Here is a 922,746-nt window from a genome sequence, read left to right as displayed (position 1 = left end):
ATTTCAGAAATATATGATGTAATAGTAGTAGGTGCCGGACATGCAGGTTGTGAAGCTGCTGCCGCTGCTGCCAACCTAGGTTCAAAGACCCTGCTCGTTACAATGAATATGCAGACCATCGGACAGATGAGTTGCAACCCGGCAATGGGTGGAATCGCAAAAGGACAGATCGTAAGAGAGATTGATGCTATGGGAGGATACTCCGGAATTGTTGCAGACAAATCTGCTATCCAATTCAAAATGCTGAATCTTTCCAAGGGTCCCGCGATGTGGTCTCCAAGAACCCAAAATGACAGAATGCTTTTTGCTGAAGAATGGCGACTGGCATTAGAGAACACTCCCAATCTTGATTTTTTTCAGGATATGGTAAAACAGCTTATTGTAGAAAACAATACAGTAACCGGAGTAATTACTTCCTTAGGAATTGAGATCAAAGGAAGATCAGTAGTTTTAACCAACGGTACTTTTCTTAACGGATTAATTCACGTTGGTGATAAACAGTTAGGCGGAGGAAGAATGGGAGAACCGAGAGCATTTGGTATCACCGAACAACTCGTTTCTTTAGGATTTGAAGCAGGAAGAATGAAAACCGGTACCCCACCAAGAGTAGATGGAAGAAGCCTGGATTATTCTAAAATGGAAGAACAAAAAGGAGATGAAAATCCTCAAAAATTCAGCTACCTTGATACTCCCAAATTAACAAAACAACTAAGCTGTCATATTGTTTATACAAATGAAACTGTACACAATATCCTACGGGAAGGTTTTGACAGGAGCCCAATGTTTAATGGCACCATTCAAAGTTTAGGCCCAAGATACTGTCCAAGCATCGAAGATAAAATCAACCGTTTTGCAGAAAGAACAAGACATCAGCTTTTCGTAGAACCCGAAGGATGGAAAACCGTAGAAATATATGTCAACGGATTCAGCTCTTCACTTCCTGAAGACGTGCAGATCAAAGCAATGAAACATATCCCGGGTTTCGAGAATGTAAAAGTATTCCGTCCTGGTTATGCGATTGAGTACGACTACTTCCCTCCTACCCAATTAAAACATACCTTAGAAACAAAATTGATTGACAATTTATATTTCGCCGGCCAGATCAATGGGACTACAGGATATGAAGAAGCGGCAGGTCAGGGTTTAATTGCCGGGATCAATGCACACAATAAAGTTCACGAAAAAGAAGAATTCATTCTTAACAGAGATGAGGCCTATATTGGTGTTTTAATTGATGACCTGATCACCAAAGGAACGGAAGAACCTTATCGAATGTTTACTTCACGTGCCGAATACAGACTTCTTTTAAGACAGGATAACGCCGATATCAGATTGACAGAAAAAGCATACCGATTAGGCCTGGCAAAACAAGAAAGACTAAGAAAGGTAGAATCAAAACTATCTGAAAGCCAGTCACTTGAAGAGTTTTTACGAGAAACTTCTTTAAAACCAGGTATCATCAATCCTATCCTGGAATCTATAAAAAGCAGTCCTGTAGATCAGGCTTACAGAGCAGCTCAGATCCTTACAAGACCCAATATGACATTGGAAAAGCTTGATGAGATTGTAGCCATCAGAGAATTCTCTTCTCAATACAACGCTGAAGTTAGGGAACAAGCTGAGATTAACATCAAGTATAGAGGCTATATAGAAAAAGAAAAAGAGAATGTAGCTAAGCTTAATCGTCTTGAAAATATTAAAATTCCGGAAGACTTTGATTATTCCAAGCTTTCAAGCCTTTCTACAGAAGCAAAACAGAAGATGTCAAAGGTACGTCCGAAGACTATTGCACAAGCAGGAAGAATAAGCGGTGTTTCTCCGGCCGATATAAACGTTTTACTAGTGTATTTAGGCCGTTAAAAAAGAAATGTTTCACGTGAAACATTTCTAAATTTAAAACAAAAATTAAGGTATGTATGAGCCTACATCAAGCTCTGCATATCTTAATTTTTAAATATAATACATAACGACTTCAATGAAAATAAAAGATCATTTTCTTTCACAGGAAATATTTGAAATCAAAGAAACAGAAACAAAAGGGGTATATAAAACCTCCCCTATCCCATCGAATATTTCCAGATACTATGAAAGTGAAGATTATATATCACACCATCAGGATTCCGGAAGTCTGAAAGAAAAATTATATAAGTTTCTTCAGTCTTTTAATCTGCAATACAAGAAAAACATCCTGATAGACAGAATAAAAAAAGGATCAAAAGTATTGGACTACGGATGTGGTGCCGGAGAATTTGTAAAGTATATTGAAAATGATTTTGAAACGTTCGGTTTCGAGCCCGATGCAGATGCCAGAAAAGCAGCAGAAAGGAAAATAACAAAAGCGAAGATTCTGGATGATATTCATAAAATCGAAGATCAGAGTTTGGATGCCGTTACCTTATGGCATGTTTTTGAGCATATCGAAAACCAGGATGAAATGCTGAATATTTTTCACGGGAAATTAAAGGAAAAAGGACTTCTCATTATTGCTGTTCCCAACCCTACTTCCTATGACGCAAAACATTACAAAGAATATTGGGCAGCTTATGATGTCCCAAGACATATTTATCATTTTTCCAAAAATGGGATGGAAAATTTAATTTCCAGAAAACCCAACTGGAAAATGAGAAAAATAAAACCTCTTGTTCTCGACTCCTATTACATCTCCATGTTGAGCGAAAAATACAAGAAATCAACTCTTTTTTGGCTAAAAGCAACAATCTACGGAACGATTTCTAACGTAAAAGCCCTTTTTTCAAACGAATTTTCAAGTTTGATATATATTATCGAAAAAAAGTAGAAAATCGATTTTCGAACCGTTTCTGAAGGTCAATTTTTAGCATTTTCAAAGAAAAAAACAGAAACTCAGGAAACTATCCTGAGTTTTTTGTTTGACCGGGTTTTTATCCTCTGCATAATAATTGGATTAAAAGATCTTAAATATAAAAATCGCTGCCGATATTTCATACCACCCCTACCCTATCCTTACCATTTATAAATGGCCTGAAAAAAAATCAGAAAACAGAAATTATCACCAAACCGAAATTTTATCACTTCCAAGAAACGTATAGAAAATTCTAAAATAGGAATACCCTATAAAATACCCGAACCGAAAAATTTTAAATAGAAACTTAATCACTACAAAAACAGAATTTGAAAAGCTAGCTTCACCAGAATTAACAAATTCCAAATTGCAGTTTTTCTACAGTTCATTGTAATGAACAAGTTCCAGGGATATTACTCAGCAACCATCCCACTCCATCTGCTCCTTCAAGTTTTAAAAATACGTTGTACATTCTTCTACATTCAAAATTTACTCATCCCCTTTTTTGTTCTCATATTTTTAACCGTTCATAATTTTAATAAGGTGACCAACGTATCAAGGTTTATTGATCAAACAAATTTTATTTTCCTTATTTAAAAGAAAACCGTTTACCAGAATTTTCAAACAGTAAGCCGGTTCTGTTAAAAAATATTCTACAGTTTCGTTTAAGAAATCACATCATCAAATCCAAGATTGTTTAGTACAAACCGGCATCATTACATAAAAAATGCTGGTTACAATTGACAAAATACAGACAGAAAGAGATAACATTTAGTTATAACTTATAATTATAACATAAAGAAATAGATGTCCATATAGGTTGCAAAAGTCTATTATTTTACCTTTTAAAAACTCCGGAAAATAAGCCAGATTAAGTAGTAATCTGTTTAAAAACTTCTCTATAAGATCGTCTTGCCTTACCTCAGAATTATTATATTCATTGAGTATAACATCAGTTCTTACATAATCAATACTGGAAAAAACATTCCATGTGTTACGAAAATGATAAAAATTATATAAAAGCAGTTAGGATAATTCAATAAAACGAAGCCGGACTAGTCTGCTGACGGAGGGTAAAAAGATCAAAAAATAATAAATACTTCCCTACTTTAGGGGTGAAAAATAGTTAAAACAAAAAAAACCTGCTAATAAAATTAGCAGGTTTTATAGTGTATCTTTAAGATTTAGTTGTTGATCGCAGCTACTCCTGGAAGCTCAAGTCCTTCAAGACTTTCAAGCATTGCCCCGCCGCCGGTAGAAACATAGCTCACTTGATCGGCATAGCCGAACTGCTTTACAAAAGCAACACTGTCTCCACCTCCTACTAAAGAGAAAGCACCTAATCTTGTAGCTTCAGCAATACTGTCTCCGAGAGCAACAGTTCCTCCTGCAAAATGAGACATTTCGAAAACTCCGATAGGCCCGTTCCAAAGAATTGTTCTTGAATTCAACAGAACATCATTGAACTGATCTCTTGATTTGTGACCAGCATCCAATCCCATCCATCCTTCAGGAATAGCATAGATATCAGCTTCTTTTCTTTCCACCTCATTACTGAAACTTTCAGCAATGATTGCATCAGAAGGAAGATATACTTTTACTTTATGTTCTTTTGCCTTTCCTAAAATCTCAAGAGCTAACGGAAGCTTATCTTCTTCTACCAATGAATTTCCAACTTTCCCTCCAAGTGCCTTAATAAAGGTAAATGCCATACCGCCTCCAATGATTAAATGATCAATTGCAGGAAGTATATTTTCTATAATGGTAATTTTAGTTGAAACTTTAGATCCTCCCAGAATAGCCGTAACTGGTCTTTCTCCGCTTTTAAGTACTTTATCAATTGCCTGAAGCTCTTTATCCATTAGTAAACCGAAAAACTTAGTTGAAGGAAAGAATTTTGCAATGACAGCTGTTGAAGCATGAGCTCTGTGCGCAGTTCCGAATGCATCGTTTACATAAGCATCTCCTAACCTGGAAAGTTGCTCAGCAAATCCTTCATCACCTTTTTCTTCTTCGCTATGAAAACGTACATTTTCCAATAATAAGATTTCTCCCGGCTTTAATTCGGAAGCAGCTTTCTCAGCTTTCTCACCAATACATTCATCAATAAATTTAACCTCCTGTCCAAGAACTGTGGAAACTTCATCTACAATGTGCTTCAGTGAAAATTCATCTTTAACCTCTCCTTTTGGTCTGCCAAGGTGCGTCATTAAAATCACAGAACCGCCGTCTTTAAGAATTTTCTCCACTGTTGGTTTCACAGCCGCAATTCTTGTGTTATCCGTTACTTTAAGTTGGTCATCCTGCGGAACATTGAAATCCACTCTTACCAGAGCCTTCTTATCTTTAAAATTGAAATCATTGATTGTTTTCATAAATATCGTAGAATTTTCGTTTCACAAATGTAAGGTTTTAAACTTTTTCAACAGATTCATTCAAATAAAAGTTTTCAAAAACTTTCCCCATCCCCATTCATTCACTAATCAACAATTTTTTCTCTTTTAAAAAAAAGAATAATGTCTTTGTTGTTGAGTGTTGTTAGTTTCGGGGATAAGTTTTAGGCTAAAAGTTTACCACAAATAGTTTCTGTTAAATTCATATTTAACTCACATTGTAAAATCCTGTAAACATGCGTATTCACATACTTATTCACAAATGTTGATAACTTTGCCAATAGACGATTATTAGTTATTTTATTATGGAAAAACTCAGTATAAGCTGAAGAAAACATTTTGAAAATTGTGTGAAAAACTTTCAGGGAGATTTTCTATTACGAAATAAATTCAGGTTTAAAAATAGAAAGTTGGAAAAAGTTTTCCACACTTATTCACATAGCTTTTCACAATTAACTCCCGGTTTACTAACACAAATTGTTATTATTCATACCTTTGTAAGGAAATAGAATCTAAAAAAGCTTAATACGAGTATTATGAAAAGAAAAATTGCTATCGCAGCGGACCATGCAGGCTATGAATATAAGGAGATTGTTAAGAACTATCTCTCAGAACAGTTTGAAGTTCAGGATTTTGGCACGTTTTCCACAAACAGTGTGGATTATCCGGACTTTGTACACCCGGCTGCTACGTCTGTGGAAAGCGGGGAAAATGAGCTGGGAATTTTGATCTGCGGAAGTGGAAACGGAGTGCAGATCACTGCGAACAAACATCAGAAGATCAGATGCGCACTTTGCTGGATGCCGGAGATTGCAGCACTGGCAAGACAGCATAATGATGCGAATATGATTTCCATGCCGGCAAGGTTTATATCAAAGGAACTGGCCATCGAAATTGTAGATAAATTTCTTTCAACAGATTTCGAAGGAGGAAGACACCAAAACAGGGTTGATAAAATTGCAGTTTGCTAAAGATACTAAGGCTTGTAAATCGATTTACAAGCCTTATTTATTTTTTATTTGTACATTTGTAGTATTCAATGGAAATTACCCTCTATTATTCTCCAGCACCTTTATAATATTTAAAATATATTTTATAAAAGGTTTTCTCTTTTCTTCTCCAGAATTGTATTAAATTTATACAGAACTAAAGCTCCCGTTATAGGTAAACTTAAAGAAGGTTACTGAAAATTACTGAAAGAAATTGATTGATGAAATTGAATTACCTTTATTAATATAACAGGACAATTTAGAAAAGGCTTTTATTAAGGATGAAGCCTAAACAATAAAAACAAGAATTAAAATGCCAAAAAAAGAAAATATATAAGTCATAAAAATGATTTAAAACTGATGGAAATCGGAAGACTGATTCTCCGTTTTATGAATGCAAATGCATCAAAAATTTATAACTATAAACAGATCGCTGACGGGATAGATTATAAGAACCCGAGACAAAGGGAACTTGTGATCCAGGCACTGCATAAACTTCAGGGTTCCGAGAAAATCAAAGAAGTCGAAAGAGGCAAATTTATTGTGAATTTGAAAATTGCCGGAACACTTACCGGAATTATTGATTTCAATCAAAGTGGCAATGCTTATGTAAGTGTGGAAGGAATGGAAGATGACATCTTCATTCATGCGAAAAATGTGAAGGATGCCCTGCAGGGAGATAAGGTTCTAATTATAACTTATCATTATAAAGGAAAGAAACTGGAAGGCTCTGTATTGGAAGTATTGGAAAGAAACAGAACTGAGTTTGTGGGAACTTTTCAGAAGGTCGCTCACAAGGATTTTGGATTTGTAGTATGTGATAAAAAATCAATCAACACCGATATTTTTATTCCAAGAACAAAATTCAATAATGCCGAAGACGGAGATAAAGTAATTGTCAAAATGACGGAATGGAGACCGGGTGATAAGAATCCTGAAGGTGAAATTATAAAGGTATTGGGTGCTCCGGGAGAACATGAAACAGAGATCCACTCTATCCTTGCAGAATATGGTTTACCGTACGAATTTCCACAGGAAGTGGAAGTAGATGCAGATAAAATTGACCGAAACATTACCGACGAAGAGGTAGCAAAACGCTGGGATATGCGCGGGATCTGTACTTTTACCATTGACCCTAAAGATGCGAAAGATTTTGATGATGCCTTGTCGATAAGAAAGCTGGAAAACGGAAACTGGGAAATTGGTGTTCATATTGCAGATGTGTCCCATTATGTAGTTCCGGGAACAATTCTTGATGATGAAGCTTACCAGAGAGCAACATCTGTTTATCTTGTTGACAGAGTGGTCCCAATGTTACCCGAAGTATTGAGTAATGACGTTTGTTCTCTTCGTCCACATGAAGATAAATACACATTTTCAGCGGTTTTTGAACTGAATGACCAGGCTGAAATTCAGAAACAATGGTTCGGAAGGACAGTTATTCATTCTGACAGAAGATTTACCTATGAGGAAGCTCAGGAACGTATTGAAACAGGTGAAGGGGATTTGGCTGAGGAAATCAATGTTCTGGACAGGCTCGCTAAAATTATGCGTCATGAACGTATCAGAAGAGGAGCCATTACTTTTGACAGAAGTGAAGTAAGATTCAACCTTGATGAAAATAATGAACCGATCGGGGTGTATTTCAAAATCAGTAAAGATTCCAACCACCTGATCGAGGAATTCATGCTTCTGGCGAATAAAAAAGTATCGGAATTTGTTTCCCTGACAAGGAAAGGCGAAATCACCAATAATACTTTTATTTACAGGGTACACGATGATCCGGATCCGGCAAAACTGGAATCGTTAAGAGATTTTGTTGCTACTTTTGGATATAAAATGAATCTTGCCAATACTAAGAAAGTTGCGGAATCTTTGAATAAACTCCTCCATGATGTCAAAGGAAAAGGAGAAGAAAATATGATCGAAACCCTGGCGATGAGAAGTATGAGTAAAGCGGTATATTCTACAGAACCGATCGGACATTACGGGCTGGGCTTTGAATATTATACCCACTTCACCTCTCCTATCCGCCGTTATCCGGATTTGATTGCACACCGTCTCCTTCAGCATTATTTGGACGGGGGAAAATCCCCGGGCCGTCCTGAACTGGAGGAAAAAGCAAAACACTGCAGTTCAATGGAAAGACTTGCTGCCGATGCAGAGAGAGATTCCATTAAGTTTATGCAGGTGAAATTCATGGAAAAACATCTTGGCGAGACTTTCAAAGGGGTGATTTCCGGAGTTGCAGAATTTGGTTTCTGGGTTGAGATCCCTGAAAATGGTGCCGAAGGACTGATCAAATTAAGAGATTTAGTCGATGATTCTTATATGTATGATGCAAAAACTCATGCTGTATATGGAGTAAGACACGGAAATAAATACCAATTGGGAGATGAAGTTCAGATCAAAGTGGTGAAAGCCAATCTGATTCAAAAACAATTGGACTTTAAGATCGTTGAGTAATGATCGGCATATAACGGAAAAAAGAGGTTGTTCTATCTGCGGAATAACCTCTTTCGTTTTTATAAAAGGTACTCATCATCAAATGAAGTTTCAGCTGTTATTCCACATTCAGCAACTGCCCTCTCCCAGCCTATGGCTTTTTTCTTCAAAATCTCTTCTCCCAAGTCTGCCTAAATACACTTGATATATAACAACTTTATTGAATAATTAAATCATAAAGTATAACTTTGTATAAAACGAAATGAAATTTTTTTTCATTTTAAATCATATTCAATGCTAGAACTTGTACTATCTGCCATTATATTAGGATTCATGCTGAGCCTGGTTTTTATAGGACCTATATTTTTCCTGTTAATTGAAACCAGTTTTTCCAGAGGCCCCAAACATGCTTTATCGCTGGACCTGGGAGTAATCACTGCAGACCTTTTATGTATTGTAGCGGCTTATTATGCCAGTGCAGATATCGTCACGTTAATTGATAAACATCCGGGTTTTTACAGGATCACGTCTATCCTTATTTTCATTTACGGAATCGTGATGCTGGTCACGAAAACCAAAATGCACATGCCCGGTGAAGAGAAGATCATCAGCCAAAATTATATTAAAACTTTTTTTAATGGCTTTTTCTTCAATCTGCTGAATGTTGGAGTCATCCTCTTCTGGCTCGTAACGGTGATTTCCGTAAGGAATCAATATCCGGATACCAGCAATTTTGTTTTATATATCGGAATAGTGATTGCCACCTACCTTTGTATTGACCTTGCCAAAATATTTCTCGCCAAACAATTTCATGATAAGCTTACCCAAAAATTAGCGAACCAGATCAGAAGGATTGTTGGCGTAATCCTTATTATTTTCAGTTTCTTTATCTTTCTTCAGAGCTTTAAAAAGTTTAATCAGTTTGACAGACAGTTAGAAGAAGCGGAGAAAAAAGAAGTTAAATACCAAAAAACAGAATGAAAAAAAACATCTTTCCGAAACCTCTTAGAAAAGGGGCCAAAATAGCTGTTATTTCCCCGGCAGGAGCCGTAGAGCCATCCCAGCTTGAAAAGGGCCTGGAAATGATTAAAAGTAAAGGATTTGAACCTGTACTGGGAGAACATCTGTATACTAAATTTTCAAATGGCTATAATTATGCCGGAACGGAACAGGAAAGAATCAAAGATATCAACTGGGCTTTAAATGACCCGGAGATTAGTGCGGTCTGGGCTTCCAGAGGAGGTTACGGATGTCAGCAGCTGGTTCAGCACCTGAAGCTAAAGGATTTTGTTAAAAACCCGAAATGGTATATAGGGTATTCGGATAATACGGTGATACAAAGTTATCTGTTGAAGAAAGGATTCGTCTCTATTCATGGCCAGACAATCAAAACATCGAGCTTTGGCGTGACGGAGGAGAGTTATGATCAGATCTTTACTGTTTTAAAAGGAAAAACACCGAAATACAATCTGGAATCTCATCAGCTGAATAAAAAAGGAAGTGTAGAAGGGGAACTGGTTGGAGGAAATTTGGCCCTGATCTATGCGCTTTTGGGTACTCCCTACTCTTTTGATTTTAAAGATAAAATTTTATTCATTGAAGATATTGGTGAAAATTTTTATGCCTTAGACCGGATGATCATGAGTCTGGAACTGGCAGGGGTTTTTAATAAGATCAAAGGACTTATTGTAGGCGGTATGACCAATATGGGTGATGAAAAAGACAATAGTAATTATGAAGAAAGCTTTGATGAATTTGCCTATAAACTGATATCAGAAAGAATTTCAAAATATAAATTCCCGGTAGTTTTTGGCTTTCCAAATGGTCATATCAAAGATAATCGACCGCTTTTGATTGGAGCACAAACACACGTAAAAGTTGATAAGAAAGTAAAGATTGAGTGGTAGCACTCTCCCACTTGCAAATATTCACTCTAGTATGGCAGATCACAACGACTTCGGAAAAATAGCAGAAGATTTGGCTGCTGATTATCTTCAGAAAAACGGATTTCAAATCCTTGCCAGAAACTTCCGTTTTCAGAAAGCAGAGATTGATATTATTGCTGAAAAAGCAGATATAATCATTATTGCTGAAGTAAAGGCACGGTCTACAGATGCTTTTATTCTGCCCCAGGAAGCGGTAACCAAAACAAAGATTAAATCTATTGTCTCTGCCGCCAACCATTATCTGGAGGAATTTAGTAAAAATAACGAAGTAAGATTTGATATTATTTCGGTTCTTCCGGATGAAAATAAAAATTTGATTATTGATCATATAACCGATGCATTTCAGGCATTTGATGCCAATTAACTATGCTGAAGATCGATTGGAAAGTTATTACTCAGTGGTTATGCTGTTAAACATTATCCAATGACCGATATTACTTAACTTTCTTATGCTTTATATTACAAATTATTGTAAGTCTGAGCTGATAAAGAAGATTTAAAATGCCTGCTTCTTATGGTTTTAAAATCACAATTCAATCCTTATGAAAGGAAAAAAATAGTATAACAATGCAATGATGTACCAGTGTAACCATTTATCAAAATCTGAAGACTGTTGCATTAAAATTTTAATTTTATGAAAACAATATTGATCACAGGAGCTACTTCCGGCATAGGAAAATCTACTGCGGAACTTCTGGCAAAACAGGGAAACAGAATTATCATTTGCGGACGCAGAAGTGATGCACTGGAATCTTTAAATACTGAGTTATCTCAATTTACCGAAATATTTAGTTTAAAGTTTGATGTACGGAATCTTGAAGAGGTGGAAACAGCCATTCATTCCCTTCCTGAACATTGGAAAGATATTGATGTTCTGATTAATAATGCCGGGAATGCGCACGGGCTGGATCCGCTTTCATCCGGTAAGACGGATGACTGGGATTCTATGATCGACGGCAATGTAAAGGGACTTCTCTATGTTTCCAAAATGATCATTCCTATTATGAAAACTAAAAATTTAGGTCATATTGTAAATATCAGTTCAGTTGCTGCAAGGCAGACTTACGCCAACGGAGTGGTTTACTGTGCCACCAAAAAAGCAGTGGATGTGATCTCTGAAGGAATGAGACTTGAGCTTACGGAATTTGGAATTAAAGTGACCAATATCCAGCCCGGCGCTGTAGAAACAGATTTCTCTAGGGTAAGATTCAAAGGAGATCTTGAAAAAGCAGCTACCGTATATGCGGGCTATGAGCCTTTAAAAGCTGAAGATATTGCAGATGCCATTGCCTACTGCATAAATGCTCCGAAACACGTTACCGTTTCGGATATGACCATTTATCCAAGCGCACAGGCAGAACCGAGAACGATCTATAGAAAATAGTCCAAAATAATGAACTAAATTTGCATAAAAATAGAGATACTATTCTAGTTATTGCTAGAAGATTATACTGATAAATTGTTACGTGAGCTTATGAAAATTTTATATCTTGAAACCTCTTCTAAAAATTGTTCAGTAGCTGTTTCGGACAACGAACAGCTGTTATGCCTATGCGAAGAAGTTTCTGAAAACTATAAGCAGTCGGAAAGTCTTCATACTTTCGTAGAATGGGCCCTTGAAGGGGCCGGCCTTACCCTGAAAGAAATTGAGGCTGTTTCATTAGGCAAAGGACCGGGTTCCTATACCGGGTTAAGGATAGGGGCTTCTTCTGCAAAAGGCTTCTGCTACGGACTGAATGTACCCCTGATTGCGGTGAATTCTTTAGAAAGCATGATAGAGCCTTTTTTAGGCTTTAATTACGATTTTATAATCCCCTTGATCGATGCAAGGAGAATGGAGGTTTATACGGCTGTTTACGATGGTCAGACAGGAAAAGAGGTCAGGGAAACCGAAGCCAAAATTTTAGACGAAACTTCTTTTGAAGAATTTAAAGATAAAAAAGTGGTATTTGTTGGAGATGGAGCAAAGAAAGCAAAGGAAATTTTAAATCTGCCTGATGCAGAATTTAAAGAAGATATTTACCCTTCTGCACAATATCTCGTTAAAAGATCGCTGGAGAAAATAGAACATAAAGATTTTGAAGATACAGCCTATTTTGAACCTTTTTATTTAAAAGATTTTCATGGGGTAAAGAAAAAGCAATCGTAAGATTCTATATCACCGGAAAAAATAAATAACAACATAAAAAAAGCGAAGAACAGATCTTCGCTTTTTATTTTTTACTGAGGTCTTTGAGGAATGGACGGATCCAATGTTTCCTCTTTATTTTTTATTTTTTGTTTCAATGTACTGTTAGCAGGCTTTTGGGGAGCCGGGCTTTCATCCACCGGCTTACTGTTTTTCTTATTTCCCGGAGCCGGAGGTATTCCATCCGGTAATTGAACAGGCTGGTTATTCTGATACTGATTCGGTTGGGTAGGAGAGGACCCTGGTTGCTGCGGAATAGAATTTCCTTTATTATCAGTAGCCTGGAAATTAAGATCACTTTTCAGATAGATCAGCATTTCTTTAGCCCGTACTCCTTCCGGTGTTTTAGAATAATTAAGGGCTATCTGTTCCAGCTGGAGAATCATTACCTCTTTTCCGCTTGATTTTCCGGCATTAAAGGCATTCAACAGATACAGCTTGGGAACCAGTGCATCCTTCGGATATTTTTGGAGAGCCTGGTCTATAATCTCTTTACTTTCCCCGAATTTTTCTGACTCAAACAGGGCGTAGGCTCTTTTGTATTCATTTTCGACATCCTCAGTAGATTTTACGAAAGAATTGTTTTTTGGATTTCTTGCAAATTCTGCATAAGACGTATAAGGATAATCTGCTAAAAGAATCTGCTTGGCCCTTTCTGATATCTGCGGATTTTTTTCGTAGTTCATGGCAAAGATCTCATACAAAGCCTGAAGCATTACTTTTTCTTCCGGCTTTACATCCACAAGGTCATAGAGAGTCTTTGTTGCTAAAGGAGTATTGGTAAAATAGTTCTGATACATAATACCCAGTCCTAAAGAAGCTGTATCTCTGTCCTTTTTTAACTGGGATAATTTCCCTTGGTCCGTAGGAATCTGCTCGATATAAAAGCTAGGTTCAAAACGTCTTGGATTTGGTGCGGATGTCACCCCTAAAGCCTCATTCTTCATATCTTCAATAGACGCCATTTTCTTTGAAAAGCGCCAGTTATCAGCAAGAGCTCTGTCGCCCCAGGTCTGTTTAAATGTTGAGGTTCCTTTGCTTACAGTTCCGGTATTACTGAAATAAAACCCTTTTGTGGTCACTCCGAAATCTTCGAAAGAATTGGTAGTATTGGCAAAAATTGAATTGGCATTATAGTCTCCCGTATCAAAGCCTTTATTCCTTTCTGCACGTCTTCTTTCCTGTTCTTCTTTTTCTTCCTTGACCTTGAGTTTTGCAATATATTTGGAGAAAAAGTCAGTTTTTTGAGCATCATTCATCCTGGCCAGAGAGAGAATACTGTCATTCTTTTTGATCAGATAATAATTTTTGGATATTTTTTTGATGTAAGCAGACTGGTCTTTTAACAGGATCTTGGAAGGTTCATACGTCATGACGGCAAGTGCTGAATCATAGTAACTTCCCGCTCCGATATAGTCATTCTTATCAAGATAGCTTTTCCCGATTTCATAATAAGCCAATCCACGGATCTGTGGATCGGAAACCTTTTCAAACAGGGATTTTCTGAAAAACTGCTGCGCTTCGTCTTTTTTCCCTGCTTTATTAGCCATAAGACCCAGAGCATAGTAGAATTCATTTCTTCGGGATCCGTAAGTTCCTTTTTTACTGATTCCTTCCAGATAATTCTTTGCCCCGTTATAATCTCCTTTTCCATTAAAGGTTTTCGCAATGGCGATCTGGGATTTTACTTCAAATTCAAAATCATTGGCATATTGATAAGCTGCAGTAAAGCTTTCTCTGGCTTTTTCATTATTGCCCATATTTTCAAGCAATTGTCCTCTTAAATAAGCAATCCTGCTCTTGAGCTTTCTATTGCTGTTGAGCTCAAAAGCTACGTCAAGCTCTTTGGCAGCTTCTTCTTTCTTTCCAGCATCCAAAAGGGATTCGGAATAATAAATGCTAAGAAGTTTCGCATAATTTTTATTGATATCTTCTCCCTTCAGTTTGGCAAAAGTTTCATGGGCCCTATGATAGTCTTTGATTTTATCATAAGCTAGTCCCTGATAAATTCTTGCCAACGGGAGCCTTTTATCATTTTTCATATGTGTGAAAACATAATTAAGAGCGTCCAGTGCTTCCAAAGGTTTATTTTGGTAAATTCTGGATTGTGCAAGGATCATATAGGCCTCAAAGATCTGCTTGTTTTTTTCTTCTCCGTTTCTGATAACCGAATACTTATTAATCGCTTTCAGTGCTTTAGCTTCGGCAATTTCCAAGGTGGTAGCCCCTTTATTGGCGGTTTCATCCGGTCTGTCTGGAATGTCTCCCTGATTTCCCGGAAAATTGGGAGTCCCGGCAGCGCTTCTTCCGGATTTATTGGCAATTTCACCCATTTTCATGGAGTTTTCCGCGAAAGCTGAAGACTGGCCAAGATCAATGCCCAGCGGCTGTTCTTCATACGTCAGAATAGGGATATAAGGCGCATAAAAATTATCTTTATGGCCCTTATCTCTGGATGTAAACTCACTGTTTAATGCGTCTTTAGCATTAAAAAGGGTATTGTAATAGGTGGAAAATCCTTTCAATAGCTTAGACCGTTGCTCCGGCTTTTTGGTCTTGGTAGCACATGAAGCAACGATACACATGATCAAAAGGAATACTATATTCTTTTTCATTATTCAATATAACTCGCTATCCTGCTTTTTATTATCAGCAGTTTGATGATTTTGTAAAAATAATAAAATTTTATAATGAATAATATTTATATTTCTCTCAAAATTTTGTAAACCAAATGGGTAGGAAGCCCCATAATGGTATAAAAGCTTCCATAGATGTTTCTGATCTTAGCCATGCCCAGCCATTCCTGGATGCCATAGCTGCCTGCCTTATCAAAAGGTTTATAATTTTGAATGTAATATTCTATTTCATCATCGGTAAGGTCATCAAAGGTAACATCCGCGACATCTGTTTCTGTAAAGATCTTGTCATGGGTTTTTATGGTAATCCCGGTATATACCTGATGGGTTTTTCCTGAAAGATGGCGAAGCATATTCCTGGAATCATCTTTATCTGCCGGCTTACCAAGGAACTGGCCGTCGATCGCTACTACAGTATCTGCTGTCAGTAAAACCTCTTCTACAGCCAGGTTTCTGAATGTATCGGCTTTTAATTGAGAAAGATAAGCCGCAGCGTCTTCTATTTTTATGTGAGCGGGAAGAATCTCCTCACAGTCTATTTTTACGACCTCAAATTCAAAACCAAGACTGGAAAGCAGCTCCTTTCTTCTCGGAGACTGTGATGCTAAAAGTAATTTCATAGGAGAAAGCTATACAGATTGGGTATTATCATCATGCCAGTTGCCCTGAACCTTCATAACCTGTTCTATGACGTCACGTACAGCCCCGCTGCCTCCCGTCTTCGGAGAAATATAATCGGAGACTCCTTTTACTTCGGGAACTGCATTTTCAGGACATGCAGCGATAGCCGAACGTTCCATGATGTGGATATCCGGAAGATCATCTCCCATAGTCAGGATTTCTTCGTTTTTAAGATTGTACTTCTTTTTAAAATCTTCAAAATCATCTATTTTGTTGTGGGATTTCGGATAATAATCCTGAATGCCAAGATAATTGATCCTATGCTTTACCATCTCATCATTTCCACCGGTAATAACGCCTATCAAATAGTTGTTTTTTAAAGCTTTAACTACTGCATAGCCGTCCAGAACACTCATTACCCGGCACATATTTCCTCCCGGCAGAAGATAAACACTCCCATCGGTGAAAACCCCGTCGACATCAAATACAAATGCCTTAATATCTTTTAATTTCTCTTTATAACTCATACATTTTCTGAATAGAGTGATTCATTGTTTTATAAATGTCAAGACTTTCGCCTTTTAATAACTGCTCATGCAGTTGTAAGATCCTTATATCATTTCTTACCGCAGGACCTGTCTGGGCCGTTTTAGGCTCTATCTCATGGATTTTCTGAACCGTTTCATCAATCAGGGGTAAAAAATAATCAAACGGAATTTCCTGAGAATCTGAAATTTCCTTAGCCCTTGAAAAAAGATGATTGACAAAGTTGCAGGCAAAAACTGCCGTCAGGTGAATGTATTTTCTTTTTTCATGCGTACTTTCCATTACATTTTCTGAAATTTGGGATGCGAGCTCAAAAAGCAGTTTCTGATCCTCCTTATTTTCTGTTTCAATGAAAAAAGGTATTTTTTTGTAGTCCAGTTCTTTTGATTTTGAGAAAGTCTGCAAGGGATAAAAACTGGCTTTTCTGTATTCTCCCGAAAGGATCTCTTTGGGAAGTGAACCTGAAGTATGGGCAACCAGACAATCTTTTTTGGTAATGATTTTGGATACTTCCTCTACAGAATGATCACTCACACAGATGATATACAGGTCTGCATCTTCTAAATTTTCTGTAGAATAGGAAAGATCCAATCCATCAGAAATCTTTTTCAGCTCATTTTCGTTCCTGCCGAAAATTTGGGCTAAAGGAATTCCTTTCAGACTGAAAGCCTTTGCCATATGATAAGCAACATTCCCGGAACCGATAATTACAATTTGCATATAACAAATATAAGCTTTTTAAGCTGAGTCAGAAGGGAAGAGGGGTAAGGAAAATCAGAAATTTCCTGTAGGCACAGTTATTGCCTGTCATGTAGAGCTTATAACTTAAGTGTCTCATATTATTTTAGATATTTAGGTTAAAAATTGAGCAAATAATTTAACTTTCAGTTATTTTTGTAATCCAAAACAATGAAAGCATCTTATGAAGATTAAGGACGCGGAAATTATTTCGTTGATGCAAAATCCACGGACCCAGGAAAAAGGTGTCCGTGCCTTGATGGATGCTTATCAAAGCAGATTGTATTGGCACATAAGAAGAATTATTGTGGACGGAGACCTTGCTCAGGATACTTTGCAGGAAACTTTTATTAAAGCTTATCAGAATTTTCATCAGTTCAAAAATGACAGTCAGCTGTACACCTGGCTCTACAGGATTGCTACCAACGAAGCACTACAGCAGGTCAACAAAATGAATAAAATGAAAAAAACAGATGAAGATGCAGAATATCATATGCAGAATCTTGTCGCCGACAATACAGAGGGGAGCGCCGAAGAAATACAAATCCTGTTACAGAACGCTATACAAAGTCTGCCTGAAAAGCAGAAACTGGTATTTATGATGCGGTATTATGATGATCTGCCCTATGAAGAGATATCTAAAATTGTAGAGATGTCTGTTGGGACGCTGAAAACGAATTATCATTATGCCAAACAAAAAATAGAAGACTATATTAAAGAAAATTACGAAAGATAATTTTTGAAAAACAGAAATGAAAGAGTTCGATATAGAAAAATTAGAACGTAAAAACATTTACACAGTTCCTGACCGGTTGTTTGAAAACATTCAGGAAAATGTCATGAATGATATAAAGACAAGCAAAAAGGCGCCTGTCTTTAAGCTGAACTGGATGTACGCCGCGGCGGCATCGGTAGCTTTGATTTTGGGAGTAACCTATGTTTTTAATTCTGATCATAATAATTCGATTGAAAATGGATTGAATCCAAAAGCAGGATATGCTGTGAATAAAGGGGAACCTCAAACGGAAAGCGAACGCGCTTACGAAACATTGAAAGATGATTTAACTTCTGTTGAAAATAACAATCAAACAGTTCGTAATCAAAGAAGTAATGATGCCTACACCTTTAAAAATGAAAAAGAGAAAACAGTAGCGTCGCCCAAAGCGGTGAAAGCAGAATCAAAACAGGAAGAGACCCGGATGAATGACTATCTGGATTCTTTTTCGAATTCTGAAATTGCAGAATTAGCGAGTAACTCGACTCAAGACGTTTATTTGGACTTATATAATTAATAAAGATGAAAAAGATATTATTGACGTTTTTTATTATTTATGGTTTTTGCTTAAATGCTCAAAGAGCAGACTATGACTGGAAAAAAATGGATCCGAAACAAAGAAAGGAAGTGATCAATAACCTTTCTCCGGAAGAAAGAAAAGAGCTGCTTAAGAAGTTTAGAAATAACATGATCATGGATAATCTGAATATTGACCAGGATGATAAAGCAGAATTTACACAGCTTTATAATGAATACCTGGAAAGTCAGAAACAGATCAAAAACCAGTTTGACCCGGGCTTTAATCCTGAAACATTATCAGATGATGAAGCGAAGGCCAAACTTCAGCAAAGCTTTGAAATAGGACAGAAGCTGCTGGATAATAGAAAAAAATACGCAGATAAAATGCAACAGGTAATACCCTGTCAAAAAGTTTTGAAGCTGTTTCAGTCTGAGGGAATGATGAGGGATAAAATGAATGAAAGAAAGCCTCATGGTGAAAAAAATGCTTCGGGACTGAAACAAAACCCATAATAGTTTATTTTTTTAATGTTGGACGGCTCTTACAGATCTTTTTGTAAGAGCCGTTTAATTTTCATGCTTATGAATAGTAAGTTTTGTTACTTTTGCAAAAAATAAGCGATGAGAAAAATAATAATGTTTCTAATGCTTTCCACTTTACTGACTGCACAAAAAACACAAATTATAGAGCTAAGAAACAGTATTAAAGATAAAAAGCATTTAGCCAAATCTCTTACTTTACTGGATAAAAGAGAGAATAAAAATATAGGAATCATCTCTCACAGAAAAGAACCCTATGAGGTAAAGTTTGAAAAGGATGATCTTGAAGAATTATTTTCAAATTGGTTTATAGAAGATAATAAAGAAAGAGGAAGTGTTGAATACTTCCTTATACTGGAAGATTTAAAAGTAAATGATATTCCAACAGAAAGATCTGTTATGGGGCATTTAGACATGCAAATGGCCACTTTTTTAAAGAGAAATAATAAATATTATTTTTTAAAGAAATTTAAAATTTCAAAAGATTATACCCAGAAAGATCATGCCTATATTACACGGTCTATAGCGGCCAAAATATCAGCAGAATTATCCAATATTGTAAAGGATTCATATACTATATCCGCATTGAACATTCCTATTTCTGAAACCGATCTTGGAGACTATGAGAAAGTAATATCTGAGCAACTTCCGGTTTTTAGTTCAGAGTCTTTTACGGATGGCGTTTATACAGATTATAGGTCATTTGCAGAACAGAAGCCGGATAAAGAGCTTATGGTAAGGAAAAATAAAGAAGGAGTAATTAAGGGGGTGAAAAGAGTAGATGATTATGATAATCTGAACAAAGCTATTTTTGCTGTTATTGATAACGGAATTGCCTATAAAAAAACACCCACAAGTCTTATCGAGATTGAAAAAGATAGTGAGGGCTATTTTATAACTGCTTCTGAAGAAGAACTCTTTCCTCAGCCCAATACCTCAGTTATGGTAGCAGGAGCCGCGGGTGGATTAATTGGAGGTCTTATTGCAGCTGTAATAGATATTACCGCTTCAAAAATTCGCAAGCAAAATGCAAAGTATTATAGAGTAGGGATTGATGCACTTACGGGAGAATATATTTTACCGGAAAATTTTAGGAAGTTTAAATATTAAAATGTGAAAAAAAGACAGCCTCAAATAATAAAAAGTAAAATATTTAAGATCTTTTTGCTGATTTTTATTCGTGAAATAAGAATAAGGAATTATCCTGCATTTTAATTATCTTTGCAAATTACAAGAATCTTAAATGAAAAACATACGAAATTTTTGCATAATCGCTCATATCGACCACGGTAAAAGTACCTTGGCAGACCGTCTTTTGGAGTACACCAATACCGTTACTCAAAGAGAATTACAGTCTCAGACGCTGGATGATATGGATTTGGAGAAAGAACGTGGAATTACGATCAAATCCCACGCGATCCAAATGGATTATGAATATAAAGGAGAAAAATATATTTTAAACCTGATTGATACCCCGGGACACGTTGATTTCTCGTACGAGGTTTCCCGTTCCATTGCTGCTTGTGAAGGAGCCCTTCTTATTGTAGATGCCGCACAAAGTATCCAGGCACAAACGATCAGTAACCTTTATCTGGCATTGGAGAATGATCTTACCATCATTCCGATTTTGAATAAAATTGACCTTCCTTCTGCAAATCCTGAAGAAGTAACTGATGAAATTATGAATTTGATCGGTTGTGAATATGAAGATGTATTGAGGGTTTCTGGAAAAACAGGAGAAGGGGTACACCATCTTTTGGAACAGATCGTTGAAAGAATTCCGGCTCCGGTAGGAGATCCGAATGCACCGCTTCAGGCCTTGATCTTTGACTCGGTTTACAATCCTTTCAGAGGGATTGAAGCGTATTTCAAGGTGGTAAACGGAAGCATTTCAAAAAACGAAAAAATTAAGTTCTTTGCAACAGGAAAAGAATATGGAGCCGATGAAGTAGGAACTTTAAAACTGAAACAGGTTCCGAAGAAAACCGTTGAATGCGGAGATGTAGGATATTTGGTTTCCGGAATTAAAGATGCCCGTGAAGTAAAAGTAGGTGATACAATCACTTCGTTTGATAAACCTGCATCAGGACCTATTGAAGGATTTGAGGAAGTTAAGCCAATGGTTTTTGCCGGTATTTATCCTATTGATTCTGAGGATTTTGAGGAACTTAGATTCTCTTTAGAGAAATTAAGATTAAATGATGCTTCCCTGGTTTTTGAACCGGAAAGCTCTGCTGCTCTAGGTTTTGGATTCCGTTGCGGATTCCTGGGAATGCTTCATATGGAAATTGTTCAAGAACGTCTGGACAGGGAATTCAATATGAACGTGATCACAACAGTACCGAACGTTTCTTATTTTGGATATACTAAAAAAGAACCTGAAGTTCCGATTCTGATCAACAACCCGTCTGAAATGATGGATCCTTCAACAATGGATAGAGTGGAAGAACCTTTCATTAAGGCATCTATCATTACAAAATCTGATTTCGTAGGAGCGGTAATGACTTTATGTATTGAAAAAAGAGGTGAAATTGTTAACCAGAGCTACCTGACTGCGGAGAGAGTGGAATTGATCTTCAATATGCCTTTGGCTGAGGTTGTTTTCGATTTCTATGACCGATTGAAATCGATCTCTAAGGGATATGCATCCTTTGATTATCATCCGATCGGGTTCAGAGCTTCTAAGCTTGTGAAAATGGATATCCTGATCAATGGTGATATGGTAGATGCACTTTCTTCATTGATCCACGACAGTAATGCCTATCACATTGGTAAAAAGATGTGTGAAAAACTTCGTGAGCTGATCCCGAGACAACAGTTTGATATTGCTGTTCAGGCAGCGTTAGGAACGAAAGTTATTGCCAGAGAGACCATCAAAGCATTAAGAAAAGACGTTACCGCAAAATGTTATGGAGGAGATATTTCCAGAAAACGTAAATTATTGGAAAAGCAGAAAGAAGGGAAGAAGAAAATGAAGCAGATTGGTAGGGTAGAAGTTCCGCAATCAGCATTTATGGCAGTATTAAAGCTAAATGATTAATATAAAAAGACCGATGAATCTCATCGGTCTTTTTTTTCAAAAAGTTCTCTGTTTCTCGGTCAGGTTTCCCTGAATAGCGAGAGCTCCCAATCCGAGGACAACTTCTGCGATCCCTAAAATTCTCACAAGGTTAGGTCCACATACGATACATTCCGGTTCAGGAAAAGGTTTTTTCCCTACGATAATGATGATCACGCCGCCAATAATGATAATAATAACTATAATGGCTTTTAATAAGGCTTTCATGGTATTAGTTTTTATGTTATTTCACCTTATACCTTACAGAAGGATACAAAGTCATGGTATGAGCTCAGATTTCCGTCTCCTGTTGTCAATAAGGCTGTTGCAGAAATAGAAACAGTATAGGCACAAGGCAGCAGATCTGCTACGGTATCTGTTGGAGGTGTAAATACCAATTGCGTAGAACCAAACGTTTCAGGAGAAGGCATCAATGCGATCGGGTTAAATCCAAAGCTTTGTCCCGGTTTGTGTGGTCCGACAATAGATAAGCTTACACTGCCAAGATTTTCGTTCCTTGCTCCATATTTTACATGGAGATCTGTGGTTATTTTACTACAGCCGCTGCTTCCGGAAATAATTTCCTGAAGGTCTACAGACAATGCAATTCTCTGATCATTAACAGTTGTATGAGCCCAGCTTCCGTATTTATTCACATTATGATATAATACATTGAAAATGGCAATTGGCTTAGAAGTTCCGGCCACAACTTCTGTAGCGGCATTTCCTGCTTCTCTTTGTCTCATTCGAACCGCAAAATATCGGTTAGAAGTATGAGGTCTTGCCCCGGAAACCGTTGAATTTCCAATTCCTGAAGTCGGCATACTCATATCTATGGAAGTTACCCCGGTAAGTTTTTCTGTATTGAGCTTAAGAATTTCAGCATCCACATGAGCCGCAAAATTAGAATCCTGAGGCACTTGAATCCAGTTTCCATTAAAAGCAACCGTTTTTTCCGTTCCTGTTCCATTGATATAATAAGGTTCATAAGCAATAGGATTGGAAGGATCACCAGTAAACGTCCATAAATATCCAATAACAGTCTTATCGATCATATTAGGAACTACAGTGCTCCAACCGGCAGGATTTAAGGCATCTGATGGATTGGCAACCTCTTGATATTCGAACAAATATTCCATAGGTTGTGCATTGATTTTCTTGCTTATTGTTCCCACCAGATTCACCGATGAAAAGAAAGCATATCCACCCAATGTTTTTCCAGTGGCAATGTTAATCCCCGCCTGAATCGGAATATGCTGCGTAAGTCCAAAATGGGTGAAAGATGGAGGTATTGAAGGATCGACAGGAATAAGTTCTTTAGAGCAAAGCTTCACACATAAGCAATATCCAACATTATTACGTCGATCTGCTTTTGTTTCTAAAGCAAAACGTTGACCACCATATTCCAAATGAAAATACACATCCGGACCGCTCGCAAACGGAGGAAGAACATCCGTTTCTATATTGATGATCGGAGAGAGGAAAGTTTTTTTGAAATCAACAGAACTATAATAAATTTTAAAATGTCCATTACTGTCAGTTACATTACTTCCCAGTTCATCATCCGTAATAAAATCAGCATCCATAGCAATTACAGTAACTCCGGAAAGAGGTCTTCCTGTTTTGCAATCCGTTAATCTTCCACAGATTGTCCATACATCAAAATATCTTCCTTTGATCAGGCACCACCATTTTTCAGGAATGATATAGGAGAAATTAGCCATATAAACCTGATCTTTAGTGATCTTCCATTGGGGAACAAACGTTGTGATGTGAAACTGTCTTGGCATTCCTTTTTTAGGAGGGAATGGAGGACGGGGAACAGTTCCGCAGTAAATATCGAACTCCAATGCTGAACGGGAATATTTTTCATCAATTTCTACAGAAAAATTTCCATTGAGATCTGTTTCTGCCTCTACAATTAATCTGTCCTGTTTTGATTTTATTTCTTCTTCTGACACTTCTCTGAATGTATCTTTAATTTCAGCGGCTGACAACGGCCGAAATATTACTTTCAGATGCAGGAAGATAAATACGCACTCTTACTTGGCTCAGGTATTCTGAACATTCTCTGCACAAATAGGCAGCAAGATTTCCTTTGATAATATAATTCATGGTTTTGGTTTTAGATTTTACCTACTCTTTAAGGTTTTCGGCTCATCCTTTTTTTACTTGTACCAAAATTGAATATAACTATCAAGGAATCAATAAGTAAAATCCCTATTTCTTTTCAGTGATTTCACCCTATTCATTAAAAAGCCGCTTCCTTGGAAGCGGCTTTAGTTACTTTTTACGGGTGAATTTGATTTCCATCGTTTTCATTTCCTTTCCTGTTTTAGGATTCGGACCATACATCTCCAGCATATGATTGTTGTCATCTGTGAAAGTATAGACTTCTCTTACTTCACATTCCTTTCCCGGTTGGCTTGGATCCGTCATTTTGCCTTTAAAATCAATTGATTTCTTACCAGGGTTCCAGTCTCCCTCGGCATGCATTAATCCAGTTCCCATATTGTCTATCCAGGTGCTTACAAATTTTTTCTTGGCATTATCATATCCCATGATACTCATTCCTTCAAACGGCATACCCATGAAATTTCCTTTATAATTGCTTACCTGATATCGTCCGTCAAAAATCATTTTATTGGTGCATTCTGAGGTACTGCTAGCAGCTTTTCCGCTGTCGTCCATCCACATGCTGGTGGCACCGGTCCAGTTTCCGTCAAATTTTGCCAGCATTTTATGCATTTCTCCCGGGGTGGCAAATTCCATCCAGGCTTTCGTGGCAGCAGCGGAGTCTACAGGTTTCCATTCTGATTTTGTTACAGCAGCATCTGCCTTTTCAGAATTATTGACCGCTGTTTTCTTTTCTTTCTCACAAGCTGTAAATAAAAAAGCTACGGAAAGAATTGTAAGTAAATTTTTCATAATTATTTAATTTTAAGTTGGTTATAATATTAACTTAAAGATATAAACTTTTATTATACCCTAAATTGTTTTTTATTTCTATTATAAAATTGTAATTTTGTGTATTCGTAACGCAAATTAATATATGGAGTCTCCCAAAAAATTACAGGATATTAAAGTAGCTGTAGATGCAGTTATTTTTGGTTATTTTGATAAAAAAGACCTTCAGATCCTTTTAATCAAAAGAAATATAGAACCGTTTAAGGGAGGATGGGCACTTCCCGGCGGACTTGTTCTGGAAGATGAAAACCTGGATGACGCGGTAAAAAGGGAACTGCATGAAGAGGCGGGCATAAAACCTGATTTTTTAGAACAACTCTATACATTTGGCAATGTAGGCCGTGATCCCAGGAACAGAGTGGTTTCTGTGGCTTATCTGGGCCTTGTAAACCCTTCTTATCACGAACTGTTTGCAGATTCCGATGCGGATGATGCCCAATGGTTCAGCATCAACAAGCTTCCGTCTCTGGCATTTGACCATAAAAATATCATCGATATTGCTTTAAAAAGACTTCGTACTAAAATTCAGTATCAGCCGGTCGGCTTTAATCTTCTCAATGAAGAATTTCCGTTTTCAGACCTTGAGAACCTTTACAAAACCATTGTAGGGCAGGAAATCGACCGAAGAAACTTCCGTAAAAAAATAATGAGCTACGGTTTGCTCAATGAAACCAACAATGTTAAAAAAGAGGGCAGCGGAAGACCCGGAAAACTTTTTACCTTCAATCAGGAGAAATATAAGGAACTGGAAGAGCAGGGATTCTATTTTGAGATCAAATAACCCAATCATAAATTAGACAAATAGTTGTACCAATACCTTCCAATATTCATCATGGACTATGGTATCAATGTATACCTGTCAAATAGGTACAATCAAATATAAAACAAATCAACAATTTCAATTTAAACGGGATAAAGCCCGTTTTTTTATGAGAGAAAGCCCTTCGGGTTTAGCCGAACCTATCCAGTCTGGCCATTTGGACTGAAATATCAGTATTGTAGAAGCAAATTTTTATCATTGATAATCAATACATTAATTTTATTAGTGTAAAAATAACGCAAATAAATTTGCAAAATAAAGCCATATTCATTTAAATTTGTGTAAAAATAACGCAATAATGAAATACACCATACAAGATAGTAAAGAAAAATTCCGGAGTAAAAAGAGAATAAAATTTCTGTTTTTCTGGGGGCATACCGTAAAGGATGAGATTACAAAATCATGTTTCAGCCAGTGGTTTCCTGCAAAATTTGAAGAGAGTGGTATTGTTTATAAAACGGCTGAACATTATATGATGGCCGGAAAAGCCAGACTGTTTAATGATGATGAAATCCTGGAGAAAATTTTAGCGGCAGGCAGCCCTAATCAGGTTAAAAGCTTAGGGCGGAAAGTAAAAAACTTTGATCCCCAACTTTGGAATGAACATAAATATGAAATTGTAAAAAAAGGAAATCTTCTGAAGTTTTCGCAAAACCAGAAATTAAGAGATTTCCTTTTATCCACCCATGATAAAGTCCTGGTAGAGGCAAGCCCCTACGATACCATTTGGGGAATTGGCATGCTGGAAACTGATTCAAGAGCCGAAAATCCATTGCTGTGGGATGGGGAAAATCTCTTAGGATTTGCCTTAATGGAGGTAAGAGACGAATTAAGAGGGTAAAAATACAATAGCCAGGCAAAGTATTACTTTGAAAAAAGAAGTCTTTCCCAATACTGAAAAAGGTTAGCCGGATGTGACAATTCGTGAAAAATCAGGATAACTGTGCCTGTTTTAATTAGCGTAATAACAACACAAATATTCATGTCAAATATGGAAAATGAATTAAAACCCAGATTTATTGAATCATTACAGAGAAATAATGATCAGATCAGAGAAGACCGTGCCCGAACCATCGGAGAAGATTCAGAGTTGATTTACAGACGCCGGGTAGAAGATATCGAATTAAAAATAAAGAGACTCGAGCGGGAACAGGAAGGGCTTATAGATATCAGCCCTTTAGACAGGAACAGTCTGACTTTTGCGGATTTTAACCCCGAAGCATTTGTTCAGAGAGACATGGAATTATCATTAACAATCAGAAATTTAAATATTCAGCTCGAAGTCAGCCAAAGAAGATTTGAATATTTATTTGGAAAAAAATTTTAGTTATGGGAAGTACAAGATACGATATAGACGCTCGTTATGACAGAGCAAGTAAAGCCGGTTATGAAACAAAATCAGCCAACGAAATTTTTACACAAAATGCAAAAAGAAAAGCACATGAATCTATGAATCCTTATGGTATTTCTTTCAGAGAATCCAGAGATTCTGAAGTGCACCCCAATTCAGTTCCTGTTATTCTGGGATTGGATGTGACGGGCAGTATGGGGTATATTCCACACGAACTGATCAGAGAAGGATTACCTAAGCTCATGGGAGGAATTATCCAGGGAGGCGTTCCTGATCCGGCTTTATTATTCCTGGGAATCGGAGATCATGAATGTGATGGCTATCCCCTTCAGGTTGGACAGTTTGAATCCGGAGATGAAGAGCTGGATATGTGGCTTACCCGTACCTATATTGAATCCGGAGGAGGCGGAAATGCAGGAGAGAGCTACCTGTTGGCTTGGTATTTTGCGGCCTTTCACACCAGAACCGATGCATTTGAAAAAAGAAAACAGAAAGGATTACTGTTCACAGTAGGAGATGAACCTTGCCTAAAAGTACTTCCGGCTTCTGCTATCAGAGAGATTATGGGAACAGGACAGCAGACTTATACAAGTATGGAGCTGTTGGAAGAAGCAAAAAAAAGATATGAAGTCTATCACATCAATGTTTTGCATTCCGGTCAGGCAGAAAGAGCAGCAAGAGGCTGGAAAGAACTGCTGGGGCAAAACTGTATATCCATAGAAGACCACAGGGAAATACCGAACGTTATCAAAGGAATTATATGTGGCCCGTTTAAAAACAAGACTTTCGGTGCAGCAGCTCAGGGAGGATTAGATCATATTCAAATGCTTTAGATATGAAAGCACAAATCGTGATAGGATTAGGTTTCGGAGATGAAGGAAAAGGAATCACAACTGATTTCTTGGCGCATCAAAATCCTGAGTCTGTTGTGATCAGATTTTCAGGAGGACAGCAGGCTGCCCATACCGTGATGATTGATGACAGAAAGCATGTCCATTCCAGCTTTGCCAGCGGAGCACTTCGTGGATTACCTTCCTATTTTACAGAGCACTGTACAATTCATCCTGCCTTCTTACTCAATGAAAGAGAAGAATTAAAGGCAAAGCACGGAAACACAGAACTGCATATTCATCCATTGGCAAAAGTAACTACTCCTTTTGATGTATGGCAGAACAGGACGAATGCACGTAACCTGGAACACGGAACATGTGGAAAAGGAATTGGAGCAACTATGAAAAGAAGTGAAAGTCCCTATAAATTATTTGCCATTGATTTGATCGCACCAAGACAAATGCTGATAGAAAAATTAAAAGGAATTGCTTACTACTATGGGTTCGTGGATGAAAATCAAATAGAAGAAGAACTGCATGCCTATTTAGAAGCTATTGATGGGATTGATTGGAAAATAGATGACTATACTTATTTGAAATCATTTGAGAATCTCATTTTTGAAGGCAGCCAGGGAATTTTACTGGATATGGATCACGGTGTTTTTCCCAATGTAACATTTGCCAGTACAACTTCAAAGAATGCATACGAAATTTGTAAACAGCTTACTATTCAGGACATAGAAATGTATTATGTGACAAGAATCTATGCAACCCGTCACGGTAACGGATGGATGAGCAGTGAAAATGAATTACTTCTTAGAAATAATGAAGAGGAAACATGCATCTTTAATGAATATCAAAAGGAATTTCGGCTGGGAAACCTGGATTATGATTTGCTGAATTATGCTTTACAATTAGACGGAGCTTATGTTTTTCCTTCCAAAAAGAATCTTGTTGTCACTTGCCTTGATCAGACTGATGAACAGTTTAAATTGGAAAATCTGAAGATTGACTTTCATACAGTCTATGGTTCCTATTCTCCTTATTCAAAAGATTTTAAACAGATTTTTTAATTTCTAAAGAAGGAATAAGCCGAAGGATAAAAGCATTACTTTTATAGGTAATGATAGAATAGAAGATTGATTAATGATTGAAAAATAAAATAACATGAAGACAATACAATATAGAAAGGGTGATGCTACCCGTCCTGATGCTGAAGAGCTGAATAGAAAACTAGGAATAACATAAATTAACCAGCTGAGTAAACAAAGTCAGGAAAAAAATACTTTATGAATATTGAACAGATCAAAGGAGACATCACAAAAATCCATGCAGATGCTATTGTCAATGCTGCCAATTCATCCTTACTTGGAGGAGGAGGAGTAGACGGTGCCATTCATAGAGCAGGAGGTCCGAAGATATTGGAAGAATGCAGGGCCATCAGAAACAAACAGGGTAAATGTAATACTGGTGAAGCCGTAGTAACGACTGCAGGAAATCTTCCTGCAAAATATGTCATTCATACAGTAGGGCCGGTTTGGAACACTGATGAGGAAAGAAGTTCGGCACTTTTGGCCAATTGTTATAAAAATTCTTTAAAGCTGGCAGAAAGTCTTGGCGTAAAAACAATTGCTTTTCCGAACATCAGTACCGGAATTTATAAATTTCCAAAAGAACTGGCCGGGCAAATTGCAGTCAATGCAGTCAGAAAATTTCAGTCAGACATGATAGAGAAAGTTATTTTTGTCTGTTTTGATGATGAAAATGAAGATATTTATAAAAAGCTTTTAAGGTAGTTTCCCTAAATTCAATAATAAAAATATTCGTGCATTCGTGGCAAAACAATGAGTAGCGAACGTAGCAAAACTTAAACAAATGAAAAAACTAACCATATTAAGCGGTGCCGGAATCAGTGCCGAAAGCGGAATACAAACCTTCAGAGACGGAGACGGCCTTTGGGAAAATCATAATGTAACGGACGTGGCAAGTCCGGAAGGATGGAGAAAAGACCGAGCTTTGGTTCTGGAGTTTTACAACCAGAGAAGACGCCAGCTGCATAAAGTACAGCCCAATGAAGCCCATCAATTACTGGCAGAACTTGAAAAATATTTCGAGGTGCAGATCATTACTCAAAATATTGATGATCTGCATGAAAGAGCCGGATCGACGAATATCCTTCATATTCATGGTGAATTGTTCAAATCATGTTCATGCAATAATAAAAGCCTTATTTATGAACAAAAACAGGATATTAATGTTGGTGACAAGGCGGAAGATGGAGCGCAGTTAAGACCGTTTATCGTTTGGTTTGGAGAAGATGTTCCACTATATCAAACAGCAAGGGAAATCGTAAAAGAATCGGATATTTTACTGGTGATCGGAACTTCTTTGCAGGTATATCCGGCAGCCGGACTGATTCATGATATCAAAGATGACTGTCTTTTAATTGTAATCAATCCTAACGAAACAGGGTTCGGATATGGGAAAAGAGCAGTAGTGATGAAGGAAACGGCAACGAAAGGAATGAAATTATTGTTTGATAAACTGATCAATCTTGCCTGATGGAAAATACAGTAAAAGCCGGAATCATGGGGGGCTGCATTGGAGATGCTCTTGGTGTTCCGGTAGAATTTAAAAAAAGAGAAGATTTGAAGCGTTTTCCGGTAACCAAAATGCTGGAGTACATGTCCTGGAACCAACCCAAAGGAACCTGGAGTGATGACAGCTCTCTTACGCTTTGCCTTGCCGAAGAGCTTACCAAAGGCTATGACCTGGAAAAGATAGGACAAAGCTTTGTAAAATGGAATACATACGGTCACTGGACTGCCCATGGAAGACTGTTTGATATCGGAGGAACGACAAGACATTCTATTGCAAGACTTATAAAAGGCGAAAGCGCCAGGTTTTCAGGAAATATTTTTGAAGAAGATAATGGGAATGGTTCTCTGATGAGAATTCTTCCCCTTGCTTTTTATCTTGAAAATAAAGATGACATTCAGAAGCTTTACAGGACAGTAAAGGACGTTTCATCAATTACTCACGGTCACTTCCGTTCTGTTTTTGCCTGTTTCATCTATATAATTTTTGCCATTCAATTGCTGAAAGGCAAGAGTAAAAAAGAAGCATATACCCATACACAAAAAGCAGCATTGGAATATGCAGAAGAACAGGGTTTTAACCCAAATGAGACTGAGATTTTTAATAGGATTTTAAAAAATGATATTTCCGGATATTCCGAAGATGAAATTAAGAGCGGCGGATATGTTCTCCACAGTCTGGAAGCTTCCTTATGGTGTTTTCTAAACTCAGAAAGCTATTCTGAAGCCGTTTTAAAAGCTGTAAACCTGGGAGAAGACACGGATACCACAGGAGCAATCACCGGAGGTATCGCAGGAATATATTACGGTTTTGAAAATATACCCCAGGAATGGATTGCTGAGTTGGTGAGAAAGGACGATATAGAAGCATTGTGTGAGAAATTACACCATACATTAATGAATTAAAACACAAACCATGAACGAAATAGAAAAGAAAAAAATAAGTAAATTTTTAAGCCTGATCTTACGGCATCAGCCGGAAAGTATAGGACTTAAGCTGGATGAAAACGGTTGGGCAGAAGTAGAAGAGCTGAGAGCAAAATCTGCCAAAAAGAGAATCTATTTTTCTCCCGGCGAATTGGATGAGGTGGTAGAAACCAATAACAAGAAACGGTTTGCTTTTAATGAAGATAAAACCATGATCAGGGCTAGCCAGGGACATTCTATTGATATAGATTTGGCCCTGGAAGCACAGCGTCCTCCTGATTTCCTGTATCATGGAACTGCAGAAACGAATATTTCTTCAATCTTAGAAAAAGGAATTGAAAAAAGAAGCCGTCAGCATGTGCACTTAAGTGCTGATAAAGAGACTGCTGCAAAGGTCGGAATGCGGCATGGAAAACCGGTTATTCTGACCATCAGGACCGGCAAAATGTATGAAGACGGATTATTTTTTTATCTTTCGGCAAACGGAGTCTGGCTGACAGATTTTGTAGAGGCAAAATATATTTCAAGATAAAATGAGCAGAACATTAGTAATAGGAGATATTCACGGAGGATTTAAAGCATTACAGCAGGTTTTTGAAAGGGCTGAGGTCTCGGTAGATGATCAGCTTATTTTTCTGGGGGATTATGTAGACGGCTGGAGTGAATCTTACCGGGTCATTCAATTTCTGATAGAACTTTCCGGAAAACAGAAATGTATTTTCATTAAAGGAAATCATGATGCATGGTGTGAAGACTGGCTTTCTTCAGGAACAGATCCTGATGTATGGCTTTTCAATGGAGGAAAAAGTACGGTAGAGAGTTATGCTGATTACTCGTTGGAAAAGACCCATACTCATCTTGAATTTTTCCAGCGAATGAAAAACTATCATGTGGATCATGAGAACCGCTTGTTTATTCATGCGGGATACTCTTCTATGCATGGACCTGAAAAGGAAGTCTATTCCAGTAATTACCGCTGGGACAGAACCCTTTGGGAAACCGCTGTGGCAATGGATAAAACGCTGCAGAAAAACTCAGCGTTGTATCCTAAAAGACTCCTTTTATACAACGAAATCTTTATTGGGCATACTCCAACTTTATACTTGGGCATTCCCTATCCTGCCAATAAGGCCAATATCTGGAATATGGATACCGGAGCGGCATTTACCGGGGCCTTATCAATAATGGATGTTGAAACCAAAGAATTCTGGCAAAGCGATCCTCTCCCTTCATTGTACCCCAATGAAAAAGGAAGAAATAATGACAGTTTATGAACAAAAACCATTAAGATTTCTTCCATAGAATTAATACAGCCCACGAGTAATTTTAAAAGGATTTTACTCAATATTCAAAACCTGTGGAATTTAAATAAAACTCCCGGACCGTTTCATAATTTCTCAGTTTTCAAAAAAAGAAAGTAATTTTAAAGCCTGAAAAATATGACTTTAATGAAACTGAAATACCTCTTACTGACCCTGAGCTCTGGTTTAATCTTTGCTCAGCAATCATTTCAGACCCCTTTCGAAAAAGGAAATGGTAATCAGACGGTTACCTATGATGAAATGAATACTTACTATCAGGATTTAGCCAAAAATTTTAATACGGTTCAGTATCTCAGGAAAGGAGAAGATGATAATGGGAAACCTATTTATGTCGTGGTTTATAACCCCTTCCCTGAAAAAGATCTTGAAAAACTAAGAAAAGAGAAAGCCGTACTTTTTGTCAACAACGGAATTCATCCCGGTGAACCGGACGGGATAGATGCCACCATGATGCTGATGCGTGATCTGGCCGCTAAAAAAATCAAAACACCGCAAAACTTCATCATTGCAGCTATTTCTGCCTACAATATCAGCGGAATGCTGAACAGAGGTTCGTACTCCAGAGCCAATCAGAACGGTCCTGAACAATACGGATTCAGAGGAAATGCAAGAAATTATGATCTCAACAGGGATTTTATTAAAGCAGATTCTAAAAATGCCAGAAGCTTTCAGGAGATCTACCAATGGCTGAAACCTGATGTTTTTATCGATAACCATGTAAGCAACGGAGCAGACTATCAGTACACGTTTACCTATATCTCTACCTTTAAAGAGCGTTTGGGAACTACTCTTGGTACTTATTTCTATAATGAATATCAGGCTAGGAATCTTGAAGAGATGAAGAAGCTGGGATATGAAAGTACCCCGTATGTTAATATTCATGGTGATATTCCGGAGGTGGGATTCGCTTCTTTTGAAGATTCTCCCCGATATTCTACAGGGTACACCTCGCTGTTCAATTCTTTGGGAACCGTTCCTGAAACCCATATGCTGAAACCTTACGATAAAAGGGTAGATGCTACTTATAAATATATGTTGGTCAATCTTCAGAATTTGGATAAAGAGTACAGCAAAATAAAGCAGCTTCGTGTTGAAAATTTAAAACAGTATCAGTCCGGAAAACAATATGGAATCCGATGGAAAATAGACTCAACAAAGTACTCAACCATGGATTTTAAAGGGTATGAAGGAAAATACAAACCCAGTGGTATTTCCGGAAAACCACGACTGTATTATGACAGGAATAAACCTTTTATAAAGAATATAAAGCTCTTTACAACAGCTGTTCCGACAGGATATATTACCATTCCTAAATATTATGTTATTCCACAATCCCAATATAAGGTGGTTGAAGAATTTAAGAGGAACGGAATTCAGATGAAAACTATCCATAAAGACAGTATCATTGCGGTGGAATCTTATAAGATCAAAGATTTTAAAACCGTTAAAAATCCTTATGAAGGACATTATCTCCACTATGAAACCAGCGTGGATTCAAGCCGTAAAAACGTTAACTTTTCTGCCGGCGACTATCTGGTCTCTACAGATCAACCTGGTGTAAAATATGTAATTGAAACCCTTGAGCCTGAGGCATTAGACTCATTTTTTAACTGGAATTTTTTTGATGGAATTTTAGCTCAGAAAGAATATTATTCCGCTTATATCTTTGAAGACACTGCTGCTGAATTATTAAATAAAGATAAAAAGTTAAAAGAGGCTTTTGAAAAAGCAAAAGAATCGGATAAAAAGTTGTCAGAAGACGGTGAGGCACAGCTGGATTGGGTATACCGGCATTCTCCTTATTTTGAAGAGAAAACATTCAAGCAATATCCGGTCTATAGAGTCCTGTAAGGTGTTGATAATGAGTAGTTAAACTAAAAAAGACTGTTTACATATTATGTAAACAGTCTTTTACATTTTGTATTCTTCGGCTATCTTGGTAAGCCTCTTTTCAAAGCGATCTCTGCTCTTTTAACAGCTACTTTTTCTTTCCAGTCCATATATTTCTTTCTGAAATTAGACTTCATGATGTCGTCAAATTTACGCTGTACTGTAAGGTTCCATAAAGAATGTGCCTTTACTGCCCACGACTTGTCCCATGCCCGTAATGAAATGGAGAAAGAACCGTCCAGGTATTTCATCCAGTGCCACCATCCTGTTGGCATGAACAATGTATCTCCGTGTTCCAGGAAGCATTCAATCCCTTCTACACCATCCAGTGCCGGGAATTTTGTAAAGTCGGGATTTTCAATATCATAGTCTTCCAGTGCATACGTTGCATAAGGAATCTGGTATAATCTTTCTCTCCATTTATAGTCAAAAAGAAGGATATGCTTTCTTCCGTTGAAGTGGGTATGGAAGATATGGGCCATATCAATATCAAAATGAAGGAAGGTTACAGATCCTTTTCCTCCAAAGAACATATTGGGATATTTGTCAAGAAAGCCGCCCATTAATTCTTTTGGCGAAATATAGTCTTCTAAAAGTTTCGGAGCATATTTTATAGGGTCAAAAAGGAAAATTCTAAGATCGGTGGGTTCTTTTTGGATAAGATCTATATAGTCCCCAAACTTCATTTTTGCGGCGGAAGCATTGATGGGAGCAGATGGGTCTGCTTTTGAGCTGTCATATAACGGAACTTCCACATCGCCTACCACTTCTTTCATATAATCCATCGTCCATTTTTGGTAAGCTGGCCATTTTTTTGCCATGTTTTTGATGACAACGGGCCTTCTTGGCTTTAGATACTTTTCATAGAATTCCTCTTTAGAAATATCATCTACAACATCTATAGGCTTTAAAATAATTCCCATTTTATAAATTTTATGTTACAAAATTATTAAATAAAAATATACGAACAGGCGTTTAAGTTTTTTTTTATCTATGATTCAAATCATTTTAAGCTATTTAGACTAAATAAAAATGCAAAGACCTTATTTATTGATGTTTTTACGGGTTTTTTTCCATTACGAACCGTGAAGGAATGATCAATAAAATACTGAATAAAAAAGCAGAATTCATGATTAAAATTCTGTTTTGTTAGTGATAATAAAAATTTTATAAAATAAAATGGTATTGAAGAGTTGCTTTGCTTTATAATAATATCTTTCAAATCAATAACATTAATTCATGAAGAAGTTACATGAATTAGATTTAATTTTTATATCATTTTTTCATACAATTGCGAAATTATAAGGTGTGGCAAATAAAATCTGAGATATTCGTAAGTTATTGCAAAGAGATCTGTAATTTATTATTTTAATTCATGTACATGTGATTTGAATTGATAATTTTTTGACTTATCTTTCCTTCTCCAAATTTCAACTGAGATTCTTTTAAAATTTGAATCAATATTTCAAATTTATAACTATTTTTGTAGTGATATAAATTTAACTTTTTGAAACAAAACAGATCTTTAAGATAGGAATCGTGTAACGAAAACTAATAACCATTAACTAATTGGTCAAATAATAAGTATGAAAAAAAATATTTCTTTATTTCTGATGCTTTTTTTTAGCGTGCTTACTTTTGCGCAGAAAACGGTTTCAGGGAAAATTACTGATGATGATGGAGTAGCCATACCAAGTGCCAGTGTAACGATTGAAGAACCTGGAAAAGATGCCATTCTGGCCTACGGAATTACCAATGCCAAAGGAGAATATAAAGTGACTTTCACCTCTGCAGAATCCAATGTAGATCTTAAGGTGAAGGCGTTCAACCAAAAGCCTCTGACCAAACAGATCAGCAACAGCGATCAGAACCTTAACTTCAAAATGCAGTCGGAAGCTACAGAAATAAAAGAAGTACAGCTGAAGACGAAAATGATCACCGCCAGAGGAGATACCATTTCTTATGATCTTAAGGCCTTCAACAGTAAAAACGACAGAACACTGGCAGATGTTATGAAAAAAATTCCCGGTATTGAAGTTAATACAGACGGAACGATCCTTTATCAGGGAAATGCAATCAATAAATTTTATGTCAACGGGAAAGATCTGATGGAAGGAGGATACGGAACGATCAATAATTCTCTTCCCAAAGATGCCGTTCAGAAAGTTGAAGTTCTCGAGAATCACCAGCCGGTAAAGATCCTTCAGGATAAAGTGCCCTCAGACCAGGCAGCGATTAATATTAAGCTTAAAAATTCTGTCACCATGACCGGAAGAGGAGAAGTGGGAACCGGTTTTGGAGACCCATGGCTGTGGAATGTAAAGCTGACTCCAATGTTTTTCGGCCAGAAGAGCCAGTGGGTCGTTAATTATAAAACCAATAATATGGGGGAGCAGGTGGAAAATGAAGGAAATATCCTGGCTTTTGGTAGCGCATGGGAAGGAAGAAGAATAAATGCCGCCCAGAATGACTGGCTGAATGTGGAAAATGCAAGTGTCCCCGATCTTCCGGTAAAAAGATACCTGATGAACAGTGTTCATTACCTGTCGGCAAACTACCTTACCAATATTGATAAGAAAAAAGAATGGGAATTAAAAGCCAATGCCAATTATACCAACAATGCGGTAGAAAGAGAATCAAATAGTGTTACTACAGATTTTCAGCAGGGTACAAAGTACAATACGAAATTCCTGAACAATTTTTATACGGATAAAGTAAAAGGAGAGCTGATTTTTACTAAAAATGCAAAAAAAGGATTCTTTAAAAATACAACTACCTTTTCGCAGTTCTGGAATGCAGACCGTGCTTTTGCAGAAAGAAATGATAAAATAGGATACCGCTTTGGAAATGAAGCTTTAGAATCACCTACTTCATCTTTTCAGAACTCTTTGAGTACAATTATTCCATGGAAAGAAAAAATGATCAATCTTAAATCATACATCAGCTATCAGAATGACAGACAGACATTACAGATTTCTCCTGCTGATTATCTACAATTTCCTTATAAACCAGTCGGAAGCGATGATTTTACGACCATTAAATTCATTCCCGGAAGTACAGCGTTACAAGATTTTAGAATTAAAACTTTAGAAACATCACACGCTGCCAATATCAGCTTTTCAACAAAAGGATGGACGTTTACGCCGCAAGTGGGAGTTGACTTTTCAATGGATAAGCTGAATACCAACTTTGATGGAAGCACAGTAGAAAATAAACCGGATTTTAGCAGTCTTGCCTATGAAAACGATTTGAAATTTACAAGATTTACTCCCATTGCAAGTGTAGGCGTAAACTATAAGTCCGAAGCATGGAGCTTATTTGCCAATTTTCCTGTGAGTTTTAATAATATCAAAGCAGAAGATGAGTTCAGAAATGTTTCCAAATCTTTAAACAAAACGACATTTACTCCTAATATTTTCGCCCAGTATTCTTTTGCTTCATTTTTCAAAGCAAGTTTAAATGGGAGTATCAGTAATAATTTCGGTGATATACAGACCGCTTATGCGGGCTATATTTTAACCAGTCCGGGAGGGTTCAATGTAATGAGTCCTAAAAACCCAATTCCTCAAACCAATACCAAAAACGGAGGACTAAGGCTGGAATATAGAAATCCGCTGAATAATCTTTTCTTTAATGTGGGCTACAGATTAAGTGATACCAAAAACAATTTACTGGCCTCAAGTGCCGTAAATGAATCCGGATTCAGTGTCATTGAATATATTGAAAGAGAAAATAAGAGAACCAATAACACGGCCTCTGTAGAAATTGGAAAGTATTTTCCTAAATTCAAAACCAATGCTTCTGTTACATTGAATAATACCAAATCAAAATCTTTATCAAGAAGAAATAATGAGGACATTGATACAAAAACCAATGGGAACACGTTAGGATTTAAATTCAACAATACCTATTTCTCCTGGATGAGTGTAGATTTCAACATGACCAAATCATGGAACAAACAAACCAACGGAATTATTCAGGATGACCTCGGAAAAACAGAAGGCTATACTCATAATTTAAATGTATTCTTTTACCCGATTGAAAATCATACGATTGGTTTCTACTGGGATCAGATCAATTCAAAATTGGGGCAGACCAAATTAAACAATGGCTTCTTTGATGTTTCGTACCAGTTCAGCTGGGCCAAGAAAAAAGTTGATTTCGAATTAAAGTGGATGAATATTGCAGACAGAAAAGTATTTGAAAAAATCAATGTGGGAGATGCAACGATTACGCAGACCACCATGCAGCTCCGCCCAAGCCAGGTCATGTTTACCGTAAAATTCAATTTTAAATAAAAATAAAAAACCAATCCCCGAAGGATTGGTTTTTTATTGAGATAAGTATGCTGTTAAAAGCTTTGCTGGTCGGCAGAAGGGCCATAACTTCCCGGAAGGGGAATGTTATTCAATCTGTAATAAACACCTAACTGTGCTCTGTGGTGGGTGATCTGGTTCAACGCATGGCGGATCGCTCCATATTTGCTCCAGCTTGCCAGCTCATGGCCGTCATTTTTGATCGTCCAGCTTGGATGTAAATGTTCTTCTGTCGCATTTTCTAAAGCGGCTTTTCCGGATTGATAGTTCTCATTCAGTTTTTGTAAAAGGTCTTCTTTTGTGGAAAGAATGGCAGGCTGATAACCTCCTTTGGCAAAATCAAGTTCAGAAGTATTTAAAATCGTATTCGGCCATTCAAAAACTTCTACAAGATGAGTGGCAAGAGGCATCATTTTCATACTTTTTTCATGAGGAGCATAATCATTTTTTCCTTCAGGGAAAAGATCAATAAACTTTTTTGTGGTTTGGAATTCTCCCTCCAGTTCGGATTTTAATTGAGATAAGGTGTCCATAATATTTTGGTTTTTAGAAAGTTAAAGGTAGTGCTTTTAAAGCTAAAAGTGTTTTAACGGAATCATAATTTTTGATCTTAAAACGCAAGCCATCATAAATTGACCTTTTAAAAAATAAAATTTAATAAAAGTTGTAACAAAATCTCAAATTCAGGTACTAATCAGTAAACTTGATTAAATGAAAAAACTATTCTCATTATTTCTTATAGCTCTTTTTGCCTTGGCAGGGGCACAGGAATCAAAAGAAACCGCAAACCGTTTCTTTTATGAACTGACCTTTAAACCTAAAAAAGATTCAGCAAAACTAGATAAGGTTATTACGATCCTGGATATTACAGATAAAAACAGATCTATTTATCAGGATTATACAGTGATTGCGCAGGACTCCATTATGAAAATTGAAATGGAAGCCATTCAGAAATCCGGTATGATGAAAGACCTTTCAAAGTCTATTAAAACGCCCAAAATTTCAGCAAGGATATATAAAACCTATCCGGGAATGAAAATTCAGTATGTTGACAAAATTGCAAATGGTTTTACTCCTACAAATATCGGCTATAGTGAAAATTTAAAGTTCAACTGGAAGATTCTTGGTGACAAACAAAAAATAGGAGAATACAATACTCAGAAGGCCACTACAGAGTTTGGTGATAGAAAATGGACCGCATGGTTTACCACAGATATCCCTTTTCAGGACGGGCCCTATAAATTTTATGGTCTTCCGGGACTGATTGTAAAAATAGAAGATTCTGAGAAAAATTATTCATGGGTATTACAGGGGAATAAAAAAGTGAAAGACTATACAGAGTTTTCATATATCGAAAACCTCATGCATGCTTCAGGAGGAAAGGTCAGTGATCTGCCAAGGGAAAAGTTTGAAAAAACATTTAACGACTTTAAGAAAGACCCTTTTGCGTCTGTACGACCAATGATTACACAGGAAATGATGTCTAAAACAATTCCGGGTATGGACGGGACCGTTGGAGACATGATGAAAAAACAGGAAAAACAATACAAAGACTTTTATAATGCTAATGATAATCCTATCGAGCCGCCTTACACTAAATTAAGTGTTGGAAATGTCGAAAAAGTAGGAAAATAAAAGATCAAAACAGACATTCATATCAACTAAATTATATTTCAAATCAACCCAGATACAGTAATGTGCTTGGGTTGATTTCTTTTATCAATCCACATAAATATTTTACAATCCACAATAATTTATATTAAAAATATCCTTAATTATTGCACGAATGTTTAAAATTTCGTATAGTTCAAAAATAATAAATCACAATATTTGGAAATTTATTTCTCCTTTTATATGTTTGCTAAAGAACAATTTAAAAACTTTATTATGAAAAAAATTATTATCTCATCACTACTGATGGTATCCGCAATTGCATTTGCAAAAACAGAAACTCCAAATTCAAAAATTGATTTACCAAAAAAAGAAGAAAAAGTTTTAATGGCAAAAAAGAATTTTAAAGATGAAAATCTTAATAAAAAAATTGAAGTGAAAGCAAATATAAACGGAATGAATTCAGCATTATGCTTTGCTATTGCTGAGCTTGTTGGAAGTTACGATCCAATAGCTGGGATTGCTATTGCAGTAGGCACTTGCATTCCTTTAGCCGAAGCTGGCTTTTAAATAAGGAAAAAATAGATTTAAGTCTTTAATTATTCAGAACGAATTATTAAAATCAACCCAGATACAGTAATGTGTTTGGGTTGATTTCTTTTATAGGGAAACGTTATTTAGATTAAATTTAAATAACGTATATTTGCAACACAAAAATTTAGGCTTTGAAAGAGAATGGATTACATAAATTAAGTGGATTTCCTAAAAACAAAATGGGGAAGATATTGGGATATGATAATGACTATCTTAAAATGCCCAATAAAATCATTGAAATGGGGCTTCTTCCGGAGACCGCATTCAGGATTTTATACCAGGCTCCATTCAATGGACCAATGTATGTAGAGTTTGGGACAGAAAAAAGCCGTATTGCTCTTCGTGAGGAAGAAGGGGATTACATCATTGTTGAAGATTTGAATTAATGCAGGCAAACAAGAAAAAGCAGATTCTTTTAGTTGGGAATCCAAATGTAGGAAAGTCGACGGTTTTCAATACACTTTGTAACAAAAAGCAGAAAACCGGAAATTATGCAGGAGTTACCGTTGCAAGTCATTCCGGGAACTATGTGTATAAGAATGAAGAGGTTGAAGTAATTGACCTTCCGGGATCATACAGTGTATATCCAAGTTCCGAAGATGAGGCAATCTTTTCAAAATACCTTATTGATGAGCAGGAAAACTACGCCGGAGTAGTGTATATTCTTGAAGCATTAAGTTTAAAAAGAGGCCTGCTTTTATTCCAGCAGATCCAGGATCTTGGAGTTCCGATAATTCTTATCGTAAATCAGATTGACCAGGCGGAAAGAAGAGGAGTCTCTATTGATATTCAAAAGTTTTCTGAAGCGTTAGGGATTACGATCATTCAGACCAATGCTAAAGAGCGGATTGGTATCGATGAAGTAAGAGAGGCTGTCTACAATAATGATTTTGTAAAAACAGAGAAAATCTCTTTTGAAACCCCAAATGAACATAGAGATTTTATAAAAAAACTCATTTTACATAAAGGATTCGACAACGAATATAAAGCATGGATGAGCCTTTCATTAGGCACAGACCTGAAAAAAATTGAATCGGTCATGGACCAGATCAATGATTCTGATTCTAAAAGTCTGGTTCCTAAAAGATTACAGGTGCAGGAGACGGTCAGAAGATATCAACATGTTGATAAGATCTTAGAAAATGTGATCTCTAAAAAACCGCAGTTCAAAGAATTGCTGACTGAAAAACTGGATAAAGTTCTGGTTCATAAGTTCTGGGGGTATCTGATCTTTCTGGCTATTTTACTGGTTATTTTCCAAAGTGTATTTTTCCTGGCAGAATACCCGATGAACTGGATCGAAGAGTTTTTCTCCTGGCTGGCTACATTTACCGGTGAACATCTTCCGGAAGGGCCCGTCAATTCGCTTATATCCAATGGAATCGTTCCGGGGATCGGAGGAATTGTTGTATTTGCTCCTCAGATCGGAATTTTATTGTATTTCCTTTATTTGCTTGAAGACTCAGGATATATGGCGAGAGTGGTTTTTCTCATGGATAGGCTTCTTCGCCCATTTGGACTTAACGGAAAAAGTATCGTTCCGCTTGTTTCAGGTACTGCATGTGCTATTCCTGCAGTGATTTCTACCAGAAATATTGAGAATGTTAAGGAAAGATTGCTGACGATCCTGGTAACGCCTTTTATGACCTGTTCTGCAAGGCTTCCGGTTTACAGTATCATTATCGGGCTGATTATTTCAGACGGAACATTTTTGGGAATACAATATAAAGCACTGGTCCTGATGGGAATGTATCTTTTAGGGTTCCTCGTCGCTTTATTTTCCGCTGCAATTCTTAAAAGATTTATTAAAAATAAAGGTAAAACCTATTTGGTAATGGACCTTCCTGCTTATAAAAAGCCTCTTTTCGCATACGATTTCAAAATGGTACTGGGGAAAGTATGGGACTTTATTACCGGAGCCGGGAAAATTATTTTCATAGTAAGTATCATCATCTGGTTTTTAAGCTATTTCGGACCGAAGCAGAAGCCTAATGAAATGGTAGCCACCAATGTGGAACTGGATCATTCCTATCTTGCTAAAATGGGTAAAGGAATAGAACCGATGATTGCTCCTCTGGGCTATGACTGGAAAATGGGGGTCGGAATTCTTACGAGCTTCGTTGCCAGAGAGGTTTTTGTAGGTACGATGTCTACATTGTACAGCCTAGAAGATGATGCTCCGGAAGTAAAGGTAATCGATAAAATGAGACGTGATGTAAAACCCAACGGAGAAAAAGTCTTCAGTTTTGCCACAGGAGTCTCCGTCCTTTTATTTTATGCATTTGCAATGCAGTGTGTTTCTACACTGGCAGTAGTCTACAGAGAAACTAAAAGCTGGAAATGGACCGGCTTTCAGGTGGCTATGATGACAGGTTTGGCATATTTTGTGTCGATGATAGTATATCAGATTTTAAAGTAATGGACTCATCACTAATTTTTCAATACGTCATTATCTTATTAGTGGTAGCATTCGCCTGCTACTCCCTATTTAAGGTGCTCAAAAAGAATTTCGCTCCAAAGAAATTCAGCTCCAAAAGATCCAGTTGCGATAAAGACTGTGGCTGTTCTTAATATTGCGGTAAACAGATACCTGGAAAAAAAGTAGTAATTTCATTCTTTGAAATTAAATACTTCTGGTTTGGGTTTAAAAAACGCAGTATCTGTACTCTTATTTCTTTTATGCGGTATTCAGGGAAAAGGACAGATGGATACGGCTACTATCAGGTCTTACAGAGATCAGATCATGGTCCGTATAAATCTGGATACCAATATTGAAAGTTTTATTGTTTCGGAGGGAGATCATAAAAATGCGGACAAAACAATATTGTCAATCAATAATAAAACGAAAACATCCCTGTCTGTGGACTACAGAATCATCAGTGCTACCCTTTCGTTTTCTCCAAGATTTATAGCCGGTAATAATGATAATGAACTGAAAGGAAACAGTTCCTATACGGATCTAAGCTTAAGGTTCTTTCCCAAAAGATTTATTCAGACTCTTTATTATAAGAATGTAAAAGGCTTTTATGTAGAAAACACGAAAGATTTTCTTCCCGGCTGGCAGGAAGGAAAAGATCCTTATATCCGGTTTCCGGATTTGAGAGTACAGCGTTTCGGAGGCGCTACTTCATTTGTACTCAATAGGGGCTTTTCAGCGAAGAGCCTTTATACACAGGGAGAATGGCAAAAGAACAGCAGTGGGAGCTGGGTGCCTTTTGTGGATTATGACCTTACCATTTTCAGCAATACGATAGATGGCGAGAAAAGTAAAGAGACTCAATATAATATAGGGGCCAATATGGGCTACTTTTATAATTGGGTTATTGGTAAGAAAGTGAATATTGCTCCTTATCTGGCCCTTGGACTTGGAGGAAAATTTTCAAGTTATCATGATATCCTTGGGGATGGGTCCAAAGAAAATGAACAATATTTAACCTTACGAATGGAAGGGGGCCTTCATGTAGGGTATAATACAGACCGCTTTTTATTTGGAGGAAGAATTAACTTCAACACTTATACTTATCAGAAAAATAATCAGGCGGTAGAAAACAATAACCTGTACGGGCTGCTGTATATTGGATATCGTTTTGCTCCGCCGAAGGCCGTTAAAAAAAACTATGATAAAATTCAAAAAACACTACCCCTCTTATAAGTTAAAAGTCTTTTAAGTATCTTTGTTCCGAAAAATTTATACAATAAAAAGAAATATCAAATCATAATGTCATTAATAAAAAGTATCTCAGGAATTAGAGGAACAATCGGAGGAAAAGTAAATGATAACTTGACTCCACTTGATGTGGTAAAATTTGCTTCGGCATTTGGAACCTGGCTTCAGAATAATAAAAATAAAAAAGATTTAACGCTTGTTATCGGAAGAGATGCCAGAATATCTGGCCAGATGGTTTCTTCTTTGGTTACAGCTACGTTACAGGGACTTGGGATTAATGTGGTTGACCTGGGCCTTTCTACAACGCCAACCGTTGAAGTAATGGTTCCTGAACTGAATGCCGACGGAGGAATTATCCTTACGGCATCTCATAACCCAAAACAATGGAATGCCCTTAAACTGTTAAATGAAAAAGGAGAATTCATCAGCGGTGAAAACGGTGCCGAAGTATTGGCTTTGGCTGAAAATGAAGATTTCAACTATGCTGAGGTAGATGATCTTGGAAAATATGAAACAAGAGAAGACGCTTTTGATATCCATATCCGGCAGATCCTTGATTTACCAATGGTAGATGTGGAAGCTATTAAGGCCAAGAATTTCAAAGTAGTACTGGACGCCGTAAACTCTACAGGAGGAATAGCTATTCCAATGTTATTGGATAAATTGGGTTGTGAAACCGTTAAATTATACTGTGATCCTACAGGACATTTCCCACACAATCCCGAACCTTTAAAAGAGCATTTGAGAGATATCTGCGAACTGGTTAAAAAGGAAAATGCAGATCTGGGAATCGTAGTAGATCCGGATGTGGACAGACTGGCTTTAATTGATGAAAAAGGAGAAATGTTCGGGGAAGAATATACCCTGGTAGCAGTTGCCGATTACCTTTTAAAACATAAAAACGGAGTGGCCGTATCCAATCTTTCTTCAAGCCGTGCTTTGAGAGACGTAGCGCAGACCCACGATTCAGAATACTTTGCAAGTGCAGTAGGAGAAGTTAACGTCGTCACTTTGATGAAAGAGAAAAATGCAGTGATCGGAGGAGAAGGAAACGGCGGGATCATTTATCCTGAGCTCCATTACGGAAGAGATTCTTTAGTGGGAGTCGCTTTATTTCTGACGCATTTAGCTAAAGAAAATAAAACGGTTTCCGAATTGAGAGCAGGATATCCAGGCTATTTTATGGGTAAAAAGAAAATCGAACTTACACCTGAGATCAATGTAGATGAGATATTAAGAAAAATGGAGCAGGAATACCAAAATGAAGAGGTGTCTACTGTGGACGGCGTTAAGATAGATTTTGAAAACAACTGGGTTCACCTTAGAAAATCCAATACAGAGCCAATCATCAGGATTTATACAGAAGCTAAATCTCAGGAAGAAGCTGATCAGTTAGGAGATCATATCATTGCTAAGATCAAAAGTTTAATCTAAAAATATCATAAGAACGGAACCTGTAAGCTCCGTTCTTTTTTATTCCGATGTTTGAACATATAAAAAACAGGTTTCCCTTTCCGAAAGAAAAGTGGCGGAAATTTCTAAGCTGTTTCTACCGTATGGAAGTTCCTGCCAAAACCCTGCTCATGAATGAAGGGGAAATTTCTTATCATGCTTTCTACCTGGAAAAGGGAGCCGTGAGGGCATGGTATAACAATGACGGCAAAGATGTAACCTTTCAGTTTTTCCTTGAAAATACAATGTTTTCTTCCCTTGAAAGCTTTAAAAAAGGACTTCCGGGTATGGTGTCTTTTGAGACCATAGAACCCTGCGTTTTGTATAGAATCAAAAAACCGGACGTGGAAGCCTTCCTTGAGGAAGTGTATGAAAATCCTGAGCTCAGAACTTTATTTATGGATGCTCTGTTTGAAAGAGTTTTTGATTATATGAAGCATTTCTTCTCATTTATTAAAGACTCGCCCCAACAGCGGTATATCAACCTTACCAAAGAAAAACCGGAAATCATTAAAAGGATTCCCCAGCATTATATCGCTTCGTATTTGGGAATTACAACAGTACATTTAAGCAGGATCAAAAGTAAAATACGGAAAGACAGCCTTTTTTAGTTTGCTGGAAGATGGATGCTTTGAGGTCAGAATATCGCTCTTAAAAGTAAACTGATAACAAATGTTATTGCTCTGCAGCTTACTCGGGAGATAATTTTGTATAAAAATTTAAAAGAATGAAAGCAGCAGTCGTATTTGAAAAAGGAAGTACACCTCAATATGCAGATTTTTCTGAACCAAAAATCACTCCGGGAAAAGAAGTCCTGGTTTCGGTAAAGGCCGCGTCCATTAAAAACCTGGATAAAGCGAGAGCGGGCGGAAATCATTATTCCACGGAAAATGATGCACACCAGCCTAAAATTATCGGTTCAGACGGAACCGGATATCTGGAAGACGGAACCAAAGTCTATTTTTTCAGTAAAAAAGGAACCGTAGCCGAAAGGGTAGCCGCAGATAAAGAATTAATCGTCATTATCCCTGAAAATCTTGACTTTTCTGTAGCTGCTGCGTTGCCCAATGCGGTGATGGGTTCAGCAATGGGCTTAAAATGTAAGGCAGATATTCAGCCCGGAGATACGGTACTCATCAATGGCGGCACAGGAATTACCGGTAAAATAGCCGTGCAGATCGCCAAATTATATGGAGCAGGGAAAATTATTGTGACCGGAAGAAATGAAAAGGTGCTGCAGTCATTACATGAATTGGGAGCCGATGAGGTTATATCCCTGCAGGCAGATGACCAAAGCTTTCAGCAGAAAGTGAAGGATTTACATGATGAAACGCCGGTTGATATCATCCTGGATTATATTTGGGGACACCCGGTGGAAATGATTTTAAAAGCGATTAAAGGAGATGGTGCCTTTTCCCATACAACAAGATTGGTTTCTGTAGGAGGAATGAGCGGAGATAGTATTCAGTTGTCTTCCCAGATCTTAAGAGGGACTGATCTTCATATTTCAGGTTCAGGATTGGGAAGCTGGACAAAAAAAGAAATGCAGCTCCTGTTTTCACAAATTATTCCCGAAATGTTCCAGGCAGCTGTTAATGGAAAAATTAAAATAGAGACCGAAAATGCAGATATAAAGAATATTGAATCTATCTGGAACGCAGAATTGCCAAGCGGAAAAAGGCTTGTCATAACAATTTAACCACAATTTGAGTTTTTTATCCACAATCCTTTTATCTGTTTTCTTTTTTTACTATTTTTATAATAGAAATTTATGAAATGGAAAATTCAAAAAAAAGTTGCAACTTTGCATAAATATTTGAATATCAGTTTCAGATGTATAATTAATTAAAAGTTTGCCGAGGTCTGTAAGCAAATTCAGACATCGGGCCGACGAAGAGGACACTATTGGAAGAGTATTTTGGAAATGAACTTGTAAAAAAGTTCGAGGAAATGATGGAAAATAATGATGAATTCTACTTTGATACAGAAGAGTTGGAAGACATTGTTGTTTATTATTTGGAGCTTGGAGACTTTAATTACGCTGATATGGCGGTTAATTACGGGTTGAAGCTTCACCCTAATTCTTTAGATATCAAGATTAAAAAACTTGAAATTCTTTTGGAATGGGAAGAATATAATACGGCGAAAGACCTTATCAATGAGCTGAAAGGTGCTTCTATGGAAAACACAGACTTTTTGGTTTGTTACGCCAAGTATTATTCGAACTTAGGAAATCCCAGAAAATCCATTGAAATTTGTAAAAAAGCATTGACATTGGAGGAAGAAGAAAATTTCCTTCACAACTTTATTGCAGATGAATATGTTAATCTTGGAGATCCTTTTAACGCTCTTAAACATTACAGGAAAGCACTTAAAGAAGATCCTTCCGACGAATATGCGCTGGAAAACTGTATGGTGTGTTTCAGTGACCTGAACAAGAGTGAGGAGGCTATCGCCTTTCTTAATGAATATTTAGATGAATTTTCCTATTCAGAAACAGCTTGGTTTGAATACGGACAATTCTATTTTAACAGAAAGAATTACGAAGAAGCCATCAGGGGATATGATTACCTGCTGGCAATCAATTCAAACTCTGTGGGAGTGTACGCCAATAAAGCAGCCTGTTATGAAGCCTTAGGCCAATACCAGAAAGCTATTGAGATCTATGAAGAAATGCTTGAGCTGGAATATACGAAAGCATTTACCTTTTATAAGATCGGATTATGCCATAAAGCTTTAAAACAACCTATTTTAGCTTTAAACTCATTCCAAAAATCGCTGAGAGAAGACCCTCAGTTTTACCTGGCGATGATGGAACAGTCTTACCTGTACGAAGAAATGGGAGGAATGTCAGAAGCGTTGCATTTTGCAAAAGAAGCAACCCAGCTGAATGAAAATAACCTTGACTATCAGAAGAGATTGGCATTCTTATTCATTGATTCAGGAAAATTTGAAGAAAGCTTGTCCTGCCTGAAAAAACTGGTCAATGATGAGCCTTCAAGGTTTTACAACTGGTATGCCTATTCAGAAGTATTAATGCTTTTAGGTGAATATGAAGAAGCAATAACGGTTTTAAATAATGCGGTAAAAAACCACCATAGAGCCGAACTGTATTACCAGTTAAGCAATTGTTTTTTCAATTTGAAAAATAAGGAAAAAGGTATGGATTCGCTTCAGCTGGCCATAGACCTTGATCCGTCCCTGGTAAAAGATATGCAGAAAAAATACCCGTTCATTAAAGATGAGGTAAAAAAAGTGAAAGCCAGTAGAGTGAAGAAAAAACAATAACGGAACTGGGCTTCCTGATTGAAATCAGGATACAGCCGGCTGGCTTAAACTGATGCTAACTATAAAATAAAATCCTGCAGAAATGCAGGTTTTTTTTATTAATGATTGTACCCGTAAGCAAATTTATCGGGTGGAGTACCCGTGGGATTCCCATTCTGAACCGTTTGGCTGGAAGTGTCGCTGTTATCAAAAGAAGCTGTGTCATCAGCATTTGAACAGGAAAGTGAAAATAAGGCAATACCGCCAGATAATAGAGTTTTTTTCATGGTTATAAATTAAATTCAGCCAAATATAATTTATACTATTATTTTATTTTTTTTGATTAGTCCGCAAAAATAGTAACCCGGCAATGATAATTCCGGCCCCTACAAATTGTACATAAGTCAGCTTTTCACCATCTATCATTCCCCAGATAATAGCTACAATGGGCATGATCAGGGTAACCGTGGAAGCGAATAGCGGAGTAGATACCTTTAATAAACGGTAATTCATCATCATGGCGAGGCCTGTTCCAAAAATAGAAAGCAGACTCACAAACATCAGTCCCAGCATAGTATCCTTTGAAAAACTGAATTCTGAAAAGAAACCCGTGCAGGTTAAAGCAATAAGGGACGGAAAGAATAAAACAAATGAGAAAACAAAAGCAGATAAAACAGTGGATGAAACGTCCATAAGTTTTGACTTCACAGTGGTCGTGCTCAATGCATAACATAAAGTAGCCAATAAGAGCAGCAGGATCGGAATGATTTTAAACGCTCCGCTGCCGCTGCCTCCAAATGCCAGAATACAGACCCCAGTAAAGCTTATCAGGACTCCTGTGATCTGCCTTTTGGTAGTTTCAAACTTCCACACCAAAGCCCCTACAATAATAACAAAAATAGGCATCATCGAGTTGATAATACCTGCAATGCTGCTGCTGATCTCCGTTTCTGCTATCGGGAATAAGAACATGGGAATAAAATTTCCTGTAAAAGCTGCCAAAATAAGCCATTTCAAGTGTTTTTTCGGGAAAAGCTTATAATTGGAAACAGCAACGGGAAATAAAATAAGGCCTGCAATAAGAACTCTTAAAGATCCTACCTGAAACGGATTAAAATGCTCCAGTGATTTCTTGATCAAAATAAAAGATGATCCCCAGATAATACTCAGGACAGCCAAAAGAATCCATTTTTCTTTATCTGCGTTCATTATTTTCGTGTAAAATTTTTAAAAACTCTTTCTTAGGAAGCATTCTCGCACCTAAACTTTCTAAATGATCAGTATGAGACTGACAGTCAATTAATTCCAGATGGTCTTTATTTCTTTCTACAAAATGGATGAATCCTGCTTTAGAGGCATTGCTTACCTTTGCAAACATGCTTTCGCCACAAAATATATTGCCGATCTGTATACCGTAAAATCCGCCTACAAGTTCTCCATTCTGCCATACTTCAATACTTTTAGCGAGGCCAAACCGGTGAAGTTCGATAAAAGATTCCATCAGCTCATCAGAAAGCCAGGTTCCCGACTGTCCTTTCCGGGCAGCCTGCTGGCAGTTTTTGATCACTTCCCTGAAGTTTTGATTTTCAGAAAAGCTGAACACGTTTCTATGTAGAATTTTTCTCATCGACTTTGAAACTTTTATTTCATGAGGAAATAAAACGAATCTTGGATCCGGGCACCACCAAAGAATTTCTTCTCCGGGGTTGTACCATGGAAAAATACCCAGTTGATAGGCAAACCAGATACGTTCTACAGACAGATCGCCGCCAAAGGCAATCAATCCGTCATGACCGTCATACACTTCCGGGTCTGGGAATGAAATCTCATTTTCGTCTAATCGAACCATTGCAGATGTAGAAAAAAATCCCACTTGAAAAAGCAGGATTTATATTTGATTTTAATTCTTTAATTAAAAAGGTAAATCATCGTCATCATCTCCGGCAAAAGGATTCTCATTAGAAACAGGAGAAGCTGACTGCTGAGACATGGCCTGTGTAGGCTCCGCACCATTGTCAAATACCTTCTCTACTCTCCACCCTGTAATAGAGTTGAAGTATTTTGTTTCACCTTGAGGAGAAACCCACTCTCTACCTCTGATATTGATTCCTACCTTTACGCTTTCTCCTTCTTTAAGATTATCTAATAAACTAATCTTATCAGACAAAAATTCTATGTTTATCGGCTGTGGATACTGTTCTTGAGTTAAAATAACCATTTCTCTTTTTTGAAATCCGCTCGCAAATGTTTGAGCATCAAAAAGTTTCTTTACCGTTCCTTGTAATTCCATATCGTAAATATTAACGATGTAAAAATAAGAAAATGAAATGTAATAATAGGTGCCGGGGAAAAAAATCTAAAAAAATTATTTTTTTTTCTGGAAAAGTTTGGAGGTAAAGGAAAATGTCCTATATTTGCACTCACAAAAACGAAGCAAGCTCTTTAAAAACTTACAAGATAAAAAACCAGCGGATGTGGTGTAATTGGTAGCCACGCCAGACTTAGGATCTGGTGCCGTGAGGCGTGGGGGTTCGAGTCCCTTCATCCGCACTATGCGAAAATAGCTCAGCTGGTAGAGCACAACCTTGCCAAGGTTGGGGTCGCGGGTTCGAATCCCGTTTTTCGCTCCACACCATGCCCTGGTGGTGGAACTGGTAGACACGCAGGACTTAAAATCCTGTGCCTCTTTTGGCGTGCGGGTTCAAGTCCCGCCTGGGGTACAAAGCCCTCTGTATTTCGTACGGAGGGTTTTTTGTTTTTTTATTAAGATTTTAGCTAATAAATCTTATCTTTGTAAGAAATACGGTTGTTCCTGTGAAAACGGAACCATAAAAACCAGCGGATGTGGTGTAATTGGTAGCCACGCCAGACTTAGGATCTGGTGCCGTGAGGCGTGGGGGTTCGAGTCCCTTCATCCGCACTACGCGAAAATAACTCATAGGTTGAAAGGCCTTTGATAAGGTTTAAACTTCGGTTTGGATCTTTTTTTTTCGGGTCATGCCTGCCCTGGTGGTGGAACTGGTAGACACGCAGGACTTAAAATCCTGTGTTCGTAAGAACGTGCGGGTTCAAGTCCCGCCTGGGGTACAAAGCCCTCTGTAATTTGATTACGGAGGGCTTTTTGTTACTGAAAACATTACAGATAAAGACTTCGGTCCTGAAAAGTAAAAGAGATGGTCAAGTAAAACCTTTATACATCACAAAGATTTTTTCTTTTACCGGCTCTTCTCCAGATTTTCCAGTCTTTCAAAAATCCCTGTAAAAATATTCTTATCCGCAGTAGAAACATATCCTACAATTTTATAAAGATCGTGATTGTTTTTGGTGAGGGGCTGTATTTCGGATATAGAGTGCAAATTACCGTCATTATATGCCAATAGACTGCTGCCCGGATCCTTTTTCCGGTCGGCTTTATTCAGAAATAAAATGTCTCCATACTCGTATTGCGGGAGTAACCGGTTTTCTGATGTAAATTCATATACCAAATCAATGGATGCTGCTATTTTTTGCACCATTGACGCATTGGGAGAATGGCTTTCTTTTGCTTCCTTAGTGCTCTGGATGGCTAATTCCGGGAAAAGTAACAGCTGGTCAATATCGGAAACACCGGCTAGCTGATTCACCTGCAGTGTTTCTGTCAGCAATTTATCAAGAGTAAGGCTAAAATGACTGGCTACCTTCAGTATCGTTTCGATTTTAGGTTCGGCACGTCCTTCTTCATAAGAGCTTATAACTCCTCTGTTTAAATCAAATAAATCAGCAAAAGCCTTTTGACTCAGTCCTTTAACCTGTCTTATTTTTTTTATATTCGTTCCAAAGAAGCTCATTTTTCCACTATTTTTTGCAAAAATAGGGAATATCAGGGCAAATTCTTGTCATGCAGCATTGCTGTTCTTACAATCTGTACCCATAATATTATATTCTTCTGTATCTGTATCCAATGTTGAATACTCCATAATTTTGTTTAGCTAAAGAAGAAAATATTATGGAAACTACCGTTCAGCATCCGGAACAGCTTCAATATGCTGAAGTTTATATTTCAGACATGTTGATATTGAAGAATATATTTCTGGAGACCCAGAATACCCAAAAAGTAAACACAGATTTTGGGGTGCCTTTTCTTTTGGCTAAGAAAAACAGTCAGGTCATTTCATTTGCCAGCCTTATCATTCATGACAAAGGTGAAATTACCTTTAGGGTATATGATAAAAAAGGAATGACGGAGACAGAAAAGAAAAATTTTATTTTTCGGGCTGAAACTTATTTTAAAAAGAATAATACTCCTAATTTCAGAAACACGGAACAGTTAAAAAACAGTATTTACAGAATGACCCGCTGGCTGAATCTCTCATAAAATATAGATAAATTGTACATTTACTTAAAACTGTGATCAATGCCTAAAGATGTTCTGTACCTTAAAATAGCCAATGCTGTCACTGAGCAGATCAAAAGTGAAACGCTGCAGTTCGGAGACAGATTGCCTTCATTAAGAAGTGCTCAAAAGCTTTACAACGTCAGCCTGAATACCGTAAAACAGGCTTATATGGAACTGGAAAGCCGTTCATTGGTAGAATCCCGTCCCAAATACGGCTATTATGTAAGCCAGACTTCACAGCGAAAACTGGCATTGCCTTCCGTAGGGAAAATGAAGATCTCAGAAGGGGAAAATACACCTGAAGATCTTATTGGTAAGGTCTTCGGGACGATTGCAGGAACAGATGTGACACAGTTTGCATTGGGAATTCCCGGGAAAAGTCTTCTTCCCGTGGCGAAGATGAAGAAGTGCATGATCAATGTAATGAAAGGGAAGAATGACAGCGGAACCAACTATGAGCCGGTACAGGGAAGTGAAAGGCTCCGCCGTGAAATTGCCAAATGGGCAATGGTGATGGAAGGAAAAATTACTGAAGATGACCTGGTCATCACTTCCGGTGCCATGAACGGGGTCTATAACTGTCTGATGGCGGTTACGAAACCGGGAGATTCGGTAGCCGTGGAAAGCCCCGTCTATTTTGGAATCCTTCAGGCGATTCATTTGCTTGGATTGAAAGCGGTGGAAATTCCTACCCATCCTATTACCGGGGTAGATCTCGATGCTTTAAAAAAAGTGCTTCCAAAGCTTTCTGCATGCTGCTTTGTTGTTAATTATAACAATCCGCTTGGGTTCCAGATGCCGGATGAGAATAAAAAAGAATTGGTAAGGATGCTTACTGAATATAATGTTCCTCTCGTGGAAGATGATGTATACGGGAACATTTACTTTGGAGCAGGCAGACCAAAGCCTTGCAAGTTTTACGATGAAGCGGGTATTGTGATGTGGGTGGGATCTGTTTCCAAGACGCTGGCTCCCGGATACCGCGTCGGCTGGGTAGCGGCAGGAAAATTTAAAGATAAGATTATCCGCCAGAAGTTGGTTCAAACCGTCTCCAGCCCATCTTTATTTTCAGATGTGATCGCTGATTTCCTTGAACACGGACGTTACGATCATCATTTGAGAATGTTCCGGAAAAAACTGTATGCCAATTATCTCCAGATTCAGAAGTCGGTTACCCAGTATTTTCCGGATAATACCAAAATTTCTGAACCGAAAGGAGGATTTATGCTATGGCTGGAGCTGGATAAAAGGATTTGTACAGAAGATCTTTATGACGAGGCTTTTAGCCAGAAAGTGAACTTTGCCCCGGGAAGAATGTTTTCACAATATAATCAGTATCAGAACTGTATGCGGCTGAATTACGCCTTGGAATGGACAGACCGCGTAGAAAGTGATCTGGAGAAGCTGGGAAAAATGATTAAAAACAGAATATAATAAACCTATAGTGATGAATGATATCCTTAATGACGTAAAAATTATCCCCTACGAACCTCAGTACAAAGAAGCATTCAAGGCCTTAAATGAAGAATGGATCAAATCATTCTTTGTAATGGAAGCGAGTGATTATAAACTCCTGGATCATCCTGAAGAAAAGATTTTAGCTCAGGGAGGCTATATTGCTTTTGCTCTGCTGAATGACGAAGTGGTGGGAACCTGTGCCTTGGTGAAGGCGAATGCGGAACCACTTACTTTTGAGCTATCAAAAATGGCGGTCAGTCCTAAAGCTCAGGGAAAGAAAATCGGCTATCTGCTGGGGAATACTTTAGTAGAGAAAGCGAAAGAACTGGGGGCGGAGAAAGTATTTCTGGAAACCAATTCAATCCTGGGACCAGCGATCAGGCTGTACGAAAAATTAGGCTTTAAACATATGCCGGTTACCAATGCCGGATATGACCGCGTGGATGTACAGATGGAATTAGACCTCAAAATTGAGTGATAATAAAAAGATATTAGAACCCGGAAAAGCAATTTTAACATAGCGTTCATTTTGGAAAAGGGGAATCAATACATTGAAAATTATTATTGGAGACGAAAGAGGCTGAGAACGCAAACAGACTTTTTGCTCAATTCTAATTTTTCCTTTCTAAAAAAGTAAAATAAGGAAGCGGGGAGTATTTGTAAAACTTTTTTTCATGAGTGATTTCATTTTTTACCCTTTTGCCTTCTCAGCTTCCTATGCCTCTTGTCCATCCCGAGAAAATTTCCCTATTTTTGTAAAACTCGTTATTTCATTTATGAAAAAATTATTCTTATCGAAGACGAAACCAGTGTCGTGTCTTTTATTAAAAAGGGACTTCAGGAGAACGGATATGAAATTTCTGTAGCTTTTGACGGGCGTACCGGAGTACAGCTGGTGCAGGCCAACGATTTCGATTTGGTAATTTTAGACATTATGCTGCCGGAAATGAACGGGCTGGATGTTTGCAAAGAGATCCGGAAAACCAATCAGAGTGTGCCGATCCTGTTCTTAACAGCTTTAGGAACTTCTGAAAATATTGTGCTCGGCCTGGAAAGCGGCGGAGATGATTATCTGGTAAAGCCATTTAAATTTATTGAACTGGTAGCCCGTGTGAAGTCTCTCTTGAGAAGAAGCCACAACAACGGACCTCAGGAAACCATTGAACCGGAGCCGGATAATGAGCATGTATTTCAGTTTTCAGATCTGGCTGTAAACGATTATACTAAAAAAGTAACCCGTGGAGGAGAAGAAATTACCCTTACTTCCACAGAATACAAACTGCTGCTATATTTCCTGAATAACCCTGAAAAGGTGATCTCAAGAGCAGAAATCCTGGATGCGGTATGGGGCGTAAATTATGAGTTGGGAACTAATGTGGTAGATGTTTATGTGAATTATCTAAGAAAGAAACTGGACAGTCAGGATGATAATAAATTGATTCATACTGTAATAGGAATGGGCTATGTTTTGAAAAAATCTTGATGAATGTTTAATAAAGTGATCACAAATCAGACCAAAACAATGGTGCTTTTAATGTTGGTTTTTACTGCCATTATTTTGCTGTTCAGCGGATTGGTTTATTTTTCGATCGTTAATTTTTCTCACCAGAGATTTTATGAGTTGCTGAAAATCCGTACCACTACTATTGTTCAGATAGAAAAAAGTAAGGATCACCTGGATCTTCCGGAAAATTATATCCTCAACAGCCTGAATGATGAGGAACTTCCCATGGAAAAAGACTATGTTTTTGCCGTTCCTACCGATTCCAATTTCAAAAAAATATCGCAGGAAGTCCATATACCAGACTATTTCTTCAAGAATATTATCAAAGAAGGAGAGTCTAATTATAACGACAAGGAATTCTATTATATCGGCCAGAGTTTTAAGTATGATAATAAAGATTATATTGCAATCGCCTCTGCCAAAAACCACTATGTCGTTTATTATCTTGGGTTTTTAAAAAGGACGCTGCTTACGTGTATCGTTCTTTCTCTATTCTTCAGTATGATTTTTTCTTTCTACCTGTCGAAAACCTTATTTAAACCGATCTTAAAAATTACAGGAAAAGTAAAAGAGATCAGTTCTGAAAATCTTCATTTACGTTTAGAACCCCAGCCTGACAATAAAGAATTGAACGAGTTGGTAGATACCTTCAACGGGATGCTCAACCGTATTGAAACGTCTTTTGAAACCCAGAATCATTTGATCGGAAACGTTTCTCATGAACTGAGAACCCCTCTCACTTCAATAATGGGAGAAGCTGATGTAGCGCTTTCCATCAGCAGGACCTCAGAAGAATACAAAGAAACTCTGGAGATTATTCTGAATGAAGCTGAAAAACTTGACAAAAAGATTAAAGCTTTATTGATGATCGCTCAGACCGGATTTGACGGTAAGATCCAGAAAATGGATAAAGTGAGGATCGATCAGCTGCTTTGGGATGTTATTGAAACATTGAGAAGAATTGATACCCGGAATAATATCTATCTGGACATCAGCATGCTTCCGGATAACCCTAAAAAACTGAAGGTGCAGGGAAATGAGCAGCTGCTTCATCTGGCCGTTGCCAATATCATCAGTAATGGCTGTAAGTATTCTAACTTCCAGCAGGTGAGGGTTTCTCTGGGGGCCACAGATACAGATGTTTATATCATTGTCAAGGACAATGGGATAGGAATTCCCGAAGTGGAAATGGACAAGATCTACGATCCGTTTTTCAGGGCTTCCAATACAAACAATTATGAAGGCTACGGAATCGGGCTTCCGTTAGCAAGAAATATTGTAAGAATGCATCACGGGGAGCTTATCGTGAGCTCTCACGAAAATCAGGGAACTACGGTACAGATGCGTTTTCCGAACTTTTACAGTACACAGCAAGAGAACGGTTAAACCCAATAAGAAAATCGTGGAAAGTTGAAAAGGCAAATTGCTTTTTTGAAATATAAATAAAGGAACAGGCTGATAGAGAATAGCTTACACGTCTGTTCGCGATTTTTCCTTCCTCCATATTAATTCCCCTTAACAATTTTCTAATCTCATTCTAATCTCTTTAATCACATTTTAATTCCATTCCAAAGAGCTTCTAATTTGGTCGTTCTAGTTTTGTATCATCAAAAAAGATCAACACAAAACAAAATCATAAAGAACATGGCTAAAACAATTTTAATTGCTACAGATTATTCTCTTGAGTCATTGAATATATTGAAAAAGGTCCTGAAAGAAAAAGATGCTTCAGAGGACCAGAATACCTATAACATCCTTTTGGTTTCAGGATATGATTCCGGAGATTCTATAAGAGATCTTTTATTCAATACGAAGACTACCGTTTTCAATAAGATAAGACCTGAGGAATTCTGTGATGCTTATGGAATTATCAAGAATAAATATCCTCATTTGGTCAATAAGATCATCTGTGATGTCTTCACGGGAAGTTTTCAAAGAACATTCAACCAGTATGTAAAAGCAGAGCAGATAGAGGAAGCTTACTATTCTCCATCTATTAAAAGTAAAGGTAAAGGGATGTTTGATCTTATTCCTTATATCAAAAAATGCAGAGAACTTCAATCTCAGGAAATTAAGGTAGAGATCGTAGAAAGACTTCCGGAAAGAGGAAGGCTGGCAGAGATCTTTGTGGAAGTCTAAGAATAAAACACAATTAAAAATATAAAAATGTTAAGAAATTATAGTAACAGCAGGACACTGGGAGACAATATCAGGTTGGGGACGCTGACTGCCTTTACAGCAGGGACTATAAATATTGCATCCCTATTAATATTTCTCTCTTTTACATCGAACGTAACAGGACATTACGCTATTTTGGCGGCGGAAATCAGTAAGGCAAACTGGGGACAGGTGGCAGTAGTCGGCGGGTGGATCTTTTTATTCTTCTTCGGAAGTTTTCTGTCCAACTTTATTGTCATCAACTTCAATAAAAAGAGTAAATATTTTGCTCATGCAATGCCTATTGTCCTGGAAATTATATGTCTTCTCTTTGTAGGGGTATACGGACAGTTTTATTATCAAAAAACCCTTGAGGAAACAGAATATTTGGTTGCATTAATGCTTTTTGCTACCGGTCTTCAGAATGGATTGACCGCAAGTATCTCCAACTTTTCAGTAAAGACCACCCACCTTACAGGTACCACCACCGACCTGGGAATCCTGGTCTCTATGTTTACCCAGAAAAAATATCGGAAAAACGGAGAACTGACGGGAAGAGCAAAACTGCTGATGAGTATTATGGTCGCCTATGTGTTGGGAGCTGTATTCTCCGGATTGACTTATTATTACCTGGAATTCAGAGTCTTCTATGTGATCAGTGTGTGTCTTTTAATCGTCATTGGATATGATGCCTACAAAATCCATGTAAGACATTTTAATACCAAATACAGGTACAGCAGGATTTACAGAAAACCGAACCTGCTGGCCTATCTGTATGAAAAAATTCATGGAATTCCTACAAGAGAAAAGAAAAGAAAACTCATTTTTGAAGATTAAGTAGGCCGTACAATAGATATCACTATTAATTTTTTGTATAAACTAGCTGTGAATCAATCCTCTATTTGTGTGAAAACAATAGGGGATTGTTCTCTTTAAAAAACGGCTGTCATGAATGGTTTGAGACTCAGCATGTAGAAAGCTGTATTGTTGAAATGTTGATAATTAAATATTAATTCACGGTTTTAATGTTTTAATTCCCGTTTTCATTGACTATTTTTGTAAGTTGATTTACGTTTTTATGTCAGATATTATTCAACTTTTACCGGATCATGTAGCGAACCAAATTGCAGCGGGAGAAGTGGTGCAGAGGCCTGCATCCATTGTGAAGGAGCTTTTGGAGAACGCTATAGATGCAGATGCTGCGAAAATTGAACTGATCCTTCGGGACGCCGGAAAAAACCTGATTCAGGTGGTAGACGACGGAAAAGGAATGTCCGAAACAGACGCCAGAATGGCCTTTGAAAGACATGCCACATCTAAGATCCGAGGAACAGAAGATATCTTTAAGATCGTAACAAAAGGGTTTCGGGGAGAGGCGCTGGCTTCCATAGCCGCCGTTTCACAGGTTGAATTAAGAACAAAACAGAAAGACAGCTCTATTGGAACCAACATCTATATTGAAGGTGGAGTTTTCCAGTTTCAGGATCCGGTACAAACCGCTGAGGGATCTAATTTTTTAGTGAAAAACCTGTTCTATAATGTTCCGGCCAGAAGAAAGTTCCTGAAAAACAATAATATTGAATTCAGACATGCCATCGATGAGTTTCAACGTATTGCACTGGCACACGAAGGATTGGAATTTTCTTTATTTCATGACGACGAACCGGTTTTCAAACTGAGAAAAGGAAGTCAGATGCAGCGTATCGTTGATATTTTTGGAAGAAAACTGCAGCCCCAGCTGATTCCTATTAAAGAAGATATTATCTGGTGTAAGCTTCATGGATTTGTCGCTAAACCGGAAGGTGCCAAAAAGTCAAGAGGAGAACAGTTTCTTTTTGTTAACGGAAGATATTTTAAGAGTCCTTATTTCAATAAAGCGGTTCAGGAGGCTTTTGAAGGACTGCTTATGCCGGGGTATGTTCCGTCATTTTTCCTTTATCTGGAGCTTGATCCGGAGAAAATAGACGTTAATATACACCCCCAGAAAACTGAAGTGAAGTTTGAAGATGAACATCTTATTTTTGCCTTACTCCGTTCTACGATAAAGAGATCGCTGGGAATTTATAATGTGTCTCCAAGCCTCGATTTTGACAGAGATCCTGAGCTGGATGAAATGATGAATAAACCGATCCCAAGCAAAGGCAACGGAGGAGGAATGATCAGAATGCCTGAAATCATTGTAGATAAGGATTATAATCCGTTTTTGGAAGAAAAAACGGTTGTTCTTCCGGAAGAGATTCAGAATCTTACAGAAATGTACCATCAGAATATTACTGCGGAACCCTCAAAGATCAATCTGTTTGAAGATGAAGATTTTGATGAAGACCTGATGAGGCTTCCGAACGGATACTGGCTTTTCAATAAAGGAGATGTAACCTTGATGCTCGATTTGGGAAGGATGCACAGGCTGCTGGTTTCAGAAAACAACAGGTCGTCGTCTTCTGCAAAGAAATCCAGTACCAATAGTCATGCACTTTTGTTTTCTTTAGAGTACCATATGAACGAGATAGAAAAGAATAAATATAATTCTATCAAAAAATATCTTCCGGAATTAGGGTTTGACATGAAAATTGCTCATGAAAGTGTGCTGAGAATAGACTCGCTTCCTGAAGGATTAAAAGAAACCCAGGCGATGAAGTTCCTGGAGAACCTTTTTGAGATTCTGGAATATAAAACAGAAGAAGAGTTCATGCTCTATTACCAGAACCAGTGGAATAAAATGCAGTCGAAGTCCCGATTTGACTTTATTTATAAAAAAGATGCGGAACAGCTGATCAAAGATTTTACGGCATTAGGATTCCCTGAATTTTTACCGGATGGAAAACGATGCTTCTTTGAAGTACCATTTAATGATTTTAAAAACAAATTTTAAAGAATATGTTTAATAATATACCGCCGATTACAAGAAACATTATCATTATCAATGTCATTGTATTTATTGCTACCTCTTTACTTGGAAATCAGGTAATTGGTTATCTTGCCGGCTTTTATCCTTTTTCACCATTTTTCCATTCATGGCAGATCATTACCCATATGTTCATGCATGGAAGCATTATGCATATTTTATTCAATATGTTTACTCTATTCAGTTTTGGACCTATTCTGGAACAATCGCTGGGAGACAGACGCTATTTAATCATGTACTTTGCCAGCGGATTGGGAGCATTTTTTCTTTTCAACTTATGGAATTTTGTAGAAGTTCAGCAGATTTCCAATGAATTACAGCAGTTGGGATTCAATGTCGGTGCCTACATGTCCGGGGCCAGTGTACAATTTTCCGGAGCGTCAGATTCTATTCTTAGACAAAAAGAATTGTTAGAGAGCTTAAAAGGTATTGTTGCAACCCCCATGGTGGGAGCTTCCGGAGCCATTTTCGGAGTTGTAGCTGCTTTTGCGACATTATATCCCGATTCAAAAATCATGATGATGTTTATCCCAATCCCCATGAAGGTAAAATATCTGATGCCGATCATTATTGTTGTTTCTGTATACCTTGGTGTTTCCGGAAATGGAGGAGGGATTGCTCATTTGGCCCACGTTGGAGGGGCTTTGGTGGGCTGGCTGCTGGCAAGATACTGGAAAAAACATTTATACAGATTTAACTAGAATCATTCTGTGAAGATCTTCAGACTTATTATATTGGTAATACACCTGGGAATTTTATTTCTCTTATTAGGCAGTTTGCTGAATGCTTATGTTCCGCCTAAAATATTTCCGTGGTTTAATTTATTGTCCTTAGGATTTCCGGTTCTCATGATTGTGTATGTCATCCTGATTGTGTTTTGGATATTAAGCTGGAAAAAAAGGGCCTTTGTATTTATGTTTGCTGGTCTGGCGTTTATTAACCCTGTGAAAAGAATTGTTAATTTTTCTTCCGATAAAAAAGAAAAAGCAGACGTAAAAATAGTCTCCTTTAATGCGAAAGGAGGGCTTATGGGGCAAGAAGCAATAGGAAGGTATTTAAAATCTCAGGGAGCAGATGTCATCCTGTTGCAGGAAGGAAGAGGTGGTGATTTTCCAATGTTGGAAGATTACAAGAAGGTCACATCATCCGGAACCGTAACGATCTTGACTAAGCATAAAGTTTTGAGCAGCAAAGATATAGGTTCTCCTGATAAGAGTGAAATTATACCGGGGGTACAGGCTGATATTGAAATAAAGGGAAAAGTATATCGGTTTATTGATATATATCTTCACCCTTTTAAGTTTGAAAGAGATATGGTTACCCTTAACGGCAGCTCTGAAGCCAATGAGCAGAAGCTGAAAGATATTGTCAGAAGGCTTGTTCCCACCTTTAAAAAGCACCAGGACCAGGTAACCCTTATTCAGCATGCAGTCGAAAACTCACCCTATCCTGTTATCATGGCGGGAGATTTCAATTCTGTTCCTAATTCTTACGAATATTATCATCTGGTAGCAGGTCTTGAGGATGCTTTTTTAAACGCAGGAAAAGGCAGCGCAACCAGTTTTCATGATTATAAATTTCCAATAAGGATCGATTATATTTTTTCTTCAAAATCAATACCGGCCGTTTCTTATGTTGTAGACCGTTCCGTCAGACTTTCAGACCATTATCCTGTAATTTCTGAGTTTTCGTTAAACGGTCAATAATCATAAAAAAAGTTAAAATTTTGTTGCTTGGTAGGGTTTTTGCTTAAAAAAATACGTACCAAGACCGTTTTTTCATGAAGTCGAATCAGATACTGCTGTTTATACATATCGCTATTGTTGTTTTACTGCTATGTACGTTGGGAAATGCATGGATTCCGCCCAACTTTTTAGGGAATCTTAATCTACTTTCTCTGGGTTTCCCGTATCTGATATTGGCCCATATCATTCTTACCTTAATCTGGGTATTTAAAAAAAATAAAATAGCGATTGCTTTTGCATTAGGAACCTTTCTCTTTTACAACCCTATAAGAAGATGGGTTAATTTTTCTCCCAAAGCAGACAATATCAAAACCATACGGGATATTAAAGTGTTAACGTTTAATGTCAAATATGGGGATTATGGCTGGGACAAAGTGAAAGATTATATTAAAGAGCAAAATGCCGACATTATCCTGGTACAGGAAAAGGACACCAACCGGGCATTGAGACAGGATCTGGTAAAATATCCTTCAGTTATCCTTAAAACAAAACATAAAATTGTAAGACAGGCCGAGATTATTGAGGAAAAGGCAAGAGGAAACTCTTTCTATGCGGATGTAGATATTAATGGAAAAATCGTAAGAATTGTCAATGTCTACCTGGAACCTTTCAGGCTTCATAAATCAATGTTCACAAAGCTGGATGCTTTCGGAGCAGGCAATATATCCATGCTGCTATCCCATATGATTCCTACGTTTCAGGCTCATGAAGACCAGGTAAAAAAAATCAGAAAAGTAATTGATCTGTCTCCTTATCCTGTAATTTTAGCCGGAGATTTTAATTCTGTTCCCAATTCCTATGAGTACTATAATTTGGGAAAGGACCTTCAGGATGCCTTTTTGGTAGCAGGAAAGGGAAGTGCAAGCAGTTTTCATGACTATAAAGTTCCGTTGAGGATAGACTATATTTTCACTTCAAAATCAATTATTCCTTTGAGTTATAAAGTGGACCATTCTGTGAAATTATCGGATCATTATCCTGTAATTGCAGAATTTCTGCTAAATTAGTTCCATGAAAAATTTACTGTCTGCTGCTTTTGTTTCCGCGGTATTGTTCACAGCCTGTTCCAAGAAAGAATCTGCCGGCTTTGATGCTGAGCAGCAAGCTAAAATACAGTATGATACTGTAGCAATAGATTCATTTTCTACAGGAGCTGTTTCAGTAGATATCGCGAGAAAGATAAGAATGTCATCCCCCCAATATCTGGACTCGGTAAAACAGGCTAAAAAGCTTCAGGAAGAAGAGAAAAAGCTTAAAGAGGAACTCGATAAAGAAAAGCAAAAGAAGCTGGAGGACGAAAAGAAAAAGACAGAGGCAGAGAAAAAGCAGAAAACCTCAGATGCGACACCAGTAAATACCGGAGCTAAAACAGAATAATTGAAAAACATCATTAAAAATATAAAGTATGAGAAAACAAATTTTAGCAGCACTGATGATCTCAATATTCACAGTGGCCTGTACCAAATCCACAACAAAAACAGAACAGGTAGAAAACCCTGACGGATCAGTGACTACAACCACTACAACTGTTACAGAGACTCCTTCTCAGGTTGTGGATACATCGAAAGTCAATAAAGCAAAAGAAGATGTCAAAACAAAAGTAGACGAAGCCGGAAATAAAATTGACAATGCCGCTCAGAAAGCGAAAGATAAAATTGACGAGACTGCCGACAGGACAAAGCAGGATCTCAATAAGGCAGGACAGGACATCAAAACAGAAGCTAACAAGGTAGGAAAAGATGCAAAGGATGCCGCCAGAAAAGGAGCTTCAAAAGTAGAGGACGCTGCCAAAAAAATAAAAGAAGATTTAAGTAAATAAAAGAAACGCCGTTTGTATTAAACGGCGTTTTTTATAAAGTTTCGATGAAAGATGTCAAAGGTTGGTCTCTTTCCTGATTTAAAGTTCTCTGAATTGAAAAATACAGGGGGAGTATTTTGTCTTTAATAGCTTTGCTGTTCAACATCCGGCGTCTTTTTACTTATTTATTAAGCTCAAGCAGCGGGTCTATATATTCCCTGTCGTTGCTCAGCCGCGGTACTTTATTTTGCCCCCCAAGTTTTCCTTTAGACTCCAGCCAATGATAGAAAAGGTTGTGTTTGGCGATATGGACAATCGGTTTTTTTAATGTTATATTGTTGTATCTCTTCGCTTCGTAATCTGAATTTATAGTTTTCAGATGTTGATCAAAAGCATCGACAAAATGATCCAGGTTGTCCGGATGTTGGCTGAATTCAAAGATCCACTCATGGGCACCGCTTTCATTTTCTTTCATGAAAATAGGAGCTCCCGTGAAGTCTGTAACCAAAGCCCCCGTCGCTTCGCAGGCCTTGGAAAGGGCGGATTCTACATTGGTGATCATCAGCTCTTCCCCAAAAGCATTGATATAGTGTTTGGTCCTACCCGTTATTTTTATTCTGAAAGGATTGATTGAGGTAAACACAACGGTATCGCCAATAAGATATCTCCATAATCCTCCATTGGTGGTGATGACCATCGCATAATTTTTTCCTGTTTCTACCTCTTCAAGACTGACAACTTTCGGATTTGAACAATGGAACTCATCCATTGGAATAAACTCATAGAAGATCCCATAATCAAGCATAAGAAGCATTTCATCACTGTTTGATCTGTCCTGTATTCCAAAGAAGCCTTCAGAAGCATTGTATATTTCGTAGTAATTGATGTTTTTTCCGATGATATGCTTGTATTGCTCTCTGTAGGGCTTAAAACTTATTCCGCCGTGAAAAAAGACCTCTAAATTGGGCCACAGCTCTGAAATACTGCCTACTTCTGTTTCTTTCAATACTCTTTGAAGAAGAACCATCATCCAGCTCGGTACTCCGAGAATACTTCCGACATCTTCATTTTTCACTTCTGAAGTGATGGCTTTTAATTTGCTTTCCCACTCGGACATCAGAGAAACTTTTTTACTTGGGGTTGTTGTAATCTCGACCCAAAAAGGAAGATTATCGATCAGGATGGCAGAAAGATCTCCGAATTTAGTGTTAAAATCTGCATAGAGCTCAGAACTTCCTCCCAGTCTAAGGTTTTTGTTGGTGAAGAGCTGGTTTTCAGGATGATTATTGGCATAAATGGAAACCATATCCTTGCCTGCTTTCATATGGCAGTATTCAAGGCTTTCAGCAGATATAGGGATGAATTTGCTCTTGGCATTGGTTGTTCCTGATGATTTGGCGAAATGTTTAATCAATCCCGGCCAGCTTACATCTTTATATCCTTGCCTTGCCCTTTCAATATAAGGTTCAAAATCTTCATAAGTGACAATCGGAACTTTATTTTTAAAATCCTGATAACTTGAAATAGAATTAAACCCGTATAGTTTGCCATATTCGGTATCTTCAGCATGAAACAGCTGAGAAAAAAGTATTCCTTTCTGGGTTTCAATAGGATGATCCATGAAATTCTGTATCTGATCTATCCTTTGACGGATAAACCAGTTGACTACAGTATTGAAAAGTGCTTTGGTTGCCATTCCAACAAATATAATAATATTTGATTTTTCAGAGAATTTTTTATCCGGTTAAATAAAAAAACCGCTACAATTTGTAACGGTTTATCATTTAGATTTATTGTTTCTTAGCAATATTCGTCATAAGCAGCCTGAAGGTTAGCAGCGATAGCTCCTGCAGGATTTCCTTCAATGTGGTGTCTTTCAAGCATGTGAACCAATTCTCCGTCTTTGAAAAGAGCTACACATGGAGAGCTTGGAGGGAATGGAGCAAGGTGTTTTCTTGCTTCTGCTACTGCCTCTGTATCAAACCCGGCAAAAACTGTAGTCAAATGATCAGGCTTCTTATCTCCTGTTAAAGAGTATACTACTCCTGGTCTTGCAGCACCTGCAGCACAGCCGCATACCGAATTGATGACCAAAAGGGTAGTCCCCGATTGTTTCAAAGCCTCTTCTACTTGAGAAGGAGTTGTTAAATCCTGGAAACCTTTATCTGTAAGTTCAGCCTTCATTGGCATTACTAAATCTGTTGGATACATATATTTTGTTTTTTTTTATCTGTACAAAGTTAAACAATTCTTTACGTTTGTTCAATATATAATAACTATCAATAGATTAGTCAGATAAAATTAACAGAATACTAATATTTCAACAATATTCAAAAAATTATGAATTAAAAATAGGGATAACAAAATATTTTTATTAAATTTGAAATGATTCTGAAAAAACAAGCGACCATGAAAAAAACATTTACGGCTTTCCCTCAAGCAATCCAATTATTTAATGCTGTCTGAAAATGGCAGCAAAGTAAAATCTTTTTCAGTTTTCGGTAAAAACTGGATAATACATCTGAATATCCAATACAAAAATGAATCCCGAGACCAAAAGTCCCGGGATTCTTTAATCAAATCGATATGCAAAGGTTGAATATCCTTATAAAATTGTTGAAATCAATACGTTGAGAGTTGATGGTTTTTTTGTCAACTTTCAACTTTGACGGTCAACTAAGAAAGAAGCTTTTTAGCCATCTCGGAAATGCTCTTTCCGTCTGATTTTCCGGCCAATGCCTTTGAGGCAGCTCCCATTACCTTCCCTAAATCCTTAATAGACTCAGCGCCGGTTTCAGAAATAATGTTTTTTATTTCTGACTCTAATTCTTCAGCAGAAAGCTGTTTAGGCAGAAACTGCTCAATCACTTTCATCTGTGCTTCTTCAACTTCTGCCAGATCCTGTCTGCCCTGAGCGGCAAACTGTTCAAAAGAGTCTTTACGCTGTTTGATCATTCTCTGAAGAATAGCAATTTCCTGTTCTGCAGAAACTTCAGCACCTTTTGCTTCCGTTTTCAGGAGAAGAATTTGAGATTTTACAGCACGAAGAGAGTCCAGGGCCACTCTGTCTTTTTCTCTCATTGCTGTTTTTATAGCTTCGCTTATTGTATTTTCTAAACTCATGTTTTTATGCTTTTGATTTTGACTATCGGCAGTTGTGTATTAGCTTTGGATAGGGCTTAAAAAAGCCATTCACTAACAGCCAGCTGCCAACAGCATTTAATCTACGTCTTTGTTTAGGAATCTGTTTTCTCTGATCTGCATGGAACCATTGTTGTCAGACAGGTACGTGTTGATGTTCTGGTCTGAAGCATTTGTTCCGTCGATCGAAATATTTTTCCTTTTGAAAGCAGGAATAGATTCAAATTCACTGGTGCTGTCAAAGCTTTGATAGCGTGAGTTGAATTCTTTTAATTTATTTCTTCTTTCCAAAACTCTTTCCTGATCTACCGCTTTATTCACGAAAGTGAACTCTGAGTCAGCAGGTTTTGGAGTTTCAATTTCTTTTTTGTTTTCAAAAACCGGTTTTGATTCGGCTTTGGGCTCTTCCTGCTTTTGGAAGAATGGTTCCACCTTTTGTGCGGGTTCTGCTACAGCACTGGCCGGCGTATTGAATTCCGCTTTCGGCTGCCCGAAATCAGGCTTAGGTTCATTTTTGTTAGGCTCATTCACAAAGAAGCTGAATTCAACAGGTTTTTCCTCTCTAAAAGAATTGTTGAACGTATTCCCTGGCTGAGGCTCTTCTTTTTTATTTTCAAAATCAAATGAGAAAGACTGAATTTCCAAATCGTTTGGATCTTCTCCATCTTCATCTTCAATAGAAAATAAGCTGTATTCGTCCTGCTCGTTGTCTTCTCCATTTCTCCAGCTTTGTTCAGGCGTATTCAGTGTATCTTCCTCTTTATCAAAGAATTTTATTTCTGTTTTGATCTCCTCTTCTTCAATAATCATTTTTTTTTCAGAAGAAGTAACGTTGAACGGAGCCTCATGGTCCTCGTCATCCAGTCTGAAAAGGTTCTTTCCTCCGAAATCACGTGTTGCTTCAGGCGCAGACTCTCTTTCTTCCCTGGTTTTGAAAGGAGATGTTTTTGGGCTTTCAAAGCTGTCATTAAGGCTGATTCTGATCTTTTCCGTAGGGCCGGCAAACTTTTTGTTGTCATTAGAGAATCCTGTAGCGATAACAAGAACACTTACAGCATCTCCCAATTCTTCATCGGCACCCACCCCGAAAATGATATCAGCGGTATTTCCTGCTTCTTTCTGGATGTGGTCCATAATGATACCGATTTCATCCATAGTAACCTCTTCAGCACCACTTCTGATCAGCAACAGTACATTTTTGGCTCCTGTGATCTTATTGTCATTTAATAACGGGGAATCAAGGGCTTTTCTTACAGCTTCTTCAGCTTTATTTTCACCTGAAGCTGTTCCTGTGGACATCAGAGCCGTCCCGGAATTTTGAAGCACTGATTTGGCATCTCTAAAGTCAATATTGACATCAAAGTAACCGGTAATAACTTCTGCCATCCCTTTGGCGGCATTGGTTAACACTTCATCGGCTTTCGAGAATCCCTGCTTGAATCCAAGGTTTCCGAACTGCTGTCTCAGTTTATCATTGTTGATCACAATTAATGAGTCAACATTATTTCTTAATTTGTCAAGACCATTTTCGGCCTGTTCCAATCTTCTTTTTCCTTCAAAGCTGAAAGGAACGGTAACGATACCTACCGTTAAGATTCCCATATCTTTTGCGACTTTGGCAATGACGGGAGCCGCTCCGGTACCTGTACCACCACCCATTCCGGCAGTGATGAACACCATTTTGGTGTTCTGTCCCATAGCAGCCTTGATATCTTCAATACTTTCAATTGCTGATTTTTCTCCCACTTCAGGGTCGGCACCAGCACCAAGACCTTCCGTAATGGTCGTTCCAAGCTGAACTTTATTCGCAACAGGGTTATTATCTAATGTTTGAGCATCCGTATTACAGATCACGAAGTCTACTCCGTGAATACCTTTTTCGTACATGTGCTTTAGGGCGTTGTTCCCCCCGCCACCTACACCGATTACTTTTATGATCGATGAATTTCCTTTTGGTAAATCAAATGAAAATCCTTGTGTACCTATATTTTCCATAACTATACTTTTTACAATTGATGAATGATACATGAAGATAGATAAAATTATTTATCGTTTATCATCTATCATTTATAATTTATTCTACTTCTTCAAAGAATTTTTTTACTTTTTCCATAAGCGACTGCCCGAAGGTTAATTTCGCTTTTCTGTTTTCCCGCTGTTCGTTGGCTACTGGTTGCTCCTGAACAGATGCTGCCTGCTGCTGAACCGTCTGTGCTGTTTCTGCCTGCACGGAGGCAGATACTGCTTCAGGCTGTGGCTGCTCGCTGGCTGTTTCCTGTATCTCATCGGCAGTCTGCTTTTTGTCCCTGATCTTTAAACTCTCCATCAATAACCCGATAGAAGTAGCAAATTCAGGACCTTTCAGATACTGATTTTTATCGTTGGCAATATATTCATTGGCAAAACCAATTCTACTGTCAAAACCTGTTGTATAATTAGCCAGCTGGCGAAGGTGCTTTAAGTTTGAACCGCCACCGGTCAAGACAATACCGGCGATCAGCTTTTTCTTTTGTTCAAAAGCACCGTAAGCTTTCAGCTCTGTGTTCACCATTTCCAAAACTTCTTCTACTCTCGCGTTGATAATCTGTGCCAGAGTTTTTAAGGAAATTTCTTTATCAGGTCTTCCGTGAAGCCCGGGAATGGTTACAAAAGTACTGTCTTTTTCCAATTCGGGAACAGCTGAACCAAATTTTACTTTCAGTTGTTCAGCATGTTTCTCAATAATTGAACAGCCTTCCTTGATATCTTCTGTAATAATTCCGCCACCGTAAGGAATAACACAAGTGTGACGGATGATATTATCTTTAAAAATAGCAATATCAGTTGTTCCTCCACCAATGTCAACAATCGCTACACCAGCTTCTTTTTCTTCTTTTGTAAGAACAGCTTCTGAAGACGCTAAAGGCTCTAAAGTAAGAGCTTCCATTTCTAATCCGGCTTCACGAACGCATCTTGCGATATTTCGGATGCTTCCCATCTGCCCAACGACTACGTGGAAGTTAGCCTCTAAACGTTTTCCGTGCATTCCGACAGGCTCCTGAATTTCACCTTCGGAATCCACTTTATATTCTTGAGGAAGTACATGGATAATTTCTTCTCCAGGAAGCATGACCAGTTTCTTGACCTGATCCTTTAATGCTTCAATGTCATCGTCTGTAATAAATTTATCCGGATGTTCACGCATAATATAATCGGAATGCTGCAGGGAACGGATGTGTTTTCCAGCAATACCTACCGTTACCTTGCGGATAGGAACGCCGGCACTGGATTGTGCTTCGGACACTGCGGCCTTGATTGAATTAATAGTTTGTGAAATATTATTCACAATACCTTTATGAACACCAAGACTTTTAGCTTTTCCTACACCGAGAACTTCTATCTTCCCGTGTGCATTCCTTCTTCCGACAATCGCGACTATCTTTGTTGTCCCGATGTCCAGACCTACTGAATACTCTTGATTTTCCATTTTTATATCGATTTGATTTTTTCTACTTTTTCCACATAGGACTTATCCTGTTTTGTGTTAAATGGTCCCATCGGGACTCTCTGTTTTATTCTATTTTCACTTTGGCTTTCTGCTTTGGTTTGGACTGTGCTGAAGCCGTTGGTTTTTTATCCGTTTTTTTCGTTTCTTTTGGCTTGGAGCTCTCTTTAGGCTTTACCTGTGCAGAGCTGTTTTTTTTAGTTTCTGTTGTCTTTGGTTTTGTTTTCTGTTTTTTAACGGGAGCCGTGGATGACGGAACCTTTGCCAGTTCCAGTTTTCCCGCCTTCAGAAGACTGTCGTTTTCTTTGAAGTAAGGATTTAATGTGGTTACAATCTGGTTCTGATATTTTACCGATACCATGCTGTATTTTTGTGGGTCCTGATAGACCAGGTATTTCTCCACAAAAGTTTTAAATCCTTTTACCTTAAAGTCGATATTATCCAAATCTCCGATCTCTACCCGGTAGTTGCCTTCGCTTGTCAGAAGATTGTAGCTGTCTCTGCTTTTTGAAATTCCTATGAAGAATTTCTTGCTGAAATCATCTTTATCAATCTTTTCAACCAGCTCAGCCAGCTTTTCGTATTCATCAGGCTGTACGTTTCCTGTTACCAGCATACATGGATGTGAATAGGTTCTTGAAATCGGAAATTCTATCCCTTTTTCATCCACATAAAAATCTTTTCCATCTTTATTGAGCCTGAAAACGGGAATTCTCTGTTTGATATCCAGATTAAGCTTTCCGTTCAGGTTCAGATATACGTTGGCACTATCTACGGCAGGAAGAGCATTAATCTTCTTTTCTAAAGAAGGAATATTAAGATCTCCCACTTTCCCTGAAGGGTTTTCTTTTTTGACAATTTCCCTGATATCTTTTTCATCCACAAAATAAACAGGGGTCTTTTCACTCATTTTTACAGAAATCTTATTGTCTGTAATCTGCTGGCGGCTGAATCTCTTCAATGAGAAACTCAGTAACAATCCCAGGATGATTACCGTAACAACAATTTTTAATATTCTGTATTTATTTTTCATACTTTTTCTTTAAACGCTACCAACGCAAAAAGGGGTTAATGTTTTTTCTTCTTTTCGCGGACATTGCGTTATACTCAGATTTTTTTCATCCATTCACAGATAGGGTCGTACAGGGTATCTATATTTCCTGCGCCTACTGTAAGAAGGATATCAAAATCTTTTTCTTTTATTTTTTCAAAAGCATCAGATAAAGGCGATACTTCTTTTTTATCTAAATTCACTTTTTCCAACAGCCAGCTTGAAGTAATTCCTTCAAAATTTTCCTGAAGTTCTCTTGCCGGGTAGATGTCAAGCAGCATCAATTCATCAGCACGGCTTAAGCTTTCAGCAAACCCGTCTGCAAAATCTCTTGTTCTGCTGAAAAGGTGTGGCTGGAAAACAACCAATAATTTTTTATCGGGATAAAATGTTCTGATAGAACCCATTACAGCATTGATTTCTGTAGGGTGGTGAGCATAGTCATCAATGTAAATTTTACCATTTTCATAGATATGCTTGGTATATCTTCTTTTAATTCCTTTAAAATTAGCTATTGCTTTTTTCAGCGTATCAAAATCTGCGCCTAAATTGTGAAGAATAGCCAATGCTACCGTAGCATTTTCCACATTATGGATTCCCGGGATTTCCCAAACAAAATCTTTAATGGTTTCTGTTGGGGTATGGAAGTCAAAATAGATTTTATCATGATCCATACGAAGATGATCCGAATAATAGTCCGCTTTTTCATTCACCGCATAGGTTTGATGTCCTCTGCCAATCTCAACTCCTTTTCTTACAAATAATTTTTTGTCTTCAGGAACCAGCGCAGCAAATTGTCTGAATCCTTCTTCAATATGGCTCTTATCAACATAAATATCCAGGTGATCGGCATCTGTTGAAGTTACTACTGCCCAATCCGGAGAAAGGTTCAAAAAGCTTCTGTCATATTCATCCGCTTCAACGACAGAGTAAGTTGATCCGTTATACAGGAAGTTGGATTTAAAGTTTTCAGAAATACCACCTAAAAAGCATGAAAAAGGGAGATCTGCTTCTTTGCATAGATGGGAAATCAGGGTAGACGTAGTCGTTTTTCCATGAGTTCCTGCTACTGCGATACAATCTGTATTTTCTGTAATTAATCCTAAAACTTTTGCACGTTTTAAAACTTCAAACTGATTTTGATTAAAGTAATCTAAAATTCCAAGCGTTTTGATAGCGGGAGTGTAGATGACCAATGTATTTTCTTTCTGAAGAGAGGTTATCCTTTCATCAATAAGGTCTTCAAAAACAATATCAATTCCTTCTTTGATCAGATTTTGAGTGAGTTTTGTATTGGTTTTATCATATCCCAATACCTTTTTACCGGATGCATTGAAATAACGTGCTAAAGCACTCATTCCGATACCTCCGATTCCAACGAAGTAAAAGTTTTGATATGTTTCTAATTTCTTCATTAATTTAAAAATTGAAAGATTAAATGATCAAAAGTTTATCCTTTTTTCAAATCATCTTGTTATTACATTCAATATCTCATCTACAATCTCTTTTGCGGCATCTGGCTTGGCAAAATATGTAAGATTGTCTGACATTTCTTTTCTTACACTTTCATTTTCGCAGATCTCTGAAAGGGTATTCCAGAACTTTTCCTGCATTTCAGAGTCTTTTACCATTCTGGCTGCATTTTTTTCAACCAGGTTCATGGCATTTTTGGTTTGATGGTCTTCCGCGGCAAAAGGGAAAGGAACCAGCAATACCGGTTTCTGTGCTACAGCCAACTCTGAAATGGCTATGGCTCCGGCTCTGGAAACAATGATATCGGCTGCAGAATAAGCCAGTTCCATATCTTTGATGAATTCAAGGATCTGAATATTTCTGGTGTCTATATCTTTTGTTTCTTCTAAAATATCTTTATAATCAAGCTTTCCGGTCTGCCAGATCAGCTGATAATCTTTATTTATAATTTCATTTAAATGAGATTTCCAGGCATTGTTCAATGTTCTGGATCCTAAAGAACCACCTACCGATAAAATAGTAAGTCTGTCTTTGTTTAATCCCATTTTTTCTTTTGCCACTGCTGTTTCCTGCATTCCTGAAATAATAGTGGAACGGATCGGATTTCCCAGAAATTTTATTTTTTCTGCCGGAAAGCCTTCTACTTTTGGGTAGGCCGTGAAAACAGCTTTGGCTTTCCTGCTTAGAATTTTATTGGTTACTCCGGCATAGGCATTCTGCTCCTGAATGAAAATCGGAATTCCCAGTTTACTTGCTTCATAAAGGGCGGGTCCGCTGGCAAAACCACCGGTTCCTACTGCAAAATCGGGTGCAAAGCTTTTGATGATCCTCTTTGACTTTGACAAACTTTTAAGAATCTTAAAAGGAAGTCCCAAATTGGATAACAGATTTCCCCTGTCGATTCCTGCAATATCGATTCCTTCTATTTTATAACCGGCCTGAGGAACTTTTTCCATTTCCATTTTACCGTTGGCTCCAATGAACAAAAATTCTGCATCAGGAAATCTTTTTTTGATCTCATCAGCGATGGCGATGGCAGGGAAGATGTGTCCTCCTGTTCCTCCGCCTGATAATACTATTTTTAATTTTTTGCTCATTTTCTACAATTTTCAGATTGCTTCGCCACGTTGTTCCCTGAGTGGCCTAAGCAATATCGTTTATTTCTGCGATGCTTTGTTTTTTGCCCATTCCTTCTTCATCGTAAATCTGGATTCTGGAGCTTATATTCAAAATAATTCCTAACTGCAAGTAGGTGACCAGCATTGAGGTTCCCCCATAACTTATTAAAGGCAGCGGCTGACCTGTTACCGGGATCAGATTGATTGCAACAGCAATGTTGACTGAAAGCTGTATAAAAATCATTACCCCGAGACTGAGCACCAGCAATGATCCGAAGAAGGCCGGCATTTTACTGGCGATCATCACAATCCGTATCATCATAATGAGATAAAGACTGATCAGAAAAGCAGCACCAATTACTCCATATTCTTCTACGATCACAGCGAAGATAAAGTCGGACGCAGACTGTGGAAGCATTTGTTTTAATGCACTTTTTCCAGGTCCCATCCCTGTAATGCCTCCGTGTACAATGGCTGCCTTTGCCTGCATTACCTGATAATTTTTTGCTTTTACACTTTCATCATCAGTATCTGCCGTTTTGGCTTTACTGGAGGTAAATGTTTCAATACGGCTCATCCATGTATGGACACGGTTTCCACCGATCATATTGGTATTCAAAGCAATCAGTAAAAAGAAAACAATGGCCACAAATGAAGCGGAAATGAATCCTGCAATATATTTCCAGTGAAGCTGCCCAATGATCAAAACGATTACGGAAACCATTAAAATCATGAGTGCTGTGGATCCGTTATCTTTTGCAACCAGTACAAAAACAAGAAGGATCGGTCCGAAAATATACATGATATTCTCTATCGGAAGTCTTTCCCTGGTGATCTTTTTGGTTAAATATCTGCACAGATAGATAATCAGCATTAAGAAAGCAAATGATGACGGCTGGAATGAAATAGGGGTTCCCGGGATTTTCAGCCATCTGGAAGCACTGGCTCCGTCTATAGTCTGGCCAGTAAACATGGTAACAACCAGTAAAACAACCATCAGCCCCAGCAAAATACTGCTGAGCTTGCCGATGTATTCATATTTTACGGTTCCTACCAGTCTCATGATTCCTAACCCTAAGACTACAAAGAACATATGTTTGATAACGTGACCGGTGGTGGTCCCGTTATTAACGATGTATTCCAGATTTGAACTTGCAGAGTATACGGGGAAAATAGAGAAGATGGAGATCACAAGGATGACCATCCAAAGTACTTTATCGCCCTTTAGAAACTCAAATCTGTTTTCTGTGTTCTGTTCGTCCATAGTTAATGCTGTTGGCTTCTGGCTATTGGCCATTGGCTTTTAATACCTGCTGTTTAAACTGGTTTCCTCTGTCTTCATAGCTTTTGAATAAATCAAAGCTTGCACAGCATGGAGATAAAAGGACTGTATCCCCTTTTTTAGCCAGTGATTTTGATATTTTCACTGCTTCTTCCATACTTGAAGTATCATAAATAAATTCCTTCTTCTCTTTAAAGAAGTCTATGATCTTTTTGTTGTCTATTCCAAGGCAAACAATCGCCTTTACTTTTCTTTTGACCAGATCCTCAATTTCGGTGTAGTCATTCCCTTTATCTAATCCTCCAACGATCCATACAGTTGGAGTTTTCATACTTTCTAGTGCGTAGTAGGTGGCATTGACATTGGTGGCTTTACTGTCGTTGATGTATTTTACTCCGTCAATTTCAGAGACAAACTCCAGTCTGTGTTCTACTGCCTGGAATGTCATTAATGAATTCCTGATGCTTTCATTGTTGATTTCCAATATTTTACCGGCTATTGAAGCCGCCAGGCTGTTCGCTACGTTGTGGTTTCCAAGAAGAGACAATTCATCAATTTTCATTGAGAATTCATCTTTTACCTTTACCACAATGTTTTCATTATTAATGTATCCCCCTTCAGCCAGTTTTTCCTTGGTGGAGAAAGGAATCATTTTAGCTTTTATTTCCAGCTTTTCAAGAAGGTTTTTACTCATTTCATCATCTTTGTTGTAGATGAAAAAATTGTCATTTTCCTGATTTTCAGCTATCCTGAATTTTGCCAGCGCATATTCTTCATAATTGTAGTTGTACTGATCCAGGTGATCCTGAGACAAGTTCAGCAACAAAGAAATATAAGGTCTGAAATTCTGAATATCATCCAGCTGGAAGGAGCTTACCTCCAGTACATAATATTCATAGTTTTCATCGGCTACCTGCTTTGCAAAGCTGTATCCGATATTTCCTCCAAGACCTACATTTAATCCGTCATTTTTCAGGATGTAATAGATCAGAGAAGTGGTGGTTGTTTTTCCGTTACTTCCGGTAATGGCAATAATCTTTGCATCTGTAAATTCGGATGCAAATTCAATTTCAGAAGAAAGCCTTATTCCTTTTTCATGAATTTTATGAATGATCTCTGCCTTTTTCGGAATTCCCGGGCTTTTTACAATCCAGTCTGCACTTAGAATTCTTTCTTCATCATGCTTTCCTTCTTCAAATTCAATTTCATTATCGGTAAGAAACTGCTTATAGTTATCCTTAATGGCTCCTTTGTCCGAAAGAAATACTTCCAGACCTTTCTTTTTGGCCAAATAAGCAGCACCGCATCCGCTTTCTCCTCCTCCTAAAACAACTATTTTCATATTATAAAAGCTTTATGCTATAGGCTTTAAGCTTTAAGCTTATTGCTTACAGCTTTTAATTTTATCTCATTTTCAAGGTGATCAGACATACAATCGCCAGGATTACACCGATGATGATCATTCTGTTCACGATTTTACTTTCGTGGAAACCTTCTTTCTGATAATGATGGTGTAATGGTGACATTTTGAATAGTCTATTGTTTTGGGCATATTCCAGCCCATATTTTCTTTTTCTATATTTGAAGACCCAAACCTGTAAGATTACAGAGAGTAATTCTATTAAGAATACTCCACATAAAACAGGGATCAGGAGCTCTTTTCTCAAGATAATCGCTAAAACCGCAATTACTCCGCCCAGCATCAAACTTCCTGTATCTCCCATGAATACCTGTGCAGGATAGGTATTGTACCAAAAGAAGCCTATTACCGCTCCTACTAATGCAACCGCAAAAATGGTGGTTTCCCCCATATTCGGAAGGAACATGATGTTGAGATAATCGGCAAAAATAATGTTTCCGGAAATATAGGCGAAAAGAGCCAGGGTAAGGAGTATAACGGTACTGGTTCCTGCAGCAAGACCATCTATTCCGTCGGCAATATTGGCCCCGTTCGAAACGGCTGTTACAATAAAAATGACAATGGGGATAAATACAATCCATGCCCATTCGTGAGCATCTTTATCATTCATCCAAAATAAAATTCCACTGTAATCGAATTCATTATTCTTAGCAAAAGGAACGGTGGAAACTGTTATTTTTTCAGTAGGCATGAAGTTTTGCTCTACATTATTTCTGTTTACTACTTTTGCATCGGCATATTTTCTTTTAACCGTGATGTCCGGGTGGAAATACATTGTAATTCCGACAATTAGCCCTAAACCGACCTGTCCTACTACCTTAAACTTACCGCTTAACCCGTCTTTGTTTTTCTTAACTTTCTTTAAATAATCATCAAGAAAACCAATGGCTCCCATCCATAACATTGAAACCAACAAGAGAACAATATAGACATTGGTGATTCTTGTAAATAACAGCACCGGAATAAGGGTTGCCAAAATGATGATAAGCCCTCCCATCGTAGGAGTTCCTTCTTTTTGCTTTTGGCCATCCAGCCCAAGATCACGCACCAATTCACCCATTTGTTTTGTTCTCAGATAATTGATCACTCTTTTTCCGTAGACAAGAGCAATGATAAGAGAAAACAATACCGCCATTCCGGCACGGAAGGAAATGTATTTTAACATCCCTAATCCCGGAACATGGATCCCATGGTTGGTTAAATATTCGTATAGATAGTATAGCATGTTTCTTTTTTAATTTAAAATTTAATTTATTTAAAAATTTAAAGATTGGACTTCTCCATATTTTCACTTAAATATTTAATAAAGTTGGAGATGTTTGAAGAAGCTTCTCTTGAAAGACTTATGATTTCTTCAGCTTTATCTTCGTCACCTAATTTTAATCTTTTACTTACAATTAGCATACTTCTCACTTCAGCGCAGCTGCCTTTTGCTATTTTTAAATATTTAATAAATGGTATATTATTGTTTATATTCCGAGCCTTCTAATATTGTTGCTAACTGAAAAACTCGCTCTTTTTATCGGGTTATTAAATTCAAATTCTTTTTCAAAACTTTTAGCCTGAAGAAATCTGTAAACTTTTTCAATGACATCTAAACTTTTGAGATACACAGGGAAATTTTCAAAATTTTTTGTCATCATCAAATTTTTAAATCATTAAATAAATTCAATCTTTCAATTTATTTACTCATCAATTTCCAAAGCTCATTAATTACTTCTTTGTCATCAAAATGATGTTTTACCCCATTTATCTCCTGATAAGTTTCGTGCCCTTTTCCGGCTACTAAAACAATATCTTTAGGTTCTGCAAACTTTATAGCCATTTTTATGGCTTCTTTTCTGTCCGGAATTGAAGTGTATTTGCTGAAGTTCTGAGGTTCAACACCCGCTTCAATTTCTTTGATGATCTGTGCCGGATCTTCTGTTCTCGGGTTGTCTGAAGTGATGATTGCCAATGTTGATTTTTTCGTGGCAATATTTCCCATTTCAGGTCTTTTGGAATGATCTCGGTCTCCTCCGCAGCCAAAAACAGTGATTAATCTTTCATTTTTGGTTCTGATATCGTTAATGCTGTCCAGAATATTTTCCAAAGCATCCGGAGTATGGGCATAATCTACGATAAAGAAAATTCCGCCCTCTGACTTAAAGGTCTCAAACCTTCCTGAAACTCTTTTTAACTTGCTGATGGCCTGAAGGATCTCATCCTGTTCAACACCAAGTTCAGCTGCGATTCCGAAAACCAGTAATAGATTGTATACATTGAATTTTCCGGTCAATGTGGTCCAGAATTCTTTGCCGTTGAAATTCAGCAGCATTCCGTTGAAATCAACTTCTAAGAGTTTTCCGTGATAGTCTGCCATGGTCTTCAAAGCATAAGACTTCTTTTTAGCCTTTGTGTTCTGAAGCATTACAGTTCCGTTCTTGTCATCTATATTGGTGATGGCAACGGCCGTATCTTCCAGCCCATCGAAGAATCTTTTTTTTGTTTTTAGATATTCTTCGAATGTTTTATGATAGTCTAAATGATCGTGCGTCAGGTTTGTGAAGCCGGCTACTTTGAAATGCAGTCCTTCGATTCTGTTTTGAGCAATGCCGTGGGAGCTTACTTCCATGAAAGCAAATTCACATCCTTTTTCCACCGCCTCAGCTAAAATGCTGTTGATCGTGATCACATCCGGGGTTGTATGGGTTGCCGGAATGATTTCTTCTCCGATTCTGATTTCAACAGTTGACAGTAAGGCTGCTTCATATCCCAGGTTTCTGAAAACATCAAAAAGCAGGGTAGAGACAGAGGTCTTTCCGTTGGTTCCCGTAACTCCTATCAGTTTCAGGTTCCTGGAAGGGTTTCCGTAGAAATTAGAAGCCAGGTGTCCTAAAGCTTTAGATGAATCTTTTACTTTTACATAGGTTACATTTTCCGACAGTGTTTCGGGAAATTCTTCACACACGATTGTGGCTGCCCCTTTTTCAATAGCAGATACAATGAATGTATGGCCATCCGCCACGGTTCCTCTCATGGCAATGTAAAGAGCATTTTCTGTCACTTTTCTGCTGTCGAAGACCAACTCAGCGACCTCACGGTTGCTGTCACCGTGGATCTCTATTACTGGGATTCTGTTTACTAATTCTGTTACTGTCATTTTTATAACAGGACTTTATCCTATTTTTTGTTAAATCGTCCTTTCGGAACTTTGTTTTAATTCTGCAGAGATAAATAAATTCTCTGGTTTTTGCTGATCGTGGTGCCTTCCAGCGGGAATTGTTCTTTGATTCTTCCAACTCCTTTGTAGTCGACGCGGTATCCGAGGTTTTCCAGCTGCGGGATTACATTTTTACCGATTAATCCTACTACATTAGGCATTTGCTTATCATTTACTGCTACTTTTACATTAGGTTCCACCATCTTGCTCAGGTTCACCTTTTTGTCTACCAGCATTTCTTTTTCAATGTTTTGCGGGGTTTTCAGGAACGTTTTCCCTGCAATTTCTTTAAACACCGGCGCCGCTACGGGGCCTCCATAAAATCCTATTGCCGTATTAGGTTCACTCACCATTACGTAGCATGTATATTTTGGAGCATCAGCCGGATAAAACCCGGCAAATGATGCCCGGTATTTCATTGGGCCCGGAAGCCAGTATTCAAATCTTGCAGTTCCTGTTTTCCCGGCCATTTTCAGGTTTGGAGTAAAGATGCTTCGTCCTGTTCCTTTCTCTACCGCTTTGGTTAGTGCGCTCGTCATCATTTTAATGGCCTTTTCAGAAGCCATTTTATTTACCATTACTTCCGGTTTTGCTTTATACATGACTTTACCGTCTTTCATGATTTTATCAATGAATAAAGGTTTAAGCATTTTACCACCATTAGCAACTCCATTATAGAAAGTTGCTAATTGTAACAGGTTAATGTTTGAAGAGTATCCGTAGGAGATGGAGGCCAGTGTTGCTGCATTCCATCTTTTGTTTTGCGGAGTAACGATCTTAGGTTTTGTGATTCCCGGAAGTTCGATGTCCATTTTGTCGAATAATTTCCAGCGTTTCAAATGGTCAAGGAAGATCTGGGGCTTTTCTGCATAATATTTGGTGATCAGCTTTGAAGTTCCTACGTTGCTGGATTTGGCTAAAACATCGCTGATATCGTAAGTTCCTCCACCGTGTCCGTCTGAAATTCTCTGTTTGGCATAGGTCCAGACTCCGTTTCCTACATTTACGGTTGTATTCTCATCAATAAATCCATCATCCATTGCTGCAAGAAGGGAAATGGTTTTAAAAGTAGATCCCGGTTCGATGTTGTCTTTCAATGCATAGTTATAAGAGTCTTCGTATTCTCCTGATTCTGTTCTTCTCAGGTTGACCAATGCCCGTACTTTTCCGGTCTCGACTTCCATGACGATCACCGTTCCATGCTTCGCTTCATAATTGATCAGCTGTTTCTCCAGAGCGGAGTGTGCAATGTCCTGAATTCTAAGGTCTAAGGTGGTGTATACATCTTCGCCGTCTACAGGTTCCTTAACTTTCCAGAAATCAATCGGTTTCCATTGGGAAGAATTAATTCTTTGCTCCAGTCTTTTTCCGTCGGTTCCGGTCAGGTATTTGGAAAAGGCTCCTTCCAATCCGGATTTTAGTTCTCCGTTATCCATACCGATGGTTCCGGCTCCGATTTCCGACGTGGCAAGTTCTCTCTTATAGTTTCTGTCAACGATGAAACCTCCTTTGTTTTTTCCTCTTTTGAAGATGGGGAATTTTCTGATTCTGTCATACTGATCAAAATCAAGTCCTTTGACCAAAGTATAATATTGGTTTTTCTTTTTCTTCTGTTCGTCAAATTTCTGTCTGAATTCGCTTCTGGGTTTTCCGAACATCTTACTTAAAGAATCGGTCAATGCTCCGATATTGTTGCTGTATACCGTATCTTTCATCGTTTTGAAGTCAAGATAGATATCATAGCGCATGACAGTGGTCGCTAGAATGGAACCGTCAGAGGCAAACAGGTTGCCCCGGGCCGCCTTTAAAGTGGCCTCACGGTAATTTTTATTAATGTAATCGTCTTTTATTTCCTGAACATTGGTGTTTTGAAGAATTACAATTCTTGCCAAGAACATTACAAACACGCACAAAGCTACCACTGCGAAGAGGTAGCCCCATCTTAACGTTTTTTTACGTTTATTGTCGTATTCATTTTGCTTTTGCATCTGTACTGTCCAGTTTTATTAGCAATTTATGAGGATGGTTTTCGAGGGTCATCAGTGAATCCCGTGCCACTTCTTTCCCCAGTTCCGATTCCATTTTTACTTTGATCAGCTTACTCTGGGCGTAAGCATTTCTTGATTTATATTCTTCTGTTTCTTCTTTTAAAGCATTTACAATTTTAATCTTCTTGTTAACGAGATGGTTACTGTAAATCATAGCCATCATCAGGATAAACAACAACAGAAAATACTTGTAATGTATTTTTATTTCATCACGGTTGAGAAAGTTTCCTTTTATAATGTCTATAAAAGTGAGCTTTTTCTGTGGGCGATATGTTGTTCTTTTTGCCAATGTATTGTTGATGGTTGACTATTGATGGCTGATCGTTCATATCATGTATCAATGATCATTTCCATTTATACTTTAATTCCTGTTCTCATTTTTGCACTTCTTGCTCTTGAGTTCTCTTCGATCTCTCTGTCATCGGGAATGATCGCTTTGCTCTTCAGCAGTTCAAATGCTTTTTTATAATTTCCGTAGATATCTCTTTCCGGTTCACCTTCAAACATTCCGTTTTTAAGGAATCTTTTTACCAGGCGGTCTTCCAGGGAATGATAAGAGATAACGACCAGTCTACCTTCCGGTTTCAAAACATTGTAAGCCTGAACAAGCATTTCTTTTAAGACTTCAAGTTCCTGGTTTACTTCTATCCTTATCGCCTGAAAAAGCTGGGCATAAAACTTATTAACCTTATGAGGAGGGATGTAGCTGAATAATTTTTTCAGATCCTCTGTGGTTTCTATGCTTTTTGTTTTTCGGTGATGAACAATCTCCCTTGCCAGTTTTCTGGCTTCTCTTAATTCTCCGTAATGGTAAAAAAGATCAGCAAGTTCGCCCTCTTCATATTCATTGATCACTCTTTTGGCGTCAAGATTCTGCATGACATTCATTCGCATGTCCAGAGGAGCATTGCTTCTTGTTGAAAAGCCTCTGTCCGCTTCATCAAACTGATGAGATGAAACGCCTAAGTCTGCTAAAACACCATCAACCTGAGGAACTCCATACATCAGTAAAGAGTTTTCCAGAAATCTGAAATTCTGATTAACCAATGTAAACCTGGGATCATCAATTGTATTTTTAAGCGCATCCAGATCCTGGTCAAAACTAAACAGTCTTCCTTTATCTGAAAGCCTGCTTAAAATTTCCCTTGAGTGGCCGCCGCCGCCAAAGGTGCAGTCCACGTAAATTCCGTCAGGATTCGTCACCAAATCATCTACACTCTGCTTCAACAAAACGGGGTTATGATACATGCTTAATTGTGTTTTTTGTTTAAAAAAATCTTAATAACCCATTACAGTTATTCTTCATCGAAAGAGCCCATTACATCCTCAGCCAGGTTGGCAAAATCAGTCTCATTGGTAGAGATTACCTCTTCGTAGGCCTCTTTATCCCAAATTTCAAAGAGCTCTCCTGCGCTTGTGATCACAATCTCTTTCTGAAGATGTGCGAAATGCGTCAGGTCTTTAGAAATCTGTAATCTTCCTGCATTATCCAATTCTACTGTTTTTACTCCTGCTGTAAACATCCGTATGAAATCAGCATTCTTTTTTATGAACCTGTTCAGTTTATTAATTTTGCCCATTAATTTATCCCACGCATTCATAGGATAGACTTCCAGACAAGGTTGGAACACAGATCTTTTGACTACAAACGCCTTATCGTCGAAGTTTTCCATCTGTTTAATCAAAGATGAAGGAACTTTTAAGCGGCCTTTGTCGTCAATTTTACACTCATATGTCCCAATGAAACTTTTCATTTGGGACAAATTTATATAATAATTTCCAAAATTTCCCACTTTTTCCCACTTTTTGACTCAATGTTAATAAGTTTTATTAAAGATTGAATTTTATATGTGTAAATAATTGATACGGTGAGGGTTGTAAAAACTGTTATTTACGCCATAATAAAGAGGTTTTGAAAAAAAAAGTTAAAAAGAGGAATATTATATTATTTTTATCTTAAATTAGGATAATCAAAATATTTTTGAGGTTTAATTTGTATTTTTGCAGGGCTTCATTAAAGCGTTTTATGATATTTAGTACAAAAAAAGAAAAGAAATATTCCTATGTAGAGGCGGGAGAAGGACATCCATTGGTGCTGTTGCACGGTTTAATGGGTGGTTTGAGTAATTTCGATAAAATGGTAGATTTTTTTTCAGACAGGGGATTCAAGGTTTATGTACCTCAGTTGCCCATCTATGATCTGCCGGTACTCAATACGAATCTTACCACTATTGCAAAATATATTATCAAGTTTATAGAGAGTCATATTTCAGGGCCTGTCACTATTGTAGGAAACTCAATGGGCGGACATATAGGGCTTATCATGACATTGGCAAGACCGGATCTGGTAAAGAATCTTGTTTTGACCGGAAGTTCAGGATTGTATGAAAGGACATTTGGTGATAGTTTTCCAAGGAAAAATGACCGGTCATATATAAGAAAGAAAACGGAAGAGGTTTTTTATGATCCGAAGATTGCCACGGAAGATCTTGTAGACGAGGTTTTTGGGGTGGTAAATGACAGAATGAAAGGAATAAAGACCGTAATGCTGGCAAGAAGTGCCATTAAGCATAATATGCTGAACGATCTTCCAAAGATCTTGACACCTACATGTCTTATCTGGGGAAAGCAGGACAATGTAACCCCTCCGGAAGTGGCGGAAGACATGCATAAGTTTATTCCTAATTCGGATTTGTTCTGGATTGATCAGTGCGGCCACGCTGCGATGATGGAAAAACCGGATGAATTCAATGAAATTCTGTACAACTGGGTAAAAGATAAAGTTTAAATCAATAACTAATGACCATTAAGAGCTTTTCTTAATGGTTTATTTTTCTAAAATATATTCAAAATGATTATTAAGACAGCGGAGTTTGTAAAAAGTAGTGGAAAATGGCAGGAATGTCCTGAACCTAATCTCCCGGAATATGCTTTTATCGGAAGGTCTAATGTAGGAAAGTCATCATTGATTAATGCAATGATGAATCATAAGGATTTGGCTAAAACATCACAAACTCCGGGTAAAACTCAGCTGATCAATCATTTTTTGGTGAATGAAAACTGGTATCTCACAGATTTACCGGGATATGGCTATGCTAAAGTTTCAAAAGTTCAGCGAAAGGATTTTGAAAAGCTGATCACCAATTATATTCTGAACAGAAGGAATCTCGTTAATCTTTTTGTTTTGGTGGATGTAAGACATAATCCGCAGAAGATCGATCTTGAATTTATTCAATGGTGTGGAGAAAGCGGTGTTCCTTTTTCGATTGTATTTACAAAAGCAGATAAGCTGAAACCTAATGCTGTTATAAAGAACGTGGAAGATTATAAAATGGAACTTCATAAAACCTGGGAAGATCTTCCTGAGCTTTACGTTACTTCAGCAGAAAAGAAAGAAGGAGGAGATGAAATTCTAAATTTTATACAAAAAACGAATGATTTTTTAATCCATAACAACGTAAGTTTCGATGAGTAACATAGTCTGGAAAATTAAAACCTTTGACGAGCTTACTGTTCCTGAACTCTATTCAATCCTGAAAGCCCGGATAGATGTTTTTGTTATCGAGCAGAACTGCCCGTACCCTGATCTGGATAATTACGATCAGAAAGCAGTTCATATCTGGGCTGAAGAAAACGGGCAGGTTTTAGCATACTGCCGTGTCTTTGATAGAGGAATAAAGTATGATGAAACTTCTTTCGGAAGGGTGCTTACAACAGAACAGGCCAGAGGAAAGAGCCTTGGAAAGCAGCTGATACAATATGCTGTTGAAACGATAGAAAACCGTTTCCATACTTCTGAAATCAAAATCTCGGCACAAGATTATCTTTTAAGATTCTATGCAGGGTTTGGATTTGAAGATACAGGAAAGAAATACCTGGAAGACGATATTCCGCATACGGAAATGATCAGAAAATAAATAAAAAGGCATCTCGTAAATGAGATGCTTTTTGGTTATATATGGTGCGTGTTTTTTTATTGAGCATCGGCTTTGCGTATAAAACCTGTTTTTTCTGCTTCCGGTACTTTCACTTTATACCAGAAATCGTCTTTTGAAATTGTAACTAAGGGCGTATTTTTCGCTACAGTTTTTATCACTTTTGATTGTAAGGAAGGTTTTTCAAAAATGGAGACGGCACGGCTGGTAACAATACTGTTATTTGTACTTCCCGTTTCAGCAAATGACCTGGATTCTGGTTTTGAAAGGGTTTTGCTGTTTTCTATGAAATGATCTAAGCCTGATGTGTATTTAGATTTAACTTTTTTAGAAGACGGAGCAGAGCTGCTTTTTCCTGAAGAACTGCCTTTACAGACCCCACAGGTGCCACCACTTTTACAGTGTTTACACCCGGAGCAGTTCGAGCAGGCGGTACAGGCGGCAGAACCGGTACATCTTCCGCCGTGAAGTTCATTTTCTTCGTATTGTAAGGATGAAAAAGAATCAGAAACGAAAGCTCCAAAACAGATGATGAATATAGAGATGAATGTTTTCATGGTTAGCTGTAGTTTTCTAATGTTTTATGGAGTTCATTTCTGTAATTGTAGATTTCATCAAGGTTATTTAATAAGACCTTTGCTCCTGAATCTTTACCGTTGTGAAATGTTTCAATATACTTATTGGAGGTGTTAAAATGTAGTCTGCAGATTGGTTTTCTATTATTATCATCCAATAAAATCCCGAAATAAGATAAGGTATCCCTGTATGCTATTCGGGAAGAAGAAATTTTCTCTCTTAAAATAGCCTTTACAATCTGATATCCTTCAAGTTCTTCTTCTGTAGTGATAATTTTAGGATCGTTATTTTCATCAATCTGTTGGGGAGCTTTTATATTTTCATCCTGTTTTTCGATCTGTTCATTAAGGGTTAATGCTGATTTAAGCCTAAAGCTGATGGATTCGTTGATAGACGTTGACAAAGCTTTTTTGGTATATTCCTTGAAAGAAATCATCCTATTGGCCGTTAAAGGTTTTTCAAAAAAACGATTAACGAGAAGGCGTACCATTTCATCAGAAGGGTTTTCAATTTCTTTTTCAAATTCTTTGCGGATGGCTTTGATATATTTCAGGGCTTCGGCAGAATCCAGGATATTGTCAAGATTGTAATCCTTTTTGGTAAAGCTTTCAAGAATTTTAATGGAGCTGTCTTTTAAATCCTCAATATTGATGGTGAAAAAAGGTTTTTCATCCATCACATTAGGCTTTTCAAGATCGGTATAAAAATTATAGATGATCCCGTTCGTAAGCACTCCAAACCGTGTTTTGGAAACATGATAATATCGGTGAAGCTGAGAATTATGAGCATCTGCATTTTCTTTCCAGTGTTTGCACTCTATAATGAAAATAGGCTCATCATTATTTCTTATTACATAATCTACCTTTTCTCCTTTTTTGGTCCCGATATCGCAGATGTGCTCGGGCACAACTTCTGTAGGGTTGAAAATATCATACCCTAAAATCTGGATAAAAGGCATTACAAAAGCATTTTTTGTAGCCTCTTCTGTGCTGATATGGTCTTTCAGGCCCATCACTTTTTGATGTAGCTGTTCCAGTTTTATTTTAAGATCCATTGTTTTTATTTTTTAAAGAGTTTGATCCATGATTTCTGCCTCCGGAGCATTCTTTTTTACAGAAGCAATTCCATTTTCCATTGCTGGTTTAGAGCTGTATAGCTGGCTTTTACCAATAATTTCCCCATTCCTTGCTTTAATTACGAAGTAGTCTTTGTCATTGACTGCCACCCGTCTGTCATATCTGTTATCTGCCTGTGAATTCACCCTTACAGATTCTATTCCTTTGTGGCAAGAAGCTTTTTGAACATAGCCTTCACTGGTTAAAATAATTTCTCCGTTTCCGGCCTTTAAATTAAATTGATACTCTTTGTTAATTCTTTGACTAATAATAAATTTTCCCATAATTATTCTGTTTAACACATCAAAAGTAGGACTCTTTACTTTTCATTTTTTACGGAAAGCCGTAAAAAAACCTTTCAAAAAATGAAAGGTTTTTTATATACCGGGGAAGTTTATAATCAGATAATTCCAATATCTTTACAGAAAGCCACAAGATGCTCATTACTGCTGACTTCCAGGTCTTCTTTTAAACTATTTAATTTTTTTTCAACGCTGCTCAGGCTATTGGGCCTTATATTGTTTTCCTGAAGGTAATTGGGAATGTTTTTCTGTAATACTCCTTTTGACAGGAGTGTCACCAGCGTAATATCATATGCTGAAAATTCATAACTGTTAAGCTTTTTCATCTCTTGTTTCAGATCAAGAGATAAATAGTTTTCATTGATATACACTGATGCAATGGATTTTTTCAGTTCCTTGGAATCATTTCTGGCCTTTCTGACATAGCCGTTGATTTTATATTCATTAAAAAGCGAATCAATAACACCTGACTTATGCTCTGCAGAGAATACAATTACTTTTAAAGACGGCTGAATTTCTTTGATACTCCGGATCAGTTCTCTTCCGTCTTTTAGTTTTTGATGATGATGATCTTCTTCATAATAAAGATCAGTGATCAGGAGATCATAAGGATTATTTTCCCGGATCGCTTTCTGCACTTTGGCTAAAGCATCGTCACAATAATATACATAATCCACATTCGGAATATGGAGGTCTTCCAGCGTTTTCTGAACAGAAAGGTTAATACTTTCGTGATCTTCGGCAATTAAAATTTTTTTGAACATTCTTTTAAAGTTTTTTTAGGAAACAGGAAATGAAATATTGATTTTCAATCCCTTTTCGATTTTAGTGTCAAAAATAATCTCCCCATGAACGGTTTCAATACGGGAATCCGTATTTGATAGGCCATTTTTATAAATTAAATCTCCGGGAATCCCGATTCCATTATCCGTATAATAGATTTTAATCATATGATCTATTCTCTCAAATCTGAAAGAAACGATGCTTGCTTTGCTGTGTTTTTTCATATTGACCAGCAGTTCACGAATGATTTGATACGTTTCATCAAAAGTGGATTCGCTTACTTCTTTCCAGATCGTTTTGTCATTTCCGGCAACATAAGTTTTTACATAATCATTATTAAAAGACCCGATAAGTCCGGATATTGTTTCACCAAAGCCCTGGCTATTATGTTTGCCGTTCGCTTTTTCGTAGGAAATATCCCTTGATTTTTCATAGACAAATTCCAGTTCATCAAGGGCTTCTTCTTTATCAAAATCTTTCTGGTTTTCAATCTTTGTCATCACCTGATAAATGCCGTTAGCTACTACATCATGCACTTTTTTAGAAAGTTTTAATTCGGTGTTTTTTACTTCAAGCTCTTTTTCTTTCTGAAGTCTTTTCTTTCTTCTTCTATACCAGAACAAGCCGCTGATCAGGAGTAATGATAGAGTACCTAATCCTATTCTTTGTTTTAAAATATGATTTTCTTTTTGAATTTGATCTGCTTTAAGCTTCTGATTTTCTGCCTTTTCTTTTTCTATACCATAACGAAAATAGGCAAACTGGTTCTTGGCTTCATTTCTTGCAATCTGTATACTGTCGTTAATGGTCTGGAATTTTGCAAAATAGGACTGATAATTATTTTTGTCTATGGTAATGATTTTTTGTAACGCCTGTAGCTGATCTTCGGGGTTATTGATTTCAGATGCTGTTTGCAACATTTTTTTTGCATACATTAAAGACTTTTCATTATCTCTTTCAAAAAAATAATCTGCCAGAGTAGCAAAACTGGAATTTAAACCATCCAAATCATTATCCTCTTCCCTGATCTTCAAAGCTTTATAGAACTCTGGTAAAGGGTCATAATGCTTGTTTTCAAGTAATTTTGCTCTGGCTAAATTATTTATCGCTCTGGATTGATTTTTATGATCATTGGCGAGAACAGCGTAATTCAGATATTTTTGAGCTTGTCTTGGATATTTTTTACTTATAAGCGCATTTCCCAGATTGTTATAATAGATAAATTTATTTTCTCCGCTATTACTATATTTTATAGCATTTTTGTAAAAGTTCACGGCGCGATCATGGTTGTACAAAAAAGAGGAAGCTATGCCCATATTGTTGTAATTTGATGCTAAATCTCTTTTTGTAATGCTATCATTTTCATTTTTTAAAAATGTATTGGCCTCTAATGAAGTCTCAATACTTCCAAAAAAGTCTCCATAATTTGTTTGAATAATCGCCATGTTGATTAATGATTCTGCGGCTCCAATTGAATCATTTGCTTTTACATATTCATCTTTGGCTAAATTATAATAATAAAAGGCTGAGTCAGAGATTTTTTTGTCTCTAAAGTTTCCTGCTTTCCGGTAGTAATTATTTTTTGTATGGGGTATTTTTTTGTGGGAGTTTTTCTCATGGCAAAACAAAAGTGTTGTCAACAAGATAATAAATAAAAAAATTTTCTTCATGAGTATTGTTTGGAGTGCAAAATAATAAAAAGGATAGATTTGTACAATCTATCCTTTTGTTTATTACGGCTGAGTAAAAGGGGGAGGAGTTTGTCCTGTATTTCCTGTTGTATTTCCTCCGTTTCCATGTCCATCTTCCGGATCTAAGCCTTCGCCGGTTCCCGGATCAGTGCTGCTGAGCGTTGTGATGGATGTTGAATCATTATTAGATGTTGATGTATTGGCGTTGTTATTTGAAAATGCTAAACCTAATAGCATTAGTATAATCTGGATCATTTCCTTAAAATTTTTGAAGTTGAAATTGTTTTTCTTCCTCCCGAGATCTATTGCTCTCGGGCCGTACACAGTTAAAATTTCGAAGCGCTTCTTAATTTTTTGGGAAGTGAACCTTCAAAAACGGAGGAGAAACATCTGCTTCCCAACCCGGAGTTTTCCTCCGTTTTATCTGGTGATTTCAAAATCAGTTTTGTAAATTTGTTTTTGTAATGTTTTGTTTATCACTGATTTTGTTATGGCAAAGATGGGGAAGAAAGGAAGGTGAGTGTTAGACAAAATATGGACATCGATGGACAAGAAATGGACAGGAATTCACTACGGAAACCCGTAATGCGACACGGTAGAAAATCACCTATTTTGTAATTGCCTTTAAAAACTAATTATGTCCAAAAGAAAACTATTAATCAATGAGGTATTTGAGCAAGCAAAGAAAGAATCTGGGAAAGCATCTAAAAGCGGATTAGCTCTTTATTTAAAAGTTCATCTTGAAACCTTTAAAATCTTTTTTGACGAAAAAACATTTAGTAGGTACTATGATGCTTTTGTATTAGGAATAAAAAAAGAAATAAATGTAGACCCTGATACTCTTAATAAATTGAGTCAGTATATTGGGTTTAAAGACTTTCTTGATTTCTCCAGTACTTTCGTCAAAGAAGACGAAAAAGCAAATAAAACAACGGTAAAAATAAGTGTTGATGAGGATGAAGAATCCTTATCAGAAAAACTATCCAAAATCATCATCAATATTACCAATGAGCAGCATTTCAAAATGCCGGAATTTGTTAAGCAAAATGGGCTGGGTATTATGGGAATATTGCTTATAGGAAGTGTATTAATGGGAAACTACCATTCACTGGGAGGGAAAGTTAAAAATACGAGTGTCACCTTAGGTTTCTTCGGAGTTCCAGAAGTTGATAAAAGCTGTATGTTCTGGGATAAAAATGAATATAGATTAGCAGATTGCGAAGACAGGAATCCTTTGCGCAGTCTTATTCCTAAAGATACTGTTCAAATAAAATATTTTAAAAGGATTACCAGAAAAGATACCTTGACTGTAGAGAATGCAATGGGACGAACATGGTATTCAAAGTTTAATGGAAACGTAGCGTTTTTTACGATGGACGGAGTAGATCCAGATACTGGAAGAGAATTAAGGTCTTCAACACCTTATATTATTGAAAAATATGCAGGTCAGCCGGTTCCGGTTGAAGAATAAAAAAAGCGAAGATTTCTCTCCGCTCTATTTTTTAATCTATATTCAGCATTCCCAGTTCTCCAAAGTGTTTCTTAAACTTCTGGATTTTAGGTCCTACCACAGCACTGCAGTAGGGTTGGGTAGGGTTCTCATTGTAATATCCCTGGTGATATTGTTCTGCCGGCCAGAATTTCTCGAATGGTGCTAATTCTGTAACATACTTTCCTGTCCATCTTCCTGATTCTTCTGATTGTTTTAATGCCTCTTCCGCTCTTTGCTTTTCTGCATCATCTTTATAGAAAATGACAGAACGGTATTGAGTACCGATGTCATTACCCTGTCTGTTCAGTTGAGTGGGATCATGCAGGAAAAAGAAAACGTCCATTAATTGTTCATAAGAAATAACTGCAGGATCATAAGTGATCTGTACCACTTCTGCATGATCGGTTGCACCGGTGCATACTTCTTCATATGTAGGGTTTTCTTTATGCCCGCCGGAATATCCGGAAATAGCAGATTTAACACCTTTCAGCATATTGAAACAACTTTCTACACACCAGAAACATCCGCCACCGAAAGTGATCTGTCCTAAATTATTGTTATCCATTTTTGGTAATTATATTGTTTTTATTATCTTTTCCAGATCTGGAAATATCTGACCAAAATTATGAAAAACTTTTTCATTTGAATATGATTTTACGTCTTAAACTCAAATTACAATGATAGATGCGGCAAATGATTTTAAACACGAATACCATAGCTTTCTTTACAAGCAATTCTTTACATTTTAATTAAATTTAAACACAAATGGCACGAATGTTTTCACAAATAGACACAAGGAAATATAAAGCCCAATCATCTGTGAAAATCTGCGTAATCTGTAGGCAAAAAACAAAAGCATCCTAAAAAAGGATGCTTTCTATGATTTAAATAGCTTTCAGTTATTTTTCCCAAACCAAAGCACTTGCTCCCAGGATGGCAGCATCGGCTTCATCAAGCTCGCTGAATACTAATTTTACTTTATTTCTAAAGATAGGAAGAAGGTTTCTTTCCATATGAAGTTTCGCCGGCTTTAAGATAAAATCTCCAGCTTTGATCACTCCTCCAAATAAAAGAATTGCTTCAGGCGAAGAGAACATGACAAAATTAGCTAATGCTTCTCCCAGTTTTTGCCCTGTATATCTGAATACTTCAATCGCGATAGGATCATCTTTTAAAGCACATTCATATACTGTCTTAGAATTGATTTCATCTTCAGGATACTGATTCAGCATAGACTCCGGAAATTCAGCTCTCATTTTCTTTGCGGTGATGGTAATTCCTGTGGCAGAAGCATAGGCTTCGAGACTTCCTTCTGAGCCTGTACTCCAGTGCTTTCTTCCGCCCGGTTTTACAATCGTATGGCCAAGTTCTCCGGCAAAACCGTCATGTCCGTAGATTAAATTTCCATTGGCAATAATTCCGCTTCCTACGCCGGTCCCCAAGGTAATCATGATAAAATCTTTCATTCCCCTTGCCGCTCCGAACAGCATCTCTCCCAAAGCCGCAGCATTAGCATCGTTGGTCACTGTACAGGGTAGATTGAATTTTGCCGTCATCAGCTCTGCAAAAGGAATTACCCCTTTCCAGGGCAGGTTGGGTGCCAGTTCTATGGTTCCCTTGTAATAGTTGGCATTCGGAGCACCTACTCCAATCCCGTCGAAATGCTTTTCAGTACCGTGTTTTTCCATCAAAGGATAAACATGATCATATAAAGCATCGATGAAATCCTCCACTTTATCATAAGCGTCCGTTTTCAGGTTTCCTTTATCCAGAACTTCTCCGCGATGGTTTACGATTCCAAATTTAGTATTGGTACCACCGATGTCAACTCCAAGAGCAACTTGTTTTGATAAATCTATTAATGACATTTCTATTATTAAATTCTAAGGGCTAAAATTATAAAAAAGATTGTATTAATGGATTATGAACTCGGTATTATTTAAGGTATTAGGCTGTTTTTACTGTTTTTTTCTTTTTTCTTCCCCACCAGATCATAAATCCGGTTACCGGCAGAGAAGCGCATATGAGACTTACGACAAAGGCAATGATCTTCGTAGGAAGCCCTAAAATGGCTCCTACATGGATGTCATAATTGGCACTGACTGCCTTTTCCCCAAAATTCTTGTCTTTAGGATCATGGGCATGAAGCAGTTCTCCTGAATTCTCATCAAAGATCAGGCTGCTGCTTTTGTGATAAGAATAGGAAAGGTGTTTTACATAGACTTCAAAATTAGGATGTTCGTGATCATCCATATGCTCGTGGCCAAGATCTATGGAGAAAGCGTAAGAATCTGGGTATTTCTTTTTTACGGTATTGATGATTTTATCCAGTGTTCCTTCTGTTCTCAGTTCAATGGGAGCCTTTGTTTTGATATGGGAAAAATCAGGATACTGGGTTTCCCCTCCGGAAAATAACACGTAGATCATTGCCTGAACGACAAAGAAAGCATAGAATAGGCCGGTTATAGAGAAAATGAGCGCGAAAATGGAAGCATAGAAACCTAAAACATTGTGAAGGTCATAATTTTTCCTTTTCCAGCTTTTGATGTTTTTCCATTTGAAACTGAAACGCTGTTTTCTTGCCGCTTTATTTTTAGGCCACCATAAAACAATTCCCGTAATCAGCATGATAACGAAAATAATAACAGGTATTCCTACTACATAAGCTCCCCAGTCCTGTTTCAAAAGGAAACTCCAGTGAATCATTTTTACGATGTTGAAAAAACCGTTTTTTTCATCATAGACTCTCAATACTTTTCCGGTATAAGGGTTTACATACGCTGATTTATAAACGGGATATTCATCAAAATAATTCCAGGCATCGGTATTGTGTTCGTACCAATAGAACAGGTATGACATTTTTTTGTCAACCGGAACATTGACCCAGTGGATAGGGTACTTTTCCTTTACCTGTTCCGCAACGGATTTTTCCATAGCCCGGATTGGGAGGATCTGCTTATGATCAATGTTTTGTTCATGATGATAGATGACATCTCTCCGGGTAAAGTTTTCTATTTCGTCCTTGAAGACGTACAGGGCTCCTGTAATGGAAATGATGAAAATCAAAAACCCGATTCCCAATCCAAACCATAAATGGAGCTTTGCGGACCATTTTTTAAAGAATCCCGGTTTGTTTTTATGATGATGTTTTTTCTTCATAGTTCGTTATTGAAGGCAAGCTTTGCAAAGATAACCTAAGTTTATTTAGTTTAATTAAAATTTATATTCAATTAAAAAAGTTCCTCTCATTCCCGGAGAATTGACGAATTCACTGTCTCTGGCTGTCCACCATGCAATAGCGGGCTGATACATCTTATTGAACAGGTTTTCAATACCTAAGGACAATTTCCAGTGATTGTTGATCTCGTAGCCTGACTTGAAGTTGAAAACAGTATATTCAGGAACATAACCTTCTCCATACGCATATAATCCGGTCTTTGCATTGGCTTCAAATCTATCCTGTTTGAAAGAGTGAAGCATATCTAACCCGACAGATAATGCCGGGATGGGCTTTACCTGGATATAAGCCAGCACTTTAGGAGCTGAAATTCTGCTGTTGTTGATTTTTGAGGAATATTCTCCATTGTCGTCAGGAGAAGTAATGCCTTCCATCCAGCTGTGGCTTCCTCCAAACCGGACCCATTTAGCAGGGGTAAAATGTAAAAATCCTTCCACTCCATAAATGATTTCCGGAGCTCTCTTGATGGTTAAAGCTCTGTCTGCACTCTGAACAAAGGTCGCTCCAAGCTTAGAGGTACTTACATATGAGGTAAGTTCATAATTAAGCCAGCTGGCCACCTGTCCTGTTGCTCCCAATTCATAGTTATTGACGATAATGGGTTTGGTTTCCAGGTTTTGGATCGTTTCGGAAGTTGAAGTTCTTAAAATCCTTCCCAGTTCATTGATCGAGTAGGCTTGTGAGAAACTTGCAAAAAGGTTGATATAAGGTTCTATATTGTAACGCAGTCCAATGTTTCCTACCAGGGCATTATAATTTAATTTTCCGCCTGATACAGGGATGCTTTTGGTAAATGTTCCGTCATTTTTGATCACTGATAGGGTATTAAAATCATCAACATTCACTCTGATGTTTTCATAACGAAGCCCTCCTTTGATCGTCAGCTTTTTGAAAAGATCAATTTTTGCCAATAAAAAAGGCGCAATATTGGTCATACTCATACTGGGAGTCCAGAATCTGCCGTCTTCAAGCTTCTGTACGGTCTCGTCATTTAAAATGTCGGCTCCATAGATGATTTCTCCCTGAGAATTGGCGGTATTCCACAGCTGGGTATCAAAATTGAACCTAGCCCCTGCTTTTTTTGAAATGACATTCGACTGCCCACCGTTAAAGAATGTATCACTATATCCGTAAACCGTTTTAAAATCCTGGTAATAAAGGTTAATGTTTAAAGAAGTTCCTGCAAATAAATTCTTATTGTCATAGCTTACCCTGATATTATTATTTTTTGGAGTCCCCTGAGGCGTTGTTTCCAGGCTTTTTCCTTCCCCTTCTCCTATGGTAGGTGAAACTCCGTATTTTCCTGTTCTTAATCCTAAATTCAGGTTGGATCTTGAAGAGTAACCAATATAGGAGGCTTCAATTCTTTGGTTGTCATTAATGGCATAGCCCAGTTTCAGCATGCCGTTGTAGTTGTCCATTTTTGCGGTGCTGTACGTGGGGGTAAGCATAATCCCGTCCGCATCTTTCATATAGCCGGTTCTTTCGTAGGCTAACGAAAGGGTATAATCAAATTTGTTGACCTTTCCGGTTAAAAGCTGGCTTGCTCTCATGCCCAAAGTTCCTCCGTAAGGCTGTCCTGTAAGGCCAACCTGTGAAATACCGGAAATCTTCTGATCTGTTTTACTTCTTTTAGTAATATAATTGATGATTCCGCCGTCGGCCCCATTTCCATAGATGGAAGATGCTCCTTTAATGACTTCAATTCTTTCAATTGCGGAGGGGTCAATTACTCTCAAATCTCTTGCTCCGTTTCGCAGTGGAGTAGATTGCGGGATTCCGTCAATCAAAACCAAAACCTGGCGGCCTCTCAGGGTCTGTCCTGTGTTTGAGGTCTGCCCGGAATTGGTTCCTAAACTGGGAACGGTATATTGCAGGATACTGGTGATATCTGAATTGACGGTCAATTGAGACTGAATCTGTTTTTCTCCCACAATGGTAATGGAGCTGGGAACCTCTTTGATGTTCTCCTTCTTCCTTGAAGCAGTCATCACGACCTCTTCCACATTTTTGGTTTGTAAAGTATCTTTAACCTGAGCAAAAGCGGTTGCTGTTCCCAGGCAGGCTGCTGATAAAAGCACTTTTTTCATTATATTTTCTTTCCTTGTTTCTTTCTTTTTCCCCACCAGATCAGAAATCCGGTAACGGGAAGTGATGTACAGATGAGACCGGCCAGAAACCAGATGATCTTTCCAAACAGCCCGAAGTAAGATCCGGTATGGATGTCATAGTTGGCATTGGCATATTTTTCGGCGGTATTTAGATTGTGATGAGGTATATTGGCTAATACTTTTCCGGAATACTTATCAAAAGTCAACAGATTTCTTTCGCTAAACCTTCCTTCCTGTCCGTAGATGGTCACCGGCAGGCTTTTAAGTTCTTTTCCCCTTTTGTTTTTTCCGTTTAAAGAAATTCTGAAGCTGGATGATCCGGCATACAGTTGTTGAGTCTGTGCTGCAGCAAGATCGAAAACAGCATCACTTTTGGCCATCAGGGAATCCGGAGATTTGATTTCCTTTTCTTTGGGAAGATCAAAGGTTCCTGATAATGCAAAATTGAACGTGTTTTTTACATAGGGATACGCAAAATAAATTCCGGTAACGCTCAGTAATAATGCAATGAAGGAAGCATAGAATCCCAGCACATTATGAAGGTCATAATTTTTGCGTTTCCAGGTTTTCACATTCTTCCAATGGAAGGAAAAGCGTCCTTTTCTTGCTTTTTTGTTTTTAGGCCACCATAAAATAATTCCCGTGATCAGCATGATGATGAAAAGCACTGTTGGAATTCCTACTACATACGGCCCCCATTCAGACTTCAGTAAAAGACTCCAGTGAATGTATTTTAAAATGGTGAAAAAATCATATTTTTCATTATAAACACCTAAGATCTGCCCCGTATACGGATTGATATATACCTGTTTGTTGATCTTAACTTGCTCGAAATAATTCCAGCCTTTTTTGCTTTTTTCGTAGTATAAAAAGCGGTAAGATTTATTTTTATCCAAAGGAACCTCAACGGAGCTTAACGGGTATTTTTCATTGAGTTCCAGGGTTATTTTCTCACGAAGAAGACTGATAGGCAATGGTTTTTGGTTTGCCTCTTCATTTTTTACATATATAGCTTCTTTACGAAGACTGTTCTGTACTTCATCCTTAAAAACATACAAGGTCCCTGAAAGAGAGACAATGAAAATAATGATACCAACGGACAAACCAAACCACAAATGCAGTTTGGCAGACCATTTCTTTGTGGAAGAAACTTTTTTTGTATGGTGATGCTTTTTCTTCATAGTAAAAAAGTTAACCCCTGGGAGGGGCTCACCTTTATCTTAAAATTTATATGCTAATGAGATTCTGAAATTTCTAGGGGCTTCTGCCTGATAGTAATATCCTCCTCTTTGCGTATTGTCAGCCATAGTAAAGTTAATACTGCTTCCGCTATACAGGTATCTGTTGAAAACATTAAAAACGTTTAATCCTACTCTGAACTTAGTGTTTTCCCAGGATAATCCTGCATCAAACTTCAGGTAGTCGTTCATTTGCAAAGGAGCATTGGTGCTTCCCCAGTTCCAGCTACTTCTTCCCCCCAGGAAAGTTCCTCCAAAGCTTAATCCGAAACCTTCTAAATCTCCTCCTGTAAATGTGTAATTTAACCAACCGTTCAGAGTATGCTTAGCATATCCGGGAACAAGTTCTCCTTTTGTTGCTTTCTGAGTTGTTTCTGTAAATTTATTTTCAGTGAAGGCGTAGTTGAAGATGGCATTAAACCCTTTGGTAATTTCTCCTTTAAGATCGAATTCTATCCCCTGTACACGTGTTTTACCCAGGAAAACGGAGAAAACTCCGGTTGGATCTGTGGGGTCATTAGAAATAGCATTGTTCTTGTTGATATTGTAAAGGGATAAAGTGGTATTCCATTTCCCATTAAACCAATCTCTTTTGAATCCAACTTCCATACTGTTTCCCGTGATAGGCTTTGCTGTAGTTCCATCTCTGAATAATCCGGATTGTGGAGTAAACGCCTGATCATATAATGCATAGGCAGATGTATTGGAATCAATAGAATAGCTCAAACCAACACGTGGAGTAATTCTGTTAGCTTCCATTTTCGTTCCGTAGCTGTTTTCTTTTACGTTCGTATAACGTGCAGCAACTGTCAATCTAAGAGCATCGTCTAAAAATCCCAGTTCATCCTGTAAATACAGACCGGTATATTCCTGTTCTATGGTACCATAAGGAGTGGCTCTTTCTAATAAAGATTTTCCCTGATCATCAAACTTAGGATATCCTGCACTGGGCGGAGTATAAGTAGCGGCATTAAGATCAAATGGATTTTTCTCCGTATCTAAAGGGCCGCTTTTTGACCAGTCAGCCAGATATTTTTTGGATCCCAGGTCAAGCCCGGTTAATATTTTATGCGAAACAGGACCTGTTTTTATATAACCATTTAAAAATACCTGTCCGAATTTCATGACATTACTGGCTTCCCAAAAATTAAGTGTTCTTATGAATTGGGTATCTGAAATGAATGTTCCCGGCCAGATATCACTTCCCATTGTATATTCATTTACATAGGTAAGCTGAGTCGTTAATTTCCAGTTCTCATTAAACTTGTGCTGTAAATTTAAATTAACAGTATTATTCGTCACTTTTGTTGGGTCGATGCCAGGATCAGATACGGTATATTCAGCTGGCTTTTTACCGTAGCCCTCAAAGCTGTAAACATAAGCAGATCCTACTTCAGACATTTTTGCCCTCTGGTAGATGTATTCAGCAACTAAAGTCGTTTTATCCGTAAGGTTTACTTTTAAGGATGGATTAATAATATACCGGTCATTGAATTCATAATCCCTGAAACTTTTTTTGTTCTGAGCCATTAAATTCAGCCTGAAAGCAACTTTATCAGTGATTTTTGTATCAATATCAGTCTCGCCTCTGTACATATTGTAACTTCCCAATGTAACCCTTGCTGACCCATTCAGAGCGTTTCCTGTAGGTTTTTTGGTCACGATATTATAAATCCCGCTAGGCTCTCCATTAGACATTAAAAACCCTGACGGTCCTTTGATAAATTCGATGTGATCTACATAGCTCATGTCCTCACTCAATGGACCCCAGTTTGAAGTTACATTGACCCCATTCATGAAAGCCGCAGCTCTCGATCCTCTCATATTGACCCTTGTATACATGTCTCCCCAGTGCTCCAGTCTTTGTGCTCCGGCAACGTTTCTTAAAACACCATCACTTAACGTGGTCACCTGCTGGTCTTCTAATGCTCTATTGGTAATTATTGAGATGTTCTGAGGAATTTTAATCAGGGCCTCATCCAGGCGAAGAGAAGATGAACCTTCCTTTTCCACATATTTTTTATAATACCTTCCGCTGACTACAACTTCTTCGATATCATTGGATTGGATCGTGTCTTTTTTTTCCTGTGCAAAACTTAACATTGATGTTAATAATGCAGCTCCTATCGTTATTTTTTTCATTGTTTATAGAGTCCTTATGTGTGTTGAATTGTTTATTTGTATGCTTAGAATTTATAGGTAAGTGTTCCTACTGCGTTGATCAGTCTTTGAGGATTTGCGGTGGTATAACCTATCCAGTAATGCTGGTTGGTGAAATTGTCTACCTTTACTCCAATCCTGAATTTTTTAGCATCATAATAGGCACTGGCATTCAGTACAACATACGATGGTAAAGAGAAAACGCCGTCCGCTGAGTTGTAGATTTTATTTTTGCTGGCATAGTTTCCGCCAATTCCAAAACCTAATCCTTTAAGTTTTCCGTCTAAGAATTGATAACTTGCATATAGGTTGGCCAGATAGGGTGATCCTGCTGTGTTAGGCCTTCTATCCGATACTGATGAATCAGCTTTGGTATATTTTGAGTCATTATAACTGAAGCCGGCAATGGCAGTAAATCCTTTGACCAGATAAGCGTTGATTTCAAGTTCAACCCCTCTGCTTACAATAGTACCATCCTGTACCTGGGCTTGGGGATTCTCAACAATTTGTAAATTTCTTAGAACATCTTTTACTTTAATATTGTAATAACTGAATGTAGAAGATACTTTTCCATTAAAAAGACTGGTTTTGATCCCTCCTTCCATCTGGTTGGCCTGCTCCGGCAGCGGTGTTCTTGTAATGCCTGATCCATCCAAATAATAGGACAGATTTTTAAAGCTGTTCTGGTAGTTTCCAAACAATGAAACTTTATCTTTTATCACTTCATATACGATTCCCAGCTTTGGAGAGAAAAATGTCTGATTTAATTTTTTGCTTTCTTCAGAATTGGAGGCTCCTGCAATACCCGGATTATTAATGAAGTTATCTACCCTTAACGCCATTAATACATTAAGGTTATTGGTGATATTAAGGACATTGGAAAGGTAAACCGCATAGTTCTCCTGTATCCCTTTGATGATATAAGGGGTCTCATTTCCTGCAACAGCATTATATTTTGCCTGTAGAGCGGCTCCATTAAAGTTGGTATAATCAAAACCAGGCTGATGTAAAGGAACAGGGACAGAATTTCCCTGTGCATCCCTATCAAAACCATTGATGTCGTAAAAGTTCTGATTGTTATTGACCCTTAGATAATCGAATCCCAAAACCACTCTGTTTCTTAAATTTCCAATATGAAAATCTCCGTTGAAATTTTGTTGGAAGTTGAGAGATCGCTTTCTGCTGTCTCTTGTAGACTGATCGCTTCTGTAAATACTGCCGGCATCATCACCTGAAAAGTATAAATAAGGCATAAATCCATCAGAATAGCTGGATGATGTACTGAAATTTGTAGAAGAAGTCATGGATTTTGAAATCTTATAATTGACCTGTCCGAAAAAGTTAATACTTCTTCCAGTATTGGTAAGACCTTTTCCTAGATATGAATTTCTATAATCAAGATTAAGATCCTTTATAGTGTTCACTTTTTGTAAGTAATCACCGGAGTAGAAGAAAAAGGTCTGATCACTCATGTTTTTCATCTGGAACAGCTCCATATCAAGGTTGATACTTAAACGGTCAGAGGGTTTATAGCTTAAGCTCGGAGCAATCGCGAGGTTTCGTCTGAACCCTTCTGTCTGGAATGTTCCTTCATTCGTATAGGCAGAATTTAAACGGAATAGTAATTTTTTGTCCTTCGTAAGTGGAGTGTTGATATCTACAGCTGCCCGGTACGTGTCGTAGCTCCCGCCGGTCAGGCTGATGTTTCCTCCAAATTGTTCATAAGGTTTTTTGGTGACCCGGTTGATTACCCCGCCATAGCTTGAAAGTAAACTTCCGAATAATGTTCCTGACGGCCCTTTCAGTACCTCTATTTTTTCCAGGTTGATTGCATCTATGGTTCCTGTTACGGCACCCAGCACTCCGTTTCTTAAAGAATTGGCAGACACAAATCCTCTTAAGCTTACATAGGCTCCTCCATCACCGGCTCTTCCATTTGAAGTCCACATGGTCTGCAAACCGGTAATATTTTTAAATGCTTCATCTACCGTGTAAATTCCTTGATTTTCTAAAATGGTTTTATCAACACTTGAATAAACTTGTGGATTTTCAATAGCCTTTAACGGCATTTTATTTGAATATTCACTGTCTTTTTTAATATACGTGTTTATGATTACTTCATCAATGCTTTTTGTGTTGGCAGAATCTTTCTTTTGAGCAAAGACCAAAATAGTTCCTAGCATCGAAGCACCGATTAGTACATTTTTCATGAAAGTCAAATTTTATGCAAATATATTATTTTTAACTGTTCTAAATAAACAATAATATTGATATTTATCATAAAATTAGTATATGCTGAATAACAAAAAACCGCTTCAGGCAATGCTGAAGCGGTTTTTTAAACTATTTTGAATTATTCCTTACGCTGGAATTTCTCCTTTGTATAAGAAAGAAATAATTTCTTTATTCAATTTGTCAATCATTTCACTGAACAGGTGGAAAGATTCCTGCTTATAAATGACAAGTGGGTCTTTCTGCTCGTAAACAGCGCCTTGTGATGATCTTCTTAAGTCGTCCATTTCACGAAGGTGAAGCTTCCAGTTTTCATCGATAATCGATAAGGTAATATTCTTCTCAAAATCGTTTACCAAACTTTCACACTGCGTTTCGTAAGCTTCTTTTAAGTCTGCTACAATAGTCATTGTTTTGTGCCCGTCCGTGAAAGGAACCTGGATCATTTTGAACATTGAACCCTGGTTTTGGTATACATTCTCAATAATTGGGAATGATTTTTCTTTCAGTAAGTTCAGCTTCATTTGGTAATCTTCCTGAGCGGCTTTGAATAAAATATTCGTTAAATCCTGAACATTTTTATTTCCAAAATCACTTTCAGAAACCGGAGATTCCATCGTGAAGGTTTTGATGATCTCATATTCGAAATCCTTATAATTTCCACTTGCTTTTCCTTTCGTAACGATAGAATTGGCAACATCGAAAATCATATTGGTGATATCATATTTCAAGTGGTCCCCGAATAGGGCATTCTTTCTTCTCTTGTAGATTACGTCACGCTGTTTGTTCATTACATCATCATACTCAAGAAGTCTCTTTCTTGTTCCGAAGTTGTTTTCTTCCACTTTCTTCTGCGCTCTTTCAATAGATTTGCTGATCATAGAATGCTGAATTACCTCACCTTCCTTATGACCCATTCTGTCCATCATCTTAGCGATTCTTTCAGAACCGAACAAACGCATTAAGTTGTCTTCAAGAGATACATAGAACTGAGAACTTCCCGGATCTCCCTGACGTCCCGCTCTACCTCTCAACTGTCTGTCAACACGTCTTGAATCGTGTCTTTCGGTACCGATGATTGCCAAACCTCCGGCTTCTTTTACTTCTTTAGACAGTTTAATATCCGTACCACGTCCCGCCATATTGGTCGCAATGGTTACCACTCCCGGCTGTCCTGCTCCTGCAACGATCTCTGCTTCTTTTTTGTGAAGTTTCGCGTTCAATACCTGGTGCGGGATTTTTCTTAATTGAAGTGCTCTTGAAAGCAACTGAGAGATTTCAACAGACGTTGTACCTACCAGTACCGGTCTTTTAGCCGCTGTTAATTTTTCAATTTCTTCAATAACAGCATTGTATTTTTCTCTATTAGTTTTGAAAACTAAATCTTGTTTGTCATGTCTTAAAACAGGGCGGTTGGTCGGAATCACCACAACATCTAATTTGTAGATTTCCCAAAGTTCACCCGCCTCTGTTTCTGCAGTACCGGTCATCCCCGCAAGTTTGTTGTACATACGGAAATAGTTCTGAAGCGTAATGGTTGCAAAAGTTTGAGTCGCAGCCTCAATTTTCACATTCTCTTTAGCTTCAATCGCCTGGTGAAGACCGTCAGAATAACGACGTCCCTCCATAATACGTCCCGTCTGCTCATCAACGATTTTTACTTCACCGTCGATCACTACATACTCATCATCTTTTTCAAATAACGTATAGGCTTTCAATAGCTGGCTCATGGTGTGAACACGCTCCGATTTTTCAGCAAAATCAGAGAAAAGTTTTTCTTTAGCCTCAAACTCTTCTTCCTTGGATAAGTTTTTGGCTTCCACTTCAGCAATTTCAGTCCCGATATCAGGAAGAACGAAGAAGTTAGGGTCAGAGTTTCCTTGAGACATGTACTCAACCCCTTTATCAGTAAGGTCTACCTGATTGTTCTTTTCTTCAATAACGAAGTAAAGGTCCTTATCTACGATAGGCATATCACGGTTGTTGTCCTGCATGTACTGAGCCTCAACTTTCTGAAGCAATGCTCTGTTCCCGCTTTCTGATAAGAATTTGATTAATTGTCTGTTTTTAGGAAGACCTCTGTATGCCTGAAGCAATTTGAATCCTCCTTCTTTTGTATTTCCGGCAGCGATTAATTTTTTCGCTTCATTGAAAATCGCAGAAACAGTCTTTCTCTGAACTTCAACGATTCTGTCGATAGAAGGCTTCAGAACATCAAATTCCTGTCTGTCTCCCTGGGGAACCGGCCCGGAAATAATCAACGGTGTTCTTGCATCGTCAACCAATACAGAATCCACCTCATCCACAATCGCAAAGTTAAGCTCTCTCTGTACCAGTTCTGAGGGTGAAGTCACCATATTATCTCTCAGATAATCGAAACCGAACTCATTATTCGTTCCATAAGTGATATCTGAATTGTATGCTTTTCTTCTTCCGTCTGAGTTCGGCTGGTGGTTGTCGATACAGTCGATAGACATTCCATGGAACTGATAAAGAGGTCCCATCCACGCGGAGTCCCTTTTCGCAAGGTAGTCATTCACTGTTACTACGTGAACTCCTCTCTCAGGAAGTGAATTTAAATAAATAGGTAATGTTCCTACCAAAGTTTTACCCTCACCGGTTGCCATTTCGGCAATTTTACCACTGTGAAGAATAATCCCTCCGATAAACTGAACATCATAATGGACCATATCCCAAACTACAGGAGTTCCGGCAGCATCCCATGAGTTTTTCCAAACAGCAGTGTCTCCTTGAATTTCAATAAAATCTTTCCCTGCAGCAGCCAGTTCTCTATCCCAGTCACCTGCTGTTACACGGATCTCTCCATTCTGAGCCCATCTTCTTGCTGTTTCTTTTATCAGTGCAAAAGCTTCAGGAAGGATCTGGATAAGAACTTTTTCTTCAATTTCGTATGATTCTTTCTTTAAAGACTCAATTTTTGAGAATAGAGCTTCTTTCTCATCAACGTTTGTTGAATTCTTTATCTGCTCTTTTATCTGTTCTATTTGAGCTGTGATCTTGCTGGTTGCGGATTTTATATTCTCTTTAAACTCAGCCGTTTTTTGTCTCAACCCATCATCCGTCAATTCTTGGATGTTAGGTTCTACAGCTTTGATTTTTGTTACAACTTTTTTTACTTCTTTTAGGTCCTGCGCTTTTTTGTCTCCCAAAAACCCTTTAAGAACTTTGTTTAAAAAACTCATAAATTTTTTGCTTTATGCTTAATGCAAGATGCTTTAAGCGTTTTAAATGACACGCTTATCGTGTAAATTAATATATAAAAAGGGCAAAAAAGCTCTAGGCGTGCAGCCTAAAGCTTATCGCTTTATTAATATTCGTCCTCGTTCCAAAGGAAATCCTCGTCCGTAGGATAGTCACTCCATACTTCTTCGATAGATTCATAAATTTCTCCTTCATCCTCGATAGCCTGAAGGTTTTCTACTACTTCCATAGGTGCACCAGTTCTGATTGCGTAGTCAATAAGCTCTGCTTTTGTCATTGGCCAAGGTGCGTCACTTAGATATGAAGCTAATTCTAATGTCCAGTACATAATTTTCTAATTTTTTGCAAAAGTATAAAAATAGGTTATATTATAAGCTTTTTTATACTTGATTTTCAATTCTTTTTAAAATTTTTTTGATGATTGCCTTTCACCAACTCCATTGCAGCGATGTCAGCAATTTACTTATTGTCGTTTTCTCAAAAACCATTCCACAAATTTTTTTATGCCATTTTGGAAGTCTGTGTCTGGCTGGTAGCCTATTAACGCCTTCGATTTTGTGATGTCAGCATTGGTTTTTGTGACATCTCCCGGCTGCATTGGCAGATTTTTTTTGATGGCAGTCATTCCCAATGCTTTTTCTATGGTGCCTACCATCTCCGATAAGGTCACCACATGATTTTCGCCCAAATTTAAGATTTCATAGACCTCAGAGTGGTTTTCCAGATAGTGGGCAGATTTTATAATTCCATCGATAATATCATCTATATAAGTATAATCCCTGGAAGTATTTCCATCACCGTAGAAAGGGATTTCCCGGCCTTCTGAAATAAGTTGGGTAAATTTGTGTATCGCAAGATCAGGTCTCTGTCTGGGGCCATATACGGTAAAAAACCGCAATTGAAGAATATCTATATGGTAAAGCTTATGGTAAACATGGCCCAGGATCTCTCCACATTTTTTCGTTGCGGCATAAGGTGAAATGGGATTGTCTACATTGTCTGTTTCTGCAAAAGGAATTTTGTCATTATTTCCGTAAACACTTGAAGAAGAGGCGCAAATAAATTTTTTAATGTGAAAATCTTTACAGAGCTCCCAAAGGTTCATGGTTCCGCGCACATTCACTTCCTCATAGTCTAAAGGGTTTTCAATAGAAGGACGAACGCCGGCAAGTGCAGCCAGGTGGATCACCATATCAATGGGATGGCTTTTAAAAATAGCTTCGAGGCCTTTTTTGTCTCTGATATCCTGATAGTAAAGGGAATATTGATCCGAATGAGACACGGTGGCTAAACGCCGGATATCGGTCTCTTTGTCAGAAAACTCAAAATCCGAAATTTGATCAATAGACTCTAAAGTATTTCTGATTTTTATATGATAGTCGTAGAAATTATCAAAATTGTCAACGTTTATGACAGAATGTCCATTTCTTAATAATCGTTGAATTAAATGAGAACCAATGAATCCACTGCCTCCTGTTACAAGATAAATCATCTGTGGTTTTTTATTAACACAAAAATATAAATTTTACTTTTGAAAAATATAATCATTAAATTTACTTAAAAAAGTAATATAAAAACAAACTATGCAGTTTCAAGGGCAAATTTTAAAGATGACGAGCTATGATGCTAAACCGATCCAATACTACCTCAATCTTTCAGGAGATCTGATCCATATGAATGAGTTGTTGGGAAAAGAGCTCAGCATAAAACATATCGGATTTCAGTGTGTGAACTGTGGTGAGAATAAACCGGTGTACAGGATGGGGTTCTGTAAAAACTGTTTTTTCGAAAGTCCCTATGCCAGTGATACCATTATTCGTCCTGAACTTTCTACAGCACATTTAGGGGTGGCAGAGCGTGATTTGGAAGTTGAAAAAGAAATCCAGCTCCAGCCGCATACGGTTTATCTGGCTTATACAGGAGATGTAAAAGTAGGAGTGACCAGAAACACCCAGATTCCTACAAGATGGATTGATCAGGGTGCTACTTTTGCCTTACCGATTGCAAGAACGGAAAACCGCTATGAAGCCGGAATGATAGAAGTAGCTTTAAAAGAGCATTTGGCCGATAAAACCAACTGGAAAAAAATGCTTCAGGATGATTTTGAAGGAGAAATGGATCTTGCAGATTTCCAGCAGAAGATTAAACAGCATTTTCCTGAGGATTTCCAAAAGTTCTACAGCGAAGGGGAAAATCTTTGGAAGTTTGATTATCCGTATGAAAGGCCCGAAAAAGTTACCTCGTTTACTTTGGATAAAAAACCTGAATTTACAGGCAGGCTTACAGGGATTAAAGGGCAGTATCTTGGATTTGAAGGGGGAAACTTTATGAATGTAAGAGGACATGAAGGATATGTCATCGAATTCGAGGTAAGGAATTAACTGTAAACTCACTAAACCAAATCACAACTATGAAAAAATGGGTTAAAAGACTATTCATAGGTTTCGGAGTGCTGCTGGGACTTATTCTCGCGGCTAACTTCGGACTGAATATATGGCTTAAAACTCAGCTTCCAGATTATATTAAAAAAAATACAGCATATCAAGTTTCCTATAAGACTCTGGAAGTGGATCTGGGAACGGGAAATATTCTGGCTACAGGCATTTCTGTAAACAGCAAAGATCCGCAAAATAAGGATGTTATTGGACTTCAGGGAACTGTTGATACATTAAAAATAAGCCGTTTTGGAATCTATGATGCGCTTTTTAATAAAAGAATAAGCTCGTCCGATCTGTTGCTGGCGAAGCCCAACCTGAATATTATACTGGCGAAACCTGTTGATCATAAGACCGGCAAAAAGAGAAATCCGTTTTTATTTGAAAATATTAGGATCAGTGACGGGGAGATTGCTATTTTCAAACCTACCAGGCAGAAGTTTTTATCTGTACAGCAGCTGGACCTTTTTGTAGAAAACTTACAGATGACAGAAGAATCTGTAGAGGATAAACTACCCGTCGTTTTCGACCGGTACAGTATTACGGGGCAGGATTTCTTTTTCCGGCCGGCCGAAATGTATGCCCTAACGATCAGTTCCATTAATACAGCAGACGGAGAGATGTCCGTTGAAAATTTCAGACTGATTCCGCTTCTGTCTTTTGACCAGTTTAAAAAATTCTATCCCCGGAAAACGCAATTATTTGAAGTGGCCATTCCCAAAATGGATTTCAAAGATGTGGTTTTAAATAAAAATAAGATTTCTCTTGCCCATGCAGATTTTCAAAATCCTGTTTTTAGGGTTTACAAAACAGGAATACCGGCTAAAAAAGAAGAAAAAAAATCAAATTTTGAAGTTGATTTAGAAAATATAAAACTTAATAATGCTGTGGTTCAGGTCAATAAGCCTGACGGAAATAAGCTTCTATCTGTAGGAAATCTTAATTTGAATATCAACAAACTTACATTCAATAAGAACACCTCAGATCAGATTATTCCTGTCGGATATAAAGACTTTACATTTTCCGGAAAAGATATTGTGTATTCGGACCACCAGAATATCAGTGTTGAAAGTATTGCTTTAAAACCTACCAGCGGAGAAATCCGGAATGTAGTGTTATCTCCCGGAACTCCTGGAGTTGGGAAAACGATTTTTGATGTAAAAACCGATCATATTGCGTTCAATATTAATAAACTGGAATTTATAGATAAAAAGCTGGCAGTGGACGTTCAAGATGTTGCAGTAGAAAATGTAAACGGAACCATCAACGCGGGAGAGAAAAAACAGAATAAAAATTCCAAACCGGGTATCATCCATTCTATCCTTATTCGAAAGATTTCATTAAAAAATTCAAATATTACTTACGACAAAGGAAAAGAGCCTTTAGCTTTTCATGATCTGAATGCCACTCTCAATGATATTAAAATAGGACCAAAACCTAATCATCAGGGGCTGTCATTTGAGGTCAAAAATTATTTTCTTACCACCCGCAATTTTGCCTATCGAACACCGTTTTACAATATCAGCCTTGGACTTCTGAAGCTGAACAAAAATAAGATCCAGGTAAATAATTTTGCCATGAAACCTCTCGTTTCGAGAGCCCAGTTTATCAAAATGATCCCTGTAGAAAGAGATCTTTATGATTTGAAAGCAGAACAGATCAGTGCAGACGGGAACTGGGACCTGTTTTCACACAATAAATTTATCAATGCCTCCCAGGTCATGATCCGGTCTGCCGACGCCAATATTTTCAGGAGTAAAATTCCTAAAGATGATCCCAAAATAAAGGCGCTGTATTCAAAAATGCTTCGCTCCGTTAAAATTCCTATGAATATTGAACATCTGGACCTGAAAAATTCAGTGCTGGTTTATGAAGAAGATACCCCTGAAAGTATGGGGCCCGGGAAGCTGACATTCAGTAATTTTAATATGAATGTTAAAAATCTGAACTCGGCCAAGGCAAAAGGAAAACCTACCAAGGTAGATATTAAGATCAATTGTTCATTTATGAACCTGGCTCCGCTTTCTGTAAACTGGATTTTCGATGTGGCTGACCCCAATGATGCCTTTACCATTTCAGGCAGGACGGCTAATCTTCCCGCAAGCGGCATCAACCCGTTTATCAGGCCCTATCTGCATGTAACGGCTACTGCCGGGACCATTCAGGAAATGCTTTTTAATTTTAAAGGGAATCCTGCCGGATTACACGGGACGTTCAATTTAAAACATAAGGATCTTAAGATAGCCGTTTTAAATAAAAATAACCATGAAAAGAAAGGCGTTTTAACCGCGATTGCGAATGTCTTTTTAAAATCAGATTCAGGAAGTTTCCCTGAGTCTGTAGCGGTAGAAAATGTGGAGCGCGACCCTACAAAATCATTCTTTAATCTGTTCTGGAAAGGAATTGAGCAGGGATTGAAAAAAACATTGATCGGGAAAAATGTAGAGAAAACCGAGAAAAAAGTAAAAAAAGCAGTGTCTTCCGTAAAGGATATGAAACAGTCTGTAAAAGAAATTAAACACGAAATCAAAAACGTAAAAGGTAACCAACCTGAGCCAAAACCTGCAGAAACCCCAAAAGAAAAGAAAGGCTTTCTAAATGGTATTTTTAAGAAGAAAGAGAGTTCTGAAGCAAAATAATTTTAACCCATTAAGAAGAACGATCTTAATGGGTTAAAATTAATATGTATTCTTAATTTAAAAATTGAATTCATCACTTTCCTGAATAGGAATGTCTCTCAAAAATTTATCAAATTCTTCCCCAGGATAGTTGCTGTCTGCTCCATAAGAATCAATGATCATTCCTCTATTTCCGCTATTGTCTTTTACAACATACAGAACCGCATTGTCATCAGGATTACTGTCTCCTTCGAAACGATACGTTTTTAAAATGGTCAATTCAGAGGGCTGATATATTTTTTCAGAATTTTCAAATTTCATCTCACAAGCGGCATTCATTCTGAATTCTCTGTGTATGCCCCTTTCAGAGAGTGTTTTCATCACTTGGCTTAAGGTAGTCATTCTGTCGATGTTTTCCGGATTTTCCATAATGCTATTTTTGTTGATAAGTACAATAATTAAACCATTGCATTTCTAAATATAAGAAAAATAATGAATTGTAATTTCCGTAAAAATAAAGTCTAATGTTAACAAAATTTATAACTTCAAAAGATAAAATAGGTATACTTTTTGCAATGGTAACAATAATTAAATCAAAGAAAATATGAAAAAAGAAGTTGGAGTTTTACTGGCAGGGGGAGTTGGTCTTTTGGCAGTATTAAGTTTAATCGGAATAAAAAAAATCTTGACTAAAAAAGATAAAAAATATAGTGACATCTATTCTGATTATCACAGACACTTTGATGAAAAAAACCACGACGATGAATATCACGGAGTGGAATTTTATGCGATGAAGTAGTAAAAAAATATATTCATTATGTTTACATCCAGCGCTTTTGAAAGTGTTGGATTTTTTTGTGGAAAACTTTAATGTTAAAACTTATTATTTTATAAAAATTCCATTTTAATTTTACACCGGAATGCAAAACGAAAATTTCATAAAAGGTCAGGGAGCACAGCGGAACGTTATCAACCGTTTCGACAGGTATACCTATGAGCCTGAAGATGAAGATTTGGAAACGGTAAAGACTTCTTTTACCGAAGTTTTTCCTAAAACCATTGTCAACCAGGTCAAAAGTGAAGACCTGCCCATGGAGTATTCCATGAATCCTTACCAGGGATGTGAGCATGGATGTTCTTACTGTTTTGCCAGACCTACTCATGAATATTGGGGCTACAGTGCAGGAATTGATTTTGAAAGAAAAATCATGGTAAAAAAGAACGCTCCCGAATTATTGGAAAAGTTTTTTCAAAAAAGGGGGTATAAGGCGGCCCCCATTCTGCTGTCAGGAAATACAGACTGCTATCAGCCTGCTGAAAGACAATTTGAAATTACCAGAAAGCTGCTGCAGCTATGTCTTGATTACAGACATCCTGTCAATGTACTGACAAAAAATGCCTTGGTCCTTAGAGACTTGGATATTTTAAAACCGATGGCTGAGCAAAATCTGGTTTCCGTATCACTGAGTATTCCTACCATTAATGAAGAACTTAGACGGAAAATGGAACCGAGAACGAGCTCTTCTCATAATAAATTGAAAGCGGTAGAAATTCTTTCTGAGCATACTATTCCTGTGCATGTTATGGTTGCCCCTGTTATCCCGGGGCTGAACAGTGATGAGCCTTTGAGTATTTTAAAGAAAATTTCTGATGCAGGGGCTTTAAGCTTTGGATACACTTTAGTCCGCTTAAATGATACCGTTGAACCGGTCTTCGTCAATTGGATTGAAACCCATTTCCCTGACAGGGCACAGAAAGTGCTGAATCTGATCCGGTCGATGCGCGGTGGAAAACTGGGAGATAAAAGATATTTTGAAAGACAGAAAGGGGAAGGGAATATTGCCGAAATGATCCATAATACCTTTACAATAGGGAGGAAAAAGTTTTTTGAAGGGAAGGAGTTTCCCAAACTTTCAACATCCAACTTTACCGGAGCCCGGGATCAGCAGCTGAGATTGTTTGATTGATTTCAGATTCGATCCGGATGAGAAAAATCACCCCAAAAAGGACGGTTCTTCTCATCAGAAACAGTTGTTTTTAATAAATAATGGGATTCTCGCCGTCAGGACAGATGAATTCCACCCTGCACAATTCACGATAGGTAATTCCATCACTGCATACGTAAAAGCACTCTCCGGGAAAAGGATAGCTTATTCCTCCGGAAATCGTTTTCAATTTGTTTTGACTCAGTTTCTTTAAATTTTTCATAGTAATTTTTTTTAATTTGATGGTAAAATAAAGATAATCAAAATTCTACGAAGTCGGTGATGTTGAAATTGCTTTTTATCAAACCGGATTCATTCATAAAATTCTTACTTAGATTTTTCCAAAAATTTTAATTCTTTAAAGGCGTGTGTTTTGTGAGAAAAGGGTAAGAAATAAAAAACCACTCTGGAAAGAGCGGTTATCTTATAGTATGCTGGATTTCAATTTACATCGAATCATCCGGGCATTTGAAATCATCGCTGCAGCCTGCGCAGATCACAGTCCCGTTGCAGTAATACATGCAAAACTCTGGTTCTGGAAGATTAATTCCTGCTCCGGAAATGTGTTTTAATTGGTCTTTTCTTAGTTTTTTTAAATTTTTCATATGGTTTTAATTAAAAATTTGACAGTAATGTAAATTTATATAAAATATTTCTAATTAAAGCTCAATAGGGTATATAAAAAATGGAAAAAATAGAAAGAGCAAGTGAAGGAGCGTGTTTATACGGGCTGGGAATGGGACCAGCTTCGTGCGAGGTGGATATAAACAGGTTGGAAAGTAATTGATGAAAAAAAGTCAATAATTAATCTGGCCGTTATACAAAAAGATAACGTTAAAACAGATCAATTATTGACTATTATAGTATTATTTCTTAATCAAGCCCAGCTCAATCAGTCTTTCATGTAAGAATTCACCTGCAGTGGTATCTTCGTACAGCTTTGGGTTGTTTTCATCTACACAGTTTTCCAGTGCATTTAAAGACATGGCGCTGATAGGGTGCATAAAGAAAGGAATGGAATATCTTGAAGTACTCCACATTTCTCTGGGCGGATTTACCACTCTGTGGATGGTAGACTTCAATTTGTTGTTGGTATGTCTTGAAAGCATATCTCCAACATTGATCATCAATTCATCCGGTTCTGCAATCGCATCGATCCAGTCCCCGTTATGATTTTGAACCTGAAGACCTTTACCCTGAGCTCCCATTAAAAGAGTAATAAGGTTAATATCTCCGTGTGCTGCTGCTCTTACGGCATCATCCGGTTCTTCAGTAATGGGTGGATAATGAATAGGTCTTAAAATTGAGTTTCCTTCTGCGATCTTATCGTCAAAATAGTACTCATTTAATCCAAGGTGAAGAGCCAGTGCTCTTAATACATACTGTCCGGTCTTTTCAAGCATTTGGAATGCTTCTTTACCAACCTCGTTGAATTTCGGAAGTTCTTCAACGATTACATTGTCAGGGTACTCCGCTTTGTATTTTGAATCATCAGACAGGTACTGCCCAAAGTGCCAAAATTCTTTTAAGTCTCCTTTTTTGAAACCTTTTGCAGTTTCTTTACCAAATCCTACATAACCTCTTTGGCCGCCAATTCCGGGAATCTCATACTTCTGTTTCGTTTCCACAGGCTGTTCAAAAAAGTTTTTTACCTCTCCATACAATTCATCTACGAGTTGATCATCAAGAAAGTGGCCTTTTAAAGCAACAAAACCAATTTCTTCATAAGCTTTTCCGATTTCATTTACAAATTTCTGTTTGCGTTCCGGGTTGTCCGAAAGGAAATCACGCAGGTCTACACTAGGTATTTTGTCCATTTTTAGAAATTTACGAACAGCAAAATTACATTTTTTTTAATTTAAATGATTTTAAAATCATTATTTATAAGTTAAATTTGCTGTATGAAAAAATATTCTTCTAAGAGAAGTATTCAAATACTTGCCCACCTTCTTCAGCAATACGGAATTGCAGATGTTGTCATCTCTCCGGGATCAAGGAATGCTCCTTTGGCGATTCACTTTTCAGAAATGGACAGTTTTAACTGTTTCAGCATTGTAGATGAAAGAAGTGCCGCTTTCGTTGCAATGGGAATGGCTAAAAGTGAGAAAAAACCTGTAGCAATCACATGCACCAGTGGATCCGCAGTTGTCAATTATTATCCTGCCATCACGGAGGCTTTTTATCAGAATGTTCCGCTTCTGGTGCTGACGGCAGATAGACCTACCGATTTTATTGATATTTTCGATGGGCAGACGATCAGGCAGAAGGATGTTTTTCATCAGCATTCATATGGTGATTTCCAGCTTTTGGAAGACAGCAAAGAAAATGCGGAAGATATAAATTTTGATACCATCAAAAAAGCAATTGAGCTTTGCTTTGAGAAACAGGGGCCTGTCCATATCAATATTCCTTTAGAAGAACCTTTGTATGAACTGGTTTCAGAATTACCGGCATTTCCAACGGTTGAAAAAACGATCAGGCATAAAGAATATGAAATTCCCTCCAATCTGATTGCTGACTGGCATACCTCTCAAAGAATTATGCTGTTGGTGGGAACAAGAGATTACAGTCCCGAACTTGAAAATCAACTGACCCAATTGGTAAAAAACCATTCGGTTGTTGTTTTGAGCGAAGCGAACTCAAACCTTTACCACGAGAAATTCTTCAGACATATCGACCGTTTGATTTTTAATTTTACAGCAGAAGATTATAAAACGTATGCGCCCGATCTGTTAATTACAGTGGGGCAGAATGTTGTTTCCAAAAAAGTAAAGCAGTTCCTTAGAAGTGCACGTCCGAAACAGCATTGGCACCTGGATGAAGTCTGGCAGCCGGACACTTATTTCTCACTGACAGAAAAAATTGAGGTTAAACCTGAAGTTTTCTTCTCTAAATTGTTGAAATTCATCAACCTTGAGCCAAGGCCTTATTTCAATCTCTGGGATGTATTGAAAGACAAGAAAGATGCTAAGCATGAACAATATTTAAATACAGTAGAGTTCTCGGATTTTTATTTCTTCAACAAAGCTTCACAGGCAATTCCTGAAAATTATAATATTCATTTCAGTAATTCCTCAGCTATCAGATATGCACAGCTATTTGACTTTGGGAAAAGAAAAATGTACTGTAACAGAGGGACCAGCGGTATTGACGGTTCTACGTCTACCGCCATGGGGTTTGCCATTAAAAATGCGAATCCTACCTTGCTGATTACCGGAGATCTGGGATTCTTTTATGATATCAATGGCCTTTGGAACCAATATATTCCACCGTTTGTGAGAATCATGATTTTTAATAACGGGGAAGGAAATATCTTTAAAATCATTCCGGGACCAGGGAATGCCAATCCCAATACCTTAGACGAGTTTATTGCCACAAAACACCGTAAAAATGCAGAATATCTGGCTAAACACTTCGGTTTCTCCTACATCAAGGTAGAAGACGAAATGACATTAGACAGGGTCCTGGAAAATTTCTTCAAACCCGGTGCACAGCCTAAGATCCTGGAAGTGAATACTTACGGAAAAAACAGTGCGGATGTATTGAAGAACTATTTTAATTTTTTGAAATAAGATTAAAGATCGAGATATTCTTCGTTTCCGGGCAGATTGATAATTCTGTCGATCGGATAAATAAACATATCATCGAAATCATTTAAAGCATTAATGATTTGAAAATGGGTGAACAGCTTTATGTTCTGTAAGGTGATCTCCATTTCTTTGATCTTTTTTTGCTTTAAAAGATGCTGTCTTTGTACCCCATTCAGCAGATAGGTCGTTGGGGTAAACCATTCTTTGCCTTTTAAAAATAAAAGATTGGAAAAAGAAGTGTCGGTAATATGATTATTCTTAACGATAAGAATTTCTTCGGCTTTGGACTTCATCTTCATTTTATCCAATTCTTTCCGGTCCTCAAACTTGAATGAATAATCAAAGCTGTTGTTTTCTACCAGCTGGAAGCCCTGTATTTCAGGAATGGCATAGGGGATCATCTGTGTCCGGATCCTTTTGTCCAGATCGTAGGAGATCCTCAGTTTAAAAAGGCCATCTTCATCGTGTTGCAGATTTTTGTAGATCTTAGCCAGGTCAATGGAATCTTCTTTTCCAAAGTGGGAAAAAGTTTGATTTACGCGTTTCTGATGTAGATCCAATAGGAAAATTTCCTGATCTTCTACCTTAATGCTTTCAATGAATTGGGACATAGATTTTATTTTTCATTTCCTGATATTCGTCTTCTAATTTACTCATGTGCGTTATACCGCCTCCGCTTTTGAAATAGAGCTGTTCTCCTTCTTTTTCAATAAAGCGTATCATGACACAGCTGTCTACATTTTGGCCATCAAACCATCCGCAGACTCCCGTATAATATCCTCTGTCATATCCCTCCGCTTCAAGGATTATTTCCAGTGTTTTAGGTTTGGGAGCCCCTAAAATTGAACCGGCAGGAAGCAGCTTTTTCATAATACTTCCTACTTTTCCACTAAATTCTGATTTCAGTATTCCTGAAATTTCAGAACTCATGGCATACAGATCCTTTTGCTGTGTTTTGATAAAATCAATATGCTGAAACTGATCTACTTTTACCTCATCAGCCACCATACTCAGATCATTCCGGAGAAGATCCACCACAGTATAATGCTCTGCTTTTTCTTTTTTGTCATTCTTCAAGATTTCTGCTGCATTTTCCAGCGAGGCATCTATCGTTCCTTTCATGGGATACGTTACAATTTTACCGTCAATGATCTTCACAAAAGTTTCCGGAGAAAAAAATACAAAAAAATCTTTATAAAAAACTTTATACTTGGCATTTGAGTGATAAAAAATTTCTTCTAAAGTTAAATTGGTCTGAATTTCGGTTTTTCTTGTATAATTAACGAGATAGGAATTTCCCAGGCGGATATTTTTCTGAACTTTGTCAAATCCCGTTTCAAAGCTTTCCAAGGGTTCCGGAAATGATTTCCATTCTATTTTTTCAGGTAATTCCTGTTCTTTCTTTTTGTTTGAAAACTCTTGAAAATCAATCAACAAGCCTGATTTTTCAATTTCGTTTTCCAGGTAGATTTCGACGTTCTGCCCCAGAAAGTCGATAACGAAAAAATAGGGAACCTTCTGAAGAGAAAGCTCGTCCATTTCCATAAATTTTTGATGATTCATTGAAAACATTCGGCAAAAATAATTATTGATGTTTACTTTTGCATAAAATTTTTATGATGCAGAATAAATATCCTCAGAAACCGGGAATAGATTTTATATTGAAGCAGGCTTTTTTCTATTGGAATAAAACGTTGGTTTTTCAGTTGGTGTTTTCTATTTTTTATTTTGGAATTTTCCTTACCGTGCTGTTTTTCTTTGATTCAAGGTATAATATTTTAAGCCAGTATGCAGAAGCTGCGAAATATGCCAAAGATGGAGTAGAGGTATATTCGGCACAGCTTGCCAAAATAATGAAGTCGAATGACGGATTTGAAAAATTCTCCTGGGCGCTGATCGGGACAACTATTTTCCTGTACCCTCTCAATCTTGGTTTTTATCAGATCTACAGAAAGATTGACCTTAAAGAGAAACTGGAGCTGGGAGATCTGCTGGCCGGGTATAACGGACTGAATTTTTTTAAGTTCATCGGATATTATATTTTCTGGTTTTTTGTATTTGCTTATACCTTCCAAACGATTATCCTGGGGATAATATGGGTGTTTGTGACCCTATTTGTGGCTCCTCTGATGTTTTTTACGGATAAAAGAATCTTTGAGGCCATCTCTTTAAATCTGAAGGCCCTCAGGATGTATTTCCTTGAAATTCTGGTATGTTCCATAGTGGCTGTTTTCTTTAAATACATTGGTTTTGCTCTGTTTTTTATCGGGGGACTTTTTACTTTTCCTTTTTGGAACGCGATGATTTACTCGCTCTATAAAACGGCTTTTTCAGAGAAACGTTAAATTTCACTTAGGTTTACTATGTTTTTTTATCAAAAAAAGTTAAATTTGGTAAAATCATTAAAATATTAAACTATGTCTGAATTTAACGAATTTGATCAGCAAGGTTCTGTACCGGGTAGGGAAACGGGATCTATTATTTCGCATGCCTTTGAAATGTATAAAGGAGTCTTTGGCTATGCCGTTGTTGCTATGATAATCTATATGCTTGGCGGATATGTTATTCAGCTTCTTACCGGGTTCAATTCAGCTTCAATGATGGAGGAGGTAAGGTCTTCGGGGGAAGATTTTAATTACTGGAGTATGCCGGGATTACCGTTGTATATGACATTCTCAGGTCTTTTCGGGATTTTATTGGCTCCGTTGTATGTAGGATTGATTTATATGGTCAATAAGTACAATACTAAAAATCCGATAGAATTTTCTGACCTGTTTATCGGGTATCGTCAGAACTTCGTGAATATTCTGATCTACAGTATTCTTTCCGGAATTATTTCATCGGTTGCGGCAGCACTTTGCTTTTTGCCTTTCCTTTTTGTGTATCCTTTCCTGTTGCTGGGGTATCCTATTTTATTGTTTGAAAATGCTTCAGCTACTGAGGCTTTGGGGAAATCTTTCAATATTGCAAAGGAGAACTATGTAACGTTTCTTTTTACAACTTTACTGGGAGGATTAATCTCTATAGCTGGGATTTTTCTGTGCGGAATCGGAATTATTCTAACAGCTCCGTTTATGATGGTCGTAATGTATTCTACTTATTGTGCTTTTCTTGGAAAGCCGAGACAAATCATGTTTAAGCCATAATAATTAAATAACAATTGATGAATAAAGACAGACAGATAAGCAGTGTGGCTATAAAGCAGGTGTCCTTACTGGCTATTATTTTAGTGCTGACAGGATTGATCTGTTTTAATCTTGCGCTATTTGTACCTTCGGTTTTAGGGGCGATTACGATCTATGTTGTTTGCCGGAAATATAATTTTTATTTGCAGGAAGAAAAAAAATGGAAGCCTTCCCTTGCTGCGTTTGCTTTGATGTTTGCGAGTCTTATTATTCTGATTTTACCGATCTATTTTATCGGCGATCTGATCATTGACAAATTAGGAAATGCACAGGCGTATATGGTGAAGTTCAATGTGTTTTTGGATAAGATACATGATTTCATTTATTCCAAAACAGGATTTGATATCCTGAGCAAGGAAAATATGACTAAACTGAAAGATTCAGTGGGTAAAATTTCTACTTCAGCCCTGAGCGGGACATTTAATACACTGACAGTAGTCATGTCTATGTATTTTATTCTGTATTTCATGCTGGAAAAGCCAAGACTGTTTGAAAAGATTCTTACTTCTTCCGCACCGTTAAAAAGAGCCAATATCTCTTTGATAGGCGATAAAATGAGAAAGCTTATCATGGCTAATGCCATAGGGATTCCTGTCGTAGCAATAGGACAGGGTATAGTAGCCCTTATCGGGTATCTCATTTTTGGAGCACCGGGTCCTGCGCTTCTTTTTGCCCTTACGGCTGCAGCTTCTGTGATCCCCGTTGTAGGAACAGCTATTGTGTATGTTCCGGTATGTATCTTTATGATTGCAGAAGGAAATACCGGGCAGGGGATTGGACTGGCTATTTACTGCCTGGTGGTGGTAGGGCTTACAGATAACCTGCTTCGTTTTACTCTTTTGAAAAAACTTGAAAATATTCATCCGCTGAATACCGTTTTTGGAATTATTATGGGGATGAACCTGTTTGGATTTATGGGGCTTATTTTTGGGCCTATACTGATTTCGCTTACTCTTCTTTTGATTCAGGTATACAGAAATGAATTTTCAGATGAAGAGACACCGCCTGACCTTAAGTTACCAGACCAGGGAGATCTGAGAGAAAAATTAATTTAATTATTTAAAAATTGGAAGGAATCAATCCGGAAATATTAAGAGAAATCTGTGTCGTTAAAATGCCTTTTGGCAAGTATGAAGGGACAGTGCTTGCCGATCTGCCGGTAAGCTATCTTGAATGGTTTAACAGAAAGGGCATGCCTAAAGGAAAATTAGGCATGCAACTTTCTACCATCTATGAAATCAAATTAAATGGCCTGACGGATCTTTTGATTCCTATCAGAGCTTCTGTCCGATAGCAGTTCGATATTTCAAATAAATTTACAGCCAATTATTAGTTTGATGTCTAACTAATTCTTATCTTTGCCGTATGAATTTACCATTAGATATTTCTCAGCTTCAGGAAGCTTTGCCAAGAAAGGTCTCCAACTTGCAGTCGGCTATACGAAACAGGATTTTAACTGATTTTGCGAAGGAAGGTATTCCTATTACTTTGGAAATGTATCTGGTGCTGAGATGCCTTTGGGAAAAAGATGGAAGAAACCAGCAGGAGATCTCTGATACCCTTTACCGTGACAAAGCAAGCCTTACGAGCCTTATTGATAACCTTGAAAAAAGAGATCTTGTGGTGAGGGTCCAGAATCAGAATGATAAGAGAAACAAAAACATTTTTCTTACCACTGAGGGAATTGCAATAAAAGAGCGGATTATTCCGGTTATTTCAGGGCTCCTTTCCGATATTGAAAATACGGTGGCAGAGAATGACCTTACTACAACCATCAGAGTTTTAGATGCATTATTCAAAAAAATAAAATAAATTTAAATAAAAAGTTAGACATCAAACTAATATGAAGCCAGATCCATTTCATCAGTCGGTTCCAGCGTGGATAAAAACCCCTTTCCTGTTTATTCTGTTGATCTCACAATCCGTTGTCAATGGATTGCAGGGGGTTGATATCAATTCCATTGCATCTCAGCTGGGAGAGGAAAAAGACCTCCTTCAGTTTGCATCATTGACAAACTCGGTAGGTTTTGTTGCGATGATAGCCATTGCCGGACATATCACGAAGATCTATCAGAGAAAAAATGTCTGGCTGATTTGTCTTGCCCTGGAATTTATCATCGCTTTGCTGATGATGGCACCGAATAATGTTTATGAAGTGATATTCCTGAGCTTTTTTTGTGGTACTGTAAAGATTATCTGCCTGCTTGACGCGATCAGACTTTTAATGCAGAGACTTAATCCTTCAGGCAGCAGAGGACTTTTTTATGGGATTTACTATACGATTTCCTTTGTAACGGCTCAGGGGGTCGCTTTTGCAGCCTCATGGCTTATTGTAGATTATGAATGGTATTATATTTATTACCTATGGCTTCCCGGAATTATCATCAGCCTTATCATCGTTCAGACCGCTTTACATGGCAACAGAGATGAATCATCCGCTATGCTGAAAGATATTGACTGGCTAAGCTATATTGCCTTGATTATTATGGGGCTTTCCCTGTCCTACATCTGCGTTATGGGAGAAAGACTGGACTGGTGGTATGATCAGGCCATAAATTTAAGCTCATTGATATTCTTTTTCAGCACCCTCACTTTTGTAGTCAGCAATAGATACCATAAAAACCCTATGATTGATCTTTCAGCTTTTGTAAGGTATAAACAGATCGGTTGGGGAGCTGTCTTTATGGTGCTTTTGTATATCGTTTATAATTCGTCATCCGTTATTTCAACTTTTCTGTTGCTCAATTTTAAAGGAGATGTTAAATATGCAAATATCTCTAATCTTTATATGATTCCTGCATTCATGGTTTCAGTACCTCTGACGGGGATATGGCTTCATAAAAGACATAAAGCAAGAGGAGCACTGGTATTCGGTTTTTTTCTGTATACCTTGTTTTATCTGCTGATCAAAAACCTCGTTGCCTTTGATATCTCTGAAGAGGCATTGATCATTCCCCAGTTTCTGAGAGGGGCAGCTTATGGAGTTACTATGACAAGTCTGTCTTACTATATTTCCTCCAATGTAGAACTGAAAGATAACAGTTCCAGAGTTTTTTTCAGCGTATTTTCAAGATATATGCTGGCAATGCCTATAACATCTGCCTTTTTTAGCCATCAACTCGCTTATTATAAAATGAAATTCAGTACAGACTTTGTCCAATCTGTACCGCCCACCGATCCTAAAGTAATGGAGTTTCTGAACAGCAGTAAGGCAGGATTTATGAATAAAGGATTAGACCTGATTTCCGCACAGAACATGGCTTTGGTTTCTCTGCAGAAAAAAATAGCGGCCGGTGCGATGCTTCGTGGCGTGGATGAAATTTTTATGATGCTTTGTATGATAAGCGTAATGATGATGCTGGCCTGCTTATGTCTTAAAGTCTTTAATATTCACTATGAGGTCTGGAAAAATTCTTATCCTCTGACTAAACTTTCATCATCATAATCAGGGGCGGCATCGAAGATGCCGCCCCTGATTATGTATAAGTTTGATTGATTAACTTTTCAATGCGGCAATTTCATCTCTTAATTTTGCCGCTTTTATAAAGTCAAGATTTTTAGCTGCCGCTTCCATTTCTTTCTGCTTCTGCCCGATCATTTTTTCGATATCTTCATCCGCATAGGTGGCTTTTGTTTCTGCCACTTTTTGAAGGATTTCTTTTTGAGTATATTTTTCATCAGGGAAGTCTTTGCTTCTTCCCACGAGACTTTCGGATATTTTCTTATTTAAAGCTTGTGGCTTAAGGCCATGCTCTTCATTATACTGCATTTGCTTGGCACGGCGGTATTCCGTTTCATCCAGTGTAGCCTGCATAGATTTAGTGATCTTGTCAGCATACATGATCGCTTTTCCATTGATATTCCTTGCGGCTCTTCCCACAGTCTGGATCATAGATCTTCTGCTTCTCAGCATGCCTTCTTTATCCGCATCTAAAATAGCGACCAACGAAACTTCCGGTAGGTCTAATCCTTCTCGTAATAAATTAACTCCAATCAGTACATCAAAAAGTCCCAAACGCAGATCCTGCATAATCTGGATCCGTTCCAGGGTTTCAACGTCGGAATGGATATACCTTGTTCTTATTCCGAATTTTGTAAAATATTTGGTAAGCTCTTCAGCCATCTTTTTAGTTAAGGTCGTTACCAAAACTCTTTCATCCGCATCAGATCTTTTCTGGATTTCCTCCATTAGATCATCGATTTGATTAAGGGTCGGCCTTACTTCAATAATAGGGTCAAGAAGTCCTGTAGGACGGATGATCTGCTCAATATAGGCACCTCCTGTTTTTTCTAGCTCATAGTCGGCAGGAGTGGCAGAAACGTAGATTACCTGATTCTGCATGCTTTCAAACTCTTCAAATTTCAAAGGTCTGTTGTCCATTGCTGCCGGCAGCCTGAAGCCATATTCCACCAGCGATTCCTTTCTGCTCCGGTCTCCTCCATACATGGCGTGAACCTGAGGAACGGTGACGTGGCTTTCATCAATTACCATTAAAAAGTCTCTAGGGAAATAGTCGATCAGGCAGAAAGGTCTAGTTCCGGGAAGTCTGCCATCCAGATATCTTGAGTAGTTTTCAATCCCAGAACAATACCCCAGTTCTTTGATCATCTCAAGGTCCAGTTCGGTTCTTTCCTGAAGTCTCTTTGCTTCCAATGGTTTTTCAATAGAATTAAAGAAATCCACCTGCTTCACCATATCATCCTGAATCTCCCTGATAGCCCCATTTAAGGTTTCCTTTGAGGTAACGAAAAGATTGGCAGGATAGATTTGAATCTGATCAAATTGAGCTTCCACGTTCCCCGTTACAGGATCAAAGCTTTGAATTCTTTCAATCTCATCCCCAAAAAACTGGATTCTGATGGCATTGTCAGCATAGGCAGGAAAAACATCGATTACATCCCCTTTTACACGGAAGGTTCCTCTTTGGAATTCGTTCAGAGTCCTGGCATATAATGCATTCACCAGAGAGTGGAGAAGAGCGGTTCTCGTTACTTTTTCGCCAATAGCGATGGAAATTAGGGACTTATGAAATTCTGTGGGATTTCCGATACCGTAAATACATGAAACCGAAGCCACGATGAGCACATCCCTTCTTCCGGAAAGAAGACTGGCCGTTGCTGAAAGACGAAGCTTTTCAACTTCTTCATTGATGCTCAGATCCTTTTCAATATAAGTTCCTGTAGTCGCAATATAGGCTTCAGGCTGATAGTAGTCGTAATAACTTACAAAGTATTCAACAGCGTTTTCCGGAAAAAACTCTTTGAACTCCATAAAAAGCTGTGCTGCCAAAGTTTTATTGTGTGCCAGCACCAGCGTTGGTCGCTGTACGTTTTGTACAACATTGGCAACGGTAAAAGTTTTACCGGAGCCTGTTACCCCAAGGAGGGTTTGATACTTTTCGCCGATCTCGATCCCTTCAGTGAGTTTTTCGATGGCCTGGGGCTGATCCCCGGTAGGTTTATATTCTGATTGAAGCTTAAAATTCATAGAAAAAGAATGTATACAACAAAAATACGAAAGAAATTATTAGGCGTATAAAGTTTTGAAGCTGAATATTTTGATAATAAAATTTTAATGACTTCCTCAGATGATGTTATATCTTTTTCATTTAAAAAAATGATGTCACATAGCACTTCTATACTGCCTGGTCTGTATTCAGTGTTCTTTCAGTAAAGAAGCAACCTTTATTGCGGCAGGCCCAGGTTCAGAATCCAGGATATCTTTCATGAAAATATGTTTTTCCTAAGAATTTCCGTAAACGCCTTTTCTGAATTTGTCAGTTGTATTTCTTTCATGCGATAAGATGGTAATTTGCTCTGCAAGTGTAGAATAAAATTTTAATGCACCGAATTTTATGGCATTATTTTTCCATTCATTTTTTACCATTTAATCGTAATGTTATGAAAATCAATCAATTTTATGTTCCGGTTCTTAGTGCTTTTTTTATTTTATCTTCATGTAAGAAAGCTAATGTTAATGCTCAGCAGGCAGGAAAAGACGGCAGTGTAGAAACAGAAAAGCCAAATTCTGAATATCAGCCTGCATTTAAGGGACAGACAAGAATAAAAGCAGTAAAAACAACAACTCCTTATCAGGTAGAAATACTAAACAAAGATCTGGGAAGGCCATGGGGAATTGTTAATCTGCCGGACGGAAGATTTCTGATTACTGATAAAACAGGTCATATGAATGTTGTATCAAAAGATGGAAAACAGATTTCTAAAATTGAAGGATTCCCGAAAGTAGATTCAAAAGGGCAGGGAGGTATGCTGGATGTAGCCCTGGATCCTGATTTTAAAACCAATAGCATCATTTATTTCAGTTTTTCAGAGCCATTCGGAAAGGGAAACCTGACTTCGGTTGCGAAAGGGAAGTTATCTGCGGATCTTAAGAGTATTGCAGAAGTTAAGGTGATCTTCCGGGCAGAACCTTCTTATGATGGTGATAAACATTATGGAAGCAGGCTGGCTTTTGATAAGGACGGATACTTATTTGTGAGCACAGGGGAAAGATCTGATAAAGTAACAAGGGTGTATGCCCAGAAGACAGATAATTATTTAGGCAAAATACTAAAGATTACAAAAGATGGAATGCCGGCTCCGGGAAATCCGTTTATAGGAAAGCAGGGCTATAAACCTGAAATTTATGCATATGGTGTCAGAAATCCACAAGGGCTTGCCATTGATCCGGATGGAAATCTTTGGGATGTTGAAATGGGGCCTAGAGGAGGAGATGAAATCAATTTAATACAGCCCGGCAAGAACTACGGCTGGGGTGATGTTACCTATGGAATTGAATACTCCGGACAGAAAGTAGGCGAGGGAATTACACGGAAAGAAGGAACTGAACAGCCTGTTTATTATTGGGATCCTGTGATATCTCCAAGTGGAATTACTTTCTATACCGGAAATATAGAAGAATGGAAAGGCAATCTACTGATCGGATGTCTGAGTGGTGAACATATCGACAGAATTGTGTTGAAGGATAACAAAGTGGTAGGTGAAGAACGTCTTTTAGCGGATCAGAAAGAACGTTTCAGGGATGTATTGAATGGGATGGACGGTAATCTGTATGGGGTGACAGACAGTGGGAAGCTCTATAAAATTTCAAAGAAGTAAAATAAAAAAAGAGACTGGTTGCAATAAACAGTCTCTTTAAAAATATATTAAAACTTAAAATTAAGTCGTGCAAATACCTGCCTTCCGGCAAATCCCATTTGTACAGGATCAAAAATCCCGCCAGACTCGGTATTTCCTGAATCTACCTGGGTAGGCTGTAGACTGGGATATCTGTTAAAGATGTTCTTACTTCCCAAAGTCAGGTTGAGGTTTCTGGAAAACTCATACCCCAACGAAACATCTGTGGTAACCTTTGGATTGTAAACTTGTTCTGCATCATCATATCCGATCAAAGTGACCTTATCAAATCTTACCAGCTGTAAGTTGGCATTGAATTTATTGATTTTATAGTTGAGGTTGAGATTAATCTTGGTCTTTGGAGCAGAAGCCAGAATGAATCCTCTTTCTCTTTTGCTCAGATAAATATCTTCTTTGCCCTTCAGCTGCTCCGAGGTATTTACTTTAGTGATTTCCATGTTATTGTAATTTCCGGCTAGCGTAGCGGTCAATTTTCCGGAACCAATAGTTTCATTATAACTCAGAATGACATCTATTCCCCTTGTCCTGGTATCTATAGCATTGGCAAAAAACTGAGCCTGGTCAATGAAAGGATATTCATCTTCCTGCTGTTGAGTGGTAAACAGATCACTTCTGGAAAAATTTCCGGTCAGAACAATTCTGTTCTTTACCTGGATGTAATAGCCATCCACTGTAGCGGTGAATTTTCCAGTGTTAAAAGTAAATCCGGCACTTCCATTGACAGAAGTTTCCTGTTTCAGCTGGGAAATTCCCACAAGTCTTGCCAGATCACTGTCGTTGGATGCCAATTGAATGGTAACCAGCTGCCCTCCCTGAAAATTAGTAAACTGCTGGCTGTAGTATTTTTGAGCCAGAGATGGCGCTCTGAAACCGGTAGAAACCGACCCGCGGAAGGCAAATTGTGGGGTAATGGCATACCGGGTCGCAAATTTACCATTCAGTGTACTTCCGAAATCATTATAATGCTCAAATCTTCCTGCTGCACTGATCATCCATTTTTTAGTAATATCGAGTTCCGTATCTACATAGGCGGCAAAATTATTTCTGCTTTTACCAATATCGCTGGAGTAACCGGGGAAACCTTGGGAACCGCCCGGTCTTACCTCACCGGATAAAGGATTGGTTACCAAAAGATTTTGCGGAGTACTTGGCGTTACTACGTTTCCATTAATATCATACATGGCATAGGACGCTTCTTCCCCTTTGATGATATTGAATTTTTCATATCTGAATTCGGATCCGAATGCGATATTAAGCCCTTCCAGTACCTTGAATTGTTTTGTAGCATTAAAACCGGTTGTGTTTTGCAGTAAAGAATGGCCTCCAGCATAAAAACTTGTTGGGGAATTTACTCCTAAGGTGGCATTCACCGTATTTTTGATATCATACGTAAACCTATTGCTGCCAAATGCATTATAAAAATCTACATCCCATTCAGCCACATTAAATTTCAAACCGTTATCAAATGTGAAGTCAGTGATACTGGTATCTTCAATCGGGTTAAAGCCGTTAGGGTAAATTTCAGGAATATTTCCGTCAGCTTCCGGCGTTCTTGTCCAGGCATAGGCATTGGTATTTCTGTGCGAAAATCCCTGCCGTGAGTAGAATTTCAGTCCGTCGGACAACGGCAATTCTATATTTCCGAAAAAATAGACATTTTGAGCTTTGGCATCTCCGAAACGTTGTCTGGGAGCAGTATATTTATCCGGGTTTGCATTTCGGATCGCATATTCTTTATTGATGAATTCTGCGGTGAAGTTTCCGAAACCTCCTTTTGATCCTATTTTTGTTCCCAGGTTTCCGCTGAAATCGAAAGTATTTCCATCCACTTTACGATCAGAGACAACATCATTGTTTCCGGGACTTTTGAAAAGATTCATCCCGTAAAAAGCATTTCCTTCAAAACCTTTATCACGGTCATTTAGGATCACATTGATCACTCCTGCTATGGCATCAGAACCATATTGCGCTGAAGCACCGTCACGGAGAACTTCTACTCTTTTGATGGCACCGATCGGAATGGTATTCATATCTGATCCGGTATTTCCCCTTCCCTTCGTTCCGAAAAGGTTGATCAGGGAAGACTGGTGGTATCTTTTTCCATTTAATAAAAGCAGGGTCTGGTCTGGTCCTAAACCTCTTAAGGTAGCAGGATCTACAGCATCAGCTCCGTCTGATCCCGACTGTTTGTTGGAGTTAAAAGAGGGAGCTGCAAACTGCAGCAGCTGGTTGACCTCCACCTGTCCTGTTGACTGGCTGACCTGTTTAATATCAATGACATCAATTGGAACAGGTGTATTAATCACTGTTCTTTTCTTATTCCTGCTTCCGGTGATCGCTACTTCATCTATTTTGGATTCTTTGGGGATCGTATCATTGATTTGCTGGGCATAAGAAAGAGAAGTTGCAGTAAGAAAAAAAACGCTGATGTATTTTATTTTCATAATTGAGATTTTTCTTGGTGATTATCTCAAAATTATTGATTTTTATTTTTAAATCAACATGAAAATTAAATATTTGTTATCTATATTTTAACTTTATTGCAATTGTCTCAAATTGTAGAATAAAAATAATTTTTTTATTGATTTATGTGAATATTTTTAATATTAAAAACTTTTTATTATTCGATTTAAGCCTTCTTCAAGAATTTCTTGTGAAGTTGAGAAGCAGATTCTCACGTGGCCTTCTGCCCCTTTTCCGAACCATCTTTCCGAACCGGGAACGATAGCTACTTTCCCATGGTGTAGGACATGTCGGGTAAATTCATCACTCGACAGCCCGTTTTTTATTTTAGGAAATAATACAAAGGTCGCCTCAGGCAGATTCGGACTCAAAATTTCGGAACGGCTTAATATTTTAAAGGCGAGATCCCGATTGCTCTGTAAATGGCTTAAAAATTCCCTGTACCATGGCTTTGCTTTTTCAAGAGCTACACTTGCTGCAATCTGGGATAATGTTGAAACCCCTTCTATCGTTGAATTGAAGTTTGATTTTTCAATAAAATCGTCAAAGATCTCCTGGTCATTGCATAAAACGGCTCCAATTCTTAAACCTGCAATACCAAATGATTTTGAAAATCCATATACGGTAAAACTTTTTCTTTTAGCCTCTTCGGAAACAGATGAGTACGTGTGAAATTCTCTTTGGTCATATACAATATCGCTCCATATTTCATCACTCATGACCCACAGGTCATGGGCAGAGGCAATCTCAGAAATCTTTTTCAGGGTCTCTTTAGAATACACTTTTCCGAGTGGATTATGAGGATTACAAATACTGATCAGTTTGGTCTTCGGGGTAATTGATGCAGCCAGTTTTTCAAAATCAATATCTCCGGTTACTGTATCTACAGGGCATAATCTAACTTTTCCGCCAACGGCTTCTACTGACTTTTTAAACAGAAAGTCGACGGGATCCAAAATAATAGCCTCTTCGCCAGGTTTCAAAACATATGAGGCAATCAGGAACATCCCCTGGGCAGCACTGTTAACCGCAAGAATGTTGTCCGGACTGAAACTTCCGGATTTTTCTGTATTGAAATGTTCTGCCACATTTCTTTTAAATTCAGGAAGACCTGAAAACGGGCCGTAGCTCAGATACCCGTCTTTGATGTATTCAATGATTCCCTCTTCAATTTCAGGGGCTGTTCTGAAGTCCGGATCAGCAGCCGTCAAAGGAATGATCCCGTCTTCTAAGGCTGCCCATCTGCCATTATAAGCTTTTCTTTTTAGTGCTTCAAAATTGATATCGTTATTGGTGAACATTTTTTATTTATAAGAGATTGGTAAAATATTTTTTGAATGTTGGTCAAGCGGGAGCAAAAACTGATTCAGTAAAGCTCTGCCATTCGTAATGTGGACTTCAATTTCCGGTTTTCTTTCTTCCTCATATTTTCTGAAGGCATCTTCGATATTTTCTTCTTCCATCAGATAGTGAGTCAGCGTAAAAGAGTCCTTCAGTGCAGAGGTAACCCCCTGGCTTGTAAAAGGAATAAGCGGGTGTGCTGCATCTCCGATAAAAACGAGATTGCCTTTGTAAAACGGATTGAGTTTTTCCAGCTCATACACATGCCATAAATGTACATTTTTATAACTGGATTCTTTGACAATAGATGAAACTAAAGGATCCCAGTCCTTAAAAATTTCAGTCATGTATTTTTTTATATTGCCTGCGGAGCATCCTTCGCGGATCTTATATTTTTCATTGTCAAATTGTGAATACCATAGGACGGTATCCGCAGAAAGTTTTAATATTCCGAAAGTAAGCCCTCCTTTTTCATGATGGAACTTCATGAAATTATTTTCTATCCGGGCTGCAATTTTTTTATTTTGAATAATATTAACGACTTCATTTTCCCTTACAGTCTTCATTTTTTCATCCTTGAAGACTTCTTTTCTGATCCGGCTTCTGGAACCATCACTAATAATAGCAATGTCTGAATCAATTTCAGTTCCGTCCAGTTGAATAAGCTTTCCTTTTTCATGGTCAGATAAAATTAATGTTTTTTCGTAGGATATTTTTTCAGGAGAAATATTTTGAGTTAAAATAGTGATCAGAGATTGTCTTGAGATAACAAAAACATCATTAAGATCTTTTTCGGCCAGTATTTTCCCTTTGTGAGAGTATTGTATGTATTTTTTCAGAAAGGTTCCGTGCTGAAAAAAAAGCGAAGGGTTTATGATGTGGGAGAGGTACTCAATTCCCTCTTGTGGGAGAAGAAAACCGTGTCCTGCTGAATCATCTTTTTTCTTCTTTCATAAATATGATAATCAATATTGTGTTTTTCTAAGTAATTCGCCATGCTTAAGCCGGAAATACCGGCGCCCACGACAGCAATTTTCTTCATTTCGGAATAACGGTTTTTTTCAGTTAGTGCTTAATTATTTTTCGAAATCTGTTGTTTTAATTAAGTGCAAATGTAAATTAAAATCATTCACGATTTAAAAAAAATAAACTAATTTGATTTTGAAATTCAAATAAATAAAATGAAAGTATAATGTTGGAAAGGTGTTAAAGCTAATATTTTGATTTTATGAGAATTGCTAAAAAAAGAATCCTTAAATCAGTACAAAAAAACCGGAGTTTTCTCCGGTTTTATGTTTATGCTTTTTCAAGATGAACGGTAAAATGTCTTAATATCTCCGGTTCCCAGGTGATCTTATAGCCTTTTGCAATTTCCTCACGTCTTTCATATACATTCTTCACAGCTGCCGCTATATAATCCATATGATTGTTGGTATAAGTTCTTCTCGGGATTGCCAAACGCACCAGCTCCAGTTTAGGATAACGGTTTTCTCGGGTTTCAGGATCTCTGTCGGCCAATAAAGTCCCGATTTCTACGGTTCTGATCCCTGCCTCTTTGTAAATTTCAAGCCCTAAAGTCTGTGCCGGGTATTCTGCACGGGAAACGTTGGGAAGAAAATGTAATGAATCAATGAAAACAGCGTGACCTCCAATCGGCTTCTGAACCGGGATTCCATATTCAATAAGTTTGTTTCCAAGATATTCTACCTGAGAGATCCTGCTTTCAAGATAAGCGAATTCAGTGGCTTCATCAAGACCTACAGCTAGGGCGGCCATATCTCTTCCTGCCATTCCTCCGTACGTGATGAACCCTTCGTAGATAATCGTAAAGTTAGAGGCTTTTCTGAAAACTTCTTCGTTGTTCAATGCTATGAATCCTCCGATATTAACAAGACCGTCTTTTTTAGAGCTCATCGTCATTCCATCTCCATAAGAGAAAATTTCCTTACAGATTTCTTTAATGCTTCTGTTTTCCTGTCCTTTTTCTCTTTTCTTAATAAAATAAGCGTTTTCTGCAAATCTTGCCGAATCAAAGAATACGGGAATTCCATACCGGTCGGAAAGCTCTTTTACAGCTTTCATATTCTCAAGAGAAACAGGCTGTCCTCCCGAAGAATTACAGGTAATCGTGATCAGGCAGAAAGGAATATTCTCTTTAGGATAGCTTTTATAAACTTGCTCCAGTTTTTCAAGATTGATGTTTCCTTTAAAAGGATGAAGGTCATTGATGTCAAAAGCCTCATCTATCGTACAGTCTATAGCATGTGCCTTTCTAAACTCGATATGTCCTTTGGTTGTATCAAAATGGGAGTTTCCGGGGACTATATCTCCTTCTTTTACCAATACTGAGAAAAGTACATTTTCAGCAGCTCTTCCCTGGTGTGTCGGGAGCAAATATTTAAAACCGGTAATTCTTTCAACCGTATTTTGCAATTGCTCAAAAGAACGGGATCCGGCATAGCTTTCGTCCCCGGTCATCAGCGCTCCCCACTGTCTGTCAGACATGGCACCGGTTCCGGAATCCGTCAGCAGGTCGATGAAAACCTGTGAAGATTTTAAGTTAAATAGGTTATAATTTGCTTCTTTAAGCCATTGTTCTCTTTCCTCTCTGGTGGATTGGCGGATTTCTTCCACCATTTTAATGCGGAAAGGTTCCGCGTACGGTAAATTCATGAGTTAAAATATGTTTTTAAATTGTGTATAAAGAAAATCAGTTTGAAAATAATTTCAAATTCATCAAAGTATATTTAAAAGGAGAGCAGGGGATTACTCAGGCGCTTTAAATATATTTTCATCGGAATGGAATCCGGCTACACCGCCGCTTACCGCAAACTTCATTGCTGAAGCTGCAGTCATTCCCACTACCGGTTTGATGTTTTTTTCTTCAGTCACAATTACCCAGCCCGAAATAGCATAGGAGTGGGGCAGGTATACCGCAACATAATTGTGTTTGTCAACGTCTGACATTTCTTTTTGGGTTAAAAAACCGATTCTCCAGATTTCAGGATTTTCATTGGTCTTTACCCATACAGGATCATTGAATTTTTTCTTATCGCCCACAAATGATGACATCACATCTTTTGTAGGAGTATAAATATGCTTTACGCCAGGAGTTTTTTCCAATAGACTATCCATGGTGTCAAAAAAGAACCTCCCGACTACGAATTTATTTCCTAAATAGCCTAAAATAGCAGTAAACAGTATAATGGATACAAAAACAAGCCCCGGAACCTGTTTGGCAAGAGATGGAATAAGATTGTCAATAGCACTGACAATATACCAAATCACAAAAATAGTAAGCCCGATAGGACCAATAATCAGCAGTCCCTGGAAAAAGTTCTTCAGGAAAAGGTTGGCAATATTTTCAAAGCTTGGCTTCTTCAATGTATACTCTTTACTATTTTATATTTTAACCGTGGATGGTTTCCTTATTTCCGTAGGATTTAATAATGTCTGCTTCATATTCCAGCCATTCTTCCCAACGTTTGTTTACGGTTTCGGGATCTGTTCCCAGCTGTCTTGCGAACGCAATAAATGTTGTGTAATGATTGGCTTCAGAGATCATCAGTTCCCTGTAGAAAACTTTAAGCTCTTCATCTTTAATGTTTTCTGTAAGCACTTTAAATCTTTCACAGCTTCTGGCTTCAATCATGGCAGCAAAAAGCATTTTATCCACAATCAGGTCTTCCCGGCTTCCCTGAATGATAAACTTGGCCAGCTGGTTGACATAATCATCCTTTCGTGCTCTTCCAAACGTATATCCTCTTTTTTTGATGATTTCATGAACCTGATTAAAATGATCAAGCTCTTCCTGTGCTATGGCAAGAAGTTCTGTGACAATTTCAGGATACTCAGGAAGCATAGTGATCAATGTAATGGCATTGGTAGCTGCTTTTTGTTCACACCACGCATGGTCCGTTAAAATTTCTTCAATGTTTCCTTCTGCAATATTTGCCCACCTTGGATCGGTAGGAAGTTTCAACTTAAACATGTTATAAATTTTTGTAAATTTAATACAAATTAGACATATTTAATACTTCTGTTTCTGCAGAATTTCATTTTTGTTTGGTTTTTCTTGAAGAATAAGAGTCTATGGTTGGAAGTCAAAGAATGATCCTTACGTATTGAAATTCATATAAAATCAACTGAAAAGTGGTCATTGTATTGATTTTCATTATTTAATACGTTAAATTGTGATGAAAATTAATCGACTAATCTACCAGAGAACAATATCAGATGAATCTTCAGAAATTATCTTATCTATTAATGACTTGTTTAATGTTCTTGATGCCTGCAGAATTGGTATACGGTCAAGATACAATCGATTCTATAGAAATATCACTTAAACCTTATACAAGCCTTCGCGGACACTTTGGCTGTTTATGACAAGACGATGGAAGTGCAGGAAAATGCTTCCAGGATCGGCTTGGAAATCGATATAAAAAAAGGAAACTGGAAAATCATCGCAGGAGGCGAAATTCAGGTAAATATGTTTAAAGGCGGTACGTCTTTTAATGCTGACGGAAGCCTTTCAGGAGGATTTCTGACCCTTCAGTCTGAGCAGAAGCAGCAGGTTTTTGGTAACCGGTTAGGGTATCTGGGACTGGACTTTGGTCAATATGGAGTTCTTACAATAGGTAAACAATGGAGTGTATATCGGGATATTACTTCTTATACAGACCGGTTTAATGTGTTCGGAGCCAGGGCTTCGGCTACGTTTATCGGCGGAACAGATGGAGGAGAAACCGGTACAGGAAGAGCGGATCAGTCCATTATTTACCGAAACAGAATAGGCTCTTTTTATGTGGGAGGCCAGATTCAGGCGAGAGGTGGAAATAATGGTAAGTTTATAGACGGGTTCGGAATGTCTCTTCAGGTAGAGCTTCTCCATGGGCTTTTTACCGGTGTTGCTTATAACCGGGCCTTACTTAGTGAAAACCTTATCAATAGCGGAAGGATTATGGGGCTTACGGGCCATCCGGACTATTTTTCGTTGGGAGCCAGGTACAGTAATCCTACCCTTGATTTTAGTGTGGTTGGAGTACTGCAGAAAAACGGAGATTTTTCAGAAGGGACGTACGATGAGCCTTCGGGAAATAGCGTGAAGTCTACGGTGGTATTTAATGCTAAAGGACTGGAAATTTTTGGCAGGTATAAATTCAGGAAGGTTTTTATTCTGGCGGGGTACAATTTGTATAAGCCTGATGTGAATCATATTCAGCAGGTTTCCGGACAATACCAGGTGTATCCCGGATTTAAGAAAAATGATTTTATTATAGGGGTTTCATATCATCCAGTTAAATTCGTTCAGATATATAGCGAACAGAGGTTTTCGGCTGGCAAAACCTCTATTGGCGAAAATGAAAAAAGTGTATTTACGTTAGGATTAAGAATTGACCTTTCAAAGAAGTTCAGCAGATCATTCAGTTTATAATAAGAGTATTTTCTGATTTCTATTGGTCAATCTTACAGTATACTTCAGCTCAAAGAATAAGATCAGTTTCCCTTACTTTCTGCTGTTTTGCTTCTTAGGAGTCTTAAAATAGTCCATCCGGCGGTATCCACTTTTTGCAATCCTGCTGAGATGACGAATGCTAAGATGATATTAATACAATAGATAAGGCTCATTAATATCCACCAGGGCATGTTTTCTTGTAAAGGAACTACCAGGAAATACACTAAAGATGAACTTATTCCCTGGGCAAAATAAAAGAAAATAGCATTTTTACCGATATAGGTGATATAATTTTCTTTGGAGATCTTTAGTCTGTTATAAAGTGTAAATAAAGTGACAAGAGAAAATAAGGTCCAGATGATGTAAGGGATTTTGGGCGGGAATTTATTTTTATTGATTTTATAAAAGATATCACTTCCGTAGTACCAGAACATCCACAGCAGGGCTCCTGCAACAAGCGTGTATAAGACCGGAATCATTTTACCCGGAATCTTTTTTCCACGCATCCTGTTGGCAATTAAAAATACAGCCAGATAGAAGGCAATATAGCCTACCTGACCTGTCGGATAATATTCAGGAAAGATATTGAATACCAGGGTCAGGGCAATACAGAGTCCGATGAACCAGTGAATATGTTTGGGGAAAAATCTCAGAATCAATACCCCAAAGACGGTGAGAATAAAATAGACCTTCAGATACCAGAAGCTTCCCATGACTACCGGAAAAGTATCGGCATTGGTGTACTGATGAAGGTACCAGTTTCCCAGATTCTGCCATTGCGGGACAGAAGAAATACTGGTGGTTGAATATTTTGAACCGAAGGTTGAGTAAAAATTCTGCAGCCATTCCATCGAGAAGAAAGAGAGCCCAAAAACCTTGAAAAAGTAGTCGAGGAAAAAAAGGAAGGTTACAAAGATCATATACGTGATCTGTAACTTTAGGAGTCTGTACAATGTTTTTTCAATATTTGAGCCTGAGGTGATTCCACTCAAAGCATAAAAAAGGGCTACATCAAAAACAAGAGAGAATACCCTTACTTCTGCCGGAATGTAAAACTGCCCGGACCAGAATGTGGTGTGAATAAATATGATAGAAAGTGTGGCCAGACCTTTCGCAAAATCAATATAGAGATCTCTGTTCATTGTTGTAGGATATGGGGATCAAAAGTAAATAAACTTCTGCGATTTTTCAAGTCATAAAAAAGAGACAGAACCTGATTGTCTGCCTCCTTTGTTAAATATGCTAAAAATGAATGTTTGTATTATTTGAGATTTTTAAACTCTTCGGCTGAAATTTCTCCTGTCTGAATTTTTCTAAGTTCGTCAATATACTGACTCATGTAGGCATCGATTTCCGGACTTACGGTGTTCTTAGCCATTTTATACGTGCCATTTAAAACTCCCTGATAATAGTAGAAGAAGTTGTAGTCAAAATTGGAAGCTGTGAGATCATACTGTCCTAAAAGGAATCCCAGACGAACGGCAGATCTTCTCTGAGCCGGCGTTCCGTGATGTCCCGGACTGGAAGTCTGGTAATCTCCTATGCTTTGTGCAAATTCGTAGGCCGCGGCAATTTCTGTAAAGTTGGTCTTGTTATAACCGTTGGGTCTTCTTAAATAATAGCCGGCAAAACCGTCAGCCTCCAGTTCGTTGGGTCTTGCTGTGCTTTCGCTTACAGAGGGAAGCCCAAAGATGTATTGCAGCTGATGGCCGTATTCATGGGCAAGAATCATGGCATTCACAATATCTCCGCCTTTTGATTTGGCATCATAATAGATCGCATAACCATAATAGATCTTTCCTGTAGAATAGGAAATGGCGTTGTACGTTGAATTGAAATTGGAGGGATCATCTACAAATCGTAGCGTGGGATTGCTTCTGCCCCAAAGACTTGCAATTTTAGTCATTTGAGCGTTCATGAAGTTGGTGTCTGTAGTGCTCTGTAGTGTGGTTTTCAATACTGCAGAAGAGCTCCAGTAGTTGTCCACATAATAACAGAGCTTTTCAAGCGCTCCCGGCTGTTCAATTTTTGCACTTGATGTTTGTTGTTCAGGTAAGACATTGTCTTCCATTTTGTCATCGCTGCATGATGTTAATGAAATTGCAGCGATAAAGCCTGCTAGTAAGCAGAATTTAAAGTTTCTTTTCATAAAAATAGTGGTTTTGGTAAAACGAAGGTATGAAATTATCTCTTAAGTGTGAATATATTAATGTTAAAAATTATTCAAAACAGAGTGAATAGTATTTATTCAAAAAAAACATTGCTTTGATTGTAAGCAGTTTAGAAATTTATTTGTATATTTGCACCTCGAAATAACTAAAAATTTATAAACAATGTTTGCAATTGTAGAAATAGCAGGGCTTCAATACAAAGTTGAGCAAGACCAGAAGTTGTTTGTAAACCGTTTAAAAGGAGATAAAGGAGGAAAGGTTTCTTTCGATAAAGTTCTTCTTACTGTAAACGGTGCAATCACTGTAGGCGCCCCAGCTGTAAATGGAATCACTGTAGAAGCAGAGATCCTTGACCACGTAAAAGCTGATAAAGTAATCGTTTTCAAAAAGAAAAGAAGAAAAGGTTACAAAGTGAAAAACGGTCACAGACAATCTTTAACTCAAATCGTAATCACGGGTATTACAGGTTTTGAAGGAGGAGCTAAAAAAGCTGCTAAAAAAGAAACTGTGAAAGGTGAAGTTCTTTCTGACAACGCAACGGTTAACTTTGGTGAAGATCATGAGCTGAACTATCACTTAAAGAAAAACAACTTGTCTCAGTCTAAAGAGAACAGAGAAACTTTAATTACTTTAGGTAAAGCAGTTAAAGTTGAATTAGAAAAGAATGTTCTTACTCATGAAGAAGTAGATGCTGCTATCATTAAGAATATCGATCAATTTAAAGCACTTAATAAATAATCCAGTAATAAAATGGCACACAAGAAAGGAGTCGGTAGTTCCAAAAACGGTAGAGAATCTCACTCTAAGAGATTAGGTGTGAAGATTTTCGGAGGACAAGAAGCTATTGCCGGAAATATTATTGTTAGACAAAGAGGTACTCAACACCACCCAGGTGATAACGTGGGAATCGGTAAAGACCACACTTTGTTTGCATTAGTAGACGGTAAAGTAGTTTTCAGAAAAAAAGCAAACAACAGATCTTTCGTATCTGTAGAACCGAACGCATAATATAAGCGTTTTATAAAAATTAAAGCCTCAGCATTTGCTGAGGCTTTTTTTATTGTTCAAGCAGACTGGGTAATTTTTTTATGAGTATTCAATTCTTTGTGAAATATTTATATATTTGCTAACTATCAAATAACAAATGACTTGCGGTGGCCGAAAAGCATATAGAGTAGGTGTACATTAAAACAAAATAACTATGAAAAATTTAAAAAAATTAACGAAGGCAAATTTGAAAAAAATCAGTGGCGGAGTAGCCGCCATTTGTCCTTCCATGTTCCAGTCATGTGATGAATGGTGCAGGTGGAGCCATGGCAGAAATCCAACTGTATGCTTTCGCAGTCATGTACATGGTCAGAGTGTCTTGACTAAATGATTGTAATTAGTAGGATATCTGAGTATTGTACTTGATGCTTTTATATTATATTAGATAAATTTGTCATAAGACCGTAGTTTCTCTGAAACTGCGGTTTTGTTTGAGTTTTAATTGAATTTTAATTTTTATCAGCGCATTGGATCTCAAAGTATTATTGTGTCCCATTTTAAACATATTAAAATAGGAGAGCATTCTGATCGTAGCTTACAGTATTGTTCGAACCAATATCAGAGGATCCTGGAAAAGTATCAATTGAAATGCAGCATGACTCAAAACTATGATCCTTATGAAAATGCAGTTGCTGAGAGTATAAATGGCATTTTAAAATATGAGTTTGATATTGATAAATATACTATTAACAATGCTCTAAGAAGAAAAATGGTAGATGAATCTATTGAGATTTACAATGATTTACGATCTCATTTTTCAAATTATTATCTAACTCCAAATCAAATGCACAGACAATCCAAAATAAGAGTAAAAACCTATAGAAACAAAGACCAAAGCAAAAAAGCTTTTGCTTACGTGTTTATTTTTGTCCTTTAATCTGTATCGGATTTTCAGGACTAATCATTGTTGCATCAGAATTCTACCTGAATTCCGGCTTTAACTCCAAATTTTGAGATTCCTGGCCTGTCGAGATAGTTTCCTCTCCAGTTGAAATCAACTCTAAACAGTCTGAGATTTCCTATCCCGATATTTTCAATTCCAAAGCCATATTCATAATAAATATGCTCGCTTGGGGCAGAATATTTAAATCCTTCCACATTAATCGCTTTTGAAGCATCACTTAAAGTTCCGTATGCTCCTCTGATAAAAGCTACTTCTCTCAGTTTGAGTTTTTTGATCAATGGAATATAAGAAAGTATTTTTCCGTTGAAATGATGTTCAAGGTTAAGGGTGACGTAAGTATCTGCTACGAATTCATAATAATTAAGCTGGGAGAAGGTATTGGGAACCAGCCCGTATGAAAGGTTGGCAGGAATGATGTTTTGTAGTGCCAGCGGAACGGTATTAAAGTTCTTTCCTGCTTCAATATTGACAATTGATTTACCCAAGGTCCCGATAAGGAATGGTTTGGACAACATAAACTGAAGCTTGTCATAATTGAAGTCGGCATTGAAAAGACCTTCAATTCCTCTGGTGTATCTTAAGACGATTGTTGGAGCCAGATTTCTTGCCTGATATCTATCTATCCCGGTTTGAGAGAATTTTGCGCCTGGTTTTGCTATGATACTGAAGGTAACATGAGAGTCATTAACTGTTTTTCTTAAGTTTCCGTCTTTATAATACATAAGATTGAAGAGTTCCAGATCGGCAGATTTAATGCTCTGCATTACCCCGTCTACTCTTAATTGTATGTTTTTCCAGGGTTCAATGGCTGCAAATACTCTGGTTTGGTTCACAGAGCTTAAAGAATTATTTTCACCTCTTGCAAAGAATGTTGAAGTAGACTGCGGCCCGGTGGTGAGACCGTCTCCACTGGTTAATTGTCCTCCCAGCTGGGCAATATCCCTGCTGGTTCCTGCCCCAATCATGAATCTGTTGAGTTTATTAAACATATATCTGGCGTCAACACCATATTTTACCTGCTGGTCTTTAAATCCGTAGGCTGTATAAAACTGGGCTCTCCACATGTCGTTAAGCCCAAAGTAAGTTCTTGCTCCTAATCTTATTCTGTCTCCCTCCACTTTGTTTCTTCCATATATTGAAAAAATAGGGCCAATATCTATGCCTTTAAAAGCGTTATAATAACGTGATCCAAGCGTTTCAAATAATTTAACTATTCGGTTGAATTTTGGGGTCTGCTGCAGCTGGTCTAGCATATTATAAACTCCCTGTTCTGCCCTGGATAGGGTGTCTGGCCTTGCCTTTGTCCAGTACGCTTCATCTTTTTCAATAAACTTGTCTTCATATTCCTCCTCTTTTCGCTTAAAGACACTGGGATCAAGGGGTTTATTAAATTCATAGTCGGAATAATCGACCGATCTTCTGGCAATAATACTTTTAGAGCCTTTCTTTTTGGAAAAAGGACTTATTTCAAATTCTGTAACGAGTTTTTTAGGAAGAAATGTTGTTTCATCAGGATTGTCATATTCCAGTTGAGTAGAAACGCTGTTGACGAAATTTACATTAATTTTCTGTGTCGATTTTAGAGTTGCCCCTATGACGGCATAAGTGTCCGTATCGATATAGAGATTCCCCTGAAATGCCAATATATCCTTTCTTTTAGGCTGATATCTGATATGGAAAGCTTGCTCTCCACGGATGGCAATGGTGTCTACAAGGCTGTAATCATAAGTTGAGAATCCGTCAGATCCTACGGGACTTTGAAATCCGATATCAAAATAATTCAGAGTATTGTCGTAGATGTTGATATCCCTGTACAGGTTCTTCGCTGAAACAGTGATCACCTGATTATCCTGAAATCCGGAGGTTTTTTGGGCTACCAAAGTCCTTTTACTATCTTTTTCTGGTTTATTCTTTCCATAATTTTCGTACACTGCCTCATTCAGGAAAATAGGAAGCCCTAATCTTCCGCTGGCTGTAGAATCTGCATAATCGAAAATGAAATCAAGCTTTTTGAAGATTTTTTTCTTCATAAATGCACTGTCCAGATTGTTCAGGTCAAATTGAGTCTTTTCATATTCTTTATACGAGTAGGTGTCGAACTTTTCAAGCCCGTTATTTCTTTTACGATCCCAGACTTTCTGCATGATAGCATAAGCAGGATTTTCTTTTTTGCTTTTGTATTTGGTTTTTCCGGTGTTGATTACAATTTCCTGAATGCTGCTCACTGCCGCCTGAGAAAGCTGTACAAATATATTATCAGCATTTTCAGGGGTAATCTCCACGGTTTCAGCAGTGTAATTTTTTCTGGAAAATTTTAATTGATAAATAATGCTGTCAGACTGAACCGCAAAACTGCCCGATGTCGTTGTTAAGGATGGGGTTTTGTTGTTGTTGATAAAAATATCAACCTTGCTAAGTTCCTTATTGTTTTTTTCATCTACAATTCTGCCGCTAGCTTTGTTTTGAGCCCAGGCAAGACTGGTAAAAAACAGGAAAAAAAATAAATATTTGTGTTTGGAATTATTGTTTAACATCATTCGTTTCTTCAGGCAATTAGCACAAACAAAAAGTATGCAGATTATTTAAAAAAATATAAAAAATAAAATATTTTTACAATTTAAAGTAAAAACAGCAAATGTAACGAAAATAAAGCGAGTATTTATTAAAATTTAAACAGGAAAATTGATAAGGTAAAATGTGAAGAATCAGTGAATTAATGATGGAGCTGTGGCCATTTAATATACTGATTGAGTAAGGCTGCCTGAAGGGCTTTATGGGATATAGAATGCTTAAAAATAACTTCCGATCGAAGTAACCTGACTGTATAACATAAAGATAGAATCAACAGACCTTTCTGAACGAGTAAAAATAAAAAAGACCTACATTGCTGTAAGTCTTTTTGCTCCTCCTGCTGGGCTCGAACCAGCGACCCTCTGATTAACAGTCAGATGCTCTAACCAACTGAGCTAAGGAGGAATGTTCCTTATTTTTTTAAGTGATGCAAATATAATAGGAATATTAATATCAGGCAAATTTTATCCCTATTAATCTATGATTTTAAACTAAATATATTGAAATTCAGTAAGAAATATTTTCATTGATTTTGATGTATCGTCTAAATGTCTTCAAATAAATGCCGGAAATAGCTCTCGGGAGATGCTAAAAAATCCCTGGTTAGCTGATAATGCTCTGTTTCTTTATAGTGGATACGTTGAATTTTATCATTTAATAAATAGATTTCGGCATTCGGATAGCTCATTAAAATCGGGGAATGGCTGGAAATAATGAACTGAGCTTTTCCGGTCTTTTCTAATGTATGGATAATAGATAGTAAAGAAAGCTGTCTTTGCGGGGAAAGAGCAGATTCAGGTTCATCAAGGATATAGATTCCGTTTCGAAAATGATTATGGAATAAGGATAAGAAAGCTTCCCCGTGGGATTGCCGGTGCAGGGATTTCCCTCCGTAAGCATCCAGGATCCTTCCGTCCTCTTGGGCTACTTCGTCAATATATGTGGCGAAGTTGAAGAAACTTTCAGCCCTCATAAAGAATCCCTGAGCGGTTTTGATATTCCAGGAAAGGGTAAGGTATTCCGATAATGGGGATTCGGTTTTATGGAAACTGTAATTGTGATTTCGGTTCCCTCCGGCAACATTAAAACCGCATTTTTCTGCTATGGCTTCCATCAGGGTTGATTTACCAATTCCGTTTTCTCCGACGAAAAAAGTGACATTGCTTTTAAGTCTCAGGTCTAAACCTTTACGTAGAAAAGGAAGATTGAAAGGGAAATGTTCTGGGTGGCTGTCTTTTAAGTAAATCCGGGATAAATAAGGCATTGTTTATATCATTAATTATTACCAATCCCTGTTAAGCAAAATATATGCAAATAAAAAAGACTTACAGAAATGTAAGTCTTTTTGGCTCCTCCTGCTGGGCCCGAACCAGCGACCCTCTGATTAACAGTCAGTCTATTATATTTACTACTTATTTGCATTCCTTTTCATTTAGTTGATTTTTAATTACTTATCTAATTTTGTGTTTGCATTTATTATCAAAAATTTTCATCCTTTTAGAGAAATTGTTGCAGCAGAAATTTAATCTTATTTTTAGAATGTAAGGATGTAATTATTGCAATTGGTGTAATTGGATACTTTCATATTTAAAGATAGTAATATTCTTATCATACGCTACCATCAAAGAAATCTCTTTAGGAATAAGCAAGTTTGATTCTTCAATCTTTTTGATGAGTATGTTTACTACGTTCTTTCTTATCTTGTATTTTACTCTCATTAAAATATCTGCATTGTAGAATAGAATTACAGAAGCAGAAATCTTAAGATCGAACAAATTATCAATTTGTCCAAAAAACTCATGTGGTTCTAATGATAAATTGTTCTCAATAAAATCAAAAGGAGGAATCGGAATTATGTCAAATTCTCTTTTGCATGCTTCTTCTCCTATTTCAAATTGCAATACGTCGTTTATATTTAAAAGAGAGCCACTTCAAATTTCAATCTATATGTTCTTTAATTTTGAGCCTTTGCAATCAACATACTTTTTCCTAAAAACTTTAAAATAGATGATAGTTTATATAAATCATAATCAATAATATCTCTATTTCCCTCTATTACTGCGCTAATGAATTCATAGTCCTCTACAATACTTCCAATCGTCAACTCCTTAGGATCTTTATAGACATCATATAATTCAGTATCAAGTATATTCCAATATAAATCTTGATCAATAAATATAGTTTCATCAATTATGTCTAATTTATCTATTAAAATTTTTTTAATATCATGAATTTTTAATTCTAAATTATTTTCCATTGAGTATATTATTTATATTTCTATGAAATGTTTTTAGCTCATGTTGCAGGTGTTTAATTCGACTTTGGATAATTTTATTTTGAACAACTTCATTAGGCGCTTTTTTGAGAATACCAACATTGTCATCTTTGTCAGGATTTAGCATATATTTTGTTAATTTTGACTGGTGCTCAATTATTAAGTTTTTAAAAGACTTTTTGATTTTATTGATTCTTTAGATAGTAATATTTTTAGTCCTTTTCCTACACCAGCTGGTCCAATAGGGACGTCACCTGTTATATCTTTAATTTCATGCCATTTGCCATATGAATAAATAAGTCTTGCTTCATGAATTGATCCCAGGTCCAAAACTCCTTGTCAAATGCATTATAGTTATTTGTTGTATACGTTTGCCATTGTTTTGCATTTTTAGGACAAGTAGGGCAATCCCCATCATCGTTATCTTCTACTGCTGTCTTTTCCGCATGCATTGTATGGTTAAGCCCTGCTACAACCCCGCCAATCAAAGCTCCCTGCCAGAAATTACCACCTGTAAGCTCAGAACCTACACCGCCCAACACCATACCAGATACTACTGTTCCTGCTACACTGTTGGCAAAACTACCTGCAAGACCTCCAAATAAAGAAGCTCCACTGGCAAATCCGTGAGCAAAATTTGCCCCCTGCATCATAGATAAAATACCTTGTGAAAAGCCATGTACCAATCCCTGAGCCATAGCACTTGCCACTTTGTCTGTCAAGGTAAGCACAGTTCCTGCGGCGGGGACAAATTCAAATTATTACATTTTTTCTATTTTCTCCTTGAGTTCATCCGCTTTTTTAACGTTTTTCTCAACACCAATTCCATTTCTGTAAATTTCTGATAGCATTGACATACAATCAATATCATTTAATTTAGCTCCTTTTTCCAAATATTTTAATGCTTCAGATTTTGCCTTTTCATTTATTTTCGCAAAATCTGTAATATCATCATACTCATTGTTGTTATTCATTGCAATAATATTTATAAAAACCTGACTATAGCCATCCCCATTGTGGTATTTATCTGCCATAATAAGAGCATATTTATGTAATTCTTTATAATTGGACTTGTCCTCATAATGAATTATAAGCCTAGTAAATGAATTGGGATCTCCTTTGCGAATCACATTTTTCTTATATTCTTCTAATTCATCTTTTTTAAAAATAGAAGCTGTGTCTACAATAATGTTTGCCGTATCTGGTTTATCCGGTAAAGCAGAATCTGTATTATATGTATCAGCATTTTTCATAATATTTTCTTTATTCTTGTTACTGCAATTAATTGCAAAAATCAAAAGCACTAAATAAATTATTGGTTTTTTCATTTTCTATATCTATCGTATATACCTGTTATATTTTGTCCATTAACAAAGTTGTTCCATCTTCCGGGATTGATTAAATTATATTGTCCTGCAACCCCGCTCCACGAACCATTTCTCGCAGCAACAAAATAATTATTAGGAGCCATAACCGAAGAAAACATAAAAGCCCGCGAAATTCTACTTGCAATACCATTAGTCGTTCTACCAGTGTTGCAAGACATTAACTCTATTTTTATAGCACCTCCGTTTTCTCTGTAATTTTTCCAGCTTGGGCTTCTTTCCATTAGAACTTCATCAAATCGATTTGTAGTTTTTATCCATTCACCATTTGGCCCTTGTATACCTTTTGCATTTCCGTGAGTATAAATTCTCACTGTACCTTCCGGAACACCTGGATCGTTTTGTGCAACTTTATAGAGACCTCCGTCTTTTTCATTAAACCAATTTAATACATCTCCTTTATTATCATTAGTCGCTCCTCCAGAACTACTATCAGCATCAGCATAGTCTACCCAGCGACGACCCCGCCAATCAATGCTCCCTGCCAGAAATTACCACCTGAAAGCTCAGAACCTATACCACCTGCTACTGCACCAAAAGCAATTGTCCCTACTGCACTATTGGCAGCATTGCCCGCTACAGCTCCGAAGGCAGAAGAGCCTAAGCTTCCAAATTTACCAAGCTATACCTTGAACTTGCTCTATTTTATTGATTTTCTTAAATTGTACAAAACCATATTTAGTTTGGAAATTAAATTTTTTCAATTCTTTATTTTTCCAAATGAACTTTGAATATAATAAACTTTTATCATGATAATAATTTTTTATGTAATAATTCCCTAAAACAAAATCATTGAAAACCCTACTCTGGTTCTCTTGAAAAGGTATTCTTCTTTTTAATTTATTATATTGAATATAAATATCATGATCATTTATTGATACTGTAATTTGATCAAGTCCGATTGTGTTTTCAAACATATAAGTATTACCATCTTCATACAACATAAATTTTCTGTACTTATTAATTTCATTATTTTCCATTTATAAATTATTTAAGTGTTGTATGTTTCCAATACTTTGGATTTAAATAAATATGAGCATTGGTCTTTTTATAAAAATTATTAAGATTGATATGTGTTCTATATCCTATCTTTGGAGAAGGTATATTGTGTCTTTCAAACCTGAACATGAAGTTTTTAGCTTGATTCATCCATTTTATAGAAAAAGTAGTTTGTCCACCTGCTCTGTAAACTAATTTTTCAAACATAAATGTTCCTTTTGATAATACACTCAACCCTTTAAATACCGCACCTCCCACAACATAATCTTTCATTATATCAAAACTCGGATCATACAAAGCTCCTCCGGTTCCCTGATTATAATGTCTGAATCCGTATCCTTCAAATGTTGAATTAAGCTCTCCTCCTTGTGTTGTAGTAACTTTAACGCTTGTAGAACCTATTACTTTTCCATTGTCATCATACATATAATCGGTTTTATCTCCTCCATTATTATTGATCTTCTTGCCATTTTTATCATAGCCATTGTCAGGTTCCATATCACCTAAGTGCATGGTGTGGTTCAATCCAGCGACAAATCCTCCGATTAAAGCGCCCTGCCAGAAATTACCACCCGATAAAGCAGAACCCGCACCTCCTGCCAGAGCTCCAAAAGTAATTTACCAATATAGCAACTCTATTATTTTGTAATATCTATATCTTCTAAAGATTTGTCTTTTATAATCTTTGAAAGATCTTTAAAAGATATTCTTTTGATAATAGTATCTTTTTTTAAATCTTGTATAAAATATTTCAATTTTTTCTTACTTACTTTTTCTGGATTCATAGAATAAGTAGTATCTACAGAAATCAATAAATAATCATTTTTAAATTTACACTCGACTAATCCACTATCAATAATTAGTTCATTATTTTTCAATAATCTATTTTGCCTTCCTCCCTCATGCAAAACTTCATAGCCTAAAGGTAGTTTTTCAACTTTATCAGAATTGTTACAAGAAAATATTGTAAAAAAGATAATTGTTATAAAAATTGAGTATTTCATATAATTAGTATTTAGGTCCTCTTTCAAAATTGTAGACTCTTAGCATTATAGTATTTATACCTTTAAAATTTATTTGAAAATCAACTCCTCCTTGTCCTGCATACCATTTACCAACAACTGTTGCTGCATTTCTGAAAGGACTGTCCATAAATTTTCCGTGTTGCTCAAAATTATATGTGTCCGATAGTATACTTACTTGATTATTTCCAAGATATTTAACAGTAATATTTCCTAAAACTCTACCATCACTTGATCTTGTTAAAGTTTGGACATTATATGTTTTTCCTTTAACCCACCCCTTGGTATCAACAAAGTCTAAATATATTTTACTTGCATCTAAGGTGACAGCCTGCCCCCTTTCCTTTTCTATACCAATTGTTTGCTTCACCTAAGTCCATTTTTCCATCGCCATCTAAATCCCAAGATTCTTTCTTCTGCTGTGGTTCTTTTTGAGTCAATTCATTCCCAATTTCGTGCATTGCGTGATTCAACCCTGCAACCGTACCCCCAATCAAAGCACCTTGCCAGAAGTTTCCTCCTGATAAGGCAGAACCTGCACCACCTGCCAGAGCTTCAAAAGTAATTTGTCCTATGGCGGAACTGGCAGCCCCTTTAGCAATGGCTCCAAATGCACTGGCTCCTAAGCTTCCCAAAGCTCCTGCAATAAAAGCCTGTCCAAAATTATTACCCTGCATTAAAGATAATGCGCCCTGCGCTACGGCATGAGCTCCAGCCTGGGCCAGTACCCCTAGAGTTGTACTCGCAAATTCCATAGCCGCCTGATAACTAATCGTTGTGGTAAATTCCTGCATCAATTGATACAGGAATTTGGTGCATTAAGCTCTTCAAAAATGCGATTATTTGGACTTAAAATGTTTTATTATTTGGAAAAGTCAAGGAAAACACAACATTATAAAAAACAAATAAAAACTCATTCCAAAATCTAAAATAATAGTTACTATTAAGCTGAGAAGTGGAACACATATAAGCAAGATGCCAAGTATTAAATGATTAGGGCTTTTTATAAAAAAAGGAGTTTTATTTCTAAACCGATATTCATCACTATACTTGCGAGAATGCCAATCCTCAAAATCCTCTATGAAGCTGTCATCTTTTTCTTTGTTTTCTTCAAAATCTTTTTTACTCATTTGATGATGTTTTTGCAATTATATTGGAAAAAAGAATTACAAATCTGATCTGTCAGGAGTAATGTTTAAGGTGTTTATTTTCTTATTAAATAAATTAAAATAATAAATATTATCCGTATCATCATTTTGTTGATAAAAGATTACATCTTGTACATTTCTTATAATATTGTAATGATAGCCTGTTGATGGGAAAATAGGATATTCTTTTTTAACCTTTAGGTCTAACATAACCAATTGATATGATGATGCACATAATATATTTTTATTTGTTAGTACCACAGGATTACTATACATAGTAGAATTTCGCAAAGTGTCATTTTCAATCATAATTTTACTAAGTGGGTTCGAATTGTTTACCCCCAATTTAGTATTGAACAAAAACAAACCGCTTTCATTTGGTTCTCCTTGTCTGGAAATTAATAAACAATCTTGCCCCAAGCTTAAAATTTCTCGCATAGAATATGAATTTAAATTTGAAATTCTCTTTGATTTCCAAGTCATTAAATCTAATTCATAGATATCAAAATCATGATAAGATTTTGGTACAATTGGAGAATATGATTGAAAAGCCTTTGCTTGTAGATAAAATATTTTATTTGATGAAAATGTATAATCAGATATAAATCCACTATCAACTTTAATTTTATGAGTGATTTTATGAGTGATTATATTGTAAAAATGAAATTCAGGAGCTAATTTGTTGCGAGAATAACATAAAGCAACTATAGTCTTACCATTATCAATATATTTAGGATTAACATAGTTTCCCAAACCTTTAAAAATAACAGATGCTTTTCCGTTATTAATGGGTTTAGTAAAAATATGGTATAGTGAATCTTCTTTGTAAGAAAAAACTATATTTCTAATATCGGGCGAAATATCAAAACCATTTAAACGTGACTCCTTCTTATCTTTATTGCAAGAATATAAAAAAAATAATAAAAATATATAAAATAACTTACTCATCTTATCTTCGAGGTATTTGATTAATAATAGTATTATAAAAATGATTAACTTTAGTATTAATATTTATTCTTACAGATTTTTGATAATCAATACTTTTGAAGGCTGCATAAACTAATCTAGCCATATTATAAGTTCGTTGAGATATTTTTTGTCCTGTAATAGGATCTATTTGTCCTTTTTTATATCCATTAATAACATTCTTAGCATCCTTGGCTAAAGTCATATCTGCATACGCTATTGATTTTTCGAATAATGCTCCTTTTACTCCTCCTGTACTTGCCTCATAGTAAGCTCGATCATGTTTGAAAGCGGCTTGGTCAACTGCGTCTAGAGGTTTTAATCCAGCTCTAAGTAACTCATTTGGATCTATATCTGGTCCTGGTCCTATATAATTTGAACCAAAATAAGCTTCTCCATTATAGACAACATCTTTCCCATCTCCTAACCAATCATGAGTACCTTTACCAGGCTTACCCGGTCCGCCCTCCATATGCATAGCATGATTCAATCCAGCTACCGTACCCCCAATCAAAGCACCTTGCCAGAAGTTTCCTCCTGATAAGGCAGAACCTGCACCACCTGCCAGAGCTCCAAAAGTAATTTGTCCTATGGCAGAATTGGCTGCCCCTTTAGCAATGGCTCCGAATGCGCTGGCTCCTAAGCTTCCCAAAGCTCCTGCAATAAAAGCTTGTTCAAAATTATTACCTTGCATTAAAGATAATACGCCCTGCGCCACGGCATGAGCTCCTGCCTGAGCCAACACCCCTAAAGTTGTACTTGCAAATTTCGTAGCAGCCTGATAACCAGTTATTGTGGTAGATTCCTGTAACAACTGCTACAGGAATTTGAGAAATATTAAAGTGAGTATAATAAGAAGTATAAATTTTTTGTCTCAAAAAAAGTATTAATTCCAAAGAGTAAACAACATCATTTAAGGCTTTAGCGGTATCTTAACATTTATTCTATCCTCAAAAACTTTATAACCTTGTTTTTTCAAATCTTTAATATAATCTGTACAGCCTAATAATGTAGCAGTATACTCATTATGCTTAGACTCAATATCTAAATAGTAACTTTTGTTAGGTTTGATATGGTAAAAAAAGTCAATATTTAAAATAGCCATTTCTACTACTAAAGACTCTTTCTTTTTTAATAGTATAAAATCTTCTTTACAATCTTCTAAGTCTCTCGAATAATAGCCTTTTGGGATCATCTTTTCTGGACGACTGTATAATTCATTACATTCATATACATAAGTTTTACCCCGAAAACCTTGAGGATCTATAATATAATTATTATTTGTATGATTTACAATTTTGTATTTGTATGTTATATTTGCATCAAGATACCTTTCCATCGATACAGCTGAATCCATTAAGAAAATTTCTACATCTTTTCTTTTATTTATTTTTATTTGGGAAAAGTAAAGTCCGAATATAAACATTCCAAAAAAGCAATAAAATCTTTTCATTTTTTATTATTTTATGAGTAAGAAAGAGGGTACATATCCCATTTTTACTTTATTATTATAACCTTCCGCATCCATAGTTCCCGTCCATTTGTGTTCTTCAAAATATGCTCTATACTCCATGATATAGGTAATATTAGGTAATTGCCAAAATGTCTTATAAAATCCTGAAACATAATCAATAGAATGTCTCATTTCATGTATAAATATAGATGCAAGTCTATAATTGGTTTTTGAAAGAAGGCCTGGTGCTAAAATTACTTCTCCTTTGGCGTTTGTAATTCCCCAAGCAGCGCCTCCTTGGCTATGTTTTAAAGTTCCTCTCGTAGTAATTGACAATTTAGAATTGTCTCCTTTTTCCCATTGTGCAATAGTTTTTCCATCTGCAAATTCTGCCCATTGTGCACTTTGATCCCAATATTCTTTGAAAATAGTTTTGTAAGTATTTAAAGTCGCTTGATTTGCCTTATCAGTTGGATTTACACCATTATCTGTTAAAAATTTTGTTAGCTTTTCTTTATATTCAGTCATAGCTGCAACTTTATGCATCGCATGGTTCAACCCTGCGACTGTACCACCAATCAAAGCACCCTGCCAGAAATTCCCTCCCGATAAAGCAGAACCCGCACCTCCTGCCAGAGCTCCAAAAGTAATTTGTCCTATGGCAGAATTGGCAGCCCCTTTAGCAATGGCTCCGAATGCGCTGGCTCCTAAGCTTCCCAAAGCTCCTGCAATAAAAGCTTGTCCAAAATTATTACCCTGCATTAAAGATAATGCGCCCTGCGCCACGGCATGAGCTCCTGCCTGAGCCAGTACCCCTAAAGTTGTACTTGCAAACTCCTTAGCAGCCTGATAACCACTCGCTGCGGTACTAAATACACCTCCTATTCCAGCAGTCACAGCCCCGCTTATTGCCCCAAAGGTAATAGACTTCAGGAAACCGCCCCAGCTCCAGTTACTGGAGAAAGACGCACTCATTATATAAGAAACAGCGCCTATAGCCGCCCCAATAACTGCTGCTGTAGCTACTGTTCCCCAAAAAACAGGCAGGGCAGCAAAAATGGCAAATACAAACTCTCCATTGGGATCATTATAAATCAGAGGATTATTCATTACATACCCATACTTATTATAATTTTGAGTATTGTAAGGATCCTGTATATTTTCATCTGCATTTAAAAACCTCCTCAATAGTGGGTCATATAACCTTCCATTCATATGGATGATGCCTACTTCTGCAAAATGCTCATGGCTTGTATAGCCTCTTTCTAATAATAACGATGTATTGTCAATTATATTTTTATCTGTGATAATAGCCCCGCTTCCTATCTGAAGATGGGTAAAATTACCCCAGGCATCAAAATGTCTTTGTTCCAGCGTATTTCCTGCTTCATCACTGATAGCTAAAATACTTCCTATATAATCTTTATGCAGGAATTTGTAAGAACCGCTATTCTCTGTAAAGTTTTTTAAATATACAATATTACTTTCATAAGGAGTTCCCCCAATATAAAGAATGTGTTTTTCTTTTCCAGTTGTATTATCATTTACCACTTCAAAGCTCCCATCCTCACTATAAAATTTAGTGAATTTACCTTCTGCATCATTGCTGAAATTTCCACCATAAGTTACTTTCTGCCTCATTGAAGTTAATCCATACTGGAAGGCAACATCTCCTTTCATTCCATCAATGAATACAGGATCATTGTTCTCATTATAGGTAATGCTTTGGATCAGATCATTATTATAATTCTGTTCTCCAGTAGCATTTAATGTCATTCCGGTAGGCTGATAGATCTTTGCAGAATTATCAAATTTGATTTTTCCCACCTGATCGTTTTCCAGAATTCTTCCTTTTGCATCATAAACGTTACGGGTTGCATTCTGTACTTTAACTCCTGTTACCGGATTAGTCCAATTGACGAGCCTATTATTGCCATCATAATCAAAGGTCTCTACAATATTAAAATCTCCTCCGGTGGTTCTGCTTTTAAGCTCATTTTTGATCGCATCAAATGAATAAGAGAGCTGTAAAATACTTGGTTTAATTGCCGAAGAATGATTGACGCCAGTCAGGAAGCCATTGGTATCATAAACGTTATTCACATTGGCAGCCCCTAATTTGGCTTTAAGAAGCTGACCTTTAACATTGGTTTCCTGAAGTTCCCACAGGATTTTACCTGAAGTTTTATCTTTTACCTGGTATAATTCACCGTTCCATGCGCTGTATATATTTTCTATCTGTACTTTGGTAAGAATCCCGGAAGAGTATAATTGTTTTTCATAAGATATTACTCTTGCCTTATCGTCATACGTAATTCCTTTTTGAATAAAATATTTACCATTGCTATTTTCCGAGGAAGACAGTAGTCTTCCTTGTGGGTCATAAGAAACATTGGAGCTATACGCTTTACCTTTGGAGGTTCCGGATTTTGAAATAACCCTTCCTTTATTGTCATATGAATAAGAAATGGTTTTATCAGTTGCTTGTCCGCCATCTGCTGTAGAAAGCTCTTTTTGAGTGATCAGTTGTCCTACACTATTATAGGTATATTCTTTGGTTCCTTTCGGACTGGTGATTTTCTTAGGTTGTCCAAAACCATCATATTCATACTTATATAGTCCGTTAGAAGGATCATTGAATTCAGATTTCCTTCCCCAGGAGTCATATTTTGTAGTGACAATGTTTTCGGCATATTGAGCTTTTATCTGCTCACCTGCCGCATTGTAAGAAAATGTGATCGTTCCACCTTTGTCAGTAGTGGTGATAGTGTTTCCCAGAGCATCTGCTGTTTTAGTGGTGATTCTTCCGTAAGCCGCAGGATTTGATTCTTTGGCTGTAGTTGTTAATCCTGAGATGCTGGTCTCCATTTGTTTTCCGGTGAAGGAAGTGGAGGTTATTTTAGCAGGGAATACGCTGTCATCATAGGCAATGGTATTCCATTGGCTAACACCTTGTCCTTCAAAAAAAGGTTCGGACTCTCTTATTTTTCTACCTAAAATATCATACTGGGTAGCTTTCAAAACAAAATACCCCTGACCAAAAGCTTTGGTTGAAGACGTAATTTCCTGCCCTAATGTATTGGTGGTTTTCTTGGAAATATCCCCATCCGGATCGTATTGTGTAATGATCAAATTAGAGAAATAATCTTTTTCGTACTGATACGTTGTCGTTCCTGCTAAATTAGTTTTAGAAGTTAATAATTTACCCCAGTTATCATAAGTATTGGTGAGAATATTTCCTAAGGGATCGACCTGGGTCAGAATCTGTCCCCAATCGTTGTATACAATACCGGTCTGTAATCCTAAGTTGTCTGTTTTTCTAATGACAAACCTTCCTTTAGGATCATAGTCTGCTTTGGTGGTCTGGGTTTGGGAATCAACACTATTACTTACAGTTTTCTGAATGGTATTTCCAAAGCCATCGTAAATATAGGTTTCCTGTAAATAACCAGTATTATCCCTATTCCCTATTTTTAGGGTTTTCAACAGGTTGTTTTCGTAGGTGTATTCTTCCTTAGCAGATTTGGTGTCACCATAAGCCTGTCCTATGTCTGTTTTAGACTTAGGACGTCCGATGTAATAGTCTGCCCCGTTTCCAGAGGGATTGTGAGTATAATCGAAGGTGGAAGTAGTGATGCCATAGCCGTTATTGATATTGACAATACTTTGGGCAGGAAGATAATATTCTCCATAGGTAATGCTGCTTTCGGTAATGTTGCCTGTTAAAAAGTCTTTGGTTTTGGTACTCTTTGGTACTATTGCAGTAACAACCTTGGGTTTATCAGCATTAGCTACCGATGTGACTACTTGTCCGTTCAACAATTTATCGGTTTGATATTGTGTTGATTTGAAGCTTAGTAATTGGGAGTTGTTCTCAGAAATATCCGGAGGAAAGATCATATTTTCGTTATTGGTTCTTATTGACCATTCTTTTACCGGAACAACTTCGTTGAAAGGATCTATCTCTGTTCCACTCCATATTTTGGTGTTTTCAAAGCCATCGGCATACCACGAAGAACGGGCAGTTTGACGAAATCCGATGATACCCTTCCCTTGTAAATTCGCCATATACCCTCTATACCTGAAATCCTGCTTTTTGCCAGACATCCTGATTTGAGTCACTGCATACATCTGGGATAGCCTGTCCATTTCTACATAGGGATACTGCTCTTTTTTTACCGGAGCATAGAAATTGGAGTTCACTACAGGATCAAGCTCTTTATAATCGATATCATACTGAAGACCTGCCTGAAAGATGCTTGAAATATTTTTATCAGCATTCAGATTATAATGCTGGTAACTTATAAGCTTTCTCTCACTATTATCTACGCTCTTTAGTAAAAAAAGTATTTTAGAAGAGCTATTATTCACTCTGAAATCTCCAAATAAAGGACTTACTATTACTTTATCTCTTTGTGAATAATAGAGTTGTTTTTTTGTAAAACGCCATTTAAATTCTGTGTTTCCGGGATTATAATAGGGTTCTGTATAATTATCAATAAACCATGTAGATAATTGATTATTAGCAGCTGCAAATATTACGGTAGAGTTTACAATATCGCTTTTCCCGTCATTGTCTAAGTCGATCAGTCCGGCTTGGGAATAATTTACAAGTGTTGTTGGATTCTGAGATACTTTCTTATAGTACATAAGCCCCTGAATGCTCTCTGATAACGAGATGCCACTATTTAAATAAATAGACCATCCGGTGGTATAGATATCATTTGTTGCATTTTCATGTAAGGGTAAAAGTATTTCAATATTTCGGTCACCATTTAGATCTCCAAATTGAAGTCCATCTACAAGTCCTTTTACGGAATGGATATTTTTCAGATTTAAGATATAGGCATTATTTTGTTTTCTGAGTTCATATTGCCGAACACTGTTCATTGGGGTACTAAAAGTCCTGCTGACAGACGGACCATTTTCATTCATATACTCTTTGGTAAAAAAAGTAACATCTGTATTGGTACCAGTAGGGTCTACAAAAACGATATCCTGCTTCCCATCATTGTCAAAATCCATAATTCCTCCTTTGCTCAGGATATTTTTAGGAGTGGTATCCGGTATAACATGGATGGTGTTGTTTTGTATGTCATCATTATCTACAACCATATACCGATATCCTAATGTATTACAATCCCATCTTCCTTTAGGCGGATCAGGAACAATGACTACATAACGGCATTTTTGATCCTCTATGCCCATAACCAGCTCAGACATCCCATCAGAATCAATATCAACTTCTTTCAGATTCGAAAGACGTGAGACATTGTCACCATTTCCGCTATTAGGATATGTCGGGCTACTGAATTCATAGCTGGAACTCTGTATTGTTTTTGAATATTCCAACACTAAAGGGTTGTTATACGTGTTTAAAACGGACGCATCACTTTTAATGGAGTAGTACTTTAATTCTATGTTCCCTGTAGAGGGAGGGTTATACTCTGAATTAGCCTTGGAGATAATAAGTCCCTGCTTCGTTCTAATATAATTATCCGCCGATTTTATGTTAAATGTAGTAAAGCTGCTGCTTGGCCAATAAGTACTTGAAGAGCCTAAGTAGACAAAAGAAGGATTGCTGCTGTTAATAGCATCAAAATAAATATAGTATCCATCCGGTCTGCCATTTTGCGCAGGCTGCATCACGATAAAATCTACCAATCCATCTCCATTATAATCTCCGGTCGTAACAATATTGTTGTAATCTGCAAAATTACTTTCACTGCTGCTGGTAGTCAATGGCTTTGTAGCAAATGTAACCGGATTGGCGGCATCTCCTACGCTATTACCTTCGGTCACGCTTTTTACAAACTGGTAGTTAACCCTTTTATTGGAATCATTATTTACCGTTTCAACAGAATAGTTGATGGAATAGCTTTTAAACGTTACATTACCTGTCTTAACCACTACAGTGCTTAGAATTTTATCCTGTAGTAAAGGAACTCCCCTAACATAAGATGATTCCTGAACATTTCTGGGAGAATAGTAAAAGTTGATCTGATTATAATGAGCCTTTCCAAGCCCTTCATTGCCTCCCCATTGAATCGTATTAATGGAAGCAGTATTATTACTTTGGGTATAGTTATAGGTAATAAAGTTGCCTTTATTGTCCTTCCATTTTACAATATTATATTCCATCGGAGTCCTTGCCTGACTATTCCCAGAAGCAGCAGCTCCATACCAGGCCTGAGATCCGTCTTCAAAAGTCACCTCCCAATATTCAGGTCCCTGCCATGCTTGTCCTGTAATGGCTCCCACAGACTTTATTTTAATATTGGAGTATTTTTCAGTACCATATTCTGCTCCATCTTTTCCATATTCACCGGATTTAAGAATTAACCTTTGACCATTGAAGCTGTAATAATCAGAATAATCCAGTTGTATTCCCTTAACTTCTCCATCTTTTTCAATGGTCTTTCCTATTCTTGAAATAGCTGTAAGACCAGATAAATTCCAGGCATAGCCAGCAATTCCATTCCCTGCACCACTGGTATAAACCAGATTAACTTGTGGTGCTACACTTTTCACCCCGGGTGGTAAAGCAATGGGTAGAGTGAATTGTAACTGGCCAGCTCCGTTAACCTCAATATTCCCTTTGGTATCATGGAAAATTTGTCCCTGTGGTGCAGTAGTTCCTGATGGATTACTTGCTCCTGCTCCTGAATCCACAGGTCCCCCTCCCGAATTATCTGTTGAAGGCCCAATTTTAGCAATAAAAGGATTGGAAACATCTGCTTTAGCATGAAAACCCTGCGCAAGAACCACTGCCTGCGGATCCTGAACAGTTCTGGATGTGGTTTCTGCCTGATAGAGTATGGTCTGCGAAAAGCCCAATACTGAACACAAGGACAGTATAAATGATAAAATAAATTTCATATTTGTTGTTTTTTGTAAATTGTCCTGGTTAAAAGTTTATCGTTTTGTGATATTTCTGCTGAATATCCTTCCATCTTTTAGGGTAAAACGTACTATATATACACCCCAATCATAGCCTGTCATATTGATCTTCAACTGCTTATTCAGATTAGATAGATTCTGCTGCTGGAATTTCCAGTGTACTGTACTATGCTGGTAGAGTGAAACAGATTCTATGAGCCCATCTACTTCTTCAGTCCAGTCTATGGTCAAAACATCATTTACAGGAACAGGATACAGCCTTATCTGTTCCCAAAAAGTCGCTTCATCCATAATTTGAGATTCTGGCTGAGTTTGAGCTACAGAAACAATTTTAGCTTCTGTTTTTGCTGGTTCTTCTACTGTCTTTCCTGCGGAATTTGTTCCTCTGTATCTTTGGTTACCGGCTTCATCATATTTGAAATACACTTCAGTTTGAGAAAAACCAAAGAAGCCTATAAATAAAGAGAATATCGAAAGTAATTTTGTTTTCATCGGGATTTTTTATTGTTGTTATCGGACAGGTGTAACCCTGAGGGGTTTCATTGGTGATTATTCTTTGGTTAATAGTAATTGCTGAACTTGTTTTTTTAGCTCCTTAATCTCTTTATTCTGCTCAATAGAATATAAAGTAAGCTCTTCAATTTTTTGTAATAATTTAATCTGAAACTCACCCACATTTACTCCATTCATTTCCATCTCTTTTGCAGAGGCAACTTCAGGAAGGTGTTTTTTTTCTTTGATGTGTTTTTCAATTTCCTCTAATTTTGGTAATTTATAATCTTCTTCGAAGACAAAATCTGCGGTTGGAGTGGCAGTAACCTTTACTTCTTTAGCTTCTACTTTACCACCCACTTTCATATTATCACTGAAAGAAGATTTTCCTAATACATCAAGTTTATATTGAGGATTATGTATTCCTACTCCAATATTTCCATTCGCTCGTATGTTGAATAAAACTTCATATTTGGAAGGCTCGGTCAATCCAGATACTGTCATTACACTGGGATTGTTTGGCTGGTATTTTCCATATTTGAGAAATATAAGATCATTACCGTTTCCAACATTATCAGAATCATTTCCAACAAAAAATACATCACTGTCTGCATTCGATACTATTTGCGATCTCCCATGCACTTTTAAATTGATTTCAGGGTCTACCGCACCACCTACTGCAATTTTACCGTCCGAATTTATCCTTAATCTTTCAGTATTGTTTGTCTTAATAATAAAATCTTTACTATCAGATGTTCCTAAAAAATTAGTGCCAGGATTCGTTGCAGAGTTTCCGGTCAGATTCCATGATTGTCCGTAAATAGTTAACGATAATAAAAGACTTGCTGTTAATAAACTTTTTTTCATAATTGTATATTTAAATATTATTTTTTTGTTGCATAAATCATTTTTAATCCTTTAAAAGAGTTGGGAGTTAATACTGTAAAATCGAAAGGCAATAAATCCTGTTTTAGCTCATCTAAACTATATGGATCATGTAGTTCTATTATTATATTATCTACCTTACTAAGCCACTCATTATTATTTTTCAGAAGCGATTGCTCTAAGCCCTCAATATCTATTTTTAGCAAATCTATATGGTCAATTTCCAGTAATTCCATATAACTTTTCATGCTATACGCCTGAACTTTTTCTCCGATTTCTGTTACAGTATCTGAGATTTTAAAGTTATAGGATAAATCAGGAGAAGAAAGAAATACGATTCCATCTTTTGTATCAATAGCTCCATGTTTTGAAATGATATTTTTAGAGAAAGAGACATTTTTTTTAAGGATTTTGTAATTCTCTTCTTCTGCTTCTAAAGCATATATTTTTGCATTTGGATATTGTAAAGAGAAAAAGATAGATGTAAACCCAATATTTGCGCCTAAATCCATTATAATTTTATTCCCAGGTGAAAAAAGCATTTTGGGAATATGATAAGTTTTCTTCCAAAAAATCTCATAAAATATATCAAAATCACCCGAATAAGTTCTTATGGAAAGAGGAATATTATTTCCTGATAAAAGAAGATTGTATTCTACAAGTTCTTTATTTTCCGTACCTAAAAGTTTATTTTTTTTATACGTTGAACTGTATCTTTTAGAGTTTTTTATAAATAGAACAGTTTGGAGAAAAGAGGAATTTATCTTAAAACAAAAGATAGCTTTGGAAAGGATTGTATTTAGTTTACTTATAAGCATCATATCAATTATTTTTGATTTAAATTAGTAAAGTCAAATCTGACCAATTAGCCAATTTCAACCATTCTTTTTTTAGTATTTACAAATATAAAATTTTATAATCACATAAGAGGGAGATACATTGAGTCTATTCAAAAGTAATTTTCTTATTGATCCTAAATTATTATGTTGTAAAGATATTCTCTATAAACGTCAAAACTTGACGTGTTAAAAAAGAATTGTATTTTTTATCCTTGTGTTCTATTTATTTTTTTAAATAAAAACCGCCCCAAGCTAATGGGGCAGTCTATCTAGCTCAAAAACCAATGATAAGTAGAATTATCATTAGCGTTTTCTGAATACCTTTTATAAACTCAAAAGCGTTCAGATTCCTATTTAGGAAAGTATCTATATATGAGGACTTATTAGCTTGGGTAAAAAGGTTGTACACATCCCAGAGGTTTATCCTCCCATCTTCCTGCCTGCAAAAGTTCTTATCCTCGTAATAATCCTTAGCCATCGTATTAATATGACTATCATTAAAATTAAGCAATGGAATATTCTGTTTTTCGGCTTTTGGTAAGTGATGGTACAACCTGTTTCTGCCTATAAGCTGTGCAAACTGATGCTCAGAGAGAGAATCATGGGTAAGCTCTTTCATTTCCAGTAAGTGTAGCTCTGCATTATAATTCTGCATGATTTCCAATGTTTTGGAATACAACTCCTGAGTACCGGATACCCTCATATCTTCCTTGAATCCATCTGTTGATACACATAAATTACAGCATACCTGATTCTGAAAACCGATGAAAAACTTCATTCGTTCCAATGTTTTCTTATTGTAAAGGTTCTCCAAATTATAGCTTCTGACACCACCTATTGTAAGTGATAGTTCATTTCCATTTACTATATCTGTGATACCAGGAATCCTGATGATGAAGGCCATTCTTTCATAGTAAATGGTTTTCTGATGGTCCAATAGATCTTTTACATTTAAGTGTATGGCATCCGGTGTTCTGCCTTTAATCTGGTGTGATACTCTTATCTCCGGTTCTGTAATATTCTGCATAGAAAATACCTTTTGTGCAGCATTCATTACCACATCAATAAACTCCTGATGAGCAATGGTTTTCTCGTTATCTTTGCTAAAGACAGGTATTATGCAGTCATTCTTTAAATGGTAGAGATTAACCGCTTGTGTGTTGGCTTCAATGAAGGGCTTGTATTCATATGGTTTCTCTTCTATTGGTTTGTTTTCCTGGCGAACTTCATTTCTTTGAAGGAAATTGTTATTCTTCTCAGGTCTATATATATTATTTTAATCTTGTTGTGAATCCGCCTGTTCTCTTGGTTTTGCTTCACTTGGAAAAGTACCAGGAACAGAATAATGATGATTTGAATGATGAGCTGTATCAATGTTCATCTTGCTTTCATACAAAGAAATTTCTTTAATATTTTGTGCAGGTCTAAGTTCAAATGCTTCTTCTAATGTAGCTGGTTTTATTTTATTGATGATGTCCATTGGTTGAAAAGTTTTGTGGGTTAGATAATTTGATTAAGAATGATTTTCTGGCTTCATACTCAGGCTTTAATTCCTGCTGAAATTCCGGGTACTGTTTGTAAATAGCCAAAAGTTCTGCAATGGTATTGCTGGTGCTGATTCTATTTAAAATACTTTCTTTACTGATGTTACTGTTAATACCGTATTCTTTAGGGAAGCGCTCATCACCAGGACCAAAATAATTTGTTGAGTTCGGAGAAGTGACAGAGGATTCAGAAGAGGTTGCAAAACTTGCAGTTTCTGCAATTCCAGAATTACACCAGTCTAAAATCATTCTGCCTGTTTCAGAAGTGATAATAAATGCAGGTCTGTTCATAAACAGTCCTGTTCTGTCTTTACTTGCCTTAGCTAAATGGTTTTCATTCACCAATTCAAAATTGATGGTCAATTCATACTCAAAACCATCTCTTGTGATTTCCTTAGTTCCGTGCTTTACTACTTGGGTTTTACCATTGCTTCCAATATCCAAGGAATAGTCTATTTTTCTTCTGGTAGTCGTAATAACATGGCAGGTTGACTGCAATATCTTATTGATAAAAGCCTGATGTCTTGGAGTTACATTAGCCCAGTCTTGAAACCTACCGCCTAATTTCTCGTGAATATCAAGACATCCACCAGTACCATTCCATTCATGACTGACAGAATCAATGATTATGACTTCAATTCCTGACTTCTCACATAGTTCTATAGCCTGAATATATCTTTCAGGGCTGTAAGGAACTTGTAGGTCAAGTACATTGTAGTTTCCTAAGTCTGAATATAGAGAAGCAGAGGAATTCTCTGTATCTATAACAGCTATTTTGCTCCAGTCCTGTGTCATTCTATAAGCTAATAATAAGGCTGACTTCGTCTTACCGAATCCCGAAGCTCCTGATAGTCCTAATCTGAGCTTTACCTGATGTCTTTGTGATTGCTTTAATTGCATAATTTCTAAAATTTAATGGTTAATTTTATGTGAATAATTGTTAATGTTTTTGGTTAAGTGCTTCATTTTTAAACAAAAAAGGTTAATTTTGAAAATCAAAATTAACCAGATAGGCATAGATATGCTGTTTTTATCACGGACTCCTATAAGTCTTACATCAGCTATAGTTCTGAATATTAGATATTTATAGGCTTTAATTCTGTGGCGGTCTTAATAAACAGACCTTAATAGGATGTAAGTTACAGTTTCGTTTTTATTCTTATAGCTCTATTAATTTTGTTATTTCCTTGTCTAGTTCTTCATTTTCAAAATCTTTAAGATAACTCATCGTAATCTGAATATCACTATGCCCCATCATTTCCGAAATCTTCTCAACACTTGTTCCTAAGTATTTCAGCATGGTAGCAAAGCTGTGTCTGGCGACATACGAGGATATATTCCTCTCTACTCCCGCCAGTTCAGCGAGCTTTTTCAATTTCACATTATACCTGGATAATACTTTATGCCGCCGATTGGCAATCTGTTTTGGAGTTAAATCATCTTTCAGCAGTATGGGGAAGACATAGCCGGAGTTTCTGTTGTGACCTTTATAAAAGTCTAATATTTCTTGTATTTTTTCATTGACTTCAATATTGAAGCTATGCTTGGTTTTTGATCTTTTATAATAAATACGGTTGTTGGCAATATCAGACCATTTCAGCTTTGCCATGTCTGCAAAATTCATCCCTCTGGTATAGATAGAAAACATAAAATAGTTATATGCTTCAATTAACGTAGGGTTTTGGCTTAAATCGACATCCTTGATCTTTTTGAAATCTTCAATAGCCAGAGCGATCTTATTATTTTCAGCTTTAATTTTAGAAATTTTGTATTCCTTAAAGGGGTAATTTTCTCTTGACATTACTTTTCTATTAATAGCAATATTAAACAAAGCTCTCAAATGTCTCATCTTAAAGCTGATGCCTCCATTTTCACTGCCTTTTTCCCTTAAATTGACTTTATATTTTTCAATAAGTACTGGGTTAATATCACTGAATGTCACTTTATTTCCTGTACATTTCAGGAAAGAGATTTTAGTATCCTTAAAAGCCTTTGCATAGCCCATTCTTCCAGCTCTTTCAAACTCTTCAATGATTTCATCGTAAAAATCAGCTATTTTACAGTTTTTAATATCAGATTTACCTCTGAATTTCTTTTCAAAGTCTTCAATACTAAAGTTTTTACCTTCATTCTGAAAATCCCTGATAATCTTATTAGCCCTTGCCTTGAAGCTGATAAGCAAATTATTTTCGACTTTATAGTCTGGATGTCCTTTCAGGAACTGTTCATTTTCAAAATGTTCTTTTCTACATTTTAAGCCTAAAGCTATATTTTTTCTTTTCCTGTCCTTAATGATTCTCAGGTAGACCGTGTACAAATTATTAGACATAGGTCTACTGTCAAGTACAATTTTTATACTCGTATTCATATTATAAATGTTAAAATTGAAGAAATAACTGCCCAATGTGATTTAATAAATTGGGCAGTTGGATTAGATATAAGCTGTTGCAGGAACTGCAACAATTGCAGACTTACATTATAATTTTTTGTAAAATCCTTTACATTGTTTTTTGATGATCCTTTTGCTTTGCCACTGAACAAGCTTATCATCTATGGTCCTGGTAGGGATTCCTTTATCATTACCTACTGTAACAATCTGACTTCTGGCGAAAATAATAGGTAATTCATCCAGAATCTCTTCATCTTGTGTAGATAACAATCCTGTTTCCATAGAATCAAAAACATGTTGAGAATGCCTTAAAATTGTCTGTATAAGCTGTAAAGCGATAAGAAAATCTCTGTTTCCGCAAACAATCTTTTCCTTATCAGAGATTGATTCTTTATTCCTCAATACAGTTAAGATCATGGCAATTCTGAACATCATTAATGCATGTCTGTTGAGATTGGGTAAAAATGCTGCCGTATGCAGTTCAACAATATCTTTCCAGATAAAATCCATTGTTTTAATAAAACGTTTGTTCTGGGTTTCAGTAAACTCAAACGTTACCGGCTTATCTAATGAAGAGAGTTTTCCATACAGCTTAAAGATTTCATCAGCGATCTTTTTGAATATGAGATCATTATTTTTAGCTTTTAGCTCAAATACATTCTTAAACTCAGCCAGTTCATCAAAGGAATAAATAATAAACCTTGAATACAGCCCATTTTCTCTGCTTTTCAGAAAAGGCTTCAATTGTCCTGGTGTTCCGCTGATAACCATAGAAAGCTTAGGACTACTGATTTCTTCGTATAAATCCTCTACTTTTCTTGCAATTGAAAGAGGTTCGTGATGGAAGCATTTCCGAAGAACATCGCTATAATTGCTCCAATCATTATTCATCATATTAGAGAGTGTGTCTGCTTCCGATTCCATGATTAAAAGACCATGATTTGAATTACCTAGAAACGAATACAATTCTGAGGTACTGATATTGGCGGGAACAATCTTAACCTGAATATTGGGACAAGCACCTTGCTTGTTATCTTTATTCTTACCTTTTTCTTAGATTCTTCACATTCAGATTTTTCTGTCCTACTGTCTTCAAGTATTGTGTTGTGAATTTTCTCAATTAAGATTCTTGAATAATTCATTACCCCTTTACCACTCGCAGGAGGAGCAATAATTAAGGTGTAGAGATTAGGATAAACAGTATCTCCATCATATAATCCTTTGATATTGGGGAAACAGGTGCTTAATACTCCTAAACTCGATAGTAAAACAATATCCTTTTCTCTACCTGTAAAGTTCTCGGTCAACTTCTTTAATTCCTCCGGTAAGTTGTCGTAAATAACTTGTTCTATAACTCTATTTTTCATGTCCTGATATTTTTGTTAATAATTCCTCTTCTAAACTCGCTACACTTTTATTCCCATTTTGAAGCATCCAGCTATCTAAGTCTGTTTTCTTGAAATAGATTTTACCCCCATTAGGCTTAAAATACCGGATTGCTCTCTGTGAGGTCAGCTTGTATAGTAAGCTTGGTGATACATCTAGGTATGCTAATGCTTCTTTAAAGCTTATAATTTCCTTTTCATTAAAAGCTTGTTTGCTAAGGAAATGTTCATTTTGATTCAACTTATCTTTTGTCATTCTTTTAAATTTTATGAAGTCCTGACGTCATTCAATTTGGACTTCAAATTCGATGGCAAAGAAAAGCCGAGAATACCCTTATAATCAATAGAATTACCCTGACATCAGGGTATATCAGGGTATATTATTATGTGTTGTAGAATTATAATTGAGAAATAATATCGTCTATAAGTTCTTGTTGTGCAGATTTATTATCAGACATATCATACTTTGCTGAAGAAAGTTGTTTTGAAGTAAATTCTGATCCGTCTCTATTTCTGAATACAGTAGCTAGATAATGATTCTCATCATTACGAAAAGAAGCTTTAATATACCTGTTATCCATTAATTGCCTGAAAAGTATACCAGTAAAGGCTTATTGGTTGTATTATTCTTAGAGCTTTTTGCGATCCAGTTGATACCTGTATCTATTTTCTGACCTGTAAATGCTTTGATAAAATCTTCTTTAGTACAAGAGATAAGAGAATAACTGATTAATAGTGAATACAGCGTTTCTAGTTTAGAGATTACGTTTTCTCCTTCTTTTACAATAAAATGAAGAGGTGGGAAACTGGGAAATTGCTCTTTTTTCTTGGGTAATAAGTTCTTCAATGCTTTAAAGCTATTGTTCTACATTGATCCAGAAAGCGATACTTAATCAAGCAAGTCTTTTGTGAATATTGCTGTTAGTTGACTGTTAAGAGTATATAAGTAAGCTGGAACTTTATTTTTGCTTAGCTTTCAAAGAAGTTCAAGAGCTTTATCCACATCAGCAAATCTCTTTGTCAACAGGTTGAGTACCATATTTCTGGTTTCTTCTAAAAATAAAGATTTGTACGGATCTTCATCGTTTTGATAATGGTCTTTCAGTATAGAAACCTGCATATTTTCTTTATCAATACCATTAGGTATGATTCTTCGAGCAAAAGCATCAAGTTTAAATGAATTGTAAAAACTATTTAAATAGGTATCTATCTTTTGAAGATAAATCTCAAGGTTTGTGAATGGATATAGTAGCTCATTGTTCACAATTCAAAAATAATAAAATGTTGCAGTATTGTTGCAGTCAAAAAATAAAAAAAGCACTTACAGAAATGTAAGTGCTTGATTTTCAAAGCTCCTCCTGCTGGGCTCGAACCAGCGACCCTCTGATTAACAGTCAGATGCTCTAACCAACTGAGCTAAGGAGGAATGTCCTTGTTTTTAAGTGGTGCAAATATAGGACGAATATTTATACCCTGCAACTATTTTTAATAAATTTTCTCAAAAAAATTATAAGCCTCCGGTAATCATTTTGAAAATGTCACTTCCGAATATCAGTACCATCAATCCTAACAGGAAGATTACCCCCACCATCTGAGCATTTTCCAATACTTTTTGTGGAACAGGTTTTCCTACAATGATCTCGTACAGCGTAAATAAAACATGTCCGCCATCAAGTCCCGGAATCGGAATAAGATTAAGGAATGCCAACCATACAGAGAACATGGCTGTAAAGCTCCAGAACATCGTCCAGTTAACAGAAACAGCTCCGTCTTTCGATTTCTCTACAGGCATATTTTTAATAATCGCAAGAGGTCCTCCTACTTTTTTATATCCCTGAACTTTCTTGTTGAAAACAAGTTTAAACTGCTTTATTTGATAGGTTAAGCTTTCTATACTTCTGGTAAATCCTCTGCCTATAGACTCTGCGAATGTAAAGTGCTGTGTTGTGGCATATTTTTCCAATTGCTTATAGGACATAATCCCTAAGGTTCCTTCTTTGGAAACTTCAAGACTCAGCGGCTGTACGGTTCCGGATCTTAAAACGTCTACATTCAGTGTTTTTCCTGCATTTTTTGAAACGACACCCTGCAGTTCATCATAATAATTGATTTTCTGCCCGTTTACGGAAAGAATTTGATCTCCCACTTTAAGCCCGGCTGCTGCTGTTTTAGGATTTACAATCGTGTCTATGACAGGAGCATATCTGGGAGTAAGGAATGCTCTTGGGTTGTCATCTCTGAATGCAAGCGCCTTTCCGTCATCATTCGTATTGAAAGTTACTTCTTTACCATTTCTTAAAACGGTAATCTGGTCACTTAATAAAATATCCAAAGAAAGTTTATCTAAGCTGTTCTGAACTTTTCCGTCTACCTTTAAAATTTTATCACCATCCTCAAAGCCCATTGCTTTTGCGATTTGTGTATAATGCATAGGGGCATCTACCTTTGAGGTATCAAAAGAAGATTCACCGTTAAAGTAAGAAAGACATCCGTAGATGAGCCATGCAAGGAAAAAGTTTACCGTAACCCCGCCCAGCATAATAATCAGTCTCTGCCAGGCCGGTTTAGATCTGAATTCCCATGGTTCTGCCGCTTTTTTCAGCTGTGCAGTATCCATGCTCTCATCTACCATACCCGCAATTTTCACATATCCGCCGAAAGGAAGCCATCCGATCCCATATTTGGTTTGTTCGGGGTGTTTTCTCCAGTCGCTGTCAGGAAGCTTTGATATATCGATAGGAACTTCTTCCTTTTTTCCGTTGATCTCTGTAACTTCAGTATCAGGCAAGTTCTGGGAGAAGAATTTATATTTCCATTTTCCGTTGATTTTCTTCATTGAAAAGATAGAAAACCAAGGATCAAAAAACAGGAAGAATTTTTCTGCTCTGGTCTTAAACCATTTGGCCGGTAAAAAATGCCCAAGCTCATGAAGAACTACCAGTATAGAGATACTCAGAATGAACTGGAAGAGTTTTATTGCTATTTCCATTAATAAATTTTAGATTTTAATTTGCAAAGGTAACAATTATCAAAACTATGCCAAATAAAAAAGCCCCCGAAACGAGAAGCTTTGTCATATTTAAAGACGATTGGTTACAAATTGAAGGAAACACCCAGACTTCCATTGTTGCCAACCTCAGCAAAAACACCAATTTTCTCTGTGAAAAAGTAACGGGCTCCAATGTGTGCTCCAATTCCGAAGTCTTTTCCAAGGACCCCAAGATCAACTCCGGGATAAACATCCCATTTTGAAGGCAGGTTTAATGCCTCCTGTAAGTGAAAATTCAGCCTTCCGAAAACGAAAACCCGATTGTCCTTATCATTATCTTTATAATTGTCGAAGTACCCATTGATCCCCGCTCCGACAGATATAAGTTTATTGAGTCCATAATCATAGGTTCCTGTGATACCCGTTCCGTATCCCCAGGCACTTAGGCCCAACTGAATTTTCTGGTCTCCTTTTCCTGTCCAGGCCTGGGCACTGACTGCCGCGCCGCAAAAGAATACCATCACCATAAAAACCAATTTCTTCATAAATTTTAAATTTTTAATGATATTAATAAAAAGTATCACCATCAAAAATGAAACCGAAAAACACTTAACTCCACAAAACCGAAATACTTTATGAATTATTAAGAAATGGAATACTATTTCTTTGGTAAGCGGAAAAGCTGTATTTTTATAATTCGGATATTGAAATAATTAAAAATAAAAAGATGAAAGTTGTAGGTCTTAATTTAGATATCATCTGGAAAAGGAAATCGGAAAATTTTAAAGCAATAGAAAGAGAGCTTCAGGACCTTGAAGCGGATCTTTTCTTGCTGCCTGAGATGTTTTCAACGGGATTTTGTATGGATGCTTCCGAAGTGTCGGACAGGAATGAAGAATCTTTGGCATTTTTAAGAAAGATTTCAAAAGAAAAAAATGCGGCTTTCTGCGGAAGTGCTCCCGTAGAACAGGAGGGTAAGTTTTATAACAGAATGTATTTTGTACAGCCGGATGGTGAAACCGAATACTATGATAAAAGGCATTTGTTCTCCTTTTCAGGAGAAGATAAGGTATATACTCCGGGACAGAAACGGGTTATTGTCAATTACAAGGGAATAAGATTTCTGCTTCAGGTGTGCTATGATCTCCGTTTCCCCGTTTTCGCAAGAAATAATGATGATTATGATGCAATTTTATATGTTGCCAACTGGCCTGAAAAACGAGTAGGGGCCTGGGAACATCTTTTAAAAGCAAGAGCCATTGAAAATCTGTCTTTTGTTTTTGGCCTCAATAGAATAGGAACCGATGGGAATCATCTGTTGTATCAGGAAAGCTCTCATTGCTTTTTTGCTGACGGAAAGGAAATTTCCCATAAAAACGGAAATATAGTATCGGCAGACCTAGACATGGAACAACTGAAAGATTTCAGAAAACATTTCCAGTTTTTAAATGACCGCGATGACTTCTCAATTCAATTAGGCTAAAACTAAGGTTGAGTGAAGCGTTATTAGCTGCTTATCTCAACCTTAGCCCGGTCTGATCAGGCAAATTGCTGTAAAAGCTGCGTCAATGTATTTACATCATGAACGCCGCTTTCTTTCCATAGGAGTTCTCCATTTTTAAAGACCGCCAGAGTAGGAACTCCGCGTACTCCATATTGTGCTGCAAGAGCAGGATATTGGTCTACATCTACCTTTATAATTCTGGCTCCTTCGCCAATGTTTTCCTTTACACTGTTTAAAACCGAAGACTGTACTTTGCAAGGCTGGCACCAGGTAGCAAAAAAGTCTACAAGTACCGGTCTCTCCGAGTTAATGATTTCCTGGAATTTTTGTGACATAGTTTTTGTTTTTTAAGTAAGCTGCTAAGATAAAACTCTATTCAATAGGTCCTAATTGCTTATTCAATTCGGTGGCTTTTTTCCGTTTCGTTCTGGATAGCTGTTACATTCTTCCAGCTGGTTCCGTCATAGGCATCTACCCCATTTTTCTTTAAAATTTCCATGGCCTGATCTGCCTGTATTCCTTTATTGCAGAATACCACTACTTTTTTACCCTTTAACGTTTCAATAGTATGCTGGATCTCAGCCAGAGGAATATTGATAGCGTTTTTTGCGGTTCCTGCAGCATACTGTTCCGGAATCCTTACGTCTACCAATGTTACATCAGGGCTCTTTACAATCTCTTTAATATTGGCTTTGGGAGCCTCGGCTATCTTTGCCGTTTTGCAGGCACTTAGCATACAAACCGAAGCTAAAACAAATCCCCACCATTTCATCTTCATGATCTTATAATGTTTTGGATTGGCATACAAAATCAGTGGTCGGGAATTTCTCCGTCTTTTTGATTCCATTGAAACCACCTTCGATCTCAGTGAAATTCCTGATCCCGTGTGAGTTGAGGATGCTGGCTGCAATCATGCTTCTGTACCCTCCTGCACAATGTAGGAAGAAATGCTCTGAATCATCAATGCTGCGGGCCCAGTCGCTGATTGTATCTAATGGCTTATTGTAGGCGTTATCAATATGTTCAGCTGAGTATTCGCTTAATTTTCTTACATCAATTACAGTTGCATCTTTTGTAAACTGCTCTGCAAACTCAGCAGGAGTAATTCTTTTGATTTCATCAGTTTCCTTACCTGCATTTTTCCATGCTTCAAAGCCTCCTTTTAAATACCCGATGACATGATCAAATCCTACTCTGCTTAATCTGGTGATCACTTCTTCTTCCATTCCTTCGTCTGTTACCAATAATAGGGGATGTTTTACATCTACGATAAGAGTTCCTACCCAAGGGGCAAAATCACCCTTCAGCCCAATATTGATGGAATTCGGGATAAACCCTTTGTGGAATTCTCCGGGGTTCCTGGTATCTAAGATTAAAGCTCCCGTTTCTTCTGCCAAAGCTTCAAAATCTTCTTCTGTTACAGGATTTAAACCCTTATCCATAACAACATCCAGACTTTCATATCCGCCTTTGTTCAGGGCAACATTCATCCCGAAGTATTTTGGGGGAGCGGTTAACCCATCCAGGACTTCTTTGATAAAAGACTCTCTGTCAGGCTGATTTAAGGCATAGTTGGTCCTTTTCTGATTCCCTAAAATATCTACAGTTTCTTTCTGCATATTCTTTCCGCAGGCAGAGCCGGCACCATGAGCTGGATAAACTGTTATGCCGTCATCCAAAGGCATGATCTTACTTTGAAGGCTGTCGTATAAAATGCCGGCAAGATCCTCCTGGGTAAGGTTGGTGGCTTTCTGAGCGAGGTCGGGCCTTCCGACATCTCCTAAAAATAAGGTGTCTCCGGTAAAAATTGCAGTCTCCGTACCGTTCTCATCAATTAAAAGATAGGTGCTGCTCTCCATGGTATGTCCCGGAGTATGCAGAACTTTTATTTTTATTTTACCGATCTCAAAGATTTGATTATCCTCCGCAATGATGGCTTCAAATTCAGGAGCAGCAGTGGGTCCGTACACAATTGGAGCTCCCGTTTTTTCACTTAAATCCAAATGACCTGAAACAAAATCAGCATGGAAGTGAGTTTCAAAAATATATTTTAAGGTCACATTATCTTTTTCCAAACGATCCAGGTAAGGTTTTACTTCTCTTAAGGGATCGATAATGGCAGCTTCATTTTCTGATACAATATAATAGGCACCCTGAGCCAGACAGCCCGTATATATTTGTTCAATTTTCATTGGATAATTTTTTAATGAGTTAAAGATACAAAGTATTAGATAAAATGTAAATTAAATGTTAAATCTCAGCGATAGTTTCTTTCAATACTACAGTTCTGTCCTTACTTAAAGTGCCTTCTTCTCAACAAAAATGGTGCCTTACGGAATGTTAATTTATAAATGCTGTTTTTTATCATGTTCAATCATTGAAGGATAATTACGCAGCAGTATTATTCTGATTTGTTTTTACGTGGTTTGAAATTTGCTTATGCTGAAATTAAATTACCGGTCGGGTCAAAGTTTCCCGGGAATATTTAAGCAATGTTTTACAAAAAACTTTATATTTATAAGTCAAAAAAAGAGATCAGATGGCAGACAAAACACAATTTATAGAAGAATTAAATACAAGATACACTCCAAAAGGAGAACATATCATATTAGGAAAAGGAATGTTGAACGGGGAAGTTGTTCCGGAAGTCAATGTTACCATTCCATTAAAAACGATCAACCGTCATGGTCTTATTGCAGGAGCTACCGGAACGGGTAAGACAAAAACACTGCAGGTATTTGCAGAACAGCTTTCTCATGCGGGAATTCCGTCTTTGGTTCTTGATATTAAGGGCGATTTTTCAGGGATTGCCGAAGCTGGGCAGATGAATGGCATCATTGAAGAAAGATATGGCAAAACACAGCTTCCCTACAATCCACAAGGATTTCCTGTAGAATTAATGAGTATTTCAGGAGGAAAAGGAGTAAAGCTTCGGGCTACAGTTACAGAATTCGGACCTGTTTTGTTAAGTAAAATTCTGGAACTGAATGATACCCAACAGAGCATTATGTCTATTGTATTTAAATATTGTGATGATAAAGGCCTTCCATTGATTGATCTGAATGATCTAAAGAAGGTGTTGCAATATGTGACGGACAATGCCCAGGGGAAAGCTGAGCTTGCTGCCAATTACGGATCGATTGCACCGGCTTCTCTGGGAGCTATTTTAAGGTCTATTGTGGCTTTGGAGCAGCAGGGGGCGTCCAGCTTTTTTGGAGAACTGAGTTTTGATGTTCAGGATCTGCTTGAGACAAGAGACGGAAAAGGAGTTGTCAATATTTTAAGGGTAGCCGATATCCAAAGTAAGCCGCAGCTGTTTTCTACATTTATGCTTTCTCTTTTTGCCGAAATTTATATGACATTTCCTGAGGAAGGAGATAGCGGAAGACCGAAACTGGTATTATTCATTGATGAGGCCCACCTTATTTTTGATGAAGCTTCAAAAGCGCTTCTTTCCCAAATTGAAACGATGGTAAAGCTGATCCGTTCAAAAGGAGTTGGTATTTATTTCATTACTCAGATTCCTGGTGATGTTCCTGAAAATGTATTATCACAGCTGGGGCTGAAAATACAGCATGCACTGAGAGGTTTTACAGCAAAAGATAAAAAGGAGATTTCCAAAGCGGTTGAAAATTATCCGACCACGGAATTTTACAATGCTTCAAGCCTGATTCAGAATTTGGGGATCGGAGAAGCTTTTGTCACAGCTTTGGATGAAAAAGGGATTCCGACCCCATTGGTTCATACCTATCTTATTTCTCCGGAATCCAGAATGGATGTGCTGAGTGACGCTGAGATCTCTGAACTGACCGCTCAATCTGCCCTGGTCGCTAAATATGAACAAGCTATAGACCGGGAATCTGCCTATGAAATGCTGGCCAACAGAATGGAACAGGCCGCTCAGAATCCGGCACCTAACCAAAGAACAAAACCGGTGAAAGAAGACCCGGGAATGTTTGAACAGGTGCTGCAAAGTAAGGCAGGAAGAACGTTTACCAATACATTAATGCGGGAAGGTGCAAAAGCCATTCTGGGAATGTTTGGACTGGGAGGCAGAAGACGGTAGTTTTGAAAAGTAGGGAGCTTGCTATGTTTTTTACTATATTTTTTGTTAATTTAGCAGGTTATCGTTACTGATAGGAAGGATATCAGGATTACAGATTATTATTTTAAATTAAAAAAGCAGTTAGCTGGAAAATTAAATGTATTCGATTATAGATATAGAAAGTAATGGTGCAGGTTATAGACATGAATGCATTATAGACATTGCCATTTACAGATATGATGGTCAGAAGATTACTGATCAGTTTATATCCCTTGTTAATCCTGAAGGCGATATCACTCCTTTCGTGCAGAAACTGACCAGTATAACCCCTAAAATGGTTAAAACGGCTCCCAAATTTCATGAAATAGCCCGCAGGGTTATTGAAATCACTCAGAATACGACCTTGGTAGGCCATAATATTGATTTTGACTACAGGATGCTTCGCCAGTCTTTCAATAGGCTTGGCTATGAATTTAAAATCAATACTTTAGATACGATTCCTTTGGCTAAAAAACTGATTCCGGATGAAGTAAGTTATTCATTGGGGAAACTGGTAAAGTCATTGGGAATTCCTCTGACCAATCATCACAGGGCCGAGGGGGATGCGAGAGCTACTTTAGAATTGTTTAAACTTTTAGTGTCAAAAGATACTGAAAATGAGATCATTCAGAAACAGCACGAAGAAAGCAATGCGAAGACGTATATCAACAAGATCAAAGAGCTGGCTCAGGATTTACCCAACGAAAAAGGTTTTGTCTATTTTCAGGATGAAGCCGGAAAGATTATTTTTTCCGATTATGTTCAGGATATCAATAAGTTTTCAAAAAAAGTCTTCAATTCCAAATCAAAAAAATGGGAACAGATTCAGAAAGATGTTGAGCAGATTAATTTCGAACTTACAGGAACGGATATTATTGCCAAACTGATTCTGAATTCCAAAAATAGTAAGAAAAAAGAGGTGCTGCCTTTCGGGCTTTATTTCAGAAATCAAAAATACCTTGTTGAAAAAAACAAGCTCAACAAAACTGAGAAGCCAATCCTGAAATTCCGATCTTTTACCCAGGGAACGAAAGCCGTTCAGTTTCTGGGAGTTCTGCCGGAATTTAATGACTGTGCAGTATTGAAAAAGAAAATAGATTTCAGAAAAAGGAATGAACTTTGGCTGGGGCCGGGTAGAAAATTAGGTGAAAAGCTGTTCTTAATCATAGATAACGGAAAAGTAACTTCTTTCGGATTTTATGAGCTGTTTACACAGATTCAGACGATGAGTAAGCTTGCCAAGCTCAAAATTGATCTTCCTCTATCTTCGGCAGATTTGAATAATGAATTACAATTAGCACTCCTTCGTGGTGATTTTGAGACATTACCGCTGCCAAAATGATGGAAATGGACACTTTACAATATTTTATCGATAAGAAGGCACCTTTCAAATCAATTTTCTCAAAGTAAAAAATAAATAGTATTTTTGCAAAAAAATAAACAGAAGCAATGCAAAATTTTAAACAAAATAAAACTGGAAAAAAGGGAACTGTAAAGTTTTCTAAGGTTTGGAATATTTAAAAGAGTTGTCTTGCATAAAAAATAATCAATGTGGCAGACTCTTTTTCAAAGAATCTGCCTTTTTTTATGTTAAAATGAAATTATGAATTCAAAAGAATTATTAAAGATTGCCAATGAGTTTGGCACACCAGTGTATGTTTATGATGCAGAGTCCATCAAAGTTCAATACGAAAAACTTACATCTTCTTTTTTAAAACATACTAAGTTCTTCTACGCAGCGAAGGCGTTGACAAACATCAATATCCTTAAATATGTCAAGAACCTGGGTGCTTCTTTGGATTGTGTATCTATTAACGAAGTTAAACTTGGATTAAAGGCAGGATTTTCGAAAGAAAAAATATTGTTTACTCCAAATTGTGTTGACCTGGCTGAAATAGAGGAAGCAATGACTTTCGGAGTTCATATTAACATTGATAACATTTCTATTCTTGAGCAATTCGGGAATAAATATGGGAATACATATCCGATTTTAGTAAGAATCAACCCGCATATTTTTGCTGGTGGTAACTATAAAATTTCAACAGGTCATATCGACAGTAAATTTGGTATTTCCATTCACCAGGTTCGTCATATCGAAAGAGTGATGAAGTCTACCGATCTTAATGTTGAAGGGCTTCATATGCATACCGGAAGTGAAATTAAAGATCCTGAGGTTTTCCTTCAGGCTTTAGATATTATGCTTGAGCTTTCTGAACATTTTCCTAACCTGAAATATCTGGATATGGGAAGCGGATTCAAAATCCCTTATCAGGATAGTGAAGAAGAGACGGATGTGAGAACATTAGGGAAAAAAGTAGAAAAAGTAATTTCTGAGTTTTCAAAATCTACCGGGAAAAAATTTGAATTATGGTTTGAGCCTGGGAAATTCTTAGTAGGAAAAAGCGGCTATTTACTGGTGAAAGCTAATGTAATTAAGCAGACAACAGCTACCGTGTTCGTAGGCGTAAATTCTGGATTTAATCATTTGATTCGTCCCATGTTCTATGATTCCTACCATATGATTGAGAATTTATCCAATCCAAAAGGAGCGGAAAGAATTTATACGGTCGTAGGAAATATCTGCGAAACCGACACATTCGCCTGGGACAGAAAACTAAATGAAGTAAGAGAAGGAGATATCCTTGCTTTCCATAATGCAGGAGCTTACGGTTTTGAAATGAGTTCTAACTTTAACTCAAGGTTAAAACCTGCTGAGGTTCTATTCTTAGATGGAAAAGCTCTTTTGATCCGTAAAAGAGATGAATTTGAAGATTTATTGAGAAATCAGATCGAAGTCATCTAACCGGTACAGATAAAAGTAAAAGCCTTGCAATTGCAAGGCTTTTTTATTGGCAGCCCCGTCCTAATTAAAGATTTACGATTGAAGCATCTGGCCATTTCGATTTAATTATTTAATTTTGATAGAGATCGGATTTTTAAGATCCTTATTCATTACCATAGTGTACAAATAATATAATCACCAAACCTATTAATTATGGCTAAAAATATAGCAGAGCAAATTGTTGAAATGCTCGAAAACGCCAATGTGAAAAGAATTTATGCAGTAACAGGCGACAGTCTTAATCATTTGAACATTGCGGTTAAGAAAAGCAGCATTCAGTGGATTCATGTGAGACATGAAGAAGTAGGCGCTTATGCCGCCGCTGCAGAGGCTGAGCTGGATGGTCTTGCTGTGTGTGCGGGAAGCTGTGGCCCGGGGCATGTTCACCTGATCAATGGGGTGTATGAAGCGCACCGGTCGCATGTCCCTATGTTGGTTATTGCTTCTACCATTCCCAGTGAGGAAATGGGAATGGATTACTTTCAGGAAACCAATACGATAAAACTATTTGATGACTGCAGTTATTATAATCAAATGATCACAAGGCCTGAGCAGGTACAGAGAATGGTACAGACGGCTATTCAGCATGCGGTTTCAAAAAAGGGTGTGGCAGTCATTGGCCTTCCCGGGGACGTTTCTGAATTGGACGCAGAAGAAGCTTCTACCTCTGCTCAGATATTTAAGACCAATCCCCTGATCAGACCTTCGGATGAAGAATTACAGCAGTTGGCAGGGCTTATCAATGAAAATGATAAGGTAGTTCTTTATTGTGGAATTGGAGCAGGAGAAGCCAATGCAGAAGTGGTGGAGTTGTCCAGGCTGTTGAAAGCGCCGGTAGGATATTCCTTCAGGGGGAAAATGGCAATCCAGCCGAATAATCCCAATGAAGTGGGGCTTACCGGTTTGTTAGGCTATCCTTCAGCATATCACGCGATGCATGAAGCGGATCTTGTTATTCTTTTGGGAACAGATTTTCCGTATCAGAAATTCATGCCGTTAAAAAATAAGATTATACAGATCGATGAAAGTCCGGAGAGATTAGGGAGAAGGGCAAAGCTGGAGCTTGGGCTTACCGGTGACATCAGAGAGACGATCAAAGCATTGCTTCCTATGATCAGGGAGAAAACAAACGAGCACTTTCTCAATGAACAACTGGCGTTCTATGAAAAAGTAAAAGAGAATCAGCTTACCTACGTTAAAGATTTTGGTAAAGAAAACGCTATTCAGCCGGAATATGTAGCCCATACCTTAGACCGGCTTGCCAAAACGGATGCTATTTTTACAGTAGATACCGGGATGTGCTGTGTATGGGGGGCAAGATTTATTACGGGAACGGGAGAAAGAAAAATGTTAGGATCCTTTAATCACGGTTCTATGGCCAATGCAATGCCGATGGCGATCGGTGCTTCTTTGGCACATCCTGAAAAACAGGTGATTGCCATGTGTGGAGATGGAGGTCTGTCTATGCTTTTAGGAGATATGGCCACGATCTTTCAATATAAACTGCCGGTAAAGCTGATCGTTTTCAATAACCGGGCTTTAGGGATGGTGAAATTGGAAATGGAAGTGGGAGGCTTACCGGATAACGAGACGGACATGATCAATCCTGATTTTGCTATGGTGGCCCATGCTATGGGATTCCCCGGAAAAAATGTTCATTTGCCTGAAGAAGTGGAAGCAGCGATTAAAGAATGCTTAGATTATAACGGACCTTACCTGCTGAATATATTTACGAATCCTAATGCATTGGCCCTTCCGCCGAAAATTGAATTCGAACAGATCGCAGGAATGACAAAATCCATGGCTCAGCTTATGCTTGGAGGTAAAATGGATGAGGTTTTTGAAACGGTAAAAACCAATTATAAACATATTAAAGGATTATTGTAGTTGTTCATGATCAGCATACCCTTAAACTTCACGCATTGTGTGAAGTTTTTCTTTTTTATAAGGATGGTAAATATTTACCTTTGCCTATTATTTATTACCGAATAAAATTAAGCTATGAGAACGATCCTTTTACTTCTGTTCCTCTGTGCTGCAAATTTTTCATTTGCCCAGGATCTTGAAGACAGAGATGACTCTTTTATCACAGAGAATAACAAGAATATTTTAAAAATAGATATTAAAGAACCTTTTATGCAGGTTGCGGTGAAGTGTAATGACTTTAAACATGCAGCTTATGAAGGCGGTGCTGCTGCATACAAAAATATGCTGAGCAAATATATGTACATGTATTTAAACTCCGATTTTTATACCTTAACGGGAGATTTTACATTCACATTGACCATTGATGCGGCTGGAAAGGTAATTGATATTACCGGTTCTCCCAAAGTATTACACAGCGAAGTCTTTTTTGATGACATGCAGTATGTAGTAAGAAGAATCAAAAAAAACTGGATGCCGGCAACTTGCAGCGGCGAGCCTGTAAAATCTGAAATGAAACTAAAAATGAATTTCTCTTCCGTATCGGTAGATATGTAATAGATGGTTCATGAAAAAATATATTGTAATCCTATTTCTTTTTTTCGGCTTCTACGGCTATTCACAACAATCAACAGCTCAGAATGAAAATGCAGCTACGACCAAAAGTACAGAATTTCCTTGTGGTGATGATGCTTTTACCCAGGAGTTTTTAAAAATGATTCATGCGTATATTGACTTAAAAAAGGATGCAGTCAATGGAAAATACTCTGCTCAATAAAGATGAAAAATATTATTATTTTGTTTTGTATGGCCTTTCTTTCCCTGTATAAAGGACAGATCCTTGATGAATACCCGCCGAAACAGGATTTTTATGAAGGAGGGATCGTGAATTTTTATAAAGATATTCACGAATATCTTGCCGGCAGTAAAATGAAGGAATGTAATGATAAAGAAATTTATCAGCCCAGGATTATTGTAACGGAAACTGCTGAAGTTAAGTTTATCAAAGATATCGATACCGCGAATATTGCCAGGAATAAATGTGCCTATGACCTGTCGAGAGAAGTCCTTAAAAATCTGAAAAAATGGAAACCTGCCGAAGGGAAAGGGCGGAAGATAGGTGCTATTACAGAATTTATATTTTATCCTAAAGATGTAATGAGTAATTATAAGCCGGATTATAATGCCTATCAGCTTGTAACCCATGCACGATATCCGGAAAGCATGAAGGTCTTTAACCGGATTTTTCATGATAACTTTATGGTCCTTTTTGAAGATTATCATATCAATGGGAAATTAAACCTTGAACTTTATATTGGTAAGGATGGTCATATCATCCATCCAAGAATTTACCCTGAAGTAGATAACCACAATTTTAATATTGATTTTATGAGGACTCTTTCAAGGATAAAAAAGGCCTGGATACCAGCTTTATATAGGAATATTCCTATTCAGGAGAGATTTTTGCTGCCGATGCAATTTCACATCACATTTACTGAAAGATAGTTCTGACATTCTGTCACAATATTTTGTATCTTTGCAGACTTATTTGTTCGTAATTGAAAATTCGTGAATTTCATCCGGGATTTTCAATCCGGACCTTAAATTGATTATTGTGCAAGAAAAATATATAGACGAAACAAAACAGGGAGAGGCTTTTGCAATTGCTGAAAAACCTGAAAATTCGAAGAAGCTGTTTTTAGAAAGTTATGGCTGTCAGATGAATTTTTCTGACTCAGAGATTGTTGCATCCATTCTTAACGAACAGGGATACAACACAACGATGAAGGCTGAAGAAGCTGATCTGATCCTGCTCAATACATGTTCTATCCGTGAAAAGGCGGAACAGACTGTAAGAATGCGTCTTTCTCAGTTCAAAAATCTTAAAAAAGAGAAGCCGAATATGACGGTAGGGGTTCTTGGATGTATGGCGGAAAGGCTGAAAACCAAGTTCCTGGAAGAAGAACAGTTGGTGGACCTTGTGGTAGGGCCAGATGCGTACAGAGACCTGCCTAACCTTCTGAAGGAGACGGAAGACGGAAGAGATGCCATCAATGTGATCCTTTCCAAAGAAGAAACCTATGCTGATATCAACCCGGTTCGTTTAGGAGGTAACGGAGTGACTGCTTTCGTTACCATTACGAGAGGTTGTGATAATATGTGTACCTTCTGCGTGGTTCCGTTTACCAGAGGAAGAGAGAGAAGCCGCGATCCACATTCAATTATTGAAGAATGCAAAGGGCTTTGGGAAAACGGATATAAAGAAATTACCCTTTTAGGACAGAACGTTGATTCCTATTTATGGTATGGTGGCGGTCCTAAAAAGGATTTTACCAAAGCATCTGAAATGCAGAAAGCAACAGCGGTGAATTTTGCGCAGCTCCTTGATCTGGTGGCTAAAGCGGTTCCGCAGATGAGAATCAGGTTCTCCACTTCAAATCCTCAGGATATGAGCCTTGATGTTTTCCATATGATGGCAAAGCATGATAATATCTGTAAATATGTGCACCTTCCGGTACAAAGCGGAAGTAATAATATGCTTCTGGCCATGAACAGACAGCATACCCGTGAAGAATATCTGGAACTGATAAAGAAAGCGAAGGAAATTGTACCTGAAGTCGCATTCTCACAAGATATGATCGTTGGTTTCTGCAATGAAACGGAAGAAGACCACCAGGATACATTAAGCCTGATGAAAGAGGTAGAGTATGACTATGGGTATATGTTTGCCTATTCAGAAAGACCCGGAACCCCGGCACATAAAAAAATGGAAGACAATATTCCTGCTGATGTGAAGCAAAGGCGTCTTGCTGAGGTTATTGCATTACAGGGGGAACTGTCCAGAAATAGAATGAAATCCTATGTGGGAAGAGTACATCAGATTTTAATTGAAGGAATTTCAAAGAAGAATGAAAAGCAATGGAAGGGAAGAAACTCACAGAATGCAGTTTGTGTCTTCGACCAGCTTGAAGGTCAGAAAATAGGTGACATTGTGGACGTTTTTGTCTATGATAACACCCAGGGCACACTTTTAGGAAGAATTGCCGAGTAATTTGAAGTTCTGTAAAAGCAGTCTTCCTCTTGCAGTCTTCTCTCTGGTGCTGATGTATTGTCAGACAGAGAAAAAATGATTCAATATCCCAATACTGCCGGTGATATTGAATTTGACAGCAGACGGATGCAGCTGATTTTCAGAAATGTGGAGCAGGAAGATAGAAGCCTTTTAGGGGTCAGTATAATTAGAGATAAAAGAACTTGAGTATGAAGGAGAGAAAGCATCGATCGTTGAAAGACTGAAAAAAGAAAATATTTATTCTGAAAAGAAAATTAACGGCTATATTACAGTCAGATTTTTAGTAAATTGTGAAGGAAAGACAGGCCTAGGCTGTTGTTTGGATCAAAACATGGAAATAAGCAGCGACAGGTATAAAGTCACTGGCCGGCTGAAGGCCAAAAGAGATAAAAAGGTTTAAAGTAGACTATTATCAGTATTTAACCTATAAAATTGAAGATGGAAAAGTTTCAGAGGTATTACCTTAGCTTTTTGTTACTTATAGTGTATACCAATACTATTGCACAGGTTAATTGCGGTGCGATAGAGGGAGAGGACTGTAAAAAAGCTTGTGAGTTATACAACTGGGCTTCTGACTCTGACCAGCAGGATTTCAGGGAATCTCAGGAAGGCTCTGATAAAGCGGTTGAACTATGTCCGGATTTCGCCGGTGCCTCTATAGAAAAGGCTGTTCCTTATCTTAAAAACGGAGATCTTATAAGCTGGAGGATAGTAATGGATGAAGCTGTTGAGCTGGATTCTAAAATGTATCTGGGTTACAGAGGCTGGTGTAAATTTCAGTTTTTAAAAGACGATGAGCGCGCGGTTCTGGATCTTGAGGCATTAAAAAAATATGATCCTGAACATCTTGGAAGATCCGGGAACGGAGATCATAATCTGGGCGTGGTGAAAGCGATGTCTGATCATTATCTAGGGGTAACTTATTTCGAACTGGGAAGATATGATAAGACTCTGGAGCATTTTGAAAAACAAGGCAAAGGATATGAGTTTGCCGAAAATATATACTTAAAAAGTAAAGTTTCTAAAATCAGAAACAAAGATTATTTGGATTTAAAAACGTTAGCCCTGCAAACGTATGATGAAAAGACAATGAAAGAGGTCTATATACATCATATGAACAAAGTCTACAGAAAACAGATGTAGATCACATTAAATCAATAATCAAATATTTACTTATGAGCAACGAGTTACAAAGCATAAAAAACCGTTTCGGAATTATCGGTAATTTTCCGGCACTCAACAGGGCTTTAGAGAAGTCTATCCAGGTCGCTCCTACGGATATTTCCGTTTTGGTGATCGGAGAAAGTGGGGTGGGGAAAGAATTCATTCCTAAAATTATCCATTCAGAATCAAGAAGAAAACACCAACCTTATATTGTGGTCAATTGTGGAGCAATTCCTGAAGGAACAATAGATTCTGAACTATTCGGCCATGAAAAAGGAGCTTTTACAGGAGCTACTGCTACAAGAAAAGGATATTTTGAGGTGGCAGACGGCGGAACCATCTTTTTAGATGAGGTAGGAGAGCTTCCCCTGCAGACCCAGGTTCGTCTTTTAAGGGTATTGGAGAGTGGTGAATTTATGAAAGTAGGTTCTTCACAGGTTCAGAAAACCAATGTGAGAATAGTGGCGGCCACGAATGTTAATATGATGAAAGCTATTCATGACGGAAGATTTCGTGAGGACCTTTATTATCGTCTGAATACCGTCCAGATTGATATGCCTCCTTTAAGAGAAAGAAAAGGAGATGTTCACCTGCTGTTCAGAAAATTTGCAATAGATTTTGCCGAAAAATACAGAATGCCTGAGCTTGAGCTGGATCCTAGTGCCGTGCATTATATTGAAAGCTACTCCTTCCCGGGGAATATCCGCCAGCTGAGAAACCTGGTTGAGCAGATGACTGTGGTGGAAAGAAACAGAAATATCACTGCAGAGAAGCTTGCAGAATATATTCCCATGGAAACCCATCTTCCGATGGTCGTGAATAATCAAAGTACACCGAAGCAGAATGATTTCGGAAGCGAGAGGGAAATTATGTACAAGATTCTTTTTGATATGCGGAATGATATCAATGACTTAAAATCCTTAACTTCGGAATTGATAAAGAACAGAGGAGCCGGAGATCTGAGCAATCATGAAAAAAATCTGATCAACAGAATTTATACTTCCGAAAGTCAGTCTCAGGCGAATCAGGGATCTTTATTGTATTTTGAAAATAATAATGATACCCAGACCGTTCAGACGCCTACCATTATCTCAACGCCGGAGGACAGTTATGAAGATATTGAAGACATCGAAGTGGAAGAAAATAAACCGGAATCCCTTTCTCTTCAGAATAACGAAAAAGATCTGATTATCAAGGCGTTGGAAAAGCATAAAGGACGTAGGAACAGAGCGGCGGATGAACTGGGAATTTCTCAGAGAACTTTATATAGAAAAATAAAACAGTATAATCTGGAAGACTAGTATCCGGTCCCCGATAAAGGAGGCTTCAGGATTTGATTCCATGAAATAAGATAAAAATGAATATTAAGATTAAAAATAGTAATCTGAAAAGGTCAGTATGGTTTACGGTACTTTTTGTATTGCTGGGAGTTTTAAACTCATGCTACAGCTTTACAGGGTCATCATTAACGGATGAAAAGACGGTTCAGATCAACGAGTTTCCGAACAATGCTCCTCTTGTAAATCCTACCTTGTCCCAGCAGTTTTCTACAGACATTCAGAACAGGTTTTTGCAGAGAACAACGTTGAAAGGGACTAAAGAAAATCCTGATATTCTGATAGAAGGGGAAATTACAGATTATAGTATTACCCCTACCACGATCAGTTCCAATACACAGACCAATCCATCTGGTGGAGTGATACAGCAGGCTCAGAATAAACTTACCATCACGGTGAAGGTACATTATGAGAATAAAGTACATCCTGATTCCAGTTTTGACAGAACCTATACAGATGAAGCGGCTTTTAACAGCAGCTTATCACAAAGTGAGATAGAAACCTCTCAGGTGAAAATTGTGACAGAAAGAATTATTAATAAGATATTTAACGACATTGTAGCGAATTGGTAAGATGAATCCAAGAGTTTTAGAATTAATAAAAAATCCGAAAAATATTCAGTCAGAAGATCTTCATCTTTTGAAAGAAGAGATTCACACTTTTCCTTATATTCAAAATATCAGGGCACTTCACCTCTATGGAGTGCATCTGTATGATAAAGAAAATTATCAGAAAGAGCTTTCGGTAACGGCAGCCTATACGACAGACAAAAAAATTCTTTATCAGTTGATCAACGGAGTGATTCAGCATAGCCCGAAACCTGAAATTTCTGAAGAAAAACAGGCTTCTCAAGCTTCTGAAAAAGAAGCCAGGCCGAATAATTATCAAGCTAAAGGCTTTCCGTTGAGAAGAGAAAGGTCACCCGAAAATGAGGATGAAAGACAAGAGGAAGCTTCATGCCAGCTACCATCGCCACAAGAGATTAAACATCTTTATGTAAACGGTGAAAGAAACAGAATTCTGTTTGAAGGGGAAGAAAATTTCCTTGATGAAGCGCATTCAGAAAAGATAGATCTTGAATCTACATTAGAATCCGGAACCTTAGTCACTCAAAAGATTAAGTCTGTAGCAGAAGAACCTGCGATGGAGGAAATAAATGAGGATCACGAGGAAATAGAGGAAAATGCCGGTGAAGAGTTTACTCCTGAAATAATTATTAATGATGATACAACCTCTTCGGAAACTGAAGTCGAAAAAGTAGATCATGATGAAGATCTCAGCTTCCACGAAACAGAATCCCTATTGCCTGAAGTGGCTGTTGAAGAAGAAGCTCAGGATTCGGAAGAAAAAGTTACGGTGATTGAAAATGATGCAGTTCCCCCTTCTGACCCCGAACCGTCAGCTGAAGAATCAGATGCTGAAGTTAGTTTTCATGGAACGGATGCGTTCTTGCCGGAAGTTAAGATCCAGACGAATACAGAAGAGGTACAGACCGCTGATACTGCTGAAACTTCCCTGCCTCATGTGAATAAGCATGAGGACGAAATGAGACGCCTTATTGAGGAAGTTGAAAAGAAGATGAAAGAGGCTAAACCTGTTGTACAGGAGGAAAAAGAAGAACCTGAAACAATTTCTGATCACGGGATCAGCTTTGCAGAAACCCAAAGTTTCCACTTCTGGTCTACAGAGAAAGAAGAACCTGTACCAACTGAAGAAGTAAAAGCAGAAGTTACAGAAGCAGCAGCAGAAACTACAGCGCCTGAGGAGGAGCCCAAAGCAGAAACAGCAGAAGAAAATGAAGTGGATCCTGAAGTTCCGTCTGCCTGGAAGCCCATGAGTGTGGAAGCCCAAATGCCGGATTCTCTGATCAATATGCAGGACCATGTTTCCGAACCTCAAACAGAGGTTTCAATACCGGATGAAATCCCTGCTGCGGAACCGGAAACTGAAAGTGCTGCTGCAGCCACTGAAATCTCCGGAGAAGCAAAAGAGCCTATGCCGGTAGCAGAGGAGATCACAGAGCGTGAAGAAAACAGACCTGCAGCCATTCAAAACATTGAAGAAACTCCTGCAGCCGTCGAAATAAAAGAAGAAGTCCCTGTTATGAACGTATCCTTCTTCGGGACCGATATTTCAAGTTTAAAGGTTGAAGAAAAAAAGAAGGAAAATAAAGAAGATTCGGCAAAACAAGAAACAGTGAAAGAGTCTCCGGTACAATCTCCTGTTCAATCGGCAATCGACAGTAATGTTCCGGGTTTTATCAATACTTGGCAGAGCTGGCTGAAAATAGGAAGAACGGAAGAAGCAGGGAAAGAAAAAGTTGAAAATAAGGAAAAAGTTATTGATGCCTTTATTGAAAATAGCCCTAAAATCAGTCAGTTAAAAGAGGAAAGCTCCTATGTTGTCAAAGAAAAGAATGATGATATTTCCCACCTGATGACAGAAACGCTGGCTAACCTGTATTTTGAGCAGAAACTTTATACCAAAGCAATAAAAGCTTTTGAGATATTAATTAAAAAGAGTCCTGATAAAAAGGAATATTTTGAATCTAAAATTCAGGAGATTAAAGACTTTAGAAGTAAAAATTAAAATAAAAAGGTACTGCTTGAAAAAACAGTACCTTTTTATTTTTATAGCGTTTCAGAAGGATCTTTACTGCTCCGTAATTTCCTCCAGGCTTTTCGCCCGAAGATAATAACAACGATAACAAGTACTACGGCTAAAATGGCAGCAATGACCGGCATTGCAATAGCAAGAATAGACATAATACCTGCTCCTGCCGTTTCGGTAGTACCTACTACAGAATTTCCCAGTCCTCCAGTGGTAGCGGTAGAGGCTGCACGGATTCCGGCAAACCCGGAACTGATGGTTGCGGCGGTCCCTCCTCCTGCAATCAGGGCCAGTGCCCATTGCGGAAAAGTTCCCAGATCTGCAAACTGGCTGGCAAATAATATAGATCCCGCTACAGTAGCGGTAGGTACAGAAATGGTGTCCAGTAAATGATCTACAAAAGGGATATAATAGGCCAAAATCTCAGCGATGGTAGCTATTCCCATTGTAATAAGGGCTGGTAAGCCTGCAAGCCATTCGAAATTTTCATTCATGGGAATCCAATGAAAATAAGAAGATAAACTGACAACAAACATCGGGAGAAAGACTCTGAATCCTGTAGCTGCCGCTAAACCAATGCCGATAAATGCACTGAGCACATAAGAAAGGTAGGGAATGTGATCTAACATATTAATTTTCAGATTTATTGTTTTCCCTAAAATTACAAAAACTATACAAGATTTTGTGAAAATTTAATTCCAATAGATTTTTATAACAATTGCTATGTGTGATTATCTTTGTAAAATCCGTGTTGTAAAAGTGAATAGCTAAACTGCCCTCCCTCGGATTACACAGAAGCTGCTGCTATATAAGATAAAAATTCTTGTTAAGGGATTAAAGCAAAAAACTTTACCAAGAATTGCAGGCTCTTCTCTTTGAAAATCAGTGTGATCTGCGGGAAAATAGAGGTCTGTTGTAAAATGAAAACTTAAACTTTCTTCTGCAGCTGGCAAAGCTTAATGAACTGCTCTTCCACATCCTGAAACTTCGATGGCATTTCTGAGGAAACCCAGAAAAGCATGGCGATGGTTTTTTCTCCGAAAGCTTCCCTAAACAAATCTTTATTCAGACGGTAACATTCCCTCAGAAGTCTTTTTATACGATTTCTGTGAACTGCTTTTTTAAAATATCTTTTAGAAACAGAAACGCCAAACTTGGTACTGTCTACCGGAAGATTGGGTTTGCTCTTCAAAATGATGATTCTAAGGTTTCCACAGGTTCTCCATTTACCTTTTTCGAAAAGTAAAGTGATCTCAATATTTTTTTTGAGTTTTTCTGCTCTGGGATATTTAAAGTTTTGCATTAATCTTGTTTCACTAAATAATTGATCACTTCAGCAGCAGCATACAGTCCAAAAATAGCAGGAATAAAGCTGATCGTACCATAGAATGATTTTTTGAAATTACTGCCGTCAGTCATTTTAAGGCTCTCCTCCTTTTGAATTTCATTGGAGAATACGCATCTGAATCCTTTATTGATTTTTTCTTTCTTTAATCTTTTTCTTACCTGCTTGGCAAGGAAGCAATTGTGGGTTTTGCTGATATCTCTTACCATGACCATACTCGGGTCGGTTTTTCCTCCGGCTCCCATGGAGCTGACCACTTTTATTTTTCTCTTCCTGGCGGCCTTTATTAAACAAATTTTTGGCGTCACACTGTCGATACAGTCAAGGACATAATTGAATTTGCCCGAATCAAGTACTTCATCCATTCTTTCAGGATTCAGAAACTCATTGATTTTAATCAAATTGAGCGCAGGGTTGATATCGAGAAGTCTTTCGGCAACCACTTCCACTTTATGTTTTCCTACGGTAGAATGCAAAGCGGGAAGCTGCCTGTTAATATTGGTGATATCTACCGTGTCCCCATCTACAATTGTCATATTTCCAACGCCTGCTCTTGCAAGAAACTCTGCGGCAAAAGAGCCTACTCCGCCTAGACCCACCACCAGCACATTTGCTTTCATCAGTTTTTCTAATCCTTTTTCCTTGATTAAAAGCTCAGTTCTCTCCAGCCAGTATTTATCCATTTTTTATAGTGTGTAAATTTTCTAAAATTTGTTCGTTGAGTTGTTCCAAAGAAATTCCCTTTATTTCAGAAACTTTTCGGTACAATTCTTCGATCTTAAAATCTTCATTGTCAGTTTCTAAAAAGAATTTGTTTAATGGAGTGTTTTTTAAAATATCCTGCAAAGATAGATTATACAAAACAGCTTTTCCAAAACTCAGATAAAAATTATGAACCAGCAGATCTTCTGCAATTTGTCTTTTTTTGTTGAAACCATGAATGATCATAGCCTGTTCAGCCTTCTTTTTAAAAGAAATGACCTCGTAAAATTTTCGGACACAATGAATAATCAGCGGCTTTTTTACTTCATTGGCTATGTCAATCTGCTTGCCAAAAACGTCTTCCTGAATTTTCTGATCAATGCTTACCAGCGCATCTAAACCGCATTCACCAATGGCAAAACAGTCTTCCAGAATCAGGCCTTTCATCTGGTCAAGCTGCTTTTCGGGATTATGACGATCAATATCACCCGGGTGAATTCCTACTGAATAAGGACATGATGGTGGAACATCTCCAATATTCAGATTGTAAATCCCATTTTTGATATATTTTTTATGATGGTGAAAATCAAAAAATTCCATGGCCAAAAATAGCATAATTTTAGATTTAATATAAAATTATTAAACAAACGTTTATAAATGTGTTAAAAATTTCTTAACTTTACTCAAAGTGCACTTCATGAAAAAAAAATTTACAGAGAAACAGATTCACATACTGGATATTGCTGAAGAGCTCATAGCAAAAAAAGGATACGAGGGAACTTCTGTAAGGGATATCTGCTCAAAAGCAAACATCAACGTTGCTATGATTTCCTATTACTTCGGTTCCAAGGAAAAAATGATGTCCTATCTCTATCAGTACAGAGTATTGAAGACCAGAGAAAATTTTTCAGAGTTCGCAGATACCATCAAAGAAGGGAAACCGGAGATGCAGATGCGGGAAATGATCAAATATATCGTTTCCCAGCTGTTCAAATACAACTACTTCCACGGGTTTGTTACCCAGGAGCTTCGTCATACAGAAAACCTGAAAGATGAACTGCTGGATTTCTATCAGCTGTTTGTGAAAAAACTGGATGAAGTCATTAAGAAGGGAGTGGCTTCCGGCGTGTTTACCTTTACTCCCAAACCTGAAGATATCCTTACCATGATCATTGGTTCCACCTTGTTTGTGATTCGTAATAAAAACTTTTACGAACTCTATGTTCCGAGTAAAAACGAAGAAACGTATACTAAAGAGGCCGAAAAAAGGTGAGAATGAATCTTTTATTGAGCGTTTTTGCAATTTTGGGATACGCCGCAGACTAAAATTACGTTAAATATTCATAAAAAAAAATCTATTGACAAAAAAGTTATATTTTTGCAAATTAGTAAATCGGCTGTGTAATCCGAAAACTGTTGAATTTTTTATATGAAAAAATATATTTTAGGTCTGTTTGCAGTAGCGGTGGTTGCTTCATGTTCAAGTCGTCAGGAAAAAGCGATGAAGAGTGCTGATAAAGATTTTATCTTAAAAGCAGCGAATGACAACTTTGCTAAGAAAAAGTGGAAAAATGCCTTGGCACTTTACGACAGACTCGCCAATCTTGTAGCAGGAACAGATGATTTCCCTAATGTGGGTTTCAATACGGCCTATGCTAACTATTATGATAAAAGTTATAAACTGGCAGGACATCAGTTTAAGAATTTTGCAGTCAATTTCCCAAAAGATCCAAGAGCAGAAGAAGCGGCTTATATGTCTGCGCTGTGCTACTATGAAGGATCCATGGATTATAATTTAGACCAGTCCAGTACAGAACTGGCAATTAATGAGCTTCAGGAATTCCTGACCAATTATCCAAATTCTGAAAGATCTAAAAACATCAATCAGCTTATTGATGAATTGTCTTATAAACTGGAATTCAAAGCCTATGAAAATGCAAGGCAGTATTTCAAAATGGGGCAGTACAAAGCAGCTAATGTAGCATTGGATAATGTACTGGAAGATTTTCCAAGTACCAAACTTCGTCCGAAAATCTATGATTATATCATGAAGTCTCGTTACGAACTGGCGTCAAAGTCTGTTTATGAGCTTAAAAGTGAGCGTATTGAAAGTGCACTGACGTATACTAAAATGGTAGAAAAAGAACTGCCGAATACAGAATATGCTAAAACGGCTGTAGAGCTTCGCGGAAAACTGGAGAAAGAAAAACAAAATTTTGTCGTTCTTAAAAAGCAGGTTGATGAGCGCGTTGCCGCTTTGAATGCAAAACAGAAAAAAGAAGAAGCTAAGCTAGCGGAAAAGAATAAAACCGAGCAGCAAATTAAAGATCAGATCAGCAACGAAAAGAGAGCAATGCAGATGCAGAGGGACAGCGCAGCACTTAAGACCCCTCCTCCTGCGGCGACTTTCAAAATTCAAAGATAATTTGTAAATTTGCAATCTTATAAATAAAATAATTTTCTCAAAATGAGTGTAAAAGATACAAAAGCAGAAGTAAATACGATTACTTACGATAAAGATAAGATTGAAGATAAAGTAGGTTCAATCTATGAAGCTATTGTTATCATGGGAAAGAGAGCAGAGCAGATCAATGCGGAGATCCGTACGGAGCTTCACAATAAATTGGACGAATTTGCTGTTCACAATTCTACATTGGAAGAAGTTTTCGAAAACAGAGAGCAGATCGAAATCTCTAAACATTACGAAAAACTTCCAAAGCCCACTTCAATTGCTATTGAAGAATGGCTGAATGAAGATATTTATTTCAGAAAAACGGAAGACAGAAAATAAACATTTGTGTTTTTTATAGATGAAGGTCATAAAGGAATTAAGTTCTTTTATGACCTTTGTTGTTTTAAACCCTGATTCTGGGAAAAAATAAGTATTTTAGTATTTCAAAAATTAAAACTAAATGAGTGTTTCCGGTAAAAAGGTACTTATCGCAGTTTCCGGAGGGATTGCGGCTTACAAAATTCATTTTCTGATAAGAGATTTTGTAAAAAAAGGAGCCGAAGTACAGGTTATTATGACTCCCGATGCAGCGCATTTTGTGACAAAACTAAGTCTTTCTACATTATCCAAAAAGCCCGTTTATTCAGACTTTTATGGGGATAACGGAAGCTGGAACAGCCATGTGGAGCTGGCCCTGTGGGCTGATGTACTGGTAGTGGCTCCATGTACTGCGAATACATTAGCTAAAATGGTTCACGGAATGTGTGATAATCTGGTCATTGCAACGTATATGTCTGCCAAATGTCCTGTATTTATTGCTCCTGCGATGGATCTTGATATGTATGCACATCCTTCCACAAAGAAAAATCTGGAGTCTGCCGAAAGCTTTGGACATATTATTATTCCGGCAGAAAACGGTGAATTGGCGAGCGGCCTGACCGGGCATGGGAGAATGGCAGAACCTGAAACCATTTTTAATACCGTAGAACATTATTTTAAATCCGGATCTTCTGTAAAAAGCCTTGAAGGGAAAACAGTCCTGATTACAGCAGGGCCTACATATGAAGCAATTGATCCTGTACGATTTATAGGGAATCATTCTTCAGGAAAAATGGGCTTCTCACTGGCTGAAGAAGCTTCAAAAAGAGGGGCAAAAGTGATCCTGATTTCCGGTCCCAGCTTCCAGGCCGCACACAATAAAAATATTGAATTGCATCAGGTAACTTCTGCTAAAGAAATGCTGGCAAAAGTATTTGAATTCTATGACAGAATAGACATCGGAATTGCCAGTGCAGCCGTTGCAGACTACGCTCCCAAAGAAGCCGCTAAAGAAAAGATCAAGAAAAATGATGAAAATCTGACGATCGAGCTGGTAAAAAATCCGGATATCCTTAAAACAATGGGTGAAAAGAAAACCCATCAGTTTTTGGTAGGATTTGCATTGGAAACTCAGAATGAAGAAGAGAATGCAAAAGGAAAGCTTGAAAAGAAAAACCTGGATATGATCGTCCTGAATTCTCTTCGTGATGAAGGAGCAGGCTTTAAAAACGACACCAATAAAATTAAAATATTTACCAAAACGGAAAAGAAGGAATTTAATCTGAAATCTAAAGAGGAAGTAGCCAGAGATATTCTCAACTTTGTTGAGGATCAACTTTTAAAATAATTTTAATAAATTTCCGTTCTCAATTTTTAATAACAATGAAAAAAACGATAAGCTTATTTTTTCTGCTTTTTATATATACCCTCAGCTTTTCCCAGGAATTGTTGGCAACCGTTCAGGTAAACTCACAGCAGATGGGAGGAAGTAACCAGCAGGCTTATAAAGCACTGGAAAAAAGCCTTAGAGACTTTATTAATAATACAAGCTGGACAGGAAAAAAGCTCCAGAATTTTGAAAAAATAAAGTGCGGTTTTGCCATTGTTATTTCTGAGAAAACGGATAACAGATATAAAGGAACCATTGTGGTGCAGGCTGTACGTCCTGTTTACAACACTACGTACGAATCTCCTTTAATCAACCTTCAGGATCAGAGATTTGGTTTTGAATATATTGAAAATGAGAACCTTATCTTTAATGAGAGACAGTTTTCCGGAAAGAACCTTACGGATGTCATCAGTTTTTATATCTATGTTATTTTAGGATATGATGCAGACAGTTTCCAGTCTATGGGAGGATCGCAATGGTTTGCAAAAGCCCAGCAGATTGCCCAGAATTCCCAAAACAGAAACTACGAAGGATGGAATACCGTGAATGAGCCTAGAAGCCGCAGTATATTGATCAATGAAATTATGAATCCAAACTGGAGCCAGCTGCGCTCTACCATCTATACCTATCACAGATCCGGACTGGATAACCTGTTCAACCAGGATCAGACCGGTGCCAAAAAAGTGATTGCTGATGCTCTGACACAGCTGAAAATGTATGAGAATTCATTTCAGCAGTCTTATTTCTTTAATACCTTTATGGATAATAAAAGTGATGAGATCTTCAATATTTTCAATTCCGGAAATAACGGAGCAGTGAATATCAATGATCTGAGACAGGTCATGACGGTTATTTCCCCGAAATACATTGAAAATAAATGGAATAAGTGGAAATAGCAGAATTGATACCTCCTGGCTATTGAATACTGAACTCTAAAATTCTATATTTGCAGTACTTAAAGTAATCAGCTATTTTATCCATGCTTTCGAGAATTTACATTAAAAATTTTGCCTTAATTGATACCCTGGAAGTATCATTAAAAAATGGATTGCAGGTAATAACCGGTGAAACAGGAGCTGGTAAATCTATTATTTTAGGTGCTTTGAGACTTATTTTGGGGGAAAGGGCAGATGTGAAATCTGTTTCGAATACTGAAGAAAAAAGTATTGTAGAAACGGAGTTTGCTCTTCATAATCAGTTTAAAAAATTCTTTATAGAAAATGATCTTGATTATGAACTTCAGACGATTATCAGACGTGAAATTTTACCTTCAGGAAAATCACGGGCATTCATTAATGATGTTCCGGTAACGCTGGATGTACTTAAAGAATTTTCCTCACAGCTGATTGATATTCATTCCCAGTTTGAAACTTCAAATCTGTTCACCTCAGAATACCAGTTTAAAATCATTGACGGGCTTTCTGAAAACAAGCATATCATTGAAAAATACCAACAGGAATTCTCAGATTTCCAGAGCTTAAAATTACAGCTTAAAAAGCTACACACCCAGCTTTCCGAAACGAATAAAGAAAGTGATTATAAGGAATTCCTGCTGAATGAACTGGAAGAATTAAAGCTGGATGAAGTGGACTATGAGGATATGCAGAATCAGCTTGCCATCCAGGAAAATGCAGGCATGATCTCTGAAAACCTGGGCCAGATTCTGTCAAGGTTTCACCAGGAAGAAATCGGGATCTTATCTTTCTTTCATGAAGCTAAAAATAAACTGTCGAAAATCTCTGAAATTTCGACCAGTTTTGCTGAACTGAATGAAAGGCTTGATACTTCTTTTGTGGAGATCAAAGATATTATTTCTGAGCTTGAGCATGAAGCAGAAAAGGTGGAAATCAACCCGGAAAACCTGCTGCTCCTTACAGAGCTTAATAATAAAATCAATGCTTTACTTCTAAAGCACAATGTTTCAGATATCAATGAACTGATCGCTGTAAGAGACGAGTTGGCGGGAGAGCAGAAGGGAGCTTCAGAACTGGAAGCGCAGATTGCTGAAACGGAAGAAAATATTTCTAAGAAAGAAAAGGGCCTTCAGCTACTTGCTGAAAAACTTTCAGTAAACAGGAAAAAAAATATCCCCGTCTTTGTAAAAAAAGCAGAAAATCTTCTCAAAAAGCTAGGTCTTGAAAAAGCTAAGGTAGATATAGAACTACAGGATACTCTGGAATTTAATCTATTTGGAAAAGAAAGTATTCAGCTGTTATTTCAGGCGAATTCAGGTTTTCCCCTAAAACCAATTCAAACGGCTATTTCCGGTGGAGAAAGATCTAGAGTGATGCTAGCCGTTAAGAAGATTATTGCTGAAAGCGATGATCTGCCCACTCTTATTTTGGATGAAATAGATACGGGAGTTTCCGGAAAGGTAGCAGAAGAAATCGGCAATCTGATGAGGGAAATGTCCAGAGATATGCAGCTGATCGTTATTTCCCATCTGGCGCAGGTGGCAGCGAAAGGAAACGACAATTATAAAGTAGTGAAACAGGACATCTCCGGAAGAACGCAGTCTACCATTATTCCGTTAAATGATGAAGAAAAACTTACTGAGATTGCTCAGCTTCTCTCCGGAAGCAAAATTACCGAAGCTGCATTGGCGCAGGCTAAAGAGCTGATTGGCTAACAGCATTTCAATAAAAAAGATCAGAAATGACTTCTGACCTTTTTATCAATTATTTTACAGAGACTACTAATAATCTCAGTCACACATTCCAATAGGAAGTTGGCACATTACAATCTGTGAACATGGATCGTCTGTGGGTGCTTTGCAACAGGCAGAATATCCATTATAATAAGCAGGGTACTGGAATTTCCCCTGGCAGTTCGGATCTGAATTTCCGCCTGATACTTCCCTTAAGTTTTGTCTCTTTAACTTCTTTAGGTTTTTCATGGCTTTTGTTTTTTGAAACTATATCACTAAGTTATGAAAAAAATAACAAGAGAATGTTATTTTAATAAAAAATTGTACATCAGTATTTTATAGCAGAGCAAAAGCCCTGGAATTTCCAAGGCTTTCACGAATATTTAATCTATAAGTTCTGTTATTATTTCAGACTTCCTACCATGTCTTCCGGTTTCACCCATTCATCAAACTGTTCAGCGGTTAGAAGGCCAAGATTCACGGCTTCTTCTTTTAAGGTGGTACCATTCTTATGGGCTGTTTTTGCAATTTTTGCTGCATTTTCATACCCGATATGCGTATTCAAAGCGGTTACCAGCATTAAAGATTTATCCACAAGCTCTTTAATTCTTTCATGATTCGGCTCAATACCTACTGCACAGTGGTCATTAAATGAAATACATGCATCAGCAATAAGCTGTGCTGACTGCAAGAAATTGTAAGCCATTACCGGCTTAAATACATTCAGCTCATAATTACCCTGTGTTCCTGCAAAAGAAATGGTCGTGTCATTTCCTAAAACCTGAGCACACACCATGGTCAATGCTTCGTTTTGAGTAGGATTTACCTTTCCTGGCATTATGGAAGATCCCGGTTCGTTTTCAGGAATAAAGATCTCCCCGATTCCGGAACGCGGCCCGGATGCCAATAATCGGATATCCTGTGCAATTTTGAATAAAGAAACCGCAAGCTGTTTTAAGGCTCCGTGTGTTTCAACGATAGCATCATGTGCGGCAAGTGCTTCAAATTTATTTTCTGCTGTAATAAAAGGATGATTCGTAAACCTGGCGATATATTCCGCTACTTTTACATCATAACCGGTTGGAGTATTAAGTCCTGTTCCTACGGCAGTTCCTCCCAAAGCAAGTTCGGAAAGGTGGGGCAGTGTATTTCTTAAAGCTCTCAACCCGAATTCCAGTTGGGCTGCATAGCCTGAAAATTCCTGGCCCAGGGTAAGGGGTGTAGCATCCATCAGGTGGGTCCTTCCGATTTTTACGACATCTTTAAAGGCTTTGGATTTTTCGGCGAGCGTATTCTTTAATTTTTCTACAGCCGGAATCGTTACTTCCACTACTTTTTTATAAGCTGCGATGTGCATCGCTGTAGGATAGGTGTCATTTGATGACTGAGATTTGTTGACATCGTCATTTGGATGAATTTCGGATTTTTCTCCTAAGGTTCCGCCGTTATTGACATGTGCCCTGTTTGAAACCACTTCATTGACATTCATGTTTGACTGGGTGCCTGAACCCGTTTGCCAAATGACCAAAGGAAATTGATCATTCAGTTTACCTTCCAGAATTTCATCACAGACCTTTGCGATCATATCTCTTTTTTCAGCCTGAAGTACTCCAAGATCGCTATTGGCAAAAGCTGCCGCCTTTTTTAAATAGGCGAAAGCTTCAATGATTTCGTGCGGCATTGAACCTTCAGGACCGATTTTGAAATTATTTCTGGAACGTTCCGTCTGTGCACCCCAAAGTTTATCTGCAGGGACCTGCACTTCTCCCATGGTGTCTTTTTCTATTCTGTAATTCATTGTGATTGAAATTTTTATAAAGTTACTGATAACCGAAGAATTTCACAATTTATAATCATTATAAATATCAATTGAAATGACTGATTTTGCTCATATTTTTTTAACGGAAGCCGTATTTTTGTGCAAAGAAAAAATTGAATGGAATTTAGATATCAGGATCCGTATCCAATTCAGAAAGAGGATACGGTGTATAAAAAACTTACATCAGATTATGTAAAGGTTGAAAAACTGGGTGACAGAGAAATTTTAACAATAGACCCGAAAGGATTGGAATTACTGGCTGAGGAAGCTATGGCAGATGTTTCATTCATGTTGCGTTCCTCACATTTAGAAAGCCTTAAAAGAATCATTGATGATCCTGAAGCTACAGACAATGACCGGTTCGTTGCTTATAACTTGTTGCAAAATGCTGCTGTGGCGGTGGAAGGAGCTTTACCTTCTTGCCAGGATACAGGAACGGCAATTGTGATTGGTAAAAAAGGAGAAAATGTATATACCGGGGTTGATGACGGTGAATTTTTGAGCAAAGGAATCTACAATACCTATCAGAAAAGAAACTTAAGATATTCTCAAGTAGTTCCTTTAACCATGTTTGACGAGAAAAATTCAGGTTCAAATCTTCCTGCACAGATTGATATTTATGCTAAAAAAGGAGATTACTACGAGTTTTTGTTCTTAACAAAAGGAGGAGGTTCTGCCAACAAAACATTCCTTTATCAAAAGACTAAATCTTTATTGAACGAAAAATCTCTTGAAGCCTTTGTAAAAGAAAGAATTTCTGATTTGGGGACAGCTGCGTGCCCGCCTTATCACCTGGCATTGGTTATTGGAGGAACTTCTGCTGAAGCGAATCTGGCCGCAGTAAAAAAAGCATCTGCAAAATATTATGACCATCTTCCGACAGAAGGAAATGAAGCCGGCCAGGCGTTCAGAGACCTTGAATGGGAGGCTAAGGTTCAGAAAATCTGCCAGGAAAGTGCCATTGGGGCACAGTTTGGTGGGAAATATCTTACTCACGACGTAAGGGTGATCAGACTTCCGAGACACGCCGCTTCTTGTCCTGTAGGGATGGGGGTTTCCTGTTCTGCAGACAGAAATATTAAAGGAAAAATTACAAAAGAAGGGATTTTCCTTGAGCAGTTGGAACAAGATCCAAAGAGGTTTTTGCCCGCTACTCCGCCACACCTGGAAGAAGCGGTAGAAGTTGATTTGAATAAACCGATGCCTGAAATTTTAGCTGAGCTTTCAAAATATCCAATCAAAACAAGATTAAAATTGAACGGAACTTTGATCGTTGCAAGAGATATTGCTCATGCAAAAATCAAAGAACTGATTGACAGTGGGAAACCAATGCCGGAATATTTTAAAAACCACCCGATTTATTACGCCGGACCTGCAAAAACTCCGGATGGAATGGCGTCAGGAAGTTTCGGACCTACAACTGCGGGAAGAATGGATGTGTATGTTGATGAATTTCAAAGCCATGGAGGAAGTATGATCATGCTGGCAAAAGGGAATAGAAGTAAAGATGTTACAAATGCTTGCGGAAAATACGGAGGGTTCTATCTGGGATCAATCGGTGGACCCGCTGCAATTTTGGCGAAAGATAATATTGTATCGGTTGATGTGGTCGATTTCCCTGAATTAGGAATGGAAGCTGTAAGAAAAATTGAAGTAAAAGACTTCCCGGCATTCATTATTACCGATGATAAAGGAAATGATTTCTTCGCAGATCTTGCCCACTAATTAGTTTAAAATTAAAATAAATTATAAAATAGAGCTTGTATCTTTTGTGTAAAAAGGAAAAAAGTTCTATTTTTGCCTAAAATCTTAAGAGAATGATAACGATTTTATCAGCATTTTGGCCGTTCTACCAGTTCCTATGGACTATATTCTTCATAACTATGTTCTTAGTGGGGTTCTGGTGTATTTTTATGTTCTTCGGATTAGTAATCCCAATGTGGTTAACTGAAGGTTTGAAAGAGTACTTTGGGAAAGTGAAGCCTTTCGATCCTGAAGACATCAGAAGAAAGAACATTTATGAGCAGGAAGGGGTAGAGGTTATCTACAACCAGCCTAAGGGTAACGGACCTTTCATTCACGATCATGGACATCATCATTAATTGATTGTCATTGCTTTTTCACCTGAATTCTGAAAAAGTAATATCAAAGCAAAACAACATATATAAACCGCTTAAGCAATTAAGCGGTTTTTTCTATTTATTATTCCTTAGATTCTCCGGAGAGATTCCAAACTTCTTTTTAAAGGCGCGGGTAAAATTCTGTATATATTCATAGCCGCATTCAATAGCAATTTCTTTGATCATAATATTGCTGTTGGTGATCAGTTTTTTTGCTTTCAGCATCCTCAGCTCTGCAATATAATGGGTTATGGTGATGTGATATTGGGATTTAAACTCTTTCCTGATAATATTCTGATTCATTCCGATGAGTTTTCCTATTTCCTCAGCCTTAATATTTCTATGGTAGTTTTCATCAATGAATTTTTTGATTATTTCAGGGGTTTCCCGGTTTTCCTGTAATGTATTTTTATCGTTGAACTGCTCAAAAATCAGGATCAGAAGTTTAATGATCTCAGCTTCTACAAAAAGCTTCTGGAGAAGCCCTTTTTTCGAGTAATTGAGGATTTCCTTAATAATCATATGCATTTCCACGGTCATATTGGGAGGTGTTTCTTTGTGGAGGAATATAAAATTGTTGCGGGTCATATTCTCCAATATTTCAGCGCTTTCTGAATTGGCCTCCGGATTGATCAGATTGAAAATATACCGGTAGTTGATCTGAATCTGAAGATATTTCAGGATCTCCTGATTTTCCGTCCATAATTCTGCCACACGTTCCTGGGATGAATAATGCAGGATATATTGATTTTTTTTAAATAAAAACCTTGTACCGCAGTCATCGGCTTCCAGATTGATATTGGAACTCATAAAAAACAGAAGATTGAAGCTCGATTTCCCCTCAAGCATATGAGATCTGAAAGATTGCTCTGGACATAAGTCTTCCTGCATTACAATTGTAATGTCTTCGGATCTGAACAAAAGGGCACTTTTAGTTTGATCCCTCATACGACACATTTTACAGCCATGCTACAATTTACGTTAAACAAAAATCCCTGTCAGGATAACCGAAAGTTTGAAAATGATAACTCAGGGTTAATAATGTACGGTACTTTTGCGCAAAATTAAATTAAATTTAGAATAATTAAAAATAATAGTAAATATGTTTAGAAATTTACATTTTGCAGTAAGGGAAATCAGAACAGGATTGGCGCTGCTTACCCTTTTAGGGAGCTATTCGCATGCCCAGCAATGGGAAGACGTAGGAGGAGTACAAAATGTATCTGCGGGAGGAAGTAGTTTTAATAACCTGGTGATTGATCTTGCGGGAAATTATTATCTGTCCTATTATGATGTTTCGGTGGCTAAAGGCTCTGTTCAGAAGTTTGATGGAACCTCATGGTCCTTCCTTGGAGGAGGAGCTGGAATTACCACAGGAACAGCCCCCTACAATTCATTATCTATAAATACTGCAGGAACAAGTGTGTATTATACTAATCAGATTGGGTATCCCGGTTCGGGGCTTGAAGTCCGTCAGTTTGATGGCTCTGCATGGGCATTGCTACCCAATGCCACCAATAATTCGGTAAACTACCAGGCATCCGCAGTATCACCAAATAATGTCTTGTTTACTTATGGATCTTACGGTTCCGGAACCGTAAAAAAATATATAAACGGAGCATGGGAGCAGGTAGGAAACTCGGGATTTTCAGGCGGTGCTGAATTTGCAGAAATGGTGATCGGGACCAATAATATAGTCTATACAGCCAACGTGTCAGGAGGCTTAAAAGTATATCAAAACAGTACGGATGCTTCATCTTCACAGAACTGGACCCTGGTAGGCGGGGCAGTTGTAGATGCGGCTTCCTCAGGAGAACACTATTCTTCAGATATAGCACTGGATGCAGCTAATAACATTTATGTTGCCTATGTTTCTGCAAGTTCTATGGGTAAAAAACTGAATGTAAAAAAATTCAACGGAACTTCTTGGGTACAGGTAGGAAATGCAGATTTTTCAAGTGGAAAAGCACAGCATGTTGCTATAGCTGTTACTTCGTCAGGGGTACCTTATGTAGTAGCGAGCCGTTTTGAAAATGATGACTTTTTGAGAAATACGGTATATCAGCTGGATGCTTCCCAGAACTGGGTTCCTTTCGGAGGAGACTTTATCTCCGGTGATCAGGCAAAATACAATGATCTGGCAATAGATAATGCCCATCATTATCTTGTATTGGCTTATTCTGAGGATGCCACCAAAGTAAAAAGAATTTCATTGCCGGGAAATACTCCGCTTTGTAATAATACAGATCCCGGAATTAATCCCGGAGATACAGGATGTGTAACTTTTATTTACCAGGGACAGCAGGTTTCTTATGCCACGGTAAGAGGTGGAGATGGAAAAATATGGCTTCAGCAGAATCTTGGAAGTTCACAGGTTGCTGCATCGATGGCCGATACGGATTCGTATGGAGATCTCTTCCAATGGGGAAGATGGGATGATGGTCACCAGCTGAGAAATTCTCCGGTAGCCTCTGCCCCGGCTCCAAACACTCCGGCAGGAATAACCGGTCAGGGATCTTATATTACCGGGTCACCAGCATGGTGGAGTGGTTTTGCATCAACAGATACATGGACTGCATCAACCCTTGCAGAAGTAAAGCATTATATTGGGATAGATCCTTGTAAAGCCATCGGGCCAGATTGGAAAATGCCTTCTCAGGCTGAGTGGGTAGGCATTGTAACGACAGAAGGAATTTCAAATCCGGTTACGGCATACAACAGTCGTCTGAAATTACCGGCGGGTGGATACAGAGGATCCGGTACCGGAGACTTTACCTTTGTAGGGCAGAGAGGATACTTCTGGAGTTCTGATACTTCCAGTCTGGGAGCCAAATACTTATATATAGGCTCTACGCTCGCTAATGCTTCAGCAGGGGCCCCGAGAGGTCAGGGAGCATCGGTAAGATGTATAAAACCTTTTTCTTCCCTCGGAACTTCAGAAGTCAGACCGAATATGAATACGATAGGAATATATCCGAATCCTACCCATGGAATTATCTTTGTAAAAGCAGGCAGCAGTATTGACCAAATCAATGTTACCAATACAGCAGGACAAAAAATGAACGTTAAATTCTCGAATGATCAGATTGATATGAACGGGCTTTCCAATGGATTATATATCGTAGAATTAAAGTTAAAAAACGGACAGATGGTTTCTAAGAAAATCATTAAAAACTAATGTCTATACATCCTGGCCTTTCAGATTACCTCAAAAAACGGAAATTAAATTGACAGGCTCGGTACCTGCTAAAAGCTCAATTACAATTACTTTTACTAGGAAAGGCTGTCTCACGTTTGGACAGTCTTTTTGCTTTAACAGCAAATAAAAGGATTCGTCCAATTGTGGCTTTTGTATTATTTTTCACCATAGACTGAAATTTTTGAAAAAACAGAAAAAAAATAGTCCTATATTCGATAAAAATAACGACATGAAAAAGTTTTACTCTGCTGTTTTCCTGCTTATTGCAATGTTTGTTTTTGGGCAGATAAATTATACTATTACCCCTAACCCATTCAATGAAACGGATGCGATTACTTTGACTGTCCCCGGAGATCAGATCGACGAATCGGCCTGGGGAGTTTCCAATCATGAGATTTATATCTGGTCATGGTCTTTCGACACCAATTATCAGAACAGTCAGGATTGCCCTACCAATGGGAGCTGGAACAATTCTAATGATCTGAATAAGCTTACTTATAATGCGGCTGCAGATACTTATTCTTTAAGTTTGACGCCTACCGCCTTTTTCAACAGAACCGGAATCGGAAGGTTGGGGTTTTTATTAAAAGATAAAACCGGGGCCCATCAGACTTCACCGGATATTTTTGTCAATGTAGGCGTGCTGAACATCAGTTTAACCCATCCGGCAGCAAACAGTTTAACATCAGTGCCTGCAGGAGGGTCAATCCATATTACTGCCACTACCAATGTGGATGCGACATTCCAATTAAAAGCCAACGGGATTGTAGTGAATTCCACTTCATCTCCTTCAATGTCCTATTCTTATAACTATACTGTTTCGCAGGATGCCGGCATGGAACTTACCGCTACCCAGGGATCAAATTCCAAAAAGGCAGCCTTTATTCTGCAGGTACCGAGAAATGTAGTTTCTGAAGCGGTTCCGGGCTGGATCAAACAGGGGATTAATTATCATTCCACAGATCAGACAAAAGTGGGGCTTGCGCTCTATGCTCCTCATAAAAATTTTGTGCATGTCATCGGAAGCTTTAACAATTGGGCGGTAGATGATGCCTATTTAATGAAAAGAGATACCGCAAATCCGGATCTGTACTGGATTGAATTAAATGGACTGACTCCTCAGCAGCTTTATTCTTTCCAATACAGAACCAACGACCTGAAAAAAGTAGCGGATCCCTATTCTCCACAGATTCTGTCTTCTTATGATGATCCGTGGATCTCTGCTTCCACTTATCCTAATTTACCGGTCTTTCCTGCAGGACAGAATTTTGAAGTTTCAACATTTAAAACCGGGCAGACTCCTTATAGCTGGCAGATCACGAACTTTCAGAGACCGGCTAAAGAAAATTTAGTTGTCTATGAATTATTGTTGAGAGACTTTACCCAGGAAAAAAACTGGCAGTCGCTCATCAATAAGATTTCCTATCTGAAAAGCTTAAATATCAATGCAATTGAATTACTTCCCATCATGGAGTTTGATGGAAATCTTTCCTGGGGATACAATACTTCTTTTCATTATGCCTTAGATAAAGCCTATGGGACTCCGGAAAAATTTAAGGAATTTGTAGATCTGTGCCATCAAAACGGGATTGCTGTTATTCTGGATATCGCCCTTAACCATGCTACGGGAAGATCACCTTTGGTAAGGCTATGGAATGTAGATCCGGATGGTGACGGATATGGTGATGTAGCGTCTGATAATCCTTATTTCAACCAGGTTCCGAAACATTCATATAATGTGTTTAACGATTTTAACCATTCGAGCCTTTCCACTCAATATTACGTTGAAAGATGTCTTCAGCAATGGCTGACGGAATATCATATCGATGGATTCCGTTGGGATTTAACAAAAGGATTTACGCAAAACTGCTCGGAAAGTGATGAAGCATGTACCAATGCCTATCAGCAGGACAGAGTGGACATTATGAAACTTTATGCAGATAAGCAATGGAGCATCGATCCTAATTCTTATATGATATTTGAGCACCTGGGAACAGATGCAGAAGAACAACAGTGGGCCAACTACAGAATTGCAGAAGGAAAAGGCGTCCTTCTTTGGAATAAGCAAACGGATCCTTACAACCAAAACACTATGGGGTATAAGGATAACAGCAATTATGACAGGATGAATCACAGTCTTCATGGCTTTACCAATATGAGTGCCGTAGGCTATGGAGAAAGCCACGATGAAGAACGGTTAATGTTTAAAAACCTTGCATATGGCGCCGTGAACGGAAGTTATAATGTGAAAGATCTGAATACGGCTCTTATGAGAATGAAAGCTTTCGGAGCGACCTTTTTCACCATTCCCGGTCCGAAAATGATCTGGCAGTTTGGAGAACTGGGCTATGATTTCAGTATCAACAGATGTGCAGATGGCACCGTTAATAGTGGATGCAGAACAGATGAAAAACCTATTGCATTTACATTGGGATATGATACGGATGTGAACAGAAAATCAGTATACGACACATGGGCCAAAATAATCAATATCAGGAATACCCATCAGGTTTTTAAATCAAAAACCTATAGTGTGGAATCCAATAACCTGGCTAATGATCCTAATGGATTGATTACGAGGATTTATATAGCAGATCCTTCTATCAGCGGAATGAAAAATGTTGTGGTGCTGGCCAATTATGGGACTTCAGCTCAGCCTGTTAATCCCTATTTTCCTTATACCGGTGAGTGGCAGAATATAATGGACAATACCATTTTGAATGTTGCTTCTACAACGGCTCCGATTACCTTACAGCCCGGAGAATTCAGGATCTTTGGGAATTATAGTGGTACATTGTCAACGGCAGACATCAATGCAGCATATAAATTATCCCTTCAAATTGCAGATAATCCGGTGAAAAACGGTTCTGTAAAATTAATTTTTAACAAAGCTAAAAATGGAGAGATTGCCATTGTTGACATGACGGGTAAAAGATTAAATACAATCAGGCTTGATCGTGAAAGCGGGACTTACGAATTAAAGGTCGACTATCCGGCGGGAACATATTTAGTTCATCTGAGATCCGAAACCGGTATTGCCATTCAAAAGATGATTGTAAAATAGACTGGAGGGGAGCTTGAAAATCACAAAAAAGCAAATTTGCAGACCCGCAGATTTGCTTTTTTTGCCTATTGAAAAAAATAGTCTACTTTTGCAGTAGATTTATCAAGAAAGGTGGAGGGATTTGGCCCGGAGAAACCTTAGCAACCTGCACGGTTCCAGAAGTGTAAAGGTGCTAATTCCAACCCAAAGGGGGAGATAAGCGAAGTCAATATTCTTATATGAATTCCATTTCTTGAAGTCTTGTTGAGCCGGGGATTGATCCTCCGGACGGTATTAATAATTTTGCAAGAACAATAGATGAAAAAATTAAGCATCGCCGTATTACTGCTTGGAACCATTGGAGCAGCAGCCCAGGAAAAAGAAGAAGCAGGAAAACAAATTGAAGATATCATTATCGTAGGAAACCGTAATGCTAAGAGAACAAAAATAGAAACTCCTGTTCCCGTAGATGTTATCAATATTGAAAAGATACAAAAAGCATCTCCCCAGATCACCGTTCAGGATCTGCTGAACTATGTCATCCCTTCATTTAATTCGGTACGACAGTCTGCTTCTGACGGGACAGAGCATATAGATCCCGTCACCTTGAGAGGAATGGGACCGGACCAGGTTTTGGTGCTGGTGAATGGAAAAAGAAGACCTACCACTTCCCTGGTGAACTATCAGAATACTGTCGGAAACGGCTCTGTAGGAACAGATCTGAGTACGATACCCGTGATTGCTATTGAAAAAATTGAAGTATTAAGGGATGGTGCCGCTGCTCAGTATGGCTCGGATGCCATTGCAGGAGTGATCAATATTATTCTTAAGAAAAATGCCGGAGCTTCGGCAAGTGTTACTTACGGATTGAGCGGGAGAAATGACGGAGATACCTACCAGGCCGGAGCAAACTATGGAACTTCTTTAGGAAAAAAAGACAGCTACGTTAACCTCTCCTTACAGCTAAGCCACAGAGGAAAAACAACAAGAACCCAGAATCATGACCTGATCATCTACGACCAGTCGAATTTAAATGTAGTCAATAATAACGGAGTGATCACTGCCAATGGTATTGTACTGCCGAATGTTTCTCCGGTTGCGACCAAAAATTATAGCAATTACTTTGAGTATGGGTCAGCGGAAACAGGAAGCCAGATTTCCAGAGCCTATGATGATGCCCTGATCGCTCAGAACGGGCTTTCCCGAAATGATTTTAATTTCCAGATCGGAGATGCACAGATCAGGCAGGCACAGTTGTTTTTCAATGCGGAATATCCTTTTAATGACCGTTTTAAATTTTATTCTTTTGGTGGTTTCAGCATCAAAGAAGGAAAAGGATATGGCTTCAGAAGGCTTCCCAGTGAAACATTTAATGTTGTTTCATCTATTTATCCCAACGGATTTCAGGCTGTCCTGGGCTCCCAGGTGTATGATATTTCTTATGCTGTAGGAGCAAAATACAATGTCAATGACTGGCTGTTTGATCTGAGCAATACTTTTGGAAGCAATACTTTCAATTATAACGTAAGCAATACCAATAATGCATCTCTAGGAGCGAAATCACCAACCCGTTTTAAGGCAGGAGCACACCGCTTTTTGCAAAATACCCTTAACCTGGATGTCTCTAAAAATATAAACCGGTTTAACCTTGCGTTTGGAGGTGAATTCAGGTTTGAGCAGTATCAGATTAAAGCCGGAGACGAAGCATCTTACACTCAATACGATATCAACGGAAATGTTGCCGGAGCTGATGCAACGGTTATTGGAGCGGGCGGATCCCAGTCTTTTATTGGATTTTCACCGGATAACGCCCTGAAAAAAGACAGGCACTCTACGGCAGTATATGCAGATGTCTCTTATGACCTGGATAAAAAGCTGAATATTGATGCCGCAGCAAGATTTGAAAACTATTCAGATTTTGGAAATACCCTGAACGGAAAACTGGCCGTGAGATATGAGTTTGTGAAGAATTATGCAGTAAGGGCTGCCATAGGAACAGGATTTAGAGCGCCTTCTCTTCAACAGCAGTATTTTAATAACTCTTATGCCGATATTTCGACTTCCGGCTCAGGTATTGTAACCAAAGGAATTTTCAGAAACGATAGTGAAGCGGCAAGAGTTCTTGGTTTTGATAAACTGAAACAGGAAACGTCAGTCAATGCCAGTGCCGGATTTACCCTGAAGCCGGTAAGAGGACTTTTCATTACAATAGACGGATACTGGATCAAGGTAAAAGACCGGATTGTGATTACAAGTAATATTACAGATTCCAGGTTAACAGAATATAAAGTGGAAAGCGGAAGGTTTTTCGCAAATGCCGTTGATACCGAGACTAAAGGAGTTGATATGGTTGTTTCCTATGACTGGAAGCTCGGCGGAGGAAACTTAAATCTAAATCTTGCCGGAAACTATACGGAAACAAAAATTACAGATTTTCACTTCCCTGAAAATCTAGATACCCCTCGGAATGAGTTTTTTGGCCCGGACCAAATTAATATCATTGAAACCCTGTCACCGAAAACGAAAGCCTCATTAGGATTGAATTATGGAATTGGAAAGTTCAATTTTCTCGTGAGAAATACCTATTTTGGTAAAGTCATAAGAGACGGATATCCTTTCGGGAGCGTTCAGGAATTTTCACCAAAGGTCGTTACAGACATCAGCATAGGCTATGATATAACCCAAAATATCAATTTTACAGTGGGAGCCAATAATGTATTTGATGTTTTCCCGGACCTGCAGATTTATGAAAATTCATATTATGGAGTATTTAAATATGCACCGGTACAAATGGGAACATTGGGAAGCTATTTCTTTGGAAGACTTAATTTTAATTTTTAATCATTCATGAGTACTCCTTCACACCAGATCGGCTGGAAAACGGCGGCAGCTATTGTGGTTTCCAATATGATAGGAACCGGTATTTTTACCACCCTGGGATTTCAGCTTTCCGATATTACCAATACCTACAGCATCTTCCTGTTATGGATGATTGGAGGAATCCTGGCCCTATTTGGTGCTTTCTGCTATGCAGAATTAGGATCTCATTTTAAAGGAAACGGAGGTGATTTTATTTATCTCAAAGAAACTTATCATCCGTTGTTCGGATATTTAATAAGCTGGATTTCCTTGATTATAGGATTCTCTTCACCGGTAGCTTTGGCAGCATTGGCGATGTCGAAATACCTATCAGCATTTGATTATACCTTTGGAAACGGTTTTGCTATTGCGGCTATCTTTCTGGTGGCGGCCGCTTTGTCATTCAGTCTTAAAGCTTCAAGCCGGTTCCATAATTTTTTTACATTCATCAAGGTTGCTTTTATTATAATCCTGATTATCGTAGGGGTGGGGCTTTCAGCATCTCCCCATATCGGAAACAGCCTGAGCTTCAGTGACAACTGGAAGAATGAAATCATGCTTCCTGCTTTTGCAACCTCCCTTGTTTTTGTGACCTATTCTTATACCGGATGGAATTCGGCGTCCTATATCGCCGGAGAAATAAAAGATGTGCAGAAGAATCTTCCAAAATCTCTGATCATTGGGACTGTTTTTGTGACGGTAAGCTATATTTTGGTCAATTATATCATGTTAAAGCATGCTCCGGTAAGCCAGCTGGCGGGGAAAGAAGATGTGATGGGAGAAGCGGCTGTCAATATGCTGGGATCTGCCTTCGGGAAAGTAGTGAATATCTTTATTGCATTACAATTGATTGCCACGATCAGCGGGTACCTGTGGGTAGGATCAAGATTAACGCAGGCTTTTGCCAAAGACAGCTATTGGTGGAAACCCCTTGCTGCCGGAAATAAAAAAGGAATTCCGGTAAGAGCTATTTTTGCCCATGCAGTGATTGCCTCAGTCATTATCTTAACCGGAAGTTTTAAAGAAATTTTCGTATATACGGCATTTATTCTTCAGCTGTTTGCGAGTTTGGCGATTTCTACCGTTTATTTTCTTAAAAAAGAAGATCGGAAAATATTTAAATCCAATGCTTTCTATATCTTTCCTACTGTTTTTTTATTGTTTAGTTTGTATATCCTTTATTTTACACTGATCCATAATCCAAAAGAGAGTATGATCGGACTGGGAATTGTAGCCGTAGGGATTATTTTATATTTAATTGACAGAAGACTTTCCAAAAAAAGCTGACATTCGAAATACTGCTGAACTATTTTACCTAACCCGGCAAAAAGGCGAATTTGCAAATCTGCCTGTCAGCTTTTTGCGATGTAGCCTAATGCTCAAAAATTTATGCTGATTTGGAATTTTAATTTTGAATTAATAATCCTTATCTTTGCCCCCACAAAAATTCCATAATGTCTAAATCATTAATTCCAAAATTAGAAGCTATAAAACAAAGATATAATGAGGTTGCAGACCTTATTATACAGCCTGATGTCATTTCAGACCAAAAAAGATATTCTTCTTTGAACAAAGAATATAGTGATTTGGGAAAAATTGTAAGAGTTTATGATCAGTATAAAGGTGCTTTAGATTCCATTGAAGAATCTGAAGAAATCATTGCTGATGGCTCAGACAGAGACCTGGTAGACTTAGCGAAAGAAGAAAAACTGGAAGCACAGTCAAAAATTCCGGGGCTGGAAGAAGAACTTAAGGTGCTATTGATCCCTAAAGATCCTGCAGATGACAAAAACGTCATCGTAGAATTAAGGGCCGGAACAGGAGGTGATGAAGCGGCTATTTTCGTGGAAGATATCTACAGAATGTACACCATGTATTTCAAAACGAAAGGATGGAGACATGAAGTAACCGATTCTAATGAAGCGGCAAAAGGCTACAAAGAACTGATCATGAAAGTGGAAGGTGAAGGGGTTTACGGAATCATGAAATTCGAATCAGGAGTTCACCGTGTACAGCGTGTACCGGAAACAGAATCTCAGGGAAGAGTCCATACTTCTGCCATTACCATTGCTGTTTTACCGGAGGCTGAAGAAGTGGATGTAGAGATCAACCCGGCTGATATTGAAATGCAGACTTCCCGTTCAGGAGGTGCCGGAGGTCAGAATGTAAACAAGGTTGAAACTAAAGTTCAGTTGACCCACAAACCTTCAGGACTTGTGGTCGTTTGTCAGCAGGCCCGTTCTCAGCTGGCAAACAGAGAATTGGCGATGGAAATGCTTCGTGCTAAATTATATGACATCAAATTGCAGGAAGTTCAGGGAGATATTGCTGCCCAAAGAAAAACAATGGTTTCTACCGGAGACCGTTCTGCAAAAATCAAAACCTACAATTATCCTCAAGGTAGAGTAACGGATCACAGAATCAATAAGTCTATGTACAACCTTGATGCTTATATGAACGGAGATATTTCTGAAATGATAGATGCCGTAATCATGGCAGAAAATGCAGAGAAAATGAAGGGAGAAGAAGAGAACTACTAAGTTTTTAACATATCAAATAAGACCTCTGATTTTTTCAGGGGTTTTATTTTTAAATTCATCAAATATAGTCACCTAAAATATAAACTATGAAAAACTACAAAATTATTTTATTCCTGGTATTGAGTATGCTGGGACAGCATCTTTCCGCTCAGACGGAAGTAAAGAAGCCTGCTGAAGCATTCGAACTGTTCTTTGGCACTTTTGTGAACAATGATGACGCGGTGCTGGGCAAGCTGAATGAGTATTTAAGACCTACAGTAGAGGGGAAGGATGCCTATCAGATTAACTTTAAGGAAACCTCAGAAGAAACGATCAAGGCAACAGCAGAGAACTTCCTTTCAGCTTTTCCTAAAGCAACTGCTGCAGCCTGTAAAAAAGAAGCTGAGGATTATTTTAAAGCGATGTTTGAAAACTTCAGAAACGGAAAGCTGGCCATTAAAAACGTAAAGGTGGTTCCCAATGAATATATAGAAGATCAGAAAATTGCTGAGGTAACCTATACCGTAAGCTTTATAGTTCCTTCAAAACTTACGGCAGAACCAGCAGCACAACCCCAAAAAGTGAAAGCGGCAGCGCTGAAAAAATACCTGATCCAAGTGGTTGAAGATTTTAAAAAGGCAGATAAAACAGTAAGTACAGACCAGGAGTTTAGTTTATATGAACTTAAAGAAGGAGATAAAATATACTACTGGAATGGAAGCCCGGATCAGATGGTTACGAATCTGACAGATTTCTATTTTGACAGTTTTGGATCCAAAGAATAACAGATTCAGAAGCCATAAAAAAGATAAAAAGTTCCTGTTTTCAGGGGCTTTTTTTTATTTCACATACTTTACGTATTTTTGAGAAAACCGATCAGTATGAATTTTAAACCTATGTTATTAACTGCTGGAGTTCTATTTTCAGCATCTTTTTATTCTCAAAAAATGAATTATCCTAAAGCAATAAAAGGAAGTCAGGCCGATACTTATTTCGGAAATACCGTAGCTGACCCTTTCAGAGACCTGGAAAATGATTCTGAAGCTACCAAAAAGTGGGTGGATGAAGAAGTTGCTTACAGTCAAAATTATCTTTCAAAAATTCCATTCAGGGATAAAATTAAAGATCAGTTGAGAGATATCTGGAATTATGAAAAAATTTCAGCCCCTTTCAAAGAAGGAGATTACACCTATTATTCTAAAAATGACGGCTTACAGGCGCAGTCTGTTATATACAGAACAAATAATAAGACCAAGGCTACAGAAGTATTTTTAGATCCTAATAAATTTTCAGAAAAAGGAACCACTTCACTTTCGAATCTATCATTCAACAAAAAAGGAAACCTTGCCGCATATTCTATTTCGGAAGGAGGAAGTGACTGGAACAAAATCATTATCATTGATGCGGTTACTAAAAAGCAGATCGATGATACATTATTGGATGTAAAGTTCAGCGGAATTTCATGGCAGGGTGATGAAGGTTTCTATTACTCAAGTTATGACAAACCAAAAGAAGGGACCGTTCTTTCAGGAATGACCGATAAGCATAAAGTGTATTTTCATAAGCTGGGAACCAAGCAGTCGGAAGATAAGCTGATCTTTGGAGGTGAAAAAACACCAAGAAGATATCTGGGAGCAAGTGTTTCTGAAGATCAGAGATATCTGATCGTTTCTGCGGCCAATGCAACCAACGGAAATGAACTGTATATTAAAGATTTAAAGAACGGAGGAGACTTTGTACAGATTGTGAAAGGATTTGACATCAATGCCAGTATTGTTGATACACAGGGTGATGATCTGTTTATTTTTACCGATAAGGATGCCCCGAATATGCGTCTTGTAAAAACGACGATCAAAAACCCGGCTCCTGAAACCTGGAAAGATGTGATTCCACAGACAGAAAATGTACTGGGGATTTCTTCCGGCGGAGGATATTTCTTTGCGACTTATATGATTGATGCTATTGATCAGGTGAAACAATTTGATAAGACCGGAAAATTAATCAGAGAAATTGCACTTCCCGGAAAAGGAAATATTTCCGGTTTCGGAGGAAAAGAAAAAGAGAAGGATGTGTATTATTCTTTCAGCAATTACATTACACCCGGAACAACATATAAATTTAATGTAGATTCCGGGAAATCTGAAGTGTATCAGAAGCCAAAAGTAAAATTTAATCCTGAAGATTATGTTTCAGAACAGGTATTCTATACTTCTAAAGACGGTACAAAAGTTCCGATGATGATCAATTATAAAAAAGGAACTAAGCTGAACGGTAAAAACCCTACTATTCTATACTCTTACGGAGGATTCAATATCAGCCTTCAACCGGCTTTCTCCGTGGTCAATGCAATCTGGATGGAAAACGGAGGAATCTATGCCGTTCCCAATATCCGCGGGGGAGGTGAATACGGTAAAAGATGGCATGATGCCGGAACAAAAATGCAGAAAAGAAATGTTTTTGAAGACTTTATTGCTGCCGGAGAATATTTACAGAGTAAAGGCTATACATCCAAAGAATATATGGCGCTTTCAGGAAGATCAAACGGTGGTCTGTTGGTAGGCGCTACCATGACGATACGACCGGATCTGGCAAAAGTAGCATTCCCGGGAGTAGGAGTTCTGGATATGCTGAGATATAATAAATTTACTGCAGGAGCTGGCTGGTCTTATGATTACGGAACTGCAGAAGATAGCAAAGAAATGTTTGAATACCTTAAATCCTACTCACCGGTACATAATGTAAAAGCAGGAACCTGCTATCCTTCCACGATGATTATTACCAGTGATCATGATGACAGAGTGGTTCCGGCGCACTCATTCAAATTTGGGGCAGGGCTTCAGGAAAAGCAGGCTTGCAAAAACCCTATTCTGTTAAGAATTGAAAAGAATGCCGGCCATGGAGCGGGAAGATCTACAGAACAGGTGATTACCGAAAATGCAGATTTAATGGCCTTCGCCCTGTATGAAATGGGAATTAAGCTGTAAGAACAAAAATACCGGATGTAAGCTGCAATAGCAGGTTAATTTAACGGATGATACCATAAACAGGCCGGGCATTTGCCCGGCCTGTTTTTATAGCTAAATTTCAGAGCAATAGAATGTTAACATAAGTTTCGTGTTTCGTTCAAAAAAATTAACTTTACGCAGACAAAAATTATTGGAATGCGAAAGACAATTTCTGTGAAAAAACCTGATTTTAATGTAGCCCCTCAGGAAAGAGAAATCTACAATTTTGAGAAAGACGGGTTGGAACTTAAATCATCTTATGAAAAACAAGATGTAAAAGATGAATCATTAACACAGACTTCTCCAGGAATTGCACCTTATCTGAGAGGCCCTTATTCCACAATGTATGTTCAGAAGCCATGGACAATCCGTCAATATGCAGGTTTCTCCACAGCAGAAGAATCCAATGCTTTTTATAGAAGGAACCTGGCGGCAGGACAAAAAGGACTTTCCGTTGCTTTTGACCTTGCTACCCACAGAGGCTATGATTCCGATCATGCAAGAGTAGTAGGAGATGTAGGAAAAGCAGGAGTAGCCATAGACTCCGTGGAAGATATGAAGATCCTCTTCAACGAAATCCCACTGGATCAGATTTCTGTTTCTATGACGATGAATGGGGCAGTGCTTCCTATCTTATCATTCTATATCGTAGCTGCAGAGGAGCAGGGCGTAAAACAGGAATTGCTTTCAGGAACCATCCAAAATGATATTCTGAAAGAATTCATGGTGAGAAATACTTACATTTATCCACCCGCACCTTCCATGAAGATCATTGCAGATATCTTTGAATATACTTCCCAAAACATTCCGAAATTCAACTCTATTTCCATTTCAGGATACCATATGCAGGAAGCTGGGGCGACTCCGGTACTGGAAATGGCTTATACACTGGCAGATGGTCTTGAATATGTAAGAACAGGGATTAAAGCCGGAATGAATGTAGATGATTTTGCACCGAGACTGTCCTTCTTTTGGGCCATCGGAATGAATCATTTCATGGAAATAGCAAAAATGCGTGCCGCAAGATATATCTGGGCGAACCTTTTAAAGCAGTTCAATCCTCAGAACCCAAAATCTTTGGCATTAAGAACCCACTCGCAGACTTCAGGATGGTCTCTTACAGAGCAGGAACCTTTCAACAATATTACAAGAACGGCGATAGAAGCACTGTCTTCAGCATTAGGCGGAACTCAGTCCCTGCATACCAATGCATTGGATGAAGCAATTGCCCTTCCTACAGACTATTCTGCAAAAATAGCAAGAAACACACAGATCATTCTGCAGCAGGAAAGCAGAATATGTGATGTAGTAGACCCTATGGGAGGAAGTAACCTTGTAGAAAGCCTTACCCAGCAAATGATTGAAGAAGCGATGAGGTATATTGATGAGGTAGAGCAGGAAGGAGGCATGACGAAAGCGATCGAAGCCGGAATTCCAAAAATGAGAATTGAAGAAGCTGCAGCGAAGAAACAAGCTAAGATTGATAGTGGTGAAGAATTCATTATCGGAGTGAATTCATTCAAATCCTCATTGAAGCAGGATCAAATAGAGATCTTAGACATTGATAATACCGAAGTACGCAGAAAACAGATCGAAAGACTGGATACCATCAAAGCAGAACGAAATGCTGATGCTGTTGAACAGATATTAAATGAGATCCGTGAAAGTGCCAAAACAGGCAAAGGAAATCTTCTGGCATTGTGTATCGAGGCGGCAAGGAGAAGAGTGACTCTTGGTGAAATGAGTGATGCTATGGAAGAAACTTTCGGAAGATATAAAGCTAATATTAAAACAATCTCTGGAGTATATGCTATGAATGCCGGTAAAAATGAATATTTTGAAAAAGCTCTTAAGCTTACTCAGAAATTTGAAGAAGAGGAAGGACGTCGTCCAAGACTTATGGTTGCTAAAATGGGGCAGGATGGTCATGACAGAGGAGCAAAAGTAGTAGCTACAGCATTTGCAGATATGGGGTTTGATGTTGATGTTGCCCCGTTGTTCCAGACTCCTGAAGAAGTGGCTAAACAAGCTGTTGAAAATGATATTCATATCTTGGGAGTATCTTCGCTCGCAGCAGGCCATAAAACATTGGTTCCGCAAGTTGTGGAAGAGTTGAAAAAATTAGGTGCAGACGATGTCACCATCGTAGTGGGAGGAGTGATTCCACAACAGGATTATGAGTTTTTATATGCCAATGGAGCCGACTTTATCTTTGGTCCGGGGACAAACCTTCCGAAATGTGCCGTGGAAATCTTAGAGAAATTTTTAGAGCATTAAACTAAAATCCTTAATTTCGACAGAGAGATTAAACCTTACGGATATGAATCTGAAAAATATAATAAAGCCTGCGAATAGAAAAATACTTCTTTTTGCGGGCTTTTTCTTTTTTGTAGGTGTTTTTTTATTCGGGTCCGGCAGAAAGAAAAAGAACATCTCACAAACTTCTCCGGCGGCTGCTGATATTCATGTAATTCAAAAACACCTGGAAGCACTTACCCAGACCCCTCAATTCCGGAATCATAAAAATGTGGAACAGCTGAATGCCGTGGCAGATTATATTCGTCAGACCTTTGCTGTATATAGCGATGATGCTGTATTTCAGGAATATAAAGTGGACGGAAATATATACAAAAATGTGATCTGTTCCTTTGGGACAGAAAATAAGAAAAGAATTATTATAGGAGCTCATTATGACGTCTGTGGAGATCAGCAGGGAGCCGATGATAATGCCACCGGAGTGACAGCGCTGCTGGAGCTGGCAAGAATGCTTAAAGGGCAGAAGCTCAACTACAGAATAGATCTGGTAGCTTATACATTAGAAGAACCTCCTCATTTCAGAACAGAAAATATGGGAAGCTATATTCATGCAAAGTATCTGAAAGACCATAATATAGAGGTGTATGGAATGGCCGGTATTGAAATGATCGGTTATTTCAGAGATGAAAAGGGCTCGCAGGATTTTCCAATAGGGACTCTTTCCTGGATCTATGGAAATAAAGGAGATTTTATCACCCTGGTTAAGCGCTTCAGTGGAGCAGGACCGTTTGTAAGGGATTTTATTGATCAATTTAAAAATTCAGGACAAATAAAAGCCGAAACCTTTCCGGCGCCCAAATTTGTAAAGGGAGTCGACTTTTCCGATCATCTTAATTACTGGAAGTTTGACTTCCCTGCCTTAATGATCACGGATACTTCCTTCTTTAGGAATAAAAATTATCACGAAGTGACAGATACCCTGGAAACCCTTGATCTGAAGAGGATGTCTAAGGTAATTAACAGCATTTTTATGAGCTTGATTCACCTGAAGTGAAAAAAATATTTTGTTTTTCAAAAAAATTAATATATTTGCACCTGAAAATCAAGTTTAACCAATTAAAAACAACGAAGCAATGTTCAGAACACAACAGAATTCTACAGTTGGATTGCCCCTTATGGTGGTAAGGCTTCGTGGTTGGGTACATTCTTAGAATAACAGTACAATGAAATATCAAAACCCGAAGTCGTAGAGATTTCGGGTTTTTTATTGCGCAATATTTCAAACTCAAGTTTCCCCGAAATCTTTTTAGTGTTATTAAGAACAAAATGGAAGAATCTTTTATGGTTCAGAATTCATCCTGTTCATTAATGTAATAGTAACCAACTAATATTTTAGTTGAATGTAAATGGATACAGAGCAAATCTAAAGTCTTGGATTTTGTTTCTGATATCTTGTATGAAAGATGATAACCTTCTGTTTTCCCGGCTGAGAAGCGTCAGGAGCAGAAAAAGAACCATTAGAAAAGATGTAGAAAAGCAGATAAGAAAAAAATATAAACGGAGTAAAGAACTTTGGAAAACAAGAAGAAATATTCCTTTGCTTCCTTTAGATCAGCCTTATCAAAGAGGATTTGTAAGATACCTTGTTTTGAAGGATGAGGTCAAGCGATTCAAAGACGGAGATTTCTTTAAGGGTATTCTGAAGAAGATCAATACCTATATGTATTCTGAAAGCCGGAAATTCTTAAAAAAGAAAAGAAAATTCGGAAGAAGAGTACATGTAGAAAAAGAACAGAAACTTCCCCAAAACTTGGGCTTACCCCAGAGAAAGGCAGTATTTTGTGAAGAAAGAAGAATATTGTTCGATCCGGAAAATAGATGGAACTTACTGCGAATTCATTGAACCATGGAGGTTTACCCTGAGGATAAGACCGAATATGATTGCCCACTATAAGCCTGTAGATGCGGAATTGGAAAAAGAATATGCAGAATTGGAGTCCTGTCTCAGACAGCATGCAGTGGTGGCTGTTATCCAGAAAACGATTTGCGGTACATCCAATCCATGGAAAATGAAATAGGAAAGAATCCTTATCAAAAGCAGGAAATATAGTACCTGTACAATGTCTGCAACAGAGATTGCAGAAAGCTTTAAGGACGTATAGGTCCGGCTGTTATTTAAAACAAAAACAATGGGAAATTTAAAACTAAAAGGAAAAGATATATTAAAATTGGGCTATCCCAATAACCAAAGTGTTAATGTGGCTTTGGAGGTAATGAAAAGAAATTTTGCAACTAAAAATATCCATCATGTAAAATCTCTGTTAAAAGAAATTCTACTGAATCCGGAGCATTTTGAAAAGGATCTGACTTTTGGACAAATTGCAGAGACGCTGCTTTCCTCCAAAAAAACAGAAAAAAGAATGCTGAATACTCAGCGTGCTCCTTTCAGGATCTTCGGAAGCAATATTTCAGAAGAAGCCCAAAATCAGCTGTTTACGGCTTTGAAGCTGCCGGTATCTGTGCAGGGAGCCTTAATGCCTGATGCCCATAGCGGTTATGGACTGCCCATCGGAGGAGTACTCGCGGTAGAAAATGCGGTGATCCCTTATGGAGTAGGAATGGATATTGGCTGCAGGATGAGCCTCAGTATTTTGGATATCCCAATTTCATATCTGAACGGGGCAAGAGACAAATATGAAAAAGCTCTTGCCGAACATACAAAATTTGGAATGTATGAAACCCATAAATCTCATATAGACCATGAAATCTTCGACAGGGATACCTTTGACCTGATCCCGATTCTTAGAAGGCTGAAAGGAAAAGCCATTAAGCAGATGGGATCATCAGGGGGCGGGAATCATTTTGTTGAATTTGGAGAAGTGGAAATCACTGCAGAAGAGGAGCAGATCGGTTTGCCGAAAGGCAAATATCTGGGAATTCTTTCACACAGTGGGTCGCGGGGATTAGGAGCTGAAATTGCCCAATATTATTCAAGAGTGGCTACAGAACAGTGTCCGCTGCCAAAAGAAGCTCAGAATTTCGCATGGCTGGATCTTAGTACACATCTTGGATTGGAATACTGGACGGCTATGAACTTAGCCGGAGACTATGCTTCTGCCTGCCACGACGATATTCACAGGAGATTAGTGAAAGCCGTGGGGGGAAGAGTAAAAGCCAGAATTGAAAACCATCACAATTTTGCATGGAAAGAGATCCATAACGGAAAAGAGGTGATTGTTCATAGAAAAGGAGCGACGCCGGCCAATGAAAATGAGCTTGCAATGATTCCTGGATCCATGACTGCAAAAGGATTTATTGTCCAGGGGAAAGGAAACCCCGATTCGCTGAATTCAGCTTCACATGGTGCTGGAAGAGCTTACTCAAGAGGAGAATGCCGGAGGCTTTTTACCCAGAATGATATTAAAAATGAACTGAAATTGAAAAATGTCACGCTGATCGGCGGAAATGCGGAAGAAGCTCCGATGGCTTATAAAGATATTCATGAGGTAATGAATGCACAAAGCGGATTGGTGGATATCCTGGGAACTTTTCAACCGAGAATTGTGAGAATGGATCGATAATTAAGTTTATAGTTGATGGCTTACAGTGGAGGGAGCTTGACTGTAGACCATCAACCGTTAACTCTCAACAAACAACAATGGAAAAATTAATACAAATAACTTCAGGAAGAGGTCCTTTAGAATGCCAGTGGGTGGTGGCTAAAGTGTTGAAAACCTTTCTGGAGGAAGCACAATATAATACAATAGATTATGAAATTATTCATCGCGAAAGCGGTGATGAAAACCTGACCTTGAAATCGGTAACCCTCCTTTTTAAAAGGAGAAGATATTACAGCATTTTTAAAAAACTGGTTAGGAAGTATATGCTGGACAGGAAAAAGTACATTCAGGAAACTGCATAAAAGAAGCAACTGGTTCATTGGTGTTTTTGAACTGGAAAATGTGAAAACTATTGATTTTCATGAAAAAGATATTCAGTTTCAGACTGCGAGAAGCCAGGGAAGCGGCGGCCAGAATGTAAACAAAGTTAATACAGCAGTTCGTGCCACTCATATTCCGACCGGGCAGACTGTGTTTGTACAGGACTCACGTTCACAGCTGGAAAATAAAAAACTTTCTGTTCCCAGATTGAAAGAAAAAGTAATGGCGGCTTATATTCAACAGTTGGAAAGGAGAATGCAGGAGACGTGGGCTCAGCATCTTCAGGTACAGCGCGGAAATCCTGTCCGTACATTTTCAGGAACAGATTTTAAGAAAAATTACAAGGATAAGTCATTCAAAAAGCAAAGAAATGTCCTTAAAAATGACCTAAAAAATTATAAAAATGACCTTAACTAAGAATAAATATTATTTTGAAGCTTTAGATAACTTCCCGCACGCTCTTTCAGATTGTCTCGACTCTTTGAACTATGCCTTATCTTATGATCCCGAAGATGCTGACAGTCTTTGCCTGATGGGAAGAGTCTATTCAGAAATTTTAAAAGATTATGAAACGGCAAAAAAGTATTTCGAAGAAGCCATGCAAAGCCATGTGAGCAATATCAATACACCCAGGTATTATATTGAATGTCTTTTGAATAACGAAGATTATGATGAGGCCGGGAAGTTAATTGAATTTGCCTTGCAGATCAAAGGGATTGATAAAGCAGAAATCCTCTATTGTAAAGCACATTTATTAGAAAGAAAAGAAGAATTTAAAGCTGCATTGGAACAGCTTAAAGAAAGCAAAAGATTCAGTTATTGCAGAAATATGTTTGAAATGGCGGAAGACAAGGAGAAGTTTATTAAAGATAAAATGCCCCGAATAAGCACAAAAAGGAAAGTGGAGACAGAATAGGGTGATAAAACTCAGACGGAAAAACTGATCGTAAGATAAAAGCTTTCCACCATAATGATAAAAAATAAGCTTTCTAATGAAAGCTTATTTTTTATTCACTGAAATCAGGTAATCATAAACCATTTGATGTTGGTCATCACTCAGTTTAGCTCTGGGTGCCATTCTACTAAGCGTGTTGATCCATCCCTGATTATCATGCTTTGTCGGTTCAGGGAGCTTATGGCATTTAGTACAGGAGTTTTCAAAAATGGTTTTCCCCTGGGCCAATTGCTCGCTGGAAGTGTACTTAGGGCCGGTTACGGCTGTACTTTTTGGGCCGCAGGACAAAAGAAGTGCTGAGCCTGCAATACTACTTAAAATTAATTTTTTCATATCCCTATTTTTATTTGGTGATTATTTTTTTACAGAAACTATATAATCGTAAACCCATTGATGCTGATCATCATTTAATTTTGCTTTTGGCGCCATTGCGTTCATAATTCCTACCCATTGCACAGGATTATGGGATGCAGGGTCAGGCAATTTATGACATCTTCCACATGAGTTTTCAAAAATGGTTTTTCCTTGAGCGATCTGCTCTGCTGTTGAGGTTGAAGAACCCACAGGAGCGGTAGAGGTAGAAGCCTTCGGAGTACAGGAAACTAACAGAATGGAAGTGAATGATGCCGCAGCGATGAGTTTTTTCATGTTTCTTCTTTTGGTATAGAACAAATGTAACAAATTCTCCCACCCATTGATACGACGTGTTGTAGTTTTAATTTAGAAGAAATAAAAATTAAAAAGAAGAAAAGGAGCAGCCATTGATTAAACAATACGTTTTTTGCCTGATCATTGCCCATTAATTATTGGCCATTCACTTTTAATTAATTATTTTTGAACCAATGAAATTTTCTACAGAAGAGCTAATGGAAGGAATACAGTCAGGGAATAAACGTCTGATTGGAAAAGCTATTACATTAGTTGAAAGTAAAAAGACAGAGCATAGAGTACAGGCGGAAGAGCTTTTAAAAAAAATAATGCCTTTTACAGGAAGATCCATCAGGGTCGGAGTAACAGGAGTACCGGGAGCCGGAAAATCTACTTTTATTGAAAATTTCGGAAGACTGGCTATTGCACAAGGTAAAAAAGTGGCTGTTCTGGCTATTGATCCGAGCTCTTCTATTAATAAAGGAAGTATTCTCGGAGATAAAACCAGGATGGAAGAACTTGCAAAAGAAGAAAATGCTTTCATTCGCCCTTCTCCAAGTTCCGGATTTTTGGGAGGCGTTGCCAATACCACTTTTGAAACCATGATGATCTGCGAAGCAGCAGGCTATGACTACATATTGATCGAAACCGTTGGAGTAGGACAATCTGAAGTCCTTGTAGCCGATATTACCGATGTTTTCTTATTTCTAAAAATTATTGGCGGAGGAGATGAGCTTCAGGGAATAAAGCGGGGAATTATGGAAATGGTAGATCTTATTTTCATTAATAAAGTTGATCAGGATAATCTTCAGAAAGCAAAAAATACAAAACTAGAATTAAAACGTGCCCTGGATTTTATTCCTCCTAAAGAAAAAGGCTGGAAAATTCCTGTTTTGCTTGGATCTGCACTTCATAATGAAGGTCTGAAAGAAATATATGATACCATTACCGTATTCATTGATCTGAAAAAGAAAACCGGACGTTTTGATGAAATCCGTACCCATCAGGCAGAAAAGCGCTTTGAATACTGGGTTCAGGAATATATTTTAGCGCTGATGAAAAAGAGTAATGCTATGGAGGAAGCTTATCTTATGCACAAAAAAAATGCTTCAGAAATGGTTTCCAATCCAAGTACTGAAGCCAAATTATTTGTTGAAAAGTTTTTATCTAAGGAGAATAACAGCTAAACTTATTCTTTATCCTTTTTTATTGCTGTTTTTGAAACATATCCGTCATAAGTGATAGGCTGCCTGTCGTTACTTCCTATAGAAACGAATGCTTTGCCTGTTTTAAAGATCTCAATATTGATTTCATTAACGTTACTTACATCCTTAGGCTTGATCTTTAAGGTCCAGTTTCCTTTTTTACTTTGAGATTTATTGATTGTAAAATCTTTTGAAGTAAACCTGTAACTGTTTTGATCCGGATTTCCGTAGCTTGGATTGAATACTCTTCCAAAATAAGGAAGGGTAACCACCATTATATCTTTGCTTACCTCAATTGTATAATTTCCATCCAGATTCAGCATTCTGGTAGCTGTTGAATTCGGCATTGAATTCATCACGTTGATCACATCATAATTGGTAGGGTTAGCCCTTTGTGCATAGAATGTAAATTCTTGTGCATTCACCAATGAATCCACTGTTTTTGGATCTAATGATCCCTGTGAAGAGCAGCTCTGAAAAAAGAACAGGAGTCCAAAAACAAACAGGAGAGAAATATACTTTTTCATGATTGAGATAAATTATTAAATTTAAATAGCAAAATGTATGCAAATATATTCTTTCCGTATTATTTTGGAATAAAAATTGTTAAGGTTGAATTATTAACACTCAAACTATGAAAGTTACACATCTATTTGGAATGGGAGCTATTGCTCTGTCGATTGTTGCCTGTACGACCAACCCTATTACAGGGCGGTCTTCTTTACAGCTGGCCAACAATTCGGAAATTTTAACAATGTCTGCGCAGGAATACAAAACGACATTGTCTAAAGGTAAAGTGATTACCGGTACGGCAGACGCCAAAAGAGTGGCAAGTGTAGGGAGCAGAATTAAAAACGCAGCAGAAAGATATTATCAGAGTATAGGAAGAGCAGCAGATCTTGCCAGCTATAACTGGGAATTCAATCTTCTGCAGAGCAGTGAGTTGAACGCATGGTGTATGCCTGGCGGTAAAGTAGCTGTTTACACAGGGATCCTGCCCATTACAAAAGATGATAACGGACTTGCTGTAGTAATGGGGCACGAAGTTTCCCACGCGTTGGCAGGACATGGAAATGAAAGGATCTCTCAGGCTATGGTAGCTCAGTATGGAGGGGCTATTCTTGGAGGGACTATTTCAAATGCACAGTGGGCAAATGTTTTCCAAACGGTTTACCCTATCGGCTCCCAGGTTGCTTTGCTTAAATATGGTAGAAACCAGGAGTCGGAGGCTGATGAGATGGGGCTGTATCTAATGTCTATGGCAGGATATGATCCCAGAGCCGCTATCCCTTTCTGGAACAGAATGGAAGCTGCCTCTAAAGGGGCAAGACAGCCGGAATTCCTTTCTACCCACCCGAATCCGGAAACAAGGATTTCAGATATTAATAAAGATCTTCCAAAAGCTTTAGAATACTATAAGGCTGCAGGAGGAAAATTATAGTAGTATAGAATTTTAATCTTGAGTAAAGCCTTATTAAATTTTTAGTAAATTTGGTAAGGCTTTTTTTATGTAACCACCTAAACACAATATTATGAAGAGTTTATCAATTACTGGACTTATTCTTTTAGCAGTTTCCGCATTGCTTTTTTACCTGACTACAGATTTTGCCGTAGAACAGATTAAAATTTCCCATGTTATGGGGATGATGGCAGGGGTCGGGATAGGCCTGATCATTGGAGGATTAGTAGGATATGTGAGCAAAGGAAGCGCTATGAAAGCAGAACAAAAGAAAAAAGAGTTTAAGCAACTTCAGAAAGAAAAAGAAGAACTGGAAAAGCAGGCTGCTGAAATTGCAAAACGGCAGGCTGAAATTGAAATTCAAAATAAAAATCCTCAAGTTTAAAACTTGAGGACTTTGCAGTTGTTATTTTCGATAGTTGATTAAAACTTATATCCTAAACCTACCATGAATAAGTTGGGTCTGTTATCATATCTGATTTCAGCACCGGAAACTTTATTGATGAAGTTTCTTTCATCTTTGCTGAAAGCCCCTTCATATCTTGCATTGATAATAAGCTTTTTAATTTCAAGCTGAGCTCCAAACTGATAGCCTACGGAAAAGTCATTTTTGGCATTTTCTTTAAAATCATTGTAAGTATTATCCTTGCTTAAATTAAAGCTTCCTACAGGACCTACAAATACGCCCAGCATATTCCCTAGCAGATTGTATCCTAAAAGAACCGGAACATCGATACGGTTGCTCTTTACATCAAAAGTAGTGTTCTCTGTAGTGAACTCATTTTTGAAGTGGGTGTAGTAGATCTCAGGCATTACAAATAATGAAGTAGGCAGTCCTACTTTTAGGGAAAGCCCTACATTGAAACCTACATTATTTTTTCCTGTTCCTTCAATAGCATCATTCACGGTTCCTTTGATATTTGACCATGAAGGAGAACCCGTTGGAAATATTAAATTGGCCTTACCTGCCAGTGAGATCTGTGCAGAAGCCCACATTGAAAACCCTATTAACGCTATACTAAGTACCTTTTTCATTATCGTCTATTTTTGTAATTGTATTTTCAATTGTTTTATTATTCTCAAGTAAATATTCTCGCAGTTCTTTAAACAGTTCTGAAGAATAAACGAAATCAATCAGATTTTTATTGCCTGCCGTAATCAGAATGTCTTTATTCCCTTCCCACTCTTTAATTCCCAGTCTCAGGTATACAATTTTCTCGCCGATCGTCATTACAGAGTTCATATCATGGGTATTGATGATGGTCGTCGTATTATATTCTTTGGTGATTTCATAGAGAAGATCATCAATGATCTTTGAGGTATACGGATCCAGCCCGGAATTGGGCTCATCACAGAATAAATACTTAGGATTGTTGACAATTGCCCTTGCAATGGCCACCCTTTTTTGCATCCCTCCCGAGATTTCAGATGGGAATTTTTTCTCAGCCTTATCAAGGTGAACCCTGCCTATCACTTCAAAAACTCTTTTCTTTTTTTCTCTGTAGGTAAGGTTGGTAAACATATCCAGTGGAAACATAATGTTTTCTTCCACCGTTAAAGAGTCAAATAAGGCACTCCCCTGAAATACCGTCCCGATTTCTGAGCGGAGCTGTTGTTTTTCATCTCTGGTCATCGTATTCACATCCCTGCCATCAAATAAGATTTCTCCGGACGAAGGCATATAGACGTTCAGCAGGCTTTTAAGAAATACGGTTTTTCCGGAACCGCTTTGCCCGATGATCAGGTTTACCTTTCCTTTATCAAATGACGTTGAAATTCCCTTAAGTACTTCAACATCGCCAAAACTTTTCTTAAGATCTTTTACCTCAATCATCAGCTTAATATTAATTGGGTTAAAATTAATTCAGAAATGATAATGAATACCATAGTCCACACCACAGCCTGTGTACTGGCCCTACCTACTTCCAGAGATCCTCCTTTCACAAAGTATCCGAAATAAGAAGGAACGGTAGCAATGATAAATGCAAAAACTATGGTTTTGGTAAATGCATAATAGATAAACAAATTAGGCATATACATCTGAACTCCGGTGATATAGTCATTTTCCGTCCAGTTCCCAGTTAAAATCCCTGCAATATAACCGCCTCCAATACCAAATACAATACTGATGGCAATAAGAAGAGGATTAAAAAGCATACAGGCAATAATTTTAGGAAAAATCAGAAAGTTGGGAGAATTCACCCCCATGATATCCAATGCATCAATTTGCTCAGAAACCCGCATTGTTCCAATACTGGAAGCAATATATGAACCTACCTTACCCGCCAGAATCAAACTGATAATGGTAGGGGCAAACTCTAAAACGAGTACCGCTTTTGTAGCGTATCCTACAAATGAAGGAGGAATGGGAAAGGAAGAGGCATCGAAGTTGTTGAACATCTGAATGGCAACTACCGCTCCTACGAATATAGAAGTAAAGACTACGAGTCCAAAAGAATTGACTCCCAAATCATTAATTTCTCTCATGAACAGCTTCCAGAAAACCCTCATTTTCTGAGGCTTCTGCAAGGATTTACCCAGAAGGATAATGTATTCTCCTACTGCTGTGAAAAACTTTTTTAACATAGTGCTAAATTAGACTTTTTTATTGAATTAGGCTAAGGTTGAGGGTAAGACTGAGGCTTCGTTTAATGTTAAAATTTAAAGTTTTTTATCTTGATCTTAACTTCAGCATACCTTTTATTTTGCGTTTTTATCTCCGCCGATAACCAGTAAAACGGTTTTTAAAATAACGACAAGATCCAATACAAAACTCCAGTTTCTTACATAAAAGGCATCTGCCAAAACCCGTTTTTTCATTTCTACTTCCACATCTCCGAAATCACCACGCAATCCGCTGACCTGTGCAAGGCCTGTGATTCCGGGGTTTACCATACTTCTCAAACTGTATCTTCCTATTTTGGGTTTATAATAATTGTCAACGGCCAGCATATGGGGACGCGGACCTACCACGGACATTTCTCCTTTCAGTACATTCAAAAACTGCGGAAGCTCATCCAGACTGGTTTTTCTTAAAAACTTGCCGATTTTGGTAATTCTTGAATCGTTTTCACGGGTGGTACTGGTCGTGGATTCATCATTTACGACCATTGTTCTGAATTTGATACAGTTAAAAACCTCTTCGTGGAAACCATACCTTTTCTGTAAAAAGAAAACCGGTCCTTTGGAACTTGTTTTGATCAAGATGGCGATAAGCGGAAAAGCCCATGAGCATATAAAGATCAAAACAATAAGGGAAAAAGCAATGTCAAAGGTTCTTTTAACCAAAAAATTGGAATAATAATCCAATGGATATCTTGCCTGGTTAAGAACAGGCTGGGTCTGAATATATCCGAGATCGTAAAGAAAAAAATCACTTTGCGTTATACTCGGAATCAAAGAAATATGAATTTTGTTTTCCTCTGCCAGCTTGAAAAGTTCCGTTTCCATACTCTCATTGAATGAATTTTCAGTAGATAAAAATACAGTGTGGATTCCGTTTTTTTTCCAGAAATAGACCAGTTCGTCCGTATTGATACCTGTTTTTTTATATTCAAATATCCTGTATCCATAATCTTTTCTGTCCTCAAATATATTTTTAAGGATTTCAGTTGAATCATTATTTTCCAGGAACATGACATTTCTATGGTTGATCCCGAGTGAACGGAAATATTTAATCGCAAAGTAAATAATAGACTTTACCAGAAAAATAAAAACCAAAAGGTAAAAAGAAAGCCAGTAGATATCCGAATTGAAAAAAACATTTTTACTTACCTTTCCAATAAGCAGAACGCCCAGTATAAAAAACAGGAAATGGATAAAAAGACGTTCAAGGAAAAGGGTATAGGTCAGATTCCTTGGGATATTATATATTTTTGTTCTACCACTTAAAAGTACCCAGAACAAAAACAGCAAAATCAGGGAAAAGACATTCTGGTACCAGGTGTCCTTATGATATTTTAAACTTTCGTTTCTGCTTATAAAAAAGAATATAAAAATAGATGCAATAACCATGAGGTCAAGCAAAATAATGATCGATTTCAGGTATCTAGAGTATCGAATTCTCTGCATCTATCTGTGTTTATAACGAATACGGCTGGCTAATTTACATATTTTTACGGAATATTCAGATATTTATGGGTCTGAACTGATGCCTGCCATTTCGGATGCTCCAGAATGAAGTCTGTAATCTTAGGATACATATCATTTCTTTTGCTCCACTCACTTTGAAGATAAAGTCTGCAGCTTTCAGAAACTTTTGAAGCCTGTTCTTCAGCAAATGTAAAGTCATGATTATTGAAAATAATGACTTTAAGCTCATTAGCCTTTTTATAAATTTCTTCTTTAGGGAGTCCTGTTTTCTTTGGTGAAAGCGTGATCCAGTCTAAATGTCCGCTCATAGGATAAGCACCAGAGGTTTCAATATGAATGGAACAGCCTAATTCTTTTAATTTTGAGGTAAGGATTTCTAAATTCCACATAAGAGGCTCGCCCCCGGTCAAAACAATTGTTTTACAATGTCTTGCCGCGGTTTCAGCAATCTCTGTGGCATCCATTAAAGGGTGAAGATTCGGATCCCAGCTTTCTTTTACATCACACCAATGGCATCCCACGTCACAGCCTCCTAATCTGATGAAATAGGCTGCTTTTCCAGTGTGTGCCCCTTCTCCCTGTAAAGTGTAAAAATGCTCCATTACAGGGAGCATTTTACCTTCTTTTAATAAAATATCTTCTTCTTTGTTCATTTTAAAATTAGTCGTTATAGACCGAAGTTTTGTAAGCAATGATGGTGTTTTTCATCAGCATCGCTCTTGTCATAGGGCCTACTCCTCCAGGCACTGGTGTGATCCAGCTTGCTTTAGCCGCACAGCTGTCAAAATCTACATCACCTGCCAAGTAATAGCCTTTTGGAGAGTCGTTATCTACTCTAGTGATCCCTACGTCTACGATGACAGCGCCATCTTTGATCATTTCTCCTTTCAGAAAGTGAGGATCTCCTAATGCCGTAATCACGATATCAGCCTTTTTAGTGTATTCTTCAATATCTTTCGTATAAGAGTGGGTAAGGGTTACGGTAGAGTTTCCGGGGAAATCTTTTCTTCCCATCAGGATACTCATCGGCCTTCCTACAATCTTACTTCTTCCAATGATGACACAGTCCTTTCCTTTGGTTTCAATATTGTATCTTTCCAACAATGTCAAGATTCCGAAAGGAGTAGCCGGTAAGAAAGTATCCATTTCCAAAGCCATTTTTCCAAAGTTTTCAGGGTGGAACCCATCCACATCTTTTCTCGGATCAATAGCGTTGATGATTTTTTCCTGATCAATCTGATCCGGTAAAGGCAACTGAACGATAAATCCGTCTACTGCTTTGGATTTGTTTAATTCATCAATTTTTTCCAATAATTCAGATTCAGAAACGGTACTGGGAAACTTAATTAAACTGGATTGAAATCCTACTTCTTCGCAGTCTTTCACTTTAGAGTTAACATAAGCCTTGCTTGCTCCGTTGTTTCCCACAAGAATAGCAACCAAATGTGGTGCTCTTCTTTTGCTTGCAAGAATTTTTTCCACTTCAGCCTTGATCTCTGCCTTTATTTCTTTGGATACTTTAAGTCCATCAAGAATTTCTGCCATTTTTACTTTTTTTACTTTTATTTAGATTTTATTTCCTTTATAATAATTAATCAATCCATTGGTAGAGCTGTCGTGTGAGTTGATTGGATCATTATTCTCAAGCTCCGGAAGGATTTTGTTCGCTAAAACTTTACCTAACTCCACTCCGAACTGATCGAAACTGAAAATATTCCAGATCACTCCCTGAACGAAAATCTTGTGCTCATACATCGCGATTAATTGTCCTAATGAGAAAGGAGTTAACTCTTTAAATAATATAGAGTTCGTAGGAGTGTTTCCGTGGAAGACCTTAAAGTTGAGTAAACGGTCTATTTCCTCATCAGACTTACCTGCATTTCTAAGTTCTTCTTCAACTTCTTCTTCAGATTTACCGAAAGCAAGGGCTTCGGTCTGGGCAAAGAAGTTAGCTAACAATTTTTCCTGATGATCAGAAACTTCATTACAGCTTTTTACATAAGCAATAAAGTCTGCAGGAATCAATTCTGTCCCTTGATGGATCAGCTGATAAAATGCATGCTGGCCATTGGTTCCCGGCTCTCCCCAGATAATAGGACCCGTTTCATATTCTACAAATTCACCACTTCTGTCTACGCATTTTCCGTTGCTTTCCATATCTCCCTGCTGAAGATAAGCTGCAAATCTGTCAAGATACTGAGAGTACGGAAGGATCGCATAACTTGTCGCTGCATAGAAATTACGGTACCAGATCCCTAAAAGCCCCATTAAAACGGGAACGTTTTCAGAAAAATCTGCCGTCTGGAAATGCTGGTCCGTATCAAAAGCTCCTCTTAACAGCTGTTCAAAATTTTCATATCCTACCGCCAGTACAATACTCAATCCGATCGCGCTCCAAAGAGAGTATCTTCCGCCTACCCAATCCCAGAATTCAAAGATGTTTTCTTCTGCGATCCCGAATTTTTTCACTTCCTGAATATTGGTAGATAAAGCGACAAAATGTTTTGCCACATCTTCCTGGCTTCCGGCTTTAAGGAACCAGTCTTTTGCCGAGTTTGCATTGGTCATTGTTTCCTGAGTTGTAAACGTTTTGGAAGCAATGATAAATAAAGTGGTCTCCGGATTTAAATTTTTAACAACTTCTGCAATATGATTTCCGTCTACATTGGAAACGAAGTGAACATCCAGTCTGGTTTTGAAATGCTTTAATGCAGAACAAACCATTACAGGTCCTAAATCAGAACCTCCAATTCCGATATTGACTACATCAGTAATTTCTTTGCCATTAAAACCTTTGTGCTCTCCTGAAATAATTTTTTCAGAAAATGATTTCATGTGCTCAAGAACTCTTTTGATCTGCGGTTTAATGTTCTGCCCATCAACAAGAATTTCACGGTCAGAAAAATCCCTCAATGCCGTATGCAATACAGCTCTTCCTTCTGTTTCATTGATTTTGTCTCCCGAGAACATTTTGGAAACAGCGTCTTTCAACCGGCATTCTTCAGCCAGTTGTAATAGAAGTTCTTTCGTTCTTGAATCAATTAGGTTTTTAGAATAATCAAAAAGGAAATTGTCTTTTTGTAAAGAGAATTCTGTAAAACGGTTCGGATTATACTGAAACAGGCTTCTAAGATCAAAGTCGTTCCCTGCGAAATGTTCATCAAGAGCTTTCCAGCTGTCAGTCTGTATAGGATTTATTTTTGATAGCATATTTTCTAGAATTAAAGGCTCAGAAAAAATAAAGTATAGGGCAATATTTTTAAAAATCTATAACATATTATTTCTGATCTGCAAATTTAAGGAAAAATAAAACCTCAAATAAATTTGAAGATGATAAATAACATTTTTTTAAACAACAAGACCTCAGAAATGTGCTGAGGTCTTGTTTTATACGGATTGAAAAGGGATGGATATTACTCATCCAGTTCATTCAGAATATTTTCCAGCTGCCTGGCATGGCGCCCATAAAAGTATTTTGTCCATAAAACGATGCTCGTTACAATGGAAAGGGTTCCTATCAGTACAAATAAAATAAGGGTATCTTGGTGAGCATTGGTGATCTCTGAAAAAGATTTTCCTTTTTTCTCCATAACATTCAATATTTCCAAACCGAGCGTTATCAGGAAATGGGGGAGTAATAAAAAACCAAAAGACTGATACCTTTCCATGTTTAACCTGAGCTCGTGGTAAATTTTCCAAAGGCTGTTCCGGGTATTTCCGGAATAAAGTTCCGTTTGCTTATAAAATTGATAGAACCCAAACAGATAATAGGAGGATATTATCACCATCATTGTATAGGATATATAATAAATAATGTACTGCGAAGCGGAAATTTGTAATAGCGGCGGGAAGAAGCCTATAAGTATAATGGCCAGAACCTGTGCTGGAAACTCCTTTTTCATCATCTTTCGAACTTTTTCAATGGGATGCCTGCTTGCTTTTAGCTGGTTTATAGTGTCCGGAATCTTGGTATCACTGCCTTCGTTATTCCATTGTTCTTTTAATTGATCAAAATTCATAACCTGATTTTTTTATGATTTGCTGTATTTTTTCTTTTGTTCTGTTGAGTTTTACCCGTGCATTGCCTTCGCTGATGCCGAGATTGTTTCCGATTTCCTTATGTGACATTCCTTCCATGAAATAAAATATAACGGCTTTTTCTAAGGAATTCAATTCCTGGACAGCCGTGTAAAAGAACTCCAGCTGCTTATCCTTGGCGGGATTGTAATCCTCCTGCCGTACTTCAAACTGGGGAGTGGTGTCTGTTTGGTTGTTGGTTCTCTGCTTTTCCTTTTTTAAATATGTAATTGCAGTATTGATGGCCACACGGTACATCCAGGTAGAAAATTCACTGTTTCCTTTGAAGTTTTGGTAAGACTTCCAGAGCTGGACAAGAATTTCCTGCTGCAGATCTTCCCGGTCTTCTGTAGAATCAGCATAGATACGGGAGGCTTTATATAAAATGCCTTTATGCTGGTTGATGAGCTTTAAAAAAGCGGCTTCGTTTGGATGGCTCACTATTGTCTCATAATTTGGTTATCATTATTGCAGCTGGACTACCGGTTTTACAGTATATCCTTTTTTTGTAAGCAGATGGATGAGGCCGTTGTCGCCCAACAGGTGGCCGCTTCCTACTGCAAAAAAAGTAGACTGCTTTCTCATAATGTCCGGCATTTTTTCAGTCCAGCTTTTATTTCTTTCATCGAGAATTATTTTCCCCTGTTTTGCATCCATGAACCTTTTGTCCCGGATAAGCTTGTCTAATGCCTGTAGATCTTCCTTTTTAAATGCTTCAATCATTTTTTGAGCACACACAGCATATTCATGGCCCAACTTTAACTGCTGCATTACTTCTTTTAATCCATAAGCCTGTCCCAATATATTGGTTTGATCCGCTATTTTCTCAAGGCCTGCAATGTTTTTTTTGTGCTGCATCGCAATTTTGAGAAGTTCAATGTCATACATTCTGGCTTCCGCGGGAGGGCATGAAAGAATTTTAGAGGAAAGAAGGCTGTAAAGCGCCTGCGGCATATAATGATCAACATTTTTCAGATTAGTTCCGTATCCTTTAAGAATGTTGTCATATTCCTTAGCTTCGTCTGCGGTAACCTGATCGGAAATTTTCTTTTCTGCCTGAAACATAGCTTGTACTGCACTGATCTCACTCGGATCTGTAAAATTGACTTCAAGCATGAAATTTTCCGTTTTATCAAGTGCTTTCAAAACCTTTGGTTTTATTTCAAAATCTTTACTGCATAAGGTATGAAAAGTTCCGGTAATATAAGAGGGTTTTGAGAGCCCGTTTCCCGATACTTCCCAAAGCAGGCTGCCGTTGTAATCCCTATTTTTGTTTTGAGCTTCAGCTGTTATGGAAGCTATTGATAACCATGCGGAAAATCCAAGTCGTAAAAAATTTTTCATAGTATTATTTTTTGATTTTTATTCTTTAAACAGTAGGTAAAAGCAACATTGGAATCGTTACAGTTTTTTTTGAAAAAAATAAAAACCTTCTGGAATAGGAGGTTGTAAAATCTAAAATTATGATGATAACCAATAGGTTAGGATAGCTTTTTTATTCCTGGATTTTAGCCTGTCCGCCCTTTGAGAACTTTTTCTTTCTGAAAAAATAGATCAGTCCACCGGCAATGAGTAGGAGAGGCCAAACATTAACAAGTGCTACAATGATTTTCTGGATCAGATAAAATCCATAGACAAAACCATCTTTTACATTATAGAGGAAATTGAACTTATACTTATTGTCTATACTGTTGGTATTGGTAACAGGTATTTCTGCAATCCGTAATTGGGGTTCTTTGATGTAAATGTCAATAGTGCTGTATTTCAGATGGTCAGCGGTATCCATGTTGGAAAGCTTCTGCAGGTTTCCTTCTGCTGTATTTTTGTCATCCAGTGTTACTTTATCCTTATTGGTTTTTAGCTGGCTGATGTTTTCAGAGGTTTTTTGATTTCGTTTGTCCTCCAGCACGGCATATTTAATACTGGAAGTTACATCTTCCGCGGTGATGGATCTGGAAGCAAGAAATACTTTATTTGTATTGATTAATGTCAGAAATTCCCCTAGTTTTTCGGTGGGAACACGTACCTTCATCATATTCTCCGACTGATATTTTTTGACAAGTATCGCTTCTTCATTTGAGATGCTATAGGTATTTTCAGACACAACATTGCTGCTTAGGTTGCTGTTCGTAACAAATCCTCCAAGATCCTGAACCGATTTTTCTATAGCAATGGTTGCGTCATATACATCCTTTACTTCCATATTGATCGCTGCGGTTTTAATGAACTGCTTGTCTTTTACTTCTATTGTGGCAGCAGATGAAATGCTGTCTGATAGAATGACGGAGGCAGAATCTGTGGTAGCATAGGCTCCGGGATCAGTTGCAGCGGCCTCTCCTTTTTTGCATGAATAAGTTCCTGTTAAAAGCACTGCGGATAATAACAAAGTAATGTAAGTGGTTTTCATAGAGTGGGTTTTACTGTTTTGCTTACATCAAAGTTCAGGCGGGATCTTTTGTAATGCTTGAAAAACTGAAGTAAAAGATTTGTAAAGATTATGTTCCGGGGTAATGGGTTGCATTCTAATGTTTTGTAAAATGAATCTGATGGCCATAACTTTTTTCGGAGTAATTTTTGCTTGCCTTTTACAAACCAAAACCACAAAAATCATTATGTCAAATACTTTTTCCAAAATCAGAAACGCAATAGGACTATTCACATCCATAGATTTTGACCAGTTAAGTGCAATTTCAAAAAAAATTGATCTGCCTAAGCTCATGCATAATTTTTCAAAACTGGACGATAAGCAGCTTGCCGGGCTTATGAAAATGCTGGATACAGATAAAAAGAAGAAGGAACTGCCTCCTATTGACGGCGATTTTTATGATATTTACCACACGTTGACCCCTGAACAGCGGGAAATTCAACTTAAAGTAAGAGCTTTCATGGAAAAAGAAGTCAAACCTTTGGTGAATCATTATTGGCTGAGAGATGAATTCCCTTTTGAATTGATTCCGAAATTTCAAAAATTAAATATCTGTGGCGTTACCTATGAAGGCTACGGATGCCCGGGAATGCCTTTTCTGATGGAAGGTGTTATTGCGATGGAAATGGCAAGGATTGATGCTTCTATTGCCACTTTTTTTGGAGTCCAGTCGGGATTGGCAATGGGTTCCATTTATATCTGCGGTTCAGAAGAGCAGAAACAAAAATGGCTTCCTCAAATGCAGAAATTTGAAAAAATTGGTGCGTTTGGATTGACCGAGCCGGAAGTAGGCTCAGGAGCGGCGGGAGGACTTACGGTTACCTGTAAGAATACCCCGGAAGGCTGGGTGCTGAACGGACAGAAAAAATGGATAGGAAATGCCACATTTGCTGATCTGATCATTATCTGGGCAAGAGATTTAGACAGCGGAGAAGTAAAGGGCTTTATTGTGGAAAAAGATAATCCCGGATTTTCCGTAGAAAAAATTAAAGGGAAAATGGCGCTGAGGATTGTTCAGAACGGATTGATTACTTTAAAAGACTGCCTGGTGACGGAAGAGAACCGCCTGCAGAATGCCAGCTCATTTAAAGATACCGGAAAAGTACTGCGGATGACCAGAGCCGGGGTAGCATGGATGGCTACAGGATGTGCAAGAGGAGCGTATGAAAGCGCATTGGAATATACCCGAAAAAGAGAGCAGTTTGGAAAGCCTATTGCCTCTTTTCAGATGATTCAGGGGCATTTAGTGGAAATGTTATCCAATCTTACAGCCATGCAGACTATGGTTTTCAGATTGTCCGAAATGCAGGATGAAGGGATTTTAAAAGATGAGCATGCTTCTTTAGCTAAAGTTTTCTGTACTTTGAGAACAAGGGATATTGTGTCCAGAGCCAGGGAGGTCATGGGAGGAAACGGGATCCTGCTTGAATATGATGTCGCAAGATTTGTAGCGGATGCTGAAGCGATCTATTCTTATGAAGGAACAAAAGAGATCAACTCACTCATTGTGGGAAGATCCATTACAGGGTTCAGTGCATTTGTATAGATATAAGGGAGCAGGTAGCAGATGATGGTTACAAGTTGTACGCTGTAATGCATGCTACCTGCAGTCTTTTAACTAATCAAAGCTTTATACTTCTCTTTATTATCAAGAATAGCCCAAAGGTTGATCAACAAAAGGGCTACCGCCATTCCTATTCCCATTTGAGACGGATCTCTGTATACATTTTGAAGGAATATGCCTACCATCACCGGCAGAATAATGATAGCTCCCAGTGCCCTGGTTTTTGGAAAGATAAATAATACCCCTCCAATAATTTCTACGATTCCCACTAAGGGCATCAGCCAGCCGATTTCTGTAAAAGCAGCGTATATTTTCATTTGCTCATCCGTCATTTTAGGCATGGGAGCATATTGGAAAAATTTGTTCAGACCTGCATTAATAAAAGTAAGGGAGAACAAAAGGCAGAAAATGAATTTTATGATTTTCATATTGGTAATTTTATATCAAATGTACTATAAAAATGATATTTATTGATTTATTTTGACATAAAATTACAAATCGTGTTGCTTTTATTGTTTTATGTTTTGTTTTAGGGAAAGCTGAATTTAAGTGGACATTCGCTAGTCCATCTCTTCCAGGGTAATATTCTTTGAAATCTTATAACTTTTTTTTTTTTGTTAGGTTTTTGCTCTTCACCCAATAGCCTGCCCCAGGGCTTTAAATCATCTACTTTTTCACAAATGATTTTAATAATGGCGATTGCCGGAATACACAGAAACATTCCTGCAATTCCCCACAGGTGTTCTCCTAAAAGAATTCCGATGAAGGAAAATAAAGCATTGATTTTCACTTTTGAGCCTACCACAAAAGGCAGGATGATATTTCCATCAATGGCGTGTACGCCGACATATCCTATAATAACATAGATGCAGGTAGAAGGGGTAGCCGTTGCAAAGGCTATAAAACAGGATATCAAAAGGGAAATAAAAATGCCGAGATAAGGAATAACATTTAACAGGCCTGTAAGTACCGCTAAAAGGATAGCATATTTGACACCTAAAACAGAGAGTACAATGGAAGTAAGTAGGGAAACGATGATCACCTGAAGAAACAGACCGAAGATGTATTTTTTGGTCATGATACGGATTTCATTTACAGCTTCCACCACACTGGTCTTATGTCTTTCATTAAAAACAGTAGTAATAAAATTATTTAAAAGTCTTCTGTAGTTTAAAATGAAGATGAAAAATAAGGTAAAGAACAGAATAAAACCGAATCCTGTGGAAAATATTCCAAAGGTGAAGCCTAAAATAGCCCCTGAGGAAGATAAAAGCTTGTTCAGTCCCTGATTGATATAATCTACCTGTTCATCAACTTTAACATTGAATGTTTTGGAAACCCAATGCTGGAGATTGTTGAATAAAGTCGTAAACTGTTCTCTGAGATGAGGAAGATCTTTGCTGAAATCAGATAATTGATTGGTAAAAAAATAGATCAGCCCGCTTAAAATAATCAGCATGATAAAAACAGAGGTCATGGTAGAGACCGATCTGGGAAATCTCAGCTTTCTTTCCATAAAGGTGGCCGCCGGCAAAAATAACATAGCCATCAGAAAAGCAAAGAAAAACGGAGCTAAAATACTCTGCCCCAGTGCCAGAAGGTAACCAATACAGATGATGGAAACCACAACAAGCGTAAGCTTAACAAGGAAAGGAAGTCTAAGAAAATTCATAATCAAAAATATGCAGTATGGAATAAAATTAAGAAAAACCCACTGAATTGAGAAATTTTTATCAGCCCACTTGAGTTTTATTTCTAGCGTATCAAATTTCATTCCAGCTCAATATTAATGTGGTAGCCCTTATACTGATTATCAGCTAAAAAACAGAAACATGCCCCGGGTTGCCGGAACATGTTTCTTTATTGAGAATTTGATATGTTATCACAAGTTATTTTTCAATGGCGATGTCTATAACTTCTTCCATTCTGCTTACATAATGAACTTTCAGATTTTTTAAATAATCTTTTTTGATTTCTTCAACATCTTTTCTATTGGCTTCACAAAGGATTACATCTTTGATTCCGGCTCTTGTAGCAGCAAGAAGCTTTTCTTTAATTCCACCTACAGGAAGCACTTTTCCTCTTAATGTAATTTCCCCGGTCATCGCAAGATGAGGCTTTACCTTTTTGTTTTTAAAGGAAGAAACCATGGAAGTCAGCATGGCGATACCTGCCGATGGGCCGTCTTTAGGAGTGGCCCCTTCAGGAACGTGAACGTGAATGTTTTTCTTGTCCAGATCCTCCTGTGCAATTCCCAGTTCGTCATGTCTGGCTTTGATATATTCCAAAGCAATCGTAGCAGATTCTTTCATGACGGTTCCCAGATTACCGGTCATTGTCAAGGCTCCTTTTCCGTTGCTTAGTATGCTCTCGATATAAAGAATATCTCCACCCACACTTGTCCATGCAAGGCCTGTTACAACCCCTGGCACTCCTGTGATTTCAGATAAGCTTTTAGGTCTTGGCACTCCAAGAATCTCGTCTACTTTTTCCACTGAAATTTTAGGGTCATATTCTTTTACTAATGCAGTTTGCAGAGCTACCCATCTTGCAATGGAGGCTATTCTTTTTTCTAAAGTTCTTACTCCGCTTTCTGAAGTATGCGCTTCTATAATATGTTTAAGCTCAGCATTTCCGAGTTTAAATGATTTGGTGTCCAAACCATTCTCCTCCTGCTGCTTTTTGATTAAGTGCCTTTTAGCGATCTCAATTTTTTCCTCCAAAGTATAGCCTGCAATCTGAATAATCTCTGTTCTGTCTAAAAGTGGGGTCTGTATTGTTGAAAGTGAGTTGGCGGTCGCAATGAACATCACTCTCGAAAGATCATAACCCATTTCAAGGAAATTGTCATAGAAAGACTTATTTTGTTCAGGATCAAGAACTTCCAGAAGGGCGGAGCTTGGGTCGCCATGAAGGCCTTGTCCGATTTTATCAATTTCGTCCAGTACAATGACCGGATTGGAGGTTCCCGATTTTTTGATAGACTGTAAGATTCTTCCGGCCATCGCTCCGATGTACGTTTTTCTGTGTCCGCGGATTTCGCTCTCATCATGAAGGCCACCTAAAGATAATCTTACATATTTTCTTCCTAAAGCATCTGCAATCGATTTCCCCAGAGACGTTTTACCTACTCCCGGAGGTCCTACCAGTAGCAGAATAGGAGATTTCATGTTGTTTTTTAATTTTAAAACAGCCATGTGCTCCAGGATTCTTTTCTTGATATCTTCAAGTCCGAAATGAGCTTTATCCAATATCTTTTCCGCTTTTGCAATATCAAAAATATCTTTGGTATACGTTTCCCAGGGAAGATCTGTAAAGAAATCCAGGTAGTTTCTCTGAACATTATAATCCGGAGAATTAGGATTCTGGCGCTGGAGTCTGCTGATCTCTTTCTGGAAATGCTCCTCTACTTCCTGGTTCCATTTTTTTGTTTTTGCTTTAGCAATCAGATCTTCCACATCGCTTTCAGGACCACCTCCCAATTCTTCCTGAATTGTTCTGATCTGTTGATTAAGGAAGTATTCTCTCTGCTGTTTATCTAGATCCTTGGAGGTCTTCTGATGAATCTGATTTCTTAATTCCAGCTTTCTGAAGTCCTCATGCATCATTTCGTAGCATTTTTTGGCCCTTTCCATCATGCTTTTTTCTTCCAGCAGTTTTTGCTTTTCCACCGATGGGAAGCTGGAATTGGTACAGATGAAGTTGAGCAGGTCATCATTATTATTGATGTTTTTGATCGCAAAGTTCGCTGCATTAGGGATATTTGGATCCAGTTCGATGATCTTTAGAGCAAGATCTTTGATATTTTCCAGTAATGCTTCATATTCCTCCTGGTTTTTCGGCTTGCCGTCCTTTAATTTTGAAATCTCAGCTTTAAAGTAAGGTCTGTTTTCCGTGATCTTTTTGATTTTGAACCTGTGAAAACCTTTAGTAATTGCTGTGATATTACCTTCCGGTAATTTTATAATCTTGATGATCTTGGCCAGCGTACCGGTAAGATAGATGTCTTTTTCAGCAGGCTGTTCCAGATCTGAATTTTTCTGGCTTACAATTCCAATGAAATCTCCGTTCTTCTGAGCTTCTTCAATAAGCTGAATAGAGTTTTTTCTCCCCGCGGTAATGGGAATTACCACATTGGGAAACATTACCATATTTCTTACAGGGAGTATAGGGAATATCTTTTGTTCGGAATTTTTATCAGTCTCCGAAAAGTCAGAAAGATTGATTTCTTCGGCTACGATGTCAAATCCGTCGCCAATCATTTCTTCTAAACTAATATCTTCAAATTCTGTCATAGTCAATCGAATGACAAATTGTCATTTTCGTTTTTAATCGTTAAGGTGATTTTTTATAATAAGCCTTGAAAACGTGTGGTATATTATATTATCCTAGAATGCACAATACTTATGCCATTTGTTTTTTAGTGAAAAATATGGTCAAAATTTCCTTTTTTTAATAAACTTGATGATTTAAAATTAAAATAAAGAACTTCTGTTTCTGTAATTTCTTAAAAATGTGTATTTTCGCAAACTGATAAAAAACTATAATTTATAAAATGGCAATTTTAGGACAGATTAGGAGTAAGCCTTGGCTTTTAATGGGAGTAATAGCCTTAGCGCTTTTGGCGTTCTTGGTGAACCCGGATACTATCGACAAGGTTTTTGGTAAAAATCCTGACGTTTTAGGAAAAGTAAATGGTGAGAAAATCACTCGCGAAGAGTTCAATGATCAGCTTTTCGTGTTGCAGCAGCAGGCAGAGCAGCAAGGTCGTCCGAAAAACGGTCTTGAAGAGCAGGCTTGGCAGTTACTTGTACAATCTAAGCTTATCAAACAACAATTTGAAAAGTTAGGTTTTGAAATGACTGATGATTACTTCTGGAGCCAGATCCAGTATGATCAGATGTTTGCTCAAAATCAACAGTTCTTTGATGAGAAAGGTAATTTTAAAACTCAAGAGCTTAAAAAAGAAATTGAAACATTACAAAACACCAACCCTCAAGGATATAGCCAGTGGTTAAAGACAAGAAAAACCATTGAGTACAGATTGATGGCAAGACAGGTGTTTACCAATATTTCAGCAGGAATCACAACCGGAAAGAAGGAGGCTGAAGAGCTTATGAAGCAGAGAGATCAGCTTGCTGATATCGATTTCGTTAAAGTTGATTATGCGGCATATCTTCAGAAGACAAAAATCAATGTTACTACTGAGGATCTTGCGAATTACATCAAACAGCACCCTGTAATGTTCAAAGCAGAGCCTAGCAGAAATATCGGAATTGTATATTTCCCATCTAAGCCTAGTGCAGCAGATGATGCAGCAGCTCTGAAAGAAATTACAAAATTATACTCAGGAGGTACGGACGCAAGCGGAGGTACAGAAAACTTCCAGAATACGAAAAATGATTCTATGTTTGTCATGGCCAATTCTGATATGCCTTTCAATGCTCAGTATATGAAGCCTACACAATTGCCGGCAGCTATACAGGGGCAGATCGCTACTGCAGCGGTAGGGCAGACCTTTGGTCCTTACAAGGAACAGGATTTGTATGTAGTTTCTAAACTTGTAGGTAAAAAGACTTCTGACTCTACGTTGTCAAGACATATCCTTATTGCTTTCAAAGGAAGTCCTGCGGGAGAGGGAGTAACAAGATCCAAAGAGCAGGCTAAGAAATTGGCAGACTCTATCGGAGCCATTGTAAAAGCAACTCCTGCTAAATTTACAGAATTCCTTAAGCTTTCTAATGATCCAAATTCTGCAGCACAGGGAGGAAGCTTGGGTTGGACAACTCCGGAAACGCCTTTCGTTCCTGAGTTCCTTACTTACCTGGCCAACAATCCTAAAGGAGCTACAGGAGTAGTGGAAACACAGTTCGGTTATCACATCATCAATATTGAAGATAAAAAGGCCGGATCAATGGGATATAAAGTGGCGAACCTAGTGAAAGCAGTTAAGCCTTCTGATGCTACAGAAGCTGAAACCGATAAAAAATCAAGAAAATTCATTCAGCAGGTTCAAGGGAAATCTTTCAACGATTTCGTGAATATTGCTAAGAAAGGAAACTATCAGTTCTCTAATCCAAAAGCAGCGAAAAGATTTGAAGGTCAGCTTCAAGGTCTGGGAACTGAAAAAGATGGCGAGATCTTAACCTGGGCTTTTGATAAGAAAAGATCTAAGGGTGATACGGAACTTTTCACGGTAGATGGAACAGGTGATAAAATTGTAGTTTATCTTAACGGAAAACAGGAAGCAGGTCTTGCTGACCCTGAATCTGTAAGAGATCAAATTGAAGTTGTCGTTAAAAATAAATTGGCAGCAAAACAGATTGCTGATAAAATTGCAGCCGCTAAAGTGTCAAACTTAGACCAGGTTGCTAAATTATTTGCAGCACCAAAACAGTCTGCTCAGGTTAATCTATTGAATCCTTCGGTAGCAGGTTCTATGGAACCTAAAGTTGCCGGTGCAGCATTCGGAGTTAAGAAAGGAGCCCTTTCTAAGCCGGTAGAAGGAGGAACAGGGGTTTATGTTCTGATCAAGAAATCAGAAACGGTGAACAAACAGCCTGGAGATCTTAAGCAGTTCACAGAATCTATTACACAGAGAAATGCAGGAATGTTCGGACAGGCTTGGTTAAAGAGTCTTCAGGATAATGCAGATATCAAAGATTATAGAATTGAGATCTGGGGTAAGCTGGGAAATCAGCAACAATAAGAAATTAAATTTCATCAAGATAAAAGCGACAAATTTTTTTGTCGCTTTTTTTATATTTAACGCAGAACAATAAGGGAAAAGATTTATTTAAAATGTATTATATTTGCTTATTAGAAAAATATTAGCAAGTGAAGTTCAGTAAAGAATTAAAAGCTGGTGTGATCACACTTTTAGCTATCGTAGGCTTTGTGTTGTTGTTCCAATTCATGAAAGGGAAAAGCCTTTTTACTACCGACAATATATTTTATGCAAAATATGACAATGTAGAGGGCCTTGCGCAGTCTTCAGCGGTTTCCATCAATGGTCTGAAAGTAGGACAGGTCGATAAGATCATTCCCCAGACAGCAAAAGATGGTAAGATCAGTTTTGTGGTAAAAATAACGGTTGACAATAAATTCGAATTTTCAAAAAACTCAACGCTGGAAATTTTTGAACCGGGATTAATGTCCGGTAAGGAAATGAGAGTAAACCTTGTCTACGGAGGAGACACTGCAAAAGACGGGGATACATTGAAAGGAGCTTTCAAACTGGGAATGATGGGAAGTCTTTCTTCTCAGGTAGGCCCGGTAAAAGACCAGTTACAGGTTGTATTACACAGGGTAGACTCTTTAATGACCAATGCCAACCAGATTTTTGATGCCCAGAATAGAGCTGAAATCAGAGCTTTATTATCCAACCTTAATAAAACGGTAGGTGCATTGCAGACGACTGCAGGAAGTGTAAACAATTTGGTAGGACACAACGATCCTAAGCTTCAGCAAGTCTTGGACGATGCAAGCCTTACGATGAAGAGTGGAAAAGTTACACTAGACAAATACGGTAATCTTGCAGAAAGCATCGATACAAAGAAATTGAATGCAACGATTGCGAGCCTGGATGCTACCGTAGGAAAACTGAATCAGGTAATTGGAGGTATTGATAAGGGAGAAGGAAGTTTAGGAAAACTGATGAAGGATGATCAGCTGTACAATAATCTGAATTCCGCATCTTCCAATCTGAACTCATTGGTTGAAGATATGAAAGCGAACCCTAAGAGATATATTAATTTCTCGGTTTTCGGTAAAAATAACAAAGACTAATACGCCTTATGCAGTACATCGATAACATTATTTTCCTGATTTTATTAGTGGCCGGATTTGGATTATTTGCCAAAAGCCTGCTGAAAATCTATAGAAATATCAGGTTGGGTCATGAGATTAATAGAAACGACAGAAAATCTGAGCGCTGGAATACCATGGCAAGAGTTGCGATGGGACAGAGCAAAATGGTAAAACGCCCTATTGCCGGGATACTGCACATTTTTGTGTACGTAGGTTTTATCATTATCAATATAGAGCTTATAGAAATTGTGGTGGACGGAGTATTCGGAACCCACCGTTTTCTGGCTTCGGTTTTTGGAAACGGTTTCTACAGTTTCTTTACTGCAACATTAGAAATCCTGGCACTTCTTGTCGTGATCGGCGTAGTGGTATTCTTTATCAGAAGAAACTTTTATGGGGTGAAAAGGTTAACCATGAAAGAACTTTTCGGATGGCCAAAACAAGATGCCAACTGGATTCTTATTATCGAATTTGCCCTGATGATGGCTTTCTTTAAAATGAATGCTGCCGACTGGGTATTACAGCAGAGAGGTCTTCTTCCTGAGCATGGAAGCTTTCCTATCAGTTCTATGATTTTAGGACCTGTTTTCGGCGGTTTTAGCGATGGTTTCCTGTTCTTTACAGAAAAGGGAGCATGGTGGTTCCACTTTGTGGGGATTTTATTCTTTATGAATTATCTTTATTATTCAAAACATTTGCATATTATCCTGGCATTTCCAAGTACATGGTATGCTAACCTGGAGAAAAAAGGAAAGTTCAATAACCTTGAATCTGTTACTAAGGAGATCAAACTGATGATGGATCCTAATGCCGACCCTTATGCAGCTCCGGCTGAAGGAGAGGCTGATGCGGCTCCTTCTAAGTTTGGTGCGGAAGATATATTTGATTTGAACCAGGTACAATTGCTTAATGCTTATTCTTGTACAGAATGCGGACGTTGTACTTCGGTTTGTCCAGCCAATATTACCGGTAAAAAGCTTTCTCCGAGACTGATCCTGATGAAGACCAGGGACAGACTTGAAGAGGTAGGAAAAAATATAGATAAGAACGGCAAATTTGTGGATGATGGCAAGAAACTGCTTAACGATTATATCACAAAAGAAGAACTTTGGGCTTGTACCACCTGTAATGCATGTACAGAGGCCTGCCCTGTATTATTAGATCCGCTTTCCATTATTTTTGAAATGAGAAGATTCCTGGTAATGGAACAGTCTGCTGCTCCGCAGGAGCTGAATCTGATGATGACCAATGTGGAAAACAATGCGGCTCCATGGCAATATAACCAGGCAGACCGTTTGAACTGGGCAAATGATTAAATCATGAAAAAACTAGTATTCCTATTCCTGTTGATCTGTTCCGGTTTCTTGTGGGCACAGTCAGCCGACCAGAAAAAAATTCTTGAAGATACCCGGTTATTCATATCGCTGTTTCAAAAGAAAGATTACGATGGAATGCTGAATATGACGCATCCGGCTATATTTGAAAAGGTGGATAGAAAAGCAATGACTGACGGTTTCAAAAAGCTATTTGAAGGCAATGATGAATTTCAGATCGAAATGGTGGATATGGATAAAAATACATTCAGCGTTTCCGATATTTTCACTGCCGAAGACAACATCAAATATGCCTTCACAGTGTATCCGATGAAAATGAAAATGATTTTTCTGAAGGAGAAATTTGATGAAGATAAAAAGAATATGATGCTCGGGATTTTAGTAGCACAGGGAATGAAAGCGAAATTTTTGAATGATACGTCTCTGGAAATGAGTAAGCTAAGTATGATTCTTGCTCTTAATGACAAGACAACAGGAAACTCCTGGAAGTATCTGAACTATGATGAAGCCAATCCTTTATATGCTTCCATCGTGCCTACTGAGGTAATGAAAAAGGCAAAGGAATACTATGCTAACTTATTAATTAAACAAAAAGAAAATGCAAATTAAAACAATGGCAGAATATGCTGCCGAAGGAAGATCCCCGGAAGTTTTATTTTGGGTTGGATGTGCTGGAAGTTTCGATGACCGCGCCAAAAAAATTACGAAAGCATTTTGCAAGATATTGAATAAAATAGGTGTTGAATTTGCAGTGTTGGGACAGGAAGAAAGCTGTACCGGAGATCCTGCAAAAAGAGCTGGAAATGAATTTGTTTTTCAGATGATGGCTCTTACCAATATTGAAGTTCTGAATGCTTATGAGGTGAAAAAAATTGTGACGGCATGCCCGCACTGCTTCAATACTCTTAAAAATGAATATCCAAGCTTAGGAGGACACTATGAAGTAGTACATCACACGCAGTTCCTTAAAACATTAATGGAAGAGGGAAGATTAAAGATCGAAGGCGGGGCATTTAAAGGAAAGAAAATTACTTTCCATGATCCATGCTATCTGGGCAGAGCGAATGATGAGTATGAAGCACCGAGACTTCTTCTTGAGAAACTTGACGCAGAGCTTGTAGAAATGAAGCGCTGCAGAACAAACGGCCTTTGCTGTGGTGCTGGAGGGGCACAGATGTTTAAAGAACCTGAAAAAGGGAACAAAGACATCAATATTGAAAGAACCGAAGAAGCTTTGTCTTTTGAACCTAAAGTAATTGCTACGGGATGTCCTTTCTGTAACACCATGATGACAGACGGGGTAAAACATTTTAACAAGAACACAGAAGTCGCTGTAAAAGATATCGTAGAGCTTCTTGCCGAAGCAGAAGATTTGTAGGAATTTCTATTAAAACATAAACAAAAACTCAGGCTTTGGCTTGAGTTTTTTATTTTGCGATCAACTCAAGAATATTTCTTAATTTTGATACTTTAATTGACAGGTGATGAAATCCCTATTCGGAAAAATTTCTGGTCAACAGCCGGAGATGGATTAGGTGATTGCATAAGATCTGGGAAAAAATAAAATGTTTACCTATGAAAATTGAAGAATCCAATATTGTAGAAACCAGCGACTACAGAGTCATTATATACCCGGCTTCAAGGCCTTTTGAAACAAAAGAAGCGAAATCAATAACTGAAAAACTGTTTGATTTCCTTGCGACATGGGCCGCTCACGGAAACCCGCTTTCTTCCTCTTTTAAAATTGAAAAAAATCAGTTTATTATCATTTGTGTAGATGAGGAAAAAGAAATGGCATCAGGGTGCAGTATTGATGCGTTAGGGAAAGTAATGAGGGAAATTGATGAAGAGTACCAGCTGGGACTTTTCGACAGAATGAAAGCCAGTTTTGTAGACCAGGGAGAAGTAAAAACTCTAAAGCTACAGGATTTTAAGTCTCAATTGAGAAACGGAGAACTTTCCAGGGATATTCAGGTCTTTGACTTCTCTAAAAATACGTACCTGGACTTTTTGAGCCATTTCCTTTTACCTTTGGAAAAAAGCTGGGCAGCTTCTATACAGTAAGTATTAAAAAATACTGTAAATAATCAGAAAGTGGAATGCATTTCCACTTTTTTGTTTTTAATGTATCTTTGTAAAGACTCAGTAAAAATTAATGTCAAAAATACTTTTTTTAACGACTTCACACAGTTATAATGATGACAGGATTTTCTATCATCAGGCCCTGGCGCTCAGAGATAAAGGACATGAAGTGAAAATTTGCAGTTTATATGCAGATTATACAGGAATTATTGACGGAATTGAAATTGAGTCGTATGCCATTCTGGAAGAAAGCATAGAAAAGAAAACGAATACCCTTAAGCAGGTTTGCGCATCTTTTCAGCCGGACTGTGTTATATGTTCCGAGCCATTGGCCGTAATTGCCGCTAAAGAATATACAAGAAAGCACAAAATCAGCTGTATGTATGATATCACAGAATGGTATCCCTCTATGAGAATGGTAAGCGGATATTCTTCTTATCTGTTGAAATGTATTCATGCCATTAAATTTTTCCTGGTCCACCTGTATGCAGGGTATATCAGCACTCATTTTATTTTCGGAGAATCCACTAAGAAATTTCCTCTGGCTTATTTTTTTCCATTCAAAAAAAGAATTATTCTGCCTTATTTTCCAGATGACAGATATATGTATCCTAATATTAAGCGTCTGGTTCCCGGTAAAATAACCTTGTGCTATACAGGGCAGATGTCTGAAGAAAAAGGGATTGAAAATTTCTTTAAAGCCATTGATACAGTACGCACAAGAAAGCCGGATCTGGATATTGAAATTCTGCTTGTAGGCGGAACCAGAACCAAGAAAGATGAACTGTACTTTTCTGAGCTCCTGGAAAAGTATGCCTGGAAGAATATAAAGATTGGAAAAACCGCTTCATTTGAAACTTTTACCCAATCCTATGCAGATGCAGATATCTGTTTTGATTTGAGAGCTCTTAACTTTGAAAATGATCATTGCCTGCCGATCAAGATTTTCTACTATGCCGCATCCGGAAAACCGGTTATTTATACGAATCTGAAGGCCACCAGAAAGTATGTGGATGTTGCCCGGTTTGGGTTTTTGGTAGATCCTGAAGATGCAGGGACTATTGCAGATATTATTTTGAATTACGTTCAGAATCCCGCGCTTTATGACGTGCACGCCCATAATGCAAGAAAGGAATATGAGGAAAAGTACAACTGGAATGGTATAAAAGATTCATTTGTTGACTACGTCCAGCAAGCCTTGAAAAAATGAAGCAAAAGACTATTTTTAAAACTTTTATTTCCCGGTTTTTAATATTGATATTGAATTTCGGACTTGTGATCTATTCTACCAATATGTGGGGAAGTGAAGGTAAAGGAGTGATCTCTGTTGTCATTGCAGATTTAACGATCGTTTCTTTTTTCAGCAATATCTTTGTAGGAAGCAGTGTTACCTATTTTGCGCCTAAATATAAAACAGAGCAGATATTGGCGTATGCTTACTTGTGGTCGCTTTTGGTAGGTATTTCCATACCTGTTATTTTCAGTATTACCCATCATAATTCAGCATATTCAGGTTACCTGATCGCTTTGTCGGTCGTATCCTCTCTTTTGGCAGCGAATATTAATTTGTTTGTGGGACAGCAGAAAATCAAAATGTTCAACCTGTACACCATTTTACAGCAGGCTGTTCACATTGCGTTTCTTGTGGTTATTATCTATATAGCCAGGATTACTGCCGTTACAGCTTATTTTATCGCTCAAATTGGCTGTTTTGCCACCTTATTTCTGGTAAGCTCATTTCAGTTACTGAAGAATTGCAGATTTTCAGAGATATCATTTTCTAAAAAGATTCAGAATACTTTATTTGATTATGGCTGGAAAACCCAGCTGAGTGCTTTCCTGCAGTTTTTGAATAACAGGCTGTCCTTTTATTTTTTAGAATACTTTAAAGGGATGGTGAGCGTGGGAATTTTTTCAATCGGAGTCGCTTTTTCTGAAGCGATCTGGACGGTCAGCCGCAGTCTGTCTATAGTTCTTTATTCGGATGTCGTCAATAATAAGGATTCAGATATTGCTATAGAAAAAACAAAATCTCACTGAAGATGAGTTTCTGGATCACTTTATTATTCATCGCGGCCATTTTGCTGCTGCCGGCTCAGTTGTATATTATGATTTTCGGTAAAGATTTTCACCAGACGAAGCAGATTATCCTGTTTTTATCTCCGGGGATTTTAGCGATTGCGGTAAGCAATATCATAGGATTCTATTTTGCAGGGATTAATAAGCTTAAAATATTAAATGTAAAATCTGTGGTAGGCCTTATTTTTACGCTTATATCCTCCTTTTATATTATACCCCGCTGGGGAATTACGGGAGCCTGCATCATCACCTCTGTATCCTATTGTTTGTCCTCGGGTTTGTTGTTCTGGAGATTCTATCAGATGACAGAATTCCATCTCAGTGATTTTATGATTTCAAAAGGAGAGTTTCATTTGCTGTTGAACAAACTGCTGAAGAAATAGTATCGAAAATTTTTATATCAGAACGAATATAGCTGCATGTAAATGCCTTAGAGAATTAAAATAAATTTTATCTTTGCTGTACATGAGAAATGTTGTTTTTGGAATATTGATGACCGGGTTTGCACTTTTAAGCTGTAAAAGTGACGATGAGTCTTTACAGAGAATTGATCAGATCCTGAATATTTATATGAAGAACAGTGCAGGACAGGATCTGCTGAACAGCCAAAAAACGGGTTCATACAGCGGATATTCCGTGAATGACCTTTTGGGAGACAAAGATGTCACTCCTGTGAGCATTCCTTTGAGAATGACCACAGATTCGATATATTATATGGAATATATTGCAGGGGCAAAAAGAAAAAGAGCTGACTCCACCAGTCCAAGCAATCCGGGTACCGGAACTTCTTTTTATTCCGAAATGCAGTTGGGACTAAGGACAACAACCAATAATGTGGCGGATACAATCAATGATATATTAAGAATTGAATATCGTATGACTCCAACATTATTTCAAGTCTCGAAAGTATTTTATAACAAAAAGGAAGTATTTTCAAAAGAAGCTGATGCTCCCAATTCAATAAATACGGTTACTATCGTAAAATAATTTAAATTTGTACAACTGTTAGCTTATTATAAGCTAAACATCTAATATTTAACATCTAAATAAAATGTTACAAGTCAATTTTTTACGCGACAATAAAGAGCGCGTTTTAGAAGGTCTTAAAAAAAGACAATTCAAAAATCTTGAGTTGGTAGACGAGGCTATCGCTGCTGACGACGAAAGAAAAAGAATCCAGTTTGAATTAGATTCCCAGCTTTCCGAAATCAACAAAATCTCCAAAGAAATCGGACTTTTGATGAAAGAAGGAAAGAAAGAAGAAGCGGAGTCGGCAAAATCTAAAACAGCACAGTACAAAGAGTCGAGTTCAGAATTGAAATCCCAGTTAGAAGTAAAAGAAACGGTTTTGCTGGATATCTTATATCAGCTTCCCAATATTCCTAATGAATTGGTAAAGAGCGGAGCTTCTGCGGAGGATAACGAAATTATTTATCAGTCACACACGGTGGAAGGTCTTGGTGAGGGAGCTGTTCCTCACTGGGAGCTGGCGAAGAAATACAACCTTATCGATTTTGAATTGGGGGTAAAAATTGCCGGAGCCGGTTTTCCTGTGTATCTGGGAAAGGGAGCAAGATTACAGAGAGCGTTGGTTCAGTATTTCTTGGATAAAAATGTAGAGAAAGGATATACGGAGGTGAATCCTCCTCACGTTGTGAATGAAGCATCCGGTTTTGGAACGGGGCAGTTGCCTGATAAAGAGGGACAGATGTATTATATTAACGAAGATAAATTGTACCTGATCCCGACGGCTGAAGTTCCTGTAACAAACCTTTACCGTGATGTATTGCTTGATGAAAAGGAACTTCCTATTAAAAATACAGCTTTTTCTCAGTGTTACAGAAGGGAAGCGGGAAGCTACGGGGCTCACGTAAGAGGCTTAAACCGTCTTCATCAATTCGAAAAAGTAGAGATTGTAAGAATTGAAAAACCCGAAAACTCTTACGCTGTGCTGGAAGAAATGGTGGAGCATATCAAAGAGATTTTAACAGACCTTGAACTTCCTTTCAGAGTATTAAGACTTTGTGGAGGAGATACAGGTTTTGCTTCTGCCATGACCTATGATTTTGAAGTATGGAGTGCTGCCCAGGAAATGTGGTTAGAAGTGAGTTCTGTTTCCAACTTTGAAACATTCCAGGCGAACAGACTGAAATGCCGTTATAAAGCAGACGGTAAATCTCAGCTGGTTCACACCTTGAACGGATCTGCAATGGCATTACCAAGAATTATGGCTGCCTTGCTGGAGAACAACCAGACTGCGGAAGGGATTAAGCTTCCTAAGAAAATTGCGGAATATGCAAGATTTGATCTGATCAATTAAAAATATCTTCCACGTAGAATGACTCCCCTTTCATCATTGGAAGGGGATTTTTATTTCCTTAAACATTGTTTTGTTTTTTTAATCTTTATTCTATTTTTTATTAAATAGTTTATTAACATAATAAAAAAATGAAATTTCATTATTATTCATTTTATTGGGATTTATTTTTTTTATATATTCGTGATAAGCGGAATCCGAAAAGCTTATAGAGTAGGACCAAAAACAAAGTAAATTACTATGAAAAAACTAAAATCATTAAAGAGTGGAAAAGTGCTTACAACGGGTAGCCTGAAACAAATCCATGGAGGTTTAAAAGGATTACTTCCTGAGGGAGTATGTAGTGGTTCAGGAACTGCTAATGACCCTTACGTACTTGAAAGTGTTGTAATACCTTCTGGTGCATCGGACGGATGTTAATTTAAAAAAAGCTTATAGGGTTGTTTCCGTGTTGAGAATCAACCCTTTTTATTATGATTTTAATTTTATCTACTTCATGGGATGATGATACAAATGTTGTTATAGAGCATCTAAACAATATGGGAGAGCCATATATCCGCCTAAATGATATAGATCTGTTCAATGGAAAAACACAGATGTATTATGCTGTAAATTCTCATGGACAGTTAGTTATTCAAAATGAATTCTTCGGGAAGATAGATGTTTCAGAGGTAACAACTGTATGGTATCGCAAATGGGGAAATTTTGATAAGTATAAGGAAATGTTTGAAGAAGATCTTTCTTTAGACATGTTGCAATATTTATATTCAGAATATTCAGGGGTTTTAAATGTAATCCTTTTTGCCCTTAGAAATAAGAAATGGGTGAATCATTATACGGCAGTGATGGGTTTAAGTAAGATCGTAATGCTTACAAAAGCTGAAACAGCAGGTTTTAAAATTCCTTTTACAGTTGTCACCAATCAATTTGAGAATGATAATCGATTATGGATTACTAAATCTCTAAACGAAGGGAAAGTGATTCACTATAAAAATAAAAATTTCCCTGTAATGACATTTGAATATAATAATCCTACAGATTCTTTTTTTCCGGGCTTATTCCAGGAGCAGGTTATTAAAGAATATGAACTAAGGGTTTTTCATCTTAAAGGGAAAAATTATTCGATGGCAATATTTTCTCAAAATGATCTAACAACGTCTGTTGATTTCAGAAATTATAATCAAGAGAAACCTAACAGGTTTATTCGTTACCAGATGCCTAGAGATCTCGACAGAAAAGTTACAAAACTGATGAAAGCATTAAATCTACAAACCGGATCAATAGATATTATAAAAGGAATTGACGGGGAATATTATTTTTTAGAGGTTAATCCTTTTGGTCAGTTTAGAATGACTTCTTACCGGTGCAATTATAATCTACATTACGAAATGGCTTTATTATTAAAGAAAATGAATCATGAAAAAAACTCTTCTTCAGGAAGTTAATCCAATAATGAAAAAATTGTTACCTCCAATTTTTTCACAAGTTGTAGAAACTGGAGCAAAATTTACTCATTCTAGGCCTTTAATCAGCAAAATTGAAGCTAAAAAATACCAATCTGAAATTTTGTGTCTAAGAACTTTTAAAGATGGAATTAACCTACCTAAGCCATAACCGGGACAAAAAATTATTTCTATTTTCATGCTGTATACCGATTAAAGGTTCAGCAATAGGTGCTGTTTATGATTTGCAAAGAGATGATATTGAATTAGTTCCTAATTCCTTAGTTGATTTTATAAGCTATATCAATAAGAAGTCTGTTCAAAATATTATAGATGAATGGGGTGATAATGAAATAGCATGGGAATATCTGGAATTTCTCATTCAAAAAGAATTTATTTTTTTTTCTTCAGAAGATCACTTTCCAAAACTTTCTCATAAATGTTTTAATGATGATACTTCTAAAATTGAATGTATGACTATTGTATTGTCTGAATTCGTAGTAAGGAATTCCAAGACGATTGCGGAAAGAATTGAATATTTAGGAGTAAAACGCCTTCACCTTCATTTACCTCTAGGAACTAATTGGGAACAAATATTAGAATTTACTTATGTCCTGAAACAAAGTTGTATTATCAATCTTTCAATATCATTACCTTATCAGAAAGATTTTAATCCAAATACAATTAAGGAGCAAAGACTAAAAAATCTGTATTTCTATAGCTCACCTTATTCGGAAAGTATAGAAATTTATAATGTTAACTCATATTTTTTTAAATATAGCGAACAGGAATTTTTATTCCCTAGAGCAGGCATAAATGCTATATCAATAAACCATAGGGCTTTTCTTACGGGTAAAAATGCAAATCTAGGGCTATATAAAACCGTTTTTGTGAATGCAGGGGGAATGTTGCAATTGAATTCTATTGATGTAAAAGAATATGGCTGTATATTAGACTCGGATATGGAAAATAATTTATTCCTTCTTTCAGAAGTGTGGAATATAAAAAGAGATAAAATCATGCCATGCAGAAAATGTGAACTGAAATATGCGTGTACAGCAAATTTTATCCCCACATATGATGATAAAAAGAAAATATACTTTATAAATTGTAATTATAATCCCAATACTAATGAATGGTTTACTTAGAATAATAGTGGTAGTATTTCTATTTTCCTTAACAAGCTGTAAAAATTACTATTATTTCAATGGACAGCAAAAGGTGGAGACAGATCATCCGGACAGGTATGAAAAATTTATTTTAACCTTTGATGAGGGAAAACAAAACATACCATTCTATACTTACGGAGATTATCGTTTTAAGAAAGTAGATAAGCGGTATATCTATTTTAAAAATCCTGAGATGCATAAACTATTGAAATACAAACTTGGTCAAAAAAATGGTGAACAATTTCTTTTCATGTATACCGATCAGCCGACGTTTTCAAATATTTTAGGTTTTTTTTATAAGGATATTAGTATTGAAGATATTAAAAAGTTGTACGTTAACGTTAAACACAATGAAAATGAAATTCAGGTTTTTTCACGATATCACTTCGGGAAATTTCAAGTTTATGATTTCTACAAAACTGTGAAAGGTGGGCTTATACGGTTTGTATGTATTAATAACCCCAATTACTCTAAAGATTCGGATTATCAATGGTTTAACAGAGAAATAAATACTATGTTTTTTAATATCAATCATTCCCTATGGAATGGTTATTCTGAACCTCTTAACTGACAAAGATGAAAAAAGCAATTATGATCCTTTTTATTGTTTTGATATTCATGTCTTTTCTACAAGGACAGACATATAGGGTAGATTATCAGATGACTTATAAAATGGATTCCACAAAGAATGAAACAATTAAAAAAAAGATGATTTTGGATGTAAAAGATAATGTTTCTAAATTTTATTCCTATAATTTGTATCATATTGATTCATTAGGAACTAATCAGATTAGAAAGAAGGCATCAGATTATGATTTTGCGGTAATCAAGAACAGCAAGGATAATACTACTGAAAAATATTTTGTGATAGGTCTAGATAAATATTCATATAAGGAAGATGCTCCTAAATTTGAATGGAAGATTACTGAAGAAGTGAGAAAGATACATGATGTTAACTGCCAGAAAGCTAAACTTAATTATAAAGGAAGAAATTGGGAAGCATGGTTTACAAAAGATATTCCTTTTCAGGAAGGACCTTATATTTTTAATTCTTTACCTGGTTTAATTATAGATATGAGAGATTCCGGTAATAATTATATTTTTACAATGACTGAGTTGAGGAAAGATATTGGGTCAGTGGATCCAATAGCCGAAACTATTCCTGTAACAAGAAAACAATTAACCAAAGCTTACCAGGATTACTATAATGACCCTTATAAAGAACTAAAGGGCGGAAAGGCTGTAATGAAAGTGGTAGATGAATCTGGAAGGCAGGTAACTCCGAATTTTAATCAACTTACAGAGCTTAAACGAAAAGATATAAAAATGAAGAATAATCCTATTGAACTAACGGATGCTATTAAATACCCTTAATAGTATATATATGGTTTGCTTCAATTAAATAATAACTGTCAGATTAAGTATTGACTAATTCATATTAATACATATCCTACCGGATTCCGGTGGTTTTTTGATTTACTCAGTAATGATGACGATCTTCTTGTCAGCGTTTTTGAGCTTTGTATCTTTATCGTAAATAGCTTTCAGATCGTATTCTATTCTTACTGAATGATCATCAATCTGTTTCAGCCAGTCATGCTTTCCTGTAATAGATTTTATTTTATTTTCAAATCTTAAGGTAGTTCCAATATCTCTGAAGAACATCATCATCATTCCTTCCATTTTCTCAGTTTCTTCCTTTACACTTTTGGATCGAAGGGTTTCTTCAATATTTCTAAGATTGAAATTTTCTGTGTTGATGATCAGTGTTTTTCCATCCCAATTGTTGAATATATTCTGATCCAATGGAAGTTTTTCATCCTTTGTAAAGTTTTTCAGCGCCTGATAATCTTCCGGAGTGAAATGTTCCATTTTAAAAGCAAAGCCAGCCGGTTCATTGTTCTCCTTTTTAGATTTCATGAATATCTTTTTCATGATTCTGAGGGAATCCTGGTTTTGAGTTTTTAATTTCCCTTCCTTTTTTTCAAGCTCATAAATACTGGTCCATGTGGTGGGAAGTTTATCCATTTCTCCAAATTCATTCTGCTTCAGAGAGTCAGGAGTCATTGCTTTCATTTCTGCCATAAACTCTCTGGTATCGATATCCGTGACAGATGTAGAGGAAGCGTCCTTATGATAGACAATTTCAGAATTGATATGACAGGACTGCAACACGAATAGGCTTATCAGAAATAAGACAATCGTTTTTTTCATGGGTTTATTTTAAATTCTTATTAGTGGCAGTTAACAGCTCCGTTGTGATCTTTGGTGATGGTCATGGCTTCAGCCTTTGGAGAAACATAAGGTATTCCCAGTTCCAGACCTCTCAGGATAAATAACCCTCCGAGGATGATCATAATAATGGGAACAGCTTTTAAAATTTTTATTCTAAAGGCCTGATTCATGAGATTTCCGGCTAGAACAATGGCAAACATAAAGGGAAGGGTTCCGAGTCCAAATAAAGCCATATATAAGGCTCCCTGCCATATTCCTCCTCCTGCAAGACTGGCGGTAAGAGCCATATAAACCATTCCGCACGGCAAAAAGCCGTTAAGAATGCCTGTTGTAAATCTGGAACGGTAATCTGCTTTTTGAAGCAGCCTTCCTAAATTTGATTTTACCGTGTACAGAAATTTAGAAAGGAAAGGAATTTTTGATGCGAAATCTTTGCCTCCAAAAGAAAAAACAGCCATAATAATGAGTAATACTCCGGCAGTGATGGTAAGGTATTTCTGGAAACCCGCCATTTCAAACCCCTCACCTATAATACCTAAAATAGCTCCCAGTAAAGAGTAGGTAAAAATCCTTCCAAATTGGTAAGTGAGATTTTGAAGGTAGAAATTGGCAGCCTGTTTTCTGGTGAGTCCCATAGACAGAGCAATAGGGCCACACATCCCGATACAGTGGAATCCGGAAGCGAAACCTAAGGCAATAGCTGATATGACAAGTCCTATTTCCATATCACGTCATAGTCCATTCTGTAGTCCATTTTATCTTTGGTCCAGGTGAGCCTTAATGTATAATTTCCCATTTTTAATACCTGGGAAGGGATGATAAAAGACTGATTGGCGTCAAGCTGAACAGATTTTTTGATATCTAAATTCTGGTCGTCGGTTCTGTTTAAAACAAATTTTACCGTAGTATTGGAATTGTTGTATTCTTTTGGAAAGGTTATTTTTATTCCATTGGTATCCTGGCTGTATACAGGCTTATCCTGTAGTTCATCGGCTTTCTTTTTAGCGTCAATGACATCCTGGTACTGTAATTCTTCTTCATAATAATTATCCGTTACCATTTCAGAATTCTTCTGCCCGTTCGGGAAAAGAAACAACATGGATAATATAAAAGCTATGAATGCAAATAATGCGATTACGACACCGTGTCCCCAACTAAAGTTCTTCATTTTTCCGGATTTTATTTTTTTATGGTGAACAGAAATCATCCGGTATCCATTACCGGTGATTTCTGAGTCACAAGATTTTTTTATTAAAATTGCAGTTTGAAAGGCCCTTCAAAATAGGTCTGATAAGAATCGATCAGGTTACCTTTCATATCGTATACTCCGATGGTAATATTTTGCTTGGAAAGTTTCATTTCATCCTCAGGGAAGCTGATATTGATCGTTCCTTTTGAGATTTTATCACGGTCTACCTGGATTTTACTTGAAGCACTGTACGTAATCTCACCATGAGCCGGGTCCATTACTTTTACCGTAACGATTTTCTTTTCGTTTGTTTTATTAAGGAAAGTATAATTGTAGGTATTGGTAATTTTTCCATCTTTTACGAAGAAGGTACTTCCCGCCGGTTTAATGAATTTAGCCTCCATTTCTCCACGGCTGTAAAGAAGATATCCTAAGAATCCCACCAAAAGGAATAAGAATACCGTGAAGCCTTTCATTCTTCCTGTAAACTTAAACGGAATTTCTTTCTCAATTTCGTTTTCAGAAGCATATCTGATCAGTCCTTTCGGAAGACCCACTTTTTCCATTACTTCATCACAGGCATCAATACAGGCTGTACAGTTTACACATTCCAGCTGTTGTCCGTCTCTGATATCAATTCCCGTAGGACATACCACCACACACTGGTGACAATCGATACAGTCTCCTTTACCGGCAGCTTTTCTGTCTTCTCCTTTTCTCCATTTGGATCTGTTTTCCCCTCTTTTGAAGTCATAAAACACATTGATGGTATCTTTATCGATCAGCACGCCCTGAAGTCTTCCGTAAGGGCACACCAGCGTACAAACCTGTTCTCTGAACCAGGCAAAAACAAAATAGAATGCAGCGGTCAGAAGAATCATCACTATAAAATTGGTAGGATGAGCAAAAGGCCCTTCCGAAACAATTTTAAGCACTTCTTCATATCCGACAACGTACATAAACATAAAGTGAGTGATAATCAAAGAAATGATAACGTAAACCGTCCATTTCAAGCTTCTCTTCCAGATCTTTTCACTGTTCCACTCCTGTCTGTCCAGCTTCATCTGCTTATTTCTGTCACCTTCAATAATGTATTCGATCTTACGAAAAATCGATTCCATAAAAATTGTCTGAGGGCAAATCCACCCGCAGAAAATTCTTCCGAATGCAATCGTAAAAACAATAATAAAAATTAAAGAGGCAATGGCACCTAAAGTAAGGATAAAAAAGTCCTGTGGATAGAAAGGTTGTCCAAAGATGAAAAACTCCCTGTCTATAACATTAAATAACAATAATGGGTTGCCATTGATCTTAATGAATGGCAACGTAAAATAAATAATTAATAAAAGATAACTTACAAGGTTTCTGTAGTTGGTATATTTTCCTTTAGGCTTCCTTGGAAATACCCATTTTCTTTTACCGGATTGCTCCATTGTCCCGATAGAATCTCTGTAAGTTTCAGGGTCCAGAACCTGTCCCTGTCCGCCTCGTACTTCTATTTCTTCTATATCTGACATGTTGTAATATTGTTTAAAAAAGAAAAAACATAATTCGTTACTATTTTTAATCTAATAACAAATTATGTTTTTTTCATATGTTTCTAATTTTTTAAATTATTCTTTTTCCCAATGTGCTTCAGTTCCTTGAGGAGCTGCTCCTCCTTGAGCTGGAGTCACTGGCGGTTGCTCTTGATTGATGTGATAAACATAGGCTGCAATCTTTTCAATCTCTGCTCCGGAAACCTCTCCGTTTTTACCGAAGGCTCTCATCGAAGGGTTAGTAGGAGAACCATTCCAGTCCATATGGAAAACATTTTTGAATAAAGTCTTCTCAGGCTGGTTGATCCAGTAGTTATCCGTTAAGTTCGGGCCAATACCACCGCTTCCGTCTTCTTTGTGACAAGATGCACAGTTTGTTTTGAATAATTCTTTACCTTCTGCAATATTATCAGCAGAGTATTTTGCTGTTTCTATTGTTACAGGAGGCTGCTCTTTCATATATTTATCAATAGCTGCCATTTGCTCTTTGTAATCTTTCTCATATTCGCTTAACGGGTGAGCGAAGTCTGTGAAAGAGTAAGCTGCAATGTATACAATACAAAAAGCGGTCCCAAAATAGAATAAACCTACCCACCATTTTGGCAACTGGTTATCCAGCTCCATAATTCCATCGAAACCATGGTCAATAAGAATATCTTTTTCTTCAGAAGCAGATTGCTTTTTGAAAGCACTTTGATACATTCTTTTCAAGTATGGTACTTTCTTTTCAGCCAGATAAGCTGCTTTCTCTTCCGGAGATAAATTTTTGAATTTGTTGTTTTCAATTAAGTCTCCTATGGCACTGTGGATATAAGCCAGAATACCGGCAATCACAACAGTTCCCCAGAAGTAAGGCGAAGCTAGAAACGAGTAGCTCTGTACAAATAAATAATAAAAAACTATTAAAAGTCCGATTATTATTAAGATGTTTATAACAACAGGTGTTCTTTGTTTCATAAAAAATAGTTTAATTTTTTAAATTAAAATCGTCATCTTCATCATCCCCAAGAGGTGCTTCTTCTTCCTCTTTGTAATATTTTTTAGGCCTGCTAAAAACATAAATTACCAGAGCGACGAAAAACAACATAAAGAAAATCAGAGCCAGCGTCTGGTAAAAACCAGCGTTTTCTGTATTGGACAAGATATCTTTAAAGTTCTGAGGAATCATATGAACCTTTTAATGTTTAGTTATTACTTGCTGTTTTGATTTCAGTTGTTTTGATATCAGTTCCTAGTCTCTGAAGATAAGAAATAAGAGCTACGATCTCTTTTTTCTCTAATTCTCCCTGAGGTCTCTTCGCATATGCCTCTTTCAAGTCATTTGCTTCAGAGAAGATATCTTTTACAATTTTTGCCGATTGGTTATTGGCCCATTTGTCTGCAGAATCGATTTCAGCCTTGGTATAAGGTACATCAAATGCATTCTTCATCAGCTTCATTTTCGCCACCATTTTAGACTTGTCTAAATCTGTAGCAATTAACCAAGGGTAACGAGGCATGATAGAACCTGCAGAGGTAGATCTTGGGTTATACATGTGTTTGTAATGCCAAGAACTTGGGTTTTTACCACCTTCTCTATGTAAATCCGGTCCTGTTCTTTTGGAACCCCATAGGAATGGTCTGTCGTATACGAATTCTCCAGCTTTGGAGTATTGTCCGTTTTTCCCGTTGAATCTTACGATCTCATCTCTGAACGGTCTTACCATTTGAGAGTGACAAGCGTTACATCCTTCACGGATATAGATATCTCTACCTTCTAATTCAAGCGGAGAGTATGGTTTTACCGCCGAAATGGTAGGAACACTTTTCTTAAGTGATAGCGTAGGGATGATTTCCACCATACTTCCTATAGAGATGGTGAAGAAAGAAAGGATCCCTAATAATACAGGCATTCTTTCAAGCCATAAGTGCGTTCCTTCTCCTTCTTTACGTTTGTTTCCGATGTTGGCCAATGCAGGCGCTTCAGCAGGAACTTCTTTTTGGAATGATCCTTTTCTTACCGTAGCAATTACGTTAACGATCATCAGGATAGATCCTGAAATATAGAATAAACCTCCTACGAATCTCATTTTAAAGTAAGGAATGATCGCCGTTACAGTATCCAGCCAGTTTTTCCATAATAAGGTTCCGTCCGGGTTGAACTGCTTCCACATTAATCCTTGAGTAAATCCTGAAATATACATTGGTACCGCATAGAAAATGATTCCTAATGTACCTAACCAGAAATGCCAGTTAGCTAATTTTACAGACCAAAGTTTTGTTCTCCACATGATCGGTACCAAATAATAGATAACCCCGAATGCCATGAAACCATTCCATCCAAGAGCTCCTAAGTGTACGTGACCGATAACCCAGTCTGTAAAGTGACCAATTTTGTTGATGTTTTTAGTTGCCAGAAGCGGACCTTCAAACGTTGCCATACCATAACAAGTAACAGCGACTACGAAGAACTTAAGGATAGGATTTTCTCTTACTTTATCCCAAGCTCCTCTTAAGGTAAGAAGACCGTTTAACATTCCTCCCCAAGACGGTGCAATAAGCATAATGGAGAAACCTGTTCCCACAGCCTGAGCCCATGCCGGAAGAGCAGTATACTGAAGGTGGTGAGGACCAGCCCAGATATATACGAAAATTAATGACCAGAAGTGAATAATAGACAGTTTATAAGAGAATACCGGTCTGTCTGCTGCCTTCGGAAGGAAGTAATACATCAAACCTAGAACCGGAGTTGTCAATACGAATGCAACCGCATTGTGTCCGTACCACCACTGTACAATTGCATCTTTTACTCCTGCATATGCTGAATAAGATTTCCAGCCAGTGAAAGATAAAGGTACCTCAAGGTTGTTGAAGATGTGAAGCATTGCTACAGCGATCCAGGTACCAATATAGAACCAAATCGCTACATAAAGGTGTCTTACTCTTCTCTTTGAAATAGTCAGGAACATATTGATCCCGAAAATGACCCATGAGAATGTGATCAATATGTCGATCGGCCATTCGTGTTCAGCATATTCCTTAGAGGTATTAATCCCCATAAAGAATGTAACGAACGTAGCAACGATCATAAACTGCCAAGTCCAGAAATGTAACCAAGACAATGTATCACTGTACATTCTTGTTTTTAATAATCTTTGTAATGAGTAATAAATCCCAGTGTAAACAATGTTACAAACGAATGCAAAGATTACCGTATTGGTGTGCAACATTCTGATTCTACCAAAACCAAATGCACCATGAGTGTTTATTAACCCTTCAATATTGCCGGATGCCAAACTTTTAATGGTTGTGTCATCGGTCCCGAAAAAGAATTCAGGTAATTCAGGGTAGAAAAGCATTAATGCCGCCGTAAGCCCGAACGTAAATCCTATAAGACCAAAAACCAAGGTCGCATAAAGGAACGCACGGACAATACTATTGTCATAACTAAACTTTTGTGTTTCCATATCAACTATTCACTATTTTTCTCAATTTTTATTATTTTCTCCTATTTCTTTTTCGTCTTTAGTCTCGTCGCCAGTTTCATCATCTTCTCTGATTTTTTCATCATCGAAAAGGATTCTGACAGCCGGAGATTCATCATCTTCAAACTGTCCTTTCTTGGCATACACTATAAATACGACCAAGAAAATCGCAGCCAAAGAAACACTGCAGAGGATCATTAAATATAGAATATCCATTGGACAACAAAATTAACCTATTTTCGGGGTTCAAATTTAGTGAAAAATAATGACATTCATCACGAAATGCCGATTTCAGCTAATTTAAAATCAGTCTAAATAAGGGCTTTTAAGCGCGTTTTTTAAAATATTTACGGCCTAAAATCCAGGTTGAAAGTGTAGTAAAGGTAACTACCGTTATGGAACTCGCCGGCATGATGATTGCGGCGAAAAGCGGATGCATATGTCCTGTAACTGCGTAACTTAAACCAACTATATTGTATAAAAAACTGATTATGAATGTCATTTTCACAATGGTGATTGATCCCTTGCAAACATTCAGATAATGGTCCAGTGTTACTACTTTTTCACCATTCATAATGACATCCGAAGAAGGGGTAAAACTGTTGGTGTCATCAGCAATTGCTATCCCTACGTTACTTTGTTTTAAAGCTCCTGCATCGTTCAAGCCATCCCCGAGCATGGCTACTTTCATGTTCTGGTCCTGAAGGTCTTTGATGTAATTCAGTTTGTCCTCGGGACTTTGGTTGAAAGCCATTCCCTGGTAATTCGGAATAAGCTCCTTGAGCTGCATTTCTTCCGAAGAATTATCGCCACTCAGGATAAATATTTTGTAGTTGGTTAATTTTTTGAATAGATCTTTAAGCTTAGGGCGGTATTCATTTTTGAAGATGAATTTTCCTAAAAACTGATCATTTTTACTGATGTAAACAGCAGTTTCAAGATTTTTGGGCTCCTGGTTGTTATAACGGGCTGATCCTATTTTGTAAAGCGTTCCTCTTACGCTCGCTTCATATCCTTTCCCTGAGGTCTCCAGGAAGTTTTCAACCGGCAAATAGTCATCACTGACCTCTATAAATTCATATAATGATTTGGAAAGAGGGTGATTGGAGTTCTTTAACAACGTTTTGATATTAAGTAAATCAAATTCTCCGATTTCAGTGCCGTCATACTTGATGTTTGACTTTTTCCTGTGGGTAATCGTTCCGGTCTTGTCAAAAACGATAGTATCCAGTTTGGCAATTTTTTCAATCGTTAAAGTGTCCTTTACATAGAACTTGTTTCGTCCTAAAATCCTCATAATGTGACCGAAAGTAAAGGGTGCGGACAACGCGAGTGCACATGGGCAGGCGATGATCAAAATAGCTGAAATGACCTGGAACATTTTTGATAGATCAATGAATGACCAATAAATTCCGGAGATAACAGCGATGCCTAAAATGATGAATGTAAAATATTTACTGATGTTATTGGTAAGGGTGTCCAGCCCTGTTTCATGCTTTTTAAATGCTTCCTTATTCCATAACTGGGTAAGGTAACTCTGGTCTACATCTTTGATTACTTCGAGTTCTAAAGAGGATCCTATTTGTTTACCGCCGGCAAAAATTTTGTCTCCGGGCTGTTTGCTGATGCTTTCACTTTCTCCGGTAATAAAGCTGTTGTCAATATTTCCTTCTCCATTGATCAATATTGCGTCTACCGGAATGATTTCCTGGTTTCTAACTAAAATTCTGTCGCCAACTTTTACTTCCGAAAGTAAGATATTTTCCTGTTTTCCTTCAAAATCTACTTTGGTGACGGCGATCGGATAAAAAGATTTATAATCCCTGTCGTACGAAAGGGCGCTGTACGTTCTTTTCTGGAAGATTTTTCCCATCAGCATGAAGAAAAGAAGCCCGCAAAGCGTATCGAAATATCCAGGGCCGTAATCTGTCACGACTTCATAAATGCTTCTTCCGAAAAGAACAAATATTCCCAATACAATAGGAACGTCGATATTAACGATTTTATTTTTTAACCCGTACCATGCGGATTTGTAGTAATCTGAAGCAGAATAGAATACCACGGGGCATGCCAGTAAGAACATCAGTGTTCTGAAGAGCCCTTTATAGTGTTCCATCCAGTAATCTTCACCTCCTACGTATTCCGGGAATGCCAGAAACATTCCGTTACCAAAAGCAAAGCCTGCGATGGCAAATTTTACAAGGAGTGATTTGTCAAGGTGGTCCACATTTTTTTCTGCTGTTTCAAGGCTGATAACGGGCTTGTATCCTAAATTGGTTAGAAAATTAGCGAGTTCGCTTAATTTCAGATCGTTATGGTTGAATGAGATCTGTAAGGTCTTCCTGGTGAAGTTGACCTGAGAATACTTAATATGCTTATTCAGAGTATGAAGGCTTTCCAGCAGCCAGATACAAGAGGAACAATGAATTACAGGAATTTTGAATGTGACAAGACTGGTGTTTCCCTCAGAAAAGTCAGTGACTTTTTCAAAAATCTCAGGAGTATCCAAGTAATCAAACTGAGTGGAGCTTTCATCATTGGGACGAATTCCGGCTCCTTTATTGAGCTCATAGAAATTACTTAAATTATTCATATTCAGAATTTCATAGACAGACTTACAGCCATTGCAGCAAAAAGTCTTTTCGTCAAATAAAATTCTCTCTTTTTCTATACCTTGACCACAATGAAAACAGTTCTCGCTCACCACCATAAAATATTGAACTACAAAATTATAACAATTTTTTTTGTTTATCGTGTTAAAAAGTTCTATTTTTGTGATAAATATCATATAAAATGCCGCAGGAACAACAGATAGCAATTGAAGAGAGGTTCGCCAGAGTTTTTAATGATAAATCATTTAAGGAAAGACTTTCTAGCGCAGATTTTGAAAAATACATTAATGGCAAAAAGAAACTGAGTTTTCAGAAACACGATACTATTTTCGAGGACGGAGAAACTCCTAAAGGAGTATTTGTCCTGGAAAAAGGTGCTGCCAAACTTTCGAAATCAGGAGCTTTTGGGAAAGATCAGATTTTAAGATTTATCAAAGAAGGAGATATCATCGGCTATCGTTCTTTGCTTTGCGGGGAAAACTTCCAGGCAAAAGCTGAAGCAATGACAGATATTGAGTGCGTTTTCTTACCCGCAGATATCTTTATGTATCTTCTGGAGGTAGATCCGCAGCTGTCTTTCGTAATGCTTCAGAAAATTTCATACGAATTAGGAGAATCCTCCAATACCATTACCTTCCTGGCACAAAAAACAGTAAGAGAAAGGCTGGCTGAAATATTGCTGCTTTTGGAACAGAAACTGGGAGTGGATCCTGAAGGCTTTATCAAAATCTCATTAACCAGAGAAGAAATTGCCAATATCATCGGTACCGCTACAGAAAGTGCCATCCGTCTGATCTCCGAATTCAAACAGGACAGCCTGATTGAAGTGGACGGAAGAAATATCAAGATCTTAAATCACGACAAACTCATGAAACTCGGTCACGTAGTTTTATAAAATCATACAAAACGTAAGTCGGCTAAAGGCCGACTTTTTAACTTTTAAAAAATAGATAAATTATGTCTGTTCACTCTGAAATTAAAAAAGTTACGACTGAAACCTTGCGTAAAATGAAATTCGACAAGGAAAAAATAACAATGCTTACCGCATATGATTTTACCACAGCAAAAATGGTAGATGCCGGTGGAGTAGATGCTATTTTGATTGGAGACTCTGCAGCGAATGTAATGGCTGGTTTTGAAACTACATTACCAATTACACTGGACCAGATGATCTATCATGCTCAAAGTGTGGTAAGAGGAACCGACAGAGCCCTGGTGATTGCAGATCTGCCTTTCGGAACGTATCAGAGTAATCCTGAAAAAGCATTGGAGTCTGCGGTAAGAATGATGAAAGAAGGCGGGGCCCATGGAGTAAAAATCGAAGGCGGGAAAGAGATTTCCAAGTCAATCAAAAAGATCATTAACGCAGGAATTCCTGTGATGGGACATTTAGGGCTTACCCCACAGTCGATCTATAAATTCGGAACCTATAAAGTAAGAGCAAAAGAGGAAGCAGAAGCAGAAAAACTGATTGCCGATGCACAGCTTTTAGAAGAACTGGGATGCTTCTCTGTAGTATTGGAAAAAATTCCTGCAGACTTGGCCAAAAAGGTTACTGAAAGTATTTCAATCCCTACAATAGGAATCGGTGCCGGTGCAGACTGTGACGGTCAGGTTCTGGTATACCATGACATGGTAGGAATGAACAAAGGATTCAGTCCCAAGTTCTTAAGAAGATATTTAGACCTTTATACTGAAATTACCGGAGCGGTTGCTCAATATGTAAAAGACGTAAAAAGTGTCGAGTTTCCAAATCAAAATGAAAGTTATTAATTAATGAATCAACAACAACAATCTATCCAGGGAATACTATCTATTGCAGCATTGATCTGCCTTGCCATAGGCTGGTTCAATTTATTTTCTCCGGAAATTAACCATCTGCTTTCCAGAAAAGTTTTTTATATCCTGATAGGAGCCAGTTTCTTTATCCAGGCACCTACGCTTACCAATAAAAATTTTGTGTATGCCATGTATGCAGCGGCAGGAATCTGTGTGATAGGAGCCTTTTTACCTGAAAGTTCTAACCTTTCATGGGTGAAGACTGTAGGTCTTTTAGGAGGGATCATTCTTTCACTGTCGAATAGAAAGAGGTAGACAGAATCAGTATGAAGGAGCAGATTGTATATGAAGATAACCATCTTCTGGTGGTTAATAAAAAAGTCGGTCAACTTGTACAGGGTGATAAAACCGGCGATGAATCACTATTAGAATCTATAAAGAATTTTATAAAAATCAGAGATGCTAAGCCGGGAAATGTTTTTCTCGGCTTGGTTCATCGTATAGACCGCCCGACTTCCGGCCTGGTGATCTATGCCAAAACCTCCAAAGCGCTTTCCCGCCTTACCCAGATGGTGAAAAACCGTGAGATAAAAAAAACGTATTGGGCGGTTGTAGGAAAGGAAATGATCCCACAGAGCCAACGACTGATTCATTATTTAAAGAAAAACGAAAAAAACAATAAAGCCATTGTTTTTCCAAAAGCAACAGAAGGAGCAAAAGAAGCCATTTTAACGTACCATGTGATTAAAACACTCGATAATTATATGCTTCTTGAAATAGATCTGGAGACCGGAAGACATCATCAGATCCGTGCCCAGCTGTCCAAAGCTGGTATTCCGATCAAAGGAGACCTTAAATACGGAGCTCCGCGTTCCAATCCTGACGGAGGAATCAACCTTCACGCAAGGAAACTGGAATTTATTCATCCTGTTACTAAAGAAAATATTGAAATTATAGCTCCTGTTCCTCAGAATGATGCGATTTGGAGAGCTTGTGAATAGTAAAAAATTTTACTTTAGCCCAAAAAAACCATCTCAATTTTTGAGATGATTTTTTGTTTATGGGAAATTCTATTTTGCCCATTCTGAAAAAATACCTAACTTCGTCCCATACTTTAGGGGTGTCTGGAATCAACAGACTGAGACTTTACCCTTTGAACCTGATCTGGATCATACCAGCGTAGGGAAAAGTAGGTGACTTTTGCTGTACATTCTATTGTACAATAACAGCCATTCCTAAAGTGTATTTAAAATATTAGGAATGGAACTTATAATCAACCACACCCGAAAAACATTTGATATACTTCCGGAGAACCTGGAAGCATTATTGGCTATGGAGCTACCCGGAAAGAAAAAAGGGATTGCTGTAGCAGTCAACAACCGCATTATTCCGTTGTCAGCCTGGGCGCAAACCATCCTTAACAACAACGATTCAGTTTTAATCATCACTGCCACTCAGGGCGGTTAATTCATATATTTAATACCAAAACTTATGGCCCACTCCATTACATGTTCGCCATTTCCGAACTCAAAGAAAATCTATATTGAGGGAACATTACATCCTATCCATGTAGCAATGCGTGAAATACAGCTTAGCCCGACCAAACTTACCAATGGCGGCTTTGAACATAATGCGCCGGTAACCATTTACGACACTTCGGGTCCTTATACCGATGAAAATGCAGTCATTGATATTCAGAAAGGACTTCCAAGAGTCAGAGAACAATGGATTCTGGACAGAAATGATGTGAATATTCTGGATGGAATCACCTCAGAATACGGAAAAGCCCGCCTGGCAGATCCGCGTCTTGACGAACTGAGGTTTTCCTATGATCATAAACCTAAAGTAGCACAGGAAGGAAAAGAGCTTACCCAGCTTTACTATGCAAAGCAGGGAATCATCACTCCGGAAATGGAATATGTGGCGATCAGGGAAAACCAGCGCATAGAACAACTTGAGTCTGTCCCAAAAGAAATGGCTTTCCAGCATGCCGGACACAGTTTTGGAGCCAATACTCCGAAAAGTAAGATTACTCCGGAGTTCGTAAGAGACGAAATTGCTGCCGGAAGAGCGATCATTCCTAATAATATCAACCACCCGGAAAGTGAGCCGATGATTATCGGAAGGAATTTCCTGGTGAAAATTAATGCGAATATCGGAAACAGTGCAGTTTCATCCAGTATTGAAGAAGAAGTAGAAAAAGCGGTATGGGCCTGCCGATGGGGAGCAGATACCATTATGGACCTTTCTACCGGGAAAAATATTCACGAAACAAGAGAATGGATTATCAGAAACAGTCCGGTTCCTATCGGTACTGTTCCTATTTACCAGGCATTGGAAAAAGTAAAAGGTGTTCCGGAAGACCTGACATGGGAGATTTTCAGAGATACCCTTATTGAGCAGGCAGAACAGGGAGTTTCCTATTTCACTATCCATGCGGGAGTTTTGTTGAGATATATTCACTTAACAGCCAACAGAGTAACCGGAATTGTATCCAGAGGAGGTTCTATCATGGCAAAATGGTGTTTATTTCATCATAAAGAAAGCTTCTTGTACACTCATTTTGAAGAGATCTGTGAGATTATGAAGAAGTATGATGTGGCTTTTTCTCTTGGAGACGGTCTTCGTCCCGGATCTATTGCTGATGCCAATGATGCCGCACAATTTGCTGAACTGGAAACTTTAGGGGAACTGACCAAGATTGCATGGAAACACAATGTCCAGGTCATGATTGAAGGACCAGGTCATGTTCCGATGCATATGATCAAAGAAAACATGGAAAAACAATTGGAAGAATGCCATGAAGCTCCATTTTATACCTTAGGGCCTTTAACAACGGACATTGCGCCGGGTTACGATCACATTACTTCCGGAATCGGGGCAGCGATGATCGGATGGTTTGGCTGTGCGATGCTTTGCTATGTAACTCCGAAGGAACATTTAGGACTGCCGAATAAAGAAGATGTAAAAGTCGGGGTAATTACTTATAAACTGGCTGCCCATGCGGCAGATCTGGCCAAAGGACACCCGGGAGCACAATACAGAGACAATGCATTAAGTAAAGCAAGATTTGAATTCAGATGGGAAGATCAGTTCAATCTTTCATTAGATCCTGAAACAGCCAAAGCTTATCATGATGAGACACTTCCGGCAGAAGGAGCAAAAATTGCCCATTTCTGTTCGATGTGCGGACCGAAATTCTGCTCAATGAAGATCACCCAGGAAATTCGTGAGTCTGCGGAAAAGGGAATGCTGGATAAATCACAGGAATTCATCGAAAAAGGAAAAGAAATTTATATATGATCCTTGTCATTACTCCTGAGGTGATGGTTCCGGATGAAACAGAAATCATTAATCAGATGTTTCAGGAAGGGCTTGATCTGCTTCATATCAGAAAACCTCAGATTACCCGGAATGAAATGAGTGATTTTATCCGTAAGATTGATTCGTCATTTTATCCTCAATTGGTACTCCATACTCATTCTGAATTGGGAGAAGATTATGGCATTTCAAGGTTTCATGTCAGAGAGAAAGACCGGCAGGAAAAGAAATATAAGCCTTTTAAAGAGGGAAATATCATTTCAACTTCTGTACATAGCATTACCTCGTACAATAGTTTGGAAAAAGAATGGGAATATGCTTTCATAAGCCCATTCTTTCCAAGTATCTCTAAAAAAGGATATGGGGCTAACTCAACGGTTGTCCGGGAGATAAAACACAGGAATAATACCGGCGTAAAATTGATTGCTCTGGGAGGAATTGATCAGGGTAATATTGGGGAGGCCCTGAATGCAGGAGCAGACGGTGCTGCTTTATTAGGAGCAGTTTGGGAAGATAATAACCCGCTGGATGTTTTTAGAAAGTGCAGAAAGAATGTTCTTCTGTAATGAATACCGCAGGTTATTAACAAGGCAGTGAAATGATATATTGAGAAATTTTTAAAAGCAGCTCCTCTTTTCTGGGGGTACATTATAAATATGGAAAGATTACAATACATATCACAGGGAACTACAAAAGAAGAGCAGGAACTCAATATCCGTAAGGCCTTAGATCATGGCATGCAATGGATACAGGTGCGGTGGAAAAACGCTCCTGAAAAAGAACTGATCAGCTTATGTGAAATTTCGAGGCAGCTGTGTTCGGAGTATAAGGCAGTCTCTATCATCAATGATCATGTACAATTGGCAAAAGAAATTGATGCTGACGGGGTCCATTTAGGGTTGGGTGATGAATCTGTGAAAGAAGCGAGAAAGGTTTTAGGCACTCAAAAAATAATTGGGGGAACGGCAAATACACTATCCGACGTTCTTCAGAGAGTGGATGAGTCCTGTGATTATATAGGCCTGGGTCCGCTGAGATTTACAGCTACTAAAGAAAAACTAAGCCCCATCCTGGGATTTGAAGGTTACCGGGAGATCATAGAGGTCCTGAAGGGAAGATCAGAAAAGGTTCCTAGAATCTTTGCAATTGGCGGTATTACCCTGGAAGATATTTTACCTCTGCAGGAGATCGGGGTCTATGGAGTTTCCGTTTCAGGACTGATCACCAGACAGCCGTCTATCATCAATGAGTTTAAAAAAGTAATGATATAAATTGCCATTAACGAAGTTTTTCAGCAAAGATGCACCGATGAAAAAGAGAATGGCTGTAGAAAAAAATAAATAGTTGGATATGAATAATCAAAAACTTGTAATAGCAGGCAGAACTTTTGAATCAAGGCTGTTTTTAGGAACAGGAAAATTCGGAAGTCTAAGAGAGATGACCGCATCTGTAGCCGCATCAGAAACTGATATGGTGACTATGGCCTTGAAAAGGATCGATGCCCGTTCCCATGAAGATGATCTGCTGGATTCGCTGAGAGAAACAAAGGTTCATCTTTTACCCAATACTTCGGGGGCGAGAACGGCAAAAGAAGCTGTATTGGCAGCACAGCTAGCCAGAGAAGCGCTGGAAACCGACTGGGTAAAGCTGGAAATTCATCCTGATCCGAAATATCTGTTGCCGGATCCTATTGAAACCCTTTATGCGACTGAAGAACTGGCGAAATTAGGATTTATCGTAATGCCTTATATTCATGCCGATCCGGTATTATGTAAACGCCTTGAAGATGTGGGGACAGCCGTGGTAATGCCTTTGGGAGCACCTATCGGAACAAATAAAGGCCTGCGAACTTTAGATTTCCTGGAAATCATTATCAGCCAGAGCAATGTTCCTGTAGTAGTAGATGCGGGAATAGGAGCGCCTTCAGACGCTGCGAAAGCAATGGAAATGGGGGCAGATGCCGTTCTTGTCAATACCGCGATTGCGGTAGCGGCTAATCCGGTGAATATGGCTGTCGCTTTTAAAGAAGGAGTAATTGCCGGAAGGAGAGCTTTTGAATCAGGATTGGGGGCTATTGCCAGCCATGCAGAAGCTTCAAGTCCGCTCACTTCATTTTTATTTGAATAAATCATCACCATGAAAAGCTTTAAAGAGGTTTTTGAAAAATACCAGTGGGCTGAGGTAAAGAAAAAGCTTGACACCGTAAGTCTGTCTGATGTTCATACCAGTCTTCAGAAAAAGAAAAAGACTCTTGATGACTTCCTGAATCTGCTTTCACCAGCTGCATCGCCGGAATTGGAGCGGATGGCAGGAATGACACAGGCTCTTACTCAAAAACGCTTCGGAAAGACCATCCAGCTGTATGCCCCTTTATACCTTAGTAATGAATGTCAGAATATCTGTACCTATTGCGGGTTCAGTCTTGATAATAAATTGAAAAGAAAAACACTGTCCGATACGGAACTGATGATAGAAACATCAGTTCTGAAATCAATGGGAGTGAATCATGTGTTACTGGTAAGCGGAGAAGCCAATAAAATAGTGGGAGTTCCCTATTTTCAGAACGCTGTCCGTCAGTTAAAACCTCATTTTTCCAATATTTCCATTGAAGTTCAGCCTTTAATGGAAGAGGAATACAAACTTCTTCATGAAGAAGGGGTGCATTCCGTTTTGGTATACCAGGAAACCTATCATCAGGAAGTCTATAAGGAATATCATCCGAAAGGTAAAAAGTCCAATTTTGACTTTAGATTGGATACTCCGGATAGAATAGGAAGAGCAGGAATCCATAAAATCGGGCTTGGGGTACTATTGGGGCTTGAGGATTGGCGGGTCGACAGTTTCTTCAATGCACTGCACATTGATTATCTTCAGAAACAATATTGGAAAAGCAGATTCTCAGTTTCATTCCCAAGATTAAGGCCGGCGGAAGGTATTATTGAGCCTAATTTTATCATGGAGGATAAGGATCTGCTCCAGCTGATCTGTGCTTACAGGATCTGGAATGAAGACCTGGAAATATCGATCTCTACCAGAGAAAGCGAAAAATTCAGGAATAATATCGTATCGCTCGGGGCTACGGCCATGAGTGCGGGTTCCAAAACCAATCCCGGCGGATATTCTGTAGATAAGGAATCTCTGGAACAGTTTGAAACAAGTGATGAACGCAGTATGGAAGAGATTAAAAGTATGATTAAAAAAACAGGCTACGATCCTGTCATGAAAGATTGGGATGCTGTTTATAGCAGCTTTTAATTCTCAAAAGAATGGTAATAGAAGTATGAAAGCCAAAGATATTTTCAAAAGATACAGCCGTCAGATATTTATCGAAGAAATTGGTATGGAAGGGCAGAGGAGAATAATGGCTTCAAAAGTTCTTGTTATCGGAGCGGGAGGGCTAGGAAGTCCGGTTATTCAATATTTGGCGGCGGCAGGAGTGGGAACTTTAGCGGTTGCAGATTTTGACTGGGTAGAACTTCATAATCTGAACAGGCAGATCATTCATACTGAAAATAGAGTAGGATCATCCAAAGTAAAAAGCGCTGAAATATTCGTAGAAGAACTCAATCATCAGGTTGCATTCATAGGAATTGAAGATAAAATCAATGAAAATAATGCCGAAGAAATCATTTCTCAGTACGATGTTATTGTTGATGGCTCAGACAACTTTTCCACAAGATACCTGGTCAATGATACCTGTGTGAAACTGAAAAAAACATTGATATACGGAAGTATTCTGGGGTTTTCAGGACAGGTGGCGGTATTTAACCATAAAGGAAGCAGAAATTTGAGAGATCTATTTCCGGAACCTCCCTTTGATGAAGATATGCCGGATTGTGACAGTCTTGGAGTTTTAGGAGCCTTACCCGGAATAATAGGCAGTATGATGGCTCTTCAGTCCTTAAAAATTATTACGGATCTTCCGGTGAGCTTGAATCAGCTGACTTTGGTAGATGTGATGAACTGGAGGTTTCAGATGATAGATTTTTGATGTAAACACTAATGTCACAATGTTTTCACCAATAACACCACTTCAATATCAATAGGAACGGGCTTTAGCCCGTTTTACTTTTTAGAATATCATTTATTGGCTTTAGCCAAAACCTATAGTGCACATAAAAAAATAGGCGTAAATTATTTTACACCTATTTTTATTCTGTTATAAAGAAGAATTATTGTCCCTGCTGCATTACGCCTCCGTTATCTTCTTTTTTAGTCTGGTTAAGGATATTCGGGTCTTCTTTCGCCAGTTTATTCTTTGTCGGAATTTTATAGTTGATGGAAAGTCCGAAATTTCTTGTGTCATATTTGCTGCTGATCATTACCGGCATTCCTGATGGCGGATTAGAACGTACCTGCATCATCTGTCCGTTGAAAATATCATTTGCAAAAACAGAAAGTGTCAGACGGTTGTTCATCAACTTCTTCGTCAATGTAATATCAAATGAGTTATTGAACGGTTTTTCTGCTGTGAAGTAGAAATATCCTGCTTTTGGAGTCAGATAACTGTAATTGGCTGTCAGTTTGATGTCTTTAGGCAAAATAATCTGCGTCATGATATTGAAAATCCAGAACCCTTTATTATTCAGATTGTCGATTTGATGTTTCTGATAACCTGCATATAAATACATGAAATTAATTTTATCAGGATTAAAATTGAATTTCATGATTTCGTTCAAGGGTTTGCTGAAAATCATAAAAGGAACCGGTAGTCCAACATTGAAGTTATGAATTTTCATATTCGAAATATTCACCTGTTCGTTGAAGAGTTTTCTTCCGTCTTTTCGGATAATCTGTGCCACCTGATTGCTTGCTGAACTTACGCTATACCCGATAAATGCATAATCAAAAGCGGATACTTTTATTTCATAATTATCAAAAATTGTTGGCTGTAGATTAGGGTTACCGTTTACTTCCGTACTTGGTCCGGAGAACGTCACGTTATTCGGGTTTAAGGCAGAAATACTTGGCAGGCTGATTTTTTTATTATAATTCGCAGCAATATAAACCTGATTCATCATATTATATTGTACGCTTGCGTTCGGGAAAAGCTTAAATTTATTGAAAGGGATCAAATTAGCTTCTACCAGCTTTGCATCTTTGTCGAAATATCTTGTTACTCCGGTAATATCATAGTTTTCGGCACGGGATCCCAATGTGAAATCAAACTTTTTCAGTTTAGCCTGAAATTCCAGATAAGTAGAAGCTGTTTGTCTTTGATATTCCAGATTGGTTAATCCAAAACTTTCCGTATCATAATCCTGTCTTTCATATAAACCTCCAAAGCTTATTTTTCCTCCATCAAGAAGCTTGATTGGTTGAGCATAATCTACTTTAAAGTTGGCAATATTCATCACAGATTTATTGTTCAGAATATCTTTTAAACCATTCGTAGGACTGTTGATTGGCGGGTTTGTAGGCATTACAAATGTACCGTCCTGGAAGAAATTATCCTGAGCAAATTTACTGTCTGATCTTGTATAACCTAACTGAAAGTCCAGTTTTTGAGATTTGTCAGCAAAACGTTTCTGATACGTCACAACAGCTTCCTGTCTCAAGTTATTGGTACGTGCAACATCCGAAGAAGTATAAAAAGCTTCTCTTAAATCCTTTGGATTATTCTGAAAAGGCAAATCTCCATGGCCGTTACTTAAAGTGTAATTGTCGTTATTATTGTGATAGATATCGTAGTTTAATAACAATCTGTCCTGCCCTAAATCAAATGTCAATCCTGATTTGGCAAAATAACCGCGCCCATATCGGTCTGTTTTGCTTGTCAGAAGCTCATCCTGCTGGCCATTAAGCATGCTTTCACGGTAATTCTGCCCAACATTCAGCTGCCATCCGAAATATTTATTTCTTGCATTTAAATTAAGGGAATTGGTCGTTCTGCTTCTGTATTTATCATAATTCGTGAAAGAATAATTCCCTGAATATGTAGCGGTTAGATATTTATTAGCGTTTTTATTGGTAATAATATTCATGATCGCACCTCCGGATGTAGCTGGAAATTCAGCGCCGGGCTGGGTGATCACTTCAATTCTCTCTACAGAATTGGCAGGCATTCCTTCAAGGAAAGAGTTCAGTTCATTGGATGTAATATTCAAAGGTCTTCCGTTAAGATATACTTCCAGCATTTTTCCCTGGTACATCATCCCTGCAATATCTGTTGATACCAATCCCGGAAGTTTTTTAATTCCTTCCAGAACATTCCCGTTATTCAGCTGAGGCTGTTCAGAAAAATCAAAGATGGTGCGGTCGGCTTTTTGTTCAACGGCTTTTTTAGTTTTGGTGATGACCACTCCGTCAATTTGTTTTTCTTTAGGCGGGTTATTCGTTTTTTCCTGTGAAAAAACGAACGCAGAGGTTAATAGCGATAAAGCGAATATAGTTTTTTTCATAATGTTTTCCTACTATCCGGTTAGACGCCAAAAAGGAAATTTTGTTACAGAATTGATACTTTTTTATTTATTTTAAAGATGAGAATTCTGTAAAATCATATGCTGCAGAAGAGGTGAAAAGCTGTCGTAATACTGCCGCATGGCCATTTCCGACAATAACAAGAATTCTGTCTTCGCTGTTGTGGGGAATATTTTGAATATTGCGGAACATTCTTAAATTTCTGCTGTACCAATACAGTGCAAGCATATCTGCGCCGTCATATTCTCTCAGTGTAAAATCTCCGCTCAGATAGGCTCCATATCCATATTGATGGCTTTCTTTTGAATTCATATACATAAAAGTGTCTAAAACGGATTTGAATATAACGTTGTCGATTACCTTCTGAAACCTGTTTCCTTCGAAAGATTTCAAAAGAGTGTTTTAAAGGTTCAGGAAAGATTTTCTTTTCCACAGGAGGAGAATACCCATTTTTTTGTGAAATCCTCTGGACAAAGGCATCGCATCGGTTTTCATGAGATCCTGTACGTTGAAAGTATCAAAGACTATGTCAATATCCGGACGGAAAATAATGAGTTTATCGTTCTGGACACTCTTAAATCAATGGAAGACCAGCTTTCTGAAAAATGTGTACGGGTTCATAAGTCTTTCATTGTTAATCTGGATAAAATCAAAAGTATCGGAGCTAAAAAGGTTATTCTTCCCAAGCATGAAATTCCCATCGGAGAAAGCTACAGGGCAGGGCTTTTAGACAGATTGAAGTAAGTTTTTCGTAAAATTTATATTAAAATTAAACCTTATAGGTTTTTAAAACCTGTAAGGTTTAGATGATTTTGAAAGCGGACTAAAGTCTACCCCTATTAAATTTCCATAGCAGAGGATATTTTAATATAATACAACAAAAAAAGACGACTTCTATTGAAGCCGCCTTTATATTAATTAATCTAACAATTAATCTTATTTTTCCTGTTGCTTGATCAGGTTCAGGGCAGAACCGGCCTTAAACCAGTCAATTTGCTGATCGTTGTAAGTATGGTTGGCCATGATGATGTCTTTAGTTCCGTCTGTATGAATGAATTCTAAAGTCAGTTGTTTTCCTGGTGCAAACTGGTCAAGATCTAAGAAGTTAACGGTGTCATCTTCCTGGATTTTGTCATAATCTGCCTCATTAGCAAAAGTGATTCCAAGCATTCCTTGTTTCTTAAGGTTGGTTTCATGGATTCTTGCAAATGATTTTACCAGTACGGCTTTCACCCCAAGATGTCTTGGCTCCATCGCAGCATGCTCTCTTGAAGAACCTTCACCGTAGTTTTGGTCTCCTACCACAATCGTTGGAATTCCTGCAGCTTTATAGGCTCTCTGAACAGCCGGTACTTCACCGTATTCTCCTGTTAATTCATTTTTAACCTTATTCGTCTCCATGTTGTAAGCATTTACAGCTCCGATCAGCATATTATTGGAGATATTATCCAGGTGGCCTCTGTATTTCAGCCATGGTCCCGCCATGGAAATATGGTCGGTAGTACATTTTCCGAAAGCTTTGATCAATACCCTGGCACCTATTATATTTTTACCGTCCCAAGCCGGGAATTCTTCTAACAACTGAAGTCTGTCTGAAGTAGGGCTTACATTCACAGCAACGCTGGAACCGTCCTCAGATGGAGCCTGATACCCGTTATCATCTACTGCAAATCCCTTTGCCGGAAGTTCGAAACCTTTAGGTTCGTCAAGTTTTACCTGCTCACCAGCTTCGTTTGTTAATGTATCAGTAATTGGGTTGAAATCTAATCTTCCGGAGATCGCAACAGCCGCTACCATTTCAGGTGAAGCTACGAAGGCGTGAGTATTTGGGTTACCGTCCGCTCTTTTGGCAAAGTTTCTGTTGAATGAGTGGATGATTGAGTTTTTCTCTCCTTTTTCTGCCCCTTCTCTGTCCCACTGTCCGATACATGGTCCACAAGCGTTGGTAAAGATTCTTGCGTTTTCAAATTTTCTGAAAGAATCTAAGAAACCGTCTCTTTCTGCTGTGAATTTAACCTGTTCAGAACCCGGGTTGATCCCTAAGATCGCTTTAGGTTTTACTCCTTTTGCTACCGCATCTTCTACGATAGAAGCCGCTCTTGATAAATCTTCATAGGAAGAGTTGGTACAAGAACCGATAAGGGCCCATTCAACCTCTAACGGCCATCCGTTTGCTTCCGCTTTGGCTCTGAATTCAGCAACTGGAGTCGCTAAGTCCGGAGTAAAAGGTCCGTTTAAGTGAGGGGTCAGCTCAGAAAGGTTGATTTCGATCAATTGATCAAAATATTGTTCCGGTTTAGCATATACTTCAGCATCCCCTGTTAAATGTTCAGCAATTGTATCAGCCGCATCTACCACATCCTGTCTTCCTGTTGCAGCCAGATATCTTCTCATGGAATCATCGTATCCGAAGGTAGAAGTCGTCGCTCCGATCTCGGCACCCATGTTACAGATCGTTCCTTTACCGGTCGCTGAAAGAGATTGAGCTCCTTCTCCGAAATATTCTACGATACATCCTGTACCTCCTTTTACGGTAAGGATTCCTGCCACTTTTAAGATGACGTCTTTAGCAGAGGTCCATCCATTCATTTTACCGGTTAATTTTACCCCGATTAATTTTGGCATTTTAAGCTCCCAGGCCATTCCCGCCATTACGTCTACTGCATCAGCACCTCCTACACCGATCGCTACCATTCCCAGTCCGCCTGCATTTACCGTGTGAGAGTCTGTACCGATCATCATCCCTCCAGGGAAGGCATAATTCTCTAATACAACCTGGTGGATAATGCCGGCTCCCGGCTTCCAGAAACCGATTCCATATTTGTCACATACAGAACTTAAGAAGTTGAAAACCTCAGAGTTTTTGTTGATTCCTTCCTGTAAGTCTTTATCTGCACCTACTTTTGCCTGGATAAGGTGATCTGCGTGAGCAGTAGAAGGAACAGCTACTTTAGCCTTTCCTGCCTGCATGAATTGTAAAAGCGCCATCTGTGCAGTGGCATCCTGCATGGCTACTCTGTCTGGTGCGAAGTCTACGTAAGAGTTTCCTCTTTCATACGCTTGTGTAGCATTTCCTTCCCAAAGGTGGGTGTAAAGGATTTTTTCTGAAAGGGTAAGAGGTTTTCCCACGATTTGTCTTGCTGCTGCAATTCTTTCAGGGTAACGCTCATACACCTTTTTGATCATATCAATATCAAAAGTCATATCGTATTTTAGTTTTATTCTTTTTCCGTTAATGCTTCTTTTTCTGATGGTGAAAAAGAAAAATCATTTTTTATACATCAAAAAACGTTCCTATAATCCATAAACAGGGATGTTTTTGATTCCAAAATCAATAGATTTTATAACTTTCAATTTAAGAAAAATTAGAATTTATTTTCCCGATTTTATCGAAAAAAAAACGTAACTATCTTAAAATAGAAACGTTCTAAACAAAAAATTGGAAGATTTTAAATCCTAAAGGGTCAAAATCTTCCAATTATATAATTTTCAATAGTCTTGCGATTTATCTATTAATCTTTTAGTGAGCGCTTGTGCTTGTCAATTCTTTAATAGAAGGAACAAAAGTAGTAAGGTCAATACCCTCAACTGCAGCTTTATACTCGTCAATGCTAGGAATTCTTCCAATAATCGCAGAAAGAACAACAACAGGAGTTGAAGCAAGCAGAGATTCTCCTTTTTTACGTTCAGAATCTTCCACCACTCTTCCCTGGAAAAGACGGGTAGAAGTTGCTAAAACTGTATCTCCTTTAGCCGCTTTTTCCTGGTTACCCATACAAAGGTTACATCCGGGACGCTCAAGGTACATTACATTTTTGTATTCAACACGGGCTTCTCCTTTTGGAGCATTGTCATCAAATTCAAACCCGGAATATTTTTCTAACAATTCCCAGTCTCCTTCTGCTTTTAATTCATCAATGATGTTATAAGTAGGAGCTGCCACTACAAGCGGAGCATTAAATTCTACCTTCCCTTTTTGCTTTTCAAGGTTTCTAAGCATTTGAGAAACGATCTTAAGGTCTCCTTTGTGAACCATACAGGATCCTACGAAGCCAAGATCTACTTTTTTCTCACCTCCATAGTAAGAAAGATCTCTGATGGTATCGTGGGTATATCTCTTCGATACATCGTCATTGTTTACATCCGGGTCAGCAATCATTGGCTCAACGATTGCATCAAGATCTACCACTACTTCAGCATAATATTTAGCATTTGAATCCGGGGTCAGGGCAGGTTTCTCTCCTGATCTGATCTCTGCGATTCTCTTATCCGCTTTGTCAATTAATCCCTGAAGAACTTTGTTGTGGTTATCCATCCCCTTGTCAATCATGATCTGGATTCTGCCTTTTGCAATTTCCAGTGATTCGATTAACGTATTATCTTCAGAAATGTTGATAGAAGCTTTTGCCTTCATTTCAGCAGTCCAGTCTGTAAACGTAAATGCCTGGTCAGCAGGAAGTGTTCCGATGTGAACCTCAATGATTCTTCCCTGGAATACGTTTTCTCCTCCAAACTGCTTCAGCATCTGAGCCTGAGTTGCATGAACCACATCACGGAAATCCATGTGTTCTTTCATGTTTCCTTTGAAGGTTACTTTTACAGATTCAGGAATCGGCATGGATGCTTCACCGGTAGCTAATGCTAGCGCAACAGTTCCTGAGTCAGCTCCGAAAGCGACCCCTTTAGACATTCTTGTATGAGAGTCACCTCCGATGATGATGGCCCACTCGTCTACAGTGATGTCGTTAAGAACTTTGTGGATAACGTCAGTCATCGCGTGGTATTCACCTTTCGGGTCACGGGCTGTAATCAAACCGAACTTGTTCATGAATTTCATCAGTTTCGGAATATTAGCCTGCGCTTTTTTATCCCAAACAGAAGCAGTGTGACATCCTGACTGGTAAGCACCGTCAACAACCGGAGAAATCACTGTTGCTGCCATTGATTCCAATTCCTGAGCAGTCATAAGACCTGTTGTATCCTGAGATCCAACGATATTTACCTGTACACGAACGTCTGAACCGGCGTGTAATACTTTTCCCGGAGTTGTTCCCACAGCATTTCTGTTGAAAATCTTTTCTACAGCTGTAAGTCCTTGTCCTTCGTGAGAAATTTCTTTTGACGGAGCAAAAACAGCAGGCGCTTCAATTCCTAAAAGCTGAGCTGCAAATGTCTGTAGTTTTTTACCAAATACGATCGCGTAAGATCCTCCCGCTTTGATGAATTCCATCTTTTGTGGAGTGAAAGATTTGGTAAGGTCGATCAATTCTTTATCTCCGTTATATAATTTCTTTTCTTTTGTATTAATCGTTAGAATCGTTCCTGTTGCCACTGAATAAGCTTCTTCAAGAACTACGTCACCGTTTTCGTTGCGAACAGGGTTTCCGTTTTCATCTACTTTCTTCACCCAGTTTTTAAGGTCGATACCAATACCTCCGGTAACGTCTACTGTTGTAAGGAAGATAGGAGAAATACCGTTTGTTCCTCCTACAATTGGAGCAATGTTTACGAATGGTACATATGGGCTGGCCTGTTTTCCAGTCCAAAGAGCAACGTTGTTTACTCCTGACATTCTGGATGATCCTACACCCATTGTTCCTTTTTCAGCGATAAGCATAACGCTTGCATCAGGATGCTGTACCTGTAAGGCTTTAATTTCTTCCTGCGCCTGAGGTGTGATCATACATTTACCATGAAGTTCACGGTCAGATCTTGAGTGCGCCTGGTTACCCGGAGAAAGTAAATCTGTAGAGATATCTCCTTCACCAGCGATATAGGTTACCACTTTGATTTCTTCAGCAACTTCAGGAAGTTTAGTAAAGAATTCAGCTTTTGCGTAGCTTTCAATGATTTCTTTTGCAGTTTCGTTACCGCTGTTGAATGCTTCCTTCAGACGGTTGGTATCTGCTTCATAAAGAAAAACCTGTGTTTTAAGAACGTTTGCCGCTTCTTTAGCAATAGCTGCATCATTACCTAAGGCAAGGTCTAGCAACACTTCGATAGAAGGCCCGCCCTTCATATGAGATAATAATTCAAAGGCAAAGGCCGGGGAAATTTCTTCTACTACGGATTCACCTAGAATAGTTTCTTTTAAAAATTTTGCTTTCACTCCCGCTGCACTTGTTGTTCCGGGTAGTGTGTTATAAATGAAAAATTTAAGAGAATCCGATCGGTCAGCATTACCTGAATCTTTAATTTGTGTAATGATTTCACTTAGCAATTCAGCACCATCAATTGGCTTTGGATGAAGCCCCTGGATTTTTCTTTCTTCAATCTCTTTGATGTAATCCTTATAAATACTCATAATAGAAGGTCTTTCAACATTAAAGGTAGGCCTGCTTTTTCTTTACCGGTCTGTATAAATACAGTTAATGACATTTTGAGTTCTCGCATTTTGATGCAACATTAACCGAATAAAGTCAGCATAATCTACACTTTTTTAAAAGTTTTTTAAAATTATCAAACAATTCAAAATGTTCCCAAAATTACGAAATTTTACTATTTTATGAGAGTGAAATTATTTAGATTCTTTATAAATATGAATTTTATAATATCTATTTTTGGTCGTATTTTTGTAAGTATATGGTGAATATGAAAAATATCCTGAATGTTTTGTGTGTTTTTATTTCGATTTTCGTTTTCTCGCAGACCCGGTATGTAAAGAAAATTCCGGTGAAAAAAAATGCTAAGACGGCTGTGAAAAAAGAAAGTTCAGTGCTTAAGACAAATCCCGATCTTGTGGTTATCAACAAAGATCTTCCTGTTCTGATCCCCAAAAAGAAAGGAGACCAGTTTGGATATATCAACCAAAACGGAAAATTCATTATTCAGCCGGAATATCATGTGGCTGTGTTTTTTTATGAAGACTGTAATCTCCTGAATTCACCTAATGAGAAGGTCAGAAAATTTGGAACGGACAAGTATGCCACAGTAGAAAAAGATATGATTTCTTACCGGGTGGATAAGAGCGGAAAAAGAGTGTATCAATTTAAGGATTCGGATTTTGGGAAATGTAAATTTACAGAGTACAAACAACAGTTGTTTCAGGCTTATGTTCTGAATGGTTTTTATGGGATTATCGAAAAATCAAAATTCGTAAATGCTGCAGATTACAGACAGTATCAGATTTATCCTCAATATCAGTACCTGTACATTATGGAAGGAGATAATGTATCTGACCCGATGATTGTTGCTTCCCAGAATGATAAATTCGGAGTGATCGATGTCAATAACAAGATTATTATTCCTTTTGAGTATTCCAATATTAAAAGGAATTTCAGCTGGAAACTGGGCAAAATGTTTGAAGTAACAAAAGACGGTAAAGAATATTATTATATCGATGCCAATAATAAAGCCTACTAGGGAATTATGAACAGGTTCATGATCACTCGTAATTTTTTAAAATAATGATTTGCCGCTTAATTCCCAGATCTTGACCCATGTACCGCGGATTTTGAAGCTGAATTCTCATATATTTTTTGTAATTTTGCAGCTGAAATAAAGGGGTGCTTTAACAGGCTGAGATTATACCCAATGAACCTGGAACAGGTAATGCTGTTTAGGGACGCATCGACCGTGATAAGTCGAAATGTATAATATCTTATCGATCCCCTTTTATTCATTAAATGTCAAAGATTTATAGAATGAAAGGATTGTTTTTTTTAGGGCTTAGTGTAAGCTCTGTAGCCTTTATCCAGGCTCAAAATAAAGATTCTCTGAAAATCAGGGAAATAGAAACGGTCAGCTTTACCAAAAGACTGCCGGTAGCAAAGGAAATCATTAATGTTCAGAAAGATTTAGACAGTAAAAATCTGGGGCAGGATCTTCCGGTTCTTTTGAAAAATCAAACTTCCGTCATTTCTACTTCGGATGCCGGTAACGGTGTAGGATATACGGGATTCAGGATTCGTGGGGTAGCCGGAAGAGGCATCAATGTGATGATGAACGGTGTTCCGTATAACGATTCCGAAAGCCAGGGAACTTTCTTTGTCAATGTTCCGGATCTTACCAGCTCAGCGTCACAGATCGTTATCCAGAGAGGAGTTGGGACTTCTAATAATGGAGTTTCTGCGTTTGGAGCCAGTATCAACGTGATTTCTAAAGAGCCGGAGGAAAAGATGTACTTTAAGACTGATGACAGCTACGGATCATTTAATACGTACAAGTATTCTGCTGAGGCAGGTAGCGGGAAATTCTGGAAAAACAGACTCTCGGTAATGGGACGTTATACCCATATCCAGTCGGACGGATATATCGACAGGGCCTCTTCAAAACTCAATTCATATAACTTCACCGCCTTATTTGAAGAGAAAAACACTAAAATCCGCTTCATGGCTTTTGGTGGCAAGGAAAAAACCTATCAGGCCTGGAATGGGATCGATAGAAAAACCTGGGAAACGGATCCTAAATTTAATTATTCCGGGGCGATCTATGATGCAGACTGGAAAAACATCATTGGTTTCTATGACAATGAAACCGATAATTACAGGCAAAATCATTATCAGCTACTTTGGGAACAGGGAATTAATGACCGATGGAATCTTGAAACGACCCTTCATTACACCAAAGGAAAAGGATATTATGAAAATTATAAACAGGGAGATCCTTTTGCTAGATATAATCTGCCTGATATCAATGAAAACGGGCAGGCCGTTGCCTATTCAGATTTTATCAGAAAAAAATGGCTGAACAATGATTTCTATGGAATTGTTTCTACTCTTTACGGAAAATTGGAGTCGGTGGATCTTAATTTCGGAGCGGTAGCCAACCAGTATTATGGAAGGCACTTTGGAAATGTAACCGGAGTCTATTTTCCGCAGATCAATGAGTATGAATATTATAGAAACCGTTCTGTAAAAAACGAATTGGCTGCTTTTGCAAAAGCTCTATGGAGACTAGGGGACCGTTTTGAGTTATTCGGAGACCTTCAGATCCGAAATATAGATTATAATACAAAAATCCTGACAGAAGGCGATGGAGAAGGAGGAAATCTTGATAAAAACTGGTTCTTCTTTAACCCGAAGGCCGGCGTAAATTATAAAATCGGTAACGGTAAAGTTTTTCTTTCTTATGCTCATGCCCAACGTGAGCCGAACAGGGATGACCTGATGAGTGATAATACTGTAAAAGCAGAAAAACTTCATGATTTTGAAGCGGGTATCGAAAAACAGTTTGGCATGGTATCCGTAACGGCCAACCTTTATTATATGTATTATGTCAATCAGTTGGTATTAAATGGAGAGCTTAACAACGTGGGGGCATTTATCAGAACCAACTCAGGGAAAAGTTACAGAAGAGGGATCGAGATTGGTGCTTTGGCCAAGCTTTCTACACAATGGGAGCTTTCAGGAAATGTCAGTGTAAGCCAAAATAGAAATCAGGACTTTAATATCAATAATAAGAAAGAAATCAGGAATCTTGGAAATACACAGATCTCTTTCTCTCCCGATGTTATTGCTAATCTCGGAATTAAATTCAATCCTTCCGGGAACTTTCAGTTTGCTTTAATGAATCAATATGTAGGAAAACAGTATCTGGATAATACTGAGGATAAAAATCTTCAGCTGAAGGATTATTTTCTAACAGATTTTAATGCACAGTATCAGTTTAAAATCGCCCATAATGATATTGCTTTAAAATTATTGGTTAATAACCTTTTCAATAGAAAATACGTCAATAACGGAGCTGTTTATGACGGAGCACCATATTATTTTTCTCAGGCAGGGACCAATTTTATGTTCGGGATCAGCTGGAAGATTCAATAATGAGGAAAGAATAAAGATAGCCGGAAAGGCAAAAATAGGCTGATAAGTGAATTTGTAAATTTGCCTTTTATCCTTTAAAAGGATTAAATATAATGAGCATTGCACCGATTTTAGTATAGAATAAGTAAAGACTGTTCCGGCAGTCTTTTTTTATATCAAATTAAATGTTCTAAAAAGTCATGAAAAAGTCATAAATTTGCTGCCAAATGAATATTTCAGCTTACATTTTAGAATACTTAAAACAATTTGGAACTGCTACAGTTCCAGGCTTTGGCGTGTTTTCTCTGAAAAATTCTAAGGCAATTATTAATTCTGAAAACGGAAGTATTCTTCCTCCGGCAAGCCAGATCGATTTTACCATTGATTATGAAGTGAAATCTGATGACCTGCCTGCTTTTATAGCACAGCAAAAACAGATGTCACTAGAGGCCTCCAGAAGTGATCTCAAAATTCAGACTGATTTTTGGAAGAAAAAACTTCAGGCGGAACAGCTTTTGGAAATTCAGAATCTTGGAACTGTTTTCATCGAGGAAGGACACACCCATTTCAAAGGAAAAAGAATAGAATCAGGACGCCCCGATTTCTATGGCTTGGAAGAGATCAGATTCTCGGACATCAATAACGGGGGAAAAGTGAATGTTTCAGAAAACCGTGAAAAGGATTATAAATTCAATAAAACCATACTTTGGGTTTTCCTGCTGATCATTCCTGTTTCAGGTATTTTGTACTTCGCTTATACCCAGCAGGAGCTTCTTTTTGGCAAGAAATCTTTTAATAATGTTTCCGTGCAGACTTCTACCCACAGAATTGTAAAAGATACGGTAAAAGTGGTAGCACATACTCCTGAAACACCTGTTTCAGACTCTTTAAAGAAAGATTCATTAGTAAAACCTGCCGTAAAAGGGATAAAACCTGCACCGGCTGTTCCAAACAACACTAAGACTAGATGGCAAAAATAAAAAAAGCGTCAGAATCTCTGACCATTATGACTAATATTGTTCTTCCGAACGAAACCAATTCTTTAAGAAACCTTTTTGGTGGTGAGCTTTTAGCCAAAATGGACCGATGTGCGTCTATTTCTGCTGCCAGACACTGCGAAAGAAGAGTGGTAACAGCTTCCGTAAACCATGTTTCTTTTAATCATCCAATTCCGGAAGGCGGAGTGGTGGTTTTGGAATCTAAGGTATCCAGGGCATTTTCCACTTCAATGGAGGTGTATGTAGATGTGTGGCTGGATGATCCCATCAACCAGAAGAAGATTCATACCAATGCCGGTATTTATACCTTCGTTGCGGTAGATGAATTTAACCGCCCGATTCCTATTCCTGAGATGATTCCGGAAACTGAAGAGGAAAAAGAAAGATTCGCAGCGGCATTCCGTAGAAAAGAACTTTCACTGATTCTTTCCGGAAGAATGAAACCTCTGGAATCTGTAGAACTGAAAAAACTGTTCCAGGAACCTCAGGAGTCCAAGAAAGATAAAAAATAATATCCTGTAAAAACACAAAAAAACACAAATGTCTGGCACAAATTTTCACAAATGATTTGTGCCTGATCAAATGAAAAAAAATAAAAATGGATATTTCAGAAAATGATATATCAAAAATCGTTTACGAAGCGGGGTATATAATTCATAAGGCATTGGGACCGGGACTTTTGGAAAGTGCTTATGAAGAATGCCTGTTTTATGAATTGAATAAACATGATATTCTTGTAGAAAGACAAAAACCGATGCCATTAATTTATGATGAGGTTAAAATGGATGTTGGCTATAGACTTGACTTTTTGATTGAGAAAAAATTTGTGCTGGAAATAAAATCTATAGAATCATTACAAGATATTCATTTAGCGCAAATACTTACCTACCTACGCTTAAGTAATTGTAAACTTGGAATGTTGATTAACTTTAATACACTTCAATTTAAAAATGGAGTTAAAAGAGTGATTAACGGGATATTATAATTTGTGCTATTTGTGAAATAAATTAGTGTCATTTGTGTTTAAGCTATGAAAATACTTCTTTTAGATAAAAACCATCCTCTTATCACCGAACAGCTTTTAGCCAAAAACTTCATTCTGGAGGAAGACTTTACGTCTTCATACGATGAGGTTAGTGATAAAATTGAAAACTATGAAGGAATTATCATCAGAAGCCGTATTCCATTGGACAAAAGCTTTCTTGAGAAGGCAAAAAACCTGAAGTTTATTGCGAGAGTGGGAGCCGGAATGGAAAATATTGATATTCCCGTGGCGGAAAAACTGGGTATCCGGCTGATTAATTCTCCGGAGGGAAACCGGGACTCTGTGGCGGAACATGTTGTAGGAATGCTGTTGCTTATTATGAACAGACTCTTCATTGCCTCTCAGGAAGTGAAAAACGGGATCTGGAAGCGTGAAGAGAACAGGGGAGACGAATTGCTGGGAAAAACAGTAGGGCTTATAGGTTATGGAAATATGGGGAAAGCTACGGCCCAAAGGCTTTCCGGTTTTGGCTGTAAGGTCGTTTTCCATGATATTCTTCCGGACCTTGCTGACGAATTTGCCACACAGGTGAGTATTGATGAATTAAAGCAGTGTTCAGATATTGTAAGCCTTCATATACCGCTGACGCCGGAAACCCATTATATAATTGATGAGAAGTTCATTGCGGAGATGAAAAATGACTTTTATTTTATCAATACCGCAAGAGGAAAGAATGTAAAAACTAAAAGCTTAGTCGATGCCTTGAAGTCCGGGAAAATAAAAGGAGCCTGTCTGGATGTGCTGGAATATGAAAAATCTTCTTTTGAAAATCTGGAAATAGAAAATGAGGATTTACAATACCTGTTAGCCTCTGAAAAAACGATTGTTACTCCGCATATCGCCGGCTGGACCCATCAGAGCAAAGAAAAGCTGGCGCAGTTTATTGTTGATAAGATTGTAGCTTCTTATTGTTAGGCACATAATCTGATGAGGTAAAAGAGCGAAGTGGAAAAAGGCAGATGGGCAAACTGGCTTATTTTGCTGTTGAGTTCTCCACTTTTACAGAGCTGTTGGAAAGAAAGTGTTAAGCTAATGCCTTATCTGTCCGCTGAAAAACTTCGCCCTTTTGCCTGTTTGTGTTAAATAATTCATAATATCCCCACATATTCACTATTTTTTTTTGAGTTTTATTAAATTGCCGCTCATTTTTGAATCTCATGAAGACGCGTAATTTTGTACTCCTTTTAAGTATCCTTTTATTCTCCTTTTCCTGTAAAAAAAATTCTGAAGCCAAAGAGGTTTCAGCGGAAAATACGACTAACCTTCCCAATTATGGAAATGTAGATCTTGGAACGGTTTTTACCAAGGCAGATGGCCAGCTTTTGAACAAACAATCAACAGTGCGCTATATAGATCAGTATTACAAGAAAATATGGGATGGTGGAAATCTGAGCGGAGGAATACTTGTTGCTAAAGGTGACGAGATTTTATATGAAAATTACAGAGGCTTCGGAAGAGAAGGAAACCAAATGCCGATTGATAAAGATACCCCGCTGCATGTAGCTTCGGTATCAAAAACATTAACGGCTATGGCCATGATGAAACTGGTGGAAGCCGGAAAAATAAAACTTTCGGATCGCCTTTCTCAATATTTTCCCGGATTTCCGTACCCTAATGTTACCGTTCAGACGTTGCTGGATCAGAGAAGCGGACTTCCTAAATACGAATATTTTATTACCAAAATACAGCCTGCCCCTGCTGAACTTTCAAAGCCGTTTATTACGAATCAGGATGTATTGAATATGATCATCAGATATAAACCTGATCTGGCAAGAGATACCGATACAGGTTTTATGTATTGTAATACGAACTTTGCTTTATTGGCTCTGTTGATTGAAAAAGTAACCCGGACTCCTTTCCCGCAGGCTATGAAAGAAATGGTGTTCATTCCATTGAAAATGGACCACTCTTACATCTTCCAGGAAAAAGATATCCCTACCGCATCACAGTCTTTTTATTATGGCGGAAACAAACTCTATCCATTAGACAGGTTAGACCTTATCTACGGGGATAAAAACGTGTATACAACACCAAGAGACTTATACAATTTCTCAAAGGCAATGTTTTCAAAGAATTTTTTAAAGCCTGAATTGATGCAGATGGTGTTCACACCTTACAGTAATGAAAAAGCGGGAATGAATAATTATGGATTGGGATTCAGGATGAAAATATTTGATAATGGTGAAAAGCTGACCTACCATAATGGATGGTGGCACGGAACGAATTCTGTATTTGCCCATCTTCTGAAATCCAAAGTTACCATTGTAGCCATCGGAAATAAATATTCAAACAGAGTATACACGGCCCTTGCATTGTCCGGATTATTTGAGGATTTTCCTTTACAGAAGGATAAGCTTCATACGGTTATGAACGACAATAAAGATACTTTGAATTCCGGACAGGAAGTTTTTGGAGAATAATGTTTACTTTTGCTTAAACATTTTCATGAAAAGGTTTCTTTTATTATTCGTTATCTGTTTTCTTGTACATTCATGTGCGAGAGTGGGATCTCCTGTAGGGGGAGCAAAAGATACTTTGGCTCCTAAATTTTTAAGTTCAAATATTGATACAACCCGGGTTAATGTAAAAAGGGATATTCACGAACTCCGTCTGGATTTTGATGAATATGTCACATTGAAGGACATCAATAAGAATCTGATCATATCACCGCCGATCAAGAATATCAAAAGAATCCTGCCCTCTAATATTGCCAATAAATTTGTGCTGATTCAATGGACAGATACACTGCAGGCCAATACTACCTATAATTTCAACTTTGGAAATTCAATTGTGGATAACAATGAATCCAATCCGCTGCGCTATTTCAATTTTGCTTTTTCTACGGGAGACAAATTGGATGATTTGTATATCAGCGGTGAAGTGAAAGATGCTTTACAGATCAAAAAAAAGTCGGGGAGCACGGAAAATAAATTGGTTGTAGGGCTGTATCAGGTCAAAGATACCATGAATTATAAGCAAAAGCCATATTATATCACAAAGGTTGATGATGACGGATATTATGAGCTGAATTATCTTTCTCCAGGAAAATATAAAGTTATTGCGTTTGAAGATGAGAATGGAAATTCTGTTTATGATCCCGGAAAAGAAAAAATTGGATTTAAGAAAGAAGCTATAGATGTTGAAAAGTCTATTTCAGGGCTGGATATAAAAGTGTATCCTTCTAAAAAACCGTTGAAATACTCTGAAATGAAAGAAACCTCCGGCGGAATTATTATGATGTTTGAAGGGCATCCTGAAGAGGTAAAAGTAGCGTCGGTAAATGATAAGCTTAAAGATATAAAAGTGACCCATCGTCCAAAATCAGATTCGGTAAGAATTTGGTTTGATGCGGTGAAAGATGATCTGGGGCAGGCGGCAACAGAAAAATTATTGTTCAGCTATGATATCGGGAGCAAGAAGGATACTGTTTCTACATTTTACAAATACAATAAGAAGAATGTAATGGATATCAATAGTGATAACGGAGGAGGATCATTAGATCCGAAGGCTGATTTTAGAATCTCTTCCAATTATATTATTGATAAAATTGATCCGTCAAAATGGATATTGAAAAGCGACAGTTTAACTACGCATGAGTTCACTGCCAGAATCTCAGAAACCAATCCATATCAGATACTGGTTCAGTCAGACTTTGTTACCGGAAAGAAATACCAGCTCACGATTCCTAAAGAAACCATATCTTCTTTCTATGCTAAAAATACACAATCCAAACGTTTCGATTTTGATGTGGCGAAGATAGATCAGTTTGGAAGCCTTACATTCACCCTTCTGAATGCTCCAAAAACAAAGTATTGGATCCAGCTTCTTGATTCTTCGGAAAAAGTGATTTATCAGAAATATACAAGCGGAGACAAAGTGAAATTTAACATTCTTAAGCCAGAGGAATATATTGTTAGAATCCTGGTGGATAATAATGAAAATCAATATTGGGATGAAGCGGATTTTGCTACCGAAACCTTTGCCGAAGATGCTTATGTATTCTATAAAAAGGCTGTTGTAAGAGGATTGTGGGAAACGAATGAAGAATGGGATCTGAATGATACCCGAACGCTTGATAATCCTAAGGGGACACTTCCTGCAGCGGTATCTGCGCCTCCGGCTGAGGATAAAAAAGAAACCGTTGAACAGAATGTTAAAAAAGAGATCAAGTCTGAGAATGCAATGGTAACTCCGGTAAAATAAGAGGTATGAAGACGGCGAAAAAAATATTTTTTTGGAGTTTGGTAGCTTTTGCTCTGATTCAGTTTATTCCTGTTGACCGGGTAAATAAACCATTGGATACTGCAATAAATTTTGTGGATTCTAAAAAAGCTCCGGAAAAGATTAAAACATTGCTTAGAGGAGCATGTTACGATTGTCATTCCAATGAGACCCTCTATCCGAAATATGCCTTTATAGCACCTGTTTCATGGTCTGTGAAGAGCCATATCAATGAAGGGCGGGAACACCTTAACTTCTCTGTTTGGGAAACATACAATAAGGATTTAAAAGCGAATATGCTTACCAAATCTGTTCAGACGATACAGAATAAGACGATGCCTCTGCCGGGATATATCGTCTATCATAAAGAAGCTAACCTTTCGGAAGCAGAAAGATCGTTGCTGGTTCAGTATTTTCAGGAAATGCTGAATTCAAAGACCTACTAATTTCTACAATAAAAAAAATCTCGCAGATTTAACAAATTAAGCAGATTTATAGTATAATCATCTGCCAGATCTGTAAAATCTGCGAGAGGTATCATAGAATTACTTCTTTAAGTAATCTTCAAAAAATCTCTTCTGAGAATTAAAAGCGATATCCTCGAGGTTGATTTCCTGTAAAGGAATCCATACCGCCTCTGAAATTTCTGAACGCTCAAGGCTGGCCTCAAATTTCTCCGAAATAGTGTACTCATAAAAAAGATCAATGGTATGGTAATCAATCTCTTTATATTGATAAATATTAGGAAGGCTTGTAAGGTATTTCAGGTTTGAAATATCGATATTAAGCTGAAGCTCTTCAAAAAGTTCTCTTTTACAGGTTTCCTCTGCGCTTTCTCTAGGATCAACGAAGCCTCCTGCCAGATCGAGTTTCCCCTTTTGAGGATCGCGGTTTCTCCGGGTAAGGTAAATTTCGTTACCATATCTTATGACAACCGCCACAGCCCCCGCCACATTATTATAGAGTGAAAAACCACATTCAGGACAGCTCCATTTCTTTTCACCGTCCCAATGGAGAGATTCTTTGCCACAGCTTGGACAATATTTCAATAATTTCATCTGTTTATAAATGTTTTTTCAAAGGTCAGATGGAACTTCGCTTCATTGCGTAACATTAATATTTCTGGGGTGGTAACTCAAGATAACATCCCTTAGTTCTTCCGTTTTCAGGTGGGTATATATTTCAGTTGTCGTAATACTGGAATGGCCCAGCATTTCCTGAATATAACGCAAATCAGCGCCATTCTGCAGCAAATGCGTTGCAAAAGAATGTCTGAATGTGTGTGGAGATATCTTTTTGTTAACCCCTGCTTTGTCTGTAAGTTCCTTAATGATAAGAAATACGATCACTCTGGACATCGAGGTGCCCCTGCTGTTTAAAAACAAAGTATCTTCATATTTCTTATTGACTTTTCCTTTGGAACGTACCTCCTTGATATAATTTTCCAACAGATCGGCCGTGTAATCAGCCAAAGGAACAAAACGGGTTTTGTTTCCCTTTCCATGGACTTTAATATATTGCTCCTTGAAGTTGATGTTTGATATTTTCAGATCAATCAGCTCAGAAACTCGGAGTCCGCAACCATAGAGTACCTCAATGATACAGTGGTTTCTTTTTCCCAGGTCTGTATTGACTTCAATAGCTGCAATAATTCTGTTGATATCAGGCAGGCTTAAGGTATCAGGTAAGTATAATCCCAATTTTGGGCCTTCAAGTAACGCTGCAGGGTTGTCTTCACGAAATTCATCCTCAAGCAGAAATTTAAAGAAAGCCTTAATGGAAGAGATCCATCTTGCTTGCGATCTCTCGCTGAATTTCTGTTTTGAAAGATTGAAAATGTATTCCTGCAGGTTTTCGTAACCGATAGAATCTGGGCCGACGTTTGCCAGATCTTCTTCTGCATAATCTTTTAATTTCTTAATGTCCCGAACATAAGCGTCGAGAGTGTTTTCTGAAAAATTTCTTTCAAAACGAAGAAATATTTCAAAATCTTTGATCTTTTCATCCCAAGTCATTTGTGCTTATTTTTTTAGTTCACAGTCCGATATTTGTTCTATTTCAATATTATGGTTTCTCAGGAACGCTATTCCGTCGTCATCTGAATACTCATTAATATACACCAGTCTTGTAATTCCTGCCTGCAGAATCAGTTTACTGCATTCTTTACAGGGTGACAGCGTCAGATATAACGTTGCTCCTTTTGCAGACTGAGTGGAAGCAGCCAGCTTTAATATAGCATTGGCTTCCGCATGCAATACATACCAGTGCGTTTTGCCCTCTTCATCTTCACAGCAGTTTTCAAACCCCGAAGGAGTTCCGTTGTAACCATCTGAAATAATCATCCTATCTTTTACGATAAGAGCTCCTACCTGTTTTCTCTTACAGTAGGAGAGTTTTGCCCATTCTTGGGCCATTTTTAGATAAGCCTTGTCAAACTTATTCATACCGCAGCATTAGTTTTTTCGAAATAATTGGATTAAAAGCTTTTGAAAGTTTAGAAGTTCGGCTTTCTTTTCTCAAGGAAAGCAGTGACTCCTTCTTTCTTATCTGCCATTTCAAAAAGTTCTCCGAAATACTGGATTTCAGTGTCAAAACCTTTCTCAGAGTCAGATAAATTCACGGCGTGGATAGCCTTCGATATTGCCATTGGTGAATTGTAGGCAATAGTGGTCGCTAATTCTTTCGTTTTAGTTAATAATTCGCTAATAGGGTATACTTCATTCACCAGTCCGATTTCCTTTGCTTTTTGAGCAGGAATCATTTTGGCCGAGAAGATCATTTCGTTGGCAATACCTTTTCCGACAAGCTTTGGAAGCCTTTGGGTTCCTCCGTATCCGGGGATAAGTCCCAGGGTTACTTCAGGAAGACCCAGTCTGGCATTCTCGGATGCATATCTGATATGGCATGCCATAGCAAGCTCTAAACCTCCTCCGAGTGCAAATCCATTTACGGCTGCAATCACAGGCTTAGACATATTTTCAATCTTGTTGAACAGGGAGTTTTGTCCATTTCTGGCAAGCTCTTCAGCTTTTTCCTGTCCAAAGTCACTAAATTCTTTGATGTCAGCTCCAGCTACAAAAGATTTTTCTCCACTTCCCGTAAGGATGATTACTCTGCAGGAAGTGTCCTCATTAAGTTCATCCAGCGCTGTACTGATTTCCTGAATCGTTTTTGCATTTAAGGCATTTAAACTCTCAGGTCTGTTTATTGTAATGATAGATAATTTATCTTCTTTTTTTAATAATATATTTTCGTAACTCATTTTTCCACTTTAAAATATCATCCTTCGCAAATTATGAATTTTTTGCAAAAAAAAGGAAAAAATATTATTTTTTTTTCCTTTTTTTTAGTTTTTCTTTCAATATGGTTATTTGGAATGATTCATCATATTTGCATCTATATTGACGTTTAATTGAGAAGCTACTTTCATGCCAAGCTCAATGTTAGCCCTGAAAAAATGGCATAATTGCCTGTTGATAATCTCGTCTTTTTTGGGTCCGTTTATCCCTTTCATACTTCCCACAATATTTTGAATCAGATGATTTCTTTGTTCAGCATTCATGGCTTTTGAATACAGCAGTCCAGGCTGGGTGTAGTGATCACTGTCGTTTTCATTCCTGTTGTAGTTGGCAACATGGGCACTGTCCAGCTCATACTCATAATTCTTATAAGATGGATCCGGCATGAGATCATCAAAACTGTTCGGATGATAATTAGGTTTATCCTGATATTGGCTAGAATCTGCCATATAGCCGTCTCTCTGATAGTTATTAACAGCAAAAGGGCATCGGTTGACCTCTAACTGATGAGCGTTTACTCCCACTCTGTATCGGTGGGCATCGGGGTAAGAGAATAATCTTCCCTGAAGCATTTTATCCGGTGAAAAGCTGATTCCGTTGATCAGGCTGCTTGGAGAGAAGGTGGACTGTTCCACATGGGCAAAATAATTGACAGGAACTTCATTGAGCTCCATTTCTCCTACTTCAATCAAAGGAAAATCATCATGGAACCATACTTTCGTTACATCAAAAGGATTCCATCTGAAATCTTTTGCCTGTTCTTCTGTCATCACCTGAATGTACAGCGTCCATTTTGGAAAATCTCCGTTTTCGATAGCATTGCAAAGGTCTTCCTGGGCAAAGTCCGGATTTTCGCCAGCCATTTTTACAGCTTCTTCATCGGTGAAGTTTTTTATGCCCTGTTTTGTTTTGAAATGGAACTTTACCCATACTCTTTCATTGTGATCATTGATCATAGAGAACGTATGAGATCCGAAGCCATGCATATGTCTGTAACCGTAAGGTGTTCCTCTGTCTGACATTAAAATAAGAACTTGGTGAAGAGACTCCGGATTTAAACTCCAGAAATCCCACATCATGGTAGCACTTTTTAAGTTGGTTTTAGGAACTCTTTTTTGGGTATGGATAAAGTCCGGGAATTTTTTGGCATCCTTAATAAAAAATACCGGAGTGTTGTTTCCTACAAGATCCCAGTTTCCGTCCTCTGTATAAAACTTTAAAGCAAAGCCTCTGGGATCCCTTGCTGTATCTGCACTTCCTTTTTCTCCTCCTACAGTAGAAAACCTGGCAAACATTCTGCAGGAGTTTCCTACTTTTGAAAATAATTTTGCTTTGGTATACTGGCTGATGTCATGAGTTACGGTAAAGGTTCCATAGGCACCGCTTCCTTTGGCATGTACAATCCTTTCAGGAATTCTTTCCCTAACGAAATGTGCAAGATTTTCCTGTAATATAAAATCCTGCAGCAATACCGGGCCTCTTGGTCCTACCGTTTGGGAATCCTGATGCTCATAATAAGGTGCGCCGTTACTTAAGGTTAATTTTTTAGAATCCATAATATTGATGATTTGAATAATTGTTTCTTATTTTAAATCTCTGTGTAAAGGTAGTGAATATCAAATTTACTTGAATTTTTAATTGCTAATAGCAAAAACATTATATCTTTGTAATAGATAATATTAATCAAATGAACATTCAGCAACTGGAGTATCTTATCGCTGTCGATAAGTATAAACATTTTGGTAAAGCAGCCCAGGCATGCTTCATAACCCAGCCTACCTTAAGTGCCATGATACAGAAATTTGAGGATGAACTGGATGTGAAGGTTTTTGACAGAACTACACACCCGATCCGTACTACCGATGTAGGGCTTCAAATCATTGATCAGGCGAAGGTGATTATAGAATCCGTCAATGAGCTGAAAAATAAAGCCAATCTTTTGAATAATATTTTAGGAGGAACCATCAATTTAGGAATCATTCCTACCGTTTCTTCTTTTATTCTGCCTACAGAGATCTTTAAATTCCTTGAAGAGAATCCAAAGATCCAGATGAATGTAAAAGAAATGACAACGGATAATATTATTAAAGCTTTAAAAGCCGGAGAACTGGATGCGGGGATTATTTCAACGCCTTATGACACGGCTGACGAGTTTTATCAGGATTTCTTATTCAATGAAGAACTGATGATTTACAGTTCCAATACTGAAGCCAATAAAAAGAATTCCTACATTATCCCTGAAGAACTGAATGTAGAAAAGGTATGGTTGCTTGAAGAAGGAAACTGCCTTAGAAACCAGTTTGAAAATATCTGCCACCTGAAAGAGAATACATTGAAACCAAAGAATTTGGATTTCCTTGCTTCGAATATTCAGACACTTGTACATATGGTAGATAAAGTGGGTGGAATCAGCATTCTTCCTGAACTTGCGTTAAGCCAGCTTTCAGAAGAACAGAAAAAGAATGTCTTCAGATTTAAGAAACCTTTTCCTTACAGAGAGATCAGTATTATTTACTACAAACCGACCTTTAAGCAGAAAATTATTGACGAATTATCGCACTCTATTAAAAATTCCCTGGAGCTTACATTGAATTATCATGAAAGCCCTAAAGAATTTGTAAGCATTAAGCCTCAGTAATTTGGGAAGCTGAAAGCAGGATAAGTTTTTAATGTAAACAAAATTATAATTAATAAACAAAATTTTTGAGTATTAGGAAAATAGTGCTTAAATTTGCTGACGTTTATAACGAGGAAAAATTTGACCTGATTGCAACCTCTATAAAAAAATGCTAAAACAGTATTCTTTTTGGGCAATTTATTCTTATTTTTCTTCACTATTTTTTTTAATCTAAAAAACAAAGAATAATATGTCTTATTTATTTACGTCTGAGTCAGTTTCAGAAGGACATCCGGATAAAATTGCCGATCAGATCTCCGATGCATTAATCGACCATTTTCTAGCATATGATAAAAGTTCAAAAGTAGCATGTGAAACTCTTGTGACGACCGGACAGGTAGTATTGGCAGGAGAAGTAAAATCAGATGCTTATCTTGATGTACAAACCATTGCCAGAGAAGTGATCAACGGAATTGGATACACAAAAGGAGAGTATATGTTCAATGGTGATTCATGCGGAGTTATTTCTGCCATCCATGAACAGTCGCCTGATATCAACCAAGGGGTAGACAGAGCGGTAACGGATGAATCTTTCGAAGCAAAAGCAAATGCACAGGGAGCTGGCGACCAGGGAATGATGTTTGGATATGCTACCAATGAAACGGCTAACTATATGCCTCTTGCTTTAGATCTGGCCCATACAATCCTAAAGGAACTTTCTGCTATCAGAAGAGAAAACACGGAGATCGCTTATCTTCGTCCGGATGCAAAAAGCCAGGTAACAATTGAGTATTCTGATGATCATAAACCGATCAGAATTGATTCTATCGTAGTTTCTACGCAGCATGATGACTTCGGAACAGAGGAGGAAATGCTGAACAAGATCCGTGAGGATATCAAAAACATTTTGGTTCCTAGAGTTGTTGCACAACAGTCTGAAGAAATTAAAGCGTTATTCAATGATCAGATCAAATATCATATTAACCCGACCGGTAAATTCGTAATCGGAGGTCCTCACGGAGATACAGGTCTTACCGGCAGAAAAATCATCGTTGATACCTACGGAGGAAAAGGAGCTCACGGAGGAGGTGCTTTCTCAGGAAAAGATCCTTCAAAAGTAGACAGAAGTGCGGCGTATGCAACAAGACATATCGCTAAGAACCTGGTGGCTGCAGGAGTAGCTGATGAAGTATTGGTACAGGTTTCCTACGCTATTGGAGTCGCTGAGCCTTGTGGTTTATACATCAATACATATGGAACGGCAAAAGTTGATCTTCACGATGGTGAAATCGCTAATAAGGTTTCTGCTATTTTTGACTTAAGACCTTATGCTATCGAACAGAATCTAAAGTTAAGAAATCCAATTTATCAGGAAACAGCTTCTTACGGGCATATGGGTAAAGAGCATTATGTGGCTGATAAGACATTCAATAAAGGGCATAAGAATGAAATTACATTAGAAGGCCTTGAGTTCTTCACTTGGGAGAAATTAGACAAAGTTGAGGAAATTAAAGCCGCTTTTGGAGTTTAATTTTTTCTTTATACAATAAACTGGGCTGCTTTATCTTTTGATAAGGCAGTTTTTTTTAATTTTACACCTTAATTAATTGAAAGATGATGAATTTTCGAACTGTAGTTGCCGTTCTATCCCTGTTTTTTCTAAGTACATGGGTAAAAGCTCAATATACGATGCATAAAATGATCAGTGTGGGATATACCTATCAGAATCAAAGTTTTGGGGAAGTAGGAGGTAAATTGCTTTTTCTTAAAAATGATGATGTGATTTACAGGTTGGGGGGCTCTGCTGTAATGGGAGTTGCCGGCTCAAAGTTTGCCATTATGCCAAAACTTCAGGCTGATGTACTGCTTAATTTTGAGAAAAATGTAGATTTCTACCATTCTTATTACTTTTTAGTGGGAGCTGAAGGAACCAATAAATACATTGCTCCGAAAATAGGAGTTACCTTATTCGGAATGTTAGACCTTACCGGAGGATATGCTTTTCCTGTAGGAGATGCCCGTTTAAACGGAAAAGAAATGAAAGGTCTAAATATTAATTTTACATTAAATATCCCTACAGTACTCATTCATGATATGTTTAAATGATTTTTTTTAAATTTTTCTCTTGAAAATTTAATAATAGGTTAACAGTTATTAAAAAATTATTATATTTACATCATAATATAAGTGTACCGCCTATTGAAGAGACTCTACTCTAGAAAACTGTTTTGTATATACGGCAAAGACCAGAAGAAATATCTGGCAGAATGCCTGTCTGCAAATATTTATATTGAGAAGAGTTATGAAATCAAAATCGGATAGTTTACTAATTTCGCTTTACCAGAAAGGTGATGAAGAAGCGTTATCAACCCTTATTCACCGCCATCAGAGAGAACTGTTTACATTCATTTTTTACAAAATTAATGATGAAGATTTAGCCAATGATATTTTTCAGGATACCTTTATGAAGATCATTGTGATGCTGAAAGAAGGACGCTATAACGAAGAAGGAAAATTCATTCTTTGGGCCAAAAGAATCTCTCATAATCTAATCATTGACCATTTCAGATCAAGAGCCAAAAATATCAAAGTTTCTGAAACTACCTTTAAGACGGATGATTATTCTATTTTTGATTTAATCAGGGAGCCTTCGGAAAACATTGAAGATCAGCTGGTAACGAATCAGATCCAGGAAGATCTTCTGCGAATGCTTCAGTTTCTTCCCAAAAATCAACAGGAGGTGATCAAGCTGAGATTTTTTGACGGGCTAAGTTTTAAAGAAATTGCTGATCATACGGATATGAGTATCAATACCACGTTAGGAAGGGTGCGGTATGCGCTGATAAACCTGAGAAAAATCATGGATGAGAATAATATAATATTAACCAGATAAATAATATTTTAGAAAATTTCACGTTATAAGGAAAACATACTTCGCCTATGAAAAAAAATGATTCCTTAAAAGTGAAAACTTTGAAACCTAAGAAGCAAACCATTGATTTTTTGCTCAATTTTTCTAAAAGTCTTGAGATTGTGAAAAGCAAGAGCAAAAATTACCCTATTGTAAAAAATTAAAATGATTAACTTTGTGCTGTATGAAAATGCAGCACGTTTTTTTTGACCTGGACAATACGCTCTGGGATCACCGCAGAAATGCCTATCTGACGATCAAAGATCTTTTCGAAAAACAGGAGATTACCTCAAAGTACCATATTGACTTTGAAGAATTTCATGCCGTTTATCATGATATCAACGAAGAACTCTGGGAGAAGATAAGAGATGGAATTATAGGCAAAGAGTATCTGAGAGAACACCGGTTCTATGATTCCTTCAAACATTTTGGAGTAGACAATAAAGAACTCTCCCTTTATTTTGAAGAACATTTCCTGGATAATATTGTCGCCTATAATGAACTGGTAGAAGGGGCAGAAGATATTCTTGATTATTTGAAAGCCAGGAATTATACCCTGCATATTATTTCTAACGGATTTCAGGAAGTAACGGAAAGAAAATGTACTTTATCCGGAATTGCTCCTTATTTTGAAACCATTACCAGCGCAGATGCAGTGGGAGTAAGAAAACCCAATCCTAAGATTTTTGAATATTCTCTGGGACTTTCTGAGGCCCTAAAAGAGGAAAGCATCCTGATCGGTGACGACTGGATCGCGGATGCAATGGGAGCGATAGATTTCGGAATGGATGCTATTTTCTTTGATGTATATAAAGAAGATAAGCAGGTAGCCGGATTAAAGGCGATTACCCATCTTCAGCAGATTAAAGAATATTTATAGGTTCTGAGATTCAGGGCTTAACAGAAATTTAATACCATAACGATCCTAAACCATTAAGGCTATGAAACCTTAATGGTTTATTTTTTTAACGCAAAGAATTAAAAGTATTCTCTAAGTGGAAGTGGGCAAGGATGAGATCGGTACAATTGATTCTTTCCATGCGGGCCACTCATGCTCTTCCATTTTTACAGCTTTATTTTTTACAGCTAAAGTTTTTCCTAATTCTTTCCCAAATTGATTAGGAACTTTGCACCATAATAATGATAGAAAAACTTAGTATTATGGAAAATGTAAAGAAAATCACCCGAGTATTTATTTTAATTTTCATCCTGGTAGGAGGTTTTATCTCGGCACAGGATAGAGCGATCCATGCCAATCAATTGCCTAAGACCGCTAAAAACTTCCTTGCAGCCCATTTTAAAGGAATACCTGTAAGCTCAGCTATAGAAGACCGTGAAATCTATGGCGTGGATGAGTATAAGGTATATCTGAACAATGGAATGAAAATGGAATTTGATAGTCATGGAAACTGGAAAGAGGTAGACGGTAAACATCAGAAATTGCCCTATGGTTTTATTCCTGCACCGGTTAGAAATTACACTGCCAGAAATTTTCCAAATACTTATATCGTGAAGATGGAAAAAAAGAGATGGTCTTATAAAGCAGAGCTTTCCAACGGACTGGAGCTTGAATTTGACAGAAACGGAAACTTTAAAAGAATTGATGACTAATTCGTCATTACAGATTAACAGTAAAATTTAATAGTATGGTCAACTGGAATTTAATAAGAAGTAACGGAAGATCAGTTTCTTCCAATAAGATTAGAAAGAATATTGTGTCTTTTATGACAAAGCACCATCCGTGCAGCGTGGTTAATTTGATTGAGAAAAAATATAATGCCTATACAATTCACCTGATGAATGGTCTCTGTCTTATTTTTGATGCAGACGGCCGTTTCGTAAAAACGAGTTAATTTTTAAAGAAGAGGTCTGGAGGCTGGAAGAAAGAAGCCGGGGAAACCTGAAGGGAAGCTGTTAACATTCTATAAGTTCTCATAGAAAGATAATAATTGCCCAGTGCAGAGCAGTAACTTCCCGCTGCTCTCTTCCCGCTTTCCACCTTATAATTTCATATATTTGATGTAGTTTAATCATGCAGGAGAGCATATAAACCCAGTGGTATGAAGATTTTAATTGTTGAAGATGAACCGGAACTGAAAGACACAGTTCAGAAATTTCTGGAAGCAGAACATTTTATTGTAGAGCATGCCCATAATTACAGCTCCGGGCTGGAAAAGATTATCTCCTATGAATACGACTGTATTTTACTTGATATTATGCTGCCTGATGGAAGTGGCATAGACCTGTTGAGAGAGCTGAAAAAAATGCACAAAAAGGACCCTGTGATCATTCTGTCTGCCAAAGATTCGGTGGATGATAAAGTGACAGGTCTTGAAATTGGGGCAGATGATTATCTTGCCAAGCCTTTTCATCTTGCAGAGCTTATGGCAAGGATTAAATCTGTGATCAGGAGAAATAACCAGGATGGAGAAAATATCCTTACGTACAAAAACATAAGCATTGATCCGGAAAACAGAAAAGTGATGGTAGGAAATAAAGAACTCCTGCTCAATCGTAAAGAATACGATCTCCTGTATTATTTTGTTATTCATCCCGGGAAAACGCTGCAAAAAACTACTTTGGCTGAGGCGATCTGGGGAGATTATATAGACCAGGCAGACAGTCTGGATTTTATTTACTCACAAATTAAAAATCTTCGTAAAAAACTGAAAGTACTTAATGCAGAGGCTGATTTCCAGGCTGTGTACGGGATAGGATATAAATTGATCTGATGAAAGTTTCATTGAAATATTACACCATACAATACCTTATTATGATCCTTCTGCTGATTATCGCAGTATGGGCCGGGTTGTTTTATGCCTATATTCTGGATGAAGTGCATGATAATGTGGATGATGGATTGAGAGACCGGAAAATACAGATCATTAAAGCGGTCTACCTGAACCCCGATCTTCTCAAGAACAATGATTTTGGTTTTAATGAATTTAAAATCAATGCCATAAATGCAGGAGAATATAAGAACAAGAGCCGGCTCTATAATAAGATGTATTATATGGAGTATGATGACAAAGACCAGCCTTACCGGGTTCTTGAAGCCGATTTTATAGACCAGTACAAAAATCATCAGAGATTGGTCATAAGAACCTCTACGGTGGAAGAAGATGAGCTGATCTATGACCTTACCACTGCCTTAATTGTCCTTTATATTCTTTTAGTGGTCAGTATTGTCGCTGTAAACGGATACCTGCTTAATAAAGCCATGCGCCCGTTTTACATGATTCTGGATAAACTGAAAAGATATCAGTTTGGTATTCCCGCTGATCAGGAGCATCAGGATTATGCGATAAAGGAATTTGAAGAGCTGAATAGAGAAATTGATGAAATGATTGAGCGAAACGAACTTGTTTTCTACCAACAGAAACAGTTTATCGAAAATGCATCTCATGAACTTCAGACGCCGCTTGCTATCGTTATCAATAAAATAGATCTTCTTATTCAGAATGAGAATCTGGATGAAAAGAATCTGAATTTTCTTACCGAGGTTAAAAACGATCTGAGAAGGATGGTAGGATTGAATAAGTCACTCCTCATGCTTTCAAAAATAGAAAACAGCCAGTTCAATAAGACTTCTGGGGTTGATTTTAATAAGTTGGTTAGGCGATTGGTAGAAAACTATGAAGATTTCATTGAATTTAAAAAAGTGACGGTTGACATTATCGAAAAAGGAGTTTTTGAGGCTGATTTCAATCAGGATCTTGCCGATATTCTTTTATCTAACCTCCTTAAAAATGCAATTAAGTATAATAATGAGGATGGTACTTTACATATCATGATTGAAAATAACAGAATCACTTTCCAAAACAGCGGATCCTCTGTTCCGCTAGACAAATCAAGGATCTTTAACCGTTTTTATAAGCAAGGATCTGACCATACTTCCACCGGTCTGGGACTGTCTATCATTAAGACGATCATAAAACAATATCCGGGCTGGGACATCTCCTATCTGTTTGAAGATCAGATGCATTATTTTATTCTTGTAAAAAATAATAGGTAATATCCAATCCACAAATTCACGGATCTTTTTATTAGCGCATTTGCGGCTGAAAAAATAATCGGCTGTCTCAAAACTGAGACAGCCGATTATTTATGGATAAAACTTAGAATTAAAACCCTAAGCTTGTTCTTACTCTTTGAAGAGTTTCTATAGCAACCGGTCTGGTTTTTTCAGCACCTTGCTGCAGTTTGGCTTCCAATTCGTCAAGATTGTTCATATAATAAGCAAACGTTTCTCTTTCTTTGGCAAAGCGTACCAGGATCAGATCCAATAACTCTTTTTTAGCATGTCCGTACCCGAAGTTTCCGGCAAGGTATTTTGCTCTCAGCTCTTCTGTCTGTTCCGGTGTAGCAATCAGTTGGTAAATGGCAAAAACTTTATCTGTTTCCGGATCTTTAGGCTCTTCCAAAGACCTGGAATCTGTTTCAATACTCATTACCTGTTTTTTCAATTCCTTTTCGGGTAAGAAAATATTGATGATATTTCCTCTTGATTTTGACATTTTCTGGCCATCTGTTCCCGGAACGTATTTCGTGTCTTCCTGAAGTTCAGATTGCGGCAGTACAAGGATTTCACCCATCTGGTTGTTGAATCTTGAGGCTACATCTCTTGCAAATTCCAAATGCTGAAGCTGATCTTTTCCTACAGGAACGATCTCTGCGTCATACAATAAAATATCTGCAGCCATCAAAATAGGGTAGGTAAACAGCCCCGCGTTCACATCCTGAAGCCGGTCTGCCTTATCCTTGAATGAATGTGCTAACGTTAATCTTTGATAAGGGAAAAAACATGATAAATGCCAAGATAGTTCACAGGTTTCAGGGATATCACTCTGTCTGTAAAAAAATGTTTTTTCAGTATCTAATCCACAAGCAAGCCAAGCCGCAGCAATCTCGTAGGTGTTTTGTCTTAAAGTCTGCGCATCTTTTATCTGGGTAAGCGTGTGAAGATTCGCAATAAATAAAAAGGATTCATTTCCTTCCTGCTTAGAAAGTTCGATAGCAGGAATAATCGCCCCAAGTAAATTTCCAAGATGGGGGGTTCCGGTGGCTTGAATGCCGGTAAGAATTCTTGACATTGGTTTAAAATATTTTAAAATTAATGAATTGCAAATTTACGAGGTTTGCCGCGATAATGAATAAAAAAGATTAAAAGAATCAAGAATCAAGAATCAAGAATCAAGAATCAAGAATCAAGACTTGGTATTAAATTTCAATTGGAGTGGATTTAGTCCGCCTGCGCATATAAATCCTGTTAGGTAGCCAAAATGTAACATCTTATGGAATTATAATCTTTTCTCCACCGAATTTCGGTTCCACTCCGAAAAGCAGATCCCAATACACTTTAGCTTTCGCAAGATATTCCCTCATATTCGTTTTTAAACCGGCATATTTGTTGACATCTGCTGCATTATACCCGAATGCCTCGATCCCATTTTTCTTAGCCAGAAAAACAGCTCTTTCATTGTGGAATTTTTGGGAGATGATCACCAGTTTTGTTTGTCCGAAGATATCTTTTGCTCTTACCACAGAATCCAGGGTCCTGAATCCGGCATGATCCATGATGATGCTATCCTGCGGAACGCCCGCCTGCAGTAATGCAAGCTGCATATCTTCGGGTTCGTTATAATCTTTCGTGCTGTTGTCACCGCTTACGATGATATATTGTATTTTTCCGCTTTTATAAAGATCGGCCGCTGCTTTGATCCTGTTATAGAAATAGGCGTTCGGCATTCCGTTGCTTAATGTCTTTCCGGTTCCCAGGAGTAAGGCCGTTTTTGTTTCCGGCACGTCTGTGAGGCGGTAGGTTATAAAGGCTGCACTTTCTTGTTTGATGCTGTAATTTGCCCAGGTAATAAAAATAATTCCTGCTACAAGCAGCAGCAGGAAACAGGTGAAAATATTTTTGATTATTCTTTTCATCCGAAAATAATTCTTTTAAAATTCAAGGCCGTTCGGGAAAGCTTTTTTTCTGAAGATTAACAATAAAACAGCTCCTACCGTAATCGCAGAATCTGCCACATTGAAGATATATTTGAAGAACTCGATATGTTTTCCACCGATCAAAGGAATGTTTTCAGGAACATTCCAGTCTACCAGCGGGAAATGAAGCATATCAACCACACAGCCTTTCATAAAAGTAGAGTAGCCTTGTCCAAAAGGAACCAGCTTAGATATCCCGCCATAGCCGATCCATCGGTTAATGCTTTCATCATAAACTGTTCCGCTGTCGAAGATCATTCCGTAGAACATCCCGTCAATGATATTTCCGATCGCTCCGGCAAAAATAATGGACATAGGAATTAAAAGATAGTTGGAAGCCCCTGCTTCAACCATTTTTTAAACATATAGACCATTCCTCCGATTAAGAAAAGTCTCAGGATAACCAGGAAATATTTTCCTATGATCCCTCCGAAATGAAGACCGTAAGCCATTCCCGGGTTTTCTACAAAGGTCAGTTTAAAACCTGGTAACACGGAAACGCTGTCATCCAGATTGAAGTGGGTTTTAATGTAAATTTTTGAAGCCTGGTCAATTAACAATACCAAAAATGTTATAGCTAATATCTTTTTCATTATTGTCCTTTAGGTTTTGAAGGTTTTGTAGCTTTTACATTGTTATTATCACTCGCTTTTTTGACCACTTTCTGTCCATTGAATGAACTTTTAACATGAGCCTTCTCAAATTTAATGTTCATTTCTTTCAGAACACTTTTCAGTGCACTAAGTTCCATAGAGTTTTTAGGGTGTACTATGATCGATTCCATTTCTTATATTTAAATTTTACATTTTGGACAGTTCGTCAAGCCGTTTTCTGTCTTTTGCAGAAAGGTCATTGATTCCGTTCTTGCCCATCTTACTTAAAAGTTGGTCTATTTCTTTCTCCCGGTCACGTTTATCAGAATTAAACTTATCATCAATTGTATAATTTTTCTGTTGATCCGGAAAGAACTTGTTTTTGATCCCTTTCCTGTTGAAAAAAAATAAAACGACTGCGATGATAATGCCTAAAATTAATAATTCGCCCATGGGTATACATTAAAAATTAGGTTTATAAAGTATCCTTCGAATACGATATAAACCCAATATTATTTTACAAACCTTACGGCTATTTCTGCATATTTTTCGCTTCGATGCTCAACGTGGCATGAGGAACAGCGAGAAGTCTTTCTTTAGGAATTAATTTCCCTGTTACCCTGCATACACCATACGTCTTATTTTCGATTCTGATTAATGCATTCTTAAGATCACGCACGAATTTTTCCTGTCTTCCTGCTAAAATAGAGTTCTGTTCTTTGCTCAGCGTCTCAGCGCCTTCTTCAAAAGCTTTGAATGTAGGTGAAGTATCATCCGTTCCATTATTCTGGTCATTGATGAAACTTTCTCTGATCAGCTGAAGATCTTTTTCAGCTTTCTCTATTTTTTCTTTAATGATCGCTTTAAATTCCTGTAAATCAGCATCGCTGTATCTAACTCTTTCGTCTGACATATTCTTTCTCTTTTTTAATAAAATTATGAAATGGAATTTGAAATACAATAACTACATGTTAATTTTTTTCGATATTTATCTTAAAATTAACCTCATCTATTTCGATTTCGTTAAAATTTGAAAGTGAAGATACAATTTCTATTTTATTTGACAAGACCTCAGAAGAAATATATTCTTCATTTTTCTTAACATCTTCAATAAATGGAGAGCTTCCTTCTATGGAGATATTAATTCTGTCTGTCAGTTCAAAGTTTTTGTCTTTTCGCAAGTTCTGAATTCTGTTGATGAACTCCCTTGCGATCCCTTCAGATTTTAACTCATCGGTTAACGTCAAATCTAATGCCACAGTTGTTTTACCATCAGAAGTAACTGTCCATCCCGGAATATCTTTTGTTGAGATTTCTACGTCATCAAGCGTAATTTCATATCCCTGGATATCAAGTTGGCCTTCTTTTTCAAGACCTGCGATTTGTTCTGTAGTAAGATTACTGATCTCAGCTCCCACCACTTTCATGTCCTTCCCTAGCTTGGGACCCAGCGCTTTGAAATTCGGTTTGATCTGTTTTACAATTAAATGGGAGGCTTCTTCAGCATTGATCAACTGCAGTTCCTTTACGTTTACTTCCTGCTTGATCAGATCTGCCACAGCCAGAATCTGCTCTTCTGTTTTAGAATCCAATACAGGAATCAAAACTTTTTGTAACGGCTGGCGTACTTTTACGTTTTCTTTCTTTCTTAAAGAGAAAACCATACTGGTAATATTCTGTGCCAAATGTGTTTTTTCAACCAGGTCCTGATCAATCAGACTTTCATCAGCAACAGGGAAATCTGTCAAGTGTACAGACTCACAGTTTTCTTTGCCGGTTACTTTATTTAAATCCTGGTACAATTGATCCATAAAGAATGGGGCAATCGGAGCAGATAATTTAGCAACCACTTCAAGACAGGTATATAAAGTCTGGTAAGCAGAGATCTTATCATCAGAATAATCTCCTTTCCAGAAACGTCTTCTGCATAATCTTACATACCAGTTGCTCAGGTTGTCATTCACAAATGTACTGATGGCTCTTGCTACCCTTGTCGGTTCGTAATCTTCATAGAATGCCTTTACTTCTTTGATCAGAAGATTCAGTTCAGAAAGGATCCATCTGTCGATTTCAGGACGGTTTTCCACCTCTTTTTCGGAATAATTGAATCCGTCAACATTTGCATATAAAGCAAAGAATGAATAGGTGTTGTAAAGGGTTCCGAAGAACTTTCTTCTTACCTCATCAATTCCTTCAATGTCGAACTTCAGGTTCTCCCAAGGATTGGCATTGGAGATCATATACCAACGCGTAGCATCAGGCCCGTATACAGAAAGGGTTTCAAACGGATCTACGGCATTTCCTAAACGTTTTGACATCTTTTGGCCGTTTTTATCCAAAACAAGACCGTTACTCATTACATTTTTGTAAGCCACAGAGTCAAAAACTGCCGTTCCGATTGCGTGAAGGGTATAGAACCATCCACGGGTCTGGTCAACTCCTTCTGCGATAAAGTCTGCAGGGAATGCTTTGTGGTTGTCAATTAATTCTTTATTCTCGAAAGGATAATGCAACTGTGCATAAGGCATCGAGCCTGAATCGAACCAAACGTCGATCAGGTCGCTCTCACGCTTCATTGCTTTCCCGGAATCAGAGACTAAAACTACCTTATCCACTACATTTTTATGAAGATCTACCAAAGAATAGTTTTCTTCAGACATATTTCCGGTTTCAAAGCCTTTGAACGGGTTCTCAGTCATGAATCCTGCCTCTACAGACTTTTCGATTTCGTGGTATAGCTCTTCCACAGAGCCTATGATCTTTTCTTCTTTCAGATCATCAGTTCTCCATATCGGCAATGGAATACCCCAGTAACGTGAACGGGATAAGTTCCAGTCGTTCACATTTTCAAGCCAGTTGGCAAAACGACCTTCTCCGGTCGCTTTTGGCTTCCAGTTGATCTCTTTATTTAAATTAACCAGTCTGTCCTTTACCGCGGTCATCTTTACAAACCATGAATCCAGCGGATAATATAATACCGGCTTGTCTGTTCTCCAGCAGTGTGGATAGGAGTGAACGTATTTCTCTACTTTAAAGGCTTTGTTCTCTGTTTTTAACAGGATCGCAAGCTCTACATCCCAAGACTTTTCAGGAGCCGTTCCGTCATCATAATATTCGTTCTTAATGTATTTCCCGGCAAACACTTCCGGAACGTTTTCTCCTCTGATGAATCTCCCCTGCAAATCTACCAACGGGACAAGATTGTCATTTTCATCTTTTACCAACATCGGCGGAATTTCAGGCTGAGCCATTTTAGCGACTCTCGCATCATCCGCACCAAAAGTAGGAGCAGTATGTACCACACCCGTACCGTCTTCAGTGGTTACGAAATCCCCCAGGATCACTCTGAAAGCATTTTCAGGGCTGTCATTCGGCGTAAACCAAGGAACTAATTGCTCATATCTTGTATCCACAAGTTTTTCTCCTGTAAATTCTTTCAGTACCTTGAACGGAATTACTTTGCTTTCCGGAGTATAGTTTGCAAAATCTTCATCAGTACCTTCCGTATATTTTTTGCCGAAAACCTTAGGTAAAAGAACTCTGGATAAAACAACCGTTACCGGTTCAAATGTATATTGGTTGAATGTTTTAACAACAACATATTCAATATCTCTTCCTACGGTAAGCGCTGTATTGGATGGCAATGTCCATGGAGTGGTCGTCCATGCAAGAATATGTACATCCCCGTCAACATCACTGAATAAGGCAGATGAATCTTTCTTTACTTTGAATTGGGCTACGATGGTGGTATCTGAAACATCACGGTACGTCCCGGGCTGGTTCAGCTCGTGTGAAGAAAGTCCTGTTCCTGCTTTGGGAGAGTAAGGTTGGATCGTGTAGCCTTTATACAGCAAGTTTTTGTCATATAACTGCTTCAATAACCACCAAACCGTTTCCATATATTTTGATTTGTAGGTAATATAAGGATCATCAAGATCTACCCAGTAACCGATTTTTTCGGTAAGGTCATTCCATACACCGGTATAACGCATTACTGCTTCACGGCAAGCTTTGTTGTAGTCTTCAATAGAGATTTTTTTGCCAATATCTTCTTTGGTGATTCCTAATTCCTTTTCTACTCCCAGTTCCACAGGAAGACCATGCGTGTCCCAACCTGCCTTACGGAAAACCTGTTTCCCGTTCTGCGTTTGATAACGGCAGAAAATATCCTTCAATGCTCTTGCCATTACGTGGTGAATTCCAGGCATACCGTTTGCTGAAGGCGGACCTTCATAAAAAACAAACTCAGGATTGCCCTGACGAATCTCAACACTTTTACTGAACGTGTTATTCTGTTTCCAAAATTCCGCTACATTGTCGGCTATGTCAATAAGGCTGAGGTTTTTGTATTCTTTAAATTGGCTCATTGTAAATATCTCAATATCGTTGATTAATTAAGTCTGCAAATTTAGTGATTTTTGTCGGTTTATAATATATGTTTTATTTTGATATCTTCTATTAAAAAGTTCAATTTCAGAAATATAAATGAAGAAAGTGATGAAAAGTGAAAAGTGAATGCTGAATAAGTGAATTTTTTAGCCTTTTTTAGATAAAAATCTTACCGGCTTTTATCAATAGAATTGGGCTTTAGCCCATTTAAAATATTTAGACGGAAGTTAAAAAATGATCTCTCACAGATGGTAAAGGTTATACAGATGTATCTTAATCATCTGTAAAAACTATGCTGGCTTGTGATTGAGAATAAAATTGCCTCAATCTGCGAGACTCAATAGATTAACAGTTCCCTTAAATGTTGTATATTTAAATAGATATAAAACCAATGTTGTATGAAAATCTTTTCTAAACTGATGCTTGTGGTCTGTTTTATCTGTAGCATCATTACCCAGGCCCAGCAGAATTATCCACAGAATTATTTCCGGAATCCGTTGAATATTCCCATGCAGCTGGCTGCCAATTTTGGAGCAGTAAGAGGAAACCATTTTCATATGGGATTAGATCTGCGGACCAACAGCCGGGAAAATTTACCGGTGGTGGCAGCCGCAGACGGCTATGTAAGCCGGATAAAAGTGGAGCGGTACGGATTTGGAAATGCAGTATATATTACGCATCCCAATGGATATACAACGGTATATGCCCATTTAAACAAATATTTCGATCAACTGGATGACTATGTAAAAGAAAGACAGTACAAGGACGAAAAATGGGAACAGGATATTGCTTTTCAGCCGGGGCAGTTTCCTGTGACAAAGGGGCAATTAATTGCCTTGAGCGGAAATACGGGAGGTTCTGCAGGACCGCATTTACATTTTGAAATACGGGATACCCGGACAGAAGAATGTCTCAATCCGCTATTGTTCGGCTTTGCTATTCCGGATAATATTGCGCCGGCCATCAGCGGCCTTTATTGGTATGACCGCCGTTTCAGTACCTATGAACCGGGAGCCAACGGAATTGCTGTCAAAAAAACAGGCAGCGGCTATACCACAGATATTGTAAGGGTCAGTTCACCCATGATAAGCTTTGCCATTAAAGCTGTGGATAAAGCCAATCAGGGATTTAATCTTGGAATTTATCATGCCGAATTATTGATGGATGGAAAAATGATCTATGGTTTTACTATTGATAAAGTGAGCTATGATGATACGCGCTATCTGAATGGTTGCATTGATTATACCAAATTCATCAGAGATAAAATGAGTATTCAGCATTTGTCTGCGCTGCCGGGAATGAAACTGCAGAATTACAGCGTTCCTCATTTATCAGGAATAATCAATCTTCAGGATGAAGACATTCACAATATTGAAATTGTTTTAAAAGATGTAAAAGGAAACACCGGCAGACTGACAACGAAAGTTCAGCTCAATCAAACGGCAGATCAGGTTTCTCCTACAGCTAAAACCGTAATGCCTGATGAAGAAAAGTCGGTTACCACCGAAAATGCAGCAATTGATTTTAGTAAATATGCTGTCTACGATGCTGTGAATTTTAAGGCCTATGAAAAGCCGGATGCTGATGTCAATGTGGTTTCCAATGCTATTGTACTGCATAATCCCTATGTTCCAATTCATGACAGCTATACGTTGAAAATAAAACCCAACAGAAAATTAACCAGCGAAGAAAAAGATAAAGTGATCATCTTGCTTGATTATGGAAGTGATACAGAGGCTGTAAAGGGAAAATGGAATGGTGACCGTGCAGAAGGGCAGTTCAACAGATTGGGAACAGTAAAATTAATTGCAGATGGCAGTCTGCCCTCTGTTTCTCCGGGATGGAAAGAGGGAGCAACAGTCAACAGCAGTACTTTACGGCTGAAAGGAACGGTAAAAGTTGGTGATATCGTTTTATTCAGGGCAGAACTGGATGGAAAGTGGCTTCGCTTTGCCCATGTGAAGGATGACTTTGTTTATACTTTTGATGAGAAATGTCCACAAGGCTCAGGAGAACATACTTTAAAAGTAATGACCGTGAATACGGCGGGAAATACCAATACGCAGACTTTTACTTTTCAGAGGTAAATGATAGTGCGGAGGAATAATCTTTTAATCTTTCAGTCTTTTAATTTTAATTAAATAAATTTGTGTTCTAAAATTAAATCATTGGAATTCTATCCACCCATCGAAAGATCAGACATTCAGGAAATCAAAAAGTTTCAGGAGGAAAAACTTCAGGAGCTGCTGGTTTATCTTGAAAAGAACTCGCCCTTTTATCAGAAGTTATTCAAAGAAAATAAGATCAGTAGTAAAGAGGTTCAGACTTTAGATGATCTCCGGAAAATTCCTACCACGACAAAAAATGATTTGCAGCAGTTTAATCATGACTTTTTCTGTATTCCTCCGGATAAAATTGTAGATTATAGTACCACTTCAGGAACTTTAGGAGATCCGGTCACTTTCGGGCTGTCTGACCATGATTTGGAGAGACTGGCTTATAATGAAGCGATCTCCTTTGTATGTGCCGGAATTCAGAAAGGAGATGTGGTACAGATGATCACCACTATTGATAAACGTTTTATGGCAGGTCTTGCTTATTTTCTCGGGTTAAGGAAAATGGGGGCGAGCGTGGTGAGAATGGGCCCCGGGATTCCTGAGCTGCAATGGGATTCTATTTTCAGATATAAACCGAAATACCTGATCACGGTTCCGTCTTTTTTGCTGAAAATGATTGATTATGCAGAAAAACATGGGCTGGATTATCAGAATTCAAGTGTTTATGGAGCTGTGTGTATTGGAGAAAGTATCAAGAATCAGGATTTTACAGATAATATTCTTTCGCAGAAGATCAAAGAGAAATGGGATATTAAGCTCTTCTCCACCTATGCTTCCACTGAGATGAGTACCGCTTTTACAGAGTGTGAGTTTCAGATCGGAGGGCATCACCATCCAGAGCTGATCATTACAGAGATTCTGGATGATAACGGAGATCCTGTGGAAGAGGGTGAAAGCGGTGAACTTACCATTACGACTTTAGGGGTGGAAGCGATTCCGCTGCTGAGATTTAAGACCGGAGATATTGTGAAAGCTCATCATGAACCATGCCGATGTGGAAGGAATACGATGAGATTAGGACCTGTGATCGGAAGAAAGCAGCAGATGATCAAGTACAAAGGAACAACACTGTATCCGCCGGCAATGAATGATATTCTGAATGATTTTAATACGATCCAGTGTTATCAGATTGTAATTCAGGCTAATGAAATCGGATTGGATGAAATCCTGATCAGGCTCAGCACACAGGAAGAAAATGAAACCTTTGTGAACGAAGTCAGGGATCATTTCCGTGCAAAACTGAGAGTAAGCCCTAAAATTGAAATCATAGATTTTGATATTTTATCAAAAACAGTTTACAATCCTAACAGCAGAAAACCGATTACCTTTATTGATTTGAGATAAAGAAATTGAAATAAAAACAAAAACGGTCTGAATTCAGACCGTTTTTTTATTGTTGATTTTGTTGTTCCTGTTTTTCCTGCTTGATGAGGTTCGCCAGATTTTTAACGACGGTATCATGTTTTCTTACAAAAGGATTATCCTTATTCCAGACATATCCTGCCAGTACGGCGCATATTTTTTTCTTAACGTCCGGATTTTCAGGCTGGTGGAAGAATAATTCCTGAAGATTTCCGGTATACCATTCTTTTACATAGGTAGTGAAAACATCTACGCCATATAGGATATAATCCGTATACTCTGTCTGCCAGTTGATCTTCTCTCCATTCAGCTGTCTTAAGGCCAGTTTTGCAGCAAGCATACCTGACTCTGTAGCAAAGGCCATCCCCGAGGAAAAAACCGGGTCAAGGAATTCAGAAGCATTCCCTGTTAAGGCAAATCCATCTCCGAATAAGCTTTTTACAGAACAGGAATAATCTTTAAGATGTCTCGGTTCAAAGAGAAAGTCTATATTACCAAAACGTTGTACATAATAATCAGAAAGAGAAATTGCTTTTCTTAAAGCTTCGGCAGTATCCCCGTTTTCAGTAAGTTTTTCAATATAATCAGTTGGTCCAACGATTCCCAGACTTGTATTTCCGTTGGAAAAAGGAATTACCCAGAGCCATACCTCCGTTTCAATGATATCAAAGGAAATCAGTGTTCCTTCCGTTCCCGGCTCTCTGTTAATATCCTTTACATGAGAGAAAATAGCAGAATGAGGAGATAGTTTTGAAGGCTTTTCAAGATCTAAGAGACGAGGTAAAACCCTTCCGTAGCCACTTGAGTCAATCACAAACCTGGCATGGATTTCCTTGGTTTCGCCTTCTTTATTTCTTACGGTTGTTATTGAATCTGTCCCTTCGAATTTGATATCGATCACTTCGGTCTCAAATTCAAGATCAATACCTTTATTAATGACTTCCTGAGCCAGTGTATTATCAAAATCAGCCCTCGGAACCTGCCAGGTCCAATCCCAGCCTTCTCCGAATTTATCACTGAAATCAAAGATGCAGACCTCTTCTCCGCGAAGAAAACGGGCCCCCAGTTTTTTTTCAAAGCCCATTTTATCCAGTGCTGGAAAAAGTCCGGCTTCATCAAAGTGATCCATTACCCTTGGAATTAAACTTTCTCCGATTACCAGTCTTGGAAACTTTGTCTTTTCGACCACTTTTACGTTGACATTATTCTTCTTTAGGTACGAAGAAGATACGCATCCGGAAGGTCCAGCCCCGATTACAAGAACGTCAACAAATTCTTTGCTCATCTTTGATTTTTTATTTTAATAATAACTTTTATCTTTGCCGCAAAATTAGTGACAAATAATTAATATTTTACAAAATTATCAACTATTACTTTTGATTAATGAAAATAAATAACTTTTTAGAGCTGAAAGACTTTCAAAAAATTATCATTGGGAATGAAAAAATAGAACTGGATCAATCACTTTTATCAAAAGTAGATGAAAGTTTTCAGTTTCTAAAGAAATTTTCAAAAAATAAAGTAATATATGGAGTGAATACCGGTTTTGGACCGATGGCCCAGTTCAAAATCAGTGATGAGGACACTCACCAGCTTCAGTATAATCTGATCAGAAGCCATTCTTCGGGAATCGGGAATCCTTTGCCTGCAGAGGAGGTGAAAGCTTGTATGCTGGCAAGGCTGAATACTTTATCATTGGGAAATTCCGGCGTGCACCATTCTGTTATTTATCTTCTTCAGGAACTGATCAACCGAGATATTACTCCATTAATTTTTGAACATGGGGGAGTAGGAGCGAGTGGGGACCTGGTTCAGCTGGCACATCTGGCTTTAGTGCTGATCGGAGAAGGAGAAGTATTTTATAAAGGAGAAAGAAAGTCTACAAAAGAAATTTTTGAAATAGAAGGACTGGAACCCATAAAAGTGGAGATCCGTGAAGGGATTGCCCTGATGAACGGGACTTCTGTAATGTCAGGGATCGGGATTGTAAATGCTTATAAAGCAGAGCAGTTAATGGAGATTTCTATTAAACTTTCGTGTGCGATCAATGAAATCGTTCAGGCTTATGATGATCATTTGTCAGAAGCGTTAAACGGGACAAAAAAACATTATGGCCAGCAGAAAGTGGCTGAAAGAATGCGTGCCCACCTGGCTGACAGCAAACTGATCAGAAAGAGAGCAGATCACCTGTATACCCACTTTGAAGAACAGGAAAAAGTATTTAAAGATAAAGTTCAGGAATATTACTCTTTAAGATGTGTGCCGCAGATTTTAGGGCCGGTATTAGATACCTTGGAATATACAGAGAAAGTTCTTGAAAATGAGATCAATTCTGCCAATGACAATCCGATCATCAATGTGGAAGACCAGCATGTATACCACGGCGGAAATTTCCATGGAGACTATATCTCTCTGGAAATGGACAAACTTAAAATTGTAGTCACCAAGCTGACTATGCTTGCTGAGAGACAGTTGAACTATCTTTTGAATGCGAAAATCAACGAAATCTTGCCTCCTTTTGTAAATTTGGGTAAATTAGGTTTCAATTTCGGGATGCAGGGGGTACAGTTTACGGCGACTTCTACCACAGCGGAAAGCCAGATGCTGTCGAATTCTATGTATGTTCACAGTATTCCTAATAATAATGATAATCAGGATATCGTAAGTATGGGGACCAATGCTGCGGTGATCTGCAGAAAGGTTATTGAAAATGCTTTTGAAGTACTGGCTATAGAAGCGATTACGATTGTTCAGGCTATTGAATACCTTGGCTTCCATAATAAAGTTTCATCCTCTACAAAAGAGCTTTATGACGAAATCAGAAAAATTATTCCTGCATTTTCAGATGATATGGTCATGTACCCGTATTTAGAGGAAGTGAAGAAATATTTAAAGACCATGTAATTATCAGCGGGAATGAATGGTCTATCCATAATAAGCTAACTTTAAAAAAACTAAAAACGAAATAAACACTAACGCATGAAATGTGCAATTGTAACAGGAGGCTCCAGAGGAATCGGGAGAGCAGTCTGTATAAAACTGGCAGAAGAAAAAAACTATCATATACTGATCAACTATGCTTCCAATGAAGCAGCAGCTAAAGAAACTTTGGCAAAAGTCGAAGAACTGGGGGCCACCGGAGAAATTCTTAAATTTGATGTTGGAAATGCAGAAGAGACCCAGGAAGTTCTTACAGCATGGCAGGAGAAAAATCCTGCTGCGGTGGTGGAAGTGATTGTTAATAATGCCGGAATCACCAGAGACGGTTTGTTTATGTGGATGCAGAGAGAAGATTGGAACAGTGTCATTAATACAAGTTTAAATGGCTTTTTTAATGTGACCAACTTCTTTATCCAAAAACTGCTTCGCAATAAATACGGAAGAATCATCAACATGGTTTCGGTTTCGGGGGTAAAAGGTACGGCCGGCCAGACGAATTATTCTGCGGCAAAAGGAGCCTTGGTGGGAGCTACAAAAGCTTTGGCCCAGGAAGTCGCCAAAAGAAATGTCACAGTGAATGCGGTGGCTCCGGGTTTTATTAAAACAGATATGACCCAGGAGTTTAATGAAGAAGAACTGAAGGCAATGATTCCTGCAAACAGGTTTGGAGAAGCAGAAGAAGTAGCGGATCTTGTGGTATTTTTAGCTTCCAGAAAAGCCTCATACATTACAGGAGAAGTGATTAATATTAACGGAGGAATTTATTCATAAGATGGAAAATAGGGTTGTGATTACCGGGATGGGAATTTATTCCTGCATCGGGACGTCTTTAGAAGAGGTCAGGGAATCCCTATATCAAGGAAAATCCGGTATTGTTTTAGACGAAGACAGAAAGAAATTCGGTTTCAGATCAGGACTTACAGGCGTTGTTCCTAAACCGGATCTTAAGAATCTGCTCAACAGGCGCCAGCGTGTAAGCATGGGAGAAGAAAGTGAATATGCTTATCTTGCTACTATTGACGCATTGAAGCAGGCCTGTCTTGATGAGTCTTTTTTAGATGCCCATGAAGTGGGGATTCTATATGGAAATGACAGTGTTTCCCAGGCAGTGGTAGAATCTATCGATATTGCCAGGGAAAAGAAAGATACAACATTGATGGGGTCGGGGGCGATCTTTAAATCCATGAACTCAACGGTAACGATGAACCTTTCTACTATTTTTAAATTGAAAGGCATTAATCTTACGATCAGTGCGGCCTGCGCAAGTGGTTCACATTCTCTTGGGCTTGCTTACATGATGATCAAGAACGGGTTTCAGGAGATGATCATCTGTGGCGGAGCTCAGGAAACGAATAAATATTCCATGGCCAGTTTCGATGGCTTGGGCGTGTTCTCAGCGAGAGAAGACGAGCCTGCAAAGGCTTCAAGACCTTTTGATGCTGAGAGAGACGGCCTGATTCCAAGTGGAGGGGCTGCCTCCCTGATTGTAGAAAGCCTAGAATCTGCCCAAAGAAGAGGTGTTCCGGTGATTGCTGAAATTATAGGCTATGGATTCTCTTCGAACGGAGGCCATATTTCAACACCGAATGTCGACGGGCCGGCTTTAGCGATGGACAGAGCTTTGAAACAGTCTGGTCTGAAGGCTTCAGATATTGATTATATTAATGCCCACGCCACTTCCACTCCCATCGGGGATGCCAATGAAGCAAAAGCGATTTATGAGATTTTTGGAAGCGAAGTTCCGGTAAGTTCTACCAAATCTATGACCGGGCATGAGTGCTGGATGGCCGGTGCGAGTGAAGTTATCTACTCTATTCTGATGATGCAGAATGATTTTGTTGCCCCCAATATTAATCTGGAAAATCCTGATAATGAGGCGCAAAAGATAAATTTAGTCTCCAAAACAAAAAATCAAAAAATTGATGTATTTTTGTCGAATTCTTTTGGTTTTGGGGGCACCAATTCTGCATTAATAGTTAAAAAATTTGATTAAAAACATGGAAAGGGAAAAAATAGTAGCCATTGTTAATGATTTTTTGGTAAATGAATTCGAGGTAGATGGAGACGAGATCAGCAATGATGCGAACCTTAAAAGTACATTAGGCTTAGACAGCCTTGATTATATTGACATGGTCGTAGTGATCGAATCTAATTTCGGAGTAAAATTAGGAGAAGCAGATTTCAAAAAAATGGTGACATTTGATGATTTCTACACCACAATTGAGAATAAGATTACTGAAAAAAATGCTTAACTGCTTACTATTGAGTAAATCTTTATCCTTTAAAATGTACCAATGTAATACTAAGGCAGTGTACCAATGCTGCTCCTGTTCAATGTCATAACAGTTACATTGGTATCCTGTTTCATGGGTAAATTATAAGTATGAATAAATGGAAAGGTAAGTCTAAGGGAACGGTATCAGGATATATGATATTCGTTTGGTGTATTAGAAATATCGGAATCAAGAGTTCGTACTTTGTCCTTTACTTTGTTGCTGCTTATTACTTTCTGTTCCAGAAAAAGAGCAACCGATATATTCTTTATTATTTCCGGAAAAGACTGAATTATGGATACTGGAAGGCCAGACGTTCCATATTTAACAGTTATTTTACTTTTGGGAAAGTTCTGATTGACAAAACGGCGATTTCTGCCGGAATGAGAGAACAATACACCTATGAATTTGACGGTATTGAAAATCTCAGAAATCTTTTAGCCGCTAAAAAAGGGGGTGTTCTGATCAGTGCCCACATCGGTAATTTTGAAATTGCAGAGCATTTTTTTGCAGATATTGATTTTGACTGTCAAATCAACCTGGTGACTACAGATCAGGAAGTGACGGTTATTAAAGAATATCTGGAAAGTGTGGCTGTGAAACGGAGCAATATTAAGTTTATCTACGTCAAAGACGATATGTCGCATATTTTTGAGATCAACCAGGCTTTGTCAAATAATGAATTGATCTGTTTTACCGGGGACCGCTATTTCGAAGGATCAAAATACCTTGAAGCAGAACTGCTTGGGAAAAGTGCAAAATTTCCGGCAGGTCCCTTTCTTATCGCTTCCAGGCTGGGAGTGCCTGTGGTATACGTTTATGTGATGAAGGAAAATAATCTTCATTACCACTTGTATGCAAGAGTAGCCCAGCATATTAAAAACCGGGATTCTCAGGGACTTTTGAATTCTTATGTCCAAAATCTTGAAACTATGGTCAGAAAATATCCGCTTCAGTGGTTTAATTATTTCGATTTTTGGGATGATATTGATTAATTTTTCTATTTTTATCACTGAAAACTAACAAAAAACTCAAAACCATTAGATTAAAATTAGGATTCATACATTTGATTCTGTCTTTTACGTCTGCATCAGAATGGTCATCGCCGTATGAACAGTTGGATGTTGCCACAGCGAAGACCGGCTTCTGTCGATAAACAATCCTGGTTTCTAAATAAAAAACACATTCTCCTTGAAGAAAGAATTTGACATACTTGTAATCGGCAGCGGATTGGGAGGACTTGTTTCGGCTCTTATTTTGGCGAAAGAAGGCCTGAAAGTGTGTGTACTGGAGAAGAATAACCAATATGGCGGAAATCTGCAGACCTTTTCACGGGATAAACTTATTTTTGATACCGGAGTCCACTATTTGGGCGGCCTTTCAAAAGGGCAGAATTTAAACCGTTTTTTTTCCTATCTGGAAATCATGGATGAGCTGGAACTTCAGAAGATGGATGAAGATGGCTATGACCGGATTTCATTTGGTGATGATGGTATTGAATATCCGCATGCACAAGGGTACCGGAATTTTGTAGAACAGCTTTCCGCTTATTTTCCACAGGAAAAAGAAAATCTTGAAAATTACTGTGAAGAAATCCAATATGTGTGCAGCCAGTTTCCAAGGTATAATGTGGTAGGAAAGGAAAATTATAATGAAGAGATTTTACATTTAAATACCAAAAGGTTTATAGAATCGGTGACCCCGGATAAAAAACTTCAGTCGGTTTTACTGGGCTCAAACTTTCTGTATGCCGGAGATTCTGAAAATGTTCCTTTCTACGTTCATGCATTAACGGTTAATTCCTATATTCAGAGTGCTTACAAATGTGTAAAAGGAGGAAGTCAGATCTCTAAACTGCTGATCAGAAAGCTTCGTCAATACGGTGCGGAAGTCCATAAACATGCTGAAGTCTCAGCGTTTGTTTTTAACGAAAACAATACCCTGACCTCGGTAAAAACCGTTTCCGGAAAAGAATATGCGGCCAGGCAGTTTATTTCCAATATTGAGATCCGTTCCACCATTAAATTAATTGGCGAAGAAAGATTAAAGAAATCCTTTTTAAATAGGGTTTTAAGCTGGAAACCCGTATCCTCATGCTTCAGTGTTTACCTGATTCTGAAACCGCACAGCCTGCCGAATTTTAATTATAACAAGTACCATTATGCGTCGGAGGAACAGGTTTGGAATGCTTTCCGTTATCAAAAGGAAGCGTGGCCGGAAATGTATATGCTTTCCTCAACGCCCTCAAAGCATCATCCTGAGTTTGCAGAAAGCCTGACCGCAATTTCCTATATGGATTTTGAGGAGGTTCAGGAATGGGAAAATACTTTTAATACAGTAGCTGAAGCACATGAAAGAGGGGAGCTATATGAAAGATTTAAGTTGGAAAAGACAGAGAAAATGGTCGATGCCTTAGAAAAGAAAATCCCCAATCTCAGACATGCCATCAAAAAAATATATACTTCATCACCTCTGTCGTACCGGGATTATATCGGCAGTTTTGAAGGCAATATGTACGGTTATATGAAAAGCTCGGACAATCCTCTTAAAACGATGGTTTCTCCACGGACTAAAATTGACAATCTGTTTCTGACAGGTCAATCTGTAAACATGCATGGGATCCTGGGGGTGACAATCGGCGCGTTCAATACCTGTGCTGAAATTGTAGGAAAAGAAATTATTGACAGCCGCCTGGCGAAAATGACTTAATAAAAACCAACGTGAAAAAAACTAATACCTGCCTTTTATTCTTTCAGCGATTTATTTTTTATCTTTTTTCCTTCATTTTTATTTCGTGTGGGATCTCAAAATCTGTTCATCATCTTCCCGATGTAAAATCCTATTCACTGGAGATCCCGAAAGTGAATAGAATCAATGATACTACTTTCAGCTATAATCACAACTTTCTCACCAAAAATAAACAGCAGATCTGGGAGCTTTATATCAAAGGAAATCCTCTGCAACTGGGATATAATAATGGAGCATTGACTCAAAACCTCATGCAGCAGCAGGAGAAAATTTTCTTTTCAAAGGTAGAAGGCTTTGTTCCGTCCAAATTCAAGCAGAGGCTGCTGAGAGGCTTTTTAAAATGGTATAACAGAAAAATGTATCTGAATGTCAGAGAAGACTATCAGGCGGAGCTATACGGATTATCACAGTATTCATCAGACCGGTATGATTTTATTGCGCCGAAATATTTAAGAAATCTTTACCTGCACGGAGCCCATGATATAGGCCATGCCCTACAGGATCTGGCCATGGTAGGCTGCTCATCTTTAGCGGTCTGGAATGAAAATACAGAAGACGGTGACCTGTTGATCGGAAGGAATTTTGACTTTTATGTAGGAGATGATTTTGCCAAAAATAAGCTCGTGGAATTTGTAGAACCGGAAACGGGGATTCCCTATATGTCGGTAAGTTGGCCTGGAATGATCGGAGTCGTTTCCGGAATGAATAAAGAAGGCATTACAGTAACGATCAATGCTGGAAAATCAAAAATCCCTATGACGGCGAAAACGCCTATTTCTCTTGTGACCAGAGAGATTTTACAGTATGCAAAGAACATTGATGAGGCGGTTGCCATTGTTAAAAAGAGAGAAGTTTTTGTATCAGAATCTATCCTGGTAGGAAGTGCACAGGATAAAAATGCAGTGCTTATCGAGGTATCTCCTAAAAACTTTGGCGTATACAGAGTGCAGAATACAAGTAAGGTGATCTGTACCAATCACTTTCAGTCTGATGCTTATAAAGATGATGTAAGAAATCAAAAACATATTGAAGAAAGCCATTCGGAATACCGTTATGAAAAGCTTCAGGAACTTTTACAGGAAAATGAGAAATTAAATCCTGAAAAAATGGCTTCCATTTTAAGGGACAGATCCGGATTGAAGGGTAAAAAGATCGGCTATGGAAATGAAAAAGCATTAAATCAGCTTCTGGCCCATCATGCGGTTATATTTTCACCTCAGAAAAGACGGGTATGGGTTTCTGCCAATCCTTATCAGCTGGGTGAATTTGTGTGCTATGATTTGAATGAAATATTTTCAGAACAAGGCCTGCAAAGGAATGGTTTTTCTACATCAAAACTGAATATTGCCAAAGACCCTTTTATGAATTCCCGGGAGTTTAAGGACTATGAGGAATACAGACAGATCAATATAAAAATAAGTGATGCTATTCATCATCATGAAGCTCTTACCGATGATTTTCTTACGTATTATCTTTCTTTAAATCCTGATTTTTGGAAAGGATATTATACGGTGGGGAAGTATTATTTTTCCAGAAAAGAATTTTCGAAAGCGAAGTTTCAGTTTGAAAAGGCGTTAACGAAGGAAATTACTACAGTTCCGGACCAAAAAAATGTTGAAAAATACCTTAAGAGAACCTATAAAAAAATCAACAATTAATATAAAATAACAATTACGGAAAAATAGAGTGCAAAGAGATTGCTTAATGTGATATTTTTTAGGATTTTGATAATATTATTTTGAATGAAATTTTAACTTGTGTGTTTAAAAATAACCCTTTTATTAAAACGGTATAATTATTTTTACTTTTAATATGATAATTATGTAACAAATTAGTGAATAATACTACTAACTGTTAAAATAATTATATTAATATTTCTTAAAAGTAATACGCATGAAAAAAATTCGACTTAGTGTTAAGGTTTTACTGCTTTGTTCTTTTTTTAGCTTTGGAGCGATCTCTGCTCAAAAGTATGAACAGGTAATAAAAGATTATATTAATTCAGAAAAAGGATTACCGCAAAGAACAGATGCTCAGCTGAAAACATTTAAAGTAATCAATGTAGATCCCTCAGCAAGTTTGAAAGGCGATGTTGTAGGGATACAGCAAACCATTAATGGAATTCCTGTATTTGGGAGTTCAGCGAATGTTCTGATAAGAGAAGGAAAAGTATTAAGCTTTGCAAATACTTTTGTTACGGCAATTCCTGCCGGTATTAAGGGAAGTGAAAGCTCTATGAAAAACAGCTTTGTGGCCAATGCCACCAAAAAGTTTAATGGGCTGCCTACCGTTAAAAACAGTGAGGGTAAAGAGGAGCCGGTAAAAACAAATGTTGTCTATTTTGCAAAAGACGGAGCGTTAACTTTGGGGTATCAGTTCTATATTGAAGAGAAGAATACCAGCAATGTATGGAATCTTATCGTAAGTACAGATGATGGTTCTGTTTTATATCAGGAAAATACGACACTTTCGTGCGACTTTCATTCAGACAAACATGAGCAGCTGCCTTTAGCTTTGCCTCAGTCTGATCTGGATATTTATTCTTCCTTATTTTCCCATACGGTACAGGCTTCAGCTCAGCAAAAAGGGGCTAACTTTTTATTAGCGCCGGATAATGCATCTTATAATGTATTTGCGTTCCCGGTAGAAGCTCCTACATTTGGAAGCAGAACGCTGCTTACCAATCCTTGGGATCTGACGGCTTCTCCTGAAGGATGGCATTCTGACGGAACGAATTCCTATACCATCACAAGAGGAAACAATGCGTTTGCCTATACCGATGAAAACAGCACAAATGTTGCACAGTTTTCTCCTGACGGAGGAGCTGCGAGAGCTTTCAATTTTCCATTGGATGTAACTTTAAATCAACAGACCTACACTTCTGCAGCAGTGACCAATTTATTTTATGTCACCAATAAAATGCATGATGTATTTTATAAATTCGGATTTACAGAGTCAGCAAGAAATTATCAAACGAACAATTTTGGAAAAGGAGGAACGGGTAATGATCCTGTCTTGGCTGAAGCAAGAGACGGCGGAGGTTTGAATAATGCCAACTTCAATCCGGGAGCGGACGGAACCAGCGGAAGAATGCAAATGTATCTTTTCGTTCCGAACGGAGTCAGATACCTTTTCTATAATTCACCTACCAACTATACTACCAGGACTCCTGCAACGACAACCGCCAACTTTGGGCCGCAGCTGCTCAATATTGCACCGGTAACAGGAGATTTAGCCCTTTCCACACCGGCTGATGCCTGTACAGCAGTAACTGCGGGAAGCCTCACAGGAAAAATTGCGGTGGTATCAGCTGCAGGATGTAATTTTTCGGTTAAAACAAAGAATCTTCAGAATGCAGGAGCTGTAGGAGTTATTCAATACCACCCAAGCAGTGATCAGCCTGCAGGTCTTGGAGGAACGGATAATACGATTACCATTCCTACAATTATGGTGGGTAAAACAGAAGGGTTATTTTTAGTCAATGATCTGACTAACGGTATTGTAGGAAATGCCACACTAAAATCGAGCGAAGTATATAAAGATGGAAGTTTGGATAATGGTATTATCAGCCATGAATACGGACATGGAATTTCTAACCGTCTTACAGGGACAGGAAGCTCTTGTTTATCGTATTTCACTTCCAACGAGCAAATGGGAGAAGGATGGTCTGATTTCTTTGCTTTAATGATGACTACAAAGCCGGGAGACAATGCTTCTTTAGCGAGAGGAATAGGAACTTTTGCTTCCGGGGAAACCACTACCGGAGAAGGAATAAGACCTGCAAAATATTCACCTGATTTTGCGATCAACAGCTATACATACGGTAGAACCAACGGAATGAAGATCAGTACGAGTATCTCCGGAATCGCGATTACCGTTCCTGATGTTCACAGTATCGGATTTATATGGGCTTCAATGCTTTGGGATCTTAACTGGAAATATGTAGAAAAGTACGGATACAGCAGTAATGTTTTAGCTGATCCTGCCAGTGGAAGCGCTAGGGTTCTTCAGCTGGTAATGGATGCTCTTAAATTACAGCAGTGTAATCCTACTTTTGCACAGGGAAGGGATGCGATTCTTGCAGCAGAGATGGCCACTACAAACGGAGAAAACAAATGTATGATCTGGAATGTATTTGCGAGAAGAGGGTTAGGGGTAAATGCCGCCGCCGGGGCCCTTAACGGCTTAGCTATTGGTGCTAACCAGCCTTTACCGGAGATGAGTGACCAGGTTGAAGATTTCACTGTTCCTGCTGAATGTAACACATTGGCCGTAAAAGAAGCGGCAAGCTCTAAAGGAATTTCCATCTATCCAAACCCTGTAAAGAACCAGTTTACAATCAAAACGCCTACAGGAATGGACCTTTCAGGGATCACTACCGTGTCAATCTATGACTTTACAGGTAAGCTGATGTCTACAGACAGAATCAATCTGAATAAGCAAAATACAGTAAATGTTGACAAACTGATCAACGGTGTATATATCGTTAAGATCAGCAACAGCGTGATTGATTATTCCCAAAAGATTATTGTTTCAAAATAATACATTAAATAATACACTATAAAGTCCCGGAATATTTTTCGGGACTTTTTTTTTATAATTCAGTTATTTTCAGGATTCAGCTTGTTCAGAAAAAGAAAAGTGGCGACTCCGGAAATAAATGATAAGGTAGTGCTTAATATTAAACTTCCGATCACGTATTGCAGTAAATTATTCTTGATCAGTTCAAAGTTTAAATCCTGGCCCAAAATAGTACTGTCACCCTGTACAAATGGGGCTCCCAGGAATAATGATGCCGCAATGATGAAAGGAATAAAAGGGGGAAGGCTCACATTGGACGCTACAAATGCAAGGACTTTATTCAATTTGAAAAGAATGGATAAGCTGATCACAAGAAGGGTCTGAAATCCCCAAAAGGGGGAGAGCCCGATGAAAACCCCAAGCGCAATGGAAAAAGCCTTTATACGATTGCTACCGTCGCTTTCTAAGACATCTTCCTTGATGAATCTTTTAAAGCTTTTTTTTTTGAAATTATTCACAAAGTTTCTCGGAATAATATACACCAGGGTAATCGCTACCAGGATGGTATTAAGGATGCTGATCCTCGTAAAATCTTTGAACGGCCTGAAGTGGGAAACCCGTTCTGCCGGATCATATAAAACCTTTATCGGAACATTTTTTACCGGAACATGCCTCCATGCTGTTCTTACAATAATCTCAATTTCAAATTCAAATTTAGGGGTAAAGTATTTCTTTGGAATTTTATGAAGAGGATAAAGCCTGTAGCCGGATTGGGTATCCTCCAGTTTTATTCCGGTCTCAAACCAGAACCAGAAATTGGAAAATCGGTTTCCAAAGCTGCTTTTTTTAGGAATACCATCCTGAGACATATTTCTGTTTCCGATCAGAAGAACATCTTCCTTTTCCTGAAGAAGAGCGTCCACAAATACCGGGAGGTCATCCGGATAGTGCTGTCCATCGGAATCAATCGTTATCGCATAATTATAGCCTAATTCCTTTGCCTTCCTGAATCCGGTTTTAAGCCCGTTTCCCTTTCCTTTATTCTCGGGCAGACTTACTACCGTGATAGGATGATATTCCGCAAGAATATGAGGCGTTGAATCCGTAGAACCGTCATTGATAATAATAATGCTTTCCGTGTAGTTTAAAACACCGTCAATTACCCTTTTCAGAGTCTTTTCATTATTATAGGTAGGGATTATAACGCAGATCCTCTTTTCGGAAATTGCATTTTGTACTTCAGCAGGGGACATTGTTTTATTTTAAAGTGGCTCTTTCTGCCTCGGTAATGGTTTTAGACTGCATAGCAAACCTTTTGATATAACTTTTTAATGCTGTATTTTGTTTGCTGTAATTATTGAGGATGAAAGATTTATCGTCTTTAAGACTTCCCCGGTATCCTACTATTTTCGGAATGTTTTCCTGAACACTTAATCTGATCAGGCGGAGTTCTGCATTATTCGGATTACTTTTGATAATACCCTCAAGGCTCGTTGCTCCGGTTTTGACCAGTGATTTTCTGTTTCCTTTGGAAATTTTAGCTTCCATAATTTTGGCGGCTGCTTTGTATCCCAACGTGACGGGATCGGAACCGGGTTGTTTGGCTGCGGCCTCAATAAAGCTTTGAGTATTGGTGTTGGAATCGCTGGCTTTGGCATAGCTGTTTCTCAAAGTTTCAAGATCCGACTGAAAGAAAAACATAAATGCGGCTAAGAATGATAAGATAAGTTTCATGACGTCAATGTTTTATAGCTTACAGTCATTTTTAATGCAATAGTCTCGCCAAAAACCGTTGTATTTTTTACTTTAACATCTTCTCCGTTTTCGTCAATATCCAGCTGAAGTTTCAAATCCGGTGTCTCAAAAGGATTGATGATCGCCATGAATTTCACGTTGGATGCTGTTTTCAAGAATAACCTTGAACCCGTAAATTTTTCTGTCAGTTCTTTCACGATCTGCATCATACAAACTCCCGGTGTCACAGGGTTGCCTGGAAAATGTCCTTTGAAAATATCATGATCTTTATTGAGATGGATGTGAGCAATAATGCTTCCGTTTTCCATCTTTTCGTGTGATTCTAAAGTATAAAAGTCTGTAAGAATACTTTGCATGACCTTATTTTTTAAGATTAAACGTATAATAAACTCCGGCCTGGAAGGTTACATTGGTGTGGTCGTTATACACATGTACAAAACCCTTTTTGATTCGGGCTTCTACCCCGATATTTTTCGTAATATCATATCCGGCACCTAATAATATACCCAGATCCACAGCAGTAGGGGACGGAATATTTTTATTATCTGTAAGGAATTCTAAAGTGGGCCCGAAATGAATATTAAATTGATCAAAATAAAATTTATTGACAACTGCTCCGCCTACGTAAGAGAGAGTTACGGTTTTTGACTCTACGGCTGGATTCTGGCTTTCAAACTTTGCTCCCTGACGGGTATAATAAAGTTCCGGTTGAAGGGCATAGAATGTAGCAAATCGTATATTCGCCTGAAAACCTATATAAAAATCAACTTTTGATTTTATGTCAAACTGATCTGCTCCGTACTGATAATAACCTTGATTATCGTTATAATGCCAATAGCTGGTAGTAGGACCATTGGAAAGATGAGAAATATTGGCCCCTGCTCTTATTCCCGGGTTGAAAGTTACCTGTGCAGAAGACAATCCGGAGAGAAGTCCGATAAGTAAGAAATATATTTTTTTCATGTTGAAATTATTCGTTCTCAGTTATTTGAAATAGTTTTATTTTAATCTTAAAATCCCTGTGCTGAAGGCTTAAGCTGTCCGCGAAGATATGCTTTTTTGCCTCAAAAGTAAAATCGATTTTTTCCCTGTTATTTTTCGTATAAATGATCTGTTTCAGTAAATTGTTTTCTTTGTTGAAGAATAAATAATAAGCTTTCTGGTCTATTTTTGAAAGGTATATTCTGGTATGTTCATCCTCGAAACTTTCACTTACCGGATACTGTCTTTTTAAAAGGTGCTGAAAATCATTCTTTAAAAAATTGATGACAATCTTTTTGTCCAGATCAGGAAGGACATAATTCAGCTTAAAATCATGATCAGAGATTTCAAAATCAATCAGTTTATTCCCAAAATCAGAGGTTAATGCGACACGGTGTGTCGTTTCATTCAGTTTTTTGATAATCAGAATACCGCTGACATGATTTTTATAAATGTCCATCTGGCATTTATACACATAATCCTCAGGGGAAGAAAAGTATAGGTTTTCTACCAGTTTCTTTGAATCAGAAACGGGTTTTACCCCGGTAATCCGGTAAGATTTACATGATATAACCAGTATGAAAATCAGGCTATAAACTAAACTCTGATGCCGGAATCGAAGCATTGATCTTGGTGTTTTTAAAAACAATATTGGTGGTATCTCCCGATGCCTCTGTCATATTAACCTGTGCTACTGTAGGCTGATTCTTAGGGAAATACAGTTCAATCTGTTTGATGTATTTCAGTAACTGAGCCGTTTTAGGAATGAATTTAGCAATATTATAATTCCCGTTTTTGAAGTAGGCGACACTAAACTCAGGATCGTTAAACATGGTCCCGTTTGAACTTCCCACAATAAGCTTATTGATTTTTTCAAATGTTTTGCTCTTGGCATCTACAGAAGACTTTTTCCCCTGATCATTGATGAAAATCTTATTGTTTTTAAAGACAATACTATACTGGTAAGGTTTGGTATATTTCCAGCTTAGCATATTAGGCGTTTGCAGTGACATTTTTCCGTAGGTAACGATATTCTTATCCAGAAAATCCATTTTTTTGGTTTGGGTGAAGTCACTCTGCAGTGTTTTGATCTCTTTCGTTTCAGAAGAGACTTTTGAGACGAATGCTTTTGCCTCTGCTCCTGACATCGCTGTGTTTTGAGCAAAAAAGAGGCTGGATGCTAATAAAAATGCTCCAAAAGCAATATTTTTAATCATTTTTCTTTTAATTTGTAATTGAATCAATGGTGAAAGTTGTATAGTTTTTATCTTCCAAAAATACTAATAAATTTACCAGAACCTGGTATGTCTTTTCCGAAGTATCATGAAGAAGAATGATACTCCCTTTCTTTACCCCTTTAGTTATTCTTCTGTAAATTTTGTTTTCATCACCAATAACCGTATCTAAGGAACGTACATTCCATCCGATACTTTTTTTATGCGTTTTTTGTATGGCTTTCGCAATATTGGGATTTGTAACGCCAAAAGGGGGCCTGTAGAGTTCTGTCTTTATCTTTCCGGTATGGTGTATGACTTCGTCGCATCTTTTAATCTCTTCAATCATTGTAGAAGTGGGTAAAAAGCCAGTGGAATTGGAATGGGAAAGCGTGTGATTTCCAATCGTGTGGCCCTCTGCTATGATTCTCTGAAATATTTCCGGGTATTTTTCAATCTGTTTTCCAATGCAGAAAAAGGTGGCCTTTACCTGATGTTCTTTTAACAGGTCTAAAAACCTTGGTGTAAATTCAGTAGGGCCATCATCAAAAGTCAGGGCGACTTCCCTGATCTTTGTTCGTTTATGGGTTATACTGCTGACGAAATATCCCAGTTCAATATCAAAAGAGCCCCAGACGATTACGGCAGAAAATGCCAGAAAACAAAAGAGATACACCCAGAAACTCCCTTGAAACGCGTAGACAAAAGCGTTACAGAAAAGGTAGAACAGGATGAATAAATAGTGTTTCATCGTTTACTGTTTTATAGTTTATTTTCCTTTGGTGTTTTTCATACACTACTCCTGATTTTTGATCTGTCAGCCATTTTGATATTCACACCTTGTTTCGATCCAAATGACAAACAGACCGTGCATTATTGGTAAGCAAGTTTGCAAATTCGCCTTTTTACCAGTTAAGCCTTCCCCAATATTATCAAACTATGGTCGCTCCCTGCCAGATGATTGTACAGAAGTATATTCTTCACTTCTTCTTTTTTCTTATGGTTGATCATCATAACATCCGGGATATGCTGGTCTTTAAGGATATGACATGCCATAAAAGTTGAAAACCCACTGGCGGTATTGAATTCTCCACTCAGATGTTTGTAGTACAACAATGCTGAATCTGGAAACAGATCCATGGCCTGGGTATAATACCTGTCTGATCCGGCATCTCCGCTGAACCCTAATATCACGGCATCAATATCATGAACTGACAGATTGTTTTTCGTTAAAAAATCGTGAATGAAATTATGAGTTTCATGCACTTCCAAGGTGTTGATGATCCGGATATCCTTGAGCTGCGCATAAGAGTTGTCCGTTTTATCTTTTCCTACCACGAAGAAGCTGGCTCCCTCTCCCCAGATCACTCCGTTTGTAGCGGAATGTAAATAGTCGGCGGGAAGATCTGTTTCTTTTTTTATCGTGCTGTTTAAGCGGTAGAGCTCCATGGTTCTGTTGGTCTGTTCATCAGTAGATCCGACCAGAATATTTTCTGCTTCCCCATCATTGATCTGGAGTTGAGCATCCAATAATGAAAACTCAAGAGAGGAAGACGTATTTACATACGTGAAATTATAAGCATGGCACTGCAGTCCCAGGGCAATTTGTCCTGCCACGGTATTGTGGGTAGATTGGATAAAGTAGGTGGGGGTTAAAAACTCTTCTTGATTGTCGATTACATTTTTCAGGAACTTTTCAGAATCCTGTGAGCAGCCCATTCCGGTTCCTACAATAATGGCATCCGGCTGTGTGATTTCTGCTTCCTGTAATGCATAATGGGACGCCACAGAACTCATTTTTACCGTTTTAGACATTCGCCTGATCATCGCTGGCGGAATGAATTCTTTGTAATTAGGTTCTACGGCTTTTAAAATCTGCACTGAATTTTTAGCATGGAGATTCTGAAAGAAATTATCGTTTAAAGTGTCCTGAGCCGAGATACAGGATGCACTGTTAAGGTATACCGTACTCATGATTTTGAAAATATTAAAGTGGAACAATTCCCTCCAAATCCGAATGAGTTAGAAAGAACATGGCTGATATCCTTTTCTTTCAGTTCGATAACTGGCATTAAATCAAATTCTTCCATTTTTGTTTTAAAATTCAGGTTCGGAAAAATAAGGCCGTGCTGCAGGGCTAAAATTGAAAATACGGCTTCAATTCCGGCGGCGGCAGCCAATGTGTGGCCTGTAAATGCTTTAGTAGAACTGAATTCAGGAACCTGGTTTTCACCAAAGATTCTGATCATGGCAATTCCTTCTGATAAATCATTATTCGGGGTCGCTGTTCCGTGAACGTTGATGTAGCCGATATCTTCTTTGGCCAATCCTGAAATTTTCAATGCCTGCTGCATTGCCAGGAATGCTCCCTGTCCGTTTTCTGAAGAGGCCGTCTGATGATGGGCATCATTCGCATTTCCGTAACCCGAAAGGTAGGCAAGGACCTGCTTGTTTTCCTTTTTAACCATTTCCTCAGATTCAAGAACTAAAAAAGCCGCCGCTTCTCCTAAGTTTAACCCTTTGCGGTCATGGTCAAAAGGCGTATTATAAGAATCCGTAAGGATCATCAGGGTATTGAATCCGTTCAGCGTAAACCTGGAAAGAGAATCTGTACCTCCAACGATGACACGGTCTAAAACTCCGTTTTTAATCAGTTTTGCGCCCATCATAATGGCATTGGCCGCTGATGAGCAGGCGGTACTGATGGTTGATACCATGCCCTTTAATCCCAGATAGTCTGCAATAGCCAATGAGGAACTCCCGGCATCATGGGCATCAATATATTTTTGCTTTTCAGGAAAGTCTTCATAGGAGTAGAAATATTTTTCAGTGATATCCATTCCTCCTACACTGGTAGAAGAAATGAGCCCGGTTCTGTATCCGTTGATCTCTGAAATTCCGGAACTCTCTACAGCTTCTTTTGCGGCAACCATCCCTAATAAGGAAGTTCTTGTCACATTATTGTCTTCATTGAGCTGAAGCTTCTGAACAAGTTCCCCGTTGGATAGTTTTACCTCACCTGTTTTAATGGCTCCGGCATGGCGGGTTTCAAACATCTGGATATCTGAAATTCCGTGTTTTCCGGATTGCAGGGAAATAAAATTTTCCTCCACATTGTTTCCGATGGAGGAAATGATGCCCATTCCTGTTATGGCAATTTTTTGACTCATTAATCGCTCTATTGAATTTTATTTTAACGCAAAGATGCAAAGGTTAATTTTAATAAGTAGCTGTTTATTACATTCGCAAGGGCGCTCTGCTTAGCAACAGAATAAAATGAAATTACTCTGCTGAGGTAAGTCTTTGCAAACGAAAATTTCTGCCGAAATGATATAAAAATTTAGCTCCTTAGCGTTTAAATAATCATTTATTTTGTTCTGTTGTCTTCGATAAATTTAGCCATCGTGTCAATAGATTGGAAAATTTCCTTTCCTTTTTTAGGGTCGGCTAATTTTATTCCGTAATCTTTATCGAGAAGAACGATAAGTTCCAATGCATCGATAGAATCAAGCCCGAGTCCTCCTCCGAATAATGGATCTGTATCTTTGATTTCCTCTACAGAAACGTCTTCAAGGTTAAGTACTTCAATAATTTTGTGCTTCAATTCAGTTTTTAAGTTATCCATAATTTATTTGATTTACCAATGTATCAGTTTACCAATCCTAAGATTGCTATAAGGTACACTGTTCTATTGTTTGTTATATGTTCACAAGGTTAGCAAATATACAAAAGCTTTGTAATTATCCTGATACAATTCGATCCAGCCGGATAATACTTTGTCTGCTTTTCCGGACCGGAGGATCTGTGCAGCATAATTGTTTAAAAAATTTTCGTCGAATTCATCCAGAACAAAAAAGGCATTCTCGGTCTGCATTTTGTGTTTAATGCTGATTTCACCTACACAGATGTTGGGAAGAGTGTAAACAAATACAGCGGGGCTTGGGAAATAATTTTCCTGAGAGTTGATGCTTTCCTGGTATTTAAAATCGGTATCCAGACTTGATGATCTGTTGGCGAAAACCAGGGCGGTTTTGCTGTGGTCTTCATCTTTTAAGAGCATCTCGGCAGACAGGAAGGCCAGTTTGCTTAAACGGTCCATTTTGTGGAACTTGGGATAGTTCAACTCCAAACTTTTATAGGCTTCTTTTGCAAATTCTGGAAAAATAAGACTTTCACTTTCAAAAATAACGTTTCCATCAACGGTTATCTTCGAATTTTCAATGGTACAGGTGTTGGTTTTTTTCATCCTATTCATTTTAACATTTCTCCAATACAATTGCAGCATTGCATCCTCCAAAGCCGGAAGCTGTTTTCAAAATATATTTTATCGCTGCATCCTGGTTCTCCTGAATGATATTCAAAGGTTGGGAAACTCCCATTTCTTCAAAATTTTTAGAGGGTAGCAGGGTGTGGTGCAAAGCACTTTCCATGGAAATGATACTTTCCAGCAACCCGGAGGCTCCCAGGCAGTGTCCGTAAAAACCTTTCATACTATTGAGGGGAATATGCTGAAGCTCCATTCTGTTGAAGGCAATGGCTTCCATTTCGTCATTGTATAAGGTTGCTGTTCCGTGGGCGGAAATAAAGTCAATTTGTTCTCCGGAAACACCGGCTTCCATCATTGCATTTTTGATGCTGGCATAGAGCCCGTCTCCCGTTCTCGAAGGCCCTGAAATATGATTGGCATCATTGATCGCAGAGTCCCCTAAGACCTTAAACCTGAATTTTTCGTTTTCAGATGGTGATGAGGTGATATAGGCTGCAGCTGCAGCTTCTCCGATATTAATTCCGTTTCGGTTTTTATCATAGGGTTTACAGGGTTGCGTACCAATAGCCTGAAAAGAATTGAATCCTGAGATAACAAATTCAGTGATTTCATCCCCGGCAATGACAAAGACATCCTTATATTTTCCTGCCTGGATCATATTCTTGGCAACGGCAACAGCCATGACACCTGAAACACAGGCGTTAGAGATTACAACAGGTTGCGTTTTAAATCCGAAGAAATCAGCAATTTTCTTTGCTAATGATGACAGATAAACCCCTTCGGGCAGTACCGTTTGATTTTTTAGCAGGCTTATATTTCCTTTTGTGGTAGACAGGATAAAGGCGGTATCTTCTGTGATGGGATACTTTTCAACCAGAGGTTTCAGGCTCAGAAGCAACATCTTTTCCAGCCTTGTGAAGTGCTGATTCTCAAAGTTGATACTGAATTCTTCATCCAGTTTTTGAGAATGGATCATGGAAGCATAAAAAGCATCCTGATGATCTATAATTTGATGTAAAGCGACTCCGGATCTTCCTTCTAAAAGCGAATTCCAGTTGGTCTCCACATTAAATCCTAAAGGTGTCACACAATTGTAACCGGTGATATAAACTTCTTTCATCATGATAATCCCATTTTATCTTTCCAGGTTTGAAAAAACGCTGGGTTATACAAGCATAAATTTCCCTCACTGTCCAGAAAAACCTGGATGGTTTCACCACTGCATACCAATTGATCATTCTGGTTGAAAAGCTCATATTTGTAGATCAGTTTGGCAGAGACCGTGTTGATAAATGTCGTGACAATTCTGAATGTTTCCCCATATTTCAAAGGGAGAAAATGTTCACAGGTACTTTTTACGATGGGGGTTACATAGCCTGCATTCTGAATATCGAGATAGGTCAGTCCGTGCTGACGTCCGAAAGCTTCTCTGCCATCCTCGAAATAAACAATATAATGGCCATGCCATACAATTCCCAAAGGATCTGTTTCATTGAATCTGACCCTTACTTCTTCAGTACAGGTTACTATATTTTCTTTAGACTGCATTTTGTTTTTTTTCGTAAAAAATAGAAACAGCAACCGTTGCAAGGTAGAACAAAAACAGGAAGACCAGTTCCTTGGTAATCCCTCCGATTCCGCTGTTTCTTAAAATAATATCATAATAGGCATTCAGTCCCCAGTTCATAGGAGAAAATTTTGCTACGGTCTGCATGAATTCAGGCATTAGAAATACAGGAACCCAGATTCCCCCGATGGCTGCCAGAACCACTACAGACGTAGCCCCGAAAGGCGCAGACTGTTCCTGAGTGTCGGCAATCGTGCCCAGCAGTACTCCAAATCCTATGGCTGCCAATCCTGCAAACAAGGTAACTGCCACAAGCTGGAACATCTTTCCGGAAACATCAAATGCAGGAAGATCCATATAGGGAAAAAGGTAAATTCCTACGGCTACCATCAGTAAAAACTGAATCATACAGATGATAAGATACGTAAATGTTTTTCCTAATATATGAATAAAGTAGGGCGTAGGGCTTATTCTGGCTCTTACACTTGTACCCTGGCTTTTTTCTTTTACCAAATTAATAGAGAGGGGGACAACGATGAAGAAAATGGCAAAGAGGGTCCATGCAGGAACGTTGTGCTGAACAGAATTCGGCATGACATCCATTTCTCCTTTTTTAGGGGTAATTTCTTTAAAGGTGATCAGGTTTTTATTTTCGTCAAGATTTTCAGTTGTTCCCAGCTGTTCCTGGAATGCTTTGTAAATTTTTTTATTTTCGATTTCAAACACCATTTTATTGACAGAGTTCATGACAGAGTTTTTGAATCCGGCATTGGTAGCAGGGTCAAAATATAAGTGAATCTCTTTGGCCTTTGAAACCGGTTTTTTAGCTGCTGAAGAATCACTTTCCAGTCCGAATGAGCTTACAATGGTCTGAACTTTTGAATCAATATTGGAATTGAGATCCTTCGTCAGATTTTTAGGGATGACAATGGCCATCTGGTAATCTCCGGAAAATACAGCATTCTGAGCCGATTTTTCATTGAAATTTGTCAGCAGCTGGAATGTTTTACTGTTTTCCAGCTCAGCTTTTATATTTTTTGAAACTTCTGATTGATCGTTATCAATGAAAATAATGGGAATTTTTGAACCTTCAAGATTTTTAAAAGTAGAATCCTGAATCAGGGTAATGGTTACAATTAAAAGTAACGGCATTACAAAAATAATGACAATTCCTCCGATATCTCTTTTCAGCAGAAGAATTTCCTTGATAAAGCTTCTCCACAATTTATACAACAACATCTCTTAATTCTTTTCCGGTTAATGAAATGAAAACATCCTCGAGGTTTTCAGCATGTGCGATCTGGGAAACAAGTTCTTCGGGAGTTCCCACGGCATGAATTTTTCCCCTGTCGATAATGGCAATTTTGGTGCAGAATTCCTCAGCTTCAGAAAGATGGTGGGAAGTATAGATAATGCAGGTTCCGTTTTTATTCAATTCCTGAAGGAAATCAATGATCACTTTTTTGGATTGAACATCTACCCCCACGGTGGGCTCATCCAGAAACAGGACCTTTGGATTATGAAGTGTTCCGGCGATGAGGTTACAACGGCGCTTCATCCCTCCTGAAAACTGGCCTACCTGTTTATCTGCAAATTTTGAAAGTCCCATGATTTCCAGGGATTCATCTATTGCTTTTTTAAGCTGTTTATGCTGTAATCCATACAGGCTTCCGAAAAACATTAGGTTTTCTCTGGCTGTAAGGGTGGGATAGAGTGCGTACTCCTGAGGAACAATACCGATGATCTGTCTTATTTTGAAACCGTCTTTTTGTGGAGACAGTCCATCGATTGTGAATTGCCCTGAAGTAGGCTTGATCAATCCTGAAAGCATGGATATCAAAGTGGTTTTACCCGCTCCGTTAGGTCCAAGGATTCCGTAAATTTCATTTCTGCCGATATTCAAAGTGATATTATTGACAGAAAATTCATCGGAATTTTTGTATTTTTTATATAGACTTTTGATCTCAATCATATTCTCTGCCATATCAGATCGCTTTTCTCAGTTTTTTATAGAAAGCTTCTTCAAGGTCTGCAATGTGAAGCATCGTTTTTGAAAGCTCGTTGTAGATATTGCTTTTTGAATTTCTGTTTTTATACACTCTGGCAATATCTACGGCAAAGTCTCTCCAAAGGTCTCCGATAGCGGTAATTTCTTTTGACAATTCTTTTAGCTGGTCATTGTTAAGAATTACGGCTGCTTCCTGAAGAAAGGCTCCATAGATAAATCTGAACCCGCCACCGCCGGTTCCGATCTCTTCCTGCATTCTGATCAGCTGGCCCAAATAGTGATTGGTCACTTTTGTTCCTTTCTTTTCTGCCCATTTCGGAATGCTGCGGGCTACCCATCTCATCGCCTTTACCCCGATAAGCGGTACCGGAGCCAGCATATTTTTGCAGGTATCTCTGATTCCTTTTTTAATGGCCTCTTCCAGGTTGATATTTTCCGGAACATACACAGGGTAGTACATATGTCCTTTTGGAGGAAGTGCTCCTTTAGCATATCTTACCTTTTCCAGTTCTGCTTCAGAAAGGGAGGTTACATAATCCATCACCGGATCACTGATCAAAAATTTTCCGTTCTCTTTACCATAGACCACAAGATTATGGGCATTGAAGTGGAATTTATATTCTTCAGGGAAATAAGTAAGGTTAAAAACACCCACCTGCAGTCCTGTAGGAATATTGTGTTCCAGATTTCTTTCCAGAGCTTTTTGGGCTTCTTTAGGATTTGAGAATTTTTCTCTCTTGATTTTTATTCCTAATCTTTTGGCTGCTTTGCTGAAAATAGCACCGGGCATCGGACGATAGCTGAAGCCGGGAGCAAAATTCACCTTTAAAAAAGGGAGATAGACAAAAAACAGTCCGGAACCGATCCCAAAGATCATGGGCTCACTAAGTTTCAGTCCTTTATTAAGCAGTAGATTAGAAGCAACACCGTTTTCGCAATGCGCAGTCTGATGGTGTTCAAAGTTTAATTTCATTTGCAGCTTATATCTTTTTCATTGGGAAGATGGAGAGGGCATTACCTGCTATACTTCCATTTATTTTCCATTGAAGTTTTTTAATTCATCCACTGAAATTCCGAATGCATCGGCATATTTTTTCAGTACAGTTTCGTTGAGTGTTTTAAATATTCTGGGCTTACCATGTCTTTTTACCCTCCATTGCCACATGCCTACGTAAGAAGACAGTACTCCCAGGTCCATTTTGTTCAGTTCCATAAAATAAACGATGGGACTTACTATATTATTGGCTACGTTTTGTTTTGCTTCTTCAATTCTTTCATGAATAAGTTCCATGGATTCGTCCAAAGCAGCTTTCTTTGCATCCCAGCCTGTGCTGTTTGCTGTAGTGTAATTGTCGTTTTCATCCGTTACATACAGTACTTCAGTCATATTAGCCGACTTCAGGTTGCTTTCGTCTTGAGGTAGGTCTTGTTTTTTCATCTAAATAATGTTATTTTTTAGATTTCAGATGAAATAGGATTCACCTGTTTTGATTCTTTTAATCAGTTGGCTAAAATAGTGAAAATACATTATATGTAAATCATATTAAATGGGAAGGGTCTTTTGTCGTTAAGAAAGGACTTGAGCCAAGATTTTATTTTTTCATACAAAGAGATGAGTGCTTTCTTTTATATAAGCTTGAAAATTTACAATATGATGCTTCAAAAAAATTTCCCGTGGATTTTATACCAGTGAAAATTTTTTTCCGGTTTTTGAAATTTCCGATTTAACCCATCCCAAAAAAAACAGTATCCTAAGCATACCGTTATTTTTGATTGTTAAGGTTTGTAACAGATGGGCTGTAACAAGTGTATTATATAATAAGACTAATGGAGTAGAAATTTGATAAAAATAAATAACATATAACAACTATGAAGAAGTTTTTTATTTCTGTTTCGCTTTTCTGTATGATAAGCGCAATGGCACAGAAATTCGACACACAGAAACTGACCGATGCCCAGGGGTATACCTATGAAACAGTAAAAAATGATCAGGCCGGGGTAAGGGTATATACGCTGAAAAACGGACTGAAGGTGTATCTGGCAAAAAATGCAGATGCCCCCCGAATTCAGACCTATATTCCTGTAAGAACGGGATCTAATAATGACCCGAGTGATAATACCGGATTGGCACATTATCTTGAGCATATGGTTTTCAAAGGAACTTCACATCTTGGAACTCAGGATTGGGCAAAAGAAAAAGTTTTACTGCAGCAGATCTCTGATCTTTATGAGCAACATAAAGCTGAAAAAGATCCTGCTAAAAAGAAAGAGCTTTATAAGAAAATTGATGAGGTGTCTCAGGAAGCTTCAAAGTATGCGATCGCTAATGAATATGATAAAGCCATTTCTTCATTAGGCGCTACAGGAACGAATGCTCATACCTGGCTGGATGAAACCGTCTATAAAAATAATATCCCATCCAACGAACTTGAAAAGTGGTTAAAAGTAGAAAAAGAGCGTTTCTCAGAGCTGGTACTGCGCCTTTTCCACACCGAGCTTGAAGCGGTATACGAGGAATACAACCGGGCTCAGGATAATGACGGACGTCTGGTAAATTATGCATTAATGGAGGCCCTTTTCCCTAAGCATCCCAATGGACAGCAGACGACGATCGGGACTTCAGAACATTTGAAAAGCCCTTCAATGGTAGCTATTCACAAGTATTTTGATACCTATTATGTTCCCAACAATATGGCAGTTGTATTGGTAGGGGATCTTGATTTTGACAAAACGATAAAACTAGTTGATCAATATTTCGGCGCTTTCCAGTACAAAGAACTTCCCATGAAAAAAATGGTATCAGAAGAACCCATGACTAAAATTGTTTCCAGAACGGTAAAAAGTCCTTCCACACCAAGAATGACAATCGCCTGGAGAACGGATTCCTATGGAAGCCAGGAAGCGAGACTGGCCGATATAGTGGCTGAGATCTTAAGCAACAGAGGGGATGCCGGCTTAATTGATCTTAATATCAACCAAAAGCAAAAAACGCTTGGAGCCGGTGCCTACGAATCTCCGTTCAAAACGTACGGTTTATTTGCATTGGTAGTGACTCCTAAAGAAGGACAAAGTTTTGATGAAGCGAAAAAATTATTGCTGGATCAGGTGGACCTTGTGAAAAAAGGGCAATTCCCGGATTGGATGCTGAAGGCCATCGTCAATGATCAAAAAGTTCAGCGTATGAAAGGCTGGGAAACAGCAGACGGCCTTGCTACTGAACTTTACGGAGCTTATATCAAAGGAAGAACCTGGGAACAGGAACTTGATGAGATCAACCAATATGATAAAGTGACAAAAGCAGATGTCGTAAAGTTTGCCAACGAATTTTTTAAAGACAATTATGCAGTAGTCTATAAAGAAAAAGGAGTGAATGATAAGCTGGTTCGTGTAGAAAACCCGGGAATTACCCCTATTAAGCTGAACAGGGAAGCACAGTCTCCTTTCCTTAAAGATATTTTAAATACAAAGGTTGCGGAGATCAAACCAGAATTTATAGATTATAAAACAGCGATTCAAACTTCCCAGATTAAAGATAAGACGGTAAGTTTTGTGAAAAACAACTATAATGAAATTGCTCAGGTAAGCTATGTCTTTCCTTTCGGAACCGATAATGATAAAGAACTTTCCATTGCAGGAACTCTTTTTGAATATCTTGGAACGGATAAATATACTCCGGAGCAGCTGAAAGAAGAATTCTATAAACTGGGAATCAGCAACAGCCTCAGAACTTCCAACGACCAGATGATCGTTACTTTAACAGGTCTTGAAACGAACATGAAGAAAGGGGTTGAGCTGATGAACCACTGGCTCACTAACGTAAAGGCAGATAAAGCGATTTACAGCCAGACCGTAAAAACTATTCTGGAGGCAAGGGCTGTCGCTAAAAAAGATAAAACAAGAATCATGGCTGCGCTTTCAAACTATGCCAGGTATGGCAAAGATTCAAGAATGACGGATATTGTTTCCAAAGAACGTCTTGAAAGCATCGATGTTACAGCGCTGATGAAAAAGATTAAAACGCTGAACCAATATCCATATCAGATCCTTCTTTACGGACAGGATCAGGCAGGTCTAGAAAAGGCTGTGAAACCTTATATAGTGAATGCAAACCTTCAGCCTGCAAAAGCTAAAGAATATGCTGAGCCGGCTACAACAGGGAAGGTGTATTTCACAAATTACGATATGGTTCAGATGGAAATGGCCAAAGTAGCCAAAGGAAGTACTGTAAACCTGAGCAATTTTGGAAAATCAAATGTTTTCAATGAATATTTCGGAAGAGGGCTTTCTTCAATTGTTTTCCAGGAGATCAGAGAAAGTAAGTCATTGGCGTATTCTGCATATGTTTCTTATGGAAATGCTTCAGAAAAGGGACGTGCCAATTATATTACCAACTATATCGGAACACAGGCTAACAAGCTTCCTCTCGCAGTGAATGCAATGACCGAACTGATGGCACAGCTGCCACAGATCCCGGCACAGTTTGAAAATGCAAGAGGTTCTGCCCTGAAACAGATTGCTTCGAACAGAATCAACAGAACGAATATTTTCTTCAGCCAGCTGGCGCTGAAAAAACTGGGAATCGATTATGACATCAGAAAAGATACTTATGCTGAGATCCAGGGATTGACGTTGCCTCAGCTGACAGGATTCTATAATGCTGAAGTAAAACCTGTACAATACAATACAGCCATCATCGGGAAGAAAGAAAACCTGAATATGGATTCTATCAACAAAATGGGTGAGTTCCAGGAAGTATCCCTTGAAGAGATCTTTGGATACTAATCATTTTTACAGATCATTTTAAAAGTGAGGCAGAAATGTCTCACTTTTTTATGGGTTAATTCACCATGCAGATTTCACGGGCTGGTGTAATGTTTCACGTGAAATACACAGGGGTGATCCTTTTTTTATCATCACTTTTAGATTTTAATGGCTGTTGGGATTTTTGTAGTTTATTGTTTGATAATGTGATGTTTATAGACTGTTTTGTAGTTTAGGATTAGTAAGAGGAAGGCTTTTTAATTAAGTATTTGTATGCATTTTATGATAAAATAAAAACAAATCTTTTCAAATAAAAAAGCTGCACATGATCTGTACAGCTTGTATATTGTATTGAGTTGTTCTTAAGATTTAACTTCCTGAATAAACAGGCTGATATCAGCCCTGATCAACAATTCATCATGATGAAAAGTCTCACAGAAGATGTGGCAGATATTTTCAAACTGCGAAATAAGGGAAGCTTTTGAGATAATTTTATCCCCTACTTTTGGAAGTGCGAAAACTTCAATTTTTTTAATATTGGTAATAAAGCCGATCACTTTTGTATCCGCTTCCGGATTTTCAAAGAAACTCTGTCCAAGAATAGAAGAACAGGTTTGGGCCAGGTTTTCGATTAATCCGGCTTCAACAAATTCATTATTGTGCACAAAAATATTACCTTCTTTTATTTCAAAGGAAGTCACAACTTTTTCTTTGGTTAGTTCCAGAATGTAGTCTGCCATCAGCATGGGCTCCCGATGCGGCAGAAAGTTGTGAATATTGATAATATGGTCTTCCCTGATTTCCATGAGCATTATTTTACAGCAGTTTTCATTTGAGATTTTGCGATGACTTTACCATTCAGTCTGGTAACGATATCCACCAATGTTACTCCCATTACTTCATTAAGGATGGTTATTTCCGAGGCAAGGTGATCTCCTGTTTTAGGAAGGATTTCAGCTTCAAAAGACTTAATTGCTCCGATATATCCTGTAGGGGCATCTTTTCCTAATAAGAAATATTGATAGCCGGTATGCAGTGCTACACTTTGAGCCTGATGCTCTATCATTCCCGAGGCCTGAAAAACGCCATCCTGGATAAAGAGATTATCTTCCCTGATTTCAAATCCTGAGATCAGATGACTTTCAGAATATTCCGTGATCTCATGTACCATTACAAAAGGAAATCTTTGCGGGATCAGGCTTTCTACAAAATCTTTGTCGGATGTTGGCAGTCTGTTTTCCATTAGCAAACCGTTAATAAAGCACAAGAATATGCAAATCTTCCACTCTCGGGAACGCAGAGAAGTACGTTTTCCCCTTTCTTCAGCCTTCCGGAATTCATTAATTCCTCTAAGGCAATAAAGATGGAACCTGCACCGATATTTCCAACTTCGGATAGGTTATAGAACCATTTCTCCTGAGGGAAATCCATTCCTTTTTTGGCAAATTCCTCCCTAAGGCCGTCTTTAAAATAACCTGAAGAAATATGAGCCAATACATGGTCGATCTTTTCAGGATCTAAATGGTGCTTGTCAAAAGAAGACCTTAAACTTTCTGCTCCTTTGACCAGGATGTATTTGTCCAGGATTTTAGTGTCCTGTTTTAGGGCAAAGATAGACTGTTTCAGCCATTCGTCTGAAGGATAGTCCGCCCATGATTGTAAGCTTCCGTCAGCCTGTTTTTCGCAGCCTGCATACATACACGCTTCAATCTCGTGGGCGTAAGAGTAAAAATCAATAAATTCTATCTTTAATGATATTCCGTTTTCTCTAGGCTTGTTTTGCAGCAGGAAAGAACCGGCCCCGTCAGAAAGCATCCATCTTAGAAACTCTCTTTTGAAAGCAATAATAGGCCTTTCTTCCAATAGTTTCAGGTTTTCTGCTTCATGGTTGAATTTATCTGCCGTCATCCATGCAGACATTCTTTCGGAACCTGCACATACTGCGCTTTCATGTACCCCGGCCTTTACAGAAAGGAAGCCATAGTTAAGGGCGTTCATTCCCGAATTACAAAGACCAGTCGCGGTATTAATCTCAATAGATTTTCCGATGTTCAGTTCACCATGAACCATGGAAGCGTGTGAAGGCTGGATCTGGTCAGGAGAAGTAGTTCCTACGGATAATAATTTCATGTCTTCCTTTTTGAAATGCTCATCAAAAAGTCCTTCGATCGCTTTTGCTGTAAGCTGCGCATTGGAATGCGTAGGATTTCCTTCTTTGTCTAAAGCGTAATATCTTGTTGTAATTTTGTTATTTCTTAAAATAAGTGTTCTTGCTTTAGAAGGTGCATCGTTGATCAGACCCAGATAGGTCTCCATTTCATCATTAGATACCGGCTCATTGGGTAAGTATGTTGATGCTTTTGTTATAAATACGTCGTACATTCTATTTTAAATTAATTCCTTGTAAATATCTTTTTTGTTTTTGTCTTTTAAACCAAAATATAGGGGTTGTAAGCAGGTGTAAAACCAAAACGATCGGTGAGATAATCCATATCGCTGCCATCAAATATACCTTAAAGAATTTTATCAGCAATGGCCGTTTCTCTTTTTTCTTGATAATAAGATGAGACCAAACGGTGAAAATCTTGTTTCCTACTTTTTCTACCCGGACGAGGAACGGACGAATTTCGATGGCTCCGTTTCTGACCAGTTCCGGCTGTAATGTATCCAGATCATTATTTTTAAAATGTTTCTCAATGATCTCACCGTACTTCACAGAGCCTTTAATTTCTTCATCAGATACACCGGCAGCGGGTAACATTCCTGATTTTTCTTTCCTGCCTGTTGTGAGCCATCTGAGAATGGTCAGTACACTCGTATAATTATCATGTCGGTCTACTAAGGCTATATTTCCCACAAGCCGGGCTTGAAGATTCTTTAAATATACTTTCAGTTTTTCCTGGGAAAGCATCCACATATTTCTTGTCCCGGAAATGGTAACTACAGGAGTGTCTTTAAGGATTTTCTCTGCATAGCCACTTTTCAGGAATGAAATAATAGGAATAGATGGGGTGAGATACCATACCTGATATCCAAACAGGATGAGGTCAAACTTTTTATTCAGTACTTCTTCTGGCGGCGGCAGAATTTCTTTCGGGATCTGTAGATAAGACTCCGGGAAAGTGTTGAAAAAAACATCGCTGGGCCAGGGAAAAGGAAAATCCTCCTTTAGCTGAATATTATAGTAAGTAATATCATATTCTTCTTTTCTGGCTTCAAAAGGCTTAGCAATATTCCTCACAATATCTTCCAGCTGGCCGGTTTGAGAATAGTATATGACAAGTATATTTTTTTTCATTACTCTTTTTTAGCGTTTACAAAAATATGTTTTTCATATTTATTATTTGATTTTAAATACTTTTAATGATTCAGAACTGAATTTCAGTATATAATTATTACTTTCAGACAGGGTATTGTTTGTGTTGACAAAAATGACCGTCCCGGGCAGGGTCTGAATATCAGTGATCGTAAAGCTGTCATCGGATACAAGAAGTACATCAATGTTTTTATTCACTTCCGAAAGATCACTTATATAATGCAGTTTTCTCCTTTTAACCAGGTAAGAGTGGGCTGCTGTTTCCCTTTTTTCGTGATCCTTAATCAGGGAAAATATTCTTCTGCCTGCCTGGTAAAGGGTTAACAAGGCATCCTTTTGTCCAAAGTCATCCGCAATGTGAAGGATATTGGCTTCTTTCGGGATCTGCTTATTCAGTTCAAAATAAACCGATTGATGCGTGTTGAAATCTTGTCTTACTTCTTTTACGACCTCAGTGTTTTTATACAGGTAGCTTAAGAATAATTTCTTTTTAAAATAATCCTCACCTTCAATTTCTTCTCTCAGTTTTGCAAATTCATTCCTGAAATAGGCATTAATCTTTTTCGTTCTTTCGGAATAGCTTCTACCAAAGCTGATGTCGTCTTTGCTGATTCTGTCCCCTACTTTTACGGTAATGCTTCCATCGTAAATAATGAACTCTCCTTTCGGCAAGACTTCTGAATTCCCATGGATGTAAATAGGAAGGATATCCAAATCAAACTGTTCTGCAAGATAGAATGCTCCCTTATGAAATCTTTTGACCTCATTTGTATAGGAGCGTTCTGCTTCAGGAAAAACAACTAGAGAATAGCCCTGTGCAACTTTTTCCTTCAGTTTTTCCATTCCGTTTTCAATACCCTGAGAAACAGGATAAAATCCGAGTGCTCTTACCAGTTTTCCAAAGATCGGACTTTGATACACCCAGTCGTTCACCAGGTATATTATTTTGTGAGTGGTCATTGCAATGGCCAGCGTGTCCAGAAAAGAGGTGTGATTGGCAATGATAACAGCCGGCTGGCTAAAGTCTTCAGAAGGATTTCTAATGATTCTTTTCTTTACAAAAGGATTGGTGTAAAGGACGGATGTTAAAAATTCAGCTAAGATTAATTTGATAATATCTAATGTTTTACCCTTGGAGCTTTTCACAAAGAAACTTCCGAAAGCTGAAAATAATAAACCTCCCAGTCCATAATACAAAAATGAGAAGAGGGAATTGAGAAGCAGTCTGAATGTAATCGGTGAAAGTCCTTTTTTGGACCTGTTCGTAATCAACAGTCTAAACCAGAATGGGTATAAGGTTGAGGTAATGATAATCACAGAAAACATTCCGATCAAAGCTACTAAGGCCAGGGAATGTAAAGCCGGATGTTTGGCAAAGATCAGGGAGCCAATCGAAAGAATGGTGGTGAATACGGCGAGGATAATTGAAATCCTGTAGGTAGGAAGTTCGTTCCTGCCGGTGGTGTGCTCCTTCTGCATAGCCTGCGTCAGGAAGATACTGAAATCGTCCCCTACACCGAAAACCAAGGTACAGACAACGGTGCTGAAAATATTAAGTTCAAGCCCTGAGAAGTAAAGAATTCCTGCCGTTACAACTCCGGTTAAAACAATCGGGAACATGGTAAGAATCGTAAGCTCAAGGTTTCTGAAGAAAACGATGATGGTTAAAATGATGGCCAGGAGAGAATAGTTGATCAGGGTATTGAAATCCCGTTTCAGTAACCCCAAAAAGTTCTCGTTCATCTGCTGGCGGTCGATAGCGAGGGCATCATGCTTCTTTTCAATGTCTTTGATGAATGTATCTCTTTTGTTTTCATCCACCTTTACAACATTGGAGACCGTATAAAATCCGTTTTCGTTGCTGAGGAACTCCGAAATCTGTAATGCTTTTACTTTTTCATAATCCTTCAGGGCTAAGACAGAGTAATCTTTATTCAAAACTTCATTAAATTGGTCAAAGGCAGAGCTGTTGAAACCATATTTATTTCCGTTACTGATCAGCGCTGTAACCGTCTCACTCTTTTTAGAAGTATCCCAGAAATGCTTCCATTCCTCAATTTTCTTTTGTTGGTCTTTTTCAGAAAGTACAATATTTCCAATTGAATTGTAGCTTAGGATCTTGCCGTCTTTTTTTTCTTTTTCGAGAAAACGGTTCAGCTGTGAGTTGTTGGTAAGGGCCTCTTCCTCGGAATTTCCGTAAGAGATCGTATAAATAGACTTTGACGTTATATCTGAAAGCTTCTGCAGCTTCGCTTCGCTTATTTTCAATTCTTTCGGGATATAATTCAGATCACCGATATCTTCATTAAAGCCTACATGCCTGAATCCAAACAAACAAGCTAAAATAATTAAAGAGCAGCCAATAATTAAAGGTTTATTCTTTTCATAAGGATAAGACCCGATCCTGTCAATAAAATTGGGGGTAAGCTTTTCGTGGTTTTCTTTAGGCTTATAAAGCTGAGGAACAATGATCAGTGCTGTAATGGAAGAAAGGATTACTGTGATGGCTGCAAAAAGCCCCAGATCCTTTAATGCTTCGGAACGTACAAAAACCAAACATAAAAATGAAACCGCTGTTGTTGCGCTGCTCAAAATAATAGGATGGGTAATTTCCTTATAAAGCTCTTCAATATTGTTGTTGTGTTTATAATGGGTAAGAATGTGAAGCGCATAATCAATGGTAATCCCGATAAGAATGGCTCCAACACTTAATGAGATGGCTGAAATTTTATCCTTAATAAAGTACAGGACCAATAAGGCAAGCAAAACAGAAAATACCGTTGGAAGAAAAACGATGACCGGCGTAAAGAAATTTCTGAAATAATAGATCAGCAGCACTAAAAGGACCGTCATGGAAATCACCACGGTGTTTTGAATGTCTTTTTTTATCTGTTGGGCATTGGCAACAGCAATCATCGGAGAACCAAAATAGCTGATCTCAGTTTTGCCTTTGAATTGCTTGTTGAGGGTGTCTTTTATGGTATTGAGCTGATCTATAAAAGCTTCATTAGCTTTGGTATCATTACTTTTGTTTTTAGGATCGATAAAAAGCAAAAGGTTTTTTCCGTCTTTGGTAACGATATAGCTGTCTTCAAGTTTGAAATCTTTGCTGATGTTTAATGCATTCAGTTTCTTTATTCCCAAAAAGGTAAGCCCCAAAGGATCCTTTTTGATAAATTCTTTGGTAACAAGGCTTGCAGGTGAAACCAGGGAAACATAATTGCTTTCCACCTGCCGGGCAATACTGTCTTTCTGAATTTTCCGTTCAATCTCTTTATAATCATTTTCATTCAGGAATAACGGTAAGTTTTGATTCACGAAATCAAAAGTTTCTGAAATTTCATGATCATTTACTTTACCCTGAACTGAACCGATATATTTTTGTAATGGCTCGATTTTCTGTAAAAAAGTATCTGCTGTTTCGGAAAGCAGAAAGCTGTCTTCGCTGGATTTGTTTTCTATTATGACAATGATCTTATCTGAAAAATTAAGCTGCTTAAGAACTTTTGCCGTAAGATCGGATTTCTCATTCTTAGGAATGATTTGATTGATGTCCTCTTCAAAATTAATTTTTGAAGCAAAGAAGATACACAAAGTCGCAATCCCCAATGCTGTCAATACAGAAAGAATTTTGTTTTTGGATATCAGATAATATAAAAATATAAAGAAATGATGCATTGCATTATAAAGTCAAGTCTGCAAATTTAAATTTTTAAGCATTAGTTCAAAATAGTTAGGCGATAAGTTTTGACTGAAAATCAATAAAATATTCTGAAAAGAATGAAAAAATATTCTACTTTTGCAGAAGTTCCCTTGTAATGAAAATGTATTTTAAACCACAATTATTATTAAAAAATAAGAATCTGTTTTAGATATGTTGAAAAAGAATGATGAAAAAATAAACGGATTCCTATTGGTAATAGTACTTCCGCTTCTGCTGTTTGCCATGTCTTATTACGGGTTTGAATCTTCCTATACGAGGCTTAAAACATCAGAAAGACCTCCGGACTTTTTATTCTCCTCAGTATATGCTTACAGAGTGATTCCCAATTATCTCAGTGTGCAGATGACAGAGGTGATGTATAATCTGATGAACGGACCTCTTTCCATTTTCAAAGATTTTTTATCCAAAAACGGAACCCCTTTTTATCACGGTCTTTTTGTGATGAACAGCTTTTTCTTTATGTTGTGTTCTGTTCTTATCCATAAGATGCTTCAGTTTAAAACCCTGTTTTCTGATCTGAACATGAGGCGGGTCGTGCATTTGTTATCGGTTTTCTTTATTGTTATTACGCAGTATGCTCCCACCAATTGTGATACGATTGCCTTGTTCTGTTATTTATCGGGAGTTTTTCTTACACTGAAGTATGGGCATTTGCAGAAAAATGGATATTATTGGGCTTTACTTGTTTTGATTGTCATTTCAACATTCGTAAGAGAGACGGCCTGCCTTAACATTGCTTTTTTTGCAGCCGTTTTCCTGAATATAAAAAACCTGAAAGAAGGAAATTTCCAGTCTGTTCTGAAAATTATTCCTTTGGTGATTGCATTTTTGGTTCCTTATCTTGGATTAAGAAAGATAATAGCATTGAAAGAAACCACATTTGTTGAAGGATTTTATATAGACAGAAATTTTTCAAGCCCGTTTAATTTAGCAGGATTGATATTCGCAATAATAGTACTTTATTTTATATACAGACTTTGTATCCGTAAAGAAAACAGGCTTGTATTTGGAAAATATCTTTTCTTTTCACTTCCGTATCTGATCATGATTACTTTAGTGGGGCTTTTCTGGGAGATAAGACTTTTTCTTCCTTTGTTTCTAACAGGGATTATCACAGCATTTCATCAATTAACAAAACAGCATAGGTTCAGTTAGTATGAGTTTATTACATCCATATTATATCATTGCAATTTTATATATGCTGTTCTTCAGTGTTCAGGAAGTATATGGAAGAAAAGTAGATAAAAAATGGTTCTGGTTTCTGGGGGTATACCTGATTGTTCTTGTCGGATTACGGGATAGTGTAGGACCGGATTACGGGAGTTATCGGGGGATTTATATTTATTCCGATACGAAGAGCTATTACAGTATCTTTATGAAGATGCTTCACCTGGAAGGGCCGGATTCCTTGGATGTGGAATGGCTGTATACCTTGATTAATAAAATACTGCTGAATATTTTCAATGCTCCTTTTTATATTCTTACCCTTGTCATAGCCATTTTTGCCATCTATTTTAAAGTAGAATATACGGAGGACAATACTTTTTATCCCTTTACTTTTACCCTGCTTATGTTTATTCCTAACTTCTTTATCGGAGAAAGTGGGCAGATAAGACAAAACCTGGGGACCTTTATCATGTATTTTGCCATTCGGTATATCAAAGAGAGAAAATTGTGGCATTATCTGTTTTTTATATTCATCGGATCAGGGATTCACAGTGTCTGTTATCTGTTTTTGCCTATGTACTGGCTGGCCCGTGTGCCTTTGAATAAAACAATCATGTTGATTCTGATCATCGGGTCCGTATTTTTATCACCGTTTGAAGTGTATAGATTCTTTGGGAACTTTTTAACCGGTATGGCCGAAGAAAGCTCACTTGTGGAAGGGTTCAACGGGTATATGGATGAGACTGTCCAGCGGCTGAACGGAGGTTTTGGGATTCCTGAAGCCATGATGGCCATTCTGACTTTCTTCCTTTTTGCTTTTGATACGAAAATGAAAGAACTGTTTCCCTATTATGAGTATCACAGAAACTATGCTGTAATCGGAATTTGTCTCTATTTTATTTTCAGAAACAATCCTATCTTTTCTTCCCGTCTTGCAGGAGCGTTTATTGGGTTTTCTTACATCATTATCCCGAATACGATGTATGTTGTTTCAAGCAGGGTTAAAAATATGGTTTACTCATTTATTATTGCTCTCGTTGTTTTCAATTTCGTGGTTTTTTCTGCCTTTAATAATATAAAAGCGGGAAGATTTTCGATCGATCTTTATAACAACTATATCCTTCCCTAATGGGTAATTTTGAATAAAAAACAAAAAAGACAGCTTCGTTAGGCTGTCTTTTTTTGAGCGGTGTTGTTTATGGGGATGACCGGCCTATTTTTATTTTTGCTCATAATGTTTTATAGTGTTTAAAAGGATTTGTGTTGAATTATTTATAACATAATTTTAATATAGATTTTTTATTTATAAAATAAATCTCTTTTTATTAATATAGGCTTAAAAATTGTATTGCTGGTACTACACACAAATTCAGCATATGAAAAGGTTAGTTAAAAAATTAGTGGCAATTTTTTGCTTAGTGTTAGTTAGCCTCTGTTTTAAAAGTAACATAGTTTCAGCAAAGGGTTTTCCCTCGCTTAGAAACACGGAAGAGTCAGACTCATTACATCATCCGGGTCCTCAACGTTTAATTTTCATTCCAGACTGGAAAAAGGCCCCCAACAGTTATTTTTTTGATCCCGGACAAAATAGCGAAGGATTATTGATCCCGGTAAGAAAGGCATATGCGATGTGGGAAGGTGATCCTTATATTAAAGGAAATGGGATACCTGCGGGAACGGTAACCGCCGATGTGCTTTGGGAAGATGTGCATGGGCTTATAAAATCAGGAACAGGCTACGTTTTGGAAATTTCAGGCTCCGGGCAGGACGCGAAAATAAAAGTTCCCATCAATAAATCTAAAAAGGGGAATGCTGTTATTGCTTTCAGAGTCAATGGACAGGTGTATTGGAGCTGGCACGTCTGGGTGACTGATGATCCCACGAATGGCTCATCTTATAAAAATTTTGACAATATTAAGCGGGTAAGATCAGATGGAACTGTTGAGGCAATTCCCGATTATGAATGGAAATGGATGGACAGGAACCTGGGCGCTCTTACCAGTTCTATTACTGCCTCAGATTGGAATAGAAATAACGGGCTGCTGTATCAGTGGGGAAGGAAAGATCCAATTCCGCCTCTTGTGACCCGGGGAAATGATTTTTATGAAGCGTCCGGATCTATAGGAAGGGTGAGGCATCGCGGAGCAAAAAACTTTACCAATGCAGTAAGCATCGATGATATGACCAAAACGGTTTTGTATTCTGCGGCAGAGCTCACCAATAATATCCGGCTTTCTGTCAGAAATCCTCTGGGTCTTATTTATGTGAATAAAGACGATAACTCCGGGCAGGCTTATTATAACAATAATGTAAATCTGCCGGTCAACTGGTTTGGAAGAACAGCAGATTTGCCGGATAACAGGCTCTCAGAACTGAATCTTTGGTCTGATAATGCTCAAGGTAAAATTGAAACGGTGTACAATAATGACAGCAGTGCAAAACCTTATCGGGATAAATCACCTTATGATCCCTGTCCCAATGGATGGCGTATCCCGTCAATGCTTGTTGCCAACCTGGCTTCTTCAGCCTATATAGATGATATCAGAATAGATTTTTCTCCTTTTGGATTAAGAACCAACATGCCCAAAAATACTTTCGAAGCCAATAAATATTATATTATAAAACCTACAGATGCAGGCGTTCCCGGGTTTATGACGGGATTTAAAATCTATCCGAACTTTGGATTTGACCTTTCAAATGTCGGGGGCTATAATATGGGGATATTTCCTGGTACCGGCCAGCTGATCAGGGGCGCTCATTTAGGCCAGTACAGTGACCAGCATCATACAGCATTATGGACTGCTACGATGACCAGACAGTTTGATACAACACCATCAGTAGGTGTCAGGGGAGTTATCATGATTCCGGATAAAGAACAGCCTGATATTCCGGATCCCGGTTATCCCAATGTTCAGGGAAGATACTATTATATGCCTATGGCCGGAATGTATACCTCGGACGCTAATGGCTGCAGGTGTATAAAAGATCCGCTCTATATACTTAATGATTATGATTTTCCTACTGAATATATGCCGGCCGCTGCAACAGAGTACAAAGAAGGACTGAATAACCCCAATACTTATCTGGCGGTAAAAAGTGCACAGTCGTATACTGTTGAGATCCCTGTCAGTAAAGCTTTTTCTGTACAGAGTCAATTGCTGAACAATCAGAATATACTGAGCCCTTCAAGTTTCAATAATCTGAAAGCAAACGTTCTCTGGACTACGAATGTTAATCTGATCAATAAAGTTTCGATGGTTAATCCGTCTCCTGCTATGCTTCAGGATCTTAAAGATTCGAGGATATCGGTAGAAATACGGCCTAACCAAAGTGGAAATGCTGTAATTACGCTGCATAATGGAAATATTATCAACCCGGTATACTGGAGCTGGCATATTTGGATTACCGATACCCCTGTGGTGTCCTATGCCTATACCACCGAGCTTCCGGTGGCGGAAGCTGTGAACTATGTGAATTATGTCAATAAAGCAGACATTGTGATGATGACCGAGTTTTTGGACCGGAATATAGGAGCGTTGGCCGCCTTTCCTACGGTAGGAAATCCGTTATCACCTACCGCTTCTGAACTTACGGGAATCAGAGCTTCTACCGGATTGCATTATCAATGGGGAAGAAAAGATCCTATTCCTACCTTTCAGTATGCAGATAACAAAGCTTCATTCAATGTTTTTTTAGGAAAAGTATTGGATAATGGAACGGTTTCTTACACGACTCTTACGGCTGCAACGTACAATAATTTGACAGGAGGATACCTTGTTGCTTACAATACTTATGCAGCGGCTTCAGGTGTTCAGGATACGGATAAGCCAGGTGATAAAGTAAGTAAAATTCTATCTTATTCAGTACAGAATCCCTTATTTTTTATGATTCCAAGTACTTTTTCTCCATTTAATAGTACATCTCCCAATTATACTAACGGGACAGATTGGATAGCTAATGAGCCCAATTTAGCTCCGGACAGATGGGGAAGAGGAGGGATAAAGTCACCTTTTGATCCTTGTCCCGATGGCTGGAGAATTCCCGACCTTTCAAGTGTAGCTTTGGTTTCAGGACAGGATTTTGGGCAGACTCCATGGTACAAGAAAGATAAAAATATCGCAACCTCTTATAGTGTGATTACCGATTATCAGGGGGTTCGGGTAAGAAATCCCTCTACAACTTCCACTATTGGATACCAGTTTCTGGATAAATCATATACGGTAGGGAACTATCCTGATTCAGGGTCGCGTGCATTTAGAAGTGTGGTAGGAAATCAATCTCCACAAGGAACTTTTAATGTGGTAAATTTTCAGTATCCGGCAATCTGGACGGATGCATTGGCTGCCAATTATATGGGAAGACCTATCAGTGTATTATTTGATGCCGCGTCTACTGCAAACCGTCTGATTGTCTTTCATGATAACAATGATCCCTATTTTGGAATGAGCTGCCGTTGTGTAAGGATTAAGTATAACGGTTTTGGGAAAGAAGAAGGCCCGGTTCCAAGATTTGTGATCAACGCGTTGCGAAATAGTATACCAGGCCCGGTGCTGTTTAATAGTATAGAAGGTAAAAAGGAAGTCAATACGATTTTATTGTTTCCCAACCCCGTTAAAGATATTCTTTATATCAAATCACCTGAAGACAAAGAATACCATTATGAAGTGTATAATATGGCGGGACAGCTCGTAAAATCCGGGAAGTTTGAAAATAAGAAGACCGATCTTTCATCATTGATGTCCGGCGGATATTTAATCAGAATAAATAATTCTGAAGACGTTATGAAAATTATAAAACAGTAAACCCTTAAGAACAGGGTCTGAAAAGCAGATTAGAGCAATCTTTTCTGCTTTTTTTGAATGTACATATTTTCTGTGTCTATTAGGGCTGATGATAAATTCTATGTCATTAAATATTGATTAGCTGATAACAAGCTAAAGCATACACTACAAAGGACTTGATTGTTCGGATAATGTTTGCCCGGATACAATGCAAAAAGGGTTAATTGCTAAATTAAACAGCGAGAACAAAAAGTTTATAATAAAAAAGCTTTACTTTTGCAAAAAATTTTTTTTTAGAATGTCGAAAAATTTAGTAATCGTAGAGTCCCCGGCAAAAGCAAAAACTATTCAAAAATATTTAGGAAAGGATTTTGACGTGAAATCCAGTTTCGGGCATATCCGGGATCTACCTAAAAAAGGAATGGGAATAGACCTTGCCACCTTCAGTCCTGATTACGAAGTTTCTGCAGACAAAAAGAAATTGGTGACAGAATTAAAGGCTGCAGTAAAAAAAGCTGACATGGTATGGCTGGCTTCCGATGAAGACCGCGAGGGGGAAGCTATCGCATGGCATTTAGCAGATGAACTGAAGCTGAAGCCTGAAAACCGAAAAAGAATCGTTTTTCATGAAATTACTAAAAATGCCATTCTAAAAGCAATTGACAATCCCAGAGATATTGATCAGAATCTGGTCAATGCTCAGCAGGCGAGAAGAGTTTTAGACAGAATTGTAGGTTTTGAAATGTCTCCGGTTTTATGGAAAAAAGTAAAACCAGGACTCTCTGCAGGAAGAGTTCAGTCTGTAGCGGTAAGATTAATTGTAGAAAGAGAAAAAGAAATCCGTGAGTTTGTACCCAAAGCAAGTTTTAAACTGGATGGAGTTTTCCTGAATAATGCGGAGCAGGAAATAGCGGCTAAGCTTAAAAAAGACTTCGAAAAAGAAGAAGAAGCAGAGAAATTCCTTGAACAGGCAAAAACTACAGAATTTAAAGTTCTGAATGTTGAGACAAAGCCTGGAACACGCTCTGCATCTGCACCCTTTACAACTTCTACATTACAACAGGAAGCTTCTTCAAGGCTGGGATACAATGTGACCAACACCATGCGTCTGGCCCAGAGATTATATGAAGAAGGGTATATTACCTATATGAGAACAGACTCCGTAAACCTTTCTCAGGAAGCTATTGAAGGAGCAAAAAAACAAATTATATCAGAATACGGTGCAGAATATTCTTCTCCAAGAAATTATACCACAAAATCAGCCTCTGCACAGGAAGCCCACGAAGCCATCCGTCCTACGGATTTCGCAGTGAAAAGTATCGGAGATGCCCAGCTGAATAAGCTATACCAGCTGATCTACAGAAGAACACTGGCTTCTCAGATGGCCAATGCCAAAATTGAAAAGACCGTTATTGAGATCGGAAATGCTTCATTGCCTCATCATTTTGAAGCGCAGGGGGAAGTCATTATATTCGACGGTTTCCTGAAAGCGTATGGTATTGTAAAGACGGAGGAAGAGGATGATGAAAATAATGAAAAATTACTCCCGAAAGTAAAAGTAGGAGAAGTAGTAAGCTATAAAACCATTACAGCTACTGAAAAGTTTACAAGACCCAGTGCAAGATATACGGAAGCCGGGCTGGTAAGAAAACTTGAAGAACTGGGAATTGGTAGACCCTCTACTTATGCCCCAACAATTCAGACCATTCAGAACAGGGAGTATGTGGATAAACGTGAGGTGGAACCGCAAACCCGTCAAGTGATCAAAATGTCTTTGGCAAAAGATAAGATCAAAAAAGTAGTTCTTGATGAGAAATTCGGGGGCGATAAAAACAAATTCGTTCCTACAGATATAGGAGAAGTCGTGAATGATTTCTTAACAGATAATTTCAGAGAAATCTTGGATTATGGTTTTACAGCAAGAGTAGAAGAGAGTTTTGACGAAATTGCAAGCGGGGACCAGAAGTGGAAAGAAATGATGACCAACTTCTACTCCAAATTCCATCCGAGAATTGAAGATGTAGAAGAAAATGCAGACCGTGCCACGGGAGACAGGCTGCTGGGAGTAGATCCTAAAACCGGTAAGAATGTTCATGCCAGAATCGGGAGATTTGGAGCTATGATCCAGATCGGGGAAACGGATGATGAAGAGAAACCGATCTTTGCCTCTTTAATGACAGGACAGAATATTGCCACCATTACTTTTGAGGAAGCAATGGAACTGTTCAAACTGCCTTTTGATTTAAGTGATTTTGAAGGCCAGCCGGTTTCTGTAGGAGTGGGAAGGTTTGGTCCTTATGTGAAGTGGGGAGATACGTTTATCAGTATTCCAAAAGGAGAAGATCCGCTTTCTGTTGATCAGAACCGTGCAGAAGAAATCATTGGCGAAAAGAAAAAAGCCGATGCTCCGATTGCAACTTACAAAGGAGAGCCTGTCACCAAAGGATCAGGAAGATTCGGTCCGTTTATCAAGTATAAAGATATCTTTGTCAATGTTCCGAAGAAATATAATTTTGACAACCTTTCCCAAAGCGATATCAATGAACTGATTGATGCCAAGCTGGAAAAAGAGGCCAACCGCTATATCCAGCAGTGGGAAAAAGAAAAAATTTCTCTTGAAAACGGAAGATGGGGACCTTTCATCAAATTTGGAAAAGCCATGTTTAAAATTCCAAAGAAAAATGATGATACAAAGTATGATGCTGAAGAATTAAAGGAGGTTTCCCTTGATGACGTAAAGAAATGGATTACGGATCAGGATAAAAATGCATTTGCAGAAAAGAAAAAACCGGCCGCCAAAAAGACTGCTGCTGCAAAGAAAACGACTGCTGCCAAAAAGCCTGCTGCCAAAAAGAAGTAATAATAAAATAATAATACAAAGCCGTTAACAATTCATGTTGACGGCTTTTTTTATGAATAAAATGCACCGGAGCATAATGAGTTGCTGTGGTTTTTTTGTATGTTTGTTTCGAAAAGCAATTAATAAACGATCACATTCTCAAACTTTTTACATTAAAATATGGATTTTGAAGACTTTATCATTTCACCAAGAAATTTCAAAACAGAAAGCTGGCAGATTGGGAGTCGGATCACAAAAGATATAAAAGAAGACAGTATTGTACTTTTGTTTGTGTCAGACTACAGAGGAGCGGGTGGAGAAGCAGAAGTGCAGGATTTTACAGCGGTCAGAAAAGAATTTTACAGGCTCTCACAGCTGGATTTTGAAATTCCTCTGGTAGATCTTGGAGATCTGGTTTCAGGGAAGTCTGTTCAGGATTCCCATTATGTCCTGCAGGAGGTTCTCTCAGTCTGTCATTATAAAAGAGCCCTTCCCGTTATTATCGGAGGGTCCAATGACTTTGCTTTTTCGTTATTCTCAGCATTAAATTTTCATCAGAAAAATATCAATTATACTCAGATCAGTAATATTATTTCCCTTAAGCAGGGAGAAGAAATCAATGAACATACCTTTTTAGGTAAGATTTTTGGAGCTAAGAATTTTTCTATTAAAAACTATCATCATTTAGGATACCAGAAACATTTGAATGAAATGGATTCTGTGAGGCTGATCAAAGAAGTGGAGTTTGATATCATCCGTCTGGCGGAAATGATGAATTCTACGGAAAAGACAGAGCCTTTCTTCAGAAAAGCAGATCTGGTTACTGTAAATTGTGATGCAGTAGAGAGCTTCAGCGATGCTTTTTCTATGAATCCGCAGGTGAACGGATTAAACAGGCGTGAGGTCTGTGCCTATATGAAAGAGGCAGGACTGAGTGAAAACCTTAAAGCAGTTGGTATTTTCAATTATAATATTTATTCGGAAAACCAGCTGAATCATCAGCTTTTGGCTCAAATGCTCTGGTATTTGATCGAAGGGATTAACATTCAGCGGTCTCACCCGAAAGAAAGACATTATGAACTGTTCTATGTACTGGTGGACGACAGACAATATGCTTTCAGACGTGATACTTTCAGTAATTTGTGGTATTTTGGTGATGATGAAAATATAGAAAACTGCATTCCGTGTTCCAGGAAAGATTTTGATGATGCTAAAAAAGGATGGCTGAATGCAAGACTGACGAAAATTTAATGTATGACAAATGTTCCCTCAACAGTTTCCATCATTGTTCCCGTATATAATGTCGAAAATTATTTGACAAAATGCCTGGATTCTCTGGTAAATCAGAGCCTTCAGGATATTGAAATTATTGTGGTTAATGATGGGAGTACAGATCATTCTGGGGTTATTATCAACGAATTTGCCCAGAGATATCCCGGAAAGATAAAAGCTTTTACCAAAGAGAACGGAGGCCTGAGCGATGCGCGGAATTTTGGAATTGACCGGGCCTCCGGAGACTATATCGGTTTTGTAGACAGTGATGATTATATCATGAAAACCATGTTTGAAGAAATGCTTCTTCTGGCCGAAAAGCACCAGGCCGAAATGGTAATCTGTAATGTCCGGAAGGTGGATCAGAATGGGAAAATTACTCAAAAACTGACCCAGATCCCGAATATGCCGGAGAAAATAGATCTTGAAAAAAATTTCTCTGTTTTCTCGGATATCAGTTACTTTGCCTGTAATAAACTATTTAAGAAAGAGCTTTTTGATCAGAAGAGATTTAAAAAAGGGATCCATTTTGAAGATATTCAGCTTATTCCACAGCTGCTATTAGAATGTACCACAATTGCCCAGACTCAGAATTTCCATTATCAGTACCTTGAACGTAATGATTCCATTACAAAAATGCATACCGGAAAAGGACTGGATATGTTAAGAGCAGTGGCTGATGTGGAAAAGGCGTTTGGAGAATCACTGTATTCCTATAAAGAAAAAGAACTGAAAAACTTCCAGATCTTTGAAGGTGTTTATTCCTTTCTTGCCTATGTGGCGTTTGTGAAAGAAGAAAGAACATTCTCCCAGATGGCTGATCAACTTGAGGTTTTCATGAAAGAAAGAAATATAAAAATTCAAGATATATTGAAGTATAATCGTTTTGGTAAGAATTATCTTTTATCTTTGCCGGTGAAAAAAAAGATTTTTTATCTATTGTTTTTTGCCGGGCAAAAGAAGCTGATAAGAAAATTAATATAACACAAATGGAAGTACTATTGTTTCGGGCAGTAGAAAATTATCGTGAGAGATCATTATTGATCATTTCGCATTGTAAATTTTAACTGAAACATGTACACGTACTGGATAAGAAAAAAATGAAAAATTTTGAATTGTTCTTAAGCGCGTCGGGGATTCCTATTTTCTATATAAAAATAGGACTGGGTTTTTTATTCTCTTTTTTAATTACTTTTTTTTCCATCCCTACTATCGTAAAGATCTCACGAAGAAAAAACCTTATGGATGAACCTGGGATAAGGAGTTCACATTTAAGGAAAATCCCAAACCTGGGGGGTATTGCTATCTTTTATTCAATTGGAATCTGTGCTTCTATTTTCGCTTACGAGCTGTTTGACCTTTACAAATTCCTGTTCGCTTCATTGATTATTCTGCTGTATGTGGGAGTAATGGATGATATTGTTGTGATGAGAGCTTATAAGAAACTGGTGGCCCAGATTATAGTGTCTTCATTGGTGGTGATAGGATCGGATATAAGAATCAGGAGTCTTTTTGGAATATTCGGAGTCTATGAACTTGGTTATTTTGTGAGTATTATATTCAGTATTATTACATTTATTGTACTCATTAATGCATTTAATCTGATAGACGGCATAGATGGACTGGCCGGAGGATACTCTGTGATCTGCAGCGCCCTGTTTGGAATCAGTTATTACAGGCTGGGTGAGTATAATTATCCGTTGGTTATTTTATCGGTTGTTATTATAGGAACTGTTCTGGCATTTTTGTACTATAACTTATCCAATTATAGAACAAATAAGGTCTTTATGGGAGATACCGGCTCTATGCTGCTCGGCTTTTTACTGGCCTTTACTTCTATTTGTTTTATTGATATCTTTATAGACAAGCAACTGGCAGATGTACCAAGGTATCATTTGCAATCTGCACCTGTGATTGCAGTAGCTATCTTAATTCTGCCGATTGTGGATACCCTGAATGTGATTATTGTAAGGCTTTGCAATAAAAAATCACCATTTGATGCAGATAAGAACCATATTCATCACAAATTGTTGAAGCTTGATCTGACCCACAGAAGATCATCGTTTTATATTATTCTTTATTACCTGATGATTGTGGGCATCGCATATTATCTAAGACATATTAATATAAATGTGCTGCTGCTGGTTATTGTTTCATTAGGTTTTTTTGGAGCCTATTTACCAGATTTGCTGTATCGCTTGAAAAATAATAAAAATTAATAATTTTAATCTTTACTTTTGTAAACATATTTAAATATGATGAAAAACTTTAAGTATTTATTTTTACTATTACCTTTTTTAATTACTTCCTGCATCACGACAAAGGATGTGAGATACTTGCAGCCAAGTGAAAGTCTTGTCATTAATGAAGAAGGTCTTGTTCCCTACAATATTCCTATCTACAGGATTACTAAAAACGACATACTCAATCTGAACATTCTTACAACTCCTAAAGGAGATGCGGCTCAGTTTTACTCTTCCTATAATACATCGGGAGGAACTGGCGGAACATCTGTAAATAATCCTGCTTCAGGAGTAGGAAGAGCCGGAATAGGAGGAAGTAATGGAGGCGGTTCCGGTATCGGGGGAAATGTCAATTTCTATTTCAACGGATTGAAAGTGGATTCGAACGGTGATATCAATGTTTTTGGAATTGGATATGTGAAAGCCGAAGGAAGAACTCTCGATGATGTAAAAAAAGAGATTCAGGAGAAAGTCAATGAGAACTTCCAGGAAGGAAAGTCCGAAGTAAGGTTAAATACTGACGGAATTACGTACTATATTCTTGGAGATGTTGAAACGACAGGTCTCTCAGGAGAGAAAGTGGCTCATAAAAATACCATGACCATTACCGAAGCATTGGCCATCAATGGCGGATTGAACAGATCTATCGACAGAAAAAATGTAGTGATTCACAGGAAGCTTCCGGAAGGAATTAAAATCGCTAAAATAGATCTTACCCGTGAAGATCTTATGAATTCTCCTTATTATTATGTACAAAATGGAGACGAAATCTACCTTAACACAAGAAGTAAAAGCTTGAATGGATTCGGAAAAGATCCTATCCAAACACTGCTTACCAGTGTGACCGCGATCACCACGGCATTGACTTTATATACAATCCTACAAAAACTTTAATCCCTATGATTCCAGGAAAAGACGTTAAAGTAGGAAAAAGCGATTCTCCGAAAGAAAAGTACGGAGCATTTGCGTTATTTGATACAGAACATTTTATAAGAAGAATACTTAAAAACTGGTATTGGTTTGTGTTCATGCTGTTTTTTGGTTATGCCATTTCTTGGGTATACAGTAAATATTATGCACAAAATGTATTTGCATCAGACATATCCTTAAGTACCTCAAACAATACAGCTAGCTTTTTACAACCTACCCAGGCAAGCCAGTCTATCAATTTTATCTGGGGACAGAACGGGAATCAGGATGGAATATTTTTAAAGAAAATGCTTTTATCCAGATCTCACAATGAATTTCTGGTAAAGGAGCTGGACCTTTTTGTTAATTATTCTACCAAAGGACTGATTAAATCTACTTATCTGGATAAGGATGATTCTCCTGTTTTTCTTCAAATTGATAAAAAGCATCTTCAGCAGACTCATTATCCGATAACATTATTGCCAAAAGGCGGAGGAGCATATGAAGTAATTCTTCCTGAAGAAGGGGAGTCTACCAATCTGTACAGCTATGAAGGTGAAAGTTTTCAAAATATTAATGCTTACACCAGGCCTGCAAATAAGATCATTAGGATCAACGAATGGTACAATTCTCCTAATTTGAGATTTAGATTACTGCCTAACCCTGTTACTCCCAAAATTAAACTTGATAACATTATCATTAATCTGAGTACGGTCAATGAGAGCGTTAATGAGATTGTTTCTACCATTAATGTAGACTTTGATAAGGAGATCAATAGTATCATGGTGATTACCAAGAAAGGGTATAATCTGAACAGTACCGTCAACTTCCTGAATAAATCTGTAGCTGAGCTGCAGAAGAAAAGGCTGGCAGATAAAAATATAGTCAATAAGAATACAGAGCTTTATCTACAGGGGAATTTGAATAATATCCGAAAGAAACTGGATTCTAGTGCTGCAGTTCTCAATTATTTAAAAACATCGGAAAAACTTTATAATATTAAAGACAGGGATGAAAAATCTCTTGAAAGGATCAAGGATCTTGAAGCGAAGAAGGCAGACCTGGTAAGTAAAATCAGCTCTCTGAATAATATAAAGAATACGCTTGAGTCCCAGAATTTTGATAAAATGATCGGAACCAATGCTGCCGGGTTTGAAGATGGATTATTCTCTGCTTCAGTTACTGAGCTTAAAGCTTTATATACCAAAAGATCAGAAATGGCATTGATCTATAAGCCCAACTCTGAGCCGATGAAAGAAGTAAACAGGCTGATCAATGAATCCAAAATGGGCGCTTCAGGAAGCTTGAGAAACTATTATGCTAAATATTATGATGAGATCAATAAAATAGACCGGGAAGTTGCAGAAGCCAATGCCGATTTGTCTGCCTATCCTGAAAAGGAAAGAAAGTATCTGGATGCTGAACGGGGTTATAATATGATTGAGTCTACTTATAACAGTCTTTTGGGAAGGCAGAACGAGACACAGATGAGAATGGCAACCAACCAGTCTGATGTCACGGTGATTGACCCTGCAAAAAACCTGGGCCAGCACCCAATCAGCCCTAATATCAAATTGGCAAAGATCGGAATCATATCAGGAATGCTGCTGTTACCGGTATTGTTTATTCTAATCGGTGAGGTTCTTGACAATAAGGTAAGAAATATCAAGGAGCTGCTGAATGCAACAAAGATCCCATTACTTGGGGTTATTGGAAACAACAATAATGAAAATATGCTGACTGTTTTGGAGCAGCCAAAGTCATCAGTATCAGAGGCATTCAGGGGAATCAGAGCCAACATGAGATTTTTAATGGATCATGAAGCGGAAAACGGAAAAGGAAAAGTAATATTGATCACTTCTTCTATTGGTGGAGAAGGCAAAACCTATATTTCGATTAACTTAGCTTCTGTGGTAGGATTGAGTGATAAAAAAACAATCCTGCTGGGAATGGACCTTAGAAAACCTAAAATCTTCGGCGATTTTAAAATTGATAATAAATATGGTATTTCCAATTACCTGACAGGAGAAGTGGATATAGACCAGATTATCAATAAAACAAAAATTCCGAATCTGGACGTAGCAACTTCAGGACCTATCCCGCCCAATCCTTCGGAGCTTTTAATGAGTCAGAGAAATATTAAATTTATAGAAGAACTGAAAGAAAAATATGATTTTATTATCATAGACTCTCCTCCGGCAGGTTTGGTGGCCGACTCTTATGAATTGATGAAGTACTCTGACGCCAATCTGTATGTGGTACGTCATGAGTATACTGAAAAATATATGCTGAAAATGATTACGGAAAAGTACCATAATAATGAAATTAATCATTTGGGACTTATTTATAATGACTATACTACAAAACAGGGCTATGGCTATGGGTACGGTTATGGATACGGATACGGCTATGGTTACGGGTATTTTGATGAAGATAAAACTTATAAAGAACCGTTATTAATCAGAATAAGGAATAAGGTACAGACCATGTTTAATAAAAAATAGAGCTTGAAACCCTCATTACATGAGGGTTTTTTCATACATAATGTATTTTCAATCTGAGAAAAAAAGAATATTTTTGCCACTTTGCCGTTTACTTTATAACAAATTATGTTTTTTTGTTTATTTTTAACTAAACATTAAGAATATCATTAATATAAAAATGTTTTATATTTGCAAAAATTAAATTTTAAAATAACCATAAATCCATATTCTTTTATGAATAAAAAATTATTGTTTAGCTTCCTTGCCTTCCTTGGAGTGGTAAGTGTTAAAGCACAAAGAAACGAATTGGGAGTTCGTCTAGGGATGAGTAACCTAGTGGGAGATGTAGGAAGGACAAATTATATTTTACAAAAGCCGTTGGATTTAAATAAGGTGTCAGATTGGGGCATTCCTTTTTATGGTGGATTATTATACAGATTTAATTTTAACCCGCATCAGACTGTGAGACTGGATTTAGGATATAATCAGGTTCAGTTCAGTGATAAAGTTGCGAAAGAAGAATATAGAAAGAACAGAAACTCATTCGGAAAAAATAATGTTTATGAGGCTAGCTTAATGTTTGAATACAATTTTTTTCCCATAAATAATGAACAGGTAAGTATGGTGAGCCCTTATATTTTTGGAGGGATTGGTGCTTTAATGTTCGATGCTCCTAAGGCTACCCTTGTGAATGATTTCAGAAGAGATAGCGATGGGGTAGCACAAGCTCCTATTAATGAATTGGATTTCAAAACGAATACCGAATATTCATTGGGGAAAAAAATAGCAATGCATATCCCTTTTGGGGTTGGTTTAAAGTATAAATTTAATCATACTTGGGCTATATTTGCAGAAGCAACGTTTAGATATACGCTGACAGATCAATTGGATCACAGCAAAATTCTAGCTAAAGATGTAAAAACTTCTTATAATGCAGATATTTTGGATCCCTCCACCGGAGGTTCATTACTGCAGTCAGGAAGCTATTATGCAGTCTCTAAAGAAAGAGAAGAAGAGTTTATTAGAAAAAGAAATATTGGAGACAGTAGGTCTAAAGATTGGATGAATACCTTCAGTTTAGGACTAACGTTTTCGTTCGGAAGACCTCCATGTTATTGTGATTAATTAATATGTCGTTGATTAAAGAAAAAATAGATTCTGAGAATTTACCGAAACACGTCGCTATCATTATGGATGGCAATGGAAGATGGGCAAAATCTCGTGGCGAAGAAAGAACCTTCGGTCACAAAAATGCCATTAATGCTGTAAGAAATGCTATAAATGCCTGTAATGAGGTTAATATCCCTTATTTAACATTGTATACATTCTCTTCTGAAAACTGGAGCCGTCCGGCCGAAGAAGTGAATACCCTTATGAATCTGCTTGTAGAGACTTTACTGCTGGAAGCTGAAGAGATTTTTAGTAAGGGGTTAAGGATGCATGTTATAGGGAACATGGACAAACTGCCTTCTCTAGTAAGGGAGCAATTGGAACGTGTAGTAGAACTTACTAAAGAAAACACAAAAGGAAACTTAATATTGGCGATAAGCTATGGCTCACAAAACGAAATTTTGAATGCCGTTAAAAATATAAGTTCTGATGTAAAAGAAGGAAAAGTAGAGGTAGAGAATATTGATGAAAAATTATTCGAAAACTATCTGTATACTAAAGATTTTCCTCCTGTAGATTTACTGATCAGAACCAGCGGCGAAATAAGAATAAGCAATTTCCTTCTTTGGCAGATTGCTTATGCCGAATTACAGTTTTTAGATGTCTTATGGCCGGATTTCAGCAAAGATATTTTCTTCCAATGTATTGTGGATTATCAAAACAAAGAAAGAAGATACGGGCTAACCGGTGAGCAGATTAAAAGCCAATAAATTTTTTAAGAAAAGAAAGACTCGATAAAATGAAGTTTAGACTATTACCCATCATTATGTTTGCTGCTTCTGCACATTTTTATGGACAAGTAACTCCTCAGGACAGCACAAAAGTGAATAATGCTGTGCATGCAGAAAGTGAAGCAGGCACCTATACACTTAAAGACATTGTTGTAGATGGGGTAAAAAAATATACACCAGCTCAAATCTTAAGATTTACAGGACTATCCAAAGGAGAAAGTGTAGAAATTCCAGGGCAGAAAATCAGCAATGCTGTGAAGAAACTTTGGGATACCCAATCTTTTTCTGAAGTGGAAGTATACGTTCAAAGTATTGAAGGACAAACTGTAGTTCTTAAGTTTTATCTGGAAGACCTTAAAGAACTTGGCGAAGTTAAGTTTAAAGGAAAAGGGATAGGAAAATCTAAAAGTGAAAAACTGGCTAAGGATAATAACCTGAAACCGGGAACAAAAATCACTCAAAACCTAATCTCAAGCCTTAAAACAAATATTCCGAAAGATTATATTAAAAAAGGCTTTGCAGACGCTAAAATTACCATTCAGGATAAAGTAAACGCAGGAGATCCTGCCTTAGTAGACTGGACAATCAATGTAGATAAGGGTAAGAGAATAAAAATCGACCATATTGAATTTGAAGGAAACGAGAATGTTACAGACGCAAAGCTTAGGAATAAAGCCTTCAAAGAAACAAAACAGAAACGTTTCGGGATTGGCGGTATTTTGAAATCTTCAAAATTTATTGAAGATAAATATCAGGAAGATAAACGTAATTTGATCAATTATTATAACTCCCTGGGATATAGAGATGCAAAAATCGTTTCAGATTCTGTATGGAGAAATAAGAGAAACAATTATGAGATCAATGTAAAGCTGAATGAAGGTAAAAAGTATTATATCGGGGATGTTACATTTACCGGGAATACAGTATATCCTACAGAATATTTACAAAGATTATTAGGATATAAGAAAGGAGATATTTACGATGCGGTTGGATTTAATAAAAAAGTAGGAGAAGACGGAGGTAAAGAAGATGATTCCGATATCAAGTCCGTATATATGAATAACGGTTACCTTTTCTCTAATATTACTCCGGTTGAAAAATCTGTAACAGGAAATGCTGTCAATCTTGAAATTAGAATTAATGAAGGAGAACAGGCTACCTGGAATAAAGTAACTTGGCAGGGGAATACAACCACCCATGACCATGTTATCCTAAGAGCATTAAGAACAAGACCGGGTGATCTTTTCAAAAAAACGGAGATTAAGAGAACTTATTTTGATCTGGCAGGGATGTCTTTCTTTGATCCACAGCAGATCGGTCAGGATATTCAGCCCAACCAGCAGGACAATACTGTAGATATCAACTGGAAACTTGTTGAAAAAGGATCTTCACAGGTTCAGTTACAGGCAGGGTACGGAGGGAATAGCTTTATCGGAACTTTAGGACTAACATTCAATAACTTCTCTTTAAAGAATTTCCTTAAATTTAAAGATTTTAAGCCTGTCCCTCAGGGGGATGGGCAAACATTGTCAATCCAGATGCAGGCAGGACAGTATTTCCAAAACTACGGGATCTCATTTACGGAACCGTGGCTGTTCGGAACAAAACCAACAGCTCTTTCTGTAAGTTTAAACAACTCCAGGGTAAGATATACCGATGCTATTGGAAACTCACAGAAGCTTAATATTTTTTCAGCGTCTGTAGGACTAAACAGACTGTTGAACTGGCCGGATGATTATTTCTCATTGTACACAGGAATTCAGTTCCAAAAGTATAACTTTAGCAATTATCCATTCCAGTTCGGAGATACTACTGAATATTATGGAGATGCTAATAACTTCAGTATCAATTTAGGTTTGAGCAGAAACTCAGCAGGTATTGACCCTATTTTCCCAACGATGGGTTCCAATATTGAACTTTCTGCAAAATTGACCCCTCCATATTCATTGTTTAAAAATAAGGACTACTCTACCATGAGCCCTATTGATAAATATAAGTGGATGGAATTTTATAAAATTAAATTCAAAGCTGACGTATATAACGAAATTGCAGGAAAACTGGTTTTAAGATCATCTGCTGAAATGGGATTCATGGATGGGTACAACAGCCAATTAGGAGCTCCGCCTTTTGAGAGATTCTATATGGGAGGAACCGGTCTTTTCGGAGGTAGATATGACGGTAGAGAATTGATTCCTTTAAGAGGATATGAAAATGCCTCTACTTATGGAGGTGATGCTTCTCAGGGAGATATTACCCCGAAAGGAGGAGGAACAATCTATAACAGATTTACTTTAGAGTTAAGATATCCAATCTCAATGAACCAAACAGCTAAAATTTATGCATTGACATTTGCAGAAGGAGGTAACGTCTGGAATTCTTGGGGAACTTATAATCCATTCCAGCTGAAGAGATCAGTGGGGGTCGGAGTAAGAGTTTATATGGGTGCATTTGGATTGATTGGATTTGACTTCGCTTATGGATTTGATAAAACAATCTCCGGAACAGATCCTTCAGGATGGAAGACTCACTTCTTGATGAACCAATCACTATAATATTAAATATGAAGAATTTTAAAGTAACTTTCACATTCGTATTACTCTTGATGTTTGGGCTTGGCAATGCTCAAAAAATCGGAGTGGTGGATACTGATTATATTTTAGGTAAATTACCTCAGTATAAAGAAGCCGAAGCGAGATTGAATTCACAAATTGATACCTGGCAGTCAGAACTTCAAAATCTGCAGTCAGAGTATGAAAGAAAGAAAGCCGCATTTGAAAGTGAAAAAGTTTTATTAATAGGAGATCAATTGAAGTTAAGGGAAAAAGAAGTAGTGGATCTTGATAAAAATATTAAAACAACAACAAGCTTACGTTTTGGAGCGAATGGTGAAATTACCAAGCTGAGAACAAATCTTGTTCTGCCTTTTCAGGATCAGATCTGGGGTGCTATCAAAACAATGTCCGAAAAAAACGGATTGGGCATAGTTCTTGATAAAAGCAATAACATTAGTGTTATTTTCCTGCAGCCAAAATATGATTATACGGAGAAAGTATTGACTATTTTACTCAAAGGAACAGATAAGAAAGAAAAAGCAACTAATAAAAGTAAAAAGTAATTTTTAAATTAACTTTTACTTAAATTTAAAATCTAAAAACAAATTAAATTATTTATTTTACCAGTTATGAAAAAATTAAGTGTATTATTTGCAGCGGTAATGATGGTTGTATCGGTAGGTATGGCAAAAGCTCAAAAAATTGCTACTTTAGATGTAATGGGAGTTCTTAACGCAATGCCTGAAAAGAAAAAAGCAGATGCAGATCTTAAAACATTCTTAGATACTAAACAAGCTGAGATCAAGAAAAAAGCAGACGCAGGGCAAGCTAAACTAAAACAGTACAGTGAAGAAGCACCTAAAAAAACGGCAGACGAAAACAAAGCTAGAGAAGCTGAATTACAAAAAATTCAGGAAGAAATAGCTCAAATGCAGGATAAGGCTCAAAAAGACCTACAGGCAAAACAAGATGTTGCTTTCGGACCCATTGAGAAAAAGCTAAACGATGCAGTAGAAAAAGTAGCTAAGGCTAACGGATACGACTATATCATGGATGCTAATTCAGCAGCATTTGTTTACAAAGCAGGACCAGATGCTACTGCAGCAATCAAGAAAGAATTGGGAATTCAATAATTTTAGCGAATTAACAAAGATTTATAAAACTAACCGCCTCTTTTAGAGGTGGTTTTTTTATTTTTGCGGAATGGAAAAAGAAGTATCAACCACGGTAAGAGTGAGGTTTAGTGATTGCGATCCAATCGGACATTTGAATAATGTAAAATATCTTGATTATATGTTCAATGCCAGAGAAGATCATGTAGAAACATTCTATGGGTTTACCTATGAAGAGTATACAAAGAAAACCGGATGTACCTGGATTGCAATTCAGAATGAAATTGCCTATTTGAAAGAAGTAAGATACAATACTCAGGTCGTAATCAGCAGTAAGACCATCGAAATACAGGATAGAACCGCAAAAGTGGAGATTCTGATGAAAAGCTTAGATGAAAAGACAGTACATGCAGTACTCTGGGTAACCGTTATTTATTTCAATGTTAAAACAAGAAGATCTGAAATTCATCCTGAAGATATAAAAGAAACTTTCCATAAATTCTATGTGGATTTGGAACAAAAAGATTTCCAGCCAAGAGTCAAATTTTTGAGATCCCAGAATGCAAGAAACTCGTAATAAAATGCAGGATATCTCTTTTTGTGAACTTTAAATAATAATATCAATGAAAAAAATACTAGTAATAGGAAGCAACGGTCAGTTGGGAAACTGTATCAGAAAAGTGGCTCCGGACTTTGAAAATCAATATGAGTTTTTATTTACAGACTCAAAAACCTTGGATATTACCAGCGAAGATCAGGTTTACGATTTCTTTTATGATAACAAACCGGATTACTGTATCAATGCTTCTGCTTACACCGCTGTCGACCTGGCAGAAACCGAAAAGGATAAAGCCTTTGCAGTAAACGCTGACGGAGTTGCTAATCTTGCCGGAGCCTGCGCAGAATATAAAACGATCTTAATCCATGTTTCAACAGATTACGTTTTTGATGGAGATACCAACCTTGCCTATTCAGAAGATGACTTTACCAGCCCGATAGGGGCATACGGGCAATCCAAAAGGAAAGGAGAAGAACTGGCCCTGGAAATCAATCCGCGAACGATTATTGTAAGAACGTCATGGCTGTATTCCGAGTTTAATAAGAATTTTGTCAAAACAATGCTGAACCTGTTCTCTCAGAAAGAAGAATTGGGAATCGTTGCGGATCAGTTCGGGCAGCCAACCAATGCGAATGATCTTGCCGAAGCAATCATGACGATCATTGAATCACCGAAGAAAACTTTTGGAATTTTTCATTTCTCCAATTATCCGGAAACAACATGGTTTGAATTTGCTAAGAAAATAGCAGAATTTTCAAAATCATCCGTAACATTAAACCCTTTGACAACGGATCAGTATCCTACCCCTGCAAAAAGGCCGGTCAGAAGCACAATGTCATTGGATAAAATAGAACAGATCTATAAAATAGAGCCCAAATACTGGGAAAACAGCCTGGAAGAATGTGTAAATATTCTTTCACAACAATAATATATATACTATGAGGAATCTGGCAATCATTCTTTCCGCAGTATGCGTTCAGCTTTGGAATGCACAAAATGTTTATCTGACCAGGGTTGAAAAAACCAATGACAATCCCGATAAGTTTTTATATAAGAAAGAGGCAGCATTAGCAGAAGCTATTTATTTAGGCGAAATAGATGTTCAGGGGTTTTCAAAAGATGATGCCGCAATTTTTTCATTGGTTTATAAAAAAGCAAAGGAAATTGGAGCCAATACCTTTGCATTGAAACCTTTTGAAAATGTTGATGGGGCTCTTCAGCCATTTAATCCTGCCAATTATAAAATTGCTCTTTATTATGTGCCCAAAGAAAAGTTGACGGTCAAGGAGGGGATGATATATATATTTGCTTCATCCGAGAAAGATCAGAAAATAAGGGTCAACGAAAAGGATTATATTTTGCATCCGAGATCATTTATTACAATAAAAATTGTTCCGGGACAAGTCTACACCGTTTCAACCAAAAAGCTTTTAGGTTCAACAATTAAAGTTCAGCCAAAAGACAACCATGAAAATATGTATTTTCAAATCTCATCGTTGAAAGTGAAAGCAGATAATTCAGGAGTAGGAGGTCTGAATTTGAAATCAGGAGATGTCATCGGTTTGGAAAAGTCCTATGCTGAATTTCTGACTATGATATATAAAGATGATACACCATAAAATGATCGGATTATAGGCCATTCCTTGAAATTGATTATTGAAAGATAAAAGTTTGATATTTTCATCCGAATTTTTCACTCTGCCATTCAGGGCTTTAGCAAAAAATGTTACGGGAATGTAAAATTTAAGTTAAATAAATTTGTTTGGTATGGGTAAGTTGGCTTACCTTTGCCCCACTGAAAACGAGAGAAGATCAGTAAGCGCAGAAGGGCTTTTAGATAAGCAGAAACGAAATACTTTAAGATAATAAATCTACAAAACGCGTTTAAAACTTTTTAAAAATAAAAGTTGCGAAAGTGAAAAAGATTTGTATCTTTGCAGTCCCAAATAAAGGGAGCGCAGAAGGAGTAGGGCTGAGGATTGGCGAAGGATTAAGGTTACAAAAAACTTTAAAATTTTCTTCAAAAAGATTTGGTCAAATCGAAATAAAGTTTTACTTTTGCACTCGCAAATACGGAGCAGCACAGACAGAAAGATTGCTTCGTTAAAAAGCGAAAGATATAAAGATCATTGACATACAATATAACAACCAAGTAAGGAAAAACTAAAGCGTCAAAACTTTGAGTGAGTCAGACAAACATACAATGGAGAGTTTGATCCTGGCTCAGGATGAACGCTAGCGGGAGGCCTAACACATGCAAGCCGAGCGGTAGAGATTCTTCGGGATCTTGAGAGCGGCGTACGGGTGCGGAACACGTGTGCAACCTGCCTTTATCAGGGGGATAGCCTTTCGAAAGGAAGATTAATACCCCATAATATATTAATTGGCATCATTTGATATTGAAAACTCCGGTGGATAGAGATGGGCACGCGCAAGATTAGATAGTTGGTGAGGTAACGGCTCACCAAGTCTGCGATCTTTAGGGGGCCTGAGAGGGTGATCCCCCACACTGGTACTGAGACACGGACCAGACTCCTACGGGAGGCAGCAGTGAGGAATATTGGACAATGGGTGAGAGCCTGATCCAGCCATCCCGCGTGAAGGACGACGGCCCTATGGGTTGTAAACTTCTTTTGTATAGGGATAAACCTAGATACGAGTATCTAGCTGAAGGTACTATACGAATAAGCACCGGCTAACTCCGTGCCAGCAGCCGCGGTAATACGGAGGGTGCAAGCGTTATCCGGATTTATTGGGTTTAAAGGGTCCGTAGGCTGATGTGTAAGTCAGTGGTGAAATCTCACAGCTTAACTGTGAAACTGCCATTGATACTGCATGTCTTGAGTGTTGTTGAAGTAGCTGGAATAAGTAGTGTAGCGGTGAAATGCATAGATATTACTTAGAACACCAATTGCGAAGGCAGGTTACTAAGCAACAACTGACGCTGATGGACGAAAGCGTGGGGAGCGAACAGGATTAGATACCCTGGTAGTCCACGCCGTAAACGATGCTAACTCGTTTTTGGGCTTTCGAGTTCAGAGACTAAGCGAAAGTGATAAGTTAGCCACCTGGGGAGTACGAACGCAAGTTTGAAACTCAAAGGAATTGACGGGGGCCCGCACAAGCGGTGGATTATGTGGTTTAATTCGATGATACGCGAGGAACCTTACCAAGGCTTAAATGGGAATTGACAGGCTTAGAAATAGGCTTTTCTTCGGACAATTTTCAAGGTGCTGCATGGTTGTCGTCAGCTCGTGCCGTGAGGTGTTAGGTTAAGTCCTGCAACGAGCGCAACCCCTGTCACTAGTTGCCATCATTAAGTTGGGGACTCTAGTGAGACTGCCTACGCAAGTAGAGAGGAAGGTGGGGATGACGTCAAATCATCACGGCCCTTACGCCTTGGGCCACACACGTAATACAATGGCCAGTACAGAGGGCCGCTACACAGCGATGTGATGCAAATCTCGAAAGCTGGTCTCAGTTCGGATTGGAGTCTGCAACTCGACTCTATGAAGCTGGAATCGCTAGTAATCGCGCATCAGCCATGGCGCGGTGAATACGTTCCCGGGCCTTGTACACACCGCCCGTCAAGCCATGGAAGTCTGGGGTACCTGAAGTCGGTGACCGTAACAGGAGCTGCCTAGGGTAAAACAGGTAACTAGGGCTAAGTCGTAACAAGGTAGCCGTACCGGAAGGTGCGGCTGGAACATCTCATTTTAGAGCGTCATTAGACGATAAACAAAATTAGTATCGCAAGATACAAGAACTTACTTAAAGAGAAGCTTTAGTTTTTTGTTTGGTTGGTTATATTAACAATACAACACCCACTAGAAATTAGTAAAAGGGATTGAGACGAGAGGCAAGATAAAAGAAGAAGATCAGTCTGATATCTAATATCTGAAATCTGTTAGTCTAACAGACAGTCTCGTAGCTCAGCTGGTTAGAGCGCTACACTGATAATGTAGAGGTCGGCAGTTCGAGCCTGCCCGAGACTACTAATTATAAGACGGGAAGATATAAGATGCTAGAGCTCAGATTTTAAAAGTCTGAAATCTAAGATCTGATATCTGAAGTCTACTAGAGGGGGAATTAGCTCAGCTGGCTAGAGCGCCTGCCTTGCACGCAGGAGGTCAAGGGTTCGACTCCCTTATTCTCCACCATCATAGATGGTTTAGTTTTAAAAAGCAAATAGAGCCAAAAACAATATTTGCGAATTAAATCAGAAATAGAATTAAGATCATTGACATTAACGGTAAAGACATCACAAAGAGAAAACCGAGCGCATAAAGCGCTTGAGTAACCAATAGGAAAGAAATCGTTAAGGGCGTATGGCGGATGCCTAGGCTTTCAGAGGCGACGAAGGACGTGGTAAGCTGCGAAAAGCTGCGGGGATTGGCACACACGAATTGATCCGCAGATATCCGAATGGGGCAACCCGGCATGTTGAAGACATGTCACCTCGCAAGAGGAGCAAACCCGGAGAACTGAAACATCTAAGTACCCGGAGGAAAAGAAATCGAAGAGATTCCGTAAGTAGTGGCGAGCGAAAGCGGATTAGCCCAAAAGCTTTTATATGTTTAATAGAATGTTCTGGAAAGAACAGCCGTAGCGGGTGATAGCCCCTTATATGAAAGGCATATTTAAGTGATAAATGAGTAGGGCGGGACACGTGAAATCCTGTCTGAATATGGGGGGACCATCCTCCAAGGCTAAATACTCCTGAAAGACCGATAGTGAACAAGTACTGTGAAGGAAAGGTGAAAAGCACTTCGAATAGAAGGGTGAAATAGAACCTGAAACCGTACGCCTACAAGCGGTCGGAGCAGCGTAAATGCTGTGACGGCGTGCCTTTTGCATAATGAGCCTACGAGTTAATTTTACTAGCGAGGTTAAGGTATTAAGTACCGGAGCCGGAGCGAAAGCGAGTCTGAATAGGGCGTATAGTTAGTAGGATTAGACGCGAAACCTTGTGATCTACCCATGGGCAGGTTGAAGCTCTGGTAACACAGAGTGGAGGACCGAACCGGTTGACGTTGAAAAGTCTTCGGATGACCTGTGGGTAGGGGTGAAAGGCCAATCAAACTGGGAGATAGCTCGTACTCTCCGAAATGCATTTAGGTGCAGCGTCGTATATAAGTTTATTAGAGGTAGAGCTACTGATTGGATGCGGGGGTTTCATCGCCTACCAATTCCTGACAAACTCCGAATGCTAATAAATGTTCTACGGCAGTGAGGGCATGGGTGCTAAGGTCCATGTCCGAGAGGGAAAGAACCCAGACCAACAGCTAAGGTCCCCAAATATATGTTAAGTTGAAACAACGCGGTTGGACTGCATTGACAGCTAGGATGTTGGCTTGGAAGCAGCCATTCATTTAAAGAGTGCGTAACAGCTCACTAGTCGAGCGGTCCGGCATGGATAATAATCGGGCATAAACATATTACCGAAGCTATGGATTTATATTTTAGATATATCTGGTAGGAGAGCATTCTATTTGCGCAGAAGCATTACTGTGAGGTATTGTGGAGCGGATAGAAAAGAAAATGTAGGCATAAGTAACGATAAAGCAGGCGAGAAACCTGCTCACCGAAAGACCAAGGCTTCCTCAGCCATGCTAATCAGCTGAGGGTTAGTCGGGACCTAACGCGAACCCGAAAGGGGTAGTGGATGGACAATGGGTTAATATTCCCATACTTGCTCACACTAAAAAGGGACGGAGTGCCGTACTTACTGGAGACTGACGGAATAGTCAAGGCCTAGCCTTCGGGCGAAGCTGCTGTAGGGAAAGTGCTTCCAAGAAAAGCCGAAGTGAAGCAACCCGTACCAAAACCGACACAGGTGGTCGAGGAGAGAATCCTAAGGTGCTCGAGTGAGTCGTGGCTAAGGAACTAGGCAAAATAGTCTCGTAACTTCGGAAGAAGAGACGCCATCAGCAATGGTGGCCGCAGTGAAGAGGCCCAGGCGACTGTTTATCAAAAACACAGGACTCTGCTAAATCGAAAGATGCTGTATAGGGTCTGACACCTGCCCGGTGCTGGAAGGTTAAGGAAGGTGCTTAGGGTTAAACCGAAGGCATTAACTGAAGCCCCAGTAAACGGCGGCCGTAACTATAACGGTCCTAAGGTAGCGAAATTCCTTGTCGGGTAAGTTCCGACCTGCACGAATGGTGTAACGATCTGGGCACTGTCTCAGCCACGAGCTCGGTGAAATTGTAGTATCGGTGAAGATGCCGATTACCCGCAATGGGACGAAAAGACCCTGTGAACCTTTACTATAACTTCGTATTGACTTTGAGTAAGTAATGTGTAGGATAGGTGGGAGGCTTAGAAGCATGCACGCTAGTGTTTGTGGAGCCGACGTTGAAATACCACCCTTTACTTACTTGGAGCCTAACTTCTTTTAGAAGGACATTGCGTGGTGGGTAGTTTGACTGGGGTGGTCGCCTCCAAAAGAGTAACGGAGGCTTTCAAAGGTACCCTCAGCACGCTTGGTAACCGTGCGCAGAGTGTAATGGCATAAGGGTGCTTGACTGTGAGACCAACAAGTCGATCAGGTGCGAAAGCAGGACATAGTGATCCGGTGGTTCCGTATGGAAGGGCCATCGCTCATAGGATAAAAGGTACTCCGGGGATAACAGGCTAGTCTCCCCAAGAGCTCACATCGACGGGGAGGTTCGGCACCTCGATGTCGGCTCGTCACATCCTGGGGCTGGAGAAGGTCCCAAGGGTTGGGCTGTTCGCCCATTAAAGTGGCACGCGAGCTGGGTTCAGAACGTCGTGAGACAGTTCGGTCTCTATCTATTGCGGGCGTTAGATGTTTGAGAGGGCTTGATTCTAGTACGAGAGGACCGAATTGAACAAACCTCTGGTGTATCAGTTGTACCGCCAGGTGCACCGCTGAGTAGCTACGTTTGGAAGAGATAAGCACTGAAAGCATATAAGTGCGAAACTCGCCTCAAGATGAGACATCTTTTAAGGGTCGTTGTAGATGACGACGTTGATAGGCTACAGGTGTAAAGACAGTAATGTCATAGCCGAGTAGTACTAATTACCCGTAGATTTATAGTCTATGGTTGCTTTTATAAACCAAGTGCTTTATGCGCAATGAAGGTTTTGTCTTTGTGAAAGTTTTTATCGATTAAACCAGATGTCAGATAAAAGACATCAGATGACAGACATTAAGTCTGATATCTGAAATCTATGCTCTGATATCTTATATACCTTCTTTAGGGTGGTTTTAGCGGTGGGGCTCACCTGTTCCCATTCCGAACACAGAAGTTAAGCCCACCAGCGCCGATGGTACTGCTAACGCGGAGAGTAGGCCGCCGCCAGTTTTTATTTTATTTTTAAAAAACCTTTATCATAACGATAAAGGTTTTTTTTTGTTATATACCTTACGTATATATTATATCCTTATATACCTTATATACCCCTATATATCTCCACTCTCTATTCATCTCTATCTCTATCTCTATCTCTATCTGCATCTATCCCGGAAGATCCGGTTACCTTTACCGATTGCGATACGTTTAGGCTAAAGCCATAGGGCAGCGCTCTCTTTGAGAACGGGCTAAAGCCCGTCCCTATTGAAACATGCAAGCCTGCATTTAATCCATCACCACTTATCCTTTATTCCCCATTATTGATCATTTATAATCCAGAATCCAGAATCTGAAATCTGAGATCTGAGATCTGGAATCTATACTCTCCCTAAAAGTCGTTTATATCCCCCGAATGAAAAGATCTATTTTCTTAATTTTATCTCTTTATTATATCTATCCCTGCTTTTTTATAATCAATAGAAATGGGTTTAGCCCATTTACTTATATGATATCTGGGATGATGGGCTTTAGCCCAACCTATTTGTAATTAGGATTAACTTTGCTGTATTTATGTTTCGGCTAAAGCCGTAGGATTGCATAACCTTTAGAACGGGCTAAAGCCCGTCCCTATTGAAATATGCAGTTCAATCCATCACCACTTATCCTTTATTCTTCATTCATCATTCCCATATATTAGCTACGAATAGCACGAATGATCAAATCCATCATTGACGCTGCTGATCATGATTATTATTCATACTATCATTCATCATTCATACTGTCACCAACATCAATCATTCATTATTGATTATTTATAACCCAGAATCTGAAATCTGAGATCTGAGATCTGGAATCTAAAATCTACACTCTATACTCCAGTCCCTGTTTAGATCCAGATCCCCACGATGGAAAAGTGAAGCAAATAATCCCTTATTATCGTTTCTTTACCTATACCATAAAACTTCAAATATTCAATCTCAGGGCATAATTTTCATACCATACCATAATAAACATACATTGTGGATAACTATAATAGGTGTATAATATTTTATAATTCAGCTATTTACAATCTTTCTTTTCCACGATAGGTATTTTTAAGTTAAATAAACTTGTTTGGTATGGGTAAGTTGGCTTACCTTTGCCCCACTGAAAACGAGAGAAGATCAGTAAGCGCAGAAGGGCTTTTAGAAAAGCAGAAACGAAATACTTTAAGATAGAAATCTACAAAACGCGTTTAAAACTTTTTAAAAATAAAAGTTGCGAAAGTGAAAAAGATTTGTATCTTTGCAATCCCAAATAAAGGGAGCGCAGAAGGAGTAGGGCTGAGGATTGGCGAAGGATTAAGGTTACAAAAAAAAACTTTAAAATTTTCTTCAAAAAGATTTGGTCAAATCGAAATAAAGTTTTACTTTTGCACTCGCAAATACGGAGCAACACAGACAGAAAGATTGCTTCGTTAAAAAGCGAAAGATATAAAGATCATTGACATACAATATAACAACCAAGTAAGGAAAAACTAAAGCGTCAAAACTTTGAGTGAGTCAGACAAACATACAATGGAGAGTTTGATCCTGGCTCAGGATGAACGCTAGCGGGAGGCCTAACACATGCAAGCCGAGCGGTAGAGATTCTTCGGGATCTTGAGAGCGGCGTACGGGTGCGGAACACGTGTGCAACCTGCCTTTATCAGGGGGATAGCCTTTCGAAAGGAAGATTAATACCCCATAATATATTAATTGGCATCATTTGATATTGAAAACTCCGGTGGATAGAGATGGGCACGCGCAAGATTAGATAGTTGGTGAGGTAACGGCTCACCAAGTCTGCGATCTTTAGGGGGCCTGAGAGGGTGATCCCCCACACTGGTACTGAGACACGGACCAGACTCCTACGGGAGGCAGCAGTGAGGAATATTGGACAATGGGTGAGAGCCTGATCCAGCCATCCCGCGTGAAGGACGACGGCCCTATGGGTTGTAAACTTCTTTTGTATAGGGATAAACCTAGATACGAGTATCTAGCTGAAGGTACTATACGAATAAGCACCGGCTAACTCCGTGCCAGCAGCCGCGGTAATACGGAGGGTGCAAGCGTTATCCGGATTTATTGGGTTTAAAGGGTCCGTAGGCTGATGTGTAAGTCAGTGGTGAAATCTCACAGCTTAACTGTGAAACTGCCATTGATACTGCATGTCTTGAGTGTTGTTGAAGTAGCTGGAATAAGTAGTGTAGCGGTGAAATGCATAGATATTACTTAGAACACCAATTGCGAAGGCAGGTTACTAAGCAACAACTGACGCTGATGGACGAAAGCGTGGGGAGCGAACAGGATTAGATACCCTGGTAGTCCACGCCGTAAACGATGCTAACTCGTTTTTGGGCTTTCGAGTTCAGAGACTAAGCGAAAGTGATAAGTTAGCCACCTGGGGAGTACGAACGCAAGTTTGAAACTCAAAGGAATTGACGGGGCCCGCACAAGCGGTGGATTATGTGGTTTAATTCGATGATACGCGAGGAACCTTACCAAGGCTTAAATGGGAATTGACAGGCTTAGAAATAGGCTTTTCTTCGGACAATTTTCAAGGTGCTGCATGGTTGTCGTCAGCTCGTGCCGTGAGGTGTTAGGTTAAGTCCTGCAACGAGCGCAACCCCTGTCACTAGTTGCCATCATTAAGTTGGGGACTCTAGTGAGACTGCCTACGCAAGTAGAGAGGAAGGTGGGGATGACGTCAAATCATCACGGCCCTTACGCCTTGGGCCACACACGTAATACAATGGCCAGTACAGAGGGCCGCTACACAGTGATGTGATGCAAATCTCGAAAGCTGGTCTCAGTTCGGATTGGAGTCTGCAACTCGACTCTATGAAGCTGGAATCGCTAGTAATCGCGCATCAGCCATGGCGCGGTGAATACGTTCCCGGGCCTTGTACACACCGCCCGTCAAGCCATGGAAGTCTGGGGTACCTGAAGTCGGTGACCGTAACAGGAGCTGCCTAGGGTAAAACAGGTAACTAGGGCTAAGTCGTAACAAGGTAGCCGTACCGGAAGGTGCGGCTGGAACATCTCATTTTAGAGCGTCATTAGACGATAAACAAAATTAGTATCGCAAGATACAAGTACTTGCTTAAAGAGAAGCTTTAGTTTTTTGTTTGGTTGGTTATATTAACAATACAACACCCACTAGAAATTAGTAAAAGGGATTGAGACGAGAGGCAAGATAAAAGAAGAAGATCAGTCTGATATCTAATATCTGAAATCTGTTAGTCTAACAGACAGTCTCGTAGCTCAGCTGGTTAGAGCGCTACACTGATAATGTAGAGGTCGGCAGTTCGAGCCTGCCCGAGACTACTAATTATAAGACGGGAAGATATAAGATGCTAGAGCTCAGATTTTAAAAGTCTGAAATCTAAGATCTGACATCTGAAGTCTACTAGAGGGGGAATTAGCTCAGCTGGCTAGAGCGCCTGCCTTGCACGCAGGAGGTCAAGGGTTCGACTCCCTTATTCTCCACCATCATAGATGGTTTATTTTTAAAAAAGCAAATAGAGCCAAAAACAATATTTGCGAATTAAATCAGAAATAGAATTAAGATCATTGACATTAACGGTAAAGACATCACAAAGAGAAAACCGAGCGCATAAAGCGCTTGAGTAACCAATAGGAAAGAAATCGTTAAGGGCGTATGGCGGATGCCTAGGCTTTCAGAGGCGACGAAGGACGTGGTAAGCTGCGAAAAGCTGCGGGGATTGGCACACACGAATTGATCCGCAGATATCCGAATGGGGCAACCCGGCATGTTGAAGACATGTCACCTCGCAAGAGGAGCAAACCCGGAGAACTGAAACATCTAAGTACCCGGAGGAAAAGAAATCGAAGAGATTCCGTAAGTAGTGGCGAGCGAAAGCGGATTAGCCCAAAAGCTTTTATATGTTTAATAGAATGTTCTGGAAAGAACAGCCGTAGCGGGTGATAGCCCCTTATATGAAAGGCATATTTAAGTGATAAATGAGTAGGGCGGGACACGTGAAATCCTGTCTGAATATGGGGGGACCATCCTCCAAGGCTAAATACTCCTGAAAGACCGATAGTGAACAAGTACTGTGAAGGAAAGGTGAAAAGCACTTCGAATAGAAGGGTGAAATAGAACCTGAAACCGTACGCCTACAAGCGGTCGGAGCAGCGTAATGCTGTGACGGCGTGCCTTTTGCATAATGAGCCTACGAGTTAATTTTACTAGCGAGGTTAAGGTATTAAGTACCGGAGCCGGAGCGAAAGCGAGTCTGAATAGGGCGTATAGTTAGTAGGATTAGACGCGAAACCTTGTGATCTACCCATGGGCAGGTTGAAGCTCTGGTAACACAGAGTGGAGGACCGAACCGGTTGACGTTGAAAAGTCTTCGGATGACCTGTGGGTAGGGGTGAAAGGCCAATCAAACTGGGAGATAGCTCGTACTCTCCGAAATGCATTTAGGTGCAGCGTCGTATATAAGTTTATTAGAGGTAGAGCTACTGATTGGATGCGGGGGTTTCATCGCCTACCAATTCCTGACAAACTCCGAATGCTAATAAATGTTCTACGGCAGTGAGGGCATGGGTGCTAAGGTCCATGTCCGAGAGGGAAAGAACCCAGACCAACAGCTAAGGTCCCCAAATATATGTTAAGTTGAAACAACGCGGTTGGACTGCATTGACAGCTAGGATGTTGGCTTGGAAGCAGCCATTCATTTAAAGAGTGCGTAACAGCTCACTAGTCGAGCGGTCCGGCATGGATAATAATCGGGCATAAACATATTACCGAAGCTATGGATTTATATTTTAGATATATCTGGTAGGAGAGCATTCTATTTGCGCAGAAGCATTACTGTGAGGTATTGTGGAGCGGATAGAAAAGAAAATGTAGGCATAAGTAACGATAAAGCAGGCGAGAAACCTGCTCACCGAAAGACCAAGGCTTCCTCAGCCATGCTAATCAGCTGAGGGTTAGTCGGGACCTAACGCGAACCCGAAAGGGGTAGTGGATGGACAATGGGTTAATATTCCCATACTTGCTCACACTAAAAAGGGGGGACGGAGTGCCGTACTTACTGGAGACTGACGGAATAGTCAAGGCCTAGCCTTCGGGCGAAGCTGCTGTAGGGAAAGTGCTTCCAAGAAAAGCCGAAGTGAAGCAACCCGTACCAAAACCGACACAGGTGGTCGAGGAGAGAATCCTAAGGTGCTCGAGTGAGTCGTGGCTAAGGAACTAGGCAAAATAGTCTCGTAACTTCGGAAGAAGAGACGCCATCAGCAATGGTGGCCGCAGTGAAGAGGCCCAGGCGACTGTTTATCAAAAACACAGGACTCTGCTAAATCGAAAGATGCTGTATAGGGTCTGACACCTGCCCGGTGCTGGAAGGTTAAGGAAGGTGCTTAGGGTTAAACCGAAGGCATTAACTGAAGCCCCAGTAAACGGCGGCCGTAACTATAACGGTCCTAAGGTAGCGAAATTCCTTGTCGGGTAAGTTCCGACCTGCACGAATGGTGTAACGATCTGGGCACTGTCTCAGCCACGAGCTCGGTGAAATTGTAGTATCGGTGAAGATGCCGATTACCCGCAATGGGACGAAAAGACCCTGTGAACCTTTACTATAACTTCGTATTGACTTTGAGTAAGTAATGTGTAGGATAGGTGGGAGGCTTAGAAGCATGCACGCTAGTGTTTGTGGAGCCGACGTTGAAATACCACCCTTTACTTACTTGGAGCCTAACTTCTTTTAGAAGGACATTGCGTGGTGGGTAGTTTGACTGGGGTGGTCGCCTCCAAAAGAGTAACGGAGGCTTTCAAAGGTACCCTCAGCACGCTTGGTAACCGTGCGCAGAGTGTAATGGCATAAGGGTGCTTGACTGTGAGACCAACAAGTCGATCAGGTGCGAAAGCAGGACATAGTGATCCGGTGGTTCCGTATGGAAGGGCCATCGCTCATAGGATAAAAGGTACTCCGGGGATAACAGGCTAGTCTCCCCCAAGAGCTCACATCGACGGGGAGGTTCGGCACCTCGATGTCGGCTCGTCACATCCTGGGGCTGGAGAAGGTCCCAAGGGTTGGGCTGTTCGCCCATTAAAGTGGCACGCGAGCTGGGTTCAGAACGTCGTGAGACAGTTCGGTCTCTATCTATTGCGGGCGTTAGATGTTTGAGAGGGCTTGATTCTAGTACGAGAGGACCGAATTGAACAAACCTCTGGTGTATCAGTTGTACCGCCAGGTGCACCGCTGAGTAGCTACGTTTGGAAGAGATAAGCACTGAAAGCATATAAGTGCGAAACTCGCCTCAAGATGAGACATCTTTTAAGGGTCGTTGTAGATGACGACGTTGATAGGCTACAGGTGTAAAGACAGTAATGTCATAGCCGAGTAGTACTAATTACCCGTAGATTTATAGTCTATGGTTGCTTTTATAAACCAAGTGCTTTATGCGCAACGAAGGTTTTGTCTTTGTGAAAGTTTTTATCGATTAAACCAGATGTCAGATAAAAGACATCAGATGACAGACATTAAGTCTGATATCTGAAATCTATGCTCTGATATCTTATATACCTTCTTTAGGGTGGTTTTAGCGGTGGGGCTCACCTGTTCCCATTCCGAACACAGAAGTTAAGCCCACCAGCGCCGATGGTACTGCTAACGCGGGAGAGTAGGCCGCCGCCAGTTTTTATTTTATTTTTAAAAAACCTTTATCATAACGATAAAGGTTTTTTTTGTTATATACCTTACGTATCCGTTACCCGATTGCGATACGTTTAGGCTAAAGCCATAGGGCAGCGCTCTCTTTGAGAACGGGCTAAAGCCCGTCCCTATTGAAACATGCAAGCCTGCATTTTAATCCATCACGCATTACTTATCCTTTATTCCCCATTATTGATCATTTATAATCCAGAATCTGATATCTGAGATCTGAAATCTGAGATCTATACTTCAATTATTTTCTCTTCTATCACCACTTATTATTTCGGATATCTACGCCCATCCTAGCCCCGATAGAAACGGTTACCCCGCAGCAGGCAAAGTGTTGATGGGGCGCGAGGAGTAAGAGTGGATAGCGGGATTAAGCTCATAAAATAAATTTAACTATGTGGAGAATCCCACTTACTTTCGGTATGAGAATTTATTTTAGGTTTCTATTTCGTGTGGTAGGATGATTTTTTGTCATTCATAGACTTTAGGTTTTTGACATTTACCAGTTAATTAAGTTAAACTTTTTTCACTTAACTCTCAATGTATCAAGATTGTTTTTGGTATTTATGTTTATTTTTTATAAGTATATTATTAAATACTGTTAAAATATTATATTTGTTTTAAATCATAATGTATAATATGAACAGAACAATAATTAAGATTGGACTTCTCCCATCTGTGTTTTTTTGTCTTAATGGTATCTACGCACAAACCAAGGATTCCATTAAAGCTTCTAAAATTGATGAAATTGTTGTAACCGCCTACGGTGTTAAAAAGGAGAAGAAAGCCTTGGGATATTCTTTCCAAGATGTAAAAGGCCAAACTCTTGTGGATGCTAAAGAAACAAACGTAACCAATGCCTTAGTGGGTAAGGTTGCAGGGCTTCAGGTCATCAAAGCAGGTTTCGGACCGGGATCTTCCTCAAAAATCAACCTTAGAGGGTTTAACTCTTTTAAAGGTGATAACCAGCCGCTTATTGTGGTAGATGGAGTTCCATTAAGTAACAGCTTAGGGTCAAAGCCTAAGCAGAATGATGGGGTCTTTAATAATGACTTTTGGAATCCGGATTTGGATATGGGGAATGGTTTAAGTGACCTCAACTCTGAAGATATAGAAAGTGTTTCTGTACTTAAGGGAGGGGCTGCATCGGCTCTGTATGGATCAAGGGGAGGAAATGGTGTTATTTTGATCACCACCAAAAGCGGAAAGAAAAAAGGGGGAATAGGGATCTCATATTCTACCAGTTTAGGTTTTGAAACTATTTTTATGAAACCTGATATGCAGCGTAATTTTACCCAGGGAAGCAACGGGCTGCCTAATCCGGAAAACAGTGATAACACGACTTCATGGGGACCGGCTTTTACCGAATCAATGAAAAGATACGATAATATAGACAGTTTTTTCAAAACCGGAATCAATTCACAGCATAATCTGAGTTTTCAGGGAAATTTAGGGGAAGGGACCAGTTTATACACTTCTGCCGGTTATTTGAATGACAATAGCCAGATCCCGAACTCAAACTATGAGCGGTTCAATTTTATGGCTAAGATGAACTCTACTTTTGGAGCCAATAAAAGATGGACCGCAGAAATGAAGGCCCAATACATTAGTACAAAGGCTAAGAACCGTCCATCCGGCGGGCAGGGAGATGGTAATTATTACCCTGCTATTCTTCTGATGCCTCAAAATATTGATGTGAGAGATTACCGTGAAGGACAGACTCAAAATGAGACTACCTCCCGTTGGATTACCCCTAATGGTATAAATCCCTACTGGTCTGCCTACAACAGCCTTAATGCAGATAAGAAAGACCGTTTTTTATTAAACGGGTACCTTAAATATCAGTTCAATGATTGGCTAAGTGGAGATGTAAGGTTGGGGACAGACTTCTATGCTTTGAATGCGGATGCAAGAGTATGGACAGGATCTTCGAGAAGAAATGCTTACGCTACCAGTGAAGAAAAATTTTATGAAAATAATTATATAGCAAGCCTTACTGCTAAGAAAGATAATCTGTTCGGTAAATGGGGCGGTTCTATTTCTGTATATGGTCAAATGATGGAAACCAGAACCAAGGCAATGTATTTCTCTACTCAGAATCTCATCATTCCCAATGCATTCAATGTAAAAAATACGAGTGATATTGCTGCGGCTGCCAATACAGAAGTAGACTTCTGGAAAAAAATCAATTCGGTTTTTGCTGCTGCTGAAATTAATTATGATGGATACTGGTTCATTAATGCTACAACAAGGACAGACTGGTCTTCAACCTTAAGCCTTGAAAACAGATCTTATATCTATAATTCCATCAGCTCATCTTTAGTGTTAACTGATATGTTGAATAAGCTCAATGGATCAAGCTCCAAAATATTGACCTTCGCGAAATTACGTGCGGCTTATGCGGTAACAGGAAATGCTTTGGATCCTTATGAGCTCTATAACAATTACAGCCTTTCTACAGATCCTAATGGACATATTACCCTAAGCAGAAAAAAAATTCTTTATAATGCCAATTTAAAAGCAGAGAAACTGAAGACATTTGAAGTGGGGGCAGACCTTAAATTTTTTAACAGAATTTCTTTAGATGTAAGTTATTTTAACAATAACGCCACAGGGCAGTTAATAGATCTGCCCATGAACCCTCTTTCCGGGTATGAAAAAGCGAAAATAAGCTCCGGAGGACTTCATAACAGTGGATTTGAATTTGTTTTGAATTCAGATGTTTTCAGGAATGAGAGTTTTACCTGGAATGTGAACGCTAACTTTTCAAAATTAAAAAGCGTGATCGATGAGATTGACGGTAATGTTTTAAAATATCCTATCGGAGGTTTTGATAACGTAGCCTTTTTTACGGAAGTAGGAAAACCTTATGGAGCGATTTACGGAACCAAATTTTTAAGAGTGGAAGACCCCAACAGTCCTTACTTCGGAAAACTTATCGTAGGACAAAACGGATTGCCTCAGGCAACACCTGATCAGCATTATCTAGGAGATCAGACCCCAAGGGCTTTATTTGGATTTACCAATAGTTTCGTGTATAAAAACTTCGGGCTGTCTTTTCTGATCGATGGTAGAATCGGAGGAAAATTCTTTTCATCTACCCAGCTGGCATTACAGCGGGCCGGCCTTGCTGCTGACACTGCTCCGGGAGGAAGACGTGATAATTTTGTAGTGGATGCGGTGGTACAACAGAATGGAGGGTATACCTCCAATACAAAGGAAATTACACAACAGGATTATTGGGCTGCTGTGACGGCCGGAAATCTAGGAATTACAGAACAGAATATTTATGATGCTACCAATATCAGGCTAAGAAATGTTCAGGTTTCTTATAGTTTCCCTAAAAGTATTTTTCAGAAACTGGCACTGCAGAGTGCTAAAGTCTCTTTCACCGCCAATAATGTATGGATGATTTACAGTAAGGCAAAAGGGATAGATCCTGAATCTGTATTTGCGATCAATTCTAATGCTGTAGGGTTTGAGAATCTGGCCTTCCCTACCACGAGATCCTATTTATTTACGATTACATTAGGCTTTTAAACACCCCATTACTATTATGAAAAAATATATTTTATCTTGTATCGCATTGGTAACAGTTTGTACTGCGTGCAATGATTTTGAAGATATTAATAATGACCCATTTGCGGTTGATATTAATAAATCTGAACCGGAATATTTCTTAAATAATTCTATTTTAGGAGCTCAGCAGGATCCGAATATTGCGGAGCGTGTTTTTGTTCTGTACTGGAAAACTGCAGCCAGGCAGCATCTGACCACAGGAATTGCCGGCGGAACCTATGATGATTCCTGGACTTCTGAATATTGGAAATATATTTCCGAATGGCTGAATAATGCGAATGCTGCGATTGAAGTAGCCAATCAAAAAAAGGCTCTTGGCCAAAACAAACCTTATTATGATAATCTTATTCAGGTTTCCAGAATTTGGCGGGCTTATTTAATGAGTGAATTCTCCGACAATTTTGGACCGCAGCCTATTTATGCATTTCAGGGACATAACCCTGTTTTTAATTCTGAAAAAGAAGTGTATTATTATATTTTAGACGAGTTGAAAGATGCCGTTTCTAAAATGGATACCAATCAGGCTCCTCCGAGTAACCCTAATGCTTATGATATGGCATATGGCTTCAACTGGGGCAAATGGGTAAAATATGCCAATTCTATGAGGATGAGAGTGGCGATGAGAATTTCAGAAGTGGATCCGGCCAAAGCAAAAACAGAATTTGAAGCTGCCGCCAATTCCAATATGTTTATCGGAGCAAGTGCAGATAATTTTACAGTAGCCGAAAGCACAGGCTGGAATCCTTTATCCGGAGTCATGTCCAGAGAATGGAACGCTCAGATTTTATCGGCAACACTTAACAATATGTATATTGGGCTTGGAGGGATCAGTTCAACGGATCAGCTGCCTGCAGCCCAGCATACGGCGGTAAAAACTTCAGATTATATCGGAATAAAATATAATGAACAGTTTACAACGCTGACCAATGATCCAAGTGCCGGATATTGGCTGGACGGGCTTCCCAATAAGATTGATCCGAGAGCATATAAAACATTCTATATTCCCGGAGATCTGACTAGCCCCGTGTATTCTCTCTATCCAACCTATACCAACCAGGCTACTACGAATCATGGTGATCTTACTTTTGCAGATAATTCTAAAATTACCATTAATACAGTAAATACATGGAATGCTTATACGATCGGCAACTGGGGAGTAAAGGGACAGCGGAACGGCTTAAGAAATGTAGTAGGATGTATGCCTGCGCTAGGTAAGCAGTACAGAGAAGGTAAAAACTCAAGGATATTCTTTGCCAGCTGGGAAACCTATTTCCTGATGGCTGAAGCAGCCCTGAAGGGATGGTCAGTACCAATGAGTGATGAAGCAGCTTATAATAAAGGAATACAGGACAGTTTTACTTATAACGGAGTAGCCCAGTTCTACGGCTCATATATTGCTTCCACAGAATACAACAGGGACGGGACTTCGGTTTCCTATTCTCATATAACAGAGCCGGGAGCAAGTCATACTATGAAATATAAAGATCCTGCAAACGGTAATCTGGTTTCTGTAGACATTAAATATCCTGTTAATACTATATATAAGAATGGGTCTGTGAAAAATGATAAATTGACAAAGATCATTACGCAGAAATATATTGCAAATATGCCGTGGCTTCCCTTAGAGTCCTGGAGCGATCAAAGAAGACTTGGATTACCGTTCTTTGAAAATCCTGCAATAGAAACTCCATTGGTCAATTTACCCAATCTGACATCAGGAAATTATATGGCCAATTCTATTAAAAATTTCCCTCAAAGATTGAGATATCCAAGCACATTCAGGAATACTGATCAGCCGGGATATGATAAAGCGGTACAACTCCTGGGAGGAGAAGATGCTGTATTAACCCCCCTTTGGTGGGCCAAACATTAACAGGCAAAGATCCCTTAACAACAACTCATTTTCAAACCTTGAAAAGGAGTTGTTGTTATATTCCTGATACAGCACTCTGCTTAATTATAACTGTAGATTGATGAATGCCAAAACAGCTTATATTCTAAATTCAATGTCAGTCTGCGTAAACATCTGAAAGGTTAAGCCGGCCTTAATGCTGCACCATTTTCCCTACAGACTGCCTTAAAAAGATTTTAATTCGGACCTATTGTGAAAACTATTTGTGAGCTGTATGTTGTCGCAGGAATTGTTACAGAAACACCGCTTATCTGCAGTTGTACATTAATACCTGAGAAAGATACACTGTTGCCAAGCCCCAACACTCCGGTAAAGTTTATCGTAAAAAATGCTGTATCCGTTGCCGGTGGTATTTCTATATAATTGGTTCCGCCATTGATAGTCGCGCTACAAGCAATGCAAAGCCCGTTGATCGTAGTACTGCCGCCACTTCTTTTGGCGTAAAGATGTAGAGAATTATTCCAGGAAATGGCATTATAATGCATACTCACCCTGGCGGCCCCACTTGTAAGAAGACTTAGAAAAGATCCGGGTAAAGAACCGGATAGTGTTGTTATATTACTGGTACTTTGATAGGTTCCCGCATAGTTCGTTCCAGCTTCAGTAACAGAGGGTACGCTTACAGTCCAGCCGCTTCCACTGGCGTTTATTGTCTGTGCTTCCAAGTAACTGCTAATTGTTAAAGGAATAAGGTACAGATGTATTTTTAAGAATATTTCTCTGAGAAAGCGACTATTGATTTTCATTTTTCAACTTTTATTCTGTGATGGTATAAACAATGGTAATAGCCGTATTAGACTGAGCCGCTAAATTAGCATAATTACTGGGAACTAATGAAATTGTGAGGGCATGGCCGTTGTTTGTCCCATTTCCGGTATAAGCACCTCCAATACCGCTAATAACGGTAACCGGTGTAGTGGTAAGGATCACCTGTCCTGAAGACGTTCCCAATGTTCCTCCTCCTGCTCCGGAGGCCGCTGCCGCCTGTAATCTTATATTTATCCCCAATATGGTACTGGTTACAGCTGCTGTAATTCTTCTGGTAAGTCCTCCGGGAGCAACCGCAGAGGTATAATTGATCCATTTTGATGTATTGGGGGTAGGATTGCCAATAGCATTTCCTGCCTCGGTAGGGGCTGTAAAATTTAAAGTAACATTTCCTGTAGGTTCAATATCCATTAAAGTTACAACAGGTAAGGCCATGGTAACAGTACTGGTAGCAGTCTGGGAATACATTGAACCGGACAGAATAAAGGATACTATTAATAATATGGAACGGATCAAAATCATTTCTTCTTTTTTAATTCATTATATCCTACTTTTAAGGATTCGTGTTGATATTTGATTTCTATCTGCTGTTTGATAACATGGATGCTTAATTTTTTTGTTTCTGCAGGTTTTAAGGTAAACTGGAATGTATCGGTTGAAATTTTATAACGCTTATCAAGACCATTCCGGTAAACTTTGACGATCCAGTCACCCGGTCGGAGGTAGGTAAAATCAAAATCTTCTCCTATAAAACAGATTTTACGGTAGGTCTGATCCTTGCTGACAGCTTCTACAATGATACTTTCTTTTTTCTTTTTATCTTTTTTAGCAATCCATTCAGAAATACCTGTCTGATCATTGTTTTCTGTTTCCACAAACTGAATATGCCCTTGTATACTGGCCGCTGTAGTGAGCCCGAAATTAAAAACATTTTCTTTATTAAGGAGACTAAGTGCTGTAGGAAATGCCAGTGTTGGGATATCATTGATTTCTGTTGTTGACCGGTCTATTTCCAAAAAATAATGACCGGGCGTCACATTTTTAAATAAATAATTTCCCTCTTTATCCGTAATGGATAAGTAGCTTCCGAGCATTAATCTTACTCCCTCTGTCTTTTTTATTCCGAGGTTGCTGATATTCCCGGATAAAGTAATGTATTCGGCGGTCTTCTGTACCGGAATATTCGGGCGCCAGGTATACCGCATTGAAAATATAAAATCTTTATTTCCTATTTCTCCTCTCTGTAATGCATATCTTCCGGAAAGATCAAGGTCATTTCCCGGAAATAACTGATGATGGAACAGAAGTTCAAATAAATTTCTGTCTTTGAAGTATTCTTCAGGCATATAATTGTTCTGATAAAAAAGACTTAGATTGGTTTCATCAGAAAACCGGCTCAAGATCCTGGCTCCGTAATAGACAATTTTCTGATTTTGCAGCTGATATCTTGAAGTGATTGCATAGCTTCCGAATAAATTAAAATATGTTTTGAATTTTTGAAATGAAAGATTGGCGGAATAAAAGCTGGAATTCCCGCTAAATCCTGTCAGATAATTGTCCGTCTTACCAAACTGCCCTTCAAGATTGACCTGAAATATTCCGATCTGCTGATCAATACTGACTTTGAAAAAGCGTTCATAGTAATCAAACTGCTTGGGCTCCAAACGATCCTGATACTTTTGATAGCCGTTATTAAGGATGACAGAGCCATTGGGCAGGTATTTATACTGTACCCCATACTGGAAGTATTGTCTGTAAGGGGCCGCCAAAAACAGGGTATCCCGCTGGAAATTTCTGACATCCTGCGTATAATTGGTGAAAACGCTGAGCTTTTTAGAAATCCTGTAGTAAATATTGCCGTTAAAGGTATTCGTATTGGTAAAATATCCTGCAAAATCAGGGCTTGCCTTACTATACATTAAACTTCCGTTGAGCTTTTCAAAAACAGCTTCAGCCTGCAGCATATAAGCTGTTCCTCCTGTTTTTTTTGTGGTACTGTACGCAAATTCCCCGGAAAGATTAATGTTTCTTGAAATTTTGAATTTTCCTTTGGTATAGGGGAGATGAGCATCAGCATCTAATTTTACATTACTGTAATTGATTTCCCCTTTTCTTGGAGTTTTATAAAGATACCCGACAGTAATTTCTGACTCTTTCCGGATTTTGAAGGCTGAATACACATTAAATTCATCTTTAATATCCCTGAAAAACCTGGGGTGATTATAGAAGCCGCCCAAGCTTACTTTATTAAAATCATACCGGATTTCTGCTCCCCGGCCATATCTTGCAAACTCCGTTAAATAGGAGGAAGAATACGTTTTATCACCAAGATGAACAAAAAAGTTATCCCGTTTATAATTCACAAAATATTCTTCATATTGGGTGAATGTGTTGAACTCTACAGGATTGTGTGTGACAGCACGAAATTCTATCTGGTTTTTATTGTCTTTGTCCAATGATCCTTTACCGTAAATCTCGCCCTGGAAACCATCATGGTAAACCCCCATGTTTTGCATCCCGATGAAAGATAACGACAGTGCTACAGGAAGTCTGTGATAAATATCGCCTTGTGTGGGCTTTACTGATATAACCTGAGTACTTACATAAACACTTTGATTCTCTTTGGGATTATCCTTCGGATATACTGAAAGATTCAGATTTTGAAACTCATTTTGCCGGAGTTCGGGATCAGTTAGTTTTTGTATGGTAATAATTTTGGACTCATTGGGAGCTAAAACCAGTGATGCATCGTGGTCAACAACAGCATTTTTACTTTCCAGAACAACATTTTCCGTTACGTTTCCATTGTTTTTTAAAAGAAAAGATGCGCGGAAGGTTTCTCCTGCCCTTGTAAACTCTGGAGAGTCCAATACGGTAAGAGCAAGCTTTCTGTTTCCGGAGACCGTTATTTTTGAAGTCTTGGCAAAGAATATACCGCTGCGGCGGTCTGTAATATTCAGCGTGACAGAATAGGCTCCCTGAGAAGTTTCTCCTGCGATACGTAAAGGGACAAGATATACTGAAGTTTCATGGGGAGCCATCTGAAATTCCCCTTGTGCTACAATGGGAGTGATAAGCGGGCTTGAAACAGTAGTTAAAATATCATATGTTTTACTCTCCCCCGAATTGTTTTCTAATGCAAAAGAAATAGAAGTAGACGTTCCCGGCATTAAACTATCTTTTTTGCTCGCCAAGGAGTTGGGTTGCTGTTGGGAAAAAATAATTGTCGGGAATAATACGATAATACTATATAAGGTCCAAATTTTAATCATTCTTTACTTCTAGTTCCACATTGAGGGCAAAAGCATTCTCTTCCTCGTCTGTGGCCATTATCATAGCGCTATATTTATCCGGTGGTACTTTACTGATGTCGATGTAGAATGTTTTAGAAGTGGAAGGCAGCAGTCCCATCGTTAAACTGGAATAAGTTCCTACTTTTTCTCCTGTTTTACGGTTATAAATCTCAATAGAGGCTGTGGGTTTACAGTAAAGATTTCCTTTATTGGCTATTGCAATTTTTGCGGTTTGCTTTCCTTCTTCTTTTTCCACTTTTACACTTTCAAACTTAAGCTCCGGTTTGGCCTTTTCTGCTTCATAATCTGTAATGATCTGAATGGCATATCGTATCACAGAAGTGATGTTCACCCCGGGCTTATTGTCAGTGGGCTTTAGATCTTCCACTGGTTCTACAATGACCACACTCCAGTAGCTGCCGGGATCCGCAGGCTGATTGGGAACTGTGATTTCATACAATACCTCTGTTTTTTCTTTACCCTTCAAGGTGATTAAATTCGTATTGAGCTTAATCCAGTCACCGTTGGTTCTTTTATTGGTATGTATTGCCGTATAATTGGTCGTTCCGTCGGCATTGTATGAAAAGTCCTGTAAAAATAATTTGACACTTTGAGGATTGTTTCCCGTGTTTTCAATGCCAATTTTCCCTTTATAAACTTTTCCGTTTTCTATTTTATAAGAATGCGTAAGCCCGTTGAGAATCACAATGCCGGCATGTAAAAAGCTGAACTGCAAAATCAGGGTGATCAAAAGAAGAATACGCTTTATCATCATGTGAGGAGGGATTAATCATTAATAATACAAAACCTGGAAGAAACTGAAAGCAATTTCTTCTTGTTTTTGAAATACAGAATTGAATTTTACTTAAATTCTAGTTGTCTGATATGGTGTAAGTAACAGTCGCTACCGTACTTGCTGTCGCCTGTAAATCGGCATATGCAGCTACACCTCCGGGACCGCTTCCTGCAGCAAGGGCATAAGTAAGATTATGGCCGTTATTGGCACCGTTGCCTGTATAGGCACTTCCGATTCCAGAAATAATGGTCTGGTCGGCAGCACTTAATGTTAAAAGTCCTGCAGATGTTCCTAATGTACCCCCTCCGGATCCGGTAGCAGCTGCCGCCGTTACGTGAATATCTACTCCCGGAATGACTGCATTCAGTTTTACCGTTACATTACGGGTAGGATCTGCAACAGATTTGATGGAAGAATAATTAAGCCAAAGAGAGGTATCGGCAGCACTTGGAACGACAGGATTTCCGGCTTCTGTAGGAGCGGTAAATCCTAGAGTAAGATTTTTGGCAGCCGCCGGTTCTATATCTACCAAAGCCACTTCAGGAACAGAAATCGTGATCGTATGATTATCCGTATTGGTGTCCTGTGCGCTCAGATTCCCGGATACGGCTACCGTGAATAATGACAATGCAATGGTTAAGTTTAATTTTTTCATGATGTTAAATAATTAGTTAAGTGAATTTAACAAAATTCAACATAGTATGAAAAAAATATACATGTTTTTTTATATTATTAAATAAAATATTCCAATATATTAATATGAGTACGGATTAATAAAGGGATTGCAGCAGATGTTAAAAAAATCCCATACAGCAATTGTACAGGATTTTTTTATAAATAGTAATACTTTTAAGCCCAATGAGGGTCTGAAATTGAAATTTTTCCGGTTTCTATTCTGCCTGCAAAATGCCAGATATGACCTTCATGGGTTATTTTTAAATCATACCAGCCTTTATTTTTGCTGAGATCAACCCCTATTTTGTCTTCGGATTTTTGTATCGGCAGCGTCTTTTTTGTTTTTTCATAAAGATCTTCCAAGACAATAGCCATATTTTTCTTTTGGGTATTGTTAAAAATCAGTTCGACCTGATTTCTGGAAGGATTATTGACTAACCTCACTCCAAGTTCCGGAGCTGTATCTCCTTTAAATTTTCTGAAAAATCCGTTCGGTCCAAAAATTTCATAATCATAGATCCCGGAGGCTAACGGGTGTGATAATTCCTGTTTTGAGTAGAGAGCATAGGAAAAATGATAATGATGGGTATTGAATTGATTTCTGTCATAAAGCAGCAACGGAACACCATTATCTTTCAGATTAGTCATTCTGATGGCATTCCCCTCCAAATTGACATGGAAGTGATAAGGAAGCGGATTGGAAGGTTTCGTTCCTCTTTCCTGAATATCAAGAAGATGATTATTGAGCTCATTCTCAGAATACCATTTCAGATCGGGAACCGGTTTGTTTTTTGCGGCGTTAATGGTTTTTGCAACATCTTTCTGATTTAGATAATCCATATGGGGAGCCTTGATATTCGGGGAATTGAATGCGGATGTAAGATCTCCGCAGACGGCTCTTCTCCAATCACTGATATGATCTACATGTACCTCCTTATTCAGTTTTTTATTGATGAAATTTTCCAGGAACTGTAAAACAGAAGTATGATCTGACACTTCTGAATTCACAAAACCGCCTTTGGTCCACGGAGAAGCAATGATCATGGGAACTCTGTATCCTAAGCCGACGGTTCCTTCAATTCTCTCATGGTCTTTCAACGGGAGAACAGACATATATTCCTGAGATTTGTCTACATATTCAACTCCCTCTTTCCCATTCATATCCACGGGCTGGCTTGGGTTCAGAGGAGGAGCAAAAGGAAGAACATGATCAAAATATCCGTCATTTTCATCGTAATTGATGATGAAAATTGTTTTTTTCCACATTTCCGGGTCCTTGGTCAGAATATTTAAAACTTCGGAAATATACCAGGCCCCATACCATGGAGATCCCGGATGATCAGAAAAATGTTCAGGAGCAACCAGCCAGGAAACCAACGGAAGCTTTTTTTCTTCCACATCTTTTCTGAACTGGGACAGTACATCACTTTTCGGGACAACCAATCTTTCTCCGTTTTCATCTTCCCCAATTTCCAGCTTCCAGAAATCAGGATCATTGGAATTGGTGGTAAATGCTTTTTCATGGAGGTTTTTCTCTTTTTGGGAAAGTTTTGAATAATGATCAGGGTGATATTGTACCTGATCCTCCTGCAGCTCAGTAATGATCGCTTCCAGCCTTGTTTTCTGATGAGGGTTTTTCTCAATTTCCTTTTTAAGATGATTGATTATATTGGGAATATTCTGATAATATCCTGGAGAGAATTTAACATTAAACTTTGTAAACCATTCAATGGGATTATCGGTAAAATTACTTAGCCATGCTTCCTGCTCGCCGGACATTCCTTTCGGTAAACTGATTTCATTCTGATAGATCCGCCACGAAACATTCTGCTCTTCTAAAATTTCGGGAAAGCTTTTCCATTTTGCCTGTCTGGCTTTATCATAGTCAATGTGATCATTGTACACATTGGCTTTTACCCTGCCGTTTTGCTGTTCTCTGAGCGTTCCGGACCATAGGAAAAGACGGTTGGGAGTAGTCCCTGTCAGTGAAGAACAGAAATATTGATCAAATATCGTAAAAGCATCTGCAAGCTGATAGTAAAACGGGAGATCTTCACGGTTATAATAGCCTAAAGTAAGTGGAATATCTTTATAATCTTTATTTCCTGAAGCTTTGGCCTGAAGCCATTGATCATATTTCCCTTTGTTTAAAGCTCTTTGCTGATCAGACCAGGAGTGGGGAAGTGAGCTCATCCAGGTTGATTTTGTATTTCTAAGATCCAGTCTGGCTGGAGAGGCATATTTTCCGTTATGATTTTTTTGAAAGAAAACAGAATGACCATCCTGTTTCACAAAAGCTCTTTGGTCCAGAAAACCCCTTACTCCTTTAAGAGCACCAAAAGCGTGATCAAAGGAACGGTTTTCCTGCATCAAAATTACAACATGCTCGGCATCATAAAAAGTGGACTGTGCAGCTGGTTCAATAGCTAATGCCTTTAAAATAGAGGGATGAAGAACACTTGAAGTTCCCAGTCCTGCTAATAAAAGACTTGATTTTTCTAAAAATTCTCTTCTGTTCATATTCAATCGTAATAAGAAAGAAACCGCAAGTTAATAGGATTTTCCTGCGATTTCTTTATCGGATATAAAAATAATTAAATTCTTACTGGAGCCACCATGGCTTAGCATTAATATTGTCGTTTCCTCCGTATTGGGCATCAAGAGCCGATTTTAAATTAGCACTGTTGTAGTTGTACTCAGACTGTGGATATCTGAATCTGAATGGAGCGGGAACACCTGCTTTTAAAGGATAGTTGGGATACCCGGTTCTCAAATAATCATAATAAGAGGTCCATTGTGCCTGGTGGAACATCGTCATATACTTTTGAGTCATGATTTTTTCCAGCTGATCCTGAAGGGAGGCCGCATCATTGTAAACAACCAGGGGAGTTGCTAAATACTGATTAATATTAAATCCTGCGAAGTACTGATTAGGGCTTTTTACATAGGTCTGGTAGAAACTGAAGCTTGCTTTAATGGCGTTGTCATAATGTGTTTTAGCTGATCCGGAGATCCACCCTCTTGCCGTTGCCTCAGCCAGAATGAATTCCTGTTCCGGATAACTCAATACTGAAGACGGCTCATTGGTTGCATCCTTATAGAAACGGTCATTAACCTTAGAAATATTTTTCGCTTTGATAAGGTCTGCATTATCAGAATAAGGAGAGGTAGGGTTTCCTCCATTGTATCCTGTGAAATCAGTGATCGGTTTTCCGGCTTCCTTGGCACCGGTGGTCTGTGATGCAAAGGTAAACAAACGAGGATCCTGCCTGTCTTTAAACATATTGATAAAATAATCGGCCATGTATAAACTTGAGCCGTAGCCGCTGTTATTGAACATCGTATATCTGCTGTCTGCCGCATCTGCAAATTTAAGCTCTCCATTATCAGCTATTGAAGTCATCAGAGGCTCATTTCCGGCAATAGAAGCAAATTCTGTTTTTATATTGTAATTTCCAACCGTACTTTTCTTGGTTAGGGTAATAAGAATTTTTAAACGGAAAGAATTGATCAGCTTTTTCCACTTTGAAGCATCTCCATTGTAGATAATATCCCCTTCTATTTTATCATTGGAATTGATAAGACTGCTGGCCTCTTTCAGTTCGGATAAGATACCGGACATTACCGCTTCCTGGCTGTCATATTTAGGCTGGGTAATTCCAAACTCTCCTTTTACCGCTTCAGAATATGGAATACTTCCTACTTTTAAGCTTAAATTAAAGAAATAATAGGCTCTGTAAAACTTGCCGATCGCGATATAGTTTTTATTATTGATTTTCTCAGCTTCCTGCATCATTTTTACCGTATTCAAAAGCCCTTTGGTATATACTTCAAAAGAGGCATTATTCCACTTCATATACTGGTAGATATTTTCACCATCCGTACCGATCATCATCCGGGAAGCATACATATTGTCTCCATTGACCTGGAAAGCTTCTTTTGAAACATAGGTCAGAAGAACTTTGGGATCAACGCTTGCCTTATCATTTGGATTTTCATTGATGGTATCAAGATTGGATTCGCAGGATACCAATGCGAGCAGTCCGGCGGCAGCTATCCATTTCATATTGAACCTTTTCGCAGTTGTACCTTTTCGCAATTGAGCTATTATATTATTTTTCATTGTATTGTCGTACTTGTAATTAAAACTTAAGATTAAATCCGATCCCAAACCATCTGCTTGACGGATCCTGAATATCATTATCCGTTTTCCTTTGGAAATCAGGATCAGAATAAAGGTTTTTAGATTTTTTCCACATCGCGAGGTTATAGGCGGAAATGTTGGCTGTAAAACTTTTGATCATTCCTTTAGGATTCAGTAAAGAAGAAAAATCATATTCCAATACTACAGACCTCAGCTTAATGAAGGTCCTGTCGAAAACATTGGCAAACAATTCACTTTCATCCTCAGTCACCCTTGCCTGATACGGGTAGTTCTGTGCCCAGTCCTGAAAGCTTATGGCTTTGGTATGGGGAGTATAAAGTCCTGTTGTGGGATTATAATTCACCCCGTCCGGTACGAAATAGTAAGTTCCCGGGTTGGCATATTCAAGATCCCTGTAGGCTACAGAGTTGGGATGTTTTCCTCCCCACCACATTTTTTCCACGACCTGGGATCTCATGATTCCGCCGATACTTCCATCGATCCCGATATTTAAAGAGATCTTTTTGTATTTGAAGTTGTTGTTGAAGCCGAAAGTCCAGTCCGGGTTGAAATGTCCTAAGTTGCTGGGAGCATTTGCTCTGGTCGGCATTCCGGATTTCGCATCCAGAATTACTTTTCCATCCGGAGATTTTTGCCATGTATAATCATAATAACTGTCCATCCTTTCGCCCAGTTTGATATTTTTATAGTTCGGCATATGATCGTAAATGGAAGTCAGCTTTTGTTCATAGGTACTCCAGTTGATCAACGATTTCCAGGTGAAGTCGGCCGTTTTTACGGGAACCAGTCCCAGTGAAATTTCCAATCCTTTTGTGGTATACTCATTACCATTTACATACTGGGAGCTGAAGCCTGATGATTCAGCGCTTGGAAACTCCAGGATATTATTGTAATCCAGCGTCCTGAAATAAGTAACATCCAGAGTAAGCCTATTCTTGAATAATCCTGCACTCAGCCCCAATTCATAGGACTTGGTCTGCTCTGGTTTCAATGTATTTTCAACATTAAGAATGGTTGGGTAGTAGTAAGTAGGATTTCCGTTAAAAGTGATTCCCTTGTTATTGAGATAGTAATTTCTGATAGAATAAGGCTGGAAGTCATAGGCCACTTTTGCCCATGATGCGGAAAGCTTTAGTAGATTGATCGCTTCCGGCATTTTAACAAGATTGGAAATAACAGCACTTACGGATGCTGACGGGTAAAAATAAGATCTGTTGGCTTTAGGTAAGGTAGAAGACCAGTCATTACGTCCTGAAATATTGATGAAAAAAGCATTGTACAATCCGATATCAATCGTTGAATAAGCACTGTAGATCAGTTTTTCTTTACGATAAGAATAATACTTTATGGCTCCGATGGAATTGTCCAGCGTATAAACTTCCGGAACTTTAAGCCCGTCAGTAGAGGCATTGTTGATATTGTTTTTATAATAGAATGCAGAACCTCCGGCATTGATGGTAAAATCAAAATTCTCAGAAATCTTTTTCTTATAAGTAGCTAATACGTCATAGTTGAGGTTCCATGTTTTGGTATCGTTCAGAATATATCCACCGCTTCTCGGAGCACTGTAGTTGAAATAAGAATACGGGCTTAATATCTCCTGTTTATTGTGATCTTCAACAATGGAAATTTTACCTTTTACCGAAAAATCTTTTGTCGCTTTATATTCTAAGCCGGTTTGAGCATTGATGATATTGGTTCTGTTCTGGTTTTTATAATACTCAGCTCCAAACCATGGATTGTTGTACCATGCATAGTTCCAGTTGGCCTGTGCCGTGCCTTCTTTCCCCGGAATCCACATATGGTTTTTGAGTGCTTTTCCGTCTACATCGCCTCCCATCCAGATGAGGATGGTATACATATGCCCGCTTGGGTTGTAATCATAGTTCGGGATATTAGGCGTAAAGGTTTGGTTAAAATTGAATTTGGTATCCAAGATCAATTTTTCCCCTATATGATTCTCCGAAGAAAAATTAACCCCATAGCGCTGCAGGTAAGAGTTGGGAACCCTGTCATCATAATTCATGAAATTTCCCGAAAGCCTGTATATGTCTTGATTGTTTTTATAGCTTATGGCAAAATTATTATTGTTGATCACAGCCGGTTTTAAAAATGTGCTTAAATTATCATGGTACTTCCAGTCTATCGGAACCCTTTCGTATCTTGATTTATCATTGTAGAGAGTTCCTGCCACGGCGCCGTACCATGGAACGATCTGTCCGGTTGTTTTATCTCTGATGGGGCTGTTCCACTGGGCAATCTGTAATCCAGGGGTAAATTTTGGGCCCCAGATCATGTCTCCGTCATTCACGCCACCATCTGCACCATCCCAAAATTCGTATTTCCCGTGTGAACCGTTCCCGTATTCCGTTTGGGTTTTCGGAAGATTGGTAAATCCGCCGGTAATCATCGTATTTTGTGAAAATTCTACGGAAAAGCCTTTCTTTTTAGCACTTTTAGTGGTGATCAGAATGGCTCCGTACCTTCCTCTGGAGCCATACAGTGCAGAAGCGGTAGCCCCTTTCAGTACATTGATATTTTCAATATTATTGGGATCCAGATTTTGGAAAACTTCCTTTTCAACAATCACCCCGTCAATAACAAAGACCAGATTGGAGTTTCCTCTTAATGTAAACTCCGGGGCCTGCTGCATTCCGGTGGGATTGGAAACATTAAGGCCTGCCACCTGTCCGGAAAATAAATTTCCTATACTTGGAGTGGTTATGGTTTCAAACTGTTTAGTTCCTACTTCCTGAGTAGAATACCCTATTTTTTCTTTCTTTTTGGCAATCCCTAATGCGGTGATAACCACTCCTTCAATTTGCTTTTCATTCACTTTTTTTAAAGTGACGGTATATTGCTTTTTTGAAGAGACTTCTACAGTATATAAAGAAAAGTCAGGAGCATAAAATTCCAGAATATCTTTGGGATTGGCTGAGATGGTAAAATTACCGTTTTCATCTGTTGTTGCCGTCTTACCCGTATTTTTGTCAGTAATACTGACTCCGGAAACATGGGTTCCGTTTTCGGATTTTACAGTTCCGGAAATGTTAATTTCCTGAGCGGTAAAGGAAAGGGGAAGCAGAGAAATTGCAAAAGTAGCTAAAGTCTTCTTCATTTTTTTGAATACAAATTTACCCTGACATTATTACCAGTGTTTTAAGGATGTATTAAAAAAATATATTATTTTAATAATTATTAAGAGAAATAATTAACAAAATGATAAAATGAAAAAGAATTTCTGTAAATGAATTTTGGCTTTTTTATACCTATATTAAAATATGGTAACCCCTAAGAGAAGCTGCTGTTTTCTAGAATCTGCTCAGAATTCCCCAATGAATTTTGATGTCATTAAACTTAAACGGATTTCCAAACTCATTCCCATTGGAAAGCTGGAAGCTCATCAGACCGATAGGAATAAAGAAATTAAAACCGAGACCTACACTGTAAAGTTTAGGCTTGACTCCCAAAGATTTATTATTGAGCTGCCCATACTGTCCGAAGAGGTCAAAAAAGGCCTGGCTGCCGATCAGGTACCGGTATTCTAAACCTCCATAGTAAAAATAATCTGCCGCAAGAGAGTTTTCATTGAATCCTCTCATAGAATTCCAGCCTCCAAAACGGAATAATTCATTGGTGGAGAATTCCATCTTAGAATCCATCATCCGGCCTTCCCCTTTTATATTAAGAAAGTGATTTCCCGAAATATGATAATTGTGCTCCCCGTAAAAGTAAAACTGATTCTGGGCAGCATTGATATTATCTTTGGTGTAGGTGGTCGTTAGGAAGTCATATCCGGCACTGATCTTTGTCTTGTAAAGGAAAAGATCAATGTCGGTAGGTTCAGTCATTTCATACCAGATTCCTATCCCTCTTTTGTTATAGTCCTTTCCCTGAGTATACAGCGTATCAATGATACTGGAAGTTTCCAAGGTGGCCCTGATACCGATCTTATTACGGTTATTGATATGGTAATAAAAAGCCGGAAGGAATTTTACATTGGCAAATGTGGAGTCCTGTCTGTAGATATTCACCTTGGTGTTCAACCCGATATTGGATTTGAAAAGATAAGGAATATCTACCTGGAGATCAAAAGTCTGCCCTTTATCAGGGTTTCTCTGCCAGTATAAACTGATGGCTTCAAAACCGTTGAACATATTCCTGAAATTGACATTCATGGTTCCGTTCAGGGTAAATTTATTGGTTTTATCATTTCCAAAACCGATCACCCCGTCAAAAGTATTGGTCTTCTTCTTTTCAAGGAAGAGAAAAATATTGGTAGAATCTTTGGTAAATAAGGTTTGGGGCTGCCGTTCCAGGGTTACAAAGGGATGGCTTTGAAAACTTTTGTTGATGGCCACAAGATTTTTGTCATCATAGTTCTTTCCTTTGAATTCCTTTTCAAGATTTTTAATGAACCTTTTAGGAACTCTTTCATAGCCTTTTACCACGAATCCGTCAATGGTTCTTTTATCATTTTTATTGATATCCAGTGCTATGATCGGGAATCCGTTTTTTTGCCCTTTATACCTGGATTTGATCCTGCTGAAAGAATAGCCGTCATCAATATATCTTTTGTTGATGCTTTTTTTTGTCGAATCTAAATTTTTGGTAAAAAAATCTTTCTGAACTTTTAACTTCTGAACGATAGAATCCGAAAGGTCAACATAAGTTTCATTGTAATTTTTTCCTTTGTCATAAAAAATTTCTGTGCTGTCCCCTTTTACTTTTACCTCTTTCAGCTGTGTGAAAAAGTAATTGTTTTGAGCCAGTGAATCCAGAAACTTTACGGCGGATGCAGAGTCTTTTACCTTCTTTTTAATCTTTGTTTCCGTATCAGTAAGCCAATAATGCCTCTTCTGCGCTTGGGTAAAAACGCAGAACAGGACAAAAAATATTTTTAAAAGTAACTTCAATTTGTCATTCTGAATGTAGTGAACCGGAACGAAGAATATCTATAAAAATACAAAAGATTCTTCACCGCATTTCATTCTGCTCAGAATGACAATGCGCCCTATCAATCAACTAATTTTTATCGAGTTTATTATATTTCTTCATCAAATTCTCATACGTTCCCTGCGGAAGGATCCACTTCAGCGGAACACCGATCTTCTGTCCGAATTTACCAAAATAATAATGTGCCTTCCATTTATTTTTCCCTAAAAGCTTTTCAATGTACTCCGCTACTTCAGCCGGTTCAGCGCCGTCATCCACGTGAGAATTCATCAGCGTGTAAACTTTGTTGAAAATCTTTTTGTACGGTTCTGAAACCTGAGCCATCACTCTGTTTTCTGCAATATTGGTTTTAATATCACCCAAATGAAGTGAGCATACCTCAATATTCCATGGGTAAACTTCATACCTCATCGCCTCAGTCACTTTATCCAGAGCTGATTTTGATGCAGAATAAAAGCCGCGGAAAGGAAGTCCCATTTCACTTCCGATACTGGAAATATTAATGATTTTCCCAAATTTATATTCACGCATTTTCGGGAGAACAGCGCTCATCATCTGAACAGCACCTGCCAGATTCAGGCTGAAGAGTTGTAAGATGTCCTCTTTGGTAGAATCTTCCACAGCGCCTACCATTCCCATTCCGGCGTTATTGATCAGGACATCAATTCTGGTTTCTGTTTGTAAAACTTCTGCGATGGCATTCAGAACAGCAGTGTTATCAGTAATGTCCGTCGGAATAGATCTGAAATACCTGCTTTCTGTATGTTTTCGGCTTAAACCATATACTTTGTGTCCTTTTTTTCCAAAATATTCGGCTAGTGTAAAACCAATTCCTGAAGATGTTCCTGTAATGATAATGGTCATTGAATCTGTATGATTTTATTATTTTTATTTTCTTTAAACATATGATGAAACTGGCTTTTATGATTAAAAAATCTTAAAAATCCTTATGTCCATCGATTGATGTAAAGCAAACTCTATTTTCAGCAAATGTAAAAAAAGAAAAGTGAACTCTGTTATTTATTATTTCCGAAAATAAGTCACGATCAGCATCTGATATATTGTCTTCTATTGATTAAACTTAAAACAAAATTAATCTCAAAAGGCCCGGTGATATCAGCGGAATGAGTACTTTATTAGTTTATTTGATTGTAAAACAGCGTGTTGTGTTTTTGATAGGGAGAAGGAGTATTGATTTTAGCTAAAATTTCTTAATAAAAACATAAGAAAACGTTAATGATGCCCGGGTTAGAGCTGCTCTAGTTTTGTACCCAACTAAAAAGGATGTCATGAATGTATTTAAAATCCCTGTTTCAGTAACTTATTTAACGGGGAGGGTATTACTTATCGGTGCAATATCGGTTTCTCCGATGTTCCTATCACAAAAAAAAGACAATTTAAAAGAAAAGACCCTGGACGAGGTTGTCGTTGTTGGGTACGGGACACAGAAGAAAAGTAAAGTATCAGGCGCTGTTTCTGAGGCTTCACTAGACAAGCTTACTTCCAGATCTCTGTCCGGAGTGGGAGAAGTACTTCAGGGAAAAGCTCCCGGAGTAACGGTAGTGAACGAAGGGGGAGACCCTAACGGTTCGCCCAAGGTAAATATTCGTGGTTTAGGGGGGATCAACGGTGAGACTCCTCTCTACGTTGTAGACGGAGTAGTTTTTAACGGCACTCCGGCCATTAATCCCAATGATATTCAGGATATTTCTGTTCTTAAAGATGCTTCTGCAGCCATTTATGGGGCAAGATCTTCGGGTGGGGTTATCCTTATTACCACTAAAAAAGGGAAAAAGGGGATTCTTACGGTAGACTTTGATGTTAAATACGGGATCAATCAGGCTTGGAGGCTGAAAGAGTCTTTAAATGCGGCTGAATTCCAGGATGTCATGTATCAGGCGTATGCCAATGCAGGGAAGCTTGGAAGTTTACCGATTGCTTTCAATCCTGAGAAGTATCCTGATGGAAGAATAACAAGAACAGACTGGATGAAAGAGATTTTCCGTACGGGAACCCTCCAGGAATATAATCTTAATGTAAGCGGAGGTGGTGAGAAATCCCGATTTTTTGTTGGGATGAATCATAGAGCACTGGAAGGAATTTTATTGAACACCCAGGCCAAGCGATATAATTTCAGGGTAAATTCTGAGCATAAGGTGAAAGACTGGCTGACGATTGGAGAGAATATGTATTATAATTATTCTGATGGAAATACCGCTGATACCAAAAACGGATATACGGGAGCTCTGGTGGCTGCCATGTACTACCCGCCCAATGTTCCGGTGTATACACCATCGGGAGCATTTTCAGGATTACCTATCGATGTGGCCGGAGGATATGGAGATATGATCAATCCTGTGGCCTATCTTAAAAGGATCAATATCAGAAATCCTACTCATGAAATTTTGATCAATCCTTATGCCGAAATTACGCTAGCAAAAGATTTAAAATTCCGCTCCAACTTCTCACAGACCTTTAGACTGGGAAATGTCAAGAATTTTACATCCAGAGTGCTGGAAGTCGGGAAGATTTTTGATACCAATAATTTAGAATACCAGTCGAACAACTCATCCACAGCCCTTGCGGAGCAACTCCTTACGTATAAAATAGCTGCGGGGAAACATAACTTTGATTTCCTGGGAGGTTTTACTTTCCAGAAAACAATTGATGAAGGATTCCTGGCAAAATCTTTTGATTTCAGAAGTGAGGCTGAGGTTTTTCAGCATCTTCAGAATGCAGCAGACACCAATAAAGAAGTCTCCAGCTACCGATTCAAACAGGCATTGGTTTCTTATCTGGCAAGAGTCAACTACGATTATGCAGGAAAGTATATTGTGAGTGTGCTGGGAAGACGTGACGGTTCATCATTGGTTGCCAGGCAGAATCGTTTTGCCAATTACTATGCTGTTTCAGGAGCATGGGTGGTGTCTAAGGAAAACTTTATGAATGATATTTCCTGGCTTTCCAGCCTGAAGCTTAGAGGAAGCTACGGGATCTTAGGAAACCTTGGGGGGATCTCTCCTCAGGCAGTAAACCCGCTGATGACAAGGGATAATAATATTATTTTCGGGCAGGATCCTTCTCAAAATATTGCCTATTATGCGACCACACGTCCTAATCCGGATCTGAAGTGGGGAAAATCTGAGCAGACCAACTTTGGAGTGGATGCCTCTTTTCTGCACAACAGCCTTTCTTTACAGTTTGATTATTTTGTGAAAAATTCCAAAGATCAGATCTTTAATGTCAGCCTGCCAAGTACGGCTACCTATAATAATCAATATGTAAATGCAGGATTATTCCAGGATAAAGGATATGAGTTAGGGATCAATTATAACAGCAAAAGATCCGGAGATTTTACGTATTCAGTAGGGGTTACATTTAGTCAACTAAAAAATACGGTGAAGCAGCTTGCTGACGTCGATGAGATTTTTATCAATGATAACGGAGTGAGAGGGGTATTAAAACCTACCCGTGTAAAAATTGGGGATCCGCTTTATTCTTTCTATGGATATAAAACCGGAGGTATTTTCCAGTCACAGGAAGAAATTAACAATTACAGAGATGCGAACGGTAATCTCATTCAGCCCAATGCCAAACCTGGAGATCTTAAATTCCTTAAAAAAGAAGGAAATACCGGAACCCTTAATAATAATGATTTTGTAAATCTTGGAAGTCCTTATCCTAAGTTCTCCTATGGATTTTCTTATAATATGACGTGGAAAAACTTTGACCTCAACGTATTCTTCCAGGGAGTATATGGAAACAAGATTTTCAACGGATTGAAATTTATTTCATTAAACCCGGGCGGAACGGGGCAGAACTATAATATGGACAGGGATATTCTGAATGCCTGGACTCCCCAGAATACCAATACCGATATTCCAAGACTTGTACATGGCGACCCAAGCGGAAACTATTCCAAAGTATCAGACTTCTATGTGGAAGACGGATCTTACATAAGACTGAAAAACCTTACCATCGGATATTCACTGCCAAGAGAGCTTTACCAAAAGCTGGATGTGAATAAGGTAAGAATTTATGTGACGACCAATAATCTCTTTACGATGACGAAATATACAGGCTTTGATCCTGAAGTGGGAATGAATTCGTACGGGGTAGATACCGGTAGATATCCGCAGGCGCGTTCATTTATTTTCGGAGTGGAAATCGGGTTATAATTTTAAACAACAAAAAAGTAAAAAAATGAAATTTTTCAACAAAATTTTTTTAGTATCAGGAATATCGGCGGTACTTTTATCATGCACAGGCGAGCTGGATGTGCAGCCGGAAGGAACTCCTACGGAAGCCAGTTTCTGGAAAACGGAAAACGACCTGATAACAGGAGCTAATGCGATGTATAAGCCATTATCAGACAGCGAATTTTATGGAAGAGGTTTTTTCTGGTTTATCAATGCAAGTGATGATATGGTAACGGGAAGGGCTAAAAGTGAAGCGGATAATGCCAAGAACTTCAGCAGCAATTATATTGCAGCAGGAGATCTGGAAACCCAATGGAATAAAAGATATAATGTAATCGGAGTGGCCAATCGGGTGATCCGCAATGTAGACAATATCCAGGCTTCGGCGGCAACCAAAAACAAGTATCTTGGCGAAGCTTTGTTTATGAGCAGCCGGATGTATTTTGAACTTTCTTATAACTATGGGAATGAAAAAGCAGGGATTCCTATTATAGACCGTACGAAAGAGCCGGATCCCAACCCGATTCCAAGAGCGGCTCATGTAATGGTCAACTATAGTTATATCGTAAACGACCTGAAAAGAGCAGCAGAGCTATTACCTGCTCAGGCGGAACTTCCGGCAAAAGATTACGGAAGACCCCATAAAGCAGCAGCATGGGCACTTCTTGCGAAAGTATATCTGTTTATGAAAGACTGGCAGAACGCGGCTTATTGGGCCAATGAAGTCATGACTAAAGGAAACAGGAACCTTCTGAATAATTATGCAGATGTTTTCAAAGCAGAAAATAATTACAGTACGGAATATATATGGTCTATACCCAGTACGCCTAAATTTAATTCAGTGGGAAGTATCCTTCCGGGGGTAATGCTTGAAAACAAAGGATGGGGAGAGTACAACGGATGGGGATATTTCCAGCCAACGAAGGAACTTTATGACGAGTATGAAACAGGAGATCTCAGAAGGAGTACGACGATCCTGAAATTAGGAGATAAGTTTACTTTTAATGGTAAAGACAGAACGTATGCCTCTACCAATTCCCTGACAGGATATCAGTTCAATAAATACATGGATGCCTTCAAATATCAGCTGAACAGCGGGCACGTAAGCGCCAATGGAGATTACCCATGTACGGACCTTGCCGTTCCGATTATGCGTTATGCTGAGGTTATCTTAATCAAAGCAGAAGCATTACTGATGATGGGGCAGAACGCGGATCAGGAAATCAATATGATCAGAAATCGTGCGGGCTTACCTTCAAAAAACGGATGTACAATGGCTGATCTTAAGCATGAAAGGCGTTGTGAACTGGCGGGCGAGTGGGCAGACAGGCACCGGGACCTTGTACGTTGGGGAGATGCTAAAGATACTTATGCAAAACCATTGCACGGCATTACCGGCCAGGTGGTGTGGGCTGCAAGAAATTTCAATCCTGCAGTGCATAATGTATGGGCAGTTCCACAAGCGGAAATTGTCAATAGTCATGGTATTATCAAGCAAAATGAAGGCTGGTAAAATGCTAATCTAATATATATTATCTACTATATCATTGCAGGGCTCCTGTGATGATATAGTTTTTTTCACAGAGATTATGAAACGCCTATGGCAAATTTTTGACACACAGGGATATGAATATAACGCGTTCCATTCGACCTATAAAAAACAATAAAAATATACGAATGAAACTATCAAAGATGTTGGCCTTACTGGCCTTAGCTGTTTTTTCTGAGAATCAGGCACAGAATTATTTAAACTATAATGTTGGGAATGCCCATTCTCATAATGACTACATGCAGGAGATCCCTTTCTGGCAGGCATATTATGCCAGTTTCGGTTCTGTTGAAGCGGATGTTTTTTTGGTGAAAGATAAGCTCTGGGTGTCCCATACAGAAAAAGAACTGTCTGCTGACCGTACGTTAGAAAACCTATATCTGGATCCTATTGCAAAACAAATTAAGCTGAATAAGGGCAGTATTTATCCGGATCCCAATAAAAAGCTGCAGCTGCTTATCGATATCAAGCAGGATTATAAAACAACCCTCGCTGTATTGGTCACTACATTGAAAAAATATCCGGAGATTACTGGAAATTCGGGAATTAAACTGGTGATTACAGGAGGTCGGCCACAGCCGAATGATTTTAAAAACTATCCCAGTTATCTTTATTTCGATGGGGATCCTGACAAAAACTATACTGCAGACCAGCTGAAAAGAATCGGGATGTTCAGTGCGGATCTTCCGGGACTTGTACAATGGAACGGAAAAGGTATTCCGAGAGATGAAGAAACGGATAAAATTAAAAACGCTGTGGAAAAAGCCCATGCCCAGCAAAAGCCCATGCGCTTTTACGGAGCTCCTGACTTCCCTAATGCCTGGGTAAACCTTATGGATATGGGAGTGGATTATATCAATACCGATCATATCCCGGAACTGAAAAAATTGATGAATAGCATCCCGAAAAATTTCTATAAAAATACAAAAGAGTACCGCACGTATACTCCCACTTATAAAACGGATGGAGTCCCCCAAAAAGTAAAAAATGTAATCCTTCTGATTCCGGATGGTACTTCTTTGCCTCAATATTATGCGGCATTTACAGCCAACAAAGGAAAACTGAATGTCTTCAATATGAAAGCTACCGGGCTGTCCAAGACGAATTCTTCCAATGCATATATTACCGATTCAGCGCCAGGGTCTACAGCCTTTGCTACAGGAGTGAAAACTAAAAATACATTTGTTGGGGTAGACCCAATGGGAAAAGCTTTAGCGCAAATTCCTGATATCATCGCAGATAAAGGCCTGGTCTCAGGGCTTATTTCCACAGGAGATGTTACCGATGCAACACCGGCAGACTTCTATGCCCATTCTGATAACAGAAACAGTTCAGAGCTTATTCTGAAAGATTTTGCAGCATCAAAAACAAAAATCCTGATCGGGGGACCTACAAACGGATTATCCCAGGAAAATATGCAGAAGCTGAAAGAGGCAAAAATTGATGTATACCATGATCTAAAATCAGTGAACACAATAAGCAACCGCACGCTGATCATTGATCCTTCTGCTTCTCAAAGAATAACGAACGGAAGAGGAAACTGGCTGGCTGATGCATTTGATCTTACCTTAAATAATGTAAAGAACAATAAAAAAGGTTTTTTTATGATGATAGAAGCTTCACAGACTGACGGTGGCGGACATAGCAATAATCTGGAGCAACTGGTGACTGAATTATTGGACTTTGACCATGTAGTCGGAAAAGCAATGAAGTTTGCAGATGAAAATAAGGAAACATTAGTCATCGTTGTAGGAGATCATGAAACCGGAGGTTTAACGCTCCTGGACGGTAGCCTTAAAGACGGCTGGGTATTTGGAAACTTCAGTACCAATGACCATACTTCAATTCCATCAAGTGTATTTGCTTATGGCCCGAATTCCAAAGCGTTTACAGGATTATTTGAAAACACGGAAATCTTTAATAAGATATTAGCCGCTTATGGTATTCAAAAGTAATTCATTACTATAATATTCTTCATCAATTATAAATTAAGAGGCGGTCTCAAAGGTCAAAAAATGAGACCTTTGTCATTCTGAATCTGTCGAAGGATCTCTGAAATCAAATTCTTAAGATTCTTCACGGAATTCTATTTCGTTCAGAATGACACTTTTGAGACCGCCTCTTTTTCATAGCTTTATCTCCCGCTGTTTTTACAGATCATATAAAGCCTCCGCAAGAATCTTCCTAATCCGTTCAACCTGTGAGATATTAAAATCATCATATTGATTCAGGAAAGAATAAAGCCATATCAATTGATACGGCTTTGTAAAGGAGATCTTTTTGTATGCTGTTTGTCTTAAAAATTGGTTTTTACGATCAGTTCAGATAATTCAGCATTAACAAAATCAACAGGCATCACCCCATAAGCTCCCTGTGTGTTCGTTTGAAAGAACGTTTTCAGCTTAGGGTTGATGCTATTGGAAACTGTAGGGATGCTAGGGATCCCAAATATCCCCGGCTTATAGCCACTCGTGAAGTTGACGAAAAGTTTATTGCTGCTGTCATTCTTTGCTTCATTAAGAAGTGAGAAAATTCCTGACCATTTATCATCATTGTTAGTCACCTTATAATAGTCCTGAACCTTCATTGGAGCTCCGTTATTATTGATTTCAAACGTAGTGTTATCAGCCCATGAAGTGGCATTGATCCCTTTAGCGGTTTCTGCAGAGAATCTTCTTAATAACTTTATTTTTCCTCTGATGTTTCCTAAACTGGGGATATTGGTCCCAAGATCCCATCTGGATGGATTTTTCTGAACATAAGAGTCAAAGGTTTTCTCGAAAGTCCTGGTGGTGTTTGAAGCATCATATTCTTCTTTCACAGACATAATGATTGTTTCTGATGGATGACTTTCAAGAAATGCATAGCAGGCATTAAGAACGTCATCAAAGTTCAGATTCTGATAAATCGGGCCATGATGAATCGCAAATGAATTATCAATATGTCTGCAACGGATATCCAGAAAACGGACGCCGGCATTAAGCTGCTCGCTGATGCTGAGGTTTTGGGTTTTTGCAGTACCGCTGTTGGAGGGAATTTCTCTTGTGGCTCCGGAATCATGGGTTCCCGGAATAGAGATTCTTGAGATGGAGATGTTATCCTGAAGACCGGACATCCAGCTGTTCATATCCACCGGAACTGCAGCTGTTCTGTTGCTGGCTTTTCCGACAGAATGGATCTCTTTGTCAGTTAAATCTCTTTCGGCCATGCTTTCTGAGCATGAAAAAAATAAACTTGCAGCAGCAATGCCAAGAGTAATTGTTGTTAAACGTCTCATGTTGTTCTTGAACATAGGTATATCGTATTTTATTTAACATAAAAATAAGAATATGTCAAGATATGAGGAGTTAATTTAACTTTAAGAGATAATTAAGTTGTATTAAATAAAGGAAAGAGAGCATTTCTTCTAAAAAATGAAATCTTCATTGGAACAGGGAATTCTGAATGTATGCGCTCCAATTTTAAAATCATTCATCTTTATAAGTGGCTTAAATGTATGGATAAATTCTTTGTGAGAACGCTCCGGAATCTTTGCGTCTTCATCGCAGGATGAATATTCCTTATCAATAATGACTTTCCCTGTTGAGAAATTGATCTCATTTAAAAAACTGAAATCACAGGTATCTTCAAAATGATCGTGAGAACCCATTAAATAAAAATTTCCGTTTTGAAATCTGAAGGTATGTTTGTAAAGTTGGGTATGTCTTGAATTGGTATTAAAGACCTGGGTAATTGTCAGTGCATTATTTTTTATGGAAATTTCCGGCGGACTGCTGTCTTCAGAGTAAAAACCTGTGCCGCTTGAAAAAAGTAAGGAGGTGTTTTCTTTCCAGATTTTAAGCTGGCCGGTATCATTTTTTAGAATGTAAAGGACTCTGTTATAATCATTGTCTTTCGAAAAACTTTTGTTTTCAGAGGCTTTTTTATCTGTATCCAATATAATAACGACCTCATCTTTCCCATCTTTATCCAGGTCTCCTTTAGATTCGGCGATCTTAGTATATCCTTCCGGAATAGTAAAATGTTTCAGGTTTTGGGCATAAGAAAGTGTAATTAACAATGAGGTAACAAAAGAAAAAAGACTTTTCATGCAGCTATTATTGAATTTTATAGTCCGGTATCTTCTTTCTCTATCAATCCCGATTCTTCCCAATGACACACACAGCCTTGTGTCGTTTTGTATATCCCGTTAATATTCGTTTCCTTACCCTTACTGTCAGTTACCGTAATTCCTGTAGCATATGATTCATCTTCTGCATAGTAAGTTCTGAATAGCTGATATTGATAGCCATGATGGGTAAAGGTTAAATAATGCAGCTCCATCCCTGCATTTTGTTTTCCTCCTCCTCTTGAATAAGAATTATACCTGAATTTTTTCCAACTGTCTTTTGTTTTTTTTGGAAGGAAATACCATTTCTATATGATCTTTAGTTCCAAAACGATATTGAATATATTCATTCTTTTTGTCTTTTACCAATGTCATCTTCTTTCCCGTTTTTGTTTCGAAGGAGTACAGGATTTCTTCATTAGGAAGCAAATACTGCGCCCAAACTGATAATGGGAGCGTGAATGCTAATAAGATTAGATATTTTTTCATTGGATGGCCTATTTTTATTCAATGCAGTAATTTGAAAAGAGGTCGGCCATTCTCAAATTACCACATCGCGATTTTCAGATTACCTCGTCATGATGCCGGCAAGATCTTCCCAGAACATCGGATAAGATTTTTCCACCACATCTTCATCCTCAATATTAAGTTCCTTCATCAGGCAGAACGGAGCAAAACTCATGGCCATTCTGTGATCCTGGTAGGTTTTAATGGAAATATTGTCTTCCGGTTCTCCGAAACTGACGGATTGAATCGTTAAATCCGTGATCTCCGTTTCAGTACCCAGTTTTTTCAGTTCATTATATAAAGCCAGAAGCCTGTCGGTTTCTTTTACTCTTAACGTTCCCAGTCCTGAAATATCGAAAGGGATTTTTAATGCTGCAGCCGTTACACAAAGGGTTTGCGCAATATCCGGGCAGTTGTTCATATCCAGCACAATTTTTTCCGGAAAAGAAAAATCAGGTTGAGGTTCCAACGTGATTTTATGCTCATCTTCAGAGTAAATGGTTTTAATTCCAAAGAACTCTTCATAGATCTTTGCAATTGCAGAATCCCCTTGCGTTGATTCCTTATAAAAGCTTTTCAAATGGATTGTTTCTCTTCCCAATGCACAGATCGAGTAGAAGTAAGAAGCCGAGCTCCAGTCACTTTCCACTTCATAGCTTACTGGAGAAGACTCCTCCGTATGGAAAGGCTCTACTTTGATGGTGTTTCCTTCAAAACTGCTTTTTATTCCCAACTTCGTTAAGATATCCAGGGTCATTTCAATATAAGATCTTGAAGTCACTTTACCTACAAGATTTATCTCCAGTCCATGTTCCAGTTTTCCTGCAACAAGAAGAAGGGAAGTAATAAACTGGCTTGAAATATCAGCAGGAACATTAACCTGGGTATGAGTAATTTTCCTGCCTGTGATCTTTAAAGGAGGGTAACCTTCGTTTTCCAGGTATTCAATGTCTACGCCTAAATCCTGAAGTGCACTGACCAGATTTTTGATCGGCCTTTCCTTCATTCTTTTAGATCCGGTAAGAACCGTGGTTTTTCCTTCCAGGATAGAATAATAGGAAGTAAGGAAACGCATAGCCGTTCCTGCATGGTGAATGTCAACAATATCAGAATTCTCAGAGAGTGCCTTTTTCAGTAACTGGGTATCCTGGGAATTGGAAAGGTTTCCAATCTTACTATTTTTAAATAAACTTTCTAAAATCAATAAACGATTCGAAATACTTTTCGAACCGCTGATCTGAACCGTTTTATTTCCTGATAGTTTTGATTTTTCTAGCTTCATTATTTCTTCAGATTTAAGACGTAAGACATCAGATAAAAACGTCAGATGACAGACTCAGTCTGCTATCCGAAATCTATTACCTGAGGTCTTCCCCCTATTTTAATTTTTCATTATTCTGATGGCGGTCCTTATCGCGATCAGTTTTTATTTTCATTTTTCTGTCAAAAGCGTCCTGCAGATTCACTCCTGTTTGATTGGCTAAGCATAATGTCACAAAAAGAACATCCGCCAGCTCTTCTCCCAGATCCTTGCTTTTATCACTTTCTTTTTCACTTTGCTCGCCATATCTTCTGGCAATGATCCTGGCTACTTCACCCACTTCTTCCGTCAGCATGGCCATATTGGTCAGCTCATTGAAATAGCGTACGCCGATGGTTTTGATCCATTCATCGACCTGTTGTTGTAGATGCGTTATTTCCATTACTGATAAGCTCCTAGGGTAGGGTTAGACGTTCGGGATACATTTACAATATCAAAAGGAACAGTTCCTGCTATGGTAACATTGCCTTTTGCTCTCGCTGGAGAAGGGGTTTTTACCCTTAGATTCATTTTAGCCATGAAATAGTTGACAAACTGTGGATCTTCATTCTTAATACTTTGTATTACGTTCACATTGTTGTCAAAAGGGAAGCCTGCTTCCGATGTGGAGGAGTATTTTAATAAACAATTTTGAATGATGAATTCAAACTGTTGTCCCGGAGTCTGTTCAAACTGTACGGAATTATCCCTGTCGGAATAGACGATACTGTTTTTTATGCTGAGCAACTGCAAAGCGCCCTGCTCTGTCTGGCCCGCATCATTTTTCCACTCGTTGGTTGCAAAAATCCCTTTGCGGTCGAATGAACCCATAGTTTTAGAATAATTCGCAATCGTTGCATGAGTATAAGTATGATTTCCCCCTCTGAATATTCCGATACATGATGCCCCACAGTTGTTCATCACAAGATTGCTGGCATTAACGGTAGAGCCTACGGCATAAATTCCGTATTCAAAGAAGGTATGAATAAATGAATTTTTAATGGTAGCATTGGTTTGCCTCATGTCCAGTCCTCTTGTCCCTCCGAAAAGCCTTGTATGATTCATATTAAGCGTAGAATTGGCTTCCATTCTGATAGAATTCCAGTTCTTGGGAAGGGTATCATGATCCAGATCGTTTCTGTCTCCTCGGAGGATCACCTGCTTATCCTGTGTTCCGTTGATATTTAAAGTGGCTCCGGAAGAAACTTTCATCCCGCTGTTTTGGTGGAAATAAACGTTGGTTCCCTGTTCAATATTCAACATGATGTTCGGGTTAATCGTCAGGTTGCCATAAATAATTTTTGCTTTAGTATTATCCCAGGTGGTAGGTGTACTGATTACATTAGGATTCGTTGGGGTCTGAATAAAAAATTCGGCATCCTGAACTACAGAAAATAGCGTTACATGCTGCTTTCCTGCGGGGCCGGTAAATACAATTTTATCTTCAGCGATGGCTTCGGGGCCAGAGGCCTCAGGAGCGATTTCGACAAAAATATAAAGACTGTCCTTCTTTCTTAAAGGAACATTCTTAAAGTCATATCCTGGTTTTCCGTCTACATTGATTCTATATAATGATGTAGCTCCCTTTTCAAGATTAACCCTCGGGATCAGAATATCTTTATCTTCATTATTATATACTTTTACAACATACGTTTCTGAGCGGACCTGGTGGTATACCGTGTCACAAAATACAGTATCCCTAGAAAAACTAAGCTCCTGTGAAGGAGAATCAAAAGTAATATCATCCTTATTACATGATACCGCAGCAAGCAGTGCCCAAAAAGAAAAAGCCAGTAATAATTTGAATTTCATCGAAATTAAAGTTTAAGTAGGTTCCAAATTTAACGAAAATACTTTGAATTTCTTATCAATAAAAAAATATTGAATCCAGTATTTGGAATTTTAAAAAAATGTTGTACTTTTGCAACCTAAAATTAGCAGAGAAATATCCATTACTATTTCGAAAGCAAACTTTAATTTTTTTAAAAATTGTATTATGAAAAACGGAATTCACCCAGAAAATTATAGACTTGTTGTTTTCAAAGATATGAGTAACGACGAGGTGTTTCTTTGCAAGTCTACTGCAGAAACAAAAGACACTATCGAGTATGAAGGACAAGAGTACCCTTTGATCAAAATGGAAATCTCTTCAACTTCTCACCCTTTCTACACTGGTAAAGTGAAACTAGTTGACACTGCAGGTAGAGTTGATAAGTTCATGAACAAATACAAAAAATTCGCTAAGTAATTTTTTGAAAATTAAAATATAGAAGTCTTCCAATTTTTTGGAAGACTTTTTTATTGGGTGGAATTTAAAGAGGGATGAATACAACAGTCCTCTTTACAAGACAAGATCAGGGCAGTCATTGATTGGTTTTTCTCTTTAATGTCCCCTGGATTTAGGTGTGTTTTATTCAAGTACAGTAAGAACAGGCCTTAGCATGTTCTAAAAAGGCGATCATTCCAACGGCTTTAAACCCAAACTAAACTTACCACAGTAAAATTTGCCGGTTTATATATATAAAATTCTTTATCCGGAAGGAGAGTCTTAATCTTCAATCTTTTTAATCTCCCCTCCCTGTTATAATTTCTCAGATGTTTTCGTATTTTTGTTTTAGATAGAATCCAGAAACTGGAAGATCATTTCGGCGTACAATATCGCCCAATCTGGCTTTCAGGGTCTAGCTTCTAATTTCTAATCTCTAACTTCTAAAAAATGCAATTAGTATTTTCAGACGCTCAATATTGGGAAGACTTTCTTCCGCTTACATTTACCCGGCCGGTTGCAGCAATGCGATGCGGAATTCTTACTTTCTCCGAAAGATGGCAGAAAATCCTGGAGAATACCGGGGTCTCTTATTTTACGGAAAACTATCTTCAGGATAAGTTTAAAAGTCCTGAAGACAAGGAAAGCCTTTTTCTTGTCCCAAACTTTTTGCCGACAGAAACGGTAATACAGCAGATCAAAGATCTGAAACAGGGAGAAGCTTTGGTTTACGAAGATGAATTGGTGGCAGCTAGAATCAATATGAAAGATTTTTCTTTACATCAGATTGAAAAAATGACGGATATCAAGGAAAAGCTTATTTTCTTTAAAAAACCGGCAGATCTTTTCACCTATAATCATCATGCCATTGATTTCGATTTTGAACTCCTGACCAAAGGAAGAACTTCACAGGAGCTATCTTCTACCAATGGTTTTTTGGGAGACAAAAAAGATCTGTTCATTGAAGAAGGAGCTCAAATTGAGTTTTCCACATTGAATACCAGAACCGGAAAAATCTATATCGGTAAAAACACTGAAATAATGGAGGGCTGCCACCTCCGCGGTCCTATAGCGCTTTGTGATGATTCTAAATTTAATTTAGGCGCTAAAATCTATGGTGCGACTACAGTGGGACCTCACTGTAAAGTAGGTGGCGAGGTGAATAATATTATTATTTTTGGATATTCAAGTAAGGGGCATGAAGGTTTTGTAGGGAATTCTGTTATTGGAGAATGGTGTAATTTCGGCGCAGACAGCAATTCATCCAACATGAAAAACAATTATGGAAATGTGAAATTCTGGAATTACAGATCCAAAGCCTTTGAAGATACAGGCTTACAGTTTGCCGGTCTGATCATGGGGGATCATTCCAAAACAGCAATTAATACCCAATTAAATACGGGAACTGTTGTAGGAGTGGCTTCCAATATTTTCAAACCGGGGTTTCCCCCTAATCTTGTGGAAAACTTTTCGTGGGGAGGACTTAAAGATGACGAAAGGTTTAAATTGGATAAAGTCTACGAAGTAGCAGAAAGAGCAATGGCAAGAAGAAAAGTCTCCTTAACAGAAGAAGATAAGGCGATTCTGAAACATATTTTTGATAGCTATTAATTGGCAAAATAAAAAACTTCAATTTTTTTTGAAGTTTTTTTATTTTAGATGTAATAGATTTGAAACGGCAGTTGTCTTACCTATAAGAAACAAAACTCATGACCCAAGAAACTTTCAAGAATACGGTGTTTATTCTCAAAGACGAGATGTATCGTTTTGCGAAAAGATTCGTCATGAGCAGTGATGAAGCAGAAGATGTAGTACAGGATCTGATGATGAAGTTCTGGCAGAAGAGGGATGAGCTGGGGCAGTTCGGGAATTTTAAATCCTATGCGCTGAAGTCTGTCCGGAACGAATGCCTGAACCGTCTGAAGCACCATGACGTAAAGATAGGATTTGCAGATATGCAGCTTCACCGGTCGGAGCTTTACAGTATGGAGGTTGATAATCTTAAAGAACATATTATGGGATTTATCAATCAGCTTCCGGAAAAGCAAAAAATGGTCATCCATTTAAAAGATGTAGAAGAGTATGATGTTTCTGAAATTTCTGAAATGTTGGAAATGGAAGAAAATGCAGTAAGGGTAAACCTTATGCGGGCACGGCAAAAAGTAAAAGAACAAATCTCACAACTGATGAGCTATGAAAAAAGATCAATTACAAGATAAATACGACGAAATCTTCCGGGATATAAAGGAAGAAAAAATGAACTGGAGCTTTGAAGATTTTCTTCAGCAGACAGAAGAAAAAGAAGCTGATCAGGATTCGGCTCCCATTATTCCGCTGGAAAAAAATAAACCTTCCTTCCCAAAATGGTTCTGGATGGCTGCAGCAATACTGCTTCTTTTCAGTGTAGGTTTCATTTTCAATACCTACCAGGATCAGGCCGCTCAGGACAAAGAAAAGCTGGTAAAAGATGAAGTACTGAGACAAAAATCCAGTTTTATAGAAGAAAATAATGATCATCAGGGGCAGGTTGCCGTTAATCATACCGATTCGATTTCAGGAGCCAAAAAAGACTCTATTTTCAAGGAAAATGCTGTGGCTGAAAAAGATGTACTGGACGAGATCCTGCCGAAAAGAGGAAGGCTTAAAAAAGAGAGAAGACCAAGATATGTGAACAACTCCTCTTTTAAAAATAATGCAATGAAGGATTCTACAGGATATGAAAATTCTTACGTTATTGTTAACGGTAAAAGAATTGACAATGTAGAAGAAGCTATTGATGTGACTAAGTATTCATTCCAGATATTTGCAAATAACGTTAGTGAAAAATTGGTACAGCCTAAAGTGGTAGATGACGATTATTAACTGAAAAAGATGTTGGTCTGATCAGTACTAATCATTAACTTAAAAATAAAAATTGACTCATGAAAAAACTATTCATAATATTCGCTCTTGTTTTCTCCCATTTCTTTAATGTATATGGACAGAAAGATAAATTTGACCAGCTTTTTGAAAAATACCAGGAGGTAGAAGGGGTCACTTCCATCAAGATTGCCAAACCTATGTTCGGAATGCTGAGCAGCCTGAATATTGATGATTCACAGCTGGATCAGATCAAACCGCTATTGTCCAAAATAAACGGATTAAAGATCCTCGTTACAGAAAACCCTGAAAAAGCAAATACAGCAGACGGCCGCAGGGTTCAGAATAACCTGTCCCAGCTGAGCAGAGATATTTCATCCTACCTGAAGAATCTAAATTACAGTGAGATCATGACTGTAAACAATTCGGGAGCTAAAATCAAATTTCTGTCCTCAGAAGCTAAGAACGGCATTTTAGATGATCTGTTGCTGAGCATTGACGGAGGAAGCGGGGAAAGTATTTTTGTAATGCTCGACGGAAAACTGTCTATGGATGATGTGAGCAAGATCGTCAATTCCAGCGAAACAAAGAAAAACCCGAATGTCAGAAGAAATAATCTGACTTCTGATAATAATTCATCATATCTTAACGGCGAGGCAAGAACCGTAGGTGATTTTTCGGGAATTCAGGTGAGTACAGGCGTAAATGTGATCTTTAAACAGGAAAGGCCTACCAGTGTAAAAGTCATTGCGGATTCTGACAAACTGCAGTACATCATTACAAAAGTAGAAAACGGTACCCTGAAGATCTATATTGATAATAAAGGCGTCAGAAACTTAAGATTTAAAAACTTAAGTGTCAATGTCTCTTCTCCAAAAATGGATAATATTGATGTTTCATCAGGCTCAAACTTTACAGTAGTGAACTCCATTCAGGAAAAGAATATGAGAATTGATGCTTCATCGGGAGCCAATGTAACAGGAGATTTTAAAATATCGGGGGCTACAGACCTTTCTGCATCTTCCGGAGCGAATGTAAGAGCAGATATTACTACCGGGAATATCGCCATTAAAAGTTCCAGTGGTTCCAATATCAGTCTGCGTGGAGATGCAGAATCAGGAAAGATTGATATCAGCAGCGGAGCGGTTTGTAAAGCGGATGATTTAAAGTTCACCTATGTGGAAACAGAAGCAACTTCCGGAGGAAATCTTACGGTAAATGTATCAGGGAAATTAAAAGTAAGAGCCTCTTCAGGAGGATTGGTAAGATACAAAGGAAGACCTGAAATAGATTCGAATATCAGCAAGAGCTCAGGAGGAACATTAAGACCTATCGATTAAAAATAATGACCATGAAAATTTTAAAAAACATGTTTCTGGCTGCCCTGGCTATCATTACCCTTCAGTCGTGTATTGTTTCGGAAAAGCCGAATATAGGTTTCTTTTCAGACTCCGGATATGATTTTAAAGGGGCAAAGTTCACCAGTATTAATGTCCCGCTGGCCCTGGCTAAGCCTTACATTAAGAAAGCCATGAGAGAGGATGGCGAAAGTGAGGAAATGATCAGCCTGATCAAGAAAATCTCCAAAATAAAAATCCTTACCGTAGAAAACGGAACCAAGGAAATGCTGAAAGATTATGCTCAGTATTTAAATGATAACAGGTATGAAGACTGGGCAACGATAAAGCATGATGGAGATAACGTCAATGTGCGTGTAAAACAGGATGGTGATGCGATTAAAAATATGCTGATCACGGTAAACTCAGAGAAAGAACTCGTATTTGTAGATGTAAAAGGAAACTTTACAGCCCATGATATCTCACAAATGATCAATTCTGTTTCCAATAAGTAACGGGATCACCTAAAAATTACGAGGAAAAAGCAGACCTTCAACAAGTAACTTCAACATACTTATTATTTTGTACCATCAACCATTCTTGAAAAAGGATGGTTTTTTGATTTACGTTATTGATTATTAATTTTTATTTAAACTATTAAAAATGATTTTCATATCTCACCAAAATAACCTAATTTTGCAAAGAAAGTAAAGATGTCTATTCATAACAAAATTGTAGAGACAGCCATCACTTTCGATGACGTTCTTCTAGTCCCTTCTTATTCAGAAGTTTTACCTAACCAGGTTTCATTAAAATCAAGACTTACCGACAAAATCACGCTGAATGTTCCGATAGTTTCTGCTGCGATGGACACAGTTACTGAGGGAGATCTTGCCATTGCTCTGGCCAGAGTGGGAGGTTTAGGTTTCATTCATAAAAATATGACGATTGCTGAGCAGGCTGCACAGGTAAACCGTGTGAAGCGTTCCGAAAATGGAATGATCTCAGATCCGGTAACCCTTTCAAAAGATCATACATTAGGAGAAGCTAAGGATATGATGTCGAAATATAAAATTTCAGGACTTCCTGTAGTAGATGCTGATAACGTTTTAATCGGAATCATTACCAACAGGGATGTAAAATATCAGGAAAACCTTGATATGAAGGTAGAAGAGATCATGACAAAAGAAAAACTGATCACTTCCGATAAAGATACCAATCTTGAAAAGGCAAAAGAAATTCTTCTTAAAAACAGAGTAGAGAAACTTCCGATTGTAGATAAAGATAACAAACTTGTTGGGTTGATTACCATTAAGGATATCGATAACCAATTAGAATATCCCAATGCCAATAAAGATCAGAACGGGCGCCTTATCGTAGGAGCAGGAGTTGGAGTCGGAGAAGATACTCTTGACAGAATTGAAGCTTTGGTAAAAGCCGGTGTAGATATCATAGCTATTGATTCTGCACACGGACACTCCAAAGGAGTGCTGGATAAAATTTCAGAAATCAGGAAAGCATATCCAGCCCTGGATATCGTAGGTGGAAATATTGTAACTGCAGAAGCGGCTAAAGACCTAATCGCTGCAGGAGCAAACGTTCTTAAAGTAGGAGTAGGACCGGGATCTATCTGTACAACCAGAGTGGTTGCAGGAGTAGGTGTACCTCAGCTTTCTGCTATTTATAACGTTTACGAATATGCTAAATCCCAAAATGTAACAGTAATTGCTGACGGGGGAATCAAGCTTTCAGGAGATATTGTGAAGGCGATTGCAAGTGGAGCAGGAGCGGTGATGTTAGGATCTCTTTTAGCGGGAACAGATGAAGCTCCGGGTGAGGAAATTATCTTCCAGGGAAGAAAATTCAAGTCTTACCAGGGAATGGGAAGCCTTTCAGCCATGAAGAGAGGAGGAAAAGAAAGATATTTCCAAAGTGAAGCTAAAAAGTTTGTTCCGGAAGGAATTGAAGGAAGAGTGCCTCACAAAGGAAAATTAGAAGATGTGATCTTCCAGTTGACAGGAGGTTTAAGAGCTGGTATGGGATATTGTGGAGCTAAAGATATTGAAGCTTTACAAAAGGATTCCAAATTGGTAATGATTACAGGAAGCGGATTAAAAGAATCGCATCCTCATGATGTAATTATTACCCAGGAAGCTCCTAACTACTCTTTATAAAAAGAATACAATAAAGATTTCAAAAAAGCCGCACTATTGAGTGTGGCTTTTTTGATTTTTTTACATCATATAATAAAATTAATTGAAAAATTTTCCTGATTTAGTTTGTAGAATAGTAATAAGATCTGCTATTCTGTTATTTCATTGAATATGTGTTTTTTAATGGAGCTTTAATTTTTAAATTTTAATATAAATTCAATATTTGTTTGATGATATTTATGCAATGTTTTAAAATGGTGTAAAAAAAACAATTTTTAAAATGTAACAAAAAAGTATTTTTTTCTACTAACTAGAGATATTTTTAAATTGTGTTTATTCTTGTAGGAGAAAAGTAGGCATAAATACTGTGAAAATGTAATGATATTGTAAATTTGAAACTTTTTAAAGATTAATAGAATGAAGAAAACTTTCCTTTATGCAGCGGCGCTATTTTCGCTTTCGTTGTCTGCACAACAGCAACAAAGATTTTGTGGTTTTGACCAAACATTAGGATTGCAGGATACAACAATCCCTGGTGTAAGACAGGGTTTTGATAAAGTGATCAGAAATATTCAGGCTGAAAGACAAGCAAATCCTTCATTGTCAGCTGGTAAAGTAGTAAATGGTGTGTATGAGATACCGGTGGTAGTTCACGTTATTGAAGGAAATAATGCATCATTTACCAGAACGGATGCTCAGATTCAGACCTGGCTGGATAATGCCAATAAAATGTATGCAGGAACATATCCTTGGCCTGCAAGCGGTGTGCCTGCAGATTTCGGAACATCGGCTGTATTTCCTATTAAACTGGTTTTAGCCAAAAGAGATCCTAACTGTAATGCAACAACGGGTATTGTAAGATACAGCGGAAGTGCATTAGCCGGGTATAATACTTCCGGAATGGCTTACCAGACAGCTAACGGAGCGAGTAGAGCAGCAATTAAAGGATTGGCGCCACACTGGCCTGAAGCTTCCTATTTTAACATCTATGTAATTACAACATTTGATGGAGAGACAACTCCTAATGCAGGTTTGATGGGGTTCGCGGCATTCCCGGATAACCTTGATGCTAATTATGAATCTTTCATGAAAACCGGAGTAGTCACTAATCCTCACGATACAACATTTGCCCATGAATTCGGACATGCGATGGGTTTATATCATACGTTTGACGGAGGAACATATGATGCACACCCCGGAGATGCAGATTATTGCCCTCCAACAACAGGAAACTGCGCAGAAGATGATGACGGAGTATGCGATACCGAAAGATCGGGAAGCGGGTACTGGGCATGGCCGGTTCCTTCCAATTCTGAAATCAACCCTTGTACGAGTGTCAACTATCAGGGGGTACAGTATAATATGATGAACTATTCTAATTCTGTTGCTCAAAAGTTTACGGCAGGGCAAGGTCAAAGAATTAATGATTTATTTATGTTGTTCAGAAGCAGCTTAACAACTTCAAAAGCAGGTACTGCTTTACCGTCTACTCCTGAACCGTCTGTGGTACCGGTTGCTTCATGTGCTCCTTCAGGCCTTGCAAATCCTGGAAACTATTTGGCTGGTCCTGTTTCTGTTAAATTAGGACAAATCAATAATGACTCTCCGGGATATTGGGCAGCACATCCATCGTATTATTTAGATTACACTACAAAGGCTTGCTCTATGAGTATACATACTGCATTGCAGGTTGGTCAGCAGCAGACTATTCAGGTGGGGATTACACAAAATTCTCAGAATGCACGTGTATGGATTGACTACAACAACAATGGTACTTTTGAAACTAATGAATTAGTAGCAAGCGGTGATAATATTCCGCTTGGAGCAGATCTGAATGGTACCTTTACAGGAACGTTTACGCCGCCTGCTACAGCTACATTAAATACTTCGTTAAGAATGAGAGTTATTGTAGATGATGGCGCACCTACTCCATGTGGACAATTATTGTACGGACAGGCAGAAGATTATTCTGTAACATTGGTAACGAACCTTGCAACCAGTGAAGCGAAAGCAGATAAAGATGATTTGGTAATTTACCCTAATCCTGTAGCATCCGGTGATAAGATTTTCATTAAAGCTAAAAACAGTAAAAACCTAAAAGTTTCAATTTCTGACATGGCAGGAAGATTGGTGGCAACTCCATCTGTAACGGCAGAAGGAAGCGATACTTTCAAAGTGAACCAACAGCTTGAGAAAGGAGTTTACATGATCCAGATTTCTAACGGAAAAGATACGAAAACATCTAAGCTGATCATTAAATAATATAAAACCTTTAGTATACTATAATACCTCCACCTGCGTGGGGGTATTTTTATTTCAGCTTATCTTGACATAGTTAAATTTAGGCTTAATGACTTTATTCAAGAACCTTCCTTTAGAGGCTGCCTTTCTGAACTTTTCAACAATATCCTGTGGTACTTTAAGATAGTCATATACTGCTCCTGACTGATATATAATTCTCAATATTTCAGTTTCGGGAAAATAGACATAACTGTTGACAACACTTGAAGGCATACTAAACCGATGCAAAAAATGTTCCCTGTTATGAAATTAAAAAGCTTCCGGAAATTCCGAAAGCTTATAAATATATTATCTTGAGAAATGAACGTTTATTTTTTTATGAACTTAAATTCATAATGCTGAAGGTCTCTGGCGATCACTCTCAGGATATACATCCCTGAGGTAAGCGGTGAGACATCAACCTTTGGATTAAACCTCTCAGACCGTATAAGCCGCCCGTCTATACTATAGATCTGAACTGTTTGCCCGCTATCAATCCCTGAAATCCGTATGACATCAGAAACGGGGTTCGGAAAAATCTGTATTTTGCTTTTTGTAATTTCTGAAATGCCTAAAGTAGGGCCCTGTACATCACCTGTCATTGTGGAATTTCCGGCGGTGAGATTTCCTCCGCATTGTCCCGTTGTAACAGCTGTGTTCTCCACCCAGGTGCCGGTATTGTTACCGGGTGGAAGGGAAAGAGCATTATTTCCTGTGGAATTGTAATAGATCAGGAACGGACTCGCAAAAGTACCATTTCCTTCATCCGCAAGAAATTCCCATCTTGATAGAGTATTATTCCATTGAATTTTAAATTCGCAGCTTCCTAATCCTCCACAAGGTTGACCGTCAATGGGTGTTGTGATATAGATATTCTTGTTATTGGCATCAACTCCGGTTTTGTTGAAAACAAAATTTTGATCATCAAATAAATTATGACACCCATTAAACGTTATAGTCTGTGCAAAAGCTGAGCTTCCGAAGATCAGACATAATAGGTAGAATAATTTCATAACCTTTTAGTTTTGTGTTGGAAAGATCCCTGTTAATGAAATAATACATTTCAAGGTAATAAATGGGGGCCTGTTTTCGTGAGGCTGGGTTCCTCCTGCAGGATTTACCATGGTGCTTTTCATCGTTGTATTCGCTGCAGCATCGGAATATTCTTTATCGAGAATTTTAGTGTCTGCAGGAAGGCTATTTGTTGGTAAATTCTGATTTCCTTCGGCTGTTACCGCATTGATGGTATGAGTATGGGCCGGCATCTGTGTTACTGTTAAAGTAACGCTTTCCGCTCCGCCTACCTGCCCCATCGTATAAGTCGTTCCACCTCCGGGAGCCTGCCCGTTATGAACGAGTACTCTTCCTCTCATATCCGGTAAAGCAAAGTTGGTGGTGCCATTTCCGCCATAAGTGGTTCCCAGCAATGCAAAAAGAGCCTGATTGGTAGCAATCGGCAGTAGCTGTCCGTTGCACTCTGCCCAGTTTTTGGGTGCAAAATTATAAGGGACGAATGCAATTTGTCCTAAAAAAGGATCTGATCCTTGAGCTTTTAGAGTAGGGGTAAATGCACTGCTGATCAGCAGTGTACATGCAAAAAGTAAATTTTTCATGATGGAAAGTTTTAGTAGTATAAAATTATGAAATATTTATCCATAATAATTAATAAAAAGAAAAACCTTTCAGTTTTAACTAAAAGGTTAGATTTTATTAATGTAAAATTAAATTATTATAGATTTTTTCACTAATTGTTTAGTAAGTCATAATAGCCTGCAATATGCAGATAGCCCTCTTCTTTGATAGCTACCTTTAACTCATGCCTGATAGCAATATCATAGATTTCTTTAGGTTCCATACTTCCTTTTTCGCTAAGCATTTTGCTCATGTTTTTCAACAGATCCAAATGTAAAATAAGATCTGCTCTTGTTATTGCGGCGAGCTCCTGCATTAGCTTTTCCACCCGTTCATCAGTGATATGCTGCTGCATTCGGTGAGGATAGTCTTCGAGATTGTAAGCAGCCTGGTAATCTTCTTCAAAACCATATTTCCTGATATAATCTATAGCAATTACAGTAGCCTGTTCCCTGTCATGGCTTCTTCCTATGCTGGCATTCTTTTCTCCGAAAACAATTTCCTCTGCAATACCTCCTGCCAGATAAATTTTAATCCTATCCAGCAGACTTTCTCTGGTATCATGAATCTGATGTGGGAATGTAAAGCCGGCTGCATAGCTGCTTGCCACCTTACTTTTCAGCTGTAATGGAGCAAATCCCGTATACAGCATATAAGAAACGGCATGACCGCATTCGTGGACGCTGATGTTGGCAACGGCATCCTGCTGATTAGCCTGGCGGATGCTGTCAATTCTTCCCAAATAAGGAATTTCAATCATCCGTTCACCTACTTTTCCGGTAATGATCTTCTGCTCTTCCAGGTAATTAATTTCTATAGTTTTATCTTCATGAATAATAGCTTCAAAAAGAAATTTGCTGAGGTTGGTGTCCAAAATATCAACTACGCTGCTGAATACCGGGCGTACTCCCTGTACAGGAAAGACTCCGTTCCTGTAGATCAGCTCGTTGATCGTTTTATTTATTTTTAATGCAACCCCATACTTTGTTTTGGTTTTATGCTTCAAATTACTGATCTCCCGCTGGATAAGCGTATGAAAGTCCTCTGTTTTTAATGAAAAATAAATAAGGTGGATATTTCCAAACCTGGCCACCTGCTCAGGACGGAACTTTCTTGCCAGGGCATTCTTGATATCTACCACCGTTATTTTCTTGGTAAAGGCATGATAAATATTGGCATCTACATCTGCCTCGCTCGTTTCGCGGGACATTTGAAAAGCCTCATCAAGGTTTCCGCTGATGATGATCAGCATCTTGCTGTAATCTACAGGTTCATAGATTTTCTTTTCCTTTTGTTTTTTACGGATCAGCTTGATCATATCCTCCTCTTTCATATCAATGATGCTCATGACATCATCTTCAATGCTGAGGTATTTTTTAAGCTCTTTAGCATCCCAAAGGTTAAGGTAAGGATTTTCTTCAAGATCTGTTTCACCGCTTAATTTTCTTCTTTCGTTTTCCTTTTTACGGAAAAGGTAAGAGAAGAGATAATGTTCCAGATCATCACGTTCCCTTTTACTAAGGCGTCCGTCACTTAACAGCTCCCAGAAATCGGTAAACTTGGTCTGGGCTACGGGAGTGCCATCAGGCTCAATCGTATTAAACCGCTGGATCTCATCAAAAAGAGCAATGCTGGGCTTTTCGTCACTGAGGCCGTTGCTTTGAAAGATATCGGAAACACTTTTGCTCCAGGAGGTTTCGTCATTATTGCTGAGTTCTATTTCTACAAAACGGTTCTGAAAATCCAGAAAACGGACCATCTTTCTTACCAGATCTGTTTTTCCTACTCCTGTCATTCCCCAAAGGCTGATCACTACAGGGCGGGTCAGAATTTCAGGCATCAGATACCAGATCTGAATATATTCCATCAGGTCATCAATAATTTTATCTATTCCGATGAATTCTTTTTTTAGGAAGGCTTTGCAGTCATCCAGCTTTTTCTTTTTCTTTCGGATCTCTTCTTTATCAATAATCATGTGTGAAAAATACACTATTTTTTTAAATTATCCTTAAAGTCATCAATGCGGAAGTCGGTAAGGGCATTGCCTTTTTCAATCTTTTCTTTTGAATACAGCCTGAAGTCATTCTCTGTTTTTTCTAAAAGATAGTCATAAGGTCCTACATGAGAAATTAATTTGACCAAAACCGGGGAGATCTCAAGGCAGATAAACAGTCCCATAATGAAAGCCGCAGCCAAACCGATAATGGCAGAGCTTTTACCAAGTTCATCCAAAGCCTGCAGTCTGGCTGCAAATCCATTGAACTTATCCTCGAAGGTTTCTGTAGATTTTCTTTCGGTTTCCAGGTTGGTATAGACTTTGGAAATTTCTTTATCCAGATAGTCTAATCTTGGAGCAGCCTGTTTCTGATAGTTTTCAAGATCCAGTCTGCGCTGTTCTTTTAATTCCTGTTTACGTTTGGCATTGGGTCCAAAACCTTCCTTACCACTGGTTAATCCTGATTGTTTTCCTAAAATCTCTTTTTCAAGTTCTACGGATGCAGAGTCATAGGCCTTTTGGTATTGGGCGATCTTTTCTGAGATTTGCTTTTTCTCGGTTTCAAACGGGCCGCTTTGCTGCAGAATTCTTCCGTTCATTTCACCCTGAAGCTGCTTTTTATTTCTTTGAATAATCGTATTCAGCTGTTTGTTAACCTCTTTTTCGAAAATTTTAAGCTCTAAAGGCTTGGAGATAATAATTCCTAAAAAAGTAGCAAGAATTAACCGGGGGATAGCCATCAGGATTTGATTCCACCATGTTCCGGTTTTTTTTATTGAGGAAACAATGTAGCGGTCCAGGTTAAAAATCATTAGCCCCAGAGAATGCCGAACCCGGCTGCTGTCCAAAGGTTATCAAATACCGTATACATGGCATAGCCGGCAGAGAGCGTTGCAAAAACTGCCGTGAAAAGTACGATGCCTCCTATCCCGGAAAATTTATTCCACTCACTTGGGGTCTTTCTTAATATATGAATGTTTCCTCCGGAGCATACCATCAGAAACTTTTGGAACCAGTTTATCTTGTGATTCGGTTGATTTATAGTTTGTTGGTTTGTTTTCATAACTGAAAATTTATACAAAGGTAGTACTAAAAATCATACCAATGTAAAAGATAGTATTATGTTTTACCAAGTAATTGTGCTTTTGATTTTAATTTATTGTAAAACAGGGGATTAGATTTTGTATTGAAATATTGTTATTATTCTTTTTAAAATAAATTACGGGATTTTATAATAATACGACAAATTCTGTCGCTTTAGAGCAATACTTTTGAATGATAATCACTTAAAATGATGGAAAGATTAACGGATGATGAATTTGTAGTAAATCAGTGTTTTAAGTCTTTTTACAGTGAGATAAAAATAATATTTTTGCAGCAAAATAGATCAATAATAATTTAAATTGGACACAAGTATGAAAAAACTTTATCTCTGTGTATGTACTGTATGCTCAGTCTTCATGCTGTCTGCCCGGGAAGTGATCTGGCAGAAAGATATCAGTTCTTCGACGCAGGATTTTCTAAGCCAGGTGACCACTACAAAAACGAACAGGCGATGAAAAATTTTAAAAAGATAATTACACCCCTCAGTGCATTATTTGTGGTGGGGTTTTCCTCGGCGCAAACAACACCGAGTCCCGCAGAAAATTATATTTACAGTAAAACCTATTTATCAGACCCTGCACTTGCCAATCCCAAAACCTCAGAAACGATTCAGTATTTTGACGGCCTGGGAAGACCCAAGCAGGTCGTGAATGTCAAATCCTCCCCATTGGGCAGGGATGTGGTGAGCCATATCGAATATGATGATTTTGGAAGACAGGTAAAAGAATTTTTACCCGTTCCCCAGCAAGGAACTCAAAACGGAGCAATTTACACCTCTCCATTAACCAATGCTTCCCGGCCGGATCTCTATGGCCAGGAAAAGATTTATTCTGAAAAAGTTTTGGAAAACTCACCTTTAAACAGGATCCAGCAGCAGATCCAGGTAGGAAATGCCTGGCAGAATAAGCCTGTGAAGTTTGACTATGATGTGAATATTACAGGAGAAGTTATTAAATATACCACAACGACCACCTGGGAAAATGGTGCCACTAAGTCTACCATTGATTACGGAGGGACTTATGATAGTGGACAACTATATAAGAACACAATAACCGATGAAGACGGCAACAAAACCATAGAATTCAAAAACGGCAGAGGACAGCTTTTGTTAGTGAGAAAAGTACTGAGCGCTGCCCAAAATGCAGATACGTACTATGTTTACAATGAATATGACCAGCTGTCCTTTGTAATCCCTCCACTGGCTTCCGCGCCCACTGTGGAACCGGCTGCCGTAGAAAACCTGTATTATCAGTACCGTTATGACGGCAGAAACCGTTTGGTAGAGAAAAAACTGCCTGGAAAAGGCTGGGAATATATGGTGTATGATCAGGCGGAGAGGCTTATCATGACCCAGGATGCCAATATGCGGGAGAAAAGCAAATGGCTGATTACCAAATATGACCCATTCGGAAGAGTGGCTTATACAGGGATCATTGCCGGAGGAAGCAGAAGCAGCATGCAGTCCCAGGCAGGGAATCTCATAATAGTGGAGAACAGGAGCAGTACAGGATTTACCAAAAACGGAATGCCGGTTCAGTACAGCAATGGATATTTTTTTGATATCGAAACGGTTTTAAGTGTTAACTATTATGATACCTATCCTGCAGGATCACCCGCTGTTACCAATGCATTTGCCCAGCCTCTTCTTACGGATAATCCGACACAGGACCGCACGACCAAAGGACTTCCTGTAGCCACTTATGTGAAGAATATAGAAGATGACAACTGGACCAAAACCTTTACCTGGTATGATACCCAAGGCAGAATAATAGGGTCGAGAAGCAATAACCACCTTGGAGGATATACCGTATTAAACCATAAACTAGACTTTACAGGAACCATCCTTCAAACAAATACTTATCATAGAAGGTTAGGATTAGCAACAATCCCAGAAATAGTCACCAGAGAAATCTTTACGTATGACCCCCAGAACCGGTTGGTTAAACTTACCCATCAGGTCAATGGTAATCCTGTTGAAATATTAGCCCAGAACAAATACAATGAACTTTCCCAATTAGAAAGTAAGAAAGTAGGCGGAGTAGTGGCTGCTGCTCCCCTTCAGCAGATTGATTATCAATATAACATCCGTGGCTGGATGACCAGAATTAATAACCCTTCCAACCTGAGCGGAAAACTATTTGGATATGAACTTAAATACCATACCCCTGCCAATACTCTTTTCGCTATCGGAAGATACAATGGAAACATTGCAGAGGTGGATTGGAAAACATCTAATGATCATGTTTTAAAAAGGTATTCATATAGTTATGACAGCTTAAACAGGCTAAACTACGGACATTATTCCGAACCTGACAGTACCGTACCTCAAGAAGATCATTTCGGGGAAACCATAGAATATGACCTGAACGGCAATATTACCCGACTGTACCGGAATACTAAAAATACCACCAATGGGCTAGCCATGCAGATTGACAACCTGAGCTATACCTACTCCGGAAACAGACTTTTGAAAGTAACAGATGCTGCTCAGAATTATTCAGGATATAGCGGTGGAGGAAATACCATAGGGTATGACTCGAATGGCAATATGACAAATCATTTAGATAAAGGAATTAATGAGATTACATACAACTTTCTGAATCTTCCTTCCTCAGTGAAGAACAACAACAATACCAGTCCTTTCGGGAGCCTTAGTTCTTATTTGTACAGGGCTGACGGGACAAAACTTAAAAAAGGATATTCTTATTATAAGAGAGACTGGCAGGGAAATACCAGCCTAGCTTATACCGTTACGGATTATCTGGATGGCTTTCAGTATGTGTTGGAAAATTCAGGGATATCATGTTTGGATTGCCCCCCGGCTTCCCCTGCATTACAATTTGTACCTACCTCGGAAGGCTATTTTGATTTTGTAAAAAATAAGTATATTTACAACGATACTGATCATTTAGGAAATGTACGATTAAGTTACATGAATAACGGATCAGGAGTTGAGATCATTGAAGAAAACAATTATTATCCTTTTGGATTAAAACATGAGGGGGTGAATGTGTTGGCGGGGAACCCTGCTTATCAGTATAAGTACAATGGAAAGGAATTACAGGAAATAGGAATGTATGATTATGGAGCGAGGATGTATATGGCGGATCTGGGAAGATGGGGTGTTGTGGATCCGTTGGCGGAGAAAATGACAAGACATAGTCCTTACAATTATGCGTTTAATAATCCTTTGAGATTTATTGATCCCGATGGAAGACAGGGAACCGATTGGATAAAGATGGTAGATCCTAAGACTAATCAAACCACTATGACATATGACGCGAATGTAAAAACTGTAGATCAAGCAAAAGAAGCAGGTTATGCAAATGTTGATAGTGTAGGAGCAACAGGAACAATAAAAGTAGATGGCAACACTACACATACTTTGAACGAAAATGGCTCTGTAACGCAAGTAGCAGACAATAGCACCTCTTACGGAAGTTCTAATATTAGCGGCATTGAAGTAAATGCATTAGAAACACCTATAAGCGGTATGGCTTCACAAATTTCTTTAAATTGGGCTCTTGGAGGAGGATTAAATTTAGCATTTGGGTTTGTTAAGGATTCATATGGAGATTCTTCTTTTTATTACACAATTGGAGGTAATTTAGGTATAGGAGCTGGTTTAAGTCTTGATTTTATTCCGATAACGGCAACAGATCCTAATAGAAACTTTCACGTAAGTGATTATGAAGGTTATGGAAATTCGTATAATGTAGGTGTTGGTCCAGTTTCTGGATCTTATGGGGGATCTACTAATGAAAGTAAATTAACGCCTTCACAAAATTTTAATTATAATGAATGGGGTAAAAACAAAAATGGATATACTACTAAGTCGGGAAGTTATGGAATTGGGGCTGAAGCTGGAGCTATGTGGACAAGGTCTAAAACTACTTTAATTGGGAGATAATGAGAAGTTCAAAAAGAAAATATTTCTTGGGTGTTTTAGGGGTTGTATTGATTTTTGCATCTATCCAAATCTATTTTCATTTTTATCCATCTAATGATGAAAATGATTTATTATTTAAAAAAATTAGAAGCAAGACTATAAAATCTGTTATTGATAGAAAATCAATAGATTATTCTAATCACGGGGCAACATATATTGTATATGGTAATGACAGTTTGCCCACACATACAGGTTGGAATGAGAAAATTCAAATTGGAGATTCTATTATAAAAGCAAAAGGAACATTAAAACTTGTAATAAAGAATAATTGGAAAATAGACACTTTAGATTATGAATCTAACATAGATGAAGTTCTATCTACTAATTTTTGAAATTATCCTCCTATAAAAAAACTGCCACTCTTTCGAGTGGCAGTTTTTTATTTTACATCTTGTAGCACGTTTGAGAGCGCATCTTTCAATTTACGTTTACCTATAAAAGCGTCGAGCATTGTGTATATGGTTTGTTTTTCTTCAGGAGAAAGACTTTCCATCAATGCTACTTTTTCCATCAGCGATTTATCGAGCGAATTAATTTCTTTGAGTTCATCAGTAGAAGCAAAAAGTTCTGCAAGTGTTATTCCCAAAGCTTTAGCAATACGTTCCAAAGTATTTACAGAAGGATCTGTTTTGCCGTTTTCTATACGGCTGTATTGTGCAGTATCTAAACTTGCATTAATGGTCACTTCCTTTTGAGAAAGGCTTTTAGCAAGTCTTATTCTTTTGATGTTTTCACCGATGTTCATATTGTGGACTTTTAACACAACAAATTTAGCAAATAGTTCCATATATTAGAATCAATAAAATTATATATTGTATAATAATACAATTTAATATATCTTTGCTGTATTGTAATAAAAGTCAAAAACTTTTCACTATGGAAATCTCCGCAATAAAATCCCAGTTATCACTCTCTATAATCTTGCAGTATTACGGTTTAAAACCCGATAAAAATGCGAAAATGTGTTGTCCGTTCCACGAGGATAAAACGCCATCAATGCAGGTGTATTACAAAACACAGACAGCCTATTGTTTTAGCAGTAATTGCAAAACCCACGGAAAAAGTATGGATGTGATCGATTTTATAATGCATAAGGAGAATTTATCCAAGTACGAAGCCATTAAAAAAGCTGAAGAGATTTTAAATCCAAGTTCCGGAAATCAAGAAATCAGCAGAGAACAATTTTTAAATAATATGTTCCAATATTTTAGAAATGCCATCAGTAACAGTAAACCAGCAAAAGAATATTTGGAAAAAAGAAATCTCGACAACAGTATTTTAGAAATCGGTTACAACTCGGGACAGTTCCACCACGGGGAAAGGAAAACGGAGGAATTATTGAAACAGGCTTTAGAAGTTGGATTGTTGCAGGACAAAGGATTAATCAACAGCAGAACAGGTGAAAAAGGTTACAGTCCTTTTGCGAAATGGTGCATCTGTTTTGCGCTTAGAAATCAGAAGAATCAAGTTACAGGATTATATTTTAGAAGTATTTTAAACGATGATAAAGCGAAGCATTATTATCTGAAAGACCGAAAAGGAATCTATCCCGGTTATCCAAAAAAGGAAACTAAAAAACTGATTTTAACGGAGGCGATTATCGATTGTGCAAGTTTACTCCAGATAAAAGAAATACGGGACAATTACAGTCTAATAAGCTGTTTTGGAACCAATGGATTAAATGAAGAAATCTTAAAAGCAATAAAAGAACTTCCGGAACTTGAAGAAATTATTTTCTGTTTTGACCAAGACGATGCAGGAGAAAAAGCGGTAAAAAAATATGCTGAAGACCTTCGGGTTATGAGCCCGACGATTACGCTGTCAACGGTTGAACTTCCGAATAAAGATGTCAATGAAACGTTGCAGTTCCACAATGAAGAAATATTTATTGACTTATTAGAAAAACGGAAATTTATTTTTTCGACTGAAGAAGTTGTGGAGAGTCCCTCTATCTCCACAGAAAGAATACAAGTCACTGAAGAAAAGGAAATTACGAAAACCGAAAAAGACGAAATAGTAAAAAATAGTAAAAACTTAAATGCTGTAGATTTTTTAGAGCAGAAAGATTTATTGAAATCTCTCAATCAACTCATCGAAAAAGCAGGAATCATCGGGGAAGAAAACAGCAGATTATTATTGTTTTTAATCATTATAAGCTACTTAAATAAGAACCCATTACACGCATTGGTACAAGGAAGTTCGGGAAGCGGAAAAACGCATATTATCAGCAGAATTGCGGATTTAATGCCACAGGAAGATGTACTCCGGTTTACGAGAATTACAGAATCCAGTTTGTATAACTGGGGAGAATTTGATTTACACGGAAAGATAATTATCATTGAAGATCTGGACGGATTAAAAGAAGATGCTTTGTATGCGCTAAGAGAATTTATCAGCAATCAAGTGTTAAGAAGTTCAGTAACCATCAAGGATAAGAAAGGAAACAATAAATCTTCTCATAAGATTGTAAAAGGACAGTTCAGCAGTTTATCAGCAACGACCAAAGGCGAAACGTATGAGGATAATATGAGCCGGAGTTTTTTGTTGGCAGTCGATGAAAGCAAAGAACAGACACAAAGAATTATCGAGTATCAGAACCGCAGAAATGCAGGAGAAATCGATAGAAACGAACAGGAAAAGGCAATCGGTTTTGTACAGAAATTAGTTAGAAATCTGAAATATTACGAAGTAATAAATCCGTATGCAACAAAACTGAATCTTCCCGAAAAGGTTCATAAAATAAGGAGATTAAACGAAATGTATCAAGCGGTAATAAAGCAAGTTACTTTTATTAATCAGTATCAGAGAGAAGTTAAAAACGGTTTTCTGATTACAGAAATCGAAGATATAGAACAGGCTACAGAGGTTTTGTTTGAAAGCGTCGTGTTGAAAGTTGACGAGCTGGACGGAAGTCTGAGACAGTTCTACGAAAGATTAAAGAAGTATGTAAAGAATGAGAACCAAGAATTTATTTTAAGAGAAATAAGACAAGAGTTCAATATCAGTAAAACGCAAATGTTCCGATATATACAGGCGTTGACGGAATTAGATTACATCAAACAAAACGGAGGTTTTGCCAACAAAGGAATAAAATATAAAATCAGCTATTGGGATAATCACCAAAAATTGAGAAGTGAAATCAAAGAGTTTTTGCAGAATCAAATACGACAGTTGAAGAACGCTAACGGAACACCACAGGAACACAAAGGGAACGCTAAAATATAGGGTTACGACAGAAAGAAATACGATGAATAAAGGATTTACAGAGAAAATAAAATCTTGCGTTCCAAAATTTAAAATATTGAGTAAGCAAAACGGTCGTAGAATATGGAAGACATTTATTTATTCAGAAAAGAATTACAGAATCTGGGCTATTGTGAAACGGTTACCAATACATATCCAAGACAAATCAGAGTGTTTTTAGAATTCATTAAAAAAGAGAATACAGCAATAAAATCCGAAGATATTTTAAACTATTACAACCATATAAAAACGGTAAAGGGAAAGAGAACAAAAAAGCCATTTCCCAATACTAGACCAGCCACAGAAAAAGACTTTTTCTCCAACGCTTCAACCACCCGAAATAAGGAAAAATGCACCCCCGCTCTGAATCGCCGTTGAACTGGAAGTATGTTAAAGGATGTGGATTTGTGGATAAAGCCGAAGCTTTTGCCATCGTTATTTTACCCACAAGTCCACATCTACAACAACAGCGACAACAATACCACCGGAACCACAAAACAAATCGAAAGAAAGTATATATTTGTAAAACAATAGCCCACCTGGCGGGGTGGACTACTGAAAACTAAATTGAAAGAAAGTGATTACAACCGGGTTTGTAATCACTTTTTTAGTTTTCCTGTATTTTTAGTAACAATAACAAAGGCTGTCATCGCTAAAATCACGAGGAAAAGTAGTGCTAGAATGGTAATTGTATTTTCCATGGAACAAATGTAATTACAACTTTGATTTATTACAATTGGAAAACAGGTATAAAAAGTAATATTTTAATAATTATATGGTTTAAAAACCGTTTTTATTACATCCTTGTCTAAAAGCAATGTTCTATCCTTAAAATACCATTCTTATTTTTTTCAATTGAAAAAGAAAAATTATATTTACGTAAGCGGGCAAGAGAAGACGTTCACAGTGTAAAGCCTCGCGCAAGAAAAACCTGAGTAGGAAGCTTTGGAAAAGCTGAGCGGGATTGTACAATTATAAGTACAATGGAAAGGAATTACAGGAAATAGGAATGTATGATTATGGAGCGAGGATGTATATGGCGGATCTGGGAAGATGGGGTGTTGTGGATCCGTTGGCGGAGAAAATGACAAGACATAGTCCTTACAATTATGCGTTTAATAATCCTTTGAGATTTATTGATCCCGATGGAAGACAGGGAACCGATTGGATAAAGATGGTAGATCCTAAGACTAATCAAACCACTATGACATATGACGCGAATGTAAAAACTGTAGATCAAGCAAAAGAAGCAGGTTATGCAAATGTTGATAGTGTAGGAGCAACAGGAACAATAAAAGTAGATGGCAACACTACACATACTTTGAACGAAAATGGCTCTGTAACGCAAGTAGCAGACAATAGCACCTCTTACGGAAGTTCTAATATTAGCGGCATTGAAGTAAATGCATTAGAAACACCTATAAGCGGTATGGCTTCACAAATTTCTTTAAATTGGGCTCTTGGAGGAGGATTAAATTTAGCATTTGGGTTTGTTAAGGATTCATATGGAGATTCTTCTTTTTATTACACAATTGGAGGTAATTTAGGTATAGGAGCTGGTTTAAGTCTTGATTTTATTCCGATAACGGCAACAGATCCTAATAGAAACTTTCACGTAAGTGATTATGAAGGTTATGGAAATTCGTATAATGTAGGTGTTGGTCCAGTTTCTGGATCTTATGGGGGATCTACTAATGAAAGTAAATTAACGCCTTCACAAAATTTTAATTATAATGAATGGGGTAAAAACAAAAATGGATATACTACTAAGTCGGGAAGTTATGGAATTGGGGCTGAAGCTGGAGCTATGTGGACAAGGTCTAAAACTACTTTAATTGGGAGATAATGAGAAGTTCAAAAAGAAAATATTTCTTGGGTGTTTTAGGGGTTGTATTGATTTTTGCATCTATCCAAATCTATTTTCATTTTTATCCATCTAATGATGAAAATGATTTATTATTTAAAAAAATTAGAAGCAAGACTATAAAATCTGTTATTGATAGAAAATCAATAGATTATTCTAATCACGGGGCAACATATATTGTATATGGTAATGACAGTTTGCCCACACATACAGGTTGGAATGAGAAAATTCAAATTGGAGATTCTATTATAAAAGCAAAAGGAACATTAAAACTTGTAATAAAGAATAATTGGAAAATAGACACTTTAGATTATGAATCTAACATAGATGAAGTTCTATCTACTAATTTTTGAAATTATCCTCCTATAAAAAAACTGCCACTCTTTCGAGTGGCAGTTTTTTATTTTACATCTTGTAGCACGTTTGAGAGCGCATCTTTCAATTTACGTTTACCTATAAAAGCGTCGAGCATTGTGTATATGGTTTGTTTTTCTTCAGGAGAAAGACTTTCCATCAATGCTACTTTTTCCATCAGCGATTTATCGAGCGAATTAATTTCTTTGAGTTCATCAGTAGAAGCAAAAAGTTCTGCAAGTGTTATTCCCAAAGCTTTAGCAATACGTTCCAAAGTATTTACAGAAGGATCTGTTTTGCCGTTTTCTATACGGCTGTATTGTGCAGTATCTAAACTTGCATTAATGGTCACTTCCTTTTGAGAAAGGCTTTTAGCAAGTCTTATTCTTTTGATGTTTTCACCGATGTTCATATTGTGGACTTTTAACACAACAAATTTAGCAAATAGTTCCATATATTAGAATCAATAAAATTATATATTGTATAATAATACAATTTAATATATCTTTGCTGTATTGTAATAAAAGTCAAAAACTTTTCACTATGGAAATCTCCGCAATAAAATCCCAGTTATCACTCTCTATAATCTTGCAGTATTACGGTTTAAAACCCGATAAAAATGCGAAAATGTGTTGTCCGTTCCACGAGGATAAAACGCCATCAATGCAGGTGTATTACAAAACACAGACAGCCTATTGTTTTAGCAGTAATTGCAAAACCCACGGAAAAAGTATGGATGTGATCGATTTTATAATGCATAAGGAGAATTTATCCAAGTACGAAGCCATTAAAAAAGCTGAAGAGATTTTAAATCCAAGTTCCGGAAATCAAGAAATCAGCAGAGAACAATTTTTAAATAATATGTTCCAATATTTTAGAAATGCCATCAGTAACAGTAAACCAGCAAAAGAATATTTGGAAAAAAGAAATCTCGACAACAGTATTTTAGAAATCGGTTACAACTCGGGACAGTTCCACCACGGGGAAAGGAAAACGGAGGAATTATTGAAACAGGCTTTAGAAGTTGGATTGTTGCAGGACAAAGGATTAATCAACAGCAGAACAGGTGAAAAAGGTTACAGTCCTTTTGCGAAATGGTGCATCTGTTTTGCGCTTAGAAATCAGAAGAATCAAGTTACAGGATTATATTTTAGAAGTATTTTAAACGATGATAAAGCGAAGCATTATTATCTGAAAGACCGAAAAGGAATCTATCCCGGTTATCCAAAAAGGAAACTAAAAAACTGATTTTAACGGAGGCGATTATCGATTGTGCAAGTTTACTCCAGATAAAAGAAATACGGGACAATTACAGTCTAATAAGCTGTTTTGGAACCAATGGATTAAATGAAGAAATCTTAAAAGCAATAAAAGAACTTCCGGAACTTGAAGAAATTATTTTCTGTTTTGACCAAGACGATGCAGGAGAAAAAGCGGTAAAAAAATATGCTGAAGACCTTCGGGTTATGAGCCCGACGATTACGCTGTCAACGGTTGAACTTCCGAATAAAGATGTCAATGAAACGTTGCAGTTCCACAATGAAGAAATATTTATTGACTTATTAGAAAAACGGAAATTTATTTTTTCGACTGAAGAAGTTGTGGAGAGTCCCTCTATCTCCACAGAAAGAATACAAGTCACTGAAGAAAAGGAAATTACGAAAACCGAAAAAGACGAAATAGTAAAAAATAGTAAAAACTTAAATGCTGTAGATTTTTTAGAGCAGAAAGATTTATTGAAATCTCTCAATCAACTCATCGAAAAAGCAGGAATCATCGGGGAAGAAAACAGCAGATTATTATTGTTTTTAATCATTATAAGCTACTTAAATAAGAACCCATTACACGCATTGGTACAAGGAAGTTCGGGAAGCGGAAAAACGCATATTATCAGCAGAATTGCGGATTTAATGCCACAGGAAGATGTACTCCGGTTTACGAGAATTACAGAATCCAGTTTGTATAACTGGGGAGAATTTGATTTACACGGAAAGATAATTATCATTGAAGATCTGGACGGATTAAAAGAAGATGCTTTGTATGCGCTAAGAGAATTTATCAGCAATCAAGTGTTAAGAAGTTCAGTAACCATCAAGGATAAGAAAGGAAACAATAAATCTTCTCATAAGATTGTAAAAGGACAGTTCAGCAGTTTATCAGCAACGACCAAAGGCGAAACGTATGAGGATAATATGAGCCGGAGTTTTTTGTTGGCAGTCGATGAAAGCAAAGAACAGACACAAAGAATTATCGAGTATCAGAACCGCAGAAATGCAGGAGAAATCGATAGAAACGAACAGGAAAAGGCAATCGGTTTTGTACAGAAATTAGTTAGAAATCTGAAATATTACGAAGTAATAAATCCGTATGCAACAAAACTGAATCTTCCCGAAAAGGTTCATAAAATAAGGAGATTAAACGAAATGTATCAAGCGGTAATAAAGCAAGTTACTTTTATTAATCAGTATCAGAGAGAAGTTAAAAACGGTTTTCTGATTACAGAAATCGAAGATATAGAACAGGCTACAGAGGTTTTGTTTGAAAGCGTCGTGTTGAAAGTTGACGAGCTGGACGGAAGTCTGAGACAGTTCTACGAAAGATTAAAGAAGTATGTAAAGAATGAGAACCAAGAATTTATTTTAAGAGAAATAAGACAAGAGTTCAATATCAGTAAAACGCAAATGTTCCGATATATACAGGCGTTGACGGAATTAGATTACATCAAACAAAACGGAGGTTTTGCCAACAAAGGAATAAAATATAAAATCAGCTATTGGGATAATCACCAAAAATTGAGAAGTGAAATCAAAGAGTTTTTGCAGAATCAAATACGACAGTTGAAGAACGCTAACGGAACACCACAGGAACACAAAGGGAACGCTAAAATATAGGGTTACGACAGAAAGAAATACGATGAATAAAATATTTACAGAGAAAATAAAATCTTGCGTTCCAAAATTTAAAATATTGAGTAAGCAAAACGGTCGTAGAATATGGAAGACATTTATTTATTCAGAAAAGAATTACAGAATCTGGGCTATTGTGAAACGGTTACCAATACATATCCAAGACAAATCAGAGTGTTTTTAGAATTCATTAAAAAAGAGAATACAGCAATAAAATCCGAAGATATTTTAAACTATTACAACCATATAAAAACGGTAAAGGGAAAGAGAACAAAAAAGCCATTTCCCAATACTAGACCAGCCACAGAAAAAGACTTTTCTCTCCAACGCTTCAACCACCCGAAATAAGGAAAAATGCACCCCCGCTCTGAATCGCCGTTGAACTGGAAGTATGTTAAAGGATGTGGATTTGTGGATAAAGCCGAAGCTTTTGCCATCGTTATTTTACCCACAAGTCCACATCTACAACAACAGCGACAACAATACCACCGGAACCACAAAACAAATCGAAAGAAAGTATATATTTGTAAAACAATAGCCCACCTGGCGGGGTGGACTACTGAAAACTAAATTGAAAGAAAGTGATTACAACCGGGTTTGTAATCACTTTTTTAGTTTTCCTGTATTTTTAGTAACAATAACAAAGGCTGTCATCGCTAAAATCACGAGGAAAAGTAGTGCTAGAATGGTAATTGTATTTTCCATGGAACAAATGTAATTACAACTTTGATTTATTACAATTGGAAAACAGGTATAAAAAGTAATATTTTAATAATTATATGGTTTAAAAACCGTTTTTATTACATCCTTGTCTAAAAGCAATGTTCTATCCTTAAAATACCATTCTTATTTTTTTCAATTGAAAAAGAAAAATTATATTTACGTAAGCGGGCAAGAGAAGACGTTCACAGTGTAAAGCCTCGCGCAAGAAAAACCTGAGTAGGAAGCTTTGGAAAAGCTGAGCGGGATTGTACAATTATAAGTACCAAGGACAGGAGCTGCAGGAGACTGGATTCTATAGTTTTAAGTGGAGAAATTATATGCCGGATGTAGGTAGATTCTTTAATATTGATCCGCTGGCTGAAAAGTATGAAGATTACACTCCTTATCAATTTTCATCTAATCAACCTGTTCATGGAAAAGAGGTTGAAGGCCTTGAGAATGCCAATGATTTAAATAAAAAGCAAGAGGCTCGTCTAAGAGCTGTTTCTGATAAAAAGGTTCAAAGTTATGCTACAGAAGCAAAGAGAAACTTCAGTAATGTTTTTAACGGCACATTATCTTTAAAGCCCAAATTGGGAGCTTTGGGGGGAGAAGCTGGAATAACTGTGGGGCCATTAAAAGGGCATTTAGGAGGAGCTGTTGCTAAAATTGAGGGATCTTTAAATACACAAAAACCCTCTGCTAAGATTAAAGCTGAAGGATTAGCCGTAGAAGGGTCTTTAGGGATAAAAAAAGCTAAAATAGAAGGAAGCGCAGCTGCAATTTCAATGGAGGGAGAAGGAACTATTAAAAATGGTAAACCTTCTTTAAGTGGTAGTGCTGAAGGAGGGAAAGTCGAAGGAAAGATTACAACTGGAGATATTTCTTTAGATGTATCAGATTTAAAAATAGGAGGCGAAATAAAAGTATTCAAGGCTCTCCATGTAGGAGTGGAAATAAATGCAGGCGAAGCTATACAGGGAATTGTAAATACAGGGGGAATGGTTGGAACATTTTTCCAAAACTTTATTCAAGAGAAAGTAAATGATGTAAAAGATAAAATAAAAAGCAAATAAAAATGAAATTAAATAACTTGAATCTGAGTACGAAAGAAATAGTGAATATTGTTAAATATTCAACTATAGGAATCTTAATACCTATGTTTATAATAGGGATTACTTTTAATGCTTTAGGCTGGACATCTTCTACTCTGAATGATGAAAAGATTACAGGAATAAAGTCATTATTAGTATTTATTCTTACATTTCCTTTGTACATTATACTGTTCTTTATAATACAATTTTGTTATATATATATAGGATTGAAAATATATAATTTTGCAATAAAATTACTCAGAAAATAAAACGATTTATGCACCCATTCTTGTGGATCACGCTAAAGCTCATGGACGGTGAATAAAATATTTGGAACTACACCCCTCCATTTGAGCTGCCCATCTGTATTGATTATTGGAAACCCGGAGAGATTGTGGAAGTGAATACTTATTATCCTTTTGGGTTACTGCATAATTATACAGCTACCACTCAGAATGCGTATCAGTATAAGTACAATGGAAAGGAGCTTCAGGAGAGTGGAATGTATGACTATGGAGCGAGGTTTTATATGCCGGATATTGGGAGATGGGGAGTTGTAGATCCATTGGCGGAGAAATATCAACCAATGTCTACTTATCATATATCTGGGAATAACCCTATTTTCTACGTAGATTCTAATGGAATGAATTATGACGATTATGGTGTTGATGATAATGGAAATGTTAGCTTAATTCAAAAGACAGATGATAATTTTGATAGACTTTACAAAGCTAAAAGTGATTCCAATGGAAATGCCGTAAAAGATGAAAACGGCAATGCACAAAAAGCAACAGAAGGAGTAGGAAAAGAAAACCAAGATTATGTGAAAGTAGATAAAAGTAGTCCTTCTGACGGAACCCTTATCAGCCAGCTTTCGGGTAAAGATGGTAATGGTTTGAGTCACGGTACAACAACAAATTCTGTAGATGTAAGAAGAGTTTTTCAATTTGCAGCGGACAACAGTCGTGTAGAGTGGACAATAGGAGGATTTAGAACAGAAAAAGATGACACATTTTTAGTCGGAACTTCACACAAACTAAATCGGGTAACCGCGCCTTGGAATTTTGGAGCAGAAGGTCTTACATATGATAATCTTTTCTATGCGGGGCATACTCACCCTTTCACAAGAAAAGCTCAAGAACATGATAATTACATATCTAAAGATGGGATTTATAACTTTATATACTATACAGGAGCAGGAAGTAATATGAGAGAAAATTATTTTGTTCCATATTGGTTAGAAAAAGATCCAAAAACCGGAATAAATAGAGCTACAACAAAATCCAATGCAGGACAAATAAAATTACCTAACTTAATTCCAGTTGCACGATGAAATCATATATTTTATTAATACTCCTTTTAATATCAGGTATCATATCAGCTCAAGAAGATAAATTATCTTTTGTGAAAGATGAAAAAGTAAAAAAAGAAATTCAAAGAAGTTTAGAGTATTTTAATAAAACTAATACTATTCCCAATAAAATTAAAAATAGTGTAATTTTTATAACCTTTGAATTTGAAGACCTTCTTGAGATTGAAAATCTAGGTATTTATTATTCTACTTATATTCCTACTCAGTATGCAGAATTGAGTGATAAAGGGCAATTTAAATCGGACTTTCAAAATGAAAGATTGTATTTTAATTATTCAAAAAACATTATATTAGTTTTTGTGATGGGGTCTAAATATTTTGATAAGGAGCAAATGAAACAATTATCTAATCATGTTCAGATCAGCAAAAAAGATTTGATGAAATCCGAATTTTTTAAATATGAAAAAGGAGATGAATTTAATTGGGATAGAGTTGTTAATGTAATTAGTTTAGATAAACTAAACGATAAATTTATTCCCGTTCGGGTAAATACTTTTGATTTAGTGACTTTTATGGAAATTTGGTATGGAGTTGATGCAAAGGAAATTCCAGTCAGCCAGACAAAATATAAAGGAACAAATAAAAAGAATTCGAATATAAGTTTCATACATACCCAAAATAAAATAGTTAACTCTAGTTTATCAGTATAAGTACAATGGAAAGGAATTACAGGAGACAGGAATGTACGACTACGGAGCTAGATTCTATATGCCTGACTTGGGAAGATGGGGTGCGATTGATCCGCTTGCGGAAAAATATTTTAATGACTCACCATATGCTTACGTCGTAAATAACCCTATTAATTTAATAGATCCTAATGGTGAATCTTGGGAGCCTATAAATAAAAAAGGTGAAGTTGTTAAACTTAATGATAAAGAAAATATAGCAGGATATCGTTGGGTTGATTATGATACAGATAAAAACGGAAATAAAGTAGCTAGAGCGAATACTGTAGAAACAGCATATGTTTTTGGAGAAGGAGGTATGACAACTCTAACTTCTGAAGGATATAAAGCAAATCAAACTTGGCAAGCATATGAAGATATTAGTACAGGTAGTGAATCTACTGACAAAAAAATAGCTTCTCTTCATCCTTCTATTCAAAATCAGATGAAATCATTCTTGTTAATGGCAAAATATAGATTTGATGTAGATTTAAGAATAACGGATGGTTTTAGATCAGTTGAAGAACAGGATAAATTATATGCAAAAGGCAGAACTGCACCTGGAAGTATTGTAACAAAAGCAAAAGGAGGTCAAAGTAATCACAATTTTGGATTAGCAGCTGATGTAGTTCCTATGGAAAATGGAAAACTGAATTGGGAAACAAAGAATTGGGATTTAATCGGTCGAATGGGAGAAAGTAGAGGTCTTGAATGGGGAGGTAGATGGAAATTTTTAGATAGACCTCACTTCCAAAATTTACACGGAAAAACATTAAAACAGCTGCAAGCATTACCAAAAAAGAGTGGATTACCAATATTAAGACTATGAAAAATATAATATTTTTATTACTGACAGTGATAAGTTGCAATGCAAAAGATCAAAATAACTCAAGTTCTGATACTGTTCCTCTACTACAAGAAAGCTTAATAAAAAAAGATACCATAATCACTTATAATATTGATGGTATTTCTTCTGAAGGCTCAGAAGCAGTAGTTATCTATAAACGTAAAAAAATTTATGAAAGTAAAATAAATATTTATGGAGAAACAGGTCAAGCAGAGTTAATCTATAAATTTTATCCTACAAAAATTGAGGTTATAGAAAAGACGCATAAATATAAGGGAGATTTAAAAAGCGTTAATAGTAAAGAGGATTTGAAATTAGTCAATATAGTAAAATACTATATTGACTATAAAGGAGAACTATTATCGAATCCACCAAAGAAACGTATAGACATTTTTAAGGAGTTTAAAAACAATGTTCCTTTTGAAATAAAATAGTTGCAAGTTCATATCACTATAAGTACAATGGAAAGGAATTACAGGAGACAGGAATGTACGCAATGGACTTCCGTCATTATATGCCCGACATAGGTAGATTTACAGGGATGGACAGACTTTCTGAAATATTACCTACGCTTACACCATATCGTTTCGGATTTGATAATCCAGTGAACTTTGCTGACCCTACAGGCTTATTTGAAACCAGAAAAGAAGCAAGAGCTTATAGACGAGAACATGGAATTACTGGTTCTATAAACAGAAATGATGATGGTTCTTATTCAATCAATGATAAAACGAATCATGTTAGCTATACCATGGGAACAGAAAGTTCTGGAGAAAACTTTGCGAATGATGGCGTACAGGAATCTGTACTAATTACAGGAAAAGCAAAACCACAAACAACGGAAACAACAAACTGGTATGGTCCCGGCGGACAAGCGAACTGGGCTTTTGGCACAGGAGCTACGATAGCTGGTTTTAAAGGGATTATAAATTCTGAGCAAATGTATGCTACAGGTCTGAGAAGAGGATTAGCCGGAAATTATCAGTTAAGTGGCAGAAATCTTAGCTTGTTTGGGAAAATGCCAGCCACAAAAGCTACAATCCCTATTTCTAAAGTGGGAAGATGGGGAGGAATACTAAGTAAAGCGTCTTTTGGAGCAGGTGTTGTAATGGACGGAGTTGGTGTTTGGAATTACACACAGAATCCAAATTCTCCGAATGCCGTTCATCCGGCAAAAGCAGGATTAAATACAACAATGGGAGCAATTGGTGTTTGGGGAGGACCTCCGGGAGCGATTATTTCTACGGTTTACTTTGGTATAGATGCTTTTTATCCGGGAGGATGGGCAGGAGCAGCGACAGATCAGGAAAGATTATATCAGGAAAATAAAGCAATAGATCCCAACTGGCAAGCATTTCCAGGAGCTATGAAACAGTAAATATTATGGAGTTTATAAAAAAAAGCTATTATTATTTTTTCTATAAGATTTATCGTTCTATAGAATATACTTCAGAGTTATCAGGAGGAAGCTTTCTCACATCTTTTAAAGCGGGTTTTGTTATGATTGTTTTAGAGATATGGGTCTTAATGTCATTGGGAGCGTATTATGCTACTTATACAAAAACGGCTGTAGAACTTTCTATTTCAATGCCTATTATATATATACCTCTATTAATTATTATTGGGTTTAATTATTTTACATTGGATTATAAAGATACTTGGAAGGGATACAATGCTGAATTTGACAGGTTACCTAAGAATAAGAATAGACTTGGGAGCTGGATAGTTTTTGGAATAGTATTATTAATAATCAGCAATTTGGTTTACTCATTTTATCTGATGAGCCAAATAGACTGGAGTCAGTATAGATAGAAGAAGCCTCGCATAATTGCGAGGTTTCTTTATTTATAAGCTAATCTATTTTTAGCATGCTGTATAAGTCCGTCCAGTGAATACATGAGGTCATAAAAATGAAAATATTCCCGCAGATAAATATAAGTTTGTAGATCAAGCAACTGTTTATTTAAATGAAGCTAAGAATCCTGATTTTGGTAAAGCGACAGAAAGTTATCGAGTTGGGCAAGCAGCAAGTTTTGGACAGCGAGTTCTCAATGCAGCACAAAAAGAATCCAGTTATGGTAATAATCCTATGGATATGATTAACGAATATAATAATGGAAATACAGGAGGTGTGACTATTACACCATATAATGGCGGAAATGGTTTGCCAACCAGTACAACAATAACTGTCAGTGCAGGAAATAATACTTATCCAACAAAAACATATGAAGATATTAAATATCCCCAAGAATAATTATCTCTTTTTAGTTTTCTTTATATTTTCCTGTAAAGAAAATAAGCAAGATAAAATAAAGTCAGTTTTTGCAGGAGAAGTCAGCAAAAAATGGTACAGTTACAATATTGATAGTACACATTGTTCTCAAGCGTTTTATCCTTTTAGAGTCTTTGAGTTTTTCAAAGACGGAAAACAAATTCAATATATAAATAATTTTACTACTAAAAATCTGGACACAATACCAAGAAGTGATATGTACAATCCTGGAAAATGGTTCGTTATCAATGATTCAGTAGTTAGTATAAGCTCTGTAAGAAATCCAAAAAGTGGATATTATTATAAGTTTAATAGAAAGATACTTTACTACAATAAAGACACTATCATTTTACAAGATGGAAAAGATGGTAATTACAAGGGTGTTTTAATTCTTACACGATATAAAGAAAAAGATAAATAAAATAAGAAAGCCACCGATCAGGTGGCTTTGTTGTTTTATAAAATGCTTTGCAATTTAGTTTGCTTAAGGAACGCATCCAGTAGAGCGAAGACGTGTTGTCTGTCGTTCTCTTTTAGTTTTTGTATGTCTAAAATTTTAGCTACAATATTTTTATCCAGTAGAATATGCGTAGAACCTACGAGATAATCGAAAGGCGCTTCCAGAGCTTCTCACGCTCATATCTAGCGATGACAGCACCGTGAACGTCCACCAGTTTGTCCACTTCGTTATTTGAAAATAAGTATATTTACAACGATACTGACCATTTAGGAAATGTACGATTAAGTTACATGAATAACGGATCAGGAGTTGAGATCATTGAAGAAAACAATTATTATTCTTTTGGATTAAAACATGAGGGGTGAATGTGTTGGCGGGGAACCCTGCTTATCAGTATAAGTACAATGGCAAGGAACTCCAGGAGACAGGAATGTATGATTATGGCTGGAGGCAATATATGCCTGATGTTGGTCGTTGGATGCAATTAGACCCGTTAGTTGAAGATACAGAAGATCCTTATGCCTATGTTTATAATAATCCGATCAGTCTAACGGATCCTGATGGAAGAGCACCGGATGATGGTGGAGATGATGATTGTTGTAATGAATTTTTTACTGGGGTAAAAGGAGGCTTTGTCGGAACATTCAAAGGAATTGGAAATTTCATAGCTCATCCTATTGATGGGACAAAAAATGCAGTTAACAATTACACTTGGAGTGATTATGGTGATAGTGTGGCTAATTCTATGACATTTGGTATTTATGGAACAGCTAAAACAGCAGGAGCACTGATACAAGGAGATTCTAAAACAGCAGGGAAAATAACAGGAGAAAAAGCAGCAGAAGTTGTTATTGTTGCAGCTACAGATGGGCTGGGAAGAGGAATTAAAGGTATAAGAAATGCTAAAGATCCTGGCTTAGGAAATCAGTTCAAAACAAAAACTACTTCGCAGGTAAATAATGCAATGGAAAAACAAGTTAACAAAGGAAAATTAGATAAAGTTTATACAGACCCTAAAAGTGGTTCAACTTCTTATAAAAATAAGAAATCTGGTTATTCATATAATGTAGATACTGGAAAATCAGGAAAAACGGGAAAAAAAGTAGAGCCTGCACATATTGATGTTAACTATCCAAATCCTAAGCCTAAAAACATGCCACCTAAGAAAAAATTACCAACAAAAGAAGATTAATATGATATCATTTATAAATTATAGTGGTGTTCCTGAACAATTAGAGGTTATTGTTGATAAACAAGGAATAGAGGAATTAATAGAATATTTAAAATTTGTTAAGCAAAGTGAAGATCATATACACTTAACATTAGGAACAGAGTTAGACGAATACCCTGAAAATCTAGAGCAAGGGGTTATAAATGTAAAATCAGTAAGATTAGAATTTTTTAAATCTGATAGTGTATAACTGATAAAAAAACATAGGCTTTCCCAATCATAAATCAATTTTACCGAAGTAGGAAAAGTTATTCCTATGTATGATAATGGTAAAGCAACTTTTGAAAAATAATAATATATGTATACTGAAATAGAACAACTAATTTTAGATATAGACTGGTTTTTTACAGACGGAATTTATGTGTCGTTTATGGCTTCTGGAGGAGGTAAATTACCTGATTCAGTAATTAAATCTAAAGAGAATCATGAATTGCTAGTTAATTATTTTAGAAATTTACCAGAAATATCTGATGTAATGATTAATCCCGAACTTGATGGATTATTAATCAAAATATTTGGTTCAGGAGTTGATGAAAGATATCTGGAAGATTATGTATTGATGGCGAAAAAAGGGTTATATTCTTTTGATAAAACTATTCCAAATAATTTTTTAGATCCTTATTATCATTTGGTAGCAAGCCCTAAAAAGCCATTACTACTAATATATAATTTTAAATATTCAATATAATAATAAGCTTGCCGAAACAACAGAGGTTAATATATTGGAGATTATTTTATAAATGCTTTGCAACTTAGTTTGTCTAAGGAGCACATCCGGAAGAGCGAAGATATGCCATCTATCATTCTCTTTTAGTTTTTGTATATCAATATTAAAAACAATACTTTTTCCAAAGAATATCTTTAGACCCTACAAGATAATCCAAAGACACTTTCAATGCCAGTTTTGTAGCCTCCTACATAGATGGTTTTTACTTTCTCACGCTCATATCTAGTGATGACAGCACTTTTTTAGGGGCATTTTTTATGGAAAGAAAAGTAAAATAGGAGTACCGCTTCAAAGTCTTTTGTCTGCCATTTTAAAAATGATACTCTTATCTTTTTGGCAATAATGGATGATCAGCAGAATTGAAGCAGGTTTTAATAAGGATATGTTAAAAAATAATTCATTTTTGTGGGTTTTATTTTTGATGTTTTACTTTCAAAATGCTATTTTAGCGGTGAATTAATCAATAAAAAGTAATTTGAATGAAGAAAATTAATATTATTTCTCTGTTTTTGTTGTTTATTAATGTGTTTTCTCAAAGTCATGATCATTATTGTGGTTTTGATACTGAAATGACAAAAATGGACATGAAATTTCCGGAATTAAAAAAAGGAGAGAAGAAGTAGAAACTAAATTAAGGAGTATGGACAAGCAGTCCTTTCTCAATAAAGTGGGAGGAAGTACTTCATGGAACGGTTTGTATACCGGACAGGTGTTTGAAATTCCGGTAGTCGTACATGTTATAGAGTCAAGTGCAGTGGCCAATGCCAATTTAAGCCTGACCGATCAGAATATCAAAGACTGGATCGATAGAGCGAATAAGATGTATGCAACCACCTATGGAAATGGTTTTTATCCGGAAGGAGCTGGAGCAGCAGGAGGAAATGTGATTCCATTTAAACTGGTACTGGCCAAAAGATCTCCAGGCTGCCTGCCTACCAGCGGTATTGTAAGATATAACGGAAGCTCAATTCCTTTGTATGATACAAGAGGTGTTGATTCCAGTGGAGGAGGAAACGGTGCCAGTGACGGCGCTATTAAAACATTGGCACCTCACTGGCCGGAGACGTCTTATTTCAATATCTATATTGTGATAGGGTTTGATGGGCAGCAGCAAAACGCCGGCGGATTGATGGGGTATGCAAGGTTCCCGGATTCCTACGATTATTTTTATGAAAGTTTTATGAAGGTAGCCACGCTTAAGAACCTGAATGATACAACCCTTACTCATGAGCTGGGGCACGCCTTTGGTTTATACCATACTTTCCAGGGAATTTCTTATACCAACCAGACTGCCTGTCCTGTAAATAATAACTGTGCAACAGACGGGGACCGGGTTTGTGATACTTCCCCCTCAAGAAGCATGTATGGAATTGCTGTACCGGGAAATACCAGCACAGATCCATGTACCGGGCAGAATTATGATGGAACTCAGTATAATGTAATGAACTACACCAATTCCAACCGTAAATTTACTGAGGGGCAGAGAGACAGAGCAATCATGCTCATGATGGAGTATAGGAAAGGTTTAATGAACTCAACTGCAGCTCAGGACCCTTCTGTTGTGATTCCATCACCTGTTTCTGTAGTGGCCACCCAGTGTAATCCGGCAGGAATTGTAAATCCGGCCAACAATAACTTTGCGGTAGGACCTACAAGGGTTCAGTTTGCCTCCATCAGCAGTATGACCAATGGCTATGATTCTGATGAGGCTTCTCCTAAGTTTTATGATGATTATGCTGCGGCAAACTGTATCAGACCTGCTTATTATACAGATATACCATCCGGCTCAGGTACACCGCTGAAAGTTTATTATGAAAACGGGTTTGGCCAGGCAGAAAAATTTAAAACAAAAGTTTGGATAGATTATAATAACAACGGAACATTTGAAGATGCTGAGTTGGTCGTGAACAATACATCCAACTCCATGGCGACAGGAACGGGTAACACTATTACCGGCAATATTATCCCTCCTGCAGGAGCTGTAACAGGAACTTATCTGAGAATGAGAATTGCTGTAGATGCGGCAACCTATGGAGGTGCCACTCTTCCGGATGTGACGGCTTGTTCCCAGCTGCAATATGGACAGATGGAAGATTATGCAGTGAGAATTATCAGTGCTGAACTGAGTACATCAGAGGTGAAAGGGGCTTCTGAAGCCAAAATCGTATATCTGAAATCTCAAAATAAACTCAGACTGGTCGGAAACAGGAATGAGGCATTTGGAAATTACCAGATTTATACTATAAGTGGCCAACTGATCCAGAAAGGAAATGCTGCCCATGAAATCCAGATCAGCAGAGAACTTCCTGAAGGAGCGTTCATTATCAGGTACTCGGATAAAAACAGATCTAAGAAATTTTTAAATAACTAAATTGTAAAAGTCCTTGAAAAAGGGCTTTTTTTATTTCAATCGACCCGGATTCTGTTTCAGAAAGCTTTCCCAGCCGGAATAGGATTTTGTATCTGTTAACGTTCCCGAATTAAAATGGTGGCATACGGCGACAGCAAGACCGTCGGAGGCATCTAAATATTTTGTGGGGAACTCTTTTAGTTTAAGAAGATTTTGCAGCATTCCTGCAACCTGTTCTTTACTGGCGTTTCCGTTTCCGGTGATGGCCATTTTAATCTTTTTGGGAGAATATTCAGTGATAGGAATATTCCGGTAAAGGCTGGCTGCCATCGCTACCCCTTGTGCCCGTCCCAACTTCAGCATACTCTGCACGTTTTTTCCATAGAAAGGAGCTTCGAGGGCTACTTCATCAGGATGAAATTCATCAATAAGGGCTAACGTCTTATCAAAGATATATTTAAGCTTGGTTTCGTGGTTAGGATATTTTTTTAAGATCAGTTCATGAATGGAAATCATCTCCATGTTCCCTTTTTTAACGGAAATAAGACCAAATCCCATCACTGCAGTTCCGGGATCAATACCTAAAATTATTTTCTCTGAAATCATTGGGTCAAAGATAGGACTTTCTTTACTTTTTATAATACTAAAAAAAAATTCAAAGAATAGTGATTTGTATGTAAATCTTTATTAATTTTAAAAAAAATGATTATGAAAAATTTAGTAAACTTATTAATTGTTCCTGCCTTTCTGTTTTGTAGTTTCCAGAAAGAGAGCGGATTGGCTTCCGTCAGGAGCGTAACAGTGGAAAATACGGTAGAAAAAAGCGACCGTATTATGTATTTGTTCTTCAAGGCAGATAAAGACAGATCCGGAAATGAAAGAATCACCCTTCAGGAAACTAAAATTTCAGAAGGAAGACTGAAAATCACCCCTTCCTTTGATAGAAATGAGGTGCAGACCGGAGATTTTATTATTACGTTGATGGGTGCGGATGGAAAAGAAGCAGCACAGCAGCGGGTAAAAGATCCTTTGAATCCTGAGCTGGAAGTTTACGAGAAAGAAGGACTGTCCAGGCATAGAGCTCCTCTTCAAAATGCAGAATTCAGTGTCAGATTTCCGTATGCTGAAAACATTCAGCTGGTAAAAATTGAAAAAGCCACAGATTCCGGACTACAGTTATTATTCACTCAAAAACTATAATCATGAAAAAAATTTTATTATCCCTTCTTATTGGAAGCAGTTGTTTTGGACAGGTATTTGACAAAGTTCCCCTGTTGCAGAGCGGAAGTAATGATAAGCGTGTGGTCATTGCCATTTTAGGAGATGGATTTACCTCAGCGCAGCAAACGTCATTTGTGTCATCCGCACAGTCAACGGTGGATTATCTTTTTACGAAGAGTCCCTACAAAGAGTATAAAAACTATTTCAATGCCTACGCCGTTAAAGTAATTTCAACGGAATCAGGAGTAAAGCATCCGGGAACCGCGACAGACGTTACAGAGCCTGCAATCCCTGTTTCTAATCCTAATAATTATCTGGGATCAACCTTTGATGTAGGTGTCCACAGATGTATCTACAGCAATACCACCAATAAAGTAGGACAGGTACTGGCTGCGAATATTCCGGATTATGACATCACCTATGTTCTGGGGAATTCTACAGAATATGGAGGCTGTGGAGGAACATATGCTTTTGCATCCCTTAATGGAGCTGCCAGCGAAATTGTAGTTCATGAATTGGGACATTCCTTTGGAAAGCTGGCCGATGAATATTGGTTTGCCGGTTCCCTTGAATCTCCCAACAAAACAAAAACATCCAATCCGGCCACAGTAAAGTGGAAAAATTGGGTAGGAGTGAATAGTGTGGGCGTTTATCCTTACACCGAAAGCCCGACCTGGTTCAGACCCCACCAGAGTTGTGAGATGAGGTATCTTAACCAGCAGTTCTGCTCCGTTTGTAAAGAAGCCATCATAGAAAGGATCCACTCGCTGGTTTCTCCCGTAGATTCTTATACTCCTGCCAATAATACGACTGTTAACGCCAGCACCAATATTACTTTTACCGTTAACGAGATTCTTCCGATTCCCAATACTCTGGTGAATACCTGGAAGCTGAACGGTACAACGCTCAGTGTAACCGGCAATACAGTAACCATAGCACCTCCCCAGCTTAATAGTGGAAATAATACATTGCTCTTCTCTGTAACCGATAACAGTACGCTTCTGAAAGTGGATAACCACAGTACTCTTCATTTTACCAATATCAGCTGGACCTTAAGTAAAACAGCTCTTAAAATAGCCAGTGTAAAAGCGGAAGAAAGAAAATTCAGCATCTACCCCAATCCGATGAACGGAGAATTCTATATCAGGGGAAAACAGGATTTTTCGAAGAATGTCGGGGTTCAGATACATGATGTTTCAGGAAAGCTGATTCCTGCAAGATTTGAATTAAAAGATCCGTCAACGGTATTTGTTGACATCAAAAATGTTCCTTCCGGTTCCTACCTTCTTACTGTGACAGAAGATGAGCGGCAGATCATTTCCCAGAAGATCATCAAAGAATAAACAGAACTATTTTTAGAGATTATAGTCTTTTCAGGACGAGATATACAATATAAAAACCGGCCTCAACAGCCGGTTTTTTTTACTTGTTTTCCAGGTTCTTTTCTGCAATAGGAATCCATTTCCCATCATGGCGGAGAAGTGATATTTTGTCAACTAAAAATTTAGTTTTATATTCTTTGTGTTCATATTTTTCCCACGCTTTAAGGTAATTTTCCCAGGTAAGGTCTCTGTAACCTACTGTCATATGCGGATTGAAAGAATACCTGGCAAAATTGAACTGTTGTGTGACTCTTTGGTAAAGCTCAGTTAAGCACGCATTATTTTCGGGCTGAGCAAAGATCACAGGATTCTTAGGATTGGGGAAACTTCCAAAGCCGTTCATTACTATTTCAAAAGGTGGCATTTGAGTGTCAATTTTCCGGAATGCCGTGAAAATATCATTTTCAAGTTCAATCTCTCTGAAAAATGGAGGGAAGAGGGTAAGGTGAGCATCATTTTTCAATGCCTTGGAATTGCCGTACTCTTCCGCAAAGTCTCTTTTAAAGACCTTAATCTCCTCTATCATTTCTTCAGGTGGATAGATGGCTATGAAATACAGTTTTTTCATTCCAATGACATTCGTAAGATCTAAAGATACTTAATTTTTCTGCTTAAGCTGTATCAATGTATTTTCAAGATGGTCCGTGATCTTTTTTACTTCAATATGCGGTCTGAAGGTCTGGGCTTTTCCTTTTTCCTCATCGGCAATATTAGACAGAATAATCACAGAGGTCTTTGTTTCCGGATAATAAATGTTCAGGGAAGGAGAACCTTTTATGTACCCGCTGTGAAAATAAGCTGCAGGTTTTCCTGTATTCAGCATGATTCCATAGGCATATCCCATTTTGCCAAAGATGGCATGGCGTCTTTCGGCACTCTGGGCCATAAACTGTTTAAGGGTTTCCGGTTTTAAGATTTTTCCGTTATAAAGAGCATCATTCCAGCGGTGAAGATCCTGAATGGTGGAAAGTATTCCTCCTGCAGGAATTCCTATTTCCTTTCCACCTAATCTTTTCGGCATATTCGGAACTTCTTCAGCGGTATTCCCGTTTCCAAGATAGGCGCTTGCAAAATTATTTCCAGTAAAACTATCTCCGGTGGAAGAACTGTCCATCCCTGCTTTTTTGAAGAGTTCCTTTGCATTCTCATCATAAGATTTTCCGGATACCGTTTCAACAATCTTTCCTAAGGCATTAAAACCGTCATTCGAATAGAAAAAGTCAGAACCGCTTTTAAACATCAGCTTTCCACCCAGTAGATTCAATCCTGAAGTGTGGTTCAGCAGCTGGTGAATGGTAATGTTTTCATAGTCCTTATTATTGAATTCCTTCAGGTATTTTGATGCTTTATCTGTAACATTGAGCTTTCCCTGTTCCATTTGAAGCAGAACCATTGCTGCGGTGAACTGTTTGCTTACCGAACCTATAGCAAAGACGGTATTGCTGTCGATCTTTATTTTTTTCTTAAAGTTGGAATACCCGCTTTCTTTTCTGTACAGCTGCAGGGAATCTTTAAAAACAGCAATACTTCCGTTAAAACGGTATTTTGTAAAGACAGAATCAATCTGCTGTTCTAAAAGTGTTTTCTGAAAAGCGGTGATAGTAGAGTCAATGACTGCTTTTTTATCAACAGGGGAAGCCTTGGGAGTTTCGGTTTTACAAGACAGTAAAAAACAGAAAAATAACAGGAATGCTAAATTTTTGATCACGGGTGTTTGTGTTAAATGTTATCAATAGTTTCCTAAAGATAGTGAAATCTTCAGGAGTTTCAAAGGGATGCAAAATGCATGCTAAGAATGACAAAGCATGTTGAATACATATGAAATCAGCACAAATGCACTCATAAAGAGATTCTTGTATCCGTGGCTAAAGCAAAATAAAAGGAGATTTCACTTTTGATATTATTTTCCGAGATTTGAATCTTGAAATCCCCCGGAAATAATGCTGAACTTATTTTAAAACCAGGTCGCTGAACCAGAAAATATATTCGCTATCCTCTTCTTCAGGTTCCGTTTTGGGCTTAGGATACGTTTTCTTTACCGTTTCTCCAATTTCAAACCGGATAGGGTTTTTAAAGACAGGGCCATCAAAAGTAAAAGTATGAAATTCCCCGTTTTCCCCGCATGGATCTACATTTTCGGGGAGATCATTAATGAAATCGTGATCGATAATCCGGCCTGCAAAACTTTTGTCCAGATAGGTCCCGTTCACACAGGTGACGATCGTTTTAAAACCAAGATCTAAGAATTCATGGATGAGGGCTGAGGTATCCTTCTTCCAAAGAGGGAAAACCGCTTTCATACCGATAGCATTTAATTGTTCTTCCCTGTATGTCCGAAGGTCTTCAAGAAAAATATCTCCGAAAATAGAGTGGGTAATCCCCTGAGCCTGTATCTCAGACATCGTTGTATTCATGATTTCCTGATATTCTTCCATGGAAGGCTCTTTCGGAAGCTCCATTTTTACCAGAGGAATACCGAGGGCTGAAGCCTGCTGCTCCAAAAGAGAGACATGAACGCCATGCATGGAAATCCTTTGAAACTCTTTATTGATACTTGTCAGCAGAGTACTTACCTCATACCGGTCTTCCTGTAACATTTTGTAAAGGGCAAGGGCAGAATCTTTTCCGCTGCTCCAGTTGAATAGGGCTTTTGGTTTCATGATATAATAAAAATCTCCCAAAAATAAGGAGATTTTGTTAATAATTTTTGTTCTGAATTTCTTTGACCGGAATAAATCCTCCATTGAAATAATCAATTTTCATTTCGAAAGGATAAGCAGGATTGGTCATGAGTAAAACTCCGATAGCTCCAAAAAATGCAGCTCCTGTTATCATCATGCTTCCTGCATTTGAATTCGACCTCATTTTTCCAATAAAATAATAATCCTGATCTCTTTTTTCAGCTTTTGTAAACAGCTTTTCTATGGAAAGGTAGATATAAGGCTCTCCTTTATAGACCACAGCATAGATGTCATCTTTCCTGATCTCTTTTTCTTTTCCGTCTACGGTCTCATAAATTCTTACAATTTTGGGAGCATTACCATAAAATTTGACACTGGAAATTTCTTTGTCCGGCTGTTGGTTTTGTAATGAATGGTATCCCTTGTATACCCCATCTTTCAATGGAGATATGCTGTAAAACGGGATTGATTCTTTTGCCGTATTATCAAAATTTTTAACCTGCTCATAAGTGTAGCGATGGGTGGCTTCCGGTTTTTTAGCAGCATTTTTGCGGATAAAATCAATCAGCATATCACTTCCTTTCTGAAGTGTTTCCCGGGTGACATCATTGGCCTTGTGATCAATTACCGTATCTGTTTGGTCAATCAGAGAAAAGGTTCCGTCCTCATTTTTTGAAAATAAATAGCTTTGGAAGTAACAATATCCATGCTCACTGAGTCTGGCCGTAATCTCTGCAAAATACAATTGCTTTAAGTAGAGAACCAGAGTGCCTCCTTCTGCATTTCCTCCATTGATGCTATTCAGAACACCTTGAAACTGACTGGAAAGACTGGTGGTGGGAATCACTTTGGCTTTAGCATTTAAAAGTCCCTGCTGTACAATTCCTAATGAAGCAGTGTCAGTTCTTTTATCAATAAGCTGGAGCGTTGTATAATAGCTTTTTTCCAGTTTTTTGGCGGGCAGGCTGATGGTAAATTCTTCAACTCTTTTTTGAGCAGATAAAATCAGGGCCAGGCAAGTGGTGAATAAAAGCGGGATTCTCTTCAAACTTTTTTTTAGGGTTATCGTTTTCATGAATTAGTTTTAGAATTAAAAATACAAAAAAACCTCAAAGAAATTCCTTGAGGTTTTAATTTATAATGCTTGGTCCGGTACGGATTACATATTTCTTCTGTATTTACCGCCCACTTCAAATAAAGCATTGGTGATCTGTCCTAAAGAACAGTATTTTACCGCATCGATCATTACTTCAAATAAGTTCTGCTGATTGATGGCAGCGTGTTGGAGTTTTTTCAGAGCTTCTTCAGACTTTCCGTCATTAGCCTTCTGGAAGTTGTGGAGCGCTTCAATCTGGGCCTGTTTTTCCTCTTCGGTAGAACGGATAACCTCTCCCGGAAGTACTGTTGGTGAACCGTCTTTCCCCAGGAAGGTATTCACCCCGATGATCGGATATTCTCCGGTATGTTTCAGCCATTCATAATGCATGGACTCTTCCTGGATTTTAGAACGCTGGTACATGGTTTCCATGGCTCCCAATACCCCTCCTCTTTCAGTAATCCTGTCAAATTCTGCATACACAGCTTCCTCCACTAAATCCGTTAATTCTTCAATGATGAATGATCCCTGAAGTGGATTTTCGTTTTTCGCTAATCCTAATTCTTTATTAATAATCAGCTGAATAGCCATTGCTCGTCTTACAGACTGCTCGGTAGGAGTGGTGATGGCTTCGTCATAAGCATTGGTATGCAATGAATTACAGTTGTCATAAATGGCGTACAATGCCTGAAGCGTTGTTCTGATATCGTTGAAATCAATTTCCTGAGCATGTAGAGAACGTCCTGAAGTCTGGATGTGGTATTTCAACATCTGGCTTCTTTCGTCTGCTCCGTATTTCAGTTTCATGGCTTTAGCCCAGATTCTTCTGGCTACACGTCCGATCACTGCATATTCAGGGTCGATACCGTTAGAGAAGAAGAAAGATAGGTTAGGAGCGAAATCATTGATATCCATACCTCGGCTTAGGTAGTATTCCACATATGTGAACCCGTTAGCCAGTGTAAATGCCAGCTGTGAGATTGGATTGGCTCCTGCTTCAGCAATGTGGTATCCTGAAATGGAAACAGAGTAGAAGTTTCTTACTTTTTCTTTGATGAAATATTCCTGAACGTCACCCATTAATCTCAGGGCAAATTCAGTGGAGAAAATACAGGTGTTCTGCGCCTGGTCTTCTTTTAAAATATCAGCCTGAACGGTACCGCGAACGGTAGCGATTGTTTTGGCCTTAATTTCGGAATACACATCAGCCGGAATAACCTCGTCTCCCGTAATCCCTAAAAGCTGTAGTCCTAAACCATTATTGGACGGAGGAAGTTCTCCATTATATTTTGGTCTTTCTAAACCTTTATCGTCAAATTTTTCTTTAAGCTTAGCCTCCACTTTCGCTTCTAAACCATTTTCACGGATGTATTTTTCAACATTCTGGTCGATGGCAGCGTTCATGAAGAATGCCAACAGCATTGGAGCAGGGCCGTTGATCGTCATTGAAACCGAAGTCAATGCATTCACAAGGTCGAATCCAGAGTATAGTTTTTTAGCATCATCCAAGGTCGCAATAGAAACTCCCGCATTTCCGATTTTCCCATAAATATCCGGTGGTAAAGCCGGATCCTGTCCGTATAATGTTACAGAGTCAAAAGCTGTAGATAAACGTTTTGCAGGCATTTCTGCAGAAACATAGTGGAATCTTCTGTTGGTTCTTTCCGGGCCTCCTTCTCCGGCAAACATCCTTGTAGGATCTTCCCCTGTTCTCTTGAACGGATAAATTCCGGCTGTATAAGGGAAGCTTCCGGGAAGATTTTCCTGTCCCTTCCATTTGATAAGATCGCCCCAGTCATTGTATTTTGGTAAGGCAATCTTAGGAATTCTCAGGTGAGATAAAGATTCTGTTGAAGTTTCCACTTTAATCTCTTTTCCTCTTACAAAATAAGAATAGAATTCTGCGTGGAAAGCTTTTTTCGTATCATCCCAGGTCTTTAGGAAGTCGATATTTTCCTGCTGAAGTTCTTTTTCCGCCTTTTGGTATTCCGACTCTAACGTTTCATTGGAAATAATATTTTTTATCCCTTCAATATGATACATTGTTCTGGCTAATTCAGCCTGTTTTTCAATGTTGGCATCATATTGTTTGTTGTTTTCAACAATTTCAGAAAGATAACGGACTCTTTTTGGAGGAATGATTGTTACTTCATCGGTAATTTCCTGTTCAACAAATGTATTTAAGTGTAATTCTGTAAATTTTTCATTGACTTTTGAAATGAGTCTGTTATAAAGTTCCGTTGTTCCGTGGTCATTGAACTGAGATGCCTTGGTGGCATACACAGGCATGTCTTCCAGCTGACTTTCCCATAAAAGATGGTTTCTCTGGAACTGCTTTCTTACAGCCTGAAGAGCATCAAGAGCTCCCCGTTTGTCAGATTTGTTTAATGCCACTAAATCCGCATAATCTAACATGTCAATTTTTTCCAGCTGTGTAGAGGCTCCATATTCAGGGGTCATTACATACATCGATACATCAGCAAAGTCAGACACTTCCGAACCGGACTGTCCGATACCTGAAGTTTCTAAAATGATGACATCAGGATGTGCCAGTTTCAATACATTCAATGCAGAGTGGATGAATGGAGAAACGGAAACGTTATTTTCTCTGGTGGCCATAGAACGCATATAAACTCTTGGATCATTGATCGCGTTCATACGGATTCTGTCTCCTAAAAGTGCTCCTCCGGTTTTCTTTTTCGAAGGGTCAATGGAGATAATGGCAATTTTTTTATCGGTATTGGAACGTAAGAAACGTCTTACCAATTCATCTGTTAAAGAAGATTTTCCGGCTCCTCCGGTACCTGTGATCCCAATGATTGGAATAGTAAGGTCTTTGGATTGCTCATCGATTGCTTTTACCAATTCCGGCTTTTCTTCCGAGAAATTTTCAACAGCAGAAATAACTCTGGCAATACTTGTTGAATTCTCAAATTTGATGGAGTCTAAATCTTCAGCCGTCACATCTTTTCCTGTAGCAAAATCTGATCTCTTTACCAAGTCATCAATCATTCCCTGAAGACCAAGTTCCCGGCCATCGTCCGGAGAATAAATTCTGTCGATTCCGTAAGACATCAGCTCTTTGATCTCTTCCGGAAGGATTACACCGCCACCGCCGCCAAAGATTTTGATCTGTGGTGAGTTTTTTTCTCTTAACAGGTCATAGATATATTTAAAATATTCGTTGTGACCTCCCTGATATGAAGTCAGTGCAATAGCATTGGCATCTTCCTGAATTGCTGTATTGACAACTTCCTCAGCTGATTTATCGTGTCCCAGGTGGATCACTTCGCATCCAGTTCCCTGAATAACACGACGCATAATATTGATCGCAGCATCATGCCCGTCAAATAAGGAGGCAGCCGTTACGATTCTTACTTTGTTGGTTGGAGTATATTTTTGGGTTTCCATAAAAATTTTAGAAAGTTTCTAAGTTTCCAAATATAATAATAAAAAAAGAACCCTGTGTTTGGTTTTAAATGTTTGATTGTTATCTATTTGTGTAATCGTATTTAATTAAAACTCCCCGGTTTTAGCTTGGAGAGTTCGGGAATGGACGGATTAGAATAAGGAGCAAGGATTTTTTCAAATGAGCACATCTTTAAATTGTCAAATTAAATTCTCTACTTTTGCAGAATATTTTTAGAGATATGCAAAAAGCTTTGATGTACTTTGGTTTAGGAACGGTAGTAAGCTTCCTGATCAATTATTTCTTTTTAAGTTCGCAAAATATCGGGCTGGATATGTATTATGCCATTGCTTTTGGCTCTGCCTGGGGCATTGCCTATTATCTGGATACCCCTGATTTTACACTGCCTCAGAAACTGGGGTTATCATTTGTAGGCATGGGAATTTTGGTTCTTGTGGGAACTTTAATTTTTACTATTGAATTGGCTATCCCTTCTATTCTGAAGTTTTCTACCGTATTTGTAGCTTATTATTTAATAGCAAGCTTTAGAGGAAATAAATCTCTCCGAAGCTGATTAATGAAGCATGATAAAACTGAGATACATCAGTACAAGCAGCATCAGAATCAATCCGATATAATTGATGATGAATAATAATGAACCTTTCAGAATGCTGACCCCTTTTCTTGTTTCATATACCCTGTAGTGGGCCACAAAGAAATAAACAGACATATAGGTGATCAGTGCCATGCAGCCTAAAATACTGAGTAAGGTGATTAAACTGTTGTCAGGCAAGAGACTGACAATTCTTTCTCCCACAATAACTAATAAGGTTCCTAACAACAGGAATGAAAAATAGTGAAGGGTAAATATGCCGTGATCAAAATACCACCATTTTTGTTTGTTATGGAACAGCCATAAAAAGAATGCGAAGACCGGAAGGTATATAAAAAGAGCTTTCGGAATCGTATGGATGAAGTTCTCTTTATACTTTTCCCATATCTGCTTTTTATTGAATCCTTCTTCTTTCAGGGCAAATACTTTTTTAGCGACCGGATGCGCAACCTTGTAGAGTCCGGTATTGTCTTTGGCCTGAAGAGCGTCATACTCTTTCATGCTGTAGGCATTCAGAATGGAGGCTTCTTCTGTATTCAGTGTACTTTCAATAATATCTCTGTGTCTTTCCTGTGTTGAATCCTGTAAAGTATCAACCATTTTTTTTGTGTGCGCCGCGGTTTCATTAGATAAAACGCCTTCTTTCCGCAGGTCTTCCAGAATGTCTTTTGAGAGGGCTTTCTTATCTTTTGCTGCTGTTACTTTAATTTTAATTTTATCTGGTTTGTCAGCTGTTTCTTTAGATTTTGGTAGTATCGCCGGAAGAAGGAATGTGATGAAACTGATAAAGATATATAATTTTACGGGAGCTACATACACTTGTCTTTTACCGGCAAGATATTCCTTGGTCAGTTTTCCCGGCCGGGTAAACAGATATTGTATGGTTTTCCAGAATTGCCCATCGTAATGGGTAAAGTCTTCGATGAAATGAGTAAAGAGAAAATGAAAAGGCTGCCTGCTTTCGATATTTTCCTGTCCGCAATGGGGACAGAATCTCTGTTCAACGTAATGCCCGCAGTTCAGGCAGGTTTTATCTTCTCTGATCTTTCCGTGGCTCATGACAACAGTTTGAGGCAAATATAATTATTTCATGGCATAAAATAATGATATCAATAAGCTTTTATGAAAATCATTGCATTGAAGTCAAAAAAAGAAAGAGTTGAGGGACCAAACTCTTTGCTTTACCATTTGTGTTTTTAGAATCGGCTACTCTTTTTTTTCATCGCTGCAACATTTTACAAGATTTGTGCCAAAGCATGGAACTGTGTTAAAATCTATTAAATGCGGGATTGAAAATGGATATTCTATAGATTAAATAAAATATGTTTTTCGGTTACAAAAATAATTTGTACCTTTGCACACCCTTTTAGGGGTAAATTATGTTTAATCTTTAACTAAAACGTGTGAATACATTAAGTTACAAAACTGTTTCAGCGAACAAAGCTACTGCTAATAAAGAATGGGTTGTGGTAGACGCTGAAGGACAGCCGTTAGGTAGATTAGCTTCTACGGTTGCAAAGATTTTGAGAGGTAAGCACAAAACGAATTTTACACCTCACGTAGATTGTGGTGATAACGTAATCGTTTTGAATGCTGGGAAAATTACACTTTCCGGAAACAAGTGGGCTGATAAGACTTATATCTGGCATACAGGATATCCTGGTGGGCAGAAGTCTATGACTGCGGCTGAACTTCAAAAGAAAGATTCTTTAAAGGTATTAGAGAAATCTGTAAAAGGGATGTTGCCTAAAAACAGATTAGGAGCTGCTATCCTTAAAAATCTTTATTTATATGAAGGAACTGAGCACAAACATGAAGCTCAACAGCCTAAAACAATTAATGTTAACGAATTTAAATAATTAATTATGTCTATAGTTCACAAAATCGGAAGAAGAAAAACTTCTGTAGCAAGAGTTTATGTAAGACCAGGTTCTGGAAACATTACAGTAAACGGTAAAGATGCTAAAGAATATTTCTCTACAGACGTGATGGTTTACAAATTAAACCAACCGTTTATCCTTTCTGAGACTGTTGGTCAGTATGACGTTACCGTAAACGTATTCGGTGGTGGAAATACAGGTCAGGCAGAAGCTATCAGATTAGGTATTTCAAGAGCTTTATGCGAAATCAACGCTGAGTTCAGATTAGCATTGAAGCCAGCTGGTTTACTTACAAGAGACGCAAGAATGGTGGAAAGAAAGAAGCCAGGTCAGAAAAAAGCAAGAAAGAGATTCCAATTCTCAAAACGTTAAGATTTGCTGTTGGCGAATGGCTATTGGCTATTGGCTACAGAAATGTACTACATTTTATTTAAACTTAATCTCGGCGAAAAGCAAATTGCCAAAAGCGAAAAGCAAACCGCCAATTGCCCGTTACGTTTAGCATCCAAACGCTTCTCCCATCTAAAGAAGTTGTTGATTGTTTAAAAGACGGAAAGTAAACTAACAAAAACAGAAAACATGGCAAAAGCAAATGTAAAAGACCTTTTAGAGGCTGGTGTACACTTCGGTCACATGACGAGAAAGTGGAATCCAAATATGGCTCCATACATTTTTATGGAGAAAAACGGTATTCACATTGTAGACTTACATAAAACAGCAGTTAAATTAGATGAAGCTTGCAACGCTTTAGAGAAATTAACTTCTGCAGGTAAAAAAGTTTTATTCGTAGCGACTAAAAAGCAGGCGAAAGAAGTGGTTGCAAAACATGCTTCAGAACTTAACATGCCTTATATTACAGAAAGATGGCCAGGTGGTATGTTAACGAACTTCGTTACTATCAGAAAGGCTGTAAAGAAGATGAATGCTATCGACAAAATGAAAAAAGACGGTACGTTCGAAACTTTATCTAAAAAAGAAAGATTACAAGTTGACAGACAAAGAGCTAACTTAGAGAAGAACTTAGGTTCTATCGCTGACATGGTTAGACTTCCTTCTGCGGTATTTGTAGTTGATATCTTAAGAGAACACATCGCGGTAACTGAAGCTAAGAAATTGGGTATTCCAGTTTTCGGTATCGTTGATACAAACTCTGACCCTAGAAAAGTAGATTTCGTTATCCCAGGAAACGATGATGCTTCTAAGTCTATTGATATGATTCTTAGCGTAGTTTCTGAGTCTATCAAAGAAGGTCAGTCTCAAAGAAAAGCTGACAAAGAAAAATCTAAAGAAGAAGGAGAAAAAGTATCTGCTGATACAGATGCTGATTTCGATGCAGAATAATTAAAGATTTTCTTTATTATAGAAAAAACGCTGGATTCTCGTCCAGCGTTTTTTTGTATTATAAATGGGTTAAAATGTCCAGATTTGGCTTGGTAAATAGAAATAACAAAGAGAGACAAAGACCCGATGCATTTAGTTGGAAAGCTTTATTGCATAAGAGCTTGTTATAAATTTTGTCGACTGATAGGTAGAATTACAAAGGATTCCGGACAGTCTGTAATTTTGATTTTTAGGAAGCATGGTATACCCTATTTTTCCGGCGGCTATAGGAATCTTTTTAAAGAAATTATTTCCGCTTACAGTAAGTACCATATTACAAGGAGACTTATTTTCTATAGAAATAGATGTCCTAGGGTTGGAAGGATCATCATTGTTAAGAAGATCATTAAGGACTTCTGCGGTTTCAGGTTTATAAGTCTTTATCAGTTCGTTATATTCTCTCTGTGTATTGGCTGCATTACCCGAATTATTAGAAGGATAGGGGTTTCTTACAGGATAACTGCCATAGTTGACACTACAGCTGGCCAGGATAAGAGAGAGCCCGGTAAGGACTAATAGCTTTTTCATAGCAGTTTATTTTTTGCTTTTCTTTTTTTCAGATGTTTTTACAGGAGCGGTTTCCCGGGTTTCTGACGCTTTGCTCTTATCAGTTTCTGTCTTTAGCGGGCCGGGATTATCAATCGTTACAAATATACTTTTTTTAATCTCCTTTTGGGAAAAGTATTTCAGGTCACAAACATTGCTGTTCAGAGTATAAGAGCCTTTATTGATGATAATGAAGTTTTCTCCGTGAGCAGGAACAGCTAAGTTATAGTAATCCTTTCCTTCAATCCTTAGAACAATATTGCAGTCAGAATTATTTTTAAATAAAAGAATGGCTTCTTTTCTGGTAATATCTTCACTAAGCATTGCATTGAGAAGTTTGACCGTCTTTTCTTTATGTTCAGCAGATGTTTCCGCTATTAATCTTTTGAATTCCTCAGCATCAGAAGAGTTGGGATTTCTCATAGCACTTTTGGGAATATCAGAGATGACAGGCCTTGCTTCCATGGGTCTGGCATTGCGGGCCCCTTTGGTCCACTCAGCATTTTTCAAGGCAATAAGCTTAGGTTTCAGCACACTTCTTTTAGGATCGTCGGGATGTGCTTTCTTCAGATACTCTTCAATTTCCTTGATGTTTATACTTTTAAGGATATCTTTACTGCTTTTTTGTGCATAGGTAAAAACCGGGAACAGGAACGTGAAGAATAAAATCGTTAAACAATTTTTTTTCATCATTATAAGTTATTTCATCAGCTGATTCGGAATTTGATGTAAGTAATAGTCTTCCCTTTCGCTGAAAACAGTTCCTCATAATAGGTTTTGATATCCCTTAAATGTTCGGTATTAGGGTCATATTCCGGGGCACCATAGATGTCATGGTGGGCGGTAAGGATTTCATAACCTGCCCCCTGCAGGTAGCCTAAGGTATATCCGTGTAAAAATTCAGAATCAGTCTTTAAGTGGATAATACCACCCGGTTTCAGAAACTTTTTATATCGGTTTAAGAAGTCAGGATGGGTCAATCTATGTTTGGTTCTTTTATACTTGATCTGTGGATCAGGGAATGTAATCCAGATTTCATCCACTTCATTTTCAGCAAAGAAATGGTCAACAAGTTCAATCTGCGTTCTTAAAAAAGCGACATTATTCATATTGTTCTCCACTGCTTCTTTGGCACCGAACCAGAATCTGGCCCCTTTAATATCAATCCCGATAAAGTTTTTTTCAGGAAAGGTCTTTGCAAGCCCTACAGAATATTCCCCTTTTCCACAGCCTAATTCCAATACAATTGGGTTGTCATTTTTAAAAAAATCCTTTCTCCAGTTTCCTTTCAGTTCAAAGCCATTCAAGGCATCTTCTCTTGTAGGTTGGATAACGTTTGGTAATACTTTGTTTTCTGCAAATCTTGCTAATTTATTCTTGCCCATGAGTCATTTAAAATGACTGCAAAAATAGTAAAATTTACATAGAGTTTTGTTTTTTAAAGGGAAAAGAGATCCTAAGAAGGTGTTTAATATCCTGATTATTGAGATACTGCACTTCCGAGTGCTACCATGATCGGTCGCTGGACTGTTTTTTGTGAAGCGTACTGAGCACCGCAGACAAGACTGGTGAAAAGGTACTGTCCTTTTTCTATCACGATCGAGCTTTCTCCTTTGGCAGGTACTGCAAGTCTGTATTTAATGGTTCCTACACTTTCCATTCTGACAATAATATTACAGTCCGATTTATTTTGAATCAGAACAATACATTCTTTGGTATTAGGGTCATTATCAAATAAGGAATTAAGAATTTTAACGGTTCTGTTCTGATGTTCTACCGGAGATACAGCCATCAGCATATTGAATTCCTCTGCTTCAGCATCAGGAACAGCTGTATTAGCTGTGGTATTCACTACAAAGGTGTTTTGAGTATTGCTTGGGGTGAAAACGGCAGTATGATTTTTTGCGGCGAGTTCTGCTTTGTATTTTGCGATCTGTTTCTGCTTGATGATGGCATTCATTTCATCAAAACTGATCTTTGTAGAGGGTCTTCTTCTCAACAGGGCAAGCATTTCCTGCATGTCTTTTACTTTCTGATCCTCAGGATGTGCATTTTTAATGTATTCTTTCATCATGTCCATGACCCGTGGTTTCAGTACCGATCTTCTTGGGTCATCAGGATGAGCATCCCTCAAAAAAGCATTGATTTCGTAAATATTATTGCTTTTCAAAATATTCGTGTAGTCTTTCCCCTTTTTTTGGGCAGACAAACTGAAAAACAGTACCGAACTAAGAAGTAAAAGTATTTTTTTCATTAATAGATATTAAGTTAAAAATTTGGCACTTTTCCTTAATTTGCGTTTGGTGGTGATTAGTTTTTAATACGATAACGAAATATTACAGGTTTTATTTTAAACACTTAATTGTGACATAAATTTATAAATATTTTTGAGTATTATCGTGTTTTTTGCTGTAAACTTTAAAAGATCTATACATTGTATTAAAGTGAGGTATAATAAAAAAACAATCCATAGCGTATTTTCTATGGATTGTTTTTTAGGGTATAAGTTTATTTCTCTGAAATGATGTCTTTCAGGAAAATGAGAATTTTATTTATTGACGATCTCCTGTAGGTGTGAATTTCTTAGCCTTCTCTGATAAATAGGAAGATATTTCTCAATAGGTATTTTGATGGCTTCAAAGTTTCCAGCCAATACATAAGCTTGGATGTTTTCAGAGGTATAAACGAATTGAAGGAAGTTGTCTATTAAATTTTCAGGAATTTTAAATTTCAGAAAATAATCTTTACCTAAATAATTTTTGATCTGGGTTACCGAATTATTCATATTTTCATACGCCTGGTAACGTTGTTTCTTTTTCCTTTCTCCGGAAAGAATATCATAAATGCTTTCCAAGCTGAAGGTGAGCCCACCATCCCTTAATCCGGCCACCGGAAGTTCAGGTGGATTACCGTCTCCTTTAGGCTCAGGAAGACCGATCACTTTTTTAATTGCAAGGCTCTTATCTTCTTTTCTGATTGAGTTCACATCATATCGGAGATTTCCGGTCGGTTTGAATCTGCTGAGTACAATTTCCTGGATCTCATAATAGGCTATTTTAAGCTCAACCAGATTTTTCTGATCGATGATCTGAGGGGTAAGCTTAATATCTTTCCGCTCTGTAACAATGGAAGTGAAACGGATAACATCTCCCGGGTTGGCAGGGATATTAAAATTACCGTTATAATCTGTAAGAACAGTCTTTTGCGTATTCAGATTGGTCACATAAACCTGGTTGAGATACAAAATCGAATTGTCTCTTAAAAATACCTCTCCAGAATATATTTGAGCATTGATCTTTGCCAGAAAAACCAATAGCAGTAGAGTAAACAGTTTCTTCATATAATCGGCAAAATTACACAGAAATACAGCAATTTCTTACTAATAAGATAAAGAAAACAGGTTAAAGTTATATTAAACTTTGACAGTAAATTGTTAATGAGTGTTATAAATTTATGATCTAAGTAAAAATGATTATTAAAAAACAGGAATTTAGTTTAAAATAGTTTAAAAGGCTGGAAAAGCGATTCATTAGGATTTTTTGTTTCCAGCCTTGTGTTTTACCTGTGTTTTACCAGCAGCCAGCTTGTATATTTCATCATAAGGTTTGAACCGTATTCCGTCCAGCTGATAAAATACCAATAGGTGGCGGTAGGGACATATCTTCCTCCTATTCTTCCATCCCAGGTATATCTGTTTTCATGCGTTCCTCTAAAGACTTCAGCCCCGTATCTGTCAAAAATGCGGAATTCCAGGTTATCATTGGCCATTAATGCTGAATAGTTGATGCCTTCATTGTAGCCGTCACCATTGGGAGTAATGGTATTGATAAGATTAATAATAGCGAAAGGTTTTTTGACCTCCTCGCACAGCTTGGAATCTCTTACAAAAACATGGTGGGCTCCCCGGGGCACATTTTGAAAAACATTTGAGCTTTGCCACACCACTCCATCCAAAGAATATTCATAAGGAGGAGTACCGCCGGTTACACCAATTCTTACCGTTGTTCCGTCAATCTCTATAGAAGTGATTATTGGTATCGGCAAAGCTGTTACATTGACGTACTGTCTGTACACACAGCCGTTTGATGTAAGATCTACCCAATAATTTCCTACAGGAACATTGGTAATGGAAGGAGTAGAGGCTCCCGTACTCCATAGATATTTATCAAACCCAGGTCCGGCATCCAGGGTGGTTGTCATTTTAGGACATATAGCCTGATCTTTTAACAGCTCTGATTTTTTAGGGATCTTAATGGTAATTTTAATGGATGCTACCTCAGGACATACCCCGTTTTTTTCAAATCGGATATAAAAAGTCTGGGAAGCATTGATATTGGCTGCTGCAGGAATCGGATTCACATTGTTTTGGGCATCAGCAAGAGTTCCGTGAAATGTGAAAGTAACATTCGGGTCTGTAGTAAACTGAGGCATGAATACGGCTAAATTGACTGATTTTATTCCATCCAGGTCATCATCACATACGTCTTGTACAGCTGTTGTTTTCAACAATTGTATTCTGGCTCCGATACTAAACTGTAAAGGTTTGATCACTGAGGCACATCCGTCAGGAGAATCTACTCTGACAAAGATGGTCACAGGACCGGTAAAGCTCCAGTTGTTGGGAAGGGTATTGGCATTTCCGGCATTGGCATCAGCAAGATTCGCATAGTATCTTACATTGGTAAAATAAGTGGGATTGTTGAGGATAGCAGGTGTTATATTGGGCAGGATGACGGTGACTGTTCCGTCCAGATTGTCATCACAGAAAACTCCTTGGTAGTTATCTACTACGATAGCTTTGATATAAAGATTAAGGGTGATTTTAGCGATACTTTTACAGCCTAGATCATTTTTTACCACCGCGTATACCAGGGTGCCGTTAGGGGCAGAATATGAATTCGGAGCAGTAATGAGTACTGCCGGATTTTCGGTCTGTGCATCTGCCAGTGTAGGGTAGTAGGTAATCGTTACCGGAGAGTTTGTCGTTACATTGGCTGTTGTCAGGTCAAATACTCCTTGCCCGTTGATATCACATGCATTTAAGGTTACATCCATAACGGATATTGAAAGGATGTTGATGGTTACCGTTACTGTTTCACAATCCGGGAAGTCCGGATCATTTCCACAGAACGTATAGGTAAAGGTATCAGTTCCAGCTGTTCCGGGAGTATTAACAGTGTAGGTAATGATTCCCGTTGTAGGATTTATAACGGCCGTTCCTAACGTTGGGGCTGTTGTAATAGCTACTGTAGCCGGAACCGGGGTCTGTGGTGAACTGCTAAATGCCGGTGTTATAGTTTGTGTTGTACATACGTTATAAGCTGCTGTATTCAGTTTGGTACAGTTCAAAACTTTATACTGCCCTGTAACTAAAGGAGCACAACGGCCCATCGTTACAGAACAGGTATAATATCCGGACTGGGTAGGAGCAATGGAAGATCCTGTGGCTCCGGTGACAGGTATTCCGTTTCTGTACCATTGATAGGTATCATAAATAACAGGATCTACGGTAAGAACGATTCCTGGAATACAGTCTCCTCCGGATTTTATAATGACCGGCTGAGTAGGAAATCCCGCAAAAAAGCCTCCATACCCTATGGCATCACTCCCGGCATTAATTCCTGCCATAATGGCTTTATCTGAAACTACAGTGATGGTTCCAGTTACATTGGGAATGCCGTACGTAACCCAGTTCGTTGTACCGGTCATATCATAAGGCCCTGCACTGATGGGCGGAGTAGCACCATTCACGGTTACGTTGGCCCCTCTTTCTGTGATCAGATTCAGTTTGGTAGGGATATTTAATATTCCGGAAGGATTCCCATTGGAATACACAAAATTTTCATCAATAAAGCCAAGTTCATTGATCTGTTTGGGTAAATAGCAGTTAAGTGCCGGAATAAAATTAAACCCGCCGGTGGCCACCTGATTGAGTGTGTTGGAACTTCCTGCTAAGATCTGATAGACGTATGCATTCTTGGAGGTTTTAACGTATAAATTATAATGTCCTCCTCCCTGCAGGCTGTATTTTGTATCCGGAATGACAAAATATTTTCCCGTATTGATGGTTGCAACAGGGACAAGTTCATTATTGACATAAATCTGAGTATTGTCTTCGGTTGCAATAACGACGGCTCCTTCCATATTACTTCCAATACTTCCATTCCCTTTGACGAGGGCGAATTCATTGCCAAGCCGGTCGACGGGTACTGCCTGATCCATTAAGATATCCGAACTTGAAGGGTAATCTCCGGCATACTGGCCGTTAAAGTTTCCATTGGTAATATTGACGGGTTTATCGGACGTGATTTTTGATCCTATAAATCCGTCAAAATTTCCGGAGATGTTTCCGATTCCATCCATGATGTACGATTGGCCTTTATTGAGCGTAAAAGTCATTGTTGGATTGGTCGCCCCTGTATTTCCGTTTGAAAACTGAACGAGAGGGCTGTATCCGGAAACGGTAACAGTCGTATTGTCTTCTGTAGCCAGCACACTGGTCATAAAGTTCAGGATCCCGTTGCTTACCGTGATGGGTGCGGAAGCTGCAAAGAAATTTTTTCCGGTAGAAGGTATTCCTTTAGAGGTAATGATTTCGGCATGATTGTATACTGAAAATCTTAAGTTGGCATAGAAAGGAAATTCTGCCTTCAAGTACAATCCTTTTGTGGTGGGAGTGAATAAATCCGTTTGTTGGGTCGTAATAATATAATCTCTTAAAACATCAAATTTTTGCGGATTGTTTTTACTGATATTTACAGTTCCGATCAGAATATTATTATTGTAGATATTGACTGGAAAGGGAGTTGTTCTGTTGGTAGACAAGTAGATTTTTTGATAGGGATTGGGACTGCCTGTTCTGTCTACCATAGGAGCAAACCAATGCTCTCTGTCTAATTGGGCAAAAGCAAAGGTGAAAATATAAAATATAAATAGAAAAGATAAAGTTTTCTTCATTCAGGAATCGTATTTATCACAAATTTAATAATAAAAAGTATTGAAGGCTTGAAAAAGTGATAAAAAAACCACGGCTTTGAAGTCGTGGTTTTAAAAATTTTATTTCTGAATTATTATTCCCTGTTCTTAACTAAGATCCAGCCGGAGAATTTGATAGCAGTTTGTTTGCTGTTGGGCTCTGTCCAGCCTACTTCATACCAGTAGTTTCCGGTAGAGACCCTTTTGCTTCCGTCAACTGTTCCATTCCATTTGTAGCCGTTGGATTTATCAGCCTGATAAATTTTAGTTCCATATCTGTCAAAAATATTAATGACCAGATTGTTTTTGTTGGCTAATGAAGAATAGTCAATTTCATCATTTACTCCATCTGCATTGGGAGTGATTACGTTGATCAGGTTAGGAATCGTGATATCTACTTTTATAGGTTCACAATTATAGTCATCCTTTACATATACACTTGCATTTCCTCTTGGCATATTAGTGAATATGTTAGAGTCCTGCCATGTTATATTATCAATAGAGTATTTATACGGAGGGGTTCCGCCTACAACATTCACTGTAATGGTGTTGTTGGAGATGTCAACATTTGAAATCACAGGCTGTTCCGATGCATATACTTTTACCGTTTGCGTGGTAACACAATCTCCTGTTCTTAGTTTTACCCAATAGGTTCCTACCCCTACATTTTGAATAACCTGAGTGGTTGCTCCGGTACTCCATTCATACCCTTTGAATCCAGGTCCGGCATCCAAAGTCGTTTTACCTTCCATACAGATGATTTTGTCAACAAGAACATCAGATTTTACAGGAGGCATCACCGTTAAAGTTACTTCAGCAACTCTGTAACATCCATTCGCATTGATTACTTTCACATATACAACACCGTTTGGTGCTACATAAGCTAATGGATTTAAAATTTCATTGGTCCCGGCATTTGCATCTGCAAGGGATGGATAGTACTTTTTGGTAACCCCGTTTTGGGTGGTTACAAGAGCATTGGTAAGGTTAAATAAACCTGTTGCAGTATTAGATTCCAGGAAACATGTTCTGAGTCCTGCATTATTTACTACAGGGCTTTCAGAGATGGTTAAATTCAATGTTATTTCTTCACAATCTGTAAAGTCAGCATTATCTCCACAGAACTTATAAACGATGGTATCAGGTCCTATGTATCCAAAGGCAGGAGCATAGCTAATAACTCCCGTAACAGGATCAATAATTGCATTCCCGTGCGCAGGCTGTGTAAGAATTGTTACAGTCCCTGGAACTACATTCTGTGTGGAGTTTGTAAATACCGGTACGATTTGTTTTACAACGTCACATACCGTATCGTTTAAGGTCGTTTTCGTAAGACATGTATATACCTTATAGACCGGCGTCACTACCGGCGGGCAAGACCCTACAGTAATTTTTACGGTATAGTTCCCTGATTCTGTAGGAGTGTATGAAAACGAGTTTGCACCCGGTATCGCAACATTCTCTTTATACCACTGGTAAGTGTCAAAACTGTCGCCTACTTCCAGAACAAGTCCCGGAATACAGTCCCCTGTTGTTTTGGCGATTACAGGAATAGAAGAAAATCCTGCAAAATAGCCTCCGTATCCTACCACACCACTACCTCCGGATATCCCTGCTGTTACAGCTTTCGTAGAAGTTATGGTAACATTTCCTGTGATGTCTGGTACAGAATAAGATACCCAGTTACTTGTTCCGCTTACTGGAAACGGACCTTGAGTAGCAGGTAGGGCTGTTCCGTTTACGGCAACAGTAGCTCCTGTTTCTGTCAGGATATTTAATTTTACAATATGGTTGGTAAGAGTAGTGTAATACGGAAGATCTTTAATTTTTCCTATTTCATCAATTTTTCTCGGGAGATAACAGTTCAATGGCGGGATATAGTTGAACCCAAGCGTTGCATTGCTGTCTGCAATACCTGCCATCAGCTGATAAACATATACATTTTTTGTCGTTCTGATGTACATGTTGTAATGGTTGTTTCCCTGGTTGATATAGTTGTTGTTGTTGACCTTATTCACTCGGTAGCTTTGCCCTTCTGCCAAAGTGACAACAGGAGTGGTAGCATTATTGATAAATACCTGTGTTCCGCCTTCCGTTGCAACGATTAAAGCGTCTTCCATTCTTTCACTGATATTACCATTTCCTTTTACCACAACAAACTCATTTCCTAGTCTGTCTACAGGTACGGACTGGTCCATGATAATATCAGAACCATCCCAGAAACTCCCGGTAGGTATTGCAAACTGGCCGTTAAAGTTTCCATTGGTAACAGAAACCGGCTTATCTGCCTCTATTTTTGCGCCAATAAATCCTTCTTTGTTCATTGCTTTATCACCTACTCCCTCAATAATATAAGATTGTCCCTTATTAAGAGTAAAAGTAAGTGTCGGATTAGTCACCCCTGTCCATCCATTAGTAAATACAACATTAGAATTGTAATCTGAAACGGTTACAACGGTATTGTCTTCTGTTGCTAAAATACCCGCGGTGAAATTATATCCACTGTCCAGCTCTTCAATGGGAGCGGTCACCGTATAGAATTTTTTACCGATTCCTGCTTTTCCTTTAGAGGTTAATATTTCCCCGTGACTGCTTACCGAAAACCTGTACGTTGTAAAAAAGGGCTTCGTTCCTTTCAGATACAATCCTTTATTTCCGGGAGCAAAAAGTTCGCCAGTAGTGCTGGCAACCATTCTGTTCAATGGAACATCAAATGTTTGTGGAGCTCCTTTGCTGATCGTAACTGTTCCCAATAAGGTATTGTTGCTATAAATCTCTACAGGAAAAGGAGTGGTAGAGTCTGTAGAAAGATATAGGGCCTGTTTGGGATCGATGAGTTTTGTAGATCTTGCTGCCATAGGGGCGAACCAATGTTCTGTATCTCTCTGCGCAAACAGCATCTGAATGGCCGCAAACAGTAACAGAATAACTGATAGAATTTTCTTCATAGATGTTGAAATTAGATTTTTACAAAAATAGCAGAATAATTGATTAATATTGAAAATATTTTTTAATATTATTTGTTTAATTAATAAAATAAACCACGATTGAGTAATCGTGGTTTATAAAATATTTGTTTTAGTAATTTATTCTCTGTTTTTTACCAGGATCCAACCTGTGTATTTTATTGGAGTTTTCTCTTTATTAGGTTCATTCCAGTTGATGTGGTACCAATAGGTTCCGGTTCCTAATTTTTTATCAAAATGCCTTCCGTCCCATTTGTAATTATTGAATTTGTTTCCGGTAAATACCATGTTGCCATATCTGTCATATACTACAAAAGAAAGATTTTCTTTATAAGATAACTCGCTGTAGTCTATATAATCATTTACATTATCTCCATTAGGTGTAATGGCATTGAGTAAATTAGGTACGGTAACCTCTACGGCAACAGGAGTACAATCATAAGTGTCTTTCACATAGAATGTATGCTGGCCTCTTGATAATCCTGAGAACGTATTAGAGTCTTGCCAATTGGTCATTCCGTCTACAGCGTATTGATAAGGAGGTTTACCACCGTTTACAATCACTGTTGCATTATTGTTGGAAATCTCAATCTGCGTGATTACCGGCTCTTCAGCTTTTCTTACTCTTACGGTTTGTTTTAAGAAACATCCGTTCTTACCAAGGATTACGGAATATTCACCTACTCCCACGTCTCTGATTCCTGATGTTTTCGCTCCTGTATTCCATTCGTAAGAATCATATCCAGGACCGGCATCCAAATTGGTTTTGGCATCCATACAGATATACTGATCGATAAGAATTGGTGACTTTCTGATAGGAAGTGCTGTTAGAGTAATTTGTGCATTGGCTGTACATCCTTCAGTAGTCGTAATTTTTACATATACCATTCCTCCTGTTGCCGGATAGGCTTCGGGATTCGTTATTTCATTGATCCCAGCATTAAGGTCATTCAATGTACGGTAGTATTTTTTAACGACAGAGGTGTAATCTGTTACCTTCGCTTTGGTAAGATCAAAAATAGCAGCAGGATCTACATCATACCAACATGCTGAGATCGTTACATCCTGTACAATAAAAGGAACCACGGTAAGCTTTAAAGTCACCTGCTCACAATCAATGAATTCAGTAGCTGCTCCACAGAATTTATACACGATGACATCCGGTCCAAGATAACCTGCATTGGGAGTATAGGTGATTGTTCCATTTGCATTTACTACAGCAGTCCCTTTAGTCGGCGGAGTAACAATGACTACCGTTCCCGGAGCTGGTGTCTGGGTTGAAGAGGTAAAGGCTGGTGTAATGATCTTAGTGGAACATGCATTAAGTGTTTGTGTAGTCTCTTTTAAACAGTTTTCTACCTTATAGATTGGGGTTGTCACCGGAGGACAGGTTCCCATTGTTACTTTTACGGTATAGTTTCCAGACTGTGTGGGGGTATAGGTATTGGCCGTTGCTCCTGAAATAGCAGTTCCGTTACGGAACCACTGGTAAGTTTCATAGCTGTCATCCACTTCCAGGATGATCCCCGGAACACATTCTCCGGTTTGTTTTGCAATCACCGGGATAGAAGAGAAACCGGCAAAGTACCCTCCGTATCCTACTGCACCACTTCCTCCGGCGATACCTGCCGTAACAGCTTTCGTAGAAGTAACCGTTATGTTTCCTGTTGCATTGGGTACCGAATAAGATACCCAGGCTGTTGTTCCTGTAACAGGGTAAGGCCCCTGTGTAGTAGGAAGTGCACCTCCGTTTACAGTAACGGTAGCTCCGGCTTCCGTAAGGATATTTAATTTTACAGTATTTGTGGTTGGAGGTAAAATATTTACCATAGAAATTTCGTCAATCTTTCTTGGCAGGAAACAGTTCAACGGGGGGATATAATTGTATCCTTCTGTTGCTGTATAATTGTCAATACCTGCCAAAAGCTGATATACATACACGTTTTTTGTAGTTCTGATATGCATATTGTAGTGGCCGCTTCCCTGATCGATATACTGATTCACAAATGTTCCGCCAGGTCCTTCAGATACCCGTACCCACTGTCCTTCATTAAGGGTAGCGATTGGAGTGGTTGCTCCGTTTACGAATACTTCAGTATTGTTTTCTGTTGCGATTACCAATGCATCTTCGTCTCCGTCAGTGATAAGACCGTTTCCTTTTACAAGGACAAACTCACTCCCTAATCTGTCTACCGGGACAGACTGGTCCATTACGATATCTGAACCGCTCCCCTGATTTCCAGGCAGTGCAAACTGGCCATTGAAGTTTCCATTGGTAACAGAAATAGGTTTATCAGATTCTATTTTTGCTCCTATAAATCCTGTGGCATTGGTTCCGTTATTTTGAAGCCCTTCAATGATATAAGCTTTTCCTTTATTCAGATTAAAGGTCATTGTAGGGTTTGTGGCTCCGGTAGTACCGTTAGAAAACTGAACTCCCGGGTCATATCCTGAAACAGTGACGGTGGTATTGTCTTCTGTGGCTAAAATTCCTGCTGTAAAATTTAAGTAACTGATGGTTTGACCAGTCATGGGAGTAGCTGCTGCATAGAACTTCTTTCCAATACCGGCTTTACCTTTTGATGTTAATATTTCTCCATGGCTGGAAACACTGAACCTAAAGTTAACAAAATAAGGTTTTGCTCCTTTAGTATAAAGCCCTTTGCCTATCGGTACAAATTTTTCAGTACCGGTAGAGGTAATCATTGTAGCCGTCGTAATAGGATATACCTGTGGGTTACCCTTACTGATGGTGACTGTTCCCAACAGTAAATTATTACTGTATATTTCTACCGGAAATGGTGTCGTGGAGTCCGTAGAAAAGTATAAAGCTTGCTGAGGGCTGGAAAGGGCAAATGAATTGGCAGCCATCGGAGCAAACCAATGTTCAGTATCTCTTTGGGCAAAGAGGGTATCAGCTGTCAAAAAAATCAATACTAAACTGAGTAGAAATCTTTTCATGTGTATGGAATTAGGATTTCTACAAAAATAGAATAAAAAATGAAATACAATTGCTGAAATTTAAATAATTATTAATATTTATTCTCGATTTTTAATTAAAATCCATCCTGAGTATGAAACTGGTAATTGAGTATCCGGTTACGTCCATTTGATGACATACCAGTATGTTCCTGTAGGAAGATTTCTCCCCGTCAGAAAAAACAACATTGGGATTGTAGCCGGATAATGTAACCGTTGTATTGTCTTCTGTAGCAGTAGTTACTCCTATTGTTGAATTTGCTGATGTAATGGGAACTACGCCCATAAAAAAGCCGGCCAGTCCTTTTGAAGTCACAATTTTGCGGACATTGGGGCAAACCAATGCTCAGTGTCTAATTGTGCGTTAACGAATAAACAAAGAAAAGCGCAAATAGCTGGTAGAAATTTTTTCATTCTCTATTATAAGGGCCGCAAATCCAAGCATTAACAGTTGCTTTATTGTGCAAGAAATTCTTTGAATTTAAATTTATAGCGTATTTATTGAATATTTAAAATTTACTTCATATTGTGTGCATGTTCATTGATCTTGCTTCATAAAAAAATCCCGATGAAAATTCACCGGGATCAAATATTTTTTTGAAAGATGGATTAAGCTAAGCTTACTCTAACAAATCCTGTAACTTTTAGGTCTCCGTTTACAGATTTTACATAATCAGCAACAGATTGGTTAGCATCCTTAATGAACGCCTGGTGTACCAATGTGTTATCTTTGTAGAATCTCTGCATTTTACCTTTAAGGATATTGTCGATAATGTTCTCTGGCTTACCTTCCTTTAGAAGAAGTTCTCTTTCGATTTCTAATTCTTTGTTGATTGTTTCCTGAGATACAGCAGTTTCATCCAATGCAATTGGATTCATTGCAGCAACCTGCATAGAAACAGCTTTAGCAGCTTCGTCAGCTCCGTCTACTTTAGCAGAAAGGGAAGTGATAGCAGCAATTTTGTTTCCAGCGTGGATGTAAGCACCCAAGAATGGCCCTTCGATTCTTTCGAAAGATCCGATCTCGATTTTCTCACCGATAACTCCTGTTTGCTCAACTAATTTCTCAGCAACAGTGATTCCGTGGAAATCAGTAGCTAAAAGCTCCTCTTTAGAAGCAGCGAAGATTGCCATTTCAGCCAATTCGTAAGCTAATTCAACGAATGCCTCGTTTTTAGCAACGAAGTCTGTCTCACAATTTAAAGAAATAATAGCACCTAAAGTGTTATCTTCGTTTACTCTTGCGATTACTGCTCCTTCAGTAGACTCTCTGTCTGCTCTGTTAGCAGCCACTTTTTGTCCTTTTTTTCTAAGGATGTCTACTGCTTTTTCGAAGTCTCCTTCCGCTTCAACTAGAGCTTTCTTGCAGTCCATCATACCTGCACCTGTTTGGTTTCTTAATTTCGCTACGTCTGCAGCAACTGGTGTATAAGACATAATATCTATTATTTTTTATTTAAGATTAGTATTAATTTTTAGCTTAATTTTAGAGCAGTGCAAAGATAATGATTTTAATGATAAACTAAAAAATGACTTTTCACGTTATTAATATATTTAATACTATTTTAAAGTTTTGATTAATGAAAAAAATCTTCTTCCTTCTATTTATATGTATTTTCTCTCTTGGTTTTTCCCAAAAAAAGAAAAAATCGAAATCTAAAGCGGTTGTGGAAAAAGAAACTGTGATCATATATACAGAGCAGGAAGCGGAGGTTTCAAAAGAAGCTAGAGTGGTAGCCGGCTTTCTGAAACAGAATCCGGGACATGTAAAGTCCGATTATTTTAAAAGAAAGCTCATGGAAATCATTATGGCAGATAATTCTCCTGAAGCCAAACCTACCATCAAGCCGATCAGTAAGGAAAAAATTGAGAAGATCGTTAAAAATAATGAACTGAATAGTGGTAAGGTACTTGCTGCCAATAAAGCAGTTCCTGCTGCTAATACTAATAAAGCTGCTGCAATCAATGCCCTAAAAGAAGAAAGGGCCGGAAGCTATGCGTCTGCAGGTTCAGCTAAAAGTGCTGGCGTATCCAAATCTGAACCCAGTGAAGATAATAAAAAGACAGCTGCCATGCTTACCCACCTCTTTAATAATGATATCAATAAAAATGAAGCCTATATCAATATCAAAAACAGGTCAAAATGTAATCTTATCGTTAAAATAAGCGGGAAAAAATATTACAATCTAAGCGTTCCGGCAAACGGACAGAACTTTATACTGATAGATAAAGGAGAATATGTGCTGACCACCATGGTGTGTGACGCAAAATATTCTTCATTGAAGAAAATTACTCGGGATATTGAAATTGCACTCAATGTTGCTGATTAGAAGAAAACTAAAGCTAAAAAAAGGTTAAGAAATATTTTCTTAACCTTTTTTGTTTTTTATCCCTTAAACTGACCCATCGCAATGAATTTATCCTGTCTCTGGGTTTCAAGCTCCTGTCCTGTAAATTTGGAAAAAGCCTTGATATTTTGTAAAATAGAATTTTTTAAATTTAAATAAGTTGTCTCCGCATCATAATGAGCCCCACCAAGAGGTTCTTCAATGATCCCGTCGATAAACTTTTCTCTTAAGGCATCCTGGGGAGTAAGGTTTAATGCATTCGCTGCATCTTCTTTGTGGTCCCAGTTTCTCCATAAGATAGAAGAGCAGCTTTCAGGTGCAATTACCGTATACCATGTGTTTTCCAGCATATATACTTTGTTTCCTACCCCTATTCCTAAGGCTCCGCCACTTGCTCCTTCTCCAATGATATAGGTGAAGATCGGCGTTTTAAGCTGAACCATTTCAAAAATATTTCTGGCAATGGCTTCTCCCTGTCCTCTTTCTTCTGCTTCCAATCCCGGATAGGCTCCCGGAGTATCTACTAAGGTTACGACAGGAATGTTGAATTTTTCAGCAAGCTTCATTAATCTTAAAGCTTTTCTGTATCCTTCAGGATTGGGCATTCCAAATCTTCTATGCTGTCTTTCCTTGGTTGTTCTTCCTTTTTGAGTCCCTATGATCATGACTCTTTGACCATCCAGGGTAATCAATCCTCCAATCATTGCCGGGTCATCAGCGAAATTTCTATCTCCGTGAAGTTCTAAGAAACTGCCTTTGTCTGCCATTCCTTTGATGTAGTCTAAAGTATAAGGACGATCCGGATGGCGGGACAGCTGTACTCTTTGCCAAGGGGTAAGATTTTCATAGATTTCTTTTTTCTTTTCTATGATCTTATCCTCAATTTGGCTGCATGCTAATTTTACATCAACACCACTTTCTTCTCCTACTAAAGAACAGGTCTGGTACTGATCCATTAATTCTTTGATAGGAAGTTCGAAACTTAAATATTCCATTTCTTGAAGTAAATTAAATCTTTCAAATGTATGAAAATTATGGGAATTCTATTTAAAATTATTGATAGCATTGCTTATTCTGACGATACTTTCCTCTTTTCCAAGGGTTTCCAGGATGTCCGGAACGTCTGGTCCCTTCAGTTCTCCTACCAAAGATAAACGTAGCGGCATCATCACTTTACCCATTCCTAAGCCTTTGTTTTCCGCAAAATCATGAACGGTTTGCTGTAATGCTTCGGCATTAAAGTCTGCAGACTCAAGAGCGGATGCCAGTTCTCCTAAAATAGCAGAAGTTTCTCCATTCCAGGCTTTTTTTGATGCTTTCTCATCATAAGAAGCCGGAGCTTCAAAGAAAAATCGGCCATTTTCATAAATATCCTTAGGGAAAGTGGCTCTCTCTTTCATCAGGTGGATTACTTTTAAAAGTTTTTCATCAGAAGAACCGGAAAGATCGATATCCGTATTTTTAAGGATTTGAAGAAGTTCTTCGTCAGACTTCATCTGGATATACTGATGGTTGAACCACTCTGATTTTTCTTTACTGAATCTGGCCCCTGCCTTATGTACCTTATGAAGGTCAAATTCCTTGATCATTTCATCCAAAGGAAGGATTTCTTTATCATCAGCCGGAGACCAGCCCAATAAGGCAACCATATTGATGAAGGCATCAGGAAGGTAACCATTTTCTCTGTATCCTTTAGAGACCACTCCTGTTGCAGGATCTTTAAAATCAAGCGGGAATACAGGGAACCCGAACTTATCACCGTCTCTTTTGCTTAATTTTCCCTTACCTTCAGGTTTTAAAATTAACGAAAGGTGGGCAAACTGGGGTGCCTCCCAGTTCATGGCTTCATATAATAAAGTATGCAAACCTAAAGAAGGCAGCCATTCTTCACCACGGATCACGTGTGAGATCTCCATTTCATGATCATCAATGATGTTGGCAAAATGGTAGGTTGGCATTCCGTCATTCTTTACAAGCACTTTATCATCTAACGTATTGGTGTTTACGGAAAACTTTCCGCGAATGATATCTTCAAGATTTAATACTCTGTCAACAGGCATCTTGAATCTTACCACATAAGGTGTTTTCGCATCCAATAGCTTCTGAACTTCCTCCTCAGAAAGAGCAAGACTGTTTCTTAAGCGGTTTCTGGTTTTATTGTCATATGAGAAAACTTCGCCTCTGGCTTCAAATTCTGCACGCATCGCATCCAGTTCCTCCGGGGTATCGAAAGCAAGGTAAGCATAATCTGTTTTCAGGATCTGCTCGGTATAGCGGTCATAGATATCTCTTCTTTCAGATTGTCTGTAGGGAGCAAATTTTCCTCCTTTCTTAGGACTTTCATCAGGAATAATACCGCACCATTCTAAAGCTTCTTCAATGTATTCTTCAGCTCCTTCTACATATCTTGCGGTGTCCGTATCTTCAATTCTCAATACAAATTCTCCACCCTGATTTTTAGCAAAAAGATAATCATATAACGCGGTTCTTACGCCTCCCAAATGCAAAGGTCCTGTAGGACTTGGAGCAAAACGTACTCTTACTTTCTCCATTTCAATTTAAATTTTTGCAAATTTACTTAAATTATAGATTTTAAATAGGTTGAAGGATTTATTTTTTTTACAGTAGCTAAAATAAAAAGCAAGCCGGGAAGCTTTCCTTTATCAATATCATACTCTTATTTTATAGGTTGTTTTTTTAATACCTCGGTTCTGATAACAGAGCACACAACAAATGAAAACAGCTCATTCTATTTTTTGTAAGTTTATTTTATTTTCCTGATTTTTGAAATGGCTCTATTTATATTTTAATTTCTACATTTGCATTCATTGAAATCCACAGTTCAAATGATCAGAATATCATGATGATTAAAGGATTTTCCACCATAGAATATAGCTTTAAATCAGCTCTGCTACCGAGGAACATCGAACGCAGTATTTGATTATGCTCATTATAATGAAGAAATTCTCAATTAATGAATCCTTAATAGTATATCCTAAAAACAGTCCCAACAATATTTCTGAAGCCATAGAAAAGTTTGAGAAACGATTTAATGTTTTTGCGTATAATGATATACAACAGAGAGATGACTTTATCAGACAATCAAATGCAGATCTTTTTTATGCGATAAAAGCAGGGCAAAGAGAAAGTGATGCACCTACTGATCTTATCAGAACAGCCATTCATGCTGTTTTTAAATATAACGAACCCTACGGAGACGTCTATGCCTATGTATCGGAATGGCTGGCCGAGACAATGAGTGGAGGAGCATTGCCATTTGTTCCTCATATCGTTGATCTGCCCGATGTGAAAGGGGATCTTCGAGAAGAATTTAATATTCCTAAAGATGCGGTTGTTTTTGCAAGATACGGCGGAGCTGAAACTTTTGATATTGATTTTGTAAAGGACGTTGTCAAGAAAGCAGCGCTTAAAAATAAAAATATCTACTTTATTTTTATGGGGACCGATGAGTTTGTGAAAAGGAATTTTTTCAGATCCTATAAAAATGTCATTTTTCTTCCGCCCACTACCAATATTGAAAGAAAAGTAAAATTTATTAATACCTCTGATGCTTTTTTACATGCAAGATTTCAGGGGGAAAGCTTTGGTATTGCCGTGGGGGAGTTTTCTATAAAAAATAAACCTATCATTACCTGGTCTGGTTCTGACGAAAAATCCCATTTACAGATATTGGGCAGTAAAGCCGCTACTTACAGCGATAAGGCGGAACTTTATCATATTTTAATGAATTTTTCTCCTGATCCTTCCCAACAATGGGATTGCTATTCCGAATTATTCAATCCTGAAGTGATCATGAAAAAATTTGAAGAAGTATTTATAACTTCTTCTCCGAAATAACTTTTGAAAATAACCTTTATTAGAATAAGGAAAGCCAATTTTTATAGCAATAGAAAAGAGTAGTGTATCTTTATATTCCTCTTTTCTATTGATCACATTGTAGGAATTAAAATAAATTCCTGAGCTGCAGTTTCAGTTTTTTGGTAAATGATACATCGAGCTGAAGCGGTTTTTGAGGATGTTTTTCAGCGAAAGAAACAATAAATTCATCAATATTTTTTGCCGGGAAGAAAGAAAGTTCTTTCCACTGGGTTTTGTCTAAGGGATGAAAGTTTTGGTATTCCTTATAATTGCCGGCATTTAATGTTTTCCATGATTGCAGGAATTCTGAGGTATCAAAATCATTTTTATGTCCCCAATTATTGATCTTTTCAACAATTTCCTGCTCATCTCTTGCCCAGGATTGATGAATCAGGTAATAATCCAGAGGAAACACTCTTTCCGTATTATGATTAAGTCTTGCATATTTGTACTGAGGAGCATTCGTGATCAGCATACATTTTTCATCGAAAGGAGTGATGACAAAATATCCCTCCTCATTTTGTTTAAATAAAGTAACGAAGGTAACCTGGAAATTGAACGCCTTTTTTTCAGGATCTTTCAGCAGGTAGCGGTGCTTTCTTAAAAACTGCGCTAGCTTTTTAAAATCATAAGCATACTCATCACCGTCTATCTGGATATGCCAGCCGCCTTTTCCCAGTTTTTCAGCCATCATATTCCTTTGTCTTGTTTCAAGCTCCATAGGCTGCATCCCGGGAATAAAGAAAGTGTCTTTATAGAATATAATTTTATTTTGAGAATCTAAAGCTTTTATTTCAGTAAAAAAACTTTCAGGAATATAAACATCATTTCCCGCCCATGTTTTATTATGGGCATCATAGCTTATGACAATGCGGTCTACATGATCATAAATTTGCTTTATAGAAGTGAAAATATAAGAGTAATCATAAGACAGCAGGTAGCCCACTTTGATAATATTCTTTTTGTTTCTCATAATTTGTAATAAATGCTTAATTTCGTTTCCTTAAATTATTAAGACTCGACAAAATAATAAATTTAAAATGGGAATTAAAAGATTTTTTAAAAATAAAATAAAGGACTATAAATTTATCAAAAACAAAAGGAAAATTGCGATCAACCACTTTGATTTAGACTTCTTTAAAAATTATCAATTTAATCTCAATACGAATTCTCATTCTCCTGAAGTTTCCATTATTATTCCTGTCTATAATCAGATCAGATATACACTTAACTGCTTGTATACCATAGAACAGTACGACAAAAATATTTCCAAAGAAATTATTATTATTAATGATAACAGTTCGGATGAAACATTGGAGTTTTTAAGTAAAATTCAGGGAATCACCATTATTAACAATGCTGAGAATCTTGGTTTTTTAAGAAATGTAAATAAAGGAATTCAGGCATCAAAAGGGAAGTATATCTATTTATTGAATAATGACACTGAAGTTCAGGAAAATTATCTGAGCTCATTGGTGGATGTTTTTGATACCAAAGAAAATGTAGGTGCCGTCGGGTCAAAAATGATTTTTGCAGATAATACCTTGCAGGAGGCAGGCTGCTTAATTTTTAAGGGCTGTGAAATCGTCAACCTGGGAAGATTCAATTCTATTGACCATCCCTCCTACAATTTTTTAAGAAAAGTTGATTATTGCTCCGGATGCAGCTTATTATTTAAAAGACTTGACACAAACGGAAATTTAAATCTATTGGATGAAGAGTTTTTGCCTGCTTATTATGAAGAAACTGATTTTTGCCAAAGATTGAAATATATTCAGAATCTGGATATTTATTATCAACCGAAATCTGAAATCTTACATTTCGAAAATATAAGCTATACCGGAAAAAACAGCAATAAAGAACTGTTGCTTGAAAAAAATGCAAAGAAATTTAAAGAGCGGTGGAATTCTAAATTTGAAGGCGATAAATTTTTAGATATCGATAACAGAAAACATCTGAATGTCTATAAGAATTATCAAAAACCCACCATTCTGTTTCTGGAAGAATCCATGCCGAAATATGATCAGGATAGCGGTTCAAGAAGGCTGGATGAAATTTTTAAAATCCTGATCGCCAATAATCATAAGATCCTGCTGGGAATTCCGGCATTTAACGATACTGATAAAAAATACATAGAGTATTGTGAATCTCTGGGGATCGAAGTTTTTCAGGACTTTGTCACTCCTAAAAATAAAATGGTAAAAATCAATGACCAGATCATTGAAAAATTACCTCTTATTGATTTAATATGGATCTTCAGACCCAATGGCTTTAAAAACTGGCATAAAGTGCTTAAAAACCATATCACCAAACAAAAACTGATCTATGATATGGTGGATCTGCATTATTTGCGGGTGGAAAGAGAGAAGGAATATATGCCGGTTACTCCGAAAATGGAGAAGAAAAATCAAAAGACAAAAGAACTGGAATATGCAGCGATGAGAAATTCTGATGCAGTGGCGGCTATTAGCGATGTAGAAAAAGGGATCGTCTCCCAAAACGGGATTGATATCAATAAAGTTCATGTAGTAAGCAATTTCCATACAGTGGATCAGGTGAATAAGAATGGATTTGAAGATAGGAATGGTTTGTTATTTATCGGTGGCTTCAGGCATCTTCCGAATATAGATGCATTAAAGTTTCTTGTTGAGGATATAATGCCGTTAGTATGGCAAAAAAATGATCGTATTTTTGTAAATGTGATTGGTCCTGAATTATCAGAAGAACTGACCAGAAAATACAGTTCCGAAAAAGTAAAGATATTGGGATATCAGGAAACAGTGGATGAATGGTTTGAATCATCCCGGGTTTTTGTGGCTCCTTTGCGTTATGGAGCGGGGGTTAAAGGAAAGATCGGACAGGCTTTGGAATATGAGCTGCCTATTGTAACCACCCCAATAGGAGTGGAGGGAATGAACCTGCAAAATAATGTTCATGCACTGGTAAGCGATATTAATGATGCACAGGCATTTGCCAATAATATCCTTGAGCTGTATTCGAATGAAGACATGTGGAATACGCTGAAAGGTAATTCTAAAAAGGCTTTGTATCCTTTTTCCAGAGAAGTACAGGGAAAAAATGTACTGGAGCTGATTTCCAGTTTGTATTTGGATAAGAAATAAGCTCAGCTTTAAATAGTATTACAAATATCATTGCTTTAACAATTCAAAAAGTATCTTCCTTAAAAAATAATGTTATTATGAAAGATTTTATAGAGAAGAAATTAATTGAAATAGGATTTAGTTTTATATTCTGTAATGTATGTGGAAGCATCAGAAAAATAAAAATAAGAACTAAGAACTTACGAGAAGATGCTACATGTAAAAAATGTGATTCTAACTCGAGGAAAAGGCACCTTGCAGAGGTCATTTTAGAATTAATCAATACTAAAAATAGTAGCTCTTACAATAGTCTGAAAGCAATTAAAGAAGATTCGGGAATTACTATTTATAATGTTGAATCTAACGGAGCTCTTCATCATTATCTGAAACATATTAAGAACTATGTTTGCAGTGAATATTTTGGACCTTATGAAACTCAGGGTAGAGAGAAGAATGGGATCTTAAATGTGGATTTGATGAATATCCCATTTGAAAATAATACATTTGATCTGATTATATCAACAGAAGTTTTTGAACATATTCCGGATCCTTATAAAGCATTTCATGAAGTCCATAGAATATTAAAAAAGGGCGGTTCACATATTTTTACAGTACCTTATTATGAAAATGGAGAAAAGGATGAGGTAAGGGCTTTTTTAAATGATCATAATGAACTTGTCTATACTATGGAACCTCAATACCACGGAGATCCTATTAGAAGTGATGAAGGTATTTTAGTGTATACGATCTTTGCAAAAGAAATGCAGCAAAAATTAGAGTCTATCGGATTTAAAGTAGCTGTAAATAAAAAAAGAAGTATTACCAAAGGTATTTTAGGCAGTAATAATCTTGTTTTTATAACAACTAAACTATAAAAACGAAAAAAGGGGGCCTTACAGTCTCCTTTTATTTTTAAAAATATCAGTGAACAGTAAAACTCTTGATCGTACAGGATACAGTTGTTTCATTAATGTTACCTTTTCAGCATATACCTTTTCGATGTCCTTCATATTATTTTCTATCATTTCATGATGCCTGGGCTGAAGCTGAAGATAGAGCCTGTTCCTTTTATAAGTGTTGCTTAGACGCTTGATGTATTTAGATAACCCTTTAAAGTCCTGAATCAGGCCAAACGTACGTTTAAGAAATAATAAAGATTGCTTGTTTTTAGTAAAGAAAACACCGCCAATTTGCTGGCTGTCATGGATTCTGTAAGAAAATAGCTTTTCATTGAGCATAGCAAAAGCATCTTTTTGAGAGGCAATGAAAGCCATCCATTCATCATGGTGGAGATGAGGTGCATTGGGAAAAGGAATTATTTCCGGCAGAAAAGATTTTCTTAAAGACATAGAGGCTCCGGTCGCAATATTGGCTACCTTAGAAAGAGTGTCTCTTATAGTATAATCTGTATCGGTTGATTTTGCAATGGCAGGAACATCCCAAAAGGAATACATCTCTTTTTTTTCGTCATGATTGTCGATACAGTATCCGTTAGTCGCTATAACCTGTATGTTGGGGTGCTGCCCAAAATAATTGAGATGAGCTTCAACCTTATTGTTTTCCCATACATCATCCTGATCGCTAAGGAATATAATTTCATGAGTGCATAAAGAAATGGCCTTCTCAAAATTCTTTACACTGCGGAGATTTTTTTCATTACGGTAAACTTTGAAAACAGAAGGATGCTTTTCTTTATAAAGCTGTACAATGTCCATGGTGGAGTCACTAGAACCGTCATCGCATACAATGATCTCGTCTACGGCTATTGTTTGGCTCAAAATAGAGTTGAGCTGTGACGTTATATATTTTTCCCCATTGTAGGTACATAGCGCAACTGAAGTTTTCATAGAGTATGATTTATTAAATTAACTGAATAAAAACTGTATCCAATTACTGAATGAATATCTCTGATATATTTCCTCAGAAGACTGTACATAGTCAGCGGCAAGAAAATCACTGATCTCATCCATATTATGCCCATTCAATAAAAACATATTACCGGGGTGAAAAAAATCATAATTCTTTACCAGGCTATTATTGGTAATCAATTTTTTTCTGAAGCCCACAGCTTCAAAAACCCTGAATGAAAGTCCCTTATGAATAGAATTCTGGAAATCGAGAATGATTTTTGAAGCCTTGGCATTTTTCATGTTTTCTTCAAAGCTCATTCCTGATCTTGTGAAATGGATAGGATATTCGCGGTATTTTCTGATATGTTTTTCTTTGTTGTAGATGACATTAATATTGGCATTCAGATTCATTTCCTGAAACAATATCGAAAGTCTGCACAATTCATCAATACGATCTTTCATAAAGGTACCCACGAAGAAAAGATCCTGTTTTATTTCATGATTTTCAGGTAAATAATCAAAATAAAAATTATGGATATGTTGGGTGTGTGGATATCTTACCGTGTCTCTTTCGTCAAATACAAAGAATCGGTCAAAATATTGTATCATATCTTCAGCCAAAGGGAACCTTTGCATTCCATCCCATTGATAAGCTACAGTATAGGAGCTTTTTTTCTGGATTTTTGCCAGGACATTTTTACTGAACAGATCAGGACGTATCACCAGTGCATAATCTGCATGGCTGATTTTGTCAAGAAAAAACAGTTGGGGTTGTTCCTTTTTTTCGGCTAATACCTGGGCTTTAAATGTTCTGTTATTGCTGAATGCTTTCTTGTAAATATGAATTAAAGATTCTTCAGCGCTCAGTTTTACTTGTGAACAATCATGTTCTACGACAAAAACTTTAAAACCAAGATACTCAAGATTTTTTTAAAAACGTTGGGTAATCCGAAATGGTTTGGAACTGCTAATATGATACTTTTATCTTTAAAGTCGTTCATTTTTATATTGAATATCCTGCTTTAGAAAAATAAGGTCTCCAGAAATCTTTCTCCTTATTCCATCTATGGCAGCCAAAAGGAAGTTCTCCTTTATTGATTTTCATTGCTTTTTCCTGTTTGTTCTCAATAGAGAAGAGACAGGCCTCCTTATAATTAGGTTTAGAAAAAATTATACCATTTCTTTCAGGTTCGATGCTGAAAAATACATCTTCAGCATAAAATGGGCCGGAATTTTTAGGATGTAGATAAATATCTACCACTTCCGGAATCTTTTCAAGAACTTCTATACACTTTTCTCTTTTTCTTAAAGATAATCCTCCATTGCCTACACTGTTATACAACAGTGATTTGTCTTTTTGCCATTTCCCATTTCCCTTAAAGTTAATGATTGACTTTATTTTTGAAATGGTTTTATCAAAAAATAATTTCAAAAAAGGAATCTGTTCTGAACTTCGTATCCAGGGTGCACCAATATAATCATAGTCTTTTTGACACCAATCTATAAGGTCATCTTTAAATACAAAACAGTCAGATTGATAAATTAGTATATATTTTTCTGAAAAACTTTGATAAAAACGGATGTTCATCATGAGCTGATTGTAACCAAAAATACCCTTAAAGTAATGGTCATCAAAACTCATAAATGAAGCATCATATTTTTTATAAGCCTCCAGAGACAGGCTCTGAGGATGTATAAACGTAATCTTGTAACTTCCTAAAATATGAAATACCTGATTGAGTGAAATCAAGTCATCTCCCTCAGGTATTTCTTTATATATTGGAATAATAATATCTACCAAAGTTACTTTGAATATTCTAATACCGTTTTTTCAATAATTTTCACACAATCCAGTAACTGCTCTTCAGTAATTACCAATGGCGGTGCCAGTCTGATGATGTTACCATGGGTAGGTTTTGCCAGTAACCCGTTTTCTTTTAACTGTAAACAAAGATTCCATGCGGTAGAACTTTCAGGAGTATCATTGATAAGAATAGCATTTAAAAGTCCTTTCCCTCTTACTTTGGTAATAAGGTCACTCTTTTCAATTAATTTTTCAATTTCAGCTCTGAACAGCTGTCCAAGCTCTTCCGCTCTTTCGGATAACTTTTCATCAGCAACAACGTCTAAAGCTGCTACTGCTACAGCACATGCAATAGGATTTCCGCCAAATGTAGAACCGTGTTGCCCCGGCTTGATAACATTCATAATGCTTTCATTGGCCAATACCGCTGATACAGGATACATTCCTCCGGAAAGCGCTTTTCCTAAGATCAAAATATCCGGCTGTACATTTTCATGATGGCAAGCGATCAGTTTTCCGGTTCTTGCAATACCCGTTTGAACTTCATCCGCAATGAAAAGTACATTGTGTTTTTTACAAAGTGCAGAAGCATTTTTAAGGAAGTTTTCATCCGGAACATATACTCCGGCTTCCCCTTGAATAGGTTCTACTAAAAATGCGGCGATATTTCCTGCTTCTCTGTTCAGAACCTCTTCCAATGCTGCAGTATCATTGTAAGGAATTTTGATAAATCCAGGGGTAAAAGGGCCATAATTCTGGTTAGCATCAGGATCATTAGAAAAAGAAACGATGGTGGTAGTCCTCCCATGGAAGTTATTTTCGCAAACAATAATTTTTGCTGCGTTTTCTGAAATTCCTTTTACTTCATAACTCCACTTTCTGGCCAGTTTTACAGCCGTTTCCACAGCCTCAGCTCCGGAATTCATTGGAAGAACTTTATCAAATCCAAAAAGAGACGTGATTTTTTGTTCATATTCCCCTAATTTAGAGTTATAGAATGCTCTTGATGTCAATGCCAGCTTTTGAGCCTGTTCTACCAAGGCTTCCACAATTTTGGGGTGAGAATGTCCTTGGTTTACAGCAGAATATGCTGAAAGAAAATCATAATATCTCTTGCCCTCTACATCCCAAACGAAAACGCCTTCTCCACGGTCCAGAACTACTGGAAGAGGGTGATAGTTGTGTGCTCCATGTTTGTCTTCAAGGTCAATAAAATACTGTGAGTTTTTTGTTTTTTCTGCTGTTGACATATGTTTTGGTTTTCGGCAAATTTAAGCAATAATAATGAGATGGATGAATAATAGAGTAATATGGCGTGCAGCGGTAATTAAAAGTGCATTTTAAAGTGCATTTGAGGGGTTTTCAAGCCTGAAAAATATTTTTTGGACTTCGTGGTCTTAAAAAATATCAATTGAACCGTTTGCCGGGCGATGAGAATAAAATAATATCTTAAAAAAATCTCTTAAAACCGAATAGAAGTCTCTTATTTCAAAATAAACCGGACTTGAACTTTCAATAGTGTTGAAATGATGCTGCTTACATAATTTCTTAATGCAGGTTTGGCCGGGAGACAATGTTCCGTCCTCATTTGCCTTGTTGCCTAAAACTACTGCCAGATCAGCTTTTTGTTTTGGAGCACTAAAACCATCCGCAATCAGGTAAAGTGAAGAAGGGTAAACCATGATAATCCAATGATCAGGATGTACTTTATAATAGGTTTCAACATGGATCTATTTTACCTATTGCCTGAGAGCAATGCGGTAAGCAATACTGTTTATTTTTACCATAAAAAAACTGCCTCAAAAAGAGACAGTTCAATATTTTATGGTAAAATAATCTTAGTGATTATCATATTTTTTATCCATTACAAAATCCTCCATGAATTTCGTAGTGTAGTTTCCTGCAAGATAATCTTCATTATCCATCAGCTGTCTGTGGAAAGGAATTGTTGTTTTTACCCCTTCAATATAGAATTCCTCTAATGCTCTTCTCATTTTTGCAATAGCTTCCTCGCGGGTTTGAGCCGTAGTAATAAGCTTAGCAATCATTGAGTCATAATTAGAAGGGATGCTGTATCCTGAATAAACGTGAGTATCCACCCTGATTCCGTGTCCGCCAGGGATATTTAATCCTGTGATTTTTCCCGGAGACGGTCTGAAGTCAGCATAAGGATCTTCTGCATTGATTCTGCACTCGATAGAATGTAATTTAGGGTAATAGTTGATTCCTGAAATAGGAGTTCCTGCTGCAAGAAGAATTTGTTCTCTGATCAGATCATAATCAATCACCTGCTCAGTAATAGGGTGCTCTACCTGGATTCTTGTGTTCATTTCCATGAAATAGAAATTTCTGTGTTTGTCTACAAGGAATTCGATAGTACCTACTCCTTCGTATCCAATGAATTCTGCAGCCTTTACAGCAGCGTCACCCATTTTCTCACGAAGTTCGTCTGTCATAAACGGAGACGGTGTTTCTTCAGTCAGTTTCTGATTTCTTCTCTGTACAGAACAGTCTCTTTCAGAAAGGTGGCAAGCTTTACCAAACTGGTCTCCTGCAACCTGGATTTCAATGTGTCTGGGCTCTTCAATCAGTTTTTCCATGTACATCCCTCCGTTTCCGAAGGCTGCCACAGCTTCCTGAATAGCCGATTCCCAGTGATCTTTAAGGTCTTCAGCTTTCCAAACCGCTCTCATCCCTTTACCGCCGCCGCCGGCAGTTGCCTTGATCATTACCGGGTATCCGGTTTCTTCAGCAATTTTTACAGCGTGTTCGTAAGATTCGATAAGACCGTCAGAACCAGGTACACATGGTACCCCTGCAGCCTTCATGGTAGCTTTAGCATTCGCCTTATCTCCCATTTTCTCAATCTGTTCAGGAGAAGCACCAATGAATTTGATCCCGTTTTTCTGACAAATTCTTGAGAAGTTGGCATTCTCAGATAAGAATCCATACCCTGGGTGAATGGCATCAGCATTTGTAATTTCTGCTGCCGCAATGATATTAGGGATTTTAAGATAGGAGTCTTTGCTCATTGCAGGACCGATACAAACTGCTTCATCAGCAAATCTTACGTGAAGACTGTCTTTATCAGCAGTTGAATAAACCGCAACGGTTTTGATCCCCATTTCTTTACAAGTACGTAAAATACGCATTGCAATTTCGCCACGATTGGCTATTAATATTTTTTTGAACATCTTCTTCAATTTGAAAATTAGATAATTTGAAAATTAGATAATGTTATTTTAATGTAGAATTTAATCTAACATCTAATGTCTAACATCTAACTTCTAAATTAAGATGGATCTACTAAGAATAAGGGTTGGTCATATTCTACAGGGGTAGCATCGTCAACTAAGATTTTAACGATTTTTCCGCTGATTTCAGATTCGATCTGGTTGAACAATTTCATAGCTTCAATTACGCAAACTACTTTACCGGAAGAAACTTCATCTCCTACATTGATGAATACATCTTTATCAGGCGAAGGTTTTCTATAGAAAGTACCGATCATCGGAGATTTGATCGCTACGTATTTGCTGTCATCAGACGCTGCTTCAGCTTTCTCAGCAGGTGCAGCAGACGGAGTTGCAGCAGGTGCCGGAGCAGCTACTGCCTGAGGAGCAGTGTGGTATACTGCAGGTTGTGCATAAACAGCTTCGCTTCCAGCTAATGGAGTTTTAATAGTGATTTCGAAATCTTTAGTTTTGTATTTCACCTCTGAAACTTCAGCCTTAGATACAAACTTAATAAGATTTTGTATGTCTTTAATGTCCATAAATTTGATATTTGATTTTGGGTCAAAGATACCAAAAAAACGCAAAAAACAACAAAAAACCGCCAAATTTTATCAAAATCGGGCGGTTTTTGTATTAAAATGAGGCTTTTTCAATGAAAAGCGACTCTTAGTTTTCTTCAGTAGCAGCTACTTCTTTTTCCAATACTACTTTACCTCTGTAGTACAATTTTCCTTCATGCCAGTGAGCTCTGTGGTATAGGTGAAGCTCTCCTGTTGTTGCATCTTTAGCTAATTGAGGAACTACAGCTTTGTAGTGAGTTCTTCTCTTATCTCTTCTTGTAGACGACTGTCTTCTCTTTGGATGTGCCATTTTCTAATAACTTTTTTAATTGATGAGCGATGAGATTCATCATCTCATCATATTTAAATTATTTTATTTAATTATTGTCTTTTAATTTTCTTAACGCTTCCCATCTCGGGTCACTTTCATGTTCTTCCTCTTCAGTTTCCGCTATATCTTTCGGACTGAACTGATCAAGAATTTGCAGATCTTCATCACTTACATTTGGTGAAATCTTTTTCATAGGAATGGAAAGCATTACATTTTCATAAATCAAATGGGCTGTATTGAAAGCATGCTCTCCGGTAGGAATCGTAATGACATCTTCATTGCTGTCATCATATTCCTCTCCAAAATTTACCAGAATCTTGATCTCATTCTCTATAGGATAGTCGAAATCTTCATTTGTAATGTCACAAACCAGTTCAACCCATCCTTTTATTTTAATCTCAAATTCTAAAAAAGTAGTGTGCTTATCAAGGAAGACATTCACTTCTATTCTAGGATTTGTAAATTCCTGCTCAGTGTCAAATAATTGAAAGAACGTTTTATCTATCTCAAACTTGAACTCGTGTTTTCCGTTTTTAAGTCCGGAAAAGCTTACGTCATAGTTTCTTAACTTGTCCATAAAATGAGTGTGCAAAAATATGCATTTTTTTTATAATAACAAATAAAATCCCAAACAAATTAATTTAAAGTTTGTTTTAAAGATTTATGCTTCAGTTTCCTCAGGAAGGTCTTCATCTATTCCGTTGTCTACAACCATTTTTCTTGGCTGAAGGCGGTTGGTCATCAGTTCACTGTATTCACTTCTGTTCTTAAAAACTTTAATTGCCGTGAAAATAGCTTCTGTAAAACTCTGTTCATCTGCAATATTTTTCCCCGCAATATCATAGGCAACCCCATGATCCGGAGAAGTTCTGATAAAAGGAAGTCCGGCTGTATAATTCACCCCCTCTTCATAAGCTAATGTTTTGAACGGGGCTAGTCCCTGGTCATGATACATCGCTAAAACAGCATCGAAGTTTCTGTATTTGTTCGGTTGAAAGAAACTGTCAGCAGGGAAAGGGCCAAATGCCAGGATTCCATTGTCCGAAAGTTCCTGAATAGCAGGTCCGATTATTTCAATTTCCTCATTCCCGATGACTCCGCCGTCACCTGCATGTGGATTAAGGCCCAGCACTGCAATTTTAGGCTTTTGAATGCAGAAATCTTCAATCAGGGTTTGGTTTAATACCTTGATCTGCTTCTTGATCTTTTCTTTGGAAATATTTTCTGCAATCTTCGAAATAGGGATGTGATGGGTGGAAACAGCTACTTTAAGATCTTCGGTAACAAGGAACATTAATCCTTTTTTATTGAATTTTTCTTCAAAATATCCGGTATGTCCGGCATGCTTGAATCCCATTTTTACCATTTCATCTTTATTGATCGGAGCAGTGACAAGCACATCAATATCTCCTTTCATTAAAGCTTCTGTTGCTGCTTCTAAAGAATCAATCGCCATTTTTGTGGACTCTTCCGTGGGAACTCCCAACTCTACATTAACGTTGTCCTTGGTCAGGTTTACCATATTGAGTTTCCCTGCCTGGGCCTGGGATGCTTCGTTGATGTAGTTGAAATTAAGATTCAGCTTAAAAATATTTTTCTGATAAGTGAATAATTTTCCTGAACCAAAAATGATCGGAGTGAAGAAATCCGTAATGGTTTTGTCTATCAGAGACTTCATGATGATTTCGGGACCTATGCCGTTGAAATCGCCAATTGAAATTCCTACTCGTACTTTATGGTTTTTTGGGCTCATTTTGATTATCTTTGAAGATTATAATTTACAAATTTAGCAAAAAATAATATGTTCACAGGAATTATTGAAGCAGTTGGTGTTATTGAGAAGATTGAAGAAAAAGGAAGCAACATAGATTTTACCTTAACGTGCCCTTTTACAAACGAGCTTAAAATTGATCAAAGTCTGGCGCACAACGGATGCTGCCTTACTGTTGTTGAGATTAAAGAGAACCAATATGTAGTAACAGCGATCAATGAAACATTAGAAAAAACAAATCTTGGAAACTGGGAGTTGGGAACTGTAGTTAACCTTGAGCGTTGTATGAAAATGGACGGAAGGCTAGATGGGCATATTGTTCAGGGGCATGTTGATAAAACGGGAGAAGTTGTGGGAATTGAAAATAAAGACGGAAGTTATTTCATTACCATTCAGTATGAAGCTGGCGGAAACTTTGCGACTGTACCTCAAGGGTCAATTACCGTAAACGGAATCAGCCTTACTGTTGCAAAAAGTGAAGATACCCAGTTCTCCATAGCCATTATTCCTTATACATGGGAATTTACAAATATGAAACATTTGAAAATTGGTGATAAAGTAAATTTAGAATTTGACATCATTGGTAAGTATATTGCTAGGTTAATTAAAAAATAGGATGTCAATAAATAAGTATAAAGGATATAGCTTAAGGAACCGCGTGTTTTTCGGTTTCTTACTGGTATGTTTTTTAAGTGTTGTTGCTACTTCGCTTGTCCCTTATTTTGTATTGAGGAATAACTCCCTGCAGCAGAGTAATATCGACATGCAGGAAAAGACCAATGCGGTAATGAGATATCTGGATTATGCAGTCAGCAGAACCCTTGTGGAAACAGAAGATCTTCCAAAAATTTTGGGAAATAAGATCTTTGAAATTGCAGATATCAATCAACATGACATTATTATTTATGATCTGAAAGGGAATTATGTGCTTTCCAATAAAGATGAAAGTCTGGTGGAAAAGAAAACAATTCCTATTGACATTATCAACAGGATATTGTCTACAGATGCGAGAGTTGATATTACAGGGTATGATGCGTCCAAGGATGCAAAGCTTACCTCTTCTTTTCTTCTTTTAAAAAATAATGAGCTTGAGCCGATAGGTATTGTATACATTCCCTTATACCATAATGAATCTGCCTATCTGGAAGTTCTTCATCAATATGTTAAATATATCCTTTTAGTAGATATTTTCCTTATTCTGTTCAGCATCTGGATTAGCTGGGTGACTTCCAACAGCCTTGCGAAGACCATTACTAAATTTTCTGATATGATCACCCGTATTACCTTGTTTGAAAATGAAATGCATCCTATCAGATATTATAAGAATGATGAGCTTAATGCTTTGGCAAGAGCTTATAACAGGATGATCCTGCAGATCCAGGATCAGAAGGAGAGGCTTAGATTTAAGGCGTCAGAAGAAGCCTGGAGGGAAATGGCAAAACAGGTTGCTCACGAAGTGAAAAATCCGCTTACTCCCATGAAATTAACCATCCAGAATTTTGAAAGGAAATTTGATCCGGAAGACCCTAATATCAAAGAAAGAGTGAAGCAGATGAGCAAAACGATGGTTGATCAGATTGATCTGATCGCTACGGTGGCATCAGCTTTTTCAGAATTTGCCAAGCTTCCGGAAAAAAATAATGAAATAATCAATCTGAATACAGAGGTGGAAGATATTCTCAGGGTGTTCAATGATGACAGCATCTTTATGCATGCCAATAAGAGTAATATTATGATCAATATGGACAGGATTTATCTTTCCAGGATCATTACCAATCTTGTGACGAATGCAAAGCAGGCAGAAAGTGACCAACGAAAACTGATTATTAACGTAGATGTGGAGCAGCATCAGAGAAGAGTGATTATTTCCGTTCAAGATAATGGAATCGGGATCCCTGAAAATATATATGAAAGAATTTTTGAACCGAATTTTACTTCCAAAAATAGCGGAATGGGACTCGGCCTGTCGATGGTCAGAAAAATGATTGAGGATTATAAAGGTGAAATTTCCGTGAGATCCGAAGTCGGAAAGGGATCAACGTTTATTATTACTTTGCCTACCAATTTATAGTGAAGCCTTTTAAGTTTAAGCAGTTTGAAATTCAGCAGTCTAAAGACGTCTTTCGTGTAGGAACAGACGGTGTTCTGCTTGGAGCATTGGCCAGTGTAGAAGGGGCTTCCAGGGTTTTGGAAATAGGCACAGGAACAGGGATTGTTTCATTGATGCTGGCACAGAGAAATTCCCGGGCTTCTTTTCTGGGATTGGATATTAATGGAGAGGCGGCACTGCTCACGAAAGTTAATTTTGAGAATGCTCCCTTTTGTTCGAGGCTGAAAAATATACATCAGGACTTTAAAGCTTTTCATACAACGGAAAAGTTTGATCTTATCGTTTCCAATCCTCCTTATTTTGAAGTGTCGGATTCTGAAAAAGATAAAGTGGCCCGCCAAACGGTAGAATTGAATTTTAAACAGTTGATTGCCGGGGCAGCACGGTTTTTATCAGCAGATGGCCTTTTTTCTGTGGTTATCCCTGCTGAAGCCGGAGGGATCTTTATTTCGATGGCGGAAGAGAATCTTTTGTTTTTAAATCGGAAAGTCCATATTTTGGGAATTGAAAATTCCAAAGTTAAAAGACTGATCCTTGAGTTTTCGCGGACCGGGAAATGCCTTGAGGAATCCGATTTTATCATAGAAAAAAGTCCGAGAAAATACTCGGACCAATATCTTGAGCTCACCAAGGAGTTTCATGTTTTTGGAAAGTAAATTAAGACGTTAGAGGCTAGAGCAGGGGCTGTTTATCTCTTAATCTTTCAATTCCTTATTCAAACAATTCAGCGGTATCCAGTACAGAAACTTTTCCGTCTTCACATCTGATCGCTTCTCCAGGGAAGTTTTGGATCATGTGGTAGTCGTGTGTTGCCATTACTACTGCGGCACCGTTTTCAAGGGCTACCTGCTTCAGTAGGGTCATGATCTCGTTGGACGTTTCCGGGTCCAGGTTTCCTGTTGGCTCATCCGCTAAAATAAGGTCCGGGTGGTTAAGTAGAGCTCTTGCAATGGCGATACGCTGTTGCTCTCCTCCGGAAAGTTCGTGTGGCATTTTATGCTTTTTGCTTTTCATGTTCACACTTCCCAATACTTCATTGATACGGTCTTCCATTTTTACTTTGTCATTCCAGCCTGTTGCTTCAAGAACGAATTTTAAGTTTTTCTCAACAGTTCTGTCTGACAATAACTGGAAGTCCTGGAATACAATACCCAGTTTTCTTCTTAGGTTAGGGATATCAGAAGGTTTTAGCTTGGCAAGATCAAAGCCAACAACAGCTCCGTGTCCTGATGCTAATGGAATGTGCCCATAAAGAGTTTTCAGAAGTGAGCTTTTTCCGGAACCTGTTTTTCCAATAAGATAGCAGAACCTGCCTTTCTTAATGTTAAGATTTACATCAGAAAGAACGGTGAAGTTTTTTTGTGCAATCTTTGCATGCTGTAAACTGATAATATTGTCTCCGGAGATATTTGTATGTGGCATAATTTAATTTTAAAGGCTGTTTTCTAACAAAATTTTTTTAAATTTTAAAAATAGAAAAAAGATGGGTATACAACCTAAATTTTAGTAAATTTTAACAACAAAAAATGCCTGAAAAATATCTTTTCAAGCATGATTTGTATATGATAATGTAGAAATTATCTCTTAGCGCGTGCTGCACTTACCGTTAATCTCTTTCTGCCTTTAGCTCTTCTCGCAGCCAAAACTCTTCTTCCATTTGGCGTAGACATTCTTTCTCTGAAACCGTGTTTGTTTCTTCTCTTTCTTTCTGATGGCTGGAATGTTCTTTTACTCATTACTATATATTTAAATCGTAATTAATCTATTTATTTTCAGGTTGCAAAGATATAGAAATTTTTATAAGTTACAAATTTTCATTATCTTTTTTTTAAATTATTTGAAATGTTTTTCAGCCGGATATTGATCAACTGCGACGAGAAACTAAATTTCAGGTGCAAAAATAATATTTAAATGATTTATATAAAAGCTCTATCTTTGAAAACTTAAATTTTAACGAAAATAAACACAACGATGTTTACACCAGCAGAACTTCTAGATATCAATACATTACTAACCCCCGAACACAATATAGTTATCCTTACCCATTATAATCCCGATGGTGATGCTATTGGTTCCAGCCTTGGGCTGAAACATTATCTGAAAGCAAAAGGAATTCATGCAGAAGTAATTGTACCGAACGATTTTCCAAAATTTCTGAAATGGATGCCTGAATCTAAAAAAGTAATCATCGCAGAGTACAAAAAAAAGCTGGCTTCTGATATGATTGCCGGAGCTGATGTTATTTTCTGTCTTGATTTCAATTCCCCTTCAAGAATCGGATTGCTGGGAGACTGGCTGATCAGAGCACAGGGAAAAAAGATCCTTATCGATCATCATCAGCAGCCTGAAAAATTTGATTTTGTATACTCGGATACCGTCATTCCTGCCACTTCACAGATGATTTATCATTTCATAGAAGTCATGAACGATGAGAAACTGGTCAATCTGGATGTTGCAGAATGTCTTTATACAGGAATTATGACGGATACCGGCGGTTTCCGTTTCCGTTCTACAAGTGCTGCCACTCACAGGATCATTGCCAACCTTATTGAAAAAGGTGCAGATCCTGCTATGATTACTTCCAATACATGGGATACAAACACGGTTTCCCGGCTTCATTTGCTGGCCCTTATTCTGGGAAGAATAGAAGTCGTGAGCGATGGTAGAGTAGCTGTTTTAAGCCTGACGAGAGAAGAGCTGAAAGAATATGGTTTCCAGAAAGGAGACACGGAAGGATTCGTTAATTATGGTTTAAGCATTGCCGGAGTGAAAATGGCGGCATTCTTTATGGAAGATCTTTATGAGGATTTTATCAAAATTTCTTTCAGAAGTAAAGATGATGTGGATGTAAACCAATTCTCAAGAAAATACTTTAATGGAGGCGGGCATATTAATGCTGCTGGTGGAAAATCTTACCACTCTTTAGTTAATACGATTGAAAATTTTAAGAATTTTATCGAAAATGAAGAATTTGTTAAATAGAAAATAGTTGTATAATAGTTTGTTTTTCTTAATGATTTATTGTATTTTCGAAATAAATCATTAAAAAACAAACCATTATGAAAACAAAATTACTTGTATCTTTATTGGCATTGCCATTTCTAGCCAATGCACAATTTTCTCAAAACTTTGATGCAGGAACAACAACACCTGCCGGCTGGACTGTTATTAACGGTGGAGATGCGAATGGGTTTATTTTTGGACCCGGAGCGCCAAGAAGTGTATACTCATTACCGAACGCTGCACAGATTAATTACAGTGCTGCTGCCCATGATGATTATTTAGTTACTCCTGCCATTACGGTAACAGCTGGGGTTAATGACCGGCTGACCTATTTTGTGAAAAATCAGGACCCAAACTATGTAGAGAGCTACGATGTTAAGTTGTCTACTACAACACCTACGGCAGCTGCCTTTACGACCGTCCTGAAGCCTGAAGCTCCTGCTCCCAATAGCTGGACTTTCGTATCTATAGATCTTTCTGCTTATGTAGGACAAACAGTGTATGTCGGTTTACATGCTACTTCTCCGGACATGTTTAGATTATTATTTGATAATATAAACAGTAATACCGCTCCTACTGTAGTTCCTAATTGTGCTACATTAGCCTCTCCAAGCAACGGACAGACAGGGGTAAATCCAAATGCTGTAACATTAACATGGACGGCACCTGCTTCCGGAGCACTCGTAGACAGCTATGACCTGTATCTCGATACCAATCCCAATCCTACTACTTTAGTCCCAAGCAGTTATTTGTTTGCTGACTTTAATAACCTATTGGGAAATACAACCTATTATTGGAAAGTAGTTGCTAAAAATGCTGCAGGTGCAGCGGTTGCCTGCCAAACCAACAGCTTCACGACCGGAGATTCATTTGCTCCTTATTGTTTTGGAAACCTGTTATTCACCAGTGGTGTTGAGCCCATTACCTCTGTTCAGTTAAGTAACATGACCAATACCTCTTCAGAGGCACTGACGAGCCCTTCTCATGAAAATTTTGCTAATAAAGTAGCCTCAGTAGAGCAGGGAGGAACCTATCCAATTACATTTAAAGGGAATACTGACGGTAATAACTCTACTAAATTCATAGTGTATATTGACTGGAACCAGGATGGAGATTTCTTAGATGCGGGAGAGGTATATTTCAATACATCAGGTACTGCGGTAACCGTAACGAATTCTACGGGTATAGATGCCATAACAGCGACTGGAAATATTGTTGTTCCTGCCACTGCTACATTAGGAAAAACAAGAATGAGGGTGAAGAAAAATTATGCAACGGCAGCTACCTTCTATTTAAGTCCATGCTATTCTTCAGGAGCTGCACTTACTGCCACTTCAGGAACTACCGGTTACGGACAGGCTGAGGATTACAGTATCATGGTTGTCCCTGCAGGTACACTTGCTGTGAGTGAAAGCAAAACTAAAAAGGAATTAGGAGTGTATCCGAATCCTATGAAAGATATTCTGAATATTTCGACAGCAGAGAAAAAAATAACAGAAGTAACCTTTTATGCTGCTGATGGACGATTAGTGAAGTCTGTTAAGGAGAATATCTCAGCGATTCATACTGATGATTTGAAATCCGGTGTTTATATTGTAAAAGTAAAAACATCAGATTCTGAACAGTCATTTAAAGTAATCAAAGAATAACAATCACAGAATAAAAATACTAAAGGCTCTCAGTTGGAGGGCCTTTTTTATACCCTTTTTCCTCCAGTTCCCCACAGGTATATTCGTATACCTGCTGAAGCATTTCATCCATATATTTCTTGCTGAAGAGACTGTATTTCGTCATTTTCGGAGGGTCCAGAAAAATATGGCAGTATTTTACTTTAGAATAGACTGATTTTGCAGTGGCGAGGTGAAGAATTCTGTCAAATTCTTTCAGTAAACTCATCTTATTCAGATCTTCATAGCTGATTGAGTTGACATGGGAGGCAATTAGGAAATCGCACTTATCAACAATGGGTTCAATGGGAAGATTGTCCAGAACACCGCCATCCACATGTATTTTATCACCTATTCTTACCGGGGGAAGAATAAAAGGAACACTTGATGAAGCTAAAAGAGGAGCGAAAAGCTCTCCTTCAGAAAAAAAATCTACAATTCCATGGGTCATTTCTGTAGTGGCCACGTACATAGGAATATTTAAAATGCTAAAGTTATCCTCAGGAAAATAGTCTTTGAATAATTTTAAAATGAAAGTGGAACTGAAAATTCCGTTCTTGGATAATTTAAGGGCTGACCGCGAAAAGAAAGAAGTATGTCGTACAATCTCCATCATTTCATCGGGAGTTTTCCCAAAAGAATAGAAAGCCCCGATAATGGATCCTGCGCTTGTTCCTGAAATAATCTGTGGCTTAAGGTTGTATTCCTCCAGCGCTTTCAGTACGGCAATATGGGCAATTCCACGCATTCCTCCGCCTGAAAGTGTAAGTCCGATAACCGGTGGTTTCTTTTTCTGAACGAGAATAACCCCATTGCGATAATTGTTCTCTACTAATATACAGGAATTTTTATAAACAGATGTTTAACCCTGGTCATGAAGACAATATTTATAAAACTAATTTTTTAGGGAGATTATGGAGAAGTTCAGTATTGATAATCTCGGCACAGATTCCTGGTTTCTCCCAGTGCCCGTTGTGCCCGCAGTCTAGCAGGTAGGACTTTACATTTGTTCTGTCCGGAAGATTTTTAAGCATCGTATCTGTTTTTACGGCATTGTCATGTTTCCCGGCCAGTACTACAATTTTTGCTTCAAGGTTTTCCATAATATGTTTCTTGTCCGTTCTTTCTACCATTCCTTTTACGCTGGCTAAAGCCCCAAGATTATTAGTGGAAAGAGCTGTTTCAAGAGCAATTTCGATTTTGCCTTCCAGGATATCCCTTTCGTTTGGATTGAACAGATTGGGAACTCCGGCCCTGGCATAATGGGCAAATGCATCTTTGATAATTCTGTAGCTTTTTATACGCTGTTGTTTTTTCTCCTCATCATCCGGGAAATACGTAGAGAAAAATAAAGTCAAACTTTTTAATGAATCAGGATATTTCTCTGCAAAAGCCAATGAAGTATAGCCTCCCATGGAATGTCCCAATAGATGTACTTTTTCTAGTTTCTGGTTGTCTAATACTTTTTTTACTTCCTCTGCCATTAGTTCCATGGTATGAACTTCTCCCAGAGTTTCAGATTGTCCGTGGCCGGGAAGATCAATTTTTAAAAGTGAAAAATCTTTAGAAAGATGAGGCTCCATATCGCTCCATATAGAAAGATTCTCCATGAAACCATGAAGGAGTACTAAAGTTTCTTTTCCGTTTCCTTTTCTTTCAAAGTTCAGCATCATATCAAAATTATAAAGGTTAAAAATACCGCAGCCGATTTTTAAGCTGTCTTATCAGAGCTGCTGCTGACCCAAATGTAAACAAAAAAGAGCATTTTTAAAATGCTCTTTCTCTTTTATTGAACTAACTCTTTGTAAACCTTCGTTTCCCAAGGCTTAATATCAGTAACGCCGTAACGTTCTTTTTTTGCAATTGCCAGATTGTCCAGCATATCTACAAAATTTTTGTAGTTGGCTTCATCAGTAGGTTTGACAATAACCGTGAATTTTTCCGGTTTCGGAGCATTCTTATAGGCATCAGAAATGATTTTTGAGATTTTAATTCCACTGAAATCTGTTTCTTTTAGATTGCCTGCACTTAAATCTGCTGGATTACTTTGATGGTAAAATACCCGGTTGTCTTTTCCAAGAATAAATGTTACCTGGTTTTTATCTCCAATTACTGTGTTGTCTATAGGAGGATTAGTATGGTCTTTTGCCGGAAGCCCGAGATCCATGACATTAGGTTTTGTAAAATTAGTAGTGAACATAAAGAAGGTTATCAACAGAAAACCTAAGTCCACCATGGGGGTCATATCTACTCTGATCAATTTCTTCTTTTGCTTGCCGCCTTGTTTTTCTTGTGCGATTACTTCAGCCATAATTAATATTTTAAAATGTTAAACGGTATGTGTTGAAAATCTAAAAACCCGATCGTTGTTTTGAGGAATTGATACAAAGTTTGTACCTAAAACAATAAAATATCAACAAATTTTAATTTTAATTAAATTTTCATCCTTAAATACTGTTAAAATCAATGCGTTAAAAAAGCCTTGTCAATTCAATTGATAAGGCTTGGTATATGTTGAGATAAAAATCTATTTATTTTTCTTGAAGTAATTCACACCACATTCTAAGAATTTTTTGAAATCTTCCTTAGGCATATATCCTGAAACCGGAGTATTGATCACTTTACCGTCAGGAGTGATTAACACATAGTGCGGCTGGGAGTTATTGTTAAAATTAACCTGTTGGAATAAACTCCATCGGTCTCCTATTGTTTTCACCTTTTTGACCTGTCCTTCTCCAAGATCAATTTTTGTTTTCTGATCCTCAGGAAGCTCTTCCTTGTCATCTACATATAAAGATGCTAATACAACATCATTTTGCAGAATAGGTAAAATGTCGGCTTCACTCCATACAAATTCCTCCATTTTTCTACAGTTTTCACAACCGTAGCCCGTAAAGTCGATTAAGATGGGCTTGTTTTCCTTTTTAGCAATCTCAACTGCTTTGAAGAAATCATGTTCCGGATGCATTCCCAAAATTCCGTCTTTTTCATCATGGAAATAACTTACATTCAGGGGAGGCAGAATACCACTTAACAATTGAAGTTTTGGACGCTCAGAAGGAATTAATCCCTGTACCAGGTAGATCACAAATCCAAAGCCTACTACTCCCAAGATCTTTCTAGTGATAGAAATTTTAGGTTTTTTATCATCATGCGGGAATTTGATCAGCCCGAATAAATATAAAGCCAATCCCAATGCAACGATGATCCAGATGGCAATGAAAAGTTCTCTCTTTAAGAAGAAAGTTTTTGATACCAAATCCGCTTTCGATAAGAACTTTAAAGCTAAAGCCAATTCTACAAACCCTAATACCACCTTAACTGTATTCATCCATCCTCCGGATTTCGGAAGGCTCTGTAATGCCTGCGGGAATAAAGCCAGTAGCCCAAAAACAATCGCCCATGCCAGCCCGAATCCAGCCAATGCGAATGTCAGCAGCATAGGAACATTTGAAGATCCCGTTACGGCACTTCCCAGTAAACTTCCCAAAATAGGCCCCGTACAGGAGAAAGAAACGATTACCAGGGTTAAAGCCATAAAGAAGATTCCAATGATCCCTCCGGCTTCTTCTGCCTTTGAAGATTTATTGGCAATAGAACTCGGTAATGTAATATCATAATACCCGAAGAAACTTCCGGCAAAGAAGATGAATATAATAAAGAAGGCAATATTCAGCCATACACTCGTTGAAATCTCATTAAAGATATTTCCTGCAATCCCGTCAATGATATGAAAGGGAATACTTAATAAAACAAAAATAAGAAGGATGAAAAATCCATAAATAACGGCGTCTCTTTTCCCTTTGGCTTTGTCTTTACTTCCTTTCGTAAAGAATGAAACCGTTAATGGGATCATAGGAAATACACATGGCGTTAACAGGGCTATGAGTCCCCCGATAAACCCTAAGAATAAATAGGTCCAATAATTTTCGTCCACTTTTGCTGCAGCCGTTCCACAATCTGTCAAAGGATTTTTGAAATCAATCGTTTCTATTTTCAGCTGCTTAGGATCCAGTTTTGAAGTCTCGGACACTGTCATTTCAGTTTTTGCTAGATTTTCAGTAACCGTTTCCACTGTTTTTACAGAATCCTTTACGGCGGCAGCTGTTTCCTCAGCAGGCTGTTCAGCTGCTCCTTTTGGAGTGATTTTTTGATTGAATTCTAAAGTGTTGGGAGCCAGACAGACTCTGTCGTCACAAGTCTGATATGTAATTTCAGAAGTGACGTCTGCCGGTTTTGTAGGGTCTTTTAATTTGAATTTCTGCTTGAATCCTGCCGTGTTGGAATAGAAAACAATGGTTCCGCCAAAGGCTTCAGAAAACTCTTCATGCTTTTTACCCGCCTCAGTAAACTTTCCGATCAGTTCAATATTCTTTCCTGAAACTTTATACTCGGTAGGAATCCCGGTATCTTCCGGAAGATCCTTTGAATAAATATGCCATCCGCTTTCCATGGTGGCATTCAAAACCGCTTCATACTGGTTGTTTCCCAGTTCATTGATGGTGAACTTGAATTTTACAGGATTTTTTATCTGTGCATTAATTCCGCTTGCTAAAAATAGGAGAATTAATAAAAACCAATTTCTAAATTTCATTTTTTGTTTCATTAAAAATTTTGAGAAGACTTTTTGTTTTCTCATCCTTTGCATATCTTCTATCCTGCCTGAAAGGTATTATCCCGAGTAAGGAATTGTTGCTGTCAGCCAGTATCCAAATTTTTTGCCTCGCTAAAATAGATAATTTTTTGTCCCTAAAAAACTTAGAAACTTTCTTTTTTCCCGAAAAACCGGTCGGATAAAACTCATCACCATCCTGTTGCTTTCTCAGGCGCAGTGGGAAATGAAGTTTTGCAGCATCAAAATCCCATTCAAAATTTTTATTGATTCCGTCAATGTCTTTGATAGAATCTTTTAGATTGAGACTGATCTGGTTTTTTGAAAAATCAAAATGATCAATCAGTACCATTTCATCTTTGATTTCCGTTCTTTCGTTTCTGTTGATAAAGATCAGTTCATCACGATTGACGATCAATCGATAATCTTTTGAAAAAAAGGAGCTGTTGTTTTCCGATTTAAAAATTTTAGGGATTTCTTCTTCCCGGTTAAACCCATATTTTTTTAAAATTTCAAACTTGATGAAATCACTTTCCTGATCCAGCTTTTCTTTTGATAAGATTTTATAGCCTTGGTTAAATTTGCAAAGCTTATTTTCTATTTCCTGAACCTGCTTTTGAACAAAATCTTTAGTCTGGTTGAGATAAAGAGAACTTTTTTTGAAATTTTCCAAAAAATGGTCGTTGGTCTCCAGTAATTTTGGAACCACTTCGTTTCTTATTTTATTTCTTAAATAATCACTCTTCTTGTTAGACAGGTCTTCCCGGAACGCAATATGGTTTTGTTCTGCAAACTCATAGATCTCTTCTTTTGAAAAGTTCAGAAGAGGGCGGAGTATATTGTTGTCATGGGAAGGAATACCGCTCAGTCCGTTGATGCCGGCTGCTTTGGAAAGGTTAATGATAAAGGTTTCCAGCTGGTCATTCAGGTGATGGGCGGTAACAAGGAATTCCAGGTTTTCCTTTTGCTGTAGGTCTTTAAAAAAATGATACCGGAGTTCTCTCGCCCAAAGCTGAATGGAGTTTTCCGGTTTTTGATCTTTTTCCGAAACTTCATATAAATGAAATTTTATATGATTTTTCTCACAAAAATCCTGTACCGCTTTCTGATCCAGATCAGAATCTTTTCCACGAAGTTTATAATTGATATGAGCGATCTGTATCTCAAATTTTTCACCTTGCCAATTATCGCGTAAACCCTTGAATAGAGCGGATAAAACCATAGAATCCGCCCCTCCGCTCACCGCTAAAAGGTACGTGTGCTTCTCCGGCTGGTGAATGAGATTTTCTAATTGATTTTTAAAGCTTAATGTATTCAACATTGATGTTGAGAATTTCTTTTATGCAAAGATAACCGATATAATTCAATTGAATTTCCCTAACTTTGATTAGTCTAAAAATGATTATTTATGAAGATTTTAAAAATTTTAGCAGTTTCTGCAATGGCATTGGGTATGACCTCTTGTGTAAGCAAGAAGCAATATGATGCATTGAGCACAAACTATAAGCAGTGTATTGAAAATATCGGAGAAAGACAAAGAGAAATTCAGGATTTGAAATCTCAGAATTCAGCATTGGCCGGTGAGAATAACTTACTGAAAAGTCAGCATGATGCTCTGAAATCATCATTGGATGCATGTCTTTCAAACACAGGAAAAAGCTCTGCGAATATTGATAAACTGGTAGGGGAAATCAATGCTTCAAATTCATATATCAAACAATTGATTTCAAGCAATGCTAAAAACGACAGTTTGAATCTTGCCTTGTCTAACAAGCTGAAGAGATCTTTGGATAATGTATCAGATGAAGATGTACAGGTGAAAGTATTGAAGGGAGTCGTGATGATCTCTCTTTCAGATAAAATGTTATATAAAACAGGAGATTATAACATCCTTCCTGCAGCTCAGGAAGTGCTAGGAAAGGTGGCTAAAGTGATTAATGATTATGATAAATATTCTGTACTGATCGAAGGTAACACGGATAATGCACCACTGAATTCTGCAAACCTGCCGAGAGACAACTGGGATCTTTCCGCATTAAGGGGAACTTCTGTAGCTAAAGTACTTCAGACTCAGTTTGGGGTAGATCCTGCAAGAATTACAGCGGGAGGACGTTCGGAATACAATCCTAAAGCGACCAACATGAGTGTTTCGGGAAGAGCGGAAAACAGAAGAACTGAAATCATCATCATGCCTAAGCTGGATGAATTCATGAAACTGATGGATATTGCTCCAAAGAAATAAACAAGCTATCAATAAAGAAATCCCGAAGAAATTCGGGATTTTTTTTTGATCAAATGATTTGTCCGGGAAGCGGATTGGTTCGTATCTTTTTTTTTGAAGACTGAATCCTCTTTTTTGCTGGCTGCTCGAAATAAAAATTAGTCATATTCCAGATGATCATAATGGCAGAAAAATAATATAAGTTGAGAACGAGGGCGATTCCTATGTGCATAGAAATGGTAAGCAGGAGCCATGTTTTTTGCGTTGCTTTATACCATATAAAAAATGGGTAACCCATTTCTATGAGGATGGTGCTCCATCCGATGATGATCAGGAGATAAGAGTGGTCTGCAAGCCAGGTAAAATCAATATTCAGATCCCTGTTGGAATAGGGGAGGTGAATGGCTTTCCAGATAGATTCGCCGTTCCACCAGTTGAATCCTAATGCTTTATCTAAGCCGGAGAAAAAATAAGCAATAGAAATGTGCAGCTGAAATAGCCTTTTGACTGGAGTGGCATTAACTTCTCCTGGTTTTTTGGTGGAAATAAAATTTTTGAGAGAAAATGGAGGGTCCGTGGGAAAAAGAATCAGATAAAATAAGGACATACTGGTGAAAAAGTCTGCTCCATAAGCAAAAAAAGAACTTCCTTTTAATAATGCAATCTGTAATATGAGTAATAAAAAGGCGGCAATTCTGGAATAAAATCCGGTAATTATAAAAATACAGAGTGTAATAAATGATATTTTGGTGATAACAATTGTTGCATTTTCTGCAATACCGAAAGATTGAAAAAAGTGTACAATTTTCGGAAAAGTAATCAGCCAGTCCGGAGTGAAAACATTCATGATGTCCTGAGGAATAATGCTGTTGCTTGAAAACAGCTTGTCAAAATCAGGCATTACCGCAATAAACTGCAGCAGAATAATAATCCCTATTGCAACTCTGAAGAAGCTTAAAAATTCTGTCTGGCTATCTTTTTTGAAAAAGAAGTCTTCCACTTTTGTATATATTAAATTCAGTCTTTTCATCAGTTTAGTGTTTGAATTCATCTATAAGAATAAAATTTTCTTTTATTTTTCCTTTTTTGAAATCTTCAATACTGGGATAGTCATAGAGATAAAGCCTTGTAGTAACGTTAGAAGCCCTGGGATTTTCTTTCATTACATTCATCGCCATTTGCTGGATGATAAGATCCAGATACTGGTAATACTTTTTGTGATATCTGTTTTGATCCGAAATTTTATCAAGAAACATATTGAAAACGGTCGTATACCTCACTCTGCTTTCCTTGTTTTTGAATGCAGGCATTATTTTTTCCTCCAAAATATTTCCATGCTGGTCTTTTAGTTCAAAGTTGATGATAAAATCACTCGCAACGTTTGGAGCGTAAAAGCCATATCCTGTATCAAAACCTGTATAAGAAGCAAACATACTGATTGGTTCTGATTGGGCAATGTTTTCAGAAATCTGGTAGGACAAAGGTTTGTCGTAGGTCTTGTTTTCATAGTAAAAACCGTAGTAACCGTCAAATGTCCCTTTCAAACCGACGATAAAAACCAGTAATAACAAAGTGAAAATTCCTGATAGCTGAAGCTTTCTTTTCATGGTCGTTATTTTAGAAAAGGCTGTTTTTGGGGAAACAGCCCTTTGCTGTTATTTATAATTGGTAAGAACATTATTAAGCCTTACATTGATTTTTGGATCAATCCCGATGTTGTTTTTTACAGATTTCATGATCACATTGGTAAGGTTTCTTTTTCCGGGAGGACAAATTGTGTACTCATCTGCACCTCTTACCGTCAGTTTACTTAAAGAAGCAATATCCTTTTGGCTTAGTAATGCCGCATTGGTAGCAACCTGATTGTTTTGGACCGCATAATAATCTGCGCCAAGTTCTTGGGCGCCGTATTTTTTTAGAATAACATCCACCTTGGATCTGAGGTCACCATATCTTTTCCAATCGATATTGGCTTTTATCAAGCAGCCGCGGATGATGTACTGCCGGTTGGTTTTGTAGATGATAAAGTTGGTTCCTAAGCTGGATTGGTGTTTCTTTTGCAGTTCTATTAAGTTCTTCATATCACCATCAGAGATTCTTTTCACCTCTTTGATAATGTAGTTATTGTCGACGATGTAGTTGCCCTTTTCTTTATAAAAAGACATTTCCTGAGGTTTTAGCTGGGAAAAAATAATTACTAGTCCCACTATTGCACCCATTAATAATAAGGTTTTTGTTTTCATGTGGCTGTTTTTTTAGAATTAAATCCCTACTCTATTTTAGGCTTTTCGGGGTCCTCCTTTTAGGTTTGTACGTTCATGTTGTTGAAAATCTCGATCAAATATAGGTCTATATAAAGAATTGGTAATCAGTATTTTTACTGCTTTTTAATCGGGTTTTGATGGGAAACAGAATTCAGACAGGAATTTTTTAGGGCTGCATGAGCTGTTTTTACTCTTGAATATTGTACTGATGTTAAAATAAGGCTGGATTTTTCAGAAATAATAGGAGCCGTTTGGGAGATTGATCTTGAATAGTGCTGTCTTGCTGTCAGGCCGGATTTTGTGATTGGGCCTAATTTTGAAATAATCAATAATAAAAAAAAATAAATCCCAATGAGAGTAGGGATTTATTTTTAATCAAATTAATTCTTCTTTTTTCAATAGAGAAATAATTCGTTTCAAAAATGAATTGGATATTTCAGTCTTAGTTTTGTGGGCAGAAGATTTCATTTTGCTTTCTGGCAAAACTGATTTTTGATTCTCATGGTTAGTTTGTTTTTCTTCTGCGGTCATTATATTCTCGTCGTGTTTTTACCCTTTGTTCTCTGTACAAAATTAGAGATTTTGTGGTAGCAAAACATCCGTGTTTTCCCGGTATTTTATATGGGGTTTTCCCTGTAGTAAGGAAACGGAAACTCAGATAAGTGATGTCTATTCAATACTTTTTCCGGAAAAGTAATCAAAAGCTCATCCATTATAACGATCCGAAATCTGTTGTGGGTTTATGAAAAGAATGTGTATATTTAAATCACTTAACAGTGGATTCCGAAAAACTTATAGAGTAGGAGAACAAAACCAAAATTATTACTATGAAAAATTTAAAAAAACTTTCAAGAGGCCAAATGAAAAAAGTACAAGGTGCAGCAGCCAGAGCGTGTAATCCGCAGATAATTTGTCGTGTGACCAAAGACTGTTGTCCAGGATGGGTGTGCGGTACGCCGGGCCAGTATTGTATAGCCTTGTAATGATTTTCTGCATAGAAGTATACAAGAAAAGAGAGATTGATTTCTCTCTTTGTTGTTTAGAATGCGGAACAGAAACCGGTAATCAAAAAGCAATTTTAAAATTCTTAAATTTGTTTAAATTAAAAATTTTATGAGTTTTTTTGAAGAAAAGAATCCTGAGATGGACAGGTATTTGGAAGCACACGCTTCTACAGAATCCGAAATTCTGAAAAAACTGAGAAGAGAAACCTATCAGAAAACGACTCAGCCACATATGATTTCAGGCTACCAGCAAGGGAGGCTTTTAACGATGATCTCCCAAATGCTGCAACCCAAAAATGTGTTAGAAATAGGCACCTTTACAGGGTATGCGACACTATGCCTGGCGACAGGTCTGGCTAAGGATGGAAAAATTACAACCCTTGATGTGAATGAAGACCTTGCCTATCTTCCAAAGAAATATTTTGAAGCCAGCGAATATGCAGATCAGATTGATTTCAGACTTCAGGATGCTAAAGAATTTTTAAAAGAAACAGATGAGGTTTTTGATTTGATTTTTGTGGATGCTGACAAAGAAAATTATGCTGAGTACTTCAGATTAATTAAGCCTAAAACAAAGTCAGGATCTGTGATCATGTTTGACAATGTGCTGTGGTATGGAAAGGTGTTGGAAGAGAATCCCAAATTGAAATCCACACAGTCTATTAAAGAATTAAACGATTTAGCCGCAAAAGATGAAGATTTTGAAAATCTTATTTTACCTTTGCGGGATGGGGTAAATTTCCTTCGCAGGAAATAATTAAAATATTCAAGGATTAAAATATTTAAAGATTTTTACCCATCGTAATCTTTTAATCTTTAAAGTATTCAATCTTTAAATTTAGACTTAATGAATAAAGGAATTTGTATTGTTACAGTAGCACCGGTCCGGGCAGAAAATTCTGATAAAGCAGAAATTGTTACGGAAATTTTGTTTGGGGAAAGTGCTGATATTTTAGAGGTGAATAAAAACTGGACTAAAATCAAAATGCATTATGACGGCTATGAGGGATGGATGGATACGAAACAGATCAGGCCTGTAACAGACGAAGAATTGGCCCATAGAAAAGTTACAGTGGTTACCGAGGATTTTTCCTCCGTATTAATGAATGATGGTAAGACTTTACTGTCTATCGGATCGGAGGTGGAATTTCCTGTGGTCGCTTCAAAAAGGAGCCATGATATCCGTGAGAGTATTGCGCTTACGGCAAAAGAATTCCTTAATGTACCTTATTTATGGGGTGGTAAAAGTTTTTTTGCCGTAGATTGCTCAGGCCTGACCCAATTAGTCTATAAAGTTCATGATATTAAATTACCCAGAGATGCTTCTCAGCAGGCAGAAGTGGGAGAACCTCTTACTTTTGTGGAAGAAACACAGCCCGGGGATCTGGCTTTCTTTGAAAATGCAGAGGGAAAAATTATTCACGTAGGGATTATGCTGGAGAATCAAAAAATTATCCATGCATCAGGGAAAGTGAGAATTGATACCCTGGATTCAACCGGGATTTTTAATAAAGAAATGAATAAACATACCCATAAATTAAGAGTCATTAAAAGCGTTCTGTAATTCTTAAAAACCATCTGATATGGAAAATGTTTTACTTACAATTTTTGACGTTTTTAATTTTGGATGGGTTGTTTTTTTGTGGTGGTTTACCATGAAGAATTATAATGATTTGCCTCAAAGAATGCCTATACACTTTGATTTGAACGGAAAGGCAGATCGATATGGACATAAGATCTATGCTTTTTTGATGCCCTTTTTATGTATCATAATGTATGCATTGTTTCTGTTGATAACAAAACATCCGGAAGATTCTAATTTCCCGGTTGAACTGACGGAACAAAATAAAGAGGCTCAGTTCTTAATTATGAAAATTGTTCTGAGGGTTTTGTTTATGCTCATCATGATTGTTTTTTTGAATACACAGGATTATATGTTCAGGTATTCCTTTGATGAAAATGTAAAACCGCGGATTTCAATGATGCTTACAATTTTAACTATTATTGGATTTGTACCTCTAATCCTTATCATTACTCATATTTTTAAATGATACACTCTAAAGATAACTTAGAACATTATATCTGGGGAGACCATTGCGATAGCTGGGTTCTAAAGAATTCACAAGGCTTGTCTGTTAAGCAGGAGAAAATGCCTGCGGGAGCCTCTGAAAAACTCCATTTTCATCAAATTGCAGAACAATTATTTTATATCCTGAAAGGTGAAGCAGTACTGTATATCAATGATGAAAAATTTGTGGTGAGACAGGGAGAATCTATTTCAATTGTACCGGGGGCAAAGCATTTTATTTGTAATGAATCTGCAGAAGACGTAGAGTTTTTAGTGATATCAAGTCCATCTGCAAACAACGATAGAATTGAAATTAAAAAATAATTTGGATGGCATTTCTGTATAATATATTGGTAAGCCTTCTCATTTTAGGGATGAAAGTTTTTTCGTTAATTAATGATAAAACTAAAAAAGGCGTCGAAGGAAGAAAACAATCTTTAAACAAGGTTAAATCTGTATTTTCCCCAACAGATAAAGTAATTTGGATGCATGCCGCCAGTCTGGGAGAATATGAGCAGGGATTACCCGTACTGGAAAAGCTAAAGGAGAATTTTCCCGGTCATAAAATTTTAGTTACTTTCTTTTCTCCGTCAGGATATGAAAATATTGTAAAAAAGAAATCTATTGCAGATGCGATTTGCTACCTGCCCTTTGATAAAAAAAGTACAGTCAATGAGTTTATCACTCAGTTTGATGCTGAACTGTTTTTTACGGTGAAGTATGATTATTGGTATAATTTGTTTGCAGCGCTCAAAAGCAGAAATACAAAAATCTATGTAATTTCTGCCTTGTTTTATGAGAGGCAGTCTTTTTTTACCTCTTACGGAAAATGGTTTGTAAAACAACTTCAGAAAAATGTAGATTGGTTTTTCCATCAAACTCAGTTTTCTCTGGCTTTAGCTAAAAGCGTAGGTTTGCTGAAGTCTTCTGTAACGGGAGATACAAGATTTGACAGAGTAAAACAGCTCAGAGAAAGAAATAATCATGTTGATTATATTGCTGACTTCATAGGAAATAATAAAGCAATTGTTTTGGGAAGCTCGTGGCAAACGGAAGAGAAAATAGCAGAACTGATCTCCCGTAAAAATAATATGGTAAAGATCATCATCGCTCCTCACGATCTGAACAGAGTAGAACACCTGAAAAATATGTTCCCTGATGTCCTGTTATACAGCGAAATAAAAAATGCTCAGCCTTCAACTGCCAGCGCTCAGCTCCTGATCATAGACAGTATAGGTTTGCTGTCAAAGCTGTATTCATATGCCGATATAGCCGTGGTAGGCGGTGGATTTCATAGTGCCGGGCTTCATAATATTCTGGAGGCCGCAACATTCGGAGTTCCTGTCGTTTTTGGGAATCATTACAAGAAAAATCCTGAGGCAGACGACCTGATCTCCGCAGGAGGAGGAAAATCCTTTGAAGAAGAATATGCCGCTGCAGAATTTGTCTTATTCCTTGCCGGCGAAGATAATAAAGAAGAGCTGGAAGCGATGTCTCAGAATGCACGGAAATTCGTTGATGAAAAACCCAATTCTACAGAGATGATTCTGCAGAAGATTCTATCTTAAAAACCCCTGAGCTTTGATCTCTTTCATTAATTGTTCTATATTTTCCGGGATTCTTTCACATTCAAGCCAGTTGAGATCAAGTCCATTATTGATGCAGAGTTTTAGCAGATAATGGTTTTCAGGTATTTTGTTCCGGATATCCCGCAGATATTCATCAATCTCCATCCAGTAGTCCTCGTCCAGTTTTTTTGTTAAAATCAAAGCTTTGAATACCTTGTTGATCAGATAAATATAGAGTTTGTAAACATTGTCGAACCTTTGTCTGCTGAGGTCACTGTTATGATCTAAAATGGAACTGACCAGCAGGAGATGAAGAGACACTTCTCCGAATTTATCCGTTGTGATCTTGATATGCTCTGTAATTTCCGCACTTATTTTTCGGATAATGCTCAGGAAATATTTTGCGTTTCCAATATATTTTGAAGCAAGAAGAACTTTCTCTTCAACATTTTGTTCCATTGCATTTCTTTTATCATCCGTAGTTTCCGGATCAATAAGTTCAAAATATAATTTTTTGGACAATAATTTATCCTTTTTCAGGAGCCTGAAAATCAGTTTGTCTTTATCTGTACCGGAAAAGGCACTTAGTGCTGCTTTAAACTCTTTTGAATACTCCATTAATTAAAAATTTTAGAATACTTTAAAAATCCATTGAGAGCCCAATTCGCTGTATAATAGAGTGATTTTACAGTGGAAAACCCCATGAAATCTTTGTAAACAAGATACTGATCTTTGATAATATTTTTTTCTTCCTGGAAACACTGTTTTCACGCATCCTGTATTTTGCCATTGTTTTATTGATGGGCATTCCCCGAGGAACTACTTTCAGCAGATTCAGCCACATGACATGATCCTCACGCTTACTTTTTACAGGAAATAAAAATTTTCCGACCCTTTGGGTGTCATACATCGTAGAAACCGGAGCCAGTCTGCAGGTTTTTAAAAGGTTTGAAAAGGTAACAACTGTATCGGCTACAAAATCCTTCAATATAGGCTGTAGCTGTTCATCGCATCTGGAATAATTACAATAAACTAGCTCAGCGTGATGCTCCTTCATATAATTGATCATGGTTTCAAGATACTCCGGATACCAGTAGTCGTCAGAATCTAGGAAGGCAATATATCTTCCCTGAGCTCTTTCCAGGCTGTTGTTTCGGGCATTTCCTGCACCGCCGTTTTTCTTCAGCACCTGTAGTTTTATTCTCGGATCGTTATACTTTTTAATGATCTCTACAGTATTGTCTTTAGAGAGGTCATCGGTAATCAGCCATTCCCAGTTTTCGTAGGTTTGGCTAAGGACAGACTGTATTGTTTCTTCGATGAACTCAGCAGAATTATAACAGGGAGTGATGATGGAGACTAGGTCTTTCATTTGTGTTCTAAAATATATTCAAAATTATAAAAATCTTTTTTCATAAAAGTGCCAGGAAGAAATTCCTACCACGATTACCACCAGCATGCAGACAATACTCATCACGTAAGGGTTGTAGTCCTCAAATAATCCCAGGGTCTGAAATACTCTGATGATAGGAAAATGAAAGATATAGATCCCATAGGTGAAATCTCCGTATTTTCCGAAATTATTCAGAAACTTAAAGGAATAAGCGATATAAAGAACAATGATGCTGATCATGACAGGCGAGAACAGTTTTATTTTAAAAATAAGATCGATCCACACGGTGATGATGGCGATTATAAAAAGACTGTGCTTGTGCTGAATAAATTTATCAAAATTAAAATACAGCAGCATCCCGCCAATGAAATAACATAATGATCCCGGCAATTGTCTTGAGATTGCAGGTTTCTCCGTCATTTCGAAGTAATTGAGAAAGATTAGTGAAAGAAAGTACAGGATAATCAGACTGATATTCCTGTATTTGTTATTTTTTCCGAACAATAAAAATATGAAGGGGACAGCAACATAAAAGCACATCTCTATTTTAAGAGTCCACAGTGCGCCGTTTACGGCTTGATTACCAAATACTCCCGGTAGCCAGGGAGCTTTAAAATTCATGAAAAGTGAATTCCAGAACCAATATTTGTACACCTGGGTATTGCTGAAATATTCCGGAAGCGGTAAGGTGCTGACAAGACTTAGTAAAACGGTACAAAGAAATACAACCAATAAATATGCAGGAACAATTCTGTTGAATCTTTTCTTAGTATAGCTTTTTAAGCTGGAAGACCTTTCGTAGCTTCTGGCGATCAGAAAACCACTGACGATGAAAAACGAAAAAACGGCGACTTCTACCGGGCTGTACGTTAAAAAATGAAGTGAGTCAGATTGACTTAATGCTCCCAGGTGTCCTACGAAGACAATGAAAGCAAGGAGAACACGGATGAAGTCAAAATTATTTTTCGTTATATCTTGCATTTTGTTTCTTTCCTACAAAAATAACTTTTTTAATAAAATAGAGGAACTTTAGGCCGTTCAATATTTTTTAAATAAAGGCAAAATCAGTTGTCAGCATTTTAAAATATGTATAAATAAAGGTTGACTCAATAATTTTTCACAAAAAATAGTAATATAAATCAAAAAAATTATAATTTTAGCGCTTGAAAAATTAATCTATGAAGAAATTAGCACTACTATTTGCCGGTTTATCATTATTTGTAGCTACCGGATGTAATGATGATAAGGATAATGTTATGGAGGCACCACTTGTGGGGGTCTGGCAGCCGATAAAAGAAGTGGTTACCACTGTAGAGGTGGGCGAGCAACCCGTTTCCAATGAGATTGTCTACTCAACCTGTCAAAAAGAATCCAGATGGAGGTTTAATACTGACGTTGCCGGAAAAAGAACAGACTGGGGAGATACAGCTACTCCGGGACAGTGTGCAATTACTTCCGACAAAAATTTCACATATACTTACGATAAAGGTGGTAAAACTGTGCAAATAAAATATCAGGGGATTGTAGAACCTGTTACGGCAAAAGTAATTACCCTCAATGATACGACCCTCAACCTTGCGGTAAGGGAAGAAACTCAGGATCCGACTATATTTCAAACAAGAACATATACTTTCAAGAGAGTTGTCGTACAACAATAAGTATATTTCAACCGATAGAAAAATAGATCTCATCCCAGGATGGGATTTTTTTATTCAGAGAGAAGAGTAATTAATTATAAATTAAATTTTTATTTCTTTTAAAATCATTAATTTTGTGATTCTTGTTAAAAGAAAAACTAACTCAATATTTAAGTCTAACATATAATATATATCAAGTGTTTTACGATCATCAGCAGATAGAAAAAAAGTGGCAGAAATACTGGGAGGAAAATCAAACCTATAAAACCTCCAATAACACAGATAAACCTAAATTTTATGTACTCGATATGTTTCCGTACCCATCCGGAGCAGGACTTCACGTAGGTCACCCGCTGGGATATATTGCATCGGATATCTATGCGAGATATAAAAGACATCAGGGGTTTAACGTTCTCCACCCGGTAGGATATGACAGCTTCGGACTTCCTGCTGAACAGTATGCCATCCAGACAGGGCAGCATCCTGCAATCACGACAGAACAAAATATCAACAGGTATGAAGAGCAGCTGAGAAAAATCGGATTTTCATTCGACTGGAGCAGAGAGGTGAGAACGTCAGACTCTTCATATTATAAATGGACACAATGGATCTTTATCCAGTTGTATCATTCCTGGTATAATAAAAATACAGATAAGGCCGAATCTATTGAGACCTTAATCAAACATTTTGAAGAAAAAGGAACTGAAGGACTAAATGCCAATCAAAATGATGAACTTGCTTTCACTGCAGAAGAGTGGAGTAATGCTTCTGATTTGGATAAAGAAGACATCCTGTTAAATTACCGTCTTGCCTACAGAGCTGAAACTACTGTAAACTGGTGCCCGGCATTAGGAACTGTTTTGGCTAATGATGAGATAAAGGATGGAAAATCTGAAAGAGGAGGATTCCCTGTATTCCAAAAGAAAATGATGCAGTGGAGTATGAGAATTTCGGCTTATTCTGAAAGATTGCTGCAAGGCCTTACCACATTAGACTGGCCACAGCCTTTAAAGGATTCTCAGGAATATTGGATTGGGAAATCTCAGGGCGCTCAGGTGAAATTCCAGGTTGAGGGTCATGATGAAACGATAGAAGTGTTCACGACAAGACCTGATACGATCTTTGGAGCAACTTTTATGGTATTGGCTCCGGAAAATCCTTTGGTAGAAACCATTACTACAGAAGCTCAAAAAGCAGACGTAGATACTTATATTGAAGAAACTTCCAAAAAGACAGAAAGAGACAGGATGGCTGACGTGAAGAACGTGAGCGGTGCTTTCACCGGAAGTTATGCGATCAATCCTTTCAGTAATGAAAAGATGCCGATCTATATTTCAGATTATGTATTGATGGGATATGGTACCGGAGCGGTAATGGCTGTACCTGCCCATGATGAGCGTGATCATAGATTTGCTAAGAAGTTTGACTTAGAAATTAAAAAAGTTGTAGAAACTGAAGAGGATGTTCAGGAGAAATCTTTTGATTCCAAAGACTCTGTTTGTGTAAACTCTGAATTCTTGAACGGCCTGAATTATAGCGATGCGAAGTCAAAAATAATTTCAGAAATCGAAAATAAAGGAATTGGGCACGGAACCACAAACTACAGACAGCGTGATGCTATTTTCTCAAGACAGCGTTATTGGGGAGAACCGGTTCCTATATATTATAAGGATGGAATGCCTTATACATTACCGGTTTCTGCTTTGCCGCTGGAACTTCCTGAAGTTGAAAAATATTTACCGACTGAGGACGGAGATCCGCCATTAGGAAATGCAAAAGAATTTGCCTGGGATGAAGTGAATCAAAAAGTAGTCGCTACGGATTTAGTAGACGATAAAACTATTTTCCCGCTGGAATTATCCACTATGCCAGGCTGGGCAGGAAGCTCATGGTATTTCCTAAGATATATGGATCCTCAGAATGACGGAGAATTCTGCGCAAAGAATCTTTCAGATTATTGGGGGCAGGTAGACCTATATATAGGGGGAAGTGAACATGCAACCGGTCACCTATTGTATTCCCGTTTCTGGAATATGTTCTTAAAGGACAGAGGTTGGATCAATCACGATGAACCTTTCCAGAAACTGATCAACCAAGGGATGATTTTGGGAATGAGTGCATTTGTGTACAGAATTGACGGAACCAACCAGTATGTGTCTAAAAATTTAGCAGCCAATTATCAGACCCAGGAGATTCACGTTGACGTATCCTTATTAAAAGGAACATCCGATGAACTGGATACTGAAGCTTTCAAAGCATGGAGACCTGATTATGCCAATGCTGAGTTTATCCTGGAAGATGGAAAATACATCACGGGCCGTGAAGTGGAAAAAATGTCCAAGTCAAAATACAATGTGGTAAACCCTGATGACATCTGTGAAGAATACGGAGCAGACGGATTAAGACTGTATGAAATGTTCTTGGGACCATTGGAACAATCAAAGCCTTGGAATACACAAGGGCTGAGCGGAGTGTATGGATTCCTGAAAAAATTCTGGAACTTATATTTCAACGGGGAGGTATTTGAAATTTCTGATGAAGAACCTACAAAAGCAGAATATAAAGTTCTGCATACCTTAATAAAAAAGGTTGTCTATGATATCGAAAATTTCTCTTTCAATACTTCAGTATCATCCTTTATGATTGCTGTTAATGAGCTTCAGAAAATAAAATGCAACAAACGCAATATTTTAGAGCCTTTGGCCGTTATCATCTCTCCTTATGCGCCGCACATCTGTGAAGAGCTTTGGAGTTTATCAGGACATGATACCTCTATTGAATTTGAGAAATTCCCGACGTTGAATGAAGAATATCTTATAGAAGATGAAATTGAATATCCGGTAAGCGTAAACGGTAAAATGAAGTTCAAAATTTCGCTTTCAGCTCAATTATCTGCTAAGGAGGTGGAAGATTTGGTGATTTCAAATGAAAAAATGCAACAGATTTTGGAGGGAAAAACCCCTAAAAAAATTATTGTAGTCCCTCACCGTATTGTGAATATCGTAATTTAAAAAAAAATTAACATTGGGAAATTAAAAAAAATGGAGGTCTTATTTTTTTGATTTTTTAACCCAAATGTTAAATTTGAAAAAAATAAATAAAATATTTGAGAATAATTATAAGATCGAAATCGTATTAAATTTTCTTTATTAAAAAAAAGCAAAATGTTTAATTAAGACTCTTGCATTTTAATTAATTTTGCCTTTAATTTACACCCTGTAAAATTTTAAAACAATATAATTTAGTTAAATATGGAAATGAATGTTTCAAAAAATGATGAGCAAGTAGTTGCTAGAAAAGCGGGAGGTTTAAATCCAGCTGTTATTATTCCTATTCTATTTATTATAGGAGTATGTATTTATTTATTCGTTCTTGGTAGCCCAGGAAACTTTAAAGATGCAGATAAACTGGGAAGTGGGTCTGTAGCTTTTTCAAGTGTTGAAGGAAAAGACATTCACCCAGAATCGTTTTTAGGTATTATCTACAAAGGAGGGGTTATTGTACCAATCTTGATTACTTTCATGATTACGGTAATCGTTTTCTCTTTTGAAAGATATTTCGTTCTTGGTAAAGCTGCTGGAAAAGGAAACTTAGACAACTTCGTAGTACAAGTAAGAAGCTTGCTAAACCAAAACAAAATTGACGAAGCTATCGAAGAGTGCGACAGACAACAAGGTTCTGTTGGTAACGTAGTGAAAGAAGGTCTTACTACTTACAAAGCACTTGCTCACGATACTACATTAAATAAAGAGCAGAAAATGGTAGCTCTTAACAAAGCTATCGAAGAAGCGACTACTCTTGAGATGCCAATGCTTGAGAAAAACATGATGATCCTTTCTACTTTAGGTACTGTTGCAACGTTAGTAGCACTTTTAGGAACGGTAATCGGGATGATCAAGGCATTCTTCGCATTAGGTTCAGGAGGTGGTACTCCGGATGCTGCTGCTCTATCTACAGGTATCTCTGAAGCCTTGATCAACACGGCATTAGGTATTGGTACTTCAGCAATCGCTATTATCCTTTATAACTTCTTTACCTCTAAAATTGATGGATTAACTTATAAGATCGATGAGATCTCTATGAGCATCCAACAATCTTTCGCTGAATTCAACTAAGAATTAGCAGGAAATTTGCATTAGCAATTAAAAGAAGTTTAATTAAAAATATTTTATAATAATGGCGAGAGTCAAACCAAAAAGACATGGAGTAGTTACGGACATGACCGCAATGTGTGACGTTGCGTTCCTACTTCTTACGTTCTTTATCTTGACCACTCAGTTTAAAAAACCTGACGTGGAGCAGATCAAACCGCCATCTTCAATTTCGGAAAAATTGCTTCCTGATGCTAGTTTAATGACTATCAACGCTACTCCGGACGGGAAATTCTATTTCCAGCCGGTAGAAAATGCATCAGAAAGAGTTGCTCTTTTGGATAAAATGGGACAAAAGTATGGTATTGCTTTTGACAACAAACAAAAGGCTGCTTTCCAGAAAGTTCAGGCAATTGGAGTTCCAATGAACCAGCTTAAAGGGTACTTGGATATGTCTGAAGATGAGCAGAAAAATTATAAGAGTCCTACAGGTATTCCTATGGACAGTACAAATAAGCAATTAATTGATTGGGTAAAAGAAAGTTTGAGCGTTAATCCTGACTACAAGTTAGCAATTAAAGGAGACGTTACAACTCAGTACCCTAAAGTTAAAGGCCTGTTTGAAGGTTTAAGAGATATTGATTTTCTTAAATTTTGGTTGATTACATCACAAGAAGGTAAACCTAACGAATAATATCGATAGAAATGGCAGAAGTACAAGTACAAGAAAAAGGCGGCAAGGGCGGCAAAGTACGTTCCAAGAAGCAGAGTACCAGAGTTGATATGACTCCGATGGTGGACTTGGGTTTTCTATTGATTACCTTCTTTATGTTCACAACTACATTTAGTAAACCGAATGTTATGGATTTGGGTCTTCCGGCTAAACCTAAAAAAGATCAGCCGAAACCACCTCCAACAGAAATTAAACTTTCTAACTCAATTTCTATCTTATTAGGAAAAAACAATCGAGTATTTTGGCATCAGCAGGATGCTACATCCTTGAATGACCAAAATCTTACGGAAACGACTCTTGATAGAGAGGGAATTAGAAAAGTAATTCAGCAGGCAAAATCTAGAGCTGCAGATCCGAGTAAATTTACTGTGATCATTAAGCCTACTGACGATGCTGTATATAAGAACTTTGTGGATATTCTTGATGAAATGGCAATTACCAAAAGCGAACAGTACGGTGTTACTGATGTGAAGCCTTGGGAAAAAGCTGTTTACGAAAAGAAAATAGGTGGTGCTGCTACTGCACCTGCTGCTACAAAGTAATTTAACCATAAAATTGTTATATATCTATGGCAGATGAAAATGTATACAATCAAAATCTTACTTTAGACGAGATTGTATTTGAAAATAGAAACAAGGAATATGGTGCCTATGATCTTAGACATCAGTATCCAAGACTTCTGACAAAATCTTTTATAATTGGAACCGCTTTGTTTCTTTTAGCAGCTTTGTCACCGTTCATCTATCTTACGATTAAAAATCTTACAGCTCCGCCTAAACAGGAAGTGAAGGCAGATCTTGTAGATATTATCGAAGAAGATCCGATTATCGAGCAGCCTAAAGAAGAAGAACCACCGCCGCCGCCACCTCCACCAAAAGAAGAGGAGAAAATTGAGGTGATCCAGAACGTGGTTCCTGAGCCGGTAAAAGCTCCAAAAATTGAGACTCCACCGCCGCCAATTTCTAAACAGTTAGAAACGACGACGGGGTTACAGAATCAAGAAGGGGTGAAAGCTCCAGCTTATACACCACCACCGCCGCCACCATCTACCGGTACAAAAGCTAGTACTGTAGAAGTGAAAGCGAATAATCCTAACGAAATCTACAAAGATGTAGACCAGTCTGCAGAATATCCTGGAGGTATGGGTGCTTTGAGAAAATTCTTAGGAGATAACTTCGATACTTCCCTAATGGAAGGAGGTGAAGGTCAGCTTAAAGCTAAATTGAAATTCGTTGTAGAAAAAGACGGAACTGTTTCTAACGTTGTTATTGAAGAGAAATCTCCAAATGGCGACTTCAACAGTGAAGCGATCCGTGTAGTTAAGAAACTTAAAAAGTGGACTCCTGCCAAGAGAAATGGGGAAAGCGTAAGATCTTACTATAGCGTACCATTTACAATGAACTTTGAATAATTAGACTTATTTATTCAGAATATAAATAAAAAGAGAAGCATATGCTTCTCTTTTTATTTTTTTTGGTATTTTTGTTACATGATGTTCAATTGGTTATCCCTGGTTACGGGATTGTTTTATATCGTTTTAGGAATTGTAGTAATTGTCTATAAATTCTTTTTTACAATTTTGGAACCCACCATTGCCTATGCATTGGGTGTTGTCCTGATTATTTATGGAATATTCAGGATCTACAGAGCGATTTCAAGAATTAAAAAATCAAGAAATGAAGAATAGTTTTAAGATTGCAGTTGTTTTTATTCTGGGTATCATGCTCGCAGGCTGCAAAAAGGAAGAGAAATCCCCGTCTTATAACAAAGGTGATCTTACAATTTTTACGGACGAGTCTTTTCAAAGTGTTACAGAAGCATTAGCCGAAGGCTATATGATTAATTATCCTGAAACACGAATTAAAGTGGCTACTAAGAAAGAAGATTTAGGTTTTCTGGACCTGCTGAATGGTAAAGCAAAAGTGGTGGTCATGTCCAGAAATCTTACCCCCGAAGAAATAAAAACATATCAGGAAAGAACAGATTTAAAGTTTCTTCCTGCTAAATTTGCTGCGGATGCAGTTGTTTTTGTCGTTCCTAAAGACTCTCCCAAGGAAAGTATTTCAATGGAAGAGATTCAGGCCGGGCTTTTATCAGATAAAAAAGAATTTATTTTTGATGGTACCAATTCCAGTAATCTGAACTTTGTGGCTGAAAAGCTTAAAAAGCAACCTAAAGATCTTCAGTTTTCCATTATTCCGGGAAATCAGAAGATTATAGAGGAATTGAGTAAATATCCTGAAAAAATAGGGGTGGTAGGATTGAATACTTTTAGTCGTCCCTATGATAAAGCTTCTGAAAAGCTTCGGGAAATGGTGAAAGTGCTTCCCGTAGTGGAAAAGGGAAAGCAATATACTGCCGATTTTGAAGGTCTTCGTACCATGAAGTATCCTTTTACCAGGGTTCTTTATTTTATGGCTAATGAAGGTAATTTCAATATTGCTAACGGTTTTATGAGATTTTCATGTACTCACCTGGGACAGAAGATTGTTCAGAAAGAGGGGCTGCAGCCGTATAACCTATATCGCAGAGAGGTACAGATGCGTTAAAAAATATTAAAGTCACAATTTGCCTTTTTAAAAAAAAGTATTTTGGTCTGAAAATTGTGGATAATATAACTCAAAATATTAGAAAATATAAAATGAAAGATATAATGAATATGAATGTAAAAAAGATTGCTTTTGGAGCAGCCGTGGTATTTTTTGCCGGTTTTACCTCTGCACAGACACTGCAGGATGGTATCAACAGTATTGACAGCGATAAATTTGCACAAGCAAAAACGAATTTCACAGACATGATCGCTAAAGAGCCTACTGCTGATAACTACTTCTATTTAGGAAATACTTTCTTAAGACAGGGGGAGCCAGATTATGCAAAGGCTACTGAAAACTTCAACAAAGGAGTAGCGGCTGACGGAAAAAACTATCTTAACAGAATTGGTTTGGCAGCTGTAAAACTTGGAAAAGGGGACAAAAATGCTGTTGCTGAAATCCAGAAAGCAGTAACGGATTCTAGAGAAAAAGATCCTGAGGTATTATTCAGAGCGGCAGAAGCTTTGACCCTATTTGAAAAAAACAGTTCTCCGGACCTTGCTATTCAGTTTTTGAATAAAGCAATTGAAAAAGCAGAGAAAAAAGGAGTTCCTGCACATTACTATTATACATTAGGAGATGCTTACAGATTGAAAAGAATGCCGGGTGAGGCTATGTCTGCTTATGATAAAGCATTGCCGTTAGCTAGAAATAAAGCTTCTGTGTATACAAGAATGGCCACTTTATGGATGGCCGCCCAGCAGTGGCAGCAAGCTAAGCAAAACATTGATAAGGCTATCGGTGTGGATGCTACCTATGCTCCTGCTTATAAAGCGTTAGCTTCTTATGATATCAGATATCAGCAAAATGCAAAGGCAACACAAGATCTTATCAACTACACAAAATATGCTGATGAAGATCCATATACGCAGTTGGAAATTGCTAAACTATATTTTACAAACGAAGATTATGTAAACTCTAAAGCAGTATTAGATAAGATCTTTGATAAAATTGAAGATCCTATCAAGTTCAAATTAAGAGCGTACCAGTCTTATGCTGATGGAAACTATGCTGAAGCAAAACAAAATATGGATACTTTCGTATCTCAGGCAGAAAAAACAAGAATTCAGCCTGCTGATCAGGGTTTACAGGGGCTTATTGCTGCAGGGTTAGCAAAAACAGAAACTGATGCTGCCAAGAAGACTGCATTAATGACTGAATCTCAGCAGAAAATTGCTTTAGCAAAAGCGGCTAAAGATGAGACCATGAAGTGGGATTTAGAGCTAGCTAACATTGCAGGAGGTGGTGCCGCTTCGCAATCAGAAGCTGACAAAGGACCTACCAACCCTACTATTGAAGCTTTGAAAAAACAAGTGGCAGTAAACGCACAGGATTCTGATGCTTTATTTAAGCTGGCTACAGCGTACCAGGATGCTAAAAACTGGAACGGAGCCATCCTTACCTGGCAGAAGATGACAGCTCTTCTTCCTGACTGGGCTCCTGCTTATTACAGCCAGGGGTATTCTTACCAGCAGGCAGGAAATAACGAAGCTGCAAAAATTGCTTATGAAAAATTTATCAGTACCGTAAAACCTGCTGAGCAGGAAGCCAACAAGCAGACTCTTGCCTATGCTTATTTTGCTGTAGCTTATATGAACAAAGACTCTGATGTGGCAAAAGCTAAAGATTATGTAGCGAAGTCTTTACAGCTTGATCCTACTTATCAGGATGCTGTAAAACTTAATGCAGAAATCAATAAATAATTTAAAATTTAAATTATAGATATTAAAACTTCCCATCCGTAATGTTTGGGAAGTTTTTATTTTAAAACTATCTTTGACTCTATGAAAACTGATATACTTGCTTTTGGAGCTCATCCTGATGATGTAGAATTGGGATGTGGAGGGACTATTGCCAAAATGGTCTCAGAAGGTAAAAAATGTGTTGTTGTAGACCTTACCAGGGGAGAACTGGGGACAAGAGGTACAGACGAAACAAGAAAAGCAGAAGCTGCAGATGCCGCTAGAATCTTAGGTCTTTCCGCAAGGGAGAATCTGGGAATGAAAGACGGATTTCTTGTCAATTCTGAAGAATATCAAATGAGAATCGTAAAAATGATCCGCAAATACCGCCCGGAAATCGTATTAGCCAATGCTATTGATGACAGGCATCCGGATCATGCAAAAGGATCGAAATTAGTGTCAGATGCATGTTTCTTGTCCGGGCTGAGAAAAATTGAAACGGTACTGGAAGGGGAAACGCAGGAAGTATGGAGACCCAAGCATATTTTCCATTATATGCAGTGGAAGGATGTTATACCAGAATTTGTAATTGACATTTCAGGATTTCTTGACATAAAATTGGAAGCCTGTATGGCTTACAAAACCCAGTTTTATGATCCGGATTCCAAAGAACCCGAGACTCCGATTACCACAAAAGACTTTTTTGAGAGTTTAAGTTATCGTGCACAGAATTTAGGGCGGTTATCGGGAGTTACTTATGCTGAGGGCTTTACGACAGAAAAATTAATTGCGATGAAAAATTTTGAAGGAATTGTTTGTTAGTTAGGAAAAATGTCCTATATTTGCACTCAGAAAAACGGTGATTGTAGCTCAGTTGGTTAGAGCGTCGGATTGTGGTTCCGAAGGTCGTGGGTTCGAGACCCATCATTCACCCCAAGAAAGTACACTTTTTTAAAGTGTACTTTTTTATTTTATCCCCATTTCGACCAGAAATAAGACTGATTTTTGTATTGCTTCCGGGAAGCTTTTTCTCACGATCCATTCATATTCCCCACGCCAGCATCCAAAAATGGCATTGCCAGTTGCAGAGTAACCTTTATTGTCGGGGCTAATGACCGAATCTTAGTCATAATCCAGTATTAAAAATATCCATCTACATTTGAAACTCACTTGCGAAGCCAATTTACCATTGACTCCTTTCCTTGATATTCGTAATCTCAATTTGATCTAATAACAAAGGGAATTTTACTATATTTAATCACACTAAGTTCAAATATGGAAATAAAAGTCACTGTAAAGCAGCTGGGGAAAAAATACCCTTTTCTTTCGGAACAAATAATCGAGATCGCTTACGAAGAGGTCAATATCACTTTAGAAAATTTATTAAAACTAATCGTTCAGCAGCAAGTAGAGGAGTTCAATTCAAAATCTTTTGAGCTGGAAGAGGAAGACTATCCTAAAATTCCTAAGGATAATTACCTGAATGTACTCACAGATACCGGTAAAGTAGGTTTCGGAAGCATCTATAATCTCAATAAGGCAGACTTGCAAAAAGCACAGGAAAATGCCATTCAGGCTTTTGAAGACGGTATATTTGCTGTGTTTTACAATGAAGAGCAGCTTGAAAGGCTTACCCAAACCATAGATCTGAGTCTAGAACATACATTTACATTGATCAGGCTTGCATTTCTTGCAGGAAGTTATTGGTAAACAAATTATACTAAGTAATAAAATACATGGAAATCACAAAAAAATTAGAATCGAAAAAACTTGTCAAAAATTATTATGAAAAACTAAGGAAGGATCTCGTAGAACAGGCTGAAAAGGGAATGTCTACACAGGTTTTTCCGGATAAACCTATGCTTAAGAAAGAAGTGGCAGAATTAGGTTTGTTCTTAATGGGAAAGACAAATTATTATCAGGCAATGACTCTGGGTTCAAAAGAAGCAGAGAAACTGAAAGCATATATAAAACCTGATATTTGGGAAGATGCGGATTATTATAACTTATTGGCTTACTATTTTGGAGAAAATGCTGATCTGGTAAAATACGCATGGAATAAAATGCCTTACAAAATGTATCAGATGAGCTATACCCGTCGTTCGTTCCGGGCTCCTCATAATGAAAGATATGTGCTGATGAATCAGGTCAATCTGGTAAGAGAGCTGTTGCGGGCTCCTAGCATTTATTCTTATAATAGCAATGATCAGAATTATGATCTATCATTGGAAGAACAGATTATATATGACAATGAGCTGGCAAATAATCCGAGTCAGTTCTATGTTTGGTCGGCTGCTATTGATACAGGGAATACAGCCATCTATCAATTAATTGAAGATATTATTTTAATAAACATACAGAGGGAAAGGTTTCCAGAAATATCATTAAGGCTTTACTCAACAGTGAAAAGAAGCATTGTTGGGAATTGGTTGAGAAGCTTTTACTGGCAGCCCAACGGCAGGAGGGCTTGCGGCAAACCATTCTGGAAGCTCTGGATGAGACCAGTATAGGAGCTTTGAAATATATGACCAACGTGATTGTGGAACATAAGCTTACCCGTTTTTCATCCGTTGTACGTGCCATAGATACGTGGACTGGATTAGGATGGGAGACGGAAAAGGAATCAGTCGTAAAGAACATTGTATCGTTGGCCCATACTTACTTCAGCAATCCGGAGCTTGTTCCGGACGCCATTAAAAGTAAGAATAACAATGAAGTGTATATGGCACTTTGGGTACAGGGCGTATGGGATGTGGATAAAACGGTGCCTTACTTACATCAATTGTTTGACAAAGGAAGTGTAGAGAAGAAATGTCTTGCGATAAAATTTGCCGCGGAAACCGGTGATCCCTATATTCAAATGCCTTTGTATTATAAGGCCGTGCTGGAGGGAAATTTAGAGGTATTGGCATTTGCAGGAAGCCACATGTCGGAATTATTAGGGGCTAATACAGATTCAAAATTCTTTATCAATAATGCAGATTATCCGGATTTCTTTGAAAAACTGCATGAACTTACATTGAAGATAGATACTAAAGAAAAGAAATTTGAAGGGAAAATATTCTCTTGGCTTAATGCCACTTTTAGGAAAAGCGATTTGTATGCCTCCATGTTTTATTTGGTAGGAGAAGACAGTCACAAGCTGGATACAGTTTTGTCATATTTTGATCAGTTTGACCTTTCATTACGTGAATTATTGACCCGGAATATTTTAGGTGAGTTTTACTGCTATTCCCTTTCCTACGGATTAGGAAAAAAGAAAAAAGCAGTAACTCCTTTCCAAAAGGAATTTGCTTTTAAAATTATAAAAGACAGAGGAGAATCATTGATTGCCTCAGGAATTAATATATTGCTTCAAGATCCTTTAACTAAGGAGGAAATCATGACTTTCTTTGATCTGTTTAAAAGAAAGGGCGGTGTACTCCGTAAAAAGCTTATAGAACTTGTGACAGAGCAGGAAGATGAAGTTATAACCCCATTAGTTGAAGAATTAATGACTAAAGGAGATGTGGAACAGAGAGCTGCCTCCCTGGATATGATGCTTCAGCTTCAAAAAGGAAAGAGGCTGTCTTCTCAGATTAGCCGCTGGACGCAACAATACGCTGAAAGGTCAAAAATTTCAGAAAGGGAAAAAGGGTTACTGGAACAGATTAATCCGTCAGGAGATCAAACAATCCTTTCCGCTGAAAACGGATTCGGGTTTTATGATCCTTCTGCAATATCAGAGTATTCATTACCCAAGGTAGAGGCAAATTCAATATATGCGCAGGCAACCCAAAATGATAAGTATGGTTTTACGATATCCATTGATCAGATAAAAGAAGAATTAAAAAAGCTCAGTGATCTATTCCTGCAGCATAAAGACCATGAATACGAGTCAGAAGAATGGGATGGCTCTGTAAGTAAAGTATTAATGGGAAATACTTTTCGAGAGCTAAAACGAAATACTGAAGGTTTTACCCCTCAGCAGCTGGCCGGAAATTATCCCCTGCATGAAGTATGGAAACAATGGTTTAAAAATTCAGGAATGCTGCCGAGGGATCTATTTTTGTTAACATTTGCTGAAAGTTGTGACCGGAAAGTCTTTAGGAATTTTCTGGAAGACTATGTGTTCTATCATAAAGAGATCATCCCTAACCCGGCAAAAGGGAGTTATTACTGGGAGAATCCTATCATTCGGATCCTTGGTTCATTGAAGCATATATTCGTATTTGAGGAAGCTACAGACTTTTTAATAGATGCCTGCAGTACACTGTTTGCCAATCTTCCTGAGGATATTATTAACTATAAAGGAAAAGACAGCAGAGAATATTATTATCAAAACGAGAGAGGAAACGGCTGGCAGCAGCTAGGTTTTTTTGATGTGTTTTTAAGAGCTATTCCAATAAAGAATCTTACAGATGAGCAGTACATCAAGCAATGGAATTTATACCGATGGATGCAGTACAATGGTCTGGAAGAATATATAAAAACTACCGTTCCCCCATTTTATTTATTCTGTAAGGCTTATGCGCTTAACGTAATTACCAAAGGTAAATTATATGAGGGAATTCTTACGGCAGATTCTGCAATCAGAGATCTTACCACAATTAAATTCAATCATTATCATGAAAAATATGTAGAATTATTTCCTTTCCTGAAATCTATGATTGAAGAAATTCAGGATAAGTTTCTGGATATAGAGCTGATTCGTGGAGATGCCAATACTACGGTTTCACACTTTGTACAGCAGTTTCAGTCTATATATGGAACTCATCGTTTCGTTCAGATTTTGAAAGGACTGGGCAAATCAGGATTGTATGCCAATTACATATACAGCTATGGAAACGAAAGTATGACCAGGCAAAAATTATTTTCCTGGCTTATTTCCAACTGCTATCCGCTAGAAGGCGATACCCAAAAATCATTTAATGAAATCATAAAAAAGGAGAAGATTTCAGAACTTCGTTTAATACAGGCGGCGGTGTATGCTCCGCAATGGCAACAGTTTATAAGTAGTTATTTAGGATGGAAAGGATTGGATTCAGCGATCTGGTGGATGCATGCCCATACCAAAACCGGTGCCTATGAAGCGCAAAATGCAAAACTGGAAAGTGAAGTTGCTAAATATTCATCCGTAGATATTCAGGAGTTTAAAGACGGTGCTGTGGATAAAGATTGGTTCACAAAAGCCTACAAAGAGCTCGGTAAGGCCCGCTGGGAAATGCTTTATGAGTCTGCTAAGTATATATCTGACGGAAATGGACACCGAAGGGCCAGGCTTTATTCTGATACCCTGGCAGGAAGCTTAAAAATAAAGGAGGTCACTGCAAAAGTAAAGGATAAACGGGATCAGGATTATCTTCGTGTCTACGGACTGGTGCCTTTAAGTAAATCCAATCCTGAGAAAGATGTTTTGAACCGGTATGAATACATACAGCAGTTCAAGAAAGAAAGCAAGGAGTTTGGTTCTATGAAGCAGGCGAGTGAGGCCTTGGCTATCCGGGTAGCCTTGGAAAACCTTGCCAGAAATGCCGGTTATCCTGATCCTATAAGGTTAACCTGGGCCATGGAAACCAAGCAAATTCAATCGCTCTTATCAAAGGATACTCAGATTACCATTGATGGGGTTACGGTAGGCTTAATTATCGAAGATCATGGAAAGGCTGAATTAGTAGTATTCAGGGAAGACAAGCAATTAAAATCCATTCCGCCGAAGATCAGGAAAGATAAAGCAATTGTTGAATTGGGAAATAACCGTAAGATCATGCGTGAGCAATGGACCCGTTCCCGAAAAGGGCTGGAGGAAGCAATGATAAGGGGTGATGAATTTTTTTTAAAAGAGATCAAGACCCTTTTTGAACATCCTGTAATTGTAAAGCATCTGGAAAAGCTTGTATTTATTACCAATGATCAGAAAACAGGTTTCTTCCATGATGGAGGTTTGGTAAATGCTCATGGTGAAATTCAGGAATTGAGTGAAGAGAGCACCCTACGTATTGCCCATTGTGCAGATCTGCATCAGCATTCTGTTTGGAGTGATTATCAACATTATTGTTTTACAGAAAAACTTGTACAGCCATTCAAGCAGATATTCAGGGAATTATATGTTCCTACACCGGATGAATTAAAGGAGAAATCCGTGTCACGCCGGTATGCAGGACATCAGATTCAGCCAAAACAAACCTTGGCGCTGCTTAAAACAAGAGGCTGGAAAGTGGATTACGAAGAGGGATTACAGAAAGTATATCATAAGGAAGGCTTCCAGGTGAAGCTTTATGCTATGGCAGACTGGTTTTCACCGGCCGATGTGGAAAGTCCGACCCTGGAAACCATAGAATTCCATTCATTAAAGGATTATAAGAATATTCCGTTTGAAGAGATCAATCCAAGGTTATTTTCAGAGGTAATGCGAGATATTGATCTGGTTGTTTCAGTAGCGCATGTAGGAGGTGTAGATCCTGAAGCAAGCCATTCTTCTATTGAAATGAGGGCTGTATTAATGAAAGAAACAGCACGTTTATTTAAGTTGGAAAATGTAAGTATTGAGGGCTCGCACGTGCTTGTGAAAGGTCAAATGGCGGAATATAGCGTGCATTTGGGAAGTGCTGTAGTACACCAGGTTCCAGGCAGATCTCTGTCCATACTACCTGTTCATTCCCAGCACAGAGGAAGATTGTTCTTACCTTTCGCAGATGATGATCCAAAATCAGCTGAATTATTATCCAAGGTCTTATTGCTGGCCAGGGATAATGAAATAAAGGACCCGACAATTCTCTCACAGATAAAGAGGGAATATGTATAAAAATAAAAGGTGTGCTTTTCAAAAAAGTACACCTTTTTATTTTATCTCTATGTTTTTAATAAGAGTGAATACTTGCTTTCAGGGCATAAAAAAAGCATCATTTTTCAGATGCTTGTGTTTTTAGATATTCTTTTTTAAACTTCGTCGTCAGAGTCGATTGTGAAAGATCTGCTCTTGAAGTCTTTGTCATGTTTTTCTGAAATTACATCCTCACCCTTTTCATTAATGATGAAATCTGTGGACTCATTAAACATCTCCTGGAAACTTTTAAAATCTTCCTTATAAAGGTAAATTTTGTGCTTCTCGAATGTAGCTTCCCCATTCTCTCCGAAATTCTTCTTACTTTCAGTAATGGTAAGATAATAATCTCCTGCTTTCGTCTCGCGCACATCAAAGAAATAAGTTCTTCTCCCTGCTTTTAACACCTTCGTGAAAATCTCATTTTCATGGCGTTCCTTGTATTCACTCATTGTTAGATATTTTTTAATCTTGTTAAGAACAAATATAAAAGTTTTCTTTTAATCACAAAATTTTTTTTATGATTTATTTAACAATTGAGAACGAAACGGCTAAGCGGTTACAGAATTGGCAATTTCTGTAAGGTTGATAATTTTGTCTGCTTTTTGGGCGCTAGACTCTCTGTGCGTGATAATTATGGAGGTTGCGTTGTTGATTTTTTTATCAATATTTTCAAGAATATTCTGCTCTGTTTCTGTATCTAAAGCAGATAAAGAATCATCAAAAATAATGATATTGGGGTCCTTTATCAGGGCTCTGGCGATGCAGATTCTCTGCTTTTGCCCTCCGGAAAGCATGACTCCGCGTTCACCTACCAGTGTTTTATATTGCTCTTTAAATTCAACAATATTTTTGTGAACGTCTGCTATCTGAGCATATTCCACCACTTTTTCATGGGATGGATGATCAATGGCAAAGCCAATATTATTTTCTATAGAATCAGAGAATAAATAGCTTTCCTGGGGGATATAGCCTATGAAATTTCTGTAATTCTCCAGATTGTGCTCTTTAAGGTCTTTACCGTCAATTAAGATCTCACCTTCCGTAGGATCGATGAGTCTGCATAACAGCAGGGCTATGGTAGACTTACCGCTTCCGGTTTTACCCATTATGGCAAGAGATTCGCCTGCGTTGATGGTAAAGCTTAAATTATCCAAAGCCTTGATCCCCGTGTTCGGATAAACATAAGAAACATTTCTGAATTCGATATCTCCTTTAATAGGATAGTTTTCAAAGTTAGTATTGACGATCTCCGATTTTTTATCCATAAATTCATTGATCCTCTGCATAGAAGCTTCTGCTCTCTGATTAACAGAAGTTACCCATCCTACCATTGAAAACGGGAAAATCAAAGTATTTATATACATGAAGAAATCTGCAATTTTACCGATACTTAACTGGCCTGCAATATATTTTCCTCCGCCGATCCAGATGATGGCAACATTCAGTAATCCTATTACAAATAAAATGATGGTAAAGAAATAGGCTTCTGTTTTAGCAAGATCCAGTGCTTTGTTTTGATAGTCAGTTACTTTGATGCCGTAGTTCTTCTCAATGTATTTTTCTTTGGCGAAGAATTTCACCACACGGATCCCCGAAAAGCTGTCCTGTACAAAAGTTGAAATAGCGGACTGGCTTTTCTGCATGATCTTCGACTTTTTATTGATGATCGAACTTACCTTATAAATAGCGTATGACAAAATAGGAAGAGGCAACAGGGTCCATAATGTCATTGAAGCATCTGTTTTCACCATATAGATAGCGGTGATCAGAACAAGAACAACCAGATTGGCTACATACATGACTCCGGGGCCCAGATACATTCTTACAGCAACAACGTCTTCACTTAATCTGTTCATTAAATCTCCAATTGTTGTTTGCTTGTAATCCGTTAAAGATAAATCCTGATAGTGTCTGTAGATTTTATTTTTAAGTTCATACTCAATTCTTCTTGAGGCCACAATGATGGTTTGTCTCATCATAAAGGTGAAGAACCCAGTCAAAAGTGAGCAGCCAACAATGATGGCAACATAAATAAGAACCTGATGATTAAAACCGAGATTCCCATTTTTAGTAAGTTCATCCACAGATTTACCTACAAACTGAACTTTATAAATATTGAAAAAATTACTGGCAATGATAAATAATACCCCCCAAAACAAAAGTATTTTATGTTTCCAAAAATAAGGGTTTAAGGTTTTTAGCGCTTCCATATAGTTTGACAAAATTACAAAAATGTCATCATACTACGAATTTCATCAATTTTAAATTTTGTATCTTTGCAGGCATAAAAAAGCTCTTTGAATGTTAGGAAGACGACAAATCCGTGAAAAAGTGGTACAAACAGTGTATTCGTACTATCAAAACCCTGTAAAGTTTGATGTTTTAGAGAAAAACATGTTCGCTGGAATAGAGAAAATCTATTATCTTTACATCTATCAGCTCAATTTTTTGGTGGCTCTGAAAGAACTGGCAGAAAACCAGATTGAAATTGGGAAGAATAAATTCCTTAGAACTGATGCAGATCTTAATCCTAACCAAAAATTCATCAACAACCAAGTATTAATTAAGCTGGAAGAAAATCCTGAGAGATTATTTTTCACAGGTCAGCATAAGCAATTGAAGTGGGACATGCATGATGATTTGTTGGTGAAAACTTTCCAGAGAATTACTGCAGGGAAGCGTTATCAGGATTTCATGAAAGAAGATGGATATTCTTTTGAAGAAGATCAGAAGTTTATTGGGAAACTATTCTTAAGATATATTGCTGAAAATGATGATTTTCATGATTACTTAGGAGATAAGGAACTTTCATGGTATGATGATATTCATATTGCCAATTCAATGGTGCAGAAAACAATTGGCTTCCTGAGAGAAGATGAAGAAAGCAGAACTTTAATTAAAATGATTAAAGATGAAGATGATAAAACTTTCGCAGCCAAATTGTTAAGAGATACTCTGAACAATTGGGAAAACAACGAAAAGAAACTGGAAGAAAGACTTGAAAACTGGGATTTGGAAAGAGTTTCTTTAATGGATAAAGTAATTTTGTCAACTGCAATAGCAGAACTTGATAACTTTGCGTTCACCCCTTCAAGAGTCATTATTAACGAATATATTGAAATTGCAAAAGTATTTGCTACAGACCGTTCCAATATCTTCATTAATGGTATTTTAGATAAATATTGTAAAGATCAAAATAGAATATAAAATGAAAAAGACGTTATCAATTATCGCCTTGTCAATCATAGGCTTTGGTTTAGTTTCATGTAAAAAAGAGAACAAAGAAACTCAAAGCGCTGAAACTGTAGCCGCTGATTCTACAGCTGTTGCAGCTCCGGTAACTGCAGACTCTACAGCAACTCCTGCAACAGGTGAAGCTGCTGCTCCTGCCTCTAACCAGCCCTCTACATCTATCGCCTTATCTGAAAGCAACTTCGATTTCGGAAAAATCAAAAAAGGAGATAAAGTAGAACATGTGTATGAAGTAACCAACACAGGAAAAAATCCGTTGGTTATCTCTGAAGTAAAGCCTGGATGCGGATGTACTGCTCCTGATTTTACAAAAGAACCAATCATGCCGGGTAAAAAAGGGAAAATCACACTGCACTTTGATTCTTCAAATTTCGACGGAAACGTTCAGAAATATGCTGATGTATATGCAAACGTAGAGAAAGCTCCAATCAAATTAACGTTCACTGCGAACATTCAACCGTAATTTTTAAAATATGTTGACATTATTTTTACAGGCACAGCCGCAAGGATCATCATCGATGATGCTGATCATGATGGGGGTGATGTTCGTAGGGTTTTATTTCCTGATGATAAGACCTCAGATGAGAAAGCAGAAGCAGGAGAAAAACTTTCAGGAAACCCTGAAGGTAGGAACAAGAGTTGTCCTTACATCCGGACTTCACGGAAGAATTGCCCAGGTTCAGGATGATGGCTTCGTGATCGAAACGTTATCCGGAAAACTGAAATTTGAAAAAGCTGCGGTTTCAAGAGAAATGACCGAAAGCCGTTTCGGAGATAAAGCAAAAGCTGCGGAGAAAACAGCTGATAAAAAAGAAACAGAAACTGAAGAAAAAAAATAATTCAGTCTCAAAATATGATGTTGCGGCGGGTGAACGAAGTTCACCCGCCGCAACTTTTTTATGCAATATACTTGGTAGGCCTTGTGAAAGTTACTGTAAAATCTGTGTTTTGAAAAAAGAAATTATCTTTGTCTTATGGATCAAAACACAAATAAAAGCGTTCTCATTTTAGGGGCCAATTCCGATGTCGCAAAACAATGTATCAGGCAGTATACTGCAAAAGGATTTTCAGTAATCGCTGCTTCAAGGAATACAAAATCTTTAGAAGATTTTATTTCCGCCAGTCATCTGGATCATTCAAAAGTTACGGTCTTATATTTTGATGCTGCAGATTTTGATTCCCATCAGAATTTTTATGATACCCTTCCCGTAAAACCTCATATTGTTGTGTATGCTGCCGGTTTTTTAGTAGATCATCAAAAAGCATTGACTGATTTCAAAGGAGCAAAACAAATGATGGAGGTCAATTATATGGGTGGTGTTTCTATCTTAAGCATTATTGCTATGGATAAAAGCAATACAAACTTGGAAAGAATGATTGGACTGTCCTCTTTATCAGGGGTAAGAGGCAGAAAAAGCAATTTTGTATATGGAAGTACAAAAGCTGCATTTACACAATATTTAGCAGGTTTGAGACAAGAGCTTGCTCCCAGGAAAATTATTGTCAATGCCTTAGTGATCGGATATATCAGGACCAAGATCAATGAAGGATTGGAACTGAATGAATCTTTGATCATGGAGCCTGATTATGTTGCGGAATTTGTGGTTAACGCGGGAAACTCTTTTACCATTGTTCCTAATTTCAAATGGAAAATCATTTACCATATTTTAAGGCTTTTACCCGAAAGTTTAGTCGCAAGACTGCCATAAGATTTATTATTTTTAAGTTCGGTATCCTCTTTGCTATTAACACCCCGAATTATTTCTTCTTAGCAAGATCCGGTTACTAAAATGATCATTGAGTACAGCTGAACAGTCCTGTTCTGCTATTCAATTTATTTTGATATAATAACTTTACTTTAATCCTGAAGGATTAAGGCTGATTTCTTTTGGCAGTACCTGATATTTTTACTCCATCTCATTTTTTTAATCGTGCTATTCATGGAAATTTAACAGCATCTCGCACATAACACATTAAAATAAGTAGTATAAATGGACGATTTAGAATTGAACAACATTCAGCAGCATTGGGATACTTTACTCTCTTCAGTAATCTCATGGGCTCCGAGAGTGATTACCGCTGTCATATCAGCAGTATTGATCTACCTTATTGGATCATGGCTGATAAGAATGATTAAGAAGCTTGTTGAAAAAGCTTTTAAAAAACGTAATATGGAGGCTTCCTTACAGCTTTTTCTTTTAAATATCATAAACTGGGGGCTTAATATCCTATTGTTTATTGTGGTAGTTACCCAACTGGGGGTACAGACTTCCGCATTTGTTGCGATGATAGGTGCAGCAGGATTAGCGGTAGGACTGGCTTTACAGGGTTCATTGACAAACTTTGCAGGAGGAATACTTATTTTACTATTAAAACCATTTAAGATAGGCGATTTTATTTCTACGAATAGCGGTGTTTCAGGAACAGTACAGGCAATAGATATTTTTCATACGAAATTGATTACTCCGCAAAACCAGTTGATTGTGATTCCGAACGGGGTGGTTTCCAACAACAGCATTACCAATTTTACCCAGTTGGGAACACGCAGAACATCACTGGATATCGGTGTTGCTTATGATGCAGATCTCAGAAAGACCAAAGATATTTTGATGAATGTCATTAAAAATAATCAATATGCTCTTTCCACACCGGCGCCGCAGGTCGTGGTGACAGAATTGGGAGACAGTGCCGTGAATGTATCGGTAAGGGTGAGTACTTTCACAGAAAACTTCTGGGCCATGAATGAAGAACTGATCATCAGCTGTAAAGAAGCCCTGGATCAGGCGGGAATTTCAATTCCTTTTCCACAGAGGGATGTGCATGTTTACAATACATAACAGATTATCCTGGATTCATAAAAAAACTCCTGCATTCGTTGACAATGCAGGAGTTTTTTTATTGGGAAGTTCCAGGCAGGAAATCTTTATTTTTCTTTATGAGAATACTGCTGAATAAAATCCAGTAAAGTTTTATATTCATTCTCTTTAAATTCAGGCTTTGTAAAAATAAATTTGATCCTCTTATCAAGCATCGTTAAAATAAGGTATTTATCAACAAGCTTATAATTTGTTTTTTCCCATATACATTCTATTGTTGTAAATGGAGTTTTAACGGTAATACTATCCGGGTGAAGTGCGATATCACTAATTTCATCTTTTTTCTTTTTAAAATCATCAATATGCTTTTTTGTTAAATTATAGGTTTTCTTTTTACTGCCGAAATATTGATACAGAAGCAAAGAAGTATACCCCACAAAAATAAATGCACCATATCTGAAAATAACAGAAACAGGTCCGAGATCAATTGCTTTTAAAGGCACAAAACCTACTATCAGAAACAGAACTGTATATAAAGCCGCCTTTTTGGTTTCAGCCAAATGCTTTTGCCAGGTATATCGGAAAAAGAAGGTCTGATTTTCCCATTCCGTCTTTTCATTAAAGTATAACTGCAGTCTGATTGATTCGTCCATAATTAAAAATTTGCGGACAAAAATATTGAAATTATTCAAGATTCTGCAATGCTTCCAACGCCTTCATCATATCAATTCCTTTTCCCAGAACAGGTTTAAATAAGTCTCCCTTTTCCTTAATTCTGTTCAATGCATTTTCAATCGTAAAATCAGTAGGTTTCAGCCCTGGTTTCAGTTCATCCCATTCCAAAGGCATGGAAACAGAGGCCCCTTGCTTTGGTCTCAGGCTGTAGGCGCTTGCCAAAGTCTGTCCGGTCCTGTTTTGAAGGTAATCCAGATAGATTTTATTGCTCGCTCTTTTCTGTAAACTCCTTTCCAGCGTGGTGATCTCCGGTAGCTTTTCATTCACTTCCTTCATCAGAATATGAGCAAAATCCTTTACCTGGTCAAAATCGTACTTCCCGCCCATAGGAATGTAAATATGAATACCGGTGCTTCCGGACGTTTTGCAGTATCCTTTTATTGTAATAGCTTTTAACACCTCATTTACCTGAAGAGCGGTCTCAATTACCTCATCGAAAGTATTTTTTGGGGAGGGATCAAGGTCCAGAACCAAATAATCCGGATGCTCCAGGTCAGGCAATGAACTGTTCCATGGATTGAGATCAATACAGCCTAAATTATTAAGGTAAGCCAGGGTTGCCTTGTCATTACAGTAAATATAATCAATGTATTTATCATTGGATTCAGAATAGACCTGTGTCGTTTTTATCCAGTCCGGAATATGATCTCCTGCGTCCTTCTGGTAAAAACCCTGTTCCTCAATCCCGTTGGGAAAACGGTTAAGAGACAACGGACGATTCTTAAGATGAGGCAAAATATATTCAGCGACCGATTGATAATAGGTGATTACATCTCCTTTGGTAATCCCGTCTTTCGGGAAATAAACTTTGTCCTGATGGGTAAGTTTTACAATATGTTTGTTCAACGTAATTTCCGTTTCTTTTTCAGAATTTTTTACTTTTTTTGAAGATGTTTTAGCTTTCATTCCTTTAGATTTTTCGTGTTGAATATTCGTCGGGCTTTTAATTTCTTCCGGTTCTTTATCTTCGCGGATGGCTATAAAAACAGGATGTCTGAAGATCCCTTCTTTAGTGATTTCAGAATATTTAATTTCACAGACCAGTTCAGGCTGGGTCCACGTTACCGGCATATTGGTTTTAGGAACGGTTTCAAATGGTGAAGTTTTGACAATCAGTTTCTGAAGTCTTTGGTAAAGCCGTTGTAAAGAGGCTTTATTGAATCCTGTTCCCGTATGTCCGCAGTAAGTCAGCTGATGATCAATATATTTTCCCAGAATCAAGGCTCCGAAACCTTCCCGGGAACCTCTCGGTTCAGTAAAACCACAAATAATGGCTTCATCTGTATTGGAAAATTTGATCTTTAGCCAGTCGGTGGTTCTTTGATTTTCAATGTATAGACTGTCCGCTCGCTTGGCAATCATTCCTTCCAGCTTCATTTTTTTCATCTGTTCAAAAAACTCAATCCCTTTTTCAGGAATATGATCACAGTATTGAATGGTATCGGTTTCAATCAAAGCTTCCTTTAAAAGTTCTTTTCGCTGTACAAGCGGAAGCTCCTCCGTAGAATGGCCGTTCAGCCACAGAAGGTCAAAAACCTGGTAAACAAGAGCCGGATTACGGAGATCACCGATTTGTTGTAACAACTGGAAATTAGGCTTTCCCTGATCATCATAGACTACAAGCTCACCATCCAGGATCATTTGTTGTTTCTGTTGTTCAAAATCCCGGACAACTTTGTCAAATTTCGATAAGAATGAAATCCCGTTCCGGGAGTAGAAGAGCGGCTCATTTTTGCTTAGGTCAGCAATTGCCCTGTAGCCGTCCCATTTTATCTCGAAAACCCAGTCTTTGTCATCAAAAGCATTTTCTGAGAGCTTAGCCAGCATGGGTTTGATAAAGGTTTTTAATTTTTTTTCGTTCGTTAAAGAATTAAGGCTTTTGAACGATTTCTCCGACGTTATGACTTCTTTTCGCTTTTTTTCAGGCTTTTTTTTTCCTCTAAAAATTTTGTGACCAGAGATTTAGGTGAAGTATTTTCCTCTGCATCATAAGGACTTTCTGCAAAATCATCCTTATGTTTAATCAATAGCCATGCGTTGTTTTCAGCGTTTTTCATTTTAACCAAAGCAAATTCACCTTTCAGTTTTTTACCGTGTAAGATGAATTTTAAAGAACCGGCGTGTAGTTCTTTCAGCAGCTCCTTCTCGTCAGAAAGCTTGGAGTTTTCATCAAGAGGTTCGTAGGTTCCGCTGTCCCAGACCTCTACCTGTCCTGCGCCGTAATTTCCTTCAGGAATATTTCCTTCAAAATCCTTGTAATCATAAGGATGATCTTCCACCATCATTGCCAGGCGTTTATCCTGCGGGTCTAATGATGGCCCTTTCGGAACGGCCCAGCTTTTCAGGACTCCTTCCATTTCCAGACGGAAATCATAATGAAGCCTGCTGGCCGCATGCCTTTGAATCACAAAAATCAGCTTATTTTTGCTTTTTTTTGTTTTTCCTTTGGGTTCACTGGTTTCGTTGAACTTACGTTTATTTTGATAATCTTTGAGAGCCATTAGGATGCGGATTTGGATTTTGAATTGTTGAGACTGGCCTTTAACTGGGCCATAAGATCAATCACCTTACCTTCTTTGACAGGTTTGGCCTGGCTGGTTTTTATATTTTTGCCTTTTGCTTTCTGTTTGATGATCTTCATCAGGTCGTCAGAATAAGTATCTTTATACGTAGTCGGATCAAAATCCTGTGAAAGCTGCTCGATAAGACTTACTGCCATTTTTAGTTCTGTGGGCTTAGGTGCCTTTTGAGCAGGGATTTTTAAATCTTTATAATCCCTTATTTCCTGATTGAATCTCAGGCGGTTTAGAACCAGAATATCATCATTGTACGGCCGTATCATTCCGATTGTTTCACTCTCACGGAGAACAAAAGTGCCGATACCGACCATTTTTGTTTTTTCAAGAGCCTTTAATAACAGTCTATACGCATTTTCGCCGTTTTTCTGAGGTTCCAGATAATAAGGGGTTTCAAAATAAACACTGTCTACTTCCACTTCCTTTACAAACTGGTCAATAGAAAGTATTTTTGTTTTTTCAGGGCTTGCAGCTTCGTAATCTTCTTCATCAAGAACGATATATTGATCGTCCATGAGATAACCTTTGACGATGTTTTCCCATTTTACTTCTTTGCCCGTTTTTTCATTCACTCTCTTAAACCGGATGTTGGAAAAATCAGATTTGTCGAGCATGTCGAGATCCAGTTTGCTGGTTTCCGTTGCCGAATAAATTTTAACAGGAATATTGACTAAACCAAAGCCAATGGCGCCGTTCCAAATTGCTTTCATTGTCTTACGTTTTTAAAAACCAAGCAATTAATATGCCGTTGGAGCCCGGTGTGGTATGTCTTTCTGTACTTTTTGCCAAATGACAATTGTTTTTACAAACTACTTTTATACCTTTATATTTTCCAATTTACGGGGGAAATAATTATGGAAGAACTGTTCAACTACATCAAGAAATTCGGGCTGCTGAATGAAAAAGATGAGCTTCTGATTGCGGAAGGAATCCAGGAAATCACGGTACGAAAAGGAGATGCTTTTATAGAAGCCGGAAAGGTGAGCCAGCGGATTGCTTTTGTGAAAGAGGGGGTCTTCCGATCCTTATATTATAATAAACAGGGTGATGATTTTACCCGCTACTTCATCTATGAAGGAAGATTCATCGGAGATTTTCAGGGTTTTACTGACCAGCTGCCTGCCCATGAAGATATCGAGGCCATTACTGATGCAGTGTTGCTCGTTATCGATCTTGAACATTTTAAAATAATGGAAGAGAAAATTGCAGTATGGCCTGTCTTATTTGCAAGAATTCATGCCTTTGTAGCAGAAAATAAACTTAAAGTAGCGAGCATCATGCTTAATCAGGATGCGAAATCCCGTTATATTCATTTTTTAGAGCATTATCCGGGATTGGCCAACAGGGTTCCGCAATCTATGCTGGCATCATATCTTGGGGTTACTCCTTCTTCTTTAAGCCGTATCAGGAGAAATATTCTGTAAATAATATACGCCATAATATTCAATGGAAGCGGGCTTTGCCTAACATTTAATAATGGGAAATCAATCTCAACTTCATGCTTCCAGAGTCATAAATACTTTTTACATTGTACCCTGTACAGCCCTTTTTGCCAAATGACAATGGCCTCCTTTTCAAACTGCCCTAGCTTTGCATCATAAAAATAAAGAAATTATGAATATGGACATTGTATTAGGATTACAGTGGGGTGATGAAGGAAAAGGGAAATTTATTGATCTGATCAGTGAAAATTATGATATTACGGCACGTTTCAACGGCGGCGCCAATGCCGGCCACAGTATAGAACGAAACGGAAAGAGAATCACGCTCAAAATGATTCCTTCGGGAATTTTTATGAAAGGCGTACAGAATGTTATTGGTACCGGAACTGTTCTTGATCCTGTAAGCTTTAAAAAGGAAATTCTGAACCTTCAGCGCTTTGACGAAACACTCCAGCCGGAAAAGAATATGATCATTTCCCGGAAAGCCCATCTGGTGCTGCCGACTTATAAGCTTCTGGATATTTTTATGGAGGAAAGTCCGGACTATACAACCATAGGAACGACCAGAAACGGGATTGCACAGACCTATTCAAATAAAATATTAAGACAGAACCTGAGAGTGGGAGACCTTTATTCTTCTGATTTTAAAAGCAGGGTAGAACATATTTTAAAAAGAGATTACAGGTTGCTTGCCAGCGGTGACATGGTGTTGCCGTCTTTTGATGAGATCAGCCAAGAGTTTTTTGAAGCCATAGATTTTCTTAAAAAATTCAAGTGTACAGAAACGGAGATTTACTTAAATAAGGCTTTGTCTGAAGGGAAAAGTATATTGGCAGAAGGGTCTCAGGCAGCCATGCTGGATATAGATCATGGAACTTATCCCTATGTAACATCATCGTCCACGACAGCAGCAGGAGCATGCGGCGGATTGGGTATTTCCCCGAAAAAAATGGGGGAGATCTATGGAATTGCAAAAGCGTACTGTACCAGAGTAGGGAACGGAGTATTTCCGACAGAGTTATTTGATGAAACAGGTGAGGAAATCAGAATGAAGGGAAATGAGTTTGGGTCCAATACCGGGCGTCCGAGAAGGACAGGCTGGCTTGATCTGCCTGCTTTGAAATATGCAGTGATGATCAATGGAGTGACTCAGCTGGTTCTGACTAAAGCTGATGTTTTAAGTGGTTTGAAATCTGTGGCGGTGTGTACTCATTATGAATTGGAAAACGGAACGATTGAAGCCGTTTCCGGAATCCTTCCTGAAAGTGCCCGTCCGGTCCTTAAATGGATGGATGGCTGGAATGCTGATTTTTCTAAGATGAAGAGTATTTCAGAATTGCCAAAAGAATTAACTGAATTTCTGGCATTTCTGGAAGAAGAATTGGCTGTTCCGGTAGCTTATCTTTCTACTGGACCTGGAAGGGAGCAGATTCTGAAAATGAAATAAACAGGAGTATAATTTCAATTGTTTTAGAACACTTTCATTTCATATTGATTGAACTTTCGTAAAATTTCTTCAGAATTTGGAGGGGTACAGCTAAAAGTTTTTTCGATGATGGGTATTATCAGTTTTGGTTTTACCGGTTGTTACAAATAAAAAAAGCGGGGCAATTGCCCCGCTTTACATTTATGCTTTCAAATCTAATTTTAACTCCAGTTCGTCGAGCTGTGCATCTGCAATCGAAGCAGGTGCATCGATCATTACATCTCTTCCTGAATTGTTCTTAGGGAAGGCAATATAGTCTCTGATTACCTCATTTCCGTCAAGGATCGCTACCAAACGGTCAAATCCGAATGCCAAACCTCCATGGGGCGGTGCTCCATATTTGAAGGCATTCATCAGGAATCCAAATTGAGCCTCTGCTTCTTCTTTTGTGAATCCTAACAGATCAAACATTCTTGACTGCAGATCTTTATCAAAAATTCTGATAGAACCTCCTCCGATTTCGTTTCCGTTAAGCACCATATCATAAGCATTCGCTCTTGCTTTACCGGGATCAGTTTCTAATAAATGGATATCTTCCGGTTTTGGAGAAGTGAACGGATGGTGCATAGCATGGTATCTCTCCGTTTCCTCGTCCCATTCCAGCAGTGGGAAGTCTACAACCCAAAGAGGTGCAAATACATTTCCTTTTCTTAATCCCATACGGTTCCCAAGCTCCATTCTCAATGCAGAAAGCTGAGCCCGTACTTTATTTTCGTTTCCTGAAAGGATTAACATCAAGTCTCCTTCTTTTGCCCCGAATTTCTCAATGATCTTGGCTAAATCTTCTTCATTGTAGAATTTATTAACCGATGAGGTTTTCACTCCATCATGCTGGAATTTCACCCAAACCATTCCGGAAGCTCCCACCTGTGGACGTTTTACCCAGTCTACAAGTTCATCGATCTGTTTTCTTGTATATTCTGCACACCCTTCTACCTTAATTCCGACTACTAATTCAGCCTCATCAAATATTTTGAAATCTTTTCCTTTTACCAATTCATTAAGCTCAACGAACTCCATTCCGAATCGGATATCCGGCTTGTCATTTCCGTACTTTCTCATCGCATCAGCGAAAGTCATTCTCGGGAAATCTCCGAACTCCTGACCTGTAATATCTTTTAAAAGAGTTTTCGTCATTCCTTCAAAAACATTCATTACATCTTCCTGCTCTACAAAAGCCATTTCACAGTCGATCTGTGTAAATTCCGGCTGTCTGTCAGCTCTTAAATCTTCATCACGGAAACATTTTACGATCTGGAAATATTTATCCATTCCCCCTACCATCAACAGCTGTTTGAATGTTTGTGGAGATTGAGGCAATGCATAAAACTGGCCCGGATTCATTCTGCTTGGTACCACAAAGTCTCTTGCCCCTTCCGGAGTAGATTTGATAAGAACCGGAGTTTCCACTTCAATAAAACCTTCATCAGATAAGTAATTTCTTACTTTCTGTGCCATTGTGTGACGGAAGATCAGTTTTTCTTTTACCGGATTTCTTCTGATATCCAGATAACGGTATTTCATTCTTAATTCCTCTCCGCCATCCGTTTCATCTTCAATGGTGAAAGGAGGCAGCTGAGAATCATTAAGAATGGTTAGCTTCTCAACTAAAAGTTCAATTTCTCCTGTCGGAATATTAGGGTTTTTGCTTACTCTTTCAATGACTTTTCCTGTAGCCTGAATCACAAATTCACGGCCTAATTTTTTAGCTTCTTCCATCAGTTGGGCAGAAGAACGCTCCTGATCAAGAACCAGCTGGGTAATTCCGTAACGATCCCGAAGATCTACCCAAATCATAAATCCTTTATCTCGGATAGTCTGTACCCATCCTGATAGTGTAACTTCTTCATTCAGATTCTTTAGAGATAGCTCTCCATTGGTGTGTGATCGAAACATAATTATTGGTTTAAAGTTCAATGTATAAGGCTGCTTGCCAAGCCTTGATTTTTTCGTTGGCAAAGATAAGGTTTTTGCAGGTTTTATAAACAAAAAAACTTCCTTTCGGAAGTCTTATCTATTTTATCTGTTTTAATTTTTAATTGCTCCATGCTGGGTCAGCAATTGGGCCGTTTCTTCTCTTTTTCCTATTTCTGCCAGTTCCAGAGGGGTTTTCTCCTTACATTTCTTGTTCACGTTGACCTTGCTGTCCAAAAGAAACTTTACGATAGTATTGCTTCCATACAAAGCACTGAATCCAAGCGGGGTATAAGCTTCCTGGCCGATGGTGAAGCACTTATTGTAATCTCCGGGAGCAAACTGCTTTTTAAATGCCGCTACATTATCAGAATTGATTGCTTTCATTTTTGCCTGAGACAGTTGCTGGGCAGAAAACATACCGGCAGATAATAACATACCAAATAGAAAAGTAGTAGAGATTATTTTTTTCATAAGAACTATTTTTAAGAATATACAAATCTAATTAAATTTTATTATCAATTGCTAAGTTTTGGTAATAATTGGATTTGTATTTTTGAAATTAGATAAATTATTTATTACAAAATGACAAAATATATAGATTTTTTAAAAAGAGCACTGAGTGGAGAAGCTACTGATTTTACAAAAGTAAATATCCGAAGCGCCGTCCTTCTACTGGCGATCCCCATGATGCTGGAAATGGCTATGGAATCAGTATTTGCACTGGTCGACCTGTATTTTGTCGGACATCTGAAAGAAAGCGGTTTTGCCATTCAGACGGTAGGTCTTACAGAATCTGTACTTTCTATCATGTATTCTATTGCTATTGGAATGAGTATGGCTGCCACAGCTTTGGTGGCGAGAAGAATTGGTGAAAAAAATCCGGAACAGGCTTCCAGAAGCGCAGCACAGGTATTACTGGTATCATTTGCTGTCACCGTGGTGTTAAGTGTATTGGGCGTGGTCTATGCAGAAGAAATTTTAATTCTGATGGGATCAAAACCTGAAGCGGCTGCTTATGGGAAGAATTTTACAAGAATTATGATGGGAAGCAGTACGATCATTATGCTCTTATTTTTAATTAACGGGGTTTTCAGAGGTGCGGGAAATGCTATGATTGCGATGAAAAGTTTGTGGATTGCCAATATCGCCAATATTATTCTCTGTCCGGTTTTGATTAAAGGATTAGGACCCATTCCGGCTATGGGGCTCACGGGGGCTGCATTGGCAACGACTATAGGACGAAGTACAGGGGTGGTCTATCAATTGTACCATCTTTTAGTAGCGGATACGCAGATTAGGATAAAGCTCAGTTATTTTAAACCGGATTACGGCTTAATTCGGTCTATTATAAAAATTGCTACTCCGGGGATATTTCAGTTTGTGATTGCTTCATGCAGCTGGATTTTCCTGGCTGAGCTTGTGGCTACCACAGGCGGTGAAAATGCTTCTGCCGGTTATCAGACAGCATTAAGGCTTATGATGTTTTTTATGCTGCCGGCTTGGGGGTTGAGCAATGCCGCTTCTACTTTGGTGGGACAGAATATGGGGGCTAATGAAATGCAGAGAGCAGAGCAGTCTGTCATGAAAACGGTGAAGTATAATGTAATTTTCATGCTCGCGGTCAGCCTGATATTTATTTTTATGGGCAACTTTCTGGTTGGTTTTTTCACCAGCGAGAATGAAATCATGGATTTTGCCAAAAATGCGCTTCACATTATGAGTACAGGTTTTATTTTTTATGGAATCGGGATGGTGATGATCAATGCATTCAATGGAGCAGGCGATACCTGGACACCGACATGGGTGAATCTTTTTGGATTCTGGATGTTTCAGATTCCGCTGGCTTATTTTCTTTCCAAGCACTTTGAGATGGGACCTAAAGGGGTTTTTATTTCAATTCCTGCTGCGGAAACGCTGATTACAATAGTTGCTTTTATCTTATTCAAAAAAGGAAAATGGAAGACTATAAAAGTGTAGAAGAGATGGATGATGGAAGCTGGAAGTACTACAGGGCTGAAATATCTAAAATAGCCTTTATAAACAGAGGAGCTGACGTGATGACAGAGAATTAAAATAGCAGCCTAATAGTAACTCCAGCGCCCCACTTCCAGCTTCCCTTCCTAATTTATAAAACTTTAACAGCTTCATTAATTGGATTTTAGAGTTGTATTTCCTAAATTCGTCATAACAACAAACATGTATTACTATGGGAAAAGGAGACAAAAAATCAAGAAGAGGTAAGATCAATTCAGGAAGTTATGGAAAAAGAAGGCCTAGAAAAGCTTCTAAACCTATTGCTGCTGCGGAAGAGAAATCTAAGAAATCTTAAAAATAAAAAAGACCGGAGAAATCATCCCCGGTCTTTTTTTATAACAAATTAAACTAATTATTTTCCAAAAATATTACCAAGAATACTTCCTAAGCCTCCTTGCTGCTGCTGGTTGTTACCGCCGCCGCCAAGTACACTTCCCAGGATGTCATTCAAAGGATTACCTGATGATTGGGATTGTCCGCCGTTCCCCAGAACACTTCCAAGAATGTCATTTAAAGGGCTGGATGGCTGAGATTGAGCCTGGCTGGATGCATTTCCCAGGATTCCTCCCAAAAGATCCCCTAGACCTCCGGCCCCTACATTGCTTTGTTGTTTCTGTTGGCCGATATATCCCATCACAACAGGTGCAAGCATCGCCAGGATAGGTCCTATTTTATCTATTGAAATTCCGGTATTCTGTGAAAGCTGATTTTCCACATCGCTTTTCTGTCCTCCGAAAATATGATTAAGGATAGAGCTTCCTTCAGCCTGTCTTGCTTCCACTTGGGATGCATCATTTAAAATGCTTCCGTTATGGTCTTTATCGAGAGCACTGTTTAAGGCTTCTGCTTCTTTAGCGTCCTGAGATTTATTTCTTAAGTAAGAAATGATAAGTGGGGTGGCCACTGCCAATAAGGCGATAACCTGATTTCTGCTGATTCCGAATTTGTTTTCAGCCTGTTCAGCAACCTGGTTGCTCGTGTTCCCTGTAAGTAGGTCGATTAAGCTCATTTTTTGTGTTTGTTTTAAAGTATTAAGTTACTCAAAGTTATCAAAAAATATGGTTCCCAAAATGCCCTCAGGTCATAATTATTGTTAAAGTTTTCTGATTTCTTCCTCTGTAAATCCTTTGCTTTTTAACAGCTTAATATAGATTTCAGCCTCAATGGTCATCCAGAATATGGGATCGGAAGCTTTTTTCTTGTCAATAGTGAATTCCAGGATACCGACATTGTTATTCATCCACGGAAACATATAATATTCCAGGCCGCCTTTATATTTTTTATGCTTATCAAATTCCTGCCCCTTTTCTGTTAAGGAAACTATTTTAAGTGATGAAACATAGAAAAGAGGGATCAAAAGGCATAGCCATGAAAACTGTTGTACCCATGGATATTTTATCTGAGACAGTCCGTAGCCTATAGACAATGCAAAAATGATATTAAAAGGGATAAAGAATACATAGTTATCTGTAACAGCATAAAAAGTAGCAAATCCATATACACATAGTGAAGCGATGAAGAAGACAAAAAACATCTTCTTGTCTGATCTGTATAAAAAATAGACTCCTGCTATTCCCAAAAGACTGAATACATTAAAATTATATACTACATATACCACTGACTTAACAATATCCTGAAGATATTCTGCAAACGTTTTCTTAAACGAATTGGAAAGCCAGCTTCCGCGTTCCGAAGTGAAAGGAGAGCTCAGAGAAAGTCCCTGGGATACATTTAAAATAAGAATAGCTGAAAATATCAATAGAAAAGCAGTCAGGGATAAAAAAGCCTGTTTTTTTTCTTTTCTGAAACAGTAAAGAAATAAAAAGAATGCCGGGACCAGCAGGATGTTCTGAATATGGACCCAAAGGCTGATTCCCAGAAATAGTCCACTCAGTGGAATATATTTTTTATTGTTCTCGGCAAAGCTTTTAACCATGGAAAGGAAAAATAGACTCAGCCACAGAGAATTGTAGGTGTACACCTCTACGATTTCTGCATTTTTCCAGAAGGAGAAACTGAATCCGAAAATAAATGCAGCAGCAATAGAAGCCCATTCCAATCTTGTAATACTTCTGACTGTACAATAAACCACTGAAACGGTAAGCGCTGCAGCGGTAATGATCAAAAGCCGGCTTGCTTCAATGGCATTGAGACCCGTTATATTTTTAATGAAAATAGCGGTGTTCACATAGAGGAAGTGTGTAGTGGCGGTTGCTGTAGTTACCAGCTCGCCTTTCTCTACCGGCAATACAAAACCAATAGCATCCGCAAATGGAATTTTGGTAAAACTTCCAATATAATAAACTGCTAAGAAAATGAGAAATATAAAAACAGCCGATACATATTTGCCCATTCTTAGTTCTTTACAATCGGAACATTAGAGCATGCTTCTCCGAACATCAATGACTTTACGAGTGGTTTTAACTGCTCCACCAGTTCTATATAAGCGTTTTCCGGGATTTCCTTATCTGAACAGCCTTTTACCAAGACCCTTTTGCCTCTCATTTCTTCAAAATCATAGGTTTGAATGGCATTGTGCATCAGAATAACTTCCAAATCTTCACGATTACCAAAAACTATTTTTTTAGCAACGTCCGTAAGCTTAGCTGTTAACACGAAATAGGCCCAAAGCGGAATAATTGTATCCACTGAATTGTAGATGTAAATATAAGCGTCTTTATATTCTTCAACATTGATCGCTTCCACTTTTTCACGGAAATCTTTTTCTTTCAGAATCATTTCCTGAAAAAGAAAATCTTTAAGGTCAATACCTTTTCTTTCACCCTTTGGAAGCAAAGTGGAAAGGTCAAAATTTACCAGACCGCTTTCTGCAACTTTATTTCGGATTTCAAATTCTTCTGACATTTTTATCATTATCTTTGAACAAATTTACAAATTAAGATCAATATACATTTTAATTTGTTTTCTATTCTTACCATAGAAACCTCCCATGAATCAAAATGACCCTGATAGAATGAAATCATGTAAGGTTCCTGATGGCCGTTAAAACAAATAAAGATTTCGGAAGAAATGAAATATTATATTATAGCAGGAGAAGCTTCCGGTGATCTGCATGGAAGCAATTTGATGAAATCCTTAAAGCAAAAAGATTCCCATGCGGAATTTAGATTCTGGGGTGGGGATCTTATGGCAGCCCAGGGCGGAACGCTGGTTAAACATTACCGTGATCTGGCTTTTATGGGGTTTCTGGAGGTCGTCATGAATCTAAGGACCATTCTCAATAATATCACATTCTGTAAGGAGGATATCAAAAATAACAAACCTGATGTTTTAATCCTCGTAGACTATCCGGGATTCAACTTAAGGATTGCCCGATTTGCCAAAGAATTGGGAATCAAAGTGGTTTATTATATTTCTCCACAGCTTTGGGCATGGAAAGAAGGGAGAGTGGAAATCATCAGGAAATATGTAGATGAAATGATGGTTATTCTTCCCTTTGAAGAAGATTTTTACAGAAAACACGGCGTGCATTCACATTTTGTAGGACATCCTTTACTGGATGCTATTTCTGACCTTGAAGAGATCATTATTGAAAAGTTTAAAACGGAAAACGGTCTGAACGAAAAAGAAATCATTGCTCTTCTGCCGGGTTCCAGAAAGCAGGAAGTGGAGAAAATGCTTGAAATAATGCTTTCCGTAAGGCCTTATTTTAAGGAATACCAGTTTGTGATAGCCGGGGCACCAAGTCTTCCCAAAGATTTTTATGAAAAATATGTGGATGATCATGTTCACTTCGTATCCAACAGAACCTATGATCTGCTGAGGTGTTCCAAGGCGGCCCTTGTCACTTCCGGGACAGCTACCCTGGAAACAGCCCTGCTCAACATTCCTGAAGTGGTATGCTACAGAGGCAGTAAAATTTCTTATGCAATAGCTAAAAGGCTTGTTAAAAATATCAATTACATTTCTCTGGTCAATCTCATTATGGATCGAGAGGTGGTCAAAGAACTCATCCAGAATGATCTGAATACGAAAAATCTTGTGGATGAACTCAATAAAATCCTGGAAGGGGAAAAAAGAGAACAGGTTCTTAATGATTACAGGCTTTTGAGAGAAAAGCTTGGAGGAAAAGGGGCCAGTGATCATGCTGCTGAGGTTATTTTGAACATCTCAAATGAATAGGGCTATGACAGGCTTCCAATTGGAAGAGTAAGGAAAAGAACGGCGGATGTACATAAGGAAACCATGCATTTTACCGATAACTTTCTACCATCCCATTAAAAACTTTTTTACAAGAGCTTCATTTTATAGCAAAATAATAAGCGCCCTGTTGATCTCTTTAATGAGTTACAGGGCGCTTTTTCAGCAATTACAGAGACGATATCCGATCAATTAATTTCCTATTTTGGTGAAATAATTGATTGGAGATTTGAACAGACAGCCTCTTTGTATTTTAGCAATATGTTTTATCCTCGGGATTTTTTTTCAGGATAAATTTCCATTGGGAAATACGGCAATGTATGGTAGTAGTGCTGTAGGAACAGGAATCTTAATTTTAATGTTCTTTCATTCTTTTTTTCTGAGCAAAGTTAAATCTGTCTTACTGGCATTGCTGTTTTTTTATCTGGGGATTATTTTTCATTTTTTTAATACATTTTCACCTGTGCCGGGAGTAACGGCAAATAAGAAAGAAACGGTTGTTTTCCGTATTGTCCAGAAACTAAATTCAACAGAAAAGTATAAGAAATATGAAGGGGCTGCACAGGTGGAAGATAAAAGTTTTAACATGATCTTCTATATTCCGAAGGATCATGCAGAACTTGATTTTAAACATTCCTATAAAGGCAAGGCCCTTATTATACAGGTAAAATCTCCCCAATATGATTTCCAGTTTGATTATGCCAAATACCTTCAGCGGAAAAATATTGAGTATCAGTGTTATCTTTTACAAGGCCTTTCTTCTGCTGAAAAAAGGAAGGTCAGTTTTGTGGATAAGATCAGGCAGCAGAGACTTGAGGTTTTGCAAAAGATGGATACAGGCGGAATGTCAGGAGAAGCAAAAAACTTTTTAAAAGGAATAATCCTCGCAGACAGAACGGAAATCGATGGGGAAATACTTCAGGATTTCAACAGGTCGGGGTTGATTCATTTACTGGCGATTTCAGGAACGCATATTGTTGTGATCTTCGGGATATTCTATTTTTTGCTGGTGAAGATGGTGCCTTTGCGTTTCAGGCACTATGCTATTGTTTTCAGTCTTGTTTTTATCTGGATGTTTGCAATGTTTATTGGCTTTGGAAATTCGGTTTTGCGATCCTGTATTATGTTGAGTATATACTTCATTTACCTATTGCTCCAGAGAAAACCGGATCTGCTTCACTCCCTGGCGCTGTCGGCATTTATTATTTTGATTTCTGATACCCAGCAGCTTTTCGATATAGGATTCCAGCTTAGCTTTTTGGCGGTTTTGGGTATATTCTGGTTCAATCAGCCTCTTCTGAAGCATTTCCCAAAACAGGATCATTATCTGAAAAAGATAATCTTTAATACCATTACGATTTCTATTTCGGCACAGCTGGCTACACTGCCTTTAGTGCTTTATTATTTTCATCAGTTTTCATTTATTTCGGTCATTGCCAATTTTATCATTGTTCCCTTTTCTGAACTGATCATCGTATTTTCATTTCTGATGACGGTTCTTTTTGCTTTTCAAATTAATTTTGGTTATCTGGATTGGGCATATGACCTCGTAATCCGGATTTTACTGAAGGCGATCCACTGGTTTGCGGAAGTTGATATTTTATTTTTTGAAAATATACCGATGAATTTGGTGGAAATGGGATTCATCTTTATTGCTGTTTATTTCTTGAAAGCAGTCATTGTAAAATGCAGTTTAAACAATTCCATGAGATTTTTGATGTCTGTTTTAACCTTTCTGATCATACGGGCTTGCTTTAATGTTTTTGAAAATCAGAGAGAAGAAATCGTATTTCAACATTTTAATAAAAGTCCGGTATTTTCAGTAAAGAGCGGGAACAGGGCCTGTTTTTGGACCTCGGAAATCATAGAAGAGAAGAAGGTAATCCGATATGTTGTCGCTCCTTATTGTTCTTCGAGAAGGATAGCCCGTTTTGAGCTCAAAACCTTTCCCCCTTCGGCTCAAAAAGTTGTTTTTCGGGGACATACCTATGATTTAAAATAAACTTTAGTCCGATTTTTACTTTTTCTTTATTTATAACGTTTTCAGCTCTTATTTAGAAAGGTTACAAACTGGCTAATTGTGAGATTTCTCACTTTTCGATATTGTTAACATTTCTTAATTTTGTGGAAATTCAAATTTAAACTTATATGGCAGGTTTAACGAGTTCTACGATAGGTAGAAAATACGCTATGGCATTATCAGCTCTATTTTTGCTGATTTTTCTTATACTGCATTTGACAACCAATTTGTTATCAGTTCTTAATAAGGACGCCTTCAATACGGCATCTGACTTTATGGGCTATAATCCTTTTGTGCAGTTCTTAATGCAGCCTATTCTTGGTTTTGCAGTAATATTCCATTTTGTGATGGGATTTGTACTCGAAATTAAGAATAATAAAGCGCGTCCGGTAAAGTATGCATCCAACAATGCGTCTGTGAATTCTTCATGGATGTCCAGAAATATGATTATTTCTGGAGCTGTTGTTCTTGCTTTCTTGGCGCTTCACTTATATGATTTCTGGCTACATGAAATTAATTATAAGTATGTGGAAGGATTGACTCCTGATGCAGAACGTTTCTGGCCGGAGCTTCATGAGAAGTTTGCAGATCTTTGGAGAGTGGCTTTATATGTAATTTCTTTTGTTTTATTAGGATTACATTTAGCTCACGGGTTCCAGTCTTCATTCCAGTCTATTGGAGCAAGACATCCAAAATATACGCCGGTGATCAAAGCTTTCGGGAAATGGTATTCTATCCTTATCCCGGCAGGATTTATTTTCGTCGCAGTTTTTCATTTTATAACTCAATAATATCAATATACTAGTATGAGTAAATTAGATTCAAGAATTCCAGCGGGTCCGCTTAAGGACAAGTGGAAAAATCATAAAGACCATATGAACCTTGTTGCACCAAACAACAGAGATAAGATTGATATTATTGTTGTAGGTACAGGTTTGGCAGGAGGTTCTGCTGCGGCTACTTTAGCTGAGCAAGGATACAACGTAAAAGCGTTCTGTTACCAGGATTCTCCAAGAAGAGCACACTCTATTGCTGCTCAGGGGGGGATCAACGCTGCTAAAAATTACCAGGGTGACGGTGACTCTACTTATAGACTTTTCTATGATACCATCAAAGGAGGTGACTATAGAGCAAGAGAGGCTAACGTTTACAGACTGGCTGAAGTTTCAGCCAATATTATTGACCAGTGTGTTGCACAAGGTGTCCCTTTCGGAAGAGATTACGGTGGCCAGTTGGATAACCGTTCATTTGGCGGGGTTCAGGTAAAAAGAACTTTCTACGCAAAAGGACAGACAGGTCAGCAGCTATTACTGGGTGCATATTCTGCAATGAGCCGTCAGATCGGTAAAGGTAGAATTAAAATGTACAACCGTCACGAAATGATGGACCTTGTAATCGTTGACGGAAAGGCAAGAGGAATTATCGCAAGAAACCTTGTAACAGGAGAGGTTGAAAGACACTCTGCCCACGCGGTAGTTATTGCTTCAGGAGGATACGGAAACGTATATTTCCTTTCAACCAATGCAATGGGGTCAAACGTTTCTGCAGCTTGGAAGATCCACAAGAAAGGAGCATACTTTGCAAACCCTTGTTATGTACAGATTCACCCAACCTGTATTCCTGTTCACGGAACTCAGCAGTCTAAATTGACTTTGATGTCTGAATCATTAAGAAACTCAGGAAGAATCTGGGTTCCTAAAAAGATTGAAGATTCAGTAGCGATCAGAGAAGGTAAATTAAGACCTGAAAATATTAAAGAAGAAGATAGAGATTATTATTTAGAAAGAAGATATCCTGCATTCGGTAACCTTGTTCCTAGAGACGTTGCTTCAAGAGCAGCTAAGGAAAGATGTGATGCCGGATTCGGAATCGAAAATAATGATACTAAAGAGGGCGTTTACCTTGATTTCTCTACAGAGATCATGAAAAAAGGTAAAGAAGCCGCTATTGAAAAACATATTCATAATCCTACGGATCAGCAGATCTATGATCTAGGGAAGCAGTGGGTAGAGGAGAAATACGGTAACTTATTCGTGATGTACGAAAAAATTACGGCTGATGATCCTTATAAAACACCAATGAAGATCTATCCTGCGGTTCACTATACCATGGGTGGTGTATGGGTTGATTATAACCTTCAGTCTACTATTCCCGGATGTTTCGTTATCGGTGAAGCCAACTTCTCTGACCACGGAGCCAACAGACTGGGTGCATCTGCATTGATGCAGGGACTTGCGGACGGATATTTCGTACTGCCTTACACGATTGCAGACTATCTTTCAGCAGACATCAGAACAGGAGCTATCCCTACAGGAACTTCTTCGTTTGACGAAGCTGAAAAAGGAATTAAAGATAAAATTGATTTCTTCTTAAATAACAAAGGAACTCATTCAGTGGATCATTTCCATAAGAAACTTGGACACATTATGTGGAATAAAGTAGGAATGGGAAGAACTCCTGAAGGATTAAGAGAAGCAATCAAAGAGATCGAAGAAGTAAGAAACGATTTCTGGAAAAACGTAAAAGTACCGGGAGAAAGAGAAGGAATGAACACTGAGCTTGAAAAAGCATTCAGAGTGGCAGACTTCCTTGAACTGGGACAATTAATGGCTATCGATGCTCTACACAGAAATGAATCTTGTGGAGGACACTTCCGTGAAGACCATTCTACTCCGGATGGTGAAGCGGAAAGAGATGACGTAAATTACAAATACGTCGGAGCTTGGGAATATCAGGGTAACGATATCAACGCGGAAGTGTTGCATAAAGAAGAACTGATATATGACAACATCGAGGTTAAAACTAGAAGTTACAAATAATCTCCAACCTATAAATATAACATTATGAGTGCAAAAAAAGGCTTACATCTTACGCTGAAAATTTGGAGACAGAAAAATAATAAATCTAAAGGTCAGTTTGAGACCTATAAAATATCAGATGTTTCTACAGATTCTTCATTCCTGGAGATGTTGGATATTCTGAACGAAAACTTAATTAACGAAGGAAAAGAGCCGATCGCTTTTGACCATGACTGTCGTGAAGGGATCTGCGGAATGTGTTCTCTTTACATCAATGGTAGAGCTCATGGCCCGGACACAGGTATTACTACATGCCAGCTTCACATGAGAATGTTCAAAGACGGTGAAACCATCGTTATTGAACCATGGAGAAGTGCTGCTTTCCCTGTTATTAAAGACTTAATGGTAGACAGAAGTGCATTTGACCGGGTAATGGCTGCAGGAGGGTTCGTTTCTGTGAATACTTCAGGAAATACACTGGATGCGAATGCTATCCCGGTTCCTAAAGAAGATGCAGACAGAGCAATGGATGCCGCAGCTTGTATCGGATGTGGTGCTTGTGTAGCAACTTGTAAAAACGGATCTGCCATGTTATTCGTGGGAGCTAAGGTTTCTCAGTTTGCTTTACTTCCTCAGGGTAGAGTAGAAGCGAAGCGAAGAGTGCTGAATATGGTGAAGGCAATGGATGAAGAAGGATTCGGAAACTGTTCCAATACCGGAGCATGTGAAATAGAATGCCCTAAAGGTATTTCTCTTGAGAATATCGCAAGAATGAACAGAGAATATATGGCTGCTCTTGTAGATCAGGGATAGAATTGATTCAAATACGTAAAAAGTCGTCTTCATTCGGAGACGACTTTTTTATGTAAAAACATTTTTGCTGTTAAAGTTTGTTAACTTCTTGAGTGGCTTTGGTATTCTTTATTTAATAAGTCTATATTTGGTGGGTAATAGAATTGTTTTAATAAAAATACCTTTTGGTTTTAAAAGAGACAAAAAACAGAGATGGAAAGCTGAAAGTATCTCTTTTTACAGGGTATAATAAATTTTTCAAAAAAAATAATGAGTGTTAATTAAGAAGCCTTAAAAAGCGTATTTTTGTGTAATATTAAAAATTGAAATGAAAAAATATCTTTTATTGTTTATCATTGCGGTTTTCGCGATGTCTTGTTCAAAAAAAGTAGAAGTAAAAGGAAAAATTACCGGAAGTTCACCATTGGAAAGAATCGAATTTGTAGAAGCTTCAGGAGTGGGAACCTTACCTTTGATTAATATAGGTTTAGACAAAGAGGGTAATTTTTCGGGAAGCTTCGAAGCCCCTAAAGATGGAATGTATGTTATTAATTATGCTAACAAACAAAACCTGATCTATCTTGAAGGCGGACAAACTGTAAATATCTCAGGGAATGGAATGACTTTCCCTAATGAATATGTTATTACCGGTGATGCTAAAAAGAATAATGACTTCCTTCAGGCAAGTCAAAAATTTCTGGGAGAATATGGTAGTAAAGTTAATTTAAACCAATTAATGGCTTCCGATGAAGCTACTTTCCTGAAAGGAATCCATAAAGTAGAAGCTGACATTAATAAAAATGTAGAAGACCTTGCTAAGAAAAATAACCCTAGCAAAGGACTTTTGGAGTGGAAAAAAAATGACGTTAAAGTGACTATTCTTAACTTGCTTGCCAATTATGAAATGTCACACGGTCCAATGTCTGGAAATCCATCGTATAAGTCTTCTAAAGCCTTTAAAGATTATGAGACCCAATTAGAGGATAATAAAGAAGTAATGGTAAAAACAATACCACTTTACAGACAGTATCTACTGGTGAAAATGACTCCGGATTTCCAAAAGTATGCGGAATCAAACAGTAAAGGAAAGACCGATATCACTACTTCAGAGATGTTTGCTCAGTATTTGAAAACTAAAAAAGATCTTTCTCAGACGGCAAAAGATTATCTTTTAGCGTTTGTAATGGCTCAGGCAGATATTCATCCGACAACTCCGCCTAACAAAATCGAAAAAATTAAAAAAATTATTGATACAGATATTAAGGATGCAACCATTAAAAATGATATCCTTAAAATGCAGGTAGCAATTACAGGGCTTAAGATCGGAGAAGCGGCTCCTGAGGCTGCTTTAATCAAGCAGGATGGTAAATCGTATCAGCTGTCTGAGAATAAAGGAAAGCCTTATATGCTATTTTTCTACGCATCATGGAATCCTTATATCAGCGAGGCTACTGTCCCTGTTTTGAAAGAGGTTGTTAATTTTTATAAATCTAAAATGAACTTTGTATTTGTCAACGTAGATGATACAAAGGATCAGTTTATCAAAACCAGCAACTCACTATTAAAAGGGGTTCAGGGAGTGAATGTATATGGAGAAGGAGGTATGGGATCTGATATTGCCAAAAAATATGGCGTTTATGCATTTAAATTACCATGCTTTGTGATTATTGATAAAGACGGTAAAATTGCCAGCAGATCTTTTGTGAACTTAGGAGAACAGGAGCTGGTGACTATTTTGGATAAATTAACAGGGCTTTCAGCACCGAAAGTAGATCCGGGTATGCAGTTGCAGCCAGGATTACAAATGGATCCTGCGGCCCAGCAAGCTGCTCCGCAGCCTGCAAATCCTCAACCGGCTCAGACAAAATAATAAACTTTAACATAGATGAAAACCTTGTCTTCGGATAAGGTTTTTTTTATTGTATTTTTGCAAAATGAAACCGGAGGGTTTTATATTTGAATAGATAACAGAAAAGATTACGGATGTAGCCGGAAGGCAACATTTGACCTTAGAAAAAATAGAAGTTTACGAATGAAAAAGAAGAAGAATATCATTCTTGAAAATATCACCCTGCTGGCTGCAGGCGCTAAAGGTGTTGCAATAGGTAAAACAGAAGACGGAAAAACAGTGTTGGTTTCTGGAGCAGTGCCGGGAGATGTGGTAAATGCCAGGGTTAAAAAAGCCAAATCCAAATATTATGAAGCTGAAGCAATAGAAATATTGGAACAGTCGCCTTTCAGGGTTGAACCTAAATGTATTCATTTTGGGGCATGCGGAGGTTGTAAATGGCAGAATATGAGCTATGAAAAACAGCTTGACTTTAAACAGGAAGAAGTTTATAATAATATTAAGAGAATTGGAGGTATTGACGATTTCGAAACGGTTTCTATCTTAGGCTCAAAAGAACACTATTTTTATAGAAACAAAATGGAGTTCTCTTTTTCTAATGCCAGATGGCTGACTGCAGATGAAGTAAATTCCCAGGATGATATTAATGATAGAAATGCTCTTGGATTCCATATCCCCGGAATGTGGAGTAAAATTCTGGATCTTAAAGAATGTTTCCTTCAGGAAGATCCTTCCAATGCCATACGGCTTGCCGTAAAAGAATATGGAGTTCAAAACGGGTTAGATTTTTTTGATGTGAGAAATCAGGAAGGTTTCTTGAGAACCTTAATGATGAGACAGAATTCTAAAGGAGAGTGGATGGTGCTATTCCAGCTTTACAGAGAAGAGCAGGAAAACAGGGAGAAACTTTTTGAGTTCTTGCTGAGCCGGTTCCCTCAGATTAAAACATTGGTCTATGCTATTAATCCAAAGCCGAATGATTCTATTTATGATTTAGATATCAATATTTATTTTGGAGAAGGATATCTGATGGAGGAAATGGATGGGCTGAAGTTTAAAATAGGACCGAAATCATTTTTCCAGACCAACTATAAACAGGCTTTAGAGTTGTACAGAAAAACCCTGGAGTTTGCTGAACTGAAAGGAGATGAAGTGGTGTATGACCTTTATACCGGAACAGGAACTATTGCACAGTATGTTGCAAGAAATGCCAAGCAGGTCATAGGGATAGAATCTGTACAGGAAGCAATAGATGCGGCTATTGAGCATGCTGCATTGAACGGTCTTACCAACTGTACATTCTATTGTGGGGATATGAAAGATATTTTCAACGATGAATTCTTAGCGAATCATCCTAAGGCAGATGTCTTGATAACGGATCCGCCAAGAGACGGAATGCACCAGAAAGTGGTAGAGCAGATCTTAAAGCTTTCCCCTGAAAAAGTGGTGTATGTAAGCTGTAATTCAGCGACGCAGGCAAGAGATTTAGCATTGATGAAAGAACATTATACTTTAGTGAAGATATTGCCTGTAGATATGTTCCCGCAGACTCACCACGTTGAAAATATCGCTTTGCTCGTTAAAAAATAAAATTATTTAAATTTGAGTTTCAAATCTTAATATGAAATACTTTAAATTTCTCATACTCACTTGTTTGCTGGGAATGCTTTTTTCCTGTGGCGGAGATGATGACATCTGTGAAAGCGGAGAGGGAACTCCAAGAATGAAGGTTGCATTCAAATCATTGGAATCTGGAAAAGAACAAACATTGGACTCGTTGTATGTAGCGGTAGATTATGGTTCCGGAAAAGTGCAGCTGGGCGGACTTGGGAAGCTGGATTCCAGGCTTATTCCTTTAAGGGTAGACGATTCACCTTATACCGATGTATACTTTAGACTCACCAATAAGGGCGCTGAAGCCAAAGTAAGGGTTAAATATACGACTAAGTCTACGTATGTTTCTCCCGGATGCGGAATCAAGAAATCTTATGAGAATTTAACTTCAGAATTAATAACTCCGACTCCTGTTAAAAATCTGGAAGTAGGACTAAATCAAATAGAGAATGAAGACAAGACTAATCTTTTCCTTCTTTTTTAGTATTATAGGAATACTCAGCTGGGCACAGAATAAAAAAGAAGAGAAAAAGGAAAAGGAGCATTGGAAATATGAACCCAACTTTATGGTTGGCTGGGATGTCCTTAACACAGGGGCTGCCTTTTTTTCTGACAGAAAGTTATACCAGGGGTTTATCTCTTCAAAAATAAAAGGAAATGTTCATGCTGTTGCGGAAGCGGGTTTTGAGAAAAATATATATCAGAAAAACGGGTACGATGCCAAAGTAAATGGTCCGTTTGTTAAATTGGGGGCATTCTATATGCTGGCCAAAGATGCAGAAAATGAATTCAACGGATTTTATGCCGGAGGAAAAGTGGCGGGCTCATTTTACAATCAGGAATATATGGCGGTACCGGTTCGTGGATTTGGAGGAAGCAGTTCTTCAGTGGCGTTTCCTTCTTCGTCTCAATCTTCTTTTTGGCTGGAAGGTACATTAGGAGGGAAAGTGCAGTTATTCGATTCCAATTTCTATATTGATGTGAATCTCCAGCCCCGCTATTTAATGTATACTACGAAACAGGATGAGATATCACCTATGATTGTCCCTGGATTTGGAAGAAGTTCTTCCAAATTTAATATGGGGTTTGCATGGAATATAGCCTATAAGTTTTAAAGAACTCTTATTATAAAAACGTATAAAAGCAATCGGCTCGGGATTATTCCCGAGCCGATTGCTTTTATACTATCTTGTTTTTTTCTTAATAATGCCGGTTGTTATTTCCCTGTATAAACCTTCCAGTTCTTTAGGAGGGGTTCCGGAATCGAAAGTTGATGAAGTATATACCTTACCATCAACGGTTATAGAAATAAATGAACTGAGTGCCCTGTCGGTAAATCTTCCGGTAGTCGGAGACTCAAGGGCAGATATTTTTGATAAATCAATAGCGTTGACCTCTGTCGTTATTTTTTGCCATGCTTCCGAAGATATTGCGGAGGTAGTGACCTCTCCGTTCAATGAAGCAACTCTTGAGGTTGGAGTATAGGTAGTCATTCGATCAGTACCCCGTGTCTGTTCCTTTAATTCTATTTTTTCAATTTTTGATTGTTTCACGTTGATAGAGGCTTTGTTGTCAGTTTTCGTGTCTTTTTTCTGTGAAGTACAATTTGTATGTATTAAAGGTAAAAAGAGGATAATTAATAATATTTGTGGTTTCATTTTGTTTATTTTATTTAAATTTTATTTATTTTTTCGATTTTATATTAAATATATGTCTTAAGTGATATATTTGCAAAGTTAATAAAATTAAAAATGCGAAAATCTACTACTTCAAAGGCCCTTTTTTTATTGCCTCTTTTATGGGGAGGTATAGGGAGTGCCCAGGTACAGACAGGTACTGAAATAACTAAAAAAAAGACATCGATCTATGTTAAAAAATCTCCGGAAGAACTTGCAAAAACTTTTGGTTTTGACAGGTGTTCAACGGTAGAATATGAAAAATATCTGCAGGCAAAAAATCCTAAAAGATTAACTGATGAGCAGTTTGAGGCATGGCTGGCTCCTTTGGTAGAAAGAGCGAAAACTAACAAATCTCAAAACGGGGATATTATTACCATTCCGGTAGTGGTACACGTTATTCATAGCGGTCAGAATGTTGGGGTTGCTCCTAATATTGTTGATGAGCAGGTAATGTCTCAGATTGCAGTGATGAATAATGACTACAGAAAAATCTTAAATACACCGGGATATAATGTTAACCCGGTAGGAGCAGATACCCAGATTCAGTTTGTACTGGCTAAAGTAGATCCTAACGGAAATCCTACAAATGGTATTGACAGGGTAAATCTTTGTCAGGATAACTGGTCCCAGGATGATATTGACGCTGTTGTTAAGCCTCAGACAATATGGGATCCTACCAAATATATGAATATGTGGAGTGTTAATTTTGCCGATGCTTCTTTATTGGGATATGCTCAGTTTCCATCAAATTCTACATTGGCCGGATTGGATCCGAATATGGGAGATGCTGATACTGATGGGGTGGTTGCCAATTTTGCTACTTTTGGAAGTAGTGATTATAATACGAATAATACATTCCTGCTGGGTGCACCTTATGATAAAGGGAGAACCATGACGCATGAAGTGGGGCACTTTTTAGGATTGAGACATATCTGGGGCGATGCCAACTGCGGAACAGACTACTGTGCAGATACTCCTACCCACAGAACTTCGAATGGAGGATGTCCTGCGCATCCGAAGTCAAATACTTGCGGTACTGCCGATGAAATGTTCGAAAACTACATGGATTATACCTATGATACCTGTATGAACATTTTTACCAATGATCAGAAAACCCGTATTACAACGGTGATGAATAATTCTCCAAGAAGAATGGAGCTTAAAACTTCAGTGGCTGACTTACCGATTCCTTTATTTCCTAATGACGCCGAGCTTAAAATAGATGGAGGATGTGCTTTAGGAAACTGTGGTGGTGGATTGTTGCGTTTTTCTTTATACAATAGAGGAACAAGTAATCTGACTGCTGCTACAATTTCTTATTCCTTTAACGGAGGACCGGCTCAATCCTATAACTGGACCGGTAGCTTAGCTCAGGATAAATTCAGTATGATATCAATCCCTGTGAATAGCACAATAGCTTCTTCACCGGTTACGGCTTCTATTGCCTCCGTCAATGGAGGTGCTGACCAAAGAAGTACAAACAATACAGTTACAGGAAATTACGTTAAACCGGTTACCCCTGATTATATTCCGTCTGCTACAACAGTAACGTTTAAACTGCAGAGAGATTATTTCGGTACTGAAACAATGTGGACGTTGAAGAATAGTGCAGGGCAGATCGTTAAGTCCGGAGGTCCGTACGCTGATGTAGCTAATCCAACTACGACGACACCACTACCGGCATTAATCACTCAGAGCTGGACTTTACCATTAGACTGTTATGTATTTACCATTTCTGATGCTTATGGTGATGGTCTTGGAGACGGAGGTTATGTAGATGTATCTACCAGTACGGGTGTGGTTATTTACCATGGTTCTACAAATATTAATTCATATGCTACAAAAGCATTTACGAATCAGGTGTTGGGGACAAGTGAAACCGCTAAAAAGGATAATTTTGGAATTTATCCAAACCCTGTAAGTGATGTACTGAACATTTCTAAAGTTTCTCATAAGGCGACTTTCGAAATTTACAATGCAGTAGGCCAAATTGTGAAGAAAGGAACTATTGACAATAATAAAGTCAATGTATCGGAGCTGTTAAGAGGAAATTATGTCATTACCATAAGTGATAATGCTATTTCCGAAAGCTTCAAGTTCATTAAAAAATAAGATAATTGCCATCGTAAAAAAGTCCTCAGATATCCTGGGGACTTTTTTGTTTTTATGAAATATTGAAATAGAGTTATTTTATTATGAAAAGACTAATGATAGTGGTTCTGTGGTGTTGATTGTATTTTTATATCTATTGCTTTTCTTTTTCACTATATTAGTCATTGTGTTGATTTTGTGTTTTATTTTTAATATTATTTTTCGTTTTGTTTTAAAATATTTACTGTTTTATATGTTTTATTGTTAATGTTTTTATAGTTTTGTGAAATGTGAATTTAAAAAAAATAATTTATGAAAAGACTACTTACTACTTTGATGTGTACTTTAGTAGGGGGGGCTGCATTTGGACAATGGACGCCTACTACCGTTAAAGTAGATAGCAAGAAAAGAACAGTGGATATGAAAGCCTCTGCCGTAGAGTCACATTTCAAATTGGATTTAAATCAGTTGAGATCCCAGTTGAAAGGTGCACAGGAGATGGGGGCCGGAGCTAAGCCGGTTGTTATTTCAATACCGACTTTAAGCGGCAAGATTGAACGATTTAATGTATATAGTTTCCCTGTTGTTGTAAAAGAACTTGCGGATCAATATGAGCTGGGATCCTATATAGGAACATCAGTTGATGATCCTTCCCGACAAATTAGATTTTCTGTAGCACCTAATGACTTCCAGTCAATGCTATTAAAAAATGGAGGTTATGAATTTGTTGAACCTGTTGATAAAGCAGCCGGAATATATTCTGTACACCCTAAAACGGCAAAATCAGGAGATAAAGCCTTCGTTTGTAGCACTTCCGAAGATCCGGCGGCTGTAAAAGACCTGCAGGCGCTGTATAATAACGGAAAATCATTTGCCCATAACCCTGGAACATTTAATAAAAACTCAGACCGGAAATACCGTACCATGAGGTTGGTAGTTTCCGTTACAGGGGAGTACACCCAATATTTTGGAGGAGTTCCTAATGCGCTGGCACAGATTAATGCTACTCTGACCCGTGTAAATGGTGTTTTTGAGAAAGATTTTGCATTGCATTTATATCTTCAGAATTATCCGGTTTTAATTTATACCGATCCTAATGCGGATCCATATTCTCCTGCTGCACAAATGGGTAACTGGAATGTTGAGCTGCAACAAACACTTACTGCTAACGTAGGAAATGAGAACTATGATATTGGACACTTATTCGGTGCTACGGGAGGTGGTGGAAATGCTGGATGTATTGGTTGTGTATGTGTGGATCCTGCTACGCCTACAAGTAAGGCAAAAGGTTCAGGATATACCTCTCCTGCAGACGGCATTCCTCAAGGAAACAATTTTGATATAGACTATGTGGCCCACGAAATGGGGCACCAATTAGGGGGGAACCATACCTTCTCACACGGAATCGAAGGAACAGGAGTGAATGTGGAGCCAGGATCCGGATCAACTATTATGGGATATGCGGGGATTACAGGGGCTACTACTGATGTGCAGGCGCATTCTGATGATTATTTCCATAGAGTAAGTATCGGCCAGATTCAGACCAACCTAAACAACAAAACATGTGATGTTGAAACGGGTGTAGCAAATAATCCTCCTGTGATAGGGGCACTGCCAAGTTATACGATCCCTAAAAAGACTGCATTTGTATTGACTGCCAATGTGACAGATCCGGAAGGAGATCCAATGACTTATACATGGGAACAGGTTGACAGTGGAATGACCAGTGCTCAGACTATTAATAAAAATAATTTAGGACAGACTACTTACGGGGCATCATTCAGGTCAGTAGCACCTTCTAACAGCCCGACAAGATATTTCCCTAAATTATCCTCAGTACTTGCAGGAGTATTAGATAACTCATTAAATACCTGGGAATCTACATCACAGGTAGCGAGAACTTCCAATTTTGCGATTACAGCAAGAGACAATAATGCTGATGTATCCCAGCAGCAGACAAGTTCTGCACAACAAACAATTACAGTTGGAAACGACGGACCATTCCAGGTTACACAAGGGTTCCTGTTTATCAATGCGGCTTCAGATTTAACATGGGATGTCGCTAATACATCAGGAGCACCTTATAATGTTGCCAACGTAAAAATTGATTACTCAACAGACAATGGAGCAACCTGGACTGTCCTGTCTGCATCCACTCCTAATGATGGAGCGGAACCGTTTACAATGCCGGCGGCATTGAACGGACAGACTGTTGCGATGAGGGTTTCTGCTATCGGAAATGTCTTTTATGCTATTAAAAAAGTTGCGGTAACTACTCAGGTACAATGTGGTAGTGCACCGATCGGAGTAGTGGCTCAAAATCTTACACTGAACGGAGCTGCGGTTTCTTGGAGCCCTGTTGCAGGAGCTGCTTCTTACGTTATTCAGTATAAATTAAATTCAGCTTCTACGTGGTCTCAGACTACAGCAAGTACCAATTCAGTAACATTGGCTGGTTTGACTGACTGTTCTCCTTATCAGGTGCAGGTAGCTGCCGTTTGTGCAGGGGTAACAGGTCCTTACTCTACTGCAGTGGCTTTCTCAACTGCATGTACAACTTATTGTACAGCTGCAAGTAGCAGTGGACAATACAATTATATTTCTAATGTAACGTTAGGTGCAGTAAACAATACAACAGGAGGTACAACGTATTCAAACTTTACTACGAATACAACATTACAGCCTACCTTATTGCTGAATAGTTCAAACTCAATAAGCGTTTCTCTTACAACAACCCTTGCTGGAGCTTCTGTAAACGGAATGGCTGTGTGGATTGATTACAATAAAAACGGAACATTTGAAGCTAATGAAAGAGTTTTAAATATGCCGATCACTGCTTTACCGGTGGGAGCTACGCCTGTATCAGGAACATTTACAGTTCCTTCAACTGCCGTAACAAATTCTCCATTAAGAATGAGAGTAATGACTGTTTTAATGCAGGCAGCAGGTGTTGGTAACAATATCCCGGATTCTTTTGCTTGCGGAGGTTTCCCGAATGGAGAAGTTGAAGATTATAATGTTGTCATCACAACGAACCTTGCTACTTCTGAAACAGGGATTAAAAATGACGGTATTCAGCTGTATCCAAACCCTGTAAGTGATGTTTTAAATGTAACTAAAGTTTCAGATAAAGCAGCTTATAAGATTTACAGTGCTGCAGGTCAATTGATCGACAGCGGAAATATCAGCAATGGTAAAATCAATGTTTCCTCTTTGATCAAAGGTGGATATGTAATTACAATTGATGAAAAAGGACATGATCAGTTCAGATCCAAGTTTATCAAAAAATAACAAAAACCTTCATAAACTTAAATCCTCAGGTATTCCTGGGGATTTTTTATTTAAACCATATAGTTGATTATTGTGGATTTTTTTCAAAAAAATATTTTAATTAATGTGTAATAATTAGAAAAATGATTAGATTTGTGTAATTATTAAAATATTAGCGTATGAAGTGAAAATTATTTTTTTAGTACAGATCATCTGTAAAATGAGGTGTTTTCGAGAATGTCTTTGAGCACCGGAAATAGGAAATCCCTATCATTACTTTTACTATTGTTATCATTATTAAATTTTAAAAAATATGAGTGTACTTTTACTCTGTAAAATGAGCAGGCCTCGTCGGGCGCTCATAACATTGCTTTGTATGGTCTTCGGACTGTTTCTACAGGCACAAACAGTTACAATTGGTCCAGGAACATCAACTCAAAGATATCCTTTGGGTTCTTTCTATGGATTTGAAAGATCTGCATCTCTCTACGCTGCCAGCGAAATAAATGTACCTGCCGGTGGAAGTATTTTGTCGGTGGCATGGAATGCTACAGCATCTACGAGCGTAACGCTTCCGGTAAAGATCTATTTAAAAGCCGTTCCAAGTTCTACAACAACTCTTACAGCACAGGACTGGGCTACCGTAACTGGTGGGTCCACTTTAGTATATAGCGGAAACGTAAGTAATTTACCTACAGGATGGAATACTGTCACGCTGCAAAGTCCTTTTTATTATAATGGAACGGATAACGTTATGGTCATGGTTGAAACCAACTACGGAGGTTCCGGTGGAGGATCTTCAACCGGAAGTGCCATTACGTATTCTACCGCTACTTCAAGACATATGTACTATCAGGCTGATTCAAATGCTCCGACAGGAACAGGAACAGTAACGAGCAGCAGACCTAATATTCAGATGACTTTTGGTGCCCCTCCTTCATGCCTTCCTCCGGGAGCATTAAGCTTAGGAACGGTAACACCAACAAGTGCAGTATTAAACTGGACTGCGCCGTCTACAGCACCTGCAGGCGGATATGATGTGTACTACAGTACGTCCAGCAATGCGCCGACAGCTGCCACCACACCTTCCCAAAATATAACGGCTGGAACAAGCGCGCCACTTTCTCCGTTGGCAGCCAATACAACTTATTATGCATGGGTAAGATCAAAATGTAGTGCTACTGACCAAAGCTGGTGGGTAGGACCTATTTCTTTTTATACAGGATATTGTACCCCTACAGGAGGTAACTTTTCAACTTCATATTATCTGAATTCCCTCAATACAACAGGAGGTATCTCGAATATAGATTACTCTGCTACTTCCTACACCGGGTATGTGAACTCTGGTTTAGTGGCTTCAGCAATTCCTACCAGTACTTTAACGGTGAATCTGAAAGCTTCCGGAAACAGTACTTACTATTATTATGTTTGGGTTGACTGGAATAATAATATGAGTTTTAACGATCCGGGGGAAACCATACTGGCAACTACCTCTTATGCTGCAACCGGAACTGCCACTATTTCTATTCCTTCAACACAGGCACCTGGAAATTATAGAGTAAGATGTGCTACATCATTCTCAGGACAAATCAATTCCTGTGGAAATGCTTCTTATGGTAATTACGTAGACTTTACATTATCAGTTATAGCGCTGCAGCCATGTAATACTTCACCGCCAAGTAATATTGCGGTTTCAAATATTACGGCGAGTTCAGCATTAGTGACATGGGTTCCTGCAACAGGAGCAACCTATGTTTTACAATATAGAAAGCAAGGTTCAGGACCTACAGGATGGCAGACGATTAACATAACAGCTCCGCTTTCAAGCAGCCAGCTGATCAGTAATCTGACAGATGCGACTCAGTATGAATATCAGATCGCAACAATATGCGGTGGTGCTCAGGGACCATACTCCACTATAGGCAACTTTACAACGCCTGCATTGGGCTATTGTGATCCGAGCCCTGTCAATACAACATCGGACGGCTATATCAATAAAGTAGTGGTAACGCCTACGAATGCTCCTCTTATGGTAAGTGATTCAGGATATGATGTATATAAGGATTATACAACAGATGCTTCCAGAACAATTACATTGGTAAGAGGTACAGGAGGCAATACCATCAGTGTTAATAAATATTGGCCAGGTTCTACATCCTCTTATGGAGTTGTTGCCTGGATCGATTATAACAGAAACGGAATTTTTGAAGCTACGGAAAAAGTACTGGATACCCCAAGTAATACAACGACTCCGGTAAATGCTACGTTTGCGGTACCGGCATTACCAAATCCGGCGATTTATAATGGAACTCAGCCTACCCGTATGCGGGTAGCGATGAAACAGTACGGTGTTCCTGCTCCTTGCGGATCATTCGGTACATTCGATTATGGTGAGGTAGAAGATTATACGGTGAGATTTATTGATCAGCCGGTATGTTCAACTGCTCCTCCTACGAATATTACCGTTTCAAACCTTACTGCTACCAGCGCAACCTTTTCTTGGGTTTTCGCTACAGGTGCTACTTATAACTTGAGATATAGAAAAATAAGCCCTGCTCCTGTGGGTGCATATACTACCGTAAACGGAATCACGGGTAACACTTATACAATTCCTGCTGCAAATCCATTAACAGAGCAGACTCAATACGAAGTTCAGGTAGCAACAGTGTGTGGTACCAGCACAGGTGGGTTCTCTACAGCAATACCATTTACAACACCTCCATTATCTTATTGTCAAATGACAGGTAGTGGAAATAATGACCACATTTCAAATGTAACGGTTACTTCTTCTAACCTAGGGGTGCCGCCTATGAATAATACTTCAGTACAGACAAACTATATCAGCTATACCACTCCACAAACCCTTATCACGCTTGACGTGGGATCTTTAGGCAATAAGATCTCTGTAGCGAAAGGCTGGACAGGAGCTACAAATAATGATGCAGTTACAGCATGGATCGACTGGAATAGAGACGGGCAGTTTGTGGATTCAGAAAGAATCCTTATTTCTGCAGCCAGTACAACGACTCCTGTTATCGCTACATTTGATGTCCCTACGACTGCTTACCCGGGACCATTAACAACTACAATGAGAGTGGTGCTGAAACGTACAAGTGCTCCGGTAATGTGCCAGAACGCAGTGAATGGAGAAGTGGAAGATTATAGAGTAATGCTGAGACCTTGTAGTAACGTTACTCCAAACGCACCAACCTTTACACGTACTCATAATTCCGCTACAATCAGCTGGACAGGGGTGACGAACAACGTAAGTTATATTGTAAGATACAGAGTACAGGGTACTACAACTTGGACAGAAGTGTATGCTTCTACACAATTAGGAAATATTCCGCTTGTAGTTAACGGATTGACTCCGGCAACAACTTATGAAGTTGAGATCGCAGCAATTTGTGGAAATACAATTGGAACAGCAACAACAATAAAAACATTTACAACGAGATGTGACCCTACGCCTCCAAATGTTACGATCAGTACTATTACCCCTACAACGGCATTGATTACATGGGCACCGCTTGCTGCAAGCTCTACGTATGTTATGAGATACAGAGTTGTAGGATCCGGAGCTACAGGATGGGTGACTGTTAACTTACCGGCTGCTCCTGCCAATACTTACGTACTGGGAAGTGCAACACCTCTGGTTCCGTATACCTCATATGAAGTTCAGATTGCGAATCAGTGTTCGGGAGAAACTACCTTGAACCCATACTCAAATCCTAAAGTATTTATTACTGAAAGAATTTGTGAGATCCCTCCTCCAGGATTGACCATTACCCAATTATTGCCAACTATGGCAGAAGTGAAATGGGATCCTTTCCCGGGAGCCACTTATGTTCTTAGATATAGAAAAGTAGGCATTCCAAGCTGGACAGAAGTACCAACACCAGTAAATAACCTGGTATTGAACGGACTTACAGAACTTACCAAATATGAAATGCAGGTAGTGAACATCTGTAACGGTACACCCGGTAACTATACTCCTCTGTACTACTTTACAACTCCTACTGTAGTGTATTGTAATATGTCTTCCGATAACTTTGCCGGTGAGCATATTGCTAAAGTGACCGTGAATCCTACTGGAAAACCTATGATGGAAAATGCGTCCGGTGCATCCAGCTATACAGATTACACAGGAGACCCTAAAAAGTTCATAGAAATGGTCCAGGGATCTACAGACAATGAGATCATCATTGAGAAGAAATGGACAGGAACTAATTATAATGAAGGAATTGCGGTATGGATCGACTTCAACAGAAATGGAGAGTTTGATATCAATGAGAGAGTGTTTACTTCCGCGCCAAATACCACAACTCCGGTATCAGGAAAATTCAGTGTACCGGCTGATGCATTTGTAAGTATGACAGACTACAAATATGTAGTAATGAGAGTAGCAATGCAGAGAGATGGCGTTCCTGTAACTTGTGTAAACCCAGGTAACGGTGAAGTGGAAGATTATACGGTAAGAATTTCCAAAAAAGGAATTTCAAATCCAACGAATCAAACGGATATCCTGATCTATCCTAACCCGGTAAGCACAACATTGTATGTGAAAAATATCAGCAAGAGAGCAAGATATAAGATCTATAATGCTGCCGGACAGGTGATCGCAGATGGTATCCTGCTAAACAATCAGATCAACGTAAGTAAACTGATCAATGGTGTTTATGTAATAGATATCGATGATAACGGTAACACGGTTCAAAAGAAATTTATTAAAGAATAATGATTTAAATTTCAATAGATAAGCCTCCAGAAATGGAGGCTTTTTTTGTGGTTTGAGGAATGTAAAGAGTGCTTTTAGGTTCAATATTGATATTGATGACTGGTGGTATAAATAAAGCTGAAAACAGCCATACAAGTCAAGAGTATTATAAAGGCTTTAACTGAATGAGAAGACGTAAATAGTAGTTTGTAAAACCAGCGGCCATAGATATTGATAATAACACGATGCCGGGCAAAAAAAGATATTGATAAAAGAAGAATAATCAGGAATCATCAATAGAAAAGCCTTCAGAAATGAAGGCTTTTATTTATTCAATATTAAAAATAACCTGTTCCGTCTGTTCTTTCAGATCTTCCAGATTGGTATTGTTATAGATGATGCAGTCTGCTATTTTAATCTTATCCTTTTCAGGCATCTGTTTTTCCATAACAGCTTCTACTTCACGGTAGGTTTTGTGGTCTCTGTCCATGACCCTTTTAATCCTGATATTATCTTCTGCCGTGACCAAAAGAGATTTATAGCATTGCCTGTTGAGTTTTAGCTCAAACAATAATGCCGTTTCTTTGAATACTAAATATTTGGTTTGTTTTTGTACCCAGTTCTCAAAATCAATACGTACTGCAGGGTGGATGATTTCATTCAGGCTTTGCAGCAGATCCTTATTGTTGAAAACCTTGTCTGCAACATATTTTCTGTCATATAAGCCATTTGAATCATAGGATTCATCCCCTAAAAGTTCTTTGATTTTAATCTTTAAATCTTCATTGTCATTGACAATTGTTTTGGCCCTGTCATCAGAATAATAAACAGGAAATCCAAATTCCTCAATAAAGCGGGCAACCGTAGTTTTTCCTGATCCTATTCCTCCTGTTAATCCAATAACCTTGGGTGCAGGTTCCGGTTCTGTCTGTTGTGTTTCCGAATGCAATTGTTCCATAATTAAATTTAATATCCAAAAACATCATTAAAAGTGAAGGTCTCATCAAGTCTTATCCCTTTTTCAGTCATTTTAAGACTTGCAAGTTCGTTGTGAGCATCATGTTCAAAGAACAATAAATATTCATTATCTACACATTGTTTTAGGAACTTCCCTTTTTCTTCCAGGGTTAAAAGAGGCCTGGTATCATAGCCCATTACATACACCTGGTTGATATGTCCCGCTGTCGGAATAAGATCCGCTGCAAAAACAACCGTTTTTTCCTGGTATTGAATCACCGGGAGCATCTGTTTTTCCGTATGTCCATCCACAAAGATGACATCCATTTTTAGATCCGGTGCAAAACCATAGTTTCCAGTCGCTGGTAGCGGCAGGAAATGCAGCTGGCCGCTTTCCTGCATCGGAATAATATTTTCTTTCAGGAAGCTGGCTTTTTCTCTTGCATTAGGTTCTGTAGCCCATTGCCAATGGTTTTCATTCGTCCAGAATTGTGCATTTTTAAAAGCAGGTCTGTATCCTGTCCTGTCATCATTCCATTCGATGGCACCACCACAATGGTCAAAATGAAGGTGGGTAAGAAATACATCCGTAATATCTTCTTTTACAAAACCGTATTTCTTTAGGTTTTTATCCAGATTGTCATCTCCCCAAAGAGAATAATGACCAAAGAATTTATCATCCTGTTTATTACCCAGACCACAGTCTACCAGGATTAGTTTTTTACCGTCTTCAATGAGAAGCGAGCGGGTGCCGAGCTCAATTAGATTTTTTTCGTCTGCCGGGTTTGTTTTTTCCCACAGACTCTTTGGGACGACTCCAAACATAGCACCGCCGTCCAGTTTAAATTTTCCACATTGTATAGGATATAGCTTCATAGGTATATTTTGATTATTTCTGTATTAATTTCATTTTCTCAGCAATCTTCCGGGCATTATCGTCTGATGTTTCAAGATGGGAAATAATGTTCTTAAAATCAGTTTCTTTTCTGTTTTGTGAAAGTTTTTGTTTAATGAATATTTCTGTCGGAATGATCTTAATTCCAAAAGCTCCCTTCATTTCTTTTTCCACAAACTCTTTCCCCATATCTTTGACCATCATGGGACATTGCTGAAATTTTTCGTATTTGGACGTTAATTTCTCTAAATGAGCATACAATTCATCATGATCCATCAATTCCACTTTTCCATAGATCTGTACCGCTTCATAGTTCCATGTAGAAACATTGATGTGGTCATACCAGCTGCTGGAAATATAAGTATGTGCCCCCAGAAAGTCACAAAGAATCTCATCCCCGTTTTGTAAGACTTTTGCCTGAGGATTTGCCCGGGAAATATGGGTTTCAATATAAGTATTTTCCGGATCATCCTCATTGAACATCATCATAGAATGAGTCGCCCGGATTTTATCAACAGAAGAAATTAACAGAGCAAAAGAATTCTCCCGGATAATTTCTTTCATCAGGATACTATCTTCACTCCGGTATAATTTGGGTATAAACATAAAATTAAATTTTTTTCTTTCTTAGATCTTGAATCTAAAAAAGTTCTCCAGGGTTTTTAGGTCTTGAAATGTTCAAATGTTGATAAGCCTTGTCTGTAACTTCTCTGCCTCTTGGGGTTCTGATAATAAATCCTTCCTGGATCAGGAAAGGCTCATATACTTCTTCCAAAGTTTCCGGATTTTCTGCAATGGAGGTAGCCAAAGCAGAAATTCCAACCGGCTTTCCTTTGAAGTTTTCAATCATGACGCGCATGATCTTATTATCCATTTCATCCAAACCGAACTCATCTACATTTAAAGAGTTCAGTGCATATTTTGTAATGTTGATTTCAATTTCACCATTGCCTTTGATCTCGGCAAAGTCACGAACCCTTCTTAGCAGTGCATTAGCAATTCTGGGGGTTCCGCGGCTTCTTCTTGCAATTTCTATCGAGGCGTCTTCATAGATTTTTATCCCTAACACTCTGGCGCTTCTCTGAATAATCATCGCTAAAAGCTCAATGGAGTAGTACTCGAGTCTGCTCTGGATTCCAAATCTGGCTAGCATAGGCTTGGTCAGCATCCCGCTTCTGGTAGTTGCTCCCACCAGGGTAAAAGGATTCAGCCCGATTTGAACACTTCTTGCATTGGGACCTGTCTCCAGCATAATGTCAATTTTATAATCTTCCATTGCAGAATACAGATATTCTTCCACAACAGGAGATAAACGGTGGATCTCATCAATGAAAAGAACATCATTTTCTTCCAGATTGGTCAGTAAGCCCGCTAAACTTCCGGGTTTATCCAACACAGGACCTGAGGTGATCTTACAGTTTACACCCAATTCATTGGCAATAATGTTGGCTAACGTAGTTTTTCCCAGGCCTGGAGGACCATGTAACAGAACATGATCAAGCGCCCCGCCCCGTCTTTTGGCTGCGGTAACAAAAACTTCAAGATTCTCCAGTGTTTTTCTCTGTCCTGCAAAATCTTTAAAGCTCTGGGGACGCATCTGCTCTTCCTGCATCAGCTCCTCGTGTGAGTAGTTTTCCTTATCTGGATGTAAAAAATCTGGCATTAATTCATTTCATTTACTTCAAAGATAGGAAATTTAGGCTAAGGTTGGAGATTAGACTAAGAAAAGCTTAAGGGAAAGCTGAGATTGGAATGGTGATGCAGAATGCGCCAGGGTAGGGTACTAAATTGATATTTTTTAAGTATTTTTGAGAGGAAAATAAAGCTTGAATTATTAAATGCAGTTGATGATTGACTTTGGCTGAATTCCTTCGGAATGACAAACCAGGTGTTCGGAAAGACCAAAGTAAAGCAATGACCTGATAAGATAATTCAATTTCTAACCTTTAGCCTAAATACATGAAATTAATAGGACCATTTAAGCAGGTAGTAACACTTGCTAACTTACCATTGAGAGGAAAGCTTTCCGATGAACAACTGGAGATTATTGTTGATGGAGGAATTGTAGTAGACCAAAATACCATTCAGAAAATAGGAAATTTTGATACCCTTAAAAATGAAAACCCTGCTGTAGAAATCGAGCAGATTGAAGGAGAGCAGGTGGTTCTTCCTGCTTTTGTAGATTCACATACCCACATCTGCTTCGGAGGGAACCGTGCCAATGATTTTGCCATGCGTAATGCCGGGAAAACTTATCTGGAGATTGCTGAAAACGGTGGAGGAATCTGGAGTTCTGTACAGCATACAAGAAATGCTTCGGAAGAAGAATTGTTGAAAACCTTACTGGAAAGAATCGATTTCCTGGTGAACCTGGGAATTACAACCGTTGAAGTGAAAAGCGGCTATGGTTTAGATGTGGAAAGCGAACTGAAAATGCTTAGAATTATTAAAAAAGCACAGGGAAAAACAAAGGCAACTTTAGTCCCAACCTGTCTTTCTGCCCACTTAAAACCAAGAGATTTTGACGGAAGCAACTCTGAATATTTAGAATATATCATTACTGAAATCTTGCCTAAAGTAAAAGAAGAAAACCTGGCACAGCGTGTTGATATTTTTATTGAAAAATCAGCTTTTCAGCCGGAAGAAAGTAAAGAATTCTTACTTAAAACTAAAGCTTTAGGTTTTGAAATTACAGTTCATGCAGACCAGTTTACCCCTGGAAGCTCAAGAATTGCAGTAGAAGTAGGCGCAAAATCTGCTGATCATCTGGAAGCAACGATTGACGGGGATATAGAGTTTTTAGCACAATCTGATACCGTAGCAACAGCCCTGCCGGGAGCCAGCCTTGGGTTAGGAGAGCAATTTACTCCCGCAAGAAAACTTTTAGATGCAGGCGCTATATTGGCGATTGCCAGCGACTGGAATCCGGGATCTGCTCCAATGGGGAATTTAATCACCCAGGCCTCCATTTTGGCAACTTTCCAAAAGCTTACAACAGCTGAAGTGCTGGCAGGAATGACCTTCCGGGCTTCATTTGCACTCAATCTCGAGGACAGAGGAATGCTGGAAGCGGGAAAGAAAGCTGATTTTGTGACCTTCAAAACCAATAATTTCCAAAATGTACTGTATAATCAGGGAAGTTTAAAAGCCGAACAGGTTTATATTGACGGAAAATGTATTGATAAATCATAAACCATTTCATACAGGATATGGAGGAAAAACAGTATAAAGATTTTTGGGACTGGTTTTTAACAAAGGAAAAAAAGTTCTATGAAGTTGTTAAAGAAGGAGAACAGGAATCCATTGAGAAAGATTTTTTTGATGTAATTGCCCCCAAGCTGAACCTCATAAAAGACGGCTGCTATTTTTTGACCGGGATGTCTGACAGTACTATAGCAGAGTTGATTATTACCGTAGACGGAGATATAACGAATATAGCCTTTGCTGAAGAACTTATTGAGGCCGCTCCTACACTTGACCGCTGGAAATTTACAGCTTTGAAACCGGCAATCGACATACAAAAAGTAAGTGTCTCTATGGGAGATTATCATTTTTCAAAAGATAATATTTCTTTCTATTCTAACGAAATAGATGATTATCAGGATGAGATTGATCTTGTTTTTGTGTATCATGGGAGTGCTGAAAATAAAGATGCTGTCACGACAGGAGTCTGCATATTTTTAGATAACTTTTTAGGAGAATTAAACTTTGCAACACAGATTGATACCTTTACAGTAATAGGAATAGACCAGGCTGAGAAAGAACTTGTTCCTATTGAAAAATTACAGGACTTTCTGCTGTGGAGAGAAAGAGAATTCACAGAAAAGTATAAAAGTGTAAAAAGAACTGATGCAGAGGACGAGTTTTCTATCCTTAGAGCTGATCTGGGCAATGGCAGACCTCTCATTGCCTGTATAAATATGCACTTATTGACCTATGATGCAAAAGCTTCTTACCCATGGATTGCAGTGCTTACATTTCATTACAACGGAGAACATAATGACGGACTTCCTGAAAAAGAAGATTTTGAAAAACTAAGCGATATTGAAGATCAGGCTGTTGAGGAATTAAAAAAAGACGGATATTTATATATTGGCCGGGAAAGTGCAGACAATATCAAAGAAAGCTATTTTGCGGGTAAGGATTTTAGGAAGATTTCTAAAGTTTTTAATACCATAAAACAAAACAACCCGGAGTATAAAATCTCAGTTAGAATTTTTAAAGATAAATACTGGCAATATTTTAAATATTATACAGCAAATTAAAAGTAGATTTTATAATTTGACAAGGTATATTGAACGTGGGAGAATTTTTCTTCCACGTTTGCTTTTATGCATGCTCAGCATATCAGATCCTGTTTTTTTGAAACATGATGAACGATTTTTGGAAATCATTTCAGAAGAAAGGAATGAGATGCTTGTCAGCCGCAATGCAAATCAGAATAACGTCTGAATATGATCTGTCTTTTTGCAATGAATTATTTGTATAATGTATGAAAGTAGTTTTTTTATATAAACAATATTATTTAGCTTTACTGGATATAATGATGTGAATACAATTGAATTTTTAAAGAATTATGTTTCAAAATATTTGGCAGGGTAGAATGGATGGAGAAGAACTTCTCTTCCACAGGCTATTTCAGAGAGTAAAAGAAGAACACAATTATGACAATATTTCACCGGATGATTTCGTTTTACATGGTTTTGCCGTAGACGAAGGCGTAAGAAGAAATAAAGGTCGCCAGGGAGCCAAAGAAGCTCCGGATGTGATCCGAAAAAATATGTCTAATTTTCCGGTGGTTCTTCCCAACTTTTCATTGCTGGATTTTGGTAATATTACCTGTGAGGATGGTAACCTGGAGAATACCCAAAACAGTCTTGCAAAAAATGTGTCAAAAGTACTTTTAAAAGGCGGAAAATCTCTTGTGCTAAGCGGAGGACATGAAGTGACGTATGCCCACTATCTGGGCGTAAAAACAGCCTTTCCGGAGCAGAAAATAGGAATTATTAATATTGATGCCCATTTTGATAACAGACAGCCTGAAAAAGGAGTCGGTCCAAGCTCAGGAACCGGGTTCTGGCAGATTGCTCAGGAAGGGCCTATCCATTCTTTACATATTGGAATTCAAAGAAACTCCAACACATTGAAACTTTTTGATACCGCTCACCAATACGGAATGAAATATATCCTCGCTGATGAGTTATTCTTTGAAAATCTTCCATCGATTTATCAGCGTATTGATGAGCTTTTGGACAATGTAGATTTTGCTTATCTCACCATTTGTATGGACGTTTTTAATGCTTCTATCGCTCCGGGGGTTTCCGCTTCGGCTTATAATGGTATCTTTGCAGATGCAACCTTTATGCATTTTTATAAGCATATTTTAAAAAACAAAAAACTGGTTGCACTGGACGTGGCTGAGGTTAATCCATCCTTTGATATTCAGGACAGGACGGCAAGGCTGGCGGCATGTCTGGTGAATGAATGGCTAATGATTTAAGATAAAGTGATATTCTTCCGATAGAGAAAATCATTTTTTTATTTCCCCTTAAGGAATGGAATTTGTTGCTTTTATCGTGCTTTTTAAATAAAAGCGCTCATAAATTCATTAGCTGAATTTAAAAACAGAAATTATATTATGGAACAATTGATTGAAAGCAAGCTTATTAAAGCAGATAAAGCGTTTTCAGTGTGGAGAAAAATGCCGTTTGAGGAAAGGCAGAAATTAATTGCAAAAGCAGCAGAAATTTTAAAAAATAATTCTGAAAAGTTTGGGACAATCATTACTAAGGAAATGAATAAACCAATTTCAGAATCGATTGCTGAGGTGGAAAAGTGTGCTTTAATGATGAATTATTATGCAGATGCTGAGAATATTTTAAAACCTGAAAAAGTTGAATCCGAATTTGCTTATTCTGAAGTTCATTATGTTCCAAAAGGGGTCATTTTAGGAGTGATGCCTTGGAATTTTCCTTTCTGGCAGGTGCTGAGATTTGCTGTTCCCGCGATTTTGGCAGGAAATACGGTGGTTTTGAAACACGCTTCAATTTGTTTCGGAAGTGGAAATGCAATCGCAGATGTTCTTTTGGAGGCCGGTTTTCCGGAAGGTATCTTCCAGAATCTTGAAGTGGGACATAAGGCTGTAAAGGAAATTCTTGAACATGACGTGATAAAAGGAGTGAGCTTGACAGGTAGCGGAAAGGCAGGGGGAGAAGTGGCTTCAATAGCGGGTTTAAATATCAAAAAATCTTTACTTGAATTAGGCGGAAGTGATGCTTTTATCATTTTTGATGATGCGGATTTTGATGAAGCTGCAAAGGCTGGAGTGAAATCAAGACTCCAAAATTGTGGACAAACGTGTACTGCTGCAAAAAGATTTATTATGGATGAAAAGATTGAAGATGAGTTTCTACCGAAATTCATTGAAGAATATAAAAAATATGAAGTTGGAGATCCTTTACATAAGGAAACCAAGTTAGCAGGAATGGCAAGACCGGACTTGGCTGATGAACTGGAAGCTCAATTCAACAGAGCATTGGAAAATGGCGCAGAAATCATTATTCCTCTGGAAAGAATTTCTGAGAATGAATTTAAACCCGGTTTAATCCGGGTTCAGGAAGGCAACCCGATTCTAAAAGAAGAACTTTTCGGGCCTCTTGGAATGATAATGACCTTTAAAAATGAGGAAGAAGCTTTACAAATGGCGAATGATATTCCTTTCGGACTTTCAAATTCTGTCTGGACGAAGAACGCAGAGCGTCAATTATTCTTTATTGAAAACCTTGAATCCGGAACAGTAAATATCAACAGAATGACAAGTTCTGACCCCCGTTTTCCATTTGGCGGCTCAAAGGCTTCAGGATATGGAACAGAGCTGTCTCTTCTGGCTTTAAAGGAATTTGTAACAGCAAAGACCATAGTAGGTAACTAGTACACTGTGCAATGTAAAAGACAAGGTATTTTAAAGTACCGTTATCAATACAAAAAAACTCCCGGAAAGTAATTTCGGGAGTTTTTTATGAGTTTTAAAAAGCAATTTTGCTCTTTTGCTTATATTAAACAGTTGTTAATCTCAATGTATTTGTTTTTCCGCCTTCATAGGATGGAGTAGCATTGATATTGATTACAAAATCTCCGGTTTCGATATAGCCGTAGTTGTGAGTCAGCATATTGACCTGGATAATGGTTTCATCCGTAGATTTTTTCATATCATAATAATAGGCATGCACCCCCCAAAGAAGGTTCAGCATAGTAATGACTCTTCTGTTTCCACTGTAAACAATGATATGGGAGTTCGGCCTGTGAGCTGCAAGCTGGAATGCCGTATATCCGGAATGAGTAAGAGTAACGATAGCAGAAACATTGGTCGTTTTTGCAATTCTTACGGCAGCAAGACATACCCTGTTGGTAATGAATCTTTCGTCAATACAGTTATAATCTTTCTCGATCGGTTCATTTTTATGCTGATAAAAATGAGTGGTTTCGATATTCTTTACAATTTTCGCCATATTTTCCACAACCTGCACCGGATATCTTCCCACTGAAGTTTCTCCTGAAAGCATTACTGCGTCAGCACCATCCAAAACGGAGTTGGCAACGTCATTTACTTCCGCTCTTGTTGGAGTTAAGCTGTTAATCATCGTTTCCATCATCTGGGTAGCAATAATGACAGGCTTGGAGTAAAATCTGGCTTTTTCTACCAGGTTTTTCTGGATTGCAGGAACTTCTTCCATTGGAACTTCCACTCCTAGGTCACCACGGGCAACCATCAGACCGTCACATTCCAATAAGATCTGCTCAATATTTTTAACTCCTTCCGGTTTTTCGATCTTAGCAATGATCGGTGTTTTAAACTTACCGTTCGGATGTTTTCCGATCAGATCTTTCAGGTCGATAATATCCTGAGCATGACGTACGAATGAAAGGGCGATCCAGTCCACTTCCATGTCAAGCATGAAATTGGCATCCTGGATATCTTTTTCTGTCAAGGCAGGAAGAGATACATTCGTGTTAGGAAGGTTAACTCCTTTTTTAGAACTTAGCGGCCCACCCTGGATCGTTTTAGCTCTTACGGTATCCTTCTCATTGGTCTCTATAACTTCCAATACCAGTTTCCCATCGTCAATAAGGATTCTTTCCCCTACTTTTACGTCTTGTGGAAACTGTTGGTAAGTCATATAAACTTTGGTAGAATCTCCTTCGATCTTCTCATTGGTGAAAGTAAGGATATCTCCGGGGTTCAGATAAGAACCTTCTTTTACAACCCCTACTCTCAGCTTCGGACCCTGAAGATCTCCGAGAATACCTACAGAATAACCATATTCCTTATTTAGCTCTCTAATTATGTCAATATTGTTTCGAACTAAGTCATAATCTGCATGTGAAAAATTTATTCTGAAAATATCAACACCTGCTTTCATTAAATCTAACATCACCTCCTTCGATGAAGAAGCCGGCCCTAGTGTTGCGATAATTTTTGTCTTCTTTAAATACTTATTCATAATACTGGATAATTTGATAAAGTTCCTCATCGGAACTCAGTGTATAATCTTGAATTGGAAACACAAGATTTTCAGGGAGCAAAATTACGGAAAAATCAGGAAATTGTTCCGAACTATGTAGAATATATTCCACATCTGCCTGATTATTTAATAAAAATTTAATGTTTTCTTCTTCCGAAAAGAGCTCAGTATGAATTTTTTTTTGCTTACTTTCCGAAGATTTGTTTGAAATAAAAGTAAAACAGGTCTTCGTAGACTTATGATAGGCCTCGAATCTTGGAAAAAAATAATCATAATAATCTCCATGAAAGACCAGATCTTTTTTTCTGGAAAAATTGAGATCGTTGGTTTGATTTATTTTATAAAAAAACTCATGAGCGGGTATATCTTTTGCTAATCTTACCAATGCTATGGCAATATCTTCAAATTCTATATCATCCAGATCATAAAGTTTTTGAATTTCCAAGTATGTTTTCTTTTTTGTTTAAAATATAAAATGCCCGCTGTGCTGCCTTTTCTTCTGCCTTTTTCTTGGAGGTTTCTGTTGCATTGGCAATTTTCTCATCTCCCAGCCAGACATGGCATCTGAATACAATGGCCTTGTTGGCCTGTATTTCTTCGCAGGTTTCGTACTTTATATTGACCTTCTTCTTCTGGCTCCATTCAAGCAGGAGGCCTTTATAGCTTACAATTTTGTTTTCAAGCTTGTTAATTTCGGAGGGTGTCAGAAGTTTTTCCAGAATAATCTTTTTGCAAGTATCATAGTGGAAGTCCAAATAAACAGCTCCGATTAAGGCCTCAAATAAATTTCCGGAGATATTCTCACCTAAAGCTGAAGAACTGTTCTGCTTTTGCAAAAGGCTGGTAAGCTTAAGATCTTCTCCTAATTTATTAAGATTTTTCCTATTAACAATCTTAGATTTCATTTGTGTCAGATATCCTTCGTTTGCCTGAGGATAGGTCTGGAACAAATGACAAGAAATAATTGTACCCAAAACAGAATCTCCTAAAAATTCAAGTCTTTCATAATTGCTGTCTTGATTTTTAGAAGAATTTTTCAAAGAAAAAGCTTCGCGGTAAAGATCAAGATTTTGTACCTCCGTACCCAATACTTTTCTAAGCTCGGTACTGAGAAAATGCTCTCTCTCCGTTAACTGTCTTTTTCTTTTTTTGAGAAGGAATTTAGAAAAGTATTTCTGTAACTCCATTCATTGAATTTAGATTTTCTTAAATAGAACGCAAGCGTTATGCCCGCCAAATCCAAAAGTATTGCTCATGGCTACTTTTACATCTTTCTTCACAGCTGTGTTAAACGTAAAGTTTAGTCTGCTGTCAATATTTTCATCATCAGTAAAATGGTTGATGGTAGGAGGAACAGTACCATGAATAATAGTTCCTAATGCAGCGATAGCTTCAATGACTCCTGCTGCCCCCAGAAGGTGGCCCGTCATTGATTTTGTAGAATTGATCTGAATGTCATACGCATGCTCGCCTAATAATCTAGAGATTGCATTGGATTCTGCGATGTCTCCTAATGGAGTAGAAGTACCGTGCATATTGATATGGTCTACTTCATCAGCAGTTAAACCTGCATCTTCCAAGCAGCTTTTCATGACCAGATAAGCGCCGAGACCTTCAGGATGAGGAGCGGTCATGTGATGTGCATCTGCACTTAAACCACCTCCCAGCAATTCTGCATAAATTGTTGCACCGCGCTTTACCGCGTGCTCGTATTCCTCAAGAATGATACATCCCGCACCTTCACCCAGTACAAATCCATCTCTGTCTTTGTCAAAAGGTCTTGACGCTGTTTTAGGATCATCATTTCTCGTAGAAAGTGCCATCATTGCATTGAATCCACCGACACCACTTGCTGTAACGGCTGCCTCAGAGCCCCCGCACACAATCACGTCTGCTTTTCCGAGTTGGATCAGCATCTTGGAATCAATTATAGCATTTGCTGAAGACGCACATGCAGATACAGTGGTATAGTTGGGTCCGTGAAAGCCGTACTCTATTGAGATATGTCCCGGAGTGATATCCGCAATCATTTTTGGGATAAAGAACGGGTTGAATCTAGGAATTTCTGTATTGGCCCATCCTAACACTTCTGTCTCAAAAGTTTCCAAACCTCCGATTCCGGAGCCCCAAATTACACCGACTCTGTTTTTATCCACATTGTCTTCCATAATTCTGGAATGTGCCACAGCTTCTCTGGCTGCAACAAGTCCCAATTGGGTATTTCGGTCCATTTTTTTAGCCTCTTTCTTATCGAAATGCTGTAAAGGATCGAAATTTTTCACTTCGCAAGCGAACTTTGTTTTAAAGTTTGTGGCATCAAAAAGAGTAATCGGAGCGGCTCCGCTCTCACCTTTCACAAGATTTTCCCAGTATTCTTTTGCATTATTTCCTATTGGCGTTATTGCTCCAAATCCGGTTACAACTACTCTTTTTAATTCCATAAACTTTGTTTAATTTCTTTTTTGTTGAAGAATATTATTTATTTACTACTTCTTCGATGTAAGCGATAGCGTGTCCTACAGTAGTAATTTTTTCAGCTTGGTCATCAGGGATTTGAATGTTGAATTCCTTTTCAAATTCCATGATTAACTCAACTGTATCTAGTGAATCAGCTCCTAAATCGTTAGTGAAGCTAGCTTCAGGAGTTACTTCTGTTTCTTCAACGTCAAGCTTATCAGCGATGATAGCTTTTACTCTTGATGCAATGTCTGACATAGTAAATTATTTTTTTAATTGTTAGATGGTGCAAATATATAAAATTCTTTACGATAAAACATTTTTTTAGTCTTTTTTGTGGAGAGATGCCCTCCATTTTCAATCATGTGGTTTTAGTGTTTTAGTTTTCAGGGATTTATAGGGTAAGTGTATAAGGTACTTAATTTTAATTTCGGATACGTTGGCCTCTTTTACGGATAAGATGTTTTGGAAGAATGGCAAATTTCGCCCTGCTGGGATGATAAAGAATAAAAAAACGGATTGATTTTGTTATATTTGTGTACCATGAAATTAACACGTTAGCTTTTTTTAGAGTAACAAACCATCCTTTTTTTGGGACAGCTCTAAGCTGTTCTTTAATCTCATATTCTTATATTAAAAAGCTGTTACAATGAAAAATTTCTTTGAAAGTCCTTTTAAAGGCAAAATCATACAAGACCATATTCAAAATCCTAATATTATTGCCGGTAAATACTCCTATTATTCCGGATACTACCACGGTCATTCTTTTGATGACTGTGCCCGCTATTTACTTCCTGACCGAAATGATGTGGATAAACTGATTATCGGAGCTTATTGCTCTGTGGGAACAGGAGCCAGTTTTATAATGTGCGGTAATCAGGGACACCGTCACGACTGGATATCGAGTTTTCCTTTCTTTTATATGTCAGAAGTAGAACGTTTCGAAAACAGCAGAGACGCTTTTATGCCGGCAGGAGACACTTTGATCGGAAATGATGTATGGATCGGAGGTGAGGCTATGATCATGCCCGGAATAAAAATTGGCGATGGTGCTGTCATCGGAAGCCGTGCTTTGGTTACAAAGGATGTTGAGCCTTATACTGTCGTTGGTGGAAATCCTGCAAAACCGATCAAAAAAAGATTCAGGGATGAGCATATCGAATTGCTGCTTGAAATGAAGTGGTGGGAATGGGATGAGGCTGTGCTTAAGGAGGCAATGCCTATCTTATGCTCTGCAGATATTGATGGGTTGTATGAATTTTATAAAAGGATAAAATAACTACATTAAATAATGGATCGGTAAATGCAAAGGCGCAAAGTTTTTTTATAAACATGATGCTTTGCAGAACAGTATTTACATATGCTTACAGCCTTTGCGTTTACCAACATTTGAAAAATTTATTTAATTCAGTATTTCATTCATTTGAGTTAAAATTACAGGCTCGCCGTCAGTGATCAGGATCGTATGTTCGTGCTGGGCCATATAACCGCCTTTGTTGCCTACCATAGTCCATCCGTCATTAAGCTCTACAGCAAGTTGGGAAGAGGTTGAAATAAATGTTTCGATAGCTACTACAGAGTTCTTTTTGAAGCGTCTGTTATCGAAACGGTTTTTATAATTCAATAATTCATCGGGCTCCTCGTGAAGGCTTCTTCCCACCCCATGTCCGCCAAGATTTTTAATCACCTTAAAACCTCTTTTTTTAGCTTCGGTTTCCATAAGATATCCGATATCCGCTATTTTTACCCCTCCTTTAATAGTACGGATTGCCTTTTGCAAAATATCTTTGGAGGCATCTACTAATTTCTGATGTCCGTTGATATCTTTTCCAACGATAAAAGATCCGCCGTTATCCGCCCAGAAACCATTAAGCTCCGCCGAAACATCTATATTGATCAGGTCTCCTTCTTTCAAAACCCTTTTCTCTGTAGGAATACCATGGCAGAATTCGTTATCAACACTGATGCAGGTCCATCCAGGAAATCCATAGGTCAGATGGGGTGCAGATTTTGCACCGAAACCGGCAAGTATCTTTGCTCCATACTCATCAAGGTCTTTGGTGGTCATGCCTGGCTGGGCGTACTGAATCATCTCCTTTAAAGTATAGGCAACCGCTTCACTTACTTTCTGCATGCCGGTTAGTTCATATTCATTTGTTATGGACATAATTTTATTTTTGCTAAAATTAGGTATTTATCTTAACGTATGGAAATTGTGGGAGTTATTATCAAATCATACGTGCAGACTATTTCCGCATTGTTTTTGCTGTTGATCATAGTATAATCACTTAAATACTATTATTATGAATAAGGTAATCGGACTTATCGCGGGAAGCTTACGGAAAGAGTCTTTCTCGAAAAAAATAGCGAAGGCATTGGTTTCCATGGCTCCTGAGGGTTTTGATTTTAAAATGATTTCCATTGAAAACTTACCGGTATACAATCAGGATTTTGATGATGATCATACTGTTCCTGAATCTTATGTCAAATTCAGAGATGAGATAAGGAATACAGACGGGGTGATCTTTGTTACTCCGGAACATAACAGATCTGTTCCTGCAGCTCTTAAAAACGCCCTGGATATTGGTTCAAGGCCTGCCGGAAAAAGTGTCTGGAACGGAAAGCCCGGTGCGGTATTCAGTAATTCCCCCGGAAACCTTTCTGCTTTCGGAGCGAATCACCATGTAAGGCAAAGTCTTGTTTTTCTCAATGTTCCTGCCATGCAGCAGCCGGAGGTTTATCTCCCGCATATCGATAAGGTATGGGATGAAACCGGAAATTTAAAAGACCAGGATACCAAAGCCTTTCTTCAAAAGGCAGTAGATGCTTATATTGAATGGTTTAAAAAGAACAGCAGCTCGTCAGTAGACGGATAAATAAAAACCACTGGATATTTCAGTGGTTTTTTAGTGGGGATAGAGGGCTTGCTGTCAAATACTTACTGCTATTATTACCCTTCTTGGAAAGCATTAAATAGGGCAAATTTTATCGAATTGTTTAAAAATCCTACGAACTTGCCATAAATCTTAGTCTTATAAGTAAATTTCGAAATCCTAACAACTCTAACCCCAATAAACTTTTATTTTATATTCAAATTGAGTTATTTCTTACCTAAAACACGATCTCAAAACAAGTGTCTTTTTGAGGATAAATAAATTCAAAATTTAACTTTTGCCAGATATCATCTCCATCTACCTCGAATATTTTCACTAAATTTTCATCTTTACAAGTTAGGTGAAATTTATAATGATCATCGATGTTTCTTTGAGGATTTGTACTAAACTAGCTTTTGCAGGTAATCCGTGACGATTATAGCCATCTGTAATTAGACTATAATTTTTACATTTTATCATTTGATATAACTCTATGCTATTATTTCCTAAGCTACCATGGTGAGATATTTTAACATAATCACAGACTAATCGATTAGTTTTAGAGTATCCTAGTTGTTCTAAACTCTTTATTACTACACTAGGAAAGGAATCAGCCAGCCATAATATAGTTTTTTCATGGAATTTAGTAAGCAAAACTATACTACTTCCATACAAGTAATAATCTTTTCCAACGGAATCTCCGGAACAGGCCTTGCTTTTTTACTATAAAAAAAGGGTGAACAGTATTTAACTGAAATAATATGTTCCGAAATCTCCAACAAAATGATTCTTAATAAACTCAATCTCCAAATGGACATTATTAAAAACAAAAGACAAGCTCCATAAAGTACAACGCTGCCAATCCTAAATATTTTCCAGAATACAACAAAAAACATAATATCTATAAATAATAAAATCAAAATCCTATATAGTTTCCCATTTATAATTTATTTATTTTCATATTTGCTTATCCATTTGTAAAGCGTTGTTTTGGGTATCCTATAACGTTCTATTACTTCATTTCTGGTCATATTGCCGGAACTAATCTGTTCTAAAATAAAATCTACAATCTGCTTTGTATAAATATTCTTTCGGAATTTTGGCAGACTGGATTTTTTATTATTGCTCTTAACCTCTGAAGTTATTGGTGCATACAGGATAAGATGCTGGCTATAGATCCTGAAAAAATCATATTCCAAAAGCTTGCTCCACTTCAGAAGAATTTCTGAATCCAGGCTTTTAGCTTTATACATTTCCCAGATTTCCTGTTCTGTACAATGTAAAAAATTACAGATGCGGGATATTTCTATCCCGCTTTCTGCAACCTTCATCTGCATCATTTGTCCTAGGTGGACATCTTTAAAATTCATAAAAAAGCATTTTTAAAAAAAACTATAGAAAACCGTAACAATTATACCATATTCATAGAATCTCTAATGTGGATTAATACCTGCTATTGCAGCCTTTTTTAGTAACCAGTTTACCATATTCAGTTCCAATGCTGCATTATAAACATATACAGTTCCTGCAGTGGAAGAATCCCAATATCCAAACAATTTTGAGCTTGGCGAGCTGGTAGCCTGTTTATAAATAGAAGCCCAACCCGTATTAAAAGTATTTGTATCCCAAGCAGATGCAACTGAGTCTCCTATGTATGCAAAATTCTTATTGTCATCATACCAAATTATAGAAACATCCGGGTTAATAGATCTGTTAGAGTATGGGTTATTTGCAGATGCTAATTGTACTGCAGTTGAAGGAAAATTACTTACAAAAACACTTCCTGAATTGTCTTCTCCCCAATATTTACCAGAAAGATTTCCAAATGGACCATTTATAATAGGGTCTGACGCTATCGCTTTGAGCAGGTAGTCGTTTTGATTACTACTATTATTACTTGCTTGTGGAGCACCTGCGCCATAAATCCCATTCAGTAATACCTGAACTGCCCAACTTGTATTGTCTGCCGAACCAAATAAAAGGCATCCCCCTTGATTAATATAAGACGCCAAAACCGATGATAAAACAGTATTAGTATTCGCACCCCAAGCAAAATATAAAATTATATCAGGCTTTGTACTGCTGGACAAATTTGTAACTGCATCTCTAGCATTGGTAGCAGTCCATAACTTTGTCAATCCTGCTATTTTGACCTTTCCGTTGGTTCCAAAGTTTGATGATGATGCTAAAGCTGTTGTGCGTTGAGTCGAGTTCCAAGAATAATCTCCGTTTCCTATAATTGCATAGGTCATTGCCGGAAGTACTACCGGAATCGTTGCTGTACAGGATGCATTACCAGAAATAGTATTAGAAGTAACCGTTACTGTGAAGTCATTATTTACAGTAGGTATTCCGTTGCCTGCTAATGTAATGGTCTGTGTTCCCGTGGTTGAAAATACCCCTGAAGCAGAAAAGCTAACCCCATTAACCGTACCTGTAGAAATGCTGTAAGAACCAATAGAACTTACATTTACATTGACTGTAATATTATTTGATGAAGTGAATGTAGTTCCTTTTAAATATGTCCCATTTACTTCAATAGATGAACAATTTAAAGCATATCCTGCTATATCTGGCTGTACGGAAACCGGGACAGTACAGGTAGCTTGGGATGAACCTCCTGAAGAACTTAATGTAAATGTATTGGTCTGTGCTGTTACAGGCGTTCCCTGAGCATATAATTTTACTGTCTGAGTACCTGTAGTTGTAAATGTTCCCTGTGCAACAAAAGAATATCCATTATTTGGACTAGAAGCCGCTGTTATCAAATAAGATCCTGCTTTTGTTACATTACCAACTGAAATGGCAATATAGTTGGTTCCATCAACTTCTTTCCCTTTTACATAATTTCCCTTCAAAACAACATTCGCACAATCAAATGTGAACTTAGCATTTCCTAAATTCCCGCAAACGCTTTTCCATTCTCCTTCTTCGATATTCCAAAAGTTGTAGCAGTTTTCTGTGGTATTGAAAATCATCAAACTATTGTCCGCATTGCCTAACCTTACGGTAGAATTAGTAGGGGCATCTGAATAAGTAAGTTTGTCTCTTTCCGCCTGAGTCAATCTTGGTATAATAATCCCTTTGATTTTGTTATTAACATCAGGATTTGTACTTTTCATTCGCTCGGAAATATGTAATGCTGTATTAGAATTGGGTTCATCTGTGTTAATGCCGACTTGTCCAAAAGTGTTGATGCTTAAAACAAACAGCATCAAAAATAAGTATTGTATTTTTTTCATTATTTATTGTTTAAAATTGAAAGTATATTTTAAGAAAATACGCATTTATAAGGCGGTCCGCGTAAAGCATTGTCGTTATTAAACTGAGTAAAATAATATTGTATTTGTATAAACCTTGTATGGCTTTTAACTTCAAAAAAGAGGTTTGGTGAATATTCTAAATATCTTTCTTTTGTCTTTTTATAAATAATATCTCCGTAAACGGTTCCGATAATGCCTGTTCCTCCAGATACATAAACCGTATTTTCTAAATTTGGAGTAACTTCTTCGGATATATAGAGATGTAAATCGATAAAACCACTGATTTTAGTACCTTCAGAAATATAAATTTTCCCCAGACCATTGAAATTCTTAATTTTGTAAACAGACAAAGAATCAGTTCTAACAGCAGAAAATGCCCAGGAGCTTATTATCGCCAAAATAATAAACATTGCTTTCTTAATATTTCCTTGATTGACACTCACTGGACAAATCCTTTAGTTAGGTTTTGCAAAGTTTGCGATACAGCAGAGATTGGGAAATAGTGCTTTCAATCAAAAACCGTATCTGTTTTACATTTATTCATAACATTGAAATACAAACAGTTAAATGAAACAATTATTGAAAATATTTGGTTTTACAAATTTTTCTTATCTAAAAGAAAGCAGCAGTATGAAAAATACTGACAATATCCAACTCCTTAAACTACAAATGATCGTCAGATATCTACAACTGATGATGATAATATTGTTGTTCTACAGTATTGCTTTTTTTATGGGAGGCTTAAACAGGTTAATTGTAGTTTATACGTTCTTTGGTTCTGCTATTTTTGGCTGCCTGATCTACCTGGCATTTAGAATTCCTTTTCAAAAAGTTCTTTCTTATGTAAGAATTTATTTGTTCCTTGCCCCGCTTTACAATCTGTATTTTTTTATTATTCTATTCAGTATATCCGTAGGAAATGTAGTTTGGCTTTTACCGATGTCTTTAGGAGCTTTCATTTTGTACTCCAAGAAAGAAGCTATAATGTATGCTGCATATTCTGTTCTGTTAATCGTTATTGGTATTATAGTTTCTTCTAATTTTGGAGAGTATTTTAATGAGGTCAATTCTAAGTTCAGACCCTTCATCAGCTTCATAGAAATAACCGCTTTTTTATTCAATGGAACGATTATTATGATGTTCATTCGCTATAAAGACAAAATAAACATCATCAAGAATCAGGAACAGCAGTCAATTGTAATTGATAAAAAGGACACGCCGGATAAAAAATTGATGGCGGATATCATCAGAGAAAATGAAGAGGATTACTTAGCCTTTTTCAAAATACTTGATGAAAAAATGACGCACGAAAAATGGTTTAAAGATGCCAATCTTAATATCTCAAAAATCTGTATAGACCTTAATACCAATGCAACCTATGTTTCTAGAGCCATACGTGCAAAAGGTTATACCCATTTCAATCATTACCTTAATAGCATTCGTGTAAATTATGTAAAGATTCTGTTGAAAGAAAAAGACCTGTCCAAGGTGACGCTTCTGTATATATATACAGAAGCTGGTTTTTCAAACCAGCCTACTTTTAACAGGGTTTTTAAACAAATTGAAGGTGTAACGCCAAGTGAGTATATTAAAGAAAATTAATTCAGATTATTCTATGTATAAGTTGCTTAGCTTTATTGTTTGCACACTTTCTAACAGTTCTTAACCAAAATTCATAGTTTGAAATAAAAGCAGGGTTGATGTCCCGTTCATCCATATCGGAAACTTTATATTTCCATTTCATAAATTCTTTAGTGTGACGGAGCGAAGTCTCATAGCGATCCCAAGTTCCCTTTGAAAATGATTTCCCGATGAGGTCCTTCATCTGCTGGTTATGGTCTTTAAAAATCTCAATAATCGTCATTTTCTTTTCATCAATTCCAAGAAAATGGTTTTTCAATGTTTCTCCTGTTATTTCTTTTTTTGCTGCTAATAGAAAGAAAGCCTGATAAAAAAGCAAATGTTGTAAAACAGCTTTTAAATTGATATGTTGAAAATAGAAAGGCAGGAGAAGATCTTAAAAATCCAGGATTTAAAGATTTAGATGATGCTTTTAGAACTGATTTTGAAGAGTATTGCCAAATAGAAAATTATAAATTATCTACGACTTAGCGGAAATATTCAAGTCTGGATATTAAAAATTCACAACCCTATTGTCATAGACCTTTGCAAAATAATTACAAATTATCATTCGTTCGTTATTATTTTGTGTTTTTTTAATACATTAGTTAAAGATAGATTATCCTTACTATAAATAAGTTTTGTTCTTTGAAAGATGTTTTTTCCATCCTCTGTTCTCCAATAAATACTGTTTTTTAAATCTGGAATATCAGCATAAGTCAGGCATTGTTTAATCATTACAAGCAACCTTTCAACGTTAATATCATAATAGGTTTGTTTTATTTCATAAGGATTATTATTGTGATTAAAAACTGAACAAATAATTTTATTAATAAATCCTTTTTTAGCTTCATATTTTACAGGACTTGTAAAAAACATATTAAGCTTATATTTTCGTCCAGGAAATTCATAAAAAATTATAATGTCATCAAATGATTTAACATCAATTTTTTCCAACATAATTGAATTCTCAATCACCAGATAATTATCTTTAAAATAAATAGGAGTATGATTCATGATTAACGTAGTAAGGAAGTTTATCTCCAGATTTTTTATGATGAAATAATGCCGTTCGTAAATTATATTGTCCTGTTCGTTATCAGAAATAAATTTTAATGCTGTGGGTTGAAAAGGAATACTTATTCCTGCAAAATAATGTTTTTTTATCAAATAAACTTATTATCTTTTTACAGGTGGGGCAGTAATTTTTGATGTTGTTATTCATCGCCAGGTAATTGTAATTTCTGTAAGATTCCAAACTCCCTCCTGTTTAGACAGTATAATTTCTTTATGACTGGCTTCTCCAAATGTGTATTTTGTTCAAAGATTAAGTAAAAATGTTTGTGAATAATTTCGGACACAAAAACAAAAAAGAGAAAATGTAATTATTTAAAATTCAATAATTTACAAATTCTCTTTAGTTTAAAAAGTGGAGTTGGAGGGATTCAGACTTGTGTTAATTGTTAAATTTAATTCAATCTTAATCAATTTAATTCAATCTTAAATTATTGATAATCAGTTATTATTTTGTGTTTTTGAATTAATGTTATTTAATAAAGTTGAATGATATTGAGGAATTGTTGTCTAAATGTTGTCTAATTTATTTTGATGTGATAGATTTGTATTAAACAATTTATCATGGCTAAAGTTCAGTTCTTAATTCAAGGGAAGAGTTCAAACAATCCAATCTATCTTCGATTCTCTTTAGGTAGGAAGTTTGATGCTAAGCGAAAGACAGGGTTTGTATGTGACGTTAAATCTTGGAGTACTGCAACGGGTTTTCCTAAACCAATAGACCCAGCACACAAAAATCTGAAGAGTAATTTGCAAAAGATGGAAGTCTTTATTTTGGAACAATATAATCAGGATTTTGCGAACGGAGTTCAAATTGATCATGAATGGTTAGAGAATAAGATAGATGTTTTTAGTGGAAGAGTTGAACCAGAACAAAAAGATTACTTGATAGCGTACGGGGAATATTATGTCGAACAATTACCTTATGTAGTATCTGCAAAAGGTAGAAAAGGAGTAAGTGATAGATCTATAAAGAAGTATCGAACAATTGTAAATAAGCTGATTGATTTCCAAAAATATAAGAAAAAAACATTCCTCTTAAAAGACGTAGATTTAAATTTCGGTAAAGACTTCATAAGGTTTTTAATTGATACTGGGGCAACGAATGAAAATACAGCAGGCAGATATATCAAATTTGTCAAAACGATTATTTTAGACGCTCGAAAGAATGGTCATGATGTAAGCCATCAAATTGATAATGTAAAAGGCTTTACTGTTTCTACTCCGATAAATCCACTATCAATTGATGAAATCAATGAAATAAAGGATACTACATTTTCAGATGAGAAATATAGTATAACACGAGATTGGTTTGTTATTGGTTGCTATGTGGGGCAAAGGGCATCAGACCTGTTCAGAATGACCACTAAAATGGTACGGAAGATTGGTAATTTTGATTTTATTGTTATTACTCAAGAAAAGACCAAAAAGTTGGTTCAGATCCCGATTCACCAAGAGGTTAGAAATATTCTTAGTAAGTACAATGGTGAATTTCCTCCTTTGTTCTCAACAAATATCGAGACAAATACAACTCTTTTTAATAGATACATTAAAAAGGTTTGCGAAAAAGCGGGTATTGATGAACTTGTTGAAGGTAACTTGTTTAATAAAGAAACAAAGAAAGGAGAGAGAGGGGTTTATCCTAAATGGAAATTAGTATCATCACATGATTGCAGAAGAAGCTTTGCGACGAATTTCTACGCCAAAAAGGAATATCCGACACCATTATTAATGAATATCACGGCTCATTCTTCAGAAAAACAATTCCTTGACTATATAGGACAAAAATCAATTGATCAATCAATGCAGCTTGCTGAAATTTGGAGTAAACAAGAAAATGATACCGTAAAAGAAGGTAAATTAGTATTGTTGAAAACAGGATCTGATAATCTATGAATAGAGAAGCTATAATAATAAAGGATGTAGAATGGCTTGTTTCGAGCAGTGAAATAAATCAGTCTGATACAGATAAATTATCTAATAACCTTGATAATCTACTGTTTTCTAATGATAGTGACAGTAAAAAATTTGGTGTTCTATTGAGGGGTAAAATTATACCCCCATTGTTCGCTGAAATTAATGCGCTAGAAAATAAGATCTCAACTTTAGGGAATAGTAGGATTAATAAGGAAAAAAATAGTAAGTTGGTAACAAAAAAGGATATTTTAAACGATTTACTAACAAACCTTTTTAAAACTTATTTGGATTTTTTAAATAACAGTGAAGAATACAAAATTTTTGAAGATAAAAATATTGAAAAAATAGAACAAATTTCTCAAGACCTGTTAAATGAAAATCTTGATGAAAAAAATCCATTTCCGGAGTATTATAATAAAAGTAATTCCGATAAAGTAATTAAAGAGATTAAAGAGTATTATAAGAGAGTCTTTTTAAATCCCACAAATATATTATTCGTAAAGACGAAATTAACTCAATTATTAGCTTCTTTGAAATCAAAAATATCAGACGTTGAAAATGAAATTACTGTCTGGAATAAGAGAGCGGAAGAGTATAAAAAAGACTTGTTGTCATTTTCAATTGAGAAGTCGGAAGAAAAAGACAGGGCTTTTGATTTATACGATTGCGAAATGTCAGGAATAACTAATTTGAAAAATTATAAAAAGGATTTGGTTAGATTATACAGTCACATCTTAGAAGAATATCCATTTATCAGTTCAAAGCCAATAACAATATCAGATGTTACTGTTTTCGGGGATTCCAATATTGAAATCATTAAACGTATTTATTTGGAATTTTCTGATTTTATTGATAAAACAGCTACTAATGAAACTGATTTTGTGAAGACTTTTCTTGATTTACCAATAAATCATAAAATCAATCTTATAAAAGGTACTTTATCTGATTATGCATATTTTATTAGAGAATTAAAGCCATTCTTCATGTCAAAATATAAAGAAAATGCAGGTGCTTATAATCAATGGTGGTCTGATCGATTTTTATTCTCTGGAAAGGAAAAGAGTAGAAAAGAAATAAGTAATATGATCTCTGGATTAGATAGTGGAAGACCTGCATCAAAAAGAGTAGCAACTACTAATATTGTTAATTTCTTAAGTAAATCCTACAACTATCCTTCATGAATTTAATTTAAAATATATAATATATTGATAATCAATTTTTTAAAATAGCGCTTATTTAGGCGCTATTTTTTATATCCTACATATCCTACCCTTCCTTGTATCATAATTATTAATAAAAAAATTATGATAATAAATAAAGAAAAAGGATTAAAAAATCTATTAAGAATTAATGATATAAACTTTAATGAGTCTGCAAGTTCACATAGTAATTTAGAGCAATCTCAAAAAAGTCAACAAGAGCTGTTAACAAGAGAAGAAACGGCTAAATTCTTTCATGTTGATTTAAGTACGCTCCATAATTGGAAGAAAAAGGAATTTTGATTCCTGTTGGAATTGGAGGACGAGTATATTACAGAATGTCTGATATAGAGAGTGCATTAACACCGCTTAACTAAAAGCTTTACTATGAAACAAGTAGTTGTTATTCAAAAAAAGCTTTTAGAGGATTTAAAACAATCTATTGAGCAACATAACAAAATCAGCCATGTCAGACTTAAGCTAGATGTGGCTGTATTTTATCTGAGTTTATTAAATAGCATTCCAAGCTTTTATAGAGAAGATAATTGTGAGAGTGACTGTAGTATTGCGCTACATTCAAAGAAATTACTGTCCTATAATTGGAGATACAGTGAATATATTAATTTTTTGATTGAACAGGGTTTTATAATTAAGGTCAGTAACTATGGGGCTGATATTGGAGAATGCAATCACTATCACATTGCTACTGAGTACTACAACAATGAGGTAATAAATTATACGATCACAGATAAAACCTTGCTAAAAGCTATTGAGCGAACAGATTGTAAAGAAAATGAAAAAGGTTTTAACAAGAGGGGGTATTGTGAGCAAACAAGACCTCATCTTATTAAATTCTTTGATGATAAATTGGAAATTGATGAGGTAAAAGCACTGGAATTTATAAAACCGTTCTTAGAGCAGGGAGAAGTGAGAAAATATACATCTGCAAGACATTTAATTAATGAATTTAAATATAAAGATTGGCATTATTCAATTAAACCAAATACAGACAATAGGCTTCATTCATCAATGACAAGGCTAAATAAGATTTTAAGACCTTGTCTTACTTATGATGGTGAAGGATTAGGAAGTGTTGACATTAAGTCCTCCCAGCCATATTTCTTTTGTGTGATTCTTAAAGCAATCATGAATCAGGATAAAGATTTACTCAAACGAGTTGGAGCGACAAAATTACTGAAGAAAAAGCATATCCAAAGCTTATTCAATCTTAACTTTGATGAAGATGAGGTGACTAATTTTATCAATCTTATTATTAATGGAGATTTTTATGAGTACTTCAGCAATATATTGCAGATTAAATATAATGAAGAGGGTAAACCATACAGGGTTGTTTCTAATTTTTCATCAAAGGGTAAATGGTTTTCTCAGCCGACCAGAACAGTTGTATTTAAAAGTAAACGGGATTTAGCAAAGAATGTTGTAATGGAGATATTTTTTAGTAAACCCAGAACAACCATTCCGGAAGCAAAAAAATTTAAACAAGAGTTTCCAAGTGTGTTTAAAGTTATGAGCTATATTAACTATATTAAAGAGATGGGAGTCAGCTTTGATGGGTTATTGACCAATGTAGAATCATATTGTTTACTGGATTGTGTAGCAAAAAGATTTAGTGAAGAACATCCAGATGTACCATTGTTCAGTATTCACGATTCACTTGCAACAACTCAACAGCATCTATCAAAATTAAAGGATAGTGTAGAAATACTACTAACCAATATAACTACATTAAGAATAACATTAATCAAAGAAATATATTAAATCCTTATAACAGTAATATACCCTAATGTTATAGGTTTTTTATAATTAGTTTTTATAAAGTATTACATTAAGATGTTTAAGATTGGTAAAACAACCTTAGACATCTTTTATTTTTTAATAAGCTTCTATCTCAGCTTTCAAATCCTTTAAAACTTTTAAATAACTTTCCATAGATTTAAAATGTGACTCGTTAAGATTCTCAATATCGAGATAAGAAGCATGACAATCGTTTGATATATAGTTAGTTTCTATAGCGTGATAGTCTTCAGGAATAAAATTGTTTGACAAATAAATAAGTGGTAATAAGAAATTCTCATCTATTTTTTCCTATCTGCACTATTTTCATCATTTGCTATAGAGACTAATCTTAATTTTGCAAATTCATTCATAAACTTATCATCATCATTGTATCTCCATTTTTTCACACCTGCTTCTTCTTTAATGTCGATAGCCCTTAAATTGGAGTAATCATGAAATTTTTTATAGTAAATTTCACGATATTTTTTAAATTTAACTTGAAATTCGTTGTGTTTTTTAGTATAATTTCTTAATTCTGAAATAAGGTTATCCTTAAAATCATACATTCCATATAATGAAGTTAGAAGTGAATTTATTTTTCTTTTTTTTGTTGATCATTAGGAAAGTTTAGGTATAAACATTTAATATCAATAAATTGCAGAAAATTAACTTGTAAAGAAGGATTGATTTTAAGTTTGAAATCCTTTTCTACTAAATATTCTTCCAAATGCTTTATTTGAACACTGACGCTTTCTTTGAGCTCATTGAGGTTATTTTCAAATAAATCATTTTCTGAAGCAATTAGATTTTTATCGCTTTCTTTTTTGTCCCTCTTCCCTTTACTATATATGTTTTCTGCAATGAGGAATGCTGCAAAGATACTTAAGGATGTTACACAGATTGAGAACCAATCAAACCAGTTAGGACTTACATCTGTAAATTCACCAAATTGAAAATTAAAAAAGAAATCATCATGTTATTTAGTTTTTTGCTTTATCCAATCATTGTAATTAGAAAAATGAATCAGGGTAACCAGCTTGTTTGCTAATCTTTCTTCAGCAGTATCATCACTAACATTAATCGCAAGGGTAATTTCCCCTGTTTCATTGAAAATATTTTCATCAGAAAATTTAATGTAAGAACTGTGTTTGTTATTGTCAATATTCACTACTACGTTGAATGAGATAATTCCGTAGTTATATAAGAATGTATCCATAAAATTAAAATAATCCATTCCAGAATTAATGAATTTTGAATGTATAAATCTTTTTACATCAGTATCAAGGTTAGAAAAATAACCTCTCATCACAGAATTAAATTTTGAGTTGCTCATAACATTTGTAATGTCTAATTTTGTGAAAAGTTAGAAAAAATTTCATATAAGAAAAAGAAAAATTAACATTTAAAATATAGATTGCGTTAGCTATTTATTCTTGTTACTGAAAACTGGTAATTTAAAGATACACGAGATAAATAGACCTAATGTTCACGCTTGGCGTGGACGTGGTTTATTTGTGTATCGGGTATACCAGTACCTCAGTAACAATAGGCTACAGTTCCACGCCTTTCTATTTATATAATCACAAAACACTTTGGAACTGGGTGATAAACTATTTTATGAAAACCCTATTATCTGTCACTCTCATTTTTACATTCACTTTCTATCATTGTCAAAATTCAGAAACTATTGAAGAAGTCCCTAACCATGTATTTGCAAATATTGCTAATGGCTGGACGTACCTTGGTGAATCCGTGACAAAGATTAAATACTACGTCAAAGACATAGAACCAAGCGATAATTATTCAAAGGATTATGTTTGTTGGGTTAAAGCTGTTAATGCTCCAAAGAGTTACAAGGATAAGAAAGGAAACTGGATAATAAAGCAGTCTGATTACTCTATTGAGAGATGGAAAATTTATTGTAATTCCAAGAAATATGCTTTGTTGTCCTATGTTAACTACAATTCAAAAGGTCAAGTAACTTCATCTGGTAAATTAAATGGTGAGATTGACGAGGTCATTCCAGAAACAATGTCTGAGGCTGTGTTTGATTTTGTTTGTAAAAAGCCCTAACCGTATCAACAATTTTCCTCGTCTTTTTAAATTCTGGTACATTCCTACTAATTTAAAAAGATAAGCGAAAAATCAAGGATACGTGTATAGCTACGTTAGCCTTATTTACTATTAAGTCCAATAATAAAAATACTATCATGAAAATTAGACCAAAAGAAATTTTAGCACCGTTCTTCATCTTCCTAATATTTTTAGGCTTTGTTTTAGGCGGTATTTCTTTAATTATATATGGTTATAGTCATAGTAATGACGTAGAACTGATATTTGGGTTGATTATAGCTTGCTTAGGCTTATTTCAAATCTTCCAAAAATATAAAATCAGCTATATATTTATTGTTATTCCACTTTTACTAATTATAATAAGCTTGTTAGGAACATTCATTTTTATTCTCATTTACTTTCCATTCTTTTGCAAAGAATCTTTGAATCTGGATTTAGGAGCGTTAATTTTAAAAGATTGGTTTGTAAGATTAGTAATAATAATTATTGATGTGCTTTTGATCATCAATGTATTTACATATATCAAAAAACGTTTGAGCAAAAACAAAGAACAAGAAGGTCAATATTAACTAACTCCTATTGTTTACGGTTATCCGTAAGAAACACACATAAATTCATAATACTTTTATCACTAAAAATCAAAATTTAATTATTAAACAAATAAAACTTTAACATCATGAGAAAACTAATTTTAGCAACATTAACAATTCTTTTCAGTATTATCATTTTATCCTGCTCAAGCAACGATGATGATAACAATCAAACATTCCCTTTGAGGGTAAATGGTCTGGAAGTTATTCCGGAACAAAAGACCACGGAACATTTAAGATTAATGTAAGTTCAACAGGTAAGGTTACAGGAACAACAACGTCAGCCGTATTTAATGAGGACTTTGATGTTAACGGGAATGTCTCGGAATCTGGAAATTTCTCTGCAATTGCTGGGAGTGCCAGTTCTGGTGCGACATTTACAGGACAAATGAGTGGAAATAATGGAAATGGGACATGGATTAATACTTCAGCAAATATGAATGGAACTTGGATAGGGGGAAAGAATTAGTTGATTTTTGCCCCGACGTATTAGGATTTTAGCTCATTTCTTTTGCTTTTGATATACTACTGTCAAAAAGTAATTTGAGGGGCTAAAATCTGGATATGTCATGGGTATAAGCAATGTTTTAGTTCATTGATTTTTTCTAAGTTACAAGATTAGTTATACCTTTAAAGATCAAACATAAAAACTTATGAACAGATTAGAACTTTACGAAATTGTTGAGTCTTTCAAAAATGTTTCACATATTATATTACTCAAATTTGAACTACATCCTTTCAACACAAAAGAAACAATTCTTAGAAATTTTATTGCAAAGGCTAGTTCATTACTTAACAGCATTTCTATTTTAATCAAAGAAGATCAAATTGGCGAAGCAACTGCATTGTATCGCTTACTAATTGAAAGATATTTCTATATAGAGTATTTAGAAAAATCGGGTTTATATCAAGAGTTTAAAGATTGGTCGTTTATTAAGACATTTGAGATCAGAAACAAAATGAGAAGTCAAACTACTTTCAATTCGAAAGATGTAAAAGAGGAATTAACAGATGATGATTTTCAAATTAACTTATATCAAGAGTTAAAAAGTAAAAAAATAAATTGGATTGAACCTAAAATTGAAGATTTTTCCAAGCAAATAGATTTAAAGTTATTATATTCTTTAGGTTATGATCTTGGCTCTTCTTATGTGCATCCAAGAGCTGATGAAGGTTTGTGGGATGCTTTGCGAATTGTTAAAAATGAAAAAAAGTCAGAATTAGTAGCTGTTAATTTGCTTAACAATAGTGTTTTATTGTCTAATGCCGTTTTGGCGTTAGCTACCTATAATTCAACAGTTTTTTTTGGGACATATTTACAAGCATATTGCGATACTGTCTTTAAAATTTTAAATAAAACACATCCTTATTGCAGTTTAAAAAGTATTGAATTAAAAATATCTTCTGAATTATTTGAAAAAAACTAAGTATTAAAAATGAGAGTTATTCAACATATTATCGATACAAAAGCTGTAAAAAAAGTTTTAGCGGCTTTTCCTGATGAATGGGTCATTAGAGAATTAAGCGAAAGAGATTATGGAATTGACTTAATGGTTGAAATATTTGAGCAAATAGGAAAGGATGATCATAATCACAATCAATATGATACAACAGGATATACTGCTTATCTACAAATTAAAGGTACAGGAGAAGAATTGAAATTTTCAAATAAAAAATCTGAATCATGCTCGGTTACGCGAAAACACTTAATGTATGTAGAAAAGTTTCCAATTCCATTTTTCTTTTAAAAGTTTCGACATTTACTGAAGGTGAAATTTATTTTGTTTGGCTACAGCGTTATATATCAGATGTTTTAGATGTTGAAGATCCTTCATGGAGAAGTAGCAAAAAGGATAAAATTCTAATTAAAATTCCCAAACATAATAAACTCTCAGATAAAATTAATAAAATTATTCGTATAGCTTCAAAAATAAAATATGTTGAAGAATTAGCCGAATTTCTTGAGAGAATTAATAAAATAAATTATGACATAAAAAGCGGTGCTATAATTGATGAAAAAGTCTGTGATAGCAACATTGCAAGTCTCAGAAGAATTAAACGTTTAAAAACTCTCTTAAAATATAATAACTCCAGTATAAGCTCGACATCTGTCGACAACTTGATTAACCATGTAATAGATATAAAAACTAGAAATGACGATTTTGAAGATCTTTTGAATGATGAAGACAATTTTAATTTTAATCAGTTATATAAAGAAATTACAAATCTACAGTTTGTTGAAAATTTTGAAGCAGAAAATCATTTTGATACAAGTTATTAGCAATATTAATTTGCAACTAAATAATCTATAAAAGTCGTTTTTCGTTTTAGATTTCCTTCAATACAAATACGACTTTTAGATTTTCTCAACAAATTGAATTAAATCATCTCCATTAATAGATATATAGAAAGTTTCTATAAATTCTTCATAATCTTGTCCAATGATAAGCATAATTGGCTCAGGACACTTATAAGCAGAGCTTTTTTGCAATTTTTTTCATTTGAGTGATATCTTGTGAACTGGCAATAGGTAAAGCATTTGGATGATAATGCCATTCTCCTAAATAATATTGACCTTCTTTCCATAGGTGCTCTAAAGTTTTTTTCACCCCTTTAGTTCCTCTTACAAAAGTTGTTCTACCATGTTTAGAATCGGCAGGCGGTCCTAGCACTTTTGTTATAATTGCAGATTGTAAATTGGAATCATACATACCAACCAATATTCCGCCAGTTTCTAAATTTCCTTTTTCTATACAAAATTCCCTAAGCTCTAAAAGTAAATCTTCTGTAAGGAATACCGAAAGTTTATTAATATCATTTGTATAAATCATTATTCATTGCTAATATTTAATCCTGTGAAATTACCACTATCATCATAATTTTTACTTATTACTGTCAACTTTGCCCCTTTGCCTTCCATCATTTCTTTTTCAAAAAATTTTATAGCAGCTCCGATAAGCATCAAAATATCATCCAATCTTGCAGGAAATAAAGGATGCCAACACCCAATTCCTTCAATCACCTCTTCATTCCCTAGACTTTTTTGAGAATCTAATCTTAGCCAATCTTTAATTCTTATATCAAAGTCTTCCTCTAAATTATTCTCTTCATTTGAAGGTCTTGTATAAAGATAAAATGAATCAGCCATATATCCGGTTGAAATCGATGTAAAAAAGAATTTCTGGCCAGCATTAATTTTATCACTAATCACCCTCAGAACTTCATCATTGGCTGTTGCATCAATAACAACATCAAAACCATTGAGGTAATCATTATTTTTTTTAAGAACATCTTTTAAGCTATAGCTCTTAAATGAAGATTGAACAGCTGGGAAAACTTTATTTAATTGATTGCTTAAAGCTTCAGCTTTTTTTAATCCGATTGAATCTAAAGTTAATATATGACGGGACAGATTACCTGCCTGCAAAATATCCATATCCAAGACTTCTACATTTACTATACCCAATCTTACCAAAGATTGTATGAAAATTGATCCCACAGAACCAGCACCAATTATTAGTATATTTAAGTCTGAAAAGTCTTTTTTAAGTTTTCCCCTACTATTCAATTGTTTAGAGTTCCAATTTTCAGTATTTAACCATTCAATGTTTTTTTCACTTTGTAAAGCGATTTTAATCTGAGTTTTTATAAGTTCTGATGAGCCTAGCCGAAACCCTTTAACAATAGGTAATTTGGGGAATTTAAATGCAAACCAATGAATTAATGTCATTTCTTCCCCTATCTTCTCTGAAACAGGAAAACCCAGCATCACAAAAGATGGTACCTTGCCTTCTTTTCTAAGATTCCTGCATTCGTCATAAAGAAACCTGTAGAGTGCTATATTTTGTTTCTCTAGAATAGTTTTTAACTCGGTAAAACTAGCCGGAATTTGCCAAGGTCTAACGACTGGTATTTCATCGATTAATTGCCAAATGCCATATTTAAATTCTTCATCCAGTTTATCAATCTGATTCCCCCATGGAACATCAAATTTGTCTCCACCAATAGCTAAAGACTTAATTAAAAATAAATCCACCGACCGATTAAATCTAATTGCTTCAAACGTACCAGAGGTCTTACTTCTCTTGTTCCAATCACTAAAAGAAACTTCATCCTCATTAAAAATCAGGTGAATATTTGATCTTGGCGGAAACGGAGGTAATTCAAATGGATCGCCTTTTTCAACCAAAGTATTGCTTGATGCTGCGATAATCCATTGCTTACATCTCTCAACATGCCATTTCAATCTTAAATTCAAATCTCTAGGCTCCTTAAGATATTGCTTTCGTCCCCAGCTACCTTGTGTTTCAGTTAAACATATTTTACCCGATGTCCATTCATTTTTATCAATCTTTAGATTGTAATCCTGATGCTGGAAAGTTGAAGTTAATCCATGCTCTTTGCTTGGTAAAATCAAAATATCTCCATCAGGATAGTCATTATCAACAAATAAATACCACTGCGTATCTTTAGGCAGACTTTCAGACTCCTGAATATCAAGTGAAATTTTAAAAATTAAATACCATTTTTGAAGAACATCGTTCCACAAAAAATCTTGCAATAAAGAATATCCTTGAACTTTTTCTAATTGCCTTCTTGCTTTCTTTAGTTCTTCACTTGGTTCAAAATTATGCAAAACGTCCTGATTCAACATTTGAGCTTTCTTTTCTAGACGTAAAACCACCAGAAGGAGGGGTAGAATTTTTCTCAGAGCCGTCATCGTCGTCGTCATATGGAGGAAACTTTTCTCCGAAAATCTCCCGCCATTTGTTTACTTGATCCTTTAAACTTTCTGCTTCCATTGCTTCCTTAGCTAAAGCTGAATATTCTTTGGCTGAATCATAAAAAGACTTAAAATCATCTACTGATACTCTCTTCCATACATCATGCTCAGGAACACCTCTATCCGGAAGTATTGGTGTCCTATTAAAGAAATAGTCTAAATAATACGTATCAATAATGTTTTCTAATGTTTTGGAAACCCCTTCTGCTACTGAGGAAATACCGTCAGGGCAACAATTACCAATCATATGTTCAATAGGATAACCTTTGGGATATCTGAGGTCTGTAAGTTTTAGTGTTCGCCACCATTTTTAAAGCCTTTACAACATTTACAAAATGTTTATTGGTATTTTTGTTTTTGTCTCTCGTCCATCTTATTTGTTCAAGTGGATGGGTTTGGTCCCATTGCTCTGCTTCACGATCAGGAATCCATAAAGGACTGGTTTTCCATTCCGCTTCTGATTTTACTGCTTCTGATAGATAAATATTAGCTTTTAATAGATCAGGTTCAGACCATCCCTTAGAAAGTTTCCATTCGTAATTTGAACTAAAATCTTCTAACATTAAATTTGACATAACACTATTAGATTGTAAAGCTGCCTTATCAGTCTCAGAAGGGGCAGATGTAATTACAATATCTAAATCAACATAGGATAAGGTTATTCCTATGGAACGACCTTGAATTTCATACTTCCCCTCATAATGCTTTTCTACAAAAGGTATAAATTTCTTTATAGCATCTTCAGGTGTTACCGAAGCCCTATCCAAGTTGGTTACAATAATTACATCAACATCAGCTCGTTTATTGTTTACAGGCTTTACTGCTGTTGATCTACGATAGCTCCCTTGTAAAAATGTTGAAATTATAATATCTTTTAAATCTTCATCAGCATTAAGACGCTCCCGAAGAGTCTTGTGTCCTCTCTTCAAATCATCCTTCTGAGAAGATGTTAATCTAATATTTGATAAAAAATCGTTGAAATAAGAATCAATTTTCATGTATATGTTGTTGTTTTTATTATAAATCTAGAATAGCGTGATATCCTTTTGATCTTTGTTGCTCGTAGTCATATTCATACAATGTTGCTGAACCAAGAGGACTGATTCTTTGACCAAGAAAGAAAGCCATGGCAACAGGAGCAGCCATAAAAATATGTAATCTACCATTAATTGTATGTTTTCTCTTTAAGGATCTTACACTGGCAATCAATTCTTCTAGAGCAAGTACGGCATGAGTAGCATCTTTAATTGAGTTTCCTCCAATCCCTGTTTTTATAGTTGCCTGTATTTCTGAGTTAATTCCTGTTAAATTTTTTTTAACGAAATCAGATACTTCTTCTCTTACATCATGAGTTACACTAATAGATAAAACAATATCATTACCATTTTTATCAATTTGATTGGTTTCGATATCCCAGAATGGCGGTAAATATTCTTCCCTTTTTTCAAGTTGAGGTCTCCACATCAAATTCCCTTTAAAGGTTTTCTGTACGATTGTAATATCTAAACCTCCAAATTTGGGATTGAGTCTCTTTCCTAATAGCATTGCAATAGATAAATGAGTATCTAAATGTAATAAAACTGGAGATTTTGCTAATATTATTTTATCTGCAATTCTACCAATTTCTGTATTAATGAATTCCATTCCGGAATACTCATCCAAAATAAATCTTCCAGAAAAACAATGAAGTAAACACGAAATATCATTAACTTCGTTATGTAAATTTTCAGCACCTTTATAAAAACTACGAACGCCTGCTTTAAAAAAGTTTTCTTCAACTTCCTTAATTCCTATATATAATCTTTCTTGTTTACAAATTTCTAAAAGTTCTTCCCTTGTGAAGATATTCTGACCCATACCATGCAGCTTCTGTATTAAATCATTATATTTACTAGAAAGTTGGTCTTCAGGAATTGGCTCAAACCCAGAAGAGGATAAATACATATTTAATTTATCCTTTAATCTACCTAAGTCATCGTAACTGTGTTTAATCCTTAATGATGACAGTACTAACATTAATGTTTCATCAGAATCTATATTGAGATGTTTTTTCCAAGCTTCTCTAATTTTCCCATACTTCGATGTTGCTCCCCCTTTAGCTAAAACTTCAATTCTAATTCCTCCATTATTACCTAGTAAATTCTTTAAATCATTACTATGGTCTATAGTCCAAGTATTTACAATATTAAACCTCTTATACGGAAAGCTACTAGGGTCATTCTGATAATTTTTATATAATCTTTGCAGAATTGATTCGGTTTTATTTCCAATAAATTCAGAATCCATTAAAGATTCCCAAGTGAAACCTTTGTCATGATCAACATGAAACTTAACTTGATAGCAGTCTTCTATAACATCACTATCAGATTCTTTAACAGCAGGATCATAGTAAACAACTACATCGTCAAATCCAAACGTGTTATTTGCTTCCCATGCTACCTTTTTGACACGAGTATGTGAATGGTAAAGACCACATGCTTTCAACCAAAAGAACTTGGCTTGATAATCATCACCGGTTTGTCTCGCAATAACATTTTTTCCCCATATTAATATATTTTCATGATTTATAAACATGTACTGCGCATCAATTATGCCTAAATGGCTTTTTTGACAAAATGACACAATTTTATATATTTATATGTTTAATTTAAAGTTATTGTCATTGAAAAATAGATATTTTATTGGTTATTTGGTAAAAAGGACATAATGAAATATAAATCATATTATAACTATTTATATTTGTAACACTCCGGTCGAGATAATGGTACATATTACCCATATCTCATTATCCTATAGAAAATCATTCATATCTATACAAAATTAAGACCTTGTAAACAGCTTCAAACCATTACTGGTAAGCTATGTTGTAAGGTTTTTGTTTTTGCTTGGTGAAATGTCGATTAAGCAAGATTGAGATTTTTATTTTCACACTATACGTTGTGCCATTTTAAGCCTTATCTATATAAAAGTGATATGAATATACCAGAATTAATTTTAAAGCTAAAAATTGGGGTAAGTTCGGAGACCGTCTGAAATGATTTAGCAACTAACTACTTTAAAAAATTTTAGAAAAATGGCGAGGTTAAGGTCTGTGTATAAAACCACCCCCTCTCTTTGCGAAAAGAAAATTGATTTTTGAAAAGTATAACGGCATCACAGATTTTAAATCGATTCTTGCAAGCCTGATATCTTTACCGATCATGGTTCATAGAGTTGTCGCAATTAATTTTCGAATTGCCTAATCCCATATAGTTTTATTAAATAAAGATAATCTATTGACAAAAAGCATTTTACATTGAATTTGTTTTTGTAAATTGTACATAAAACTAAAGCCTTAATCATGAAGCTCTCATCTACTTCAACTGGTTCTACAACAGAACCCTCAGACTTGTCTATAGACAAACGAAATCCTTTCATCAATTGTCACACACATACCTTCACAGGAGACCACATACCCAGATTTTTTAGGTAAAAGATTATTGCCATTTGGGCTTGGATATATATTGACCATAGATCTGATTGTCAATTTTTTCAGATGGTTTTATAAAGGACCTGCAAAATGGAAGTACAAACGTCCGTACAGAATTTGGAGATCTCTTCGCTTTCGTATTCTCTGGTTCATTCAGAAAATTTCCTTTTTAACTCTTCCCATAAGCATTATATTAACCATTGATACTTTACTAATACTTTTTTTGGATACCTTGCCGGAAAATATAATGCCCAAACTTGGTTCTATTGGATAGAGTGGCTTAACGGTTTTATGCAGAATATCTTTTTACTCCCGTCACCTCAACACACGATTCTAAGAGTTCTAATCATTCTCATTTCTATATTATTTATCAAATCAGGGAGGAAATTAATTCTTTTTATTGCCAAAATTCTATTCCAATTTCTTCGGTTCTTGCCTGGACCTGAGACTTCTGCTTACTTAAAACGTTATATCAGCATAGGTCGATTCGCCTTTCATGAAAAACAAACAACTATTTTCCGAATGCTAGAAGAACAATATCCTCCTGACAGTCGATTCGTTGTTCTCCCAATGGATATGGATTATATGGAAGCTGGTAAGCCCAGATCTCAATATCCGGAGCAACTTAAAGAGTTGAAGCAACTTAAACGAACCAAATCCAAGAGCTGCCTTCCCTTTATATTTGCTGATCCCAGAAGAATTAGAGATGATAAAAATTATTTTAAGGAAATTAAAGACTGTATAGAGAACGAAGGATTCAGAGGAATCAAGACTTATCCTGCACTAGGTTATTATCCATTTGACAAAGATTTGCTCCCTTTAATGTTATGGGCTTGTGAAAACCAAATACCGGTTCTAAATCATTGTATCAGGGGGACTATATATTATCGAGGAGATAAAAAAAGAATGGAACCATCATCCCATATTCTTACAATCAACCGGAGAAAAAGGAAAGACTGAACCACTCTTGCTCGACCAACTTAACAATAGTGATTTTTCTACCAACTTTACCCATCCCCTAAACTATCTCTGTCTGCTAGATGAACGATATTTGAAGTTAGTACTGGAACATTACAATGATCATGAATTGTATTCAATGTTTGGTTATACTACTTATGATCAGCCACTCGCGAAGAACCTTGATAATCTTAAAATATGTTTTGGTCATTTTGGAGGAGAAGACGAGTGGGCAAAATATATGGAACGAGACAGATATGTCTCTGAAAACGGCTTCACAAATCCATTAGGGAAGGGTATAAATTTTATTCCAACAACATTGGAAAATTCATGGCGATATAACACATGGTTTGCGATTATTTATAGCCTGATGCTGCAACATCCTAATGTCTATGCCGATATCAGTTATATTCTCCATGATGAGAAGATATTTCCTCTTCTAAAATCACTTTTGAAAAAAGATAGTGGGATCAGTGACCGTATCCTTTATGGAAGTGATTTTTATGTTGTGCGCAGCCAGAAAAGTGATAAACAAATGTGGGCAGATACCGCAGGAAGATTGAGCGACAATGAGCTGGAGCTAATTACAAGACAAAACCCCCAAACCTTTCTTTATAACAATATCGATAAATATGTTAAATAATGGGCAAAAAAAACTATAACTCAACTATTGAACCTATTAAAAGTGCATCGGACCTATGGAGATCACTTTTAAACGGTGCCGGATTAGACATTGTATTTTTTGATAAAGATATTGCTGAAGACAATGAAACACAGACTGGACTCTATCAGCAACTCAATATCAATGAAAGAAGTTCATTCCCAGATGACCTTGAGAAAAATAATATTAGTGTAGAACAACTTCTTACTGCTATTTTTCTGTCCTTGAACCGTATGGAATGATGATGAGCGATCTTTGTGCCTTTTTTGAGAAGTATGAAATAAAACAGGTTGATAAAGAACTAAAAATCGAATTTGACTTTAATAGTAAAGTTATAGGTGAACTTCAGTTTAAATTGGAACATTTCAGAGCTGCAATTTTAGAATTAGAGAAAGTTAAAAGCCTACATATTGGTAAAGTGAATGATCAGGGCCTTTTATTTAATCTCAATAGGTTGTTTTCAGAAGACGTATCTAATAATAATGAAGCTCCACAACAACTGAGAGAAGACTACGTGGTAACACCAATTAATGCCACTCCTATTATGATCCAGCCTATGTCAAAAATTGTTCGTAACTGGATCAATAATTTAAACAATACAGAAATAGATAAAATTGGAAACCCAACGATTGATACACCAATTACTGATGAGAAAGAGCTTGATCAACAGTTAGAGCTCTGTATGAATATTTGGAAAAGCTTTGTAAGCTCTTGCATCTTTTTTGATCGAAAAAGGATGATAGCATATAATAAGATGGAAGAACAAATGGAAAATAATTTTCATACGATTAATTCATGGCCCCTTGATTTTCTTAAGGGTAATCTTCATGACCGCTGGCCCTCAAATTTTCTGGATGTAATGTTCTCTAGGGTAGAGCGGATAAATAAGATGGATGGATTAAATAAGTCGATCAAAGCTCATGAACTTTCAGCTAAGTTGAAGGATTTTTTTGACTCTTTTCCTATTATTACAAGCACCGAAGATCGAATGGTAAAGCGATTAACTAATCTGCTTAACCTTCCTATCTGGAAAAGGCGTCATGAATTATATTCGGCCTGGATGCTTACTAATATTGAAAAATCCCTTGAAGGCTATCCCTTAACAGTTCACCATACAGATGGAGTGCTGAAAATGCCTTTTAGACCAACACATCTTATTACCGTCCATTCTACAAATGTAGAGCTATTATTGTATTCTGAAATGCGTTTGAAAGCTGAACTAGAAAGCAAAGAACGTAATGGAGCAATTCAACCAGACTATATTCTTTTCAAAAAAGGAATAGAAGCTAAAGATGCTAAAGTAGTAATCGAGGTCAAGCAATATAGAAAACCAAGCAATTCTAATTTTGGGGATGCGATCAGGGATTATAGTATAGGCTGTCCAAATGCACATATTTTTCTTGTAAACTATGGTAAAACATCTGATGCGCTTAAACTACATTATGAGTTCCGTAATGAAGTTTTGGGTGAGGTGCGTCCTATTTCCGATAATCAAGAGGAATTTATACGTTCATTGCAAAGTAAATTGGCAGCCCTTACTTTTTTTCAGAAGAACAGCAAAAATTGTTGGATACTCATCCCGCAAATCATTTAATTGTAGATATTTCTAGTTCGATGTTGATCTCTGATCCTAACCAACAGAAAATAAGACAGCTTTTAAATGCTATTTTATTTTCTTGTAAAATAATAACTACTACAAAAGCAGTTGATACTATAGTCAAAGCCGAATGGAATAGTCTTACAAATGAAAATATACAAGAATTACTTGAGCTAGAAAAAGGAAATAGCACAGGATTTAATCATCTTTTGCCTAAAGTATCAACTCCTGGACTTACAATAATTACCGATGCTGATGGGCGAGAACAGATGGCAAATTACACAGGAAGCCCATATCTACTTATCGTAATCGAAGGATTTGAGTCTATAAAAATTTCTTGGGAAAATCGGAATAGCCTTGGAATAAAATCGAAATAAATCTCTAATTCCATAGGAGAATATAAATATTAAATAAGCAAGATTTACATTTTCATTTTCACCTTGTACCATGTGTTATTTTAGGCATTATCTCTTGCTAGGTGCTAATAATGTATCAAATTTTATTTTAAAACCTTAAAATCGGAGTATGCACAAAGGATGTGGAACTCATTATAGGAATACCTCAACACCTTAATTGAAAAAATCTAGTAAATTCGAGAGAACGGGGTATGTGTATAAAACTACCCTTCCCTTGCTAAAAAGAAAAACGACTTTAAAAATAGGGGGTGGCTTCTTCGGATTTACATTCTCAATATAAAATTTCAACTTTTTCTCTGTAAGTATAGTTTTATCCATCCCTAATTTGCTAAGTGATGTGTATTTTCTGTATGCTTTTACTACTGTGATAGTGATAAAGCAAAGACGGATAAATGGTTTTAGAGGTTATTTAATTGTCGTGTGGATGAACTATTGAATTATTCAAAAAATAAATAAAAATGAATTTGTTGTCTAAATGTTGTCTAATAACAAATAAAACCACTGATAATCAGTGGTTTTTGTGGAGTTGGAGGGATTCGAACCCTCGTCCAAACAAGCAATACATAAGCTTTCTACATGCTTATTCTGCTATTGGTTTTCGACTGGAGGCAGAGAGCAGACACCCAACTTCCAGCTTATCTTCTAAATTTTCGTGTTTTAGCCGAAGCTTCTAAAACCTTATTTCCGCATTCCTATATCCCAGGATCAAACGCCGCAGAACGGAGCATTTGTGGAATATCTTGCTTCCCTACTAAAATCTTCGGGAAAACGCTTGATCTACTATACTTCGATATTAAGCTGCAAGAGCGAACTCTTCGTTGCCAGTTAAAATTTTGTAGCAAGGGATTATAGAGATCGCGCTACGGTTCTCTGCATGCTTACTTACCCATTGACCTTGCTGTCGAAACCAGTCAACCCCATAAATAAAGTGAATGCAAAGATAAGACTTTTGTTTAAATACCATCACTATTGTTGATAGGTTTTTAATATTAATGGTATCGAAGAAATGATAACAATAAAGAGTGCCGGATTATTCCGGCACTCTTATGGACTCTAGTCTCTGTTTTTTAAAAGGATCCATCCTGAAGACTGTATGGTTTTTTTGCTGATCTTATCTTCCCAGAACAATCGGTACCAATAAGTTCCGGTTGGAAGAGGTCCTCCAAGGTGTTTTCCGTCCCAGATCGGAGTTTTTGAAGTTGGTTTAAATATTTCTTTTCCATACCTGTCAAAAATACCGCCTTCAAAATTTCCGTATTTACTGATCTCGCTGAAATCAATGATATCATTTCTGCCATCAGCGTTTGGAGTGATTACATTGGCCATAAAGAATGTGTAATATACTGCTGTTGTATCACATGTTGCTCCTCTGTTTCTTACCCGTATTGAATATTGGGTATTTCTAAGAACATTAAAAGTATTGGATGTCTGCCATATGATCCCTCCGTCAATTGAATATTCCAAAGGAACGTTTCCGTTATTTTGAGCGATAATTGTTAAAAGATTATTGTTATATATAATTTCTTTAATTTGAGGCGTAACAATATATCCGACGGTTGCAGTAAATATTTTTGAACAGACGCCGTTACTTATCGTTACAGAATAGGTTCCCGCTGTATCTACATTAATGGTTTGAGTTGTAGCTCCTGTGCTCCAAACGTAGGTGTAATTCGGTCCGCTTCCTGCATCCAGAATTCCTTTGTCACCTTTGCAAATTTCAATATTATGCAGCGCTGAAACGATTTCCGGGACCACGGTAATGGTGATGGTTGCCGGAGTTGTTGATGAACAGCCATTTGCTCCTACTCCTGTTACCGTGTACGTTGCTGTAGAAGTTGGAGAAACGATCTGTGTATTTCCGTTTCCTGTTAATCCCGTCCAGGTATACGTATGGGCGCCTGCTGCTGTAAGGGTTATGGATTCGCCTTTGCAGATTGATAATTTTGGTGCAGAAACACTGATTATTGGTGGTGTCACATTTTTAACAACAGTTACTGAACCTTGTTTTACACATCCATTTGGAGTTGGACTGGTAATGGTTAAGGTATAAGTTCCTGAGTTATTGACAGTCGGAGTTAATGTATTGGCTCCGGAAACAATATTTCCGCCTCCTGTTGCGGTCCATAAGAATGTTGCTCCGGGTTGGTAGACTGAGGCTGTTGCATTTAAAGTAATCTGGGCATTTGTACAGTTGATTTGTTCCGGAGTGCTGATAGTAATGATAATCGCAGGATCCATTGTTACCGTTACAGATTTCGTGTATTGACATCCGTCTGAAGTTGTCACTGTTACCGTATAAGTTCCTGGCGTATTTACTGTCGTCGTTGCGGCTGTCGCTCCGTTTGACCATAAGAAGGTATTTCCCGTTCCGTTTGCCGTGGCTGTTAATGTGGCTGAAGATCCTTCGCAGAATGTTAAAGTTCCTGAGATCTGAACATTTGGATTTGTACCCTGGGTGATGGTTATAGAGACAGGATCACTAGTACAGGTTCCGTTGTTATAAGTTAAAGTATAGGTTCCCGGAGCTGAGACGGTGATTGATTGTGTTGTGGCTCCGTTTGACCACGTGTTGCCTGTTGCAGCGCTTGAGGTTAAAGTAACGGCGCCATTATAGCAAATTACATGAGATGAAGCGGTAATCGTAGGAATGGGTTTTAAATTAACAAGTAATTGTAATTCCGCAATCTTTGAACAAGATCCGGATTTTACAAGAACATAAATGGTGGTGTTTCCTGAAGTGTAAGCGGCTGGAGTTGCGATGGTATTGTTATTTTCTGCTAAAGCATCTGCTTGATTTAAATAATAATGGAAAGTGGCTCCCGGGGTTGTACTGATATTCGGCTGAGCTGAAGTTAAATTAAATGTTGCTGTATTTGAATTGGAACATAAGCTTAAAGATGAATTCTGAACTGTTGGAATAGCTCCCTGAATTACCGTTACAGATTTTGTGTACTGACAATTGGCCGGGGTTTTTACCGTTACGCTATAAGTTCCTGATGCGGAAACCGAAATGGTATTTCCCGTAGCTCCTGTTGACCAGGTGTAGGTATTTCCGGTTCCGTTAGAAGTGGCTGTCAGAACAGATGTGGATCCGCAAACCACTAAGTTTCCTGAGATCTGAAGATTGGGATCGTTTTCGGCTGTTAAAGTAATTGAAGCCGGAGCGCTTGTACATGCACCGTTAGAAGTCGTTACAGAATAAGTTCCTGCGGCTGTTACTGTAATGGATTGTGTTGTTGCTCCGTTTGACCATGTGTTTCCTGTTGCGGCACTTGATGTTAATACCACATTTCCTCCAAAACAGATTGTTGAAGATGTGCTTGTAATCGTTGGTGCTGCTAGTTGTGTTACATTTAATTGTAATGAAGCTACTTTCGAACAGGTCGTTGATTTCACTCTGACATAAATCGTTGCATTTCCTGAAGTATAAGCTGCGGGAGTTGCGATGGTATTGGTATTGCCGGCAGCGGCATCTGCCTGATTGACATAATAATCAAAAGTTACTCCCGGGGTTGTACTGATGCTTGTTTGAGCGGATAGTAAATTAAAAGTGGCTGTTGTTGCATTGGAGCAATCCGTTAAAGTGGCATTTTGAACTGCCGGAATGATGCCTTGTATTACCGTTACGGATTTTGTGTACTGGCAATTTGCCGGAGTTTTTACCGTTACAGTATACGTTCCCGGACTTGTCACATTAATTGAGGCAGCTGTTGATCCGGTTGACCACAGATAGGTATTTCCGGTTCCCGTTGAGGTTGCTGTAAGAGTAGTGGAGGTGGCGTCACAAAGGGTCAGGTTTCCATTGATCTGTACATTCGGATCTGTATCCTGGGTAATTGTTACAGAGGCCTGTGGACTAGTGCAAATACCGTTTGTGCTTGTTAAGGTATAAGTTCCGGGAGTGGTCACGGTGATTGATTGGGTAGTCTCTCCGGTCGACCATGTATTTCCGGTTGTATTACTTGATGTTAAAGTAACATTTCCGTTTGGACATAATTGTGTTGATGAAGCGGTGATCGAAGCGGTTAAGCTCTTGTCTTTAAAAACAATTGCATTGGTCTGCTTGCATGAGTTATTTGAATTATTCGGGCTGTTCGGATCCTGATAGCTTATATTGTAATAATAAGTTGTATTTGTATTTACGGTCATTGGGGCGGTAATGGGGTTCGATCCTGTTGCTGCATTGTTGGCCGTGCTGTAATACGATACGGAGAAATTGGAATTTCCATTTAAAATTCCGGAAGATAAACTACTGAAGTCGAAAGTCGCCGTACTTCCGCAAATATTTATTTCCCTTGGAGAGCTTGCGGTAGGTCCTGCATTTCCTGGCGGAATGAAAGGATTCGGTGCAATGGTCGTATTGGTAAAAGGAGAAACGAACGTTGCGGTTCCTCCCCATGTTAAATTAAATGTATAAACGGTAGTAGACCAGTTGTCTATATATAAATAGTATGTCTGTCCGGCTTGTACATCCATAAATCTGCAGTATCTGGGGTTACCGCTACCGCCGGGTACACTTATGGCAGTACTGCTCATGTTCAGGCCGGTAGCTCCGTAATCCCCGGAGGCGTTACATCGGATAGGTGTCCCTCTGTTGGAGCAGTTTACGTTAGGCCCGTAGACCGCCCAGTCGTAATCGACCGGTCCTGTGGGGGTAATATCAAAAGTAAGCGTTCCGCTGGTTGCGATTGTGAATTTGTACCACACTGAATGATTTTCGTTAGACAGGCATCCTCCGAGATTTTCATTATTATTTCCAATTCCTGAAGGAGTATAATTAATATTGGAGTTTCCGCATGCGGTAATTGCTGAAATACAGTCTTCCTGTGCTGAAAGGAACGGGCTGGAGATAAGTAGAAATAGAAAGAGTAGTTTTTTTGCCATCGCTTGTATTTTGCTTTTTAACAAAAATAATATTTTTTCTTATTAATTTCTATTTAAGTTTCTGGTAATTAATTGATTACGTTTATTTTTAATTATAAAGTTGATTAAGGTGAATTTTATAAATTATTTTATGGTATTTTCAGTAAATTAATTAAATTTTTATAGATTAATTGTTAAAGCCTTTATTTGTTTGTATATTTTTCAGGTTTATCATAAGGGAAAATCGTGAGAGAGAGCGGAATTCTACATAGTAACCCAATCAATAAAAAGTATTGCTGGAAATTACTTTTAATAAAGTATTTTAGATTATTTTTTTGAATAAAAGATGTTGAAGTTTTGTGTTTTAATAAAAAATGTCTACTTTTGCAATCCAAAATGAGATGTAAAATATGTTAATAATTCCGGTAAAAGATGGTGAATCCATCGACAGAGCTTTAAAGAAATACAAGAGAAAATTTGATAAAACGGGTACAGTTCGCCAATTAAGATCTAGACAACAGTTTATTAAGCCTTCTGTGACTCTAAGACAAGCTAGACTAAAAGCAGCTTACAAACAAAGAGCACTTAGCAAAGAAGAGCAGGCTTAAGATTTTTTCTTAACCATATATTAATTCACTTCTTAAATTCTTATATTTGAGGAGTGAATTTTTATTTTTATACCTAAAGCGATGTTGGATAAATTTTTAGAATATTTACAATTCGAAAAGAGGTATTCTCCCCATACCATTACAAGCTATAAAAAAGACCTTGAGGACTTTTCTCGTTTTTATCTTAAAACAGAGTCATCAGAAGATATTTCCAGATCGGACAAAAAAATAATCCGGAATTTTATTGTAGAATTAAGCGAAAATGATATTTCTAAAAGAAGTATCAATAGAAAATTGTCTTCACTCCGGAGCTTTTTTCTTTTTCTTTTAAAAATAGGGGAGATTAAAGTTTCTCCTGTAGAGGGAATTTCTTCATTGAAGTTTTATCCTGAAAAACAGATTCCTATGTCCCAGGAGGAAATGACGGATCTAAGCGAAAGGATCTTAGAACAGAGCCATGATGTGCTTGAAAAATGTATCATAGAGGTGCTTTATCAAACCGGTATGCGGAAGGCTGAACTTTGTGGCCTGATATTTGAGAATGTTGATATATACGGAAATGAATTAAAAGTCGTTGGAAAAGGGAATAAAGAAAGGGTTGTTCCTATTTCCGGAGACCTGTCTGGGCTCCTTAAAAATTATCTGGAGATAAGAAATCCGCAGGCAGAATGTAAATCCTTTTTTTTTGTGAATAAGAAGGGGAAAAAACTCAACGAAAAATTTGTTTATGTGGTAGTTAATAAGTACCTTAGTCTTATAACAACAAAGGAAAAAAGAAGTCCTCATATCCTTCGGCATAGCTTTGCTACTCACGTGTTGGACAATGGGGCGGAGATCTCCAAAGTAAAAAAAATATTAGGGCATTCGAGTCTTGCCAGTACTCAGGTCTATACGAATGCTAATATTGAACAATTGAAAAAAGTGTTTAATCAAGCTCACCCTCGAGCGACAAAAAAAGAAGAATTATGAAGATTTCAGTACAATCAATTGGTTTAACTCCACACGAACCACTAGAATCACACATCGACAAAAAAGTAAGCAAACTTGATACCTTCTATGACAAAATTCAGGAGTGTAAAGTGTTTTTGAAAGTTGAAAATAACTCGGATAAAGCTAACAAAACAGCTGAGATTATTTTGGCGGTTCCGGGAGACGATATCGTAGTAAAGAAGACATCTGCAAGTTTTGAAGAAAGTCTGGACCTTTGTGTTGATACTGCTAAAAAGCTACTAATCAAGAAAAAAGAAATGGCTTAGGAAAAAAAGTTAAAAAAAGTTTATAAAAAATTTGAGAATTCAAAAAATCCGTTCTATATTTGCACTCGCAAAAAAGGAACAGCGATCTTTTGAATTCTTTTTTAATTTGCCTCCATAGCTCAGTTGGCCAGAGCACGTGATTTGTAATCTCGGGGTCGTGGGTTCGAATCCCTCTGGAGGCTCTATTAATATAAACTTTTGGGGAGATTCCAGAGTGGCTAAATGGGACTGACTGTAACTCAGTTGCTTCGGCTTCGTAGGTTCGAATCCTGCTCTCCCCACTTTTATATTATGAAAAAAACTTGCAAGTCTCAAGAATTATTCTTAGTTTTGCACAGCGTTTACCAATAGTTTTGGAAACAAAATTGCGGAAGTAGCTCAGTTGGTAGAGCGTCAGCCTTCCAAGCTGAATGTCGCGGGTTCGACCCCCGTCTTCCGCTCAAAAGAATCACACCTTTAGGGTGATTTTTTTTAACACTGAAATGTATAGAGTAGAGTTTCTCAACCACTTTCAGTCCATTTATTAAAATGCCTCCATAGCTCAGTTGGCCAGAGCACGTGATTTGTAATCTCGGGGTCGTGGGTTCGAATCCCTCTGGAGGCTCCATTTTAATATAAAATATCTGGGGAGATTCCAGAGTGGCTAAATGGGACTGACTGTAACTCAGTTGCTTCGGCTTCGTAGGTTCGAATCCTGCTCTCCCCACATTTTATATTATAAAAAAAAACTTGCAGATGTAAAGGATTTTTCTTAAATTTGCACAGCGTTTACCAATAGTTTTGGAAACAAAATTGCGGAAGTAGCTCAGTTGGTAGAGCGTCAGCCTTCCAAGCTGAATGTCGCGGGTTCGACCCCGTCTTCCGCTCAAAAAAATCACGCTATCCGGTGTGATTTTTTTAATTAATGCCGACTTAGCTCAGCGGTAGAGTGCTTCCTTGGTAAGGAAGAGGTCACGGGTTCAAGTCCCGTAGTTGGCTCTCGATACTCCCGAATTTCCTTCGGGAATTTTTTTGCCCAAATTTTAACAGTAATATAGAATAGAAAGATCTTGCTTCGATAAAAAATAGAGAATAGGTTTTGTATGTTTTTTACATCTGTTTGATAGGAATTAATGAGATGGATTTCTTTTTCTGCTTCTTAAGACCGGCTTAAAATAGATCGCTATTAATACCTTCAATGGAGTTCCCGGAAATTGATCAGCATCCTGTTCCTGATTTTTTATAGCATCTTTAGAATTGCAATCATAAAATTTTCGCTAAATTCGTGTAAAATATATTTTTGATGAATATTCTTTTATTAGAAGATGATCTCATTCTTTCAGCAGAGCTTTGCCGGTTTTTAGAATCAAATAATTTTAGCTGTGATAAAATCTATGACGGAGAAACCTTTCTCCGCCAGATTAAAAATAATACCTATCAACTGTATCTGCTGGACATCAATGTTCCTAAAATAAACGGACTGGATGTTTGTCAGACGATCCGTTCCTTTGATAAAAATACCCCTATCATTATAATCTCTGCTTATGGAGATATCTCCGATAAAAAAGATGCCTTCACAAGATTGGCCGATGATTATCTTGTAAAGCCATTTCAGTTTGAAGAGCTTCTCTTAAGAATCAATTCATTGTTGAGAAGAAAGACCTCTTCAGATACCTCAGATCAGGATATTATCAGAATCGATGATCTTATTATCAATAAAACAGAACAGAAGGTGTACCGTGGCGGGAATGAAATTACGCTTACCCTGAAAGAGTTTCAGCTCCTGGTCTATTTGGCAGAAGCGCAGGGAAGAACCGTTTCCAAGCAGCAGATCACAGAACATGTATGGGAACATAATTTTAATACCAACACCAATACGGTAGAGGTGTACATCAACTTCTTAAGGAAAAAGATCGACAAAGATTTTAAAATAAAGCTCATCCATACACGCTCCGGTTTCGGATATTATTTAAGTCCATTATAAATGTCTTTAAAAAGAAAGATTGCTTTAACGATCAGCATCGCCTTTTCATTACTTTTTGGAATGGTAATGTCCGTTATTTATTTATCTTTTAATGATTTTAGAAGGGATGAATTTAAAGAAAGGTTCAGGCAGAGACTTGAATTTACCACTCACTTTATCTTTAGATCTAAAGATTTTGAGGAAGAGGCCCGGTATTTTTTAATGAGAATTCAGACAATATTCTTTTAAATGAAAAGATTTTAATTTTCAATGACAAAAAAGAATTGATCTACAGTACGATCAAGGACAGGAATGTTACCTGGGATAATACGATGCTTAAAGAGCTGGATAAAAAAAAGATTATCTATACGGAAAAAACGGTTCCGGAGGTTTATGCAGCACTGAGAAACATCAAAGGTGAGAATTATTACATCCTTACCAGCGCTTTTGACACCAATGGAAAATCAAAACTGACGTATCTTAAATATCTTTTGATTTTATCTTATGTAATGAGTACGCTTCTCATTGGTTTTTTCAGCTATTATTTCGTGGAAAAATTCTTACGGCCTTTGGAAGATCTGAACCAGGAAATTTCAGAGGTTACCGCTCATAAACTGACAACGCAGATCCCCGTTCAGCAGTCCAATGATGAAGTAAGTGTTCTTGCAAAATCTTTCAATACAATGATCGGAAGACTGAATGATGTCTTTCAGTCCCAGAAAGATTTTACCGCCAGTGCTTCGCACGAAATCAGGACTCCTATTACAAGAATGGCTTTTCAGCTGGAAAATCTGATAAAATTTGAACAACACTCGCCTAAAACACTGTCAGCACTGCAACAGATCCAGCGGGATGTATACCAGCTGTCAGATTTGACCAATTCATTGCTGTTGCTTACCAAATTTGATAAAGAAAATATTCAGAGCATTTATGAAGAGGTAAGGATTGATGAAGTTATTTTTGAAGCCTTTGAAGCTGTCGAAAAAAGTTATCCGGCCCTTAAACTGGATTTTTTAATTACGGAAGAAACTTCGGAAAATGCCTTTCTCACAATAAACGGAATACACTCACTGCTCATTATTGTATTCATTAATTTATTCAAAAACGCAGCGGTCTATTCTGATACGGCCGAAGTAAAGGTATTAATAACGGAAACGAATGATCGTCTTTCCGTAGATGTCGTTTCTCATGGAAATACCATTCCGGCTGAAGAGCAGTCTAAATTATTCGAAGCTTTTACAAGGGGAAACAATGCACAGAATATCTCCGGATCCGGATTAGGGCTCAGAATTGTTAAAAGGATTCTGGAATACCATGATGCCGAAATTTTATATTCCACTCCGGCAGAATATCTGAATACATTCACCGTGGTTTTTAAAAAATAGATTTTCTTATCCTTATGATATAAAATCTTATTCCTCAATTTTGGTAAACTTTGGATTGAATTTTAAATGAAAATTCAATATATAGAGAAAAATTTCAACATTTTTCGGATATGTATAGGGCCTTAAACGTCCTGTTTAAGGAGATTTTAATTTTTTTTTAAGGATCATTTAAGTTTCTTTTAATCGCATCAAAGCAATTTTGTAATTTAAAAATAAAAATAATGAACAAAATTGCAGTGCTGTTTTTGGCCATTTCCTCATTCATGGCGGCACAACAGCAAATGTCTCTTTTGGATTGCGAAGAAGCTTTTCAGAAGAATAACCTCCAGCTGCTCGCCGAACAATACAATATCAGTATGGCTGATGCAGATATTCTACAGGCTAAAATCTGGGAACTGCCGCAATTGAGCGGACAGTTCAATGCCTACAATCCTCAGGATAGAAAGTTTTTTGATGTTGGACATTCAAAAGGAGGAGGGATTACGCAGTTAATTTATATGGGAGGTAAGAAGAAAAATGAGATAGCCTTCGCAAAATCTAATAAAGAGCTGGCCCAGCTGCAGTTTTCCCAGCTTCTGGTTGATTTGAGGGCTCAGCTTCGGACCACTTATTTCAATCTTTACTACGAAAAGTTAAAATTAGAGAATACCAATAAGCAGTTAGGGTATATGAATGACCTCTTAAGTGCTTACCGAATACAGTCAGCCAAAGGAAATGTTTCTCTTAAGGATGCTGTAAGACTACAGAGCATTGTGATCCAGCTGAATCATGATAAGCTTGAGATCAATAAAAACATTCTTGATTTTGAACAGAATTTAAAAGTTTTAACCGGAGTTTCAGAAGATATAGATCCAACAATGTCTGAATCTGAAGCTAAAGAAGTGCTCGCAGCGCAGCCTTTTGGTGATGAAGACGAGCTCAAAAGCAAAGCCCTGGAAAATAATGCGGATTATCGTTACAATTTAAAATTAATTGACAACAGTAAGCTTTATGCCCAATGGCAGAAATCACTGAATGTACCGGATCTGAATGTAGGAGCAGCATGGGATCAGGCGGGAGGTACCTTTAATAATGAAGTCAATCTGACCCTGGGAATTCCTTTACCGCTATGGAGAGCCAATCAGGGGAATGTGGAAAAAGCCAATTATGCGATTCAGCAGAATCAAAAAAACGCAGATTTTCAGAAATTAACCCTTGAAACAAAGGTGCAGTCTGCCTACAAAACCTGGAAAGCACAATATGAGCAATTACTGGATATCAAAACCGCAGATCTGCAGAATATGGATCTGGTGTATAACGGGATGCTGACCAATTTCAGAAAAGGGAATGTGAATCTTATTGAATTTACAGATTTTATGGACAGTTACAGGGAGACCGCTCTCCAGATCTATGACATGAAAAATGAAATCATGCAGTCGGCAGAACAGCTTAATCAATTAGTACAAACGAAAATATTCTATTAAAACCATGAAAAAATATATTATCCCCGGATTAATGGCTTTATCATTAATAGCCTGTTCAAAAAAGGAAGAGCCTGCAGCAGCAGCTCAGTCTAAAAAAGGGTTTGAACTGAGTAATACAATGTTGAATTCCATCTCTTTAGCAAAAGTTGAAAAAAAGAATATAGAAGATGAATACAGCTTTTACGGAAAGATCTCTGCCGACAAGAATAGTTATATAGATGTCTATCCGCTTGTAGGAGGGAATGTGATGAGTGTGAACGTGGAATTGGGAGATTACGTGAAAAAAGGGCAGGTACTGGCCACGATCAGAAGTACAGAGCTGGCGGAAATTCAAAAAGATGTCAGTGATGCAAAAACTGATTTGGTCGTTGCTAAAAATAATTTACGGGTTGCCAAAGAACTGTATGAAGGAAAGCTGAATACAGAAAGAGACGTCCTGGAAGCCAGAAGCCAGCTGCAGAAAGCAGAGGACCAACTGCAGAGAGCTGCAGCAGTAAGTACGGTGTATAACGTAAAAACAGGAAATATCTACAGTGTGGTGGCACCCATCAGCGGATATATTGTTCAGAAAAGTATCAATAAGGATATGCAGCTGAGAAGTGACCGGAGTGATAATATCTTTGACGTTGCCAATACGACTAATGTATGGGCAATCATGAATGTCAATGAATCTGATATTGATAAAATCAGCCTGGGAATGAAGGCACAGGTTTCTACCCTTTCTTATCCCGATAAGTTTTTTGACGGTAAAATTGATAAAATATTTAAAATCATTGACCCGCAAACGAATGCGATGCAGGCCAGAGTGGTTCTGGATAATGCGAATGGACTGCTGATCCCGGACAGTAAAGCAACCATAAAAGTTTCCAGTTTAGAGAGCAGCAGTATGTTGACCGTTCCGTCTAAAGCTGTGATTTTTGATGATAATAAGAGCTTTGTTGTGATTTTTAAATCCAGAACAGACGTAAAAATCAGAGAAGTGAAGGTTCAGAAACAGGTAGGTGATATCACGTATATTGCAGACGGCCTCAAGGAAGGGGAGGAAGTGATTACGAACAATCAGCTGCTGATATACCGTTCTTTGAACAGTTAGACCCTATTAAACATTATTTAGCCTTACAGGTTGAATAAGAAATGAACATTTTAATAGGTGTTAAAAAAACATTTTTCTTTCAACGGCTTTTTTAGGTCATCAATTTATCTATCATGAATAAATTCATTAAAAATATAATCGCTTTTTCATTAAAAAATAAAGCATTTACCTTTATCTGGGTAGCCATTTTGGCAATATCCGGTTTTATAAGTTTCAAAAATATGCCTATTGAAGCTTTTCCGGATGTCACCAATACTCAGATCGTAATTATTACCCAATGGAATGGACGGAGTGCAGAAGAAGTAGAACGTTTTGTGACGACGCCCATCGAATTGGCCATGAGCCCGGTTCAGAAGAAAACCAGTGTGAGAAGTACCACGATGTTCGGGCTTTCCATTGTTAAAATTCTGTTTGATGACGGGGTGGATGATACTTTTGCCAGAAATCAGGTCAACAACCAATTAAGAACCATTAGCCTTCCTGATGAGGTAGATCCTGAAGTACAGCCACCCTACGGGCCTACCGGTGAAATTTTCAGATATACACTGGAAAGCAAAACAAAAGATTCGCGAACACTGCTTACCTTACAGAACTGGGTGATTGACCGCGCTTTAAGAGGAGTACCCGGAGTCGCGGATATTAATGTTTTCGGAGGACAGGATAAAGTTTTCGAATTAAGTATTGATCCGAGAGCATTAGATAAATATAACCTGACCCCGCTTCAGGTATATGATGCTGTAACGAAAAGTAACCTGAATGTAGGAGGAGATGTTATTGAAAAAAATGGACAGGCCTATGTGGTAAGGGGAATAGGGTTGGTAAAATCTGTAGCAGATATCGGAAATATTACCATTCAGAATGACAGCGGGAACCCTGTTTTAGTGAAAAATGTGGCGGAAGTCCATGAAAGCTCTATGCCTAGAGTAGGACAGGCGGCACTGAATAACCATGATGATACCGTAGAAGGAATCGTTGTTATGAGAAAAGGGGAGAACCCGAGAGAAGTTTTGGTTGGAGTGAAGGCAAAGATCAAAGAGCTTAATGAAAAGGTCCTTCCAAAAGATGTAAAAATGGTTACCTTCTATGACAGAGACAACCTGATGGACTTCACCACGCACACCGTAATGCATAACCTGATTGAAGGAATTGTCCTGGTAACGGTGATTGTTTTGATCTTTATGGCAGACTGGAGGACAACACTTATTGTCTCTATCATTATTCCTTTATCCCTGTTGTTTGCCTTTTTATGTTTAAAACTGGCAGGAATGAGTGCCAACCTCCTTTCCCTGGGAGCGGTTGACTTCGGGATCATCATTGACGGAGCCGTCGTCATGGTGGAGGGACTCTTTGTAATGCTCGACCACAAAGCACACAAGTACGGGATGGAGAAATTTAATAAACTGGCAAAAGGAGGCTGGATCAAACAGACCGGAACAGGGTTGGGAAAAGCGATCTTCTTCTCCAAGCTGATCATTATCACCTCTCTGATTCCTATCTTCTCATTCCAGAAAGTGGAAGGTAAGATGTTTTCACCTCTGGCCTTTACGCTAGGGTTTGCGCTGATGGGAGCATTGATCTTTACCTTAACTCTTGTACCGGTTCTTTCTCATATTCTTTTAAATAAAAATGTAAGAGAAAAGAATAACCCGTTTGTCAATTTTTGGGACAGGATTGTTTTAAAAGGTTTTAATATAACCTTTAAACATAAAAAAATGAGTATGATTGTAGCGCTCTCATTCCTTGCATTGACCCTGTTTTCAGGAAAATTTCTCGGAACAGAGTTCCTGCCACAGCTGAATGAGGGCTCTTTGTGGATCACTGCAGAAATGCCGATGAGCTCCTCATTAAAAGAATCTCTTAAAACAGCTGAGCTCTTAAAAAAAGATATTATGAGTTTTTCTGAAGTGACGGATGTTCTTGCTCAGACCGGCAGAAGTAATGATGGAACAGACCCTAACGGATTCGGATTTGTACAGTTTGCTGTAAACCTTAAGCCCCGGGAAGAATGGAAACGTAAGATTACTTATGATGAGCTGATCAATGAGATTGATAAAAAGTTGAGAAGCTACCAAGGGATTACCTTCAACTATTCCCAGCCGATTTCCGATAACGTGGCAGAAGCGGTAGCGGGGTTCAAAGCTGAAAATGGAATCAAAATTTATGGGGATAACCTGGAAACCTTAGATAAACTGGCTCATGAGGTTTTAACCAAAATAAAAGATGTGGACGGGGTGAAAGATCCCGGAATTATTAAAAATATAGGCCAGCCGGAAGTAAGTGTAGTATTAGACCGAGATAAAATGGCAGCCTACGGGGTAATGCCTGCGGATGCACAGGCTGTTCTGGAAATGGCTTTTGGAGGAAAAACAGCTTCTGAAATGTTTGATGGAGAGCGGAAGTTTCCGATTCGTCTTCGTTATTCCCAGGAATACAGAACAGATGAAAATGATATTGCCTCTTTGATGGTCCCTACCCAGGACGGAGCAAAAATCCCTTTAAAAGAAATCAGTAATATTGTTAAGGATAATGGAGCGGCCTTTATTTACAGAGATAATATCAAACGATATATCGGAGTGAAATTCTCCATCCGTGACCGGGATTTGGGAAGTACCATTGCAGATGCCCAGAAGAAAGTGGCTACAATAGAGCTCCCGGACGGTTATTCTGTTGGATGGACCGGTCAGTTTGAAAACCAGCAGCGTGCTTCCCACAGATTGGCACAGGTAGTACCGGTGAGTATCCTGATGATTTTCTTTTTGCTGTTTATTCTGTTTGGAAATATCAAGGATTCCCTTTTGGTACTGGCCAATGTACCTTTTGCACTGATTGGAGGTATCATTGCCCTGCATGTTACCGGAATTAATTTCGGGATCTCTGCCGGAGTAGGAATGATAGCCCTTTTGGGAATCTGTATTCAGAATGGGGTTATTCTTATTACGGAGTTTCATCAGAATATTAAAGATGGAATGGATATCGATACCGCGATATTAAGCGGGGTAAAATCCAGAACCAGACCGGTGATTATGACAGCCCTTATGGCCTCTATCGGATTAATGCCGGCTGCTTTGTCTACAGGGATCGGTTCAGAGTCTCAAAAACCTTTAGCGATTGTGATCATTGGCGGTCTTATTACGGCAACCGTGCTTACCCTGCTTATTTTTCCGATTATTTTCTGGATTTTTAACAGAACTAAAAGGTTACAACAAATTTAATCTTGTTTTTTATAACTTAGCCCCGGATGAAATCCGGGGCTAAGTTTTTTTACCCCGGTGGTCCGATATCAAGGAAAATAATTAAATTGACCCTTTAAAATAAAGCATAAACATAAATGATATCTGTAAAAATGCTGCATCCCACATTTACCGTATTGTTAGAAGCCGTTTTTACTGCTTAAAGCCCGTATCGGTAGTTTTTAAAAAATTTACAGATGCTAAAAAACAATATGAAACGCTATAAGAAATCAGTACTCTTACTGTTTGGCTGTTTGGTTATTTTATTACCATTACAGCTGATTTTTAAAATAAATATCGAAGAAACTTATCCTTCTTTCAATTTTCCGGGATTTGCCTCTTTTCCTATCCAAAGCGGAAAATACATCAAACTGACCAAGACGACTTCGCATGTTTTTTTTAAAGATGGATCTGATAGTATTTTATTAAAAAATGATTATCTGGGCGAAAAAATACCGAGAACGATACAGATTACCCTGATGCAAAACTTACTTTTCCCTAAAAAATACCCGGTCTTAGATAGCCGGATTCAGTCTTTGCCTGTTTATAAAAAAGAACTTTACTTATTAAAAAAATCCATTCTTAACAGGAATATTAAGAAAGTAGATGTAAATGAAAGTAAAAATTTTATTCTGGAAAAGCTGAGGGGAAGATTCCCCGGTAAAGAAGTGTCCGGTATGCTGATTATCAATGAAAGCAATGATTTTGATATAACCACAAGAAAAATGGGCACTAAAGCAGTGCAGGACACGGTATTGAGTTTTCGGTTTTAAGTTGATATGATGATGAATAAACTAAAAGAACTTCCCTTCACGAGCTATCATCCCAGTTACGAATTCCTGGCATTTTACCGGATATTCTTCTCTTTGTTCCTTTTATGGGCAGGGGTGGCAGATAACAGCTGGATACATTCTATTCCTAATAGTGCAATGCATCCGCCCATCAGTATGCTGTCTTTTACAGATACTATTCCTTCTGAGGCTTTTTTTGTGATATGCAGATATACGATGTATGCAAGCTTATTACTTATATTGATAGGATTCAGGCCCAGAATATTCTGTATATTGTATATGATTCTCTATGTAACTACCAGTAATTATGCCTATTCCTTTGGAAAGGTGAATCATGATTTTATCTATACGCTCCCTGTTCTGATCATGTCATTTTCACCCTGGAACAGGGTTTATAGTTTCTTTCCGGAGCCTAAAAAAGAAACGGATGAACTGGCAAAGTCATGGCCGGTATTTCTAATGAGCATGATTTTCGGTTTTGGAATGTTTACAGCGGGACTTTCTAAAATTTTAGGAGGCTGGCTCAGTACGGATACACAATATACCCAGATCTTTTTCAACCAATACAGGTATATAATAGGATGGAATGATCTTCTTTCAGATTTTTATGATAAAATCAGTTCGCAGGCGTTTTGGGAATTCCTGGACTATTTTACGGTTATTTTTGAAACGGTTTTTATTGTAGCCTTTTTCAACCCCAGGTTTTTCAGAGGTATGCTTTTGGTAACTGTTTTCTTCCATCTGAATGTACTGTTGATGCTGAATATCTCCTTTATGTATTCAATAGGATTATATGCTCTCTTTATTCCGGCTTATTTGATCCCTGCAACGTTCAGGAATCAGGTGAAAAATGTATTGACTCATCTCTTTAATCCCGGTTATAGGGTAGGAGCAGTCCTATTTGCTGTCTTTTACCTGTTGATTCTGGGAGTGTTTAATACCAACGCTGCAAGTTTTATAATTGATGGTTTTTTCAGCGTTATTGCATTTGGGAAGTACTCCACTGCACTGATTATGCTGGGAGGATCTTTTTTATTGGCATTGTATTTATTGATGAGATCACTTGGAAAAGATACCGTGAGAAATGAATAAAAAGAGCTCCAATAAAGACTGAAATAACCAACTGATACTTTAAATGTATTGGGTTTCAGGCTTTTTCATAAAAGGTTTCAGAAATTTTTTTTCAATCCGGAAAAATGTGTAAATTTGCAGTCTCAATACATTGAAATATAAGGTTTGTACTTCATTGGATGTGAATATTGAAACTTTTTTTAATAAAAAGGTTTTGGTATTTAAAAATTCATTATATTTGCACACCGAAAATTTGAAAAACAATAAATAAATAATTTTAAATCATGGCAAAGGAAACGTTTAATCGTAACAAACCACACTTGAACATTGGTACTATTGGTCACGTTGACCATGGTAAAACTACTCTTACTGCTGCTATCAGTAGCGTATTAGCTAACAAGGGTCTTGCTGAGAAAAAAGATTTCTCTTCTATTGACTCTGCTCCAGAAGAAAAAGAAAGAGGTATCACTATTAATACAGCTCACATCGAGTACGAAACTGAAAACAGACACTATGCACACGTTGACTGTCCAGGTCACGCCGACTATGTTAAGAACATGGTAACTGGTGCTGCTCAGATGGATGGAGCGATCTTAGTATGTGCTGCAACTGATGGACCAATGCCTCAAACTAGAGAGCACATCCTACTTTGCCGTCAGGTAAACGTACCAAGAATCGTTGTTTTCATGAACAAAGTTGACATGGTGGATGATGCTGAGCTTTTAGAGCTTGTTGAACTTGAACTTAGAGATTTATTATCTACTTACGAATATGACGGAGATAACTCTCCAGTAATCCAAGGATCTGCTCTTGGTGCTCTTAACGGAGACGAGAAGTGGGTTAAGACTGTTGAAGAATTGATGGATGCAGTTGATACTTGGATCGAGCAGCCTGTTAGAGATCAGGATAAACCATTCTTGATGCCAATCGAAGACGTATTCTCTATTACAGGTAGAGGTACTGTAGCAACTGGTAGAATCGAGGCTGGTGTTATCAACACTGGTGATCCAGTTGATATCGTAGGTATGGGTGATGAGAAATTAACTTCTACTATTACAGGGGTTGAGATGTTCAGAAAAATCCTAGACAGAGGTGAAGCTGGTGATAATGTAGGTCTATTGTTGAGAGGTATTGAAAAAACTGACATCAAGAGAGGTATGGTTATCGCTAAGAAAGATTCAGTTAAGCCACACAAAAAATTCAAAGCTGAGGTTTATATCCTTTCTAAAGAAGAAGGTGGACGTCACACTCCATTCCACAACAAATACCGTCCTCAGTTCTACGTAAGAACTACTGACGTTACAGGTGAAATCTTCTTACCAGAAGGTGTAGAAATGGTAATGCCTGGTGATAACTTAACAATCACTGTTGAATTGTTACAACCAATCGCTCTTAACGAGGGTCTTAGATTCGCGATCAGAGAAGGTGGTAGAACAGTAGGTGCTGGTCAGGTTACTGAAATCATCGACTAATCCATCTTAAACAATATAAAAGCTTCCGTAAGGAACTTCTTTACGGAGCTTTTTTTAACTACGGGCATCGTCCAATGGTAGGATACCGGTCTCCAAAACCGTTGATCAGGGTTCGAATCCTTGTGCCCGTGCAAATATAAATTATGAGTTCATTTGTCGATTTTTTAAAAGGTTCTTATAACGAATTCAGACATAAAGTTGAATGGCCAAAATGGGCTGACCTTCAGTCTTCTACTATTGTAGTGACTATTGCGACCGTTATTCTGGCGTTGTTTACTTTTGGAGTTGATGAATTGTTTTCAAAAGCAATCAGCAACATCATAGGAATGCTAATCAACTTGTTCAATTAATTAAAAAGTATTTTCCATAATGAGCGAATTGAAATGGTATGTGCTGAAAGCTATCAGCGGACAGGAAAATAAAGTGAAAAACTATATTGAGACAGAAATCAAACGTTTAGGGTTTGAGCAGTATGTTACTCAAGTGGTTATTCCTATGGAAAAGGTTATTCAGATTAGAAACGGAAAAAAAGTTCCTAAAGAAAAACCTTACTACCCTGGCTATTTGATGATTGAGGCTGACCTGATGGGAGAAATTCCTCACGTTATCAAAAACATTCCTGGAGTTATATCTTTCCTGAGCTTAACAAAAGGAGGTGATCCTGTTCCGATGAGAAAATCTGAAGTGAACAGAATGCTTGGAAGAATGGATGAACTTTCAGAATTTGCAAGCGATGTTGAAATTCCATATGTAGTAGGTGAAAATGTTAAAGTAATTGACGGACCTTTCAATGGATTCAATGGTACTGTTGAGAAAATTCTTGAAGACAAAAAGAAAATTGAAGTTTCTGTATTGATCTTCGGTAGAAAAACTCCAATGGAGCTAAGCTATATGCAAGTAGAAAAAGTATAATAAATACGATAAAAATATAAAAAGACTGCCTTAGAGCAGTCTTTTTTTGTTTGCTGGCCTTAATTAAAATATCGTTAACGATACGAAACCTGATTGTGATATTTAAGTTCGTTTAAGTTCATTGCTGCTGGCGTATGTACTCTGTCAATAGCATACCTTTTCCTGAATGCTTCTATATGAAGCTATACCTTGCATGTGTTTATCACTTTAATGTGATAAACAATGCTTTTATGATGAGTAAAAGTCTTTCCCTTCATGATTTCATGGGTATATGGCATGCTTATTGCAACTTACGAATCGAATAATCCATAAAATTTTATGTTTTCTTTTTTGGTACACTGTATAACAGGAGTATCATACTTCTGTGTTTATACCGGTATCAAATAGAAAAATTAAAATATAGATGGGAGAACTTCTAAAATAAACACACATACTTCAATGACTAAAATTACTTCAATGATCATTTTGACAGGTGCTTCATTATTTGCAAGTGCGCAGGTTGGTATCAACACTGTAACGCCTGAAAAAGAATTAACAGTGAACGGAACCATGAAAACATCCGGGATTGTTTTCAAAAAACCGATGGAAAAACTAGGCGCTGATGAAAACTATACTTTTATCATCAAATCTCCTGCTCCGGAAAACAAAATTACAGCCTATAACGATACTTTTGTTCCCAACTCTCCGGCCCCAATCAATATTATTCAGTTTAAAATCACCTGTGATCCTTCTGATAAAGACTGGGTCAATCAATTTGATACCAAGATCAATTCTAAGAAATTCCTTGTGGTCATTTCTTCTTTTGGATTTACACAACCTACCAGAACGTATTCTGCAGATTGGCTGACTCCGGTTCCTCAGATATTTGCCTATTCCTCTGGAGGAACATGGAAACTGAAAGCCGATTATCAGGGATTCTCTCCGGATGCTTCTTTACCTACGGGAGTATGGACCCTGAATTTGCTGGTCTACGACAGATCCTATGCTAAAGAATTCAATACAACCCAAGATCTTAGAGCTTCTACAACCGGTGCAGCAGCAGCTCCGTTAATTAAATAAAAAACAATACATAATGAAAGAAATTATCGCAATAGCCTTTGTCGCTTTTGCCTCTTTTGGCATGAAAGGGCAGGTTGGAATTAATACAGCTAATCCTAAGGGTACTTTAGATGTGGAAGGAGAAACGTTGGTTGAATCCTATTTGATAGATACTGAAAATATAGCTGCGAAAGGAAATTATCTTCTGCTTACCCGTTCAAAAGATACCTCACCTGTGGGTAAAGTGAAAATGCTGGATATTTCACTTAGAAATGTAGCTCCTGTCAATATGTATAATGTGGTATTGAAAAATGTGAAACAGGATGAAGTGGTCAGTTTAAATACAGGATTAGATGCCAATAAATATGTGGTAGCGATTACCGGTGCTGTTTTTACCGTTGCCGTATCCGCTGCCAATACAAGTACTAATCCCAAATCTTATGGTTCTTATTCTACAGAAGTAACTCAAATAGCAAAAGGCGGGAAGAATTATCATGCTGTCAATTTAAGTTTTAAAGGGGCCGGTACTGTTTCTTCATCCAATGGAACCTGGACTCTTACTCTGAATGTATTCGAAAAATCATTGGTTAAAGATTGGGGAACATTTAATGGTTCAGTTTCAGCTTCAGCCTCACCCGCTTATTCAGGAGTTTCAACTAATACGCCGTTAGGGCTTCAATAAAATAATATGAGAAGAAAAATTTATATTACAATAATGATGGGGCTGGGAATATTTTTAAATGCCCAGACCGGTAGAGTAGGAATCAAAACCGATAAACCTACAGAGACTTTGGATGTCAATGGGAAATCTTATACAGATGCTTTGTATCTTAGAAATCCTGGTGAACCTACAATGACAGGAGGAAGTTTTCTGGCTACCTCTGAAAACGGCCTTCAGCTGTATGATCCTTCTTTGGAGAGCAGCGGGTTATTCAATTATATTAAAATTTCGCTCACCGGGGTATCCGGAATGGGAATTACCGACTATAACACAAAAATAGATGCTAATAATTTTCTTGTTGTTCTTCATAACTATTCATTCAAGCTGAATGACGGGACTACTAGTGTGATGCTGGATTACGGCGATAACGGGATCAATGATAATAAACAGGGATCACCGGATGTGACAGCTTTTAAAAGTAATGGTACATGGCACATCAAAGCGAGGTTTACAGACAGCAGAGTTATTGCCACCAATACAAGCACGCCCTCCAGAGTGTACAATAATTTTACGGTAGATCTTTATTTGATGGCTTATAAAAGGCTGATTACAAAACAAAATATCAGTGATGTGAATGCTGATCTTAGCGGAACAAACGGCTCTGCACAAACGATTAATAAACCATCTGGTTTTTAGAAATCCTATCTTACAATAAAAAGATCATTTGATATCAAATGATCTTTTTATTGGCAAACTCACTTGCTTTGGATTGTAATTTCATACTTTGGAAGCTTAATTTTTGAGAGGAATCCCATGCTGTTATTTCTTTTCTTTTTTTAAAGGTGTTTTTACCATCTGAATAGATTGAGAAAAAAGAGGTGACCAGAAAAAATAATTAAACTTTTTAAAAATCAGCAATATCCGTTTGCTATTTCAAAAATATTTTATACTTTTGCAATCCGAAAAGTAGGTTAATTGTTATGTGAGTGCATAACCTGCTGAATAATAAATGCTTCCAAACTCATTAATTATTCAAACTAAAAAAATTAAAATGGCTAAGAAAGTCTTTAAAATGGTAAAGCTTCAGGTGAAAGGTGGCGCAGCTAACCCTTCTCCACCAGTAGGTCCAGCTTTGGGTTCTGCAGGTGTGAACATCATGGAGTTTTGTAAGCAATTTAACGGAAGAACCCAAGACAAGCCAGGGCAAGTTTTACCTGTAGTAATTACAGTATACGAAGACAAATCTTTTGAATTCGTTATTAAAACTCCACCTGCAGCGATCCAGTTGATGGATGCCGCTAAAATCAAAGGAGGTTCCGGAGAACCAAACAGAAACAAAGTAGGTTCTGTATCTTGGGATCAGGTAAAGAAAATCGCTGAAGACAAAATGGCAGACCTTAACTGCTTTACAATGGATTCTGCTCTTTCTATGGTTGCAGGTACTGCTAGATCTATGGGATTGAGAGTAACAGGAACTAAACCAACTAACGCTTAAAACTTAGAGAAATGGCAAAATTAACAAAAAAGCAAAAGGAAGCTTTAAGCAAAGTAGAAAAAGGAAGAATCTATAACCTTGAAGAAGGTTCAGCTCTTGTAAAAGAAGTGAACACAACAAAGTTTGATGCTTCTGTAGATATCGCTGTAAGATTGGGTGTAGATCCAAGAAAAGCAAACCAAATGGTAAGAGGTGTAGTATCTCTTCCTCACGGAACTGGTAAAGATGTTAAAGTATTAGCTCTTGTAACACCAGATAAAGAAGCTGAAGCTAAAGAAGCTGGAGCTGACTATGTAGGTCTTGACGAATATTTACAAAAAATCAAAGACGGTTGGACTGATGTTGACGTTATCGTTACTATGCCGGCTGTTATGGGTAAATTAGGTCCATTAGGTAGAGTATTAGGTCCAAGAGGTTTAATGCCAAACCCTAAATCAGGAACTGTAACCATGGAAATTGGTAAAGCAGTAACTGAAGTAAAAGCAGGTAAAATTGACTTCAAAGTAGATAAGTATGGTATCATCCATGCTGGTATCGGTAAAGTATCTTTCGATGCTGCTAAGATTAAAGAAAATGCTCAGGAATTAATCCAGACATTGGTCAAAATGAAGCCGACTGCTGCTAAGGGAACTTATGTGAAAAGCATCTACTTGTCTTCTACCATGAGTCCAGGTATTGCAATCGATACTAAATCTGTTAACTAATACTAAATCCTTAAACAATGACAAAAGACCAAAAAGTTGTAGCAATACAAGAGATCAAAGATTTGCTTCAGGATGCAAAAGTAGTATACGTAGCAGATCTAGAAGGATTGAATGCTGCTAAATCTTCTGACTTCAGAAGACAGGCTTTCAAACAAAATATCAAAGTAAAAGTGGTAAAAAATACACTTTTACAAAAAGCAATGGAACAGATCGAAGGAGTAGATTACTCTGAGATGTTCCCTTCCTTCAAAGGAAACTCAGCATTAATGATTGCTGAAACAGCAAATGCTCCTGCGAAATTAATCCAAGGGTTCAGAAAGAAAGAAGAGAAGCCGGCTTTAAAGTCTGCTTACCTTCAGGAAACTTTCTATGTTGGTGACAATAACCTAGACGCGTTGGCTAACATCAAGTCTAGAGAAGAAATGATCGGTGAAATCATCGGATTACTTCAGTCTCCAATCCAAAGAGTTGTTTCTGCTCTTCAAAACAAATCTGAAACGGTAGAAGCTAAAGCTGAAGAAGCTGCTCCTGCTGTAGAAGAAACACCTGCTGAAGCTCCTGAAGCTGCTGCAGAAAGCACTGAAGAAACAAGTGCTGAATAATTATACTCAAAAAATTAAATAAATAATCAACAAAAACATTACAACAATGTCAGATTTAAAAAATTTAGCTGAAAAGCTAGTAAACCTAACAGTAAAAGACGTAAACGAATTAGCTATTATCCTTAAGGATGAGCACGGAATTGAGCCAGCTGCTGCTGCTGTAGTAGTTGCAGGTGGAGCTGCTGAAGCTGCTGAAGAAAAAACTGAATTCGACGTAATTCTTAAGTCTGCAGGTGCTTCTAAATTAGCTATCGTTAAATTAGTAAAAGATTTAACTGGTGCTGGTCTTAAAGAAGCTAAAGATATCGTAGATGGTGCTCCTGCTCCAATCAAAACTGGTATCTCTAAAGACGAAGCTGAAGCTCTTAAGAAGCAATTAGAAGAAGCTGGTGCTGAAGTAGAATTGAAATAATCAATTTTATGATAAAAATAGAAGCCCGGGCAATTTGCCCGGGCTTTTTTTGCTATAGCCTCCTGTAAATCATGTATTTAATTTTTAAAAGTATTTGATTATTAGTGTTTGATATTTTTCAATATCTAATTATGATTGATTATTTTGTAATTTATACTGTTGTTTTTTAACTGATAATTGCTTATTATTTGTTTTTAGTAAATTTTTATCATTAAAATGTTGTTTTTATTGAAAAGGTGTTATATTTGCATTGAAAAACACACAAATAAATTGGATAAAAATTATTTTTTTTCCTATGGCTATACAGTAAGCACTGCTTTCCTGGTAGTGATGCCGGCTGTAGGAAATATAAACGTTAGGTTTATAGCAGCTTTAAGCGGGCCTGAAAAGAGAGCACGCCTGAATATAAGGAACAACAATCCACAGAATCTCGTGGATCATTCTGTTTGCAGTGGGGCTGAGGGTACAGCAACCCTGGCAATTGTAAAAAACACGTTTGACGGTTATGAAAGAATTGATTATGGAATTAAACCTTTCAATTCATCTGGCAAAATTCTATATAACCATTCTTCAATTGCTGGAAATGGCTATTTACCTATGCTGTCCCGGAAAGATCTACAAATAGAAAACATCTTACATAATATACATTCGGATTCGATTGATAATCCCTATATTTTAGATCTGTCTGAAAAATTCACGATTTTTTACAAAGACTTTCAAACTGGTCGGTGGATTTAAGTGTATTAAAATCTTTGACCAATTAACCAACGATTAATCTTCTCAATTTTCCAATATTCTTTAGCGGTATACCATAGTTTTTGTGATACTTCAAAATAAAAAGCTAATGAATATATTCGAAATCTTCAAAAAAACAACAAAATATCATTTCAAATGAAAAACAAATTATTTACTCTCTCACTTTTATTTTCAGGGTGTCTCATAGATGCACAGGTCGGGATTAATACCAGCTCGCCAGATGGAACCTTAGACGTAGTAGGTTTTCCTGCAATTGTAAACAAGCTGGACGGCATCATTGCTCCAAGACTTACTGAAACCGAACTGAACAAAAAAACATATACGGCAGCTCAAACAGGTGCTTTGGTATATGTTACGTTAGCAGACATCGCACCAACGGGTCAGACTGTAAGTGTTACGGCTCCTGGTTATTACTATTTTGATGGAAACCAATGGCAAAAGCAGACAGGTAACGACTGGCATGTCACAGGAAATGCAGTTGGTGAGATCTTAACCAGACCGGAAACTTTAGGGGCTGCACCGGTCTCTGATAATTACCTGGGGCCTATAGGGGCTGCTGATCTGGTAATGATAAGTGCTGATAAGGTACATGCTGTTCTTGATACTTCAGGAGCACTTGCAGGAGGAGGTGAAGGCACTTCTACTCTTTCATGGGGAAATTCAAATATTATTAATAATACTTCAAATAATATTGCGCTAGGAACTGGTAATACTGCAAATGCTTCATCGGCTAATTTTCCGGCAGTCGCCATAGGATCTGCTAATAATGTAGCAGGTGGAGGTAAGGCTTTTGGTGTTGGAAATTCAACCTTGTTGACCAATAATTTTGCTTTTGGAGCTAATAATAAAACTGGAGCATCAATAGCTGTAGGGGTAGGGTATGGAAACGATGCTTTAACTGGAGGATTTGCTTTTGGAGCAACCAATAAGGTTACATTGAATGGATTTGCATTCGGTAGTAACAATGAGGTAACTGCAACCCGTGGTGTGGCTATTGGAATTGGAGGAAAAGCTACTGGTGACCAGTCAGTATACGCCAATACAACTCATGCTTTTTTAAACCAGAGCAATACAGCAGGTGCAATTGTGGGGATTAATATGATCCCAACTGCTAGTCGTTTAACAGGTGCGGCTATACAATTGAACGGCATTGCGCCTTCCGGAGCAGGAACTAATGATTGTACAGCAAATGAAGAAGGAGCCATTAGATACAATTCAACGCTTAAAGTACATGAAGGCTGTAATGGTAACGGGGTCTGGAAAGCTTTATACTAAAAATAAACACAATCTTACAAAAAAATAAAAAAAATGATAAAAAAATTATTCGAGAAACTTACAGCTGTGCTTCTGATGCTGGTTATGTCTGCATCTGCTTTTGCACAGAAGGGTTATGAACCTATCCGTGGGATGGGAGTAGAGGCAAAACCTGTAAATAATTCAGGGATTTGCTTAGGATGTTATAACGGAAGTATGACTCCGGTGATAGATGCAAATCTTGACAATAGTGTGAGTATGGGGAACTTTACTTCTCTTTTAAGTGGAAACGGTATTTCTGTAAAAAATACAAATACTTCTTATCCGGCAGGGTATATTACCGGATTTAATGTAGACTTGGGAACAAGTTTTATTACAATCGATCTGTTGAGTTCACTGAGAATTAGTACCTATAAAAATGGTGTTCTTCAGGAAACCAGTACCAGCAGTACATTATTATCCGTACCTGCATTCGGGGGTTCTAAAAACAGAATTTTCCTTCATTTTAAAACGACAAAAGAATTTAATGAGGTAAGATTATACCAGACCAATGCATTGTCTGCATTCAGTGCCATGAATGTATATTATGCATTTGCATTTGATCCAGCTAAGATACCGGTTGACAATAACGGGATCTGTGATGATATTATTGCAGGAAGCGGCGTGGATGGTAACGTATCAGGAAGCAGCAGTTTCCTTGCACCGCTTTCTTATGTTATAGACAGGGAAAAAATTGGTGACGGAGATAAGAGCTCCTATGGTTCTATTGTATTGCCTGTCGGTTTGTTAGGATCTTATTCCGTTGGGGTATTAGATAAAAATCAGACGTATCCGGCGGGTAACAGAGCAGGATTTGTCATTGAACCGGATGATCAGGGCAAACTGCTGAGTGCCGAGTTTTTAAAGAATATTACTATTGAAACCTATCTATTCGGCCAGTTGCAGGACACTAAAAACTTAAGCGATGGAGGAGGACTTATTAATATTAAAGTGCTTAGCTATGGATCAGGAAAACAGAAAGTAACGTTAACAACTACGAAACCATTTAATGAAATCAGATTAAAGGTAACTCAAACGCTTGGATTTAATTTAGGAAGTTTAAAAGTATATTATGCTTTCGAAGAACCTCAGAGCTGTGACTGTAATGAATATATTCAGACCTCCGGATCCTCAAGATTAGGGGATATTGTCACGGGAAGTTCCTGGACAGGAGCTTTTGGGGGGCTTTTTTTCCTTAAAGCATCTTTATCAAATCCATATAATGTTACAGATACGAATCAAAGTAACTATGCGACAATCACGATGCCTTTGATATCATTTTTTACCGGTGCAAGATTGACGGTAAAAAGTAATACAGGGCTATATCCTGCTAATACCTTTGGAGGGTTTACATTAGCGAAAACGGCAAGTGTCATTTCAATAGATATTTTAAAATCGATCAGTGTTATTTTCTATAACGGTTCAACAGAAACCGAAAGGAAAACAGGAGGACAGCTTTTAAGCGGTGATTTCTTTGTGACTGCTTCAAACAGATTTTATTTAGGGTTTAAGTCTACCAAACCTTTTGACAGAATGAAAATTGAAGTAAGTAATCCGCTAGGTGCAGGGCTGCTTCAGTCCTATATGATTTATAATGCGTTTGTCCAGTTAGATGATGACGGGGACGGAGTTCCGAATTGTAATGACAAATGCCCTAACGGTAATGATAATATAGATAATAACGGAAACGGTATCCCGGATTGTGCGGAAGGATGTACTTCAGTAAATGATAAATCGCCGACATTGGATACAGATGGTGATGGTATTATGGATGCTTGTGATTTTGATTCCGATAATGATGGTATTCCTGATTCTATGGAAGATCTTAATACAAATAACAAATTTGAAGATGATGATACGGAAGGCGTGTTAGGTCCTGTAGAAGTATTAGGAGATGGAGTGTCCAGTTATCTGGATCTAGACTCTGACAATGATGGTATTCTGGATCTATTTGAATCTGGCATTCCGACGTCAGTAATCAATCAGATTGATACGGATCGTAATGGCATTATTGATAGTGGTATTGAAGTAGGTAAAAATGGCCTGGCTGACATACTTGAAACTTATCCTGATTCAGGAACCCTGAAATATCCTCTTAAAAATACAGATGGAGATGAAAGACCTGATTTTATTGATCTCGATTCCAATGGTTCTGATTTTGACTTATATGCTATTGGAAAAGCTAATTTAGATGATTTAGGAACTGGATTTATCTCCAGGATTGATGATAAAGATAAAGATGGTATTCAGGCTGTTGTAGATACTGATCTTGTAAAAAGAGGTGCTCCAAACTCTCCACTTTCACCATATGCAGCATTTGCTAAGAATGGGTCAATGATTGCTGCAAAAATTACAGGAGCTTCAGAAATTGCTAATGTTGCAAACGATATTAAAGTATATCCTAACCCTGTTAAAGCGGGAGAAAACCTTAATATAAGATCTTCAGAGGAAGGAACTTATACGATCTTCTCAGCTCAGGGACAATTGGTAAAATCCGAAAAGTTCACAAGAGGTGCGGAAATCAATACCTCTTCACTTCCGGCAGGATTGTATGTAATTAAAATTGAAACCAAATCAACGGTAAAATCTTATAAGGTTATTGTGAAATAAATAATCAGATTATTTAGTGTTAAATGGACTGCTCGTTTTCGGGCAGTCCATTTTATTTTTAATGCCCTCAAAATGAGATGATTTATTTGTAATTGTGGATAACTTTTTGTATCTTTGCCCCTCTTTTGGCGCGAAAAATTGTTTGTAAATTTATAAAATACTGAAAATCAACTCTTTCATTGTGTAAGCATGAAGGGGATTTTGTATTGATAAATATTGCAGTAATGCTGCCTCAAAAGTAATAAAAATATTTTGCATTACGCTGTGAAAAGATATACCAGTGTTGCAGTTAGGAATCAGATTGTAAGAAGTAAAGAAAAGGGAATAAAGACTATTTCTAATAGCGCCAAACATTTGAAGTCTTTTTATCTTTTCTCTATAATCTTTCGTCTTTTCCTGATATTTTTTAATAAATCAAAATATTTTTTAACCCTTTCTTAAAAGTTTTATGAGTAAAACAAAATCAACAACTCAAGGAAATCCGAGAATTAATTTCTCATCAGCGAAAGGAAAAATCATTACTCCAGACTTTTTGGATATCCAAATCGAGTCTTTTAAAGAATTTTTCCAGCTTGATACACTTCCTGAAGCCAGAAAGACAGAAGCTCTTTACAAGACTTTCCAGGAGAATTTCCCGATTACGGATTCTAGAAATCAATTCGTATTGGAATTCCTGGACTACCTGGTAGATTCTCCACGTTATTCAATCGATGAGTGTGTGGAAAGAGGTCTGACGTATTCAGTTCCTCTAAAAGCAAGACTTAAATTGTACTGTACAGACCCGGAACATGAAGATTTCCAAACAGTGGTACAGGATGTATATTTAGGTCCGGTTCCTTATATGACTCCAAGTGGATCTTTCATCATCAACGGTGCTGAAAGAGTTATCGTTACGCAGCTTCACCGTTCACCTGGTGTATTCTTCGGACAGACTTACCACGCGAACGGGACCAAACTATACTATTCAAGAATTATTCCTTTCAAAGGATCTTGGATGGAATTTACAACCGATATCAACAGCGTAATGTACGCGTATATCGACCGTAAGAAAAAGTTACCATTAACAACTTTATTAAGAGCAATCGGGTATGAATCTGATAAGGATATCCTTCAGATCTTTGACCTTGCTGAAGAAGTGAAAGTTTCTAAAGCTGCCCTTAAAAAAGTGGAAGGGAGAACATTGGCTGCGAGAGTATTGAACACTTGGTTCGAAGACTTCGTAGACGAAGATACAGGTGAAGTAGTTTCTATCGAAAGAAACGAGATCATCCTGGATAGAGAAACAATTCTTGAAAAAGAACACCTGGATCTTATCCTTGATGCTGGAGTGAAATCAATCCTGATCCACAAAGAAAACAGCAACGAGTTCTCTATCATTCAGAATACATTACAAAAAGACCCTACCAACTCTGAGAAAGAGGCTGTAGAGTATATTTACCGCCAGCTAAGAAATGCAGATCCGCCAGATGAGGAGACTGCAAGAGGAATCATTGAAAAATTATTCTTCTCTGAGCAGAGATATTCTCTTGGTGAAGTAGGACGTTACAGATTGAATAAGAAATTAGGTCTTAACATCCCTACAACAACTGAGGTTCTTACAAAAGAAGATATCATTGCGATCGTAAGACACCTTATCGAATTGGTCAACTCTAAAGCAGAGGTTGATGATATCGACCACTTATCCAACAGAAGAATTAAAACTGTTGGTGAGCAGCTGGCAGGACAGTTCGGTGTAGGTCTTTCAAGAATTGCAAGAACGATCAAGGAAAGAATGAATGTTAGAGATAACGAAATCTTTACTCCGCTTGATCTTGTAAACGCTAAGACATTGACGTCTGTGATCAATTCATTCTTCGGAACGAACCAGCTTTCTCAGTTCATGGACCAAACCAACCCGTTATCAGAGATCACTCACAAGAGAAGATTATCTGCACTAGGGCCTGGTGGTTTATCAAGAGAAAGAGCAGGTTTCGAGGTTCGAGACGTTCACCATACGCACTACGGAAGAATCTGTCCGATTGAAACTCCGGAAGGACCAAACATCGGTTTGATTTCATCTTTAGGTATTTATGCTAAAATCAACAACCTAGGTTTCATTGAAACTCCATATAGAAAGGTTGAAAATGGTAAGATCGATCTTAGTGCTGATCCTATTTACTTAAATGCAGAAGATGAAGAAGCGAAGGTAATTGCTCAGGCAAACGTTGAATTGAGTGATAATGGAGATTTTGAAACAGACAGAATTATCGCAAGACTGGATGGTGACTATCCGGTAGTAGAGCCTAACCAGGTTGACCTTATCGACGTAGCTCCAAACCAGATCTCCGGTATTTCCGCTTCTTTGATCCCATTCCTGGAGCATGATGATGCGAACCGTGCATTGATGGGATCTAACATGATGCGTCAGGCCGTTCCTCTATTGAAGCCACAAGCTCCAATCGTAGGTACAGGGCTTGAGCAGCAAGTTGCAAGAGATTCAAGAATCCTGATTAACGCTGAAGGTACCGGTACTGTAGAGTACGTAGATGCTGACAGAATCGTTATTAAATATGAAAGAAGTGAAGACGAAGATTTAGTACAATTCGAGTCTGCTACTAAAACATACAACCTTACTAAGTTTAGAAAAACTAACCAGAGTACAACGATTACACTTAGACCAAACGTAAGAGTAGGTGATGTGGTGGAAAAAGGACAGGTACTTTGCGATGGGTATGCTACTGAAAAAGGAGAATTAGCCCTTGGTAGAAACTTGGTGGTAGCGTTCATGCCTTGGAAAGGGTACAACTTCGAGGATGCGATCGTAATCAACGAGAAAGTTGTACGTGAAGACTGGTTTACTTCAATCCACGTAGATGAATATTCCCTTGAAGTTCGTGATACCAAATTAGGTATGGAAGAGCTTACTGCGGATATTCCAAACGTTTCTGAAGAAGCTACCAAAGATCTTGACGAGAACGGTATGATCAGAATCGGTGCTGAAGTGAAGCCTGGAGATATCATGATTGGTAAAATTACTCCAAAAGGTGAATCTGACCCGACTCCTGAAGAAAAACTTCTTAGAGCAATCTTCGGTGATAAAGCCGGTGATGTGAAGGATGCTTCATTGAAAGCTGACTCTTCATTAAGAGGGGTGGTGATCAACAAGAAATTGTTCTCCAGAAATATTAAAGACAAAAAGAAAAGAACCGAAGAAAAACTTAAACTTGAAGAGATTGAAAATACTTACAAGGCTAAGTTTGATACGCTGAGAAATACTTTAATTGAAAAATTAAATACACTGGTAAGCGGTAAAACTTCGCAAGGGGTGCAAAATGACCTTGATGAAGAAATCATCGGTAAAGGAGTGAAGTTTACTCATAAATTACTGACTTCAGTAGAAGATTATGTAAACGTTAGCGGTTCAGACTGGACAGTAGACGCTGATAAAAATGAATTGATCAAACAATTGATTCACAATTACAAAATCAAATTCAACGATATCCAAGGGGTTAAAAACCGTGAGAAATTTGCTATCTCTATCGGGGATGAGCTACCGGCAGGTATTATGAAGTTGGCTAAAGTATACATCGCTAAGAAACGTAAACTGAATGTAGGGGATAAAATGGCAGGACGTCACGGTAACAAAGGTATCGTTTCAAGAATCGTTCGTGAAGAAGATATGCCATTCCTTGAAGACGGAACACCGGTAGATATCGTATTGAATCCACTAGGGGTACCTTCCCGTATGAACATCGGCCAGATTTATGAAACAGTTCTTGGATGGGCTGGTCAGAAGCTGGGAATGAAGTTTGCTACACCAATCTTCGACGGAGCAAGTCTTGATCAGATCACTGAATATACAGATAAAGCTGGTCTTCCAAGATTCGGTAACACTCACCTTTATGATGGTGGTACCGGAGAGAGATTTACTCAGCCGGCTACAGTGGGGGTAATTTACATGCTGAAACTGGGACACATGGTGGATGATAAGATGCACGCACGTTCTATTGGTCCTTACTCATTGATTACTCAGCAGCCGTTAGGAGGTAAAGCTCAGTTCGGAGGTCAGAGATTCGGAGAGATGGAGGTTTGGGCTCTTGAAGCATTCGGAGCATCCAATATCCTTAGAGAGATCCTGACTGTGAAGTCGGATGACGTGATTGGTAGAGCAAAAACTTATGAAGCAATTGCAAAAGGTGAATCTATGCCTGAACCAGGTATCCCGGAATCATTCAACGTATTACTTCACGAGTTGCAAGGTCTTGGATTAGACGTAAGATTGGAAGAGTAAGATATCAGGTATCAGACACTAGATGTCAGATTATGCGACTCTAAAAATTTAAAACCAGTTGAATTTGGAATGAAGATTTCGTCTGAAATCTGAAATCTGAAATCTAAAATCTAAAAAATTATGTCAAATAAAAATAAATCAAGTAGATTTAATAAAATAACCATCGGTTTAGCTTCTCCGGAGTCTATTTTACAGGATTCAAGAGGGGAGGTTTTAAAGCCGGAAACTATTAACTACAGAACTCACAAGCCTGAAAGAGACGGGCTATTCTGTGAGAAAATCTTTGGTCCTGTAAAGGATTACGAATGTGCTTGTGGTAAATACAAGAGAATTCGTTACAAAGGGATCGTTTGTGACCGTTGTGGAGTAGAAGTTACTGAGAAAAAAGTAAGAAGAGAGAGAATCGGGCACATTAATCTTGTAGTTCCAATTGCACACATCTGGTATTTCCGTTCATTGCCAAACAAGATCGGTTACCTTTTAGGAATCCCTTCTAAAAAGCTGGATATGATCATCTACTACGAAAGATATGTAGTGATCCAGCAGGGTATTGCAAAAAAATTAGACGGTTCTGATTTTGAGAATATGGAATTCTTGACAGAAGAAGAATACCTTGATATCATGGAAACTCTTCCTGTTGAAAACCAGTATCTTGATGATTCTGATCCAAACAAATTCATCGCCAGAATGGGGGCTGAAGCAGTTGAGGATCTGTTAAAGAGAATCGATCTTGATGCATTATCTTTCGATTTGAGACACAAAGCTCACAACGAAGGCTCTAAGCAGAGAAGAACGGAGGCTTTAAAAAGATTGAACGTTGTAGAAGCATTAAGAGGTGCCAATACAAGAATGATCAACAAGCCTGAGTGGATGATCATGCGTGTACTTCCGGTGATCCCGCCAGAATTAAGACCATTGGTTCCGTTGGATGGAGGACGTTTTGCCACTTCTGACTTAAATGACCTTTATAGAAGAGTTATTATCAGAAATAACCGTTTGAAGAGATTATTGGAGATCAAAGCTCCTGAAGTAATCCTGAGAAACGAGAAGCGTATGCTTCAGGAATCAGTAGATTCATTGTTCGATAATACAAGAAAATCTTCTGCCGTAAAATCTGAATCAAACAGACCATTGAAATCACTTTCTGATTCATTGAAAGGAAAACAAGGTCGTTTCCGTCAGAACCTACTAGGAAAAAGGGTTGACTACTCTGCGCGTTCGGTAATTGTTGTAGGTCCAAACTTACAGCTTCACGAATGTGGTATTCCTAAAGATATGGCAGCTGAACTTTACAAACCGTTCATCATTAGAAAACTGATTGAAAGAGGTATTGTAAAAACAGTAAAATCTGCGAAGAGAATTATTGATAGAAAAGAACCAGTAGTTTATGATATCCTGGAAAACGTGATGAAAGGTCACCCGGTACTATTGAACAGGGCACCTACGCTTCACAGATTGGGTATTCAGGCTTTCCAGCCTAAGATGATCGAAGGTAAGGCAATCCAGCTGCACCCATTAGTAACTACGGCCTTCAACGCGGATTTCGATGGTGACCAGATGGCGGTACACTTACCGTTAGGACCGGAAGCGATCCTTGAAGCTCAGTTATTGATGTTAGGTTCTCAGAACATCTTGAACCCTGCAAACGGTTCTCCAATTACGGTACCTTCTCAGGACATGGTTCTTGGTCTTTATTTCATGACTAAAGAATTAAGTTCTACAGAAGATATGAAAGTAAAAGGAGAAGGTCTCGCATTCTATTCTCCTGAAGAGGCGGAAATCGCTTATGCGGAAGGTAGAGTTTCTCTAAATGCTAAGGTAAGATGTAGATTACCTATTAAAGAAGACGGAGAAATCGTAACAAGACTGATCGAAACTTCTGTAGGTAGAATCTTATTCAACCAGATTGTACCTAAGCAGGTAGGATATATCAATGAACTTCTTACTAAGAAATCATTGAGAAATGTTATTGGTAAGATCCTTGCTGATACCGATTTCCCTACAACGGTGAAGTTCCTTGATGCCATGAAAGACTTAGGATATTCAAACGCATTCAAAGGAGGTCTTTCTTTCTCACTTGGAGATATTGTAGTTCCAGTTGAGAAAAAACAGATGATTGCACAATCAATCGAAACTGTAGATGAGATTAGAGCCAACTATAACATGGGTCTTATCACAGATACAGAACGTTATAACCAGGTAATCGACGTTTGGACAAACACCAACGCAGGATTAACTGAAATGATCATGAGCAGAATGAAAACCGATCAAGGTGGATTCAACTCTGTATATATGATGCTTGACTCTGGGGCGAGGGGTTCTAAGGAACAGATCCGTCAGTTATCAGGGATGAGAGGTTTGATGGCAAAACCGCAAAAAGCCGGTTCTACCGGAGCGGAGATCATCGAAAACCCGATCCTTGCCAACTTTAAGGAAGGTCTTTCGATCCTAGAGTACTTTATCTCTACCCACGGTGCCCGTAAAGGTCTTGCGGATACCGCTCTTAAGACTGCCGATGCTGGTTACTTAACGAGAAGATTGGTAGACGTTGCACAGGACGTTATCGTTACTGAAGATGACTGTGGAACTTTAAGAGGTACAGAAGTTACTGCGCTTAAGAAAAATGACGAGATCGTTGAAAGAATCTCTGAAAGAATCTTAGGTAGAGTATCCCTTCATAATATTTATGATCCTGAATCAGATGAGTTAATTGCTGGCGCTGACCAAGTGATCATCGAAGAACTGGCGAAGAGAATTGAAGAAGCAGGATTAGAAGCTGTTGAAGTACGTTCTCCATTAACTTGTGAAGCGAAGAAAGGAATCTGTGCGAAGTGTTACGGTAGAAACTTAGCTACTGGTAAAGTAATTCATATGGGTGAAGCGGTAGGTGTAATTGCAGCACAGTCAATTGGGGAACCAGGTACTCAGCTTACGTTGAGAACTTTCCACCAAGGGGGTACTGCAGGAAACGTATCCGAAAACCCATCAATCGTTGCCAGAAGAGATGGTATCGTTGAAATGGATGAAGTAAGAACGATTACTTCTGAAGATGAAAGCGGTAATACTGCTGAGGTAGTAGTTTCTCGTTCTACTGAATTCAGGTTGGTTGCCGATAATGAGTCTAGAACTCCATTAATGATTGCCAACGTACCTTACGGATCGATATTAGCTGTAAAACCAGGTGATAAAGTGAAGAAAGGGGATATTATCTGTAAGTGGGATCCGTATAACGCGGTTATCATTGCTGAAACTGCCGGTAAGGTAGAATATGAAGATATTATCCAGGGTATTTCATTCCAGCTGGAAATTGACGAACAAACAGGATTCGAAGAGAAAGTAATCTCTGAATCTAGAAATAAGAAAGCCGTACCTACCTTGAAGGTGGTAGACTCTAAAGGTGTTGAGCAAAAAGCATACAACTTACCGGTAGGAGCCCACTTAATGGTAAACGATGGGGAGAAAATTAAGGCTGGTAAAGTCCTAATCAAGATCCCAAGAAAATCTGCGAAAGCAGGGGATATCACCGGAGGTCTTCCGAGAGTTACCGAATTATTTGAAGCAAGAAACCCTTCCAACCCAGCGGTTGTTACTGAAATCGACGGGGTAGTTTCTTACGGAAAAATTAAGAGAGGTAACCGAGAATTGATCGTAGAAGCTAAAACTGGTGAAAGAAAAATTTACCTGGTAAAACTTTCTAACCAGATCCTGGTTCAGGAGAATGACTTCGTAAGAGCTGGTTCTCCGCTTTCTGACGGTTCTATCACACCGGAAGATATCTTAAGAATCAAAGGCCCAACGGCGGTTCAGGAATACTTAGTAAACGAAATTCAGGAAGTTTACCGTCTTCAGGGGGTAAAAATCGACGACAAGCACTTCGAAATCATCGTAAGACAGATGATGACCAAAGTATCTATCGTAGATGGAGGTGATACTCAATTCCTTGAAGGAGCCCTTGAACATAAGTATGACTTCCTGGAAGAAAACAATAGAGTATTCGGTCTTAAAGTAGTAATGGATGCTGGTGATTCTAAAGAATTCCAACCAGGTCAGATGATTACTGCAAGAGAATTAAGAGATGAAAACTCTAAACTGAAGCGTGAAGACTTAAAGTTAGTTGAAGTAAGAGAAGCACTTCCTGCTACGGCAACTCCGGTATTACAAGGTATTACTAGAGCAGCCCTTCAAACGAAGTCATTCATGTCTGCAGCATCGTTCCAGGAAACAACTAAAGTTCTAAACGAGGCAGCAGTTGCAGGTAAGGTTGATGATCTGAATGGTCTTAAAGAAAATGTAATTGTAGGTCACAGAATTCCTGCAGGTACAGGTCTTAAAGAGTATCAGAATGTAATTGTAGGTTCTAAGAAAGAATTCGAGGACCTTAACTAAAATTAATGATTTGAAATTTGAGGTTTGAAATTATTTTTATATTTTCACAATCTCAAATTTCGAATTTTAAAAACATAATTTATAACAATGGACAACAATCAAAATCCACAAGACGGAAACATCAACATCGAATTAAACGAAATGGTAGCTGCTGGTATCTATGCTAACTTAGCATTAGTAAACCACTCTCCATCTGAATTCGTAGTAGATTTCATCCAATTAATGCCGGGGGTACAGCAAGCTAAAGTAAGATCAAGAGTTATTCTTGCTCCACTTCACGCTAAGAGAGTTTTAAATGCTCTTCAACAGAACATCGCTAACTATGAGCAGCAGTTCGGAGAAATCAAAGAAGTTGAGCCTTTCGTATTAGGAGGTAACAACGTTCAAGCGTAAGATTTCTTTAATTACAATAAATAGAATAATGCTCTGGCCATGCCAGAGCATTTTTTTGTGGTATAAATACAGGCATTTTCGTGGCTTTTATTCAAATTATCTATTAATTTTAATTGAAAATCAATAAATTATCTTGGTGATTAATGATATTCTTTCGTTGAACTTGGTTGTATTTTACGAAAAGATGAAATGAATGTAAAAAGATTTTAAAAAGTCTTTTAAATAAAAAAAACTGTTTCATAAAAATGGAACAGTTTTTTTATTGCATATTCCTAATATTATTGATTTTTTACATGTAAATGTGTATTGGTATGTCTTTTAAAATAATGTTATTTTATTAATAATGAAATAATATTATTTTTTAAACAAATAGAACTGCCTTTTTATATATTTGTTTTAAAATATTGACAAGAAAAAGGATATGGTAAACAATCAATTTATTCTTCAGAAATTTGGTTTTTTGGGCGCAGATTTTATAGATGAAATTAATCAGCATGCCGTTATGATTGATATAAAGGCAAAAACTGAAATTATAAGAGAAGGACAAAAGAATAAGTACGTACCTTTCTTAATAAAAGGTTCCATCAAAGTTTTCACACTTAATGACGGAAGAGAACTTATTTATTATTATATCAAACCGAAAGATAGCTGTCTGATGACCTTTTCATCTATTCTGACGGATTATATCAGCAGGATATATGCCGTTGCAGAAGAAGACTCGGAAGCCCTTCTGATTCCTGTTTCCGTAATGCATGAATGGCTGATAAAATTTCCAGAGATTAACAAAGTGTTTTACCATGAATATGACCGGCGGTTTTCTGAAGTAATGAATATGGTAAATGACGCTGTTTTCCACCGGCTGGATAAAAGGGTGCTGAATTATATTAAACAACAGATTTCATCTACAGGAAACAATCCTATTAAAATAACCCACCGTGAAATAGCAAGTAGCCTCGGGACTTCCAGAGAAGTGGTAAGCCGTGTTTTGAAAAAAATTGAAAATGAAGGTGAAATTTCACAGACCAAGGCCGGAATAAAAGTAGTTGTAAATGAAAATGTTAGACCTGTCTAATCTTAATTGTTTGGAAAGTTTTTGTTTTATGATTGATAAAAACAATTTATTCGGTGACTTTTATCACATACTTTTGAATTCATAACTCTATAAGTTTGTCATATCATAATTTAATTCAAATTGTATATGACAAAAGCTCTCTTATTTTTGTCGGTATTTTCATCAGGTCTTGCTTTTGCACAGGAAGATCTGTTGAAAGATATTGACACGATCAAAACCAATACTGAAAGTTCACAACCTGCTTTCAAAGCATTACAGATTGTTACGGGGCAATCTACAAAGCTTACTGCCAAAAAAGAATGGTATATTGTTGTAGCCCACAGATTTGGAGATGTAAGCACAGGATTTAAAAATTTTTTCGGACTGGATAATGCTTCTACGAAATTGGGAGCCATCTATGGGATTACAGATGCTGTTTCTGTGAGTTTATCCAGAGAGACCAATATGAAAACCTTTGAAGGAAGTGTCAAATACAGGCTGCTAAGACAAAACGATAACTTTCCGGTAGATATTGTCGGCTATAATATAATGGCCGTCAATACAGACCTTAGCAAAGACAATTATCCTCTGCTTACATTCAATGATAGACTTTCTTATCTTACTCAGGCACTCATTTCGAGACGGTTTAGTGACCGGCTTTCAGTACAGCTGACTCCTTCCTATGTTCATAAAAATCTTTACGAACCCACGATAGAAGATAAAAACCAGTTTTTGGCAGGGTTGGGAGGACGTTATAAAATTTCAAAAAGAGTTTCTGTGAATGCAGAATATTTTGTCAATTTTGATGATCACAGTTTTTATAGAAACCCTCTTTCTTTAGGAGTGGACATTGAAACCGGGGGACATGTGTTCCAGCTTTTATTTACCAATTCCCAGATCAATTCAGATATTGGATATCTTACCAACGCTTCAGGACAATGGGGGAAAGGGCATATTTTCTTTGGGTTTAATCTTTACAGGGTTTTTTAATATGAGAAAGTTAACATACTTATTGATACTATCCTCCGCAGCTTTACTGCACTCTTGTGACAGCCGTACCTATGAAGATATTTCAGACAATAAGCCGATCACGCTGCCTGTAAAATATACGGCAGATGTAAAACCGATTATGGATAACAACTGTATAGGTTGCCATTCTGCGGGAAGTTTTAAGCCTTTGACTACATATGATCAGGTGAAGGCTAATATAGACGGAATCATTGACCGGATTCAAAGGCCTAACGGTGATCCTGAAAAAATGCCTAAAGGAGGCTCTATCTCAGCAGCTCAGATTAATATCTTCATTAAGTGGAAAGCTAATGGATTAACAGAAAATTAAAAAGATTTGATATGAGAAAATTAATAGTACTTAGCACTTCACTGTTTTTTGTAAGCTATGCTTCTGCCCAGAAATACAGTGCTAAAACCGGTAAAGTAACCTTTGAAGCATCAGTGCCGTTATTTGATGATATTTATGCTCAGGATGATAATAATGTTGCGGTTATCAATGCTGATACCGGAGATATGGCATCCGTTTCTGTAGTGAAAAACTTTCATTTTAAAACAAAATTAATGGAAGAACATTTCAATGAAAGCTATGCAGAAACCGCAAAATATCCGAAGACGACTTTCAAAGGAAAAATTGCCAATTTTGATAAAACAAAACTGACCGCAAGTCCACAAAAGTATACTGTTCAGGGAACCCTTAATTTCCATGGGGTAGATAAAGCGGTTACCTCTGCAGCAACTGTTTATGCTAAAGACGGTAAAATCTATATGCAGGGAGGATTTGTCGTTAAGCCTGCAGATTATAACGTGACAATCCCTAAGATGGTTACCAAGAAGATTGCTGAAAATGTCAATGTTGAGTATAACTATATACTGATAAAACAATGAGAAATCTGATTTTATTAGTAGGAATATTTCTGAGTTCATTAACTGCTGCTCAGGAAAAGACAAAGTCAATATTTGATGCAGCGAGAACCGGAACAGTTACTGAAGTCAAAGAGCTTATGAAGCAGAACCCCGATATTATCAATCAAACCAATGAAAATGGATTTTCTCCTCTTATATTGGCGTGTTACAGAGGAAATACGGAGGTAGCCCAATTTCTGATCGATCATGTGAAAGATGTCAATTATAAAAGCCGTGAAGGAACAGCGTTGTCCGGATTGGCTGTAAAGTACAACAAAGATCTGGTAGAGCATCTGTTGAAGAAAAATGCAGATCCAAATATTGCCGATGCAGCAGGATTTACACCCCTATTCTGGGCCGTCAGGTTTGGAAACAGGGAACTGATAGAATTACTGCTGAAATACAACGCGGATAAAACAAAAAAAGATTCAATGGGAATGACTCCTTTTGAATATGCTTTAAAAACTGAGAATAAAGAAATCATTAATCTTTTAAAGAACTGATATGAAAAAAGTTTTACTAACACTTAGCCTCGTCCTTGCTAATTTTGCATGGGCTCAGTTTACCTCGGGGACCGTCAATCTGCCGGTTACATCCATGACGGTAAAATTGGATACCACCCCGGCAGGAGTGACCATCACGATAACAGGCGACAGCAATTCTATGATGGGAATCGGTTTCGGAAGTACAGGCATGGCAGCAGGAGCAGACGGTTTTATCTACAATGCCTCTGCCAGCAGAGATTATTCATTCAGTGGGGTTCCCAATACACCTACTGCTGATTCCTCTCAGGACTGGACTGAAACCTCCAATACCGTAAGCGGAAGCACAAGAACCGTTGTGGCAACCAGATCTCTTTCGGGAGGCGCGGGAGATTTTGCTGTTCCCAATGCTGCCGGAACGATCGATATCTTTTATTCACGCAAAAGCGGAGGAACATCTTTAGGGTACCATGACGCAGGAAGAGGATATGCGACCCTTACCATGACAAACAGCACTTTATCTACCAATGAAGCTGCAGCAGAAAACAAAAAAATAAGTCTTTATCCTAATCCGGCCCAATCAACGGTCAGCATTAAAAACTTTGACCGTATAAAGTTCATTGATATTTACGATGCGGCAGGAAGAAAAGTGAAATCCGTAAAACCGGACCGGGAAACCATAGATGTTGAAGATCTGAAATCTGGAATTTATTATTTTGAAATAACATTGAATGACGGAAGTAAGTCTTATGAAAAATTGATTAAAGAATAATCATTAAAAAACACATATCAATATTTTAGATCCTGCCTCTGATTTTCAGGGGCAGTATTGTTTTTTATTATGGGTAATACATCTGGAAGTTCTTAACTACAGGGGATTGACTGAATTTTTATATATTTGTGTATAACCTGATATGCAATGAAAATCAGTTTTGAAAAATATAATCCTTTGTGGAAAAAACAGTTTGAAACCATTAAAAATGAATGGGAAGAACATATTGGTTTTTTGAATCCGGAAATTGAGCATATCGGCAGTACATCAGTGGAAGGGCTGTCTGCAAAACCGATTATAGATATTATGGTGGGTATACCGCATGAAAAAGATCTGGATAAGGTTCCCCCTTTACTGAAAGGGCTGGATTATGTGTATTACGAAAAGTATAACGAAGATATGCCATATCGCCGGTTTTTTAGTAAGCTTGTCGATCAGCCTCAAAATTTAGGATTTCCGGAAATTATTTATGCTGGAGATTCTATTCCGGAGAAACTTCATGATCATGCTCTTCGGATCGCTCATATTTACGTGATTCCTACGTCCTCAGAACACTGGCTCCGTCATATCGCTTTCCGGGATTATCTGAGGATGCATCCTGACGTAAGAAATGAATATCAACAATTAAAAGAACATTTGAGCCGGGAGGAATGGCATGACGGGAATGACTATAATCAGGGAAAAGATCCGTTTATAAAAAGAGAAGAGCGTAAAGCTGTTCAATGGTATCTGGCGAACAAAAAATAAAAGGTGAATTCTTACTATTTTGTCTAATGAGGAAAGATTTAAAAGAAATAGCAAGCCGTTTTGCAACATCCAAAACGCTGAATGATTTTATAGAATATGGAGGGGTGGCGGCAGCTATTGAAACGGCAGCCGGAAATGTGTATACCGGGATCAGTATTGATACCGCCTGTTCTATGGGATTTTGTGCAGAACACAGCGCTGTAGCTGAAATGCTGAAAAACGGGGAACGGTATATCAAAGCAGTAGTGGCCGTTGGAAATGATGGGAATGCGGTGCCTCCATGCGGGCGCTGCAGAGAATTGATGAGCCAGCTGTCGAAAGAAAATCTCAATGCGGTAGTAGAAGTTAAAAACGGAGTATTTGTCACCTTAAAAGAGCTGATGCCTTACGACTGGAAAGAAGATCTTGACAGGGAATGGTAACCATCTCATTTTATCATCAAAACATCAATGGAATTTAAAAACTTAGCCCATAGCAGTATAGAGGATATTTTATTCACATTTAACCTTTCATTCTCCGACTATATTGTTCCTTTTCATCTGACCAAAGAGCAGCTTGTTTCAAAAATCAATTTTGAAAGAATCGATCTGAACCTTTCTGCCGGAGCTTTTGAGGGCGGGCAGCTGGTAGGGTTTATTCTTATCGCGGAAAAAGAGGAGAACGGGCAGAGGATGCTTTACAATGCCGGTACGGGAGTGATTCCCGAAAGCAGAGGAAAAGGACTGGTCAGAAAAATGTACGACTTTGTTTTAGGAAAAGAAAGAAAAACTGATATTTTGATCCTTGAGGTGATTGAAGGAAATGAACCGGCAATCAGAGCCTATGAAAACTTAGGATTTACTGTGGTCAGAAAACTGCTTTGTTTCCATGGAAATATCAATCCTGCACAAGGAAATCCTGATGTCGTTATACAAGAGCTTGAAGAATTCCAATGGGAGACATTCCGTTCTTTCTGGGATATAGAGCCTTCATGGCAGGGATCTGTATTTATACTGGATCAAATGCAGAAAGACTGTACAGTGTTGGGTGCTTATGAAAAAGGAAAGCTTGTAGGATATACAGTGTATAACCCTGCTTTAAGAAAGATATACCAGATTGCCGTTGATAAAAATTACAGACAACAAGGAATCGGAACTATGCTTTTGGGAGCCATCGGAGCAAGAAACAACGGCCAGCCTGTATCTTTTAATAACGTAGATAACGCCTCAGAAGCTGCCAGTATATTCCTTGAGAAAAAGATAGGTCTTAAAAACTGGGTATCACAATTTGAAATGAAACGGATTCCGGAACAGCTGTGAAATTATAATCAAAAAGCTGTTTTAATATACTTTTAATCTTCCAGGCTTTTCAGGAAACAGGATAGAATGTAACTTTGCCAAAATTTTATATAATGAAGCGAGGAATACATTTTTTACTGCTGCTTATTTCCTTTACGGTTTTTGCACAGCAGGTACCTGTTGACACGGCCCAGGTAGTGATCCCAGGCCGGCAGAACAGTACGGAAGCCCGGTCGAAACCTTATGTGATCATGATCTCAACAGACGGTTTCCGCTATGACTATGCTAAAAAGTATAATGCCGCAAACCTTTTGAAACTTTCCAATGAAGGGGTAAAAGCTGAGGCTATGATTCCAAGTTATCCCAGCATTACCTTTCCCAACCACTGGAGCCTGATCACCGGACTTTATCCTTCGCATCACGGCTTAATTGACAATTTTTTCTACGATTACAAGAGAAAGGAAACCTATGCCATGAGCAATAAGAAAAATGCAGAAGACGGAAGCTGGTACGGAGGGACTCCACTTTGGGGGCTGGCAGAAAAACAGGGAATGGTATCTGCCTCTCTAATGTGGGTAGGATCCGCAAGTGATGCCGGAGGAATGAGACCTACGTATTATTATCCCTACCATGAAAAATTTACACCCTCCGAAAAAGTGGAAAAAGTGGTCAATTGGCTAAAATTACCCGAAGATAAAAGACCTCACTTTATTTCATTATACTTCCCGGAAGTGGATGGAAGCGGACATCATTTTGGACCCGACACCAAAGAAACTGAAAATGCTGTCCACCTGATTGACCAGGCAGTTGGTGATTTGGTTCAGAAAGTAAACAGCTTAGGCTTAAAAAATGTGAACTTTATTTTTGTTTCCGACCACGGAATGATCAAAGTAGACGGTGGTGCACCCTTGGAGATCCCGGCCGTCCTTTTTGATAAAAACAGATTTGATTTTTATAATTCACAGACACTTTTGAGAGTCTATGTTAAAAATCCGGATGAGGTAAAACCGGTTTATAAAGAATTAAAAACCAATAAAACGGATGACTATGAGGTTTATTTGGATAAAAAACTCCCTAAATATCTGCATTTTGCGACAAAAGATGACCGATATAACAGAATAGGTCAGATTCTTCTGATTCCAAAAGCACCTAAAATATTCCTCGAAAAAGGGAAAAAGACATCCGTAGGAAAACATGGCTACAACCCTAGGGTTGTCCCTGAAATGAAAGCAACCTTTTATGCTTGGGGACCTGAATTCAAAAATAACCAGGTGATCAATGAGTTTGCTAACGTGAATGTTTATCCTTTGGTGGCAGAAGTTTTAGGATTAAAGATGGATCAGCCGGTGGATGGAAAACTGAAAGTATTGAAGGGAATCCTGAAAGATAAAAATTAATGCTAATTAGTTTGTAACAAACAGTTTCGGCGCACCAAAGGTGCGCCGAAACTGTTTTGTTAAATCTTTAAAGTCTCATGGATTCTGATATCTCCAGGAAAGCAATCATCTTAAAATCCCCTGGCAAATTCCTTGGCAAAATCTTCCAGCTTAATATTTCCGGTAACAGAAGCACCATGTTCAATAAAGTCTTTTTGTACCACACCCGTTCTCATTCCTCTTCCCATTTCAGTATACAATTCCGCCATATCCTTTGGAAGGCCTGCCTGTAACATTCCGTTGAGTGAATCTTCATCGGAAAACTCAACCCAAGGTAGCTCGGGTTTCGCTATTGAAGCTCCTAAAACCTTGGCAAAATCCGATGCTTTTCGGTTGTCTCCTACTATATATCGGATAGTATTGCTGTTTTCATTTTTAACAAGCTCTTCAGCGGCAGCTTTGGCAATGTCAGCAGGATGTACCAGCGGAATTTCTGTGTTTTCGGGATAGTTGCCCCCAATGATTCCCGCATTTTGAATTAATGGGATATCGTTAAAAAAATTAGTGTAAAAATATCCGGCTCTTAAGAAAGTGAATGCAGTATTTTCTACCTCATGGTATAGCTTTTCAATATGATGAAGTCCTTTGATCGGCCCATTTTCTACCGGGGATTCAGCTCCTACACTGCTAAGCATTACGGCACGTTTTACCTTGGTTGTTTTTAGCGCTTCAGCATAGTTTTTTCCTGCATTGATTGTGTTTTCAACAATGTTGTTTTCACTGATGGCAGGCGGAGTCATAACAAAAACAGCATCAGCGCCAGTAAATGCTTCTGTTAAGAAATTGACGTCTGTGATAGATCCGATGGCAGGTATGGCTCCCAGAGATTCAATATCCTGTCTTCTCGACTCATTGCTGCTGATGACCGTAACGGTATGCCCTTCCCCTACCAATTGTTGGGTTAAAGGTTTTGCTACATTTCCTAGTGATCCTGTGATTGTAATTTTCATAATAAATATTTTTTTATTTCTGAATACAAAGTTATATTTGTACTTACTTTTATACAAGTACTTACCCTAAAGTATGTAGCTATGACAGCCATCAAAGAAAATTCAACCATTCAGGAAAATAAAAAAACAGTACAGGATTGTCCTGTAATGTATGTGATGGAAAGGATCGGAGGTTTCTGGAAACCTATTATTCTGTTTAACCTTTCCACAGGAGAGAAGAGATACAGCGAATTGAAAAAAGCTATTCCCGCAGTAACGGAGAAGATGCTGATCCAGCACCTCAAACAACTGGAAGCAGACGGGCTGATCATCAGAACAGCAAGACCTGTCATTCCGCCCCATGTGACCTACAAATTAAGTGAGGCTGGCAATGGGCTGGGCTCTGTGATTGACGCTATGGCAGAATGGGCATTTCAGGATATGGATGGAAAATATAAACGGGGAGAAGCGTAAAATCTGTAATGCACAAAGTACAGTGGGAAGAAACCTGTAATAAAATGAAACATCAGCAGGAACGGGCCTTAACCCGTTTTGATGAATATAATATTCCATTGGCTTTAGCCGAAACCTAAAAATAGGATCAGCAAAAGGCCCTTCATTTCGAAGAGCCTTTGTATACTAACAATATCTGATCGGAAACCCAATATATTACAAAGACTGCATATCGATGACGAAACGGTATCTCACATCACTTTTCAGCATCCTTTCATAGGCCTCGTTAATTTCCTGCATCCTGATCAGTTCAATTTCTGAAACAATATTGTGCTCACCGCAGAAATCAAGCAATTCCTGAGTTTCCGCAATACCACCAATAACAGATCCGGCCACTGATTTTCTTCCCATAATCATAGGAACAGTGTTTAAAATAGGTTCCAACCCTCCCAGATATCCAACAAGAACATGGGTTCCGTTGATATTTAAAGTTGCCACATAAGGGTTTACATCGTGTACATAAGGTACCGTATCAATAATAACGTCAAATTTTCCTTTTACAGACTTCATTTGCTCTTCATCTGTAGAGATAATCACGTGATCAGCCCCTAGCTGCTTCGCATCTTCGGTTTTTCCCGGTGTTCTTGAGAATAAAGTAACTTCAGCTCCTAATCCTTTAGCCAGTTTGATCGCCATATGTCCAAGACCGCCTAACCCCACTACAGCTACCTTAGAATTGGGTCCTACATTCCAGTGTCTTAGAGGAGACCATGTTGTAATTCCGGCACACAATAAAGGGGCTACTGCTGCCAGATCAAGGTTTTCAGGTACTTTTAAAACATGATGAGAATCTACCACCACTTTCTGTGAATATCCCCCGAAAGTATGGCCTCCCAAATGTTGGTCATGACCGTTGTAAGTTCCGGTAAATCCATTCAGGCAATATTGCTCCAGATCATGCTGGCAGCTTTCACAATGACCGCAAGAATCTACAATACATCCCACTCCTGCGAGGTCACCCACTTTAAATTTAGAAACCTCGCTTCCTATTTTTGTAATTCTTCCTACAATTTCATGGCCCGGAACTGCAGGGTAGATGGTTCCTCCCCAGTCGTTTCTGGCCGTATGAAGATCAGAGTGACATACTCCGCAGTATAGAATTTCGATCTCTACATCCTTAGGCGTGATTTCTCTTCTTTCAATATTCATTTCTTTCAGGTCTGCTGTGGTAGACTCTGCTCCATACGCTTTTACTGTAAATGTGTTCATTCGATTATTTAATTTAAGTTAATGAGTTCAGTTTATAAATTGTGATATTCCTCATCCGTTACCCGTTCCCTCCATTCTACAACTCCGTTTTGGGTATTGGTATTGATGGCAATATGAGTGAATTCACTGTCAGGAGCGGCTCCATGCCAGTGAATTACGTGAGGAAGAATATTAACTATATCTCCCGGATGTAATGCCTGTGCCGGTTTTCCTTTTTCCTGATAAAAACCTTTTCCTGCAGTAACGATTAAGATTTGTCCACCTCCGTGAGAATGCCAGTTATTTCTGCATCCGGGTTCAAAAGTGACATTTCCGATCTGGCAGTTCAGTTCATCTTCATTGGGTTTTAAAAGAGATACCCATGCTGTTCCTCCGGAAAAATATTCAGAAGGTGCCTTTTCTCCTTTCGGAAAAATGTTTGTAGTAAAAGTTTCCATAACGGTACAAAAGTCGAAACTTTCAGCCAGACCCTGCTTATACAGATTACCGAATTACTTACCAATTTTACAGAGGTTCTTTTCATTATTCGGGAAAGTAGTAATTTTGAATAAGATTTAAAACATATTCAATGGAAAATCAGGATGTTGAAAAAGTAAATAGTATTTCAGATTACAATAAAATGGTCAACCATGAAACCCTGCATCCGCTGGTGAATGTAGTTGATTTTTCAAAATCTGCTCCTATATGCAGTTATAGAAGAACTTATACATTTTATACTGTTTTTCTGAAGGATGTGGTCTGTGGTGATATGCACTACGGAAAAAACAGCTATGACTATCAGGAAGGAACGCTGGTTTTTATCGCTCCCGGACAGGTGAGCGGAGTCAGGAATGATGGAAACCCTATTCAGCCGGCAGGCTATGCCCTGTTATTTCACCCGGACTTAATTAAAGGGACCAATTTGGGAAAACATATCAAAGACTATACTTTTTTTTCTTATGATGTACATGAAGCATTACACCTTTCCGAGAAAGAAAGAGAAATTGTGCTGGAGTGTTTTAAAAATATCAGGTTAGAACTTGAGCAGCCGATTGATAAGCACAGCAAATCTTTGGTGGTCAACAATATTGAATTGTTTTTAAATTACTGTATGCGTTTCTACGACCGTCAGTTTATTACAAGGGATCACATCAATCTGGGAGTGATCGGGAAGTTTGAAGAGCTGGTAGATGAATATTTAAAATCTGATAACCCTAGAAATATAGGATTTCCCATGGTAAATTACTTTGCAGAAAAACTGAACTTATCAGCCAATTATTTTGGAGATCTGATCAAAAAAGAGCTGGGAATTTCACCTCAGGAACTTATCCACAATAAACTCATTGACGTAGCTAAAGAACAGATCCTGGATCAGGAAAAATCGATCAGTGAGATCTCCTATGATCTGGGTTTTAAATATCCACAGCATTTTACAAGATTATTCAAAACGAAAGTAGGAATTTCCCCTAGCGAATATAAAATCCTGAATTAGTTCTAAACCCTTTTGCCGTTAAATAATATCCGGTAAATTTTTTATTTTCTTAACTTTAAAATAGAAAATTTTTCAGTTTTAAAATGAAATCACAGCAGAAAGGAACTTATATTTTTGAAACCCGCTTCGGGAGAATCAGGGGTTGGAGAGAAGAAGGTGTTATCAGGGCCAAAAGCATTCGTTATGCCCGTTCCGAAAGATATCAGAAACCTGTCCCGGTACAGTCTGCTTCTTCAGAGATTATTTTTCCTGATAAGACTCCGGTTTGTCCGCAGGCATTAAGCCCGCTTGTAGAAAAGATGATTGGAGCTGCCCCTGTTGAACGTTTTGAACCTGACGAATCTACGCAATATCTTTCAGTAACACGCCCGGAAAACAGATCTGAAAACGAGAAACTTCCTGTTGTTGTATGGATCCATGGCGGCTCCCATGAAATAGGATGTGGCGATCTGCCTACTTCCGATCCCGCTGAGTGGGTGAAAGAGCAGCATATTATTGTCGTTACGGTTTCTTATCGTTTAGGTCTTTTTGGGTTTTTGGGAGGAGATGAAAAAAGACCTGCGAACCTCGGACTGTTCGATATGATTGAAGCCTTACAATGGATAAAGACCCATATTGCTGATTTTGGAGGGGATGCTGGGAACATTACGCTTTTGGGGCAGTCTTCAGGAGGCGATGCTATTGCCCATCTGATGATTTCAGAAGGCGTGGATGATTTGTTTCAGCGGGTGATCATTCAGAGCGCACCTTTGGGACTGCGTCATAAAAGGCAGAAAATGTCTGCAGAATTTCTGAGGAAAACTGAAGCGCTGAAAGATGAGGTTGATGTATTGAAGATGATGGATGAATACGGAAAATTGATGCCCTCTGCGATAAAATACGGCTTGAAAGCAGCAATGCCTTTTGGAGTTCAGTATGGATTTTCTCCTGTATGCAAAGAAGAAGAGGCCGTAGAGCAATGGAAGACAAATGCTCACAAATATGATGTGTTGATCGGGCTGAATAATGATGAAACAGCATTTTATCTCAAGACTTCTGAAGCTTTGCATAAATATTTTGGAAAGGGAATAGGGCTGAGAATTATGAATAAGACGGTCAAAAAAACAACGGAATTTATTTATGGAACACCGGCCAGGATATTTGCAGAAAACTATGCAAAGGCGGGAGGAAATATTTACTTGTTCAGAATTCATTCCGGATGGCAAAATAATTCTATAGGAGCACCGCACTGCATTGACCTTCCCCTTATTTTCGGAAACGAATCCGCCTGGAAATCTTCCGGATTGTTAAAAGATATTCCATGGAAGGATATTCAGGAAAATGGGAAAAAACTCAGAGCACTCTGGGCAGAATTTGCACGCACCGGAAATATTGCTGACCGCTCAGAGAGGCCGGAAATTTTAGCGCTTAAAAAGGTGCTTTAATGGAGAGGTATACGAATTTTACAGGCGTATTGTATAAAAAGTTATGGTCTTATTCGGTAAAAATTTGATGGATTATCTGTTGTTTTTGCTGTGATTATTCAATCATATGTGATATTTTATGTATATTTAGCTTGCTAAATCTTAAAATAATCATAATCATGAAAACAAAACTTTCTTTAAATGCAAGAAAAATTGAGAGACACGAACTTAAAAATCTGAAAGGAGGAATTATCATCCGGGACAGGGTATGTTGTGCATACAACGAGGATAACTACTGTTGTGAATGGGCTATTGATTTCAGGAATTGTCGGGGTATTCAGTGTTAGAAGCTGTAAATTATTCTGTTAACATAAACTGTATAAGGCATACACGACCAGAGAACAATGATCTGATCATGTATGCCTTTTTATTGATATCTATTTAGTTTATTCAGAAACCCATACACTTACGTTTCCTGCCGGAACCGGAAAGTCTCCCCATCCGTTTTCATCAATGATGACTTTATTGTTAAACCTTTTCAACAGGTCTTTAAACTTTTTCCCGGCATGTTTTTTTCCCACTTCCATAGGTTTGTTGTACGCATCTTTGTTACTTAATACAACAGCGCATCCTGCGTGCCGGTCATCCCCGTCACGTACCCATCCCAGGCAGTTGGCATCTTCAAAATAATCGCGTTGATCACCATAAGCATAATCTTTTCTGGCTTTGAGGAGCTCTTCTATTCCGTCTATTTTTGGCATAAATATCTCCTGATCATTACCCTCACGATCTTTATCAATGTAGTGGGCTCCATACAGATCCGGATAAAAAACACATGGATAGCCGTCTTTCCGCAGCAGGATCAGGGCATAGGCAATAGGTTTAAACCAAGGCTCTACAGGTGCTTCCAGATCCTGAAGAGGCTGAGTGTCATGATTGGCAACTAGACTTACAGCGTGTAGCGGATCAGCCTGGGTAAGCGTTTCATCAAAAATTCTCCGAAGATCGTAAGATGCTCCTTCCCTGGAGGCATTATGAAAATTGTTCTGTAAGGAGCTGTCGAAAAGACTCATACATCCTTCCGTTACTTCAATATATTTTTGAAGCAGATGAAGATATCCCGGAGCCCAGTATTCTCCTACAGCAAAAATGTTTTTTTTAGAATTGGAGCGGAGCAGCGTGATCCATTCTTTATAAAAGTCAAAAGAAATATGTTTTAAAGCATCCAGCCTCACACCGTCAAAGTCAGTCTGGTCAAAATACCATTTTGCCCAGTGATTAAGCTCTTCCCGTACAAAAGGATTACGATGTTCAATATCATTATACATCAGGTAATCATAATTGCCTTTCTCGTCATCTATCATTTCTTCCCAGTCATTTCCATATTCAGACTGTATTTTATAGATATGAGATTCCATTCCTTCAGCATAATCTACTCCGCTGAAGCATGTAAAATTCCATTCAAAATCGGAATATTTTTTTCCTCTTCCGGGAAATGTGAATTTGGTATAAGATTCAATTTCGATGACATCGGAAATCACTTTTTCCCTGTTGTTTTCATCTACCTTTACCGCTTTGAATTTTTCAAGCTCATCACCACCGGCTTTATGGCCGAGGACAATATCCACAATGACCTCTATATTTTGCTTTTTTAATGCTTTAATCGCTTTTATATAGCCGTCTTTGGTTCCATATTTGGTGGGAATAGTTCCCTTTTGATCAAATTCTCCGAGATCATAAAGGTCATAAGCGTCATAGCCGATAGAGTAGCCTCCATTCGTGCCTTTGTAAGCAGGAGGAAACCATACAGAAGTGATCCCTAATTGGCTTAAATATTGAGCCTGCTTTTCGGCTTCTTTCCACAACTTTCCACCCCCTTCAGAATACCAGTGGAAAAACTGAAACATTGTTAGGTTCATACATTTGAAGATTTGGTGGATACAAGATAGTAAAAAAATATGACCTACCGGTTCTCAAATTCTTCAAACGGGATTTTTAGTTGAACTGAAATCTGTTTCTTTTCTTCGGTATTGAGTTGAGAAAGAGACAGCCCAAGTAAACGAACCGCTTTATCATAAGGCCGAAGGTCCCAGAGTTTTTTTCCGGTGTCAAGATATTGTTCCGGGGAAGTAAAATACTCTTCTCTTGTAATACTTCTTGTAAAAAGAGAAAAATCTTTATATTTTATTTTTAATGTTAATGTTCTTCCAAGAATATTATTTTTCTGCAGGCGCTGGTGAAGCTCCTGTCCCAGACTTTCCAGTTTTTCATTGATCTGCTGTTCATCAAAAAGATCTTCAAAGAAAGTTCTTTCCACGGCAACACTTTTCTGAATCCGGTGAGGTTTTACTTCCGAAGTATGAATACCACGTACCACATTGTAATAATGTTTCCCTGATTTTCCAAAAAGCCCTACCAATTCCTCCAGTGATCTTTTCTTTAAATCTTTTCCTTTATAAATTCCTAAACTAAACATTTTGTTAGCCGTAACTTTGCCAACTCCATAAAATTTTTCCACAGGCAGCGCTTCCAGGAAACTTTCCACTTTATCCGGATGAATCGTTTTTTGTCCGTTAGGCTTATTGATATCGGAAGCTACTTTTGCCAGAAATTTATTGACAGAGATTCCTGCAGAAGCAGTGAGCCCGGTTTCTTCAAATATTTTCTTACGAATTTCTTTGGCAATCAGATTGGCGGAATCCATCCCTTTTTTATTTTCTGTGACATCTAAATAGGCTTCATCCAGAGATAATGGCTCTACCAGATCAGTATATTCGTAGAAAATTTCACGTATTTTTTTTGAGATTTCCTTATAGCGGGCAAAACGGGGAGGGACAAAAATAAGATGAGGGCATTTTTCTTTTGCGGTCTTGCTGGGCATTGCAGAGCGGACACCATACTTTCTGGCTTCATAGCTGGCAGCGGCAACAACGCCCCGATGCTGCCCCCCTACAGCAATAGCTTTGCCTTTCAGGGTAGGATTATCATGCTGTTCCACAGAAGCATAGAATGCATCCATATCCACATGAATAATTTTACGAAGGGGTACCAGAAAATCCATATCACAAAGATATGGATTCCTTTATTTACGATGAATTTTTTATAGAGATGTATGAAGCTGGGAGAGGGAAGTTAATGAGAACGATATAGAAATGGATGATTCATTTATTGAAAGTTAGTTAAAGACTAACTGATTATTTATTGTACTAAAACTACTTCCATCTTCCTGCTTCCAGCCTTTTTCTATTTCAATCTCATGGTGAGAAGGTGGGGTTCAAAACCTGCTTTTTCGTAAGCTTTTATGGCAGATTCATTCTGAGCATATACATCCAGTCTTACTTCACTCATTCCTCTTGATTTTGACCAGGAAATAAGTTCATCGGTGATCACTTTATTAATTCCTTTTCCTCTGTGTTCAGGCTTTACATACATAAAACCTAAATAGGCATACTCTTTAAACCGGTAATAATCCTTCTCTGCTTTTTTGATCAGGGCATATCCTGATGCAATGATCTCGTTATTTTCTTCGGCAACAATTACAGTTGCGTCCGGAGACTGTATAAGATATTTTAAATCATAATAATGGATCTCTCCTTCAATAAGGGTAGTGTTGAAAGGTCTTTCAGCAGTAACAACCCCCTGTTCAAATTCTAAAAGGATCTTTAAATCCTGTTCTGTAGCTTCTCTTGTGATCATGGTAGTAAATTGGAAAATATTTCTTCACATGTAAGTTTTTAATATTGAGCTTACATGTGAAAAGTATTGTATAGTTAAAGGTAAATTATTTTAAAAGCTGGTCTATCGTCTGTTGTATTTCCGGATCTTCCGGAGAGATCGCATAGTATTTTGCAATAGAGGACTTCTGGTCGATAATCATATATCTTGGAATCCAGTTGAGATCAATATAGTTGTTGAAATCATTTTTCCATCCTGATGCAAACCAGTAATTATCCTTATCTTTCATATCGAATCTTGCCAGGCTTTTATCAAACCCTTCTTTTGATCTTTCCAATGATAAGAATACAAAATCTACATTCGGATTTTTTTTTCTAATATTTCGGCTTTTGGAAGTGCCTGCAGACAGTCTCTGCACCATCCTGCCCAAAAGTCAATCACTAAGACTTTTCCTTTGTGCTGGTCAAGGATCTGCTGGATTGTAATACTATTTCCTTCTTCATCTTCCAGTTTCTGCTTCAGGGCTTCTTTGGAAAAACCTGTTTTAAGAACCGCAGGGATCTTCTGGGCACCGCTTAATCCAAAAATACCTATCATAAAAATTAATAACAACTTTTTCATTTCGACAATTTCATTTATACAAATCTAAACAATGAACGGCAATCTGAGATTGATTTATGATGAATTAGGAAAAATTTATAATATTGACAGATTCTATGAAAAACCACCCCGTCAAATTTTCAATTGCCACCCCTCCGGAGGAAGGGAATGTTACGTCTTCAGCTGTAACATTAGGAATTTGAAGAGTATCTATTGATAGTTTTTAATCAAGCCTTTCACAACGGCAATCACGTTGGGCATAGCTTTATTGGCAGCATTCAAAACTTCTTCATGAGAAACGGCAAACGCAATATCCGGTCCGCCAAGGTCTGTAATGATAGACATACAGAATACATGCATTCCCATATGTCTGGCAACAATGACTTCCGGAACGGTGCTCATTCCTACCATATCTCCGCCAATGGCTTTGATCATTCCATATTCAGCGGGAGTTTCAAAAGTTGGTCCCTGCAGTGATACATAAACGCCCTGGTGAATTTTGATATTGTTTTCTGAAGCAGCCTGTTCAGCTACTGTAATCATTTTTTTGTGGTAAGGCTCACTCATATCCACAAAACGCGGTCCAAGCTCATCATTATTTTTCCCGCGTAGCGGATGCTCAGGCATCATATTGATATGATCCTTTACAATTACGATATCTGCAACACTGAACGCTGGATTTACTCCGCCACAGGCATTGGAAAGAATCAGGTTTTTTATTCCCAATAGATGAAAAACCCTGACAGGGAAGGTCACGGTTTCCATAGAATGTCCTTCATAATAATGGAAACGTCCGCTCATCATCAGCACCTTTCTGCCTTCGAGCAATCCGTAAATCAGTTTTCCGGTATGTCCTGCTACCGTAGTTTGTGGGAAATTGGGGATGTCTTTATATTCTAAAATATGGATCGGTTCTACTTCATTTTGTAATTTTCCCAGTCCTGATCCTAAAACGACAGCAAAATCAGGAGTTTCCTGAATGATATTTTTGATAAAGTCTGCTGTCTCTTTAATTTTTTCTAACATAATCTAAGATGATTTGATTGAATTCTTCCTTTTTATCAATAAGAACATTGATAGGCCAGTAGTAAACAATTTCTCTAAGATAATCAAAAGTTTTCAGACGGACATAATCTTTCTCTGTGGTTAATATCAGTTTATATTCCCCCAATTTTTTATACTCAGCAAGGATTTTTTTAATATCGTCATCGGTGAAATTATGATGATCTCTGAATTTAAGATGGTTAACCCTTTTTGAGAATTTGGCAAGATGCTCCAGAAGAGGTTTAGGATTGGCAATTCCCGTGATCAGTAAAATATCATAATAATTCAGGTTGTTATCCGGAAGGATTTTATCTTTTCCGTATACATTTTCATCATAGCCGATGGATGAAAAGAATACTTTTTGTCCATAAGAAGGCCTGATCCTTGAAATATAATAGCGTTTGGTTTCCTCCGTCAGTTCATCGGGGCATTTGCTCACCATGATGATGTCTGCTCTTTTAACGCCTGCCCTCGATTCTCTGAGGTCTCCGGCAGGCAGAAGATAATCTTTAAAATAAGGATCATTGAAATCTGTCATCAGAATATTGAATCCTGCTTTGATAGCTCTGTGCTGCAGGGCATCATCCAATACCAATACATCCAGATCCATATCGCCGATCACTTTTTTGGCACCCGGAACCCTTTCTTCTGAGACCGCGATCACAAAACGGTTTTTGAAGCGTTCAAAAAGCTGCATCGCTTCATCACCCACCATTTTATAGTTGCTGTCATAATTGGTCACCTCGTATCCTTTGGTCAGTCTTCCGTAACCACGTGAAAGTACTCCTGTTCTGTAATGTTTGGATAAAAACTGGGCAAGATACATCACCATCGGTGACTTTCCGCTTCCGCCTACAGAAAGGTTCCCGACATTGATTATCGGTGTCTTGAATTTTGTCGACTTAAAAATTCCCCAATCATACATTGTGTTTCGGATACCCGTTACCAAATGATAACCAAGGGAAAAAGGATAAAGGTACCATCTTTTCATACGATTGCAAAAATAGGAATTTTCATACGCATCAGGGTAATATTCTCGAAGACTTTTCAACAAATATTTCGTTAAATTAAAGTATTTTTGTGGAGTTATTACAATACATTGAGATACTTTATTGAATTTTCTTATAACGGAAAGAATTATTTCGGCTACCAGATACAGCCGGACGCCGTTTCTGTGCAGGAAGAACTGGAGAAAGCGCTCTCCACTATTTTAAGAGAAGAAATTAAAACAACCGGCGCCGGAAGGACGGATACCGGAGTACATGCCAAAAAAATATTTGCCCATTTTGATACGGAAAAGGAACTGAACGGCGAGCTTCCACGCAGGCTGAACAGTTTTCTTCCACCCGACATTTCTATCAAAAGGATTTTTCAGGTAAAAGATGACTTTCATGCCCGTTTTGATGCGACCTACAGAACGTATGAATATTATATTTCGCTGGATAAAAATCCATTTACCCAGGAATCTGCATGGCAGCACTGGAAGAGGCCTTTGGATATCAGTAAGATGAACGAAGCCTGTAAAATTTTATTTGAATATGAAGATTTTACTAGTTTTGCGAAATTAAAAACCGACAACAAAACCAATATCTGCAAAATGTATAAAGCAGAATGGGAACAGAATGGAACAGAACTGAAATTTACAGTCTCTGCCAACCGCTTTCTTAGAAATATGGTTCGGGCTATTGTCGGGACAATGGTTGAAATAGGAACAGGAAAATTGAACCCTGAAGACCTTCGTAGAGTCATTGAAGATAAAAACCGTAATGCTGCAGGCACATCAGCACCTGCCCACGGGCTGTATCTGGTAGATGTGGGCTACGAATTTTAAATAAAAAAAACTAAAACAATAACTATGCTATCAATTTTAATTCTTATCGGTGCCTATCGATACTATGCACAATTAGCTGAGAGGTTTGGCAAAACAAAATGGCACCTTGGTCTTTTGGCCATAGGAATTTATTTAGGAACTCAGATTATTCTGGGAGTTGGCTATGGAGTCTATAAAGGAATCACAGACCCTGCTACTTTGGAAAATGTCAATTATACCGGATATTCTATCATCAATATCATCAGCTGGCTGATTTCTATTGCTGCCGTTTGGGGCATTTATCAGCTTCTTGAGAAAAAATTTAAAAGAGAAAATCTTCAAAAGCCGTTAATTGAGATAGATGAAATAGGAGGAAGTTCCCGCAAATAAACCTAAACAGGATAAAGGAAATGAATATCTTTCATCTGAAAACAGGTGAAAGATATTCATTTTGTAAATAACAGAGATCTGAAATTTTCTATGAGGATTTGAAGAAGTTCTAAAGGCAGTCCCATTATAAAGTCTTATTTTTGCATAGAATTTTAATTCTTTTTTTTGATTCGTACAATGAAAAAACAAGATACCTGGGGAATTATAAAAAGGCTGTTCTTTATCGGAATGAAGTTCCGTTCTTGGTTTATCCTTACTTTAATAATTTCTGTATTCCTTTCAATTGTTTCTACCTACAGGCCCTATCTGACCATGGAAGTGGTGGATAATGATATCACCAAACTGCAGGATAAAGCTTTAATGATGAAGCATATCTATATTTTGGTGGGGCTGGTATTTGCAGAAACTGTTTTAAACTTTTTCTTAGTGTATTTTTCAAATTTTATCTCGCAGAACGTTATCCGTGATATCAGAGAAAGATTGTATGCTAAGCTGATCTATTTCAGAACTTCATTTTTTGATAAAACCCCGATTGGGCAGTTGGTTACCCGTGCGGTAGGAGATGTGGAAACCATTGCAACGGTTTATACCGATGGATTTCTGATGGTCTTCGGGGATATTCTGAGGATTGTCTTTGTATTGGTGATGATGTTCAGTACCAATGTTCACTTAAGTTATATTACGCTGGCTATTTTACCTTTGATGGTGGTCATTACAAGATTTTTCCAGAAAAGACTTAAAAAAGCTTTTGGCGACGAAAGGTCATGGACTGCCCATCAGAACTCTTTTGTTCAGGAAAGGCTGGCGGGAATGCCGATCATTCAGGTATTCAACAGACAGGAAGCAGAGTTTAAAAAATTTGACGATATCAATGTCACTTTAAAAGGAGCACTGCTGAGGACCGTATTTATCTTCTCATTATTCTTCCCGGTCGTGGAACTTATTTCGTCACTTTTTATTGGATTTATCCTGTTTTATGGAGGATATATCACGATCAGTGCAGGGGTTGTTATTGCATTTATTCAGTATATATCAATGCTGATCCGTCCTTTAAGACAGATTGCAGACCGTTTCAACAACATCCAGAGAGGGATTGTAGGAGCTGAGAGGGTATTGGGGTTAATGGATGAAGAAAACGCAATGCCGAATACGGGAAAGGTGAAAAAAGATCATTTTGCCGGCAAAATTGAATTCCAACATGTACGCTTTGCTTATGATGAAAAACAGGAAGTGCTGAAAGGAATTGATTTTAAAGTAAATCCTGGGGAAACCGTAGCGATTGTGGGAGCAACAGGTGCCGGAAAATCTACGATTATCAGCTTGATCACCAGGCTTTATGATATTAATTCGGGAACTATTCTTATCGATGATATAAACCTGAAAGATTATGAATTATACAACCTTAGAAGCCACATTGGAGTTGTATTGCAGGATGTTTTCCTTTTCCACGGAAGTATTTTTGAAAACCTTGCCTTCGGAGACGACAGCATTACACTGGATAAAATAAAAGCAGGAGCAAGAGAAATTGAAGTTGATCAGTTTATCGAACAGCTTCCCGGAGGATATGATTATGTGGTAAGCGAAAGAGGATCCTCTATTTCCTTAGGCCAGAGACAGCTGTTATCTTTCCTTAGAGCCTATCTTTCTGATCCTAAAATTCTGATCCTGGATGAAGCAACCTCTTCAATCGATCATGAAAGTGAAAAACTGATCCAGAGAGCCACAGAAAAGATCACCAAAAACAGAACCTCGATCATCATTGCACACAGGCTTTCTACTATTGAAAAAGCTGATAAGATCATTGTCATGGAGCATGGTAAAATTGTAGAAGAGGGCACCCATCTGGACCTTCTGGATAAGAACGGATATTATGCCACTCTTTACAAAGCCCAGCTGCGTCACGAGGTGGAAATGGAAGAAGAGAAGAAATCCTGATTCAATGTGTTCAGTGGAGATCCTGCAAATTTCAGAAAGAATACGATTATAAGAAAAGAGAGTTCAAAACTGGACTCTCTTTTTTATTTTTAAAGCTTTTTAAAACTGCAGAAAACAAAATTCTGAGTGGTTCCGAAAGGTGTGGTATGATCTTCGGTGATGCATGTTATTTTTTCAAAATCTGCTTGGAATTTTTCAGATAGAGAATGTTCATCATACTGCTGAATATCCAGTCCGCTGCATTTGGAAGGCCCATTTTTGGAAAAAGTTCCTAAGACCATACAATGATTTACATATTGGCCTACAATATCAATATACTTTGAAACCTGTTCCGGAGCCGTCAGAAAATGAAAGGCAGCCCTGTCATGCCAGATATCATACGATTCTGCAGATTCAAATGTAGTAATGTCCGTTACGATCCATTTCACCGTATCAGCGGCATTTCCCAGTCTTTTTTTTGCTTTTTCCAAGGCCTTGGCAGAAATGTCAAGTACTGTAATATTTTTATATCCTTCTCTGATAAGAAAATCTACAAGATTACTGTCCCCACCGCCGATATCAATGATTTTTGCATCTTTACCCAATCCGAATGAATGGATAAAATCAAGGGATGTTGAGGGTTTTTCCTGGGTCCAGCTTACCTGGTCGGGATTTTTGGTTTCATAGACATTTTCCCAATGGCTTTTATCAGAAGAGCTCTTCATTCTTTAAATTGATTATTTATTTCCTCAAATTTATTAATTAATCCGTCAAGTTTTACCTGTTGTTTTTTTATTGTTTTCGGCCTGATGTAAAACCAGTTAAATCCGATCCAGGCGAAAGTAAGAATATAAGCAAGGACAGCATATACCAGCTGCATTTTTGAAGTATACTCATACATATACAGGCAGATTCCCAAAAACAGCATGATGAAATATACATTCAGCATCGTGGTCTGCATCCATTTCTGTTTGCTTTTTACGGAATATAAATTGTGCAGGTATTCACTGTTTGACTGGGTATTGTCAATGGTATAGAACGTCATAAACAGTTTGTTATAAGCCGACAGGAAGATAACCATGGCCAGGATGACAAGGACAATTCCGATCTTTGTAGTCAGCAGCTGAGGCTGGTAATGGTACCAGATATAGCCAATGCATAAAGAAGTGGCAAGGAGTAAAATGTTCGTAAGGATCAGCTTACGGAGATTTTCATTCTTGAATTTTTTTAATTTTCGAAGAAGTTCCTCTATATTGGGTTTATCGGAGGTTTGCTTTTTCCAGATATTTTTGAAGTCTATATTAGTATCCATTTTCTTTAAACTTTTTAGTTAGCTTATCTTTGATCCTGTGGATCTTTACCCGTATATTGGATTCTGAAAGTCCCACGATATGGGCTATTTCGGACTGTTTTACTTCTTCCAGTTCTAGGGAGATAATGATCCTTTCTGTTTCAGGAAGCTCTGAGATAAACTGGTAAAGCAGCTGTATCTGAGGTTCCATAGATTCCTGTTTCTTTTCTTCCAGGTTGATGGGCAGATCTGTTTTAGCGAATCTTTTTTCTTTTTCAATCTGCCTCAGGCAATTGTTGGAGGTTATCCTGAAAATCCAGGTTCCGATACTGGATTCATTCCTGAATTTTGGAAGTTGCTGCCAGACAATAATAAAAGTTTCCTGGGCCAGATCCTGAGCTAGTTCGGCATCGTTTACATATCCCATACAAAGCCGGAATATCCTCTGCCAGTAGTGGTCATATATCTCTTCAAATGCCATTATTTTGTGGATAAGAAGTTATTCAGCTGGTTAAAATACCATTCCTTATCATCATACATGATGAAATGTAATCCTTTGGAAGCGTATTGCATATTGGCATTTTTTAAGTTTTTATACTGGTCTTCAATTGTGGGTTTTAAATTAACAAAAAAAGATTCCAATAGAATAAGAGAAGGGCACTCTATGTTTTTTATTTTTTCTCTAAGATCAGTATTGGAGAAGTCACAGTACATGTTGGCAAATGTTTTTCTGTCAGATTTCATGCTCCAGCTGATCACCGTTTCCTGCATGAAAGTATCTGCAAGAAGTCGTGGAATAGCTTGTGTCTGCATTTGACGAAATTGTTCGTCTGTCATGGCTGTTAATTTATTAAAGGTTGATGAGCAGTCATTATTTTCTTTGGAGGTAAATTTTGGATCAGAAATCGCAGCAAGGCAGGGCAATGTATCTACGATCACAATTTTACCTGCCAGTTCAGGATAGTCGGCTGCCATTGCCAACGCAAGGCCTCCGCCCATACTGTGTCCGATGATGATGGGCTTTTCGATTTTATGGTCTTCTATATAGGAGGCAATTCCCTTTTCCCAATCTTTAAAGCTTGCATCCGTTTCAGGCTTTGCCCCTGCAAATCCTGCCATTGTCAATATATAGCAGGTGAAATTTTTTTCAAATTTTGAAGCAGTCTCATTCCATACTTCTCCTGAAGATGCAAAACCAGGAATAAAGATCAGAGACTGTTTTCCTTTTCCTGTTTTCTTTACTTCAAACGGATATGATATTTCCTGACCCAATATATTGCATAAGGCAGCAAAAAATAACATAATAATCAATAGGATTCTGAATTTTTTCATGATTTCTGAGGTTTTAAAGTTTATTTGCCTTTTAGAGACCGGTATTTTAAAAATGTTACAGAAATTTTTAAATTTTTTTAAAATATAACAGAAACTCAATCTATTGATGGATTAGTGTATTGTCCGAAAGGTTCTTGCCATTGAAATTCCGAAGATCAGAAACGTGATGCCCAATAATACGATCATAGACAGGGTAGCTGTATGATAGCCGTTTGAAGTATTGAAATATATTCTCCCAAGGATGCTGACCCCTAATGCAATACTGATCTGCTGTACCGTAAGATAAATACCTGAAGCCACAGATGTGACACCCGGCGGGAGCTGGTGCATTGCATTGGTAAACATGGAAGGAAGAACAATACCGCATCCGGTTCCGTAGAAGAAAAGGATCACAGCAACAGTTGTACTCCTTACACCCGGCCCGTTCAGAAAATAGATGTGAAGAAACAGACAGGCCACCATCAGAATTAACCCCAAAGCCATAAAACGTTCCTGATAATGATGCAGATATTTTACCCCAAACAGAGAAGCGATTACATATCCGATCCCCTGAAAGGCAAATAGGCTTCCTGTTTTTGATGAGCTGAACAATAAATGCTCCTGAAAATAGCTGGCATTAATAAAGAAATAGGCATCCTGAACGAGGCAATACGCTGCGGCCGCTGTTACGGCGATACCAAAACTGGAATAGGTAAAAGGCTTCATACTGATCAAAACATTCTTTCCTGCATGATAATCTTTGCTTTGACGGTAGATAAAATAAATCAAACCGGTTAAAGGGAGCATCGCAATACTAATGGTGCTGCGGTTCCAGCCTTCTTCACCAGCAATGATGATCTGGTAAATCAATAGAACCAGCAGGATAATGAGAGCGGTCTGAGAAGAATTCTGGATCGTTTCCTTTTTTTTAGGCTCAATTTCATGCAGCAATTTTGCAGCAAGCAGAGCAGTAGCCAATGCAAGCGGAACATTGATCAGAAAAATAATCCGCCAGGCTTCAAAAGCCATACTCATATCAGGGATAATACCTCCCAGGACCTGTCCCAAAACAGAAGCAGAGCCGGCAACCGCTCCATAAATCCCCAGGGCTTTGGACCGTTCTCTTTCTCCCTGAAAAATATCAGCGATTAATGCTACCCCCTGTGGAACCATAAATGCAGCGGTAATCCCCTGGAAAAGCCGGCTGGTATTCAGTTGCAGCGGCGATTGGGCTATTCCGCAGAAAAAAGAAAAGAGCATAAAACCAAGCATGGACCGTACAAACACTTTTTTGTGGCCATATTTAATTCCAAACTTACTTCCCGTGATCAGAAAAGCTCCGTATCCAATGATATAAAACACAATGATAAACTGGCTCTCGGCTTCATTGGCATTAATGTTTTCACGGATAGAAGGAATCGCTATATTGACAATAAAAAGATCCAGCACACAAAGGAAAACAGACATGGAAATGAGAAGCAGACTGATTCCATTTTTTAATGATAAAGAGTAAATAGGTTTCATAAGAGAGCATTTAGCATGTATTGATTATTAGAAATCATACAGGAATTATTATGAAGGTAAAATTATACAGATGAATTGCTTAAATTTTGTACTATTGTGCCATAAATTTGTATTAATTAGTCTTTTGAATGATGAATAGTCCGTATAAGATTCTTTATGAAAAGCTGGATGAATGTCCGGTAAGAGGGAAAGTATATCATTTTTATCAGTTGGTATATATTATTTCCGGAAATGGCCGTCAACTGGTGAATGACTATCAAGTGCCTTATAAGTCCGGAGATATGCTGGTTTTAATGCCTTTGGATGTTATTACATTTGACATTCAGCAGACTACTGAATTTCTATTTATAAGATTCAGTAAACACTCCCTCGAACAGGATGCCCTGGCGATGGATAATAGCCTTAAGCTGGAACTTCTGCTGAGTAAAGTTCAATCCAACAGAGGATGTATCCTTAGGGGCGGAAATGATCAGACGGCAGTAAAGTACCTGACGGAGGGAATTGTGCGTGAATCGGTCAATGGAAGTCTGTACAGCAAAAGGCTTATTGAGCAGTATGTCAATGCATTGATTCTGATTGTAGCGCGGAATTTAGCTCAGGCGCCCCTACCGGAAGAGATTTCCGAAAACTCCGACTCGAAGATTGTGAACATTCTGCAATATATTCAAAACCATATCTGTGAACCGGAAAAACTGAAACAGGAACAGATTGGAGCTGTTTTTGGTCTTTCAACCACTTATGTAAGCCGCTATTTTAAAAAGCACACCGCGCAGACCTTGCAGGACTATATCGCACAGTACCGCCTTAATCTCATTGAAAATAAATTGCTGTACACCAATATGCGTATCGGTGAAATTGCCTTTGAACTTGGTTTTACCGACGAAAGCCATCTGAACCATCTGTTCCGGAAATACCGCAATTTGACGCCTTCAGAGTTTAGAAAGAAAAAATCAGCTGCAATGGGACAGAAGCTCTCCTTATAATGATTGAGGTTTTTTAGAAGGAATATGTCTGGGTAATTATTATCGAAATAAATGTAATTTTCCGGAATTTGTTGGATATTTAAAAAAAATAATGACAAAGAGGTGTTTATATTGATAAAAATTAGTAAATTTATTAAATATTTAAGGCTATACCTTACATATTATAGGGGTATCATATAAAAGTGGAATTTTTAACTAAAAAACTAAAAAATATAAATGAGTAGTAGTATCCAAGATGAATTTAAAGTCTTTAAAGACGAGCTGAAGAAGCTTAATATTGAAGTGCAGAAAGTTGTAAAAGTAGGAAACGGAAGCATGGATTTCCATGAGGTTTTCTACAAATCGCCGAGGTATGAAGAGGTGAAAACTGTGTATGTCCAACGACATAATTTAGACAGTATGATTGAAAAATTTAAACAAGCTTATCATTAACAATATAACCGGCGCCACAGAGAATCTGCGGCGCCGGTTTTTTAGGTCTTATTGTCAATCTTTATCCAGTGTGGAGGTTTTTTGGGTTTCCTTCATTCCCGCATAAACGATGAGTGAGAAGAGTATGCATCCTGTGATGTACCAGTAAAAATAATTTTCATTACCGATCTTTTTAAACCAAAGGGCAATGTATTCTGCCGTTCCTCCAAAAATGGCCACGGTAAGGGCATAAGGAAGACCCACTCCGAGAGCTCTGATCTCAGAAGGGAAAAGCTCGGCTTTTACAACAGCATTGATGGATGTGTAGCCACTTACAATGATCAGCGCTGCCATAATCAGAAAGAAGGCTGCCCATATGGAAGTTGTGGTACTGAGCGCCGTAAGGAGCGGAACCGTACATAAAGTTCCCAGGATACCGAATCCCAGTAAAAGAGGTCTTCTTCCTATTCTGTCGGAGAGACTCCCAAATACCGGCTGAAGACAGGCAAATATAAATAATGAGATAAATGAAACCAAAGTGGATTCTTCTTTGGTAAGATGAACCGTATTGACTAGGAACTTCTGCATATAAGTCGTATAGGTATAGAATGCCAGTGTCCCGCCTAAAGTTAATCCTACAACGGTAAGAAGCGCCTTGGGATGTTTTAAAAGTTCTTTGACTGTTCCTTTTTTCTTTTCGCTGACTTCTTTTTTATTTTCAAATGCTTCGGTCTCATGGAGATTGGCTCGCAGATATAAAGCAATGATGGATAGCATAGCGCCGATTACAAAGGGAATTCTCCAACCCCAATCTTCCAGCTGGGCTTCCGTCAATAGTAATTTCTGTAAAATAAGCTGGATTCCCAGCGCAATAAGCTGTCCGCCGATCAGCGTCACATACTGAAAACTTGAATAAAATCCTCTTCTGTTCTGAGTGGCCATTTCGCTGAGGTAGGTGGCGGAAACTCCATATTCACCTCCTACGCTTAATCCCTGAAGCAGTCTGGCAACAAGTAATAAAGCAGGAGCAAGAATCCCTATCGACTGATAGGTAGGGGTGAGGGCAATCAGAAGTGATCCGAATGACATCAGCAATACGGAAAGGGTCATTGCTCTTTTCCTCCCGATTTTGTCGGCAATACTTCCAAACAACCAGCCTCCGATAGGACGCATAAGAAATCCGACAGCAAATATCCCTGCAGTATTCATCAGTTGTGCATTGAGATCAGAATCCGGAAAGAATGAATGGGAAAAATAGATGGCAAAGGCGGCATAAGCATACCAGTCGTACCATTCTACCAGATTCCCGATAGATCCGCCTATAATGGCTTTGATTCTTTGGCCGGAGGTAATAGGTGATGAGTTCATAGATCAAAGTTAAACGTGGAATCAGTTTTTAGTAAAGATTCTTTTTATTTTAGCCAATAATCCTGGTTTTGCCGGATTGGCTTGAGAGGGAACTTCAGGGAGATGCTCTTTCTGATCCTGATCTTCAGTTTCAACTTCTCCTTCCGTTTGTTCCTGAGCTGCTTCTATCACAGATCTTACCAGGCTTTCTGCATCTTTACTTTCTTTAACATGAATTCTGTTAGGTTCCTGTATCTTTTGCCCTGTGATTTCTTCGAAATTAATTTTAGCCTTATTAAAAACTGCAATTTCAGTTTCGGGCCTGTCATCTACATGAGTCATTTCTGGGACGAGCCCTGAGCTTTGCCGTACAGAATCACATTCAAAGTCGGTCATGATACCCAGGTATATTTGGGCGGCTGTTTCTGTTTGTCCTGCTTTTCCATACGTTTCTGCAAGCTGAAGCATATCTTCTCCCACTTCATACTTTTCAAGAATGTTGTCAATGGAGTGGGTTACTTTAGCCTTTGCTGTGGAAAGATTAGCGATCGCTTTTTCCTGTTCCGGCTTATTCTTAAGTATATTGATCAATTCCTGAATATGAAGTCTAATTTCGGGATCCACTTTATATATATGCTCTGAATCTGTAAGATACGCCCCCTGATTCATGGCCGTTAATGATACGTCCTGTATATAAAGCCCCATTGTAAAAGCCAGTTCAACGAGTATATTGACAAATTGGGCTAATAGCTCTCTGTCCAGTTCTGACTTTTCAAGAGTTTTATAAAGCTGAACCCCTTCTGTGAACTCTATCTGATATTTTTCCGGGGCAAAACTATTTTCATCTGCATGAACCGTTTTTCCCTCTAATATCTCCAATAAGAATGCGTGTATCTGAAGTTCTTTTAAGTTTTTTAATAGCTCTTTTACTTCTTCAAATTTGTTTTCTCTGATTAATTCTATCATTTTTCCCAGTTATAAAGAGAGGCAAGATACAAATTTCATTAAAAAATAAAACCATCCCCGGAAAAGGATGGTTTGTTTTGGCAGTGATGTAAAATCATTTTAAAACCGATACCCCAGAGAAAGCCCGCTTCTGAAACCGGCCCACGGCCCGTCTACTCTTATTTTAGCACCATTTGCATTTGTTTCAACGGTATAATCTACAATCGGGATATCCAGTTTTTCTATTTCTTTTTTAAGCTGTGCCTGCATATCAGGAGTGAGTACATAATCGCTGGTCATGGTAAAATTACCTTTTCCGCTTCCGTAATGGGCCCCGGCGATCCAAAAGTCCAGCACTAAATTTTGGCTTCTGGTAAGGAAAAACTGTACTCCCACCATGAGTCCGCCACTGTTTCCTTTGGTGCTTCCCTGCCCTTTAATAGGAATGTGATAGGTGTTGCCATCAGGACCGTTATAATCATAATAAAAATCAAAAGTATTGGAAGAAACATCTGAATAACGATAGTAAGGAGCAATATAGAAACCTTTTCCATAGCCTTTTCCAAGATAAAATCTCGGCTCTATTGTGAATTGGGTTGCTTTTACTCTGAGGTTCTGAAATCTTTTCTCATCCTCATCTTTCAGGAAAGAGTTGATAAAAGGAACTTTCCCTTCCGGCATGGTTCCAAAACCAATGTTTAATGAAAACCATCGGGTGATGGCTCTTTCGTAAGACAGGTTGATATTCCGGAAGGCATATCCTGTAACATTCGTTTTGACAATATTCATCTTATCTGCCGTAATGTTTTCGTTTTCCTGAGCACAGACTTGTGAAAACAGAAGACAAAGAGGTATTATGGCTGCTTTTTTCATGATCTTATATTTTGTGTTGTAATATTATACCAGCAAAAAACGGGCTGAATTTAATATCACAATGCTCATTGAAAAAAATAGTAATAATTTTCTATAGCTTGGGTGGTTTTTTAGTTCCAAGACCAGGCTAGACGTAACAAATGGCAGCTTCAAAATGTCTTATGAGTATATTCCATGTTAGCTATGAAAAAAACAATATATGCTGTGTTTATTCTCTGGGGAACCTGTATGTTGGCACAGGAAAAAGTAAGTGATACGCTTGATGCATCCGGTATAAAGGAAATTCAGGAAGTGATTCTGAAATCACAACGTAAAAAACAATTTGCAGATAAAGCGGTTTATACTTTTGATAGGGAAGCTCTGGAAAAGGCACGTTATGCCAAAGACCTGCTCCGTACCCTTCCGGAGTTACAGCTTGATCCGGTAGCCAATACTATTACCGGTACAAAAGGTGGAACTATCGTATTCCTCATCAACGGAATTGAAGCTACAGACCTGCAGATCCGAAGTGTGGCCCCCGGTGAAGTGATTAAAGTGGAGTATTATGATATTCCACCGGCGAGATGGGCTGCACGGGCAGATACAGTGGTCAATATCCTGACAAGATCTGCAGAAACAGGATCTGTTTTTGGAGCTGATGTCTCCTCGGCTCTTAATACAGGATTTGTCAACGGCTCAGCCTATGCCGGTTTTACCAGAGGGAAAAATAATTTGGGACTTGAATATTCCCTCAACTTAAGGGATTATCATGACAGAAGAGTCAACAGTATCTATGATTATCAGCTGGGTGGGAAACATTACCGCTCAGATGAAAACAGAACAGACCACTTCGGCTATACCTTTCAGAATGTTGCATTACGTTATACAAGAATGGTTCCTGATGATTATTCTTTTCAGGTCAAATTGAATACGGATATTTTCAGCCGGTTTTCGAAGGGCGCGGGGCAGAGTGTTTTTACGCAGGATAATTCCAGTGAAGCACATGCCATGTTTAAAAATAACGGTTCCGATTATGTGATTCCTAAGCTGGATTTGTATTATTCAAAAAAGATGGGTGGAAAGGATGAGGTAAGCATTAATGTAGTTGGCTCTCATTATACAACCAATACATCAGAGACGGCAAAAGAATGGATAACAGGTTCGGGGATGCCAGTGTATGACAATGATATGGTTTTGAAAGCCAGGCAGACCAGTTGGGTAGGAGAACTGGCCCATACTCATGATTTTAAAGCTGGAAAGCTTTCGTCCGGATACCGGATTTCGAGAACATCTATATCCAATGATCTGAATAATCTTGCAGGATATTCCCAATACAGCGTCAACTATCTCGAGCAGTATTTTTATACAGAGTTTTCCGGGAAAGCGGATCAGTTCAGCTACCGTATTGGAGCAGGATTTACCAATATCCATAATAAAAGTGCCGAGAATACTTTTGATAGATGGACTTTTACGCCTAAGGTTATTTTAGGATACCAGCTGAAAAATAATCAGAGTCTTCGCTATACGGGAAGCTATAGTCCGGTAAGCCCCTGGAGTAATGCGCTTAGCAGCAATGTGGTACAGCTGGCTCCCAATATCGTGCAGCGCGGAAATCCTTTTTTGGAATCCCAGCAGGTATTTTCCAATCATCTGGCCTATTCTTTTAATAATCAATATTTTGATTTTAATGCAGCTTTATTTTACCGCTATACGGATCAGGTGATCAATCAATATTATATTCAGGATGACGTATTGGGAGGATATGCTCTCACCTATGAGAATGGAAAGAACGGCCAGCGGTACGGAATACAGCTCACCGGATCCTACAAGCCTTTTGGAAACAGTCTTCTTGTTGTAAAGGCGGTCATCACCCCTACTTCAGAAACGGTAAGAACCAGTAAGGGAGCATTGATTAAAAATAATTTTCTGGGAAATTATTTTGTGCTGTCTTCAGAGTATAAATCCTTTTCACTCCAATACCAGTTCAATATTCCGGTATATAGCCTTAGCGGAGCGTTTCTCAATACCAATGAAAACCAGAATAATATTTTTGTAAGTTATAAACATCAAAACTGGACCTTTTCTACAGGGATGTATTGGATCGGGATGCCTTCGGAATACAAAACGAAAAGTCTTTCGGAAAGTCTTGTTGATTACAGAGTACATACTCAGATCATGAATAATAAATCCATGTTTGTACTGGGCATCAGTTATGATTTCTCAAAAGGGAAGAAAACAGAACTTCAGAGAAAGCTGAATAATGAAACAGCTCCGGCTGCTACTTTTTAAAATTCAAATATCTGACGATACCCAAATCCCCGTCCAGAATTGTGAGCGGGGATTTTTATTTTATTTCTTAATGAATTTTATATTCTTCTTCGCGTCAGAATTCTTTTCGCTGACCGGTTTTTCATCCATACTGTAGAGGTTGGCTGTTGCATAATTTCTGCTGTAATTAAAAATGTTCATTGATTTTTACGGGAAGTCAAGTAGTTAAATAAAGCGGCCGCCCGATTTTATCGGGCGGCCGCTCTGTGCATTAAATAGTTTATTTTCTAGTTACTGAAGATCATTTTGCGGTAAGCATGAATATCTTCTATGGTTACCACACTCATTCCTTTTTTCACTGCAAAGTCTACAATCTCGGGAAGTCTTGCCATGGAGCCGTCTTCATTGGTCAGCTCACAAAGTACGGCATCATCCCCAAGATTAGCCATTTTCACAAGATCTACGCTGCCTTCCGTATGGCCGCGTCTTTCAAAAACACCTCCTTTTTTAGCAATTAAAGGGAAAACGTGTCCCGGACTGGCAATATGTTCAGCCTGAGCATCTGTTGCCACTGCAGTCCTGATCGTTGTAACACGGTCTCTGGCTGAAACTCCTGATTCAACTCCTTCTCTGGCTTCAATAGAAATGGTAAATGCGGTTTGATTTTTTGAATTGTTTGTTTCCACCATGGGACGAAGGTTGAGGTGCCTGCTTTTCTCTTCGGAAATGCATAAACAAACGATGCCGCTGCATTCGCGGATCAAAAGGGCCATGTCCTGTTCTGTAATAGTGGAAGCGGGAAAGATGATATCGCCTTCGTTTTCGCGGTTTTCATCATCTACTAAAAGAATACCTTTTCCCTGTTGTAATGTTTGAAGTGCTTTTTCTACACGTTCTCTGGAGGTAGCTCCGAATTGTTCTAATAATTTTTCCATGTTATTTTACTTTTAAAAGTTAAAATAGTCTTCGGTACATGGAAATGAAATACGACTCAATAAGAATCCCCAAGGAATCTTACCGGTCATCTCATTTTCTTCTCCCATCCAGACTTTAACTGTCGGTTTTGGAATTTCACCAAATCAGTCCCTTCGAATGAAAGGAGTCGCGGACTGTGACCGCCGGTAGGGATTTTCACCCTGCCCCGAAGAAAACTTATCCTAAGTTTTGCTGTATGTTTTAATTTAAATTTTTATTTCATTGAATAAATTTAATGCACAGGCCGCTAATTTCGGGAAGTTTTTTGAATTGGAGAAGAAATTTGATTATTAAAATACGATAAGAGCCGTTTTATTCCCTCAGTATTTTTTCCATGGGTTTCCCTTTTGCCAGCTCATCAATCAGTTTGTCCATATAGCGGATATTTCTCATCAGTTCATCCTCTATGTCTTCTACCCGGTATCCGCAGATAACTCCTTTTATTAAAGAGGCATTAGGATTCAGTTGCGGAGCTTTTTCAAAGAATGTTTTAAAATCGGTTCTGTGATCTACTACCTCCTGTAAACTCTTTTCGTCATATCCCGTTAGCCAGAAAATAATTTCATGGACTTCGGATTTCGTTCGCCCCTTTTTTTCTGCCTTTTGAATATAGTGTGGATAAACACTGGCAAAAGCCATGGCAAAGATTTTGGTGTTCTGCATGGTTTTTAGATTTAAATCAGTTCTTTAATTACTTGATCCAAAATACTGTTGAACTCATCCGGTTTCTCAAGCATAGGGTAGTGGCCGGTTTCAGAGATAGAAACACAATCGTAGTTTTTCAAATACTTACGGTTGCTTTCAATATTCGTGGGTGAATTGTCTGAATTAATAGCCCGTACAGGGATTTGAATCTGTGCTGCAACCGGTCTGAAATCTGTTGTATACAAAGGTCTGAGCAGATTGATCACCACTTCCGGTTCATTTTGAAGAAATTCATGAGATAACCTTTCCTTTACGGCAGCAGGGGTGTTTTCTGTAAACAGATATTGAGGAAGAAAATTTTTTACGGCATTTTTAAAATCATTCCGATAATGGGTAAACATGACTTGTTCAGCCTGTTCTTCTGTAAAAGACTCATCCAGATCTTTTAAAGTGTCAATCAGAATAATAGCTTTTACTTTTGGGGTTTTCAAAGCCGCTTCAAGAACATAAGCTCCGGACATAGAGTGTCCAATAAGTATGATTTCCTGTGAATCGATAGCATCGGTGACAGCTTTAATATCATCAGCATACAGTTCACTTGTCCAGTTTGGTCTGGAGGTATCAGACTTTCCGTGCCCTGCCAGATCCATTTGTACAATATGATATTGATCTTTAAAGTATTCCTGCTGATGAGTCCACCAATCCGTGTTACCCAGCCATCCGTGAACAAAAACGAGTGAAGTTTTTCCCTGCCCGGATTCTTTATAATGTATGTTCTGACCGTCTGAGGATATTGTATGTTTTTCCATGGAATTGTTTTATTGAATTTTTTATATGAACTAATTTACAAAAAGCTTGCTGAAAGGGAGTATATTTCTTTTGAAAAGGAATTGTGTGGAAATAAGGCAGGAAAACACAAAGGCACAAGTAATTTGTCAGCGGTATGTTGTAAGGTGTAAAGATTTTTATCGTCGGTACAATGTACTATTGCATATTGAAGTGAGAATGTTCTTTTCTAATATTAAATGCTATCCCTCACAGATTTTGCAGATTACGCAGATGCTGTTGGAAAAATCTGCGTAATCTTTCCGGATCTGGGATCTGCGAGAATATGTAATTGCCCGGTAGATCTTATTTTTATGTCTTCCAATACGGGATAAACAACTGAAAAATTACCACTTCCAGATCTGTGGCTCGTCTCTCCAGATCAATAATCTGAATTCCTCATAATGATCTCCATCCCCAATGATATGGCGGTCTCTTTGTCCTTTCCCCAGTTTCAACTGATGCAAAATACCGGAATGTGCACCTACCCAAAGTGTTTCTTCATCATCGGAAATGGCCATTCCGGAGATGGTGGATCCCAGGAAATATTTCCATAGGCGGTTCCCCTTTTTGTCGAATGCCTTGATATAGCCATAGGCATCCCCCAGAATGTAATAGTCTTTGGCTGTGACTCCTGCATATACTCTCATTTCTTCATCAATGAAGGTAAAGTCATCGCTTTCCGTATACGCTTCAATATCAGCGCCTGCATACTGGTCAGAACTGATGCCAATGGTAATGCCATTGTAGAAATGACAGGAGTTGGTAATAAGCTGGCTGCCATCTTTGGAAAAAAGACAGAAGTGAGGATAGGAGGATTGGGGACCGATTGCTCCTAAGGTATTGCCTTCAGAATCTAATATTCTGTGATCATATCCCTGATCACCAACAGCGATATAAGAATTATCATGGGACAGCGCTGCGTTTTCCATGTCTATTTGTGAGGTCCATTCTTCATCATTATCCTCGTTGACAGGGTGGATGAGCTTTTTTTCCTCATGGGAGATCAGGTAAATTCCATCTGAAGAAACGACAAGAACCTTACTTCCGTCGTTGAATGGAGTCATTTCTGTAATCCCGAAATCTGCAGACATATTGAGCTCAAAATCATTGATGAGTTCTCCGTCCCAGCCATTGCAGACTGATATCCTGTTTGCATTGGCTACAGCAAAGATATTTCCCTGTTTAGATTTTCCAACGGCATGGATGTTTTCATCCAGCGGAGTTGCCTGATCATGATCAAGCAGATAAGCTTGTCTTTTTTCATATGAAGTTCCGGTTAGAAAAACGATTTTCCGGTCAGTTATAAAATGGAGCTGCTCAATGCTTTGAGATTTTTCTTTCAGTAAAGGAATGATGGGGGCGTGTGCCGGTGGAAAATGCGCTCTGAATTGCTCATTCTCTTGATTTAAATTGGCTTTTTTAAGCATTTCAAAAACCTCAACAGCTAAATGTTCTCTTTGGTCATCCGGTTCCTGGTCTTCCCAGTTTTCCCAGCCGTTTTTCTCTCCAAACTCAACCATTTCATTGATTTCTGTGGCATAGCGTTCTCCTTTCGAGAACCATTCTTCTTGAGTTGCAGTATTGTACATTGAACAGTATATTTTATGATATGTTTTTTATTTATTGGAAAGAAACCCTGGTTTCATGATAACCGCTGATTTTTATGCTGCTCCCTTTTAACAGAAGGGTATTGGTTTTTCCCATTTTTTGTGCTGTAAATTTAAAATATATTGCACTTAGTTTTTTCCCCGGGTTGAATAATTTTTCTTTTTTTATCAAATAGTTTCCGTCTTCTTTGATGTGAAGGGTATCTGTGGGCTCTTCTATAAAATAATGGGTCGTATTATCATCCTGATTTTTTATTTGAAAGCTTTTGGAGATGTAGAGCAGATTTACATTATACAGATGAGACCAGCGTATTGGGAAGTCCTTGTTTAAAGAAGCTTGCCGGGTACAGATGATAGAGCCGGAATTGCTCTGTGCCAGGGTAGGAGCATTTCCCAGAAAGAATTTTTTACCGTTTTTCAATTGAATTTCCAAGGTATACTGGTTGTTTTCAGGCTGTATATCTTCAATACGGTAATAATAATGTTGGGAGTAATACAGATGTTGCATGACCTGATAATCGGCTTTCTTTTGGTTGACCCATACAGTGATCGAGTTATTACCAGCCTCCTTGCCCTTTTTGTCATATAAAATAACGGAAACTGAGTTGTCTTTATTATCAGACAGGCTTTGGTAGATATCTATTTCAGCTCTCAGTTCAGAAATATCTGTGATTGCAGCAGGGGCCGGCCCGGAACAAGAATTGAGCAGAAAGAAACTGCAGAAAACAAGAACAATAAGAAGATTCTTTTTCATTATTTCGGAGGTATGGTTTTCTGTAGGTTAAGGTACGAAAATGATAGTTCCCCTGTGATTTAATAGGTTAAAGAATGTTTATTTTTTTGATCTTAAGTTGGCAATGATGGAAATTCACTGTGGCCCCATTCATGAGATTTTTAACGGCTATCCTATAATTATGTTTTCAATAGAGGGAATCCTTGGATTGTGGATAAGTTATCCACATTGTTTACAATTTATCTGCGGTTAATTGGCTTGGATATTAGGTTTTTCCGGGATTTTCACAATTGGGTCTGGGAGTAAGAAAAAAAAGTTATCAACATTTTATTCACAATAAGCAACAGGGATAATATGGCGGATTATAAATTCAACCTATGGGAAGAGCTTTATTTTTCTGATAAAAGTTTTTAAGCATTTCTTTTCCGTCTGTATTATTGGGGTTGAGTTGAATTGATTTTTCATAGTTTTCAATCGCAGACTTTTTATTTCCTTTTAGCATATAAGCTTCTCCTAAACTGTCATATACATTCCAGAAATTAGGATAGTTTTTAGTATTGTTTAAAAATACCTCAATGGCCCTATTAATATTGCCGGACCGAAGTTGCTTATAACCACGGTTGTTAACGAAATTTTCTGTTGGATATATCATATATCCGAACTCCTTTGAAAAGGCTGTCAAAGTGAAGCTGAATTTCTTTATAGGTCATTACAGTATTGCTGTCATGATCAAAAAACCAATTTTTATAAATGAATTTCAGGGCATCCAATATCTTTTATAGGTAACTGAAAAATGATTTTCTTCTATATACTGTTTAAAATCCCATTCAAAAGAAGTTGGAGCAAGGTGTTTAAGCTAAAGATTGATCAGTTGACATCATATGACTTGTATTTTTAAAATTCAAATTCATTTTATTCAATGGGATGAATGAGTATGAATGATTTTTTATCTACCTTATAAAACACCCCATTATCAGTTCCTGTAATATGGGTAAACCCGGAATGAATTTGATAAACCTCATTTGATTTGAGATTCCAGACAAAAAAACTTGATTTATCTTTATAAGTAGAATGAAATATAATATTTCCTGCTTTGGCGGAAATAGAACCTGCACCTATACATTGGGAAGGCGTTTCGTAACTGGTAAGGTGTAAGGTATTAAGATCGAGTTCCTGCAGGGAGAAATTTCCGTAACCGTTAAAAATTATTCTTTGATTTCCCATATTGGCCAGGCAGTAACAGTCAATAAGTTTTTCCTGTGTTGTATTTGAATTATACCCATAAAGCTGTTGGCCTTTGAAATTAAATACAGCTACGGCATCATTATTAGGACCGTAATTGCCTAGTACCCCTTGATCAAAATAGGAAACTATTATTTTCTTAGCATTGATTTTGATATCGTTAATATGTTCTCCAATAGTAAACCTGACCTTAATATTTCCGTTATAGTCAATTATTAATGCATTGTCTATAAGATTGTGTTGATCAACAATGATCAGTATTTTTTCCTCATCGATAATTTTCACCATTATGATCTCCATTCCCAGATGTAATGGAGTTTCAAGACAAAAAGCAACAATATTGTTTTGAGAAGTTACCGCAATATAAGTTCCAAGGCCGTCTGTGGATAAATGTTTAATATTTTCCTGGATTAAATTGAGTTCTATTGTTTTGGCTTTCATGATTGTTGTGTTAATTGAAGTCAGTCCCTGTCCTAAATTTTATGACTGACATAGTGAACGATAGGATTGGTTAGGATCGTCTTCAATGGGGCGGCAGGTTCATTCTATACATTCTTTTCTTGGTTTTTATTTCTGATCCTTATAAATATTCCAGAAGTTGAAATCCGTCATTGGAGCATCGGTGATCCCGACATTTCTTCCCATGGTTACAATCTGGCCGCGGTGGTAGATTCCATGCATGATCACATGCTGGATGTATTCATATTTGGAGAAGTCACACTGGAACCATGGAGACTCAATTTTTACCTTTTTTTCCAGATCTTCTTCGGATAGGTTTTCCACATAATCCACCAGTTTTTGTGAGTTATTTTTGATAGCATTGAAAACTTCTTCTTTTCCGGTGGCTGCTGCTGTTTGGGCAAAGTCGAATTCGTTATTTTCAGCAATATAGCTCCACCAGTATTCCTGAGTCTGCCAGATGTGGTGCAATGTTTTTAAAATGGTCGGAAAGCTTGAAATAACTTCCTGGTTAAGCTGTTCGTCTGATTTTGTGGATAACCAGTCGATGTATTTGATAACGACCCAGTTGTTGTACTGTACACTTTTGGTGATCAATGTTTTTAAGCTCATTATATAAATATTTTGTTTGTTGTTGCTGAAGTATAGTGATTCAGTTTCCGATGTCATGAAAGCTGAACGGGATTACAGCCCCAAATGGCGGTTATGATCAGTGTTGTCAGGATGAATCAGTGCTTTGTTAGTGTAGGTGGCAGCTTCAAATTCATCAATACTGACTGACAGGAAAGAGATGCTTGGAAGCAATTCTGTAAGCCGTACTGTAATCTGTTTTGAAAGATGGGCTCTTTGTTCCTTATTACGCCCCTCCATGATATACCCAAAAACATGTAAAAAGTTCTTCTTATCATTTCCCAGTCGATAATATTGATAAGGCTGGAGCCTTACTTTTATATCATTAGCAGCAAACAGGCCTGAGGATTCAGCAGCCTCATATACTGCATCCATTAAGTCAGAAGGGTTTCTTTCCTGAAAGATATCCTGTGAACAGTCTATAATGAAATGAGGCATACTTAATATTTTGTTGGATAGGATAAAAATAAGAAAAATAGTAATTGAATGGTCTGGTTTATAGCTTCAAACCCATACTTTAGCTGTACAGGCTGTTTTAATAGTCTATCATAATGAAGTCGAGATTTTTAATCAGCAAAGAGAAAATATTCATCGATTGCTGAGTAGGAGGATATTCGTATTTTTTTCTTAGTTCAGTTATTTCTTCTTTTGACATCCTTTTTGTATTCTTTGGGGAAAGATCTTCTTTTTTTGGAAAGTTCCCAAAATTCAAGCGGGTCCTGAAGTTCTCTTCTATAGGCTTCAGTTTTTTTATATTCTTCAAACTGATTGATCTTCAGTTGTATGAAATCTTCTTTGCCGACCTCTTTTTCTTTGATAGCAGCATCCTTTTGGATGGTCATTAATGTATACCGTTCATCGGCGTATCCAAAATTAGCAGACTCAATAAATTTTCCTGTGGGAATAACCAGTATTCCTGAATAATTAAGTGTTATTTCCTGGTCTCCGAATATTTCCTTAAAAACAGAAATGTATTCCCCTTCTTTGGACCGGAGGTCTCTCACTTTAAGGTCTGCTACCCGTAAAGTGTTATTTTCGATCTTAAATGTCGCAATATGAGATAATTTCCCGTAGAAACCGGAGGTAAATTTTTCCCGTTCTGTATTTTTTATACATTTTTAACTTGCCTCCAAATAGAGAATGGTATTCGGGATGGTCCTTAAAAAATGAGGTCAGCGAATTATTGAGTAATTCATATTCTTTTATTAATAATAATATTATCCGGTATTTGCGAGGTGGCAAAAATGGTTGTAAAGGAAAAAATAAACAGAATAACGGCTAGTTTGAATTTCATGTCTTTTAGTTGAAGGAATTGGCGGAAAGTAGTTGCAGAATTAATAATCTACTATAATAAAATCAGGAAGAGTACTCCCTCTCATGAATCTGTCAATATTTTTTTGGGTAGGACGAAACGGGAATTCTTTTTCTGAATCTATATTCCATTCTTTGATCAATTTTTCTACATTATTTTTGTATTCCTCGGTTTTTTTATACTCATTAAAGCGGCGTGCTTTAAATTTTTTATATGCATTCTGGTCCAGCTCTTTTTCCTTTTCCACATGATCTTTCCGGACTGTTATCAGTCTGTACCGGTATTCTGACGGATGCTGAATGGTACTACTTACAACCTGTAAAGGAATCATAAGTATTCCTGAATAGTTGATGGTTATTTTTTTATTTCCAAATATTTTTTGATAGACAGAAATATAGGTATTTCCTACGGTGTCCGGATTGGGAACCTCCAGATCTTCCAGGCTTAAAGTATTATTCTCAATTTTAAATGTAGCAACATAGCCGCGGTAATTGGCAGATGTAAGAGGAATTATAGATTCTCCATTTTGATCTTTGAACAGCTTCAATTTATTTCCTGAAAGAGGATGATACTCAGGATGTTCATCAAAATATTTCTCCAGTGGAGTATTGATCAGATCATACTTCATAGTATTGATGATAATTTTGTCCGCTACCTGAGAGGTCGCAAAAATTTTTACTGCCGAAAATAAGATGATGAGGACTACTATTTTTAATTTCATGACGGATCTATGCTCATATTGAAAATACGAATGTACTGTTTTTACAGTGTTGAATACAATTAATTAAGCCGGGTTATTTGAGCCAGGAATTCTTCCGGAGTGATCGTTCCCATACTGAATTGAAACTGTAACAATTCTGTTTTTTCATTTTTGTTGAGAGGGCGGTTGTGAATGCTATGGATGATTTCATCTTCATTGTGGATAACTTGTAAAATATGCGTTTTATTTTGAAAGGCTTTAAAATATCGAACACCCAACTTTCTTTGGGAGAAGGCATCAAAGTGGATATTATCAGGGTTCGCAGTTAAACCTTCAGATGTAACGAAATAGCAGTTGTCATGGTCTTCTGCGAATTTTTGCAGGCATGTATCGATTTCCTGATGTTCATTGAAATATTGTCCATAGATGCCATTCTGTAAAAAATCTCCCAGACCTCCTACCATAAGAGGAATTTCCGGAACGTTAAGTTTTTCTCTGAGTGTTTGAATAATCATGCTGAGTTTTTCCACATATTGTGGATAACTTTTTCCATAGCTGTCACTTTCTCCCTGATGCCAGAGAATTCCACTCAATGTACTGATCTTTTGAGCCGCTTTTGCTTGCGAAACAGCATGCTGAAATAAGGGACCTTCAATGTTCCAGTCATTAAGGCTTGTTCCGCCATCAGCACACGGAATTAATCCAATATGATCTTCCTGATGGTGGAATAGACGCCATGAGGCAGCAAATGAAGCGGCTAAACTGATCCCTGCAGTGGGTCTGTCAAAATTAACAGGCTCTGCCATAGTTTGCCATCTTCCGTTTCTAAGCATCTTAATTTTTTCATCATATATAGGCGGAACATCCTGTAAAAAGCCTCGTCCGGCCATATTGGATTGTCCTATCATTAAAAAAGAATGGGTCATAAATAATGTGGATAAAATTGTTAATAACTTATTGATAAAATAGAAATTCAGAGGAAAATAATAAGAAGGTATATTTTCACTTCTCAAAAACAGAGATGTTTTTTTACTACTTCCAGCATATTTATCTTTTAGAAATAATAAAAAGAATGGTTGAAAGGTGATGGGATCTATTTCTATGGTACGGGTGTATAAATAAGCTGTACAACTCCGGATGTAAAGACATTGGTCTTGATCAGTTTTAAATTCAGTCTCTCTTTTATCTCTTCAAACAGAGGTTTTCCACTTCCCAGGGCAACGGGATGAACTGATATTCTGTACACATCAATCAGGTTATGCAGGATAAAGGTTTTGATAAGATTTGCGCCGCCATACAGCCAAATATCCTTGCCGCCTTGTTTTTTGAAGTCCGAAACTTTTTCCACTATATCAGAAGTAATGAAAGCTGCATTTTCATCATCCCTATGCTGGCTTGAAAACACCCATTTTCTTTTTGAATGAATGGTTTCCCAAAGCTGCTGTTCTTCAGGCGCTGCATCTTTACCCGGCTGATAATTTCCCCAGGCATCATAACTTACCCGTCCATAAAAAATGGTGTCGATACCGGAGAGGAATCCGTCAAAATCCATATCATCATCCATGATACACCAGTCGGTTTCTCCGTTCGGTCCTTCAATAAATCCGTCCAGGGTAGTGGCCAGGTCGAGTATTACTTTTTTCATTATGTCTATAGGAAATGACTTCCTGTTTTTTTATTTGATATATTGCTCCTCCAATCATTCCGGTGATCCCTCCCATATATCCAAAGTTATGAATTGATCCGACATTGACAAAATTGCGGATATCCTGAACTCCATCCGGAATATACCAGTTACAATTTTCAGGAGATAAAAATACAATGCCAAATAAATATCCTGAAATTCCAAATACTAAAGTGACACAGAGATTGATCAAAATCGATTTTACAGTTACAAGGAGCACTTTTTCAGCATCTAGAAATAAAGAAATAAAAGCATACCCCATTCCCAGGAATAATCCAACCCACCAGGTGGCTAAAAATCCAATGATTCCAACTTTGATTCTGGCAGGGTAATTTTAAGTCTTCAATTCCAAATTGCTGGAATTTAAAATGAGTATAGTATTCCGGAGAAATAGAAAATGTAATTTGATCATGTAATATCCCATACACTCCGGCCAATAGAGCTGAGATAATGATGATAAGAACAAAATTTAATAATTGCTTCATGAAATTGAAATTTATAATCCTGGATAACGGGGTATCAATGGCTATAAATTTAAATGATATGAGAAACAGTGCAAAGTCAAAACCGTAATTATTTTTTTCTTTACAAGGAAGTAATGACCAATCATAAAATGAAAGTACAGCTGTTGAGTGTTGTACTTTAACCACCACATTGCCAAGCCGATGTTAGAGGGTCGTCATTTTATACTTCTTATACTTTTAAATCACAATTTATCTCAACTTCATCAATTGTTGCGCCCCGCATTTTGTAAAATTCGATTGCTTTTTTATTCCAGTTTGAAACTTGCCATTTTACCTTTTTGCAATTCTCGCTCTTTGCCGTTTCTATAACTTTATCTAATAATTTGTTCCCAATACCCAATCCACGATATTTCTCTAAAACATACAAATCATCTAAATAAACTGTTTTTCCGGTCCAGGAATAATATGCGATAAAATAGGTTGCAAAACCCACAATTGTATTTTTGTCTACGACAACAAAACAGTTAAAATAATCTTTGTCCTCAATCATCTGAGAGGGTGATGTAACAACTTTTTCTGGTGTCTGTATAAATTTAGCGAACTCAATGATTAATGAATAGATTTCTTCAAAATCGTCTGGTTTTGCTTTTCTAATGTCAAGTGTCATTTCAATACTGTTTACTTATTTTGTTGCTAATTTATTTTCACACGGTCTTTTACAATGACCGCTAACGTTTAAATTTACGCATTGTGCAAATATCCACATCCATAACTGCGCTAATTCTGTTTTTGTTTTTATGTAACTGTTTGTCAATCAATATATTATTTTTTTGGGTAAACGCATAATTTTAAAGAACTTTTGGGTCACTGGAGGTGTTTTTTAGGTTGTCTAATTGTTAAGGGGTCCACTATTCTCCCGCTAAATTTCTAAATAAATGTCTTCAGCAATGGGTTTCCCTTTATCTTTTATAATATCAAATTGAAGATTTTTTAAAGCATTTTGTGTCGTGTTTTCATTAGATTCTATTTAATTCTGTCGCATTTTGCAACCCGCCAATGGCACCGCGAAAGATTTGATAAGTACTGGCCCCGATTTTAGAATAAAGGTTCCCCATTGTGATCCGTTGTCAGCACTTCACTCATATAATCGAAAAAGGGACGCATGGCCAGTAAGGTTAACACTGCTTCCTTTTGAAAATTATCGGATAAAACCTCCTTATCGGTAAATTTTCGCATGACTACGAATTGCTTTTTTCTGATTAAATCTATAGCCGGATGATTTTTATCAAAACCTCGTGGAGCTGTTTTTACGGAATCACCTTTGAGCTCTCCGAAATATTTGACAAAGGTTTCGTCAGAAGTAATTTTTTCGATTTCTGTGGTACTGATTTCAAATTCTTTACGGATACGAAGTAAATCCTTGGCTTCAGGTCCCCAGAACCCGCCTCCTACAAAACTATTGCCCGGTTCCAGCTGAATATAATATCCACCTCTTAACATCGGTTTTGAACGGGAATATCCCACTCCGAAATTGGTTTTGTATGGCGTCTGATCCTTGGAAAAACGAACGTCTCTGTAAATCCTGAAAATATGAATTCCTTTTAACTTGTCATACTCCTGAAGTTCATTATATATCTGAGTGAAAAAAACTTTGTTTTCTTTTACTATCGAATCATATTCGGACTTGTGCTTGGCAAACCATTCCCGGTTGTTATTTTCTTTTAAATGTTGGAGAAATTCAAATGCTTTTTTCATAGGGTGTAAGAATGTTGGAAATTATATGTCTGAACAATTGCTGTCCAAAATCTCCTGATTTCAGAGTTTAATATAAGGAAATAATTTATTGTAATGGTGCAAAGTCAGGAAACCCCTCGGAGCGAAGTCTGGACTTCATATTCACCAATACAATATTAGAAAGAACCACTATTTTAAAATTTCGTTTCAAAACCTTTTTGCAGCGCTTTTAACTCAGGTTCTGTTAAGTTTCTTTCATTAATCTCTTGCCACAACAATTGAGCTTTGTTTAGTTCTTCTATACCCATTTTTTTAACGGCGGCTCCCTACATCAATATTGCGAAGTCTTTTTTGCTATACATGATTCCGTCAAAGTTTATAAAGGCACCATCATATTTTTCGACCGTATTTTTAAAGTCCAGCTTTCCCCCTTTAGATTCCGTTTTAATATATTCTTCAATACTGGAATTTTCATTATCATGGCTGCCAGTGATTTTTTCCTTTGCTATACTTTTCACTTCTTCAATGACATCATTATACTTTAAAATTTGATAATGTATGTTGTTGAATTTTAACGCATTATTATTGATTGTTGCATTAATCTTTTTAATACCTAGTAATGCTTCTAGTTCCTGAGCTGTCATATTATGGCTATTAGTTCTCAAATCTACGAATAACAATAACCCTTTGTGGATAAATAAACTGTCCGTGTCACAGATTTACATCAATACAGAATATCAGCATCCGAATTGATAAGAAGGATCGCTTCAGTAAAAGTGTCTGCAATTAACTCATGGGTTTCGTTAGAATTTTTGAATATTCCTTTTTTCCCTTTTACAAAACCAATCTGATGTGAATTGATCAAATAGTCTGCAAATACAATGAAATTCTTATCATTTTCATTATGGTATTCCTCCAGAATTCTTGCCAGCGGCCATATGGAAAACATATTCTTTGTCCAGTCCCAATCTGCAAACCCGTCCAGTTTTAGATAAAATTTTTTAAAATCATCCGGAAACCGAAAGCCGAAAATTTCTTCAGTTGCTTTAATTGAGTGTATTGGTGCAGGCGGGTTAAGTTTTATATTTTCACTTGCCCATTTCTCTTTAATTTTATCAATCCGCATATGTATTATCAATCTTTGCTAGCAAAATAATTTACTTCTTTTCATTCAAATATAGATAGTCTCCTTTAATTAATGATTTAGAAAATCCTTCCATTCTCACCTGTAAGATTGAAGGCATCGGAATTATGTCTGATTTTCTTTTTGATAATTTGCTGAACGAAGCAATGAGTAACTGTAACTCTTCCTTTTTGTAATTGCTGAATGAGTTATAGATGGCGTCATCCATTTTTTCAAGATGGATACTTTTTATGATTTGATTTTTCTTGTTCTCATCCCATTTTTCTAATCTTGATGCGAGATCTATCCTGTCAATACAGTAATCATAAATATATTTTTTAAATTAACAGTTTCAATCAGTTTGTCGATTAAAATTTTATTTTCCTCAGCTGGATAACCTGGCGGAGGTGGTCCGGCCTGAGCAAATGAGTTTAAACTTAAAAGGAAGATTAATAAGCAAAATAAATTTTTCATGATCTAATTTTTATTAAACAAGTAGTAAAGTTTTATCGAAAATAGCTTCTAGAAAAAATATCCGCCCACTAATTTTATAAATACTTCTCTGTCTCCAATTTTATAAATTGTCAGTATACTTCCGTCTGGAAGTTGTTTCATTTTTTGACTAAACTCAGCTCTTGGTCCAGAGTTGGCCAGTTTTTCAAGTTGTTGTAAAACTTCTCCGGTGGTTAAAACACAGATTGCTTTCTCTTCACTTTTCCCGTCGCCACTTTTTTCTATCGTTTGAATGATTAAGTCCTTTTGCTTAGAGCATAATTCTTTTTTTTGAATTTCATCAAGTGCCTGGTAAATATTCATCATATCATCCAGTAGATTTTTATTGAGAGGATTGATGGCATATTTTGATTCTGCTTCAGCAACTATTTTTTCCGCTTTATTTTTTGATAGTTTTTTCTGAGCAGGCTTCCAGAATGTGCCGGATTCACTGTTATAATTCCCAATGGTGTAATCAATTTTCACGAATTTGCTTCCGTAATACAATTGATTCAATTGCTCCTGTGTCAATTCAGAAGGATTTACTTTAAATACATCCAGAAGCTTATAAAAATTTTCCTGTGGATTTTCTGTAACATTCTTTTTAATCAGATCCGTATTTATTTGTGCATAGAATACCTGAAAGATTAAAACTAAAATACCTGAAATAATATATTTTCTCATTGTTTTTATGTTTTGAGTTTAGCGATTGCTTTATAAAAATAAATATAGGTAAAGTTAGACGAAAATGGGGGGAAGTATTAATAAGGTATGGCAATTAAATAGAAAACATATTATCTGAAAATTTTAATCTGCTGTAAAAACCCCCTTCTCATTTTTAAAACTAAAAATATAGTTCCCACGTTGTACTCTGGATAGATCTATCGTTTTATTATAATAGACAAAACCTTTACTGATCTGCTTCCCATCTGTTGAGTAAACTGTGTATTCAAACTGATTGCTGTTATTTTTTGCTGATAATAAAACCATCTTTGGATGCATTGGTATATACTTTTGTTTCCAATATACGGTTCTCATTGGTTGTATTTGCAAGTACGCTTTCACTAATATCTGCCACCTGTATGCTTTTAATAGCTGAACTGGTGAGAGACGTTGTACTTCCGCCAATGATATACAATTTATCGTTATATACTTCCAATGCGGCATGTCTTCGTGGGATCATATTGGAGGATAACTGATGGAACTTATTGGTTGTAGTATCAAAATAGGCCAAAAAAGTTTGATTATTATAGCCTCCTGCAATAAAAATCTTATTACCGGATACAGCTAATGAATGTCCGGATATCCCAGCAGGCATCGTATATTGATTGGTCCAACGATTAGTGTTGAGATCGTAAACATTGATCAGACGGGATGAGGTACCATTAAAACCACCAATGACATACAGCTTGTCATTCACAATTTTGCCCTTTGCTTCTCTGGCTGTGGGCATATTGGGTAACGGATGCCATGTATCTGAAGCAATATCATAATACTGGAATCTATTAGAAAAGACCGTAGTTGCCACTCCATTCAGTCCGCTGCCGCCAAACACATATATTTTACCGTTATGGATGGCAGAACCTGCATTTCCGGTATAGGAACGATTAACAGCGCCCTTCGTTATTTTATTGGTTTCAAGGTCTACAATTTCAAGATGGCTGTTTCCCCAACCGTTAAAAATATAAATTTTATTATTGTAAGTCTCCGAATTAGCAAATTTTTTGGAAAGTAGAGTAGGATTGAGAACACTCCATTTGTTATCCGTAATATTATACTTCTCAATATAATTTGCATTAGGTCCCTTGTCCTGATATCCATTACTCACATAGATATTATCACCCACAATTACACTGGCTGTAGCCCCTCTGCCTACAGACATATTGGCGAGATTTTTAAAATGAAGGGTTTGTGCATGAGTGAGTAATGAGCCCAAAAATGTAAGGAATAATAACTTTATTTTCAAGGGTATGAGTTTTAGTGTTAGGTTCTGTTTGATTTTCTTTCAGTGATTCAGTTTATTTTTTAATACCGGACTTTAAGATAATAATCGTGGTTTAAAGATAGGGAAAAGTTGATGAGGTTCTTTCGGTTCATATAAGGATATTTTTTCGTCCAGAATATATCTAAAACTATACCCACCTTTTTTAGATCGTTGTTATTCGGTCTTCTTTGGTTAGATGCAGTTGAATGAAACCGTCTTTAAGGTTATATTCTTTATGTTTAAATTTTGAGTTCAGTTCACTGCTGTTTCCTAAAACACCGCCAACTCCTGTGATTAATGGATGAATATTAAAATAAATGTCCGTTACCAAATCTTTGTCTATAAAGGCATTAAAAGCACCTGTTCCACCGCCAACCGCCATTTCGTGCAAGCCTTTTTCTGACATGTATTCAATAGCTTCTTCGGGACTTTCAACAGTCTTGTAGTCTTTTGATATGTAAGATTTTTCAGATAGTATTACGATTTCTATTCCGCTAAAATGTTCTTTGACTTCTTGTGGGAAGGTTAAAAAATTTTCAAAGGTTTTCAAGCCTATGACAAGGTTTCCAGCTTTTTTCGCGAATTCCAAATAAAAATCCATCGCTTCTGGTGGCAACTGATGATGTGGATTATCAGATAATAATACTTTACCATTAGCTGAAATGTTTGCAATTACTGTTACTTTCATTTTTAATTTTTTTTTACAGTATAAAATTATCTGAAAGAAACTTTACCTTTACTATCCGTTACCTTTTGGAAAGTAACTATTGTATGAGTACCAAAAAAAATGACATCAATAAAGAAAAAATATTGGCCCTTAAAGATGCCATTGAATTATTGTGTGGCAAGTGGAAATTCTGTATTCTGCATAATTTGTATAATTACGAAACAATGCGGTTCAAAGATTTGCAGGAAACGGCTATGGGAATAAGTCCAAAAGTTCTATCCAAAGAACTGCAGGAACTTGAAGATAATTTACTGATTACCCGAACGGTTAATAATACCAAACCTGTTACCGTTTCTTATGCACTTACCACACATGCCAAAGAAACTGAAGATGCTGTCAATGCCTTAATTAATTTTGGTTTGAAGCATAGAAAGAAAATAAAGGAGAAGTGATTTTTATATAAAAGCTGTTTAAACTTTTTTATTAAACCACAAAAGGCACAAAAGATTGAAACACTTAAGGGAGCTTAAGAGGATATCCTGGCGCAGAATAAGTCCACATAAGTTTTAAAAAATCTTTGATTTTTTTTCTTCAATGTATTTTTATGCTGTATTATTTTAAACTTTCTAAAGTGTACTAAAGTGTTTAAAAAATAAAAACTTTTGTGGTTAGTTTAAACAGACTTATAATTAAGAAGTTGAATTTACATCAAATCATCTTTTTTAATTTTGAAAGCTTTATTTTTTCCCTTCCTTTCAATAATAAGGTACGCTGCATCCAGCATTTTAGTCAGGTGGATGTAGGGACTGACTATATTCCTTTCCGAGAGATTGTCATAGATTCCCAGTGAGAAATAGACCATTTCGGACATAAAATAATCAAATTCCTGTATGCTGTATTCTTTGAATGCTTTTTTAAAGACCAACAAAGCATTTTGATATTCTTTCTCGGAAAGCAAGCCAAAAACCAACAGGGAGGTATCTTCCAACTGAGTATTGACGGCCCATTTCTTTTCTTTCATTGTGATGAGGTAGCCTGCTCGTACAAACTACTGCCGAAAATGAAAGATAACGGACGGATCTTCTTTTTATCCAGCTATTTCTTTTGACAGCGTAATTCATAATGCTGTTTAATATCTTTTCAGAGGCGGTCAGGCCATTGAGCTGAAAAAAGGTTTCCATCAGCTGGAGCCCGGAGCTTTTTTTGATGGGTGTGTATTTTTTATAGGGGATAAAAATAAATATGATTTACAATGATTTTTCCTAACCGTTAATAGTTTTTAAGTGATTAAGAATCATTAAGATCATAGCTGAGCTATTTTATTCAGCGAATTACTTTTTCATCCATCTTTGATGGAGCTTACTCATCTTAATCTCTTCATTTCCCTGAATGGTTTATATTTTAATTGGCTAGATTGTATTAAACATAACTCTAACTTCCGGCATACGGGTGTACGCTGAGCTTTATTTGATTAAATACTATTTGTTTCTGTTAACCTTTTTTTACTGCCTGTAAAAAAGGAGGAAGCTCTGCCAATGCTGAACTTCCTTCCTATACAAACTAAGGGTAATATAATAGAATTTGTGTTTTTCTGAAAGCCCTAAAGCCGCAATGGATTGTACACCCCATTGTAACATGTCATGATACTGTATGTGGTAAAGCAGGCTTAGAAAAAAGATATTTGTAGAAAAGCAGAACAGCATGAAAATAAAAACGGCATGGGACTCTACAATATCCGACTTGAGGTACTGGTATACCTGTACACAGATAAGAGAGCCCACGCCTAGGTCGTGAGCTGTTTACTTATCCTCTCGTGTACTTTTAAATTACCAGTTTTCAAGTCGAGACTCTAAGCAATAGCTTCTAATATTCGTTGAAGTATCGCATAGCTACATTTATTGTAGCTTATTGTACAAATATAATATAATTTCTCAATTGTAGGTTAATTCAACTACAGTTTTTTATTGTAAACTTTCCAAATTGCTCTAATAATGGTAATTGCAATGGATAGAATTGAATTTAGAATAGCTTTTGGTAAAAGAGTTGAAAAATTTAGAAAGAAGATGGGATTAAGCTATCGGCAGTTAGCTCAAAAATGTGATGTAGACCATAGTAATATCAGCAAAATTGAAAAAGGAGAAGTTGATTTAAGAATTTCAACAATACAGGAGTTAGCAAAAGGCTTAGAAGTCCATCCTCAAGAATTATTCGATTTTAAAATAGATGAGAAATTCTGACGAAAGTTGGAGTTTGTTTTTAAAAGGGGTATTTTTATTTTACGGGTATAAAGCCGGGAAACTTCGGTAACAGGGTAAATTAAAAACTATTATATAACAATCTCAACCTTATTTTTTGTTGGATTTTTTTTTGCTTGTAATAGTGCTTGGTTTAATCTTACTTTTAAAGTTTCTATGTTATCATTTGGTTGCAATTCAGTAACACCACAACAAATAGTTAATTTGTGGTTTTTTTCCTTAATATTAAAGTTAGCATCAGAAATTAATTGTTTTTTTCGCTCTGCTGCAATCTTTGCATTCGAAATATTTGTTTCATGAGCGATAATTAAAAACTCATCACCTCTAAAAAAATAACGGAATACATCATCAGTAATTCGGCTATCTCTTTTTAGTAAATCCCCAAGTTTATTCATTATCAAATCTGCTATATCATATCCATATTCATCATTAAATTTTTTAAAATTATCTATATCTATCAATATGAAAGAAATAGGCTTATTGGTTTTGTTTTTGAAAATTAAATCCAAAGTTTCATCCAATGCTTTATGATTCTTAAGACTTGTTAATTCATCTGTTTGATTCTGCTCTTTTATTTTTTTTACAACTCTATTAAATCTGATATAATATAAAATAAATATTAATAGAATTGAGACTAAAATTATAGATATAAAAAGCCAAATACTAATTTCAATTTTTTCAAGGAAAAAGTCTTTTACAATAGGAATGTATTTTAATATTTGTATAAATATTATTCCAGTCACTATGTATATTAATATATCATAAATAATCTTTGATAAAGCATCTTTTCTAAATTTATTGAATGATTCAATTAAATACTTCATTCTTATTTTATTTATTTTGTTTTTGAACACTAATACTTCCAATCGTTTTCCTATCTGTCCAATATTCCCCTTCCATTTCTGTTACGTTAAACCCTGTAAATTCTAGTATAGCAGAACCATAATGAATTTGGCTTCTATCTCTAACAGTCGATTTTGGAACATTCAAATACGTGTAAACTAATTTTTCTAATCCTCTTTCTTTGTCTATATCAAAATTTGAACTTACACTATAGCTTTTGCTCTCGCCTGTTTTAATTTGTATTTGAGTATTAAAAAAATTTTGATCTATTGTAAGTGTAATTGGAATTGGCTCATCACGTTTTTCGTTCCAGCTTGATATAATTTCCCCATCCCATTTACCTGATAAATCTGGAAATGGAACTAGCCATGGGTAGAATATTCTTAATTTCCATCCCCAAAATACAAAAATTGTCCAAATTCCAATATTAATAGAAATTGTAGTTGAAATGTCAGTTAAAGCTTTATGAAAATTAATGTTCTTTAAGTCCTGTGAGCATACAAATAAAATGATATAGGTTACAAAAGCAAGACCTAGTAATACTGATGCGAATGTTCTCAAATTGTATTTTATCATAATTAGTTAAATTCTAGATATTTCCATAAAAGTAGCATATATTCATTTACATCTTTCCGAGTCCATTTTCTACCAATAAATAAATAAAGTAATTCAGAAACTTCCCCCACTCTGAGCTTTTATCATCTGTTTGCGTTTGATTATAAATATAAATTATAGATTGTTTAAGTCTTTCTGTCCAAGTATCATAGTTATTAAAAATACTATTAGGGATATTCCAAACTAAACACTCTAACAAAAATGAAGTAATATTATCACTTACGTTCTCACCATCATCAATCATTTTATATCTTAGTTTTCTATGCAGTCTTGTCAGTCTTTTAAACCTTTTAGACGTTTCAGCATTCTTTTCTTTAGCATTACTAATATGCTGTATTGGATAATTGACTATTTTTTTATTCTTTTCTTCAGTGAAAAAAGCTGCACCTAAAACATATGAACCATCTTTGCTATATCTTCGATAATTCCAAGTAGGAACAACATCTGTTTCAATTCTATATGAGTTTTCCTTTATAGTTATACATTTATCGTTTCTGGTTACTTCATTTCTTCCAAAATGGTTTACTAAAGCAGTTTCTACATCATCTTTAAATTCTTCAAATGAATAAGATGTAGGATTAGTTAGCCCAAAATCTTCTTTTTTTGTTTCAGGTGGAATATTGTAGTAAAATGCACCAGTATATCTTACATTTATATCAATATCACTGTTGAGACGAACATTTGTGTCATTTGCGTATGAACCTTGTCCAAAAATTTCTTTAGATTTATTTTTTAGTTTAGGATCAGTATTTATTGCATCGCGAACCATTCGTAGAGAGTTTTCTAACTTCGTTTGTTCGCTATCACTTGGTGGTTTTGTCCAATTTGTTAATGTTTGTTCAGAGAATTTTGGCATAGTTTTTTTTAATAGTTATTAATTAAAAACATAAATGTAAAAATATTTTTCGGTCTTATGAAAAAACCGCTTTAGAAAAATAGATAGGGTGGTATATCAAATTGCCTCAGTCGCTGCCCGTTAAATTCTTCCTGGTATTCCATAAATTGGTATAGTATGGTCAATAGGAGGAATAGGGAAGCTAATTTTTATATTTATCTGGAAGTTTTTTAGTTGCAAGTAGACATTGACATCAAGTCATGTCGCTATCCTTGATTTTCTAATCTTCATCCTCCTCATAGTCTCTTGTGGCTACAAAACTTAACTTTTCTTTATTCTTTGATATTATTGTGTAGCCATTATTCTCATATAATTGAATACTATCATAAAATCTTTTATCTATTTGAGCTATTGCTATTACTGAACCTTGTATAACTACACTCATTTTTTCTCTTTCTGTCACCTCGACGTTTACAGTAATAATTTCGGTATATTTTCTTACCATATTTTATCAGTTTATATTGATTGTTAGTTTTTGTGAATTTTTGTAAGAATTAAATGACCTCTCTTAATTCTACTAATTTTAATATAACTTTTTCACTAAGTTAATTAATAATCTAGTAAGTTTCTTACGGAAAACCATAATCGAAACAAAAAACCGCCCTACAACAGCAGAACGGTTTATGTATTAAATTTGTCTTAGCGACTCGCTATTACATCATTCCTGGCATTCAACAACCCATTGGAATAGCTGGTTTGCGCTATTCACTTCAATGATGAGGAAGCATTCCAGATACAGAAGCTGCGTTTTTAAGGGTAGCTCTTGTTAATTTAGTTGAGTCAATGATATCGACTATTATTTGCTCAAAGTCGGAGGTGAAGAGGTGGTAAGTCTTTTTAATGCAATCATTATTTAAAATTTGGCTTTGAACCAATTTCAGGAGTTTTTATTTCAGGCTCATTGTATATCTCTCTAATTAAATCATTATAACTATTTTCTATATTTTCATCATTAGTTACATCAATATGTATAAATTGTTGCATAAAAGTTGGTATACTTTCAGTCATGTTTCCACGTCTTAATAGCGGAATAAACTTTTCGTTTTTGGTAATATTATTATATAGCTCAACATTCATAATTGAATATTCAAATCCAACTCCTCCTGTTCTTTTATCAGCTTTTAATTTGTAATTAGGCGTAAAAATGATAACTACTCTATGAGCTCTTCCTAAATTATTTTCAACAAAGTGTTGTAAGTTTGCTCCAGGCTTTAGATAAAATCTATCTAAAATGACCTCTACGCCATCACTTGCAAGACGATTTGCTAATTTTAAAACCCATTCTTTGTGTTCAGCATCATCCCAAGAATAAGAAATGAATACAACAGGTCTCTCTGAAACTTTCTCTTTTTCAGTATTTATATTTTTTCTTTCTTCAATAGGTTTTCCTCCTATAATATTTTCAATTTGTTGAACTTTATTTGCTTCAAATGGTCTAACAATTTCTAAAATTCGTTTAATAACTTGCTCTCTAATATTTTCATCTAGTTCTTTAAGAATATCATAGTAGAAAATTTTCCGACTCGTACTTTTACCTTCTTCATTTCTTTTTTCTATGTATTGAGTGTAAGTTGGATGATATGGAGAAAATTTTCTTACAGTATTAATAAATCTTGGTCCAGGAAAATAAGTGGCAGTATCTTCTGGGTCATTAATTAATTCAAATACTCTATTATATAATTCTGTGGATAATTGCATTTTAGACTTTTTATATTTTTGTTGTGATCCTTCTTCTTTTGCTTTCAGTAAATTATATTCAGATATAACTTTTTTACAAAAATCATCTTCAGGATATTTTTGCATAATTAAACGCTTCCTCTAAAGGTTTTCTTTTTATTATTTCAATTGTTAATTTTTTATGTTGTTCATTTGAAAGTATATAAAATTTCCCGTGATGAAGAATATTTAAAGTTGTCAAATTTTCCAAAATTTCCTTGTCTTCCTTTTTAAAGTTCTCTACTTTATTTAGAAATTCTATAACAAAAATATTTGATGCATAAGTCAAAAGTGTATCATCTTTTATATTTTCTTTTTCTTCGTATAAAATATCTAAAATTTCTTTCCAGTTTTCATTATATAAATATTGATACAAGTCTTCTTGGTTTATCATTAATACTGAGTTTTTTTATGGGGTTATATAACTTTCAAATTTACTTTATTACCGTACAAATCCTTTCGTGTAGTTATAATATTGAATTAATAATAATTTTATCTAAAAGCAAATTTACAGCGAGGGAAGTTTACCACTGTAAACATTTCAAAATCTGTTGGTATTAAACTTGCCTATACAATATTTTTAATATCATTTAATATTTTAATGTATTCTTGATATTCTTCTTTTAATTTGTCTTCTTCTTTTCTTGCTAGATCGTAAAGATTACTTCTATGTACTGACATAATATCTTGAGGTTTCTTTGGAGTATAAGTCAGGTATTCATTATATAAATTGTTTATTTGAATGTTTTGTTTTGTTAGGTGTTGTATTTTTGATATTTCCTTAGTGAAATTTGAAAAATTTTCTGCTATTACATTTTCTGTCATTATTGCTTTACTGCTAGACTCAATATGATAATTATAAAATTTATTTACGTCATTTACATTAGGGGTTTCTAAATTTTCTTCATATTGAAATTGGGCATACCAATAATGTTTATGAGATTTGTGCATTGCAAGTTCGTTATAATTATGTCTTAAGAGAGATATTAATCTTTCAAGTTCTGATTTAGAATCAAGAATTTGATTATCCTTATCCTTTTTATTTTTTCTATTTTCAAAATAAATTTGTGTTCCTAGTGTTAAAAATGATCCAATAAGTAAGGGAATTAATGTGTCCCAAATAGATTGTTTTGACTCTTGTTTTGTAGAAAGTGTTTTAATATAGTTTTCTAATACTTCATTTTTTAATTCAACTTTTTGATATTCGGCCTTAGCAGATGTAACCTGAATATTTGTTTTATTAACTGTATCTTTTCTTTGAGAAAATGTAATTATAAAAATCAAAAAAAAAATAATAAAAGATATTTGTTTCATATAAACATATAGTTTGGGGAATTTCTGTTGACGGAAAAAGTATTAGGAAAAAACATTGAAATTTTGATTAAAATTTCAATTTCTACCAAATATAATCTTGTCCTTTTTAGATTGTTTAAATTAAGAAAAAATATAATATTAAGGACAAGACGGAAAAAATATATGCGATTTTACTTTAACCCTTTTTTGTTTAATGTAAAAAATTATTTCTTTGGGTTTTACTTATTAAAAGCTTTAAGTAATACTTACTTACTGAAAATCATAATACAAACAAAAAAACCGCTCTACAAAAAGCAGAACGGTTTATATATTAAATTTGTCTTAGCAACTTGCTACTACATCATTCCTGGCATTCCACCACCCATTGGCATAGCTGGTTCAGCGCTCTTTACTTCAGTGATTACACATTCAGTGGTAAGAAGCATTCCAGATACAGAAGCTGCGTTTTAAAAAGCAACTCTTGTTACTTTACTTTGCTATCCGAAGTCTCCTGACTTTGTGCAACGAGGGATTTTGCAGAGCCGGATTATCTTTATTTTTTTCCTCTCCTTTCAATGATAAGGTATGCTGCATCCAGCATTTTGATCAGATGAATATACGGGTTTATCATATTCCTTTCAGGAAGATTGTCATAGACACCCAGTGAGAAATAGACCATTCCGGAAATAAAATAATCAAATTCCTTGATGCTGTATTCTTTGAATGCTTTTTTAAAGACCAACAGGGGGATTTTGGTATTCTTTCTCCGAAAGCAGGCCAAGGACCAATGGAGAGACATCTTCCAATTGAGTATCGACTGTATATTTCTTTTCCTTCAGCATGATGAAGTAGCCTGCACGGATGAATGAACGCATCGCCTGGTGAAAATGATAAATGACGGACGGTTCTTCTTTTATCCAGCTATTTCTTTTGACAGCATAATTCATAATGCTGTTTAACAGCTCTTTGGATGCTGTCAGATCGTTGAGCTTAAAATAGGTCTCCATCAGCTGTAGGCCGCAATGCTTCTTCCGGCCTTTCCCAAGCCGGGATTGAAAGTCTGTTCTGTTTTTTTTCATGAGTGTGTATTTTTATGGGGTGATGTATTTTTAATAATTTTTTTAAGTGGCTATATACAATTTTACATTACTGTCATTCTGACGAAGGAAGAATCTCATAATATGGCTTAGATTCTTCATTTCACTTCGTTACATTCTGAATGACAGCAAACCATATAATCTGGTGCAACATTGTATATTCTTACCAAAAAAATAGGATAGAATTTATGTTTTCCTAAAAGCCCTAAAGCCGCAATGGATTGTACACGCCATTGTACCGTATCATGATACTTTATGTTGTAAAGCAGGCTTAGAAAAAGATGATTGTAGAAAAGCAGAACAGCATGAAAATAAAAACGGCATGAGACTCTACAATATCTGTACTAGAGGTACTGGTATACCGTGCAACAGATAAGAGAGCCCACGCCTAGGTCGTGAGCTTCATACTTATCATCTTGTTGCTTTAAAATTACCAGTTTTCTAGTACAAGATTCTAAGCAATAGCTTCTATATTTCTTTGAAGTATCGCAAAATTACATCTTCAAATGTAATCCATTAACAAATATAATATATTTTTTCAGATATGGTGATATATCACCATGAAATATTTAATTGAAATTGCAAAATTGCTACTAATTATAAAATTAATGGATAGCAAAGACGTTTTAAAATTGTATATGCAGTGTTTTTCTGAACATCTCAAGGAGATAAGAAAGGAAAAATATAATTCTATGGATGCTGTTGCACAAAATTCAGTTTTTGATTCCAGTAATTATAATAAATATGAAAATGGTAAAGGAAATCCAACGATTGAAACCATTCTTAAAATGGCTTCAGCATTTAAAATTCCACCAAAAGAACTATTTGATTTTGACTTCGATATAGAAAAATATAAAATTGATGAATAATTTTAGTGACAAAAAATGCGAGAAAAATCCAACTTAGACTTTTACTCCACATTTTGCTAATACAATGTTATCTGTAGTACTTTTATCCATCTAAATTATCCCATTCATCTCCCGTAATCCATCTTAAAGCAGATAATTTACCATTAATCATCCCCCATTCAAAATCATCAAAATATAGTTCATCATCACTAAATTTCTCTTCAACTTTTTTGGCAGATTTTAATGCTCCTTCCCAAATATCATCAACAATTGTTGTTTGAGAAGTTTTTATATCAAAGTCTTCACGTTTAATAATCTTTATTTTTCCCAATTCGATTTGATGTTCACGAAATTTATGTCTATTGTACCAAATTTTTAAACGAAGTTCTTCCTCTGCTTCTAAAATTTCTGACCATTCCCTAAATTCAAATTCCCAATCGTTTGTAAAATCAAATTCTTCAACTAGTGCAGGATTTATTGAATTTAATGCTTCAGGTAGATTAATGAAATACTGACATTTATTTGAATCAAAAATAATAGCAAAATCTTCGTGAAAGTCTTTTTTATTACCTGTTTTGACACTAAAATCATTAGTGTTATGAGTAATGAAAATTATTGCAAACTCTTGAGCAATATTTTTGATTTTATAATCATTAAGAGTTTCTATGATAATTGCATCTCCAATGCTATTTTTTGAATTGTGAAAGGGAGCCTGTTTTTCAATGGCTCTTTGTGTTGCATTTAATTTTATAGCATCAGTTATTTCAAGTATTTCTGATTCGCTTAATAATTTCTCAATTCTCGAAATTGAAGAAGAAACACTTTCGCCCATAAGGGGAATTTTCTTGTCAATGTTGTTAAGTTGTGTTAGAATCGTTTCTTTGAAATCTTTATCAGAGTGCTCTTCTACAAGGTTTTTTACAGTTTTAAAATGGCTAGACATACTTTTACTAGCATCAAATATTATCCTTTCTTTATTTCTTGAGAATTCATCTATAACTATTTGTGGAACAATTAATTCTATTTCTTCATTATGTAAAAACTCTTCAAGTAGGCTTAATAATTTTTCATTTTTAACCGATTTAGCTAAATCCAACCAAACACAAGTGTCAATTAATAATTTGCATTTCATTTTTTATTATGTAAACGGTTTTGAAGTATTGCAGATAACATCCAAATTTACGTATTGCGCCAATATACTATATGCAATTACGTTAATGTTATTCTTATTATGGCTATCTATTTGTTAATCATTAAATGTAAATATACTCTTTCCTTATGGAAAACCATAATAAAAACAAAAAAAACCGTCCCACAAAAGCAGAACGGTTTATATATTAAATTGTCTTAGCGACTTGCTATTACCTCATTCCCGGCACTGCTACTGAACGAATTCTTTTGTATGGCTTAAGTATAATAATATACCTTAAAAACAAAGCCACAGTAGCGAGGCAAAGTCTCTGAAGAGGATTAAAAAGAAAATTGCAACGGAGGATTAATAATATTTTCATTCAGATCGTTCGCAAGTTCATTAGAGTTATTTTGTAGAAAGACAAGAATTTTGTTTCTAATTTTCATTTCCATGTCTTTTTTAGATCTAATATTAAATAAATTTAATAGTGACTTTGTTCTAGAAGATTCATTATGGTAAATTATCACAATTCTTTTGATTTTGCTATCTACATTATCAATAAAATCAAATACCTCATTTATATAGCTCGAGTCAGATTTGTCGAGTGAATGTCCCCAAAAATAGAAGATATAATTTTCTGAGTCAGATTTTTTTAATTGATTTAAAAAATAAAAATCTGTTCTATTATTAAATTTTTGAAAATATTTAGTAAATTTTATATATTCACTTTTGTGACATTCTTCATTAAATAGTTCGCTTATCCCAAAGACAATATTTTCTTTTTGAGCCTCAGATTTTCCATGCAAATAATTTACACTAATTTCTTTATTATCATATAGCTTTTCAAATGTTGGGGTATAGTTAAATGTGAAATAATAGTTTATATTTTTGAAAATTTGTGATAAATGATCATTAGAATTATACTTTTCATATAAGGGAACAACAAATGTTTGAATATATAAATTAAATAATTTTCTAAATTCAATTAATTGAGAGTAGATTGAATTTATAATCTTATCTTCATCAAAATCAATATTATATCCATATTTATTTACTAGAAATTTCTCATTAATAGTAAACCCTTCATTTTGAACGTTAATTATCTTTAAAAAATTTAAAATTTTAGCGAAAATTATATTGTTATTTAATTTTGTCTTTATAGCTAAAATTGAGTTTGGATGAATTGGTCCAACTGAGGAGATAGTTTCTCGCATCGTTCTAATGCTGTAGAATATATTTTCTAATAAGTACTCTATCTTATTTTCAAAATCTATCCAAGTGTCGATTTCTAGTTCATTTTTGAAAAAATTAAAAAGGATATTTTTATTTGCCGTTTCAGTAATCAACTCAATGTTATTTTGATCAAATTTTATATCTGTAGAGAATGAATCTTTTATCATTGCAAATGAATCGGAATTTTTATAAACATTCTCAAAATCGCTATTGTGATTTTGAGAAATATAATCTACGATTTTTATAAAATCCTTATAAGTCGTTGGTAATTTATGATGTAAATCAAACCCGTTTCCAGTAATTAAAATTCTCGGCATAATCTTGTTATTAGTATTATGATTTTTTGTAATATTTAGTCTAACTTAGGTTTTTTATTAATTCTAATGTTGGTTTTAGGATTGCAGGAACATTGTCATCAATTAAATCTTGATAACTTATTTCTCGTTTCCCTAGAACATCAACTACAAGACAATTTTGTGGAAATAGAGTGAAATTTTGATCGAAATTATTTGATAAATATATAAAAAGCGCCTCAGCAAACATTCCTAATTCAGATACATTATAGCCTTCTAATTTAGCTACAAACCAAATTGCACCAACATATTGTTTCCCCTCTTTTTCAAAGGAATAAATTTGGCTTGGTGTAATCTGTACACAGGAATAGTTTCTATGTAAATAATTGACTTTTTATTTGTTTTAGATATTATTTCGTAATTCTCGGGTAACCAAATTGAAAAATCAAAATCCTCGTAATTATAAAGGATATTTAAATTTCTTTGGTACATGTCTTTTGTTTGGTTTGTTAATGAAGGCACAAAGAGCCCTAAAAGTTCAGTAATTTTGTCTTTAATCGGTTCGGTAGAATTTAATCTAATGGCATTATTCATTGTACTTAAGCTTCTTACCCAATAGTTTCCTCCACCTTCAGATTTTATTTCGACTTCTTTGCTTATAGTATTTAGAAAACCCTTTTGACTTTTATCTGATTTTAGCCTAAATTTAATAATATTGTTTATTGATATTTTTTTCATGTTATTGTTTTACGTGAAGTTAAAGAAAAAATTCTATTGTTAAACTATGTTGTAGACAATGAAATAGAATCTAGATATGTCATTTGAAGTTCCAATTTTATTGGCAATTTAAAATATTGTATAAGTTCTTCCTTACGGGAAACCGTACTTTATATATAAACAAAAAACCGCTCTACAAAAAGTAGAACGGTTAGTATATTAATATGCCTCGGTCGCTGACCGTTACATCATTCCTGGCATTCCACCACCCATTGGCATAGCTGGTTCAGCGCTCTTTACTTCAGTGATAACACATTCAGTGGTAAGAAGCATTCCAGATACAGAAGCTGCGTTTTCAAGGGCAACTCTTGTTACTTTCGTAGGGTCAATGATTCCTGCTTCAAGCATGTGTACATACTCGTCAGTTTTCGCATTGTATCCGAAGTCTCCTGATCCTTCTGCTACTTTAGCAACGATTACAGAACCTTCACCCCCTGCGTTGGCAACGATTTGTCTTAATGGTTCTTCGATCGCTCTTTTCACGATTTTAATCCCTGTAGTTTCGTCAGAATTGATTCCCGTAAGGTTTTCCAAAGCAGTGATCGCTCTTACTAAAGCAACACCACCACCTGCAACGATACCTTCTTCAACAGCTGCTCTTGTAGCGTGAAGTGCATCATCAACTCTGTCTTTTTTCTCTTTCATTTCAACTTCAGAAGCAGCACCTACATAAAGTACGGCAACACCACCAGCTAACTTAGCTAGTCTTTCCTGAAGTTTTTCTTTATCGTAATCAGAAGTAGATGTTTCCATCTGAGCTTTGATCTGAGCTACTCTTCCTTTGATTTTAGCTTCGTCACCACCACCGTTTACAACAGTTGTGTTGTCTTTGTCGATCGTTACTTTCTCAGCAGTTCCAAGCATATCCAAAGAAATGTTTTCCATCGTGAAACCTTGCTCTTCAGAAATTACCTGACCACCTGTAAGGATCGCGATATCTTCTAACATTGCTTTTCTTCTGTCTCCGAATCCCGGAGCTTTTACAGCAGCAATTTTAAGAGAACCTCTTAGTTTGTTTACCACCAAAGTAGCTAAAGCTTCACCTTCCACTTCTTCAGAGATAATCAATAGAGATTTACCACCTTGTGCAATTGGCTCAAGAACTGGTAACAATTCTTTCATTGAAGAGATTTTCTTCTCTACTAAAAGGATATACGGGTTTTCTAGTTCAGCTAACATTTTCTCAGGGTTAGTCACAAAGTAAGGTGACTGGTATCCTCTGTCAAACTGCATCCCTTCTACAACGTCTACTGTTGTATCGATACCTTTAGCTTCTTCTACAGTGATTACTCCTTCTTTACCTACTTTTCCGAACGCTTCAGCGATCAAAGCACCGATCGTTTCGTCATTGTTAGCAGAAACGGAAGCCACTTGCTTTACCATTTCTGTAGAATCTCCAACAGTCTGAGACTGTGCTTTAAGGTTTTCAACAACAGCCGTTACTGCTTTGTCGATTCCTCTTTTAAGATCCATTGGGTTAGCACCGGCAGCTACATTCTTAAGACCTTCTCTTACGATAGCCTGGGCTAAAACAGTAGCGGTAGTAGTACCGTCTCCTGCGATATCATTAGTTTTGGACGCAACTTCTTTTACCATTTGCGCTCCCATGTTTTCTACTCTGTCTTCAAGTTCGATTTCTTTTGCTACAGAAACACCATCCTTAGTTACGTGTGGAGCACCGAAAGATTTTTCGATCACTACATTTCTCCCTTTAGGACCTAAAGTTACTTTTACTGCATTAGCCAATGCATCTACCCCTCTCTTTAAAGCGTCTCTTGATTCAATATCGAATTTTATTTCTTTTGCCATAATTTTTAAGCTTTAGGCTATAGGCTTTAAGCAATATGCTTTTACCTGTAGCAATTAATTATTATTTAATAATTTTTTTCTAAGTTGTATAAGTTTTTGTCTGGTTAAATTCAGTGTTGCATTAAGGCCTGCTATTTTATCCTCAGAAGTAAAGCCTAAATCACAAGAAAGTAAAAGAAGATATTCAGTTTCATTTGTTGAACCTATACTTATTTCTATAAATCTTGCGAATTCTTTGTCAGTGGATCTTCCACAACCTTCTGCGATATTGGTAGGGATAGAAACGGCTGCTCTTCTGATTTGAGAAGTAAGACCAAAAAGTTCTGATTTAGGAAAATTTTCAGAAATAACATAAATTTCTTTTACCAGTTCATGAGCAATTTTCCAGATGTCATATTTTTTGTAGTCTCTCATTGCCTACTGCTTATAGCTTAATGCCTACTGCGTTTTACCCGATAACTCCTAATAGATCAGCCTCTCTTACGATTAAATAATCTTTCCCTTCTAACTTCAATTCAGCACCTGAATACTTTCCATAAAGAACTTTGTCCCCTACCTGAACAGTTGTAGGCTCATCTTTTTTACCAGGACCTACTGCCACTACAGTACCTTCTTGCGGCTTTTCCTTTGCAGTGTCCGGGATAATAATACCTGAAGCTGTTTTAGTTTCTGCAGCGATTGGTTCTACCAGAACTCTGTCTGCTAATGGTTTAAAGTTTACTGACATAATATATTATTTTTTAATTATTTCTCTCTTGTAATTCTCTAAATGTATGCCATGAGACGCTGATGGATGAAATGGCAGAATTTTATTCCCGAATGTGAAAATTTGGCAGAAAAATAAAAAAAAGAAAGCCGGAGATATCCGGCTTTTGTTGGTATGGCTGTGAGCTAGCTTTTATGGGCAGTATTGTCCAGGTCCAATCCATAGGATACATTGTCCTTTGTAATTGTATTCACAGCAAAAGCGTCCCACAGCACCGCCGTTGATGGATTTCTGAGCATCACGGCTTAATAATTTAGCATTTTTCATAGTTAATAATTTTTTGTTTGTATGATTCCTGAACATTTAAAGTCAATCAGGTTTTTGACATTTGGTGTAAAAGAAGTGATTCAAATATAAAACTTTTTCCTTAACGAGTGATATATTTTAATTATTTTTTTTAAAATAATGATTTGGTTATCAGTTGTTAAGAGGGTTGCTTGATCAGTTCCAGGGACATTTTTCTTCCTGCCATATCTATTTCCTGTTTCAGGACCTTTCTCGTGTCAATGTCAATAAAGTAGGTTGTAGTTGTTGTTTTGTCTGAAATGTCATCAGTTGTTTTCACTGCCCAGACTTTTTGACCTTTGTAATCGGTTTTTTCTACCCCAAGGATGTAGGCTTTCATCATTCCGTTTTTTACGGACTTGGGATTGTAGTCAACAATAGAGATTTCAGCGGTATATTTTTCTTTCAGGGGCAAGAACCGGATCAGCACCGGATAGCTGCTGCTGTCAAAATAATCGGCAGCGGGAATATCGATGATATCTTTTTTCCGGGATTTTTTGTCCAGGTAATATCCCGTAACCTTGTTTTTTCCGGATTTCATCACCATATCTCTCATAGAATTATAAGAGGAATGATAATCCGGCAGAAAATTATTGGCTTTTACAATGGTTGAATCTGTCCATGCGGCATTCGGCATCTGTTTCATGCTTACACTGGTTTTAATGAGCAGATCGGTGGGATTTAATTTTTTAATCCGGGTGATAATGCTGCCGATTTCTACTTTTGAACCTGCATTTTCTGCATACCAGATGGCTTCGGAGGTTTCGTCTTTTATCATGGTATGATCAAGGCTCACGTTTGCCGGGGTAATGATTTTTTGCGAAAATAAATGAGCACTGCTTATCAATAAAAATAGAATCAATGATTTCATAGTTTTTTAGTGAATAAGTAGAGCTGATTATCAAAAAGTTACATAGTTTGTTGCGTTATACAGATTGAATTTTGTCTTGCCGCCGCTGGTTGATCTTGGAGAGGACAGCTCCTGAAACGGCGATCCCTATAAAATTGGTTACAGACCTTGCTTCGTTCATAAAACGGTCCACACTGTAGAGCAGCGCAAGATCTGTCACAGGAATTTTTCCAAATCTGTTAAGGGTAAACATAAGAGCCAGAAAACCTGATCCCGGAACGCCTGAAGCTGTTTTTGACGCCATAGAAATAACCAGGAAAAGCCAGAAATAATCTTTTGGAGTAAGGGAAATAGAATAGAACTGAACCAGAAAAATACAGGAAATAGAGAGATAGATACAGGCTCCCGGCAGATTGAAATTATATCCGAGAGGAATGACAAAACGGAGAATTTTCCGGTCATATCCCTGGGATTCCATTTTTTCAAAGATCATCGGAAATGCCGTCTTTGAAGAAGAAGTGGCAATCACCAGTATAATTTCCTCTTTGATGCTGATCAGAAAATCCCACAAGCTGATTTTAAACAAATAACTGACCAATCCCAGAACTCCAAAAATAAAAACAAGGCAGGTAAGGTAAACGGTAGCTACAATTTTACTTAACGGTAAAAGCGTATTGATTCCATAGACAGATATGCCATAGGAAATGTTGCAAAAAATAACTACCGGAAGAAAAATATAAACATATTTTATAAGCTTGAAGAATATATCTCTGCCTCTGTCTAATATCGTGAGCAACTTCTTTTTTCCCCTGGAAAGGCCGATAACGATTCCTGTCACCATGGATACGAAAAGGAGAATGATATAATTGCTGACAGGCAGGCGGTTCCCGGAACTGATTAAAAAATGCCGGGGCAGTTCTTTATGGGCTGCTGTAATGATTCCTGTATTGGCTCCCGGTTTTAAAAGAAGGCTAAATCCCATACCCAGCAGGATGCTGACAGAAGTCACGAGCAGGAAAAGAAGAATCATCTGTCCCACAACTTTAAAAGCATTTTCAATGCTGAAAATAGAACTCACTCCATAGGTTACTGCAATGAAAATAACAGGAACGATAAGAACCTCAAGAAGTATAAAAAAGTAGTGGCTGACCTTTTCCAGCTGTGACCCGATTTCAGGAAAATAATACCCCGTTAATGCCCCGCAGATAATAGCGGTAAACACGTAGAGGGTAAGATTCCTTAAATAGGAGTCTGTAAAGGTTTTTTCATTGGATAAAGGAGCCATCATATCGTTTTTGACAGGATAAGAATACGAAATTTATACATATGATTTATATCACGCCAAGAATAAGCGCGCCAAGCAGCATTACTATTGAAGAGCCGATAGCCCATTTTAAGGTAAATTTCAGGTGGTCTGAAAATTCAACACCGGCCAGCGAAACCAGTAAATAAGTTGATGGAACCAAAGGACTCAGCAAATGAGAAGCCTGCCCTACAAGACTGGCACGGCCTAAAATATCAGGAGAAATACCCAGCTGGTGACCTGTCGCAGTGACCACAGGCAGTATACCGAAATAATAAGCATCGTTGGTGAGGAAAAAGGTAAGGGGAACACTGAATACCGCGGTAATAATATTAAGACAGCTGCCCCAGTTTTTCGGAATGATATTGATAATGCTGTTTCCCATGGAATGCATAATTCCCGTGCCGTTAAGGATTCCGGTGAAAATACCTGCACCAAAAATCATTCCTGCCACGGACAAGGCGTTGCCGGCATGTTTTGAAATGATTTTCTGCTGATCCTTAAGTTTCGGGTAATTGATCACAGAGGCAATACAAAAAGCAATCATGAAGGCAATTCCTAAAGGAATAAGATCCAGGATCATTACACATAGAAGGATGAGGGTCAGGATCAGATTGATGATAAGCAGCTTCGGACGACGCAATGCCGGATCATTTTCGCCTACGATATCCTGTTGGCTGTACCTTGTATACTTGCCATACTTATTTATTCTCTTTCTTTCTTTTACTCCGAGGATATAAGCCACTATAAATACCCAGGCAAGGCCGATCAGCATGACTGGAATCATCGGGACAAATATTTCAGTATGTCCCAGTTTCAGGGAGCTCATTACCCTTGCCGTAGGGCCTCCCCAGGGTAAGATATTCATGATACCACCCGCCAGCATAATGATACAGGTAAGAACTAAAGGATTTATACCCTGTTTTTTATAAAGGGGAAGCATAGCCGCGACTACAATAATATATGTGGAAGAACCATCTCCGTCTAATGATACTAATGTAGTGAGAATGGCCGTTCCCAGGGTTGTTTTTACCGGATTGTCTCCTATGGCTTTTAAAATAGCGTTGACAAGGGGTTCAAAGAGCCCGGTATCAATCATCAGGCTGAAATAAAGAATGGCAAAAATCAGCATGACGCCTGTAAGCGCAATTTCTTTTACTCCGTCCTTCATCATTTTTCCCAGGTCTGGTCCAAAGCCTGCCACCAGTGCAATAAGAACCGGAACGAGAACTAAAGCTGTAAGAGGAGTCATTTTTTTATTCATGATGAGGATCATGAATATGAAGATCATTAAGAAACCAAGAAATGTAAGCATAATGTATAGATGTTAATGAAGTAGTTATTTTTGTTTTTTTCTCCAGTCGAAGTTATTTCTGAAACCTATAAACCCGTAGTTGCTTGTTTTCTTAGTTTCCAGCTGATTGATGAATGCGATTTCCAGGGCAGAATTTTTTCCTGTTTTTATTCCAATTCCTGCTGTGATGCGGTTGCTGTCAAAGGGTTCTTCTTTTTCCATGTTCATTCGTATCTCATTTTTAAGAATACCGTAGAGCTTTTCTTTTTCTCCTTTTTTATGGAAAGGAATTCTGACAGAGATGAGATACCGGATTCTTACCTGGAATTCATCAGGATTGCTGATAAAGCGTTCTTCCACTCTGAGCCGGTTGGATAGGGAGGTCCTTCCGATATAATAATCAGCAGTTACCTGTTGGAAAGGTCTTTTTTCATATCTTATCTTTTTTGAATCATCAGAATTATAGGATTCCAATACCAAAAACATAGCACCTGCAGCGGGTTTGATATTTTCGGCAACTTCGTAATCCAGATAGGCATTGAGAAGGAAAAGCCTGGTGTCATACGCTAAATCAAAAGAGCGGTATTGGGTGAGTGCCGTTAAAGTATTTTTATCGGAAACTTTTGCCGACATCAGATACTGAAACCACATATTGTAATTGTCTTTACTCTGACCCCGTAGAAAACCGTTGAATAAGAATAATAATATAATAAGAGTTAATTTTATTTTAAGTTTCATATAATATTTGATTAACATTGCGGTTTCTCAAATATATTTATTAGAAGGAGCGGCTTATGAATTTTTCAATCAATGACAGTTTTTATCAGTGAACTGCATTTTGACATAAAAAGATATTATATTTGATGGTTTTCAAAATAAGAGATAAAGGATGTTCTTAATCATTAATTTTATTATTATTTTATTGATTATCAGAATTTTATTTAATAATAAGATTCTTGGGAGCCTTATGAAGTACCGCTGGAAATTTTTGTTGAGGTTTCAGCATATTTTCTTCTTTTTTATCTTCATTTTGATGACTTATTTTACCGAAAACTACTTCCTCAACCCGCCTGAACTGATTTGGAGTATTATTTTGAATGTACTTTTGAATGTCGGGATCTATTATCTGGTGTATTATTACCTTGTCCCTTATTTTTATTTGTCCAATAAGTATCCGGAGTTTATTCTGTATGCTTTGATTGTTTTTTTGATCTCCAGCCTTTTCAGAATTCTTTGGGAGCCGGCGGTCTTTATGATGAATTTCAGTAAAGAGGGATATCATGTTGGTTTTCTCTATAATGTCTATATCTCCCAGGGAATAGTGATCCTGGTGGCCTCATTTTTAGGAATTACTAAGGATAAATTTTTAATAGAGCAGGATGTGATTGATCTTGGAGAAGAAAAGGAGCAGCTGTATCTCGATCTGCTGAAATCCAAGCTGAATCCTCATTTTTTGTTGAATACACTCAATAATATATATGCCAACAGTTTTACCCGTTCAGAGAATACTCCCGATTCTATTTTACAGCTCAGTAAGCTTTTGCAATATATTATCTATGACAGTGGGAAAGAAAAGATCAGTGTTAATCAGGAATTTTCTTCCCTGAAAGCTCTTGCCGCTTTATATCAGCTGAAATATGATAACCAGCTTGATATCGTATTTGACGTTAAAGATCAGGAAGAATTTGATATTGTAGAAGTTCCGCCATCGATATTTCTTACTTTATTTGAGAATGCACTGAAACATTCGGCGATAGGAGAGGAGAAGAGCAGTTTTATTACGATATCGTGCAGAATAGAGCATTCGGAATTATTTTTTGGCATTGTCAATTCCGTACCGAAGCACAGAATACGTTCTGTTGAAACGGGTTACCACGGATTGGGAAATGATGCGGTTATTCATATATTAGAAAAATATTATGGGGATAAGTTTGAATTCCTTTTAGGTCCGGAAGAGAATGATCAGTATAAAATTGCTTTAAAAATGAATGTAAATGGCTAATTTGACGATAGTAAATGTAGATGATGAATATCCTGCATTGCAGCTTGTCAGGCATTATTGTGACCAGATCGGAGATGCTGATCTGGTGGCGTCATTTCAGAATCCGGAGAAAGCGCTGGAATTCCTGAAAGAAAATAAAGTGGATCTTGTTATTTTTGATATCAATATGCCCGGAATAAATGGCGTGGAACTTTTACAGCAGCTTCCGTACAAACCTCTTTGCATTTTTCTTACTTTAGAATCAAAATATGCCGTAAAAGCATTTGAACTTGATGTTGTGCATTACCTTGTAAAACCTGTAGATTTCGATACTTTTAAGAAAGCGATCCAGAAAGCTAAGGATTTTCTGCACTTTAAAAACTCAGCCCAGAATCATCAGGAGGACTATATTATGTTTAAATCTAATTATGTCATGAATAAAGTCTTGCTGAAGGATATTCTATGGATACAGGGGTTTGGGGAATATATCGTACTGATCACGCCGCTGAAAAAATATATGATTCTTGAAAGGATGTCTAATTTTGAGGAAAAGTTTCAGAATTTCAGGTTTATCAGGATTCATAAATCCTATATCGTATTATCGGCCCATATCAAGTCTTATGATTCAAACAATGTGTATCTGATAGGAGGCGAGCAGCTTCCATTAGGAAGAACCTATAAAAAACTGGTAAAAGAATATTTAAGTTAAATAAAAAAGAGGCTGAAATAGCCTCTTTTTGCTTTTATTTTTTTCCTGCTGCCTGCATCGGATTTACCTTTCCGGTGGAGCCTCCTCTCACTGCTCCTCCTTCCTGTTTCTGTTTAAACAGTTGGAATTTTGAAATTTCAGTGCCGGCACTGTTGCTCCAGAAATTATTTGAAGTGTCAATATCTGCCGTTTCTCTCATCGGATCAAGCTGGATCGATTTCAGTTTCTTTTCAAAATAATAGGTCTTTGAAACTTTCTGTTCATTAAGTCTCCAGATCTGTGCAGATGACTTGTCATATAATTTTGAGCCGTCTTCAAAGGTAAATTCAAGAATAATAGGCATTACCAGTCCGCCTTTGTTCACAAAATCTATCTGGTATACAGTTATATTTTTAAACCTGTCTTTGTCCTTAGCGTCCAATGGAAGAGTAGCCTCGGTCTTTACAGTATATTCTTTGTTAGGATCTGCTTTTTCCTGTCCCCTGTCATATCTGTAATAGAAATCCTGGACCTCTTTATCTTTATCAGCATAGAAGGTAATCTTCTTATCTTCCCTGTTTCTGATCTTTGAAATATCTTCAAAGCTGTTCACTAAGGGCTTATCAACCTGATATTTTTTTTCTTCCGCTGCCTTGGGAGATGTTTCCAGGTTAGGAGTAGCCACCGTTACCTTGTCAATGGCAATATCTACAGGATCTGTTCCGTAGAACCAGCCTCTCCAGAACCAGTCGAGGTCTTCACCGCTCGCATCCTCCATGGTACGGAAGAAATCTGCAGGTTCAGGATGTTTGAATGCCCATCTTTTGGCATAGGTTTTATAGGCTTTATCAAAAAGTTCCCTTCCCATGATGGTTTCACGAAGAATATTTAATCCGGTAGCCGGTTTTGAATAGGCATTGGGTCCGTATTGAATGATGTTTTCAGAATTACTCATGATGGGTTCCAGCTGATCCTTTGGAAGTTTCATATAGTCTACGATCGTCCAGGCCGGTCCTCTTTTGGACGGGAATTTATTGTCCCATTTTTCTTCGGTAAGATATTCGGTAAATGTATTCAGCCCTTCATCCATCCAGGCCCATTGTCTTTCATCCGAATTGATGATCATAGGGAAGAAGTTGTGTCCTACTTCGTGGATAATTACTCCAATCATTCCGTTTTTAGTGCCTTCAGAATACGTTCCGTCTTTTTCAGTTCTTCCGAAATTGAAACAGATCATAGGATATTCCATTCCGTTGGCAGCTTCTACAGACTGTGCAACAGGGTATGGATATGGGATGGTAAATTCTGAATAGGTTTTAATCGTGTGGGCTACTGCTCTTGTGGAAAACTTTCTGTAAAGACCGTAAGCTTCTTTAGGATAAAAACTCATGGCCATTACTTTATTATTGTTTTCAGGAATTGTGACACGCATTCCGTCCCACACAAACTTTCTGGAAGAAGTCCATGCAAAATCTCTTACATTATTGGCTTCAAAAATCCATGTTTTTCTTTGTTTAGAGTGGTTTTTCTCTGCTTTCTTAGCTTCATCCAGCGTCACGATTTCTATCGGTTCGGCTGCATTTTCAGCTTTTCTGTATCTTGATAACTGATCAGCGGTCAGCACCTGATCATAGTTTTTACATTCCCCTGTTCCTCCTACAACATGGTCGGCAGGTACATTCATGGAAACTTTAAAATCTCCGAAAACCAAAGCAAATTCACCTCTTCCTGTGAACTGATGATTCTGCCAGCCCTGGAAATCACTATAGACACACATTCTCGGATACCATTGGGTCATCGTATACAGGTCATTTCCGTCTTCAGGGAAATTTTCATAGCCTCCACGGCCGCCCATTTTGATCCTGTTGGGAATATTGTAGTTCCATTCTACTTTGAAGGTAAGCTTCTCACCTTTTTTCAGTGCCTTCGGAAGATCAATACGCATCATGGTTTTGTTGACCGTATAAGGTAAAGGATTGCCGGAAGCATCCGTTACTTTTTCAAGGTTTACTCCATATCCGTTATCTTTTACAGGAAGTTCCGTTACCTTAAGCTCATGCTCATTGGTTGACGGACGGAGGACTGATGAGGTGTCATAGCCTGCATTTTTAACAGTTGACTGTTCGTTTTCATCCAGCTGAAGCCAGATATAATCCAGCTCATCAGGAGAATTGTTGTAGTAAGTCACCGTCTCAGACCCTTTCAGATTTCTTTTGTCTTCGTCCAGGTAAGCGGTAATGTTGTAATCCGCCCTGTTCTGCCAGTATCCGTGTCCCGGAGCTCCTGAAGCGGTTCTGTAAATGTTGGGGGTAGGAAGAATAGTGCCAAGCTGCTCGAATTTATTTCCGTGGTTGCTGCCTGGATTATTCTGAATATTTTGTGCGGTGAAACCTGTATATGCAAATACAGAAAGTGAAAGTATAACAACTTTTAGTTTCATAACCGAAATGATTTAATAGTGATCAAAGATAGTAATAAGCCATTGAAATAATAAAAATATTTCAAATTTAAAAAGGAATTCTTTCCAAAGTCATTTTTAAGGATAACGCAAAAACTCCCGAAGAGACAAATAAGATCCAGTCTTTCTTATTGACCTTGAAAATACTGAGTAAAATAAACAGCGTGATCAAAATGGCAAAAACAATGACGATCTGTCCCAGTTCCAGCCCGATATTGAATCCCAGAAGCGGAACAGCAAGCCCTTGACTTTTGGCGATCATTACCCTGGCGGTATTGGCAAAACCCATCCCGTGAATGAGCCCGAAAATAAGCGCAAGATAATAATTGGCCCGCATCAGGGTCTGTTTTTGATTTTTCATGATGATATTATCCAGTGAAGTTAAAACAATGGTCAGGGGAATTAAAAACTCAACCCAATCGCTTGGAACTCTGAAGACATCCATAATACTTAAGGCTAATGTTATAGAATGTCCTATGGTAAAGGCGGTTACAAGGATCAGAATTTTTTTCCAGTCGCTGTAAGAATAGACAGCAATCAATGCCAGAACAAATAACTGATGATCTAAAGCATCCAGGGAAATAATGTGTTCCCAGCCAAGGTTTAAATAGAATAAAAAATCCTGCATATTAATGATAGGGTATTGAATTTTGATTATTATGTTAAATTGAATTAAATTTTGATTATTTTAATCAATATCATTTATTTTACTTATTAATATTATGCATTAACGGTGTTTGAGATAAAAATTGTATAATTGTACTATTAAATGAATAGCAATGGATATTAAAAAATTACTCTTTGCAAAAGTAAACATTTCGTATGGAGGGACGAAGTTTCTTAGAAATGCTACAGTTGCTTTTTTGGGATTGTACTCGTACGGTTTTTATGGGCAGGTACAAAAATTAGATTCCCGTTTTGATATTTTGTTAAGGAATAAAGAAAACCTGGCAAAAGGAATTACGATCAAAGAATTGGAACGTGCCGATATGAAACTGGATCAGCATTTGGTGGTGACTTCTAAAGGGGCCAAAACCATGTATTCCTGTATTATCTATACTAAAGATCCCGAAAAACTGAAATCTGACGGATTTTTAGTACAGAGCCAGCTTCCTGCTTTTTCTACTGCATTGGTTAGCCTTGAAGACATTGAAAAGCTGACGGGACTTCCTTATGTAACTTCTGTAATGGCGCCTGCATTTGATGAGCTTCATAATGATGTGAGCAGAGCACAGTCTGGGGCCAGTCTTTTACAGGATGGTGCTTTCAATAATACAGCTTATAACGGAACAGGAGTTTTGGTAGGGGTTTATGATACCGGAATAGACTGGAAACATCCTGATTTTAGAAAAGCCAGTGACCAGACCAAAAGTAGAATTGTTTCTATTTGGGACCAAACTTTAACAGCACAGGGGAGTGAAGCACCTCCTGCAGGGTTTTCCACAGGAGTGGAGTATACAAGAGCCCAGATTGAAGATGAACTGGATGGAACACCTACAGGTTTTGTCCGGGAAAATGATACCAATGGACACGGTACGCATGTGGCGGGTACTGCGGCAGGAAACGGTTCTGCCTTCGCTGACAAACGGCATAAAGGATTCTCCTCGGATGCAGATATAGTTTTTGTAAAAGGAGGAAACGGTTCTTTCCCTACCACCAATACAATTAATGCGTTAACATATTTCCAAAATGTGGCTACCGCATTAAATAAACCTATTGTGGTAAACATGAGTATCGGAGGGCAGGCAAGTGCCCATGACGGAACGTCTTCTCATGAAGTGGCCATTAATACCTTTACAACAGCAGCTCCTGGAAGAGTTGTAGTCATCTCCGCAGGAAATGATTACGGGGCGAATCTTCATAGAGCGGTTAATATAGAGCCGGGTGCGGCACAGTCCTATACCTTTACCGTAGGAAGTAACACTTCTGCCGCTTCTATATTCGGGTTTCTGATGTATGCCAATGACAATACCGAAGTTACAGCAAAGCTGACAGCTCCGGATGGCCAGCAGTATACCCAGAATGTAAGTACTAATACGGCTCACAGTATATTAGGCGGCGGCTTTACAGCTACAATGTATAATTATTGGGGATCCGATAACAATAAACGTTATGTTCAATTAGTCGTTAGCAGAGTTTCCGGATCGACAGCAAACTGTCAGGGAACTTATACGCTGGAAATTACAAACAACGGAACACAGCAGATCAATACGCATGGCTGGCTGTATACCCAGGGTGTGGCTACTACTTTACAAAACGGAGATAATGAATATATTGTAGGGTCTCCTGGAAATGCATCTAATGCCATTACAGTGGCTTCTTATCTGGGAAGAGGAAGCTGGTATTCCTCTGTAGGAGGTTATCTGACGACCACCCCGCAGGAATTAATTTCTTCATTTAGTGCGCAGGGACCAAGGGTAGATGGGTTTCAGAAACCGGATATTGCAGCCTCAGGACAAAATGTGATTTCTGCAAGATCCGGTAATTCCGCTCCCGGAACTACTGATATCATTGCTGGAACGGATTATTATGTAAAAAATCAGGGAACAAGTATGTCTTCACCGGGGGTGGCCGGAGCGGTAGGCCTGTTGCTTCAGGCTAATCCGGCACTGACTGCAGCTCAGGTGAAATCCCGTCTTACTACTAATGCCAGAAAAGACGGTGCTACGGGAAATACTATTCCAAATGCAAGATGGGGATATGGAAAATTAGATATTTATAAAGCCGTTACTTCTGAGTTGGGGTGTGTACCTTCTAATTTTGAAATAGTAACGTATGATGAACCTTTTGTTGTTGTCAATACAGAAAGTAACAGTGCCAACAGTAATTTTGATAATACGGCATTGGCCGTTCGGTACACCCCTACATTGACAGGGAAATTAGGCGGATTCTCATTTGCAACGGGATCCGGTACACTTCCCGGGGACCTGGCAGTGGATATCCAGATAAGAAAAGTAAATGCAAACGGAGATCCCGGTGATATTATTGCTGCGAAAACCATTTCATCATGGCTGAATAATACCCAGAGATTTACCTGGAATTATGTGGATCTGTCCAGCTTAAATATTCAGATGGTCACAGGAAAGGACTTTTATATCGTGATCAACGGCCTTGCCGGAAGAATTGCGATAAAAAATGAATCTATTGCAGTAAGCGGTCGAAGTAAAACTTCAACGGACGGCACAACCTGGACAGCAAGAACTTTCGATCTTAAAATGAGAGCGACTATTTATGAAAATGTAGCGGAGGTGAAGAATCTGGCAACAGCCAATCAAACTAAATCCAATGCAGTGACAGCAGGATACAATTATTTTACAAATGCATGTCAGCTGATCGCAAGACTTGAAAAAGAACCCGCAAGTACAGTTACAGGAAACGTAACTTCAAAAGTATGGGTAGATAACGCACAGCCAAACTATGTTTCAAGAAGATTTGAAATCAATCCGGCAACCGATGCTGCCACCGCAACAGGGAAGGTGACCTTATATTTTAAGCAGGCAGATTTTGATGCCTATAACGCAACCAACAGTACAAAATTGCCGACTTCCCCTACGGATGTTGCTAATAAGGCCAACTTTATTATTGAAAAATATTCAGGAACAAGTGCTGGAAATACGGGTACTGTAGCTTCTTTTGGAAGTGCAGCAACGATTATCACTCCGAATATTGCTGATATCGTATGGAATGACACTTACCAATATTGGGAAGTAAGCTTCCAGGCCTCCGGTTTTGGCGGATATTTTGTCAGAACAAATTCAGCATTGGGAACAGCTGATATTACACTTAATGCTGAAGTTAATATCACGCCAAACCCTGCTAAGGATGTTGTAAATGTTATATTAGGAAAATATTCTAAAGGAACGGTGACTATTCATGATGCATCAGGAAAACTGATTAAGACCGCCACTGTTAATACAAACTCAAACAAAATTGATGTCTCGGCATTCGTGAAAGGAGTTTATATGTTTACTGTTATATTGAATGACCATACAACGATTACTAAGAAAGTTATTAAAGACTAAATTGTCATCAATCAGATAATAATAGGGAGCAGCAGTTTTTATAACTGCTGCTTTTTTTATATTTGTCATAAAAAATAGAGGAATGCCGGGTAAATTTTTATATGTTTTTTTTCTGTCGCTAACCGTGATCTTTCAGAGTTTTGCGAGAGCAGAAGAGGTACATCCTTATCATGTAGGATCTGTGGAAATCAATTATAACTCAAAATCAAAGACGTTTGAAGTGACCGGAAGGTTTTTCCTGGATGATCTGGAAAATGGATTAAGTAAAAAATATGGATCTCCTTTTCATTTTAACGATCATCAATATAAAGCGAAACTCAACGAAGCGTTGCAGAAATACTGTCAGGAATATTTTAAACTGAAAGCCGACAATCAATTTTTAAAAATAAACTATGTGGGATATGAAGAAGATCATGAGTCGGTAAATGTTTTCCTGGAATCAGAAGCGCTGGGGAGCCCTAAAAAGGTAGAAGCTGCGGTAAGCTTTCTGTATAACCTTTTTGATGATCAGATGAATATTGTTCATATTATAGTGGATGGACAAAGGAAAAGTGAAAAGCTTTCCTATCCCAACCGGTACTTATACAAACAGTTTTAAAGGCTCATGGTAAAAGATAAAAATAAGAGCAGCTACAACGGAATGCAGCTGTTTTTTTTATATTAGCCTTCCATCTGAAGGAGGGTATTGATTCCTCTGGCATGAGCCATCAGATCAGGAAAGAAATCATCATAGCATTGCTGAAGAAAGCTTTTATTTTTTAAAAAAGCTTCAAAAACAGGAATGTCTTTATCCAGATATTTCGCTTTATTAAGAACATTTTGAATGCTGAATTTAATGCCCCAGTCTTCACGATAATTGTAGAGCCAGTCATCCTGTTCCATTTTTACCAGCATTTTCTTGAAATTCCCCGGAAGCCACTTTTCGTGCTCATTCAATATTCTGTAGACCCGTAATGAATGGGCTTTCCATTCTGCTAAGGAGTGCAGCGAAAGATCATGCGCTACAAAATAATCCATAGCAACGTCTACAAAAGCTCCGGCATAGAGCCTTACCAAAGGAGAAAATACTTTTTTGGCTTCATGAATAGCAGGGTGGGAATCTGTAAAGGTATCAACAGCCCTGTGCAGCGTAATCCCATCCTGAATATCTTTAGGAAATGAAAAACGGTCTTTATTCCGTATAAAATCTTCAAGAAATTGACCAACGACTTGTCCGTCAGTAAAACTTAGAAAAGAATGGGCCAGGTAATTCATATTTTAAAGGTATGAATTAAAAGTGATAGTTATTCCGGTTCCTTATCAATATCTTCAATAGCCTTATTGTTGACGGTGGGCCTGTGCAGCAGCATTCCCTATTCATAATAGTAAAAACCAGCTTTATAACTCATCATTCACCAATCTAAAAAAGTCTTTCATGAAAATCTTCAATTTTACTCACTTCTTCAATCTTGATCCCGAATTTTCTTTTTGGAATTTTGTTAAGATTGGAAACAAATATCTTTTCGTAACCCAGTTTTTCAGCTTCGGTAATTCTTTGTTCAATTTGGGCAACCGGACGGATCTCTCCACTTAATCCGATCTCTCCGGCAAAGCAATAGTGTTCGGAAATGGCAATATCTTCATTGGATGAAAGAACGGATGCGATTACCGCAAGGTCTAAGGCCGGATCATCAGTTTTAATCCCTCCGGTAATATTTAAAAAAACGTCTTTTGCTCCCAATTGGAATCCTGCCCTTTTTTCCAGAACAGCCAGCAGCATGTTTAATCTTTTGGAATCAAAGCCTGTAGAACTTCTTTGCGGAGTTCCGTACACCGCAGTACTCACCAAGGCCTGGATTTCCAGTAACATTGGCCGGTTTCCTTCCAGGGTCACCGCAACGGAGTTCCCGGAAAGCTCTTCAAATTTTTTGGTGATAAGAATTTCCGAAGGGTTTTTGATTTCCTTTAACCCCTGGGAAATCATTTCATAAATTCCGATTTCAGAAGTAGATCCAAAACGGTTTTTATTAGCTCTCAGCAGTCTGAAAAGATGATTCCTGTCTCCATCAAAATTCAAAACTACATCTACCATGTGTTCCAGTACTTTTGGACCCGCAATCTGACCGTCTTTGGTGATATGTCCGACTAAAAATACAGGAACACTGTTCTCCTTTGCATATTTAATAATTTCATTGGAACATTCCCTGATCTGGGAAACGGTTCCCGGTGAACTTTCGATCAGCTGGGACTGAAGGGTCTGAATAGAATCAATGATCACGAAATCCGGTTCCAGTTTTTTCGCTTCATGAAGTATTTTTTCCAGCGATGTTTCGGTAAAGAGGAAACAGTTGGGGTTCTGGATATCAGTAAGCCTGTCTGCTCTCATTTTGATCTGCGAAGCACTTTCTTCACCGGAAACGTAGAAGATTTTTTCTTCATTTTTAAGGCCAGCTGAAGCAGCAGGGTTGATTTACCAATCCCCGGCTCTCCGCCAATCAAGGTGACAGATCCTAAAACAATACCTCCTCCCAGTACCCGGTTCAGTTCCTCTGAAGGCGTTTTTATTCTGGGTTCTTCGCTTGTTTCCACTTCAACAATATTGATGACATGTTGCTTGGATTTAGAAAAGGGAGGCGTTTTGTGAGATGTTTTTTCAACGACCTCTTCCACTAAAGTATTCCATTGCCCACAATTTTTGCACTGCCCCATCCACTGTGAATATTGGGTGCCGCAGTTTTGACAGAAATATGCTGTTTTCAGTTTTGCCATACTGCGAAGTTATAAAAAATGCATTTTTATCAAGAGACTTTCATGGATTAAATATTAAAATTAATAGGGATCGATGTCAGAAATATCTTTCATATATTAGCTTTGTTAAATTAAAATATTAATGTAAAATATAATTACAATGAAAAAAATATTTTTATCCTTCGTCTTCGTATTATTCAGTATGGCAAGTTTTGCACAGAACACGTGGTCTGTAGATCCCATGCATTCTTCTGTGAACTTTACCATTAAACATATGGGAATCAATTTTGTACAGGGCCGATTCGATAAGTTTCGGGGAACCATAATGGCAAAAGGTGCCAGTTTAGAAAATGCGAAATTTGATATGGCGGTAGATTCAGAATCCATCAATACAGGAGTGGAAATGAGAGATAAGCATCTTAAAAGCGATGATTTCCTGGCTGCGGGTAAATTTCCTGCCATAACATTAGACGGAACCTCTATTTCAAAAGATAAAAATGGTTCTTATACGTTGAACGGGAGACTTACGATTAAAGAGGTGAAAAAAGAAATCAGTGTGCCGGTAACATTTGGCGGGGTGACAAAGAATAAAGAAGGAAAAGAGATAATGGGAATACAGGCAAAATTTACCATCAACCGTCTGGATTATGATATTAAATATGATCCAACAGGAACAGGTATCGCGAAGGATGTTGAAATCGCGGCCTACTTTGAATTGGTAAAACAATAATCTTTATACAATATCATTGAAAAAGGTTTCCGGGGAGCTGGAAACCTTTTTTGTTTTCATGACAACACAGAAGGTATGCTTTCAACAGACGTTTTACTGGATATAAATAAAATTTAATCAGGTTTTATACTTGTTTGAAGAGTGTTTTCTTATTTTCAAAATGTAAAAAATTGCTTTGTATTTCTTTTTCCCATAACTTTGCACAAACCTAATCTAATGAGTAAAAAGAATACAAAATACATCTTTGTGACAGGAGGTGTAACTTCATCTTTGGGAAAAGGAATCGTTTCTGCTTCTCTGGGACTATTGCTAAAATCACGCGGTTTTAACGTAACGATCCAAAAACTTGATCCTTATATCAATATCGACCCGGGAACATTGAATCCTTATGAACACGGAGAGTGTTATGTGACTGAAGATGGTGCGGAGACGGATCTGGATTTAGGTCACTATGAGCGTTATCTTGATGCTCCTACATCCCAAAACAACAACGTTACTACAGGAAAAATCTACCAGACTGTAATTGAAAAAGAAAGAAAAGGAGATTTCTTGGGAAAAACAGTTCAGGTAATTCCTCATATTACTAACGAAATCAAACGTAGAATTAAAATCCTTTCAAAACAGAACTACGATATCATCATTACTGAAATTGGTGGTACTGTAGGGGATATTGAGTCTTTACCTTACATTGAAACTGTTCGCCAGCTGAAGTGGGAACTGGGAGAGCGCAATTCTATGGTGATCCACCTGACATTATTGCCTTACCTGGCTTCAAGCGGAGAATTAAAAACAAAGCCATCTCAACATTCTGTACGCCAATTGATGGAAAGCGGAATTATGGCTGATGTGCTGGTTTGCAGAACAGAGCACAAAATTCCTAAAGATCAGAGAGCAAAACTGGCACAATTCTGCAACGTTCCTTTAGACAACGTTATTGAATGTAAAGATTTGGAAACGATCTATGAAGTTCCGATGTATCTTCAGAAACAGAACTTTGATGATGTAGTATTGAAAGAACTGGATCTGAAAAGTGATAAAACAGCTGATCTTAAAGACTGGAAGAGTTTCCTTAAAAAATTCCAGAACCCTAAGAAAACCGTTGAAATTGCATTAGTTGGAAAATATGTTTCTCTTCAGGATTCATACATTTCTATTGCAGAAGCATTCAAACATGCCGGGGCTGACCTTGAAACTGAAGTAAAGGTAAGATGGGTATACAGCGGGGATATTACAGAAGAAAATATTAAGGATACTCCTGAAAGGGGTGAACGGAATTCTTGTGGCTCCGGGCTTCGGAGACCGGGGAATCGAAGGGAAGGTGCTTACGGCAAAATACGCCAGAGAAAATAAAATTCCAATGCTGGGAATCTGTTTAGGAATGCAGATCATGACCATTGAATTTGCAAGAAATGTTCTGGGACATCCTAAAGCAAACTCGATGGAATTTGATACCGCGACTCCGGATCCTGTGATTTCACTGATGGAAGAACAGAAAAATGTAGTCGATAAAGGAGGAACGATGCGTCTTGGCGCCTGGAAATGTACTTTGAAAAGCGGCTCTAAACTATCCGAAATCTATGGAAGTAAAAATATTTCTGAAAGACACCGCCACCGTTATGAATTCAATAGTGATTATCTTCAGGAATTTGAAAAGAACGGCTTCCTTGCTACAGGTACAAACCCGGAAACAGGATTGGTAGAAGCTCTTGAACTTCCTGATCATCCATTCTATGTAGGGGTACAGTACCACCCGGAATATAAGAGTACGGTAGCTACACCGCATCCTTTATTCAGAGCTTTCATCAAAGCTTGCGAAAAGAAATAAGGTAATTTTTTATCATAAACGTCTTACTGTAAACTCAGGCTGATTATTCTCAGCTTGAGTTTATTATATAGTAACGTGGTAAAGCATAGAGTTTTGATAAAAAAACAGTATTTTTGTCAGCTCAAAATTATGTACCTGTAAATGTACATCCTAAGTTTAAAATTTTAATATAAAATAAAATGCAACAAAACAACGGAATCGATAAGAAGCAAATGATTAGTTTCGCGGTTTTATGCCTGGTTCTCTTTGGCTTTATGTTCTACTTCCAGAACAAACAGGTGAAAGAAGAGCAGTTAAAAGCTCAGCAGCAGAAAACTGAACAGGTGAAAAATCCCGTAAAGCAAACTCAGGCAAACAATATCAATCCAAATGTAACTCCTAATGCCATTCAAACGGCGAGTCTGTCAAACAAAGAATTGAATATTGAATTTTCAAGTTTAGGAGGGCAGGTTTCCAAGGTACAGCTTTCAGAATATAAAGCATATGACCATAAAACAGATCAGGCTGATCTTCCGCTTTATCTGATCAACAAAAATAATTCAAACTACGGTTTCCAATTTAAAGATAAAACAGGAAAAGTAATCAATACCAAGGATTTAGTCTTTGCTCCTGCCGTAAATGGAAATGCGGTGACACTAACGGCTAATTACAATGGTGCTGTTATTCAGTTTATTTATACATTACTTCCAAAATATACCCTTGATTTTAAAGTAAGAACACAGGGACTTTCTACAATCACTTCAGATAATAAAGCCGATTTTATCTGGAATTATAATGTGAGAAACTTAGAAAAAGGGAGAGCTCAGGAACAGTCTCACTCAGAATTCTCTTATGCATTCAATAATTATAAGGATTATGATTATGATGGAAGAACCACAATGGATGAGGAAAAGGAAACCCTGAACTGGATCGGGGTAAAGCAGCAGTTCTTTTCTTCAGTGATTGAAGCTAAAAATGGTTTTACCCAAAGTAAAGGGAATCAGGAGACGGTGGAAGAAGGGGAATATCTGAAAAAATTCAACTATGAAGGTTTTGTTCAGATGACCGGAAGTGAATTGAACCAGGACTTCAAATGGTATTTTATGCCATTGGATTTACCGTTATTGAAATCATATGATAAAAACTTTGATGAGATTTTACCTTTAGGGTGGTCTTTTATCGGATGGATGAACCGTGGGTTCTTTATGCCGATGTATAATATTATTGCAGAATGGGGATTAACTGCAGGCTGGGTAATCTTCCTGATGACCATCATTGTAAAATTGATCCTGTCACCCATTATGTACAAGCAGCATAAATTGAGTGCAATGATGAAAGTGATCCGTCCGGAAATTGATGAGGTAAATGCGAAGCTGAAAGATGCCGATCCTATGAAAAAGCAGCAGGCTACCATGGAAGTGTACAGGAAAGCTGGTGTAAATCAGATGGCAGGATGTTTACCGGCACTGGTTCAGATCCCGATTTTCTACGCCTTATTCCGTTTCTTCCCGAACTTTATTGATTTGAGGGGGAAAGGATTCTGGTTTGCCAAAGACCTGACAGCATATGATGATTTGATCAAGTTGCCATTTAAAATTCCTTTCTTAGGAGATCATTTAAGTATTTTTGCATTGGCATGTACCGTTGTTATCCTGATTTATACAGTAATGACTTCAGGAAATATGCAGCAGCCTCAACAGGAAGGAATGCCCAACATGAAAGTATTAATGTATATTTTCCCAATTACATTCCTATTCTTCCTGAATACTTCTGCATCCGGTCTTTCATGGTATTATTTTGTCTCCAATGCGATCAATATTTTGATTATTCTTGTCATTAAATATGTGATCCTGGATGAGAAGAAAATTCATGCTCAGATTCAGGCCAATAAGGAAAAGCCAAAATCTGAAGGTAAGTTCCAGAAGAGAATGAGAGAGATGATGGAGAAAGCTCAGGAACAACAAAAAGTTCAGGAGCAACAAAAAAACAGAAAGAAATAATCTGATCTATAGATAATACAAAAGAGGCTATCTCAACAGTGAGATAGCCTCTTTTCCGTTTTAACCATGAGTGATTATTCTATCAATGCGTCCGCAGGTGAGCATCAAGTTTTGCATCAAAAGACTGAACATCTTAGAACAGTTTTTATTTATAATACATTTTAGAAATTGATAAAGGGACCTTGATTGCTCGTTTTTTCTACTATGAAAATTTTTGGGATCCCTGACGTTTTTGTAAATCAAAGGGAGTAGGTAGAATAGATCCTCTGCAATTCTAATCATACTTTAGTCTGAACGACTGTCTGTGATATTTCGTAGGACCGTGTTTAATAAGAGCTTCCTGATGTTTTTTAGTGGCATATCCGAAATTGGTATTCCAGCCATATTCAGGATGTTCTTCATGCAGTTCTATCATCAGCTTATCTCTATAATTCTTAGCAAGGATAGAAGCAGCAGCAATGGATAATATTTTTGAATCTCCTTTGATGATACATTGGTGGGGGATATAATTATAAGGATGGAATTTATTGCCATCTACTAAAATAAGCTCCGGAATGATAGTGAGTTTATCCAGGGCACAATGCATCGCATGTATGCTGGCATTGAGAATGTTATGTTGATCAATAAATGCAGGAGGAAGTTCTGCAATGGCATAATTTTTTACATTATCCTTGATGTAACTATCTAAATCCATCCTTGTTTTAAAGGTCAGTTTTTTTGAATCATTCACCAGGTTCTGTTTAAAACTGTCATCCAAAATCACCGCTGCAGCAACCACGGGCCCGCTTAAACAGCCCCTTCCAACTTCGTCACATCCTGCTTCAATGTAAGCTTCTGACCACTTCTGTAATAACTGCATATTGATATCTGACATAAGGGTGTAAAATTAATAAAAACAAAATGAAATAAGGGTACATTTTATCATTTTACAGAGTCCGGAAAATAATCAAACGTTCAGCTGTAAAAATTAAAAAGCCTTATCATATGATGCTGTGTTTTGATTTGGAAAAGGAGTATAAGAACTATGCTTTTTTATGGTAAAATGTTTTTGAGGATAATAATATAATTATATTTTTATATTATTAAAATTTTTATTTTTTGTTATCGTTCTAACCGGTTTCCCGGGAATTTTAGAGTAATTTTTACTTCTCTTATTGGTGAAAAAAATTATGCATAACATGGCATGCTTTTATGGTACCATACTTTTTTGTAAAAAACATTAGTATTATATTGTTGATATACAGTATTTTGTGAATATTTTTAACTATTATTATACATAGATATTATCAATTTAAATGATTGTTATTGTTTCTTAAAAAAAAATAAAGTTTAACTATGCTGTTTTTGTTAAATATATTGTTTTTAACACAATTTAATATATTTATAATTGATATTTTTCTTAAATATTGAATAGGTGATATTTTTTATACATTTTTCTTTGTATTATTAAGAAAGTTTTACAAATTTGTAGCAATACAAAATTAATTTGATATGAAGAAACTAACAACAGGTCTTCTTGTTTTAGTATTATCCTCTTCCATAGCTGTTGCTCATGCTCAGGAAAAGAAGGATACTGTTAAAACAAAGGAGATTGAAGGTGTAGTGGTGACTGCACTTGGGATTAAAAGAGAGAAGAAATCTTTGGGATATGCTTCACAGGAAGTAAAAGCAAGTGCTCTCTCTGAAGGTACAACCAATACCGGTAATATCGCAGCTCAGTTATCTGGAAAGGTAGCTGGTCTTAATGTTACAACAAGTAATAATTTTGGAGGCTCTTCAAACTTATTAATTAGGGGGGTTAAGTCATTAGGAGGAGGCAATCCTTTGATCGTTATTGACGGTTCACCAGTAAATAATACCTATACTCAGGAAAAAAATGTAGATTATGGTAATGCTTTATCTGATATTAATCAGGAAGATATTGAATCTATTAATGTACTAAAAGGAGCTGCAGCGTCAGCTTTATATGGGGAAAGAGGTCTGAATGGAGTTATTGTCATAACTACTAAAAACGGAAAAGGAAAAGATGATGGATCTTGGGGAGTTACACTATCTTCTACGATACAAGTGGGCTTTATAGATAAATCAACATTCCCAGATTATCAAACAAGATATGGTGCAGGTTACTCACAAGCATTTGGATCAAAAGGAGCTAATGGTTTATATAATGCAAACTTTGGGGCAGATGCCTCTTGGGGACCAAAATTTGATCCTAATTTGTTAGTTTATCAATGGGATTCTTACGATCCAACTTCTCCTAATTATGGAAAAGCGAGACCATGGGTTGCCGCAAAAAATGGACCTATTACCTTTTTCCAAAATCCGGCAACATATACTAACGGAGTTACATTAGAGAAAGGACAAAAAGGAAAAAATATCAGTTTTACTTATGACAATATGATGTCAGATGGTTTGATGCCTAATTCACATCTTAATAAAAATAATTTTTCCTTAAAAGTAAATTATGATTTAACACCAAAATTGCATTCCTCGTTCTATTCTACAATGACTTTACAAGACACAAAAGGTCGTAGTATAACAGGCTATTCTGATAATACCGTTACAGGCTTTAGACAATGGTGGCAAACGAATGTTGATATAAAAGAGCAGGAAAGAGCTTATTTGCAAAACGTAGCAAATGCGAGTGCTGATAATTATTATGGAAACGTTTCTTGGAACAGAAAATCAGCAACTAACGGAAGTGCTGCCTATTGGAATAACCCATATTTTCAGGCCTATCAAAATTATACATCAGATAGAAGATTTAGAAATTTCACCTACGCACAAGTTACCTATGACTTATTAAATAATGTATCGGTTACGGGTAAAGTTTCCTATGATAGATCTAATTTATTTGCTGAAAACAGAGTTGCAGTAGGATCAATAGCACAAGCTTTTGGTAGATCCGGAAATGATGTCGCTTCAGGGTATTCAAGAAGAGATGTCACAAGAACAGAAACAAATTATGATTTAATGGCAAATTATAAATTTGACATTACAGATAATATTAATGTTTCTGGAGTTGTGGGAGGGAATATCAGAAGGAATTATTTTAATTCCGTGTATGCTTCTACAGAAGGAGGATTAGTTGTTCCAGGAATTTATGCATTATCTAATTCTGTGAAACCTACTTTAGCTCCAGATGAAAATGAATATACTTTACAGACAAATTCAGGATATGTAACAGCTTCATTTGACTTTTATAAAATGTTTTATTTAGATGGAACATGGAGAGTGGATCAAAGTTCAACTTTACCTGATGGCAGTAATGTGTATAATTATCCTTCAGTAACTGGCTCAGTTATTCTTTCTGAAATTCTGAAAACTAAAGATTGGATGAATTTCTGGAAACTAAGAGCTAATTATGCAGAAGTAGGTGGAACTGCTGATCCTTATCAGTTAACGAATTATTACTCATCTGCCGGAATTTTTAGTGGAGCACAAGGAGGAGTTGGAATTTATAGCTCTCTTTTAACAAAAGCCAATAGCGACTTAAAGCCTCAAAGATCTAAAGAATTTGAAGTAGGAACTGAAGTACATTTCCTAAGAGACAGAATAACTTTAGATTTTGCTTATTATAAAACTAAAACTGTAAACCAGATTATTACTCTTCCTGTGTCTTCTGGAACAGGATTCACTGGTAAGGTTATTAATGCCGGTAGAATTGATAACACTGGTTATGAGGTTCAGTTAGGTTTAGTACCTATAAAAAATAATGATTTCTCTTGGAATATAGATGTTAACTGGTCCAAAAATACAAACAAGGTTGTTGACCTTTATCCAGGAATTACCAATCTTTTATTAAATAGTTTCCAAGGAGGTGTTTCTTTGAATGCTAGAGTCGGAGAAGCTTGGGGTACATTAATTGGTGCCGATTATGTTTATTTAAATGGACAAAGAGTTATTGATCCTGATACAGGGATCTATAAAACAAACCCGAACCAAATTATAGGTAATACAACACCTGATTGGATTGGAGGTATTAGAAATAGTATTAAATATAAAGGATTTTCTTTAAGCTTCCTGATCGATATTCGTAAAGGAGGAGATGTATTTTCTACTGATATGTATTACGGTATGGATACTGGTCTTTATAAAGAATCTGCAATTGGAGATTATAGAGATAAAGATGTAATTCTTCCGGGTGTTTTACCAGATGGAACACCAAATAATATTGCGTTATCACAAAAAAGTACCGGAAGTAATTATGGATATGAAACGCAACCCTCTAAAGAGTTTGTTTATGACGGTTCATTTGTTAAGTTGAGAGAAGCGAGTATCGGTTATACATTCCCGAAAACTTTATTACAAGGAACTTCAATTTACGATCTGAAGGTATCTCTTGTTGGTAGAAACTTATGGATTATTCATAAAAATTTACCACATGCTGATCCTGAAGCAATGATCGGAGGAGGAATAAATTCTTACGGATGGTCTATTGGATCAATGCCTACTACAAGAGATTTTGGAGTGAATGTTACATTTAAATTCTAAATTAATAAAAATGAAAAATATAATAAAAATAGGTTTAGTATCTGCTTTTATTGGAGTAAGTTTGATATCATGTCAAAGTGATTTAACATCTCTTAATGAAGATCCTAAACATCCATCAGTTATTCCATCGGAAAATTTATTGGCAACAGCATTGTTCCAATCTTCATATTACATGGATAATCCAAGTGTAAATTTTAATAATTATAGATTCTTTACACAACAATGGGCAGAAACGCAGTATCCACAAGAAACGCAGTATGACTTGGTCACACGTAACCAGCCTCGTAATCATTTTAATAGAATGTATGTATATACATTGAATAATATAAAGCAGGCAAAAATAAATTTGCAAAGTGAAGCCAATGCTGATGCTGCGAAGGCTAATAAATTGGCGACTTTAGAAATCGAAGAAATTTTTGTCTGGGAGAATTTAGTTGATACATTTGGTGATGTTCCTTACAGCGAAGCATTAAAGCCAGACGAGATTTTCTCTCCAAAATACGACGATGCCAAAACCATTTATTTAGATCTGATTAAAAGAATTAATAATGTTATTACTACCGTAAACACCTCTTCAAAAGGATATTCTACTGGAGACTTGGTATATTATGGAAATATGACTAAATGGGTTAAATTTGCCAATTCAATTAAACTAAGATTAGCCATGAATTTAGCCGATGCTGACCCAGCCCTTTCCAAATCTACTGCGGAATCAGCAGTTGCTGCAGGTGTAATCTCATCTGATGCTGAAGCATATAAATTTAAATATGATGGAAATACATTTTCAAATCCTGTATATGATAATTTAGTAGCTTCTAACAGAGATGACTTTTTACCTAGTGAATTAGTAATTAATACAATGAGTAGCCTTTCAGATCCTAGAATGAGCGTATGGTTTACGAAAGTTAATGGAGTATATAAAGGGGGTGTTTTTGGTGAATTAAATGATCCATTTACCAATTACTCTCAGCTAACATCTTTTTTTAGATCATCAACTGCTGAATCAAATTTAATGAGCTATGCTGAAGTTGCTTTTTTAAAGGCTGAAGCTGCAGCAAGAGGTTATTCAGTAGGTGGAACAGCTGCTGATCTTTATGTCACTGCAGTCACAGCTTCAATGAATGAAAACGGAGTAAGTGCAACAGATACTGCAGCATATTTACTTGCAAATCCATATAATGCCGCCAACTGGAAGAAATCTATTGGTGTGCAAGCTTGGATCGCTATGTTTAATAGAGGCTTAGCTTGTTGGAACTTTACAAGACGTCTGGATAATCCTATTCTTGTGAACCCTCCAAAATCCAATTTATCTTCAGTACCATACAGAATGCCTTACTCTGATCAAGAATATGTATTGAATGGAGCGAATGTTTCTGCAGCTGCTAGTAAGATAGGTGGAGATAAAGCTACAACCAAACTCTTCTGGGACAAAAACTAACACTTATTTTAACAACATTCATATTATACCGCCTTCGGGCGGTTTTTTTTATATAAAAATATCTTTTTAATTTTCTTGAATGAATACTATATATGAAAATTATATTTGATTGTGTTGAGCTTTTACTAGTATTCGGCTATTTGATATGGTTTTAATTTATTATATAAGTGATTTGTTTAAAGAAAATTTATTTTTTTCAATATTGTAATGTTTATATTTTTCGCAATATTTTATTTTTAACTTTATTTTTTAAATACTTTTCATTATTTAGATTCTTTTGTTCGTGATTTTTTAATTTTTTAACCTTTTTCTTTGAATTGTTAATAGAGTTTAACAAATTTGTCCGGATACAAAAATTAATTTAGATATGAAGAAATTAACAACAGGTCTTCTTGTTTTAGTAATGTCTTCTTCGATTGCTGTTGCCAATGCTCAGGAAAAGAAAGACACTGTTAAAACAAAAGAGATTGAAGGTGTAGTGGTGACTGCACTTGGGATTAAAAGAGAGAAAAAATCTTTAGGATACTCAACACAAAGTGTTGATGCAGGTGATCTGACAAAATCTCCAACAAGTAATTTCACAAGTAATTTGTCAGGAAAAGTATCGGGTTTACAGGTAAAGTCCGTTTCGAACTTTGGTGGATCCGTTGACATTGTTTTAAGAGGTTATAAATCTATAGCAGGTAATAATCAACCACTATTTGTTATTGATGGTGTACCTATGATTAATGCAAATAATAATACATCTGCACAATCATTGCAAGGGAGACCTGGTTATGACTTTGGTAATACAATCTCAGATATTAACCCAAATGATATTGAAGATTTAAACGTATTGAAAGGGGCTGCTGCAACGGCGCTATATGGTTCCAGAGCTCAAAATGGTGCGATTATTATTACAACTAAAAAAGGTAAAAAAGGCAAAAATATTGGAATAGAACTCAATTCATCAATAAGTATTGCAGCGATCAATAAAGAAACTTTTCCTACTTATCAAAAGCAATATGGTCAAGGATACGGCTATTACTATGGGCCAAATGAAAATTCTCAATTTGCAGAATATAACGGAGCGCCTATGTCGCCTACTACGGAAGATGCATCCTACGGCGCAGCCTTCAATCCTGATCTGATGGTTTATCAATATGGTTCTTTCATTCCGGGATCTCCTACTTATAATAAGGCAACTGCATGGGTAGCTGCAAAAAATGATCCATCAAAGTTTTTCCAAAAAGGTATAAATTATAACAATGGTATATCCTTTTCCAAAGGAGGAGATACCGGATCGTTCAGATTGTCATTTAATAATCAGAATGGATCTGATATTATGCCAAATACATCATTGAACAAGAACACCGTTATGGGGAATGCTTCTTACAAATTGGTGGATAATTTAATGGCAACCATCGGCGCTACCTATGTTTCTCAAAATGTAAAAGGAAGAAACTCTACAGGGTATAGCGGTAATTTAATTTCTGGCTTCAGACAATGGTGGCCTGTGAATGTTGATCTTAAAGATCAGCAATACTTCTATAAGAATTCCGGAAATAATTATACATGGAACATTGCCGGACCCGATAACTTAACTCCGGCATACTGGAATAATCCATATTTCCAGGTTTATGAAAATGCCGTTTATGATACAAGGGAAAGATTTGCAGGTAACTTCTCTTTAAGTTATGATGTTACAAAGAATTTAAATTTATTGGCAAGAGTCGGAACAGATGGTTTTACACAAAGAATGGAAGACCGAAAGGCAGTTGGCTCTATTCCTGAATTAATGGGATTTGGTTTGACTGCAGTTGATCAGCCTTCAGGCTTTGCTGTAATGCAAATCAAACAAAGAGAAACGAATTATGATTTCATAGCCAACTATAAGAAAGATTTTGATAATGGTTTAAACTTAAATGCATTATTAGGAACAAACTTAAATGTTATTAATTTTTATAGTAATTCGCAATCAACTTCTGGAGGACTGTACGTTCCTGGAATTTATACTGTTTCTAACTCAGATTCGGCCAACCCAAAACCTGTTACAATTGATACGACTAAAAGGATTGCGGGTATTTTTGCTCAGGCTAGTTTAGGGTATCAGGGAACCTATTATTTGGAAGGAACAGTAAGAAGAGACCAATCTTCTGCCTTACCTGTAAATAATAATATATACTGGTATTACTCCGGTTCAGCGAGTGTTGTATTCTCGAATTGGAATTTTTTAAAAGGCGGTGTCATGAATTTTGGTAAATTTAGAGCTTCTTATGCAGAAGTGGGAAGTGATACAGCTGCAGATCAGCTAAGAAATCAATATATTACTTCTACATCATTTGGTGACCTGCCAATGATTTATTATAATACCTCCGAAAAAAATCCGGATTTAAGACCACAAAGATCAAAGCAAACTGAGCTTGGTTTAAATGCCCAGTTCTTTAAAAACAGATTAGGATTTGATATTGCTTGGTTTAAAAATGATGCATTTGACCAAATTTTGGCTCTACCGGTTTCTTACGGTAATGGTGTTGCTACAAAAATCCAGAACGCAGGTAATCTAAGAACAGATGGTTGGGAGATCTCATTAAATATGACGCCTCTTAAATCTGAAAACTTCAGATGGGACATAAATGCAAACTGGTCTAACCCTCAAACTAAAGTTACTAAAATTGCCCCGGGAAATGAAAATATTACATTAGGATCTTTTCAGGGTGGCGTAACAATTAATGCAAGTTTAGATGACTTGTATGGAACTATTAAGGGAACTGACTATGTTTATACAAATGGCCAGAAAACTGTAGGAGCTAATGGTAGATATTTAATTTCTTCCTCAACTAATAATGTTATTGGTAATATGCAGGCAGATTGGTTCGGTGGACTGATTAATAAATTTAGTTATAAGGACTTTCAATTATCATTCCAGATCGATTGGAGAAAAGGGGGTAGTATCTTTTCGCTTGACCAATATTATGGTTTAGCCACTGGTATTTATCCTGAAACTGCAGGATTAAATGATTTAGGAAATCCGGTAAGAAATCCAATAAGCCAAGGAGGAGGTGTGATTTTACCAGGAGTAAAAACTGACGGCTCAGTAAATAATATTCGTGTATCCGGTCAGAATTACGGATTATATGGTTATAGATATGCACCAGCTTCAGCATTTGTATATGATGCAAGTTTTGTAAAATTAAGAGAAGTTGCAATATCTTATAGTATTCCTTCTAAGTATTTAGCAAATACTTTCTTTAAAGGGCTTACATTTAGTGCGATAGGTAATAATTTATGGATCATTCACAAAAATTTGCCATATGCAGATCCTGAAGCCGCGTTTAGCTCAGGTAACGCCCAGGGCTATCAATCTGGTGTAATGCCAACTTCAAGAGTTTATTCTTTTAGTATTAAGGCTAACTTCTAAATAAATTTAAAATGAAAAAAATATTTAAATATATAGGATTATTATCCATCGGTGTATCTGTATTATCATGTAGTAATTTTGATGAATTAAATACAGATCCAAACAGCTCATATACAACAAAACCTGAAGCCTTATTGTCATATTCTCAAAAACAGCTGTCTGATTATTTGAATACACCAAGTGTAAATGAAAATAATTTCAGGTTAATAATGCAGTATTGGCAGGAGGTAACTTATGTTGATGAAAGTAATTATGATTTTGTAAACAGGAATATTTCTAACAATGTATGGCTGGACTTGTATGTGGATACAATGCAAAATCTGGTAAAAGCTAAAAATATTATAAACGAGTATGTGCCAACAGCAACCGAGCAAAGTACATGGCCAATAACCCGAACTAATCAATTGGCTATTCTGGATATGCAGCAGGTTTTTATTTATCAGACATTGGTGGATACTTATGGAGATATACCATATAAAGAATCTAATAATATAGGATCAAATTCTTTACCTAAATATGATAAAGGAGCGGATATTTATACAGATTTAATTACCAGGTTAAAAAAAGATGTAGCATCAATAGATACTAGCGGTGGTACCTTTAGCTCCGGAGATCTGTTTTATAATGGAGACTTAACGAAATGGAAAACATTTGGTAATTCATTATTATTGAAACTGGCAATTGGAATTGCTGATTCTAATTCAGCTTTAGCACAAGCTACTGCAGCAGAAGCTATCAGTGCTGGTGTAATGACAAGTTCAGCAGATAATTGTCTGTTTGGATATTTAAGTGCATCACCCAACTTTAATCCATTGTTTGAAAATCTGGTGGCAAGTAATAGAAATGACTTTGTTGCTGGAAAAACAGTAGTTGATTATATGAATACATCTTCAGATCCGAGAAGAGCAAAATATTTTGATAATAATGTCGTTCCATATAAAGGTGGAACCATAGGCACTCCTTCTAGTTTTGCTGCAAATAGCCATATCGGAGATTTTGCTTATAAGGAAACAACGCCGGGGGTTATCCTGAATTATACTGAGGTAGCATTTTACTTGGCAGAGGCTTCCGCACGTTGGGGTATTGGAGCAACTTCAGCGGTGGCTTATGCAAATGCGGTAAATGCTTCTTTATCTGAATGGGGTGTTTCTACTTCAGATGCTGCAGTATATTTGGCTGCTAATCCTTATAATGCCGGAAACTGGAAAAAGTCTATAGGGGAACAGTCATGGATAGCCATGTTTAATCAAGGTATGGTAGGTTGGAACTTCTATAGAAGACTGGATTATCCTGTTCTTGTGGCTCCGCCTACTGCTGTTTCTCAAGCTGAAGGAAAAGTTCCTGTAAGATTACAGTATCCGGTGAGAGAAACAACAACAAATCCTACTAATTATGCAGCGGCAGCAGCTTCAATAGGTGGAGATAAGCTGACAACCAAACTCTTCTGGGACAAAAACTAACACTTATTTTTAACAACATTCATATTATACCGCCTTCGGGCGGTTTTTTTATTTCCGTATATTTGTAGTTCGAAATTTTGAGAGGTAGCAGAGCCCATGAAAATGTTTAATCTCAAAGAAAGGTGATTGTTTGGAAAAACTCCTTATAACCATTAAATATAAACTTAAGAGCATGAATATTAAAGATATTATAGAAGGGAAACTTTCAGAGGTTATTTTAAATGTATATCAGTTAAAAGATATCAAACTGGAAATTCAGGAAAATAAAACGGAATTTGAGGGAGATTTTACAATCGTTACATTTCCGTTGGTAAAACAGTTAAAAAAGAATCCGGAAAGTATTGGAGTTGAACTGGGTGAAGCTTTGACAGAACAGACAGAGCTTTTGGAAAGCTTTAACGTCGTAAAAGGCTTCCTTAATGTTAAAGTTAAAAACCAGTTTTTTATTGATAACTTCAGATCTGTAAGCAATGGTTTCTCCACAACAGAAAAGAAAAATGCTACGGTAATGGTAGAGTATTCTTCTCCGAATACCAATAAGCCTTTACACCTGGGGCATATCAGAAATAATTTATTAGGATTTTCTGTAGCCCAGATTTTAGAAGAAGCAGGGTATGATGTGATCAAAACACAGATCATTAATGACAGAGGAATTCACATCTGTAAATCGATGCTAGCCTGGGAGAAATTCGGGAACGGGGAAACGCCGGAAACAACGAATACCAAAGGAGATAAATTTGTAGGAAACTATTATGTAGAGTTTGATAAAAACTACAAAAAAGAAATAGCAGATCTTGTAGGGCAGGGCGTGGGAGAAGAGCAGGCTAAAAAAGAAGCTCCCATGATGAAAGAAGCTCAGAAAATGCTTGTAGATTGGGAAAATGGGGATGAGGCAGTAAGAAACTTGTGGGCGGAAATGAATTCATGGGTATATAAAGGATTCAATGAAACCTATAAAAGATTAGGCGTTGGCTTTGACCAGGTTCAATATGAAAGTAATACGTATATTTTAGGAAAAGACCTTATTCAGGAAGGGCTGGATAAAGGAGTTTTATATAAGAAAGAAGACGGCTCTGTTTGGTGTGATCTTACAGATGAAGGACTTGATCAGAAGCTATTATTACGTTCAGACGGTACTTCAGTGTATATGACTCAGGATTTAGGGACCGCAGTGGAACGTTTTAAACAAAACAATATTCAGAAGCTGATCTATACCGTAGGAAATGAGCAGGATTATCACTTCCAGGTTTTATTTAAGATCCTGAAGAAATTAGGATATGAGTGGGCAGACCAGCTGTACCACCTTTCTTACGGAATGGTAGAGCTTCCTGAAGGCAAAATGAAATCCCGTGAAGGAACCGTTGTAGATGCTGATGACCTGATGCAGGAAATGTATGAAACAGCAAAATCCAAAGCCCAGGAGCTTGGGAAACTGGAAAATCTTTCTGAACAGGATAAAGAAGCTTCTTATGAAACAGTAGGTCTTGGAGCATTGAAATATTTTATGCTAAAAGTTGATCCTAAGAAAAAAATGCTTTTCAATCCTGCAGAAAGTATTGACTTTAACGGAAACACGGGGCCATTTATTCAATATACCTATGCACGTATCCAGTCATTACTGTCTAAAGCAGATTATGCGCAGCAAGAGACTGCCGATGTAGTGCTAAACCAGTCTGAGAAAGAACTGACCATGCAGTTGGCCAACTTTAAAACTGTGGTGGCTAAGTCAGCAGAAACTTTAAGCCCGGCATTAGTGGCTAATTATGTATATGATCTTGTGAAAGCATACAACTCTTTCTATCAGAATAATCCAATCCTGAATCAGGATGATGAAAATGTAAAGCAATTCCGTTTGAATGTTTCAGATCTCACGGCGAAAACGATCAAAAGATCTTTAGAGCTTCTGGGAATCGGAACGGTCAACAGAATGTAAAAATAAAACCTCCTGAATTTTCCAGGAGGTTTTTTTGTGTTATACAATGTACCGTAGTAATGATTTATACGCTGTATAGGCTTCTTTCTTAAACACCTCGTATTTACCCATTCTCCCCGTGCATCTGTTTCAGACTGTCTGCATAGAGTTTAGCAGCAGTCCATCGTGCATGCTTAGAAAGAGAGACTTTATATCCTTTTTTGTAAGTATAGACTTTGGTGAATTTAGCTCCGAAAAATATGAGCATACAGGAATAGTTGATCCACATCATGATCAGGATAACCGTTCCGGCGGCCCCAAACGTAGAAGTAGGTTTTACCTGATTGAAATAAAGGCTTAACAGAAATTTTCCTAAGGTAAATAGAATGGCTGTCAGGAAAGCTCCTCTCCAAACGGGCTTCCAGCTGATCAAGACATCGGGAAGCACTTTAAACATGAGCGCAAATAAAAGCATGACAAGCCCAAAACCTATAGTGAAATTTACCAATTCAGCAATGATATACGTTTCAAGACCGAAATATTGAGTAATGATTTTACTGAAAAGACTGATCAGGGAAGAAAGGATCATGGTAATCATCAATAAAAATCCTAAAATAAGGATCATCCCTAAAGAGTTGGCTCTATCCAGTAAAAACTTGAGAAGGGCTTTCTTGGGAGCTGCCTCTACATCCCAAAGTGCATTTAATGAATGTTGAAGCTGAAAGAACAGGGTAGTAGACCCAAAAACCAGTGAGCCAACTCCTACTGCTTTCATAAAAATATTCTCTTTGTCGATCAGGGCGCCAGCCAGCATTCCTTCAATGCTTCTTGCTACATCAGGTCCCATAATACCATTGATCTGAGTACTTATTTGTCCCCGGATCGCCTCCTCACCAAAGAAATTGCCAAGCACCCAGATAATAATAATCAATAATCCAGGAATAGAAAAGATCGCATAATAGGCCAGACTTGCCGAATCTTTTGATGCGGATGAATTGTTCCATTCTGTAAATGTATCTTTCAGAACCTCCCAGAAAAATTTTATAGTATTGATCATATTAAAAAGGATATCCGATGGCAATATTTAAAATAAGGTTATCTTTTCTCCAGCTTGGATCACCAAAATTGATCCTGTTAAATGCCCACCTGTCTCCCTTTTCATAGTAAGGAACTCGCAGAGGCATTGCTAAATCCAATCTTAAAATCAGGATAGAAAAATCAAGTCTTAGGCCAACTCCGGCTCCTACAGCAATTTCATTTAAAAATTCCTTTGAGAATTTTGCCCCCGGCCGCTCCTTATCTTCATTAACAAGCCAGATATTTCCGGCATCAACAAAGGCTGCGACATTTAAGAATTTATAGAGGTTTGCACGGTATTCAGCATTTAATTCTAACTTGATGTCTCCGGACTGATCAAAATAATATCCCGACTGTATTGTTCTTGGATCAAAACTGCCCGGCCCCAGGGTTCTTGCCCGGAATGCTCTGATACTGTTGCTGCCTCCTGAAAAAAACTGCTTGGAAAAAGGAACATTCTGGGAATTACCGTAAGGATAGGCAATTCCTGCAATAAACCTTGTTGCTAAAGATGTTTTCTCAGTAAACTTATGATAAAGCCTGAAGTCATTTTCTATTTTAGCATATTGACTGAAAGGAATTCCGAACAGTGTTTTTTCTTTATCTTTTTTTACATTGGCACCCGTTACAAGACCTGTAATATTTCCTGCCAGATCTAAGGTCCCTTTATAATAAATCGTAGTAGGTCTGGACTGCATCGTATTGGTATACGTATAGGAATAGGTAGGTCCAAAAATAAGCTGCTTTTGTACAACCCTTTGCATCGCCTGGCTCTTTGCAGATATTGAATCATATAAAGCCGTAACTTTTGCAGGAGATACCAGAGTTACATCAAATATTTTCAGATCATGCTCCTTTCTTACATTTTCTTTCCAAAGATATCCGAATGAGGCCGTAAAAGTATTCAGCGTATAATATTGAGTACGATTCTGGAATTCAAAACCTAAATTGATATTCGTTCGTGGAACAAATGCACTTGAAGAATGAAAACGGAATGGGGCTACAATTCTGGGAATGGAAAGCTGGGTGTTTGCCCCTGCTCTAAATAAATTTTTTGCATTTTCCGGTCCGCCCATCTGGAAATCAAAAGCTCCATATATAGCTGCCTTAAACTGCTCCGCACCCCGGAAGAAATTTCTGTGGGTCCAGTTCAGGTTAAGCTCACTACCGGCATAGTTTGCAGAGTTTGTTCTTCCTAAAGCTTCCAGACGGAGAGATTGGATTTGTCTTGGAGTCAGTAAATAATAAGCATCAAATGTATGGCTTAACGAGTCAGATACAATGAACTCATTTTTCACAAACTTGAAAACTCCGAGACTGATAAGCCGGTTCAGAGTAAGGTTATGGTTGGAACGGTTGTAAAGATCTCCTTTTTTGAAATACAAGGCTCTATCGAAAATCTTAGGTTTAAATTTATGTTGCGGATCAATTACATAAATGTCATCAAAAGCATATTTGGAAAGAGAATCTTTATCCATAGGAATAGTGTATTTCCCGTCTTTTACATCCTGGATGTTATAATTGGGGAATACAACAACTTTATCAATGCTGAACTGTTGAGTGGCCAGATCCGGCGTGTTATCTTTAAGCTTTACATTAAGCTCAACCTTATGATTTTTGCTTACGGTACTGTCTGCCTGTACAATAATATTATCAGGATGGAAATAATAAAAACCTCTTTCTTTCAGCCCGTTATCAATTCTTTCCCTTTCCGCTTTAATGACATCCAGGTCAAATGGTTTTCCGTTTTTAAGAAGAGTCCTCTTGGTTAAGCTTTGAATTTCCTGGTTGACAAGAGTAGAATCTTTTTGGAATTTAACGCCATCAATCAAATATCGGGAGCCGGGTCTTACCGTATAAATGACTTGTGCTTTTTTATTCTTTAAAACCGTATCATAAGTGGCCCTGGCATTGAAATATCCTTTGTTTTCAGAATAGTTTTCAATAATATCTTTATTGAATTCACGATCTACATCGCCCAATAATACAGGTTTTTCACCTATTTTATATTTAAGCCAGTAGTTAAAGCCTTTGTCCTTTTTAGGCTCTTTGGTGATATTATAAAAATACAGCTTAGGGCGCATTCCCAAAAATGTAGAGTTGGGTTTGGGAGTGAGATTAGCTTCCAATGCAGACTGAAGATCTTTCCTTTCTTTTTTTGAAATGGTGTCGTTTTCGATCTTTACTTCAGCTCCGGTGTAAAGCATCTGACCCTCTTTTAAAAATCTTGTATTGCTGCAGGAAATTACAGCAGATGCCAGCCCGGAAGCAAACAAATATTTACAATATGTATGGAATATATTACTCATTATTTAAATTCTACCACTTGATTGTTTTGATTCTTTTTGGGTTTCTTTTCTTTAGATTTTTGGAAAATCTCCCGGAATTTGTCGTAATCCAACGTAATGATAAATCCAACTCCGGTTTCAATAATCTGTCCCTGAAGGGCAACCTGATATTCATCTTTACGGTAGGCACGCAGCATATATCTTCCGTCTTTAGAAAGACTGTAATCTACAGAAACATTGCCTGCAATATTGGTCATATTTTCATTCTGGCGGGCTTGCCCTTCCAGTCCGAAATTACTTCCTACCGTCACTTTCAATCTGTCATTCAACAATTTTTTACTGATATCCACATTCAGGTCAGTTCTGGTATTTTTCTGTCCGGTGGAATAATCTTCTGAAGAATCAAGACCAAAATTGAGGTCAACTCCTTTGATCAGTCCCGCTGCAAGATTATTTAATTGCTGAGAAAGGATCTTACTCACACTTTGCCTTGCCATCGTTTCTGCAGACATTCCGGCACCGCTTTCAAACGGGTTTTCCCCGATAAAGCGGTTCAGAAGCAGTAAAGCAAATACCTGCTTATTCATTTCAGACTCCTGTGTTCTGAGCTGGGCAAGTTTCTGATCCACAATATCCTTTACATTCGACGATATAGAGTTATTTTTTTCTTCCGTAGTAATATCAAACGTTAGCTGAGGTTTCAATAGCTCACCTTTCATTTTCAGTAAAGCATTAAAAGGTATTCTCTGCTTAAACTGGTTCATCATTGAGGTGCTTTCACCACTTACCTGCTGTTCCACCAGATCGATAGGAGGTGCTTCAGTTTTATAAACTGCTGTAATATCCATTACGGCCATCGTAGGCTCACCGGTCCAGGTAATGGTGCTTCCTTTCTGGATATCAAACTTACGCTTCAGAAAGCTTACAGAAAGATCATAGCTTCCTTTTTCTACTTCATACACTCCCACCAGAGTAGTTTTTCCTGAAGGATCAATTCCTCCGGTCAGTTCAGCCTCTCCCTGAAGCTGTACAAAATCTCCGTTGGCTTTGTCTATGATCAGGGACAGTTTGGCTTCCTTGCTTACCTCAATGTTAACGCTTACATCCATTCCTTTGATGCGGCTTTGTGCATTAATCGAATCTGTTTTGATCGTTTTATTGAGTACTACCTGGTCCTGATCCACAAACTCTACAATTCCGTCTCTTTCCTGTAAAGATGGAGTAGATTGAGGGAGAACAAAAGTAAAATCCGTATTGTCTGCGACACTTAACCTTCCATCTACTTTGGGCAGATCAAGATTTCCGCGGATGCGCAGCCCTGCATCAATTGCAAGAATACCATACATCATGGCATCGTTCGATTTTTCTGAGTTCACCACTTTGAAATCTTTGGCATTGACATTAAGATTAAATGCAAAATCCCTGTATGTCTGCGTCAATACCTGTCCGTCTACAATAAGAGAATTTCCGTCTTTATCGTTGATTTTAAATTGATTAAATTCAATACCGCGGCTGGTGAAATCGATCTCATCGTTCAGTTTTCTGAAGTCACTTCCTGTTTTTGCTATTTCCAGCCCTGCATTATTGAGTTTTACTTTTCCCAGAATATTGGGTTGAGCAGTAGTTCCGGTAATTTTTAGATTTCCTGAAAGATAACCTTCCGTATTGGTGATCGCGTTCATTGAGAAACCCTGCAGACTTTTCATCTGAAGCTGGTTGATCGCCATATTCAGGTCAAAGGTGCTTGAAGAAGTATTGTAATCTCCGAGGATTTTTACATCGTTATTGTTTCCGGAAAGAGCGATATCAGCATTTAAAATATTTTTTGAAGAATTATTCACTTTCACAGCAAGGTTTCCGACGGGACTTCCGTAAACAATGAGATCTGAAATATTGAGGTCGGAAGTGAAGGACATATTTTTCATAATATCCTTCAGTTGGGCGGTGCCATTGATGGTTCCTCTTGCCAGAACTGTATCTTTTTTAATAAGTTCTGTAATGGTTTCAATTTTAAAATCTTTCAGCGAAACATGTAAAGGACTGGCCGGGCTGTCACTTTCGGATTGAACTGAAATTTCGCTTCCCCCATTGGAAAGGGTAAAATTATCGGCTAAAATTCCTTTGTTACTGATCTGGATCTTATTGTTTTCTGCGACATTCCAATCTGCATAATTCAGTTTTAAACCGTTGGGATTTAAGGATATCTCCGTAATGTCGTTCAATGATTTCGCGCGTCCTGCAATGAGGAATTGCGTGGCATTTTTATCATCTTTGGTCGTGATGTTGTAATTGATCGTATTATCAGCCACATCCCCGGTGATATCAATTTTATTTAAAGATAAGCTTGAGCTTTTTAAGGCTGCTGCATTAAGATTATACTGCAGTGCCTGATTTTCATTGGTTACTTTTAATGCGGCATTTTCAATTGAATTTTCTCCGTATAATAATTGGGGGATCTGTCCGTCAATTTCAATTTTCCGGGAATCTGCATCGTAGTTTCCGGCTAAATTAATCGTTTCAAAACTTTTCAGATCCGGAACAAATTTCCTGATCAGATCATCATTTTTAATTTTGGACGTAAAAGAAAAATGCTGCCCCGGATCAATTTTCTGGGTTTTATCGGGCTTCTGGAATTGGTAATACTGATTGATCGTCTGCAGTAAAGATCCAAAAATCTGGGTAAGTTTATATTTTCCCTTCAGCTCGGCATCGGCTATCTGAGAATTAAAAATAATCTGTGTGGAGTCCTTTGTGGAAGAAGCCTTCAGATTCACTTCCTGCACCGGATAAACTTCTTTGGTGTCGGAAAAGGCAAAATCTTTAAGATTTAGGTAGCCGTTCAGATTGTTGGGATCCAGGCTTGTAAAGTCTCCATCAATTTTTCCGGCAATAATCATTGGTTTTTCATAAAATCCAAGTTTATTGACATCCAGTTTGATCACTTCTCCATTTACTTTGACCGTAGGATTTTTTTCATCATACACTCCCGAAGCAGTCAGCTGCAGATGGGCATTAGGGTCTTTTGAATTTAAAATAACATGATAAGCTCCTCTATTGATTTTACCAGTTAAATCCATATTTTGATAACGGTATCCTTTATAAACGGCGGAGGCCACGTGTCCTTTTACATTGGCATTGGCATTTTTAAAATCAAAACTTTCTCCCTTGGCGGCAATTTGCGCTGTAACAGGGCCGATATCTTTATTTTTAATGATCTTTCCAACCTGTATTCCCTGAAGATTGGCCTTGACGTCATACAGCTCATGATTTTTTCTGCGCATATCGATATTGGCAATGATCGCCGCATTTCCAAGAGTAGAGTATAAGTTAAGATCAGTATTGATGACCTTGGTCGTCCCTTTGGCATTTCCTTTGACACTGAAGTGGGAGGGAAGTGCAATATTGGAGGGAATGGTATTTTTCGGAACAAGGTTGAAAATTGTTTTGGCATTAGAAGAAAATTCACCGATTCTCAGATCATAGTACAACTGATCAGGGTTCATCGCATTTCTGACTCTTCCTGAAGCAGCCACTCTCAACTGATCAAGTCCCGAAACCTTGAGATCCTGAATGAAGAGATCATTCACGCTTCCTTTTACATTCGCATTGACATTCAGGATTGCATTCGGATATTTGTTGAATGGGACCGTATTTTTTAGACCAGGCACCAGATTTAAGATATCAGAAAAACCAACTTTAGAATCTTTAATACGGGCTGAAATTTTCACAGCACCAAGGTTTGAACTTAATTGTTCAATGGAATTATAATTTAAAATAATTTCATCCCGCAAGAGGGTTTTGGGAGTCTGAAGATACAGGCTCTTGAGATAAGCTTCTTTTTCAGCATAGACAAAATCAGTATTGAATTTTTGAATATCCAATCCTCTTCCTTCCTGAATTTCTGCAGAATTAACTGTTCCTGCAAACGTATTGTTCTCCATTTTAAAACTTCTCACCTCAACATTCATTTTGGAGAAGTTCAGATGATTGAAGTCCATTCCCTGCTGGGTAGGAGCGATAGCAGTATTGTTATATGCCGCCTTTACATCGTTGAGCACGAGCTTTCCTAATAGAAGATGGATGGCTTTATCCTGATCGGAAACTTTGGACGGTTCCGGTTCCTTTGAATTTTTAGGGTTGGCATTTTGAGCAGGAAGATAAAGGTTGGCATTAATATCCGCTCCCGAAAGAAAGACATTGGCAATATGGTAAGAATTGTTTTCAAGATCAAGTTTGTTGACTTTTGTGCTTAATTCTTTAAATACAACTTTAGCAAATGTTTTGGTATTATCATCACCGTAGTCAATATCGAAATGGGTAAGTTTGATGCCCCTCAGCCCAATACTCATCGGCTTCTTTTTATTGAGCGAGTCTACTTTTTTCTCAACTTTTTTAGAAACTTCCTCTACTATTCCCTGTTTTAACTTTAATTTTAATCCGTCAAGGTTAATATCATTGACTGCATAGGTGTTTTTACTGAGGTCAAACTTTTTAACCCTTGTATCAAAAGACTTGAAATAAAGTTTGATGTCATTCCTCGACTGTTGGTCGTTAAAAGTAACACCGATATCCTTTAAATTAATTTTATCAAGAGAAATAATAAACGGCTTGGATGGGCTTTCTTCCTTATCACTGGTCGCAAAAGCATCCATGATATAATCAAAATTGAATTTTCCATCCGGTTTTCTTACGACATTGGCACGGGCTCCCTGCATATCTACGGAAGTGATATCTGCCGTAGAACTGATGAGCTTCAGCATATGCAGTCCTACATCCAGTTTTTTAACTGACAGAAGAGTGTCAACGTCCTGCCCCTTGAGGTAAAGGTTTTCCATCACAAGGCTGTTGGGAAATCCTATATAGACTTTTTCAAGGCTTACTTTGGTTTTGATTTTTTTCTCAAGATAGACAACGAGCCGGTCTTTAATAAAGTTTTGAACGGCAGGAAGCCTTAAGCTTAGGATCAACAGGGTAAGAAGAACCAATATTGAAATAAAGGTTATTGCAATACGCTTTAAGAGTTTTGTAGTGTTGATTTTCAGTTTCAAATGCAATATGGTTTCTAACAAAGATAATAATACTATTTGATTCAATCCTTGTTGTGGTACCCTTTACAAATGCAAAAATCCTGCCTTGGCTGTCTTATTATGGAATTTTTAGTTTAGTAGTTGTCAAGTGAATAGTTGAGTAAGACGAACCAAGGTGCGGATTTTATTTTTAGAAAGCCCCCTTTATATCATTTTTTATGTTGAAAAGGTTAGTTAGCAAAAATGAAAATTCAAATGTTAATGTAGTGTAAAGGGGGCGTGGCATGGTTTATATGTTGTTGGGTAATAATTTTTTAATCGTTTCCGTTTTCCCATTTCACCTCTTCACCCTGTGCTGCAGCCCCACCTTGGGCCACTGTGATGGGAGAAGATTCCTGGTTAATATGATAAATATAGGCTGCAATTTTTTCAGCATCTCTTCCTGTAATGGTTCCTTCTTTAATGAATGGCCTCATCGTAGGATTATTGGGAGAACCGTTTTCAAGCATCCAGAAAACGTTTTTAAATAAACTTTTTTCTTTGATATTGATCCAGTGGGTGTCCGTAAGGTTAGGGCCGATACCTCCTTTGCCTCCGTCTCCGTGACAGGTCACACAATTGGTTTTGAACAGTTCCTGGCCTTCTGCGATATGATCGGCACTGTATTTTGCTGTTTCCAGATTGATTTGGGGAGCATTTTTCTCATATTCTTCGATGGAAGCCAGCATTGTTTTTGCTTCTTTGCCGTATTCAGCATCCGGATGGGCATAATCTGTAAAGGCAAAAGCTGTTAAATACACGGCACAGAAAATACATCCGAACCAGAATAAGCCTATCCACCATTTTGGAAGTGAGTTGTCCAGCTCTGTGATTCCGTCGAAACCGTGATCAATAAGAATATCTTTTTCCTCGGAGACAGACTGTTTTTTAAAAGCAGAATTCCATAGTTTTTGATAATAGGGAACACTTTTGTCTGCCAGATACTGTTTTTTTTCTTCCTCTGACAGTCTGCTGAAGCTTTCATTTTCAATCATGTCCCCAATAGAGTTCATGATCATCAGAAGAATAATGGCAATCAGCATCAAGGCCCAGAAGAATGGAGATGAAAAATAACCTGAATCACTGGCGAACATTTCAAAGGCCATGATGGTTAAGCCTATGGTAGTCGCGATATATATTGAAATTGGGGTTCTCGTTTTCATTGCAATAACATTTAATGATTACTCTACACTTGCTGTTTGTACCTGTGTTGTTTTGATATCTGTCCCTAATCTTTGCAGATAGGCGATCATCGCCACAATTTCTCTCTGCTCAAGCGGTACATAAGAAGATCCTTTGGCTGTTTTTTCTTTTGCCATCTGATCTTTTACATCCGCAGCTTCTGAATAGATTCTTTTAACAATAGCTTTTGACTGGTTGTCTGCCCATTGGCTGGCAGAATCGATCTGGGCTTTTGTATATGGTACGTCAAATGAGTTTTTCATCAGCTTCAGTTTATCCACCATTTGAGTACGGTCCAGCTTATTGGTGATCAGCCATGGAAAACGTGGCATGATGGAACCGGCAGAGGTAATCCTTGGGTTGTACATATGTTTAAAATGCCAGGAATCAGGGTTTCTGCCTCCTTCTCTGTGAAGATCAGGTCCGGTTCTTTTGGATCCCCATAAGAATGGTCTGTCGTAAATAAACTCTCCGGCTTTAGAATACTGTCCGTTTTTACCTTCAAATCGTACCACCTCATCACGGAAAGGTCTGATCATCTGAGAGTGACATGCATTACATCCTTCCCGGATATAGAGGTCTCTTCCTTCCAGCTCCAACGGAGTATATGGTTTTACTGCAGTAATGGTAGGTACACTTTGTTTCAGTGACAGCGTAGGAATGATTTCTATAAGCCCTCCGATAGCTACTGTAATGAAAGCCAATATAGAAAGCAGGGTAGGCGTTCTTTCCAGCCATAGGTGTACACCTTCTCCTTCTTTTCTTGTACTGCCTATGTTGGCTAATGCCGGAGCTTCTGCAGGAACTTCTTTTTGGAATGAACCGGCTTTGATGGTTTTGATCACATTGATGACCATTAAAATAGCCCCTGAAAGATAAAGGATGCCTCCTAAGAATCTCATTTTAAAGTATGGGATAACCGCTGTTACCGTATCCAGCCAGTTTTTCCACAATAGAGTACCGTCCGGATTGAACTGTTTCCACATCAATCCCTGTGTGAATCCTGAAATATACATCGGAACAGCGTAGAAGATAATTCCTAATGTTCCCAGCCAGAAGTGCCAATTGGCTAATTTTTTAGACCAAAGGGTCGTCCTCCACATGATCGGAACCAGGTAATATACTACTCCGAATGCCATGAAACCATTCCATCCAAGAGCTCCCAAGTGTACGTGGCCAATGACCCAATCGGTATAGTGTCCTATTTTGTTTAAAGATTTTGTGGCTAATAAAGGTCCTTCGAAAGTGGCCATACCATAACAGGTAACCGCTACTACGAAGAATTTAAGAATTGGATTCTCTCTTACTTTATCCCAGGCTCCCCTTAAAGTAAGAAGGCCGTTTAACATGCCTCCCCAGGATGGAGCAATAAGCATGATGGAAAACCCTGTGCCCACAGCCTGAGCCCATGCCGGTAATGCTGTATATTGCAGGTGGTGAGGCCCGGCCCAAAGGTATACAAAGATCAGCGACCAGAAGTGAATAATGGATAATTTATATGAGAATACCGGTCGCTGTGCCGCTTTTGGCATAAAGTAATACATCAGACCTAACACAGGGGTGGTTAATACGAATGCTACTGCATTGTGCCCATACCACCATTGTACTAATGCATCTTTTACACCTGCATATACAGAATAAGATTTCCAGCTTGTGAAAGATAACGGAACTTCCAGGTTATTAAAGATATGAAGCATGGCTACGGCAATCCACGTTGCCATATAGAACCAGAGGGCTACATACAAATGTCTTACCCTTCTTTTGGCAATGGTTCCGAACATATTGATTCCGAAGATGATCCATGAGAAAGCAATTAATATATCAATAGGCCATTCGTGCTCGGCATATTCCTTAGAAGTGTTAATACCCATTAAGAAGGTAATGACGACACTGATGATCATAAACTGCCAGGACCAGAAATGGAGCCAGGATAATGTATCACTGTACATTCTTGTTTTCAATAGCCTTTGCATACTATAGTAAGCACCGCAGAAAAAGGAATTACATACGAAAGCAAAAATGACGGCACTCGTATGAAGCATTCTGATCCTTCCGAAGCCCATAGCTCCCTGAGTGTTAATCAATCCCTGAATATTACCCGATGCCAAACTTTTAATGGTCGTATCATCCGTACCGAATAAAAATTCAGGTAATTCGGGATAAAAAAGCATCAATGCGGCAGTAAGCCCCAGCAGAAATCCGATGAGTCCGAATATGATAGTTGCATAGAGGAATGCCCTGACAATATTATTGTCATAATTAAATTTTTGCGTCTCCATAAATTCCAATAGTGTTTACCGAAGTTATATTTTCTCTGAAACAGCCTTATTTTAGGCCTTTTTCTATGATGAAAATAAATATCATGTAACGTGTATAATGTTTTGCCAAAGGTATTTATTAACTTTGTTAGAGTCTAATAGATAATCTTCTAAACTATACCGAAAACTACTAAAACAGAAACGATGAAAATATGTGGACAAAATATCAGAAAAATCCGTAGGAGCAAAGATCTTACGCAGGAGTATATGGCCTTTGAAATGGGGATTTCCCAAAAAGCCTATTCGGATATTGAGAATTCTAAAGTGAAGATCAACTTAGATATACTTACCAAGATCTCCGATATTTTAGACATCAAGCCTTCAGATATCTGCAGCATTTCTCACAAATGCGGAACGGATGGGTATGAAGATAAATATCAGAGTCTGTTGGAATACATGAAAAAGAATAATATTTCGATTCCGAAAGAATATTTATAACCGGTATTTATTCTGGATATTTGATCTTCTTTATCCTTCAATTTAAATTCCTCATAAAATACTGATCTCCTTTAACCGATGGGATAACGGTGTGTTATACAGCTGCCGCAAAGTTGGGCAATTCAGGTCCTACCTGTCAGGTGACCGCTGCTTCTATTTATGGATATAAGATAGCAAATTAAATACATAGCGATTCTATAAAAAACAGCAGGCATTACTATATTGAGGGAATGCCTGTTTTTTATAGCTCTGTTTTGAGACTCAGCGGGATATTGACAACCCATGGGCAACCTTTCTGATTCTGATGAGGTGGAATTATCAATTTACCCCATGGAATGAGAATTTCTGTGAAAAGTTTTTATATATTTAGCGACTGAATAATTCATTCTATGAGCAACGAAAATAAAACAGGACAAAACGAGACTTTAGTTAGAGGATTAACAAATCGACACATACAATTAATTGCCCTTGGAGGTGCCATAGGAACCGGATTATTTCTGGGAATAGGACCCGCTGCCGTATTAGCTGGCCCATCAGTTATTTTAGGATATGCTTTAGCCGGGATTATTGCTTTTTTTATCATGCGCCAGCTGGGTGAGATGGTAGTTCAGGAACCGGTATCGGGAAGTTTCAGTTACTTTGCCTATAAATATTGGGGAAATTTTCCAGGCTTTGCCTCCGGATGGAACTACTGGATTCTTTATATTCTGGTAAGTATGGCCGAACTTACGGCTATCGGACATTACATCCATTTCTGGTGGCCGGAAATACCGCTCTGGGTTTCCAGTTTATTCTTTTTTATTGTGATCAATGCCCTTAACCTTGCTTCCGTAAAAGTATATGGAGAAACCGAGTTTTGGTTCTCTATCATCAAAGTAGTAGCTATTATCGCTATGATTATCTTCGGAGTTTACTTATTAATAACAGGAACAGGAGGAGAGAAAGCCAGTATTTCCAACTTATGGAATGACGGCGGCTTTTTTCCGAAAGGACTTTTTAATAAAACTGAAAACGGATACTCCGGATTATTTGCAGCCATGGCCATGATTATGTTCTCTTTTGGAGGACTGGAGCTGATCGGGATTACCGCAGCGGAAGCAAAGAGCCCGGAAAAAACGATTCCCCAGGCTACCAACCAGGTAATTTACAGGATTTTGATTTTCTATGTAGGAGCTTTAGTGATCTTATTTTCATTAAGCCCTTGGCGGGAGATTACAGAAGGGTCAAGCCCGTTTGTAATGGTTTTTCAAAACTTAAATGGACTTGAGTTCAGACTTTTCGGTAAAGTGGTTCAATTTAATTCATTGATTGCGAATGTTCTTAATCTTATTGTTTTGACAGCGGCGCTGTCTGTATACAACAGTAGTGTTTACAGTAACAGCCGAATGCTTTTTGGGCTGGCCCAACAGGGAAATGCTCCCAAATTTTTAAAAAAACTGAATAAAAATTCTGTTCCTACCAATGCGATCATTGTTTCTTCATGTTTTGCCGGAATCTGTATCATTATTAATAAACTGGTACCGGAAAAAGCCTTTGAATACTTAATGGCATTAGTGGTGTCCACATTGATCATCAACTGGCTGATGATTTGTTATACCCATTTAAAATTTAAACGATCAATCACTAAATCAGGAATTGAATCGAAGTTTCCATCAATATTCTATCCTATATCCAATTATATTTGTATTGCCTTTTTAGTTCTGATTTTAGGATTAATGAGCATTACAGGAATGGAAATTCAGGTGATTTTAATTCCGGTTTGGTTAGGGTTTCTGTTTGTCATGTATAAATTATATAAGCCTGCTTAAGATAAAAAAATAGGAAAAGCTATTTGTAAAAGATGAAAATCATATGTTGATTTTCATCTTTTTTATTTTATTTTATTTTATTTTTTGAATTAAGATCAATGCCTGCCGATCAGGAAGGAGACCGCACGAAATTAAAACCCTTTGATACCTGTTTTTCATATATTTTTTGTAAATTAGTAACGAGAGGTATTTCAATGGAAAGGGAAAAATAAAGGATTTTCCTCATTGAATTCTCGCGGACAAGCCGAACACCGCTTCACAAAGTAGGCCGGATTAAAAGATATTTCTATGGGCAATTTATTTCAGACTCTTACCAACACGGTTAAACACTGGTACATTCCATTGATCTTCGGGATCCTTTTTCTGATCTTCGGTATTTATGTATTTAGTGTTCCGCTGGCAACGTATGTAACCCTTTCTATTTTTTTCAGTGTTTCCTTTTTATTTTCCGGGATTACAGAGGTGTTTTTCTCCATACAGAACAGTAAATCTTTACAAGGCTGGGGCTGGTTTCTGGTAAGTGGGCTGTTGACAACCGCTATTGGTGTTTACCTGATCGCTTATCCACAGATTTCAATGTCTATTCTTCCGTTTGTAGTCGGATTTACCTTGCTGTTCCGTTCCTTTCAGTTACTGGGTTTTGCTTTTGATCTGAAAAGCATGAAAATAATGAGCTGGGGAAATGTAGCGCTGGCAAGTGCAGGAGGAATTATATTTTCTTTACTATTGATATTTAATCCTGTATTTACGGGTATTTCTTTGGTTACATTAACAGGGGTTTCTTTCATATTTCTTGGAATTGCTTCTATAATGCTGGCACTGGATCTAAGAAAGGTTAAAAATTTTCCAGGGAAAATAAGCCAGGAGCTAAGAGATAAAATAAAAGCGGTACAGGATGAAATTGACGATCTGAAGCGGTAATCAATTGATATAAAGTATAATAAAAAAAGGCCTCGAGAAGAGGTCTTTTGCTTTTTTATCCATTTTTTATCCCATATAAACTTACAATTCTAAAATCCATTTCTGAAGTTCTGTATTTTGTGGAAGTTTCAGTTTTTTCTTGAGCCTGTACCTTTTGGTTTCAATACCTCGTAAACTAATGTTCTCATATTGGCAGATCTCCTTATTCGTAAGATTTAATCTGAGATAAGCAAAGAATTTGATATCATGTTCTGTGAGTTCAGTAGTATGAGTTACCATTTTTTCGTAGAATTCAGAATATACTTCTTTAAAACGGGTCAAGAATAAAGGACTTCTGCTTTCCATCAACTGAATAATTTCGTCAAAAGAATCATTTACTTTTAATTTAAGAACATCTGTTTCGATAGTCTTTTTTTCAATGAGTCTATCTTTTTTGATTGTTTTCCGGATATATATTTTCCGGATAAAGTATATTAATAGTAGGAAGACGACTACAATTATCAGAACGATTATGTAGAAGATCTTTCTTTCCTGTCTCTTTTCTTCGTGTTTTAACTCAACCAGTGTATTCACGGCAAGGTTTACTGCTTCCTTTTCGTTTTTGCTGAGGCTGTCGGTGAGGGCTGTATACTGGCTCAGGTATTCATTTGATCTTTCAATTTCATGAAGTGATTTATAGACCCCGGAAATAGTATCATAAACGGTGAGCAAAGCGGGTTTGTTTTTGATTTGTTGGAATATATCCTCTGCTTTCAGATAATATTCCAAAGCCTTTTTTGATCTCCTTTTACATTATAAAGGTCTCCATAACTGAATAATGCAATCCCTTTTTCAGTAAAATTTGCGGTATTAAAATTGAGAACAGCCTTATTCATATAGTATTCTGCAGAATCCAAATGTTTTTTTCGCAATAAAACCATCAGCCATTCTTGTGTAGGAGAATGCTCCCGGAATCTCAGACAGCAATTTTTTTCTATGGTCCGTAAAGAATCAATGTTTTTAGATTTAAGAAAGTTAGTATACTTCCCTGAATAATTATGAAACAAAAGGTAATTCCTCTGTTTATCATCTGTAACCCTTTTGATATAATACGCTGCTTTATTATAGGCTGTATTAGCCTGCTCAAATAATCCTAATCGGATATAATTCCTACCATATTCATTATATAAATTTCCTATAAGAAGAGGAGTCGGAGGATTAATGGTATTGAGCTCGTTCTTTGCTTTATCCAGATATTCCAGGCTTTCCTTATGTCTGCTGAAACCACACAGTATGTTTCCAATATTGGTGTATACCATAATGATTCCCCTGGTGTCTCCATTTTCTTCATATTGTTTAAGCGCCTTGGTATTAAACCTTAAAGCCCCTTCATAATCCCCTTTCCTTTTATACTCTGATGTTGTTCTTATGGGTTCAGGCAGAAAAGAATAATCCTGGGCTCCAAGAAATACAAAAGGAAAAATAAAAGCAAGATATATTATTTTAATTCTAAAATTAGGGGACATATTTTTTTTCAATTATCTAAACAAAAATAAATTTTTTATGAATATAATAAGTTAAAGAGGAAAGAATAAAATGATCTTGGTAAAATGAGTCATTTTTCTTGTGCAGAATTGGGAATGTTGTACTTCAATAATACTTCATTCATTATCTAATTTTTTTGATTGTTAATTCATTAAGAAGTGACGTATTTTTGAAGTAATCATTTTCTTATTCAATATTAATAGATTTGAATATAATTTTTTTCATTCTTATATGTTTGAGAAAAGTGTTTGTGTTTTGATGCAGAGATTCTAATGATCTCTGCTTTTTAAAACTACAGACCATCCTGAATAATCCTTCGAGGTGACCGGAATGTTGGAAATGGGTACCCATGGGTAACTGTTTTCTTTCAAATCAGATAATAATTCACTTTTTTCATTTACTTCAAAGCTACTTCTTTGGTTGTTTAACTTGTTTTTTACAGTAGTTTATTTTGTGGCGTATCTTTGATGTACTATTTTTTTTGTTCAGAGGCTGTACATTTGCACTATACAATTCGAACACTTAGAAAATTTCAGACCGGTCACATTTTCGAGTTACGATTCTAAAAGTACACAAGAAAAAAAATTAAACATTAAACATTTAAAACTAAGCAAATGAAAAAAATTACAATTTTATCTACAATATTCTCTCTTCAACTTTGCTTTTTCTCAGGTAGGGATCAATACTCCTAATCCACAAGGGTCCTTTCATGTGGACGGCGCAAAAGATAATGCTTCTACAGGAGCTCCAACCCCGGTTCAGCAATCAAATGATTTTGTCGTGCTTAATAATGGGAATGTGGGAATGGGAACGGTAACCCCTACAAATAAGCTTGATATCCGCTCTACAACAAATGGTGCTTTAAAGATTGCTGATGGAAGCCAGGGAGCCAACAGGGTCTTAACCTCAGATGCCAATGGTGTGGCAACCTGGAAAGACCTCCCTGCAAATACAGATACAAGTATCTATGCAGGAAACGGAACATTAGCGGGAAACCGTATCGTAGCACAAGCCGGAAGTACTTTGGCATTTACCAGTTCAGCTGCTACAGGAACCAATCATTTTTCAGTGGATGGAAGTACTTTCTCTGTGGATGCCGTTACCAATAGGGTGGGTATCGGAACAACAACACCTAAAAATCTTTTAGATTTGGGATCAGGCAGCGGGAAAAAATTAGCATTATGGAACAGCACTGCAGGAGATGATTTCTACGGATTTGGAAATGCTGCTGATGTATTACAAATTTTTGCTGGAGCTGCTGCTGCTGGTGATGCATTAATGACTTTGAACAAAAATGGGAGAGTAGGTATCGGAACCACAGCCCCTACCAATGTACTTGATGTTCGTTCAGCAACAAATGGTGCTCTAAAACTTGTTGATGGTACCCAGGGGGCAAACAAAGTTTTAACCTCAGATGCCAATGGGGTGGCAACCTGGAAAGACCTCCCTGCAAATACAGATACAAGTATCTATGCAGGAAACGGGACATTAGCGGGAAACCGTATCGTAGCACAAGCCGGAAACACTTTAGCATTTACAAGTACTGCTACTGCCGGTACAAGTCATTTTACGGTAGACGGGACGACTTTTAATGTTGATGCAAGAAATAATAGAATTGGTCTTGGTACAGCAACTCCCAATAATCTTTTAGATTTAGGGACAACGCAAGGGAAAAAACTAGCCGTCTGGAACAGTACTGCCGGGGATGATTTTTACGGATTCGGAGCCGCACAGAATGTTTTACAATTCTTTGCAGGAGTTCCAACTACAGGAAGTGCTTTGATGACTTTGAACAAAAATGGGAGGGTAGGTATCGGAACCACAGCTCCTACCAATGTACTTGATGTTCGTTCAGCAACAAATGGGGCATTAAAAATTGTAGATGGAACTCAGGGAGTTAATAAAATATTAACTTCAGATGCCAACGGAGTGGCAACATGGCAGAGAGCAGCAGCCAATACCGCTACAGGAACTACATCTGGAGGAATAAATATTCCCTTTGTTGCAGATAATACCTTGAAATATACCGGAACCAATATCAGTCTTCCGCCAGGAAAATGGATGGTGACTATCTCACAGTTGATAAGACTCAATGGAACACTGACAGCGGATCAAAAGATGTTTGTAAGAAGTACTCTTTCTGAAGATAATGTCGGTATAGGAGCTGTGGCCACCCAATCTCCCGATGTAAGCAGCAGGCCTACTTTGATGAGTTTTATAGCAAGGGGCCCCAATACTGGTCTTACCCTGTCTGACGTTGCAGTGGGCGTTATCTATGTGAATAATTCTTCAGGAAATACAAAAACATATAGATATGTAGCGGGAAGTACTGTAGTATACGGACCTGCAGCGTCTACTTCCCAACTGGAAGGCTTTGGAGGCGGTTGGTCGGAAAATTCGATTTTTGCAACGGCTGTTAATTAAATAAAAAATGTAAAGGATAGACCATCCTAAAAAAATAATGAATTGATCTTTTGTCATAAAAAAACACTCAGCTTATTATAAGCTGAGTGTTTACTAATTTTAATATAGTATATCAACAAGTACTACCATTTCGTCTTTTGTTTCAGTAATATCATAAACACCTGGTTTAAGGATAACTCCGTCATATAATTCGTGCTCTTTATCTACATAAAATTTATCGAAATCATCTTTAGTATAGCCTGCTTCATCTTTTAGCCCAATTGGAAAATGAAGTTCAGCCTGGGTATCTAAGACATCTGCCCATACATCCGCTTTTTTATTGGCAATCGATGCTATAGGATTATGATCGATATCGTGGCATTCAACTTCCCAATGCCCTTGTACACATAATGAGAAGCCGCTTTCACACCCTTTTGAAGGTCTGTGGAAATTAAAAGTATCTATTTCATATGATATGACAGCATGTACCCCCGGGCCATTCCCGCATCCGGGTAATTTCTTCGCTGAGGAAGTGTTGTTTTTCTTTGTTAATGTTTCAGTCGTTGTTTGTCCGTCAGTGTCTCTTGATTCATTTGTACAAGAAGTGACTGTTGCAGCAGATAATAACAATACTGCGAAGAGGTAATTTAGTTTTTTGTTCATATTTTTATTATTGTTCTTACCCATTTTGCACTATGCTAGGATTGGTAAGAGATTGAACCTAGTTGATAGCTTTACTACATTTTATACGATCATTTCCTTTCAAATACCTTTGAAGATAAGTCGTAAATAAACGGATAAGATGAAAAATAAACCGATCAACGATAATATTGTTTGTAAGACAGGTTGAAATTTAATAACGCACATTTAACAAGTATAAAAGTTTAAATTACCATTTTTCTACAGGGGTGAAATTTTCATTGTTCATAAAAATATCTGTGGGATAATAAGATATGGAGTCCCGGTTTAAAATAACAGCATCTATTCCTGTCAATTTTTTCTTAATTTTTTTTAAATGAAAATCCCGTTTTGTAAATCTGAGTAAGCTGATTACTAATTCGGAACAGTAAAATTTATTATCGTCAATACTTTCAAATTTTTTATCAAAAGCCAATCGTTGCTGACGAATACTGTCTAATACATTGGTAAACTTTGAATACTCATAAGGCGTTACATTTTTTACTGAATAGACTCCTCCGGATAGTACTTTTTCATTTTTAGGATTAAAAAAATCATCGATGCTTTCAATTCTTAGATCGGTAAAATGCTTTTTGCCATCATTCCAAAATAAAATATGATAAACCTGTTCTTTTCCGTTAATAATTCCGCCAATCCCAACATGAGAATAGTTTGAATTATTAATATTATATGATTTTGAAATTAATCCCGCTTTTGACTTTGTTTCCCTGAAATAAAGATAAATAGTATTCTTTTCGGCTTTTTTTCTGTGAAACATCTTATCAGACATTAAGAAAAATAGCCCGCTGATCATTATACCTGCCAAACCTGTTAAACCTATAACAAATCCAGTTTTTTTTTGAAACTTTCAAAAGCAAGAAAGAAGATTTGTAGTAAGGCTAATTACGGTTACGGATACATTTTTTTTCATCACTATCCTTTTATAGCAACCCATAAAACGGCTCCTACTACCGCTCCAATGACACCTCCTAAAATCGGAGCTCCCGGCCAAGGGAAATAACTTCCGATCCATGCTCCTACAGCAGCGCCACCCAACATATATCCTCCAAGAGTTATATCATCCAGATCACTTCTTCTCGCGGTGTTTGTGACATCATAGACATCCTTTAACTTTTCCTGTTCTATCGTTTTGAGACCTGCATATTCCGGATAATCTTCAAGATTAACGTATAGGACTTTTGGTTTTATCAAGTCCTTCATAATAGCTTTAGCACCGGAAGATATATTCATGTTAGAGATATAGGTATCATAGCCCTGATTATAAGCTTTTACACTTTCAGAAATCATGTAATTAACATCTTTTACATTGACGTCACCTTTATAATCGATTATTTCTAAAAATTTAGCTAATCCGTCTTTGGTTACATAATCGATGGAACCATCCGGATTGGTAACAGGATTCCTAATTAAATCAACGAGTTCACTCCTGTTCTGGATTTCCTTTATCAAGAGTAAAGAGGAGTTCACAATCTGGTCGCTGTCATCTTGTGTAAGGCGGGCAGCAGAACTTCCTTGCATTAAAGAAGCTTTTGGACTAAAACTGCTTTCAGAGGTTGAAATTTGTTCATTGTTCGTATCTGAACATGAAATGGTTGGCAGTAGTGCTATCGTAAGTGAAGCGGCTACGGTGAGTAGTTTTCTCATAATGCTATTAGTTTTTCGGCGCTAAGATATATAAAATTAATTAATAATATGAATATTTTTAATTATAATAGTTAAATATGTGTATTTTATTAGTTATTGCGTATTTAAATGTGTGTTTCGTGGCATAAACGATTATTTTCAGTTAATTTTTTTATCTATTAGGTGGAATCAGACTGATTTAAGAGCACTTATGTGAAATAAAATTTTTAACACGCTGGTTATTTTTAGGTAAATTATTATTTTAAAATGTTCAATTTTTTACATTTGTTTGTAACCTTATGCTCATAAAAGTAAATGAACCTTAACATAATATTAAAGAACAATCAGCAAATCATTATTCAAGTTGTTCCGCCAGATAAGAAACAGTTTAGAATTGAATAAACAGATTTCTTCCGAAAATGTCAGGATATATAATTACTGTTTTCATTTCTTACATTAACTTTTACTTTGCTTTATGGATTCCCGTATTTTTTCATTTTAATCTTGTTCTAGTTTTGCTGAATATTTAAAATTAGAGACATGAAGAAAATACTATTAATGATTGCGTTAGCAGCAATAATTTGTTCTTGTGGGGGAAGTGCAAGCGATAATGATGGTGATTTGGGTTCAGGACCTTGTAAATACAACGGCCATAGGCTTTATACCGGTGAAAAAGGAGGGTGTTATTATATTTCGTCTGGAGGAAGCAAAGAATATGTTGATAAAAGCTATTGTATAGGATGCAATTGAAAAGATAATAATATGCTGATGTAAGCCGATGTGATGATTTATTCGCCATCAGTGGCAGTTTCACGTTTAGTTTATCATAGTTTTGCGGAGAAGTTTGACCTTAATGACAGGAGTTTTGTTACTCATTATCAAAATGAGCCGATATGGGATATAGCGATTTCAAAACTCTCGTTTAGTCCTATTTATTCTTGGACTATATACAATAAAACATCCTGAAATAAGGATATCTGTCGTCAATCTCTCTATCTAACACGTATGTAGGAAAAAGTATCTTAGCTCCATATTCCACTATCTACTCATGCGTAAGAAATAATAAAATTCTTTTATAAAATCTTCCATAGAATTCACGCAATAGTGTTTTCTTTGCTTCTTTTTATTTTAATTCTTTTATATCCAACTTGAAATATAGTTTTAATACGACATGACTTGTCGTTATGAAGCTATAACTTTGTATTCGAAAAAAGAAAATTATAAATAACAAAAAAGAAAGAGATGAACACAGCTTGATTTTACGGATTGTGGAAAAATACCATAGTATTTAAGTTCGCTAAGGAAAAACAATACCAATGAGAGAAAAGAAATTATGTTTTTCTACTTAATTTTTTGAGGTACAATTTAAGGAATTTCTTATTTCTTTGTGTAGGGCATTGGTGTACTTAATGTCTCAATAACTATATGTTTACTAGGTTCTGATTGGGTTTTATCCTCTCAAGTTATTTGTTATATCTAAAAACAAAAATAAAAATATGAAATCATTTTATCATTCAGGATAACATTATCCTTTCGCAAAAATTATTCTGGTATTTTCCTTTTGCTATAAAGGAGAAATTAAATTAATCTAACACAACAAACAGTATGAAAAAACTTTACGTAGGTGCAATTTTTATTTGCACATCTCTGAGTAGTTTTGATGCTCAGCAGGTGGTTTGGCAAAAAGATCTTAAATCCTCCACCCAGGATTTTCTAAGCCAGGTCACCACCACGATTGATCAGCAGTATCTGATCACCGGAAGTTCTATCCAGTCCAAAAGCCAGTCGCCAGCTGCCAACAGCCAGAAGCAAAATAACGGCTATGATTTCCATCTGGTTAAGCTCAACCAACAGGGTGAAGAAGTCTGGGAAAAATACTTTTCCGGAAATAATCACGACTATTTATCAGCAACGGTAACCACCCAGGAAGGCGGATTCTTAGCGGCAGGAACCTCTTATTCAAGCAGAGGATTGGATAAAAAAGAAGAATCAAAAGGAGGTTCAGACATCTGGCTTATTCGTATCAATGAATTCGGTGACGAAATGTGGCAAAAGACATTAGGAACTTCAGCCGATGAAGAGGCTAGGGCTGTAATCCAAACCACAGATCTTGGGTTTTTCGTAGCCGGGAATATACAGAACTCTTCCAAAGGCTACGGCTCCAAAGATGTATGGATTATCCGGCTGGATAAGGAAGGCAAAGAGCTTTCCCAGCTCATTTTAGGCGGCAAAAGCCTGGATGAACTGGAAAAAATGATTCCGACAAAAGATGGCGGAGCCTTATTGGGAATATACTCCAGAAGTTCTGAAATAAAGCCGGGAAGCGGGAAGCAGCAGGCTGGAAGTAATGGGAAGATCAATTCTCATCCCAAAAGCAGCAGCAATTTCGGTGAGGGGGACTACTGGATCGTGAAACTGGATAAAAACGGCAAAGTAGAATGGGAAAAGAACTTTGGCGGGAAAGAAGACGACCATCTGAGAACATTGGCTTTAACCTCTTCCGGCTTTATCATCGGCGGCGAATCCAGATCCGAAAGATCGGGCAATAAAACCGCAGGCCTTGAAGAAGGAACAGATCTCTGGCTGATCTCCCTCAATGAAAGAGGCGAGGAACAGTGGCAGAAATCCTACAACTTTAAAAACAGAGATATTTTAATGGGCATGAATGCCATCCATTCTTTGGATGATAAGGGAACAAAAGGAATCCTGTTAGGGGGATATACCCAAGCAGAAGGCAGAATTGAAAAAGATGATGAAACCTTCTGGATGTTGTATGTAGATGCAAACGGCAATGAACAGTGGCGAAAGCACGTAACGGGAGATTCAAGAAAAAGAGAAGAGAGGCTCTCAGACCTGAAATTGAGCAGAGACGGTTCCATCATTCTGGCAGGAACCAGTGCCGAAGAATTAGGAAAGGAAAACTGGAAAATTGTAAAGCTGGGTGACAAGCAGGTAAACGACTTAATTGAAAAGAAAGAGATCAAAATTTATCCGAACCCAGTATCCGATTATGCTTACATAGAAATAGGTTTTGATTTCAAAAATGCTGAGATTTTAGTCTACGATATGAGCGGCAGACAGCTCCATAGCCTTACAACAAAGAATGCTGTAACCAAGATCAACACACAGCGATTGGTGCAGGGAGCTTACCTGGTGACTATAAAAACGGATAATAACAAAACGGCGAATGCTAAACTGATAAAAAAATGACAACTATATTTAATTGGAAGAAAGAATATATATGTTTTTATCTTATATTCTTAATTACGAATCTCCATAGTCAACAGAGTCTGGGAGAAGGGACAACAACTGCTATTGCTTCTCCTTCGATGACTACAATGGCTAGATATACTGATAATCTTGTCAGTCAGATTACTGGTCAGCCTAATATTAATATTCCTATTGTAGAGGTACCAATACAGGATAGAAATATTAAACATGTATTTAATCTTAGCTATAATCCTGTATATGTTGGAGATAGTAATTTTTCAGCAAGTGATGTTGGGGCAGGTTGGACATTATTCGGAGGAAGTATGATTTATAAAAAAATTATTGGAACTTTAGATGAGGTTAATGACGATGTGTCTAGTCCTGATTATCAAAAAAATACTTTTGATGACTATTACTATTATAGTTTACCTGGCATGTCTGGAAAATTTCAAATAAAAAGGGATATAGTCACAAATACTTTTAGCCTTGTCAATTTAACTCCCAACAATCTGAAATTTGAATATGAAAGAAACAGTAATACTGCTACCTTGAAAATTGAAAATTTCACCATTACAGATGGAAAAGGATACAAATATATATTCAATGATTTTGACCTAGAGGCTAGGTATGATTCGGGTTTTATAATACCCAAAAAAGGATATAAATCGGCTTACTTTTTGACCAGAATTGTTAGTCCGATAGGTAAAATACTTGCAACATATATGTATGATAAAAAATCAAGAACTAGAGCCTCTACCGGAGAATTGATTTACCAGTATTGTAAGTTAAAATCTGTAGATACAGATTTAGGGAAGGTTATATTTGATTATCAATTTGACGAAAGTCTTGCAGACACTCCAAATGATCTGTTTAGCTTGAAAAAGATAGTGTTAAAAAATTCCTATGATCAGGTTATTCATTCATTTAACTTTAATTATATCACATCTAGTGAACCATATGATCAACCTTTGAGAAAAAGGCTTCTTGCTTCTATTGTTAAAAATGATAAGAATGATGTAAAAAATGAAAAAACCACATTTGTCTATAATCAGAATAATAATAATCTACTTCCGACTGTCAATAACAGTTATTGCGATTGGCCGGGTTCTATGCCTAAAAGCTATTATACAGATTATAATTATACCAATGCTCTTGAAAAAGTTATTTCTCCTTCAGGCGGGGTAACACAATATGTATATGGGAATCACGAATATTTCTTTGATTACACGCAAGACTATTTGGATTCAATATTGGGTAATTATGTGGATTCAGATATACAGGAAGTTGTAGCACAGCCCGACCATCAATTTAATATAGCCCAAACCAATACGTATACATTTACGATTTCAGGAGATCCTGCTAAAAAAGTTGGCTTTACGTTTTCGTATACAGCACAAGGATATACTGATCCGATTATTGTTACGCCACCAACAGACAATCCTTTTGATCCAACATATGATCCCAATAATCCAAACCCACAACCTGAACCATTTTATACGGATTTCGTTATTAAAAGCAGCTCAGGTGAATTGATGAATGGTAAACAATGTTTTGCAACAACGGCGGAAACAGCACAAAATACTTATTACGGATACCCAGGAACTTATACACTAGAGTTTTCAGGGAAAGGTAGAAGCTACGGAATTTTCAAGATTTATGAAATCAAAATCAAGCAAGGTCCTATTCGAAAAGCGAAAGATACTCCTCATTATGGCCGTATTCGCTTAAATAAGATTAAATATTATACAGGAATTAACGAAACGATACCTGCTAAAACACTAACCTATAATTATGATAACGAAGATGGAACAGGCTCAAGTGGTTATGTGTTTTATAATGATAATGATGGGAAAGATAATCCTAACGAAGGTTTTATTCTGTATAAAAATGTGAAAATTTCCGAAGCAGGGAACGGTTATACAAAAATCTATTATCTTAATCCGGATGATTATCCAAAATATCAGACTGGAGGAACTCCGTTTTCCCCTATATATTATTATCCTTATTATAATATTACAAAAGGAGGGCTGATTTCCAGGAAAGAAATCTATAATGAGCAGAATCAGTTATTACATTCTGAAAGTTATACTTATGAGCTTGATAATTATACAGATCAGATTCGTGAATTTTATTTTGGCCCTAATCTATACACAAGCAGATCTGCCTATGTGAAAAAGATTTCTCAGGATAATAAAGATTATACCAAGCCCGGAGGAATTGTTGAAGTCAAGAAAGAAACGGTTATTAACTCTTCAAATCTTGCCCCAAATTCTATAAAAGACATATCATCAGATGGAAATATTAAAGAACAGCAATTTATCTATCCAGCAGGTCTTACCGGATATGCTCATCTTGAAAATGCACATATTCTTTCAGAGGCAGTTCAGACGATTACCAAGAATAATAGTAAAGTAGTTTTAAACTCACAGGTTAGATTTGATAACAATAGCCTTTTACCTACTTCTGTAGTTTTCATTAATCCCAATGATAATAGTGTAAAAACAACCGTGAAATATAACGAATATGACACTGCTGGTAATAACCGTCAATATACCACTGTAACTGATGAAAATACAGGAAAAGGATTTTCTTCAGTTATCATCTGGGGATACAACAATACCATGCCTATTGCAAAAATAGAAGGTGCTTCATTAGCTGATATAGGAAGTTTGGCTGATGACATCGTTTTAAAATCCAATTTAGATAAAGATACGGCTTCTGAAGCAGAACTGATTAACTCGCTGGATGTATTTAGAACAAATACTGCATTGAAAAAGTTTCAAATTACAACTTATACATATGATCTGCTTATTGGTATAACGACTCTTACACCACCTAATGGGATAAGAGACATTTATAAGTATGACCAGAATAACAAATTGAAGACTGTTGTTAACGTCAACGGAAATATTATTCAGGAATATAAATACAATATCAAACAGCCATAAAAACATAGATCATGAAAAAAATATCATTAATTGTATACTTTTTTGTGTCCGCTTTGTTTTATGCACAAAGTCTGACTAATACAGAAAACTATACCTATAGCAGAACCTATCTTGAGCCTGTAACAACCGAGCAGCCCGGAGCCCAGCAACGGCAAACCGTTCAATATTTTGACGGATTGGGAAGAAATACTCAGAATATTGGCATAAAAGCTTCTCCATTGGGAAAGGACATTGTGATTCCCGTGGCTTATGATAAGCTGGGGCGGGTATCAAAGAACTACCTTCCCCTTCCTATAGATTCACGGAACGGTGCTTATATACCGAATGCAGGGGAAAATGCTGTAAATGCCTATTATAATGTTCCCAATGCATTTTCTGAAGTTGCTTATGAAAATTCACCTTTGGGAAGAATTGAGAAAGCTGCTGCACCCGGATCTGAATGGCAACTTAGTGGTAACCACATATCAAAAGCTGAATACCTGTCAAATACCGCAAATGAAGTTAAAAGATTTAGAGCAGCAATAACATGGAATTCTTCATTACAGCTTAATGATGTGGTGTTGAATTTTGCAGCTAATGATGCCTATACAACCAATGGGTATTATAATGCCAATATCCTTTATAAATCAGTGTCCAAAGATGAAGACGGAAATGAATCCCATTCCTTTACCAATTCTCTGGGGCAGACTATTTTAGTAAGGAAAATTAATGTAAAAGAAAACGGAGCAGTTGAAAATCTGGATACCTATTATGTGTATGATGATTTCGGTAACCTTTCTTTTATGATTCCCCCAAAAGCGGCAATTGCCAGCACAGGAGCGGAAATCCAGCCTCTACTAAATCCTCTATGTTATCAGTATAAATACGATAAATACAACAGGCTTGCAGAAAAGAAACTTCCTGGAAAAGGCTGGGAATATTTTGTATATGATAAACAAAACAGGCAAGTGTTGGGGCAGGATGCCAACTTAAGAACAAGTGTTAACAGTTTTGGAAAGCCGGGCTGGATGTTCACCAAATATGATGCATTCGGAAGAATAGTCTACAGTGGTTTTTTTGCCAATACAGCATCAAGAATAGCTATGCAGACTGCATTAAATAATATGTCTGCTAATGCTGTTAACAATGAAACAGTAAGTGCTTCTCCATTTACACAGAATAATATTAATTTTTACTATACAAAAGAAGCGTTTCCCACAGGGAGTATGACTATTTTATCAGTTAATTATTATGATGAGTACCCTGAGGGGGCACCTCAACGCCCGGACCAGATACAGAATCAGCCTGTTTTAGCTTCTGCTTCTACTCTTATTACTTCCAATGGACTTGCATCTGTAAGAAGTACGAAAGCACTGCCTACCATCAGCTATACTAAAAACATTGAGAATGATAATTGGTCTTCAGATGCCATATGGTATGATCAGCTGGGAAGAGCAATTGGAAGTTACAGTAAAAACCATTTGGGAGGGTTTACCAAAACAGAAGCTTTGCTTGATTTTTCAGGTAAAACCCAATTGGCTTTTACCTACCATTCAAAAAATACTATCAATACTGAAGTTACAGTTAAGGATACGTATACATATAGCCCTCAGGGATATTTACTTAAACATTACCAGCAGGTTGATAGTGGAATGGAAGAGCTGCTTTCCAATTATACTTACAATGACTTAGGACAGGTTATTAATAAGAAAGTGGGAAATAATCTTCAGAGCATAGATTATACTTATAACATCAGGGGGTGGCTTACCGGTATCAATGCTGCTGATATAAATAATATGGGAAGCAAGCTGTTTTCCTACAAAATAAAATATAATACGGTAGAAGGAGCGGAAGTCCCTAATAGTTCATTTGGCAATCTAAAGGTAAAGCCTAAATATAATGGTAGTATTGTTGAAGTAGATTGGAAGACAGCTTATGGTACTAATGAACCACTTAGAAGATACGGATATGTATATGACGGGTCGGAAAGGCTAAGAGCTGGTTTCTTCCAGGTTGATACCAATCCGTATTCCCGGGAATATAGTGAGGTTATAGATTATGATCTTGGGGGTAATATAACTTCATTGCATAGGACAGGAAGTGCTGTCAATGGAGTCGCAGAGGTGATAGATAACCTAACCTACAATTATCTGAATAATAGTAATCAGCTGGATTATGTTCAGGAATCCGGGAAAGGAAATGCTTTAAGCGGGTATCCTCTTCCTGCCGGAAAAGGAGCCTCTTTACAGTATGATGCTAACGGAAATATTACTCAACATTTGGATAAAGGCTTGGCAAAAATTACATATAATTTTTTGAATCTCCCCTCTCAGATTACTCCAAATTCTACGACTGGGTTAATCAAATATATTTATGCTTCAGACGGTACTAAACTACAAATGAATAATGACCTCACCGTTACTGATTATTTGGGAGGGTTTCAGTATACAGCAAATGCAACAGGTGGTATGCAATCTTTTGTTTTAGCCAATGAGGAAGGATATTACGATTTTGTAAATAACAGATATGTATATCAATATGTAGATCATTTGGGAAATATAAGAGTTTCTTATGCAAAAGGAAGCAGCGAACCACCTGTGATTCTCGAAGAAAATAACTACTATCCTTTTGGATTAAAGCATACAGGGTATAACACGGGAGATACAACTAACAATAAATTTAAATATCTTTACAATGGCAAAGAATTGCAGAGCAGCGGGAATTTAGATTACGGATGGAGACAATATATGCCTGATCTGGGTAGATGGATAGGAATGGATCAGCTTTCTGAAAGTTATTCTTCCGATTCCCCATATGCCTACGTATTGAACAATCCGGTCAATATGTATGATCCTGATGGCAGGGTAAGTGTAGACTGGGCAATGAGTTTTTATAACAATTCCCAGGATGGATATAACACGAATTGGACTAATACCGGAAGTGGTTTTGTAAGTAACTGGGGAGGTAGCATGAGCTATGAAGGAACTCCTACTAATTTCTCTTTTGGCGGCACATCCACAGGAATAGGTAACGGACCGGATGGTGGAATATTTATACAAATACCTGCCATAGAACTTCAGACAAAAAGCAGCTTTTTTTGGGGTCTTCAAATCCAGAGCCATGTCAACAAATACATGGAATGGTGGAATGCTAAAAGTGATTTTGCATGGGATAGAGTTAGGAATGCAGGAAGGTATAGTGATAAGGGAGGGGTTCAAAGTGTTAATATCCTTGCTGTTCCATATATGCTTTTGGAAGCAGTACTTACAGAAGGGCTTATGCAAGCGGGAATGGAAGGTCACTCTGCGCATAGTACAGCTCAAGTAGCAACATTTTTATATGCCATGAAAGCTCCACAAGGGGTAAGTGGGGAAATGGGAATTATTAATAAAAAAGGTGGGACAAGAATTGATCCTGTAAATCTGCCTAAAAGTGTAACAAATGACTTTACTGAAATCTTAGCAGGAAGAGGAATTCCAAGAATGACAGGAAATGCACAAACAATTCTTGAAAATAGAAGTGGTGTAAGTTTAAAATGGGTTGGAGCAAAAGAATGGAAAATAGCAGATGTTCCCGACACTTCATTAAACGGTAGTAGAATTCTCCAACATCCTTCTGGAAAATGGGGATTAGTTATTGACCACAATTATAAAAACATTATACAAATACCAACAAGCTCAGCAGTAAAATGGAAATAAAATTTTTATTAGGAGAAGAACTAATATTGTCGACAAAATACGTGAAACTTATTCGTAAAAAAGATTTTGATAAAATCATTATCAAAAAAGAAGATATTAAATCAGCCAATCTGCAATTTGCAGAAATCTCCAAACAATATTTAATAATTAGAGTCACTTTTAAAGGACTTAAAGATTTTAAAAATGACTACTTTTTTAATGTTTCAGATATCTTACTTAAAACTAAGGAAATTTCTTTAACAGGAGTTCTTGATGATCCTTTAGGAATATACAATCAGGGATATATTGACAACTTCAAATTACTTACTGATAAAAAAGAAAAAATAAAATGGTATGAATTAAATGATAAACAAAAGTATTTTTATTTAAGGGGCTGTTGCCTATTAAGTGGTGTCAGAGAAAATATCGATAACATGAACCCTGTTATAATAATTGATTTATCAAAAGTTAAAACAGATTTGGATGTCTATTATGAAATTGGAAAAGCTTTTTTCAAATCATATGGTTATTTTGGGACTGAATTTCATTCTTTTAGAGACTGTTTAATTAGTATTTATGAATCAATAAAAATGAGAGAACAAACACCTCTTTTAAGAATAAAAGGATATATGAATTTTGAAAAAAGATTTTCAGATAATATTTTATTTAATGATTTTTATGAAGAATTTACCAAAAGTGGTTTTGAGATTCAAAATTCAAAATAGGTCATATTGGTCATGTTTTAAACATGTTGGCAATAAAATATAGCGTTGAAAATCAGCGCTATATTTTTATAAATTGAATAAGTATTGAAATTTTAAAATGATATTTGGGTAGACGGAATAGAAGAAAATTGAAAGTAGACCACTTAAAATATTGAGAATCATACAGGATGTTCCAAATGTGTTGGTAAGTAATTTTGATATATTTATCAATATAAAAGTTATTTGGGAAATGTAAAGGTGAGTTTTGCAAGAAACAGTACAGGTAATGAAGACTGGGTGATGAGCTTTTACAATAACTCCCAAAGTGGTTATGATACAACCTGGAGCAACACTGGAAGTGGTTTTGTAAGTAACTGGGTAGGTAGCATGAGCTATGAAGGAACTCCTACTAATTTCTCTTTTGGCGGCACATCCACAGGAATAGGTAACGGACCGGATGGAATGTATTTTAATATTCCACCAGTTATTATAAATGCAAGAGGAACAGCCAGTACATGGAATAACTCTCAAAATTTAGGATTTAACAGTTTCCTGATGTACAGTAAATTTACAGGGGCTTTGGGACAGGCTACTTATGATATGAATAGTAGCAATATGGGATCTTATATTCTTAACTCCAAAGCATCACAGAGTGTGGCAGCAGCTGAAAATTTTCTGTTTTTAGAGCTTCCGGCATCTTTTGTGGGTGGAGAATTTCTTTCATTGGGCTGGAGAGCAGCAGGATTGAGCCGTATCATATGTGGACCACTAGGGAGAATAACCAACGGTCTTATAAAAATCTGCTTTACGGAAGGTACTTTAGTGGCCACTGAAAAAGGCAGCAGGAAGATTGAAGACATCAAAGAAGGCAATCTGGTATGGAGTTACAATGAAGAAACAGGCAAAAAAGAGCTGAAAAAAGTAGTGGAATTATACCGCAATACTTCTTCTTCATTAGTGAAAATCTCTGTAAACGGTACGGAAATTACCTGTACACCGGAACATCCATTCTATGTAAACGGAAGCTGGATAGAAGCCCAAGCCCTTATACCAAAGGAATGCTTCTTACCACTTTAGATGGAAAAACATCTCCCATAGAATCTGTTAATTTCTTGGATGAGAAAGCAAAAGTCTATAACTTTGAAGTAGAAGGCAACCATAATTATTATGTTTCTGAAAAAAATATTCTTGTTCATAATGATTGTGGACTTCCACAATTATTTTCACGAATAGAAAGCAATATTATAGGCGGTGAATTCAGATATGCAAGTGGTGAATCAATTGAGTTTTTGGCAAATCACAATGTGAAAGGAAGTACGTTAGAATTAACAGAAATGGTTTTTTACCCTAAAGGTTCTGTTGGGAATGAAATGGCTAACACGTTTGGAAACAGACAAATGATTCAAAGTTTTAAAGTTCTTCAAAATTATGCAAGAGAAAATGGATTTACGCAATTAAGACTTCAGTTTCAACGAGCTGCTAATAGTTCATCTGCAAATCCAGGACACCTATTTGATCAACTTTTTAAATTATAAAATTATGAATACAGAATTATTAGAAAAATACAAAGATTATACATTAGATAGTATTGAAAATTTAATGTTAATTATGAAAGAAGATAACTTATCTATGATGCAATCAACCATGTTATTAGTTTTTAAATTTAAAATATCAATTACAGAAGCAGACAATTATATATTAAATTCTAAAGCTTGGCAGGATAATAAACAATCTGTAGAAAAATTTAGAGATAATATTTTTGATAATATTGATAAATCAGATATTAATTAAATATAAATGAGATTGTCATTTTTTAGGACAGTCTTTTTTAGGTAATGTTTCAAAAATGTTGGTTTTCCTTATTAATCAATAGTAACGAGAAATAATAATAATAATAATAATTTTACAGAATAGAGGGTAATGTCTCACATATGTTGGTAATAAAATATAGCGTTGAAAATCAGCGCTATATTTTTATAAATGGAATAAGTATTGAAATTTTAAAATGATATTTGGGTAGACGGAATAGAAGAAAATTGAAAGTAGACCACTTAAAATATTGAGAATTTTTCTTTATATTGGATTTTAGATTTAGGAAGGAAGATTTCGATTTTAAAAAATATTTAAAAAAAGAAGAAAGCAATCCATATTATCATGGTTTATGGACGTAAATGGTTGGCAGGCAGCAATCTTTTCTTTGATATTTGCAATAATATACTTTTTTATTAAGCGTGGAGTTTTGACAGATATTTTCAGTATTTTTAAAATTCATCTTTGTTCATCATTTTTAATTGTAGAAATTGTTGTTTTTATATTAGGAAATTTATTTCCAAATTAAAAATTCTCTAATTGAAGAAAGTTTTGCCCATATACTATAATAAAAACAAATCGTGGCATTTTGAGGGGAATTTTTATAAGATTAATCTTTAATATTTGTTTTAATGCATAAAGTTCTCTTAAGGCAAATGTCTTCGAATATACTGATGTTTCAATATCTATGAGAATATGTGCTGATAGTACAGGTATTTTCAAGCAGATTAAAATAATAAAATTACCTGAAAAGGCGAATCGTAATGATGAATGCCTAATGTAGGTTTTAACAAAAACTATAATTTCTTTAAATATAAGAATGAAAGATCAAGGAAGTTTGAAAAAGTAAGAATAAAAAAACCACCCTTAAAAAAGGATGGTTTGTAGACCCACAGGGATTCGAACCCCAGATGACTGAACCAAAATCAGTAGTGTTACCGCTACACCATGGGTCTCTGTTTGTTTTAGTGGTGCAAATTTACAGCTTTTTTCTTTACTTACAAGAACTTTTTGAAATTTTTTTTAAATTTACTGTAGATTTTATTTACAGAAAACATGCTGATAGACTTCAAGAATCTCAATATTAATAATTTATCATTCGATACGGAATTTGAAAAAAAAATAAAAATATTTTTAGAAGAATGGCTGTCTGAGGGAAGTACCGTAAAGGTTCAGACTTCAGGCTCTACCGGAACTCCTAAAATTTTTGAGATTGAAAAAAAACGGATGATCAATTCTGCGGTGATGACCTGCAATTTTTTGGGGTTGCACGAAGGGAATACTGCACTGCTGTGTCTGCCGGTAGAGTATATTTCGGGAAAAATGATGGTTGTGCGTTCCTGGCAGAGAAAATTAAAACTCATTATTGCAGAGCCTTCTTTACAACCTGTTGAAAATTTAGAAGAAGAAATAGATTTTTGTGCGATGACCCCTATTCAGGTAGAAAACTCATTGGAAAAGCTTCATTTGATCAAAAACCTGATCATTGGCGGAGCTGCAGTTTCAGAAAGCCTGAAAAATAAAATTCTTCAGATGAACCTTGATCCTTCCAACCGTATTTTTGAAACCTATGGAATGTCTGAAACACTGTCTCATATTGCTTTGAGACAGCTTATGCCAGAACCGGAAGAATATTTCACTGCTTTTGAAAATGTTTCCATCTCTTTGGATGAAAGAGAGTGTTTAACTCTATTTGCTCCTGCCGTGAATGCTGAAGTGTTGAAAACTAATGATTTAGTTGAAATTAAAAATAATAAACAATTCCGGTTTATGGGGCGAATAGACAACGTGATCAATTCGGGCGGAGCAAAAATTTTTCCTGAAACCCTTGAAGCATTAGTAAAAAAAGTAGTTCCCAACGAAGCTGTATTTTTAGGCATAAAAGATGAAAGTTTGGGTCAGAAACTGATATTGATTATAGAAGGGGACCAGGAAGAAGATATCGTAAAGAAAATTTCAGAAATACGATTTGAAAAAAACTTTCATAAACCTAAAGAAATTATGTTCATTAATGAGATTCCACGAACTCCCAATGGAAAAGTGAACAGATTAGAATTACATAAACTCATTAATGAAAATATTTAATGATATCCCGGCTCTTGGCTCTCAAAATCTAACAACATGAAAGACTTTTCAAAAGAACTCCGTTTTAAAACTTCCAGAAGCAGTGGCGCCGGAGGGCAAAACGTAAATAAAGTGGAAACAGCGGTTACGGTGCTTTGGGAAGTGGCCGCCACTGAATTTTTCAATGATGATGAAAAAACACTGATTCAGCATAAGCTGAAAAACAGAATCAATTCGGAAGGAATTTTATTTTTAACGGTTTCTGAAAGCAGAACCCAGCTGATGAATAAAAATAAGGCAATTGAAAAAATAATAGAAACCGTTAATAAAGCCCTTATTATCCCTAAGAAAAGAACTGCGACAAAACCTTCAAAAGGCCAAAAGCAGAAAAGATTGGATAATAAGAAAAAGCTTTCGGATAAAAAAGAAAACAGACGATTCAAATTTTAAAGGGTTTCTTTCCCGGAAAATCTTATTTTTGCCGGAAACTTTAAAATCATGATAAAAAAACTAATGCTATTAGGAGCTGTTTCGAGTTCTTTACTTTCTTTTGCCCAGCAAAAATTTTCCATCATCCCGTCTGTAGGATATGCATGGAGGGTAGCTGAGACACCTCCAGGGCTTTCAAAACAGGAGAAAGATTATGTGAAAGAATTAAAAAATGGAGTTCATTTTGACATTTCTGCTTACTATCATCTGAGAAATATTGGGCTGGGAGTGAAGTTTTCCAACTTCAATGCATCCAGCAACGGATGGATATCCGGAAGCGATTATTATGGGAATACGGTTTCTGTTCCGGTAAGTACGAAAGACAATATTACCTTTTTTGGGCCTGCAATACTGTATTCCAACTATAATGAGCCGACAAAACATAAATTATTTTTTGACGTAGCGCTGGGAGTGATTTCTTATACCACAAAAACAGGAACTGTAAAAGGCACCGGTTCCAATCTTGGCCTGGATGCGGGATTCGGATATCAGTACGCTCTTTCTAAAAATTTTATGATAGGCCCGAAACTGGGAGTTACCGCAGGTACGCTGAATAAAATGAAGATTGATGGAAGAACCTATGAATTTGGAGATAATGAAAAAGAAGGCCTGACAAGAATTTCTCTAAGTGCAGCCGCCACATTCCATTTTTAAGTTTTATATTTGTTAGAAATTAAAACAACAATATAATGACAACATCAATCTTTTTATCTGCTATACGCCGGCAATCAGGATTGTTGTTGTCATTATTGTATTTACATACAGACTCTTTTCTGAAAAGTTCCAAGGACTTTATCAAGTAAGCCCTGTCAGGATCCAAGACAGGGAGATTATCCGGATTTTTATTTATTCTTTTTGCAGTTTTCTATCCAGAGAAGGCGGCAGGTACGTCTGCATTCTACATTGGATCGTTGGAAAGTTACTGTACTTTAATTTAAAATTGAAAAAAATGTCCAATCATATTATTGTTACCACAGGAATTTATGATGCTATCAAAGATACATTGAGAAGAAAAAAAGTAAGTATTCAGGAAGAACAGAGGCTTACGGAAGAATTGAGGAAGGCCAAGCAGGTATTGAGGAGAGATCTCCCTGCTGATATCGTAACGGTTAACAGAAAAGTAACGTTAAAAGACCATACCCTGGACTTTGAACATGAATATATTTTTGTGCCTTCTACTCAAGCAAAACTTAAAAAGAATAAACATTCAATCCTATCAGATATTGCCCTGGCAGTAGTAGGATATAAAGTGGGAGATGTTATCGACTGGCCTTTCAGGGATGGAGACAGAAAAATTGAGATCATGAAAGTGGAAGCCTGGGAAGGATAGCAGGTCTTTGTTGAATGTTATTAAGTTAAATGATAATGAAAGTGTGGCTCAATCCGGGCCACACTTTTGTTTTACATTGATCTCAGATAAAATGAATATGGTAAGTTGGGGGTGGTTAGACGCAAAGGCGCAAATTTTCTAACCTGCATGTTGCTTTAAGGCGCAAAGATTTTATCTCTGAAATTGAATACTGTGTATTGGATTCATGAAGCTGTAGGCTTTTGGCAATAACTTTTAATTGGTTAGACGCAAAGGCGCAAATTTTCTAACCTGCATGCAGCTTTAAGGCGCAAAGATTTTATCTCTGAAATTGAATACTGTATATTGGATTCATGAAGCTGTAGGCTTTTGGCAATAACTTTTAATTGGTTAGACGCAAAGGCGCAAATTTTCTAACCTGCATGCAGCTTTAAGGCGCAAAGATTTTATCTCTAAAATTGAATACTGCATATTGGATTCATGAAGCTGTAGGCTTTTGGTAATAACTTTTAATTGGTTAGACGCAAAGGCGCAAGTTTTCTGACATTCATGCAGCTTTAAGGCGCAAAGATTTTATCTCCGATAAAATTGAGTGCTGTTACATTGAATGTGTTGCTTATTACTGAAAATCTTTGATTTTCTTGCGGCTTAAAAGCGGTATCGTATTCAAATTTTCTTTGCACCTTTGCGTTTACCAATAAATTACAGCCCAAACCTCTGCAAATCCGCATAATTTGCGGGAGGTAAAATGTAAGCATCTCCATCTTACTTTAGTTTCACTTCATCCCTGCTATTTAACAAATGATAAAAAAAGACCTGTCTATGATACTTTCTTCATGTGTGTGGGCCCCATTCCGTTTTTAAGTTTTATCTTTGCAAAAATTAAAAAAATGAACAAACCAATTTCTGAATTTATAGAGAAATACTACCTGCATTTCAATGCGGCAGCGTTGGTAGATGCTTCAAAGGGATATGTAGCACACCTTAAAGAGGGTGGAAAAATGATGATCACTTTAGCAGGAGCTATGTCTACTGCAGAGTTAGGTAAAATTCTTGCAGAAATGATTCGTCAGGGCAAAGTAGATTTTATCTCATGTACTGGAGCTAACCTTGAAGAAGATCTTATGAACCTTGTGGCTCACTCTCACTACGAAAGAGTTCCTCATTACAGAGATCTTACGCCGCAGGAAGAATGGGATCTATTGGAAAGAGGGTTGAACAGAGTTACAGATACCTGTATCCCTGAAGAAGAAGCATTCAGAAGATTACAGAAACATATCGTTGAAATATGGAAAGATGCAGAAGCTAAAGGAGAAAGATACTTCCCACACGAATATATGTACAAAATGATCCTTTCAGGAGTTTTGGAGCAGTATTATGAAATTCCTAGAGAAAATTCTTGGATGATTGCCGCTGCAGAAGCAAACCTGCCAATCGTAGTTCCGGGATGGGAAGATTCTACTATGGGTAATATTTTCGCTTCTTACTGTATCAAAGGAGAGCTTCAGCCTTCTACTATGAAATCAGGAATCGAATATATGACTTACCTTGCAGATTGGTATACTAAAAACTCAGGTGGAAAAGGAGTTGGATTCTTCCAGATCGGAGGAGGTATCGCAGGAGATTTCCCTATCTGTGTAGTTCCAATGCTGTACCAGGATATGGAAATGCATGACATTCCTTTCTGGTCTTATTTCTGCCAGATCTCTGATTCTACTACGTCTTATGGTTCTTATTCAGGAGCTGTTCCCAATGAGAAAATTACTTGGGGTAAACTGGATATCACAACACCGAAATTTATCGTTGAAAGTGATGCTACCATCTGTGCACCATTGATGTTCTCTTACATCTTAGAAAACGCTTAAGAATAAAATTCTCAAAAGCGATTACAATATCAGCGCTTCAATTTATTTGAAGCGCTTTTTTATTTTAGGATTTAGAAATAGATTTGTTTTGAAAACTAAAAACTATTTAAACCATTAAGAAAAATGAAGATTGTATAATTAAGTTTCATCTTTGATGAAAAATAAAGCGTGCAGCTCAATAAAATAGCTTTAGCTATTTCCCTTAATATTCTTTAAAACTTAAATAATCTTAACGGTTCAAATAAGTGGTATATAGTTTCTCGCAGATCACACAGATCACACAGATTTTTATACTATCTGAGTAATCTGTAAAATTTGCGTAAGATTAAATAAACTATGCACTATACAATTTTATCGAAGATAAAATCCTTGCGTCTTAAAGCTGCATGCAGGTTAGAAAACTTGCGCCTTTGCGTTTTCCAAAAATTCTCCACAAACATCTGTGAAAATCTGTGTCATCTGTGGGAAAATAAAATGATCAATCCAGCGAATTCACTAACACAAAATAACGATATGCCAGAATTCCCTTTTCAATCTTAGTTAATCGGTTAGGATCTTTCTTGCTCAATTTCGGAAGAACCTTTTTATTAACGGCATTCAGCAGCCTGAAAAGTGATTTTTTCATATCTTTATGTTTTAATGAAACATCATCGAGCCTAAAAGGGTTCAAAAATGATGCAAAAAAGACAGTCCGCTAAAATAGTTAATTGATATGGATGAAATTTTCAAACAACAGGTTTACGAAGTGGCAAGGCTTATTCCCAAAGGCAGAGTTTCTACATATGGGGCCATAGCAAAAGCTGTAGGGTATCCGAATCATTCACGCCATGTAGGAAAAGCAATGGGAGGCTGTCCGGCCGATGTTCCCGCTCACCGGGTGATTTCAAGTTCTGGTGTGCTGTCCGTACCGGAATTTCAGCCCAAGCTTGAAGCAGAAGGCATTACCATTGAAAATCTCAGAATAAAAAATTTCAAGAAATTGTTTTGGGATCCGATAGATGAGTTGTAATTGAGTTCAGAGCAGCTGTACACTTCACCTGTCATCAATGCATTAGTACTTTTTTACATTGTATACAAAAAAGCCATTCCATGTTGCTGAACAACAAGAATGGCCTTTAGGTAGACAAAAGTTTAGTCTGTGTTATCTTTTAGTTTTCGGATTCTTTAATTCTTCCTTTAACCTTTCGTTTTCTTCTTTTAATACCGTAATATACCCTTGCAGGTTTTCAATGATGCTTCCCGGGATATTATCATAATTATATTGATTATTAATAGCGTTTGCAGAACGGTCATTGAATACCGGATGCTCATTATTGATAATTATTTTAGCTTCCTCTTCTTCATAAATTTCCTCTACCGGAACATCTAAAAAGCGGGCAATTTTGTCCCATTCCTCCTGTATTATTTTTACATCGCCGCTTTCTTTTCTGCTGTAGTTGGATACATCTGTTGAAATGATATCAGCTATCTGCTGTTGCGTATAGCCTTTTTGCTTTCTGATGACGCGTAATTTTTCTTTTTGCATGTCCGACATTTTATACAAAAATCGAGAAAAAACATAATGTATACAATAAAAAATAGAAAAAATGTGCAATAAAGTAATAGATGCTAATAGAAAAAGATGAAAAGGCTTAAAATTTAAACATGATCTAGGTGTATTGTTGATGACTTTCGGTAAATCTAACAAGATTAGCAGAAAAATTAGTGGTATTAAATTTTACCGGAGATAAAACCTTTGCTCTTACAACATCTCACTTTTAAATTTCTTTGCGGCAGCGTTTAAGCAACAAAATAATTTCTCGCAGATTGAGCAGATAGCGCAGGTTTTTTTAGGTTTTAAACAATTAGTCATTTTAAGTTCCAAACTATGAGCATACAAGTAAACATGAGTTGAAAATCAAATTTTCAAAAACTTAAATGATCTTTTCAACAGGACTACACTGGCTTTATAAACTTAGGGGCTTAAATTTTTTGTGATTTTGTGGTAAAAATATGGGATTTATCTGTGAGACCCGTGTGAGCTGCGGGAGAAAATAATATAATATAAAAAAAGACTGTTTCATTTGAAACAGTCTCTTATAAATTATTTTTCAAGTTGCTTATAGCTTCTCTGTATAAAATCTGTAAGATCTTTTCCCTTCAGCAGGTTTTGCGAAAGTTTAGCAAGATCCAGCGCATGTTTGATCAGGCTTTCTTTTTCTTCAGTATTTTCTGTTTTTAAAATCTGATTTGAAAGCTCACTGTTGGAGTTGACTACCAGATTGTACATTTCCGGGAAGCCTCCCATTCCAAACATACCGCCTCCGCCTGTTGCCTGCATTTCTTTCATTCTTCTCATAAACTCAGGCTGAGTAATTGTAAATGGGGCATCGCTGCTGTCAAGATCTTCAAGCTGAACTGTGAATTTTGGATCCTGGATAGCTTCTTCCACGTTTTTCTTTAAAGATTCCTTGTCAGTATCATTTAATTTAGAAATAACCGGCTCATCTTTTTTGATCAGGTTATTGATATGGTCAGCATCTACTCTTGCAAATGAAATGTTTTCTTTTGAAGTTTCCAGTTTCTGGATAACATGTGGAATAATAGGCGAGTCTAATAAAAGAACCTCATATCCTTTATCTTTTGCAGACTGGATGTAGCTGTGCTGTTCATCAGCATTGGTAGCGTACAGAATAACCAGTTTGTTATCTTTATCGGTTTGTGCAGGTTTGATGGTATCTACCAATTCATCCCATAGGAAGTATTTTCCGTCTGTGGTAGGATATAATGTGAATTTGTCTACTTTTTCAGCAAACTTCTCTTCTGTAATGATTCCGTATTCAATGACAATTTTGATGTCATTCCATTTTTTCTCATAATCTTCTCGGTTTTCGTTGATCAGGGAAACCATTTTATCACCTACCTTTTTTGTGATATAAGAAGAGATTTTCTTTACCGCACCGTCCGCCTGAAGGTAAGAACGGGAAACATTCAACGGAATATCCGGAGAATCAATGACCCCTCTCAGCAGCATTAAGAAATCCGGTACAATCCCTTTTACTTCATCTGTTACAAATACCTGGTTTTGGTAAAGCTGGATTTTATCCTTTTCAATATTTAAGTTGTTGCTTAACTTAGGGAAGAATAAAACTCCTGTAAGGTTGAAAGGATAATCAACATTCAGGTGAATGTGGAATAGAGGCTCCTCAAACTGCATTGGATACAGCTCGTGGTAGAACTTCATATAATCTTCATTCGTAAGGTCGCTAGGAGCGATAGTCCATGCAGGAGTAGGGTTGTTGATAATGTTATCTACTTCTTCAGTTTCAGCAACGGCATCTTCCGGAGCATCTTCCGGTAATGGTAAGGTATGCGTTTTTGTTCCGAATTTGATTGGAACAGGCATGAATTTATTGTACTTTAATAGCAGTTCACGGATTTTTCCTTCCTCTAAAAACTCTACAGAATCTTCTGCAATGTGAAGAATGATTTCTGTACCTCTATCCGTTTTATCTGTTGTTTCTTCAAGGGTAAATTCAGGGCTTCCGTCACAGATCCATCTTACGGCAGGTTCATCTTTATAGGACTTTGTAAGAATTTCCACCTTTTCAGCCACCATAAACGCAGAGTAGAACCCAAGACCAAAGTGTCCGATAATCCCTGAATCTTTAGCAGAGTCTTTATATTTTTCCAGGAACTCTTCAGCTCCTGAGAAGGCTACCTGGTTGATATATTTTTCAACTTCTTCACCGGTCATCCCGATACCCTGGTCAATGATGCGTAACGTTTTCTGTTCTTTATCAATACTAACTTCCAGTTTCGGATTTCCATACTCAACCTTAGCTTCTCCTATGCTTGTCAAATGCTTTAATTTCAAAGTAGCATCCGTTGCATTAGAGATCAGTTCTCGCAGGAATATTTCGTGGTCACTGTAAAGAAATTTTTTAATAAGTGGGAAAATATTTTCCACCGATACATTAATATTTCCTTTAGTCATAATATTATATTTTAGATTTTAATTGTTCAATGTACTTCTCAAAAAAAATACCATGAAGAAGAATGTGACATAATGACAGTGGGGGAGAAGTTTGTAAATATCTATAGAATCTGGATGAGCTGCATGTGATTTTTTCTGTTGCTAAAGCTGTGAGATCTGCTAGAAAAAATAAATAAAAAAGACAGCCTGAAAGCTGTCTTTAAACAATATATTGTAAAACTTATTTGTTTTTCAATTCTTCCTTGATCTTGTTTTCCAATTCCTCAGAAAGATCCGGGTTATCTTTTAAAACATCTTTTACTGCATCACGTCCCTGACCCAGCTTAGTTTCTTCATAGCTGAACCAAGAGCCGCTTTTCTTCACAATTCCCATATCTACTGCGGTATCAAGAATTTCTCCTACTTTGGAAACTCCTTCACCATACATGATATCAAATTCTGCCTGTTTGAAAGGTGGGGCTACTTTGTTTTTCACAATTTTCACTTTCACACGGCTTCCGATGGCTTCATCACCTTGTTTGATCGGCGCACTTGCTTTTCTGATATCAATTCTTACAGAAGCATAGAATTTAAGGGCATTACCTCCGGTTGTTGTTTCAGGGTTTCCGAACATAACACCAATTTTTTCTCTCAACTGGTTGATGAAAATTACCGTACATTTCGTTCTTGAAATAGTCGCAGTCAGTTTTCTTAATGCCTGAGACATCAATCTCGCATGAAGACCCATTTTGGAATCTCCCATTTCACCTTCAATTTCAGCTTTTGGAGTAAGGGCCGCTACAGAGTCGATAACTACGATATCAATAGCTCCTGAACGGATAAGGTTATCGGCAATTTCCAATGCCTGTTCCCCGTTGTCCGGCTGGGAAATAATCAGGTTTTCCAAATCGATTCCTAATTTTGCTGCATAGGTTCTGTCGAAAGCATGTTCAGCATCAATAAATGCAGCAATACCACCGGCTTTTTGAGCTTCAGCGATAGCGTGAAGGGTCAATGTCGTTTTACCTGAAGATTCAGGCCCGTATATTTCAATGATTCTTCCTCTTGGATATCCGCCTACACCTAATGCAATATCTAATCCTAAAGATCCGGAAGGAATTACTTCTATTGTAGTGTCTACGGCAGCATCTCCCAAAGTCATTACCGTTCCTTTTCCGTATGTTTTATCTAATTTGTCAAGCACTAATGCGAGTGCTTTTTTCTTATCATCAATGTTACTCATCGCTATTAAAATAATTTCTCAAAAATACATAATTTAAACATCAAAAGCTAATATTATTTGTCTCCGGAACCTGTTTTTAAAGTTAAAAAATGATAAAATTTTGTTACTGATGTTATTCATAACGAAGCAGATGCAGAATGGGTATCCGTTAATAATTAAAAAAACAAAGTTTCTTACAGGATGATATAATTAGGGAAGGAAGATGAAAGGCTGGAAGAAGGAAATTATTGAAGCCGGAAAGATATTAAGCACTCAATTTTATCAATATTTTAATCTTAATTAAGTTTTATTATAACTGTCATAATAGCCGTCCAATAGTAAATTTCCAGCATCCCGCTTCCCGCTTCATCCCTCTTAATGATTAATGAAAATTTGAATTTTTAGTGATATTCAGATAATCTTCCAGCACTTTCATCTGGTCTTTGTTTCCCCTTTTTATTCGGGCATCACGGCTTACCAGTTTATCATAAATCGTATTGAAGAGTATTTTTGATTTTGGAAACAGTTTCTTATTGGAAACCTCCGGAATCTGAAGTCTTTTACAAACCTCGTCATCCAGCAGGAACCAGGTACAGCAGATATGGAGATACCTGAGATTTTTCCTCTGAAATTCAAATTTTAAAATGGGATTTTCCAGTGATTCATTCAACAATGAATGAGCTAAAAGAATGGAGTCTTTATCAGAAGGCGGCTGAACGGAAGTCCATAAATAAAAAAATTCAGTAGCCTGCTTTTTGTCATCAGGAAGAAGCTGTTCCGGGATTCCCAATAAATAACCTACATATTTCCAGAGATGAAAGATCCCATATTCTTCTTCAGCAGAAAAAGTATTGCCTAATTTTTTGAGACTGTGAAGAAAAACCAGGCTGAAACCAATATAGGTTGCCATCATATCCCAGGAATTAATAGGCTCGCCCCAATTTTCAGTATCCCAGCCTTTGTAATGTTTCTTTATGGAAAGTCTTGCATAGGAATGGATCAAACGGGTCTTGACAGCAAACTCATACCCTTTTGCATGAAGCTCCAGTGCATGATAACGTGTTACGTTCACCCAAAAATCCAGTGTTTCTGAGAGGCGTTTTACAGCTCCTTTTTTCAACGCTTCCGTGGCGATAAGAGGTTTATTAAGATAAGCATAGTCGTAACCTCCTATCAGGCAGTAGTCTCTTAATGAAATCAGGGAATCCAGGTTGCTTCTCATGCAGAGTTCAGCTCCGCATTTAAGCAGATTATAATCAAGCCATTCAGGAATTTGTTGGGTTTGGGTAAACAGTTTTTTTACACTTTCAGGAACAGCATCTGTTTCAGAAACTCCATTTCGGATGTAATGTTCTATTTCCCTGGAAGCTTCATGGAATTTTTTAGTATAATAAACATCTTTTACCACCTCATCGCCAGCCTCATCTACATGATAGAAGAAAGGAGAAAACGTTTCAAATTCCTTAAAACTCACTGAAGCACCGGAAAATTCTATAAGCTGTTTTCCATTGCCGCTTTCCCAGAAGTTTATGAAATGAGGTGAGTCTTTAAACCGGGGTTGTACTATTGTTCGTTCCATTGTAGATAAAAATACAAGTTTTGCACCGAAATTCCCTGGTGAGATTTGTCAGTCTTACTATTGATATTCTACAGATATCCCCATTCAAAAGCCTTTTTAATAAGTTCAGAGCTATTTTTGCTATCAGATTTTTTTAAAATATTTTTCCTGTGTGTACGTACCGTCTCTTCTGAAATACTCAGCAAATCGGAAATTTTTCCCGCCGAATATCCTTTGGCAATACAATTAATGATTTCAACCTCTCTTTTGGTAAAGATGACAGGCTTGGATTCATACATTTTGTCCTGTTTCAACCACTGCATCTGATGAAAATCTTCTCGCCCGTTGATTCCGGAAACTAAGACGGTATATGAATTTTGATGAGTGATATGTTCAATATTGCTGTGAATATTAACAGCTTGAAGCAACCTGCCATGCTCATCCTTGTGGGTGTGGAGTGCCTGATGATGAAATAGTTCATAGTTTCCTTTTGAGGTTCTCATTCTGAAGCAATAACTTGTTTTTAGTTCCTGCTGATAGTCAAAACCATCAATTTCTTTCATTTTCTCTATACACATCCTTTCGGCTTCCATTACAAATTCCAAATCGTCCGGGTGAATAAGATCTGTGATTTCTTTCAGATGTACAGGATATTTATTCAATCCATGCATTGTCAGGATGTTTTCATGGTGGTTACATATTGTACTGTCTGCGAAATTAATGATATAGTAGTAAAACTTACCTGGAGCGAACATTTCTCCTATAATACTTTCAATAGAAGGGTAGGGCAATATACTGTTGGCATTCTGAAGAATTTCAGGATAATCATTCCAGACTTTGAGGAGAGGATGCTGTCTTTTTGCTTGGGTCAGGTATATTTTTTTCATGGTTAATGTTTTCTTAAAAATAATAAAATTGTGTTAAAAAATCACCCTTTTGTGGTATTTCGTGTGGTATAAAAGTGTTGTAGCTTTAAATAAAACTAATGACCATGGGAATTCAATTTCTAAAATGTTTCGTTTTTCGACGATGATTAGCCTATAACGGTATCTAAATTAAAACAATATGGTTGGAAAAAGAAATTTCTAAATGCCAATATTTCTCCTGAGAAAGGTAAGTTGGTTGTGTATTTTTGGGATCAAGGCAATATGTGTAATGATTTGAAAGTATTTTTATCTACGAATCAATTTTGGATTTTTCTTAATGAAAATGAAAATTTAAGTTTTTTTGCTGATTCTTTTCAGTTGGGAGCAATGACCCTACCTTTGAAAGTATATTTAAATAAAAGAGATGATAATGTTGGAGGTGGTATGGCTGAAGGAAATATTAATGTTGGCATATATACAGGCTACAAGTTTGGGTGGAAAAAGTATGTGAAATTAAAAAATGAAAAGGACTATAGAATTTATAATGTTGCTTTTTCAAGTAATGTGATTGTAGGACTTGGTAAAGTAACAATTGATGATAAGAATAGTGTGCAACATTTGCAAACATGGAAAGTTGATGTGCCTATTTTTAATTGAGGAGTAGCAATAGGATTACATTATAGGGATTTTTCTCTTCTTATTGCTTATGGTACAGATCTTTTATTATCTAAAAAGGAGAAAACTGGAATTATAAAGGTAAACCTTGGTTAGGTATGGGAATAGGATATAAAATATTTTAAAAATATTACTGAGTTTGAACTAAAACATAAGGTAATCAAAAAACCTTCCCATCGGGAAGGTTTTATATTACTTATTGCTTATCACTCATTACTTATTATAAAGAAGCAGCGTGTACAAGCATATCTACTAACTTGTTAGAGTAACCCATTTCGTTGTCATACCAAGAAACAAGTTTTACGAAGTTTGGAGAAAGCATGATACCAGCGTCCTTATCGAAGATAGAAGTTCTCTTATCTCCTACGAAGTCCTGGGAAACTACTGCATCTTCAGTATATCCTAAGATACCTTTCAATTCACCTTCAGAAGCTTCTTTGATCGCAGCACAGATCTCATCGTAAGAAGTAGCTTTTTCTAATCTTACCGTAAGGTCAACTACAGAAACGTCTACAGTAGGTACTCTGAAAGACATACCCGTTAATTTTCCGTTTAATGAAGGGATTACTTTTCCTACCGCTTTAGCAGCTCCTGTAGAAGAAGGGATAATGTTATTTAGAGCAGCTCTACCACCTCTCCAGTCTTTCATTGAAGGACCGTCAACTGTTTTCTGAGTAGCTGTTGTAGCATGTACAGTTGTCATTAAACCTTCTACGATTCCGAATTTATCGTGGATTACTTTAGCTAAAGGAGCTAAACAGTTGGTAGTACAAGAAGCGTTTGATAAAATTTTGATATCATCAGTAAGTTCCTTGTGGTTTACACCCATTACGAACATTGGAGTATCATCCTTAGAAGGAGCAGAAAGAATTACTTTTTTTGCACCTGCATTGATGTGGGCCTGAGCAGAGTCTTTAGATAAGAAAAGACCTGTAGATTCTACGATATAGTCAGCTCCAATTTCATTCCATTTTAGGTTGTTAGGATCTTTTTCAGCAGTTACTCTGATTTTTTTTCCGTTTACGACAAGATCATTTCCTTCTACAGAAACTTCACCTGGGAAAACACCATGTACAGAGTCATATTTTAACATGTAAGCCATGTATTCTGCATTGATCAGGTCATTGATTCCTACCACTTCAATGTTGTCTCTTTCAGTCATTGCTCTGAAAACAAGACGTCCAATTCTACCAAAACCGTTGATACCTACTTTAATTGTTGACATAATAGTTTGTTTTTATTAGATTATAAAAATAATTAGATTGCTAAAATTTCTGAAATTAACATCAGATCTTTGTTGATTTCGTTATGTTTTTTAATGGCTTCTTCAATAGGAGTATACACCACATCATTGGAGCGCATTCCTGCCATTACATTGTTTTGTCCTTCCATTAATCCTACTACTGCACCATATCCAAGTCTGCTTGCCAATACTCTGTCTGCACAACTTGGAGAACCTCCTCTTTGGATATGTCCCAAAACAGCAATACGGATATCGTATTCTGGGAACTCTTCTTTGGTACTGTTGGCAATATCATAAATACTTCCCAGTTTCTCACCTTCTGCTACCACTACGATACTGGATGCCTTTCCTGTTTTTTCAGCTTTTCTAAAGTTGGCAAAAAGATCATCCATACTGTCTTTTTTCTCAGGAATAAGGATGTCTAAAGCACCCGTTGCCAATCCGCTGTTTAAAGCAATAAAACCTGCATCACGACCCATCACCTCCACAAAGAAAACCCTGTTGTGAGAAGTTGCCGTATCACGGATTTTATCGATAGCTTCCATAGCCGTATTCAGGGCCGTATCGTATCCGATGGTATTATCTGTTCCGAAAATATCATTGTCTATCGTTCCCGGCACACCGATCACTCTGATTCCGAATTCTTCACTGAAGATTTTGGCCCCGGTAAAAGTTCCGTCTCCACCGATGCATACCAATGCATCAATACCAAGCTTTACACAATTGTCATAAGCTTTCTGGCGGCCTTCTTGGGTTCTGAATTCAGCAGATCTGGCAGACTTTAGAATCGTTCCACCCTGGTTAATTATATTTTTTACGGAACGGGCTCCCATTTTAAGGAAATCAGCATTGATAAGACCGTTGTAGCCTTCTCTCACTCCGTAACATTCGATATTATAGTAATTGGCGGTTCTTACTACCGCTCTTAATGCAGCATTCATACCCGGAGAATCACCTCCTGAAGTAAGAACTGCAATCTTTTTTACAGCACTCTCTTTCATCTAGTAAAAAATTTCGAACACAAATTTACAAAAACAAGTTCAGATTATAGCAGTAACTTTTTAATAGTTTTGAATATAAATGATTAAAAGCTTCTAAAATTTGTAGGTTTAAAAATATATCGCGCCGTTTTGGTTTCCGGAGAATCAACATCCAGATCATACCATGGCGAAATATTTTTGTCATAAGGATTGGAAAGCAGATGAACAGACTGGGCAGGAGTGAATCCTTCGCCCAATAAAAACAGCCTTTTTCCTTCCTTATTTTTGCACACGCCGGCGATAAATACAACATGCCCGGGACTTCCCGGACTAATCACGATATCTCCGGTTTTTAAATCCGAATTGCTGGGTACCGGTTTTGTCTCTTGATGTAAGGAAATGGTTCCCGCATAATTGAAGATGAGATCCAGGTAATTTCTGAAATTCTGATAGGAATCATCAACGTCTGCGGTTTTTCTGAAGCTGACGGAGTTACCGCTGACGAAAGCTCTTGTTCCATTTTTATAATCACGCCAGCTGAACAGGTCTCCACTTGTAAAATGGAATTGAATCTCGTCATACTTTTTGACTGCATATAAATATTCCGCTCTCAGGCGGATAACAGCATCAGCGCATTGCTGCAGATCCTTATTTCCTGTATCGATATCAAAAACCGCCTCATGAAGATGTTGTGTAGAGATAGGAGTTCCGTCATATTTCATAATCTGACTGTCATAAGGTTTCAGCTTAAAATTTTCAATAAAAGACCCAAAAGAATTAGGCTTTTCTTCAATCCATTCATAGCCTTCCGGTGGAGAAAATCTTTCCCGGATGGTGTTTTTATCTTTATGAATTTTTAAAGAATTTTCTGAATTTAAATGTTCATTATGATCAGGCTCAGCCAATAAACGGTCTGATAATTTTTCTTTCGTACAGCTTGTGAGAATTAGAAGAGCGGTGATTACCGTTATAATTTTTTTCATGCGTTTTTAGTGAACACAAATATCATTTTTTTTTCACTTATTTACCAATAAAGATTCTGAGAATCTGGAAGATTTAGAACCTGCTTTACACCTTTTCTTTTTCCGGAATTAAAAGTTTTCCCCAGTCATTCAGCTGCCAGAGGATTTTTACTAATTTTTCTCCCAGTTCCGTAAGAGTGTATTCAACTCTTGGGGGAAGCTCATTAAAAGATTACTTTGTTAAGATACCGGATTCTACCATTTCACTGAGCTGTTGATTGAGAACTCTTCTGTCAACTTTTGCAATACCGCGGAGAAATTCACTTGGACGTTTTTTCCCTTCATTGATTTGCCATACAATTGGAATTTTCCATTTTCCACTGATGGTATTTACCGCTACTTCTAACGGACAGATTTTATTTTCTTCAGTTTTTCCCTTTGTTTCCATAAAATTGACTTTTTTATCCCTATGGGTGAAAAATATGCGGTATTGCTAATTGATAAACGCTTTTAGACCTTTGTAAAAATAATAATTTAAAAAAAATAATGAACAGGCTCGCAACACAGATTGAACAGCTGAATAAAGAATTGTTTTCACAACTGCCCAAGGCAATGGCGGAGGCATTTGAACAGTCTATTGAAGAGGTAAAGACAAAAGGGATTGAAGAGAACAGTATTCAGATAGGTGAACAGATACCGGCGTTCTCTCTTCCGAATATATTTGGGCAGCAAATATCTTCCGATGAAATCCTTAAGAACGGCAAGATGATGATTGCTTTTTACCGGGGCAGTTGGTGTCCTTACTGTAATTTAGAACTTAAATATTTACAGGACAATCTATCCAGGTTAAGAAACAAGAATATCACCTTAGTGGCAGTTTCTCCGGAAGGACCGGAGTATTCATCAATGATGGCAGAGAAAAATAATCTTGAATTTGAAGTGCTGACAGATGCAGATAACGGATTTGCACAAAAATTGGGAATTGTTTTTCAGCTTCAGGATTTTGTACTTCTGCATTATCAAAATTTAGGTATTGATCTTTTGAAGTTTAATAAGAATACAGAAAATACATTGCCGGTTCCTGCTGTTTTTGTCATTGATGAAAATAGGAAGGTCAGATATAAATTTTTAGATGTAAATTACATGAATCAGGTAGATGTAGAAGATTTAATACAAGCATTATGACAGAGAAAAGAAAAGGAGCACGCTCTATTAAAGATATTCCTCAGGATATTTTAGAACAACTCAACCGGGGAGATATTGAAACGGCTAATCTTACGGAGTGGCTGGCAGTAGATCAAAGACTGTTGCTGGAAAATCTGCTTCAGCAGAATAACCGGACAGTATATTTGAACCCGGTTTTAAAAAGTCTGGCCCAACTGAAAAAGCAAACCGTTAATACGATCAACGAAGCAATTGGGCTTGAACTCCTTAATCAGGCTGTTAAAAACCATGATGAAGAATTTTTATCGGAACTTTCATCCCATCCGGCAGATCTGGTCCGCTGTTGGTCCGCTTATACCATTGGAAGAAACAATAGACTGGAGCTTAAGGATAAATTAAACAAAATACAGTCATTTGCTTCTGATTCCCATTTTGGAGTAAGGGAAATCTGCTGGATGGCAGTGCGTCCTGATATCTCAAAAAATCTTACAGAAAGCTTATCCATACTATCAGAATGGGCTCAGCATGAAAATGAGTATGTCAGACGCTTTGCCAGTGAATCCACCAGGCCGAGAGGAGTTTGGTGTGAACATATCGACGCTTTAAAACAAAATCCGGGATCAGGGCTGGACATTTTAGAACCATTACGTTCAGACGCATCGAGGTATGTACAGGATAGTGTCGGGAATTGGCTGAATGATGCGAGCAAATCACAGCCCGAATTTGTAGTGGAAATCTGTGATGAATGGATTCGGGAAAGCCCGACAAAAGAAACCCGGTATATCGTTAAAAAAGCGCTGCGAACGATTAAAAAGTAAGAGTTATCCACAACGAAATATTGGGTGATGAAATTCTTGATTACCTATACCTCAGATATTCATACTTTTAAATGAATTTTTTCAAACACTTTTTTCTGGGAATAGCCTGATTTATTCAAATTTTTAAAGAAAAATAACATTGAAACTGTTTCAATGTTAACTATTTGTTAACAGGAAAAAGTTATCCACAATATGAATTTTAAATTAATGTGAATTATATCTGACACATAATGAATAGATTAAAAAATATGATTTAACAAGGCGGTTGAAATGACCTCTTTTTTCGTTGAAATAAAAAGTTATCCACAATATGGAATTTCGGGCTACCATTTTTCAGTCAGATACTTCCAATATCTTTTCGGGACATGCTGAATATGGAGTTTCATATTTTTTCGTTCAACGATATTGGTTTTGGTAAAATATCTTTGCCAGAGTACCTGATAGTTTTTTTCCTCATCATGGAATTTCTGTTGATAATTACTGAAGTCCGGTTTTTCATCAGGATAGAAGAAGTCACAGCTTTCCAGATCATAAATAAGTCCATAGTTTCTCCGCAGATCGTAGATCATCCATTTCTGATCCTGATACCGGTCATGAAAATGTTTTCTGATCAGCGGAAGAACATTAAAGTCAGGATCTATTTTGGCAAAATAAACACCATCCTGCATTTTTTCAAAGCGGACAAAAGCCGTCATTCTGTGTCTTTCCCGGTCTACAGATTTGCCGATTTTTGAAATTTTTAAAATATCCGGATCTGCAAAATTTTCCAGGATATTATCTTCCGGATACTGGATGGATTGCCTGACTGCATCTAAGATCAATTTTTCACTTTCGGGATTTTCCGATAAAAAAACTTTCAGCAATTGATGAATCCCTTTTTTACCAATGTTTTGTTCTAATTTGTTTAAAACCCTTTCGGATTTTTCTGTTTGGGTAATGACTTCATGGATTTCTGCAAAAATATTTTCCTGGTAAAATCTTTCCCTGCTTGCCATCTCCACGTCTTTGTAACGGTATTCGAAAACTTCAAATACCGCAGTGAAAAGGCCGTCAAAACTTCCGTCGTAAACCAGGGTTGTCATCATTTAATTTTGAAAATGTAATAATTGAGTTATTTTTGTCGCTGACTATGTCGAATCTTCGATTTCTGACAAAGAATCTCTCACTTCTATTTTTTATAACAAATTAATTTCAGTTCATCTTCATCAGACTCAAGATAAAACTCACCGGCAGACTGTATAATTTCTGAAATTTTTTGCAGATTCTGAGTCGTATTATGGGCTATAATTTTTGGAAAAGAAAGATATTCTATTTCATTAAATGCTAAAGGCTGCCCCAAAGAATTGTTGAGTTCAAATCCTGAATGCCAATATTCAAATCCAAAAGATGGATCATCTGCCAAGTATAATTCACCCCTATTTTCATTTTGAATTTTTTTGAAGAAAATTTTTTGAATAATATGATTGTTTTCAACAAGTTTATCAATCAGTTTTACCCATTTGGAATTAGACATAAACAGTTGAGAAAATTTTGAAGCTTCCTTTTCTAAGTCTCTTTTCCATTGGTTATCGTAGAATATATTTTTTTTGTTTTTCATATTAAAATAAACTCAACTGCTGAGAAAACTGGTTGTGAAATTTGGATGAACTTCCGCCCACCAGTAATTTTCTAAAGTTTTTATCTGTCAAATATCTCAGATAAGCGTTTCCTGCATTAAAATCAATAAAATATTTGGCTCGGTTAACGGCTGCTCCTAATTTTTTCAGGTGGTCCATATTTAAAACCTGAAAACGTCTTGCACTGACAATTTTCTGTGCTGATTTCACTCCGATTCCAGGAATTCTTAAAATCATCTGGTAATCGGCAGTCTGGATATTCACCGGAAACTGATCCAAATGCCGCAATGCCCAGCTCATTTTTGGGTCTACTTCCAGATCAAGAAACGGAAGGCCGGGATCCAAGATTTCTTCTGCTTTAAAACCATAAAATCTCATCAGCCAGTCGGATTGATACAGCCTGTTTTCACGCAACATCGGAACTTCTGTTGCCAGTGAAGGCAATCTCTTGTCTTCCAATACAGGAACATAGCCGGAGTAATAGACTCTTTTAAGATTAAAATTTTTATAAAAATGGTCCGCAACCTTAATGATCTGCAGGTCATTTTCATTGGTAGCTCCTACAATCATTTGGGTAGATTGTCCTGCCGGAGCAAACTTGGGAACTTTCTTTAAAATTTTCTTTTCATCTTCATACTGTCTGATTCCTTGCTGAATATACCGCATCGGACTGATCATATCCTGCCTGTTTTTCTCGGGAGCCAATAATTTTAACCCGCTTTCCGTAGGAATTTCAAGGTTTACAGATAGCCGGTCAGCATATAGCGCAGCTTCCTGCATCAGCTCATCACTGGCGCCCGGAATAGATTTCAGGTGAATATAACCGTTAAAGTTTTCTTCCAGACGTAATTTTTTTGCCACTCTTACCAGCCGCTCCATGGTGGTGTCCGCATTTTTGAAAATTCCGGAACTTAAAAATAATCCCTCGATATAATTTCTGCGGTAAAAATTAATGGTAAGGTCCACAACTTCTTCAACGGTGAATGCAGCCCTTTTAATATCATTGGAACTTCTGGAAACACAATAAGCACAATCATAAATACAATGATTGGTCAATAAGATTTTGAGCAGGGAAACACATCGTCCGTCTTCAGTATAGGTATGACAAATCCCGCTTGCGGAACTGTCTCCTAAAGCGCTTTTTTTATTTTTTCGCGTGCCTCCGCTGGAGGAGCAGGAAACATCATATTTCGCTGCATCGGCAAGGATTTCAAGCTTTTCTTTAAGCCGGTCAAAATTCATATTTTTAAATGGGTGATATGATTTGTATCGGGTTATTATTTAAATACTGGTCAAATTTAGTTCCAAAATTGATAAAAGTCAATATTTTTTCATAGAAGTTATCAACAAAAAAGAGTCTCAAAATCATTATATTTACGGCTCATTAAAGTTTATATCATGAATCATAAACCAATCGAAGGTTTTTCCAAGCTTCCAAAGCAGGGGAAAATCGAATGGCTCGTAAACGAATATCTTGAAGGAAACCAGGAATATCAAAATATATTAAAACAATATTGGAATGATGATGCAGATCTTCAGAAGCTTCACGAAGAATTTTCTGAAAATACCATTTCCAATTTCTATATGCCTTACGGAATTGCTCCGAACTTTCTGATCGACGGAAAACTATTGGCACTTCCAATGGCCGTTGAAGAAAGTTCAGTAGTAGCTGCAGCTTCCAAAGCCGCAAAATTCTGGATCGACAAAGGAGGCTTTAAAACAACCATTATCAATACTGAAAAACTGGGGCATACCCACTTTATTTTTAATGTAGAACCTCACAAACTATTACATTTCTTTAATTTCAGCTTAAAGAAAAAATTATTCGAAGCCACAGAAGATATTACAGCCAACATGAGAAAACGTGGTGGAGGTATTTTAAATATCAGCCTGGTTGATAAAACAGCAGAAATGCCTAATTACTACCAGTTGAAAGCAAGCTTTGATACGGTAGATTCAATGGGGGCGAACTTTATCAACTCATGTCTTGAGCAGTTTGGAAAAACATTAAGACAGGAAGTGGCTACCAGCGAAGATTTCACACAGGAAGAAAAAAGTTCATTGCAGATCGTGATGAATATCCTGTCCAATTTTACACCGGACTGTATCGTAAGAGCTGAGGTTTCCTGTAAAATGGAAGATTTAAAAGATGACAGCGGAATTTCTCCGGAAGAATTTGCCTCCAAATTTAAGCAGGCTGTTACCATTGCAGAAATTGAACCCTACCGTGCCACCACACATAATAAAGGAGTGATGAATGGAGTAGATGCTGTAGTGATCGCAACAGGAAATGACTTCAGAGCTACAGAAGCCTGTGCCCATGCCTATGCAGCAAGAGACGGACAATACAGGTCTCTGACCCACTGTACTACAGACAACGGTGTTTTCAGATTCTGGATTGATCTTCCGATTTCTGTAGGAGTCGTAGGAGGATTGACGAATCTTCACCCTTTGGTAAAATTCTCTCTGGCATTGTTAGGAAAACCTTCTGCACAGGAACTGATGAGTATTCTGGCGGTTTCAGGATTGGCGCAGAACTTCGGGGCGCTGCGCTCTTTAGTTACAACAGGAATTCAGAAAGGACACATGAAAATGCACTTATTGAATATCTTAAACCAATTGGGAGCGACAGAAGCAGAAAAACAACATTTTGTTACATATTTTAAAGACAAAACAGTAAGCCATCATGAGGTGATCAATGAGTTTAACAGAATGAGAGAAAACTAATGTTACAGATCATTTTGCCCATTGTATTTCTCCTCTTTGGATTGTTTTTAAAAAAGACGACTCAGGAAGGTTTTAGAAGTTCCAAGAGATTTGCCAATATGTTTATCATCCTTGGAATTTCTACATTGGTTGCCAAGTTTATTTTAATCTATTTAAAATCGAAATCGTGAAAAAGAAGTTATTGTTTTTCCTGATGATTTCCGGTTTAAGTTTTTCGCAGCAGAAAAATATAAAAATAAGCGATCTGCCGCCTAAAACTGAAGATACTGTTTTTCCTGTTGTTTCTTATGCAGAACATCCATTGGTTGAAAATAAGATCAATACATTTCTGCAGGTTGATCAACTGGAATATGTTCCGGGATCAGGCGGAAATCCTTTTAAACTGGCTTCTACAGCAACGAATACCTATTCAAACTATCTTTATTTTTATCGTTGGGAGAAACTGGAAACTCCTAAAAATATTTTGAGCATTGCAATGGATGGAGAAGCTTCCGGAGCTTATCCTGAAAGTTTTTTAATCTGGAAGAATTTTGACCTGAGAACAGGAAACTTTATCAATGCACAGGATCTTTTTCAGCCGGCTGCCGTTAAAACAGTGGAAGGCTTAATTCAGAAAAGAGTAAAGAAAGAAATTGATGATTTTCTTACCCAGCTAAAAGCGGATAAAAACCCTTCGGAAGAGGTCTTGGATCAGATTGCCATCTATGAAGGATGCTTTACGGAATATCCTTTAGAAGATATCGGATATTATTTCGGGAAGGATAAACTGAGATTTATTGCAGGAAGATGTGCCAATCATGCGATGAGAGCGCTGGATGAGCTGGATAGCCATGTGATTGAGTTCCCTTACAAAGAGCTGGAGAAATATTGGAGTCCGTATGCAAGAAATTTATTGAACGGGTCTGAAAAACTAGAAAAAACAAGTTTCAGGAATAAGCTGTACAAAGGAAAAATTGATGGAAAATATCCGATAACGGTTATGATCAAACGGCTTTATGATGATGAGAGACGTAACGGAGATCATTCCTTTACGGCATTCTACTGGTATGATAAAAGCAAAAAGCTGATCCAGTGGGATGGAAAAATTAAAAATAATCAAATCTCCATTACGGAAAATGATTATTATGATGAAAAGCTGCAAAAGTGGATTCCAAGAGCTTTTGTAGAAGCAGAGATGGACAGAAACAAAATCTCCGGAACCTGGCAGGATGATAAAACAAAAAAATATTTAACCCTAGAATTAGAAGCGTTATAAAATGAAAACAATTACTTTAGTTTTTGGAGCGGTTTACGGAATGATATCTGTAATCCTGGGTGCATTCGGAGCTCATGCTTTAAAGAAAATATTAGCTGTGGAAAGACTGGAAAGTTTTGAAACAGGCGTAAGATACCAGATGTATGCAGCGTTTTTCCTGCTGATCATCGGGTATATCTTAAAATTTGAAACGTCTGCAGAAAAATGGACCTCCATTTTAATGATTGCAGGAACATTGTTGTTCTCAGTGAGCATCTATTTCCTGAGTATGCAGGATTATTTAGGCATGAATCTTAAATTCTTAGGCCCTGTCACTCCGCTTGGAGGTCTGATGATGATCTTAAGCTGGGGAATGCTGATTTTTTATTTTGCCAAAAATAGAATGTAAGAATGAAAATCAACAGAAGAAGACGGTTAATACGCACATTCAATCTCTTAGATCAACCTATCAGGTTTAATCCGTTTGTATTCAGCCGTACTTTTTTCATGTGGGCGGTTACAGGTCTTGTAGGCGGCATCATTGCCGGAGGATACTGGATCGTACTGGAATATTTCACGGAATTCTTAGCTGGATTTCAAGGCTGGCAGGTAATTCCAACGATGGCAGTCTGCGGCCTTTTGGCAGGACTGGTCATTCACTTTATCGGTGATCCGGGAGAAATTCATCTGATTGTTAATAACATCAGATTCAATAAAGGAAAACTGGACCCGAAGAATAACCCTTCCATGATCCTTTCATCCCTGTTTTGTGTAGCTTCGGGGGGAAGTTTAGGTCCGGAAGCACCTTTGGTACAGGTAACGGGATCTACGGGAACCTGGCTGGGAAAAATTTTCAGACTGAAAGGAGAAGAGCTGAGGTCTTTGAGTATTGCCGGGATGGCTTCCGGTTTTACAGCATTATTTGGCGCTCCATTGGGCGGAAGCCTTTTCTCGCTGGAAATTCTGCATCATAAACATGCAGTGGAATATTATAAGGCGATCATCCCTGCATTGGTAGCAAGCTGTTTCAGTTATCTGATGTTTGCTTTGATTATCCATTTGGGAATCGGGGCAACCTGGGATCTGAAAGCCTATCATTATACAGGAGTATATGACTTTGCCTATGCTACTGCTTTTGGAATTGCAGGAACTTTATTTGGCTGGATCTTCATTTTTGTAGTCAAATTTTTCAAAAAAGTTTTTGAATACAGACAATTTCCGATTTATATTAAAACATTGGCAGGAGGAATTATTTTGGGAATCATTGCTTATAATTTCCCCATTACAAGATACTTTGGACATAACGAGATCAATCAGCTGATTGGTGGCAATTTCGGACTGAACTTTCTGATCTTAATTCTTGTTTTTAAGATATTGGCTATTGCGATTACCGTAACTTCCGGATGGAGAGGAGGTTTTATTATTCCCTTGTTTTTTGTAGGAACAACATTAGGATTAATTATCCATAATTTATTTCCCGGTGTAGATACCACATTAGCAATTGTAAGCTGTATGGCGGCAATCAATGCCTGTGTGACGAGAACCCCGATGAGTACTACGATTATCTTAGGAACACTTACCGGATTTACGTATTTTGTACCGATATTATTTGCCAGCCTTACCGGATATTTCCTGGCGCCGAAAATTCCGTTTATCGGATCTCAGTCTGAGAAATTAGCGGAAGAATAGGGGAAAATAGGAAGATATGTTAAAAATCAAGTCAGCCAGACTTTAAATTTTAAGTCAATAAACTTGAACTTCCGTGTCTTTTTAGTAAATTTGTCAACCTTTAAATATTAAAATAAAATAATAAAAATAATATGAATCTTCACGAGTATCAATCAAAAGAGATTTTATCAAAGTATGGAGTAGCTATCCAACGTGGTTTCGTTGCAAACAACGTAGATGAAGCTGTAGCAGCTGCTGAAAAATTGACTGCTGAAACCGGAGCACAGGCTTGGGTTGTAAAAGCACAGATTCACGCAGGTGGTCGTGGTAAAGGTGGGGGTGTTAAGTTTTCTCCAAACATGGATAAGCTTAAAGAGAACGCTCAGAATATCATCGGAATGCAGTTGGTAACACCACAAACTTCTGCTGAAGGTAAAAAAGTACACTCTGTTTTGATTGCAGAAGATGTTTATTATCCTGGAGAATCTGAAACTAAAGAATTCTATGTTTCTATTCTTTTAGATAGAGCTGAAGGGAAAAATACAATTGTATATTCTACTGAAGGAGGGATGGATATTGAGCACGTTGCAGAAGTAACTCCTCATTTGATCCACAACGAATTGATTGATCCAGCTATTGGTCTTCAAGGGTTCCAGGCTAGAAAAATTGCTTTCAACCTAGGTCTTGAAGGAAATGCGTTCAAAGAATTTGTGAAATTTATTACATCTCTTTACAATGCGTATACAGGAATTGATGCTTCTCTATTCGAAATCAACCCGGTATTAAAAACTTCTGATAACAAGATTATCGCTGTTGATGCTAAAGTAACTTTAGATGACAACTCATTGTTCCGTCACAAAGACTTAGCTGAGCTTAGAGATACAAGAGAAGAAGATCCAATGGATGTCGAAGCTGGTGAAGCGGGTCTTAACTTCGTAAAACTGGATGGTAACGTTGCTTGTATGGTAAACGGAGCCGGTCTTGCAATGGCCACTATGGATATCATCAAATTATCAGGTGGTAATCCTGCCAACTTCCTTGACGTAGGAGGTACTGCAGATGCTCAGAGAGTACAGACTGCTTTCGGAATCATCTTAAGAGATCCAAACGTAAAAGCGATCCTGATCAACATCTTCGGAGGTATCGTAAGATGTGACAGAGTGGCTCAGGGTGTTGTAGATGCTTACAAAGCGATGGGTAGCCTTCCGGTTCCATTGATCGTTAGATTGCAGGGAACTAATGCTGTAGAAGCTAAAAAATTAATTGACGAGTCTGGTCTTCCGGTACACTCTGCAATTACTTTAGAAGAAGCTGCAAACAAAGTAAAAGAAGTTTTAGCATAATCTAAAATTCTCAGATAAATAGAAAACCGTTCCATTTTTGGAGCGGTTTTTTTTGTTATTATTTTGAAGGTTGGGCTGGTGAAATAATGTGATTTTATTTATTGAATTCCTCCAGATGGTAAAGATCCAGAACATTGGGTGCAACTTTTAAATCCGGCCTGAAAATCAATATTCCTTTTACAAAATTTTTAAGTAACCCATTACCATTTGTAATAACTTGATCAATATCTAAATTGACAGATTTGCGTGTAATTTTATTTAATACCGGCTCAAAGAAATAGATACATAAACTAGGAGCGGATTCATCAAACTCACTCAAAAGCACGTCATATTTGCCCGTTTCCGGGTTTGGATGGAGGTCAGCATAGGAGATGGAATGTAAAATGTCCCGGTTGCAGTAATGGTGAAGTCCTTTTTCATCAACAATAATATGAGTGGTCATACTTTTTTTGTTTTTCTGAAAGAACATCCAGACACAAAAACATAGGATTGCCATAAAAAGGGCAATTAAAACAATCTTTATTTCTACAGAGATTTCTTTTGCATTCAATACCAGTATAGCCATTATTATAGTGGATAGAGGGGTCATCATTAAAAATGATCTGCCAATCATCTTTATCAATAAAGTAAACCCTTTTGATGTTTTTGATTCAATGGGGGAAAATAAATTGGATTGTGATGACATTATTGTGTTGATTAAGATCTTTACATAAAAGTAAGAAATTATGGGATAACCATTTGAATCTAAAACGGATAGAGTACATAACCTAATTAAACCAATGAATCAATATAAAACCATTTATTTATCATGATTTTCAGTAGGAAGGGATTCTCCACTCGTAATACTGATACTCGTAGGCGTTACTAACTGAACTTTATCCACATCAAAGCGTTCTTTAATACCTAAATAAGCTTTACTTCTTACCTGGGCCAGGTTGGCACCTACTTTTATCCAGAACTTCACCTGAAGATTAAATGCACCTTGTTTCAGATCTGTGAAGATCACTTCTGCAGTGTCTAACTTATCTACATTATCAAGGTTTTTAATTACATCAAGAATTCCTTTCTGTGCTTTACTGATATCTTCGTCAGCCGGAATTTCAAAGTTTAAAATAATCCTGCGCTGCGGAGAGGCCGTAATATTATAAAACGGTGCATTAAAAACTACCTGATTGGGAATATAGGCCTTTTTTCCATCATCTGTAAGGATTTTTGTTGTGAGAAAACCAATTTCCTGTACCGTTCCGGAATGGGTACCAATAGTAATATAATCTCCTACTTTAAAGGCTTTATCAATTCCTATGAGCATACCAGAAAAAATACTGGAAACAAGATCTTTTAAAGCCACCCCGGCAATAACCCCGGCCACTCCAAGGCTTCCGATAAACTTCCAGAGAAAACCGCTAAAGCCCATAATTTCCAATGAAATAAAAGTTCCCATCAGCATGATCAGGAATCTGAATACACCGATTAAAGTGACCAGTGAACTTTCTTTCTGGCTTTTAGGAAAGAATTTATGGAATAATTTTACAGCAATCTGACTTAGGTATTTACTGGTAATAAGAAAAAAAGTAAATACTAAAATTCCGACAATCAGTTTTGGGGTGAGTTCTGCAAAGGTGATATACCAATTCTCCAATACCTTGTACACCAAATCAATGTAGGTGAGTCCGGTTTTCTCCATGAATAAAAATTTTAATTAAAGATATAAATTTTCATCAAAAAATTTGCCAGTTTCAAAAAGTCTACTAAATTTGTAGACTATAAAAGCAAGATATTATGTCAATCAAACTAGGAGATACAGCACCCAACTTTCAGGCAGAATCATCTGTAGGTGATATCAATTTTTATAATTATTTAGGAGATTCCTGGGGAATTTTATTTTCCCATCCGGCAGATTATACACCGGTTTGCACTACGGAATTGGGATACACTGCAAAATTGCAGTCTGAGTTTGAAGCCAGAGGAACAAAAGTTATTGCTTTGAGTGTGGATGGAGTAGAAGACCATCAGAACTGGGTGAAAGATATTAATGAGACCCAAAATACAGAAGTACGGTTTCCGATTATTGCGGATAAGGACAGAAAAGTTTCGGAGCTGTATGATTTTATTCATCCGAATGCTTCGGCTACGGCTACAGTCCGTTCTTTGCTGATTATTGATCCTTCAAAAAAAGTGAGGCTGATGATCACCTATCCCGCTTCTACAGGAAGAAACTTTAACGAAATCCTTAGAGTACTGGATTCTTTACAGCTGGTAGATGCTCATCAGGTAGCTACTCCTGTCAACTGGAAGAACGGAGAAGACGTTATCATTCCTCCTTCCATCTCTACGGAAGAAGCCGAAAAAATATTTCCAAAAGGGGTAACTGAGATAAAACCGTATTTACGATACACCCCGCAGCCCAATACATGATTTATTTGATTTTTTATAGTTTAGTTTTAATTTGTACGAAAAGCGCCCCGAAATAAAATTCCGGGGCGCTTTCAATTTTATAAGTATATCAGTGATTACTTAACGTCGTTGATGATTTGTTTTGCTTTAGAAGTCGGAAGATAAATCTGGAATCCTAAACCAAAAGTAATTTTGTTGGTATATCCACCGCTTCCGAATCCTGCATTGGCATCGTATTTAACTAAACCTTCTAATCCAATGTTTGGAGTAATGAAGTATGAGTAACCAGGACCAAATCCGAAGTTAAGTCCGTTGGAAGAAGAACCTCCTTTAGAGATTGATGTTCCTCCGATCCCTAAGTTACCTTCTAAGAACCATCTTCCGTGGTGTAGTAAATTGTTTACTCCCTGCTCTCCCGGATTGAGGTAATAACGTCCTAATGCTCCAACATTGTACGTGAAAGTAGTGGGTGCGTCTTTCGCTCCTTTGAAGCCTAAATCTACATATCCACCGATTGCTACATTGTCCTCAATAAAGTAAGCTCCTTTAGGCTGAATATTAAAATCATAACCTCCTCCTTTATTTAAACCGAAGTTGGCACCTGCAAGGTTACCACCTACCATCCAATTACCTTTTTGAATCTGAGCGTTTGCAGTTGCTGTTAAGCCTGCTACGGCTAATATCCCTGTTAAAATAAGTTTTTTCATAATTTATTATTTTAATAATTAAATGTTTATTATTCACGAATTATAGAAAAAACAATAAATGTGCCAGAATCTTAATTTTAGACAATTTTTCAAAATTAATGTTAACAATATCAATAAAGTATAATTTATTTTTTTAACATAATTATTGATAATTTCGTAAATGAGCGATATATACTCAATACTCTCAAAAAAGAAAATTGCCGAAAATAAAAATAATGATGATTCTTTTTATATTTAAATAAACAGGAGAATCACTGAGATAATCAATCCTGCTATTGTAAATTTGATTCCTCGTTTGAAAGCTTTGGTTTTAGGGTTGAACATCCAGAAGCTTGAAATAACAAAGAAGAAAAGTGAGATTCCGAAAAATACGCTTAAAGGGGACAGGGTATCTTTCGATTGCGATTTATGCAGTTTAACCATTTTATCCAATACAAAAGGAAGTTCTTTTTTGGTGTACTTAGCTCTTCCGGTTGCCGTGTCATAAGTCCCTTGCTTGAAATAAAGAACGGTCCCTTCGGTTTTCTCTACCTCAAGTCCTTTCATTTTTAATTCTTTTCCCAGCTGTTTTTCTGTAAGATGAGTGGTGATGGTTTTGTCATACATCTTTTCTTTCTTTAAAAAGTCTGTATCCCTGTATACAAGCAGAATTCCGCTTACTGCATACACCGCCATGATTCCTGCAAGAAAATATCCCAGATAACGGTGCGTTATTCTCATGAAACTTCTTGTGTCTTTGATCTTATCCATATTTTTTTGTTTTAAAGTTCAAAAGTGGAGACTGCAAGCATGCAGCCTCCACTTTGAATTGAAAAATTAATTTATATTTAATTCTAAAGTCTGTAAGTCAGTGTGAAATAGTAGTTTCTCGGCGTAATCGGATTCACCGAATAATTTTCGTGTACATTGTAGTTCACAACGTCGAACAGGTTGCCCACTTTCCCCTGGATAGAGAATTTATTCCAGCCATAGCCTACACTTACATCAAAAGTCGTGAACCCTTTAATATCGATCATTCTTGTTTCTGCGGCCTGTCCTTTTACATCATTCCATCCTGCTTTTCTGTCTCCTGTATAGAATGCTGTAGCGCCTACTTTCAATCCTTTCGCAAAATCTGTAAAAGTATAGAATACAGATGCATTTGCTGTGAATGCCGGAGTTCTTACCAATTTTTGATTTTCAACAAATCCGTTATCAGGAGTTTTTGTATAAACTGTGTTATTATAAGAAATACCTCCTATTAAGGAAAGATATTTTGTTGGATTTCCTGTGATGTCTAATTCAGCACCTCTGCTTCTGATATTACCGGCATAAACTTTATATAATGCAACTTTATTGTCTGCAAGGTAGGGAGCGGTATATGCATCTCTATTATTTATTTGATACGCAGTTACGTTGACAGCAATAGCATTATTCCACAGGTTTTTCTTTACCCCTATCTCATATTGGTCAATTGTGGATGCTTTTAGAGATTGATTATATTGGTCAAATCCGGAATTAGGCGAAAAAGAATTGGTATAAGTTGCAAAAACAGATAAATTGTCATTAGGATTGTAAATTAATCCTACTTTTGGAGATACAGCATGGGCCTGTGATCCGCTTCCTGCCGTTGGAGTTTCTGTTCCTTTTAAGAAATCCTTAATCTCCGTATCTTCATTTTTTAAATAAGACCATCTTACCCCGGCAAGTACTTTGAATTCTTTGGTAACACTAATTAAATCCTGGGCATAAAGACCAAATCTTTTTGTTGCTATTCTGTTTCTTGATGCTCTGTAAGTATCCGGTACTGCACCGTCATTTGACCATGACGATGGATCATTTAAATATAAAGTTCCATAATTAACATTTGTAGGATTAGTAAAATTATAACCATAAGTATCTGCTAAACCATAATCTCCATCTGTTCCCAATAATACCTTGTGAACAATACTTCCTGTTTTAAACTCTCCGTTTAAGTTAATTTGTAATGAAGTATAATTCTGTTCAGTATAATTTCTTCCCAAAGTTCTGTTCCAAGCTGGATTGAAATTCCCTTTTCCTGATTCATATTGCCATTGGATTCTTTCCGTTGAAAAATAGTCTTTTGTATAATTCTGGTAGGAAGCAACAGCATTTAAACTCCATTTACTGTTAAATTGATGATTTAAAACAATATCAGTAGTAGCTTGCTGATTGGTTTGATATTGCCAGTTAGCTCCTAAGAAACTTGTACGGTCAATTTCGGTAGCCAGTCTGGACTTACCTGTTGTTTTATCGGTCACACTTCCAATTCCAAAATCAGGAGTGAAATTATGATATAAATAATCCCCTTCTACAATAAGCTGAGTATCTTCACTTAAATTGAAAACAAATGAGGGATTGAAATAATGCTTTTTAGACGCTACCATATCCCTGAAACTTTCAGCATATTCATAAGTGCCATTCACTCTGAATGCGATGTTTTTGCTTAAAGGCCCGTAGATGTCAAACATAGGTTTATAGGAATTCCAACTGCCTCCACTCAATCCTACTGAACCACCGGATTCAAATCTTGGCTTTTTCGTAATAAGGTTTACAATTCCCCCAGGACCTACATTACCATATAACATGGCATTTGCTCCTTTTAAAACTTCAATTCTTTCCAGTCCGCTTACTTCAGGAAAAACACCACTGTTTACCCTTGCTCCGTTTTTAAAAATATTATCATTTCCAAATGTAAAACCTCTTCCTCCAAAACTGTCCTGAGAACCTCCTCTTGTAGAAGTTAAGTAAATCCCATTCACATTTTTTATGACATCACTCAGCTGTTTAGCCTGCTGCTGTTCAATGATCTCATGCGTAACAATAGCAATAGGCTGTGGATTTTCCATGACCGTCAGGTTAGACTTTGTGGATAGCGGTCTTGCCTGATTTGGATTTCCTGTTTTATGAAGATTGATGTCTTCAATAGTCTGGGTTCTGATGGTATCCGCTTCAGTATTTTTCAGCTGTGCCCCCAATGATACAGTTGCAAATAGAAGTCCTAAAGAAAGTAATTGTCGATTCATTTTATTTTTATGTAGAACAGTTTTAAATAAGCGACAAATGTAAGTATTTGTTTAGAATAGTTAAAAATAATTAGATGATTTTTGTCATCTTTTTAAATCACTGATAGATGGATTATTTCTATGAGTGTGGTAGATGGGGAATCAGGCGTTTTTTATGAATATATTTGTTAAAATTTTAAATTATGCAATTGGTAAAAGCAGGGCTTTGTGCCTTTGGGATGAGTGGAAAAGTATTTCATGCACCCTTTTTAAAGGAACATCCGGGGTTTTTCATTTCTGCGATAGTAGAAAGGACTAAAGAAGAATCCAAAGAGAAGTATCCTGAAGCAACAATCTATCGTTCTGTGGAAGATATGCTTCAACATGCAGACATCGAACTGGTTGTGATCAATACGCCTGTTCAGACGCATTATGAATATGCAAGAATGGCTTTGGAAGCCGGAAAAAATATTATCGTTGAAAAACCTTTTACGGTGAATGTTTCCGAAGCGGAAGAGCTGGTAAAACTTGCAGAAGAAAAAGGTCTGTTCCTGAGTGTTTATCAGAACAGAAGATTTGACCGTGATTTTCTACAGGTTCAAAAGATTGTAAACAGCGGGCCATTAGGGAATATAAAAGAGGCTGAAATCCGTTTTGACAGATTCCGTACGGCACCAAGCGGAAAACAGCATAAGGAAAGCCCGGATCAGGCAGGTTCCGGTTCTCTTCACGATCTTGGCGCACATCTTGTGGATCAGGCAGTGCAATATTTTGGATATCCTGAAAAACTTTTCGCAGATGTATTCTCTATGAAAGGCCCGGAGTTCGCGAACGATTATTTCGAAATTCTCCTATTCTACAAAAATAATCTGAGGGTAAGGCTTAAATCATCTGTTTTCAGTAAAGAAGGGCATTATGCCTATACTATTCATGGTGATAAAGGAAGTTTCTTACAGGAAAGAACCGATAATCAAGAGAACGAGCTCGTTGCCGGAGCAATTCCTGTGTATGGTAAGGAATGGACCCAGCCCTTAAATGGGACCGACGGAATTTTAAACTTTTTAAATGATCAGTCCGAAACGGAAAGAGTTCTGACCTCAAGCGAAGCCGGAAATTATATGGACTATTATCAGCAGATCTATGAACACATCGTTTTTGGATATGCTTTACCATCTCCCGGAAGAGAAGTTATTCAGAATATGAAAATCATTGATGCTTCCTTGGAAAGTGCAAGAGAAGAAAGAATAATTGGATTATAATTTATAAATGATGAGTTATGAATGAATTCAATGTTCAAGGTTAATGGTAATTGGAAATAGAAATTTTCTACTCTTTTATACCCAAACCCTCCGACACTCAAACTCTCTGACCTAATTCATAACTCATCATTCTTCATTATTTAAAGGATTTCCTGAAGCTCCAGCCATCTCATCTCATGGTTTTCCAGTTTTTCCGAAACGGTTTCCAGTTCTGAGGAGAGTTTGGCTATTTTTTCATAATCTGCTTCGTTGTTCAGCTGGTCAAGAATCCGGGCACGCTGCTCTTCCAGTTCCGGCATTTCTTTTTCGATAGTTTCCAGTTCTCTTTGTTCCCTGAACGTTAATTTTCGTTTAGAACCTGAGGATTGAATGTTTTCAGCTGCAGGAACGACTTCTTTGGCAGGTTCAGGCTTTGCAGCAGTATTTTTTTCCAAAGCATCCTCACGGTTTTTGGCTTCACGGTATTCTGAAAAGTTTCCTACGAAATCTCTTATTTTTCCATCTCCTTCAAATGCCAGAACGTGATCTACAATCCTGTCCATAAAATACCTGTCGTGAGAAACGATAATCAGAGATCCCTGGAACTGCTGAAGGAAGTTTTCAAGAACCGTTAAAGTAGGAAGGTCCAGATCATTCGTAGGTTCGTCAAAAATTAAGAAATTAGGATTCTGATAAAGAATGTACATCAGGTGAAGTCTTCTTTTTTCACCTCCTGAGAGTTTAGAAATAGGAGAGTACTGGGTTTGATCGTCAAATAAGAATAACCTTAAGAACTGTGATGCAGAAAGGCTTCTTCCATTGGCTAATGGATAAAACTCTGCAATTTCCTTAATGAAATCAATGACACGCTCATCTTCTTTATAGGTAAGTCCTTTCTGAGCAAAATATCCGAAAGAAATGGTTTCACCTGTTTCAATCTCACCTTTGTCAGCTTTTTCCAATCCCTGGATAATATTCAGCAGGGTAGATTTTCCCGCGCCGTTTTTCCCGATGATTCCCACTTTCTCACCGCGTTGAAACTGGTAGCTGAAGTCTTTTAAAAGGACTTTATTCCCAAAGCTTTTATCAATATGCTTAAGTTCAAGAATTTTATTACCGAGACGTTTCATTTCAAAATCCAGTTCCAATCCTTCTTTTCTGGTATCGGTTTTGGCAACTTTTTCTGTTTCGTAGAACGCATCGATTCTGCTTTTGGATTTGGTTGTTCTGGCTTTAGGCTGTCTTCGCATCCATTCCAGTTCCTTTCTGTAAAGGTTATTGGCTTTATCGATTGTCGCATTGAGATTTTCCTCACGGATCATTTTGTTTTCAAGATAAGTGGCATACGAACCGTTGTGAACATACAGATTTTTATCCTCCATTTCCCAGATGATATCACAGACGCTGTCCAGGAAATATCGGTCGTGGGTAACAAGAAGTAAAGTTATTTTAGCTTTGTTGAGATAATTCTCAAGCCATTCTACCATATCTACATCAAGGTGGTTGGTAGGTTCATCCATGATCAGTAAAGTATGCCTGTGCTCCGCTCTGGTTTCAGTCAAAAGCTTTGCCAATGCAACACGTTTGATCTGCCCTCCGGAAAGCGTTCCCATTTTTGCTTCCAGATCTCTAATCTTAAGCTGGGAAAGAATCTGCTTCATTTCGTTTTCAAGATCCCATGCTTTGTGGGCTTCCATATCTGCCAATGCTTTTTCAATAAACACAGTATCTGTGGAATGAAGAGACAGATGATAATTTTTAAGGGCTAAAATAGGTTCAGAATCCAAGGTCATCATAAACTCTTCGATGCTGAGATTAGGATCATAGTCGATTTCCTGATCAAATAAAACAACCTGTATGTCTTTATTAATGATGGTAGTCCCGCTGTCTGCAATTTCTTTGCCCATTAATATTTTTAGCAGTGTAGATTTGCCACTTCCGTTTTTGGCTACAATAGCAATTTTATCGCCTTCATTGATGTGAAAAGAAATGTTTTCAAACAAAACTTTGATCCCGTAGGATTTGGTAAGGTTTTCAGCAGAAACGTAATTCATTGGAATTAATGATTGATTTTGAATTGAACGCAAAAGTACGAAAATGTAACCAGAAAAATTTCCGGAACAGCTTTTATAAAAATGGATATTGATAATTTTTTAATAGACTGTGTCCATCGCCTGAAAAAACTATTCAGTAATTTTGATAAGATTAAATTAATAATGTAAAAATCTGATTTGAATGAAAAAAGTAATTGTCGATATGGACGGGGTAATGGCGGATGTATATCATCAGCTGATACAGTTTGAGAAAAGAGATACCGGAAGAGAGGTTGAAATCAGTCATCTGACAGGGAAATCAGAAACAGATGCTTTTCCCAATGGGAAAAAACATGTACATGAACCAGGGTTTTTCAGAACCTTACCTCTGATAAAAGGAAGCCGTGAGGCATTGGAATATCTTAATAATAAATATGAGCTGTATATCGTATCCGCAGGAATGGAATTTCCTAACAGTTTAAGAGAAAAATATGACTGGCTGGAAGAACATTTTCCATTTATCAGCTGGGAACAGATCGTTCTTTGCGGAAGTAAAAGAGTCGTGTCCGGTGATGTGATGATTGATGACTATCCTAAAAATTTGGACCATTTTTCAGGAGAAAGATTGATCTTTACCCAACCTCATAATGAACTGGTAGAAAATGATACTTACAAGAGAGTAAATTCATGGGAAGACATCATGAATATTTTGTAGAAATACGGCAATCTTTAAATAATTTTAGAATAATAGCCTTTATTTACTGATCATTTAAAATAATTTTAACTAAAGGAAGATTAAATTTAATAGAGCGTTATGAATGTTGGCCGCTGTAAATAGATAAGTTTGCACCAAACTTTTAACATGAATAAACGTAATACCTTATTTATTCTTCTTAGTGCTGCTTCCTTTAATGCACAGGTTATTTCAGGAACCATTATTTCCAAAAATGAAAATCAACCCATTTCTTATGTGAAGATTGGGGTGGAAAAGAAAACAAACGGAACAATCTCTGACGAAAAAGGACATTTTTCAATAGATCTTTCCGACCTGGATCCGCAGCAAAAAGTAAAAATAGAAGTACCGGGATATGAACTGTATCAGGAAACGGTACAGGATTTTAAAAAGCATGATTTGCAAAAGATATTTTTAACAGAGAAAATTAAAAATATTAAAGAAATTGCTATTAAACCAAAGAAACTTGTAGATAAGAATTGGGGCGTACATACAAAGACAAAAAACGTTATGTATTTCGTCAATCCTGCACTCAGCAAAGATGATTTTTTAGGAGAAACGGCTTTGGATTTTAATGCGAAAAAAAGATCCAAGATCAAAAATATCAACCTGAATATTGCTCGGTATGTCTCCAATCAGCCGGTCGTGATGCGGTACAGTATTTACAGCGAAAAAGATGGTTTCCCGGATAAAAATATTCTAGATGAAGAAATCACCGTTGAACTTACCGAAAATATGATCAAAGACGGAACTTATACCTTGGATGTGAATGACCGTAACATTTGGGTTCAGGGGAAGTTCTTTGTAGGGATCCAGTTTTTGAAAGAATTTGACGGAAGCATTAAAATAAGCGCGGCACTGTTCAAGACAGGATTTATAAGAAAATTTTATGGGGACTGGAAAAAAATGACCATCGCCGCGCCTGCTATAAATATCGATGTGAAAATGGATAAAAACGGAAAAGATACAAAGGAAGATGAAGGTGGCTACGCAGATGATGCTGATCAAGGATGGATTTCTGACAATTCAAAAAATATACAGGAAGCAGACCAATCCATATACGGTAAAAATGAATCTGCAGGAAACTATCTGAAATTGAAGGATACTCATCTGTATTATGAAATCTATGGCGAAGGGGAACCGCTGGTATTGCTTCATGGTAATTCAGGAAGTATAAAAGATTATTATCAGCAGATCCCGGTTCTATCCAAGCAATACAAGGTAATTGTAATGGATACAAGAGGACAGGGCAAAAGTAGGGATACTTCAAAAAAGGACTTTACCTATAAATTGTTTGCAGATGATGTCAAGGAGCTTGCAGACCATCTGAAACTTGACAAAATTAATATCGCAGGTTGGAGTGACGGAGGAAATACGGGACTTGAATTTGCATTGAAATACCCGGAAAATCTTAATAAACTGATAACAATCGGTGCCAATGCTTTTCCTGAAGGGGTGGAAGAACAACTTATTGAACGGTTTACCAATCAAATGACGCAACTGAATCAAATAGGCATTTCTGAAACATTGAATGAGCGCAGACTTTTAAAAATCATGCTTACAGAACCCAACATCAGTAAGGCAGATTTAAATAAAATAAACAGTCCGGTATTGATTATTGCGGGAGATAAAGACGTTATTAAGCAAGATCACACTGAATTTATAGCAAAACAAATTCCTAATGCAGAATTGAAAATCTATAAGGATGCTACCCATATGATTCCTTTTGAAAAACCAGATGAATTAAATGCAGATATTTTAACCTTTCTGAAGAAATAATTCCTGACAGGAAGTGAGAAGATGGAGGCTGGATGTACTATGGGATATTTATAATCGTTTTTGATAAGAATCTTTAAAGCAGAACAGAAGGTCACGAGCAGGCTTTATAAAGCGTAAGTTATTCTTTTGGAATCCGTAAATTTCCATCTTCCCACTTCTATCTTCGTTTCTTCCCCATCAATCCAAAGTCAGTCTTTTTAAAGACCAGGAATTTCCATTGTAAATATTAAGATCTACTTTGGTATTGATGCCATGAACAATGCCGTTTTCTGTGAACTGCCAAAAGTCCCACTGGTCATCAGGAGAAGGAGTGGGCACATCATTGTAATTGGCCAGCCATAGGGGATATCCGTCAAATTCACCTTTCAGGAAATCTTTATAATAATGATAATAGGAGTAGATAATAGGCTTTTCACCGTATGTTTCTTCAACAATTTTACACCAGACTTTCAGGTCTTCTATCAGTTTTTTGTTCGTTTTACGCTTTGGAATTTTTTCAATATCCAAAATAGGAGGGAGGTCTCCGCTTTCTAGCTTTACGTTGGCTAAAAAATTATTGGCCTGAATGATCGGATCTTCATCCGCTCTGTAAAAATGATAAGCACCGCGGGTCAGGTTGTGTTTTTTTGCCTTTTCCCAGAATTCATCAAAATGTTTATCTCCATTTCTGTTTCCCATGGTGGCTCTCATCACCACAAACTCCAGCCGGATCGTTTTATTTCCGATACTGAGACTGTCCCATTTTATATCCTCCTTATTCTGATAGTGGGAAATATCAAAACCATATGTTTTGTCGAGGTTGCTGGTGAGGATTTTTTGGATTCTTAATGCCTCTTTTTCAGTATTGTGAAGTTTTTTATGAGTAAATTTATTGAAGTACAGAGCATAATAATAGCTGATAGACTGCTTGAGATAAAATCCGGTTCCTATTAAAGCAATAATTAAGATGGCCAATATCACCTTCCGGCGGAAAAAATAATGGTTCCGGCGGTTCTTATGAAGCTGTTTGGCAGTTTTTTTGGTGTACTTTTTTGGTGTCATAAAGTTTTGCAAAACTAACTTTTTTCACTACTAAATGCTAAATAAAATCAGTAAATTTGTTTATTATGGAAACACGCGAAAAAATCATCATTATAGGAGGAGGTTTTGCGGGGCTGCAGCTTGCAAAGACATTAAATAACAAGAATAAAAAAGTAATTGTTCTGGATCGGGTAAACCATCATATGTTTCAGCCGCTTTTTTATCAGGTAGCTTCCGGAAGGATAGAACCTTCCAATATCTCCTTTCCTTTCAGAAAGATTTTTCAGCAATCCAGAAATACTCAGTTCCGGATGACAGAGGTGAAAGAAATTGATCCTGTACACAACAAAGTCATTACTGACGAAGCTGATTTTACTTACGATAAATTGATCATTGCAACAGGCTGTAAAACTAATTTTTTCGGTAATAAAGATCTTGAAAGCAAAGCTTTTGGGATGAAGAATACCCAGGAGGCAATCGGTATCAGAAATCATGTTTTAATGACCTTTGAAAAACTGATCATTGAAAAAAGCAGAAGCGATGACGGAAACTGGAATATCGTTATCGTGGGAAGCGGGCCTACCGGTGTAGAACTGGCAGGAGCTTTTGCAGAAATGAAAAAAGAAATTCTTCCAAGGGATTATCCTTATATGAATTTTGACCAGTTGAAAATTATTCTGGTAAGTTCTACAGAAAAGCCGCTTGCGGTGATGAGCAGCGAAGCCCAGGAGAAATCCGAAAAATACCTTAAAGACCTTGGGGTAACCTTTATGAGTGGTGAAGTGGTTACAGAATATGATGGTGATAAGGTACACCTGAAAAGTGGAAAAGAAATTCCGTCCAATAATGTAATTTGGGCAGCAGGGGTTACAGGGAATGTCATAGATGGCTTCCCGGAGCAGACATTGGTAAGGAACAGATACATTGTAGACCGGTACAATAAAATCAAAGGTTATGATAATATTTATGCCATCGGGGATATAGCCTATATGGAAACTCCCAAATATCCTCAGGGACATCCGCAGGTAGCCAATGTAGCGATCCACCAGGCCAAAAATTTAGGAAAAAATCTTTTGAAGAAAAGCCCTGCCGAATGGAAAGAATATGAATATGATGACAAAGGTTCATTAGCCACTATAGGTAAACACAGAGCCGTTGTAGATCTGCCATTTATAAAATTTCAGGGATTTTTAGCCTGGTATTTCTGGATGTTTCTGCATTTAATGTTAATTTTGAGCGTTCGAAATAAGCTGGCCATATTCTTCAACTGGATGTGGAGCTATTTCAATAAAGATTCATCTTTAAGATTAATTATTATACCTACAAAGAAAAACGGAACATTACAATGAGAATTGATATAATAAGCGTACTTCCGGAACTGATGGAAAGTCCGTTTAAAACTTCTATTTTGAAGAGAGCGATGGATAAAGGACTGGCAGAAGTACATTTTCATCATTTGAGAGACTGGGCTGTCAATAAGCACAGGCAAATTGATGATGAGCCCTACGGAGGCGGAGCAGGAATGGTAATGATGGTGGAGCCGCTGGATAAATGTATTTCAGAACTTAAGTCTCAAAGAAACTATGATGAGGTGATTTACCTGACGCCCGATGGGATCACTTTAAATCAGAAGATTGCCAATTCCCTTTCCATAAAAGAAAATCTGATCTTTCTGTGCGGACATTATAAAGGGATAGACCAAAGGGTAAGAGACCTTCATATTACAAAGGAAATCTCAATAGGGGATTACGTTCTTACGGGAGGGGAGCTGGCGGCATGTGTTCTCGCTGATTCCATTATAAGATTGCTTCCCGGAGTTTTGAATGATGAACAAAGTGCCTTAACAGACAGTTTTCAGGATGATCTGCTCTCTCCGCCCATCTATACAAGACCCGAAAGTTATAAAGGATTAGAGGTTCCTAAGATTTTGCTGAGCGGAAATTTTGGCAAAATTGAAGAATGGCGCCATGATGAGGCCGTGAGAATTACTAAGGAAAAACGTCCCGATTTACTTTAAATAAATCCGCTGAAATGTACCTGGCCGGTACTAGTTTACTTAATTCCGTTTATCAAAATGATGAATGGAATAATTTTTGTATAAAATTTAAATTGCTAGAAAAATATTAATGTTTCTAATCTTAAATTGAAATTTTATTCCAATTATTTTGAATTTTATGTATTGTCTCAATTTTTATTAATGTACTAAATGTTGAAAATAATTGAAAATTTAATTTATTATAGTTGATTTTATTAGTATTTATTGTTATATTTGAAGAGTTTTTTATTGGAAATTGATTTAAATCATTTTGTAACGAATCAGTGATATTTAAAAAATAATAAATTTACATTTAGCAAAAAGAACATAATAATTAAAGTTATAGAAATTAGTGTTGATGGAATTGTTCTCTTTTTATAATGTTGAAAATTTATTTTTACCCGATCCGAAACCTGTCCATAAATTAGATCCTACCCGGTCAGGATTAAGGAATTGGGATGAAAAGAGATATAAAAACAAGATTTTTAAGATCTCACACGCATTTCAGCTGATGAAGGAGGAAAATGGTGTAATGCCATTTGTAATAGGACTTTCTGAAGTTTCCGGCAGGAAAGTTTTAGAAGACCTTGTTATGATGGAGCCTTTTAATTCTGAGTATGGAATTGTACATTACAATTCTATGGATGAAAGAAAGGTGGATGTAGCCATGTTATATGATAAAAATAAAGTGGAGGTTATCGATTCTGAAGCCATTACTTTCTTTTTTGAAATATCAAATAAAAACAAAGAAAATTACGACACAACCAGGGACGTACTTTTTTCTAAAATTAAATATAAAGGGGAAATTATTAATGTCTTTATCGCCCATCTTCCCTCCAAGCGAGAAAAAGATATCAATAAACCCAAAAGATCCTTTATATTAAATGAGATCCGGCAGCGGATCATGAAAATTGTAGCTGATGATAAGGAGCATGTTATATTGTGTGGTGATTTTAACGAAAACCCGGATGATGAAAATTTAGTAAAAATTCTCTACGACAATGATCATGAGAAGGTTTTGATGAACCCTTTTTATGAGTTGTTTTCCCTAAGAAATTATTCTACTTTTCATTACAAATCTGGATTGCTGTATGATCAGATCATCATGTCAAAATCATTTCTTGATGATAGAACATTAAGCTTTCAGGAGGCGAGTATATTTAACTCTGAAAAATTAAGCAGCAGAACCAGAACGTTTGAGGGCAGGCCCTTCCGAACTTATGCCGGCACGCGGTATTTAGGCGGATACAGCGATCATTTCCCGGTTTTTGTTAAGTTTAAGAACTTACCTTAAAAAAACATAAATAATAAAAAAGTAGAAAATGAAAAATTCGAGCAACACAAGTTATCATTTAGATTCGATCGACAAAGAGATTATTTACATGTTGATGGATAATGCTAAAACGTCCTTAGCACACATTTCAAAAAATGTTGGAATCTCTACAACAGCAGTACATCAAAGAATCAAAAAACTGGAGCACGCGGGAGTTATTGAAAACTCAATTTCATTCCTTAATCCTAAAAAAATCGGATATAAGGTGATCTCCTATATCGGGGTATTTTTGGACCAGCCAAGCCATTACCCGGAAGTAGTGAAGTCTTTGTATGATATTAATGAGGTGGTAGAAGCCCATTATACAACCGGAAATTATACAATTTTCTTAAAAGTCCTATGCAAAGACAATGATCATTTGATGCTGATTTTAAGCAAGCTTCAAAAGCTGAAAGGAGTGACAAGAACAGAAACATTTATATCTCTAGAACAAAGTATTAATAGACAATTGAAAGTATAACGATATGAACATAGCCCAATATTTGGATTCAACTTACTTAAAAACACCTGAACAATCAGGAATCTCAAATGAAGAAACCCTTCAGAAAGATAAAGAACTGGCTCAGGAAGCTATCGATAACGGTATTTTTGCTGTGATGATCCGTCCGGATTATGTATCAGAGATCAAAAAATATCTTCAGGAAAGAAATTCAAATGTTGCAGTGGGAACTGTAATCGGTTTTCATGAAGGAACGTATTCAGTGGATGATAAGCTTGCAGAAGCTTCAAAAGCAATTGAAGACGGCGCAGATGAACTTGATTTTGTTATTAATTACAATGCCTATCTTGAGGGAAATATAGAACTGGTAAAAAACGAATTTGTGAAAGGAACCCAGTTGGGGCTGGATCATCACAAAGTAGTTAAATGGATTATTGAAATTGCTGCTTTAACAGATGCACAGATCGCAGATCTTACCAGGAATATTTCTAACTGGGCTGAAGAACATTTCACAGAAAATGACTTCCCCCATATTTTTATAAAATCTTCAACCGGTTTCTATACTACAGCTGATGGAAGACCAAACGGAGCTACCTTCGAAGGAGTACATATTATGCTTGAGCACGCAGGAAGACTACCTGTGAAAGCAGCCGGAGGAGTAAGAACTCCGGAAGATGCTGAAAAAATGATCAATATGGGGGTGAAGAGAATTGGAACCTCTTCAGCATTGGCATTACTTAAAAATCAATCTACATCAGAAGGATATTAATTGATTCAAACAATCATAAAAAAACCATCAAATTCATTTGATGGTTTTTTGTTTTTTATACCTGTTCCTGATATTCTTCATAGAACTGTTGTGTTTCTTTGATTAAGCTGTCCATTTCCTCAAGTGTGAAAACTTCCAGGAATTTTTTTCTAAACTCTTTGAAATGGGGAACACCACGGAAATAGTTGCTGTAATGCTGTCTCATTTCGATCAATCCTAACCTTTCCCCTTTCCATTCCGCACTCCATTCTGCATGTTGGCGTACGGCTAATAATCGGTCAGCTACTGTTGGCGCAGGTAAATGCTCACCTGTTTTAAAGAAATGTTTAATCTCGTTAAATATCCAGGGATAACCAATGGCTGCACGTCCGATCATAATGCCGTCACAGGCATATTTTTGTTTATATTCCAATGCTTTTTCAGGAGAATCGATATCTCCGTTTCCAAAAATCGGAATTTCGATATTAGGATTTTGCTTGATTCTTGAAATATGCTCCCAGTCCGCTTCTCCTTTATACATTTGGGCACGGGTTCTGGCATGTATGGTAAGAGCTTTGATTCCTGTTTCCTGCAGACGTTCTGCTACTTCATCAATATTGATGCAGGTGCTGTCCCAGCCTAAACGGGTTTTAACCGTTACAGGCAAATGAGTAGACGTTACCACTGCTTTTGTAAGACGGACCATAAGATCAATATCTTTCAGAACCCCGGCGCCGGCGCCTTTGCAAACCACTTTTTTTACAGGACATCCAAAATTGATGTCCACTAAATCAGGATTTACCGTTTCTACAATTCTTGCAGACATAGCCATTGCCTCTTCATCCCCACCAAAGATCTGTATTCCGACTGGTCTTTCATAATCAAAGATATCCAGTTTCTTACGGCTTTTGATAGCATCACGAATTAAGCCTTCAGAAGAAATAAATTCCGAATACATCAGATCTGCACCATGCATTTTACACAAACGTCTGAACGGAGGATCACTAACGTCTTCCATCGGAGCCAGCAAAAGTGGAAATTCCGGCAGTTCTATATTGCCTATTTTTATCATGGTGCAAATTTACAAAATTCTGAACATTAGAAAATATGATATTATCTATCAGTGTGATGAATTAGCCCGGAGGGTGAAAAAAAGGAGAGAATCAGGAAGTTTTTGATTTTTTTAAAAGCTTGCTTTTACCTGCATGCTTCCAATATGAATGGTTCTGTCACCGGAATTTCTTCCTTCGTAATTTAAATTCAACTGAATGAAAGAATTGATGGCCTGTTGGATAAACACACTCCATACCTGGTTTTTCCCGGGTTTTAAACCGTCAAGCATCTGGTTTCCTACAATACTGTAATTGTTTCCTGTAAAAGTATTATTGATGAAAGAGAAATTTCCACGGATGGAGGTCTTTCTGCGTTCCCATTGGATGGTCCCCGTAATATCAAATGCTTTCAGAAATTCTTCACCATCTATTCTTTCTTTCTTCCGGTAGGCCGCAGAAAGTTCTGTCTGTATAGCGTCAGTGAATTTATAAGTCGCTTTGGGTTTGGTTTCAAAATTATTTAAACGGTAATCTCTTGTCACAAAGAGCTGTGAGGAGTTTTTAATATCATGAACCGAGTTTTCCCAGTCGACCCTGAATTCTTTATTGAACCAATATCCTATATTTACGAAATGAGAGGTCTGTTCACGTTCCTCATTACTGAAATTGGCATTGATAAGGTTGTCATTGGATATAAACCGGTAATTCCCGTTCCAGCCAGATTTATCCGTTGGGTTAAACTGTACTGAAGTCAGAATGTTCTGATTTTTAAGAATTTGGTCGCTGTTTTTTTCAAACGGATTAAATACCAGTACTTTATCTTTTTTATAGAATGAGTTTTGAGAATTTAATGAAATATTGAAATTCCAACGTTTTAAAAATGAATTTTCCGAATTGAATACAATAGCAGGGTTAACAAATAAAGCCAGCTGCAGTTTGTTTTTGTTGGAAGGAATATACCTTACGGAATTGGTATATACACGGATATATTGAGCAAGATCAGAATATTCTGCGATTTCAAATTCATCCAGCTGCTGAATGCCGTCACCGTTGTAATCTGTCCATTTATAGATTCCCTGGCCATCCGTTACTTTGAGGTATTGGAATTCTCTCTGAGCTTCCTGTCCGTTTCCAAGTTCATAAAATGCTTGCAGACGCATTCCGTTTTTGAAAAGCTGCTGGTTGTAAAGAATATTTCCTACCACAAAGTCATTGTTTCGGGTCACCGCACCGGCATCATCATTCTGATAGAAGAATTTTCTGTAGTGAATTAATGCATTTAAGGTGGTTCTTTCGGTTTTGATGATCTGGCTTTCCGCCATAATCCCCAGTATATTGTTCATATTTTGAAGCCTGTTGTCACGTACCGAGTCATTATCCCTCATATATACTTTGGCAAGAAGTTTTGTTCGGGTACTGTCGCCGATCTTCTTTTGTACGAAGATCTCTTTCCAGCTGAAACTGGTTACATCCATGAGCTGGGTGTCATTGTACTTTTTCTCATTATGCTCCATACTTCCGCCAACAGCCCAGCTTCCTTTTTTTCCGGTGTATTCCGTTGAAACTCCTCCACGGATAAATTTAGTATCCTGAAGAGTCGCATTGGTATTCAGGAAGGAGAAGTTTCCTTTTGTCAGGAATTTTCCTGTCATCCAGCCAAAGTCTAAATCATTTTTAATCCCTTTGTAAGAGTCCTGTTCATTTAAATAATTGACGCGATAGTTAAGGGTAGACTTATTATTCCATTTATTTAAAAAGCTGAAAATAAACCTGTTTTGCGTTTTCTTGTTAAATTCCTGTGCCAGGTTAAAGTCTCTGGAAAATTCCACATCATTGATACGGTCAAGGATATGAAACTGTCTGTCAATATACTGATATTCAAAACTAGGAGTCCCTTTCCAGTTGTTTTTGGTAAAGCTTTTGTTTCCAAAAATACGCCATGCATAGCCGATATTCTGATCAGAATCTTTTGAAGAAAAGAGATTGATATCATAATTGCTGAGGGAAATATCTGCTCCTATTTTTCCTTCATTCAATACATATTCGGAGTTCAGGGAAAATACCTGGGATTTCTGAGGGGAAGGAAGTTTTCTTACGGCTCGATAATCTCCGGCATTAGGGCCTGCATATTCAAAGACACGCCCGTTATTGGTGGTTTGTGCTACTTTATAATCCCCTTGACCGGCGCCGAAATAAGTAAAGGAAACCTGGTATAACGTTTCATTCTGATTGGTGGAAAATTCATAAAAATTTCCGGTAGGACTTGAACGTAAGCCGTATAAGATTTTATTCACGTCATATTCAGTAGCCACTCCTGAAGGAGCATACATTAAATTAGGATCATTTCCGGCGTTGGCCAGGATTTCTTCGTCTTCTTTAGAGAGATTTAAAGAAAGCGGAGCATTTTTATTGTCGTTTTCCATGAACCAGTTCAGCCCCACCTTGAATTTTTCTCTCTGATGTTCCAATTTACCGGTAAATAAGTATCTGGAATAATTTCTGTTTGCGTAATTATAGGAAATCGTAATGAAATTCTGCTGGAAAATAGGCCGGAAACTGGTAAAGGTAACTTCACCGGTATTATAATTAATGACATAATCCTGGTTTTCCCCCCTCTTCATTAAAATACCATCAATAAAAACCTGTTCCGAACCGGAAATCAGCGTAATAAACTGTTCTCCGTTTTTACCGGTGAGCCGGTAGGGTCCCTGGTTACCTTCAACCCCCTGAAAACGGATCCTGTGAAATTCACTTCGTGCAACCCCCATTGAGACATCTATAAAGGTTTTATTTTCCTTCCCGAATTCCGTCTGAAATTCCAGCCCCATACTTCTTCTCTGGTATTTTGCAAAATAGTTTTTAGGTTCTACAAGATCCAGGTGCCCCGCTCTGAGAATAGATTTATCCTTAATATTAAGCTGCATGTAAATTTTATCAAATTCTTCTAAAGTCTGGGTATACCCGTCAGCCTGGATAGGAAGATTATGATCAGAAATACTTGCTAAAATGGTGACATCCTTAGAAAGCCTCCCGGAGATCTGAAGATCCATGGAACTTTGTACAGACTGTCCCTGATTGTTACCAAATGTAATTCCACGGATAATGGAACCTTTAGAATTAAGCTCTCCCAGAAACCTCTTTTTATCATTTTTAGCCAGCACGGCTTCATCGATGATAATCTTGTTATTGGTTCGGATAAAGTCAAGGGTATCTTTTACAAAAATGTCCTGTTCCAGCTTTGCGGTGAGAATACTGTCCCTTTTTAGGGTGTCTTCCGGCAGATTGGGATTTTTCCATGAAAAAACCTGGGCATTTACTGAAAATATGCCTAAGAAAAATAACACCAATAGAATAATACAATTCCGCAAGCTTTGAAAATAATCCGTAAAAATAATTAAAAAATGTTAACAGCAAAGGGTCAACTATTATTAACAAAAAATTAACGTATTTATTGTACTAGGTAGAAAAATAGACTTAATTTTGTTAAAGAAAATAATAATCAATATAAAATTTTTAAATCATGAAAAAACTTTATTCGTTTTTTGCTACTGTTTTAGTAGCGACAGGTGTTTTTGCCCAAACAGTTTTTAACGCTACATTTGATGACGTAACAGGAACAGGAGGAAATGATGCAGGATGGAGTGGAAGTGTTGCTACATCTGGATTTAGTGATGGAAGTACATCTTACACGACTGGAGGTGCATGGACTTTTGCTAAAGTGTATAGAGGAAATCAGTGTCTAAAAGTAGGAACTGGTTCAGCAAAAGGGACTGTTACTACTCCTACTATTAGTTTAACAGGCAACGGAGTTTTAACTTTCAGAGCAGGTGCGTGGAATGGAGCTAATGAAATTACTACGTTAAACATTTCTGCTACTGGTGGTACTCTAAGTCAGCCGACTGTAACTTTGGTGAAGGGATCATTTTCTACATATACAGTGAATATTACAGGAGCTACAGGAGCTGTAACTCTTACATTTGAAGGTTCAGTTACTGCTAATAACAGATTCTTTATTGATGATATTGTTGTTAATGCCGGAACTACTTTAGCTGTTTCAGATGCTAAAACTGTAAAATCAGGAAACTTTGTGAAGAATTCTTTCGTTACCAATGACGAAATTGTTTTCGGATCAGATGTTAAAGATGTAAAAGTTTTCAATATGGTTGGACAGGTTGTAAAAACAGCTTCTGTAAAACAAAATGGAACAGTAAGCGTTGCTGAATTAGCAAAAGGAAACTATATCGTAACAGGAACAGTAAACAATGCACCTGTTTCTCAAAAAATATTGAAAGACTAAGTCAACTTGATATAAAATACAAAGCCAACCGTTTCAACGAAACGGTTGGCTTTTTGTTACAATTTCCGCTGTTCTGAGTGTTAATATATGCTTGTTTTTCAATGAACTGGTATTATTTTTGATATTTTCAATACAGCATTATCCCTAAAATTATACGCTGATGAGAAAAATTTTTTTACTCTTGTTGTGATGTTGTCGATGACAGCATTGGCAAATGCCCAAATCGTTATTAATGAGATTTATGGAGGCAGCGAAAACTCTGGGGCAGTATTAAAAAATAATTATATTGTACTTAAAAATATAGGCACTGTTCCCGCTTCATTATCAGGGGCCACTATACAATACGCACCTGCGGTGGGGGCTTTTACACAATATCACACATTACCGGATATTACCCTAAATCCTGAGCAGAGCTATCTGGTTCAGGAAGCTGCGATCGGAAATGGCACCGTAAATTTGCCTGCACCGGATTTTATTGCAACTGCCGTTACCAATTTCGACGGAACTGTGAATAAGTCTATAGGAATAAAGATTTCAGGAGTGTCGGGGAAAATTGCTTTGGCAAGTGATAAGGTACAAATTCCGGGACCCGTTTCTTCCAATGTACTGGATTTTGTAGGGTACGGAGCGAATGCTGATCAGTTTAAAGGCGATGGTCCGGCTCCTTCTCCTACACCATCGGCAGCTCTGAAAAGAATTTCTGGCAATAGTGAGGACAATAAAATTGATTTTTCTATTGAAGGCAATGCAAAGTCGGATTTTGTCCAGAATCCTTTTATAAAAAACGGCGAAATTATTTTCGGAACAGAGATTGGCGATATCAAAGTATACGATACATTCAGAAGAGTGGTAAAAAAAGCAGCAACTAAAACAGCCTTAGCACTGGATATTACAGAATTGCCCAAAGGAACTTATATTGTGACAGGAACCATTAATAATGTTCCTGTTTCTCAGAAAATTGTAAAAGATTAAGTTTTTTAATAGGAGAGAGGCTGTCTCATTGGAGACAGCCTCTTATTTAAATTTGTAGAGAAATTAATACCAACCTCTTCTTGCCGCATTAATAATGGAGCCCAGATTAAGGACAAGAGTATATCTGATACGCCTTGCATAATCCTTGAAGGCCGGTTCAAATCCCAGGGAAGACTGTACGGGAAAATAAACTTCCAGGAAATCAGGGATAATTCTTACTTTAATACCACTGTCCCAGATAAATTTTGCCGGCCGGTCCTGGTTTTTATAAATACCGGCATCTGCATATACATGAAATATCTTCCATATGCTGGAGTCTACATTCAAAGAAGTAATCCACCGATTGACAGTCCCCGGAATGAATGATTTGAAGCCGCCGTCAGCTAAAACAAACTGCTGTGAAAGGATACCGCTGCTCGCACTTTCTCCTAACAGATTGTAGGAAAACGCATAATTTGAAACTCTTGAAATTCCATAATTAAACAGGTTATTTCTGGTGTCATTTCTCAAAAAATACCCGGCAAATAAACGAAGGCTCAACTTTTGTTTTGGCGCAAATTCCCATCTGTAAAAACCTTCTGCCGTAATTTTATTGAAATCTTCCATTCCCTGTGTGCTCAGGCTCAAGCTTTTTTCATGAATCATCTGGCTGTCACTGTATCCGTATCCAAGACTCCAAAGATTATATTTTTGGTAGTCGTTATTGGCGATCATAACAGGGCTCAGGTCTCTTTCAAAATAATTGTATGAAAGACCGATGCTTCTGCTTACCGTACTTCTGGGATCCTTTCTGAAACTGACGGAGGAAAATGCAGATCCTTTTCTGTAAGCCAATCCGTAATCATAGTGGAAATAGGAGCCGGAAACCCCAAAAGTCAGACTTCGGATAATGCTTTCAGCTGGAAGAAAAGAATAGGAGACTGCTCCGGATCCTGTCAGTTTTCCTGTCCCGGTACTGTACGTTGGAGTAACCGAATACAGGAATTTCTGATCAAAAAAAGATTGATTTTTTAAATTAACTCCTAGAAGAAATTTATCATAAGTATTGTTGAAACGAACTCTTGGACTGACATAAATTTCATTGTATTCCGGATTCGGAATATCTTTTATTAATTTAAACTTAATTTTTTTGGTATTGGAAAACAATCCTTTGGCATAGAGAAAATTATCTCTGTAATTGGATTCAGGGAATATATAGCCGCTGTTTAACGTGATTTTATAGATATTATCTGAAGCGGGAAGAGATAAATTGGTAATATGCTGGTTCTCTTCAGTGTCTATCCAATACGCTTTTTTTTCTCCTTCCCTGGTTTCGGTTTCGAGTTTTACAGGGATTGAAACATCCGTATTTTTTGCAATTCTTATCTGTAAAGAATCTTTTTCTTTTTTAATGTTCTTAAGCTTAAAGTCAACCCTGTTCTTTTGTTTAAAAAAACCTGAGAGATATCCTGTTGTTTTGTCCTTTTCAGAAAGGCTTGTCAAAAATTCTTCAGGATTGATCTTTTTTCCGGTATTTTGGGATATATAGTCTTTTACAAGGGTATTGAAGGTTTCATATCCCATTTTATCAGCGGAATAATTGAACAGGCTTCCTGTTTCAAAACCACTTATTGCCATATCATTGAAATTACTCAGCGCTGTAAAGTCTTCACCAATCTTCTGATCGAGGTTTTGCAACATAATATATTGATAGGCCAATCCGTACCGGTCTAAAAGCTTTACTTTGGAAGCATGGAATAATTTTAAAGGCTTGATTCCGAATAGCCTTGTTTCCGGAAGTGTTCCTAACAGTTTCGCATCCTTATAGAATTTCTTCAGATACTGGATTTCCAGGTAGGATCTTAATCCGTTTTTAAACCAGTGATCTTTCTCTTTATCAGCAATAATGTTTTCGTCCAGAATTTTTTTGGTAATGATTCCAAAATAATCAAGGTCTGTTTTTTCGGCATCTGTAAAGAGCTGGAATCTGAATTTCCAGAAGGTGATATCATTGTTTCCGAAGAAATCTTCTTTCGCCCTGAATTTATCAGAAATAAAAATATTCTTCGGAAGGACCCCGATTTTTTCCTTAAGGAACTTTAAATGCAGAGGCAGGTAGAATTCCAGATTTTGCTTTTCTTCGGGTCTCAGATTGTAACCAAATTTAATTTCGGTTTCAATACCGTCAATATTGGTCTTTACCGATGGATACTGACTTTGAGAGATTAAAAATTCGGGGTCAGAATCTGAATAACCTTTAAAAGAACTGGTCTGGATCTGCGGCAGGCTGCCTTCTATAAAAGTATTTACAGGAATATCAAAATTGATGGTCCAGAAAGTATTGAAACTGGCCGGTTCTTCAATGTCATTATAGCTTTTTTTGACAATATTGTCCGGATCAAAATGATCCGGAACAATAAAGAAATATTTTAGTGCAGTATTCTGAGCAGATGCTCCGTATCCTGTAAATTTTTTATCAGGAAGCTGCATCCGGTACCGTAACTGCAGCTTAATGGATTTGCCGGGCTTTAATGCTTCTTTCAGAGGGAGAAACAGATTCTCATCTGAAAGAGAAGTGACAGAAATAGGTTGATTTTCTGAATCTTTAATATCCAGTTCCAGAAGTTTCCCCAGCTGATCAGATTTTGCAAAATGCAGATCGTTATTTCTGTCTTCCAGTTTTCTATAAACCAATGAGGTTTCCCGTTTATTATAGGCGGAAATCCAGTTCAGAAGTTTTACCGTATGAAGGTCCTTGTCAGAATAATTATAATAAATAATTTCCTGACTGATCTCTAGATTTTTTCTGTCCGAAGACAGTTTTGCTTCAATAGATATGCTGTCTTTTTGTGCAGAAACCTGTACAACTCCTAAAAGTAAAATAAGACAAATGGTGATCTTTTTCAAATATTCGTGATAAAGCCCAAATATAAACTTATTTTGTATATATTTTGCAGGATTTTAATTCTGAATTGCCTTTTTTTCCAAAGAATTAATATAAGCGTTCCAGCCTTCAGTTTTATAGGTGATGGCAGAAGCTTCGGGATCTTCAGATTTATAGATTCCTCTTCCTACAATAATAAAATCTGTATGTAAAGTTTTAAAGACGTGTTCAGGTGTATTATACTGCTGTCCCTTACCGTCACCTGAGCCTGCTACATTGACTCCCGGAGTAAATAATAAAAGATCTTCAGGAATTTTATTTTGCGAGACTCCTCCAATTACATTAGGATGCGATGATGCTATTTTCAAAGCTTCTTCACGGTAGCTGGCAGTAGTTAACGTACCTTTCGAGGACATTCCAACGATAGCCACTACTCCTACATTTTTGAAGCAGTCTAATGATTCAAATCCACCGATCACCTGTGAGGTTACAAAATCTGCCCATTCTGTAATTTTAAATACCCCGCTTGTGAACTGAAGTTCCTGAGTATTTCCGATATCAGCAAATTTTCTGTCCTCCATCAATAAAAACTGATGTCTTGCAGCAATTTCTTTTAATGGGGTAATTGTTTTTTCGTAATCAAAATCTGAAATGATATCAATATGAGTTTTTAAAGCAATGATATGAGGTCCTACTTTTTCAGCCAGTGCCAGAAGTTCCTGAGTTGTTGTAACATCTGCGGAAGCAATAAGGTTAGACTTTTTTGCTATTGCCGTTTCTAATAATTTCTTTGAAACGGAATGTTCCGTAGTATTCAGTTTTTCTTCATAAGATACCCTGATTTCTTCTTCAAACTGAATATGATTGCCCTGAAGGAAATCCTGAATTCTTTTTACTTCTTCATCAGACAATTCTCCGGTTTCCTGAAGAATTGTGCATACCTCCGAAATATTGAAAAGAGTATGAACGTTGTAGCCTTTACTTTCTAACAGCTGTTTTCCGCCCTGTTCCCTGTCCAGTACCACAACGATATCTGAAACTTTCAGGTCTTCCTGTTCCACCTCTGCAATGGTCTCAACCAAAGATTTTCCGGAAGTGATCACATCTTCTACCAAAAGACAGTTTTGCCCTTTCTGGTAAATTCCTTCGATCAGTTTCTTGGTACCATAGCTCTTTGCCTCTTTGCGTTTAATGATTAATGGAATATAGCTTTCCAATGACATTGCCGTAGCCATAGGAAGGGCTGCATAAGGAACTCCGCAGATGAGATCAAAATTATCCAATGGAAGCATTTCCAATAAATAATTTGCAAGGTTTTTCAAAATTTTAGGATCAGAAGCCAATGGTCTTAAGTCTACATAAAAAGGACTTTCAATCCCACTTTTTAAGGTAAACCTTCCGAATTTGATGATGCCTAGTTTGTAACACTCCAAGAAGAATTCTTTTTTACTTTCCATTATTTTTTATTAGATATTGCAAATTTAAGGATTTGAAATAAGGCTTAAAAATTTATCGTTCATTTGTAAATAAAAAACCATCCTTCAGGATGGTTTTAAGGAATATAATAAACTGTTATTTTATGATTTCAGCATCAATAATTTTGGCTCCGCTGTATTTTTGCTCCGCCTCCCAAAGTAAAAATTTGTCAACTTCTTTGATCAACTTAGGAATGGTTAGCGACAATACCGCCAGGTCATCCATTACTCCCAGTACCGGTATGGCAAACTCAGGAAGAAGGTCGATAGGGGAGATTACATATAAAATACCTAATAGAGGAAGAATAATATCAATGGATTTTATGGGGTAAAGCCCTTTTCTCCACATTTTTACCATTCTGAATATATCAGGGATTTTTTTTACAAAACCTTTGTGACTGATTGCTTCTTTTGCAAGATTTAACTTTGAATACTTCATTTTGTGTTTGGTTTAAATAATTTTTCAACGTTATAAATTTCACAAATCCTGTACCAACAAATTATAAAATTTAGTTAAAAAAACTATTTGATAATATTGTCAATGAACTGATGCACAGTCTCTGTGTTCCAATCCCTGTAAGCATCCTCCTTAATGATGATTCTGCCTGTTTTATCCAAAAGGAAAGTAGTGGGAAATACTTTAGGAAGAATTTTTTCAGATATCGGACTTTGAGCAATATAGACAGGAACTGTGTAATTATTTTCTTTCAAAAACTTTCGTACATCCTCTTCTTTGTCATTCATGGCAATAAGGATGAAATCTACATTTCCTTTTCGGGAGTCATATAATTTCTGGATAGTAGGCCATTCTTTTCTGCACGGCGGGCACCATGTTCCCCAGAAGTTCAGGAAAACAGCTTTGTTTCTGAAGTTTTTAAGATTGGTACTTGGTGCATTGGTGCCTTTAAGATCAATATCATAGTCTTCTTCGCTTACATGCACGGCATTTTCAATCGTAGCGATAGGGAAAAACTGATTTTTAAGAAAATCCTTTACTCCCGGCACAAAAGCTATGATACCAATGATGACGATCAGTACGATATAGATAATACTCTTTTTCATATGTTATTTTTTATTGTCCGTGGTCATGTTAGACTTTATTGTTATAATAAATCTAAGATTTCCTGAACGGCATCTTTACCTCTGTTCTTTGCATAGTAGATTTGCAGGTCATTGTAAAAGCTGTCTTTCGGATAAGCTTCAGGATCTGCCTTATATTTCATCAGCAATTCATATCCATATTTTGGACGCGGTCCCCAGGAGTTTTTTACATTAAAGTCTTTATCAAGGATAATGACTTTAGGAATAGACTCTGTTCCGTTTGTCAAAAACCGGCTGATCAGGCTTTTGTCACGGTCTCTCAGGAAAACCCGGACTTCATTATGTCCTTCAAAGAACCTGAACAGTGCAGGAACTGTTGCGCTGGCATCACCGCACCATGCTTCTGAGATGATCAGGATCTTGCCGTCAAAATTTTTGCAGGCCAATTCTTTCAGCTGCTCTTCATCCGGAACATACTTTTTTATAGTTCTGTCCATTCTATGAAGTCCCAGTTCATAATATTGTTTATAATCAGCTTCCTGTTGGCTGGCCGGATTCTCTAATCTTTCCTTGGCGATTTGAAGATAGTCTTCAAACGAAATTCCTTTCTCCCAGTAATTTTTCATTACCAAAAATATTTATGTTAAAAATTATTGATATTTCTTGTTTTATTGATCAAAAACAGATCTGCAAGGACAAATGCAGCTAATGCTTCCACTACAGGGACAGCTCTTGGAACGACACATGGATCGTGACGGCCTTTTCCTTCTACGACAACCGGATTTCCATCTTTATCGATACTGTCCTGAGGTCTTAAAATAGTAGCTACAGGCTTGAATGCCACACGGAAATAAATATCCATCCCGTTGGAGATTCCGCCCTGAATTCCCCCTGAAAGGTTAGATTGGGTAGTGAAATCGGTATTAAACGCATCATTGTGTTCTTTTCCCGTCATTTTTGCACCGCAAAATCCACTGCCATATTCAAAACCTTTGCAGGCATTAATATTAAGCATAGCTTTGGCCAGCTCGGCCTGAAGTTTTGAAAATACAGGTTCACCGATTCCTACAGGAACGTTTTTGATAACGCAGGTAATTGTTCCACCGATAGTGTTGCCTTCTTTTTTGATCTCTTTAATTTTTGAAATCATCCTTTCGGCAGTTTCAGTATCCGGACAGCGTACATCATTGGTTTCCGTTTTAGAAAAGTCTAAAGCCTGGTAGGGCTTTTCACAGAAAATATCTCCTACAGATGAAACGTAAGCATTGATTTCAAGCTCAGGTAGAAGCTGCTTGGCAAATGCTCCTGCAACTACCCAGTTCATGGTTTCTCTTGCTGAAGATTTTCCGCCGCCACGATAATCCCTAAAACCAAATTTCTGATCATATGTGAAATCTGCATGACTTGGACGGTATGCCCCTGCAATATGGTCATAATCCTTTGATTTCTGATTTTCATTTTCAATGATAAAACCTATTGGAGTACCCGTCGTTTTTCCGTCAAAAATTCCCGAAAGAAATTTTACCGTGTCACTTTCTTTTCTTTGTGTAACAATAGCAGACTGACCCGGTTTTCTTCGGTTCAGCTCATACTGAACTTTATCGAGATCTACCGTTAAACCCGCCGGGAAATTATTAATAATACCGCCATACGCCACTCCGTGACTTTCTCCAAATGTTGTTAGACTAAGAAGATTACCTAATGTGTTGAACATGATACAAAATTACCTTTTTTCTCCAGATAATAAAGTTTCTCTATTTGTTCTGTTTATAAGAGTTTTTGATACTATTGATCACTTTTTCAGCCTCGCTTTTCTCCTTGGAATTCAGCTTTTTCCAGATAAATCCTTTTCTGATGTTATTTTCGTTACAATATTGAGGGAATATTCCCTGTTTGGCATCGTCAAAAATATACCCTGTAGAAATAGAGGGAAGCGGGGTGTCAAAATTAAACGGATACTTTTTAGAAACATTGAATTTTAGGTTTCCGACCCGGAAAGAATCATAATGATGATACTGATAGACCGATGGTTTATAAAGCTGTTTTTTTTCAAACCCTGCAATAAAGTTTCCCGGTTTAAAACTAGGGAGATAACGCTGTATAAGGTTGGGAAAAGATAACAGCAAAATAATAGACAGACTGAGGACTGAAAAAACGGTAATTGATTTTTTTCGGTCGAAATATTCATAAAATATTATAAAAAACATCACAAAAAATACATCTATGAAAAACCTGTATTGAGCTGAAAAGGCTAGTATCACTATACTTTTTATTAACAGTGAGATACAGATTAAGGTGATAAGCATTCTTTTTTTTACCCATGTGAATAAAGACAATACAAGTAAACTTACAATGAAAAGGATATTGATTTTTGATTTAATCCCTTTTAAGAAAAACCAGTTTTTAACATAGTCAAAGATTGAAAATTTTTGAATTTCTTCGTAAGAATACTGCATGTCATACGTTTTCTGAATGGCGTACCGGGATGATGTTTTTAAAACTTCGGAATTGGGTTTCCAGGGCAGGCCGAGATCTCCTATAGAGACGGGGAAGACCGGATAGCCGAATGTCCAGATATTTTTAATGAAGAATAAAATGAGAATCAAGCTTCCGAAAATAAGAATTTTAAAATTTGATTTAAAAATTATAACAGCGTTGAGAAAGATCAGTATAGGGAGCCAAATCATCGTAGGCTTTATGGTGAAAACGAACACTGAAAAGGCAAAAAGAAGAGCATGGTTTTTATTTCCTGCTATGATTTCATTTAAAATAATTAATGAAAAAACAATAACCGGCAGATCTGGGCTCGGAGACTGTGAAAATAATAGCAGGATGGGGATCAAACATAAATGAACCCAGTTTTTTTTCTCAATAATATATAGAGTGTAAATGATTAATAAGAGGGTGTTGATTCTAAGAAAAGGATCTGAAAAATTGGAAAATCCAGCCTGGAAAATATGCCACAAAGACATTTGTCCCAGCGTAAGATCTACATTGGAAATACCTTTTATTAATCCATATTCAGTAAGCCACTGAATGGTTGGTACATAATATCCGAAGTGATCCAATAGGTAGGGTGAATAAGAGCCGGCCCATGCAATGAGGAAAGAAACGGCTGTTATTAAAAGAATATCCTTTCCTGAAAACTGATACAGTTCGTGAAATAACCGGTCTTTAAAGAAATAAATCAGGCCTAATACAATAGTAAAGGTTTCTACGTAAATATTCAAAGGGATAAAAAAAGAAATAAGAGTCCATCCTACACTTATTCCCAAGATTCCGATTGCAATTTTTCCTGAGATCCCCTGAAGTAAGCTACCCCAAAAGATCTCCATAATTTTTCCGATACCCATCAGGACCGGAATCATAAAAATTGTAGAAAGTAGAATCAATATCATAAAAAAAGATTGCTTAAAAATAAGCAATCTTTATTTGTTATTGTGAAAAAAATATGATTAACGGGGTTGTACCCTTCCGTCTTTTCTATCCTGTGATCTACCGATTGTATATCCAGTAGCACCACCTACCACACCACCGATTACAGCACCAAGACCTCTGTTTTTCTTGGCAATAATGGCACCGGCTGCTGCCCCTCCGACGGTTCCGATAATTGTTCCTTTAGCCGCTTTACTCATTCCTTTCTTCTGAGTAGTACCTTGTGAAGCGCTGTTTCCGTTGTCTGCATATCCTCCGTTGCTTCCTCCTGAGTTGGAACCGGAACGGTCTCTGTATACTGTTCTTGTTTCTCTTATGATTTGTGGTTTTGAATTATTTACAGCAGCAGCTTTTGCTTTTTTATTTTCTGAAATGCTGTCTGCTTTTTTCTGTGCTTCATACACCAGCTTTTCCTTTTCAATAGCCAGTTTCTGCTTTTCTATTTCAAGCTGTCTTGCCTGAAATTCAAGTTTTTGTTCCTCCAGAGACTTTTCAGCTGTTCTGTCATCTTTCTTGCAGGCCGTTATTAAAAAAATGGATAAAAAGCCTGCTATTACTATATTTTTCATAATTCAAATTTTAATAAGCTTAAGTCAAAACGACGTTAGCTTTATATATATATTTCCAATTATGAAGCCAGTTTTAGTTAAAGAAAGTTAAAATTGATAGATAGAAGAACATAGTCTTATCATTTTTGCTAAATTTTATAGCAGCAGTAAGTGTTTAGGCATAATGTTTGTGATCGGTATAAAAGTTTTCAGATATTGAAAATTAATTTTGTACACAATATTCACTATAGTTCCCCGGCCAGCCGGGGAATTTTCATTTATGAGCACGAATCGTAAACTTTAGTTCATTCATAGTTTTTGTTGAATTCATCTTTGATAATTAACTTTGGTATACTAAATTACTTTTTATATGAAAAAATCAACTTTTACAGCATTAGCCTTTGTGGGATTGCTGAGTACAAGTGTTTCGTGGTCTTCCACTGGGGATGTTCTGAATCCATCATCTTCTGCTCGTTCAGAATTAAAGAATCATGAGACAAAAACCCAAACATACAAAGTGAGATATGGCCTGCTGGCAAAGAATGGTACAAAGATTCTTTCAGGAAACCATGATGTAGGCAGTTTTCTTGCAGAGAATATGGCTACAGGAGAAGTATATGATACTTATTATAGCGGTGGGTTTCAGGCTTTGCCGCAATATTATGAAGGAATTCCTGCCGGAACCTATACCTTTTCTGCGATGCAGGGACAAGGAGGCTGGACAGGTTATGGATCGGTAGTTCTTACAGTATCTGATACTCAGGTAGATGCCGATGGATACATTACAGTATATATTCCGATAACTTGGGAGGAATAATATTGCAGAAAACAAAATATTTAATTAAATTTACAAATCCTCGAAAGGGGATTTTTTAATTATTCTAAAGCTCATTGTTTGCTTTATCCATGTTTTTTATTGGGAATGTTATTGAACACTTATAAAAATCAATCATATTCGGATTCCGGAATTTGTTACCATTTCTCTTATTGAATGGAAATCTAAATAAGAAGGTATAAGTAAGCAGTATAAGATATTCTGTTTGGATTTTTCTAAATAGATTTTTTTCATCATTTGTGTTTTTTTAGGCCTCCATTAGGAGGCCTTTTCTATATCGGCATAGCATAGAAGGGGTATGATCCTGCTTATAAACTAAAAAGAAATAGAGGTATTTTTGATTTTATATGGGTTACAGCAAAATTCATAAAATAAAAAGATCACTCAGAATGACTTCCGGTCTTTTTAGCAAATAAAACCAGTATTGGTTGGGCATTTCAGAAACATTGATTCCATTCATATAGTTCCCATACTTAAAAAACGCCTCATGAATGAGAAGTTTTATTATTTATAGATTTAAAGTAACTTTTATCTTATTAATTAGTCGGTGAAGTTTGTTCGTCTGGTAATCCAGAAGCTCATAAATTTCCTGTGAATTGGTGTATGTTTCCGGAACCATTTGATTATTGATTTTTTTGATTCCCCGTCTTTTCATCGTATCATGAATCACTTTGGCAAAGGATTCTTTTGCTTTGGGTTTGGCACTGTGCTGTGAAATTCCATTGGAATGAAGCCTGTATAGATATAATGGTTCTTTTATATATCTTACATCCCCATGTTCCAGAATTTTTAAATAAAGATCCTGATCTACGGCACTTGTGAGCATAGGGTTAATGCCTGAACCTTTTAAATAAATTTCTTTTTTAAAAGTGAAAAAATGAGCAAACTGGATGGGGCAGTTGAAGAAATAACGATCGTTATAAAACTTTTTAGTCCCCGCAAAAACCTTATCAGGTATCAAATCTTCACTGCACAGCATCATTTGAGAATAAGCTGCTACAATACTATTCTCATTTAAAAATTCCTGTACTGTTCTTTCCATGGCCTCAGGATAAAGGGCATCATCGGGGTCGAGGTAGGCACACACTTCACCTTCTGCATATTTCATACATTCTCTTTTTGTAAAACCACAACCTTGATTTGTTGTATTATAGTACAGCTTGAAGCGGGGGTCTTTTCCAATAAATGATTTTATAATCTCTACCGAATTATCCGTAGAAGCATCATCAACAATAATGACCTCCCAATTCTCATAGGTTTGACTGATTAATGAGTTGTAGCAGTCCCTAAAGTACTTTCCATTGTTATAGTTGGCTATAAGTATAGAAAATTTTATCACTTTTTTTGAATTAGTTATGTGTAAAATTATAAAATAATACATATGAAAAATATAACCTTTATCATGATAAAGTTGGTATTTTTTTCTTATTTTATCAAACTATTAAGAGTGAATTATATTTTAAATAGATCTGGGCGGTAAAAGCATAAATACCAGTGAGGGAAGCTGTTTTATGGCTTTATTGATCATATCAGCTCTGTTGGAATATGGTAGAATCAGAAATGATGTAAATAATCGTTCTCTATATCCAAATCCATATTTATTATGTCCTGATGCGGAATTAAAATAATATTATTAAAAAATAATATTATGATTCTGCTCATAAAATAAAAATAAGTAGCATTTTAATTTTGGAGTAGGATTAAACGATTAATTTAATTTCTGATATAAAATTTTTTTTTCATCATTTGTGTTTTTTTGAAGCCTCCATTTTTTGGAGGCTTTTTATACAAAGTCTTCTTTCTAAATTTTTCTAATTTTTTTATTGTGTATTTATTTATATTGTTTTGGAGTGATGATAGAATAATTTATTATAATTTTTGGACTTTGTATTTTTATTTTATTGAGATGATTATGAATTGTATGTTTTTATTCTTAAATTTTTTAACTTCATTTTCTTTACACCAGCGTTGATTAATTTTTATTAATATTGTTTTTAGGATGTTTTTATTTGGAATGAATGTAATTAATATTATTGTGTTTTTATAAAAATGAATAAAATGAAGTAAAAATGATAAAATGAATTATTTATTCCTTGAAAAATAATATGAAAATATTTTTTTCGAAATTACAATTCTGGCACGATTTTTCAATATACATACGCAACTCATGTTTAATTTGAGTTTTCATGGTTATTAGTTTTTATCCTCGGAATTTCCGAGGATTTTTTTTAATATCATGTTGTTTGTCATTTAATGGTAAATAGCTTTTAGTTAAGGCTGATTTCTTATGAATTAATCCAATTCTCAACGAAAGGAGGAGTGTTTATTTGGAAAATAAATTTTATTCAATGCTGAGTTGGATTTCCGAATTCCCATTATTTTTTTTACCAGTTTATAATTCCTTCTCATTTATTGACCAATTGCAGGAGATTTTCCTGTTCTGCTGTTCCTTTAGCTTGTATTCTATAAAGATATTTTGCCTGACTGAATTTCCCGATCCTGTGTAGACGGACAGGAAGTATTGATATGAATTAAAGAATTTTTCTTCTGAATTGAGATGGTTTTTACGATGACTATACTCATAAACAACCGGAATATTGTTTAATAGATTTGATATAAGTTTTTATTCAGTGATCTGGATAGTTTTTCACCTCCCGGGAATTGGGAAGGTCTTTTTATTTTCTTAAGCATAAAAACTATTCCAACGATAGCAATCCGGAGAATACAGAATAAGTATAATGGGTGAAATTTCAATTTCATTGGCATAATAATTTCAATGACATGTAAAACCGGTTATTAAATTCAATATGATGAATGAAAAGTTGATGCAAGTATTAGGTTGGGTGGCCACTGTTACTGCAATGGCAATGTACTTTTCGTATATTCCCCAAATAACCCATAATCTAAATGGAGATAAAGGCGACTGGCTGCAGCCACTCGTTGCGGCTATCAATTGTAGCCTTTGGGTGACTTACGGATTTCTTAAGAAACCCGGAAAAGACTGGCCTATTGTAGTGGCTAATTCTCCAGGGATATTTTTTGGACTTTTTGCTTTTATAACAGCTTTATAGATTTCTATTTTTGTTGCCAATTGGAAATTAATAATAAAAAAACCTCTAAATAAAATTTAGAGGTTTTTAAGTGAGGTACCTAGCGGATTCGAACCGCTGTAGATGGTGTTGCAGACCACTGCCTAGCCGCTCGGCCAAAGTACCATTTTTACCATTTTTGAGGTGTGCAAATATAGTAAAATTTCTTTATGAACAAAAGTTTTTATGCGATTTCTTTCTGTCCGAGACGGTCAATTTCGCTTTTTGCCTGAATTTCAGCATGATATTTTTTGAGGTCAATTACTCTTGTATCGCTCCAGCTGTCATGCCATCCGTTCACTCCGAAAAAAGACAGGCCATCGAAGGGAATAAGCCGGGCCAGATTTCTGTATACAATTTGTTGGGTTGTTGGTTTTGTACCATCTGTGCTTATCGCTTTTGTTCCTGTAATATATTTTCCTACTGTTCTTCCGTCTAAATAGTTTTCCATTAAAAAATAGTAAAGAAAGCAGTTGAAGTTTCCAATGAAGAGTTCCCAAAAAATTCCTCCGTTACTATAAAAGTAAAAAAAATCAACAGAGGTTATTTCATAAAGAATATTGGAAATATTGGAAATGATGACGTTGATGACAATTAAAACGATAAGGTCAAGAAGGTTGTTAACGAACCTGATTCCCAGTGAAGCTTTATTATATTCAACAATGGTTAAAATTTTTCTCATGATAAGTTATTAGTTTTCGTTTTTAAAATCCGTTGACCAACAGTTTTAATGCTGCGTTGGTATCAATTACGGCGGTAATACCCGTACTGTTGAGGAGGATTTTACTTGGTTTAAGGTTAAATACTTTTCCGTTCATCTTTAACCCTTTATAATATTCTTTGTTAAAAGCAGCTTCAATACTCTTTTTGGAGAGGTCTTCCAGTTCCTGAGTGGGGATTCCATATTCTTCTTCGATCATCTTTATAATTTTTCCCTGAAACAGGATAGAAGCAGTTTTCTGCAGGATATTGGTTGTTTTCAGTTTGAATTTGGTGTCAGATAATACAATTTTTCTTTTCACTTCATCATAAACAGGAATTCCTGAAATAATGGAAGTTCCTTTTATATAACCGTCAGTTTGAGCTTCAAGTACAATCCTGTTGTCAACGCCATACACTCTGATGTCGGTTACCTTCACTTTAGAATCCCGGATATCGAATTCTTTGTTTAAAAAAGTTTTCCTGGCCATGCTGCTGGCTTCGGTAAAAGGGATATTGGCAGTAGTCTGTAAAAGGAACTGATCACCGACAGCAGGTGAAAAATTAAAATTGGTAGCGGCAGTGACAGGCTGGGAAGCTACAGGCTTACTTCCGGTAAAAGTTTCAGAATAGATATCCAATCCCAGGGTTGCATTGATCTGGTTTCCGTAGAACTTTAATGGGGTAATATTGACGCCGATTGGGCTTATTTTCAACCAGGTATTATATTCTTCCGAGATGTTGAAGGGCTGCAGAAAAGTATTCCAGGCCATAACAGCATATTGTTGAAAATTCAGCTGGGTAGACATCTGCTGATCAATGGTTTTACAGAATTTCTCCTGCTGTTCTTTCATGCTTTTTTCAACAAGAGGAGTGATTGGGATCTGGATTCTTCCATAATCCAGGACAGGCTTAGTTACCCACCGGAAACCATTGGGTTGGGTATTGGTGGTAATAGTCCAGTTGTTTTTTAAACTGACTGTCGTATTGAAAGACATTACCGTTTCAAAAGTGGTATTCTGATAGGTATATACTCCTAAGGTGCCAATCCCTTTCTCTGCCCATATTTTTAAAGGGACTTCAATCAGCAGGTTCTGGCTCGTACCTCCTACGAGACGGATAGGTCTTGTTTTCCAGACTTTTACTTTAAACTGGTCATTGTTGTTATCCGTATATGAGTCATCCTGGTAGATCAGATCTTTTACCGAGGCATTGATCATATTGCTGAGCTCGGAAAGCGGAATCGTGACCGGCATTGTAATGCTGGATTTGATCTTTGGAAAATTATAACTGGCAAGCTGGTTATCAACACCGGCCTGACCGAAAACATTGATGAATGCTGCTAAAAATAATATTTTAATGAATTTCAATTGTGTATGTTTTTAATGAAGCGAAAATAAGGATTTTAATTTTCCGGTTTAAAGCTTTTTTCCAGTTCAATGCCGGCACCCTTCATTTCACCCTGCATGGGAGGAGCTGTTTTGGTGATTTTAAGTCTGATATAGTCAATTTGCGGAAACCTGTTATGGATTTTTGAAATCATTCTTCCTGCCACATGTTCTAGAAGTTTTGATTTTATCTTCATTTCGGTATGAATGATCTCATTGACATCTGCATAACTGATGGTGTCATTCAGGTCATCTGATTCTGAAGCTTTCCACAGATCCGTGTGAAGCTCCAGATTCAAGATATAATAGGTTCCGATAATATTCTCTTCAGGCAGTACACCGTGGTAGGCATATATTTTTACGTCTTCAAGATATATTTTGCTCATTGTTTCAAATTTTATGAAGCAAAAATCGTTTTAATTCTTCAAAATCAGAACTTATTTCTACAGTTTTTTTCTCCCTTTTCATCAGGCTGTTCAGGGTTTCAGGAATTTTAATTTTTCTATGAATTGCTTTTTCCACAGCATCAGGAAATTTAACGGGATGTGCTGTTCCCAGGATAAATCCTTTTTTATCCGGATTCTCTGTGAGATACTGTTCCAGTGAAGCAAATGCTACAGCACTGTGAGGATCCAGGATGTAGTCATATTCTTTATACACTTCAGCAATAGTCTCTAACGTTTTTGAGTCATCTATTGAATATCCGGAGATTTTATTTTTTAATGCATCAAACTGGTTTCCGAAAAGTTCTGCAATTCTCACAAAATTACTGGGATCTCCTACATCCATAGCATTGGAAAGAGTAGAAACTGCTTTTTGCGGTATATAGTTTTGAGTTCTTAGATACTCAGGAACGGGATCATTTTCATTGCATGCCGCAATAAAGTGTTCTGCTGGAAGTCCCCGGAAATGAGCCAACAAGCCGGCGCAGATATTTCCGAAATTACCGCTGGGAACACAGATGACAGGGGCTTCTTTTTCATATTGCTGCCACTGTTTTAAGGCTAAAAGATAATAGATCTGCTGAGGGAGCCATCTTGCCACATTAATAGAATTGGCTGAGGTTAAAAATTGACGGGTATTGATTTCTTTATCAGAAAATGCCATTTTAACAAGGTGTTGGCAGTCATCAAAACTTCCATCCACCTCCAATGCATAGATATTTTCATCTAATGCCGTGAGCTGTTTCTCCTGAACCGGGCTTACCCTGTTCTTGGGATAAAGAATAACCACATTAATTTCCGGAAGCTTATAAAATCCATGCGCAACAGCACCTCCTGTATCACCGGAAGTGGCAACAAGAACGGTGACTTTCCTATCTTGATCTTTCAGGAAATAAGAAAGGCAGCGGCTCATGAATCTGGCTCCAATATCTTTAAATGCCAGAGTAGGCCCATGAAATAGCTCGAGAATAGATATATTACCATTAATTTTTTTCAAAGGAATTTCAAAACTGACGGTTTCTGAAACAATCTCCCACAATATTTCGGATGGAATTTCTTCTCCTGCGAAATCTTTCATACATCTGAACGCAATTTCTTCATCCGTATAGTGATTAAGATGTTGAATAAACTCCTGTTCAAACTGAGGAATACTTTCGGGAAAAAACAATCCTTTCTCTTTTCCCTGTCCTTTTATGGTTGCCGTCCTGAAATCAACTTTTTCCAGACTGTTTTTTACATTATAATATTTCATCTGCTTTATTTCTAGTATTTTTTTATTGAGTTTATTCCACTATTCGGATGCCTGCCGGATTTATTTTGGATACATACACAAAACTTTCGATCTCTGTTTCACGATAAGTGGATTTCATCAGCTCTGCAATTTTCTCTGCTGTTTCTTTCGTTTCCGCCAGCATAAAAATAGAGGGGCCGGATCCTGAGATCCCTCCTCCCAATGCGCCGGCTTCTATACTTTTCATTTTGATCTCATCGAATTTTGGGATTAGAATGCTTCTCACAGGTTCTATAATACCATCGTTGAGGCTTCTGCCGATCAGTGCAGAATCATTTTTTTGAATTCCGGCGATCAATCCGGCAATATTTCCCCATTGTTCAACAGCACTTTTAAGACTGATGCTTTTCTTTAAGATCTGCCTGGAATCTGAGGTTTTCACTTCGACCTGCGGATGTACGGCTGTGACGTATAAATCAGGAGTATTCAGCGGAATGATATCAATGGGGTTCGGTGATTTTACCAAAGTAATACCGCCATAGATACAGGGCGCAATATTGTCTGCATGACGTACACCGGAAGCAAGTTCTTCTCCAAACATCGCAAAATGAATCATTTCATTTTTTGACAGAATATTCCCTAATAAGGCATTGGCCCCAAAGGCGGCTCCGGCGGCACTTGCCGCACTGGAGCCGAGCCCGCTGCCCGGTTTGATATGCTTACGGATAATCACTTCAAAACCATGGCTTAATTTAAAGTGCTCCCGGATCTTCAGCAGTACAATACCTGCCACATTTTGGGATGGCTCTTCCGGAAGTCCGAAATGATCTTCATGTTTGATAATAATTTCAGGAGAATCCGATAATCTGAATTCCATTTCATCATAAGGTTCATGTACCGCCATTCCTAAAATGTCAAATCCACAGACCAGGTTGGCCACGGTTGCCGGTATTCTTAATTTTATTTTTTTCATAATTTCTGTTTTAAATTGAACGCATGATATCTGCAAAAACACCGCTTGCCGTTACTTCGGCCCCAGCGCCGGCCCCTTTTACCACCAAGGGTTGTTCAGAATATCTTAAAGTTTTAAAAATGACAATATTATCTTTTCCATACAGATGGAACAGGTCACTGTCCGGGGCAACATGCTGTAAACCTACCCTGGCTTTACCATCTTTAAATTCAGCGGTATATTTTAAAATTTTACCGTCTTTTTGGGCTTCATCCAACAGGTTTTTAAAATGATCTTCATATTCAGTAAGCTTGTCATAGAAATCCTCTACACTTCCCTGCATACAAGCTTCGGGTAAGAAACCTGTATTTTTAATATTTTCAAACTGAATCGGGTATCCGGCTTCACGGGCCAGGATCAAAATTTTACGGGCAACATCAGTTCCTGAGAGGTCCAATCGCGGATCCGGTTCGGTATAGCCTTCTTTTTGGGCCTGGGCAACAATCTCTGAGAAGGATCTGCTTCCATCATAATTATTGAAAACAAAATTCAGGGTTCCACTGAGGACGGCCTGAATGGAAGTTATCCGATCTCCGCTTTTGATCAGGTCACTGATGGTTCCTATAACCGGAAGCCCAGCCCCCACATTGGTTTCGAAGTAGAAATTACAGCTGTGATTCCTTGCGGTATTTTTTAAGGTTTTGTAGATTTCAAAATCCGATGAGGCTGCTATTTTATTGCAGGCTACAATACTGATACTTCTTTTTAACAGACTTTCATAGGTTTCAGGGACTTCCGGACTGGCTGTAACATCTACAAAAACGGAGTTTCGTAAATTACGGGATATGATCTCATCTGCAAATTTTTGAGGAGAAGCTTTTTCGCCTTGTAAATTTGAGTTTATATACTCTTCCCTGCTGATTCCCTGGTCCGAAAATATCATATAACGGCTATTGGATACTCCTGCAATTCTTAAATTGATCAGGAAGTTTTCCTTTAAGTATTTATTCTGATCATAAATCTGCTGTATCAGCCTGGAACCTACATTTCCGGTGCCGCAGATATAGAGGTGGATCTGTTTTATTTCAGATTCAAAGAATTCCTCATGAAGGATATTGACCGTTTTTTTAGTGTCCTTTTCTGAAATAACAATGCTGATATTCCTTTCTGAAGATCCTTGTGCGATAGCGCGTATATTGATCCCGTTATTTCCAAGACATCCGAACATTTTAGCACTTACCCCGCTTCTGCTTTTCATATTTTCCCCGATCAGAGCAATGATGGAAAGCCCGGTTTCTATTTTTACCGGGGCAACCCTTTTCAGATCAATATCATCTGCAAATGACGAATTGATCGCATGTTCAGCATGAAGCGTATCTTTTTCATTAATTGCCATGGTAATAGAATGTTCCGAAGACCCCTGGGTAATAAGAATAATATTTATTTTTTCATGGCTGAGACACTGGAATAACTTTGCTGAAATTCCGGGAATGCCTACCATTCCGCTTCCTTCTAAAGTAAGAAGAGCGATATTGCTCATGTTTGAAATTCCCACTGCAATCTTTTTTTCATCGTTCTCTGACGCTTTGATATTGTGAGAGACCAATGTTCCCGGTACATCAGGATCAAAAGTATTTTTGATGGTAAGATCAATGTTTTTGGCCATTACCGGCTGGATGGATGGGGGATACAATACCTTAGCACCAAAGTGGGAGAGCTCCATGGCTTCATGATAAGAAATTTCTGAAATAGGTTTTGCGTGGGCAGCCAGGCGTGGATCTGCCGTCATCATTCCACTTACATCAGTCCATATTTGGAGTTCATCAGCACCTATTGCTGCGGCAATAAGGGAAGCTGTATAATCTGAACCTCCCCGTCCCAGTGTTGTTGTATTGTTTTTTTCGTCGTGTGCAATGAAGCCGGGACAGATTATGATCTGGTTTTTATTTTTATGAAGATAATCTTTCAGGTTATTGTCAGTAATGTCAAAATTTACTTTAGCGTTGGTAAAATGGCTGTCTGTTCTGATGAGGCCGCCGGAATTCATCCAAAGGCAGTCTAATCCTTCGTGCTGAAGCCTTGCAGCAATAATATGTGAAGACAGGAATTCTCCGTAGGAGGCGATTTTATCTTTGATCCTGTCTGTAAATTCGCCCAAAACAAAAATACCATTGTAAAGATCTTCTATATCATTAAAATGTTTTTTAACAAAACTCAGCCATGAGCTTTGTTCGAGAACCGGGATGAGTTCCTTGACAAGATGTAAGTGTTTTTCTTCAAGTTTTTTGATAAGATCCAGATAGCTTTCATCTTTGCGGGAAGCGTATTCTGCTGCTTTGATCAGATGGTCTGTCACGCTGTGGAGAGCAGATACTACCACAACGATACGGTGTTGTAAAGATTCTTTTTTTATAATATTCTCTACCCGTAAGATATTCTGAGAGTTGGCGACGGATGTTCCGCCAAATTTTAAAACTTTCATCAGTTATTGATTTGAGGTTGGATAAAAACGAAATGTTGACTCTTTAGAACAAAGAGTACAGGGTACCGGAAATAATATGTGAAAGTTTACCCCGTTATGGGGTAGTTGTTGTAGTTGTAAAAGTAGAAACAGAAGATAAGCCTGAAATAGATGATCCCAGGGCAGAAATATCAGATATGTTTCTTAAAAAATTCATTGACTGAGACAAATGTACAAATTATTTTGGAACGGCAAATTTTTTTTAATAACAAATTGTAATTCCTTTAAATGAGAAATATTTTGTTTTAAATTTGATTTAATATGTTGAAATTCTTATATTTAGTATCTTAACCAGAATAAAATTAATATGAGAAAATCAAAAAAATTAGACCGGCAACATCTGAAGTCCATTGATGGCGGAGTGGATTCTTGTCATGAGAATTGTCCTCCCGGCCCTTACGGACCAGGCCTGCCGGGATCATATGAAGATTATCATGCTTTACCGGAATGCTGTAAAGGGAGAGTCATGGTAAGTATAAAATGTTTCGAGAGGTTCAGTTTTAAATAGCAAAAAGCACACATTCTACAAAAGTGTTTTATTACTGTAAATCAATATCAAATTAAAACAATATGAAAACAATTAAAAAACTTTCAAGAGAAGAAAAGAAAAATATCAGTGGTGGTTTTACTGATATTCAAATTGAAGCATGCGGTGGCGCTGCTTATGTATGTTTCCGGGGAGGAGGCAGATGGGGATGCTGGAGGCAGCCGGGAGGAACCTGCTATGATCCTATGCTGTAAACGAGTATTCTATGTTTATACTAAACTTAATCCAATAATATGAAAAAGTTATCAAGAAATAAATTAAAAAATGTTTTGGGAGCCGATTCATCTCTTTGTGCAGGATGCCCTACCGAAAACAGATATGGTCCGGGACCAGAATATAATGCAACCTGTGAGAACTATTTTGCTCTGCCAGACTACTGCAGGGCCAGAAACTGTGTAAGGGTAAGCATATATTGCTTTGAAGTCTAAAAATAATAGTCTTTTATAGATATACATTAAAAAAGCACTGTGAAACAGTGCTTTTGATTATTTTATACTTTTTGAAAGATCAAGCATTGCCTCGATCGGCTTTAATGCTCTCAATCTTAATTCTTCATCAATAAGAATTTCCGGAAGCTCATATTTCATACACAGATACAATTTTTCCATTGTATTCCGTTTCATGTAGAAACATTCTGAACAGTTGCAGCTTTCATCAAAAACCAATGCCGGGATCAGTTCCTTGTGAGGGGCACGCTTTCTCATTTCGTGAAGAATTCCTTCTTCTGTGGCAATGATGAACTTCTGACAGTCATCTTTCTCTACATAATTCAACAGGGCAGAAGTAGAACCGATGAAGTGAGCCAGTTTCAAAACAGCTTCTTCACTTTCAGGGTGTGCAATTAGTTTGGCATCTGGATTTTCTGCCAGCTGCTTTGCAATCCTTTCCATTGAGAAGGCTTCGTGTACCACACAGCTTCCGTCCCAAAGGATCATGTCACGGCCGGTTTTTTTAGACAAATATCTTCCCAGGTTTTTATCCGGTGCGAAAATAATAGGTCTGTCTTTCGGAAGAGCTTCAATGACCATTTCGGCATTGGAGCTGGTTACAATGATATCACTTTCTGCTTTTGTTTCAGCATTACAGTTGATATAAGTGGCAATTAAAGCATTTGGGTGCTGTTCACGCATTTTTCTCAGTCCTTCTCCGGAGCAGCCGTCTGCCAGAGAGCATCCTGCCATCGTATCAGGAAGAACTACTTTTTTAGTTGGATTTAAAATTTTCGCAGCTTCCGCCATGAAATGTACTCCGCAGAATACGATCATGTCGGCATTTGTTTCTTTAGCCTGTCTTGCCAGCTGCAGAGAGTCTCCAAGGAAATCAGCAATATCCTGAATTTCTCCCGGCTGGTAATAATGCGCAAGGATTACAGCATTTTTTTCTTCTTTAAGCTTAAGAATGGCTTTTACCAATTCTTCTCCCTGAGGAATGGCTATATCTTTTATGTCCAGAAATCCTTTTACAGGAATTGCAGATTTAGCTTTTTCTAATGTTTCGGTACTCATATCAACCTCAATTTTTTTATTATCAGAAGGTAGAGGTTGGAATTTAGAAGTCAGATTTTGAGAGTATTCTTATTACTCCATCTACCGGCTTATATCTTCCATCTATTAGTTGCTGATAAAACTTTTTATTAAACTTTCTATTTCTTTTTTAGCTACATCAAGATCTGTATTGATGACGATCTTGTCAAACTCGCTGGCGTAGGTCATTTCTTCTTCTGCCTTTGCTACACGGGTTTTTATGGTTTCTGCATCATCTGTATTTCTGGAGATCAATCTTCGTTCCAGTTCTTCAATGGAAGGCGGTTCTATAAAAATAGACAACGCTTTTTCTCTAAAATATTTTTTTAAAGAAATGCCTCCTTTTACATCTACATCAAAAATAACAACTTTTCCCTGATTCCAGATTTTTTCTACCTCAGATTTTAAAGTACCGTAATATTTATCAGTATATACTTCCTCATATTCTACAAAAGCATCTTCAGAAATTTTCTGTCTGAATTCATCCGGGGTTAAAAAATGATAATCCACGGCGTGTACTTCACTGCCTCTCGGTTGTCTCGTGGTACAGGAAATTGAAAATTCCAGCTCAGGGAATGTGTCCAGTGAATGCTTTACTAATGTAGTTTTTCCGCTCCCTGATGGTGCTGAAAATATAATTACTTTATCCATTTAGATTGTAGAGATTTTTAGATTGGAGACATGAGGCTTACATCTCTTATCTCATGTCTATCGGTCTATTGTCTATAATACGTTTAACGTTTGCTCTTTAATTTTTTCCAGGTCATCTTTCATCATCACTACCAGTTTCTGGATTTCGGCATGATTGGCTTTTGAACCTAATGTATTGATCTCTCTTCCGATTTCCTGAGAGATAAAGCCCAGTTTTTTTCCATTGAAAGATTCATTATCCATTACTTCCTTATAATATTTCAAATGTTGGGCAAGTCTTACCTTTTCCTCTGAAATATCAAGCTTTTCGGTGAAGTAAGCCATTTCCTGATAGAAGCGCGTTTCATCTACATTCTCAAATTCTTTAAGGGATTTCTGATAACGTTCTTTTACACTGACGATTCTTTCTTCCTCAAAAGGAATGACTTCTCCAAGATATTTGTCAATATTCTGAACGTTTCTTTTTAATTCTTCGTGTAAAATGTTACCCTCTGTTTTTCTGAATTCTTCAAATCGGTCAATCGCAGCATTAACGATCTTTGCCAATGCCTCCCATTCACCTTCTGTAAGCTCATCAGGTCTGGACGTAATGGCATCCGGAAGCCTTACTGCCATTTTAAGATATTCAAAATCAGGGCCGTCTGATGCAATGGTTTTAAGTTCATTGATGTATGAATCAATAAGATTCTTGTTTATTTTTACATCATTGGACTCCTCCAGATTCTCCAAATTGACATAGCAGTCTACTTTTCCACGGATAATTCTATCATTAAGAATTTTTCTGATCTCAAATTCTTTTTCTTTATAACGCAAAGGAATTTTAATATTTAAATCAAAGCTTTTGCTGTTCAATGATTTAATATCTATTGTTATTTTTTTCCTTCAAAAACATCTTCGGCTCTACCGAAGCCAGTCATTGATAAAATCATAGTTTTTTATTGTTCTACAAAGATAAACATTTAAGTCTATAGTTTGGCTAATGTTGAATGGCTGGAAGATGGAGGCAGGAAGTGGGAAGATTGTTATAAATATAAATTATATCTAATTTTAGCTTCCATCTTCCAGCAAATTAAATAAACTCATTTTCGTAAATTAGCACTGTGAAAAAGAAAAATTTGATTTCTGTAGTAGGACCCACCGGAATTGGTAAAACAAGATTGGCAATTGATTTGGCTCAGCATTTCAATACAGAGATCGTTTCCTGTGATTCCCGGCAGTTTTTTAAGGAAATGAAAATAGGGACTGCAGCGCCTTCTGAGGAAGAACTGAGCGCAGCACCTCATCATTTTATCGGAAACCTTTCCGTAGAAGAATACTATTCTATCGGGCAGTATGAAGAAGATGCCCTGCAAAAGCTTAATGAACTTTTTAAAGATCACGAGACGGTCATACTTGTCGGTGGAAGTATGATGTATGAAAAAGCAGTAATTGAAGGATTGAATGATCTGCCTGAAGCAGATGCTGAAAATCAGGAAAAACTACAGTTCATTCTGGAGCAGGAAGGTATAGAGAAACTTCAGGAAATGCTGAAAGAACTCGATCCCGAATATTTCAATGGGGTAGATATTCACAATCACCGACGGTTGTTGAGAGCAATTGATGTGATCTGGCAGACCGGTAAAAAATATTCTGAACAGATTGCTGTTTCCCAGGATTCCAGAGATTTTAAGGTCATCAGGATAGGCATTGAAGCGCCAAGGGAAGAACTGTATGACAGAATCAACCGGAGAGTGGATATCATGATGGAAAAAGGGCTGTTGGATGAGGTAAAGGGGCTGGAAAAATTCAAAGACCTTACTGCCCTGAATACCGTTGGCTATTCTGAGCTGTTCAAATATTTTGATGGGGAATGGGATCTTGATTTTGCGGTGTCTGAAATTAAAAAGAACAGCCGCAGGTATGCGAAGCGCCAGCTTACCTGGTATAGAAAGGCGGATGATATCCACTATTTACAGTTAGGATATTCTCAACAGGATTTTGAAGATCTGCTTCAATGGATTAGTGAGCTGTTTCACAAATAGCTGTTTATTCAATTGAATTGTAGTGCTGGCTATTGCAAAAGACCCGGTTTTTTAAAATTAAATAGAGCGTTTCCAATACTATTTATCACCAAAAAAATGCGGTCCTGCAAAGAACCGCACTTCAACAAATATAATTTAATTTACTACTTCCAACCCCCGCCCAGCGCTCTGTATAAATCTACAATGCTGCTTAATCTCTGTCTTTTAATGGAAGCCAGGTTCAGTTCTGCCTGTAGGGAGTTTCCCTGTGCTGTAATCACTTCCAGGTAATTGGCTGAACCTCCTTTGTAAAGAAGCTGTGCACTTTTAATTCCGTCTTTCAGGGTAGTGGCCTGTTCAGTGGCCTTCTGTTCCTGAACTTTCAAATTTTCATTGGATACCAAAGCATCTGAAACTTCCCCTACGGCATTCAATACCGATTGACGGAATGCCAGAACATTTTTCTCTCTCTGAATTTTAGCCACTTCCAGATCTGTTTTCAATTGTCTTTTCTGGAAAATAGGCTGGGTAATTCCTCCTAAAACCGATCCGAATAACGATGCCGGAATCTGGAACCAGTTATCAAATTTGAATGAATTAACCCCTCCGTTGGCGGTGATCTTCAAAGCCGGATACATATTGGCCTGTGCAATTCCCACCATGGCATTGGATTCCAACAGAACCAACTCCTGCTGGCGTACATCCGGTCTGCGGCTTACCATAGCTGCCGGCAGCCCTGCAATAATATTCTGAGGTAGGGAAGTGTCAGACATTTCAATCGTTCTGTTTACCTTATTAGGGATTTCACCTACCAGAATGCTTAAAGCGTTTTCCTGAATGGCAATATTTTGTTCCAACTGAGTAATCAGAAGTTCCGTAGCTTGTTTCTGAGCAGCTGCCTGTTGTACACCTAAAGATGTATTATCACCACTTTCCCACATTTTTTGGGTAATTAACAGGGTATTGCTGCTCAGTTCAAGATTGGACTTTGCAATAGCCAGCTGTTTGTCAAGCATCAACAGGTTATAATATCCTTGTGCAATCGCTGCGACTACCTGAGTCTGAACTGCTTTTGAACCTTCATAGGTTTGAAGATACTGCATTCTTGAAACTTCCTGCTGGTTTTTAATTTTTCCCCAGATATCCGCTTCCCAGGAAAGATTGAAGGCTGCATTATAATCTTCCACATGGCTTTGTCCTAAAAATAAATTTAAGCTTTGCCCGTTCATGCTGTTTTTTGAAGGTTTTGAGATCTGTCCGGTTACCCCGAAACCAACATCCGGATATTGCATATATTTTGCCTGTTTCAGTTTTTCCTGCGAAGAAGCGACCTGTTTTAATGCAATCTGCAAGTCATAATTATTTTTAATTCCTTTTTCAATCAGTCCCTGTAAAATAGGATCGCTGAAGAACTGTTTCCATTCCAGGTTGGCTATGCTGGCTGTATCGGCCGTTGCGGTGTACTGAAACTTTTCGGGAAGCGGAAGGTCCGGTTCCGTGTAGGCCAGTTTTGACACGCACGAAACAGAGCCTATAGCCAGTGCAAATGTTAAAATAATATTTTTTACTCTTTTCATATTTTTTAAACTTTTAATTGAATACAAAACTTTGAGAGGTTTCTGTATATGCAAAATTGTCTTTAGTAGGAGAAAATATTTTGCTTTTTTGAACCATTAAGAACAGGTAAGAGAATAAGTTTGTTTTAAGAAAATTAAATAGATTTTAATAAGCATCATACTCAAAAATGAAGGTCATCTTACTATTCTTAACTGCTTAATAAAACCGTAATGGTTTAAATTAATCTTTTGTGATCTTAAAATTTTCTCAAAGTTTTGTCGTTCATTTTTTTATTAATGAGTAGCCGCTAAAAGTTCTTCCTGTTGTTTTTTCAGAAGTCTTTTCTTTTTTCTGCTTGGCATTTTTTCATGCAGATATTGGAAGATCACATACATTACCGGAATAATAAAAATCCCGAACACTACTCCTGTAAGCATTCCTCCTACGGTACTGTATCCGATAGAGTGATTTCCTTTTGAAGAGGCTCCCTGTGTCCACACCAGTGGAAGCATGCCCACGATGAAGGCAAAAGAGGTCATTAGGATAGGTCTTAAACGTAATCTGGATGCCTGAAGCGCAGATTCTATCAATGTTTTTCCTGCTTTTCTTCTCTGAACGGCAAACTCCACAATTAAGATGGCGTTTTTCGCTAGTAGTCCGACTAACATGATCAATCCGACCTGTACGTAAATGTTATTATCAATTCCAGCTAATCCTGTGAAGGCAAATACTCCGAAAATTCCTGTAGGAATGGTAAGAATAATGGCAAACGGAAGAATGTAGCTTTCATACTGTGCTGCCAGCAGGAAATATACAAACAGAATACTTAAGAAGAAGATAAATGCAGTCTGACCGCTTGTTTTGATCTCTTCACGGGTAATTCCTGTCCATTCATATCCGTACCCTCTTGGAAGTGATTGCTGCGCTACTTCTTCTACAGCTTTGATGGCATCTCCGGTACTGTATCCCGGTTTTGGTGTTCCATTAATCGTTACGGCATTGAAAAGGTTATTTCTGGTTACTGTTTCAGGTCCGAAAGATCTTTTTAACATCACCAGAGTTTTTGCAGGAACCATTTCTCCTGATTTATTTTTTACATAAATTCCTTCCAGTGAATTGACATCGGTACGGTAAGGAATATCGGCCTGAGCCATTACTCTGTAATATTTTCCAAACCTGTTGAAATCCGAGACGAAGCTACTTCCGAAATAAATCTGCATGGTCTGCATCAGTTCTGTAACGGAAACGCCCAGCTGGTTTGCTTTATCGGTGTCTACATCAATGGTATACTGAGGGTTTCCTGCTGCATAAGTGGTAAAGGCAAAAGCAATTTCAGGTCTTTTCATCAGCTCTCCGATGAACTGTTGAGTCGTTGTTCCCAATTGTTCAAAAGAACCATTCGTTTTATCCTGAAGCATGAATTCAAAGCCGGAAACGTTACCGAATCCCTGAACAGTAGGGAAGTTGAAGAAGAATGCATTGGCATCTTTCACCTGGCTTACCTTTCCTGTTAATGTCGCTGCAATCTGGTCCGGATCTTTCATCTCACCACGCTTGTCATAATCTTTAAGCTTGATAAAGCCGGCAGAATACGGAGAAGCATTTGCGTTACTGATAAAGTTCATTCCATCTGCTACCCAAAGATGATTGGTTGCTTTTTCCCCATTGATGATCTTATCGATCTGTGCTGTTGCTCTGTGGGTTCTTTCCAGTGAACTTCCCGGAGGAGTGTTCACCGCATACAGTACAAATCCCTGATCTTCAGTAGGAATAAATCCTGACGGTGCTTTTTTGATTAAAAATACACTTGCTGCTGTAATGACAACAAGACCTCCTATCGCAACCCATTTATTCTTAATTAAAAACTTAAGACTGTAAATATATTTACGGGTCATGCTATTGAAACTCGCATTGAAGGCGTTGAAAAATCTTGCTCCAAAACCTTGTTTATGACCGTGTTCACCGTGCTCTCCCTGAGGATCATTTAAGAACATCGCACATAATGCCGGGCTCAATGTCAATGCATTTACTGCCGAGATTAAAATCGCAATTGCTAATGTGAAAGCAAACTGTCTGTAGAAAACCCCTGCAGGTCCCTGCATGAAGCCAACCGGAATAAACACCGCACACATTACCAGTGTAATGGAAATAATCGCTCCTGAGATTTCACTCATTGAATTCATGGTAGCATGCTCTACCGGCATTCCTGTCTGCTCCATTTTGGAATGGACGGCTTCTACCACTACGATGGCATCATCCACTACAATTCCGATGGCCAGAACCAATGCAAACAGGGTAAGCATATTGATGCTGAAACCAAACAGCTGAAGGAAGAAGAATGTACCGATAATGGCAACGGGGACTGCAATAGCCGGAATTAATGTAGATCTGAAATCCTGAAGGAAAATATATACGACAATAAATACCAGGATGAAGGCAATGACTAATGTTTCCACAACCTGATGGATAGAAGCATCCAAAAAGTCTTTGGAATTGTACATGATAATTGGTTTTACTCCTTTTGGCAGAGTCGTTTCCATTACTTTTACCTGCTTTTCAATTTCAGTCAGGATTTCATTGGCATTGGAACCTGCGGTCTGTAAGATCGCAAATCCGGCAACCGGCTTTCCGTCTACTCTGTTCGTTGCCGTATAAGTATAAGATCCGAACTCTACTCTTGCCACATCTTTTAATCGTAGGAAAGAACCGTCACTGTTTGCTTTGATAGCGATGTTTTCATAATCCTCATTCTTATTCAGTTTTCCTTTGTATTTAAGGATATACTCGTACGTTTCCTTGCTTCCCTGTCCCAGACGGCCCGGAGCGGCTTCAAGGTTGTGGTCTTTAATCGCTCCCAGAACTTCCTGGGGAGAAAGATTATTAGCAGCCAGACGGTCCGGCTTCAGCCAGATTCTCATGGAATAATCCCTTGTTCCGAATACCTGAGCCTGAGCCACTCCCGGAATACGCTGTATCTGTGGAATAACGTTGATCTTCAGATAATTTTGAAGAAATAATTCATCATATTGTTTTTCATCTTCACTGGTCAGTCCCATGAACATGATCATACTGTTCTGAACTTTCTGTGTCGAAATCCCGGCCTGTACCACCTCCTGAGGTAGCTGGCTCATTGCTTTCGATACACGGTTCTGTACGTTTACTGCAGCATTATCAGCATCAGCGCCCTGTTTGAAGTAAACACTCAGGGTCATGGTACCGTCATTACTGGAGTTGGAGGTCATATAAGTCATGTTCTCAACTCCGTTCACCGCTTCCTCAATGGGGGTCGCTACAGAACGTGCCACTACCTCAGCATTAGCTCCGGGATAGAAAGCCGTTACCTGTACACTTGGCGGTGCAATATCCGGAAAGAGGGCTATCGGTAAATTAAAGAGAGACAGGGCTCCCAATAATAAAAGTATTATGGAGATGACCGTTGAAAGGACCGGTCTTTCTATAAATTGTTTTAACATAAGAAGTTTATTTTTAATGTTGTTTAAACTTTTTTTAAACACTTAAGTTGGTTAGTTTTAAGACTTGAAAATATCAAGTGCACTTTAGATGAAAATCTTTGATTTTCATAATACTTACGTGATCTGAATCAACAGATAGTTGATAACTTCAAGTAACTTAAGTGTTAAAAAAGAGATATGAAGTTTAAACGCTCTTACATAGTCATATGAGAATCTATTATAATGGTTTCGCTTTTAACAGGCTGTCAGAAGAAATATTTTTCGGTCTGATAGAGGCTCCGTCTTTTAAGGTTCCAATCCCTGTGAATACGATTTTTTCTCCAGGAGAAAGTCCTTCGGAAATAAAATAATAGCTATCCGTTTTTCCTGATATTTTGATTGGTCTTCCGGTTACCTTCTGATCTTTGCCCATTACATATACATAGGTTTTATCCTGAATTTCGAATGTAGATTCCTGCGGAATAACTACGGCATTCGAGATCAGCTGAGGCATACGCACTCTTCCTGTGTTCCCGGTTCTTAAAGTTCCGTTGGTATTAGGGAAAACGGCCCGTACACTGATGGCTCCGGTAGTTTTATCAAACTGCCCGTCTACGATACTCAATTTTCCTTTTTCAGGGTAAGTACTGTTATCAGCGATCACCAATTCTACCATTGGCATATTTTTCAGCTTTTCTTCCAAAGTAGCTCCTGGGTATTTATTCTGAAAAGCAATAAAGTCCAGCTCACTCAGAGAGAAATAAGCATAAATTTCACTGATATCAGATAATAAGGTCAATGGATTTACATCTGTTCTTGAGATCAGACTTCCCTTTTTGTAAGGGATTCTTCCGATATAGCCGCTTACGGGAGCTGTAATGGTTGTAAATCCTACATTGATTCTTGCGTTTCCTACAGAGGCTCTGGCTTGTGCGGCCGCTGCTACAGCCGCTTCGTAATTGGCTTTTGCCGTTTTAAGCTGCACATCAGAGACTACTTTTGCAGCAACCAATGGCTGAAGTCTGTCCACTTCTACTTTTGCTTTCTGTATGTTGGCATTGGCAGCCTGAAGATTGGCCTGTGCCATATTCATCTGTTCGCCATAGCTTCGTGAATCTATCTTAAATAAAGGCTGTCCTGCTTTTACATAAGCTCCTTCTTCTACATAGATTCTGTCAAGATATCCATCCACCTGAGATCTGATTTCCACATTGTTTTTCCCTTCCAAAGCTGTAGGGAATTCCTGATATGTTGTCGCAGGAGAGGAGATTACGGTATAAACCGGAAGTTCAGGAGCTGGCGGTGCGGCGTTAGATCCTTCCGCGGCCTTGGTGCAGCTCTGTAAAAGAATTATACTTGAAATAAGTACAATAAAGCTTGTTTTTCCAGGTATTTTCATTTTGGTTTAATTTTTTTAATGAAGTGTTAGATTGAAGTAATGTTCTTTTTAAATAAATGCTTTTTTTCCTAACAGTGTTAATAGTTGGTTCAAAAAAAATCACAGGATTTTTAATGTCCGATCAGGTCGAGTGTTTCCATAATTGAAAGTTGTTTTTAATGTATTTAAGTATATAATGATGGTGTAAGGTGTGTTAATTTTACTAACAGTGTTAATTTATAAGCCAGAAATGATTATTTTTAACAACTGAATGATATGAAATTGTTCCATAATGGTTTGGTTTTTAATCAGGATTAACAGAATAATATAAATTAATTCGGTGTTAAGTTTCCTAACGGTGTTAATTTTTAATTCAAAAAAATTTTACAAAGACTTAATAAAAGCCGAAACTGTTTCGTCTAAAGTCGTTTTATTCATTGTTGAAGGGATATCAGCAGTACGCATCATCATCATAGAGATCATTCCGTGAACGGCAGAAAACAGAGCATGGGACATATGGCAGGCATTGTCTGGATTGGATCCGTTTTTCTTTATAATCTCGTAAGTACACTCATAGATCAGCTCCTGGAATGATGAGAATTCTTTTTTCATCTGCCCTTTTCCGCAACACTGCATTCCGAGGCCAAACATAAGCTGGTAATATTCCTTATTTTTAAAAGCAAAGTTCCAATACGCATCCACAATCGCAACAAGCTGTTCTTCCGGACTGTCGTGTTTCTGCTGGGCTTTTAATAATTCTATATGTAACTTATGAAAACCATCTAAAGAAATTTCAAATAAAATGGCTTCTTTATTTTCAAAATAATCATACACCACCGGTGCACTATACTCAATAGCATCTGCTATCTTACGCATAGAAAGTGATGCCCAGCCCTCAGTTTTGGCCAAAGTAAATGCCGCCTGCAAAATATTTGCACGGATGGATTCTTTTTCTCTTTGACGACGTTCATGTAGGCCCATGATATATTTTACTAACAGTGTTAGCAAAACTACAAACTTTTTAATATAACTTCCAAAGAATATGATGAGTTTTATAGATTGGGCGACTATGTAAAGAAAAATAAATCAAAGGCTGGACGCTGGAAGAATGGGGGCTGGAAGTTATTTTTAGGGTTGAATAATGCAATAATAGAATTTGACTATAACTATTTTTGAGGGGCTAATATCTTCCCTCCTCCAGCTTCCAACCTCCTTACCCTGCTAAAAATAAATGTCTGTTTCAGAACCCAGCTCAATTAATAAAAGAAATATCTATCTTTGCGGTAAAGAAAAAAGGATATGAATACTCCCTCAAATATGCTCGCATTAGGTACAAAAGCTCCCTTTTTTGAGCTTCCTAACCCGTCAAAAACGAATGAACTTCAGTCTTTAGAAGAGCTGAAAGGAGAAAAAGGAACATTGGTGATCTTTATGTGCAACCATTGTCCGTTTGTTCTTCACGTGATCGATAAGATCAATGAATTATACGAAGATTATCATGATAAAGGAATTGAATTCATTGCGATCAATGCGAATGATATTGAAAAATATCCGGCGGATTCTCCGGAAAAGATGATCGAGTTTCAAATTGAAAGAAGATTTGATTTTCCTTATTTATTCGATGAAAGCCAGGCTGTGGCAAAAGCTTACGATGCAGCCTGTACCCCGGATTTTTATTTCTTTGATGATAAATTGGATCTTATTTACAGAGGCCAGATGGATGATTCAAGACCGGGAAATAACAAAGATGTGACCGGAGAAGATTTAATTATTGCTTTTGAAAATCTTTTGGCCGGCGAGTCTCAGGAAGAAATTCAGAGACCAAGCATGGGCTGTAATATTAAGTGGAAATAGTTGAGTTGCTGGTTTATTTTGCTGCTGGTTACCCATCATTATAAGACGAAGGCTGTTCTTTTTAGGACAGCTTTTTTATTTTCCGCTGATCCGCACTCCCTGATCCGTTGATTTCTGTAAAAGGTTCTGTACATTTTAAATTCGAATAAGTCTGGATTCCTTTGGAATGATAAATACTCCGCTGGCTATTGATACATATTATTCCTCAGGATTTTAAACATAGATATTTACTTTTAGTTAGATTATTTCTTATCTGAACATTGATCTATACATTCACCTTACCGTCAGAATAATTCTTAATAAATTCTGAAGGGGTTTTCCCGGTATATTTTTTAAACATTCGGTTAAAGTAAGTCACATTATTAAAACCACAGCTATAACTGCATTCTGAAATCGATTTGTCCTGAGCCATCAGCAGACAGGCTTTATTGATCCGGTAGCGGTTCACGAATTCTGTAAAAGTGATCTGGGTTGCCTTTTTAAAGAAATTACAAAAGGCCGGTAAAGTAAGATTAGCCCGTTTCGCCACCTCTTCAATATTAATTTCTTTATCATAATGATGCTCAACGTAGGTGAAGATATTTTCAAGACGGGTCTTATTCTTGGAAATAATGGTATACGGCATGATTTCTTTATTCAAAATCTCGTAATCTTCACATTTTGACAATTCAAAAAGAATTTCAAGCAGCAATAAATATCTTTTATAGCCTTCTGATTCAAGCATAAGCCGCAGTCTGGGTAGCATTGCCTTCTTTACCTTATGATGAAAATGGATGCCGTATTTTGAAAGCTCCAATAAGTTTTTGATCGACCTGGCCTCCACTTCCTGCTGGGGAAACTGAAGGATTTCTTCCTTGAACTGAAGCACGATTTCTTCGTGTGGATCAATAGAATTCAGCCCAAATCCAGAATGGGGAATATTGGAACCGATCAGGACCAGATCTCCATTGGTATAGTTGCTTTTATGATACCCTACGTGTCGTGTTCCATTCCCTGAAATCACACATACAAGCTCAATTTCCGGATGATAATGATATTCCCATTTGAATTCTGAAATGGGAGAGTTATTATGAATCGTCCGGAATGAGCTCTTTTCATTGGGGATGACTCTTTCAAAAGTAACTTTCATTTAATTAATCATATTTAATTACTAAAAATACTAATTATATTAATATAGTTCAAATATTCATTTACTGTGTTAAATTATCGTTAACACAAATGCTTCTATCTTAGCCGACAAGAAATACCCTGAATGAAAAATCTTAACATCAAGGCCGTTTTATTTTTAAACTATTTTGTCTTCGCAATTCTTCTGAATTCTGTGGGAACAGTGATCCTGCAGGTACAGCAGAATTTTGGAATCTCAAAATCTTCGGCCAGCGTTTTGGAAGGATTTAAAGACCTTCCGATTGCGATATGTTCTTTCATTCTGGCCTCATTTCTTCCGAAGATCGGAATCAAAAAATCGATGCTGATTGCTTTATTGCTGGTAAGCTGTATGTGTTTTGTAATGCCGTTTACCAATGATTTCTGGGTATTTAAATTATTATTTGCAACCGTAGGGGTTTCTTTCGCATTGATTAAAATATCGGTTTTTACTTCTATTGGACTGGTAACGGAAACAGATAAAGAACATTCCAGTTTTATGGGATTTCTGGAAGGGTTTTTCATGATCGGGGTATTGGCAGGAAATGTTTTATTCAGCTTATATATTGATGATCATCATCCGAAATCTACCGGATGGCTGAATGTGTATTGGATTTTGGGAGGACTTTCAGCCTTATCTTTTCTCTTCTTATTCTTTTCAAAACTGAACGAACAGGAAGCTAAAAGTGAGAAAACAGATGTATGGGGAGATTTGAAAAACAGTGCAAGTTTATTCAGCTATAAAAAAGTGTTGTGCTTTTTATTGTGTGCCTTCCTTTTTGTACTGGTAGAACAGAGTTTTCAGACCTGGACACCTACTTTTTATAAAGAAATTTTAAAAGTACCTACCTCAATGAGCATTCAGGCGGGAGCTGTTTTAGCAGGAGCTTTTGCGCTGGGAAGATTTTTATCGGGATTTTTCTCCAAGAAATTCAGCTGGATCTATGTCGTTTCATTTTGTGTAATGGGCTTTGCAATAAGTTTATTATTGGTATTGCCGTTGACTCATGATATTCATATTGATACGCAGACAAGCTGGCTGAATGCTCCTCTTGTCGTGTATTTGTTTCCTTTGATGGGAGGATTGCTGGCTCCCATTTATCCGAGTATTAATTCTGTGATTTTGGCTTCAATACCGAAATACCTGCACAGTGCGATGTCAGGTTTGATTGTGGTTTTCTCTGCCATCGGAGGAACCATTGGTTCTATTATTACCGGTTTTGTGTTTCAGGAATTCAGCGGGCAGCAGGCGTTCTATCTTTCCCTGATCCCCCTTTCTTTACTGATCACATCAGCTGTTTTCATGAATAAATTAAAAATAAATCCTAAAAAATAAAGATGAGTACTCAGTTTTACATACATGATATACAATCCCTTTTTGATGATGTGCAAAAGTCAAAGATCTTTGAAGATCAAAAAATGATGACCGATGCAGTTCCGTTATTTCCCATTGGAGAGATCAATGCGAAATATACAAAAGAAAAAGAGACCGATGGCTTTGACCTGAAAAATTTTGTGATGACCCATTTTGATTTTTTGGGAGCAAGAGTTTCAGTCCAGAGAGCAGAGCATCTTCCGATAGCGGAACATATTGAAAAACTATGGGATGAACTGACCCGTACAGCTTATGAGGAAAAAGGAACGCTTTTAAAATTACCTAAACCTTACATCGTTCCGGGAGGACGTTTCAATGAGTTTTTCTATTGGGATAGCTATTTTATCATGCTCGGGCTGCAGGTTTCCGGCAGGGTGGAAATGATGGAAAATATTGTGGAAAACTGTTCCTACCTGATCCAGCATATAGGCTTTGTTCCCAATGCAAGCAGGACTCATTTCCTAAGCCGTTCACAGCCGCCGTATTTCTCGCTGATGCTGGATCTTCTTTTTGAAACGACCAATGATGGGGAAATCTATACGAAATATCATGATACTTTGGAAAAAGAATATGCTTTCTGGATGAATGGGGAAAAAGGGATCGGAAGTGATTCCAGTGTGAAAAGAGTGGTGAAGACTAAAGACGGTGATCTTTTGAACCGTTATTATGATGCAGAAAATGCACCACGTCCTGAAAGCTATCTGATCGATATCAAAGATCATAAAAGTGCGTCTGGCGATGAATTTTACAGAAACATAAGAAGTGCCTGTGAATCGGGCTGGGATTTTTCCAGCAGATGGTTTGCTGACGGAGAACATATACAGACGATAGAAACGCTGAATCTTGCGGAGGTTGATCTGAACTGTCTTTTATGGCATCTTGAAATGACATTGTCAAAATCTTCGGCGCTTCAGAATCTCCGGGACAAAGAAAAATATTTTGCTGAAAGAGCCGCAAAGCGAAAACAGATGATCAGCAAATACTTCTGGGATGAAGATGCCAAAATTTATAAAGATTATCACATCCAGAAAAATACAAAAACGCCGTCTGAACATATTGCAGCTCTTTACCCTTTATTCTTGGGACTTGCAGACCAGAAACAGGCAGAGGGGGTCGCCAGAAATATTTCGGAAAAATTTCTTTACCAGGGCGGACTGGTCACCACTACTAAAAAAACAGGCCAGCAGTGGGATTTACCCAATGCATGGGCACCTTATCAATGGCTGGGCTTTACATCCATGAAGAATTATGGCTTTAATGAATTGGCAGAAAAAATAAAAAATAACTGGTGTTCGAATGTAGAAAGAGTCTACCAAAACACTGGAAAACTAATGGAAAAATACAATGCATTAGATACAGAAACAATTGCAGGCGGCGGGGAATACCCCAATCAGGATGGATTCGGTTGGACCAATGGAGTGTATTTACAATTACAACAAAACTGAAACTAACAAAAAAAAATAAGGCTATGAAAAAAAAATCAATCTTTTTATTCGCCGCTACAGCTACATTGTATTTCAATAATGCTTATGCTCAGGAAACGCCGCAGGATTCAGCGAAAGTTTCCTCTATCGATCAGATTGTCATTACAGGAAATTCAAATCCAAAGAAGAAAATAGAATCGAGTACTGCCATTTCAACTTTCAGTGCCAAGGAAATTCAAAAGCAGAATCCTATCAGTGCTGCTGCTTTATTACAGAGAGTTCCTGGATTTGCTGTGGAAACATCAGGAGGGGAAGTCGGCAATAATCTTTTTGCGAGGGGAATTCCTTCTGCGGGAGCGTACGAATTTGTACAGGTACAGGAAGATGGCCTTCCCGTTTTTGAGGATGGAGCTCTTCAGTTTGCCAATGCTGATAATTTTTTCCGTGTAGATAATACGGTAAGCCGTCTTGAAGCATTGAGAGGAGGTTCCGGCTCCATTTATGCAAATAATTCTCCCGGTGGATTGATCAACTTTATTTCCAAAGAGGGAACTAACGATTTTAAAGGAGCAGCCAAGCTTGAAACCGGTACCTACGGATTAATGCGTACAGACCTTAATCTGGGAGGAGCTTTGGTGAAAGATAAATTGTTTTTCAATATAGGAGGTTTCTACAGAACGGATGACGGAATCAGAAAAACTGGTTTCAAAGCAAATAACGGAGGCCAAATAAGAATGAATCTTAAATATGTCTTTGATAAAGGGTATGCTAAGGTGTATTATAAGAAACTGGATGACAGGAATACATTCTTCCTTCCGATTCCTTTAGTACAAAATGGAAATGATCTGAAAGGATTCTCTGGTTTTGATCCTAATTACGGAACATACAGTTACAGGGCGATCAGCCAGCTGAATATTCCACAGGCCGGAGGCGGATTTTTCAGCAGAAACCTGGAAGATGGAATTCATCCGAAAGTTGATGTCCTGGGAGCCGAGTTTAAATACGATCTTGGAAATAACTTCAGTGTTTTAAATAAAACCCGATATACCGATATCAATATGAGCTACACAGGGATTTTCCCTGCAGGAGGCCCGAAGACAGGATCTGAATTTGCGAAGAATAATGGGATTTCCGGAAATACCTATCAATATTCATTGGTAAGTAACGGGGCAATTGTGAATCCGGCCTATGTACAGGAATTAGGATTCTGGGCAATTGACAAGCAGATGAATAATTTTGTCAATGATCTACAGTTCAATTATAAGTTTGATCAAGGTAATGTGACCGCAGGTTTCTATAAATCCAACTGGAAATCTCACCAATACTGGAACTGGAGTAATATTCTGGCTACGGCTACAGACAGGCCGCAGCTTTTGAACCTAGTAGATACATCCCTAAATCCATCAGATACCGGATACTCGAAAACATATAATGGGGTTACAGCTATGACTTTCCTGCAGAGAGATACCCAGACCCAGGGAAGTCTGAATGATCTTTATGTAAACTTGGATTACAATATTACAGATGCTTTGAGTGTGAATGGAGGCCTGCGCTACAGCCATGATTACTATAAAGGTAATTTTGCCAATACGACAACTTCCAATTTAAATAATTCAGGGTTAACAACAGATGGAACCCATAGTTTTGCTACTACTACGGCTGACGATCATATGAGCGTGCTGGGAAATAAATTTACCTATTGGAATTACACTATAGATAAGGTTTCGTTTACATTGGCTGCTAATTATAAGATCAACAGAGAAAATGCAGTGTATGCTCGTTTTTCTAATGGTTTCAGATCACCGAACGAAGAGGCCTATTATAATTATTTCTCCAATCCAAATCCTGATAAGCCATTAAAATCAGTCCTGACTAATCAGCTGGAAGTTGGTTATAAGTATTATTCCCGTACTTTTGATGTAACAGTGATCCCATTTTATTCTACATTGAAAAACCTTTCCTTTACAGATATTTTTTCAAATGGGAAATCTGAAAATACCTTTGCCAATACAGAAAACTATGGGGTTGAGCTGGAAGGATACGCCCGTTTGTTCAATCATATTGTAGAAGTGACATTCAACGGAACGATCCAGAATCCTAAATATAAAGATCTGGAAGCAGGAAGCCTCCTTGAAGGAAATGTGGTAAGAAGAATGCCGAAGTTCTACTTTAATATTGCTCCGGCGGTGAATATTACAAAATCATGGCGGGCTTATGTAAGTATGAATTATTATGGAAAACGTTTTCAGGATGAATTAAATGTTCAGACATTGCCTTCTTTCACCGAATTTGGAGCGGGAATGTCATACCAGTTAGGGAAAATACGCTTTGCCGTGGATGGAACCAATATCTTCAATACGATCGGAATTACAGAAGGTGATCCAAGAGCCGGTTCTCCTACAGGTGACGGCATCATTATGGCAAGACCTATTATGGGAGCGGCTGCGAGAGCATCCATTACTTTAGATTTCTAAACTCTATTTTTTTATAACAACAAAACCGTCGGAAATACTGACGGTTTTGTATTTTTATGTTCTCTCGCAGATTAAGCATATTCCACATGTTTTAATGCTAAGCGCAAACATCTGCTCAATCTGAGGGAGTTTTTATAAGTCAAAATAATAAGAGCTGTTTGATAGGCCTAAGTTTGAACCCTGAACACTCTCAAATATTCTCAAACCCTCCGACTTTCAGACTCGTTTACTTCAAGAACGGATTATACTGCTTTTCAAAGCCAATCGTGGTAGGATTTCCATGGCCTGAAAATACCTGAGTGTCATCATTTAACACAAAAAGTTTAGTTTTGATCCCATCGATAAGCTGCTCATAGTTTCCTTTATAAAGATCTGTTCTTCCGATACTGCCTTCAAAAAGGACATCACCTGAGATCATGAACTTTTGTTTCTCATGATGATAAACAACACTTCCTGGAGAATGCCCCGGAACGTGATAGATCTTGAATTTCTCCCCATCCAGATCCAGTTCTTCCCCTTCCTTGATGTATTCAATATCTACTTTTACGGGATCTATACGCATTCCGAATCTCACGCCACTCGCCTGAAGCATATCCAATACCTCCTGATCTTCCTGATGCATAAAGACCGGTATCTTAAATTGGTCAAAAGCCCACTGCAGCCCAAAAACGTGATCAATATGGGCATGGGTAAGAAGAATTTTCTCAATATTTAAACCGTTTTCAGTGATAAAGCTATCAATCGCTTTGGTTTCCTGTCCGTTCATATTTCCCGGATCTATCAACCAGGCATTTTTATTTTCGTTGTAAATGATGTATGTATTTTCGCTTGCAAAATTGAAAACGAAGCTCTGAATCTGAAGCATGTCTGAATTTTTTTATTTCAAAAATACGATATTATTAAGAAAATGGCTATTTTTCGTTATCTTCGTCATAATGAAAACTTTGCGAATACTTTTACTCTCATTGGGTGGATTGGTGTATGGACAAAATATCCAGAGTATCCAGTTGTTCAACCCACAAACGAATGACGAAACTCCCGTAATTAAGTTCGGTGAGCAATTGGTTTTAAGCTTTGATGATCTTACCAATGCAAGTGAGATTTACCGATATACCATCAAACATTATGACAGGAACTGGAATGATGATAACCTGTTTTTTACAGAGTTTGCTTCAGGAAGCATGAATGGGCTTCTGGATCAGTTTCAGTATTCTTTCAATACGCTGCAGGCTTATACCCATTATAAACTGACTTTTCCGAATGATAAGATACAGCCCAAAATCTCAGGTAATTTTGAATTGATCGTTTATAAAGATTCTGCCGATAAACCCCTTTTTAAAAGAAGATTTTACCTGGTGGAAGATACTGCATCTCTCGCTTTGAATATTTCAAGGATCGCAGATGCAAAAAATCCTAATATCAATCAAAGGGTAGAAGTAAAGGCTGTTTCAAAAGGGGGAGACCTTTCCTCCAATGTCAATTCCATGACGTTGAACCTAATGCAGAACAACAATCCCAACATGGTTATTTCCAACCAAAAGGCCAGTGCTTTTTTGGGAAGCCAGCTGCTTTTTCAGCAGATGAATCTTACTTTTCCGGGAGATAACGAATTTTATTACTTCGATAATAAAAATATGAATACCCCTGCAGATATGGTTCGTGCTGTAGAGGTAAAAGAAGGGGTGAACCAGACGTATCTGCATCCTGTATGGGCGTTTCCTTTAAATTATCAGTACCAGCCTGATGTAAACGGAGCCTGGTATTACAGGAGAAATGATCTGGGAAGGGAAAGAGATGCGGAAAGGGAAGCTGATTATTCATGGGTATATTTTTACCTGGATTCAGACCCTGTGGATAAGGAGATTTATGTGCTGGGAGGTTTCAATAATTTTAAACCGGGTAAGGAAAATCAGATGCAGTATGATGCTGCCGCTAAGCAGTATGTTGCAAAGATATTTCTGAAACAGGGGTTTTATAATTATGTCCTGGCAACAAAAGAAGGGGATGGATCCTTAAATTTCGGAGAAGTAAACGGTAATTTCTGGCAGACGGAAAACTTATATCAGGCATTCTTATACTACACTCCTTTCGGAAGGAGCTATGATGGTCTGATGGGATATGGTGAGTTCAGAACCCCTATCGGAAACAAACGTTAAGTATTTTTTACATTTAAAATCATTAATAACTTATAAAATTACAGGAAAGTAAGTTATATATAGAAAATGGCTGTCTCGGGAAAGACAGCCGTTATTTGTTTGTAAACCTCCATGAATAAAAGGATTGTAAGGTTTTTATATATTAAATAGTAAGTTTAGCATAGTTAAAAAATTTTAATTCACAAAATGTTGATTTCAATTAAATATATTAATTGAAATTATTATTAATGATAAAATTATTTTTAAATTATTTTCTTTGTTTGAAAATCATTATTGTGGTTTATTTAGTGATTTATAATATCTATTGAATTTTATTCATCAATTATATCGTTTTATTGTGAAAAGTTTCTAAATTCGTTTTCACATTTAACAAATATTATTATGAAGACAAAGTTTATTTTAGTGGCAAGCGTTGCTGCTTGTTCTTTTGTTTTTGGACAAAACACACCATCAAAATTAGTTCCGGGAAAAAGTGGATTGCATGCAGAATTTTTGCGATTCGACAAAAATGGGCCTGCTTTTCAGGGGAACCCGGTTTTATTTGACGAAACCTCTCAGAGACTTTCACCCGGGCAGGCCCGTCAATTGGGATTGGAAAAAGACAGGCTGGGTTTTGAAACTCACAGATTTCAGCAGACAGTCAATGATATTCCTGTAGAATATGGGATGATGGCTGTACAAACTAAAGAAGGAAAAATTGTAGGAGAGTCGGGGAAATGGATTCTTAAAGTGCCTCAAGGTATAGAAAAAAAAGCAAGCATTTCTGAAAGTATTGCTTTGCAGAGCGCGCTGTCATTTGTAGGAGCAGATTTATACAAATGGCAAAATAAGGAAGAGGAAGAATTTATTAAAAAAGAATCTAATGATGGGAATGCCAGTTTTGCTCCAAAAGGGGAGCTGGTATACTATTCAGATCCTGCCGATGAAAAGCTGAACGATTTAAGACTGGCTTATAAATTCGATATTTATTCAGAAAAACCATTAAGCAGACAATATGTTTTTGTAGATGCTAAGAATGGAAAAGTATTGGGAGTAGATGCAATCATTCATGATGTCAATGCTCCGGGAACAGCAACAACAGGGTATAGCGGAAACAGAAATATTGTAGCAGACTCTTACAATGGAAGCTATAGGCTAAGAGAAACAGGAAGAAACGGAGGAACATCTGTAGAGACCTATAATTTGAAAAAAGGAACAAGTTATTCGTCTGCAGTAGATTTTACAGATACTGACAACGTTTGGAACAATGTCAATACCAATAAAGATCAATATGCAACTGATGCCCACTGGGGTGCGGAAATGACGCTGGATTATTATTATACCAAGTTTGGAAGAAAGAGCATCGATAATAATAATTTCGCTATAAAATCCTATGTTCATTATTCCACTAATTATTTCAATGCATTTTGGGATGGATCCAGAATGACTTATGGTGATGGAAGTTCTACGACAAACGGGGGCAAGCCATTGACCGCTATTGATGTTTGCGGCCATGAAATTACGCATGGGATGACCTCGAAAACGGCCAATCTTGTGTATCAAAGAGAACCCGGAGCATTGAATGAAGGCTTTTCCGATATCTTTGGAAATTCAATAGAACGTTGGGCAAGGCCTACCCAGGCCAGCTGGACACTGGGTGAAGATTTCAACTATGTCATCAGGGATATGTCAAATCCAAATGCATACAGCCAGCCGGATACTTATTTGGGAAAATACTGGAGAACTGCAACGACTTCTGGTTGTGTTAGTCCCAGCCAGTCTAATGATTATTGCGGGGTACATACCAATTCCGGAGTCCTGAATTTCTGGTATTATTTATTGGTAACAGGCGGATCCGGAACTAATGATAACGGCTTTGCCTATAATGTGACCGGGATCGGGCTGGATAAGGCAGGAGCAATTGCTTACAGAACATTAACTACTTATCTTACTTCTTCGTCTACGTATGCCAATGCAAGGACTTATTCTCTTCAGGCTGCAGCAGATTTATACGGCTCAGGAAGCAATGAGGTAACCCAGGTTACCAATGCCTGGAATGCAGTAGGTGTTGGAGGAGGAACTTCTGCGGCAGGACTTGTGGCTGCAGCATCCAATGCTTCTCCTTATACAATCAGTCCAAATCCGGCAACAGACAGATTTACGGTTGTATTTGATGGAAAAGCAGGAAAAGGAACGGTGGAATTGGTAAGCTTAGCCGGTAAGAGAGAAATTTCTGAAAAAGTTACTCTTACGGATGGGGAAAATAAGCTGAACATCCAGCTTCCGTCCAATATGCTTCCGGGCGTCTATATTGTAACGGTGAATGGTCAGAAAGCAGGAAATCTGATTAAAAAATAATCTTTAATATATTTTAAAACAGGCTGTCTCTCTTTTGAGGCAGCCTGCTTTTATATGTAATACACTGATTAAACCAGGTAAAAGTCATTCAGTTTTTCTTCACAAAGTGTTTTTACGACTTCAATCCACCGGTCTTCATCATTCAGGCAAGGGATATAATGGAAATTTTCACCGCCGCCATGCAGGAACTGTTCTTTTCCTTCTTCAGAGATCTCTTCCAGGGTTTCAAGACAGTCTGAAACGAAAGCAGGGCAAACAACAGCAAGGTTTTTTACTCCTTTTTTAGGAATGGTTTCCAACGTTTCATCCGTATATGGCTCAATCCATTTATCTTTTCCTAATCTTGACTGGAAAGAAACAATGGTCTTTTCTTTCGGAAGTCCCATTTTGGCGATAACAGCTTCTGTCGTTTTGTAACATTGATGTCTGTAGCAATAAGCATTGTGAGTATCTACCTGGCTGTTGATACAGTTTGCATCATCAATTTTACAAGTTTTTGAAGGGTCTGTCTTATAGATATGCCTTTCCGGAACCCCATGATAAGAAAACTGGAGTGCATCGAAGTTTTCAGGAAGTTTTTCCTTAATACTCTCTGCAAGACAGTTGATATAAATATCCCTGTTGTAAAAAGGTTGAATATAGTTGATTTTTATTTTCGGGAACTTCTTTTTTCTTACTTCTTCTGCCTTTTCAATCACTGTTTCCGTTGTACTCATCGCATATTGAGGATAGAGTGGGAAAAGAACGATTTCTGAAATACCCTGGTCAACCAGTTTCTGGATACCGGTTTCAATGCTGGGTTCAGCATAACGCATCCCGATTTCCACAGGTACATCTACGCATTTCTGAAGTTTTTTCTGAATCTTTTCAGTGATGACAATGAGTGGAGATCCTTCATCTGTCCAAACTGTTTTATACGCTTCAGCAGATTTGGCAGGTCTTGTTTTTAAGATAATTCCACGCACAAGAAGAGCCCGGAAGATCCAGCGGTAATCAATTACCCTCTCATCCATCAAAAATTCATCAAGATATTCCTTTACGTCGTTTACTGCTGTAGACCTTGGTGAGCCAAGATTGACCAGTAAAATTCCTTTTTTCTCCAATATTTTTAATTTTAATATTATGAAACAGAATTTTTAAAATCTGTTACTAATTTTGAAACGCTGGCAAAGGTCTTGTTTTCAACCAGGCCATCATTATCAAATTTACCCTTTATACCTTTTATCAGCAGCTGATGAGCTGCTTCCGTTTTTGCTCCGAGAGTCTTTAAAATCAATAAAAGTTCCTCATGGCCTTTTTCCCCACTGGCCGAAGCGGTAATCACAGCGACCGGCTTATCAGAAAAAACAGTAGTAGAAACACACCATTCCAATAGATTTTTTACTCTGCCGGGAATACTGAAAATATATTCCGGTGTGGAAAATAAGACTCCCGCTGAATTGCTGATCTCTTCCCGGATTTTCACAACCTCTTCCGGAGTATCAAAATCCGTGAGTGCCGTATCAAAATGCGGAAGAACAGAAAGATCTTCATATATTTTGAAATCCATATTTTGATGGTGTTCCAATACCTGTTCGATCAGCTTCTGATTGCTGGAGTTTTTTGAAGCACTTCCAATAACGATCAGTATTTTGTTTCCGGGAGACATCTTCGGTTCGTTTATCCGTTTACTGCTTCTACTCTTTCTACGAGATCAGGAACAAATTGTTTTAAAATGTTCTCAATTCCGTTTTTCAATGTGGCAGTAGAACTCGGACATCCTGAACAAGCTCCCTGTAAAAGCATTTTTGCCGTTTTGCTCGCTTCATCATATTCCATTAAAGAAATTTTTCCACCGTCATTCTCCACAGCAGGAGCCACATATTCATTTAAGATGTCAGAAATCTTCTGCTCATTATCCGTGTATTCTCTGTTGATGATCTTTTCAACAGGATTTTCATGTTTCTGAGGCTCAGCCTTTGAGATTTCGCCTCCGTTTTGCAGGTAGTCAGCGATAAGAGAGCGAACAGCCATCATTACCTGATGCCATTCCACAGAATTATCTCTGGTAACAGCTACAAAATTATCAGAAATGAAAACTTCCGTTGCGAAATCAAACTCCTTAAAAATAGCCTGGGCTAAAGGAACTTCATCGGCAGCATCTCTTGATTTTACTTCTACGAAACCATCCATCAGTAATTTGCTTGAAACAAATTTCATTACATTGGGATTCGGAGTCATTTCCGCATAGATCTGATACATTTCTTTTTTCTTCTGAAGATAAATTCGGGGATTAGCCAATAATTCATCCTCAATCACATTCTTCAGACTTTCTGCAACATGTTCCCATTCTACAGTATCCTGTTTAGCTATGGCTACAAAATTAGCCGTAATGAAAATTCTTTCTACAAACGGATAATTAAAAAGTTCCTGTGCCAGAGGAATTTCTGAAACATCTGAGTTTTGGTCCAGCTCTAAAGATCCCGGAATAAGATTGTAATCTGTTACAAACTTCATCACTTTTGGATTTTCAGTTGGTTCTATAAGTACGGTACGCATTTTTTCGTTAAATTTGAGATACAAAAATACACATTAGAAGTTAGAAGCTGGAAGTTGAGAGTTAGATTTTTGCTATCGCTTTAATTTAGAAGTTAGATACTGAAAGTTAAAGGGGAGTGAATGATGATTTTCAAGGAAGCTTATTTTAAATTTTCAAATTAAAACTATGGCACTTGTAAAAGAACTTTTAGGAAAGATACCACAGATCGGAGAAAATACTTTTTTAGCTGAAACCGCTACCATTATTGGAGATGTTACCATGGGAAAAGACTGCAGCGTCTGGTATAATGCTGTGATCAGAGGCGATGTTCATTACATCAAAATGGGAGATAAAGTAAATGTTCAGGATAATGCAATGTTGCACTGCACCTATCAGAAATACCCATTGAATATTGGAAATAATGTTTCCATAGGCCATAATGCGATTGTTCACGGATGTACGATCAAAGACAATGTCCTGATAGGAATGGGAGCCATTGTAATGGATGCCTGTTTGGTGGAAGAAAATTCTATTGTAGGAGCAGGCTCCGTAGTGACCCAGGGAACTCATATTAAATCCGGAGAAGTGTGGGGAGGGGTTCCTGCAAAGAAAATTAAAGATATCAATGCGCAGCTATTGGAAGGAGAGGTGAATAGAATTGCAGATAACTATGTAAAATATTCATCATGGTATAAAGAAAACGTTAAAGATTACGAATTGTAAAGTATGGGCCTTGAGATACGGGATTCAAGATCTGATTCTGAAAAAGATTTTTGTCTGAAATCTGAGATTTCTCATTTCTCTGCATTATTAATATACTAATACATCCATACGAAAAAGCTCCATCATCTAATGGAGTTTTGTATATCAATCTTAGTGTAAAAACCCCTAAAGGAATTTGTAGTGATTGGATATAGAACCTTTGCTTTTATTTTTGATTATCATCCGGCATCACGAGTCTTACCTTTCCTTTCACGCATTTAAGAGAAGCAGGGGGCATAACCATTGCACAGTCAGACACGATATTATATTTTTCATTAAAGATCCTTACCTTATCCGTGTACTCATTGATTCTCGGAAGGATACTTGTTTCTATTTTTTTGGGATAAGCAATATATTGCTGAGGTCCGCCACAAGCTTTTACGCCCATGGGGGCAAATGTCCATTCACTGGCATCCGTACATTTTTCTCCGGACACTTCAGATTCAATAGAAGCTTTTAACCTGTCCAGCTGAGCCTGATCGTATTTCTGACTGTCTTCATCCGCAGGTCTTTCTGAAATATCAACAGGAAGATTGGTATTGGCATTCTTAGAGGTATTACAGGAAATCAAAGTGAATGAAGTGTATAATACTACCGCTGGGATATATATGAAAATTTTTTTCATAGTAGGCATTGTTCTTTTTAAGAATTTTCAAAACTTATGCCAAGGTAAGAAATTCAAATTCATTTCCGTATTTTTGACAACGATGAACAATCATTTTTTTGACTTATTAGAGTATACGAACAGAAGTGTCTTCCTGACCGGAAAAGCCGGAACAGGAAAAACCACGTTTCTTAACGATTTTGTAAGACGGACCAAGAAAAAACATATTGTGGTGGCTCCCACAGGGATCGCGGCAATTAATGCAGGCGGTGTAACCATTCACTCCATGTTTGGATTGCCGTTGAGAACCTTTCTGCCTACTACAGAAAGAATAGATACCAGTTTAGCGAATAATATTGCTGATCTGATGCCTCATTTTAAATACCGGAAAGATAAGCTCAAGCTTTTGAGAGAAGTGGAAATTATTATTATAGATGAGGTTTCCATGTTGAGGGCTGATGTGCTTGATATGATGGATTTTTCATTGCGGTTTATCAGAAGAAATAACCAGCGGTTTGGCGGGGTGCAGATGCTTTTTATCGGGGACCTTTACCAGCTTCCGCCGGTGGTGAGAGATGAGCATATTCTAAAAATGTACTACAATTCTCCGTTCTTTTTTGACAGCCATGCCATTAAAGATATTCCAATTGTCACGATTGAGCTGACGAAAGTGTACAGGCAGTCTGATGAGGAATTTTTGGAAATTCTGAATGCCATCAGGGATGGTGACGTGGCCAATATCGATTTTGACCACTTGAATAAAAGGTATGATCCTGACTTTGATATGGGCAAAGAATCCTACGTTTACCTGTGTTCCCATAACAAAATGGCAGATGAGATCAATCAGCAAAAGCTGGCAGAAATAAAAGTGGATGCCCAAACGTATGAAGCCAAGCTTGTAGGGGATTTTAAAGAAAACCAGTTTCCTAATGATCAGTTTCTGGAATTGAAAATAGGAGCGCAGATCATGTTTATCCGAAACGATGTTTCCGGCGAAAAGAAATACTTCAATGGGAAACTTGGAGAGATCATCGGGCTGGATGAAAATGAAATCCGTGTTGTTCTGGATGAAAGTGAACGGGAGATTACGGTGAAAAGAGAAACATGGGAGCAGAAAAAATATTTTCTGGATACTGATAAAACCATTCAGGAAGAAGTATTGGGAAGCTTTGAGCAGTTTCCTGTAAAACTGGCCTGGGCGGTGACAATCCATAAAAGCCAGGGATTGACATTTGATAAGGTAATCATTGATGCCGGAAAAAGCTTTACCGCAGGTCAGGTATATGTCGCATTATCACGCTGCCGGACGCTGGAAGGAATTGTTTTAAAATCAAAAATCACTCCTGAAGTTATTTTTAAAGATAACAGAATTCAGCATTTCCACACCGATACTGTCGCTAATGATCATGTTGAATCCATTCTAAACCAGGAGAAATATGATTACAGCATCAGAAAAGTACTTCGGACAATAGACTGCGTGTGGTTTTTAAAAGAGGTTGAAGAATGGAATAAGCTTTCCGTTGTGAGCAAAAATATCGACCATGTCAAAACCAACCAATTGTATCTTCAACTGAAACATGAGGCGGTTAATCTTGGAAAGATCTTTGAAAAACTGGAGAGAATTATTTTCCAAAAGGTGAATCATTTTATTGAGCAGAAAGAAGATTGGTCTGAAATTGAAAACAAGACAAAAGGAGCGGTTAATTTTTTCTTTACTGAAACCAGGGATAAAATTTTTAATCCTCTGAAAGAGTTCTATGCAGAAATCAAAGGAGCAAAAGGCTTAAAACAATATAACGAAGAGTTCAGAAACTGGCTGGAAGATATTGAAGAATATTTAAACAGCCTTAAAGAAATTCATCTTCTTGATACCAAACTGCTGGATGAAAAGAACGATAAGGAAATCAATCTGAAAATTGCAAAAGTGCCTTCACAGGTTCTAACTTTCCAGTTGTTTGAGCAGGGAAAGACCATCGGCGAAATAGCACTGGAAAGGGGGTTGGTAAAGGAAACCGTGATCGGGCATCTTGCCAAATTTGCAGAACAGGGACTTTTGGATATTTCAAGAGTGATCACTTCTGACAAGATCAAGGCTTTTGAAACGGAATTCTATAAAAATCCACACGAAACATTAACCGAGTGGAAGAATGCACTGCCAAATCATTTTGAATTTAATGAAATCAGGATTTTAATTAATCATTATAATTATAAAAAAGAGAAAAATAATTAATCATAACCTGGGTTCAGATGAGTATACTGAACCCAGGTTAAAATGAAAGCAGTTTTCTTTTATTATTTTCCCAATACCGGGCTCTAAAACCGTTATGTCTAAATTCGACCTCTGCATTTTCAATAGCAGTGAATCTTTTTTTATCTGTTTTAAGACATTCAATTATAGTGAAATGATTTTCATCAATATGATTAAAATCTACCAGTTTTAAATATTCCTCAATCGAATTCTTGTCAAGCATAATCTTACCTCCTCCAAACATATGCCTGTCCTGTCCATTTTTCTTTACCCCTGAAATCCAGTATTCTTCTCCTGTTTCTATATCGAAATGATTTCCACTAATTCCAGTGTTTTTAAGCTTTTTCAATGCTTTATCATTAAAATAAACGGTTTGGCCGGATTTTGAAAATTCGACCCTGCCAATCCACGCCGGTCCGTGGTGGCCGTAGGATTTGTTTTCAATATACATTACTTTTGATTTCATGCTTCTAAATTAGTAATTTTAATAATATTCATAATACCCATAAAGGCCTGCGCTCTTTGGAGGTAGAAACGATCTGTAATTTGTCGGTTAAGTTTGTCAACCATTGTATTCAATTTTTTAATTTGTTCATGTTCTGTGTTTCTGAAACCTCATTGTCCATTGTAATTTTATCTTCAATCAATTGCCTTACAGATTTTATCACCGCTTATAAGAACCGTTGCTGATAAGGCCATACAACTATTTTTCAGGGAATAGTTTCTATTCAAATAGACTGATGAAAAATTAAATTTTTAGCTACAAAAAAAATTAAAAATAACGCCTGTTTTCCAATAGTTTTTGCCTGAAATCAATGATTATACTTATCAATTACAAAAAGTAACTAATGCGGTTTTTATATTTTAAATTTGTTTGGTTTTTTCAGACCCAAATTTATAATTATGAAAAATTTTGAAATTTCTGTTTTAGATCTTGCTCCTGTAAAGCAAGGAAAAAGCATTCATGATACTTTTCAGGATAGCTTATCTCTAGCCAGTCACACTGAAAATTTAAACTATAAGAGATTCTGGCTGGCTGAGCATCACAATATGGAAAGTATTGCGAGTTCTGCAACAGCCGTTTTAATCGGTTTTATTGCTAACGGAACTAAAAAGATAAGAGTAGGATCTGGTGGTATTATGCTTCCCAATCACAGCTCTCTGATCATAGCAGAACAATTCGGTACCCTGGAATCTCTTTTCCCGGGAAGAATTGATCTCGGACTCGGCAGAGCTCCCGGAACAGACGGCTTAACGGCTCAGGCCCTGGGCAGAAACCCGGCGTTGATTAACGAACAGTTTCCAAGACAGATTTTAGAGCTTCAGCGTTATTTTTCCAAAGAAAATGCGGATGCCATGGTACGTGCCATTCCGGGAGAAGGGCTGGATATTCCGCTTTATATTTTAGGTTCAAGTACAGATAGCGCATGGCTGGCAGCAGAACTCGGTTTGCCATACGCATTTGCCGGGCATTTTGCTCCTGAACAGATGGAGATGGCGTTTAAAATATACAGGGAACATTTCGAGCCGTCAAAATATTTGGACCAGCCTTATATCATTGCCTGTGTCAACGGAGTCGCTGCAGAAACTTCTGAGGAAGCCCATAAGATTTCTACGACTCTATTCCAGGCATTTATCAATATTGTAAGAAACGACAGAAAACCTTTTGCACCTCCCGTAGATGATATGGATGAGATCTGGTCTCCCATGGAAAAATCTATGGTATTGCAGAAACTGAGATACACTTTTATCGGGGATCAGGCTGAAATTCAGGAAAAACTTAAAGATTTCCAGGAAAAATTCAATGTGGATGAGCTGATGATCAATTCCCATATCTATGATCATCAGAAAAGACTGAGATCTTACGAAATCATAAAGGAAGCAGTAAACTCTTTATCCCAAGCGTAATAAACCATTCATATTAATTGGCAAATGCTTATTTTTATGAGTATCTTTGCACAAATAAAAAGTAAAAATGTCCGATATTAAATTAAATACTATTCCGGAGGCTATTGAAGACCTTAGAAATGGTAAAATAATCATAGTAGTAGATGATGAAGACAGAGAAAATGAAGGTGATTTTCTTTGTGCTGCAGAGCTGACAACACCGGAAATTATCAACTTTATGGCCCTTCACGGAAGAGGGTTGATCTGTATGCCGCTTCCTGAAAAAAGATGTGATGAGCTTGGGTTAGAGGTTATGGTAAGCAGAAGCAGCGATCCTAAAGAAACTGCTTTCACCGTATCTGTTGACCTTTTAGGAAACGGAACTTCTACAGGTATTTCTGCAGGAGACAGAGCAAAAACAATTTTGGCTCTGATGGATGAAAAATCCAAACCTACAGACTTTATGAGACCAGGGCATATTTTCCCGCTTCGTGCAAGAAAAGGGGGAGTATTGAAAAGAGCAGGCCACACGGAAGCTGCCATTGACCTGACGCATTTAGCCGGCTTAAAAGAAGGCGGAGTGATCTGTGAGATCATGAACGAAGATGGAACCATGTCCCGTCTGCCGGAGCTTCATGCTTTTGCTCAAAAACATGATATGAAGATCGTTTCTATTGAAGATCTTATTCATTATCAGCTTAAAAAAGGAAACCTGGTTGAAAGATTGGAAGAAAGAAAAGTAAAAACGCATTATGGTGAATTTGACTTTTATGCTTTCAGAGAGACGTCCAATGACCAGATTCACTTTGCACTGACGAAAGGAGCATGGACCGTAGATGAGCCTGTTTTGGTACGCGTTCAGTCTTCAGATTCTTATTTCGATGTATTGACAAGATTAAATAACGGAGAAAAGCCATTGCTGGAAAAAGTAACCAATATGGTAAATGAAGCAGGAAAAGGAGCTGTTATTTTCATCAATAACGTTTCCAATTCTGAAAATACATTAAGAAAGCTGCAACAGTTCCTGAATTATCAGGATGGGCAGGAGCAGCATCCTACCGTAGCGTATAATTACAGAGATTATGGTATTGGAACTCAGATTTTAAAGAATCTGGGAATCAATAAGTTCAAAGTGATCACTCAAAACCCCAATATCAAACCTCAGGTGGGAGGATATGATGTAGAGGTTACTGAGATGGTGCAATTGTAATATAGAAATAGTCAATAAGAAATCAGTTTTGCTGAGAATGTATTGATCAACAATAATAAATAAAAGGTTTAGGATTTTTCTAAACCTTTTCTATTTTTAAACCATGACTGAGCCTTTAAAAGAACACATCAAAGGATATGTTGATATTTCAGATGAAAAGCTGGAGCAATATTGCAATGCCTTCAGACTTCAGAAAATAAGGAAAAAAGATTTCCTTTTACGGGAGGGAGATGTCTGTGAATTTGAAGGGTTTGTTGTAAAGGGCTGTTTTAAAGTATCTCATACGGATCACCATGCCGCTGAACAGATCTTATATTTTGGCATTGAAAACTGGTGGATTTCAGATATTGACAGTTTTGTGAACAGGATTCCTTCAAAGCTTATGATCCAGGCTATTGAAGACAGTGAAATTCTTCTTATTTCCAAAAAAGATAAAGAAAGGCTTTATCTGGAAATCCCCGAAGTAGAAAGACTCATGAGATTGAAGTTTCAGAGATCGATTATTGCATTGCAACGAAGAATTATTGATAATTTGAGTAAAACTTCAGATGAACGTTACCTTGATTTTCTAAAAGAATATCCCGAAACCGCTCACCGCCTTACCAATATACAGATTGCGGCCTATCTGGGAGTGACTCCCGAGTTTATCAGTAGAATCCGCAGAAAGATTGTAAAGAGCTAGTTATACCTTATATCATAAAAGTCACAAAGATTTTACTGCTTTATTGGAAGTAAAGATAAAACGCTGTGACTTTTGTGAGTTTAAAATTGTGTTTAAATTTTACAGTGTTATTTCGTCAAAGTTTCTGAAGCCGTTCAGGAAATCTTTTACCGTCATTCTTTTCTTTCCTTCTAACTGAAGTTCTTCCGGAAAATAGAATCCATCCTGGGTAAGGATCTTGAATTCATTTTTTGAAATAACTAAGGTTCCGGCAGGTTGGCCGTGGTTTGAAATTTCAAACTTTCCACCAAATATTTTGAGTCCTTTTTCTTCCTGACCTATTTTTAAAGTGGTGAATGCCGCAGGATAAGGAGACATTCCAAGAATAAACTGATGAACTGTTTTTGAAGGGGCATTCCAATTAATTTTGGTATCATCCTTAAATATCTTATAGGCATTTTTAGGATGCTCCACCTGTGGCTGAGGTTTTTCTTCAATTGCGTTTTCCGCCAGGCCGTCCAATGTTTTTACGACCAGTTGGGCACCCATCTCCATAAGCCTGTCATGAAGGCTTCCCGCATTTTCATCAGGTAAAATGGCGAGCTCTTCCTGAAGAAGAATATTTCCTTCGTCTATCTTTTCGTTGATGAAGAAAGTAGTGGCACCGGTTTTTTCTTCCCCATTAATAACTGCATAATTAATGGGAGCAGCACCTCTGTAATCAGGCAGTAAAGAAGCGTGAAGATTGAAGGTCCCCATTTTTGGCATTTCAAAAAGAATTTTAGGCATCATTCTGAAGGCTACTACTACAAAAACATCCGCATCCAGACTTCTCAGTGCTTCCAGAAATTCAGGATTTCTCAATTTCTCCGGCTGGAAAACCGGAATATTATTTTCTGAGGCATATATTTTTACCGGCGACTGATTAATTTTCTGGCCGCGGCCGCTTGCTTTGTCGGCAACAGTTACGACCCCCACCACTTGATGATGAGACTGGTGGATGGCCTCCAGTGAAGTTTTGGCAAACTCCGGAGTTCCTAAAAAAACGACTTTCAATGATTTCATACTGCAAAGATAAGAGTTTTGAGATCAAAGATGGAAGCGGGAGAAGGGTTTCGGGTGCGGAGTTTGAGGTTTTAGAATAAGCAGATTCTTTGAGAGCTAATCGTTGAGAATTGACAGGTTAAACTTGAGTTTTCAATCGTCTTATTTCTGATGTCTGTCAGATAAAATCTGAACCCCTGAAAATCTTACCTTTACCCCTTGGTTCTCAGCGCTCTTATTCTTCATTCACCTGGGATGCAAATGGGCCGCTAAGGATTATTGCTCATGCATTGACTCATTGCTCATGATTCAACGCATAGGTCCTGAAGTTCAGCATTTTTACTTTTCCCGAATCCAGCAGATAGATCAGGTTCTCTAAGATATTTTCTTTGGAATGATAGCTTAGCTGTACCGAAAGCTCTTCAATAGTTGAAGCTCTTTTGGCCAATACATTGATGATTTGCTGGGAAATATTTTTTCCGAAAATAGATTGTTTGTTCTTTTCACATACAGAGCACTGGCCGCAATTTTTTGAGTTTTTTTCTCCAAAATATGAAAGAATAAGTTTCATTTTACAGTAGTCTTTATTTTCTACATAAAATTTCATTTCTTCCCATTTCTGGATTTTATTCTTTTGGATATGTTCAAAAAGTTTCCAGTAGGCATTATTGATAACCCTTTCATCGCGGGGCTTTAAAAATTTGATGCTTGACAACGCTCCGTCAATATATTCCAGGTAGTTTTTCTGCTGAAGTTCTTTAATACGCTCTTTAATCAGAGGGATACTGACTTCGATCTTATTGCTTACCTGCAATTCACTGAACAAGACTTTATGCGTGCTAAGTCCCGATATGGTACGGAGAAGAAGTTCTATAAAATAAGCATCTTTCTGCGGTAATTGGTCTATTTCATCCGGTCGCATCAGGAGTTCCAGTGAAGATAAACTTTTATGATCATTGAAATAGATGACTTCCTGGTTGTGAAGAAAGCCAAGGACATTATTGATTTTTGCCTTTGACAGTTTGGTGAAGTTTTGTATTCCGGCAGTATTCAGCTGAAATGTTTTTTCCGGCAGTTCAAATTCAGCGACCTGAAAAATAGAATAGAGGTAGTTGATGATTTTTAAAAATTCGGCTTTATTGGGAATCTGGTTTTTTAAAATCTGATCAAAGTTTAAAAGTTCCTGTTTGCTCCAAAGCATAAAGGCAAAACTTTCCTTTCCGTCTCTTCCCGATCTTCCGATCTCCTGGTAATAATTTTCCAGAGACGCGGCAGGAGAGTAGTGGATCACGAAACGTACATTATCCTTATCAATTCCCATCCCAAAAGCATTGGTAGAAATCAGCACATGATTGTCACTGTTATTCCATACCGTTTGTCTTGAATTTTTTTCTTTTGCCGTTAAACCTGCGTGAAAGTAGTCTACATTTTTTAATTTATTTTTCTTCAAAAATTCTGCTAACAATTCTGCTTCTTTTCTGGTTCTTACATATACAATTCCGGAATCATTGGTATATTTAAGAATGTCGAAAACGCGTTGGAATTTATCAGAAACTTCTTCGGTAAAAATTTTAATATTGTCTCTTTTGAAGCTTTTTTGAAATAGGGAAGGTTTTCTGAGTTCCAGTTTAATTTTAATTTCTTCCAGCACTTTTGGAGTTGCAGTCGCTGTCAGTGCAAGACATGGTATTTCAGGGTTATTTTTCCTGAAATCTTTTATGTTTTGATAGCTGGGACGAAAATCCTGCCCCCATTCTGAAATACAGTGCGCTTCATCCACTGCTATAAATGACAGCTGGATATCCTGGATATTCTGTAGAAACTGGCTGTTGGTAAGCCTTTCAGGAGAGATGTATAATAATTTTGTAAGACCTTCCTTGCAGCGGCCATAGATGAATTCCGCATCGTATTCATCCAGTTCTGAAGAGAGATATTCCGCTTCTATACCGCGGAATTTAAGCTGATTTACCTGATCTTTCATTAATGCAAGAAGAGGAGAAATCACCAGGCATGTTCCTTCTTTAAGCAGAGCGGGAAGCTGATAGCAAAGAGATTTTCCTGCTCCTGTAGGTAAGAGGACCAAAGTATCTCTTTCATTAATAACGGAATTGATAATTTCTTCCTGAGAATCTCTGAAGTTGGTATAACCCCAGAAATACTTAAGAGTATCATATTTTAGCTTTTGAAAATCCTGCGGAGAAATCATGTGGTAAAAATAAGGAAAGTATCAAGACAAAAAAGCCACGCAATGCGTGACTTTCATATAATAATTAATAAGTTTATTATTTAGCTTCGAAGTATACTCTTCTGTTTGCTCTGTTTTTCCATTCAGGACATTTAGTAGCAGGCTCACATTCAGGGTATTTAAGGTCTTTTTCACCTTTTCCTACGGCATTAAGTTTTCCAGTTTGAACTCCGTTTTTGATCAGATAATTCTTAACGTTGTTGGCTCTTCTTTCAGATAGTTTTTGGTTGTAAGCATCAGTACCTCTGGTATCTGTAGCTCCAATTACATTGTAAGAACCGTTTGAAGAATTAATATAGTTGACAGCATTATTTAAGATTGGAGTATTTGACGGTAAGATTCTGTCAGAATTTAAGTCAAATTCAATTCCTTCCAATTTGGTTTCTGTTTCTACTACAGGTCCGGTAGTGGTGGTAGGGCAACCGTTGTTTTCTACAGGTCCAGGAACGGTTACACACTTATCGTAAAGGTCGATAACACCATCAAGGTCGGTATCAAGCGCTACACCGGCACCATCCACTCTTGCTCCTGCAGGAGTATCAAGTTGTCTGTCCCAATCATCGCATACTCCGTCATTATCGGCATCTCCTTTTTTACATACTTCGATATCCTGATTTTTGTTAGCCAGAACATCCAGTTTATAATAGATTTCCTGAAGCGGATCATGCCACATTAAATGGGATTCATGTTTTCCTAATTTCAGGGAAACCCCTAAAGTAGCATTGAAGAAGTTGTCGGAAATCTGCTCTGAACGTTTGTTGATCGCGCTGTAAGCATTACCGCCTCCATCAAATTCGTCATCACCGGTTACCACATACATCAATCTCCCTTCAATGTCAATTCTTCTGTTCACTTTGAATTTCAAACCTGTACCGGCCTGGAAGAACATGGAACCTAATTCAAAAGGCTTTACTTCAGTCATCAGTCTCTGTCCGCCGGCCCCTTTCTGGTAAGCTCTGTAGGCAATCGTACCGACCCCTGCATATCCGTGAAGTGCCCATCTGTAAGTAGAGTGGTTATCAACTCTTCTTAAAAGGTTCGAGAAGTTGATATCTCCCAAAATTGAGATAGCATCATACTGAGTTCTTGCCCCTACAGCAGTAGCATCAGGCGCTGAATCTTTGGTATTGAACCATCCTTGTCTTGTTTCTCCTCTGTCGTATTGTAAATTGATTCCAAAAGCATGAGTAATAGCTTTATCGATACTTACATACGCAGAATATCCGAAAAGATTTTTACCGTTACCATTCTTAATAGAAGTCAAATCTGCTGACTGAAGAAGTGGAACACCTACCCCTGCTGAGATCGACCAATCATTGAATCTTTTGGATTGATTGGTAAATGGGGAAACGTTGGCAGAGCCGGAAGAGAATGTATTGGGATACGTTCCATTTGAAACTGCCGTTGAGTCTTGTGCGTAGCTGGCGCTTGGAATAGCTAATGCTAGTGCAACAATTGCTAAACTTAATTTCATAGTGTTATTTTTTTAAGTTAAGTTATTTTAAATGATTTTATTTATTAAAAGCTAATTTTACATTAATTTTTTTCTAAATTATCCCAATATATCGGGAGGATCCGGACTTATAGCCCTGAAAATGATATAAAGGTAGGCAAAAAATTTCGTAGTAGAAAAAAAAATAAACCGAAAAGAGCAATTCTTTTCGGTTTTTAAGTATATTAAGAAATTACTTTTTCTTTTTTTTAGCAGATACCTTTTTTGTAGATTTTTTTACAGGGGCATCTTCAAAGTCTTTCTTTTTGATAGAATCCCATTTTGAACTTTCTACAAATCTTACTGTAACTTTTCTGTCTACTAATCTTTCAGCGTCTGATGCTGATGCCGGAACGGTAGCTTCCGCTGAACCCACTCCTCTGGACTTCAGTACATTCTGGCTGATTCCTCTGTTTTCTAAAGCTCCCACAACAGCTGCTGCTCTTTCTTTAGATAATCTCAGGTTATAGGCTGCATTTCCTTTACTGTCTGTGTGGCCGGTCAGAAGGTAATTACCTCCATTTTCTTTGATGATTGACGCAGCCAGATCCAATTTACTGTTAGATTCAGGTCTGATCGTTGCTTTATTGAAATTAAAGTAGATTTCTTTAAGTGTTTTTTCTACTTCTACGGCAGTCTGGTTGTTATCCTTTTTCACTGGACATCCGTTGTTTTCTACAGGTCCAGGAACGGTCACACACTTATCGTAAAGGTCGATGACACCATCAAGGTCGGTATCAAGTGCTACACCGGCACCATCCACTCTTGCTCCTGCAGGAGTATCAAGTTGTCTGTCCCAATCATCGCATACTCCGTCATTGTCGGCATCTCCTTTTTTACAGACTTCGATATCTTGTTTTCTGTCCGCTAAAACATCCAGTTTGTAATAGATTTCCTGGAGCGGATCATGCCACATTACATGGGATTCATGTTTTCCTAATTTCAGGGAAACCCCTAAAGTAGCATTGAAGAAGTTGTCGGAAACCTGCTCTGAACGTTTGTTGATCGCGCTGTAAGCATTACCTCCGCCATCAAATTCATCATCACCGGTTACCACATACATCAATCTCCCTTCAATGTCAATTCTTCTGTTCACTTTGAATTTCAAACCTGTACCGGCCTGGAAGAACATGGAACCTAATTCAAAAGGCTTTACTTCAGTCATCAGTCTCTGTCCGCCGGCCCCTTTCTGGTAAGCTCTGTAGGCAATCGTACCGACCCCTGCATATCCGTGAAGTGCCCATCTGTAAGGAGAGTGGTTGTCAACTCTTCTTAAAAGGTTCGAGAAGTTGATATCTCCCAAAATTGAGATGGCATCATACTGAGTTCTTGCCCCTACAGCAGTAGCATCAGGCGCTGAATCTTTGGTATTGAACCATCCTTGTCTTGTTTCTCCTCTGTCGTATTGTAAATTGATTCCAAAAGCATGAGTAATAGCTTTATCGATACTTACATACGCAGAATATCCGAAAAGATTTTTACCGTTACCATTCTTAATAGAAGTCAAATCTGCTGACTGGAGAAGTGGAACACCTACCCCTGCCGAAATCGACCAATCATTGAATCTTTTGGATTGATTGGTAAATGGGGAAACGTTGGCAGAGCCGGAAGAGAATGTATTGGGATACGTTCCATTTGAAACTGCCGTTGAGTCTTGTGCATAGATGGCAGTAGGCATTGCCAATGCTAGTATAGCCATTGCTAAACTTAATTTCATCGTGTATTTATTATTTGATATTTTATGAATAAAGAATTTTTTTCAATTCTTTCATTACATTATTTTATAGGGCACCCGTTGTTTTCTACAGGTCCTGGAACCGTTACACACTTATCGTATAAATCTATAACTCCGTCAAGGTCCATATCTAAAGCTACACCGGCACCGTCCACTCTTGCTCCTGCAGGAGTGTCAAGCTGTCTGTCCCAATCATCACATACTCCGTCGTTATCCGCATCTCCTTTTTCACAAACCACAAGATCGGTGGCAGCATTTTCCAGAACATTGATTCTGTAATAGCCTTCCTGAAGAGGATCATGCCAAGCTAAGTGAGACAATTGTTTTCCCAGTTTGAAAGATAATCCTAAACTTACCGTCCATGCATTATCAGATCTTCTAGGGTTAAGCATATTGTACTTTGAACCTTTGGTTGAAGGATCATAATCATTAGGATCAGCCCATCCGGCACCATCGAATTCATCATCACCGCTTATGATGTACATGGTTCTTGCTTCAACATCGATAAGTTTTGAAACGTTGTATTTGATTCCGATACCTCCTTGATAAAAGATAGAGTTGATATCAATGTCTTGCTTGATAAACAAAGGAGTTCTTTTGGGAGTATCGCTCCATCTGAATTCGTTATTATCATGCAGTGAAGTTCTGAAACCCTGAAGCCCGATTCCCATGTATCCGTGGAAAGCCCATCTGTAAGGAGAATGGTTGTCAACTCTTCTTAGTAGGTTGGAAAAGTTAATGTCCCCTAATAAAGACAGTTGATCAAATTGTGTTGTTGCAGTACCTATTCCTGCCAGCTGACCAGCTGCTCCGGCAAGTTGGCCGGTTTGTTTTGTTTCTCCTCTCATGTACATAACGCTTAAAGCGAAAGTATGTGAGATTTGTTTATCTACGCTTATATAAGCATTATACCCCCAATTGGTCTTATCTTTAGTAAGAGACTTAAGATCAGAGTGAACCATAAATGCGGCACCACCCCCTACGGAAATAGACCAGTCTCTGAAGCGTCTGGCTTTATTGTCAAAGGGTTGTACGTTTGCGGAACCTGAAGAGAAGGTATTAGGATACTCAGTTGAAGAATTAACTGTAGTGCTGCTGTTTTGTGCATAAGCTGCAATTGGCAAAGTTGCCAATAATAATAAACCTAATTTCATACAGTATGTTTTATGTGTTAAATAAAATCCTTTAATAATATTCTGGAAAATTCCCTTTCAAAAAGATGCTTTTTGTGAGGGATTTCTAATCTTTCTGATTTAAAAATTAATTCATTATACTTAATGATATCAATATCTATTATTCTGTCGCTATAGCCTCCAGATACTTTTGAATCATTAATTCTTCCCATTTCAACTTCGATATTTTTAATAAAATCAAGCAGTTGAATTGGAGAAAGATGCGTGAATATTACTGCTGCAATATTACAAAAAATATTGGAACTGACAAATTCCACAGGATCAGACATTAAAAATTCGCTTATTTGTGAAATGTTGTTTCCTCCTTCTTTAATCTTCTGTAATGCAAGCGCTACATTTTTTTTTTGATCTCCAAGGTTACTTCCTAGTAACAAAACTACCTTTTGCTGCGACATATCGAAAAATTGATTGAATTTATGAGAAGTTTCTTTAAAAATGTTTTGGCAAATATAGTGGCAATTGTTATACTTTGCGCTGTATTTTTCATCTTTTTCATCATGATGCTTGTGTTCAGTTCTATGGGGAATGATAAGTCTGTGACGGTGAAAAAGAATTCTGTTCTTACGATTAATTTAAAAACGCATATCATAGATAGCCCTACTGAGGAAGAAACAGGATTATTCGGAATCAGTAATCAGAATAAAGGGGTTCTTCTGTATGATGCGTTGGAAGCTATCAGAAAAGCTAAAACAGATGATAATATTAAAGGGATCAGTATTGAAGCTGATGATTTAAATGCCGGGTTGACTCAGATTGACGATATCAGAAATGCCATTGAAGACTTTAAGAAAAGCGGGAAATTTGTATATGCTTACGGAAACGGAGTTTCACAGTCTTCCTATTACCTGGGATCGGTAGCGGATCAGTATTATCTGAATCCTGCAGGAGGTATCGAACTGAAAGGGCTTGCTACCGAGGTAACGTTCTTTAAAGACTTTGCTGATAAATATGGTATCGGTATCGAGGTAATCCGTCACGGGAAATTTAAATCGGCAGTAGAGCCTTTTTTACGCAACGATATTTCTCCTGAGAACAAAGAGCAGCTGAGTACTCTTTTGAATGACCTTTGGAAAAATACATCCGGTAAAATTGCTGTTTCAAGAAAAATTGATACGGCACAGTTTAAAATGGTTGTCGACAGTTTATACGGAATGATTCCTGAATTGGGATTGAAATATAAACTTGCGGATAAACTGATTCAAAAAACAGAATATGAAAACCTGATCAAATCGAAGTTAAGTCTGAAAGAAAAAGATAAGCTGAATAAAATCTCATTGGCGGGCTATATCAGCTCTTATGCCGGTGAAGATACTTCAGGAGAGAAAGTAGCGGTACTGTATGCTTCGGGATCTATTAACAACGGAGACGGATATAATGATATCTATTCTGAAAAATATGTGAAATACATTAAAAAACTTCAGGATGATGATAAAGTAAAAGCAGTGGTTTTTAGAATCAACTCTCCGGGAGGAAGTGCTAATGCTTCTGATGAAATTTTATTTGAACTTCAGCAGCTGAAGAAGAAAAAACCTTTGATCGTTTCTTTTGGAGATTATGCCGCTTCGGGGGGATATTATGTAGCTATGGCTGCTGATAAAATTTACTCGGAACCTAACACACTTACCGGTTCTATCGGAGTTTTCGGGGTGATTCCTTATTTTAAAGATATTGCGAATAAAAACGGAGTGCGTTCAGATATTGTAGCAACCAATGCCAACTCTATGTATTATTCAGGATTGAATGGAGTGACCCCTTACGGAGTCAATATGATGACAAGGGGAGTGGAAGGTACTTATAAAAGATTTGTACATTTTGTAACACAAAACAGGAAACAGACTTTTGAACAGATCGATAGTGTAGGCGGAGGTAGAGTATGGAGTGGAGTACGCGCCAAGCAGATTGGTTTGGTAGATGAATTGGGAACGCTGAATGATGCCGTAAAATTTGCCGCTCAGAAAGCAGGATTAAAATCTTATCATGTGGATCCTTTTCCAAAAAGAATGTCTCCTTTTGAACAGATATTTAAAGATCTGAATGAGGAAGATGTTTCTGCCAGAATTATCAAAAGCAAGATAGGGAAGGCCAACTATGAGATCCTGGAGCAGATCACAGATAAGAAGCTTCAGTCTGACATTAAGATGGCAATGCCTTACCAGGTGAAAATCGACTAACTAAATTATATTGTACACAAAAATCCCGGATCTGAATTTCAGATCCGGGATTTTATTTTTTATTGATGTTAGCTTTTCCTCGTTGCCATTCCGTAAATCCAGAGGATGATCAGAGCACCCCCAATAGAAAGGATCCAGCTTCTTGGGTTCCAGAATGAGGTGACGTCTCCCCAGTGTAGAATGTAAACTCCTATAGCTCCTCCTACAAATGCTCCCAGAATTCCCAGGATGATCGTGATTAACCATCCGCCTCCCTGGTTACCGGGCATGATCATTTTAGCGATTGCACCTGCAATAAGACCGAATAAAATCCATGTTATTATTCCCATAGTTTCAAATTTTTAATTGTTAATATTTTAAAATGATTTGTTTACTAATATAAGGGAAAACATGATGTAAATCATCTTTTCTTGAAGAATGAGTCTACAAATTCCGTACCATTAAAAAGTTGTAAATCCTGCATTTTTTCTCCTACACCTATGTATTTTACAGGAATTTGGAATTGATCAGAGATGCCGATAACCACTCCTCCTTTAGCCGTTCCGTCTAATTTGGTGACAGCCAATGCATTCACTTCTGTAGCGGCTGTAAACTGTTTTGCCTGTTCAAAAGCATTCTGCCCTGTAGAACCGTCCAGCACCAATAAGATCTCATGAGGGGCATCAGGAATTACCTTTTGCATTACTCTTTTGATCTTCGAAAGCTCATTCATTAAGTTTATCTTGTTATGAAGTCTTCCGGCCGTATCAATAATGACTACATCAGCATTTTGAGCTACCGCACTTTGTACCGTATCAAAAGCTACGGAGGCAGGATCAGAGCCCATTCCCTGTTTTACGATAGGAACATCCACCCTTTCACTCCAGATGGTAAGCTGGTCTACAGCCGCTGCCCTGAAGGTATCAGCTGCTCCCAGAACTACTTTTTTACCTTCGGATTTGAACTGGTGAGCCAGTTTTCCTATGGTGGTTGTTTTGCCTACGCCATTCACACCTACTACCATGATGACATATGGTTTTTTGGAGGTATCAATGTTTCCGGTTCCCGAATGGGGATTTTCAAGAAGTAATCCTGAAATTTCTTCACGCAGAATTTTATCTAATTCACTTACGCCAACATATTTGTCTCTGGCTACACGTTCTTCAATTCTTTCTATGATCTTGATAGTGGTAGAAGCGCCTACATCGGATGCGATAAGTATTTCTTCCAGATCATCCAGTACCTCATCATCTACTTTACTTTTACCGACTACGGCTTTCGTCATTTTTTCAAAGAATCCCTGACTGGATTTTTCCAACCCTTTGTCTAAGGTTTCTTTTTCTTCCTTTTTGAAAATATTTTTAAACCAACTCATAGTTTTAGTTTATTCTTTATTTATTTTTAATAACTGCTGTGGCTTCCACTTCTATAAGCACGTCTTTCCTGAAAAGACGGCTCACCTCTACAAGGCTGCTCACAGGAGGGTTCTGAAGATTGATATAGGTATCTCTGACTTTTCTGAAATCAGGTGTTTTAGCTATATCTGTGATAAAGATGCCTAATTTTATAATATCTTTCGCTGTGCCTCCATATTCCTTCAGAATATGCTCCATGTTTTTGAAAACCTGCTGCGTCTGCTCTTCCACATTGTGTCCTACCAGATTGCCTTCCGGATTTAAAGGAACCTGACCTGACAATAAGATCATTTTAGAGTTTCCGCAATCAATACTTACTGATTGTGATAGCCCTGGTATGCTGAAAACTTCCAGTGAACTTTTATACTCAACAGTGTTCATTGCTTTCTGAGAGAATGAAAATAGAAAAGTTGCTGTACAAACCAGAACAAGAACCTTTTTCATATTTTACGGATTAATAATCTGGTGAACAAAGATAACAAAAAAACTACCCAAAATATGAGTAGTTTTTTATATTGTAAATAAAGTATTGATTATTTTTTCAAATAACCGTCAACTTCGTCTGCATTCATTACTTTTTCTTCGAAAACGTAAGCTCCTGATTTAGAAGACTTAATCATTTTCACCACTTTAGTCATTTTTTTAGATTGACCGCTTTGTAGGGTTGCTACTACTTTCTTTGCCATGGTAAATTATATTTATAAATTACTTGATTTCTTTGTGAACAGTATATTTCTTAAGAACAGGATTATACTTTTTAAGCTCTAATCTCTCTGTAGTGTTCTTTTTATTTTTAGTAGAAATGTATCTAGACATTCCTGCCATACCGCTTTCTTTGTGCTCTGTACATTCAAGGATTACTTGAACTCTATTTCCTTTTTTTGCCATGATTCAATTACTTTTTAATCAATCCGTTTCTTACAGCTCTTTCTAGAGCTTCTTCGATTCCAATCTTGTTAATCACTCTCAATCCATGAGCTGATACTTTCAGTGTTACGTGCTTATCTTGCTCTGGAAGGTAAAACTTCTTCTCTAATAAGTTAATTTCAAAACGACGCTTCGTTTTGTTATTAGCGTGAGAAACGTTGTTACCAACCATTGCACGCTTTCCTGTTATTTGGCAAATTCTTGACATATCTCGATGTTCTTATTTGTATAATATTTGAGAGTGCAAAATAACGAAGAATTTTTTAGATAGACAAATCTTTTACAAAAAAAATGCAAATAAGTAACTGATTAATAATATTGATTTTAAAATAGCCGAATTCCCGGAATACAGCGTCTTAGCGGTGCTGATATATTTCATGCAGGCTTTCTTTTCCAGGAATAGTTTAATATTTTATCTTTGTTTTTAATTAATCTAAATAAAAATAATATGAAGCGAATTTATATTCTATGGTCTATGATTCCCATGGGGCTGGCTGCGCAAAACTTCACTGAAATACAGACCGGTATGAATAATTTTTACTATTCAGCCGCTGATATTGCAGATATGGATCAAAACGGAACCCCGGATATTGTACTCAATGGAGCTTTAGATTCTGACGGAGATGGAAATGTGGACACCACCTATAATGAAGTGTATAAAAATAACGGAGGCAGCCTGTCTTTATATGCTGATCTGGGAACGGATGTGACCCATTTAGGGGATATCAGGTTTATCGATTATAATAATGACGGACTGCAGGACATTATTTCAACCGGATTGAGTTATATGGATATTGTCAACTATAAGCAGTACAGGTTCAAAAATACAGGAACGGGTTTTGTGAAAGAAGATGAGCTGCAGGGAAAAATCTATGGCTCCATGGAGGTCTTCGATTTTAACCATGACGGAAAGCCGGATTATGCCCTGAACGGAACACAGTATTTTCATGGCGCAGGCTTTAGAAACACGCTGGATTTTTACCGCAATACAGGAGCCGGTTTTGATATGACTGAAAACTGGGTGGATGGAACCCAGAACGGAAGTTTTAAATTGGTTGACCTGAATAATGACCAGTTGCTGGATCTTGTTATCATAGGCTCCGATATCGCCGGTTCTGCCGTGGGAAAGGTATATATGAATATCGCCGGAACCCTGATGCATACCCAGGATCTGATGCCTCTGACCAGTGGAAAACTGGAATTTGCTGATTTTAATGCAGATGGTTTCCAGGATATTGTTGTTGCAGGAAAGGATGAAAATGATGACGGATATTTTGCTGTTTTAATGAATAACGGAACAGGCGTACTGACTGCTCATCAGATGAATGTACCGGATATTTCTGATGCTTCTATCAGCGTAGGAGACCTCAATAATGACGGCTACTATGATTTCATCATTGCAGGAAATGAGAATTATGACGGAATGGTAAAAACATATCTGTACAATGTGAACGGGCAGGATTTTACCGAAGGGACGCTCGCCGGCGTACAAAGTTTGGGAGGTCCGGGACTTGTCC

Annotated in this window: 812 protein-coding genes, 22 tRNA genes, 6 rRNA genes, 1 other RNA gene, 11 pseudogenes and 3 riboswitches (2 of these 855 cut by a window edge); of the genes and pseudogenes, 438 read left to right on the top strand and 414 right to left on the bottom strand. The window is 37.4% G+C overall.

The features are described 5' to 3' along the window. Together mnmG and MUW56_RS10205 are read left to right on the top strand one after the other, a co-directional pair. Positions 1-1,860: the 3' portion of a tRNA uridine-5-carboxymethylaminomethyl(34) synthesis enzyme MnmG gene (mnmG, locus tag MUW56_RS10210; protein WP_292013092.1), read on the top strand. It extends 3 nt beyond the left edge of the window; 1,860 of the gene's 1,863 nt are visible here — the last part of the coding sequence; its start codon lies off the left edge, out of view; the stop codon is at positions 1,858-1,860. A gap of 115 nt (positions 1,861-1,975) precedes the next feature. Continuing rightward, entirely contained in the window at positions 1,976-2,797 is an 822-nt protein-coding gene (locus tag MUW56_RS10205; RefSeq protein WP_292013091.1) for a class I SAM-dependent methyltransferase, read from the top strand. Positions 2,798-4,005: 1,208 nt separating this feature from the next. On the opposite strand, the gene pgk is transcribed toward MUW56_RS10205, so the two are convergent. Next, positions 4,006-5,196: a phosphoglycerate kinase gene (gene pgk, locus MUW56_RS10200; protein WP_292013090.1), complete on the bottom strand. Its 1,191-nt coding sequence runs from the start codon at positions 5,194-5,196 to the stop codon at positions 4,006-4,008. A 554-nt stretch (positions 5,197-5,750) separates the two neighbouring features. On the opposite strand from pgk, the gene rpiB reads away from it, so the two are divergent. The 7 genes from rpiB (at position 5,751) to tsaB (ending at position 12,743) form a co-directional block, all read left to right on the top strand. After that, the gene (gene rpiB, locus MUW56_RS10195; protein ID WP_292013089.1) at positions 5,751-6,185 is read left to right on the top strand and encodes a ribose 5-phosphate isomerase B; all 435 of its coding nucleotides are present in this window, start codon (positions 5,751-5,753) and stop codon (positions 6,183-6,185) included. A 378-nt stretch (positions 6,186-6,563) separates the two neighbouring features. Beyond that, the gene (gene rnr, locus MUW56_RS10190; RefSeq protein ID WP_292013088.1) at positions 6,564-8,669 is read left to right on the top strand and encodes a ribonuclease R; all 2,106 of its coding nucleotides are present in this window, start codon (positions 6,564-6,566) and stop codon (positions 8,667-8,669) included. A 273-nt stretch (positions 8,670-8,942) separates the two neighbouring features. After that, positions 8,943-9,629 (top strand): LysE family transporter, encoded by a 687-nt coding sequence (locus MUW56_RS10185; protein WP_292013087.1) that lies wholly within the window; start codon positions 8,943-8,945, stop codon positions 9,627-9,629. Beyond that, entirely contained in the window at positions 9,626-10,555 is a 930-nt protein-coding gene (locus tag MUW56_RS10180) for an LD-carboxypeptidase (protein WP_292013086.1), read from the top strand. The genes MUW56_RS10185 and MUW56_RS10180 overlap by 4 nt, the downstream gene beginning before the upstream one ends. A 31-nt stretch (positions 10,556-10,586) precedes the next feature. Next, entirely contained in the window at positions 10,587-10,958 is a 372-nt protein-coding gene (locus tag MUW56_RS10175; RefSeq protein WP_292013085.1) for a YraN family protein, read from the top strand. A 270-nt stretch (positions 10,959-11,228) separates the two neighbouring features. Further along, the gene (locus MUW56_RS10170; protein WP_292013084.1) at positions 11,229-11,978 is read left to right on the top strand and encodes an SDR family NAD(P)-dependent oxidoreductase; all 750 of its coding nucleotides are present in this window, start codon (positions 11,229-11,231) and stop codon (positions 11,976-11,978) included. Between the two features lie 90 nt (positions 11,979-12,068). Beyond that, on the top strand, positions 12,069-12,743 hold the full coding sequence (gene tsaB / locus MUW56_RS10165) for a tRNA (adenosine(37)-N6)-threonylcarbamoyltransferase complex dimerization subunit type 1 TsaB (RefSeq protein WP_292013083.1): 675 nt from the start codon (positions 12,069-12,071) through the stop codon (positions 12,741-12,743). Positions 12,744-12,814: 71 nt separating this feature from the next. On the opposite strand, the gene MUW56_RS10160 is transcribed toward tsaB, so the two are convergent. The 4 genes from MUW56_RS10160 to MUW56_RS10145 all read right to left on the bottom strand — a co-directional run bounded on the left by MUW56_RS10160 (position 12,815) and on the right by MUW56_RS10145 (position 17,305). Then, complete coding sequence (locus tag MUW56_RS10160; protein ID WP_292013082.1) at positions 12,815-15,397, bottom strand: lipopolysaccharide assembly protein LapB; 2,583 nt, start codon at positions 15,395-15,397, stop codon at positions 12,815-12,817. 86 nt (positions 15,398-15,483) lie between these two features. Beyond that, positions 15,484-16,038: a Maf family nucleotide pyrophosphatase gene (locus tag MUW56_RS10155; protein ID WP_292013081.1), complete on the bottom strand. Its 555-nt coding sequence runs from the start codon at positions 16,036-16,038 to the stop codon at positions 15,484-15,486. A 9-nt stretch (positions 16,039-16,047) separates the two neighbouring features. Beyond that, positions 16,048-16,566: an HAD family hydrolase gene (locus MUW56_RS10150; RefSeq protein ID WP_292013080.1), complete on the bottom strand. Its 519-nt coding sequence runs from the start codon at positions 16,564-16,566 to the stop codon at positions 16,048-16,050. After that, on the bottom strand, positions 16,556-17,305 hold the full coding sequence (locus tag MUW56_RS10145) for a Rossmann-like and DUF2520 domain-containing protein (RefSeq protein WP_292013079.1): 750 nt from the start codon (positions 17,303-17,305) through the stop codon (positions 16,556-16,558). Before MUW56_RS10145 ends, MUW56_RS10150 begins: the two co-directional genes overlap by 11 nt. 202 nt (positions 17,306-17,507) lie before the next feature. On the opposite strand from MUW56_RS10145, the gene MUW56_RS10140 reads away from it, so the two are divergent. The 5 genes from MUW56_RS10140 (at position 17,508) to lepA (ending at position 22,197) form a co-directional block, all read left to right on the top strand. Beyond that, on the top strand, positions 17,508-18,059 hold the full coding sequence (locus tag MUW56_RS10140; RefSeq protein WP_292013078.1) for a sigma-70 family RNA polymerase sigma factor: 552 nt from the start codon (positions 17,508-17,510) through the stop codon (positions 18,057-18,059). A gap of 16 nt (positions 18,060-18,075) precedes the next feature. Further along, positions 18,076-18,615 carry a hypothetical protein gene (locus MUW56_RS10135; protein ID WP_292013077.1) on the top strand — a complete coding sequence of 180 codons (540 nt, stop codon included), beginning with the start codon at positions 18,076-18,078 and terminating at the stop codon, positions 18,613-18,615. Positions 18,616-18,620: 5 nt separating this feature from the next. Then, positions 18,621-19,130: a hypothetical protein gene (locus MUW56_RS10130; RefSeq protein ID WP_292013076.1), complete on the top strand. Its 510-nt coding sequence runs from the start codon at positions 18,621-18,623 to the stop codon at positions 19,128-19,130. A 108-nt stretch (positions 19,131-19,238) separates the two neighbouring features. Beyond that, positions 19,239-20,267 (top strand): hypothetical protein, encoded by a 1,029-nt coding sequence (locus MUW56_RS10125; protein WP_292013075.1) that lies wholly within the window; start codon positions 19,239-19,241, stop codon positions 20,265-20,267. A gap of 133 nt (positions 20,268-20,400) precedes the next feature. Further along, complete coding sequence (gene lepA, locus MUW56_RS10120) at positions 20,401-22,197, top strand: translation elongation factor 4 (RefSeq protein ID WP_292013074.1); 1,797 nt, start codon at positions 20,401-20,403, stop codon at positions 22,195-22,197. Between the two features lie 36 nt (positions 22,198-22,233). Here the strand turns inward: lepA and MUW56_RS10115 are convergent, their stop codons facing one another. The 3 genes from MUW56_RS10115 to MUW56_RS10105 all read right to left on the bottom strand — a co-directional run bounded on the left by MUW56_RS10115 (position 22,234) and on the right by MUW56_RS10105 (position 25,143). After that, on the bottom strand, positions 22,234-22,443 hold the full coding sequence (locus tag MUW56_RS10115) for a hypothetical protein (protein ID WP_292013073.1): 210 nt from the start codon (positions 22,441-22,443) through the stop codon (positions 22,234-22,236). 26 nt (positions 22,444-22,469) lie between these two features. Continuing rightward, positions 22,470-24,212 (bottom strand): hypothetical protein, encoded by a 1,743-nt coding sequence (locus MUW56_RS10110; protein ID WP_292013072.1) that lies wholly within the window; start codon positions 24,210-24,212, stop codon positions 22,470-22,472. Positions 24,213-24,498: 286 nt separating this feature from the next. Then, positions 24,499-25,143, bottom strand: a complete 645-nt coding sequence (locus tag MUW56_RS10105) for a DUF1579 domain-containing protein (RefSeq protein ID WP_292013071.1) — start codon at positions 25,141-25,143, stop codon at positions 24,499-24,501. 124 nt (positions 25,144-25,267) lie between these two features. On the opposite strand from MUW56_RS10105, the gene MUW56_RS10100 reads away from it, so the two are divergent. From MUW56_RS10100 to MUW56_RS10050, 11 genes are all read left to right on the top strand, one after another. Further along, complete coding sequence (locus MUW56_RS10100; RefSeq protein ID WP_292013070.1) at positions 25,268-25,963, top strand: NUDIX domain-containing protein; 696 nt, start codon at positions 25,268-25,270, stop codon at positions 25,961-25,963. A 337-nt stretch (positions 25,964-26,300) separates the two neighbouring features. Continuing rightward, positions 26,301-26,843: an NADAR family protein gene (locus MUW56_RS10095; RefSeq protein WP_292013069.1), complete on the top strand. Its 543-nt coding sequence runs from the start codon at positions 26,301-26,303 to the stop codon at positions 26,841-26,843. A 150-nt stretch (positions 26,844-26,993) separates the two neighbouring features. Beyond that, entirely contained in the window at positions 26,994-27,329 is a 336-nt protein-coding gene (locus MUW56_RS10090; protein WP_292013068.1) for a hypothetical protein, read from the top strand. Between the two features lie 2 nt (positions 27,330-27,331). Next, positions 27,332-28,186, top strand: coding sequence for a hypothetical protein (locus tag MUW56_RS10085; RefSeq protein WP_292013067.1), 855 nt, complete (start codon positions 27,332-27,334; stop codon positions 28,184-28,186). A 2-nt stretch (positions 28,187-28,188) separates the two neighbouring features. After that, a complete protein-coding gene (locus MUW56_RS10080) occupies positions 28,189-29,256 on the top strand; it encodes an adenylosuccinate synthetase (protein ID WP_292013066.1) in 1,068 nt (355 codons plus the stop codon). Positions 29,257-29,472: 216 nt separating this feature from the next. Beyond that, complete coding sequence (locus MUW56_RS10075; protein WP_292013065.1) at positions 29,473-29,979, top strand: O-acetyl-ADP-ribose deacetylase; 507 nt, start codon at positions 29,473-29,475, stop codon at positions 29,977-29,979. A gap of 79 nt (positions 29,980-30,058) precedes the next feature. After that, the gene (locus tag MUW56_RS10070) at positions 30,059-30,745 is read left to right on the top strand and encodes an NAD-dependent deacylase (RefSeq protein ID WP_292013064.1); all 687 of its coding nucleotides are present in this window, start codon (positions 30,059-30,061) and stop codon (positions 30,743-30,745) included. Beyond that, positions 30,745-31,686: an ADP-ribosylglycohydrolase family protein gene (locus tag MUW56_RS10065; RefSeq protein ID WP_292013063.1), complete on the top strand. Its 942-nt coding sequence runs from the start codon at positions 30,745-30,747 to the stop codon at positions 31,684-31,686. The genes MUW56_RS10070 and MUW56_RS10065 overlap by 1 nt, the downstream gene beginning before the upstream one ends. Positions 31,687-31,696: 10 nt before the next feature. After that, a complete protein-coding gene (locus tag MUW56_RS10060; protein WP_292013062.1) occupies positions 31,697-32,239 on the top strand; it encodes an RNA 2'-phosphotransferase in 543 nt (180 codons plus the stop codon). 1 nt (position 32,240) lies between these two features. Then, positions 32,241-32,981, top strand: a complete 741-nt coding sequence (locus tag MUW56_RS10055) for a metallophosphoesterase (RefSeq protein ID WP_292013061.1) — start codon at positions 32,241-32,243, stop codon at positions 32,979-32,981. A 174-nt stretch (positions 32,982-33,155) separates the two neighbouring features. Then, complete coding sequence (locus MUW56_RS10050; RefSeq protein WP_292013060.1) at positions 33,156-34,880, top strand: hypothetical protein; 1,725 nt, start codon at positions 33,156-33,158, stop codon at positions 34,878-34,880. A gap of 80 nt (positions 34,881-34,960) precedes the next feature. Here the strand turns inward: MUW56_RS10050 and MUW56_RS10045 are convergent, their stop codons facing one another. Next, the gene (locus MUW56_RS10045) at positions 34,961-35,842 is read right to left on the bottom strand and encodes a cupin-like domain-containing protein (RefSeq protein WP_292013059.1); all 882 of its coding nucleotides are present in this window, start codon (positions 35,840-35,842) and stop codon (positions 34,961-34,963) included. A gap of 663 nt (positions 35,843-36,505) precedes the next feature. On the opposite strand from MUW56_RS10045, the gene MUW56_RS10040 reads away from it, so the two are divergent. Next, positions 36,506-39,217, top strand: a complete 2,712-nt coding sequence (locus MUW56_RS10040; protein WP_292013058.1) for a hypothetical protein — start codon at positions 36,506-36,508, stop codon at positions 39,215-39,217. Between the two features lie 53 nt (positions 39,218-39,270). Here MUW56_RS10040 and MUW56_RS10035 read toward each other — a convergent pair whose 3' ends face one another. Next, positions 39,271-39,768: a DinB family protein gene (locus tag MUW56_RS10035; RefSeq protein ID WP_292013057.1), complete on the bottom strand. Its 498-nt coding sequence runs from the start codon at positions 39,766-39,768 to the stop codon at positions 39,271-39,273. A 178-nt stretch (positions 39,769-39,946) separates the two neighbouring features. On the opposite strand from MUW56_RS10035, the gene MUW56_RS10030 reads away from it, so the two are divergent. The 9 genes from MUW56_RS10030 (at position 39,947) to MUW56_RS09990 (ending at position 49,847) form a co-directional block, all read left to right on the top strand. After that, the gene (locus tag MUW56_RS10030) at positions 39,947-40,870 is read left to right on the top strand and encodes a GLPGLI family protein (RefSeq protein ID WP_292013056.1); all 924 of its coding nucleotides are present in this window, start codon (positions 39,947-39,949) and stop codon (positions 40,868-40,870) included. Between the two features lie 252 nt (positions 40,871-41,122). Continuing rightward, a complete protein-coding gene (locus MUW56_RS10025; protein ID WP_292013055.1) occupies positions 41,123-41,416 on the top strand; it encodes a hypothetical protein in 294 nt (97 codons plus the stop codon). 155 nt (positions 41,417-41,571) lie between these two features. Then, the gene (locus MUW56_RS10020; RefSeq protein ID WP_292013054.1) at positions 41,572-41,826 is read left to right on the top strand and encodes a FeoA family protein; all 255 of its coding nucleotides are present in this window, start codon (positions 41,572-41,574) and stop codon (positions 41,824-41,826) included. Next, entirely contained in the window at positions 41,826-43,859 is a 2,034-nt protein-coding gene (feoB, locus tag MUW56_RS10015; protein WP_292013053.1) for a ferrous iron transport protein B, read from the top strand. The genes MUW56_RS10020 and feoB overlap by 1 nt, the downstream gene beginning before the upstream one ends. A 219-nt stretch (positions 43,860-44,078) precedes the next feature. Then, a complete protein-coding gene (locus MUW56_RS10010) occupies positions 44,079-45,092 on the top strand; it encodes a DUF4421 family protein (RefSeq protein WP_292013052.1) in 1,014 nt (337 codons plus the stop codon). Between the two features lie 66 nt (positions 45,093-45,158). Continuing rightward, positions 45,159-46,541, top strand: coding sequence for a phosphoglucosamine mutase (gene glmM / locus MUW56_RS10005; RefSeq protein ID WP_292013051.1), 1,383 nt, complete (start codon positions 45,159-45,161; stop codon positions 46,539-46,541). A 47-nt stretch (positions 46,542-46,588) separates the two neighbouring features. Then, positions 46,589-47,170, top strand: coding sequence for a Crp/Fnr family transcriptional regulator (locus MUW56_RS10000; RefSeq protein WP_292013050.1), 582 nt, complete (start codon positions 46,589-46,591; stop codon positions 47,168-47,170). A gap of 116 nt (positions 47,171-47,286) precedes the next feature. Beyond that, positions 47,287-48,258 (top strand): zinc-binding alcohol dehydrogenase family protein, encoded by a 972-nt coding sequence (locus MUW56_RS09995; protein ID WP_292013049.1) that lies wholly within the window; start codon positions 47,287-47,289, stop codon positions 48,256-48,258. 206 nt (positions 48,259-48,464) lie between these two features. After that, positions 48,465-49,847 carry a tetratricopeptide repeat protein gene (locus tag MUW56_RS09990; protein WP_292013048.1) on the top strand — a complete coding sequence of 461 codons (1,383 nt, stop codon included), beginning with the start codon at positions 48,465-48,467 and terminating at the stop codon, positions 49,845-49,847. A 98-nt stretch (positions 49,848-49,945) separates the two neighbouring features. On the opposite strand, the gene MUW56_RS09985 is transcribed toward MUW56_RS09990, so the two are convergent. The 4 genes from MUW56_RS09985 to MUW56_RS09970 all read right to left on the bottom strand — a co-directional run bounded on the left by MUW56_RS09985 (position 49,946) and on the right by MUW56_RS09970 (position 52,116). Beyond that, positions 49,946-50,113 (bottom strand): hypothetical protein, encoded by a 168-nt coding sequence (locus tag MUW56_RS09985; protein WP_292013047.1) that lies wholly within the window; start codon positions 50,111-50,113, stop codon positions 49,946-49,948. Positions 50,114-50,156: 43 nt separating this feature from the next. Beyond that, positions 50,157-51,035 (bottom strand): DMT family transporter, encoded by an 879-nt coding sequence (locus tag MUW56_RS09980; RefSeq protein ID WP_292013046.1) that lies wholly within the window; start codon positions 51,033-51,035, stop codon positions 50,157-50,159. Continuing rightward, positions 51,022-51,675, bottom strand: a complete 654-nt coding sequence (gene aat, locus MUW56_RS09975) for a leucyl/phenylalanyl-tRNA--protein transferase (protein ID WP_292013045.1) — start codon at positions 51,673-51,675, stop codon at positions 51,022-51,024. The genes MUW56_RS09980 and aat overlap by 14 nt, the downstream gene beginning before the upstream one ends. A gap of 63 nt (positions 51,676-51,738) precedes the next feature. Next, positions 51,739-52,116 (bottom strand): DUF3127 domain-containing protein, encoded by a 378-nt coding sequence (locus MUW56_RS09970; protein ID WP_292013044.1) that lies wholly within the window; start codon positions 52,114-52,116, stop codon positions 51,739-51,741. Between the two features lie 178 nt (positions 52,117-52,294). Between MUW56_RS09970 and MUW56_RS09965 the strand changes: the two genes are divergently transcribed. The 5 genes from MUW56_RS09965 to MUW56_RS09945 all read left to right on the top strand — a co-directional run bounded on the left by MUW56_RS09965 (position 52,295) and on the right by MUW56_RS09945 (position 52,913). Beyond that, positions 52,295-52,376, top strand: a tRNA-Leu gene (locus tag MUW56_RS09965). 4 nt (positions 52,377-52,380) lie between these two features. Beyond that, positions 52,381-52,456: transfer RNA gene (locus MUW56_RS09960), tRNA-Gly, on the top strand. Between the two features lie 6 nt (positions 52,457-52,462). Further along, positions 52,463-52,546, top strand: a tRNA-Leu gene (locus MUW56_RS09955). Positions 52,547-52,664: 118 nt separating this feature from the next. Then, positions 52,665-52,746, top strand: a tRNA-Leu gene (locus tag MUW56_RS09950). A gap of 83 nt (positions 52,747-52,829) precedes the next feature. Next, positions 52,830-52,913: transfer RNA gene (locus MUW56_RS09945), tRNA-Leu, on the top strand. A 128-nt stretch (positions 52,914-53,041) separates the two neighbouring features. Here the strand turns inward: MUW56_RS09945 and MUW56_RS09940 are convergent. Next, positions 53,042-53,653 carry a helix-turn-helix transcriptional regulator gene (locus MUW56_RS09940; RefSeq protein WP_292013043.1) on the bottom strand — a complete coding sequence of 204 codons (612 nt, stop codon included), beginning with the start codon at positions 53,651-53,653 and terminating at the stop codon, positions 53,042-53,044. Between the two features lie 158 nt (positions 53,654-53,811). Here MUW56_RS09940 and MUW56_RS09935 point away from each other — a divergent pair, with 158 nt between their 5' ends. From MUW56_RS09935 to MUW56_RS09875, 13 genes are all read left to right on the top strand, one after another. Continuing rightward, positions 53,812-54,180, top strand: coding sequence for a hypothetical protein (locus tag MUW56_RS09935; protein WP_292013042.1), 369 nt, complete (start codon positions 53,812-53,814; stop codon positions 54,178-54,180). 39 nt (positions 54,181-54,219) lie between these two features. After that, complete coding sequence (locus MUW56_RS09930; protein WP_292013041.1) at positions 54,220-55,635, top strand: PLP-dependent aminotransferase family protein; 1,416 nt, start codon at positions 54,220-54,222, stop codon at positions 55,633-55,635. Between the two features lie 13 nt (positions 55,636-55,648). After that, positions 55,649-56,137, top strand: coding sequence for a GNAT family N-acetyltransferase (locus MUW56_RS09925; RefSeq protein WP_292013040.1), 489 nt, complete (start codon positions 55,649-55,651; stop codon positions 56,135-56,137). Between the two features lie 294 nt (positions 56,138-56,431). Beyond that, a complete protein-coding gene (locus tag MUW56_RS09920; RefSeq protein ID WP_292015401.1) occupies positions 56,432-57,142 on the top strand; it encodes a response regulator transcription factor in 711 nt (236 codons plus the stop codon). Positions 57,143-57,145: 3 nt separating this feature from the next. Then, a complete protein-coding gene (locus MUW56_RS09915; protein ID WP_292013039.1) occupies positions 57,146-58,549 on the top strand; it encodes a HAMP domain-containing sensor histidine kinase in 1,404 nt (467 codons plus the stop codon). A gap of 258 nt (positions 58,550-58,807) precedes the next feature. Continuing rightward, positions 58,808-59,302: a hypothetical protein gene (locus tag MUW56_RS09910; RefSeq protein ID WP_292013038.1), complete on the top strand. Its 495-nt coding sequence runs from the start codon at positions 58,808-58,810 to the stop codon at positions 59,300-59,302. Between the two features lie 27 nt (positions 59,303-59,329). Continuing rightward, positions 59,330-60,157, top strand: a complete 828-nt coding sequence (locus MUW56_RS09905) for a YoaK family protein (RefSeq protein WP_292013037.1) — start codon at positions 59,330-59,332, stop codon at positions 60,155-60,157. Positions 60,158-60,398: 241 nt separating this feature from the next. Next, positions 60,399-62,192, top strand: a complete 1,794-nt coding sequence (gene mutL / locus MUW56_RS09900) for a DNA mismatch repair endonuclease MutL (RefSeq protein ID WP_292013036.1) — start codon at positions 60,399-60,401, stop codon at positions 62,190-62,192. A 5-nt stretch (positions 62,193-62,197) separates the two neighbouring features. Further along, positions 62,198-62,926, top strand: coding sequence for a rhomboid family intramembrane serine protease (locus MUW56_RS09895; RefSeq protein WP_292013035.1), 729 nt, complete (start codon positions 62,198-62,200; stop codon positions 62,924-62,926). A 9-nt stretch (positions 62,927-62,935) separates the two neighbouring features. Then, a complete protein-coding gene (locus MUW56_RS09890) occupies positions 62,936-63,931 on the top strand; it encodes an endonuclease/exonuclease/phosphatase family protein (RefSeq protein ID WP_292013034.1) in 996 nt (331 codons plus the stop codon). A gap of 74 nt (positions 63,932-64,005) precedes the next feature. Continuing rightward, complete coding sequence (locus MUW56_RS09885; protein WP_292013033.1) at positions 64,006-64,977, top strand: endonuclease/exonuclease/phosphatase family protein; 972 nt, start codon at positions 64,006-64,008, stop codon at positions 64,975-64,977. A 4-nt stretch (positions 64,978-64,981) separates the two neighbouring features. Next, positions 64,982-65,347, top strand: a complete 366-nt coding sequence (locus MUW56_RS09880; RefSeq protein ID WP_292013032.1) for a hypothetical protein — start codon at positions 64,982-64,984, stop codon at positions 65,345-65,347. A 28-nt stretch (positions 65,348-65,375) separates the two neighbouring features. Beyond that, on the top strand, positions 65,376-65,789 hold the full coding sequence (locus tag MUW56_RS09875; protein WP_292013031.1) for a hypothetical protein: 414 nt from the start codon (positions 65,376-65,378) through the stop codon (positions 65,787-65,789). Between the two features lie 160 nt (positions 65,790-65,949). On the opposite strand, the gene MUW56_RS09870 is transcribed toward MUW56_RS09875, so the two are convergent. From MUW56_RS09870 to mraZ, 18 genes are all read right to left on the bottom strand, one after another. Further along, a complete protein-coding gene (locus MUW56_RS09870; protein ID WP_292013030.1) occupies positions 65,950-67,464 on the bottom strand; it encodes a GH3 auxin-responsive promoter family protein in 1,515 nt (504 codons plus the stop codon). Positions 67,465-67,568: 104 nt separating this feature from the next. Then, positions 67,569-67,979: a BrxA/BrxB family bacilliredoxin gene (locus MUW56_RS09865; RefSeq protein WP_050021798.1), complete on the bottom strand. Its 411-nt coding sequence runs from the start codon at positions 67,977-67,979 to the stop codon at positions 67,569-67,571. A 465-nt stretch (positions 67,980-68,444) separates the two neighbouring features. Next, on the bottom strand, positions 68,445-68,891 hold the full coding sequence (locus MUW56_RS09860) for a GatB/YqeY domain-containing protein (protein WP_292013029.1): 447 nt from the start codon (positions 68,889-68,891) through the stop codon (positions 68,445-68,447). A 96-nt stretch (positions 68,892-68,987) separates the two neighbouring features. Next, complete coding sequence (gene ftsZ / locus MUW56_RS09855) at positions 68,988-70,904, bottom strand: cell division protein FtsZ (protein WP_292013028.1); 1,917 nt, start codon at positions 70,902-70,904, stop codon at positions 68,988-68,990. A 79-nt stretch (positions 70,905-70,983) separates the two neighbouring features. Further along, positions 70,984-72,375 (bottom strand): cell division protein FtsA, encoded by a 1,392-nt coding sequence (ftsA, locus tag MUW56_RS09850; protein WP_292013027.1) that lies wholly within the window; start codon positions 72,373-72,375, stop codon positions 70,984-70,986. Between the two features lie 85 nt (positions 72,376-72,460). Further along, complete coding sequence (locus MUW56_RS09845; RefSeq protein WP_292013026.1) at positions 72,461-73,426, bottom strand: cell division protein FtsQ; 966 nt, start codon at positions 73,424-73,426, stop codon at positions 72,461-72,463. Positions 73,427-73,500: 74 nt separating this feature from the next. Further along, positions 73,501-74,859, bottom strand: coding sequence for a UDP-N-acetylmuramate--L-alanine ligase (murC, locus tag MUW56_RS09840; protein ID WP_292013025.1), 1,359 nt, complete (start codon positions 74,857-74,859; stop codon positions 73,501-73,503). A 51-nt stretch (positions 74,860-74,910) separates the two neighbouring features. Then, positions 74,911-76,014, bottom strand: coding sequence for an undecaprenyldiphospho-muramoylpentapeptide beta-N-acetylglucosaminyltransferase (gene murG, locus MUW56_RS09835; protein WP_292013024.1), 1,104 nt, complete (start codon positions 76,012-76,014; stop codon positions 74,911-74,913). Between the two features lie 46 nt (positions 76,015-76,060). Beyond that, complete coding sequence (locus tag MUW56_RS09830; RefSeq protein WP_292013023.1) at positions 76,061-77,299, bottom strand: FtsW/RodA/SpoVE family cell cycle protein; 1,239 nt, start codon at positions 77,297-77,299, stop codon at positions 76,061-76,063. 22 nt (positions 77,300-77,321) lie between these two features. Further along, on the bottom strand, positions 77,322-78,659 hold the full coding sequence (gene murD / locus MUW56_RS09825; protein ID WP_292013022.1) for a UDP-N-acetylmuramoyl-L-alanine--D-glutamate ligase: 1,338 nt from the start codon (positions 78,657-78,659) through the stop codon (positions 77,322-77,324). A 61-nt stretch (positions 78,660-78,720) separates the two neighbouring features. Further along, the gene (gene mraY / locus MUW56_RS09820) at positions 78,721-79,962 is read right to left on the bottom strand and encodes a phospho-N-acetylmuramoyl-pentapeptide-transferase (protein ID WP_292013021.1); all 1,242 of its coding nucleotides are present in this window, start codon (positions 79,960-79,962) and stop codon (positions 78,721-78,723) included. Between the two features lie 38 nt (positions 79,963-80,000). Next, positions 80,001-80,150 carry a hypothetical protein gene (locus MUW56_RS09815; RefSeq protein WP_292013020.1) on the bottom strand — a complete coding sequence of 50 codons (150 nt, stop codon included), beginning with the start codon at positions 80,148-80,150 and terminating at the stop codon, positions 80,001-80,003. A gap of 56 nt (positions 80,151-80,206) precedes the next feature. After that, positions 80,207-80,380, bottom strand: a complete 174-nt coding sequence (locus MUW56_RS09810) for a four helix bundle protein (protein WP_292013019.1) — start codon at positions 80,378-80,380, stop codon at positions 80,207-80,209. Between the two features lie 38 nt (positions 80,381-80,418). Beyond that, positions 80,419-81,879 (bottom strand): UDP-N-acetylmuramoyl-L-alanyl-D-glutamate--2,6-diaminopimelate ligase, encoded by a 1,461-nt coding sequence (locus MUW56_RS09805; protein WP_292013018.1) that lies wholly within the window; start codon positions 81,877-81,879, stop codon positions 80,419-80,421. 56 nt (positions 81,880-81,935) lie between these two features. After that, positions 81,936-83,927, bottom strand: coding sequence for a penicillin-binding transpeptidase domain-containing protein (locus tag MUW56_RS09800; RefSeq protein WP_292013017.1), 1,992 nt, complete (start codon positions 83,925-83,927; stop codon positions 81,936-81,938). Then, entirely contained in the window at positions 83,911-84,276 is a 366-nt protein-coding gene (locus tag MUW56_RS09795; protein ID WP_292013016.1) for an FtsL-like putative cell division protein, read from the bottom strand. Before MUW56_RS09795 ends, MUW56_RS09800 begins: the two co-directional genes overlap by 17 nt. A gap of 65 nt (positions 84,277-84,341) precedes the next feature. After that, complete coding sequence (gene rsmH, locus MUW56_RS09790; protein WP_292013015.1) at positions 84,342-85,235, bottom strand: 16S rRNA (cytosine(1402)-N(4))-methyltransferase RsmH; 894 nt, start codon at positions 85,233-85,235, stop codon at positions 84,342-84,344. Positions 85,236-85,282: 47 nt separating this feature from the next. Then, positions 85,283-85,741: a division/cell wall cluster transcriptional repressor MraZ gene (mraZ, locus tag MUW56_RS09785; RefSeq protein WP_292013014.1), complete on the bottom strand. Its 459-nt coding sequence runs from the start codon at positions 85,739-85,741 to the stop codon at positions 85,283-85,285. Positions 85,742-86,013: 272 nt separating this feature from the next. Between mraZ and MUW56_RS09780 the strand changes: the two genes are divergently transcribed. The 3 genes from MUW56_RS09780 (at position 86,014) to MUW56_RS09770 (ending at position 87,904) form a co-directional block, all read left to right on the top strand. Continuing rightward, entirely contained in the window at positions 86,014-86,775 is a 762-nt protein-coding gene (locus MUW56_RS09780) for an alpha/beta hydrolase (RefSeq protein WP_292013013.1), read from the top strand. A gap of 63 nt (positions 86,776-86,838) precedes the next feature. Then, complete coding sequence (gene yihA, locus MUW56_RS09775; RefSeq protein ID WP_292013012.1) at positions 86,839-87,462, top strand: ribosome biogenesis GTP-binding protein YihA/YsxC; 624 nt, start codon at positions 86,839-86,841, stop codon at positions 87,460-87,462. After that, entirely contained in the window at positions 87,455-87,904 is a 450-nt protein-coding gene (locus MUW56_RS09770; RefSeq protein WP_292013011.1) for a GNAT family N-acetyltransferase, read from the top strand. Before yihA ends, MUW56_RS09770 begins: the two co-directional genes overlap by 8 nt. Before the next feature lie 56 nt (positions 87,905-87,960). Here MUW56_RS09770 and MUW56_RS09765 read toward each other — a convergent pair whose 3' ends face one another. The 6 genes from MUW56_RS09765 to MUW56_RS09740 all read right to left on the bottom strand — a co-directional run bounded on the left by MUW56_RS09765 (position 87,961) and on the right by MUW56_RS09740 (position 92,644). After that, entirely contained in the window at positions 87,961-88,479 is a 519-nt protein-coding gene (locus tag MUW56_RS09765; RefSeq protein ID WP_292013010.1) for an SH3 domain-containing protein, read from the bottom strand. A gap of 2 nt (positions 88,480-88,481) precedes the next feature. Beyond that, positions 88,482-89,552 carry a type I restriction endonuclease gene (locus tag MUW56_RS09760; protein WP_292013009.1) on the bottom strand — a complete coding sequence of 357 codons (1,071 nt, stop codon included), beginning with the start codon at positions 89,550-89,552 and terminating at the stop codon, positions 88,482-88,484. A 12-nt stretch (positions 89,553-89,564) separates the two neighbouring features. Then, on the bottom strand, positions 89,565-89,897 hold the full coding sequence (locus MUW56_RS09755) for a YegP family protein (protein ID WP_292013008.1): 333 nt from the start codon (positions 89,895-89,897) through the stop codon (positions 89,565-89,567). A 116-nt stretch (positions 89,898-90,013) separates the two neighbouring features. Further along, positions 90,014-90,679 (bottom strand): response regulator, encoded by a 666-nt coding sequence (locus tag MUW56_RS09750; RefSeq protein WP_292013007.1) that lies wholly within the window; start codon positions 90,677-90,679, stop codon positions 90,014-90,016. Positions 90,680-90,694: 15 nt separating this feature from the next. After that, complete coding sequence (locus MUW56_RS09745; protein ID WP_292013006.1) at positions 90,695-92,368, bottom strand: hypothetical protein; 1,674 nt, start codon at positions 92,366-92,368, stop codon at positions 90,695-90,697. Between the two features lie 63 nt (positions 92,369-92,431). Further along, positions 92,432-92,644 carry a hypothetical protein gene (locus tag MUW56_RS09740; protein ID WP_292013005.1) on the bottom strand — a complete coding sequence of 71 codons (213 nt, stop codon included), beginning with the start codon at positions 92,642-92,644 and terminating at the stop codon, positions 92,432-92,434. Positions 92,645-93,026: 382 nt separating this feature from the next. On the opposite strand from MUW56_RS09740, the gene MUW56_RS09735 reads away from it, so the two are divergent. Beyond that, positions 93,027-93,860 (top strand): hypothetical protein, encoded by an 834-nt coding sequence (locus MUW56_RS09735; RefSeq protein ID WP_292013004.1) that lies wholly within the window; start codon positions 93,027-93,029, stop codon positions 93,858-93,860. A gap of 31 nt (positions 93,861-93,891) precedes the next feature. Here the strand turns inward: MUW56_RS09735 and msrA are convergent, their stop codons facing one another. From msrA to MUW56_RS09685, 10 genes are all read right to left on the bottom strand, one after another. Beyond that, positions 93,892-94,446, bottom strand: a complete 555-nt coding sequence (gene msrA, locus MUW56_RS09730; RefSeq protein WP_292013003.1) for a peptide-methionine (S)-S-oxide reductase MsrA — start codon at positions 94,444-94,446, stop codon at positions 93,892-93,894. A 334-nt stretch (positions 94,447-94,780) separates the two neighbouring features. Next, positions 94,781-95,749 carry an ROK family protein gene (locus MUW56_RS09725; protein WP_292013002.1) on the bottom strand — a complete coding sequence of 323 codons (969 nt, stop codon included), beginning with the start codon at positions 95,747-95,749 and terminating at the stop codon, positions 94,781-94,783. A 79-nt stretch (positions 95,750-95,828) separates the two neighbouring features. Next, entirely contained in the window at positions 95,829-97,040 is a 1,212-nt protein-coding gene (locus MUW56_RS09720; RefSeq protein ID WP_292013001.1) for a PepSY domain-containing protein, read from the bottom strand. Between the two features lie 54 nt (positions 97,041-97,094). Next, on the bottom strand, positions 97,095-99,209 hold the full coding sequence (locus tag MUW56_RS09715) for a TonB-dependent receptor (RefSeq protein ID WP_292013000.1): 2,115 nt from the start codon (positions 99,207-99,209) through the stop codon (positions 97,095-97,097). Continuing rightward, the gene (locus MUW56_RS09710) at positions 99,209-100,411 is read right to left on the bottom strand and encodes a PepSY domain-containing protein (protein ID WP_292012999.1); all 1,203 of its coding nucleotides are present in this window, start codon (positions 100,409-100,411) and stop codon (positions 99,209-99,211) included. Before MUW56_RS09710 ends, MUW56_RS09715 begins: the two co-directional genes overlap by 1 nt. A gap of 39 nt (positions 100,412-100,450) precedes the next feature. Next, positions 100,451-102,610 (bottom strand): TonB-dependent siderophore receptor, encoded by a 2,160-nt coding sequence (locus MUW56_RS09705; protein WP_292012998.1) that lies wholly within the window; start codon positions 102,608-102,610, stop codon positions 100,451-100,453. A 44-nt stretch (positions 102,611-102,654) separates the two neighbouring features. Beyond that, a complete protein-coding gene (locus tag MUW56_RS09700; RefSeq protein ID WP_292012997.1) occupies positions 102,655-104,838 on the bottom strand; it encodes a TonB-dependent receptor in 2,184 nt (727 codons plus the stop codon). 150 nt (positions 104,839-104,988) lie between these two features. Then, a complete protein-coding gene (gene secA / locus MUW56_RS09695; RefSeq protein ID WP_292012996.1) occupies positions 104,989-108,063 on the bottom strand; it encodes a preprotein translocase subunit SecA in 3,075 nt (1,024 codons plus the stop codon). Positions 108,064-108,188: 125 nt separating this feature from the next. After that, a complete protein-coding gene (locus MUW56_RS09690; RefSeq protein ID WP_002662059.1) occupies positions 108,189-108,410 on the bottom strand; it encodes a DUF2795 domain-containing protein in 222 nt (73 codons plus the stop codon). Positions 108,411-108,545: 135 nt separating this feature from the next. Further along, on the bottom strand, positions 108,546-109,574 hold the full coding sequence (locus MUW56_RS09685) for a GDP-mannose 4,6-dehydratase (protein WP_292012995.1): 1,029 nt from the start codon (positions 109,572-109,574) through the stop codon (positions 108,546-108,548). 91 nt (positions 109,575-109,665) lie between these two features. On the opposite strand from MUW56_RS09685, the gene MUW56_RS09680 reads away from it, so the two are divergent. Together MUW56_RS09680 and MUW56_RS09675 are read left to right on the top strand one after the other, a co-directional pair. Then, positions 109,666-110,463, top strand: coding sequence for a DUF2797 domain-containing protein (locus tag MUW56_RS09680; RefSeq protein WP_292012994.1), 798 nt, complete (start codon positions 109,666-109,668; stop codon positions 110,461-110,463). Between the two features lie 29 nt (positions 110,464-110,492). Further along, positions 110,493-113,156: a hypothetical protein gene (locus MUW56_RS09675; protein ID WP_292012993.1), complete on the top strand. Its 2,664-nt coding sequence runs from the start codon at positions 110,493-110,495 to the stop codon at positions 113,154-113,156. Between the two features lie 57 nt (positions 113,157-113,213). On the opposite strand, the gene MUW56_RS09670 is transcribed toward MUW56_RS09675, so the two are convergent. Next, positions 113,214-113,564 (bottom strand): hypothetical protein, encoded by a 351-nt coding sequence (locus tag MUW56_RS09670; RefSeq protein WP_292012992.1) that lies wholly within the window; start codon positions 113,562-113,564, stop codon positions 113,214-113,216. Between the two features lie 175 nt (positions 113,565-113,739). Here MUW56_RS09670 and MUW56_RS09665 point away from each other — a divergent pair, with 175 nt between their 5' ends. Beyond that, positions 113,740-113,934, top strand: a complete 195-nt coding sequence (locus tag MUW56_RS09665) for a hypothetical protein (protein WP_292012991.1) — start codon at positions 113,740-113,742, stop codon at positions 113,932-113,934. A 121-nt stretch (positions 113,935-114,055) separates the two neighbouring features. After that, on the top strand, positions 114,056-115,102 hold the full coding sequence (locus MUW56_RS09660) for a PA0069 family radical SAM protein (RefSeq protein ID WP_292012990.1): 1,047 nt from the start codon (positions 114,056-114,058) through the stop codon (positions 115,100-115,102). 70 nt (positions 115,103-115,172) lie between these two features. Here MUW56_RS09660 and MUW56_RS09655 read toward each other — a convergent pair whose 3' ends face one another. Further along, positions 115,173-115,343, bottom strand: coding sequence for a bacteriocin (locus tag MUW56_RS09655; RefSeq protein ID WP_292012989.1), 171 nt, complete (start codon positions 115,341-115,343; stop codon positions 115,173-115,175). Positions 115,344-115,986: 643 nt separating this feature from the next. After that, positions 115,987-116,937, bottom strand: coding sequence for a 2-oxoglutarate and iron-dependent oxygenase domain-containing protein (locus MUW56_RS09650; protein WP_292012988.1), 951 nt, complete (start codon positions 116,935-116,937; stop codon positions 115,987-115,989). Between the two features lie 84 nt (positions 116,938-117,021). On the opposite strand from MUW56_RS09650, the gene menD reads away from it, so the two are divergent. Next, a complete protein-coding gene (gene menD / locus MUW56_RS09645; protein WP_292012987.1) occupies positions 117,022-118,692 on the top strand; it encodes a 2-succinyl-5-enolpyruvyl-6-hydroxy-3-cyclohexene-1-carboxylic-acid synthase in 1,671 nt (556 codons plus the stop codon). Positions 118,693-118,694: 2 nt separating this feature from the next. Here the strand turns inward: menD and MUW56_RS09640 are convergent, their stop codons facing one another. After that, positions 118,695-119,321: an aminotransferase class IV gene (locus MUW56_RS09640; RefSeq protein ID WP_292012986.1), complete on the bottom strand. Its 627-nt coding sequence runs from the start codon at positions 119,319-119,321 to the stop codon at positions 118,695-118,697. Further along, positions 119,305-120,282 (bottom strand): aminodeoxychorismate synthase component I, encoded by a 978-nt coding sequence (locus MUW56_RS09635; protein WP_292012985.1) that lies wholly within the window; start codon positions 120,280-120,282, stop codon positions 119,305-119,307. The genes MUW56_RS09640 and MUW56_RS09635 overlap by 17 nt, the downstream gene beginning before the upstream one ends. Before the next feature lie 44 nt (positions 120,283-120,326). Between MUW56_RS09635 and MUW56_RS09630 the strand changes: the two genes are divergently transcribed. The 6 genes from MUW56_RS09630 to MUW56_RS09605 all read left to right on the top strand — a co-directional run bounded on the left by MUW56_RS09630 (position 120,327) and on the right by MUW56_RS09605 (position 125,340). Next, complete coding sequence (locus MUW56_RS09630) at positions 120,327-121,055, top strand: hypothetical protein (RefSeq protein ID WP_292012984.1); 729 nt, start codon at positions 120,327-120,329, stop codon at positions 121,053-121,055. 72 nt (positions 121,056-121,127) lie between these two features. Beyond that, the gene (locus MUW56_RS09625) at positions 121,128-121,856 is read left to right on the top strand and encodes a beta-carotene 15,15'-monooxygenase (protein WP_292012983.1); all 729 of its coding nucleotides are present in this window, start codon (positions 121,128-121,130) and stop codon (positions 121,854-121,856) included. A gap of 17 nt (positions 121,857-121,873) precedes the next feature. Next, entirely contained in the window at positions 121,874-122,950 is a 1,077-nt protein-coding gene (locus MUW56_RS09620; RefSeq protein WP_292012982.1) for an AI-2E family transporter, read from the top strand. Between the two features lie 20 nt (positions 122,951-122,970). After that, complete coding sequence (locus MUW56_RS09615; RefSeq protein ID WP_292015400.1) at positions 122,971-123,189, top strand: DUF3820 family protein; 219 nt, start codon at positions 122,971-122,973, stop codon at positions 123,187-123,189. Positions 123,190-123,260: 71 nt separating this feature from the next. Continuing rightward, the gene (locus tag MUW56_RS09610; RefSeq protein ID WP_292012981.1) at positions 123,261-123,707 is read left to right on the top strand and encodes a MarR family winged helix-turn-helix transcriptional regulator; all 447 of its coding nucleotides are present in this window, start codon (positions 123,261-123,263) and stop codon (positions 123,705-123,707) included. Between the two features lie 31 nt (positions 123,708-123,738). Next, positions 123,739-125,340 (top strand): MFS transporter, encoded by a 1,602-nt coding sequence (locus MUW56_RS09605; protein ID WP_292012980.1) that lies wholly within the window; start codon positions 123,739-123,741, stop codon positions 125,338-125,340. 51 nt (positions 125,341-125,391) lie between these two features. Here the strand turns inward: MUW56_RS09605 and uvrB are convergent, their stop codons facing one another. Beyond that, positions 125,392-127,383 carry an excinuclease ABC subunit UvrB gene (gene uvrB / locus MUW56_RS09600; RefSeq protein WP_292012979.1) on the bottom strand — a complete coding sequence of 664 codons (1,992 nt, stop codon included), beginning with the start codon at positions 127,381-127,383 and terminating at the stop codon, positions 125,392-125,394. Positions 127,384-127,796: 413 nt separating this feature from the next. Here uvrB and MUW56_RS09595 point away from each other — a divergent pair, with 413 nt between their 5' ends. Beyond that, entirely contained in the window at positions 127,797-129,014 is a 1,218-nt protein-coding gene (locus tag MUW56_RS09595; RefSeq protein ID WP_292012978.1) for a PQQ-dependent sugar dehydrogenase, read from the top strand. Between the two features lie 47 nt (positions 129,015-129,061). On the opposite strand, the gene MUW56_RS09590 is transcribed toward MUW56_RS09595, so the two are convergent. From MUW56_RS09590 to MUW56_RS09560, 7 genes are all read right to left on the bottom strand, one after another. Beyond that, the gene (locus MUW56_RS09590) at positions 129,062-131,497 is read right to left on the bottom strand and encodes a TonB-dependent receptor (protein ID WP_292012977.1); all 2,436 of its coding nucleotides are present in this window, start codon (positions 131,495-131,497) and stop codon (positions 129,062-129,064) included. 162 nt (positions 131,498-131,659) lie between these two features. Continuing rightward, entirely contained in the window at positions 131,660-132,817 is a 1,158-nt protein-coding gene (locus MUW56_RS09585) for a pyridoxal phosphate-dependent aminotransferase (RefSeq protein WP_292012976.1), read from the bottom strand. 3 nt (positions 132,818-132,820) lie between these two features. Further along, positions 132,821-133,453, bottom strand: a complete 633-nt coding sequence (locus MUW56_RS09580) for an FAD-dependent monooxygenase (RefSeq protein ID WP_292015399.1) — start codon at positions 133,451-133,453, stop codon at positions 132,821-132,823. 275 nt (positions 133,454-133,728) lie between these two features. Beyond that, the gene (locus MUW56_RS09575; RefSeq protein ID WP_292012975.1) at positions 133,729-133,899 is read right to left on the bottom strand and encodes an NAD(P)-binding protein; all 171 of its coding nucleotides are present in this window, start codon (positions 133,897-133,899) and stop codon (positions 133,729-133,731) included. Positions 133,900-134,153: 254 nt separating this feature from the next. Further along, positions 134,154-135,530, bottom strand: a complete 1,377-nt coding sequence (locus tag MUW56_RS09570) for a tryptophanase (RefSeq protein ID WP_292012974.1) — start codon at positions 135,528-135,530, stop codon at positions 134,154-134,156. Between the two features lie 93 nt (positions 135,531-135,623). Further along, positions 135,624-136,241: a DUF502 domain-containing protein gene (locus MUW56_RS09565; protein WP_292012973.1), complete on the bottom strand. Its 618-nt coding sequence runs from the start codon at positions 136,239-136,241 to the stop codon at positions 135,624-135,626. Positions 136,242-136,266: 25 nt separating this feature from the next. Further along, positions 136,267-136,848, bottom strand: a complete 582-nt coding sequence (locus MUW56_RS09560) for a tRNA-(ms[2]io[6]A)-hydroxylase (RefSeq protein WP_292012972.1) — start codon at positions 136,846-136,848, stop codon at positions 136,267-136,269. Positions 136,849-137,250: 402 nt separating this feature from the next. Here MUW56_RS09560 and MUW56_RS09555 point away from each other — a divergent pair, with 402 nt between their 5' ends. Then, positions 137,251-138,291: a porin gene (locus MUW56_RS09555; protein WP_292012971.1), complete on the top strand. Its 1,041-nt coding sequence runs from the start codon at positions 137,251-137,253 to the stop codon at positions 138,289-138,291. A 62-nt stretch (positions 138,292-138,353) separates the two neighbouring features. Here MUW56_RS09555 and MUW56_RS09550 read toward each other — a convergent pair whose 3' ends face one another. Together MUW56_RS09550 and MUW56_RS09545 are read right to left on the bottom strand one after the other, a co-directional pair. Beyond that, complete coding sequence (locus tag MUW56_RS09550) at positions 138,354-139,454, bottom strand: acyltransferase family protein (RefSeq protein ID WP_292012970.1); 1,101 nt, start codon at positions 139,452-139,454, stop codon at positions 138,354-138,356. A 119-nt stretch (positions 139,455-139,573) separates the two neighbouring features. After that, the gene (locus tag MUW56_RS09545) at positions 139,574-140,461 is read right to left on the bottom strand and encodes a metalloprotease (protein ID WP_292012969.1); all 888 of its coding nucleotides are present in this window, start codon (positions 140,459-140,461) and stop codon (positions 139,574-139,576) included. A gap of 184 nt (positions 140,462-140,645) precedes the next feature. Here MUW56_RS09545 and rplU point away from each other — a divergent pair, with 184 nt between their 5' ends. The 3 genes from rplU (at position 140,646) to MUW56_RS09530 (ending at position 142,407) form a co-directional block, all read left to right on the top strand. Then, positions 140,646-141,221 (top strand): 50S ribosomal protein L21, encoded by a 576-nt coding sequence (gene rplU / locus MUW56_RS09540; RefSeq protein ID WP_292012968.1) that lies wholly within the window; start codon positions 140,646-140,648, stop codon positions 141,219-141,221. Positions 141,222-141,233: 12 nt separating this feature from the next. After that, positions 141,234-141,491 (top strand): 50S ribosomal protein L27, encoded by a 258-nt coding sequence (rpmA, locus tag MUW56_RS09535; RefSeq protein ID WP_002984034.1) that lies wholly within the window; start codon positions 141,234-141,236, stop codon positions 141,489-141,491. Between the two features lie 526 nt (positions 141,492-142,017). Beyond that, positions 142,018-142,407, top strand: a complete 390-nt coding sequence (locus MUW56_RS09530) for an integrase core domain-containing protein (RefSeq protein WP_292012967.1) — start codon at positions 142,018-142,020, stop codon at positions 142,405-142,407. A gap of 35 nt (positions 142,408-142,442) precedes the next feature. On the opposite strand, the gene MUW56_RS09525 is transcribed toward MUW56_RS09530, so the two are convergent. From MUW56_RS09525 to MUW56_RS09365, 33 genes are all read right to left on the bottom strand, one after another. Further along, positions 142,443-144,971, bottom strand: a complete 2,529-nt coding sequence (locus tag MUW56_RS09525) for a DUF5686 family protein (RefSeq protein WP_292012966.1) — start codon at positions 144,969-144,971, stop codon at positions 142,443-142,445. Positions 144,972-145,336: 365 nt separating this feature from the next. Beyond that, a tRNA-Asn gene (locus MUW56_RS09520) sits at positions 145,337-145,410 on the bottom strand. A gap of 139 nt (positions 145,411-145,549) precedes the next feature. Further along, the gene (locus tag MUW56_RS09515; protein ID WP_292012965.1) at positions 145,550-146,269 is read right to left on the bottom strand and encodes an AAA family ATPase; all 720 of its coding nucleotides are present in this window, start codon (positions 146,267-146,269) and stop codon (positions 145,550-145,552) included. A gap of 289 nt (positions 146,270-146,558) precedes the next feature. Continuing rightward, the gene (locus tag MUW56_RS09510) at positions 146,559-146,906 is read right to left on the bottom strand and encodes a hypothetical protein (RefSeq protein ID WP_292012964.1); all 348 of its coding nucleotides are present in this window, start codon (positions 146,904-146,906) and stop codon (positions 146,559-146,561) included. A 53-nt stretch (positions 146,907-146,959) separates the two neighbouring features. Continuing rightward, a complete protein-coding gene (locus MUW56_RS09505) occupies positions 146,960-147,262 on the bottom strand; it encodes a hypothetical protein (RefSeq protein WP_292012963.1) in 303 nt (100 codons plus the stop codon). A 275-nt stretch (positions 147,263-147,537) separates the two neighbouring features. Further along, on the bottom strand, positions 147,538-148,011 hold the full coding sequence (locus tag MUW56_RS09500) for a hypothetical protein (protein ID WP_292012962.1): 474 nt from the start codon (positions 148,009-148,011) through the stop codon (positions 147,538-147,540). Positions 148,012-148,041: 30 nt separating this feature from the next. Further along, complete coding sequence (locus MUW56_RS09495; RefSeq protein WP_292012961.1) at positions 148,042-148,608, bottom strand: hypothetical protein; 567 nt, start codon at positions 148,606-148,608, stop codon at positions 148,042-148,044. Next, positions 148,605-148,979 carry a hypothetical protein gene (locus tag MUW56_RS09490; RefSeq protein WP_292012960.1) on the bottom strand — a complete coding sequence of 125 codons (375 nt, stop codon included), beginning with the start codon at positions 148,977-148,979 and terminating at the stop codon, positions 148,605-148,607. Before MUW56_RS09490 ends, MUW56_RS09495 begins: the two co-directional genes overlap by 4 nt. A 300-nt stretch (positions 148,980-149,279) precedes the next feature. Then, positions 149,280-149,645, bottom strand: coding sequence for a hypothetical protein (locus tag MUW56_RS09485; RefSeq protein WP_292012959.1), 366 nt, complete (start codon positions 149,643-149,645; stop codon positions 149,280-149,282). A gap of 7 nt (positions 149,646-149,652) precedes the next feature. Continuing rightward, the gene (locus MUW56_RS09480) at positions 149,653-150,162 is read right to left on the bottom strand and encodes a hypothetical protein (RefSeq protein WP_292012958.1); all 510 of its coding nucleotides are present in this window, start codon (positions 150,160-150,162) and stop codon (positions 149,653-149,655) included. A gap of 140 nt (positions 150,163-150,302) precedes the next feature. Further along, the gene (locus tag MUW56_RS09475) at positions 150,303-150,668 is read right to left on the bottom strand and encodes a hypothetical protein (protein ID WP_292012957.1); all 366 of its coding nucleotides are present in this window, start codon (positions 150,666-150,668) and stop codon (positions 150,303-150,305) included. Between the two features lie 4 nt (positions 150,669-150,672). Then, entirely contained in the window at positions 150,673-151,056 is a 384-nt protein-coding gene (locus MUW56_RS09470; RefSeq protein ID WP_292012956.1) for a hypothetical protein, read from the bottom strand. Next, positions 150,995-151,480: a hypothetical protein gene (locus tag MUW56_RS09465; protein WP_292012955.1), complete on the bottom strand. Its 486-nt coding sequence runs from the start codon at positions 151,478-151,480 to the stop codon at positions 150,995-150,997. The genes MUW56_RS09470 and MUW56_RS09465 overlap by 62 nt, the downstream gene beginning before the upstream one ends. 81 nt (positions 151,481-151,561) lie before the next feature. Further along, entirely contained in the window at positions 151,562-151,816 is a 255-nt protein-coding gene (locus MUW56_RS09460; protein WP_292012954.1) for a hypothetical protein, read from the bottom strand. A 36-nt stretch (positions 151,817-151,852) separates the two neighbouring features. After that, positions 151,853-152,782, bottom strand: coding sequence for a hypothetical protein (locus MUW56_RS09455; RefSeq protein ID WP_292012953.1), 930 nt, complete (start codon positions 152,780-152,782; stop codon positions 151,853-151,855). Position 152,783: 1 nt separating this feature from the next. Further along, entirely contained in the window at positions 152,784-153,614 is an 831-nt protein-coding gene (locus tag MUW56_RS09450; protein WP_292012952.1) for a hypothetical protein, read from the bottom strand. A 99-nt stretch (positions 153,615-153,713) separates the two neighbouring features. Continuing rightward, positions 153,714-154,253, bottom strand: a complete 540-nt coding sequence (locus MUW56_RS09445; protein ID WP_292012951.1) for a hypothetical protein — start codon at positions 154,251-154,253, stop codon at positions 153,714-153,716. A gap of 6 nt (positions 154,254-154,259) precedes the next feature. Beyond that, complete coding sequence (locus MUW56_RS09440) at positions 154,260-161,132, bottom strand: RHS repeat-associated core domain-containing protein (protein WP_292012950.1); 6,873 nt, start codon at positions 161,130-161,132, stop codon at positions 154,260-154,262. Between the two features lie 36 nt (positions 161,133-161,168). Then, positions 161,169-161,645, bottom strand: coding sequence for a hypothetical protein (locus tag MUW56_RS09435; protein WP_292012949.1), 477 nt, complete (start codon positions 161,643-161,645; stop codon positions 161,169-161,171). Positions 161,646-161,702: 57 nt separating this feature from the next. Next, a complete protein-coding gene (locus MUW56_RS09430; RefSeq protein ID WP_292012948.1) occupies positions 161,703-162,512 on the bottom strand; it encodes a hypothetical protein in 810 nt (269 codons plus the stop codon). 17 nt (positions 162,513-162,529) lie between these two features. Then, positions 162,530-163,351 (bottom strand): FkbM family methyltransferase, encoded by an 822-nt coding sequence (locus MUW56_RS09425; RefSeq protein ID WP_292012947.1) that lies wholly within the window; start codon positions 163,349-163,351, stop codon positions 162,530-162,532. A 292-nt stretch (positions 163,352-163,643) separates the two neighbouring features. After that, positions 163,644-164,540: a DUF3871 family protein gene (locus tag MUW56_RS09420; RefSeq protein ID WP_292015398.1), complete on the bottom strand. Its 897-nt coding sequence runs from the start codon at positions 164,538-164,540 to the stop codon at positions 163,644-163,646. Positions 164,541-164,645: 105 nt separating this feature from the next. Beyond that, positions 164,646-164,849, bottom strand: coding sequence for a hypothetical protein (locus tag MUW56_RS09415; protein WP_292012946.1), 204 nt, complete (start codon positions 164,847-164,849; stop codon positions 164,646-164,648). Continuing rightward, positions 164,833-165,813, bottom strand: a complete 981-nt coding sequence (locus MUW56_RS09410; RefSeq protein ID WP_292012945.1) for an AAA family ATPase — start codon at positions 165,811-165,813, stop codon at positions 164,833-164,835. The genes MUW56_RS09415 and MUW56_RS09410 overlap by 17 nt, the downstream gene beginning before the upstream one ends. Positions 165,814-166,072: 259 nt before the next feature. Then, entirely contained in the window at positions 166,073-167,281 is a 1,209-nt protein-coding gene (locus tag MUW56_RS09405) for a site-specific integrase (RefSeq protein ID WP_292012944.1), read from the bottom strand. Positions 167,282-167,389: 108 nt separating this feature from the next. Next, the gene (locus MUW56_RS09400) at positions 167,390-168,268 is read right to left on the bottom strand and encodes a DUF3987 domain-containing protein (protein ID WP_292012943.1); all 879 of its coding nucleotides are present in this window, start codon (positions 168,266-168,268) and stop codon (positions 167,390-167,392) included. Next, positions 168,253-168,669 (bottom strand): DUF3987 domain-containing protein, encoded by a 417-nt coding sequence (locus MUW56_RS09395; protein WP_292012942.1) that lies wholly within the window; start codon positions 168,667-168,669, stop codon positions 168,253-168,255. The genes MUW56_RS09400 and MUW56_RS09395 overlap by 16 nt, the downstream gene beginning before the upstream one ends. Further along, positions 168,659-168,943, bottom strand: a complete 285-nt coding sequence (locus MUW56_RS09390) for a helix-turn-helix domain-containing protein (RefSeq protein ID WP_292012941.1) — start codon at positions 168,941-168,943, stop codon at positions 168,659-168,661. Before MUW56_RS09390 ends, MUW56_RS09395 begins: the two co-directional genes overlap by 11 nt. Before the next feature lie 324 nt (positions 168,944-169,267). Beyond that, entirely contained in the window at positions 169,268-169,534 is a 267-nt protein-coding gene (locus MUW56_RS09385; RefSeq protein WP_292012940.1) for a hypothetical protein, read from the bottom strand. Positions 169,535-169,663: 129 nt separating this feature from the next. Beyond that, the gene (locus tag MUW56_RS09380; RefSeq protein WP_292012939.1) at positions 169,664-169,951 is read right to left on the bottom strand and encodes a hypothetical protein; all 288 of its coding nucleotides are present in this window, start codon (positions 169,949-169,951) and stop codon (positions 169,664-169,666) included. Between the two features lie 88 nt (positions 169,952-170,039). Next, positions 170,040-170,113: transfer RNA gene (locus MUW56_RS09375), tRNA-Asn, on the bottom strand. 81 nt (positions 170,114-170,194) lie between these two features. Then, positions 170,195-171,676 carry an RIP metalloprotease RseP gene (gene rseP / locus MUW56_RS09370; protein WP_292012938.1) on the bottom strand — a complete coding sequence of 494 codons (1,482 nt, stop codon included), beginning with the start codon at positions 171,674-171,676 and terminating at the stop codon, positions 170,195-170,197. 104 nt (positions 171,677-171,780) lie between these two features. Then, positions 171,781-172,221: a DUF6646 family protein gene (locus MUW56_RS09365; protein WP_292012937.1), complete on the bottom strand. Its 441-nt coding sequence runs from the start codon at positions 172,219-172,221 to the stop codon at positions 171,781-171,783. A 182-nt stretch (positions 172,222-172,403) separates the two neighbouring features. Between MUW56_RS09365 and MUW56_RS09360 the strand changes: the two genes are divergently transcribed. After that, positions 172,404-173,159 carry a nitrilase-related carbon-nitrogen hydrolase gene (locus MUW56_RS09360; RefSeq protein WP_292012936.1) on the top strand — a complete coding sequence of 252 codons (756 nt, stop codon included), beginning with the start codon at positions 172,404-172,406 and terminating at the stop codon, positions 173,157-173,159. 56 nt (positions 173,160-173,215) lie between these two features. On the opposite strand, the gene MUW56_RS09355 is transcribed toward MUW56_RS09360, so the two are convergent. Genes MUW56_RS09355 through MUW56_RS09345 form a run of 3 tightly spaced genes read right to left on the bottom strand, consistent with a single transcriptional unit; the run spans position 173,216 to position 175,372 of the window. Further along, on the bottom strand, positions 173,216-173,515 hold the full coding sequence (locus tag MUW56_RS09355; protein ID WP_292012935.1) for a co-chaperone YbbN: 300 nt from the start codon (positions 173,513-173,515) through the stop codon (positions 173,216-173,218). A 59-nt stretch (positions 173,516-173,574) separates the two neighbouring features. After that, positions 173,575-173,958, bottom strand: a complete 384-nt coding sequence (locus tag MUW56_RS09350; protein ID WP_292012934.1) for a rhodanese-like domain-containing protein — start codon at positions 173,956-173,958, stop codon at positions 173,575-173,577. Positions 173,959-173,962: 4 nt separating this feature from the next. Beyond that, a complete protein-coding gene (locus MUW56_RS09345; protein WP_292012933.1) occupies positions 173,963-175,372 on the bottom strand; it encodes an MBL fold metallo-hydrolase in 1,410 nt (469 codons plus the stop codon). A gap of 347 nt (positions 175,373-175,719) precedes the next feature. On the opposite strand from MUW56_RS09345, the gene MUW56_RS09340 reads away from it, so the two are divergent. From MUW56_RS09340 to MUW56_RS09280, 13 genes are all read left to right on the top strand, one after another. Beyond that, complete coding sequence (locus MUW56_RS09340; RefSeq protein WP_292012932.1) at positions 175,720-177,246, top strand: helicase HerA-like domain-containing protein; 1,527 nt, start codon at positions 175,720-175,722, stop codon at positions 177,244-177,246. 136 nt (positions 177,247-177,382) lie between these two features. After that, a complete protein-coding gene (locus MUW56_RS09335; protein WP_292012931.1) occupies positions 177,383-178,606 on the top strand; it encodes a PolC-type DNA polymerase III in 1,224 nt (407 codons plus the stop codon). A 261-nt stretch (positions 178,607-178,867) separates the two neighbouring features. Next, positions 178,868-180,067 (top strand): diaminopimelate decarboxylase, encoded by a 1,200-nt coding sequence (gene lysA / locus MUW56_RS09330; RefSeq protein WP_292012930.1) that lies wholly within the window; start codon positions 178,868-178,870, stop codon positions 180,065-180,067. A 192-nt stretch (positions 180,068-180,259) separates the two neighbouring features. Then, complete coding sequence (locus MUW56_RS09325; RefSeq protein WP_292012929.1) at positions 180,260-181,993, top strand: thiamine pyrophosphate-dependent enzyme; 1,734 nt, start codon at positions 180,260-180,262, stop codon at positions 181,991-181,993. Between the two features lie 114 nt (positions 181,994-182,107). After that, positions 182,108-182,587: a hypothetical protein gene (locus MUW56_RS09320; protein WP_292012928.1), complete on the top strand. Its 480-nt coding sequence runs from the start codon at positions 182,108-182,110 to the stop codon at positions 182,585-182,587. 10 nt (positions 182,588-182,597) lie between these two features. Next, positions 182,598-182,807 (top strand): hypothetical protein, encoded by a 210-nt coding sequence (locus MUW56_RS09315; RefSeq protein WP_292012927.1) that lies wholly within the window; start codon positions 182,598-182,600, stop codon positions 182,805-182,807. 2 nt (positions 182,808-182,809) lie between these two features. After that, positions 182,810-183,535: a hypothetical protein gene (locus MUW56_RS09310; protein WP_292012926.1), complete on the top strand. Its 726-nt coding sequence runs from the start codon at positions 182,810-182,812 to the stop codon at positions 183,533-183,535. 109 nt (positions 183,536-183,644) lie between these two features. Next, complete coding sequence (miaB, locus tag MUW56_RS09305) at positions 183,645-185,081, top strand: tRNA (N6-isopentenyl adenosine(37)-C2)-methylthiotransferase MiaB (RefSeq protein ID WP_292012925.1); 1,437 nt, start codon at positions 183,645-183,647, stop codon at positions 185,079-185,081. A 75-nt stretch (positions 185,082-185,156) separates the two neighbouring features. Continuing rightward, complete coding sequence (locus tag MUW56_RS09300; RefSeq protein ID WP_292012924.1) at positions 185,157-185,288, top strand: hypothetical protein; 132 nt, start codon at positions 185,157-185,159, stop codon at positions 185,286-185,288. Positions 185,289-185,540: 252 nt separating this feature from the next. Beyond that, a complete protein-coding gene (locus MUW56_RS09295) occupies positions 185,541-186,245 on the top strand; it encodes a hypothetical protein (RefSeq protein ID WP_292012923.1) in 705 nt (234 codons plus the stop codon). A gap of 32 nt (positions 186,246-186,277) precedes the next feature. Continuing rightward, positions 186,278-187,567, top strand: a complete 1,290-nt coding sequence (locus tag MUW56_RS09290; protein ID WP_292012922.1) for a sigma-54-dependent Fis family transcriptional regulator — start codon at positions 186,278-186,280, stop codon at positions 187,565-187,567. A gap of 56 nt (positions 187,568-187,623) precedes the next feature. After that, positions 187,624-188,175: an LptE family protein gene (locus tag MUW56_RS09285; protein ID WP_292012921.1), complete on the top strand. Its 552-nt coding sequence runs from the start codon at positions 187,624-187,626 to the stop codon at positions 188,173-188,175. A gap of 1 nt (position 188,176) precedes the next feature. Further along, positions 188,177-190,192 carry a hypothetical protein gene (locus tag MUW56_RS09280; protein WP_292012920.1) on the top strand — a complete coding sequence of 672 codons (2,016 nt, stop codon included), beginning with the start codon at positions 188,177-188,179 and terminating at the stop codon, positions 190,190-190,192. 41 nt (positions 190,193-190,233) lie between these two features. Here the strand turns inward: MUW56_RS09280 and MUW56_RS09275 are convergent, their stop codons facing one another. The 4 genes from MUW56_RS09275 to MUW56_RS09260 form a co-directional block, all read right to left on the bottom strand. Continuing rightward, positions 190,234-190,842 (bottom strand): DUF4126 domain-containing protein, encoded by a 609-nt coding sequence (locus MUW56_RS09275; protein ID WP_292012919.1) that lies wholly within the window; start codon positions 190,840-190,842, stop codon positions 190,234-190,236. 299 nt (positions 190,843-191,141) lie between these two features. After that, entirely contained in the window at positions 191,142-191,516 is a 375-nt protein-coding gene (gene rnpA, locus MUW56_RS09270; RefSeq protein ID WP_292012918.1) for a ribonuclease P protein component, read from the bottom strand. Beyond that, positions 191,516-192,241: a tRNA threonylcarbamoyladenosine dehydratase gene (locus tag MUW56_RS09265; protein WP_292012917.1), complete on the bottom strand. Its 726-nt coding sequence runs from the start codon at positions 192,239-192,241 to the stop codon at positions 191,516-191,518. Before MUW56_RS09265 ends, rnpA begins: the two co-directional genes overlap by 1 nt. After that, complete coding sequence (locus MUW56_RS09260) at positions 192,234-192,875, bottom strand: TatD family hydrolase (RefSeq protein ID WP_292012916.1); 642 nt, start codon at positions 192,873-192,875, stop codon at positions 192,234-192,236. Before MUW56_RS09260 ends, MUW56_RS09265 begins: the two co-directional genes overlap by 8 nt. Before the next feature lie 82 nt (positions 192,876-192,957). Here MUW56_RS09260 and MUW56_RS09255 point away from each other — a divergent pair, with 82 nt between their 5' ends. The 6 genes from MUW56_RS09255 (at position 192,958) to MUW56_RS09230 (ending at position 199,049) form a co-directional block, all read left to right on the top strand. Continuing rightward, positions 192,958-193,533 (top strand): TetR/AcrR family transcriptional regulator, encoded by a 576-nt coding sequence (locus MUW56_RS09255; RefSeq protein ID WP_292012915.1) that lies wholly within the window; start codon positions 192,958-192,960, stop codon positions 193,531-193,533. A gap of 156 nt (positions 193,534-193,689) precedes the next feature. After that, complete coding sequence (locus tag MUW56_RS09250; protein ID WP_292012914.1) at positions 193,690-194,685, top strand: outer membrane protein assembly factor BamD; 996 nt, start codon at positions 193,690-193,692, stop codon at positions 194,683-194,685. Positions 194,686-194,727: 42 nt separating this feature from the next. Continuing rightward, positions 194,728-195,051, top strand: coding sequence for a DNA-directed RNA polymerase subunit omega (locus MUW56_RS09245; protein ID WP_027372958.1), 324 nt, complete (start codon positions 194,728-194,730; stop codon positions 195,049-195,051). Positions 195,052-195,172: 121 nt separating this feature from the next. Further along, the gene (gene coaBC / locus MUW56_RS09240; protein ID WP_292012913.1) at positions 195,173-196,378 is read left to right on the top strand and encodes a bifunctional phosphopantothenoylcysteine decarboxylase/phosphopantothenate--cysteine ligase CoaBC; all 1,206 of its coding nucleotides are present in this window, start codon (positions 195,173-195,175) and stop codon (positions 196,376-196,378) included. Positions 196,379-196,413: 35 nt separating this feature from the next. Beyond that, entirely contained in the window at positions 196,414-197,316 is a 903-nt protein-coding gene (locus tag MUW56_RS09235) for a DUF4835 family protein (protein WP_292012912.1), read from the top strand. Positions 197,317-197,399: 83 nt separating this feature from the next. Continuing rightward, the gene (locus MUW56_RS09230; protein ID WP_292012911.1) at positions 197,400-199,049 is read left to right on the top strand and encodes an AAA family ATPase; all 1,650 of its coding nucleotides are present in this window, start codon (positions 197,400-197,402) and stop codon (positions 199,047-199,049) included. A gap of 75 nt (positions 199,050-199,124) precedes the next feature. Here the strand turns inward: MUW56_RS09230 and MUW56_RS09225 are convergent, their stop codons facing one another. After that, positions 199,125-199,316 carry a hypothetical protein gene (locus MUW56_RS09225; protein ID WP_292012910.1) on the bottom strand — a complete coding sequence of 64 codons (192 nt, stop codon included), beginning with the start codon at positions 199,314-199,316 and terminating at the stop codon, positions 199,125-199,127. A gap of 154 nt (positions 199,317-199,470) precedes the next feature. Then, complete coding sequence (gene fumC / locus MUW56_RS09220; protein WP_292012909.1) at positions 199,471-200,865, bottom strand: class II fumarate hydratase; 1,395 nt, start codon at positions 200,863-200,865, stop codon at positions 199,471-199,473. A 138-nt stretch (positions 200,866-201,003) separates the two neighbouring features. Here fumC and MUW56_RS09215 point away from each other — a divergent pair, with 138 nt between their 5' ends. After that, the gene (locus MUW56_RS09215) at positions 201,004-202,611 is read left to right on the top strand and encodes a fumarate hydratase (protein WP_292012908.1); all 1,608 of its coding nucleotides are present in this window, start codon (positions 201,004-201,006) and stop codon (positions 202,609-202,611) included. A gap of 92 nt (positions 202,612-202,703) precedes the next feature. Continuing rightward, entirely contained in the window at positions 202,704-202,988 is a 285-nt protein-coding gene (locus MUW56_RS09210) for a hypothetical protein (RefSeq protein WP_174441949.1), read from the top strand. Positions 202,989-203,081: 93 nt separating this feature from the next. On the opposite strand, the gene MUW56_RS09205 is transcribed toward MUW56_RS09210, so the two are convergent. Continuing rightward, positions 203,082-203,954 (bottom strand): AraC family transcriptional regulator, encoded by an 873-nt coding sequence (locus MUW56_RS09205; protein ID WP_292012907.1) that lies wholly within the window; start codon positions 203,952-203,954, stop codon positions 203,082-203,084. Positions 203,955-204,108: 154 nt separating this feature from the next. On the opposite strand from MUW56_RS09205, the gene MUW56_RS09200 reads away from it, so the two are divergent. From MUW56_RS09200 to MUW56_RS09135, 14 genes and pseudogenes are all read left to right on the top strand, one after another. Then, positions 204,109-206,184 (top strand): T9SS type A sorting domain-containing protein, encoded by a 2,076-nt coding sequence (locus MUW56_RS09200; RefSeq protein WP_292012906.1) that lies wholly within the window; start codon positions 204,109-204,111, stop codon positions 206,182-206,184. Positions 206,185-206,434: 250 nt separating this feature from the next. Then, the gene (locus MUW56_RS09195) at positions 206,435-209,269 is read left to right on the top strand and encodes an alpha-amylase family glycosyl hydrolase (protein WP_292012905.1); all 2,835 of its coding nucleotides are present in this window, start codon (positions 206,435-206,437) and stop codon (positions 209,267-209,269) included. 96 nt (positions 209,270-209,365) lie between these two features. After that, positions 209,366-209,471: riboswitch (SAM riboswitch) on the top strand. Between the two features lie 95 nt (positions 209,472-209,566). Then, positions 209,567-212,089: a TonB-dependent receptor gene (locus MUW56_RS09190; RefSeq protein ID WP_292012904.1), complete on the top strand. Its 2,523-nt coding sequence runs from the start codon at positions 209,567-209,569 to the stop codon at positions 212,087-212,089. Between the two features lie 6 nt (positions 212,090-212,095). Then, a complete protein-coding gene (locus tag MUW56_RS09185; RefSeq protein ID WP_292012903.1) occupies positions 212,096-213,394 on the top strand; it encodes an APC family permease in 1,299 nt (432 codons plus the stop codon). A 167-nt stretch (positions 213,395-213,561) separates the two neighbouring features. Further along, positions 213,562-214,647 carry a peptide chain release factor 1 gene (gene prfA / locus MUW56_RS09180; RefSeq protein ID WP_292012902.1) on the top strand — a complete coding sequence of 362 codons (1,086 nt, stop codon included), beginning with the start codon at positions 213,562-213,564 and terminating at the stop codon, positions 214,645-214,647. 86 nt (positions 214,648-214,733) lie between these two features. Then, on the top strand, positions 214,734-215,411 hold the full coding sequence (locus MUW56_RS09175; protein ID WP_292012901.1) for a hypothetical protein: 678 nt from the start codon (positions 214,734-214,736) through the stop codon (positions 215,409-215,411). A gap of 111 nt (positions 215,412-215,522) precedes the next feature. Next, the gene (locus MUW56_RS09170; RefSeq protein ID WP_292015397.1) at positions 215,523-217,610 is read left to right on the top strand and encodes a prolyl oligopeptidase family serine peptidase; all 2,088 of its coding nucleotides are present in this window, start codon (positions 215,523-215,525) and stop codon (positions 217,608-217,610) included. A gap of 177 nt (positions 217,611-217,787) precedes the next feature. Beyond that, a complete protein-coding gene (gene scpA, locus MUW56_RS09165) occupies positions 217,788-219,908 on the top strand; it encodes a methylmalonyl-CoA mutase (RefSeq protein WP_292012900.1) in 2,121 nt (706 codons plus the stop codon). A gap of 43 nt (positions 219,909-219,951) precedes the next feature. Further along, positions 219,952-220,941: a M28 family peptidase gene (locus MUW56_RS09160; protein WP_292012899.1), complete on the top strand. Its 990-nt coding sequence runs from the start codon at positions 219,952-219,954 to the stop codon at positions 220,939-220,941. Between the two features lie 402 nt (positions 220,942-221,343). Beyond that, positions 221,344-221,790, top strand: a complete 447-nt coding sequence (locus MUW56_RS09155) for a hypothetical protein (RefSeq protein WP_292012898.1) — start codon at positions 221,344-221,346, stop codon at positions 221,788-221,790. Between the two features lie 34 nt (positions 221,791-221,824). Continuing rightward, positions 221,825-221,965 (top strand): hypothetical protein, encoded by a 141-nt coding sequence (locus MUW56_RS09150; protein ID WP_292012897.1) that lies wholly within the window; start codon positions 221,825-221,827, stop codon positions 221,963-221,965. A gap of 111 nt (positions 221,966-222,076) precedes the next feature. Next, entirely contained in the window at positions 222,077-223,468 is a 1,392-nt protein-coding gene (locus MUW56_RS09145) for an RtcB family protein (RefSeq protein ID WP_292012896.1), read from the top strand. Between the two features lie 77 nt (positions 223,469-223,545). Further along, positions 223,546-224,245 (top strand): annotated as a pseudogene (gene prfH, locus MUW56_RS09140) (peptide chain release factor H). Further along, on the top strand, positions 224,232-224,744 hold the full coding sequence (locus tag MUW56_RS09135) for a hypothetical protein (RefSeq protein ID WP_292012895.1): 513 nt from the start codon (positions 224,232-224,234) through the stop codon (positions 224,742-224,744). Before prfH ends, MUW56_RS09135 begins: the two are co-directional and overlap by 14 nt. Before the next feature lie 84 nt (positions 224,745-224,828). Here MUW56_RS09135 and MUW56_RS09130 read toward each other — a convergent pair whose 3' ends face one another. Further along, complete coding sequence (locus MUW56_RS09130; protein ID WP_292012894.1) at positions 224,829-225,116, bottom strand: c-type cytochrome; 288 nt, start codon at positions 225,114-225,116, stop codon at positions 224,829-224,831. A gap of 21 nt (positions 225,117-225,137) precedes the next feature. After that, complete coding sequence (locus tag MUW56_RS09125) at positions 225,138-225,431, bottom strand: cytochrome C (protein WP_292012893.1); 294 nt, start codon at positions 225,429-225,431, stop codon at positions 225,138-225,140. A 194-nt stretch (positions 225,432-225,625) separates the two neighbouring features. Between MUW56_RS09125 and meaB the strand changes: the two genes are divergently transcribed. After that, positions 225,626-226,618: a methylmalonyl Co-A mutase-associated GTPase MeaB gene (gene meaB, locus MUW56_RS09120; protein WP_292012892.1), complete on the top strand. Its 993-nt coding sequence runs from the start codon at positions 225,626-225,628 to the stop codon at positions 226,616-226,618. A 2-nt stretch (positions 226,619-226,620) separates the two neighbouring features. Here the strand turns inward: meaB and MUW56_RS09115 are convergent, their stop codons facing one another. Then, positions 226,621-227,163 carry a DUF4251 domain-containing protein gene (locus MUW56_RS09115; RefSeq protein ID WP_292012891.1) on the bottom strand — a complete coding sequence of 181 codons (543 nt, stop codon included), beginning with the start codon at positions 227,161-227,163 and terminating at the stop codon, positions 226,621-226,623. Between the two features lie 107 nt (positions 227,164-227,270). On the opposite strand from MUW56_RS09115, the gene MUW56_RS09110 reads away from it, so the two are divergent. Next, a complete protein-coding gene (locus tag MUW56_RS09110; protein ID WP_292012890.1) occupies positions 227,271-228,077 on the top strand; it encodes a M48 family metallopeptidase in 807 nt (268 codons plus the stop codon). Between the two features lie 91 nt (positions 228,078-228,168). Beyond that, the gene (locus MUW56_RS09105; RefSeq protein ID WP_292012889.1) at positions 228,169-228,480 is read left to right on the top strand and encodes a hypothetical protein; all 312 of its coding nucleotides are present in this window, start codon (positions 228,169-228,171) and stop codon (positions 228,478-228,480) included. A 38-nt stretch (positions 228,481-228,518) separates the two neighbouring features. On the opposite strand, the gene MUW56_RS09100 is transcribed toward MUW56_RS09105, so the two are convergent. The 11 genes from MUW56_RS09100 to MUW56_RS09050 all read right to left on the bottom strand — a co-directional run bounded on the left by MUW56_RS09100 (position 228,519) and on the right by MUW56_RS09050 (position 238,671). Then, complete coding sequence (locus MUW56_RS09100) at positions 228,519-229,130, bottom strand: outer membrane beta-barrel protein (protein WP_292012888.1); 612 nt, start codon at positions 229,128-229,130, stop codon at positions 228,519-228,521. Next, positions 229,114-229,929, bottom strand: a complete 816-nt coding sequence (locus tag MUW56_RS09095) for an ABC transporter ATP-binding protein (protein WP_292012887.1) — start codon at positions 229,927-229,929, stop codon at positions 229,114-229,116. The genes MUW56_RS09100 and MUW56_RS09095 overlap by 17 nt, the downstream gene beginning before the upstream one ends. Continuing rightward, on the bottom strand, positions 229,929-230,681 hold the full coding sequence (locus tag MUW56_RS09090) for an ABC transporter permease (RefSeq protein ID WP_292012886.1): 753 nt from the start codon (positions 230,679-230,681) through the stop codon (positions 229,929-229,931). The genes MUW56_RS09095 and MUW56_RS09090 overlap by 1 nt, the downstream gene beginning before the upstream one ends. 114 nt (positions 230,682-230,795) lie before the next feature. Further along, positions 230,796-232,166, bottom strand: coding sequence for an exopolysaccharide biosynthesis polyprenyl glycosylphosphotransferase (locus MUW56_RS09085; protein WP_292012885.1), 1,371 nt, complete (start codon positions 232,164-232,166; stop codon positions 230,796-230,798). Positions 232,167-232,210: 44 nt separating this feature from the next. Continuing rightward, positions 232,211-232,840, bottom strand: a complete 630-nt coding sequence (locus tag MUW56_RS09080) for a 7-carboxy-7-deazaguanine synthase QueE (protein ID WP_292012884.1) — start codon at positions 232,838-232,840, stop codon at positions 232,211-232,213. A 7-nt stretch (positions 232,841-232,847) separates the two neighbouring features. Next, a complete protein-coding gene (locus MUW56_RS09075; protein WP_292012883.1) occupies positions 232,848-233,732 on the bottom strand; it encodes a bifunctional 5,10-methylenetetrahydrofolate dehydrogenase/5,10-methenyltetrahydrofolate cyclohydrolase in 885 nt (294 codons plus the stop codon). Between the two features lie 21 nt (positions 233,733-233,753). Further along, positions 233,754-235,397, bottom strand: coding sequence for a glucose-6-phosphate isomerase (pgi, locus tag MUW56_RS09070; RefSeq protein ID WP_292012882.1), 1,644 nt, complete (start codon positions 235,395-235,397; stop codon positions 233,754-233,756). A 203-nt stretch (positions 235,398-235,600) separates the two neighbouring features. Continuing rightward, the gene (locus MUW56_RS09065) at positions 235,601-236,206 is read right to left on the bottom strand and encodes a hypothetical protein (RefSeq protein ID WP_292012881.1); all 606 of its coding nucleotides are present in this window, start codon (positions 236,204-236,206) and stop codon (positions 235,601-235,603) included. Beyond that, entirely contained in the window at positions 236,196-236,705 is a 510-nt protein-coding gene (locus MUW56_RS09060; RefSeq protein ID WP_292012880.1) for an RNA polymerase sigma factor, read from the bottom strand. The genes MUW56_RS09065 and MUW56_RS09060 overlap by 11 nt, the downstream gene beginning before the upstream one ends. Before the next feature lie 24 nt (positions 236,706-236,729). Continuing rightward, the gene (locus tag MUW56_RS09055; protein ID WP_292012879.1) at positions 236,730-237,608 is read right to left on the bottom strand and encodes a TraB/GumN family protein; all 879 of its coding nucleotides are present in this window, start codon (positions 237,606-237,608) and stop codon (positions 236,730-236,732) included. A gap of 151 nt (positions 237,609-237,759) precedes the next feature. After that, positions 237,760-238,671 carry a DUF4349 domain-containing protein gene (locus MUW56_RS09050; RefSeq protein ID WP_292012878.1) on the bottom strand — a complete coding sequence of 304 codons (912 nt, stop codon included), beginning with the start codon at positions 238,669-238,671 and terminating at the stop codon, positions 237,760-237,762. A gap of 205 nt (positions 238,672-238,876) precedes the next feature. Here MUW56_RS09050 and MUW56_RS09045 point away from each other — a divergent pair, with 205 nt between their 5' ends. Beyond that, a complete protein-coding gene (locus MUW56_RS09045) occupies positions 238,877-240,235 on the top strand; it encodes an acyl-CoA dehydrogenase family protein (RefSeq protein ID WP_292012877.1) in 1,359 nt (452 codons plus the stop codon). A 68-nt stretch (positions 240,236-240,303) separates the two neighbouring features. Here the strand turns inward: MUW56_RS09045 and MUW56_RS09040 are convergent, their stop codons facing one another. The 3 genes from MUW56_RS09040 to lon all read right to left on the bottom strand — a co-directional run bounded on the left by MUW56_RS09040 (position 240,304) and on the right by lon (position 244,548). After that, positions 240,304-240,681: a MauE/DoxX family redox-associated membrane protein gene (locus tag MUW56_RS09040; protein WP_292012876.1), complete on the bottom strand. Its 378-nt coding sequence runs from the start codon at positions 240,679-240,681 to the stop codon at positions 240,304-240,306. Between the two features lie 101 nt (positions 240,682-240,782). Beyond that, a complete protein-coding gene (locus tag MUW56_RS09035; RefSeq protein ID WP_292012875.1) occupies positions 240,783-241,925 on the bottom strand; it encodes an AI-2E family transporter in 1,143 nt (380 codons plus the stop codon). Between the two features lie 217 nt (positions 241,926-242,142). Further along, positions 242,143-244,548, bottom strand: a complete 2,406-nt coding sequence (gene lon / locus MUW56_RS09030) for an endopeptidase La (protein WP_292012874.1) — start codon at positions 244,546-244,548, stop codon at positions 242,143-242,145. A 260-nt stretch (positions 244,549-244,808) separates the two neighbouring features. Here lon and MUW56_RS09025 point away from each other — a divergent pair, with 260 nt between their 5' ends. The 17 genes from MUW56_RS09025 (at position 244,809) to MUW56_RS08945 (ending at position 259,859) form a co-directional block, all read left to right on the top strand. After that, entirely contained in the window at positions 244,809-246,962 is a 2,154-nt protein-coding gene (locus tag MUW56_RS09025; protein WP_292012873.1) for a peptidylprolyl isomerase, read from the top strand. Between the two features lie 128 nt (positions 246,963-247,090). Beyond that, entirely contained in the window at positions 247,091-248,041 is a 951-nt protein-coding gene (locus MUW56_RS09020; RefSeq protein ID WP_292012872.1) for an MlaD family protein, read from the top strand. Between the two features lie 8 nt (positions 248,042-248,049). Continuing rightward, positions 248,050-249,378: a (Fe-S)-binding protein gene (locus MUW56_RS09015; RefSeq protein WP_292012871.1), complete on the top strand. Its 1,329-nt coding sequence runs from the start codon at positions 248,050-248,052 to the stop codon at positions 249,376-249,378. A 3-nt stretch (positions 249,379-249,381) separates the two neighbouring features. Beyond that, positions 249,382-250,005: a hypothetical protein gene (locus tag MUW56_RS09010; protein WP_292012870.1), complete on the top strand. Its 624-nt coding sequence runs from the start codon at positions 249,382-249,384 to the stop codon at positions 250,003-250,005. Beyond that, positions 249,995-250,774, top strand: a complete 780-nt coding sequence (locus tag MUW56_RS09005) for a (Fe-S)-binding protein (RefSeq protein ID WP_292012869.1) — start codon at positions 249,995-249,997, stop codon at positions 250,772-250,774. The genes MUW56_RS09010 and MUW56_RS09005 overlap by 11 nt, the downstream gene beginning before the upstream one ends. A 197-nt stretch (positions 250,775-250,971) precedes the next feature. Beyond that, positions 250,972-251,460 carry a hypothetical protein gene (locus tag MUW56_RS09000; protein WP_292012868.1) on the top strand — a complete coding sequence of 163 codons (489 nt, stop codon included), beginning with the start codon at positions 250,972-250,974 and terminating at the stop codon, positions 251,458-251,460. A 91-nt stretch (positions 251,461-251,551) separates the two neighbouring features. Next, a complete protein-coding gene (locus MUW56_RS08995) occupies positions 251,552-252,688 on the top strand; it encodes a glycosyltransferase (protein ID WP_292012867.1) in 1,137 nt (378 codons plus the stop codon). Further along, complete coding sequence (locus tag MUW56_RS08990; protein ID WP_292012866.1) at positions 252,685-253,518, top strand: hypothetical protein; 834 nt, start codon at positions 252,685-252,687, stop codon at positions 253,516-253,518. Before MUW56_RS08995 ends, MUW56_RS08990 begins: the two co-directional genes overlap by 4 nt. Before the next feature lie 2 nt (positions 253,519-253,520). Next, on the top strand, positions 253,521-253,940 hold the full coding sequence (locus MUW56_RS08985) for a lipopolysaccharide biosynthesis protein (protein WP_292012865.1): 420 nt from the start codon (positions 253,521-253,523) through the stop codon (positions 253,938-253,940). A gap of 82 nt (positions 253,941-254,022) precedes the next feature. Then, positions 254,023-254,544 carry a hypothetical protein gene (locus MUW56_RS08980; protein WP_292012864.1) on the top strand — a complete coding sequence of 174 codons (522 nt, stop codon included), beginning with the start codon at positions 254,023-254,025 and terminating at the stop codon, positions 254,542-254,544. A gap of 64 nt (positions 254,545-254,608) precedes the next feature. Next, complete coding sequence (serS, locus tag MUW56_RS08975; protein WP_292012863.1) at positions 254,609-255,877, top strand: serine--tRNA ligase; 1,269 nt, start codon at positions 254,609-254,611, stop codon at positions 255,875-255,877. A 237-nt stretch (positions 255,878-256,114) separates the two neighbouring features. Further along, positions 256,115-256,294 (top strand): hypothetical protein, encoded by a 180-nt coding sequence (locus tag MUW56_RS08970; RefSeq protein ID WP_292012862.1) that lies wholly within the window; start codon positions 256,115-256,117, stop codon positions 256,292-256,294. 53 nt (positions 256,295-256,347) lie between these two features. Then, positions 256,348-257,319 (top strand): grasp-with-spasm system ATP-grasp peptide maturase, encoded by a 972-nt coding sequence (gene gwsG, locus MUW56_RS08965; protein WP_292012861.1) that lies wholly within the window; start codon positions 256,348-256,350, stop codon positions 257,317-257,319. Further along, positions 257,291-257,488, top strand: coding sequence for a hypothetical protein (locus MUW56_RS08960; RefSeq protein WP_292012860.1), 198 nt, complete (start codon positions 257,291-257,293; stop codon positions 257,486-257,488). Before gwsG ends, MUW56_RS08960 begins: the two co-directional genes overlap by 29 nt. After that, positions 257,463-258,464: a hypothetical protein gene (locus tag MUW56_RS08955; protein WP_292012859.1), complete on the top strand. Its 1,002-nt coding sequence runs from the start codon at positions 257,463-257,465 to the stop codon at positions 258,462-258,464. Before MUW56_RS08960 ends, MUW56_RS08955 begins: the two co-directional genes overlap by 26 nt. Beyond that, entirely contained in the window at positions 258,448-259,056 is a 609-nt protein-coding gene (locus MUW56_RS08950; protein ID WP_292012858.1) for a hypothetical protein, read from the top strand. Before MUW56_RS08955 ends, MUW56_RS08950 begins: the two co-directional genes overlap by 17 nt. A 5-nt stretch (positions 259,057-259,061) precedes the next feature. Then, positions 259,062-259,859 carry a GLPGLI family protein gene (locus MUW56_RS08945; protein WP_292012857.1) on the top strand — a complete coding sequence of 266 codons (798 nt, stop codon included), beginning with the start codon at positions 259,062-259,064 and terminating at the stop codon, positions 259,857-259,859. Between the two features lie 102 nt (positions 259,860-259,961). Here the strand turns inward: MUW56_RS08945 and MUW56_RS08940 are convergent, their stop codons facing one another. The 9 genes from MUW56_RS08940 to MUW56_RS08900 form a co-directional block, all read right to left on the bottom strand. Beyond that, a complete protein-coding gene (locus MUW56_RS08940; RefSeq protein WP_292012856.1) occupies positions 259,962-260,699 on the bottom strand; it encodes a hypothetical protein in 738 nt (245 codons plus the stop codon). A 20-nt stretch (positions 260,700-260,719) separates the two neighbouring features. Continuing rightward, positions 260,720-261,445 (bottom strand): sulfite exporter TauE/SafE family protein, encoded by a 726-nt coding sequence (locus MUW56_RS08935; RefSeq protein ID WP_292012855.1) that lies wholly within the window; start codon positions 261,443-261,445, stop codon positions 260,720-260,722. Beyond that, complete coding sequence (locus tag MUW56_RS08930; protein ID WP_292012854.1) at positions 261,436-261,888, bottom strand: FixH family protein; 453 nt, start codon at positions 261,886-261,888, stop codon at positions 261,436-261,438. Before MUW56_RS08930 ends, MUW56_RS08935 begins: the two co-directional genes overlap by 10 nt. Positions 261,889-261,971: 83 nt before the next feature. After that, on the bottom strand, positions 261,972-263,426 hold the full coding sequence (gene ccoG / locus MUW56_RS08925; protein ID WP_292012853.1) for a cytochrome c oxidase accessory protein CcoG: 1,455 nt from the start codon (positions 263,424-263,426) through the stop codon (positions 261,972-261,974). Positions 263,427-263,522: 96 nt separating this feature from the next. Then, positions 263,523-264,404 carry a cbb3-type cytochrome c oxidase N-terminal domain-containing protein gene (locus MUW56_RS08920; RefSeq protein WP_292012852.1) on the bottom strand — a complete coding sequence of 294 codons (882 nt, stop codon included), beginning with the start codon at positions 264,402-264,404 and terminating at the stop codon, positions 263,523-263,525. Between the two features lie 10 nt (positions 264,405-264,414). Beyond that, positions 264,415-264,615: a cbb3-type cytochrome c oxidase subunit 3 gene (locus MUW56_RS08915; protein ID WP_076595423.1), complete on the bottom strand. Its 201-nt coding sequence runs from the start codon at positions 264,613-264,615 to the stop codon at positions 264,415-264,417. 16 nt (positions 264,616-264,631) lie between these two features. After that, the gene (gene ccoN, locus MUW56_RS08910; protein WP_292012851.1) at positions 264,632-266,893 is read right to left on the bottom strand and encodes a cytochrome-c oxidase, cbb3-type subunit I; all 2,262 of its coding nucleotides are present in this window, start codon (positions 266,891-266,893) and stop codon (positions 264,632-264,634) included. A 21-nt stretch (positions 266,894-266,914) separates the two neighbouring features. After that, positions 266,915-267,127, bottom strand: coding sequence for a cbb3-type cytochrome oxidase assembly protein CcoS (gene ccoS, locus MUW56_RS08905; RefSeq protein WP_292012850.1), 213 nt, complete (start codon positions 267,125-267,127; stop codon positions 266,915-266,917). A 109-nt stretch (positions 267,128-267,236) separates the two neighbouring features. Then, on the bottom strand, positions 267,237-269,615 hold the full coding sequence (locus MUW56_RS08900; RefSeq protein WP_292012849.1) for a heavy metal translocating P-type ATPase metal-binding domain-containing protein: 2,379 nt from the start codon (positions 269,613-269,615) through the stop codon (positions 267,237-267,239). 89 nt (positions 269,616-269,704) lie between these two features. Here MUW56_RS08900 and MUW56_RS08895 point away from each other — a divergent pair, with 89 nt between their 5' ends. From MUW56_RS08895 to MUW56_RS08845, 11 genes are all read left to right on the top strand, one after another. Continuing rightward, on the top strand, positions 269,705-270,418 hold the full coding sequence (locus MUW56_RS08895) for a Crp/Fnr family transcriptional regulator (protein WP_034692595.1): 714 nt from the start codon (positions 269,705-269,707) through the stop codon (positions 270,416-270,418). Between the two features lie 62 nt (positions 270,419-270,480). Next, a complete protein-coding gene (panB, locus tag MUW56_RS08890) occupies positions 270,481-271,296 on the top strand; it encodes a 3-methyl-2-oxobutanoate hydroxymethyltransferase (protein WP_292012848.1) in 816 nt (271 codons plus the stop codon). A gap of 3 nt (positions 271,297-271,299) precedes the next feature. Further along, the gene (locus tag MUW56_RS08885; RefSeq protein ID WP_292012847.1) at positions 271,300-271,617 is read left to right on the top strand and encodes a hypothetical protein; all 318 of its coding nucleotides are present in this window, start codon (positions 271,300-271,302) and stop codon (positions 271,615-271,617) included. 11 nt (positions 271,618-271,628) lie between these two features. Beyond that, positions 271,629-272,303: an RluA family pseudouridine synthase gene (locus MUW56_RS08880; RefSeq protein ID WP_292012846.1), complete on the top strand. Its 675-nt coding sequence runs from the start codon at positions 271,629-271,631 to the stop codon at positions 272,301-272,303. Between the two features lie 105 nt (positions 272,304-272,408). Then, a riboswitch (TPP riboswitch) is annotated at positions 272,409-272,505 on the top strand. A gap of 57 nt (positions 272,506-272,562) precedes the next feature. Further along, positions 272,563-272,769: a sulfur carrier protein ThiS gene (gene thiS / locus MUW56_RS08875; protein ID WP_292012845.1), complete on the top strand. Its 207-nt coding sequence runs from the start codon at positions 272,563-272,565 to the stop codon at positions 272,767-272,769. 24 nt (positions 272,770-272,793) lie between these two features. After that, the gene (gene thiC / locus MUW56_RS08870; protein ID WP_292012844.1) at positions 272,794-274,605 is read left to right on the top strand and encodes a phosphomethylpyrimidine synthase ThiC; all 1,812 of its coding nucleotides are present in this window, start codon (positions 272,794-272,796) and stop codon (positions 274,603-274,605) included. Next, the gene (locus MUW56_RS08865; RefSeq protein ID WP_292012843.1) at positions 274,602-275,189 is read left to right on the top strand and encodes a thiamine phosphate synthase; all 588 of its coding nucleotides are present in this window, start codon (positions 274,602-274,604) and stop codon (positions 275,187-275,189) included. The genes thiC and MUW56_RS08865 overlap by 4 nt, the downstream gene beginning before the upstream one ends. A 90-nt stretch (positions 275,190-275,279) precedes the next feature. After that, entirely contained in the window at positions 275,280-275,894 is a 615-nt protein-coding gene (locus MUW56_RS08860) for a thiamine phosphate synthase (RefSeq protein ID WP_292012842.1), read from the top strand. A 79-nt stretch (positions 275,895-275,973) separates the two neighbouring features. After that, positions 275,974-276,750 (top strand): thiazole synthase, encoded by a 777-nt coding sequence (locus tag MUW56_RS08855; RefSeq protein WP_292012841.1) that lies wholly within the window; start codon positions 275,974-275,976, stop codon positions 276,748-276,750. 9 nt (positions 276,751-276,759) lie between these two features. Continuing rightward, positions 276,760-277,878, top strand: coding sequence for a 2-iminoacetate synthase ThiH (gene thiH, locus MUW56_RS08850; protein ID WP_292012840.1), 1,119 nt, complete (start codon positions 276,760-276,762; stop codon positions 277,876-277,878). A 25-nt stretch (positions 277,879-277,903) separates the two neighbouring features. Continuing rightward, positions 277,904-278,614, top strand: a complete 711-nt coding sequence (locus tag MUW56_RS08845; RefSeq protein WP_292012839.1) for a HesA/MoeB/ThiF family protein — start codon at positions 277,904-277,906, stop codon at positions 278,612-278,614. Positions 278,615-278,795: 181 nt separating this feature from the next. On the opposite strand, the gene MUW56_RS08840 is transcribed toward MUW56_RS08845, so the two are convergent. Together MUW56_RS08840 and MUW56_RS08835 are read right to left on the bottom strand one after the other, a co-directional pair. Continuing rightward, the gene (locus MUW56_RS08840; RefSeq protein ID WP_292012838.1) at positions 278,796-281,024 is read right to left on the bottom strand and encodes an outer membrane beta-barrel protein; all 2,229 of its coding nucleotides are present in this window, start codon (positions 281,022-281,024) and stop codon (positions 278,796-278,798) included. Between the two features lie 67 nt (positions 281,025-281,091). Then, positions 281,092-281,436 (bottom strand): DUF5694 domain-containing protein, encoded by a 345-nt coding sequence (locus MUW56_RS08835; RefSeq protein ID WP_292012837.1) that lies wholly within the window; start codon positions 281,434-281,436, stop codon positions 281,092-281,094. A 63-nt stretch (positions 281,437-281,499) separates the two neighbouring features. On the opposite strand from MUW56_RS08835, the gene MUW56_RS08830 reads away from it, so the two are divergent. Then, complete coding sequence (locus tag MUW56_RS08830) at positions 281,500-281,787, top strand: LytTR family DNA-binding domain-containing protein (protein ID WP_292012836.1); 288 nt, start codon at positions 281,500-281,502, stop codon at positions 281,785-281,787. A 192-nt stretch (positions 281,788-281,979) separates the two neighbouring features. On the opposite strand, the gene MUW56_RS08825 is transcribed toward MUW56_RS08830, so the two are convergent. Together MUW56_RS08825 and MUW56_RS08820 are read right to left on the bottom strand one after the other, a co-directional pair. Further along, positions 281,980-284,247, bottom strand: coding sequence for an aconitate hydratase (locus tag MUW56_RS08825; protein WP_292012835.1), 2,268 nt, complete (start codon positions 284,245-284,247; stop codon positions 281,980-281,982). A 316-nt stretch (positions 284,248-284,563) separates the two neighbouring features. Further along, positions 284,564-287,347 (bottom strand): bifunctional aconitate hydratase 2/2-methylisocitrate dehydratase, encoded by a 2,784-nt coding sequence (locus MUW56_RS08820; RefSeq protein ID WP_292012834.1) that lies wholly within the window; start codon positions 287,345-287,347, stop codon positions 284,564-284,566. A gap of 287 nt (positions 287,348-287,634) precedes the next feature. Between MUW56_RS08820 and MUW56_RS08815 the strand changes: the two genes are divergently transcribed. From MUW56_RS08815 to MUW56_RS08775, 9 genes are all read left to right on the top strand, one after another. Then, positions 287,635-288,405, top strand: coding sequence for a WG repeat-containing protein (locus MUW56_RS08815; protein WP_292012833.1), 771 nt, complete (start codon positions 287,635-287,637; stop codon positions 288,403-288,405). A gap of 281 nt (positions 288,406-288,686) precedes the next feature. Beyond that, positions 288,687-290,807: a TonB-dependent receptor gene (locus tag MUW56_RS08810; RefSeq protein ID WP_292012832.1), complete on the top strand. Its 2,121-nt coding sequence runs from the start codon at positions 288,687-288,689 to the stop codon at positions 290,805-290,807. 206 nt (positions 290,808-291,013) lie between these two features. Next, entirely contained in the window at positions 291,014-291,766 is a 753-nt protein-coding gene (locus MUW56_RS08805; RefSeq protein WP_292012831.1) for a hypothetical protein, read from the top strand. Continuing rightward, positions 291,754-292,296, top strand: a complete 543-nt coding sequence (locus MUW56_RS08800; RefSeq protein WP_034692538.1) for an acyl-CoA thioesterase — start codon at positions 291,754-291,756, stop codon at positions 292,294-292,296. Before MUW56_RS08805 ends, MUW56_RS08800 begins: the two co-directional genes overlap by 13 nt. Before the next feature lie 86 nt (positions 292,297-292,382). Further along, entirely contained in the window at positions 292,383-292,769 is a 387-nt protein-coding gene (locus MUW56_RS08795) for a GxxExxY protein (RefSeq protein ID WP_367118506.1), read from the top strand. A 45-nt stretch (positions 292,770-292,814) separates the two neighbouring features. Continuing rightward, entirely contained in the window at positions 292,815-293,744 is a 930-nt protein-coding gene (locus tag MUW56_RS08790) for a 2-hydroxyacid dehydrogenase (protein WP_292012830.1), read from the top strand. A gap of 242 nt (positions 293,745-293,986) precedes the next feature. Continuing rightward, on the top strand, positions 293,987-295,249 hold the full coding sequence (locus MUW56_RS08785) for a serine hydrolase (RefSeq protein WP_292012829.1): 1,263 nt from the start codon (positions 293,987-293,989) through the stop codon (positions 295,247-295,249). 25 nt (positions 295,250-295,274) lie between these two features. Beyond that, a complete protein-coding gene (locus MUW56_RS08780; RefSeq protein ID WP_292012828.1) occupies positions 295,275-297,032 on the top strand; it encodes an Ig-like domain-containing protein in 1,758 nt (585 codons plus the stop codon). Between the two features lie 5 nt (positions 297,033-297,037). After that, positions 297,038-297,496 carry a heme-binding domain-containing protein gene (locus tag MUW56_RS08775; protein ID WP_292012827.1) on the top strand — a complete coding sequence of 153 codons (459 nt, stop codon included), beginning with the start codon at positions 297,038-297,040 and terminating at the stop codon, positions 297,494-297,496. A gap of 99 nt (positions 297,497-297,595) precedes the next feature. On the opposite strand, the gene MUW56_RS08770 is transcribed toward MUW56_RS08775, so the two are convergent. From MUW56_RS08770 to MUW56_RS08750, 5 genes are all read right to left on the bottom strand, one after another. Next, positions 297,596-298,108 (bottom strand): NUDIX domain-containing protein, encoded by a 513-nt coding sequence (locus tag MUW56_RS08770; RefSeq protein WP_292012826.1) that lies wholly within the window; start codon positions 298,106-298,108, stop codon positions 297,596-297,598. Positions 298,109-298,150: 42 nt separating this feature from the next. Continuing rightward, positions 298,151-299,065, bottom strand: a complete 915-nt coding sequence (xerD, locus tag MUW56_RS08765) for a site-specific tyrosine recombinase XerD (RefSeq protein ID WP_292012825.1) — start codon at positions 299,063-299,065, stop codon at positions 298,151-298,153. 6 nt (positions 299,066-299,071) lie between these two features. Beyond that, positions 299,072-299,494 carry a dCMP deaminase family protein gene (locus tag MUW56_RS08760; RefSeq protein WP_292012824.1) on the bottom strand — a complete coding sequence of 141 codons (423 nt, stop codon included), beginning with the start codon at positions 299,492-299,494 and terminating at the stop codon, positions 299,072-299,074. Positions 299,495-299,544: 50 nt separating this feature from the next. Continuing rightward, on the bottom strand, positions 299,545-300,312 hold the full coding sequence (locus MUW56_RS08755; RefSeq protein ID WP_292012823.1) for an enoyl-CoA hydratase-related protein: 768 nt from the start codon (positions 300,310-300,312) through the stop codon (positions 299,545-299,547). Between the two features lie 105 nt (positions 300,313-300,417). Continuing rightward, positions 300,418-301,905, bottom strand: coding sequence for a catalase (locus tag MUW56_RS08750; protein ID WP_292012822.1), 1,488 nt, complete (start codon positions 301,903-301,905; stop codon positions 300,418-300,420). A 131-nt stretch (positions 301,906-302,036) separates the two neighbouring features. Here MUW56_RS08750 and MUW56_RS08745 point away from each other — a divergent pair, with 131 nt between their 5' ends. The 9 genes from MUW56_RS08745 (at position 302,037) to MUW56_RS08705 (ending at position 309,892) form a co-directional block, all read left to right on the top strand. Next, positions 302,037-302,987: a LysR substrate-binding domain-containing protein gene (locus MUW56_RS08745; RefSeq protein WP_292012821.1), complete on the top strand. Its 951-nt coding sequence runs from the start codon at positions 302,037-302,039 to the stop codon at positions 302,985-302,987. A gap of 229 nt (positions 302,988-303,216) precedes the next feature. Further along, entirely contained in the window at positions 303,217-304,497 is a 1,281-nt protein-coding gene (gene metK, locus MUW56_RS08740; protein ID WP_292012820.1) for a methionine adenosyltransferase, read from the top strand. Positions 304,498-304,580: 83 nt separating this feature from the next. After that, complete coding sequence (locus MUW56_RS08735; protein WP_292012819.1) at positions 304,581-305,072, top strand: hypothetical protein; 492 nt, start codon at positions 304,581-304,583, stop codon at positions 305,070-305,072. A 196-nt stretch (positions 305,073-305,268) separates the two neighbouring features. After that, on the top strand, positions 305,269-305,859 hold the full coding sequence (locus MUW56_RS08730) for a sigma-70 family RNA polymerase sigma factor (RefSeq protein WP_292012818.1): 591 nt from the start codon (positions 305,269-305,271) through the stop codon (positions 305,857-305,859). A gap of 202 nt (positions 305,860-306,061) precedes the next feature. Next, the gene (locus MUW56_RS08725; RefSeq protein WP_292012817.1) at positions 306,062-306,757 is read left to right on the top strand and encodes a YjjG family noncanonical pyrimidine nucleotidase; all 696 of its coding nucleotides are present in this window, start codon (positions 306,062-306,064) and stop codon (positions 306,755-306,757) included. Between the two features lie 281 nt (positions 306,758-307,038). Beyond that, positions 307,039-307,488: a PepSY-like domain-containing protein gene (locus tag MUW56_RS08720; protein WP_292012816.1), complete on the top strand. Its 450-nt coding sequence runs from the start codon at positions 307,039-307,041 to the stop codon at positions 307,486-307,488. After that, positions 307,488-307,730: a PepSY-like domain-containing protein gene (locus tag MUW56_RS08715; RefSeq protein WP_292015395.1), complete on the top strand. Its 243-nt coding sequence runs from the start codon at positions 307,488-307,490 to the stop codon at positions 307,728-307,730. The genes MUW56_RS08720 and MUW56_RS08715 overlap by 1 nt, the downstream gene beginning before the upstream one ends. Before the next feature lie 207 nt (positions 307,731-307,937). Next, positions 307,938-308,609, top strand: a complete 672-nt coding sequence (locus MUW56_RS08710) for a response regulator transcription factor (RefSeq protein WP_292012815.1) — start codon at positions 307,938-307,940, stop codon at positions 308,607-308,609. Beyond that, entirely contained in the window at positions 308,609-309,892 is a 1,284-nt protein-coding gene (locus tag MUW56_RS08705) for a HAMP domain-containing sensor histidine kinase (RefSeq protein WP_292012814.1), read from the top strand. The genes MUW56_RS08710 and MUW56_RS08705 overlap by 1 nt, the downstream gene beginning before the upstream one ends. Positions 309,893-310,001: 109 nt before the next feature. Here MUW56_RS08705 and trpS read toward each other — a convergent pair whose 3' ends face one another. The 7 genes and pseudogenes from trpS to ileS form a co-directional block, all read right to left on the bottom strand. Further along, entirely contained in the window at positions 310,002-310,970 is a 969-nt protein-coding gene (gene trpS / locus MUW56_RS08700) for a tryptophan--tRNA ligase (RefSeq protein WP_292012813.1), read from the bottom strand. Between the two features lie 199 nt (positions 310,971-311,169). Further along, complete coding sequence (locus MUW56_RS08695; RefSeq protein WP_292012812.1) at positions 311,170-311,814, bottom strand: ElyC/SanA/YdcF family protein; 645 nt, start codon at positions 311,812-311,814, stop codon at positions 311,170-311,172. A 15-nt stretch (positions 311,815-311,829) separates the two neighbouring features. Next, positions 311,830-312,467 (bottom strand): annotated as a pseudogene (locus MUW56_RS08690) (lipoprotein signal peptidase). Further along, positions 312,467-312,658 carry a DUF2683 family protein gene (locus MUW56_RS08685; protein WP_292012811.1) on the bottom strand — a complete coding sequence of 64 codons (192 nt, stop codon included), beginning with the start codon at positions 312,656-312,658 and terminating at the stop codon, positions 312,467-312,469. The pseudogene MUW56_RS08690 and the gene MUW56_RS08685 overlap by 1 nt, the downstream one beginning before the upstream one ends. 16 nt (positions 312,659-312,674) lie before the next feature. Next, complete coding sequence (locus MUW56_RS08680; protein ID WP_292012810.1) at positions 312,675-312,920, bottom strand: DUF6576 domain-containing protein; 246 nt, start codon at positions 312,918-312,920, stop codon at positions 312,675-312,677. Positions 312,921-312,999: 79 nt separating this feature from the next. Continuing rightward, positions 313,000-313,380: a TraR/DksA C4-type zinc finger protein gene (locus MUW56_RS08675; protein ID WP_002983772.1), complete on the bottom strand. Its 381-nt coding sequence runs from the start codon at positions 313,378-313,380 to the stop codon at positions 313,000-313,002. A gap of 58 nt (positions 313,381-313,438) precedes the next feature. Beyond that, positions 313,439-316,834, bottom strand: coding sequence for an isoleucine--tRNA ligase (ileS, locus tag MUW56_RS08670; protein WP_292012809.1), 3,396 nt, complete (start codon positions 316,832-316,834; stop codon positions 313,439-313,441). A gap of 420 nt (positions 316,835-317,254) precedes the next feature. Here ileS and MUW56_RS08665 point away from each other — a divergent pair, with 420 nt between their 5' ends. Together MUW56_RS08665 and MUW56_RS08660 are read left to right on the top strand one after the other, a co-directional pair. Then, positions 317,255-318,943 carry a M23 family metallopeptidase gene (locus tag MUW56_RS08665; RefSeq protein ID WP_292012808.1) on the top strand — a complete coding sequence of 563 codons (1,689 nt, stop codon included), beginning with the start codon at positions 317,255-317,257 and terminating at the stop codon, positions 318,941-318,943. Between the two features lie 81 nt (positions 318,944-319,024). After that, complete coding sequence (locus MUW56_RS08660) at positions 319,025-320,317, top strand: phenylacetate--CoA ligase family protein (RefSeq protein WP_292012807.1); 1,293 nt, start codon at positions 319,025-319,027, stop codon at positions 320,315-320,317. Between the two features lie 46 nt (positions 320,318-320,363). On the opposite strand, the gene MUW56_RS08655 is transcribed toward MUW56_RS08660, so the two are convergent. Continuing rightward, complete coding sequence (locus MUW56_RS08655; RefSeq protein ID WP_292012806.1) at positions 320,364-321,620, bottom strand: NAD(P)/FAD-dependent oxidoreductase; 1,257 nt, start codon at positions 321,618-321,620, stop codon at positions 320,364-320,366. A 98-nt stretch (positions 321,621-321,718) separates the two neighbouring features. On the opposite strand from MUW56_RS08655, the gene hutH reads away from it, so the two are divergent. From hutH to MUW56_RS08615, 8 genes are all read left to right on the top strand, one after another. Then, the gene (gene hutH, locus MUW56_RS08650; protein ID WP_292012805.1) at positions 321,719-323,239 is read left to right on the top strand and encodes a histidine ammonia-lyase; all 1,521 of its coding nucleotides are present in this window, start codon (positions 321,719-321,721) and stop codon (positions 323,237-323,239) included. Positions 323,240-323,314: 75 nt separating this feature from the next. Then, positions 323,315-324,046: a 3-oxoacyl-ACP reductase FabG gene (fabG, locus tag MUW56_RS08645; protein ID WP_292012804.1), complete on the top strand. Its 732-nt coding sequence runs from the start codon at positions 323,315-323,317 to the stop codon at positions 324,044-324,046. A 1-nt stretch (position 324,047) separates the two neighbouring features. Next, a complete protein-coding gene (locus MUW56_RS08640) occupies positions 324,048-325,268 on the top strand; it encodes a beta-ketoacyl synthase (RefSeq protein ID WP_292012803.1) in 1,221 nt (406 codons plus the stop codon). Between the two features lie 4 nt (positions 325,269-325,272). Beyond that, complete coding sequence (locus tag MUW56_RS08635) at positions 325,273-325,527, top strand: acyl carrier protein (protein WP_292012802.1); 255 nt, start codon at positions 325,273-325,275, stop codon at positions 325,525-325,527. A gap of 131 nt (positions 325,528-325,658) precedes the next feature. Next, the gene (locus MUW56_RS08630) at positions 325,659-326,543 is read left to right on the top strand and encodes a lipid A biosynthesis acyltransferase (protein ID WP_292012801.1); all 885 of its coding nucleotides are present in this window, start codon (positions 325,659-325,661) and stop codon (positions 326,541-326,543) included. Positions 326,544-326,739: 196 nt separating this feature from the next. Then, positions 326,740-328,257, top strand: a complete 1,518-nt coding sequence (locus MUW56_RS08625) for an NAD(P)/FAD-dependent oxidoreductase (RefSeq protein WP_292012800.1) — start codon at positions 326,740-326,742, stop codon at positions 328,255-328,257. A 53-nt stretch (positions 328,258-328,310) separates the two neighbouring features. Continuing rightward, on the top strand, positions 328,311-329,954 hold the full coding sequence (locus MUW56_RS08620; protein ID WP_292015394.1) for a C45 family peptidase: 1,644 nt from the start codon (positions 328,311-328,313) through the stop codon (positions 329,952-329,954). Between the two features lie 235 nt (positions 329,955-330,189). Then, a complete protein-coding gene (locus MUW56_RS08615; RefSeq protein ID WP_292012799.1) occupies positions 330,190-332,838 on the top strand; it encodes a T9SS-dependent M36 family metallopeptidase in 2,649 nt (882 codons plus the stop codon). A gap of 59 nt (positions 332,839-332,897) precedes the next feature. Here the strand turns inward: MUW56_RS08615 and MUW56_RS08610 are convergent, their stop codons facing one another. The 17 genes from MUW56_RS08610 to MUW56_RS08530 all read right to left on the bottom strand — a co-directional run bounded on the left by MUW56_RS08610 (position 332,898) and on the right by MUW56_RS08530 (position 346,047). After that, complete coding sequence (locus tag MUW56_RS08610; RefSeq protein ID WP_292012798.1) at positions 332,898-334,070, bottom strand: DUF2062 domain-containing protein; 1,173 nt, start codon at positions 334,068-334,070, stop codon at positions 332,898-332,900. Between the two features lie 4 nt (positions 334,071-334,074). Next, on the bottom strand, positions 334,075-334,551 hold the full coding sequence (locus tag MUW56_RS08605) for a hypothetical protein (RefSeq protein ID WP_292012797.1): 477 nt from the start codon (positions 334,549-334,551) through the stop codon (positions 334,075-334,077). After that, positions 334,548-334,928, bottom strand: coding sequence for a 3-hydroxyacyl-ACP dehydratase (locus MUW56_RS08600; protein ID WP_292012796.1), 381 nt, complete (start codon positions 334,926-334,928; stop codon positions 334,548-334,550). The genes MUW56_RS08605 and MUW56_RS08600 overlap by 4 nt, the downstream gene beginning before the upstream one ends. Before the next feature lie 4 nt (positions 334,929-334,932). Continuing rightward, positions 334,933-335,535 carry an outer membrane beta-barrel protein gene (locus MUW56_RS08595; RefSeq protein ID WP_292012795.1) on the bottom strand — a complete coding sequence of 201 codons (603 nt, stop codon included), beginning with the start codon at positions 335,533-335,535 and terminating at the stop codon, positions 334,933-334,935. A gap of 7 nt (positions 335,536-335,542) precedes the next feature. After that, complete coding sequence (locus MUW56_RS08590) at positions 335,543-336,013, bottom strand: hypothetical protein (protein WP_292012794.1); 471 nt, start codon at positions 336,011-336,013, stop codon at positions 335,543-335,545. 130 nt (positions 336,014-336,143) lie between these two features. Further along, positions 336,144-336,770 carry an outer membrane lipoprotein carrier protein LolA gene (locus tag MUW56_RS08585; RefSeq protein ID WP_292012793.1) on the bottom strand — a complete coding sequence of 209 codons (627 nt, stop codon included), beginning with the start codon at positions 336,768-336,770 and terminating at the stop codon, positions 336,144-336,146. Between the two features lie 7 nt (positions 336,771-336,777). Beyond that, positions 336,778-337,518: a polysaccharide deacetylase family protein gene (locus MUW56_RS08580; RefSeq protein ID WP_292012792.1), complete on the bottom strand. Its 741-nt coding sequence runs from the start codon at positions 337,516-337,518 to the stop codon at positions 336,778-336,780. A 161-nt stretch (positions 337,519-337,679) separates the two neighbouring features. Further along, on the bottom strand, positions 337,680-338,741 hold the full coding sequence (locus tag MUW56_RS08575) for a beta-ketoacyl synthase N-terminal-like domain-containing protein (protein WP_292012791.1): 1,062 nt from the start codon (positions 338,739-338,741) through the stop codon (positions 337,680-337,682). Continuing rightward, positions 338,738-339,937, bottom strand: coding sequence for a beta-ketoacyl-[acyl-carrier-protein] synthase family protein (locus MUW56_RS08570; RefSeq protein WP_292012790.1), 1,200 nt, complete (start codon positions 339,935-339,937; stop codon positions 338,738-338,740). The genes MUW56_RS08575 and MUW56_RS08570 overlap by 4 nt, the downstream gene beginning before the upstream one ends. 197 nt (positions 339,938-340,134) lie before the next feature. Further along, a complete protein-coding gene (locus tag MUW56_RS08565) occupies positions 340,135-340,392 on the bottom strand; it encodes a phosphopantetheine-binding protein (RefSeq protein WP_292012789.1) in 258 nt (85 codons plus the stop codon). A gap of 81 nt (positions 340,393-340,473) precedes the next feature. Then, the gene (locus MUW56_RS08560) at positions 340,474-341,013 is read right to left on the bottom strand and encodes a 3-oxoacyl-ACP synthase (protein WP_292012788.1); all 540 of its coding nucleotides are present in this window, start codon (positions 341,011-341,013) and stop codon (positions 340,474-340,476) included. A 10-nt stretch (positions 341,014-341,023) separates the two neighbouring features. Beyond that, complete coding sequence (locus MUW56_RS08555; protein WP_292012787.1) at positions 341,024-342,157, bottom strand: beta-ketoacyl synthase N-terminal-like domain-containing protein; 1,134 nt, start codon at positions 342,155-342,157, stop codon at positions 341,024-341,026. Beyond that, positions 342,154-342,582 carry a thioesterase family protein gene (locus tag MUW56_RS08550; RefSeq protein WP_292012786.1) on the bottom strand — a complete coding sequence of 143 codons (429 nt, stop codon included), beginning with the start codon at positions 342,580-342,582 and terminating at the stop codon, positions 342,154-342,156. The genes MUW56_RS08555 and MUW56_RS08550 overlap by 4 nt, the downstream gene beginning before the upstream one ends. After that, positions 342,572-343,840: an ABC transporter permease gene (locus MUW56_RS08545; RefSeq protein WP_292012785.1), complete on the bottom strand. Its 1,269-nt coding sequence runs from the start codon at positions 343,838-343,840 to the stop codon at positions 342,572-342,574. Before MUW56_RS08545 ends, MUW56_RS08550 begins: the two co-directional genes overlap by 11 nt. Then, entirely contained in the window at positions 343,827-344,585 is a 759-nt protein-coding gene (locus tag MUW56_RS08540) for an ABC transporter ATP-binding protein (protein WP_292012784.1), read from the bottom strand. Before MUW56_RS08540 ends, MUW56_RS08545 begins: the two co-directional genes overlap by 14 nt. A gap of 1 nt (position 344,586) precedes the next feature. Beyond that, on the bottom strand, positions 344,587-345,582 hold the full coding sequence (locus tag MUW56_RS08535; protein ID WP_292012783.1) for a BtrH N-terminal domain-containing protein: 996 nt from the start codon (positions 345,580-345,582) through the stop codon (positions 344,587-344,589). A gap of 60 nt (positions 345,583-345,642) precedes the next feature. Next, the gene (locus MUW56_RS08530) at positions 345,643-346,047 is read right to left on the bottom strand and encodes a hypothetical protein (protein WP_292012782.1); all 405 of its coding nucleotides are present in this window, start codon (positions 346,045-346,047) and stop codon (positions 345,643-345,645) included. 431 nt (positions 346,048-346,478) lie between these two features. Between MUW56_RS08530 and MUW56_RS08525 the strand changes: the two genes are divergently transcribed. Continuing rightward, positions 346,479-349,391: a pitrilysin family protein gene (locus tag MUW56_RS08525; protein WP_292012781.1), complete on the top strand. Its 2,913-nt coding sequence runs from the start codon at positions 346,479-346,481 to the stop codon at positions 349,389-349,391. Positions 349,392-349,732: 341 nt separating this feature from the next. On the opposite strand, the gene MUW56_RS08520 is transcribed toward MUW56_RS08525, so the two are convergent. Genes MUW56_RS08520 through MUW56_RS08500 form a run of 5 tightly spaced genes read right to left on the bottom strand, consistent with a single transcriptional unit; the run spans position 349,733 to position 356,364 of the window. Then, complete coding sequence (locus tag MUW56_RS08520; RefSeq protein WP_292012780.1) at positions 349,733-350,176, bottom strand: ABC transporter permease; 444 nt, start codon at positions 350,174-350,176, stop codon at positions 349,733-349,735. A 5-nt stretch (positions 350,177-350,181) separates the two neighbouring features. Next, complete coding sequence (locus tag MUW56_RS08515) at positions 350,182-350,613, bottom strand: hypothetical protein (RefSeq protein ID WP_292012779.1); 432 nt, start codon at positions 350,611-350,613, stop codon at positions 350,182-350,184. Further along, positions 350,613-351,752 (bottom strand): beta-ketoacyl-ACP synthase III, encoded by a 1,140-nt coding sequence (locus tag MUW56_RS08510; RefSeq protein WP_292012778.1) that lies wholly within the window; start codon positions 351,750-351,752, stop codon positions 350,613-350,615. Before MUW56_RS08510 ends, MUW56_RS08515 begins: the two co-directional genes overlap by 1 nt. 1 nt (position 351,753) lies before the next feature. Next, positions 351,754-352,668, bottom strand: coding sequence for a dialkylrecorsinol condensing enzyme DarA (locus tag MUW56_RS08505; protein WP_292012777.1), 915 nt, complete (start codon positions 352,666-352,668; stop codon positions 351,754-351,756). Between the two features lie 42 nt (positions 352,669-352,710). After that, positions 352,711-356,364: an MMPL family transporter gene (locus MUW56_RS08500; RefSeq protein WP_292012776.1), complete on the bottom strand. Its 3,654-nt coding sequence runs from the start codon at positions 356,362-356,364 to the stop codon at positions 352,711-352,713. A 196-nt stretch (positions 356,365-356,560) separates the two neighbouring features. Between MUW56_RS08500 and MUW56_RS08495 the strand changes: the two genes are divergently transcribed. From MUW56_RS08495 to MUW56_RS08355, 29 genes are all read left to right on the top strand, one after another. Continuing rightward, positions 356,561-357,565 carry a hypothetical protein gene (locus MUW56_RS08495; protein WP_292012775.1) on the top strand — a complete coding sequence of 335 codons (1,005 nt, stop codon included), beginning with the start codon at positions 356,561-356,563 and terminating at the stop codon, positions 357,563-357,565. Position 357,566: 1 nt separating this feature from the next. Continuing rightward, a complete protein-coding gene (locus MUW56_RS08490) occupies positions 357,567-358,706 on the top strand; it encodes an EpsG family protein (RefSeq protein ID WP_292012774.1) in 1,140 nt (379 codons plus the stop codon). A 472-nt stretch (positions 358,707-359,178) separates the two neighbouring features. Continuing rightward, on the top strand, positions 359,179-362,379 hold the full coding sequence (locus MUW56_RS08485; protein WP_292012773.1) for a T9SS type A sorting domain-containing protein: 3,201 nt from the start codon (positions 359,179-359,181) through the stop codon (positions 362,377-362,379). Positions 362,380-362,656: 277 nt separating this feature from the next. Then, entirely contained in the window at positions 362,657-365,218 is a 2,562-nt protein-coding gene (topA, locus tag MUW56_RS08480; RefSeq protein ID WP_292012772.1) for a type I DNA topoisomerase, read from the top strand. A 159-nt stretch (positions 365,219-365,377) separates the two neighbouring features. Continuing rightward, positions 365,378-366,448 carry a formimidoylglutamase gene (locus MUW56_RS08475; RefSeq protein WP_292012771.1) on the top strand — a complete coding sequence of 357 codons (1,071 nt, stop codon included), beginning with the start codon at positions 365,378-365,380 and terminating at the stop codon, positions 366,446-366,448. A gap of 3 nt (positions 366,449-366,451) precedes the next feature. Next, complete coding sequence (locus MUW56_RS08470; RefSeq protein WP_292012770.1) at positions 366,452-367,453, top strand: glycosyltransferase; 1,002 nt, start codon at positions 366,452-366,454, stop codon at positions 367,451-367,453. A 116-nt stretch (positions 367,454-367,569) separates the two neighbouring features. Beyond that, a complete protein-coding gene (locus tag MUW56_RS08465) occupies positions 367,570-368,688 on the top strand; it encodes a glycosyltransferase family 4 protein (RefSeq protein WP_292012769.1) in 1,119 nt (372 codons plus the stop codon). Between the two features lie 36 nt (positions 368,689-368,724). Further along, positions 368,725-369,606: a polysaccharide biosynthesis/export family protein gene (locus MUW56_RS08460; RefSeq protein WP_292012768.1), complete on the top strand. Its 882-nt coding sequence runs from the start codon at positions 368,725-368,727 to the stop codon at positions 369,604-369,606. Positions 369,607-369,611: 5 nt separating this feature from the next. Further along, positions 369,612-372,125, top strand: a complete 2,514-nt coding sequence (locus MUW56_RS08455) for an exopolysaccharide transport family protein (RefSeq protein ID WP_292012767.1) — start codon at positions 369,612-369,614, stop codon at positions 372,123-372,125. A 213-nt stretch (positions 372,126-372,338) separates the two neighbouring features. Then, positions 372,339-373,229: a DUF6089 family protein gene (locus tag MUW56_RS08450; RefSeq protein WP_292012766.1), complete on the top strand. Its 891-nt coding sequence runs from the start codon at positions 372,339-372,341 to the stop codon at positions 373,227-373,229. Positions 373,230-373,234: 5 nt separating this feature from the next. Next, entirely contained in the window at positions 373,235-373,984 is a 750-nt protein-coding gene (locus tag MUW56_RS08445) for an isoprenyl transferase (RefSeq protein ID WP_292012765.1), read from the top strand. Positions 373,985-374,013: 29 nt separating this feature from the next. Beyond that, positions 374,014-376,557 carry an outer membrane protein assembly factor BamA gene (gene bamA, locus MUW56_RS08440; RefSeq protein WP_292012764.1) on the top strand — a complete coding sequence of 848 codons (2,544 nt, stop codon included), beginning with the start codon at positions 374,014-374,016 and terminating at the stop codon, positions 376,555-376,557. 8 nt (positions 376,558-376,565) lie between these two features. Continuing rightward, entirely contained in the window at positions 376,566-377,120 is a 555-nt protein-coding gene (locus tag MUW56_RS08435; protein WP_292012763.1) for an OmpH family outer membrane protein, read from the top strand. Between the two features lie 66 nt (positions 377,121-377,186). Next, positions 377,187-377,690, top strand: a complete 504-nt coding sequence (locus MUW56_RS08430; protein ID WP_292012762.1) for an OmpH family outer membrane protein — start codon at positions 377,187-377,189, stop codon at positions 377,688-377,690. 70 nt (positions 377,691-377,760) lie between these two features. Next, positions 377,761-378,246 (top strand): thioesterase family protein, encoded by a 486-nt coding sequence (locus MUW56_RS08425; protein WP_292012761.1) that lies wholly within the window; start codon positions 377,761-377,763, stop codon positions 378,244-378,246. Positions 378,247-378,292: 46 nt separating this feature from the next. After that, positions 378,293-379,156, top strand: coding sequence for a dTDP-4-dehydrorhamnose reductase (gene rfbD / locus MUW56_RS08420; protein WP_292012760.1), 864 nt, complete (start codon positions 378,293-378,295; stop codon positions 379,154-379,156). A 10-nt stretch (positions 379,157-379,166) separates the two neighbouring features. Continuing rightward, positions 379,167-379,847 carry a hypothetical protein gene (locus MUW56_RS08415; protein WP_292012759.1) on the top strand — a complete coding sequence of 227 codons (681 nt, stop codon included), beginning with the start codon at positions 379,167-379,169 and terminating at the stop codon, positions 379,845-379,847. 581 nt (positions 379,848-380,428) lie between these two features. Beyond that, a 16S ribosomal RNA gene (locus MUW56_RS08410) occupies positions 380,429-381,945 on the top strand. A gap of 204 nt (positions 381,946-382,149) precedes the next feature. After that, positions 382,150-382,223: transfer RNA gene (locus tag MUW56_RS08405), tRNA-Ile, on the top strand. An 88-nt stretch (positions 382,224-382,311) separates the two neighbouring features. After that, positions 382,312-382,388, top strand: a tRNA-Ala gene (locus MUW56_RS08400). 148 nt (positions 382,389-382,536) lie between these two features. Continuing rightward, positions 382,537-385,293: ribosomal RNA gene (locus MUW56_RS08395) — 23S ribosomal RNA — on the top strand. A 159-nt stretch (positions 385,294-385,452) separates the two neighbouring features. After that, a 5S ribosomal RNA gene (gene rrf, locus MUW56_RS08390) occupies positions 385,453-385,559 on the top strand. A 1,541-nt stretch (positions 385,560-387,100) separates the two neighbouring features. Next, positions 387,101-388,616: ribosomal RNA gene (locus tag MUW56_RS08385) — 16S ribosomal RNA — on the top strand. Between the two features lie 204 nt (positions 388,617-388,820). Continuing rightward, positions 388,821-388,894, top strand: a tRNA-Ile gene (locus MUW56_RS08380). A gap of 88 nt (positions 388,895-388,982) precedes the next feature. Continuing rightward, positions 388,983-389,059 (top strand) — tRNA-Ala (locus MUW56_RS08375). Positions 389,060-389,208: 149 nt separating this feature from the next. After that, positions 389,209-391,968: ribosomal RNA gene (locus MUW56_RS08370) — 23S ribosomal RNA — on the top strand. Between the two features lie 159 nt (positions 391,969-392,127). Beyond that, positions 392,128-392,235: ribosomal RNA gene (gene rrf, locus MUW56_RS08365) — 5S ribosomal RNA — on the top strand. The 16S, 23S and 5S rRNA genes sit together here with 4 tRNA genes alongside, the layout of an rRNA operon. A 663-nt stretch (positions 392,236-392,898) precedes the next feature. Beyond that, positions 392,899-395,799 (top strand): SusC/RagA family TonB-linked outer membrane protein, encoded by a 2,901-nt coding sequence (locus MUW56_RS08360; RefSeq protein ID WP_292012758.1) that lies wholly within the window; start codon positions 392,899-392,901, stop codon positions 395,797-395,799. A gap of 16 nt (positions 395,800-395,815) precedes the next feature. Beyond that, a complete protein-coding gene (locus MUW56_RS08355; RefSeq protein ID WP_292012757.1) occupies positions 395,816-397,711 on the top strand; it encodes a SusD/RagB family nutrient-binding outer membrane lipoprotein in 1,896 nt (631 codons plus the stop codon). Positions 397,712-397,926: 215 nt separating this feature from the next. On the opposite strand, the gene MUW56_RS08350 is transcribed toward MUW56_RS08355, so the two are convergent. The 10 genes from MUW56_RS08350 to MUW56_RS08305 form a co-directional block, all read right to left on the bottom strand. Beyond that, entirely contained in the window at positions 397,927-398,496 is a 570-nt protein-coding gene (locus MUW56_RS08350) for a hypothetical protein (protein WP_292012756.1), read from the bottom strand. Between the two features lie 10 nt (positions 398,497-398,506). Further along, a complete protein-coding gene (locus MUW56_RS08345) occupies positions 398,507-399,040 on the bottom strand; it encodes a hypothetical protein (protein WP_292012755.1) in 534 nt (177 codons plus the stop codon). Further along, positions 399,037-401,790, bottom strand: coding sequence for a hypothetical protein (locus MUW56_RS08340; RefSeq protein ID WP_292012754.1), 2,754 nt, complete (start codon positions 401,788-401,790; stop codon positions 399,037-399,039). Before MUW56_RS08340 ends, MUW56_RS08345 begins: the two co-directional genes overlap by 4 nt. Continuing rightward, a complete protein-coding gene (locus MUW56_RS08335; protein ID WP_292012753.1) occupies positions 401,783-402,586 on the bottom strand; it encodes a DUF3324 domain-containing protein in 804 nt (267 codons plus the stop codon). The genes MUW56_RS08340 and MUW56_RS08335 overlap by 8 nt, the downstream gene beginning before the upstream one ends. 97 nt (positions 402,587-402,683) lie before the next feature. Further along, on the bottom strand, positions 402,684-403,262 hold the full coding sequence (locus MUW56_RS08330) for a hypothetical protein (RefSeq protein WP_292012752.1): 579 nt from the start codon (positions 403,260-403,262) through the stop codon (positions 402,684-402,686). Positions 403,263-403,456: 194 nt separating this feature from the next. After that, positions 403,457-405,802 carry a phosphocholine-specific phospholipase C gene (locus MUW56_RS08325; RefSeq protein WP_292012751.1) on the bottom strand — a complete coding sequence of 782 codons (2,346 nt, stop codon included), beginning with the start codon at positions 405,800-405,802 and terminating at the stop codon, positions 403,457-403,459. An 82-nt stretch (positions 405,803-405,884) separates the two neighbouring features. Further along, a complete protein-coding gene (locus MUW56_RS08320) occupies positions 405,885-407,348 on the bottom strand; it encodes a SusD/RagB family nutrient-binding outer membrane lipoprotein (RefSeq protein ID WP_292012750.1) in 1,464 nt (487 codons plus the stop codon). Positions 407,349-407,424: 76 nt separating this feature from the next. Continuing rightward, positions 407,425-410,565, bottom strand: coding sequence for a SusC/RagA family TonB-linked outer membrane protein (locus MUW56_RS08315; RefSeq protein ID WP_292012749.1), 3,141 nt, complete (start codon positions 410,563-410,565; stop codon positions 407,425-407,427). A 193-nt stretch (positions 410,566-410,758) separates the two neighbouring features. Beyond that, positions 410,759-412,363 (bottom strand): hypothetical protein, encoded by a 1,605-nt coding sequence (locus MUW56_RS08310; protein ID WP_292012748.1) that lies wholly within the window; start codon positions 412,361-412,363, stop codon positions 410,759-410,761. A 109-nt stretch (positions 412,364-412,472) separates the two neighbouring features. Further along, entirely contained in the window at positions 412,473-413,267 is a 795-nt protein-coding gene (locus MUW56_RS08305; RefSeq protein WP_292012747.1) for an SDR family oxidoreductase, read from the bottom strand. 425 nt (positions 413,268-413,692) lie between these two features. Here MUW56_RS08305 and MUW56_RS08300 point away from each other — a divergent pair, with 425 nt between their 5' ends. The 3 genes from MUW56_RS08300 (at position 413,693) to MUW56_RS08290 (ending at position 420,106) form a co-directional block, all read left to right on the top strand. Further along, positions 413,693-416,581, top strand: a complete 2,889-nt coding sequence (locus MUW56_RS08300; RefSeq protein ID WP_292012746.1) for a TonB-dependent receptor — start codon at positions 413,693-413,695, stop codon at positions 416,579-416,581. Positions 416,582-416,606: 25 nt separating this feature from the next. Continuing rightward, a complete protein-coding gene (locus MUW56_RS08295; RefSeq protein WP_292012745.1) occupies positions 416,607-418,115 on the top strand; it encodes a RagB/SusD family nutrient uptake outer membrane protein in 1,509 nt (502 codons plus the stop codon). Positions 418,116-418,279: 164 nt separating this feature from the next. Continuing rightward, positions 418,280-420,106: an alkaline phosphatase gene (locus MUW56_RS08290; RefSeq protein WP_292012744.1), complete on the top strand. Its 1,827-nt coding sequence runs from the start codon at positions 418,280-418,282 to the stop codon at positions 420,104-420,106. A gap of 341 nt (positions 420,107-420,447) precedes the next feature. On the opposite strand, the gene MUW56_RS08285 is transcribed toward MUW56_RS08290, so the two are convergent. From MUW56_RS08285 to MUW56_RS08255, 7 genes are all read right to left on the bottom strand, one after another. Beyond that, complete coding sequence (locus tag MUW56_RS08285; protein ID WP_292012743.1) at positions 420,448-421,443, bottom strand: phosphatidylinositol-specific phospholipase C; 996 nt, start codon at positions 421,441-421,443, stop codon at positions 420,448-420,450. 114 nt (positions 421,444-421,557) lie between these two features. Then, positions 421,558-422,241 carry a hypothetical protein gene (locus MUW56_RS08280; protein ID WP_292012742.1) on the bottom strand — a complete coding sequence of 228 codons (684 nt, stop codon included), beginning with the start codon at positions 422,239-422,241 and terminating at the stop codon, positions 421,558-421,560. Positions 422,242-422,258: 17 nt separating this feature from the next. After that, a complete protein-coding gene (locus MUW56_RS08275) occupies positions 422,259-422,474 on the bottom strand; it encodes a hypothetical protein (RefSeq protein WP_292012741.1) in 216 nt (71 codons plus the stop codon). 37 nt (positions 422,475-422,511) lie between these two features. After that, positions 422,512-422,748 (bottom strand): hypothetical protein, encoded by a 237-nt coding sequence (locus tag MUW56_RS08270; protein WP_292012740.1) that lies wholly within the window; start codon positions 422,746-422,748, stop codon positions 422,512-422,514. Between the two features lie 79 nt (positions 422,749-422,827). Next, a complete protein-coding gene (locus MUW56_RS08265) occupies positions 422,828-424,048 on the bottom strand; it encodes a 3-phosphoshikimate 1-carboxyvinyltransferase (protein WP_292012739.1) in 1,221 nt (406 codons plus the stop codon). A gap of 94 nt (positions 424,049-424,142) precedes the next feature. Continuing rightward, positions 424,143-424,469, bottom strand: coding sequence for a nucleotide pyrophosphohydrolase (locus MUW56_RS08260; protein WP_292012738.1), 327 nt, complete (start codon positions 424,467-424,469; stop codon positions 424,143-424,145). Beyond that, entirely contained in the window at positions 424,469-425,878 is a 1,410-nt protein-coding gene (locus MUW56_RS08255) for a hypothetical protein (RefSeq protein WP_292012737.1), read from the bottom strand. The genes MUW56_RS08260 and MUW56_RS08255 overlap by 1 nt, the downstream gene beginning before the upstream one ends. Before the next feature lie 184 nt (positions 425,879-426,062). On the opposite strand from MUW56_RS08255, the gene MUW56_RS08250 reads away from it, so the two are divergent. From MUW56_RS08250 to MUW56_RS08215, 8 genes are all read left to right on the top strand, one after another. Further along, the gene (locus MUW56_RS08250; protein ID WP_002976190.1) at positions 426,063-426,314 is read left to right on the top strand and encodes a type B 50S ribosomal protein L31; all 252 of its coding nucleotides are present in this window, start codon (positions 426,063-426,065) and stop codon (positions 426,312-426,314) included. 468 nt (positions 426,315-426,782) lie between these two features. Further along, on the top strand, positions 426,783-427,943 hold the full coding sequence (locus MUW56_RS08245) for a GlmU family protein (RefSeq protein WP_292012736.1): 1,161 nt from the start codon (positions 426,783-426,785) through the stop codon (positions 427,941-427,943). A gap of 98 nt (positions 427,944-428,041) precedes the next feature. Further along, positions 428,042-428,551 (top strand): sigma-70 family RNA polymerase sigma factor, encoded by a 510-nt coding sequence (locus MUW56_RS08240; protein WP_292012735.1) that lies wholly within the window; start codon positions 428,042-428,044, stop codon positions 428,549-428,551. Continuing rightward, on the top strand, positions 428,526-429,194 hold the full coding sequence (locus MUW56_RS08235; RefSeq protein ID WP_292012734.1) for a hypothetical protein: 669 nt from the start codon (positions 428,526-428,528) through the stop codon (positions 429,192-429,194). Before MUW56_RS08240 ends, MUW56_RS08235 begins: the two co-directional genes overlap by 26 nt. A 59-nt stretch (positions 429,195-429,253) precedes the next feature. Beyond that, on the top strand, positions 429,254-430,531 hold the full coding sequence (locus tag MUW56_RS08230) for a DUF4252 domain-containing protein (RefSeq protein WP_292012733.1): 1,278 nt from the start codon (positions 429,254-429,256) through the stop codon (positions 430,529-430,531). Positions 430,532-430,542: 11 nt separating this feature from the next. After that, a complete protein-coding gene (locus MUW56_RS08225) occupies positions 430,543-431,043 on the top strand; it encodes a DUF4252 domain-containing protein (RefSeq protein WP_292012732.1) in 501 nt (166 codons plus the stop codon). Positions 431,044-431,241: 198 nt separating this feature from the next. Beyond that, positions 431,242-432,702: an IMP dehydrogenase gene (gene guaB, locus MUW56_RS08220; RefSeq protein WP_292012731.1), complete on the top strand. Its 1,461-nt coding sequence runs from the start codon at positions 431,242-431,244 to the stop codon at positions 432,700-432,702. A gap of 396 nt (positions 432,703-433,098) precedes the next feature. After that, complete coding sequence (locus MUW56_RS08215) at positions 433,099-434,943, top strand: GEVED domain-containing protein (protein WP_292012730.1); 1,845 nt, start codon at positions 433,099-433,101, stop codon at positions 434,941-434,943. 54 nt (positions 434,944-434,997) lie between these two features. On the opposite strand, the gene MUW56_RS08210 is transcribed toward MUW56_RS08215, so the two are convergent. The 5 genes and pseudogenes from MUW56_RS08210 to MUW56_RS08190 form a co-directional block, all read right to left on the bottom strand. Continuing rightward, complete coding sequence (locus MUW56_RS08210) at positions 434,998-435,195, bottom strand: KTSC domain-containing protein (protein WP_292012729.1); 198 nt, start codon at positions 435,193-435,195, stop codon at positions 434,998-435,000. Between the two features lie 95 nt (positions 435,196-435,290). Then, positions 435,291-435,974, bottom strand: a complete 684-nt coding sequence (locus tag MUW56_RS08205) for a T9SS type A sorting domain-containing protein (protein WP_292012728.1) — start codon at positions 435,972-435,974, stop codon at positions 435,291-435,293. A gap of 6 nt (positions 435,975-435,980) precedes the next feature. Next, entirely contained in the window at positions 435,981-436,574 is a 594-nt protein-coding gene (locus tag MUW56_RS08200; RefSeq protein WP_292012727.1) for a phage tail protein, read from the bottom strand. Between the two features lie 131 nt (positions 436,575-436,705). Beyond that, positions 436,706-438,568 carry an AAA family ATPase gene (locus MUW56_RS08195; RefSeq protein WP_292012726.1) on the bottom strand — a complete coding sequence of 621 codons (1,863 nt, stop codon included), beginning with the start codon at positions 438,566-438,568 and terminating at the stop codon, positions 436,706-436,708. 14 nt (positions 438,569-438,582) lie between these two features. Continuing rightward, positions 438,583-439,652: pseudogene (locus MUW56_RS08190) on the bottom strand (DUF4407 domain-containing protein). Between the two features lie 375 nt (positions 439,653-440,027). Here MUW56_RS08190 and MUW56_RS08185 point away from each other — a divergent pair. Both MUW56_RS08185 and MUW56_RS08180 read left to right on the top strand, forming a co-directional pair. Then, complete coding sequence (locus MUW56_RS08185) at positions 440,028-443,603, top strand: DUF6443 domain-containing protein (RefSeq protein ID WP_292012725.1); 3,576 nt, start codon at positions 440,028-440,030, stop codon at positions 443,601-443,603. Then, complete coding sequence (locus MUW56_RS08180) at positions 443,603-443,974, top strand: hypothetical protein (RefSeq protein WP_292012721.1); 372 nt, start codon at positions 443,603-443,605, stop codon at positions 443,972-443,974. The genes MUW56_RS08185 and MUW56_RS08180 overlap by 1 nt, the downstream gene beginning before the upstream one ends. A gap of 47 nt (positions 443,975-444,021) precedes the next feature. Here the strand turns inward: MUW56_RS08180 and MUW56_RS08175 are convergent, their stop codons facing one another. After that, positions 444,022-444,387, bottom strand: a complete 366-nt coding sequence (locus MUW56_RS08175; RefSeq protein WP_292012720.1) for a helix-turn-helix transcriptional regulator — start codon at positions 444,385-444,387, stop codon at positions 444,022-444,024. 131 nt (positions 444,388-444,518) lie between these two features. Between MUW56_RS08175 and MUW56_RS08170 the strand changes: the two genes are divergently transcribed. From MUW56_RS08170 to MUW56_RS08155, 4 genes are all read left to right on the top strand, one after another. Then, positions 444,519-446,867, top strand: a complete 2,349-nt coding sequence (locus MUW56_RS08170; protein ID WP_292012724.1) for a CHC2 zinc finger domain-containing protein — start codon at positions 444,519-444,521, stop codon at positions 446,865-446,867. A 102-nt stretch (positions 446,868-446,969) separates the two neighbouring features. Further along, a complete protein-coding gene (locus MUW56_RS08165) occupies positions 446,970-447,263 on the top strand; it encodes a hypothetical protein (protein ID WP_292012723.1) in 294 nt (97 codons plus the stop codon). 586 nt (positions 447,264-447,849) lie between these two features. Further along, positions 447,850-448,731: an RHS repeat-associated core domain-containing protein gene (locus MUW56_RS08160; protein WP_292012722.1), complete on the top strand. Its 882-nt coding sequence runs from the start codon at positions 447,850-447,852 to the stop codon at positions 448,729-448,731. Then, entirely contained in the window at positions 448,731-449,102 is a 372-nt protein-coding gene (locus MUW56_RS08155) for a hypothetical protein (RefSeq protein ID WP_292012721.1), read from the top strand. Before MUW56_RS08160 ends, MUW56_RS08155 begins: the two co-directional genes overlap by 1 nt. Positions 449,103-449,149: 47 nt before the next feature. On the opposite strand, the gene MUW56_RS08150 is transcribed toward MUW56_RS08155, so the two are convergent. Beyond that, the gene (locus tag MUW56_RS08150) at positions 449,150-449,515 is read right to left on the bottom strand and encodes a helix-turn-helix transcriptional regulator (RefSeq protein WP_292012720.1); all 366 of its coding nucleotides are present in this window, start codon (positions 449,513-449,515) and stop codon (positions 449,150-449,152) included. Between the two features lie 131 nt (positions 449,516-449,646). Between MUW56_RS08150 and MUW56_RS08145 the strand changes: the two genes are divergently transcribed. The 16 genes and pseudogenes from MUW56_RS08145 to MUW56_RS08070 all read left to right on the top strand — a co-directional run bounded on the left by MUW56_RS08145 (position 449,647) and on the right by MUW56_RS08070 (position 463,750). Next, positions 449,647-450,351 carry a CHC2 zinc finger domain-containing protein gene (locus tag MUW56_RS08145; RefSeq protein WP_292012719.1) on the top strand — a complete coding sequence of 235 codons (705 nt, stop codon included), beginning with the start codon at positions 449,647-449,649 and terminating at the stop codon, positions 450,349-450,351. Further along, on the top strand, positions 450,348-451,994 hold the full coding sequence (locus MUW56_RS08140; protein WP_367118563.1) for a toprim domain-containing protein: 1,647 nt from the start codon (positions 450,348-450,350) through the stop codon (positions 451,992-451,994). The genes MUW56_RS08145 and MUW56_RS08140 overlap by 4 nt, the downstream gene beginning before the upstream one ends. A gap of 102 nt (positions 451,995-452,096) precedes the next feature. Further along, positions 452,097-452,357 carry a hypothetical protein gene (locus MUW56_RS08135; protein ID WP_292012718.1) on the top strand — a complete coding sequence of 87 codons (261 nt, stop codon included), beginning with the start codon at positions 452,097-452,099 and terminating at the stop codon, positions 452,355-452,357. A gap of 620 nt (positions 452,358-452,977) precedes the next feature. Next, the gene (locus MUW56_RS08130; protein WP_292012717.1) at positions 452,978-453,787 is read left to right on the top strand and encodes an RHS repeat-associated core domain-containing protein; all 810 of its coding nucleotides are present in this window, start codon (positions 452,978-452,980) and stop codon (positions 453,785-453,787) included. 412 nt (positions 453,788-454,199) lie between these two features. After that, a complete protein-coding gene (locus MUW56_RS08125; RefSeq protein ID WP_292012716.1) occupies positions 454,200-455,138 on the top strand; it encodes an RHS repeat-associated core domain-containing protein in 939 nt (312 codons plus the stop codon). Then, complete coding sequence (locus MUW56_RS08120; protein ID WP_292012715.1) at positions 455,135-455,827, top strand: hypothetical protein; 693 nt, start codon at positions 455,135-455,137, stop codon at positions 455,825-455,827. Before MUW56_RS08125 ends, MUW56_RS08120 begins: the two co-directional genes overlap by 4 nt. A 31-nt stretch (positions 455,828-455,858) precedes the next feature. Next, the gene (locus MUW56_RS08115; RefSeq protein WP_292012714.1) at positions 455,859-456,671 is read left to right on the top strand and encodes a M15 family metallopeptidase; all 813 of its coding nucleotides are present in this window, start codon (positions 455,859-455,861) and stop codon (positions 456,669-456,671) included. Further along, positions 456,668-457,123 carry a hypothetical protein gene (locus MUW56_RS08110; RefSeq protein ID WP_292012713.1) on the top strand — a complete coding sequence of 152 codons (456 nt, stop codon included), beginning with the start codon at positions 456,668-456,670 and terminating at the stop codon, positions 457,121-457,123. The genes MUW56_RS08115 and MUW56_RS08110 overlap by 4 nt, the downstream gene beginning before the upstream one ends. Beyond that, on the top strand, positions 457,120-458,067 hold the full coding sequence (locus MUW56_RS08105) for an RHS repeat-associated core domain-containing protein (protein WP_292015392.1): 948 nt from the start codon (positions 457,120-457,122) through the stop codon (positions 458,065-458,067). The genes MUW56_RS08110 and MUW56_RS08105 overlap by 4 nt, the downstream gene beginning before the upstream one ends. A 5-nt stretch (positions 458,068-458,072) precedes the next feature. Next, positions 458,073-458,501: a hypothetical protein gene (locus MUW56_RS08100; protein WP_292012712.1), complete on the top strand. Its 429-nt coding sequence runs from the start codon at positions 458,073-458,075 to the stop codon at positions 458,499-458,501. A gap of 103 nt (positions 458,502-458,604) precedes the next feature. Next, a pseudogene (locus MUW56_RS22815) lies at positions 458,605-458,943 on the top strand (hypothetical protein); the annotation flags it as partial. After that, positions 458,915-459,382, top strand: a complete 468-nt coding sequence (locus MUW56_RS08090) for a hypothetical protein (RefSeq protein WP_292012710.1) — start codon at positions 458,915-458,917, stop codon at positions 459,380-459,382. The pseudogene MUW56_RS22815 and the gene MUW56_RS08090, both read left to right, overlap by 29 nt. 269 nt (positions 459,383-459,651) lie before the next feature. Then, positions 459,652-459,986, top strand: a pseudogene (locus MUW56_RS08085) (RHS repeat-associated core domain-containing protein); the annotation flags it as partial. Between the two features lie 628 nt (positions 459,987-460,614). Continuing rightward, a complete protein-coding gene (locus tag MUW56_RS08080) occupies positions 460,615-460,842 on the top strand; it encodes a hypothetical protein (protein WP_292012709.1) in 228 nt (75 codons plus the stop codon). A 108-nt stretch (positions 460,843-460,950) separates the two neighbouring features. Beyond that, on the top strand, positions 460,951-461,340 hold the full coding sequence (locus MUW56_RS08075; RefSeq protein WP_292012708.1) for a hypothetical protein: 390 nt from the start codon (positions 460,951-460,953) through the stop codon (positions 461,338-461,340). 679 nt (positions 461,341-462,019) lie between these two features. Further along, a complete protein-coding gene (locus MUW56_RS08070) occupies positions 462,020-463,750 on the top strand; it encodes a GEVED domain-containing protein (RefSeq protein ID WP_292012707.1) in 1,731 nt (576 codons plus the stop codon). Between the two features lie 30 nt (positions 463,751-463,780). Here the strand turns inward: MUW56_RS08070 and ruvC are convergent, their stop codons facing one another. Next, positions 463,781-464,335, bottom strand: coding sequence for a crossover junction endodeoxyribonuclease RuvC (ruvC, locus tag MUW56_RS08065; protein ID WP_292012706.1), 555 nt, complete (start codon positions 464,333-464,335; stop codon positions 463,781-463,783). 102 nt (positions 464,336-464,437) lie between these two features. Here ruvC and MUW56_RS08060 point away from each other — a divergent pair, with 102 nt between their 5' ends. Next, positions 464,438-464,929, top strand: coding sequence for a hypothetical protein (locus MUW56_RS08060; protein ID WP_292012705.1), 492 nt, complete (start codon positions 464,438-464,440; stop codon positions 464,927-464,929). 2 nt (positions 464,930-464,931) lie between these two features. Continuing rightward, positions 464,932-466,293: a M64 family metallopeptidase gene (locus tag MUW56_RS08055; protein ID WP_292012704.1), complete on the top strand. Its 1,362-nt coding sequence runs from the start codon at positions 464,932-464,934 to the stop codon at positions 466,291-466,293. A 79-nt stretch (positions 466,294-466,372) separates the two neighbouring features. Here the strand turns inward: MUW56_RS08055 and MUW56_RS08050 are convergent, their stop codons facing one another. From MUW56_RS08050 to MUW56_RS08030, 5 genes are all read right to left on the bottom strand, one after another. Continuing rightward, positions 466,373-466,900, bottom strand: coding sequence for a 2'-5' RNA ligase family protein (locus tag MUW56_RS08050; RefSeq protein WP_292012703.1), 528 nt, complete (start codon positions 466,898-466,900; stop codon positions 466,373-466,375). A 30-nt stretch (positions 466,901-466,930) separates the two neighbouring features. After that, on the bottom strand, positions 466,931-468,040 hold the full coding sequence (locus MUW56_RS08045; protein ID WP_292012702.1) for a serine hydrolase: 1,110 nt from the start codon (positions 468,038-468,040) through the stop codon (positions 466,931-466,933). Between the two features lie 241 nt (positions 468,041-468,281). Next, a complete protein-coding gene (locus MUW56_RS08040) occupies positions 468,282-468,992 on the bottom strand; it encodes a diphthine--ammonia ligase (RefSeq protein WP_292015391.1) in 711 nt (236 codons plus the stop codon). Between the two features lie 37 nt (positions 468,993-469,029). After that, positions 469,030-470,088, bottom strand: coding sequence for a hypothetical protein (locus tag MUW56_RS08035; protein WP_292012701.1), 1,059 nt, complete (start codon positions 470,086-470,088; stop codon positions 469,030-469,032). An 84-nt stretch (positions 470,089-470,172) separates the two neighbouring features. Continuing rightward, positions 470,173-473,520, bottom strand: a complete 3,348-nt coding sequence (locus MUW56_RS08030; protein WP_292012700.1) for a methylmalonyl-CoA mutase family protein — start codon at positions 473,518-473,520, stop codon at positions 470,173-470,175. A 239-nt stretch (positions 473,521-473,759) separates the two neighbouring features. Here MUW56_RS08030 and MUW56_RS08025 point away from each other — a divergent pair, with 239 nt between their 5' ends. Further along, entirely contained in the window at positions 473,760-474,092 is a 333-nt protein-coding gene (locus tag MUW56_RS08025) for a hypothetical protein (RefSeq protein WP_292015390.1), read from the top strand. Here MUW56_RS08025 and MUW56_RS08020 read toward each other — a convergent pair whose 3' ends face one another. Beyond that, the gene (locus tag MUW56_RS08020) at positions 474,093-475,190 is read right to left on the bottom strand and encodes a DUF3667 domain-containing protein (protein WP_292012699.1); all 1,098 of its coding nucleotides are present in this window, start codon (positions 475,188-475,190) and stop codon (positions 474,093-474,095) included. It abuts the gene before it with no gap. 344 nt (positions 475,191-475,534) lie between these two features. Between MUW56_RS08020 and rplM the strand changes: the two genes are divergently transcribed. The 3 genes from rplM (at position 475,535) to rpsB (ending at position 477,352) form a co-directional block, all read left to right on the top strand. Beyond that, positions 475,535-475,990 (top strand): 50S ribosomal protein L13, encoded by a 456-nt coding sequence (gene rplM / locus MUW56_RS08015; protein WP_027375420.1) that lies wholly within the window; start codon positions 475,535-475,537, stop codon positions 475,988-475,990. A 6-nt stretch (positions 475,991-475,996) separates the two neighbouring features. After that, on the top strand, positions 475,997-476,383 hold the full coding sequence (gene rpsI / locus MUW56_RS08010; protein WP_047373582.1) for a 30S ribosomal protein S9: 387 nt from the start codon (positions 475,997-475,999) through the stop codon (positions 476,381-476,383). Between the two features lie 207 nt (positions 476,384-476,590). Beyond that, positions 476,591-477,352 carry a 30S ribosomal protein S2 gene (gene rpsB, locus MUW56_RS08005; protein ID WP_002976219.1) on the top strand — a complete coding sequence of 254 codons (762 nt, stop codon included), beginning with the start codon at positions 476,591-476,593 and terminating at the stop codon, positions 477,350-477,352. Positions 477,353-477,484: 132 nt separating this feature from the next. Here the strand turns inward: rpsB and MUW56_RS08000 are convergent, their stop codons facing one another. The 10 genes from MUW56_RS08000 to tsf form a co-directional block, all read right to left on the bottom strand. After that, positions 477,485-477,919: a DUF6759 domain-containing protein gene (locus MUW56_RS08000; RefSeq protein WP_292012698.1), complete on the bottom strand. Its 435-nt coding sequence runs from the start codon at positions 477,917-477,919 to the stop codon at positions 477,485-477,487. 6 nt (positions 477,920-477,925) lie between these two features. Then, positions 477,926-478,630 carry a DUF6759 domain-containing protein gene (locus tag MUW56_RS07995; RefSeq protein WP_292012697.1) on the bottom strand — a complete coding sequence of 235 codons (705 nt, stop codon included), beginning with the start codon at positions 478,628-478,630 and terminating at the stop codon, positions 477,926-477,928. 14 nt (positions 478,631-478,644) lie between these two features. After that, positions 478,645-479,322 carry a tRNA (guanosine(46)-N7)-methyltransferase TrmB gene (gene trmB, locus MUW56_RS07990; protein ID WP_292012696.1) on the bottom strand — a complete coding sequence of 226 codons (678 nt, stop codon included), beginning with the start codon at positions 479,320-479,322 and terminating at the stop codon, positions 478,645-478,647. Positions 479,323-479,417: 95 nt separating this feature from the next. Continuing rightward, a complete protein-coding gene (locus tag MUW56_RS07985) occupies positions 479,418-480,191 on the bottom strand; it encodes a DUF6759 domain-containing protein (RefSeq protein ID WP_292012695.1) in 774 nt (257 codons plus the stop codon). Positions 480,192-480,485: 294 nt separating this feature from the next. Continuing rightward, positions 480,486-481,277, bottom strand: coding sequence for a hypothetical protein (locus tag MUW56_RS07980; protein ID WP_292012694.1), 792 nt, complete (start codon positions 481,275-481,277; stop codon positions 480,486-480,488). Positions 481,278-481,495: 218 nt separating this feature from the next. After that, positions 481,496-484,894: a T9SS type B sorting domain-containing protein gene (locus MUW56_RS07975; RefSeq protein ID WP_292012693.1), complete on the bottom strand. Its 3,399-nt coding sequence runs from the start codon at positions 484,892-484,894 to the stop codon at positions 481,496-481,498. Positions 484,895-485,007: 113 nt separating this feature from the next. After that, positions 485,008-487,860, bottom strand: a complete 2,853-nt coding sequence (locus MUW56_RS07970) for a T9SS type B sorting domain-containing protein (RefSeq protein ID WP_292012692.1) — start codon at positions 487,858-487,860, stop codon at positions 485,008-485,010. A gap of 138 nt (positions 487,861-487,998) precedes the next feature. Continuing rightward, a complete protein-coding gene (locus MUW56_RS07965) occupies positions 487,999-490,839 on the bottom strand; it encodes a gliding motility-associated C-terminal domain-containing protein (RefSeq protein ID WP_292012691.1) in 2,841 nt (946 codons plus the stop codon). 91 nt (positions 490,840-490,930) lie between these two features. Beyond that, positions 490,931-491,173, bottom strand: a complete 243-nt coding sequence (locus tag MUW56_RS07960; protein ID WP_292012690.1) for a hypothetical protein — start codon at positions 491,171-491,173, stop codon at positions 490,931-490,933. Between the two features lie 293 nt (positions 491,174-491,466). After that, complete coding sequence (tsf, locus tag MUW56_RS07955; protein ID WP_292012689.1) at positions 491,467-492,294, bottom strand: translation elongation factor Ts; 828 nt, start codon at positions 492,292-492,294, stop codon at positions 491,467-491,469. Positions 492,295-492,437: 143 nt separating this feature from the next. Between tsf and MUW56_RS07950 the strand changes: the two genes are divergently transcribed. Then, positions 492,438-493,187, top strand: a complete 750-nt coding sequence (locus MUW56_RS07950) for a DUF6759 domain-containing protein (RefSeq protein ID WP_292012688.1) — start codon at positions 492,438-492,440, stop codon at positions 493,185-493,187. Positions 493,188-493,243: 56 nt separating this feature from the next. Here MUW56_RS07950 and MUW56_RS07945 read toward each other — a convergent pair whose 3' ends face one another. Then, positions 493,244-494,200: an acetyl-CoA carboxylase carboxyltransferase subunit alpha gene (locus MUW56_RS07945; RefSeq protein WP_292012687.1), complete on the bottom strand. Its 957-nt coding sequence runs from the start codon at positions 494,198-494,200 to the stop codon at positions 493,244-493,246. A 48-nt stretch (positions 494,201-494,248) separates the two neighbouring features. Then, complete coding sequence (gene gltX / locus MUW56_RS07940) at positions 494,249-495,757, bottom strand: glutamate--tRNA ligase (RefSeq protein ID WP_292012686.1); 1,509 nt, start codon at positions 495,755-495,757, stop codon at positions 494,249-494,251. A gap of 403 nt (positions 495,758-496,160) precedes the next feature. Between gltX and MUW56_RS07935 the strand changes: the two genes are divergently transcribed. Further along, positions 496,161-497,063, top strand: a complete 903-nt coding sequence (locus MUW56_RS07935) for a hypothetical protein (protein ID WP_292012685.1) — start codon at positions 496,161-496,163, stop codon at positions 497,061-497,063. A 106-nt stretch (positions 497,064-497,169) separates the two neighbouring features. Here the strand turns inward: MUW56_RS07935 and MUW56_RS07930 are convergent, their stop codons facing one another. After that, positions 497,170-498,057 carry a hypothetical protein gene (locus MUW56_RS07930; protein ID WP_292012684.1) on the bottom strand — a complete coding sequence of 296 codons (888 nt, stop codon included), beginning with the start codon at positions 498,055-498,057 and terminating at the stop codon, positions 497,170-497,172. A 67-nt stretch (positions 498,058-498,124) separates the two neighbouring features. Here MUW56_RS07930 and MUW56_RS07925 point away from each other — a divergent pair, with 67 nt between their 5' ends. Further along, entirely contained in the window at positions 498,125-500,206 is a 2,082-nt protein-coding gene (locus tag MUW56_RS07925) for a glycosyltransferase (protein ID WP_292012683.1), read from the top strand. 77 nt (positions 500,207-500,283) lie between these two features. Then, complete coding sequence (locus MUW56_RS07920) at positions 500,284-501,060, top strand: class I SAM-dependent methyltransferase (RefSeq protein ID WP_292012682.1); 777 nt, start codon at positions 500,284-500,286, stop codon at positions 501,058-501,060. 18 nt (positions 501,061-501,078) lie between these two features. Here MUW56_RS07920 and MUW56_RS07915 read toward each other — a convergent pair whose 3' ends face one another. From MUW56_RS07915 to pdxA, 9 genes are all read right to left on the bottom strand, one after another. Next, positions 501,079-502,032: a glycosyltransferase family 2 protein gene (locus tag MUW56_RS07915; protein ID WP_292012681.1), complete on the bottom strand. Its 954-nt coding sequence runs from the start codon at positions 502,030-502,032 to the stop codon at positions 501,079-501,081. Positions 502,033-502,050: 18 nt separating this feature from the next. Continuing rightward, the gene (locus MUW56_RS07910) at positions 502,051-502,758 is read right to left on the bottom strand and encodes a hypothetical protein (protein ID WP_292012680.1); all 708 of its coding nucleotides are present in this window, start codon (positions 502,756-502,758) and stop codon (positions 502,051-502,053) included. Between the two features lie 280 nt (positions 502,759-503,038). After that, entirely contained in the window at positions 503,039-503,836 is a 798-nt protein-coding gene (locus MUW56_RS07905; RefSeq protein WP_292012679.1) for a DUF5672 family protein, read from the bottom strand. Positions 503,837-503,838: 2 nt separating this feature from the next. Continuing rightward, complete coding sequence (gene rocD, locus MUW56_RS07900) at positions 503,839-505,089, bottom strand: ornithine--oxo-acid transaminase (protein WP_292012678.1); 1,251 nt, start codon at positions 505,087-505,089, stop codon at positions 503,839-503,841. Positions 505,090-505,677: 588 nt separating this feature from the next. Next, on the bottom strand, positions 505,678-507,033 hold the full coding sequence (gene accC, locus MUW56_RS07895; RefSeq protein WP_292012677.1) for an acetyl-CoA carboxylase biotin carboxylase subunit: 1,356 nt from the start codon (positions 507,031-507,033) through the stop codon (positions 505,678-505,680). Positions 507,034-507,131: 98 nt separating this feature from the next. Continuing rightward, positions 507,132-507,614, bottom strand: a complete 483-nt coding sequence (gene accB, locus MUW56_RS07890) for an acetyl-CoA carboxylase biotin carboxyl carrier protein (protein WP_292012676.1) — start codon at positions 507,612-507,614, stop codon at positions 507,132-507,134. 127 nt (positions 507,615-507,741) lie between these two features. Next, a complete protein-coding gene (rpmF, locus tag MUW56_RS07885; protein ID WP_002976251.1) occupies positions 507,742-507,945 on the bottom strand; it encodes a 50S ribosomal protein L32 in 204 nt (67 codons plus the stop codon). A 67-nt stretch (positions 507,946-508,012) separates the two neighbouring features. Continuing rightward, entirely contained in the window at positions 508,013-508,543 is a 531-nt protein-coding gene (locus MUW56_RS07880; protein ID WP_292012675.1) for a DUF177 domain-containing protein, read from the bottom strand. 84 nt (positions 508,544-508,627) lie between these two features. Next, entirely contained in the window at positions 508,628-509,719 is a 1,092-nt protein-coding gene (gene pdxA, locus MUW56_RS07875; protein WP_292012674.1) for a 4-hydroxythreonine-4-phosphate dehydrogenase PdxA, read from the bottom strand. Between the two features lie 48 nt (positions 509,720-509,767). Here pdxA and MUW56_RS07870 point away from each other — a divergent pair, with 48 nt between their 5' ends. The 3 genes from MUW56_RS07870 to MUW56_RS07860 are packed head-to-tail and all read left to right on the top strand — an operon-like array spanning position 509,768 to position 512,503. Then, a complete protein-coding gene (locus MUW56_RS07870) occupies positions 509,768-510,352 on the top strand; it encodes a riboflavin synthase (RefSeq protein ID WP_292012673.1) in 585 nt (194 codons plus the stop codon). A 1-nt stretch (position 510,353) separates the two neighbouring features. Next, a complete protein-coding gene (locus MUW56_RS07865; RefSeq protein ID WP_292012672.1) occupies positions 510,354-511,808 on the top strand; it encodes a HAMP domain-containing sensor histidine kinase in 1,455 nt (484 codons plus the stop codon). Beyond that, positions 511,808-512,503, top strand: a complete 696-nt coding sequence (locus MUW56_RS07860; protein WP_292012671.1) for a methyltransferase — start codon at positions 511,808-511,810, stop codon at positions 512,501-512,503. Before MUW56_RS07865 ends, MUW56_RS07860 begins: the two co-directional genes overlap by 1 nt. 55 nt (positions 512,504-512,558) lie before the next feature. On the opposite strand, the gene MUW56_RS07855 is transcribed toward MUW56_RS07860, so the two are convergent. Both MUW56_RS07855 and rpmH read right to left on the bottom strand, forming a co-directional pair. Further along, positions 512,559-513,269, bottom strand: coding sequence for a cell division ATP-binding protein FtsE (locus MUW56_RS07855; RefSeq protein ID WP_101239222.1), 711 nt, complete (start codon positions 513,267-513,269; stop codon positions 512,559-512,561). A 155-nt stretch (positions 513,270-513,424) separates the two neighbouring features. Continuing rightward, positions 513,425-513,583: a 50S ribosomal protein L34 gene (rpmH, locus tag MUW56_RS07850; RefSeq protein WP_002976260.1), complete on the bottom strand. Its 159-nt coding sequence runs from the start codon at positions 513,581-513,583 to the stop codon at positions 513,425-513,427. A 235-nt stretch (positions 513,584-513,818) separates the two neighbouring features. Between rpmH and MUW56_RS07845 the strand changes: the two genes are divergently transcribed. Both MUW56_RS07845 and MUW56_RS07840 read left to right on the top strand, forming a co-directional pair. Next, on the top strand, positions 513,819-514,829 hold the full coding sequence (locus MUW56_RS07845) for a bifunctional oligoribonuclease/PAP phosphatase NrnA (RefSeq protein WP_292012670.1): 1,011 nt from the start codon (positions 513,819-513,821) through the stop codon (positions 514,827-514,829). A 77-nt stretch (positions 514,830-514,906) separates the two neighbouring features. After that, positions 514,907-516,499 (top strand): choice-of-anchor J domain-containing protein, encoded by a 1,593-nt coding sequence (locus MUW56_RS07840; protein ID WP_292012669.1) that lies wholly within the window; start codon positions 514,907-514,909, stop codon positions 516,497-516,499. A 19-nt stretch (positions 516,500-516,518) separates the two neighbouring features. Here MUW56_RS07840 and MUW56_RS07835 read toward each other — a convergent pair whose 3' ends face one another. From MUW56_RS07835 to tilS, 5 genes are all read right to left on the bottom strand, one after another. Continuing rightward, complete coding sequence (locus tag MUW56_RS07835; protein ID WP_292012668.1) at positions 516,519-517,265, bottom strand: patatin-like phospholipase family protein; 747 nt, start codon at positions 517,263-517,265, stop codon at positions 516,519-516,521. 139 nt (positions 517,266-517,404) lie between these two features. Beyond that, positions 517,405-518,187 carry an alpha/beta hydrolase gene (locus tag MUW56_RS07830; protein WP_292015389.1) on the bottom strand — a complete coding sequence of 261 codons (783 nt, stop codon included), beginning with the start codon at positions 518,185-518,187 and terminating at the stop codon, positions 517,405-517,407. A 116-nt stretch (positions 518,188-518,303) separates the two neighbouring features. Beyond that, positions 518,304-518,828 carry a biopolymer transporter ExbD gene (locus tag MUW56_RS07825; protein WP_292012667.1) on the bottom strand — a complete coding sequence of 175 codons (525 nt, stop codon included), beginning with the start codon at positions 518,826-518,828 and terminating at the stop codon, positions 518,304-518,306. Positions 518,829-519,044: 216 nt separating this feature from the next. Next, positions 519,045-521,111, bottom strand: coding sequence for a thioredoxin family protein (locus MUW56_RS07820; RefSeq protein ID WP_292012666.1), 2,067 nt, complete (start codon positions 521,109-521,111; stop codon positions 519,045-519,047). Continuing rightward, the gene (tilS, locus tag MUW56_RS07815) at positions 521,101-522,450 is read right to left on the bottom strand and encodes a tRNA lysidine(34) synthetase TilS (protein WP_292012665.1); all 1,350 of its coding nucleotides are present in this window, start codon (positions 522,448-522,450) and stop codon (positions 521,101-521,103) included. The genes MUW56_RS07820 and tilS overlap by 11 nt, the downstream gene beginning before the upstream one ends. An 87-nt stretch (positions 522,451-522,537) precedes the next feature. Here tilS and MUW56_RS07810 point away from each other — a divergent pair, with 87 nt between their 5' ends. After that, positions 522,538-523,371 carry an OmpA family protein gene (locus MUW56_RS07810; RefSeq protein ID WP_123276848.1) on the top strand — a complete coding sequence of 278 codons (834 nt, stop codon included), beginning with the start codon at positions 522,538-522,540 and terminating at the stop codon, positions 523,369-523,371. 49 nt (positions 523,372-523,420) lie between these two features. On the opposite strand, the gene MUW56_RS07805 is transcribed toward MUW56_RS07810, so the two are convergent. From MUW56_RS07805 to MUW56_RS07790, 4 genes are all read right to left on the bottom strand, one after another. Then, on the bottom strand, positions 523,421-524,380 hold the full coding sequence (locus MUW56_RS07805) for an HTTM domain-containing protein (RefSeq protein WP_292012664.1): 960 nt from the start codon (positions 524,378-524,380) through the stop codon (positions 523,421-523,423). Between the two features lie 4 nt (positions 524,381-524,384). Beyond that, positions 524,385-524,957, bottom strand: coding sequence for a hypothetical protein (locus MUW56_RS07800; protein WP_292012663.1), 573 nt, complete (start codon positions 524,955-524,957; stop codon positions 524,385-524,387). A gap of 48 nt (positions 524,958-525,005) precedes the next feature. Beyond that, a complete protein-coding gene (locus MUW56_RS07795) occupies positions 525,006-525,593 on the bottom strand; it encodes a hypothetical protein (RefSeq protein ID WP_292012662.1) in 588 nt (195 codons plus the stop codon). Between the two features lie 396 nt (positions 525,594-525,989). Beyond that, the gene (locus MUW56_RS07790; RefSeq protein WP_292012661.1) at positions 525,990-526,145 is read right to left on the bottom strand and encodes a hypothetical protein; all 156 of its coding nucleotides are present in this window, start codon (positions 526,143-526,145) and stop codon (positions 525,990-525,992) included. A 296-nt stretch (positions 526,146-526,441) separates the two neighbouring features. Between MUW56_RS07790 and MUW56_RS22810 the strand changes: the two genes are divergently transcribed. The 6 genes from MUW56_RS22810 (at position 526,442) to MUW56_RS07765 (ending at position 530,254) form a co-directional block, all read left to right on the top strand. Next, a complete protein-coding gene (locus tag MUW56_RS22810; protein WP_367118505.1) occupies positions 526,442-526,597 on the top strand; it encodes a hypothetical protein in 156 nt (51 codons plus the stop codon). A 130-nt stretch (positions 526,598-526,727) separates the two neighbouring features. After that, entirely contained in the window at positions 526,728-527,375 is a 648-nt protein-coding gene (locus tag MUW56_RS07785; RefSeq protein ID WP_292012660.1) for an O-methyltransferase, read from the top strand. 90 nt (positions 527,376-527,465) lie between these two features. Next, complete coding sequence (locus tag MUW56_RS07780) at positions 527,466-528,182, top strand: C40 family peptidase (RefSeq protein WP_292012659.1); 717 nt, start codon at positions 527,466-527,468, stop codon at positions 528,180-528,182. A 19-nt stretch (positions 528,183-528,201) separates the two neighbouring features. Next, positions 528,202-528,669 (top strand): DUF1648 domain-containing protein, encoded by a 468-nt coding sequence (locus MUW56_RS07775; RefSeq protein ID WP_292012658.1) that lies wholly within the window; start codon positions 528,202-528,204, stop codon positions 528,667-528,669. After that, entirely contained in the window at positions 528,666-529,010 is a 345-nt protein-coding gene (locus MUW56_RS07770) for a cupin domain-containing protein (RefSeq protein WP_292012657.1), read from the top strand. Before MUW56_RS07775 ends, MUW56_RS07770 begins: the two co-directional genes overlap by 4 nt. Positions 529,011-529,015: 5 nt before the next feature. Next, positions 529,016-530,254, top strand: a complete 1,239-nt coding sequence (locus MUW56_RS07765; RefSeq protein WP_292012656.1) for a glycosyltransferase N-terminal domain-containing protein — start codon at positions 529,016-529,018, stop codon at positions 530,252-530,254. Here MUW56_RS07765 and MUW56_RS07760 read toward each other — a convergent pair. From MUW56_RS07760 to MUW56_RS07750, 3 genes and pseudogenes are all read right to left on the bottom strand, one after another. Beyond that, positions 530,246-530,872 carry a deoxyuridine 5'-triphosphate nucleotidohydrolase gene (locus tag MUW56_RS07760; RefSeq protein ID WP_292012655.1) on the bottom strand — a complete coding sequence of 209 codons (627 nt, stop codon included), beginning with the start codon at positions 530,870-530,872 and terminating at the stop codon, positions 530,246-530,248. The two genes, MUW56_RS07765 and MUW56_RS07760, sit on opposite strands and share 9 nt — an antisense overlap. Continuing rightward, positions 530,872-531,626: pseudogene (locus MUW56_RS07755) on the bottom strand (glycosyltransferase family 2 protein). The gene MUW56_RS07760 and the pseudogene MUW56_RS07755 overlap by 1 nt, the downstream one beginning before the upstream one ends. A 24-nt stretch (positions 531,627-531,650) precedes the next feature. Then, positions 531,651-532,628: an acyltransferase gene (locus tag MUW56_RS07750; protein ID WP_292012654.1), complete on the bottom strand. Its 978-nt coding sequence runs from the start codon at positions 532,626-532,628 to the stop codon at positions 531,651-531,653. Positions 532,629-532,825: 197 nt separating this feature from the next. On the opposite strand from MUW56_RS07750, the gene MUW56_RS07745 reads away from it, so the two are divergent. The 14 genes from MUW56_RS07745 (at position 532,826) to MUW56_RS07680 (ending at position 549,165) form a co-directional block, all read left to right on the top strand. Continuing rightward, positions 532,826-533,305, top strand: a complete 480-nt coding sequence (locus MUW56_RS07745) for a lipocalin family protein (protein ID WP_292012653.1) — start codon at positions 532,826-532,828, stop codon at positions 533,303-533,305. Positions 533,306-533,481: 176 nt separating this feature from the next. Beyond that, a complete protein-coding gene (gene leuS, locus MUW56_RS07740; RefSeq protein ID WP_292012652.1) occupies positions 533,482-536,295 on the top strand; it encodes a leucine--tRNA ligase in 2,814 nt (937 codons plus the stop codon). Positions 536,296-536,535: 240 nt separating this feature from the next. Then, complete coding sequence (locus MUW56_RS07735; protein ID WP_115928630.1) at positions 536,536-537,399, top strand: MotA/TolQ/ExbB proton channel family protein; 864 nt, start codon at positions 536,536-536,538, stop codon at positions 537,397-537,399. Between the two features lie 61 nt (positions 537,400-537,460). After that, entirely contained in the window at positions 537,461-538,069 is a 609-nt protein-coding gene (locus MUW56_RS07730; RefSeq protein WP_292012651.1) for a biopolymer transporter ExbD, read from the top strand. Between the two features lie 11 nt (positions 538,070-538,080). After that, positions 538,081-538,650, top strand: a complete 570-nt coding sequence (locus tag MUW56_RS07725; RefSeq protein WP_292012650.1) for a biopolymer transporter ExbD — start codon at positions 538,081-538,083, stop codon at positions 538,648-538,650. Positions 538,651-538,676: 26 nt separating this feature from the next. Continuing rightward, the gene (locus tag MUW56_RS07720; RefSeq protein ID WP_292012649.1) at positions 538,677-539,519 is read left to right on the top strand and encodes an energy transducer TonB; all 843 of its coding nucleotides are present in this window, start codon (positions 538,677-538,679) and stop codon (positions 539,517-539,519) included. A 78-nt stretch (positions 539,520-539,597) separates the two neighbouring features. Continuing rightward, entirely contained in the window at positions 539,598-539,795 is a 198-nt protein-coding gene (locus MUW56_RS07715) for a DUF308 domain-containing protein (RefSeq protein ID WP_292012648.1), read from the top strand. Continuing rightward, positions 539,785-540,657, top strand: coding sequence for a PstS family phosphate ABC transporter substrate-binding protein (locus MUW56_RS07710; protein WP_292012647.1), 873 nt, complete (start codon positions 539,785-539,787; stop codon positions 540,655-540,657). The genes MUW56_RS07715 and MUW56_RS07710 overlap by 11 nt, the downstream gene beginning before the upstream one ends. 92 nt (positions 540,658-540,749) lie before the next feature. Further along, on the top strand, positions 540,750-542,402 hold the full coding sequence (locus MUW56_RS07705; protein WP_292012646.1) for a tetratricopeptide repeat protein: 1,653 nt from the start codon (positions 540,750-540,752) through the stop codon (positions 542,400-542,402). An 81-nt stretch (positions 542,403-542,483) separates the two neighbouring features. Then, positions 542,484-543,203 (top strand): bacillithiol biosynthesis deacetylase BshB1, encoded by a 720-nt coding sequence (gene bshB1, locus MUW56_RS07700; RefSeq protein ID WP_292012645.1) that lies wholly within the window; start codon positions 542,484-542,486, stop codon positions 543,201-543,203. Positions 543,204-543,240: 37 nt separating this feature from the next. Next, positions 543,241-543,317, top strand: a tRNA-His gene (locus MUW56_RS07695). 339 nt (positions 543,318-543,656) lie between these two features. Continuing rightward, positions 543,657-544,091, top strand: a complete 435-nt coding sequence (locus tag MUW56_RS07690) for a hypothetical protein (protein WP_292012644.1) — start codon at positions 543,657-543,659, stop codon at positions 544,089-544,091. A 26-nt stretch (positions 544,092-544,117) separates the two neighbouring features. Next, positions 544,118-544,891 (top strand): hypothetical protein, encoded by a 774-nt coding sequence (locus tag MUW56_RS07685; protein WP_292012643.1) that lies wholly within the window; start codon positions 544,118-544,120, stop codon positions 544,889-544,891. Then, positions 544,807-549,165, top strand: a complete 4,359-nt coding sequence (locus tag MUW56_RS07680) for a DUF4132 domain-containing protein (protein ID WP_292012642.1) — start codon at positions 544,807-544,809, stop codon at positions 549,163-549,165. Before MUW56_RS07685 ends, MUW56_RS07680 begins: the two co-directional genes overlap by 85 nt. Positions 549,166-549,299: 134 nt before the next feature. Here MUW56_RS07680 and MUW56_RS07675 read toward each other — a convergent pair whose 3' ends face one another. After that, a complete protein-coding gene (locus MUW56_RS07675; RefSeq protein ID WP_027375472.1) occupies positions 549,300-549,635 on the bottom strand; it encodes a DUF3276 family protein in 336 nt (111 codons plus the stop codon). Between the two features lie 99 nt (positions 549,636-549,734). Further along, positions 549,735-551,396, bottom strand: a complete 1,662-nt coding sequence (locus MUW56_RS07670; protein WP_292012641.1) for an ABC transporter ATP-binding protein — start codon at positions 551,394-551,396, stop codon at positions 549,735-549,737. A gap of 91 nt (positions 551,397-551,487) precedes the next feature. Here MUW56_RS07670 and MUW56_RS07665 point away from each other — a divergent pair, with 91 nt between their 5' ends. From MUW56_RS07665 to MUW56_RS07645, 5 genes are all read left to right on the top strand, one after another. Continuing rightward, positions 551,488-552,393, top strand: coding sequence for a transcription antitermination protein NusB (locus tag MUW56_RS07665; RefSeq protein WP_292012640.1), 906 nt, complete (start codon positions 551,488-551,490; stop codon positions 552,391-552,393). A 1-nt stretch (position 552,394) separates the two neighbouring features. Further along, complete coding sequence (locus tag MUW56_RS07660; RefSeq protein WP_292012639.1) at positions 552,395-552,901, top strand: DUF1573 domain-containing protein; 507 nt, start codon at positions 552,395-552,397, stop codon at positions 552,899-552,901. 10 nt (positions 552,902-552,911) lie between these two features. Then, positions 552,912-553,277: a preprotein translocase subunit YajC gene (gene yajC / locus MUW56_RS07655; RefSeq protein ID WP_292012638.1), complete on the top strand. Its 366-nt coding sequence runs from the start codon at positions 552,912-552,914 to the stop codon at positions 553,275-553,277. A gap of 135 nt (positions 553,278-553,412) precedes the next feature. Next, positions 553,413-554,147 carry an SDR family NAD(P)-dependent oxidoreductase gene (locus MUW56_RS07650; protein WP_292012637.1) on the top strand — a complete coding sequence of 245 codons (735 nt, stop codon included), beginning with the start codon at positions 553,413-553,415 and terminating at the stop codon, positions 554,145-554,147. 282 nt (positions 554,148-554,429) lie between these two features. Beyond that, complete coding sequence (locus tag MUW56_RS07645; protein ID WP_292012636.1) at positions 554,430-555,275, top strand: mechanosensitive ion channel family protein; 846 nt, start codon at positions 554,430-554,432, stop codon at positions 555,273-555,275. An 86-nt stretch (positions 555,276-555,361) separates the two neighbouring features. Here the strand turns inward: MUW56_RS07645 and MUW56_RS07640 are convergent, their stop codons facing one another. The 4 genes from MUW56_RS07640 to MUW56_RS07625 form a co-directional block, all read right to left on the bottom strand. After that, positions 555,362-555,907, bottom strand: a complete 546-nt coding sequence (locus tag MUW56_RS07640; protein ID WP_292012635.1) for a hypothetical protein — start codon at positions 555,905-555,907, stop codon at positions 555,362-555,364. 31 nt (positions 555,908-555,938) lie between these two features. Then, positions 555,939-557,816, bottom strand: coding sequence for a DNA ligase D (gene ligD, locus MUW56_RS07635; RefSeq protein WP_292012634.1), 1,878 nt, complete (start codon positions 557,814-557,816; stop codon positions 555,939-555,941). A 71-nt stretch (positions 557,817-557,887) separates the two neighbouring features. Further along, positions 557,888-558,490: a DNA polymerase ligase N-terminal domain-containing protein gene (locus tag MUW56_RS07630; protein WP_292012633.1), complete on the bottom strand. Its 603-nt coding sequence runs from the start codon at positions 558,488-558,490 to the stop codon at positions 557,888-557,890. Then, complete coding sequence (locus MUW56_RS07625; protein ID WP_292012632.1) at positions 558,490-559,275, bottom strand: Ku protein; 786 nt, start codon at positions 559,273-559,275, stop codon at positions 558,490-558,492. The genes MUW56_RS07630 and MUW56_RS07625 overlap by 1 nt, the downstream gene beginning before the upstream one ends. Before the next feature lie 144 nt (positions 559,276-559,419). On the opposite strand from MUW56_RS07625, the gene MUW56_RS07620 reads away from it, so the two are divergent. Beyond that, positions 559,420-559,989, top strand: coding sequence for a Crp/Fnr family transcriptional regulator (locus tag MUW56_RS07620; protein ID WP_292012631.1), 570 nt, complete (start codon positions 559,420-559,422; stop codon positions 559,987-559,989). Between the two features lie 190 nt (positions 559,990-560,179). Further along, a complete protein-coding gene (locus tag MUW56_RS07615) occupies positions 560,180-561,454 on the top strand; it encodes an adenylosuccinate synthase (protein WP_292012630.1) in 1,275 nt (424 codons plus the stop codon). A gap of 180 nt (positions 561,455-561,634) precedes the next feature. Here MUW56_RS07615 and aspS read toward each other — a convergent pair whose 3' ends face one another. Both aspS and MUW56_RS07605 read right to left on the bottom strand, forming a co-directional pair. Then, a complete protein-coding gene (aspS, locus tag MUW56_RS07610) occupies positions 561,635-563,389 on the bottom strand; it encodes an aspartate--tRNA ligase (RefSeq protein WP_292012629.1) in 1,755 nt (584 codons plus the stop codon). Positions 563,390-563,521: 132 nt separating this feature from the next. After that, positions 563,522-563,881 carry an ankyrin repeat domain-containing protein gene (locus tag MUW56_RS07605; protein ID WP_292012628.1) on the bottom strand — a complete coding sequence of 120 codons (360 nt, stop codon included), beginning with the start codon at positions 563,879-563,881 and terminating at the stop codon, positions 563,522-563,524. Positions 563,882-563,992: 111 nt separating this feature from the next. On the opposite strand from MUW56_RS07605, the gene MUW56_RS07600 reads away from it, so the two are divergent. Together MUW56_RS07600 and MUW56_RS07595 are read left to right on the top strand one after the other, a co-directional pair. Further along, complete coding sequence (locus MUW56_RS07600; RefSeq protein ID WP_292012627.1) at positions 563,993-565,387, top strand: MATE family efflux transporter; 1,395 nt, start codon at positions 563,993-563,995, stop codon at positions 565,385-565,387. A 229-nt stretch (positions 565,388-565,616) separates the two neighbouring features. Continuing rightward, complete coding sequence (locus MUW56_RS07595; protein ID WP_292012626.1) at positions 565,617-565,739, top strand: 30S ribosomal protein THX; 123 nt, start codon at positions 565,617-565,619, stop codon at positions 565,737-565,739. 57 nt (positions 565,740-565,796) lie between these two features. Here MUW56_RS07595 and MUW56_RS07590 read toward each other — a convergent pair whose 3' ends face one another. From MUW56_RS07590 to MUW56_RS07580, 3 genes are all read right to left on the bottom strand, one after another. After that, on the bottom strand, positions 565,797-566,453 hold the full coding sequence (locus MUW56_RS07590; protein ID WP_292012625.1) for a DUF937 domain-containing protein: 657 nt from the start codon (positions 566,451-566,453) through the stop codon (positions 565,797-565,799). 84 nt (positions 566,454-566,537) lie between these two features. Beyond that, positions 566,538-567,797 carry a DUF2723 domain-containing protein gene (locus MUW56_RS07585; protein ID WP_292012624.1) on the bottom strand — a complete coding sequence of 420 codons (1,260 nt, stop codon included), beginning with the start codon at positions 567,795-567,797 and terminating at the stop codon, positions 566,538-566,540. 2 nt (positions 567,798-567,799) lie between these two features. After that, the gene (locus MUW56_RS07580) at positions 567,800-568,309 is read right to left on the bottom strand and encodes a DUF2480 family protein (protein WP_292012623.1); all 510 of its coding nucleotides are present in this window, start codon (positions 568,307-568,309) and stop codon (positions 567,800-567,802) included. A 165-nt stretch (positions 568,310-568,474) separates the two neighbouring features. Here MUW56_RS07580 and lpxB point away from each other — a divergent pair, with 165 nt between their 5' ends. The 9 genes from lpxB (at position 568,475) to MUW56_RS07535 (ending at position 579,793) form a co-directional block, all read left to right on the top strand. Next, positions 568,475-569,587, top strand: coding sequence for a lipid-A-disaccharide synthase (lpxB, locus tag MUW56_RS07575; protein WP_292012622.1), 1,113 nt, complete (start codon positions 568,475-568,477; stop codon positions 569,585-569,587). Between the two features lie 319 nt (positions 569,588-569,906). Next, entirely contained in the window at positions 569,907-571,607 is a 1,701-nt protein-coding gene (locus MUW56_RS07570; RefSeq protein WP_292012621.1) for a ComEC/Rec2 family competence protein, read from the top strand. A 146-nt stretch (positions 571,608-571,753) separates the two neighbouring features. Continuing rightward, the gene (locus tag MUW56_RS07565; protein ID WP_292012620.1) at positions 571,754-572,416 is read left to right on the top strand and encodes a succinate dehydrogenase cytochrome b subunit; all 663 of its coding nucleotides are present in this window, start codon (positions 571,754-571,756) and stop codon (positions 572,414-572,416) included. 15 nt (positions 572,417-572,431) lie between these two features. Continuing rightward, positions 572,432-574,444, top strand: a complete 2,013-nt coding sequence (locus MUW56_RS07560) for a fumarate reductase/succinate dehydrogenase flavoprotein subunit (protein ID WP_292012619.1) — start codon at positions 572,432-572,434, stop codon at positions 574,442-574,444. A 24-nt stretch (positions 574,445-574,468) separates the two neighbouring features. Beyond that, a complete protein-coding gene (locus tag MUW56_RS07555; protein WP_292012618.1) occupies positions 574,469-575,236 on the top strand; it encodes a succinate dehydrogenase/fumarate reductase iron-sulfur subunit in 768 nt (255 codons plus the stop codon). Positions 575,237-575,543: 307 nt separating this feature from the next. Beyond that, positions 575,544-577,085: a TlpA disulfide reductase family protein gene (locus MUW56_RS07550; protein ID WP_292012617.1), complete on the top strand. Its 1,542-nt coding sequence runs from the start codon at positions 575,544-575,546 to the stop codon at positions 577,083-577,085. Between the two features lie 162 nt (positions 577,086-577,247). Further along, positions 577,248-578,654, top strand: coding sequence for a 23S rRNA (uracil(1939)-C(5))-methyltransferase RlmD (gene rlmD, locus MUW56_RS07545; protein ID WP_292012616.1), 1,407 nt, complete (start codon positions 577,248-577,250; stop codon positions 578,652-578,654). Between the two features lie 31 nt (positions 578,655-578,685). Continuing rightward, a complete protein-coding gene (locus MUW56_RS07540; RefSeq protein ID WP_292012615.1) occupies positions 578,686-579,162 on the top strand; it encodes a DUF6452 family protein in 477 nt (158 codons plus the stop codon). Continuing rightward, the gene (locus MUW56_RS07535; RefSeq protein ID WP_292012614.1) at positions 579,128-579,793 is read left to right on the top strand and encodes a DUF6048 family protein; all 666 of its coding nucleotides are present in this window, start codon (positions 579,128-579,130) and stop codon (positions 579,791-579,793) included. The genes MUW56_RS07540 and MUW56_RS07535 overlap by 35 nt, the downstream gene beginning before the upstream one ends. A gap of 69 nt (positions 579,794-579,862) precedes the next feature. Here MUW56_RS07535 and MUW56_RS07530 read toward each other — a convergent pair whose 3' ends face one another. Then, a complete protein-coding gene (locus MUW56_RS07530) occupies positions 579,863-580,336 on the bottom strand; it encodes a hypothetical protein (protein ID WP_292012613.1) in 474 nt (157 codons plus the stop codon). A gap of 93 nt (positions 580,337-580,429) precedes the next feature. On the opposite strand from MUW56_RS07530, the gene MUW56_RS07525 reads away from it, so the two are divergent. The 3 genes from MUW56_RS07525 (at position 580,430) to MUW56_RS07515 (ending at position 590,456) form a co-directional block, all read left to right on the top strand. Continuing rightward, positions 580,430-582,469, top strand: coding sequence for a M43 family zinc metalloprotease (locus MUW56_RS07525; protein ID WP_292012612.1), 2,040 nt, complete (start codon positions 580,430-580,432; stop codon positions 582,467-582,469). 291 nt (positions 582,470-582,760) lie between these two features. Further along, positions 582,761-585,739 carry a reprolysin-like metallopeptidase gene (locus tag MUW56_RS07520; protein ID WP_292012611.1) on the top strand — a complete coding sequence of 993 codons (2,979 nt, stop codon included), beginning with the start codon at positions 582,761-582,763 and terminating at the stop codon, positions 585,737-585,739. 355 nt (positions 585,740-586,094) lie between these two features. Further along, the gene (locus MUW56_RS07515; RefSeq protein ID WP_292012610.1) at positions 586,095-590,456 is read left to right on the top strand and encodes a GEVED domain-containing protein; all 4,362 of its coding nucleotides are present in this window, start codon (positions 586,095-586,097) and stop codon (positions 590,454-590,456) included. A 307-nt stretch (positions 590,457-590,763) separates the two neighbouring features. Here MUW56_RS07515 and coaE read toward each other — a convergent pair whose 3' ends face one another. The 4 genes from coaE to ruvB are packed head-to-tail and all read right to left on the bottom strand — an operon-like array spanning position 590,764 to position 593,950. Beyond that, positions 590,764-591,393, bottom strand: coding sequence for a dephospho-CoA kinase (gene coaE / locus MUW56_RS07510; protein ID WP_292012609.1), 630 nt, complete (start codon positions 591,391-591,393; stop codon positions 590,764-590,766). Between the two features lie 8 nt (positions 591,394-591,401). After that, a complete protein-coding gene (locus MUW56_RS07505; protein ID WP_292012608.1) occupies positions 591,402-592,268 on the bottom strand; it encodes an MBL fold metallo-hydrolase in 867 nt (288 codons plus the stop codon). Between the two features lie 13 nt (positions 592,269-592,281). Next, a complete protein-coding gene (locus MUW56_RS07500; RefSeq protein ID WP_292012607.1) occupies positions 592,282-592,893 on the bottom strand; it encodes an FMN-binding negative transcriptional regulator in 612 nt (203 codons plus the stop codon). A 34-nt stretch (positions 592,894-592,927) separates the two neighbouring features. Beyond that, positions 592,928-593,950 carry a Holliday junction branch migration DNA helicase RuvB gene (ruvB, locus tag MUW56_RS07495; protein WP_292012606.1) on the bottom strand — a complete coding sequence of 341 codons (1,023 nt, stop codon included), beginning with the start codon at positions 593,948-593,950 and terminating at the stop codon, positions 592,928-592,930. Between the two features lie 296 nt (positions 593,951-594,246). Here ruvB and hutI point away from each other — a divergent pair, with 296 nt between their 5' ends. From hutI to MUW56_RS07475, 4 genes are all read left to right on the top strand, one after another. Continuing rightward, on the top strand, positions 594,247-595,479 hold the full coding sequence (hutI, locus tag MUW56_RS07490; RefSeq protein WP_292012605.1) for an imidazolonepropionase: 1,233 nt from the start codon (positions 594,247-594,249) through the stop codon (positions 595,477-595,479). A 17-nt stretch (positions 595,480-595,496) separates the two neighbouring features. Next, a complete protein-coding gene (locus MUW56_RS07485; RefSeq protein WP_292012604.1) occupies positions 595,497-596,552 on the top strand; it encodes a DUF695 domain-containing protein in 1,056 nt (351 codons plus the stop codon). A 311-nt stretch (positions 596,553-596,863) separates the two neighbouring features. Next, positions 596,864-597,787 (top strand): formimidoylglutamase, encoded by a 924-nt coding sequence (gene hutG / locus MUW56_RS07480; RefSeq protein WP_292012603.1) that lies wholly within the window; start codon positions 596,864-596,866, stop codon positions 597,785-597,787. Positions 597,788-597,925: 138 nt separating this feature from the next. Next, positions 597,926-599,218 carry an aldehyde dehydrogenase family protein gene (locus MUW56_RS07475; RefSeq protein ID WP_292012602.1) on the top strand — a complete coding sequence of 431 codons (1,293 nt, stop codon included), beginning with the start codon at positions 597,926-597,928 and terminating at the stop codon, positions 599,216-599,218. Positions 599,219-599,342: 124 nt separating this feature from the next. On the opposite strand, the gene pyk is transcribed toward MUW56_RS07475, so the two are convergent. From pyk to MUW56_RS07450, 5 genes are read right to left on the bottom strand one after another with little or no spacing between them, the layout of a single operon-like run. Further along, positions 599,343-600,788 (bottom strand): pyruvate kinase, encoded by a 1,446-nt coding sequence (gene pyk, locus MUW56_RS07470; protein ID WP_292012601.1) that lies wholly within the window; start codon positions 600,786-600,788, stop codon positions 599,343-599,345. After that, positions 600,781-601,254 carry an IPExxxVDY family protein gene (locus tag MUW56_RS07465; protein ID WP_292012600.1) on the bottom strand — a complete coding sequence of 158 codons (474 nt, stop codon included), beginning with the start codon at positions 601,252-601,254 and terminating at the stop codon, positions 600,781-600,783. The genes pyk and MUW56_RS07465 overlap by 8 nt, the downstream gene beginning before the upstream one ends. Then, on the bottom strand, positions 601,232-601,996 hold the full coding sequence (gene rnc, locus MUW56_RS07460) for a ribonuclease III (protein WP_292012599.1): 765 nt from the start codon (positions 601,994-601,996) through the stop codon (positions 601,232-601,234). Before rnc ends, MUW56_RS07465 begins: the two co-directional genes overlap by 23 nt. 9 nt (positions 601,997-602,005) lie before the next feature. Further along, positions 602,006-603,250, bottom strand: coding sequence for a beta-ketoacyl-ACP synthase II (gene fabF / locus MUW56_RS07455; RefSeq protein ID WP_292012598.1), 1,245 nt, complete (start codon positions 603,248-603,250; stop codon positions 602,006-602,008). A 34-nt stretch (positions 603,251-603,284) separates the two neighbouring features. Further along, a complete protein-coding gene (locus tag MUW56_RS07450) occupies positions 603,285-603,524 on the bottom strand; it encodes an acyl carrier protein (protein WP_002976354.1) in 240 nt (79 codons plus the stop codon). 391 nt (positions 603,525-603,915) lie between these two features. Here MUW56_RS07450 and catB point away from each other — a divergent pair, with 391 nt between their 5' ends. Then, entirely contained in the window at positions 603,916-604,545 is a 630-nt protein-coding gene (catB, locus tag MUW56_RS07445; RefSeq protein WP_292012597.1) for a type B chloramphenicol O-acetyltransferase, read from the top strand. Between the two features lie 123 nt (positions 604,546-604,668). Here catB and map read toward each other — a convergent pair whose 3' ends face one another. Further along, positions 604,669-605,433, bottom strand: coding sequence for a type I methionyl aminopeptidase (gene map / locus MUW56_RS07440; RefSeq protein WP_292012596.1), 765 nt, complete (start codon positions 605,431-605,433; stop codon positions 604,669-604,671). A gap of 136 nt (positions 605,434-605,569) precedes the next feature. On the opposite strand from map, the gene MUW56_RS07435 reads away from it, so the two are divergent. After that, on the top strand, positions 605,570-606,142 hold the full coding sequence (locus MUW56_RS07435; RefSeq protein ID WP_292012595.1) for an NADPH-dependent FMN reductase: 573 nt from the start codon (positions 605,570-605,572) through the stop codon (positions 606,140-606,142). A 944-nt stretch (positions 606,143-607,086) separates the two neighbouring features. On the opposite strand, the gene MUW56_RS07430 is transcribed toward MUW56_RS07435, so the two are convergent. From MUW56_RS07430 to MUW56_RS07420, 3 genes are all read right to left on the bottom strand, one after another. Further along, positions 607,087-607,509 (bottom strand): transposase, encoded by a 423-nt coding sequence (locus MUW56_RS07430; protein WP_292012594.1) that lies wholly within the window; start codon positions 607,507-607,509, stop codon positions 607,087-607,089. Positions 607,510-607,572: 63 nt separating this feature from the next. Continuing rightward, positions 607,573-609,381, bottom strand: coding sequence for a hypothetical protein (locus MUW56_RS07425; protein ID WP_292012593.1), 1,809 nt, complete (start codon positions 609,379-609,381; stop codon positions 607,573-607,575). Positions 609,382-609,410: 29 nt separating this feature from the next. Beyond that, a complete protein-coding gene (locus MUW56_RS07420) occupies positions 609,411-609,845 on the bottom strand; it encodes a hypothetical protein (RefSeq protein ID WP_292012592.1) in 435 nt (144 codons plus the stop codon). 187 nt (positions 609,846-610,032) lie between these two features. On the opposite strand from MUW56_RS07420, the gene MUW56_RS07415 reads away from it, so the two are divergent. Next, entirely contained in the window at positions 610,033-611,004 is a 972-nt protein-coding gene (locus MUW56_RS07415; RefSeq protein ID WP_292012591.1) for an AraC family transcriptional regulator, read from the top strand. 1 nt (position 611,005) lies between these two features. Here the strand turns inward: MUW56_RS07415 and MUW56_RS07410 are convergent, their stop codons facing one another. Continuing rightward, positions 611,006-611,302 carry a phage integrase SAM-like domain-containing protein gene (locus MUW56_RS07410; protein WP_292012590.1) on the bottom strand — a complete coding sequence of 99 codons (297 nt, stop codon included), beginning with the start codon at positions 611,300-611,302 and terminating at the stop codon, positions 611,006-611,008. 287 nt (positions 611,303-611,589) lie between these two features. After that, positions 611,590-612,192, bottom strand: a complete 603-nt coding sequence (locus MUW56_RS07405; RefSeq protein WP_292012589.1) for a hypothetical protein — start codon at positions 612,190-612,192, stop codon at positions 611,590-611,592. Between the two features lie 468 nt (positions 612,193-612,660). Here MUW56_RS07405 and MUW56_RS07400 point away from each other — a divergent pair, with 468 nt between their 5' ends. The 4 genes from MUW56_RS07400 to MUW56_RS07385 all read left to right on the top strand — a co-directional run bounded on the left by MUW56_RS07400 (position 612,661) and on the right by MUW56_RS07385 (position 616,991). Further along, the gene (locus MUW56_RS07400) at positions 612,661-613,992 is read left to right on the top strand and encodes a phage integrase SAM-like domain-containing protein (protein WP_292012588.1); all 1,332 of its coding nucleotides are present in this window, start codon (positions 612,661-612,663) and stop codon (positions 613,990-613,992) included. Then, entirely contained in the window at positions 613,989-615,194 is a 1,206-nt protein-coding gene (locus tag MUW56_RS07395) for a hypothetical protein (protein ID WP_292012587.1), read from the top strand. The genes MUW56_RS07400 and MUW56_RS07395 overlap by 4 nt, the downstream gene beginning before the upstream one ends. A gap of 123 nt (positions 615,195-615,317) precedes the next feature. Further along, positions 615,318-615,515: a hypothetical protein gene (locus tag MUW56_RS07390; RefSeq protein WP_292012586.1), complete on the top strand. Its 198-nt coding sequence runs from the start codon at positions 615,318-615,320 to the stop codon at positions 615,513-615,515. A gap of 84 nt (positions 615,516-615,599) precedes the next feature. Continuing rightward, positions 615,600-616,991 (top strand): hypothetical protein, encoded by a 1,392-nt coding sequence (locus MUW56_RS07385; RefSeq protein ID WP_292012585.1) that lies wholly within the window; start codon positions 615,600-615,602, stop codon positions 616,989-616,991. A 317-nt stretch (positions 616,992-617,308) separates the two neighbouring features. Here MUW56_RS07385 and MUW56_RS07380 read toward each other — a convergent pair whose 3' ends face one another. Then, a complete protein-coding gene (locus tag MUW56_RS07380) occupies positions 617,309-617,575 on the bottom strand; it encodes a hypothetical protein (protein ID WP_292012584.1) in 267 nt (88 codons plus the stop codon). 410 nt (positions 617,576-617,985) lie between these two features. Continuing rightward, positions 617,986-618,342: a hypothetical protein gene (locus MUW56_RS07375; RefSeq protein ID WP_292012583.1), complete on the bottom strand. Its 357-nt coding sequence runs from the start codon at positions 618,340-618,342 to the stop codon at positions 617,986-617,988. A 284-nt stretch (positions 618,343-618,626) separates the two neighbouring features. On the opposite strand from MUW56_RS07375, the gene MUW56_RS07370 reads away from it, so the two are divergent. The 6 genes from MUW56_RS07370 (at position 618,627) to MUW56_RS07345 (ending at position 621,953) form a co-directional block, all read left to right on the top strand. After that, complete coding sequence (locus tag MUW56_RS07370) at positions 618,627-619,082, top strand: surface-adhesin E family protein (RefSeq protein ID WP_292012582.1); 456 nt, start codon at positions 618,627-618,629, stop codon at positions 619,080-619,082. A gap of 137 nt (positions 619,083-619,219) precedes the next feature. Then, a complete protein-coding gene (locus MUW56_RS07365) occupies positions 619,220-619,651 on the top strand; it encodes a hypothetical protein (RefSeq protein WP_292012581.1) in 432 nt (143 codons plus the stop codon). Positions 619,652-619,758: 107 nt separating this feature from the next. Beyond that, positions 619,759-619,920, top strand: coding sequence for a hypothetical protein (locus MUW56_RS07360; RefSeq protein ID WP_292012580.1), 162 nt, complete (start codon positions 619,759-619,761; stop codon positions 619,918-619,920). A 405-nt stretch (positions 619,921-620,325) separates the two neighbouring features. Beyond that, positions 620,326-621,099: a DUF5677 domain-containing protein gene (locus MUW56_RS07355; protein WP_292012579.1), complete on the top strand. Its 774-nt coding sequence runs from the start codon at positions 620,326-620,328 to the stop codon at positions 621,097-621,099. A gap of 9 nt (positions 621,100-621,108) precedes the next feature. Then, positions 621,109-621,420 carry a DUF4365 domain-containing protein gene (locus tag MUW56_RS07350; RefSeq protein ID WP_292012578.1) on the top strand — a complete coding sequence of 104 codons (312 nt, stop codon included), beginning with the start codon at positions 621,109-621,111 and terminating at the stop codon, positions 621,418-621,420. Beyond that, positions 621,357-621,953 (top strand): hypothetical protein, encoded by a 597-nt coding sequence (locus MUW56_RS07345; RefSeq protein WP_292012577.1) that lies wholly within the window; start codon positions 621,357-621,359, stop codon positions 621,951-621,953. The genes MUW56_RS07350 and MUW56_RS07345 overlap by 64 nt, the downstream gene beginning before the upstream one ends. A 187-nt stretch (positions 621,954-622,140) precedes the next feature. On the opposite strand, the gene MUW56_RS07340 is transcribed toward MUW56_RS07345, so the two are convergent. From MUW56_RS07340 to MUW56_RS07320, 5 genes are read right to left on the bottom strand one after another with little or no spacing between them, the layout of a single operon-like run. Beyond that, positions 622,141-622,503, bottom strand: coding sequence for a Mov34/MPN/PAD-1 family protein (locus tag MUW56_RS07340; RefSeq protein WP_292012576.1), 363 nt, complete (start codon positions 622,501-622,503; stop codon positions 622,141-622,143). Then, positions 622,503-624,326 (bottom strand): ThiF family adenylyltransferase, encoded by a 1,824-nt coding sequence (locus MUW56_RS07335; RefSeq protein WP_292012575.1) that lies wholly within the window; start codon positions 624,324-624,326, stop codon positions 622,503-622,505. The genes MUW56_RS07340 and MUW56_RS07335 overlap by 1 nt, the downstream gene beginning before the upstream one ends. After that, a complete protein-coding gene (locus MUW56_RS07330; RefSeq protein ID WP_292012574.1) occupies positions 624,301-624,702 on the bottom strand; it encodes a hypothetical protein in 402 nt (133 codons plus the stop codon). Before MUW56_RS07330 ends, MUW56_RS07335 begins: the two co-directional genes overlap by 26 nt. 4 nt (positions 624,703-624,706) lie before the next feature. Continuing rightward, a complete protein-coding gene (locus MUW56_RS07325; RefSeq protein WP_292012573.1) occupies positions 624,707-625,453 on the bottom strand; it encodes a hypothetical protein in 747 nt (248 codons plus the stop codon). Between the two features lie 19 nt (positions 625,454-625,472). After that, on the bottom strand, positions 625,473-627,029 hold the full coding sequence (locus MUW56_RS07320; RefSeq protein ID WP_292012572.1) for an SAVED domain-containing protein: 1,557 nt from the start codon (positions 627,027-627,029) through the stop codon (positions 625,473-625,475). A 1,417-nt stretch (positions 627,030-628,446) separates the two neighbouring features. Here MUW56_RS07320 and MUW56_RS07315 point away from each other — a divergent pair. The 5 genes from MUW56_RS07315 (at position 628,447) to MUW56_RS07295 (ending at position 631,516) form a co-directional block, all read left to right on the top strand. Then, positions 628,447-628,884: a hypothetical protein gene (locus MUW56_RS07315; RefSeq protein ID WP_292012571.1), complete on the top strand. Its 438-nt coding sequence runs from the start codon at positions 628,447-628,449 to the stop codon at positions 628,882-628,884. Between the two features lie 91 nt (positions 628,885-628,975). Further along, positions 628,976-629,524 carry an amidohydrolase family protein gene (locus MUW56_RS07310; protein WP_292012570.1) on the top strand — a complete coding sequence of 183 codons (549 nt, stop codon included), beginning with the start codon at positions 628,976-628,978 and terminating at the stop codon, positions 629,522-629,524. Then, entirely contained in the window at positions 629,524-629,784 is a 261-nt protein-coding gene (locus tag MUW56_RS07305; RefSeq protein WP_292012569.1) for a hypothetical protein, read from the top strand. Before MUW56_RS07310 ends, MUW56_RS07305 begins: the two co-directional genes overlap by 1 nt. Next, the gene (locus tag MUW56_RS07300) at positions 629,781-631,136 is read left to right on the top strand and encodes a hypothetical protein (protein ID WP_292012568.1); all 1,356 of its coding nucleotides are present in this window, start codon (positions 629,781-629,783) and stop codon (positions 631,134-631,136) included. Before MUW56_RS07305 ends, MUW56_RS07300 begins: the two co-directional genes overlap by 4 nt. Beyond that, positions 631,109-631,516 carry a hypothetical protein gene (locus tag MUW56_RS07295; protein ID WP_292012567.1) on the top strand — a complete coding sequence of 136 codons (408 nt, stop codon included), beginning with the start codon at positions 631,109-631,111 and terminating at the stop codon, positions 631,514-631,516. The genes MUW56_RS07300 and MUW56_RS07295 overlap by 28 nt, the downstream gene beginning before the upstream one ends. Positions 631,517-632,073: 557 nt before the next feature. Here MUW56_RS07295 and ssrA read toward each other — a convergent pair. After that, positions 632,074-632,474, bottom strand: a transfer-messenger RNA (tmRNA) gene (ssrA, locus tag MUW56_RS07290). Between the two features lie 134 nt (positions 632,475-632,608). Beyond that, positions 632,609-636,439: a gliding motility-associated C-terminal domain-containing protein gene (locus MUW56_RS07285; protein WP_292012566.1), complete on the bottom strand. Its 3,831-nt coding sequence runs from the start codon at positions 636,437-636,439 to the stop codon at positions 632,609-632,611. Between the two features lie 389 nt (positions 636,440-636,828). On the opposite strand from MUW56_RS07285, the gene rpsU reads away from it, so the two are divergent. The 44 genes from rpsU (at position 636,829) to MUW56_RS07065 (ending at position 677,901) form a co-directional block, all read left to right on the top strand. Then, complete coding sequence (rpsU, locus tag MUW56_RS07280) at positions 636,829-637,026, top strand: 30S ribosomal protein S21 (protein WP_034693154.1); 198 nt, start codon at positions 636,829-636,831, stop codon at positions 637,024-637,026. Positions 637,027-637,107: 81 nt separating this feature from the next. Further along, positions 637,108-637,995 (top strand): tyrosine-type recombinase/integrase, encoded by an 888-nt coding sequence (locus MUW56_RS07275; RefSeq protein WP_292012565.1) that lies wholly within the window; start codon positions 637,108-637,110, stop codon positions 637,993-637,995. Continuing rightward, positions 637,992-638,282, top strand: coding sequence for an HPF/RaiA family ribosome-associated protein (locus tag MUW56_RS07270; RefSeq protein ID WP_292012564.1), 291 nt, complete (start codon positions 637,992-637,994; stop codon positions 638,280-638,282). Before MUW56_RS07275 ends, MUW56_RS07270 begins: the two co-directional genes overlap by 4 nt. A 108-nt stretch (positions 638,283-638,390) precedes the next feature. After that, positions 638,391-638,464: transfer RNA gene (locus MUW56_RS07265), tRNA-Thr, on the top strand. A gap of 18 nt (positions 638,465-638,482) precedes the next feature. Beyond that, positions 638,483-638,563 (top strand) — tRNA-Tyr (locus MUW56_RS07260). 86 nt (positions 638,564-638,649) lie between these two features. After that, a tRNA-Gly gene (locus MUW56_RS07255) sits at positions 638,650-638,722 on the top strand. A gap of 90 nt (positions 638,723-638,812) precedes the next feature. Beyond that, positions 638,813-638,889: transfer RNA gene (locus MUW56_RS07250), tRNA-Thr, on the top strand. Positions 638,890-638,907: 18 nt separating this feature from the next. Then, positions 638,908-638,988 (top strand) — tRNA-Tyr (locus MUW56_RS07245). A gap of 88 nt (positions 638,989-639,076) precedes the next feature. Then, positions 639,077-639,148, top strand: a tRNA-Gly gene (locus MUW56_RS07240). A gap of 40 nt (positions 639,149-639,188) precedes the next feature. Next, positions 639,189-639,260: transfer RNA gene (locus tag MUW56_RS07235), tRNA-Thr, on the top strand. Positions 639,261-639,564: 304 nt separating this feature from the next. Beyond that, a complete protein-coding gene (locus tag MUW56_RS07230; RefSeq protein WP_292012563.1) occupies positions 639,565-640,245 on the top strand; it encodes a response regulator transcription factor in 681 nt (226 codons plus the stop codon). Positions 640,246-640,508: 263 nt separating this feature from the next. Continuing rightward, positions 640,509-641,609 (top strand): ATP-binding protein, encoded by a 1,101-nt coding sequence (locus MUW56_RS07225; protein ID WP_292012562.1) that lies wholly within the window; start codon positions 640,509-640,511, stop codon positions 641,607-641,609. A gap of 221 nt (positions 641,610-641,830) precedes the next feature. Then, positions 641,831-643,072, top strand: coding sequence for a TolC family protein (locus MUW56_RS07220; RefSeq protein WP_292012561.1), 1,242 nt, complete (start codon positions 641,831-641,833; stop codon positions 643,070-643,072). A gap of 4 nt (positions 643,073-643,076) precedes the next feature. Continuing rightward, positions 643,077-644,165 carry an efflux RND transporter periplasmic adaptor subunit gene (locus MUW56_RS07215; protein WP_292012560.1) on the top strand — a complete coding sequence of 363 codons (1,089 nt, stop codon included), beginning with the start codon at positions 643,077-643,079 and terminating at the stop codon, positions 644,163-644,165. A 113-nt stretch (positions 644,166-644,278) separates the two neighbouring features. Further along, positions 644,279-647,377 (top strand): CusA/CzcA family heavy metal efflux RND transporter, encoded by a 3,099-nt coding sequence (locus MUW56_RS07210; protein WP_292012559.1) that lies wholly within the window; start codon positions 644,279-644,281, stop codon positions 647,375-647,377. Positions 647,378-647,592: 215 nt separating this feature from the next. Next, positions 647,593-648,168 (top strand): hypothetical protein, encoded by a 576-nt coding sequence (locus MUW56_RS07205; protein ID WP_292012558.1) that lies wholly within the window; start codon positions 647,593-647,595, stop codon positions 648,166-648,168. 9 nt (positions 648,169-648,177) lie between these two features. Further along, positions 648,178-649,278 (top strand): hypothetical protein, encoded by a 1,101-nt coding sequence (locus tag MUW56_RS07200; protein WP_292012557.1) that lies wholly within the window; start codon positions 648,178-648,180, stop codon positions 649,276-649,278. A 263-nt stretch (positions 649,279-649,541) separates the two neighbouring features. Beyond that, the gene (tuf, locus tag MUW56_RS07195; RefSeq protein WP_114819435.1) at positions 649,542-650,729 is read left to right on the top strand and encodes an elongation factor Tu; all 1,188 of its coding nucleotides are present in this window, start codon (positions 649,542-649,544) and stop codon (positions 650,727-650,729) included. 60 nt (positions 650,730-650,789) lie between these two features. After that, a tRNA-Trp gene (locus MUW56_RS07190) sits at positions 650,790-650,860 on the top strand. A gap of 12 nt (positions 650,861-650,872) precedes the next feature. Continuing rightward, complete coding sequence (gene secE, locus MUW56_RS07185; RefSeq protein ID WP_002976410.1) at positions 650,873-651,079, top strand: preprotein translocase subunit SecE; 207 nt, start codon at positions 650,873-650,875, stop codon at positions 651,077-651,079. Between the two features lie 19 nt (positions 651,080-651,098). Further along, positions 651,099-651,641: a transcription termination/antitermination protein NusG gene (gene nusG / locus MUW56_RS07180; protein ID WP_115928564.1), complete on the top strand. Its 543-nt coding sequence runs from the start codon at positions 651,099-651,101 to the stop codon at positions 651,639-651,641. Between the two features lie 456 nt (positions 651,642-652,097). Next, complete coding sequence (locus MUW56_RS07175; RefSeq protein WP_292012556.1) at positions 652,098-652,700, top strand: hypothetical protein; 603 nt, start codon at positions 652,098-652,100, stop codon at positions 652,698-652,700. A 13-nt stretch (positions 652,701-652,713) separates the two neighbouring features. Continuing rightward, a complete protein-coding gene (locus tag MUW56_RS07170) occupies positions 652,714-653,361 on the top strand; it encodes a hypothetical protein (RefSeq protein ID WP_292012555.1) in 648 nt (215 codons plus the stop codon). Positions 653,362-653,367: 6 nt separating this feature from the next. Further along, on the top strand, positions 653,368-654,036 hold the full coding sequence (locus tag MUW56_RS07165) for a hypothetical protein (protein ID WP_292012554.1): 669 nt from the start codon (positions 653,368-653,370) through the stop codon (positions 654,034-654,036). A gap of 355 nt (positions 654,037-654,391) precedes the next feature. Next, the gene (gene rplK, locus MUW56_RS07160) at positions 654,392-654,835 is read left to right on the top strand and encodes a 50S ribosomal protein L11 (protein WP_089796334.1); all 444 of its coding nucleotides are present in this window, start codon (positions 654,392-654,394) and stop codon (positions 654,833-654,835) included. A gap of 11 nt (positions 654,836-654,846) precedes the next feature. After that, a complete protein-coding gene (rplA, locus tag MUW56_RS07155) occupies positions 654,847-655,539 on the top strand; it encodes a 50S ribosomal protein L1 (protein WP_047493574.1) in 693 nt (230 codons plus the stop codon). 17 nt (positions 655,540-655,556) lie between these two features. After that, positions 655,557-656,141: a 50S ribosomal protein L10 gene (gene rplJ / locus MUW56_RS07150; RefSeq protein WP_292012553.1), complete on the top strand. Its 585-nt coding sequence runs from the start codon at positions 655,557-655,559 to the stop codon at positions 656,139-656,141. Positions 656,142-656,187: 46 nt separating this feature from the next. Further along, positions 656,188-656,553: a 50S ribosomal protein L7/L12 gene (gene rplL, locus MUW56_RS07145; protein WP_292012552.1), complete on the top strand. Its 366-nt coding sequence runs from the start codon at positions 656,188-656,190 to the stop codon at positions 656,551-656,553. A 270-nt stretch (positions 656,554-656,823) separates the two neighbouring features. Further along, positions 656,824-657,291 carry a hypothetical protein gene (locus tag MUW56_RS07140; protein ID WP_292012551.1) on the top strand — a complete coding sequence of 156 codons (468 nt, stop codon included), beginning with the start codon at positions 656,824-656,826 and terminating at the stop codon, positions 657,289-657,291. 153 nt (positions 657,292-657,444) lie between these two features. Continuing rightward, a complete protein-coding gene (locus tag MUW56_RS07135; protein ID WP_292012550.1) occupies positions 657,445-658,584 on the top strand; it encodes a hypothetical protein in 1,140 nt (379 codons plus the stop codon). Positions 658,585-658,617: 33 nt separating this feature from the next. Next, positions 658,618-661,212, top strand: a complete 2,595-nt coding sequence (locus MUW56_RS07130) for a T9SS type A sorting domain-containing protein (protein WP_292012549.1) — start codon at positions 658,618-658,620, stop codon at positions 661,210-661,212. 448 nt (positions 661,213-661,660) lie between these two features. Beyond that, entirely contained in the window at positions 661,661-665,482 is a 3,822-nt protein-coding gene (gene rpoB, locus MUW56_RS07125) for a DNA-directed RNA polymerase subunit beta (RefSeq protein WP_292012548.1), read from the top strand. 120 nt (positions 665,483-665,602) lie between these two features. Further along, a complete protein-coding gene (rpoC, locus tag MUW56_RS07120) occupies positions 665,603-669,868 on the top strand; it encodes a DNA-directed RNA polymerase subunit beta' (protein WP_292012547.1) in 4,266 nt (1,421 codons plus the stop codon). A gap of 87 nt (positions 669,869-669,955) precedes the next feature. Continuing rightward, positions 669,956-670,261 (top strand): DUF3467 domain-containing protein, encoded by a 306-nt coding sequence (locus tag MUW56_RS07115; protein ID WP_002976436.1) that lies wholly within the window; start codon positions 669,956-669,958, stop codon positions 670,259-670,261. 421 nt (positions 670,262-670,682) lie between these two features. Beyond that, positions 670,683-671,333, top strand: a complete 651-nt coding sequence (locus tag MUW56_RS07110; RefSeq protein ID WP_292012546.1) for a Crp/Fnr family transcriptional regulator — start codon at positions 670,683-670,685, stop codon at positions 671,331-671,333. A gap of 126 nt (positions 671,334-671,459) precedes the next feature. After that, positions 671,460-672,302: a DUF5777 family beta-barrel protein gene (locus MUW56_RS07105; RefSeq protein WP_292012545.1), complete on the top strand. Its 843-nt coding sequence runs from the start codon at positions 671,460-671,462 to the stop codon at positions 672,300-672,302. A 1-nt stretch (position 672,303) separates the two neighbouring features. After that, on the top strand, positions 672,304-672,651 hold the full coding sequence (locus MUW56_RS07100; RefSeq protein WP_292012544.1) for a hypothetical protein: 348 nt from the start codon (positions 672,304-672,306) through the stop codon (positions 672,649-672,651). Positions 672,652-672,662: 11 nt separating this feature from the next. Then, entirely contained in the window at positions 672,663-673,208 is a 546-nt protein-coding gene (locus tag MUW56_RS07095; protein ID WP_292012543.1) for a YceI family protein, read from the top strand. Continuing rightward, positions 673,205-673,729: an ankyrin repeat domain-containing protein gene (locus MUW56_RS07090; RefSeq protein ID WP_292012542.1), complete on the top strand. Its 525-nt coding sequence runs from the start codon at positions 673,205-673,207 to the stop codon at positions 673,727-673,729. Before MUW56_RS07095 ends, MUW56_RS07090 begins: the two co-directional genes overlap by 4 nt. A gap of 1 nt (position 673,730) precedes the next feature. Beyond that, positions 673,731-674,480 carry a T9SS type A sorting domain-containing protein gene (locus MUW56_RS07085; protein WP_292012541.1) on the top strand — a complete coding sequence of 250 codons (750 nt, stop codon included), beginning with the start codon at positions 673,731-673,733 and terminating at the stop codon, positions 674,478-674,480. A 147-nt stretch (positions 674,481-674,627) separates the two neighbouring features. Further along, positions 674,628-675,227, top strand: coding sequence for a GrpB family protein (locus tag MUW56_RS07080; protein WP_292012540.1), 600 nt, complete (start codon positions 674,628-674,630; stop codon positions 675,225-675,227). Positions 675,228-675,253: 26 nt separating this feature from the next. Then, the gene (locus tag MUW56_RS07075; RefSeq protein WP_292012539.1) at positions 675,254-675,649 is read left to right on the top strand and encodes a cytidine deaminase; all 396 of its coding nucleotides are present in this window, start codon (positions 675,254-675,256) and stop codon (positions 675,647-675,649) included. Between the two features lie 27 nt (positions 675,650-675,676). After that, entirely contained in the window at positions 675,677-676,525 is an 849-nt protein-coding gene (locus MUW56_RS07070; protein WP_292012538.1) for a GNAT family N-acetyltransferase, read from the top strand. Positions 676,526-676,617: 92 nt separating this feature from the next. Continuing rightward, complete coding sequence (locus MUW56_RS07065; protein ID WP_292012537.1) at positions 676,618-677,901, top strand: ectonucleotide pyrophosphatase/phosphodiesterase; 1,284 nt, start codon at positions 676,618-676,620, stop codon at positions 677,899-677,901. A 110-nt stretch (positions 677,902-678,011) separates the two neighbouring features. Here the strand turns inward: MUW56_RS07065 and MUW56_RS07060 are convergent, their stop codons facing one another. After that, entirely contained in the window at positions 678,012-678,890 is an 879-nt protein-coding gene (locus tag MUW56_RS07060; protein WP_292012536.1) for an NAD(P)H-binding protein, read from the bottom strand. A gap of 81 nt (positions 678,891-678,971) precedes the next feature. Here MUW56_RS07060 and MUW56_RS07055 point away from each other — a divergent pair, with 81 nt between their 5' ends. Further along, the gene (locus MUW56_RS07055) at positions 678,972-679,343 is read left to right on the top strand and encodes a helix-turn-helix domain-containing protein (protein ID WP_292012535.1); all 372 of its coding nucleotides are present in this window, start codon (positions 678,972-678,974) and stop codon (positions 679,341-679,343) included. 195 nt (positions 679,344-679,538) lie between these two features. On the opposite strand, the gene MUW56_RS07050 is transcribed toward MUW56_RS07055, so the two are convergent. Continuing rightward, positions 679,539-680,591 (bottom strand): NAD(P)-dependent alcohol dehydrogenase, encoded by a 1,053-nt coding sequence (locus MUW56_RS07050; protein WP_292012534.1) that lies wholly within the window; start codon positions 680,589-680,591, stop codon positions 679,539-679,541. A gap of 32 nt (positions 680,592-680,623) precedes the next feature. Beyond that, the gene (locus tag MUW56_RS07045; RefSeq protein WP_292012533.1) at positions 680,624-681,028 is read right to left on the bottom strand and encodes a cupin domain-containing protein; all 405 of its coding nucleotides are present in this window, start codon (positions 681,026-681,028) and stop codon (positions 680,624-680,626) included. A 131-nt stretch (positions 681,029-681,159) separates the two neighbouring features. Between MUW56_RS07045 and MUW56_RS07040 the strand changes: the two genes are divergently transcribed. The 3 genes from MUW56_RS07040 to MUW56_RS07030 all read left to right on the top strand — a co-directional run bounded on the left by MUW56_RS07040 (position 681,160) and on the right by MUW56_RS07030 (position 683,812). Then, the gene (locus MUW56_RS07040) at positions 681,160-682,062 is read left to right on the top strand and encodes an AraC family transcriptional regulator (RefSeq protein ID WP_292012532.1); all 903 of its coding nucleotides are present in this window, start codon (positions 681,160-681,162) and stop codon (positions 682,060-682,062) included. 83 nt (positions 682,063-682,145) lie between these two features. Next, a complete protein-coding gene (locus tag MUW56_RS07035) occupies positions 682,146-683,486 on the top strand; it encodes a carboxylesterase family protein (protein WP_292012531.1) in 1,341 nt (446 codons plus the stop codon). A 158-nt stretch (positions 683,487-683,644) separates the two neighbouring features. Further along, complete coding sequence (locus MUW56_RS07030) at positions 683,645-683,812, top strand: hypothetical protein (RefSeq protein WP_292012530.1); 168 nt, start codon at positions 683,645-683,647, stop codon at positions 683,810-683,812. A gap of 99 nt (positions 683,813-683,911) precedes the next feature. On the opposite strand, the gene MUW56_RS07025 is transcribed toward MUW56_RS07030, so the two are convergent. The 6 genes and pseudogenes from MUW56_RS07025 to lpxK all read right to left on the bottom strand — a co-directional run bounded on the left by MUW56_RS07025 (position 683,912) and on the right by lpxK (position 689,775). Next, positions 683,912-685,384: an alpha-amylase gene (locus tag MUW56_RS07025; protein WP_292012529.1), complete on the bottom strand. Its 1,473-nt coding sequence runs from the start codon at positions 685,382-685,384 to the stop codon at positions 683,912-683,914. 44 nt (positions 685,385-685,428) lie between these two features. Beyond that, positions 685,429-686,526 (bottom strand): DNA polymerase IV, encoded by a 1,098-nt coding sequence (dinB, locus tag MUW56_RS07020; protein WP_292012528.1) that lies wholly within the window; start codon positions 686,524-686,526, stop codon positions 685,429-685,431. Between the two features lie 182 nt (positions 686,527-686,708). Further along, entirely contained in the window at positions 686,709-687,161 is a 453-nt protein-coding gene (locus tag MUW56_RS07015; RefSeq protein ID WP_292012527.1) for a GNAT family N-acetyltransferase, read from the bottom strand. An 85-nt stretch (positions 687,162-687,246) separates the two neighbouring features. Then, positions 687,247-687,761, bottom strand: a pseudogene (locus tag MUW56_RS07010) (TlpA family protein disulfide reductase). Between the two features lie 189 nt (positions 687,762-687,950). Continuing rightward, complete coding sequence (locus MUW56_RS07005) at positions 687,951-688,766, bottom strand: purine-nucleoside phosphorylase (protein ID WP_292012526.1); 816 nt, start codon at positions 688,764-688,766, stop codon at positions 687,951-687,953. Continuing rightward, on the bottom strand, positions 688,750-689,775 hold the full coding sequence (gene lpxK, locus MUW56_RS07000; RefSeq protein WP_292012525.1) for a tetraacyldisaccharide 4'-kinase: 1,026 nt from the start codon (positions 689,773-689,775) through the stop codon (positions 688,750-688,752). The genes MUW56_RS07005 and lpxK overlap by 17 nt, the downstream gene beginning before the upstream one ends. 87 nt (positions 689,776-689,862) lie before the next feature. On the opposite strand from lpxK, the gene truA reads away from it, so the two are divergent. From truA to MUW56_RS06985, 3 genes are all read left to right on the top strand, one after another. After that, complete coding sequence (gene truA, locus MUW56_RS06995; RefSeq protein ID WP_292012524.1) at positions 689,863-690,615, top strand: tRNA pseudouridine(38-40) synthase TruA; 753 nt, start codon at positions 689,863-689,865, stop codon at positions 690,613-690,615. A gap of 24 nt (positions 690,616-690,639) precedes the next feature. After that, positions 690,640-690,984, top strand: a complete 345-nt coding sequence (locus MUW56_RS06990; protein ID WP_292012523.1) for a hypothetical protein — start codon at positions 690,640-690,642, stop codon at positions 690,982-690,984. Between the two features lie 177 nt (positions 690,985-691,161). Next, complete coding sequence (locus MUW56_RS06985; protein WP_292012522.1) at positions 691,162-692,919, top strand: ABC transporter ATP-binding protein; 1,758 nt, start codon at positions 691,162-691,164, stop codon at positions 692,917-692,919. A gap of 89 nt (positions 692,920-693,008) precedes the next feature. On the opposite strand, the gene MUW56_RS06980 is transcribed toward MUW56_RS06985, so the two are convergent. From MUW56_RS06980 to MUW56_RS06960, 5 genes are all read right to left on the bottom strand, one after another. Then, on the bottom strand, positions 693,009-693,623 hold the full coding sequence (locus MUW56_RS06980; RefSeq protein WP_292012521.1) for a trans-aconitate 2-methyltransferase: 615 nt from the start codon (positions 693,621-693,623) through the stop codon (positions 693,009-693,011). Further along, positions 693,620-694,210: a hypothetical protein gene (locus MUW56_RS06975; RefSeq protein WP_292012520.1), complete on the bottom strand. Its 591-nt coding sequence runs from the start codon at positions 694,208-694,210 to the stop codon at positions 693,620-693,622. Before MUW56_RS06975 ends, MUW56_RS06980 begins: the two co-directional genes overlap by 4 nt. Further along, the gene (locus MUW56_RS06970; protein ID WP_292012519.1) at positions 694,200-694,670 is read right to left on the bottom strand and encodes a sigma-70 family RNA polymerase sigma factor; all 471 of its coding nucleotides are present in this window, start codon (positions 694,668-694,670) and stop codon (positions 694,200-694,202) included. The genes MUW56_RS06975 and MUW56_RS06970 overlap by 11 nt, the downstream gene beginning before the upstream one ends. Continuing rightward, positions 694,670-695,521 carry an alpha/beta hydrolase gene (locus MUW56_RS06965; protein ID WP_292012518.1) on the bottom strand — a complete coding sequence of 284 codons (852 nt, stop codon included), beginning with the start codon at positions 695,519-695,521 and terminating at the stop codon, positions 694,670-694,672. The genes MUW56_RS06970 and MUW56_RS06965 overlap by 1 nt, the downstream gene beginning before the upstream one ends. A gap of 111 nt (positions 695,522-695,632) precedes the next feature. Then, positions 695,633-697,024, bottom strand: a complete 1,392-nt coding sequence (locus MUW56_RS06960) for an MFS transporter (RefSeq protein WP_292012517.1) — start codon at positions 697,022-697,024, stop codon at positions 695,633-695,635. Between the two features lie 128 nt (positions 697,025-697,152). Here MUW56_RS06960 and MUW56_RS06955 point away from each other — a divergent pair, with 128 nt between their 5' ends. Both MUW56_RS06955 and MUW56_RS06950 read left to right on the top strand, forming a co-directional pair. After that, entirely contained in the window at positions 697,153-698,007 is an 855-nt protein-coding gene (locus MUW56_RS06955; RefSeq protein ID WP_292012516.1) for an AraC family transcriptional regulator, read from the top strand. Between the two features lie 216 nt (positions 698,008-698,223). Further along, positions 698,224-698,439 carry a hypothetical protein gene (locus MUW56_RS06950; protein ID WP_115970288.1) on the top strand — a complete coding sequence of 72 codons (216 nt, stop codon included), beginning with the start codon at positions 698,224-698,226 and terminating at the stop codon, positions 698,437-698,439. Between the two features lie 54 nt (positions 698,440-698,493). On the opposite strand, the gene MUW56_RS06945 is transcribed toward MUW56_RS06950, so the two are convergent. The 3 genes from MUW56_RS06945 to MUW56_RS06935 form a co-directional block, all read right to left on the bottom strand. Further along, positions 698,494-699,786 carry an MFS transporter gene (locus MUW56_RS06945; protein ID WP_292012515.1) on the bottom strand — a complete coding sequence of 431 codons (1,293 nt, stop codon included), beginning with the start codon at positions 699,784-699,786 and terminating at the stop codon, positions 698,494-698,496. Between the two features lie 21 nt (positions 699,787-699,807). Continuing rightward, positions 699,808-700,731, bottom strand: a complete 924-nt coding sequence (locus MUW56_RS06940) for a hypothetical protein (RefSeq protein ID WP_292012514.1) — start codon at positions 700,729-700,731, stop codon at positions 699,808-699,810. 99 nt (positions 700,732-700,830) lie between these two features. Next, positions 700,831-701,583, bottom strand: a complete 753-nt coding sequence (locus MUW56_RS06935) for a DUF3575 domain-containing protein (RefSeq protein ID WP_292012513.1) — start codon at positions 701,581-701,583, stop codon at positions 700,831-700,833. Positions 701,584-701,766: 183 nt separating this feature from the next. Here MUW56_RS06935 and MUW56_RS06930 point away from each other — a divergent pair, with 183 nt between their 5' ends. Beyond that, the gene (locus MUW56_RS06930; RefSeq protein WP_292012512.1) at positions 701,767-703,851 is read left to right on the top strand and encodes a TonB-dependent receptor; all 2,085 of its coding nucleotides are present in this window, start codon (positions 701,767-701,769) and stop codon (positions 703,849-703,851) included. A gap of 266 nt (positions 703,852-704,117) precedes the next feature. Here the strand turns inward: MUW56_RS06930 and ribB (MUW56_RS06925) are convergent, their stop codons facing one another. The 13 genes from ribB (MUW56_RS06925) to MUW56_RS06865 form a co-directional block, all read right to left on the bottom strand. Further along, positions 704,118-704,765 carry a 3,4-dihydroxy-2-butanone-4-phosphate synthase gene (gene ribB / locus MUW56_RS06925; RefSeq protein WP_292012511.1) on the bottom strand — a complete coding sequence of 216 codons (648 nt, stop codon included), beginning with the start codon at positions 704,763-704,765 and terminating at the stop codon, positions 704,118-704,120. A 92-nt stretch (positions 704,766-704,857) separates the two neighbouring features. Beyond that, a riboswitch (FMN riboswitch) is annotated at positions 704,858-704,983 on the bottom strand. A 134-nt stretch (positions 704,984-705,117) separates the two neighbouring features. Beyond that, positions 705,118-705,468, bottom strand: a complete 351-nt coding sequence (locus MUW56_RS06920) for a DUF2200 domain-containing protein (protein WP_292012510.1) — start codon at positions 705,466-705,468, stop codon at positions 705,118-705,120. 11 nt (positions 705,469-705,479) lie between these two features. Continuing rightward, positions 705,480-706,259 (bottom strand): alpha/beta hydrolase, encoded by a 780-nt coding sequence (locus MUW56_RS06915; protein ID WP_292012509.1) that lies wholly within the window; start codon positions 706,257-706,259, stop codon positions 705,480-705,482. 363 nt (positions 706,260-706,622) lie between these two features. Beyond that, positions 706,623-707,867 carry a hypothetical protein gene (locus MUW56_RS06910; RefSeq protein WP_292012508.1) on the bottom strand — a complete coding sequence of 415 codons (1,245 nt, stop codon included), beginning with the start codon at positions 707,865-707,867 and terminating at the stop codon, positions 706,623-706,625. A 31-nt stretch (positions 707,868-707,898) separates the two neighbouring features. Continuing rightward, positions 707,899-708,639, bottom strand: a complete 741-nt coding sequence (locus MUW56_RS06905; protein WP_292012507.1) for a hypothetical protein — start codon at positions 708,637-708,639, stop codon at positions 707,899-707,901. Between the two features lie 349 nt (positions 708,640-708,988). Beyond that, the gene (locus MUW56_RS06900) at positions 708,989-709,270 is read right to left on the bottom strand and encodes a tetratricopeptide repeat protein (RefSeq protein ID WP_292012506.1); all 282 of its coding nucleotides are present in this window, start codon (positions 709,268-709,270) and stop codon (positions 708,989-708,991) included. Positions 709,271-709,530: 260 nt separating this feature from the next. Beyond that, the gene (locus MUW56_RS06895) at positions 709,531-710,301 is read right to left on the bottom strand and encodes a hypothetical protein (protein ID WP_292012505.1); all 771 of its coding nucleotides are present in this window, start codon (positions 710,299-710,301) and stop codon (positions 709,531-709,533) included. A 126-nt stretch (positions 710,302-710,427) separates the two neighbouring features. Further along, positions 710,428-710,931, bottom strand: a complete 504-nt coding sequence (locus MUW56_RS06890) for a DinB family protein (RefSeq protein WP_292012504.1) — start codon at positions 710,929-710,931, stop codon at positions 710,428-710,430. 72 nt (positions 710,932-711,003) lie between these two features. Continuing rightward, complete coding sequence (locus MUW56_RS06885; RefSeq protein WP_292012503.1) at positions 711,004-711,387, bottom strand: 5-carboxymethyl-2-hydroxymuconate Delta-isomerase; 384 nt, start codon at positions 711,385-711,387, stop codon at positions 711,004-711,006. A gap of 194 nt (positions 711,388-711,581) precedes the next feature. Continuing rightward, positions 711,582-711,953 carry a hypothetical protein gene (locus MUW56_RS06880; RefSeq protein WP_292012502.1) on the bottom strand — a complete coding sequence of 124 codons (372 nt, stop codon included), beginning with the start codon at positions 711,951-711,953 and terminating at the stop codon, positions 711,582-711,584. Between the two features lie 330 nt (positions 711,954-712,283). Next, positions 712,284-712,982 (bottom strand): hypothetical protein, encoded by a 699-nt coding sequence (locus MUW56_RS06875; protein WP_292012501.1) that lies wholly within the window; start codon positions 712,980-712,982, stop codon positions 712,284-712,286. Between the two features lie 59 nt (positions 712,983-713,041). Next, positions 713,042-713,887, bottom strand: a complete 846-nt coding sequence (locus MUW56_RS06870) for a sialate O-acetylesterase (RefSeq protein WP_292012500.1) — start codon at positions 713,885-713,887, stop codon at positions 713,042-713,044. A gap of 173 nt (positions 713,888-714,060) precedes the next feature. Then, the gene (locus MUW56_RS06865; protein ID WP_292012499.1) at positions 714,061-714,606 is read right to left on the bottom strand and encodes a dihydrofolate reductase family protein; all 546 of its coding nucleotides are present in this window, start codon (positions 714,604-714,606) and stop codon (positions 714,061-714,063) included. A gap of 176 nt (positions 714,607-714,782) precedes the next feature. Here MUW56_RS06865 and MUW56_RS06860 point away from each other — a divergent pair, with 176 nt between their 5' ends. After that, positions 714,783-714,977, top strand: a complete 195-nt coding sequence (locus MUW56_RS06860; protein ID WP_292012498.1) for a hypothetical protein — start codon at positions 714,783-714,785, stop codon at positions 714,975-714,977. Between the two features lie 361 nt (positions 714,978-715,338). Here MUW56_RS06860 and MUW56_RS06855 read toward each other — a convergent pair whose 3' ends face one another. From MUW56_RS06855 to MUW56_RS06820, 9 genes are all read right to left on the bottom strand, one after another. Further along, positions 715,339-715,776, bottom strand: a complete 438-nt coding sequence (locus MUW56_RS06855) for a GNAT family N-acetyltransferase (RefSeq protein ID WP_292012497.1) — start codon at positions 715,774-715,776, stop codon at positions 715,339-715,341. Between the two features lie 428 nt (positions 715,777-716,204). Continuing rightward, positions 716,205-716,864 carry a DUF2461 domain-containing protein gene (locus MUW56_RS06850; RefSeq protein WP_292012496.1) on the bottom strand — a complete coding sequence of 220 codons (660 nt, stop codon included), beginning with the start codon at positions 716,862-716,864 and terminating at the stop codon, positions 716,205-716,207. Positions 716,865-717,169: 305 nt separating this feature from the next. Beyond that, positions 717,170-717,487 carry a hypothetical protein gene (locus MUW56_RS06845; RefSeq protein ID WP_292012495.1) on the bottom strand — a complete coding sequence of 106 codons (318 nt, stop codon included), beginning with the start codon at positions 717,485-717,487 and terminating at the stop codon, positions 717,170-717,172. A gap of 80 nt (positions 717,488-717,567) precedes the next feature. Continuing rightward, positions 717,568-717,969: an SMI1/KNR4 family protein gene (locus MUW56_RS06840; protein WP_292012494.1), complete on the bottom strand. Its 402-nt coding sequence runs from the start codon at positions 717,967-717,969 to the stop codon at positions 717,568-717,570. 300 nt (positions 717,970-718,269) lie between these two features. Then, positions 718,270-718,440: a hypothetical protein gene (locus MUW56_RS06835; RefSeq protein WP_292012493.1), complete on the bottom strand. Its 171-nt coding sequence runs from the start codon at positions 718,438-718,440 to the stop codon at positions 718,270-718,272. 48 nt (positions 718,441-718,488) lie between these two features. Continuing rightward, complete coding sequence (locus tag MUW56_RS06830) at positions 718,489-719,142, bottom strand: DUF4919 domain-containing protein (RefSeq protein WP_292012492.1); 654 nt, start codon at positions 719,140-719,142, stop codon at positions 718,489-718,491. A 123-nt stretch (positions 719,143-719,265) separates the two neighbouring features. Next, positions 719,266-719,448, bottom strand: coding sequence for a T9SS type A sorting domain-containing protein (locus MUW56_RS22805; RefSeq protein WP_367118503.1), 183 nt, complete (start codon positions 719,446-719,448; stop codon positions 719,266-719,268). Beyond that, entirely contained in the window at positions 719,423-720,424 is a 1,002-nt protein-coding gene (locus MUW56_RS06825) for a kelch repeat-containing protein (RefSeq protein ID WP_292012491.1), read from the bottom strand. Before MUW56_RS06825 ends, MUW56_RS22805 begins: the two co-directional genes overlap by 26 nt. A 181-nt stretch (positions 720,425-720,605) precedes the next feature. Beyond that, on the bottom strand, positions 720,606-721,130 hold the full coding sequence (locus tag MUW56_RS06820; RefSeq protein WP_292012490.1) for a hypothetical protein: 525 nt from the start codon (positions 721,128-721,130) through the stop codon (positions 720,606-720,608). A gap of 83 nt (positions 721,131-721,213) precedes the next feature. On the opposite strand from MUW56_RS06820, the gene MUW56_RS06815 reads away from it, so the two are divergent. Then, entirely contained in the window at positions 721,214-721,561 is a 348-nt protein-coding gene (locus tag MUW56_RS06815) for a helix-turn-helix domain-containing protein (RefSeq protein ID WP_292012489.1), read from the top strand. A 251-nt stretch (positions 721,562-721,812) separates the two neighbouring features. Here MUW56_RS06815 and MUW56_RS06810 read toward each other — a convergent pair whose 3' ends face one another. Further along, a complete protein-coding gene (locus MUW56_RS06810) occupies positions 721,813-722,130 on the bottom strand; it encodes a hypothetical protein (RefSeq protein ID WP_292012488.1) in 318 nt (105 codons plus the stop codon). Positions 722,131-723,112: 982 nt separating this feature from the next. Between MUW56_RS06810 and MUW56_RS06805 the strand changes: the two genes are divergently transcribed. Continuing rightward, positions 723,113-723,346 carry a helix-turn-helix transcriptional regulator gene (locus MUW56_RS06805; RefSeq protein ID WP_292012487.1) on the top strand — a complete coding sequence of 78 codons (234 nt, stop codon included), beginning with the start codon at positions 723,113-723,115 and terminating at the stop codon, positions 723,344-723,346. An 89-nt stretch (positions 723,347-723,435) separates the two neighbouring features. Here the strand turns inward: MUW56_RS06805 and MUW56_RS06800 are convergent, their stop codons facing one another. From MUW56_RS06800 to MUW56_RS06760, 9 genes are all read right to left on the bottom strand, one after another. Beyond that, complete coding sequence (locus MUW56_RS06800; protein WP_292012486.1) at positions 723,436-724,188, bottom strand: GGDEF domain-containing protein; 753 nt, start codon at positions 724,186-724,188, stop codon at positions 723,436-723,438. Between the two features lie 7 nt (positions 724,189-724,195). Continuing rightward, entirely contained in the window at positions 724,196-724,783 is a 588-nt protein-coding gene (locus MUW56_RS06795) for a hypothetical protein (protein WP_292012485.1), read from the bottom strand. A gap of 46 nt (positions 724,784-724,829) precedes the next feature. Beyond that, a complete protein-coding gene (locus MUW56_RS06790; protein WP_292012484.1) occupies positions 724,830-725,678 on the bottom strand; it encodes a nucleotidyltransferase in 849 nt (282 codons plus the stop codon). Between the two features lie 259 nt (positions 725,679-725,937). After that, positions 725,938-726,162 carry a hypothetical protein gene (locus tag MUW56_RS06785; protein ID WP_292012483.1) on the bottom strand — a complete coding sequence of 75 codons (225 nt, stop codon included), beginning with the start codon at positions 726,160-726,162 and terminating at the stop codon, positions 725,938-725,940. A gap of 404 nt (positions 726,163-726,566) precedes the next feature. Beyond that, positions 726,567-727,520, bottom strand: a complete 954-nt coding sequence (locus MUW56_RS06780; RefSeq protein WP_292012482.1) for a toll/interleukin-1 receptor domain-containing protein — start codon at positions 727,518-727,520, stop codon at positions 726,567-726,569. Then, complete coding sequence (locus MUW56_RS06775) at positions 727,504-727,827, bottom strand: hypothetical protein (protein ID WP_292012481.1); 324 nt, start codon at positions 727,825-727,827, stop codon at positions 727,504-727,506. The genes MUW56_RS06780 and MUW56_RS06775 overlap by 17 nt, the downstream gene beginning before the upstream one ends. Before the next feature lie 173 nt (positions 727,828-728,000). Continuing rightward, positions 728,001-728,747 (bottom strand): hypothetical protein, encoded by a 747-nt coding sequence (locus MUW56_RS06770; protein ID WP_292012480.1) that lies wholly within the window; start codon positions 728,745-728,747, stop codon positions 728,001-728,003. 532 nt (positions 728,748-729,279) lie between these two features. After that, positions 729,280-729,468 carry a hypothetical protein gene (locus MUW56_RS06765; protein WP_292012479.1) on the bottom strand — a complete coding sequence of 63 codons (189 nt, stop codon included), beginning with the start codon at positions 729,466-729,468 and terminating at the stop codon, positions 729,280-729,282. After that, a complete protein-coding gene (locus MUW56_RS06760; protein WP_292012478.1) occupies positions 729,458-729,805 on the bottom strand; it encodes a hypothetical protein in 348 nt (115 codons plus the stop codon). Before MUW56_RS06760 ends, MUW56_RS06765 begins: the two co-directional genes overlap by 11 nt. Before the next feature lie 578 nt (positions 729,806-730,383). Between MUW56_RS06760 and MUW56_RS06755 the strand changes: the two genes are divergently transcribed. Continuing rightward, entirely contained in the window at positions 730,384-730,692 is a 309-nt protein-coding gene (locus MUW56_RS06755; protein ID WP_292012477.1) for a helix-turn-helix transcriptional regulator, read from the top strand. A gap of 82 nt (positions 730,693-730,774) precedes the next feature. Here MUW56_RS06755 and MUW56_RS06750 read toward each other — a convergent pair whose 3' ends face one another. The 10 genes from MUW56_RS06750 to MUW56_RS06705 all read right to left on the bottom strand — a co-directional run bounded on the left by MUW56_RS06750 (position 730,775) and on the right by MUW56_RS06705 (position 741,151). Next, positions 730,775-731,803 (bottom strand): PIN domain-containing protein, encoded by a 1,029-nt coding sequence (locus MUW56_RS06750; RefSeq protein WP_292012476.1) that lies wholly within the window; start codon positions 731,801-731,803, stop codon positions 730,775-730,777. Positions 731,804-732,141: 338 nt separating this feature from the next. Beyond that, positions 732,142-733,353: an AbiH family protein gene (locus MUW56_RS06745; RefSeq protein WP_292012475.1), complete on the bottom strand. Its 1,212-nt coding sequence runs from the start codon at positions 733,351-733,353 to the stop codon at positions 732,142-732,144. A 261-nt stretch (positions 733,354-733,614) separates the two neighbouring features. Beyond that, on the bottom strand, positions 733,615-734,067 hold the full coding sequence (locus MUW56_RS06740; RefSeq protein ID WP_292012474.1) for a hypothetical protein: 453 nt from the start codon (positions 734,065-734,067) through the stop codon (positions 733,615-733,617). 222 nt (positions 734,068-734,289) lie between these two features. Next, positions 734,290-735,915, bottom strand: coding sequence for a chaperonin GroEL (gene groL / locus MUW56_RS06735; RefSeq protein ID WP_292012473.1), 1,626 nt, complete (start codon positions 735,913-735,915; stop codon positions 734,290-734,292). A gap of 54 nt (positions 735,916-735,969) precedes the next feature. Next, positions 735,970-736,329, bottom strand: coding sequence for a four helix bundle protein (locus tag MUW56_RS06730; RefSeq protein ID WP_292012472.1), 360 nt, complete (start codon positions 736,327-736,329; stop codon positions 735,970-735,972). Positions 736,330-736,363: 34 nt separating this feature from the next. Beyond that, positions 736,364-736,642 (bottom strand): co-chaperone GroES, encoded by a 279-nt coding sequence (gene groES / locus MUW56_RS06725; protein ID WP_167022675.1) that lies wholly within the window; start codon positions 736,640-736,642, stop codon positions 736,364-736,366. Positions 736,643-737,105: 463 nt separating this feature from the next. Then, positions 737,106-737,837 carry a hypothetical protein gene (locus MUW56_RS06720; protein WP_292012471.1) on the bottom strand — a complete coding sequence of 244 codons (732 nt, stop codon included), beginning with the start codon at positions 737,835-737,837 and terminating at the stop codon, positions 737,106-737,108. 55 nt (positions 737,838-737,892) lie between these two features. Further along, positions 737,893-739,104 carry a cation:dicarboxylase symporter family transporter gene (locus MUW56_RS06715; RefSeq protein WP_292012470.1) on the bottom strand — a complete coding sequence of 404 codons (1,212 nt, stop codon included), beginning with the start codon at positions 739,102-739,104 and terminating at the stop codon, positions 737,893-737,895. Between the two features lie 43 nt (positions 739,105-739,147). Next, positions 739,148-740,434 (bottom strand): citrate:proton symporter, encoded by a 1,287-nt coding sequence (locus MUW56_RS06710; protein WP_292012469.1) that lies wholly within the window; start codon positions 740,432-740,434, stop codon positions 739,148-739,150. A gap of 24 nt (positions 740,435-740,458) precedes the next feature. After that, positions 740,459-741,151: a DUF2490 domain-containing protein gene (locus MUW56_RS06705; RefSeq protein WP_292012468.1), complete on the bottom strand. Its 693-nt coding sequence runs from the start codon at positions 741,149-741,151 to the stop codon at positions 740,459-740,461. 295 nt (positions 741,152-741,446) lie between these two features. Between MUW56_RS06705 and MUW56_RS06700 the strand changes: the two genes are divergently transcribed. Both MUW56_RS06700 and MUW56_RS06695 read left to right on the top strand, forming a co-directional pair. Then, on the top strand, positions 741,447-742,415 hold the full coding sequence (locus tag MUW56_RS06700) for a sensor histidine kinase (protein ID WP_292012467.1): 969 nt from the start codon (positions 741,447-741,449) through the stop codon (positions 742,413-742,415). Continuing rightward, positions 742,408-743,103 (top strand): LytTR family DNA-binding domain-containing protein, encoded by a 696-nt coding sequence (locus MUW56_RS06695; protein WP_292012466.1) that lies wholly within the window; start codon positions 742,408-742,410, stop codon positions 743,101-743,103. Before MUW56_RS06700 ends, MUW56_RS06695 begins: the two co-directional genes overlap by 8 nt. 34 nt (positions 743,104-743,137) lie before the next feature. On the opposite strand, the gene MUW56_RS06690 is transcribed toward MUW56_RS06695, so the two are convergent. Continuing rightward, positions 743,138-745,522, bottom strand: a complete 2,385-nt coding sequence (locus MUW56_RS06690) for a M1 family metallopeptidase (RefSeq protein ID WP_292012465.1) — start codon at positions 745,520-745,522, stop codon at positions 743,138-743,140. A 67-nt stretch (positions 745,523-745,589) separates the two neighbouring features. Then, positions 745,590-746,168 carry a HupE/UreJ family protein gene (locus MUW56_RS06685; RefSeq protein WP_292012464.1) on the bottom strand — a complete coding sequence of 193 codons (579 nt, stop codon included), beginning with the start codon at positions 746,166-746,168 and terminating at the stop codon, positions 745,590-745,592. Between the two features lie 151 nt (positions 746,169-746,319). Between MUW56_RS06685 and MUW56_RS06680 the strand changes: the two genes are divergently transcribed. Both MUW56_RS06680 and MUW56_RS06675 read left to right on the top strand, forming a co-directional pair. Then, positions 746,320-749,562 carry a S8/S53 family peptidase gene (locus MUW56_RS06680; RefSeq protein ID WP_292012463.1) on the top strand — a complete coding sequence of 1,081 codons (3,243 nt, stop codon included), beginning with the start codon at positions 746,320-746,322 and terminating at the stop codon, positions 749,560-749,562. Between the two features lie 82 nt (positions 749,563-749,644). Beyond that, on the top strand, positions 749,645-750,160 hold the full coding sequence (locus MUW56_RS06675; RefSeq protein WP_292012462.1) for a DUF6702 family protein: 516 nt from the start codon (positions 749,645-749,647) through the stop codon (positions 750,158-750,160). Between the two features lie 62 nt (positions 750,161-750,222). On the opposite strand, the gene MUW56_RS06670 is transcribed toward MUW56_RS06675, so the two are convergent. Both MUW56_RS06670 and radA read right to left on the bottom strand, forming a co-directional pair. After that, positions 750,223-750,816 carry an ACP phosphodiesterase gene (locus MUW56_RS06670; protein WP_292012461.1) on the bottom strand — a complete coding sequence of 198 codons (594 nt, stop codon included), beginning with the start codon at positions 750,814-750,816 and terminating at the stop codon, positions 750,223-750,225. A gap of 145 nt (positions 750,817-750,961) precedes the next feature. Next, a pseudogene (gene radA, locus MUW56_RS06665) lies at positions 750,962-752,310 on the bottom strand (DNA repair protein RadA). Positions 752,311-752,449: 139 nt separating this feature from the next. Between radA and MUW56_RS06660 the strand changes: the two are divergent. The 3 genes and pseudogenes from MUW56_RS06660 (at position 752,450) to yidC (ending at position 756,823) form a co-directional block, all read left to right on the top strand. Continuing rightward, positions 752,450-753,019: a YceI family protein gene (locus MUW56_RS06660; RefSeq protein ID WP_292012460.1), complete on the top strand. Its 570-nt coding sequence runs from the start codon at positions 752,450-752,452 to the stop codon at positions 753,017-753,019. Between the two features lie 216 nt (positions 753,020-753,235). Next, positions 753,236-754,844: pseudogene (locus MUW56_RS06655) on the top strand (CTP synthase). A gap of 179 nt (positions 754,845-755,023) precedes the next feature. Beyond that, positions 755,024-756,823: a membrane protein insertase YidC gene (yidC, locus tag MUW56_RS06650; RefSeq protein WP_292012459.1), complete on the top strand. Its 1,800-nt coding sequence runs from the start codon at positions 755,024-755,026 to the stop codon at positions 756,821-756,823. Positions 756,824-757,097: 274 nt separating this feature from the next. Here the strand turns inward: yidC and MUW56_RS06645 are convergent, their stop codons facing one another. Further along, positions 757,098-757,682, bottom strand: coding sequence for a ribonuclease HII (locus MUW56_RS06645; RefSeq protein ID WP_292015388.1), 585 nt, complete (start codon positions 757,680-757,682; stop codon positions 757,098-757,100). A 632-nt stretch (positions 757,683-758,314) separates the two neighbouring features. On the opposite strand from MUW56_RS06645, the gene MUW56_RS06640 reads away from it, so the two are divergent. The 5 genes from MUW56_RS06640 (at position 758,315) to argS (ending at position 769,548) form a co-directional block, all read left to right on the top strand. Next, positions 758,315-761,317 carry a SusC/RagA family TonB-linked outer membrane protein gene (locus MUW56_RS06640; RefSeq protein WP_292012458.1) on the top strand — a complete coding sequence of 1,001 codons (3,003 nt, stop codon included), beginning with the start codon at positions 758,315-758,317 and terminating at the stop codon, positions 761,315-761,317. A 10-nt stretch (positions 761,318-761,327) separates the two neighbouring features. After that, positions 761,328-762,755, top strand: coding sequence for a SusD/RagB family nutrient-binding outer membrane lipoprotein (locus MUW56_RS06635; protein WP_292012457.1), 1,428 nt, complete (start codon positions 761,328-761,330; stop codon positions 762,753-762,755). 367 nt (positions 762,756-763,122) lie between these two features. Next, positions 763,123-766,155 carry a SusC/RagA family TonB-linked outer membrane protein gene (locus MUW56_RS06630; RefSeq protein ID WP_292012456.1) on the top strand — a complete coding sequence of 1,011 codons (3,033 nt, stop codon included), beginning with the start codon at positions 763,123-763,125 and terminating at the stop codon, positions 766,153-766,155. An 11-nt stretch (positions 766,156-766,166) separates the two neighbouring features. After that, on the top strand, positions 766,167-767,615 hold the full coding sequence (locus MUW56_RS06625) for a SusD/RagB family nutrient-binding outer membrane lipoprotein (RefSeq protein ID WP_292012455.1): 1,449 nt from the start codon (positions 766,167-766,169) through the stop codon (positions 767,613-767,615). A 172-nt stretch (positions 767,616-767,787) separates the two neighbouring features. Then, positions 767,788-769,548, top strand: coding sequence for an arginine--tRNA ligase (gene argS, locus MUW56_RS06620; protein WP_292012454.1), 1,761 nt, complete (start codon positions 767,788-767,790; stop codon positions 769,546-769,548). A 103-nt stretch (positions 769,549-769,651) separates the two neighbouring features. Here the strand turns inward: argS and MUW56_RS06615 are convergent, their stop codons facing one another. The 5 genes from MUW56_RS06615 to ccoN (MUW56_RS06595) form a co-directional block, all read right to left on the bottom strand. Then, a complete protein-coding gene (locus MUW56_RS06615) occupies positions 769,652-770,584 on the bottom strand; it encodes a YihY/virulence factor BrkB family protein (RefSeq protein WP_292012453.1) in 933 nt (310 codons plus the stop codon). A gap of 1 nt (position 770,585) precedes the next feature. Then, positions 770,586-772,913 carry a BamA/TamA family outer membrane protein gene (locus MUW56_RS06610; protein WP_292012452.1) on the bottom strand — a complete coding sequence of 776 codons (2,328 nt, stop codon included), beginning with the start codon at positions 772,911-772,913 and terminating at the stop codon, positions 770,586-770,588. Beyond that, entirely contained in the window at positions 772,913-777,940 is a 5,028-nt protein-coding gene (locus MUW56_RS06605; protein ID WP_292012451.1) for a translocation/assembly module TamB, read from the bottom strand. The genes MUW56_RS06610 and MUW56_RS06605 overlap by 1 nt, the downstream gene beginning before the upstream one ends. 293 nt (positions 777,941-778,233) lie before the next feature. Further along, positions 778,234-779,121 carry a cbb3-type cytochrome c oxidase N-terminal domain-containing protein gene (locus MUW56_RS06600; RefSeq protein WP_292012450.1) on the bottom strand — a complete coding sequence of 296 codons (888 nt, stop codon included), beginning with the start codon at positions 779,119-779,121 and terminating at the stop codon, positions 778,234-778,236. 18 nt (positions 779,122-779,139) lie between these two features. Then, positions 779,140-781,419 carry a cytochrome-c oxidase, cbb3-type subunit I gene (ccoN, locus tag MUW56_RS06595; protein WP_292012449.1) on the bottom strand — a complete coding sequence of 760 codons (2,280 nt, stop codon included), beginning with the start codon at positions 781,417-781,419 and terminating at the stop codon, positions 779,140-779,142. A 183-nt stretch (positions 781,420-781,602) separates the two neighbouring features. Between ccoN (MUW56_RS06595) and MUW56_RS06590 the strand changes: the two genes are divergently transcribed. From MUW56_RS06590 to MUW56_RS06580, 3 genes are all read left to right on the top strand, one after another. Next, on the top strand, positions 781,603-781,896 hold the full coding sequence (locus MUW56_RS06590) for a helix-turn-helix transcriptional regulator (protein WP_292012448.1): 294 nt from the start codon (positions 781,603-781,605) through the stop codon (positions 781,894-781,896). 389 nt (positions 781,897-782,285) lie between these two features. Beyond that, positions 782,286-783,704, top strand: coding sequence for an amino acid permease (locus MUW56_RS06585; RefSeq protein ID WP_292012447.1), 1,419 nt, complete (start codon positions 782,286-782,288; stop codon positions 783,702-783,704). A gap of 288 nt (positions 783,705-783,992) precedes the next feature. Beyond that, the gene (locus tag MUW56_RS06580; RefSeq protein WP_292012446.1) at positions 783,993-784,625 is read left to right on the top strand and encodes an HdeD family acid-resistance protein; all 633 of its coding nucleotides are present in this window, start codon (positions 783,993-783,995) and stop codon (positions 784,623-784,625) included. An 81-nt stretch (positions 784,626-784,706) separates the two neighbouring features. On the opposite strand, the gene MUW56_RS06575 is transcribed toward MUW56_RS06580, so the two are convergent. Together MUW56_RS06575 and MUW56_RS06570 are read right to left on the bottom strand one after the other, a co-directional pair. Next, entirely contained in the window at positions 784,707-785,393 is a 687-nt protein-coding gene (locus MUW56_RS06575; RefSeq protein ID WP_292012445.1) for a hypothetical protein, read from the bottom strand. Next, positions 785,378-786,130: a tetratricopeptide repeat protein gene (locus MUW56_RS06570; RefSeq protein ID WP_292012444.1), complete on the bottom strand. Its 753-nt coding sequence runs from the start codon at positions 786,128-786,130 to the stop codon at positions 785,378-785,380. Before MUW56_RS06570 ends, MUW56_RS06575 begins: the two co-directional genes overlap by 16 nt. A gap of 730 nt (positions 786,131-786,860) precedes the next feature. Here MUW56_RS06570 and MUW56_RS06565 point away from each other — a divergent pair. Beyond that, complete coding sequence (locus MUW56_RS06565; protein WP_292012443.1) at positions 786,861-788,573, top strand: hypothetical protein; 1,713 nt, start codon at positions 786,861-786,863, stop codon at positions 788,571-788,573. Positions 788,574-788,672: 99 nt separating this feature from the next. Here MUW56_RS06565 and MUW56_RS06560 read toward each other — a convergent pair whose 3' ends face one another. The 3 genes from MUW56_RS06560 to MUW56_RS06550 form a co-directional block, all read right to left on the bottom strand. Beyond that, the gene (locus MUW56_RS06560) at positions 788,673-789,215 is read right to left on the bottom strand and encodes a hypothetical protein (protein ID WP_292012442.1); all 543 of its coding nucleotides are present in this window, start codon (positions 789,213-789,215) and stop codon (positions 788,673-788,675) included. A 226-nt stretch (positions 789,216-789,441) separates the two neighbouring features. Beyond that, positions 789,442-790,008, bottom strand: a complete 567-nt coding sequence (locus MUW56_RS06555; RefSeq protein WP_292012441.1) for a hypothetical protein — start codon at positions 790,006-790,008, stop codon at positions 789,442-789,444. Between the two features lie 155 nt (positions 790,009-790,163). After that, on the bottom strand, positions 790,164-790,895 hold the full coding sequence (locus MUW56_RS06550) for a hypothetical protein (protein ID WP_292012440.1): 732 nt from the start codon (positions 790,893-790,895) through the stop codon (positions 790,164-790,166). Positions 790,896-791,414: 519 nt separating this feature from the next. Here MUW56_RS06550 and MUW56_RS06545 point away from each other — a divergent pair. From MUW56_RS06545 to MUW56_RS06510, 8 genes are all read left to right on the top strand, one after another. Then, a complete protein-coding gene (locus tag MUW56_RS06545) occupies positions 791,415-791,624 on the top strand; it encodes a hypothetical protein (protein ID WP_292012439.1) in 210 nt (69 codons plus the stop codon). Positions 791,625-792,479: 855 nt separating this feature from the next. Further along, positions 792,480-794,084, top strand: a complete 1,605-nt coding sequence (locus MUW56_RS06540; RefSeq protein WP_292012438.1) for a T9SS type A sorting domain-containing protein — start codon at positions 792,480-792,482, stop codon at positions 794,082-794,084. Beyond that, positions 794,081-797,032, top strand: coding sequence for a hypothetical protein (locus tag MUW56_RS06535; protein WP_292012437.1), 2,952 nt, complete (start codon positions 794,081-794,083; stop codon positions 797,030-797,032). The genes MUW56_RS06540 and MUW56_RS06535 overlap by 4 nt, the downstream gene beginning before the upstream one ends. 11 nt (positions 797,033-797,043) lie before the next feature. Beyond that, entirely contained in the window at positions 797,044-800,709 is a 3,666-nt protein-coding gene (locus MUW56_RS06530; RefSeq protein WP_292012436.1) for a DUF6443 domain-containing protein, read from the top strand. Beyond that, on the top strand, positions 800,700-801,413 hold the full coding sequence (locus MUW56_RS06525) for a hypothetical protein (protein ID WP_292012435.1): 714 nt from the start codon (positions 800,700-800,702) through the stop codon (positions 801,411-801,413). Before MUW56_RS06530 ends, MUW56_RS06525 begins: the two co-directional genes overlap by 10 nt. Positions 801,414-801,635: 222 nt before the next feature. Further along, the gene (locus MUW56_RS06520; RefSeq protein ID WP_292012434.1) at positions 801,636-802,469 is read left to right on the top strand and encodes a Hint domain-containing protein; all 834 of its coding nucleotides are present in this window, start codon (positions 801,636-801,638) and stop codon (positions 802,467-802,469) included. Then, positions 802,451-802,927 carry a Hint domain-containing protein gene (locus MUW56_RS06515; protein WP_292012433.1) on the top strand — a complete coding sequence of 159 codons (477 nt, stop codon included), beginning with the start codon at positions 802,451-802,453 and terminating at the stop codon, positions 802,925-802,927. The genes MUW56_RS06520 and MUW56_RS06515 overlap by 19 nt, the downstream gene beginning before the upstream one ends. A gap of 4 nt (positions 802,928-802,931) precedes the next feature. Beyond that, the gene (locus tag MUW56_RS06510) at positions 802,932-803,183 is read left to right on the top strand and encodes a hypothetical protein (RefSeq protein WP_292012432.1); all 252 of its coding nucleotides are present in this window, start codon (positions 802,932-802,934) and stop codon (positions 803,181-803,183) included. Positions 803,184-804,086: 903 nt separating this feature from the next. Here MUW56_RS06510 and MUW56_RS06505 read toward each other — a convergent pair. Continuing rightward, a tRNA-Gln gene (locus tag MUW56_RS06505) sits at positions 804,087-804,157 on the bottom strand. Positions 804,158-804,257: 100 nt separating this feature from the next. Here MUW56_RS06505 and MUW56_RS06500 point away from each other — a divergent pair. The 5 genes from MUW56_RS06500 (at position 804,258) to MUW56_RS06480 (ending at position 808,928) form a co-directional block, all read left to right on the top strand. Continuing rightward, the gene (locus MUW56_RS06500) at positions 804,258-805,286 is read left to right on the top strand and encodes an AMP-binding protein (protein WP_292012431.1); all 1,029 of its coding nucleotides are present in this window, start codon (positions 804,258-804,260) and stop codon (positions 805,284-805,286) included. A 36-nt stretch (positions 805,287-805,322) separates the two neighbouring features. Further along, entirely contained in the window at positions 805,323-805,715 is a 393-nt protein-coding gene (gene arfB / locus MUW56_RS06495) for an alternative ribosome rescue aminoacyl-tRNA hydrolase ArfB (RefSeq protein WP_292012430.1), read from the top strand. A gap of 48 nt (positions 805,716-805,763) precedes the next feature. Further along, positions 805,764-806,408: a hypothetical protein gene (locus MUW56_RS06490; RefSeq protein ID WP_292012429.1), complete on the top strand. Its 645-nt coding sequence runs from the start codon at positions 805,764-805,766 to the stop codon at positions 806,406-806,408. 295 nt (positions 806,409-806,703) lie between these two features. Next, the gene (locus MUW56_RS06485) at positions 806,704-807,084 is read left to right on the top strand and encodes a GreA/GreB family elongation factor (RefSeq protein ID WP_292012428.1); all 381 of its coding nucleotides are present in this window, start codon (positions 806,704-806,706) and stop codon (positions 807,082-807,084) included. A gap of 869 nt (positions 807,085-807,953) precedes the next feature. Next, on the top strand, positions 807,954-808,928 hold the full coding sequence (locus MUW56_RS06480; protein ID WP_292012427.1) for a deoxyhypusine synthase family protein: 975 nt from the start codon (positions 807,954-807,956) through the stop codon (positions 808,926-808,928). A 478-nt stretch (positions 808,929-809,406) separates the two neighbouring features. Here the strand turns inward: MUW56_RS06480 and MUW56_RS06475 are convergent, their stop codons facing one another. After that, positions 809,407-809,553, bottom strand: a complete 147-nt coding sequence (locus tag MUW56_RS06475; RefSeq protein WP_292012426.1) for a hypothetical protein — start codon at positions 809,551-809,553, stop codon at positions 809,407-809,409. A gap of 87 nt (positions 809,554-809,640) precedes the next feature. On the opposite strand from MUW56_RS06475, the gene MUW56_RS06470 reads away from it, so the two are divergent. Further along, on the top strand, positions 809,641-809,937 hold the full coding sequence (locus MUW56_RS06470) for an MGMT family protein (protein WP_292012425.1): 297 nt from the start codon (positions 809,641-809,643) through the stop codon (positions 809,935-809,937). Positions 809,938-810,069: 132 nt separating this feature from the next. Here MUW56_RS06470 and MUW56_RS06465 read toward each other — a convergent pair whose 3' ends face one another. The 5 genes from MUW56_RS06465 to MUW56_RS06445 form a co-directional block, all read right to left on the bottom strand. Further along, positions 810,070-810,453 carry a helix-turn-helix transcriptional regulator gene (locus MUW56_RS06465; RefSeq protein ID WP_292012424.1) on the bottom strand — a complete coding sequence of 128 codons (384 nt, stop codon included), beginning with the start codon at positions 810,451-810,453 and terminating at the stop codon, positions 810,070-810,072. Positions 810,454-811,011: 558 nt separating this feature from the next. Then, positions 811,012-812,904: a molecular chaperone HtpG gene (gene htpG / locus MUW56_RS06460; protein ID WP_292012423.1), complete on the bottom strand. Its 1,893-nt coding sequence runs from the start codon at positions 812,902-812,904 to the stop codon at positions 811,012-811,014. 220 nt (positions 812,905-813,124) lie between these two features. Beyond that, the gene (gene recA, locus MUW56_RS06455; protein ID WP_292012422.1) at positions 813,125-814,126 is read right to left on the bottom strand and encodes a recombinase RecA; all 1,002 of its coding nucleotides are present in this window, start codon (positions 814,124-814,126) and stop codon (positions 813,125-813,127) included. A gap of 361 nt (positions 814,127-814,487) precedes the next feature. Continuing rightward, the gene (locus tag MUW56_RS06450; RefSeq protein ID WP_292012421.1) at positions 814,488-815,684 is read right to left on the bottom strand and encodes an oxygenase MpaB family protein; all 1,197 of its coding nucleotides are present in this window, start codon (positions 815,682-815,684) and stop codon (positions 814,488-814,490) included. Positions 815,685-815,752: 68 nt separating this feature from the next. After that, entirely contained in the window at positions 815,753-816,550 is a 798-nt protein-coding gene (locus MUW56_RS06445; RefSeq protein WP_292012420.1) for a response regulator transcription factor, read from the bottom strand. A gap of 273 nt (positions 816,551-816,823) precedes the next feature. Here MUW56_RS06445 and MUW56_RS06440 point away from each other — a divergent pair, with 273 nt between their 5' ends. Further along, positions 816,824-817,186 (top strand): hypothetical protein, encoded by a 363-nt coding sequence (locus MUW56_RS06440; protein ID WP_292012419.1) that lies wholly within the window; start codon positions 816,824-816,826, stop codon positions 817,184-817,186. A gap of 238 nt (positions 817,187-817,424) precedes the next feature. Here MUW56_RS06440 and gap read toward each other — a convergent pair whose 3' ends face one another. From gap to MUW56_RS06420, 4 genes and pseudogenes are all read right to left on the bottom strand, one after another. Beyond that, positions 817,425-818,429: a type I glyceraldehyde-3-phosphate dehydrogenase gene (gene gap, locus MUW56_RS06435; RefSeq protein WP_076354623.1), complete on the bottom strand. Its 1,005-nt coding sequence runs from the start codon at positions 818,427-818,429 to the stop codon at positions 817,425-817,427. A 32-nt stretch (positions 818,430-818,461) separates the two neighbouring features. Then, positions 818,462-819,448 (bottom strand): 6-phosphofructokinase, encoded by a 987-nt coding sequence (gene pfkA / locus MUW56_RS06430; RefSeq protein ID WP_292012418.1) that lies wholly within the window; start codon positions 819,446-819,448, stop codon positions 818,462-818,464. Positions 819,449-819,531: 83 nt separating this feature from the next. After that, positions 819,532-820,410, bottom strand: coding sequence for a DUF4846 domain-containing protein (locus MUW56_RS06425; RefSeq protein WP_292012417.1), 879 nt, complete (start codon positions 820,408-820,410; stop codon positions 819,532-819,534). Positions 820,411-820,495: 85 nt separating this feature from the next. Beyond that, positions 820,496-820,837 (bottom strand): annotated as a pseudogene (locus MUW56_RS06420) (winged helix-turn-helix transcriptional regulator). Between the two features lie 98 nt (positions 820,838-820,935). On the opposite strand from MUW56_RS06420, the gene MUW56_RS06415 reads away from it, so the two are divergent. Together MUW56_RS06415 and MUW56_RS06410 are read left to right on the top strand one after the other, a co-directional pair. Then, on the top strand, positions 820,936-821,574 hold the full coding sequence (locus MUW56_RS06415) for a peroxiredoxin-like family protein (RefSeq protein WP_292012416.1): 639 nt from the start codon (positions 820,936-820,938) through the stop codon (positions 821,572-821,574). Further along, a complete protein-coding gene (locus MUW56_RS06410; protein ID WP_292012415.1) occupies positions 821,571-822,371 on the top strand; it encodes a DNA alkylation repair protein in 801 nt (266 codons plus the stop codon). Before MUW56_RS06415 ends, MUW56_RS06410 begins: the two co-directional genes overlap by 4 nt. A 323-nt stretch (positions 822,372-822,694) precedes the next feature. On the opposite strand, the gene MUW56_RS06405 is transcribed toward MUW56_RS06410, so the two are convergent. The 3 genes from MUW56_RS06405 to MUW56_RS06395 all read right to left on the bottom strand — a co-directional run bounded on the left by MUW56_RS06405 (position 822,695) and on the right by MUW56_RS06395 (position 825,229). Next, a complete protein-coding gene (locus tag MUW56_RS06405) occupies positions 822,695-823,456 on the bottom strand; it encodes a TIGR03915 family putative DNA repair protein (protein ID WP_367118500.1) in 762 nt (253 codons plus the stop codon). An 83-nt stretch (positions 823,457-823,539) separates the two neighbouring features. After that, complete coding sequence (locus MUW56_RS06400) at positions 823,540-823,968, bottom strand: hypothetical protein (RefSeq protein ID WP_292012414.1); 429 nt, start codon at positions 823,966-823,968, stop codon at positions 823,540-823,542. Between the two features lies 1 nt (position 823,969). Further along, a complete protein-coding gene (locus MUW56_RS06395; RefSeq protein ID WP_292012413.1) occupies positions 823,970-825,229 on the bottom strand; it encodes a putative DNA modification/repair radical SAM protein in 1,260 nt (419 codons plus the stop codon). 156 nt (positions 825,230-825,385) lie between these two features. Here MUW56_RS06395 and MUW56_RS06390 point away from each other — a divergent pair, with 156 nt between their 5' ends. The 5 genes from MUW56_RS06390 (at position 825,386) to sucC (ending at position 830,959) form a co-directional block, all read left to right on the top strand. Continuing rightward, positions 825,386-826,714, top strand: coding sequence for a hydroxymethylglutaryl-CoA reductase, degradative (locus tag MUW56_RS06390; protein ID WP_292012412.1), 1,329 nt, complete (start codon positions 825,386-825,388; stop codon positions 826,712-826,714). A gap of 166 nt (positions 826,715-826,880) precedes the next feature. After that, entirely contained in the window at positions 826,881-827,969 is a 1,089-nt protein-coding gene (locus tag MUW56_RS06385) for a hypothetical protein (protein WP_292012411.1), read from the top strand. A 1-nt stretch (position 827,970) separates the two neighbouring features. After that, entirely contained in the window at positions 827,971-828,357 is a 387-nt protein-coding gene (locus MUW56_RS06380; protein WP_292012410.1) for a DUF423 domain-containing protein, read from the top strand. Between the two features lie 2 nt (positions 828,358-828,359). Further along, positions 828,360-829,637, top strand: coding sequence for a chloride channel protein (locus tag MUW56_RS06375; RefSeq protein ID WP_292012409.1), 1,278 nt, complete (start codon positions 828,360-828,362; stop codon positions 829,635-829,637). Between the two features lie 131 nt (positions 829,638-829,768). Beyond that, positions 829,769-830,959 carry an ADP-forming succinate--CoA ligase subunit beta gene (gene sucC, locus MUW56_RS06370; RefSeq protein ID WP_292012408.1) on the top strand — a complete coding sequence of 397 codons (1,191 nt, stop codon included), beginning with the start codon at positions 829,769-829,771 and terminating at the stop codon, positions 830,957-830,959. Between the two features lie 94 nt (positions 830,960-831,053). Here sucC and MUW56_RS06365 read toward each other — a convergent pair whose 3' ends face one another. Continuing rightward, positions 831,054-831,524 (bottom strand): hypothetical protein, encoded by a 471-nt coding sequence (locus tag MUW56_RS06365; RefSeq protein ID WP_292012407.1) that lies wholly within the window; start codon positions 831,522-831,524, stop codon positions 831,054-831,056. Positions 831,525-831,758: 234 nt separating this feature from the next. Next, positions 831,759-832,643, bottom strand: coding sequence for a mechanosensitive ion channel family protein (locus tag MUW56_RS06360; RefSeq protein ID WP_292012406.1), 885 nt, complete (start codon positions 832,641-832,643; stop codon positions 831,759-831,761). 95 nt (positions 832,644-832,738) lie between these two features. Here MUW56_RS06360 and MUW56_RS06355 point away from each other — a divergent pair, with 95 nt between their 5' ends. Then, on the top strand, positions 832,739-833,374 hold the full coding sequence (locus tag MUW56_RS06355) for a peroxiredoxin (protein ID WP_292012405.1): 636 nt from the start codon (positions 832,739-832,741) through the stop codon (positions 833,372-833,374). A 95-nt stretch (positions 833,375-833,469) separates the two neighbouring features. Here MUW56_RS06355 and MUW56_RS06350 read toward each other — a convergent pair whose 3' ends face one another. The 3 genes from MUW56_RS06350 to MUW56_RS06340 form a co-directional block, all read right to left on the bottom strand. Continuing rightward, complete coding sequence (locus tag MUW56_RS06350; RefSeq protein WP_292012404.1) at positions 833,470-834,060, bottom strand: hypothetical protein; 591 nt, start codon at positions 834,058-834,060, stop codon at positions 833,470-833,472. 234 nt (positions 834,061-834,294) lie between these two features. Next, positions 834,295-834,810, bottom strand: a complete 516-nt coding sequence (locus MUW56_RS06345; protein ID WP_292012403.1) for a hypothetical protein — start codon at positions 834,808-834,810, stop codon at positions 834,295-834,297. Between the two features lie 83 nt (positions 834,811-834,893). Next, positions 834,894-837,086, bottom strand: coding sequence for a TonB-dependent receptor (locus MUW56_RS06340; protein ID WP_292012402.1), 2,193 nt, complete (start codon positions 837,084-837,086; stop codon positions 834,894-834,896). Positions 837,087-837,268: 182 nt separating this feature from the next. On the opposite strand from MUW56_RS06340, the gene MUW56_RS06335 reads away from it, so the two are divergent. Next, positions 837,269-838,324 carry a Gfo/Idh/MocA family oxidoreductase gene (locus MUW56_RS06335; protein ID WP_292012401.1) on the top strand — a complete coding sequence of 352 codons (1,056 nt, stop codon included), beginning with the start codon at positions 837,269-837,271 and terminating at the stop codon, positions 838,322-838,324. A 140-nt stretch (positions 838,325-838,464) separates the two neighbouring features. Here MUW56_RS06335 and MUW56_RS06330 read toward each other — a convergent pair whose 3' ends face one another. Then, positions 838,465-840,357, bottom strand: coding sequence for an ABC-F family ATP-binding cassette domain-containing protein (locus MUW56_RS06330; protein ID WP_292012400.1), 1,893 nt, complete (start codon positions 840,355-840,357; stop codon positions 838,465-838,467). Positions 840,358-840,538: 181 nt separating this feature from the next. Here MUW56_RS06330 and MUW56_RS06325 point away from each other — a divergent pair, with 181 nt between their 5' ends. Both MUW56_RS06325 and MUW56_RS06320 read left to right on the top strand, forming a co-directional pair. Beyond that, complete coding sequence (locus MUW56_RS06325; RefSeq protein ID WP_292012399.1) at positions 840,539-841,051, top strand: 5'(3')-deoxyribonucleotidase; 513 nt, start codon at positions 840,539-840,541, stop codon at positions 841,049-841,051. A gap of 147 nt (positions 841,052-841,198) precedes the next feature. Then, the gene (locus tag MUW56_RS06320) at positions 841,199-842,848 is read left to right on the top strand and encodes an alpha/beta fold hydrolase (protein WP_292012398.1); all 1,650 of its coding nucleotides are present in this window, start codon (positions 841,199-841,201) and stop codon (positions 842,846-842,848) included. A 177-nt stretch (positions 842,849-843,025) separates the two neighbouring features. Here MUW56_RS06320 and MUW56_RS06315 read toward each other — a convergent pair whose 3' ends face one another. Beyond that, positions 843,026-843,889, bottom strand: a complete 864-nt coding sequence (locus MUW56_RS06315; protein WP_292012397.1) for a GH25 family lysozyme — start codon at positions 843,887-843,889, stop codon at positions 843,026-843,028. Between the two features lie 65 nt (positions 843,890-843,954). On the opposite strand from MUW56_RS06315, the gene MUW56_RS06310 reads away from it, so the two are divergent. From MUW56_RS06310 to deoC, 5 genes are all read left to right on the top strand, one after another. After that, positions 843,955-845,217, top strand: a complete 1,263-nt coding sequence (locus tag MUW56_RS06310) for an NAD(P)/FAD-dependent oxidoreductase (protein WP_292012396.1) — start codon at positions 843,955-843,957, stop codon at positions 845,215-845,217. Next, complete coding sequence (gene trmD / locus MUW56_RS06305) at positions 845,214-845,885, top strand: tRNA (guanosine(37)-N1)-methyltransferase TrmD (RefSeq protein WP_292012395.1); 672 nt, start codon at positions 845,214-845,216, stop codon at positions 845,883-845,885. Before MUW56_RS06310 ends, trmD begins: the two co-directional genes overlap by 4 nt. 376 nt (positions 845,886-846,261) lie before the next feature. Beyond that, positions 846,262-847,197, top strand: coding sequence for an endonuclease (locus MUW56_RS06300; RefSeq protein WP_292012394.1), 936 nt, complete (start codon positions 846,262-846,264; stop codon positions 847,195-847,197). 28 nt (positions 847,198-847,225) lie between these two features. Continuing rightward, positions 847,226-847,696 carry an Lrp/AsnC ligand binding domain-containing protein gene (locus tag MUW56_RS06295; protein WP_292012393.1) on the top strand — a complete coding sequence of 157 codons (471 nt, stop codon included), beginning with the start codon at positions 847,226-847,228 and terminating at the stop codon, positions 847,694-847,696. Positions 847,697-847,700: 4 nt separating this feature from the next. After that, on the top strand, positions 847,701-848,444 hold the full coding sequence (gene deoC, locus MUW56_RS06290) for a deoxyribose-phosphate aldolase (protein ID WP_292012392.1): 744 nt from the start codon (positions 847,701-847,703) through the stop codon (positions 848,442-848,444). Between the two features lie 55 nt (positions 848,445-848,499). Here the strand turns inward: deoC and dusB are convergent, their stop codons facing one another. Further along, positions 848,500-849,495, bottom strand: a complete 996-nt coding sequence (dusB, locus tag MUW56_RS06285) for a tRNA dihydrouridine synthase DusB (protein ID WP_292012391.1) — start codon at positions 849,493-849,495, stop codon at positions 848,500-848,502. Between the two features lie 111 nt (positions 849,496-849,606). Next, the gene (locus tag MUW56_RS06280; protein ID WP_292012390.1) at positions 849,607-852,819 is read right to left on the bottom strand and encodes a hypothetical protein; all 3,213 of its coding nucleotides are present in this window, start codon (positions 852,817-852,819) and stop codon (positions 849,607-849,609) included. Positions 852,820-852,995: 176 nt separating this feature from the next. Here MUW56_RS06280 and MUW56_RS06275 point away from each other — a divergent pair, with 176 nt between their 5' ends. Both MUW56_RS06275 and MUW56_RS06270 read left to right on the top strand, forming a co-directional pair. Continuing rightward, positions 852,996-853,772 carry a T9SS type A sorting domain-containing protein gene (locus MUW56_RS06275; RefSeq protein ID WP_292012389.1) on the top strand — a complete coding sequence of 259 codons (777 nt, stop codon included), beginning with the start codon at positions 852,996-852,998 and terminating at the stop codon, positions 853,770-853,772. A 189-nt stretch (positions 853,773-853,961) separates the two neighbouring features. Continuing rightward, the gene (locus MUW56_RS06270; protein ID WP_292012388.1) at positions 853,962-854,744 is read left to right on the top strand and encodes a lamin tail domain-containing protein; all 783 of its coding nucleotides are present in this window, start codon (positions 853,962-853,964) and stop codon (positions 854,742-854,744) included. 63 nt (positions 854,745-854,807) lie between these two features. Here MUW56_RS06270 and MUW56_RS06265 read toward each other — a convergent pair whose 3' ends face one another. The 8 genes from MUW56_RS06265 to MUW56_RS06230 all read right to left on the bottom strand — a co-directional run bounded on the left by MUW56_RS06265 (position 854,808) and on the right by MUW56_RS06230 (position 864,127). After that, positions 854,808-857,630, bottom strand: a complete 2,823-nt coding sequence (locus tag MUW56_RS06265) for an aminopeptidase (protein ID WP_292012387.1) — start codon at positions 857,628-857,630, stop codon at positions 854,808-854,810. A gap of 54 nt (positions 857,631-857,684) precedes the next feature. After that, positions 857,685-859,064, bottom strand: a complete 1,380-nt coding sequence (gene pyrF / locus MUW56_RS06260; protein ID WP_292012386.1) for an orotidine-5'-phosphate decarboxylase — start codon at positions 859,062-859,064, stop codon at positions 857,685-857,687. A gap of 115 nt (positions 859,065-859,179) precedes the next feature. Next, complete coding sequence (locus MUW56_RS06255; protein WP_292012385.1) at positions 859,180-859,521, bottom strand: DUF1232 domain-containing protein; 342 nt, start codon at positions 859,519-859,521, stop codon at positions 859,180-859,182. Between the two features lie 83 nt (positions 859,522-859,604). Beyond that, positions 859,605-860,144, bottom strand: a complete 540-nt coding sequence (locus tag MUW56_RS06250; protein WP_292012384.1) for a TlpA disulfide reductase family protein — start codon at positions 860,142-860,144, stop codon at positions 859,605-859,607. Between the two features lie 41 nt (positions 860,145-860,185). After that, entirely contained in the window at positions 860,186-860,749 is a 564-nt protein-coding gene (locus tag MUW56_RS06245) for a thioredoxin family protein (protein ID WP_292012383.1), read from the bottom strand. Positions 860,750-860,766: 17 nt separating this feature from the next. Then, complete coding sequence (aroC, locus tag MUW56_RS06240; RefSeq protein WP_292012382.1) at positions 860,767-861,837, bottom strand: chorismate synthase; 1,071 nt, start codon at positions 861,835-861,837, stop codon at positions 860,767-860,769. Positions 861,838-861,877: 40 nt separating this feature from the next. Beyond that, positions 861,878-863,521: a hypothetical protein gene (locus MUW56_RS06235; RefSeq protein WP_292012381.1), complete on the bottom strand. Its 1,644-nt coding sequence runs from the start codon at positions 863,519-863,521 to the stop codon at positions 861,878-861,880. A 57-nt stretch (positions 863,522-863,578) separates the two neighbouring features. Further along, positions 863,579-864,127 carry a YMGG-like glycine zipper-containing protein gene (locus MUW56_RS06230; RefSeq protein ID WP_292012380.1) on the bottom strand — a complete coding sequence of 183 codons (549 nt, stop codon included), beginning with the start codon at positions 864,125-864,127 and terminating at the stop codon, positions 863,579-863,581. 349 nt (positions 864,128-864,476) lie between these two features. Between MUW56_RS06230 and MUW56_RS06225 the strand changes: the two genes are divergently transcribed. After that, positions 864,477-864,923, top strand: coding sequence for a hypothetical protein (locus tag MUW56_RS06225; RefSeq protein ID WP_292012379.1), 447 nt, complete (start codon positions 864,477-864,479; stop codon positions 864,921-864,923). 526 nt (positions 864,924-865,449) lie between these two features. Here the strand turns inward: MUW56_RS06225 and MUW56_RS06220 are convergent. After that, positions 865,450-866,280, bottom strand: coding sequence for a glycosyltransferase family A protein (locus tag MUW56_RS06220; protein WP_292012378.1), 831 nt, complete (start codon positions 866,278-866,280; stop codon positions 865,450-865,452). Between the two features lie 1,471 nt (positions 866,281-867,751). Here MUW56_RS06220 and MUW56_RS06215 point away from each other — a divergent pair. Further along, positions 867,752-868,012 carry a SemiSWEET family transporter gene (locus MUW56_RS06215; protein ID WP_367118562.1) on the top strand — a complete coding sequence of 87 codons (261 nt, stop codon included), beginning with the start codon at positions 867,752-867,754 and terminating at the stop codon, positions 868,010-868,012. Between the two features lie 73 nt (positions 868,013-868,085). On the opposite strand, the gene MUW56_RS06210 is transcribed toward MUW56_RS06215, so the two are convergent. From MUW56_RS06210 to thrA, 7 genes are all read right to left on the bottom strand, one after another. Further along, a tRNA-Cys gene (locus tag MUW56_RS06210) sits at positions 868,086-868,156 on the bottom strand. Positions 868,157-868,214: 58 nt separating this feature from the next. After that, entirely contained in the window at positions 868,215-868,712 is a 498-nt protein-coding gene (locus MUW56_RS06205) for an RDD family protein (RefSeq protein ID WP_292012376.1), read from the bottom strand. Between the two features lie 22 nt (positions 868,713-868,734). Further along, positions 868,735-870,099: a DUF4403 family protein gene (locus tag MUW56_RS06200; protein WP_292012375.1), complete on the bottom strand. Its 1,365-nt coding sequence runs from the start codon at positions 870,097-870,099 to the stop codon at positions 868,735-868,737. Positions 870,100-870,134: 35 nt separating this feature from the next. After that, the gene (gene folB, locus MUW56_RS06195) at positions 870,135-870,503 is read right to left on the bottom strand and encodes a dihydroneopterin aldolase (RefSeq protein ID WP_292012374.1); all 369 of its coding nucleotides are present in this window, start codon (positions 870,501-870,503) and stop codon (positions 870,135-870,137) included. Between the two features lie 4 nt (positions 870,504-870,507). Continuing rightward, complete coding sequence (gene thrC / locus MUW56_RS06190; RefSeq protein WP_292012373.1) at positions 870,508-871,812, bottom strand: threonine synthase; 1,305 nt, start codon at positions 871,810-871,812, stop codon at positions 870,508-870,510. A 31-nt stretch (positions 871,813-871,843) separates the two neighbouring features. Then, a complete protein-coding gene (locus MUW56_RS06185) occupies positions 871,844-872,764 on the bottom strand; it encodes a homoserine kinase (RefSeq protein ID WP_292012372.1) in 921 nt (306 codons plus the stop codon). A 10-nt stretch (positions 872,765-872,774) separates the two neighbouring features. Continuing rightward, positions 872,775-875,225 (bottom strand): bifunctional aspartate kinase/homoserine dehydrogenase I, encoded by a 2,451-nt coding sequence (gene thrA, locus MUW56_RS06180; RefSeq protein ID WP_292012371.1) that lies wholly within the window; start codon positions 875,223-875,225, stop codon positions 872,775-872,777. 346 nt (positions 875,226-875,571) lie between these two features. Here thrA and MUW56_RS06175 point away from each other — a divergent pair, with 346 nt between their 5' ends. The 3 genes from MUW56_RS06175 to MUW56_RS06165 all read left to right on the top strand — a co-directional run bounded on the left by MUW56_RS06175 (position 875,572) and on the right by MUW56_RS06165 (position 876,239). After that, on the top strand, positions 875,572-875,772 hold the full coding sequence (locus MUW56_RS06175; protein ID WP_292012370.1) for a hypothetical protein: 201 nt from the start codon (positions 875,572-875,574) through the stop codon (positions 875,770-875,772). A 62-nt stretch (positions 875,773-875,834) separates the two neighbouring features. After that, positions 875,835-876,005 carry a hypothetical protein gene (locus tag MUW56_RS06170; RefSeq protein ID WP_292012369.1) on the top strand — a complete coding sequence of 57 codons (171 nt, stop codon included), beginning with the start codon at positions 875,835-875,837 and terminating at the stop codon, positions 876,003-876,005. Between the two features lie 39 nt (positions 876,006-876,044). Then, entirely contained in the window at positions 876,045-876,239 is a 195-nt protein-coding gene (locus tag MUW56_RS06165; RefSeq protein WP_292012368.1) for a hypothetical protein, read from the top strand. 57 nt (positions 876,240-876,296) lie between these two features. Here the strand turns inward: MUW56_RS06165 and nadA are convergent, their stop codons facing one another. The 3 genes and pseudogenes from nadA to MUW56_RS06150 form a co-directional block, all read right to left on the bottom strand. Continuing rightward, a complete protein-coding gene (gene nadA, locus MUW56_RS06160) occupies positions 876,297-877,316 on the bottom strand; it encodes a quinolinate synthase NadA (RefSeq protein WP_292012367.1) in 1,020 nt (339 codons plus the stop codon). Positions 877,317-877,421: 105 nt separating this feature from the next. Beyond that, entirely contained in the window at positions 877,422-877,985 is a 564-nt protein-coding gene (gmk, locus tag MUW56_RS06155) for a guanylate kinase (RefSeq protein WP_292012366.1), read from the bottom strand. A gap of 72 nt (positions 877,986-878,057) precedes the next feature. Further along, positions 878,058-878,914: pseudogene (locus MUW56_RS06150) on the bottom strand (YicC family protein). Between the two features lie 171 nt (positions 878,915-879,085). Between MUW56_RS06150 and miaA the strand changes: the two are divergent. Further along, positions 879,086-880,006, top strand: coding sequence for a tRNA (adenosine(37)-N6)-dimethylallyltransferase MiaA (gene miaA, locus MUW56_RS06145; protein WP_292012365.1), 921 nt, complete (start codon positions 879,086-879,088; stop codon positions 880,004-880,006). A gap of 143 nt (positions 880,007-880,149) precedes the next feature. Here miaA and MUW56_RS06140 read toward each other — a convergent pair whose 3' ends face one another. The 4 genes from MUW56_RS06140 to MUW56_RS06125 form a co-directional block, all read right to left on the bottom strand. After that, positions 880,150-881,562 (bottom strand): efflux transporter outer membrane subunit, encoded by a 1,413-nt coding sequence (locus MUW56_RS06140; RefSeq protein WP_292012364.1) that lies wholly within the window; start codon positions 881,560-881,562, stop codon positions 880,150-880,152. Positions 881,563-881,835: 273 nt separating this feature from the next. Then, positions 881,836-885,015, bottom strand: coding sequence for an efflux RND transporter permease subunit (locus tag MUW56_RS06135; RefSeq protein ID WP_292012363.1), 3,180 nt, complete (start codon positions 885,013-885,015; stop codon positions 881,836-881,838). 217 nt (positions 885,016-885,232) lie between these two features. Further along, positions 885,233-886,393, bottom strand: coding sequence for an efflux RND transporter periplasmic adaptor subunit (locus MUW56_RS06130; RefSeq protein WP_292012362.1), 1,161 nt, complete (start codon positions 886,391-886,393; stop codon positions 885,233-885,235). A 363-nt stretch (positions 886,394-886,756) separates the two neighbouring features. Next, a complete protein-coding gene (locus tag MUW56_RS06125; RefSeq protein WP_292012361.1) occupies positions 886,757-887,380 on the bottom strand; it encodes a TetR/AcrR family transcriptional regulator in 624 nt (207 codons plus the stop codon). A gap of 291 nt (positions 887,381-887,671) precedes the next feature. Between MUW56_RS06125 and MUW56_RS06120 the strand changes: the two genes are divergently transcribed. After that, a complete protein-coding gene (locus MUW56_RS06120; protein WP_292012360.1) occupies positions 887,672-888,226 on the top strand; it encodes a thioredoxin family protein in 555 nt (184 codons plus the stop codon). Positions 888,227-888,491: 265 nt separating this feature from the next. Here MUW56_RS06120 and MUW56_RS06115 read toward each other — a convergent pair whose 3' ends face one another. Beyond that, positions 888,492-889,355: an AraC family transcriptional regulator gene (locus tag MUW56_RS06115; RefSeq protein ID WP_292012359.1), complete on the bottom strand. Its 864-nt coding sequence runs from the start codon at positions 889,353-889,355 to the stop codon at positions 888,492-888,494. 123 nt (positions 889,356-889,478) lie between these two features. Here MUW56_RS06115 and MUW56_RS06110 point away from each other — a divergent pair, with 123 nt between their 5' ends. From MUW56_RS06110 to MUW56_RS06100, 3 genes are read left to right on the top strand one after another with little or no spacing between them, the layout of a single operon-like run. Then, positions 889,479-890,708, top strand: a complete 1,230-nt coding sequence (locus tag MUW56_RS06110; protein WP_292012358.1) for a sugar MFS transporter — start codon at positions 889,479-889,481, stop codon at positions 890,706-890,708. A gap of 2 nt (positions 890,709-890,710) precedes the next feature. Further along, positions 890,711-892,192 carry a trehalase family glycosidase gene (locus MUW56_RS06105; RefSeq protein WP_292012357.1) on the top strand — a complete coding sequence of 494 codons (1,482 nt, stop codon included), beginning with the start codon at positions 890,711-890,713 and terminating at the stop codon, positions 892,190-892,192. A 23-nt stretch (positions 892,193-892,215) separates the two neighbouring features. Continuing rightward, positions 892,216-894,645 (top strand): TonB-dependent receptor, encoded by a 2,430-nt coding sequence (locus MUW56_RS06100; protein ID WP_292012356.1) that lies wholly within the window; start codon positions 892,216-892,218, stop codon positions 894,643-894,645. 226 nt (positions 894,646-894,871) lie between these two features. Here the strand turns inward: MUW56_RS06100 and MUW56_RS06095 are convergent, their stop codons facing one another. Continuing rightward, positions 894,872-895,510 carry an MBL fold metallo-hydrolase gene (locus MUW56_RS06095; protein ID WP_292012355.1) on the bottom strand — a complete coding sequence of 213 codons (639 nt, stop codon included), beginning with the start codon at positions 895,508-895,510 and terminating at the stop codon, positions 894,872-894,874. 70 nt (positions 895,511-895,580) lie between these two features. Here MUW56_RS06095 and MUW56_RS06090 point away from each other — a divergent pair, with 70 nt between their 5' ends. Together MUW56_RS06090 and MUW56_RS06085 are read left to right on the top strand one after the other, a co-directional pair. Then, positions 895,581-896,801 (top strand): type IX secretion system plug protein domain-containing protein, encoded by a 1,221-nt coding sequence (locus tag MUW56_RS06090; RefSeq protein WP_292012354.1) that lies wholly within the window; start codon positions 895,581-895,583, stop codon positions 896,799-896,801. A gap of 381 nt (positions 896,802-897,182) precedes the next feature. Next, positions 897,183-899,138 (top strand): M4 family metallopeptidase, encoded by a 1,956-nt coding sequence (locus tag MUW56_RS06085; protein ID WP_292012353.1) that lies wholly within the window; start codon positions 897,183-897,185, stop codon positions 899,136-899,138. A gap of 68 nt (positions 899,139-899,206) precedes the next feature. Here MUW56_RS06085 and hemH read toward each other — a convergent pair whose 3' ends face one another. From hemH to MUW56_RS06070, 3 genes are read right to left on the bottom strand one after another with little or no spacing between them, the layout of a single operon-like run. Further along, positions 899,207-900,241, bottom strand: a complete 1,035-nt coding sequence (hemH, locus tag MUW56_RS06080; RefSeq protein ID WP_292012352.1) for a ferrochelatase — start codon at positions 900,239-900,241, stop codon at positions 899,207-899,209. A 17-nt stretch (positions 900,242-900,258) separates the two neighbouring features. Beyond that, the gene (locus tag MUW56_RS06075; protein WP_292012351.1) at positions 900,259-900,786 is read right to left on the bottom strand and encodes an NADPH-dependent FMN reductase; all 528 of its coding nucleotides are present in this window, start codon (positions 900,784-900,786) and stop codon (positions 900,259-900,261) included. Between the two features lie 11 nt (positions 900,787-900,797). Continuing rightward, positions 900,798-901,676 (bottom strand): NifU family protein, encoded by an 879-nt coding sequence (locus tag MUW56_RS06070; protein ID WP_292012350.1) that lies wholly within the window; start codon positions 901,674-901,676, stop codon positions 900,798-900,800. Positions 901,677-901,842: 166 nt separating this feature from the next. Between MUW56_RS06070 and MUW56_RS06065 the strand changes: the two genes are divergently transcribed. Next, positions 901,843-902,379 (top strand): gamma carbonic anhydrase family protein, encoded by a 537-nt coding sequence (locus MUW56_RS06065; RefSeq protein ID WP_292012349.1) that lies wholly within the window; start codon positions 901,843-901,845, stop codon positions 902,377-902,379. Between the two features lie 205 nt (positions 902,380-902,584). Here MUW56_RS06065 and MUW56_RS06060 read toward each other — a convergent pair whose 3' ends face one another. After that, entirely contained in the window at positions 902,585-903,043 is a 459-nt protein-coding gene (locus MUW56_RS06060; RefSeq protein ID WP_292012348.1) for a hypothetical protein, read from the bottom strand. A gap of 82 nt (positions 903,044-903,125) precedes the next feature. On the opposite strand from MUW56_RS06060, the gene MUW56_RS06055 reads away from it, so the two are divergent. Beyond that, complete coding sequence (locus tag MUW56_RS06055) at positions 903,126-905,252, top strand: helix-turn-helix domain-containing protein (protein ID WP_292012347.1); 2,127 nt, start codon at positions 903,126-903,128, stop codon at positions 905,250-905,252. Positions 905,253-905,289: 37 nt separating this feature from the next. Here the strand turns inward: MUW56_RS06055 and MUW56_RS06050 are convergent, their stop codons facing one another. Continuing rightward, positions 905,290-905,736: a hypothetical protein gene (locus tag MUW56_RS06050; RefSeq protein WP_292012346.1), complete on the bottom strand. Its 447-nt coding sequence runs from the start codon at positions 905,734-905,736 to the stop codon at positions 905,290-905,292. Between the two features lie 437 nt (positions 905,737-906,173). Between MUW56_RS06050 and MUW56_RS06045 the strand changes: the two genes are divergently transcribed. The 3 genes from MUW56_RS06045 (at position 906,174) to MUW56_RS06035 (ending at position 909,049) form a co-directional block, all read left to right on the top strand. Further along, positions 906,174-907,178, top strand: coding sequence for an LLM class flavin-dependent oxidoreductase (locus MUW56_RS06045; RefSeq protein ID WP_292012345.1), 1,005 nt, complete (start codon positions 906,174-906,176; stop codon positions 907,176-907,178). Between the two features lie 67 nt (positions 907,179-907,245). Continuing rightward, a complete protein-coding gene (gene ribB, locus MUW56_RS06040) occupies positions 907,246-908,367 on the top strand; it encodes a 3,4-dihydroxy-2-butanone-4-phosphate synthase (protein ID WP_292012344.1) in 1,122 nt (373 codons plus the stop codon). 103 nt (positions 908,368-908,470) lie between these two features. Beyond that, the gene (locus tag MUW56_RS06035) at positions 908,471-909,049 is read left to right on the top strand and encodes a Crp/Fnr family transcriptional regulator (RefSeq protein ID WP_292012343.1); all 579 of its coding nucleotides are present in this window, start codon (positions 908,471-908,473) and stop codon (positions 909,047-909,049) included. Between the two features lie 99 nt (positions 909,050-909,148). Here MUW56_RS06035 and fmt read toward each other — a convergent pair whose 3' ends face one another. The 6 genes from fmt to folK form a co-directional block, all read right to left on the bottom strand. Next, complete coding sequence (gene fmt, locus MUW56_RS06030) at positions 909,149-910,093, bottom strand: methionyl-tRNA formyltransferase (protein ID WP_292012342.1); 945 nt, start codon at positions 910,091-910,093, stop codon at positions 909,149-909,151. A 274-nt stretch (positions 910,094-910,367) separates the two neighbouring features. Further along, positions 910,368-912,278, bottom strand: coding sequence for an ATP-dependent DNA helicase RecQ (locus MUW56_RS06025; RefSeq protein WP_292012341.1), 1,911 nt, complete (start codon positions 912,276-912,278; stop codon positions 910,368-910,370). A gap of 76 nt (positions 912,279-912,354) precedes the next feature. Beyond that, positions 912,355-913,791, bottom strand: a complete 1,437-nt coding sequence (locus MUW56_RS06020) for an OmpA family protein (RefSeq protein WP_292012340.1) — start codon at positions 913,789-913,791, stop codon at positions 912,355-912,357. A gap of 211 nt (positions 913,792-914,002) precedes the next feature. Then, positions 914,003-915,526 carry an OmpA family protein gene (locus MUW56_RS06015; protein WP_292012339.1) on the bottom strand — a complete coding sequence of 508 codons (1,524 nt, stop codon included), beginning with the start codon at positions 915,524-915,526 and terminating at the stop codon, positions 914,003-914,005. A gap of 59 nt (positions 915,527-915,585) precedes the next feature. Then, positions 915,586-916,698 (bottom strand): OmpA family protein, encoded by a 1,113-nt coding sequence (locus MUW56_RS06010; protein ID WP_292012338.1) that lies wholly within the window; start codon positions 916,696-916,698, stop codon positions 915,586-915,588. 17 nt (positions 916,699-916,715) lie between these two features. Continuing rightward, positions 916,716-917,132 (bottom strand): 2-amino-4-hydroxy-6-hydroxymethyldihydropteridine diphosphokinase, encoded by a 417-nt coding sequence (folK, locus tag MUW56_RS06005; protein ID WP_292012337.1) that lies wholly within the window; start codon positions 917,130-917,132, stop codon positions 916,716-916,718. Between the two features lie 21 nt (positions 917,133-917,153). Between folK and sppA the strand changes: the two genes are divergently transcribed. Further along, positions 917,154-918,908, top strand: coding sequence for a signal peptide peptidase SppA (sppA, locus tag MUW56_RS06000; RefSeq protein ID WP_292012336.1), 1,755 nt, complete (start codon positions 917,154-917,156; stop codon positions 918,906-918,908). A 68-nt stretch (positions 918,909-918,976) separates the two neighbouring features. Here sppA and MUW56_RS05995 read toward each other — a convergent pair whose 3' ends face one another. The 6 genes from MUW56_RS05995 to rpmB form a co-directional block, all read right to left on the bottom strand. Then, on the bottom strand, positions 918,977-919,237 hold the full coding sequence (locus tag MUW56_RS05995; protein WP_292012335.1) for a GlsB/YeaQ/YmgE family stress response membrane protein: 261 nt from the start codon (positions 919,235-919,237) through the stop codon (positions 918,977-918,979). Positions 919,238-919,308: 71 nt separating this feature from the next. Then, a complete protein-coding gene (gene ftsY, locus MUW56_RS05990; RefSeq protein ID WP_292012334.1) occupies positions 919,309-920,262 on the bottom strand; it encodes a signal recognition particle-docking protein FtsY in 954 nt (317 codons plus the stop codon). A gap of 16 nt (positions 920,263-920,278) precedes the next feature. Further along, entirely contained in the window at positions 920,279-920,746 is a 468-nt protein-coding gene (locus MUW56_RS05985) for a RidA family protein (RefSeq protein ID WP_292012333.1), read from the bottom strand. Positions 920,747-920,835: 89 nt separating this feature from the next. Further along, entirely contained in the window at positions 920,836-920,988 is a 153-nt protein-coding gene (locus tag MUW56_RS05980) for a DUF4295 domain-containing protein (protein ID WP_073175385.1), read from the bottom strand. Between the two features lie 19 nt (positions 920,989-921,007). Beyond that, the gene (gene rpmG, locus MUW56_RS05975) at positions 921,008-921,190 is read right to left on the bottom strand and encodes a 50S ribosomal protein L33 (RefSeq protein WP_062697831.1); all 183 of its coding nucleotides are present in this window, start codon (positions 921,188-921,190) and stop codon (positions 921,008-921,010) included. 7 nt (positions 921,191-921,197) lie between these two features. Continuing rightward, a complete protein-coding gene (gene rpmB / locus MUW56_RS05970) occupies positions 921,198-921,437 on the bottom strand; it encodes a 50S ribosomal protein L28 (RefSeq protein WP_007841810.1) in 240 nt (79 codons plus the stop codon). A 240-nt stretch (positions 921,438-921,677) separates the two neighbouring features. On the opposite strand from rpmB, the gene MUW56_RS05965 reads away from it, so the two are divergent. After that, positions 921,678-922,746, top strand: the 5' portion of a protein-coding gene (locus tag MUW56_RS05965; RefSeq protein ID WP_292012332.1) for a T9SS type A sorting domain-containing protein. The gene runs 644 nt beyond the window's last position; only the first 1,069 of its 1,713 coding nucleotides appear in the window; its start codon is at positions 921,678-921,680; the stop codon falls past the right edge of the window.

This window comes from Chryseobacterium sp., from assembly GCF_022869225.1.
GTDB lineage: Bacteria > Bacteroidota > Bacteroidia > Flavobacteriales > Weeksellaceae > Chryseobacterium.
The sequence above is the reverse complement of the archived record's forward strand: the minus strand, read 5'-3'. Positions and strand labels throughout refer to the sequence as shown.

Bases quoted from the DNA above. Each gene is read 5' to 3' on its own strand.
- MUW56_RS10205 (WP_292013091.1), top strand. From the start codon at position 1,976: ATGAAAATAAAAGATCATTTTCTTTCACAGGAAATATTTGAAATCAAA.
- pgk (WP_292013090.1), bottom strand. From the start codon at position 5,196: ATGAAAACAATCAATGATTTCAATTTTAAAGATAAGAAGGCTCTGGTA.
- rpiB (WP_292013089.1), top strand. From the start codon at position 5,751: ATGAAAAGAAAAATTGCTATCGCAGCGGACCATGCAGGCTATGAATAT.
- rnr (WP_292013088.1), top strand. From the start codon at position 6,564: ATGGAAATCGGAAGACTGATTCTCCGTTTTATGAATGCAAATGCATCA.
- MUW56_RS10185 (WP_292013087.1), top strand. From the start codon at position 8,943: ATGCTAGAACTTGTACTATCTGCCATTATATTAGGATTCATGCTGAGC.
- MUW56_RS10180 (WP_292013086.1), top strand. From the start codon at position 9,626: ATGAAAAAAAACATCTTTCCGAAACCTCTTAGAAAAGGGGCCAAAATA.
- MUW56_RS10175 (WP_292013085.1), top strand. From the start codon at position 10,587: ATGGCAGATCACAACGACTTCGGAAAAATAGCAGAAGATTTGGCTGCT.
- MUW56_RS10170 (WP_292013084.1), top strand. From the start codon at position 11,229: ATGAAAACAATATTGATCACAGGAGCTACTTCCGGCATAGGAAAATCT.
- tsaB (WP_292013083.1), top strand. From the start codon at position 12,069: ATGAAAATTTTATATCTTGAAACCTCTTCTAAAAATTGTTCAGTAGCT.
- MUW56_RS10160 (WP_292013082.1), bottom strand. From the start codon at position 15,397: ATGAAAAAGAATATAGTATTCCTTTTGATCATGTGTATCGTTGCTTCA.
- MUW56_RS10155 (WP_292013081.1), bottom strand. From the start codon at position 16,038: ATGAAATTACTTTTAGCATCACAGTCTCCGAGAAGAAAGGAGCTGCTT.
- MUW56_RS10150 (WP_292013080.1), bottom strand. From the start codon at position 16,566: ATGAGTTATAAAGAGAAATTAAAAGATATTAAGGCATTTGTATTTGAT.
- MUW56_RS10145 (WP_292013079.1), bottom strand. From the start codon at position 17,305: ATGCAAATTGTAATTATCGGTTCCGGGAATGTTGCTTATCATATGGCA.
- MUW56_RS10140 (WP_292013078.1), top strand. From the start codon at position 17,508: ATGAAGATTAAGGACGCGGAAATTATTTCGTTGATGCAAAATCCACGG.
- MUW56_RS10135 (WP_292013077.1), top strand. From the start codon at position 18,076: ATGAAAGAGTTCGATATAGAAAAATTAGAACGTAAAAACATTTACACA.
- MUW56_RS10130 (WP_292013076.1), top strand. From the start codon at position 18,621: ATGAAAAAGATATTATTGACGTTTTTTATTATTTATGGTTTTTGCTTA.
- MUW56_RS10125 (WP_292013075.1), top strand. From the start codon at position 19,239: ATGAGAAAAATAATAATGTTTCTAATGCTTTCCACTTTACTGACTGCA.
- lepA (WP_292013074.1), top strand. From the start codon at position 20,401: ATGAAAAACATACGAAATTTTTGCATAATCGCTCATATCGACCACGGT.
- MUW56_RS10115 (WP_292013073.1), bottom strand. From the start codon at position 22,443: ATGAAAGCCTTATTAAAAGCCATTATAGTTATTATTATCATTATTGGC.
- MUW56_RS10105 (WP_292013071.1), bottom strand. From the start codon at position 25,143: ATGAAAAATTTACTTACAATTCTTTCCGTAGCTTTTTTATTTACAGCT.
- MUW56_RS10100 (WP_292013070.1), top strand. From the start codon at position 25,268: ATGGAGTCTCCCAAAAAATTACAGGATATTAAAGTAGCTGTAGATGCA.
- MUW56_RS10095 (WP_292013069.1), top strand. From the start codon at position 26,301: ATGAAATACACCATACAAGATAGTAAAGAAAAATTCCGGAGTAAAAAG.
- MUW56_RS10090 (WP_292013068.1), top strand. From the start codon at position 26,994: ATGGAAAATGAATTAAAACCCAGATTTATTGAATCATTACAGAGAAAT.
- MUW56_RS10085 (WP_292013067.1), top strand. From the start codon at position 27,332: ATGGGAAGTACAAGATACGATATAGACGCTCGTTATGACAGAGCAAGT.
- MUW56_RS10080 (WP_292013066.1), top strand. From the start codon at position 28,189: ATGAAAGCACAAATCGTGATAGGATTAGGTTTCGGAGATGAAGGAAAA.
- MUW56_RS10075 (WP_292013065.1), top strand. From the start codon at position 29,473: ATGAATATTGAACAGATCAAAGGAGACATCACAAAAATCCATGCAGAT.
- MUW56_RS10070 (WP_292013064.1), top strand. From the start codon at position 30,059: ATGAAAAAACTAACCATATTAAGCGGTGCCGGAATCAGTGCCGAAAGC.
- MUW56_RS10065 (WP_292013063.1), top strand. From the start codon at position 30,745: ATGGAAAATACAGTAAAAGCCGGAATCATGGGGGGCTGCATTGGAGAT.
- MUW56_RS10060 (WP_292013062.1), top strand. From the start codon at position 31,697: ATGAACGAAATAGAAAAGAAAAAAATAAGTAAATTTTTAAGCCTGATC.
- MUW56_RS10055 (WP_292013061.1), top strand. From the start codon at position 32,241: ATGAGCAGAACATTAGTAATAGGAGATATTCACGGAGGATTTAAAGCA.
- MUW56_RS10050 (WP_292013060.1), top strand. From the start codon at position 33,156: ATGAAACTGAAATACCTCTTACTGACCCTGAGCTCTGGTTTAATCTTT.
- MUW56_RS10045 (WP_292013059.1), bottom strand. From the start codon at position 35,842: ATGGGAATTATTTTAAAGCCTATAGATGTTGTAGATGATATTTCTAAA.
- MUW56_RS10040 (WP_292013058.1), top strand. From the start codon at position 36,506: ATGAAAAAAAATATTTCTTTATTTCTGATGCTTTTTTTTAGCGTGCTT.
- MUW56_RS10035 (WP_292013057.1), bottom strand. From the start codon at position 39,768: ATGGACACCTTATCTCAATTAAAATCCGAACTGGAGGGAGAATTCCAA.
- MUW56_RS10030 (WP_292013056.1), top strand. From the start codon at position 39,947: ATGAAAAAACTATTCTCATTATTTCTTATAGCTCTTTTTGCCTTGGCA.
- MUW56_RS10025 (WP_292013055.1), top strand. From the start codon at position 41,123: ATGAAAAAAATTATTATCTCATCACTACTGATGGTATCCGCAATTGCA.
- feoB (WP_292013053.1), top strand. From the start codon at position 41,826: ATGCAGGCAAACAAGAAAAAGCAGATTCTTTTAGTTGGGAATCCAAAT.
- glmM (WP_292013051.1), top strand. From the start codon at position 45,159: ATGTCATTAATAAAAAGTATCTCAGGAATTAGAGGAACAATCGGAGGA.
- MUW56_RS10000 (WP_292013050.1), top strand. From the start codon at position 46,589: ATGTTTGAACATATAAAAAACAGGTTTCCCTTTCCGAAAGAAAAGTGG.
- MUW56_RS09995 (WP_292013049.1), top strand. From the start codon at position 47,287: ATGAAAGCAGCAGTCGTATTTGAAAAAGGAAGTACACCTCAATATGCA.
- MUW56_RS09985 (WP_292013047.1), bottom strand. From the start codon at position 50,113: ATGAAAAAAACTCTATTATCTGGCGGTATTGCCTTATTTTCACTTTCC.
- MUW56_RS09980 (WP_292013046.1), bottom strand. From the start codon at position 51,035: ATGAACGCAGATAAAGAAAAATGGATTCTTTTGGCTGTCCTGAGTATT.
- aat (WP_292013045.1), bottom strand. From the start codon at position 51,675: ATGGTTCGATTAGACGAAAATGAGATTTCATTCCCAGACCCGGAAGTG.
- MUW56_RS09970 (WP_292013044.1), bottom strand. From the start codon at position 52,116: ATGGAATTACAAGGAACGGTAAAGAAACTTTTTGATGCTCAAACATTT.
- MUW56_RS09940 (WP_292013043.1), bottom strand. From the start codon at position 53,653: ATGAGCTTCTTTGGAACGAATATAAAAAAAATAAGACAGGTTAAAGGA.
- MUW56_RS09935 (WP_292013042.1), top strand. From the start codon at position 53,812: ATGGAAACTACCGTTCAGCATCCGGAACAGCTTCAATATGCTGAAGTT.
- MUW56_RS09930 (WP_292013041.1), top strand. From the start codon at position 54,220: ATGCCTAAAGATGTTCTGTACCTTAAAATAGCCAATGCTGTCACTGAG.
- MUW56_RS09925 (WP_292013040.1), top strand. From the start codon at position 55,649: ATGAATGATATCCTTAATGACGTAAAAATTATCCCCTACGAACCTCAG.
- MUW56_RS09915 (WP_292013039.1), top strand. From the start codon at position 57,146: ATGTTTAATAAAGTGATCACAAATCAGACCAAAACAATGGTGCTTTTA.
- MUW56_RS09910 (WP_292013038.1), top strand. From the start codon at position 58,808: ATGGCTAAAACAATTTTAATTGCTACAGATTATTCTCTTGAGTCATTG.
- MUW56_RS09905 (WP_292013037.1), top strand. From the start codon at position 59,330: ATGTTAAGAAATTATAGTAACAGCAGGACACTGGGAGACAATATCAGG.
- mutL (WP_292013036.1), top strand. From the start codon at position 60,399: ATGTCAGATATTATTCAACTTTTACCGGATCATGTAGCGAACCAAATT.
- MUW56_RS09895 (WP_292013035.1), top strand. From the start codon at position 62,198: ATGTTTAATAATATACCGCCGATTACAAGAAACATTATCATTATCAAT.
- MUW56_RS09885 (WP_292013033.1), top strand. From the start codon at position 64,006: ATGAAGTCGAATCAGATACTGCTGTTTATACATATCGCTATTGTTGTT.
- MUW56_RS09880 (WP_292013032.1), top strand. From the start codon at position 64,982: ATGAAAAATTTACTGTCTGCTGCTTTTGTTTCCGCGGTATTGTTCACA.
- MUW56_RS09875 (WP_292013031.1), top strand. From the start codon at position 65,376: ATGAGAAAACAAATTTTAGCAGCACTGATGATCTCAATATTCACAGTG.
- MUW56_RS09870 (WP_292013030.1), bottom strand. From the start codon at position 67,464: ATGGCAACCAAAGCACTTTTCAATACTGTAGTCAACTGGTTTATCCGT.
- MUW56_RS09865 (WP_050021798.1), bottom strand. From the start codon at position 67,979: ATGTATCCAACAGATTTAGTAATGCCAATGAAGGCTGAACTTACAGAT.
- MUW56_RS09860 (WP_292013029.1), bottom strand. From the start codon at position 68,891: ATGAGTTTAGAAAATACAATAAGCGAAGCTATAAAAACAGCAATGAGA.
- ftsZ (WP_292013028.1), bottom strand. From the start codon at position 70,904: ATGGAAAATATAGGTACACAAGGATTTTCATTTGATTTACCAAAAGGA.
- ftsA (WP_292013027.1), bottom strand. From the start codon at position 72,375: ATGGAAAATCAAGAGTATTCAGTAGGTCTGGACATCGGGACAACAAAG.
- MUW56_RS09845 (WP_292013026.1), bottom strand. From the start codon at position 73,426: ATGAAAAATAAATACAGAATATTAAAAATTGTTGTTACGGTAATCATC.
- murC (WP_292013025.1), bottom strand. From the start codon at position 74,859: ATGAAGAAATTAGAAACATATCAAAACTTTTACTTCGTTGGAATCGGA.
- murG (WP_292013024.1), bottom strand. From the start codon at position 76,014: ATGAGCAAAAAATTAAAAATAGTATTATCAGGCGGAGGAACAGGAGGA.
- MUW56_RS09830 (WP_292013023.1), bottom strand. From the start codon at position 77,299: ATGGACGAACAGAACACAGAAAACAGATTTGAGTTTCTAAAGGGCGAT.
- murD (WP_292013022.1), bottom strand. From the start codon at position 78,659: ATGAAAATAGTTGTTTTAGGAGGAGGAGAAAGCGGATGCGGTGCTGCT.
- mraY (WP_292013021.1), bottom strand. From the start codon at position 79,962: ATGCTATACTATCTATACGAATATTTAACCAACCATGGGATCCATGTT.
- MUW56_RS09810 (WP_292013019.1), bottom strand. From the start codon at position 80,380: ATGATGACAAAAAATTTTGAAAATTTCCCTGTGTATCTCAAAAGTTTA.
- MUW56_RS09805 (WP_292013018.1), bottom strand. From the start codon at position 81,879: ATGACAGTAACAGAATTAGTAAACAGAATCCCAGTAATAGAGATCCAC.
- MUW56_RS09800 (WP_292013017.1), bottom strand. From the start codon at position 83,927: ATGCAAAAGCAAAATGAATACGACAATAAACGTAAAAAAACGTTAAGA.
- rsmH (WP_292013015.1), bottom strand. From the start codon at position 85,235: ATGTATCATAACCCCGTTTTGTTGAAGCAGAGTGTAGATGATTTGGTG.
- mraZ (WP_292013014.1), bottom strand. From the start codon at position 85,741: ATGAAAAGTTTCATTGGGACATATGAGTGTAAAATTGACGACAAAGGC.
- MUW56_RS09780 (WP_292013013.1), top strand. From the start codon at position 86,014: ATGATATTTAGTACAAAAAAAGAAAAGAAATATTCCTATGTAGAGGCG.
- yihA (WP_292013012.1), top strand. From the start codon at position 86,839: ATGATTATTAAGACAGCGGAGTTTGTAAAAAGTAGTGGAAAATGGCAG.
- MUW56_RS09770 (WP_292013011.1), top strand. From the start codon at position 87,455: ATGAGTAACATAGTCTGGAAAATTAAAACCTTTGACGAGCTTACTGTT.
- MUW56_RS09765 (WP_292013010.1), bottom strand. From the start codon at position 88,479: ATGAAAACATTCATCTCTATATTCATCATCTGTTTTGGAGCTTTCGTT.
- MUW56_RS09760 (WP_292013009.1), bottom strand. From the start codon at position 89,552: ATGGATCTTAAAATAAAACTGGAACAGCTACATCAAAAAGTGATGGGC.
- MUW56_RS09755 (WP_292013008.1), bottom strand. From the start codon at position 89,897: ATGGGAAAATTTATTATTAGTCAAAGAATTAACAAAGAGTATCAATTT.
- MUW56_RS09750 (WP_292013007.1), bottom strand. From the start codon at position 90,679: ATGTTCAAAAAAATTTTAATTGCCGAAGATCACGAAAGTATTAACCTT.
- MUW56_RS09745 (WP_292013006.1), bottom strand. From the start codon at position 92,368: ATGAAGAAAATTTTTTTATTTATTATCTTGTTGACAACACTTTTGTTT.
- MUW56_RS09740 (WP_292013005.1), bottom strand. From the start codon at position 92,644: ATGATCCAGATTATACTAATGCTATTAGGTTTAGCATTTTCAAATAAC.
- MUW56_RS09735 (WP_292013004.1), top strand. From the start codon at position 93,027: ATGTCCAAAAGAAAACTATTAATCAATGAGGTATTTGAGCAAGCAAAG.
- msrA (WP_292013003.1), bottom strand. From the start codon at position 94,446: ATGGATAACAATAATTTAGGACAGATCACTTTCGGTGGCGGATGTTTC.
- MUW56_RS09725 (WP_292013002.1), bottom strand. From the start codon at position 95,749: ATGTCATTAATAGATTTATCAAAACAAGTTGCTCTTGGAGTTGACATC.
- MUW56_RS09720 (WP_292013001.1), bottom strand. From the start codon at position 97,040: ATGAAGAAAAAACATCATCATAAAAACAAACCGGGATTCTTTAAAAAA.
- MUW56_RS09715 (WP_292013000.1), bottom strand. From the start codon at position 99,209: ATGAAAAAAGTGCTTTTATCAGCAGCCTGCCTGGGAACAGCAACCGCT.
- MUW56_RS09710 (WP_292012999.1), bottom strand. From the start codon at position 100,411: ATGAAGAAAAAGCATCACCATACAAAAAAAGTTTCTTCCACAAAGAAA.
- MUW56_RS09705 (WP_292012998.1), bottom strand. From the start codon at position 102,610: ATGAAAAAAATAACGATAGGAGCTGCATTATTAACATCAATGTTAAGT.
- MUW56_RS09700 (WP_292012997.1), bottom strand. From the start codon at position 104,838: ATGAAAAATGTACTAATCGGTGCTTCGATGCTAGGAACTATTTTGGTC.
- secA (WP_292012996.1), bottom strand. From the start codon at position 108,063: ATGAGTTTTTTAAACAAAGTTCTTAAAGGGTTTTTGGGAGACAAAAAA.
- MUW56_RS09690 (WP_002662059.1), bottom strand. From the start codon at position 108,410: ATGTACTGGACATTAGAATTAGCTTCATATCTAAGTGACGCACCTTGG.
- MUW56_RS09685 (WP_292012995.1), bottom strand. From the start codon at position 109,574: ATGATTTATCTTGTAACAGGAGGCAGTGGATTCATTGGTTCTCATTTA.
- MUW56_RS09680 (WP_292012994.1), top strand. From the start codon at position 109,666: ATGCAGTTTCAAGGGCAAATTTTAAAGATGACGAGCTATGATGCTAAA.
- MUW56_RS09675 (WP_292012993.1), top strand. From the start codon at position 110,493: ATGAAAAAATGGGTTAAAAGACTATTCATAGGTTTCGGAGTGCTGCTG.
- MUW56_RS09670 (WP_292012992.1), bottom strand. From the start codon at position 113,564: ATGGAAAATCCGGAAAACATCGACAGAATGACTACCTTAAGCCAAGTG.
- MUW56_RS09665 (WP_292012991.1), top strand. From the start codon at position 113,740: ATGAAAAAAGAAGTTGGAGTTTTACTGGCAGGGGGAGTTGGTCTTTTG.
- MUW56_RS09660 (WP_292012990.1), top strand. From the start codon at position 114,056: ATGCAAAACGAAAATTTCATAAAAGGTCAGGGAGCACAGCGGAACGTT.
- MUW56_RS09655 (WP_292012989.1), bottom strand. From the start codon at position 115,343: ATGAAAAATTTAAAGAAACTGAGTCAAAACAAATTGAAAACGATTTCC.
- MUW56_RS09650 (WP_292012988.1), bottom strand. From the start codon at position 116,937: ATGGACAAAATACCTAGTGTAGACCTGCGTGATTTCCTTTCGGACAAC.
- menD (WP_292012987.1), top strand. From the start codon at position 117,022: ATGAAAAAATATTCTTCTAAGAGAAGTATTCAAATACTTGCCCACCTT.
- MUW56_RS09640 (WP_292012986.1), bottom strand. From the start codon at position 119,321: ATGTCCCAATTCATTGAAAGCATTAAGGTAGAAGATCAGGAAATTTTC.
- MUW56_RS09635 (WP_292012985.1), bottom strand. From the start codon at position 120,282: ATGTTTTCAATGAATCATCAAAAATTTATGGAAATGGACGAGCTTTCT.
- MUW56_RS09630 (WP_292012984.1), top strand. From the start codon at position 120,327: ATGATGCAGAATAAATATCCTCAGAAACCGGGAATAGATTTTATATTG.
- MUW56_RS09625 (WP_292012983.1), top strand. From the start codon at position 121,128: ATGTCTGAATTTAACGAATTTGATCAGCAAGGTTCTGTACCGGGTAGG.
- MUW56_RS09620 (WP_292012982.1), top strand. From the start codon at position 121,874: ATGAATAAAGACAGACAGATAAGCAGTGTGGCTATAAAGCAGGTGTCC.
- MUW56_RS09610 (WP_292012981.1), top strand. From the start codon at position 123,261: ATGAATTTACCATTAGATATTTCTCAGCTTCAGGAAGCTTTGCCAAGA.
- MUW56_RS09605 (WP_292012980.1), top strand. From the start codon at position 123,739: ATGAAGCCAGATCCATTTCATCAGTCGGTTCCAGCGTGGATAAAAACC.
- uvrB (WP_292012979.1), bottom strand. From the start codon at position 127,383: ATGAATTTTAAGCTTCAATCAGAATATAAACCTACCGGGGATCAGCCC.
- MUW56_RS09595 (WP_292012978.1), top strand. From the start codon at position 127,797: ATGAAAATCAATCAATTTTATGTTCCGGTTCTTAGTGCTTTTTTTATT.
- MUW56_RS09590 (WP_292012977.1), bottom strand. From the start codon at position 131,497: ATGAAAATAAAATACATCAGCGTTTTTTTTCTTACTGCAACTTCTCTT.
- MUW56_RS09585 (WP_292012976.1), bottom strand. From the start codon at position 132,817: ATGTTCACCAATAACGATATCAATTTTGAAGCACTAAAAAGAAAAGCT.
- MUW56_RS09575 (WP_292012975.1), bottom strand. From the start codon at position 133,899: ATGAAGAAAATTGCTGTCGTGGGCGCCGGTATTTCCGGCTTAAGCATG.
- MUW56_RS09570 (WP_292012974.1), bottom strand. From the start codon at position 135,530: ATGAATTTACCGTACGCGGAACCTTTCCGCATTAAAATGGTGGAAGAA.
- MUW56_RS09560 (WP_292012972.1), bottom strand. From the start codon at position 136,848: ATGTTTAAGTTGAAACTTCCTACCGATCCAAGGTGGGCAAATATTGCA.
- MUW56_RS09555 (WP_292012971.1), top strand. From the start codon at position 137,251: ATGGAAGTGCAGGAAAATGCTTCCAGGATCGGCTTGGAAATCGATATA.
- MUW56_RS09550 (WP_292012970.1), bottom strand. From the start codon at position 139,454: ATGAACAGAGATCTCTATATTGATTTTGCGAAAGGTCTGGCCACACTT.
- MUW56_RS09545 (WP_292012969.1), bottom strand. From the start codon at position 140,461: ATGAAAAGAAACTTTAAATTCTGCTTACTAGCAGGCTTTATCGCTGCA.
- rplU (WP_292012968.1), top strand. From the start codon at position 140,646: ATGTTTGCAATTGTAGAAATAGCAGGGCTTCAATACAAAGTTGAGCAA.
- rpmA (WP_002984034.1), top strand. From the start codon at position 141,234: ATGGCACACAAGAAAGGAGTCGGTAGTTCCAAAAACGGTAGAGAATCT.
- MUW56_RS09525 (WP_292012966.1), bottom strand. From the start codon at position 144,971: ATGATGTTAAACAATAATTCCAAACACAAATATTTATTTTTTTTCCTG.
- MUW56_RS09515 (WP_292012965.1), bottom strand. From the start codon at position 146,269: ATGCCTTATTTATCCCGGATTTACTTAAAAGACAGCCACCCAGAACAT.
- MUW56_RS09505 (WP_292012963.1), bottom strand. From the start codon at position 147,262: ATGGAAAATAATTTAGAATTAAAAATTCATGATATTAAAAAAATTTTA.
- MUW56_RS09495 (WP_292012961.1), bottom strand. From the start codon at position 148,608: ATGAAAAAACCAATAATTTATTTAGTGCTTTTGATTTTTGCAATTAAT.
- MUW56_RS09485 (WP_292012959.1), bottom strand. From the start codon at position 149,645: ATGGAAAATAATGAAATTAATAAGTACAGAAAATTTATGTTGTATGAA.
- MUW56_RS09480 (WP_292012958.1), bottom strand. From the start codon at position 150,162: ATGGAACCTGACAATGGCTATGATAAAAATGGCAAGAAGATCAATAAT.
- MUW56_RS09475 (WP_292012957.1), bottom strand. From the start codon at position 150,668: ATGAAATACTCAATTTTTATAACAATTATCTTTTTTACAATATTTTCT.
- MUW56_RS09465 (WP_292012955.1), bottom strand. From the start codon at position 151,480: ATGCAGGAATTTACCACAACGATTAGTTATCAGGCGGCTATGGAATTT.
- MUW56_RS09460 (WP_292012954.1), bottom strand. From the start codon at position 151,816: ATGAGTAAAAAAGATTTTGAAGAAAACAAAGAAAAAGATGACAGCTTC.
- MUW56_RS09455 (WP_292012953.1), bottom strand. From the start codon at position 152,782: ATGAGTAAGTTATTTTATATATTTTTATTATTTTTTTTATATTCTTGC.
- MUW56_RS09445 (WP_292012951.1), bottom strand. From the start codon at position 154,253: ATGAAAAGATTTTATTGCTTTTTTGGAATGTTTATATTCGGACTTTAC.
- MUW56_RS09440 (WP_292012950.1), bottom strand. From the start codon at position 161,132: ATGAAATTTATTTTATCATTTATACTGTCCTTGTGTTCAGTATTGGGC.
- MUW56_RS09435 (WP_292012949.1), bottom strand. From the start codon at position 161,645: ATGAAAACAAAATTACTTTCGATATTCTCTTTATTTATAGGCTTCTTT.
- MUW56_RS09430 (WP_292012948.1), bottom strand. From the start codon at position 162,512: ATGAAAAAAAGTTTATTAACAGCAAGTCTTTTATTATCGTTAACTATT.
- MUW56_RS09425 (WP_292012947.1), bottom strand. From the start codon at position 163,351: ATGATGCTTATAAGTAAACTAAATACAATCCTTTCCAAAGCTATCTTT.
- MUW56_RS09415 (WP_292012946.1), bottom strand. From the start codon at position 164,849: ATGGACATCATCAATAAAATAAAACCAGCTACATTAGAAGAAGCATTT.
- MUW56_RS09410 (WP_292012945.1), bottom strand. From the start codon at position 165,813: ATGCAATTAAAGCAATCACAAAGACATCAGGTAAAGCTCAGATTAGGA.
- MUW56_RS09405 (WP_292012944.1), bottom strand. From the start codon at position 167,281: ATGAATACGAGTATAAAAATTGTACTTGACAGTAGACCTATGTCTAAT.
- MUW56_RS09395 (WP_292012942.1), bottom strand. From the start codon at position 168,669: ATGAAAAATAGAGTTATAGAACAAGTTATTTACGACAACTTACCGGAG.
- MUW56_RS09390 (WP_292012941.1), bottom strand. From the start codon at position 168,943: ATGACAAAAGATAAGTTGAATCAAAATGAACATTTCCTTAGCAAACAA.
- rseP (WP_292012938.1), bottom strand. From the start codon at position 171,676: ATGGAAATAGCAATAAAACTCTTCCAGTTCATTCTGAGTATCTCTATA.
- MUW56_RS09365 (WP_292012937.1), bottom strand. From the start codon at position 172,221: ATGAAGAAATTGGTTTTTATGGTGATGGTATTCTTTTGCGGCGCGGCA.
- MUW56_RS09360 (WP_292012936.1), top strand. From the start codon at position 172,404: ATGAAAGTTGTAGGTCTTAATTTAGATATCATCTGGAAAAGGAAATCG.
- MUW56_RS09355 (WP_292012935.1), bottom strand. From the start codon at position 173,515: ATGTCACAAAAATTCCAGGAAATCATTAACTCGGAGAGACCGGTACTT.
- MUW56_RS09350 (WP_292012934.1), bottom strand. From the start codon at position 173,958: ATGAAGATGAAATGGTGGGGATTTGTTTTAGCTTCGGTTTGTATGCTA.
- MUW56_RS09345 (WP_292012933.1), bottom strand. From the start codon at position 175,372: ATGAAAATTGAACAAATATATACGGGCTGTCTGGCTCAGGGTGCCTAT.
- MUW56_RS09340 (WP_292012932.1), top strand. From the start codon at position 175,720: ATGGCAGACAAAACACAATTTATAGAAGAATTAAATACAAGATACACT.
- MUW56_RS09335 (WP_292012931.1), top strand. From the start codon at position 177,383: ATGTATTCGATTATAGATATAGAAAGTAATGGTGCAGGTTATAGACAT.
- lysA (WP_292012930.1), top strand. From the start codon at position 178,868: ATGAATTCAAAAGAATTATTAAAGATTGCCAATGAGTTTGGCACACCA.
- MUW56_RS09325 (WP_292012929.1), top strand. From the start codon at position 180,260: ATGGCTAAAAATATAGCAGAGCAAATTGTTGAAATGCTCGAAAACGCC.
- MUW56_RS09320 (WP_292012928.1), top strand. From the start codon at position 182,108: ATGAGAACGATCCTTTTACTTCTGTTCCTCTGTGCTGCAAATTTTTCA.
- MUW56_RS09315 (WP_292012927.1), top strand. From the start codon at position 182,598: ATGAAAAAATATATTGTAATCCTATTTCTTTTTTTCGGCTTCTACGGC.
- MUW56_RS09310 (WP_292012926.1), top strand. From the start codon at position 182,810: ATGAAAAATATTATTATTTTGTTTTGTATGGCCTTTCTTTCCCTGTAT.
- MUW56_RS09300 (WP_292012924.1), top strand. From the start codon at position 185,157: ATGATTCAATATCCCAATACTGCCGGTGATATTGAATTTGACAGCAGA.
- MUW56_RS09295 (WP_292012923.1), top strand. From the start codon at position 185,541: ATGGAAAAGTTTCAGAGGTATTACCTTAGCTTTTTGTTACTTATAGTG.
- MUW56_RS09290 (WP_292012922.1), top strand. From the start codon at position 186,278: ATGAGCAACGAGTTACAAAGCATAAAAAACCGTTTCGGAATTATCGGT.
- MUW56_RS09285 (WP_292012921.1), top strand. From the start codon at position 187,624: ATGAATATTAAGATTAAAAATAGTAATCTGAAAAGGTCAGTATGGTTT.
- MUW56_RS09280 (WP_292012920.1), top strand. From the start codon at position 188,177: ATGAATCCAAGAGTTTTAGAATTAATAAAAAATCCGAAAAATATTCAG.
- MUW56_RS09275 (WP_292012919.1), bottom strand. From the start codon at position 190,842: ATGTTAGATCACATTCCCTACCTTTCTTATGTGCTCAGTGCATTTATC.
- rnpA (WP_292012918.1), bottom strand. From the start codon at position 191,516: ATGCAAAACTTTAAATATCCCAGAGCAGAAAAACTCAAAAAAAATATT.
- MUW56_RS09265 (WP_292012917.1), bottom strand. From the start codon at position 192,241: ATGGATAAATACTGGCTGGAGAGAACTGAGCTTTTAATCAAGGAAAAA.
- MUW56_RS09260 (WP_292012916.1), bottom strand. From the start codon at position 192,875: ATGCTATTTTTGGCCATGGAATTTTTTGATTTTCACCATCATAAAAAA.
- MUW56_RS09255 (WP_292012915.1), top strand. From the start codon at position 192,958: ATGAAAAAAAAATTTACAGAGAAACAGATTCACATACTGGATATTGCT.
- MUW56_RS09250 (WP_292012914.1), top strand. From the start codon at position 193,690: ATGAAAAAATATATTTTAGGTCTGTTTGCAGTAGCGGTGGTTGCTTCA.
- MUW56_RS09245 (WP_027372958.1), top strand. From the start codon at position 194,728: ATGAGTGTAAAAGATACAAAAGCAGAAGTAAATACGATTACTTACGAT.
- coaBC (WP_292012913.1), top strand. From the start codon at position 195,173: ATGAGTGTTTCCGGTAAAAAGGTACTTATCGCAGTTTCCGGAGGGATT.
- MUW56_RS09235 (WP_292012912.1), top strand. From the start codon at position 196,414: ATGAAAAAAACGATAAGCTTATTTTTTCTGCTTTTTATATATACCCTC.
- MUW56_RS09230 (WP_292012911.1), top strand. From the start codon at position 197,400: ATGCTTTCGAGAATTTACATTAAAAATTTTGCCTTAATTGATACCCTG.
- MUW56_RS09225 (WP_292012910.1), bottom strand. From the start codon at position 199,316: ATGAAAAACCTAAAGAAGTTAAAGAGACAAAACTTAAGGGAAGTATCA.
- fumC (WP_292012909.1), bottom strand. From the start codon at position 200,865: ATGAATTACAGAATAGAAAAAGACACCATGGGAGAAGTGCAGGTCCCT.
- MUW56_RS09215 (WP_292012908.1), top strand. From the start codon at position 201,004: ATGGAATTTAGATATCAGGATCCGTATCCAATTCAGAAAGAGGATACG.
- MUW56_RS09210 (WP_174441949.1), top strand. From the start codon at position 202,704: ATGATAACGATTTTATCAGCATTTTGGCCGTTCTACCAGTTCCTATGG.
- MUW56_RS09205 (WP_292012907.1), bottom strand. From the start codon at position 203,954: ATGAGGGATCAAACTAAAAGTGCCCTTTTGTTCAGATCCGAAGACATT.
- MUW56_RS09200 (WP_292012906.1), top strand. From the start codon at position 204,109: ATGTTTAGAAATTTACATTTTGCAGTAAGGGAAATCAGAACAGGATTG.
- MUW56_RS09195 (WP_292012905.1), top strand. From the start codon at position 206,435: ATGAAAAAGTTTTACTCTGCTGTTTTCCTGCTTATTGCAATGTTTGTT.
- MUW56_RS09190 (WP_292012904.1), top strand. From the start codon at position 209,567: ATGAAAAAATTAAGCATCGCCGTATTACTGCTTGGAACCATTGGAGCA.
- MUW56_RS09185 (WP_292012903.1), top strand. From the start codon at position 212,096: ATGAGTACTCCTTCACACCAGATCGGCTGGAAAACGGCGGCAGCTATT.
- prfA (WP_292012902.1), top strand. From the start codon at position 213,562: ATGTCTAAATCATTAATTCCAAAATTAGAAGCTATAAAACAAAGATAT.
- MUW56_RS09175 (WP_292012901.1), top strand. From the start codon at position 214,734: ATGAAAAACTACAAAATTATTTTATTCCTGGTATTGAGTATGCTGGGA.
- MUW56_RS09170 (WP_292015397.1), top strand. From the start codon at position 215,523: ATGTTATTAACTGCTGGAGTTCTATTTTCAGCATCTTTTTATTCTCAA.
- scpA (WP_292012900.1), top strand. From the start codon at position 217,788: ATGCGAAAGACAATTTCTGTGAAAAAACCTGATTTTAATGTAGCCCCT.
- MUW56_RS09160 (WP_292012899.1), top strand. From the start codon at position 219,952: ATGAATCTGAAAAATATAATAAAGCCTGCGAATAGAAAAATACTTCTT.
- MUW56_RS09155 (WP_292012898.1), top strand. From the start codon at position 221,344: ATGAAAGATGATAACCTTCTGTTTTCCCGGCTGAGAAGCGTCAGGAGC.
- MUW56_RS09150 (WP_292012897.1), top strand. From the start codon at position 221,825: ATGATTGCCCACTATAAGCCTGTAGATGCGGAATTGGAAAAAGAATAT.
- MUW56_RS09145 (WP_292012896.1), top strand. From the start codon at position 222,077: ATGGGAAATTTAAAACTAAAAGGAAAAGATATATTAAAATTGGGCTAT.
- MUW56_RS09135 (WP_292012895.1), top strand. From the start codon at position 224,232: ATGACCTTAACTAAGAATAAATATTATTTTGAAGCTTTAGATAACTTC.
- MUW56_RS09130 (WP_292012894.1), bottom strand. From the start codon at position 225,116: ATGAAAAAATTAATTTTAAGTAGTATTGCAGGCTCAGCACTTCTTTTG.
- MUW56_RS09125 (WP_292012893.1), bottom strand. From the start codon at position 225,431: ATGAAAAAACTCATCGCTGCGGCATCATTCACTTCCATTCTGTTAGTT.
- meaB (WP_292012892.1), top strand. From the start codon at position 225,626: ATGAAATTTTCTACAGAAGAGCTAATGGAAGGAATACAGTCAGGGAAT.
- MUW56_RS09115 (WP_292012891.1), bottom strand. From the start codon at position 227,163: ATGAAAAAGTATATTTCTCTCCTGTTTGTTTTTGGACTCCTGTTCTTT.
- MUW56_RS09110 (WP_292012890.1), top strand. From the start codon at position 227,271: ATGAAAGTTACACATCTATTTGGAATGGGAGCTATTGCTCTGTCGATT.
- MUW56_RS09105 (WP_292012889.1), top strand. From the start codon at position 228,169: ATGAAGAGTTTATCAATTACTGGACTTATTCTTTTAGCAGTTTCCGCA.
- MUW56_RS09100 (WP_292012888.1), bottom strand. From the start codon at position 229,130: ATGAAAAAGGTACTTAGTATAGCGTTAATAGGGTTTTCAATGTGGGCT.
- MUW56_RS09095 (WP_292012887.1), bottom strand. From the start codon at position 229,929: ATGATTGAGGTAAAAGATCTTAAGAAAAGTTTTGGCGATGTTGAAGTA.
- MUW56_RS09090 (WP_292012886.1), bottom strand. From the start codon at position 230,681: ATGTTAAAAAAGTTTTTCACAGCAGTAGGAGAATACATTATCCTTCTG.
- MUW56_RS09085 (WP_292012885.1), bottom strand. From the start codon at position 232,166: ATGCAGAGAATTCGATACTCTAGATACCTGAAATCGATCATTATTTTG.
- MUW56_RS09080 (WP_292012884.1), bottom strand. From the start codon at position 232,840: ATGAACAAAGAAGAAGATATTTTATTAAAAGAAGGTAAAATGCTCCCT.
- MUW56_RS09075 (WP_292012883.1), bottom strand. From the start codon at position 233,732: ATGGCAGAAATTCTTGATGGACTTAAAGTATCCAAAGAAATAAAGGCA.
- pgi (WP_292012882.1), bottom strand. From the start codon at position 235,397: ATGCTATCAAAAATAAATCCTATACAGACTGACAGCTGGAAAGCTCTT.
- MUW56_RS09065 (WP_292012881.1), bottom strand. From the start codon at position 236,206: ATGAATTTTGATCAATTAAAAGAACAATGGAATAACGAAGGCAGTGAT.
- MUW56_RS09055 (WP_292012879.1), bottom strand. From the start codon at position 237,608: ATGAAAAATTTTTTACGACTTGGATTTTCCGCATGGTTATCAATAGCT.
- MUW56_RS09050 (WP_292012878.1), bottom strand. From the start codon at position 238,671: ATGAAAACCACTTACATTACTTTGTTATTATCCGCAGTGCTTTTAACA.
- MUW56_RS09045 (WP_292012877.1), top strand. From the start codon at position 238,877: ATGTCAAATACTTTTTCCAAAATCAGAAACGCAATAGGACTATTCACA.
- MUW56_RS09040 (WP_292012876.1), bottom strand. From the start codon at position 240,681: ATGAAAATCATAAAATTCATTTTCTGCCTTTTGTTCTCCCTTACTTTT.
- MUW56_RS09035 (WP_292012875.1), bottom strand. From the start codon at position 241,925: ATGAATTTTCTTAGACTTCCTTTCCTTGTTAAGCTTACGCTTGTTGTG.
- lon (WP_292012874.1), bottom strand. From the start codon at position 244,548: ATGACAGAATTTGAAGATATTAGTTTAGAAGAAATGATTGGCGACGGA.
- MUW56_RS09025 (WP_292012873.1), top strand. From the start codon at position 244,809: ATGGCAATTTTAGGACAGATTAGGAGTAAGCCTTGGCTTTTAATGGGA.
- MUW56_RS09015 (WP_292012871.1), top strand. From the start codon at position 248,050: ATGCAGTACATCGATAACATTATTTTCCTGATTTTATTAGTGGCCGGA.
- MUW56_RS09010 (WP_292012870.1), top strand. From the start codon at position 249,382: ATGAAAAAACTAGTATTCCTATTCCTGTTGATCTGTTCCGGTTTCTTG.
- MUW56_RS09005 (WP_292012869.1), top strand. From the start codon at position 249,995: ATGCAAATTAAAACAATGGCAGAATATGCTGCCGAAGGAAGATCCCCG.
- MUW56_RS09000 (WP_292012868.1), top strand. From the start codon at position 250,972: ATGAAAATTGAAGAATCCAATATTGTAGAAACCAGCGACTACAGAGTC.
- MUW56_RS08995 (WP_292012867.1), top strand. From the start codon at position 251,552: ATGTCAAAAATACTTTTTTTAACGACTTCACACAGTTATAATGATGAC.
- MUW56_RS08990 (WP_292012866.1), top strand. From the start codon at position 252,685: ATGAAGCAAAAGACTATTTTTAAAACTTTTATTTCCCGGTTTTTAATA.
- MUW56_RS08985 (WP_292012865.1), top strand. From the start codon at position 253,521: ATGAGTTTCTGGATCACTTTATTATTCATCGCGGCCATTTTGCTGCTG.
- MUW56_RS08980 (WP_292012864.1), top strand. From the start codon at position 254,023: ATGAGAAATGTTGTTTTTGGAATATTGATGACCGGGTTTGCACTTTTA.
- serS (WP_292012863.1), top strand. From the start codon at position 254,609: ATGTTACAAGTCAATTTTTTACGCGACAATAAAGAGCGCGTTTTAGAA.
- MUW56_RS08970 (WP_292012862.1), top strand. From the start codon at position 256,115: ATGAAAAAACTAAAATCATTAAAGAGTGGAAAAGTGCTTACAACGGGT.
- gwsG (WP_292012861.1), top strand. From the start codon at position 256,348: ATGATTTTAATTTTATCTACTTCATGGGATGATGATACAAATGTTGTT.
- MUW56_RS08960 (WP_292012860.1), top strand. From the start codon at position 257,291: ATGAAAAAAACTCTTCTTCAGGAAGTTAATCCAATAATGAAAAAATTG.
- MUW56_RS08955 (WP_292012859.1), top strand. From the start codon at position 257,463: ATGGAATTAACCTACCTAAGCCATAACCGGGACAAAAAATTATTTCTA.
- MUW56_RS08950 (WP_292012858.1), top strand. From the start codon at position 258,448: ATGAATGGTTTACTTAGAATAATAGTGGTAGTATTTCTATTTTCCTTA.
- MUW56_RS08945 (WP_292012857.1), top strand. From the start codon at position 259,062: ATGAAAAAAGCAATTATGATCCTTTTTATTGTTTTGATATTCATGTCT.
- MUW56_RS08940 (WP_292012856.1), bottom strand. From the start codon at position 260,699: ATGAAAAAAACGATTGTCTTATTTCTGATAAGCCTATTCGTGTTGCAG.
- MUW56_RS08935 (WP_292012855.1), bottom strand. From the start codon at position 261,445: ATGGAAATAGGACTTGTCATATCAGCTATTGCCTTAGGTTTCGCTTCC.
- MUW56_RS08930 (WP_292012854.1), bottom strand. From the start codon at position 261,888: ATGAAGAACTTTAGTTGGGGACACGGTGTCGTAATCGCATTATTTGCA.
- ccoG (WP_292012853.1), bottom strand. From the start codon at position 263,426: ATGTCAGATATAGAAGAAATAGAAGTACGAGGCGGACAGGGACAGGTT.
- MUW56_RS08920 (WP_292012852.1), bottom strand. From the start codon at position 264,404: ATGAAACAAAGAACACCTGTTGTTATAAACATCTTAATAATAATCGGA.
- MUW56_RS08915 (WP_076595423.1), bottom strand. From the start codon at position 264,615: ATGATTCCTCAGAACTTTAAAGATATCTTGTCCAATACAGAAAACGCT.
- ccoN (WP_292012851.1), bottom strand. From the start codon at position 266,893: ATGGAAACACAAAAGTTTAGTTATGACAATAGTATTGTCCGTGCGTTC.
- ccoS (WP_292012850.1), bottom strand. From the start codon at position 267,127: ATGGATATTCTATATTTAATGATCCTCTGCAGTGTTTCTTTGGCTGCG.
- MUW56_RS08895 (WP_034692595.1), top strand. From the start codon at position 269,705: ATGCCGCAGGAACAACAGATAGCAATTGAAGAGAGGTTCGCCAGAGTT.
- panB (WP_292012848.1), top strand. From the start codon at position 270,481: ATGTCTGTTCACTCTGAAATTAAAAAAGTTACGACTGAAACCTTGCGT.
- MUW56_RS08885 (WP_292012847.1), top strand. From the start codon at position 271,300: ATGAATCAACAACAACAATCTATCCAGGGAATACTATCTATTGCAGCA.
- MUW56_RS08880 (WP_292012846.1), top strand. From the start codon at position 271,629: ATGAAGGAGCAGATTGTATATGAAGATAACCATCTTCTGGTGGTTAAT.
- thiS (WP_292012845.1), top strand. From the start codon at position 272,563: ATGGAACTTATAATCAACCACACCCGAAAAACATTTGATATACTTCCG.
- thiC (WP_292012844.1), top strand. From the start codon at position 272,794: ATGGCCCACTCCATTACATGTTCGCCATTTCCGAACTCAAAGAAAATC.
- MUW56_RS08865 (WP_292012843.1), top strand. From the start codon at position 274,602: ATGATCCTTGTCATTACTCCTGAGGTGATGGTTCCGGATGAAACAGAA.
- MUW56_RS08860 (WP_292012842.1), top strand. From the start codon at position 275,280: ATGGAAAGATTACAATACATATCACAGGGAACTACAAAAGAAGAGCAG.
- MUW56_RS08855 (WP_292012841.1), top strand. From the start codon at position 275,974: ATGAATAATCAAAAACTTGTAATAGCAGGCAGAACTTTTGAATCAAGG.
- thiH (WP_292012840.1), top strand. From the start codon at position 276,760: ATGAAAAGCTTTAAAGAGGTTTTTGAAAAATACCAGTGGGCTGAGGTA.
- MUW56_RS08845 (WP_292012839.1), top strand. From the start codon at position 277,904: ATGAAAGCCAAAGATATTTTCAAAAGATACAGCCGTCAGATATTTATC.
- MUW56_RS08840 (WP_292012838.1), bottom strand. From the start codon at position 281,024: ATGAAAAAAACTATATTCGCTTTATCGCTATTAACCTCTGCGTTCGTT.
- MUW56_RS08825 (WP_292012835.1), bottom strand. From the start codon at position 284,247: ATGACTTTTGATATTGATATGATCAAAAAGGTGTATGAGCGTTACCCT.
- MUW56_RS08820 (WP_292012834.1), bottom strand. From the start codon at position 287,347: ATGAGTATTTATAAGGATTACATCAAAGAGATTGAAGAAAGAAAAATC.
- MUW56_RS08815 (WP_292012833.1), top strand. From the start codon at position 287,635: ATGAAAAATATCCTGAATGTTTTGTGTGTTTTTATTTCGATTTTCGTT.
- MUW56_RS08810 (WP_292012832.1), top strand. From the start codon at position 288,687: ATGAAAGGATTGTTTTTTTTAGGGCTTAGTGTAAGCTCTGTAGCCTTT.
- MUW56_RS08805 (WP_292012831.1), top strand. From the start codon at position 291,014: ATGAATATTTCAGCTTACATTTTAGAATACTTAAAACAATTTGGAACT.
- MUW56_RS08800 (WP_034692538.1), top strand. From the start codon at position 291,754: ATGGCAAAAATAAAAAAAGCGTCAGAATCTCTGACCATTATGACTAAT.
- MUW56_RS08795 (WP_367118506.1), top strand. From the start codon at position 292,383: ATGGATATTTCAGAAAATGATATATCAAAAATCGTTTACGAAGCGGGG.
- MUW56_RS08790 (WP_292012830.1), top strand. From the start codon at position 292,815: ATGAAAATACTTCTTTTAGATAAAAACCATCCTCTTATCACCGAACAG.
- MUW56_RS08785 (WP_292012829.1), top strand. From the start codon at position 293,987: ATGAAGACGCGTAATTTTGTACTCCTTTTAAGTATCCTTTTATTCTCC.
- MUW56_RS08780 (WP_292012828.1), top strand. From the start codon at position 295,275: ATGAAAAGGTTTCTTTTATTATTCGTTATCTGTTTTCTTGTACATTCA.
- MUW56_RS08775 (WP_292012827.1), top strand. From the start codon at position 297,038: ATGAAGACGGCGAAAAAAATATTTTTTTGGAGTTTGGTAGCTTTTGCT.
- MUW56_RS08770 (WP_292012826.1), bottom strand. From the start codon at position 298,108: ATGAAATTATTGAAATATTGTCCAAGCTGTGGCAAAGAATCTCTCCAT.
- xerD (WP_292012825.1), bottom strand. From the start codon at position 299,065: ATGACTTGGGATGAAAAGATCAAAGATTTTGAAATATTTCTTCGTTTT.
- MUW56_RS08760 (WP_292012824.1), bottom strand. From the start codon at position 299,494: ATGAATAAGTTTGACAAGGCTTATCTAAAAATGGCCCAAGAATGGGCA.
- MUW56_RS08755 (WP_292012823.1), bottom strand. From the start codon at position 300,312: ATGAGTTACGAAAATATATTATTAAAAAAAGAAGATAAATTATCTATC.
- MUW56_RS08750 (WP_292012822.1), bottom strand. From the start codon at position 301,905: ATGGATTCTAAAAAATTAACCTTAAGTAACGGCGCACCTTATTATGAG.
- MUW56_RS08745 (WP_292012821.1), top strand. From the start codon at position 302,037: ATGAACATTCAGCAACTGGAGTATCTTATCGCTGTCGATAAGTATAAA.
- metK (WP_292012820.1), top strand. From the start codon at position 303,217: ATGTCTTATTTATTTACGTCTGAGTCAGTTTCAGAAGGACATCCGGAT.
- MUW56_RS08735 (WP_292012819.1), top strand. From the start codon at position 304,581: ATGATGAATTTTCGAACTGTAGTTGCCGTTCTATCCCTGTTTTTTCTA.
- MUW56_RS08730 (WP_292012818.1), top strand. From the start codon at position 305,269: ATGAAATCAAAATCGGATAGTTTACTAATTTCGCTTTACCAGAAAGGT.
- MUW56_RS08725 (WP_292012817.1), top strand. From the start codon at position 306,062: ATGAAAATGCAGCACGTTTTTTTTGACCTGGACAATACGCTCTGGGAT.
- MUW56_RS08720 (WP_292012816.1), top strand. From the start codon at position 307,039: ATGGAAAATGTAAAGAAAATCACCCGAGTATTTATTTTAATTTTCATC.
- MUW56_RS08710 (WP_292012815.1), top strand. From the start codon at position 307,938: ATGAAGATTTTAATTGTTGAAGATGAACCGGAACTGAAAGACACAGTT.
- MUW56_RS08705 (WP_292012814.1), top strand. From the start codon at position 308,609: ATGAAAGTTTCATTGAAATATTACACCATACAATACCTTATTATGATC.
- trpS (WP_292012813.1), bottom strand. From the start codon at position 310,970: ATGTCAAGAATTCTTACCGGCATTCAAGCCACCGGAACCCCCCATCTT.
- MUW56_RS08695 (WP_292012812.1), bottom strand. From the start codon at position 311,814: ATGAAAAGAATAATCAAAAATATTTTCACCTGTTTCCTGCTGCTGCTT.
- MUW56_RS08685 (WP_292012811.1), bottom strand. From the start codon at position 312,658: ATGGAATCGATCATAGTACACCCTAAAAACTCTATGGAACTTAGTGCA.
- MUW56_RS08680 (WP_292012810.1), bottom strand. From the start codon at position 312,920: ATGGGCGAATTATTAATTTTAGGCATTATCATCGCAGTCGTTTTATTT.
- MUW56_RS08675 (WP_002983772.1), bottom strand. From the start codon at position 313,380: ATGTCAGACGAAAGAGTTAGATACAGCGATGCTGATTTACAGGAATTT.
- ileS (WP_292012809.1), bottom strand. From the start codon at position 316,834: ATGAGCCAATTTAAAGAATACAAAAACCTCAGCCTTATTGACATAGCC.
- MUW56_RS08665 (WP_292012808.1), top strand. From the start codon at position 317,255: ATGAAAATCTTTTCTAAACTGATGCTTGTGGTCTGTTTTATCTGTAGC.
- MUW56_RS08655 (WP_292012806.1), bottom strand. From the start codon at position 321,620: ATGAGCAAAGAATTTGTTGACGTTCTTGTAATCGGGGCTGGACCTTCC.
- hutH (WP_292012805.1), top strand. From the start codon at position 321,719: ATGAAAATAAATAACTTTTTAGAGCTGAAAGACTTTCAAAAAATTATC.
- fabG (WP_292012804.1), top strand. From the start codon at position 323,315: ATGAAATGTGCAATTGTAACAGGAGGCTCCAGAGGAATCGGGAGAGCA.
- MUW56_RS08640 (WP_292012803.1), top strand. From the start codon at position 324,048: ATGGAAAATAGGGTTGTGATTACCGGGATGGGAATTTATTCCTGCATC.
- MUW56_RS08635 (WP_292012802.1), top strand. From the start codon at position 325,273: ATGGAAAGGGAAAAAATAGTAGCCATTGTTAATGATTTTTTGGTAAAT.
- MUW56_RS08630 (WP_292012801.1), top strand. From the start codon at position 325,659: ATGAATAAATGGAAAGGTAAGTCTAAGGGAACGGTATCAGGATATATG.
- MUW56_RS08615 (WP_292012799.1), top strand. From the start codon at position 330,190: ATGAAAAAAATTCGACTTAGTGTTAAGGTTTTACTGCTTTGTTCTTTT.
- MUW56_RS08610 (WP_292012798.1), bottom strand. From the start codon at position 334,070: ATGTCCCCTGCTGAAGTACAAAATGCAATTTCCGAAAAGAGGATCTGC.
- MUW56_RS08605 (WP_292012797.1), bottom strand. From the start codon at position 334,551: ATGAAACTTATCTTATCATTCTTAGCCGCATTTATGTTTTTCTTTCAG.
- MUW56_RS08600 (WP_292012796.1), bottom strand. From the start codon at position 334,928: ATGCAAAGTATTCTTACAGACTTTTATACTTTAGAATCACACGAAAAG.
- MUW56_RS08595 (WP_292012795.1), bottom strand. From the start codon at position 335,535: ATGAAAAAAATATATTTCTTACTTATCGGACTTCTCTCCGGATTGTCT.
- MUW56_RS08590 (WP_292012794.1), bottom strand. From the start codon at position 336,013: ATGGACATTTATAAAAATCATGTCAGCGGTATTCTGATTATCAAAAAA.
- MUW56_RS08585 (WP_292012793.1), bottom strand. From the start codon at position 336,770: ATGATTAAAAATATTGCTTTTGGAGCATTTTTATTAGCATCCAGCCTC.
- MUW56_RS08580 (WP_292012792.1), bottom strand. From the start codon at position 337,518: ATGAAACACTATTTATTCATCCTGTTCTACCTTTTCTGTAACGCTTTT.
- MUW56_RS08575 (WP_292012791.1), bottom strand. From the start codon at position 338,741: ATGAGTACGGTATACCTTAACAGTGCATCCTGTATCTCGGCTCAGGAC.
- MUW56_RS08570 (WP_292012790.1), bottom strand. From the start codon at position 339,937: ATGAGTCAAAAAATTGCCATAACAGGAATGGGCATCATTTCCTCCATC.
- MUW56_RS08565 (WP_292012789.1), bottom strand. From the start codon at position 340,392: ATGGATAACTTAAAAACTGAATTGAAGCACAAAATTATTGAAGTACTT.
- MUW56_RS08560 (WP_292012788.1), bottom strand. From the start codon at position 341,013: ATGAAAAAAACCAACACCTGTACCATTGAAAATTCGAAGATAACCGTT.
- MUW56_RS08555 (WP_292012787.1), bottom strand. From the start codon at position 342,157: ATGATGAAAGAAGTTTATATCACCGGTTACAATTGTGTGACACCTTTA.
- MUW56_RS08550 (WP_292012786.1), bottom strand. From the start codon at position 342,582: ATGCAGTCTAAAGAAAATATAGTAACCTGTACTGAAGAAGTAAGGGTC.
- MUW56_RS08545 (WP_292012785.1), bottom strand. From the start codon at position 343,840: ATGTTGTTGTATAAATTGTGGAGAAGCTTTATCAAGGAAATTCTTCTG.
- MUW56_RS08540 (WP_292012784.1), bottom strand. From the start codon at position 344,585: ATGGCAGAGAATATGATTGAGATCAAAAGTCTATATAAAAAATACAAA.
- MUW56_RS08535 (WP_292012783.1), bottom strand. From the start codon at position 345,582: ATGAAATTAAACTTTGAACACCATCAGACTGCGCATTGCGAAAACGGT.
- MUW56_RS08530 (WP_292012782.1), bottom strand. From the start codon at position 346,047: ATGAAAAAACAAGACCTACCTCAAGACGAAAGCAACCTGAAGTCGGCT.
- MUW56_RS08525 (WP_292012781.1), top strand. From the start codon at position 346,479: ATGAAGAAGTTTTTTATTTCTGTTTCGCTTTTCTGTATGATAAGCGCA.
- MUW56_RS08520 (WP_292012780.1), bottom strand. From the start codon at position 350,176: ATGGAAATCAGGGAAGACCATATTATCAATATTCACAACTTTCTGCCG.
- MUW56_RS08515 (WP_292012779.1), bottom strand. From the start codon at position 350,613: ATGGAAAACAGACTGCCAACATCCGACAAAGATTTTGTAGAAAGCCTG.
- MUW56_RS08510 (WP_292012778.1), bottom strand. From the start codon at position 351,752: ATGTACGACGTATTTATAACAAAAGCATCAACATACTTACCCAATGAG.
- MUW56_RS08505 (WP_292012777.1), bottom strand. From the start codon at position 352,668: ATGAAAAAAAATATACTTGTCATATACTATTCTCAAACCGGCCAGCTG.
- MUW56_RS08500 (WP_292012776.1), bottom strand. From the start codon at position 356,364: ATGCATCATTTCTTTATATTTTTATATTATCTGATATCCAAAAACAAA.
- MUW56_RS08495 (WP_292012775.1), top strand. From the start codon at position 356,561: ATGTTGAAAAAGAATGATGAAAAAATAAACGGATTCCTATTGGTAATA.
- MUW56_RS08490 (WP_292012774.1), top strand. From the start codon at position 357,567: ATGAGTTTATTACATCCATATTATATCATTGCAATTTTATATATGCTG.
- topA (WP_292012772.1), top strand. From the start codon at position 362,657: ATGTCGAAAAATTTAGTAATCGTAGAGTCCCCGGCAAAAGCAAAAACT.
- MUW56_RS08475 (WP_292012771.1), top strand. From the start codon at position 365,378: ATGGATTTTGAAGACTTTATCATTTCACCAAGAAATTTCAAAACAGAA.
- MUW56_RS08470 (WP_292012770.1), top strand. From the start codon at position 366,452: ATGACAAATGTTCCCTCAACAGTTTCCATCATTGTTCCCGTATATAAT.
- MUW56_RS08465 (WP_292012769.1), top strand. From the start codon at position 367,570: ATGAAAAATTTTGAATTGTTCTTAAGCGCGTCGGGGATTCCTATTTTC.
- MUW56_RS08460 (WP_292012768.1), top strand. From the start codon at position 368,725: ATGATGAAAAACTTTAAGTATTTATTTTTACTATTACCTTTTTTAATT.
- MUW56_RS08455 (WP_292012767.1), top strand. From the start codon at position 369,612: ATGATTCCAGGAAAAGACGTTAAAGTAGGAAAAAGCGATTCTCCGAAA.
- MUW56_RS08450 (WP_292012766.1), top strand. From the start codon at position 372,339: ATGAATAAAAAATTATTGTTTAGCTTCCTTGCCTTCCTTGGAGTGGTA.
- MUW56_RS08445 (WP_292012765.1), top strand. From the start codon at position 373,235: ATGTCGTTGATTAAAGAAAAAATAGATTCTGAGAATTTACCGAAACAC.
- bamA (WP_292012764.1), top strand. From the start codon at position 374,014: ATGAAGTTTAGACTATTACCCATCATTATGTTTGCTGCTTCTGCACAT.
- MUW56_RS08435 (WP_292012763.1), top strand. From the start codon at position 376,566: ATGAAGAATTTTAAAGTAACTTTCACATTCGTATTACTCTTGATGTTT.
- MUW56_RS08430 (WP_292012762.1), top strand. From the start codon at position 377,187: ATGAAAAAATTAAGTGTATTATTTGCAGCGGTAATGATGGTTGTATCG.
- MUW56_RS08425 (WP_292012761.1), top strand. From the start codon at position 377,761: ATGGAAAAAGAAGTATCAACCACGGTAAGAGTGAGGTTTAGTGATTGC.
- rfbD (WP_292012760.1), top strand. From the start codon at position 378,293: ATGAAAAAAATACTAGTAATAGGAAGCAACGGTCAGTTGGGAAACTGT.
- MUW56_RS08415 (WP_292012759.1), top strand. From the start codon at position 379,167: ATGAGGAATCTGGCAATCATTCTTTCCGCAGTATGCGTTCAGCTTTGG.
- MUW56_RS08360 (WP_292012758.1), top strand. From the start codon at position 392,899: ATGAACAGAACAATAATTAAGATTGGACTTCTCCCATCTGTGTTTTTT.
- MUW56_RS08355 (WP_292012757.1), top strand. From the start codon at position 395,816: ATGAAAAAATATATTTTATCTTGTATCGCATTGGTAACAGTTTGTACT.
- MUW56_RS08350 (WP_292012756.1), bottom strand. From the start codon at position 398,496: ATGAAAATCAATAGTCGCTTTCTCAGAGAAATATTCTTAAAAATACAT.
- MUW56_RS08345 (WP_292012755.1), bottom strand. From the start codon at position 399,040: ATGATTTTGATCCGTTCCATATTATTAATAGTATCCTTTATTCTGTCC.
- MUW56_RS08340 (WP_292012754.1), bottom strand. From the start codon at position 401,790: ATGATTAAAATTTGGACCTTATATAGTATTATCGTATTATTCCCGACA.
- MUW56_RS08335 (WP_292012753.1), bottom strand. From the start codon at position 402,586: ATGATGATAAAGCGTATTCTTCTTTTGATCACCCTGATTTTGCAGTTC.
- MUW56_RS08330 (WP_292012752.1), bottom strand. From the start codon at position 403,262: ATGAAAAAATTAAACTTAACCATTGCATTGTCATTATTCACGGTAGCC.
- MUW56_RS08325 (WP_292012751.1), bottom strand. From the start codon at position 405,802: ATGAACAGAAGAGAATTTTTAGAAAAATCAAGTCTTTTATTAGCAGGA.
- MUW56_RS08320 (WP_292012750.1), bottom strand. From the start codon at position 407,348: ATGAAATGGATAGCTGCCGCCGGACTGCTCGCATTGGTATCCTGCGAA.
- MUW56_RS08315 (WP_292012749.1), bottom strand. From the start codon at position 410,565: ATGAAGAAGACTTTAGCTACTTTTGCAATTTCTCTGCTTCCCCTTTCC.
- MUW56_RS08305 (WP_292012747.1), bottom strand. From the start codon at position 413,267: ATGACCATTATCATTACAGGAACATCTTCAGGAATTGGTTTTACACTA.
- MUW56_RS08300 (WP_292012746.1), top strand. From the start codon at position 413,693: ATGAATGTATTTAAAATCCCTGTTTCAGTAACTTATTTAACGGGGAGG.
- MUW56_RS08295 (WP_292012745.1), top strand. From the start codon at position 416,607: ATGAAATTTTTCAACAAAATTTTTTTAGTATCAGGAATATCGGCGGTA.
- MUW56_RS08290 (WP_292012744.1), top strand. From the start codon at position 418,280: ATGAAACTATCAAAGATGTTGGCCTTACTGGCCTTAGCTGTTTTTTCT.
- MUW56_RS08285 (WP_292012743.1), bottom strand. From the start codon at position 421,443: ATGTTCAAGAACAACATGAGACGTTTAACAACAATTACTCTTGGCATT.
- MUW56_RS08280 (WP_292012742.1), bottom strand. From the start codon at position 422,241: ATGAAAAGTCTTTTTTCTTTTGTTACCTCATTGTTAATTACACTTTCT.
- MUW56_RS08275 (WP_292012741.1), bottom strand. From the start codon at position 422,474: ATGGAGCTGCATTATTTAACCTTTACCCATCATGGCTATCAATATCAG.
- MUW56_RS08270 (WP_292012740.1), bottom strand. From the start codon at position 422,748: ATGAAAAAATATCTAATCTTATTAGCATTCACGCTCCCATTATCAGTT.
- MUW56_RS08265 (WP_292012739.1), bottom strand. From the start codon at position 424,048: ATGAAGCTAGAAAAATCAAAACTATCAGGAAATAAAACGGTTCAGATC.
- MUW56_RS08260 (WP_292012738.1), bottom strand. From the start codon at position 424,469: ATGGAAATAACGCATCTACAACAACAGGTCGATGAATGGATCAAAACC.
- MUW56_RS08255 (WP_292012737.1), bottom strand. From the start codon at position 425,878: ATGAAATTCAAATTATTACTGGCTTTTTCTTTTTGGGCACTGCTTGCT.
- MUW56_RS08250 (WP_002976190.1), top strand. From the start codon at position 426,063: ATGAAAAACGGAATTCACCCAGAAAATTATAGACTTGTTGTTTTCAAA.
- MUW56_RS08245 (WP_292012736.1), top strand. From the start codon at position 426,783: ATGCAATTAGTATTTTCAGACGCTCAATATTGGGAAGACTTTCTTCCG.
- MUW56_RS08240 (WP_292012735.1), top strand. From the start codon at position 428,042: ATGACCCAAGAAACTTTCAAGAATACGGTGTTTATTCTCAAAGACGAG.
- MUW56_RS08235 (WP_292012734.1), top strand. From the start codon at position 428,526: ATGAAAAAAGATCAATTACAAGATAAATACGACGAAATCTTCCGGGAT.
- MUW56_RS08230 (WP_292012733.1), top strand. From the start codon at position 429,254: ATGAAAAAACTATTCATAATATTCGCTCTTGTTTTCTCCCATTTCTTT.
- MUW56_RS08225 (WP_292012732.1), top strand. From the start codon at position 430,543: ATGAAAATTTTAAAAAACATGTTTCTGGCTGCCCTGGCTATCATTACC.
- guaB (WP_292012731.1), top strand. From the start codon at position 431,242: ATGTCTATTCATAACAAAATTGTAGAGACAGCCATCACTTTCGATGAC.
- MUW56_RS08215 (WP_292012730.1), top strand. From the start codon at position 433,099: ATGAAGAAAACTTTCCTTTATGCAGCGGCGCTATTTTCGCTTTCGTTG.
- MUW56_RS08210 (WP_292012729.1), bottom strand. From the start codon at position 435,195: ATGCCTTCAAGTGTTGTCAACAGTTATGTCTATTTTCCCGAAACTGAA.
- MUW56_RS08205 (WP_292012728.1), bottom strand. From the start codon at position 435,974: ATGAAATTATTCTACCTATTATGTCTGATCTTCGGAAGCTCAGCTTTT.
- MUW56_RS08200 (WP_292012727.1), bottom strand. From the start codon at position 436,574: ATGAAAAATTTACTTTTTGCATGTACACTGCTGATCAGCAGTGCATTT.
- MUW56_RS08195 (WP_292012726.1), bottom strand. From the start codon at position 438,568: ATGATTATTGATAAAGAAGAGATCCGAAAGAAAAAGAAAAAGCTGGAT.
- MUW56_RS08185 (WP_292012725.1), top strand. From the start codon at position 440,028: ATGTACTGTATGCTCAGTCTTCATGCTGTCTGCCCGGGAAGTGATCTG.
- MUW56_RS08180 (WP_292012721.1), top strand. From the start codon at position 443,603: ATGAGAAGTTCAAAAAGAAAATATTTCTTGGGTGTTTTAGGGGTTGTA.
- MUW56_RS08175 (WP_292012720.1), bottom strand. From the start codon at position 444,387: ATGAACATCGGTGAAAACATCAAAAGAATAAGACTTGCTAAAAGCCTT.
- MUW56_RS08170 (WP_292012724.1), top strand. From the start codon at position 444,519: ATGGAAATCTCCGCAATAAAATCCCAGTTATCACTCTCTATAATCTTG.
- MUW56_RS08165 (WP_292012723.1), top strand. From the start codon at position 446,970: ATGGAAGACATTTATTTATTCAGAAAAGAATTACAGAATCTGGGCTAT.
- MUW56_RS08155 (WP_292012721.1), top strand. From the start codon at position 448,731: ATGAGAAGTTCAAAAAGAAAATATTTCTTGGGTGTTTTAGGGGTTGTA.
- MUW56_RS08150 (WP_292012720.1), bottom strand. From the start codon at position 449,515: ATGAACATCGGTGAAAACATCAAAAGAATAAGACTTGCTAAAAGCCTT.
- MUW56_RS08145 (WP_292012719.1), top strand. From the start codon at position 449,647: ATGGAAATCTCCGCAATAAAATCCCAGTTATCACTCTCTATAATCTTG.
- MUW56_RS08135 (WP_292012718.1), top strand. From the start codon at position 452,097: ATGGAAGACATTTATTTATTCAGAAAAGAATTACAGAATCTGGGCTAT.
- MUW56_RS08120 (WP_292012715.1), top strand. From the start codon at position 455,135: ATGAAATCATATATTTTATTAATACTCCTTTTAATATCAGGTATCATA.
- MUW56_RS08115 (WP_292012714.1), top strand. From the start codon at position 455,859: ATGTACGACTACGGAGCTAGATTCTATATGCCTGACTTGGGAAGATGG.
- MUW56_RS08110 (WP_292012713.1), top strand. From the start codon at position 456,668: ATGAAAAATATAATATTTTTATTACTGACAGTGATAAGTTGCAATGCA.
- MUW56_RS08100 (WP_292012712.1), top strand. From the start codon at position 458,073: ATGGAGTTTATAAAAAAAAGCTATTATTATTTTTTCTATAAGATTTAT.
- MUW56_RS08090 (WP_292012710.1), top strand. From the start codon at position 458,915: ATGAAGATATTAAATATCCCCAAGAATAATTATCTCTTTTTAGTTTTC.
- MUW56_RS08080 (WP_292012709.1), top strand. From the start codon at position 460,615: ATGATATCATTTATAAATTATAGTGGTGTTCCTGAACAATTAGAGGTT.
- MUW56_RS08075 (WP_292012708.1), top strand. From the start codon at position 460,951: ATGTATACTGAAATAGAACAACTAATTTTAGATATAGACTGGTTTTTT.
- MUW56_RS08070 (WP_292012707.1), top strand. From the start codon at position 462,020: ATGGACAAGCAGTCCTTTCTCAATAAAGTGGGAGGAAGTACTTCATGG.
- ruvC (WP_292012706.1), bottom strand. From the start codon at position 464,335: ATGATTTCAGAGAAAATAATTTTAGGTATTGATCCCGGAACTGCAGTG.
- MUW56_RS08060 (WP_292012705.1), top strand. From the start codon at position 464,438: ATGAAAAATTTAGTAAACTTATTAATTGTTCCTGCCTTTCTGTTTTGT.
- MUW56_RS08055 (WP_292012704.1), top strand. From the start codon at position 464,932: ATGAAAAAAATTTTATTATCCCTTCTTATTGGAAGCAGTTGTTTTGGA.
- MUW56_RS08050 (WP_292012703.1), bottom strand. From the start codon at position 466,900: ATGAAAAAACTGTATTTCATAGCCATCTATCCACCTGAAGAAATGATA.
- MUW56_RS08040 (WP_292015391.1), bottom strand. From the start codon at position 468,992: ATGAAACCAAAAGCCCTATTCAACTGGAGCAGCGGAAAAGATTCTGCC.
- MUW56_RS08035 (WP_292012701.1), bottom strand. From the start codon at position 470,088: ATGAAAACGATAACCCTAAAAAAAAGTTTGAAGAGAATCCCGCTTTTA.
- MUW56_RS08030 (WP_292012700.1), bottom strand. From the start codon at position 473,520: ATGGAAACCCAAAAATATACTCCAACCAACAAAGTAAGAATCGTAACG.
- MUW56_RS08025 (WP_292015390.1), top strand. From the start codon at position 473,760: ATGCAAAAAGCTTTGATGTACTTTGGTTTAGGAACGGTAGTAAGCTTC.
- MUW56_RS08020 (WP_292012699.1), bottom strand. From the start codon at position 475,190: ATGAGCCACGGAAAGATCAGAGAAGATAAAACCTGCCTGAACTGCGGG.
- rpsI (WP_047373582.1), top strand. From the start codon at position 475,997: ATGTCTATAGTTCACAAAATCGGAAGAAGAAAAACTTCTGTAGCAAGA.
- rpsB (WP_002976219.1), top strand. From the start codon at position 476,591: ATGGCAAAAGCAAATGTAAAAGACCTTTTAGAGGCTGGTGTACACTTC.
- MUW56_RS08000 (WP_292012698.1), bottom strand. From the start codon at position 477,919: ATGAAAAAGCTATTAGTCCTTACCGGGCTCTCTCTTATCCTGGCCAGC.
- MUW56_RS07995 (WP_292012697.1), bottom strand. From the start codon at position 478,630: ATGATGAAAAAAAATTGTTTAACGATTTTATTCTTCACGTTCCTGTTC.
- trmB (WP_292012696.1), bottom strand. From the start codon at position 479,322: ATGGGCAAGAATAAATTAGCAAGATTTGCAGAAAACAAAGTATTACCA.
- MUW56_RS07985 (WP_292012695.1), bottom strand. From the start codon at position 480,191: ATGAAAAAAATACTTTTACTTCTTAGTTCGGTACTGTTTTTCAGTTTG.
- MUW56_RS07980 (WP_292012694.1), bottom strand. From the start codon at position 481,277: ATGAAGAAACTGTTTACTCTACTGCTATTGGTTTTTCTGGCAAAGATC.
- MUW56_RS07975 (WP_292012693.1), bottom strand. From the start codon at position 484,894: ATGAAGAAAACTTTATCTTTTCTATTTATATTTTATATTTTCACCTTT.
- MUW56_RS07970 (WP_292012692.1), bottom strand. From the start codon at position 487,860: ATGAAGAAAATTCTATCAGTTATTCTGTTACTGTTTGCGGCCATTCAG.
- MUW56_RS07965 (WP_292012691.1), bottom strand. From the start codon at position 490,839: ATGAAAAGATTTCTACTCAGTTTAGTATTGATTTTTTTGACAGCTGAT.
- tsf (WP_292012689.1), bottom strand. From the start codon at position 492,294: ATGTCTTATACACCAGTTGCTGCAGACGTAGCGAAATTAAGAAACCAA.
- MUW56_RS07950 (WP_292012688.1), top strand. From the start codon at position 492,438: ATGAAAAAAATCTTCTTCCTTCTATTTATATGTATTTTCTCTCTTGGT.
- MUW56_RS07945 (WP_292012687.1), bottom strand. From the start codon at position 494,200: ATGGAATATTTAAGTTTCGAACTTCCTATCAAAGAATTAATGGATCAG.
- gltX (WP_292012686.1), bottom strand. From the start codon at position 495,757: ATGGAGAAAGTAAGAGTACGTTTTGCTCCAAGTCCTACAGGACCTTTG.
- MUW56_RS07935 (WP_292012685.1), top strand. From the start codon at position 496,161: ATGAAGAAATTCTCAATTAATGAATCCTTAATAGTATATCCTAAAAAC.
- MUW56_RS07930 (WP_292012684.1), bottom strand. From the start codon at position 498,057: ATGAGAAACAAAAAGAATATTATCAAAGTGGGCTACCTGCTGTCTTAT.
- MUW56_RS07925 (WP_292012683.1), top strand. From the start codon at position 498,125: ATGGGAATTAAAAGATTTTTTAAAAATAAAATAAAGGACTATAAATTT.
- MUW56_RS07920 (WP_292012682.1), top strand. From the start codon at position 500,284: ATGAAAGATTTTATAGAGAAGAAATTAATTGAAATAGGATTTAGTTTT.
- MUW56_RS07915 (WP_292012681.1), bottom strand. From the start codon at position 502,032: ATGAAAACTTCAGTTGCGCTATGTACCTACAATGGGGAAAAATATATA.
- rocD (WP_292012678.1), bottom strand. From the start codon at position 505,089: ATGTCAACAGCAGAAAAAACAAAAAACTCACAGTATTTTATTGACCTT.
- accC (WP_292012677.1), bottom strand. From the start codon at position 507,033: ATGTTCAAAAAAATATTAATAGCCAATCGTGGCGAAATTGCAATGCGT.
- accB (WP_292012676.1), bottom strand. From the start codon at position 507,614: ATGGACATTAAAGACATACAAAATCTTATTAAGTTTGTATCTAAGGCT.
- rpmF (WP_002976251.1), bottom strand. From the start codon at position 507,945: ATGGCACATCCAAAGAGAAGACAGTCGTCTACAAGAAGAGATAAGAGA.
- MUW56_RS07880 (WP_292012675.1), bottom strand. From the start codon at position 508,543: ATGGACAAGTTAAGAAACTATGACGTAAGCTTTTCCGGACTTAAAAAC.
- pdxA (WP_292012674.1), bottom strand. From the start codon at position 509,719: ATGAGCCCAAAAAACCATAAAGTACGAGTAGGAATTTCAATTGGCGAT.
- MUW56_RS07870 (WP_292012673.1), top strand. From the start codon at position 509,768: ATGTTCACAGGAATTATTGAAGCAGTTGGTGTTATTGAGAAGATTGAA.
- MUW56_RS07865 (WP_292012672.1), top strand. From the start codon at position 510,354: ATGTCAATAAATAAGTATAAAGGATATAGCTTAAGGAACCGCGTGTTT.
- MUW56_RS07855 (WP_101239222.1), bottom strand. From the start codon at position 513,269: ATGCCACATACAAATATCTCCGGAGACAATATTATCAGTTTACAGCAT.
- rpmH (WP_002976260.1), bottom strand. From the start codon at position 513,583: ATGAGTAAAAGAACATTCCAGCCATCAGAAAGAAAGAGAAGAAACAAA.
- MUW56_RS07845 (WP_292012670.1), top strand. From the start codon at position 513,819: ATGTTTACACCAGCAGAACTTCTAGATATCAATACATTACTAACCCCC.
- MUW56_RS07840 (WP_292012669.1), top strand. From the start codon at position 514,907: ATGAAAACAAAATTACTTGTATCTTTATTGGCATTGCCATTTCTAGCC.
- MUW56_RS07835 (WP_292012668.1), bottom strand. From the start codon at position 517,265: ATGCGTGGAATTGCCCATATTGCCGTACTGAAAGCGCTGGAGGAATAC.
- MUW56_RS07830 (WP_292015389.1), bottom strand. From the start codon at position 518,187: ATGCTGAACTTTGAAAGAAAAGGAAACGGAAAAGAAACTTTAGTACTC.
- MUW56_RS07825 (WP_292012667.1), bottom strand. From the start codon at position 518,828: ATGGCTGAAGTAATCGCACAAGAAAAACAAGGCGGCAAGCAAAAGAAG.
- MUW56_RS07820 (WP_292012666.1), bottom strand. From the start codon at position 521,111: ATGAAATTTAGAAATTGGTTTTTATTAATTCTCCTATTTTTAGCAAGC.
- tilS (WP_292012665.1), bottom strand. From the start codon at position 522,450: ATGTTGAATACATTAAGCTTTAAAAATCAATTAGAAAATCTCATTCAC.
- MUW56_RS07810 (WP_123276848.1), top strand. From the start codon at position 522,538: ATGAAGATTTTAAAAATTTTAGCAGTTTCTGCAATGGCATTGGGTATG.
- MUW56_RS07805 (WP_292012664.1), bottom strand. From the start codon at position 524,380: ATGAAAAGACTGAATTTAATATATACAAAAGTGGAAGACTTCTTTTTC.
- MUW56_RS07800 (WP_292012663.1), bottom strand. From the start codon at position 524,957: ATGAAAAGAAAGCTTCAGCTATCAGGAATTTTCACTTTGTTATTACTG.
- MUW56_RS07795 (WP_292012662.1), bottom strand. From the start codon at position 525,593: ATGAAAACAAAAACCTTATTATTAATGGGTGCAATAGTGGGACTAGTA.
- MUW56_RS07790 (WP_292012661.1), bottom strand. From the start codon at position 526,145: ATGACCGCAGAAGAAAAACAAACTAACCATGAGAATCAAAAATCAGTT.
- MUW56_RS22810 (WP_367118505.1), top strand. From the start codon at position 526,442: ATGAAAAATTTAAAAAAACTTTCAAGAGGCCAAATGAAAAAAGTACAA.
- MUW56_RS07785 (WP_292012660.1), top strand. From the start codon at position 526,728: ATGAGTTTTTTTGAAGAAAAGAATCCTGAGATGGACAGGTATTTGGAA.
- MUW56_RS07780 (WP_292012659.1), top strand. From the start codon at position 527,466: ATGAATAAAGGAATTTGTATTGTTACAGTAGCACCGGTCCGGGCAGAA.
- MUW56_RS07775 (WP_292012658.1), top strand. From the start codon at position 528,202: ATGGAAAATGTTTTACTTACAATTTTTGACGTTTTTAATTTTGGATGG.
- MUW56_RS07770 (WP_292012657.1), top strand. From the start codon at position 528,666: ATGATACACTCTAAAGATAACTTAGAACATTATATCTGGGGAGACCAT.
- MUW56_RS07765 (WP_292012656.1), top strand. From the start codon at position 529,016: ATGGCATTTCTGTATAATATATTGGTAAGCCTTCTCATTTTAGGGATG.
- MUW56_RS07760 (WP_292012655.1), bottom strand. From the start codon at position 530,872: ATGGAGTATTCAAAAGAGTTTAAAGCAGCACTAAGTGCCTTTTCCGGT.
- MUW56_RS07750 (WP_292012654.1), bottom strand. From the start codon at position 532,628: ATGCAAGATATAACGAAAAATAATTTTGACTTCATCCGTGTTCTCCTT.
- MUW56_RS07745 (WP_292012653.1), top strand. From the start codon at position 532,826: ATGAAGAAATTAGCACTACTATTTGCCGGTTTATCATTATTTGTAGCT.
- MUW56_RS07735 (WP_115928630.1), top strand. From the start codon at position 536,536: ATGGAAATGAATGTTTCAAAAAATGATGAGCAAGTAGTTGCTAGAAAA.
- MUW56_RS07730 (WP_292012651.1), top strand. From the start codon at position 537,461: ATGGCGAGAGTCAAACCAAAAAGACATGGAGTAGTTACGGACATGACC.
- MUW56_RS07725 (WP_292012650.1), top strand. From the start codon at position 538,081: ATGGCAGAAGTACAAGTACAAGAAAAAGGCGGCAAGGGCGGCAAAGTA.
- MUW56_RS07720 (WP_292012649.1), top strand. From the start codon at position 538,677: ATGGCAGATGAAAATGTATACAATCAAAATCTTACTTTAGACGAGATT.
- MUW56_RS07715 (WP_292012648.1), top strand. From the start codon at position 539,598: ATGATGTTCAATTGGTTATCCCTGGTTACGGGATTGTTTTATATCGTT.
- MUW56_RS07710 (WP_292012647.1), top strand. From the start codon at position 539,785: ATGAAGAATAGTTTTAAGATTGCAGTTGTTTTTATTCTGGGTATCATG.
- MUW56_RS07705 (WP_292012646.1), top strand. From the start codon at position 540,750: ATGAAAGATATAATGAATATGAATGTAAAAAAGATTGCTTTTGGAGCA.
- bshB1 (WP_292012645.1), top strand. From the start codon at position 542,484: ATGAAAACTGATATACTTGCTTTTGGAGCTCATCCTGATGATGTAGAA.
- MUW56_RS07690 (WP_292012644.1), top strand. From the start codon at position 543,657: ATGGAAATAAAAGTCACTGTAAAGCAGCTGGGGAAAAAATACCCTTTT.
- MUW56_RS07685 (WP_292012643.1), top strand. From the start codon at position 544,118: ATGGAAATCACAAAAAAATTAGAATCGAAAAAACTTGTCAAAAATTAT.
- MUW56_RS07675 (WP_027375472.1), bottom strand. From the start codon at position 549,635: ATGAGTGAATACAAGGAACGCCATGAAAATGAGATTTTCACGAAGGTG.
- MUW56_RS07670 (WP_292012641.1), bottom strand. From the start codon at position 551,396: ATGGAAGCGCTAAAAACCTTAAACCCTTATTTTTGGAAACATAAAATA.
- MUW56_RS07665 (WP_292012640.1), top strand. From the start codon at position 551,488: ATGTTAGGAAGACGACAAATCCGTGAAAAAGTGGTACAAACAGTGTAT.
- MUW56_RS07660 (WP_292012639.1), top strand. From the start codon at position 552,395: ATGAAAAAGACGTTATCAATTATCGCCTTGTCAATCATAGGCTTTGGT.
- yajC (WP_292012638.1), top strand. From the start codon at position 552,912: ATGTTGACATTATTTTTACAGGCACAGCCGCAAGGATCATCATCGATG.
- MUW56_RS07650 (WP_292012637.1), top strand. From the start codon at position 553,413: ATGGATCAAAACACAAATAAAAGCGTTCTCATTTTAGGGGCCAATTCC.
- MUW56_RS07645 (WP_292012636.1), top strand. From the start codon at position 554,430: ATGGACGATTTAGAATTGAACAACATTCAGCAGCATTGGGATACTTTA.
- MUW56_RS07640 (WP_292012635.1), bottom strand. From the start codon at position 555,907: ATGGACGAATCAATCAGACTGCAGTTATACTTTAATGAAAAGACGGAA.
- ligD (WP_292012634.1), bottom strand. From the start codon at position 557,816: ATGCTGGCTAAGCTCTCAGAAAATGCTTTTGATGACAAAGACTGGGTT.
- MUW56_RS07630 (WP_292012633.1), bottom strand. From the start codon at position 558,490: ATGGCTCTCAAAGATTATCAAAATAAACGTAAGTTCAACGAAACCAGT.
- MUW56_RS07625 (WP_292012632.1), bottom strand. From the start codon at position 559,275: ATGAAAGCAATTTGGAACGGCGCCATTGGCTTTGGTTTAGTCAATATT.
- MUW56_RS07620 (WP_292012631.1), top strand. From the start codon at position 559,420: ATGGAAGAACTGTTCAACTACATCAAGAAATTCGGGCTGCTGAATGAA.
- MUW56_RS07615 (WP_292012630.1), top strand. From the start codon at position 560,180: ATGAATATGGACATTGTATTAGGATTACAGTGGGGTGATGAAGGAAAA.
- aspS (WP_292012629.1), bottom strand. From the start codon at position 563,389: ATGTTTCGATCACACACCAATGGAGAGCTATCTCTAAAGAATCTGAAT.
- MUW56_RS07605 (WP_292012628.1), bottom strand. From the start codon at position 563,881: ATGAAAAAAATAATCTCTACTACTTTTCTATTTGGTATGTTATTATCT.
- MUW56_RS07600 (WP_292012627.1), top strand. From the start codon at position 563,993: ATGACAAAATATATAGATTTTTTAAAAAGAGCACTGAGTGGAGAAGCT.
- MUW56_RS07595 (WP_292012626.1), top strand. From the start codon at position 565,617: ATGGGAAAAGGAGACAAAAAATCAAGAAGAGGTAAGATCAATTCAGGA.
- MUW56_RS07590 (WP_292012625.1), bottom strand. From the start codon at position 566,453: ATGAGCTTAATCGACCTACTTACAGGGAACACGAGCAACCAGGTTGCT.
- MUW56_RS07585 (WP_292012624.1), bottom strand. From the start codon at position 567,797: ATGGGCAAATATGTATCGGCTGTTTTTATATTTCTCATTTTCTTAGCA.
- MUW56_RS07580 (WP_292012623.1), bottom strand. From the start codon at position 568,309: ATGTCAGAAGAATTTGAAATCCGAAATAAAGTTGCAGAAAGCGGTCTG.
- lpxB (WP_292012622.1), top strand. From the start codon at position 568,475: ATGAAATATTATATTATAGCAGGAGAAGCTTCCGGTGATCTGCATGGA.
- MUW56_RS07565 (WP_292012620.1), top strand. From the start codon at position 571,754: ATGGCAGGTTTAACGAGTTCTACGATAGGTAGAAAATACGCTATGGCA.
- MUW56_RS07560 (WP_292012619.1), top strand. From the start codon at position 572,432: ATGAGTAAATTAGATTCAAGAATTCCAGCGGGTCCGCTTAAGGACAAG.
- MUW56_RS07555 (WP_292012618.1), top strand. From the start codon at position 574,469: ATGAGTGCAAAAAAAGGCTTACATCTTACGCTGAAAATTTGGAGACAG.
- MUW56_RS07550 (WP_292012617.1), top strand. From the start codon at position 575,544: ATGAAAAAATATCTTTTATTGTTTATCATTGCGGTTTTCGCGATGTCT.
- rlmD (WP_292012616.1), top strand. From the start codon at position 577,248: ATGAAAAAGAAGAAGAATATCATTCTTGAAAATATCACCCTGCTGGCT.
- MUW56_RS07540 (WP_292012615.1), top strand. From the start codon at position 578,686: ATGAAATACTTTAAATTTCTCATACTCACTTGTTTGCTGGGAATGCTT.
- MUW56_RS07535 (WP_292012614.1), top strand. From the start codon at position 579,128: ATGAAGACAAGACTAATCTTTTCCTTCTTTTTTAGTATTATAGGAATA.
- MUW56_RS07530 (WP_292012613.1), bottom strand. From the start codon at position 580,336: ATGAAACCACAAATATTATTAATTATCCTCTTTTTACCTTTAATACAT.
- MUW56_RS07525 (WP_292012612.1), top strand. From the start codon at position 580,430: ATGCGAAAATCTACTACTTCAAAGGCCCTTTTTTTATTGCCTCTTTTA.
- MUW56_RS07520 (WP_292012611.1), top strand. From the start codon at position 582,761: ATGAAAAGACTACTTACTACTTTGATGTGTACTTTAGTAGGGGGGGCT.
- MUW56_RS07515 (WP_292012610.1), top strand. From the start codon at position 586,095: ATGGTCTTCGGACTGTTTCTACAGGCACAAACAGTTACAATTGGTCCA.
- coaE (WP_292012609.1), bottom strand. From the start codon at position 591,393: ATGGAACAATTGCATTCGGAAACACAACAGACAGAACCGGAACCTGCA.
- MUW56_RS07505 (WP_292012608.1), bottom strand. From the start codon at position 592,268: ATGAAGCTATATCCTATACAATGTGGAAAATTTAAACTGGACGGCGGT.
- MUW56_RS07500 (WP_292012607.1), bottom strand. From the start codon at position 592,893: ATGTTTATACCCAAATTATACCGGAGTGAAGATAGTATCCTGATGAAA.
- ruvB (WP_292012606.1), bottom strand. From the start codon at position 593,950: ATGCCAGATTTTTTACATCCAGATAAGGAAAACTACTCACACGAGGAG.
- hutI (WP_292012605.1), top strand. From the start codon at position 594,247: ATGAAATTAATAGGACCATTTAAGCAGGTAGTAACACTTGCTAACTTA.
- MUW56_RS07485 (WP_292012604.1), top strand. From the start codon at position 595,497: ATGGAGGAAAAACAGTATAAAGATTTTTGGGACTGGTTTTTAACAAAG.
- hutG (WP_292012603.1), top strand. From the start codon at position 596,864: ATGTTTCAAAATATTTGGCAGGGTAGAATGGATGGAGAAGAACTTCTC.
- MUW56_RS07475 (WP_292012602.1), top strand. From the start codon at position 597,926: ATGGAACAATTGATTGAAAGCAAGCTTATTAAAGCAGATAAAGCGTTT.
- pyk (WP_292012601.1), bottom strand. From the start codon at position 600,788: ATGAATAAGTATTTAAAGAAGACAAAAATTATCGCAACACTAGGGCCG.
- rnc (WP_292012599.1), bottom strand. From the start codon at position 601,996: ATGGAGTTACAGAAATACTTTTCTAAATTCCTTCTCAAAAAAAGAAAA.
- fabF (WP_292012598.1), bottom strand. From the start codon at position 603,250: ATGGAATTAAAAAGAGTAGTTGTAACCGGATTTGGAGCAATAACGCCA.
- MUW56_RS07450 (WP_002976354.1), bottom strand. From the start codon at position 603,524: ATGTCAGACATTGCATCAAGAGTAAAAGCTATCATCGCTGATAAGCTT.
- catB (WP_292012597.1), top strand. From the start codon at position 603,916: ATGAAAAATTTCTTTGAAAGTCCTTTTAAAGGCAAAATCATACAAGAC.
- map (WP_292012596.1), bottom strand. From the start codon at position 605,433: ATGTCCATAACAAATGAATATGAACTAACCGGCATGCAGAAAGTAAGT.
- MUW56_RS07435 (WP_292012595.1), top strand. From the start codon at position 605,570: ATGAATAAGGTAATCGGACTTATCGCGGGAAGCTTACGGAAAGAGTCT.
- MUW56_RS07430 (WP_292012594.1), bottom strand. From the start codon at position 607,509: ATGAATTTTAAAGATGTCCACCTAGGACAAATGATGCAGATGAAGGTT.
- MUW56_RS07425 (WP_292012593.1), bottom strand. From the start codon at position 609,381: ATGAAAAAAATACAATACTTATTTTTGATGCTGTTTGTTTTAAGCATC.
- MUW56_RS07415 (WP_292012591.1), top strand. From the start codon at position 610,033: ATGAAAAATACTGACAATATCCAACTCCTTAAACTACAAATGATCGTC.
- MUW56_RS07400 (WP_292012588.1), top strand. From the start codon at position 612,661: ATGGCTAAAGTTCAGTTCTTAATTCAAGGGAAGAGTTCAAACAATCCA.
- MUW56_RS07395 (WP_292012587.1), top strand. From the start codon at position 613,989: ATGAATAGAGAAGCTATAATAATAAAGGATGTAGAATGGCTTGTTTCG.
- MUW56_RS07390 (WP_292012586.1), top strand. From the start codon at position 615,318: ATGATAATAAATAAAGAAAAAGGATTAAAAAATCTATTAAGAATTAAT.
- MUW56_RS07385 (WP_292012585.1), top strand. From the start codon at position 615,600: ATGAAACAAGTAGTTGTTATTCAAAAAAAGCTTTTAGAGGATTTAAAA.
- MUW56_RS07380 (WP_292012584.1), bottom strand. From the start codon at position 617,575: ATGTATGATTTTAAGGATAACCTTATTTCAGAATTAAGAAATTATACT.
- MUW56_RS07375 (WP_292012583.1), bottom strand. From the start codon at position 618,342: ATGAGCAACTCAAAATTTAATTCTGTGATGAGAGGTTATTTTTCTAAC.
- MUW56_RS07370 (WP_292012582.1), top strand. From the start codon at position 618,627: ATGAAAACCCTATTATCTGTCACTCTCATTTTTACATTCACTTTCTAT.
- MUW56_RS07365 (WP_292012581.1), top strand. From the start codon at position 619,220: ATGAAAATTAGACCAAAAGAAATTTTAGCACCGTTCTTCATCTTCCTA.
- MUW56_RS07360 (WP_292012580.1), top strand. From the start codon at position 619,759: ATGAGAAAACTAATTTTAGCAACATTAACAATTCTTTTCAGTATTATC.
- MUW56_RS07355 (WP_292012579.1), top strand. From the start codon at position 620,326: ATGAACAGATTAGAACTTTACGAAATTGTTGAGTCTTTCAAAAATGTT.
- MUW56_RS07350 (WP_292012578.1), top strand. From the start codon at position 621,109: ATGAGAGTTATTCAACATATTATCGATACAAAAGCTGTAAAAAAAGTT.
- MUW56_RS07345 (WP_292012577.1), top strand. From the start codon at position 621,357: ATGCTCGGTTACGCGAAAACACTTAATGTATGTAGAAAAGTTTCCAAT.
- MUW56_RS07340 (WP_292012576.1), bottom strand. From the start codon at position 622,503: ATGATTTATACAAATGATATTAATAAACTTTCGGTATTCCTTACAGAA.
- MUW56_RS07335 (WP_292012575.1), bottom strand. From the start codon at position 624,326: ATGTTGAATCAGGACGTTTTGCATAATTTTGAACCAAGTGAAGAACTA.
- MUW56_RS07330 (WP_292012574.1), bottom strand. From the start codon at position 624,702: ATGATTGGTAATTGTTGCCCTGACGGTATTTCCTCAGTAGCAGAAGGG.
- MUW56_RS07325 (WP_292012573.1), bottom strand. From the start codon at position 625,453: ATGAAAATTGATTCTTATTTCAACGATTTTTTATCAAATATTAGATTA.
- MUW56_RS07320 (WP_292012572.1), bottom strand. From the start codon at position 627,029: ATGTTTATAAATCATGAAAATATATTAATATGGGGAAAAAATGTTATT.
- MUW56_RS07315 (WP_292012571.1), top strand. From the start codon at position 628,447: ATGCTAGAAGAACAATATCCTCCTGACAGTCGATTCGTTGTTCTCCCA.
- MUW56_RS07305 (WP_292012569.1), top strand. From the start codon at position 629,524: ATGGGCAAAAAAAACTATAACTCAACTATTGAACCTATTAAAAGTGCA.
- MUW56_RS07300 (WP_292012568.1), top strand. From the start codon at position 629,781: ATGATGATGAGCGATCTTTGTGCCTTTTTTGAGAAGTATGAAATAAAA.
- MUW56_RS07285 (WP_292012566.1), bottom strand. From the start codon at position 636,439: ATGGCAAAAAAACTACTCTTTCTATTTCTACTTATCTCCAGCCCGTTC.
- rpsU (WP_034693154.1), top strand. From the start codon at position 636,829: ATGTTAATAATTCCGGTAAAAGATGGTGAATCCATCGACAGAGCTTTA.
- MUW56_RS07275 (WP_292012565.1), top strand. From the start codon at position 637,108: ATGTTGGATAAATTTTTAGAATATTTACAATTCGAAAAGAGGTATTCT.
- MUW56_RS07270 (WP_292012564.1), top strand. From the start codon at position 637,992: ATGAAGATTTCAGTACAATCAATTGGTTTAACTCCACACGAACCACTA.
- MUW56_RS07230 (WP_292012563.1), top strand. From the start codon at position 639,565: ATGAATATTCTTTTATTAGAAGATGATCTCATTCTTTCAGCAGAGCTT.
- MUW56_RS07220 (WP_292012561.1), top strand. From the start codon at position 641,831: ATGAACAAAATTGCAGTGCTGTTTTTGGCCATTTCCTCATTCATGGCG.
- MUW56_RS07215 (WP_292012560.1), top strand. From the start codon at position 643,077: ATGAAAAAATATATTATCCCCGGATTAATGGCTTTATCATTAATAGCC.
- MUW56_RS07210 (WP_292012559.1), top strand. From the start codon at position 644,279: ATGAATAAATTCATTAAAAATATAATCGCTTTTTCATTAAAAAATAAA.
- MUW56_RS07205 (WP_292012558.1), top strand. From the start codon at position 647,593: ATGCTAAAAAACAATATGAAACGCTATAAGAAATCAGTACTCTTACTG.
- MUW56_RS07200 (WP_292012557.1), top strand. From the start codon at position 648,178: ATGATGAATAAACTAAAAGAACTTCCCTTCACGAGCTATCATCCCAGT.
- tuf (WP_114819435.1), top strand. From the start codon at position 649,542: ATGGCAAAGGAAACGTTTAATCGTAACAAACCACACTTGAACATTGGT.
- secE (WP_002976410.1), top strand. From the start codon at position 650,873: ATGAGTTCATTTGTCGATTTTTTAAAAGGTTCTTATAACGAATTCAGA.
- nusG (WP_115928564.1), top strand. From the start codon at position 651,099: ATGAGCGAATTGAAATGGTATGTGCTGAAAGCTATCAGCGGACAGGAA.
- MUW56_RS07175 (WP_292012556.1), top strand. From the start codon at position 652,098: ATGATCATTTTGACAGGTGCTTCATTATTTGCAAGTGCGCAGGTTGGT.
- MUW56_RS07170 (WP_292012555.1), top strand. From the start codon at position 652,714: ATGAAAGAAATTATCGCAATAGCCTTTGTCGCTTTTGCCTCTTTTGGC.
- MUW56_RS07165 (WP_292012554.1), top strand. From the start codon at position 653,368: ATGAGAAGAAAAATTTATATTACAATAATGATGGGGCTGGGAATATTT.
- rplK (WP_089796334.1), top strand. From the start codon at position 654,392: ATGGCTAAGAAAGTCTTTAAAATGGTAAAGCTTCAGGTGAAAGGTGGC.
- rplA (WP_047493574.1), top strand. From the start codon at position 654,847: ATGGCAAAATTAACAAAAAAGCAAAAGGAAGCTTTAAGCAAAGTAGAA.
- rplJ (WP_292012553.1), top strand. From the start codon at position 655,557: ATGACAAAAGACCAAAAAGTTGTAGCAATACAAGAGATCAAAGATTTG.
- rplL (WP_292012552.1), top strand. From the start codon at position 656,188: ATGTCAGATTTAAAAAATTTAGCTGAAAAGCTAGTAAACCTAACAGTA.
- MUW56_RS07135 (WP_292012550.1), top strand. From the start codon at position 657,445: ATGAAAAACAAATTATTTACTCTCTCACTTTTATTTTCAGGGTGTCTC.
- MUW56_RS07130 (WP_292012549.1), top strand. From the start codon at position 658,618: ATGATAAAAAAATTATTCGAGAAACTTACAGCTGTGCTTCTGATGCTG.
- rpoB (WP_292012548.1), top strand. From the start codon at position 661,661: ATGAGTAAAACAAAATCAACAACTCAAGGAAATCCGAGAATTAATTTC.
- rpoC (WP_292012547.1), top strand. From the start codon at position 665,603: ATGTCAAATAAAAATAAATCAAGTAGATTTAATAAAATAACCATCGGT.
- MUW56_RS07115 (WP_002976436.1), top strand. From the start codon at position 669,956: ATGGACAACAATCAAAATCCACAAGACGGAAACATCAACATCGAATTA.
- MUW56_RS07110 (WP_292012546.1), top strand. From the start codon at position 670,683: ATGGTAAACAATCAATTTATTCTTCAGAAATTTGGTTTTTTGGGCGCA.
- MUW56_RS07105 (WP_292012545.1), top strand. From the start codon at position 671,460: ATGACAAAAGCTCTCTTATTTTTGTCGGTATTTTCATCAGGTCTTGCT.
- MUW56_RS07100 (WP_292012544.1), top strand. From the start codon at position 672,304: ATGAGAAAGTTAACATACTTATTGATACTATCCTCCGCAGCTTTACTG.
- MUW56_RS07095 (WP_292012543.1), top strand. From the start codon at position 672,663: ATGAGAAAATTAATAGTACTTAGCACTTCACTGTTTTTTGTAAGCTAT.
- MUW56_RS07090 (WP_292012542.1), top strand. From the start codon at position 673,205: ATGAGAAATCTGATTTTATTAGTAGGAATATTTCTGAGTTCATTAACT.
- MUW56_RS07085 (WP_292012541.1), top strand. From the start codon at position 673,731: ATGAAAAAAGTTTTACTAACACTTAGCCTCGTCCTTGCTAATTTTGCA.
- MUW56_RS07080 (WP_292012540.1), top strand. From the start codon at position 674,628: ATGAAAATCAGTTTTGAAAAATATAATCCTTTGTGGAAAAAACAGTTT.
- MUW56_RS07075 (WP_292012539.1), top strand. From the start codon at position 675,254: ATGAGGAAAGATTTAAAAGAAATAGCAAGCCGTTTTGCAACATCCAAA.
- MUW56_RS07070 (WP_292012538.1), top strand. From the start codon at position 675,677: ATGGAATTTAAAAACTTAGCCCATAGCAGTATAGAGGATATTTTATTC.
- MUW56_RS07065 (WP_292012537.1), top strand. From the start codon at position 676,618: ATGAAGCGAGGAATACATTTTTTACTGCTGCTTATTTCCTTTACGGTT.
- MUW56_RS07060 (WP_292012536.1), bottom strand. From the start codon at position 678,890: ATGAAAATTACAATCACAGGATCACTAGGAAATGTAGCAAAACCTTTA.
- MUW56_RS07055 (WP_292012535.1), top strand. From the start codon at position 678,972: ATGACAGCCATCAAAGAAAATTCAACCATTCAGGAAAATAAAAAAACA.
- MUW56_RS07050 (WP_292012534.1), bottom strand. From the start codon at position 680,591: ATGAACACATTTACAGTAAAAGCGTATGGAGCAGAGTCTACCACAGCA.
- MUW56_RS07045 (WP_292012533.1), bottom strand. From the start codon at position 681,028: ATGGAAACTTTTACTACAAACATTTTTCCGAAAGGAGAAAAGGCACCT.
- MUW56_RS07040 (WP_292012532.1), top strand. From the start codon at position 681,160: ATGGAAAATCAGGATGTTGAAAAAGTAAATAGTATTTCAGATTACAAT.
- MUW56_RS07035 (WP_292012531.1), top strand. From the start codon at position 682,146: ATGAAATCACAGCAGAAAGGAACTTATATTTTTGAAACCCGCTTCGGG.
- MUW56_RS07030 (WP_292012530.1), top strand. From the start codon at position 683,645: ATGAAAACAAAACTTTCTTTAAATGCAAGAAAAATTGAGAGACACGAA.
- MUW56_RS07025 (WP_292012529.1), bottom strand. From the start codon at position 685,384: ATGAACCTAACAATGTTTCAGTTTTTCCACTGGTATTCTGAAGGGGGT.
- dinB (WP_292012528.1), bottom strand. From the start codon at position 686,526: ATGGATTTTCTGGTACCCCTTCGTAAAATTATTCATGTGGATATGGAT.
- MUW56_RS07015 (WP_292012527.1), bottom strand. From the start codon at position 687,161: ATGATCACAAGAGAAGCTACAGAACAGGATTTAAAGATCCTTTTAGAA.
- MUW56_RS07005 (WP_292012526.1), bottom strand. From the start codon at position 688,766: ATGTTAGAAAAAATTAAAGAGACAGCAGACTTTATCAAAAATATCATT.
- lpxK (WP_292012525.1), bottom strand. From the start codon at position 689,775: ATGAAAAGATGGTACCTTTATCCTTTTTCCCTTGGTTATCATTTGGTA.
- MUW56_RS06990 (WP_292012523.1), top strand. From the start codon at position 690,640: ATGCTATCAATTTTAATTCTTATCGGTGCCTATCGATACTATGCACAA.
- MUW56_RS06985 (WP_292012522.1), top strand. From the start codon at position 691,162: ATGAAAAAACAAGATACCTGGGGAATTATAAAAAGGCTGTTCTTTATC.
- MUW56_RS06980 (WP_292012521.1), bottom strand. From the start codon at position 693,623: ATGAAGAGCTCTTCTGATAAAAGCCATTGGGAAAATGTCTATGAAACC.
- MUW56_RS06975 (WP_292012520.1), bottom strand. From the start codon at position 694,210: ATGGATACTAATATAGACTTCAAAAATATCTGGAAAAAGCAAACCTCC.
- MUW56_RS06970 (WP_292012519.1), bottom strand. From the start codon at position 694,670: ATGGCATTTGAAGAGATATATGACCACTACTGGCAGAGGATATTCCGG.
- MUW56_RS06965 (WP_292012518.1), bottom strand. From the start codon at position 695,521: ATGAAAAAATTCAGAATCCTATTGATTATTATGTTATTTTTTGCTGCC.
- MUW56_RS06960 (WP_292012517.1), bottom strand. From the start codon at position 697,024: ATGAAACCTATTTACTCTTTATCATTAAAAAATGGAATCAGTCTGCTT.
- MUW56_RS06955 (WP_292012516.1), top strand. From the start codon at position 697,153: ATGATGAATAGTCCGTATAAGATTCTTTATGAAAAGCTGGATGAATGT.
- MUW56_RS06950 (WP_115970288.1), top strand. From the start codon at position 698,224: ATGAGTAGTAGTATCCAAGATGAATTTAAAGTCTTTAAAGACGAGCTG.
- MUW56_RS06945 (WP_292012515.1), bottom strand. From the start codon at position 699,786: ATGAACTCATCACCTATTACCTCCGGCCAAAGAATCAAAGCCATTATA.
- MUW56_RS06940 (WP_292012514.1), bottom strand. From the start codon at position 700,731: ATGATAGAATTAATCAGAGAAAACAAATTTGAAGAAGTAAAAGAGCTA.
- MUW56_RS06935 (WP_292012513.1), bottom strand. From the start codon at position 701,583: ATGAAAAAAGCAGCCATAATACCTCTTTGTCTTCTGTTTTCACAAGTC.
- MUW56_RS06930 (WP_292012512.1), top strand. From the start codon at position 701,767: ATGAAAAAAACAATATATGCTGTGTTTATTCTCTGGGGAACCTGTATG.
- ribB (WP_292012511.1), bottom strand. From the start codon at position 704,765: ATGGAAAAATTATTAGAACAATTCGGAGCTACCTCCAGAGAACGTGTA.
- MUW56_RS06920 (WP_292012510.1), bottom strand. From the start codon at position 705,468: ATGCAGAACACCAAAATCTTTGCCATGGCTTTTGCCAGTGTTTATCCA.
- MUW56_RS06915 (WP_292012509.1), bottom strand. From the start codon at position 706,259: ATGGAAAAACATACAATATCCTCAGACGGTCAGAACATACATTATAAA.
- MUW56_RS06910 (WP_292012508.1), bottom strand. From the start codon at position 707,867: ATGTACAATACTGCAACTCAAGAAGAATGGTTCTCGAAAGGAGAACGC.
- MUW56_RS06905 (WP_292012507.1), bottom strand. From the start codon at position 708,639: ATGAAAAAGAATCTTCTTATTGTTCTTGTTTTCTGCAGTTTCTTTCTG.
- MUW56_RS06900 (WP_292012506.1), bottom strand. From the start codon at position 709,270: ATGATATATCCAACAGAAAATTTCGTTAACAACCGTGGTTATAAGCAA.
- MUW56_RS06895 (WP_292012505.1), bottom strand. From the start codon at position 710,301: ATGAAAGCCAAAACAATAGAACTCAATTTAATCCAGGAAAATATTAAA.
- MUW56_RS06890 (WP_292012504.1), bottom strand. From the start codon at position 710,931: ATGAGCTTAAAAACATTGATCACCAAAAGTGTACAGTACAACAACTGG.
- MUW56_RS06885 (WP_292012503.1), bottom strand. From the start codon at position 711,387: ATGCCTCATTTCATTATAGACTGTTCACAGGATATCTTTCAGGAAAGA.
- MUW56_RS06875 (WP_292012501.1), bottom strand. From the start codon at position 712,982: ATGAAATTAAAAATAGTAGTCCTCATCATCTTATTTTCGGCAGTAAAA.
- MUW56_RS06870 (WP_292012500.1), bottom strand. From the start codon at position 713,887: ATGACCCATTCTTTTTTAATGATAGGACAATCCAATATGGCCGGACGA.
- MUW56_RS06865 (WP_292012499.1), bottom strand. From the start codon at position 714,606: ATGAAAAAAGTAATACTCGACCTGGCCACTACCCTGGACGGATTTATT.
- MUW56_RS06860 (WP_292012498.1), top strand. From the start codon at position 714,783: ATGCCAAATAAATATCCTGAAATTCCAAATACTAAAGTGACACAGAGA.
- MUW56_RS06855 (WP_292012497.1), bottom strand. From the start codon at position 715,776: ATGACACTTGACATTAGAAAAGCAAAACCAGACGATTTTGAAGAAATC.
- MUW56_RS06850 (WP_292012496.1), bottom strand. From the start codon at position 716,864: ATGAAAAAAGCATTTGAATTTCTCCAACATTTAAAAGAAAATAACAAC.
- MUW56_RS06845 (WP_292012495.1), bottom strand. From the start codon at position 717,487: ATGACAGCTCAGGAACTAGAAGCATTACTAGGTATTAAAAAGATTAAT.
- MUW56_RS06840 (WP_292012494.1), bottom strand. From the start codon at position 717,969: ATGCGGATTGATAAAATTAAAGAGAAATGGGCAAGTGAAAATATAAAA.
- MUW56_RS06835 (WP_292012493.1), bottom strand. From the start codon at position 718,440: ATGAAAAATTTATTTTGCTTATTAATCTTCCTTTTAAGTTTAAACTCA.
- MUW56_RS06830 (WP_292012492.1), bottom strand. From the start codon at position 719,142: ATGAGAAAATATATTATTTCAGGTATTTTAGTTTTAATCTTTCAGGTA.
- MUW56_RS22805 (WP_367118503.1), bottom strand. From the start codon at position 719,448: ATGGTTTTATTATCAGCAAAAAATAACAGCAATCAGTTTGAATACACA.
- MUW56_RS06820 (WP_292012490.1), bottom strand. From the start codon at position 721,130: ATGAAAGTAACAGTAATTGCAAACATTTCAGCTAATGGTAAAGTATTA.
- MUW56_RS06815 (WP_292012489.1), top strand. From the start codon at position 721,214: ATGAGTACCAAAAAAAATGACATCAATAAAGAAAAAATATTGGCCCTT.
- MUW56_RS06810 (WP_292012488.1), bottom strand. From the start codon at position 722,130: ATGAAAGAAAAGAAATGGGCCGTCAATACTCAGTTGGAAGATACCTCC.
- MUW56_RS06805 (WP_292012487.1), top strand. From the start codon at position 723,113: ATGGATAGAATTGAATTTAGAATAGCTTTTGGTAAAAGAGTTGAAAAA.
- MUW56_RS06800 (WP_292012486.1), bottom strand. From the start codon at position 724,188: ATGAAGTATTTAATTGAATCATTCAATAAATTTAGAAAAGATGCTTTA.
- MUW56_RS06795 (WP_292012485.1), bottom strand. From the start codon at position 724,783: ATGATAAAATACAATTTGAGAACATTCGCATCAGTATTACTAGGTCTT.
- MUW56_RS06790 (WP_292012484.1), bottom strand. From the start codon at position 725,678: ATGCCAAAATTCTCTGAACAAACATTAACAAATTGGACAAAACCACCA.
- MUW56_RS06785 (WP_292012483.1), bottom strand. From the start codon at position 726,162: ATGGTAAGAAAATATACCGAAATTATTACTGTAAACGTCGAGGTGACA.
- MUW56_RS06780 (WP_292012482.1), bottom strand. From the start codon at position 727,520: ATGCAAAAATATCCTGAAGATGATTTTTGTAAAAAAGTTATATCTGAA.
- MUW56_RS06775 (WP_292012481.1), bottom strand. From the start codon at position 727,827: ATGATAAACCAAGAAGACTTGTATCAATATTTATATAATGAAAACTGG.
- MUW56_RS06770 (WP_292012480.1), bottom strand. From the start codon at position 728,747: ATGAAACAAATATCTTTTATTATTTTTTTTTTGATTTTTATAATTACA.
- MUW56_RS06760 (WP_292012478.1), bottom strand. From the start codon at position 729,805: ATGAAAAAAAACAGAACAGACTTTCAATCCCGGCTTGGGAAAGGCCGG.
- MUW56_RS06755 (WP_292012477.1), top strand. From the start codon at position 730,384: ATGAAATATTTAATTGAAATTGCAAAATTGCTACTAATTATAAAATTA.
- MUW56_RS06750 (WP_292012476.1), bottom strand. From the start codon at position 731,803: ATGAAATGCAAATTATTAATTGACACTTGTGTTTGGTTGGATTTAGCT.
- MUW56_RS06745 (WP_292012475.1), bottom strand. From the start codon at position 733,353: ATGCCGAGAATTTTAATTACTGGAAACGGGTTTGATTTACATCATAAA.
- MUW56_RS06740 (WP_292012474.1), bottom strand. From the start codon at position 734,067: ATGAAAAAAATATCAATAAACAATATTATTAAATTTAGGCTAAAATCA.
- groL (WP_292012473.1), bottom strand. From the start codon at position 735,915: ATGGCAAAAGAAATAAAATTCGATATTGAATCAAGAGACGCTTTAAAG.
- MUW56_RS06730 (WP_292012472.1), bottom strand. From the start codon at position 736,329: ATGAGAGACTACAAAAAATATGACATCTGGAAAATTGCTCATGAACTG.
- groES (WP_167022675.1), bottom strand. From the start codon at position 736,642: ATGTCAGTAAACTTTAAACCATTAGCAGACAGAGTTCTGGTAGAACCA.
- MUW56_RS06720 (WP_292012471.1), bottom strand. From the start codon at position 737,837: ATGAAATCATTGATTCTATTTTTATTGATAAGCAGTGCTCATTTATTT.
- MUW56_RS06715 (WP_292012470.1), bottom strand. From the start codon at position 739,104: ATGATGGCTCCTTTATCCAATGAAAAAACCTTTACAGACTCCTATTTA.
- MUW56_RS06710 (WP_292012469.1), bottom strand. From the start codon at position 740,434: ATGCTTACATTTCTTGGTTTCTTAATGATCTTCATATTCATGATCCTC.
- MUW56_RS06705 (WP_292012468.1), bottom strand. From the start codon at position 741,151: ATGAAACTTAAAATAAAATTAACTCTTATTATATTATTATTCTTATTC.
- MUW56_RS06700 (WP_292012467.1), top strand. From the start codon at position 741,447: ATGACTTATTTTACCGAAAACTACTTCCTCAACCCGCCTGAACTGATT.
- MUW56_RS06695 (WP_292012466.1), top strand. From the start codon at position 742,408: ATGGCTAATTTGACGATAGTAAATGTAGATGATGAATATCCTGCATTG.
- MUW56_RS06690 (WP_292012465.1), bottom strand. From the start codon at position 745,522: ATGAAACTAAAAGTTGTTATACTTTCACTTTCTGTATTTGCATATACA.
- MUW56_RS06685 (WP_292012464.1), bottom strand. From the start codon at position 746,168: ATGCAGGATTTTTTATTCTATTTAAACCTTGGCTGGGAACACATTATT.
- MUW56_RS06680 (WP_292012463.1), top strand. From the start codon at position 746,320: ATGGATATTAAAAAATTACTCTTTGCAAAAGTAAACATTTCGTATGGA.
- MUW56_RS06675 (WP_292012462.1), top strand. From the start codon at position 749,645: ATGCCGGGTAAATTTTTATATGTTTTTTTTCTGTCGCTAACCGTGATC.
- MUW56_RS06670 (WP_292012461.1), bottom strand. From the start codon at position 750,816: ATGAATTACCTGGCCCATTCTTTTCTAAGTTTTACTGACGGACAAGTC.
- MUW56_RS06660 (WP_292012460.1), top strand. From the start codon at position 752,450: ATGAAAAAAATATTTTTATCCTTCGTCTTCGTATTATTCAGTATGGCA.
- yidC (WP_292012459.1), top strand. From the start codon at position 755,024: ATGCAACAAAACAACGGAATCGATAAGAAGCAAATGATTAGTTTCGCG.
- MUW56_RS06645 (WP_292015388.1), bottom strand. From the start codon at position 757,682: ATGCAGTTATTACAGAAGTGGTCAGAAGCTTACATTGAAGCAGGATGT.
- MUW56_RS06640 (WP_292012458.1), top strand. From the start codon at position 758,315: ATGAAGAAACTAACAACAGGTCTTCTTGTTTTAGTATTATCCTCTTCC.
- MUW56_RS06635 (WP_292012457.1), top strand. From the start codon at position 761,328: ATGAAAAATATAATAAAAATAGGTTTAGTATCTGCTTTTATTGGAGTA.
- MUW56_RS06630 (WP_292012456.1), top strand. From the start codon at position 763,123: ATGAAGAAATTAACAACAGGTCTTCTTGTTTTAGTAATGTCTTCTTCG.
- MUW56_RS06625 (WP_292012455.1), top strand. From the start codon at position 766,167: ATGAAAAAAATATTTAAATATATAGGATTATTATCCATCGGTGTATCT.
- argS (WP_292012454.1), top strand. From the start codon at position 767,788: ATGAATATTAAAGATATTATAGAAGGGAAACTTTCAGAGGTTATTTTA.
- MUW56_RS06615 (WP_292012453.1), bottom strand. From the start codon at position 770,584: ATGATCAATACTATAAAATTTTTCTGGGAGGTTCTGAAAGATACATTT.
- MUW56_RS06610 (WP_292012452.1), bottom strand. From the start codon at position 772,913: ATGAGTAATATATTCCATACATATTGTAAATATTTGTTTGCTTCCGGG.
- MUW56_RS06600 (WP_292012450.1), bottom strand. From the start codon at position 779,121: ATGAAAACGAGAACCCCAATTTCAATATATATCGCGACTACCATAGGC.
- ccoN (WP_292012449.1), bottom strand. From the start codon at position 781,419: ATGGAGACGCAAAAATTTAATTATGACAATAATATTGTCAGGGCATTC.
- MUW56_RS06590 (WP_292012448.1), top strand. From the start codon at position 781,603: ATGAAAATATGTGGACAAAATATCAGAAAAATCCGTAGGAGCAAAGAT.
- MUW56_RS06585 (WP_292012447.1), top strand. From the start codon at position 782,286: ATGAGCAACGAAAATAAAACAGGACAAAACGAGACTTTAGTTAGAGGA.
- MUW56_RS06580 (WP_292012446.1), top strand. From the start codon at position 783,993: ATGGGCAATTTATTTCAGACTCTTACCAACACGGTTAAACACTGGTAC.
- MUW56_RS06570 (WP_292012444.1), bottom strand. From the start codon at position 786,130: ATGTCCCCTAATTTTAGAATTAAAATAATATATCTTGCTTTTATTTTT.
- MUW56_RS06560 (WP_292012442.1), bottom strand. From the start codon at position 789,215: ATGAACAAAAAACTAAATTACCTCTTCGCAGTATTGTTATTATCTGCT.
- MUW56_RS06555 (WP_292012441.1), bottom strand. From the start codon at position 790,008: ATGTTTCACAGAAAAAAAGCCGAAAAGAATACTATTTATCTTTATTTC.
- MUW56_RS06550 (WP_292012440.1), bottom strand. From the start codon at position 790,895: ATGAGAAAACTACTCACCGTAGCCGCTTCACTTACGATAGCACTACTG.
- MUW56_RS06545 (WP_292012439.1), top strand. From the start codon at position 791,415: ATGAAGAAAATACTATTAATGATTGCGTTAGCAGCAATAATTTGTTCT.
- MUW56_RS06540 (WP_292012438.1), top strand. From the start codon at position 792,480: ATGAAAAAACTTTACGTAGGTGCAATTTTTATTTGCACATCTCTGAGT.
- MUW56_RS06535 (WP_292012437.1), top strand. From the start codon at position 794,081: ATGACAACTATATTTAATTGGAAGAAAGAATATATATGTTTTTATCTT.
- MUW56_RS06530 (WP_292012436.1), top strand. From the start codon at position 797,044: ATGAAAAAAATATCATTAATTGTATACTTTTTTGTGTCCGCTTTGTTT.
- MUW56_RS06525 (WP_292012435.1), top strand. From the start codon at position 800,700: ATGGAAATAAAATTTTTATTAGGAGAAGAACTAATATTGTCGACAAAA.
- MUW56_RS06515 (WP_292012433.1), top strand. From the start codon at position 802,451: ATGCTTCTTACCACTTTAGATGGAAAAACATCTCCCATAGAATCTGTT.
- MUW56_RS06510 (WP_292012432.1), top strand. From the start codon at position 802,932: ATGAATACAGAATTATTAGAAAAATACAAAGATTATACATTAGATAGT.
- MUW56_RS06500 (WP_292012431.1), top strand. From the start codon at position 804,258: ATGCTGATAGACTTCAAGAATCTCAATATTAATAATTTATCATTCGAT.
- arfB (WP_292012430.1), top strand. From the start codon at position 805,323: ATGAAAGACTTTTCAAAAGAACTCCGTTTTAAAACTTCCAGAAGCAGT.
- MUW56_RS06490 (WP_292012429.1), top strand. From the start codon at position 805,764: ATGATAAAAAAACTAATGCTATTAGGAGCTGTTTCGAGTTCTTTACTT.
- MUW56_RS06485 (WP_292012428.1), top strand. From the start codon at position 806,704: ATGTCCAATCATATTATTGTTACCACAGGAATTTATGATGCTATCAAA.
- MUW56_RS06480 (WP_292012427.1), top strand. From the start codon at position 807,954: ATGAACAAACCAATTTCTGAATTTATAGAGAAATACTACCTGCATTTC.
- MUW56_RS06475 (WP_292012426.1), bottom strand. From the start codon at position 809,553: ATGAAAAAATCACTTTTCAGGCTGCTGAATGCCGTTAATAAAAAGGTT.
- MUW56_RS06470 (WP_292012425.1), top strand. From the start codon at position 809,641: ATGGATGAAATTTTCAAACAACAGGTTTACGAAGTGGCAAGGCTTATT.
- MUW56_RS06465 (WP_292012424.1), bottom strand. From the start codon at position 810,453: ATGCAAAAAGAAAAATTACGCGTCATCAGAAAGCAAAAAGGCTATACG.
- htpG (WP_292012423.1), bottom strand. From the start codon at position 812,904: ATGACTAAAGGAAATATTAATGTATCGGTGGAAAATATTTTCCCACTT.
- recA (WP_292012422.1), bottom strand. From the start codon at position 814,126: ATGAGTAACATTGATGATAAGAAAAAAGCACTCGCATTAGTGCTTGAC.
- MUW56_RS06450 (WP_292012421.1), bottom strand. From the start codon at position 815,684: ATGGAACGAACAATAGTACAACCCCGGTTTAAAGACTCACCTCATTTC.
- MUW56_RS06445 (WP_292012420.1), bottom strand. From the start codon at position 816,550: ATGAAAAAAATATACCTGACCCAAGCAAAAAGACAGCATCCTCTCCTC.
- gap (WP_076354623.1), bottom strand. From the start codon at position 818,429: ATGTCAACAATTAAAGTAGGTATCAACGGTTTTGGTAGAATTGGACGT.
- pfkA (WP_292012418.1), bottom strand. From the start codon at position 819,448: ATGAAAGAGAGTGCTGTAAAAAAGATTGCAGTTCTTACTTCAGGAGGT.
- MUW56_RS06425 (WP_292012417.1), bottom strand. From the start codon at position 820,410: ATGAAAAAAATTATAACGGTAATCACCGCTCTTCTAATTCTCACAAGC.
- MUW56_RS06415 (WP_292012416.1), top strand. From the start codon at position 820,936: ATGAACAGGCTCGCAACACAGATTGAACAGCTGAATAAAGAATTGTTT.
- MUW56_RS06410 (WP_292012415.1), top strand. From the start codon at position 821,571: ATGACAGAGAAAAGAAAAGGAGCACGCTCTATTAAAGATATTCCTCAG.
- MUW56_RS06405 (WP_367118500.1), bottom strand. From the start codon at position 823,456: ATGATGACAACCCTGGTTTACGACGGAAGTTTTGACGGCCTTTTCACT.
- MUW56_RS06400 (WP_292012414.1), bottom strand. From the start codon at position 823,968: ATGAAAAACAAAAAAAATATATTCTACGATAACCAATGGAAAAGAGAC.
- MUW56_RS06395 (WP_292012413.1), bottom strand. From the start codon at position 825,229: ATGAATTTTGACCGGCTTAAAGAAAAGCTTGAAATCCTTGCCGATGCA.
- MUW56_RS06390 (WP_292012412.1), top strand. From the start codon at position 825,386: ATGAATCATAAACCAATCGAAGGTTTTTCCAAGCTTCCAAAGCAGGGG.
- MUW56_RS06380 (WP_292012410.1), top strand. From the start codon at position 827,971: ATGAAAACAATTACTTTAGTTTTTGGAGCGGTTTACGGAATGATATCT.
- MUW56_RS06375 (WP_292012409.1), top strand. From the start codon at position 828,360: ATGAAAATCAACAGAAGAAGACGGTTAATACGCACATTCAATCTCTTA.
- sucC (WP_292012408.1), top strand. From the start codon at position 829,769: ATGAATCTTCACGAGTATCAATCAAAAGAGATTTTATCAAAGTATGGA.
- MUW56_RS06365 (WP_292012407.1), bottom strand. From the start codon at position 831,524: ATGGCTATACTGGTATTGAATGCAAAAGAAATCTCTGTAGAAATAAAG.
- MUW56_RS06360 (WP_292012406.1), bottom strand. From the start codon at position 832,643: ATGGAGAAAACCGGACTCACCTACATTGATTTGGTGTACAAGGTATTG.
- MUW56_RS06355 (WP_292012405.1), top strand. From the start codon at position 832,739: ATGTCAATCAAACTAGGAGATACAGCACCCAACTTTCAGGCAGAATCA.
- MUW56_RS06350 (WP_292012404.1), bottom strand. From the start codon at position 834,060: ATGAAAAAACTTATTTTAACAGGGATATTAGCCGTAGCAGGCTTAACA.
- MUW56_RS06345 (WP_292012403.1), bottom strand. From the start codon at position 834,810: ATGGATAAGATCAAAGACACAAGAAGTTTCATGAGAATAACGCACCGT.
- MUW56_RS06340 (WP_292012402.1), bottom strand. From the start codon at position 837,086: ATGAATCGACAATTACTTTCTTTAGGACTTCTATTTGCAACTGTATCA.
- MUW56_RS06335 (WP_292012401.1), top strand. From the start codon at position 837,269: ATGCAATTGGTAAAAGCAGGGCTTTGTGCCTTTGGGATGAGTGGAAAA.
- MUW56_RS06330 (WP_292012400.1), bottom strand. From the start codon at position 840,357: ATGAATTACGTTTCTGCTGAAAACCTTACCAAATCCTACGGGATCAAA.
- MUW56_RS06325 (WP_292012399.1), top strand. From the start codon at position 840,539: ATGAAAAAAGTAATTGTCGATATGGACGGGGTAATGGCGGATGTATAT.
- MUW56_RS06320 (WP_292012398.1), top strand. From the start codon at position 841,199: ATGAATAAACGTAATACCTTATTTATTCTTCTTAGTGCTGCTTCCTTT.
- MUW56_RS06315 (WP_292012397.1), bottom strand. From the start codon at position 843,889: ATGACACCAAAAAAGTACACCAAAAAAACTGCCAAACAGCTTCATAAG.
- MUW56_RS06310 (WP_292012396.1), top strand. From the start codon at position 843,955: ATGGAAACACGCGAAAAAATCATCATTATAGGAGGAGGTTTTGCGGGG.
- trmD (WP_292012395.1), top strand. From the start codon at position 845,214: ATGAGAATTGATATAATAAGCGTACTTCCGGAACTGATGGAAAGTCCG.
- MUW56_RS06300 (WP_292012394.1), top strand. From the start codon at position 846,262: ATGGAATTGTTCTCTTTTTATAATGTTGAAAATTTATTTTTACCCGAT.
- MUW56_RS06295 (WP_292012393.1), top strand. From the start codon at position 847,226: ATGAAAAATTCGAGCAACACAAGTTATCATTTAGATTCGATCGACAAA.
- deoC (WP_292012392.1), top strand. From the start codon at position 847,701: ATGAACATAGCCCAATATTTGGATTCAACTTACTTAAAAACACCTGAA.
- dusB (WP_292012391.1), bottom strand. From the start codon at position 849,495: ATGATAAAAATAGGCAATATAGAACTGCCGGAATTTCCACTTTTGCTG.
- MUW56_RS06275 (WP_292012389.1), top strand. From the start codon at position 852,996: ATGAAAAAACTTTATTCGTTTTTTGCTACTGTTTTAGTAGCGACAGGT.
- MUW56_RS06270 (WP_292012388.1), top strand. From the start codon at position 853,962: ATGTTGTCGATGACAGCATTGGCAAATGCCCAAATCGTTATTAATGAG.
- pyrF (WP_292012386.1), bottom strand. From the start codon at position 859,064: ATGGAAAGTAAAAAAGAATTCTTCTTGGAGTGTTACAAACTAGGCATC.
- MUW56_RS06255 (WP_292012385.1), bottom strand. From the start codon at position 859,521: ATGAAGTATTCAAAGTTAAATCTTGCAAAAGAAGCAATCAGTCACAAA.
- MUW56_RS06250 (WP_292012384.1), bottom strand. From the start codon at position 860,144: ATGAAAAAGAGTATTATCTATATCGTACTGATCGTCATCATTGGTATC.
- MUW56_RS06245 (WP_292012383.1), bottom strand. From the start codon at position 860,749: ATGAAAAATTACTGGGAGAAAGGAATTTCGTTTGAAGACTATCTTCAA.
- aroC (WP_292012382.1), bottom strand. From the start codon at position 861,837: ATGTTCAACACATTAGGTAATCTTCTTAGTCTAACAACATTTGGAGAA.
- MUW56_RS06235 (WP_292012381.1), bottom strand. From the start codon at position 863,521: ATGATATTGATTCTACTTTCTACAATTTTTATGATTCCGGTCCTGATG.
- MUW56_RS06230 (WP_292012380.1), bottom strand. From the start codon at position 864,127: ATGAAAAATATAGTAATAGCAGGCTTTTTATCCATTTTTTTAATAACG.
- MUW56_RS06225 (WP_292012379.1), top strand. From the start codon at position 864,477: ATGAAAAAATCAACTTTTACAGCATTAGCCTTTGTGGGATTGCTGAGT.
- MUW56_RS06215 (WP_367118562.1), top strand. From the start codon at position 867,752: ATGAATGAAAAGTTGATGCAAGTATTAGGTTGGGTGGCCACTGTTACT.
- MUW56_RS06205 (WP_292012376.1), bottom strand. From the start codon at position 868,712: ATGAGAAAAATTTTAACCATTGTTGAATATAATAAAGCTTCACTGGGA.
- folB (WP_292012374.1), bottom strand. From the start codon at position 870,503: ATGAGCAAAATATATCTTGAAGACGTAAAAATATATGCCTACCACGGT.
- thrC (WP_292012373.1), bottom strand. From the start codon at position 871,812: ATGAAATATTATAATGTAAAAAACAGTCTGGAAAAAGTTGATTTCAGG.
- MUW56_RS06185 (WP_292012372.1), bottom strand. From the start codon at position 872,764: ATGAAAAAAATAAAATTAAGAATACCGGCAACCGTGGCCAACCTGGTC.
- thrA (WP_292012371.1), bottom strand. From the start codon at position 875,225: ATGAAAGTTTTAAAATTTGGCGGAACATCCGTCGCCAACTCTCAGAAT.
- MUW56_RS06175 (WP_292012370.1), top strand. From the start codon at position 875,572: ATGAGAAAATCAAAAAAATTAGACCGGCAACATCTGAAGTCCATTGAT.
- MUW56_RS06170 (WP_292012369.1), top strand. From the start codon at position 875,835: ATGAAAACAATTAAAAAACTTTCAAGAGAAGAAAAGAAAAATATCAGT.
- MUW56_RS06165 (WP_292012368.1), top strand. From the start codon at position 876,045: ATGAAAAAGTTATCAAGAAATAAATTAAAAAATGTTTTGGGAGCCGAT.
- nadA (WP_292012367.1), bottom strand. From the start codon at position 877,316: ATGAGTACCGAAACATTAGAAAAAGCTAAATCTGCAATTCCTGTAAAA.
- gmk (WP_292012366.1), bottom strand. From the start codon at position 877,985: ATGGATAAAGTAATTATATTTTCAGCACCATCAGGGAGCGGAAAAACT.
- MUW56_RS06140 (WP_292012364.1), bottom strand. From the start codon at position 881,562: ATGAAAAGAGTAAAAAATATTATTTTAACATTTGCACTGGCTATAGGC.
- MUW56_RS06135 (WP_292012363.1), bottom strand. From the start codon at position 885,015: ATGTTAAAACAATTTATAGAAAGACCGGTCCTTTCAACGGTCATCTCC.
- MUW56_RS06130 (WP_292012362.1), bottom strand. From the start codon at position 886,393: ATGAAAATACCTGGAAAAACAAGCTTTATTGTACTTATTTCAAGTATA.
- MUW56_RS06120 (WP_292012360.1), top strand. From the start codon at position 887,672: ATGAATACTCCCTCAAATATGCTCGCATTAGGTACAAAAGCTCCCTTT.
- MUW56_RS06115 (WP_292012359.1), bottom strand. From the start codon at position 889,355: ATGAAAGTTACTTTTGAAAGAGTCATCCCCAATGAAAAGAGCTCATTC.
- MUW56_RS06110 (WP_292012358.1), top strand. From the start codon at position 889,479: ATGAAAAATCTTAACATCAAGGCCGTTTTATTTTTAAACTATTTTGTC.
- MUW56_RS06105 (WP_292012357.1), top strand. From the start codon at position 890,711: ATGAGTACTCAGTTTTACATACATGATATACAATCCCTTTTTGATGAT.
- MUW56_RS06100 (WP_292012356.1), top strand. From the start codon at position 892,216: ATGAAAAAAAAATCAATCTTTTTATTCGCCGCTACAGCTACATTGTAT.
- MUW56_RS06095 (WP_292012355.1), bottom strand. From the start codon at position 895,510: ATGCTTCAGATTCAGAGCTTCGTTTTCAATTTTGCAAGCGAAAATACA.
- MUW56_RS06090 (WP_292012354.1), top strand. From the start codon at position 895,581: ATGAAAACTTTGCGAATACTTTTACTCTCATTGGGTGGATTGGTGTAT.
- MUW56_RS06085 (WP_292012353.1), top strand. From the start codon at position 897,183: ATGAAGACAAAGTTTATTTTAGTGGCAAGCGTTGCTGCTTGTTCTTTT.
- MUW56_RS06075 (WP_292012351.1), bottom strand. From the start codon at position 900,786: ATGTCTCCCGGAAACAAAATACTGATCGTTATTGGAAGTGCTTCAAAA.
- MUW56_RS06070 (WP_292012350.1), bottom strand. From the start codon at position 901,676: ATGCGTACCGTACTTATAGAACCAACTGAAAATCCAAAAGTGATGAAG.
- MUW56_RS06065 (WP_292012349.1), top strand. From the start codon at position 901,843: ATGGCACTTGTAAAAGAACTTTTAGGAAAGATACCACAGATCGGAGAA.
- MUW56_RS06060 (WP_292012348.1), bottom strand. From the start codon at position 903,043: ATGAAAAAAATTTTCATATATATCCCAGCGGTAGTATTATACACTTCA.
- MUW56_RS06055 (WP_292012347.1), top strand. From the start codon at position 903,126: ATGAACAATCATTTTTTTGACTTATTAGAGTATACGAACAGAAGTGTC.
- MUW56_RS06050 (WP_292012346.1), bottom strand. From the start codon at position 905,736: ATGAAATCAAAAGTAATGTATATTGAAAACAAATCCTACGGCCACCAC.
- MUW56_RS06045 (WP_292012345.1), top strand. From the start codon at position 906,174: ATGAAAAATTTTGAAATTTCTGTTTTAGATCTTGCTCCTGTAAAGCAA.
- ribB (WP_292012344.1), top strand. From the start codon at position 907,246: ATGTCCGATATTAAATTAAATACTATTCCGGAGGCTATTGAAGACCTT.
- MUW56_RS06035 (WP_292012343.1), top strand. From the start codon at position 908,471: ATGACTGAGCCTTTAAAAGAACACATCAAAGGATATGTTGATATTTCA.
- fmt (WP_292012342.1), bottom strand. From the start codon at position 910,093: ATGAAATCATTGAAAGTCGTTTTTTTAGGAACTCCGGAGTTTGCCAAA.
- MUW56_RS06025 (WP_292012341.1), bottom strand. From the start codon at position 912,278: ATGATTTCTCCGCAGGATTTTCAAAAGCTAAAATATGATACTCTTAAG.
- MUW56_RS06020 (WP_292012340.1), bottom strand. From the start codon at position 913,791: ATGAAATTAAGTTTAGCAATTGTTGCACTAGCATTAGCTATTCCAAGC.
- MUW56_RS06015 (WP_292012339.1), bottom strand. From the start codon at position 915,526: ATGAAATTAAGTTTAGCAATGGCTATACTAGCATTGGCAATGCCTACT.
- MUW56_RS06010 (WP_292012338.1), bottom strand. From the start codon at position 916,698: ATGAAATTAGGTTTATTATTATTGGCAACTTTGCCAATTGCAGCTTAT.
- folK (WP_292012337.1), bottom strand. From the start codon at position 917,132: ATGTCGCAGCAAAAGGTAGTTTTGTTACTAGGAAGTAACCTTGGAGAT.
- sppA (WP_292012336.1), top strand. From the start codon at position 917,154: ATGAGAAGTTTCTTTAAAAATGTTTTGGCAAATATAGTGGCAATTGTT.
- MUW56_RS05995 (WP_292012335.1), bottom strand. From the start codon at position 919,237: ATGGGAATAATAACATGGATTTTATTCGGTCTTATTGCAGGTGCAATC.
- ftsY (WP_292012334.1), bottom strand. From the start codon at position 920,262: ATGAGTTGGTTTAAAAATATTTTCAAAAAGGAAGAAAAAGAAACCTTA.
- MUW56_RS05985 (WP_292012333.1), bottom strand. From the start codon at position 920,746: ATGAAAAAGGTTCTTGTTCTGGTTTGTACAGCAACTTTTCTATTTTCA.
- MUW56_RS05980 (WP_073175385.1), bottom strand. From the start codon at position 920,988: ATGGCAAAGAAAGTAGTAGCAACCCTACAAAGCGGTCAATCTAAAAAA.
- rpmG (WP_062697831.1), bottom strand. From the start codon at position 921,190: ATGGCAAAAAAAGGAAATAGAGTTCAAGTAATCCTTGAATGTACAGAG.
- rpmB (WP_007841810.1), bottom strand. From the start codon at position 921,437: ATGTCAAGAATTTGCCAAATAACAGGAAAGCGTGCAATGGTTGGTAAC.